The 905,017-nt window shown below is 72.4% G+C and carries 823 protein-coding genes, 7 tRNA genes, 3 rRNA genes, 17 pseudogenes and 1 riboswitch (2 of these 851 running past the window's edge); of the genes and pseudogenes, 542 read left to right on the top strand and 308 right to left on the bottom strand.

Features of this window, described 5'->3' with window-relative positions; translation table 11 throughout:
* The 12 genes from eccD to ACSHWO_RS16545 form a co-directional block, all read left to right on the top strand.
* A protein-coding gene (gene eccD / locus ACSHWO_RS16600; RefSeq protein ID WP_361097327.1) for a type VII secretion integral membrane protein EccD crosses the window boundary here: on the top strand, positions 1-346 show its final stretch. The gene continues 1,010 nt to the left of window position 1, outside the view; 346 of the gene's 1,356 nt are visible here — the last part of the coding sequence; the start codon falls outside the window, past its left edge; it ends in the stop codon at positions 344-346.
* A 127-nt stretch (positions 347-473) separates the two neighbouring features.
* Positions 474-2,159: a MinD/ParA family ATP-binding protein gene (locus tag ACSHWO_RS16595; RefSeq protein ID WP_438312759.1), complete on the top strand. Its 1,686-nt coding sequence runs from the start codon at positions 474-476 to the stop codon at positions 2,157-2,159.
* Positions 2,160-2,161: 2 nt separating this feature from the next.
* Positions 2,162-6,136: a type VII secretion protein EccCa gene (gene eccCa, locus ACSHWO_RS16590; protein ID WP_438312757.1), complete on the top strand. Its 3,975-nt coding sequence runs from the start codon at positions 2,162-2,164 to the stop codon at positions 6,134-6,136.
* A gap of 84 nt (positions 6,137-6,220) precedes the next feature.
* Positions 6,221-7,639, top strand: a complete 1,419-nt coding sequence (locus ACSHWO_RS16585; RefSeq protein ID WP_385844424.1) for a DUF6177 family protein — start codon at positions 6,221-6,223, stop codon at positions 7,637-7,639.
* 134 nt (positions 7,640-7,773) lie between these two features.
* On the top strand, positions 7,774-8,106 hold the full coding sequence (locus ACSHWO_RS16580; protein WP_438312755.1) for a hypothetical protein: 333 nt from the start codon (positions 7,774-7,776) through the stop codon (positions 8,104-8,106).
* A gap of 33 nt (positions 8,107-8,139) precedes the next feature.
* Entirely contained in the window at positions 8,140-8,451 is a 312-nt protein-coding gene (locus tag ACSHWO_RS16575; RefSeq protein WP_438312752.1) for a pore-forming ESAT-6 family protein, read from the top strand.
* Between the two features lie 47 nt (positions 8,452-8,498).
* Positions 8,499-8,939, top strand: coding sequence for a DUF6507 family protein (locus tag ACSHWO_RS16570; RefSeq protein WP_438312749.1), 441 nt, complete (start codon positions 8,499-8,501; stop codon positions 8,937-8,939).
* Positions 8,936-11,857: a hypothetical protein gene (locus ACSHWO_RS16565; RefSeq protein WP_438312747.1), complete on the top strand. Its 2,922-nt coding sequence runs from the start codon at positions 8,936-8,938 to the stop codon at positions 11,855-11,857. Before ACSHWO_RS16570 ends, ACSHWO_RS16565 begins: the two co-directional genes overlap by 4 nt.
* Entirely contained in the window at positions 11,854-12,708 is an 855-nt protein-coding gene (locus ACSHWO_RS16560) for an immunity 49 family protein (protein ID WP_385844433.1), read from the top strand. Before ACSHWO_RS16565 ends, ACSHWO_RS16560 begins: the two co-directional genes overlap by 4 nt.
* A gap of 147 nt (positions 12,709-12,855) precedes the next feature.
* Positions 12,856-13,710 carry an immunity 49 family protein gene (locus tag ACSHWO_RS16555; protein WP_438312745.1) on the top strand — a complete coding sequence of 285 codons (855 nt, stop codon included), beginning with the start codon at positions 12,856-12,858 and terminating at the stop codon, positions 13,708-13,710.
* A gap of 195 nt (positions 13,711-13,905) precedes the next feature.
* Positions 13,906-14,424 carry a hypothetical protein gene (locus ACSHWO_RS16550; protein ID WP_438312744.1) on the top strand — a complete coding sequence of 173 codons (519 nt, stop codon included), beginning with the start codon at positions 13,906-13,908 and terminating at the stop codon, positions 14,422-14,424.
* Positions 14,425-14,645: 221 nt separating this feature from the next.
* Positions 14,646-15,122 (top strand): cupin domain-containing protein, encoded by a 477-nt coding sequence (locus ACSHWO_RS16545; protein WP_385844442.1) that lies wholly within the window; start codon positions 14,646-14,648, stop codon positions 15,120-15,122.
* 102 nt (positions 15,123-15,224) lie between these two features.
* Here the strand turns inward: ACSHWO_RS16545 and ACSHWO_RS16540 are convergent, their stop codons facing one another.
* Positions 15,225-16,199, bottom strand: a complete 975-nt coding sequence (locus tag ACSHWO_RS16540) for a GlxA family transcriptional regulator (RefSeq protein ID WP_438312740.1) — start codon at positions 16,197-16,199, stop codon at positions 15,225-15,227.
* 135 nt (positions 16,200-16,334) lie between these two features.
* On the opposite strand from ACSHWO_RS16540, the gene ACSHWO_RS16535 reads away from it, so the two are divergent.
* Positions 16,335-16,658 carry a putative quinol monooxygenase gene (locus ACSHWO_RS16535; RefSeq protein ID WP_438312738.1) on the top strand — a complete coding sequence of 108 codons (324 nt, stop codon included), beginning with the start codon at positions 16,335-16,337 and terminating at the stop codon, positions 16,656-16,658.
* A gap of 574 nt (positions 16,659-17,232) precedes the next feature.
* Here ACSHWO_RS16535 and ACSHWO_RS16530 read toward each other — a convergent pair.
* A complete protein-coding gene (locus ACSHWO_RS16530; RefSeq protein WP_361102389.1) occupies positions 17,233-17,571 on the bottom strand; it encodes a MerR family transcriptional regulator in 339 nt (112 codons plus the stop codon).
* 823 nt (positions 17,572-18,394) lie between these two features.
* Here ACSHWO_RS16530 and ACSHWO_RS16525 point away from each other — a divergent pair.
* On the top strand, positions 18,395-18,754 hold the full coding sequence (locus tag ACSHWO_RS16525) for a hypothetical protein (protein ID WP_385844457.1): 360 nt from the start codon (positions 18,395-18,397) through the stop codon (positions 18,752-18,754).
* Between the two features lie 118 nt (positions 18,755-18,872).
* Here the strand turns inward: ACSHWO_RS16525 and ACSHWO_RS16520 are convergent, their stop codons facing one another.
* The 8 genes from ACSHWO_RS16520 to ACSHWO_RS16485 all read right to left on the bottom strand — a co-directional run bounded on the left by ACSHWO_RS16520 (position 18,873) and on the right by ACSHWO_RS16485 (position 23,652).
* Positions 18,873-19,181 carry an SCO5918 family protein gene (locus tag ACSHWO_RS16520; protein WP_404236835.1) on the bottom strand — a complete coding sequence of 103 codons (309 nt, stop codon included), beginning with the start codon at positions 19,179-19,181 and terminating at the stop codon, positions 18,873-18,875.
* A 6-nt stretch (positions 19,182-19,187) separates the two neighbouring features.
* Positions 19,188-19,529 (bottom strand): CBS domain-containing protein, encoded by a 342-nt coding sequence (locus tag ACSHWO_RS16515; protein WP_438312733.1) that lies wholly within the window; start codon positions 19,527-19,529, stop codon positions 19,188-19,190.
* A gap of 46 nt (positions 19,530-19,575) precedes the next feature.
* Complete coding sequence (locus ACSHWO_RS16510) at positions 19,576-21,078, bottom strand: DEAD/DEAH box helicase (RefSeq protein ID WP_438312731.1); 1,503 nt, start codon at positions 21,076-21,078, stop codon at positions 19,576-19,578.
* Positions 21,079-21,325: 247 nt separating this feature from the next.
* The gene (locus ACSHWO_RS16505) at positions 21,326-21,529 is read right to left on the bottom strand and encodes a cold-shock protein (protein WP_361097031.1); all 204 of its coding nucleotides are present in this window, start codon (positions 21,527-21,529) and stop codon (positions 21,326-21,328) included.
* A gap of 696 nt (positions 21,530-22,225) precedes the next feature.
* Positions 22,226-22,495 carry a hypothetical protein gene (locus tag ACSHWO_RS16500; RefSeq protein ID WP_438312728.1) on the bottom strand — a complete coding sequence of 90 codons (270 nt, stop codon included), beginning with the start codon at positions 22,493-22,495 and terminating at the stop codon, positions 22,226-22,228.
* 12 nt (positions 22,496-22,507) lie between these two features.
* Positions 22,508-22,798 (bottom strand): hypothetical protein, encoded by a 291-nt coding sequence (locus tag ACSHWO_RS16495; protein ID WP_438312725.1) that lies wholly within the window; start codon positions 22,796-22,798, stop codon positions 22,508-22,510.
* 90 nt (positions 22,799-22,888) lie between these two features.
* Positions 22,889-23,071, bottom strand: a complete 183-nt coding sequence (locus ACSHWO_RS16490) for a hypothetical protein (RefSeq protein ID WP_438312722.1) — start codon at positions 23,069-23,071, stop codon at positions 22,889-22,891.
* 5 nt (positions 23,072-23,076) lie between these two features.
* Complete coding sequence (locus ACSHWO_RS16485; RefSeq protein ID WP_438312719.1) at positions 23,077-23,652, bottom strand: DUF5994 family protein; 576 nt, start codon at positions 23,650-23,652, stop codon at positions 23,077-23,079.
* 299 nt (positions 23,653-23,951) lie between these two features.
* On the opposite strand from ACSHWO_RS16485, the gene ACSHWO_RS16480 reads away from it, so the two are divergent.
* The 5 genes from ACSHWO_RS16480 (at position 23,952) to ACSHWO_RS16460 (ending at position 28,910) form a co-directional block, all read left to right on the top strand.
* A complete protein-coding gene (locus ACSHWO_RS16480; RefSeq protein ID WP_438312716.1) occupies positions 23,952-26,384 on the top strand; it encodes a heavy metal translocating P-type ATPase in 2,433 nt (810 codons plus the stop codon).
* A 52-nt stretch (positions 26,385-26,436) separates the two neighbouring features.
* A complete protein-coding gene (locus tag ACSHWO_RS16475; protein ID WP_438312714.1) occupies positions 26,437-26,868 on the top strand; it encodes a DUF6153 family protein in 432 nt (143 codons plus the stop codon).
* Between the two features lie 86 nt (positions 26,869-26,954).
* The gene (locus ACSHWO_RS16470; RefSeq protein ID WP_438312712.1) at positions 26,955-27,587 is read left to right on the top strand and encodes a DUF305 domain-containing protein; all 633 of its coding nucleotides are present in this window, start codon (positions 26,955-26,957) and stop codon (positions 27,585-27,587) included.
* Between the two features lie 34 nt (positions 27,588-27,621).
* Positions 27,622-28,479, top strand: a complete 858-nt coding sequence (locus ACSHWO_RS16465) for an SDR family NAD(P)-dependent oxidoreductase (RefSeq protein WP_438312710.1) — start codon at positions 27,622-27,624, stop codon at positions 28,477-28,479.
* A complete protein-coding gene (locus tag ACSHWO_RS16460; protein WP_438312708.1) occupies positions 28,476-28,910 on the top strand; it encodes an NUDIX hydrolase in 435 nt (144 codons plus the stop codon). Before ACSHWO_RS16465 ends, ACSHWO_RS16460 begins: the two co-directional genes overlap by 4 nt.
* Here ACSHWO_RS16460 and ACSHWO_RS16455 read toward each other — a convergent pair.
* Positions 28,900-29,178, bottom strand: coding sequence for a hypothetical protein (locus ACSHWO_RS16455; protein WP_438312706.1), 279 nt, complete (start codon positions 29,176-29,178; stop codon positions 28,900-28,902). The genes ACSHWO_RS16460 and ACSHWO_RS16455 overlap by 11 nt on opposite strands.
* A gap of 110 nt (positions 29,179-29,288) precedes the next feature.
* A tRNA-Gly gene (locus ACSHWO_RS16450) sits at positions 29,289-29,362 on the bottom strand.
* A 470-nt stretch (positions 29,363-29,832) separates the two neighbouring features.
* Between ACSHWO_RS16450 and dcd the strand changes: the two genes are divergently transcribed.
* The 5 genes from dcd (at position 29,833) to ACSHWO_RS16425 (ending at position 34,147) form a co-directional block, all read left to right on the top strand.
* A complete protein-coding gene (gene dcd, locus ACSHWO_RS16445) occupies positions 29,833-30,420 on the top strand; it encodes a dCTP deaminase (protein WP_179172804.1) in 588 nt (195 codons plus the stop codon).
* Entirely contained in the window at positions 30,417-30,914 is a 498-nt protein-coding gene (locus ACSHWO_RS16440; protein ID WP_179172805.1) for a phosphoribosyltransferase, read from the top strand. The genes dcd and ACSHWO_RS16440 overlap by 4 nt, the downstream gene beginning before the upstream one ends.
* Positions 30,915-31,173: 259 nt before the next feature.
* Entirely contained in the window at positions 31,174-32,580 is a 1,407-nt protein-coding gene (locus tag ACSHWO_RS16435; protein WP_438312704.1) for a hypothetical protein, read from the top strand.
* 89 nt (positions 32,581-32,669) lie between these two features.
* Positions 32,670-33,275 carry a hypothetical protein gene (locus tag ACSHWO_RS16430; RefSeq protein WP_438312702.1) on the top strand — a complete coding sequence of 202 codons (606 nt, stop codon included), beginning with the start codon at positions 32,670-32,672 and terminating at the stop codon, positions 33,273-33,275.
* Between the two features lie 29 nt (positions 33,276-33,304).
* Positions 33,305-34,147: a histidine kinase gene (locus ACSHWO_RS16425; RefSeq protein ID WP_438312700.1), complete on the top strand. Its 843-nt coding sequence runs from the start codon at positions 33,305-33,307 to the stop codon at positions 34,145-34,147.
* Positions 34,148-34,236: 89 nt separating this feature from the next.
* Here the strand turns inward: ACSHWO_RS16425 and ACSHWO_RS16420 are convergent, their stop codons facing one another.
* On the bottom strand, positions 34,237-35,196 hold the full coding sequence (locus ACSHWO_RS16420) for a Yip1 family protein (RefSeq protein WP_438312698.1): 960 nt from the start codon (positions 35,194-35,196) through the stop codon (positions 34,237-34,239).
* Between the two features lie 430 nt (positions 35,197-35,626).
* Here ACSHWO_RS16420 and ACSHWO_RS16415 point away from each other — a divergent pair, with 430 nt between their 5' ends.
* A complete protein-coding gene (locus ACSHWO_RS16415) occupies positions 35,627-35,812 on the top strand; it encodes a hypothetical protein (protein ID WP_438312696.1) in 186 nt (61 codons plus the stop codon).
* 692 nt (positions 35,813-36,504) lie between these two features.
* On the opposite strand, the pseudogene ACSHWO_RS16410 reads toward ACSHWO_RS16415, so the two are convergent.
* Both ACSHWO_RS16410 and ACSHWO_RS16405 read right to left on the bottom strand, forming a co-directional pair.
* Positions 36,505-38,712 (bottom strand): annotated as a pseudogene (locus tag ACSHWO_RS16410) (heterodisulfide reductase-related iron-sulfur binding cluster); the annotation flags it as partial.
* Between the two features lie 110 nt (positions 38,713-38,822).
* Positions 38,823-39,443, bottom strand: coding sequence for a sugar transferase (locus ACSHWO_RS16405; RefSeq protein WP_438312694.1), 621 nt, complete (start codon positions 39,441-39,443; stop codon positions 38,823-38,825).
* A 288-nt stretch (positions 39,444-39,731) separates the two neighbouring features.
* Here ACSHWO_RS16405 and dnaK point away from each other — a divergent pair, with 288 nt between their 5' ends.
* The 4 genes from dnaK to ACSHWO_RS16385 are packed head-to-tail and all read left to right on the top strand — an operon-like array spanning position 39,732 to position 43,970.
* The gene (dnaK, locus tag ACSHWO_RS16400) at positions 39,732-41,585 is read left to right on the top strand and encodes a molecular chaperone DnaK (protein WP_361097063.1); all 1,854 of its coding nucleotides are present in this window, start codon (positions 39,732-39,734) and stop codon (positions 41,583-41,585) included.
* Positions 41,585-42,271, top strand: a complete 687-nt coding sequence (grpE, locus tag ACSHWO_RS16395) for a nucleotide exchange factor GrpE (protein ID WP_361097066.1) — start codon at positions 41,585-41,587, stop codon at positions 42,269-42,271. The genes dnaK and grpE overlap by 1 nt, the downstream gene beginning before the upstream one ends.
* Positions 42,272-42,319: 48 nt before the next feature.
* Positions 42,320-43,498: a molecular chaperone DnaJ gene (dnaJ, locus tag ACSHWO_RS16390; RefSeq protein ID WP_361097069.1), complete on the top strand. Its 1,179-nt coding sequence runs from the start codon at positions 42,320-42,322 to the stop codon at positions 43,496-43,498.
* Between the two features lies 1 nt (position 43,499).
* The gene (locus tag ACSHWO_RS16385) at positions 43,500-43,970 is read left to right on the top strand and encodes a heat shock protein transcriptional repressor HspR (protein ID WP_361097072.1); all 471 of its coding nucleotides are present in this window, start codon (positions 43,500-43,502) and stop codon (positions 43,968-43,970) included.
* Between the two features lie 99 nt (positions 43,971-44,069).
* On the opposite strand, the gene ACSHWO_RS16380 is transcribed toward ACSHWO_RS16385, so the two are convergent.
* Positions 44,070-45,089 (bottom strand): helix-turn-helix transcriptional regulator, encoded by a 1,020-nt coding sequence (locus ACSHWO_RS16380; RefSeq protein ID WP_361097075.1) that lies wholly within the window; start codon positions 45,087-45,089, stop codon positions 44,070-44,072.
* Positions 45,090-45,191: 102 nt separating this feature from the next.
* Here ACSHWO_RS16380 and ACSHWO_RS16375 point away from each other — a divergent pair, with 102 nt between their 5' ends.
* Both ACSHWO_RS16375 and ACSHWO_RS16370 read left to right on the top strand, forming a co-directional pair.
* Positions 45,192-45,434 (top strand): hypothetical protein, encoded by a 243-nt coding sequence (locus ACSHWO_RS16375; protein ID WP_361097078.1) that lies wholly within the window; start codon positions 45,192-45,194, stop codon positions 45,432-45,434.
* Positions 45,431-45,745: a (2Fe-2S)-binding protein gene (locus tag ACSHWO_RS16370; protein WP_114053450.1), complete on the top strand. Its 315-nt coding sequence runs from the start codon at positions 45,431-45,433 to the stop codon at positions 45,743-45,745. Before ACSHWO_RS16375 ends, ACSHWO_RS16370 begins: the two co-directional genes overlap by 4 nt.
* 154 nt (positions 45,746-45,899) lie before the next feature.
* Here ACSHWO_RS16370 and ACSHWO_RS16365 read toward each other — a convergent pair whose 3' ends face one another.
* Complete coding sequence (locus ACSHWO_RS16365; RefSeq protein WP_438312690.1) at positions 45,900-46,313, bottom strand: pyridoxamine 5'-phosphate oxidase family protein; 414 nt, start codon at positions 46,311-46,313, stop codon at positions 45,900-45,902.
* A gap of 142 nt (positions 46,314-46,455) precedes the next feature.
* On the opposite strand from ACSHWO_RS16365, the gene clpB reads away from it, so the two are divergent.
* Complete coding sequence (clpB, locus tag ACSHWO_RS16360) at positions 46,456-49,047, top strand: ATP-dependent chaperone ClpB (RefSeq protein WP_438312688.1); 2,592 nt, start codon at positions 46,456-46,458, stop codon at positions 49,045-49,047.
* A gap of 159 nt (positions 49,048-49,206) precedes the next feature.
* Positions 49,207-49,752 (top strand): YbjN domain-containing protein, encoded by a 546-nt coding sequence (locus ACSHWO_RS16355; RefSeq protein WP_361097090.1) that lies wholly within the window; start codon positions 49,207-49,209, stop codon positions 49,750-49,752.
* A gap of 247 nt (positions 49,753-49,999) precedes the next feature.
* Here ACSHWO_RS16355 and ACSHWO_RS16350 read toward each other — a convergent pair whose 3' ends face one another.
* Entirely contained in the window at positions 50,000-51,196 is a 1,197-nt protein-coding gene (locus tag ACSHWO_RS16350) for a pyridoxal phosphate-dependent aminotransferase (protein ID WP_438312685.1), read from the bottom strand.
* A gap of 132 nt (positions 51,197-51,328) precedes the next feature.
* Between ACSHWO_RS16350 and ACSHWO_RS16345 the strand changes: the two genes are divergently transcribed.
* The 7 genes from ACSHWO_RS16345 to fbaA all read left to right on the top strand — a co-directional run bounded on the left by ACSHWO_RS16345 (position 51,329) and on the right by fbaA (position 57,981).
* A complete protein-coding gene (locus tag ACSHWO_RS16345) occupies positions 51,329-51,619 on the top strand; it encodes a hypothetical protein (RefSeq protein WP_361097095.1) in 291 nt (96 codons plus the stop codon).
* Positions 51,620-51,924: 305 nt separating this feature from the next.
* Complete coding sequence (locus ACSHWO_RS16340) at positions 51,925-52,467, top strand: DUF2617 family protein (RefSeq protein WP_385841641.1); 543 nt, start codon at positions 51,925-51,927, stop codon at positions 52,465-52,467.
* 140 nt (positions 52,468-52,607) lie between these two features.
* Positions 52,608-54,248, top strand: a complete 1,641-nt coding sequence (locus ACSHWO_RS16335; RefSeq protein WP_438312683.1) for a polyamine aminopropyltransferase — start codon at positions 52,608-52,610, stop codon at positions 54,246-54,248.
* 102 nt (positions 54,249-54,350) lie between these two features.
* Positions 54,351-55,277: an SRPBCC domain-containing protein gene (locus ACSHWO_RS16330; protein WP_438312681.1), complete on the top strand. Its 927-nt coding sequence runs from the start codon at positions 54,351-54,353 to the stop codon at positions 55,275-55,277.
* Between the two features lie 28 nt (positions 55,278-55,305).
* On the top strand, positions 55,306-56,124 hold the full coding sequence (locus ACSHWO_RS16325; protein ID WP_438312679.1) for an aldose 1-epimerase: 819 nt from the start codon (positions 55,306-55,308) through the stop codon (positions 56,122-56,124).
* Between the two features lie 10 nt (positions 56,125-56,134).
* The gene (gene pyrE, locus ACSHWO_RS16320) at positions 56,135-56,674 is read left to right on the top strand and encodes an orotate phosphoribosyltransferase (RefSeq protein ID WP_385841628.1); all 540 of its coding nucleotides are present in this window, start codon (positions 56,135-56,137) and stop codon (positions 56,672-56,674) included.
* Between the two features lie 284 nt (positions 56,675-56,958).
* Complete coding sequence (gene fbaA, locus ACSHWO_RS16315) at positions 56,959-57,981, top strand: class II fructose-bisphosphate aldolase (protein WP_361097113.1); 1,023 nt, start codon at positions 56,959-56,961, stop codon at positions 57,979-57,981.
* 236 nt (positions 57,982-58,217) lie between these two features.
* Here fbaA and ACSHWO_RS16310 read toward each other — a convergent pair whose 3' ends face one another.
* Entirely contained in the window at positions 58,218-59,432 is a 1,215-nt protein-coding gene (locus tag ACSHWO_RS16310; RefSeq protein ID WP_438319120.1) for an IS701 family transposase, read from the bottom strand.
* A 405-nt stretch (positions 59,433-59,837) separates the two neighbouring features.
* On the opposite strand from ACSHWO_RS16310, the gene ACSHWO_RS16305 reads away from it, so the two are divergent.
* From ACSHWO_RS16305 to ACSHWO_RS16285, 5 genes are all read left to right on the top strand, one after another.
* Positions 59,838-60,254: a DUF3151 domain-containing protein gene (locus ACSHWO_RS16305; protein ID WP_361097118.1), complete on the top strand. Its 417-nt coding sequence runs from the start codon at positions 59,838-59,840 to the stop codon at positions 60,252-60,254.
* 248 nt (positions 60,255-60,502) lie between these two features.
* Complete coding sequence (locus ACSHWO_RS16300) at positions 60,503-61,348, top strand: tryptophan 2,3-dioxygenase (protein WP_438312676.1); 846 nt, start codon at positions 60,503-60,505, stop codon at positions 61,346-61,348.
* Complete coding sequence (gene kynU, locus ACSHWO_RS16295) at positions 61,341-62,591, top strand: kynureninase (RefSeq protein WP_385841610.1); 1,251 nt, start codon at positions 61,341-61,343, stop codon at positions 62,589-62,591. Before ACSHWO_RS16300 ends, kynU begins: the two co-directional genes overlap by 8 nt.
* Positions 62,592-62,849: 258 nt before the next feature.
* A complete protein-coding gene (locus tag ACSHWO_RS16290; RefSeq protein WP_438312674.1) occupies positions 62,850-63,767 on the top strand; it encodes an alpha/beta hydrolase family protein in 918 nt (305 codons plus the stop codon).
* Positions 63,768-63,811: 44 nt separating this feature from the next.
* Positions 63,812-64,189: a DUF6193 family natural product biosynthesis protein gene (locus tag ACSHWO_RS16285; RefSeq protein WP_438312671.1), complete on the top strand. Its 378-nt coding sequence runs from the start codon at positions 63,812-63,814 to the stop codon at positions 64,187-64,189.
* Here the strand turns inward: ACSHWO_RS16285 and wrbA are convergent.
* Positions 64,186-64,782 carry an NAD(P)H:quinone oxidoreductase gene (gene wrbA, locus ACSHWO_RS16280; protein WP_438312669.1) on the bottom strand — a complete coding sequence of 199 codons (597 nt, stop codon included), beginning with the start codon at positions 64,780-64,782 and terminating at the stop codon, positions 64,186-64,188. The genes ACSHWO_RS16285 and wrbA overlap by 4 nt on opposite strands.
* 102 nt (positions 64,783-64,884) lie before the next feature.
* On the opposite strand from wrbA, the gene ACSHWO_RS16275 reads away from it, so the two are divergent.
* The 3 genes from ACSHWO_RS16275 to ACSHWO_RS16265 all read left to right on the top strand — a co-directional run bounded on the left by ACSHWO_RS16275 (position 64,885) and on the right by ACSHWO_RS16265 (position 65,985).
* Complete coding sequence (locus tag ACSHWO_RS16275) at positions 64,885-65,478, top strand: TetR/AcrR family transcriptional regulator (protein WP_438312667.1); 594 nt, start codon at positions 64,885-64,887, stop codon at positions 65,476-65,478.
* 64 nt (positions 65,479-65,542) lie between these two features.
* Positions 65,543-65,773 (top strand): hypothetical protein, encoded by a 231-nt coding sequence (locus ACSHWO_RS16270; protein ID WP_438312665.1) that lies wholly within the window; start codon positions 65,543-65,545, stop codon positions 65,771-65,773.
* A complete protein-coding gene (locus tag ACSHWO_RS16265) occupies positions 65,770-65,985 on the top strand; it encodes a hypothetical protein (RefSeq protein WP_438312663.1) in 216 nt (71 codons plus the stop codon). The genes ACSHWO_RS16270 and ACSHWO_RS16265 overlap by 4 nt, the downstream gene beginning before the upstream one ends.
* A gap of 551 nt (positions 65,986-66,536) precedes the next feature.
* Here ACSHWO_RS16265 and ACSHWO_RS16260 read toward each other — a convergent pair.
* Positions 66,537-67,820, bottom strand: coding sequence for an adenylosuccinate synthase (locus ACSHWO_RS16260; protein ID WP_361097139.1), 1,284 nt, complete (start codon positions 67,818-67,820; stop codon positions 66,537-66,539).
* Between the two features lie 184 nt (positions 67,821-68,004).
* On the opposite strand from ACSHWO_RS16260, the gene ACSHWO_RS16255 reads away from it, so the two are divergent.
* Positions 68,005-68,841 carry a diacylglycerol kinase gene (locus ACSHWO_RS16255; protein ID WP_438312661.1) on the top strand — a complete coding sequence of 279 codons (837 nt, stop codon included), beginning with the start codon at positions 68,005-68,007 and terminating at the stop codon, positions 68,839-68,841.
* Here the strand turns inward: ACSHWO_RS16255 and ACSHWO_RS16250 are convergent.
* Both ACSHWO_RS16250 and ACSHWO_RS16245 read right to left on the bottom strand, forming a co-directional pair.
* Positions 68,825-70,162 (bottom strand): MFS transporter, encoded by a 1,338-nt coding sequence (locus ACSHWO_RS16250; protein ID WP_438312659.1) that lies wholly within the window; start codon positions 70,160-70,162, stop codon positions 68,825-68,827. The genes ACSHWO_RS16255 and ACSHWO_RS16250 overlap by 17 nt on opposite strands.
* Positions 70,163-70,341: 179 nt before the next feature.
* Positions 70,342-70,848, bottom strand: a complete 507-nt coding sequence (locus ACSHWO_RS16245; RefSeq protein WP_385841719.1) for a GbsR/MarR family transcriptional regulator — start codon at positions 70,846-70,848, stop codon at positions 70,342-70,344.
* A gap of 75 nt (positions 70,849-70,923) precedes the next feature.
* On the opposite strand from ACSHWO_RS16245, the gene ACSHWO_RS16240 reads away from it, so the two are divergent.
* Both ACSHWO_RS16240 and ACSHWO_RS16235 read left to right on the top strand, forming a co-directional pair.
* Positions 70,924-71,898, top strand: coding sequence for an ABC transporter ATP-binding protein (locus ACSHWO_RS16240; RefSeq protein ID WP_438312657.1), 975 nt, complete (start codon positions 70,924-70,926; stop codon positions 71,896-71,898).
* The gene (locus ACSHWO_RS16235) at positions 71,895-73,481 is read left to right on the top strand and encodes an ABC transporter permease (RefSeq protein ID WP_438312655.1); all 1,587 of its coding nucleotides are present in this window, start codon (positions 71,895-71,897) and stop codon (positions 73,479-73,481) included. Before ACSHWO_RS16240 ends, ACSHWO_RS16235 begins: the two co-directional genes overlap by 4 nt.
* Before the next feature lie 72 nt (positions 73,482-73,553).
* Here ACSHWO_RS16235 and ACSHWO_RS16230 read toward each other — a convergent pair whose 3' ends face one another.
* From ACSHWO_RS16230 to ACSHWO_RS16200, 7 genes are all read right to left on the bottom strand, one after another.
* Entirely contained in the window at positions 73,554-74,750 is a 1,197-nt protein-coding gene (locus ACSHWO_RS16230; protein ID WP_438312653.1) for a cytochrome P450, read from the bottom strand.
* A 52-nt stretch (positions 74,751-74,802) separates the two neighbouring features.
* Positions 74,803-75,462: a response regulator transcription factor gene (locus ACSHWO_RS16225; protein WP_361097157.1), complete on the bottom strand. Its 660-nt coding sequence runs from the start codon at positions 75,460-75,462 to the stop codon at positions 74,803-74,805.
* On the bottom strand, positions 75,459-76,799 hold the full coding sequence (locus ACSHWO_RS16220) for a sensor histidine kinase (protein ID WP_438312651.1): 1,341 nt from the start codon (positions 76,797-76,799) through the stop codon (positions 75,459-75,461). Before ACSHWO_RS16220 ends, ACSHWO_RS16225 begins: the two co-directional genes overlap by 4 nt.
* A gap of 87 nt (positions 76,800-76,886) precedes the next feature.
* A complete protein-coding gene (locus ACSHWO_RS16215) occupies positions 76,887-77,567 on the bottom strand; it encodes a response regulator transcription factor (RefSeq protein WP_361097163.1) in 681 nt (226 codons plus the stop codon).
* An 8-nt stretch (positions 77,568-77,575) separates the two neighbouring features.
* Positions 77,576-78,931, bottom strand: a complete 1,356-nt coding sequence (locus ACSHWO_RS16210; RefSeq protein WP_385841554.1) for a sensor histidine kinase — start codon at positions 78,929-78,931, stop codon at positions 77,576-77,578.
* A gap of 10 nt (positions 78,932-78,941) precedes the next feature.
* Complete coding sequence (locus ACSHWO_RS16205) at positions 78,942-80,156, bottom strand: acyltransferase family protein (RefSeq protein ID WP_438312647.1); 1,215 nt, start codon at positions 80,154-80,156, stop codon at positions 78,942-78,944.
* A complete protein-coding gene (locus ACSHWO_RS16200; protein ID WP_438312645.1) occupies positions 80,149-81,183 on the bottom strand; it encodes an alpha/beta hydrolase in 1,035 nt (344 codons plus the stop codon). Before ACSHWO_RS16200 ends, ACSHWO_RS16205 begins: the two co-directional genes overlap by 8 nt.
* A gap of 324 nt (positions 81,184-81,507) precedes the next feature.
* Here ACSHWO_RS16200 and ACSHWO_RS16195 point away from each other — a divergent pair, with 324 nt between their 5' ends.
* Positions 81,508-81,993: an HIT family protein gene (locus ACSHWO_RS16195; protein WP_438319118.1), complete on the top strand. Its 486-nt coding sequence runs from the start codon at positions 81,508-81,510 to the stop codon at positions 81,991-81,993.
* A 31-nt stretch (positions 81,994-82,024) separates the two neighbouring features.
* Here ACSHWO_RS16195 and ACSHWO_RS16190 read toward each other — a convergent pair whose 3' ends face one another.
* The 4 genes from ACSHWO_RS16190 to ACSHWO_RS16175 form a co-directional block, all read right to left on the bottom strand.
* Complete coding sequence (locus ACSHWO_RS16190; RefSeq protein WP_385841538.1) at positions 82,025-82,669, bottom strand: LysE family translocator; 645 nt, start codon at positions 82,667-82,669, stop codon at positions 82,025-82,027.
* Positions 82,670-82,674: 5 nt separating this feature from the next.
* Positions 82,675-83,070, bottom strand: a complete 396-nt coding sequence (locus ACSHWO_RS16185) for a nuclear transport factor 2 family protein (protein ID WP_361097178.1) — start codon at positions 83,068-83,070, stop codon at positions 82,675-82,677.
* A 187-nt stretch (positions 83,071-83,257) separates the two neighbouring features.
* On the bottom strand, positions 83,258-83,776 hold the full coding sequence (locus ACSHWO_RS16180; RefSeq protein ID WP_385841531.1) for a MarR family winged helix-turn-helix transcriptional regulator: 519 nt from the start codon (positions 83,774-83,776) through the stop codon (positions 83,258-83,260).
* Positions 83,769-84,392 carry a DJ-1/PfpI family protein gene (locus ACSHWO_RS16175; RefSeq protein WP_438312641.1) on the bottom strand — a complete coding sequence of 208 codons (624 nt, stop codon included), beginning with the start codon at positions 84,390-84,392 and terminating at the stop codon, positions 83,769-83,771. Before ACSHWO_RS16175 ends, ACSHWO_RS16180 begins: the two co-directional genes overlap by 8 nt.
* 206 nt (positions 84,393-84,598) lie before the next feature.
* Here ACSHWO_RS16175 and ACSHWO_RS16170 point away from each other — a divergent pair, with 206 nt between their 5' ends.
* The 4 genes from ACSHWO_RS16170 (at position 84,599) to ACSHWO_RS16155 (ending at position 90,099) form a co-directional block, all read left to right on the top strand.
* The gene (locus ACSHWO_RS16170) at positions 84,599-85,963 is read left to right on the top strand and encodes an aspartate aminotransferase family protein (protein ID WP_438312639.1); all 1,365 of its coding nucleotides are present in this window, start codon (positions 84,599-84,601) and stop codon (positions 85,961-85,963) included.
* 118 nt (positions 85,964-86,081) lie between these two features.
* On the top strand, positions 86,082-86,762 hold the full coding sequence (locus ACSHWO_RS16165) for a GntR family transcriptional regulator (RefSeq protein ID WP_361097190.1): 681 nt from the start codon (positions 86,082-86,084) through the stop codon (positions 86,760-86,762).
* Positions 86,763-86,773: 11 nt separating this feature from the next.
* Positions 86,774-89,314 (top strand): glycosyltransferase, encoded by a 2,541-nt coding sequence (locus ACSHWO_RS16160; RefSeq protein ID WP_438312637.1) that lies wholly within the window; start codon positions 86,774-86,776, stop codon positions 89,312-89,314.
* Positions 89,315-89,448: 134 nt separating this feature from the next.
* Positions 89,449-90,099 (top strand): hypothetical protein, encoded by a 651-nt coding sequence (locus tag ACSHWO_RS16155; RefSeq protein WP_385841508.1) that lies wholly within the window; start codon positions 89,449-89,451, stop codon positions 90,097-90,099.
* Between the two features lie 24 nt (positions 90,100-90,123).
* Here the strand turns inward: ACSHWO_RS16155 and ACSHWO_RS16150 are convergent, their stop codons facing one another.
* Complete coding sequence (locus ACSHWO_RS16150; protein WP_361097199.1) at positions 90,124-90,897, bottom strand: SLATT domain-containing protein; 774 nt, start codon at positions 90,895-90,897, stop codon at positions 90,124-90,126.
* A 255-nt stretch (positions 90,898-91,152) separates the two neighbouring features.
* Here ACSHWO_RS16150 and ACSHWO_RS16145 point away from each other — a divergent pair, with 255 nt between their 5' ends.
* The 7 genes from ACSHWO_RS16145 (at position 91,153) to ACSHWO_RS16115 (ending at position 97,419) form a co-directional block, all read left to right on the top strand.
* Positions 91,153-91,497, top strand: a complete 345-nt coding sequence (locus tag ACSHWO_RS16145; RefSeq protein ID WP_360632362.1) for a YbaB/EbfC family nucleoid-associated protein — start codon at positions 91,153-91,155, stop codon at positions 91,495-91,497.
* A gap of 84 nt (positions 91,498-91,581) precedes the next feature.
* Entirely contained in the window at positions 91,582-92,181 is a 600-nt protein-coding gene (recR, locus tag ACSHWO_RS16140) for a recombination mediator RecR (RefSeq protein WP_361097202.1), read from the top strand.
* On the top strand, positions 92,174-92,848 hold the full coding sequence (locus ACSHWO_RS16135; RefSeq protein ID WP_361097205.1) for a DUF5063 domain-containing protein: 675 nt from the start codon (positions 92,174-92,176) through the stop codon (positions 92,846-92,848). Before recR ends, ACSHWO_RS16135 begins: the two co-directional genes overlap by 8 nt.
* A 139-nt stretch (positions 92,849-92,987) precedes the next feature.
* A complete protein-coding gene (locus ACSHWO_RS16130) occupies positions 92,988-94,268 on the top strand; it encodes an aspartate kinase (protein WP_360632353.1) in 1,281 nt (426 codons plus the stop codon).
* Complete coding sequence (locus ACSHWO_RS16125; protein ID WP_438312634.1) at positions 94,265-95,338, top strand: aspartate-semialdehyde dehydrogenase; 1,074 nt, start codon at positions 94,265-94,267, stop codon at positions 95,336-95,338. The genes ACSHWO_RS16130 and ACSHWO_RS16125 overlap by 4 nt, the downstream gene beginning before the upstream one ends.
* Before the next feature lie 171 nt (positions 95,339-95,509).
* Positions 95,510-96,307 (top strand): SigE family RNA polymerase sigma factor, encoded by a 798-nt coding sequence (locus ACSHWO_RS16120; RefSeq protein WP_438312632.1) that lies wholly within the window; start codon positions 95,510-95,512, stop codon positions 96,305-96,307.
* A complete protein-coding gene (locus tag ACSHWO_RS16115; protein WP_438312629.1) occupies positions 96,304-97,419 on the top strand; it encodes a hypothetical protein in 1,116 nt (371 codons plus the stop codon). Before ACSHWO_RS16120 ends, ACSHWO_RS16115 begins: the two co-directional genes overlap by 4 nt.
* Here ACSHWO_RS16115 and ACSHWO_RS16110 read toward each other — a convergent pair.
* Positions 97,388-98,224, bottom strand: coding sequence for an SURF1 family protein (locus ACSHWO_RS16110; RefSeq protein ID WP_438312627.1), 837 nt, complete (start codon positions 98,222-98,224; stop codon positions 97,388-97,390). The genes ACSHWO_RS16115 and ACSHWO_RS16110 overlap by 32 nt on opposite strands.
* A gap of 72 nt (positions 98,225-98,296) precedes the next feature.
* Positions 98,297-100,096, bottom strand: a complete 1,800-nt coding sequence (locus ACSHWO_RS16105; RefSeq protein WP_385841455.1) for a S9 family peptidase — start codon at positions 100,094-100,096, stop codon at positions 98,297-98,299.
* A gap of 146 nt (positions 100,097-100,242) precedes the next feature.
* Here ACSHWO_RS16105 and ACSHWO_RS16100 point away from each other — a divergent pair, with 146 nt between their 5' ends.
* The 14 genes from ACSHWO_RS16100 (at position 100,243) to ACSHWO_RS16035 (ending at position 115,392) form a co-directional block, all read left to right on the top strand.
* Complete coding sequence (locus ACSHWO_RS16100) at positions 100,243-100,410, top strand: hypothetical protein (RefSeq protein WP_361097226.1); 168 nt, start codon at positions 100,243-100,245, stop codon at positions 100,408-100,410.
* Between the two features lie 25 nt (positions 100,411-100,435).
* Entirely contained in the window at positions 100,436-101,785 is a 1,350-nt protein-coding gene (codA, locus tag ACSHWO_RS16095; RefSeq protein ID WP_438312622.1) for a cytosine deaminase, read from the top strand.
* Positions 101,786-101,862: 77 nt separating this feature from the next.
* On the top strand, positions 101,863-102,372 hold the full coding sequence (locus tag ACSHWO_RS16090; protein ID WP_438312620.1) for a DUF5956 family protein: 510 nt from the start codon (positions 101,863-101,865) through the stop codon (positions 102,370-102,372).
* 90 nt (positions 102,373-102,462) lie between these two features.
* Positions 102,463-102,807, top strand: a complete 345-nt coding sequence (locus ACSHWO_RS16085; protein ID WP_438312618.1) for a VOC family protein — start codon at positions 102,463-102,465, stop codon at positions 102,805-102,807.
* Between the two features lie 586 nt (positions 102,808-103,393).
* Positions 103,394-104,176: a hypothetical protein gene (locus ACSHWO_RS16080; protein WP_361097237.1), complete on the top strand. Its 783-nt coding sequence runs from the start codon at positions 103,394-103,396 to the stop codon at positions 104,174-104,176.
* On the top strand, positions 104,176-104,466 hold the full coding sequence (locus ACSHWO_RS16075; RefSeq protein WP_361097240.1) for a PqqD family protein: 291 nt from the start codon (positions 104,176-104,178) through the stop codon (positions 104,464-104,466). Before ACSHWO_RS16080 ends, ACSHWO_RS16075 begins: the two co-directional genes overlap by 1 nt.
* 88 nt (positions 104,467-104,554) lie before the next feature.
* Entirely contained in the window at positions 104,555-106,558 is a 2,004-nt protein-coding gene (locus ACSHWO_RS16070) for a BTAD domain-containing putative transcriptional regulator (protein ID WP_438312615.1), read from the top strand.
* 190 nt (positions 106,559-106,748) lie between these two features.
* Positions 106,749-108,056, top strand: coding sequence for an adenylosuccinate lyase (purB, locus tag ACSHWO_RS16065; RefSeq protein ID WP_438312612.1), 1,308 nt, complete (start codon positions 106,749-106,751; stop codon positions 108,054-108,056).
* Positions 108,043-108,447, top strand: coding sequence for a GNAT family N-acetyltransferase (locus tag ACSHWO_RS16060; protein WP_361097248.1), 405 nt, complete (start codon positions 108,043-108,045; stop codon positions 108,445-108,447). Before purB ends, ACSHWO_RS16060 begins: the two co-directional genes overlap by 14 nt.
* A 66-nt stretch (positions 108,448-108,513) precedes the next feature.
* On the top strand, positions 108,514-110,301 hold the full coding sequence (locus ACSHWO_RS16055; RefSeq protein WP_438312609.1) for a hypothetical protein: 1,788 nt from the start codon (positions 108,514-108,516) through the stop codon (positions 110,299-110,301).
* Positions 110,291-111,766, top strand: a complete 1,476-nt coding sequence (locus ACSHWO_RS16050) for an amidase (RefSeq protein WP_438312607.1) — start codon at positions 110,291-110,293, stop codon at positions 111,764-111,766. The genes ACSHWO_RS16055 and ACSHWO_RS16050 overlap by 11 nt, the downstream gene beginning before the upstream one ends.
* Positions 111,763-113,313 carry a glutamine synthetase family protein gene (locus ACSHWO_RS16045; RefSeq protein WP_438312605.1) on the top strand — a complete coding sequence of 517 codons (1,551 nt, stop codon included), beginning with the start codon at positions 111,763-111,765 and terminating at the stop codon, positions 113,311-113,313. Before ACSHWO_RS16050 ends, ACSHWO_RS16045 begins: the two co-directional genes overlap by 4 nt.
* 202 nt (positions 113,314-113,515) lie before the next feature.
* Positions 113,516-114,175, top strand: coding sequence for a thymidylate kinase (locus ACSHWO_RS16040; protein ID WP_361097260.1), 660 nt, complete (start codon positions 113,516-113,518; stop codon positions 114,173-114,175).
* Complete coding sequence (locus ACSHWO_RS16035; RefSeq protein WP_438312602.1) at positions 114,175-115,392, top strand: MFS transporter; 1,218 nt, start codon at positions 114,175-114,177, stop codon at positions 115,390-115,392. The genes ACSHWO_RS16040 and ACSHWO_RS16035 overlap by 1 nt, the downstream gene beginning before the upstream one ends.
* A gap of 58 nt (positions 115,393-115,450) precedes the next feature.
* Here the strand turns inward: ACSHWO_RS16035 and ACSHWO_RS16030 are convergent, their stop codons facing one another.
* From ACSHWO_RS16030 to ACSHWO_RS15975, 12 genes are all read right to left on the bottom strand, one after another.
* Positions 115,451-116,686 carry a GNAT family N-acetyltransferase gene (locus tag ACSHWO_RS16030; protein ID WP_438312601.1) on the bottom strand — a complete coding sequence of 412 codons (1,236 nt, stop codon included), beginning with the start codon at positions 116,684-116,686 and terminating at the stop codon, positions 115,451-115,453.
* 52 nt (positions 116,687-116,738) lie between these two features.
* Positions 116,739-117,788, bottom strand: coding sequence for a hypothetical protein (locus tag ACSHWO_RS16025; RefSeq protein ID WP_438312599.1), 1,050 nt, complete (start codon positions 117,786-117,788; stop codon positions 116,739-116,741).
* Positions 117,785-118,696 (bottom strand): TauD/TfdA family dioxygenase, encoded by a 912-nt coding sequence (locus ACSHWO_RS16020; protein ID WP_438312598.1) that lies wholly within the window; start codon positions 118,694-118,696, stop codon positions 117,785-117,787. Before ACSHWO_RS16020 ends, ACSHWO_RS16025 begins: the two co-directional genes overlap by 4 nt.
* Before the next feature lies 1 nt (position 118,697).
* On the bottom strand, positions 118,698-119,981 hold the full coding sequence (locus ACSHWO_RS16015) for a biotin carboxylase N-terminal domain-containing protein (protein WP_438312597.1): 1,284 nt from the start codon (positions 119,979-119,981) through the stop codon (positions 118,698-118,700).
* A gap of 26 nt (positions 119,982-120,007) precedes the next feature.
* Positions 120,008-120,748 carry a metallophosphoesterase gene (locus ACSHWO_RS16010; protein WP_385841377.1) on the bottom strand — a complete coding sequence of 247 codons (741 nt, stop codon included), beginning with the start codon at positions 120,746-120,748 and terminating at the stop codon, positions 120,008-120,010.
* Positions 120,745-121,857 (bottom strand): phosphonopyruvate decarboxylase, encoded by a 1,113-nt coding sequence (gene aepY, locus ACSHWO_RS16005; protein WP_385841372.1) that lies wholly within the window; start codon positions 121,855-121,857, stop codon positions 120,745-120,747. Before aepY ends, ACSHWO_RS16010 begins: the two co-directional genes overlap by 4 nt.
* Positions 121,854-122,708 (bottom strand): isocitrate lyase/phosphoenolpyruvate mutase family protein, encoded by an 855-nt coding sequence (locus tag ACSHWO_RS16000; protein WP_361097284.1) that lies wholly within the window; start codon positions 122,706-122,708, stop codon positions 121,854-121,856. The genes aepY and ACSHWO_RS16000 overlap by 4 nt, the downstream gene beginning before the upstream one ends.
* Positions 122,708-123,406, bottom strand: a complete 699-nt coding sequence (locus ACSHWO_RS15995; RefSeq protein WP_438312594.1) for a methyltransferase domain-containing protein — start codon at positions 123,404-123,406, stop codon at positions 122,708-122,710. Before ACSHWO_RS15995 ends, ACSHWO_RS16000 begins: the two co-directional genes overlap by 1 nt.
* Before the next feature lie 85 nt (positions 123,407-123,491).
* On the bottom strand, positions 123,492-125,702 hold the full coding sequence (asnB, locus tag ACSHWO_RS15990) for an asparagine synthase (glutamine-hydrolyzing) (protein ID WP_385841356.1): 2,211 nt from the start codon (positions 125,700-125,702) through the stop codon (positions 123,492-123,494).
* A 253-nt stretch (positions 125,703-125,955) separates the two neighbouring features.
* Positions 125,956-126,741 (bottom strand): aminotransferase class IV, encoded by a 786-nt coding sequence (locus tag ACSHWO_RS15985; protein ID WP_438312592.1) that lies wholly within the window; start codon positions 126,739-126,741, stop codon positions 125,956-125,958.
* Between the two features lie 1,011 nt (positions 126,742-127,752).
* A tRNA-Pro gene (locus ACSHWO_RS15980) sits at positions 127,753-127,826 on the bottom strand.
* A gap of 102 nt (positions 127,827-127,928) precedes the next feature.
* Positions 127,929-128,867 carry a metallophosphoesterase gene (locus ACSHWO_RS15975; RefSeq protein WP_385841245.1) on the bottom strand — a complete coding sequence of 313 codons (939 nt, stop codon included), beginning with the start codon at positions 128,865-128,867 and terminating at the stop codon, positions 127,929-127,931.
* 68 nt (positions 128,868-128,935) lie between these two features.
* Here ACSHWO_RS15975 and ACSHWO_RS15970 point away from each other — a divergent pair, with 68 nt between their 5' ends.
* The gene (locus ACSHWO_RS15970) at positions 128,936-129,397 is read left to right on the top strand and encodes a GatB/YqeY domain-containing protein (protein ID WP_361097299.1); all 462 of its coding nucleotides are present in this window, start codon (positions 128,936-128,938) and stop codon (positions 129,395-129,397) included.
* 111 nt (positions 129,398-129,508) lie between these two features.
* On the opposite strand, the gene ACSHWO_RS15965 is transcribed toward ACSHWO_RS15970, so the two are convergent.
* Positions 129,509-131,794, bottom strand: coding sequence for a transglycosylase domain-containing protein (locus ACSHWO_RS15965; RefSeq protein ID WP_438312588.1), 2,286 nt, complete (start codon positions 131,792-131,794; stop codon positions 129,509-129,511).
* A 397-nt stretch (positions 131,795-132,191) separates the two neighbouring features.
* On the opposite strand from ACSHWO_RS15965, the gene ACSHWO_RS15960 reads away from it, so the two are divergent.
* Positions 132,192-132,542 (top strand): WhiB family transcriptional regulator, encoded by a 351-nt coding sequence (locus ACSHWO_RS15960; RefSeq protein ID WP_249766619.1) that lies wholly within the window; start codon positions 132,192-132,194, stop codon positions 132,540-132,542.
* A gap of 41 nt (positions 132,543-132,583) precedes the next feature.
* Here the strand turns inward: ACSHWO_RS15960 and ACSHWO_RS15955 are convergent, their stop codons facing one another.
* Entirely contained in the window at positions 132,584-133,849 is a 1,266-nt protein-coding gene (locus ACSHWO_RS15955; protein WP_385849871.1) for an ArsA family ATPase, read from the bottom strand.
* A complete protein-coding gene (locus tag ACSHWO_RS15950) occupies positions 133,846-134,826 on the bottom strand; it encodes an ArsA family ATPase (RefSeq protein ID WP_438312584.1) in 981 nt (326 codons plus the stop codon). The genes ACSHWO_RS15955 and ACSHWO_RS15950 overlap by 4 nt, the downstream gene beginning before the upstream one ends.
* A 127-nt stretch (positions 134,827-134,953) precedes the next feature.
* On the opposite strand from ACSHWO_RS15950, the gene ACSHWO_RS15945 reads away from it, so the two are divergent.
* The 5 genes from ACSHWO_RS15945 to ACSHWO_RS15925 all read left to right on the top strand — a co-directional run bounded on the left by ACSHWO_RS15945 (position 134,954) and on the right by ACSHWO_RS15925 (position 137,776).
* Positions 134,954-135,115: a DUF4177 domain-containing protein gene (locus ACSHWO_RS15945; protein WP_007264966.1), complete on the top strand. Its 162-nt coding sequence runs from the start codon at positions 134,954-134,956 to the stop codon at positions 135,113-135,115.
* Entirely contained in the window at positions 135,112-135,585 is a 474-nt protein-coding gene (locus ACSHWO_RS15940) for a RidA family protein (protein ID WP_438312581.1), read from the top strand. The genes ACSHWO_RS15945 and ACSHWO_RS15940 overlap by 4 nt, the downstream gene beginning before the upstream one ends.
* Before the next feature lie 135 nt (positions 135,586-135,720).
* A complete protein-coding gene (locus ACSHWO_RS15935) occupies positions 135,721-136,632 on the top strand; it encodes an NUDIX hydrolase (protein ID WP_361102060.1) in 912 nt (303 codons plus the stop codon).
* A complete protein-coding gene (locus ACSHWO_RS15930; RefSeq protein ID WP_385849874.1) occupies positions 136,629-137,474 on the top strand; it encodes an MBL fold metallo-hydrolase in 846 nt (281 codons plus the stop codon). The genes ACSHWO_RS15935 and ACSHWO_RS15930 overlap by 4 nt, the downstream gene beginning before the upstream one ends.
* A complete protein-coding gene (locus ACSHWO_RS15925) occupies positions 137,471-137,776 on the top strand; it encodes a hypothetical protein (RefSeq protein WP_438312579.1) in 306 nt (101 codons plus the stop codon). The genes ACSHWO_RS15930 and ACSHWO_RS15925 overlap by 4 nt, the downstream gene beginning before the upstream one ends.
* A gap of 46 nt (positions 137,777-137,822) precedes the next feature.
* Here ACSHWO_RS15925 and ACSHWO_RS15920 read toward each other — a convergent pair whose 3' ends face one another.
* Both ACSHWO_RS15920 and ACSHWO_RS15915 read right to left on the bottom strand, forming a co-directional pair.
* Positions 137,823-138,623: a nucleotidyltransferase domain-containing protein gene (locus tag ACSHWO_RS15920; protein ID WP_438312576.1), complete on the bottom strand. Its 801-nt coding sequence runs from the start codon at positions 138,621-138,623 to the stop codon at positions 137,823-137,825.
* Positions 138,624-138,788: 165 nt separating this feature from the next.
* On the bottom strand, positions 138,789-139,463 hold the full coding sequence (locus tag ACSHWO_RS15915; RefSeq protein ID WP_010473292.1) for a Crp/Fnr family transcriptional regulator: 675 nt from the start codon (positions 139,461-139,463) through the stop codon (positions 138,789-138,791).
* 362 nt (positions 139,464-139,825) lie between these two features.
* Here ACSHWO_RS15915 and nth point away from each other — a divergent pair, with 362 nt between their 5' ends.
* The 3 genes from nth to ACSHWO_RS15900 all read left to right on the top strand — a co-directional run bounded on the left by nth (position 139,826) and on the right by ACSHWO_RS15900 (position 142,744).
* Positions 139,826-140,584, top strand: coding sequence for an endonuclease III (nth, locus tag ACSHWO_RS15910; protein ID WP_438312574.1), 759 nt, complete (start codon positions 139,826-139,828; stop codon positions 140,582-140,584).
* Positions 140,585-140,736: 152 nt separating this feature from the next.
* On the top strand, positions 140,737-141,528 hold the full coding sequence (locus ACSHWO_RS15905; protein ID WP_438312572.1) for an NUDIX hydrolase: 792 nt from the start codon (positions 140,737-140,739) through the stop codon (positions 141,526-141,528).
* Between the two features lie 13 nt (positions 141,529-141,541).
* Positions 141,542-142,744, top strand: a complete 1,203-nt coding sequence (locus ACSHWO_RS15900; protein ID WP_385849878.1) for a MarP family serine protease — start codon at positions 141,542-141,544, stop codon at positions 142,742-142,744.
* 404 nt (positions 142,745-143,148) lie between these two features.
* On the opposite strand, the gene ACSHWO_RS15895 is transcribed toward ACSHWO_RS15900, so the two are convergent.
* From ACSHWO_RS15895 to ACSHWO_RS15875, 5 genes are all read right to left on the bottom strand, one after another.
* A complete protein-coding gene (locus ACSHWO_RS15895; RefSeq protein WP_438312569.1) occupies positions 143,149-144,105 on the bottom strand; it encodes an alpha/beta fold hydrolase in 957 nt (318 codons plus the stop codon).
* Positions 144,102-144,560 carry a phage holin family protein gene (locus ACSHWO_RS15890; protein ID WP_361102079.1) on the bottom strand — a complete coding sequence of 153 codons (459 nt, stop codon included), beginning with the start codon at positions 144,558-144,560 and terminating at the stop codon, positions 144,102-144,104. Before ACSHWO_RS15890 ends, ACSHWO_RS15895 begins: the two co-directional genes overlap by 4 nt.
* A 61-nt stretch (positions 144,561-144,621) precedes the next feature.
* Positions 144,622-146,100, bottom strand: coding sequence for a Na+/H+ antiporter NhaA (nhaA, locus tag ACSHWO_RS15885; protein WP_438312567.1), 1,479 nt, complete (start codon positions 146,098-146,100; stop codon positions 144,622-144,624).
* 216 nt (positions 146,101-146,316) lie between these two features.
* Complete coding sequence (acs, locus tag ACSHWO_RS15880; RefSeq protein ID WP_438312565.1) at positions 146,317-148,272, bottom strand: acetate--CoA ligase; 1,956 nt, start codon at positions 148,270-148,272, stop codon at positions 146,317-146,319.
* Between the two features lie 209 nt (positions 148,273-148,481).
* On the bottom strand, positions 148,482-150,881 hold the full coding sequence (locus ACSHWO_RS15875) for a SulP family inorganic anion transporter (protein ID WP_438312563.1): 2,400 nt from the start codon (positions 150,879-150,881) through the stop codon (positions 148,482-148,484).
* 265 nt (positions 150,882-151,146) lie between these two features.
* Here ACSHWO_RS15875 and ACSHWO_RS15870 point away from each other — a divergent pair, with 265 nt between their 5' ends.
* Positions 151,147-152,451, top strand: a complete 1,305-nt coding sequence (locus tag ACSHWO_RS15870; RefSeq protein WP_438312560.1) for a hypothetical protein — start codon at positions 151,147-151,149, stop codon at positions 152,449-152,451.
* Here the strand turns inward: ACSHWO_RS15870 and ACSHWO_RS15865 are convergent.
* Positions 152,393-153,436 (bottom strand): ATP-binding protein, encoded by a 1,044-nt coding sequence (locus ACSHWO_RS15865; RefSeq protein ID WP_438312558.1) that lies wholly within the window; start codon positions 153,434-153,436, stop codon positions 152,393-152,395. The genes ACSHWO_RS15870 and ACSHWO_RS15865 overlap by 59 nt on opposite strands.
* Positions 153,437-153,545: 109 nt before the next feature.
* On the opposite strand from ACSHWO_RS15865, the gene ACSHWO_RS15860 reads away from it, so the two are divergent.
* Complete coding sequence (locus ACSHWO_RS15860) at positions 153,546-154,367, top strand: oxidoreductase (protein ID WP_438312556.1); 822 nt, start codon at positions 153,546-153,548, stop codon at positions 154,365-154,367.
* A gap of 451 nt (positions 154,368-154,818) precedes the next feature.
* Here ACSHWO_RS15860 and ACSHWO_RS15855 read toward each other — a convergent pair whose 3' ends face one another.
* Positions 154,819-155,730, bottom strand: a complete 912-nt coding sequence (locus tag ACSHWO_RS15855; protein WP_438312554.1) for an HAD family hydrolase — start codon at positions 155,728-155,730, stop codon at positions 154,819-154,821.
* A gap of 505 nt (positions 155,731-156,235) precedes the next feature.
* Between ACSHWO_RS15855 and ssd the strand changes: the two genes are divergently transcribed.
* From ssd to ACSHWO_RS15820, 7 genes and pseudogenes are all read left to right on the top strand, one after another.
* Positions 156,236-157,414 (top strand): septum site-determining protein Ssd, encoded by a 1,179-nt coding sequence (ssd, locus tag ACSHWO_RS15850; RefSeq protein WP_438319116.1) that lies wholly within the window; start codon positions 156,236-156,238, stop codon positions 157,412-157,414.
* Positions 157,411-158,559 (top strand): TadA family conjugal transfer-associated ATPase, encoded by a 1,149-nt coding sequence (locus ACSHWO_RS15845; protein WP_361096466.1) that lies wholly within the window; start codon positions 157,411-157,413, stop codon positions 158,557-158,559. The genes ssd and ACSHWO_RS15845 overlap by 4 nt, the downstream gene beginning before the upstream one ends.
* A gap of 38 nt (positions 158,560-158,597) precedes the next feature.
* Positions 158,598-159,440, top strand: coding sequence for a type II secretion system F family protein (locus tag ACSHWO_RS15840; RefSeq protein ID WP_438319114.1), 843 nt, complete (start codon positions 158,598-158,600; stop codon positions 159,438-159,440).
* Positions 159,440-160,225: a type II secretion system F family protein gene (locus tag ACSHWO_RS15835; protein ID WP_438312550.1), complete on the top strand. Its 786-nt coding sequence runs from the start codon at positions 159,440-159,442 to the stop codon at positions 160,223-160,225. Before ACSHWO_RS15840 ends, ACSHWO_RS15835 begins: the two co-directional genes overlap by 1 nt.
* Positions 160,226-160,298: 73 nt before the next feature.
* On the top strand, positions 160,299-160,496 hold the full coding sequence (locus ACSHWO_RS15830) for a DUF4244 domain-containing protein (protein WP_361096472.1): 198 nt from the start codon (positions 160,299-160,301) through the stop codon (positions 160,494-160,496).
* The gene (locus ACSHWO_RS15825; RefSeq protein WP_438312547.1) at positions 160,483-160,872 is read left to right on the top strand and encodes a TadE family type IV pilus minor pilin; all 390 of its coding nucleotides are present in this window, start codon (positions 160,483-160,485) and stop codon (positions 160,870-160,872) included. Before ACSHWO_RS15830 ends, ACSHWO_RS15825 begins: the two co-directional genes overlap by 14 nt.
* Positions 160,869-161,129, top strand: a pseudogene (locus ACSHWO_RS15820) (Rv3654c family TadE-like protein); the annotation flags it as partial. The gene ACSHWO_RS15825 and the pseudogene ACSHWO_RS15820, both read left to right, overlap by 4 nt.
* Positions 161,130-161,339: 210 nt before the next feature.
* Here ACSHWO_RS15820 and ACSHWO_RS15815 read toward each other — a convergent pair.
* Positions 161,340-163,697: pseudogene (locus tag ACSHWO_RS15815) on the bottom strand (DEAD/DEAH box helicase); the annotation flags it as partial.
* 162 nt (positions 163,698-163,859) lie between these two features.
* Here ACSHWO_RS15815 and bldG point away from each other — a divergent pair.
* The 11 genes from bldG to ACSHWO_RS15760 all read left to right on the top strand — a co-directional run bounded on the left by bldG (position 163,860) and on the right by ACSHWO_RS15760 (position 180,204).
* A complete protein-coding gene (gene bldG / locus ACSHWO_RS15810) occupies positions 163,860-164,201 on the top strand; it encodes an anti-sigma factor antagonist BldG (protein ID WP_030152678.1) in 342 nt (113 codons plus the stop codon).
* Positions 164,202-164,325: 124 nt separating this feature from the next.
* The gene (locus tag ACSHWO_RS15805; RefSeq protein ID WP_361096478.1) at positions 164,326-164,766 is read left to right on the top strand and encodes an ATP-binding protein; all 441 of its coding nucleotides are present in this window, start codon (positions 164,326-164,328) and stop codon (positions 164,764-164,766) included.
* A 267-nt stretch (positions 164,767-165,033) separates the two neighbouring features.
* The gene (locus tag ACSHWO_RS15800) at positions 165,034-167,439 is read left to right on the top strand and encodes a sodium-translocating pyrophosphatase (protein ID WP_385842477.1); all 2,406 of its coding nucleotides are present in this window, start codon (positions 165,034-165,036) and stop codon (positions 167,437-167,439) included.
* Positions 167,440-167,586: 147 nt separating this feature from the next.
* The gene (locus ACSHWO_RS15795; protein ID WP_361096483.1) at positions 167,587-168,144 is read left to right on the top strand and encodes a small secreted protein; all 558 of its coding nucleotides are present in this window, start codon (positions 167,587-167,589) and stop codon (positions 168,142-168,144) included.
* A 67-nt stretch (positions 168,145-168,211) separates the two neighbouring features.
* Positions 168,212-169,735: a DUF7059 domain-containing protein gene (locus ACSHWO_RS15790; protein WP_385842481.1), complete on the top strand. Its 1,524-nt coding sequence runs from the start codon at positions 168,212-168,214 to the stop codon at positions 169,733-169,735.
* 224 nt (positions 169,736-169,959) lie between these two features.
* Positions 169,960-170,157: a hypothetical protein gene (locus ACSHWO_RS15785; RefSeq protein ID WP_438312541.1), complete on the top strand. Its 198-nt coding sequence runs from the start codon at positions 169,960-169,962 to the stop codon at positions 170,155-170,157.
* Positions 170,158-170,549: 392 nt separating this feature from the next.
* Complete coding sequence (gene topA, locus ACSHWO_RS15780) at positions 170,550-173,360, top strand: type I DNA topoisomerase (protein WP_438312538.1); 2,811 nt, start codon at positions 170,550-170,552, stop codon at positions 173,358-173,360.
* Positions 173,361-173,666: 306 nt separating this feature from the next.
* Positions 173,667-176,852, top strand: coding sequence for a dTMP kinase (gene tmk / locus ACSHWO_RS15775; RefSeq protein ID WP_438312536.1), 3,186 nt, complete (start codon positions 173,667-173,669; stop codon positions 176,850-176,852).
* Between the two features lie 146 nt (positions 176,853-176,998).
* Positions 176,999-178,210, top strand: coding sequence for a DNA polymerase III subunit delta' (locus tag ACSHWO_RS15770; protein WP_361096498.1), 1,212 nt, complete (start codon positions 176,999-177,001; stop codon positions 178,208-178,210).
* Between the two features lie 255 nt (positions 178,211-178,465).
* Positions 178,466-180,034, top strand: coding sequence for an alpha/beta hydrolase (locus ACSHWO_RS15765; protein WP_438312534.1), 1,569 nt, complete (start codon positions 178,466-178,468; stop codon positions 180,032-180,034).
* Positions 180,035-180,127: 93 nt separating this feature from the next.
* A tRNA-Thr gene (locus ACSHWO_RS15760) sits at positions 180,128-180,204 on the top strand.
* Between the two features lie 114 nt (positions 180,205-180,318).
* Here the strand turns inward: ACSHWO_RS15760 and ACSHWO_RS15755 are convergent.
* Positions 180,319-180,576, bottom strand: a pseudogene (locus ACSHWO_RS15755) (hypothetical protein); the annotation flags it as partial.
* Here ACSHWO_RS15755 and ACSHWO_RS15750 point away from each other — a divergent pair.
* From ACSHWO_RS15750 to ACSHWO_RS15740, 3 genes are all read left to right on the top strand, one after another.
* On the top strand, positions 180,567-181,841 hold the full coding sequence (locus ACSHWO_RS15750; protein WP_438312531.1) for a serine hydrolase domain-containing protein: 1,275 nt from the start codon (positions 180,567-180,569) through the stop codon (positions 181,839-181,841). The pseudogene ACSHWO_RS15755 and the gene ACSHWO_RS15750 sit on opposite strands and share 10 nt — an antisense overlap.
* Before the next feature lie 56 nt (positions 181,842-181,897).
* The gene (locus tag ACSHWO_RS15745; protein WP_438312529.1) at positions 181,898-182,419 is read left to right on the top strand and encodes a SigE family RNA polymerase sigma factor; all 522 of its coding nucleotides are present in this window, start codon (positions 181,898-181,900) and stop codon (positions 182,417-182,419) included.
* Between the two features lie 88 nt (positions 182,420-182,507).
* On the top strand, positions 182,508-183,773 hold the full coding sequence (locus ACSHWO_RS15740) for a hypothetical protein (protein ID WP_438312527.1): 1,266 nt from the start codon (positions 182,508-182,510) through the stop codon (positions 183,771-183,773).
* A gap of 58 nt (positions 183,774-183,831) precedes the next feature.
* On the opposite strand, the gene ACSHWO_RS15735 is transcribed toward ACSHWO_RS15740, so the two are convergent.
* A complete protein-coding gene (locus ACSHWO_RS15735) occupies positions 183,832-185,574 on the bottom strand; it encodes a bifunctional 3'-5' exonuclease/DNA polymerase (RefSeq protein ID WP_438312524.1) in 1,743 nt (580 codons plus the stop codon).
* Positions 185,575-185,775: 201 nt separating this feature from the next.
* Between ACSHWO_RS15735 and ACSHWO_RS15730 the strand changes: the two genes are divergently transcribed.
* Both ACSHWO_RS15730 and ACSHWO_RS15725 read left to right on the top strand, forming a co-directional pair.
* Positions 185,776-186,954, top strand: coding sequence for a DUF2786 domain-containing protein (locus ACSHWO_RS15730; RefSeq protein ID WP_438312521.1), 1,179 nt, complete (start codon positions 185,776-185,778; stop codon positions 186,952-186,954).
* A gap of 147 nt (positions 186,955-187,101) precedes the next feature.
* Positions 187,102-187,317 (top strand): DUF397 domain-containing protein, encoded by a 216-nt coding sequence (locus tag ACSHWO_RS15725; RefSeq protein WP_360631634.1) that lies wholly within the window; start codon positions 187,102-187,104, stop codon positions 187,315-187,317.
* A gap of 194 nt (positions 187,318-187,511) precedes the next feature.
* On the opposite strand, the gene ACSHWO_RS15720 is transcribed toward ACSHWO_RS15725, so the two are convergent.
* Positions 187,512-188,030, bottom strand: coding sequence for an ATP-binding protein (locus ACSHWO_RS15720; RefSeq protein ID WP_438312519.1), 519 nt, complete (start codon positions 188,028-188,030; stop codon positions 187,512-187,514).
* Between the two features lie 344 nt (positions 188,031-188,374).
* Here ACSHWO_RS15720 and ACSHWO_RS15715 point away from each other — a divergent pair, with 344 nt between their 5' ends.
* The 6 genes and pseudogenes from ACSHWO_RS15715 to ACSHWO_RS15690 all read left to right on the top strand — a co-directional run bounded on the left by ACSHWO_RS15715 (position 188,375) and on the right by ACSHWO_RS15690 (position 195,347).
* Positions 188,375-189,253 (top strand): helix-turn-helix domain-containing protein, encoded by an 879-nt coding sequence (locus ACSHWO_RS15715; RefSeq protein ID WP_361096719.1) that lies wholly within the window; start codon positions 188,375-188,377, stop codon positions 189,251-189,253.
* Positions 189,254-189,340: 87 nt separating this feature from the next.
* Positions 189,341-190,798 (top strand): aldehyde dehydrogenase family protein, encoded by a 1,458-nt coding sequence (locus tag ACSHWO_RS15710; protein WP_361096527.1) that lies wholly within the window; start codon positions 189,341-189,343, stop codon positions 190,796-190,798.
* Between the two features lie 77 nt (positions 190,799-190,875).
* Positions 190,876-192,942, top strand: a pseudogene (gene mrdA / locus ACSHWO_RS15705) (penicillin-binding protein 2); the annotation flags it as partial.
* A gap of 142 nt (positions 192,943-193,084) precedes the next feature.
* A complete protein-coding gene (locus ACSHWO_RS15700) occupies positions 193,085-193,639 on the top strand; it encodes a DinB family protein (protein ID WP_385842541.1) in 555 nt (184 codons plus the stop codon).
* A 100-nt stretch (positions 193,640-193,739) separates the two neighbouring features.
* Entirely contained in the window at positions 193,740-194,498 is a 759-nt protein-coding gene (locus tag ACSHWO_RS15695; RefSeq protein WP_438312516.1) for a MerR family transcriptional regulator, read from the top strand.
* 165 nt (positions 194,499-194,663) lie between these two features.
* On the top strand, positions 194,664-195,347 hold the full coding sequence (locus ACSHWO_RS15690) for a DedA family protein (RefSeq protein WP_385842548.1): 684 nt from the start codon (positions 194,664-194,666) through the stop codon (positions 195,345-195,347).
* 149 nt (positions 195,348-195,496) lie between these two features.
* On the opposite strand, the gene ACSHWO_RS15685 is transcribed toward ACSHWO_RS15690, so the two are convergent.
* Positions 195,497-197,164, bottom strand: coding sequence for a threonine/serine ThrE exporter family protein (locus ACSHWO_RS15685; protein ID WP_438312514.1), 1,668 nt, complete (start codon positions 197,162-197,164; stop codon positions 195,497-195,499).
* A gap of 182 nt (positions 197,165-197,346) precedes the next feature.
* Positions 197,347-197,838, bottom strand: coding sequence for an inorganic diphosphatase (locus tag ACSHWO_RS15680; RefSeq protein WP_226734267.1), 492 nt, complete (start codon positions 197,836-197,838; stop codon positions 197,347-197,349).
* A gap of 174 nt (positions 197,839-198,012) precedes the next feature.
* On the opposite strand from ACSHWO_RS15680, the gene dacB reads away from it, so the two are divergent.
* The 6 genes from dacB to folE all read left to right on the top strand — a co-directional run bounded on the left by dacB (position 198,013) and on the right by folE (position 205,522).
* Positions 198,013-199,458 carry a D-alanyl-D-alanine carboxypeptidase/D-alanyl-D-alanine endopeptidase gene (gene dacB, locus ACSHWO_RS15675; RefSeq protein ID WP_438312512.1) on the top strand — a complete coding sequence of 482 codons (1,446 nt, stop codon included), beginning with the start codon at positions 198,013-198,015 and terminating at the stop codon, positions 199,456-199,458.
* A gap of 88 nt (positions 199,459-199,546) precedes the next feature.
* Complete coding sequence (locus ACSHWO_RS15670) at positions 199,547-200,692, top strand: zinc-dependent metalloprotease (RefSeq protein ID WP_385842559.1); 1,146 nt, start codon at positions 199,547-199,549, stop codon at positions 200,690-200,692.
* A 197-nt stretch (positions 200,693-200,889) separates the two neighbouring features.
* Positions 200,890-201,936, top strand: coding sequence for a tRNA lysidine(34) synthetase TilS (gene tilS, locus ACSHWO_RS15665; RefSeq protein ID WP_438312509.1), 1,047 nt, complete (start codon positions 200,890-200,892; stop codon positions 201,934-201,936).
* A 64-nt stretch (positions 201,937-202,000) separates the two neighbouring features.
* Complete coding sequence (gene hpt, locus ACSHWO_RS15660; protein ID WP_114053543.1) at positions 202,001-202,561, top strand: hypoxanthine phosphoribosyltransferase; 561 nt, start codon at positions 202,001-202,003, stop codon at positions 202,559-202,561.
* A 210-nt stretch (positions 202,562-202,771) separates the two neighbouring features.
* Positions 202,772-204,793 (top strand): ATP-dependent zinc metalloprotease FtsH, encoded by a 2,022-nt coding sequence (gene ftsH / locus ACSHWO_RS15655; protein WP_361096550.1) that lies wholly within the window; start codon positions 202,772-202,774, stop codon positions 204,791-204,793.
* Positions 204,794-204,916: 123 nt separating this feature from the next.
* Positions 204,917-205,522: a GTP cyclohydrolase I FolE gene (folE, locus tag ACSHWO_RS15650; protein ID WP_361096553.1), complete on the top strand. Its 606-nt coding sequence runs from the start codon at positions 204,917-204,919 to the stop codon at positions 205,520-205,522.
* A 184-nt stretch (positions 205,523-205,706) separates the two neighbouring features.
* Here folE and ACSHWO_RS15645 read toward each other — a convergent pair whose 3' ends face one another.
* The 6 genes from ACSHWO_RS15645 to ACSHWO_RS15620 form a co-directional block, all read right to left on the bottom strand.
* Positions 205,707-206,195, bottom strand: a complete 489-nt coding sequence (locus ACSHWO_RS15645) for a DUF3180 domain-containing protein (protein ID WP_438312505.1) — start codon at positions 206,193-206,195, stop codon at positions 205,707-205,709.
* Between the two features lie 81 nt (positions 206,196-206,276).
* On the bottom strand, positions 206,277-206,885 hold the full coding sequence (folK, locus tag ACSHWO_RS15640) for a 2-amino-4-hydroxy-6-hydroxymethyldihydropteridine diphosphokinase (protein WP_361096559.1): 609 nt from the start codon (positions 206,883-206,885) through the stop codon (positions 206,277-206,279).
* Positions 206,882-207,241, bottom strand: a complete 360-nt coding sequence (gene folB, locus ACSHWO_RS15635; RefSeq protein WP_385842587.1) for a dihydroneopterin aldolase — start codon at positions 207,239-207,241, stop codon at positions 206,882-206,884. Before folB ends, folK begins: the two co-directional genes overlap by 4 nt.
* A 130-nt stretch (positions 207,242-207,371) precedes the next feature.
* Positions 207,372-207,815 carry a nuclear transport factor 2 family protein gene (locus ACSHWO_RS15630; protein ID WP_361096565.1) on the bottom strand — a complete coding sequence of 148 codons (444 nt, stop codon included), beginning with the start codon at positions 207,813-207,815 and terminating at the stop codon, positions 207,372-207,374.
* A gap of 43 nt (positions 207,816-207,858) precedes the next feature.
* Positions 207,859-208,728 carry a dihydropteroate synthase gene (gene folP, locus ACSHWO_RS15625; protein WP_361096568.1) on the bottom strand — a complete coding sequence of 290 codons (870 nt, stop codon included), beginning with the start codon at positions 208,726-208,728 and terminating at the stop codon, positions 207,859-207,861.
* Positions 208,729-208,881: 153 nt separating this feature from the next.
* Complete coding sequence (locus ACSHWO_RS15620; RefSeq protein WP_438312502.1) at positions 208,882-210,735, bottom strand: phosphatidylglycerol lysyltransferase domain-containing protein; 1,854 nt, start codon at positions 210,733-210,735, stop codon at positions 208,882-208,884.
* Positions 210,736-210,887: 152 nt separating this feature from the next.
* Here ACSHWO_RS15620 and ACSHWO_RS15615 point away from each other — a divergent pair, with 152 nt between their 5' ends.
* Complete coding sequence (locus tag ACSHWO_RS15615) at positions 210,888-211,997, top strand: alpha/beta hydrolase (RefSeq protein ID WP_361096574.1); 1,110 nt, start codon at positions 210,888-210,890, stop codon at positions 211,995-211,997.
* Positions 211,998-212,131: 134 nt separating this feature from the next.
* On the opposite strand, the gene ACSHWO_RS15610 is transcribed toward ACSHWO_RS15615, so the two are convergent.
* Positions 212,132-213,103, bottom strand: a complete 972-nt coding sequence (locus ACSHWO_RS15610; RefSeq protein ID WP_438312500.1) for an ABC transporter ATP-binding protein — start codon at positions 213,101-213,103, stop codon at positions 212,132-212,134.
* 154 nt (positions 213,104-213,257) lie between these two features.
* Here ACSHWO_RS15610 and ACSHWO_RS15605 point away from each other — a divergent pair, with 154 nt between their 5' ends.
* The 4 genes from ACSHWO_RS15605 (at position 213,258) to ACSHWO_RS15590 (ending at position 216,909) form a co-directional block, all read left to right on the top strand.
* Entirely contained in the window at positions 213,258-213,941 is a 684-nt protein-coding gene (locus ACSHWO_RS15605) for an ABC transporter permease (RefSeq protein ID WP_361096580.1), read from the top strand.
* Between the two features lie 2 nt (positions 213,942-213,943).
* On the top strand, positions 213,944-214,609 hold the full coding sequence (locus ACSHWO_RS15600; RefSeq protein ID WP_438312497.1) for an ABC transporter permease: 666 nt from the start codon (positions 213,944-213,946) through the stop codon (positions 214,607-214,609).
* 61 nt (positions 214,610-214,670) lie between these two features.
* Complete coding sequence (locus ACSHWO_RS15595; RefSeq protein WP_385842619.1) at positions 214,671-215,660, top strand: ABC transporter substrate-binding protein; 990 nt, start codon at positions 214,671-214,673, stop codon at positions 215,658-215,660.
* 97 nt (positions 215,661-215,757) lie between these two features.
* A complete protein-coding gene (locus ACSHWO_RS15590) occupies positions 215,758-216,909 on the top strand; it encodes a hypothetical protein (RefSeq protein WP_438312495.1) in 1,152 nt (383 codons plus the stop codon).
* Positions 216,910-216,920: 11 nt separating this feature from the next.
* Here ACSHWO_RS15590 and ACSHWO_RS15585 read toward each other — a convergent pair whose 3' ends face one another.
* Positions 216,921-217,367: a MarR family winged helix-turn-helix transcriptional regulator gene (locus ACSHWO_RS15585; RefSeq protein WP_385842627.1), complete on the bottom strand. Its 447-nt coding sequence runs from the start codon at positions 217,365-217,367 to the stop codon at positions 216,921-216,923.
* Positions 217,368-217,496: 129 nt separating this feature from the next.
* Here ACSHWO_RS15585 and ACSHWO_RS15580 point away from each other — a divergent pair, with 129 nt between their 5' ends.
* Positions 217,497-217,898, top strand: coding sequence for a DMT family transporter (locus ACSHWO_RS15580; RefSeq protein ID WP_438312492.1), 402 nt, complete (start codon positions 217,497-217,499; stop codon positions 217,896-217,898).
* Between the two features lie 51 nt (positions 217,899-217,949).
* On the top strand, positions 217,950-218,267 hold the full coding sequence (locus ACSHWO_RS15575; protein ID WP_438312490.1) for a DMT family transporter: 318 nt from the start codon (positions 217,950-217,952) through the stop codon (positions 218,265-218,267).
* Between the two features lie 20 nt (positions 218,268-218,287).
* On the opposite strand, the gene ACSHWO_RS15570 is transcribed toward ACSHWO_RS15575, so the two are convergent.
* From ACSHWO_RS15570 to ACSHWO_RS15555, 4 genes are all read right to left on the bottom strand, one after another.
* On the bottom strand, positions 218,288-218,620 hold the full coding sequence (locus tag ACSHWO_RS15570) for a hypothetical protein (RefSeq protein ID WP_438312488.1): 333 nt from the start codon (positions 218,618-218,620) through the stop codon (positions 218,288-218,290).
* 114 nt (positions 218,621-218,734) lie between these two features.
* Positions 218,735-218,950, bottom strand: a complete 216-nt coding sequence (locus ACSHWO_RS15565) for a hypothetical protein (RefSeq protein WP_404242220.1) — start codon at positions 218,948-218,950, stop codon at positions 218,735-218,737.
* Between the two features lie 81 nt (positions 218,951-219,031).
* On the bottom strand, positions 219,032-219,928 hold the full coding sequence (locus tag ACSHWO_RS15560; RefSeq protein ID WP_361096608.1) for an arylamine N-acetyltransferase family protein: 897 nt from the start codon (positions 219,926-219,928) through the stop codon (positions 219,032-219,034).
* A 55-nt stretch (positions 219,929-219,983) separates the two neighbouring features.
* A complete protein-coding gene (locus tag ACSHWO_RS15555) occupies positions 219,984-221,126 on the bottom strand; it encodes an NADH-quinone oxidoreductase subunit D (RefSeq protein ID WP_361096611.1) in 1,143 nt (380 codons plus the stop codon).
* An 80-nt stretch (positions 221,127-221,206) separates the two neighbouring features.
* Here ACSHWO_RS15555 and ACSHWO_RS15550 point away from each other — a divergent pair, with 80 nt between their 5' ends.
* Together ACSHWO_RS15550 and ACSHWO_RS15545 are read left to right on the top strand one after the other, a co-directional pair.
* Positions 221,207-221,725: a PH domain-containing protein gene (locus tag ACSHWO_RS15550; RefSeq protein ID WP_438312485.1), complete on the top strand. Its 519-nt coding sequence runs from the start codon at positions 221,207-221,209 to the stop codon at positions 221,723-221,725.
* On the top strand, positions 221,722-223,092 hold the full coding sequence (locus ACSHWO_RS15545; protein WP_438312483.1) for a PH domain-containing protein: 1,371 nt from the start codon (positions 221,722-221,724) through the stop codon (positions 223,090-223,092). Before ACSHWO_RS15550 ends, ACSHWO_RS15545 begins: the two co-directional genes overlap by 4 nt.
* 85 nt (positions 223,093-223,177) lie before the next feature.
* On the opposite strand, the gene ACSHWO_RS15540 is transcribed toward ACSHWO_RS15545, so the two are convergent.
* The 3 genes from ACSHWO_RS15540 to ACSHWO_RS15530 form a co-directional block, all read right to left on the bottom strand.
* Complete coding sequence (locus ACSHWO_RS15540; RefSeq protein ID WP_438310239.1) at positions 223,178-224,299, bottom strand: IS630 family transposase; 1,122 nt, start codon at positions 224,297-224,299, stop codon at positions 223,178-223,180.
* Positions 224,300-224,567: 268 nt separating this feature from the next.
* Positions 224,568-225,278, bottom strand: a complete 711-nt coding sequence (locus tag ACSHWO_RS15535) for a response regulator transcription factor (RefSeq protein WP_361096617.1) — start codon at positions 225,276-225,278, stop codon at positions 224,568-224,570.
* A 52-nt stretch (positions 225,279-225,330) separates the two neighbouring features.
* The gene (locus tag ACSHWO_RS15530; RefSeq protein ID WP_438312481.1) at positions 225,331-226,533 is read right to left on the bottom strand and encodes a sensor histidine kinase; all 1,203 of its coding nucleotides are present in this window, start codon (positions 226,531-226,533) and stop codon (positions 225,331-225,333) included.
* A 107-nt stretch (positions 226,534-226,640) separates the two neighbouring features.
* Between ACSHWO_RS15530 and ACSHWO_RS15525 the strand changes: the two genes are divergently transcribed.
* Positions 226,641-227,612 (top strand): SAM-dependent methyltransferase, encoded by a 972-nt coding sequence (locus tag ACSHWO_RS15525; protein ID WP_438312478.1) that lies wholly within the window; start codon positions 226,641-226,643, stop codon positions 227,610-227,612.
* Between the two features lie 55 nt (positions 227,613-227,667).
* Here ACSHWO_RS15525 and ACSHWO_RS15520 read toward each other — a convergent pair whose 3' ends face one another.
* On the bottom strand, positions 227,668-229,218 hold the full coding sequence (locus ACSHWO_RS15520) for a M28 family metallopeptidase (RefSeq protein ID WP_438312476.1): 1,551 nt from the start codon (positions 229,216-229,218) through the stop codon (positions 227,668-227,670).
* Positions 229,219-229,392: 174 nt separating this feature from the next.
* Positions 229,393-230,514, bottom strand: a complete 1,122-nt coding sequence (locus ACSHWO_RS15515) for a DUF5937 family protein (RefSeq protein WP_438312474.1) — start codon at positions 230,512-230,514, stop codon at positions 229,393-229,395.
* Between the two features lie 179 nt (positions 230,515-230,693).
* Between ACSHWO_RS15515 and ACSHWO_RS15510 the strand changes: the two genes are divergently transcribed.
* Entirely contained in the window at positions 230,694-230,903 is a 210-nt protein-coding gene (locus ACSHWO_RS15510) for a hypothetical protein (protein WP_361096632.1), read from the top strand.
* A 40-nt stretch (positions 230,904-230,943) separates the two neighbouring features.
* Here ACSHWO_RS15510 and ACSHWO_RS15505 read toward each other — a convergent pair whose 3' ends face one another.
* The 5 genes from ACSHWO_RS15505 to ACSHWO_RS15485 are packed head-to-tail and all read right to left on the bottom strand — an operon-like array spanning position 230,944 to position 236,469.
* The gene (locus tag ACSHWO_RS15505) at positions 230,944-231,753 is read right to left on the bottom strand and encodes a type III pantothenate kinase (RefSeq protein WP_361096635.1); all 810 of its coding nucleotides are present in this window, start codon (positions 231,751-231,753) and stop codon (positions 230,944-230,946) included.
* Between the two features lie 3 nt (positions 231,754-231,756).
* Positions 231,757-232,737 (bottom strand): carboxylating nicotinate-nucleotide diphosphorylase, encoded by a 981-nt coding sequence (nadC, locus tag ACSHWO_RS15500; protein ID WP_361096638.1) that lies wholly within the window; start codon positions 232,735-232,737, stop codon positions 231,757-231,759.
* Positions 232,734-234,470, bottom strand: a complete 1,737-nt coding sequence (locus ACSHWO_RS15495; RefSeq protein WP_361096641.1) for an L-aspartate oxidase — start codon at positions 234,468-234,470, stop codon at positions 232,734-232,736. Before ACSHWO_RS15495 ends, nadC begins: the two co-directional genes overlap by 4 nt.
* Positions 234,467-235,483, bottom strand: a complete 1,017-nt coding sequence (gene panC / locus ACSHWO_RS15490; RefSeq protein WP_385842689.1) for a pantoate--beta-alanine ligase — start codon at positions 235,481-235,483, stop codon at positions 234,467-234,469. Before panC ends, ACSHWO_RS15495 begins: the two co-directional genes overlap by 4 nt.
* Positions 235,480-236,469: a Rossmann-like and DUF2520 domain-containing protein gene (locus ACSHWO_RS15485; protein WP_438312471.1), complete on the bottom strand. Its 990-nt coding sequence runs from the start codon at positions 236,467-236,469 to the stop codon at positions 235,480-235,482. The genes panC and ACSHWO_RS15485 overlap by 4 nt, the downstream gene beginning before the upstream one ends.
* A gap of 97 nt (positions 236,470-236,566) precedes the next feature.
* Between ACSHWO_RS15485 and ACSHWO_RS15480 the strand changes: the two genes are divergently transcribed.
* The 7 genes from ACSHWO_RS15480 (at position 236,567) to ACSHWO_RS15450 (ending at position 240,688) form a co-directional block, all read left to right on the top strand.
* Entirely contained in the window at positions 236,567-237,682 is a 1,116-nt protein-coding gene (locus ACSHWO_RS15480) for a threonine aldolase family protein (RefSeq protein WP_438312469.1), read from the top strand.
* Between the two features lie 123 nt (positions 237,683-237,805).
* On the top strand, positions 237,806-237,991 hold the full coding sequence (locus ACSHWO_RS15475; protein ID WP_361096650.1) for a DUF397 domain-containing protein: 186 nt from the start codon (positions 237,806-237,808) through the stop codon (positions 237,989-237,991).
* Between the two features lie 114 nt (positions 237,992-238,105).
* Positions 238,106-238,756, top strand: coding sequence for a hypothetical protein (locus tag ACSHWO_RS15470; protein ID WP_438319111.1), 651 nt, complete (start codon positions 238,106-238,108; stop codon positions 238,754-238,756).
* A 13-nt stretch (positions 238,757-238,769) separates the two neighbouring features.
* Positions 238,770-238,943: a hypothetical protein gene (locus tag ACSHWO_RS15465; protein ID WP_361096653.1), complete on the top strand. Its 174-nt coding sequence runs from the start codon at positions 238,770-238,772 to the stop codon at positions 238,941-238,943.
* Between the two features lie 108 nt (positions 238,944-239,051).
* Positions 239,052-239,645 carry a BlaI/MecI/CopY family transcriptional regulator gene (locus ACSHWO_RS15460; RefSeq protein WP_438312467.1) on the top strand — a complete coding sequence of 198 codons (594 nt, stop codon included), beginning with the start codon at positions 239,052-239,054 and terminating at the stop codon, positions 239,643-239,645.
* A gap of 9 nt (positions 239,646-239,654) precedes the next feature.
* Positions 239,655-240,185: an amino-acid N-acetyltransferase gene (locus tag ACSHWO_RS15455; protein ID WP_361096659.1), complete on the top strand. Its 531-nt coding sequence runs from the start codon at positions 239,655-239,657 to the stop codon at positions 240,183-240,185.
* Between the two features lie 164 nt (positions 240,186-240,349).
* Positions 240,350-240,688 carry a histone-like nucleoid-structuring protein Lsr2 gene (locus ACSHWO_RS15450; protein ID WP_361096662.1) on the top strand — a complete coding sequence of 113 codons (339 nt, stop codon included), beginning with the start codon at positions 240,350-240,352 and terminating at the stop codon, positions 240,686-240,688.
* Here the strand turns inward: ACSHWO_RS15450 and ACSHWO_RS15445 are convergent.
* Positions 240,667-241,248, bottom strand: a complete 582-nt coding sequence (locus ACSHWO_RS15445; RefSeq protein ID WP_438312464.1) for an SCO3374 family protein — start codon at positions 241,246-241,248, stop codon at positions 240,667-240,669. The two genes, ACSHWO_RS15450 and ACSHWO_RS15445, sit on opposite strands and share 22 nt — an antisense overlap.
* Positions 241,249-241,697: 449 nt before the next feature.
* Here ACSHWO_RS15445 and ACSHWO_RS15440 point away from each other — a divergent pair, with 449 nt between their 5' ends.
* Together ACSHWO_RS15440 and ACSHWO_RS15435 are read left to right on the top strand one after the other, a co-directional pair.
* Positions 241,698-244,220 (top strand): ATP-dependent Clp protease ATP-binding subunit, encoded by a 2,523-nt coding sequence (locus tag ACSHWO_RS15440; RefSeq protein ID WP_361096668.1) that lies wholly within the window; start codon positions 241,698-241,700, stop codon positions 244,218-244,220.
* A gap of 507 nt (positions 244,221-244,727) precedes the next feature.
* Positions 244,728-245,315: a M23 family metallopeptidase gene (locus tag ACSHWO_RS15435; RefSeq protein WP_361096732.1), complete on the top strand. Its 588-nt coding sequence runs from the start codon at positions 244,728-244,730 to the stop codon at positions 245,313-245,315.
* Positions 245,316-245,427: 112 nt separating this feature from the next.
* Here ACSHWO_RS15435 and ACSHWO_RS15430 read toward each other — a convergent pair whose 3' ends face one another.
* The 7 genes from ACSHWO_RS15430 to ACSHWO_RS15400 all read right to left on the bottom strand — a co-directional run bounded on the left by ACSHWO_RS15430 (position 245,428) and on the right by ACSHWO_RS15400 (position 251,964).
* Positions 245,428-246,804: a LamG-like jellyroll fold domain-containing protein gene (locus tag ACSHWO_RS15430; protein WP_438312462.1), complete on the bottom strand. Its 1,377-nt coding sequence runs from the start codon at positions 246,802-246,804 to the stop codon at positions 245,428-245,430.
* 96 nt (positions 246,805-246,900) lie between these two features.
* Complete coding sequence (gene cseC, locus ACSHWO_RS15425) at positions 246,901-248,211, bottom strand: two-component system sensor histidine kinase CseC (protein WP_361096674.1); 1,311 nt, start codon at positions 248,209-248,211, stop codon at positions 246,901-246,903.
* Positions 248,208-248,915 (bottom strand): two-component system response regulator CseB, encoded by a 708-nt coding sequence (cseB, locus tag ACSHWO_RS15420; RefSeq protein WP_361096677.1) that lies wholly within the window; start codon positions 248,913-248,915, stop codon positions 248,208-248,210. Before cseB ends, cseC begins: the two co-directional genes overlap by 4 nt.
* Before the next feature lie 36 nt (positions 248,916-248,951).
* Positions 248,952-249,587, bottom strand: a complete 636-nt coding sequence (locus ACSHWO_RS15415) for a hypothetical protein (protein WP_385842726.1) — start codon at positions 249,585-249,587, stop codon at positions 248,952-248,954.
* A gap of 38 nt (positions 249,588-249,625) precedes the next feature.
* Entirely contained in the window at positions 249,626-250,198 is a 573-nt protein-coding gene (locus ACSHWO_RS15410) for a SigE family RNA polymerase sigma factor (RefSeq protein ID WP_361096683.1), read from the bottom strand.
* A 174-nt stretch (positions 250,199-250,372) separates the two neighbouring features.
* Complete coding sequence (locus tag ACSHWO_RS15405; RefSeq protein ID WP_361096686.1) at positions 250,373-251,326, bottom strand: A/G-specific adenine glycosylase; 954 nt, start codon at positions 251,324-251,326, stop codon at positions 250,373-250,375.
* Between the two features lie 23 nt (positions 251,327-251,349).
* Positions 251,350-251,964, bottom strand: a complete 615-nt coding sequence (locus tag ACSHWO_RS15400) for a phosphatase PAP2 family protein (RefSeq protein ID WP_385842734.1) — start codon at positions 251,962-251,964, stop codon at positions 251,350-251,352.
* Between the two features lie 168 nt (positions 251,965-252,132).
* Between ACSHWO_RS15400 and ACSHWO_RS15395 the strand changes: the two genes are divergently transcribed.
* Complete coding sequence (locus ACSHWO_RS15395) at positions 252,133-252,969, top strand: hypothetical protein (protein ID WP_438319109.1); 837 nt, start codon at positions 252,133-252,135, stop codon at positions 252,967-252,969.
* Positions 252,970-253,070: 101 nt separating this feature from the next.
* On the opposite strand, the gene disA is transcribed toward ACSHWO_RS15395, so the two are convergent.
* On the bottom strand, positions 253,071-254,195 hold the full coding sequence (disA, locus tag ACSHWO_RS15390; protein ID WP_361096692.1) for a DNA integrity scanning diadenylate cyclase DisA: 1,125 nt from the start codon (positions 254,193-254,195) through the stop codon (positions 253,071-253,073).
* Positions 254,196-254,343: 148 nt separating this feature from the next.
* Entirely contained in the window at positions 254,344-255,756 is a 1,413-nt protein-coding gene (gene radA, locus ACSHWO_RS15385; protein ID WP_361096695.1) for a DNA repair protein RadA, read from the bottom strand.
* A gap of 169 nt (positions 255,757-255,925) precedes the next feature.
* Between radA and ACSHWO_RS15380 the strand changes: the two genes are divergently transcribed.
* Together ACSHWO_RS15380 and ACSHWO_RS15375 are read left to right on the top strand one after the other, a co-directional pair.
* On the top strand, positions 255,926-257,719 hold the full coding sequence (locus ACSHWO_RS15380) for a BACON domain-containing protein (protein ID WP_438312457.1): 1,794 nt from the start codon (positions 255,926-255,928) through the stop codon (positions 257,717-257,719).
* Positions 257,720-257,754: 35 nt separating this feature from the next.
* The gene (locus ACSHWO_RS15375) at positions 257,755-258,024 is read left to right on the top strand and encodes an antitoxin (protein WP_438312455.1); all 270 of its coding nucleotides are present in this window, start codon (positions 257,755-257,757) and stop codon (positions 258,022-258,024) included.
* Positions 258,025-258,047: 23 nt separating this feature from the next.
* Here ACSHWO_RS15375 and ACSHWO_RS15370 read toward each other — a convergent pair whose 3' ends face one another.
* Entirely contained in the window at positions 258,048-258,893 is an 846-nt protein-coding gene (locus ACSHWO_RS15370) for a hypothetical protein (protein ID WP_385842753.1), read from the bottom strand.
* Between the two features lie 63 nt (positions 258,894-258,956).
* Here ACSHWO_RS15370 and ACSHWO_RS15365 point away from each other — a divergent pair, with 63 nt between their 5' ends.
* The 4 genes from ACSHWO_RS15365 (at position 258,957) to ilvD (ending at position 263,413) form a co-directional block, all read left to right on the top strand.
* Positions 258,957-259,886: a Ppx/GppA phosphatase family protein gene (locus ACSHWO_RS15365; protein WP_438312453.1), complete on the top strand. Its 930-nt coding sequence runs from the start codon at positions 258,957-258,959 to the stop codon at positions 259,884-259,886.
* Between the two features lie 92 nt (positions 259,887-259,978).
* Positions 259,979-260,806, top strand: coding sequence for a sugar phosphate isomerase/epimerase family protein (locus tag ACSHWO_RS15360; RefSeq protein ID WP_361102312.1), 828 nt, complete (start codon positions 259,979-259,981; stop codon positions 260,804-260,806).
* Positions 260,803-261,438, top strand: coding sequence for a TetR family transcriptional regulator (locus ACSHWO_RS15355; RefSeq protein ID WP_438312451.1), 636 nt, complete (start codon positions 260,803-260,805; stop codon positions 261,436-261,438). Before ACSHWO_RS15360 ends, ACSHWO_RS15355 begins: the two co-directional genes overlap by 4 nt.
* A gap of 124 nt (positions 261,439-261,562) precedes the next feature.
* Positions 261,563-263,413 carry a dihydroxy-acid dehydratase gene (gene ilvD / locus ACSHWO_RS15350; protein ID WP_438312449.1) on the top strand — a complete coding sequence of 617 codons (1,851 nt, stop codon included), beginning with the start codon at positions 261,563-261,565 and terminating at the stop codon, positions 263,411-263,413.
* A 170-nt stretch (positions 263,414-263,583) separates the two neighbouring features.
* Here ilvD and ACSHWO_RS15345 read toward each other — a convergent pair whose 3' ends face one another.
* Positions 263,584-265,854, bottom strand: a complete 2,271-nt coding sequence (locus ACSHWO_RS15345) for a protein kinase domain-containing protein (RefSeq protein WP_438312447.1) — start codon at positions 265,852-265,854, stop codon at positions 263,584-263,586.
* A 106-nt stretch (positions 265,855-265,960) separates the two neighbouring features.
* Between ACSHWO_RS15345 and ACSHWO_RS15340 the strand changes: the two genes are divergently transcribed.
* The 5 genes from ACSHWO_RS15340 to proC all read left to right on the top strand — a co-directional run bounded on the left by ACSHWO_RS15340 (position 265,961) and on the right by proC (position 269,491).
* The gene (locus ACSHWO_RS15340; RefSeq protein ID WP_361102301.1) at positions 265,961-266,263 is read left to right on the top strand and encodes an SH3 domain-containing protein; all 303 of its coding nucleotides are present in this window, start codon (positions 265,961-265,963) and stop codon (positions 266,261-266,263) included.
* 92 nt (positions 266,264-266,355) lie between these two features.
* Positions 266,356-266,883, top strand: a complete 528-nt coding sequence (locus tag ACSHWO_RS15335) for a hypothetical protein (RefSeq protein ID WP_361102298.1) — start codon at positions 266,356-266,358, stop codon at positions 266,881-266,883.
* Between the two features lie 97 nt (positions 266,884-266,980).
* Entirely contained in the window at positions 266,981-267,844 is an 864-nt protein-coding gene (locus tag ACSHWO_RS15330; RefSeq protein ID WP_438319107.1) for an ABC transporter ATP-binding protein, read from the top strand.
* Complete coding sequence (locus tag ACSHWO_RS15325; RefSeq protein WP_438312445.1) at positions 267,841-268,578, top strand: ABC transporter permease; 738 nt, start codon at positions 267,841-267,843, stop codon at positions 268,576-268,578. The genes ACSHWO_RS15330 and ACSHWO_RS15325 overlap by 4 nt, the downstream gene beginning before the upstream one ends.
* A 103-nt stretch (positions 268,579-268,681) precedes the next feature.
* Positions 268,682-269,491, top strand: a complete 810-nt coding sequence (gene proC / locus ACSHWO_RS15320; RefSeq protein ID WP_361102289.1) for a pyrroline-5-carboxylate reductase — start codon at positions 268,682-268,684, stop codon at positions 269,489-269,491.
* A gap of 73 nt (positions 269,492-269,564) precedes the next feature.
* Here the strand turns inward: proC and trpS (ACSHWO_RS15315) are convergent, their stop codons facing one another.
* Entirely contained in the window at positions 269,565-270,563 is a 999-nt protein-coding gene (gene trpS, locus ACSHWO_RS15315; RefSeq protein WP_404242259.1) for a tryptophan--tRNA ligase, read from the bottom strand.
* 869 nt (positions 270,564-271,432) lie between these two features.
* Here trpS (ACSHWO_RS15315) and ACSHWO_RS15310 point away from each other — a divergent pair.
* The 3 genes from ACSHWO_RS15310 to rrf all read left to right on the top strand — a co-directional run bounded on the left by ACSHWO_RS15310 (position 271,433) and on the right by rrf (position 276,545).
* Positions 271,433-272,956, top strand: a 16S ribosomal RNA gene (locus ACSHWO_RS15310).
* A gap of 282 nt (positions 272,957-273,238) precedes the next feature.
* A 23S ribosomal RNA gene (locus tag ACSHWO_RS15305) occupies positions 273,239-276,354 on the top strand.
* Positions 276,355-276,428: 74 nt separating this feature from the next.
* Positions 276,429-276,545, top strand: a 5S ribosomal RNA gene (rrf, locus tag ACSHWO_RS15300).
* Together the 16S, 23S and 5S rRNA genes form the textbook arrangement of a ribosomal RNA operon.
* 86 nt (positions 276,546-276,631) lie before the next feature.
* Here rrf and ACSHWO_RS15295 read toward each other — a convergent pair.
* Positions 276,632-277,228: a Uma2 family endonuclease gene (locus ACSHWO_RS15295; protein ID WP_438312441.1), complete on the bottom strand. Its 597-nt coding sequence runs from the start codon at positions 277,226-277,228 to the stop codon at positions 276,632-276,634.
* Positions 277,229-277,296: 68 nt separating this feature from the next.
* Here ACSHWO_RS15295 and ACSHWO_RS15290 point away from each other — a divergent pair, with 68 nt between their 5' ends.
* The 8 genes from ACSHWO_RS15290 (at position 277,297) to ACSHWO_RS15255 (ending at position 284,092) form a co-directional block, all read left to right on the top strand.
* Positions 277,297-277,950 carry an HAD family hydrolase gene (locus ACSHWO_RS15290; protein ID WP_438312438.1) on the top strand — a complete coding sequence of 218 codons (654 nt, stop codon included), beginning with the start codon at positions 277,297-277,299 and terminating at the stop codon, positions 277,948-277,950.
* Positions 277,951-277,993: 43 nt separating this feature from the next.
* Positions 277,994-279,220, top strand: coding sequence for an MFS transporter (locus tag ACSHWO_RS15285; protein ID WP_438312435.1), 1,227 nt, complete (start codon positions 277,994-277,996; stop codon positions 279,218-279,220).
* The gene (locus ACSHWO_RS15280; protein ID WP_385847967.1) at positions 279,171-280,340 is read left to right on the top strand and encodes an acetoin utilization protein AcuC; all 1,170 of its coding nucleotides are present in this window, start codon (positions 279,171-279,173) and stop codon (positions 280,338-280,340) included. The genes ACSHWO_RS15285 and ACSHWO_RS15280 overlap by 50 nt, the downstream gene beginning before the upstream one ends.
* A 137-nt stretch (positions 280,341-280,477) precedes the next feature.
* Entirely contained in the window at positions 280,478-281,308 is an 831-nt protein-coding gene (locus ACSHWO_RS15275; RefSeq protein ID WP_385847969.1) for a phosphatase, read from the top strand.
* Between the two features lie 114 nt (positions 281,309-281,422).
* Positions 281,423-281,632 (top strand): helix-turn-helix domain-containing protein, encoded by a 210-nt coding sequence (locus tag ACSHWO_RS15270; protein ID WP_008738568.1) that lies wholly within the window; start codon positions 281,423-281,425, stop codon positions 281,630-281,632.
* 162 nt (positions 281,633-281,794) lie between these two features.
* Positions 281,795-281,893 carry a 30S ribosomal protein bS22 gene (locus tag ACSHWO_RS15265; RefSeq protein WP_003948845.1) on the top strand — a complete coding sequence of 33 codons (99 nt, stop codon included), beginning with the start codon at positions 281,795-281,797 and terminating at the stop codon, positions 281,891-281,893.
* Positions 281,894-281,996: 103 nt separating this feature from the next.
* The gene (locus tag ACSHWO_RS15260; protein WP_438312431.1) at positions 281,997-283,061 is read left to right on the top strand and encodes an NAD-dependent epimerase/dehydratase family protein; all 1,065 of its coding nucleotides are present in this window, start codon (positions 281,997-281,999) and stop codon (positions 283,059-283,061) included.
* Positions 283,061-284,092, top strand: coding sequence for a lysophospholipid acyltransferase family protein (locus tag ACSHWO_RS15255; protein WP_438312428.1), 1,032 nt, complete (start codon positions 283,061-283,063; stop codon positions 284,090-284,092). Before ACSHWO_RS15260 ends, ACSHWO_RS15255 begins: the two co-directional genes overlap by 1 nt.
* A 127-nt stretch (positions 284,093-284,219) precedes the next feature.
* Here ACSHWO_RS15255 and ACSHWO_RS15250 read toward each other — a convergent pair whose 3' ends face one another.
* From ACSHWO_RS15250 to ACSHWO_RS15240, 3 genes are all read right to left on the bottom strand, one after another.
* Positions 284,220-285,431 (bottom strand): DUF5667 domain-containing protein, encoded by a 1,212-nt coding sequence (locus tag ACSHWO_RS15250; RefSeq protein WP_438312425.1) that lies wholly within the window; start codon positions 285,429-285,431, stop codon positions 284,220-284,222.
* 280 nt (positions 285,432-285,711) lie between these two features.
* Positions 285,712-286,506, bottom strand: coding sequence for an ECF subfamily RNA polymerase sigma factor, BldN family (locus ACSHWO_RS15245; RefSeq protein WP_361091111.1), 795 nt, complete (start codon positions 286,504-286,506; stop codon positions 285,712-285,714).
* A 397-nt stretch (positions 286,507-286,903) separates the two neighbouring features.
* Entirely contained in the window at positions 286,904-287,857 is a 954-nt protein-coding gene (locus ACSHWO_RS15240; RefSeq protein WP_385847983.1) for an HAD family hydrolase, read from the bottom strand.
* A gap of 108 nt (positions 287,858-287,965) precedes the next feature.
* Here ACSHWO_RS15240 and ACSHWO_RS15235 point away from each other — a divergent pair, with 108 nt between their 5' ends.
* From ACSHWO_RS15235 to hemB, 7 genes are all read left to right on the top strand, one after another.
* On the top strand, positions 287,966-288,244 hold the full coding sequence (locus ACSHWO_RS15235; RefSeq protein ID WP_361091105.1) for a glutaredoxin family protein: 279 nt from the start codon (positions 287,966-287,968) through the stop codon (positions 288,242-288,244).
* Positions 288,245-288,517: 273 nt separating this feature from the next.
* The gene (locus ACSHWO_RS15230; protein ID WP_361091102.1) at positions 288,518-289,342 is read left to right on the top strand and encodes a redox-sensing transcriptional repressor Rex; all 825 of its coding nucleotides are present in this window, start codon (positions 288,518-288,520) and stop codon (positions 289,340-289,342) included.
* Entirely contained in the window at positions 289,339-291,120 is a 1,782-nt protein-coding gene (locus ACSHWO_RS15225; protein ID WP_438312422.1) for a glutamyl-tRNA reductase, read from the top strand. The genes ACSHWO_RS15230 and ACSHWO_RS15225 overlap by 4 nt, the downstream gene beginning before the upstream one ends.
* Entirely contained in the window at positions 291,117-292,085 is a 969-nt protein-coding gene (hemC, locus tag ACSHWO_RS15220) for a hydroxymethylbilane synthase (protein ID WP_438312420.1), read from the top strand. The genes ACSHWO_RS15225 and hemC overlap by 4 nt, the downstream gene beginning before the upstream one ends.
* Entirely contained in the window at positions 292,082-293,755 is a 1,674-nt protein-coding gene (locus tag ACSHWO_RS15215; protein WP_385847994.1) for a uroporphyrinogen-III synthase, read from the top strand. The genes hemC and ACSHWO_RS15215 overlap by 4 nt, the downstream gene beginning before the upstream one ends.
* 250 nt (positions 293,756-294,005) lie before the next feature.
* Entirely contained in the window at positions 294,006-294,398 is a 393-nt protein-coding gene (locus tag ACSHWO_RS15210; protein WP_438312418.1) for a hypothetical protein, read from the top strand.
* A gap of 119 nt (positions 294,399-294,517) precedes the next feature.
* Positions 294,518-295,519 carry a porphobilinogen synthase gene (gene hemB / locus ACSHWO_RS15205; protein ID WP_361091088.1) on the top strand — a complete coding sequence of 334 codons (1,002 nt, stop codon included), beginning with the start codon at positions 294,518-294,520 and terminating at the stop codon, positions 295,517-295,519.
* A gap of 123 nt (positions 295,520-295,642) precedes the next feature.
* Here hemB and ACSHWO_RS15200 read toward each other — a convergent pair whose 3' ends face one another.
* The 4 genes from ACSHWO_RS15200 to ACSHWO_RS15185 are packed head-to-tail and all read right to left on the bottom strand — an operon-like array spanning position 295,643 to position 297,964.
* Positions 295,643-295,798 (bottom strand): hypothetical protein, encoded by a 156-nt coding sequence (locus ACSHWO_RS15200; RefSeq protein ID WP_438312416.1) that lies wholly within the window; start codon positions 295,796-295,798, stop codon positions 295,643-295,645.
* Complete coding sequence (locus ACSHWO_RS15195) at positions 295,798-296,532, bottom strand: hypothetical protein (protein WP_438312413.1); 735 nt, start codon at positions 296,530-296,532, stop codon at positions 295,798-295,800. The genes ACSHWO_RS15200 and ACSHWO_RS15195 overlap by 1 nt, the downstream gene beginning before the upstream one ends.
* Entirely contained in the window at positions 296,502-296,945 is a 444-nt protein-coding gene (locus tag ACSHWO_RS15190; protein WP_438312411.1) for a hypothetical protein, read from the bottom strand. The genes ACSHWO_RS15195 and ACSHWO_RS15190 overlap by 31 nt, the downstream gene beginning before the upstream one ends.
* A gap of 53 nt (positions 296,946-296,998) precedes the next feature.
* Entirely contained in the window at positions 296,999-297,964 is a 966-nt protein-coding gene (locus ACSHWO_RS15185) for an amidohydrolase family protein (protein ID WP_438312409.1), read from the bottom strand.
* Positions 297,965-298,990: 1,026 nt separating this feature from the next.
* On the opposite strand from ACSHWO_RS15185, the gene ACSHWO_RS15180 reads away from it, so the two are divergent.
* Complete coding sequence (locus ACSHWO_RS15180; RefSeq protein WP_385848004.1) at positions 298,991-299,680, top strand: hypothetical protein; 690 nt, start codon at positions 298,991-298,993, stop codon at positions 299,678-299,680.
* Positions 299,681-300,506: 826 nt separating this feature from the next.
* Complete coding sequence (locus ACSHWO_RS15175) at positions 300,507-300,779, top strand: DUF1876 domain-containing protein (RefSeq protein WP_361091082.1); 273 nt, start codon at positions 300,507-300,509, stop codon at positions 300,777-300,779.
* Between the two features lie 88 nt (positions 300,780-300,867).
* Here the strand turns inward: ACSHWO_RS15175 and ACSHWO_RS15170 are convergent, their stop codons facing one another.
* Both ACSHWO_RS15170 and ACSHWO_RS15165 read right to left on the bottom strand, forming a co-directional pair.
* Positions 300,868-301,107, bottom strand: a complete 240-nt coding sequence (locus ACSHWO_RS15170; protein ID WP_385848007.1) for a DUF397 domain-containing protein — start codon at positions 301,105-301,107, stop codon at positions 300,868-300,870.
* Positions 301,104-301,928: a helix-turn-helix domain-containing protein gene (locus ACSHWO_RS15165; protein WP_438312406.1), complete on the bottom strand. Its 825-nt coding sequence runs from the start codon at positions 301,926-301,928 to the stop codon at positions 301,104-301,106. The genes ACSHWO_RS15170 and ACSHWO_RS15165 overlap by 4 nt, the downstream gene beginning before the upstream one ends.
* A gap of 112 nt (positions 301,929-302,040) precedes the next feature.
* Here ACSHWO_RS15165 and ACSHWO_RS15160 point away from each other — a divergent pair, with 112 nt between their 5' ends.
* The 3 genes from ACSHWO_RS15160 to ACSHWO_RS15150 all read left to right on the top strand — a co-directional run bounded on the left by ACSHWO_RS15160 (position 302,041) and on the right by ACSHWO_RS15150 (position 303,107).
* Positions 302,041-302,427 carry an ATP-binding protein gene (locus tag ACSHWO_RS15160; protein WP_361091073.1) on the top strand — a complete coding sequence of 129 codons (387 nt, stop codon included), beginning with the start codon at positions 302,041-302,043 and terminating at the stop codon, positions 302,425-302,427.
* 147 nt (positions 302,428-302,574) lie between these two features.
* Positions 302,575-302,856: a type II toxin-antitoxin system Phd/YefM family antitoxin gene (locus ACSHWO_RS15155; protein WP_361091070.1), complete on the top strand. Its 282-nt coding sequence runs from the start codon at positions 302,575-302,577 to the stop codon at positions 302,854-302,856.
* Positions 302,853-303,107 carry a Txe/YoeB family addiction module toxin gene (locus tag ACSHWO_RS15150; RefSeq protein WP_438312402.1) on the top strand — a complete coding sequence of 85 codons (255 nt, stop codon included), beginning with the start codon at positions 302,853-302,855 and terminating at the stop codon, positions 303,105-303,107. Before ACSHWO_RS15155 ends, ACSHWO_RS15150 begins: the two co-directional genes overlap by 4 nt.
* A 320-nt stretch (positions 303,108-303,427) precedes the next feature.
* Here ACSHWO_RS15150 and ACSHWO_RS15145 read toward each other — a convergent pair whose 3' ends face one another.
* Complete coding sequence (locus ACSHWO_RS15145; RefSeq protein ID WP_438312400.1) at positions 303,428-304,234, bottom strand: VOC family protein; 807 nt, start codon at positions 304,232-304,234, stop codon at positions 303,428-303,430.
* A gap of 271 nt (positions 304,235-304,505) precedes the next feature.
* Here ACSHWO_RS15145 and ACSHWO_RS15140 point away from each other — a divergent pair, with 271 nt between their 5' ends.
* On the top strand, positions 304,506-304,952 hold the full coding sequence (locus tag ACSHWO_RS15140) for a DUF7144 family membrane protein (protein ID WP_361091064.1): 447 nt from the start codon (positions 304,506-304,508) through the stop codon (positions 304,950-304,952).
* Between the two features lie 80 nt (positions 304,953-305,032).
* Here the strand turns inward: ACSHWO_RS15140 and argS are convergent, their stop codons facing one another.
* Positions 305,033-306,814, bottom strand: a complete 1,782-nt coding sequence (gene argS / locus ACSHWO_RS15135) for an arginine--tRNA ligase (protein WP_438312398.1) — start codon at positions 306,812-306,814, stop codon at positions 305,033-305,035.
* A 223-nt stretch (positions 306,815-307,037) separates the two neighbouring features.
* On the opposite strand from argS, the gene lysS reads away from it, so the two are divergent.
* Together lysS and ACSHWO_RS15125 are read left to right on the top strand one after the other, a co-directional pair.
* Positions 307,038-308,762, top strand: coding sequence for a lysine--tRNA ligase (gene lysS / locus ACSHWO_RS15130; protein WP_361091058.1), 1,725 nt, complete (start codon positions 307,038-307,040; stop codon positions 308,760-308,762).
* 2 nt (positions 308,763-308,764) lie between these two features.
* Complete coding sequence (locus tag ACSHWO_RS15125; protein ID WP_438312396.1) at positions 308,765-309,376, top strand: hypothetical protein; 612 nt, start codon at positions 308,765-308,767, stop codon at positions 309,374-309,376.
* Between the two features lie 218 nt (positions 309,377-309,594).
* On the opposite strand, the gene ACSHWO_RS15120 is transcribed toward ACSHWO_RS15125, so the two are convergent.
* The 3 genes from ACSHWO_RS15120 to ACSHWO_RS15110 form a co-directional block, all read right to left on the bottom strand.
* The gene (locus tag ACSHWO_RS15120) at positions 309,595-311,121 is read right to left on the bottom strand and encodes a DUF2637 domain-containing protein (RefSeq protein WP_438312394.1); all 1,527 of its coding nucleotides are present in this window, start codon (positions 311,119-311,121) and stop codon (positions 309,595-309,597) included.
* Positions 311,122-311,246: 125 nt separating this feature from the next.
* Entirely contained in the window at positions 311,247-312,023 is a 777-nt protein-coding gene (locus ACSHWO_RS15115) for a DUF3558 family protein (RefSeq protein WP_361091049.1), read from the bottom strand.
* A 129-nt stretch (positions 312,024-312,152) separates the two neighbouring features.
* Positions 312,153-313,034 carry a DUF3558 domain-containing protein gene (locus ACSHWO_RS15110; protein WP_438312392.1) on the bottom strand — a complete coding sequence of 294 codons (882 nt, stop codon included), beginning with the start codon at positions 313,032-313,034 and terminating at the stop codon, positions 312,153-312,155.
* A gap of 192 nt (positions 313,035-313,226) precedes the next feature.
* Between ACSHWO_RS15110 and ACSHWO_RS15105 the strand changes: the two genes are divergently transcribed.
* Complete coding sequence (locus ACSHWO_RS15105) at positions 313,227-314,420, top strand: RtcB family protein (protein ID WP_438312389.1); 1,194 nt, start codon at positions 313,227-313,229, stop codon at positions 314,418-314,420.
* A 51-nt stretch (positions 314,421-314,471) separates the two neighbouring features.
* On the opposite strand, the gene ACSHWO_RS15100 is transcribed toward ACSHWO_RS15105, so the two are convergent.
* Both ACSHWO_RS15100 and ACSHWO_RS15095 read right to left on the bottom strand, forming a co-directional pair.
* Complete coding sequence (locus ACSHWO_RS15100) at positions 314,472-315,227, bottom strand: SDR family NAD(P)-dependent oxidoreductase (RefSeq protein WP_438312387.1); 756 nt, start codon at positions 315,225-315,227, stop codon at positions 314,472-314,474.
* A 51-nt stretch (positions 315,228-315,278) separates the two neighbouring features.
* Positions 315,279-315,417, bottom strand: a pseudogene (locus tag ACSHWO_RS15095) (YnfA family protein); the annotation flags it as partial.
* A gap of 714 nt (positions 315,418-316,131) precedes the next feature.
* Here ACSHWO_RS15095 and ACSHWO_RS15090 point away from each other — a divergent pair.
* The gene (locus ACSHWO_RS15090) at positions 316,132-316,620 is read left to right on the top strand and encodes a hypothetical protein (RefSeq protein ID WP_361091037.1); all 489 of its coding nucleotides are present in this window, start codon (positions 316,132-316,134) and stop codon (positions 316,618-316,620) included.
* 681 nt (positions 316,621-317,301) lie between these two features.
* On the opposite strand, the gene ACSHWO_RS15085 is transcribed toward ACSHWO_RS15090, so the two are convergent.
* Both ACSHWO_RS15085 and ACSHWO_RS15080 read right to left on the bottom strand, forming a co-directional pair.
* Positions 317,302-318,039: a Mut7-C RNAse domain-containing protein gene (locus ACSHWO_RS15085; RefSeq protein ID WP_385848038.1), complete on the bottom strand. Its 738-nt coding sequence runs from the start codon at positions 318,037-318,039 to the stop codon at positions 317,302-317,304.
* Between the two features lie 41 nt (positions 318,040-318,080).
* Positions 318,081-318,497 (bottom strand): winged helix-turn-helix transcriptional regulator, encoded by a 417-nt coding sequence (locus ACSHWO_RS15080; RefSeq protein ID WP_438312383.1) that lies wholly within the window; start codon positions 318,495-318,497, stop codon positions 318,081-318,083.
* Positions 318,498-318,693: 196 nt separating this feature from the next.
* Here ACSHWO_RS15080 and ACSHWO_RS15075 point away from each other — a divergent pair, with 196 nt between their 5' ends.
* On the top strand, positions 318,694-319,593 hold the full coding sequence (locus ACSHWO_RS15075; protein WP_361091170.1) for an NADP-dependent oxidoreductase: 900 nt from the start codon (positions 318,694-318,696) through the stop codon (positions 319,591-319,593).
* Positions 319,594-319,690: 97 nt separating this feature from the next.
* Here the strand turns inward: ACSHWO_RS15075 and ACSHWO_RS15070 are convergent, their stop codons facing one another.
* On the bottom strand, positions 319,691-320,302 hold the full coding sequence (locus ACSHWO_RS15070; protein ID WP_361091028.1) for a hypothetical protein: 612 nt from the start codon (positions 320,300-320,302) through the stop codon (positions 319,691-319,693).
* Between the two features lie 134 nt (positions 320,303-320,436).
* Here ACSHWO_RS15070 and hemL point away from each other — a divergent pair, with 134 nt between their 5' ends.
* The 7 genes from hemL (at position 320,437) to ACSHWO_RS15035 (ending at position 327,356) form a co-directional block, all read left to right on the top strand.
* A complete protein-coding gene (hemL, locus tag ACSHWO_RS15065) occupies positions 320,437-321,771 on the top strand; it encodes a glutamate-1-semialdehyde 2,1-aminomutase (RefSeq protein ID WP_361091025.1) in 1,335 nt (444 codons plus the stop codon).
* The gene (locus ACSHWO_RS15060) at positions 321,768-322,442 is read left to right on the top strand and encodes a histidine phosphatase family protein (protein ID WP_404243648.1); all 675 of its coding nucleotides are present in this window, start codon (positions 321,768-321,770) and stop codon (positions 322,440-322,442) included. The genes hemL and ACSHWO_RS15060 overlap by 4 nt, the downstream gene beginning before the upstream one ends.
* Before the next feature lie 100 nt (positions 322,443-322,542).
* Positions 322,543-323,169 carry a TlpA family protein disulfide reductase gene (locus tag ACSHWO_RS15055; RefSeq protein ID WP_361091019.1) on the top strand — a complete coding sequence of 209 codons (627 nt, stop codon included), beginning with the start codon at positions 322,543-322,545 and terminating at the stop codon, positions 323,167-323,169.
* Between the two features lie 4 nt (positions 323,170-323,173).
* Positions 323,174-323,953, top strand: coding sequence for a cytochrome c biogenesis CcdA family protein (locus ACSHWO_RS15050; protein ID WP_438312379.1), 780 nt, complete (start codon positions 323,174-323,176; stop codon positions 323,951-323,953).
* Between the two features lie 13 nt (positions 323,954-323,966).
* Complete coding sequence (gene resB / locus ACSHWO_RS15045; protein ID WP_438312377.1) at positions 323,967-325,712, top strand: cytochrome c biogenesis protein ResB; 1,746 nt, start codon at positions 323,967-323,969, stop codon at positions 325,710-325,712.
* Complete coding sequence (gene ccsB, locus ACSHWO_RS15040; protein WP_438312375.1) at positions 325,709-326,827, top strand: c-type cytochrome biogenesis protein CcsB; 1,119 nt, start codon at positions 325,709-325,711, stop codon at positions 326,825-326,827. Before resB ends, ccsB begins: the two co-directional genes overlap by 4 nt.
* 25 nt (positions 326,828-326,852) lie before the next feature.
* On the top strand, positions 326,853-327,356 hold the full coding sequence (locus tag ACSHWO_RS15035; protein ID WP_385848059.1) for an SRPBCC domain-containing protein: 504 nt from the start codon (positions 326,853-326,855) through the stop codon (positions 327,354-327,356).
* 61 nt (positions 327,357-327,417) lie between these two features.
* Here the strand turns inward: ACSHWO_RS15035 and ACSHWO_RS15030 are convergent, their stop codons facing one another.
* Positions 327,418-327,756, bottom strand: a complete 339-nt coding sequence (locus tag ACSHWO_RS15030; RefSeq protein ID WP_438312372.1) for a PLD nuclease N-terminal domain-containing protein — start codon at positions 327,754-327,756, stop codon at positions 327,418-327,420.
* A gap of 90 nt (positions 327,757-327,846) precedes the next feature.
* Here ACSHWO_RS15030 and ACSHWO_RS15025 point away from each other — a divergent pair, with 90 nt between their 5' ends.
* The 4 genes from ACSHWO_RS15025 (at position 327,847) to ACSHWO_RS15010 (ending at position 331,354) form a co-directional block, all read left to right on the top strand.
* Positions 327,847-329,304, top strand: coding sequence for a menaquinone biosynthesis decarboxylase (locus ACSHWO_RS15025; protein WP_385848065.1), 1,458 nt, complete (start codon positions 327,847-327,849; stop codon positions 329,302-329,304).
* Complete coding sequence (locus ACSHWO_RS15020) at positions 329,301-329,768, top strand: hypothetical protein (RefSeq protein ID WP_385848068.1); 468 nt, start codon at positions 329,301-329,303, stop codon at positions 329,766-329,768. Before ACSHWO_RS15025 ends, ACSHWO_RS15020 begins: the two co-directional genes overlap by 4 nt.
* The gene (gene mqnP / locus ACSHWO_RS15015; RefSeq protein ID WP_438319105.1) at positions 329,768-330,691 is read left to right on the top strand and encodes a menaquinone biosynthesis prenyltransferase MqnP; all 924 of its coding nucleotides are present in this window, start codon (positions 329,768-329,770) and stop codon (positions 330,689-330,691) included. The genes ACSHWO_RS15020 and mqnP overlap by 1 nt, the downstream gene beginning before the upstream one ends.
* 78 nt (positions 330,692-330,769) lie before the next feature.
* Positions 330,770-331,354: a Uma2 family endonuclease gene (locus ACSHWO_RS15010; protein WP_404243631.1), complete on the top strand. Its 585-nt coding sequence runs from the start codon at positions 330,770-330,772 to the stop codon at positions 331,352-331,354.
* On the opposite strand, the gene ACSHWO_RS15005 is transcribed toward ACSHWO_RS15010, so the two are convergent.
* Positions 331,347-331,967, bottom strand: a complete 621-nt coding sequence (locus ACSHWO_RS15005; protein ID WP_438312368.1) for a rhomboid family intramembrane serine protease — start codon at positions 331,965-331,967, stop codon at positions 331,347-331,349. The two genes, ACSHWO_RS15010 and ACSHWO_RS15005, sit on opposite strands and share 8 nt — an antisense overlap.
* A gap of 97 nt (positions 331,968-332,064) precedes the next feature.
* Between ACSHWO_RS15005 and ACSHWO_RS15000 the strand changes: the two genes are divergently transcribed.
* Positions 332,065-332,748 carry a UbiX family flavin prenyltransferase gene (locus ACSHWO_RS15000; RefSeq protein WP_361090992.1) on the top strand — a complete coding sequence of 228 codons (684 nt, stop codon included), beginning with the start codon at positions 332,065-332,067 and terminating at the stop codon, positions 332,746-332,748.
* On the opposite strand, the gene ACSHWO_RS14995 is transcribed toward ACSHWO_RS15000, so the two are convergent.
* Complete coding sequence (locus ACSHWO_RS14995; protein ID WP_361090989.1) at positions 332,745-332,885, bottom strand: hypothetical protein; 141 nt, start codon at positions 332,883-332,885, stop codon at positions 332,745-332,747. The genes ACSHWO_RS15000 and ACSHWO_RS14995 overlap by 4 nt on opposite strands.
* Before the next feature lie 123 nt (positions 332,886-333,008).
* Between ACSHWO_RS14995 and ACSHWO_RS14990 the strand changes: the two genes are divergently transcribed.
* The 6 genes from ACSHWO_RS14990 (at position 333,009) to ACSHWO_RS14965 (ending at position 337,553) form a co-directional block, all read left to right on the top strand.
* Entirely contained in the window at positions 333,009-333,464 is a 456-nt protein-coding gene (locus ACSHWO_RS14990) for an Lrp/AsnC family transcriptional regulator (protein WP_361091164.1), read from the top strand.
* Positions 333,465-333,560: 96 nt separating this feature from the next.
* Positions 333,561-334,724 (top strand): aminofutalosine synthase MqnE, encoded by a 1,164-nt coding sequence (gene mqnE, locus ACSHWO_RS14985; RefSeq protein WP_361090986.1) that lies wholly within the window; start codon positions 333,561-333,563, stop codon positions 334,722-334,724.
* Between the two features lie 89 nt (positions 334,725-334,813).
* Positions 334,814-335,338: a GNAT family N-acetyltransferase gene (locus ACSHWO_RS14980; RefSeq protein ID WP_385848084.1), complete on the top strand. Its 525-nt coding sequence runs from the start codon at positions 334,814-334,816 to the stop codon at positions 335,336-335,338.
* Positions 335,339-335,572: 234 nt separating this feature from the next.
* Complete coding sequence (locus ACSHWO_RS14975) at positions 335,573-335,845, top strand: DUF4229 domain-containing protein (RefSeq protein WP_438319102.1); 273 nt, start codon at positions 335,573-335,575, stop codon at positions 335,843-335,845.
* A gap of 237 nt (positions 335,846-336,082) precedes the next feature.
* Positions 336,083-336,190 carry a putative leader peptide gene (locus ACSHWO_RS14970; protein ID WP_361090977.1) on the top strand — a complete coding sequence of 36 codons (108 nt, stop codon included), beginning with the start codon at positions 336,083-336,085 and terminating at the stop codon, positions 336,188-336,190.
* 55 nt (positions 336,191-336,245) lie between these two features.
* Positions 336,246-337,553, top strand: a complete 1,308-nt coding sequence (locus ACSHWO_RS14965) for a dicarboxylate/amino acid:cation symporter (protein ID WP_385848087.1) — start codon at positions 336,246-336,248, stop codon at positions 337,551-337,553.
* Between the two features lie 103 nt (positions 337,554-337,656).
* On the opposite strand, the gene ACSHWO_RS14960 is transcribed toward ACSHWO_RS14965, so the two are convergent.
* Complete coding sequence (locus ACSHWO_RS14960) at positions 337,657-337,977, bottom strand: hypothetical protein (RefSeq protein WP_438312364.1); 321 nt, start codon at positions 337,975-337,977, stop codon at positions 337,657-337,659.
* 234 nt (positions 337,978-338,211) lie between these two features.
* Here ACSHWO_RS14960 and ACSHWO_RS14955 point away from each other — a divergent pair, with 234 nt between their 5' ends.
* The gene (locus ACSHWO_RS14955; RefSeq protein ID WP_438312361.1) at positions 338,212-340,095 is read left to right on the top strand and encodes an AMP-dependent synthetase/ligase; all 1,884 of its coding nucleotides are present in this window, start codon (positions 338,212-338,214) and stop codon (positions 340,093-340,095) included.
* A gap of 40 nt (positions 340,096-340,135) precedes the next feature.
* Here the strand turns inward: ACSHWO_RS14955 and ACSHWO_RS14950 are convergent, their stop codons facing one another.
* From ACSHWO_RS14950 to ACSHWO_RS14940, 3 genes are all read right to left on the bottom strand, one after another.
* The gene (locus ACSHWO_RS14950; protein ID WP_438312359.1) at positions 340,136-340,477 is read right to left on the bottom strand and encodes a hypothetical protein; all 342 of its coding nucleotides are present in this window, start codon (positions 340,475-340,477) and stop codon (positions 340,136-340,138) included.
* Positions 340,478-340,665: 188 nt separating this feature from the next.
* Positions 340,666-342,735 (bottom strand): hypothetical protein, encoded by a 2,070-nt coding sequence (locus ACSHWO_RS14945; RefSeq protein WP_438312357.1) that lies wholly within the window; start codon positions 342,733-342,735, stop codon positions 340,666-340,668.
* A gap of 39 nt (positions 342,736-342,774) precedes the next feature.
* The gene (locus tag ACSHWO_RS14940; protein WP_438312355.1) at positions 342,775-343,152 is read right to left on the bottom strand and encodes a hypothetical protein; all 378 of its coding nucleotides are present in this window, start codon (positions 343,150-343,152) and stop codon (positions 342,775-342,777) included.
* A 556-nt stretch (positions 343,153-343,708) separates the two neighbouring features.
* On the opposite strand from ACSHWO_RS14940, the gene ACSHWO_RS14935 reads away from it, so the two are divergent.
* Together ACSHWO_RS14935 and ACSHWO_RS14930 are read left to right on the top strand one after the other, a co-directional pair.
* Positions 343,709-345,115 (top strand): alpha/beta hydrolase, encoded by a 1,407-nt coding sequence (locus tag ACSHWO_RS14935; protein ID WP_438312352.1) that lies wholly within the window; start codon positions 343,709-343,711, stop codon positions 345,113-345,115.
* 74 nt (positions 345,116-345,189) lie between these two features.
* Positions 345,190-345,909, top strand: a complete 720-nt coding sequence (locus ACSHWO_RS14930; protein WP_438312350.1) for an alpha/beta fold hydrolase — start codon at positions 345,190-345,192, stop codon at positions 345,907-345,909.
* 26 nt (positions 345,910-345,935) lie between these two features.
* Here ACSHWO_RS14930 and ACSHWO_RS14925 read toward each other — a convergent pair whose 3' ends face one another.
* Both ACSHWO_RS14925 and ACSHWO_RS14920 read right to left on the bottom strand, forming a co-directional pair.
* Positions 345,936-346,409, bottom strand: coding sequence for an SRPBCC family protein (locus tag ACSHWO_RS14925; RefSeq protein ID WP_438312348.1), 474 nt, complete (start codon positions 346,407-346,409; stop codon positions 345,936-345,938).
* A 77-nt stretch (positions 346,410-346,486) separates the two neighbouring features.
* A complete protein-coding gene (locus tag ACSHWO_RS14920) occupies positions 346,487-346,882 on the bottom strand; it encodes a hypothetical protein (protein ID WP_385848106.1) in 396 nt (131 codons plus the stop codon).
* Between the two features lie 305 nt (positions 346,883-347,187).
* Here ACSHWO_RS14920 and ACSHWO_RS14915 point away from each other — a divergent pair, with 305 nt between their 5' ends.
* Positions 347,188-348,939 carry a lytic transglycosylase domain-containing protein gene (locus tag ACSHWO_RS14915; protein WP_438312346.1) on the top strand — a complete coding sequence of 584 codons (1,752 nt, stop codon included), beginning with the start codon at positions 347,188-347,190 and terminating at the stop codon, positions 348,937-348,939.
* 232 nt (positions 348,940-349,171) lie between these two features.
* On the opposite strand, the gene ACSHWO_RS14910 is transcribed toward ACSHWO_RS14915, so the two are convergent.
* Complete coding sequence (locus ACSHWO_RS14910; RefSeq protein ID WP_360624020.1) at positions 349,172-349,375, bottom strand: cold-shock protein; 204 nt, start codon at positions 349,373-349,375, stop codon at positions 349,172-349,174.
* A gap of 237 nt (positions 349,376-349,612) precedes the next feature.
* Here ACSHWO_RS14910 and ACSHWO_RS14905 point away from each other — a divergent pair, with 237 nt between their 5' ends.
* From ACSHWO_RS14905 to ACSHWO_RS14890, 4 genes are all read left to right on the top strand, one after another.
* Positions 349,613-350,464: a menaquinone biosynthetic enzyme MqnA/MqnD family protein gene (locus tag ACSHWO_RS14905; protein ID WP_361090936.1), complete on the top strand. Its 852-nt coding sequence runs from the start codon at positions 349,613-349,615 to the stop codon at positions 350,462-350,464.
* A gap of 447 nt (positions 350,465-350,911) precedes the next feature.
* A complete protein-coding gene (locus tag ACSHWO_RS14900) occupies positions 350,912-352,696 on the top strand; it encodes a serine/threonine-protein kinase (RefSeq protein ID WP_438319100.1) in 1,785 nt (594 codons plus the stop codon).
* Positions 352,697-352,770: 74 nt separating this feature from the next.
* Positions 352,771-353,970, top strand: a complete 1,200-nt coding sequence (gene mqnC / locus ACSHWO_RS14895) for a cyclic dehypoxanthinyl futalosine synthase (RefSeq protein ID WP_361090933.1) — start codon at positions 352,771-352,773, stop codon at positions 353,968-353,970.
* A gap of 7 nt (positions 353,971-353,977) precedes the next feature.
* Positions 353,978-354,622, top strand: a complete 645-nt coding sequence (locus tag ACSHWO_RS14890; RefSeq protein ID WP_438312342.1) for an imidazolonepropionase-like domain-containing protein — start codon at positions 353,978-353,980, stop codon at positions 354,620-354,622.
* Here the strand turns inward: ACSHWO_RS14890 and ACSHWO_RS14885 are convergent.
* Complete coding sequence (locus ACSHWO_RS14885; protein WP_385849323.1) at positions 354,588-354,914, bottom strand: response regulator transcription factor; 327 nt, start codon at positions 354,912-354,914, stop codon at positions 354,588-354,590. The genes ACSHWO_RS14890 and ACSHWO_RS14885 overlap by 35 nt on opposite strands.
* 61 nt (positions 354,915-354,975) lie before the next feature.
* Complete coding sequence (locus ACSHWO_RS14880; RefSeq protein WP_438312339.1) at positions 354,976-355,872, bottom strand: DUF3152 domain-containing protein; 897 nt, start codon at positions 355,870-355,872, stop codon at positions 354,976-354,978.
* Between the two features lie 306 nt (positions 355,873-356,178).
* On the opposite strand from ACSHWO_RS14880, the gene ACSHWO_RS14875 reads away from it, so the two are divergent.
* A complete protein-coding gene (locus ACSHWO_RS14875; protein ID WP_361090921.1) occupies positions 356,179-356,871 on the top strand; it encodes a demethylmenaquinone methyltransferase in 693 nt (230 codons plus the stop codon).
* Positions 356,872-356,886: 15 nt separating this feature from the next.
* Positions 356,887-357,816 carry a glutaminase gene (locus ACSHWO_RS14870; RefSeq protein WP_361090918.1) on the top strand — a complete coding sequence of 310 codons (930 nt, stop codon included), beginning with the start codon at positions 356,887-356,889 and terminating at the stop codon, positions 357,814-357,816.
* A gap of 6 nt (positions 357,817-357,822) precedes the next feature.
* On the opposite strand, the gene ACSHWO_RS14865 is transcribed toward ACSHWO_RS14870, so the two are convergent.
* Positions 357,823-358,362 carry a GNAT family N-acetyltransferase gene (locus ACSHWO_RS14865; RefSeq protein WP_361090915.1) on the bottom strand — a complete coding sequence of 180 codons (540 nt, stop codon included), beginning with the start codon at positions 358,360-358,362 and terminating at the stop codon, positions 357,823-357,825.
* 97 nt (positions 358,363-358,459) lie between these two features.
* Between ACSHWO_RS14865 and ACSHWO_RS14860 the strand changes: the two genes are divergently transcribed.
* Positions 358,460-359,743 carry a geranylgeranyl reductase family protein gene (locus tag ACSHWO_RS14860; RefSeq protein ID WP_361090912.1) on the top strand — a complete coding sequence of 428 codons (1,284 nt, stop codon included), beginning with the start codon at positions 358,460-358,462 and terminating at the stop codon, positions 359,741-359,743.
* 58 nt (positions 359,744-359,801) lie between these two features.
* Here the strand turns inward: ACSHWO_RS14860 and ACSHWO_RS14855 are convergent, their stop codons facing one another.
* Both ACSHWO_RS14855 and ACSHWO_RS14850 read right to left on the bottom strand, forming a co-directional pair.
* Positions 359,802-360,188: a hypothetical protein gene (locus tag ACSHWO_RS14855; RefSeq protein ID WP_385849320.1), complete on the bottom strand. Its 387-nt coding sequence runs from the start codon at positions 360,186-360,188 to the stop codon at positions 359,802-359,804.
* Between the two features lie 151 nt (positions 360,189-360,339).
* Positions 360,340-361,158: a C40 family peptidase gene (locus ACSHWO_RS14850; RefSeq protein ID WP_361090906.1), complete on the bottom strand. Its 819-nt coding sequence runs from the start codon at positions 361,156-361,158 to the stop codon at positions 360,340-360,342.
* 968 nt (positions 361,159-362,126) lie between these two features.
* On the opposite strand from ACSHWO_RS14850, the gene ACSHWO_RS14845 reads away from it, so the two are divergent.
* The 14 genes from ACSHWO_RS14845 to nuoN are packed head-to-tail and all read left to right on the top strand — an operon-like array spanning position 362,127 to position 378,027.
* Positions 362,127-362,486 carry an NADH-quinone oxidoreductase subunit A gene (locus ACSHWO_RS14845; protein ID WP_114053663.1) on the top strand — a complete coding sequence of 120 codons (360 nt, stop codon included), beginning with the start codon at positions 362,127-362,129 and terminating at the stop codon, positions 362,484-362,486.
* A gap of 14 nt (positions 362,487-362,500) precedes the next feature.
* Positions 362,501-363,055: a NuoB/complex I 20 kDa subunit family protein gene (locus ACSHWO_RS14840; protein WP_360624040.1), complete on the top strand. Its 555-nt coding sequence runs from the start codon at positions 362,501-362,503 to the stop codon at positions 363,053-363,055.
* Entirely contained in the window at positions 363,052-363,795 is a 744-nt protein-coding gene (locus ACSHWO_RS14835; protein WP_385849319.1) for an NADH-quinone oxidoreductase subunit C, read from the top strand. The genes ACSHWO_RS14840 and ACSHWO_RS14835 overlap by 4 nt, the downstream gene beginning before the upstream one ends.
* Positions 363,795-365,123, top strand: coding sequence for an NADH-quinone oxidoreductase subunit D (locus ACSHWO_RS14830; RefSeq protein ID WP_361090898.1), 1,329 nt, complete (start codon positions 363,795-363,797; stop codon positions 365,121-365,123). Before ACSHWO_RS14835 ends, ACSHWO_RS14830 begins: the two co-directional genes overlap by 1 nt.
* The gene (nuoE, locus tag ACSHWO_RS14825; protein ID WP_361090895.1) at positions 365,120-365,878 is read left to right on the top strand and encodes an NADH-quinone oxidoreductase subunit NuoE; all 759 of its coding nucleotides are present in this window, start codon (positions 365,120-365,122) and stop codon (positions 365,876-365,878) included. Before ACSHWO_RS14830 ends, nuoE begins: the two co-directional genes overlap by 4 nt.
* Positions 365,878-367,227 carry an NADH-quinone oxidoreductase subunit NuoF gene (nuoF, locus tag ACSHWO_RS14820; protein ID WP_438312331.1) on the top strand — a complete coding sequence of 450 codons (1,350 nt, stop codon included), beginning with the start codon at positions 365,878-365,880 and terminating at the stop codon, positions 367,225-367,227. The genes nuoE and nuoF overlap by 1 nt, the downstream gene beginning before the upstream one ends.
* Positions 367,224-369,731, top strand: a complete 2,508-nt coding sequence (locus ACSHWO_RS14815) for an NADH-quinone oxidoreductase subunit G (protein WP_438312328.1) — start codon at positions 367,224-367,226, stop codon at positions 369,729-369,731. Before nuoF ends, ACSHWO_RS14815 begins: the two co-directional genes overlap by 4 nt.
* The gene (nuoH, locus tag ACSHWO_RS14810) at positions 369,728-371,098 is read left to right on the top strand and encodes an NADH-quinone oxidoreductase subunit NuoH (protein ID WP_361090886.1); all 1,371 of its coding nucleotides are present in this window, start codon (positions 369,728-369,730) and stop codon (positions 371,096-371,098) included. Before ACSHWO_RS14815 ends, nuoH begins: the two co-directional genes overlap by 4 nt.
* Positions 371,091-371,705, top strand: coding sequence for an NADH-quinone oxidoreductase subunit NuoI (gene nuoI / locus ACSHWO_RS14805; RefSeq protein WP_361090883.1), 615 nt, complete (start codon positions 371,091-371,093; stop codon positions 371,703-371,705). Before nuoH ends, nuoI begins: the two co-directional genes overlap by 8 nt.
* Positions 371,702-372,517, top strand: a complete 816-nt coding sequence (locus tag ACSHWO_RS14800; protein ID WP_438312325.1) for an NADH-quinone oxidoreductase subunit J — start codon at positions 371,702-371,704, stop codon at positions 372,515-372,517. Before nuoI ends, ACSHWO_RS14800 begins: the two co-directional genes overlap by 4 nt.
* Positions 372,514-372,813: an NADH-quinone oxidoreductase subunit NuoK gene (gene nuoK, locus ACSHWO_RS14795; RefSeq protein WP_361090877.1), complete on the top strand. Its 300-nt coding sequence runs from the start codon at positions 372,514-372,516 to the stop codon at positions 372,811-372,813. The genes ACSHWO_RS14800 and nuoK (ACSHWO_RS14795) overlap by 4 nt, the downstream gene beginning before the upstream one ends.
* Positions 372,814-372,825: 12 nt before the next feature.
* Entirely contained in the window at positions 372,826-374,766 is a 1,941-nt protein-coding gene (gene nuoL, locus ACSHWO_RS14790) for an NADH-quinone oxidoreductase subunit L (protein ID WP_438312322.1), read from the top strand.
* Position 374,767: 1 nt separating this feature from the next.
* Complete coding sequence (locus ACSHWO_RS14785; RefSeq protein ID WP_438312320.1) at positions 374,768-376,375, top strand: NADH-quinone oxidoreductase subunit M; 1,608 nt, start codon at positions 374,768-374,770, stop codon at positions 376,373-376,375.
* Between the two features lie 5 nt (positions 376,376-376,380).
* Positions 376,381-378,027, top strand: a complete 1,647-nt coding sequence (gene nuoN, locus ACSHWO_RS14780) for an NADH-quinone oxidoreductase subunit NuoN (protein ID WP_438319098.1) — start codon at positions 376,381-376,383, stop codon at positions 378,025-378,027.
* A 70-nt stretch (positions 378,028-378,097) separates the two neighbouring features.
* Here the strand turns inward: nuoN and ACSHWO_RS14775 are convergent, their stop codons facing one another.
* Both ACSHWO_RS14775 and fahA read right to left on the bottom strand, forming a co-directional pair.
* The gene (locus ACSHWO_RS14775; protein ID WP_438319096.1) at positions 378,098-378,706 is read right to left on the bottom strand and encodes a Uma2 family endonuclease; all 609 of its coding nucleotides are present in this window, start codon (positions 378,704-378,706) and stop codon (positions 378,098-378,100) included.
* 182 nt (positions 378,707-378,888) lie between these two features.
* Positions 378,889-380,112 carry a fumarylacetoacetase gene (fahA, locus tag ACSHWO_RS14770; RefSeq protein WP_385849315.1) on the bottom strand — a complete coding sequence of 408 codons (1,224 nt, stop codon included), beginning with the start codon at positions 380,110-380,112 and terminating at the stop codon, positions 378,889-378,891.
* A gap of 141 nt (positions 380,113-380,253) precedes the next feature.
* On the opposite strand from fahA, the gene ACSHWO_RS14765 reads away from it, so the two are divergent.
* On the top strand, positions 380,254-381,072 hold the full coding sequence (locus ACSHWO_RS14765) for an HAD family hydrolase (protein WP_361090862.1): 819 nt from the start codon (positions 380,254-380,256) through the stop codon (positions 381,070-381,072).
* A gap of 35 nt (positions 381,073-381,107) precedes the next feature.
* Here ACSHWO_RS14765 and ACSHWO_RS14760 read toward each other — a convergent pair whose 3' ends face one another.
* A complete protein-coding gene (locus ACSHWO_RS14760) occupies positions 381,108-383,114 on the bottom strand; it encodes a CocE/NonD family hydrolase (RefSeq protein ID WP_438319094.1) in 2,007 nt (668 codons plus the stop codon).
* Positions 383,115-383,467: 353 nt separating this feature from the next.
* Here ACSHWO_RS14760 and ACSHWO_RS14755 point away from each other — a divergent pair, with 353 nt between their 5' ends.
* The 4 genes from ACSHWO_RS14755 to ACSHWO_RS14740 all read left to right on the top strand — a co-directional run bounded on the left by ACSHWO_RS14755 (position 383,468) and on the right by ACSHWO_RS14740 (position 386,695).
* Positions 383,468-384,478, top strand: a complete 1,011-nt coding sequence (locus ACSHWO_RS14755) for a polyprenyl synthetase family protein (RefSeq protein WP_385849314.1) — start codon at positions 383,468-383,470, stop codon at positions 384,476-384,478.
* Positions 384,479-384,741: 263 nt separating this feature from the next.
* Positions 384,742-385,965 carry a LolA family protein gene (locus ACSHWO_RS14750; protein ID WP_361090856.1) on the top strand — a complete coding sequence of 408 codons (1,224 nt, stop codon included), beginning with the start codon at positions 384,742-384,744 and terminating at the stop codon, positions 385,963-385,965.
* Between the two features lie 113 nt (positions 385,966-386,078).
* Positions 386,079-386,282 (top strand): plasmid partition protein ParG, encoded by a 204-nt coding sequence (locus tag ACSHWO_RS14745; protein WP_361090853.1) that lies wholly within the window; start codon positions 386,079-386,081, stop codon positions 386,280-386,282.
* Positions 386,279-386,695 (top strand): hypothetical protein, encoded by a 417-nt coding sequence (locus ACSHWO_RS14740; RefSeq protein ID WP_361090850.1) that lies wholly within the window; start codon positions 386,279-386,281, stop codon positions 386,693-386,695. Before ACSHWO_RS14745 ends, ACSHWO_RS14740 begins: the two co-directional genes overlap by 4 nt.
* A gap of 21 nt (positions 386,696-386,716) precedes the next feature.
* Here the strand turns inward: ACSHWO_RS14740 and ACSHWO_RS14735 are convergent, their stop codons facing one another.
* From ACSHWO_RS14735 to ACSHWO_RS14725, 3 genes are all read right to left on the bottom strand, one after another.
* Positions 386,717-388,033 carry a M28 family metallopeptidase gene (locus tag ACSHWO_RS14735; RefSeq protein ID WP_361090847.1) on the bottom strand — a complete coding sequence of 439 codons (1,317 nt, stop codon included), beginning with the start codon at positions 388,031-388,033 and terminating at the stop codon, positions 386,717-386,719.
* A gap of 209 nt (positions 388,034-388,242) precedes the next feature.
* Complete coding sequence (rarD, locus tag ACSHWO_RS14730; RefSeq protein ID WP_438312316.1) at positions 388,243-389,199, bottom strand: EamA family transporter RarD; 957 nt, start codon at positions 389,197-389,199, stop codon at positions 388,243-388,245.
* 198 nt (positions 389,200-389,397) lie between these two features.
* On the bottom strand, positions 389,398-390,252 hold the full coding sequence (locus ACSHWO_RS14725; RefSeq protein WP_438312313.1) for an SDR family oxidoreductase: 855 nt from the start codon (positions 390,250-390,252) through the stop codon (positions 389,398-389,400).
* Between the two features lie 119 nt (positions 390,253-390,371).
* Between ACSHWO_RS14725 and ACSHWO_RS14720 the strand changes: the two genes are divergently transcribed.
* Positions 390,372-390,764 carry a winged helix-turn-helix transcriptional regulator gene (locus ACSHWO_RS14720; RefSeq protein ID WP_438312311.1) on the top strand — a complete coding sequence of 131 codons (393 nt, stop codon included), beginning with the start codon at positions 390,372-390,374 and terminating at the stop codon, positions 390,762-390,764.
* A gap of 94 nt (positions 390,765-390,858) precedes the next feature.
* On the opposite strand, the pseudogene ACSHWO_RS14715 reads toward ACSHWO_RS14720, so the two are convergent.
* The 6 genes and pseudogenes from ACSHWO_RS14715 to ACSHWO_RS14690 all read right to left on the bottom strand — a co-directional run bounded on the left by ACSHWO_RS14715 (position 390,859) and on the right by ACSHWO_RS14690 (position 398,706).
* A pseudogene (locus tag ACSHWO_RS14715) lies at positions 390,859-391,793 on the bottom strand (IS5 family transposase).
* 59 nt (positions 391,794-391,852) lie between these two features.
* Positions 391,853-392,920 (bottom strand): 2-oxoacid:ferredoxin oxidoreductase subunit beta, encoded by a 1,068-nt coding sequence (locus ACSHWO_RS14710; protein ID WP_438312309.1) that lies wholly within the window; start codon positions 392,918-392,920, stop codon positions 391,853-391,855.
* Positions 392,913-394,868, bottom strand: a complete 1,956-nt coding sequence (locus ACSHWO_RS14705; RefSeq protein WP_361090832.1) for a 2-oxoacid:acceptor oxidoreductase subunit alpha — start codon at positions 394,866-394,868, stop codon at positions 392,913-392,915. Before ACSHWO_RS14705 ends, ACSHWO_RS14710 begins: the two co-directional genes overlap by 8 nt.
* A gap of 376 nt (positions 394,869-395,244) precedes the next feature.
* On the bottom strand, positions 395,245-395,904 hold the full coding sequence (locus ACSHWO_RS14700) for a response regulator transcription factor (RefSeq protein WP_438319092.1): 660 nt from the start codon (positions 395,902-395,904) through the stop codon (positions 395,245-395,247).
* 161 nt (positions 395,905-396,065) lie between these two features.
* Positions 396,066-397,415 carry a sensor histidine kinase gene (locus tag ACSHWO_RS14695; protein ID WP_438319090.1) on the bottom strand — a complete coding sequence of 450 codons (1,350 nt, stop codon included), beginning with the start codon at positions 397,413-397,415 and terminating at the stop codon, positions 396,066-396,068.
* Between the two features lie 121 nt (positions 397,416-397,536).
* Complete coding sequence (locus tag ACSHWO_RS14690; protein WP_438312306.1) at positions 397,537-398,706, bottom strand: sensor histidine kinase; 1,170 nt, start codon at positions 398,704-398,706, stop codon at positions 397,537-397,539.
* Positions 398,707-398,853: 147 nt separating this feature from the next.
* Here ACSHWO_RS14690 and ACSHWO_RS14685 point away from each other — a divergent pair, with 147 nt between their 5' ends.
* From ACSHWO_RS14685 to ACSHWO_RS14625, 13 genes are all read left to right on the top strand, one after another.
* Positions 398,854-399,261, top strand: a complete 408-nt coding sequence (locus tag ACSHWO_RS14685; protein WP_361090824.1) for an NADH-quinone oxidoreductase subunit A — start codon at positions 398,854-398,856, stop codon at positions 399,259-399,261.
* Positions 399,252-399,839 (top strand): NADH-quinone oxidoreductase subunit B, encoded by a 588-nt coding sequence (locus ACSHWO_RS14680; RefSeq protein ID WP_361090821.1) that lies wholly within the window; start codon positions 399,252-399,254, stop codon positions 399,837-399,839. Before ACSHWO_RS14685 ends, ACSHWO_RS14680 begins: the two co-directional genes overlap by 10 nt.
* The gene (locus ACSHWO_RS14675; RefSeq protein WP_438312303.1) at positions 399,836-401,014 is read left to right on the top strand and encodes an NADH-quinone oxidoreductase subunit C; all 1,179 of its coding nucleotides are present in this window, start codon (positions 399,836-399,838) and stop codon (positions 401,012-401,014) included. The genes ACSHWO_RS14680 and ACSHWO_RS14675 overlap by 4 nt, the downstream gene beginning before the upstream one ends.
* Positions 401,011-401,970: a complex I subunit 1/NuoH family protein gene (locus ACSHWO_RS14670; protein WP_361090815.1), complete on the top strand. Its 960-nt coding sequence runs from the start codon at positions 401,011-401,013 to the stop codon at positions 401,968-401,970. Before ACSHWO_RS14675 ends, ACSHWO_RS14670 begins: the two co-directional genes overlap by 4 nt.
* On the top strand, positions 401,967-402,587 hold the full coding sequence (locus tag ACSHWO_RS14665) for a NuoI/complex I 23 kDa subunit family protein (protein WP_361091149.1): 621 nt from the start codon (positions 401,967-401,969) through the stop codon (positions 402,585-402,587). The genes ACSHWO_RS14670 and ACSHWO_RS14665 overlap by 4 nt, the downstream gene beginning before the upstream one ends.
* Positions 402,584-403,204 carry an NADH-quinone oxidoreductase subunit J family protein gene (locus tag ACSHWO_RS14660; RefSeq protein ID WP_385833421.1) on the top strand — a complete coding sequence of 207 codons (621 nt, stop codon included), beginning with the start codon at positions 402,584-402,586 and terminating at the stop codon, positions 403,202-403,204. The genes ACSHWO_RS14665 and ACSHWO_RS14660 overlap by 4 nt, the downstream gene beginning before the upstream one ends.
* On the top strand, positions 403,204-403,563 hold the full coding sequence (nuoK, locus tag ACSHWO_RS14655) for an NADH-quinone oxidoreductase subunit NuoK (protein ID WP_361090809.1): 360 nt from the start codon (positions 403,204-403,206) through the stop codon (positions 403,561-403,563). Before ACSHWO_RS14660 ends, nuoK (ACSHWO_RS14655) begins: the two co-directional genes overlap by 1 nt.
* Positions 403,560-405,551, top strand: coding sequence for an NADH-quinone oxidoreductase subunit 5 family protein (locus ACSHWO_RS14650; RefSeq protein ID WP_438312298.1), 1,992 nt, complete (start codon positions 403,560-403,562; stop codon positions 405,549-405,551). The genes nuoK (ACSHWO_RS14655) and ACSHWO_RS14650 overlap by 4 nt, the downstream gene beginning before the upstream one ends.
* A gap of 14 nt (positions 405,552-405,565) precedes the next feature.
* Complete coding sequence (locus ACSHWO_RS14645) at positions 405,566-407,161, top strand: complex I subunit 4 family protein (protein WP_361090803.1); 1,596 nt, start codon at positions 405,566-405,568, stop codon at positions 407,159-407,161.
* A complete protein-coding gene (locus ACSHWO_RS14640; protein WP_438312296.1) occupies positions 407,158-408,777 on the top strand; it encodes an NADH-quinone oxidoreductase subunit N in 1,620 nt (539 codons plus the stop codon). Before ACSHWO_RS14645 ends, ACSHWO_RS14640 begins: the two co-directional genes overlap by 4 nt.
* A gap of 182 nt (positions 408,778-408,959) precedes the next feature.
* Positions 408,960-409,823 carry a zinc metalloprotease HtpX gene (htpX, locus tag ACSHWO_RS14635; protein WP_438312294.1) on the top strand — a complete coding sequence of 288 codons (864 nt, stop codon included), beginning with the start codon at positions 408,960-408,962 and terminating at the stop codon, positions 409,821-409,823.
* The gene (locus tag ACSHWO_RS14630) at positions 409,820-410,212 is read left to right on the top strand and encodes a YccF domain-containing protein (RefSeq protein ID WP_438312291.1); all 393 of its coding nucleotides are present in this window, start codon (positions 409,820-409,822) and stop codon (positions 410,210-410,212) included. The genes htpX and ACSHWO_RS14630 overlap by 4 nt, the downstream gene beginning before the upstream one ends.
* A gap of 87 nt (positions 410,213-410,299) precedes the next feature.
* Positions 410,300-411,235: a glycosyltransferase family 2 protein gene (locus ACSHWO_RS14625; protein ID WP_385833527.1), complete on the top strand. Its 936-nt coding sequence runs from the start codon at positions 410,300-410,302 to the stop codon at positions 411,233-411,235.
* Positions 411,236-411,321: 86 nt separating this feature from the next.
* On the opposite strand, the gene ACSHWO_RS14620 is transcribed toward ACSHWO_RS14625, so the two are convergent.
* Entirely contained in the window at positions 411,322-412,752 is a 1,431-nt protein-coding gene (locus ACSHWO_RS14620) for a SulP family inorganic anion transporter (protein WP_438312289.1), read from the bottom strand.
* 842 nt (positions 412,753-413,594) lie between these two features.
* Between ACSHWO_RS14620 and ACSHWO_RS14615 the strand changes: the two genes are divergently transcribed.
* The 3 genes from ACSHWO_RS14615 (at position 413,595) to ACSHWO_RS14605 (ending at position 417,105) form a co-directional block, all read left to right on the top strand.
* Complete coding sequence (locus ACSHWO_RS14615; protein WP_367433536.1) at positions 413,595-414,788, top strand: DNA cytosine methyltransferase; 1,194 nt, start codon at positions 413,595-413,597, stop codon at positions 414,786-414,788.
* A gap of 23 nt (positions 414,789-414,811) precedes the next feature.
* Positions 414,812-415,651 carry a hypothetical protein gene (locus tag ACSHWO_RS14610; protein ID WP_367433538.1) on the top strand — a complete coding sequence of 280 codons (840 nt, stop codon included), beginning with the start codon at positions 414,812-414,814 and terminating at the stop codon, positions 415,649-415,651.
* 191 nt (positions 415,652-415,842) lie between these two features.
* Positions 415,843-417,105 carry an MFS transporter gene (locus ACSHWO_RS14605; protein WP_438312284.1) on the top strand — a complete coding sequence of 421 codons (1,263 nt, stop codon included), beginning with the start codon at positions 415,843-415,845 and terminating at the stop codon, positions 417,103-417,105.
* A gap of 729 nt (positions 417,106-417,834) precedes the next feature.
* Here the strand turns inward: ACSHWO_RS14605 and ACSHWO_RS14600 are convergent.
* From ACSHWO_RS14600 to ACSHWO_RS14590, 3 genes are read right to left on the bottom strand one after another with little or no spacing between them, the layout of a single operon-like run.
* Entirely contained in the window at positions 417,835-418,272 is a 438-nt protein-coding gene (locus ACSHWO_RS14600) for a hypothetical protein (RefSeq protein WP_438312282.1), read from the bottom strand.
* A 47-nt stretch (positions 418,273-418,319) separates the two neighbouring features.
* Positions 418,320-419,030, bottom strand: coding sequence for a phytanoyl-CoA dioxygenase family protein (locus ACSHWO_RS14595; RefSeq protein WP_384654529.1), 711 nt, complete (start codon positions 419,028-419,030; stop codon positions 418,320-418,322).
* The gene (locus ACSHWO_RS14590) at positions 419,030-419,197 is read right to left on the bottom strand and encodes a hypothetical protein (RefSeq protein ID WP_438312279.1); all 168 of its coding nucleotides are present in this window, start codon (positions 419,195-419,197) and stop codon (positions 419,030-419,032) included. The genes ACSHWO_RS14595 and ACSHWO_RS14590 overlap by 1 nt, the downstream gene beginning before the upstream one ends.
* Positions 419,198-419,368: 171 nt before the next feature.
* On the opposite strand from ACSHWO_RS14590, the gene ACSHWO_RS14585 reads away from it, so the two are divergent.
* Positions 419,369-420,631 carry a hypothetical protein gene (locus ACSHWO_RS14585; RefSeq protein ID WP_438312277.1) on the top strand — a complete coding sequence of 421 codons (1,263 nt, stop codon included), beginning with the start codon at positions 419,369-419,371 and terminating at the stop codon, positions 420,629-420,631.
* 12 nt (positions 420,632-420,643) lie between these two features.
* Positions 420,644-421,198: a GNAT family N-acetyltransferase gene (locus ACSHWO_RS14580; RefSeq protein WP_438312274.1), complete on the top strand. Its 555-nt coding sequence runs from the start codon at positions 420,644-420,646 to the stop codon at positions 421,196-421,198.
* Between the two features lie 454 nt (positions 421,199-421,652).
* On the opposite strand, the gene ACSHWO_RS14575 is transcribed toward ACSHWO_RS14580, so the two are convergent.
* The 4 genes from ACSHWO_RS14575 to ACSHWO_RS14560 form a co-directional block, all read right to left on the bottom strand.
* Positions 421,653-423,221, bottom strand: a complete 1,569-nt coding sequence (locus tag ACSHWO_RS14575; protein WP_438312272.1) for a hypothetical protein — start codon at positions 423,219-423,221, stop codon at positions 421,653-421,655.
* Positions 423,218-424,264 (bottom strand): bifunctional DNA primase/polymerase, encoded by a 1,047-nt coding sequence (locus ACSHWO_RS14570; protein ID WP_438312269.1) that lies wholly within the window; start codon positions 424,262-424,264, stop codon positions 423,218-423,220. The genes ACSHWO_RS14575 and ACSHWO_RS14570 overlap by 4 nt, the downstream gene beginning before the upstream one ends.
* Before the next feature lie 4 nt (positions 424,265-424,268).
* Entirely contained in the window at positions 424,269-424,565 is a 297-nt protein-coding gene (locus ACSHWO_RS14565; RefSeq protein WP_438312266.1) for a hypothetical protein, read from the bottom strand.
* 143 nt (positions 424,566-424,708) lie between these two features.
* Positions 424,709-424,927 (bottom strand): helix-turn-helix transcriptional regulator, encoded by a 219-nt coding sequence (locus tag ACSHWO_RS14560; protein ID WP_385286121.1) that lies wholly within the window; start codon positions 424,925-424,927, stop codon positions 424,709-424,711.
* A gap of 97 nt (positions 424,928-425,024) precedes the next feature.
* On the opposite strand from ACSHWO_RS14560, the gene ACSHWO_RS14555 reads away from it, so the two are divergent.
* Positions 425,025-425,909, top strand: a complete 885-nt coding sequence (locus tag ACSHWO_RS14555; RefSeq protein WP_438312263.1) for a helix-turn-helix domain-containing protein — start codon at positions 425,025-425,027, stop codon at positions 425,907-425,909.
* The gene (locus tag ACSHWO_RS14550; protein ID WP_438312260.1) at positions 425,902-427,224 is read left to right on the top strand and encodes a tyrosine-type recombinase/integrase; all 1,323 of its coding nucleotides are present in this window, start codon (positions 425,902-425,904) and stop codon (positions 427,222-427,224) included. The genes ACSHWO_RS14555 and ACSHWO_RS14550 overlap by 8 nt, the downstream gene beginning before the upstream one ends.
* A 28-nt stretch (positions 427,225-427,252) precedes the next feature.
* Here the strand turns inward: ACSHWO_RS14550 and ACSHWO_RS14545 are convergent, their stop codons facing one another.
* Positions 427,253-427,741 (bottom strand): YajQ family cyclic di-GMP-binding protein, encoded by a 489-nt coding sequence (locus ACSHWO_RS14545; protein ID WP_361090788.1) that lies wholly within the window; start codon positions 427,739-427,741, stop codon positions 427,253-427,255.
* Positions 427,742-427,942: 201 nt separating this feature from the next.
* Between ACSHWO_RS14545 and ACSHWO_RS14540 the strand changes: the two genes are divergently transcribed.
* The 3 genes from ACSHWO_RS14540 to ACSHWO_RS14530 all read left to right on the top strand — a co-directional run bounded on the left by ACSHWO_RS14540 (position 427,943) and on the right by ACSHWO_RS14530 (position 429,102).
* Positions 427,943-428,024 (top strand) — tRNA-Tyr (locus tag ACSHWO_RS14540).
* A 145-nt stretch (positions 428,025-428,169) separates the two neighbouring features.
* Entirely contained in the window at positions 428,170-428,601 is a 432-nt protein-coding gene (locus tag ACSHWO_RS14535) for a hypothetical protein (RefSeq protein WP_438312257.1), read from the top strand.
* 60 nt (positions 428,602-428,661) lie between these two features.
* Positions 428,662-429,102 carry a DUF3574 domain-containing protein gene (locus ACSHWO_RS14530; RefSeq protein WP_438312256.1) on the top strand — a complete coding sequence of 147 codons (441 nt, stop codon included), beginning with the start codon at positions 428,662-428,664 and terminating at the stop codon, positions 429,100-429,102.
* 37 nt (positions 429,103-429,139) lie between these two features.
* Here the strand turns inward: ACSHWO_RS14530 and ACSHWO_RS14525 are convergent, their stop codons facing one another.
* On the bottom strand, positions 429,140-429,796 hold the full coding sequence (locus tag ACSHWO_RS14525; RefSeq protein ID WP_361090779.1) for an SDR family oxidoreductase: 657 nt from the start codon (positions 429,794-429,796) through the stop codon (positions 429,140-429,142).
* A gap of 54 nt (positions 429,797-429,850) precedes the next feature.
* Positions 429,851-431,176: a hydrolase gene (locus tag ACSHWO_RS14520; protein ID WP_385833389.1), complete on the bottom strand. Its 1,326-nt coding sequence runs from the start codon at positions 431,174-431,176 to the stop codon at positions 429,851-429,853.
* A 410-nt stretch (positions 431,177-431,586) separates the two neighbouring features.
* Between ACSHWO_RS14520 and ACSHWO_RS14515 the strand changes: the two genes are divergently transcribed.
* The 10 genes from ACSHWO_RS14515 (at position 431,587) to ACSHWO_RS14470 (ending at position 437,466) form a co-directional block, all read left to right on the top strand.
* Positions 431,587-431,659: transfer RNA gene (locus tag ACSHWO_RS14515), tRNA-Thr, on the top strand.
* 49 nt (positions 431,660-431,708) lie between these two features.
* Positions 431,709-431,781 (top strand) — tRNA-Met (locus tag ACSHWO_RS14510).
* Positions 431,782-431,870: 89 nt separating this feature from the next.
* Positions 431,871-432,035 carry a 50S ribosomal protein L33 gene (rpmG, locus tag ACSHWO_RS14505; RefSeq protein ID WP_007265873.1) on the top strand — a complete coding sequence of 55 codons (165 nt, stop codon included), beginning with the start codon at positions 431,871-431,873 and terminating at the stop codon, positions 432,033-432,035.
* 127 nt (positions 432,036-432,162) lie between these two features.
* Positions 432,163-432,615: an FAS1-like dehydratase domain-containing protein gene (locus tag ACSHWO_RS14500; RefSeq protein WP_385833382.1), complete on the top strand. Its 453-nt coding sequence runs from the start codon at positions 432,163-432,165 to the stop codon at positions 432,613-432,615.
* 1 nt (position 432,616) lies between these two features.
* A complete protein-coding gene (locus tag ACSHWO_RS14495; protein ID WP_361090771.1) occupies positions 432,617-433,045 on the top strand; it encodes a MaoC family dehydratase in 429 nt (142 codons plus the stop codon).
* A gap of 126 nt (positions 433,046-433,171) precedes the next feature.
* A complete protein-coding gene (locus ACSHWO_RS14490) occupies positions 433,172-433,741 on the top strand; it encodes a TetR/AcrR family transcriptional regulator (RefSeq protein ID WP_438312252.1) in 570 nt (189 codons plus the stop codon).
* A gap of 219 nt (positions 433,742-433,960) precedes the next feature.
* Positions 433,961-435,430 carry a DHA2 family efflux MFS transporter permease subunit gene (locus ACSHWO_RS14485; RefSeq protein ID WP_438319086.1) on the top strand — a complete coding sequence of 490 codons (1,470 nt, stop codon included), beginning with the start codon at positions 433,961-433,963 and terminating at the stop codon, positions 435,428-435,430.
* Positions 435,431-435,514: 84 nt separating this feature from the next.
* Entirely contained in the window at positions 435,515-435,913 is a 399-nt protein-coding gene (locus tag ACSHWO_RS14480) for a DUF3291 domain-containing protein (RefSeq protein WP_385833370.1), read from the top strand.
* A 38-nt stretch (positions 435,914-435,951) separates the two neighbouring features.
* Positions 435,952-437,034 (top strand): UDP-N-acetylmuramate dehydrogenase, encoded by a 1,083-nt coding sequence (locus tag ACSHWO_RS14475; protein WP_361090762.1) that lies wholly within the window; start codon positions 435,952-435,954, stop codon positions 437,032-437,034.
* A 15-nt stretch (positions 437,035-437,049) separates the two neighbouring features.
* A complete protein-coding gene (locus ACSHWO_RS14470; protein ID WP_361090759.1) occupies positions 437,050-437,466 on the top strand; it encodes a hypothetical protein in 417 nt (138 codons plus the stop codon).
* A 57-nt stretch (positions 437,467-437,523) separates the two neighbouring features.
* On the opposite strand, the gene ACSHWO_RS14465 is transcribed toward ACSHWO_RS14470, so the two are convergent.
* Together ACSHWO_RS14465 and ACSHWO_RS14460 are read right to left on the bottom strand one after the other, a co-directional pair.
* A complete protein-coding gene (locus tag ACSHWO_RS14465; RefSeq protein ID WP_438312249.1) occupies positions 437,524-438,543 on the bottom strand; it encodes an adenosine deaminase in 1,020 nt (339 codons plus the stop codon).
* Positions 438,544-438,730: 187 nt separating this feature from the next.
* Positions 438,731-439,957, bottom strand: coding sequence for a pyridoxal phosphate-dependent aminotransferase (locus ACSHWO_RS14460; protein WP_361090753.1), 1,227 nt, complete (start codon positions 439,955-439,957; stop codon positions 438,731-438,733).
* A gap of 192 nt (positions 439,958-440,149) precedes the next feature.
* On the opposite strand from ACSHWO_RS14460, the gene ACSHWO_RS14455 reads away from it, so the two are divergent.
* The 10 genes from ACSHWO_RS14455 to ACSHWO_RS14410 all read left to right on the top strand — a co-directional run bounded on the left by ACSHWO_RS14455 (position 440,150) and on the right by ACSHWO_RS14410 (position 453,628).
* Positions 440,150-440,222 (top strand) — tRNA-Trp (locus ACSHWO_RS14455).
* Positions 440,223-440,327: 105 nt separating this feature from the next.
* Positions 440,328-440,609: a preprotein translocase subunit SecE gene (gene secE / locus ACSHWO_RS14450; RefSeq protein WP_361090750.1), complete on the top strand. Its 282-nt coding sequence runs from the start codon at positions 440,328-440,330 to the stop codon at positions 440,607-440,609.
* A gap of 84 nt (positions 440,610-440,693) precedes the next feature.
* Positions 440,694-441,572 carry a transcription termination/antitermination protein NusG gene (gene nusG / locus ACSHWO_RS14445; RefSeq protein WP_361090747.1) on the top strand — a complete coding sequence of 293 codons (879 nt, stop codon included), beginning with the start codon at positions 440,694-440,696 and terminating at the stop codon, positions 441,570-441,572.
* Positions 441,573-441,737: 165 nt separating this feature from the next.
* Positions 441,738-442,172, top strand: a complete 435-nt coding sequence (rplK, locus tag ACSHWO_RS14440; RefSeq protein ID WP_361090744.1) for a 50S ribosomal protein L11 — start codon at positions 441,738-441,740, stop codon at positions 442,170-442,172.
* Positions 442,173-442,261: 89 nt separating this feature from the next.
* Entirely contained in the window at positions 442,262-442,990 is a 729-nt protein-coding gene (gene rplA / locus ACSHWO_RS14435; RefSeq protein ID WP_179173464.1) for a 50S ribosomal protein L1, read from the top strand.
* A 335-nt stretch (positions 442,991-443,325) separates the two neighbouring features.
* Positions 443,326-444,243 (top strand): hypothetical protein, encoded by a 918-nt coding sequence (locus ACSHWO_RS14430; RefSeq protein WP_438312246.1) that lies wholly within the window; start codon positions 443,326-443,328, stop codon positions 444,241-444,243.
* A 283-nt stretch (positions 444,244-444,526) separates the two neighbouring features.
* Positions 444,527-445,057 carry a 50S ribosomal protein L10 gene (gene rplJ / locus ACSHWO_RS14425; protein WP_361090737.1) on the top strand — a complete coding sequence of 177 codons (531 nt, stop codon included), beginning with the start codon at positions 444,527-444,529 and terminating at the stop codon, positions 445,055-445,057.
* Between the two features lie 111 nt (positions 445,058-445,168).
* Positions 445,169-445,552 (top strand): 50S ribosomal protein L7/L12, encoded by a 384-nt coding sequence (gene rplL, locus ACSHWO_RS14420; protein WP_114053721.1) that lies wholly within the window; start codon positions 445,169-445,171, stop codon positions 445,550-445,552.
* Between the two features lie 595 nt (positions 445,553-446,147).
* Entirely contained in the window at positions 446,148-449,630 is a 3,483-nt protein-coding gene (gene rpoB / locus ACSHWO_RS14415) for a DNA-directed RNA polymerase subunit beta (protein ID WP_361090733.1), read from the top strand.
* A 98-nt stretch (positions 449,631-449,728) separates the two neighbouring features.
* Entirely contained in the window at positions 449,729-453,628 is a 3,900-nt protein-coding gene (locus ACSHWO_RS14410; protein WP_361090730.1) for a DNA-directed RNA polymerase subunit beta', read from the top strand.
* 150 nt (positions 453,629-453,778) lie between these two features.
* On the opposite strand, the gene ACSHWO_RS14405 is transcribed toward ACSHWO_RS14410, so the two are convergent.
* Positions 453,779-456,271 carry a YfhO family protein gene (locus ACSHWO_RS14405; RefSeq protein WP_438312240.1) on the bottom strand — a complete coding sequence of 831 codons (2,493 nt, stop codon included), beginning with the start codon at positions 456,269-456,271 and terminating at the stop codon, positions 453,779-453,781.
* A gap of 427 nt (positions 456,272-456,698) precedes the next feature.
* On the opposite strand from ACSHWO_RS14405, the gene rpsL reads away from it, so the two are divergent.
* From rpsL to tuf, 4 genes are all read left to right on the top strand, one after another.
* Entirely contained in the window at positions 456,699-457,070 is a 372-nt protein-coding gene (gene rpsL, locus ACSHWO_RS14400; RefSeq protein ID WP_007265893.1) for a 30S ribosomal protein S12, read from the top strand.
* Positions 457,071-457,072: 2 nt separating this feature from the next.
* Positions 457,073-457,543, top strand: a complete 471-nt coding sequence (gene rpsG, locus ACSHWO_RS14395; RefSeq protein ID WP_114053724.1) for a 30S ribosomal protein S7 — start codon at positions 457,073-457,075, stop codon at positions 457,541-457,543.
* Between the two features lie 39 nt (positions 457,544-457,582).
* Positions 457,583-459,715 (top strand): elongation factor G, encoded by a 2,133-nt coding sequence (gene fusA / locus ACSHWO_RS14390; protein WP_361090722.1) that lies wholly within the window; start codon positions 457,583-457,585, stop codon positions 459,713-459,715.
* Between the two features lie 153 nt (positions 459,716-459,868).
* A complete protein-coding gene (gene tuf / locus ACSHWO_RS14385) occupies positions 459,869-461,062 on the top strand; it encodes an elongation factor Tu (RefSeq protein ID WP_179173457.1) in 1,194 nt (397 codons plus the stop codon).
* A gap of 251 nt (positions 461,063-461,313) precedes the next feature.
* On the opposite strand, the gene rfbC is transcribed toward tuf, so the two are convergent.
* Together rfbC and rfbA are read right to left on the bottom strand one after the other, a co-directional pair.
* Positions 461,314-461,913 (bottom strand): dTDP-4-dehydrorhamnose 3,5-epimerase, encoded by a 600-nt coding sequence (gene rfbC / locus ACSHWO_RS14380; RefSeq protein ID WP_438312234.1) that lies wholly within the window; start codon positions 461,911-461,913, stop codon positions 461,314-461,316.
* Complete coding sequence (gene rfbA, locus ACSHWO_RS14375; protein ID WP_438312232.1) at positions 461,910-462,785, bottom strand: glucose-1-phosphate thymidylyltransferase RfbA; 876 nt, start codon at positions 462,783-462,785, stop codon at positions 461,910-461,912. Before rfbA ends, rfbC begins: the two co-directional genes overlap by 4 nt.
* Positions 462,786-462,868: 83 nt before the next feature.
* Here rfbA and rfbB point away from each other — a divergent pair, with 83 nt between their 5' ends.
* The 44 genes from rfbB to glmM all read left to right on the top strand — a co-directional run bounded on the left by rfbB (position 462,869) and on the right by glmM (position 494,893).
* Positions 462,869-463,846: a dTDP-glucose 4,6-dehydratase gene (rfbB, locus tag ACSHWO_RS14370; protein WP_385833271.1), complete on the top strand. Its 978-nt coding sequence runs from the start codon at positions 462,869-462,871 to the stop codon at positions 463,844-463,846.
* Positions 463,843-464,811, top strand: a complete 969-nt coding sequence (gene rfbD / locus ACSHWO_RS14365) for a dTDP-4-dehydrorhamnose reductase (RefSeq protein ID WP_438312229.1) — start codon at positions 463,843-463,845, stop codon at positions 464,809-464,811. The genes rfbB and rfbD overlap by 4 nt, the downstream gene beginning before the upstream one ends.
* Positions 464,808-466,139, top strand: coding sequence for a lipopolysaccharide biosynthesis protein (locus tag ACSHWO_RS14360; protein ID WP_438312226.1), 1,332 nt, complete (start codon positions 464,808-464,810; stop codon positions 466,137-466,139). Before rfbD ends, ACSHWO_RS14360 begins: the two co-directional genes overlap by 4 nt.
* A gap of 71 nt (positions 466,140-466,210) precedes the next feature.
* A complete protein-coding gene (locus ACSHWO_RS14355; protein WP_361090703.1) occupies positions 466,211-466,897 on the top strand; it encodes a glycosyltransferase family 2 protein in 687 nt (228 codons plus the stop codon).
* Positions 466,897-467,343, top strand: a complete 447-nt coding sequence (locus ACSHWO_RS14350; RefSeq protein ID WP_438312224.1) for a DUF2304 domain-containing protein — start codon at positions 466,897-466,899, stop codon at positions 467,341-467,343. Before ACSHWO_RS14355 ends, ACSHWO_RS14350 begins: the two co-directional genes overlap by 1 nt.
* Positions 467,344-467,348: 5 nt before the next feature.
* Positions 467,349-468,254: a glycosyltransferase family 2 protein gene (locus ACSHWO_RS14345; RefSeq protein WP_385833236.1), complete on the top strand. Its 906-nt coding sequence runs from the start codon at positions 467,349-467,351 to the stop codon at positions 468,252-468,254.
* A gap of 73 nt (positions 468,255-468,327) precedes the next feature.
* A complete protein-coding gene (locus tag ACSHWO_RS14340; RefSeq protein WP_438312222.1) occupies positions 468,328-470,229 on the top strand; it encodes a hypothetical protein in 1,902 nt (633 codons plus the stop codon).
* 219 nt (positions 470,230-470,448) lie between these two features.
* On the top strand, positions 470,449-471,621 hold the full coding sequence (locus ACSHWO_RS14335; protein WP_438312219.1) for a hypothetical protein: 1,173 nt from the start codon (positions 470,449-470,451) through the stop codon (positions 471,619-471,621).
* 454 nt (positions 471,622-472,075) lie between these two features.
* Complete coding sequence (gene rpsJ, locus ACSHWO_RS14330) at positions 472,076-472,384, top strand: 30S ribosomal protein S10 (protein ID WP_003948644.1); 309 nt, start codon at positions 472,076-472,078, stop codon at positions 472,382-472,384.
* Between the two features lie 14 nt (positions 472,385-472,398).
* Positions 472,399-473,043: a 50S ribosomal protein L3 gene (gene rplC, locus ACSHWO_RS14325; protein WP_361090689.1), complete on the top strand. Its 645-nt coding sequence runs from the start codon at positions 472,399-472,401 to the stop codon at positions 473,041-473,043.
* 5 nt (positions 473,044-473,048) lie between these two features.
* Complete coding sequence (gene rplD, locus ACSHWO_RS14320) at positions 473,049-473,699, top strand: 50S ribosomal protein L4 (RefSeq protein ID WP_125540845.1); 651 nt, start codon at positions 473,049-473,051, stop codon at positions 473,697-473,699.
* A complete protein-coding gene (rplW, locus tag ACSHWO_RS14315) occupies positions 473,699-474,022 on the top strand; it encodes a 50S ribosomal protein L23 (protein ID WP_361090685.1) in 324 nt (107 codons plus the stop codon). Before rplD ends, rplW begins: the two co-directional genes overlap by 1 nt.
* Before the next feature lie 39 nt (positions 474,023-474,061).
* Positions 474,062-474,898 carry a 50S ribosomal protein L2 gene (gene rplB, locus ACSHWO_RS14310; RefSeq protein ID WP_114053737.1) on the top strand — a complete coding sequence of 279 codons (837 nt, stop codon included), beginning with the start codon at positions 474,062-474,064 and terminating at the stop codon, positions 474,896-474,898.
* A gap of 12 nt (positions 474,899-474,910) precedes the next feature.
* Positions 474,911-475,192: a 30S ribosomal protein S19 gene (rpsS, locus tag ACSHWO_RS14305; RefSeq protein ID WP_179173310.1), complete on the top strand. Its 282-nt coding sequence runs from the start codon at positions 474,911-474,913 to the stop codon at positions 475,190-475,192.
* A 42-nt stretch (positions 475,193-475,234) separates the two neighbouring features.
* On the top strand, positions 475,235-475,582 hold the full coding sequence (rplV, locus tag ACSHWO_RS14300; protein ID WP_361090680.1) for a 50S ribosomal protein L22: 348 nt from the start codon (positions 475,235-475,237) through the stop codon (positions 475,580-475,582).
* A complete protein-coding gene (rpsC, locus tag ACSHWO_RS14295) occupies positions 475,582-476,421 on the top strand; it encodes a 30S ribosomal protein S3 (protein ID WP_179173312.1) in 840 nt (279 codons plus the stop codon). Before rplV ends, rpsC begins: the two co-directional genes overlap by 1 nt.
* A 5-nt stretch (positions 476,422-476,426) precedes the next feature.
* Positions 476,427-476,846, top strand: a complete 420-nt coding sequence (rplP, locus tag ACSHWO_RS14290; protein ID WP_352193895.1) for a 50S ribosomal protein L16 — start codon at positions 476,427-476,429, stop codon at positions 476,844-476,846.
* Positions 476,846-477,070, top strand: a complete 225-nt coding sequence (gene rpmC, locus ACSHWO_RS14285; RefSeq protein ID WP_125540842.1) for a 50S ribosomal protein L29 — start codon at positions 476,846-476,848, stop codon at positions 477,068-477,070. The genes rplP and rpmC overlap by 1 nt, the downstream gene beginning before the upstream one ends.
* Positions 477,070-477,351: a 30S ribosomal protein S17 gene (gene rpsQ, locus ACSHWO_RS14280; protein ID WP_079429300.1), complete on the top strand. Its 282-nt coding sequence runs from the start codon at positions 477,070-477,072 to the stop codon at positions 477,349-477,351. The genes rpmC and rpsQ overlap by 1 nt, the downstream gene beginning before the upstream one ends.
* Positions 477,352-477,453: 102 nt before the next feature.
* Entirely contained in the window at positions 477,454-477,822 is a 369-nt protein-coding gene (gene rplN, locus ACSHWO_RS14275; RefSeq protein WP_003956455.1) for a 50S ribosomal protein L14, read from the top strand.
* 2 nt (positions 477,823-477,824) lie between these two features.
* Positions 477,825-478,136, top strand: a complete 312-nt coding sequence (rplX, locus tag ACSHWO_RS14270; RefSeq protein WP_179173314.1) for a 50S ribosomal protein L24 — start codon at positions 477,825-477,827, stop codon at positions 478,134-478,136.
* Positions 478,136-478,687, top strand: coding sequence for a 50S ribosomal protein L5 (gene rplE, locus ACSHWO_RS14265; RefSeq protein ID WP_351878340.1), 552 nt, complete (start codon positions 478,136-478,138; stop codon positions 478,685-478,687). Before rplX ends, rplE begins: the two co-directional genes overlap by 1 nt.
* Before the next feature lie 5 nt (positions 478,688-478,692).
* On the top strand, positions 478,693-478,878 hold the full coding sequence (locus tag ACSHWO_RS14260) for a type Z 30S ribosomal protein S14 (protein WP_003956452.1): 186 nt from the start codon (positions 478,693-478,695) through the stop codon (positions 478,876-478,878).
* Between the two features lie 220 nt (positions 478,879-479,098).
* On the top strand, positions 479,099-479,497 hold the full coding sequence (rpsH, locus tag ACSHWO_RS14255) for a 30S ribosomal protein S8 (RefSeq protein WP_042812335.1): 399 nt from the start codon (positions 479,099-479,101) through the stop codon (positions 479,495-479,497).
* A 20-nt stretch (positions 479,498-479,517) separates the two neighbouring features.
* Positions 479,518-480,057: a 50S ribosomal protein L6 gene (rplF, locus tag ACSHWO_RS14250; RefSeq protein ID WP_114053744.1), complete on the top strand. Its 540-nt coding sequence runs from the start codon at positions 479,518-479,520 to the stop codon at positions 480,055-480,057.
* 4 nt (positions 480,058-480,061) lie between these two features.
* Positions 480,062-480,445: a 50S ribosomal protein L18 gene (gene rplR, locus ACSHWO_RS14245; RefSeq protein WP_361090672.1), complete on the top strand. Its 384-nt coding sequence runs from the start codon at positions 480,062-480,064 to the stop codon at positions 480,443-480,445.
* 45 nt (positions 480,446-480,490) lie between these two features.
* Positions 480,491-481,093 carry a 30S ribosomal protein S5 gene (rpsE, locus tag ACSHWO_RS14240; protein ID WP_179173317.1) on the top strand — a complete coding sequence of 201 codons (603 nt, stop codon included), beginning with the start codon at positions 480,491-480,493 and terminating at the stop codon, positions 481,091-481,093.
* Positions 481,093-481,275, top strand: coding sequence for a 50S ribosomal protein L30 (gene rpmD, locus ACSHWO_RS14235; RefSeq protein WP_005313525.1), 183 nt, complete (start codon positions 481,093-481,095; stop codon positions 481,273-481,275). The genes rpsE and rpmD overlap by 1 nt, the downstream gene beginning before the upstream one ends.
* A 2-nt stretch (positions 481,276-481,277) precedes the next feature.
* Complete coding sequence (gene rplO / locus ACSHWO_RS14230; RefSeq protein ID WP_179173318.1) at positions 481,278-481,733, top strand: 50S ribosomal protein L15; 456 nt, start codon at positions 481,278-481,280, stop codon at positions 481,731-481,733.
* A 188-nt stretch (positions 481,734-481,921) separates the two neighbouring features.
* On the top strand, positions 481,922-483,235 hold the full coding sequence (gene secY / locus ACSHWO_RS14225; RefSeq protein ID WP_361090667.1) for a preprotein translocase subunit SecY: 1,314 nt from the start codon (positions 481,922-481,924) through the stop codon (positions 483,233-483,235).
* Positions 483,235-483,882 carry an adenylate kinase gene (locus ACSHWO_RS14220; protein ID WP_385833082.1) on the top strand — a complete coding sequence of 216 codons (648 nt, stop codon included), beginning with the start codon at positions 483,235-483,237 and terminating at the stop codon, positions 483,880-483,882. The genes secY and ACSHWO_RS14220 overlap by 1 nt, the downstream gene beginning before the upstream one ends.
* A 90-nt stretch (positions 483,883-483,972) precedes the next feature.
* On the top strand, positions 483,973-484,809 hold the full coding sequence (gene map, locus ACSHWO_RS14215; RefSeq protein ID WP_361090661.1) for a type I methionyl aminopeptidase: 837 nt from the start codon (positions 483,973-483,975) through the stop codon (positions 484,807-484,809).
* A gap of 128 nt (positions 484,810-484,937) precedes the next feature.
* Positions 484,938-485,159 (top strand): translation initiation factor IF-1, encoded by a 222-nt coding sequence (infA, locus tag ACSHWO_RS14210; protein WP_003956442.1) that lies wholly within the window; start codon positions 484,938-484,940, stop codon positions 485,157-485,159.
* 73 nt (positions 485,160-485,232) lie between these two features.
* Complete coding sequence (gene rpmJ / locus ACSHWO_RS14205) at positions 485,233-485,346, top strand: 50S ribosomal protein L36 (protein WP_003956441.1); 114 nt, start codon at positions 485,233-485,235, stop codon at positions 485,344-485,346.
* A 196-nt stretch (positions 485,347-485,542) separates the two neighbouring features.
* Positions 485,543-485,923 (top strand): 30S ribosomal protein S13, encoded by a 381-nt coding sequence (gene rpsM, locus ACSHWO_RS14200; protein WP_179173322.1) that lies wholly within the window; start codon positions 485,543-485,545, stop codon positions 485,921-485,923.
* Between the two features lie 54 nt (positions 485,924-485,977).
* Entirely contained in the window at positions 485,978-486,382 is a 405-nt protein-coding gene (gene rpsK / locus ACSHWO_RS14195; RefSeq protein WP_003956432.1) for a 30S ribosomal protein S11, read from the top strand.
* 147 nt (positions 486,383-486,529) lie between these two features.
* Positions 486,530-487,552: a DNA-directed RNA polymerase subunit alpha gene (locus tag ACSHWO_RS14190; protein ID WP_003956430.1), complete on the top strand. Its 1,023-nt coding sequence runs from the start codon at positions 486,530-486,532 to the stop codon at positions 487,550-487,552.
* Positions 487,553-487,666: 114 nt separating this feature from the next.
* Positions 487,667-488,143, top strand: a complete 477-nt coding sequence (gene rplQ / locus ACSHWO_RS14185) for a 50S ribosomal protein L17 (RefSeq protein ID WP_361090656.1) — start codon at positions 487,667-487,669, stop codon at positions 488,141-488,143.
* A gap of 147 nt (positions 488,144-488,290) precedes the next feature.
* A complete protein-coding gene (truA, locus tag ACSHWO_RS14180) occupies positions 488,291-489,142 on the top strand; it encodes a tRNA pseudouridine(38-40) synthase TruA (protein WP_361090653.1) in 852 nt (283 codons plus the stop codon).
* A gap of 80 nt (positions 489,143-489,222) precedes the next feature.
* A complete protein-coding gene (locus ACSHWO_RS14175) occupies positions 489,223-490,842 on the top strand; it encodes an ABC-F family ATP-binding cassette domain-containing protein (RefSeq protein WP_361090650.1) in 1,620 nt (539 codons plus the stop codon).
* Between the two features lie 38 nt (positions 490,843-490,880).
* Positions 490,881-492,161 carry a glycosyltransferase family 87 protein gene (locus tag ACSHWO_RS14170; RefSeq protein WP_438312205.1) on the top strand — a complete coding sequence of 427 codons (1,281 nt, stop codon included), beginning with the start codon at positions 490,881-490,883 and terminating at the stop codon, positions 492,159-492,161.
* Between the two features lie 238 nt (positions 492,162-492,399).
* On the top strand, positions 492,400-492,843 hold the full coding sequence (gene rplM, locus ACSHWO_RS14165; RefSeq protein ID WP_045945297.1) for a 50S ribosomal protein L13: 444 nt from the start codon (positions 492,400-492,402) through the stop codon (positions 492,841-492,843).
* A gap of 42 nt (positions 492,844-492,885) precedes the next feature.
* Complete coding sequence (rpsI, locus tag ACSHWO_RS14160; protein ID WP_179173326.1) at positions 492,886-493,401, top strand: 30S ribosomal protein S9; 516 nt, start codon at positions 492,886-492,888, stop codon at positions 493,399-493,401.
* A gap of 133 nt (positions 493,402-493,534) precedes the next feature.
* Entirely contained in the window at positions 493,535-494,893 is a 1,359-nt protein-coding gene (glmM, locus tag ACSHWO_RS14155) for a phosphoglucosamine mutase (RefSeq protein ID WP_438312202.1), read from the top strand.
* Positions 494,894-494,933: 40 nt separating this feature from the next.
* On the opposite strand, the gene ACSHWO_RS14150 is transcribed toward glmM, so the two are convergent.
* Both ACSHWO_RS14150 and coaA read right to left on the bottom strand, forming a co-directional pair.
* Positions 494,934-495,893, bottom strand: a complete 960-nt coding sequence (locus ACSHWO_RS14150) for a DUF389 domain-containing protein (protein WP_361090639.1) — start codon at positions 495,891-495,893, stop codon at positions 494,934-494,936.
* Positions 495,894-495,979: 86 nt separating this feature from the next.
* Positions 495,980-496,975: a type I pantothenate kinase gene (gene coaA / locus ACSHWO_RS14145; protein WP_361090636.1), complete on the bottom strand. Its 996-nt coding sequence runs from the start codon at positions 496,973-496,975 to the stop codon at positions 495,980-495,982.
* 291 nt (positions 496,976-497,266) lie between these two features.
* On the opposite strand from coaA, the gene ACSHWO_RS14140 reads away from it, so the two are divergent.
* The 8 genes from ACSHWO_RS14140 to ACSHWO_RS14105 all read left to right on the top strand — a co-directional run bounded on the left by ACSHWO_RS14140 (position 497,267) and on the right by ACSHWO_RS14105 (position 505,426).
* Positions 497,267-498,046 (top strand): hypothetical protein, encoded by a 780-nt coding sequence (locus tag ACSHWO_RS14140; RefSeq protein ID WP_385832959.1) that lies wholly within the window; start codon positions 497,267-497,269, stop codon positions 498,044-498,046.
* A 125-nt stretch (positions 498,047-498,171) separates the two neighbouring features.
* A complete protein-coding gene (gene glmS / locus ACSHWO_RS14135) occupies positions 498,172-500,022 on the top strand; it encodes a glutamine--fructose-6-phosphate transaminase (isomerizing) (RefSeq protein WP_438312199.1) in 1,851 nt (616 codons plus the stop codon).
* 14 nt (positions 500,023-500,036) lie between these two features.
* Entirely contained in the window at positions 500,037-500,405 is a 369-nt protein-coding gene (locus tag ACSHWO_RS14130; RefSeq protein WP_361090627.1) for a holo-ACP synthase, read from the top strand.
* A gap of 54 nt (positions 500,406-500,459) precedes the next feature.
* Positions 500,460-501,878 (top strand): NAD(P)H-hydrate dehydratase, encoded by a 1,419-nt coding sequence (locus tag ACSHWO_RS14125; protein WP_385832942.1) that lies wholly within the window; start codon positions 500,460-500,462, stop codon positions 501,876-501,878.
* Between the two features lie 242 nt (positions 501,879-502,120).
* Positions 502,121-503,260 (top strand): alanine racemase, encoded by a 1,140-nt coding sequence (gene alr, locus ACSHWO_RS14120; protein ID WP_361090621.1) that lies wholly within the window; start codon positions 502,121-502,123, stop codon positions 503,258-503,260.
* A gap of 43 nt (positions 503,261-503,303) precedes the next feature.
* Complete coding sequence (locus ACSHWO_RS14115) at positions 503,304-504,503, top strand: alpha/beta fold hydrolase (RefSeq protein WP_438312196.1); 1,200 nt, start codon at positions 503,304-503,306, stop codon at positions 504,501-504,503.
* Complete coding sequence (gene tsaE, locus ACSHWO_RS14110) at positions 504,445-505,017, top strand: tRNA (adenosine(37)-N6)-threonylcarbamoyltransferase complex ATPase subunit type 1 TsaE (RefSeq protein WP_438312193.1); 573 nt, start codon at positions 504,445-504,447, stop codon at positions 505,015-505,017. Before ACSHWO_RS14115 ends, tsaE begins: the two co-directional genes overlap by 59 nt.
* A 175-nt stretch (positions 505,018-505,192) precedes the next feature.
* Positions 505,193-505,426, top strand: a complete 234-nt coding sequence (locus ACSHWO_RS14105) for a hypothetical protein (protein WP_438312191.1) — start codon at positions 505,193-505,195, stop codon at positions 505,424-505,426.
* Positions 505,427-505,479: 53 nt separating this feature from the next.
* Here the strand turns inward: ACSHWO_RS14105 and ACSHWO_RS14100 are convergent, their stop codons facing one another.
* A complete protein-coding gene (locus ACSHWO_RS14100; RefSeq protein ID WP_438312189.1) occupies positions 505,480-506,043 on the bottom strand; it encodes a hypothetical protein in 564 nt (187 codons plus the stop codon).
* Between the two features lie 170 nt (positions 506,044-506,213).
* Here ACSHWO_RS14100 and tsaB point away from each other — a divergent pair, with 170 nt between their 5' ends.
* The 4 genes from tsaB to ACSHWO_RS14080 are packed head-to-tail and all read left to right on the top strand — an operon-like array spanning position 506,214 to position 508,855.
* Complete coding sequence (gene tsaB / locus ACSHWO_RS14095; RefSeq protein WP_361090607.1) at positions 506,214-506,876, top strand: tRNA (adenosine(37)-N6)-threonylcarbamoyltransferase complex dimerization subunit type 1 TsaB; 663 nt, start codon at positions 506,214-506,216, stop codon at positions 506,874-506,876.
* A gap of 32 nt (positions 506,877-506,908) precedes the next feature.
* Positions 506,909-507,427 (top strand): ribosomal protein S18-alanine N-acetyltransferase, encoded by a 519-nt coding sequence (gene rimI, locus ACSHWO_RS14090; protein WP_361091143.1) that lies wholly within the window; start codon positions 506,909-506,911, stop codon positions 507,425-507,427.
* Positions 507,420-508,571, top strand: a complete 1,152-nt coding sequence (gene tsaD, locus ACSHWO_RS14085) for a tRNA (adenosine(37)-N6)-threonylcarbamoyltransferase complex transferase subunit TsaD (RefSeq protein WP_438312187.1) — start codon at positions 507,420-507,422, stop codon at positions 508,569-508,571. Before rimI ends, tsaD begins: the two co-directional genes overlap by 8 nt.
* Positions 508,568-508,855, top strand: coding sequence for a hypothetical protein (locus tag ACSHWO_RS14080; protein WP_361090601.1), 288 nt, complete (start codon positions 508,568-508,570; stop codon positions 508,853-508,855). Before tsaD ends, ACSHWO_RS14080 begins: the two co-directional genes overlap by 4 nt.
* 175 nt (positions 508,856-509,030) lie before the next feature.
* Here ACSHWO_RS14080 and ACSHWO_RS14075 read toward each other — a convergent pair whose 3' ends face one another.
* Entirely contained in the window at positions 509,031-510,206 is a 1,176-nt protein-coding gene (locus ACSHWO_RS14075; RefSeq protein ID WP_404238392.1) for a class I SAM-dependent methyltransferase, read from the bottom strand.
* 100 nt (positions 510,207-510,306) lie between these two features.
* On the opposite strand from ACSHWO_RS14075, the gene ACSHWO_RS14070 reads away from it, so the two are divergent.
* From ACSHWO_RS14070 to ACSHWO_RS14060, 3 genes are all read left to right on the top strand, one after another.
* Positions 510,307-511,242 carry a polysaccharide deacetylase family protein gene (locus ACSHWO_RS14070; RefSeq protein ID WP_438312183.1) on the top strand — a complete coding sequence of 312 codons (936 nt, stop codon included), beginning with the start codon at positions 510,307-510,309 and terminating at the stop codon, positions 511,240-511,242.
* The gene (locus tag ACSHWO_RS14065) at positions 511,239-512,123 is read left to right on the top strand and encodes a polysaccharide deacetylase family protein (RefSeq protein WP_438312181.1); all 885 of its coding nucleotides are present in this window, start codon (positions 511,239-511,241) and stop codon (positions 512,121-512,123) included. Before ACSHWO_RS14070 ends, ACSHWO_RS14065 begins: the two co-directional genes overlap by 4 nt.
* A 138-nt stretch (positions 512,124-512,261) precedes the next feature.
* Entirely contained in the window at positions 512,262-512,480 is a 219-nt protein-coding gene (locus tag ACSHWO_RS14060) for a hypothetical protein (protein WP_361090589.1), read from the top strand.
* Positions 512,481-512,563: 83 nt separating this feature from the next.
* Here the strand turns inward: ACSHWO_RS14060 and ACSHWO_RS14055 are convergent, their stop codons facing one another.
* Positions 512,564-513,967, bottom strand: coding sequence for an FtsW/RodA/SpoVE family cell cycle protein (locus tag ACSHWO_RS14055; protein WP_385832835.1), 1,404 nt, complete (start codon positions 513,965-513,967; stop codon positions 512,564-512,566).
* 361 nt (positions 513,968-514,328) lie between these two features.
* Between ACSHWO_RS14055 and groES the strand changes: the two genes are divergently transcribed.
* Both groES and groL read left to right on the top strand, forming a co-directional pair.
* The gene (gene groES, locus ACSHWO_RS14050; protein WP_361090583.1) at positions 514,329-514,637 is read left to right on the top strand and encodes a co-chaperone GroES; all 309 of its coding nucleotides are present in this window, start codon (positions 514,329-514,331) and stop codon (positions 514,635-514,637) included.
* 115 nt (positions 514,638-514,752) lie between these two features.
* A complete protein-coding gene (gene groL / locus ACSHWO_RS14045; RefSeq protein WP_361090580.1) occupies positions 514,753-516,384 on the top strand; it encodes a chaperonin GroEL in 1,632 nt (543 codons plus the stop codon).
* 129 nt (positions 516,385-516,513) lie between these two features.
* Here the strand turns inward: groL and ACSHWO_RS14040 are convergent, their stop codons facing one another.
* From ACSHWO_RS14040 to ACSHWO_RS14030, 3 genes are all read right to left on the bottom strand, one after another.
* Positions 516,514-517,203, bottom strand: coding sequence for an ester cyclase (locus ACSHWO_RS14040; protein ID WP_361090577.1), 690 nt, complete (start codon positions 517,201-517,203; stop codon positions 516,514-516,516).
* Between the two features lie 94 nt (positions 517,204-517,297).
* Positions 517,298-518,071, bottom strand: coding sequence for an SDR family NAD(P)-dependent oxidoreductase (locus tag ACSHWO_RS14035; RefSeq protein WP_404238403.1), 774 nt, complete (start codon positions 518,069-518,071; stop codon positions 517,298-517,300).
* 118 nt (positions 518,072-518,189) lie between these two features.
* The gene (locus ACSHWO_RS14030; RefSeq protein ID WP_438312176.1) at positions 518,190-518,867 is read right to left on the bottom strand and encodes an MOSC domain-containing protein; all 678 of its coding nucleotides are present in this window, start codon (positions 518,865-518,867) and stop codon (positions 518,190-518,192) included.
* A 79-nt stretch (positions 518,868-518,946) separates the two neighbouring features.
* Between ACSHWO_RS14030 and ACSHWO_RS14025 the strand changes: the two genes are divergently transcribed.
* Positions 518,947-519,843: a LysR family transcriptional regulator gene (locus tag ACSHWO_RS14025; RefSeq protein ID WP_438312174.1), complete on the top strand. Its 897-nt coding sequence runs from the start codon at positions 518,947-518,949 to the stop codon at positions 519,841-519,843.
* Between the two features lie 188 nt (positions 519,844-520,031).
* On the opposite strand, the gene ACSHWO_RS14020 is transcribed toward ACSHWO_RS14025, so the two are convergent.
* Positions 520,032-520,358 (bottom strand): WhiB family transcriptional regulator, encoded by a 327-nt coding sequence (locus ACSHWO_RS14020; RefSeq protein ID WP_360635818.1) that lies wholly within the window; start codon positions 520,356-520,358, stop codon positions 520,032-520,034.
* A 388-nt stretch (positions 520,359-520,746) separates the two neighbouring features.
* Here ACSHWO_RS14020 and ACSHWO_RS14015 point away from each other — a divergent pair, with 388 nt between their 5' ends.
* The 4 genes from ACSHWO_RS14015 to ACSHWO_RS14000 all read left to right on the top strand — a co-directional run bounded on the left by ACSHWO_RS14015 (position 520,747) and on the right by ACSHWO_RS14000 (position 525,307).
* Positions 520,747-521,358: a response regulator transcription factor gene (locus ACSHWO_RS14015; protein ID WP_003948568.1), complete on the top strand. Its 612-nt coding sequence runs from the start codon at positions 520,747-520,749 to the stop codon at positions 521,356-521,358.
* 360 nt (positions 521,359-521,718) lie between these two features.
* Complete coding sequence (locus ACSHWO_RS14010; protein ID WP_361090564.1) at positions 521,719-522,348, top strand: sigma-70 family RNA polymerase sigma factor; 630 nt, start codon at positions 521,719-521,721, stop codon at positions 522,346-522,348.
* A 156-nt stretch (positions 522,349-522,504) separates the two neighbouring features.
* A complete protein-coding gene (gene guaB, locus ACSHWO_RS14005) occupies positions 522,505-524,010 on the top strand; it encodes an IMP dehydrogenase (protein WP_361090561.1) in 1,506 nt (501 codons plus the stop codon).
* A 172-nt stretch (positions 524,011-524,182) separates the two neighbouring features.
* The gene (locus ACSHWO_RS14000) at positions 524,183-525,307 is read left to right on the top strand and encodes a GuaB3 family IMP dehydrogenase-related protein (protein ID WP_438312170.1); all 1,125 of its coding nucleotides are present in this window, start codon (positions 524,183-524,185) and stop codon (positions 525,305-525,307) included.
* A gap of 87 nt (positions 525,308-525,394) precedes the next feature.
* On the opposite strand, the gene ACSHWO_RS13995 is transcribed toward ACSHWO_RS14000, so the two are convergent.
* Positions 525,395-526,624 carry a nucleotide sugar dehydrogenase gene (locus ACSHWO_RS13995; protein WP_361090555.1) on the bottom strand — a complete coding sequence of 410 codons (1,230 nt, stop codon included), beginning with the start codon at positions 526,622-526,624 and terminating at the stop codon, positions 525,395-525,397.
* A gap of 258 nt (positions 526,625-526,882) precedes the next feature.
* Here ACSHWO_RS13995 and ACSHWO_RS13990 point away from each other — a divergent pair, with 258 nt between their 5' ends.
* From ACSHWO_RS13990 to ACSHWO_RS13965, 6 genes are all read left to right on the top strand, one after another.
* Positions 526,883-528,589: a glycerol-3-phosphate dehydrogenase/oxidase gene (locus ACSHWO_RS13990; RefSeq protein ID WP_438312168.1), complete on the top strand. Its 1,707-nt coding sequence runs from the start codon at positions 526,883-526,885 to the stop codon at positions 528,587-528,589.
* A gap of 177 nt (positions 528,590-528,766) precedes the next feature.
* Positions 528,767-531,259 (top strand): protein kinase domain-containing protein, encoded by a 2,493-nt coding sequence (locus tag ACSHWO_RS13985; protein WP_438312166.1) that lies wholly within the window; start codon positions 528,767-528,769, stop codon positions 531,257-531,259.
* A 100-nt stretch (positions 531,260-531,359) separates the two neighbouring features.
* Positions 531,360-534,758 (top strand): protein kinase, encoded by a 3,399-nt coding sequence (locus ACSHWO_RS13980; RefSeq protein ID WP_438312163.1) that lies wholly within the window; start codon positions 531,360-531,362, stop codon positions 534,756-534,758.
* Positions 534,759-534,883: 125 nt separating this feature from the next.
* Positions 534,884-536,530 (top strand): serine/threonine-protein kinase, encoded by a 1,647-nt coding sequence (locus ACSHWO_RS13975; RefSeq protein ID WP_438312161.1) that lies wholly within the window; start codon positions 534,884-534,886, stop codon positions 536,528-536,530.
* 103 nt (positions 536,531-536,633) lie between these two features.
* Positions 536,634-538,262, top strand: a complete 1,629-nt coding sequence (locus ACSHWO_RS13970; RefSeq protein WP_438312159.1) for a succinic semialdehyde dehydrogenase — start codon at positions 536,634-536,636, stop codon at positions 538,260-538,262.
* A 100-nt stretch (positions 538,263-538,362) separates the two neighbouring features.
* Positions 538,363-540,204: a GMC oxidoreductase gene (locus ACSHWO_RS13965; protein WP_438312157.1), complete on the top strand. Its 1,842-nt coding sequence runs from the start codon at positions 538,363-538,365 to the stop codon at positions 540,202-540,204.
* Positions 540,205-540,622: 418 nt separating this feature from the next.
* Here ACSHWO_RS13965 and ACSHWO_RS13960 read toward each other — a convergent pair whose 3' ends face one another.
* Positions 540,623-540,928, bottom strand: a complete 306-nt coding sequence (locus ACSHWO_RS13960; RefSeq protein WP_438312155.1) for a chorismate mutase — start codon at positions 540,926-540,928, stop codon at positions 540,623-540,625.
* A 297-nt stretch (positions 540,929-541,225) separates the two neighbouring features.
* On the opposite strand from ACSHWO_RS13960, the gene guaA reads away from it, so the two are divergent.
* From guaA to ACSHWO_RS13940, 4 genes are all read left to right on the top strand, one after another.
* Positions 541,226-542,818 carry a glutamine-hydrolyzing GMP synthase gene (gene guaA, locus ACSHWO_RS13955; protein ID WP_361090534.1) on the top strand — a complete coding sequence of 531 codons (1,593 nt, stop codon included), beginning with the start codon at positions 541,226-541,228 and terminating at the stop codon, positions 542,816-542,818.
* A gap of 170 nt (positions 542,819-542,988) precedes the next feature.
* Positions 542,989-543,804, top strand: a complete 816-nt coding sequence (locus ACSHWO_RS13950; protein WP_438312153.1) for a class II aldolase/adducin family protein — start codon at positions 542,989-542,991, stop codon at positions 543,802-543,804.
* 102 nt (positions 543,805-543,906) lie between these two features.
* Complete coding sequence (locus ACSHWO_RS13945) at positions 543,907-545,172, top strand: hypothetical protein (protein ID WP_438312151.1); 1,266 nt, start codon at positions 543,907-543,909, stop codon at positions 545,170-545,172.
* Between the two features lie 193 nt (positions 545,173-545,365).
* On the top strand, positions 545,366-545,860 hold the full coding sequence (locus ACSHWO_RS13940) for a DoxX family protein (RefSeq protein ID WP_438319084.1): 495 nt from the start codon (positions 545,366-545,368) through the stop codon (positions 545,858-545,860).
* Here ACSHWO_RS13940 and ACSHWO_RS13935 read toward each other — a convergent pair.
* Entirely contained in the window at positions 545,776-546,030 is a 255-nt protein-coding gene (locus ACSHWO_RS13935; RefSeq protein WP_361090525.1) for a hypothetical protein, read from the bottom strand. The two genes, ACSHWO_RS13940 and ACSHWO_RS13935, sit on opposite strands and share 85 nt — an antisense overlap.
* The gene (locus ACSHWO_RS13930; RefSeq protein WP_438312149.1) at positions 546,017-547,348 is read right to left on the bottom strand and encodes a PspC domain-containing protein; all 1,332 of its coding nucleotides are present in this window, start codon (positions 547,346-547,348) and stop codon (positions 546,017-546,019) included. Before ACSHWO_RS13930 ends, ACSHWO_RS13935 begins: the two co-directional genes overlap by 14 nt.
* Before the next feature lie 131 nt (positions 547,349-547,479).
* On the opposite strand from ACSHWO_RS13930, the gene ACSHWO_RS13925 reads away from it, so the two are divergent.
* The 3 genes from ACSHWO_RS13925 (at position 547,480) to ACSHWO_RS13915 (ending at position 550,675) form a co-directional block, all read left to right on the top strand.
* Positions 547,480-548,775: an ATP-binding protein gene (locus tag ACSHWO_RS13925; protein WP_438312146.1), complete on the top strand. Its 1,296-nt coding sequence runs from the start codon at positions 547,480-547,482 to the stop codon at positions 548,773-548,775.
* Positions 548,772-549,488 carry a LuxR C-terminal-related transcriptional regulator gene (locus ACSHWO_RS13920; protein ID WP_438312144.1) on the top strand — a complete coding sequence of 239 codons (717 nt, stop codon included), beginning with the start codon at positions 548,772-548,774 and terminating at the stop codon, positions 549,486-549,488. The genes ACSHWO_RS13925 and ACSHWO_RS13920 overlap by 4 nt, the downstream gene beginning before the upstream one ends.
* An 83-nt stretch (positions 549,489-549,571) precedes the next feature.
* Entirely contained in the window at positions 549,572-550,675 is a 1,104-nt protein-coding gene (locus tag ACSHWO_RS13915) for an alpha/beta hydrolase (protein ID WP_385832640.1), read from the top strand.
* Between the two features lie 76 nt (positions 550,676-550,751).
* Here the strand turns inward: ACSHWO_RS13915 and ACSHWO_RS13910 are convergent, their stop codons facing one another.
* The 3 genes from ACSHWO_RS13910 to ACSHWO_RS13900 form a co-directional block, all read right to left on the bottom strand.
* Positions 550,752-551,798, bottom strand: coding sequence for an NlpC/P60 family protein (locus ACSHWO_RS13910; protein ID WP_438312140.1), 1,047 nt, complete (start codon positions 551,796-551,798; stop codon positions 550,752-550,754).
* Positions 551,799-551,918: 120 nt separating this feature from the next.
* Complete coding sequence (locus ACSHWO_RS13905) at positions 551,919-552,272, bottom strand: hypothetical protein (RefSeq protein WP_361093656.1); 354 nt, start codon at positions 552,270-552,272, stop codon at positions 551,919-551,921.
* 26 nt (positions 552,273-552,298) lie between these two features.
* Positions 552,299-553,258, bottom strand: coding sequence for an alpha/beta fold hydrolase (locus ACSHWO_RS13900; protein WP_438312138.1), 960 nt, complete (start codon positions 553,256-553,258; stop codon positions 552,299-552,301).
* A 127-nt stretch (positions 553,259-553,385) separates the two neighbouring features.
* On the opposite strand from ACSHWO_RS13900, the gene ACSHWO_RS13895 reads away from it, so the two are divergent.
* Together ACSHWO_RS13895 and pcrA are read left to right on the top strand one after the other, a co-directional pair.
* Positions 553,386-553,691, top strand: coding sequence for an ArsR/SmtB family transcription factor (locus ACSHWO_RS13895; RefSeq protein ID WP_361093650.1), 306 nt, complete (start codon positions 553,386-553,388; stop codon positions 553,689-553,691).
* 43 nt (positions 553,692-553,734) lie between these two features.
* On the top strand, positions 553,735-556,221 hold the full coding sequence (gene pcrA / locus ACSHWO_RS13890; RefSeq protein WP_385832608.1) for a DNA helicase PcrA: 2,487 nt from the start codon (positions 553,735-553,737) through the stop codon (positions 556,219-556,221).
* Positions 556,222-556,368: 147 nt separating this feature from the next.
* Here pcrA and ACSHWO_RS13885 read toward each other — a convergent pair whose 3' ends face one another.
* Together ACSHWO_RS13885 and ACSHWO_RS13880 are read right to left on the bottom strand one after the other, a co-directional pair.
* Positions 556,369-557,913: a M23 family metallopeptidase gene (locus ACSHWO_RS13885; protein ID WP_438312136.1), complete on the bottom strand. Its 1,545-nt coding sequence runs from the start codon at positions 557,911-557,913 to the stop codon at positions 556,369-556,371.
* Between the two features lie 224 nt (positions 557,914-558,137).
* On the bottom strand, positions 558,138-558,899 hold the full coding sequence (locus ACSHWO_RS13880) for an esterase/lipase family protein (protein WP_438312134.1): 762 nt from the start codon (positions 558,897-558,899) through the stop codon (positions 558,138-558,140).
* Between the two features lie 275 nt (positions 558,900-559,174).
* On the opposite strand from ACSHWO_RS13880, the gene ACSHWO_RS13875 reads away from it, so the two are divergent.
* Positions 559,175-559,576, top strand: a complete 402-nt coding sequence (locus tag ACSHWO_RS13875) for a cobalamin B12-binding domain-containing protein (protein WP_361093638.1) — start codon at positions 559,175-559,177, stop codon at positions 559,574-559,576.
* Between the two features lie 172 nt (positions 559,577-559,748).
* On the opposite strand, the gene ACSHWO_RS13870 is transcribed toward ACSHWO_RS13875, so the two are convergent.
* Entirely contained in the window at positions 559,749-561,341 is a 1,593-nt protein-coding gene (locus tag ACSHWO_RS13870; protein WP_438312131.1) for a DUF5691 domain-containing protein, read from the bottom strand.
* A 319-nt stretch (positions 561,342-561,660) separates the two neighbouring features.
* Positions 561,661-562,998 (bottom strand): SWIM zinc finger family protein, encoded by a 1,338-nt coding sequence (locus ACSHWO_RS13865; protein ID WP_438312129.1) that lies wholly within the window; start codon positions 562,996-562,998, stop codon positions 561,661-561,663.
* Between the two features lie 135 nt (positions 562,999-563,133).
* On the opposite strand from ACSHWO_RS13865, the gene ACSHWO_RS13860 reads away from it, so the two are divergent.
* The 5 genes from ACSHWO_RS13860 to sucD all read left to right on the top strand — a co-directional run bounded on the left by ACSHWO_RS13860 (position 563,134) and on the right by sucD (position 570,257).
* Positions 563,134-564,240, top strand: coding sequence for an ATP-binding protein (locus tag ACSHWO_RS13860; protein ID WP_385832567.1), 1,107 nt, complete (start codon positions 563,134-563,136; stop codon positions 564,238-564,240).
* Positions 564,237-566,564, top strand: coding sequence for a DUF5682 family protein (locus tag ACSHWO_RS13855; RefSeq protein WP_438312127.1), 2,328 nt, complete (start codon positions 564,237-564,239; stop codon positions 566,562-566,564). Before ACSHWO_RS13860 ends, ACSHWO_RS13855 begins: the two co-directional genes overlap by 4 nt.
* A gap of 72 nt (positions 566,565-566,636) precedes the next feature.
* Positions 566,637-567,830: a VWA domain-containing protein gene (locus ACSHWO_RS13850; RefSeq protein ID WP_438312125.1), complete on the top strand. Its 1,194-nt coding sequence runs from the start codon at positions 566,637-566,639 to the stop codon at positions 567,828-567,830.
* 331 nt (positions 567,831-568,161) lie between these two features.
* Positions 568,162-569,343 carry an ADP-forming succinate--CoA ligase subunit beta gene (sucC, locus tag ACSHWO_RS13845; RefSeq protein ID WP_361093620.1) on the top strand — a complete coding sequence of 394 codons (1,182 nt, stop codon included), beginning with the start codon at positions 568,162-568,164 and terminating at the stop codon, positions 569,341-569,343.
* 23 nt (positions 569,344-569,366) lie between these two features.
* Entirely contained in the window at positions 569,367-570,257 is an 891-nt protein-coding gene (gene sucD, locus ACSHWO_RS13840) for a succinate--CoA ligase subunit alpha (RefSeq protein ID WP_361093617.1), read from the top strand.
* An 83-nt stretch (positions 570,258-570,340) separates the two neighbouring features.
* On the opposite strand, the gene ACSHWO_RS13835 is transcribed toward sucD, so the two are convergent.
* The gene (locus tag ACSHWO_RS13835) at positions 570,341-571,372 is read right to left on the bottom strand and encodes a hypothetical protein (RefSeq protein ID WP_438312123.1); all 1,032 of its coding nucleotides are present in this window, start codon (positions 571,370-571,372) and stop codon (positions 570,341-570,343) included.
* 108 nt (positions 571,373-571,480) lie between these two features.
* Between ACSHWO_RS13835 and ACSHWO_RS13830 the strand changes: the two genes are divergently transcribed.
* A complete protein-coding gene (locus ACSHWO_RS13830; protein WP_438312121.1) occupies positions 571,481-573,313 on the top strand; it encodes a cell division protein PerM in 1,833 nt (610 codons plus the stop codon).
* Between the two features lie 4 nt (positions 573,314-573,317).
* On the opposite strand, the gene ACSHWO_RS13825 is transcribed toward ACSHWO_RS13830, so the two are convergent.
* Positions 573,318-573,983, bottom strand: coding sequence for a hypothetical protein (locus ACSHWO_RS13825; protein WP_438312119.1), 666 nt, complete (start codon positions 573,981-573,983; stop codon positions 573,318-573,320).
* Positions 573,984-574,296: 313 nt separating this feature from the next.
* On the opposite strand from ACSHWO_RS13825, the gene purN reads away from it, so the two are divergent.
* Both purN and purH read left to right on the top strand, forming a co-directional pair.
* Positions 574,297-574,920, top strand: a complete 624-nt coding sequence (purN, locus tag ACSHWO_RS13820; protein WP_361093605.1) for a phosphoribosylglycinamide formyltransferase — start codon at positions 574,297-574,299, stop codon at positions 574,918-574,920.
* Entirely contained in the window at positions 574,917-576,497 is a 1,581-nt protein-coding gene (purH, locus tag ACSHWO_RS13815) for a bifunctional phosphoribosylaminoimidazolecarboxamide formyltransferase/IMP cyclohydrolase (RefSeq protein WP_438312116.1), read from the top strand. The genes purN and purH overlap by 4 nt, the downstream gene beginning before the upstream one ends.
* Before the next feature lie 88 nt (positions 576,498-576,585).
* Here the strand turns inward: purH and ACSHWO_RS13810 are convergent, their stop codons facing one another.
* Positions 576,586-577,215, bottom strand: a complete 630-nt coding sequence (locus ACSHWO_RS13810; protein WP_361093599.1) for a hypothetical protein — start codon at positions 577,213-577,215, stop codon at positions 576,586-576,588.
* 258 nt (positions 577,216-577,473) lie between these two features.
* On the opposite strand from ACSHWO_RS13810, the gene ACSHWO_RS13805 reads away from it, so the two are divergent.
* From ACSHWO_RS13805 to ACSHWO_RS13795, 3 genes are all read left to right on the top strand, one after another.
* Positions 577,474-578,337 carry a bifunctional methylenetetrahydrofolate dehydrogenase/methenyltetrahydrofolate cyclohydrolase gene (locus ACSHWO_RS13805; RefSeq protein ID WP_361093596.1) on the top strand — a complete coding sequence of 288 codons (864 nt, stop codon included), beginning with the start codon at positions 577,474-577,476 and terminating at the stop codon, positions 578,335-578,337.
* The gene (locus ACSHWO_RS13800) at positions 578,327-578,830 is read left to right on the top strand and encodes a DUF3017 domain-containing protein (RefSeq protein WP_438312114.1); all 504 of its coding nucleotides are present in this window, start codon (positions 578,327-578,329) and stop codon (positions 578,828-578,830) included. Before ACSHWO_RS13805 ends, ACSHWO_RS13800 begins: the two co-directional genes overlap by 11 nt.
* Positions 578,831-579,111: 281 nt before the next feature.
* A complete protein-coding gene (locus tag ACSHWO_RS13795) occupies positions 579,112-580,101 on the top strand; it encodes a malate dehydrogenase (RefSeq protein ID WP_385847676.1) in 990 nt (329 codons plus the stop codon).
* A gap of 115 nt (positions 580,102-580,216) precedes the next feature.
* Here the strand turns inward: ACSHWO_RS13795 and ACSHWO_RS13790 are convergent, their stop codons facing one another.
* On the bottom strand, positions 580,217-580,720 hold the full coding sequence (locus ACSHWO_RS13790) for a carboxymuconolactone decarboxylase family protein (protein WP_361093584.1): 504 nt from the start codon (positions 580,718-580,720) through the stop codon (positions 580,217-580,219).
* A gap of 46 nt (positions 580,721-580,766) precedes the next feature.
* Here ACSHWO_RS13790 and ACSHWO_RS13785 point away from each other — a divergent pair, with 46 nt between their 5' ends.
* Positions 580,767-582,167 carry a PLP-dependent aminotransferase family protein gene (locus ACSHWO_RS13785; RefSeq protein WP_438312111.1) on the top strand — a complete coding sequence of 467 codons (1,401 nt, stop codon included), beginning with the start codon at positions 580,767-580,769 and terminating at the stop codon, positions 582,165-582,167.
* Positions 582,168-582,189: 22 nt separating this feature from the next.
* Here the strand turns inward: ACSHWO_RS13785 and ACSHWO_RS13780 are convergent, their stop codons facing one another.
* Positions 582,190-583,062 (bottom strand): hypothetical protein, encoded by an 873-nt coding sequence (locus ACSHWO_RS13780; RefSeq protein ID WP_438319082.1) that lies wholly within the window; start codon positions 583,060-583,062, stop codon positions 582,190-582,192.
* Positions 583,063-583,159: 97 nt separating this feature from the next.
* Between ACSHWO_RS13780 and ACSHWO_RS13775 the strand changes: the two genes are divergently transcribed.
* Genes ACSHWO_RS13775 through ACSHWO_RS13765 form a run of 3 tightly spaced genes read left to right on the top strand, consistent with a single transcriptional unit; the run spans position 583,160 to position 585,318 of the window.
* Positions 583,160-583,459: a hypothetical protein gene (locus ACSHWO_RS13775; protein WP_361093578.1), complete on the top strand. Its 300-nt coding sequence runs from the start codon at positions 583,160-583,162 to the stop codon at positions 583,457-583,459.
* Positions 583,460-583,463: 4 nt separating this feature from the next.
* Positions 583,464-584,654, top strand: a complete 1,191-nt coding sequence (locus tag ACSHWO_RS13770; protein ID WP_438312108.1) for a glutathionylspermidine synthase family protein — start codon at positions 583,464-583,466, stop codon at positions 584,652-584,654.
* Positions 584,655-584,697: 43 nt separating this feature from the next.
* On the top strand, positions 584,698-585,318 hold the full coding sequence (locus ACSHWO_RS13765) for a hypothetical protein (protein WP_385847666.1): 621 nt from the start codon (positions 584,698-584,700) through the stop codon (positions 585,316-585,318).
* A gap of 104 nt (positions 585,319-585,422) precedes the next feature.
* Here the strand turns inward: ACSHWO_RS13765 and rocD are convergent, their stop codons facing one another.
* A complete protein-coding gene (gene rocD / locus ACSHWO_RS13760; protein WP_438312106.1) occupies positions 585,423-586,631 on the bottom strand; it encodes an ornithine--oxo-acid transaminase in 1,209 nt (402 codons plus the stop codon).
* A 125-nt stretch (positions 586,632-586,756) separates the two neighbouring features.
* Positions 586,757-586,847, top strand: a riboswitch (ZMP/ZTP riboswitch).
* Between the two features lie 35 nt (positions 586,848-586,882).
* Between rocD and glyA the strand changes: the two genes are divergently transcribed.
* The 4 genes from glyA (at position 586,883) to ACSHWO_RS13740 (ending at position 591,263) form a co-directional block, all read left to right on the top strand.
* Positions 586,883-588,151, top strand: a complete 1,269-nt coding sequence (glyA, locus tag ACSHWO_RS13755) for a serine hydroxymethyltransferase (protein WP_361093566.1) — start codon at positions 586,883-586,885, stop codon at positions 588,149-588,151.
* A 242-nt stretch (positions 588,152-588,393) separates the two neighbouring features.
* Positions 588,394-589,407: a tryptophan--tRNA ligase gene (gene trpS, locus ACSHWO_RS13750; protein WP_438312104.1), complete on the top strand. Its 1,014-nt coding sequence runs from the start codon at positions 588,394-588,396 to the stop codon at positions 589,405-589,407.
* Positions 589,408-589,537: 130 nt separating this feature from the next.
* Positions 589,538-590,137, top strand: coding sequence for a 2'-5' RNA ligase family protein (locus ACSHWO_RS13745; RefSeq protein ID WP_361093560.1), 600 nt, complete (start codon positions 589,538-589,540; stop codon positions 590,135-590,137).
* Between the two features lie 169 nt (positions 590,138-590,306).
* Positions 590,307-591,263, top strand: a complete 957-nt coding sequence (locus ACSHWO_RS13740; protein WP_438312102.1) for a YihY/virulence factor BrkB family protein — start codon at positions 590,307-590,309, stop codon at positions 591,261-591,263.
* Positions 591,264-591,278: 15 nt separating this feature from the next.
* On the opposite strand, the gene ACSHWO_RS13735 is transcribed toward ACSHWO_RS13740, so the two are convergent.
* Positions 591,279-592,514 carry a D-alanyl-D-alanine carboxypeptidase family protein gene (locus ACSHWO_RS13735; protein ID WP_385847702.1) on the bottom strand — a complete coding sequence of 412 codons (1,236 nt, stop codon included), beginning with the start codon at positions 592,512-592,514 and terminating at the stop codon, positions 591,279-591,281.
* A 142-nt stretch (positions 592,515-592,656) separates the two neighbouring features.
* Between ACSHWO_RS13735 and ACSHWO_RS13730 the strand changes: the two genes are divergently transcribed.
* The 3 genes from ACSHWO_RS13730 to ACSHWO_RS13720 all read left to right on the top strand — a co-directional run bounded on the left by ACSHWO_RS13730 (position 592,657) and on the right by ACSHWO_RS13720 (position 594,840).
* On the top strand, positions 592,657-592,917 hold the full coding sequence (locus ACSHWO_RS13730) for an SCO4848 family membrane protein (RefSeq protein ID WP_361093551.1): 261 nt from the start codon (positions 592,657-592,659) through the stop codon (positions 592,915-592,917).
* Positions 592,914-594,287 (top strand): metallophosphoesterase, encoded by a 1,374-nt coding sequence (locus tag ACSHWO_RS13725; RefSeq protein ID WP_438312100.1) that lies wholly within the window; start codon positions 592,914-592,916, stop codon positions 594,285-594,287. The genes ACSHWO_RS13730 and ACSHWO_RS13725 overlap by 4 nt, the downstream gene beginning before the upstream one ends.
* A gap of 109 nt (positions 594,288-594,396) precedes the next feature.
* Positions 594,397-594,840 (top strand): zinc-binding dehydrogenase, encoded by a 444-nt coding sequence (locus tag ACSHWO_RS13720; protein WP_438312097.1) that lies wholly within the window; start codon positions 594,397-594,399, stop codon positions 594,838-594,840.
* Here ACSHWO_RS13720 and ACSHWO_RS13715 read toward each other — a convergent pair.
* Genes ACSHWO_RS13715 through ACSHWO_RS13705 form a run of 3 tightly spaced genes read right to left on the bottom strand, consistent with a single transcriptional unit; the run spans position 594,837 to position 596,500 of the window.
* Positions 594,837-595,598, bottom strand: coding sequence for a TetR/AcrR family transcriptional regulator (locus tag ACSHWO_RS13715; protein WP_438312095.1), 762 nt, complete (start codon positions 595,596-595,598; stop codon positions 594,837-594,839). The two genes, ACSHWO_RS13720 and ACSHWO_RS13715, sit on opposite strands and share 4 nt — an antisense overlap.
* An 11-nt stretch (positions 595,599-595,609) precedes the next feature.
* Entirely contained in the window at positions 595,610-596,089 is a 480-nt protein-coding gene (locus ACSHWO_RS13710; protein ID WP_438312093.1) for a thiol-disulfide oxidoreductase DCC family protein, read from the bottom strand.
* A 3-nt stretch (positions 596,090-596,092) separates the two neighbouring features.
* A complete protein-coding gene (locus tag ACSHWO_RS13705) occupies positions 596,093-596,500 on the bottom strand; it encodes a hypothetical protein (RefSeq protein ID WP_438312091.1) in 408 nt (135 codons plus the stop codon).
* Positions 596,501-596,900: 400 nt separating this feature from the next.
* Here ACSHWO_RS13705 and ACSHWO_RS13700 point away from each other — a divergent pair, with 400 nt between their 5' ends.
* The gene (locus tag ACSHWO_RS13700) at positions 596,901-597,197 is read left to right on the top strand and encodes a hypothetical protein (protein WP_438312089.1); all 297 of its coding nucleotides are present in this window, start codon (positions 596,901-596,903) and stop codon (positions 597,195-597,197) included.
* 95 nt (positions 597,198-597,292) lie between these two features.
* On the opposite strand, the gene ACSHWO_RS13695 is transcribed toward ACSHWO_RS13700, so the two are convergent.
* The 7 genes from ACSHWO_RS13695 to ACSHWO_RS13665 all read right to left on the bottom strand — a co-directional run bounded on the left by ACSHWO_RS13695 (position 597,293) and on the right by ACSHWO_RS13665 (position 602,848).
* Complete coding sequence (locus tag ACSHWO_RS13695) at positions 597,293-597,907, bottom strand: Uma2 family endonuclease (RefSeq protein WP_385847636.1); 615 nt, start codon at positions 597,905-597,907, stop codon at positions 597,293-597,295.
* Positions 597,908-598,013: 106 nt separating this feature from the next.
* On the bottom strand, positions 598,014-598,619 hold the full coding sequence (locus ACSHWO_RS13690) for a Uma2 family endonuclease (RefSeq protein ID WP_385847632.1): 606 nt from the start codon (positions 598,617-598,619) through the stop codon (positions 598,014-598,016).
* Positions 598,620-598,830: 211 nt separating this feature from the next.
* A complete protein-coding gene (locus ACSHWO_RS13685) occupies positions 598,831-599,589 on the bottom strand; it encodes a succinate dehydrogenase iron-sulfur subunit (RefSeq protein WP_361093530.1) in 759 nt (252 codons plus the stop codon).
* Positions 599,589-601,343 carry a succinate dehydrogenase flavoprotein subunit gene (sdhA, locus tag ACSHWO_RS13680; RefSeq protein ID WP_361093528.1) on the bottom strand — a complete coding sequence of 585 codons (1,755 nt, stop codon included), beginning with the start codon at positions 601,341-601,343 and terminating at the stop codon, positions 599,589-599,591. Before sdhA ends, ACSHWO_RS13685 begins: the two co-directional genes overlap by 1 nt.
* A 26-nt stretch (positions 601,344-601,369) precedes the next feature.
* Positions 601,370-601,852, bottom strand: a complete 483-nt coding sequence (locus tag ACSHWO_RS13675) for a succinate dehydrogenase hydrophobic membrane anchor subunit (RefSeq protein ID WP_361093525.1) — start codon at positions 601,850-601,852, stop codon at positions 601,370-601,372.
* A 5-nt stretch (positions 601,853-601,857) separates the two neighbouring features.
* Positions 601,858-602,238 carry a succinate dehydrogenase, cytochrome b556 subunit gene (gene sdhC, locus ACSHWO_RS13670; protein ID WP_361093522.1) on the bottom strand — a complete coding sequence of 127 codons (381 nt, stop codon included), beginning with the start codon at positions 602,236-602,238 and terminating at the stop codon, positions 601,858-601,860.
* Between the two features lie 133 nt (positions 602,239-602,371).
* Complete coding sequence (locus tag ACSHWO_RS13665; protein WP_385847624.1) at positions 602,372-602,848, bottom strand: 2-oxo-4-hydroxy-4-carboxy-5-ureidoimidazoline decarboxylase; 477 nt, start codon at positions 602,846-602,848, stop codon at positions 602,372-602,374.
* Between the two features lie 446 nt (positions 602,849-603,294).
* Here ACSHWO_RS13665 and ACSHWO_RS13660 point away from each other — a divergent pair, with 446 nt between their 5' ends.
* The gene (locus ACSHWO_RS13660; RefSeq protein WP_361093683.1) at positions 603,295-604,038 is read left to right on the top strand and encodes an RNA polymerase sigma factor; all 744 of its coding nucleotides are present in this window, start codon (positions 603,295-603,297) and stop codon (positions 604,036-604,038) included.
* Positions 604,038-605,093, top strand: a complete 1,056-nt coding sequence (locus tag ACSHWO_RS13655) for a hypothetical protein (RefSeq protein WP_438312084.1) — start codon at positions 604,038-604,040, stop codon at positions 605,091-605,093. The genes ACSHWO_RS13660 and ACSHWO_RS13655 overlap by 1 nt, the downstream gene beginning before the upstream one ends.
* Positions 605,094-605,485: 392 nt before the next feature.
* Here the strand turns inward: ACSHWO_RS13655 and ACSHWO_RS13650 are convergent, their stop codons facing one another.
* Positions 605,486-606,355, bottom strand: coding sequence for a L,D-transpeptidase family protein (locus tag ACSHWO_RS13650; protein WP_438312082.1), 870 nt, complete (start codon positions 606,353-606,355; stop codon positions 605,486-605,488).
* Between the two features lie 186 nt (positions 606,356-606,541).
* On the opposite strand from ACSHWO_RS13650, the gene ACSHWO_RS13645 reads away from it, so the two are divergent.
* Both ACSHWO_RS13645 and leuE read left to right on the top strand, forming a co-directional pair.
* A complete protein-coding gene (locus tag ACSHWO_RS13645; protein WP_438312080.1) occupies positions 606,542-608,122 on the top strand; it encodes an acyl-CoA mutase large subunit family protein in 1,581 nt (526 codons plus the stop codon).
* Positions 608,123-608,176: 54 nt separating this feature from the next.
* Complete coding sequence (gene leuE, locus ACSHWO_RS13640; protein WP_361093507.1) at positions 608,177-608,836, top strand: leucine efflux protein LeuE; 660 nt, start codon at positions 608,177-608,179, stop codon at positions 608,834-608,836.
* Between the two features lie 9 nt (positions 608,837-608,845).
* Here leuE and ACSHWO_RS13635 read toward each other — a convergent pair whose 3' ends face one another.
* Positions 608,846-610,255, bottom strand: coding sequence for a polysialyltransferase family glycosyltransferase (locus tag ACSHWO_RS13635; protein ID WP_438312077.1), 1,410 nt, complete (start codon positions 610,253-610,255; stop codon positions 608,846-608,848).
* Positions 610,255-611,229 (bottom strand): glycosyltransferase family 2 protein, encoded by a 975-nt coding sequence (locus ACSHWO_RS13630; protein ID WP_438312075.1) that lies wholly within the window; start codon positions 611,227-611,229, stop codon positions 610,255-610,257. Before ACSHWO_RS13630 ends, ACSHWO_RS13635 begins: the two co-directional genes overlap by 1 nt.
* Positions 611,230-611,432: 203 nt before the next feature.
* Between ACSHWO_RS13630 and ACSHWO_RS13625 the strand changes: the two genes are divergently transcribed.
* The 13 genes and pseudogenes from ACSHWO_RS13625 to ACSHWO_RS13565 all read left to right on the top strand — a co-directional run bounded on the left by ACSHWO_RS13625 (position 611,433) and on the right by ACSHWO_RS13565 (position 627,983).
* Positions 611,433-612,827: a DUF6716 putative glycosyltransferase gene (locus ACSHWO_RS13625; protein ID WP_438319079.1), complete on the top strand. Its 1,395-nt coding sequence runs from the start codon at positions 611,433-611,435 to the stop codon at positions 612,825-612,827.
* Positions 612,828-612,970: 143 nt separating this feature from the next.
* Positions 612,971-613,678 (top strand): annotated as a pseudogene (locus tag ACSHWO_RS13620) (cytidylyltransferase domain-containing protein); the annotation flags it as partial.
* Between the two features lie 110 nt (positions 613,679-613,788).
* Positions 613,789-614,703: an N-acetylneuraminate synthase family protein gene (locus ACSHWO_RS13615; RefSeq protein ID WP_361093498.1), complete on the top strand. Its 915-nt coding sequence runs from the start codon at positions 613,789-613,791 to the stop codon at positions 614,701-614,703.
* Between the two features lie 66 nt (positions 614,704-614,769).
* A complete protein-coding gene (locus ACSHWO_RS13610; RefSeq protein WP_438312072.1) occupies positions 614,770-615,987 on the top strand; it encodes a hypothetical protein in 1,218 nt (405 codons plus the stop codon).
* 137 nt (positions 615,988-616,124) lie between these two features.
* The gene (locus ACSHWO_RS13605; RefSeq protein WP_438319078.1) at positions 616,125-617,369 is read left to right on the top strand and encodes an amidohydrolase; all 1,245 of its coding nucleotides are present in this window, start codon (positions 616,125-616,127) and stop codon (positions 617,367-617,369) included.
* 223 nt (positions 617,370-617,592) lie between these two features.
* On the top strand, positions 617,593-618,648 hold the full coding sequence (locus tag ACSHWO_RS13600; RefSeq protein ID WP_385847603.1) for a BMP family lipoprotein: 1,056 nt from the start codon (positions 617,593-617,595) through the stop codon (positions 618,646-618,648).
* A 230-nt stretch (positions 618,649-618,878) separates the two neighbouring features.
* Positions 618,879-620,552, top strand: coding sequence for an ABC transporter ATP-binding protein (locus tag ACSHWO_RS13595; RefSeq protein WP_361093674.1), 1,674 nt, complete (start codon positions 618,879-618,881; stop codon positions 620,550-620,552).
* Positions 620,549-621,664 carry an ABC transporter permease gene (locus ACSHWO_RS13590; protein WP_361093489.1) on the top strand — a complete coding sequence of 372 codons (1,116 nt, stop codon included), beginning with the start codon at positions 620,549-620,551 and terminating at the stop codon, positions 621,662-621,664. The genes ACSHWO_RS13595 and ACSHWO_RS13590 overlap by 4 nt, the downstream gene beginning before the upstream one ends.
* Positions 621,661-622,923, top strand: coding sequence for an ABC transporter permease (locus ACSHWO_RS13585; RefSeq protein ID WP_361093486.1), 1,263 nt, complete (start codon positions 621,661-621,663; stop codon positions 622,921-622,923). Before ACSHWO_RS13590 ends, ACSHWO_RS13585 begins: the two co-directional genes overlap by 4 nt.
* A complete protein-coding gene (locus tag ACSHWO_RS13580) occupies positions 622,920-623,318 on the top strand; it encodes a cytidine deaminase (RefSeq protein WP_385847594.1) in 399 nt (132 codons plus the stop codon). Before ACSHWO_RS13585 ends, ACSHWO_RS13580 begins: the two co-directional genes overlap by 4 nt.
* A gap of 102 nt (positions 623,319-623,420) precedes the next feature.
* Positions 623,421-624,698 carry a thymidine phosphorylase gene (locus ACSHWO_RS13575; protein ID WP_385847591.1) on the top strand — a complete coding sequence of 426 codons (1,278 nt, stop codon included), beginning with the start codon at positions 623,421-623,423 and terminating at the stop codon, positions 624,696-624,698.
* A 500-nt stretch (positions 624,699-625,198) separates the two neighbouring features.
* The gene (locus ACSHWO_RS13570) at positions 625,199-627,580 is read left to right on the top strand and encodes a WD40/YVTN/BNR-like repeat-containing protein (RefSeq protein ID WP_438312069.1); all 2,382 of its coding nucleotides are present in this window, start codon (positions 625,199-625,201) and stop codon (positions 627,578-627,580) included.
* A gap of 58 nt (positions 627,581-627,638) precedes the next feature.
* Complete coding sequence (locus tag ACSHWO_RS13565) at positions 627,639-627,983, top strand: hypothetical protein (protein ID WP_404238538.1); 345 nt, start codon at positions 627,639-627,641, stop codon at positions 627,981-627,983.
* Here the strand turns inward: ACSHWO_RS13565 and ACSHWO_RS13560 are convergent.
* Positions 627,870-628,904, bottom strand: a complete 1,035-nt coding sequence (locus ACSHWO_RS13560) for a sigma-70 family RNA polymerase sigma factor (RefSeq protein ID WP_385847583.1) — start codon at positions 628,902-628,904, stop codon at positions 627,870-627,872. The two genes, ACSHWO_RS13565 and ACSHWO_RS13560, sit on opposite strands and share 114 nt — an antisense overlap.
* A gap of 105 nt (positions 628,905-629,009) precedes the next feature.
* Entirely contained in the window at positions 629,010-630,281 is a 1,272-nt protein-coding gene (locus ACSHWO_RS13555) for an MFS transporter (protein WP_438312066.1), read from the bottom strand.
* A 99-nt stretch (positions 630,282-630,380) separates the two neighbouring features.
* On the opposite strand from ACSHWO_RS13555, the pseudogene ACSHWO_RS13550 reads away from it, so the two are divergent.
* A pseudogene (locus tag ACSHWO_RS13550) lies at positions 630,381-631,301 on the top strand (LysR family transcriptional regulator); the annotation flags it as partial.
* Between the two features lie 17 nt (positions 631,302-631,318).
* Here the strand turns inward: ACSHWO_RS13550 and ACSHWO_RS13545 are convergent.
* The gene (locus ACSHWO_RS13545; RefSeq protein ID WP_438312064.1) at positions 631,319-631,564 is read right to left on the bottom strand and encodes a LuxR C-terminal-related transcriptional regulator; all 246 of its coding nucleotides are present in this window, start codon (positions 631,562-631,564) and stop codon (positions 631,319-631,321) included.
* A gap of 201 nt (positions 631,565-631,765) precedes the next feature.
* Here ACSHWO_RS13545 and ACSHWO_RS13540 point away from each other — a divergent pair, with 201 nt between their 5' ends.
* Positions 631,766-632,764 carry an IS481 family transposase gene (locus ACSHWO_RS13540; protein WP_438312062.1) on the top strand — a complete coding sequence of 333 codons (999 nt, stop codon included), beginning with the start codon at positions 631,766-631,768 and terminating at the stop codon, positions 632,762-632,764.
* Here ACSHWO_RS13540 and ACSHWO_RS13535 read toward each other — a convergent pair.
* On the bottom strand, positions 632,761-633,129 hold the full coding sequence (locus ACSHWO_RS13535; RefSeq protein WP_361093468.1) for a cupin domain-containing protein: 369 nt from the start codon (positions 633,127-633,129) through the stop codon (positions 632,761-632,763). The genes ACSHWO_RS13540 and ACSHWO_RS13535 overlap by 4 nt on opposite strands.
* A 94-nt stretch (positions 633,130-633,223) precedes the next feature.
* On the bottom strand, positions 633,224-633,946 hold the full coding sequence (locus ACSHWO_RS13530) for an alpha/beta hydrolase (protein ID WP_361093467.1): 723 nt from the start codon (positions 633,944-633,946) through the stop codon (positions 633,224-633,226).
* A 112-nt stretch (positions 633,947-634,058) separates the two neighbouring features.
* Here ACSHWO_RS13530 and ACSHWO_RS13525 point away from each other — a divergent pair, with 112 nt between their 5' ends.
* The 3 genes from ACSHWO_RS13525 (at position 634,059) to ACSHWO_RS13515 (ending at position 636,621) form a co-directional block, all read left to right on the top strand.
* Positions 634,059-635,207 carry an adenosine deaminase gene (locus tag ACSHWO_RS13525; RefSeq protein ID WP_385847578.1) on the top strand — a complete coding sequence of 383 codons (1,149 nt, stop codon included), beginning with the start codon at positions 634,059-634,061 and terminating at the stop codon, positions 635,205-635,207.
* Between the two features lie 140 nt (positions 635,208-635,347).
* Entirely contained in the window at positions 635,348-635,623 is a 276-nt protein-coding gene (locus ACSHWO_RS13520) for a hypothetical protein (RefSeq protein ID WP_438312059.1), read from the top strand.
* Positions 635,624-635,853: 230 nt separating this feature from the next.
* Positions 635,854-636,621 carry a hypothetical protein gene (locus tag ACSHWO_RS13515; RefSeq protein ID WP_438312057.1) on the top strand — a complete coding sequence of 256 codons (768 nt, stop codon included), beginning with the start codon at positions 635,854-635,856 and terminating at the stop codon, positions 636,619-636,621.
* 17 nt (positions 636,622-636,638) lie between these two features.
* On the opposite strand, the gene ACSHWO_RS13510 is transcribed toward ACSHWO_RS13515, so the two are convergent.
* Entirely contained in the window at positions 636,639-636,839 is a 201-nt protein-coding gene (locus ACSHWO_RS13510) for a PspC domain-containing protein (RefSeq protein WP_361093455.1), read from the bottom strand.
* A 43-nt stretch (positions 636,840-636,882) separates the two neighbouring features.
* Positions 636,883-637,470, bottom strand: a complete 588-nt coding sequence (locus ACSHWO_RS13505) for a VanZ family protein (protein WP_361093452.1) — start codon at positions 637,468-637,470, stop codon at positions 636,883-636,885.
* 178 nt (positions 637,471-637,648) lie between these two features.
* Between ACSHWO_RS13505 and ACSHWO_RS13500 the strand changes: the two genes are divergently transcribed.
* Positions 637,649-638,788, top strand: a complete 1,140-nt coding sequence (locus tag ACSHWO_RS13500; RefSeq protein ID WP_438312055.1) for a calcium-binding protein — start codon at positions 637,649-637,651, stop codon at positions 638,786-638,788.
* Positions 638,789-638,960: 172 nt separating this feature from the next.
* Positions 638,961-639,389, top strand: coding sequence for a DUF7144 family membrane protein (locus ACSHWO_RS13495; RefSeq protein WP_361093446.1), 429 nt, complete (start codon positions 638,961-638,963; stop codon positions 639,387-639,389).
* Between the two features lie 54 nt (positions 639,390-639,443).
* Here the strand turns inward: ACSHWO_RS13495 and ACSHWO_RS13490 are convergent, their stop codons facing one another.
* The 3 genes from ACSHWO_RS13490 to ACSHWO_RS13480 all read right to left on the bottom strand — a co-directional run bounded on the left by ACSHWO_RS13490 (position 639,444) and on the right by ACSHWO_RS13480 (position 642,017).
* Complete coding sequence (locus tag ACSHWO_RS13490) at positions 639,444-640,100, bottom strand: PH domain-containing protein (RefSeq protein ID WP_361093443.1); 657 nt, start codon at positions 640,098-640,100, stop codon at positions 639,444-639,446.
* Complete coding sequence (locus ACSHWO_RS13485; protein ID WP_438312052.1) at positions 640,078-640,770, bottom strand: class F sortase; 693 nt, start codon at positions 640,768-640,770, stop codon at positions 640,078-640,080. Before ACSHWO_RS13485 ends, ACSHWO_RS13490 begins: the two co-directional genes overlap by 23 nt.
* 191 nt (positions 640,771-640,961) lie before the next feature.
* Entirely contained in the window at positions 640,962-642,017 is a 1,056-nt protein-coding gene (locus tag ACSHWO_RS13480; RefSeq protein WP_438312050.1) for a hypothetical protein, read from the bottom strand.
* A 296-nt stretch (positions 642,018-642,313) separates the two neighbouring features.
* On the opposite strand from ACSHWO_RS13480, the gene deoC reads away from it, so the two are divergent.
* Genes deoC through ACSHWO_RS13465 form a run of 3 tightly spaced genes read left to right on the top strand, consistent with a single transcriptional unit; the run spans position 642,314 to position 645,604 of the window.
* On the top strand, positions 642,314-643,273 hold the full coding sequence (gene deoC, locus ACSHWO_RS13475; protein ID WP_361093671.1) for a deoxyribose-phosphate aldolase: 960 nt from the start codon (positions 642,314-642,316) through the stop codon (positions 643,271-643,273).
* A gap of 5 nt (positions 643,274-643,278) precedes the next feature.
* The gene (locus tag ACSHWO_RS13470; RefSeq protein WP_361093434.1) at positions 643,279-644,715 is read left to right on the top strand and encodes an aldehyde dehydrogenase family protein; all 1,437 of its coding nucleotides are present in this window, start codon (positions 643,279-643,281) and stop codon (positions 644,713-644,715) included.
* Entirely contained in the window at positions 644,708-645,604 is an 897-nt protein-coding gene (locus ACSHWO_RS13465; protein WP_385847554.1) for an aldehyde dehydrogenase family protein, read from the top strand. Before ACSHWO_RS13470 ends, ACSHWO_RS13465 begins: the two co-directional genes overlap by 8 nt.
* Positions 645,605-645,741: 137 nt before the next feature.
* Here ACSHWO_RS13465 and ACSHWO_RS13460 read toward each other — a convergent pair whose 3' ends face one another.
* Positions 645,742-646,098, bottom strand: coding sequence for a hypothetical protein (locus ACSHWO_RS13460; protein ID WP_438312047.1), 357 nt, complete (start codon positions 646,096-646,098; stop codon positions 645,742-645,744).
* Positions 646,099-646,175: 77 nt separating this feature from the next.
* Between ACSHWO_RS13460 and ACSHWO_RS13455 the strand changes: the two genes are divergently transcribed.
* Positions 646,176-646,856: a uridine kinase family protein gene (locus ACSHWO_RS13455; protein WP_361093425.1), complete on the top strand. Its 681-nt coding sequence runs from the start codon at positions 646,176-646,178 to the stop codon at positions 646,854-646,856.
* 13 nt (positions 646,857-646,869) lie between these two features.
* Here ACSHWO_RS13455 and ACSHWO_RS13450 read toward each other — a convergent pair whose 3' ends face one another.
* Both ACSHWO_RS13450 and ACSHWO_RS13445 read right to left on the bottom strand, forming a co-directional pair.
* Positions 646,870-647,382 carry a GNAT family N-acetyltransferase gene (locus ACSHWO_RS13450; RefSeq protein WP_361093422.1) on the bottom strand — a complete coding sequence of 171 codons (513 nt, stop codon included), beginning with the start codon at positions 647,380-647,382 and terminating at the stop codon, positions 646,870-646,872.
* A 224-nt stretch (positions 647,383-647,606) separates the two neighbouring features.
* On the bottom strand, positions 647,607-648,320 hold the full coding sequence (locus ACSHWO_RS13445) for a SigE family RNA polymerase sigma factor (protein ID WP_438312045.1): 714 nt from the start codon (positions 648,318-648,320) through the stop codon (positions 647,607-647,609).
* Between the two features lie 193 nt (positions 648,321-648,513).
* Here ACSHWO_RS13445 and afsQ1 point away from each other — a divergent pair, with 193 nt between their 5' ends.
* The 5 genes from afsQ1 (at position 648,514) to ACSHWO_RS13420 (ending at position 652,633) form a co-directional block, all read left to right on the top strand.
* Positions 648,514-649,191, top strand: coding sequence for a two-component system response regulator AfsQ1 (gene afsQ1, locus ACSHWO_RS13440; protein WP_361093416.1), 678 nt, complete (start codon positions 648,514-648,516; stop codon positions 649,189-649,191).
* 53 nt (positions 649,192-649,244) lie between these two features.
* Entirely contained in the window at positions 649,245-650,681 is a 1,437-nt protein-coding gene (locus ACSHWO_RS13435; RefSeq protein ID WP_438319075.1) for a sensor histidine kinase, read from the top strand.
* The gene (locus ACSHWO_RS13430) at positions 650,659-651,303 is read left to right on the top strand and encodes a hypothetical protein (protein WP_361093413.1); all 645 of its coding nucleotides are present in this window, start codon (positions 650,659-650,661) and stop codon (positions 651,301-651,303) included. Before ACSHWO_RS13435 ends, ACSHWO_RS13430 begins: the two co-directional genes overlap by 23 nt.
* A gap of 248 nt (positions 651,304-651,551) precedes the next feature.
* On the top strand, positions 651,552-652,337 hold the full coding sequence (locus ACSHWO_RS13425; protein WP_385847538.1) for a helix-turn-helix domain-containing protein: 786 nt from the start codon (positions 651,552-651,554) through the stop codon (positions 652,335-652,337).
* A complete protein-coding gene (locus tag ACSHWO_RS13420; protein ID WP_438312041.1) occupies positions 652,334-652,633 on the top strand; it encodes a DUF397 domain-containing protein in 300 nt (99 codons plus the stop codon). Before ACSHWO_RS13425 ends, ACSHWO_RS13420 begins: the two co-directional genes overlap by 4 nt.
* A 66-nt stretch (positions 652,634-652,699) precedes the next feature.
* On the opposite strand, the gene ACSHWO_RS13415 is transcribed toward ACSHWO_RS13420, so the two are convergent.
* From ACSHWO_RS13415 to ACSHWO_RS13405, 3 genes are all read right to left on the bottom strand, one after another.
* The gene (locus ACSHWO_RS13415; RefSeq protein ID WP_404234403.1) at positions 652,700-654,349 is read right to left on the bottom strand and encodes a phospho-sugar mutase; all 1,650 of its coding nucleotides are present in this window, start codon (positions 654,347-654,349) and stop codon (positions 652,700-652,702) included.
* A gap of 47 nt (positions 654,350-654,396) precedes the next feature.
* Positions 654,397-655,203, bottom strand: coding sequence for a purine-nucleoside phosphorylase (locus ACSHWO_RS13410; protein WP_385847529.1), 807 nt, complete (start codon positions 655,201-655,203; stop codon positions 654,397-654,399).
* Positions 655,204-655,366: 163 nt separating this feature from the next.
* Positions 655,367-655,804 (bottom strand): gamma-glutamylcyclotransferase, encoded by a 438-nt coding sequence (locus ACSHWO_RS13405; protein WP_179178250.1) that lies wholly within the window; start codon positions 655,802-655,804, stop codon positions 655,367-655,369.
* Between the two features lie 384 nt (positions 655,805-656,188).
* Here ACSHWO_RS13405 and ACSHWO_RS13400 point away from each other — a divergent pair, with 384 nt between their 5' ends.
* Both ACSHWO_RS13400 and ACSHWO_RS13395 read left to right on the top strand, forming a co-directional pair.
* Complete coding sequence (locus ACSHWO_RS13400) at positions 656,189-657,628, top strand: NAD(P)H-quinone dehydrogenase (protein ID WP_438312038.1); 1,440 nt, start codon at positions 656,189-656,191, stop codon at positions 657,626-657,628.
* 235 nt (positions 657,629-657,863) lie between these two features.
* The gene (locus ACSHWO_RS13395; protein ID WP_385847685.1) at positions 657,864-658,805 is read left to right on the top strand and encodes a DeoR/GlpR family DNA-binding transcription regulator; all 942 of its coding nucleotides are present in this window, start codon (positions 657,864-657,866) and stop codon (positions 658,803-658,805) included.
* 1,150 nt (positions 658,806-659,955) lie between these two features.
* Here ACSHWO_RS13395 and ACSHWO_RS13390 read toward each other — a convergent pair.
* The gene (locus ACSHWO_RS13390; RefSeq protein ID WP_361093392.1) at positions 659,956-661,719 is read right to left on the bottom strand and encodes an acetyl/propionyl/methylcrotonyl-CoA carboxylase subunit alpha; all 1,764 of its coding nucleotides are present in this window, start codon (positions 661,717-661,719) and stop codon (positions 659,956-659,958) included.
* A gap of 388 nt (positions 661,720-662,107) precedes the next feature.
* On the opposite strand from ACSHWO_RS13390, the gene ACSHWO_RS13385 reads away from it, so the two are divergent.
* Entirely contained in the window at positions 662,108-662,566 is a 459-nt protein-coding gene (locus ACSHWO_RS13385) for a hypothetical protein (protein ID WP_361093389.1), read from the top strand.
* Here the strand turns inward: ACSHWO_RS13385 and ACSHWO_RS13380 are convergent.
* From ACSHWO_RS13380 to ACSHWO_RS13365, 4 genes are all read right to left on the bottom strand, one after another.
* Positions 662,547-663,161, bottom strand: a complete 615-nt coding sequence (locus ACSHWO_RS13380) for a Maf family protein (RefSeq protein ID WP_438312036.1) — start codon at positions 663,159-663,161, stop codon at positions 662,547-662,549. The two genes, ACSHWO_RS13385 and ACSHWO_RS13380, sit on opposite strands and share 20 nt — an antisense overlap.
* Positions 663,162-663,184: 23 nt before the next feature.
* Positions 663,185-663,316, bottom strand: coding sequence for a morphogenic membrane protein MmpB (gene mmpB / locus ACSHWO_RS13375; protein ID WP_361093383.1), 132 nt, complete (start codon positions 663,314-663,316; stop codon positions 663,185-663,187).
* Positions 663,317-663,451: 135 nt separating this feature from the next.
* Positions 663,452-663,667, bottom strand: a complete 216-nt coding sequence (locus ACSHWO_RS13370; protein WP_361093380.1) for an acyl-CoA carboxylase epsilon subunit — start codon at positions 663,665-663,667, stop codon at positions 663,452-663,454.
* 19 nt (positions 663,668-663,686) lie between these two features.
* Positions 663,687-665,285, bottom strand: coding sequence for an acyl-CoA carboxylase subunit beta (locus ACSHWO_RS13365; protein WP_438312033.1), 1,599 nt, complete (start codon positions 665,283-665,285; stop codon positions 663,687-663,689).
* A 130-nt stretch (positions 665,286-665,415) separates the two neighbouring features.
* On the opposite strand from ACSHWO_RS13365, the gene ACSHWO_RS13360 reads away from it, so the two are divergent.
* The 5 genes from ACSHWO_RS13360 (at position 665,416) to hutH (ending at position 671,542) form a co-directional block, all read left to right on the top strand.
* Positions 665,416-666,294, top strand: coding sequence for a biotin--[acetyl-CoA-carboxylase] ligase (locus tag ACSHWO_RS13360; protein WP_438312030.1), 879 nt, complete (start codon positions 665,416-665,418; stop codon positions 666,292-666,294).
* Between the two features lie 239 nt (positions 666,295-666,533).
* Positions 666,534-667,724, top strand: coding sequence for an adenylate/guanylate cyclase domain-containing protein (locus ACSHWO_RS13355; protein WP_385847401.1), 1,191 nt, complete (start codon positions 666,534-666,536; stop codon positions 667,722-667,724).
* A gap of 41 nt (positions 667,725-667,765) precedes the next feature.
* Positions 667,766-668,554 carry an enoyl-CoA hydratase/isomerase family protein gene (locus ACSHWO_RS13350; RefSeq protein ID WP_361093368.1) on the top strand — a complete coding sequence of 263 codons (789 nt, stop codon included), beginning with the start codon at positions 667,766-667,768 and terminating at the stop codon, positions 668,552-668,554.
* A gap of 201 nt (positions 668,555-668,755) precedes the next feature.
* Positions 668,756-669,871: a GGDEF domain-containing protein gene (locus tag ACSHWO_RS13345; RefSeq protein WP_385847413.1), complete on the top strand. Its 1,116-nt coding sequence runs from the start codon at positions 668,756-668,758 to the stop codon at positions 669,869-669,871.
* A gap of 129 nt (positions 669,872-670,000) precedes the next feature.
* Positions 670,001-671,542, top strand: a complete 1,542-nt coding sequence (gene hutH, locus ACSHWO_RS13340) for a histidine ammonia-lyase (protein ID WP_361093665.1) — start codon at positions 670,001-670,003, stop codon at positions 671,540-671,542.
* A gap of 96 nt (positions 671,543-671,638) precedes the next feature.
* Here the strand turns inward: hutH and ACSHWO_RS13335 are convergent, their stop codons facing one another.
* Complete coding sequence (locus tag ACSHWO_RS13335; protein WP_438312027.1) at positions 671,639-671,998, bottom strand: LPXTG cell wall anchor domain-containing protein; 360 nt, start codon at positions 671,996-671,998, stop codon at positions 671,639-671,641.
* A 107-nt stretch (positions 671,999-672,105) separates the two neighbouring features.
* On the opposite strand from ACSHWO_RS13335, the gene ACSHWO_RS13330 reads away from it, so the two are divergent.
* The 3 genes from ACSHWO_RS13330 (at position 672,106) to ACSHWO_RS13320 (ending at position 674,956) form a co-directional block, all read left to right on the top strand.
* Positions 672,106-672,447, top strand: coding sequence for a hypothetical protein (locus ACSHWO_RS13330; protein ID WP_361093359.1), 342 nt, complete (start codon positions 672,106-672,108; stop codon positions 672,445-672,447).
* Positions 672,448-672,566: 119 nt separating this feature from the next.
* A complete protein-coding gene (locus ACSHWO_RS13325) occupies positions 672,567-673,835 on the top strand; it encodes a L,D-transpeptidase (RefSeq protein ID WP_438312025.1) in 1,269 nt (422 codons plus the stop codon).
* Between the two features lie 143 nt (positions 673,836-673,978).
* Positions 673,979-674,956 carry a GNAT family N-acetyltransferase gene (locus tag ACSHWO_RS13320; protein ID WP_385847425.1) on the top strand — a complete coding sequence of 326 codons (978 nt, stop codon included), beginning with the start codon at positions 673,979-673,981 and terminating at the stop codon, positions 674,954-674,956.
* Here ACSHWO_RS13320 and ACSHWO_RS13315 read toward each other — a convergent pair.
* The 3 genes and pseudogenes from ACSHWO_RS13315 to ACSHWO_RS13305 all read right to left on the bottom strand — a co-directional run.
* Positions 674,946-675,794 carry a class I SAM-dependent methyltransferase gene (locus ACSHWO_RS13315; RefSeq protein WP_438312023.1) on the bottom strand — a complete coding sequence of 283 codons (849 nt, stop codon included), beginning with the start codon at positions 675,792-675,794 and terminating at the stop codon, positions 674,946-674,948. The two genes, ACSHWO_RS13320 and ACSHWO_RS13315, sit on opposite strands and share 11 nt — an antisense overlap.
* A gap of 116 nt (positions 675,795-675,910) precedes the next feature.
* Positions 675,911-676,117: pseudogene (locus tag ACSHWO_RS13310) on the bottom strand (hypothetical protein); the annotation flags it as partial.
* A gap of 167 nt (positions 676,118-676,284) precedes the next feature.
* Positions 676,285-676,386, bottom strand: a pseudogene (locus ACSHWO_RS13305) (peptide-methionine (S)-S-oxide reductase MsrA); the annotation flags it as partial.
* Between the two features lie 48 nt (positions 676,387-676,434).
* On the opposite strand from ACSHWO_RS13305, the gene ACSHWO_RS13300 reads away from it, so the two are divergent.
* On the top strand, positions 676,435-677,919 hold the full coding sequence (locus tag ACSHWO_RS13300) for a recombinase family protein (protein WP_438312021.1): 1,485 nt from the start codon (positions 676,435-676,437) through the stop codon (positions 677,917-677,919).
* An 80-nt stretch (positions 677,920-677,999) separates the two neighbouring features.
* On the opposite strand, the pseudogene ACSHWO_RS13295 reads toward ACSHWO_RS13300, so the two are convergent.
* From ACSHWO_RS13295 to ACSHWO_RS13265, 7 genes and pseudogenes are all read right to left on the bottom strand, one after another.
* Positions 678,000-678,461: pseudogene (locus tag ACSHWO_RS13295) on the bottom strand (hypothetical protein); the annotation flags it as partial.
* A gap of 83 nt (positions 678,462-678,544) precedes the next feature.
* Positions 678,545-678,766, bottom strand: a pseudogene (locus tag ACSHWO_RS13290) (DUF397 domain-containing protein); the annotation flags it as partial.
* Between the two features lie 266 nt (positions 678,767-679,032).
* The gene (locus tag ACSHWO_RS13285) at positions 679,033-679,638 is read right to left on the bottom strand and encodes a DUF3885 domain-containing protein (RefSeq protein WP_438312019.1); all 606 of its coding nucleotides are present in this window, start codon (positions 679,636-679,638) and stop codon (positions 679,033-679,035) included.
* The gene (gene msrA / locus ACSHWO_RS13280; RefSeq protein WP_438312017.1) at positions 679,635-680,303 is read right to left on the bottom strand and encodes a peptide-methionine (S)-S-oxide reductase MsrA; all 669 of its coding nucleotides are present in this window, start codon (positions 680,301-680,303) and stop codon (positions 679,635-679,637) included. The genes ACSHWO_RS13285 and msrA overlap by 4 nt, the downstream gene beginning before the upstream one ends.
* A 105-nt stretch (positions 680,304-680,408) precedes the next feature.
* Positions 680,409-681,572 (bottom strand): hypothetical protein, encoded by a 1,164-nt coding sequence (locus ACSHWO_RS13275; RefSeq protein WP_361093344.1) that lies wholly within the window; start codon positions 681,570-681,572, stop codon positions 680,409-680,411.
* Positions 681,569-683,194, bottom strand: coding sequence for a M48 family metallopeptidase (locus tag ACSHWO_RS13270; RefSeq protein ID WP_438312014.1), 1,626 nt, complete (start codon positions 683,192-683,194; stop codon positions 681,569-681,571). Before ACSHWO_RS13270 ends, ACSHWO_RS13275 begins: the two co-directional genes overlap by 4 nt.
* Positions 683,195-683,596: 402 nt before the next feature.
* Entirely contained in the window at positions 683,597-684,700 is a 1,104-nt protein-coding gene (locus tag ACSHWO_RS13265; protein ID WP_361093338.1) for a hypothetical protein, read from the bottom strand.
* 118 nt (positions 684,701-684,818) lie between these two features.
* Between ACSHWO_RS13265 and ACSHWO_RS13260 the strand changes: the two genes are divergently transcribed.
* Positions 684,819-685,976, top strand: a complete 1,158-nt coding sequence (locus ACSHWO_RS13260; protein ID WP_361093335.1) for a cystathionine gamma-synthase — start codon at positions 684,819-684,821, stop codon at positions 685,974-685,976.
* Between the two features lie 27 nt (positions 685,977-686,003).
* Here ACSHWO_RS13260 and ACSHWO_RS13255 read toward each other — a convergent pair whose 3' ends face one another.
* From ACSHWO_RS13255 to ACSHWO_RS13245, 3 genes are read right to left on the bottom strand one after another with little or no spacing between them, the layout of a single operon-like run.
* On the bottom strand, positions 686,004-686,255 hold the full coding sequence (locus ACSHWO_RS13255) for a hypothetical protein (protein WP_438312011.1): 252 nt from the start codon (positions 686,253-686,255) through the stop codon (positions 686,004-686,006).
* Positions 686,252-686,707 carry a sigma factor-like helix-turn-helix DNA-binding protein gene (locus ACSHWO_RS13250; RefSeq protein ID WP_438312008.1) on the bottom strand — a complete coding sequence of 152 codons (456 nt, stop codon included), beginning with the start codon at positions 686,705-686,707 and terminating at the stop codon, positions 686,252-686,254. The genes ACSHWO_RS13255 and ACSHWO_RS13250 overlap by 4 nt, the downstream gene beginning before the upstream one ends.
* Before the next feature lie 58 nt (positions 686,708-686,765).
* Positions 686,766-687,287, bottom strand: a complete 522-nt coding sequence (locus ACSHWO_RS13245; protein ID WP_361093326.1) for a MarR family winged helix-turn-helix transcriptional regulator — start codon at positions 687,285-687,287, stop codon at positions 686,766-686,768.
* A gap of 248 nt (positions 687,288-687,535) precedes the next feature.
* Here ACSHWO_RS13245 and ilvA point away from each other — a divergent pair, with 248 nt between their 5' ends.
* Positions 687,536-688,768: a threonine ammonia-lyase gene (gene ilvA, locus ACSHWO_RS13240; protein ID WP_438312006.1), complete on the top strand. Its 1,233-nt coding sequence runs from the start codon at positions 687,536-687,538 to the stop codon at positions 688,766-688,768.
* 92 nt (positions 688,769-688,860) lie between these two features.
* Here the strand turns inward: ilvA and greA are convergent, their stop codons facing one another.
* Entirely contained in the window at positions 688,861-689,358 is a 498-nt protein-coding gene (gene greA / locus ACSHWO_RS13235) for a transcription elongation factor GreA (RefSeq protein WP_361093320.1), read from the bottom strand.
* Positions 689,359-689,571: 213 nt separating this feature from the next.
* A complete protein-coding gene (locus tag ACSHWO_RS13230; RefSeq protein ID WP_385847446.1) occupies positions 689,572-689,985 on the bottom strand; it encodes a DUF4307 domain-containing protein in 414 nt (137 codons plus the stop codon).
* Positions 689,986-690,105: 120 nt separating this feature from the next.
* Here ACSHWO_RS13230 and mca point away from each other — a divergent pair, with 120 nt between their 5' ends.
* Both mca and ACSHWO_RS13220 read left to right on the top strand, forming a co-directional pair.
* On the top strand, positions 690,106-690,987 hold the full coding sequence (gene mca, locus ACSHWO_RS13225; RefSeq protein WP_385847449.1) for a mycothiol conjugate amidase Mca: 882 nt from the start codon (positions 690,106-690,108) through the stop codon (positions 690,985-690,987).
* 2 nt (positions 690,988-690,989) lie between these two features.
* Positions 690,990-691,211, top strand: a complete 222-nt coding sequence (locus ACSHWO_RS13220; RefSeq protein WP_361093312.1) for a hypothetical protein — start codon at positions 690,990-690,992, stop codon at positions 691,209-691,211.
* 875 nt (positions 691,212-692,086) lie between these two features.
* Here ACSHWO_RS13220 and ACSHWO_RS13215 read toward each other — a convergent pair.
* Together ACSHWO_RS13215 and ACSHWO_RS13210 are read right to left on the bottom strand one after the other, a co-directional pair.
* Complete coding sequence (locus ACSHWO_RS13215) at positions 692,087-695,407, bottom strand: tetratricopeptide repeat protein (protein WP_438312002.1); 3,321 nt, start codon at positions 695,405-695,407, stop codon at positions 692,087-692,089.
* A gap of 179 nt (positions 695,408-695,586) precedes the next feature.
* Complete coding sequence (locus ACSHWO_RS13210) at positions 695,587-696,147, bottom strand: superoxide dismutase family protein (RefSeq protein WP_438312000.1); 561 nt, start codon at positions 696,145-696,147, stop codon at positions 695,587-695,589.
* Between the two features lie 167 nt (positions 696,148-696,314).
* Here ACSHWO_RS13210 and ACSHWO_RS13205 point away from each other — a divergent pair, with 167 nt between their 5' ends.
* The 10 genes and pseudogenes from ACSHWO_RS13205 to ACSHWO_RS13160 all read left to right on the top strand — a co-directional run bounded on the left by ACSHWO_RS13205 (position 696,315) and on the right by ACSHWO_RS13160 (position 739,527).
* The gene (locus tag ACSHWO_RS13205) at positions 696,315-696,992 is read left to right on the top strand and encodes a hypothetical protein (RefSeq protein WP_438311998.1); all 678 of its coding nucleotides are present in this window, start codon (positions 696,315-696,317) and stop codon (positions 696,990-696,992) included.
* 506 nt (positions 696,993-697,498) lie between these two features.
* On the top strand, positions 697,499-699,082 hold the full coding sequence (locus tag ACSHWO_RS13200) for a class I adenylate-forming enzyme family protein (protein ID WP_438311996.1): 1,584 nt from the start codon (positions 697,499-697,501) through the stop codon (positions 699,080-699,082).
* Positions 699,083-699,135: 53 nt separating this feature from the next.
* Complete coding sequence (gene hemA / locus ACSHWO_RS13195) at positions 699,136-700,419, top strand: 5-aminolevulinate synthase (RefSeq protein ID WP_438311994.1); 1,284 nt, start codon at positions 699,136-699,138, stop codon at positions 700,417-700,419.
* Between the two features lie 2 nt (positions 700,420-700,421).
* A complete protein-coding gene (locus tag ACSHWO_RS13190; protein WP_438311991.1) occupies positions 700,422-701,963 on the top strand; it encodes a long-chain-fatty-acid--CoA ligase in 1,542 nt (513 codons plus the stop codon).
* Between the two features lie 171 nt (positions 701,964-702,134).
* Entirely contained in the window at positions 702,135-720,761 is an 18,627-nt protein-coding gene (locus ACSHWO_RS13185) for an SDR family NAD(P)-dependent oxidoreductase (RefSeq protein ID WP_438311989.1), read from the top strand.
* A gap of 26 nt (positions 720,762-720,787) precedes the next feature.
* A pseudogene (locus ACSHWO_RS13180) lies at positions 720,788-732,208 on the top strand (type I polyketide synthase); the annotation flags it as partial.
* Positions 732,209-732,328: 120 nt separating this feature from the next.
* Complete coding sequence (locus ACSHWO_RS13175) at positions 732,329-733,969, top strand: MFS transporter (protein ID WP_438311987.1); 1,641 nt, start codon at positions 732,329-732,331, stop codon at positions 733,967-733,969.
* Between the two features lie 67 nt (positions 733,970-734,036).
* Complete coding sequence (locus ACSHWO_RS13170) at positions 734,037-736,067, top strand: HelD family protein (protein ID WP_438319072.1); 2,031 nt, start codon at positions 734,037-734,039, stop codon at positions 736,065-736,067.
* 415 nt (positions 736,068-736,482) lie between these two features.
* Positions 736,483-737,241, top strand: coding sequence for a LuxR C-terminal-related transcriptional regulator (locus ACSHWO_RS13165; protein ID WP_438311985.1), 759 nt, complete (start codon positions 736,483-736,485; stop codon positions 737,239-737,241).
* Positions 737,242-737,454: 213 nt separating this feature from the next.
* On the top strand, positions 737,455-739,527 hold the full coding sequence (locus ACSHWO_RS13160) for a thioredoxin domain-containing protein (protein ID WP_438311983.1): 2,073 nt from the start codon (positions 737,455-737,457) through the stop codon (positions 739,525-739,527).
* Between the two features lie 84 nt (positions 739,528-739,611).
* Here the strand turns inward: ACSHWO_RS13160 and trhA are convergent, their stop codons facing one another.
* Complete coding sequence (gene trhA / locus ACSHWO_RS13155) at positions 739,612-740,307, bottom strand: PAQR family membrane homeostasis protein TrhA (protein ID WP_385847485.1); 696 nt, start codon at positions 740,305-740,307, stop codon at positions 739,612-739,614.
* Positions 740,308-740,527: 220 nt separating this feature from the next.
* Here trhA and ACSHWO_RS13150 point away from each other — a divergent pair, with 220 nt between their 5' ends.
* On the top strand, positions 740,528-742,369 hold the full coding sequence (locus ACSHWO_RS13150) for a phosphoenolpyruvate carboxykinase (GTP) (RefSeq protein WP_438311979.1): 1,842 nt from the start codon (positions 740,528-740,530) through the stop codon (positions 742,367-742,369).
* Between the two features lie 134 nt (positions 742,370-742,503).
* Here the strand turns inward: ACSHWO_RS13150 and ACSHWO_RS13145 are convergent, their stop codons facing one another.
* The 4 genes from ACSHWO_RS13145 to ACSHWO_RS13130 are packed head-to-tail and all read right to left on the bottom strand — an operon-like array spanning position 742,504 to position 746,976.
* Complete coding sequence (locus ACSHWO_RS13145) at positions 742,504-743,121, bottom strand: hypothetical protein (protein WP_438311977.1); 618 nt, start codon at positions 743,119-743,121, stop codon at positions 742,504-742,506.
* Positions 743,108-744,709, bottom strand: a complete 1,602-nt coding sequence (locus ACSHWO_RS13140) for a substrate-binding and vWA domain-containing protein (protein WP_438311975.1) — start codon at positions 744,707-744,709, stop codon at positions 743,108-743,110. The genes ACSHWO_RS13145 and ACSHWO_RS13140 overlap by 14 nt, the downstream gene beginning before the upstream one ends.
* Positions 744,706-745,890, bottom strand: a complete 1,185-nt coding sequence (locus ACSHWO_RS13135; protein WP_438311972.1) for a toxic anion resistance protein — start codon at positions 745,888-745,890, stop codon at positions 744,706-744,708. Before ACSHWO_RS13135 ends, ACSHWO_RS13140 begins: the two co-directional genes overlap by 4 nt.
* A gap of 12 nt (positions 745,891-745,902) precedes the next feature.
* Entirely contained in the window at positions 745,903-746,976 is a 1,074-nt protein-coding gene (locus ACSHWO_RS13130) for a hypothetical protein (RefSeq protein ID WP_438311970.1), read from the bottom strand.
* A gap of 138 nt (positions 746,977-747,114) precedes the next feature.
* Here ACSHWO_RS13130 and ACSHWO_RS13125 point away from each other — a divergent pair, with 138 nt between their 5' ends.
* A complete protein-coding gene (locus ACSHWO_RS13125; protein WP_438311967.1) occupies positions 747,115-747,639 on the top strand; it encodes a hypothetical protein in 525 nt (174 codons plus the stop codon).
* A 47-nt stretch (positions 747,640-747,686) separates the two neighbouring features.
* Complete coding sequence (locus tag ACSHWO_RS13120; RefSeq protein ID WP_438311965.1) at positions 747,687-748,124, top strand: hypothetical protein; 438 nt, start codon at positions 747,687-747,689, stop codon at positions 748,122-748,124.
* 103 nt (positions 748,125-748,227) lie between these two features.
* On the opposite strand, the gene ACSHWO_RS13115 is transcribed toward ACSHWO_RS13120, so the two are convergent.
* Positions 748,228-749,439 (bottom strand): pyridoxal phosphate-dependent aminotransferase, encoded by a 1,212-nt coding sequence (locus tag ACSHWO_RS13115; protein WP_385837573.1) that lies wholly within the window; start codon positions 749,437-749,439, stop codon positions 748,228-748,230.
* Between the two features lie 376 nt (positions 749,440-749,815).
* On the opposite strand from ACSHWO_RS13115, the gene ACSHWO_RS13110 reads away from it, so the two are divergent.
* From ACSHWO_RS13110 to ACSHWO_RS13090, 5 genes are all read left to right on the top strand, one after another.
* A complete protein-coding gene (locus ACSHWO_RS13110) occupies positions 749,816-750,067 on the top strand; it encodes a hypothetical protein (RefSeq protein ID WP_361100527.1) in 252 nt (83 codons plus the stop codon).
* A 204-nt stretch (positions 750,068-750,271) separates the two neighbouring features.
* A complete protein-coding gene (locus ACSHWO_RS13105) occupies positions 750,272-750,730 on the top strand; it encodes an effector-associated constant component EACC1 (protein WP_438311963.1) in 459 nt (152 codons plus the stop codon).
* Between the two features lie 8 nt (positions 750,731-750,738).
* Positions 750,739-753,222 carry a caspase, EACC1-associated type gene (locus tag ACSHWO_RS13100; RefSeq protein ID WP_438311961.1) on the top strand — a complete coding sequence of 828 codons (2,484 nt, stop codon included), beginning with the start codon at positions 750,739-750,741 and terminating at the stop codon, positions 753,220-753,222.
* A 36-nt stretch (positions 753,223-753,258) separates the two neighbouring features.
* Positions 753,259-753,738, top strand: coding sequence for a macro domain-containing protein (locus tag ACSHWO_RS13095; RefSeq protein WP_438311958.1), 480 nt, complete (start codon positions 753,259-753,261; stop codon positions 753,736-753,738).
* A gap of 123 nt (positions 753,739-753,861) precedes the next feature.
* Positions 753,862-754,209 (top strand): hypothetical protein, encoded by a 348-nt coding sequence (locus ACSHWO_RS13090; RefSeq protein WP_385837597.1) that lies wholly within the window; start codon positions 753,862-753,864, stop codon positions 754,207-754,209.
* Between the two features lie 49 nt (positions 754,210-754,258).
* Here ACSHWO_RS13090 and ACSHWO_RS13085 read toward each other — a convergent pair whose 3' ends face one another.
* Complete coding sequence (locus ACSHWO_RS13085; protein ID WP_361100513.1) at positions 754,259-755,080, bottom strand: hypothetical protein; 822 nt, start codon at positions 755,078-755,080, stop codon at positions 754,259-754,261.
* A 101-nt stretch (positions 755,081-755,181) separates the two neighbouring features.
* Positions 755,182-756,375, bottom strand: a complete 1,194-nt coding sequence (locus tag ACSHWO_RS13080) for a S8 family peptidase (protein WP_385837610.1) — start codon at positions 756,373-756,375, stop codon at positions 755,182-755,184.
* 393 nt (positions 756,376-756,768) lie between these two features.
* Between ACSHWO_RS13080 and ACSHWO_RS13075 the strand changes: the two genes are divergently transcribed.
* A complete protein-coding gene (locus ACSHWO_RS13075) occupies positions 756,769-757,155 on the top strand; it encodes a protease inhibitor I9 family protein (protein WP_438311954.1) in 387 nt (128 codons plus the stop codon).
* 9 nt (positions 757,156-757,164) lie between these two features.
* Here the strand turns inward: ACSHWO_RS13075 and ACSHWO_RS13070 are convergent, their stop codons facing one another.
* Entirely contained in the window at positions 757,165-757,929 is a 765-nt protein-coding gene (locus ACSHWO_RS13070; protein ID WP_438311952.1) for a pentapeptide repeat-containing protein, read from the bottom strand.
* 187 nt (positions 757,930-758,116) lie between these two features.
* Here ACSHWO_RS13070 and ACSHWO_RS13065 point away from each other — a divergent pair, with 187 nt between their 5' ends.
* Positions 758,117-758,734: a GNAT family N-acetyltransferase gene (locus ACSHWO_RS13065; RefSeq protein WP_438311950.1), complete on the top strand. Its 618-nt coding sequence runs from the start codon at positions 758,117-758,119 to the stop codon at positions 758,732-758,734.
* Between the two features lie 108 nt (positions 758,735-758,842).
* On the top strand, positions 758,843-759,511 hold the full coding sequence (locus tag ACSHWO_RS13060; protein ID WP_438311948.1) for a hypothetical protein: 669 nt from the start codon (positions 758,843-758,845) through the stop codon (positions 759,509-759,511).
* Here ACSHWO_RS13060 and ACSHWO_RS13055 read toward each other — a convergent pair.
* The 6 genes from ACSHWO_RS13055 to ACSHWO_RS13030 all read right to left on the bottom strand — a co-directional run bounded on the left by ACSHWO_RS13055 (position 759,477) and on the right by ACSHWO_RS13030 (position 765,402).
* A complete protein-coding gene (locus ACSHWO_RS13055; protein WP_361100492.1) occupies positions 759,477-759,938 on the bottom strand; it encodes a nitroreductase family deazaflavin-dependent oxidoreductase in 462 nt (153 codons plus the stop codon). The genes ACSHWO_RS13060 and ACSHWO_RS13055 overlap by 35 nt on opposite strands.
* 832 nt (positions 759,939-760,770) lie before the next feature.
* Positions 760,771-760,965, bottom strand: coding sequence for a hypothetical protein (locus ACSHWO_RS13050; protein WP_385837633.1), 195 nt, complete (start codon positions 760,963-760,965; stop codon positions 760,771-760,773).
* 119 nt (positions 760,966-761,084) lie between these two features.
* Positions 761,085-762,095, bottom strand: coding sequence for a YdcF family protein (locus ACSHWO_RS13045; RefSeq protein ID WP_438311945.1), 1,011 nt, complete (start codon positions 762,093-762,095; stop codon positions 761,085-761,087).
* 101 nt (positions 762,096-762,196) lie between these two features.
* Positions 762,197-763,768 carry an N-acyl-D-amino-acid deacylase family protein gene (locus ACSHWO_RS13040; protein ID WP_438311943.1) on the bottom strand — a complete coding sequence of 524 codons (1,572 nt, stop codon included), beginning with the start codon at positions 763,766-763,768 and terminating at the stop codon, positions 762,197-762,199.
* Between the two features lie 37 nt (positions 763,769-763,805).
* Positions 763,806-765,089 (bottom strand): alanine racemase, encoded by a 1,284-nt coding sequence (locus ACSHWO_RS13035; RefSeq protein WP_385837649.1) that lies wholly within the window; start codon positions 765,087-765,089, stop codon positions 763,806-763,808.
* 154 nt (positions 765,090-765,243) lie between these two features.
* Positions 765,244-765,402: a hypothetical protein gene (locus ACSHWO_RS13030; protein ID WP_438311941.1), complete on the bottom strand. Its 159-nt coding sequence runs from the start codon at positions 765,400-765,402 to the stop codon at positions 765,244-765,246.
* Positions 765,403-765,569: 167 nt separating this feature from the next.
* Here ACSHWO_RS13030 and ACSHWO_RS13025 point away from each other — a divergent pair, with 167 nt between their 5' ends.
* The gene (locus ACSHWO_RS13025; RefSeq protein WP_438311938.1) at positions 765,570-767,159 is read left to right on the top strand and encodes a tetratricopeptide repeat protein; all 1,590 of its coding nucleotides are present in this window, start codon (positions 765,570-765,572) and stop codon (positions 767,157-767,159) included.
* A gap of 97 nt (positions 767,160-767,256) precedes the next feature.
* On the opposite strand, the gene ACSHWO_RS13020 is transcribed toward ACSHWO_RS13025, so the two are convergent.
* Together ACSHWO_RS13020 and ACSHWO_RS13015 are read right to left on the bottom strand one after the other, a co-directional pair.
* On the bottom strand, positions 767,257-768,588 hold the full coding sequence (locus tag ACSHWO_RS13020; RefSeq protein WP_385837669.1) for a M14 family metallopeptidase: 1,332 nt from the start codon (positions 768,586-768,588) through the stop codon (positions 767,257-767,259).
* Between the two features lie 124 nt (positions 768,589-768,712).
* Entirely contained in the window at positions 768,713-770,407 is a 1,695-nt protein-coding gene (locus ACSHWO_RS13015) for a chitinase (RefSeq protein ID WP_438311936.1), read from the bottom strand.
* 406 nt (positions 770,408-770,813) lie between these two features.
* On the opposite strand from ACSHWO_RS13015, the gene ACSHWO_RS13010 reads away from it, so the two are divergent.
* From ACSHWO_RS13010 to ACSHWO_RS12945, 14 genes are all read left to right on the top strand, one after another.
* A complete protein-coding gene (locus tag ACSHWO_RS13010) occupies positions 770,814-771,893 on the top strand; it encodes a hypothetical protein (RefSeq protein ID WP_438311933.1) in 1,080 nt (359 codons plus the stop codon).
* 45 nt (positions 771,894-771,938) lie between these two features.
* Positions 771,939-772,640, top strand: a complete 702-nt coding sequence (cpaB, locus tag ACSHWO_RS13005; protein WP_361100468.1) for a Flp pilus assembly protein CpaB — start codon at positions 771,939-771,941, stop codon at positions 772,638-772,640.
* Between the two features lie 7 nt (positions 772,641-772,647).
* On the top strand, positions 772,648-774,000 hold the full coding sequence (locus tag ACSHWO_RS13000; RefSeq protein WP_438311931.1) for an AAA family ATPase: 1,353 nt from the start codon (positions 772,648-772,650) through the stop codon (positions 773,998-774,000).
* A 1-nt stretch (position 774,001) separates the two neighbouring features.
* Positions 774,002-774,406: a TadE/TadG family type IV pilus assembly protein gene (locus ACSHWO_RS12995; RefSeq protein WP_438311929.1), complete on the top strand. Its 405-nt coding sequence runs from the start codon at positions 774,002-774,004 to the stop codon at positions 774,404-774,406.
* A gap of 751 nt (positions 774,407-775,157) precedes the next feature.
* Positions 775,158-775,508 carry a TadE/TadG family type IV pilus assembly protein gene (locus tag ACSHWO_RS12990; RefSeq protein WP_385837704.1) on the top strand — a complete coding sequence of 117 codons (351 nt, stop codon included), beginning with the start codon at positions 775,158-775,160 and terminating at the stop codon, positions 775,506-775,508.
* A complete protein-coding gene (locus ACSHWO_RS12985) occupies positions 775,505-776,851 on the top strand; it encodes a CpaF family protein (RefSeq protein ID WP_385837709.1) in 1,347 nt (448 codons plus the stop codon). Before ACSHWO_RS12990 ends, ACSHWO_RS12985 begins: the two co-directional genes overlap by 4 nt.
* Positions 776,848-777,786 carry a type II secretion system F family protein gene (locus ACSHWO_RS12980; RefSeq protein ID WP_385837713.1) on the top strand — a complete coding sequence of 313 codons (939 nt, stop codon included), beginning with the start codon at positions 776,848-776,850 and terminating at the stop codon, positions 777,784-777,786. Before ACSHWO_RS12985 ends, ACSHWO_RS12980 begins: the two co-directional genes overlap by 4 nt.
* Before the next feature lie 16 nt (positions 777,787-777,802).
* Positions 777,803-778,738 (top strand): DUF5936 domain-containing protein, encoded by a 936-nt coding sequence (locus ACSHWO_RS12975; RefSeq protein ID WP_438311926.1) that lies wholly within the window; start codon positions 777,803-777,805, stop codon positions 778,736-778,738.
* A gap of 141 nt (positions 778,739-778,879) precedes the next feature.
* Positions 778,880-780,217: a sensor histidine kinase gene (locus ACSHWO_RS12970; RefSeq protein ID WP_438311924.1), complete on the top strand. Its 1,338-nt coding sequence runs from the start codon at positions 778,880-778,882 to the stop codon at positions 780,215-780,217.
* Positions 780,217-780,903 (top strand): response regulator, encoded by a 687-nt coding sequence (locus ACSHWO_RS12965; RefSeq protein ID WP_385837733.1) that lies wholly within the window; start codon positions 780,217-780,219, stop codon positions 780,901-780,903. The genes ACSHWO_RS12970 and ACSHWO_RS12965 overlap by 1 nt, the downstream gene beginning before the upstream one ends.
* Positions 780,904-781,013: 110 nt before the next feature.
* Positions 781,014-781,211, top strand: coding sequence for a hypothetical protein (locus tag ACSHWO_RS12960; protein ID WP_438311922.1), 198 nt, complete (start codon positions 781,014-781,016; stop codon positions 781,209-781,211).
* Positions 781,208-781,849, top strand: a complete 642-nt coding sequence (locus ACSHWO_RS12955; protein WP_438311920.1) for a pilus assembly protein TadG-related protein — start codon at positions 781,208-781,210, stop codon at positions 781,847-781,849. The genes ACSHWO_RS12960 and ACSHWO_RS12955 overlap by 4 nt, the downstream gene beginning before the upstream one ends.
* 28 nt (positions 781,850-781,877) lie before the next feature.
* Entirely contained in the window at positions 781,878-782,462 is a 585-nt protein-coding gene (locus ACSHWO_RS12950) for a hypothetical protein (RefSeq protein ID WP_438311918.1), read from the top strand.
* Between the two features lie 4 nt (positions 782,463-782,466).
* A complete protein-coding gene (locus ACSHWO_RS12945) occupies positions 782,467-783,138 on the top strand; it encodes an OmpA family protein (RefSeq protein WP_438311916.1) in 672 nt (223 codons plus the stop codon).
* Between the two features lie 159 nt (positions 783,139-783,297).
* On the opposite strand, the gene ACSHWO_RS12940 is transcribed toward ACSHWO_RS12945, so the two are convergent.
* Entirely contained in the window at positions 783,298-783,861 is a 564-nt protein-coding gene (locus ACSHWO_RS12940) for a TetR/AcrR family transcriptional regulator (protein ID WP_438311913.1), read from the bottom strand.
* A 128-nt stretch (positions 783,862-783,989) separates the two neighbouring features.
* Here ACSHWO_RS12940 and ACSHWO_RS12935 point away from each other — a divergent pair, with 128 nt between their 5' ends.
* Positions 783,990-784,466: a nuclear transport factor 2 family protein gene (locus tag ACSHWO_RS12935; protein WP_438311911.1), complete on the top strand. Its 477-nt coding sequence runs from the start codon at positions 783,990-783,992 to the stop codon at positions 784,464-784,466.
* A gap of 130 nt (positions 784,467-784,596) precedes the next feature.
* Complete coding sequence (locus tag ACSHWO_RS12930; RefSeq protein ID WP_438311909.1) at positions 784,597-785,595, top strand: trypsin-like serine peptidase; 999 nt, start codon at positions 784,597-784,599, stop codon at positions 785,593-785,595.
* Positions 785,596-785,682: 87 nt separating this feature from the next.
* Here the strand turns inward: ACSHWO_RS12930 and ACSHWO_RS12925 are convergent, their stop codons facing one another.
* The 6 genes from ACSHWO_RS12925 to ACSHWO_RS12900 form a co-directional block, all read right to left on the bottom strand.
* Positions 785,683-786,144, bottom strand: coding sequence for a hypothetical protein (locus tag ACSHWO_RS12925; protein WP_438311907.1), 462 nt, complete (start codon positions 786,142-786,144; stop codon positions 785,683-785,685).
* A gap of 249 nt (positions 786,145-786,393) precedes the next feature.
* Positions 786,394-786,777: a toxin-antitoxin system YwqK family antitoxin gene (locus ACSHWO_RS12920; protein WP_438319070.1), complete on the bottom strand. Its 384-nt coding sequence runs from the start codon at positions 786,775-786,777 to the stop codon at positions 786,394-786,396.
* A 183-nt stretch (positions 786,778-786,960) separates the two neighbouring features.
* The gene (locus ACSHWO_RS12915; protein WP_438311904.1) at positions 786,961-787,926 is read right to left on the bottom strand and encodes an SDR family oxidoreductase; all 966 of its coding nucleotides are present in this window, start codon (positions 787,924-787,926) and stop codon (positions 786,961-786,963) included.
* Between the two features lie 186 nt (positions 787,927-788,112).
* On the bottom strand, positions 788,113-788,496 hold the full coding sequence (locus ACSHWO_RS12910; protein ID WP_438311902.1) for a hypothetical protein: 384 nt from the start codon (positions 788,494-788,496) through the stop codon (positions 788,113-788,115).
* Positions 788,497-788,554: 58 nt separating this feature from the next.
* Positions 788,555-788,770, bottom strand: a complete 216-nt coding sequence (locus ACSHWO_RS12905) for a hypothetical protein (protein ID WP_385837778.1) — start codon at positions 788,768-788,770, stop codon at positions 788,555-788,557.
* Positions 788,771-788,781: 11 nt separating this feature from the next.
* Complete coding sequence (locus ACSHWO_RS12900) at positions 788,782-789,633, bottom strand: helix-turn-helix domain-containing protein (protein WP_438311900.1); 852 nt, start codon at positions 789,631-789,633, stop codon at positions 788,782-788,784.
* 260 nt (positions 789,634-789,893) lie between these two features.
* Between ACSHWO_RS12900 and ACSHWO_RS12895 the strand changes: the two genes are divergently transcribed.
* Positions 789,894-790,415 carry an ATP-binding protein gene (locus tag ACSHWO_RS12895; protein WP_438311897.1) on the top strand — a complete coding sequence of 174 codons (522 nt, stop codon included), beginning with the start codon at positions 789,894-789,896 and terminating at the stop codon, positions 790,413-790,415.
* 75 nt (positions 790,416-790,490) lie between these two features.
* Here ACSHWO_RS12895 and ACSHWO_RS12890 read toward each other — a convergent pair whose 3' ends face one another.
* A complete protein-coding gene (locus ACSHWO_RS12890) occupies positions 790,491-791,075 on the bottom strand; it encodes a TetR/AcrR family transcriptional regulator (RefSeq protein WP_438311896.1) in 585 nt (194 codons plus the stop codon).
* Between the two features lie 149 nt (positions 791,076-791,224).
* Here ACSHWO_RS12890 and ACSHWO_RS12885 point away from each other — a divergent pair, with 149 nt between their 5' ends.
* The 5 genes from ACSHWO_RS12885 (at position 791,225) to ACSHWO_RS12865 (ending at position 795,445) form a co-directional block, all read left to right on the top strand.
* Positions 791,225-792,823 carry an MDR family MFS transporter gene (locus ACSHWO_RS12885; protein ID WP_438311893.1) on the top strand — a complete coding sequence of 533 codons (1,599 nt, stop codon included), beginning with the start codon at positions 791,225-791,227 and terminating at the stop codon, positions 792,821-792,823.
* Positions 792,824-793,105: 282 nt separating this feature from the next.
* On the top strand, positions 793,106-794,095 hold the full coding sequence (locus ACSHWO_RS12880) for a polysaccharide deacetylase family protein (protein WP_438311891.1): 990 nt from the start codon (positions 793,106-793,108) through the stop codon (positions 794,093-794,095).
* Positions 794,096-794,342: 247 nt separating this feature from the next.
* The gene (locus tag ACSHWO_RS12875; RefSeq protein WP_438311888.1) at positions 794,343-794,669 is read left to right on the top strand and encodes a nuclear transport factor 2 family protein; all 327 of its coding nucleotides are present in this window, start codon (positions 794,343-794,345) and stop codon (positions 794,667-794,669) included.
* Between the two features lie 99 nt (positions 794,670-794,768).
* Entirely contained in the window at positions 794,769-795,053 is a 285-nt protein-coding gene (locus tag ACSHWO_RS12870) for a hypothetical protein (protein ID WP_438311886.1), read from the top strand.
* Positions 795,050-795,445, top strand: a complete 396-nt coding sequence (locus ACSHWO_RS12865; protein ID WP_438311884.1) for a hypothetical protein — start codon at positions 795,050-795,052, stop codon at positions 795,443-795,445. The genes ACSHWO_RS12870 and ACSHWO_RS12865 overlap by 4 nt, the downstream gene beginning before the upstream one ends.
* A 75-nt stretch (positions 795,446-795,520) precedes the next feature.
* Here ACSHWO_RS12865 and ACSHWO_RS12860 read toward each other — a convergent pair whose 3' ends face one another.
* Entirely contained in the window at positions 795,521-796,699 is a 1,179-nt protein-coding gene (locus tag ACSHWO_RS12860; RefSeq protein ID WP_438311882.1) for a serine hydrolase domain-containing protein, read from the bottom strand.
* Positions 796,700-796,844: 145 nt separating this feature from the next.
* On the opposite strand from ACSHWO_RS12860, the gene ACSHWO_RS12855 reads away from it, so the two are divergent.
* Positions 796,845-797,468 carry a hypothetical protein gene (locus tag ACSHWO_RS12855; RefSeq protein WP_361100954.1) on the top strand — a complete coding sequence of 208 codons (624 nt, stop codon included), beginning with the start codon at positions 796,845-796,847 and terminating at the stop codon, positions 797,466-797,468.
* A 296-nt stretch (positions 797,469-797,764) separates the two neighbouring features.
* Here the strand turns inward: ACSHWO_RS12855 and ACSHWO_RS12850 are convergent, their stop codons facing one another.
* The 3 genes and pseudogenes from ACSHWO_RS12850 to ACSHWO_RS12840 form a co-directional block, all read right to left on the bottom strand.
* Positions 797,765-799,045: an extracellular solute-binding protein gene (locus ACSHWO_RS12850; RefSeq protein WP_438311879.1), complete on the bottom strand. Its 1,281-nt coding sequence runs from the start codon at positions 799,043-799,045 to the stop codon at positions 797,765-797,767.
* 403 nt (positions 799,046-799,448) lie between these two features.
* Positions 799,449-800,066 (bottom strand): SMI1/KNR4 family protein, encoded by a 618-nt coding sequence (locus ACSHWO_RS12845; protein WP_361100960.1) that lies wholly within the window; start codon positions 800,064-800,066, stop codon positions 799,449-799,451.
* 88 nt (positions 800,067-800,154) lie between these two features.
* Positions 800,155-800,556, bottom strand: a pseudogene (locus ACSHWO_RS12840) (DUF192 domain-containing protein); the annotation flags it as partial.
* Positions 800,557-801,358: 802 nt separating this feature from the next.
* Here ACSHWO_RS12840 and ACSHWO_RS12835 point away from each other — a divergent pair.
* Positions 801,359-802,504, top strand: coding sequence for a prepilin peptidase (locus ACSHWO_RS12835; RefSeq protein WP_438311877.1), 1,146 nt, complete (start codon positions 801,359-801,361; stop codon positions 802,502-802,504).
* Between the two features lie 141 nt (positions 802,505-802,645).
* Here the strand turns inward: ACSHWO_RS12835 and mgrA are convergent, their stop codons facing one another.
* On the bottom strand, positions 802,646-803,686 hold the full coding sequence (gene mgrA, locus ACSHWO_RS12830; RefSeq protein ID WP_385837858.1) for an L-glyceraldehyde 3-phosphate reductase: 1,041 nt from the start codon (positions 803,684-803,686) through the stop codon (positions 802,646-802,648).
* Positions 803,687-803,813: 127 nt separating this feature from the next.
* On the opposite strand from mgrA, the gene ACSHWO_RS12825 reads away from it, so the two are divergent.
* From ACSHWO_RS12825 to ACSHWO_RS12805, 5 genes are all read left to right on the top strand, one after another.
* Positions 803,814-804,575 (top strand): isoprenyl transferase, encoded by a 762-nt coding sequence (locus ACSHWO_RS12825; RefSeq protein WP_361100966.1) that lies wholly within the window; start codon positions 803,814-803,816, stop codon positions 804,573-804,575.
* 347 nt (positions 804,576-804,922) lie between these two features.
* Positions 804,923-806,239: a PhoH family protein gene (locus ACSHWO_RS12820; protein WP_361100969.1), complete on the top strand. Its 1,317-nt coding sequence runs from the start codon at positions 804,923-804,925 to the stop codon at positions 806,237-806,239.
* A 410-nt stretch (positions 806,240-806,649) separates the two neighbouring features.
* On the top strand, positions 806,650-807,348 hold the full coding sequence (locus tag ACSHWO_RS12815) for a transglycosylase SLT domain-containing protein (RefSeq protein ID WP_361100972.1): 699 nt from the start codon (positions 806,650-806,652) through the stop codon (positions 807,346-807,348).
* Between the two features lie 118 nt (positions 807,349-807,466).
* Entirely contained in the window at positions 807,467-808,864 is a 1,398-nt protein-coding gene (locus ACSHWO_RS12810) for an AI-2E family transporter (RefSeq protein WP_438311874.1), read from the top strand.
* Complete coding sequence (locus tag ACSHWO_RS12805) at positions 808,848-809,555, top strand: hypothetical protein (protein WP_438311872.1); 708 nt, start codon at positions 808,848-808,850, stop codon at positions 809,553-809,555. The genes ACSHWO_RS12810 and ACSHWO_RS12805 overlap by 17 nt, the downstream gene beginning before the upstream one ends.
* A gap of 59 nt (positions 809,556-809,614) precedes the next feature.
* Here the strand turns inward: ACSHWO_RS12805 and ACSHWO_RS12800 are convergent, their stop codons facing one another.
* Positions 809,615-810,151: an alkyl hydroperoxide reductase gene (locus ACSHWO_RS12800; protein ID WP_361100981.1), complete on the bottom strand. Its 537-nt coding sequence runs from the start codon at positions 810,149-810,151 to the stop codon at positions 809,615-809,617.
* 3 nt (positions 810,152-810,154) lie between these two features.
* Entirely contained in the window at positions 810,155-810,709 is a 555-nt protein-coding gene (locus ACSHWO_RS12795; protein WP_361100983.1) for a peroxiredoxin, read from the bottom strand.
* 135 nt (positions 810,710-810,844) lie between these two features.
* Between ACSHWO_RS12795 and ACSHWO_RS12790 the strand changes: the two genes are divergently transcribed.
* Positions 810,845-811,792, top strand: coding sequence for a hydrogen peroxide-inducible genes activator (locus ACSHWO_RS12790; RefSeq protein WP_404234217.1), 948 nt, complete (start codon positions 810,845-810,847; stop codon positions 811,790-811,792).
* Positions 811,793-811,840: 48 nt separating this feature from the next.
* On the opposite strand, the gene ACSHWO_RS12785 is transcribed toward ACSHWO_RS12790, so the two are convergent.
* From ACSHWO_RS12785 to ACSHWO_RS12775, 3 genes are read right to left on the bottom strand one after another with little or no spacing between them, the layout of a single operon-like run.
* Positions 811,841-814,177: an FtsX-like permease family protein gene (locus ACSHWO_RS12785; protein WP_438311868.1), complete on the bottom strand. Its 2,337-nt coding sequence runs from the start codon at positions 814,175-814,177 to the stop codon at positions 811,841-811,843.
* Positions 814,174-814,860 carry an ABC transporter ATP-binding protein gene (locus ACSHWO_RS12780; RefSeq protein WP_385837914.1) on the bottom strand — a complete coding sequence of 229 codons (687 nt, stop codon included), beginning with the start codon at positions 814,858-814,860 and terminating at the stop codon, positions 814,174-814,176. Before ACSHWO_RS12780 ends, ACSHWO_RS12785 begins: the two co-directional genes overlap by 4 nt.
* Positions 814,857-815,381, bottom strand: coding sequence for a PadR family transcriptional regulator (locus ACSHWO_RS12775; protein ID WP_385837923.1), 525 nt, complete (start codon positions 815,379-815,381; stop codon positions 814,857-814,859). The genes ACSHWO_RS12780 and ACSHWO_RS12775 overlap by 4 nt, the downstream gene beginning before the upstream one ends.
* A gap of 257 nt (positions 815,382-815,638) precedes the next feature.
* Here ACSHWO_RS12775 and ACSHWO_RS12770 point away from each other — a divergent pair, with 257 nt between their 5' ends.
* Entirely contained in the window at positions 815,639-817,129 is a 1,491-nt protein-coding gene (locus ACSHWO_RS12770) for a DUF2079 domain-containing protein (protein ID WP_438311865.1), read from the top strand.
* A gap of 14 nt (positions 817,130-817,143) precedes the next feature.
* On the opposite strand, the gene ACSHWO_RS12765 is transcribed toward ACSHWO_RS12770, so the two are convergent.
* Together ACSHWO_RS12765 and ACSHWO_RS12760 are read right to left on the bottom strand one after the other, a co-directional pair.
* Entirely contained in the window at positions 817,144-817,428 is a 285-nt protein-coding gene (locus ACSHWO_RS12765; protein ID WP_385837930.1) for a hypothetical protein, read from the bottom strand.
* Positions 817,425-818,333: an SPFH domain-containing protein gene (locus tag ACSHWO_RS12760; RefSeq protein ID WP_361101004.1), complete on the bottom strand. Its 909-nt coding sequence runs from the start codon at positions 818,331-818,333 to the stop codon at positions 817,425-817,427. The genes ACSHWO_RS12765 and ACSHWO_RS12760 overlap by 4 nt, the downstream gene beginning before the upstream one ends.
* Positions 818,334-818,566: 233 nt before the next feature.
* Here ACSHWO_RS12760 and ACSHWO_RS12755 point away from each other — a divergent pair, with 233 nt between their 5' ends.
* Entirely contained in the window at positions 818,567-820,825 is a 2,259-nt protein-coding gene (locus tag ACSHWO_RS12755) for a transglycosylase domain-containing protein (protein ID WP_385837943.1), read from the top strand.
* A gap of 170 nt (positions 820,826-820,995) precedes the next feature.
* Here the strand turns inward: ACSHWO_RS12755 and ACSHWO_RS12750 are convergent, their stop codons facing one another.
* The 3 genes from ACSHWO_RS12750 to ACSHWO_RS12740 all read right to left on the bottom strand — a co-directional run bounded on the left by ACSHWO_RS12750 (position 820,996) and on the right by ACSHWO_RS12740 (position 826,056).
* Positions 820,996-823,023, bottom strand: a complete 2,028-nt coding sequence (locus ACSHWO_RS12750) for a SpoIIE family protein phosphatase (RefSeq protein WP_438319068.1) — start codon at positions 823,021-823,023, stop codon at positions 820,996-820,998.
* Between the two features lie 813 nt (positions 823,024-823,836).
* Positions 823,837-824,532, bottom strand: a complete 696-nt coding sequence (fomD, locus tag ACSHWO_RS12745; RefSeq protein WP_385837958.1) for a cytidylyl-2-hydroxypropylphosphonate hydrolase — start codon at positions 824,530-824,532, stop codon at positions 823,837-823,839.
* A 102-nt stretch (positions 824,533-824,634) separates the two neighbouring features.
* Positions 824,635-826,056, bottom strand: a complete 1,422-nt coding sequence (locus ACSHWO_RS12740; protein WP_438311862.1) for a class II fumarate hydratase — start codon at positions 826,054-826,056, stop codon at positions 824,635-824,637.
* A gap of 106 nt (positions 826,057-826,162) precedes the next feature.
* Between ACSHWO_RS12740 and ACSHWO_RS12735 the strand changes: the two genes are divergently transcribed.
* Positions 826,163-827,710 carry a ricin-type beta-trefoil lectin domain protein gene (locus ACSHWO_RS12735; protein ID WP_438311860.1) on the top strand — a complete coding sequence of 516 codons (1,548 nt, stop codon included), beginning with the start codon at positions 826,163-826,165 and terminating at the stop codon, positions 827,708-827,710.
* 66 nt (positions 827,711-827,776) lie between these two features.
* Here the strand turns inward: ACSHWO_RS12735 and ACSHWO_RS12730 are convergent, their stop codons facing one another.
* The 3 genes and pseudogenes from ACSHWO_RS12730 to ACSHWO_RS12720 form a co-directional block, all read right to left on the bottom strand.
* Positions 827,777-828,367: a hypothetical protein gene (locus tag ACSHWO_RS12730; protein WP_385837969.1), complete on the bottom strand. Its 591-nt coding sequence runs from the start codon at positions 828,365-828,367 to the stop codon at positions 827,777-827,779.
* Positions 828,368-828,562: 195 nt separating this feature from the next.
* Positions 828,563-829,497, bottom strand: a pseudogene (locus ACSHWO_RS12725) (IS5 family transposase).
* Positions 829,498-829,556: 59 nt separating this feature from the next.
* Positions 829,557-830,321, bottom strand: coding sequence for a glycerophosphodiester phosphodiesterase (locus ACSHWO_RS12720; protein WP_385837974.1), 765 nt, complete (start codon positions 830,319-830,321; stop codon positions 829,557-829,559).
* A gap of 124 nt (positions 830,322-830,445) precedes the next feature.
* Between ACSHWO_RS12720 and ACSHWO_RS12715 the strand changes: the two genes are divergently transcribed.
* A complete protein-coding gene (locus ACSHWO_RS12715) occupies positions 830,446-830,739 on the top strand; it encodes a hypothetical protein (RefSeq protein WP_438311857.1) in 294 nt (97 codons plus the stop codon).
* A gap of 111 nt (positions 830,740-830,850) precedes the next feature.
* On the opposite strand, the gene ACSHWO_RS12710 is transcribed toward ACSHWO_RS12715, so the two are convergent.
* The gene (locus ACSHWO_RS12710) at positions 830,851-832,515 is read right to left on the bottom strand and encodes a fumarate hydratase (protein ID WP_404234194.1); all 1,665 of its coding nucleotides are present in this window, start codon (positions 832,513-832,515) and stop codon (positions 830,851-830,853) included.
* A gap of 151 nt (positions 832,516-832,666) precedes the next feature.
* Here ACSHWO_RS12710 and ACSHWO_RS12705 point away from each other — a divergent pair, with 151 nt between their 5' ends.
* A complete protein-coding gene (locus tag ACSHWO_RS12705) occupies positions 832,667-833,431 on the top strand; it encodes a DUF1707 SHOCT-like domain-containing protein (RefSeq protein ID WP_438311853.1) in 765 nt (254 codons plus the stop codon).
* A 228-nt stretch (positions 833,432-833,659) separates the two neighbouring features.
* The gene (locus ACSHWO_RS12700; RefSeq protein ID WP_385838002.1) at positions 833,660-834,061 is read left to right on the top strand and encodes a WhiB family transcriptional regulator; all 402 of its coding nucleotides are present in this window, start codon (positions 833,660-833,662) and stop codon (positions 834,059-834,061) included.
* Between the two features lie 165 nt (positions 834,062-834,226).
* Here ACSHWO_RS12700 and glpX read toward each other — a convergent pair whose 3' ends face one another.
* Positions 834,227-835,258, bottom strand: a complete 1,032-nt coding sequence (gene glpX, locus ACSHWO_RS12695; RefSeq protein WP_361099404.1) for a class II fructose-bisphosphatase — start codon at positions 835,256-835,258, stop codon at positions 834,227-834,229.
* A 250-nt stretch (positions 835,259-835,508) separates the two neighbouring features.
* On the opposite strand from glpX, the gene ACSHWO_RS12690 reads away from it, so the two are divergent.
* Positions 835,509-836,027 carry a DUF4245 domain-containing protein gene (locus ACSHWO_RS12690; RefSeq protein WP_361099544.1) on the top strand — a complete coding sequence of 173 codons (519 nt, stop codon included), beginning with the start codon at positions 835,509-835,511 and terminating at the stop codon, positions 836,025-836,027.
* Between the two features lie 173 nt (positions 836,028-836,200).
* On the opposite strand, the gene ACSHWO_RS12685 is transcribed toward ACSHWO_RS12690, so the two are convergent.
* The 4 genes from ACSHWO_RS12685 to ACSHWO_RS12670 form a co-directional block, all read right to left on the bottom strand.
* Positions 836,201-836,791, bottom strand: a complete 591-nt coding sequence (locus tag ACSHWO_RS12685; RefSeq protein ID WP_404234186.1) for a malonic semialdehyde reductase — start codon at positions 836,789-836,791, stop codon at positions 836,201-836,203.
* A gap of 112 nt (positions 836,792-836,903) precedes the next feature.
* Positions 836,904-837,140, bottom strand: a complete 237-nt coding sequence (locus ACSHWO_RS12680) for an exodeoxyribonuclease VII small subunit (protein ID WP_361099410.1) — start codon at positions 837,138-837,140, stop codon at positions 836,904-836,906.
* Positions 837,141-837,261: 121 nt separating this feature from the next.
* Positions 837,262-838,527, bottom strand: a complete 1,266-nt coding sequence (gene xseA / locus ACSHWO_RS12675) for an exodeoxyribonuclease VII large subunit (protein ID WP_438311849.1) — start codon at positions 838,525-838,527, stop codon at positions 837,262-837,264.
* A gap of 9 nt (positions 838,528-838,536) precedes the next feature.
* On the bottom strand, positions 838,537-839,949 hold the full coding sequence (locus tag ACSHWO_RS12670; protein ID WP_438319066.1) for an APC family permease: 1,413 nt from the start codon (positions 839,947-839,949) through the stop codon (positions 838,537-838,539).
* Positions 839,950-840,043: 94 nt separating this feature from the next.
* On the opposite strand from ACSHWO_RS12670, the gene ACSHWO_RS12665 reads away from it, so the two are divergent.
* Positions 840,044-841,051 carry a 4-hydroxy-3-methylbut-2-enyl diphosphate reductase gene (locus ACSHWO_RS12665; RefSeq protein WP_404234180.1) on the top strand — a complete coding sequence of 336 codons (1,008 nt, stop codon included), beginning with the start codon at positions 840,044-840,046 and terminating at the stop codon, positions 841,049-841,051.
* 21 nt (positions 841,052-841,072) lie between these two features.
* The gene (gene ppgK, locus ACSHWO_RS12660) at positions 841,073-841,891 is read left to right on the top strand and encodes a polyphosphate--glucose phosphotransferase (protein WP_385838051.1); all 819 of its coding nucleotides are present in this window, start codon (positions 841,073-841,075) and stop codon (positions 841,889-841,891) included.
* Between the two features lie 96 nt (positions 841,892-841,987).
* On the opposite strand, the gene ACSHWO_RS12655 is transcribed toward ppgK, so the two are convergent.
* Positions 841,988-842,500 (bottom strand): DUF6542 domain-containing protein, encoded by a 513-nt coding sequence (locus tag ACSHWO_RS12655; protein ID WP_438311846.1) that lies wholly within the window; start codon positions 842,498-842,500, stop codon positions 841,988-841,990.
* A 135-nt stretch (positions 842,501-842,635) separates the two neighbouring features.
* Here ACSHWO_RS12655 and ychF point away from each other — a divergent pair, with 135 nt between their 5' ends.
* Positions 842,636-843,724, top strand: coding sequence for a redox-regulated ATPase YchF (ychF, locus tag ACSHWO_RS12650; protein ID WP_361099422.1), 1,089 nt, complete (start codon positions 842,636-842,638; stop codon positions 843,722-843,724).
* 97 nt (positions 843,725-843,821) lie between these two features.
* On the opposite strand, the gene ACSHWO_RS12645 is transcribed toward ychF, so the two are convergent.
* Entirely contained in the window at positions 843,822-844,388 is a 567-nt protein-coding gene (locus tag ACSHWO_RS12645; protein WP_438311843.1) for a Uma2 family endonuclease, read from the bottom strand.
* A gap of 92 nt (positions 844,389-844,480) precedes the next feature.
* Here ACSHWO_RS12645 and ACSHWO_RS12640 point away from each other — a divergent pair, with 92 nt between their 5' ends.
* Positions 844,481-844,714: a type II toxin-antitoxin system Phd/YefM family antitoxin gene (locus ACSHWO_RS12640; RefSeq protein WP_385838095.1), complete on the top strand. Its 234-nt coding sequence runs from the start codon at positions 844,481-844,483 to the stop codon at positions 844,712-844,714.
* A gap of 35 nt (positions 844,715-844,749) precedes the next feature.
* Here ACSHWO_RS12640 and ACSHWO_RS12635 read toward each other — a convergent pair whose 3' ends face one another.
* Positions 844,750-845,727 carry an SMP-30/gluconolactonase/LRE family protein gene (locus ACSHWO_RS12635; protein WP_438311840.1) on the bottom strand — a complete coding sequence of 326 codons (978 nt, stop codon included), beginning with the start codon at positions 845,725-845,727 and terminating at the stop codon, positions 844,750-844,752.
* Between the two features lie 119 nt (positions 845,728-845,846).
* Between ACSHWO_RS12635 and ACSHWO_RS12630 the strand changes: the two genes are divergently transcribed.
* From ACSHWO_RS12630 to ACSHWO_RS12615, 4 genes are all read left to right on the top strand, one after another.
* Positions 845,847-846,284 (top strand): MarR family winged helix-turn-helix transcriptional regulator, encoded by a 438-nt coding sequence (locus tag ACSHWO_RS12630; RefSeq protein WP_361099437.1) that lies wholly within the window; start codon positions 845,847-845,849, stop codon positions 846,282-846,284.
* Positions 846,285-846,679: 395 nt separating this feature from the next.
* Entirely contained in the window at positions 846,680-847,771 is a 1,092-nt protein-coding gene (locus ACSHWO_RS12625) for an alpha/beta hydrolase (RefSeq protein WP_385838397.1), read from the top strand.
* Between the two features lie 184 nt (positions 847,772-847,955).
* A complete protein-coding gene (locus ACSHWO_RS12620) occupies positions 847,956-849,062 on the top strand; it encodes an alpha/beta hydrolase (RefSeq protein WP_438311838.1) in 1,107 nt (368 codons plus the stop codon).
* A gap of 8 nt (positions 849,063-849,070) precedes the next feature.
* Positions 849,071-849,853, top strand: coding sequence for a trypsin-like serine peptidase (locus tag ACSHWO_RS12615; RefSeq protein ID WP_361099446.1), 783 nt, complete (start codon positions 849,071-849,073; stop codon positions 849,851-849,853).
* A 12-nt stretch (positions 849,854-849,865) separates the two neighbouring features.
* Here the strand turns inward: ACSHWO_RS12615 and ACSHWO_RS12610 are convergent, their stop codons facing one another.
* A complete protein-coding gene (locus ACSHWO_RS12610) occupies positions 849,866-850,675 on the bottom strand; it encodes an isocitrate lyase/PEP mutase family protein (RefSeq protein ID WP_438311836.1) in 810 nt (269 codons plus the stop codon).
* 131 nt (positions 850,676-850,806) lie between these two features.
* Positions 850,807-851,919 (bottom strand): pyridoxal-phosphate dependent enzyme, encoded by a 1,113-nt coding sequence (locus tag ACSHWO_RS12605; RefSeq protein ID WP_361099452.1) that lies wholly within the window; start codon positions 851,917-851,919, stop codon positions 850,807-850,809.
* 238 nt (positions 851,920-852,157) lie between these two features.
* Here ACSHWO_RS12605 and ACSHWO_RS12600 point away from each other — a divergent pair, with 238 nt between their 5' ends.
* The 7 genes from ACSHWO_RS12600 (at position 852,158) to ACSHWO_RS12570 (ending at position 860,421) form a co-directional block, all read left to right on the top strand.
* Complete coding sequence (locus tag ACSHWO_RS12600) at positions 852,158-853,726, top strand: S8 family peptidase (RefSeq protein ID WP_438319063.1); 1,569 nt, start codon at positions 852,158-852,160, stop codon at positions 853,724-853,726.
* 170 nt (positions 853,727-853,896) lie between these two features.
* A complete protein-coding gene (locus tag ACSHWO_RS12595) occupies positions 853,897-855,099 on the top strand; it encodes a DUF4190 domain-containing protein (protein WP_438311833.1) in 1,203 nt (400 codons plus the stop codon).
* 125 nt (positions 855,100-855,224) lie between these two features.
* On the top strand, positions 855,225-855,977 hold the full coding sequence (locus tag ACSHWO_RS12590; protein ID WP_385838145.1) for a GntR family transcriptional regulator: 753 nt from the start codon (positions 855,225-855,227) through the stop codon (positions 855,975-855,977).
* 433 nt (positions 855,978-856,410) lie between these two features.
* Positions 856,411-856,596 carry an SPOR domain-containing protein gene (locus ACSHWO_RS12585; protein WP_361099462.1) on the top strand — a complete coding sequence of 62 codons (186 nt, stop codon included), beginning with the start codon at positions 856,411-856,413 and terminating at the stop codon, positions 856,594-856,596.
* 30 nt (positions 856,597-856,626) lie between these two features.
* Positions 856,627-857,046 (top strand): (deoxy)nucleoside triphosphate pyrophosphohydrolase, encoded by a 420-nt coding sequence (locus tag ACSHWO_RS12580; RefSeq protein ID WP_361099465.1) that lies wholly within the window; start codon positions 856,627-856,629, stop codon positions 857,044-857,046.
* Between the two features lie 163 nt (positions 857,047-857,209).
* The gene (locus ACSHWO_RS12575) at positions 857,210-857,650 is read left to right on the top strand and encodes an ATP-binding protein (protein ID WP_385838163.1); all 441 of its coding nucleotides are present in this window, start codon (positions 857,210-857,212) and stop codon (positions 857,648-857,650) included.
* A gap of 158 nt (positions 857,651-857,808) precedes the next feature.
* Positions 857,809-860,421, top strand: a complete 2,613-nt coding sequence (locus tag ACSHWO_RS12570; RefSeq protein ID WP_438319061.1) for a SpoIIE family protein phosphatase — start codon at positions 857,809-857,811, stop codon at positions 860,419-860,421.
* Positions 860,422-860,677: 256 nt separating this feature from the next.
* On the opposite strand, the gene ACSHWO_RS12565 is transcribed toward ACSHWO_RS12570, so the two are convergent.
* From ACSHWO_RS12565 to ACSHWO_RS12540, 6 genes are all read right to left on the bottom strand, one after another.
* A complete protein-coding gene (locus tag ACSHWO_RS12565; protein ID WP_438311829.1) occupies positions 860,678-861,397 on the bottom strand; it encodes a PspA/IM30 family protein in 720 nt (239 codons plus the stop codon).
* A 28-nt stretch (positions 861,398-861,425) separates the two neighbouring features.
* Positions 861,426-863,558, bottom strand: a complete 2,133-nt coding sequence (locus ACSHWO_RS12560; protein WP_438311826.1) for a TPM domain-containing protein — start codon at positions 863,556-863,558, stop codon at positions 861,426-861,428.
* Positions 863,559-863,645: 87 nt separating this feature from the next.
* A complete protein-coding gene (locus tag ACSHWO_RS12555) occupies positions 863,646-864,413 on the bottom strand; it encodes a succinate dehydrogenase/fumarate reductase iron-sulfur subunit (protein ID WP_438311823.1) in 768 nt (255 codons plus the stop codon).
* Positions 864,410-866,308 (bottom strand): fumarate reductase/succinate dehydrogenase flavoprotein subunit, encoded by a 1,899-nt coding sequence (locus ACSHWO_RS12550; protein WP_404234150.1) that lies wholly within the window; start codon positions 866,306-866,308, stop codon positions 864,410-864,412. The genes ACSHWO_RS12555 and ACSHWO_RS12550 overlap by 4 nt, the downstream gene beginning before the upstream one ends.
* A gap of 1 nt (position 866,309) precedes the next feature.
* Positions 866,310-867,131, bottom strand: coding sequence for a hypothetical protein (locus ACSHWO_RS12545; protein ID WP_385838195.1), 822 nt, complete (start codon positions 867,129-867,131; stop codon positions 866,310-866,312).
* A 103-nt stretch (positions 867,132-867,234) separates the two neighbouring features.
* Positions 867,235-867,462 (bottom strand): hypothetical protein, encoded by a 228-nt coding sequence (locus ACSHWO_RS12540; protein WP_361099483.1) that lies wholly within the window; start codon positions 867,460-867,462, stop codon positions 867,235-867,237.
* Between the two features lie 382 nt (positions 867,463-867,844).
* Between ACSHWO_RS12540 and ACSHWO_RS12535 the strand changes: the two genes are divergently transcribed.
* The 30 genes and pseudogenes from ACSHWO_RS12535 to ACSHWO_RS12390 all read left to right on the top strand — a co-directional run bounded on the left by ACSHWO_RS12535 (position 867,845) and on the right by ACSHWO_RS12390 (position 899,231).
* Entirely contained in the window at positions 867,845-870,229 is a 2,385-nt protein-coding gene (locus tag ACSHWO_RS12535; protein WP_438311820.1) for an ABC transporter family substrate-binding protein, read from the top strand.
* A 382-nt stretch (positions 870,230-870,611) separates the two neighbouring features.
* Entirely contained in the window at positions 870,612-872,516 is a 1,905-nt protein-coding gene (typA, locus tag ACSHWO_RS12530) for a translational GTPase TypA (RefSeq protein ID WP_385838207.1), read from the top strand.
* 443 nt (positions 872,517-872,959) lie between these two features.
* A complete protein-coding gene (locus ACSHWO_RS12525; protein WP_361099492.1) occupies positions 872,960-874,582 on the top strand; it encodes a peptide ABC transporter substrate-binding protein in 1,623 nt (540 codons plus the stop codon).
* Positions 874,583-874,676: 94 nt separating this feature from the next.
* Positions 874,677-875,624 (top strand): ABC transporter permease, encoded by a 948-nt coding sequence (locus tag ACSHWO_RS12520; RefSeq protein ID WP_361099495.1) that lies wholly within the window; start codon positions 874,677-874,679, stop codon positions 875,622-875,624.
* Positions 875,617-876,579 carry an ABC transporter permease gene (locus ACSHWO_RS12515; protein ID WP_361099498.1) on the top strand — a complete coding sequence of 321 codons (963 nt, stop codon included), beginning with the start codon at positions 875,617-875,619 and terminating at the stop codon, positions 876,577-876,579. Before ACSHWO_RS12520 ends, ACSHWO_RS12515 begins: the two co-directional genes overlap by 8 nt.
* A gap of 13 nt (positions 876,580-876,592) precedes the next feature.
* Entirely contained in the window at positions 876,593-877,648 is a 1,056-nt protein-coding gene (locus tag ACSHWO_RS12510) for an ABC transporter ATP-binding protein (protein WP_361099501.1), read from the top strand.
* A complete protein-coding gene (locus tag ACSHWO_RS12505; RefSeq protein WP_361099504.1) occupies positions 877,641-878,687 on the top strand; it encodes an ABC transporter ATP-binding protein in 1,047 nt (348 codons plus the stop codon). The genes ACSHWO_RS12510 and ACSHWO_RS12505 overlap by 8 nt, the downstream gene beginning before the upstream one ends.
* A 372-nt stretch (positions 878,688-879,059) precedes the next feature.
* Positions 879,060-879,470, top strand: coding sequence for a DUF2690 domain-containing protein (locus tag ACSHWO_RS12500; RefSeq protein ID WP_385838241.1), 411 nt, complete (start codon positions 879,060-879,062; stop codon positions 879,468-879,470).
* A 79-nt stretch (positions 879,471-879,549) separates the two neighbouring features.
* Positions 879,550-879,978 carry a DUF2690 domain-containing protein gene (locus ACSHWO_RS12495; RefSeq protein WP_438311816.1) on the top strand — a complete coding sequence of 143 codons (429 nt, stop codon included), beginning with the start codon at positions 879,550-879,552 and terminating at the stop codon, positions 879,976-879,978.
* Between the two features lie 37 nt (positions 879,979-880,015).
* Positions 880,016-880,432: a DUF2690 domain-containing protein gene (locus tag ACSHWO_RS12490; RefSeq protein WP_438311814.1), complete on the top strand. Its 417-nt coding sequence runs from the start codon at positions 880,016-880,018 to the stop codon at positions 880,430-880,432.
* Positions 880,433-880,457: 25 nt separating this feature from the next.
* Positions 880,458-880,871, top strand: coding sequence for a DUF2690 domain-containing protein (locus ACSHWO_RS12485; protein ID WP_361099513.1), 414 nt, complete (start codon positions 880,458-880,460; stop codon positions 880,869-880,871).
* Positions 880,872-880,889: 18 nt separating this feature from the next.
* On the top strand, positions 880,890-881,966 hold the full coding sequence (locus ACSHWO_RS12480) for a peptidoglycan recognition protein family protein (protein WP_438311812.1): 1,077 nt from the start codon (positions 880,890-880,892) through the stop codon (positions 881,964-881,966).
* A gap of 46 nt (positions 881,967-882,012) precedes the next feature.
* Entirely contained in the window at positions 882,013-882,993 is a 981-nt protein-coding gene (locus ACSHWO_RS12475; protein WP_438311810.1) for a penicillin-insensitive murein endopeptidase, read from the top strand.
* A 46-nt stretch (positions 882,994-883,039) separates the two neighbouring features.
* A pseudogene (locus ACSHWO_RS12470) lies at positions 883,040-883,321 on the top strand (peptidoglycan-binding domain-containing protein); the annotation flags it as partial.
* The gene (locus ACSHWO_RS12465; protein ID WP_438319059.1) at positions 883,295-883,960 is read left to right on the top strand and encodes a peptidoglycan-binding domain-containing protein; all 666 of its coding nucleotides are present in this window, start codon (positions 883,295-883,297) and stop codon (positions 883,958-883,960) included. The pseudogene ACSHWO_RS12470 and the gene ACSHWO_RS12465, both read left to right, overlap by 27 nt.
* 124 nt (positions 883,961-884,084) lie before the next feature.
* Complete coding sequence (locus ACSHWO_RS12460) at positions 884,085-885,068, top strand: helix-turn-helix domain-containing protein (RefSeq protein WP_438311808.1); 984 nt, start codon at positions 884,085-884,087, stop codon at positions 885,066-885,068.
* Positions 885,069-885,143: 75 nt separating this feature from the next.
* Complete coding sequence (locus ACSHWO_RS12455; RefSeq protein WP_438311806.1) at positions 885,144-885,443, top strand: GNAT family N-acetyltransferase; 300 nt, start codon at positions 885,144-885,146, stop codon at positions 885,441-885,443.
* Between the two features lie 107 nt (positions 885,444-885,550).
* Positions 885,551-887,179: a peptide ABC transporter substrate-binding protein gene (locus tag ACSHWO_RS12450; protein WP_361099526.1), complete on the top strand. Its 1,629-nt coding sequence runs from the start codon at positions 885,551-885,553 to the stop codon at positions 887,177-887,179.
* Positions 887,180-887,218: 39 nt separating this feature from the next.
* Complete coding sequence (locus tag ACSHWO_RS12445) at positions 887,219-888,142, top strand: ABC transporter permease (protein ID WP_438311804.1); 924 nt, start codon at positions 887,219-887,221, stop codon at positions 888,140-888,142.
* Complete coding sequence (locus tag ACSHWO_RS12440) at positions 888,135-889,133, top strand: ABC transporter permease (RefSeq protein ID WP_361099532.1); 999 nt, start codon at positions 888,135-888,137, stop codon at positions 889,131-889,133. The genes ACSHWO_RS12445 and ACSHWO_RS12440 overlap by 8 nt, the downstream gene beginning before the upstream one ends.
* Before the next feature lie 11 nt (positions 889,134-889,144).
* A complete protein-coding gene (locus tag ACSHWO_RS12435) occupies positions 889,145-890,128 on the top strand; it encodes an ABC transporter ATP-binding protein (protein WP_385838306.1) in 984 nt (327 codons plus the stop codon).
* Positions 890,121-891,200 carry an ABC transporter ATP-binding protein gene (locus ACSHWO_RS12430; RefSeq protein ID WP_385838314.1) on the top strand — a complete coding sequence of 360 codons (1,080 nt, stop codon included), beginning with the start codon at positions 890,121-890,123 and terminating at the stop codon, positions 891,198-891,200. Before ACSHWO_RS12435 ends, ACSHWO_RS12430 begins: the two co-directional genes overlap by 8 nt.
* 576 nt (positions 891,201-891,776) lie before the next feature.
* Complete coding sequence (locus ACSHWO_RS12425) at positions 891,777-891,971, top strand: hypothetical protein (protein WP_114054011.1); 195 nt, start codon at positions 891,777-891,779, stop codon at positions 891,969-891,971.
* A 24-nt stretch (positions 891,972-891,995) separates the two neighbouring features.
* Positions 891,996-892,892 (top strand): N-acetyl-1-D-myo-inositol-2-amino-2-deoxy-alpha-D-glucopyranoside deacetylase, encoded by an 897-nt coding sequence (gene mshB / locus ACSHWO_RS12420; RefSeq protein WP_385838326.1) that lies wholly within the window; start codon positions 891,996-891,998, stop codon positions 892,890-892,892.
* Complete coding sequence (locus tag ACSHWO_RS12415; RefSeq protein WP_385838333.1) at positions 892,889-893,272, top strand: DUF6113 family protein; 384 nt, start codon at positions 892,889-892,891, stop codon at positions 893,270-893,272. The genes mshB and ACSHWO_RS12415 overlap by 4 nt, the downstream gene beginning before the upstream one ends.
* A 206-nt stretch (positions 893,273-893,478) precedes the next feature.
* The gene (locus ACSHWO_RS12410) at positions 893,479-895,539 is read left to right on the top strand and encodes a hypothetical protein (RefSeq protein ID WP_438311798.1); all 2,061 of its coding nucleotides are present in this window, start codon (positions 893,479-893,481) and stop codon (positions 895,537-895,539) included.
* A gap of 194 nt (positions 895,540-895,733) precedes the next feature.
* Entirely contained in the window at positions 895,734-896,696 is a 963-nt protein-coding gene (locus tag ACSHWO_RS12405) for an ABC transporter ATP-binding protein (protein ID WP_438311795.1), read from the top strand.
* Positions 896,693-897,433: an ABC transporter permease gene (locus ACSHWO_RS12400; protein WP_438311792.1), complete on the top strand. Its 741-nt coding sequence runs from the start codon at positions 896,693-896,695 to the stop codon at positions 897,431-897,433. The genes ACSHWO_RS12405 and ACSHWO_RS12400 overlap by 4 nt, the downstream gene beginning before the upstream one ends.
* Positions 897,430-898,617, top strand: a complete 1,188-nt coding sequence (locus ACSHWO_RS12395; protein WP_385849371.1) for a sensor histidine kinase — start codon at positions 897,430-897,432, stop codon at positions 898,615-898,617. The genes ACSHWO_RS12400 and ACSHWO_RS12395 overlap by 4 nt, the downstream gene beginning before the upstream one ends.
* Positions 898,614-899,231 carry a response regulator transcription factor gene (locus tag ACSHWO_RS12390; RefSeq protein WP_438311788.1) on the top strand — a complete coding sequence of 206 codons (618 nt, stop codon included), beginning with the start codon at positions 898,614-898,616 and terminating at the stop codon, positions 899,229-899,231. Before ACSHWO_RS12395 ends, ACSHWO_RS12390 begins: the two co-directional genes overlap by 4 nt.
* Positions 899,232-899,280: 49 nt before the next feature.
* Here the strand turns inward: ACSHWO_RS12390 and ACSHWO_RS12385 are convergent, their stop codons facing one another.
* Both ACSHWO_RS12385 and ACSHWO_RS12380 read right to left on the bottom strand, forming a co-directional pair.
* The gene (locus ACSHWO_RS12385; protein ID WP_361089252.1) at positions 899,281-900,072 is read right to left on the bottom strand and encodes a transglutaminase-like domain-containing protein; all 792 of its coding nucleotides are present in this window, start codon (positions 900,070-900,072) and stop codon (positions 899,281-899,283) included.
* Positions 900,069-901,049, bottom strand: a complete 981-nt coding sequence (locus ACSHWO_RS12380) for a GNAT family N-acetyltransferase (protein ID WP_438311784.1) — start codon at positions 901,047-901,049, stop codon at positions 900,069-900,071. Before ACSHWO_RS12380 ends, ACSHWO_RS12385 begins: the two co-directional genes overlap by 4 nt.
* Before the next feature lie 117 nt (positions 901,050-901,166).
* Between ACSHWO_RS12380 and fdxA the strand changes: the two genes are divergently transcribed.
* Together fdxA and dapC are read left to right on the top strand one after the other, a co-directional pair.
* Positions 901,167-901,493 carry a ferredoxin gene (gene fdxA / locus ACSHWO_RS12375; RefSeq protein WP_114054017.1) on the top strand — a complete coding sequence of 109 codons (327 nt, stop codon included), beginning with the start codon at positions 901,167-901,169 and terminating at the stop codon, positions 901,491-901,493.
* Between the two features lie 122 nt (positions 901,494-901,615).
* Positions 901,616-902,710: a succinyldiaminopimelate transaminase gene (dapC, locus tag ACSHWO_RS12370; RefSeq protein WP_361089247.1), complete on the top strand. Its 1,095-nt coding sequence runs from the start codon at positions 901,616-901,618 to the stop codon at positions 902,708-902,710.
* A 124-nt stretch (positions 902,711-902,834) separates the two neighbouring features.
* On the opposite strand, the gene ACSHWO_RS12365 is transcribed toward dapC, so the two are convergent.
* Both ACSHWO_RS12365 and ACSHWO_RS12360 read right to left on the bottom strand, forming a co-directional pair.
* Positions 902,835-903,254, bottom strand: a complete 420-nt coding sequence (locus tag ACSHWO_RS12365; protein ID WP_438311781.1) for an ATP-binding protein — start codon at positions 903,252-903,254, stop codon at positions 902,835-902,837.
* A gap of 238 nt (positions 903,255-903,492) precedes the next feature.
* Positions 903,493-904,464 (bottom strand): hypothetical protein, encoded by a 972-nt coding sequence (locus ACSHWO_RS12360; RefSeq protein ID WP_404234096.1) that lies wholly within the window; start codon positions 904,462-904,464, stop codon positions 903,493-903,495.
* 85 nt (positions 904,465-904,549) lie between these two features.
* Here ACSHWO_RS12360 and dapE point away from each other — a divergent pair, with 85 nt between their 5' ends.
* A protein-coding gene (dapE, locus tag ACSHWO_RS12355) for a succinyl-diaminopimelate desuccinylase (protein ID WP_361089241.1) crosses the window boundary here: on the top strand, positions 904,550-905,017 show its beginning. 612 nt of this gene lie beyond the right edge of the window; 468 of the gene's 1,080 nt are visible here — the first part of the coding sequence; its start codon is at positions 904,550-904,552; its stop codon lies off the right edge, out of view.

The raw sequence follows: 905,017 nt of genomic DNA, 5'->3' as shown, positions 1-905,017 counted from the left end.
CGCCTGGACCGTGGCGCTGGCCGCGCTCGTCGCCGTGGTGCTGCTGTCGCGGGCTCGGGCCTTCCCACTGGTCGCAGAGGTCGTCGCGCTGCTCGCCGCCGCGTGCGTCCTCCTCGTACGCCTCGTCGTGCTGTGGATCCAGCACGGCGGCGGCGCCGGGGCGCTGGCCCTGCTGTGCGTGGCGGCGCTGCTGCCGACGGTCGCACTGGCGGTGCAGCCGCCGGAGCACGTGCAGGTGCGGCTGCGGCGCATGGCGGACCTCGTCGAGTCCGTCGGCATGGTGGGGCTCTTCCCGCTGGCCGTGGGGGTGTTCGGCGTGTACGGGCAACTGCTCGACAAGTTCTGAGTCACGGCGCAGGCCGCGCCCCGCGACGGGCAGGCCGCAGGTCGGAAGGACGCCCCGAGCGGGGCGGCAGGTCGCAAGGACGCGCTCCGGGCGGGGCGGCAGGTCGGAAAAGAGGGGCAGGGCAGACATGCCGAACGGAGACAACTGGCAGGGCGACGTCCTGCGCGACCTGAGGGCGGCATCCGCCACCCCGGAGCCCCGGAACGAGGCCCACGGGCCCCACGGGCCCCAGCAACCCGGCCCGCAGGCCCCCGCCCCGGGCCACCCGCAGTCCGCCCAGGGCGGAGCCCCCGGCTACGGCTACCCGCAGGGCCCGGGCCAGGGCGGAGCCGCGGGCTACGGCTACCCGCAGCCCGGCGCAGCCCGGGCCGGCACCCCCGGCCCGCAGCAGGGCCAGGTCCACCCCGCGCAGCAGCCCGCCCCGGGCGCCCCGCAGCAGCCGGCCGCGGCCCAGGCCCCCGGCTACGGCTACCCGCAGACGCCGGGCCAGGCAGAAGCCGCCGGCTACGGCTACCCCCAGGCTGCCCAGGCCCAGGCCCAGGCCCAGGCCCAGCCTCAGGCCCAGGCCCAGCCCCAGCCCCAGGGCTACGGCTACCCCCGGTCGGGCGCCGCTCAGGGCAGTGCCGCCCAGGCCCGGCCCGAGGTCCAGGGCGCCGCCCAGCCGTACGCCCCCCACCAGCCCTCCCTCGCGCAGGAGGCCGGCCCGGTGCACGTCGCGGGGGCCGCTCACGCCGCGGCCCCGGCCCGGGGCGCCGCCCAGGGTCACGCCCAGCACCCACCCGCGGCCCAGGTCGGCCAGGCCCACGCACAGGCCCACGCCCACGCACAGGCCCAGGCCCACGCCCAGGCAGCCGCCCCCGCCGCGGCCCCCCGCCAGGGGTCCGCCGTCCGGACGCCCGAGTCGCTGCCCGTCATCGACAAGAGCCTGGTCGGTGCCTACAAGGGGGCCCGGCGGGGCGAGCCGTTCCTGACGCGGGCCGCCCGGACCCTCTGGCGAACCGTTTCCTCATCCGCCTCCCGCGAGGTCGCCGACGCCACCCGCACCGCCGAACTGCTCCAGCAGCCCGTGACGACGGGCCGCCAGATCGCCGTCACGTCCATCCGCGGCGGCGCCGGCAAGTCCACCGTCGCCGCCCTCCTCGGCACCACGTACGCCCACTACCGCCAGGACCCCGTGCTCTTCGTCGAGGCCGACCCCGCCCTCGGCTCGCTCCCCATCCGGCTCGGCGCCGACACCCTCCGCTGGACCACCGGCGAGGTCGCCGACATCGTCGAACCGCAGATGTCCCTCCTCGACGTCACCGGCTACCTCGTCCAGCTCCGCGACAACGCCTGGCTGCTGCCCGGCAGCCAGGGCCGGATCGGCGCCATGCTGGACCTCCGCTCCTACGAACGGGCCATGGTCGCCCTGCGCCGCTACTTCGGCGTGACCGTCGTCGACTGCGAGACCCTCCCCGCCGAGGTGGCCCGCGTCGCGCTCTCCGCCTCCCAGGCCCGCGTCCTGGCCACCCCCGCCGCCCTCGACGGCATCGCCAGCACCCACGCCGTCCTCCAGTGGATGCAGGGCCTGCCCCCGCACCTGATCGCCGGCACCGTCGTCGTCATCACCGAGCAGTCCCCGCACTCGGGCATCGACCTCGAAGAAGCCGCCCGCACGCTCGCCTCCACCGGAGCGGGCGTCCACGTCCTGCCGTACGACCGCCACCTGGCGAGCGGCGGCGTCATCCGCACCGAACTGCTCGCCGAGTCCACCCGGACGATCGCCACCCGGCTCGCCGCGGACGTCTTCCAGCTCTCCCAGAAGCGCCACTGACGATGAGTACCCGACTGATCCACCGCCCGGCCCGGACCATCAAGCCCCCGGCCGCCACCGAGGCCCGGACCATCGAGGCCCCGCCCAACCTCCCCGAGGGCAAGGCCGGCAACATCGCCATGTCGCTGCTGCCCGTGGCCGGCGTCATGTCCTCGGTCGTGATGATGACCGTGGTCCGCAACAGCCAGTTCGCCGCCCTCGGCGCCCTGATCCTGTGCGTCACGATCGCCGGCTCCCTCGTCATGGTGTTCTCCCAGCGCGGCAAGGCCCAGCGCACCCGCCGCACCCAGCGGGAGGCGTACCTCGCCTACCTGGAGGACCTGCGCGAGGAGCTCGCCGGTGAGGAGCGGGAGCGGCGCGAGCGCGCCGACGTCCTCAACCCGCCGCCGCAGGCCCTTTACGACATCGTGCGCGACCCGGCCCGGCTGTGGGAGCGCCGCCGGGCCGACGGCGACTTCCTCCTGGTGCGCGCCGGCACCGGCGAGATGCCCGTACGCGACCTGAAGATCGGCCAGCAGGGCTCCTCCGTGCTCACCCCGCCGGACCAGTTCATGCTCAACGAGGCCTCGGCGCTGACCGCCCGCTTCCGCACCGGCACCGAGCTGCCGCTGACCGTCCCCCTCGACCGGGTCGGCAACATCAGCGTCGTCGGCCCCCGCGAGGACTGCCTGCGCATCGCCCGCGCCCTGCTCGTGCAGGCCGCCGCCCTGCACGCCCCCGACGACGTCGCCGTCGCCCTCGCCGTGCCCGGCGACCGGATCGGCGACTGGGAATGGGCCAAGTGGATGCCGCACCTGCTCGACTCCGGGCAGCTCGACGGGCCCGTCGCCGCCCGCCGCATCGCCGCCTCCACCGCCCAGCTCGCCCGCCTGCTCGGCCCCGAGCTGAACCGCCGCGCCTCGTACGCGGCCGAGGTGCGCCGCGGCCTGGCCGGCCAGGACGCGCTGACCATGAACTCCCGACTGCTCGTCGTCGCCGACGGGCACGGCGAGGACGCGGTGGAACTGCCCCTTCCCGACGAGGCGGTGGGCCTGCGCGACATGGGCGTCACCGTCCTGCACCTGCTCGAACAGCGGATCCAGGAGCCCGGCCACGTCGGCGTCCGCATCACCGTCGAGGGCGCCGACGTCCTCATCGAGGACCTGCGCCAGGCCGAGCCGGTCAGCGCCCACGGCACCGTCGACGAGGTCGGCATCCCGTTCGCCGAGGGCCTCGCCCGGATGCTCGCCCCGCTGCGGCTGTCCGCCGAGTCCCTCGCCGACGCCCCGCTGTCCGGACCCGTCGACTTCGCCGACCTCCTCGGCATCGACGACGTCGCCCACCTCGACCTGCCCGCCCTGTGGGCGCCCCGGGGCGAGCGCGCCTTCCTGCGCGTACCGATCGGTATCAGCGACGCACGCGAGCCCGTCCTCCTCGACCTGAAGGAGTCCTCCGAGCTCGGCATGGGCCCGCACGGCCTGTGCGTCGGTGCGACCGGCTCCGGCAAGTCCGAGCTGCTGCGCACCCTCGTCCTCGCGCTGGTGGCCACCCACCCGCCGGAGGACCTCGCCCTGGTCCTCGTCGACTACAAGGGCGGTGCGACGTTCGCGCCGTTCGCGGACCTGCCGCACGTCGCCGGCGTCATCACCAACCTGGAGAACCAGGCCGGCCTCGTCGAACGCGTCCACGCCTCCCTCGCCGGCGAGGTCAAGCGCCGCCAGCAGGTCCTCAAGGACGCCGGGAACGTCGCCGACATCGGCGACTACGCGGCCCTGCGCGCCGACCGCCGGCCCGACCTGGAGCCGCTGCCGCACCTGTTCGTCGTCATCGACGAGTTCGGCGAGCTCCTCACCGCCAAGCCCGACTTCATCGACCTGTTCCTGTCGATCGGCCGCATCGGCCGCTCCATCGGCGTGCACCTGCTGCTGTCCAGCCAGCGCATCGAGGGCGGCAAGCTCAAGGGCCTGGACACCTACCTGTCCTACCGACTGGGCCTGCGCACCTTCTCCGCGGACGAGTCCCGCACCGTCCTCGACACCACGGACGCCTTCCACCTGCCGCCGCTGCCCGGCTTCGGCTACCTCAAGGTCGACACCAGCCACTACGAGCGCTTCAAGGCGAGCTACGTCTCCGGCGCCTACCGGGGCCCCGTCCGCCGCGAGGAGGACGAGGACACCGGACCGCTGGCCCTGGAGTACGAGGCCTTCAACACCCTCGCCGAGCCCGACGGCCAGGCCGCCCCGGAGACCAGCGGCCGGCGCCGCGAGAGCGGCCCCACCGAACTGGGCGTCATCGTCGGCCAGCTGGAGCGCGCCGCCGCCCCCGTCCGCCGCATCTGGCTGCCGCCGCTGCCCGCCGCGCTCCCCCTCGACGCCGTCGCCGGCCCCCTCGACGTCGGCCCGCGCGGCATGCAGCTCGCCAAGCGGCGCGACCGGCTCGTGGTGCCGCTCGGCCTGATCGACGACCCGACCAAGCAGTGGCAGGGCGAGTGGTACCTGGACCTCACCGTCGCGGGCGGCCACGCCGCCGTCATCGGCGGCCCCCAGTCCGGCAAGACCACCCTGCTGCGCACCCTCGTCCTGTCCCTCGCCCTCACCCACACCCCGCAGGAGGTCGGCGTCTACGGCCTCGACCTGGTCGGCGGCGGCCTCCAGGCCCTGGCCGGGCTGCCGCACGTCGGCGGGATCGCCGGCCGCGCCGACCGCGAGCGCGCCGCCCGCACCGTCGAAGAGGTCCGCACCATGCTCGCGGTCCGCGAGGACGTCTTCCGCGACCACAGCATCGACTCCGTCGAGCAGCTACGCACCCTGCACGCGGCCGGCCGGCTGCCCGAACTGGCCTCCGCCGAGATCGTCCTCGTCATCGACGGCTTCGGCGCCCTGCGCGACGACTTCGAGGAACTCGACGACGCCATCGTCGACATCCTCAAGCGCGGCGGCGGCTACGGCATCCACGTCGTCGCGGGCATGCTCCGCTGGAACGACGTCCGCATCGCCACCCAGTCCAACTTCGGCACTCGCGTGGAACTGCGGCTCAACGACCCGAGCGAGTCCAGCATCGAGCGCAAGCTCGCCGAGACCCTCGCCCCCGACGAGCCCGGCCGGGTGCTGACCGACGGCAAACTGTTCGCGCAGGTCGCCCTGCCCCGCACCGACGGGCAGGCCGACGCCGCAGAGCTGGGCGCCGTACTGGAGCGCACGGCCCGTACGGTGCGCGCCACCTGGGCCGGCGACACCGCCCAGCCGGTCCGGGTGCTGCCGCACCTGCTGGAACCGCAGGTGCTGCCGGGGCCGGCCGCCGAGCCGCGGCGGGTGCCGATCGGGCTGGACCAGACGGCACTGGCCCCCGTCCTCCTGGACCTGTTCCACCACGACCAGCACCTGCTGGTCATGGGCGACAGCGAATGCGGCAAGACGAACCTGCTGAAGACGATCGCCGGCGGCCTCGTCGAGCGGTACGGCGAGGAGGAACTCGTCTTCGCGATCATGGACCCGCGGCGCAGCCTGCGCGGCGTGGTGCCGGAGGAGTTCAACGGCGGCTACGCGTACAACGCCAAGATGTGCGCCGGGCTGGCCGCGGGCATCGCCACCGAGCTGGAGCGGCGCCTGCCCGACGACAGCGCCCCGCTGGAGGACCTGGAGCCGGGCAGCTGGGGCGGCGGCCCGCGCATCGTGGTCCTCGTCGACGACTACGACGTGCTCACCACGGCCGGGCAGTCGCCGCTCGCCCCGTTCGTCCCCTACATCCCGTCGGCGGTCGACATCGGCCTGCACTTCGTCCTCACCCGGCGCGTCGCCGGCGCCTCCCGCGGCCTGTACGAGCCGCTGGTGCAGGGCCTGCGCGAGTCGGGGGCCTCGGCGCTGGTGATGGCCGGTGACCGCGGCGAGGGCCAGCTCTTCCCCGGCGTGTACGCATCCTTCCAGCCGGCGGGGCGCGGTGTGCTCGTCCGCCGGGGCCAGCCGAACCGCCTGATCCAGACGGTGTACACGCCCGACTGAGCCCGGGACGCGACGACGCGGCGACGCCACGATGCCGCGGTGCAACGACGCAACGAACTGCGAAGGAAGGACCGTACGAACCCCATGACGAAGGACGTCATAGCCCTCACCCCGCGGATGCCGGACCCGTGGGCCGTGCTCGCGGGTCTGCTCTCCGGCGGCCCCGACAAGCTGGTGGACACCACGGGCGAGGGGGCGGTCGTCCAGCTCTGCGACGCGCAGGGCCGGCCGCTGGTCTCCGTCGAGGCCCCGCTGCTGGTGCAGGTCGAGGGCGAGGCGGAGCGGCTCCTCGGGGCGACCGCGCCGCCCGTCCCGTTCTGGTGGACCGAGGCCCGCGCCACCACCGGCGTCCCCGAGGCCGAGCGGCTCGCGGGGACCTTCGCGGCGCGCCTGGCCTCGCTGTCGGGCGGGACCGCCTGGCCGCCGGAGGCCGCGCGCTCGCTGGCCGTGGTGGCCGGTGAGGGGGTCGGTGTGGCGCCGGCGCCGGCCGCGGCGCAACCCGCCGTCGACGTGCTGACCGGCAATGTCGCCGTGGCCATCATGGACCGGCCGGTCGTCGCGATGACGGCCTGGCTCGCCGACGCGTTCCGGGCCTGTGCGGCAGCCGAGCGCGGGCTGCAGATCGTCACCCCGCCCGGGACGAAGCTGTCGCCGGCCGTGATGTCGGTGATGCCGGGCTGGCCCTCGCGGTGGGTGGTGCAGGACCCGCAGGACGGCTACTACGACGGCCTCAGCGGGGCGGTGCTGCGCTGGCAGGAGGGCATGTTCGCCACCGTGGTCCCCGGGGACGCCACCGAGGACGATCCGCGCACGCCGGTGGCGGCCTCGTACCAGCAGGTCGCGGCGACGGGGGAGCGGCAGCTCGCGGTCACCTACCGGACGATCCACCCGGCCGACGACCGCCTGGTCCTCGGCGGATCGGTGGAGACGGCGTGGCGCGAGCTGACCGGCGCGCCCCCGGCGGGCTGGGGCACGGCCGAGCCGGCCAACCTGCCCTGGTCGCCGGGCCGGTTGACGGACCTGGCGTATGCGCGGGCCCCCGAGCCGACCTGGTTCGTGGTGGTCGGCGGCCCGGAGCGGCCCGGCCTGGCCACCGTCAAGATCACCCGCACGAAGGCGGGCGTCGAGGAGGAGGTGACCCTGGCCTTCGGCTACGGCGCGGACGAGGAGGTGCCGCTGGAGGGTCTCCGGCGCACGGCCGAGGCCCTCGTCACCCGTCACCGACTCCAGTCGATGCTCGTACAACTCCGCAAAGCCCGCCGCGACCTGCTCGTACCGCCGCGCTTCGAAGGCCCGGGCGTCCCCCTGGCCTTCGTGCTGGGGGCGGAGGAGGTCCGGGCGATGCCCGACGACCGCGCGCAGCGCACGCCGTTGTCGCAAGCCCCGGTCAGGCTGGGGCCCAAGGCCCGTCCGGCCTTCTACTACCCGATGCCGGGGGACGCGTCGGACCTGTCCGGCTGGGCCGACTTCGAGAGGTTGATGCGCCACCTGAAGGGCGCGTAGACGGCCTGCTGGTATGTCATATCTACGTCACAGCTGCCGTGTTGCGCGTTGCAGATGCGACGCTCGTTGATAGAAGTTGGGCATACTTTCGTAAGAACTGACTGTTCCACTACGTGTACGGGGGAGGGCGAGCGATGAAGTTCGACATGGGATCGACGGTCCTGACGAACCTGATGTCCAAGTCGCGGAATTCGAGTACGGACCTGGGGACGCTGATCAAGCTGCTGGTGAACGCGGCGCAACCGTTGGAGGGGAAGTTCAACGGTCAGGGCAAGGTGGCGTTCGACTCGTTCAAGGTGCGGGCGGACGGCATCGCGAAGGAGCTGAACGCGTCGCTGGCGGCGATCCTGGGTGGTCAGTCGGGGATGGAGAAGGCGTTCTCCTCGGGTGACCAGGAGCAGGGTCAGAACGCGAAGACGCAGATGGCGTCGGCGAACTTCGACGCGGCCCGCTTCCGCGGCCGCTGATCTAACGCAACTGCAACGGGGAGTGTGACTGTCATGGGTGCTGGTCAGGACCGTCGTTCGTACGACTCGGGCGCGTCGTCGGAGGCGCAGGGGAACATCCAGGGGGTGATCGACCAGCTGGAGTCGGTCATCGCCGCGCGGGACGCGCAGGTGAAGGCCGCGATGTCCGACTTCGAGGCGGACGGCGTCTCGGCGGAGTACCACGCCAAGGAGCAGCGTTGGAAGAACGCCTCCGAGGAAGTGAAGAACATCATCCGGCTGCTGCGCTCGACGCTGGAGAAGAACGACGCGACGGCGCGCCAGACGCAGACGCGCGCGAAGGCAGCGGTCGACAACATCGGCTGAGCGGGCCGTGACACGGCCACGGGGACACGGGGGACGGGGGCGCACGGATGACGACGTGGGACATCAAGCCGCAAGGCGTGCAGGGCCAGTTGAAGACGGTCGGCGGACATGCCGGTGACCTGGAGAAGGCCCTGAACACGCTGGTCACCGCCATGTCGAAGGCGGGCGCGGCCGCAGGCACGGCCGTACCCGGCTCGGGGGCCAAGACCATGTCCAAGACCCCGGTGCAGGGCCCGGTGGCACCGGGCCAGGCGCCCCTGTCGCAGAACACGATGGGCCCGGTGGCGGCCGCCCTCGGCGAGTACCTGAAGGGGCGGGAGAAGGAACTCAAGTCCATGGCCGAGCGAATCGAGGCGTGCGTCCTCGGCGCGGTGAAGGCGACGAACGAGTACCTCGAAGGCGACCTGGAGGCGGCGAAGCAGGCGCAGGACGCGGCCAAGTCCGTCAACCTGGAGGTCCTCCGCCAGAAGCCGGGCGGTGGCCGGTGACGTCGAACGCCCCCGTCGATCCGGCGGAGGTGCCGGTCTTCACCGGGGATCTGGTGGAGCTGGACGCGCAGATCAAGGCGATCTCGTCGGGCGGGGCCGCGGTGTCGACGAAGGCGGGGGACGTCCACTCCAGCTTCGGCGGTCTTCAGGCGTTCTACCGGGCGCCGGAGGCGGATCAGCTGTTCGCGACGACGAAGCCGGTCTCGGACCTGGGTCTGAAGCTGAGTGGTGACATGTGCACGATCGCGGGTGCGTTGGGTGCGTACGCGCGTGACGTCGCTCCGCTGAAGAAGAAGCTGGAGGACCTGAAGCGCGAGGCGGAAACGTTTCGTTCGAAGGTGGCGGACGACGAGAAGTGGCGCGAGGACGGCGACCTGATCGACGAGAACCTCGATCGCCGCAACGAGATCGCCGAGGTGTGGGCGCAGTTCCAGGCGGTGGAGCGGACCGCGTACGCGAAGATCGTCGCGCTGGTGGGCGGAAAGCCGCTGAAGGTGAACGACGGCTCCAACGCCGCGGACATGTACGGCTACGACGGGGAGGCGCTGAAGCAGGCGAAGTCCCTGCCGTGGGGTGATGCGGTGGAGGAGTCGGTGCCGGCGTGGCAGGTGTGGGAGCACGCCTGGGACTTCGGCAAGGGCTTCGTCGTCGACGGTGTGTGGGGGACGATCAAGGGTCTGGGCGGGTTGGTGGGCCTGCAGGGGTGGGACACGTTCAAGCAGTCGTGGACGGGTCTGGCGAAGCTCGGGACGGGTCTGGCGATCTCCTCGATACCTGGTGTGGGGCCGTTGTTCCTGGCGGCTCCGTCGGACAAGCTGCCGTCCTGGCTGCGGGATTCGCGTACGGCGATGAAGGAGACGGGCAAGGCGCTGCTGGCGTGGGACCAGTGGGGTTCGAACCCGTCCCGTGCCGCCGGTGCGGTCACCTTCAACGTGTTGACGACGGTGTTCACGGGCGGTAGTGGTGGGGCGGTGTCGGGGGCGGGCAAGGCGGGTGCGGTCGCCAAGGCCCTGTCCTTCGCGGGCAAGGCGGGTCGGGTGGTCGACCCGATGACGTACGTCTTCAAGGGCGCGGGTGCCGGGTTCTCGAAGATCGGTGATGTGATGGCCGGTCTGCGGGGCATGGGCAAGATCGAGACGCCGAGCATCAACATCGACGGCGCGGTGGCCCTGCCCGACGGCGCGAAGATGCTGCCCGACGGATCCATCCACCTCCCCTCGGGCAGCTCCGTCCCCGAAGGCGCGATCAAGCTGGCCGACGGCACCGTCAAGCTGCCCGAAGGCACCGTCGCGCTGCCGCCCGGCACGGTCAAGGTGCCGTTCGACGGCCCGGCCAAGTACATGGACGAAGCCGGCAACCTCTACAAGGAGGACGGCAGCATCCTCCAGCGCGGGGAGGACGCCAAGGTCGAGAAGACCCCGGACACCCCGGACGGTGCGGGCACCCCGAGGTCCGACGCCCCGAACACCAGCAGCCCGGCCACGGTCAAGGCGCCCGACCGCGTCCTGGCCGGCGTGGGCGGCCGCGGCGACGACGGCATCCGCCTCGGCTCCGACATGTCCGAGCCGGTCCACCCCGTCGGCGACCACACCCCCGGGGGCCCCCGCCCGGACACCACCCCCGGCGGCCACGCCCCGGACAACATGCCCCGCAACAGCGCGGACACCCCGTCCACCGGCGGTCGTACGGATGCCCCGTCCACCCCCGGCCCGCGTACGGACAGCCCGTCCACGGGCGGCGGCCACCCCGACAACCCGGCCAGCGGCACGGGCCGTACCGACGGCCCGTCCACCGGCGGCGGCCACTCCGGGACGCCGGGCGGCGGCGCGGGGCACGCCGCAGACGCCTCCACGGGCGGAGCCCACGCGGGCACCCCGGGCGCGGGTGGCGACGCGGCCGCAGGTGCCCCGGCAGCCGCGGGCACCCCGGGCGCCGGTGCCGCGGACGACGCGGCAGCGGCGGCTCCCGCAACCCCGCGCAAGCCGATGGAGCGACCCAGCTTCATGCTGCACGGGGACAACCCCTACGGCCCTCCCGGACACCTCACGGACGCTGAGGTCCAGCAGATCCAGGTCTATAGGGCCAACGAAGAGCCGGGGTATTTCGAGCAGTACTACAAGGAGAACGGAAACCGGAAGCGGCTCGCCTTCAAGGATGAGAGCGGGACCACCCCTCCCCAGCTCACCAGGATGAACGAGAATTCCCCCTGGATCAGGGTCAAGGATGCTCCGGAACCGCCCACCCCCCACTACCTCGACCCCAAGCTCCTGCACCGGGATGCCGATACGGTTTCGGACGCGGGGCGCCTGGCGCGGCTGAAGGCTGCGACGGTAGACCGCTATTTCTCCATCGAGTGGAGAAATATGGCCGAATCGCTCAAGAAGGATGCGGAAGCGACCCACAAGGCCATCGACACGGACGAGACCCGCGGGTTGTGGGCGGAGAGTCGCGGTGCGTACCGGGAAGCCCACGCCCAAATGATCAAGGAGACCGAGAGCTACGGCGAGTTCGTGGCCGAGCACCACTACATAGCCGAGAACCATGCGGGGTCGGTGAAGCAGACCCTGCACGGTCCGAAGAACGGCAACGACCAGTTCGATCAGGTGTGGCTCCGGCCGGACGGCAAGTACGTCGTCGTCGAATGCAAGAGCAGTATCGACACGCGGCTCGGAGGGCGAAACCTGCCCAACGGGCGCAGGGTCTCCCAGGGATCACAGGAGTATTTCCTCGACATCATCCGGGAGATGGAGGAGCGAGGAAAGAAGATCAAGAGCGAGAGGATACTCGCCAGAGATCTGAAGATTGCGCTCAAGCAGGGCAAGGTGGAATACGTGGTCGTCAAGGGTGACCGTAACGCGTTCCATTACAATGGATCCCACCATCAGCGATTCGACTTGAGCAAGAGGAGTCTTCGGTGACCGTCATCGTGAGTCGGCACTTCACCCCCGGCGCCACGGAAGAAGAATGGGCCGAGGACCTCGGAAGCTCCCTCTACCAGGACATCGACGAGCTGGAGCAGTATCCGGATTGGGCGCACATGGTCTTCAACGACGCCCTTCTGCACCTCGGTGCGCGTTGCACCGTCGACCCGCGTGCGGAGCGGCTGGAGACGTGGGAGGCCGTCGTCACCGCGCTCCAACTGGGCTCGGCCGTGTTCGCCACCGTGACAGCCGACGAGGGCACCGTGGAGTGCCGAATCAACCGCGAGATGCGGACGCTCCCGGCCGGCGGCCCGGCGAGCTTCGCCGACCTCGGGATGTGGCTGACCACGTTCTGGCTCGCCATGGTCTGCCGTGACCGGGAGCGGCTGACCCAACTGGCCCAAGTCCCGCTCGACCGTATTGCGTCCGACGGCTACGACGCCTACGCCCGGCACTGGGTGGACGCCCTTCAGACGTACTGGCTCCAGGGCCCCGATCTGGTGGAGAAGCTCACCCTCGCCGTCGAGACCTCGCATCCCGACGTCGCAGCGTTCACCCCGCACAGCCTGCTCCAGGCCGTTCTCGCGCCGCCCATCAACCTCTTCTACCTGCTGATCACCAACAACCCCACCGGTTTCAACGAGTTCCTCGCCCGGTCCCTCGAACTCCACAAGGCCTACTGGACCTTCGACGAAGACCGCGCGGAGAAGCCCGACGGGCACCTCGCCCTGGCTCCCCTCGCCCTCGCCTGTCACGCGTACGACGGCGGCATGGCGATCGAAGTCGAATCCGGATACCTCCCGCACCACCTGCTCACCCGTGACTGGATCGGCGAGTTCCCGACCTGACCCGAGCGCGCACCCGACTGCTCCAGCGGGCGGCCTGCACCGCGTCGGCGGAGCGGGACGGTTCGGCCGCGTCGGCGGGCTGCCTTGCCCGTGCGCACCGGCTGTCGGGAACGTTTGAATTCTGCGATCTGATGAGAAGAGGATTCGTTGGTCACGACCATCCCCCGTCACCCGTTTCCCACGGGCAACGCGGAGGCGGGCCTCGCCGTTCTCCAGGGGAGCGCGGAGAGGCTGATCGACGGTCTGGAGGCGGATTCCACGGATCTGGGTGGAGCCCTGGACACCGCGCTCATGCTGGCCAAGGGCCACTGCCTGATGGATCCGCGGGGATCGGTCTACCCCACGTGGGACGCGTGGGTGACGGCCATGCAGGCCGGCTCCGCTGTGTTCGCCGCCGCGACCACGACCGAGACCCACGTGCAGTGCCGGATCGCGCACAAGGACCGCACGCTCGCAGCCACCGGCGTGCGGAACTACGTGACGCCCGGCACCTGGCTCACTGCCTTCTACCTGGCCGTCGTGTGCCGGGAACGGGACAGGATCACGGAGCTCTGTCGCGTGCCCCTGTCCCTGCTGCGGGAGAGCGGCGCGTACGTCGACGAGTTCGAGTACGCCTGGATCGACACCCTCCAGACCTACTGGCTGGGCGGCCCCGACCTCGGCCGGAAGCTGGTGGCCGCCGTCGACGGCAGCGACCCGGCGGTCATCAGGACCGACCAGGAGGCGGTGGGCAAGGTGCTCTACCCGCCGATGGAGATGTTCCACCGCGTCGTCCGCAGGGACGACGAGGGCTTCGACCGCGCCTTCACCGCCGCCCTTCAGCTCCACGGGGAGTACTGGAACGTGGACGGCCGCGCCACCCGCGTCTCGGGCCTCGTGGCGCTCGCTCCGCTCGCCATGGCCTGCTTCGCCCGGGAAGCGGGCATCCGGATCGAAGTCGAGTCCGAGTACGTCCCCGCGACCCTGCTGAACGGAAACTGGTGCGGCGAGTTCCCCACCTGATCCCCCGGAACTCCGCTCCCGCGTCAGGCTCGTGACGGCGGAACCTGCACGACGCGGTGGAGCCGGATCCGGAGCCCGCGCCCCGGACCGCGGCGCGCAGGGGCGTGATACTGGAGGTGCGCTCGCGGGAACCCCGCGCGGCCGCCCGACCACCCGCGACGAACCACCGTCCCACCTGCCCCGAAGGACCCGAGCATGAACGATCCGGACCGGACCCCGACCTCCATCGAGGACACCCGTTTCGGCGGGATCACCGTCCACCAGGACGGCCAGGACCGCCTTGAGGTCGACGGCGAGGGGATCCCCCGCGCGGTCCTGGAGCGGGACCCCGCGTCGGAAGCGGACGCGCAGATCGCCATCGGAACCCGCGACCCCGCCTTCCTCACCCTGCGGATCGACGGCCGGGAAGCGGAGCTTAAGCCGGCCAAGGGCGGCCTGAGCAGGCGTTCGTACAGGGTGGACGTGGAGTTCGAGGGAGTGGGCTACTGCCTGGTCCCGGACTCGGTCCCCAGCAGCCGGCTGACCCGCGACGGCGTGCACATCGGTGACTTCTCCTCCGACGGCGACGAGCTGGTCCTCGCGGAGTGGCGGGAGGGCGTCGACGTCCGGCCGCTGGACGCGTCGATCGGCTACGCGCTGGCGTCGGCCTTCGGAACCGGTGGCCAGCCCATGTGGATGGTGATCGTGGACGGCGTGAGCAGCGCGCTGCCCTAGCGGCCGCGCGGGCCGGCATCCACGCCGCATGGCCGATGCGTCCCCGTCCTCGGGCTCCGAGGACAGGCGGGTGACAGCCGAAGCCGGCCGGTCGGGTTCCCAGCCGGACGGCGACCGGCGCGCGTGCTTGCAGCCGGAAGGGCCCGGGGCTCTGAGATGGTTGACGTGGGCCGACGCGAAGAACGCGGCCGTGTACCGCCCTCGTTGACCGGGAGAGAAGTATGACCATCAAGGACATCGGGCCGGAACCCCAGAGCTTCGACCTCGAGAAGGCGACGCTCGAGAACACGAACTACCGCGCGGTCGCCTGGTCCGGGAAGTACCTTCAGCTGACCCTCATGTCGATCCCGGTGGGCGAGGACATCGGCCTGGAGGCGCACCCGGAGACCGACCAGTTCCTACGACTCGACGCGGGCCGGGGCCGCGTCCAGATGGGCAGCACGAAGGATCGACTCGACTTCGACCAGGAGGTCGAGGACGGCTGGGCGATCTTCGTACCCGCCGGCACGTGGCACAACGTCACCAACATCGGGGACGAGCCCCTGCAGCTCTACGCCGTGTACGCGCCGGTCCACCACGCGTCGGGCAGGATCCATGCGACCTCAGCCGACGCGGAGCGCGACGAGGACTCGGGCGGCGACGCGCCGCCGAACTGGTCGGTCCAACCTGCCCGACAGCCGTCCGACCAGCACGCCTGACACCAGCCCCGGGTCTCTGACCTGGGGCTTTGCCGTGAAGCGGATGACGGAGTCGAGGCCGTTGCGCCGCATGTGCGCGGCGCCCCGAGGCGCCGTCCCCGCCTAGGCGCCGGCGGCGGTTGCGTTGCGGAGGTGCCCGGGGGTGGCGCCGAGGCGCTTGCGCAGCAGGGTGGTGAGCGTGGAGGCGTTCTCGTAGCCGACGCGGCGGGCGACGGTCTCCGTGGGCAGGTCCGTGGTGCGCAGCAGGTGGGCCGCCTGTTCGAGCCGGATGGTCTGTGCGAACCGCAGGGGTGAGACGCCCAGGACCCTGTCCACGGCGCGCTGGAGGGTCCGCTCGCTCGCGCCGACCGCCCGGGCCGCTTCGGCCATCCGCAGGGGCTGGTCGAGGTGCGCGCGGACCCAGCTCTCGAAGGCGCTGACGGTGGGATCGGTGCGGGCGAGGTGGCTGGGAATGGCGTAGCCGGCTTGTGTGGGGCGGTCGTCGACCACGAGGTAGCGGGCCGTGAGGTCGGCGAGGGCGGGGCTTGCCTGCCGCACCAGGGCGAGGGCGAGGTCGAGGTGCGCCATGGCGGCTCCGGCCGTGGTCACCCCCGGGGAGTGGACCAGCATGTGACTTTCCGTCAGGGCGACTTGGGGGAACGCCTGCCGGAAGGCCGGGGCCAGCCACCAGCTGGTGGTGGCGGCGAGCCCGTCCAACACCCCTGCCTCGGCGAGGAGGAACGTACTCGTGCAGGCCGCGGCCAGGGGGATGCCCTCGGCCCGGGCCCGCCGGAGCGCCTCGCGTTCGGGTTCGCGTTCCGGGGCGGCCACCCAGTCCAGTAGGGGTGCGGGCTGTTTGGGGCCGGCCCCGGGCACGATGAGAAGGTCGGGCCGGGGTCCGTCGCCGGCGGCCCGGGCTTCGATCACGTGCCCGGAGGCCGTACGGACGGCACCCCGCCCGCTGACGCGGGTCAGTTCCCAGCGCGGTGGGGGGTGGGGCAGTTCCTCCCGCAGTTCGTTGGCCATCTGCAGGACGTCGAGGACCGTGGCCAGCCCGGAGTCGAAGAGGCCGTCCATGACCAGTACCGAGATCCTCATGTCGGAAACGGTAAAGCATCCGGCGGATCCGCCACTGACCGGAGCCCCTCGGCCGCTCATACGGTGATCACAACGCACGGCGGCGCGACACCCCACCGGGTCGCCCCGCACCCACCACGCACCGAGGAGCACTCCGTGACCAACGCCCTTGTCCCCGACACCACCCGCATCGGCCTGCTCGCCCGCATCGAGGCCAAGCCGGAGTACGTCCGCGAGGTCGAGGAGCTCCTCACCGGCGCCCTCGCCCTGGCCCGGGAAGAGGCCGGCACCACGGTCTGGTTCGCGCTGCGCCTGGGCACCACCACCTTCGGCATCTTCGACGCCTTCGCCACCGAGGAGGGCCGCCAAGCACACCTCCAGGGCAAGATCGCGGCGGCGCTCATGGAGCGCGCCCCCGAGCTGCTCGCCGAGGCCCCCGAGATCCTGCCCGTCGACGTCCTGGCCGCGAAGCTCCCCTGATCCGCCCGACCCGAGCCTTCCGGCCGGGAGCACCGCTTGGGGGCGAGCGGCGGAGGTGTCCACAGGACCCCTCCGCCCCTCCCCGCCGCTCGCGCAGTTTCTCGCCTTCGCCCACTACATCCACAGGCTCAAGCACGGACGACGGGAGACGCGGGTGGCAGGCGACTGTCACCCCCGCCCTGGGCGATGGCAAAGCCCCAGATCGCTGACCTGGGGCTTTGCCGTGGAGCGGATGACGGGAATCGAACCCGCGCCATAAGCTTGGGAAGCACTCGGCACCAGAGCCTCCGTATGGCTTCTGACCTGCAAAAACAGGCGGGCCAGGTGTGATCCCCGGGATGCGCTTCCTCGTCTCTCATGTCCGTTGTTCACTGCTGCTACTGGCACGTTGCGGCACGGCCATCTCGACTGATCGGCCCCAGGGCGCCGCCCTCGGTCGTTCCCGGCCGCCACCGCCACCGCCACCGCCACCGCCACCGCCGTACGGGCCTTCACGGCTGGTGCGGGAATCTGCCTGCTGCGGCCGACCGCTGCGACGGGCCCGCCGACCGCTGCCGGCAGTGGCGTACTCGCCTCAAGCCTGCTCTGGGGGCGTGCCGGATTCGGCGGCGCGGCGGTACTCGGCGTTGATGCGCTGGGCCTCCTCGAGCTGGTCCTCGAGGATGATGATGCGGCAGGCGGCCTCGATCGGGGTGCCCTGGTCGACGAGTTCGCGGGCACGGGCGGCGATGCGGAGCTGGTAGCGGGAGTAGCGGCGGTGGCCGCCCTCGGAACGCAGCGGAGTGATCAGGCGGGCTTCACCGATGGCGCGGAGGAAGCCCTGGGTGGTGCCGATCATCTCGGCGGCTCGGCCCATGGTGTAGGCGGGGTAGTCGTCGTCATCGAGACGGTCGTACGAGTCGTCTGCTGTCATTTGCACCTCTCCGTGAAACGCATAGAGGGGCCCTGGTGCCAGTACTGGCACCAGGGCCCTGAAGGAACTACTACACCACCTGCCGGCCCTGATGAAGCGCCGGCCTTCTGTGTCCGCACACCCGGCCTGGTAGTTGCCGTCGGCGCGGGGATCGCAGTTGCTTGACCGAAGACCACCTCGCTATCGATGTCCTGCGGTACCCGGACTCGGGACTTCCGCCCGGGCGATCCTGATGGCGCCGTGCTCCTCCGTTCTTTCCTCGCTGGTCAACTTCTTTCCCTGCAGATACTGCGTACTGCTGGTGATGCGTACTGCTCAGCGGCCTGAGGGAGCGCCGCTGCTGCCACGCCCTGGTGCGCGCGTCCGCAGCCCGACACCTTCACCAGGGGTACCGCCCTGCTGCTCTCACGGGTGCCGCATCTGCCATGACCGCGGTCCCGCTCTCGGAGGCCCCTGATCACTGCGGGCCGCCCGGTCCGGCCGCCAGTTTCGTCACCGCCCTGCGAAAGCCCTGGCTTCGAAACTCCACCGCCGCACCGTCCTGCTCACTGCGCCTACGGGTGCTGCTTGCCGGCAGTTCGTCTCTGCCAGGCCCTGCTGTCTCTGCTGGTTACGACAGAAAACATACCCCAACTGCATCTCGATATCTACTTCAGTCAACATAGATTTTCGTGTCCCGGGTGATGTGGTAGTTGGCTCCTGGCGGGGAGTGCGAAGTGGTCGCGAAGGCGCAGCCGCCCCTGCACCTGCGCGCCCGGTTGTCTTTGGCCACCCGGTAGGACGACCTGTGGGCGGGGTGAGGTGCCCCGTAGGATCGGGTTTCATGTCGAAGATTGACGAGCTGCTCGTTGACGTCGCCAGGCTGGTGGAGTCCGGGCAGAGCAACCAGATGTCCCTGACCGTCGTGACCGCGGGCGCTGTCATCACAGGTCGGCTGGCACCCGAAGCGGTGTGGCGGCAGCGGGTCTCGGAGGTCTTGGCGGACTCCGACCGGCTGGCCGAGTTCTCCACCGTCTTCGCGACCGCGGCGGCGAAGGACGGGCCGCCCACGCACCTGCACTTCCACCTGGCGCGGATCCTCCAGGGCACGGTGGGGATCCCGGAGACAGGCGGGATGTACCGCGTCTCGATCGCGGACATCAGCGCCTGGACCATGGGCGACGTCAGCTACTCCGATCACTGACCCCGCCTCACTACAGGAGCCACCCGTCGATGCACGAAGGGACCCCACCGGCACACGTGCCGGTGGGGTCCCTTCGTGCATCGACGGGTGTCAGCTCATGTCCGCCCGTGGATCACGGTCAGGCACTCGGAGCGCCGAGTGCCGCAGAGGCGTGCTGGACGGGATCGAGGCCGTGGGCGGGCGCGCTGCTCTGCGGGAGGCTGCGACAGGTGAAGCCGAGTCTGGTCATGGCGCGGACGACTTCACGGGCTGTGAAGTCGCGGCGGTCCTGGCCTGTGATGACCTGGCCGACCTGCTTGACGGGGTAGGCGCGGCGACCGATGATCACGGACTCGCCGGTGATCTCCTCGGGTTTGGCGCCCTTCATGGAGTCCAGGACGCCGCTCTTGGTGAGGTCGAAGGGGAAACGGGCGATGACACAGCGCACGATGCCTCACAAGGGGAGAGGAGAGGAGGGAAGACCGGCTCTGGTTTTGGCGGCCGTGGAGGAGGCGGACGGCCCGCGACCGGAGAGGTCGCGCAGCCGGAGCCGGTCCGTGTAGGCGGCGCTGTCACGGACGGTGGTGAGCTGGGCCCCGGTCACCAGGCCGGTGCACTGATCGTCGTTGTCGCAGACGCGCAGGTGACCGGTGCGGGCCCCGGCCATGACGGCCAAGGCCACTTCCACGGTCATGTCGTCGCAGACCTGCGGTGTGGCCGAGTCCAGGGCGTCGGCCACCGTGGGGTGCGTCTGGGTCAAGTGTGTCGGACGGGACTGCATTCGGACTGGCGTCACAACGTGCCTCCTGAGGGGACGGGTCGGCTTCCCTGTCATGCGACGCTCAGGCGGCAGTGCCGACGGAACGCCGCCGTGCGGCGGCGCGCCGGGACGCCGGGACGGGACTGCGTCGGCCGCGAGAAGCAGTGCCGAGCTCGCGCTGCTCGGTGGGCGGCGCGGTGATCTTCACGGGAATGCCGGAGGGGGTGCGCGCGCCCGTGATCCGGGCGAGCGCGCCTTCGCCAGAGCGGACCTGGGTGGTCTCGGGCACGATGCCGGCGGCCGTCATGAGACGTGTCATGGCGCGGCGCTGGTTGGCGGTGACCAGGGTGACGACGCTGCCTGACGCGCCGGCTCGCGCGGTACGGCCGCCGCGGTGCAGGTAGTCCTTGTGGTCGGTGGGCGGGTCCACGTTGACGACGAGGTCGAGCCGGTCGACATGGATTCCGCGGGCCGCGACGTTCGTGGCGACCAGAACGGTGACGTGCCCGTTCTTGAACCAGGCCAGGGTGCGGGCGCGCTGCGGCTGTGACTTCCCACCGTGTAGTGCCGCTGCCCGGACGCCGTGGCCCAGCAGGTCCTCGGTGAGGCGGTCCACGGCGTGCTTGGTGTCCAAGAACATGATCACCTGGCCGTCCCGCGCCGCGATCTCGGTGGTCAGCCTCTGCTTGTCGGCGCCGTGCACGTGCAGGACGTGGTGCTTCATCGTCGTGACCGCGCCCTGGGAGGGGTCGACGGAGTGGACTGCGGGGTCGGTCAGGTAGCCGCGGACCAGGAGGTCGACGTTGCGGTCCAGGGTCGCGGAGAACAGCATCCGCTGGCCCTCGGGCCGGACCTGGTTCAGCAGTGCGGTCACCTGGGGCATGAAGCCCATGTCGGCCATCTGGTCGGCCTCGTCCAGGACGGTGACGGCAACGTCGTCCAGCCGACAGTGGCCGCGGTCGATGAGGTCCTTGAGGCGCCCGGGAGTGGCCACGACGACTTCGACGCCGCTTCGCAGCGCGTTCGCCTGCCGGCCGATCGGCATGCCGCCGACGACGGTGGCCAGGCGCAGCTTCACGGCACACGCGTACGGGGTGAGGGCGTCCGTGACCTGCTGGGCGAGCTCCCGGGTCGGGACCAGGACCAGGGCCAGCGGCTGACGGGGCTTGGTGTGCCGCCCGGCCGTACGGGCGAGGAGGGCCAGGCCGAAGGCGAGCGTCTTGCCGGAACCTGTCCTGCCCCGGCCCAGCACGTCGCGGCCCGCCAGGGAGTTCGGCAGCGTTGCCCCCTGGATGGGGAACGGGACGGACACACCCTGCGTGCTGAGCGTGGCCAGGAGGCGCTCGTCCAGAGGGAGGTCGGCGAAGTTCTCGACAGGAGGCAGCACCGGGGTGATCGTCTCGGGCAGGGCGAACTCCCCCCGTACCGGGCCCGGGTGGTTGCCGCTTGCGACCGACCACCTCGTACCTCCCGTTCGGTTCGCGCCGAACGAACCAGGAGGACCGCCCCAACCCGCTCCGGCGGGAGCGGGGCCGCCCATGCGGCGGGTGCTGGAGGGACGGCCGGTCGTGCGTGTGGGGTTCATTCAGAACCTTTCGTGATACGGCACGTACCAAGAAACTCCGACAGTGGCGGAGAGGTGTCGGAATTGCGGGAACCGGCTGAATTGAATGCGAGAGCCGGGCGGTTCGGGCCTGAGTGCAGAATCATTGACGGGGGGCGCTGAAAGCGGGCTGCAGTGATTCGAGTGCGCGCGAAGCCCTGGGAAATGAATGCAGCTGGGGCCTGCACCCCGAAGGATGCGGGCCCCAGCTACGTATGACGCGCCAGAGTCAGGCGGGAACGATGTTCTCGGCCGTCGGGCCCTTCTGGCCCTGCGCGATGTCGAAGGAGACCTTCTGTCCCTCCTGGAGCTCGCGGAAGCCCTGGGCGGCGATGTTCGAGTAGTGGGCGAACACGTCAGGGCCGCCACTCTCCTGCTCGATGAAGCCGAAACCCTTTTCCGCGTTGAACCACTTCACGGTGCCAGCAGCCATGTCATATCTCCTTGGGGTAGTGCAGCGGAATCCGCACCTTGCGGACGCCGTGTCGCCGCAATGATCCCCCGCCCGGAAAATGACCGGAATGCAAAACGCTTCCGTGTGGCATGAGGCCGCCGGGGCGCCTGAAATTTTCGGGTACCAAAACTGCAACTGAAATCGACAGTAGCACGCCGGTGCAGTCCGTGCGGGTTCAGTTTTTTGCTCCCGTGTGTCGCCGGTAAAAACTCTCCCTGGGGCGCTGGATGAAATCTCTGCCCGCGAACCCAGATATCCGCACGTTCATAATGCGGCGTTTCGGCCGTGTCTGAACGGGTGAAGCACCGCCTGCGACGTCCGGTCTTCCGCCGACTCGGCGGCACGGTGTCGAGAGTGGATGACAAGTATCGAACCCGCGCCATAAGCTTGGGAAACACCAGGCACTTGGCCGTTTATGTGGCCTCTGACCTGCGGGAACGGTCGCCGGTGGCTTCGATCCGGCTGCCTCTCCCGACCTCTCGTTGACCGCTGTCTACCGTCCCTACCGGCACGTTGTGGCACGACCTCGCGTGCGGGAGACGATGTGGGCTCTCCGCATGCGTTCCGTCACCTGCGCCATTCGACCAGGACGAGCGTGGCGTCGTCCGAGGTGGTTTCGCCGCGTGCCCGCATGAGCGTGTTGGGACAGGTCCGGCCTTGCTCTGCTGGAGAGGATCAGCCGCGTTCCTCTTCGGCCTCCATGAGCCGGATCCCTTGGTGTGTTAGTGAGACCATTGCTGGCGTGTTGCCCGGCTCCCAGTCGACGGTGATCAGGCCCTCGGCGGCGAGGTAGGTGCAGGCAGCCGCCAGGTCCTGTTCCGGGATGTGGAGGGCGTGTCCGAGTTTCACCCCGGTGATCCCGAGAAGGCGGTTGCCCTCGGTGGCCGCGTACAGGGCCTCAAGAATCTGCTGGCGGTAGGCCTTCCGCTCGTGGAGGGTGGCCATGGCCGCGTCCCTTCATGCGTGGCGTGTGCCCAGTCCGTCAGTCTCCTCGGCGTGGGCGCCGGTGTTGGCTGACGGTCCGCTGGTGGCCAGCCAGGAGCGGGCGGGGCCCGCGACGTTTTCGGTGTCGACGGTGAGATGGAGCCGGGTACCGCCGCCCGGGGCGGGGTAGCTGCGCTGTTCCGTCGTGTCGAAGTGGCGGCGCAGGACTTCGGCGACCGCGCGGGCGGTCTCGGGCGTGGCGGCGACGATACGGACTTCAGCGTGTCCGGCCGCCGGGAGCGTTTCCGTTTTGTGAGGTTCCAACGGGATGTCCTTCGTCCGGGGCCAGCACGTCGGCGGATGGGGAGCCGGTGCCGTCCCGCCCGCCGACGCTGGGTCAGGGGAAGGTCTGGGTCATCGGCCGGCTTCTGTGTGTGCCCGCCGGTGGTGCCGGCGGCCGTGTCGCCCGACGCCCGGTAGGGCGTCGCTGAAGTGGTGGGCGGCGATTCGTGCCTCGTGCCGGGCGTTGAGGAGGAGCAGACGCATTCCGATGGCGGTCATGAGGATGATCGCTGCGATGAGGACGATGGTCTCCATGCTTCTCACCGCCAGGTGCTCCCGGGTACCGGGAGGGCCTTTCGCCCGATGAGGTGCCCGAAGGGTGACATGCAGGCTCCGCCTTCGGCCTCCCAGGTGTTCTCCTGGTTCCGGGCGTCTCGTATGCCGCGGCTGATGGCGGCTTCGTTGGCCATCAGGGTGCCGGCGGTCAGGAAGCTGCCGGGGATCGCGGCGGCGGTCATGAGGCGGGTCGCGGCGGCGGGTTCCGTCTCGGGCGGAATCACCAGCAGGTCCCAGCGGCCGACGGTGAGGGAGAGCAGGATCAGCTTGTCGGGGTGCTGCTCGGTGAACCAGCCCACATGGATGCTGTGCCCGGCGACGGGCACCTTGTGCGGGATGACGGGCCAGCGGGTGGGATTCACGGTGACGCGGGTGATGCGTCCCCAGACCTCGTCGAGTGCGGCCGCGAGCGGCGGAAGCTCGACGGCCAGGTCGCGGGAGTAGGGCCACCAGGCCCCGTCCAGCTGACCGGCGAGGGTGGTCTTCGGAGTGAGCGAAAGGCGTGCTGGGAACACTGTGGCGAGATCGCGGGGCGCGGTCCGGTCGGTGGTGGTGGTCATGGTGCGGACCTGCCCCCGGGCTACCCGTCGGCAGCCCGGCTTTTCGTGATCGCCGGAAACGGCACCGGCGTGGGAGCCGGTGTGCGGAGTACTCCCGGTCCTTCCACTCTACGTCCGTCCGGCGGACTCCAACCCGCCGCGACCAGGTAATTTTCCGACGGATGGTGGGGGAGCGCGATGTGTCGGGCGGTGGCCCGCGTCTGCCGTTGCAGGGCCGCCGCAGCGGGCACAGGCTGCTGGTAGGCGAGGCGAAGTGTTCTGGCTGAGTGGGGGCCACCGACGTACCGAGGTGAACGGGTATGCGAGACCCGCGGGACCCCGAGCCGAGCGATGCGGGCAAGGAACGCAGCACGGCGGTACTGGACGTGCGGGGCATTCTCCGCGCCACCCAACAGAACACCGTCGCCGCCGTGCTGGGCCGTCGGCCCGCTGTGCTGGACGTCGAGGTCAACCCGGTGGCGCAGACGGCCAACGTCGTCTTCGACCCGCAGCGGACCTCGCTCGCCGAACTGCGCGGATGGGTGACGGAGTGCGGCTACCACTGCGCGGGCCAGTCGGTGCCGGCGCACATCTGTGACCCGATGGACGAGCCGGATCCGCCCTATCCCGCGAGGGCGGCCGAAGCCGTGCGACCCGCGCACGGCTGGCACGAGGCGGAGGGCGTGCCGTCGCCCGAGGAGGCGATGGGCCATGGCGGTCATGTGGGGATGTCGATGGCGGCCATGGTGGCCGACATGCGCAACCGTTTCCTCGTCGCGGTGGTCTTCTCCGTCCCGATCGTGGTCTGGTCCCCGATCGGCGAGGAGGTCTTCGGCTGGCATGCGCCGGTGCCGTTCGGGCTCCGTCAGGACGTGTGGGCGCTTCTGCTGAGCCTGCCGGTGATCTTCTACTCGTGTTCGATCTTCTTCGTCGGCGCGGTCCGTGCCCTGCGCGCCCGAACGCTGGACATGATGGTGCTGGTGGCGGTCGCCATCGGCGCGGGCTGGCTGTACTCCCTGATCATCACCCTCACGGGCGGCGGGGAGGTCTTCTACGAGGCTGCCACCGTGCTGGCGTCCTTCGTGTTGCTCGGCCACTGGTTCGAGATGCGCGCCCGCGGCGGTGCCAACGACGCCGTCCGCGCCCTGCTGGACCTCGCCCCGCCCAAGGCCGTCATCCTGCGCGACGGGGAAACGTTCGAAGTCGCCACCTCCGAGGTGGCCGTAGGGGACCTGCTGCTCGTACGCCCCGGGACGAAGATCGCTGCGGACGGGGTCGTGGAGGAGGGCGAGAGCGAGGTCGACGAGTCGACCGTGACGGGGGAGAGCCTCCCGGTGCACAAGGCTCCGGGATCCTCCGTGGTCGGTGCCACCCTGAACGCCAACGGCACCCTGCGGGTGCGGGCGACCAGGGTGGGTGCGGACACGGCACTGGCCCAGATCGTCAAGCTGGTCCAGGAGGCCCAGAACTCCAAGGCTCCCGGCCAGCGGCTCGCCGACCGGGCCGCGTTCTGGCTGGTCTTCGTCGCCCTCGTCGGCGGCGCACTCACCCTCGCCGTCTGGCTGCTGGCCACCGACCGGCCCTTCGGCAGCGCGATGTTGTTCGCGATCACCGTGGTTGTCATCACCTGCCCGGACGCTCTCGGCCTGGCCACTCCCACCGCGATCATGGTTGGCACCGGGCTGGGGGCCAAGCGAGGGGTCCTGTTCAAGAACGCGATGGCCCTGGAAGCGTCCGCCGGGATCCGGACCGTGGTGATGGACAAGACCGGCACCCTCACCAAGGGCGAACCCGAGGTCACCGAGGTGATCACCGCACCCGGCCGCCACGAGGACGAGGTCCTGCGGCTGGTCGCGGCGGTCGAGCGGGAATCCGAGCACCCGCTCGCCGAGGCGGTCGTACGCTACGCGGAGTCGCGCGGCGTGGAGCAGGTGCGGGCCCGGCATTTCGAGAACGTGCCCGGCCACGGCGCGACCGCCGTGGTGGACGGCCACCGGGTCGCCGTGGGCAACCGCCGGCTGGCCGAACGCGAGGGCGTGGAACTCGGTCCGCTCGCCGTCCGGCGGGACGAGCTGGCAGCCACCGGCCGTACCGTCGTCATCGCCACCGTCAACGGCCTGGCCGCCGCGCTCATCGCCATCGCCGACGCACCGCGAGAGACCTCCTCGGCCGCCGTACGCGAACTGCGCGCACTCGGCGTCGAGGTCGTCATGCTCACCGGCGACAACCGGGCCACCGCCGAGCGGATCGCGCAGCACCTGGGCATCGACACCGTAGTCGCCGAGGTCCTCCCCGGCGACAAGGCCGCCACCATAGCCGAGCTCCGGCGCGGCGGCCGCAAGGTCGCCATGGTCGGTGACGGCGTCAACGACGCCCCCGCCCTCGCCCAGGCCGACCTCGGCATCGCCATCGGCGCCGGCACCGACGTCGCCATCGAGACCGCCGGCCTCGTCCTGATGCGCTCCGACCCGCTGGACGTGCCCACCGCACTGCGCATCGGGCGGGGCACCCTGCGGAAGATGCGCCAGAACCTCGGCTGGGCCATCGGCTACAACGCCATCGCCCTGCCCATCGCGGCAGGCGTCTTCGAACCCGCCACCGGGCTGATACTCCGCCCCGAGATCGCCGCCCTGTCCATGTCCGGATCCAGCATCATCGTCGCCGTCAACGCCCTCGCACTCAAACGCCTCCGCCTGCCCGGTGCGGCTGCCCGTGCCGCCCCAGTGGACGAAGGCGATGACGATGGTGGGTAGCCCGGCCCAGGTCGCACTGCGCCGTGTGCGGGTGCGGCATACGGTGGGAGATGTGACCGCCCATGTGCCCCGCACGCAGCCGCAGTCCCGGCCGGTGCTGCGGCTCGGGCTGCTGCTCGTTTTCGGACTCGTCATCGGGCTGCTCGGTATGCACGGCCTTGGCTCTGCCGTTGTGCTGCCGACGACGGGCGCCACCGAGCACATGTCCCACCACGTGGCGGCCGCACAGACCGACCCGCAGCATCCGTGCGCCGCCGGCGAGGACCATGACCCTGTCCGGGACGCCGGTCACGCGGACCGGATGTGCACATCTGCGGCCCCGCCCGATGCCCCCGCCATCGCCTCGCCGGACACAGCGCCCCTCGCCGGTGTACCGAGCAGCCTCGTGCATGCCCAGCCCGCGCTGTCGCTCGCACTGGCCTACGAGCCCGCCCGGGGGCGGGCACCGCCCTTGCTCGCCGATCTCCAGGTCCTGCGGACGTAGGGGCTCCTCCTGTGGCACGCGCCCGAAGGCGCCGGCCATGGAAAGCCAGCCCCCTTGCCCGTATCCGATCACTGGAGCTCAGCGAAATGAACACGAACCGATCCCTGCCGCGCTGCGCGGCCCTTGCAGCCGCCGCGGTCGCCGCCGGCCTGGTCCTGGCCGCGTGCGGTACCAACGACACCACGAACACGGCCGGTACATCTGCCGCGACCACGACCGCCCCGGCATCGACCGAGGCCGACCGGCACAACCAGGCGGACGTCACCTTCGCGCAGGGGATGATCCCCCACCACCGCCAGGCCATCCTGATGTCCGACATGGTCGCCGCCCACGGCGCATCCCCCGACGTCAAGGCACTCGCAGAAAAGATCAAGAAGGCGCAGGCCCCGGAGATCGAGACCATGTCCGGCTGGCTCAAGGCGTGGGGCGAGAGGGTCCCCACCGGCGTCAGCATGGACGGCATGGGCCACGGCGACGACTCCGGCATGCCCGGGATGATGGACGACCAGGACATGGGCCGGCTGGGCAACGCCAGGGGCAACGCCTTCGACACCATGTTCCTGAGCATGATGATCGAGCACCACGAAGGCGCCATCGCCATGGCCAAGACGGAGAAGCAGCAGGGCTCCTACGGCCCCGCCAAGGCCCTGGCCGACGACATCATCACCTCCCAGACAGCCGAGATCACCCAGATGCGCACGATGCTCAAGACAGGCTGACAGCGGCAGGGGAGCCCAACATCGCCGATCCGCTGTGCTGGCTCGACTTCGAGTTCGCCTGGAAGAGATCCACGCGTTCCTCGCCTTGCGGATCCTGGGAGTCGTCCCGGACGCCCGGCTGACCGGGCACGACCTCCAGCTCGTACTGATCAAGCTCGTCGAGAGCCAGGACCCGCTCACGACGATCGACGCCATGTTCACCACCGCACCGGCCCCTCACCCCACTCCGGCGAACGGAGCAGCCATGTCCCTGCCCCTGCTTGAGACCCCTCTCCAGGCCCGCCCGCTCCAGGGCCGCACCGCCCTCGTCACCGGCGGGACCACCGGCATCGGCGCCGAGATCGGACGCGCGCTCGCCACCGCCGGCGCGACCGTCGCGGTCAACCACCTCGGCCAGGACCACGACGCCCACGCCCTCCTCGCCGCGTTCGAGCGCGACGGCAGCCCCGGCAGCGCGGCGAACGCCGACCTCACCGATCCGGGCGCCGTCCAGACCATGGTCGACCTCGTCCGCGCCGAAATCGGGCCCATCGACGCCCGCGCCGGCCGCACGAACCTCGTCGCCTACAGCACCGCGAAGGCGGGACTGCTGGGCCTGACCCGCTCCGTTGCCCGCGAGCTGGGCCCGTACGGCATCTGCGTCAACACGGTCATGCCCGGCGCCATCCAGGTCGAGGCCGAGAACGCCATCCCCGCCCAGCACCGTGTGCGTCCGGAGGACCAGATCAAGCGCCAGTGCGTCCCCCGCCGTGGACGGCCCGAGGATGTCGCGGTCCTGGGGCGTTCCTTGTCGGCCCCTCCGCGTCGTTCATCACTGGGCAATCCGTCCACGTCGACGGCGGCTGTCTGCTGCACTGAGACCGTCAACAAGCAAGGAGACAGACCGAAATGAAGGAACGAGTCCGCGCCGTCCTCGTCACCGCTGACGACACGATGCTGGTCATCCGCCGCACCAAGCCCGACATCCCCGAGTACTGGGTCCTCCCCGGCGGCGGCGTCGAGCCCAGCGACGAGTCCCGGGAGGCCGCCCTCCATCGGGAGATCCAAGAGGAGATCGCAGGGAAGGCCGACATCGTCCGCCTCCTCCACACCATGGAGTCCGACGACGAGCGTCAGCTCTTCTACCTCGCCCGCATCGCGACCTGGTCCTTCGAGGACCGCACCGGGCCCGAGTTCAGCGCCGAGGGCCGCGGCGAGTACGCGCTGGAGGAGATCCCGCTGACCGCCGAGGGCCTCGACGGCATCGACCTCAAGCCCGAGGAGATCGCCCACGTCCTGAGGGGCGCCATCAGCGCCGGGACCCTCGCTCCGTTCAGTCGCTGAACGACCTGGGCGCGCTTCCGGGGAACACCTGTTGTGCTCCCGGAGGAGTGTGGCCGCCGCCGGTGACGGTGGCGGCCTTCGGGCTGCCGTCCGCTTCGGCGAGCGCTTGCGCCGGGGGTTCGGACTTCGGCTGCGATCCGCCCTCGGTCGCTGCTTGGTGGACCGGTGCCCCCTGGCTCCTCTTGCCGCCGATGGAGCGGGTGGGACGAGTCGGCGCCGCCAGCGTCCGGTCGGGCCGCTCGGGCGAGGTGATCCTCACAAGGGGCACCTCACCAACCTGATGCCCCGTTAGGGAAGTTATGGCACGCGAATGGCACGTGGGCCTCGATAGGTCTAGACAACAAACAAGCCCCAGGTCGCTGACCTGGGGCTTTGTCGTGGAGCGGATGACGGGAATCGAACCCGCGCTATAAGCTTGGGAAGCTCATGTTCTACCATTAAACTACATCCGCAGGTCGCTCCAGGTGACTGGAGCGGTACCGTTGCACACTCTACCCCATGATCGACCCCCGGTGCATCGTCCGCGGGGTCCTCGTTGTTTGTGCGGTGCACCGACGGTCGTGCGGGCGGGAGTTGGGGCGTAACGTACCGGTGCGGCGGGCCGCGGGAGTGGCGGCTGGAGCAGGTTCCGAACATCCCCTAATGTGGCGATTCGTCGTAGTACGGCAGGTTGGGGAAAGGACCTCGATGGAGAACACCGTCGTCCGTTGTGCCGAGGGGCATGTGTTCAGTACCGCTTCGTTTCCGCTGCAGCACCTCGGAGCCGGCCGGATCGGCCCGGGCCGGCTGCTGCGGTGCCCGCGGTGCGCGCGCCTGAGGCACGCCGTCCCCGTGGGGGATGCCGGCAAGCGGTAGACGGCCGGGCGCGCGGGCGCCCGCTCTCGATTGGGGGTGGCTCGCGCGCTCTGCGTATCCTCGGGACGTGCTTCTCTCTGACAAAGACATCCGGGCCGAGATCGACAGCGGACGGGTGCGCATCGACCCGTTCGACGAGTCGATGGTGCAGCCCTCCAGCATCGACGTGCGTCTCGACCGCTACTTCCGGGTGTTCGAGAACCACCGCTACGCCCACATCGACCCCGCCATCGAGCAGCCGGACCTGACCCGGATGGTCGAGCCGGAGGGCGACGAGGCGTTCATCCTGCACCCCGGCGAGTTCGTGCTCGCATCGACCTACGAGGTCATCTCGCTGCCCGACGACATCGCCTCCCGGCTGGAGGGGAAGTCCAGCCTGGGCCGCCTGGGACTCGTGACGCACTCCACCGCCGGATTCATCGACCCCGGCTTCTCCGGCCACGTCACGCTCGAGCTGTCGAACCTCGCCACCCTCCCGATCAAGCTGTGGCCCGGCATGAAGATCGGGCAGCTGTGCATGTTCCGGCTCAGCTCGCCCGCCGAGTTCCCGTACGGGAGCGAGCGGTACGGGTCGCGGTACCAGGGCCAGCGCGGGCCGACGGCGTCGCGCTCCTTCCAGAACTTCCACCGCACCCAGGTGAGGCACGAGGCATGAGCAACGTACGCGAATCCCTGAACTACGAGGGCTTCGGCCGTGCCGTCCGGGAGCTGGCGACGACGATCGCCGAGGACGGCTACGAGCCCGACATCATCCTGAGCATCGCCCGCGGCGGCGTCTTCGTCGCCGGCGGGCTGGCGTACGCCCTCGACTGCAAGAACATCCACCTCGTGAACGTGGAGTTCTACACCGGCGTGGGCACCACGCTGGAGATGCCGGTCATGCTGGCGCCGGTCCCGGACGCGATCGACTTCTCCGACAAGAAGGTCCTGATCGCCGACGACGTCGCCGACACCGGCAAGACGCTGAAGCTCGTCCACGACTTCTGCGTCGGGACCGTCGCCGACGTCCGCTCCGCCGTCATCTACGAGAAGTCGCACTCCCTCGTGAAGTGCGAGTACGTGTGGAAGCGCACCGACGACTGGATCGAGTTCCCGTGGTCGGTCGAGCCGCCCGTCGTCAAGCGCGAGGGCCAGATCCTCGACGCCTGACAGGCGAGACCCCGCCCCGCCACTTCCGCCGCCGCGGGCCCGGCAGCACGCCGCCGGGCCCGCGGCGGCGTCATGTCTGCTTCCAACGACACGCCGATCAGCGGCCGCTACCCGGATGGCCCAGGTAAAGAAAATATCATCGGCCCTCAAAGCGATGGCCAAAGGCGGTGGGGGCGAGCGTGGCGTTGCGTGGTCGATTGTGGTCGTTGCGTGACAACCGGGTCGCGGGGGGTGCGGCATGTTGACCTATCACGAGGTCATGTCGACCGACTTCGGGCTGCTGTCCACCGCCGCCGACAAATGGCAGAGCATGGCGGAGGAGATCGGCAAGGTCGAGCGGCGCTACCACGACACCGTGGAGAAGATCCGAATCGGTCAATCCTGGAACGGTATCAGCGCGGGCGTCGCTCTGACCAACTTCGCATCGACGCGCTACGAGTACCAGGCAGCCCAGATCCAGGCCAAGGCGACCGCCACCCTGCTGCGCAACGCCCATCAGCACTTCGTTGAGCTGAAGAAGCAGTTGGAGAACGCCAGGGATGAGGCGGTCAAGGCCGGGATGAAGGTCTCCGAGCAGGGGGCTGTCGCCTACGACTGGGACCGGCTCAGCGCAGAGGAGCGGTACGCCGCCCGCCACGACCCGGATTTCACGCGGGGCGTGCGCGAGAGCGAAACATCCTGGTCCGAGCACATCAAGTCCTGTCTAAAAGCGTTCGACGACGCAGATCACGATCTGAAGAAGAACCTGGAGGCCGTAGTCAAGGACGGCTACGGCGACAAGAACGACGGAACGCTGGGCACCGGCTTCAACGGGAACGCAGGCGAACTGGCCAAGGCCGACGACGCCGAGCGGGCGACACGGGAAACGCTCTCCGTCCTGGAGATGCGCGACGGCGAGACCCTGGACGACTACGTCAAGCGGCTGGAGCGCGAAGCCGTCACACGGCTGACATCGAACCCCGAGCTTGCCAAGCTCGTCACCGGGGTGATCGAGGGGACGGTCACGGCAGGCACGCTTGCCGGTGCCACCGGGACGTCCCTCTGGTACGCGTACAAGCTGCAGAAGACGCTGAGGCCGCCCTACCCGCACCCCAATGCTCCGGGAACTCTACTGGCGCGCCACGTCAACGAACGACTGGCCCTGGGCGCATCCCCGGGGGGCCTGTTGAACAAGGTCCCGCCGAGGTTGGTGACGGCCCTGACCGGCTCCGACGAGGCTGCCATGCTCGGGGCACGGATGCGCAACGGTTCCTTCTTCATCCCCACAGCCTCGGAGGCAAACCTCCTCACCGTTGCCAAGAACGGGGGCCTGGCCAACGCCGCCAAGGCAGCCGGTGCGATGCGGGGCCTCGGTGTCGTCGGCGGTGTCGCAACGACCGCCTACGGGGTCGCGAACCTCATGACGTACGACACCGACATGATCAAAGAAAAGCCGATGAAGTTCGCCACGGACCTCAGCGGTACGGCGTTCAGCGCTTCCATGACCGCGATGACTGTCGCTCCGAACCCCGTCACCATCGGCCTGACCGTCGGAACCGGCCTGGTCTACGCCGGGTGCATGGCCTGGGAGAACCGGGAGGCCATAGGCAAGGGGCTGGACAAGGCGGGCGACTGGATCGGAGACAAGGCCGGAAAGCTGGGCAGCGCCCTCAACCCGTTCGACTGACCGCCGCGGACGCCCCGCGGCCCGCGGTGCCTCGACACCCCGCGCACCTCACACGTCCACCGAACCGCCCCGTAGCCCGAGGGAGACAGATGTACGCCGCCCCGCCCTTCATGCTCCACACCTGGCAACAGGGAGAGCGCCACGAGCGCCGTACGGGCTGGCACGGCAGCTCGCCCGAATTCGGTGGCATCACCGTCCTCTTCCCGAGGGCCTCCCACAATTCCGGCACCCTGACCAGCGAGGTGCGCGGCGAGCGGATCCCGCACGCGAGCTACTCCTCGACCGGCCTGCAGTCCCAGGTGATGAGCCTGCCCGGCCTGAACGGAGCCCGGCTGGAGGTCGGCGACCGTTCGGTCCGGCTGCGTCGGAACCGGTGGGGGCTGACCCGCCGGGCCCGCTCCCTACGCATGCAGCACGCGGGAGACGCGTACCGGCTGACGGCGATCAGCCGCAGACGGTACAGGCTGACCAGGGAGCGGGACGGCGAGGACCCCGGGGTCACCATCACCGTGAAGCAGACCGGGATCGGCACGGGCAAGCGGCTCGCCGTGACCGTGACTGGGTCCGCGCAAGACGCGGACATCACGCTCGCGGTCCTCTTCGCGGCGGTGGACCGGGCGGCCCTCACCCGGGGCGGCGCGGTACGGGCCGCCTTCGCTCGCTCCTTCGCCTTCTACGCGGAATCGCAGCCATGACCGCACAACCATCAAGCGAGTGAGTACGTATGCCTTCATATGACATATCCAGCTCTCGGTTCCGGCTGACCGATGGCCACATCGTCGTCCTCACCGAATCCGTACTCGGGGACCCGGTCCCGCAGGAGTTTTCCGCCGAACGGCAGGAACTGCTGGACTGTGGCCTCATCGACGGGGCAGGCGCGGTCTCCCCGCTGCTCGCCCCCCTCCTCGAAACGCTCGTCCGCCCGGTCGTGGTCGTCACGCTGGAGTCGGACGGCCGCCAGGGCCGACTGCACCACGGGCTGCTCATCGGCGCCAACCATGCCGTCGCCCACCGGGCGTGGCCCGGCGAGGCGGAATCGGAGTATTCGCTCGTCGAACCGCGGACCGCTGTCGGCGCGCTCGCCCACATGGTCAACCTCCAGCGGGCGGACGCCGCCGACGAGTCGGAGATCCGGGTGGTGGAAGCCACGGTGGGCACGCTGGACGCCGGCCTGGCCGCCGTCGACTCCGCGCCGCTGACGCGGTCTGGGGCGGAGGACCGCGACCATGTACGCAAAGCCCTGGCCGACGCCGGGGGCCTCGAAGAGCCGCAGCTTTCCCACTTCACCGACATGCTCATGAAGGTGCGGGCGAGCTGGCGGATGACAGCCGCGTGGCGGGGCTGGGACGAGGCTGACGCCGGCCTCGTGATCCGCGGGTTCGGTGTGTGGGACTGCGGACCGCTCGGCTACTGGCATCGGGAGCTGCCGGCAGAGCCCGTACGCGCGGGCCAGGTGGATGCCTCGAGCGTGCTCCGACTCGTCCGTGTCCGGCCCGGGAGGGTGTGGGAGCTGATCTCGGAGTTGCTGCCGCAGTCGGAGGAGCTCCGCTTCGTCGGGCCTCGGTGAGCGGCCGCGAGAAGTCCGAAGGGGCCCGGCGCGCGGTGTGCGCGCCGGGCCCCTCCGTGTGTCGTCGGCCGGACGGGGACCTGGACCGGCTACAGGGTGCCCAGCTTGATCAGCGACAGGAGTGCGATCAGCTGGATCGCGGAAGCGCCCAGTGCCTTCGGCCACGGCAGGTCGTGCGACTTGCTGACCAGCGAGGTGAACAGCGCGCCCGCCGCCACCCACGTGGCCCAGCCCAGCACCTGGACGAACATGTTGTCGCCGCCGAGGAACATCGCGAAGAGCAGGCGCGGCGCGTCCGTGAGGGACATGACCAGCATGGACAGGCCGATGGTCGGCTGCCAGGAGCCCTCTCCGCCCAGCTGGCGGGCCAGGGTGTGGGTGACGGCGCCCAGGATCAGGCCGCAGATGACGAAGGCCACGCCGGCGCTGAGGACGATCGGGACCGCGTTGGCGAGGGTGGCCTTGATGACGTCCTTGCGGGCGTCGTCGAAGCCGAAGACGGCCATGAGCCCGTACAGGAACGTCACGATCAGCGCGGGGCCCCAGACCGGGTAGTCGCGCATCTGGAGGAACGTCGGCCCGGGCCGCAGCACGATGCCCTTGAGCAGTTCCTTCCACGGCAGCCGCGGGCCGGTCGGCGCCGGCACGCCCGCGCCGCCGCTGCCGCCGCCGCCACCCGCCTGGTAGGTCCCGGGCGGGCCGTACGGGTCCTCGCTGTAGGCGAACACCTGGGTGTGCCCGGGGTTGTCGTTCGCGTACGAGCCGCCGCCGTGACCGCCGTGACCGCCGTGACCGCCGTGGCCTCCGTGGCCGTACGGGGGCTGCTGCTGCGCCTGGTGGGGCTGCTGCGGGTGCCCGTACGGGTCGAAGTACTCCGGCTCGCCATGGCCTCCGGCGGCGGCCTGTTGCGGCCACTGCTGCTGCGGAGGGTAGGGCTGCCCGCCGTACGGCGCCTGCTGCGGTTGCTGCTGACCGTACGGCTGCTGCCGCGGGGGTTGTTGCGGCGCGCGGTTGTCGTCCCGTCCGCGTCCGATCCTGAATCCAGCCACGTGATCGAACGTACCTGGTCCGGCGGGCAAGGGTGACCGGGCCGCCGGAATTGCGACCCTTTGCGGCTGAGCTGTGACATCCCTTAGGGGAACCCCGGGGGGCCGCCCCCACCCCTGTGGGCGGTCCGGGCGCTGCGCTCCGCGCGACAATGTGTGATGTTCGTCATGTAGGTGGTCGAATGCGGGCGTATCGGGGCAGTGGCTTTGTGATCGTCGCCGTGGGGCGGTCTGACCTGGGCTTTTGTAGCAACTTGGCAACCTTGTGGCGCGTGGTGCCCTCGCGTCGCGAGTCTTCTGTCCGGGCTGTCGTAGCCTTCGAACGGTCGGTGACCGGACAACTGGTGCGTTCGGGGCCGAAGTTGGTCCAGCCGTTGGCAAGTTGCTTCGGGGACGCCGCCGTTGAGGCGGTACGGGTTCAAGGGGAGAGATCGTGACGGGGAATGCGAAGGAAGCCGCCCGCTGGGCGCCGGTGGCGATGCTGCTGATGTTGGCGCTGGTCGCCCCGCTCTTCGGGGACAGCCCGACCGGAGTGGTGGTTCCCCTGCTGCTCGCCGTGGTCTTCGGCTGCGTGAACCTGATGGTGAAGAAGCGGGAACAGGTCGGCGACCACCGCTGAGAGCGGGCCGTCGTCCCGCCCGTCGTGAACGCCGCAGTGGCCGGCCCCCTGAGCGGGGGCCGGCCACTGCGGCTTGTTCGGCGCGGACGGAGCGCGGGTTGCGCTCGCGGTCCGCTACGGGGCTACCTGGCGCTGTCGGCCTTGTCGCCGTCCGCGACCGACGCCTCGGGCTTGTCGGCCTCGGGCTCGGCCTCGACAGCGGTCTCGGGCGCGGCCTCCACTGCCGTCTCGGCCTTGGTCTCCTCGGTCTTCGCCGCCGCCTCGGCTTCGGCCGCAGCCTCGGTCTCGGCCTCCTCGACCTTCGCCTCGGTCTCCTCGACCTTCGCCTCGGTCTCCTCGACCTTCGCCTCGGTCTCCTCGACCTTCGCCTCGGCCTCCTCGACCTTCGCCTCGGTCTCCTCGACCTTCGCCTCCTCGGCCTTCGCCTCCTCGGCCTTCGGTGCGTCCGCCGGGGACTGGGGTTCCGCGGCGTCGGTCTCGGGCTCCGCCGCCTCGGCTGCCTTCGCTTCGGCCTCGGCCTTGGCCGCGGCTGCCGCCTCCGCCTTGGCTGCCGCCTCCGCCTCCGCCTTGGCCTTCGCCTCGGCCTCCGCCTTGGCCTTCGCCTCCGCCGCAGCCGCGGCGGCCTTCGCCTCGGCCTCGGCCTGCGCCTCCGCGGCGGCGGCCTCGGCGGCCAGTTCCTCCTCCGTCGGCGCGGGGGCCTTGACGGACTCCAGGAGGAGCTGGGCGACGTCGACGACCTGGACGGATTCCTTGGCCTGGCCCTCGTTCTTCTTGCCGTTGACCGAGTCGGTCAGCATCACCAGGCAGAACGGGCAGGCGGTGGAGACGATGTCCGGGTTGAGGGACAGGGCCTCGTCGACGCGCTCGTTGTTGATGCGCTTGCCGATCCGCTCCTCCATCCACATCCGCGCGCCACCGGCGCCACAGCAGAAGCCCCGCTCCTTGTGGCGGTGCATCTCCTGCTGACGCAGACCCGGAACGGCCGACATGATCTCGCGCGGCGGCGTGTAGACCTTGTTGTGACGGCCCAGGTAGCACGGGTCGTGGTACGTGATCAGACCGTCCACCGGGGTCACCGGGACCAGCCTGCCCTCGTCGATGAGGTGCTGGAGCAGCTGGGTGTGGTGGATGACCTCGTACTCGCCGCCGAGCTGCGGGTACTCGTTGGCGATGGTGTTGAAGCAGTGCGGGCAGGTCGAGACGATCTTCTTCGCCGACTTCGGCTTCTTCGTCGACTCGTCCTCGTCGTCCTCGCCGAAGGCCATGTTCAGCATGGCGACGTTCTCCTGGCCCAGCTGCTGGAACAGCGGCTCGTTGCCCAGGCGGCGCGGCGAGTCACCGGTGCACTTCTCCTCGCCACCCATGATCGCGAACTTGACGCCCGCCATGTGCAGCAGCTCGGCGAAGGCCTTCGTGGTCTTCTTCGCCCGGTCCTCCAGGGCGCCGGCGCAGCCGACCCAGTACAGGTAGTCGACCTCGGTGAGGTCCTCCACGTCCTTGCCGACGATCGGGACCTCGAAGTCGACCTCCTTGGTCCACTCCACCCGCTGCTTCTTGGCCAGGCCCCAGGGGTTGCCCTTCTTCTCCAGGTTCTTGAGCATCGTGCCCGCCTCCGACGGGAACGCGCTCTCGATCATCACCTGGTAGCGGCGCATGTCGACGATGTGGTCGATGTGCTCGATGTCGACCGGGCACTGCTCCACGCACGCACCGCAGGTGGTGCACGACCACAGCACGTCCGGGTCGATGACGCCGTTCTCCTCGGCGGTGCCGATCAGCGGGCGCTCGGCCTCGGCGAGGGCCGTGGCCGGGACGCCGGCGAGCTGGGCCTCGGTGGCCTTCTCCTCGCCCTCCATGGTCTTGCCGCCGCCGGCCAGCAGGTACGGGGCCTTGGCGTGCGCGTGGTCGCGCAGCGACATGATCAGGAGCTTCGGCGACAGCGGCTTGCCCGTGTTCCACGCGGGGCACTGCGACTGGCAGCGGCCGCACTCGGTGCAGGTGGAGAAGTCGAGGATGCCCTTCCAGGAGAACTGCTCGACCTGCGAGACGCCGAAGACGTCGTCCTCGCCCGGGTCCTCGAAGTCGATCTCCTTGCCGCCGCTGGTCATCGGCTGGAGCGCGCCGAGCGCGGAGGCGCCGTCGGCGTTGCGCTTGAACCAGATGTTCGGGAAGCCGAGGAAGCGGTGCCAGGCGACACCCATGTTGGTGTTCAGCGAGACGGTGATCATCCAGATCAGCGAGGTGCCGATCTTGATCATCGCGGTGAAGTAGATGGCGTTCTGCAGGGCCGGCAGCGACAGGCCCTTGAAGGCCAGCACCAGCGGGTACGACACGAAGTACGCCGGCTCGTAGGAGTCGACGTGGTGGATCGCGCCCTCAAGGCCGCGCAGGGCCAGGATCGCGAGACCGATGGTGAGGATCACGTACTCGACGAAGTACGCCTGCCAGGCCTTGGAGCCCGCGAAGCGCGACTTGCGGCCCGCCCGCGACGGCAGCGACATCAGGCGGATCGCCATCAGCACCACGATGCCGACGACCGTCATCAGGCCGATGAACTCGATGTACAGCTCGAACGGCAGGAAGCCGCCGAGTACCGGCAGCGTCCAGTCGGCCTGGAACAGCTGGCCGTACGCCTGCGCCAGGGTCGGGGGCAGCGTCAGGAAGCCGATCGCGACGAACCAGTGCGCGAAGCCGACGATGCCCCAGCGGTTCATCCGGCTGTGCCCGAGGAACTCCCGGACCAGGGTGACGGTCCGGGCCTTCGGGTCGTCCGTGCGGCTGCCGGCCGGCACGGGCTGTCCGAGCTTCACGAACCGGTAGATCTGCGCCACGGCTCGGGCGAGCAGCGCGACGCCGACCACGGTCAGGACCAGCGACACGATGATCGCGGCGAGTTGCATGGGAGGGCTCCTCGGGCGGAAATTACTAAGCAGTAACTTATTGAGTCAAGGCTTGAGGTTACCCATTCTCCGCGCCGCAATGTAGGTGAGCGTGCGGTGATCTGTGTCGCTCAGGCATGCCTGTGTTCGAGGGCCGCCCGAGGGGTCTGCGCCAGGATTGCGAGATCCATCCCCAGCCAATGGCTCTCCACATAGTGCCGGTCCAGCAGTGCCATCTCCTCCCAGGGGAGGCCGGAGCGCGCGCTCACCTGCCACAGACCGGTCATTCCGGGGCGAACCAGCAGTCGCTCCGGACGGTCGGTACGCGCCTGGGGGCGCGGTCCGACCAGTGACATCTGCCCCCGCAGCACGTTCAGCAGCTGCGGCATCGCGTCCAGCGTGCAGCGGCGCACCACCCGGCCGATCCGGCCGGCCCCCGCCGTGCGCAGCCGCCAGGTGCGGAACGTGCGGCCGCCGAGCCCCGCCACCGGCTCGCGCGCGAGGACCCGTCCGCGCCCCCCGGCCGCGCACAGCAGGGCGGCGGCGATGAGCAGCGGCAGCAGGAAGGCGCACAGGAGGGCCGCGGCCCCGAGGAGGTCGACCGCCCGCTTCGCCGGGTAGGCGGGGCGCCGCGGCAGCCGGAGCGGCCGCCGCGGCCGTGGCGGGCGTGGCGGGCGCAGGGTGCGGCCGGGCGGGGAGGGCCTGCGTGCGGGGCGCCGGACCGGGGGGAATGTGAGCGGCGGTAGCGGCATGCAGGCACCGTGCCCTGCCCCGGTGGCGGTTCCCGGATGCCGCGCAGCGGCGGGGGGTGGGCGTCGCCCACTCGGCCCCGCCCCGCGCGCGGTGCCGGGCGCCGCCCCGCCTGCGGTGTCGGGCCCCGCCCCGCCTGCCGTGCCGGGCCCGCACTGCTTGGGATCCGCTCGCGGATGAGCGTAAGAACCCGATAAAAGTTGAGTCGACTCCGCTCACCTCTGTTGACGCAGGACGAGGCGTCGGGCACTCTTGAGCCTGTTCCACTCAAGTCAGCTGGAGGAATTGAAATGGCACGTGCGGTCGGCATCGACCTGGGCACCACTAACTCCGTCGTCAGCGTTCTCGAAGGCGGCGAGCCCACCGTCATCACCAACGCCGAGGGCGCCAGGACCACGCCGTCCGTCGTCGCCTTCGCCAAGAACGGCGAGGTCCTCGTCGGCGAGGTCGCCAAGCGGCAGGCGGTCACCAACGTCGACCGCACCATCCGCTCGGTGAAGCGCCACATGGGCACCGACTGGAAGATCAACCTGGACGGCAAGGACTTCAACCCGCAGCAGATGAGCGCGTTCATCCTGCAGAAGCTGAAGCGCGACGCCGAGGCCTACCTGGGTGAGAAGGTCACCGACGCGGTCATCACCGTCCCGGCGTACTTCAACGACTCCGAGCGCCAGGCCACCAAGGAGGCCGGCGAGATCGCGGGCCTGAACGTCCTGCGCATCGTCAACGAGCCGACCGCCGCCGCCCTGGCCTACGGCCTGGACAAGGACGACCAGACCATCCTCGTCTTCGACCTCGGTGGCGGCACCTTCGACGTGTCGCTGCTGGAGATCGGTGACGGCGTCGTCGAGGTCAAGGCCACCAACGGTGACAACCACCTCGGTGGTGACGACTGGGACCAGCGCGTCGTCGACTACCTGGTGAAGCAGTTCGCGAACGGCCACGGCGTCGACCTGTCCAAGGACAAGATGGCCCTCCAGCGCCTGCGCGAGGCCGCCGAGAAGGCGAAGATCGAGCTGTCCTCCTCCACGGAGACCACGATCAACCTGCCTTACATCACGGCCTCCGCCGAGGGCCCGCTGCACCTGGACGAGAAGCTCACCCGCGCCCAGTTCCAGCAGCTGACCTCGGACCTGCTGGACCGCTGCAAGGTGCCCTTCCACAACGTGATCAAGGACGCGGGCATCGCCCTCTCCGACATCGACCACGTGGTCCTCGTCGGCGGCTCCACCCGCATGCCGGCCGTCGCCGAGCTCGTCAAGGAGCTGACCGGCGGCAAGGAGGCCAACAAGGGCGTCAACCCGGACGAGGTCGTCGCCATCGGCGCCACCCTCCAGGCCGGTGTCCTCAAGGGTGAGGTCAAGGACGTCCTGCTCCTCGACGTGACCCCGCTGTCCCTCGGCATCGAGACCAAGGGCGGCATCATGACCAAGCTCATCGAGCGCAACACCACGATCCCGACCAAGCGCTCGGAGATCTTCACGACGGCCGAGGACAACCAGCCGTCCGTGCAGATCCAGGTCTACCAGGGCGAGCGCGAGATCGCGGCGTACAACAAGAAGCTCGGCATGTTCGAGCTGACGGGCCTGCCGCCGGCCCCGCGCGGCGTCCCGCAGATCGAGGTCTCCTTCGACATCGACGCCAACGGCATCATGCACGTGACCGCGAAGGACCTCGGCACGGGCAAGGAGCAGAAGATGACCGTCACCGGCGGCTCCTCGCTCGGCAAGGACGAGGTCAACCGCATGCGCGAGGAGGCCGAGCAGTACGCGGAGGAGGACCAGCGCCGCCGCGAGGCCGCCGAGACCCGCAACCAGGCCGAGCAGCTCGTGTACCAGACGGAGAAGTTCGTCAAGGACAACGAGGACAAGGTCCCGGGCGACGTGAAGACCGAGGTCGAGGCCGCCGTCGCCGAGCTGAAGGAGAAGCTCAAGGGCGACGACACGGCCGAGATCCGCACCGCGACCGAGAAGGTCGCCGCGGTCAGCCAGAAGCTCGGCCAGGCGATCTACGCCGACGCCCAGGGCGCCCAGGCCGCCGGCGGCGCTGGTGACGCGGGCCAGGCCAAGGCCGGCGGTGCCGATGACGATGTCGTCGACGCCGAGATCGTCGACGACGAGAAGCCGAAGGGCGGCGCGGCCTGATGCCGGAGGAGACCGCGGGTTTCGAGGAGAAGCCCGAAGTCCCCAACGGCGCGACCCCTGAGGACGCCGCCGAGCCGAAGACCGCCGACTCCTCCTCCGAGGAGCCGGCGGCCCCGGCCGGGGACTCCGGAGCACAGTCCGACCAGTCCGCCCAGGGCGCGGACGCGGCCCTGGTGGCGCAGCTGGACCAGGCCCGTACGGCGCTCTCCGAGCGCACCGGTGACCTCCAGCGGCTCCAGGCGGAGTACCAGAACTACCGTCGCCGCGTGGAGCGGGACCGCATCGCCGTCAAGGAGATCGCGGTCGCGAACCTGCTGACCGAGCTGCTCCCGACCCTGGACGACATCGGCCGGGCGAGGGACCATGGCGAACTGGTCGGCGGCTTCAAGTCGGTGGCCGAATCGCTGGAGACGGCTGCGGCCAAGCTGGGCCTCCAGCAGTTCGGCAAGGAGGGCGAGCCCTTCGACCCGACGATCCACGAGGCCCTGATGCACTCGTACGCGCCGGACGTCACCGAGACGACCTGCGTGGCGATCCTGCAGCCCGGGTACCGGATCGGCGAGCGCACGATCCGCCCCGCGCGGGTCGCGGTGGCCGAGCCCCAGCCGGGTGCGGCCCCGAAGTCCGAGTCCGGGGAGGGCGACACGCCTTCGGACAAGGACGCGGATGCAGCCGACAAGGGCTGACATCCGCAAAGCTGATCATGTGACGGCACGAGAGGAGGGACGCCGGGGATGAGCACGAAGGACTTCGTCGAGAAGGACTACTACAAGGTCCTCGGTGTCCCCAAGGACGCCACCGAAGCGGAGATCAAGAAGGCGTACCGGAAGCTCGCCCGCGAGTTCCACCCGGACGCCAACAAGGGCGACGCCGAGGCCGAGGAGCGCTTCAAGGAGATCTCCGAGGCGAACGACATCCTGGGCGACGCCAAGAAGCGCAAGGAGTACGACGACGCCCGCGCGCTGTTCGGGAACGGTGGCTTCCGCCCCGGTCCCGGCGCGGGCGGCGGCTCCTTCAACTTCGACCTGGGCGACCTCTTCGGGGGCGCCCAGGGCGGCGGCGCGGGCGGCTTCGGCGGCGGCGGCCTCGGCGACGTGTTCGGCGGCCTGTTCAACCGGGGCGGCGCCGGTCCGGGGACCCGGACCCAGCCGCGCCGGGGCCAGGACATCGAGTCCGAGGTCACCCTCTCGTTCACGGAGGCGGTGGACGGGGCCACGGTCCCGCTCCGGATGTCCTCCCAGGCCCCCTGCAAGGCCTGCTCCGGCACCGGCGACAAGAACGGCACCCCCCGGGTGTGCCCGACCTGCGTCGGTACCGGCCAGGTCTCGCGGGGCAGCGGCGGAGGCTTCTCGCTGACCGACCCCTGCGCGGACTGCAAGGGCCGGGGCCTGATCGCGGAGACGCCCTGCGAGGTGTGCAAGGGCAGCGGCCGCGCCAAGTCCTCGCGGACCATGCAGGTCCGGATCCCGGCGGGCGTCTCCGACGGCCAGCGGATCCGGCTGCGCGGCAAGGGCGCGCCGGGCGAGCGCGGGGGCCCGGCCGGCGACCTGTACGTCGTCGTCCACGTGGGCAGCCACCCGGTCTTCGGCCGCAAGGGCGACAACCTGACGGTGACCGTCCCGGTGACGATCTCCGAGGCGGCCCTGGGCGCCGAGATCAAGGTCCCGACCCTGGGCGGGCCCGCAGTGACGCTGAAGCTGCCGCCGGGCACCCCGACGGGCCGCACCATGCGGGCCCGCGGCAAGGGCGCGGTCCGCAAGGACGGCACCCGCGGCGACCTGCTGGTGACGGTGGAGGTCGCGGTCCCGTCCGCGCTGACGGACAAGGCCCGCGAGGCACTGGAGATGTACCGCGACGCGACGGAGTCGGACGACCCGCGTGCCGCGCTGTTCGAGTCCGCGAAGGGAGCATGACATGGACGGCCGCCGACGACAGCCCCGCTTCGGTGGCGGGGCGTACGAGTTGACCGACGAGACGCCGGTCTACGTGATCTCGGTGGCCGCCCAGCTCTCGGGTCTGCACCCACAGACCCTGCGCCAGTACGACCGCCTCGGCCTGGTCTCCCCGGACCGCACGGCGGGCCGCGGACGGCGATATTCGGCCAGGGACATCGAGCTGCTCCGCACGGTGCAGGCGCTGTCCCAGGACGAGGGCATCAACCTGGCCGGCATCAAGCGGATCATCGAGCTGCAGAACCAGGTCGAGGCCCTCCAGCAGCGCGTGGCCGAGCTCTCGGCCGCGGTCGAGGGCGCGGCCGCCGTGATGCAGCAGCGCGAGGCCCAGGTGCACGCCTCGTACCGCCGCGACCTGGTCAAGTACCAGCCGCCGGTGGCCGGCAACGCCCTCGTCGTCTGGCGTCCCGCGCCGAAGCGGACGAACGACTAGCGGCGGCGCGGCGCCGACACGGCGACATGACGGAGGCCCCGCCCGGGTTCGTCCCGGGCGGGGCCTCCGGCGTCCTCGCGGCCGTCCCGCCGTCCCGCCTCAGCAGTCCGGCCCGCCCTCCTCCAGGATCCCGGACCGGGCGATGAGGAAGCCGAGTTGGGCGCGGCTGCCGCTGCCGAGGGTGCTGGCGAGCTTGGCGATGTGCGCCCGGCAGGTCCGTACGTTCATGCCCAGCCGGCGGGCGATGGCCTCGTCCACGTGCCCCTCGACGAGGAGCTGGGCGATGGTGCGCTGCACGCCCGAGATGCCGTCCCGGGTGGGCTGGTAGGTCACTTCCTCCTGTAGCGGCACCGCGCGGTGCCACAGCTGCTCGAACACCTTGATGAGGTAGTCCACGAGCCCCGGGTGGCGCAGCTCCAGGGCCACCTGGCGGTCGTCGCTGGCGGGGATGAAGGCGACCGTGCGGTCGAAGATGATGAGCCGTTCGAAGAGCTCCTCCAGTGTGCGCACCTCGACCTTGCCGGCCTTGAGGATGTCGACGTACGCGAGCGTGCCCCGGCTGTGGCGGACCGTGTGCTGGTAGAGGGTACGGATCCGGACACCGCGGTCGGTCAGCGGCTGGTCGCGCTCCAGGGCCTCCGTAAGCTCCAGGCTGGGGCGGGCGCCACCGGGCTGGACGGTGAGCATCTCGGTGTGGCACTCGGCGGTGGCCAGGTTGAGGGCGGCGTTGATGGCGTCGAAGCCCTCCAGCACGGTGATGGCGTGGGTGCTGGCCGGAGCCTGCGCACTGATGGCGAGAAACGGCTCGAACGCTTCGGAGAGTTCGAGAGAATCGCGGTGCCGCTCGCGGATCTCGCGTTCGATCGGATGCAGCCGCTGGGCCAGCGCAACCGCCGGTGGAACCGGGCGCAGTGAATTGACGTCATCAGGATCCGGCTGGAGCAGGGCCAGGTCGAGCAGGCAGGGTGCCGCTTCCACGTCGCCACGTGCGATGCGACCGGTCCGCAGCGCGCTCGTGTAGAGGCGCGCTCCTTCGGAGCACAGGTTCGCGACCGAGTGGGGATGTGTCGCTTTTGTTGTGTTTATTGTCAAATCTCCACCCCCCAGGGTCCTGAACATGCAAGAACATGATGCATCGTCCCTGTGGCAGCGACGTGCCTGAATGAGCCATCGTCTGACAGGCGGGGGAGAGGATTTCATCAAGTGAGGACGAAGCCGACCATGAACAAGAGAATGCTTCGCTCGGCGCTTGCCACCGTCATCTTCTCGGCTGTGGCCGGTCTGGGACTCGCCGCAGCCGCGCTGGGGGGCGCCGGAGGTGCCGCGGACGTCCAGGCGGAGGACAGCGGATGGCGCGAGCCCTCGGCGGACAGCGGATGGCGTGAGGCCCCGCTGGACAGCGGGTGGCGCTCGAACCCCGCAGACGCCGATTCCGCAGCCCTTGTCGTGGAGAGCACGGTATGACCCCCGATGACCGCGGCTTCCGCCGCGAAATGGCTTCCGCCTATCGCTCCGGCTGGCAGTTCATCGACCTCGCGACGGCCATCCCCCAGGTCGGCGACTCGCTGATGGTCACCCTCTTCGGCCAGCCCATCGTGATCACGCGGGAGGAGGACGAGGACGTGCGGGCGTACCGCTGCCTGCGCCGCCCCCGCGGCGCGCCGCAGCCGGTCCGCTGCGAGGTGCGCTACGGCATGGTCTTCGTGAACCTCGATCAGCGGGACCACCAGCTCTTCGAACCCGACATCACCACCGCCACCCCCCGCAGTGCCTGAAGCGATTCCCCCGTCGTTGCAGATCGCTCCAGGTGCTTCCCCCACACAACGGCGCCATCGTGGACCTGACCACGATGGCGCCGTTGTGATGTCGGCGTCCAGTAGTCGAACCGGACAAGGTGAATCCTGAACCGTCCGGTCCGCCCCCCGCCCCTCAGGCGCGGCCCATCGCCCGGTCCAGCGCGATCTCGATGACCACCCGGTCCGGGTTGGGCGAGGGCGTCCGCCCGTACCGCTGCGCGTAGCGCGCGACCGCGTCCGCGACCGCCTCCTCGTCCGTGCGCACCACCGCGCGGCCCTCCAGCGTCGCCCAGCGGCGCCCCTCCATCTGGCACACCGCGACCCGCGCCGAGCCCGGCCCCACCGCCTGGGCCGCCAGCACGTTGCGGACCTTCTTGCTGTGCTTGTTGCTGATCACCCGGGCCAGGCCGGCCGCCGGGTCGTACGTCACCCCGACGGGCACCACATGCGGGGTGCCGTCCGGGCGCGGGGTGGTCAGCGTGCAGACGTGCCGCTCCCGCCAGAAGGCGAGGTATTCGGGCGTCGGGTTGAGTACGTCATGGGACATGCGCAGAGCGTACGACTCCGCGCCCCGAAACCCGCCTCCCGTTGCCTTGAGTGGAATAGACTCAACTTTACGCACGTTGAGTGTGTCAACCGATTGATGCAGCCCCGACACGGATGCACCGTACGGAGAGGAGAAGCCGCACGTGGACGCCGAGCTGACCAACAAGAGCCGTGACGCGCTGAACAACGCCACCAGCCGCGCAGTCAAGGACGGCCACGCCGACCTGAGCCCGGCACACCTGCTGCTGGCCCTGCTCGCCGGCGAGGAGAACGAGAACCTCACCGACCTCCTCGCGGCCACCGAGGCCGACCAGGCCGCAGTGCGCTCCGGTGCCGAGCGGCTCCTCGCCGCCCTGCCCAGCGCCACGGGCTCCACGGTCGCCCCGCCGCAGCCCACCCGCGACCTGCTCGCCGTCCTCGCCGAGGCCGACCGGCAGGCCAAGGAGCTCGGCGACGACTACCTCTCCACCGAGCACCTGCTCATCGCGATCGCCGCCAAGGGCGGCGCGGCCGGAGAGGTACTGTCCGCCCAGGGCGCGACGGCGAAGAAGCTGCTGGAGGCCTTCGAGAACGCACGAGGAGGACGGCGGGTGACCACCCCCGACCCGGAGGGCCAGTACAAGGCCCTGGAGAAGTTCGGCACGGACTTCACGGCCGCGGCCCGCGAGGGCAAGCTCGACCCCGTCATCGGCCGGGACCACGAGATCCGCCGGGTCGTCCAGGTCCTGTCCCGGCGCACCAAGAACAACCCGGTGCTCATCGGCGAGCCCGGCGTCGGCAAGACCGCCGTCGTCGAGGGCCTGGCCCAGCGCATCGTCAAGGGCGACGTCCCCGAGTCCCTCAAGAACAAGCGCCTGGTCGCCCTCGACCTCGGTGCGATGGTCGCGGGCGCCAAGTACCGCGGCGAGTTCGAGGAGCGCCTGAAGACCGTCCTCGCCGAGATCAAGTCCAGCGAGGGCCAGATCATCACCTTCATCGACGAGCTCCACACGGTCGTCGGCGCGGGCGCCGGCGGCGATTCGGCCATGGACGCCGGCAACATGCTCAAGCCGATGCTGGCCCGCGGCGAGCTGCGCATGGTCGGCGCCACCACCCTCGACGAGTACCGCGAGCGGATCGAGAAGGACCCGGCGCTGGAGCGCCGCTTCCAGCAGGTCCTGGTCGCCGAGCCGTCCGTCGAGGACACCATCGCCATCCTGCGCGGGCTCAAGGGCCGCTACGAGGCCCACCACAAGGTGCAGATCAACGACAGCGCGCTGGTGGCCGCCGCGACCCTCTCCGACCGCTACATCACCTCCCGCTTCCTGCCGGACAAGGCCATCGACCTCGTCGACGAGGCCGCGTCCCGGCTCCGCATGGAGATCGACTCCTCCCCGGTGGAGATCGACGAGCTCCAGCGCGCCGTCGACCGCCTGCGGATGGAGGAGCTGGCGCTGAAGAACGAGTCCGACCCGGCCTCGCGCGAGCGCCTGGACAAGCTCCGCAAGGACCTCGCCGACAAGGAGGAGGAGCTGCGCGGCCTGACCGCCCGCTGGGAGAAGGAGAAGCAGTCCCTGAACCGGGTCGGCGAGCTCAAGGAGCGCCTCGACGAGCTGCGCGGCCAGTCCGAGCGCGCCCAGCGCGACGGCGACTTCGACACCGCCTCCAAGCTGCTGTACGGGGAGATCCCGGCCCTGGAGCGGGAGCTGGCCGAGGCCACCGAGGCGGAGGCCGAGGCGGAGGCCGCCAAGCGCACCATGGTCAAGGACGAGGTCGGCCCCGACGACATCGCGGACGTCGTCGGCGCCTGGACGGGCATCCCGGCGGGCCGCCTGCTGGAGGGCGAGACCCAGAAGCTGCTGCGCATGGAGGCCGAGCTCGGCCGCCGCCTCATCGGCCAGGGCGAGGCCGTGCGGGCCGTCTCCGACGCCGTGCGCCGTACCCGCGCGGGCATCGCCGACCCCGACCGGCCGACCGGCTCGTTCCTCTTCCTCGGGCCGACCGGCGTCGGCAAGACCGAGCTGGCCAAGGCCCTCGCGGACTTCCTCTTCGACGACGAGCGGGCCATGGTCCGCATCGACATGTCGGAGTACTCCGAGAAGCACAGCGTGGCCCGCCTCGTCGGCGCCCCGCCCGGCTACGTCGGCTACGAGGAAGGCGGCCAGCTGACCGAGGCGGTGCGCCGCCGCCCGTACTCCGTCGTCCTGCTGGACGAGGTCGAGAAGGCCCACCCGGAGGTCTTCGACATCCTGCTCCAGGTCCTCGACGACGGCCGGCTCACGGACGGCCAGGGCCGCACCGTGGACTTCCGCAACACCATCCTCATCCTCACCTCCAACCTGGGCAGCCAGTTCCTGATGGACCCGGCCACCTCGGCGGACGAGAAGCGGGAGAGGGTGCTGGAGGTCGTGCGGGCCTCCTTCAAGCCGGAGTTCCTCAACCGGCTCGACGACCTCGTCGTCTTCTCCGCGCTGACCAGGGACGAGCTGGCCCACATCGCCGAGCTCCAGGTGGGCAGTCTCGCCCGGCGCCTGGCCGACCGCCGTCTGACCCTGGACGTCACCCCCGAGGCCCTGGCCTGGCTCGCCGACAAGGGCAACGACCCCGCGTACGGTGCCCGCCCGCTGCGTCGCCTGATCCAGACGGCGGTCGGCGACCGCCTCGCCAAGGAGATCCTGGCCGGCGAGGTCCGCGACGGCGACACCGTACGGGTGGACGTGGCCGGCGACGACCTGCTGGTCGGCAAGGCCCTCTGACGGCCCCCGGGCGGGCCCCCGGCAGGGGTACCGCGGCAGTGCCGCGCCCCTGCCGGGGGCCCGCCCCTGTCCGCTCGGAGCGGATCGCACGTGTGGGGCTGGACACGGGGTAGGAGGGATGGGGGAGGATGACAGCATCCGCACGAAGGGAAGAACACGGTGAGCATCGACCCGGCCTCGATTCCGAATTTCGGAGGGCAGCAGCCCGAACCGCAGGCCACAGGACCGGCGGGCCCCGTGGTCCCGGACCAGGATCTGGTCAAGCAGCTGCTGGAGCAGATGGAGCTCAAGTACGTCGTCGACGACGAGGGTGACCTCGCGGCGCCGTGGGAGGAGTTCCGCACCTACTTCATGTTCCGTGGCGAGAACGAGCAGCAGGTCTTCTCCGTCCGCACCTTCTACGACCGCCCCCACGCCATCGAGGACAAGCCGCAGCTGCTGGAGTCCATCGACGACTGGAACCGCCGCACCCTGTGGCCGAAGGTCTACAGCCACACCCACGACGACGGCTCCGTCCGCCTGATCGGCGAGGCGCAGATGCTGATCGGCACCGGCGTCAGCCTGGAGCACTTCGTGTCCTCCACGGTCAGCTGGGTCCGTGCCTCCATCGAGTTCGACAAGTGGCTCGTGGAGCAGCTCGGCCTGGAGAAGGACCTCGACTCCGCCGACGGCGAGGGCGAGGACAAGGACGGCGAGGACAGCTAGTCCGCCTGCCCCCGCCCCGCGCTCAGGGAGGCATCCTGGCGATCACCGGGAGGTACACCCCGTAGCCGAACCGGAGCCCGGCCAGCCCCGCGGTCACCAGCACCGCGGAGCGCGGCCGGGCTCGCGCCGTTGCGGGCGGCCGGCGCCAGCAGCAGCCCGGCCGCCCACGGCTCCGGCGCGCGGCCGCGCGGCACGGGGTCCGCCTGAAAGGCCGGGCCCTGTGCCTGCACGTCCATCTGGCTCGCGCTCAGCGAGCCAGCCGACCGAGGCGCTCAACCGCCTCTTCCAAAACCTCCGTCTGCTTGCAGAAGGCCCAGCGGACGTGGGTGGCGCCGGCGGAGCGGTCGTCGTAGAAGACCTGGTTCGGGATGGCGACCACGCCGCACCGCTCCGGCAGGGCGCGGCAGAAGGCCAGGCCGTCCTTCTCGCCCAGTGGGGTGATGTCGGTGGTGATGAAGTAGGTGCCCTGCGGGCGGAACACCTCGAAGCCGGCGGCGGCCAGGCCCTCGGCGAGGAGGTCCCGCTTGGCGGCCAGCTCGGCGCGGAAGCCGTCGTAGTAGGCGTCGGGCAGGTCCAGGGCCTCGGCGATGGCGTACTGGAACGGGCCCGACGCCACGAAGGTCAGGAACTGCTTGACCGAGCGGACCGCCGCGACGAGCTCGGGCACGGCGGTGATCCAGCCGACCTTCCAGCCGGTGAACGAGAACGTCTTGCCCGCGGAGGAGATGGTGACCGTGCGCTCCCGCATGCCGGGCAGCGAGGCCAGCGGGGTGTGGACGCCGTCGAAGACCAGGTGCTCGTACACCTCGTCGGTGACGACCAGCAGGTCCCGTTCGACCGCCAGCTCGGCGACGGCGGCCAGCTCGGCCGGGCCCAGCACGGTGCCCGTCGGGTTGTGCGGGCTGTTCAGCAGCAGCAGGCGGGTGCGCGGGGTGACCGCGGCGCGGAGCTCGTCGAGGTCGAGGGTGAACGCCCCGGCGTGCGGCCGCAGCGTGACCGGGACCCGGGTGGCGCCGGCCATCGCGATGCACGCCGCGTACGAGTCGTAGTACGGCTCCAGGGCGACGACCTCGTCGCCCGGTTCCAGCAGCGCCAGCAGGGAGGCGGCGATGGCCTCGGTCGCGCCCGCCGTGACCAGCACCTCGGTCTCCGGGTCGTAGGACAGGCCGTAGAACCGCTGCTGGTGGCGGGTGATCGCGGCCCGCAGCTCCGGAACGCCGGGGCCCGGCGGGTACTGGTTGCCGAGCCCCGTGAGCACGGCGCGGGAGGCGGCCTCGGCGATCTGTGCGGGGCCGTCGGTGTCGGGGAAGCCCTGGCCGAGGTTGATGGACCCGGTCCGGGCGGCCAGGGCCGACATCTCCGCGAAGATCGTCGTGCCGAAGGACGCCATGCGGCGGTTGAGGTGGGGGCGGCGACCGGCCGCGGGAGCGCTCATGGCCGTCATCCTGGGGGGAACCTCTGGACTTGCTCAAGTGCGCTTTGGACGACGCGGCGCGGGGGCATCCCCCTGGCACGCGGGACGGGGGGTCCCGCTCCCCCGGGGGACCGGGGCCAGTCACAAGGAGGTCGAAGGACCGTGCTCCTGGCCTTTTTCATTCTGCTCGGTATGTTCGCCGTCGGCGTCGTGGTGCTCCTGGCGATCGCCGGCAGCCGTGCGACCGCCGCCTCCAACCGGTCCAAGGTGTCGCTCTCGAAGGGCCGCCGCAGCTCCCGGAGCAGCTCCCGCCGCAGCTCCCGGAGCAGCTGGTGGGCCGGCGACTCGGGAGGCAGCGGGGCCGGCTGCGGCTCCTCGTCCTCCTGCGGAGGTTCCTCGTCGTCCTGCGGAGGCGGGTCCTCCTGCGGCGGCGGGTGCGGCGGCGGCAGCTGAGGGCGGGACGGGCGGGGTCGGCCCGGATCCGCGTCCGGGCTCCGGGCCCGTCTCAGGGCCTGCGACCGGCCCGTTCGGCGGAGCCGGTGAACACGTGAACTGTGGAGCCCCCGCGGGGATGTAAACCCAACCATGTTGGGTAAAAACGCTGTGAGTGCCGTGCCTTTCATGATTCCCTCGGTTGAGTAGCCCAGTCCCCGGACCTTCCCGGGACTTCCTGTGGACCCGAGCCGGTGTCCCCCCACCCGTTGACTACCGCTGGCGGGGTCCGGCCCCTCTCCCTCGCGCGTTTGCGGAGCCGACTCATGCTCACGACCCTCCAGACCACCTACACCGACACGCGTGCCGCCGACCTCGCCTGGGCCCTGGGTCGGGACCGGCTGCCCGCCCTGGCCGTGCTGAACCTCGAACTGGCGGGCGCAAAGGTGGAGTTGCGCCTGCTCGGGGCCTCCCACCAGGTGCTCCTCGAGGAGGGCGCGGTGCTCTGCTCGGAGACGGTCGCCTGCATGCCCGGCAGCCGTACGCCGCTGCCCCTCGGCGTGGCCAAGCGGATGACGGGCTGGGAGTACGAGTTCGCCGCGCGCGTCGAGACCCTGTCGCAGGGGTCGTTCGCGGGACGGGCGCAGGAGCTCCTCGCCCTGGTCGCGGATCACCCGAACGGACTGGCCGGAACCTTTCCGGGCAGCCCGCACGCCTTCACCGCGATGCTCGTGCAGCGCCACGAAGGGCAGGTCCGTTGGCGGACCTGGCACGCGTACCCGCAGGAAGGCCAGTTGGTGGCCACTCGAACGAGGGTCGGTGTGCGCGCCGGCGCACCCGCGGGCGGCCGGGAGCCCGCCACCCGGTGACCGGGCGCCCGGCCCGGCGGGCGCCGCGCGCCGGCCTCGCCCGTACGGCCCATCGGTTGCGTCAACTGGAGGGAGCGAAACCGGACTTACACCCATGTGGGTGACCTGATGTGTGTGGGCGGTGACGTACGGTTCGCTGCATGATCGACCGTTCCGTCCCGCGCCGGGTGCTCCCGGCTCCGGAGCCGCGGGGCACGGAGACCGTCCCGGCCGCCCTTCCCGTACGGCCCCGGACCGGCCGACTCCTCGTCCTGGCCACCGTGTTCGTCTGCGCCGCCTGCGGTCTCGTCTACGAGCTGGAACTGCTCGCCCTCGGCTCCTACCTGATCGGCGACTCCGTCACCCAGGCATCCGTCGTCCTGTCCGTCATGGTCTTCGCCATGGGCGTCGGCTCCCTCCTGGCCAAGCGACTGCGGACCCGGCCCGCCTTCGGATTCGCCGTCATCGAGGCGGCCCTCGCGCTGCTCGGCGGACTCTCGGCCATGGCGCTGTACGCGAGCTTCGCCTGGTTGGGCGAGTCCCGGCCCGCGCTCGTCGCCTTCTCCTTCGCCATCGGCGTGCTCATCGGCGCGGAGATCCCGCTGCTGATGGTCCTCATCCAGCGGATCCGCCGCCAGGACGCCGGCGGGGCCGTCGCCGACCTGTTCGCCGCCGACTACGTGGGCGCGCTGGTCGGCGGCCTCGCCTTCCCCTTCCTGCTGCTGCCGGTGCTCGGCCAGCTCACCGGCGCCATGCTCACCGGCACCGTCAACGCCGTCGTCGGTGCCGGCCTCGTCCTGTGGCTGTTCCGCCGCGATCTGAGCCGCCGCTCCCGCTGGCTGCTGATCTGCATGAACGCCGCCGTCCTGGCCGCCCTCGGCTGCGCCACCGCCCTCGCCGGCGACTTCGAGCAGGTCGCCCGGCGCGCCGTGTACGGCGGCGAGGTGCGCGTCGCCCGCCAGACCGGGATACAGGAGCTCGTCCTCACCGGCCCCGCCACCGGCTCGCCCCGCTCCCTCGACCTGTTCCTCGACGGCCGGCTGCGGGTCAGCGGCTACGACGAGTACCGCTACCACGAGGCCCTCGTCCACCCCGCGATGACCGGCCCGCACCGCCGCGTCCTGGTCCTCGGCGGCGGCGACGGGCTCGCCGCCCGCGAGGTGCTGCGCCACCGCGACGTCGAGTCCGTCACCGTCGTCGAGCTCGACCCCGGCGTGGTCCGCCTCGCCCGCACCGACCCCATGCTGTCCGCACTCAACGGCCGGGCGCACGAGGACCCCCGCCTCGGCGTCGTCACCCAGGACGCCTTCCACTGGCTGCGCGGCCCCGCCGCCCACCGCCGCTTCGACGTCATCGTCTCCGACCTCCCCGACCCGGGCATCACCCCCAGTACGAAGCTGTACTCGCAGGAGTTCTACGGGCTCGCCGCCCGCGCCCTGGCCCCCGGCGGGCGGATCGTCGTGCACGCCGGCCCACTGGCCACCCGCCCGCACACCTACTGGACCGTCGAGGCCACGCTGCGCGCCGCCGGCCTGCGCACGGTGCCCTACAGCGCGGGCGGCCGCCGCTCCGGCTTCGCCGCCGGCCCGGACCGCAGCCCCGGGTCGACCGACGCACCGCCGCAGGACTGGGGCTTCGTCCTGGCCGGCCGCGACCGGGCCCCGGAGCTGCGCGTGGACCCGGACGCGCCGGGGCTGCGCTCGCTGACCACGCAGTCCCTGCGGGACGCGGCCCGCGACGCGGAGCGGATGCGGGTGGCGGGGCTGCCACCGTCCACGCTGCCCCACCCGCGGTACTCGTGACCCGCCCCGGGCGGGCGTGCGCCCCGGAGCCCCGGCCGGGACACGGAACCGGTGACCTGCCGACCGGGCGCGCGGCGGGATGTCGTCGGTAGGCTCGACCGCATGGAGCATCAGGTGTTCGTTCCGGTCCCGGCAGACCGTCTCCGCGCCGTGCTGCGCGACCCCGCCCGGGTGGCCCGCTGCGTACCGGGGCTCCAGCCGGACGCGGCCCCGCAGCCGGGGGCCGGGCATCCGGTGTCGGGCCGGCTGAAGCTGAAGGTCGGCGCGAACACCGTCACCTACCGCGGCACCCTGTCCGTCGCCGAGCGCGACCCGGACCACTTCACCGTGTCCGGCGAGGGCGCCGAGCTGCGGGGCGGCGGGACCGTCACGCTGACCGTCGGGCTGCGGCTGGCGGCGGCCGAGGGCGGGACCTCGCTGGAGTTCACCGCCGGGGGCGAGGCCGGCGGGCGGGCCGCGGGCTTCGCCCCGGAGGCGGTGCGGGCCGCCGTACAGCGGCTGCTGGACCGTACCGCCGCACGACTGGCGGCAGGCGCGGGCGACGAGGACGAGCAGGGCGAGCAGGGTGAGCAGGGCGAGCAGGGCGAGCAGGGCGAGGACGGCGGCCGGGGCGAGCGGCGCGGGCCGGCCGGGGCCGCGGGCCCCGACGCCGAGGAGCCGCCCCCCTCCCCGGACCAGCTCCCGGCGGAGGCCCTCGGCGGCATCGGTGACCTCGACGGCCTCGGCTCCCTCGGGGACCTGGAGGACATCGGGAGCGCCTCCGACTTCGGGGAGCTGGACCGCCTGCGGGGCGTCGAGGCCTTCGCCGGCCCCCCGCAGCCCCCCGCCGAAGCCGCCCACGCCCGCCGCACCATGATCGGCCGCAGCGCCGAGGAGGTCGACCACGCACCGCCGCGCGGCCGCTACGCCCCGGTCCCCGCACCCGCGTCCGCCGCCGCCGGCGCGGGCCTGCGCTGGATCGCCCCGGCCGCCGCCCTCGCGCTGGCCTCGGCGGTCGTGCTCGGCCGGGCCCTGCGCAGGCGCCGCTGATCCGCCGGAGGTCGTTAGGCTCGACCGCATGAGCACGCAACTGAGCGCCGGCGGCGCCGAGGTGACGGTCGACCAGGACAACGGCTGCCGGATCAGCAGTCTGCGGATCGATGGCAAGGAGCTGCTGCGCCAGGGCCCCCGGTACGGCTGCTTCCCGATGGTGCCGTGGTGCGGGCGCACCGCGTACGGGGAGTTCCGCGACGGCGCGGCCGTCCACCGGCTGCCGGTCAACCAGCCGCCGCACGCCATCCACGGCTTCGGCCGCGACGCCCCGTGGCGCCGGGCCCACTCCTCGGCCACCGGGGCGGCGTTCACGTACGACCTGGCCGACCCCTGGCCGTACCCGGGCCGGGTCACCCAGCTCGTCGACCTCGGCCCGGACTCGCTGACCCTCACCCTGGGCATCGAGACGTACGGCGACTCCTTCCCCGCCCAGGCCGGCTGGCACCCCTGGTTCCTGCGCAACCTCGGCGCCGGCGGCGAGGACGTCCGCCTCGACTTCGCCCCCGCCTGGCAGGAGGAGCGCGGCGACGACCACCTCCCCACCGGCAAGCGCATCGACCCGCGGCCCGGCCCCTGGGACGACTGCTTCGGCATGCCCGACGGCGTCGATGCCACCCTCACCTGGCCCGGCGAGATCGAGCTGAAGGTCACCAGCCGGGCCGAGTGGGTCGTGGTCTACGACGAGCAGCCCGAGGCCGTCTGCGTGGAGCCGCAGTCCGGGCCGCCGAACGGGCTGAACACGCTGCCGCGGCTGGTCACGCCCGTGGACCCGCTGGAGGTCGCCACGACGTGGACCTGGCGCCGCCTGTCGCCGCCTGTCGTAGGGACCGGCGCGCGCAACTAAGCTCGGGCCCATGAGTGACGTACGCGATGCGCTTCTGCAGCAGATCAAGGACAAGGCCGTCGTGCACGGCAAGGTGACCCTCTCCTCCGGCAAGGAGGCCGACTACTACATCGACCTCCGCCGGATCACCCTGGACGGCGAGGCGGCCCCCATGGTCGGCCAGGTCATGCTCGACCTCACCGCCGACCTCGACTACGACTGCGTCGGCGGCCTGACCCTGGGCGCCGACCCCGTCGCCACCTCGATGCTGCACGCCTCCGCGGCGCGCGGCGGGCGCCTGGACGCGTTCGTCGTCCGCAAGGCGCAGAAGGCGCACGGCATGCAGCGCCGCATCGAGGGCACCGACGTCCAGGGCAAGCGCTGCCTGGTCGTCGAGGACACCTCCACCACCGGCGGCTCCCCGCTGACCGCCGTCGAGGCCGTCCGCGAGGCGGGCGGCGAGGTCGTCGCCGTCGCCACGATCGTGGACCGCGGCGCCGCCGACGCGATCGCCGCGGCCGGGCTGCCGTACCTGACCGGCTACCGGCTGTCGGACCTCGGCCTGGCCTGAGGGCAGGCCCCGCCGCCGGGGCCGCAGGAGGGGCCGCTGCCCGGGTCCCGGACCCTCCGGTCTTGCATTCCGGAACCGGTCCGGGCGGCAAACCAGGCCTCCACGGCGCTGCCGTACAGGGTCTGACCTGCTCTTTTGTCGCCGGGTGGCGTGATTTCCGGAATCCGCCCACCCGGCACGGGTGGAGTGCCGTGCGGAGTCTGGAAAGATAGGCGCGACGGTTACGTCGCCCCCAGGTCAGGGTCAGCAATCGCACACTCCCCGCACACCCAAGGAGCGGACAGATGCCCATCGCAACCCCCGAGGTCTACAACGAGATGCTCGACCGGGCGAAGGCAGGCAAGTTCGCCTACCCGGCCATCAACGTGACCTCGAGCCAGACCCTGCACGCTGCCCTGCGCGGCTTCGCGGAGGCCGAGAGCGACGGCATCATCCAGATCTCCACCGGTGGTGCGGAGTTCCTGGGCGGGCAGCACAGCAAGGACATGGTCACGGGCGCGGTCGCCCTGGCCGAGTTCGCGCACATCGTCGCCGCCAAGTACGACGTCAACATCGCGCTGCACACCGACCACTGCCCGAAGGACAAGCTGGACGGATACGTCCGCCCGCTGATCGCCCTCTCCGAGGAGCGCGTCAAGGCCGGCCGCAACCCGCTGTTCCAGTCGCACATGTGGGACGGCTCCGCCGAGACCCTGGCCGACAACCTCGCCATCGCGCAGGAGCTGCTGCCCCGCGCCGCCGCCGCGAAGATCATCCTTGAGGTCGAGATCACCCCGACCGGCGGCGAGGAGGACGGCGTCACCCACGAGATCAACGACGAGCTGTACACCACCGTCGAGGACGCGATCCGCACCGCCGAGGCCCTCGGCCTGGGCGAGAAGGGCCGCTACCTGCTGGCCGCCTCCTTCGGCAACGTGCACGGCGTCTACAAGCCGGGCAACGTCGTCCTGCGTCCGGAGCTGCTGAAGGACCTGCAGCAGGGCGTCGGCGAGAAGTACGGCAAGTCCAGCCCGTTCGACTTCGTCTTCCACGGCGGCTCCGGCTCCACGGAGGAGGAGATCGCCACCGCGCTGGAGAACGGCGTCGTGAAGATGAACCTCGACACCGACACCCAGTACGCCTTCACCCGCCCGGTCGTGGACCACGTGTTCCGCAACTACGACGGCGTCCTGAAGGTCGACGGCGAGGTCGGCAAGAAGTCCACCTACGACCCGCGCACCTGGGGCAAGCTGGCCGAGGCGAGCATGGCCAAGCGCGTGGCCGAGGCCTGCGCGAACCTGCGCTCCACCGGCACCCGCCTGAAGTGACCCGGTAAGGCCCCAGGGCCGGGGCCGCACGACCGAAGGGCCCGGTGCACCGTCCTCGTACGGTGCGCCGGGCCCTTCGGCGTGGGGGCGGAGGGAGGCCCGGCCCGCTCCTCGGGTCCCGTCACGGGGGAAGGGGAGGGCCCGAGGGCGCGGGCCGGGCAGATCGGGTGGGGGGCAGGGGCAGGGGCAGGGGCCGGGGACGCGGCCCGGCGTGTCGTGCGGCCGGAGCCCGCGGGTCAGCGGGCGGCCAGGGCCGGGTGCGGCCGGGCGGCCGGGGCCGGGCGGCGCAGGGCGTGCCGGGCCGGGGCGGGTGTCAGGTCCGCCGGTCGCTGCGCCGGGACCGCCGGCGCCGCGCTCAGGCTGCGGGCCGCGTGCGCGACCGAGGCCAGCGTCACGTGCCGGTGCCACCCCGACAGGGACCGCCCGGAGAAGTCCCGCAGGCCGACCTCCTGCCCGCCCGCCGCCGACGCCACCGACACCCGCAGCGCCGTCTTCGTCAGCCGCACCAGCACCGCCGGGTCGGTGCGCACCATGTCCGTCACCCACAGCTGGGTCGGCAGCCGCCGGGCCGCCTCCCACTCCCCGAACAGCAGCACCTCGCGCCGCCGCCCCGGAGCCGGGTCCGGCACCATCACCCGCACCGCGGCCACCAGCGAGGTGCGCCGCGCGCCCGGTACCGCCGGGTCGGGCCACTCCACCGGCATCCGCAGCCCGCGCACGTTCTGCAGGATGTCCCGGGCGGCCAGCGTCCCCGCGCCGAAGCCCGGCAGCCGCGGGTCCGTCACCAGCAGCCGCGCCTCGGGGTTGATCCGCCCCACCACGGGCACCCGCGCCTCGGCGAACCGGTTCAGCGTGGCCCGCGTCGCGATGTCCCGGATGTCCAGCACCACCGGCCGCACGGCCATGCCCGCCTCGCGCACCGTGTTCAGCACGCCGCTGACCGCGCAGCCCTCGTACGACTCCTCGCCGCCGGGGCCCGCCTCCTGCACGGAGTCCTGCGAGGGCTCCTGCGCCGACTCCTCGTCCAGGAACAGCCGCCAGCCCACCGGGGTGACCATCCGGGCCGACGCGTACCAGATCCCGAACGCCTGCTGCCCGCGGAACATCTGACCGCGGTGCGGGTCGAAGCGGTGCCCGGCGCCCACCGAGTGCTCGCCGCCCTTCGGGATCGCCATCGGCTGCGCCACCCAGGCGCTCAACGGGGCGGTCTGCCCCAGGTACTGCGCCAGGGCGGTCCGGATCGGCTGCCAGTCCCAGGTCGACGCCGCGATGAAGTGGTGCAGGCTCTGCTCCGCGGCCGCGCTGCCGCCGGCCGTGTCGCCGCCGCTGATCTGGTGGGCGATGTTGCGGATCGACTTGCGGCCCTTCGTCGCGAGCAGCCCGTTCACGTACTGGCGGCCGCGCTCGCGCTGGTCCTTGCGTCGCAGGGAGGCGAACACCGCCGTGCACAGCTCCTCGACGGCCTCGTCGGTGCGGGCGCCTTCCGCCCGGGGGCCTTCCGTGCGGCCGCCGAGGAGGCCGGGGGCGTGGGCCGCCGCGGTGTCCCGGTGGTGGGCACGGCCGCCCGGAGCGGTGCGGGCGGCCGTGCGGGAGGCGGGTGCGGTGGCGGTGCCGAGGCGTGTGCTGATGGCGGTGTTCACGACTTCCCCCTTCGTCGATGGCACTCCTACCGTCGGCCCGGGGCCCCGTTCCGGGGGAGGTGTGCCGGGCACCTGACTGGGCCGCCGGGTGGTGGGGCGCCCACCATCGGGCGCTCGGGCGCGCCCCCGTGGTGGCCGCGCCACCACCGGGCCGCGGGGGTCGCGACACCGGGGGAGGGGCCCGGCATCCCGGGCCGGATGCCCCAGACTTGGACCATGTCCATTCACCAGAACCTGCTCGGGGGCCCGGCCCCCACCCACCTCCCCGACGAGCCGGGCCGCGGCGCGATCGCGGCGGGCACGCCGGCCGTCGAGGTGGCCGCCGCGCACCCCACCTCCTCCCTCGCCTGGGCCGTCCTCTCCGACGAGGCCTTCGCCGCCGGCCGCACCGTCGAGGCGTACGCGTACGCCCGTACGGGCTACCACCGCGGTCTCGACGCGCTGCGCCGCGCGGGCTGGAAGGGCCACGGCCCGGTGCCGTGGGAGCACGAGCCGAACCGTGGCTTCCTGCGCGCCCTGCACGCCCTGGCCCGCGCGGCCGGCGCGATCGGCGAGAAGGAGGAGTACGAGCGCTGCACGACCTTCCTGCGCGACTCCTCCGAGACGGCGGCGGACGTCCTCGGTAGCGCCTGACCAGCGGTGATCAGTGCCTGACCGGCCCCGACCGGCGCCCGGTCAGGCACTGCCCGGCCCTCGGCCGGCGGCTCACCGGCGCCGCCCGTCATGCGCCTCCGTGTCCGAAACGTATCTGTGACGCCCGTCACTGGCCATTGGAGGACGGCCGGGAAGCGGTCCTATGATGCGGGCAGGGGACCGGGGCTCCACACACCCAATCGGAAGGAGCGGACCGCTACCCGGAAGCACGTGTCGAGGAGACAGCGATGTCGAACACCCTTGATGCCTCCGGAGCCGGTTCGGACACCCCGAACCTCGACTTCGCCGGCACGACCCCGTACGAGGACTACGTCCAGGCGGACGTCCTCACCCACCTCCAGCACCCTCGTTCGGACGATCCCGGCGAGATGGTCTTCCTGGTCACCACCCAGGTCATGGAGCTGTGGTTCACCGTCATCGTCCACGAGTGGGAGACGGCCGCGAAGGCCCTCCGCGAGGACCGCGTCCCCGTCGCGATGGACGCGCTGAAACGATCCCTCCGTGAGCTGGAGGCCCTCAACGCCTCCTGGCGCCCGCTCGCCCAGCTCACCCCCGGCCAGTTCAACTCGTACCGCGCCGCCCTCGGCGAGGGCTCCGGCTTCCAGTCGGCGATGTACCGCCGGATGGAGTTCCTGCTCGGCGAGAAGTCGGCCTCGATGCTCGTCCCGCACCGCGGCGCCCCGCGCGTCCACGCGGAGCTGGAGAAGGCCCTGCACGAGCCCAGCCTCTACGACGAGGTGCTGCGCCTGCTGGCCCGCCGCGGCCTGCCGGTCCCGCAGTCCGTCATCGACCGCGACCTCGCGCAGCGCTACGAGGCCTCGCCCGAGGTCGAGGCCGTCTGGACCTCCCTGTACGAGGACCCCGACCTCCACCCCGACCTGCACCGGCTCGGCGAGGCCCTCACGGACGTCGCGGAGCTCGTCTGGCGCTGGCGCAACGACCACCTGGTCGCCACCCGCCGCGCGATGGGCGCGAAGACCGGCACGGGCGGTTCCGCGGGGGTGACCTGGCTGGAGAAGCGCGCCTCGAAGAACGTCTTCCCCGAGCTGTGGACGGCGCGCAGCCATGTCTGACGCCCTCGACACCACCGCCCCGGGCGGCACCGCCCCGGCCACCGCCGCGTCGGACCTGGCCGCGCGCGCCGCGCAGCTCGACGCCGCCGACGCGCTGGCCGGGCTCCGCGAGCGCTTCACCCTCCCCGAGGGCGTCGTCTACCTCGACGGCAACTCGCTCGGCGCGCTCCCCGTGGGCGTCGCGGACCGGGTCGCCGAGGTCGTCGCGCACGAGTGGGGCACCGAGCTGATCCGCTCCTGGAGCAGCGGCACCTGGTGGACCGCGCCCGAGCGCATCGGCGACCGGATCGCCCCGCTCGTCGGGGCGGCCCCCGGCCAGGTCGTCGTCGGCGACTCCACGAGCGTCAACCTCTTCAAGGCGCTGGTCGGCGCCGCCCGCCTGGCGGGGCACGGCCGCACCGAGCTGCTCGTCGACGCGTCCACATTCCCGACCGACGGCTACATCGCCGGGTCGGCGGCCCGGCTCACCGGCCTGACCGTGGTCCCCGTGGACCCGTCCGATGCGGCCGCCCGGCTGCGCGAGCGCGGTCAGGACACGGCCGTGGTCCTGCTCAACCACGTCGACTACCGGGGCGGGCGGCTCCACGACCTGCCCGGGATCACCCGGGCGGCGCACGCCGCGGGCGCGGTCATCGTCTGGGACCTGTGCCACTCGGCCGGCGCCCTGCCCGTCGGCCTCGACGAGCACGGCGTCGACCTCGCCGTGGGCTGTACGTACAAGTACCTCAACGGCGGACCCGGTTCACCGGCGTACCTCTACATCGCCGAACGCCACCAGGCCGCCTTCGACTCCCCGCTGCCGGGCTGGAACGGTCATGCCGAGCCCTTCGCGATGACCCCGGACTACACCCCGGCCGAGGGCGCGGTCCGCGGCCGGGTCGGCACCCCGGACATCCTGTCGATGCTGGCCCTGGAGGCGGCGCTCGACGCCTGGGACGGGGTGGACGTGGCCGCCGTACGGGCCAAGTCCCTGGCGCTGACCGACTTCTTCCTGGAGTGCGTGGCCGCGTACGTCCCGGCGGGGAAGGTCGAGCCGGTGACGCCGCTGCCGCACGAGGAACGCGGCAGCCAGGTGTCGCTGCGCACCGAGAACGCCCGCGCGGTGATGGACGAGCTGATCTCCCGCGGGGTGATCGGAGACTTCCGGGCCCCGGACGTCCTGCGGTTCGGGTTCACGCCGCTCTACGTGGGCTTCGCGGATGCGGAGCGCGCGGCCCGGACGCTGGGTCGCATTTTCGGGTGATGTCCGGCCGGGCCGGGAGCGAAACGTCACGGCACGGGGCGGGCAGGGCATGATCCCTGCCCGCCGCGGCCGGTTTCCATGCGGGCCGGGGTACGTGACAAAAACCTCCGGGGACAGGCCTGTTCCGGCCTGATACGGTCCGGCTCTGCCGGATCGAAGGAACCCGGAGCCCGGAGCCGCCGCAGGCCGGGGCGTTCCGGGCTGCGGAATCCCGGCAGCCGGAACACCAGTCCCACGCGTTACCGAGAGGTTGAGCCGATGACGGACCCCGCTGTCGAACGGGACGCCGCCGAGGCCGCCTCGGCCTTCTCCCACCCGCCGGTCGCCCCGGACGCGTCCGCCGCGTACGGGGACCACCCGGACCACGTCGTCGACTTCTACGCCCCGCGGGCCCCCGTCGGCGGGGGTGGTGGTGTGGGTGGGGCGGACGGGGTGGCCGCCTCCGCTCCCCTCGTGGTGCTGCTGCACGGCGGTGCCTGGCGGGCCCCGTACGACCGGGAGCACGTGTCGCCGCTGGCCGACTTCCTGGCGCGGCGCGGTTTCGCCGTGGCCAGTGTGGAGTACCGGCGCGGGAGTTCGCTGCCGCACCAGAACGCCGGGGGGCCGGTCGCCGGCCGCTGGCCGGAGACCTTCGACGACGTGGCCGCGGCGCTGGACGCCCTCCCCGCGCTGGCCTCCGCCCACCTCCCGCAGGCCGACCTGCGCCGTACCGTCCTCACCGGCCACTCCGCGGGCGGCCACCTCGCACTGTGGGCCGCCGCCCGGCACGTCCTGCCGGCCGGCGCCCCGGCGGGCTGGCGGCTGCCGGCCCCGCCCGTACTGCGCGGCGTGGTGGCGCTGGCCCCCATCGCGGACTTCGAGGTGGCGCAGGAGCTCGGCGTCTGCGGCGGCGCCTCGGCGCAGCTGCTGGGCGGGGACGCGCACTGGGCGCAGCGGCTCCCGTACGCGGACCCGGCGGCGCTGCTGCCGACCGGGATCGCCACGACCGTGGTGCACGGCCGGGAGGACATCGTCGTCCCGGCGGAGGTGGCCGAGTCGTACGTGGCCGCGGCGGCGAAGGCGGGGGAGACGGTCGGGCTGACGCTGCTGGACGACATCGGCCACTTCCCGCTGATCGACCCGGCGGCCGACGCCTGCGCGGTGGTCGCCGAGGAGATCTCGCAGCTGGCCTGGTAGCGGCCCGCGAGGGGGTGCTGGCCGCCTGGGTCCGCCGTCCGCGGGTGCGCGAACCCGCCGCCCAGGGGCCGTTCGTCGAGCCCGCGCCGCTGTCCGAGGCGTACGAGCGCGGCGAGGGAGTGGAGGCCAGGTGGCGCCAGCTGCGCGCGGACCGCGCCCCCGGACAGCAGGGCGAAGGGCTGCACGCCCTCGTCGAGGCCGCCTTCGCCACGCCGCGGCTGCGGGCCCCGTCCCCGGACCGGAGCATGTGCTGGCTCCGCTTCAGCCGCCGCGTCACCCCGCCGGGCTGCACCGATCTGCCGTGGATCCGGGCGCTCGGGAACGGCCGCCACGAGGTGCGGACGGCCGACGGCCGGGTGCGCGAGACGGGCGGAGCCGCCGAGACCGTCGCACTGGCCGGCCGCGTGCGGTGCGACGGCTAGCCGGCCAGGCGCGCCGCGATCGTCGCGAGGCGCTCGCCCTGGTACCGGGCGGCCGTCCGGGTCGCCTCGCTGACCTCGCCGCTGCTCGCCGGGTGCGAGGTGCCGTACGGGTTGCCGCCGGCCTCGAAGACGGCCGGGTTGGTGAAGCCGGGGGAGACGATGATCGAGCCCCAGTGGTGGAACGTGTTGTAGAGGGCGAGCAGCGTGGACTCGTTGCCGCCGTGGGCGTTGTGCGCGCTGGTGAAGCCGGTGGCCGGCTTGTCCGAGAGGACGCCCTGCTGCCAGAGGCCGCCCGTGGTGTCGAGGAACTGCTTCAGCTGGCCGGAGATGTTGCCGTAGCGGGTCGGCGAGCCGATGGCGTAGGCGTTGGCCCAGGCGAGGTCGTCGAGGGTGGCGATCTCGACGTCCCTGGTGTCCTCGACGTGCTGGCGCCAGGCCGGGTTGGAGTCGATCGCGGCGTCCGGGGCGAGCTCGGGGACCCGGCGGAACCGGACCTCGGCGCCGGCCTTCTCGGCTCCTTCGGCGACCGCCTTCGCCAGCTCGTGGACGTTCCCGGTGGAGGAGTAGTAGATGACGGCGACCTTGGCGCTCATGACGGTTCCCTGCCTAAGTGGATCGATATCCGGTTCCTGCACTGGTTCAGAGTTAAACGGATAGCGATCCGTTTGGCAAGGGGCGTCCGGTAACCTCGGGACATGAGCCGCACCGAACTGCCCGTCTCGGGTCAGGCCCCGCCCGAACGCGCGGACGCCGCACGCAACCGGCGGAAGATCCTGGACGCGGCCGCGCGCCTGGTCGCCGAGCGTGGGGCGGACGCCGTCACGATGAACGCCGTCGCGCACGCCGCGGGGATGGGCGTCGGCACGGTCTACCGGCGCTTCGGGGACGTCAGCCGGCTGCTGATCGCCCTGCTCGACGACGACGAGCGGCGCTTCCAGGAGGCCTTCCTGAGCGGCCCCCCGCCGCTGGGGCCCGGGGCGCCGCCGGAGGAGCGGCTTCGGGCGTTCCTGTTCACGCTGGCCGAGCGGCTCGTCGGCAACCGCGCGGTGATGGCCGCCGCCGAGGCCGCGTCGCCGGGCGCGCGGTACCACAGCGGTGCCTACCGGACCCTGCACACGCACGTGACGATGCTGCTCCGGCAGACCCGGCCGGGGGTGGACGCGCCGGTCTTCGCCCACCTGCTGCTCGCCCCGTTCGTGCCGAGCCTGTTCGAGCACCTGACGGTGGAGCGCCAGGTGCCGCTCGACCGCATCAAGGCGAGCATCGACACCCTCCTGGCGGCGGGCTGACGCCGGCGCCCGCGCGAAGGCGGTTGGTTTCGGCCCCGCGGCCCCGCTCGTCGTCCGATTCTCGGTGGGCAGGGCCGACGCCGCTCCGCGGGCCGGGCCCGTGGACGGCAACCCGGACCTGCGGGTCGCTCTCAGCGCCACGGCCGGGACGGCGCACGGCCTCGACCTGGAGACCGTGGTCACCGGTGCCACGGGGCCGCTCTCCGTCACCGTCGAGTGGGGCGACGGGACCAAGGACACCGCCCAGGTGTCCGGCGGCGTCACCCTGACCCACAGCCACTGGTCGCGGACGTGACCGGCTACTTCACCCGGTCGGCGGCCAACGGCTACAGCGCACTGACCCCCGAGCGCATCGTCGACACCCGGACGGGGCTCGGCGGGCAGCGACGGGTGCCCGGCCACGGCTCCTTCGACGTCCGGGTCGCGGGCAGCGGGAAGGTGCCCGCGGGCGCCACCGCCGTGGCGCTGAACGTGACGGCCACCGACCGGCGGGCCCCGGCCACCTGACCGTGTTCCCGAGCGGCGGGGCGGCCCCGGCCACGTCGAACGTGAACTTCGCGGCGTGGACGACCACGGCCAACGCGGTGATCGTGCCGGTCGGCGCGGCCGGGAAGACCAGCATCCGGAACGGCAGCTGGATGGACGCCGACGTGGTGGTGGACGTCGTCGGCTACTACAGCCCCGACGGCAAGGCGTCGTACCTGCCGCTGTCGAGGCCGTACCGCATGCTCGACACCCGCAGCACCGAGCAGGAAGCCGGCCCCGACCCGGCCCGCGGCTACGCCTGGCTGCCGCTGTCGTGCGGCGCGAAGAACTACGAAGCGTTCGTCCTGAACACCACCGTCACCAACACCGTCAGCGAAGGCTTCCTCTCGGTGGCCCCGGACACGAACTCGTGGGACCAGTACGCGGAGGGCACCGTGGGCGAGCCGCCGCGGCCGGCGTCCTCGTCGTCGACGTCTTCGGCTACTACGACAACAAGTAGCTGCACGGAAAGCGGAAGGGGGCGGTGCGCCGGTCGGCGCACCGCCCCCTTCCCGACGGGAGGCGGCCCGTCCCTACAGGAACGAGTTGATCTCGATCGTCTCGGTGCGGCCCGGGCCGACGCCGATCGCGGAGATCGGGGCGCCCGACATCTCCTCCAGGGCCTTCACGTAGTTCTGCGCGTTCTTCGGCAGGTCCGCGAAGGTCTTGGCCTTGGTGATGTCCTCCGACCAGCCGGGGAGGGTCTCGTAGATCGGCTTCGCGTGGTGGAAGTCCGTCTGCGAGTACGGCAGCTCCTCGACGCGCTTGCCGTCGATCTCGTACGCGACGCAGACCGGGATCTCCTCCCAGCCGGTCAGCACGTCCAGCTTGGTGAGGAAGAAGTCGGTCAGGCCGTTCACGCGGGTGGCGTACCGCGCGATCGGAGCGTCGAACCAGCCGCAGCGGCGGTCGCGGCCGGTGGTCACGCCGCGCTCGCCACCGATGCGGCGCAGGTCCTCGCCGTCCTGGTCGAACAGCTCCGTCGGGAACGGGCCGGCGCCGACGCGGGTGGTGTAGGCCTTCAGGATGCCGATGACCCGGCTGATCCTGGTCGGGCCGACACCGGTACCGGTGCAGGCGCCGCCCGCGGTCGGGTTCGACGAGGTCACGAACGGGTACGTGCCGTGGTCGACGTCGAGCAGGGTGCCCTGGCCGCCCTCGAACAGCACGACCTTGTTCTCGTCGAGCGCGTTGTTGAGGATCAGCGTGGTGTCGGCGACGTACGGCTTGATCTGGTCCGCGTACTGGAGCATCTCCTCCACGATCGCGGCGGCTTCGATCGCACGGCGGTTGTACAGCTTCGCGAGCAGCTGGTTCTTGTTCTCCAGCGCCGCCTCGACCTTCTGGGTGAGGATCGACTCGTCGTACAGGTCCTGGACGCGGATGCCGACGCGGTTGATCTTGTCCGCGTAGGTCGGGCCGATGCCGCGGCCGGTGGTGCCGATCTTGCGCTTGCCGAGGAAGCGCTCGCCGACCTTGTCGAGGGTCACGTTGTACGGCGTGATCAGGTGGGCGTTTCCGCTGATCAGCAGCTTGGACGTGTCGATGCCGCGCTCGTTCAGCCCGCGCAGCTCGGAGAGGAGTACGGACGGGTCGACGACGACGCCGTTGCCGATGACCGGGGTGCATCCGGGGGACAGGATGCCGGAAGGGAGAAGGTGCAGTGCGTACTTCTGGTCGCCTACGACGACCGTGTGGCCGGCGTTGTTGCCGCCCTGGTAGCGCACCACGTAGTCAACGGATCCACCGAGCAGGTCGGTGGCCTTTCCCTTGCCCTCGTCACCCCACTGAGCTCCGAGCAGCACAAGAGCGGGCACAGGCGTACACCTCTTCCGGATGGGGCATGTCCAAGGCCAGGGGGCGTACGACGATGTACACCGCAGGCTGGGCCGTCGGACCGGTACCCCGGAATAGACGAAGGCCCTGGCGCAATAGCGCAAGGGCCTCTTGCACAAAGATGCTACCCGAGGAAGGACCGAGGTGTCGGCTCCGGAGCCCACCATGAGCCCTGCGGGCGCGCCGGTCGGCGGCCTGCTGGTGCTCGTCGACCCGGTCGCCCGCCGTCTCGACGGCGAGTCCGTGCGGATCGCGAGGGATGTTCTGTCGGCGGGGGCGGCGGCCAAGGTCAGCCTCCCGGATTCACCGGAGGAGTTCGCGCGGGCCCTCGCCCGCCGGGGCCATCGGCGGCCCGTGATCGTGGGCGACGACCGCGCGCTGGTGCGGGCCGTGGGGCTGCTGCACCGGGAGCGCGGGCTCGGTGGGGACGCCGCCGGCGTCGTGTCCGTCGTCCCGGTGGGGCAGATGGGAACGCTGGGGCTCGTGAGGGCGTTGGGGGTCCCGCTGTCGGCGGTGTCCGCGGCCCGGGCGGCCCTCGACGGGGTCGTCGGCATGCGGGACCTGCTGGTGGACGACAGCGACGGGGTGGTCCTCGGGGGGCTGCGGATTCCATCCGTTCGGCCGCCCGTGCCGCGGCCGGCGGGGCCCTCGGTGCGCAGCGCGTACCGCTCGCTGGTGCGCACCCTGGTCGGGCCGCCGCCGGCCGCGGCCCGACCGGCGCGGGGCGGGGCCGGCGGGCACCGGCTGCGGGTGGAGGCCGACGGGGTGGTGCTGGCCGATGTGGACCGGCCGCTGGAGGACCTGTCGCTGGAGCCGGGCGGGGGAGGGCTCGCGGAGGTCGTCGTCCGGGTGGACGGCACCGCGGTCGGGGCCCGGGCCCGGGTGGTGACCGTGACCGGGTCGGACTTCCGGTACCGGGCCGACGGGGCCGTCGCGGGGCCGGTGCGCCGGCGGACCTGGACCCTGCGGCCGGCGGCGTGGGGGCTCATCCGCCCGCGCTGACCTGCGGGGCCGCCGGTGCGTCGCCGGTGTCGCCAGTGTCACTGGCGTCTGCGGTGCCGGCGGTGTTCGCGGCGGCTGTGGTGTCCGCGGTGGCGGCGCGGGCGACGGCGCGGCGGGAGGCGAGGGTGACCACCGCGGAAGCGGCGGCCAGCACGGTCATCGCGGTGGCCGGGCCGAGGTACTGGGCGGCCGCGCCGGCGAGGGCGGCGCCGATGCCCTGCCAGGTCATCCGGCCGGCCGACTCGACGCCCTGGACCTGCCCGCGCACCGCGTCGGGGGTCAGGGCGAGCAGCTCCTCCTGGAGCGGCAGGGTCGCGGCGAAGCCGGCGCTCGCGGCGAACACCGCGGCGGCCGCGAGAGGCACTGGAGGGTCGAAGGCGAAGCCGAGGAAGGGGACGGCGAGCAGCAGGCGCAGGGGGAAGGCGTACCGGCGCCGGCGCTCCTCGGTGAGCAGCCGGCCGACGGCGAGGTCCCCGAGGAGCATTCCGGCCGAGCCGGCGGCGAGGAGGGTGCCGGCGTGCTGCGGGGCGTACGGGATGAACAGGGCCTCGCAGCCGACGACGAGGCCGTTCGGCACCCACAGGTTCAGCAGCAGGGCCCGCCGGCCGGGGTGGGCGAACAGTTCGGCGTTGGTCGTCCACGTCTGCCGCAGGCCGGGCCGGCGGGTCGGCCGGATCGACCGCTCCCGTACGGTCACGGCCACGACCGCGAGCGCGAGGCCGGTCAGCACGGCGGCGACGGCGAACACCCGGTACGGGCCGAGCCGGCCCAGCAGTACGGCGCCGAGGGCGAAGCCGAGCACGGACACCGCGCCGGCGGTGATGTTCATGAGCGAGCGGGCGAGGGCGTACGCGGAGGTGGGGACGGTCTCGGCGAGCAGGCCCATGCGGGTGCCGGTCCCCAGGGACTGGAAGAAGCCGAGCAGCAGGAGCAGCCCGAACCGGGCGGCCAGCGGCAGCCCGGGAACGGCCTGGGCGGCGACCCCGGCCAGGGAGAGGCCCTGGAGGGCGAGGAGCGTGCGGCGGGGGTGCTTTCCGTCGGCGACGGACATGAGGGTGAGCGCGCCGAGCACGGTGGCGAAGGTGGCGCCGTACATGCTCACGGCCGTCAGGAACGGGGAGCCGGTCTGCCGGTCGACGAGGGTGCCGAGGGCGAAGCCGGACAGGGTGCTCGCGGCGACGGTCAGGGTGAGGCCGGCGTAGAGGCCGGCGAACTCGCGGTTGCGGAGCAGGGCGCGGTAGCCGGTGGGGGCGGGAGGGGGAGGAGGCGTGGGTGCGGTGGCTGGGGCTGGGGCTGCGGGTTCTGGAGTGTCAGAAGGCATGAAAAAAGCCTCCGGACGCTCCACTGGGCGCCGAAGGCAGCAAGTGGATTATAGCAGGTGCCCCCGGAGCCGGGTGTGACGATCTGCCCGAACGGGCTTTCGGGCCGGGCCGGGTGACACCTGGTCAGGCAGGGTAGGTCATGTCAGGGCCGGTCGCGCCAGGTCGTGGTCGCGCCAGGTCACGGCAGGTCGAGGGTGGCGCGGTGGGCGCGCCAGCGGTCCATCATCCCCAGCAGTTCGTGCTGGAGGAACTCGAAGAACGCCGCGGTCTCGGCGATCCGCGACCCGGCCGGGGTGTCGGCGCCGAGGCCTGCCGCGCCCTCGCGCAGGGTCTTCTCCCACAGGGTCAGGACCTGGTCGCGGCGGGTGAAGGTCTCGTACCAGAGCTCGTTGTGCAGGACGTAGCGGTCGCGCCGGGAGCCCGGCTCGCGCTCGCGGCTGACCATGTTGACCTGCGTCAGGTACGACACCGCGCCCGACACGGCGGCCGGGCTGATCTGCAGGGCCTCGCTCAGCTCGGCCGAGGTCATCGCAGCGCTGTCGCTGGCCAGCAGCTGTGCGAAGACGCGGGCGGCCATGCGCTGCATGCCGGCGTCGGCCAGCTGGGCCGCGAAGCGCTCCACGAAGCGGGAGACCGCCTCGGTGTCCCGTTCCTCGTGCTCGTCCTGCGTGTTTCCGGTGTCCATCTGCTTCGCCACCCTCCGAACTTTACGCTGTTCCCGATCTTCACAAGTTTATGAAAGTAGCGTACGTTCGGAATCATGACGAAGGCAATCAGCGTCGCCGGACTCCACAAGGCGTTCGGCCGCACCCACGCTCTGGACGGACTCGACCTCTCCGTCGCCACCGGCGAGGTCCACGGCTTCCTCGGCCCCAACGGCGCCGGCAAGTCCACCACCATCCGCGTCCTGCTGGGCCTGCTGCGCGCCGACTCCGGAACCGCCGAGCTGCTCGGCGGCGACCCGTGGGCCGATGCCGTGGAGCTCCACCGCCGCGTCGCCTACGTCCCCGGCGACGTCACCCTGTGGCGCAACCTCTCCGGCGGCGAGGTCATCGACCTCTTCGGGCGGCTGCACCAGAGCAGCCGCGCCGCGCGCGTCGGGCAGGGCGGTGGTGGGCGACGGGCGGGCGGCCTCGACCGGGCCCGCCGCGCCGAGCTGATCGAACGCTTCGAGCTCGACCCCACCAAGAAGGGGCGCACGTACTCCAAGGGCAACCGCCAGAAGGTGGCCCTCGTCGCCGCCTTCGCCTCCAACGCCGAGCTGCTCGTCCTCGACGAGCCCACCTCAGGCCTCGACCCGTTGATGGAGGGGGTCTTCCAGGACTGCGTCGCCGAGGCCCGCGCCGAAGGCCGCACCATCCTGCTCAGCTCACACATCCTCAGCGAGGTCGAAGCCCTCTGCGACCGCGTCAGCATCATCCGCAAGGGCCGCACCGTCGAGACCGGCAGCCTCGCCGAGCTGCGCCACCTCACCCGCACGTCGATCAGCGCCGAGCTCGCCGGCCCGCCGAACGGCATCGCACAGCTGCCCGGCGTCCACGACGTCGAGGTGCAGGGGCAGCGGATCCGCCTCCAGGCCGACACCGACAAGCTGGACGCCGTCCTGCGCTCCCTCACCACCTCCGGGGTGCGCTCGCTGACCGCGACCCCGCCCACCCTCGAAGAGCTCTTCCTGCGCCACTACGCGGACGACGTGCACCCGGCGGCGCGGACGAAGGCGGGCGCGGCGCGATGAAACACCGACTCGGCCAACTCGCCGGAACGGCCGCCCTGCTGCGCCTCGCCCTGCGCCGCGACCGGATCATGCTTCCGGCATGGGTCCTGGTCGTGGCCCTGATGGTGCTGAGCCTGCCCGGCGCCCTGGAATCGGCGTACGCCACCGGAGCCGACCGGGCCCGACTTGCCGCCACCATGAACACCAACGGCTCTCTGCGCGCCCTGTACGGGCCCGTCTTCGCAGACTCCCTCGGCGCCCTCACCGCCTGGCGCGGCGCGGTCTTCGCCGGGGTGCTCGCCGGCATCATGAGCCTGGCCGTCGTGGTCCGGCACACCCGCGAGGAAGAGGAAACGGGCCGCCAGGAACTCCTCTCGGCCGCCATGGTGGGGCGGCGCGCCCCGCTCACGGCCGCACTGCTCGCCGCCCTCACCGCCAACGCAGCCGCCGCGCTGCTCGTCACCGGCGGCCTGGCGGGCGCGCACGGCGCGGCCGGGGCCCTCGCACTCGGGCTGGGCATCGGCGCCACGGGCATGCTCTTCGCCGGCATCGCCGCCATCGCCGCGCAGCTCACCGAGAGCGCCCGGCTCGCGAAGGGCCTCGCGGGCGCGCTGATCGGCGCGGCGTTCGTGCTGCGCGCCGCCGGGGACGCGGGCACCCCCGCCGGGGAGAGCGCGCTGACCTGGGCCTCGCCGCTCGGCTGGCTGGAACACGTACGGGCCTTCGCCGGCGAACGCTGGTGGGTGCTCGGCCTGTTCGCCGCGGCGGCCGCGCTGCTGGTGGCGGCCGCGTACGTCCTCGCCGGACGCCGCGACGTCGGCATGAGCTTCCTCCCGGCCCGGCCCGGGCCCGCCGAGGGCCGCATCGGCAGTGCGGGCGCGCTGGCCTGGCGGCTCCAGCGGGGCGGCCTGGCCGGGTGGAGCCTCGGCTTCCTGACGGCTGGGGCGGTCTTCGGATCGATGACGGACGGCGCCACCCAGCTCGTCGGCGACAACGAGCGGACCCGCGACATCATCCAGCGGATGGGCGGGCAGAGCGCACTCGCCGACGCGTTCCTCGCCACCATGGCCGGCATGCTCGGCATGGTCGCCGCCCTGTACATCGTCTCGGCGGTGCTGCGGCTGACCGCCGAGGAGACCGGGCAGCGCGCCGAACCGCTGCTCGCCGCCCCGGTCGGGCGGCTGCGCTGGGCCGGCGGGCACCTGGCCGTGGCCTTCGGAGGATCCGGGCTGATCCTGCTGCTCGGCGGGCTCGGCCTGGGCCTCGGGCACGGCCGGGACGTGGCCGCGGCGACCGGCGCCGTCCTCGCCCAGCTCCCGGCGGTGTGGGTGATCGGCGCCCTGGCGGCCCTGCTGCACGGCGCCGCCCCGAAGTACGCCGCGGGCGCCTGGGGGGTGGCCGGAGCCGTGCTGCTGCTGGGCTGGATCGGCCCGGCCCTGAACCTCCCGCAGGCCGTCCTCGACCTCTCGCCCTTCGCCCACCTGCCGAAGCTCCCGGGAGCGCAGGCCCTGGCCTGGACCCCGCTGCTGGCCCTGACCGCCCTCGCGGCGGCCCTCCTCGCGGCCGGCCTCACCGCCCTCCGCCGCAGGGACCTCGCCGCCTGACCCGGCACGTGCCGACGGCCCCCGCGGGATCCGCGGGGGCCGCGCCGCGTCCCGTCCGCGACGGCCCCCGACTCAGAAGGCGACCTGGAGCTCGCGCAGGCCGCGGATGACGTAGCCCGGCTGCCACTCGGGTTCGCGGACGAGCTTCAGCGGCGGGACGCCGTCGGCCAGGAGGGCGCCGAAGGAAGCCGTCAGCTCGCGGCGGGCCAGGGGGGCGCCCAGGCAGTAGTGGATGCCCGCGCCGAAGCTGAGGTGCGGGTTGTCGGTCCGGGACAGGTCCAGCACGTCCGGGTCCGCGAAGCGGGACGGGTCCCGGTTCGCGGAGCCGAAGAGCAGGGCGACCTCCGCCCCGCGGGGGATGACCGTGTCACCGACCCGGATGTCGTCGAGGACCCACCGCTCGAACATCTGTAGTGGAGTGTCGTAGCGCATCAGCTCGTCCACAGCTGTGGACAACTTTTCCGGACGGAGCGCGGCCAGCTGCTCCGGATTGCGGAACAGGGCCCACCAGCCGTTGACGGTGGTGTTGACCGTCGCCTCGTGCCCCGCGTTCAGCAGGAGCACACAGGTGGAGATCATCTCCTGCTCGCTGAGCCGCCCCTCCTCGTCGTGCGCGGCGATCAGCCCCGAGATCAGGTCCTCGCCGGGCCGCCCCCGCCGCTCGGCGATCAGCTCCCGCAGGTACGCGCTGAACTCCACGCTCGCCCGGACCGCCCGCCGCGCCGTCTCCTCGTCCGGCCGCAGCTCGAACATCCCGCAGATGTCCGCCGACCAGGGCCGCAACAGCCCCCGGTCCGCTTCCGGAACCCCCAGCAGCTCGGCGATCACCGCCACCGGCAGCGGCTCGGCCACGACGGTCAGCAGATCACCGCCGCCGTCCGCGAGCAACTGCCCGACCAGCTCCCCGGCGAGCCGCTCCACGGCCGGTGCGAGCCGCTCCACCGTCCGCGGGGTGAACGCCTTCGACACCAGGCGCCGCACCCGACCGTGCGCCGGATCCTCCAGGTCCAACAGCCCGTTCCCGTTGAGCACATGGAACGGCTCGTGCTCCGGCGGCGGGGCCTGCCGCCCGAACTCCTCGTGCGAGAACCGGTGCAGATAGGTCCGCCCCAGCCGCCGGTCGCGCAGCAGCGCACTCACATCGGCGTAGTGCGGCACCAGCCACTGCCTGGTGGCCTCCCACCAGATCGCCCGGCCCTGGGCGCGCAGCTCCCGGTAGGCGGGGTACGGATCGGCGACGAACGCGGCATCCCACGGATCAAAGCCCATGTCGGCAGCCTAGTCCCGTGACCGGAAGGTCCGCTGGTCCACCGGGTGCCCGCTACGACGGGGTCACCAGCCGCGTCTCGTACGCGAACACCGCCGCCTGCGTGCGGTCGCGCAGGCCCAGCTTCACCAGGATCCGGCTCACATGCGTCTTGATCGTGGACTCGGCGACCACCAGCCGGTCCGCGATCTCCGCATTGGACAGGCCCTGGGCGATCAGGACCAGCACCTCCGTCTCCCGCTCCGTCAGCGCCTCGACCGCCGCCGAACCGGCGAGCCGCGGCGTCGCCGACAGCTTCGAGAACTCCAGGATCAGCCGCTTGGTGACCGTCGGCGCCAGCAGCGCCTCCCCGGACGCGACCACCCGCACCCCCTCGGCCAGCTGCCGCGCCGAGGCGTCCTTCAGGAGGAAGCCGGAGGCCCCGGCCCGCAGCGCCTGGTACACGTACTCGTCGAGGTCGAAGGTCGTCAGGACCAGTACCTTCGCGTCCGTGTCCGCGGCGACGATCTCCCGCGTCGCCTCCAGCCCGTTCATCACCGGCATCCGGATGTCCATCAGCACCACGTCCGGCCGCAGCGCAGCTACCCGGGCGATCGCCTCCCGGCCGTCGACCGCCTCACCGACGACCTCGATCCCGTCCATCGCGTTCAGCAGGACGGAGAAGCCCTCCCGGACCATCATCTGGTCGTCGACGATGAGCACCCTGATCGTCATGCCGGCGCCTGCGCCGTGTCCTGGGCCGGCTCCTGCCGTCCCCGCACCGGTATGAACACCGCCACCTCGTACCCTCCCGCTTCCGTCTGCCCGGCCGTCATCTCCCCTTCCAGCATGGCCACCCGCTCCCGCATCCCCGTGATCCCGTGCCCGGCGCCCGGCGAGGGGCGCGCGCCCCCGGTCGGCTTCCCGTTGACCACGCGGATCCCGAGCCCGCCCAGCACGTAGCTGACCTCGACCTCGGCCGCCGCGCCCGGGGCATGGCGCAGCGTGTTGCTCAGCGCCTCCTGGATGATCCGGTACGCCGACAGCTCGACGCCCTGCGGCAGTTCCCGCACCGCGCCCGTCACCGTCTTCTCCACGCCCAGTCCGGCATCGCGCACATTGGCCAGCAGCCCGTCCAACTGGGCCAGCGTCGGCTGCGGGGCGTCGGGCGCCGCGTAGTCCGCGGAGCGGACCACGCCCAGCACCCGCCGCAGCTCCGTCAGCGCCGCCACCGCGTTCTCCCGGATGGTCGCGAACGCGGCCTCCAGCTCCGGCGGCGGGTTCTTCACCCGGTAGGGCGCGGCCTCCGCCTGGATCGCCACCACCGACATGTGGTGCGCCACCACGTCGTGCAGCTCGCGGGCGATCGTCGTGCGCTCCTCCAGCAGGGTGCGCCGGTCCCGCTCGACGGCCGTGACTTCCAGCTGCGCACTGACCTCCTGAGCGGCCTCGCGGCGGACATGGCGGACCGTCACCACCAGCAGGGACACCGCCAGGAGGAAGGCGATCGGCGCCACGTGGTCCGGCTCACCCAGCCCGAGCAGGGTGGGGACCACCAGCCCGACCAGCAGGGTGATCAGCCACATCCAGCCGGCGGCCCGGGGCCGGGTCCGCATCGCCACCACGGTCACCACGAACAGGTACATGACGAAGGCGCCCGGGGAGCGGGGCCACAGGCCCACGTCCGAACCGACGAGCGAGAGCGCCTCGGTGGCCACCAGCGCCGCCCAGAAAGCCCCCACGGGACGGACCAGGGTCATCAGGACCGGCGCGGCCGCCACCAGCCCCACCACGAGACTGCCGAGCGCCCAGTCGGTGCCACTGTCGGTCGCGGCGAGCAGCAGCACGAACAGGGCGACCGCGGCCACGACGGCGTGCCGCAGGTACACCGACCGCCTGCGTATCCGCTGCGGGAGCCGGCGCAACAGTAGGCCGTCGGTGCGCATCGGCGGCAGCGGCCGGTATGCGAACGCATCCGTGATCAGGTCCTCGCGCAGGCCCTGCAGCAGCTCGGAAGCCAGCCGGAACTCGGGGGCCCGGGGCGGCGCCCCGGATGTGGTCGTCTCGGTCATGCCCCCACGGTAGGCCGGGCGCCCCGTCGTCCGCGTCGGCGCTGAAGGGGATCTCCCGGCCTCCCTCTCAGGTACTACCCGCCACCCTCAGTAGCCCGATGGGCGGACCAGACCCGTCTCGTACGCGAACACCGCCGCCTGGGTGCGGTCGCGCAGGCCCAGCTTCACCAGGATCCGACCCACATGGGTCTTCACCGTCTGCTCGGCGACCACCAGCCGCGCCGCGATCTCCGCATTGGACAGGCCCTGCGCGATCAGCACCAGCACCTGCGTCTCCCGCTCCGTCAGCTCCGCGATCCGCGCCTTCGACGGCGCCCTCGGCGCCCCCAGCCGGGAGAACTCGGTGATCAGCCGCTTGGTGATGTTCGGGGACAGCAGCGCCTCCCCCGCCGCCACCACGCGCACCGCCTCCGCGAGCTGGTCGGCGGAGGCGTCCTTCAGCAGGAAGCCGGAAGCCCCGGCACGCAGCGCCTCGTACACGTACTCGTCGAGGTCGAAGGTGGTCAGCACCAGCACCTTCACGGCGGAGCCCGCGGCGGCGGTGATGGCGGACGTCGCCTCGATGCCGCCCATGCCGGGCATCCGGATGTCCATCAGCACCACGTCAGGCCCGAGTTCGGCGGTCTTCGCCACCGCGTCGGCGCCGTCCACGGCCTGTCCGACGACCTCTATGTCCGGCTGTGCGTTGAGGAGGACGGTGAAGCCCTGCCGGACCATCATCTGGTCGTCGGCGATCATCACCCGGATCGGGTCGGCCGGCGTCGTCATCTGTCTTCTCAGCCCTTCTGCGTCACGGGATCCATCGGAAGCACGGCGCTCACCTCGTACCCTCCGCCGGGCCGCGGACCGGCGGCCAGCTCGCCCCCCAGCATGCCCGCCCGCTCCCGCATGCCCAGCAGCCCGTGCCCCGCCCCCTGCGAGGGCGGTGCCGGGCGGGTCGGGGCGGTGTTGGCGATGCACAGGAGCAGTTCGTGCGGCCCGTACGCGACGCCCACCTCGACCTGGGAACCCGGCGCGTGGCGCAGGCAGTTGCTCAGTGCCTCCTGCACGATCCGGTACGCGGTGAGCTCGACGCCCGGGGCCAGCGGACGGCGTACGCCCGCGATCTCGGTGGTGACGGTCAGGCCTGCACCGCGCACGTTGTCGACGAGGCCGTCCAGTTCGGCGAGCGTGGGCTGCGGGTGGTGCGGGTTCGCCGCGTCGTCGGGGTGCTCGGAGCGCAGCACGCCCAGCACCCGGCGCAGCTCCGTGAGGGCCTCCAGCGCGTTCTCCCGGATGCCCGCCAGGTTCTCCTTGAGCTCCTCGGACGGGTTCTCGACCAGGTGCGGGGCGACCTGCGCCTGGATGGAGATCACCGACATGTGGTGGGCGACCACGTCGTGCAGCTCGCGGGCGATGCGGCTGCGTTCTTCCAGCAGGGTGCGCTGGGCGCGCTCCTCCTCGGTGAGCGTCTCCTGCTCGGCGAGCTTGGTGCGGGCGAGCCGGGTGGCGCGCAGCGCGTACCCGAGCAGGCCGACGAAGCCGAAGAGGAGCAGGACGCTCAGGACGAAGCTCTCACTGTGCTTCGGCTGCAGCAGCGCCTCGGCCAGCGCGGTGAGCACGACGGGGACGGTGACGACGACCACGGTCACCCGCGGTGGCACGCGCAGGGCCACCAGCAGGAGCACCACGGCGAAGGCGATCATCCCGTTCGCGGGCCAGGGCCAGGACTGCCCTTCGCCGACGTGGTCGTGGATGTGTGTCGCGACCAGGCCCGCAGCCAGCAGGGCGAGCCACCAGGCGGCGACGGGCCGGAACAACGCGAGCAGGATCGACCCACCGCTCGCCAGCGCCGCCACCAGCGGCCAGCCGCCGGTGACCTGGTAGCTGTTGCTCATCTGTTCGGTGGTCAGGAACGCGAAGAGCACCGCGACGTAGACGACGGCGGCGTGGGGCAGCCAGGCCAGCCAGCGGGGCCGGGACAGCCTGGGCAGCGGGTTCCGTTCCAGGGTGAAGAGGTCCAGCGCCACGGTGCGCAACAGGGCACGGCCCCGCGCGGCGGTCTCCGCGGGGGCCGGGGTCCGGGCCGGGCCGGCGGCTCCGCCCGGTGCCCGGTCCGCGGGGGCTGCCGGTCGTTCGCTCTGGTCGGTCACGCGGCCCAGCCTAGACATGAGTGATCATCTCCTCGTCTGCCGGCCGCCGGACGGCGGGGACGGCGGAGCCCGCGACCGTACGGGAGGGGGTGCCCCGGCGGGGCCGCGCGGCCTGCTCGTACGCCCGGAACGCGGTCCAGCACACGGCCAGCGCGGCGGCGAAGACCGGGAGCCACAGCAGCCGGGCCGCTATCCACAGCGGGGAGTCGGGCACGGTGTGCAGCCCGGGCAGGTCGGCAGGGGCCAGCAGGCCGAGGGCGGTGACGGCCATCATCGCGGTCTGGTGCCACAGGAAGACCGTCATCGCGGACAGGTTGGCCAGGGCCACCGCGGCCCAGGCCCGGGGTCGGCGCATGGCCCGGGCCAGGGGCTCGCGCAGCAGCAGCGCCAGCCCGCACTGGGCGAGGCCGAAGGCGGCCGCGGCCAGGGTCGGCGGGTTCAGGTTCGATATCGCCGCCCCCGGGACACCGACCATGGACGCCGGGTACCCGCCCCACAGGACGAGCGCGGCGGTGCCGGCTGCACCGCCGGCCAGGAGCAGGACGGCCGGGGTGCGCCGGGCGAACGCGCCCCGGGACCAGGCGGCGCCGAGGGTGTAGGGGACGAGCCAGCCGGCGGCCACGTTGACCCAGCCGATCCACTCGGGCCCGCCGAGCCCGAACCGCCACACGTCGACACCGGCCACCACGGCCAGCGGCCACAGCGGGTTGAGCCGGGCCACGAGCGGGGTGGCGGCGGTGAGCGCGGCGAAGACGAGGAGGAACCACAGCGGGGACAGCACGAGCCGGACCAGCGCGTGGACGGTGGCCGGCTCCGCCCCGCCGAGCAGCATCCCGCCCGCGGCGACGGCCCACACGGCCAGTACCGCGGCCACGGGCCGGAACAGCCGGGACAGGCGCTGCCCGACCCAGGCGCCGTACGACACCCCGTGCTCCCGCGCGGCCGCCTGCCCGCGGGCCGCGACATGGCCGCCGACCAGGAAGAACACGGACAGCGTCTGGAACACCCAGGACACCGGTGCCAGCCAGGGCATCCGGGACAGCGGGCTGGTGGTGCTCAGGCCGCCGTCGGCGGTGGCGGTCAGCGCGGTGACCAGCCAGTGCCCCAGCACCACACCGAGGATGGCGAAGGCACGCAGTGCATCCACGGTCCGGTCCCGGCCGGCGGGCGTGGCCGCCTCCACCCGGTGCGCGAGGACGGACCAGCGGGCGCGGAGCCTACGCACGGGGGGCCTCCGGGGTGCCGAGGACGATGCGGGCCAGGCTGTCGAGGGACTCGGTGCCGGGCTTGAGGTAGTCGCTGTGGGCGACCCGCCCGGCCGCGAAGGCACGGGCGCCGAAGGCGGGGGAGACGGGATCGGTGCCGAACCCGACCGCGCCGACCCGGACGTGCGGGACGCCCCCGATCCAGTCGTCGGCGCCGCGCCCGGCCCAGACCCGGGCGGCCGTCGGCAGCTCGGAGGCGGAGGCCGCGCCCGTGCCCGGGCTGCCGTACAGGACCAGGTCGCCGACCTTGGGGCCGGTGGCGGTACGGGCGCAGACCACCGAGCCGTAGGAGTGGCACAGGAGGGAGAGCCGGGCTTCGGGGACGGAGAGCTCCTCCAAGCGGCGGAGGAACGGCGCCAGTCCGGCGGCGGCCTCCTCCGCCCGGCCGGCGGTGAGCACGGTCGCGCTGACGGTGCCCGGTGTGTCGTACCCGAGCCAGGCGACCACGGCGGAGCGGTCGTGCTCGGCCTTCAGCCGCTGGTGCAGGGCGACCGCCCCGGCCCGGAACCGCTGGTAGGTGTCCAGGGTGGTGTCGGAGCCGGGCACCAGGACGGTGATCCGGTCGGCGGTCTCCAGGTCGCCGAACACCTCGACGGCACGCCCCCGGGCCCGGCCGTCGAAGGCGAGGAACTGCGCGGTCCCCTCCGCAGCCATGGCCTGGAGCCGGTCGGCGCGGCCGGTCCGCCCGGCGTCGCGGGCCGTGCGGGCCGCCTCGGCGAGGTTGGCGAGGTTCGCGGCGTACGCCTCCCGGGGCGCGGCCCGCTCCGTGGCCGCCGGTATCGGCGCCGGCACGTCCGAGGAGGCGGCGGCGGACACGGGCACGGCCACGGCCGCGGCGACGAGGCCGGCCAGCAGGGTGCGGCGCAGACGGCCGCGCAGGCGGGCTGCGGTGCGGCGTCCCTCGGGCCGTCCTGCGGGCCGTCCCCCGGGGTGTCCGTCGCGCAGCTCGGCGAGGTGTCCTTCGGTGCGTCCTTCGAGGCGGGTCATGGCGATCCCCCAGCTCCTTCGCTCGCCTGCGCGCGGCGCCCCTCGGCCCCTTCGAGCGGCGCCCGTGTCGGCGGCCGGCCCTCCTGCGCTTTCTGGTCTCGAAGTTAGAAAGGGAAGGACCTGGTCGGCGTCCCGCTGGGGAGCCGCCTTTGTGAATAGCTCTCAGGTATGACAGGGGCAACCTGGGAGCCAGGCCGGGCGGTTCGGAAGGCGGAGTCGATCATCTCTCGGGCTGCATCCCCCGGGCGGAGTGCAAGCCGCCTCGCAGACCCCGGACTTGAGATACGACGCCCCGGGGCAGTGGCCGTTACGGTGACGGACGTGATCGAGAACGACTGGCGCAACGACCGCATCGGCAGCGCGCACCGGGGCGGGAACCCCACCGTGCTGCGCCGCCTCAACCAGGGCTTCGCCGTGATCGGGGACCGGCAGTTCCTCCCCGGCTACTCGGTCCTGCTGACCGACGACCCGTCGGTGACCCGGCTCTCCGACCTGCCCCGGGCGCGCAGGGCCGCCTACCTCGGCGACATGGAACGGCTCGCCGAGGCCGTCGAGCGGGCCTGCCGGCGCCTCGACCCGGCGTTCCGCCGGGTGAACATCGAGATCCTGGGCAACAAGGACCCGTACCTCCACGCCCACGTCTGGCCGCGCTACGACTGGGAGCCCGCCGACCGGGTCGAACTGCCCGTCTGGCTGTACGAGGAGCGGTACTGGCGGGGCGGCGAGCACGAGCTCGGCCCCCGCCACGACGGGCTGCGCGCGGCCATCGGCGAGGAACTCGACCGGCTGGGCGGCGACACGGCGCGGTGACCGCAGCCCGGGCCCCGGCTCGGGGCCGGGGCTACGGGGTCGTCGCCACCCGGATGCCGAAGCCGATCAGGACCACCCCGGTCACCCGGTCCAGGGCCCGGCTCACGCGCGGCCTGCCGAAGAACCGCCGGGCGCGCGAGAGGACGTACACGTACGTGCCCAGCCAGGCCACCGTCAGCAGTAGGTGGACCAGCACCAGCAGGGCCATGCCCGCCGCCGGGCGCAGGCCGGACGGCGTGAGGGCGGGCAGCAGACCGGTGTAGAACACGGCGATCTTGGGGTTGAGGGCGTTGCTGACCAGGCCGGTGCGCCAGGCGCCGGCGCCCTCAGCCCGGACGCCCGGGTCCTCGGTGCCCGCGTCCTCGGTGCCCGGGCCCTCGGGGGCCGGGACCGCGCCCGGGCGGCGCAGGGACTGGATGCCGAGGAAGCAGAGGTAGGCGGCGCCCGCGAGCTTCACCGCGAGGTAGACCTCCGCCGAGGCGGCGAGAAGGCCGGCGAGGCCGGCGACGGTGAGCACGCCCCACAGGAGCAGGCCGACGGTGATCCCTGCCACGGTGCGCAGGCCGTCCGCCCGGCCGCGGGCGACGGCACGCCTGGTCACGATGGCCATGTCGGGGCCGGGGACCAGGGTGAGCAGTGCCAGGACGCCGGTCGCGGTGATGAGTTGCGTGAGCACGTGGCTCAGTCTGCCAGCAGGGGTTCGACGTAGCCCGCGCGCCAGCGGGGGGCCGGGTCCTGGCCGGGGCTGGTCCAGTACTCGCGGGCGGCGACGATGCTGCCGTCGCGGACGGTCCAGAGGGAGACGGCGCGGTAGACGACGTGGTCCTGGGGTACCTCCACCTCGGTGACCACGTCGTCGCCGTCGGCGTCGGCGAAGATGCGGAGGATGTGGACGCGTCTCGCCTCGGAGTAGGCGTCATCGCTGTTGACGGCGATGAAGTTGGCGCGGCCGACGATGCGTTCGCCGCTGACCGGCCATTCGATGACGGCGTCCTCGGAGAGGAGGAGGGACGCGCCGTGCCAGTCGTGTGCGTCGATGCGCTCCCATAGCCGGGCCACTACCTTCAACGGGTCCATGGGCGGCAGTGTGCGGGGGGTTGGCGGCGGGCAACAAGCTTTGCCAACAGGCTTATTGACTTCGTCATGTTGGGGCGGGCGGGGTGGGGTGGCGCGGCATGCGGCAGCCGGTGTTCCGCTGCGCGGGGCTCCGCCCCGGTCCCCGCGGCGCAAGCACCGGCGGGGCTGGAAAGGCGGGCCTCGCGGCTCAAGCGTCGGCGGGGTCGGGAGGGCGGGTCGGGAGGGAGTCCAGGGCCGTGGTGAGGCGGTCCAGGACCGCCACCGTTTCGCGGAACGCGGCTTCGCCCAGGTGCTCCGCCAGGGCCGTGGCCAGGGCTGCGTGGCCGGGGTTGATGCGCGCGATCGCGGCGCGGCCCTCCTCCGTCGGGCGGAGCAGTTTCGCGCGTCGGTGTGCCGGGTTGGGTACGTACTCCGCCAGGCCCTGCGCGGCCAGCAGGTCCGCGACCCGCTGGACGCTCTGCCGGGTTATGCCCATGGCGCGGGCGATGCCCGCCACCGGCAGCGGCTGCTGGAGGACCGCGCCCAGCACCTGCCAGCGCGCCGCCGTCAGCCCGGCCGGCCGGGCCAGTTCCTCCGAGAGGGCGAGGAAGCGTCCGTTCAGGCCGAAGACGCCCAGGGCGGTGCGGCTGAGCAGGTCCTGGCGGGCGCGCAGCGACAGGGGCTCTGCCGCCGTACCCGTGCCCGTTCCCGGCTCCGGGTCAGGCATCGCCGCGCTCCGCCGCCGCCATGAGGACCGGGAAGGCGCTCGCGTCCGAGTCGTGGAACAGGCGGTACCACGCGTCCAGGACCTCCGGCTGGTACGTGCCCAGGCGGGCGAAGACCTCGCGGGCGAAGGCCACCGGCTCCGTCGGCCCCGCCGTGATCAGGTCGCCGTCCGCCACCGCGTCGGCCTCCACGTACCGCCCGGCGCCCGCGTAGCCCGGCTGGTGGGCCAGGTACTCGGCGGCCGCGCTGGTGTGGGCGCGGCCGTCCAGCAGCCCCGCGCGGGCGAGCCCCGCCGTGGCGCCGCAGATCGCCGCGACCGGCACTCCGGCCGCCAGGAACTCCCGCGCCTTCGCCGCGAACGGCGCCAACGCGTCACCGGTGTCCCACAGGGACGCGCCCGTCAGGATCAGCAGGGACGAGTCCTCGGGCGAGAGGTCCGCGAGGGCCATGTCCGGCTGGATGCGGACGCCGCCCATGGTGGTGACCGGCTGCTCGGCGCTGAGGCCGACCGTGCGGATCCGGTGGCCGCGCTGGGTCAGGTGCGCCGTGGTGTGGCCGGTCTCCCAGTCCGCGTACGTGTCGTAGACCGCCAGGTGGACCCGCTTCTGCGTTGCCATGGCCGTGCCTCCCGCCGTCCGAAGGGGTGGAGCTCGTATGACAGCAGGCTGGCATTTCGGCAGCATGCTGTCAATGGGGGGGAGTGGGCCAGCGCGCCGGTGAGCGGGCCGGCGAGCGGGCGGGCGACAGACTGCCGAGGGGTGGGCCCAGGGTCCATACAGTCCGCCGATGTCCCCTCCGACCTGCGCACTTCTAGCGTGGCCGAATGACCCCTCACCTCCCTCTCGACGCGGACGGAGTCGCCGTCAAGGCCGCCGACCGCAAGCACGTCTTCCACTCCTGGTCCGCGCAGGAGCTCATCGACCCGCTGGCCGTCGCAGGGGCCGAGGGCTCGTACTTCTGGGACTACGACGGCCGCCGCTACCTCGACTTCTCCTCCCAGCTGGTGAACACCAACATCGGCCACCAGCACCCCAAGGTCGTCGCCGCCATCCAGGAGCAGGCAGGCCGCCTGTGCACCCTCGCCCCCGGCTTCGCCGTCGACGTCCGCTCCGAGGCCGCCCGGCTGATCGCCGAGCGCACCCCCGGCGACCTGGACAAGGTGTTCTTCACCAACGGCGGAGCCGAGGCCGTCGAGAACGCCGTCCGGATGGCCCGTCTGCACACCGGCCGCCACAAGGTGCTCTCGGCCTACCGCTCGTACCACGGCGCCACCGCCGCCGCGATCAACCTGACCGGTGACCCGCGCCGCTGGCCCTCCGACGTCGGCGCCGCCGGGGTCGTGCACTTCTGGGGGCCCTTCCTCTACCGCTCCCCCTTCCACGCCACCACCGAGGCCGAGGAGTGCGAGCGCGCGCTGCGCCACCTGGAGGACACCATCGCCTTCGAGGGGCCGGCCTCCATCGCGGCGATCATCCTCGAAACGGTCCCCGGCACCGCCGGGATCATGGTGCCGCCCGCCGGCTACCTGGCCGGCGTCCGCGAGCTCTGCGACCGCTACGGCATCGTCTTCGTCCTCGACGAGGTCATGGCCGGTTTCGGGCGCACCGGTACGTGGTTCGCCGCCGAGCACTGGGGCGTCACCCCGGACCTGATCACCTTCGCCAAGGGCGTGAACAGCGGATACGTCCCGCTCGGAGGCGTCGCCATCTCCGCCGCCATCGCCGAGACCTTCGCCACCCGCCCCTACCCCGGCGGCCTGACCTACTCCGGCCACCCCCTGGCCTGCGCCGCCGCCGTGGCGACCATCGCCACCATGGAGGAGGAGGGAGTCGTCGAGCACGCCGCCCACCTCGGGGAGAACGTGCTCGGCCCGGGGCTCGCCGAGATCGCCGGGCGGCACCCGTCGGTCGGCGAGGTCCGCGGCCTGGGCGCGTTCTGGGCCGTGGAGCTCGTGCGCGACCGCGAGACCCGCGAGCCGCTCGTCCCCTACAACGCCGCCGGCGCCGACAACGCGCCCATGGCCGAGTTCGCGGCGGCCTGCAAGGCCTCGGGCCTGTGGCCGTTCGTCAACATGAACCGGGTGCACGTCGTGCCGCCCTGCACCGTCACGGAGGCGGAGGCGAAGGAGGGCCTGGCGCTCCTCGACGAGGCGCTGACCGTCGCGGACCGGCACACCACGGCCGGCTGACGGGCCCGAACGCGATCTGTATGTACGTATAGATCCGTATAACAGCCTGGAATCGAACGGTTTCGGCCGCACCGCCTGGCCTAAGGTGTCCGCAGCTCACCGAAGGAGACGGACCCTTATGCCAGGCGGCGCCGCTGTCACCCGCAACACACTTCGCCAGCAGATCGCGGACGCGCTGCGCGACGAGGTGCTGGCGGGACGCCTCCCTCCGGGCACCGAGTTCACCGTCAAGCAGATCGCCGACCAGTACGGGGTCTCCGCGACCCCGGTCCGCGAGGCACTCGTGGACCTCTCCGCCCAGGGGCTGCTGGAGTCCGTGCAGCACCGGGGATTCCGCGTGCGTGTCTACACCCCGGACGACTTCCGGGGGATGATCGAGGCCCGTACGCTCATAGTCGACGGGATCTTCCGGCGGCTCGTGGAGCGCGGCACAGCGCCCGGCTCGGGCGAAATGCTGGTGTCGGTGCGCCGTCGGGCCGAGGAGGCGTGTCGGGCTGCCCAGAGCGGCTCGCTCGAAGTGCTGATCGGCTACGACCTGCGCTTCTGGAGGGAGCTGAGCGGGCTGGTCGGCAACACGTACATCTCTGATTTCCTGCACCGCATCCGGGTGCAGTGCTGGGCCTTCGCCGTGCCGCACCTGAAGGCGGCCCCGGACCTGCACGCCGGGCTGTGGTCGGGCCACAACGAGCTGGTCGACGCGGTGGCGCTGGCGGACGCCCACGAGGTGCGCCGCCTCGTGTACGCCTACAACCAGCACAGCCTGGACTGGGCCGCGACGTTGAAGCCGGTCGCCCCGTGACCGGCCCGGGCGTGAACCACGAGACGGGCGCGGGCAGCGCAGCGGGCGCGGCGACCGCGCCGGGGCCACGGCGCCCGACCGGGTCCGTGGCCCTGTCCGTCGTCATCCCCGCCCGCGCCGACGCGCACCGCATCGGCGAGACGGTCACCGCCGTACGCGGACACCTCGACGCCCGCTACGGCACCGGGCCCGGCGACTGGGAGCTCGTGGTCGTCGACGACGGCTCCGCGGACGACACCGCGGCCGCCGCCGGGGCCGTGGCCGCCGGCGACCCGCGGATCCGGCTGGTCCGCCTGGACGGGCCCCGCGGCAAGGGCGCGGCGCTGCGCGCCGGCGTGGCGGCCACCGCCGGGCGGCGGGTGCTGCTGGCCGACGCAGGGCTCGGCACCCCGCTGGACGAGCTGGACCGGCTCGAACAGCTCCTCGACGCCCCCACCGGCGCCCCCGCCCCCACCGGCGCCCCCGCCCCCACCGGCGCCCCCGCCGGCGGCCCCCGTACCCCCGCCGCCGTCCTCGGCCGGACCGGGAACCGCTTCGTGCGGGCCCTCGGCGTGCCCGGACTTCCCGGGTTCCGCGCCGACACCTGCGGCTTCGCCCTCTTCGACGGGGACCGGGCACGGGCCGCCTTCGCCTCCTCCACGCTCGACGGCCCGGCCGTCGACGCCGAGGTCACCCGCCTGCTGCGCCGCCGGGCCGGAGCCGGGGCCGTGCTGGAGGTCCCGGTGCGCCGCCGGACCGCGGTGCGGGCCGACCGGTCGGCGCCGACCGGTCGTGGCGCCGACGGCCCGGGCCGCCGGTTCGGGGAGCTGCTGCGCCTGAACGCCGGCGGCCTCACCGTCGCCGCCGTCTTCCTGGCCCTCTCCCTCTACGTGTTCCACGGCCTGTGGGCCGACCTCGACGGCCGCTACCTCAAGGACGCGCTCCAGGACCAGAACCAGTGGGAGTGGTTCGTCGGCGTCGCCACCGACAACATCGCCCACCTGCGCAATCCGTTCTTCACCACCGCCCAGGGCATGCCCGACGGCGTGAACCTGATGGCCAACGCGACGATGCTCGGCCTGACCGTGCCGTTGATCCCGGTCACGCTGCTGTTCGGCGAGACCGTCACGTTCGCCCTGGTCCTGACCCTCGGCATGGCCGCCAGCGCCTGGACCTGGTACTGGCTGATCCGCCGCCGCTGCACGCCGAACCGCTGGGCGGCCGCCGTCGGCGGGGCGCTCGCGGCGTTCGCACCGCCGATGGTGTCGCACGCCAACGGCCACCCGAACTTCGTCGTGCTGTTCATGCTGCCGCTGATCGTCGACCGGGCGCTGCGCCTCGCCGAGGGGCGCAACGTGGTCCGTGACGGGGTGCTGCTCGGGCTGTTCGCGGCGTACCAGATCTTCCTGGGCGAGGAGCCGCTGCTCATCGCCGCCCTCGGCATGCTCGTCTACTGCCTCGCCTGGCTGTCCGTGGACCGCCGTCGTGCCCTCGCCGCCGCGCCCCCGCTCGCGCGGGGCCTGGCGATCGCCCTCGCCGTCTGCCTGCCGCTGCTGGCCTTCCCGCTGTACTGGCAGTTCCTCGGCCCGCAGAGCTACCACTCCGTCCTGCACGGGGACAACGCCGGAAACAGCCCGCTCGCCCTGATCGAGTACGCCGCCCGCTCCCTGTTCGGCGATGCCGAGACGGCGGGGCGCCTGTCGATGAACACCACCGAGCAGAACGCCTTCTACGGCTGGCCGCTGCTGGCCCTCGGCGCGGCCATGTGCGCGGCGATGTGGCGGCGCCCCGCCGTCCGCGCACTGGCGATCACCGGGGCCGTGGCCCTGCTGCTGTCCCTCGGGCCGCGGGTGCCCGTACCGCGCACCGACCTCGCGTTCCCCGGCCCCTGGGCGCTGCTGGGCAAGCTGCCGCTGTTCGAATCGGTGATCGAGGGCCGGGTGGCGATGGTGTGCGCTCCGGTCCTGGGCGTCCTGGTGGCCCTCGCGCTCGACCGGGTCGCCGGCGCCCGTAGCCGTGAGCTGCGCACCGCCGGCGTGCTGGCGGTCGCGGCGGCGCTGCTCCCGGTCCTGCCGCTGCCACTGGCGGTCCGGGACCGCGCGCCGGTGCCCGCGTTCGTCACCTCGGGCGCCTGGAAGGGCTACGTCGAGCAGGGCGGGGTGCTCGTCCCGGTGCCGCTGCCCGACCCGGGCCAGGCCGACGCCCTGCACTGGCAGGTCGAGGCGGACTTCGGCTTCCGGCTCGCCGGGGGCTACTTCAACGGCCCGTGGGGGCCCGAGCGGACGGGGATCTACGGGGCGGCCCCGCGCCACCTGTCGAACCTGCTGCGCGACGTCCGCTACGGGGCCGCGCCGCCCGAGGTGACGCCGCAGTGGCGGGAACAGGCCCGGCAGGACCTGGAGTTCTGGAAGGCGGGCGCTGTGGTGCTGCCGTTCCAGGAGCGGTCGGACGAGCTGAAGGGCCTGATCAGCGACCTGCTGGGGCAGCAGCCCGAGAAGGTGCAGGACGTGTGGGTCTGGCGCGTCGGCCCCCGCACGGATGCGGGCGCGGGGCCGAGCCGGCCTGGGGCGTAGCCGCCCTCGCGGCAGCAGCCGTGCGGCCGCCGCAGAACCCGGCTCCGGCCGGGTTCTGCGCAGGCCTTCGCGGAGGGTGTCCGGCGCACTACGCTGGCGGCATCGGCGGCAACGACTGACTGATCGGAGCCCGAGTGGCCTGTGACCTGTGGCTGGTCCCCCTTGTCGACGTGCTGTGCCACAGCCCCGACAACCCCTTCGCGGAAGAGATCGCCTCGTACGACAGGGCGCTGGGCGAGGCCGGACTGCCGTCCGTGCCGGTGTTCGCGTACATGCCGGGCCTCAGCGGCGACGTCGCCCCCGTCGCCGGCTTCGACTACGACGCCCTGCACTTCCTGCGGCGGGCGTACCTGCTCCAGGTCTGCGGGCTGCCGGTGACCCCGGTGGACGGGCTGGGCGGGGACTACGAGCAGCTGCTGGAGATGTTCGAGGCCACGGCCCAGCAGTCGCACCTGGTGTGGCACTACGACCACGCGGGGGCCTACGTCCCGGTGGACTTCGCGGCGCCGCTGGCGAACGAGGAGCTGCTGGCAGCGGGTGGGCCGCTGGGGTCGGCGCACGGCCTGCTGCGGGAGCTGGCGGTGGTGGCTCCGGCGATCGGGATCGACCCGGGGAACCCGCCGGTGGCGCCCGCCCCGCCGAACAGGCCAACCGCACTGGAGGAGCCGGCGGGTCCGGTTCCGTACGACGACAGCCCCTTCGCCCGGGAGCGGCACGTCTGGCTGGGCCTGCACGCGGCCGCGACCCGCAGCCTCGGCCAGGGCTCGATGATCATCTTCAGTTGAGGGCGGACCGGTCGGCCCCGCGCCTCAGCGGGGCTGTTCCGGCGGGCGCTGCCGCGGCATGTTGGGCCGCGTCCCCGGCGGCAGGGGGAACCGCGCCGGCTGGGTCCCGGCCTCCGGGCGGGGGGCGGGCGCGCCCAGCGCCTGGAGCACCAGCGGCGCGGGCCCCGATCCGAACTCCAGCATCCACTCGGCGGTCTCGGAGCGCACGAGCTCGGTGAGGTCCTCCGAGAACCGCCGCAGCACCGTCAGGCAGCGCTCCGCGGCCTCGCTCGCCGTGCCCTCGGTGGGGCCCAGCACCTCCCGCACGTTCTCCGAGGCCCAGTCGAACTGCAGGGTCTGCAGCCGGCGCTGCACCGCCTGGGCCGTCGCGACGTCCCGCATCCAGCCCGAGGTCAGCCCGAAGAACTTGTCGCAGGCCACGCAGGCCGCGGCCAGCAGCAGCGAGAGGCAGCCGTACGTAGTGGCGCCCGGCGCGGCCCCGGTCAGTTCCAGCAGCGGCATCGAGGCGCCGACGACCGCCCCCGCGGCGGCGCCCACGCGCAGGACCCGCGCGCCCCGGCGCTTCCACGCACGGTCGGACATGTACCACTGCGCGGTGCGCAACGCATCCGCCTCGACCCGGCGGTAGAGCTCGTCCAGCCGCTCGGCGGGCTCGCCCCAGTCCCCGAGCGGGAAGGGTCCGCCGGTCAGATCGCCCGCCGCCATGGGCCCGCCGCCCTCCTCCCGAAGTTCTCGGGAGTCCCGGGGTTCCAGGGGATCCCGGGGTGGCCCCTCGGGCTGCATCTCCGGCTGGCTCACCCGGCGCTCCCTCTGCCTGCGCTGACGTGTGGTGGTGCGCGTGTGCGCAATGATGCGCATGCTCTTCCTACCTTCGAATGACGGCCGATGGGCGGAGAATCCCCGGATTTCCGCTCGCAGGAAGGTCCCCATCAGCGACGCGCACGCCGCGCCGGTCACTCGAAAGAGTTGGTCCTCACGGCGTAGGGCGCTGCGCGCGGTGAGCACGTAGGCTCGGATTGACCAAGCGTTCCGACGGTACGGAGTGAGTGACCTGTGTTTCCCGGTGGCGGACAGCCCAACATGCAGCAGCTGCTCCAGCAGGCCCAGAAGATGCAGCAGGACCTCGCGGCGGCCCAGGAGGAGCTGGCCCGCACCGAGGTGGAGGGCCAGGCGGGCGGCGGCCTCGTGAAGGCCACCGTCACCGGCTCCGGTGAGCTGCGTGCGCTCGTGATCGACCCGAAGGCCGTGGACCCGGAGGACACCGAGACCCTGGCCGACCTGGTCGTCGCGGCCGTCCAGGCGGCCAACGAGAACGCCCAGGCGCTCCAGCAGCAGAAGCTGGGCCCCCTCGCCCAGGGTCTGGGCGGCGGTAGCGGCATCCCCGGCCTGCCGTTCTAGCCCCGGCCCCCGCGGCCCCCGGCCCTCTCCACGACACCACAGCAGCACCACAGCAGCACAGCAGCAGAGAAAGAAGGCAGTCCGTTGTACGAAGGCGTGGTCCAGGACCTGATCGACGAGCTGGGCAGGCTGCCCGGTGTCGGGCCCAAGAGCGCGCAGCGGATCGCCTTCCACATCCTGCAGGCGGAGCCGACCGACGTCCGGCGTCTCGCGCACGCGCTGCTGGAGGTCAAGGAGAAGGTCCGGTTCTGCGCGGTGTGCGGCAACGTGGCGCAGGAGGAGCAGTGCGGCATCTGTCGTGACCCGCGCCGCGACCCCGCCGTGATCTGTGTGGTGGAGGAGCCGAAGGACGTGGTCGCCATCGAGCGGACCCGGGAGTTCCGGGGCCGGTACCACGTCCTGGGCGGTGCGATCAGCCCGATCGAGGGCGTCGGCCCGGACGACCTGCGCATCCGCGAGCTGCTGGCGCGGCTCGCGGACGGCGAGGTGACCGAGCTGATCCTCGCCACCGACCCCAACCTGGAGGGCGAGGCCACGGCCACGTACCTCGCGCGCATGATCAAGCCCATGGGCCTGAAGGTCACCCGCCTGGCCAGTGGGCTCCCCGTCGGGGGAGACCTGGAGTACGCGGACGAGGTCACGCTCGGGCGGGCCTTTGAAGGAAGGCGACTTCTCGATGTCTGACGCAACGCTGCACGCCCTGGCCCAGGACCCGGACGACTTCGCCGTCCAGATCGCGGACCAGATCGAGTCGTTCATCGTCGCGGTCACCGAGGTGGCCAAGGGCGAGGACCCGGACAGCGCGGTGCCCTTCCTCCTGCTGGAGTTCAGCCAGCTGCTGCTGGCGGGCGGCCGGCTCGGCGCGTACCAGGACGTCCTGCCCGACGAGCGCTACGAGCCCGACCTCGGTCCGGAGCCGGACGTGGACGAGCTGCGCGAGCGGTTCGCGTACCTGCTGGAGCCGGTCGACGTGTACTCCGAGGTCTTCGACCCGTACGAGCCGCGCAAGACGCCGGTCGCCCACCGGATCTCCGACGACGTCGCGGACGTGGTCGCCGACCTGCGGCACGGACTGGCGCACTACCGGGCGGGCCGGACCGCCGAGGCGCTGTGGTGGTGGCAGTTCTCGTACTTCTCCAACTGGGGCTCGACGGCCTCCGCGACCCTGCGCGCCCTGCAGTCGCTGGTCGCGCACGTCCGCCTGGACCAGCCCCTGGCCGCCCTGGACGGGCTGGACACGGACGAGGACCTGACCGAGGACGACCTCGCGGAGCAGGCCGGCCGGGTGATGGCCGAGGAGCTCGGTGCGATCGGCCGCAGGCCGGCCCCGAGGCCCGTGGGGGAGCGTTAGCGCAGGGAGGGCGTTCCCGTCGCCGCGATGATCGCGTGGTGAACGGGAGGTCTCATGATGCGGTACGCGTCGGCCGGATTGCGGTCGCTCGTTAGACTGACCCGCGACCGCAGTACTGGGAATTGAGCGAGGAGCGCACGTGGGCCTTGTCGTGCAGAAGTACGGAGGCTCCTCCGTAGCCGATGCCGAGGGCATCAAGCGCGTCGCCAAGCGGATCGTGGACGCCAAGAAGAACGGCCACCAGGTGGTGGTCGTGGTCTCCGCGATGGGCGACACGACGGACGAGCTGATCGATCTCGCCGAGCAGGTGTCGCCGATGCCTGCCGGACGTGAGTTCGACATGCTGCTGACCGCCGGAGAGCGGATCTCCATGGCCCTGCTGGCCATGGCGATCAAAAACCTGGGCCACGAGGCCCAGTCGTTCACCGGCAGCCAGGCGGGCGTGATCACCGACTCGGTCCACAACAAAGCGCGCATCATCGATGTCACGCCGGGCCGTATCCGCACCGCGCTGAACGAGGGCAACATCGCCATCGTCGCCGGCTTCCAGGGCGTGTCCGCCGACAGCAAGGACATCACCACCCTGGGCCGCGGCGGCTCGGACACCACCGCCGTCGCGCTGGCCGCGGCGCTGGACGCCGAGGTGTGCGAGATCTACACCGACGTCGACGGCGTCTTCACCGCCGACCCGCGCGTGGTGAAGAAGGCCCGGAAGATCGACTGGATCTCCTCCGAGGACATGCTGGAGCTCGCCGCCTCCGGCTCCAAGGTGCTGCTGCACCGCTGCGTGGAGTACGCGCGCCGTTACAACATCCCGATCCACGTCCGCTCGTCCTTCTCCGGACTGCCGGGTACCTGGGTCAGCAACGAGAAGCCCGAGTCGCAAGGGGACGAGCAGGTGGAGCACGCCATCATCTCCGGAGTCGCCCACGACGTCTCCGAAGCCAAGATCACCGTCGTCGGCGTCCCGGACAAGCCGGGCGAGGCCGCGGCCATCTTCCGCGCCATCGCGGACGCCGAGATCAACATCGACATGATCGTCCAGAACGTGTCCGCCGCGGCGACCGGCCTGACGGACATCTCCTTCACCCTCCCCAAGACCGAGGGCCACAAGGCCATCGACGCCCTGGAGAAGGCGAAGGCGCAGATCGGCTTCGACTCCCTGCGCTACGACGACCAGATCGGCAAGATCTCCCTGGTCGGCGCGGGTATGAAGACCCACCCGGGCGTCACCGCCTCCTTCTTCCAGGCGCTGTCCGACGCGGGCGTCAACATCGAGCTGATCTCCACCTCCGAGATCCGCATCTCGGTGGTGACCCGCCAGGACGACGTCAACGCGGCCGTCGTCGCCGTCCACACGGCCTTCGGCCTCGACTCCGACAGCGACGAGGCCGTCGTCTACGGAGGCACCGGACGATGACTGAAGCCCGGTCCTCCAGCCCGGCGCTCGCCGTGGTCGGGGCGACCGGGGCAGTCGGAACGGTCCTGCTCCAGATCCTGTCCCGGCGGGCGGACGTCTGGGGCGACATACGCCTGATCGCCTCCGCGCGCTCGGCCGGCCGCATGCTGGCCGTCCGCGCGGAGGAGAGCGAGGTGATCGCCCTCACCGAGGACGCCTTCGAGGGCCTCGGCCACGGCGACGTCGTCATCTTCCTGACCCCGGCCGAGGTCTCGGCCCGCTGGGCGCCCGTCGCCACCGCGCGCGGCGCCGCCGTCGTCGACCGGTCCGCCGCCTTCCGCGAGGACCCCGAGGTGCCACTCGTGGTGCCCGAGGTCAACGCCGCCGCCGTGCGGCACCGGCCGCGCGGGATCGTCGCCGGGCCGGACTGCGTCACCGCCGCGCTGACCGCCGCCCTGGGCGCCCTGCACGCCGAGTACGGGCTCGCCGACCTGACCGTGTCCTCGTACCAGGCCGCGAGCGCCGCCGGACGGTCCGGCTCCGAGGCGCTGCGCCGCCAGCTGTCGCTGGTCGCCGGGACCCCGCTCGGCGAGATGACCGGGGACGTGCGGCGCGCGGTCGGCGAGGACACCGGCCCCTTCGCGGCCCCGCTCGCCCTGAACGTCGTCCCGTGGTCCGGGCAGCTCGGCGCCGACGGCTGGTCCACCCACGAGCTGGCCGTCCGCGCCCAGACCCGCCGCGTCCTCGGGCTCGACTCCCTCCCGGTGGCGGTGACCTGCGTCCAGGTGCCCGTGCTGACCGGGCACTCGCTGAGCGTCCGGGCACGGTTCGCCGCCCCCGTGGACGCCGGGCGGGCCCGCGAGGTCCTCCAGGCCGCCCCGGGCGTGGTCGTCGTGGACGAACCGGCGGCGGGGGAGTTCCCGACCCCCGTGGACGCGGCGGGAACGGACCCGGCGTGGGTGGGACGGCTGCGGGCCTCCCTCGACGACCCCTGCTCGCTGGAGTTCTTCGTGTGCGCCGACAACCTCCAGGGCGGCGCCGCCCTGAACGCCGCGCGGATCGCGGAACTGATCGCTGATGAATTCGCGTAATGCACTTTGTAGGATCAGGTGCTGATCCCTTGATCAAGGTGATGGCCTGACTGCCGCTGGACGGACGGGGGGCAATCGGGAAGAACGAGTACGCATGAGGGCAATGAGGATGGTGCTGGCCGGTCCGCCCCGCGCGTACAACCCTGGTGGGGGGACGCGTGTCCAACTGGCGTGGCAGAGGCACTACTCGTACGCGACGGCGCACCGGCGCGCAGCACGACCGCTGCGCCGCCCGGCAGGGGCTCCCGGACGACCGGCGGACTCCCGGTGATCGTCCCGGTCCCGCCGACCGTGCCGTCGGCGTCGGGCCCGCCCGCCCTGCCGACCCCGGGTGGCCGCGTGCCCACGCCGCGCGGTAGCGCCGGACCCGCCGACCCCGCCGACCCCGACGCGCACGACTCGAACGACGCGGACGAAGGGACCGGCGGGACCGGCGTGGAGGCCGCTGCCGCCGCACCGCCCGAGGTCGTGGCCGGCACCACGGTCGACCACCTCACCGAGACCTACCGGGCCCACTACCGCTCCCTGCTGGGCCTGGCCGCGCTGCTCCTCGACGACACCGCCTCCTGCGAGGACGTCGTCCAGGAGGCGTTCATCCGCGTCCACTCGGCCCGGAGCCGGGTCCGGGACCGCGACAAGACGCTGGCGTACCTGCGGCAGACCGTCGTCAACCTCTCCCGTTCCGCGCTGCGCCGCCGCATCCTCGGCCTGAAGCTGCTGTCGAAGCCGATGCCGGACATGGCCAGCGCGGAGGAGGGCGCGTACGACCAGCTGGAACGGGACGACCTCATCAAGGCGATGCGCGGACTGCAGCGGCGCCAGCGCGAGGTGCTGGTGCTGCGGTACTTCGCGGACATGACCGAGGCCCAGGTCGCCGAGACCCTCGGCGTCTCGCTCGGCTCGGTGAAGGCGTACGGATCGCGGGGCATTGCCGCGCTGCGGGTGGCGATGGAGGCTCAGCAGTCATGATGGACGACCACACGCGACCGGACGGCGGGGCCGGCGAGGAGCAGGAGCTGCGGAGCCTGCTGCAGGCCGCGGTCTCGGGCCTGGAGCCCTCCACCGGCGCCCTGGACCGGCTGCGGTCCGCCGTCCCCGCCCGCCGGGCCCGCAAGCGGCGCGCCCTCGTCGGCGTCGCCGCGGCAGCGCTGCTGGCCGGCACCGCCCTGCCCACCGCCCTGCACCTGGGCATCGCGGGCGGCGACGGCAGCGTCGGCGACCACTCCGCGATGGCCGGACACGGCGAGGCCGCCGGCACGGACGGCGCGGACGGCCAGGGCCACGACCACTCCGGGACGGGCCACCCGCCCAAGCAGTCCAGGGACGCCGACGCGGGCCCCGGAGCCGCCGGCGGCGCCGTCGCCGGCGCCGACCCCGCGACCACCGGGTCCCCGCCGGGCGGCGGCAGCGCCGACCCGTCCGGGACCGGTGGCCAGGGCGGTGCGGCCGGGGCCTCCAACGGCCCGATGCCCCCTCTGGCCTCCCCGGCCGCCCCCGGGTGCGGCGCGGACCAGCTCGGGGTGCAGGCCAGCGCGCGCGCCCCGGAGGCCGACGGCAAGGTCTACGGCAGCTTCAAGGTCACCAACGTCTCGGCCCGCGGCTGCAGCGTCGCCGGCCCGGACACCGTGACCGCCGCCTCCCTGGGCCCCTCCGCGCCCGGCGGGGCCTCGGGGGTCACCGTGGTCGGCCACACCGCGGGCGACGCGGCCCCGGGGCTGCCCGACCCGGCGGTGGAGGCGCCGTCGCTGGTGCTCCAGCCGTACGCGGCGTACGAGGTCCGCTTCGCCTGGGTGCCCTCGGGCATGTCCTGCCCGGCCGCCTCCCCCGACGCGGCGTCCAAGCCCCCGGCGGGCGGCGCGCCGCAGGAGCAGCGCTCCGCGGACGGCACGGCCGCGGCGGAACCGGGGGGCCAAACCGCCGGCCCGGCCGCGGACGGCGCCGGTGTGGCGGTGTCCCACACCCCGGCCACGGCGGTGCCGGGCGCGCCCGCGCCGACCACCCGGACGACGATCCCGGCGGCCTGCGGGGGCACGGTCTACCGGACCGGCGTCATTCCGCTGGACCCGACGCAGAAGCCCTGACCTGCTGTCGCTCTGGCCCGGCCCCCGCGCCGGAGCCGGCCGCCGCGCCGTCGGCGGGCAGCAGGCCGGCCTCGGCGTCGCGCAGGGTCTCCACCTCGCGGCGGTACAGCCGGAACCACATGAACAGCACGAACGCGGCGAAGACGAACCACTCGCCGGTGTAGCCCAGGTTCTGGAAGGCCTTCAGGTCCAGACCGGTGTTGCTCGGCGCCTGAGCGGGCACCGGCGTCAGCCCGTCCGCAGGGGCCTGCACCGTCAGCCAGGCGTCGTACAGCTCGTACGGCACCAGGTTGACCAGCGAGGCCGCCCCGATCACGCCGAGCTGCCCGGCCGGCAGCCCGCCCCGGGAGTGCACGCCCTTGCTGCCGGAGGTCTCCGAGGCCTGCAGGGCCCCCGTCACCTCGACCCGCCCGGTCGGCGCGGCCGGTGCCCGGCCGGGGTCCGCCGTGCCCGGCAGCCAGCCCCGCACCACGGGGACGGCCTTGCCGGAGTCGGTCTTCAGCAGGGTCAGGACGTAGAAGCCGGCCTTCCCGTCGAGCCGCCGCTCCGGGACCAGCAGCTGCTCGGCGTACTGCCCGGCGACGGAGGCGAGCCGGCCGGAGGTCTGCTTGTCCACCGGCAGCAGCGAGTCCAGCGGCGCGGCCGCCTCCTCGGCGGGGCGCGCCTCGTTCGCCTGCCGGTGGGTTTCGACGCGGTCCTCGAACCGGCCGAGCTGCCAGGTCCCCATGAACAGGCAGACGGGAACGGCGAGCGCCACGAAGACGTTGATCCCCCACCAGCGCGGGGTCAGGAGAAACCGGTGCACCCCACCACCGTACGGGGGGTGCACCGCGATCACGGTGGCGGGGGTTCGCCGCCCCGCCGCCCGGGACCCGGTTCAGCGGGGCAGGTGCTTCAGGGCGAAGTCGATCTCCATCCTGACCTGCTTGATCCGCTCCTCCACCACCAGCGAGCCGTGCCCGGCGTCGTACCGGTACACCTCGTGGACCGCGCCGCGCGCCGCCAACCGGTCGACGTAGTTGTCGATCTGCCGGATCGGGCAGCGTGGGTCGTTCACGCCCGCCGCGATGTGCACCGGGGCCCGGACCGCGTCCACGTACGTGAGTGGGGAGGACGCCGCGAAGCGCTCCGGAACCTCCTCCGGCGTACCGCCGAACAGGGTGCGGTCCAGGGACTTCAGCGCCTCCATCTCGTCGTGGTACGCCGTCACGTAGTCGGCCACCGGTACGGCGGCCAGCCCCACCGCCCAGGCCTCCGGCTGCATGCCGAGGCCCAGCAGGGTCAGGTACCCGCCCCACGAGCCGCCCGAGAGCACCAGCCGGGCCGGGTCGGCCAGGCCCGAGGCCACCGCCCACTCGCGGACCGCGGTGATGTCCTCCAGCTCGATCAGCCCGACCCGGTGCTTGAGGGCGTCGGTCCATTCCCGGCCGTACCCCGTCGAGCCCCGGTAGTTGACGCGGACCACCGCGAAGCCGTGGTCCAGCCAGGCCGCCGGGCCGGCCGCGAAGGCGTCGCAGTCGTGCCAGGACGGACCGCCGTGCACCTCGAACACGGTGGGGAAGGGCCCCTCGCCGTGGCCGACCGGCCGCTGCGCGAGCGCGTGGATCCGCCCGCCCGGGCCCTCCACCCACACGTCCTCCACCGGCACCGAGCCGGGCGCCCGGAAGCCCGGCGGCTCCAGCACCACCCCGCCCGCCGTCGACCGGATCGCCGCGGGTTCGGCCGCCGAGGACCACTGGTACTCGACCGTTCCGTCGGGCCGCGCCGTCGCACCCGAGACCGTGCCGGGCGGGGTCTCCACCCGGGTCAGCTCCCGCGCGGCCAGGTCGTAGCGCCACAGCTCGCTGCGCGCCTCGAAGCCGTGCTCGACCAGCAGGGCCGAGCCGTCCGGGTACCACTCGGCGCTCACGTCGCCCGGCAGGTCCAGCGCCAGCTCCTGCTCGGTGCCGGCGGCCACGTCCCACACCATCGGCTCCCAGCGGCCGCGGCGCTGGTGGCCGACGAGCAGCCGGGTGTCGCCGGCGACCGGGGCGAAGCCGAGGACCTCCAGGCCCAGCTCGACGGTGCCGCCCCGGGAGTCGTCCAGCTCCGCGACCGTGGTGCCGTCCAGGGTGACCACGCGCAGGGACGCGTGCATGGCGTCGCCGTGCTCGGTGTGCTCGATCGCGATCAGCGTGCCGTCCCGGGACAGGTCGCCGACGCCCGCCGACTCCCGGTGCCGGTAGATCTCCACCGGCTCCGCGCCGCCCGGCCGCACCACGTGGACGGTCGAGCCCTCCTCGTCGGTGGACCGGCCCACGACCGCGGTCCCGTCCCGGCCGATGGCGAGCCCGGCGGGGTACGAGGGCTTCAGGCCGGGAGCGGCCGGCTCGTCGGGGCCGCCCGCGAAGGGCTGGCGCACCCACGTCCCGAACTCGTCGCCGTCGGTGTCGGAGAACCACCAGATCCACTCCCCGTCGGGGGAGAGCGTGCCGTCGGTGGTGCCGTTGGGCCGGTCCGTGGCCTGCCGCTGGGTGCCGGTGGTGCGGTCCCAGGCGTACAACTCGTAGGTCCCGGTCGCGTTGGAGACGAACAGCGAGCGGTGCGGGGCGTCCTCGGCCCAGTCGGGCAGTGCGACGCGCGGCGCCCGGAAGCGCTTCTCCCAGTCGGGCATGCCCGTGGCCGTGTTGTCAGTCATACCCCCTATGTAACCCGATCGGGTGCGTCCGCCGGCCGGACACCGCTTCCACCGGCACACCGCCGGACCGCTGCGGATGCCGCCCGCCCCTCACGGGAGGACAGTGGAGGGACGTACGCCGTGCGATGCCGGAGGAGGATCAGGTCATGGCCAAGAAGGCGCGTGCCGGTACGGCACAGGCCGCGGAGCGGGAGCACGAGCGGGCGAAGAACACGGCCGCCGAGGCCCGCGCCAAGTCCGCGGCCCGCGAGGCGCAGTCCCTGTCGGCGAAGACGAGAGGCATGCAGCAGAAGTCCCAGGCCAAGCGCGGCTGACCCCGCCGGGCCCTACGCTGGCCCCATGCGGATGACCGTACGGGGCGCCCGGCTGCTGCACGCCGACCGCCCCGGTGTGCTGCGCCCCGGCCTGTACGAGGTCCGGGTCGGCCCGGACGGCAGGATCGCCCGGATCTCCCCGGACGGCGCCGCCGCCGATCCTTCCGCGCCGCCGGCCGCCGGCGTGCTCGTCGAGGCGGACGGCGGGCTGCTCACCGCCCCCTTCGTCGAACCGCACATCCACCTGGACACGGCCCTGACCGCGGGGGACCCCCGCCCCAACGCCTCCGGCACCCTGTGGGAGGGCATCGCCTGCTGGAGCGCCCGCAAACGCACCCTGACCCGCGAGGACGTCGTCGCCCGGGCCACCGAGGTGCTGCGCTGGCAGGCCGCCCAGGGCGTCCTGCACGTGCGGACCCACTGCGACGTCACCGACCCGCAGCTCACCGCACTGGACGCGCTGCTGGAGGTCCGCGACCGGGTCCGGGAGTTCATGACCCTCCAGATCACCGCCTTCCCCCAGGAGGGCATCCTCTCCTTCCCGGACGGCGAGGCGCTGCTGCGCGCGGCCGCGGCCCGCGGCGCCGACGTCGTCGGGGCGATCCCGCACTTCGAGGACACCCGCGAGGACGGGGTCGCGTCCCTGGGCATCGCCTTCGCCGTCGCCGACGAGCACGGCCTGCGCGTCGACGCCCACTGCGACGAGATCGACGACGAGCACTCCCGGTTCGTGGAGGTGCTGGCCGCGCTCGCCCTGCGCTCCGGGCTGCGGGAGCGCGCGACCGCCTCGCACACGACGGCGATGGGCTCCTACGGCGGCGCGTACAGCCTCAAACTCCAGCGGCTGCTGGCCCGTTCCGGGATCGGGCTGGTCGCCAACCCGTTCGCCAACCTCAACCTCCAGGGCCGCTTCGACGCCTACCCCAAGCGGCGCGGCCTCACCCAGGTCAAGGAGATGCTGGCCGCCGGCGTCAACGTCGCCTTCGGGCACGACGACGTGATGGACCCGTGGAACGCGCTGGGCACCGGAAACCCGCTCCAGACCGCCCTCGTCGGCCTGTACGCCGCCCAGCTGACCGGCGCCGACGAGATCCCGGAGGCGTACGCGATGGTGACGGACCGCGCCGCGCGCATCCTGGGGCTGACCGCCGCCGAGTACGGGATCGCCGAGGGCGCGGCCGGCTCCTTCGTCGTGCTGCCCGCCCCCACCCCGACGGAGGCGATCCGCCGCCAGGTCCGGCCCCGGTACGTCGTGGCGCACGGGAAGGTGGTCGCGCAGACGCCGCCGGCGCCGACCCTGCTGTCCTGGCCGGGGGAGGAGCCGGCCGAGGTGGACTTCGGCCGTCCCCACGGCGAACAGGGCGAACTCCCCTGAGGAGCAGGATCGGTGACACCGCGTCGGCCGCGCGGCGCGGCCGGGGGAGGGTCGGGCCCGCCGGTAGCCTCTCGGCCATGTCGTGGGACGAGGACGGAACACCGCACCCCCTCGCGCGGCGCCGCAGCGGCCGCAGCGAACAGGAACCGGACCGGCTGCCCGAGGTCCGCGAGCTGGAGGTGCTCGGCTGGGAGCCCGCGCCCGAGGAAGCGGCCTGGGTGTTCCTGCCGTACGTCTGGCCCCCGCAGGCCCGCACCTGGATCCCCGACCGGTCCACGCACTGGGCGGTGGACACCCGCCTCGACGGGCACGGGCACATCACCGGGGTGCACGCCGCCCCGCTGCCCGACCCGGACCTGCACGACCTCGACCGCGAGACCGACGAGGCCGTCGCCGCCCTCGGCCTGCCGCCCCGGCCGCCCGGCCGGCTGTGGCTGCTGCGCCCGGTCGGCCCCCACACCACCGTCGGCGGGGTCCTGGAGCACCTGCGGGCGGTGGCCGCCGGGCGCGGGGTGGAGGTCGCCGCCTCGGCGGTCTTCATGGAGCTGGTCCGGGCGGAGCTGGCGGCCCTGGCCGCCCGGGAGTAGCCCGGCGGGACGAGCAGGGCGCGCGGCGCGATCCGGGTGACCGGCCCGCCCGGCTCCCCGGTGCCGCCCCCGGGGCGTAGGCTCGCGGCCATGCGCATCCGCCTGCACCAGATCGTCGTGGACTGCCGGGAGCCGGCGCAACTGGTCCGGTTCTGGGCGCGGCTGCTGGAGGCCGAGCCGGTCGACCGGGCCCGCGGCTGGTCGCACGTGGAGCTGCCCGGAGTGGCGCGGCTGGCGTTCCAGCCGGTGCCCGAGGACAGGGCCGGGAAGAACCGGCTCCACCTCGACCTGGCGGCCGACGACGTGGCCGCTGCCGCGGCGCGGGCCGTGGAGCTGGGCGCCACCGCGGTCGGCGGCCCGGTCACCGACGACCAGGGCTCGTTCCAGGCGATGCGCGACCCGGAGGGCAACGAGTTCTGCTTCGTCTCCGGATGACGCCTGACGCCTGACGCCTCACGCCTGACCGCTGACTGCCGACCGCTGACAGCTGGCGAGAACCGGTACGCGTTCGCGGGCCGGCCGGTCCCCTGCGGCCACCGTCCGGAGGCCGGCCGCGGCGTGTCCCGCGGCCCGTGCCGGTGGTGTGACTCGTCCTGTGGCACGGCATTCCCGGCCGGTTAGGCCCCGCCGCGGTGTTCGCCGTGGGATGTGTCGGATTCCCTTATTTTTTCCAGACCGGCACCAAATCCCGCAGTCTGTAAAGTGGAATTTCCGCCAACGGCCGTCTTGAGAAACCTCTGAGGAGTCGTCAATACTGCTGGCCTGCAAGAAAGTTCAAGGGTCATGTACTGTGACTGACGTCGCATCAATCGGACTGCCGCGGCGTTAACGATCATTGCTAGAGTCCGAAACCGGACAGCCGATATTTTCGGTGTGCCGGAATTGGGCCGCGGAATCAGTGATCACCATTCCGGGGCTTGCCGGCCGCTCGGACGCCGTCGCGGCGCCCGACGCGCAACCATGCCCGTCGCCTCCGACGACCTCGGACAGGGCGGGCCGATACGGGGAAGGGCCGTGCCTCATGACGTATGACACCTCCGGGGTAATCGCCGAGCTGGAGAGCCGCAACCTGCTCCCGGCCGCGTACGAGACCGTGTTCGCCAGCGGCTCCCTGATCAGAGGCTGGGGCAACCCGACCAGCGACCTCGACGTCCACGTGGTCACCAAGGACGTCTGGACCAGCACGATCGACGAGACCAACCACGTGGCCCTGGAGCCCAACACGCTCCAGTACGAGGGCACCTTCGTCGACGGCCGCCGCTGGGACGTCGAGTACTGGACCTCCTCCCAGCTCGAACAGGTCCTCGCGAAGGTCTCCCGCGAGCAGTTCGCCGACGAGCAGGGCAGCTGGCGCACCCTCAGCTACCACGAGATCGCCATGCTGGAGCGGCTGCCCTACGCGGCCGCCGCCGACGACGGCGCGTGGCTGGAGCGCACCCGCGAGCGGCTCGCCGCGTCGGCCCACCGGTCCGTGCTGATCGTCAACTCGCTGAAGCAGGCGGACAGCTACACCGAGGACACGGCCGGCCAGATCGCCCGCGGCGACCTGCACAGCGCGGTCATCGCCAGCCGCAACGCCTTCAACCACGCGGTCGACGCGCTCGCCGCGAGCCTGGGCCAGTTCGGCAGCCTGTGGCCCAAGTGGCGCGCCCGGCGGATGGAGATCCTCGACCCGGAGCTGCTGCCGTTCGACGCGTACTGGGCCATCGAGACCATGCGCTCCTTCGACCCGGACGACCCGCAGAAGTGGATCGAGGAGACCATCGCCGTCTGCCAGCGGATCTCCATGGAGGTGTCGGTCTGATGCCGTTCGACGACAGCACCGCGGTGGGCCCCGACTCGGTGGCCTCCCTCCCGCTCAACGTGAAGATGCGCAACCACCGCGGCGTCATGGTCGTCGGAGGGTACGAGCACTTCTTCGAGCTGACCGGCCCCGCCGTCTCGATCTGGCGGGGGATCGACGGGAAGCGGACGGTACGCGACATCGCCGCACTGATCGCCGAGGAATACGACATCGATCAGGAGTCCGTCGTCCCGGACATCGTGGAGCTTTTCACGGAACTCGCGCGACACGATGTCGTGAAAATCGCCTGAGGCCTGAGGCGGTATTCCCGGCGCCGGGCCGAACGGGGCAGGGATCCCCTTGTTCGCGGCCCGTGGATTTGAATATCGGGGGCATCACATGCTGGACGATCTCCAGTTCGATGTATTCGGTCCGCTGACGGTACGGCGGGCCGGAGAGTTAATCGAGATTCCGCAGGCGAAGCACCGGGTCGTCCTGGCGTCCCTGCTGCTGCGGGCGGGCCGCACGCTCACGGCGGAGGAGCTGATCCAACAGCTCTGGGGCGGCGAGCCGCCGCTGACCGCGCGCAAGACGCTCCAGGGCTACATCGCCCGCCTGCGCAAGGTCCTGGGCGCGGACGCGGTCGTCAGCCGGGCCTCCGGCTACGCCGTCGAGGCCGGGGGCGGGCGGCTCGACCTCGACCGGTTCAACGCCCTGCTGAAGAAGGCCGAGGCGTGCACCGAACCCGCCGAGCGGGCCCGGCTGTTCCGCGAGGCGATGGAACAGACCAAGGGCACCCCGCTCGTCGACATCCCCTCGGAATACCTCCAACAGGGGGACGGGGCCGCCCTGCTTGAACGCTGGTTGAACGCGACGGAAAACTGGGCCGACGCGGAAATGGCAGTGGGCCGGTACGCGGAAGTGCTGCCCCGGCTCAGGGCCCTCGTATCCGAGCACCCTTTCCGGGAAAGCGCATGGGGTCGGCTCATGACGGCCCTGTTCAAGGCGGGCCGCCAGGGCGAAGCCCTCAGCACCTATCAGGAGGCCCGCCGGCTGCTGTCGCAGGAACTCGGCGTCGAACCGGGCGCAGAGCTCCGCGCGGCGCACCGGCAGATCCTCGCCGGACCCGCCGCCCGGCCGGAGTCCGCGCCGGACCGGCCGGAGCCCGCCGCACCGGCCTTCGGCGCGGGCGCGGGCGCAGCCGCCGGCGCAGGCTCCCCGGGCCCGGCCTCCCCGTACACCCTGCCGCCGCGCCTCGCGGAGTTCGCCCGGCCCGCCGTCGAGGCGGAGCTGGGCCGGTGGCTGCGGGAGGTCTCCCGGGACGGCGGCGAGCGCACCGGGCCGCAGACCCTCGACCTGTACGGGGCGGCCGGGGTCGGCAAGACCACCATGGCGGTCCGCCTCGCCCACGCCGTGAGCCCCGTCTTCCCCGACGGGCAGCTGTACGCGGAGCTCCAGGACGGGCACGGCTTCCGGGAGCCGGCCGATGTGCTCGGCGAGCTGCTGCGCGCCCTCGGCGTCGCCCCCGCGGCCCTGCCCGGGGGACTCGCCGAACGAGTGGCCCTGTACCGGGGGCTGCTGTCCCACCGGCGGGTGCTGGTCGTCCTGGACGGGGCCCGCGACGAGGCCCAGGTACGGCCCCTGCTGCCGGCCTCGCCGACCTGCGCGGCCGTGGTGACCAGCCTGGAGATGCTGTCGACCCTCGGCGGCACCCGGCACGTCCGGCTCGGCCTGCTCTCGGAGGGGGAGTCCCTCGACATCCTGGGCCGGATGATCGGCCGGGAGCGGCTGGCCGCCGAGGAGCGGGCGGCCCGGGACCTGGTGCGGTACTGCGGCCGGCTGCCGCTGGCCGTCCGGATCGTCGGCGCGCGGCTGCTGGAGCGCCCGCACTGGAGCCTGGAGCAGCTCGCCCGCCGCATGGAGTCCGAGCGCCGCAGGCTCGACGAGCTGGCGGTCGGCGACCTCAGCGTCCGCGACAGCCTGGCCGTCGGCTACGCCGCCCTAGCCGCCCCCGAGCAGCGGGCCTTCCGCCTGCTCAGCCTGCTGGAGATGGCCTCGGTGTCGGTGCGGGTGGCGGCGGCCGCGCTCGGGCTGCCCGACGACCGCACCGAGGAGATCCTCGAACGGCTGACCGCCCAGCACCTGCTGGACGCCGACTTCGTCAAGGGCAGCGGGGTGCACTTCTCGTACCACGGGCTGGTCCGGCTCTACGCGCGGGAACTCACCTTCGACGCGGACTCCGTGCACAGCCGGCACGGCGCGGTGCAGGACGCGCTGGCCGCCTGGTACGCGCGCCCCGCGGGGGCGCTCGTCCCGCTGCGCGCCACCCCGACCGCACCCGTTCCGGGCCCGGCCGTCCGGGCCGCCGCCGCACTGCCACCGGAGCTCGGCTTCACGGCCTGAGCAGCCCCGCCCCGTACGCCCACGACACCCGGCCCGCCCGCACGTCCGCCCGACCCGCGCATTCCCCCTCCGTCCGTACGTACTGCACCCGCCTCATCCAGCTCTTTCCCCCACACCCGCCCCCGCCGCACCACCCGAGGCGCACCGCCCGCGGTCCCGCGGCGACGGGGGAGAACCGAGGAGAACGACCGTGATCGAACGCTATTCCCGGCCCGAGATGGCCGCGTTGTGGACCGAGGAGAACAAGTACGCCACCTGGGCCCGGGTCGAGGTGCTGGCGACGACCGCCCAGGTGGAGCTGGGCGTCGTGGACCGGGCCAGCCTCGACGACATCCGCCGCGCCCCCGTCCCCGCGGTCGAGCGGATCAGGGAGCTGGAGCGCACCCGCGACCACGAGATCCTCGCGTTCCTCGCCGCGTACACCGAGACGATGCCGCCGGAGTCCGCCCGCTGGGTGCACCACGGCATGACGAGCTACGACCTCGTCGACACCTCCCTCGGCCACCTCCTCGCCCGCTCCTGCGACCTCGTGCTGGACGCAGCCCGCGGCTTCGCGCAGCTGCTCGTGGAACGCGCCCTCGAACACTGGGACACCGTCTGCATCGCCCGCACCCACGGCATCCACGCCGAGCCCACCACCTTCGGCCAGAAGCTCGCCGTGCACGCCTTCGCCGTCGACCGCAGCATCAGGAGGCTGACCGCCGCCCGGGCCGCCGTCGCCGTGGGCACCCTCTCCGGCCCCGTCGGCACGTACGCGCACATCTCCCCGTACGTCGAGGAGTGGGTCTGCGCGCAGCTCGGCCTCGGCGTCGAGCCGGTGCCCACCCAGGTCGTGGCCCGCGACCGGCACGCCGAGCTGCTGTCCGCGCTCGCCGTGACCGGGGCCGTCGTGGAGCAGTTCGCCCTGGAGATGCGGATGCTCCAGCGCACCGAGGTCGGCGAGGTCGACGAGCCGCGGACCAGCGCCTACCAGGGGTCGAGCGCGATGCCGCACAAGCGCAACCCGACCACGAGCGAACGGCTGTGCGGCCTCGCCCGGATCCTGCGGGCCAACGCCGGGGCGGCGTACGAGAACGTCGCCCTGTGGCACGAGCGGGACCTCGCCCACTCCTCCGTGGAGCGGGTCATCCTCCCCGACAGCCTGACCGCGGCCCACTACCAGCTGGTGTCGGCGGTCGAACTGCTGCGGGGGCTGCGGGTGTTCCCGGAGCGGATGGCCCGCAACATCGACGCCACCCGCGGCCTGGTCTACAGCTCCGAGGTGTTCCTGGACCTGGTCGCCCGGGGCCGGGACCGCGAGGAGGCCTACCGGCTCGTCCAGGCCGCCGCCACGGAGGCGTGGGAGCAGGAGTCGGCCCTGGCCGACCGGCTCGCCGCCCGCGGGGTCGTGGTCACCGCAGAGCAGTTCGACCCGCGGCGCTTCCTCGGAAACCGCGACCACCTGAAGTCCCGACTGAACGAACTGAGCAAGGAGCTGCAGAGCCATGTGGAAGTGTGAGCCCGTCGTCGGTGCCAGCCTCGACGTCACCGAGGTGATCGCCCTCTACCGCGCGTCGACCCTCGGCGAGCGCCGCCCCATCGAGGACGTCGAGCGCTTCACCCGCATGCTCGCGGGCGCCAACCTCGTGATCACCGCCCGCCTCGACGGCCGCCTCGTCGGCATCGCCCGCTCGGTCACCGACGGCTCGTACGTCACGTACCTGAGCGACATCGCCGTGGACGTCGAGTTCCAGCGGCAGGGCGTGGGCCGGGACCTGATCCGGGCCACCCGCGAGGCCGCACCGCAGGCCAAGCTCGTGCTGCTGTCGGCGCCCGCAGCCGTCGACTACTACCCGCACGTCGGGTTCACCCGGCACGAGTCCGCCTGGACCCTCGATGCGCTCGGCTGAGGCCGGGCGCCGCGGGACCGGAGGCTGCTTCCCGGTCCCGAACCGCCGTCGAATCACGTTCCGTAGGTGACGACCATGCTTCTGAAGACGCCCGGTTTCGATGCCCAGGTCACGGCGGCCGCCGCGCGGGCCCGAGGCTGCTCGCTGGCCGCCGACGCCATCCGCATAGCGGCCACGCTGGACGGGATGGTCCCCGAGCAGGTCGGCCGAGCGGCCATGGGGCTCGGCGAGCGCGTGTACACCGAGCTCGCCGAGTCGCAGGCCGCCGGGTTCGTCCCCTCCGCCGACCCGGCCGCCGGACCGTCCGCCGACACCGCCGACGCGGGATCGGACGGCGCGGACGACGCGGCCGCGGACGGGGCCGGGGACCTGCTGATGCTGACCGAGACCGGCCGGCTGCGCGTCGTCCCGGCCGGCACCCGGCCGGCGTCCGGCGGCGAGGGGGCCGAAGCCCTCGGCACCCTCAAGTGGCAGTCCCGCCCGCAGTCCCTGGGCCGGCTCTTCGCCCTCGCCCGGGACGTAGAGCGGCTCCAGTTCGAGGAGGTCCACCGCTGGCTCGCCCAGCAGGACCCCGAGGCGGTCCGCCGGCGCATCGACGCCACCAGCCACGCCCTGGTCCACATGGCACCCGTGCTGCTGTACGTCGGCGACCGCTGCTACAGCAACCTCGGCCGGTTCAGCAACCTGCCCGGCCGGTCCATGGCACCCGACGCCGAGGGCTCCGTGCTGACCGTGCTGCGGCGGACGCCCGCCGCACAGTGGTCCCCCGAGGACGCCGTGTTCGTCGTGTGCCTGCACGCCCTCATCAGCTCCGGGTCCCCGGTCCGGGCCGAGGAGTTCAACGGCGTGCAGCTCGCCCCCGACCTGCTCGCCGGCTTCCTGCGCGAGCGCATCGGGGCGTACGGCGCCGAGGTCCCCGAGGTGGCCGGCGAGCCGACCGGGGCCGCGCTCGACCTGCTCGCCGCGGCCTGCGCCGCCGGGCGGGCCCGGCTGCTCGACCGGGGGGCCGTCTTATACAGGGAGATCAACGGGGCCTCCCTGCACAAGCGGGAGCGGATCATGCCCGAGGCCCCGTCCTGGGACGAGCTCCCCCGCCCGGTGGCCGACCTGCTGGCGGAGACCGCCGGCCGGCCGCTGCCCGCCGACGCCCCTCCCGCGGCCGCCGCGGCCCACGCGGCGGAGGTCGTCGGGCAGGTGGTGCGGCAGGCCGCGCCGGCCGGGTTCACGACCCCGTACGAGGGGTTCCTGCACCGCTTCTTCGCGACCGCGGCCGACGCCCTGGACTGCGACGTCGCCATGGGCCGCGGACCCAGGAGCGTGGCCGCCCTGCACAGCACCGTCCCCGCCGAGGCGCGGGTCGCCCTGGCCACCCGCGACTTCTACTGCTGCGTGGCGCCCGGCCGGGACTTCGCCGACCGGTTCGCGCAGGACCGGGCCGCCCTCGCCAGGACCCTGTCCGCGTACAGCGCGCGGATGCGCTACAACACCTGGCACTACCTGCCGCACACCATGTCCTGGACCGAGCAGACCCCGCGGCGCGACGACTGGTTCTTCGCGCCGATGACGGCCGACATCACCAACTGGTCCGACCAGCACCACACCGGGCACGTCACCTTCGGCGTCCGGCACGCCCTGCGCGTACCGCTCGGCATCGTGCTGGAGGGGGCGTACCGGCCCGGCCTGTACGACCTGCGGCTGCTGCGCACCACTGGCGACGAGTTCGAGCTGCCGGAGCTGCGGGCCGCCATGGTCACGGGCCGCATGCAGGCCCTGCTCCACCAGGCGGCCGCCGACCGGGGCCTGGAGGTCGGCGACTTCGACAACGGCTGGTACCGGGACTTCCATGGCGCCTGACCCGCGGTTCGCCGACGCCCGCACCCTCCGTGCCCGGTACGCGGACGGCAGCCTGCTCCCCTCGGAGCACCTGGCGGCCACCTTCGCGCTGCTGGAGCAGTGGGAGCCGTACCTCGGGGCGTTCCTCACCGTCGCCCGGGAGCGGGCGACGGCCGAGGCCGCCGGCGCCGACCGGCTCCTGCACCGGCACGGGGCGGCCGCCTGGCGGGACCGGCCGCTGCTCGGCATGCCGGTCTCGGTCAAGGACCTCACACCGACGGCGGGCCTGCGCACCACCCGCGGCTCCCTGCTGCACGCGGACACCGTCCCCGACCGGGACGCCCCGGCGGTGGCCCGGCTGAGAGCCGCCGGGGCCGTGGTCATCGGCAAGACCAACACCAGCGAGGGCGGCTGGAGCGCGGCCTCCGCCAACCGGCTCCAGGGCCCCACCCGCAACCCGTGGGACCTCACCCGCACCCCCGGCGGCTCCAGCGCCGGCGCGGCCGCCTCGGTGGCGGTCGGGGTCGGCGTCGGCGCCACCGGCACCGACGGCGCGGGCTCGATCCGCATCCCCGCCGCGTTCTGCGGGGTCGTCGGCTTCAAGCCCTCGCTGGGCCGGATCCCGTACCTGCCGCAGAGCCCCGAGGAGCTGTCCCACCTGGGCCCGCTCACCCGGACGGTCGCGGACGCCGCCCTGCTCACCCAGGTGATGTCCGGCCCCGACGTACGCGACCCGCTGTCCTGCGGGCTGCCCGCCGGCCTCGCCGCAGGCCCCGGCGGCGACCCGGCCGCCGACCTGGACGCCGCGGCCGGGCGGCTCCGCGGGCTGCGGATCGGCTGGATCCCCTCGCTCGGCGAGCCCGCCCCGCAGCCCGGCACCGCCGCCGTCGCCCGCCGGGCCGTGGAGGTCCTCGCCGGCCGGGACCACACCGTCGAGGAGATCCCGCCCCCGTTCGAGGACCCGTACCCGGCGCTGGAGACGATCCTCGCCGGCTGGGAGGCCGCCGCCCACGCCGCCGACCTCGACGAGGTCGCGGACCGGCTCGACCCCGGCCGGCTGGAGGTCATCCGGTACGGGCGCGGCCTCAGCGCCGTACGCCTCGCCCAGGCGTACGAGACCCGCAGCCGGCTGCGGGCCGACGCCCAGGCCCTGATGGAGCGGTACGACCTGCTCGCCATGCCGACCGTGGGCGTCGCCCCGTTCGCCGCGGAGCGGCACGAGCCGGCCGACCCGGTCCGCAAGGGCGCCCTGTCCTGGCTGGCCTGGGCGCCCGAGGCCTACACCTTCAACCTGACCGGCCAGCCGGCCGTGTCCGTCCCCGCGGGCCTGTCCCCCGACGGGCTGCCCGTCGGCCTGCAACTCGTCGGCGCCCGCCACGCCGACCGCACCGTCCTCGCCGCCGCACGCCAGCTGGAGCAGGACCGCCCCTGGCACCACTGGTACCCGGCGCTCGCGCAGCACCGTCCGGAAGAGGAAACACGATGACGCAGACCAGATCCCCACAAGGCCCCGGCACGCCCCGCTACGCCCGCTTCGCCACCGGCAGCGTCGGCTTCGTCGCCCGGCACGGGCTGTGGAGCGACGCCCAGCGGGCGGCCGCGGACGCGATCGAGGGCACCCTGGCCACCCTCGACTTCGTCCGGGTCGGCTTCGGCGACCCGCACGGGCTGGTCCGCTCCAAGACCCTGACCGTCGACGCCTTCCGCACCGCCCTGCGCAACGGCATCGACATGAGCCCGGGCCCGTTCCTCTTCGACACCGGGCACGCCCTCGGCGTGGACCTGTTCGCGCCGGGCGGCGGCATCGGCATCCCCGAACTGACCGGCGGCGGCGACTTCCTGATCGTCCCCGACCCGCTCACCTTCAAGGTGCTGCCGTACACCGAGGCGGCCACCGGCTGGGTCATCGCCGACGAGTACCTGCGCGACGGCAGCCCCCACCCGCTGTCCAGCCGCGCCGTGCTGCGCCGCCAGTGCGAGCGCGCCGCCGCCCGGGGCCTGCAGTCCGTCGTCGGCCTGGAGGTGGAGTGGTACCTGACCCGGCTGGCCGCACCGGCGCCCGGCGCGGCCGCCGCGGCCGTCGGCGGCTTCGGCGTCCAGGGCGAGCCACCCGCCGTCGAACCCGTCAACGGCGGCTACCAGTTCAACCTCGACAGCTTCACCGACGGGCTGATGCACGTCGTCGCCCCGCTCGCCCGCGCCGTCCGCGAGCTGGGGCTGCCCCTGCGCACCGTCGAGCACGAATCAGGGCCCGGCCAGCTGGAGTTCACCTTCAGCCCGATGAACGCCCTGGACGCCGCCGACGCCATGCTCCTCTTCCGCACCGTCGCCAAACAGGTCTGCGCCCGGCTCGGCCACCACGCCTCGTTCATGGCCCTGCCCCGGCTCGACCGCTTCGACGCCAGCGGCTGGCACCTGCACCAGTCGCTGTTCGACACCGCGGCCGACCGCAACGCGTTCGTCCCCGACGGGGGCGGCGGCCCGCTCTCCGACCTGGGCCTCGGATACCTCGCCGGGCTCCTCGAACACACCGCCGGCACCGCACTGTTCTGCGTGCCGACCGTCAACGGCTACCGCCGCCTCGCCGAGCAGTTCTCGCTCTCCCCGGACCGCGTCGTGTGGAGCGCCGAGAACCGCGGCGCCCTCGTCCGCGTCCTCGGCGGCCCCGGCGAGGAGTCCACCCACGTCGAGAACCGCCTCGGCGAGCCCTGCGCCAATCCGTACCTCTACCTCGGCGCCCAGCTCGCCGCCGGCCTGGACGGCATCGAGCGCGGGCTGCGTCCCGGCGCGCCCGCCGAGGACCCGCACGCCCCCTCGGCCGCGCCCCTGCCCGGTGACCTGGCCGAGGCGGTCACCGCGATGCAGGACAGCGCGCTGGCCCGCGACCTGCTCGGCAAGCAGCTCCACGACTGCCTGGTGCAGCTCAAGCGCAGCGAGGTGGCCCGGTTCGAGGAGTGGTCGGCCGCCGCCGAGCCGACCGGGCCCGGCGAGGTCACGGCGTGGGAGCACCGTGAGTACTTCGCCGCGTACTGACCGGCCGTGCGGAAGCGGGCCCTCGGCGGGGCCCTCCGCGGGCCCCTCCCCGGCCCCGTCTCCGCGCCGGGCCCGGCCGCCGCGCCAGACTGAAACCACCCGAGCCCACCCGAAGCACCGCAACCACCGCGGCAGCGCATGACTTCCGTACGGCGACGCCCGTGGCGGATCTTCCGAAGGGATATGAACAGTGATCGTTGCGATGGACGGACCCGACGGCGCCGGCAAGAGCACGCAGGTCAAGCGCCTGCGCTCGTGGGCCGAGAGCCAGGGCCTGTCGTTCGCCCTGGCCGGCAAGTGGCAGGTCTTCGAGGAGGCGGAGGTCCCGCAGGCCCGCTTCCTGCGCGGCACCACCCTGGACGAACTGCGCGTCTGCATCGCCGAGATGCCGAACCCGGCCCGCATGCTCTTCCTCGCCTGGCTCAACTCCTTCGCCGCCGAGCGCGCCCGGGCCGCCGAGGCGGACCTCGTCGTCCTCGACGGCTACTGGATCAAGCACGCGGCCACCGAACTGCTCGCCGGCTGCCCGAAGGAGCTCGTGGACGGCATCGTGGGTGCGATGGCGCCCGTGGACACCGTCGTCTTCTTCGACGTGACCCCCGAGGAGGCGCTGCGCCGCAAGAAGGGCGACATCACCCCGTACGAGTGCGGCCGCGACCCCGAATGCCGGCCGGAGAGCTTCCTGACCCACCAGGCGGCCGTACGGGAGGTCATGCTGGAGTGGGCCGGGCAGCACGGCTGGGACGTCGTCCGGGCGAACACGGCCGAGGCGGCGGCCCAGCAGCTGCGCAAGCTGCTCGCGCCGAAGCTGGGCGTGCTGGTCAACCCCCGCCCGGCGGCCGACGCCCCGGTCGGACACTGATGGCACGCGACGGGCGGAGCCTGCGGCGCGGCCTCGCGGCCGCGCTGTTCGTGCGCTACCTCGGAGCGGGCAGCTGGGCACCCCTGCAGGTGCTGTTCTTCGTCCGCTCCGTGGGCCTGTCCACGGGCAACGTCGTCCTCGGGCTGACCGCCGCCGGCCTGGCCGGGCTGGCCGCCGGCCCGATCGTGGGCCGGCTCGCCGACCGGTTCGGGCCGCGCGAGGTGGGCATCGCCGGGCTGGTGGCACAGGCGGGCGCCGCCGCCGCGCTGCTGACCGTGGACGGCATGGGCGGCTTCCTCGTGGTGATCACCCTGATCGCCCTCGGGCGGGGCGCCTTCCCCGCGATCAGCGGCGCCCTCATCGCGTACGTCGGGGGCCCGGACAAGGTCGCCTACCGGGCGCGGATCTACTCCCTGCAGAACCTGGCCATGGTCTCCGGCTCGCTGCTGGGCGGCCTCGCACTCCAGGCCGACACCCGGACCGCGTACACCATCGCGATCTGCGCGGACGTGGTGTCGTACCTGGTGGCGGCGCTGCTGGTGGCACGGCTCCCGCACCTGCCGCCCGTGCCCCGGGAGTCCGGCGGCCGACAGCGCCACGCGCTCGCGGACAAGCCGTTCCTCGCCGTCAGCATGCTCGCGGGGACCCTGGTGATGTTCGACGTCTTCATGACCGTGCTGATGCCGGTGTGGATCGCCGAGTACACCGACGCGCCGCGCTGGACCGTGTCGCTGGTCTTCGCCCTCAGCTGCGGCCTGGTGGTGCTCCTGCAGACCAGGGTGGCCAGGGGCGTGGAGACCCCGCGTGACGGGGCGCTGGCGATGCGGCGCAGCGGGCCGGTGATCGCGGCGGCCATGGGGCTGGTCTTCGCCGCCGCGCACGTGAGCACGTACACGGCGATGGGGCTGGTCCTGGTCGGCACCGCGGCGCTCACGTTCGGCGAGATGCTGTTCACGGCGGGGGAGTACGCGCTGTCCTTCGGCCTGGCCCCGGAGCACGCCCAGGGCGAGTACCAGGGCGTGTTCTCCGTCGGGGTGGGCATCGGAGGGGCGGTGGCGCCGACGGTCCTGAACGCCCTGTGCCTGAGCGCGGGACCGGTCGGCTGGATCGCCCTCGTCGCGATCATGGTGGCGGCGGGTGCGGCGGTGCCGCCGGTGGCGGCCATCGCCGAACGCGGCCGGGGGCTGCGGGAGGCGGAGCCCCGCCCGACCGGCTGACCGGCCGACCGGGCGGGCGGCGCCGGGGCGGAGCCCGGTACGCGGCTGCGGGCGGGTCCTAGCCCCGGGCGGCCACCAGCCGGGCCACCTCGGACTCGATCCCCGCGTCGTGGGAGGCGTACTCCTCGCGCCGGGCCTTCTCCTCGGCGCGTACGCGGTCCAGGACCGGCCCGGACCAGGGGGCGTCGAGGACGACGCCCCACAGCGGCTGCAGCCGGGCGCCGCGCGTCACCTTGGCCTCGAAGGCGTCGCAGCTCAGGTCCAGCAGCCGGTACCCGTGCTCGGCCGCGTACTTCACCGCCTCGTAGTAGGTGAGGTTGAAGTAGAGCTTGGCCTCGCGGCCGATCGAGTCGTCCAGTCCGTGCGAGCGGGCGTACATGGTCCGGCCCCAGAAGAAGAACTGGGTGAAGCCCACCATCCGGTCGCCCTGCCAGGCGGTCAGCACCCGGCAGTCGTCGTCGAACAGCGGGGCCTGCTGGGCGAACCGCTCGGACTCGCTCTCGTCGGTGACCGGGTGCCCGTACCGGCGCAGCACCTGCGCGGACAGCGGGCCGAGCAGGTGGTGGCACTCGGACAGCCGCTGCACCTCGGTCCGGCAGCCGGCCTCCGCGTACCGCCGCATCTCCAGGCGCCGGGACTTGAACTGCCGCGCGGTGAACAGGGTGCGGTAGCCCTCCATCCCGTCCTCGGGGACGGGCAGCACGGCGGTGGCGTCCATCATCACCACCCGGTCGCGGGGGCCCAGCAGCGGCAGCAGCCGCTCCACGGACCCGTCCGTCAGGTAGAGCAGGGCCGTCAGCGCGCCGTCGGCCGCGCCGAGCTCCCGGAACCGGTCGAGCAGGGCGGCCGTGCCCGCCCCGGCCAGCGCACCCGGCGTGCCGGGGGCGACGACGACCTCGCTGGTGTAGCCGAGGCGGGTGCCGCCCAGCAGCAGGGGCCGCTCGGGCGTGGCGGGCTCGGCGGCGCCCGGGAAGAGCACGGCCGGGTCGTAGAAGTGCGGGACCTTCCCGGTGAAGCGGTGGGTGGGCAGGGCCGCGACGTACGCGCCGCCGGCGGTGGCGACCAGGTGCCGGGAGGTGGAGTCGGCGAGCTCCTCGCCGTACAGCAGCCAGCGGTGGCTGGAGTAGAGCGCCGCGTCCCCGGCGAGGGCGTCCCACTCGGCGGGCTGCGCCTCGCGGATCGAGCCGAGCTCCAGCACCTCGGGTCGCGCCCCGTCTGCCCCCTCTGCCGTTCCCGTCTCCGCCGCCCCTGCCGTTCCCGCCGCCCCTGCCGTCCCCGCCGTTCCAGCCGTCACCGCGCACGTCCTTCCGGTTCGTGGTCGAAGTTGCAGGTCACGCTAGTCAGCTTCAGCCGTGCGCACGGTCGTACACGCGAAACTCGGCCATCCCGTGGTCGATGCGCAGATAGGCCAGCCGGGCGGCCGTCGCCCCGTGCCGGGCGTACATGGCGGCGGCGGCCGCGGTCAGTTCCTCCGGCCCGGCCAGCGGGTCGGACTCCAGGTGGTCCGAGACGGTGGTCTGCACGAGGTCGGAGTCGGCGTCCACCGCCATCCGGTCGGTCAGCGCGACGGTGAGGCCGCAGCCGTGCTCCGCCGCCCAGGCGCGCAGCTCCTCCTCGGCGACCAGCCCCCGGTCGCTCTGGAGCAGCAGTGCGGTGAGGTGGGCGGTGCCGCCGGGGGCGAGGTGCCGTGGGAGTCCGGCCAGGACGCGGCGGCCGACGCTGAAACCGTCCGCGCCGCCCTCGTGGGCGGCCTCCTCGCCGCGGGGGGACAGGGTCGGCAGGAAGGGGATGTTCGCGACGACCCGGTCGTACGGTTCCGCGTCCGCGGGCAGCGGCGCGTACAGGTCCCCCACCAGGACCTCCACCCGGTCGGCCACACCGTTGAGCTCCGCGTTGAGGAGGGCGACCGCGGCCGTCCCGGGCAGCAGCTCCACCAGGGTCGCGGGGGCGCCCTGCCGGGCGGCCACCAGCCCCTGGAAGCCCGGCCCGGAGCACAGGTCCAGCACCCGCGCGCCGGGCGGGTAGCCGATCCGGCGGGACAGGGCGACCGAGTCCCGGCCGAAGTAGTGCCGCACCGGGAAGGGGCTCGGCGGCTCCGCGAACAGCCAGACCCCGCCGACGCGGAACAGGCTGACGTCGACCAGCTGCACCTCGTCCCCCCTGTACGCGGCGACCCCGCCCTCGACCAGGGCCGGGAGGGCGCCGCGCAGCGCCGGGGGCAGCAGTTCGGCGCGGGCGGACTCCCCCAGCAGGAGGAACCCGGCGACGGTGCGCAGCCCGCCGTCGAGGCCGCGCAGGCCCGCGGCCCACTGGAGGCGGTCGACCCCGTCCCCGGGGACGTCGGCCAGGAACTCGGCCAGGCCCAGCCGCTCCAGCTCGGCGACGACCGGTGTCACCGGTCGGCTCCCGCCCCTTCGTCCTCCTGTCCTGGCAACCCGATCCAGGTGCGGAGCATCAGCCGGCCGCCGCTGCCGTCGACCGGCGCGTCGTCCTGGAAGGCGGTCCGACCGTGGACGATCGACCGGTTGTCGATGAAGATCATCTCGCCGGGCCGGAGGCGCCCGTGCGTCTGCAGGTCGCGCCGGTCGAGCAGCGAGTCGAGCAGGTCCAGCGCCTTGACCTGCTCGGGGGTCAGCGGCGGGACGTGCGGGTGGCGGTGACCGATCTCGATGTAGTCGCGCAGGTAGTACATCCGCTCACGCCCGCCCCGGTGCACGAACACCGGCCGCTCGGTGGTCAGCGGCACGCCCGGGGTGTCGTCGCGGGTGTCGAAGTGGACCGGCAGCCGCAGCGTGGCGAGCTCCTGCGGGTGGTCCCGGAGGATGTCCAGCAGGTCGGCGACGTGCACCAGGACCAGGGATCCGCCGCTGACGGCCTGCCGATAGCAGAACAGCGTGAAAATGTCCGGAAGCCGCCCCGGGCGGTGCGCGGCGTCGGTGTGCAGGCTGCCGCCCTGCCGGCTGTCCGAGTAGCGGCCGGTCGCGCCCTCGCCGAGCCTGACCCCGCGGTCGCGTACGTCCCGCAGCAGCGCTCCCGCACCGTCCTGCGGCAGGAGTTCGCCGGCCAGCCGCGACACGGCGACCGTGAACCGGCGGGCCTGCTCCTCGTCCAGGTGGTCGAGCCCGCCGAGGACGAAGTATCCGGGTCGCGCGTCCAGATGACGCCGCACCAGGTCCCGTACGGTGTCGCCGAACTCCCCGGACCACGGCTGTGAGGCCGGGTCGCCGCTGCTTGCGGCGACGGCGGTGGCCAGGTCGCGGTCGACGGCGTGCCGCACGGGTGCGAACGGGTCGTTGCTGTTCATGTCAGACTCCCAAGGCCTGGCTGCCGGCACGCTCCGGGACGATCCCGGAGCCGCGCAGCCACACGGCTATCTCTTCCGCGCAGTGCGCGACCCCCGATATCCCACTGCCCTCGACGGCCCGGAGCACCGCTCCGGCCGCCGCCGCCCTGCTGTCCGCGCAGGCCAGGACCTGCGTGACGATGTTGTCGAGCACGACCGGCCTGCCCGTGTCGAGGGCGCAGTTGTACGTCACCCCCGGCTCGGGCGGCAGCGTCAGCGAAGTGATCAGGCCTCCCCGCCCGTCCGGCCCCGGCTCGATGAACAGCCGGGCCTCCAGGCAGTGCACCTCCCGGTCGACGCGTAAGGCCCCCGGGGCGAGCACGGCGCCCTGCGCCAGCTCCGTCTGGAGCGCGATCACGTCCCGGCCGGTCTGCGCCTCGCACATCCGGTACGCCAGCGGCAGCCGGCCGTTGACCTCCAGGAACCAGTGGCTGCCGGCGCCGACGATGAACTCGACGGTGGCCACGCCCCGCAGGCCCATCCCGGTGACCAGCCTCGCCGCGTCCGCGCGCATCCGCTCCAGCAGCCCGGGGGCCACGCCCTGCACCGGCGAGGCCTCCAGCAGCTTCATGCTGCCGTCCACCAGCAGGCTCTCGCGCTCACCGAGCGGATGCACGGTGCCGGCGGCGTCGACGGCGACGGTGACGCCGACGACGTGGCCGCGGTCCACGTACCGCTCGGCGTACCAGTCGTCGCCGTCGCCGGCGTCCATGAGGGCCAGGGCCCGGGCCGCGTCGGCCTCGGTGTGCACGATGCGCACGCCGAGGCCCCCGCAGCCGGTGACCGGCTTGAGGATGACGGGCAGGCCGATCTCCCCGACCAGCCCGGTGATCGCCTCGCGTCCCGTGGCGTGCGGGAGCACGGGCAGGCCGAGCCGGCCGGCCGTGGCCACGGCGTGGTCCTTGTCCTGAGCCGCCGCCAGCACCCCGGCCGTCGGCCCGATGAACGCGATGCCGGCCTCGGCCAGCCGCTCGGGCAGGGCGGGGTCCTCCGCGAGCGCCCCGTAGCCCGGGTACACCGCGTCGGCGCCGCAGCGCCGGGCCGCCGCGACGATCCGGCCGACGTGGTCGTACGTCCCGGCGAGCCCGGTGCCGTCGAGCCATTCGTGACCGTCGGCGGCGACGGTGTGGAGCCGCTGAGGGTCCGAGACGGCGGCGACGGCGATCGGCGACCATCCCAGCGTGCGGAAGGTGTCGACGGCCCGGGCCGCGATCGCACCGCGGTTGGCGATCAGGACTCTTCTCATGGCCTTCTCTCAGTCTCCGGGGACGGCTAGCCCAGCGCCCGGTAATGCGTGACGAGCCGCCGGTCGCCGTCGAGCACGTGGAACGCCAGCGCCGGTGCCAGCTCGAAGTCCACGACGGGGCGGCCCTCCAGGGGCAGCGGAACGGTGGAGGCCACCCCGGGCGCCACGAGCAGCGGCAGCCCCGCGAAGGTGGTGGCCGCGGCGACGTGCGCGTGCCCGCACAGCAGGGCGACGACGTGCGGGTGGCGGCCCAGCACCTCGGCGAGGCGGTCCTCGCCGAACTGCCGGACCCGGTCCACGTGCGGGGTGTGCAGGTCGACCGGCGGGTGGTGGAAGCAGACGAGGACCGGCAGGGTGCCGTCCTCGGCGGCCAGCGCCCGGTCGAGCCAGTCCAGGGTGGTCTCGGCGAGCACACCCTCGTCCTTGCCGGGGATCGTCGAGTCGCACAGCACGAACACGGCCCCGGGCGTGCGGACGACCTGGTTCAGCTCGTCGTCCTCCGGTTCGCCGTCGAGCAGCCCTGCCCGGAACGGCCCGCGCCGGTCGTGGTTGCCGGGCAGGACGAGGACCGGCCAGGGCAGGTCGAGGAGCTCGCGCGCCTGCGCGTACTCCTCGTCCGTGCCGTGGTCGGCGATGTCGCCGGAGACCAGCACGGCGTCCACCGGGCCGGGGATCTCCCGCAGGTAGCCGAGCACCTTCCGGGCGCGTTCGGTGGCGCGCTCCCCGAGGTCCAGGTGCAGGTCGCTGACGTGGGCGATGACGGTCAAGACTCTTCCTTCCGCGCGTCGTTCGCCGCCGCGGCCTGGAAGCGTGCCCGGACCTCGGCGTTGGTGTGCGCCGACGTTACCCGCGGCGGGGTGGCCCCGCCCCGGCCGATCTCCAGGGCCACCAGGTGCGGGCCGGGCCGCCCGGCGATCTCCGCCAGGTGGGCGTCGACCTCCTTGGCGGTGCGGCAGATGTGCGCGGTGCGGTATCCGGCGGCGAGCGCCAGCTCGTCCCAGCGCAGGGCCGTGTCCCGGGTGCGCTGGCCGCCGGTGGAGTCGTACGAGCCGTTGTCGAGGACGAAGTGGGTCAGGTTCGCCGGGCGCCGTTCGCCGACGAGGGCGAGCCCGCCGAGGTGCATCACGACGGCGCCGTCGCCGTCGACGACGACGACCCGTTCGTCGGGCCGGTTGAGCGCGGTGCCCAGGCCGAGGCCGATGGCGTGGCCCATCGAGCCCTGCATGTAGAAGTGGCGGGCGCTGTCGCGGACGCCGAACAGCTCGCGGCTGATCATGCCGGTCGTGCTGTAGACCAGCGCGCCGTCCAGGTGCGCGGCGATCGCGGCCACCGCCTCCTGCCGGTCCATCCGCGCCGCGGACTCCCCGGCCGGCACCTGGCAGGTCCCGACGGTCTTCGCGGGGACGAGGACGACGAACGACCGCCGGGCGCGGCGGGCCGCCTCGGCGCGGTCGAGGAGCCCGGCCAGGCTCTCCTCGGTGGGGTCGAGGATGCCGTGTTCGACCCCGACCGCCTCCAGGACGCCGATGGTCCCGGCGCCCATGGCCGCGTGGTGCGGCTCGTCGTCCTCGGCGGTCGGCCAGCCGCGCAGGCTCACGAAGAGCAGCAGCGGGATCTCGTACGCCATGGTGAGCGAGGTCAGCGGGTCGAGGAGGTTGCCCAGGCCCGAGTTCTGGGCCAGGACGACCGCCTTGGTGCCGCCCAGCTCGGCGCCCGCTGCCATGGACAGCGCGATGCCCTCGTTGGGCGCGGGCACGTAGCTGCCGCGCTGTTCGAGCAGCGCGAACGGGCCCTTCAGGTACGAGCAGGGCACCCCGCTGAAGAACCCGAAGCCGCGCCGGTCGAGTTCCGCGCAGAAGAATTCGGCGCTGATCACGCGCTCCGCTCCTCCCACCGGCTGACCTGGGTCAGGCCGAAGAGTTCCTTCATCGGGGCGATCGTGTCCTCCACGCCGCCGGTGCCGCCCGCCACCCGGATCTCGCTGAGCACGCCGCGCATCGCGGAGACCGAGGCGCGCAGCGCGTGGTTGGCGTAGATGACCACCGACACGCCGGCTTCCTCCGCCTCGGCGAGGTCCCAGTGCGGGTAGGTGGTCGGCACGACGACGACCGGCCTGCGGCCCTGCCAGGCCCGCAGGAAGTCCAGGATCTCTCCGGGCTCCTCCTTCTTGGAGTGGATCAGCACGGCGTCGGCGCCGGCGTCCGCGTACAGGTGGGCGCGCCGCAGGGCCTCGTCGAGCCCGGCTCCGGCGATGAGCGCCTCGACCCGGGCGACGACCGTGAAGTCGCTGCCGGACCTCGCCCGTACGGCGGCCTGGATGCGGCCGGCGAACTCGGCCGGGTCCTCCAGGTTCTGGCCGCCGCCGAGGAAGCTGTTCCGCTTCGGGAACACCTTGTCCTCGAGGCAGATCCCCGCGATGCCGGCGGCCTCGAACATGTCGACCGTGCGGACGACGTTGATGTTGCCGCCGAAGCCGGTGTCGCAGTCGGCCAGCAGCGGCAGCGAGGTCGCCGCGTTCACGTGGGAGGACGCCTCGAGCAGCTCCGACATGGTCAGCAGGCCGAGGTCGGGCAGGGCCCGGGACGCCGAGATCTCGAAGCTCGACGCCCACAGGCCGTCGAAGCCGGCCTCCTCCACGAGCAGGGCCGTCAGCGCGTCCCTCGACCCGACGATCCGCGCTATCTCCTTGCGTTCCAGCAACTCGCGCAGCCGCGCCGCCTTCGACACTACGCACCAGCCCTCTGCGCGTAGTGGCCGTGGCGGGTGCCGGCCACGTCCTGCCCGGGCAGCTCGAAGACGCAGTGCCAGTGGAACGAGCCGGGCCTGGCGTGCTCCGCATCGGTCGCGCTGAGCAGCCGGAACCCCTCGTGCAGCCGCAGCAGGTCGGCCGCGTCGACGTACATGTGCGGGTGCACCTTGTCGTCGGTGGCCTCCGGCTGGCAGAAGGTGTTGGGGCTGACCTCGTTGCCGCGCCCGTACTCGCCGTTGCGCTTGGAGAGCATCGTGGACTGGTAGATGCCGCCCGGGCGCAGCACGCGCCGGACCTCGTCGAGCACCTTCGCCAGGCCCGCCTCGTCGTTGTGGTAGACCACGTTGAAGGCGAGGACGTAGTCGAAGCTGTCGTCCGCGTAGGGAAGTTCGGTGAAGTCGCCGACGTCGAGGGCGAGCTCGGCCCCGCGCCGGTCGCCCTCCTCCCGGGCCGCCCGCACGGCCGCCTCGCTGGCGTCCGTGCCGGAGGTGGCGAACCCCGCCTCCGCGAAGTACAGGGCGTGCCGGCCGACGCCGCAGCCGAGGTCCAGTACGTCCTTGGCGCCGAGCTCCTGCAGCCGGGCGGCCTCGTCCACGACCCACGGGTGCGGCCGCGACCAGTCCGCGCGCCCGCTGTCGGTGCGCCAGACCTCGTCCCAGTAGAGATGGGCTGTCATCGGGTTGACCTCACTCGTGTTCACTTCCGTACATCCACGTCCGGATGCCGATTCCAATGGGGGGCGAACCACGGCTCCGGGGCGGTCAGAGCGCGTGCACTGCGGGTTCGGGGGCGGGTGCGGGGACGTCCTCCAGCAGGCCCGCCTCCAGCGAGCCGTCGAGGAGCGGGCGCATCGCGTCCAGCTCGCAGCCCGCGTCGGCGAGGGCCTGTGCCAGCGGCCGACGGCCGTCGAACCCGCGCAGGAGCCGCAGCCAGTCCGCGTGCGTCAGGTGGTCGATGACGAAGCGGATGCTGCCGTCGACCACGACGTACGAGGTGTTCGCCTCCTGCACGTCGTCGAGGACGAGCACCCCCTCGGCCAGCCGGAAGACCGAGGTCTCCTCGATCCGGGCCTGCGGGAACAGCTCCTGCACCTCGGGGCCCTCGAAGTCGGTGACCCGCAGCTCGTACGGGGCCGGGCCGTTCGGGGTCCGGCTCTTCGGGACGTCCAGGGCCATCAGGTCGAGCAGACCCAGGTTGACCACGCGCATCAGCAGCTCCACGTGCCCCGAGCTCTGGTCGCGCTCCAGCCGGCGCAGGGCGCGGTGGACGTTGCCGCGGTCGAGGTACTGGGCGGCGCGCGGCGAGGACAGGGCCTGCTCGACGAGCTCGTCCCCGTTCTGCGCGAGCATCCGGGTGAAGGTGCGGTGGGTGTGGCGGACGCCCTCGCCCTCGTAGAAGGCGAGCTTCGGCCGGCTGATCACCTCGGCCGGCAGGATGTCCCGTACCGCCTCGCGGATGACCTGCTTGTCCCAGAACAGCCGCTTGCGGTACGCGCGGGGCACCGTCGCCAGCAGCTCGATGATGCGGTGGTCCAGGAAGGGGACGCGGGCCTCGACGCCGTTCCCGGAGGCCGTACGGTCCTCGACCCAGAAGTTGTACTGCTGCATGTCCCGGAACTTCCAGGCCAGGTACGAGCCGTACGGGTCGTCCACCGCCCCGGGCGCGTACGCCGCCACCGCGTCGTCGCTGAGCAGCGGCAGGTCGGTGCCCTCCCACCACACGGACACGGCGGACTGCGAGCCGAGCGCCCTGCGGCGGGCCATGGTCCGCAGGTTGCCCTCGAAGTCCTCCCAGTCGCCGCCGCCGGACAGCGCCACGCTGTAGCCGCCGCTGAACTCGTCCGCGCCGGAACCCAGCAGCACCGCCTTGAGCTCGGGCCGCTCGGCGCGGGCGAAACGATACATCTCGCTCTTGTAGAACTGCTCCGGTCCGCACTGCGGCGTCTCCATCAGCCACAGCAGCAGCCGCCACTCGTCGGGCGAGGGGATGCGGTCCGCGCCGAACGCCACCTGGTGGTTGGGCAGGCCGAGCAGGTCCGCGGTCTGCCGGGCGTACTGCGCGTCCCGGTTGACGACGGTGCTGCCGGTCAGCGCGGAGAACGTGTGCAGCCCGGTGTGCGCCGCCAGCGCGGTCACGGCCGCGGAGTCCAGGCCGCCGCTGAGGAAGACGCCGATCTCGGCGTCGGCGATCAGGCACTCGCGCACGGAGGAGGCGAGCAGGTCGCCCATGCTCCGCACGAAGAAGCTCTCGGGCAGGCTCCCGGCCTCGGCCGGGGCGGGCAGCTCCCAGTACCGGTGCACCCGGGTCGCGCCGTCGCGCAGGCCGATGGTGACGATCGCGCCCGAGGGGACGTGCTCGACGTCCTTGAACCAGGTCACCGGCTCCGCGTCGGTCATCACCGGGGCGGAGCTGAGCCCCTGGTCGGCGAGGGCCCGCGACCAGTCGAGCTCGCGCGGGCAGGCGGGGTGCGCGAAGAGCGCCTTGATCTCGGACCCGAACAGGACCGTCGGGCCGCTGCGGTGCAGGAACAGCGGCTTGATGCCGAGCCGGTCGCGGGCGAGCAGCAGCCGCTGCTCGCGCAGGTCGATGACGGCGATGCCGAACATGCCGCGCACGTCGTCGAGGAAGTCGAGGCCCTTCTCCAGGTAGAGGTGCAGCAGCACCTCGCAGTCGGAGTCGCTGCGGAACTTCACCCGCCCGTCGAAGCCCTTGCGGAGCTCGCGGTAGTTGTAGACCTCGCCGTTCGCGGCGAGGATGACCATGCCGTCCTCGCTGATGAACGGCTGGCGGCCGCCCTCGGGGTCGATCAGCGCGAGCCGGGTGAAGGACATGCACGCCTGCTCCGTGTGGTGGAACTGCATGTCGTCCGGGCCGCGGGGGCGCAGCGCGTGGGCCATGTCCCGGAGAACCGCGTCGGCGGACCCGGCGAGGGCGCTTCCGTCCGTGTGGGCGAATCCTGCAATACCGCACATGTGGCTTCCTGAGGTGGGAGCGGACATGCCACGCCCCCCGGAGCGGGAGGCGTGGCATGCGGGTCGCTACTAGCGGACAGCGGCGACGATGGTGCCCTGGTCGACCTTCTTGGCCTCCGGCTTGGTGTAAACCTTCATCGTTGTCACCTCCCGTCGGATTGCTCGTGGTCATTTGCTGTTGAAGAGCATCCGAGGAGGCGGTGTTGTGACGGTGGCGCGCGGGTGGCGCGCAGGTGTTGCGGACGGCCGGGCCCTAGAGCGGATCGCCGGGCAGAGCGGCGTACGCGTCCCGCAACACCCCGACCACGGAAGCGGCCCCGCCCTCGAAGCCGGGCAGCTCGACGGCGTCCACGGCCCGGACGGCCCGCACCCCCATCGCCGCGTTGGTGGCGAAGGCGGCCTCGAACCCCGAGACGTCCGCCGGCCGCACCCTCCGGCTCTCGTACGGGTGGAGCTGCTTGAGCAACTGCATGGTCACCCCGTCGAGGCACTCCGCGTCCGGCCAGACCACCCGCCCGCCGCCGACGAAGCCGACGTTCCAGGTGGCCCCCTCGGAGACGGCCTCCCCGGCGTCGACGAACAGCGCGTCGTCGAAGCCGTGCAGCTGCGCCTGCCGCCGGTGGTGCAGCCCGGCGAAGAGCCCGACGCTCTTGACCTCGGGCACGTCGCGCACGTACCGCGTCGACCGCACCCGCAGCGGAGGCGGCTGCGCCCCGTCCGTCGCCCGGACGGTGACCAGCACCTGCGGATCACCGGCGGCGACGGGACGCCCGAGGTCGAGCCCCGGATCGAAGACCGTCACCCGCACCGTGGCGGCCCCCCGCCCCGGCGCCATCCGCCGCGCCAGCGCCCGTACCCGCTCGCCGTCGAGCTCGGCCCCGAACAGCGTCCGGCAGTCCCGCCGCAGCCGCTCCAGATGCAGCGCGAGCCCCTTCACCCGCCCGTCCTCGACCCGCATGGTCGTGAAGTGCCCGTAGTTGACCAGCGCCAACGCCTGCAACTCCCGCACCCCGACCGGCACCCCGTTCAGTTCACCCATTCCCCCAAGATGCCAGCCTTTGCGGACCGGGAGGGCGTCCGGTTGCGACGGAGGGGAAAACGCCGGTCAGGGGCGGACCGCAGCCGCGTCCGGCGTCGAACCACGCGGCGAGCGGCGCCGCGTCCACGCGGCCGCCGGTGTACGGGGACGCTGACGCCCCGCATGCGTCGGGGACCGTTGCGCGTACCACTCAAGGCCGTGGATCCAGCCTGTACTCGGGCTGAAAGGGTCGATGTTCCCCAGCCGTGTGACCCCGATCAGCCCTTTCCCGTCAGCCACCTCGCGATCGGCGTACTGAAACATCGCCTCACCTCGTCAAGGTTGGCGACCACGTTCACCGGCGGGAGCTCGTGGACCGGCTTGTAAAAAGGCAGATACCAGAACTGGATCACACCAGCCAGCGGAAGGAGGGAGGGGCGGATAACAACACTCGGGAACTCCCACGGCTTCTTCGGCCGACCGCGCCAAGGGTGGCCGACGTCACGCCAGGCGAATAGCACAGGAGGAGCAGTCGAGCCCTGTCAGAAGTCTTTACCCCAGAGGTTCGGAAGTCGCTTTTCCGGCGGATGGCGACAGCAGCATCGCTCCTGCCGTGAAACGGGGCCGGCGGTGCCCGTGCGGGTCGGGTCGCTCCCACCGGGCGAGGTGATCACCCATCCCCGCGTGCGGAAGGGTCCTCGGTGGCCTTGAGCGTCGCTTCGGCCTGGGCCGGCTTGAGCGCCTTCGACGGCCAGCGGGGCTGGCCGGTGGGACGCCAAGACCACCAAGGCCAAGAAGTCTCGCCGGACGATCGGTCCGCCGGTCAGGTGCGTGGACGCGCTCTCGAAGCAGTTCGAAGATCAGGGCTGGGACCGGCTCGCCTTCCGGCAAGCGAGCGCGGACGCCGAGGGGGGGCGACGCGAAGGGGTCGACCCCCCGGGGAGCGAACCCGTAGTCACCCAGTTGGTCACCCAGATGCAGAGAGAGCCGGTGCAGATTACCCTGCACCGGCTCTCACCTGGTCTTACTCTGTCGGGGTGGCGGGATTTGAACCCACGACCTCTTCGTCCCGAACGAAGCGCGCTGCCAAGCTGCGCTACACCCCGATCGCCGCCGTTTCCGGGCCTTCGCCCTGGCGACATCGATTACTTTAGCGGACCCGCGCCCGGAGACGAAATCCGGTTTTCGCGGGGCGGCCCGTGGGGCCGCTAGGCCTTCGGGGTGAGGGTCAGGAGCGTGGCCTCCGGGGGGCAGGCGAAGCGCACCGGGGTGTAGCGGTTGGTGCCGCAGCCTGCGGAAACGTGCAGGTAGGCGCGCTGGCCGCCGGTCTCGTGGGTGGAGAGCCCCTTGACCCGGTCGGTGTCCAGGTCGCAGTTGGTGACGAGGGCCCCGTAGAAGGGGACGCACAGCTGCCCGCCGTGCGTGTGTCCCGCCAGGATCAGCGGGTAGCCGTCCGCGGTGAAGGCTTCCAGGCTGCGCAGGTACGGGGCGTGCACCACGGCCATCGAGAAGTCGGCGTCGGCCTCGGGGCCGCCGGCGACCCGCTCGTAGCGGTCGCGCTTGATGTGCGGGTCGTCGAGGCCGGTGAAGGCCAGCTCCAGCCCGTCCAGCTTCAGCCGGCCGCGGGTGTTGGTGAGGTTCACCCAGCCCGCCGCGTCGAAGGCGTCCCGCATGCCCTCCCACGGGTTGTGCACGGCGCCGACGACCGGCTTGTTGCCGTTCAGCCCGTGGCGGCCCTGGAGCTTCTCGACCAGATACCGCCCGGGGTTGCGCAGCCGCGGCCCGTAGTAGTCGTTCGAGCCGAACACGTACACGCCCGGGAACGACATCAGCGGGCCGAGCGCGTCGAGCAGCTCCGGCACGCCCTCCGTGTCGGAGAGGTTGTCGCCGGTGTTCACGACGAAGTCCGGACGCAGCCCGGCCAGGGACTGCAACCAGGCGCGCTTCTTGCGCTGGCCGCTGACCATGTGGATGTCCGACACCTGCAGTACGCGCAGGGGGCGCATCCCGGCGGGCAGGACCGGAACCGTGATCCGGCGCAGGCGGAAGGACCGCGCCTCGAAGCCGGCGGCATAGGCCACACCGGCGGCCCCCACCGCCGCGATTCCGGCGGTGACCTTCAGGGGTACTCCGTAACGCGCACGCATGGGGCCATCGTCTCAGACCCGGAAAACCGGAAGGCGCCACCGCCCCCGCACCTGGCAGACTCATGTGCATGACCACGCTCAAGGCCAAGCTGCAGGACGACCTCACCACCGCGATCAAGGAGCGCAACGAGCTCCACTCCTCCACGCTGCGACTGACCCTCGCCGCGATCACCAAGGAGGAGGTGGCGGGCAAGGAGGCGCGCGTCCTCACCGATGACGAGGTCCTCAAGGTGATCGCCAAGGAGGCGAAGAAGCGCCGCGAGGCCGCGGAGGCGTTCGCCCAGGGCGGCCGCGCCGAGCAGGCCGAGCGGGAGACCGCGGAGGGCGAGTTCCTCGACACCTACCTGCCGAAGCAGCTGAGCGACGACGAACTCGCCGCGATCGTGGCGCAGGCCGTCGAGGAGGCGCGGGCCGCGGGTGCCGAGGGGCCGCGGGCCATGGGCGCCGTCATGAAGCTCGTGTCCCCGAAGGTCGCCGGGCTGGCGGAGGGCGGGCGCGTCGCCGCCGCCGTCAAGAAGCACCTCCAATAGCAACGAACCGGCAGGGAACGACGGGGGCGGGGCCCGGTGCCGTACGGCACCGGGCCCCGCCCCCGTTCTGTCCTGCTTCTGTTCCGTCGTTCGTCGTGCCGTCCCCGGCCGCTACTGCCCCTCGCGGCCGCCGATCACGCCGCCCGGTCCCACGGTGATCCCGGGGAACGGGTTGGGCGGCGTGCTGCCCCCGCCGGTCGCGGCGCCCGTCGCGGCGCCGGTCGCACCGCCGCCGCCCGTGACCTGGCCGCCGGGCTTGCCGGGCTTGCCCGGCTTGTTGGGCTTCGTCGGGTTGTTCGGCGGAGTGGGCTTGCCGGCGCCGCCGGGGTTCCCGGTGTCGGGCAGGGGCACCGTGACGAAGCTCGGGGCCTCGCGGCCGGAGAGGGCCCCGCTGACCGCCTGCTTCCAGATCGGGCCGGGCAGCCCGCCGCCGTACACCTTGTCGTAGTACTGGCCGCCGATGGTGATGTTCTCCATCGACACCTGCTTGGAGCCGCCCGAGCCGACCCAGGTCGCGCCGGACATGTTCGGGGTGTACCCGACGAACCAGGCGTTGTAGCGGCTGTCGGTGGTGCCGGTCTTGCCCGCGTTCTGCCGGTCGGTCAGGCCCGCCGCCGTACCCGTACCGGAGTCGACCACGCCGAGCAGCAGGCTGTTGATCGTGTCGGCGGTCCGCTCCGACATCACGCGCTCGCACTTGGACTTCGGCACGGTCAGCGCCTTGCCGTGGGTGTCGGTGATGGACTCGATGGAGACGGGGGTGCAGTACGTGCCGCGGTTGGCGAAGGCCGCGTACGCGTTGGCCATGGTCAGCGGCGACATGCCCTCGGTGCCGAGCGCGATGGCCGGGACCTCGGCCAGCTTGGTGCCGTCGGCCGGGATCACGCCGAGCTTGGTGGTCATCTCGGTGACCGGGCACACGCCGGTCTCCGTGATCATCTCCACGAAGTAGGTGTTGACCGACTTGGCCATCGCCTGGTTCATGCCGTACGGGCCGACCTCGGACTCCTGCTCGTTCTCCAGGCGCTCGTGCTTGGTGTTGACCCAGGGCTTGTCGCCGCAGGTCTGCACCGGGCTCGGGTACTCCATCTGGTACGGCGACTGGTACACCTTGCCGGGGGAGATGCCCTCCTCCAGGGCCGCCGCGGCGACGAACGGCTTGAACGTGGAGCCGGTCGGGAAGCCGAAGTTGGATCCGCCCATCCGCTTGTCGACGGAGAAGTTGATCTGCGTCTCGTTCTTGTTGAAGCCGTAGGGCTTGGACTGGCCCATGGCGACGACCCGGCCGGTGCCGGGCTGGACCAGGGTGACGGCCGTGGCGACCTTGTCGTCCTGGCTGACGTGGTCCTTGATCGACTCGTTGACGGCGTCCTGCGACTGCGGGTCCAGTGTCGTACGGACGGTCAGACCGCCCCGGTTCCAGAGCTTGGCCCGCTCCTCGCGGGTCTTGCCGAACACTGGGTCGGTCAGGAACGTGTTGCGCACGTAGTCGCAGAAGAAGCCCGCGCCCTTGACGGCGGTGATGCAGCCGTTCTTGGGCCGGGTCACCTTCAGCTGGACCGGCTTCTTCTTCGCCTCGTCCGCCTCGGCCTGCGAGATGTCCTTCATGTCGACCATGCGCTGGAGGACGACGTTGCGGCGCTTCATCGCCTCCTGGTTGTCGTTCACCGGGTCGTACCGGCTGGGCGACTGCACGAGGCCGGCGAGCAGCGCCGACTCGTCCAGGGTGAGTTCCTTGGCCGGCTTGCTGAAGTAGCGCTGCGAGGCGGACTCGATGCCGTACGCCTGCTGGCCGAAGTACGTGATGTTGAGGTAGTTCTCGAGGATCTTCTTCTTCCCGAGCTCCTCCTCGACCTGGATCGAGTACTTCAGCTCGCGGATCTTGCGCCCGAGGCTCTTCTCCTGGGCCTCGCGCACCTTGGTCTCGTCGTCGCCGGCCTCCTCGACGAAGACGTTCTTCACGTACTGCTGGGTGAGCGTCGAGGCGCCCTGCGCGGCGCCGCCCTCCTGTGCGTTGCGGTTGACCGCGCGCAGGATGCCCTTGAGGTCGACGGCGCCGTGCTCGTAGAAGCGCGAGTCCTCGATCGCGACGATCGCCTTCTGCATGTACGGCGAGATGGCCGTGAGCGGCACCACCTGACGGTCGCGCGAGTACACCGTGGCGATCAGGCCACCCTCGGCGTCCAGGATCGTGGTGCGCTGACTGAGCGGCGGGGTCTTGAGGTTGGCCGGGATCTCGTCGAACCCCTCGACGGTGCCCTTGGCGGCCAGCCCGAGGGCACCGGCGCCCGGGATGGCGATACCTGCCAGAACGACTCCGGAGAGAACGGACAGCCCGAGGAACTTGGCGGCCTGCTGCGGCCCCGTGAGCCCGGCGCCCGAGCGCTTCTTACCCATGGAGTGCAGCCTACGTTCTCATTCGCCGGACACACGCGAATGCCTTGGCCTAAGCTGTCCCCAACTGTCACACCAGTGCGGCACAACATCAACCCTCCGGCTTGATTTTCACCCTTCCCGAATGGGGTGGACTGATGTCCGAATCTCGCCGCTCACTCTGACGGCCGCTCGTCCGGGGTTCACCGATTTCACCCGAATCGCCGGAATGGTCCGGCATGTCGTTCGATCACTCCGTCGGGTGATCTGCCGCTTACCCATAGTCCGTTCGGACCATTCAAGATTGGGCCCGACGGGGGTGTTGCGCCGTCCCCGCCTTCCGTAACGTCCTCAACTGGCAGCGGTGAATATGCCGCTACCGCCGTGGGGGAGCCTCGATTCGGGAGAGGACGGCGCCGGGATGGGCTGGGTAACCGACTGGAGTGCGCAGGCAGCCTGCCGCACTACCGATCCGGATGAACTATTCGTTCAAGGAGCGGCACAGAACAGGGCCAAGGCGGTGTGCACCGGATGTCCGGTGCGGACCGAGTGCCTGGCCGACGCGCTCGACAATCGTGTCGAGTTCGGCGTGTGGGGCGGAATGACCGAGCGGGAGCGTCGCGCGTTGTTGCGCCGGCGGCCCACCGTCACCTCGTGGCGGCGACTGCTCGAAACCGCCCGCACGGAGTACGAACGCAGCACGGGCATCCTCACCGTGGATGTCGATGCGGAGATGGACGTCCCGTACGAGACGTACGCGGCGGCCGGGTAGATCCCCCGCCGTTCCGCGTACATCCGTCGCCGTACGGTCGCCTACGCTCCGGCCGGAACCCCGGCCGCGAGTCGTTCTCCGATGGCCCGCAGCCCGGCGAGGTCGTGCACATCGCCGGGCAGGGCGGCCACCTCCGTCACCGCCACCTCGGGGTGCAGTGAGGTGAACCGGTCGCGCGTGCGCTGCTCGCGCGCGATCACCTGCATGCGCTCGGCGTGCAGGCGAAGCAGTCCCGCCGCGATCTCGTCCGCGTCCGCGTCGGCGTCCGAGCCCGCGTCCGGGCCCGGCTCCACGCGTACGCCGTCTGCGGCCGAGTCACGAAGTCCAGCTTTCCCGGCCTCCTGATCCACAATGCCGGCCCGCTCAAGATTGTCTGCGGCGGCCAGGGCCCGCTCGGCGGACAGTCCGTCGGCACCGCTGCCGTGCACCCGGTTCAGGACGAGCCCGGCCAGCGGCATCCGCTCCGCAGCCAGCCGCTCCACGAAGTACGCGGCCTCGCGCAGGGCGTCCGGCTCGGGGGCCGCCACCACCAGGAAGGCCGTCCCCGGCGCCTGCAACAGCCGGAACGTCGCGTCCGCGCGGGTGCGGAAGCCGCCGAACATCGTGTCCATCGCCGCCACGAAGGTCTGCACGTCCTTCAGCAGCGAAGCCCCCATCAGTTTGCTGAGCGTGCCCGTCATCAGCGACATGCCGACGTTGAGGAACTTCATCCCCGCCCGGCCGCCGACCTTCGCCGGGGCCATCAGCACCCGGATGAACTTCCCGTCCAGGAACGACCCGAGCCGCTTCGGCGCGTCGAGGAAGTCCAGCGCGGACCGGCTCGGCGGGGTGTCCACCACGATCAGGTCCCAGTCGTCGCGGGCCCGCAGCTGCCCCAGCTTCTCCATCGCCATGTACTCCTGCGTGCCCGCGAAACCGGCCGACAGGGACTGGTAGAAGGGGTTGGCCAGGATCGCCCCGGCCCGCTCCCGGTCCGCGTGCGCCTCGACGATCTCGTCGAAGGTCCGCTTCATGTCCAGCATCATGGCGTGCAGTTCACCGCCGTCGCCGGCCACCCCGGACACCCGGCGCGGGGTGTTGTCGAGGGAGTCGATCCCCATCGACTGGGCCAGCCGGCGCGCCGGGTCGATGGTCAGCACGACCACCTTCCGGCCCCGCTCGGCCGCCCGCAGGCCCAGGGCCGCGGCGGTCGTGGTCTTGCCGACCCCGCCCGCGCCGCAGCACACGATGATCCGGGTGTCGCGGTCGTCCAGCAGCCGGTCCACGGACAGCTCCGGCGACGACGACGTGCCCACGGCCTCACTCATTCCTCGCCCGCCTGTTTCCGCAGCTCCGAGGCCAGCTCGTACAGCCCGGCCAGATCCATCCCCGCGCCGAGCAGCGGGAGTTCGTACGTCGGCAGCCCCAGCTCCCGCAGCACGGCCCGCTGCGCGCGCTCCAGCTCCACCCGGCTCGCGTGCTCGGCGGCCTGCGCGAGCAGCGGCTCCACCAGGCGTTCCACCTGCCCGCCGCGCTGGCCGCCGCCCAGGCCCGCCCGGGACAACGCCCGGGCCACGGCGGCCCGCTGCTCGTTGCCCGCGGCCCGCAGGGCCTCCTCGTCCAGATGGTGCGGCCGGACCATGTTGACCACGACCCGCCCCACCGGGAGGCCGGCCTCCACCAGTTCGGCGATCCCGTCGGCGGTCTCCTGGACGGGCATCTCCTCCAGCAGCGTGACCAGGTGGACCGCCGTCTCCGGGGACTTGAGGACGTTCATCACGGCTTGCGCCTGGTTGTGGATCGGCCCGAACCGGGCCAGCCCCGCCACCTCGTCGTTGACGTTCAGGAAGCGGGTGATCCGCCCCGTCGGTGGCGCGTCCATGACGACGTGGTCGTACACGAACCGGCCGGCCCTGTCCTTGCGGCGCACCGCCTCGCACGCCTTGCCGGTCAGCAGCACGTCCCGCAGGCCGGGCGCGATCGTCGTCGCGAAGTCGATGGCCCCGAGCTTCTTCAGGGCGCGGCCGGCGGACCCGAGCTTGTAGAACATCTGGAGGTAGTCCAGCAGCGCCCGCTCCGCGTCGATGGCGAGCGCGAACACCTCCCCGCCGCCGGGAGCGACGGCGATCCGGCGCTCCTCGTACGGGAGCTCCTCCGTCCCGAAGAGCTGTGCGATCCCCTGCCTGCCCTCGACCTCCACCAGAAGCGTCCGCCGGCCCTCGCGTGCGAGGGCGAGCGCGAGTGCCGCGGCAACCGTGGTCTTTCCGGTTCCGCCCTTGCCGCTGACCACCTGGAGCCTGCTCACAGCCTCTGAGCCTAACCATTCGGCCCCCGCGGCGCGCAGGACCCTCTCCCCCCGGCCGGAGCCGGGAGCCGGGCGCCGCGCTCCGGCCGGGCGTTTCCCCGGGGCGACAGGCGATACGCTCGCCCCCATGACCAAGAAGTTCGAATACGCGACGGTCCCGCTGCTGGTCCACGCGACCAAGCAGATCCTGGACACCTGGGGCGAGGACGGCTGGGAGCTCGTCCAGGTCGTGCCCGGCCCGAACAACCCCGAGCAGCTCGTGGCCTACCTCAAGCGGGAGAAGGCATGAGCGGCGCCGTCGAAGCGAAGCTGGCCGGGCTCGGCCTGACCCTGCCCGAGGTCGCCGCGCCGCTGGCCGCGTACCAGCCGGCCGTCCGCTCGGGGAACTACGTGTTCACCGCGGGCCAGCTCCCGATGGTCAAGGGCAGCCTGCCGGTGACCGGCAAGGTCGGTGCCGAGGTCTCGCCCGAGCAGGCCAAGGAGCTCGCCGGGATCTGCGCGCTGAACGCGCTGGCCGCGGTGAAGTCCGTCGCGGGCGACCTCGACCGGATCGCGCGCGTCGTGAAGGTCGTCGGCTTCGTCGCATCGGCCCCCGACTTCACGGCGCAGCCGGCCGTCCTCAACGGCGCGAGCGAGCTCCTCGGCGAGGTGCTCGGCGACAAGGGCGTCCACGCCCGCAGCGCGGTCGGCGTGGCGGTCCTCCCGCTGGACGCCCCGGTCGAGGTCGAGATCCAGGTCGAGCTGCTGCCCGAGGCCTGACCGGCCCTGACGCCCGACCTCCTCGGGGCCCGACCGGCCCCGGGGCCGGGGGAGGGCCCGCACGCCGGCGGCGCGCGGGCCCTCCCCCGGCAGGTGGCTCTCGAACATCGGGCCGGATGGCCGTAGCATCCCGGCATGCCCAACGGTGAGCAGGGACAGCAGCAGACACACGGAGCCACCCCGGCCGGAGGGCAGTGGTACCCGCCGGAGTGGCCCGACCGGATCCGCGCGCTCGCGGACGGCTCCCTCACGCCGGTGGAGCCCAGACGGGCCGCCACCGTGATGCTGCTGAAGGACACCGCGGCCGGCCCGGTCGTGCACATGCTGCGCCGGCGCGCCTCCATGGCCTTCGCCGGCGGCGCGTACGCCTACCCCGGCGGCGCCGTCGACCCGCGCGACGAGGACCGCCTCGTCGGCTGGGCAGGACCCGGCCTCGACGACTGGGCGGCCCGCCTGGGCACCGACGCCCGTACCGCCCAGGCCATCGTCTGCGGGGCCGTGCGCGAGACCTTCGAGGAGGCGGGCGTGCTCCTCGCGGGGGAGAGCGCCGACACCGTCGTCGGGGACACCACCGGCGAGGACTGGGAGGCCGACCGGCAGGCCCTCGTCGCCCGCGAGCTGTCCTTCGCCGCCTTCCTGGAGCGCCGCGGCCTGCGGCTGCGCTCCGACCTGCTCGGCGCGTGGGCCCGCTGGATCACCCCGGAGTTCGAGCCGCGCCGCTACGACACCTGGTTCTTCGTCGCCGCCCTCCCCGAGGGCCAGCGCACCCGCAACGCCTCCACCGAGGCCGACCGGACCGTCTGGATCCGCCCCGCTGACGCCGCGGACGGCTACGACGCGGGCGAACTGCTGATGATGCCGCCCACCATCTCCACCCTGCGCTCCCTGGAGCCGTACCGCAGCGCCGAGGACGCCCTCGCCGCGGCCACCGGCCAGGACCTGGAACCCGTACTGGCGCAGGCCGCGCTGGAGAACGGCGAGGTGGTGCTCAGCTGGCCCGGCCACGACGAGTTCACCAAGCGCGTCAGCTTCGGAGGTGGGTCGTGACCGACGCCGCAGCCCTGCCCGGACAGCCGCGCGCAGTGGTCTCCTCCGGCCCGGCCACCGCCCGCGCCACGAACGTCCTGGCCCCGAACGCCTCGCCCATGACCCTCGACGGCACCAACACCTGGCTCGTCTCCGAGCCCGGCTCCGACCTCGCCGTCGTCATCGACCCCGGCCCGCTCGACGAGGCCCACCTGAGGGCGGTCGTCGAGACCGCCGAGCGGGCGGGCAAGCGCGTCGCGCTGACCCTCCTCACGCACGGCCACCCCGACCACGCCGAGGGGGCCGGCCGCTTCGCCGAACTCACCGGCACCAAGGTCCGCGCCCTGGACCCGGCCCTGCGCCTCGGCGACGAGGGGCTGTCCGCCGGCGACGTGATCCGCACCGGCGGCCTGGAGATGCGCGTCGTCCCCACCCCGGGGCACACCGCCGACTCGCTCTGCTTCCACCTGCCCGCCGACCGGGCCGTCCTGACCGGCGACACGATCCTCGGCCGCGGCACCACCGTCGTGGCCCACCCCGACGGGCGCCTCGGCGACTACCTCGACTCGCTGCGCCGGCTGCGCTCGCTCACGGTCGACGACGGCGTGCACACGGTCCTGCCCGGCCACGGCCCGGTGCTGGACGACGCCCAGGGCGCCGTGGAGTTCTACCTCGCCCACCGCGCGCACCGGCTCGCGCAGGTCGAGACGGCCGTCGAGAACGGCTACAGCACCCCCGGGGAGGTCGTGGCCCGCGTGTACGCGGACGTCGACCGCTCGCTGTGGCCCGCCGCCGAATGGTCCGTGCGAGCCCAGCTGGAGTACCTTCAAGATCACGGACTGATCCCCGGGGGGCCCGAATGAACACGCTGATCCTGCTGCTCGCCGTACTCGCCTGCGCCGCGTGGACCGCCTCCACGGTGACCCTGCGCACGAAGACGCTGGAGCGCAGGGCGGAACGGGCGGAGCGGCGCCTGGGCCTGCTCCTGGACCACCTGGGCATCGAGGAGCCGGAGCCGGCCGGCCTGGACGCGGTACGGGCGCTGCTGCGCGAGGGCCGCACGATCGAGGCGATCAAGGCCTACCGGGCCGCCACCGGGGCGGGCCTGGCCGAGGCCAAGCACGCCGTCGACGCCCTGGCGGCAGCCCTGCCGGCCCGCGGCTGAGACCCGCGGCGGCCCCGGCACCACCCCGGGCGGTCCCGGCACCGGCTCAGCGCGGCGTCTTCGTGCCCAGCCGGGCCGCGTACTCCCGCGCGAGCCACGGCCCGAGCTCCTCGACGAACGCGCGCGGCACGGCCGGGTCGGAGACCGGCTCCAGCGCCACCGCGGCCGCGGCCCGCATCTGCGCCGCGCGCTGCGGGTAGTACCGCCCGAAGACCTCCGCGGACTCGGTGAGATCGCTGGTCCAGCCGCCCCAGCGCGGCATGACGAGCATCAGCCCGGTGCGCACCAGGTGCCGGGCGAATCCGCGGCTGAGCCGCCGTACGTCCTCGGGCGTCGCCGCCCCGTCGAGCCGGGCCCGCCAGCGGGGCAGGAGGGCGGCCAGATCGCCGTTGGTCTCGCGGGCCAGCGTCGTGTCCGGACGGTAGCGGGGCAGCTGCTCGGCCAGATCGGGGCCGAGCAGCGGGGTGCACAGGCAGGCCAGGAACCAGCCCATGTCGTACCGCTCCTGCGCGCTCAGCAGCCGGTCCCGGCCGTACAGCAGCACGCCGGCCCCGTCGATCTGCGGGAACTCCCCGTCCAGGGTCCGCGCCAGCACCGCTGCGGTCTCCCGGTCCTCGTCCGCGGGCTCGTGGTGCAGGGCGAGCAGCAGGTCGAGGTCGGAGCGGCCCGGGCGGGCGGTGCCGCGCGGCACCGACCCGTACAGGTAGGCGCTGTGCAGCCGGGACCCGTACGCCTCGGCGATCAGGGTCCGTGCGGCGGCGACGACCGGTGCGAACGCCTCCTGAACCCGGTCCGGCGACCCCTCCCGCTCGAAGTACCCGTCCGCGTCCACTCCCCGAGGTTCCATGGCACCACTGTGCCCGGGCGCCGCAGCCGCGGGGCGCGCGGGGGCGGGGCCCCGGTGCAGCACGAAGGGCCCCGCCCGGGCTCACCGGGCAGGACCCCTTCCGCGCCTGCGCATGCGTACGTACGGGCCCGGGACCGCGGGCGCGTACGGAGCGGCTGTCGGGCGTCAGCGCGAGCGCTTGGCGAGCCGCTCCACGTCCAGCAGGATCACCGCGCGGGCCTCCAGCCGGAGCCAGCCGCGGCCGGCGAAGTCGGCCAGGGCCTTGTTCACGGTCTCGCGGGAGGCGCCGACGAGCTGGGCCAGCTCTTCCTGCGTCAGGTCGTGCACGACGTGGATGCCCTCCTCCGACTGCACGCCGAAGCGGCGGGACAGGTCCAGGAGGGCGCGGGCCACGCGGCCCGGGACATCGGAGAAGACCAGGTCGGACATCTGGTCGTTGGTCTTGCGCAGGCGGCGGGCCACCGCGCGCAGCAGGGCGCTGGCCACCTCGGGCCGGGCGTTCAGCCAGGGCTGGAGGTCGCCGTGGCCCAGGCCGAGGAGCTTGACCTCGGTGAGGGCGGTGGCGGTGGCGGTGCGCGGGCCCGGGTCGAACAGCGAGAGCTCGCCGATCAGCTCGCCGGGGCCGAGGACGGCCAGCATGTTCTCGCGGCCGTCGGGGGAGGTCCGGTGCAACTTGACCTTGCCCTCGGTCACGACGTACAGCCGGTCACCGGGGTCGCCCTCGTGGAACAGGGCGTCACCGCGCGCGAGAGTCACCTCGCTCATGGAGGCGCGGAGCTCCGCGGCCTGCTCGTCATCGAGCGCCGCGAAGAGCGGGGCGCGCCGCAGAACGTCGTCCACGAGTCTCTCTCCTATGTCGACCAGCTCAGGGGACCGTGTTCCCCATTTTGCCGGACGCCTCAAACAGTGCGATCAATCACAAGGATGCCGGACGTACGGGCATGCTGTGCGGCGAGAGGCCAATCGGGGTGGTGTTACCTGAGGTCCGGGCGGGTTCGGGCGGCCGGGCTTAGGCTGGCCGGGTGTCCAATAAGCCGGTGAGAGCACAGGCCAAGGGGTCCGCGCGAGTGACGCGCGCGGCCGATTCAGCTGTGGGCGAACAAGCCCCCGAGGAGGCGTCCGGGCGGTCCCGGAAGCCCGAGAAGGCCCTGCCGAAGCCCTCGGGCAAAGCTTCGGCCAAGAAAACGGAATCCCGTCTGGCCATGGTGCGCCGCGCCCGCAGGATCAACCGAGAGCTGGCTGAGGTCTACCCGTACGCCCACCCCGAACTCGACTTCCGGAACCCCTTCGAGCTGCTCGTCGCGACCGTCCTGTCCGCCCAGACGACCGACCTGCGGGTCAACCAGACGACGCCGGCCCTCTTCGCCGCGTACCCGACCCCTGAGGACATGGCCGCTGCGGCACCCGAGGAACTGGAGGAGATCATCCGGCCGACCGGGTTCTTCCGGGCCAAGTCCAGGGCCCTCCTCGGCCTCTCGCAGGCCCTGCGGGACGACTTCGGCGGGGAGGTCCCGGGCCGCCTGGAGGACCTGGTGACCCTGCCGGGCGTCGGCCGCAAGACGGCCAACGTGGTGCTCGGAAACGCGTTCGGGGTTCCCGGGATCACCGTGGACACCCACTTCGGGCGGCTGGTGCGGCGTTGGAAGTGGACCGAGCAGGAGGACCCGGAGAAGGTCGAGGCGGAGATCTGCGCGATCTTCCCGAAGAGCGAGTGGACGATGCTCTCGCACCGGGTCGTCTTCCACGGCCGCCGCATCTGCCACGCCCGCCGGCCGGCCTGCGGTGCCTGCCCGATCGCCCCGCTCTGCCCCGCGTACGGGGAGGGCGAGACCGACCCGGAGAAGGCGAAGAAGCTGCTGAAGTACGAGAAGGGCGGTCAGCCCGGCCAGCGGCTGAACCCGCCGTCCGACTACCCGGGCCTTCCGGCCCAGCCGCTCGGCGGAGCCGCGGCGGCGGTCTGAGTGGCCCGCGGGCCGCCCACGCGGGCGGCCCGCGGTGGAACCAATCCCGGCCGGGACGACGTTGTTCCGGTGTCGGGACCCGGTGTCGGTACGGCGTCGGTACGGTGTCGGGCCGGTGCCGGCAACAGCAACGGCAGGGAGCAGGGGTGCCTATGACGCGCGGAACGCGGGACGACAGCGGAGTGGCCCGGGCGGCCGCGCCTTCGGCGCTGGACTCCGGGCCGGGACCGGGGCGGGACTCCGGGCCGGGTTCCGGGGAGGGCTCCGCCGGGCACCGCGACCTGCGCCTGATCACCCACGGCCTGCCCGGCTGGCTGGACCCGGTCGTGGAGGCCGTACGGACGGTCCGCCCGACCCAGCTGAGCCGCTTCCTGCCGCCCGAGGACGGCCGGGGCCGCCAGTCCGCGGTGCTCATCCTCTTCGGCGAGGGCCCCGCCGGCCCCGAACTGCTGCTCATGGAGCGGGCCGGGAGCCTGCGTTCGCACCCCGGCCAGCCCTCCTTCCCCGGCGGCGCCCTCGACCCGGAGGACGGCGACCCGCACACCACCGGCCCGCTGCACGCCGCACTGCGCGAGGCCGAGGAGGAGACCGGGCTCGACCCCGCCGGGGTCCAGCTCTTCGGGGTGCTGCCCCGCCTCTACATCCCGGTCAGCGAGTTCGTCGTCACCCCGGTCCTGGGCTGGTGGCGCGAGCCGAGCCCGGTGGGCGCCGTGGACCCGGCCGAGACCGCCCGCGTCTTCACCGTGCCCGTGGCGGATCTCACGGACCCCGAGAACCGCGCCACCGCCGTCCACCCCAGTGGCCACCTGGGCCCCGCATTCACCGTGAACAACGCCCTGGTCTGGGGTTTCACCGCCGGAGTGATCGACCGGATGCTGCACTTCGCCGGCTGGGAGCGCCCATGGGACCGCTCCAGGCAGGTCCCGCTCGACTGGCGCGCATGAGACGGTGGCCCACGTGAACGTGCTGGACATCCTGTTGCTGGTCGCTGCCGTGTGGTTCGCGATCGTCGGCTACCGCCAGGGTTTCGTCGTCGGCATCCTGTCGGTGATCGGCTTCCTGGGCGGTGGCCTCATCGCCATGTCCGTCCTCCCGCTGGTCTGGGACAAGGTGACCGACAACGGCTCGAACGTGTCCACCACGGTCGTGGTGGTCGCCGTCGTCGTCGTCATCGTGTGCGCCTCCATCGGGCAGGCCTTCACCACCCACCTCGGCAACCGCCTGCGCCGCCACATCACGTGGTCGCCCGCGCGGATCCTCGACGCCACCGGTGGCGCCCTGGTGAACGTCGTCGCGATGCTGCTCGTCGCCTGGCTCATCGGGTCGGCGCTCGCCGGCACCTCGCTGCCCACGCTGGGCAAGGAGGTCCGCAACTCCAAGGTGCTGCTGGGGGTGTCGCGGGTGCTGCCCAACCAGGCCGGCACCTGGTTCTCGGACTTCACCTCCACCCTCGCCCAGAACGGCTTCCCGCAGGTCTTCAGCCCGTTCTCCAACGAGCCCATCACCGAGGTCAGGGCCCCCGACCCGGCGCTCGCGCAGAGCCCCGTCGCGGCGGCCGCCAAGCGCTCGATCGTGAAGGTCGTCGGCACGGCGCCCAGCTGCAGCAAGGTGCTGGAGGGCACCGGCTTCGTCTTCGCCCCGGGCAAGGTCATGACCAACGCGCACGTCGTCGGCGGCGTCACGGAGCCGACCGTGCAGATCGGCGGCGAGGGCAAGCTGTACGACGGGAAGGTCGTGCTCTACGACTGGGAGCGGGACATCGCCGTCCTCGACGTGCCCAAGCTGAAGGCCCCGCCGCTGGAGTGGGCCGACAAGAACGCGGTGAGCGGCAGCGACGCGATCGTCGCCGGCTTCCCCGAGAACGGCGCGTACGACGTCCGCTCGGCGCGCGTCCGCGGCCGGATCAACGCCAACGGCCCGGACATCTACCACCGGGGCACCGTCCGCCGCGACGTGTACTCGCTGTTCGCGACCGTCCGCCAGGGCAACTCCGGCGGCCCGCTGCTGACCTCCGACGGCAAGGTGTACGGGGTCGTCTTCGCGAAGTCCCTCGACGACCCGAACACCGGTTACGCGCTGACGGCGGACGAGGTCCGCGACGACATCCGGATCGGGAGGGCCGCCGAACGGCGGGTCGACAGCCAGGCCTGCGCCCTGTGAGCCGTACCGCCGGGTGAGTGACCCCGCACGGGTGGGTGACGCCCCCGCCCGTACGGCCCGGGGCGACGGCGGCGCCGCCCCGGCTACGTCCGCGGATGGCGCAGGCGCGCCGACACCCAGCGGGCCCGGCGGCGCAGGATGCGCGGAATCCCGAGGTGGGGGTCGCGGCCCTCGCGGCCGGTCCTCCCGTGCCCACCCGGCGTCACTGCCGGGCGGCGGTCGTGTGTGGTGTCACCGTGGTCGTGCGTCCAGCCCATACAACGAGCTGTGCCCGGGTGCCAAGGTCGGTAACCCCGTCCGGCGCGGCCAATTGGCCTATGCGCCGGGCAATTGAAGGACCGTAGGACGATATGGCCGACGAGCCGTCAGGTGCCCGTCGCCGCAGGGGGCGTGGGCGCCGGAGGTCAGCGGTCCGGTTCCGGGTCCTTGAGCCAGTTCACCAGCTCGGTCGAGAACGCGACCGGGTCCTCCTCGTGCGGGAAGTGCCCGAGCCCGTCGAACAGCCTCCAGCGGTAAGGGGCTTCTACGTACTCGCCGGAGCCGGCCGCGCTGCGCGTGCGCATCACGGCGTCGAGCGAGCCGTGCAGGTGCAGGGTCGGCACCCGCACCGGCATCTTCATGCGCCGGTTGAACTGGAGTCCGTCCGGCCGGGCCATGGAACGCATCATCCAGCGGTACGGCTCGATCGAGCAGTGCGCGGTGGACGGGATGCACATCGCCCGCCGGTACACGGCGAGGTCCTCCTCGGCCGAGTCCTCCTGGAGCCGCGGCCCGGACCAGTCCCGGATGAGCTTCCCGACGAGGGCGCCGTCGTCCGCGACGAGCTGCCGCTCGGGGATGAACGGCCGCTGGAAGCCCCAGATATGGGAGCTCGCCCTGGCCTGTCCGACGTCCGACAGCATGGCCGAGCGCCAGCGCCGCGGGTGCGGCATGGAGGAGACGACGAGCCGGCGGACCAGCTTGGGTCGCATCACGGCCGCCGTCCAGGCGAGGTAGCCGCCCAGGTCGTGCCCCACGAGGGCGGCGTCCGGCTCGCCGAGGGACCGGATGACGCCCGTGACGTCGAGCGCCAGGTTGGCGGGGTCGTAGCCGCGCGGGGTGCGGTCGCTGCCGCCCACCCCGCGCAGGTCCATCGCGACGGCGCGGTACCCGGCCTCGGCGAGCGCGGTCAGCTGGTGCCGCCAGGTCCACCAGAACTGCGGGAAGCCGTGGAGCAGCAGCACCAGCGGCCCGTCGCCGAGTTCGGCGACGTGGAACCGGGCCCCGTTGGCCGCGACGTCCCGGTGCGTCCAGGGGCCGTCGAGGCGCACCGCCGTCGCGGTGGTGGGCGGAGTGCTGGGGTCCGGTGCGGTCGCTGTCATGAGGACGAGCGTGCCACACCCACAGCCTGGTCACTCACCGGCCGCGGGTGCGGCTTGACGGTCTGGAGGACGGCCGCGGTCTCCCTGACGGAGGCGATGCTCCGCTCCGGCGGCTTGACCTTCTTGAACTTGGACGTGGCGATGAGCGAGAGCAGGCCCGCGAGCAGCAGGAACGCCACACCGACGATCAGGAAGGACCAGGCGAGGCCGAGCCCGAGGTTGTGGATCCCGTAGGCCGCGGCGAAGCTCAGCACCGGCAGGGAGAAGAGGGCGAACACTCCTGCGATGGAGATGGCGATGCCGCCGGCGGCCCCGCGCCGGACGTCCTCGCGGAGCTCCGCCTTGGCGAGGGCGATCTCGTCGTGCACCAGGGCGGACATCTCGGCGGTGGCCGAGGCGACCAGCTGGCCGAGTGTGCGCTCGGCTCCTTGCGCCCCTTGGTCCACTGCGCTCATCGCTCTCTCCCTCTGTCGTCGGCCGGCGGCTGTCCCCCGTCGGTCACTGCGTCAGTTCAGATCATGCCGGACGGTCGTCGCCGGCGCTGGACCCGGCCGCCCCTTCGGCCGGCGCGGCGGCCGGCGCGGCCGTCTCCCCAGGGGCTCCGGCAGCGGATTCGGCAGCGGCTTGGGCGGCCCTGAGGCGGTGCGCGGCGGCCTTCTCCTCGTGGATCCGCGCCATCCGCAGGTGGTAGTCCGGGGTGTGCTCCTCGTAGATGTCCGGGATTCCGTCGAGGTCCTCGTCGCGTTCCTCGGCCTCGGTCAGCGCCCGGTACGTGCGGTCCCGCAGCTTGAGCAGGACGCAGGCGACCGTGGCGGCCGTGAAGGAGCCGATCAGCACGGCGGCCTTGACCTCGTCCATGAGGACCGGGTCCTCGGCGAACGCGAGCTCGTCGATCAGCAGGGAGACGGTGAAGCCGATGCCGGCGAGAGAGGCCACGGCGAGCACGTCGGGCCAGGCGAGGTCTCTGTTCAGCTCGGCCCGGGTGAAGCGGGCGGCCAGCCAGGTGCCGCCGAAGATGCCCACGGTCTTGCCGACGACCAGGCCGAGGACGACGCCGAGGGGCTCGGGCCGGGTGAAGACCTGCCCGATGGCGCCGCCGGAGAGGGCGACGCCGGCGGAGAACAGAGCGAAGAGCGGGACGGCGAGGCCGGCCGAGAGGGGGCGGACCAGGTGCTCGATGTGCTCGCCGGGGGAGTGCTCCTCGCCCTCGTGGCGCGTGCAGCGCAGCATCAGGCCCATGGCGACGCCGGCGATGGTCGCGTGGACGCCGCTGTTGTACATCAGGCCCCAGATGACCAGGGCGAGCGGGACGTACACGTACCAGCCGCGCACGCCCTTGCGCAGCAGGAACCAGAACAGGACCAGTCCGAGGAACGCTCCGCCGAGCTGCGGGAAGCTGATCTTGCTGGTGAAGAAGACCGCGATGATCAGGATCGCGAAGAGGTCGTCGACGACGGCGAGGGTGAGCAGGAAGGCGCGCAGGGCCGACGGCAGCGAGGTGCCGATGACCGCGAGGACGGCGAGGGCGAAGGCGATGTCGGTGGCGGTGGGGACCGCCCAGCCGTCCGCCGATCCGCCGCCGACGGTGTTGACGAGTACGTAGACCACCGCGGGCGCGGCCATGCCGCAGACCGCGGCGATCACCGGGAGCGCGGCCGCCTTGGGGTCGCGCAGGTCACCGGCGACGAGCTCGCGCTTGAGCTCGATGCCGGCGACGAAGAAGAAGATCGCGAGCAGGCCGTCGGCCGCCCAGTGCTGGAGCGACAGGTCCAGGCCGAGGGCGGCTGGACCGATGTGGAAGGAACGGGCGGCCTCGTAGCTGTCGCCGAAGGCGGGGATGTTGGCCCACAGCAGGGCGGCCACCGCGGCGACGAGGAGCAGGACGCCGCCGACCGTCTCGGTGCGCAGCGCGTCGGCCACGAAGCGCCGTTCGGGCAGGGAGAGAAGGCCGAGGAACGTGCGGCTGCGGCGGTCGGGGGAGCGGGGCGCGGCCACGAGGGGACACCTCCGGAGTGGTGGGACGGCATGGCGGAATTCGCTGCCGACCAGACTTCCCGGCGCACCTGCGTTCTTTACGTTTCCCTCACCGTACAGGAGTACGCAGGAACGAACCGGATGATCATCACCTTATGCGCGAAAGGGGCATCCGGCGCATCGCGCTGGATGCCCCTTCCCGGCCCGGATCCCGTCGGGGACGTGCCCGGCCCGGACTCAGTCCTCGCTGCCGGCCGTGGGCAGCTTGCTCTGGATGAGGTCCATGACGGAGGAGTCGGTGAGGGTGGTGACGTCGCCGAGTTCGCGGTTCTCGGCGACGTCGCGCAGGAGGCGGCGCATGATCTTGCCGGAGCGGGTCTTGGGGAGTTCCGCGACGGGCAGGACGCGCTTGGGCTTGGCGATGGGGCCGAGGGTGGCGCCGACGTGGTTGCGCAGGTCGGCGACGAGGTCGGCGTCTTCGTTGGCGGTGCCGCGCAGGATGACGAAGGCGACGATGGCCTGGCCGGTGGTTTCGTCGGCGGCGCCCACGACGGCGGCTTCGGCGACCGCGGGGTGGGAGACGAGGGCGGACTCGACCTCGGTGGTGGAGATGTTGTGGCCGGAGACGAGCATGACGTCGTCGACGCGGCCCAGGAGCCAGATGTCGCCGTCGTCGTCCTTCTTGGCGCCGTCGCCGGCGAAGTAGCGGCCTTCGAAGCGGGACCAGTAGGTGTCGAGGTAGCGCTGGTCGTCGCCCCAGATGGTGCGGAGCATGGAGGGCCAGGGCTCGGTGAGGACGAGGTAGCCGCCTGCGCCGTGGGGGACCTCGTGGCCGTCGTCGTCGACGACGGTGGCGCCGATGCCGGGCAGGGCGCGTTGGGCGGAGCCGGGCTTGGTCTCGGTGACGCCGGGCAGCGGGGAGATCATCATGGTGCCGGTCTCGGTCTGCCACCAGGTGTCCACGATCGGGCAGCGGTCGCCGCCGATGTGCTTGCGGTACCAGATCCAGGCTTCGGGGTTGATGGGTTCGCCGACCGAGCCCAGCACGCGCAGGCTCGACAGGTCGAACTTGGCGGGGATGTCGTCGCCCCACTTCATGAAGGTGCGGATGGCGGTGGGGGCGGTGTAGAGGATGGTGACGCGGTACTTCTGGACGATCTCCCAGAAGCGGCCCTGGTGGGGGGTGTCGGGGGTGCCCTCGTACATGACCTGGGTGGCGCCGTTGGCGAGGGGGCCGTAGACGATGTAGGAGTGGCCGGTGACCCAGCCGATGTCGGCGGTGCACCAGTAGACGTCCGACTCCGGCTTGAGGTCGAAGACGGCGTGGTGGGTGTAGGCGGCCTGGGTGAGGTAGCCGCCGGAGGTGTGCAGGATGCCCTTGGGCTTTCCGGTGGTGCCGGAGGTGTAGAGGATGAACAGGGGGTGTTCGGCGTGGAAGGCCTGCGGGGTGTGCTGGGTGGACTGGCGGCCGACGGTCTCGTCCCACCACAGGTCGCGGCCGGGGGTGAACGCGGTGTCCTGGCCGGTGCGGCGCACGACGAGGACGTGTTCGACCTGCGGGCACCTGGTGACGGCCTCGTCGATGGCGGGCTTGAGCGCGGAGGGCTTGCCGCGGCGGTAGCCGCCGTCGGCGGTGATGACCAGTTTGGCGTCGGCGTCCTGGATGCGGGAGGCGACGGCGTCGGCGGAGAAGCCGCCGAAGACCACCGAGTGGGCGGCGCCGATCCGGGCGCAGGCGAGCATCGCCACGACCGCCTCGGGGATCATCGGCAGGTAGACCGCGACGCGGTCGCCGGCGCCGATACCGAGCTCGGTCAGGGCGTTCGCGGCGCGTGAGACCTCGTCCTTGAGCTCGGCGTAGGTGATCGCGCGGCTGTCGCCCGGCTCGCCCTCGAAGTGGATCGCGACCCGGTCGCCGTGGCCGGCCTCGACGTGCCGGTCCACGCAGTTGTAGGCGACGTTCAGCGTGCCGTCCGCGAACCACTTCGCGAAGGGCGGGTTGGTCCAGTCCAGGGTCTCGGTCGGCTCCACCGCCCAGGACAGGCGACGGGCCTGCTCGGCCCAGAAACCCAGCCGGTCCGCCTCGGCCTGCGCGTACGCCGCAGTCGTCACGTTCGCGGCGGCGGCCAGATCGGCGGGCGGTGCGAACCGCCGCTCCTCCTTGAGCAGATTGGCCAGGCTCTCGTTGCTCACGACATCTCCCTTTCCCAGGGTGTCCGTTGTGTCCCCGGGGCATAGCTCATCAGTCGGACGCCCAGGTGACAAGGGGTGGCCCAGAATTGGTTTAGACCTATAGCACGCCGGGCCCACGCGCGCGAGCGGCCCCTTCCCGCTGCATGATGCGGAAAGGGGCCGACCGGTGGCACGGATACGGGAGGGTATCGGGTCAGGCGGCTGTGGATTCAGGCGTGTTGGCCGACAGTGTCAAAAACCCGGCAGTCGAAAAAATCCTCTCCCTCCGACAGCAGGTACGCCTGGGCCTCGCCCACGTGGAAGTACATGCCGTGCAGCTCCAGCGTGCCCTCGGCGAGCCGCCGCGCCACCGATTCGTGTGCCCGCAGGTGCTCCAGTTGCTGCACCACATTGGTCAGGCACAACTGTTCGACGGCGTCCGCGGGGAGCCGGCCCGAGATCCGTGCCCATGCGTGGTGGGGGCTGTGCATCCGCCGCAGGCTGGGCAGGCCGTGCCGCAGCCACCGGCCCAGCGGGGTCACCGGATCGCCCGGGTCCGAGGCGAGCAGGGCCTGCATGGCGCCGCATCCGGAGTGCCCGCACACCGTGATGCTGTCCACCCGCAGCACGTCCACCGCGTACTCGATGGCCGCCGCCACCGAGTCGTCCGAGGTCTCGGCGCCCGGCAGGGGGACCAGGTTGCCCACGTTGCGGACGGTGAACAGGTCGCCGGGACCGCTGGCCGTGATCATGCTCGTCACGAGGCGGGAGTCCGCACAGGTCAGGAACAGCTGCGAGGGCCGCTGCCCTTCCCGGGCCAGCCGGGCGAGCTCGTCGCGGACGTGCGGGGCGGTATCCCGCTGGAAGGCGGTGATGCCGCTGGCCAGCCGGTTGGCGCCGCGGGTGCGCGGGGCCGGCGTCCGGTGGTCGCAGTGGTTCTTCCACGGGGTCCAGGGTCGGCAGCAGTGGTGGCCGTCCCGCTGGGTGCCGAGTTCTCGGCGGGTGCGGGGCGCGACGGCGTCCGGGCCGTCGGGATCCTGCCGGCCGGGGTCCTTCCCTTCGGCGCCCGGGTCGCCCCCGTCCTGGCCGTCGGCGCCCAGGGCCGCGGCGCCGTGGGCCTCCTCCGCCGGGCGGCCCGTCACCTCCAGGGAACCGCCGTGCGCCAGGTGGGAGTCCTGCCAGTCCTGGAGGGTCTCGTACGCCGCGTGGTCCATGAACGAACCGTCCAGCTCGATGACCACGTGCCCCCGGTGCGGGATCTGGTTCAGCGTCCGGCTCAGCCGCGGCACCGCGAGGAACGTCAACTGCCCGCGCACCCATACGCGGTGCTCGCCGTCCAGCTCCTCCACCGTGATGCGGGTGCGGGTCAGCCGGTGCAGGGCCAGGGCCACGGCCACGGCGATCCCGATGGCGACGCCCTCCAGGACGCCGCCGAGCACCACGACCACGACCGTGGCCGCGTAGACCAGGAACTCCCGGTGCCGGGTGACGTTGCGCATATGGGTGATGTTGACCATCTGCACGCCCACCGCCATGACGAGCGCGGCCAGCGCCGCCAGCGGGATCAGGTCGAGGACCGGAACCAGCAGCGCGGCCGCGAGCACCACCCACAGGCCGTGCAACATGGCCGATTTCCGACTGGTCGCCCCGGACTTGACGTTGGCCACGCTGCGCACGGCCACACCGGTGATCGGCAGCCCGCCGCAGGCCCCGGAGACGATGTTCGCCGCGCCCTGGCCGCGCAGCTCCCGGTCGAGGTGGGCGCGCGGGGGCCGGTCGGCCGCCCGCCGCTCGGAGGCGATCAGCTTGTCCGTGGCGACCGCGGACAGCAGGGACTCCACACTGCCGACCAGGGTGATCGTCAGGACGGCGGCGACGAGTCCGAGCACCGGACCCTCGGGCAGCTCGGGCAGGGCGTGGCTGCTCCAGGACGGCAGGTCCACCCGCGGCAGGCTGAGCCCGGCCAGTGCCGCGCAGGCGGTGGCCGTGCCGACGGCGGCGAGCGCGGCCGGCACCTTGCGCAGGCCCCGGCCCACCCGCCCCGGCAGCCGCGGCCAGCCGAGCAGGACGACCAGGGTCAGCACGCTGACGCCGAGCGCGGTGGGGTGGATGTCGGCCAACTGGCCGGGCAGACCCGCGACGTTGGCCACGGCCGAGCTCTGCGGCGTACCGCCGAGGACGATGTGCAGTTGGGCCAGGGCGATCGTGACCCCGATGCCGGCCAGCATGCCGTGGACGATGGCGGGGCTCACCATCAGCGCGGAGCGGGCGGTGCGCAGGGCGGCGAGTGCGAGCTGGCAGCAGCCCGCGAGGACGGTGATGGCGCAGGTGGTGCGCCAGCCGTAGCGCTGGATCAGCTCCGCGGTGACCACGGTGAGTCCGGCGGCGGGACCGCTCACCTGGAGCGGCGCGCCGCCCAGGCGTCCGGCGACGATGCCGCCGGCGGCCGCGGCCACCAGGCCGGCCTGGAGCGGGGCGCCGGTGGCCAGTGCGATGCCGAGGGAGAGCGGCAGGGCGATCAGGAACACGGTGAGGGAGGCGGAGAGGTCCGCCGCGAAGTCGGTTCGGGGCTTCGTGTCGGGCGGGTCGCCGAGCTCGTCGGTGGGGCGCTTGGGGAAGGTGGCTGTCACGGGTCCCGTCTCCTCTGTGAGGGATGAAGCGGCGGGAAGTGGCGGGGATCGGTGGAGAACTGCCGGAATTATCAACACTCAGTAAACGAAAGGTAATGGAGAGTAAAGGCCTGTGGAAGGTAATACGGGCAAATGGCCTAGAGAATCCCACCCACGGGTGATTAAGCATTTTGTACGGCTTGTCATGTCGCCTCCGGGGCGGGCCACGTGGGACGTTGCGCGCGGAAGCGAAGTCCCTCGGTCCAACTGGAGGAGAGGTGGGCGGATGATCGCCGCCACGAAGAAGACCGCCGGCGGCCTGGCCGCCATGGTCCTGGTCCTGGGCGCCGCCGGCTGCAGCGGTTCGGAATCCGCCCGCCCCCAGGTGAAGAAGGGCGCCGCCGCCCCGCAGGCCCCCGGCAGCGTGAACCGGGCTATCGGCGACGGCTCGACCGCGTACACCGGCCCGCAGCCGAACGTGCGGAAGGTGCGCAGGCTGAAGCCGGGCGAGAAGCCGCCGCAGTTCGTGGTGTTCTCCTGGGACGGGGCGGGCGAGGACGGCCAGAGGCTGTTCTCCCACTTCCGTCAGGTCGGCAGGAAGTACAACGCGCGGATGACGTACTTCCTCAGCGGCCTCTACCTGCTCCCCGAGGAGAAACGTTCCCTCTACACCGCCCCGCAGCACGGGTCCGGCCGCTCCGACATCGGCTTCGGCGACCTCCAGAACATCAAGGACACCACCGTGCAGCTCCGCGCCGCATGGCTGGAGGGCAACGAGATCGGCACCCACTTCAACGGCCACTTCTGCGGACCCGACGGCGGCGTCGGCACCTGGTCCGTCGAGGAGTGGAAGAGCGAGATCAACCAGGCCAAGTCCTTCGTCAAGAACTGGAAGACCAACACGGGCGCGAAGGACATGGAGGCGCTCCCCTTCGACTACGACAAGGAGCTCATCGGCGCCCGCACGCCCTGCCTGGAGGGTCAGAAGAACTTCATGCTCGCGGCCAAGGAGATGGGCGGTTTCCGCTACGACTCCAGCGGCATCGGCAAGCAGATCTGGCCGAAGAAGACCGACGGCCTGTGGGACCTGCCACTCCAGCTCGTTCCGCTGCCCGGCCGCGCCTTCGACACCCTGAGCATGGACTACAACTACATGGTCAACCAGTCCGGGACGACCACGCAGGGCGACCCCGCGCAGCACGCCTACTGGGGCAACCAGATGCGCGACGGCCTGCTCCAGGCCTTCGAGCGGGCCTACGCCGGCAACCGCGCCCCGCTGATCATCGGCAACCACTTCGAGTCGTGGAACGGCGGCACCTACATGCGCGCCGTCGAGGAGACCATCAAGACCACCTGCACCCGCCCGGAAGTCCGCTGCGTGCCCTTCCGCGAGCTCGCCGACTGGTTGGACGCGCAGGACCCGAAGGTCCTGGAGCGGCTGCGCACCCTCGACGTCGGCGAAGCGCCGAAGGAGGGCTGGACGGCGTTCCTGACGGCGGGGCCGTCGGCCAAGCCGACCGCCCCCGCCGGGGTCAAGCCGGCTGCGGAGCCGGACGCGGCGCCGGCTGCGGCGGATGCGGACGCGCGCTGAGCGCTTCCGCCGCACCGCCGGCCTCCTCCCGCAGGACGAATCCGGGGTCGACCTGGGCCGCCAGGTCGACCCCGGTCTTCGCGTTGCCCCAGCTCTCCGCGTTCCGCAGGTGGAAGTGCACCATCTGCGCCGTGTACCGCTCCCAGTCGCGCAGGGCGTACGACCCGTCGGCCGCCTCCCGCAGGACCCGCAGGGCCCGCCGGTTGTCCGCCTCCAACTCCGCGAAGGCGGGCGGGCGGCCCTTCTCCATGGCCCGCACCCAGTCCGACTGGCCGATGGTGACCAGCAGGTCCTCGCCCACCTCGGCGCGCAGGAACGCGACGTCGTCCGCGCCCTGCACCTTGTTGCCGACCACCTTGAGCGCGATCCCGAAGTCCCGGGCGTACTCCTTGTACTGGCGGTAGACGGACACGCCCTTGCGCGTCGGCTCGGCGACCAGGAACGTCACGTCGAAGCGGGTGAACATGCCCGAGGCGAAGGAGTCCGAGCCGGCGGTCATGTCGACGACGACGTACTCGTCCGCCCCGTCGACCAGGTGGTTGAGGCACAGCTCCACCGCCCCGACCTTGGAGTGGTAGCAGGCCACGCCCAGGTCCGACTCGGTGAACGGCCCGGTCGCCATCAACCGTACGGGCCTCCCGTCGAGGGCGACCGGGCGCGCGCAGGCGTCGTACACCGGGTTGTCCTCGGTCACCCGCAGCAGGCGCGAGCCGGCACCCGGCGGCGTCGTCTTGATCATCGAATCGGCCGACGCGATCCGGGGGTTGGAGCCCCGCAGGTATTCCTTGATCAGCGGCAGGTGCGCGCCGAGGGCCGGCAGTGCGGCCGCCTGGTCCTCGTCGAGGCCGAGGGCCGTGCCCAGGTGCTGGTTGATGTCGGCGTCCACCGCGACGACCGGGGCCCCGGCCGCGGCGAGGTGCCGGATGAACAGGGACGACAGCGTGGTCTTACCGCTGCCGCCCTTTCCCACGAAAGCGATCTTCATGTTCACGAAGCGTAGCTGCTCGATCGCTTTGGGTGGTGTGGGCGAGTGAAGAAGACCACTCCAAGGAGGGGTCGGTGCTATGGGCGCGGAGTGCGTAGGCTCCCTACTTATGAGTAGCGCTGCCGACCCGCTGGCCGCCCTGGGTTCCCTTCCGGGCGTCGCCGAGACCGTGGACTCCGTACGCAAGGCCGTGGACCGGGTCTACGGGCACCGGATCATGCGCCGCCGCAGCGCGGAGCTCGCCTCCGAGGCCGCCCTGCGCGGGTCCCGCGGGAGCGCGGCGCTGTCCGGGGCGGACTGGGCGCTGGAGGAGGTGCGCCGCCGGACCGACTTCGGCGCGGACCCGGAGGCGCGCACCGTCGGCGCCGCCCTGCGGCTCACGGCCGAGGCCGGGCAGCTGCTGAGCATCTGGCGGCAGTCGCCGCTTCGTGTGCTCGCCCGCCTGCACCTGGTCGCCTCCGGGTCGACGGCCGACGGCGACGTGGTGGGCCGGCCCCGGCTGGCCGGCGAGCCGGTGGACGAGCCCCTGGTCGAGCTGCCGCTGCCGTCCGCCGACGAGGTCGCCGGCCGGCTCGACGGCCTGTCGGGGCTGGTCCTCGCGGGCACCGCGGCCCCCGCGCTGGTGCTGTCGGCGGTGGTGCACGGGGAACTGCTGGCGCTGCGCCCGTTCGCCTCGTACAACGGGCTGGTCGCGCGGACGGCCGAGCGCATCGTGCTGATCAACAGCGGTCTCGACCCGAAGGCGGTCTGCCCGACCGAGGTCGGTCACGCGGAGCTGGGGCGGGATGCCTACCTGGCGGCCTTCGAGGGCTACATGTCCGGGACCCCGGAGGGCATGGCGCGGTGGATCGCGCACTGCGGGCGGGCCGTGGAGCTGGGTGCCCGCGAGACGACGGCGGTCTGCGAGGCCCTGCAGCGCGGCGCGGCGTAAGGGCCCGGCGCGTCCGTACGCGCCGTTACCGGCCCGAACACGGGGTTGCGGCGACACCGTCCTGCTGTGGTGTCGCCGCTGGCATTCGCGCCCAGTTACCAAGCGTCCTCGATATGTGCCCATCAGGTCGGGGTCTTTGCCCGGTTACCTGGTGCGGCTGGCCCGTAATCGACGGGTCGACGTCGCGTGGGTGCTCGGCGTTCCTGCAATCGGTCCGTGGGGCCTCTGCTGCGTTCTTAAAGATGATCCTCTCGGATGTTCTTCGGTCTCGCGGGCCGTGACTCCTTTGTACTCCGCTTCGCTGACAAGCGGAACCCCTGACTGCTTTTTTTACTTTCCGGGATGATCGCGGGCGAACCGGACATGCGACGTCGGTGCAGGTCGGGGCCCCGGGCCGACCGCGGGGGTCGGCTCGGGGGCGTAGGCGGGCCGGACGGAGACCGGCCGCGGCTCAGGCGGAGACGGCCGCTGCCGCGGCGGCGCCCGCGGCCGCAGCAGCGGCTGCGGCCAGCGCACCCGAGCGGCGCCGGTTGGCGTACCAGACGAGCCCGGCGGTGGCCGCGGCCGCGCCCACCGCTGCCGCGGCGACCAGCGCCGGGCGGGCGGGCATGGACAGCCCGGGGAGCCGCTGCTTCAGCCGCACCGGCCGGTTGAATACCAGCACCGGCCACTCGCGGGCCACCGCCTCGCGCCGCAGGGCGCGGTCGGGGTTGACGGCGTGCGGGTGGCCGACCGCCTCCAGCATGGGGATGTCGGTGACCGAATCGCTGTACGCGTAGCACCGGGCCAGGTCGTAGCCCTCGGACTCCGCCAGTTCCCGCACGGCCTCTGCCTTGGTGGGCCCGTAGGCGTAGTACTCGACCTCGCCGGTGAAGCAGCCGTCCTCGCCGATGACCATCCGGGTGGCGACGACCCGGTCCGCGCCGAGCATCTCGCCGATGGGTTCGACCACCTCTGCACCGGACGTCGAGACGATCACGACGTCGCGGCCCGCGGTGTGGTGGGCCTCGATGAGGGACGCGGCCTCGTCGTAGATCAGCGGGTCGATGAGGTCGTGCAGCGTTTCGGCGACGATCTCGCGGACCTGCTGCACGTTCCAGCCCTTGCAGAGCCCGGACAGGTACTCCCGCATCCGCTCCATCTGGTCGTGGTCGGCGCCGCCGACCAGGTAGATGAACTGGGTGTAGGCGGTGCGGAGTACGGCCCGGCGGTTGATCAGGCCGCCGTGGTAGAAGGACTTGCTGAACGTCAGCGTGCTTGACTTCGCAATGACCGTCTTGTCCAGGTCGAAGAAGGCTGCGGTACGGGGCGACGAGTGCGGCAAGGGCTGGATTTCCACGCCCCGAGCATATGCGCCCACCATTCGGCGTAAGGTGTGGCGCGTGGGTTTGCCTGAGAAGGCTCTCGGGTACACCATGGAAGTCACGGATCGTTCGCGACCGTGCTAACCCGGTCTGGCTCCTCCCCCCCCGAGTCGGACCGTGGGGACGACCCCCGCTCTCCCCCCCGGCGGGGGTCGTCGCATGTCCGGACGCGGTTCGCGTCCTCGCCTCCGGCGCCACGTGTCCATTCCCCCCGGTCCTTCCTCCTCGGCGGGCCTGCGCGGTGGCGGCCCTCACCCCTTCAGACTCGTCACGGTGCGTAGTGGTTCCGCCGCGCTCCGGAAGTCACCTGTTGGAGTGACGGAGTTATTCACAAGGCTCCCGGTGTCCACGGTTTTCGAGCAAGATCCACTTCTTTTTCCGGATCCCTGCACGGTGATTCCGGCCGCGAAGTCCGCGGCGTCGGCATTTTGCCGTGAGAAGGGGGCGGAGACCGTGGCTGGATCGAAGTCGTGTGAACTGCGCGAGCGCGTCGGGTCGGACGGAATCAGGCCGGTGGCACCGGAGGGCGGGCCGGGGCCCGCCGCCGGCCGGCCGCTGATCGTCACCGAGGACCCGCTGCTCCTCGACGACCTGCTGAGGCTGTGCGCGGCGGCGGGCGCCGAGCCCTACGTGCACCATTCGGTGCCGGGGCCAAGCGGAGGCGGCCGGGACGGCGGCGGCGGGGGCGCCGCCGGGCCGCCGGGCGGCACCGCGGGCGCGGCCGGAAACATCGGGTGGGAGTCCGCGCCGCTCGTCCTCGTCGGGGACGACGCCGCCCGCAGGGTGCGCGGGGCGCCGCGCCGGCCCGCAGTCCTGCTCGTCTGCCGGGACGTGGACGACCCCCTCGTATGGCAGCGCGCCGTGGAGATCGGCGCCGAGGAGGTGCTGCGGCTCCCCGACGCCGAGAGCCTGCTCGTCGACCGCATCGCGGACGTGGTCGAAGGCGCCGGGCGGAGCGCCCTGGCCGTCGGGGTCATCGGCGGCAGCGGCGGCGCCGGGGCCTCCACCCTCGCCTGCGCCCTGGCCGTCCGGGCCGCCCGGGCCGGCGAGCGGACCATCCTCATCGACGGCGACCCGCTCGGCGGCGGCATGGACGTGCTGCTCGGCGGCGAGAGCGCGGAGGGCCTGCGCTGGCCGGACCTCGCCGGCTCCCGCGGCCGTGTCGGCGCGGGGGCGCTGGAGGAGTCCCTGCCCGAGCTGCACGCCCTGCGCGTGCTGAGCTGGGACCGCGGGGACCGGGTGGTGGTGCCGCCCGCCGCGATGCGCTCGGTGGTCGCCGCCGCCCGCCGCCGGGGCGGGGTCGTCGTGGTGGACCTGCCCCGCCGGGTGGACGAGGCCGTCGCCGAGGCGCTGGCCCAGCTCGACCTGGTGCTGCTGGTCGTCCCGGGCGAGCTGCGGGCGGTGGCCGCGGCGGGCCGGGTCGCGGCCGGCGTGCGGATGGCCGCCCGCGACGTGCGCGTGGTCGTACGGGGCCGACCGCCGGGCGGGCTCGACGCCGAAGCGGTGGCCGGGCTGCTGGGGGTCCCGCTGGCCGGAGAGGTACCGGTCGAGGTGGGCCTGCCGGGGCGGGTCGCCGAGGGGGAACCGCCGGGCGGGCACGGGCGGGGCGCGCTGGCCCGGTTCTGTGACGGCTTCTGGCGGCGGGTCCTCGTCCAGGCCGCCGAGCGGGGGGTGACGGCATGAGCACCGTGCTGCTGGACGCGGTGCGCCGGCGGCTGGCCGAGACCGGCGCGGAACCGACCCCGGCCCGGGTGGCGGCGGCCCTGCGGGCCCAGGGCCGGCTGCTGGGGGACGCGGAGGTGCTGGGCGCCGCGGCCGAGCTGCGGTCCGAACTGGTCGGCGCAGGCCCCCTGGAGGCGCTGCTCGCCGATCCGGAGGTCACCGACGTGCTGGTGGCGGCCCCGGACCGGGTGTGGGTGGACCGGGGCGGCGGGCTGGAACTGACCGGGGTGACCTTCGCCGACGGTGACGCCGTGCGCCGGCTCGCCCAGCGGCTGGCCGCGGTCGCGGGGCGCCGCCTGGACGACGCCCGCCCCTGGGTGGACGCCCGGATGCCGGACGGCACCCGGCTGCACGCGGTGCTGCCGCCGGTGGCGGTCGGCTCGGCCTGCCTGTCGCTGCGGGTGGTGCGGCCGCGGGCGTTCACCCTGGACGAGCTCGTCGCGGCGGGGACGCTGCCGCCCGGCGGCCAGCAGCTGCTGCGGGACATGGTGGAGGCACGGCTGTCGTTCCTCGTCTCCGGCGGGACCGGCACGGGCAAGACCACCCTGCTCAGCGCCCTGCTGGGGCTGGTCGGGCCGGGCGAACGGATCGTCCTCGCCGAGGACTCGGCCGAGTTGCGCCCCGACCACCCCCATGTGGTGCGGCTGGAGACCCGGCCCGCCAACCAGGAGGGCGCGGGCCTGGTCACCCTGGCGGACCTGGTTCGGCAGGCGCTGCGGATGCGGCCCGACCGGCTGGTCGTGGGCGAGGTCCGGGGCAGCGAAGTGGCGGACCTCCTGGCCGCGTTGAACACGGGCCACGAGGGCGGCTGCGGCACGGTCCACGCGAATGCCGCCGGGCACGTCCCGGCCCGGCTGGAGGCCCTCGGAACCGCCGCGGGCCTCGACCGGGCGGCCCTGCACAGCCAGTTGGCGGCCGCGCTGACCCTGGTGATCCACCTGGTCCGGGACCGGGCCGGGCGGCGCCGGGTGGCCGAGGTGCACGTGCTGGAGCGGGACGCCGCCGGGCTGGTGGTCACCGTACCGGCGCTGCGCTGGTCGGCCCGCGGTTTCGTGCAGGAGTCCGGCTGGGCGCGGCTGCGCCCGCTGCTGGGAGGTGCGCGGTGACCGGGGCGGGGGCGGTGCCGGTGCCCGTGTTCGCCGGGATGCTGTGCGCCGGGACGGCCGCCTGGGCGCTGGCCGGGGGCGACCGTGTGTCCCGGCGGGCCCGGGTGGTCCTCGCGGGAGGCGCGCCGGCCGTGCCCGAGGGACTGGTGTACGGGGAGCGGATGCTGGCGGCCGTCCGGGGGCGGGCCGCGCGCTGGCGGGAGTGGGCCTGCCTCGGGGCCGGGCTCGCGGTCGCCCTGCTGGGCGGCTCGGTGATCCCGCTGGTGGCCGGCGCTGCGGCGGTGCCCCTGGTGCGGCGCTGGCTCGCCGCCCGGCAGCGGGAGCGGGACCGCTCCGCCCGGGCCGCCGAGGTGATCGCGCTGTGCGGGGCCGCGGTGGGCGAGCTGCGGGCCGGGGCCCAGCCCGGGCAGGCCCTGATGGCGGCGCTGCGCCGGACGGCTGCGCGCCCGGGCGGCCCGGGAGCGGCGGAGACGGCAGTGCTGGCCGCCGCCGCGTTCGGCGGGGACGTGCCCGCCGCCCTGCGTCAGGCGGCCCGGGAGCCCGGAGCCGAAGGGCTGGCCGGGATGGCCGCCTGCTGGCGGATCTCGGTGGACGGCGGTGCGGGTCTGGCCGCCGGGCTCGACCGGTTGGAAGGAGCGCTGCGGGCCGAGCGGGACCGCCGCGAGGCCCTGCGCGCCCAGCTGGCCGGAGCCAGGTCCACAACGGCGGTGCTCGCCCTGCTGCCGCTGGTCGGGCTGCTGATCGGCACCGGACTCGGGGCGGATCCGCTGCGCGTCCTGCTGCACACGCCGGTCGGGTGGGGCTGCCTGCTGGCCGGCGGGGTGCTGGAGGGGCTGGGGCTGCTGTGGTGCCGGCAGATCGTACGGGCGGGGGAGCGGTGATGGGCGGGATCGGGGTCCACAGGCTGGGGACCGGGCTGTGCCTGGCGGTGGCGGTGTCCGGCGTGGTTTCCGCGGTCGCCGCGCACCTCCGGGCGCGGGCGGCCCGCCGCAGGGTCGCCGCACTGCTGTCGGCGGGGCCCCGGCGGCGCTGGCCGGTCCCCGGGGTGCGGGTGCGGGGCCTCGCGGCCGCGTGGTGTGGTCCTGCGGGGGCGCTGCTGGCGGCGTGGGTGCTGGTCGGTGGAGTGCCGGGAGCAGCGGTGGGCTGTGCCGCGGCGTCGGGGGTGTGGTGGCTGCGCCGCCGGATGCCCCGGGGATCGGCCGGCGCCGGGGTCGCGGCGGAGCGGGCGGAGCGGCAGCTGCCGTTCGCCGCGGACCTGTTGGCCGCCTGCCTGGCGGCCGGGGCCGGTCCGGTGGAGGCCGCGGAAGCGGTGGGGGAGTCGCTGGGTGGCCCGGTCGGCGAGCAGCTGGCGCTGGCAGGGGCGGAGGTGCGGCTCGGCGGGGAACCGGGCGCGGCCTGGGGGAGGGTGGCGCGGATACCGGGTGCGGCAGCCCTCGCCGCCTGCCTGGAGCGGGCCGCGCGGACGGGCGCGCCGGCGGCGGAGCCGGTCGCACGGCTGGCGACGGCCCTGCGGGAGGAGCGGTCACGGCGGGCGGCCGCACGGGCGCAACGGGCGGCGGTGCTTGTCACCGCACCGGTGGGGCTGTGTTTTCTTCCCGCGTTCCTTGCGGTCGGAGTGGCGCCCGTGGTGATCGGAATGGCCTCGGGCCTTCTCTCCGGAAGGTGAGATCACGAAACGCGTCCGGTGTGGAAATCGGAACTGAGATCACGTCAAGAACCAATATCAGACGGAGGTTGTCATGAGGATCATCTGGTTTCGTGTGCGGACGGCGCTGAGCGGCCGGGCGGGCGATGCGGGGATGTCCACTTCCGAATACGCCATGGGCACGATCGCGGCCTGTGCATTCGCGGCCGTTCTGTACAAGGTGGTGACGAGCGACGTGGTGTCCACGGCACTCCAGTCGACCATCGGGAAGGCGCTCGATGTGCCGTTCTGAGGGAATGCGGCGGCGTGTCGGCGGCCGGGGGAGCGACCGGGGATATGTGACGGCCGAGGCGGCGTTGGTCATTCCCGCGCTGGTGTTGTTCGCGGCGCTGCTGGTGTGGGCGCTGATCGCGGCGGCCGCGCAGATCCGCTGTGTGGACGCGGCTCGGGCCGGTGCCCGGGCGGCGGCCCGGTCGGAGCCCGTGGGGCGGGCGGTGGCGGCGGCCCGGGCGGCCGCGCCGCCGGGGGCCGAGGTGGCGCTGGAACGGGAGGGGGACCTGTGGCGGGTACGGGTGGCGGCCCCGCCCCCCGGGCCGGGTGGACTGCCGGTACGGCTCGGGGCGCAGGCGGTGGCCCTGGCCGAGGACAGCGTGGGGCCGCCGCCATGAGGGACGACCGGGGCTCGGCCACGGTGTGGGCGGCGCTGGTGGCGACCGTGCTGGGAGCGGTGTTCGGCGGGGTGCTCCTGCTCGGGCAGGCGGTGATTTTGCGCCACCGTGCGGCGGCCGCCGCGGACCTGGCGGCCCTGGCCGCGGCGGCGACCTGGGCGCACGGCCCGGAGACCGCCTGCGGCGCCGCCCGCAGGGTGGCCCGGGCCCAGGCCGCCGAGCTGTCCGCCTGCGTCCTCCGGGGCGAGGTGGCCGAGGTGGCCGCCCGCCCCGCGGCCGGCCCCTTCCGGCCCGTGGTCACCGCCCGGGCGGGCCCGCCGCAGGCCGCCGCCGACCCGGACGCGTTGCCAGTCGGCCCCGCCCCGGCCCCGCCGACGCGGGCGACGGGTGCGGGCCGGGGCCCGCCGCCGGGCGGGGCGGGGGGCCGTCGCCGGGCGGGGCGAGGTCGGCACCGGGGTTCAGGCGGGCGTGGACAGCAGACGGGTCAGCAGGCGGACGGCGCCGCGCTTGTGGAGGGGGTCGTTCCCGTTGCCGCACTTGGGGGACTGGATGCAGGACGGGCAGCCGGCCTCGCACTCGCAGGCGGCGATGGCGTCGCGGGTGGCCGTCAGCCAGGCCCGGGCGGTGTGGAAGGCCCGCTCGGCGAAGCCGGCCCCGCCGGGGTGGCCGTCGTACACGAAGACGGTGGGCAGCAGGGTGTCCGGGTGCAGCGGGACGGAGACGCCGCCGATGTCCCAGCGGTCACAGGTGGCGAAGAGCGGGAGCAGGCCGATGGAGGCGTGCTCGGCGGCGTGCAGGGCGCCGCCGAGGATCTCCGGGCCGATCCGGGCCTCGTCGAGCTGGTCCTCGGTCACGGTCCACCACACGGCCCGCGTGCGCAGGGTGCGCGGGGGCAGGTCCAGCTTGGCCTCGCCGAGCACCTCGCCGGTGATCAGCTTGCGGCGGAGGTAGGAGACCACCTGGTTGGTGACCTCCACCGTGCCGTAGCAGAGCCGGGCGTCCCCCCACGGGATCTCGGTCTCGGTCTCCAGGACGGAGATGGACGTGGTGTCCCGGGCGGTGGTGGAGAACGGCGGGCTGGCCTCCTCGACCAGGGCGACGGAGTCCTCCAGGTCCAGCCGCTGCACCAGGTAGGTGCGGCCCTGGTGGAGGTGGACGGCGCCGTCGTGGACGGCGGTGTGTGCCGCGGACTCGTCGACCGTGCCCAGCAGGCGCCCGGTGGCGGACTCGACGATCTGCACCGGGCGGCCGCCCCCGCCCCGGATGTCGGTCAGGTCCGTCGCCCGTTCCCGGCGGGTCCAGTGCCAGGCCGTGGCCCGGCGGCGCAGCAGCCGCGCCGCCTCCAACTGGGGCAGCAGCCCGGCGGCCGCCGGGCCGAACAGGGCCAGGTCGCCCTCGGTCAGCGGGGTCTCGGCGGCGGCCGCGCACAGGTGCGGGGCGAGGACGTACGGGTTGTCCGGGTCCAGGACCGTGGCCTCCACCGGTTGGCGGAAGAGGGCCTCCGGATGGTGGACGAGGTACGTGTCCAGCGGGTCGTCCCGGGCGACCAGCACGGCCAGGGCCCCCTGACCGGCGCGCCCGGCCCGGCCCGCCTGCTGCCACAGCGAGGCCCGGGTCCCCGGGTAGCCGGTGATCAGGACGGCGTCCAGGCCGGCGACGTCCACGCCCAGCTCCAGGGCGGTGGTGGCGGCCAGGCCGAGCAGGTCGCCGGAGTGCAGGGCCCGCTCCAGGGCGCGGCGCTCCTCGGGCAGGTAGCCGCCCCGGTAGGCCGCGACCCGGCCGGGCAGGGACCGGTCCACCTCGGCGAGCCGCTCCTGGGCGATCACCGAGATCAGCTCCGCCCCGCGCCGGGAGCGGACGAAGGCCACCGTACGGACGCCCTGGACGACCAGGTCGGTCAGCAGGTCGGCGGTCTCCGCCGTGGCGGTGCGGCGCACCGGCGCGCCCTTCTCGCCCCGCAGGTCGGTCAGCGGCGGCTCCCACAGGGCGAAGACCAGCTCTCCGCGCGGCGAGGCGTCGTCGGCGACCTCGGTGACGGGGACGCCGGTCAGCCGGGAGGCGGCGGCCGCCGGGTCGCTCGCGGTGGCGGAGGCCAGCAGGAAGACGGGCTCGGTGCCGTAGCGGGCGCACAGCCGGCGCAGCCGCCGCAGCACCTGGGCCACGTGGGAGCCGAAGACGCCCCGGTAGGTGTGGCACTCGTCGACGACCACGTAGCGCAGGGCGCGCAGGAAGGAGGACCAGCGGGGGTGCCCGGGCAGGATCGCGCGGTGCAGCATGTCGGGGTTGGTCAGGACGTAGTTCGCGTACTGGCGGACCCATTCGCGTTCCTCGAACGGCGTGTCCCCGTCGTAGACGGCGGGCCGGACCGCGTTGCCCAGCGGCGCGGCGAGCTCGCGGACGGAGCGCCGCTGGTCGGCGGCCAGAGCTTTGGTCGGGGCCAGGTAGAGGGCGGTCGCCCCCCTGCCGTTGGGGGCCTCGGCGCCGTCCGCGAGCGCGGAGAGCACGGGCGCGAGGTAGGCCAGCGACTTGCCGGACGCGGTGCCGGTGGCCACGACCACGGACTCGCCGTCGAGGGCGTGCTCGGCGGCCGCGGCCTGGTGTTCCCACGGGTGTTCGATCCCGGCGGCCCGGATGGCGGCTACTACATCCGTTCGGATGCGGTCGGGCCACACGGCATGACGACCCTCCCGGCGGGGCAAGTGCTCCGTATGGGTGATGCGCGCAGCTCGAAAAGACCCCCGTGACAGACGGTCCAGAACCGTGTCGGGAGCGGGTCGCGGGTCCTCGGGTGCCGTGGGACGACCGGGGCGGTGAGTATTGGCCATTGGAACCGAGTGTGTCACCGGCGTGCGGGACAATGGTCAGAAGGCGTCGTGCGCGCCTGCCGGTAAGTGATTGAATGCCATCGCGGCAGCCAATCCCTCCCCCGCTCTCGGGTGGGGAGGCCCCTGGGGGGCGCCGCTCGATAGCAAGGTGCTGGAGGATCCGTGGACCTGTCCCTGTCGACTCGCACTGTCGGCGACCGCACGGTCGTGGAGGTCGGTGGCGAGATTGATGTGTATACCGCGCCCAAGCTGCGCGAGCAGTTGGTCGAGTTGGTGAACGACGGCAGCTACCACCTGGTCGTCGACATGGAGCGGGTGGACTTCCTCGATTCCACCGGCCTCGGTGTGCTCGTCGGAGGTCTCAAGCGCGTCCGTGCGCACGAGGGCTCGCTGCGCCTGGTGTGCAACCAGGAGCGCATCCTGAAGATTTTCCGTATCACCGGCCTGACCAAGGTGTTCCCGATCCACACGACGGTGGAGGACGCCGTCGCCGCCACCGACTGACGAGCTCCGCCCCCGGTGCGCCGCGTGGCGGCGCGCCGGGGGAGCGAGCCGAAGAGGAGCGGGGGCGCGGGCCGTGGGCGGCCCGGGCCCCTGCAAGGCACGCCCGTAGTCCGAGGGGGACGCAATGGCCACCGTTGAACTGCGCTTCAGCGCCCAGCCCGAGCACGTCCGGACGGCCCGCCTGGTCGCGGCCGCCGTGGCCCGGCGGGCCGGCGTGGAAGAGGCCGTGCTCGACGAGGTCCGCCTGGCTGTGGGCGAGGCCTGCTCGCGCGCCGTCGGTCTGCACGTCAGCAACGGTCTGACCGCGCCCGTGCGGGTCGTCCTGACCGAGGAGGAGAAGCTGTTCTCCATCGAGGTCGGCGACGAGGTCCCCGGGCCCGGCGGAGGGCCGGGAGGCACCGTGCCCGGGCTCGACGCCGCCTTGGACCCGGATGCGGACACCGAGGACGAGATGGGGCTCGCCGTGATCAGCGGGCTCGTCGACGACGTCGAGGTGACGAGCAGTGAGCGGGGCGGAACCATCCGGATGAGCTGGCCCGTTTCGGCGAACCTCGAACTCTCCTAGCCTCGGCGCCGCGCCGCCCCGGCGTATTATTCGATCTTATTCAAGGCCCTGCTGAGCAGGGCCTTTTTCATGCCCCGATGCAATTCCTAGATCGATGACCGTGTGTCAATGCCTTTGTCCCATTACCCCTTTCGGGGGTAATGGAGTGACAGGATCTATTGGTGGGGGGCGAGAGCAGGCCAATTCCGTTTCCCGCGCACTGTTTTGCTCGGGACCGGCTCCCTACAATCCGTCCACATCTTGAGCTCATCACGTCAAGGAGGACGAATGACGGGGCTCTTCACCCCAGAAGCGCCGGACGGCACAGCCGATCTGGCCGCCGCGGTACTCACCGATGACAATCGGCTCATCGTGATGGTGATCGCGGCCGTGGCAATTGCCGCACTCGTCGTCGCACAGATCCTGGTCCGCCAGGTCCTCGCGGCCGACGAGGGAACCGACAGCATGAAGAAGATCGCCGCCGCCGTGCAGGAAGGCGCCAACGCCTATCTGGGCCGGCAACTGCGCACCCTCGGCATCTTCGCCGTCGTCGTGTTCTTCCTGCTGTTCCTGCTGCCCGCCGACGACTGGGCGCAGCGGGCGGGCCGTTCCGCCTTCTTCCTCGTCGGCGCACTCTTCTCGGCGACCACCGGCTACATCGGCATGCGCCTCGCGGTCCGTGCCAACGTCCGTGTCGCCGCCGCCGCCCGCGAGGCCACCCCCGCCGAGGGCGAACCCGCCAAGGACCTCACCGACGTCTCCCACAAGGCCATGCGGATCGCGTTCCGCACCGGCGGGGTCGTCGGCATGTTCACCGTCGGTCTCGGCCTCCTCGGCGCCTCGTGCGTCGTCCTGGTCTACGCGGCCGACGCCCCGAAGGTCCTGGAGGGCTTCGGCCTCGGCGCCGCCCTGATCGCGATGTTCATGCGCGTCGGCGGCGGCATCTTCACCAAGGCCGCCGACGTCGGCGCCGACCTGGTCGGCAAGGTCGAGCAGGGCATTCCGGAGGACGACCCGCGCAATGCCGCGACCATCGCCGACAACGTGGGCGACAACGTCGGCGACTGCGCCGGTATGGCGGCCGACCTCTTCGAGTCGTACGCGGTCACCCTCGTGGCCGCGCTCATCCTCGGCAAGGCCGCGTTCGGCGACCTGGGCCTGGCCTTCCCGCTGATCGTGCCCGCCATCGGCGTCGTCACCGCCATGATCGGCATCTTCGCGGTCTCCCCGCGCCGTTCCGACCGCAGCGGCATGGCCGCCATCAACCGTGGCTTCTTCATCTCCGCCGTGATCTCCCTGGTGCTCGTCGCCATCGCCGTCTACGTCTACCTGCCGGCCACGTACCAGGACCTCGCCGGCGTCGAGAACCCGGCGATCACCCAGCACTCCGGCGACCCGCGGGTCCTCGCCCTCGTCGCCGTCGCCATCGGCATCGTGCTGGCCGCCCTGATCCAGCAGCTCACCGGCTACTTCACCGAGACCAGCCGCCGTCCCGTCCGGGACATCGGCAAGTCCGCGCTGACCGGCCCCGCCACCGTCGTCCTCGCCGGCATCTCCGTCGGCCTGGAGTCCGCCGTCTACACGGCGCTGCTCATCGGCCTCGGCGTCTACGGGGCCTTCCTGCTCGGCGGCACCTCGATCATGCTCGCGCTCTTCGCGGTGGCCCTGGCCGGCACCGGCCTGCTCACCACCGTCGGCGTGATCGTGGCCATGGACACCTTCGGGCCCGTCTCCGACAACGCCCAGGGCATCGCCGAGATGTCCGGCGACGTCGAGGGTGCCGGCGCGCAGGTCCTGACCGACCTCGACGCCGTCGGCAACACCACCAAGGCCATCACCAAGGGCATCGCCATCGCCACGGCCGTGCTCGCCGCCGCAGCGCTGTTCGGCTCGTACAACGACGCCATCTCCACCGCGGTGAAGGAGGTCGGGGCCAAGGCCGGGGAGATGAACCTCAGCCTCGACATCGCCCAGCCCAACAACCTCGTCGGGCTGGTCCTCGGCGCGGCGGTGGTGTTCCTGTTCTCCGGCCTCGCCATCAACGCGGTGTCCCGCTCCGCGGGCGCCGTGGTCTACGAGGTGCGCCGCCAGTTCCGCGAGCGCCCCGGAATCATGGACTACACCGAGAAGCCCGAGTACGGCCGCGTCGTGGACATCTGCACCAAGGACGCGCTGCGCGAGCTCGCCACCCCCGGTCTGCTCGCCGTCATGGCGCCCATCGCGGTCGGCTTCGTCCTCGGCGTGGGCGCGCTCGGCGCGTACCTCGCGGGCGCGATCGGCTGCGGCACGCTGATGGCCGTCTTCCTCGCCAACTCCGGCGGCGCCTGGGACAACGCCAAGAAGCTCGTCGAGGACGGCCACCACGGCGGCAAGGGCAGCGAGGCCCACGCCGCGACCGTCATCGGCGACACCGTCGGCGACCCGTTCAAGGACACCGCCGGCCCTGCGATCAACCCGCTGCTCAAGGTCATGAACCTGGTGGCGCTGCTGATCGCGCCGGCCGTGGTGCAGTTCAGCTACGGCGCCGACACCAGCCCGACCGTCCGCGCGATCGTCGCGGCCATCGCCATCACCGTGATCGTCGTCGCCGTGTACGTCTCCAAGCGGCGCGGCATCGCGGTCGGCGACGGGGGCGACGGAACCGGGACCGAGCGGGTGGCGCAGCAGCCGGCCGACCCCGCGGTCGTGTCCTGACGCGGCGCGTTTCCCCGGAGGATCGAAGACACGTCCGAACGGCGGGCGGGCGGCGCGGACTGACGCGCTGTCCGTCCGCCGTTCTGCGCCGTCCGACGGGGGACGTGTATCTTCCGGGCCGAAAGAGCCTGCGAAGGGACCAGTCCGGTGAACAAGAAACTTGCGTCCGCGGTGTCCGGCGGTGCGGTACTGATGCTCGTGCTGTCCGGCTGCGGCGGCGACGACGGTGATGAGAAGGCCAACGCGTGGGCCAAGAAGGTCTGCGACAAGTGGTCGCCCGAGCTGAAGAAGATCGAGACGGCGCACGCCGACATGAAGCGCGTGTCCAGCGCGACCACCAAGCCGGACGAGGTGCAGAAGACCGACTCCGCGGCCTTCCAGACCCAGTCCGACGCGTACAAGGCGATGAGCGCCGCGGTGTCCTCGGCGGGCGCCCCGCCCACCAAGGACGGGCAGGCGTCGCAGACCGCGGCGGTCCAGGGCTTCGATTCGGCTTCCAAGGCGTACGCGGACCTGAAGGCGAAGATCGACGGGCTGGACCCCAAGGAGCAGACCAAGTTCGCCGACGCCCTCAGCCAGCTGTCGGGCGGCATCGCGGAGGCCAACAAGGGCAGCCAGGCCGCTTACGAGAAGCTCACCGCGGGCGACCTGGAGAAGGCGATCAAGAGCCAGAAGGGCTGCAAGGTCACGACCCCCGCCAAGTGAGCCCCGGCGGCCGCGCCGTGGCCGGTGCGGCACAGCCATCCGCGCCGTCAGCCGACACAATGGACGGGTGAGTACCACCAGCCTCCCCACGCCCGACCGCGCCGCCGAACTCCGCGCCGCCCTGCTCGCCGCCGGCTTCACCGCCGACGGCCTGCTGGAGCTGCTCGGCGCCCCCGCCTACGCCGCGCTCGCCCGCAGCGAGACGGTCCCCGCCCTGCGCGCCACCCGAACCCGCGGCACCGGCCCGCTCGCGAGCCTGGTGCGGCTGTTCCTGCTGCAGCAGCCGGAGCCGTACGCGCAGGCGGCACGGGCGCTGCCCGTCGAGGCCGCGCTGGCCGACGGCTGGTTGCGGCGCGAGCAGACCGCCGACGGCGGGGACACCGTGCACGCCACCGTCGACATCCGCCCGTACGGGGGCCCGGACGGCGAGGACTGGTTCATCGTCTCGGACCTCGGCTGCGCCGTCGGCGGGGCCGGCGGCATCGGCAGCCGCGAGGAGGGCGTGGTCCTCGGCGTCGGAGGCGCGTCCACCACGCTGGCCGGCATCACCGTGCGCACCCCGGTCGCCAGCGCCCTCGACCTCGGCACCGGTTCCGGCATCCAGGCCCTGCACGCCGCCCGGCACGCCACCCGGGTCACCGCCACCGACGTCAACCCGCGGGCCCTGGACATCACCCGGTTGACGCTCGCGCTGTCCGGGGCGCCGGAGGCCGAACTGCTCCTCGGCTCGCTGTTCGAGCCGGTCGGCGGGGCGACGTACGACCTGATCGTCTCCAACCCGCCGTTCGTGATCTCCCCGGGCGCGCGGCTGACGTACCGGGACGGCGGCATGGGCGGCGACGACCTGTGCCGGACCCTGGTCCAGCAGGCGGGCGCCCACCTCAACCCGGGCGGCTACGCCCAGTTCCTCGGCAACTGGCAGCACGTGGAGGGCGAGGACTGGCGCGACCGGCTCCGCTCCTGGGTGCCGCGCGGCTGCGACGCGTGGATCGTGCAGCGTGACGTCCAGGACGTGACGCAGTACGCGGAGCTGTGGCTGCGCGACGCGGGCGACCACCGCACCGGACCCGCCGAGTACGCGCAGCGCTACGAGGACTGGCTCGACGAGTTCGAGGCCCGTAAGACCAAGGCGGTCGGCTTCGGCTGGATCACCCTGCGGCGCAGCGACGCCGCCGAGCCCTCGATCGTGATCGAGGAGTGGCCGCACTCGGTGGAGCAGCCGCTCGGCGACGCCGTCCTCGCCCACTTCGCCCGCCAGGACTACCTGCGCGAGCACGACGACGCGGCCCTGCTGGACGGCCGCTTCGTCCTGGTCGAGGAGGTCGTCCAGGAGCAGGTCGGCGCGCCCGGGGCGGAGGACCCGGAGCACGTGGTGCTGCGGCAGCACCGCGGCATGCGCAGGGCCACGACGGTGGACACGATCGGGGCGGGCTTCGCGGGCGTGTGCGACGGCTCGCTCAGCGCGGGCCGGATCCTGGACGCCATCGCGCAGCTGGTGCAGGAGGACCCGGTCGTGCTCCGGGACCGGACGCCCGAGGCGATCCGGATGCTGGTCGAGCAGGGCTTCCTGGAGCCGGTCGCCGACCGCTGAGCCGTCCGGCCTCCGCCCGCCGGCTTCCCTCCGCCCCGCGCCGCCGGTGCCGCAGCTGTGATGTAACCCGTGGTTCGCCCGCCGTTCTCCCGCGGCTGGCAGGCTTCCCTCCCGGACACGAGGTCGGCCGGGGAGGGCTCCGGGTACCGGGGGATTCCGGGGAGCCCTGAGTGCGGCCCCGGCACACGGCCCGGCACACGGCCCGGCGACGAGGGGGAAACGGCATGGAACGCGGTCCGGCGATCTTCGCGGCAGCCGTGTTCCTGCTGTTCGGGACGGCTCTGCTGGTCTGGACGGGGGCGCGGGCCCGCAGCGGCGCGCCGGTGGCCGAGGACGTGCGCCCGACCGTGGCCGTACCGCTGGCCCTGCTGGGCGGCGCGGCGGCGGTGGCCCTCGGCCTGTGGTGCCTCACCCGGCTCTGACGTCCGCGGTACTGGCCGGGCCGGCGGTACTGGCCGGGCCGGCGGGACCGGCTGGCTCCTCGAGGTCAGCCGCGGCCGACGCGGCCGGAACCTCCGGTATTCCGCTCCGGCCGCCGCGATGAATGCCGACCGATGCGCGCCGATGCGGGCCAGCGCGGGAAACCGGACGTCAGGCGGGGTGCGGGCGCGCGGCCAGACGGCCCCCTGGCCACTCGGGCCAGTGATCGGGACGCCTCCGGCGGGGTATCCGGGCGGCAGGAATGGCACTTGTCGGGTTACCGTTCGAGTGGCCGTTGCGGGCTTGTGCCGTTTGACACGGGGGCGGGTTGTACCGTCACACTCCGCAGCGTCGCCGTACTGCGACCGAGTGCCGACCGGAGAGAAGAGCCAAGTTGTCCCCGACTAGCGAGACCGCACAGGGCGGCCGCCGACTCGTCATCGTCGAGTCCCCTGCCAAGGCGAAGACGATCAAGGGCTACCTCGGCCCGGGATACGTCGTCGAGGCGAGCGTCGGGCACATCCGCGACCTCCCGAACGGGGCCGCCGAGGTCCCCGACAAGTACACGGGCGAGGTCCGCCGCCTCGGTGTGGACGTCGAGCACGACTTCCAGCCGATCTACGTCGTCAACGCGGACAAGAAGGCGCAGGTCAAGAAGCTCAAGGACCTGCTGGCCGAGTCCGACGAGCTCTTCCTCGCCACCGATGAGGACCGCGAGGGCGAAGCCATCGCGTGGCACCTGCAGGAAGTCCTCAAGCCCAAGGTCCCCGTCCACCGGATGGTCTTCCACGAGATCACCAAGGACGCGATCCGCGAGGCCGTCGCCAACCCGCGCGAGCTGAACCAGCGCATGGTCGACGCCCAGGAGACCCGCCGCATCCTCGACCGCCTCTACGGCTACGAGGTCTCGCCGGTCCTGTGGAAGAAGGTCATGCCGAAGCTGTCGGCGGGCCGCGTCCAGTCCGTCGCCACCCGCCTCGTCGTCGAGCGGGAGCGCGAGCGCATCGCCTTCCGCTCCGCCGAGTACTGGGACCTGACCGGCACCTTCTCCACGGGCCGGGCCGGCGACCCCTCCGACCCGTCGACGCTCGTCGCGCGGCTGAACACCGTCGACGGCCGGCGCGTCGCCCAGGGTCGCGACTTCGGCGCGAACGGGCAGCTGAAGAGCGATGTGCTGCACCTCGACGAGGCGAACGCGCGGGCCCTGGCCGCCGCGCTCGCGGACAGCTCGTTCGCCGTCCGCTCGGTCGAGTCCAAGCCGTACCGCCGCTCCCCGTACGCCCCCTTCCGTACGACTACGCTCCAGCAGGAGGCCTCGCGCAAGCTCGGCCTCGGTGCCAAGGCGTGCATGCAGGTGGCGCAGAAGCTGTACGAGAACGGCTTCATCACCTACATGCGTACGGACTCCACCACGCTCTCGGACACCGCCGTCACGGCGGCCCGCGCGCAGGTCACGCAGCTGTACGGGGCCGACTACCTGCCGGAGAAGGCCCGCGTCTACGCCGGCAAGGTCAAGAACGCGCAGGAGGCGCACGAGGCGATTCGTCCTTCGGGTGATCGTTTCCGCACGCCCGCCGAGACCGGCCTGACCGGCGACCAGTTCCGCCTCTACGAGCTGATCTGGAAGCGGACCGTCGCCTCCCAGATGAAGGACGCGACCGGCAACTCGGTCACCGTCAGGATCGGCGGCACGGCCTCCGACGGCCGGGACGCCGAGTTCAGCGCCTCCGGCAAGACGATCACCTTCCACGGCTTCATGAAGGCGTACGTCGAGGGCGCGGACGACCCGAACGCCGAGCTCGACGACCGCGAGCGGCGCCTGCCGCAGGTCGCGGAGGGCGACGCACTGGCCGCCGACGAGATCACCGCGGACGGCCACGCGACCAAGCCGCCGGCCCGCTACACCGAGGCCTCGCTGGTCAAGGAGCTGGAGGAGCGGGAGATCGGCCGCCCGTCGACGTACGCGTCGATCATCGGCACGATCCTGGACCGCGGCTACGTCTTCAAGAAGGGCACGGCGCTCGTGCCGTCCTTCCTGTCGTTCGCCGTCGTCAACCTCCTGGAGAAGCACTTCGGCCGGCTCGTCGACTACGACTTCACGGCGAAGATGGAGGACGACCTCGACCGCATCGCGCGCGGCGAGGCCCAGGCCGTGCCGTGGCTGAAGCGCTTCTACTTCGGTGCGGAGGGCGACGCGGCGCAGGCGGCCGGGCCGGTCGACGGCGACCACCTCGGCGGTCTGAAGGAGCTGGTCACGGACCTGGGCGCGATCGACGCCCGGGAGATCTCCTCCTTCCCCGTCGGGGAGGGCATCGTTCTGCGCGTGGGCCGGTACGGGCCGTACGTGGAGCGGGGCGAGAAGGACGCCGAGGGCCACCAGCGCGCGGACGTCCCGGACGACCTGGCCCCGGACGAGCTGACGATCGCGTACGCGGAGGAGCTCTTCGCGAAGCCGAGCGGCGAGTTCCAGCTCGGTACGGACCCGGTCAGCGGCAACCAGATCGTCGCCAAGGACGGCCGCTACGGGCCGTACGTGACGGAGATCCTGCCCGAGGGCACGCCGAAGACCGGCAAGAACGCGGTGAAGGCGCGCACGGCGTCCCTGTTCAAGTCGATGTCGCTGGACACGGTGACCCTCGACGAGGCGCTGAAGCTGATGTCGCTGCCGCGGGTCGTGGGCGCGGACGCCGAGGGCGTGGAGATCACCGCGCAGAACGGCCGCTACGGCCCGTACCTGAAGAAGGGCACGGACAGCCGCTCCCTGGAGACGGAGGACCAGCTCTTCACGATCACGCTGGACGAGGCGCTGGCGATCTACGCCCAGCCGAAGCAGCGGGGCCGCGCGGCCGCCAAGCCGCCGCTGAAGGAACTGGGCACGGACCCGGTCAGCGAGCGCCCGGTGGTGGTGAAGGACGGCCGGTTCGGTCCGTACGTGACGGACGGCGAGACGAACGCGACGCTGCGGCGGGACGACGACGTCGAGACGATCACGCCGGAGCGGGGCTACGAGCTGCTCGCGGAGAAGCGGGCGAAGGGCCCGGCCAAGAAGACCGTGAAGAAGGCCGCGGCCAAGAAGACGACGACGGCCAAGAAGACGGCCGCCAAGAAGACCACGACGGCCAAGAAGACGGTCGCCAAGAAGACGACGACGGCGAAGAAGACGGCAGCCAAGAAGACGACCGCCACCCCGCCCGCGGAGTCCTGACGCCCCGACGACGCGGGGCCCGATGGGGGCGCGCGGAACTGCGCGAGCGACCCCGACGGGTCCCCGTCAGGGGCGCGGGGAACTGTGCGAGCGCCCCCGGCGGGCCCCCCGTCAGGGGCGCGGCGAACTGCGCGCCAGCGACCCCGACGCTCTCGCACCCGGCGTACGCGCGGCCCGCCCCGCACACCGGCGCGCCAGCAAGGCGCGGGCGCCCGGCCGGGGCGCCGCAGGGGGCACCCCGGGGCCTCGCCCCGGGGTTATCCACAGCCCTCCGCACCGGCCCAGCGCAGCGGATAGGCTGGGCGGATGACGCGAGCCGAGCAGCCGACTGGCGTGACCGCCCCCCCGAACCCCTCCTACGACGAAGCCCTCGCCGCGGACTCCCGCGAGCGGGCGCTGCGCGCCCTGCTGCGCACCCCCAGGTTGCGCCGCCTGTGGAGCGCCCAGCTGGTCAGCGGCATCGGCGATGCGCTCGCCCTGCTGGTCCTGGTGGTGCTCGCCTTCCAGGCGGCCGTCTCCCAAGGCACCTTCGGCACCGGCTACCGGGGCTGGGCCCTGGCCGTCGCCGCCGTCTTCGGGGTCCGGATCCTCGCCACCCTGCTCTTCGGCGCCGTCCTGCTCGGCCCGCTGGCCAAGCTCACCGCGGCCGGCGGCCCGCTCGACCGCCGCTGGACGATGGCCGGGGCGGACGGGCTGCGGATCGCCCTGTTCGTCGTGGCCCCGCTCTGGCTCGACTGGATCCCGGCCCACGCGCTGACCGCGCTGCTGGCCACCGTCTTCGTCGGCGGTGCCGCCGAGCGGCTGTGGACCGTGGCCAAGGACAGCGCGGCTCCCGCGCTGCTGCCCGAGCCGCCGCCGGAGGGCGCGACCGTACGGCCGCTGCCCGACCACCTCGACGCCCTGCGCCGGCTGACGCTGCGCACCACGTTCGCCACGATGCCCGCCGCCGCGGCCGCGCTGCTCGCCGCGACGCTGATCGGCAAGGTGCTCGGCCTCGGCGTGGACTGGTTCGCCGCGAACCAGGCCGCCCTCGGCTCGTACGTGGCCGCCGGCCTGTTCGCCGCCTCGCTGTCGCTGCTGATGCCGCTGGTCCTGCCCGGCGAGAAGACGCCGCGCCCGCGCTCCCCGCTGGAGGGCCTGCGGGCCCCCAAGGCGGGGGACCGCCCGGACAAGGGCCGCACGGGCGCGATCCCGCTGCTCGTGCTGGCCTGCGCCGCCGTCGCCGGGGCGGTGGCCAGCGCCGCCGCCGTGGCCGTGCTGCAGGCGTCCGACCTGGGCGGTGGCCCGGCCACCTTCGCCCTGCTCGTGCTGGCCCTGCTCGGCGGCACCGGCGCCGGCATCCGCGCCACGCAGGCCGGCAAGGTCCTGCCGACCCTGTCCCGGCGCCGGCTGCTGGCCCTCACCATCGCCGTGACCGGCACCGCGCTGCTGCTGGCCGGCCTGGTGACGGACCTGGCGACCGTGGTGTTCCTGTCGCTGCTCGCCGGCCTCGCCGCGGGCGTGGCCGCCAACACCGGGCACACCCTGCTGGACCAGGAGACCGAGGAGTTCCGCAGGGCCCGCGTCACCGAGCACCTCCAGGCCGTCGTCCGGGTGGCGGTGGCCCTAGGCGCCGTCCTCGGCCCGGTCGTGGCCGCGGGGATCGGCCCGCACCGGCTGGCCTTCGCGGGCCTGGTCTTCGCGTACGGCGGCGCCGCGTACACCCTGATGATCGTCGGCGCGCTGCTGCTGCCGGCCGCCGTCGTGGTGCTCGTCAAGGCCGACGACCGGGCCGGCGTACCGCTGCGCCGTGACGTGCGCGAGGCGCTGCGCGGTGGGGAGCCCGACCAGGCGCCGTCCGGCACCGGCTTCTTCATCGCCCTGGAGGGCGGCGACGGCGCCGGCAAGTCCACCCAGGTCCAGGCACTGGCCGAGTGGATCCGGGGCAAGGGCCACGAGGTCGTCGTGACGCGGGAGCCCGGCGCCACCCCGATCGGCAAGCGGCTGCGCGCGATCCTCCTCGACGTCTCCTCGGCCGGGCTGTCCAACCGCGCCGAGGCCCTGCTGTACGCAGCGGACCGGGCCGAGCACGTCGACTCGGTGGTCCGGCCCGCCCTGCAGCGCGGCGCGGTCGTCATCAGCGACCGCTACATCGACTCCTCGGTCGCCTACCAGGGCGCCGGCCGCGACCTGTCGCCGACCGAGATCGCCCGCATCTCGCGCTGGGCGACGGACGGGCTCGTACCGAACCTGACCGTGCTGCTCGACGTGTCCCCCGAGACCGCCCGGGAGCGGTTCACGGAGGCCCCCGACCGGCTGGAGTCGGAGCCCGCGGAGTTCCACCAGCGGGTCCGCTCCGGCTTCCTGACCCTCGCCGCCGCCGACCCCGGCCGCTACCTGGTGGTCGACGCCGGGCAGGACCCGGAGTCGGTGGCCACGGTCGTCCGGCACCGCCTGGACCGCATGCTGCCGCTGTCGGAGGCCGAGCGGGCCGCGCAGGCCGAGGCCCGGCGGCGCGCCGAGGAGGAAGCCCGGCGCAGGGCCGAGGAGGAGGCGGCGCGCAAGGCGGAGGAGGAGCGGCTGCGGGCCGAGGAGGAGGCCCGCAGGGCCCGCGAGGCCGAAGAGGCCCGGCGCAGGGCCGAGGAAGAGGCCGCCCGCAAGGCGGAAGAGGAGCGGCTGCGCGCCGAGGAGGAGGAACGCGCCCGGGCCGAGGCCGAGCGGCGCCGCGCCGAGGCCGAGGCCAAGGCTCGCGCGGCGGAGCAGGAGCGGCTGCGCCGGCAGGCGGAGGAGGAGGCCCGGCTGCGCGCCGAGGCCGAAGAGCGCCGAAGGGAGAAGCAGCGGCGGGCCGAGGAGGCCCTGCTGAAGGCCGAGGAGGCGCGCCGACAGGCGGAGGCCCAGGCGGCGGCCGCCGCCGCGGCCGCGGCCGCCCGGACCCCGCAGCCCCCGGCCGAGGCGGCCCCGGCCGCTCCCGCCCTGAAGGTGTCCATGACCAAGGAGCCGCATCCGCATCCGGACGACGCGGTGACGGTCGAGACCCCGCTGGTCGGGACCCAGCCCCCGCCGGCCAAGGCGCCGGTGGACAAGCGGGTCGTCCGGCCCGACGACGTGACCCAGACCGTGCCGATGCCGAAGGCCGACCCGGTGGCGGAGACCTCCGTGCTGCCCGCCGTCGACGCCTCCGGAGCCCTGGACGAGACGGCCGTACTGCCGCCCGTACGGCCTTCCGGGACGCCCGCGTCGTCCGGCGAGCAGGCGTACTCCGCCGTGCGGCCGACGGCCCGGCGTCCCCAGGAGGACCCGGCCGACCGGGTGCCGCCGGGCATCTTCAGGGACTCCGGTGACGACGTGACCCGTGAGCTCCCGCTCCTCGACGACGAGGGCGGCCGGCCGGGCCGTCCGCGCCCGTCCTGGGCCGAGGAGACCCCGCTGGACGACCTGCCGACCCTGGCGGACGAACTGCTGGGCGGCCACCGGGACGACGAGGACGACCAGGACGGCCCGCGCCGCCGCTGACGTGGGCGCTGCCGCCGGCGCGGCGGGGACTGTCGGCGGCAGGCGCCACACTGGGTAGGCGGCGACGAGCGGCACGAGCGGCCGGCCGTACGGACACGACGGCCTGCAAGGGCAACGGCAAGGGCAAGTGAAAGGCGGTGGGCGGGATGCCCGTGTGGGACGACCTGGTGGGCCAGGAGCGGGTACAGGCGCAGCTGGCCGCCGCGGCCCGTGACGCGGACGCCCTGGTCACCGCCGTCGGCGCCGGGCAGGAGCCGCCGGCCGCGTCGAAGATGACGCACGCCTGGCTGTTCACCGGCCCTCCCGGATCCGGCCGGGCCACCGCCGCCCGTGCCTTCGCGGCGGCACTGCAGTGCACCAGCCCCGACCGCGCCCTCGGGGGCGAGCCGGGCTGCGGGTTCTGCGACGGCTGCCACACGACCATGGTCGGCACGCACGCCGACGTCGAGGTCGTCCGTACGGACCTGCTGTCCATCGGCGTCAAGGAGACCCGCGACCTGGTCCGCCGGGCCCAGCTGTCCCCGGCCGTCGGGCGCTGGCAGGTCATCGTCCTGGAGGACTCCGATCGGCTCACCGAGGGCGCGGCCAACGTCCTCCTCAAGGCCGTGGAGGAGCCCGCCCCGCGCACCGTGTGGCTGCTGTGCGCGCCCTCGATGGAGGACGTGCTGCCCACCATCCGCTCCCGCTGCCGGATGCTGACGCTGCGCACCCCGTCCGTGTCGGCCGTCGCCGACCTGCTGGTCCGCCGCGACGGCGTCGAGCCCGGCGTCGCCGCCTTCGCCGCCCGCGCCACGCAGGGGCACATCGACCGGGCCCGCCGGCTCGCCCAGGACGAGGGGGCCCGGACCCGCCGGACCACCGTGCTGAAGCTTCCGCTCCGGGTTGACGACGTGGGGGGCTGCCTCAAGGCCGCCCAGGAGCTCGTCGACGCCGCCGCCGAGGACGCCAAGGTGCTCGCGGAGGAGGTCGACGCCAAGGAGACCGAGGAGCTCAAGGCCGCACTCGGCGCCGGGGCGGGCACGAGCGGCCGGCTTCCGCGCGGCACGGCGGGCGTGATGAAGGAGCTGGAGGACCGGCAGAAGCGCCGCCGCACCCGCACCCAGCGCGACAGCCTCGACCTGGCGCTGACCGACCTCACCGGCTTCTACCGGGACGTGCTGGCCCTGCAGCTCGGCTCCCCCCTCGCCATCGCGAACGAGGACCTCCGCGCGGACCTCGACCGGGTCGCCCGTGCCGGCGGCCCCGAGCGCACCCTGCGCCGGATCGAGGCCATCAGCGCCTGCCGCGAGGCCCTCGATCGCAACGTGGCGCCGCTCCTCGCGGTCGAGGCGATGACGATGGCCCTCCGCGCAGGCTGAGACGGCCGACCGCCCCCGGCCGGCGGCCCCGCCCACTGCCCACTGCCCACTGCCCACTGCCCACTGCCGGCGGCACAGGCCGCCGGCTCCTCCGGCTGACGCACTGGTTGACCGTTCACCCGTACGGGCGACCCGGCGCGCCGGGGCCCGGACTCCCGGTCCGTACAGCCGGTCCGGGGCGGCCACCGGACGGCGGACCCCCGGCCACCGCACCGCCGACCGGCCGATCGCCCCGGCAGGACGTAGGCTCCGGGAATGGACACCAGTCGCCTGCTGCGCACCACCGGAACCGTGATCGCAGCCGCCGGGCTGCTGCTCTCCGGCTGCACCTCGGACGGTTCGGCGGGCTCCCGGGCCGCCGCGTCCGCCACCCGGGGCACCGCGCCGACGGCCCGGCCGGCGGCCGTCCCGGCGGCCCTGCGCCCGTACTACGAGCAGAAGCCGAGCTGGCGCGACTGCGGTGTCCCCGGCTTCCAGTGCGCCACGATGAAGGCCCCGCTGGACTACTCCCGCCCCGACTCCGGCCAGGACGTCGAGATCGCCGTGTCCCGCCGCACCGCCACCGGGCCGGGCAAGCGGCTCGGCTCGCTCGTCGTCAACCCGGGCGGCCCCGGCGGTTCCGGCATCGGCTACCTCCAGGCGTATGCGGGGATCGGCTACCCCGAGGCGGTCCGCGCCCGCTACGACATGGTCTCCTTCGACCCGCGCGGGGTCGACCGCAGCAACCCGGTCGAGTGCCTGACCGGCCCGGCGATGGACGCGTACACGCAGGTCGACCAGACCCCCGACGACGCCGCGGAGCGGGCGGCCCTGGTGGCGTCCTTCAAGGAGTTCGCGGCCGGCTGCCAGGAGCGCTCGCGGCGGATCCTGCCGCACGTCTCCACCGTCGACACCGCACGCGACATGGACATGCTCCGCGCGGTGCTGGGCGACGAGAAGCTCACGTACGTCGGGGCCTCGTACGGCACCTTCCTCGGGGCCACGTACGCGGACCTCTTCCCCGGCCGGGTCGGCCGGCTGGTCCTGGACGGCGCCATGGACCCCTCCCGCTCCGCCCTCGACATGAACCGGGACCAGACCGAAGGCTTCGAGACGGCCTTCCGCTCCTTCGCCAGGGACTGCGCCAAGCAGCCCGACTGCCCGCTCGGAAAGGGCAGCCCCGAGGCGATCGCCGAACGCCTCCAGGCCTTCTTCGACACGCTCGACGCCAAGCCGGTGCCGAGCGGCGACCCGAAGCGCCCGCTGGGCGAGTCCCTCGCCACGACCGGGGTGATCGCCGCCCTGTACGACGAGAGCGCGTGGCCGCAGCTGCGCCAGGCGCTCGCGACGGCGATGGAGGGCGACGGCTCCGGCCTCCTCGGCCTCGCCGACAGCTACTACGAGCGGGAGGCGGACGGAAAGTACGCCAACCTGATGTACGCCAACGCCGCCGTGAACTGCCTCGACCAGCCGCCGGCCTTCTCCGGCCCCGACGCGGTCGTCGAATCCCTCCCGTCCTTCCGCAAGGCCTCCCCGGTCTTCGGCGCGGGCCTCGCCTGGGCCTCGCTGAACTGCGCGTACTGGCCGGTCAAGGCCACCGGCGAGGCCCGCGCGCTGGCGGCGAAGGGGGCCCCGCCGATCGTGGTGGTCGGCACCCTCCGCGACCCGGCCACCCCGTACAAGTGGGCGCAGTCCCTGGCGGGCCAGCTCGACTCGGGCGTCCTGCTCACGTACGACGGCGACGGCCACACGGCCTACGGCCGCGGCAGCACCTGCATCGACAACGCGCTGAACACCTACCTCCTGGACGGCAAGCCCCCGGCAAACGGCAAAAAGTGCGCGTAGCGATCACGTGGTTCGGGGCACCCTGTTCGAGCCTGTAGACTAGGCGCCGCTGCTGATGAGCGAACCCCAGGGGTCCTCTCATTGCCCAGCGGTGCCGCCTTAGCTCAGTTGGCCAGAGCAACGCACTCGTAATGCGTAGGTCTCGGGTTCGAATCCCGAAGGCGGCTCCACGAAAACCCCGGCTCGGATCCGTCCGAGCCGGGGTTTTGTGGTTCAGAGGACCCGCTTCCTCCATCGGTACGTCCACGGTGCCGGACCCGTACGGGTGGCCCACGGGCGGGCTTGGCGAAGAACGAGGTCGTGACGATTGCCGCAACGTGGGCGCCGTGGGTGCTGGAACAGGTGCCACCGAAGCGTTGCATGTCGGGAGAGCCGACCTTCGTCGTCGGACCGTACCTCTTGCACTGGGTTCGGGGTTCTGGGTTCTGGGTTGGGCCGTACGGGTAGCGGTCGCCGGCTTTTGGGGGGCGGGCTAGCTTGGAATGGCTGGACCTGGACCTGGACCCGGACGTCGCGTGGCAGGAGGCCGGGCATGACGACACGGTTGCGCAGGGCGGCGGTGGCGGGAGCTGCCGCGGTGGGGCTGCTGGCGGCGCCCTTGGGAGCGGGGACCGGGTACGCACTGGACGCGGACCCCCGGACGGCTCGCGCCGCGGCGGTTTCGGCGCCCACGCCGCAGGACGAGTTCCCGCAGCTCACCCCGGCGGTGGCCCGGCAACTGGACCGGGCGGTGCGGAAGGTGCTGGCCGAGGCCAAGGTGCCCGGCGTGATGGTGGCCCTGTCCGCGCCGGGCAAGGGCGAGTACGTCCGCTCCTTCGGCGTCGCCGACAAGTCGACCGGCCAGCCCATGACCACCAACCTGTACATGCGGATCGGCAGCGAGACCAAGACGTTCACCGTCACCGGCCTGCTGGAGCTGGTCGACCAGGGCAAGGTGGGTCTGGACGACCCGATCGGGAAGTACGTCTCCGGCGTCCCGAACGGCGACCGCATCACCCTGCGCGAGCTGGCCGGGATGCGCAGCGGGCTCTACAACTACTCGGAGGACGACGGCTTCGACAAGGCGCTGACGAGCAATCCGCGCAGGCCGTTCACCCCGCAGGAGTTGCTGTCGTACTCCTTCAGGCACCCGGTGATGTTCGAGCCGAACGCCAAGTTCTCCTACAGCAACACCAACCTGATCCTGCTCGGCCTGGTGATCGAGAAGGTCAGCGGGATGAGGCTCAACGACTACATCGACAAGTACGTCACCACGCCCGCCGGGCTGCCGCACACCGTCTTCCCCGTCGGAGCCGAGTTCCCGACGCCGCACGCGCAGGGGTACACCGACCAGACCGCCGACGGGAAGGTGCAGGACGCCACCGACTGGAACCCGTCCTGGGCCTGGGCGGCCGGCGCGATGATCTCCGACCTCCCCGACCTGCGCAAGTGGGCCCGGACCCTCGCCACCGGCACGCTGCTGGAGGCCAGGACCCAGGCCGAGCGGCTCAAGGTCGTCGACGCGCTGCCCGGGACCGGATACGGGCTGGGCATCTTCAACGTGCAGGGGTGGATAGGTCACAACGGCTCGTTGCCCGGCTACCAGTCGCTGACGGTGTTCCTGCCCGAGGCCCAGGCCACCCTGGTCGTGCTGCTCAACACCGACATCACCGCCGCGGGCGAGGAGCCCAGCACGCTCTTCGGTCGGGCCATCACGGAGATCGTGACTCCCGAGCACGTCTTCGACCTGCCGGCGCAGGGCGGACCGGGGAGCCCCGAACCGACGCCGGCGCCGAAGTCCGCGCCGAAGTCCGCGCCGTCGCGGTGAAACGTTCCCCCACCTCCGCCGCGTCAGAAAGGTGAGACGGGCGTGAGGGGGAGCGGATGCGGCAGGGACGCAAGGACGGGTTCCGCGAGTTCGCGGCGGGCCGATCGGGGCACCTGTACCGGTCGGCCTGCCTCCTGACGAGCGGGGACACCCACCTCGCGGAGGACCTCGTCCAGGAGACCCTGGGGCGGATGTACCTGCTCTGGGGGCGGATCTCCCGCATCGACAACCCGGCCGCGTACGCGCAGACGGTCCTCGTACGGACCTTCCTGACGCACCGCAGGCGCCGCTCGGCGGCGGAACGCCCGGTCGGGGACCTCCCCGAGCAGCCGGACGTGCCGACGGCGACGGGCGGTACCGAGCCGGAGCTGCGGCTCACGCTCCTCCAGGCACTGGGGAACCTGCCGCCCAAGGACCGGGCGGTGCTCGTGCTGCGGTACTGGGAGGACCGCAGCATCGAGGAGACCGCCGACGCGATGAACTCCTCCCCCGCGGCGGTACGCACCCGCACCACGCGGGCGCTGGCCCGGCTGCGGGAGGAACTCGGCGGTCCGCTGTCGGAGTTCGTGGGATGGTGAGCGCCGCCCGACCGCCCGCGCCCGCCGGCCCTCCTTTCGTCCTCCCGCTCCTCCTGCCCTCACTACTCGGTGGAAGGTCTGGTCCCGTATGGCTTTCGAAGATGAGCTCGGCGACGCCCTGCGGCGCGTCGGGGACGGTTTCGCCGCCGACGAAGCGGCCCTCGCCGCAGCCGGCGAGCGGCACGGGCGGCGGCTGGCGGCCCGGCGCCGCGCGGTCGTGGTCGGCGGGTCGGCGCTGGCCCTGGCCCTGATCGGGGTGGGCGGCGGCTACACCAGCGGCCTGTTCGGCGGCGGCAGCGGGTCCGCCGCGGCGCAGGTGCTGCCCGCCGACCCGGTCGCCGGAAACGGGAGCGGAAGCGAAAGCGGATCCGGAGTTCAGGGACGCGGGCCCGGTAGTGGGGCCGTGAGCGCCGCGCAGCTGGTCGGCGTTCTCGAGCAGTTGCTTCCGGGCGGCACCCTGACCGGTACCCGGGCCCGCGGCACCGGCGACCAGCCGGGGCCGATGGTGTCCGGGGTGTACGACGACGGCAAGGGCCGGGCGGCCGTCGCCGTCGGCCTCTCTCGCGTCGACCCCAAGGGCCGGACCGCGGACGCGGCCGTCACCTGTCAGGAGAAGTCCCGGGTGCAGTACGACGGGTGCGAGGCCGTCACCCTTCCGGACGGGGCGAGGCTCATGGTCTTCCAGGGCTACGAACGCTCCGACCGGAGCGCGCCCACCAAGCGGTGGGAGGCGGTGCTGGTCACCGTCGAGGGCTTCCGGGTGGAGGTGCAGGAGTGGAACGCCCCCGCCCAGAAGGACGAGGCCGTGTCGCGCCAGCAACCGCCCCTGGACAAGGCGGGGTTGAAGGCGGTGGCGACCTCGCCGTTGTGGCTGCCGGCCCTGAAGGACCTGCCGGCCGCGGCGCCCGAAGAGCAGCGCCCCCCTGTCCTGGCCGGGGTGCGGGACGCGGCGGTGGCCCTCCAGGCGCTGCTGCCCGCGGACGGGGTCACGATCACGAAGCGGGGTGGCACGTCCGACTACGCCTACGCCGTGCTCGACGACGGCCGGGGCGGCTCCCTCGTCGAGGCCAACGTGCAGACGGGGATGGGCGAGTTGCTGGCGCGGCGCTTCGCCGGATCCCAGACGACCGTGCTGCCGGACGGCACCAGGGTCCGTACGGAGAAGACGGCCGGTGAGAAGGGTGGCGCGGGCGTCGTCATGTGGACCGTGGACACGCTGCGTACGGACGGCCGTCGCGTGGTGGTCTCCGCGTTCAACACCCCCGACCAGAACGCGGCGGCGACCCGGGCCGAGCCGCTGCTGACGATCGAACAACTCCGGAAGATCGCCCTCGACCCCAGGTGGCTCGCCTGAGGCGGAGGCGATGCGATGCAGGTGGAAGCGGAGGCGGATCAGCAGGCCCGGGGCGGGCCTACTTGGCGTCGGCGTAGCACTCCACGATCGCCGTAGTGAACGGGAACCGGACCGGGGTGTCGCCGAAGGCGATCCGCCCGGCCCGGTCCCCGGCGGCACGGATCGCCTCGGCGACGGCCTCGGCCTCCTCGGCCGGGCAGTGCACGATCACCTCGTCGTGTTGGAAGAACACCAGCTCGGCCCGCATCCCGGCGGCGGCGATGGACTGCCGCAGCGCCGCCAGGGCCAGCAGCGCCCAGTCGGCGGCGCTGCCCTGTACGACGAAGTTGCGGGTGAAGCGGCCGCGGGCCCGGGAGTCGGTGGAGGCGTAGCTCGGGGTCCAGCCGTCCTCCCGGCGGTCCTGCGGGAGGCCCGCCTCCCCGGGGCCGCCCGCGTACCCGGCCTCGCCGCCCTCCGCGTCCCCGGTGTCGCCGCGGCGGGCCGGGGGCGGGCAGGTGCGGCCCAGCCAGGTGCGTACGAGGCGGCCCTCCTCGCCGGCCTTCGCGGCGTCGTCCACGTACGCCACGGCCTGCGGGAAGCGGCGGCGCAGCGCGGCCAGGTTCTTCAGGCCGTCGCCGGAGGTCTGGCCGTACACCGCGCCGAGGACGGCCAGCTTGGCCTGGTCGCGGTCGCCGGAGAAGCCCTGCCGGGAGATGGCCGTGTACAGGTCCTCCCGGCGGCCGGCCACCTCCATGAACGCCGGGTCGCGGGAGATCGCGGCCAGGACGCGCGGCTCCATCTGGTCGGCGTCGGCGACGACCAGCCGCCAGCCCGGGTCGGCGACGACCGCCCGGCGGATCACCTTGGGGATCTGCAGGGCGCCGCCGCCGTTGGTGACCCAGCGGCCGGTCAGGGTGCCGCCGGGGACGAACCCGGGGCGGAAGCGGCCCTCGCGGACCCAGTCCTTGAGCCAGCTCCAGCCGTGGGCGGTGTAGATCCGGTACAGCTTCTTGTACGCGATGAGGGGCGCGACCGCGGGATGGTCCAGGCCCTCGATCTCCCAGCGGCGGGTGGAGGTGAGCCGGATCCCCGCCGCGGCGAACGCCTTGACGACGTCGGCGGGCAGGTCCGGGCGCACGCGGCGGCCGAACGCGGCGGAGACCTCGTCCGCCAGCTCGGCGAGGCGGCGGGGTTCGCCGCCGCCGGCGTAGCGCTCGCCGAGGAGCTCGGTGAGCAGGGCGCGGTGGACGTCCGCCCGCCAGGGCAGCCCGGCGCGGTTCATCTCGGCGGCGATCAGGAACGCCGCCGACTCCGCCGCCGTCAGCAGGCGCATGCGGTCGGGGTGGGCGGTGGCCGCGTGCCGCCTTTCCTGGTCCTCGTAGACGGCGATCAGCGCGTCGAGGGGCAGCGGATCGGGCCGCGGCTCGAAGAGGGAGTCCTGCGCGCCGGGCGTGGCGGCCCGCGCCGGGGGGTCGGGCGGGACCGGGGCGCCGGTGAGGCGGGCCCAGGCGGCGGCCGCCGAGCGGGGCTCGCCGGAGCGGCCTTCGTGGCCGAGGAGCAGGAGCTCGGCGTCCTCGACGTCGTAGCAGCGGTCCACGCGGATGCCGGCGGCGAGCAGGCGGGGGTAGACGGCCTGGGTGGAGCGCCAGATCCAGCGGGTGGCGGCGGGGGCGGCACGCACGGCTTCGGCGGGGTCGGCGACCGTGATCCGGGGGGTGCGGGTGGGGGTGGGTGTGGCGGCTGGTGCGGGGGTGAGGGGGGTGGCGTGCCACCGGCCCTCGGCGTCTTCGGCCAGGGCCCACCGTGGGGGGCGGTCGCTCATGCATGCGAGTGTCCCACCGTGGTCTGACAGGCCTCCGCCGCCGCACCGGGGCTCCGCCCCGCCGGGCCCCGCGCCTCAAACGCCGGCGGGGCTGGAGGGGCCGGGGCCGAGTGGATGGGCGGGGCCGTGTCGCGTGGGCGGGGCCGCGTGGACCGTGGGGGAGGGGAGGGGGTGGTGGTGGGGGCGTGGGAGGGTTGGGGGGTGGAGGATGTTGTGGGGCGGGCTTGTGAGGCCGCGCTGTACGGGCAGGACGACGCAGGGCTCGACGCCGGGGCCTCGTTGCTCGCCGCCGATCCCGGCCGCTGGGCCGAGGTCGGGCGGGGGCTGTTGGCACGCGGCGAGGCGTACGTGCGCCAGGCCTGGGAGCGCGGCTGGCAGCCCGCGGACGTGCTGCGGCTGGTGCGCCGGGACCTCGGCGACCGGCATGTGCGGATCACCCGCGACCTGGTCGGCGGCGAGGCGCGGCGCTACGCCCGGCTGCCCGGGCGGTGGACCGACGCCGAGGCGTGGTGGACGGACGACACGCGGTACGCGGAGCAGCTCGCCCAGCGGGAGAGGGCGGACCGGTTCGCCCTGGCCACGGCCTTCCTGGAGGTGTTCCGGCTGCTGATCCGGCTGCCGTCCGTCGAGCCGGTGGGCCCGCTCCCCGGCGACCCGGCGGCCGACGCCCTGGAACACGCCCATGCGCACATCGAGCCGCGCATGCTCGGCCGTATCCGCGCGCTGCTCGCCAAGGCCGAGGCGACCACCTACCCGGAGGAGGCGGAGGCGCTCAGCGCCAAGGCGCAGGAGCTCATGGCCCGGCACACCGTCGACGAGGCGCTGCTCGCGGCCGGCGGGAAGGGGCCCGCGCAGCTGCCGGCGGCCTGCCGGATCGGGGTGGAGCCGCCGTACGAGGAGGCCAAGGCGGTGCTGCTCGACGCGGTCGCCACCGCGAACCGGTGCCGGGCGGTGTGGAACAGCGCCTTCGAGTTCTCCACGGTGGTCGGCTTCGAGAGCGACATCGAGGCGGTGGAGCTGCTCTACACCTCGCTGCTCGTGCAGGGCACGGCCGCGATGACCCGGGCCGAGGCCGAGCAGCGAGCCGGCGGACGCAAGCGGACCAAGACGTTCCGGCAGTCGTTCCTGCTGGCCTACGCCAGCCGCCTCGGCCGCCGCCTCGCCGAGACCGCCGAGCACACCGCGTCCGAGGCTCCGGACAACCTGCCCGCCCTGGTGGCCCGCGACGTCGCCGTCACGGCGCGGGCGGACGAGATGTTCCCCCGCACCACGACCACCCGGCTGCGCGGGGCCACGGACCTCGCGGGGTGGAACGACGGGACGGCGGCCGCCGACCGGGCGCAGGTGCACCACCGACGGGACCGGCCGCTTCCGCGCTAGCCCTCGTCCGCCCCAGAAAGTGATCAAGAGAGCACCCTCCGCGTGCACGTGCATCTGCCCATGCAGCTACCCATGAACACAGCTATGATCCGGTGGAGTTGACATCTGCACTATCGGGGGCTTCCTGTGGACCACGCGTACAACGGGATGGCAGCTGCAGAACTCGACGGCGTGACCTGGCAGAAGAGCAGACACAGCAACTCGCAAGGGTCCTGTGTGGAGTTCGCCAAGCTGCCGGGGGGTGCCGTCGCCGTGCGCAACTCCCGCTTTCCTGACGGACCGGCACTCGTCTACACGCCGGCCGAGATCGAGGCGCTGCTGCTGGGCGTCAAGGACGGCGAGTTCGACCACCTGATCAGCTGAGCGGCGGACCGGGGCGGGCTCGCGAGCGGACCCGTACCCCTCAGGAAACGTGCCACCGATCAAGCCGTGCACGTGCACCGGCCGGAACCGATCGCCATGATCGATTCCGGCCGGTTGGCCCGTTCCCGCGCTCCGTTTCCCGCAGGTTCACGCCCGCTTTCCGGCCCGGTCGGCGCCGGCCCCGCCGCGGGCCGCTACTCGGGGAGCATGAACAGCGCCCACACGACCTTGCCGGTCAGCCGCCCCGCGAGCGGGTGCCAGCCCCAGCTGTCGCTGTAGGCGTCCACCAGGAACAGCCCGCGCCCCGACTCCAGGTCGCAGTTCTCCCGGGTGCGCTCCGGTTCGAACGATCCGCCCGGTCGGTCCTCGCTGGGGTCGCGCACCGCGCACACCAGCCGCGAGCTCCACCGCATCAGGTGCAGCCGCACGGCCGCCTCGAGTTCGCCGCTCCCGGCCGCCGCCGACCGTGAATCCCCTGGTAGGGCGTGGCGCAGCGCGTTGGTGACCAGCTCGGAGACGACCAGGGCCACATCGTCGAAGCGGTCGTCGAGGCCCCACTGGGACAGGGTCGACCGGGTGAACGAACGGGCTCCGCGGACCGCTTCGAAGCGGGCGGGCAGGGAGCAGGAGGCGGACCCGGACACAGCCGTGGGGTCGACCGGGGGCAGCCCCTGCCGTAACGGCTCGAGCATGGTCGATCCATTCGTCCCCATGCGAGGCACTCCCGGGATTCGCGGACGTGGCGGCGGCTTGCGTCCAGAAAGAACTGCGGGGTGGGTCCGGCGCCGGCGCGAAGAGCACGCAGGTGCGCGGCACCATCGTTCCGAATGCAGAAGCTGGATGCAAGGGCAGATGCACGTGCACGCGCCGGACCTGTCCCTTCCCGTGATGGTTCTTGCTCATTTCTTCCTACGCGTACTTACGGACTTCTTTTGCGGCAGCCCGGATTCCGTTACAGAACGAGTACGGGCCGATGCGTTTTGGTGGCAGACTGCGGGGCCTGGGGTTCGGGGGCCCAGCGACGCAGCACACGCGCAGACCACGCGTATCCATGGCGATGGGGAGGGCAGGACTAGTGACCGCAGAAGCAGGCGGTTCCGTGGTGCGCCGCATCCTCCTGGGCTCACAGCTCAGGCGACTCCGAGAATCCCGGGGCATCACCCGTGAGGCGGCCGGCTACTCGATCCGCGCATCAGAATCGAAGATCAGCCGCTTGGAGTTGGGAAGGGTGAGTTTCAAGGCACGAGACGTCGAGGACCTCCTCACGCTCTACGGGGTCACGGACGGCGCGGAGCGCGAGTCGCTCCTCGGCCTCGTCCGGGAGGCCAACGCGGCCGGATGGTGGCACAGTTACGGCGACGTGCTGCCGTCCTGGTTCCAGACCTACATCGGACTGGAGGGCGCGGCCTCGCTCATCCGGATCTACGAAGTCCAGTTCGTCCACGGCCTGTTGCAGACCGAGGCGTACGCCCAGGCCGTCGTCAGCCGCGGCATGCCCGGCGCCTCCCAGGCGGAGATCGACCGCCGCGTCGCGCTGCGCCTGGAGCGCCAGAAGGTGCTCGTCTCCGAGAGCGCCCCGGTCTTCCACGCCGTCCTCGACGAGGCCGCCCTGCGCCGCCCGTACGGGGGCCGCGACGTCATGCGCGGCCAGCTGGAGCACCTCATCGAGGTCTCGCAGCGACCCAACGTGCAGTTGCAGGTGATGCCGTTCTCCTTCGGCGGCCACTCCGGCGAGAGCGGCGCCTTCACCCTGCTGCGCTTCCCCGAGTCCGACCTCCAGGACATCGTGTACCTGGAGCAGCTCACCAGTGCCCTCTACCTCGACAAGGAAGAGGAGGTCGGGCAGTACGAGCGGGCGATGACCCGGCTCCAGGCGGACTGCCCCGACCCCGACCAGACCCGCGATCTCCTGCGCGGCCTACTCCAACTGTCTTGATTCGCACGTAGTATGACGTCTGATCAGTGCATGACCGATCGGTCTGACGGTGCAGCGCACGGGTGCGCGCTGGCAGTAAGGGATGGCATGTCCATATTCGACGACCTGGCTCACCAGTACATCGACGGCACATGGCAGGCCGGCACCGGTTCGTGGGACATCATCGACGTCAACCCGTACAACGGGGAGAAGCTCGCGGCCATCACCGTTGCCACCGTCGAGCAGGTGGACCAGGCCTACCGCGCCGCCGAGCGCGCGCAGAGAGACTGGGCCGCCACCAGCCCCTACGCCAGACGGGCCGTCCTGGAACGGCTCCTGCGGATCGTCGAGGAGCGGGAGAAGGAACTCGTCGAGGCGATGATCGACGAGCTCGGCGGCACCCGCTCCAAGGCCGAGTACGAGATCCACCTCGCCAAGGAGTTCGTCCGCGAGGCGATGCAGCTGGCCGTCCGCCCCGAGGGCCGGATCCTGATCTCGCCGGTCGAGGGGAAGGAGAGCCGCGTCCAGCGGCTCCCCGTCGGGGTGGTCACCGTGATCAGCCCCTTCAACTTCCCCTTCCTGGTCACCCTGAAGTCGGTGGCCCCGGCCCTGGCCCTGGGCAACGCCGTCGTGGTCAAGCCGAACCAGAACGCCCCCGTGATCGGCGGCGGGGTCATCGCCAAGCTCTTCGAGGACGCGGGCCTGCCGCCCGGGCTCCTCAGCGTGCTCGTCACCGACATCGCCGAGATCGGGGACGCCCTCCTGACCCACCCGGTCCCCAAGGTGATCTCCTTCGCCGGCTCCGACCGCGTCGGCCGGCACGTCGGCGCCGTCGCCGCCCGCCACTTCAAGCGGACCGTCCTGGAGCTCAGCGGCAACAGCGCCCTGGTCGTCCTCGACGACGCGGACATCGACTACGCCGTGGACGCGGCCGTCTTCAGTCGCTTCGTCTACCAGGGCCAGGTCTGCATGGCCGCCAACCGGATCCTGGTCGACGCCTCCGTCGCCGAGGAGTTCACCGAGAAGTTCGCCGCCCGGGTCCGCGGACTGAAGACCGGCGACCCCCGCGAGGCCGACACCCACATCGGCCCGCTGATCAACTCCTTCCAGGCCGAGGCGCTCACCGCGCTCGTGGACCGGGCCGTGGAATCCGGCGCCCGGGCGCTCGTACGCGGCTCTACGCGCGGCAACCTGGTCGAACCCACCGTGCTGACCGGGATCCCCGAGGACTCCCCGCTGCTCGGCCAGGAGATCTTCGGCCCCGTCGCCCTGCTGATGGTCTTCGACGGCGAGGAAGAGGCCGTGGCCATGGCCAACGCGACCCCGTACGGGCTGTCCGGCGCCGTCCACACGCGGGACGTGGAGCGCGGCGTCCGCTTCGCCCAGCGCATCGAGACCGGGATGATGCACGTCAACGACTCCACCATCGGCGACGAGCCGCTGGCGGCGTTCGGCGGGGAGAAGGCCTCCGGGCTCGGCCGGCTGAACGGCGAGGCCACGGTCGAGGCCTTCACCACCCAGAAATGGATCTCGGTGCAGCACGGCAGGAGCACCTTCCCGCTCTGACCGAGGCCCGCTCTAGACTCGGCAGGACCGGCACTCGGCCGGGTCGGCGGCGGGCAGCGCTTCGGGGGAGTTTCGAGTTGAGCAACATTCCGGAGACGGGTCGGACGCCCCGGGTCCAGAACCGTCTGGTGGTCATCCAGGTGGTCGTCTTCTCGCTGCTGCTCACCCTCGGCGGCCGCCTGTGGTACCTCCAGATCCGCAACGGCCAGGAGTACACCGACGAGGCGAAGAACAACCACGTCCAGCAGGTCGTCCAGCCCGCCGTGCGCGGCTCGATCCTCGACGCCCGCGGCGTCCCCCTCGCCGACAACGAGACCCGCATGGTGGTCTCCGCCAGCCGCACCGAGCTGAGCAAGATGAAGGACCGGGGCAAGGACGTCCTCACCCGTCTCGCGGGCGTCCTGGGCCTGCCGCCGGAGGGCGTCGTCAACAGCGTCCGGCTGTGCGACGCCAAGACCCCGAAGCCCTGCTGGAACGGTTCGCCGTACCAGCCGATCCCGATCACCGCCGAGGCCACCACCGACCAGGTCCTGGAGATACGGGAGCACGCGGAGCGGTTCCCGGGCATCACCGCCGAGCCGACCGCCCTGCGCCGCTACCCCGCCCCGGACCAGGCCAACACCTCCCAGGTGCTCGGCTACCTCTCGCCCGTCACCGACGCGGAGATCACCAAGGCGAAGAAGACCGACTCCCCGTACCTGCGCTCCGACCAGGTCGGCCGCTCCGGCCTGGAGCGCACGTACGACAAGGAGCTGCGCGGCAAGGCCGGCGTCACCCGCTACGAGGTCGACAACCTCGGCCGCGTCATCGGGCTGGCCCAGGCCGACAAGCCCACGCCCGGCGCGAACGTCGTCACCTCCATCGACTCGCGCGTGCAGGCCGTCGCCGAGCGCGAGCTGGCGTACGCCATGGCCGAGGCCCGCAAGACGTACGACAAGAACACGCGCCGCAACTACGAGGCCGACTCGGGCGCCGTCGTCGTCATGGAGGCCAAGACCGGCCGCATCGTCGCGATGGCCTCCAGCCCGACCTACGACCCGGGCCTGTGGGTCGGCGGCATCTCCGCCAAGGACTACGCCTCCCTCACCGCCAAGGAGTCCAACTACCCGCTGCTGAACCGGGCGATCCAGGGCCAGGCCGCCCCCGGCTCCATCTTCAAGGTGGTCTCCTCGACGGCCGCGGTCAACGCCGGCTACCCCTTCGACGGCCGCTACCCCTGCCCCAGCTCCTACTCCGTGGGCGGCCAGACCTTCACCAACTTCGAGTCCCAGGGCTACGGCGACATCAACATCGGCCGCGCCCTGGAGGTCTCCTGCGACACGGTCTACTACGCCCTCGCCGACAAGGAGTGGAAGAAGGACGGCGGCATCAACCCGAAGAAGGACCCCAAGGACTGGTTCCTGAAGACGGCCCACGAGTTCGGCCTCGGCAAGCCGACCGGCGTCGACCTGCCCAACGAGGTAGCCGGCCGGGTCCCCGACCGCCAGTGGAAGAAGGACTTCTTCGAGGCCAACAAGGCCGCCTGGTGCCGGGACGGCAAGAAGGACGGCAGCTTCGCCGAGAAGATCGCCTACGAGAACTGCCGCCAGGGCAACCAGCTGCGCGAGGGCGACGCCATCAACTACTCCATCGGCCAGGGCGACACCCTCGTCACCCCGATCCAGATGGCCTCGATCTACGCGGCCATCGCCAACGGCGGCACCCTGCACCAGCCCACCATCGGCAAGGCGATCGTCAGCGCCGACGGCACCTCGGTCAAGGAGATCGCCCCGAAGGAGCAGGCCCGGCTGCCCATGGACGCCGAACTGCGCGACGACATCGACCGGGCCCTCGCCTCCGTGGTCACCTCCGGCAGCGCGGCCTGGAGGTTCGGCGGCTGGCCGCAGAAGCAGATCCCGATGCACGCCAAGACCGGCACCGCCGAGGTCCAGGGCAAGCAGACCACCTCCTGGTTCGCCTCGTACACCGAGGACTACTCGATCGTGATGACGATCTCCCAGGGCGGTACCGGCTCCGGTGCCTCCGGTCCGGCCGTCCGCAAGATCTACGAGGCGATGTACGGCCTCGACGAGAAGGGCGGCCAGGACCTGTCCAAGGCCCTCCTGCCCAAGCCGATGACCGAACTCCCGGCGATCCGCCCGGACAACGGGACGTCCTGAGCGAATGTCCGCCGCAGCGGTGTTCCCGGCGATTCCCCGGTGATCTAGGACAGGATCTGACCGCATCGATCCGTAACGTGAGGGGTGTCAGCAGGACGCACGGCACCCTGAAAAGGCGGAGGTCCCCATGCCCACGTTCGTACCCGCAGAAGCCCCCGGCGACGAGCGCAGCGCGCTCCTGTCCTACCTGGACGCCCAGCGCGGCGCGCTGCGCCGCGCCGCGCACGGCCTGACCGACGAGCAGGCGGCGAGCCGTCCCAGCGCGAGCGGGCTGTCCCTGTCCGGGCTGCTCAAGCACGCCGCCGAGGTGGAGCTGAACTGGCTGCGGATGGCGCAGCAGCAGCCCAACGAGCGCCAGCGCACCGAGGAGACCTGGGGCGACAGCTTCCGGCTCGTCGGGGACGAGACCGTCTCCGAGGTGCTCGCCCTCTGGGACGCGGTCGCCGCCGAGCTGGAGAAGTTCATCCGCGAGGTGCCCAGCCTGGACGACACCTTCCCGCTGCCCGACGTGCCCTGGTTCCCGAAGGACACGCGGGTCTCGATGCGCTGGCTGATGCTCCACCTGGTCGAGGAGCACGCCCGGCACGCGGGACACGCCGACGTCATCCGGGAGTCCCTGGACGGCAAGACCGCCTTCGAACTGGTGGCCCTGGCGCAGGGCGGGACCTGGCCGCCGGCGTAGGCTCCGCCACGGCCGGACGGCGACGGCCCGGACCCGGGACTTGCACCTCACGCGGCGTGAGGCAGGAGAGTCGGGGGCGTACGAGAGAAGGGCGGAAGCAATGGGCTACTCCGTGGGCCAGGTCGCCGGTTTCGCCGGAGTCACGGTGCGCACGCTGCACCACTACGACGAGATCGGGCTGCTCTCCCCGAGCAGCCGCAGCCACGCGGGCCACCGGCGGTACGACGACGCCGACCTCGACCGGCTGCAGCAGGTCCTGTTCTACCGGGAGCTCGGCTTCCCCCTCGACGAGGTCGCGGTCCTGCTGGACGACCCGGACTCGGACCCCAGGGAGCACCTGCGCCGGCAGCACACCCTCCTGTCCGACCGGATCGCCCGGCTCCAGCAGATGGCCAAGGCCGTGGAGCACGCCATGGAGGCGAAGAAGATGGGCATCAACCTCACGCCCGAGGAGAAGTTCGAGGTCTTCGGGGACGCCGACCCCGACCAGTACGCCGAGGAGGTAGAGCAGCGCTGGGGCGGTACCGACGCGTACAAGGAGTCCCAGCGCAGGGCCGCTTCCTACACCAAGGAGGACTGGCAGCGGATCCAGGCCGAGGGGGAGGACCTGAACCGGCGGCTGGCCGCACTGCTGGACTCGGGGGCGGCGGCCGACTCCGAGGAGGCCATGGACCTGGCCGAGGAGCACCGCGCCGCGATCGAGCGGAACCACTACACCTGCCCGTACGAGATGCACACCTGCCTCGGCGAGATGTTCGTCTCCGACGAGCGGTTCACGGCGCACTACGACTCCGTGCGGCCGGGTCTGGCGGTGTTCCTGCGGGACGCGATCCTCGCCAACGCGGTCCGCAGGGCGTAGCCGTGGCGTAGCGGGACGCGCGGCGGGGGCACATCAGACGTACGGCCACCTCCGGGTACCTGGAACCCGGAGGTGGCCGTATCCGTTGAAAATTGAGACACTCCCCCCAGTCCGCCGCACCCCCCGCGCTCGCGGACGCCCCCGATCCTGGAGATACCCGCACCCGTGTACACGCTTGCGCTCGCCCCTGAGTGGCTGTCCCCGGACTACTTGATTTCGCACTTCGGGCTGATCGGCATCCTGGTCATCGTCTTCGCCGAATCGGGACTGTTCGCCTTCCTGCCCGGTGACTCCCTGCTCTTCACGGCGGGCCTGCTGGTCGCCAACGGCGAGTACATCAAGCAGCCGCTGTGGCTGGTGTGCACCCTGATCACGGCCGCCGCGGTCCTCGGCGACCAGGTCGGCTACATGATCGGCAAGTTCTTCGGCCCGAAGCTCTTCAACCGGCCGAACTCCAAGCTCTTCAAGCGGGAGAACCTGGACAAGGCCCACGAGTTCATGGACAAGCACGGCCCGAAGGCCATCGTGCTCGCCCGCTTCGTGCCGATCATCCGCACCTTCGCGCCGATGGTCGCGGGCGCCGGTTCGATGCAGTACCGCACCTTCCTGACCTACAACGTCATCGGCGGCGTGGCCTGGGGCACCGGCATCACGGTCGCGGGCTACTGGCTCGGCCAGATCGCCTTCATCAAGGACCACGTCGAGGCGATCCTCGTCGGGATCGTGCTCGTCTCCGTGATCCCCGTGATCTTCGAGGTGCTCAAGGCCCGCAAGGAGGCCAAGGCGGCCGGCGGCTCGGCGGCCGTGCCCCCCGCCGCGGGTGAGCGTCGCCGCCACGCCAAGCGGTAGCAGCTGTTCCGCGCCCTGCGGACGAGCTTCCTGCGCCCCGGAGGACCTTCCCGGTCCACCGGGGCGCAGCTGCGTTCCCGGGCCCGCAGACGGCGCCGTACGCCGCCGGCCGGCCGCGGGGCGGGCGCGGGGGACGGCGGGCGCCGGGATCAGAAGCCGCGGGTCCGCTTCGCCGCGGCCCGGCGCCGGGCCGCGCTGGCGGCCTGCGGGATCCGCATGAACAGCCGCGAGGTCTCCGCCCCGAGGTTCACCCCGATCGCGATGGCCAGCGCGATGGCCGCGGCGTTGGTCAGCGAGCCGAGGCCCTTGTTGAGCTGGTTCTCGGCGATGAGCAGCAGCCCGTAGTACGTCGCGGAGCCGGGCAGCAGCGGGCCGATGGCGGCGGTCACGTACGGCAGGGCGGAGGCGGAGCGGTAGCGGGAGAAGAGCTGGCCGAACAGGCCGACGAGCCCCGCGGCGATGGCCGTGGAGGGCACCGGCGGGATGCCCCCCGCGAAGTGCAGGGCCCCGAAGGTGGCCCAGGCGACGCCGCCGTTCAGCGTCACGATCCACACCGTGAAACGTTCCTGCTGGAGCAGGATCGCGAACGTGAACACCAGCACCATCGACGCCGCGATCTGGATCAGCGGCCGCTGCGTGATCTGGAGGACCTCCTCCGGCCGGGGTGCGGCGCCCAGCTGGAGTCCCAGGTACAGCACGACCAGCACACCCATGATGATGCCGATGAAGAGGTACATGACCTCCAGCAGGCGGGCCGACGCGGTGATGTAGAAGCCGGTCAGGCCGTCCTGCACGGCCGCGACCAGGGCCCGACCGGGCAGCAGGGCGAACAGCCCACCGGTGATCACCGCCGAGGCCTGGATGTCCTCGATCTCCAGCAGCTTGAGCGCCACCCCGAACGCGGCGGGCGGCATCGCCGCGACCACGAACTGGTAGAACTCCGGCAGCCCGCGCCCGGCGCACAGCCAGGCCAGCCGGTCGCCGAGCATGGCGCCGATCGCAGCCGCGAAGAAGACGATCACGCCGCCGCCGACCAGGACGGAGGCGGCGCCGGCGAGCAGCCCGGCGGCGGCCGTGAGGACCCAGGTCGGGTAGGGGTGCCGGTTGCGCCGGATCTCGGCGAGCCGCCGGTAGGCCTCCTCCAGCGAGACGTCGACCTCGGCCGTGCTGATGTCGGCCACCAGCCGGTAGACCGCCGCCAGCCGCGTGTAGTCGGTGCCGCGGCGGCGCACGGTCCGGTTGGCCGACACCGGGTTGCCCACGAGGGACGGGTGGTGGGTGATCGACAGCATGGTGAAGGTGACCGTCGGCTCGCAGCGGTCCAGCCCGTAGCTGCGGGCCACGGCGAACATGGCCGCCTCCACGTCCTCGGCGCCCTCGCCGCCCGCGAGCATCAGCTCGCCGATGCGCAGGGTCAGGTCGAGCACCCGGCCCACGGCGGGCCCCGCCTCTGCGGGCTTCTGGACCGGCTCGGGGACGGGCCGCACGTCGACCGGCATGCGCAGCATGGTGCGCATCCGGTCCTGCCAGGGGGACTCCGTCATCCAGGACACCGGGAAGCCGGAGCCGGGCGTGTACGCCTGCGGGGAGTGCTGGGCGCTGTACGTGGACGGCGGCGCGAACGCGGACCCCTCGGCGGGCTCCTCCGACGGCAGGGGCAGCCCTTCCGGGACGGTGAACTCCGAGGTGGGCTGCTCGTTCCCGGCGAACTCCGGCTCCGTCCCGGGCGGCGGAGAGAAAGCGCTGTGCGCCTCGTCCGAGACCGGCTTGCGGTCCTCCGCGCGCTCGGGGTCCTCGGGTCCCTTGGCCTCCGCCACGCGTCCTCCCGTCCCTGGCCAGCCCGGGTATCAGTATGCGGAAGGCCTTCGTCCAGGGCGAAACCGGCGGACGGCGCCCCGGGAAACGGCAGCGGGCGGCATCCCCGTACGGGGATGCCGCCCGCGATGTCACGGCGGCGCCGGGGCCTCAGCCGGCCCGGCGGCCGTCACAGGGGACGGGCTCAGTGGCCGCCCTGCTCCTGCAGACGCTTGAAGGAGCGCTCGATCTCGGCCTCGGCCTCGGTGCGGCCGACCCAGTCGGCGCCCTCGACCGACTTGCCCGGCTCCAGGTCCTTGTAGACCTCGAAGAAGTGCTGGATCTCCAGGCGGTCGAACTCGGAGATGTGGTGGATGTCGCGCAGGTGCTCGACACGCGGGTCGGAGGCCGGCACGCACAGCAGCTTGTCGTCGCCGCCCGCCTCGTCCGTCATGCGGAACATGCCGATGGCGCGGCACTTGATCAGGCAGCCCGGGAAGGTGGGCTCGTCCAGGATGACCAGCGCGTCCAGCGGGTCGCCGTCCTCGCCGAGGGTGTTCTCGACGAAGCCGTAGTCCGTCGGGTAGCTGGTCGAGGTGAAGAGGCGACGGTCCAGACGGATCCGGCCGGTCTCGTGGTCCACCTCGTACTTGTTCCGCGAACCCTTGGGGATCTCGATGGTGACGTCGAACTCCACGTCCTGCTCCTCCATGATCAGCTTCGTTGCTCGAGTGATAGCGCGTCCGGCCCACCCTCCCCCAGCTACCGCTGGGTGGGGCCCCCAGCCGGGTGGGGTGCCATGCTCGCGGCAAGACGCAGTGGTTAAGTGTCCCTCACGCATATCCGTGATCGCGAAAGGGGCTGGTCCGAGGTGCCCTTGGTCAAGACGTGGCAGCTCGTCGCGGGGTCGACCGTCGCCGGTCTGGCCCTGTCGGTGGCAGCGGTGTCCGCTGCCGGTCCTTGGGACTCCGGCCAGCGTAAGGCCGAGCGGGACAGGGCCGCCTCCTGGAGCATGATGGGTGGCGCAGATCACGCCGACCCCTCGGTGCCGGCCGCGCCCAGCGCCCCCGGCGTGCTCGCCGGGATCGGCGCCGACGGCGCCCCCCGGGCCGGGAACGGCGCCGGCGCCGCCGCGGCCGGCGACGCCCGCCTCGGCGAGGCGCTGCGACCCCTCCTGGCCGACCCGGCGCTCGGCCCCCTGCACACCGCCTCGGTCGTCGAGGTCGGCACCGGACGGGTGCTGTTCGAGTCCGGGGCGCGCGAGCCCATGACCCCGGCCTCCACCGTCAAGATCGCCACCGCGGCGGCGGCGCTGGCCGCCCTCGGACCCGACCACCGCATCCGCACCACCGTCGTCCCCGGCGCCGGCCCCGGGCAGATCGTGCTGGTCGGCGGCGGCGACCCCTCGCTCACCGCCCGCAAGAAGAGCCCGGCCGGATCCGGCGGCAGCCTCGTCGCGCTCGCCGCCGCCACCGCCCAGGCCCTCCAGGCCGCCGGCACCGACTCGGTGGCCCTCGGCTACGACGACACCCTCTACACCGGCCCCGCCCGCCACCCGATCGGCGCCAACCCGAACATCGCGCTGGTGACCCCCCTCGCCGCCGACGAGGGCCGCCCCGACGAGTCCGTCTCCGGGCCCGTCGACCGGGTCGAGGACCCCGCCAGGGAAGCCGCCCGCGCCTTCGCCGCCCTGCTCGGCGAGCGCGGCGTCACGGTCACCGGCGAGCCCGGGAAGGCCAAGGCCGCCGCCGGCGCGCAGCCGCTCGCCACCACCCTGTCCGCCCCGCTCGCCAGCCTGGTCGAGCGGATGCTGACCAACAGCGACAACGACATCGCCGAGGCCCTCGCCCGGCAGACCGCCCTCGCCTCCGGGCAGCCCGCCAGCTTCGAGGGCGCCGAGAAGGCCGTCACCGCCCGCCTCGCCGCCCTCGGCGTCGACACCGCCGGCTCCCGCTTCGCCGACGGCAGCGGGCTCAACCGCGCCGACAAGGTCAGCAGCGGCCTGCTGACCGGGCTCCTGGTCCGCGCAGCCGACCCGCAGCGCCCCGAGCTGCGGCCGGTCCTCACCGGGCTCCCCGTCGCCGGCTTCACCGGCACCCTGCGCGCCCGCAACGCCGGCACCTCCCCGGCCGCAGGCCTCGTACGGGCCAAGACGGGCACCCTGACCGGCGTGAACTCCCTGTCCGGCACCGTCGTCGACTCCTCCGGGCGGCTGCTCGCCTTCGCCTTCCTGACCGCCGACGCCGCCGACGGCCCGGCCGCCGAGAAGGGGCTGGACAGGCTCGCCGCAGCCGTCGCCGGCGCGTCCCCGCGGTAGCCCGGGCCCGCGGCGCCGATCGCCGGCCGGGCCACCCCGCCGCTCCACAGGGGATCCGCAAAGGGGCCGGTCCACGTACCGTTGACGCATGACGAGCATCGGTGGTGCCGAGATGGTCGACTGGAACCTCGCGGTCGCGACCGCGGTCCGGCTGGTCCGGCCGGGTCCGGAGGTCAACCGCGACGAGGCCCGGGCCGTGGTGGCGGAACTGCGCAGGCATGCCAGGACCTCCGAGCGCCACGTCCGCACGTTCACCCGGATGATCGAGACCGACGCGGTCGTCCCCGACACCCCCGTCCTCGTCGTCGACCGGGCCGGCTGGGTCCGGGCCAACGTGGCCGGGTTCCGCGCGCTCCTGGGCCCCCTGCTCGGCAAGATGCAGGACCGCAGGGCCGGCACGCCCGGCGGCGCCGTCCTCGGCGCGGTCGGCGGCAAGGTCACCGGCGTCGAGCTGGGCATGCTGCTGAGCTTCCTGGCCTCCCGCGTCCTCGGCCAGTACGAGACCTTCGCCCCCGTCGGGCGGGACCTGCCGGGCGCCCGCCCGGGCGGCGGCCGGCTCCTGCTCGTCGCCCCCAACATCGTCCACGTCGAGCGCGAGCTGGACGTGCACCCGCACGACTTCCGGCTGTGGGTCTGCCTCCACGAGGAGACGCACCGTACGCAGTTCACCGCCGTCCCGTGGCTCCGCGACCACCTGGAAGGCGAGATCCAGACCTTCCTCGGCGCCACCGAGCTGGAGCCGGCGGCCGTCCTGGAACGCCTGCGCGAGGCCGCCCAGTCCTTCGCCGGCGCCCGTCCCGACGCCGAGGCCGGCGAAGAGGGCCGCTCCCTGGTCGAACTCGTCCAGACCCCCGAGCAGCGCGAGGTGCTCGGCCGGCTCACCGCCGTGATGTCCCTGCTCGAAGGCCACGCCGACTTCGTGATGGACGGCGTCGGCCCCGAGGTGGTGCCCTCGGTCGCCGAGATCCGGGAGAAGTTCCAGCAGCGCCGCGCCTCCGGCGCCGGCCGCCTCGACGCCGCCCTGCGCAAACTGCTCGGCCTCGACGCCAAACTGCGCCAGTACCGCGACGGCGAGCGCTTCGTGCGCGCCGTCGTCGACCAGGTCGGCATGGACGGCTTCAACCGGGTGTGGACCTCCCCGAACACCCTGCCCACCAAGGCCGAGATCGCCCGGCCCGCGGACTGGGTGGCGCGCGTGCACCGCAAGGGGAGCGAACCGAGCGAAGGAGAGTGACGCGGGGGGCGTAAACATGTCTCACTGGGGGAAGCAGCGTCACCCGTCCGAGGGACCGTGGGGCGTGGAAGGGCGTGCGATGCTCAGGGAACGGCTCGGCTCTGTCACCATCGACGCACTCTGAGTGACAACCGCCATCCCGCGGGGGCTGCTCCCAGCCCCCGAGGCATCCGAACTCCTCCCGAAGGGAACCGGACATGGGTCCCCATCCTGCGGTCGCGGCGATACGCCTGGCGGTCCGCCGCGTGCTCCACGACGTCCTGACCGACCTCACCGATCGTCCCGCCGCCGACGGCGCCGTCGCGGCCGACGGCCCGCCGCTCGTCCTCGTCGCCTGCTCCGGCGGCGCCGACTCCATGGCACTCGCCTCCGCGCTCGCCTTCGAGGCGCCCAAGCTCGGGATCCGGGCCGGCGGCATCACCGTCGACCACGGTCTCCAGGCGGGCTCCGAGCTGCGCGCCGCCGAGGTCGTCGCCCGCATGGCCGCGCTGCGCCTCGACCCGGTCGAGTCCGTCGCCGTGCGCGTCGGCCGCGACGGGGGCCCCGAGGCCGCCGCCCGCGACGCCCGCTACGCCGCCTTGGACGAGGCCGCCGACCGGCTCGGCGCCGCGGCCGTCCTGCTCGGCCACACCCGGGACGATCAAGCCGAAACCGTCCTGCTCGGCCTCGCCCGCGGCTCCGGCATCCGCTCCCTGGCCGGGATGCCCGAGGTCTCGGCAGGCCCCGGCGGCTCCGGAGGCACCCACCGCTACCGCCGCCCCTTCCTCCAGGTGGACCGGCAGACCGCCCGCAAGGCCTGCATGGTCCAGTCGCTCGCCGTCTGGGACGACCCGCACAACATCGACCCTGCCTACACCCGCTCCCGTCTCCGCCACGAGGGGCTGCCCGCCCTTGAGAAGGCCCTGGGCAAGGGCGTCGTCGAGGCCCTGGCCCGGACCGCCCAGCTGTCCCGCGACGACGCGGACGCCCTGGACGCCTGGGCCGCCGAGGCCGAGGCCGGCGTGCGCGACGCGGACGGCCGCCTGGAGTGCGCCAAGCTGTACGCCCTGCCCGCGGCCGTCCGCCGCCGCGTGCTGCGCAGGGCCGTCGTCGCCGCCGGATCGCCCGCCGGTTCTCTCTTCGCCCGCCACATCGAGGAAGTCGACCGGCTCATCACCGGATGGCGGGGCCAGGGCGCCATCAACCTGCCCGGTCGGGTGGAGGCCCAGCGGCAGGGTGGCAGACTTGTCATCCGGCAGGGCTGATTGGTGCCGAAACACGGCTGAGTCCTCCGGGGGCACCCCGGAGTCCCGGCCGACAACGAAAGTGATGCGGGTGGACGAGAAGGACATGGGCAGCGACCTGGCGTCGGTGCTCATCACCAAGGAAGAGATCGACGCGAAGCTGGCCGAGCTGGCCGCGAAGATCGACGCGGAGTACGCGGGCAAGGACCTGCTCATCGTCGGCGTCCTCAAGGGCGCGGTGATGGTGATGGCGGACCTGGCGCGCGCCTTGTCCACCCCGCTCACCATGGACTGGATGGCGGTGTCGTCCTACGGCGCCGGGACCCAGTCCTCGGGCGTGGTGCGCATCCTGAAGGACCTGGACACCGACATCAAGGACAAGCACGTCCTGATCGTCGAGGACATCATCGACTCGGGCCTGACGCTGTCCTGGCTGCTGTCGAACCTGGGCTCCCGCCAGCCGGCCTCCCTGGAGGTCGTCACCCTGCTGCGCAAGCCCGACGCGGCGAAGGTCGCCATCGACGTGAAGTGGGTCGGCTTCGACATCCCGAACGAGTTCGTCGTGGGCTACGGCCTCGACTACGCGGAGAAGTACCGCAACCTCCCGTTCGTCGGAACCCTCGCCCCGCACGTCTACGGCGGCTGACGCACACTCCGTCCAGCGGGGGCCCCGACCGGGGTCCCCGCAGGGGAACCCCGCCACGATCCCCCGCGTTGGAGCAGGGGAAGGCAGGACTGTCAGCCGTCCTACGGGACCGCGGGTGACAATTCAGGGGTACATTCCGAAGAACAGTCTTTATTCACAGCAGCATTTACCTACGGGCAGGAGGGACGGGGCGCCTGGCGCCCCGTATGGATGGACGTGAAGCGATACTTCCGTGGGCCAGTCATGTGGATCGTGCTGGCCGTCCTCGCCGTGGTCGTGTTGATGAACGTCGTCAGCTCCGGCGGCGGCTACAAGTCGGTGGACACCAGCGAGGTCATCAAGGCGATCAACAGTGGCCAGGTGGAGCAGGCGCGCCTGACCACCGGCGACAGCCAGATGATCAAAATCGACCTGAAGAAGGGCGAGAAGCTCGGGAGCAGCTCCGGCTCCAAGTTCCAGGCCAACTACATCGGCGACCAGGGCGTGCAGCTCGCCCAGAGCCTCCAGACCAAGTACGAGGCCGGCCAGATCCCCGACGGCTACTCCGTCACACCGGACAAGACCAGCCCGTTCCTCAGCGTGCTGCTGTCCCTGCTGCCGTTCGTCCTGATCGTCGTCGTCTTCCTGTTCCTGATGAACCAGATGCAGGGCGGCGGCTCCCGGGTCATGAACTTCGGCAAGTCCAAGGCCAAGCTCATCACCAAGGACACCCCGAAGACGACGTTCGCCGACGTCGCGGGCTCGGACGAGGCCGTCGAGGAGCTCCACGAGATCAAGGAGTTCCTCCAGGAGCCGGCGAAGTTCCAGGCGGTCGGCGCCAAGATCCCCAAGGGCGTCCTGCTCTACGGCCCGCCCGGTACCGGCAAGACCCTGCTGGCCCGCGCCGTCGCCGGCGAGGCCGGCGTGCCGTTCTACTCGATCTCCGGCTCGGACTTCGTCGAGATGTTCGTCGGTGTCGGCGCCTCCCGCGTCCGTGACCTGTTCGAGCAGGCCAAGGCCAACGCCCCGGCCATCGTCTTCGTCGACGAGATCGACGCCGTCGGTCGGCACCGCGGCGCCGGCCTCGGCGGCGGCCACGACGAGCGCGAGCAGACCCTCAACCAGCTGCTCGTCGAGATGGACGGCTTCGACGTGAAGGGCGGCGTCATCCTGATCGCCGCCACCAACCGGCCCGACATCCTCGACCCGGCGCTGCTGCGCCCGGGCCGCTTCGACCGGCAGATCGCCGTCGACCGGCCGGACATGCAGGGCCGTCTGGAGATCCTCAAGGTCCACCAGAAGGGCAAGCCGGTCGCCCCCGACGTCGACCTGGCCGCCGTCGCCCGCCGCACCCCCGGCTTCACCGGTGCCGACCTGTCCAACGTGCTGAACGAGGCCGCGCTGCTCACGGCCCGCTCGGACCGGAAGCTGATCGACAACCAGATGCTGGACGAGGCGATCGACCGCGTCGTGGCGGGCCCGCAGAAGCGGACCCGGATCATGTCGGACAAGGAGAAGAAGATCACCGCGTACCACGAGGGCGGCCACGCCCTGGTCGCGGCGGCTTCCCCGAACTCCGACCCGGTCCACAAGATCACGATCCTGTCCCGCGGCCGGGCCCTGGGCTACACGATGGTCCTGCCCGACGAGGACAAGTACTCGACCACGCGCAACGAGATGCTCGACCAGCTGGCGTACATGCTGGGCGGCCGTGCGGCCGAGGAGCTGGTCTTCCACGACCCGACCACCGGCGCGGCGAACGACATCGAGAAGGCCACGGCCACGGCCCGCGCGATGGTCACCCAGTACGGCATGACCGAGCGCCTCGGCGCGATCAAGTTCGGTGGCGACAACACCGAGCCGTTCCTGGGCCGTGAGATGGCGCACCAGCGCGACTACTCGGAAGAGGTCGCGGCGCTGGTCGACGAAGAGGTCAAGAAGCTCATCGAGACCGCGCACAACGAGGCCTGGGAGATCCTGGTCGAGAACCGCGACGTGCTCGACAACCTGGTCCTGGCCCTCCTGGAGAAGGAGACCCTGGGCAAGGAGGAGATCGCCGAGATCTTCTCCACGGTCGTCAAGCGCCCGGCCCGCCCGGCGTGGACCGGCTCCGCGCACCGCACCCCGTCGACCCGCCCGCCGGTGCTCTCGCCCAAGGAGCTCCAGCTGACGAACGCGGCGAACGGCGCCGCCGCCGCCACCCCGGCCGTGTCGGTGGAGAAGGACCCGGTCTCGGAGGACCGCACCGAGTAGCCACCGAGTAGCCGGCGGCCGGAGCAGCCCCGGCCCGGAATGGATGCCGCGTCCCCCAGGTTCTAGCCTGGGGGCGCGGCATTTTCGTATGCCCGTGTGAGCGAAGACAGGAACGAGGCACAGATGACCGACCGAGTGAGCCTGGACGGCGAGGGCACGATCGGCGTGTTCGACGAGAAGCGGGCCGAGGCCGCCGTGCGAGAGCTCCTCATCGCGGTCGGCGAGGACCCGGACCGCGAGGGGCTCCTGGAGACGCCGGCGCGTGTCGCCCGGGCGTACAGGGAGATCCTGGCGGGCCTGTGGCAGAAGCCCGAGGACGTCCTGACGACGACGTTCGACCTCGGGCACGACGAGATGGTGCTCGTCAAGGACATCGAAATCGTGTCCCTGTGCGAACACCACCTGCTCCCGTTCCACGGCGTCGCCCACGTCGGGTACATCCCCGCCGAGACCGGGAAGATCACCGGACTGTCCAAGCTGGCGCGTCTCGTCGAGGTCTACGCCCGCCGCCCGCAGGTCCAGGAGCGGCTCACCACGCAGATCGCCGACTCCCTGATGGAGATCCTGGAGGCGCGCGGCGCGATCGTCGTCATCGAGGCCGAGCACATGTGCATGTCGGTCCGCGGCATCCGCAAGCCGGGCGCGAAGACCACCACCTCGGCGGTCCGCGGCCAGCTCCGCGACTCCGCCACGCGCAACGAGGCGATGAGCCTGATAATGGCCCGCTGACGTGCCCGACGACGGGCCCCCGGCCCGACGGGCCGGGAGCCTCTTGAGCGAGGACGTCCGGCACCCTGGAGCTGCCGCTGGACGGTGACTCGGACGTCCACGCCCGGGTGCACGCGGGGGAGTGGGACCGGCCGCGACCCCGCCGCCCCCTGGGACGGACCGGCGGCCGTCCGACCGGGGCCGCTCAGACGCGGGAGGGAGCTCGGGGGGTGGGGTCGTCGTCCTCGGGGAGCTTCAGGACGTGCTCCAGGAAGAGGGCCGCGGCGACGACCGCCGCACCCGCCAGCACCGAGAAGGCCGCGTACCAGGCTTGATCGCGGCGGGCGGGCACCTCCAGCCCGTCGGCCCACAGGAAGATGCCCACGCCGCCGTACATGCCCGCGACGAGCGCCGCGACGAGGGCGCTGGCCTGCGCGAAGACGAGAGCGCGGGCCGCCATCAGCGGTTCCACGCCCTTCGCGTCGGGCTGCCGCTCGCGCTGGGCCTTCAGGCGGGCCCGCAGCGACAGGGCCGTCGCCAGCAGGACGACAGCGATGGCCCCGAGCACGATCGGGGCGGCCAGCGGGACGCCCGGCAGTGTCCCGTACGCGTTCCACAGCCGGGCCCCCGCCCAGGACAGCACCCCGGCCACCACGAAGATGCCCGCCAGGACCGCCGGCCTCAGTTGCTTCACGTGCCCGTTCCCCGCTCTCTGCGCCTCTGCCCAAGCCGTCCGTCGGCAGGCCCGGCAGACCACAGGCTACTCACGACGCGACTACTCGGGCAGGCGCAGTTCCAGGTCGGGGCGGCGCGTGACACCGGCCAGGCCGACCCCGGCGAGCAGTTCGGCGACGGGGCCGCGGCCGGGGATCCGGGCCTCGGGGTCGACGTCGTGCCAGGGGGCGAGCACGAAGGCGCGCTCGTGGGCCCGGGGGTGCGGGAGGGTGAGGACGGGGTTGTCGGAGACCACGTCGGCGTACGCGATGATGTCCACGTCGATGGTGCGGGGGCCCCAGCGTTCCTCGCGGACGCGGTCGAAGGCCTCCTCGATGGCCTGGCCGCGCTCCAGCAGGCTGGAGGGGGGCAGGGTGGTCCGTACGAGCGCCACCGCGTTCAGGTACGAGGGCTGGGAGCCGGGCTCGACGCCCCACGGCTCGGTCTCGTAGACGGGGGAGACGGCCTTGACCCGGACGCCCGGGGTGTCGCCGAGGGCGTCGATCGCGCCCTGGAGGGTCTCCATCCGGTTGCCGAGGTTCCCGCCGAGGGCGATCACGGCCCATTTGGGGTTGGACAGGGTGACGTCGGCCGCGTCGACCGCCTGGACGACGGACGCGGGCACCGGCTGGACGGTGGGGTCGCTGGGGGCACTCAGTCCGTTGTTCACGCGCGGCTCCGGGTGATCGTGATGGTCACGTCGTCGAACGGGACGGTGATGGGTGCATCCGGCTTGTGGACGACGACCTCCACCTGGGCCACCGCTGCGTGCTTGAGGCACTGCTGGGCGATCCGCTCCGCCAGGGTCTCGATCAGGTCGACGGGCTCGCCCTGGACCACGTCGACGACCTCCTCGGCGACGACCCCGTAGTGCACGGTCTTCGCCAGGTCGTCGTCCGCGGCCGCCGGACGCGCGTCGATGTGCAGCACCAGGTCGACGATGAAGGTCTGGCCCTCCTCGCGTTCCCGGGGGAAGACGCCGTGGTGCCCGCGAGCCTTGAGGCCGCGCAGCGCGACACGATCCACGCGAATCACTCCTGCTTTCGTAGGTGCATGCGGTCCGGGGCTCCCCGGATCCATGGGCCCGCGCCGAGTGCGGTCGGCGTCGTCCGTCTTCGAATCTACCTGCGAAAGGGGCCGGGACCCGCCGTAGGGGTCAGCCGGAGGCCTCCTCCTCGTCCTCGTCGGAGTCGGTCAGGACCGGAGAACCGTGGTGGGACCACAGGCGCCAGCCCCCGGATGTGCGTCGGAACACATTTGTCGCGACGACCAGCTGGCCGACGAGCGGGCCGAGCTCTCCGCCGTCCTCCGCGGGCCCTCCGCTGAGGATGTTCTCGGTGCAGGTGACCAGGGCCGTGTCGCCGATGACGGCGACCTTCGTGTCGGTCAGGAAGAACTGGATGTACTCGGTGTGGGACATGATCAGCGCGTACGAGCGGAGCACCTCGCCGCGGCCGCTGAGCACCGGCCAGCCCGGGTGGACGCAGGACACCTCGTCCTCCAGCCAGAGCGCCGACATGGCGTCGAAGTCGCCGCGCTCCATGGCCTCGTAGAAGGCCGTGTTGACCTGTTCGACGGCTTCGATGTCGGTACGGCTCACCGTGCCCCTCTCCTGGCAGTACGGGCCCCAGGTGCGGGCCGGGTCACCAAGCCCCTTCCACGGCGCGGGCCACCCGAACCGCGTCGGCCGTGGCGCGCACCTCGTGGACCCGGACGGCCCAGGCGCCCTGGTGGGCGGCGATGGCCGAGACGGCGGCGGTGGCGGCGTCGCGCTCGCGGGCCGGCGGCGGGGTGGCGTCGGCCCCGGCCAGGACCCGGCCGAGGAAGCGCTTGCGCGACGCGGCGACCAGCAGCGGGAAGCCGAGGGCCCGCAGCTCGGGGAGGTGGGCGACGAGGGCCAGGTCGTGGTCGGCCATCTTCGCGAAGCCGAGGCCGGGGTCGACGACGATCCGCTCGGGGGCGATGCCGCCGGCGACGACGGCGTCGATGCGGGTCCGCAGCTCGGCGGTGACCTCGGCGAGGACGTCGTCGTAGACGGCGAGGCGGTTCATGTCGGCGCTGAAGCCGCGCCAGTGCATCACGACGAAGGGCACTTCGGCGGCGGCGACGGCGGGGATCATGCCGGGGTCGGCGAGCCCGCCGCTGACGTCGTTGACCAGGGTCGCGCCGGCCTCGACGGCCCGGGCGGCGACCGAGGCGCGCATGGTGTCCACGGAGACGGTGACCCCTTCGGAGGCCAGCCCGCGGACCACGGGGACGACGCGGCGCAGCTCCTCCTCCTCGTCGACCCGGGTGGCGCCGGGCCGGGTGGACTCCCCGCCGACGTCGACGAGGTCGGCGCCCTGGGCTATGAGGTCGAGTCCGCGCTTGACGGCCGCGGTGGTGTCGAACCAGCGGCCGCCGTCCGAGAAGGAGTCGGGGGTGACGTTCACGACGCCCATGACCGCGCAGCGGTCCCAGTCCGGCAGGCCTGTGACCCGGCCCCTGCCGGCGGCCCCGTGCTTGTTGTTCATGGTCCCAGGGTAGGGCTGCCCCGGACCGGGCACGGCCCGGGCGGCGGGCTGCCGCCGCCCGGGGCCACGGCCGCCGCACAGCACGGAGCCCGGCGCCCCGGGTCATCCGGGGGCCGGGCTCCACGTGCGGGTCGGCGGCGTGACCGCCGGGCCTCAGGCCGCCTGGACCTCGCGGTCCGCCTGGGCGGGCACGGCGCTCAGCGGGGTGTGGGCGCAGGTGCGGACCGGCTTGGGCCGGCGGCGGGCGGCGAACAGCCGGGGCAGGGCCAGGGTGACGAAGCCCTCGGCCTGCATGGCGGCGAAGCCGATGCGGGGCAGGTCGCGGGTGGTGCGGAAGACGACGAAGCGGGGCTCCCAGCGGGGGCGGAACTTCGCGTTGAACTTGTACAGCGACTCGATCTGGAACCAGCGGGACAGGAAGACCAGCAGGTTGCGCCACATCCGCAGGACCGGGCCGGCGCCGATCTTCTCGCCGCGGGCGAGGGCGGAGCGGAACATCGCGAAGTTCAGCGAGACGTGCTCGATGCCCAGGCCCGGGGCGGCCTCCAGGGAGGCGACGATCAGCAGCTCGTTCATGCCGGGGTCGGCGCCGCGGTCACGGCGCATCAGCTCCAGGGACATGCCGTCCTTGCCCCACGGCACGAAGTGCTGGATGGCCTTGAGGTCGCCGTACGGGCTGGTGTCGCCCTCCTCGGTGCGGTGGGCGGTGGCGATGATGCAGTCGCCGTCCTCCGGGTCGCCGACGCGGCCCAGGGCCATGGAGAAGCCGCGCTCGGTGTCGGTGCCGCGCCAGGCCTCGGCGGCGCCGCGGACCTGCTCCAGTTCCTCCTCGGTCAGCTCGCTGACCCGGCGGACCTTGGTGGTGTAGCCGTTGCGCTCGATGCGCTTGACCATCTGGCGGACGTTGCGCATCGCGCGGCCGGTCAGGGAGAAGTCTTTGACGTCGACGATCGCCTCGTCGCCGAGTTCCAGGGCGTCCAGGCCGGTCTCGCGGGTCCAGACCTCGCCGCCGGTCTCGCTGCAGCCCATGACGGCCGGGGTCCAGGAGTGGGCCTTGGCCTCCTCCATGAACCGCTCGATGGCGCCGGGCCAGGCCTCGACGTCGCCGATCGGGTCGCCGGAGGCGAGCATCACGCCGGAGACGACGCGGTAGGTGACGGCGGCCTTGCCGCTGGGGGAGAAGACGACGGCCTTGTCGCGGCGGAGCGCGAAGTGGCCGAGGGAGTCGCGGGCACCGTGCTTGGCGAGCAGCTCGCGCAGCTTGGCCTCGTCGTCGGCGGTGAGCCGGGCGGCCGGGTGCTCGGGGCGGAAGGCGAGGTAGATGGTGGTGAGCGCGGTCAGCATGCCCAGCGCGCCGAGGGAGTAGCCGACGATCCAGTCCGCGCGGCCGCCGGAGTAGGCGATCGGGCCCTCGATGCCGACGAGCCCGTACAGGACGTGCGCGATCTGCTCGTAGAGGCCGGGGCGCCCCACCACCTTGTTCGGGTGGGCGTTGACGATGACCAGGCCGAGGCCGATCGAGCCGGCGCTCATCAGCACGAAGTTGGCCAGCGCCTTCCAGCGGCTGCGCGGGTCGGGCAGGGCCTTGAATTCACCCTGGTGGCGCAGCAGCAGGGCGAGCAGGGCGACGGCGATCACCACGCCGATGTAGGAGTGGCGGTACACGAACTGCGCGGCGGCGCCGACCGGCAGCAGGAAGACCGCAGCCCGCCAGGCGCGCCGCTTGCGGCGCTTGAGGCCGTGGGCGAGCAGGAACAGCAGGACGCCGGCGCAGATGGTGACCGCGGCCGCCATGGGCCGGGTCGAGCCGGGGATCACCTCCGCGACGGCGCGGAGCCTGCTGTGCTGGAAGCGCGGGAAGACACCCGCCGCAACGTCGAGGAGGCCGACGATCGTGACGGCCGTTCCCACCAGGCCGGGCACGGACTCCGGTCGTGGTCCGCGGAAGATTCGGCGTACCCCGCTCGGAACCTGTCCCGACTTATCGCCATCTATCCTGCTAGACATCGCTTCCCGTTGCTCCGCGAGAGATCAAGTGGCCGAAGGCCGCGACAGCCTCCGGGGTGTGGTGCGTCCACTAGGACGACATCGAGCGCGAGCGGGTTCACTCTTCCGTCGAGAAAAACTAGTCCTGCCACCAGAAAGTCGACTGACAGCTCATGGGTCTCACCAGTAATACGGTTCTGGCGATCGCCGTCGCTGCCGGTGTGCTGCTCTTTGCAGCCACGGTGTGGTTCTGGCCGCGGCTCTCGGGCCGCACCTGGCGTGCGGTGCTGGGCCGGATCGGCCTCCTGTTCGCGACGCAGCTGGCGGTGTTCTCGGCGGTCGGCCTGGCAGCGAACCAGTCCTTCTCCTTCTACGGTTCGTGGGCGGACCTGTTCGGCCAGGAGACCTCGGTCGGCAAGGTGGTCGACCACTCGATGAGCAGCAAGGACATCAAGGTCGTCGACAAGCAGAAGCTGGAGGTACCCGGCGGGGCCCAGCCCCAGGTCGGCGGCCAGATCCTGAAGGTGTCCATAACCGGCGAGAAGTCGAAGATAACGAGCCCCGGTTACGTGTGGCTGCCGCCGGAGTACTTCCAGCCGCAGCACAAGGACAAGAACTTCCCGGCCTCGATCGTGCTGACCGGCTACCCGGGCACCGCGGAGAACCTGATCAAAGGGCTGAACTACCCGATGACGGCCTTCAAGCAGGTGAAGGCCGGCAAGATGAAGCCGATGATCCTGGTCATGCTGCGCCCGACCATCGCGCCGCCGCGCGACACCGAGTGCGTGGACATCCCCGGTGGTCCGCAGACCGAGACCTTCTTCGCGAAGGACCTGCCGCAGGCCATCCAGAGCACCTTCCGGGTGGGCAAGAAGGCCGAGAACATGGGCTTCATCGGCAACTCCACCGGCGGTTACTGCGCCCTGAAGATCGCCGCGCACCACCCGCAGACCTTCGGTGCCGCCGCGGGTCTGTCCGCGTACTTCGACGCCGCGAACGACGCCACGACCGGCAACCTGTTCCAGGGCGACGACGTCCTGAAGAAGCGCGCCGACATCCTGTACAGCATGGAGCACAAGAAGCCGGCCGGTACGTCGTTCCTGGTCACCAGCAGTGAGAAGGGCGAGCCGAACATCACGGACACCCGCAAGTTCATCAAGCTGGTCAAGGGGCCGGACCGGGTCTCCTCGATCATCCTCGACAGCGGCGGCCACAACTTCAACACCTGGCGCCGCGAGATCCCGCCGATGCTGGCGTGGATGAGCAACCGCATCCAGGCCTGACGGCCTGGCGCCGAACGACCTGCGACGACCCGCGTGGCCGGCCCCTAAGGGCCGGCCGCACGCGTTTTCCGGCCGGGCAACCGGCCCGGCAGAGCGGGTCGGGCGGGTCGGGCGGGTCGGGTGGGTCGGGCGGGTCAGGCCGCGTCGGCGTCCTCCGCCCCGGCCCGCCGCAGCGCCCGGTGCACCGCCTGCGGGGTCAGGACGCCGACCAGCGCCCCGGATCCCGGGTCGGTGACCCCGATGCGGCCCGAGTCCTCCTGGAGCAGCACGGCCAGCGCCTCGCGCAGGCTGGCGCCCAGGGCCACCGAGACGGCCGGTTCCGTGCCGTCGGCCGGCGCGAGGTCGGCGGCCCCGACGGGGGTGACCGCCAGCCGCTTGAGCCCGCGGTCCGCGCCGACGAAGGAGGCGACGTACGGGGTGGCGGGGGAGCCCAGCACGGCGGCGGGGCGGTCGAACTGCTCGATGGTTCCGCTCCCGTAGACGGCGATGCGGTCGCCGAGCCGGACGGCCTCGTCCAGGTCGTGGGTGACCAGCAGGATCGTCTTGCGGACCGTCTTCTGCAGCGTCAGGAACTCGTTCTGCAGGCGCTCGCGCACCACCGGGTCCACCGCGCCGAACGGCTCGTCCATCAGCAGCACCGGCGGATCGGCGGCGAGCGCACGGGCCACGCCGACGCGCTGGCGCTGCCCGCCGGACAGCTGGTGCGGGTAGCGGCCGCCGTACACGGCCGGGTCCAGGCCGACCAGTTCGAGGAGCTCGGCCGCCCTGGCCCGGGCCGCCGCCCGGGGGGTGCCGACGAGCTGCGGCACGGTCGCGGTGTTCTCCAGCACCGTCTTGTGCGGGAACAGCCCGACCTGCTGGATGACGTAGCCGATGCGGCGGCGCAGCTCGACCGGATCGGCCTGCGCGATGTCCTCCCCGCCGAGCAGGATCCGGCCGGAGGTCGGCTCGATGAGCCGGTTGACCATCTTCATCGTGGTGGTCTTCCCGCAGCCGGACGGGCCCACCAGCGTGACCAGTTCGCCCTCCGCCACCTCGAAGGACAGGTCCTCGACGGCCGTGGTTCCGTCGGGGTAGCGCTTGGTCACATGCTCGAATCGGATCACACCGCCATCCTTACCTACCCGCGGCCCCGGATGTGTGACGGGAGTATTACCCCGGTGCGAATGATTCCGGCCCTCGGGCCCGCGGGGGGATATGGTCGCTCCTGGCTTCGAGTTTCGGACGGATGTGCGTACGGCGGCGGAAGGGGGTGACGGGATGGCCGGGCAGGACTGCCTGGTGGCGAACGACTGGATCTGCTGGGAGTACGTCACCTCCCGCTCCCCGGAGCTGACCGCCGCCACCCTCGAACACGTCTGGATCACCGCCGCCTCGGTCCTCATCGGCCTGGTGGTGGCCGTCCCGCTGGCGCTGCTGGCCCGCCGCGGCCGGCGCTGGGCGGCGCCCGTGCTGGGCCTGACGACCCTGCTCTACACGATCCCCTCCCTCGCCCTGTTCTCCCTGCTGCTGCCGCTGTTCGGGCTGTCCGCCTCGCTGGTGGTGACCGGACTGGTCCTGTACTCGCTGACCATCCTCGTCCGCAACGCGCTGGCCGGGCTGGAGGCCGTACCGGAGGAGGTGCGGGAGGCCGCGCGGGGCATGGGGTACGGGCCCGGGCGGCTGCTGTGGCAGGTCGAACTGCCGCTGGCGCTGCCGGCACTGCTCGCCGGCGTGCGGATCGCCACCGTCTCGACCGTGGCCCTGACCACCGTCGGCTCGATCGTCGGCAAGGGCGGTCTCGGCAACCTCATCGCGCCGGCCGTGAGCAGCTCCTTCAAGGCGCAGGTGCTGACCGCCTCCGTGCTGTGCGTGCTGCTCGCGCTGGTGGCGGACCTGCTGCTGCTCGGACTGCAGCGGCTGCTCACGCCGTGGACGCGCACGGCCACGGACCGGGGGGCGTAGGCGTGGGCGTCATGGGAGCGGCCTGGGACTGGCTGGCGGACGGTGCCAACTGGGCCGGCGAGAACGGGGTGTGGCACCGGCTCGCCGAGCACGTCTGCGTCAGCGCCATCGCGCTCGCCGTCGCCTGCGCGGGGGCCCTGCCGGTCGGGCTGTGGCTGGGCCACGTCGGCCGGGGCGGGGCGCTCGCGGTCAACGTCTCCAACGCGGGGCGGGCCGTACCGGTCTTCGCGGTGCTCGCCCTGTTCATGGTCTCGCCGCTGCGCAGCGCCGGCTACCTGCCCACGGTCGCCGCGCTGGTGCTGTTCGCCGTGCCGCCGCTGCTGACCAACGCGTACGTCGGCATGCGTGAGGTCGACCGGTCCGTGGTGGAGGCGGCCCGGGGCATGGGCATGTCCGGCGGCCAGCTGTTCCTACGGGTCGAACTGCCGCTCGCCCAGCCGCTGCTGATGACGGGGCTGCGCTCGGCCGCCGTCCAGGTCGTCGCCACGGCCACGATCGCGGCCATGGTCGGCCAGGGCGGCCTCGGCCGGATCATCACCGCAGGCTTCAACACGTACAACACGCCGCAGGTCGTCGCGGGCGCCCTGCTCGTGGCGGCGCTGGCCCTGCTCGTCGAGGGGGTCCTCGTGGCGGCGGAGCGGCTGCTGGCCCGGCCGGCGGCGCGCTGACCGCGGCCGGGGACCGGCCCGCCCCTTCCCGTTCACGTCCATCCAGTTGGAGGAGCACGACATGAGCAAGTCCACGCGGGCCCTGGCCGCGGCCCTCGCGGCGGCGGCCCTCGCCGCCTCCCTCACCGCGTGCGGCGGCGAGAGCCTGGAGCAGAGCAAGGAGGCCGGCGGGTCCGCGTCCGCGTCCGGGGACGGCGGCGCGGGCAAGGGGAGGCTGGTGATCGGCGCGGCCGGGTTCACCGAGTCCAACGTGCTGGCCGAGCTGTACGCGCAGGTGCTCCGGGACGCCGGCTACAACACCTCGATCACCACCGTCAACAACCGCGAGCTGTACGAGCCCTCCCTGGAGAAGGGCGAGATCGACGTCGTCCCGGAGTACGCGGCCACGCTCGCCGAGTTCCTCAACGCCAAGGTCAACGGTCCGAAGGCGCCCCAGGAGAAGCCGGTCGCGTCCAGCGACGCGGCGGCCACCGTGGCCGGGCTGGAGAAGCTGGCGGGGCCGCTCGGCCTGAAGGTCCTGCCGGCGGGCGCCGCGGTGGACCAGAACGCGTTCGCGGTGACCAAGGACTTCGCCGCGAAGAACAACCTCCGGACGCTGTCCGACCTCGGTCGGTCGGGACTGAAGGTGAAGATCGCGGCTGGCGACGAATGCGCCGTGCGGCCCTTCTGCGCGCCGGGCCTGAAGGCCACGTACGGCATCGACGTCTCCGGGATCGACCCGAAGGGCGTCGGCACCCCGCAGGCCAAGCAGGCCGTCAAGGACGGCGTCGACCAGCTGGTCCTCACCACGACCACGGACGCCACCCTGGACAGCTTCGGACTGGTCCTGTTGGAGGACGACAAGAAGCTCCAGAACGCCGACAACGTCCTGCCGGTGGTCAACGCCAAGGACGCCGGGGCCCCGGAGGTCGCGGCCGCGCTGGACAAGCTGACCAAGGTCCTCACCACTGCTGACCTGGTCGAGCTGAACGGCCGGATCGACGCCCGGCGCGAGAAGCCGGCGGACGCCGCGAAGGCCTATCTGAAGGCCAAGGGCCTGATCGGCGGGTGAGCGGCCGCCGGGGCGGGGGGACGAGCGGGTAACCGCCCGGGAACAGATTGCCGGGCAGCCATCCCAACCGGCCCCCACGCCCTGTAAATTTCTGGCCATGCCCCGAGGACGCCACCGCAATCCCGAACCCCTGCACCGGCTGCTCACCCCCACGGCCGTGGCCGGTGTTTCCCTCACCAGCGCGACCGTGGCCTGGCTGCTCGCGGATCCCGTGGCGCTGAGGCTCCTCGTGGCGCTGGCCGCGGCCGCGGGTGTCGCGAGCGCCGCGGTCATGCGCACCTGGGACCGCGCCGCCGGGCGGCGGGTCGCGGAGCTGGCGCGCGAACGCGTCAAGGACGAGTGGAAGACCGACGAGCGCATAGCCGAGCTGGAGTCCGACCTCGAAGAGGCCCGGGTCCTGCGGTCCAAGCTCGACGCCAAGCTGCGGGCCAAGCGGGTCGAACTCGCCGGTCTGCGGGGAGAGCACGCGGCGCTGCTGCGCCGGTACGCGACCGCCGAGACCGAGCGCGCGAGCGCCCTGGAGGGCCGCCGGCTGCTGGCCATCGAGGCGTCCACGGCCCCGGCGGCGGCCGGCCCGGCGAAGGAGCTGCCGCCGGTCAGCGAGGAGCGCACGTCCAGCGGAGCGCCCACCACGCTCGGCTACGCCCGGGCCCACGCGGCCCTCAGCGCCCTGGTCCGCAGGGCCGAGACCGACCCGGCCGGCCCGCAGGGCCCCGGCGGACCGGGCGCTGCGGCCCCGCGGGGCGCCGAGCCGCGGCCCGCGGAGCTCCCGTCCGGGCAGGGGCAGGCCGCGTCCGCCGCCGGAGCCCGGTCCGCCACCGGCACGCAGTCCCCCGGCATCGACACCGGCGCGCAGACCGCCGGCACCGGCTCCGCCCTTCCCGCACGCCGCGCCGCGGGGCCGGTGGCCCCGTACCAGGCCGCGCGCCGCCCGGCCTCCCGCACGGTCGGCGGCTTCGACTTCTTCGGCACGAAGGGCCCCGGCGCCGAGCGGGCGCGCGAGGTGATCGAGTCGGTCCAGCACGAGGACCTGGCCGACGTGGTCGGCGAGGAGGCCCTGGCCGTCCACAAGGCGGAGGCGGAGGCGGAGGCGGACCGGACCGCCGCGCCGGAGCCGGCGCCGCAGGCCTCGTCGGAGTCCGCTGCGGCCGTCGCCCGGCCGGGCGAGGAGGGCCAGGTCATCGACCTGACCGAGCACGACGAGACCGAGCCGATCGACGTGGTCCGGCTGCGCAGCGCGATCTCCTAGCGCCGCAGCCGTCAGGCGGAGTTGCGCAGGGACTGGACCGTGCGCGCCAGTTCCGGCTCCGCACCGGCCGTGTTCAGGGCGGAGCTGAGCACCTCGGCGTAGGTCGAGCGCGCGGCCTCGTAGCGCTGCCGTCCCTCCGCGGTGATGACGGCGTACACCCCGCGCTTGTCGTCGGGGCACAGGTCCTTGTACGCGTAGCCCGCCGCGTCCAACCGGCCCACCAGGCGGGTCACCGAACTCTGGCCGAGCCCGACGCAGTCCGCGAGCTCCTGCATGCGCAGTTCCCCGTCGCCGGCCCGGGACAGCTCCTCCAGCGCCCGGTACTCCGAGAGCCCCATGCCGTGCCGGCGCTGGAGGGCCCGGCCCAGCAGCCGTTCGACGCGGGCGTGCAGGGCGAGGACCCGGTCCCACATCGCGCGGTCGGACGCGGCGGGCGGGGCGCCCGAAGGTGTCGTCATGGCGGGAAATCCCCTCGGCTGACGGTGCATTGACAACAAGATACTTGCTCAAGCAAGCTTATCGCGCCGCCGATCATCCCCACCAGGGCCGATTGCGGCTCCGTAATTGATGCACGTACAAGCAACTACTTGGGAGGTTCTGTGTCCGTCGCCGCCTCTGTTCCTGCCCCCGCCCCCGCCGCCGGCTCCAAGGCCTGGGCCTGGCTGCTCCTCTCGTCCCTCTTCGAGATCACCTTCGCCCTGGGCACCGAGGCCACCGACGGGTTCACCCGGCTCGGGCCCTCCCTGCTGACGGCCGCCGCCGCGGCCGCCGGCATCTACACCCTGTCCCAGGCGCTCAGGACCATCGACGTCGGCGTCGGCTACACCGTCTGGACCGGGATCGGCGCCGTCGGCACGGTCGTCCTCGGCACCGTCGTCTACGGCGAATCACTGACCGTGTGGAAGGTGCTCGCCTTCGTCCTCGTCATCGGCGGCGTCCTCGGCCTGCGGATCTCGGACGCCCTCGCGGCCAGGAAGGCCGCCGCCTGACCACCGCACGTCCCCCCGTCCCCGCCGCCCTCCCCCGGAAGGAAACCCGCCATGACCTGGGTCTACCTCGGCATCGCCATCCTCTTCGAGATCGCCTTCGCCCTCGGCACCAACGCCACCAAGGGCTTCACCCGCCTCTGGCCGTCCATGCTCACCCTGGGCGCCGCCGCCGGCGGGATCTACACCCTCTCGCTGGCCCTGCGGGAGCTGGACGTCAGCGTCGGCTACACCATCTGGACCGGTCTCGGCGGCGTCGGCACCGTCGTGTTCGGCGCGGTGCTCTTCAAGGAGAAGATCACCCCCGCCCGCCTGCTCTCCTTCGCCTCGATCATCGGCGGCGCCCTCCTGCTCCGCCTGACCTCGGTCTGAGCCGCCCGCCGCGCCCCGGCTCAGGGGTACGCGAGCACCATGCACACGGCCGCGGCCTCCAGCAGCAGCTGCACCCCCAGGGCGGCCCGCCCGAGCGCCGGCCGGGCCGCCGCCACCACCACGAAGGCGACCAGCGCGGCGCAGGCCGACGCCAGGAACGGGGCGAAGGGGAAGGGCGCGCAGCCGCCGTACATCAGGCACTCGCCGCCCCGCGGCGTGGCCAGCAGCGCCACCTTCGCCAGGAACAGCACGGGCAGGAACAGGACGAGGGCGATGCCGGAGCCCCGCCGGATCCGCTTCGAGGCGATGTCCTGCGGGGAGGCCGGGACGGCCGGCTGGTGGTACCAGGTCATGGCGCCATCCTCTCCGGCCCGGCCGGACCGGGGATCCGTACGGCTACCCGGTTCCGCGGCCCGGAGTACTCAGGGCAGGGCCCTCAGAACCCCGGAGTACTCAGGGCAGGGCCCTCAGAACAGCGGGAGTTGGCCCGGTGCGTCCGGCAGGACGAAGCCGTCCAGCGTGGGCGCGGACGCGCCGAGGACCACCCGGGCCCGGGAGCCGGGGCAGGACACCAGCCCGCTGCGCTCGCGCCCGGCGGGCGGATCGTGCCGGGCGATCCGGCCGGCGGTCACGGCGCAGTCGCGCCCGCATGCGGGACAGGCTCGTCGGGGGGAATGCGCCATCCCCCCAGTGTGCCCTCCGGCACCGACAACGCCCCCGCCGGGCCCTGCCGGGTCGTGCCGGGGACGCCTCCGGCCACGGCACTAGGACCCAGCCCCGGCCTCCGCCCCGGTCCCGGACCGGTCCGCGCGGGCGGCCAGCCATGCCGCGTGGGCCCGGCCCACCCGGTCCCACAGGGCCTGCCGGTCCTCCTGCGTCAGGTCGTCGAGCGCCCGCTCGAACAGCCCGCCCACCACTGACCAGAACTCCCCGGGCGTCTCCAGGATCCGCTCGGTGGTCCCCTTCTCCGGGTCGATCCGGCTGAGCACCCGCCCCCGCAGCGTGTCGATGCCGTGCGCGTCGCGCCGCAGCATGGCGAAGGTGCGTACGAAGCCCGAGTCCTCGGAGGTCGACAGCCGGGCGTGCTCGGCCTCGAAGTCGGCCGTCGCGGCCGGCGCCGCGGCGAAGTTGACCACCGGGCACGGTCCCGCGTCGTTGAGGTACCGCCAGCCGGGCTCGTCCCCCTCCAGCGGGGCCAGCCCGTACGTGAACGCCCCCTGCCGGTACGTCCCCACCCGCAGCGGCAGCGGCTCGTGGGGGCCGTCGCCCAGCCCGGCGTCGACGAAGTACTCCTCGCCGTCCACCCGCACGGTCAGCGCCAGGTGGTCCCCGCTGACGTCGTGCCGGTCACGGTCCGCCGGACCGAGGACGCCCGCCCGGTGCCGGGTCACGTCGTACCCGAGGGACTCCAGCAGCAGGGCGAAGGCGCCGTTGAGGTGGAAGCAGTACCCGCCGCGGCCGTCGGCGAAGCGGCGCACCGACAGCGCGGGATCGATTCCCGCAGGCCGGCCGAGCTGGATGTCGACGTTCTCGTACGGGACGCGCTCCAGATGGGCCCGTTGGAGCGCGAAGAGCGCATCGGTGGTGGGCGGCGGCGGCTCCGTGAAGCCGAGCCGCCGCAGGTATCCGTCGTAACCGTCGCATATGCCAAGGGTGGTCATTCCCGCACCCTAGGCGCTGACGGCCCTTGTTTTCCCGTGACTTGTCCGTCCGCGACTACTTGTCGATGTCGCCGACGACGAAGAACAGCGAGCCGAGGATCGCCACCATGTCCGCGACGAGCGTGCCGGGCAGCAGCACCGACAGCGCCTGGATGTTGTTGTAGGAGGCCGAGCGCAGCTTCAGCCGGTACGGGGTCTTCTCGCCCTTGGAGACCAGGTAGTAGCCGTTGATGCCGAGCGGGTTCTCTGTCCAGGCGTACGTGGCTCCCTCGGGCGCCTTGAGGACCTTCGGCAGGCGCTGGTTGACCGGGCCGGGCGGCAGCCCGTCCATCCGGTCCAGGCAGGCGTCGGCGAGGTCGAGGGAGTTGTGGGTCTGGTCCAGCAGGCACTCGAAGCGGGCCAGGCAGTCGCCCTCGGACCGGGTGACCACCTTCAGCACGTCCTGGAGCTCGCCGTAGGCGAGGTACGGCTCGTCGCGGCGCAGGTCGAAGTCGACGCCGGAGGCGCGGGCGATCGGGCCGGAGACCCCGTACGCGTGCACCGCCTCGGCGGACAGGACGCCGACGCCGCGGGTGCGGCCCCGGAAGATCTCGTTGCCGTGGACCAGCTTGTCGTACACGTCCATCCGGCTGCGGACGTCGGCGATCGCGGCGCGGGCCCGGCCGAGCCAGCCCGCCGGCAGGTCCTCCTTGAGGCCGCCGACGCGGTTGAACATGTAGTGCATGCGGCCGCCGGAGATCTCCTCCATGACGGCCTGGAGTTCCTCGCGCTCGCGGAACGCGTGGAAGATCGGGGTGATCCCACCCAGTTCGAGGGGGTAGGACCCCAGGAACATCAGGTGGTTCAGCACCCGGTTCAGCTCGGCGAGCAGGGTCCGCATCCACACGGCCCGCTCGGGGACCTCCATGCCGAGCATCCGCTCGACGGCCATGACCACGCCGAGCTCGTTGGAGAACGCCGACAGCCAGTCGTGGCGGTTGGCGAGCATGACGATCTGCCGGTAGTCGCGGGCCTCGAAGAGCTTCTCGGCGCCGCGGTGCATGTAGCCGACCACCGGTTCGGCGCTCACGATGCGCTCGCCGTCCAGGACGAGGCGCAGGCGCAGCACGCCGTGCGTGGAAGGGTGCTGCGGTCCGATGTTGAGCACCATGTCGGTGCTCTCCGCCGCGCCGCCGATGCCGACCGTGGTCTCCGTCATGCGGGCATTCTCGCAGCCCGGCGCGTGATCTCGTCCTCTGGTCCCACGGGACGGACCCCGGTGCGCCCTAGGGTGGTGGCATGGACACGGGAACGGGAACGGGGACCGGGACGGCCGGGGCGCCGACGGACGGGCCCGGGCCCGACTGGGTGGGCCTCCCGGGCGGGCTGCTCACGCTGCGCAGGCTGCTGCTGGTGGTGTGGATGCTGCTGCTCGCGGGCGTGACGGCGCTGGCGCTGTGGCTGCTGGCCGGCCCGGCCTGGGCGGCGGCCGGGGCGTTCTGGCTCGCGGTCCTCGGCTGGGGCTGGTGGCTGCTCGCACGCAACTGGCGGTCCTGGCGGTACGCCGAGCGCGCCGACGACCTGCTGATCAGCCGGGGCGTGCTCTGGCACGAGCAGACCGTGGTCCCGTACGGGAGGATGCAGCTGGTCGAGGTCACCTCGGGGCCGCTGGAACGGCGCTTCGGGCTCGCCTCCGTCCAACTGCACACGGCGGCCGCGGCGAGCGACGCGAAGATCCCGGGCCTGCTGCCGGCCGAGGCCGAGCGGCTGCGGGACCGGCTCACCGCGCTCGGCGAGGCAAGGTCGGCGGGTCTGTGACCGCCGAGCCCGCGGAGTCCGGAGCCGTCCCGTCCGACTCCGACTCCGCGATCGCCGTGCCCGCGGCGCCCGGCCCGGCCGTCGAACGGCGGCTGCACGTGCTCACCCCGCTGCGCCGCGCCTGGGTGCCGATCGCCGGCACCGCCGGCGTGGTGGTCCAGCAGGGCGAGCAGCTGGCCGAGTGGGTCGAGGACCTCACCCCCGCCGTGCGGGCCGCGGTGGTGGCCGGCCTCGTCGTCGTCTTCACCGTGTACGGGTTCCTGAGCTGGTGGTCCACCCACTACTCGGTCACCGACACCGAGCTGCGCATCCGCAGCGGCCTGGTCTTCCGGCGCACCGCGCACATCCGCCTGGACCGGATCCAGGCCGTGGACGTCACCCGCCCGCTGCTGGCCCGGATCGCGGGCGTCGCCAAGCTCCGGCTCGACGTCATCGGCACCGAGGCCAAGGACGAGCTGGCCTTCCTCGACGAGCGCGAGGCCGTGGCGCTGCGCGCCGAGCTGCTCGCGCTGGCGGCCGGTTTCGCCCCCGAGGAGGCGGCTGCGGTGGGCGAGGCCCCCAAGCAGGAGCTGCTGCGGGTGCAGCCCCGCGACCTCGCGGTGTCGCTCGCCCTCACCCTGGGCGCCTGGGCGGCGGTCCCCGCGGCGGTGCTCGCGCCGCTGGTCGTGTGGTGGTTCAGCGGGAGCGTCTGGGCGACCCTCGGCATCCTGGTGCCGTTCCTCGGCGGCATCTGGGCGGGCACGGCCGGCCGTTTCATGGAGGAGTACGACTGGCGGGTCGCCGAGTCCCCGGACGGGCTGCGCATCGACCACGGGCTGCTGGACCGGGCCCACGAGACCGTGCCGCCGGGGCGGGTGCAGGCCGTGCGGCTCGTCGAGCCGCTGCTGTGGCGGCGGCGGGGCTGGGTCCGGGTGGAGCTGTCGGTGGCCGGCTCGAAGAACGGCGTCCTGATCCCGGTGGCCTCCCGGGCGGCCGCCCGGGAGGTGATCGCCCGGGTGCTGCCGGGTGTGGACCCCCAGGCCCTGGACTTCCGCCCGTCCCCGCGGGGGCGGGCGCGCTGGGTGGTCCCCGTGTGGTGGAAGGGGTACGGGCTGGCCGTCTCGGCAGAGGTGTTCGCGGCCCGGCGCGGGCTGCTGTGCCGGCGCACCGAGCTGGTCCCGCACGCGAAGGTGCAGAGCGTCCGGCTCACCCGGGGCCCCTGGGAGCGGGCCCGCGGTGTGGCCGACGTCAGCGTGGACACCGGCGCGAACACCACGGTCACGGCCCGGCTGCGGGCCGCGGACGAGGCCGCGGCCCTGCTGGCCGCCCAGGCGGACCGCTCCCGTACCTCCCGCGCGGACGCCCGCCCGGACCGCTGGATGACCTGAGCCGCCCGGACGTCGACTGCCCGGCCGGGGCCGACGGGCCGGGGCGCCTAGTGCTGTGACCGGGAACGTTTGCCGGGTCGGGTGGTCAGGCTGCGGTTGGTAGTGGTCTGCCGCCCCAGCGGAGGCCTTTCTCGCTTCGGATGCGGGCGCGTTCGCGTCGTTGTGCGGCGAGGACGTCGGGGTGGCGGGCGTTCTGGTTGCGCCAGCGCAGGTAGGCGTGCAGGGACCGGGTCTGGACGGTGTGGTTCGGATGGTTGGAGTTGGCCAGGGTGAACTGCCGCAGCGGCCCGAAGTGGGCCTCGATGGGGTTCGCCCAGGACGCGTAGGTCGGCGTGAAGCACAGCTCGACCTTGTTTCGGTCCGCCCACCTGCGGATTTTCCAGTTCAGGTGGGCGGAGAGGTTGTCGAGGATCACGTAGATCGGGGCGCCGTCCGGGCGGGCGGCCCGGATCGATCGCAGGGCGGCCCAGGTGTGGTCGATGCCTTTGCGCCTGCGGTTGATGCCCCACAGTTTGTCGTCGCCGACCGAGTAGCAGCCGTGGAAGTAGGTGATGCCGTGGGTGCGGCGGAAGGTGGCCGGCAGCCGGTCGGGCCGGCCCTGCTTCTTCCAGCAGGATCCGGCGGTCGGACGGATGCCGAGGGGGCCGAACTCGTCGAAGGCGAACGTGCGGTCGGGACGCTTGTTGACCGCGTATTCGATCCGGGCCAGCTTGGCGTCGAAGGCCGGGTCCGGGGACTCCTTCCAGGTCTTCGTGCGCTGGAAGGAGATCCCCCGGCGGGCCAGCAGGCAGCGCAGGGCTTCCCGGCCGATCCGGACGGGCCGGGAGATGTTGCGCCGCAGGTGATCGGCGAGTTTGCGGACCGACCAGCGGGTGAAGGGCTTGCCCAGCGCGGTCGGGCGGGTGGTGGCCGTCTGGACGACGAAGTCCTCGTCGTCACGATTCAGCAGGCGGGGACGGCCTCCCGCCCACCGAGGGTCCAGGCATGCGAGCCCGATCTCGTTGAAGCGGTGGATCACGTCGCGGACGGTGTCCTCGTCCGCCTGGACCAGCCGCGCGATCACCGGGACCGTGCTGCCGCCAGCGGAGGCCAGCAGCATCATCGCCCGCCTGAACCGCACCGAGCTGGTGCTGCCCCGCCGAACGATGTGCTGAAGCTTCTGCCCCTCCTGCTCGGTTAGCCCGCGGACCCTGACCGGTAACGCCATCCCGCCTCCCCATGCCAGTCGAAGTCGTCACATCCGACCAGCACAACGAGCAACCCGGCAAACGTTCCCGGTCACAGCACTAGTGCTGTGACCGGAAAGGTTCACCGCCTCGCGACGCTCCCCCAGCTACCGCTGGGAGGTGCCCCCAGGCACGGCACCTCGCCGCGTTGTCGGACCGCGCAAGTACGTCCAGTACGAGCCGCGGCCCTCCGCCTTGCGATGCACCGCACCGGACGCCGCGAGCCGGCAAACCTTTCCGGCCACAGCACTAGGCGGTCCCGGCCCCGCCGCCCGCCCGGACCAGCCCGGACTCGTACGCGAGGACGACGACCTGCACCCGGTCGCGCAGGCTCAGCTTGGTCAGGATGCGGCCCACGTGCGTCTTGACGGTGGCCTCCGACAGCACCAGCCGGCCCGCGATCTCACCGTTCGACAGGCCCTGCGCCACCAGCAGCATGACCTCCCGTTCGCGCTCGGTCAGCCGCTCGATCTCCTTGTTCTGCGGCTCCGTGGCGCCGGTCGGCAGCATGGGCGCGAACCGGTCCAGCAGCCGCCGGGTCGTCGAGGGGGCCACGACGGCGTCGCCGCTGTGCACGGAGCGGATCGCGGCCAGCAGCTCGGACGGCGGGACGTCCTTGAGCATGAAGCCGCTCGCGCCCGCCTTGAGCCCGGAGAAGGCGTACTCGTCGAGGTCGAAGGTGGTCAGGATGATCACCTTGGGGTGTTCGGGGCGTTCGCAGATCCGGCGGGTGGCCTCGACCCCGTCCAGCCGGGGCATGCGGACGTCCATCAGCACCACGTCCACCTTCGTGGACCGCAGCACCTCCAGCGCCTCCAGGCCGTCGCCGGCCTCGGCGACCACCTCCATGTCCGGCTGGGCGGCGAGCACCATGCGGAAGCCCGTGCGCAGCAGCACCTGGTCGTCGACGAGCATGACCCTTACGGAATTCGCCGGCGTGGGCGCGTCAGAGGCAGTCATACGGCGAGCATACGCAGCGGCCGGGTCCACCGGACCGGTGGCCGGGGGCAGGTCAGCCCTTCTTCAGCGGGAGCAGCGCACTGATCCGGAAGCCGCCGCCGGGGCGCGGGCCCGCGTCCAGGGTGCCGCCGACCATGCCGACCCGCTCGCGCATGCCGATCATGCCGTGGCCGGCGCCGTCGGCGCCGCCGTCCTCGTACAGCTCGTGGGCCGCGCCGCGGCCGTCGTCCTCGACGAGCAGGCCGAGCCCGTCGTCGAAGTAGACCAGCCGGACGCTCGCCCTGGCGTCGGGGCCGCCGTGCTTGCGCGTGTTCGTCAGCGCCTCCTGCACGATCCGGTACGCGGTCAGCTCGACGCCGCTGGGCAGCTTGCGCGGGGCGCCCTCGACCTCGAAGTCCACCGAGAGGCCGGCCGCCCGGACCTGCTCGACGAGGACCTCGATCTGCTCCACGTCCGGCTGCGGCACGTAGTCCTCGGCCTCCTGCGGCTCCCCGGTGCGCAGCACGCCGAGCAGGCGGCGCATCTCCGCCAGTGCCTGGCGTCCGGTGCCGGAGATGGTCTGCAGGGCCTCCTTGGCCTGGTCCGGCGCCACGTCCATGACGTACGCCGCGCCGTCCGCCTGCACCACCATCACCGACACGTTGTGCGCGACGACGTCGTGCAGTTCGCGGGCGATCCGGGCGCGCTCGGCGGCCACGGCCACCTTGGCCTGGGCCTCGCGCTCCTTCTCCAGCCGCTGGTTCCGCTCGACGAGCTGGGCGTAGTAGGCGCGGCGGGTGCGCAGGGAGTCGCCGAGCACCCAGGCGAGGGCGAACGGGACCATGGCGAACAGGACGAACATGACGTTGTTGGTGGTGTCGCCCTTGTCGACGGGGAAGCGCAGCGCGTACAGCGGGGAGGCGGCCAGCCCGATGCCGAGCGCGGCGCGCGACAGGCTGCGCGGGAGCTCGGCCGAGGCGGCCACGGTGTACAGGACGACCAGCATGGCGAAGTCCGCGGTGTGCGACTCGACGCCGGCCAGCAGCTGGTAGGCGCCGGTGCCGACGGCCAGCCAGAACATCTGCCGCGTCCACCTGCGGCGCATGGCCACGACGACGCCCATCGCGAGCACGGAGACGACGGCGAGCAGCTTGGTGGCGGTGTCGTAGCTGCCCTTGTCGGCGACCTCCAGCAGGGCGCTCCCGCACAGGAGGACAGCCCAGAAGGTGTCGACGCCCGTCGGGTGTCTGCGGAGGAAGTCGTAGAGGCGCTGCACGTAACCCAGCGTAGGGAAAGAAGATAGGTGCTGGAGTCAACCACAGGTGCGATCCGTGATCCGGGGGCGTACTCCGCAAGGTGGAGGACGCGCTTAGCCTGTGGGGGATGAGCACTCAGGGCGGAACCAGGGGTCCGGTCGGCTGGCGCGCGGCGATGGAGGCCGCGCTGTACGGGCCCGGCGGCTTCTACGTACGCCCCGGCGGCCCGGGCCCCGCCGGGCACTTCCGCACCTCCGTGCACGCCTCGCCGCTGTACGCGGGGGCCGTGGCCCGGCTGCTGTGCCGGGTGGACGAGCAGCTCGGCGCCCCGGAGGGGCTGGACCTGGTCGACGTCGGGGCCGGGCGCGGGGAGATGCTGGCCGGGGTGCTCGCCGCACTGCCGGACCGGGTGGCCGCGCGGGTGCGCCCGTACGCGGTGGAGAAGGCGGAGCGGCCGCCGGGCCTGGACCCGCGGATCCGGTGGGCGGCCGAGCCGCCGGCGGGGGTCACGGGGCTGCTGTTCGCCAACGAGTGGCTGGACAACGTACCCCTGGACGTCGCGCAGGACGGGCGCTACGTGCTGGTCGCGCCGGACGGCACCGAGAGCCCGGGCGCCGCGCTGGACGACGCCGACCGGGTCTGGCTGGAGCGGTGGTGGCCGGGTCCGGGCCGGGCCGAGATCGGGCGGCCGCGGGACGAGGCCTGGGCGGCGGCCGTCGCCACCCTGGAGCGGGGGCTGGCGGTGGCAGTGGACTACGCCCACACCCGCGGGACGCGGCCGGCGTACGGCACGCTGACCGGCTTCCGGGAGGGCCGCGAGGTGGCCCCGGTCCCGGACGGCAGCTGCGACGTCACCGCGCACGTGGCCCTGGACGCCTGCGCGGGGCCGGGCGCGGTGCTGCTGACCCAGCGGGAGGCGCTGGCCGCGCTCGGCGTCTCGGGCGCCCGGCCCCCGCTCGCCCTGGCCTCCTCGGACCCGGTGGGCTACGTCCGGGCCCTCGCCGCGGCGGGGGAGGCGGCCGAGCTCACCGCGCGCGGCGGGCTGGGCGACTTCGGCTGGCTGGTGCAGCCGGTCGGCGTGGCCGCCTGGCCGGACTGACACGTGCCGGAGGGGCCGGCAGGGCCGGCCCCTCCGCTCCGCCCGCGGGCGGACGCTACTCGGTCACCTCACTGCCGTGGCCCGCGTGCAGGCCGCCGCTGCCCGAGCCGCCGCCGGTCGGCTGGGAGACCACTGGCTGCGACAGCGGTGCCAGGTCGTGGGCGTAGTGGCCCACCGCGTTCGCGATGACGTCCACGTTGATGTCCAGCGCCTTCTGGTCGATGTTCGACAGGTCGTCGCCCTTGGCGTGGTAGTTCGGGTCGTAGGCCTTGCCGGCCTCCCCGCCGAACTTCGCCGCCTGCGCGGCGGTCTTGATGCCCTCGGCGCCGGTGAAGGTGCCGCCGGCCGGGATGCCCGCCTCGATGAACGGCCCGTAGTCCGAGCGGCCGTCGAAGTCGGTGCCCTCGTGCGGGATGCCCTTCGCGTCGAGGAAGTCGGTGATCCCGCGCTCCAGCTGGGCGGAGCCCTCCGGGCCCGGACCGGCGCCGACGCCGTCGGAGTTGTCGCCGTCGTAGACGAAGTAGGCCGGGTTCGGCGAGGCGATCATGTCGAAGTTCAGGTACAGCTTGATCTGCTTCTTCTGCGCCTCGGTCAGACCGCCGACGTACGCCTCGGAGCCGAGCAGGCCGAACTCCTCGGCCGACCACCAGGCGAACCGCACCTTGTTCTTGACCTTCTTCTGGTCGCCCGCGAGGCGCTGCGCGACCTGGAGGATGCCGGCCGAGCCCGAGCCGTTGTCGTTGATGCCGGGCCCGCCCGCCACCGAGTCGAGGTGGGCGCCGAGGAAGACGGTGCTGTTCTCGTCGCCGCCCTGGGTCTCCGCGATGACGTTGAACGTCTTGCGCTGCTCGCGCAGTTCGCGGATGTCCAGGGTCACCTCGACCGGGCCGGCCGCGGCGTCGGCGACGAGCCGCTGGCCTTCGGCCTGGGTGATGCCGCCGGTCGGGATCTTGCCGACGTTCGGGTCGCCGAGGGTGCCGTTGAGGGCGCCGTCGGTGTTGTTGTAGATGACCGCCCCGACGGCGCCGGCCGCGGCCGCGTTGGTCTGCTTGGTGGCGAAGGTGCAGCCGCCGCGCTTGATCAGGGCGATCTTGCCGGTGAAGGTGCCCGCGGCGAAGTCGCCGGGCTCGCAGCCGTTGCTGCCGTCGGCGTCGACGGGCGCCGCGGCGACCTGTGCGGTGACGCCGGACTCGGGGCCGCTCGCGGTGTACGTCATCAGGTGGATCGGCACGTCGCGGCCGTTCGCCCCGTTGACCTTCAGGGTCTCGGCGATGGTCTCGACGTAGGTGAAGTCGAACTCGTTGCGCGAGACCTTGTAGCCGGCGTTCTTCAGCACCGCTTCGACGTACTGGGCGGACTGCACGTGGCCCTTGGAGCCGGCCACGCGCGTGCCGTTGTTGTAGTCGGCGATGGACTGAAGGACCTTCAGGTGGTTGTAGGCGCCTTTGCCGGTGGAGTCCTTGACCAGTTTCCTGGCCAGTGCGTCCGCCCGGGCCGCGTCGCTCTGGGGGCTGGTGGCGCCGGCCGGGCCGGCCAGCAGCAGCGGCGAGACGACGGCTGCGACGGCCAGGGCGGCGGTTGCTGCGGCTATACGGCGTGAGGGCATGAAGGTCCTTCCACGACAGGTGCGAGCAGACAGACGGGTGGCGATGCGCGGTACGTGGGGGGAGTGGTGGACGCACGTTATAGACGAGCGGGGTGATCTGGCCAGAGTTTTCACTGATTCCGGTTTGTGAATTCCGTATATCGGTGCTTCTGCGCAGCAGGGTTCCGGCCACCGCTAGCGCAGTATGCCCTCGATGAAGTCGGGTCCGATCCGGGCGACGACCCCCAGATCCAACTGGTGCTGGGCATACCGTCCCTGACGGCGCGTATGGAGCAGTCCCGCCTTCTTCAGCGCGGACAGGTGCCGCGACACCTCCGGCGGGGTGATCCCGTGCACGGTCGCCAACTCGCTCGTCGTGTACGGCGCGCGGGCCAGACTCCGGCACAGCATCATCCGCATCGGGTGGGCCAGTGCCTCCATCCGCCGCTGGAGCAGCTCCACCGAACCGGGGGACGGCAGTTCGGGGTTGCGCACCGGGTAGTGGACCACCGGTCGCCAGCCGGGGGCGTGCAGCACGAGCAGGTGCGGCCAGCCGAAGTGCGTCGGGACGAGCACGAGGCCGGCGCCTATCTCGGGATCGGTCGCGGTGGCCGTGCCGTGGACCATCTTGTCGACGGTGATGGTGGTGCGGGCCTCGTCGACGCTCAGGGCGGCCGAGACCTCCTTCAGCGCGGCGGCCAGTCCCCTGCGGCGCAGCACCTCGGTCTTGTGCCGGGCGTCCGCGGTCTGCTCGGGCTCGATCCGCCGCCAGGTCTCGTCGAAGAAGGCCTCGTGGCAGTCCTCCATGAGCCGGCGCATCCACACCCGTACGGCCGCGGTGTCGTCCAGCAGCCGCCGGGAGAACTCCAGCCGGCCGGGGCCGCGGGCGGCGGCCGTCTCCAGCACCTTGGCCCGGGCGCCGGCGTCGGTCAGCGGGGAGGGGCCGCCGCCCTCGTTGTACAGCGCCAGCCAGCAGTGCTCCAGGGCGGCCATCACGAACCGCTCGTCGTCCAGCTCGTCGAGCACGTCGAGCTCCTCGGCCAGGGTCGCGGCGGGCCGCCCGGTGCCGCCGGGGACGCCGGCGAAGGCCATGAAGATGTCGGCGAAGGAGCTCCGCCACATGAAGTCGCCCTCCAGCAGCCGGTCCGCGAGGCAGGGGTCGAGCCCGGCGGCGGTGGCGGCGGTCCAGGAGGCGAGCCCGGGGTGGTGGGCGGGCTGGGAGAGCGCGTGCAGGGTCATGCAGAGTTCGGCGAGCGGCGAGGGGGCGAAGGCGATCTTCTCGTCGGGGAGCCCGGCGATGTCGATGGTGACGCTCATCGGGCCATTCTGGCCTCCGCCGGGCCCGATCCGGCCGCGCCGCGGCCACCGGCGCGGCGCGCGGTCGGCGGCTGTCCCCCGGAGGGCGGCGGACCGGGCTGCACTGCTGGTCAGGGCGTCGATTGACCGGCATCGTCAATCGACGAGCGGCCGGCCGCCCCAGGGCCCAGGGTGGAGGTATGACAGCGATCGAGCAGTACCTCATCGACACGTACCGGGCGTCCCAGCAGGGCGCCCCCATGCCCCCGCCGCCGGGCCGCGACGACGTCGCCGTGGTGCGGGCGGCCCGGAGCTACGAACAGTTCCGGGCCGTACTGGACGGACGGGCGGCACACCACCCGTGGCGGGCCGCCGTCCGCCGCCTGCTGAGCCGCCCCCGGCCCTGCTGACGGCGGGACCGGGCGGGCGGTCGGCCGCTCGGCGGCCGGCTCAGGAGAAGTTCGGCGCGTTGCGCTCGTAGACCAGGCGCAGCCCGATCAGCGTCAGCCACGGCTCGTGGTCGTCGATCACCGAGGACTCGCCGAGCACCATCGGCGCCAGCCCGCCCGTGGCGATGACCCGGACGTCGCCGGGATCGCCGTGCGGGCCCGCCAGCTCCCGGGCCATGCGGGTGACGACCCCGTCGACCTGGCCCGCGAAGCCGTACACCACGCCCGACTGCATCGCCTCGACCGTGGACTTGCCGATCACGTGCCGCGGCCGGGCCAGTTCGATCTTGCGGAGCTGGGCCCCGCGCACGCCCAGGGCCTCCATCGAGATCTCTATGCCCGGGGCGATCACCCCGCCCACGTACTCGCCCTTCGCGGACACCGCGTCGAAGGTGGTCGCCGTACCGAGGTCGACCACGATCGCGGGGCCCCCGTAGAGCTCGACCACCGCGACCGCGTTCACGATGCGGTCCGCGCCGACCTCCTTCGGGTTGTCCATGAGGATCGGCACGCCGGTCTTCGTGCCGGGCTCCACGATCACCGCGGGGACGTCGCCGTAGTAGCGGCGGGTCACCTCGCGGAGCTCGTGCAGGACCGCCGGGACCGTCGAGCAGATCGCGATGCCGTGGATGCCGTCGCCCAGCTCGCTGCCGAGCATCGGGTGCGTGCCCATCAGGCCCTGCATCAGGACGGCCATCTCGTCGGCCGTGCGGCGCGGGTCGGTGGAGATGCGCCAGTGTTCGACGATCTCGTCACCGTCGAACAGGCCCAGCACGGTGTGGGTGTTGCCGACGTCGATGGTGAGCAGCACCGGTTACACCGCCTCGCGCAGGTCGAGCCCGATGTCCAGGATGGGCGAGGAGTGCGTCAGCGCACCCACGGCCAGGAAGTCCACGCCCGTCTCGGCGTACGCCCGCGCGTTCTCCAGGGTCAGCCGGCCGGAGGACTCCAGGATCGCCCGGCCCTTGTTGTGCCCCTTGTTCAGGATGACCGCCTCCTCGGTCTCCAACGGCGTGAAGTTGTCGAGGAGGATCAGGTCGGCCCCGGCGTCCATGACCTCGCGCGCCTGGTGCAGGGTGTCCACCTCGACCTCGATGGGCACCTCCGGGAACGCCTCGCGCACGGCCTTGAACGCCTCCGCGACCCCGCCGGCGGCGACCACGTGGTTGTCCTTGACCAGCGCCGCGTCCGACAGGGACATGCGGTGGTTCACGCCGCCGCCGCAGCGCACCGCGTACTTCTCCAGCGAGCGCAGGCCCGGCGTGGTCTTGCGGGTGTCGCGGACCTTCGCCCCGGTGCCCTCCAGGAGGTCCGCCCAGCGGCGGGTGGCCGTGGCGATGCCCGACAGCCGGCACAGGATGTTCAGCGCGCTGCGCTCGGCGGTCAGCAGGTCCCGGGTGAGGGCCCGCACCGACAGCAGCACGTCGCCCTTCTTCACGGTGTCGCCGTCCTCGGCGTGCCGCTCGACCTCGAACGCCTCGGTGCACGCGACGGAGAACACGGCCTCGACGACGCGCAGCCCGGCCACGACGCCGTCCTCGCGGGCGACGAAGTCGGCCACGGCCTCGGCGTCCTCGGGCACGGTCGCGACGGTGGTGACGTCCACGCCGCCGTCGAGGTCCTCGGCCAGCGCCATGTGGGCGATGTCCTCGACCTCGACGGGGTCGAGGCCCGCCTCGGCCAGCAGCCCGGCGAGCGCCGGGTCCAGGCCGCTCTCCTCGCCGTCGCCGCAGCCGCAGTCGTCGCCGCAGCCGCCTTCGTTCTGCTCGATCAGGGGGAGTTCGGGGGTGCTCACGATGCCTGCTCCTGGCTCGGGGGGTGCTGTACGGACGGGAGGTCCGCGGAGTCGGTGGGGGTGACGACCAGGGCCCGCTTCTCGGTGCGGGACAGCCGGACGACGAGGTGGCGGCGCCAGGCGGCGTCGTCGCGCTCGGGGAAGTCCTCGCGCCAGTGGCAGCCGCGGGTCTCCTCGCGCCGCAGGGCGGCGGCGACCAACACCCGGGCCACGCACAGCAGGTTCGTGGCCTCCCACGTCTCCGTGCCCGGCACGGCCGTCTTGCCGTTGGTCTCCAGGGCGGTGAGCGCGGTGGCGTACAGGTCCTCCAGGGCGGCGGCCGCCGCCCGCAGGGACTCCGCGGAGCGGAGCACGCCCGCGCCCTCCGTCATGATGCGCTGGACCTCGTACCGGGCCTCGGCGGGCTGCAGCGGGCCGGTCGAGGGGACCGGTATGCCCGGACCGCTGCCCGCCGGGGCGCTCGCGACGATGTCCTCGGCGATCCGCTCGGCGAAGACCAGCCCCTCCAGCAGGGAGTTGGAGGCCAGCCGGTTCGCGCCGTGCACGCCGGTGCAGGCGACCTCGCCGCACGCGTACAGGCCGGGCACGGTGGTGCGGCCGTGCAGGTCGGTGCGTACGCCGCCGGAGGCGTAGTGCGCGGCGGGCGCGACCGGGATCGGCTGTGTCACCGGGTCGATGCCGTGGGCCCGGCAGGCGGCCAGGATGGTCGGGAAGCGCTGCTCCCACATCGCGGCGCCGAAGTGCCGGGCGTCCAGGTACATGTGCTGCGCGCCCTGCTCCTGCATGCGGCGCGTGATGCCCTTGGCGACGATGTCGCGCGGGGCGAGCTCGGCCAGCTCGTGCGCGCCGACCATGAAGCGGACGCCGTCCGCGTCGACCAGGTGGGCGCCCTCGCCGCGGACCGCCTCCGACACCAGCGGCTGCTGGCCCTCGGCGTCCGGGCCGAGGAACAGGACGGTGGGGTGGAACTGGACGAACTCCAGGTCGGAGACCTCGGCCCCGGCGCGCAGCGCGAGCGCCACGCCGTCGCCGGTGGACACCGACGGGTTGGTCGTCGCGGAGAACACCTGGCCCATGCCGCCGGTCGCGAGGATCACGGCGGGCGCGTGGACGGCGCCGACCCCGTCGTGCTGGCCCTCGCCCATGACGTGCAGGGTGACACCGGCCGTGCGGCCCTCGGCGTCCTGGAGCAGGTCCAGGACCAGCGCGTTCTCGACGGTCTCGATGCCCGCCGCGTGCACGGCCTCGACCAGGGCACGGGAGATCTCCGCGCCGGTGGCGTCGCCGCCCGCGTGCGCGATCCGGCGCCGGTGGTGGCCGCCCTCGCGGGTCAGCTCGATCTCGCCGGTCTCGGCGGAGGTGTCGAAGACGGCACCGGCGGCGATCAGCCGGCGCACCGCGTCGGGCCCCTCGGTGACCAGGAGCCGGACGGCCTGCTCGTCGCACAGGCCCGCGCCCGCGACCAGGGTGTCGTCCAGGTGCTGCTCGGGGGTGTCGCCCTCGCCGAGCGCGGCGGCGATCCCGCCCTGCGCCCAGCGGGTGGAGCCGTCGTCGAGCCGGGCCTTGGTGACCACGACGGTGCGGCGGCCCGCGGCGGCGCAGCGCAGCGCGGCCGTCAGACCCGCCACGCCCGAGCCGACGACCACGACGTCGGCCTCGACGGCCCAGCCGGGGGCAGGCGCGTGCAGCCGTATGCCGGTACCGGCGGCGGGACCTGTGCCTGGGGTGCTCACGAGTGTGCTCCGAACTCCAATGGGATGTTGTCGATCAGCCGGGTCGTGCCGACCTTCGCGGCGACGGCCAGCACGGCCCGCCCGGTGAAGTCGGGGCCGACGTCGGTGAAGTCCTGCGGGTCCACCAGGGCCAGGTAGTCCAGGACCAGCGGCGGCTCGTGCCGCACGGCCTCGTCCAGGACGTGCCGGGCCGCGGCCCGTACGGCGTCCGGCAGGCCGGTGCCCGCCGCGGCGGCCGCGGACGACACGGCGTGCGCGTCGGCCGATGCCCGGATCTCGCCCAGCCGGGCCAGGGCAGTGGCGCGTTCGTCGCTGGCGGGGGCCGCCTCGGCGCGGGCCCGCAGCGCGGCCTGCGCGGCGAGCCGGTCGCGGCCCGCGAACAGGGCGCGGGACAGGGCCAGGGCGGTGCGCCGCTCGGGGCCGGACAGGTAGCGGTTGCGGGAGGACAGCGCGAGCCCGTCCTCCTCGCGGACGGTCGGTACGCCGACCACCTCGACGGGGAAGTTCAGGTCGGTGACCATCCGCCGGATCAGGGCCAGCTGCTGGGCGTCCTTCTGGCCGAACAGGGCCAGGTCGGGGCGGGTGAGGTGGAGCAGCTTGGCGACGACGGTCAGCATGCCGTCGAAGTGCCCGGGCCGGGTCGCCCCCTCCAGGCGGGTGCCCATCGGGCCGGCGGTGATCCGCACCTGCGGGTCCCCGCCGGGGTAGACCTCGTCGACGGCCGGGGCGAACACGGCGTCGGCACCCGCCCCGCGGGCCAGCTCCAGGTCGGCGTCGAGGGTCCGCGGGTAGCGGTCGAGGTCCTCGTTCGCCCCGAACTGCAGCGGGTTGACGAAGACCGTGACGACGACCTGGCCCCCGGGCCCGGCCAGCTCCCGTGCCGACCGGATCAGGGTGGCGTGCCCCTCGTGGAGGGCGCCCATCGTCATGACGACCGCGCGCGGCCCGGAGCCGGTGCGCGGGAGCTCCGCGAGCTTCTGCGCGGTGTCGATCAGCAGCAGGTCGTGGCTCACCGGCCGTCGCCCCCTTCGGGTCCCTCGGTGCCGTTCGGGTCGTGCCCGCCGCGGCCGCCGTCGGCGCCGGCGACGGCGCCGTCCGCGAGGACCCCCAGCAGGTCCTCGGCCAGCTCGGGCTTGAGCAGACCGTGCGCCAGGGCCCGGTCCGCGGTCGTCCGGGCCATCGCCAGGTACCCGCCGAGCGTCCCCGGAGCGTGCCGGCGCAGCTCCGCCACGTGCGCGGCGACGGTGCCCGCGTCGCCGCGGGCCACCGGCCCGGTCAGCGCGGCGTCCCCCGAGCGCAGGGCGTTGTCCAGGGCCGCGCCCAGCAGCGGGCCGAGCATCCGGTCGGGGTGCTCCACGCCGGACTTGGCCAGCAGCTCCATGGCCTGGGCGACCAGCGTGACCAGGTGGTTCGCGCCGAGGGCGAGGGCGGCGTGGTAGAGCGGGCGGTTCGCCTCGGCGATCCACTCGGGCTCCCCGCCCATCTCGATGACCAGGGCCTCGGCCGCGAGCCGCAGCTCGTCGGGGGCGGTGACGCCGAAGGAGCAGCCGGCGAGCCGCTGCACGTCGACCTCGGTGCCGGTGAACGTCATCGCGGGGTGCAGGGCCAGCGGCAGCGCGCCCGCCCGGCGGGCCGGGTCCAGGACGGCGGCCCCGTACCGCCCCGAGGTGTGCACGAGCAGCTGCCCGGGCCGTACCGCGCCGGTGTCGGCGAGGCCCTGCACGAGCCCCGGCAGGGCGTCGTCGGGCACGGTCAGCAGCACCAGGTCGGCCAGCTCCAGCACCTGCGCGGGCGGGACGAGCGGTACGTGGGGCAGCATCCGCTCGGCGCGGCGGCGGGAGGCGTCCGAGACGCCGGAGACGGCGACCGGGCGGTGGCCCGCCTGCTGGAGGGCGCGGGCCAGGGCCGGGCCGACCCGGCCGGCCCCGACGACGCCGACGGTCAACCGGGCAGGTCGGGCGGACGGATCCCGGGGTTCCGTCTGATGGGGTGCGTTCACGCGGGGTGGGCCTTCCGTTCCAGTCCGCGGGGGTACCGGACGATACGCCGCCATGCTAGCCCCTGGGCGCCGGGGGCGATCGGCGATGATCTGGGCCATGACCGATGACATGGACCGGATGAACCGGCTGGTCGCGGCGGGCCGCGAGGCCCACCGCAAGCTCTCGGACGGCGCCCGCGAGACGACGGTCGGCGAACTGCTCGCGGAGCTCGCCGCGCCCGACCCCGACGAGCCCGCCGACGTGTACGGCGACGGCGTCGTGGCACGGCTGGAGCAGCGGGTCGCCGAGCTCCTCGGCATGGAGGAGGCCGCCTTCTTCCCGTCGGGCACCATGGCCCAGCAGATCGCCCTGCGCTGCTGGGCGGGCCGCACCGGCAACCCGGTGGTCGCCCTGCACCCGATGAGCCACCCCGAGCTGTGGGAGGGCGGCGCTCTGTCCCTGGTCTCGGGGCTGCGCACGGTCCACCCCACGCGGGAGCTCCGCCAGCCCACCGCCGAGGAGGTCGCCGACCTCGCCGAGCCCTTCGGCACGCTGGTGCTGGAGCTCCCGCTGCGCGACGCCGGCTTCCTGCTGCCGACCTGGGAGGAGCTGGAGGACCTCGTCGGCGCGGCCCGGGAGCGGGAGGCCGTCGTCCACTTCGACGGGGCCCGGCTGTGGGAGGCCACCACCCACCTCGGCCGGAGCCTGCCGGAGATCGCGGCCCTGGCCGACTCGGTGTACGTGTCCTTCTACAAGTCGCTGGGCGGGCTGAGCGGGGCGGCGCTCGCGGGCCCGGCCGCGCTGGTCGCCGAGGCGAAGACGTGGCGCCACCGGTACGGCGGCCAGGTCTTCCGCCAGTTCCCGCAGGCCCTGTCGGCGCTGGCCGGGCTGGAGCGGGAGCTGCCGCGGCTGCCCGCGTACGTCGCCCACGCGCGCGTGGTGGCCCAGGGGCTGCGGGACGGCTTCCGCACGGCCGGGACCCCCTGGTTCCGGATCCACCCGGAGGTGCCGCACACCCACCAGTTCCAGGTCTGGCTGCCGTACCCGGCGGACCGGCTCACGGACGCCGGGATCCGGCTGGCGGAGGAGACCGGCACCGTGCTGTTCCGCAGCTGGCAGCCGGCGCCCGTGCCGGGCCTGGCGGTCACCGAGGTGACCGTCGGCGGGCCCGGCCTGGCCTGGACCGGCCCGGACACCGCCGACGCCGTCGCCGCCTTCCTGGCCCGCCTGTGACCCCCGCCCGGGCCTGGGGCCGCGCGACGCACCGAATTCGGCCGAAGTGGCCGACCAGGCGCGCCTGCGGGGTTACCGTCCCATCACGGGAGCACCAGCCCGTCCATTCGGAGGAGAGACACCATGACCGCTGACCCCGCGTGGCAGAAGTCCTCGTACTGCGGAGAGGGGGAGGCCTGCGTCTACGTGCTGGCCACCCCCGGACACCTGGTCCGTGTGGCCGACCGCGCCGACCCGGCGCACCTCGTCCTGGCCACCACGCAGGCCGCCTGGGCCGACTTCCTGGACGCCGTGAAGAAGACCGGCTGACCGCCGCCGGTCCACGCCCGCAGCCGCCGCGCCGGAATCACGGCGATCAGGGGATTTTGTCCGATTAGCGCGTATCTTCGGCTCATGCCCACGCCCTACGGATCCCGCGGCGGCATGGCGTTCAGCGCCGCCGAGCTGCGCGTGCTCAGGCGCACCCTCGCCCATGCCCTCCAGTCCTCCACGGCCCCCCTGACGGCACCCGAGGTGCAGGACTGCCTGCGCCTCGCCCAGTCGGTGGACGAAGCGGTCCAGGAGGCGGGCCGGCTCAGAGCGTTCCTCCTCGCCGACCTCGTGCGCTACCGCGGCGCCCTGCCCGGCAGCCTCTCCGGCTACCTGGAGCTGCTCCAGGACGCCCTGGCCGCCGGCTACGAGCCCGCACCGGACGACCTCGCCGCCCTGCGCGCCCTGCGCGCCAACCCGGTCGCGGCGGCACTGCTGGAGCGCGCCCAGGCCGTCGCGGAGCGCTCGCTGCGGCGGCGGCTGCCGGCCGCCCCGCCGCCCCGGACCCGGCTGCTGGCCCTGGCCGGCGGACGGGACGCCGCGGAGCCGGGCGGATCCCGCGGCGCCGGCCGGGACGCCGGATGCCGCGAGGGCGACGGCCGGGACTCCGGGGGCGGCACCAAGGAGCCGCCCCGCCCCCAGCCGGCCCCGCAGGACCCGCCCCGCCCCGAGAGGCCCGAGCGGCCCGTGCCGACCCCCGGCGAGGTGTTCCCGCCGCGCCGCAAGCCCACTCCGCCCCCGGCGGCCGGGCGTGCGGCCGGGTAGCTACGCTGGGGCCATGGACTACGTTTCCGCGCTCGTTCCCCCTGTCGTGATGGCCGCGTTCTTCATCGCCCTCGTCGTGACGATCGTGAAGAGCCAGGGCGGTGCCAACAAGGCCAAGGAGGACGCTGCCGTCGACGCCGCGCTCTCCCGCGCCGAAGCCGCGCAGCAGGCCCAGCCCCGCCCGTAGCGGGCGGGCGTTCCGGGCGTACGGCCTCCGGGCCCTACGCCCGGTTTTGTTGCCCGGTGTCGCGTGAATAGCCGGGCAATTCCCCACATTCCGCACTATCGTGCTGTTGTGCCTCGCCCCCTGGGAGAACTCGAAGACGCGGTCATGACGCGGGTGTGGCAGTGGAACCGCCCGGTCACCGTACGTGAAGTGCTGGAAGACCTCCAGCAAGAACGGTCCATCGCGTACACCACGGTGATGACCGTTATGGACAATCTCCATCAGAAGGGCTGGGTCCGCCGGGAAGCCGAAGGCCGCGCCTATCGATATACGGCGGTCTCCACCCGCGCCGCCTACTCGGCCGCACTCATGAACGAAGCCTGGTCCACGAGCGACAGCCCGGCGGCCGCCCTGGTGGCCTTCTTCGGCATGATGTCCCCGGAACAGCGCGAGGCGCTCCGCGACGCCATCCGCATCGTCCAGCACGACGAGGAATCGGCCGCCGACCAGGCCCCAGCCCCCGCACCGTGGCCGGCCCCCGAGGCCCCGGAGGCCCCCGCCGGGCCCGCGCCGCAGAGCCCCGGCCCCACCCCCGAACCCCCCGCCGGCCCCGCCCCCGAAGCCGCCCCCCAAACCGCCTCCGGGGCGGCCCCCGAGCCCCCCGGGGCGGCCCCCGGGCCCGAAGGGGACTCCGCCGCAGACCGCCCCGGCCCGGGGCGATAGCGTCCGGTCATGTCCGAGATTTCCCCTGCCCCAGCAAATACGGTGACCATCCGCCGTGCCCGTACCGGCGATGTCCGCGCGCTGCGCCGCCTGCTCGACCAGTACGTGCAGGAGCGGATCCTCCTCGACAAAGCCCCGGTCACCCTTTACGAGGACATCCAGGAGTTCTGGGTCGCGGAACGCGTCTCGGACGGCCGGGTGGTGGGTTGCGGCGCACTCCACGTGATGTGGGAAGACCTCGCCGAAGTGCGCACTCTCGCCGTCGACCGCGAGTTGAAGGGGGCGGGAGTCGGCCATCGACTGCTCGCGCAGTTGTTGGAGACCGCCCGTGCGGTGGGGGTCCGCCGGGTTTTCTGCCTCACCTTCGAAGTGGACTTCTTCGCGGGGCACGGCTTCGTCGAGATCGGCGAGACACCGGTCGAGACCGATGTGTACATGGAGCTCCTTCGTTCCTATGACGAGGGGGTCGCCGAGTTCCTCGGTCTCGAACGAGTGAAGCCCAACACCTTGGGCAACAGCCGGATGCTTCTGCACCTCTGAACGATCACGGCGGCTTTTCCCGGGCTCCGCGCACCTGTGGCCTATGTCCGAATCGCGCACGTTTCCCTCCTCGCTGCGGTCCTGAACCTCTCCCGGGGGGTTTGTGTTTTCCAGGCAAAAGCGGTTTCCTTTCCGCGTACTGCTTTTCGATGAAAGGAAATCCGGTGGCACAGAAGGTTCAGGTCCTTCTTGTCGACGACCTCGACGGTGGCGAGGCGGACGAGACCGTGACGTTCGCTCTGGATGGCAAGACCTACGAGATCGACCTCACCACCGCCAACGCGGAAAAGCTCCGTGGTCTGCTCGAGCCGTACACCAAGGGCGGTCGCCGCACCGGCGGCCGTGCCGCCGCGGGCCGCACCAAGGGCCGGGCCGCAGCGAGCTCCGGCAACCCGGACACCGCCGAGATCCGTGCCTGGGCCAAGGCCCAGGGGCTGAACGTCAACGACCGCGGTCGGGTCCCGGCGGACATCCGCGAGGCCTACGAGAACGCCAAGGGCTGATCCCGTACCGGCGTACGCCGCCGCAGCCGTGCCCGGTGGCATTCCGTCGCCGCCGCGGCGACCAGGCGTACGAGATCCGGCCGGGCAGCACCTTGCCGGAGGCCGAAGCCGCCCTGCCCAGGACCGGGCAGGGCCGGCAGCAGTGCCTCACACCCCCGCTCGGGGGGTCGCAGCCACACGGCGGCCCCCCGGGGACTTCCCCCCGCGGCCCGTCCCGGGGGAACCGGAGCCGTGATCCGGCCACCGGCGCCCAGGGCCGTGAGGTCGAGGGCGACCCCGCCCCACTCCAGCCAGTCCAGCAGCCCCGGCAGCTCCTCCGCGGCGCCCGCCGCGACGAGGAACCGCATCCTGCGCCCCATGAGGGCGACCGGCCCGGTGGCCACGGGGCGGCGCAGCAGCTCCGCCCCCGCATCGGACGGCAGCTCCAGCACGTCGAACCGGGTCCCGGTGACCAGCTGGGCGGGCGGCCCGCCCGCGACGGTCCAGCCGAGCACCTCCTCGTACCAGGACGCGCAGTCGTCGTCCGGAGCCGTGCGGGGCGGTGGAACGGTGAAGGCCATGACGGGGCAACTCCGAACCGCTTCCGCGAGTTACGCTGTGCGCTCCGATCAATGCGGAACGTAAAGCTCCAGGGGGTGGAGTCCCACATTCGGGACCCAATCGTGTTCGCCCGTAGCGGAGTGACCCGGTGCCGAGGGCATGGACTGTCACTGCTTACGGGTAAGACATTCCTAGTGGATCGGGGCGACACGCTGATTTGAGCGGGTCCCGTTCGCCATCGGCGTACACGTGTGACGGGTATCTGCCTGGCCTGCGGGAACATCGTCTCGCACCATCGGGTTGGAGCAGTTGTCGGCTGTTGAAGCCGGTTTTCCCCACTGACGTGGGGGTGATCGCGGACGGATGTCGGCAGTTGGAATGAGCTGTCCCGCCCCGCGGGACTAGCATGCGGAAGGACAGGGCGGGGACCGACCCCGAACTGCCCGACCGCTCTGAGGAGCGATAAACGATGTTCGAGAGGTTCACCGACCGCGCGCGGCGGGTTGTCGTCCTGGCTCAGGAAGAAGCCCGGATGCTCAACCACAACTACATCGGCACCGAGCACATCCTCCTGGGTCTGATCCACGAGGGTGAGGGTGTCGCCGCTAAGGCCCTGGAGAGCCTCGGGATTTCGCTCGAGGCTGTTCGCCAGCAGGTTGAGGAGATCATCGGTCAGGGCCAGCAGGCCCCGTCCGGCCACATCCCCTTCACCCCGCGGGCGAAGAAGGTCCTGGAGCTCTCGCTCCGAGAGGCCCTCCAGCTCGGCCACAACTACATCGGCACCGAGCACATCCTGCTGGGCCTGATCCGCGAGGGCGAGGGCGTCGCCGCCCAGGTCCTGGTCAAGCTGGGCGCCGATCTCAACAGGGTCCGGCAGCAGGTCATCCAGCTGCTCTCCGGCTACTCCGGTGGGGGCAAGGAGTCGGCCACGGCAGGCGGCCCGGCCGAGGGCACCCCCTCGACCTCGCTCGTCCTGGACCAGTTCGGCCGCAACCTCACCCAGGCGGCCCGCGAATCCAAGCTCGACCCGGTCATCGGGCGCGAGAAGGAGATCGAGCGGGTCATGCAGGTGCTGTCCCGCCGTACCAAGAACAACCCGGTGCTCATCGGCGAGCCCGGCGTCGGCAAGACCGCCGTCGTCGAGGGCCTGGCCCAGGCCATCGTCAAGGGCGAGGTGCCCGAGACCCTCAAGGACAAGCACCTCTACACCCTCGACCTGGGCGCGCTCGTCGCCGGTTCCCGCTACCGCGGTGACTTCGAGGAGCGCCTGAAGAAGGTCCTGAAGGAGATCCGCACCCGCGGCGACATCATCCTGTTCATCGACGAGCTCCACACGCTGGTCGGTGCGGGTGCCGCGGAGGGCGCCATCGACGCGGCCTCGATCCTGAAGCCGATGCTGGCCCGCGGTGAGCTGCAGACCATCGGTGCCACCACGCTCGACGAGTACCGCAAGCACCTGGAGAAGGACGCGGCCCTGGAGCGCCGCTTCCAGCCCATCCAGGTCGCCGAGCCCTCGCTGCCGCACACGATCGAGATCCTCAAGGGTCTGCGCGACCGCTACGAGGCCCACCACCGCGTCTCCATCACGGACGAGGCCCTCGTACAGGCGGCCACCCTGGCCGACCGGTACATCTCGGACCGCTTCCTGCCGGACAAGGCGATCGACCTGATCGACGAGGCCGGCTCCCGGATGCGCATCCGCCGGATGACCGCGCCGCCGGACCTCCGCGAGTTCGACGAGAAGATCGCGGCCGTGCGCCGGGACAAGGAGTCGGCGATCGACTCCCAGGACTTCGAGAAGGCGGCCTCCCTCCGCGACAAGGAGAAGCAGCTCCTCTCCGCGAAGGCCAAGCGCGAGAAGGAATGGAAGGCCGGCGACATGGACGTCGTCGCCGAGGTCGACGGCGAGCTCATCGCCGAGGTCCTCGCGACCGCGACCGGCATTCCCGTCTTCAAGCTCACCGAGGAGGAGTCCTCGCGTCTGCTGCGCATGGAGGACGAGCTCCACAAGCGCGTCATCGGCCAGAAGGACGCCATCAAGGCGCTCTCCCAGGCGATCCGCCGTACCCGTGCGGGTCTGAAGGACCCGAAGCGCCCGGGTGGCTCGTTCATCTTCGCCGGCCCTTCCGGTGTCGGTAAGACCGAGCTCTCCAAGACGCTCGCCGAATTCCTCTTCGGTGACGAGGACGCGCTGATCTCCCTCGACATGTCGGAGTTCAGCGAGAAGCACACGGTTTCCCGCCTCTTCGGTTCGCCCCCCGGCTACGTGGGCTACGAAGAGGGCGGCCAGCTCACCGAGAAGGTGCGCCGCAAGCCGTTCTCCGTCGTCCTCTTCGACGAGGTCGAGAAGGCCCACCCGGATATCTTCAATTCCCTTCTCCAGATCCTGGAGGACGGTCGACTGACCGACTCCCAGGGCCGGGTCGTGGACTTCAAGAACACGGTCATCATCATGACGACCAACCTGGGTACCCGGGACATCTCGAAGGGCTTCAACCTGGGCTTTGCCGCCCAGGGCGACGTCAAGACCGGCTACGAGCGCATGAAGGCCAAGGTCAACGAGGAGCTGAAGCAGCACTTCCGCCCCGAGTTCCTGAACCGTGTCGACGACACGGTGGTCTTCCACCAGCTGTCGCAGGAAGACATCATCCAGATCGTCGACCTGATGATCGCCAAGGTGGACGAGCGCCTGAAGGACCGCGACATGGGGATCGAGCTCAGCGGCGAGGCCAAGCTCCTGCTGGCCAAGCGCGGCTACGACCCGATCCTGGGTGCGCGTCCGCTGCGCCGCACGATCCAGCGCGAGATCGAGGACATCCTGTCGGAGAAGATCCTCTTCGGCGAGCTGCGCCCCGGTCACATCGTGGTCGTCGGCACGGAGGGTGAGGGCGAGACCGCCAAGTTCACCTTCCGCGGCGAGGAGAAGTCGGCCCTGCCGGACCTCCCGCCGATCGAGGCCACCGGCTCGGGCCCGGACCTGAGCAAGGGCTGACGGCCCCGCCCGCGGCGCGGGCAGGCCGTCACAGGCCGAAGGGGCGGCCCCGGAACCACTCGGTTCCGGGGCCGCCCCTTTTGCCGCGCCGCGCGGGAGGACGGCTCTTCGCGGCCCGGGGCGGGCGGCGGTGGCGGGGCACCCGTCGTGCGAGTCCGTCGGGCGAGTCCTTCGGAGGTCCGCGGGTTGCAGGGCCTTGTCCCGGAAGGGCCCGCAGAGGGCCTGCGCCGGTGACAAGCCGCACAGGACAAAACGGACTTCCTACCATCTTTCGTAGATCCAATGTCCGATTCGTCCCCCATGTCGGCCTGTATTCCTGCAGGCGGAGAGGGGTCAAGCGGCTGCGCCACACCCCCCTCCCCTACGAGCGGCGGTAGTAATCGGGACGTTTGGGGATGGGGCGGTGCACGGGTTACCAAGGTTGGGCAAGCCCGGCACTTCGCTGCTCACGGTGCCGGGTCGCTTCTTGCCTGAGTGCCCCTGTTCCCGGCCCCGGAGGTCTTCTACATGTTCGCGAAGCGCATCAGCACCCGTCGTACCCGCCTCGCCATCGGCGCCACCGCTCTCGGTGCGACCCTGGCCCTCGGGGCCGGCGCCACTGCCGCCTTCGCCGCCCAGACCCCCGCCACCCTGCCCGCCGCGCAGACCGCCGTCTCGGCCGCCTCCGCGAAGGCCGGCGCCTGGCAGAAGCCGGTCGCCAGGTACACGCTCTCCGCGACGTTCGGCCTGGGCGGCAACATGTGGTCCCACAAGCACTCCGGCCAGGACTTCGCCGTTCCGGTCGGCACCCCGGTCAAGGCCGTCAGCGCCGGTGTCGTCGTCAAGGCCGGCCCCAACGGCGGCGGCGACGGCCCCGCCTACGGCAACGCCATCGTGGTCAAGCACGGCAACAACACCTACTCCCAGTACGCGCACCTGTCCAAGATCCAGGTCCGCGTCGGCCAGAAGGTCGCCAAGGGCGGCCAGATCGGCCTGTCCGGCAACACCGGCAACTCCAGCGGCCCGCACCTGCACTTCGAGATCCGGACCACCCCGAACTACGGCTCGGCCGTGAACCCGGTCGCCTTCCTCCGCGCCGCCGGCGTCACCCTCTGACGCACCCGGAGCAGCGCACCGGACCTCCCGGACGCACTCACGCCGGAACCGGCCCGCCCAGCGGGCCGGTTCCGGCGTGTTCCCGGCTGTTCCCGGTGTTTCCGGATGCGTGTCAGTACAGCAGCCACGCCCCGGTGGGCTTGGCCTTCGCGTCGACCCGGCCGGCCTTGAGGGTGTCGATCTGGGCCGGCGACAGCAGTTCGTCGTAGGTCTGGATGCTGTCCATGGCGCCGCTCCACGCGGCGGTCCACTTGTCCTCGTGGCGGGCGCGGGCCAGTTGCAGCGGGCCCTGGGCCTGGAAGACGCCGGCGACCGCGCTCTCCCCGGCCTTCTTGCCGTTGACGTACAGGGCGATCTGCTTGCGCTCGGCGTCGTAGGTCGCGGTCAGCTGGGCGAAGGTCTTCTCCATCTTGGAGCTCTCGCCGCTGACGGTGACGACGGTGGACTCGGCGCCCTGGTCGCCGGTCTGCACGCGGAAGACCCAGGCCGGCTTGCCGTTGACCTGGTCCACGCCCAGCTCGAACGAGAACGACTTCTCGTTGCCCTGGCTGACGGCCATCTGACGGCCCTTCGCCGAGCGGCTCCACACCCGGGCGGAGACCGTGAAGCTCTTCGACGTGTCCACGATCCGCTTCTCGGACTCGGCGTACGAGTTCTCGTTCCCCTTGGTGCGGATCTCGAAGCGCTTGTCGATGGGGAAGACCCCGGCGTCGGCGCCCATCTTCAGCGGCGCCTTGCCGGCGCGGTCGCGGATCTGGGTGGGGTCGTCCTTGACGGTCGGCGTGTTGTCGACCGGCGCCTTGCTCTTGGAGCCGCTGGGGGAGGGCGAGGCCGACGCGGAGGCGGAGGCCGAGGGGTCGCCGCCGGCGTTGGCGTTGCCCCCGTCGTCGTCCCCGCCCATCAGCAGGAACGTTCCACCGCCGGCGAGGAGTGCCAGGACGGTCACCCCGCCGCCGATCATCCACAGCTTCTTCCTGCGCCGCTCGGACGCCGTCCGGTCGGCCATCGCCTCCCAGTCGGGCTGCTCGGACTGCAGCGGCGGGAACGGCCCGGGCCCCGGGGCGTCCTGGGCGGGCGGCCCGGCCGGCGGCCACTGGGCGGGCGGGACGGCCGGGTTCTGCTGGAACGGGGCGGGGCCGCCGCCCGGCTGGTACGGGTTCGGTGCCCCCGGGCCCGCGGGGTGCGGAGCCCCCGGAGCGGCCGGCGCCCCGGGTGCCGCCGGGGCGCCCGGGGCCCCCGCCTGCGGGAAGCCGTAGCCGCCGGGCTGTCCGGGGGCTACGGGCTGTCCGGGCGCGGCCGGCTGGGCGGGCTGTCCGGGCGCCGGCGCTCCGGGTACGGCGGGCGGCGGCCCGAAGGCGCCGCCCGGGGCCTGCGGGCCGCCCGGGTAGCCGTAGCCGCCGGGTGCCGGCGGGACCGGCGGGAACCCGTAGCCGTTCCCCGGGGCGGGCTCGGGCTGCGGGGTGCTCGGGGGATTCGTACCGTCGGTCATGCCACGGATGCTAGAACACCGGACCGCACATACGAACGACCCGGTCCTCCTCGGCATGCCCCTGCCAGATCCGGCCCGGGCCCGCGGGTCACAGCACTAGCCGGGCAGTTGGACGATCGGGAAGCTGCCCGTGGTCGTCGGCGCGTGCTCCGGGAGCCACAGCACGGCCACCGCGCCCGCCGCGACCCCCTCGCGGTCCGCGCCGCCCGGCGCGGCCACGTTGCGGAACGTCAGCCGGGCGCCCAGCACCCGCGCCTGGCCCTCCGCGATGGTCAGGCCCAGCCCGTGGCCCACCCCGGCGCGGTCCGTGGACCCGGTCCGGAACCGGCTCGGGCCCTCCCGCAGCAGGGCTTCGGGGAAGCCGGGACCGTGGTCCCGGACCCGTACGACCCGGCCCTCGATGTCGACCTGCACCGGCGGCTGCCCGTAGCGGGAGGCGTTGGCCAGCAGGTTGCCCAGGATCCGCTCCAGCCGCCGCGGGTCGGTGCTGACGATCTCGTCCGCGACGACCCGGACCGTCGCCTCGGGCATCAGCGCCGCCACCCGGCGGTGCACGAACTCGCCGAGCGCCACGTCCTGGAGTTCGGCCCGTTCCGACGCGCCGTCCAGCCGGGCCACTTCCAGCACGTCCTCGACCAGCGCCCGCATCGCCTGCGCCCGGTCGCGCACCAGTTCCGTCGGCCGTCCCGGCGGCAGCAGCTCCGCCGCCGTCAGCAGGCCCGTCACCGGGGTCCGCAGTTCGTGCGCGATGTCCGCGGTGACCCGCCGCTCGGCCTCGAGCCGCTGCTGGAGCGCGTCGGCCATGGCGTCGACGGCCCGCGCGAGGTCGTCGGTCTCGTCGCGCACGACACCGCCGACCGCGTCCCGGACCCGTACGTCCGGGTCCCCGTGCGCCACCCGCTGCGCGGCGGCCGCGGCCTTGCGCAGTCGGCGGGAGATCTGCCCGCCGATGAGCACGCCGAGGGCGGCACCGGCGACCACGGCGGTCAGCGATCCGAAGACCAGGGCCTTGTCCAGGTCGCGGACCAGCTTGGCGCTCTCCTTGAACGTGGTGTGCAGGGACAGCACCTGGCCGTTGCCCAGCGGTACCGCCGCCCAGACCTCCGGCCCCTTGGGGGACTCCTGGATGTAGGTGCCGCGCCGCCCGGACCGGGCCTTCTCGCGCAGTTCGGCGGGCAGGTCGGGGTCGTTGAGCTTGGCGCCCATGGGCGGCTTGCGTCCGGCGTCGGCGTTGCGGGAGATGAACTGCACCCGGTCGAGCTGGACCTCGCGGGCGCTGTCCAGCATCGAGGTGCGGGCACCGCTGTGCACCACCAGGCTCAGCGCGACCACGACGAGCGCGGCGACGGCGGCGATGGCGGTGGCGATCTTCCAGCGGATCCCCGTACGGAAGGTGAAGCGTCTCATCCCTTGAGCTTGTATCCGAAGCCTCGGACCGTTTCGATCCGGTCCTGTCCGATCTTGGTGCGCAGCCGCTGCACGTGGACGTCCACGACGCGGGTGTCACCGCCCCAGTCGTAGTCCCACACCCTCTCCAGGAGCCGGTCGCGCGAGAGAACGGTGCCCGGCGCGGAGGAGAACTCCAGCAGCAGGCGCATCTCGGTCGGCGTCAGGGCGACCGGGGCGCCGGCCCTGCGCACCTCCATGCCCTCGGTGTCGACCTCCAGGTCGCCGAAGGCCAGGAGCCCGCGCTCGGCGGACCCGTCCTCGCCGCCCGCGCCGGCCCCGTTCGGGCCGCCGGCGTGGCCGAAGCGGCGCAGCACGGCGCGGATCCGGGCGACCAGGACGGCGCCGTCGAAGGGCTTGGTGACGTAGTCGTCGGCGCCCGCCTCCAGGCCCAGGACCACGTCGATGGAGTCGGCGCGCGCCGACAGCATGATCACCGGGACGGTGGACTCGTCGCGGATGCGGCGGCACAGGCTCACGCCGTCCATGCCGGGAACCATCACGTCGAGCAGGGCGATGTCGGGCCGGTCGGCCCGGAAGGACTCCAGACCGGACAGGCCGTCGGGCATGGCGGTGACCGTGAACCCGTCGCGCTCCAGCGCCAGGGTGGTGGCCTCGCGGATGACGTCGTCGTCCTCCACGAACAGGACATGGGTCTCGGCCATGCGCAAGCCTCGCCTCGGTTCCATCGCTGCGGGTGGTCAGTTCTTCTGGCTGGTCGCCGGTGCGGGCTGCCCGCCGCCGTCGATGTTGCTGTAGTCGGTGTGGACGCGGTCCTGCTCGGTGAACTTCTCGCCGTTCCACCGGTACGTGATCACGTCCTCGCCCGACGGGTAGGCGAGCGTGTCGCTCTTCGCGTAGACGGGCTTGGTGACCACCAGGTCGCCCCGGTCGATCTCCGCGTAGACGGGCGGCTGCTCGTCCGAGAACACATTCTCGTACGTCCCGCCCTCGGCCCGGTACACGTAGGAGCCCCGCCCCAGCGCATCCGCGCAGGACAGCACGTTGATCACGATGTCGCTGACGGACCCGCCGGTGACCTTCCCGTAGCTCACGTCGACCGGGTACTCCTTGCCCGTGCACGGCTTGAGGTCCCGCTTGACCTCGGCGCTGACCCGCGGGTCCGCCTTCAGCAGCGCGATCGGGTCGATCTTCCGCGCGGGCTTGCCGGAGGAGCCGTTCTGGCTCGGGGCGGGCTCGGAGGGGGAGGACGGCGCGCCGCTCTTGGCGACCGTCTCGGTGCGGGCCGGCCCGCCGTCGCGCAGCCCGGTCCCGGTCGTGGAGCAACCGGCCGCGAACAGCACAGTGCCGACGAGGACGATCGTCCCCGCCGACATCAATACCAGCGGACTTCTACCGCTCAGGCTTTGGCCATTCAGGCCGCGCACCGCTCACGCCCCTCGTACCGGATGGTGTGGTCCCCGCGGTGGTCACCGCGCTCCAGCGCGCGCATGTCGAGGTCCCGGCTCTCCAGTTCCTGCCGGAGCCGGGCCAGTGCGCGGTGCAGGGTGCTCTTCACGGTACCCGTAGACATGCCGAGTGCGGCAGCGGTCTCCTCGGTGCTCATCTGCTCCCAGTGTCGCAGGACGACGACGCTGCGCTGCTTGGGGGCGAGCACCTTGAGGATGTCCATCAGCAGGGCGCGGTCGGCGCGCTGCTCGGTGCCGTCCTCGACGGAGGCGTCGGGGAGCTGCTCGGTGGGGACCTCTTCGAGCTTGCGGGCGCGCCACCACTCCGTACGGGTGTTGATCATGACGCGGCGCAGGTAGGCGTCGGCGAGGGCCTTGTCGGCGATGCCGTCCCAGCGGCCGTAGGTGCGCACCAGGGCGGTCTGCAGGAGGTCCTGGGCGTCGGTGGGGTCCGGAACCAGGCGCCGGGCACTGCGCAGCAACGCGTCCTGCCGCGTGCGGACGTACTCCTCGAACCCGAGTACCTCGCCGTGCGCCATCTCTGACCGCCTCCGTTCCGTGCCACCGCTCATCCGCTGGCCAACGGAGACGACGGTACGGAGGCGTTGTCACGAGCCTGTGCGGGCCAGCCTGCGGTGGACGCACGGACACCCATAGGTTGTGTAACAACGGCCGTGAGCTGGGGTTTCCCCGCAACAAACGGAATGGGCGGGTCAGTTTGTGGCGCGGTGCTGCGGCAGTCGGTACATGCCCCCGGAGAGCGGCTCGACCAGCCCGTCGGAGACCAGCCCGTCCAGGGCGCGGGCCCGCTGCACGGGCTCGTTCCACACGGTGTCGAGCACGCTCTGCGGAACCGGCCCGACCGCCTCCCGCAGCACGGCCAGCAGCTTGCCGCGGACCTGCCGGTCCGTCCCCGCGTACGTCTGCCCGCGCCGCGGCGGCCCGTCGTGCGCCGGCTTCCCGGCGAGCCGCCACGCGCACAGCCCGGCCACCGGGCAGCGGGCGCAGTCCGGGTTCTTGGCCGTGCACACCAGTGCCCCGAGCTCCATGGAGGCCGCCGCCCAGCGGGCCGCGGTGGCCTCGTCGCCGGGCAGCAGGGCCCGGGCCAGGCGCCGCTCGGCGGCGGTGGTGGCGTTCGGCGGGTACTCGACGCCGGTGGTGGTGCGGGCGAAGACCCGGCGCACGTTGGTGTCGAGCACGGCGTGCCGCTGCCCGTACGCGAAGGAGGCCACGGCGGCCGCGGTGTACTCGCCGATCCCGGGCAGCGCCAGCAACTGCGCGTGATCGCGGGGCACGTCGCCCCCGTGCCGCTCCGTTATGGCCACGGCCGCGCCGTGCAGCCGCAGGGCGCGGCGCGGGTAGCCGAGCCGCCCCCAGGCGCGTACGGCCTCGCCGGGGGCCTCGGCGGCCAGGTCGGCGGGCCGGGGCCAGCGGGCCAGCCACTGCTCGTACACGGGCCGGACCCGGCTGACGGGGGTCTGCTGGAGCATGAACTCGCTGACCATGACCCCCCAGGGGCCGGCCTCGGGTCGGCGCCAGGGCAGGTCGCGGGCGTGTTCGTCGAACCAGGCGATGACCGGGGAATGCAGTGCGTGGGCCGCCGCCTCCGCGGCCTCGGAGGCGGGGGTGGTCTCGGCGGGGGAGGAGGTTGTCCGGGATGCAGTCATGACATACGGCATCCTGGCACGTTTCACGGTCGTCGCGCGGAGCCCGGACCGGTGAACCAGAGTGCCGCCGGGTTGCCGCTGGTCCGCAGGGCGGCGGTGATCCTGTTGATCGGACCGGTCAGTGCGAGGACGAAGACCGCGGCGACGATGCCGCCGCCGACCAGGCCCACGGCCACGTCGTGCGGGTAGTGCGCGCCGACGAACACCCGGGAGTAGGCCATCAGCAGGGCCATGGGCACGGTCAGCAGCACCAGCCGGCGCAGGGCGAGGGCCAGCGCGACGGCGGCCGCACCCGCGATGGCGGAGTGGTTGCTCGGGAAGGACCAGTCGCCCGGGGCCGGGCAGGCGATGAGGGGTGCGGCGGCCCGGGCCACCGCCCTGCAAGGACGTTCCTCCGTCACGAACGACTTCAGGCTCTCGGAGGCCACGTACGCCACGGCGGTGGCGAGCGGGGCGAGCACGGCGAGCGCCATGGCCCGCGGGCTGCGTTGGCCGCGCGCACGCCACCAGACGGATATGAACAGGACGCCGAACAGAAGCAGTCCGTATTCGGTCCACACCTCGAAGGCCGACTGCACCCAACCGGGCGCGGAGTGGGCGGAATCGGTGATGTCGCGGTAGAGGTCGGAGGTGTCCATGGTCACCGACCGTACTCAACCCGGGGAGATGCCTTTGCACGGCCCCTGGCCGATTCGTTTCGGCCGAGGTCCGCCCGCGAGCTGATCATCGGCAAAACCTGCCGGTTGAGCGGCATGTGGGGCGCGGATCGGGCCCCGGACTCTCGTAAAGTTCCGTCCGTGGGATCTATGCGCAATCCGGTCGGGCCGCTCCCCTCCTCCATCTACTGGCGACGGAGGGCCGTGCTGGCGTCCGTCGTCGCGCTCCTCGCGCTCCTCGCCGTATGGGCCGTCAGTTCCTCAGGGGGCACGTCGAGTACGAACGGCAAGGGCGAGAAGGGGCCCGACCCGGTCACCTCCATCACCCCGGGACCGTCCGGGTCCGGTCCGGCGATCGGTCAGGCGCCGGGCGGACGCACCGAGTCGGGCGGCGGCGCGGGCAAGAACGGCGACTCGGGCGCGGGTTCCGCTTCGGGCGGCGGCACGGCCTCCGGTTCGACGGCCGCCGGCGCCGGCAGCGGCGGCACCGGGGCGAGCGGCGGCGGCGGCACCGGGGCGAGCGGCGGCGGCGGCACCGGGGCGAGCGGCGGCGCGGCGACCGTCCCGGCCGACTCGCAGCTGCCCACCTGCTCGTCGAGCTCCCTGCAGTGGGAGGTCAAGAGCGTCAAGAACGAGTACGAGGCCAACGAGAAGCCCCGCCTCGAACTGACCGCCCGCAACATCACCGGATCCACCTGCAAGGCCGACCTCGGCCCGAAGCAGGCCGTGCTGACCATCCTTCAGGCCAGCACCAGCAAGGCCGTCTGGTCCTCGGGCGACTGCCCCTCCGGCCCCGGCAGCGCCTTCTACCGCGTCCCGGCGCAGGGCGAGGCGAAGCAGATCGTGGAGTGGGACCGCAAGTTCAGTGCCGCCGACCAGTGCCAGACGCCCCCGGCGGGCAGCGCGGTCGCCGACACCTACGTGGTCGAGGCCAAGTTCCCGGGCCTGCCCGTGGCCCGCACCTCGTTCGTCCTGAAGCCGGAGTAGCGGCGCCGGGCCCGGCCGCAGCAGCCGGACGGCAACGGGGTGGGCCGGACGCCAGCCAGGCCCACCCCGTCCGCCACCGCGGCTCCCGCCGCCTCGGACCCTCAGACGTACCGCTCCAGGATCGAGGACTCCGCCAGCCGCGACAGGCCCTCGCGGACGCTGCGGGCGCGGGCCTCGCCCACCCCGTCGACCGTCTGCAGGTCGTCGACGCCGGCCGCCAGCAGCTTCTGCAGCCCGCCGAAGTGCTCCACCAGCCGCTCGATGATCGCCCCCGGCAGCCGGGGCACCTTCGCCAGCAGCCGGTAGCCCCGCGGCGACACCGCCGCGTCCAGGGTCTCCGGCGAGCCCGTGTACCCCAGGGCCTTCGCCACGTTGCCCAGCTCCAGCAGCTCCGGGTGGGTCAGGGCGTCCAGCGCCGGCAGCGCCTCGTCCACCGTCCGCGACCGCTTGGCCGTGGGCTCCGGCACGTAGTCGCGGATCACGAGCTCGCGCTCCTGCTCGATCCCGACGGTCAGCTCGTCCAACTGCAGTGACAGCAGCCGCCCGTCCGTGCCCAGCTCGACCACGTACTCCGCGATCTCCGTGGCGATCCGGCGCACCATTTCCAGCCGCTGCGCCACCGCCGTCACGTCGCGCACCGTGACCAGGTCCTCGATCTCCAGCGCCGACAGCGTCCCGGCGACCTCGTCGAGGCGCAGCTTGTACCGCTCCAGCGTGGCCAGCGCCTGGTTCGCCCGGGACAGGATCGCGCCGGACTCCTCCAGGACGCGCCGCTCCCCGTTCACGTACAGGGCGATCAGCCGCATCGACTGCGAGACGGACACGACGGGGAAGCCGCACTGCTTCGAGACGCGGTCCGCCGTGCGGTGCCGGGTACCGGTCTCCTCCGTCGGGATCGACGCGTCCGGAACCAGCTGCACACCGGCCCGCAGGATCTTGGTCAGGTCCTTGTCCAGGATGAGCGCGCCGTCCAGCTTGCACAGCTCGCGCAGCCGGGTCGCGGTGAACTCCACGTCCAGCACGAAACCGCCCGTGCACATCGCCTCGACGGCCTTGTCCATCCCGAGGACGATGAGGCCGCCGGTGTTGCCGCGGACGATCCGCTCCAGGCCGTCGCGCAGGGGCTGACCAGGTGCGACCGCGCTCAGCGAGGCACGCATCATGGATTCCTGCCTGGAGCTCGCGCCCGACTTCCCGGATGCTGCTGCCCCGTCCTTGGCTGCCACTGCACTCCTCCGGTCGCGGGTTGCGCCGCCTGCGTGGGCCGGGCGGACCAGCACAAAGTCTACCGGCGCACGCTGGGCGCCCGCCGTGGCTTGGCGAGGTGCGCCCGCGGGGACCCCCGTACCGACCCGGCCGCGGGCCGCCAGGAGGCTACTCGCGGGCCGTCTCGCGGGCCGTCTCACGGGACCGCCGGCGGGGCAGAACCCGCAGCGCATCCCCCATGTCGGCGACCTCCGTCACCTTCATCCCGGCCGGCACCTTCCCCGGGTCCACCGGCACCAACGCGTGCGTGAAACCGAGCCGGTGCGCCTCGGCCAGGCGCCGCTGCACCCCCGTCACCCGCCGCACCTCGCCGGCGAGGCCGACCTCCCCGATCGCCACCAGGTTCTTCGGCAGCGGAACGTCGCTCGCGGCGGAGGCCAGCGCCAGCGCGACCGCCAGGTCGGCGGCCGGCTCGGTCAGCTTCACCCCGCCCACGGTGGCGCTGTAGATGTCGCGCTTGCCGAGCGCGGTGATCCGGCCGCGCTGCTCCAGCACCGCCAGCATCATCGACACCCGCGAGGTCTCCAGGCCCGACGTGGTCCGCCGCGGGGAGGGGATCTGCGAGTCCACGGTGAGCGCCTGCACCTCGGCGACCAGCGGCCGCTTGCCCTCCAGCGTCACCGTCAGACAGGTGCCGGGGACCGCCTCCGCGCGCCGGGTCAGGAAGAGACCGCTCGGGTCGGCGAGGCCGGTGATGCCCTCGTCGTGCAGCTCGAAGCAGCCCACCTCGTCGGTGGCCCCGTACCGGTTCTTCACACCGCGGACCAGACGCAGCCGGGCGTGCCGGTCGCCCTCGAAGCCGAGGACCACGTCCACCAGGTGCTCCAGCAGCCGCGGGCCGGCGATCGCACCGTCCTTGGTGACGTGCCCGACGAGCAGCGTGGCCATCCCGCGCTCCTTGGACGCGCGGATCAGCGCCCCGGCGACCTCGCGCACCTGGGCCATGCCGCCGGGGGCGCCGTCGATCTCGGGCGAGGCCACGGTCTGTACGGAGTCCAGGACCAGCAGCGAGGGCTGCACGGCGTCGAGGTGGCCCAGCACGGCCGACAGATCGGTCTCGGCCGCCAGGTACAGGTGGTCGTTGAGGGCCCCGATCCGGTCGGCCCGCAGCCGCACCTGGCTCGCCGACTCCTCGCCGGTGACGTACAGGGTGCGGTGGGTCGCGCTGGCCGCCTTGGCCGCCACGTCCAGCAGCAGCGTCGACTTGCCGACCCCCGGCTCGCCGGCCAGCAGGACCACCGCCCCCGGCACCAGCCCGCCGCCGAGGACCCGGTCCAGCTCGTCCACGCCCGTGCTGCGGGCGGTCGCCGTCCGGCCGTCGACCTGCGCGATGGGAAGCGCGGCGGAGGTGACGCGGCCGGCCGCCGTGGTCCGCACGGCGGGCGCGCCCATCTCCTCCACGGTGCCCCAGGCCTGGCACTCGGGGCAGCGGCCGAGCCACTTCGCAGTGGTCCAGCCGCACTCGGAGCAGCGGTAGGAGGGCCGGTCCTTGGCGGATGAGCGGGATGTACGGGCAGCCATGCGCCCACGGTAGCCGCCCCCGCCGACAACCCTGACCGCGCCGGGCGCCGGCCCCGCCCCGCCCGGCGTCAGGGCCGCCGTCAGCGCCTGCTCGATCTGGTCACCCGTAAGGGCTAAAACAGCTCAAGGCTTCACGGCCCCCGGCGGGCGGCCGCCTACCTTCGCCAGGGTGGACAGCAGCAACCAGGAGAACCCCGCCCGGCGCACCGGCGCACGCCGGGCGCACGGGCGCACACCCCGTGAGGGCACCGCCCCGGAGGAGCCGCCGCCCTTCCGGCACGAGCCGTACCTGGACGGCCTGTTCACGTACTGCCTGTCGGTCCTGTGCGACCACGACACCGCCACCGACGTGCTCGCCGAGGTCCTCGCCGTCGCCGAACGGCACCCCGGCCGCTGCCCCGACGAGGGCGACCGCCGGGCCTGGCTGTACGCCCTCGCCCGCTGGGCCTGCCTGCGCCGCATGACCGAGCAGCGGCGCGGCCGCTCCGGGGCGCGTCCCGCCCGGCGCGCGCCGGAGCACGCCGGGGCCGAGCGTCCGCCCGAGGCTCACGGCTCCCACGGCCCCTCCGGCTCCCACGGCCCCTCCGGGGTCCCCGGCTCCCGCGACTCCCTCGACGTGAGCGCGCACCGGCGCACCGAACTGGCCCGCCTCGCCTGGCCCGAGGCCGCCGGCACCACACCCGAACAGCGCGAGGCCCTGGAACTCGCCGTCCGCCACCGCCTCGGCGTCGCCGAAGTCGCAGCCGTCCTCGGCACGCCCCCGGCCACCGCCCGCGAGCTCCTCGCCGGCGCCGCCTGCGAGGTCGAACGCACCCGCGCCGCCCTCGCCGCCGTCGAGACCGGCGGCTGCCCGTCGGTGTCCCGGCTCACCGGCGACGGACAGCTCCTGCTGTCCACCACCCTGCGCGCCGAGCTCGTCCGCCACGTCGACGACTGCCCGCGCTGCCGCCGCGCCGCCGAACGCGCCGGCGCCGCCGCCCCCTGGCCGGGCTCCTGCGGCGTCGACGCCGCCCTCCCCCTGGTCCAGGCCCCCCGGACCGCCGTCCACGCCGCCATGCAGCGCACGGGCCGCGGCCGCCGCGCCGCCGTCCCCCGCTTCGGCCGCACCGGCTTCCCCGTCGACCCCCGGGACCGGGCCGCCCGCCGCGACCGGTTCCGCGCCCGCGCCGTGACCACCACCGTGGTCGCCACCGTCGTCGCCGCGCCCGTCCTGGTCCTCTGGGCCGCCTACCGGGGCGCGCCCGACACCGGCGAGCCCGCCGGCGCCGACACCGGACGGATCTCGGCCGGCGAGTCCGAGCTGCCCCTCCACCCGGGCGGCGGCCCGATGCGGGCCTACGAGAACGCCGGAACCGGCCTCACCGCCCGCACCACCGGCGTCCCCGGCCCCGTCGGCCCGGAGCGGGCCGTCTCCGTCGAGGTGATCAGTACCGGCGAGCCCGCGGCCCCCGCCGGGCCGGGCGCCCCCGGCCGGCTCACCGTCGCCGCCGCCCCGCAGGGCGGCACCACCGTGCTCACCCTCACCGCGTCCGGCGGGGCCCCGGTGGACTGGCAACTCCGCTCCGACGCGCCGTGGCTGCGGGCGAGCCGGACCGCGGGCACCCTGGCCCCCGGAGAATCGATCACTCTGTACGTCACCGTCGACCCCGACACCGAACCCACGGGCCCCTGGACGGCCCGGGTCGCCGTGGACCCGGGCGGAGCCGTGGTCGCGATCCGGGGCAGCGGCCGCCCCGCCCCCACCCCGGCGCCGCCCACGCCCCCCGCGCAGACCCCGACCCCCACGCCGCCGTCCGACCCCGTGGACCCCCCGACCCCGACCCCGACTCCCACGCCCGCGCCGACGCGGACTCCTCCGCCCACCCCGACCCCGAGCGCGTCCGAGTCCGCACCCGTCCCCGACCCCGCCCCTGGAGGAACGGTTTCCCAGGACCCCGGCGCCCCCGCCGACCCGTCCCCGTAGCGACCCCTCCGCGCGCAGGGGCGGACCGTCCCGAGATGCACGGAAGGATCACGCCGGAGACCCTGGTGGGAGAGGCCAGGACCCCCCAGGCCGAGGAGGCCGCAATGAGCGTGATGGACAAGCTCAGGCAGATGCTGAAGGGCCACGAGAGCCAGGCCGCGCAGGGCGTGGACAAGGCCGGCGACCACGTCGACGAGAAGACCCAGAACAAGTACACCAGGCACGTCGACACGGCCCAGGAAAAGCTCAAGGGCCAGCTCGGGAACCCCGAGGGCGGGCAGGACCAGCCGCCCCGGGCCTACTGACCGCCTCCGCCCGCCGGCCCCGCCTACACCGGGTCGGCGGGGTGCGGGGCCATCGGCAGCAGGGAGGCCAGGCGCGCCTCGCAGTGCTTCACGAGCTCCGCGTACCCCTCCTTGCCCATCAGCTCCGTCAGCTCGGCCCGGTACGACACGTACACCGGCTCGCCCGCGCCGTGCGCCGACGTCGCCGACGTGCACCACCAGTGCAGGTCGTGCCCGCCCGGGCCCCAGCCGCGCCGGTCGTACTCGCCGATCGTCACCTGGAGCACCCGGGTGTCGTCGGGCCGGTCGATCCAGTCGTACGTCCGCCGGATCGGCAGCTGCCAGCACACGTCCGGCTTCGTCTCCAGCGGCTCGCGGCCCTCGCGCAGCGCGAGGATGTGCAGCGAGCACCCGGCTCCGGCCGGGAAGCCGGGCCGGTTCAGGAAGATGCACGCACCCTCCCACCGGCGGGTCTGCCGCTCGCCGTCCTCGTCCTTCTGCACCCAGCCCGACTCGGTGCCCACGTCGTGGAACTGCCACAGCTCCGGCGACAGCCGTGCCACGTGCCCGGCGACCCGCTTCTCGTCGTCCTCGTCGGAGAAGTGCGCGCCCAGCGTGCAGCAGCCGTCGCTGGCCCGACCCTCCCGGATGCCCTGGCAGCCGCTGCCGAAGATGCACGTCCAGCGCGACGTCAGCCACGTCAGGTCGCACCGGAAGACCTGCTCGGCGTCGGCGGGATCGGGGAACTCCACCCAGGCCCGGGGGAAGTCGAGACCCTGCTCGTCGCCCGGGGGAGCACCGGCCGCGGCCCGCTCGGCGGCCTTGGCCTTGGGCTTCGTCTTGGCCTTCGGCTTGGTCCTGGACTTGTCGGCCTTGTTCGTGTGTGGCACAAACCCAAGCCTAAGCGCCCCTCACGCCACCCGTACTCCCGGCGCACAGTAGCGTTTCCTCGTATGAGACTCGGTGTCCTTGACGTGGGTTCGAACACGGTGCATCTGCTGGTGGTGGACGCACACCCCGGCGCGCGCCCGCAGCCCGCGCATTCGCACAAGGTGGAACTGCGGCTGGCCCAGCTCCTCGACGGGAGCGGCGCGGTCACGGCGGACGGCATAGAGCGCCTCGTCGCCGTGATCGCCGGCGCCGTGCAGGCCGCCGAGGACAAGGGCTGCGAGGACGTGCTGCCGTTCGCGACCAGCGCCGTGCGGGAGGCCACCAACGCGGACGAGGTCCTCGCCCGGGTCAAGGCCGAGACCGGCATCGACCTGCCGATCATGAGCGGCGAGGAAGAAGCCCGGCTGACCTTCCTGGCCGTACGCCGCTGGTTCGGCTGGTCGGCGGGCAAGCTCCTCGTCCTCGACATCGGCGGCGGCTCCCTGGAGATCGCGTACGGCATCGACGAGGACCCGGACGCGGCCGTCTCCCTGCCGCTCGGCGCCGGCCGCCTCACCTCCGCCTGGCTCCAGGGAGATCCGCCGGACCCGGCCGCCGTCCGCGATCTGCGCCGGCACGTGCGGGCGCAGATCGCCCGCACGGTGCGCGAGTTCAGCCGGTTCGGGGCCCCGGACCACGTCGTCGCCACCTCCAAGACCTTCAGGCAGCTGGCCCGGATCGCGGGCGCGGCACGCTCGACCGAAGGCCTCTACGTGCAGCGGGACCTGACCCGCAAGGCGCTGGAGGAGTGGGTGCCGAAGCTCGGGGAGATGACCGTGGCGCAGCGGTCCGCCCTGCCCGGCGTCTCGGAGGGCCGCGCCGCCCAGCTGCTCGCCGGGGCCCTGGTCGCCGAGGGTGCGATGGACCTCTTCGGCGTCGACAGCCTGGAGATCTGCCCCTGGGCGCTGCGCGAGGGCGTCATCCTCCGCCGCCTGGACCACCTCCCCGTCTGACGGCCGGGCGGCCGGTCGACCGGCCGCCCCCGCCCGGCCCGCCCCGGAGGGGAGCCCCTTCCGGCCGGCCGGGCCCTCGGTACCCTGTCCCCGTGGCAGAACCCGTCCGCATCCCGACCGCGAAAGTCGCCCTCTCCACCGCCTCCGTCTACCCGGAGTCGACGGCGACCGCCTTCGAGATCGCCGCACGCCTCGGCTACGACGGTGTGGAGGTCATGGTCTGGACGGACCCGGTCAGCCAGGACATCGACGCCCTGCGCCGCCTGTCCGACACCCACGGCATCCCGGTCCTGGCCGTACACGCCCCCTGCCTCCTGATCACCCAGCGCGTCTGGTCCACCGACCCGTGGACCAAGCTCCAGCGGGCCCGGTCCGCCGCCGAACGCCTCGGCGCGAGCACCGTCGTCGTCCACCCGCCCTTTCGCTGGCAGCGCCAGTACGCCCGGGACTTCGTCACCGGCATCGCCCGGATGGCCGACGAGACCGACGTGCGCTTCGCCGTGGAGAACATGTACCCCTGGCGCTACCGCGACCGCGAGATGCTCGCGTACGCCCCCGAATGGGACGTCACCAAGGACGACTACCGGCACTTCACCGTCGACCTGTCCCACACCGCCACCGCCCGTACGGACGCCATGGAGATGGTCGACCGCATGGGCGACCGCCTCGCGCACGTGCACCTGGCCGACGGCAACGGCTCCGCCAAGGACGAGCACCTCGTTCCCGGCCGCGGCTCCCAGCCCTGCGCCGAGCTGCTGGAACGCCTCGCGGCCAACGCCTTCGACGGCCACGTCGTCATCGAGGTGAACACCCGCCGGGCCATGTCCTCCGCCGAGCGCGAGGCCGACCTCGCCGAGGCCCTGGCCTTCACCCGGCTCCACCTGGCGGCGAGCACCGGCCGGGACGTGACGGCCCGGTGACCCCCCGCGCCGACGACGGCCCCGCCCCCCGCCCCCGGCGCGGCCCGGGCCGCCCCCGCCAGGACGAGGCCGACAGCGGCCCCGGCGCCATGGAGCGGATCCGCCTCGCCGCCCGCTCCGAGTTCGCCGCGCGCGGCTACGACAAGACCTCCCTGCGCGGGATCGCCAAGTCCGCCGGCGTGGACCCCTCCCTGATCCACCACTACTTCGGCAGCAAGGACGAGCTCTTCGCCGACACCATCGAGCTCAGCCTGGAGCCCGACCTCCTGGTCCCCCAGATCGTCGGCCCCGGCCCCGATGCCATCGGCGAGCGCCTGGTCCGCTACTTCCTCGGCATCTGGGAGACCCCCGCCACCCGCGCCCCCCTCCTCGCGGTGATCCGCTCCGCCCTCACCCACGAGGCCGCGGCCAGGGTGCTGCGCGACCTGGTCCTGCGCCGCCTGCTGGAGCGGGTCGCCGCCGACCTGAACGTCCCGGACCCCACCTTCCGGGCCGAGCTCGCCGCCTCCCACATGGTCGGCATCGCGATCCTGCGCTACGTCGTCCAGGTCGAGCCGCTGGCCTCCGCGGACCCCGACCACATCGTCGAGCTGGTGGCCCCCACCCTCCAGCGGTACCTGACCGAGGGCTGACCCTCCCGTCCCGGTATCCGGACGACCTGTCCGTATCCCGGGCCGGGGGCGTAGCCTCGTAACCGAGCCATATCCACAGTCGCGGCGGGCGTACGAGCGCCACCGCCATCATGGGGAGTACCCGATGCCCGAGCTGAGGTCCCGCACCGTCACCCACGGCCGCAACATGGCAGGCGCTCGTGCGCTCATGCGCGCGTCGGGCGTAGCGAGCGAGGACATCGGCAAGCCGATCATCGCGGTCGCCAACTCCTTCACCGAGTTCGTCCCCGGCCACACCCACCTCGCCCCCGTCGGCCGGATCGTCTCCGACGCGATCCGCGCCGCGGGCGCCGTCCCCCGCGAGTTCAACACCATCGCCGTCGACGACGGCATCGCCATGGGACACGGCGGCATGCTGTACTCGCTGCCCTCCCGCGACCTGATCGCGGACTCCGTCGAGTACATGGTCGAGGCCCACTGCGCCGACGCCCTGATCTGCATCTCCAACTGCGACAAGATCACCCCCGGCATGCTGATGGCCGCCATGCGCCTCAACATCCCGGCCGTCTTCGTCTCCGGCGGCCCGATGGAGGCCGGCCAGGCCACCCTCGTCGACGGCACCGTCCGCAAGCTCGACCTGATCAACGCGATCGTCGACGCGGTCAACGAGAACGTCTCCGACGAGGACGTCCTGCGCATCGAGGAGAACGCCTGCCCGACCTGCGGCTCCTGTTCCGGCATGTTCACCGCCAACTCGATGAACTGCCTCGCCGAGGCCATCGGCCTGGCCCTGCCCGGCAACGGCTCCGTCCTCGCCACCCACACCGCCCGCCGCGCCCTGTACGAGGAGGCCGGCCGCACGGTCGTGGAGATCACCAAGCGGTACTACGAGCAGGACGACGAGTCCGTCCTCCCGCGCAGCATCGCCACCCGCGAGGCCTTCGAGAACGCCATGGCCCTCGACATCGCCATGGGCGGCTCCACCAACACGATCCTGCACCTGCTGGCCGCCGCCCAGGAGGCCGGCCTGGACTACGACCTCAAGGACATCGACGCCGTCTCGCGCCGCGTCCCCTGCCTGGCGAAGGTCGCCCCGAACGTCGCCCCCGGCGGCACCTACTACATGGAGGACGTGCACCGCGCCGGCGGCATCCCCGCCATCCTCGGCGAACTGCACCGCGGCGGCCTCCTGAACAAGGACGTCACGACGGTCCACTCGACCAACCTCGACGACTGGCTGGGCACGTGGGACGCCCGCTCGGGCACCGCCAGCGCCGAAGCCGTGGAGCTGTGGCACGCGGCCCCCGGCTGCAAGCGCTCCGCGACCGCCTTCTCCCAGTCCGAGCGGTGGGAGTCCCTCGACCTCGACGCCGAGAACGGCTGCATCCGCTCGGTCGAGCACGCGTACAGCAAGGACGGCGGCCTGGCCGTCCTCAGGGGCAACATCGCCGTCGACGGCTGCGTCGTGAAGACCGCCGGCGTCGACGAGTCCATCTGGACCTTCGAGGGCCCGGCCGTGGTCTGCGAGTCCCAGGACGAGGCCGTCGACAAGATCCTGTCCAAGCAGATCAAGGAGGGCGACGTCGTCGTCATCCGCTACGAGGGCCCGCGCGGCGGCCCCGGCATGCAGGAGATGCTCTACCCGACCTCCTTCCTCAAGGGCCGCGGCCTCGGCAAGGCCTGCGCCCTGGTGACCGACGGCCGGTTCTCCGGCGGCACCTCCGGCCTGTCCATCGGCCACGCCTCCCCGGAGGCCGCTTCCGGCGGCACCATCGCCCTCGTCGAGGACGGCGACCGGATCCGCATCGACATCCCGAACCGCTCGATCGAGCTCCTCGTCGACGACGCGACCCTGGCCGTCCGCCGCGAGGCCCTCGGCGGCGTCTACGCCCCGAAGAACCGCGAACGCAAGGTCTCCGCGGCCCTGCGCGCCTACGCGGCGATGGCGACGAGCGCCGACAAGGGCGCGGTCCGCGACGTCACCAAGCTCGCCTGACGTCCCGGCCCCGCCCGACCACCCCGGGCGGGGCACCTCCGGCAATCCCCCGAGGACCGGCCATTGCCGGCGGGGGGCCGGCACATCCAGCCCCGCCGGCGTCTGAGGCGCGGGGTCCGGGGCGGCGCCCCGGGGCTCCCGGCTCCGCCGGGCCGGGCGTAACCGCGGAGCTACCAGGCGGCGGGATCGCGGGCGTCAACGGCGAACACCGACCCGTCGGGCGCGGTCGAGAAGACCCGCCCGCCGGCGGCGACCGGCGCCGGCAGCGTCGCCGTGAAGGCGCCCCGCCCCGCCCCGATCCGCGGCGCCGTCTGCCCCGCCAGCCGCCCGGCCGTACCGTCCACCGCGAGCAGCCGCCCGTCGACGGCGGTCAGGTACACCCGGCCGTCGCCGTCACCACCGAGCACGGGCCGCGAGGCCGCCGTGACCCCGGTCTGCAGCCGCCATTCCTCCCGCTGCGCGCCCACCGCCGCCAGGGCGCCCGACACCCCGAACACGTACGCCGTGCCGTCCGGGGCCACGGCCGCCTGGGCCTGGAGCAGCGGGGCCGTCAGCGCGACCGAGCGCACCGCCCGGGAGCCGAGGTCCACCCGCAGCACCGACCGGGCCATCGACCCCGCGTCGTTCTCCAGCAGGAACAGCCCGCCGCCGGCCACGCCGACCGGCTCCGCGGCGCCGGGCGTCCGGGCCAGCGCCCGCACCGTGCCCGCGACCGGGTCGACCTCCGACACCTGGGTGGACTTCCCGTCGGGGGCCGGGGTGGCCACGTACAGCGGCGGGGCCGCACCCGGCTGGGCCGCCGGCGCCTCGTCGGCGCACCACACCGAGCCGACCCCGCCGAACTGCTTGGTCCACTGCGCGACCCCGGTGGCCGCATCCACGGAGACCGCCTTGCCGTCGGGCAGCGCGATCATCACCCGCGGCCCGGCCGGCACGACCCGCGACCCGGCCGGCAACACCCGCTTCCACCGTTCGGCCCCTGTGGCCGCGTCCAGCGCGTGCAGCGTGTGGCTGCCGGCGGACGTGGTCAGGACGAGTCCGGCGTCGTGCAGCGGGGCGGCGGTCTCGACGGTGCCCGGGGAGGCCTGGACGGACCACACCACCGAGCCGTCGGCGGGGTCCAGCCGGGCCGCGGCCAGCCCGTACCCCGAGCAGTACAGGGTCCCGTCGGCCCACGAGCAGGCCGAGGCCGCGCTCCCGGCGGGTCCGCCCTCCGCGGTTCCGGGCCGGCCCAGCTCCCGCGACCAGGGCGCGAACGGCTTCTGTCCTCCCTGCGCCGACCGTGCGTCCCCGACCGCCCGCTGCTGCGGGCCCGCGTCGTCGCCCCGCAGGTACCAGCCGCCGCCCGCCGCCCCGCCCGCCAGCAGCAGCCCGACCGCGGCGGCGACCGCCGCGCGGGTCCGCCGCCGGCCGCGGTCCGACGCCCCCGGGGCGGTCCCGCCGCCCGCGCCGCCCGGGGCGCCCGGTGCGGCGCCCGCAGCGATCGCGGCGGCCGCGGCGGCTTCGGCGGCGCTCTGCGCCCGCGGGTGCGTCGGCTCCTCGGCGCGGCGCCGGGCGGCGCCGCCCGCGGTGGGGGAGGCGGGGCGCCGGGGCTGCGGGACGAAGGTCTGGGTGTCCTCGCCCGTGGGGTACGCGAGGGCGCGCATCGCCGTGATCAGGGCGTCGGCCGTGGGCCGCTCGGCCGGGTCCTTGGACAGGCAGCGGGCCACGATCGGCGCGAGCTGCGGCGGCAGCCCGGCCAGGTCGGGCTCGCCGTGCACCACCTGGTACGCGACGAGGTAGTGGCTGTCGGAGTCGAAGGGCCCCCGCCCGGTGGCCGCGTGCACCAGTACGGCGCCGAGCGCGAACACGTCGGCGGCGCTGCCCACCTCCCGGGGCCGCTGGAACTGCTCGGGCGCCATGAACGGCGGTGTCCCGATCAGCTTCCCGGTCTCGGTGCGCAGGTCGCTGTCGGCGGGGCGGGAGATGCCGAAGTCGATGACGCGCACCCCGTCGGGGGCCATCAGGACGTTGCCGGGCTTCAGGTCGCGGTGCACCACCCCGGCCCGGTGGATGTCGCGCAGGGCCTCGGCGAGCCCGGCCGCGAGCCGGGTCAGTTCGGCGGGGTCGAGCACCCTCTCGCGCACCCGCTCGGCGAGGGTGGGGGCGTCGATGAACAGGGTGGCCATCCAGGGCCGCTCGGCGTCGGGATCGGCGTCGACGACGGGCGCGGTGAACGCCCCGCTGACCCGCCGGGCGGCGGCGACCTCCTGACGGAACCGGGCGCGGAACTCGGGGTCGACCGCGTGCTGGGGGTGCACGATCTTTACGGCGAGTTTCAGCCCGGAACCGGACGTGGCCAGGTGGACGACACCCATGCCGCCGGATCCGAGCACGGATTCGAGCCGGTACTGGCCGGCGTATTCCGGAAAGCCCACGTAGTCCGCGTGCAGTGACTGCACTGCCTCACCACCCCCGCCGGAGCCTAGTCGATGGCCCGTGTGAATCTCCAAGGGCCTGCTACCCTGCGCGAGTTGTTCACAGCAGTGCCAAAAGGGGGGTTTTCACATGTCCGCAGAGAACGAATCCAGCCAAGCCCAGGCCCTCGACGCGGGGTCCGGTTTCCAGACCTTCCCGGTCGCACCGGGCCACCGGGTGAACGTCCGCAGCGGCCCCGGCACCGGCTACTCCATCGTCAAGGTCCTCCCGTACGGCGCGTCCGTGACGATCCGCTGCCAGACGGAGGGCGAGACGGTCAGCGGACCGTACGGCACCACCAGCCTCTGGGACTGCGTCGGCAACGGCCAGTTCGTCTCCGACGCGTACGTCAGGACGGGCAGCGACGGCTACGTCGCCTCCCCCTGCGGCTGACACCGGCGACCAGGGGGGGGTGCCGCGGCCCGGTCCGTCTGACACGTGAGACGCGCCGGGCCCTCCGCCGGCGGCGGGGGATAATCGCCGGTGTGAGCGACGAACAGCAGCAGACCCCCGCCGCGACGACCCCGGCCCCGGCCCTGCCCGCCGGGCCGCAGCCGGAGCCGATCCCGTTCTTCGGCACCACCTGGGTCGAGCACGACGGCGGCTACGCCCTCCGCCGTGCCGCCGCCGGCGCGGGCTCGCTCGTCACGGCCTTCGCCGCCGCCTACCTGCTGCGCCTCGCCTACGAGGGCCTGGAGATCGGCAACGTCGGCCCGTTCCTCAGCATCTCCGTGGTCGTGCTCTTCGCGATCGCCAGCGCCATCGCCTTCCTCAAGACCTGGGAGTCCTTCGGCCGTCGCCCGGCCCCGTCCTCCGACGAGGCCTCGCTCAAGGGCCTGAAGATGATCGGCTTCATCGGCTCCCTCATCGCGTACTTCCTGCGCTGCTTCTCCGAGGCCCCGGGCGAGAAGCTCCGCCGCGCCGAGTACGAGCGCGCCGTCGCCGAGTACGAGCGCCGCCGCCGCACCCGTACGGGCAACCCGGCCGCGCGCCGCCCCAAGCGCAAGAAGTAGCTCGGGCGCACGCCCCCTTCCTCGCTCCCTCCCCGATCCTGCCGCAGCCTCCGACCTGTTGACGGCCGGCACCCCCGGGAGCATTATTCACCACATGATGAATAACCAGGAGCGGGGCGACGCCCCGGCCCCGGCCCCCGCCGTCCACGCCGACGGCCTGACCGTCCGCCGCGGCACCGGCCGCACCCTCCGGACCGTCCTCGACTCCCTCGCCTTCGACGTCCCCCGCGGCCGCATCACTGGCCTCCTCGGCCCGTCCGGCTGCGGCAAGTCCACGCTCATGCGCGCCGTCGTCGGCACGCAGGCCCACGTCACCGGCGCCCTCGACGTCCTCGGCCGCCCCGCCGGCCACCCCGAGCTCCGCTCCCGCATCGGCTACGTCACCCAGGCCCCCTCCGTCTACGACGACCTCACGGTCCGGCAGAACCTCGACTACTTCGCCGCCGTCCTCGACCCCGGCCGCGCCGCCGCCGACCGCCGCCGCGCCGCCGTCACCCGCGCCATCGCCGACGTCGACCTCTCCGGCCGCGCCGACGCCCTCGCCGGCAACCTCTCCGGCGGCCAGCGCAGCCGTGTCTCCCTCGCCGTCGCCCTGCTCGGCGCCCCCGAACTCCTCGTCCTCGACGAGCCGACCGTCGGACTCGACCCCGTCCTGCGCCGCGACCTGTGGAACCTCTTCCACGACCTCACCGCCGCCCGCGGCACGACGATCCTCGTCTCCTCCCACGTCATGGACGAGGCGGAGCGCTGCCACGACCTCCTCCTCATGCGCGGCGGCCGCATCCTCGCCCAGGACACCCCCGACGCACTGCGCACCCGTACGCAGTCCGCCACCGTCGAAGAGGGCTTCCTCCGCCTCGTCGACGAGGCCAACGCCCGCGCCGCCCAGGGCCCCGCCGCCCAGGAGACCGTCGTCCAGGAGCCCGCCCAGGGCCCCTCCGCCCAGGAGCAGCCCCGATGAACGCCGCCCGCACCACCGCCACCGCCGCCCGCGTCCTGCGCCAGCTCCGCCACGACCCGCGCTCCATCGTCCTGATGCTGCTGGTCCCCGTCCTGATGCTGACCCTGCTCCGCTTCGTCTTCGACGGCAGCCCCCGCACCTTCGACGGCATCGGCGCGTCCCTCCTCGGGATCTTCCCGCTGATCACCATGTTCCTGGTGACCTCCATCGCCACCCTGCGCGAACGCACCTCCGGCACCCTCGAACGCCTCCTCGCCATGCCGCTGGGCAAGGGCGACCTCATCGCCGGCTACGCCCTCGCCTTCGGCGCCGTCGCCGTGGCCCAGTCCCTCCTCGCCACCGGCCTCGCCCTCTGGCTCCTCGACCTCGACGTGGTCGGCTCCCCCTGGCTGCTCCTCCTCGTCGCCCTCCTCGACGCCCTGCTCGGCACCGCGCTCGGCCTGTTCGTCTCCGCTTTCGCCGCCTCCGAGTTCCAGGCCGTCCAGTTCATGCCGGCCGTGATCTTCCCGCAGCTGCTGCTGTGCGGACTGTTCGCCGCCCGCAACACCATGCACCCGGTCCTCGAAGGCATCTCCGACGTCCTGCCCATGTCGTACGCCGTCGACGGCATGACCCAGGTCCTCACCCACACCGACATGACCGCCGACTTCGTCCGCGACTCCCTGATCGTCGCCGCCTGCGCCCTCCTGGTCCTCGCCCTCGGCGCGGCCACCCTGCGCCGCCGCACGCCCTGACCGCCCGCAGTGCGGACACGCACCCCCCACCCCCGCGCCCGGGTGCGAGGATGAGGAAGACGCAGCACACGTACGCGCACCCAGTTCGGCGAGGTGACACCGCATGACCCAGACAGTCGCAGTCCTCGGTACCGGAAAGATCGGCGAGGCCCTGCTCAGCGGAATGATCCGCGGCGGCTGGCCCGCCGGGAAGCTCCTCGTCACCGCCCGCCGTTCCGAACGCGCCGAGGAGCTCCGCGCCCGCTACGGCGTCGAGGCCGTCGGCAACGCCGAGGCCGCCAAGCGCGCCGACACCCTTATCCTCACCGTCAAGCCGCAGGACATGGGCAAGCTCCTCGAAGAGCTCGCCCCGCACGTCCCCGCCGACCGCCTCGTCATCAGCGGCGCCGCCGGAATCCCCACCTCCTTCTTCGAGGAACGGCTCGCCCCCGGCACCCCCGTCGTCCGCGTCATGACGAACACCCCCGCCCTCGTCGACGAGGCCATGTCCGTCATCTCGGCCGGCAGCCACGCCACCGCCGAGCACCTCGCCCACGCCGAGGCGATCTTCGGCGGCGTCGGCAAGACCCTCCGCGTCCCCGAGTCCCAGCAGGACGCCGCCACGGCCCTGTCCGGCTCCGGGCCCGCCTACTTCTACTTCCTCGTCGAGGCGATGACCGACGCCGGCATCCTCCTCGGGCTGCCCCGCGCCCAGGCCCACGACCTGATCGTCCAGGCCGCCATCGGCGCCGCCGTGATGCTCCGCGACAGCGGCGAACACCCCGTCAAGCTCCGCGAGGCCGTCACCTCCCCCGCCGGCACCACCATCAACGCCATCGTCGAACTCGAACGCCACGGCGTCCGCGCCGCCCTCATCGCCGCCCTCGAAGCCGCCCGCGACCGCAGCCGCGAACTGGCCTCCGGCGCCGGCTGACCCGTCGCGCCCCCCGCCCGGGCCCGGGCCCGGGCAGTACGGCGGGCCCGGGCGGCCGGCGGGCCGCAAGGGCCTACGGAGCCAGCAGCCCGATCGCCTCGTACGCCCGGTCCACCATCGGCCGCGCCAACGCCCGGGCCCGCCCGGCACCCTCCCGCAGCACGCCCTCCACCAGCCCGGGATCGGCCGCCAGCTCGGCGTGCCGCTGCTGCACCGGCCGCAGCACCTCCACCACCGCCTCGGCCACGTCCCGCTTCAGCGCCCCGTACCCGTCGTACCCGTCGGCGAGCACCGCCGGATCCCCGCCGGTGCAGGCGGCCAGCACGTCGAGGAGGTTCGCCACGCCGGGCCGGTCCTCCCGGTCGTAGACGACCCCGCCGTCCCCGCTGTCGGTCACCGCCCGCATCACCTTGCGCCGCACCACGTCCGGCTCGTCGAGCAGGTAGACCACACCCGGCCCGCCGCCCATCGACTTCCCCATCTTCGACCGCGGGTCCTGCAGGTCCATGACGCGCGCGGCCACCGCGGGGAGCGTCGCCCTGGGCACCGTGAAGGTGTGCCCGTACCGCTGGTTGAAGCGCACGGCCAGGTCCCGGGTCAGCTCCACGTGCTGGCGCTGGTCCTCGCCCACCGGCACCTCCTCGGTCGCGTACGCCAGGATGTCGGCCGCCATCAGCACGGGATACGTGAGCAGCGACAGCCGCACACCGGCCCCGGAGGACTGCGCCTGCGCCGCCTTCTCCCTGTACTGGATCATCCGCCGCAATTCGCCGTCGGCCGCGGTGCACTCCAGCAGGTACGCGAGCCGGGTGTGTTCGTCCACATGGCTCTGCACGAACAGCGTGCACTTCTCCGGCGCCAGTCCGGCGGCCAGCAGCAGCGTCGCCGCCTGCCGGCTGAGCCGCCGTACCCGGGCCGGATCGTGCTCGACCGTCAGCGCGTGCAGGTCCACGACGCAGAACAGCGCATCGTCCGGCTTCTGCTCGGCTGCGACCCACTGCCGTACGGCGCCCAGGTAGTTGCCCAACGTCAGATGGCCGCTCGGCTTGATCCCACTGAAGATCCGCGCCATGTCCGTCTCCCTGTCTGTCCCTGTCGGTGTGGTGTGGGTGCCGCTGCATCCGGCGACCGGCCACACCCGGGAGGGGGAGGAACGAAAAACGGCCGCCGGGGCGGCGGCCGTGAGCGCATGCGTGCTCGCGTGGAAGGTCGGCCGCCGTCAGGCGGCCCACCAGCAAAGGCTGGGCGTGAGCGCATGCGAGTTCATGGGGGTCAGGCTAGCGCCTCGATGACCTTCGTCCCAGGGTTGACACGCCCGTACGCGATCCGTAAAGTTCTTCGAGTTGTCCGACGTGAGCGCCGACTCTGGTCGGTCCCCGGACAGCCATCCCGCACTACACACTCGAACGAACGGCGCAGTCTGCCGTCTCGTTTTCATGCGTATTTGCGAATGAGGAATCCGCGTTCTAGAACGCAGCCGCCGATTGGCTTCGGGGGCAAGGAATCCGCTAATGTCTCACTCGCCGCAAGGGCCGACGGTCCGCGCAGCAAATCCCGCTGACTGGGAGTCAGGCCGAAAAGGTTCTGATAGAGTCGGAATCGCCGGAAGGGAAAACGCGAAAGCGAAGAACCGGAAAGCGAAGCGCGAAACACTCTGATAGAGTGGGAAACGCGAGAACGAAAGCCCGGAGGAAAGCCCGAGAGGGTGAGTACGAAGGAAGCGTCCGTTCCTTGAGAACTCAACAGCGTGCCAAAAATCAACGCCAGAAGTTGATACCCCGTCCACTTAGGTGGATGAGGTTCCTTTGAAAAGACCTGCAGGGCCCCCTGGTGGGGCGCTTGTAGGCGACAAACACAGCGAGGACGCAGTGGTCAGTCGGTCATATTCCGACCGTGGCTGACCCGCTCACCGTGATGTGTGCACCCGATTACGGGTAATCATTCATGGAGAGTTTGATCCTGGCTCAGGACGAACGCTGGCGGCGTGCTTAACACATGCAAGTCGAACGATGAAGCCCTTCGGGGTGGATTAGTGGCGAACGGGTGAGTAACACGTGGGCAATCTGCCCTTCACTCTGGGACAAGCCCTGGAAACGGGGTCTAATACCGGATACGACTGCGGGAGGCATCTCCTGTGGTGGAAAGCTCCGGCGGTGAAGGATGAGCCCGCGGCCTATCAGCTTGTTGGTGGGGTAATGGCCTACCAAGGCGACGACGGGTAGCCGGCCTGAGAGGGCGACCGGCCACACTGGGACTGAGACACGGCCCAGACTCCTACGGGAGGCAGCAGTGGGGAATATTGCACAATGGGCGAAAGCCTGATGCAGCGACGCCGCGTGAGGGATGACGGCCTTCGGGTTGTAAACCTCTTTCAGCAGGGAAGAAGCGAGAGTGACGGTACCTGCAGAAGAAGCGCCGGCTAACTACGTGCCAGCAGCCGCGGTAATACGTAGGGCGCAAGCGTTGTCCGGAATTATTGGGCGTAAAGAGCTCGTAGGCGGCTTGTCACGTCGGATGTGAAAGCCCGAGGCTTAACCTCGGGTCTGCATTCGATACGGGCTGGCTAGAGTGTGGTAGGGGAGATCGGAATTCCTGGTGTAGCGGTGAAATGCGCAGATATCAGGAGGAACACCGGTGGCGAAGGCGGATCTCTGGGCCATTACTGACGCTGAGGAGCGAAAGCGTGGGGAGCGAACAGGATTAGATACCCTGGTAGTCCACGCCGTAAACGTTGGGAACTAGGTGTTGGCGACATTCCACGTCGTCGGTGCCGCAGCTAACGCATTAAGTTCCCCGCCTGGGGAGTACGGCCGCAAGGCTAAAACTCAAAGGAATTGACGGGGGCCCGCACAAGCGGCGGAGCATGTGGCTTAATTCGACGCAACGCGAAGAACCTTACCAAGGCTTGACATATACCGGAAAGCATTAGAGATAGTGCCCCCCTTGTGGTCGGTATACAGGTGGTGCATGGCTGTCGTCAGCTCGTGTCGTGAGATGTTGGGTTAAGTCCCGCAACGAGCGCAACCCTTGTCCTGTGTTGCCAGCATGCCCTTCGGGGTGATGGGGACTCACAGGAGACCGCCGGGGTCAACTCGGAGGAAGGTGGGGACGACGTCAAGTCATCATGCCCCTTATGTCTTGGGCTGCACACGTGCTACAATGGCCGGTACAATGAGCTGCGATACCGTGAGGTGGAGCGAATCTCAAAAAGCCGGTCTCAGTTCGGATTGGGGTCTGCAACTCGACCCCATGAAGTCGGAGTCGCTAGTAATCGCAGATCAGCATTGCTGCGGTGAATACGTTCCCGGGCCTTGTACACACCGCCCGTCACGTCACGAAAGTCGGTAACACCCGAAGCCGGTGGCCCAACCCTTGTGGAGGGAGCTGTCGAAGGTGGGACTGGCGATTGGGACGAAGTCGTAACAAGGTAGCCGTACCGGAAGGTGCGGCTGGATCACCTCCTTTCTAAGGAGCACAGTACCGATTGCAGGCAAACGTTCTGCACGGTCAGCTCATGGGTGGAACGTTGATTAGTTGGCGTGAGTGACTGGAAGGTCTCCTAGTACTGCCCTCGGGCGTGGAAGAGATGACACGGAAAGCGTTCACGCTTGGCACGTTGTTGGGTCCTGAAGGCACGGCCGTTGGTCAGTCTTCAGTGTCGGCCCCAGTGAACCGGGTCCCTTGTGGATGCGGGTGATGGGTGGCTGGTCGTTGTTTGAGAACTACACAGTGGACGCGAGCATCTGTGGCCAAGTTTTTAAGGGCGCACGGTGGATGCCTTGGCACCAGGAACCGATGAAGGACGTGAGAGGCCGCGATAGGCCCCGGGGAGCTGCCAACTGAGCTTTGATCCGGGGGTGTCCGAATGGGGAAACCCGGCAGTCGTCATGGGCTGTCACCCACTGCTGAACACATAGGCAGTGTGGAGGGAACGAGGGGAAGTGAAACATCTCAGTACCCTCAGGAAGAGAAAACAACCGTGATTCCGGGAGTAGTGGCGAGCGAAACCGGATGAGGCCAAACCGTATGCGTGTGATACCCGGCAGGGGTTGCGCATGTGGGGTTGTGGGAATGAGCTTTCACAGTCTGCCGGCTGTGAGGCGAGTCAGAAACCGTATGGATAGGCGAAGGACATGCGAAAGGTCCGGCGTAGAGGGTAAGACCCCCGTAGCTGAAATCTGTACGGCTTGCTTGCTCATCTCCCAAGTAGCACGGGGCCCGAGAAATCCCGTGTGAATCTGGCGGGACCACCCGCTAAGCCTAAATATTCCCTGGTGACCGATAGCGGATAGTACCGTGAGGGAATGGTGAAAAGTACCGCGGGAGCGGAGTGAAATAGTACCTGAAACCGTGTGCCTACAAGCCGTGGGAGCGTCGAGATCTTCGGATCTTCGTGACTGCGTGCCTTTTGAAGAATGAGCCTGCGAGTTAGCGGTGTGTAGCGAGGTTAACCCGTGTGGGGAAGCCGTAGCGAAAGCGAGTCCGAATAGGGCGATTGAGTTGCACGCTCTAGACCCGAAGCGGAGTGATCTAGCCATGGGCAGGTTGAAGCGGAGGTAAGACTTCGTGGAGGACCGAACCCACCAGGGTTGAAAACCTGGGGGATGACCTGTGGTTAGGGGTGAAAGGCCAATCAAACTCCGTGATAGCTGGTTCTCCCCGAAATGCATTTAGGTGCAGCGTCGTGTGTTTCTTGCCGGAGGTAGAGCACTGGATAGGCGATGGGCCCTACCGGGTTACTGACCTTAGCCAAACTCCGAATGCCGGTAAGTGAGAGCACGGCAGTGAGACTGTGGGGGATAAGCTCCATGGTCGAGAGGGAAACAGCCCAGAGCATCGACTAAGGCCCCTAAGCGTACGCTAAGTGGGAAAGGATGTGGAGTCGCAGAGACAACCAGGAGGTTGGCTTAGAAGCAGCCACCCTTGAAAGAGTGCGTAATAGCTCACTGGTCAAGTGATTCCGCGCCGACAATGTAGCGGGGCTCAAGCGTACCGCCGAAGTCGTGTCATTGCAGCAATAGGGCCAACGCCTGCTGTGATGGGTAGGGGAGCGTCGTGTGCCGGGTGAAGCAGCACCGGAAGGTAGTTGTGGACGGTTCACGAGTGAGAATGCAGGCATGAGTAGCGATACAAGAGTGAGAAACTCTTGCGCCGATTGACTAAGGGTTCCTGGGTCAAGCTGATCTGCCCAGGGTAAGTCGGGACCTAAGGCGAGGCCGACAGGCGTAGTCGATGGACAACCGGTTGATATTCCGGTACCCGCTTTGAAACGCCCAATATCGAGGCGAGCGATGCTAAGTCCGTGAAGCCGCCCTGATCTCTTCGGAGTTGAGGGGAGTGGTGGAGCCGACGGACCAGACTTGTAGTAGGTAAGCGATGGGGTGACGCAGGAAGGTAGTCCAGCCCGGGCGGTGGTTGTCCCGGGGTAAGGGTGTAGGCCGAGGGGTAGGCAAATCCGTCCCTCATGAAGGTTGAGACCTGATGCCGAGCCGATTGTGGCGAAGTGGATGATCCTATGCTGTCGAGAAAAGCCTCTAGCGAGTTTCATGGCGGCCCGTACCCTAAACCGACTCAGGTGGTCAGGTAGAGAATACCGAGGCGTTCGGGTGAACTATGGTTAAGGAACTCGGCAAAATGCCCCCGTAACTTCGGGAGAAGGGGGGCCACGCTTGGTGATGAGTCTTGCACTCTGAGCTGGGGGTGGCCGCAGAGACCAGCGAGAAGCGACTGTTTACTAAAAACACAGGTCCGTGCGAAGCCGTAAGGCGATGTATACGGACTGACGCCTGCCCGGTGCTGGAACGTTAAGGGGACCGGTTAGTGACCTTTCGGGGTTGCGAAGCTGAGAACTTAAGCGCCAGTAAACGGCGGTGGTAACTATAACCATCCTAAGGTAGCGAAATTCCTTGTCGGGTAAGTTCCGACCTGCACGAATGGCGTAACGACTTCTCGACTGTCTCAACCATAGGCCCGGTGAAATTGCACTACGAGTAAAGATGCTCGTTTCGCGCAGCAGGACGGAAAGACCCCGGGACCTTTACTACAGTTTGATATTGGTGTTCGGTTCGGCTTGTGTAGGATAGGTGGGAGACTTTGAAGCAGCCACGCCAGTGGTTGTGGAGTCGCCGTTGAAATACCACTCTGGTCGTGCTGGATGTCTAACCTCGGTCCGTGATCCGGATCAGGGACAGTGTCTGATGGGTAGTTTAACTGGGGCGGTTGCCTCCCAAAGGGTAACGGAGGCGCCCAAAGGTTCCCTCAGCCTGGTTGGCAATCAGGTGTTGAGTGTAAGTGCACAAGGGAGCTTGACTGTGAGACCGACGGGTCGAGCAGGGACGAAAGTCGGGACTAGTGATCCGGCGGTGGCTTGTGGAAGCGCCGTCGCTCAACGGATAAAAGGTACCCCGGGGATAACAGGCTGATCTTCCCCAAGAGTCCATATCGACGGGATGGTTTGGCACCTCGATGTCGGCTCGTCGCATCCTGGGGCTGGAGTCGGTCCCAAGGGTTGGGCTGTTCGCCCATTAAAGCGGTACGCGAGCTGGGTTTAGAACGTCGTGAGACAGTTCGGTCCCTATCCGCTGTGCGCGTAGGAATATTGAGAAGGGCTGTCCCTAGTACGAGAGGACCGGGACGGACGAACCTCTGGTGTGCCAGTTGTCCTGCCAAGGGCATGGCTGGTTGGCTACGTTCGGGAGGGATAACCGCTGAAAGCATCTAAGCGGGAAGCCTGCTTCAAGATGAGTATTCCCACCTCCTTGAGAGGGTAAGGCTCCCAGTAGACGACTGGGTTGATAGGCCAGATGTGGAAGCCCGGTAACGGGTGGAGCTGACTGGTACTAATAGGCCGAGGGCTTGTCCTCAGTTGCTCGCGTCCACTGTGTTAGTTCTGAAGCAGCGAACTCGCCATGCCGGCTTGAGTTCAACTTCATAGTGTTTCGGTGGTCATAGCGTTAGGGAAACGCCCGGTTACATTCCGAACCCGGAAGCTAAGCCTTTCAGCGCCGATGGTACTGCAGGGGGGACCCTGTGGGAGAGTAGGACGCCGCCGAACAATCATTGCGGGAAGCCCCGCACCAGCCCGTCAAGGGCTCGGTGCGGGGCTTTTCTGCGTTTACGGCCAGAGAGGCCGACCGGCCCCTACCAATCGGCGGGATAGCTCTTGAGGCTGCTCGTGTCGAGGGTCCAGCGGCCGGCGGTGGCGGTGTCACCGAAGGCATACGGGACTTCCTTGCGGTAGCGGATGCCGTCGGGCCCCCGCGACGGGTCACTGTGCACCGTGACCGCCTTCTTGTCCTTTCGGGGGTCCACGACCACGTACAGCGGCACCCCCATCTTGGGGTAGTCGTGCAGCTTGTCACGGATGTCCGTAAGGGAGTTGGTGCGGGAGACGACTTCCACGACCATCAGCACGTCGCGGGAGTTGATGACCTTCGCGGTGTCGTCCGCGTCCTCCTCCGCGATGACCATGAGATCAGGGACCTTGGTGAGTCCCGTCTCGGGATCGCCCATGTTCGTGTCGTTGAGGGCGATGACCTCGGGGGTCTGGGCCTCGATCTGACGCCGCAGCCGTACGACGTTGAGGCCGTGGGGAGCGGTGGGGCTCATCATCGTCAGGAAGATCTGACCGTCGGTGGTCTGCACCTTCCACTGGTCTTCCTGGTGCTCGGCCAGTTCCGCGAGCTGTTCCGCGAAATCGTGCAGTCGGCGCATCTGCTCGGGGGTGAGGTCGCCCATGATCTCCTCCTGGTTGCTGCCCCGACCAGCGTATCCAGCCGGACAGGGGCGTGTGCTTACGTTGTCGCATGGGCTATGACCTCGTCATCTTCGACAACGACGGTGTGCTGGTGGACAGTGAGCCGGTCGCCAACACCATCCTCGCCGGGTACCTGACCGAGCTGGGGCATCCGACCAGTTACGAGGACTCGATCCGCGACTACATGGGCGCCGCCGTGCACCGGGTGCACGACCTCGTGCTGGAGCGGACCGGGCAGCGGCTGCCCGCCGACTTCGACGAGACCCTGCACGCGCGGACGTTCGCCGCGTTCGAGCGGGAGCTCACGCCCGTCCCCGGCGTCGTCGACGTCCTCCGGGCGCTCGCCGCCCAGAGCGCGCCCTACTGCCTGGCCTCCTCCGGCAGCCACGCGCGGATCCGCGTCGGGCACCGGGCCGCCGGGCTCACCCGGTGGTTCGGCGAGGAGGTCATCTTCAGCGCCCAGGACGTCGGCCGCGGCAAACCCGCCCCCGACCTGTTCCTGCACGCCGCCCGCACCATGGGCGTCGACCCGGCGCGGTGCGCCGTCGTCGAGGACAGCCCGCTCGGGGTCCGGGCCGCGGTCGCCGCCGGCATGGACGTGTACGCCTTCACCGGCATGATGCCCGTCGAGCGGCTCACCGGGGCCACCGCCCACTTCGCCGACATGAAGGAACTGCCCGCGCTGCTCGAACTGCCCGTGTGAGATCTCTACCCAGCGGTAAGGCCCGGGCCTACGCTGTGCCGCCATGACGGACGATCTGGGGTTGCGGCGCGGGCGCGGTGCGCTGGGGTTCAGCTTCTTCGTACAGGGCGTCACCTTCGCCCTCCTCGTGACGCGGATCCCCGCCATCCAGGACCGGTACGGGATATCCGACGGGCTGCTGCCCGCGTTCCTGGCCGCCGTGCCCGTCCTGGCCGGGGCCGCCAGCATCGCCACCGAGCACCTCGTCCGACGCGTCGGGCCCGCCGCAGTCCTGCGCTGGTCGCAACCGCTGGTCCTGCTGGCCCTCCTCGGCGTCGGCGCGGGGAACACCCTGTGGCACGCGGCCGCCGCCCTCGGCGCGTTCGGGCTGGCCGTGGGCGCCCTCGACGCGTCGATGAACATGCTCGGCGTCAGCCTCCAGCGGGCGTACGGCCGCAGCATCATGCTCGGTTTCCACGCGGCCTACAGCTTCGGCGGGATCGTCGGGGCGTCCGCCGCCTGGGCCGGGGCGCACTGGCACCTGGGGCTGTTCACCTCCTACCTGCCCGCCGTGGCGGTGCTGCTGCCCCTCGCCTTCGCCGGCAGCCGCTTCTACACCGACCGGAAGAGCACGGGGCCCGTGCCCGGGCGGGAAGAGGAGCAGCAGCAGGAGCCGCGCGGCTTCCGACCGCTGCTGCCGCTGTGCCTGGTGATGGCGTGCGCGTACATAGGGGACTCGACCGTCTCCAACTGGAGCGCCAAGTACCTCCAGGACGTCCTCGGCAGCTCCGAGCAGCTGGCGACCGTCCCCTACAACGTCTACATGGTCACCACACTGCTCGGCCGGGCCGTCGGCGACCTGGGCGTGCGCCGCTTCGGCGCCGCGGCCGTCGTACGGGCCGGGACGCTGCTCGCGGCCGGCGGGTTCGCGGTCGTGGCCGCGGCGCCCGGCGCCTGGGCGGGGATGGCCGGGTTCACGCTGCTCGGGCTCGGGCTGTGCGTGATCGTGCCGCAGACCTTCGCGGCCGCGGGGCGGCTGTTCCCCGGATCCTCCGACACGGCCGTCGCACGGCTGAACATCTTCAACTACGTGGGATTCCTGGTCGGTTCGCCGCTCGTCGGGGCGCTGGGCGACGCGTGGAGCTATCGGGGGGCGATGCTCGTGCCGGCGGCGTTGGTGCTGGTGACGCTTCTGCACGCCCGTTCGTTCGGCGCGGAGGGCGCCCGATACGGTGTCCCGCATGAGCAGCCGCGGGTTGTTGATGTGGGACGAGGCGGTCACGGGGTATGACTTCGGGCCGAGCCATCCGATGGATCCGGTGCGCCTGGCACTGACCATGGGCCTGGTACGGGCCTTCGGGCTGGACCGGGAGGTGGAGGTGCGGTCCGCCCCGGCGGCCGGCGACTCCACACTGCGGCTCGTGCACCGGGAGGACTACGTCGCCGCCGTCCGCCAGGTGTCCGCCGACCCGGGCAGCGCCGACGGGACGTACGGGATCGGCACCGTCGACGATCCGGCCTTCCCCGGGATCCACGAGGCGTCCGCGTTGATCGCCGGCCAGTCCGTGGCGGCCGCGGAGGCGATCTGGCGCGGTGAGGCCGAGCACGCCGTGAACTTCGCGGGCGGGCTGCACCACGCGATGCCGGGCGGGGCCTCCGGGTTCTGCGTGTACAACGACGCGGCCCTCGCGATCGCCCGGTTGCTGGAGCTCGGCGCGGAGCGCGTCGCGTACGTGGACGTGGACGTACACCACGGGGACGGCGTGCAGGAGGTGTTCTGGAACGACCCGCGGGTGCTGACCGTTTCCCTGCACGAGCACCCCGCGACCCTGTTCCCGCAGACCGGTTGGCCGCAGGAGACGGGCGGGCCGGCAGCCGAGGGGGCCGCGGCGAACGTGGCCCTGCCCGCCGGGACGGGGGACGAGGGCTGGCTGCGGGCGTTCCACGCGACGGTGCCGGAGCTGCTGGCCGACTTCCGGCCACAGGTGCTGGTGACCCAGCACGGGGCGGACACGCACTTCGAGGACCCCCTCGCGCACCTGGCGGTGTCACTGGACGCGCAGCGGGCCGTGCAGGAGTCCTGCCACCGGCTCGCGCACGAGTACGCCGACGGGAAGTGGCTGGCGCTGGGCGGCGGCGGGTACGCGGTCGTGGACGTCGTCCCGCGGTCGTGGACCCACCTGGTGGGGATCGCGGCGCACCGGCCCGTGGACCCGGAATCGGCCGTGCCCGCGTCCTGGCGGGACGAGGTGTACGCGCGGACCCGGCAGCTGGCACCGGGCCGGATGACGGACGGGCGGACGGTCGCCTGGCGGGACTGGGACGCGGGCTACGACCCGGCCGACCGGGTCGACCAGGCCGTCCTGGCCACCCGGCGGGCGGTGTTCCCCCTGCGCGGCATGCTCACGTAGCGGCCCGACACGCCGCGCGGGTCCGGCCGGTCCGGCGCCTCGTCCCGGCCGGGGCAGTCTGCCGCATCGTTACGCCAACGGTGGGGCCCTCGGCCGGAATCGAGGATCCGGGCGGGGCGTTGCGGCAGCATCGGAGCGTGTTGAGCACCGGCGCACTGCGAGCGCATCTGCTGGCCGCCCGCCTGGCCGGGCCCGTCGCGACCTCCCGGGAGGAGAGCCTGCGCAGCTACCGGCTGTTCGCGGCCCGGGATCCGCGCGTCCTGCTGGGGCTGGACCCGGAACGCTGCTGGGGCGAGCGGGACCTGTTGGGCCTGATGGCCGAGAAGTGCGGGGTCTCCGCGGATCCCGCGCACGTCAGCGGGCCGGACGTGATCGATCCGGAACGGACGCTGGCGGCGTTGCGGGCCTTCGCGGAGCGGCTGCGGGCGGCGGCCGCGGCACGGTCGCCCGTACTGTTCGGCACCGGTCACCCCCACCGTCTCCTGGCGTTCTACGCCAGTTTGGCCCGGGCGATGTCGGCGGCCGGCTGTGATGTCCTCACCCCGGCGCAGGGGGTGAGTGTCGACATGACGACCCGGTTCGGGGTACGCACGCACAGCCTCGATTACGTACGGGGGGTCGCGCTGGTGCGAGAGCCCGGCGTGCGCCCCCCCGGCAGTGCCACCGGCGCGCACACCCATTCACCGCTGCCGGTTCGGATCGCGCTCGGGGCGCTCGCGGAGGCCGGCGGACCGCTGCCGGAACTGGTGGTCGGAGACCACGGGTGGGTCTGCGGTGCAGGTCAGCTGGGTGTGGAGGCGATCGGGCTGGCGGATACGGACGACCCGGCGCTGTTCGTCGGCGAGGCCGAGGGGCGCGTATCGGTCGCGGTTCCGCTTGATGACGCGGTGCGCGCGGACTACTACGGACCGCTCACAAGGTATCTACTGGACCGGGCGCGCCTGCCGGGCGCGCAGGAGTGGCCGTAGCTCCTCTTCCCCACTCGTATCACACGCCCCTACTCTGGGGAGTGAGCGTGCGACGACGAGGAGTAACCGGAGGGGAAGCCGGTGCCCGTCATGCGCGGAAGGTCAAGGTGTGTCATGGCTGCTGGCGAGAGGCCTCTCAGTGAGGTTCAGTTCCTGACCGTGGCGGAGGTCGCCTCGGTGATGCGAGTGTCGAAGATGACCGTGTACCGACTGGTGCACAACGGTCATCTGCCCGCAATCCGGGTGGGCCGGTCCTTCCGGGTCCCCGAGAACGCGGTCCACGAGTACCTCCGAGAGTCCTATGTGGGGGTGGAGTCGGCCTGAGAGTGGGGCCCGCGACACCTTCGGGTCACCTTCGGGACGACTCGGATTACAAGCTCGGAGCTCGGGCGGGTAGGCTAGGCCGACGTAGGTCGTGTGGGCCCAGACGCCCCGCACCGATCCCCGCGGGCGCGGGGATGTTCCGAGAAGTGAGCGAGGGTAGTCGTGGGCTCTGTTATCAAGAAGCGGCGCAAGCGGATGGCGAAGAAGAAGCACCGCAAGCTGCTCAAGCGCACCCGCGTCCAGCGCCGTAACAAGAAGTAAACGGCAGCTGTACGTGTTCTCCGCAGCCCCTCCACCATTCTTTGGTGGAGGGGCTGCGGTGTAGCCGGGGACAGGCGGGAACGACGAGGGAGGCGCTGAGCTCGTGGGGAAGGTCGTGCTCGTGACCGGGGCTGCCCGGCAGTTGGGGGGCCGTTTCGTGCGGCGCATCCAGCGGGACCCCGACGTCGAACGGGTCATCGCGGTCGACGCGAGCCCACCGCCCGGCAGTCTGGGGTCGGCCGAGTTCGTCCGTACGGACATCCGGCAGTCCTCGATCGCCCGCGTCCTCGCCGAGCACGCCGTGGACACGGTGGTCCACCTCGCGGTCACCGGGGGCAGCGCCGGCACCGGCGGCACGGGCAGTTCGGTCAAGGAGACCAACGTCATCGGGACGATGCAGCTGCTGGGGGCCTGTCAGAAGTCGCCGACGGTCCGCCGCCTGGTGGTGAAGTCCAGCACGTGCATGTACGGGGGTGCCCCGCGGGATCCGGCCGTCTTCTCCGAGACCACGCAGCCCAAGACGCAGCCCCCGGGCGGCTTTCCCAAGGACGCCGCCGAGGTCGAGTCGTACGTACGGGGCTTCGCGCGCCGCCGGCCGGACGTCGCGGTGTGCGTGCTGCGGTTCGCGAACATCCTGGGCCCGCACGCGGACTCCGCGCTCGCCGAGTACTTCTCCATGTCCGTCCTGCCGACGGTGTTCGGCTATGACCCGCGGCTGCAGTTCGTGCACGAGGAGGACGTGCTGGAGGTGCTGCGGTTGGCCGCGCAGGAGCCCCGGCGCGGCACCCTCAACAGCGGCACGTTCAACATCGCCGGGGACGGCGTCCTGCTGCTGTCGCAGTGCGCGCGGCGGCTGGGGCGGCCGACGGTGCCGCTGGTGCTGCCGGCGGTGACGTGGGTGGGGGCGGCCCTGCGGGCGGTGGGCGTCACGGAGTTCTCACCCGAGCAGATCAGACTCCTCACGTACGGGCGGGTCGTGGAGACCACCCAGATGCGGGAGGTGCTGGGATTCAAGCCGATGTACACGACCGCCGAGACCTTCGCCGACTTCGCACACAGCCGGGGGAACGGGTTGCTGCCGCCGGAGCGGGCGGGCAGGGCCGTCGACCGGGTCGCGCAGATGCTGAACGTCGGGGTTGCCGGCGCCGAAGAGGGAGCGCAGCGATAGTGGCGGACGCCAAGGTCATTCCGTTCGACGAGGACCGGCCGCGCCGGCGGGCCATCGGGATCCGGCGGGTCCGGGCGGTGCCCGCTCCGGCACCGGAGGCGGAGGCACCGGTCGCACGGGAGCCCGCCGGGGGTGCGGACGGCGGGTCCGGCGCGTCCGGGGGACAGGCCGACCCGGGCGGCGGCGGGCGGCCGGACTGGGACCGGCGGGTCGCGGGCGGGCTGGCGTTCCTGCGGCGGCGGATCACGGGGGAGTACGAGGTCGACGAGTTCGGCTACGACCGGGAGCTGACGGACCAGGTCCTGATGTCCCTGCTGCGGCCGCTCTTCGACAAGTACTTCCGCGTCGAGGTCCGGGGCATCGAGAACATCCCGGCGGAGGGCGGCGCGCTGATCGTCGCGAACCACTCCGGGACGCTGCCGCTGGACGGGCTGATGATGCAGGTGGCGGTGCACGACCACCACCCGGCGCAGCGGCACCTGCGGCTGCTGGCGGCGGACCTGGTGTTCATGCTGCCCGTCGTCAACGAGCTGGCCCGCAAGGCCGGGCACACGCTGGCCTGCTCGGAGGACGCCCAGCGGCTGCTGGAGGCGGGGGAGCTGGTCGGGGTCATGCCCGAGGGCTTCAAGGGGATAGGGAAACCGTTCGGCGACCGGTACCGGCTCCAGCGGTTCGGCCGGGGCGGGTTCGTGTCGACCGCGCTGCGCGCCGGCACGCCGATCGTGCCGTGCTCGATCGTCGGGGCGGAGGAGATCTACCCGATGGTCGGCAACGCCAAGACCCTGGCGCGGCTGTTGGGCGTCCCGTACTTCCCGATCACGCCGACGTTCCCGTGGCTCGGGCCGCTGGGTGCCGTGCCGCTGCCGACGAAGTGGACGATCCAGTTCGGGGAGCCCATCCCGACGGACGGCTACCCGCCGGAGGCGGTGGAGGACCCGATGCTGATGTTCAACCTCACGGACGAGGTGCGCGAGCAGATCCAGCACACGCTCTACAAGCTGCTGGTGCAGCGCAGATCCGTCTTCTTCTGACGCTCGCCCGCCGACGGCCGGCCACCAGGTCGCGACGGCACGGTGAGGTGCCCGGTCCCCGTGGGGACCGGGCACCTCACCATGTGGGGCGTGCCCCGGGGCACGCCCCGGTGGTGCCGGGCGCGCCCTAGCCGGCGTCCTCCGCCTTCAGGCCCAGGCCCGGTAGCAGGCCCGGGAGGAGCGGCGGGAGGGTGATCTCCGGGTGCGGCGCCTCCGACGAGGACGACGGGGCAGCCGGGCTCTGGCCGGTCGGCGGGTTGAGCAGGTCGCCCGTGCCGCCGAGGAGGCCGCTGCCGGGGGCCGGGGACGACTTTCCGGCGGAGGGCGGTGCGGCCGGGGCCTGGCTGGCCGCGGGCGCGCTGGCGCCCGCCCCGGGCGCGGAGTGCTGCTGTCCGGCCGGGGCGCTCGGTTGGGCGGGCGCCCCGCCCGTGCCCCGGCTCGGCTCCGGGGGCTTCGGGAGCAGGCTCTGCAGCGGCGCCACGTCATCGTCTATGGCCTGGAACACCGACTCGACCTCGCCGCCCACGTCGGTGAGCTGGGCGGGAAGTTGGTCGCGCAGCTTGCCCCAGGCGTCGCGGTGCGCACGGGAGAACGTGGACAGCGCCTGGATGGGGCCGAGCGAGCCGTCCCGCTCGTAGGCCGCCTGGAGGAGCCGGTGGCCCTCCGCCGCGTCGTGCTTCATGCCGGCGAGGGCGCGGCGGATGGCTCCCAGGGATTCGTGGTCGAGCGCGCCCGAGCGACCGCGCTCCATGAGTCTGCGGGCCTCCGACAGGCGGTTGGACGCCTGGTCCAGGTAGAGCTCGCCCCGGTCGGCGTCCTCGTCGGCCATGCCGAGCTTGAGGTCCTCCATGCCCCGTTTGACGGGGTAGAGGGTGTCACCGGGTAGGGCGTCCGTGCTGGCAGCGGCCACGCCGCTGAAGGCCCCCGCGGCCACACCCACGGTGAGGCCGCCTGCTGCGATGCCCTTCGACCAGCGGGAGCGGGGCCGCAGTTTCCGGAGCGGGGTCGCCCGATGGGCGCCGCGGCCGGCCCGCTGTTCGGGCAGCTGAGGGTCCGCGGCGGCACCGCCTCCGGCCCTCTCCTCCATCACCAGGGCCTCCATGGCGGCGACGAGCTGTGCTCGCTGCACCACTTTGACCTCGGGGTCCAGCACCGGGCGCGGCATTTCGCCGAGCACGTTCGCCAGGGCCAACAAACGTTCGTGGTCGGCAGATTCGGCAGGTGCCTCGGACTGCTCGGCCGCCGGGTCCCGTTCGGAAAGGTCGGACGCTGGGTTCCGATCCTCCAGGGCCTGGGCGAAGGCGTTCGCCCGCCGGTGCGGAGTCACGTTCGCGATCACTGGCGGCACCTCCTCTCGTCATGACGATCGACTCCCCAGGGTGTCCGGAAGGTTGCCTTCCTTGAGCACATCCACCCTTTCGAGTGAGCGGCTTCGGGCAGGGCGTGTCCAAAGGGAGCCTGCATTCCGCACAACGAGCGGCGCGGCAGTTGGGTTACGGACGAAGGATGATCGGACCACAGCGTCATCGAGGGGTCACCGGTTGTGTGGATGGTGCGACGGTCGGAAGGGGTGGGGGAGGGCACTGCGGGTGGGCGGGTGCGGTCCGGCGGCGGACGGGTCAGCGGGCGTCGTCGGGGAGCAGGCGGGCCAGCGTGCGCACGGCCCGGTACTGGAGGGTCTTGATGGCGCCTTCGTTCTTCCCCATCACCCGGGCGGTCTCGGCGACCGACAGGCCCTGGAGGAAGCGCAGGGTCACGCACTCCTGCTGCTGGGGGTTGAGCTTGCGGACGGCTTCCAGGAGGGCCGCGTTGGAGAGGGACTCCAGGACCGATTCCTCGGGGGACCGTTCCACCTCGTTGGCGTCCAGCATCTCGCCCGTGGTCACTTCGAGGCGGAAGCGGCTGGACTTGAAGTGGTCGGCGACCAGGTTGCGGGCGATGGTCACGAGCCAGGCCCCGAAGTCGCGGCCCTGCCAGGTGAAGGTGGAGATGCGGCGCAGTGCGCGCAGGAAGGTCTCGCTGGTGAGGTCCTCCGCGGTCGCCTTGCCGCCGACGCGGTAGTAGATGTAGCGGTAGACCGTGTCGCTGTACTGGTCGTAGAGCCGTCCGAACGCCTCGGCCTCGCCGGCCTGGGCGCGTTCGACCAGGTCCATCATGCGGGCCTGGTCGCTGTCCGCGGTGGGGCGGCGCGCGGCCGGTGCGCTCGTGCCGGTCGCGGTGCCGCCGCCGCTGCGACCGCGTCTGCCCACCGTCGCTCCGCCGTCGGCCAGGGCATAGCAAGGACCGGCCGGGCCGAGGCCGGTGGCGAAGGCGGGGGCGGCGTACGCGGTGGGGACGAAGCCGCGCAGGTGGCCGAGGACCGTTGCGCGCAGCGTAGCCAGGCCCGAGGCGTCAACCCCGACAGGTGGGTACACGGGACTCCCAGAGGCAGAGCTTCCATCACGTGCAGTGCGAGGCCGTTCACCCGTCGTGGCGACAGATGGGCGGCGGCATGCGTCTGAGGAGAATAACGCTTCGTACAGGCAGCACTACACCCAGTTGCTCAAATCATCGATTCCGACGCTTCCGTTGCGCATCGAAGGCGTTTTCGGTCGCAATTCGTGATCGTTTGCCGATCGCTTGGCGGCGCGGAATGGGCGATTCCGCGCTGGCTCGCGACCACGTCGGGCATGCGTGCGTGCCCTTCCGCGAGCGCGGGTAGGGGTGAGGGAATGTCCGCCGAGCGGCGGACGGGGACCGCCCGGTGCGCGGCCGGGCGGTCCAGGACCTGCTCCGGTGCAGGCGGCGGCCCGAACCCGGGGCCGCGGAGGGCTACTTGCGGCGGCGGTGCAGGGCGATGGCGGCGGCCGCGCCGCCCGCGATCGCGCCGACCCCGGCGGCCGCCGGGACGCCCACCTTCACGGCCTTGCGGCCGGTCCGATAGTCGCGCAGCCGCCAGTCGTGCTCCCGGGCATGCTTGCGCAGTTTTGTGTCCGGATTGATCGCGTACGGATGTCCGACCAGTGACAGCATCGGAATGTCGTTGTGCGAATCGGAGTACGCCGCGCACCGCGCGAGGTCGAGGCCCTCGGCGGTGGCCAGCGCGCGGACGGCCTCCGCCTTGGCCGGGCCGTGCAGGGGCTCGCCGACGAGGCGGCCGGTGTAGAGGCCGTCGACGGACTCGGCGACCGTGCCCAGCGCCCCGGTCAGGCCGAGCCGGCGGGCGATGATCGTGGCCGTCTCGACCGGAGCGGCGGTGACCAGCCACACCTTCTGGCCGGCGTCGAGGTGTGCCTGGGCCAGGGCGCGGGTGCCCGGCCAGATCCGCTCGGCCATGTACTCGTCGTAGATCTCCTCGCCGATCGCCATGAGTTCGCTGACCCGGTGGCCCTTGACGATGGACAGGGCGCTGTCGCGGGCGTCCTGCATGTGGTCGGGGTCCTCGACCCCGGCGAGCCGGAACCACGCCTGCTGCCAGGCGAAGCGGGCGAGTTCGCGGCGGCGGAAGAACTCCCGCTTGTACAGGCCGCGGCCGAAGTGGAAGATCGCGGCGCCCTGCATGACGGTGTTGTCGAGGTCGAAGAAGGCGGCGGCGAGGGCGTCGCCGGCGACCGGGAACTCGGGCTCGGCGACCTGTGGCGCCTCTTCCGCCGCGGGGGCGGGGGCGGGTTCCGCTTCGAGGGCCTGCGCGGACTTGCGGGCGGCCTCGGCCGAGGCCTCGCCTGCCAGCACGCTCCGCGCTGTCGCGGAGCGTCTACGGTGGGTGAGCCATCCCAGAGCGGCCATGACGCGAGCATAGCCACTGCGTTCGGGAGTTCCCGAACCGCGGCGGTTCCGGGCGCGTGAACTCTTCGGTGCCGGGGTGTGACGGGCGGGCGCGGGACAATGGGGCGCATGAGCCCTTTGCTGCGCCGTAAGGAAAAGAAGAGTCCCGCCGAGCGGACGGTCACCCTCGTGGGGAAGCCCGGGTGCCACCTGTGCGACGACGCCGAGGCGGTGGTCCGGGAGGTGTGCGCCGAGGTCGGGGCGCAGTGGGAGAAGAAGGACATCACCCAGGACGAGGAGCTGTACCGGCGGCACTGGGAGCAGATCCCGGTGGTGCTCATCGACGGGGAACAGCACACCTTCTGGCGGGTGAACCCGGACCGGCTGCGCCGCGCGTTGCAGGGCTGACCGTTCGGCCGGTTACCATCATGGGCGATTTGTGGGGTCTCGGGGGCGTATTGATGAGGAGTGTGCACCGATTTGCCCCCCACGGGATTTGAACGGGTTCGGTACGTTGTGAGCCCTCACCCCCCGTGTCCGGATCGCGTGACCCCGGTCACTTTGCTCGGACAAAGCGGACACAATCTTTGTGCACGCGTTCACAAAGACATAGCCTGCTGTCGACGGGGCGGTCCAGGGACGAGTGACCGCCTTCAGCCCCGCTCATTCCGCAGGAGCATCGTGGCAACTGGCCGAACACACCGACCGGCGACCCGCAGCCGAGGTATCCCCGAGGCCACCGTCGCCCGGCTTCCGCTGTACCTGCGCGCACTCACCGCGCTCTCCGAGCGCTCGGTGCCCACGGTGTCCTCCGAGGAGCTCGCGGCGGCCGCCGGAGTCAACTCCGCGAAGCTGCGCAAGGACTTCTCGTACCTGGGCTCCTACGGCACGCGCGGCGTGGGCTACGACGTCGAGTACCTCGTCTACCAGATCTCCCGCGAACTCGGCCTGACCCAGGACTGGCCCGTCGTCATCGTCGGCATCGGCAACCTGGGCGCGGCCCTCGCCAACTACGGCGGCTTCGCCTCCCGCGGCTTCCGGGTCGCCGCCCTCATCGACGCGGACCCGGCCATGGCCGGCAAGCCGGTCGCCGGGATGCCCGTCCAGCACACCGACGACCTCGAAAAGATCATCCGGGAGAACGGCGTCTCCATCGGCGTCATCGCGACGCCGGCCGGAGCCGCCCAGCAGGTCAGCGAGCGCCTGATCGCCGCCGGCGTCACCTCCATCCTGAACTTCGCGCCGACCGTGCTCTCCGTGCCGGACGGCGTCGACGTGCGCAAGGTCGACCTGTCGATCGAGCTGCAGATCCTGGCCTTCCACGAGCAGCGCAAGGCCGGCGAGGAGCCCGGCGCCGGGCCGGCCGCCGGCCCCACCGCTCCCGTCGCCGACACCGACCCGGCCGAGACCTCCGCGGCCCAGGCCGCCCACACCGCCGCCTCCCCCGCCGCGGGCACCCGCAAGAGCGGCCCCGACGGCGACGTCCCGGCGGTGATGCCGGCATGAGTCTGCTCGTCGTAGGCCTGAGCCACCGCAGCGCCCCCGTCAGTGTGCTGGAGCGCGCCGCGCTGTCCGCCGACGCCAAGGTGAAGCTGCTGCACGACACCGTCGCCGCGGAGCCCGCGGCGGAGGCCGCCGTCCTCGCCACCTGCAACCGCATCGAGCTCTACGCGGACGTCGACAAGTTCCACGCCGGCGTCGCCGAGCTGTCCACGCTGCTCGCCCAGCACAGCGGGGTCGCCCTGGAGGAGCTCACCCCCTATCTGTACGTGCACTACGAGGACCGCGCCGTCCACCACCTCTTCTCGGTGGCCTGCGGCCTGGACTCGATGGTGGTCGGCGAGGGCCAGATCCTCGGCCAGATCAAGGACACCCTGGCCCTGGGCCAGGACCTGCACACGGCCGGCCGGCTCATCAACGACCTCTTCCAGCAGGCGCTGCGGGTCGGCAAGCGGGCCCACTCCGAGACCGGCATCGACCGGGCCGGGCAGTCGCTCGTCACGTTCGGCCTGGAGCAGCTGACCGCCGGCCGCGGGACCGTCGAGGCCTGGGCCGCCGGCAAGCGCGCCCTCGTGATCGGCGCCGGCTCCATGTCCTCGCTCGCCGCCGCCACCCTCGCCCGGGTCGGCGTCGCCGAGATCGTCGTGGCCAACCGCACCGCAGAACGCGCGGAGCGTTTGGTCGAGATTCTGGTTGCCTCAGGCACAGGGGTGGCCGCGCGCGCCGTGCCCATGGCCGGTGTCACCGCCGAACTGACACGAGCCGACGTCGTCGTCTCCTGCACCGGCGCCACCGGCCTCGTCCTGACCGGTGACGACATCGCCACCGCCGTCGCGGACGGCGGGCCCGCCGGCCTCCTCCCCGAGCAGGCCGCCCAGGCCCGGGCCCAGGCCCCGGCCGCCCCCGGCACCGCCGAGCGGGCCGTCGCCGGGCTCGACCCCGACGTCGTGGCCCGCCTCGCCGCCGTCGCCGCAGCCGGCGGCCGCCTCGCCGACGCCGGAAGCGCCCGCACCATCCCCGCCACCGGCACCACCGGCACCACCGGCACCACGGGCCCCGGCGCCGACGGCTGCCCCGTCGACGTCCCGGCCCCCGCCGGCCGCGCCGCGCTCACCGGAGTCGACGCCAACGCCCTCGAACTGCACGGCACCTGGGCCGACCAGGGCGAGGCCGCCGCCCAGCGGCAGCCCCGCCGCGGCACCCGCAGCCACGCCGACGGCGCCCCCGTCCGGCTGGCCCTGCTGGACCTGGCCATGCCCCGCGACATCGACGCCGCCGTGCACCGCATCCCCGGCGTCCGCCTGGTCGACATCGAATCCCTCGCGGAAGCCGCCGCCGACGCGCCGATGGCCGCCGACGTCGACGCCGTCCGCGGCATCGTCGCCGACGAGGTCGCCGCGTTCGGCGCCGCCCAGCGCGCCGCGCACATCACCCCGACCGTCGTCGCCCTGCGCGCGATGGCCGCCGAGGTCGTGGCCATGGAGGTCGCGCGCCTCGACGGGCGCCTGCCCGAGCTCGACGCACGCCAGCGGGCCGAGGTCACCCAGACCGTCCGCCGCGTCGTCGACAAGCTGCTGCACGCACCGACCGTGCGCGTCAAGCAGCTCGCCAGCGAGCCCGGCGGCGCCGGGTACGCCGAAGCGCTGCGCGAACTCTTCGACCTCGACCCGCAGACGGTGGTTTCCGTCAGCCGGGCCGACGCGGCCGGCACCCCCGGCGCGACCGCCGCAGCAGGCGCAGCCGGCACGGCAGACCAGAACCACGACCCAGGACGGGCATCATGAATTCACGGTCCGACCAGCCCCTCCGGCTCGGCACGCGGCGCAGCAAGCTGGCCATGTCCCAGTCCGGCCACGTCGCCGACGCGGTCCGGAAGACCACCGGCCGCCCCGTCGAGCTCGTGGAGATCACCACGTACGGCGACGTGTCCCGCGAGCACCTCGCGCAGATCGGCGGCACCGGCGTGTTCGTCACCGCCCTGCGCGACGCCCTGCTGCGCGGCGAGGTCGACTTCGCCGTCCACTCGCTCAAGGACCTGCCCACCGCCCAGTCCGACGACCTCGTCATCGCGGCCATGCCGCTGCGCGAGGACCCGCGCGACGCGCTCGTCGCCCGCGACGGCCTGACCTTCGAGCAGCTTCCCGACGGAGCCCGCATCGGCACCGGTTCGCCGCGCCGCACCGCGCAGCTCAACCACCTCGCGCGCACCCTCGGCAAGCGCATCGAGACCGTCGCCATCCGGGGGAACGTCGACACCCGCATCGGCTACGTCCGCAGCGGAGAGCTCGACGCCGTCGTCCTCGCCGCCGCCGGCCTCAACCGGATCGGCCGCAGCGCCGAGGTGACCGAACACCTGCCGGTCGACAGCGTGCTGCCCGCCCCGGGCCAGGGCGCCCTCGCCGTCGAGTGCCTCGCGTCCGACGCGGACCTCATCGCGGCCCTCGGCCGGCTCGACGACCCGCACACCCGGGCCGCCGTGACCGCCGAGCGGTCCCTGCTCGCCGCCCTGGAGGCCGGCTGCAGCGCCCCCGTGGGCGCGCTCGCCGACCTTCTGGCCGACGGGCAGACTGTCAATGAAATGCGCCTGCGCGGCGTCGTCGGAACCCTCGACGGCGCGACGCTCGTGCAGCTGTCCACCACCGGTCCCGTGCCCCAGTCGTACGACGAGGCCATGGCGCTCGGCCGCGAACTCGCGGACGAGATGCTGGCGAAGGGCGCGGCCGGTCTGATGGGGGAGCGATCCCTTTGAACCCCTCACGTCCGACCACCTCCGCTCTTCCGGTCGCCGCCGCAGGCCACGGGCACGTCACCTTCCTCGGCGCCGGCCCCGGCGACCCGGGTCTGCTGACGCTGCGCGCCGTGGAGGCACTCGCCGCCGCCGACGTACTGATCGCGGAGCCCGAGGTGCTCGAGGTCGTACGCACGCACGCGCGCGCCGGAGTGGACACGCCACAGCTGACGATCGCTGACGAGGCGTCAGCAGCCGCCGGTGTACCGGTGATCCGGGACGCGGCCAATCTTGTCATGGAGGCCGCCCGCTCCGGCAGGCGGGTCGTGCGTGCCGTCACCGGCGACCCGGGACTCGACGGCAACGCCGCCTCCGAGATGCTCGCCTGCGCCACCGACGGCATCCCCTTCGAGGTGGTGCCCGGTGTCGCGACCGCCGTCGGCGTGCCCGCCTACGCGGGTGTGCCGCTGCGCGGCGAGCAGGGCGCCGACGTGCGGTTCGTGGACGCGCGCAACGCCTCCGCGCGCTGCTGGAGCGAGGTCGGCGCCAGCAACGGCACCGTCGTCGTCTCCGCCACGCTGGAGACCGTGCCCGCCGCCTGCGCCGAACTGGTCGCCGCCGGACGCGGGGCCGAGACCCCGCTCACGGTCACCGTCGCCGGTACGACGACCCGGCAGCGGACGTGGAACGCCACGCTCGGCACCATCGCCCAGGTGTTCAAGCAGGGCAAGATCCTCCCCTCGCCCGAGGGCGGCCGCCCCGTGATAGCCGTGGTCGGTGAGCCCGGTGCCGCCGCCGCGCGGCGCGAGGAGCTGGCCTGGTTCGAGTCGAAGCCGCTGTTCGGCTGGCGGGTGCTCGTACCGCGCACCAAGGAGCAGGCCGCTTCGCTCTCCGACCAGCTGCGTTCGTACGGCGCGGTGCCCCACGAGGTGCCGACCATCGCCGTGGAGCCGCCGCGCACCCCGCAGCAGATGGAGCGCGCGGTCAAGGGCCTGGTGACGGGCCGCTACGAGTGGATCGCCTTCACCTCCGTCAACGCGGTCAAGGCGGTGCGCGAGAAGTTCGAGGAGTACGGCCTCGACGCCCGGGCCTTCGCGGGCATCAAGGTCGCCGCCGTCGGCGAGCAGACCGCCGCCGCGCTGGTCGAGTTCGGCGTCAAGCCCGACCTGGTGCCCAGCGGCGAACAGTCCGCGGCCGGGCTCCTGGAGGACTGGCCGCCGTACGACCCGGTCTTCGACCCCATCGACCGCGTCTTCCTGCCGCGCGCCGACATCGCGACGGAGACCCTGGTCGCGGGCCTGATAGAGCTCGGGTGGGAGGTCGACGACGTCACCGCCTACCGGACCGTACGGGCTTCGCCGCCGCCGGCGGACACCCGCGAGGCGATCAAGGGCGGCGGCTTCGACGCCGTTCTCTTCACGTCCAGCTCGACCGTCCGCAACCTGGTCGGCATCGCGGGCAAGCCGCACAACGTGACCGTGATCGCCTGCATCGGCCCGGCCACCGCGAAGACCGCCGAGGAACACGGCCTCCGCGTCGACGTGCTGTCACCGGAGCCGAGCGTCAGCAAGCTCGCCGAGGCCCTCGCCGAGTACGGCGCGGCCCGCCGAGAGGCGGCCCGGGAGGCCGGCGAGACCGTGTCCCGACCGAGCGAGCGCCGCCCCGGCGCCCGCCGCCGGCGCACGACCTGACACCGAGCGGCCGAACGCGGCAGGGGCCCGGGCGCACGACACCCGGGCCCCTGCGGCGTGTCCGGGCGCGTCCGGGCGCGGGGACGGGCGCGACCTGGGCAGTTGCGACCTGGGCACGGGCACGTCCTCCGGCGTGGGCCACGGGCCGGGCCGCCCGTGCTGCGCGTACACCTGCGCAGCACGTAACCAGGCCGGGAATTGAGTACCTGCGCGGATCCCCGCGCCCCCGCCACCGCGGTTCAGTGTCCCCATGACGGAGAACCCCCTCGCAGCCGCAGCCCCGCACGCACCGGAGGCCCCCGACACCCCGGACGGCCACGACCGGTGGGCCTTCGTGGCTCCGCTGCTCTCCACCCTGCTCACCCTGCCGATGGGCCTGCTGGCACTGTTCTACGCGGGGTTGTCGCCGATGGGCTGCGACTCCTGCGACACGCAGCAGGCCGACGCCTTCGACGCCAGCTTCGAGGTCGCCTGGACGCTGTTCCTGTGCGGCCTCGCACTGGTCCTCGTCCTGCTCGTGGCCTGCTGGGCCCTGCCGTGGCAGCGCCGCAACGCCGCCCGGCGCGTCCTGTTCGCCCTCGCCGCTCCCGGGACGGTCGTGCTGAGCACCCTCGTCTTCTCGGCCATGCTCGATCTGCCGTGAACGACGGGCCGGTGCGACGGGCGCCGGGCACCGGGCCGGCCGCGCCCGCCCCGTTCCGCGCCCGGCCAGGGCTCTACGCTTGGGGCGACTGCTGTCGAAGCTCGAAGAGGCGACTGAAGATGAGCGCGTACGGATCCTTCCCCGGCTCCCGGCCCCGCCGGCTGCGCACCACCCCGGCCATGCGGCGGATGGTCGCGGAGACCCGGCTGCACCCCTCGGACCTGGTCCTCCCGGCGTTCGTCCGGGAGGGCATCAGCGAGCCGCTGCCGATCTCGGCCATGCCGGGCGTGGTCCAGCACACCCGGGACACGCTGCGGAAGGCCGCCGTCGAGGCGGTCGAGGCAGGCGTCGCCGGGATCATGCTCTTCGGTGTCCCCGCGGACGAGAACAAGGACGCGCTGGGCACCGCCGGCACCGAGCCCGACGGCATCCTCCAGGTCGCCATCCGCGACGTGAAGGCCGAGGTCGGCGACGACCTCGTGATCATGTCGGACCTCTGCCTCGACGAGTACACCGACCACGGCCACTGCGGCGTCCTCGACGCGCAGGGCCGCGTCGACAACGACGCCACGCTCGAGCGGTACGCGGAGATGGCCCAGGTCCAGGCCGACGCCGGCGTCCACGTCGTCGGCCCGAGCGGCATGATGGACGGCCAGGTCGGCGTGATCCGCGACGCGCTCGACGAGACCGGGCACGAGGACGTGTCGATCCTCGCCTACACGGCCAAGTACTCCTCGGCCTTCTACGGGCCCTTCCGCGAGGCCGTCGCCTCCAGCCTCCAGGGCGACCGCAAGACCTACCAGCAGGACCCGGCCAACACCCGCGAGTCGATGCGGGAGCTGGCGCTCGACCTGGAGGAGGGCGCCGACATGGTCATGGTCAAGCCGGCCGGCCCCTACCTGGACATCCTCTACCGGGTCGCGCAGGCCGTGGACGTACCGGTGGCCGCGTACCAGATCAGCGGCGAGTACGCGATGATCGAGGCGGCCGCGGAGAAGGGCTGGATCGAGCGCGACCGGGCCGTCCTGGAGACCCTCACCGGCATCAAGCGGGCCGGCGCCGACACGATCCTCACCTACTGGGCCACCGAGGTCGCCGGCTGGATCCGCAACGACCGCTGAGCGCCGGCCGCCAGCCGCCGGGCACTGCGGACCGTCACGGCGAAGCCCCCGCCTCCTCCCGCAAGGGGAGGGACGGGGGCGTCCCGTTGCCCCGTCGGCGCGACGGTGCGACGGTGCGTCGGATCAGCGCGTCCCGTCCTCCTTGCCCCCGGGGCGGTCGTCGTCCGACGTGACGGACTCGACGTCCGAGAAGTCCACGCGGGTCCTGGCACGGGAAGTCTCCGGGTAGCCGACGAACACCGAGCCCGACCCCGACGCCTTCGCCCGGTCCTCCTGCATCACCGCGTGCGGCGAGCCGGCCCGTACGACCAGCTCGTCGCCCTTCTTCGGCTCGACCCCGGTCGGAGCCCCGCCGTCGACGGCTCCGGGGCCGCCCGGTTCGCGACGGCCAGGTCGTACACCGCCTGCGGCGGGTCGGTCGGCGAGGCGTCGCCGGGGCGGGACGGGTCGGCGACGTCCCGGTCGGTGACCGCGAGGAAGTACGGCTCGTCCCGGACGACGGGGACCGCGAGCCGGGACGTCGAGGTCCCGGGGCGGGTGGTGGCGCCGGTCCCGGCGGCGACGAGGGTGCCGTACTTGTCGTACGCGCGGACGAGGAGCGGCGAGACCACCTCGTTGAACGTGACCTCGGCGGTGACGTGGCCGGTGTGGCGCGGCTCGATCCGGAAGAAGTCCACGTCGGTGGCCGTGTGCAGGGTGAGCCGGGCCCGGTTGAAGCGGTCGTCCGAGCCGAGCGCGGCGGCCACGGCCGCGTCGATCGACTCGTTCGGCTCGGCGCGGTCGGGGAACGCGGCGAGCGTGGAGAACGCGTCGAAGTAGGTCGTCTGCGCGCCCTGCGCCTGGGTGGTCGCCGTGGGAGGGGTGGTGTTCCCCGTCCAGGTCGCGTACCCGATCCCGTCCGCCGTCCACAGCCCGTTGTACTCGCCGATCCGCAGGGTCTGCTGCGTGGAGCCGGCCGTGCAGGAGAACCGGCACGGCGCGTTCAGGTCCGGGTCGAAGGGGGCGTCGGACACGCGGAAGTCCGGCGACCAGGTCTGCCGCCGTCCCGGCTGGTGGTGCCGTACAGCTCCAGCAGGAAGTTCGCGCCGCCGTTCGGGCCGGTGCCGTTGTTGCGGCGGCCGCTGCGGTTGTCGTACCAGGTGACGACCGCGTTGCCGGCCTGGTCGATGTGCGCGGTGGGCATCACGGCGAAGGACTGGCCGGGCCCGTGGTCGACCCGGCCGCGGGCGAAGGTCCGGCCGTGGTCGGTGGAGCGGGCGATGACGACGTCGGCGTCGTCGTCGTGGGCGAAGGCGTCGTCGGGGTCGTCGTTCGCGACGACGTACACGTTCCCCGGGCGGGTCGGGTCCGGCAGGATCCAGGGCTGCATGCTGCCCTGGAGCCAGAAGTCGGTGCCGGGGACGTCGTTGCCCGGGTCGCTGCGCACGTTGCAGGTGACGGTGGACTCGCCGGCGCGGAACGCTTCCGCCCACGGCCCCTTCAGGAGGCGAGGCGGGCCGCCAGCGTCGGCAGCAGGCGGAGCGCGTTGGCCCGGCCGATCTCGGCCCGCTCGGCCTCCGTCCACCCGTCGTACGCGGCGAAACCGGCCGTGTTCTCGGTGGTGTGGGAGGCGGGCATGAAGGGGTAGTCGCTGCCGTACAGGATGTGACCGGTACCGGCGAGGCGGGTCAGGGCGGGCAGCGCGAACTCGTTGGCCGACATGGCGATGTCGTAGTGCAGCCGGCCCAGCGTGCCGATGACGTCCGCCGGGGCCCGGTCCTCCAGGTAGGCGCCGATCGTCGGGCCGTAGGTCAGCCGGCGGGCCAGGAACGGCAGGGTGCCGCCCGCGTGCGAGAGGATCAGGCGCAGGTCGGGCAGCCGGTCGAGGACGCCGTTGAAGAGCAGGCTCGCCGCGGTGCGGGTGGTCTCGAAGGTGAACTCGTACAGCGACGCAGGCAGGTCGAAGGTCGCCAGGTCCCGGTTCGACGGGGTGGCCGGGTGGACGTGGACGGCCGCGCCGCGCTCGGCGATCTCCGCGAACAGCGGCTCGAACTCCGGGTCTCCGAGGTAGCGCTGCCCGTACGAGGTCAGCACGCCGGCGCCGTCCAGCCCCAACTCGTCCAGTGCGTAGCGCAGTTCCTCGCGGGCGGCGGCCACGTCGGGCAACGGCAGGATCGCGAACGCGCCGAAGCGGGTGGGGTGTTCGCGGACCAGCTCGGCGAAGTACTCGTTCACGCGGCGGGCCAGCTTCGGGGCGTCCGGGCCGTCGAGGAAGGTGACGCCGGGCGCGGTGATGGACAGGACGGCGGCGCCGATCCCGTGCGCGTCCATGACCTCCAGGCTGCGCTCGGGGGCCCAGGTGGGGTAGTCCACGCCCGGGATGGCCTTCCGTTCGCCGAGGGCCTCGGCGTACAGGGGCGGAACCGCGTGGTGGTGGACGTCGATCAGCCCGGTGGGCGTGGACATGCGGAAACTCCTGGGGTGAGGACGGCGAAGGGGACCGGTTTGATCGGCGGGCCACCCCTAGCGGAGCGGCCACACGTGGCTCGGGGCGCGGGGCTGCGAGGTGCTGGCCCGCGACGTGCTGGGCTGCGGCCCGGCGCGCCAGCACCGCCACCAGGCCGCAGCACGGGCCCAGGCGCAGACCCGGGCCCAGGCCCAGACCCAGGCCCTCCTGGTCCCGGCCCGTGCCTGCCTTGCCCGCCGCGCCCTGCCCATGCGGTGCACGGTAGGACGGGGGCGGTGGCCGGTTCACGGGGCGGCGGGGGAGTCCGTCAGCTTGGGTGGGGTGGGGGCGGGGCGGCGGGACCATCGCGGGGCGGGGGCGGAGGAGGCGGGCCGGGAGTGCAGGAGGAGGGCCGGGAGTGCAGGAGGCGGGATGCCGGCACCCGGGGTCGGAGGGGCGTCCGGGGGCTTCCCGGCAGCCCATCGTCCTTCCGGTGCGGGCCGGTCCCTCAAGGGCGCTCCTCCTTCGTCGTCGCGTCGCTGCGCGATGGCCTTCGGCCACCCTTGACCGACCGGCCCACCCCGGAATGCCAAAGAGCTGCCGGGAAGCCCCCGAAGGATGGCCAGGGGGACCCTTCAAGTACGGCCCTCGCCAGAGCAGCCGCCCCGGTGCGCTGCCCTGCGGCGTTCCAAGCGCCCGGGACCACCAGGTCCCGGGCGGTGGCGCCCCAACCTGCGGCGCCCCAGATCGCTACGCGCTCCTCGATGCTGGGCGTCTGACGGCCGTCTGGGGCGGGTAGACGCCCCAGATCGCTACGTGCTCCTCATTTCTCGGCGTCTGGCGGCCGTCTGGGGGTGGGGAGCGCGCAGGGAGCTACCCACACTCTTTTTGGCCCCTGGCGGGTGGCAGGTGGTCGGTTGCGGGGGTGTGGGGGTGTTCCGTTTTTGGTGGTGTGTGGGGTGTTGGCGGGCGCTGGGACTGTGCTTGTGATGAGGCTGTGACCTGGGCATATTCAGGCCCTTGAGGATGATCACTAGGGTGTCGGGGTGAGTGATACGACGCCGGTGGGCGGATTCCGGAAGAAGGCTTGGGTCCTGAACGTGGCCCTGGGGCTGGTGGTCGCCGCGGTGGTCTTCTACGTCCTGCGGTCCGCGACGGATGAGGGTGGCGACGTGCCCACGGCAGCCGCGCCAACGGCTGCCGCGCCCACGGCGCGGCCCGCCGAGCGGCCCATGATCGGACTGACTGACGTTTTCCCTGACCAGGTGGCCGACGGCGCTGGCGGTACGTACACGAAGGTGGGCGCGGTGGCGCTGAAGTCGTGCACCGAACCGGATTCGGTCGGACCGGCCCTCGCCGACTACATAGTCCAGAGCAGGGGATGCGTCGGCGAGCAGGTCGCGCTGTACAAGGACGCCAAGAACAACCAGTTCAATCTCGCCGTCTTCACCATGAAGGACCCCCTCGACACCGTGAAGCTGGTGACGCGCCTCGGATCGGCGCCCACCGACTACCAGGTGGGCGCGCAGGCCCCGCCGCCGGGATCGGGTCTCAAGACCCTCCCGCCGGACAGTGGCATGGTCCAGGCGTTCACCGGTCAGGGCCGCGCCATGGTGGTCGGCCTCGGCCAGTGGTCCGACGGCGCCACCCGCGACTACCAGCGCCTGGTAGAGCGCCTCACCCCCCTGCTGAACTCCGTCTCCGACCGCGTGGCCCGCTACGAGACCTCCCCCTGACCTGCCAGCCGCCGGCAGACGGAGGGCACGCAGCGACTCGCCCACTCCCTCACCCGCTCCGCGCCCAGGACGGTCGTCGGTCGCTGAGAGGAGGGGAGCGCGTAGCGGTCTCGCGTGCTCCGCGCCCAGGACGGTCGTCGGTCGCTGAGAGGAGGGGAGCGCGTAGCGATTTTGATGCGCTCCCGGCCGCAGGCGGCGGTCAGTCGCCGAGCAGCGAGGAGCGCGTAGCGATCAGCCGCGCCCCCCAGCCTCAGACGGCGGTCAGTCGCCGAGCAGCGAGGAGCGCGTAGCGATCTGGGGCGCTACGGGGGCTGGATGGGCTTCTCGTCAACATTTCCCGCAGGTCGGGGCTGTCGCACCCGCACGGGCTCGGATCGGCCTTTGGGGCCTCATGGGTGGGCCCGCGCGCTGAATGCCGCCCGAGACCTGGCGGTCCCGGGCGCTTGGATGCTGCGAGGCGGAGCGTCGGGGCCGGGTCTCTGACGTTGGCCGTGGCTGGAATGGTCCCCCTGGCCATCCTTCGGGGGCTTCCCGGCAGCTCTTTGGCATTCCGGGGTGGGTCGGTCGGTCAAGGGGGGCCGAAGGCCATCGCGTAGCGACGCGACCGGAGGGAGCGCCCTTGAGGGGCCGGCCCGCGCCGGAAGGACGATGGGCTGCCGGGAAGCCCCCGGGCACTCCTCCGACGCCGGTCGGCCACCACCCCGCCCCTCGGCTCCTGCCGGACCCTCGCGCCCCCGCCCCCCTCCGCCTCACCCAGCCCGCTCGCGCTCCCGTCCCGCCAGGCGCACCCTGGAGTGAAAAGGGTGAGCCCTGGAGGTGATGCACCATGTCCACACTCGTCGGGTGGCACGTGGAGCTCGAATTCACCGAGGACGGTCACCGCACCACTGCGGCGGCCATGGTCAGACTCGGTGACGGCTCCGAGATGCGGGCGCGCGGCTACGCCATGCGTCACCCCTCCGACCCGGAGCAGCTGCGGGTCGGTGAGGAGATCGCAGGCGCGCGTGCGCTGATGGATCTCGCGTCCCAGATGTTGCAGAAGGCCCATGGAGAGATCGACGAGGCGACGGGCCGGCACTCATACCCGCTGACCCGCTGATCGCTACCGCTGCGCCCCTGCCCGCGTGGCCTGCTCGTGCCCGGTGAGGGCGCGGGCAGGCCTTTGCCGTGCCCGTTCCGTCCGGCTGCTATCCGGCAACCCAGCCGGTCAGCGCCGTCCAGGTGGCAGGGGCCAGGTCCAGCACCGGACCGTCGGTGACCTTGGAGTCGCGGACGTGGACGGTGCCGGGGCAGGCGGCGACCTCGACGCAGGCGCCACCCTGCTCGGTGCTGTGGCTGGACTTTTGCCAAGCGACAGCCACTTCGACGCAGTTGCCGCCTTCACTCCCGCTGTAGCTGGACTTGAACCACGTCAGTGTGGTGCTCATTGCTCTCCTAGCAGCCGGTCCAACTCGGCCCTCGTCTCCTCCGGGTTGAGGGCCTGTGTCCGCAGCATCGCATACTTGCGCTCCAGGATGCTCACCTCGTTCATGTCGGAGATGAGCTGACTTCCGCGCTGCGTTTCCATGTACGCCAGGCGCTGGTAGTCGGGCGTCTCCAGGAGCACGAAGGGGCCGTCGAGAGCCGGGTGGTTGGTGCGGTCCAGGGGGTAGATCTGGATGGACACACCCGGCAGTTCCGAGCAGCTGATCAGATGCGCGAGCTGTTCCTGGTAGACCTCTGGGCCGCCCAACTTCAGGCGCAGAACCGGCTCCCAGATGATGAAGCTGAGGGTGACGGCGACAGCGCGGCGCAGGATCCCCCGCCGTTCCGTGCGGATTGCCGTCTGCGCGGTGATGACGTCCTTCGGCAAGAGCGGAACGCGGCTGCGGAACACCGCCTCCGCGTAGGCGTCGGTCTGAAGCAGACCTGGCAGCACCTGGTTCGCGTACGAGGAGATCGCGAGGGCAACGCGCTCGCAATCCATATACTCCTCAACCCATTCGGGCACCTGATCCACCGCCGGAAGTTTCTCCACCCCCGCCGCCAGCACCCCACCAGACTCCAGCACCCGGTCCATGGCCTCGGCTACGTCTGGCATCAGGGCCCGTCTGCCCTGTTCGATCGATGCAATCGTCTCCTCTTCCATCCTCACCAACTTGGCCAGTTGGCGCTGCGTCAGGCGCTTCCTGGTCCGGAGTACGGCCACCTGTGCCCCGACCATCTTCAGGGCGGTGCCGTTCTTCGGTACGCGTTTCCTCGGCGGCATGTTTTTCGGACTCCCCACCTGCGCCCGCGATGTACCCGTACCGACCCGTACCAATCGATTGGTACGGGTGGTCGCACTGTTCACGGTAGTCACGGACCGCGACGATCGCCCCGTGATCCAGGAGATTGAACCCGCCCTGATGCGGGACCGCTACTTCCCGCGCTCCCGCCAAACCGTCGCCACCGCCAGGCAGTTCACGGCAGAGACGCTTGACGTGTGGGGTGTCACCCACCACCGCGACGACCTGTTGCTCTGCGTGAGCGAACTGGCGACGAACGCCCTCCGCTACGGCGTCGCGCCCGGCCGGTACTACCGCGTCCGGCTCATCGCCTCCGAGAGCGCCGTGCGGCTGGAAGTCCACGACAGCGGGCCGGGCCTGTCGGGCACCCGCATCGGCGACGGCTACGGCCTGCGCATCGTCGAGGCCGTCTCTGACCGGTGGGGCGCGCTGCCGAGGTCGCCGGGGAAGTCGGTGTGGTGCGAGTTCGCAGGTCGGTGAGGGCGGGCATGGTGACCGGCGCCGCCCGCGGAACCGGACCGGTCGAGGTTCGGCTGGAGGCCGAGACTGGTACGGTAATCCCGTACGACTCGGCACGACTCGGCTCTGTGTGCCTCTGTGCACGGCTTCGCATCGGGAGGTCAGCCCATGTCGATCTCGGCCAATGAGGCCCGTCAGCGTTTCTACCCGCTGATCCGGCAGGTGAACGAGGACCACGTGCCCATAGAGGTCACCTCCCGGGAGCACGGCGACGTGGTGATCATGTCTGCCGAGGATTTCCGTTCCTGGCAGGAGACGGTCTACCTCCTGCGGTCACCGCGCAACGCACAGATCCTGATGGAATCCATCGCAGAGCTGGACGCCGGGCAGGGTCACGCCAGAGAGCTGATCGACGTCGAGGACGCGGAAGGAACCGGGTCTGCCGCGTGAAGGTCGTCTTCTCTGGTCGGGCCTGGGAGCAGTACACGTACTGGGCAACCGCCGACCCGAAAGTCCTCAAGCGGATCAACCGCATGATCAAGGAGATCCAGCGCACCCCGTTCGAAGGAGCCGGGAAGCCGGAACCGCTCAAGGAGAACCTGTCGGGTTGGTGGTCCCGTCGGATCACCGACGAGCACCGGCTGGTGTACAGGATCAAGGACCAGGCGGTGGAGATCGCCCAGGCCCGCTACCACTACTGAGTGCCGCCCCCGCGGAACATCACCGGCCGCCTGGCCGCCGACCCTGAACGCCGGCCACCAGATGACGAGCGTTCCCCCGACCGACGCGGTCGCCGTGGCACGCAGGGCGGGGTCGATCCCGGGCAGACTCCGCTTCCGCTTCCGCTCCGGATCCGGAACGCCGGACGCCTCGTCGCCCATCCCCACTCCGACCGCTCGCCACCAGCCGCCCTGCACAGCACTCTTCGACGAAGGATGTGAGGCCCGCCGCCGGAGGACAACGCGCCACGCCGCGGGCCTCCGGGCCGCCGCACCCGGTCGGCGGCGGCCCGTCGGGCCCGTCACATCGGGTCGGGCTGCCCCGGGGCGTCGTTCGGCTTGATGACGGCGAAGACCGCGCCCTGCGGGTCGGCGAGGACGGCCATCCGGCCGACCGGCATGTCGAAGGCGGGGGCCATGACGCTGCCGCCGGCCTCCTCGCAGGCGGCCTGCGTGGCGTCGGCGTCGGCGACGCGGAAGTAGGCCAGCCAGTGCGGCGGCGTGCCCTTCGGGTGCTGGTCCAGGGACATCACGCCGCCCACGGACCGGTCGTTGACCTTGAGCTCGATGTAGCCCTCGGCGCCGGGGATCTCGGAGGGGGCCGGCGTGATCGGGAGGATGGTGGCGTAGTAGCGGGCGGCCGCCTGCGGGTCGGAGGTGGCCAGCTCGTTCCAGGTCAGCGTGTTGTCCTCGTTGACGATCCCGGCGCCGGCGAAGGTACCGGCCTGCCAGATGCCGTAGACGGCGCCGGTGGGGTCGGCGAGGACGGCCATCCGGCCGAGGTCCATGACCTCTGTCGGGTCCACGAGGGTGCTGCCGCCGGCCGCGGAGGCCGCCCTGACCACCTCGTGCACGTCGTGGACGGCCAGGTACGTGGTCCAGGCGGCCGACGGCATCGGGTCGGGGACGGACCCGTCGGGGTTCATCGCCTTCATGATCCCGGCGACCGGTTGCCCCTGGTACTCGCAGACGGAGTAGCCGCCGGTCTCGGGTGGGCCGACCTCGCCGGACCAGCCGAAGAGGCCGGCGTAGAAGTCGAGGGCGGCTTGCTGGTCGGGCACCATCAGGTCGATCCAGCACGGGGTGCCGGGTCTGTAGGAGCCGTTCATGGTGGGCACTGGGCCTCCGGGGGAGGAACGGGGAGGGGACGCGCCGTTCCCTACCCGGGCCCGCGGGCCGGAATCGGGCCGAACGGGTGATCGGTCCACGGCGCCGGAGGCGGCGGGAGCCGCGACCGCGCAGGCACGGGCCGGCCGCAACGCCCGCGGCGGGAAGCCGGTCGTACGGCGGCCGGAGTGCCGACGGGAGACCCCCGTGACACGCTGAAACAGGGGATCGCCGTCCTGGCGGGGCAGGCCGGCCAGCCAGAAGGAGAAAGAGATGGCCACCGACGCTGCCGGATCCCGCACGAACCCCGCCTACCCGCACCCCACGCACGCCCCGGTGTCCGGTATGACCACCATGGCGGCAGCCTTGATGATCTTCGGCGGGGCGATGGCGGTCTTCGAGGGCATCTCGGCCATCGCCACGGATTCGCTGTTCGTCTCGACCCGCCACTACGTGTTCGAGTTCGACCTGACGGGCTGGGGCTGGATCCACCTGATCCTCGGCATCGTCCTCGTCTTCGCCGGCTTCGCCGTGATCAGCGGAGCGCTGTGGGCGCGGTACTTCGGTGTGGCCATCGCCGGCCTGGGCGCGATCGCCAACTTCCTGTGGCTGCCGTACTACCCGTTGTGGGCCCTGGTCCTCATCGGCGTGAACATCCTCGTCATCTGGGCGCTGTGCATGGGCATGCACCGGGAGGCGGACGAGGACCTGGTCGCCTGACCAGCCGGTCGCAGGAACGCCCCCGCCCCCGCCGGCAGCAGGTGCCGGCGGGGGCGGGGGCGTTCGCAGCCGGGCGCGCGTCAGAGGCGCTCGGGGGTGCGGATCCCGAGCAGGGACATGCCCTTGGTCAGCGTCCGCGCGGTCAGGTCGCACAGGAAGAGGCGGTTCTCGACCTGCTCCGGGGTGTCGGCCTTGAGGACCGGGCACTCCGCGTAGAAGGTCGTGTACAGCGACGCCAGCTGGTACAGGTACGCGGCCAGCTTGTGCGGGGCGTACTCGGCGGCGGCTTCGGCGATCAGCTCGCCGAAGCCGTCCAGGTGCAGGCCGAGCGTCCGCTCGGACGGGGTCAGCGCCAGCTCGGCGTGCGCGACCGGCTTCGCGTCGCCCGCCTTCCGCAGGATCGACTGGATACGGGCGTACGCGTACTGGAGGTACACGGACGTGTCGCCGGTCAGCGACACCATCTGGTCCAGGTCGAACTTGTAGTCCCGGGCCGCGGACGTCGAGAGGTCGGCGTACTTCACCGCGCCGATGCCCACCTGGGCACCCCGCTCGGCGATCTCCTGCTCCCTGAGGTCCTGGGCCTTCTCCCGGACGACGGCCGCGGCGCGGTCGATCGCCTCGTCCAGCAGGTCCACCAGCCGCACCGTCTCGCCCTCGCGGGTCTTGAACGGCTTGCCGTCGGCGCCCAGCACGGTGCCGAACGCCAGCTGCACGGCCTTGGTGTCCTCGTTCAGCCAGCCGGCCCGCCGGGCCGTCTCGAAGACCATCTTGAAGTGCAGCCCCTGGCGCGCGTCCACCACGTACAGCAGGCTGTTCGCCTTCAGGTTGCCGACGCGGTCGCGGATCGCCGACAGGTCGGTGGCCGCGTAGCCGAAGCCGCCGTCCGACTTCTGGACGATCAGCGGGGTCGGGTTGCCGTCCGGGCCCTTGAACTCCTCGAAGAACACGCACAGCGCGCCCTCCGAGCGGACCGCGACGCCCGACTCCTCCAGCAGCCGGCAGGTCTCCACCAGCATGTCGTTGTAGCCGGACTCGCCGACGATGTCCGCGTCCCGGATGTCCATGTCCAGCTTGTTGAAGACCGAGTAGAAGTAGATCTTCGACTCGTCCACGAACCGCTGCCACAGTGCGAGGGTCCGCTCGTCGCCCGCCTGGAGGTCGACCACCCGGGCCCGGGCGCGGGTCTTGAACTCCTCGTCGGAGTCGAACAGCGCGCGCGAGGCCTTGTACAGGCGGTTGAGGTTGGACATGGCCTCCTCGCCGGACGCCGCGGTGTCCTCGGCGGCCGAACCCGCCGCGGCCTTGTGGTCCAGCTCGTGCGGGTGCTCGATCAGGTACTGGATGAGCATGCCGAACTGGGTGCCCCAGTCGCCGATGTGGTGGCGGCGGACCACCTGCTCGCCCGTGAACTCCAGGATCTCGACCATCGCGGCGCCGATCACCGCGGACCGCAGGTGGCCGACGTGCATCTCCTTGGCCACGTTCGGCTGGGCGTAGTCGATCACCGTGGTGCCGGCGTTCCCGTTGACCGGGACGCCGAGCCGGGCGTCCGCGGCGCGTGCCGCCAGCGTCTCGACGATCGCCCGGTCGGAGACCGTGATGTTCAGGAAGCCGGGGCCGGAGACCTCGATCTCCTCGATGACCCCGCCCTTGTCCAGGCCCTCGACGACCGTGGTCGCCAGCTCGCGCGGGTTGGCCTTCGCCTTCTTCGCGAGCGCCAGGATGCCGTTGGCCTGGAAGTCGGCCCGGTCGCTTCGTCGCAGCAGCGGGTCGGCCGCACCGGCCTCCGGCAGGGCGGAGACGAGGGCGTCGGCGACGCGCTGATGGACGGAAGAAGCGAGGGAAGGGACCGAGGCCATGAGCTGCCGTTCCTGTGAGGTGTGCGGTGTGCGTGCACTTGGGTGTTCCGACAAGTGCCGAGTATCCCACGTGCCCGCGTCCCGTTTCCCGGGATAAGCGGGCAGAGGCGGCCGTCCTCCCGGGAAGGTCCCCCGGGAAGGCCCGCCGGGAAAGCAACCCCGAACCGCCCGCTTCCGTCTGGGAGAATGGCTGAAGCCAGCATTCGAGATAGAAGGACGTGTCGTGGCTCAGAGCAGCACCGAGACCGACTGGGTCTCCCGTTTCGCGGACGAGGTCATCGCCGAGGCGGAGCGCCGAGCACCCGGCAAACCTGTCGTCGTCGCGTCCGGACTCTCCCCCTCCGGCCCGATCCACCTCGGCAACCTGCGCGAGGTCATGACCCCGCACCTGGTCGCCGACGAGATCCGCCGCCGCGGTTTCGAGGTCCGCCACGTCCTGTCCTGGGACGACTACGACCGCTACCGCAAGGTACCCAAGGGCATCCCGGGCGTGACCGAGGAGTCCCACGCGCAGCACATCGGTCGCCCGCTGACCTCCGTGCCCGCCCCGGCCGGGTCCGCGTACCCGAACTGGGCCGAGCACTTCAAGGCCGCCATGGTCAAGGCCCTGGCCGAGCTGGGCGTCGAGTACGACCCGATCAGCCAGACCGAGCAGTACACCTCGGGCGCCTACCGCGACCAGGTGCTGTTCGCGATGAAGCACCGCGGCGACATCGACGCGATCCTCGCGCAGTACCGCACCAAGCCCAAGGCCGTGAAGAAGTCGCAGAAGCCGGTCGACGAGGCCGAGCTGGAGGCCGCCGAGGGCTCCGGCGCCGCCGCCGAGGACGACGGCAGTGCCGAGGGCGCCGAGTACTTCCCGTACAAGCCGTACTGCGGCGAGTGCGGCAAGGACTTCACCAAGGTCACCTCGTACGACGACGAGACGACCGAGCTGACCTACGTCTGCACCGAGGACGACTTCACCGAGACGGTCAAGCTCAGCGAGTTCAACCGCGGCAAGCTCGTCTGGAAGGTCGACTGGCCGATGCGCTGGGCGTTCGAGGGCGTCGTCTTCGAGCCCTCCGGCGTCGACCACTCCTCGCCCGGCTCCTCCTTCCAGGTCGGCGGCCAGGTCGTGGGCCTCTTCGGCGGCGAGCAGCCGATCGGCCCGATGTACGCGTTCGTCGGCATCAGCGGCATGGCGAAGATGTCCTCCAGCAAGGGCGGCGTACCGACGCCGGGCGACGCGCTGGAGATCATGGAGCCGCAGCTGCTGCGCTGGCTGTACGCCCGCCGCAAGCCCAACCAGAGCTTCAAGATCGCCTTCGACCAGGAGATCCAGCGGCTCTACGACGAGTGGGACAAGCTGGAGGCCAAGGTCGCCGACGGCTCCGTGCTGCCCGCCGACGCCGCCGCGCACACCCGCGCCGTCCGCGTCGCCTCGCACGAGCTGCCGCGCACCCCGCGCCCGATGCCGTACCGGACCCTGGCGTCCGTCGTCGACGTCACCGCCGGCCACGACGAGCAGACCCTGCGCATCCTCTCCGACCTGGACCCGGCCAACCCGCTGACCTCCCTCGACGAGGTCCGCCCGCGCCTGGACCGCGCCGAGAACTGGATCACCACCCAGGTCCCGGCCGACCAGCGGACCCTGGTGCGCGAGGCGCCCGACGCCGAGCTGCTCGCCTCCCTGGACGACGAGGGCCGCCGCTCGCTGGAGCTGCTGCTGGAGGGCCTGGACTCGCACTGGTCGCTGGACGGGCTCACCACCCTCGTCTACGGCGTCCCGAAGGTCATGGCCGGTCTCGACCCCGAGGCCAAGCCGACCCCCGAGCTGAAGGTGGCCCAGCGACAGTTCTTCGCCCTGCTCTACCGCCTCCTGGTCACCCGGGAGACCGGCCCGCGCCTGCCCACGCTGCTGCTGGCGGTCGGGGCGGACCGGGTGCGCAAGCTCCTGGCGGCCTGACCGTGGCGTACGAGGGGCCCCGTCGGGAATCCGGTGGGGCCTTTCCCCTTTCCGGGGCGGCGCCGGACGGGGAACGCCGGGAGGACCTGCGGCTGCGCCAGCTGGACCTGCTGCGCGGGATGCAGGCGCTGCCGCACCTGCGGGAGCCGGCGCTGGCGGCACTCGGGGCGACCGAAGACGAGCTGGCGGCCTCCGGCGACCGGGCCGGTGCCGGGCTGCCGAGGCCCGTCGAACTCACCCGGTACCGGCTGTCGCTGTGGCCCGACTACGCCTTCGAGTTCCGGCACCGCCCGGAGCAGGTGTTGCGGAAGTGTCTGGAGCGGGCGGCCTTCGTCCGGGTCGCCGGGGCCGCGCCGGCCGCGGACCGGCATCCGGAGCCGTGGCGTATCCTGCGCGACGAGATGCTGACCGGGGCCGGCGAGGACGGCCCCGCCGGCGGCGGTCCCTGGACCGGTGTCGTGCCGATCGACGTCTGGACCCCGTACGAGTCGTACGCGGCGACCAGCCCGGTCGACGGGCGGCGGTACTTCCTACGGTTCGGCTGGGGCCTGCTCCAGGAGATCGCGCCCCTCGACGTGGAGCCGGAGCCCCCGCAGCACCGGCACGCGACCTAGTGCGGTGACCGGGAAGGTTCACCGCCTCGCGACGCTCCCCCGGCTACCGCTGGGAGGTGCCCCGAGGCACGGCACCTCGCCGCGTGGTCGGACCGCGCAGGTACGTCCCGTACGAGCCGCGGCCCTCCGCCTTGCGATGCACCGCACCGGACGCCGCGAGCCGGCAAGCCTTTCCGGACACAGCCCGCTCCCGGCCGGCCCGGCCGGGAGCGGGCGTCCTACGCGATGTGCTCGTTCTCCAGGTCGCGCTGGTAGCGCTGCTTCAGCTCCGGCATCAGACGGCGGAGCATGGACGCGCTGCGCGGGTGCACGATCCCGAGCCTGTCGGCGAGGTGTATGTCCACCTGCTCCGGGTTCGGGAACTGGCCGTTCTCGTCGATGAACGCCCGGAAGACCTCGTACGCGGCCTCCGCGAACTTCACCTCGTCGACGCCCCCCGCCTCGGCCTCGGCCCCGGCAGCGTCCTGCGCGCCGACGGCCCCCGGCACGGCAGCCTCCGCCGGCGCCGGGAACAGGGCGTCCTGGCCCTCGGTCTGCGCCAGCGCGTCGAGAGCCTGCTGGGCGGCCCGGGCCTGCCGCTGGACCTCCAGTGCCTGCTGGGCCGCGAGGGCCTGCTCCGCCTCCGGCAGCTCGGGGCCGGCCGGGGCCATCACCGGGGTGGGCTCCAGGCCCTCCACGTACTGCGGGTTGTAGCCGCCCTCGTACGCCGCCTGCGGGGCCTTCGGCCCGGCGAACCAGGCGCTGTCGTGGGCCGCGGGCATGGCCGTCGGGTCCACCGCGAACGCCGCCTGAGGATGCTGCTTCGGCCCCTGGGCCTGCACCTGGCCCGGCACCTGCGCCTGGCCCGGCACCTGCGCCTGGCCCGGCACCGGCACCTGCCCGGGGGCCTGGCCCGGGCCCAGCTGCTGCGGCAGCTCCGCCCCCGGCACCCGGCCCGGACCGGGTGCCGCGGCCTGCTGCGCCGCGGCTGCCGCGGCCGCAGGGACCGCGGCAGCCGCCGGTACCGCCTCCAGGGCCGGCGCCCGCGTCCCCGCGTCCACCGGGGGCAGCAGCACCGGGTCGATGCCCGCGGCCGCCAGCCCCTCCGGAGCCGTCTGCGACAGCGGGACGCCGATCCGGGCCAGCCGCAGCGGCATCAGCGCCTCCACCGGAGCCTTGCGCCGCCATGCCCGCCCGTACCGGGCCTGGAGCCGCGCCTGGTAGATCAGCCGGTCCTGTTCCATGCCGACCGCCTGCTCGTACGAACGCAGCTCCCACAGCTTCATCCGGCGCCACAGCTTGAAGGTGGGGACCGGCGACAGCAGCCAGCGGGTGATGCGGACGCCCTCCATGTGCCGGTCCGCGGTGATGTCCGCGATCCGGCCCACGGCGTGCCGCGCCGCCTCCACCGTGACCACGAACAGGATCGGGATCACGGCGTGCATGCCCACGCCCAGCGGGTCCGGCCAGGCCGCGGCGCCGTTGAAGGCGATGGTCGCCGCGGTCAGCAGCCACGCCGTCTGGCGCAGCAGCGGGAACGGGATCCGGATCCACGTCAGCAGCAGGTCCAGCGCCAGCAGCACGCAGATGCCCGCGTCGATGCCGATCGGGAACACCAGCGAGAAGCTGCCGAACCCCTTCTTCAGCGCGAGCTCACGGACCGCGGCGTACGAGCCCGCGAAGCCGATGCCGGCGATGACGACGGCTCCCGCGACCACGACGCCGATGAGTATCCGGTGCGTTCGAGTCAGCTGCATCGCGGCCACCCGCGATCCCCTCCCCTTGTCGAGCTACGGCAGGCACAGCGTACGGCCGACTGTACGGGTGACTGAATGTCAGCCTCCACAAAGTCCGGCCGATCCGCCGTGCATCTGCGCGTACGGGCCGAGGCCTACTGGGCCGACGGGGAAGCCTGCTGGTCAGGCTGGTTCGACTGCTGGCCTGCGGAGCCGACCGAGGCGACGATCTCCTTGGCCGCGGTGATCGCGTCCTGGAGCAGCTTGGCCTGATCCGGTGCCCCTGCGCCCTCGTAGGCGGCACCGTTGTAGTCGACGGTGACGACCACGTTCTGGGTGCGGGCGACGACGGTCGTGTTGAAGAAGTCCACGTCCTTCTTCACGCCGAGGACGACGGAGGTGGCCTGGTCGCCGACGCCGCCGGCCTGCTCGGCCTTCACGTCCTTCGCGCCCTCGGTGGCCTTGGCGGCCTCGATCTGCTTGTTGTACTGCTCCTCGGCGCGCTTGTTCGCGCTGCCGAGCGAGGCGTGGGACTCGTAGCGGACCAGGGAGACCGACAGCCAGCGGTACTGCGAGCCCTTCAGGCCGTCCTCGTCCAGGCCGTTCCAGGAGCAGCTGGCGCGGGTGGCCAGGTCGTTCGACTTGGTGGCCGTGCCGTTCTTGTCCTTGGCCTCCGGGACCAGGCTCTCGACGGTCTTCGCCTGGAGGGTCTTGCAGGGCTCGGGCAGCGTGGCGAACGCCGCCTTCTCCAGCACGGTCGACGGCTTGCCGTTCGGCTTGGCGGAGGCCGAGGCGGAGGCCTTGCTGCCGCTGTCGGAGCCCTTGCCCTTGCCCTTGTCCGAATCGGAGGAGCATCCGGCGGCGGCGAGGATCACCGGTATGACGGCTGCGCAGGCGAGCACGCGGGTGAGACGCGAGGCTGATCGGTGCATGGTTCCTTCAGTACGTTGTGGGCGCGTTGTGTCAGAACGCGGTGCGGGCGCGGGACCCGAGCAACGGTAGCCCGATCCGGAGGACGCCTGCTGTGCGCGCGGTCACCCCGGGGGCGGCCGCGGCCGCGTTCAGTCGTTGAACCGCTCGACGAGGGCCAGGGCCAACTGCCGTGCCCTGTCCTGGGTTTCGGGGCTGGAGGGGATCGTGCCGGGCAGCGCGGGCTGCACGCTGTACTCGACGGTGACGATGACGTTCGCGGTGCGGAAGACGATCCGCACGTTCCGCGCCTGGACGGCGCTGGCGCCGGCCGCGCTCAGCTTGTCCTCGATGAAGGCCTCGGTGCCGAGCCCTTCGAGGACCCGGGAGCCGAGCTCGGGCGCGGGAGCGGGCGAGGCGGCGCCGGCGCTGCCGCCGGGCGAAGGGGCGCCGGAGGCGGTCGCGGGCGGGGCGGCCGGGGCGCCGGTCTGCGTCGGGCTCGGAGCGGGGGCCGCACCGCTCGGGGCGGCGCCGGTCGGGGGCGTGGCCGGGGCGGCGGTCGGGCCCGGGAAGGGCAGGTGCGCGTCGGTGAGGCGGCGGACGTAGACCTGCTTGGCCTTGTCGTCGTCGCTCGTCGTGGCCCGGTCGTACGAGACGACCCGCTCGAAGCGGACCGCGAGCAGCCGGGTCTCCTCGGGCGTCTGCGCCGTCCACCGGCAGCCGACGTGCCGGTCGGCGTCATAGGAGGTGTCCGCGGTGCCCGCGTACAGCTGCGCCTTCTGGTCCTCGGTGAGGGTGGTCGCGGCCGGGAGCATGGCCTTCAGGCGCTTGCCGTCCGCGGCCTTGCAGGGGGCGGGCAGGCTGCGGTACTTCCCGGCGGGTGCGGGCGCCGGCGAGCTGTCGCCCGCCTTGGCATCGGTTGCGCCGGCGCCACCGCTCCCACTGGTGCACCCGGTCAGGCCGGCCGTCCCGGCGACGAGGGCGGTGAGCATCGCGATGCCCGGCAGGACTCGCCGTACCGCTTTGCGCTGCACGTCCACTGGCTCCCTTCGACCGGCCGGCCGCCCGGCGGTCAGGAAAATGCGTTGCCGCGCTTTGGACGCGGCTGGACACAATGTCTATCGCACACGCCGGTACCGGCGCCGGTCCCCTGTCTGCTTTGGGGCCAGAAGCGAGGGTTTTTGCCCTATCTGATTTTTCCGTTGGTTTCGGGGGATTAAGACGTTATGCCGTACGTAGAGGTTCCGGGAGCGAAGGTCCCGATCCGGATGTGGGCCGATCCGGCGTCGGTCGAGCAGAGCGCGATGCGCCAGCTGGAGAACGTCGCGACCCTCCCGTGGATCAAGGGCCTGGCCGTCATGCCGGACGTCCACTACGGCAAGGGCGCCACCGTCGGCTCCGTGATCGCCATGAAGGACGCGGTCTGCCCGGCGGCGGTCGGCGTGGACATCGGCTGCGGCATGTCCGCGGTCAAGACCTCCCTCACGGCGAACGACCTCCCCGGAGACCTGTCGGCGCTCCGCTCCAAGATCGAGCGGGCCATCCCGGTGGGCGCGGGCATGCACCGCGAGGCCCTGGACCCGGATCGCCTGTACGGCTTCCGGGACGCGGGCTTCGGCGACCTGTGGGAGCGCTTCGACTACATCGCGGACGCGGTGAAGTACCGCCGCGACCGGGCCCTGCGGCAGCTGGGCACCCTGGGCAGCGGGAACCACTTCTGCGAGGTGTGCATCGACACCTCCGGCTCGGTGTGGCTCATGCTGCACTCCGGCTCCCGGAACATCGGCAACGAGCTCGCCGACTTCCACATCAACGTGGCCCGGAGCCTCGACCACAACCAGAACCTGGTCGACCGCGACCTCGCCGTGTTCCTCGCGGCCACCCCCGAGATGGACGCCTACCGCAACGACCTCTTCTGGGCGCAGGAGTACGCCAAGTACAACCGGGCCGCGATGATGAGCCTCCTCAAGGAGGTCTTCCGCAAGGAGTTCCGCAAGGCGAAGGTCTCCTTCGACCAGGAGATCAGCTGCCACCACAACTACGTGGCGGAGGAGCGGTACGACGGCATGGACCTGCTGGTCACCCGCAAGGGCGCGATCCGCGCCGGCAGCGGCGACTACGGGATCATCCCGGGCTCGATGGGCACCGGCTCGTACATCGTGAAGGGCCTCGGCAACGAGATGTCCTTCAACTCGGCCTCGCACGGAGCGGGCCGGAAGATGAGCCGCACCGCAGCGAAAAAGCGCTTCTCGGCGCGGGACCTGGCGGAACAGACCCGCGGCGTGGAGTGCCGCAAGGACGTGGGCGTGGTCGACGAGATCCCGGGCGCCTACAAGTCGATCGAGCAGGTCATCGACCAGCAGACCGACCTCGTCTCGGTCGTCGCCAAGCTCAAGCAGGTCATCTGCGTCAAGGGCTGAACCCGCCGGAAGGGCCCGGACCGGACGGTCCGGGCCCTTCCGGGTGCACCGTCACAACTCCCGGTGCACCTTGGTGTTCGAAGCCTGGGCGCGCGGCCGCATCACCAACAGGTCGATGTTGACGTGGCTGGGCCGCGTCACCGCCCACGCGACCGTCTCGGCCACGTCGTCCGCGCTCAGCGGCTCGGCCACCCCCGCGTACACCTTGGCCGCCTTCTCGGTGTCCCCACGGAACCGCGTCGTGGCGAACTCCTCCGTCTTGACCATGCCCGGCGCGATCTCGATCACCCGCACGGGCTGACCGACGATCTCCAGGCGCAGCGTCTCGGCGAGCACCCGCGCCCCGTTCTTGGCGGCCACGTAGCCGCCGCCGCCCTCGTACGTGCCGTGGCCGGCCGTGGACGACAGCACCACGACCGTCCCGTCGCCGGACGCGACCAGCGCCGGCAGCAGCGCCTGCGTCATGTGCAGGGTGCCGATCACGTTGACCTCGTACATGGTGCGCCAGTCCCCCGGATCACCGGTGGCGACCGGATCGGCCCCGAGCGCGCCGCCCGCGTTGTTCACCAGCACGTCGCACCGCTCCAGGGAGGCCGCGAACGCATCGACGGCACCGCGCTCCGTCACGTCCAGCGCATACGCCACGGCAGACCCGCCACCGGTGGTGATCTCGTCGGCAAGGGCCTCGATCCGGTCCTTGCGGCGCGCGGTGAGGACGACGTGGTAGCCGGCCGCGGCGAGCTGCCGGGCGGTGGCCGCGCCGATGCCGCTGCTGGCGCCGGTGACTACGGCGGTCCGGGTGCTCATGTACGGGCTCCTCGTTCGTACGGGCGATTACCCGCCAGCATAAGCACGACCTCAGCGCCCCCGCGGGGCGTACATGATCACGGCCATCCCGCCCAGGCACACCAGCGCCCCCACGCCGTCCCACCGGTCGGGGCCGATACCCGTTGGCAACGACGCCCCAGGCCAGCGCCCCCGCAACGAAGACCCCGCCGGCCCCGACCCCTGCCGCCCCCGCGCCCGGCCCGAACGAAGGGCCGGACGCCGACCCGGCGGGAGCACGTAGCGATCTGCCGCGCCCACCGTCCCCAGACGGGGGTCAGACGCCGAGAAGAGAGGAGCGCGTAGCGATCTGTCGCGTTACGGGCCCCAGACGGGGGTCAGACGCCGAGAAGAGAGGAGCACGTAGCGATCTGAGGCGTTTTCGGGGGCTGGACGGGCTGCTGGTCGACATTTCGCGCAGGTACGGGGGCGAGGCCCGGCAGCGGCCCGGCGGGGGCGGGTCTGGGTGGTCCTGGGGGGCAAGGCCTGGGCAAGGCGGAGCCGGGGGCTGGCTGCTCTGACGAGGGCCGTTTCTGATGTCGTGCCCCCTGGCCGTCCTTCGGGGGCTTCCCGGCAGCTCTTTGGCATTCCGGTGCGGGTCGGCTTGTCAAGGGTGGCCGAAGGCCATCGCGCAGCGACGCGACGACGAAGGAGGAGCGCTCTTGACGAGCCGGCCCGCACCGGAAGGACGATGGGCGGCCGGGAAGCCTCCGGACACTCCTCCGACCCCGAGTGCGTGCATCCTGATTCCCCCGCCTGCCCCGCATGCATGCGGAGCACGGCTCGCCTGCATGCGGAGCACGCCCCGCCTGCAACCGGACCACGGATCGCCCTCGTTCGTGTGATGGTCCGACTGGTTGCGGCCGCCGCCGAATAGCCTCCGCGCGTGGAGGAGGTGGTAGCGGTGCGCCATGGCGCCGTTCGCAGTGTGGTGGTTGCAGGTTCGCTGGTGCTCGGTGTTGCCGGGGCCGCGCAGGCCCAAGGCGGCGGCCCCGTGGCCGACGTGGCGTACCACGGGCAGGTGGTCCTGTCGCGGGGGCACCTGCGGGTGTGGATGGTCCCCGAGAACGAAGGACCTGCCGCACTTCCCGACGTAACCGTGCGGTTGCGCCTGTCGGCCGAGCTCGCGGACCGGCAGGAACTCGCAGACGGCTGCGTACGCGCGGGAATGCGCGACGTGGTGTGCGGAACCGGGCCGCTGCCGATGCAAGGGCAGGGCCGCCACATCGGGCTCGCGATGGACCTGCGGGAGTGGGTGCCGGAGGTGGTGGTCCGGGTCGACACGTCGTGGAACGGCGGTGCAGCCGACCGGAACCTCTCGAACAACGAGCACGTGGTGCTGGCGCTGGACACGGGGGACGCTTACGTGTTCTGAGGGCGGGACGGGGCTTCGGTGGGCCGGAGTCAATGCGGGGGCTTCGAGCCGGAGGGAGCTTCGCTGAGCCGGAGGGAGCTTCGGTCAGCTGGAGGGAGCTTCGGTCAGCTGGAGCCAAGCTTCCGCTCGGCCGGAGCCAAGCCTCCGCTCGGCCGGCATCGAAGAAGCATCCGGGGGCTTCCCGGCCGCCCATCGTCCTTCCGGTGCGGGCCGGCCAGTAAAGGGCGCTCCCTCCGGTCGCGTCGCTGCGCGATGGCCTTCGGCCACCCTTGACAAGCCGGCCCGCACCGGAATGCCAAAGAGCTGCCGGGAAGCCCCCGAAGGATGGCCAGGGGACGGTTCGAGGGACAGCCCTCGCCAGAGCAGCAGCCCCCCCGGCTCCGCCTTGCCCAGGCCCTGCGCCCCCAGGACCACCGAAGCCGGCCCCTCGACGCCCCCTCGACAGCCCCAGCCCCGTACCTGCGCGAAATGTCGACCACCAGCCCATCCAGCCCCCGCAGACGCCTCAGATCGCTACGCGCTCCTCTTTTCTCGGCGTCTGGCCCCCGTCTGGGGCTGGTAGCGCGGCAGATCGCTACGTGCTCCCGTCAGTTCGGCGGCTATCCCCCGTCTGGGCTGGTAGGCGCGGCAGATCGCTACGTGCTCGCGTCGGTTCGGCGTCTGGGCCTTTTTCGGGTCGGGTCAGGGGGTGGATACCCCGCCGAATTCCTCCACCGCTTCCGTGACGATGCGTTCCAGGCGGGCGTGGTGTGCGCCGCGCCAGTAGACGCGTTCGCACTGCGTGCACTGCGCGAACACGTCGTACGAGCGGTGCGTGCCGCTCTCCAGACGGTCGCCGACGCTTTCCTTGTCGGCCTCCCGCAGCGGGCCGTTGCACGCGGTGCAGCGGGTCCACGGGGCCAGGGTGGGGGCGAAGCGGCCGAGGACGTCGCGCAGTTGTTCGTCGGGGTTGTCGCTGTAGATGTAGGCGCCGGCGAAGATTTCGCGGCGGCGCAGCAGTCCGCGGTCGCGGGAGAGCAGGACGCGCTGTTCGTCGGCGGAGCGAGTGGCGAGGGCGGGGTCGCCGATGTCCTCGTTCTCGTACGCGGCGTCGACGCCGAGCAGGCGCAGGCGGCGGGCGAGGGTGCCGAGGTGTACGTCGAGGAGGAAGCGGAGGGGGGCGCCGGTGATCTGTTGCGGGCGGTCCACGCCGAAGACCTCGACGGACTGCCCGGCCCGCGGCACGTACGAGACGGGGACCTCGTGGCCGTCGACGAGGAGGCGGCCGACCTCGGTGAGCGGGACCCCGGCGGATTCGACGACGTGGCCGAGGCTGGAGGCCCCGTCGGTCGGGGTCGGTACGCGGTCGGTCCGCCGGCTGGGCGGGGCGAAGAGGCGCAGCTCGGGGGCGAGGGTCAGATGGATGCCGGGTCCGTTCACGCTGCCAGGATGCCATCGGGGGGTGTCCTGGCGCGGCGGATTTACGAGGTCCCGGTGGCCTGGTCGTAGGCGGTGCGGTGGGCGCTGACCTCGTCGAAGTGGTTCTCGGCCCACAGTTTCACGGAGGACAGCAGGCAGCCGAGGCTGGCGCCGAGCTCGGTGAGCCGGTAGTCGACGCGGACGGGGACGGTCGGGGTGACGGTGCGGGTGACGAGGCCGTCGCGTTCGAGGGAGCGCAGGGTCTGGGTCAGCATCTTCTGGCTCACGCCCGGGATCTTGCGGCCGAGGTCGCTGTAGCGCATGGAGCCGTCGTGGGCCTGCCCGAGGGCGGCGACGACGAGGCCGACCCACTTGTCGCTGATGCGGGCCAGGAGCTGGCTGGTGGGGCATTCCCTGAGGAAGGCGTCGTAGGCGAAGCGGGCTTCCTCGCGGCGGGCGGCGGCGGTACGGGTGGCCATCGGGTCCCCACTTCCGGGTCGGGTACGCACTCCCAAGTGCGTACTTACGGAAGGAGAGTACCTCTCCTTAGGTTAGTGCGTGTCGGAACGGCCGACCGGGGTTGATGAGTCAACTGGCTTCAGGGCGAGGGGTCTTGGGGTGTGGGTGGGCCGTCGTGGAAGGGGTGGAGAGGTCATGGGTGAGAGCGTGCGGACCATGCGGGCGGTCGTCATCGACGGGTTCGGCGGGCCCGAGCAGGTGCGGGTCGTCGAGGTGCCGCTGCCCGAGCCGGGGGCCGGGCAGGTGCGGGTGCGGGTCCGGGCCGCCGGGGTGAATCCGGTGGACGGGGCGGTGCGCGCCGGGGTCTTCGGTGGTGGCGGGCAGCGGATCGGGCTCGGCTGGGACGTGGCCGGTGAGGTCGACGCGCTCGGTGCGGGGGTCGGTGGTTGGGCGGTGGGCCAGGAGGTGATCGGCCTGCAGTACGGGCCGGTCAAGCCGCTGGGCACGCATGCCGAGTACGTGGTGCTCGACGCCTCGGCGCTGGCTCCGGCTCCGGCCGGTGTGGATGCGGTGGCTGCTGCTGCCCTGCCGTTGAGCGGGCTGACCGCGGGGCGGGCCGTGCGGCTGCTGGGGCTCGCTCCGGGTTCCTCGGTGCTGGTCACCGGTGCTGCCGGGGTGGTCGGCGGGCTCGTGGTGCAGTTGGCGGCGCGGGCCGGGCTGGTGGTGACGGCCCTGGCGGGTCCGCAGGACGAGGAGCTCGTACGGTCGCTGGGTGCGACGGTGTTCGTCCCGCGCGGCGGCGCCCCGGTCGGGCCGGTCGACGGTGTGGTGGACGCGGCCGTCCTCGGGGCGGAGGCACTGGGCTTCGTCCGGGACGGGGGCGTGTACGTGGGGCTGCGGCCGCACGGGGGGCCGGCCGCGGAGCGCGGGGTCACCGTGGTCGAGCAGGAGGTCGCGCCCGACGGTGCGCACCTGGCGGAGCTGTCCGGTCTGGTCGGGGAGGGTGCGCTGACCCTGCGGGTGGCGCGGGAGATCCCGCTGGCGGACGCGGCCGAGGCGCACGTCCAGTTGGCGGAGTCCGGGACGCGCGGCCGGCTGGTGCTGACCACGGGCTGAGTGGTGGGTGGCCGGTGGTGGCCCGGGGGTCGGTTTCGGTCGGCCCCGGGCCGGGCCTTCTCGGTCGTGGTCGGGCGCTGGTGCGCCGGTCTCGTCGTCAGGGCCAGACGAGGCAGTACGGCTGGTGTCCCGCTTCGTGGAGGCGTTGGCTGAAATCCTGCCATTCGTGGAGCAACTGGTAGACGTTGAACGCGTCCCGGGGGCCGCCGCGGTCCGGGACCGTCGACCAGATGAACGCCGCCGCGCCGACGGACTCCTCGCCGACGTCGCGCAGCGGATCGACGACCGTCGTCGGCAGCTTCACCACGGCGTAGTCGGGGTGGAGCACGACCAGCTCCAGCGGGGGCACCTTGTGCAGGGGTATTCCCTGGATACCGGTGAGGACCATGGCGGCCATGGTCTCCGGCTTGATCTTGGTGAACATGCCGCCCATGCCGAGCTCGTCGCCGCCGAGCTCTTCCGGGCGCATGGTCACCGGGACCCGGGCGGCCGTCGCCCCGTCCGGGGCGCCGAAGTACTTGTACGTCACGCCCATGCCGCGGCCCCTGGGCTGGTCGTCGTCCTGGTCGTCCGACGGCGCCGGCACGGGTTCGGCCGCGTCCGCGGCCCGGCGGCGGTGCCTGCCCCGGCGGCGGGCTTCGCGGGCCTCGCGGGCGCGCTTCGGGTCGAGGTCGTCCGTACCCTCGCCCGGTCCACCACCGCGTTGCATATCTCCACCCGACTGGTCTTGCCTGTCACGGCTGCGCGGGTCCCGCCACGCAGCCCGATCATCATGGCAGTGACCTCCCCCCGGGCGGCGCGGTGAAACGCCCGTCCGCAAGTCGGTCGCGGCCTGATGAGACCATGGCTGGTGTGAGCTACCCGTACCCGTATGAAGCCAAAGTCTCGCAGACTCTCTTTGACCGTGCGTCCCTCGTGACGCCTGGCGGCGTGAACTCTCCGGTGCGTGCCTTCCGCGCCGTGGGTGGAACGCCCAGGTTCATGGTGTCCGGTACCGGTCCGTACCTGACCGATGCCGACGGCCGCGAGTACGTCGACCTCGTCTGCTCGTGGGGGCCGATGATTCTCGGCCACGCCCACCCGGCCGTCGTCGAGGCCATCCAGGCCGCCGTCGCCCGCGGTACCTCGTTCGGTACGCCGGGCGAGGGCGAGGTCGCGCTCGCCGAGGAGATCGTCGCACGCATCGAGCCCGTCGAGCAGGTCCGCCTGGTGTCCTCCGGTACGGAGGCGACCATGTCGGCGATCCGCCTGGCCCGCGGGTTCACGGGCCGGTCGAAGGTCGTGAAGTTCGCCGGCTGCTACCACGGCCATGTGGACGCGCTGCTCGCCGCCGCCGGTTCCGGTTTGGCGACCTTCGCGCTTCCGGACACGCCCGGGGTGACCGGTGCGCAGGCCGGCGACACGATCGTGCTCCCCTACAACGACCTCGAAGCGGTGCGGGCGGCGTTCGCCGCGCACCCCGGTGAGATCGCCTGCGTGATCACGGAGGCGGCGCCCGGCAACATGGGCGTGGTGACACCCGCCGAGGGCTTCAACCAGGGGCTCGCCGACCTGTGCCGGGAGAACGGCGCGCTGTACGTCTCCGACGAGGTCATGACCGGCTTCCGGACGAGTCGCGCCGGCTGGTACGGGGTGGACGGCGTCAAGCCCGACCTGATGACGTTCGGCAAGGTCATGGGCGGTGGCTTCCCGGCCGCGGCGTTCGGCGGCCGCGCCGACGTGATGGGGCACCTGGCCCCGGCCGGCCCGGTCTACCAGGCGGGCACGCTCTCCGGGAACCCGGTCGCGACCGCGGCCGGTCTGGCGCAGCTGCGCCTGCTGGACGAGGCCGCGTACGACAAGGTGAACGCGGTGTCGGCGCAGATCCAGGGCCTGGTGACGGACGCGCTCGCCAAGGAGGGCGTCGCCCACCGGCTGCAGACCGCGTCCAACATGTTCTCCGTCTTCTTCACCGAGGCCCCGGTCCGCAACTACGACGAGGCGAAGACGCAGGACGCCTTCCGCTTCAACGCGTTCTTCCACTCGATGCTGTCGCAGGGCGTGTACCTGCCGCCGTCGGCGTTCGAGTCGTGGTTCGTGTCCACCGCCCATGACGAGGCGGCCGTCGAGCGGATCGCGGCGGCGCTGCCCGCCGCCGCGCGTGCGGCCGCGCAGGCGCAGCCGGAGGCCGGCGCATGAGCGACATCACGGTCGTCCACCTGATGCGCCACGGCGAGGTGCACAACCCGGACGGCGTCCTGTACGGCCGCCGCCCCGGCTACCACCTGTCCGAGCTGGGCCGCCGCATGGCGGAGCGGGTCGCGGACCACCTGAAGGACCGGGACGTCACGTACGTCGTGTCCTCCCCGCTGGAGCGGGCGCAGGAGACGGCGACGCCGGTCGCCCGGAGCCACGGCCTGGAGCTGGCGACCGATGCGCGGCTGCTGGAGGCGGAGAACGTCTTCGAGGGCAAGACCTTCGGCGTCGGTGACGGCGCGCTGCGCAAGCCGGGGAACTGGAAGCACCTGACGAACCCGTTCAAGCCGTCGTGGGGCGAGCCGTACGTGGACCAGGTCGTCCGGATGATGAGTGCGATCGAGGCGGCGCGGGACGCGGCCCGCGGCCACGAGGCCGTCGCGGTCTCGCACCAGCTGCCGATCTGGATCGTGCGCAGCTTCGCGGAGAAGCGCCGGCTGTGGCACGACCCGCGGCGCCGGCAGTGCACGCTGGCCTCGCTGACGTCGTTCACGTTCCAGGGCGACAAGCTGGTGTCGGTGGGCTACAGCGAGCCGGCCCGGGACCTGGTTCCGGCGCACCTTCTGGCGGGGGCGAAGCCGGTGAAGGGCAAGTCGAAGGCGTTCGGCGCCTGACGTCCGTGCCGAGACTGGCCGCCCCTGGCCTGACCAGGGGCTTGTCGGCGCCCGCGGGGGGCGCGAAAGATCGGCAAATCGCTCATGCGAAACTTTTCACATGAGAACTGGCCGCGCCCCCCGCCGCCGCTCGTCCAGCGGCCGCGCCCTCCTGCTGACCGCGGTGACCGCGGTCGGCGCCCTGACCCTCACGGCGTGCACCGACTCCGACGGCAAGCCGTCCGGGTCCAACGGCGGCAACTACGTGACGGGCCCGAGCGGCATCGCGACCGTCGCCAAGGGTGAGCGGGCGCAGGCGCCGAAGCTCGACGGGGAGACCGTCGACGGGGAGAGCCTCGACACGACCGCCCTGAAGGGCAAGGTCGTCGTCCTCAACGTGTGGGGTTCCTGGTGCCCGCCCTGCCGGGCGGAGGCCAAGTACTTCGCGCAGGTGTCCAAGGAGCTCGCCGACGCCGGCAAGCCGGTCGCCTTCGTCGGGATCAACACCCGCGACAACAGCAAGCAGAACGCGGCCGCGTTCGAGGACAACTTCGGGATCACCTACCCGAGCCTGTACGACCCGGACGGCAAGCTGATGCTCCGCTTCCCCGCGGGCACCCTCAACGCACAGGCCATCCCGTCCACGATCGTCCTCGACAAGGAGGGCCGGATCGCCGCCCGCACGCTGGCCCCGGTCAACGACGCGCAGCTGCGGTCGATGATCGACCCGCTGCTCGCGGAGCAGTGACCTCGTGGTCCCCCCTGTCCTCACCCTGGCCGCCGAGCAGGCCGGTGTGAACACCACGGTCCTCAGCGGCGCCCTGCTGCTGGCGCTGCCCATCGCGGTGCTGGCCGGCCTGGTGTCGTTCTTCTCGCCGTGCGTGCTGCCGCTGGTGCCGGGCTACCTCTCGTACGTGACCGGGGTCAGCGGGGCCGACCTCGCGGAGGCGCGGCGCGGGCGCATGGTGGCCGGGGCGAGCCTGTTCATCCTCGGGTTCACGGCGGTGTTCGTCTCGTCGGGGGCGCTGTTCGGGCAGTTCGGCAACGTCCTGCTCGGCAACAAGGAGATCATCTCCCGGGTCATGGGCGGGCTGGTGATCGTCCTCGGCCTGTTCTTCATGGGGGCGATCCCCGGCCTGACGATGCGGGAGTTCCGGTTCCACCGGAAGCCGGCGAGCGGCCTGCTGGGCGCGCCCCTGCTGGGGGTGCTGTTCGGGGTCGGGTGGACGCCGTGCATGGGGCCGACGCTGGCCGCCGTCAACACGCTCTCCCTCGACCAGGCGAGTGCCGGCCGGGGTGCGCTGCTGACGGTCGCGTACTGCCTGGGCCTGGGCCTGCCGTTCATCCTGGCCGCGGTCGCGTTCCGCAGGGCGCTCGGTGCGTTCGGCTGGGTGAAGAGGCACTACGCCTGGGTGATGCGCATCGGCGGCGGCATGCTGATCCTGACCGGTCTGCTGCTCGTCACAGGTTTGTGGAGCAGCATCGTCAGCGACATGCAGAACTGGACCCAAGGCTTCACGGTGGGGATCTGAGGACTACAGGGATATGAGTACGACCGACAAGGCGCCCGCGGAGGCGCCGAACCCGTCCGAGGACACCCCGGACCCGGCCGGCGCCGCCGAACCGGCCGAGGGCGCCGCGGACTCGGCCGAGGCCGCCGCCGGTGCGCAGCTGTCCACCGCGCCCGCGGAGGAGGCCGGCGGCCCCGTCGGTATCGGCGTGGTCGGCTGGGTCCGCTGGTTCTGGCGGCAGCTCACCTCGATGCGGGTGGCGCTGATCCTGCTCTTCCTGCTGTCGCTGGGCTCCATCCCGGGCTCCCTCATCCCGCAGACGCAGGTCGACGCGATGAAGGTGGCCCAGTGGAAGAAGGACAACGCCTTCTGGGTGCCGGTCGCCGAGAAGCTCCAGCTGTTCGACGTGTACAGCTCGGTGTGGTTCTCCGCGATCTACCTGCTGCTGTTCGTCTCGCTGATCGGCTGCATCGTCCCGCGCAGCTGGCAGTTCGTCGGCCAGCTCACCGGCCGCCCGCCGGGCGCGCCCCGCCGCCTGGACCGGATGCCCGCGTACACGACCTGGCGGACGGCGACGGCCCCCGAGGAGGTCCTGGCGCACGCCCGGAAGCTGCTGGGCGGCCGCCGGTTCCGCACCGAGGCCGGTTCGTCCTCGGTGGCCGCGGAGAAGGGCTACCTGCGCGAGGCCGGCAACCTGGTCTTCCACGTCGCGCTGATCGTGATGCTGGTCGCCTTCGCCTGGGGGCAGCTGTTCAAGTCCGAGGGCGGCAAGCTCGTGCTGCGCGGCAAGGGCTTCTCGAACACGCTCACCCAGTACGACGACTTCAAGTCGGGCAGCTTCTTCACCCCCGACGACCTGCCGCCGTTCTCCTTCACCCTCGACAGGTTCGACGCCTCGTTCGAGAGGTCCGGTCCGCAGAAGGGCACGGCCCGCGACTTCAAGGCGTACGTCACCTTCAGCGAGGGCGCCGACGGTGCGCCGCAGAAGCGGGAGATCCAGGTCAACAAGCCGCTGGAGGTCGACGGCGCCAAGGTCTACCTCCTCGGCCACGGCTACGCGCCGGTCATCTCGGTCACCGACCCCACCGGGAAGGTGATCTTCCGGGACGCGGTGCCGATGCTGCCGTTCGACAGCAACCTCAGCTCCTCCGGCGCGGTCAAGGTCACCGACGGCTACCGCGACAAGGACGGCAAGACGGAGCAGCTCGGCTTCAACGCCATGTTCGTGCCGACCTTCGCCGGCGAGGGCAAGGGCACGATGCTCTCCCAGTTCCCGGAACTGGACTTCCCCGTCCTCGCGCTGAGCGCCTACCACGGCAGCCTGGGCGTGGACTCGGGCCTGCCGCAGAACGTGTACCAGCTGAACACCTCCAAGATGCAGGAGTTCAAGGACGAGAACGGGCAGCTGTTCAAGAAGCGGCTGCTGCCCAACGAGACCATGGAGCTGCCCGGCGGGGCGGGCGTCGTGAAGTTCGAGGGCATCGAGCGCTGGGCGACGTTCTCCGTCACCCGCCAGCCCGGCAGCGCCCTCGCGCTCGCCGGCGCCGTCGCCGCCATCGGCGGCCTGGCCGCGTCGCTGTTCATCCAGCGGCGCCGCGTCTGGGTCCGCGCGGTGCGCGGCGAGGACGGCACCACCGTCGTCGAGATGGCCGGCCTCGGCCGCAGCGAGTCGGCGAAGGTCCCGGAGGAGCTGGGGCAGCTGGCCGCAGCCCTGCACGATCAGGCGCCCACCGCGCCCGACCGACCCGTCAAGGAAACCGTCGAAGGAGAGCGCGGATGACGCCGCTCGCAGCCGAAGTCAACGAGAACCTGGCGCAGATCAGCAACTACCTGGTCTATTCGTCGATGGCGGTCTACATGCTCGCCTTCTTCGCGCACATCGCCGAGTGGACGTTCGGCAGCCGCAGCAAGGTGGCCCGTACGGCCGCCGCACTGACCGACGGGGCGGGTGGCGGCGCCGCCGCGCCCGCCGTGCAGGTCCGCCGACAGGGGGCGCGAAGCTCCGGTGGAGCCGGTGAAACCGGAGGCACCGCCGTCCTCGACAGGCCGAAGGTCGTCACCCGGTCCGCGCCCGGCACCCGCGACGTCCCCGACGGCCCCGGCGCCGCCGGCGGCACCGCCGAGGGCGACCTGTACGGCCGGATCGCGGTCTCGCTGACCGTCCTCGGCTTCCTCCTCGAAGCGGCCGGCGTGGTCGCCCGCGCGCTGTCCGTGCAGCGGGCCCCCTGGGGCAACATGTACGAGTTCTCGGTCACCTTCTCCACGGTGGCCGTCGGCGCGTACCTGGTGCTCCTCGCGCTGAAGAAGAACGTGCGCTGGCTGGGCCTGATCCTGGTCACCACCGTCCTGCTCGACCTCGGCATCGCCACCACCTGGCTGTACACCGACAGCGACCAGCTGGTCCCGGCCCTGCACTCGTACTGGCTGTGGATCCACGTCTCCACCGCGATCTTCTGCGGTGCGGTCTTCTACATCGGCGCGGCCGGCGCCGTCCTGTACCTGCTGCGCGACTCCTACGAGACCAAGCTCGCCTCCGGCGGCACCCCCTCGAAGATCGCCACCTCGGTCCTGGAGCGCTTCCCGTCCGCGGCCTCGCTGGACAAGTTCTCGTACCGGATCAACGCGGCCGTCTTCCCGCTGTGGACGTTCACGATCATCGCGGGCGCCATCTGGGCGGGCGACGCGTGGGGCCGCTACTGGGGCTGGGACCCCAAGGAGGTCTGGTCCTTCGTCACCTGGGTGGCGTACGCCTGCTACCTGCACGCCCGGGCGACGGCCGGCTGGAAGGGCCGCAAGGCCGCCTACCTCGCCCTCTTCGCCTTCGCCTGCTGGATCTGGAACTACTACGGCGTGAACATCCTGCTCAGCGGCAAGCACTCGTACGCGGGCGTCTGAGCCCCGACGGTGGCACGCTGGTGGCATGACCCCTGTGACTCATGCCACCAGCGAGAACCGGGGCGAGAACCACTGGCTCCTGCGCTTCGAGGTGCACCTGCCCTGCGCGTACGAGGACCTGTGGCCCGCACTGAGCACGGCCGCCGGACTGCGCGGCTGGCTGGCCGCGGCGGACGTCCTGGAACGCAGGCTCGGCGGGGCGGTCACCCTGCGCTGGCTGAACACCGGCACCACCGTCTCCGGCCGGGTCACGGCCTGGGACGTCGAACGGGTCGTGGAGTACACCGTCACCGAACACGGCCGGCTCCGCTTCCACCTCGACCCGGTCGGAACGGACTCCACGGTGATCCGCTTCCAGGCCGAGCGCGGCGGCACCGAGGAGGACCGGCTCGACGCCCTCGCCGGCTGGCACCACCACTTCGAGCTGTTGGAGGCCGCGCTCCACGGCCACCCGGCGGACTGGTCGCACTGGACCGACGCCCGGTGGGCGGAGCTCCGCGGCCGCTACGCGGCCTTCTCCCGCACCTAGACCGGCCCGGACCCGTGGCCCGCCCCCGGAACCGGCCCCCGGCCCGGCCCCGTCCCCAGCCCTAGTCCTTGTCCGGGTCCTTGCCGGCGTCCTCGTTTCGGTCCTTCTCCGCATCCGCGTCCCGGGTCCTGCGCTGCTCCTCGCCGAGCGACCGCAGGAACTCCGGGTTGTCGTCCGGGGCCACCCACCGCGTCCGGCGCGCCCGGCCGCCAGCGACCGCGGAACGCTGCTTGCCCGCCGCCAGCCACACGACGGGCCCGACGATCGAGAAGAGCAGGATGATCAGCACCCAGACCGGCTTGGGGAGGTGCTTGACCTCCTCCTCCGGGGTGTTCAGGCAGTCGATGAAGGCGTAGATGGTCAGCGCGATGATCAGCAGGAACGGCAGATAGCGCAGCACGGTGTGGGACCGACTCCCCGGCGTTGACGGGGGACCCGCGCGGGGCCCCGGTGACGGGTCCAGGTTAGTCGGTGACGGATACTGGCCCCTATGGCTTACGACGATCTCCGCTCGCTGCTCCGGGCCCTGGAGCGGGAGGGCGACCTCAAGCGCATCAAGGCCGAAGTCGACCCGTACCTGGAAGTCGGGGAGATCGTCGACAGAGTGAACAAAGCGGGCGGTCCGGCCCTGCTGTTCGAGAACGTCAAGGGCTCGGACATGCCCCTGGCGATGAACGTCTTCGGCACCGACCGCCGCCTGCTCAAGGCCCTCGGCCTGAAGTCGTACGGCGAGATCAGCGACAAGATCGGCGGCCTGCTGAAGCCGGAGCTGCCGCAGGGCTTCATCGGCGTCCGCGAGGCCTTCGGCAAGCTGGGCTCGATGGTGCACGTCCCGCCGAAGAAGGTGAAGGGCGACGCCGCCCCCGTCCAGGAGGTCGTGCTCACCGGCGACGACGTCGACCTGGACCGGCTGCCCGCGCTGTTCACCTGGCCCAAGGACGGCGGCTCCTTCTTCAACCTCGGCCTGACGCACACCAAGCACCCGGAGACGGGCGTGCGCAACCTGGGCCTCTACCGCCTCCAGCGCCACGACAAGCGCACCATCGGCATGCACTGGCAGATCCACAAGGACAGCCGCAACCACTACGCGGTCGCCGCCAAGCGCGGCGAACGGCTCCCGGTCGCGATCGCCTTCGGCTGCCCGCCGGCCGTGACGTACGCGTCGACCGCGCCGCTGCCGGGCGACATCGACGAGTACCTCTTCGCGGGCTTCGTCGCCGGCAAGCGGATCGAGATGGTGGACTGCAAGACGGTCCCGCTCCAGGTCCCGGCCAACGCGGAGGTCGTGATCGAGGGCTGGCTGGAGCCGGGGGAGATGCTCCCGGAGGGCCCGTTCGGCGACCACACCGGCTTCTACACCCCGCAGGAGCCGTTCCCCGCGCTGAAGATCGACTGCATCACGATGCGGAAGCGGCCGCTGCTCCAGTCGATCGTGGTCGGCCGGCCGCCGACCGAGGACGGGCCGCTGGGCCGGGCCACCGAGCGGTTCTTCCTGCCCCTGCTGAAGATCATCGTGCCGGACATCGTGGACTACCACCTGCCCGAGTCGGGCGGCTTCCACAACTGCGCGATCGTCTCGATCGACAAGAAGTACCCGAAGCACGCCCAGAAGGTCATGCACGCCATCTGGGGCGCCCACATGATGTCGCTGACCAAGCTGATCATCGTCGTCGACGCCGACTGCGACGTCCACGACCTCCACGAGGTGTCCTGGCGGGCCCTCGGCAACACCGACTACTCCCGCGACCTCACGGTGGTCGAGGGCCCGGTGGACCACCTGGACCACGCCTCGTACCAGCAGTTCTGGGGCGGCAAGGCCGGCATCGACGCCACGAAGAAGCTGCCCGAGGAGGGCTACACCCGCGACGGCGGCTGGCCCGACATGGTCGAGTCCGACCCGGCCACGGCCGCCCTCGTCGACCGCCGCTGGCAGGAGTACGGCCTGTGAGCACCGACGCCATGGCCGGCCCGGCCCTCTTCATCGGCGACGACACCGCGTACGTGGCCCTGGTGCGCCCGCAGCTCGACCCGGCCGACCCGGACCTCGTCCGGGCGGCGCGGGAAGCGGGCGTCTCCCCGGAGGAGTTCGCCGGCCCCGGCAACGTCTGGGCCCTGCTCACCGAGCACGACGGTGAAGGCGACGGCTTCGAACTGCCGGGCCTGCGCGACACCGAGGCCGACGGCTTCGCCGAGCAGCTCCAGGCGGCCCTTGCCGCTGCCGAGCCGTTCACGGTGGAGGCCGGCGACGTACTGCACCTCGACGCCGCCCCGGCGGGCGACGGCTGGGCTTTCACCGCCCGGGTGAACCCGCCCGAGGGCCACGAGGCGGCCGCATGGACCCTCACCACCGGCCCGGTGGCGACCGCGGACCTGCTCGCGGACCTGGAGGACTTCCGGAGGAGCCTCGCATGATGACCACCGCCGACGGGGTCGTCGGCCCCGGCCCCGCCGCGCCGCAGGCCCCCGGCAAGGTGAAGGCGTTCCTGCGGCTCGTGATGATCGAGCACTCGGTCTTCGCGCTGCCCTTCGCCTACATCGCCGCGCTGACCGCGATGTTCCAGACCGACCGCAGCATGCACTGGACCGAGCTGCTGCTCGTCACCGTCTGCATGGTCGGCCTGCGGACCTTCGCCATGGCCGCGAACCGGATCATCGACCGCGAGATCGACGCACGCAACCCGCGCACCGCCGGGCGCGAGCTCGTCACCGGCGCGGTGTCCGTGCGCTCGGCGTGGACCGGGGCCGGGATCGCGCTGGCGGTGTTCCTCGGGTCGGCGGCGCTGCTGAACCCGCTGTGCCTGGTGCTGGCGCCCGTCGCGGTGGTGCCGATGGTGGTCTACCCGTACGGCAAGCGGTTCACGAACTTCCCGCACGCCATCCTGGGCCTGGCCCAGGCGATGGGCCCGGTCGGGGCCTGGCTCGCGGTCACCGGGACCTGGTCCTGGGACGCGGTGATCCTCGGCCTCGCGGTCGGCGTGTGGATCGGCGGCTTCGACCTGATCTTCGCCTGCCAGGACGTGGCCGCCGACCGGGCGGAGGGCGTCAAGTCCGTCCCGGCGCGCTTCGGCGTCCCCGCCGCGCTGTGGGGCGCCCGCGGCGCCCACGCCGTCACCACGGCCCTGCTGGCCTGGTACGCGGTGGCCACCGGTGCGGGCGTGCTGTTCTGGATCGGCCTGGTGGTCGTGGTGGCGGCGTTCCTCTACGAGCACACCATCGTCACCCCGCACGACCTGTCCCGCCTGAACCGCGCCTTCTTCACGGTGAACGGTTTCATCGGCATCGTGCTCTTCGTGTGCGCCCTTGCGGACCTGGTGGTCCGCGGCCTGAGCCTGTAGCACGAAGGAGTGAGCCGGGCCGGATCACGGTGTGCGCGATCTGCCCGTGTGCGTAGCGTGCGGCCTACCATCGAGTGCATGGACAGGGAGGCCGACGTGACCGTTTCGGAGAGCGACCGCCTGCACTCACAGCTCAGCCGGTTCGAGGACATGTTCCCGGGCTACCGGATGGAGATTGTCGAGGGCGCCATCGTGATGAGTCCGCTCAAGCCGCACCACAATGCCACCATCTGGCAGCTGTGGAGTGCGCTGAAGCCCCAGATGTCCGATGAGTGGGGCTTCCTCAGCGACGTTGCGATTCCGTTCGACGGCGACAACGAGTTCTGCCCCGACCTGGCCGTCATCCCGGCCGCTGAAGTGGCGAAGAACCACAGTGCCTACTCGCCCGACCTGATCGAGTTGGCTGTCGAGGTGGTCTCCCCGAGCAGCCGCCACAACGACTACGAGGTCAAGCGGCGCGCCTACGCTCGCCGCGGGATCCCGCACTACCTGGTCTTCGACCCCTACAAGGCACACTGCGTGATGTTCTGGAACCCCGGCCCCGACGGGTACCTCGGGACGGACACCCTCGCCTACGGCAAGACGGTCGTCGTCGAGACCGGCATCGGCAAGCTCACGATCGACACCTCCGGGCTGCCCGTGGACCCCTCCGCCGTCAGCTGATCAGCTGAGGATCCGCCGGGCGGGTCGGGGCCGGGCGGCGGTGGTGGATCGCCGTGGCGATGCCGGCCGCGAGGCCGCACAGGTGGCCCTGCCAGCTGACGCCCTCGTGGATCGGGAGGACGCCGGTGAGCATGGTGCTGCCCCAGACGGCGGCCACGCCCAGGGACACGGCGATGCCGAGGACCCTGCGCTCCACGAAGCCGCGTACCAGCAGGTAGCCGAAGAGGCCGAAGACGACTCCGGAGGCGCCGAGGGTCATGGTGTTCGGCGGCGAGATCAGCCAGGTCCCGATGCCCTCGGCCAGGATGATGATCCCGCACACCGCGAGGAAGCGACGGATCCCGGACAGGGCCGCGATGAAGCCGAGGACCAGCAGCGGGACGCTGTTGGAGGCGACGTGGTCGAAGCCGAAGTGCAGGAAGGACCCGGTGACGATGCCGGTCAGGCTGTCGGGGTCGCGGGCCACGACCCCGTACTGGTCGAGGGCGTGCCCGGTGGCGTAGTCGACCGCCTCCAGGACCCACAGCAGGGCCACCCAACCCAGCATCAGCTTGGCCGCGGCCTTGGTCCGCTCGGTCCGGCTCCATTGCGGCTCGATCGTGCTGCTGCTCATCGGCTTCGCCCCCTGTGTGTCGTGCACCGTTCCCCGGGGGAACGTCCGGCACACCTTAACGAGTGCCCGCCCGGTGTGGCCGGATAGTCTCGGAGTTATGACAGAGCGCAAGCGCACCCCGTGGGTGGTGGGGGTTTCCGGGGCGTCCGGGACGCCGTACGCGGCCTCGGTGATCCGAGGGCTGCTGGCGGCGGGCGAGAGTGTGGACCTCGTGGTGAGCCGGGCCGCCCGGCTCACCCTGTTGGACGAGACCGGGATCGCCTTCCGCGACGCGCACTGGCGCGCGGACCTGCGCGAGTGGCTGGCCAGGGGGGCCGACGGGAAGCCGGGGACGTTCGAGGTGCCGGAGGGTGACGTCCGGTACTGGTCCGCGGGTGACCTGGCGGCCGGACCGAGCTCGGGCTCGTACCCCGCCAAGGGGATGCTGATCGTGCCGGCGTCCACGGCCTGTGTGGCGGGAGTGGCGCTCGGGTTGTCGAAGGACCTGCTGCAGCGGGCCGCGAGCGTGGTGCTCAAGGAGCGGCGGCGGCTGGTGGTCGCGGTGCGGGAGACCCCGCTGAACGGGCAGACGCTCAAGGCGCTGGTGGCGCTGGACGAGGCGGGCGCGATCGTCCTGCCCGCCTCTCCGGCGTTCTATGCGGGTGCGACGCACATCCAGGACCTGGTGGACTTCGTCGCGGGGCGGGTGCTGGACGCGGCAGGGGTGCCGCACCAGCTGTACCGCCGGTGGGAGGGGGAGCTCGGTGCGGGCTCCCGCCCCCGGGAGGCAAGCGGTGACTAGCGCTTCTTCGCGGCGCGGGTGTGCGGCTTGCGGGTCTGGTCGACGCGGTAGGCGGCGGCGGGCTGGTCGGTGCGGGATCGGTTGGCCAGCTCCTGGAGCTGTCGCATGTGCGCGTAGGCCATCTCGATCGTGTACACGGGTGAACCACTCCTGAAGATCGTCACTGATCTGTTGAAAGATTCACAGGGTGTTGACCCTGTGCGCCTTTGATTCTATACGTAAGATCGCAGGATCGCCGAACAATGGAAGGCTCCAGGTATATGGACGCGGTGGACAGGCAGCTCATCCAGGCACTCCGGGAGAACGGACGCGCCTCGTACGCGGAGCTGGGCCGGCTCGTCGGCCTGTCCGGTCCGAGCGTCACCGACCGGATCAACCGGCTGGAGTCGGCCGGCGTCATCACCGGCTACCGCGCGACCGTCGACGCGGCCTCCCTCGGCCTCGGCGTCACCGCGCTCATCGGCATCTCCCTCTCGGACGCCGCCGACCACGAGGACGTGGCCCGCCGGCTGCGCGACTTCGCGGAGATCGAGGACTGCTGGTTCATCGCCGGCGACGACTCCTACATGCTCAAGGTGCGCGCCAGCGACGTGGACGGCCTGGAGCGGATCATCCGGAAGCTCTCCGGCACCAAGGGCGTCTCGCGGACCCGTACGACGATCGTGCTGTCCACCAAGTGGGAGAACCGGGTCGGGGATCTGCCCGAAGAGCGCTAAGAGTACGGTTGCGGGGTTGGGCAAGAGCGCTCCCGTACGGGGCGAAAGTGCGCAGAGCGCTACAGGGCACAGGACACACAAGGAGGCGACCGGCCGATGGACGCTGGGCTCAAGCGTGAGCTGGAGGAGAAGGTTCGCTCCGGCGAGCGGCTGACCCGTGAGGACGGCATCGCCCTCTACGAGTCCGACGACCTGGCCTGGCTCGGGGCGCTCGCCCACGAGGTGCGCACGCGGAAGAACGGCGACGTCGTCCACTTCAACGTCAACCGCCACCTCAACATGACGAACGTGTGCACCGCCTCGTGCGCCTACTGCTCGTTCCAGCGCAAGCCGGGCGAGAAGGACGCGTACACGATGCGCATCGAGGAGGCCGTGCGCCTGGCCAAGGCCATGGAGAACGAGAACCTCACCGAGCTGCACATCGTCAACGGCCTGCACCCCAGCCTGCCGTGGCGGTACTACCCGCGCTCGCTGTCCGCGCTGAAGGAGGCGCTGCCGAACGTCTCGCTGAAGGCGTTCACGGCGACCGAGATCCACCACTTCGAGACGATCTCCGGGCTGTCGGCCTCCGACATCCTGGACGAGCTGATCGAGGCCGGCCTGGAGTCCCTCACCGGCGGCGGCGCGGAGATCTTCGACTGGGAGGTCCGCCAGCACATCGTCGACCACCGCACCCACTGGGAGGACTGGTCGCGGATCCACCGGCTCGCGCACGAGAAGGGCCTCAAGACCCCGAGCACCATGCTCTACGGGCACATCGAGGAGCCGCGCCACCGCGTGGACCACGTGCTCCGGCTGCGCGAACTCCAGGACGAGACCGGCGGCTTCCAGGTCTTCATCCCGCTGCGGTACCAGCACGACTTCGTGGACATGAAGGACGGCAAGGTCCGCAACACCCTCCAGGCGCGGACCACGATGGCCACGGGGGCCGAGGCGCTGAAGACCTTCGCGGTCTCGCGGCTGCTCTTCGACAACGTGCAGCACGTGAAGGTCTTCTGGGTGATGCACGGCGTGCAGACCGCCCAGCTGGCGCTGCAGCACGGTGCGGACGACATGGACGGCTCGGTCGTCGAGTACAAGATCACGCACGACGCGGACAACTACGGCACGCCGAACAAGCTGAGCCGCGACGACCTGCTGGAGCTGATCCGCGAGGCCGGCTTCCGCCCGGTCGAGCGCAACACCCGGTACGAGGTCATCCGGGAGTACCCCGGCCCGGACGCGAACCTGCGCGAGACGCCGCAGGCGATGCGCGTCTGAGCCGGTTGCCGGCCGAAGGCCCTGGTCCCGTCGGGGGGACCGGGGCCTTTTCGGTGCCCGGAAGCGTGGGTAAGGGATACTCTCCCCGGGTGGCTCTCAGCTTCACCTTCGACCCGGTCGTCGACCCCGCCCTGCGCAACGGCATCGCCGAGCTCTGGACCGACGTGTCCAACGCCGGCGGCGCGGTCGGATTCGTCCCGCCCGTCACGGTGGACGACATCCGCCCCGAGCTGGTCAAGCACCTCGTCGCCATGGCCGAGGGCCGTCACCGCCTGGTCGTCGGCCGGGACGCGGGCGGAAGGGTCCGCGCCTGCGCCTTCCTGGCGCTCAACACCCATCGGCTGATGACCCACTGGGTCTGGGCCTACACCGTCATGGTCGCCCCCGACCTCCAGGGCCGGGGGGCCGGGCGCGCCCTGATGGAGGCCGTCGCCGACGCGGCGCGGAGCCTCGACGGCATCGAGGCCGTCCGGCTCACCTGCCGGGGCGGACTGGGGCTGGAGCACTTCTACGCGGCCTGCGGCTACAAGGAGGTCGGCCGGGTCCCCGACGCCATCCGGGTGGCCCCCGGCGACGACCGCGACGACATCACGATGCTGCTGCCGCTGCACTGAGCGGCCGGCGGTGCGGGGCCCGGGTGCGGGTTCGGGTTCGGGTGCGGGTTGCGGTGTGGCTGCCGGGCCGGGCGCAGGGTGTCCGATCTGCGGTTCGTGTCCGGTGATGACCCCGACGGCGCGGCCGCCGTCGGGGTCGTGCTTCACTGGACGGGCACGCTGACGACGTACCGACGACACAGAGAAGGGGTCACCGTGTCCCTCAAGCCGAGCGCGACGATCCGCTACACCGCGATGCGTCTGGGCATCTTCGTCGGATGCCTCGTCCTCGTCGCGGTCCTGGTCAACGTGGGCTGGGTGCCCGCGGGGCTCGGGGACGCCAACGTCGCCTGGGTCGTGCTGCTCGCCCTGGTGATCTCCGCGCCGCTGTCCTTCGTCCTGCTGCGCAAGCAGCGCGACGAGATGTCCGCGCAGATCGCGGGCCGCGTCGCGGGCGCGAAGGACCGGCTCGCCGCGAACCGCTCGCAGGAGGACGAGGCCGACGACGCCGCGCGCGTCAGCTCGTAGGCCCGGGCCGGCGCGGACCGGGCCCCTGGCCCGACCCGACCCGACCTGGCCGGCCCGTCCGGCCGGGCCGCCGGCCGCCGGTTACCTTCCTCACACGTCCGAGCGCCCCTGCACCGGGAACACCCCCGAGTGCAGGGGCGCTTGGTGTTCTCCGGAGGCGGGCAGAAGGGTGCGGTGCGACCCTGTCTCAAAGTGCATCTTTGAGGTTCTCAAAGGGAAAGTGTTAGCGTGTTAAACATGTTGACCCCAGTTGCGCACCACCTGACCGCGAGCATCCCGCTCGTGGCGCGCCTGCACGTCGACCTCTGCCGCCGCGCGTCCGCGGCCTGTTGCGGCTGTCGCTGAGTCCAGCACCCCCCTCGTTTCCTCCTCTTCTTTGCGCGTTACCCCCACCCGGAGAGTGTTCGTGTCCGCGACCCCTCAGGCCCCCGCCAAGGCCTCCTTCAAGTTCCCCTTCTGGGCCCAGATCGTCACCGGTCTCGTGCTCGGCGTCCTGTTCGGCTGGCTCGCCCGCACCCAGGACGTCAGCTGGCTCGCCACCACCCTGGAGAAGGTCGGCGACATCTTCGTCCAGCTGCTGAAGCTGGCCGTCGCCCCGCTCGTCTTCTTCGCGATCCTGGTGTCCATCACCAACCTGCGGAAGGTGAACAACGCCGCCCGCCTCGCCTCGCGCACGCTGCTGTGGTTCATGATCACGTCGCTGATCGCCGTCGGCATCGGCCTCGCGATCGGCCTGCTCACCAACCCCGGCGCGGGCACCGGCCTGACCCCGCAGGACGGCAAGCTGCCCAAGCGCACCGGCTCCTGGATCGACTTCCTGACCGGCATCGTGCCGAACGACGTCGTCACGCCGTTCACCGAGCTGAACGTCCTTCAGATCGTCTTCCTCGCTGCCGTCGCCGGTGTCGCCGCCCTCCAGCTGGGTGACAAGGCCCAGCCGGTCCTGAACGTCGCCGAATCGATTCTTCAGCTGCTGCAGAAGGCCCTGTGGTGGGTCATCCGCCTCGCCCCCGTCGGCACCGTCGGCCTCATCGGCACCGCCATCGCCTCGTACGGCTGGGAGCTCATCGGCAAGTACGCGACCTTCACCGCCGACGTCTACATCGGCTCCGCGCTCGTGATGTTCGGCGTCTACCCGCTGCTCCTCGCGACCGTCGCCAAGGTCAACCCGATCCAGTTCTTCAAGGGCGCCTGGCCCGCGATCCAGCTGGCCTTCGTCTCCCGCTCCTCCGTCGGCACCATGCCGGTCACCCAGAAGGTCACCGAGCGCCTCGGCGTCCCGAAGGAGTACGCCTCCTTCGCCGTCCCGTTCGGCGCCACCACCAAGATGGACGGCTGCGCCGCGATCTACCCGGCGCTCGCCGCGATCTTCATCGCGCAGATCTTCGACGTGCAGCTGACGGTCACCGACTACCTGCTGATCGCCTTCGTCTCGGTGGTCGGCTCCGCCGCCACGGCCGGCCTCACCGGCGCCACCGTCATGCTGACCCTCACCCTGTCCACCCTGGGCCTGCCCCTGGAGGGCGTCGGCCTGCTCATGGCCATCGACCCGATCCTGGACATGATGCGCACCGCCACCAACGTCGCCGGCCAGTCCCTGGTCCCCGTCGTGGTCGCGGCCCGCGAGGGGATCCTCGACAAGAAGGCCTACGACAGCGCCTCGTCCTCCCCTCTGGACGAGCGCGCCCCGGTGGTGGCCGCCGCCTGACAGGCGCCACCGCCCCACGCGCCGCAGCCCCCGACCGGTCCGATGCCGACCGGTCGGGGGCTGCGGCCTTTGCGTGCGGGCCTACGGGGTGTCCCGCGCGGCTCTACTCCAGGGTCGCCATGCGGATCCAGGCGATCGCGCCCAGGAGGGCGGGCGGGGCGAGCCACCACGGGCCCAGGGTCCGGCGGACCGGCGGGATCAGGGTGACCAGCAGCGCGAGCCCGCTCAGGCAGACCACCGTGAAGCACGCCGCCGAGATCCTCGTGTACCCGCGGTCGTCCCAGACGCCCTGCGGCCCGTAGCGCACCGCGGCCTGCGCGAGGAAGGCGTCCAGCGCGTGGACGAGCCCGAGCGGAAGGCCCAGCGCCCACTGCAGGCAGCCACGGTCCTCGGGCAGGTCGATGTTCTCGCGCCGGTACGTCACTGCACGCCCCCTCGGTGGTCATGGGCATGCTAATCGGCTCTTTCCGGCCAACGGGGCTCCGCCGCACGGCCGGGTGCCGGCCGGGTGTCGGCGGGGCGGCGGCTTCGGGGAAGGGAGCGGCGGGTTCGGTGGGAGTTCCGTGCGGGTTCGCACGAGGGGTGTTCAGCGCGGTTACCCGTGCGTACATTACCGCCGGTAACTCAGCGTCCCCGTGCCGAGCCGAGAAGGAGCGCCGTGGAACTGCAGACCGTGCCGAAGCTGGTCGAGCCCGTCAGGACCGTCGTCGACGGGGTGGTGCGCGAGGTCGAGGTACCCGCGCTCGCCGGGGTCCCGGCCAGCGGATCGCTCGGCGACATCCCCTTCCACAACGCCCGCGAGGCCCCCGGCGCCGCCGTCCTCTCCCGCAAGCAGCAGGACGGCACCTGGCGCGACGTCACCGCAGCCCAGTTCGCCGCCGAGGTCCTGGCCGTGGCCAAGGGACTCATCGCCGAGGGGCTGCGGGAGGGCGACCGGATCGCCATCATGGCCCGCACCACCTACGAGTGGACCCTGCTCGACTTCGCCGCCTGGGCCGCCGGACTGGTCACCGTACCCGTCTACCCCACCTCCTCCGCCCTCCAGGCCCGCTGGATCATCCAGGACTCCGGCGCCGTGGCCTGCGCCGTCGAGGACACCACCCAGGCCCGCCTCCTCAGTGCCGAGCGGCCCAACCTGCCCTGGCTGGCCCACCTGTGGGAATTCGACACCGGCGCACTGGCCCGGCTCGTCAAAGCCGGCGAACAGGTACCCGACGCCGTCGTGCACGCCCGCCGCGCCGCCCGCACGCCCGACTCCGTCGCCACCCTCATCTACACCTCCGGCACCACCGGCCTGCCCAAGGGCTGCGTCATCACCCACGCCAACTTCTTCGCCGAAGCCGACAACGCCGTCGAACTACTGCACCCCGTCTTCACGTCCGTCAGCAGCGAACCCGCATCGACCCTGCTGTTCCTGCCGCTCAGCCACGTCTTCGGCCGCATGGTCGCCATCGGATGCCTGCGCGCGCGGGTCAGGCTCGGGCACGCCCCCAGCCTGCAGACCGAGGACCTGCTCGCCGACCTCGCCGGCTTCCGGCCCACGTTCCTGCTCGCCATCCCCTACGTGCTGGAGAAGGTCTACAACACCGCCCGGGTCACCGCCGAACGGATGGGCCGCGCCTCCTCCTTCGACCGGGCCGCACGCATCGCGCAGCGCTACGGCGAAACGATCGAAGAGGGCACCCCGGGGCTGGGGCTGCGGATGGCCCGCGCCCTGTACGACCCCCTCGTCTACCGGCGCATCCGCGCGGCACTCGGCGGGAGCGTGCGCTACGTCCTCAGCGGCGGCTCACCCCTCGGGCGGCGGCTCGCCGCCTTCTACACCGGGGCCGGTATCGAGGTCTTCGAGGGCTACGGGCTCACCGAGACGACCGGAGCCAGCACCGTGACCCCGCCGCAGAAACCACGGCTCGGGACGGTCGGCTGGCCCCTGCCCGGCACGGCCGTGCGGATCGCGGAGGACGGCGAGGTACTGCTCCGGGGCCGACACGTCTTCGCCGGCTACTGGAACACGGCCGCCGCGGACACCCCGGGCGACGGCCCCTTCCTCGTCGGAGGCTGGCTCGCCACCGGGGACATCGGCGAACTCGACGCCGACGGGTACCTGACGATCACCGGCCGCAAGAAGGACGTGATCATCACCTCCGCCGGCAAGAACGTGGCCCCGGCCCCGCTGGAGGACTGGCTGCGGGCCCACCCGCTCGTCGGCCAGTGCCTGGTCGTCGGCGACAACCGGCCGTACGTCACCGCGCTGATCACCCTCGAACCGGAGGGGCTCGCCCACTGGCGGGCGATGCGGAGGAAGGAAGGCGTGCCGATGCGGGAACTGGTCCGCGACGAGGAACTGCGGGCCGAGCTCCAGCGCGCGGTGGACGACGCCAACCGGCTGGTGTCCCGATCCGAGTCGATCCGCAGGTTCACGATCCTGCCGGGAGGGTTCACCGAGGCCCGGGGACACCTGACACCCTCACTGAAGCTGAAACGGACAGCCATCGTCCGGGACCACGAAGCGGAGATCGAGGAGCTGTACCGCGAGGACTGACGGAGGAGGGGGATCGAGGCGTGAGCCCCCTCCGTGTACGTCAGCCGCAGTTCAGCGTCTTCAGGGTCTCCGCCATGTAGGCGCGCATGAACGCCTCGACGGCGGGCCGCAGGTCCTGCTTCATCTTGTCGGCCCGTTCCACCTGCATCGTGAGGGTGAAGTGGTCGCCGCCTGCCGTCTTGCAGGGGGCTGTGGCCGTGGCGCCTTCGTTACCGAGTACGGAGTCCTCGAAGCCGAGGTCCACCCTGGCGGGTTCCGTCAGCTCCAGGACCTTGTTCTCGCGGGAGGAAGCCAGCAGGTCCCCTGGTGGGCCGTCATGCCAGCCGAACCGGAAGTTGAGCGCGCGTTCACCGTCCACGGTGACGACACACGGCGCTGTCACCTTTGGTTGGCTCCGGTCCACCCTGCTGGCCTCTGCGATCTTTCCGTGCGGCCGCAACAGGGGACCGGACAGGTCCGGGGAGATGGGTGTGCCGCAGATCGTCCCCGGAATGGCCTCGTCGACGGTGCTGCAGGCCACCAGGGACAGGAGGAGGGCGGCACCGGCGGCGACCGCAGTTATGCCCCGCCTCATTCGGCAGCCCCGCTCTCCGGCGGGGCGACGGCCTTGGCGCGGGCCGCGCCGGCCCCGGCGGCCTCGTCCATCGTGGACTGGTGGTCGAACCGGCTGCCGTCCTTGTCGTGCTGCTTCACCCACTCGTCGGTCAGCGCCATCAGCTGATTGGTGCGCTTCTGGAATGCCTCGTAGGTCTTGTCCTCGTACCCCTTGTCGATGTGCTTCTGCTCGTCGGCCAGCCACTTGTCGACCACGTAGTCGAAGCCGGCCTGGACCTCCGCGTCATAGGCGGGCAGGTAGCCGATCGCCGTGTCGAACATCCACTTGTCGTCCCAAGCGGCCTTCTCGGCCGGGCCGACGGCCGCGGTGCGGGCCTCCTCCAGGAAACCGACGGTGCGGCCGGCCCGTACCAGGGATTCCTCCGGGTGCTTCTGGTTCGGCTCGTGGATCTCGTGGACCATGGCCTGGTTGATGCCGTAGTTCAGCGCGCCGTAGGCCTCCTGGTCCTTGGAGACCTGCTTGATGACCTCGTACATGTCGTTCTGCTCCACCGGCAGGGAGCGCATGTCCACGCTGCTGGTGACCTCGTGCACCGTGCCGGCGTGGTTCACCAGGACGTTCGCCATCGGCTCGCGCAGCGACTCGGGAAGGTCGTCGCCGGCCTCCGCGAACTCGCTGATCGCGTTCTTGAAGACGGCCTTGTTGTCGGCGGAGTGCTCGACGAACTTCGGGTTGTCCGAGGACGGGTCGATGCCGGTGGCACCGGCCAGCAGCGCGGCGCCGAAGCCCGCCCGGTCGTCCTTGTCGAGTGCGGCGGAGTAGTGCACGGAGTTGCCGTGCTCGTTGGCCTCCAGCACCACCTCCCAGTTGCGGTCCATGAGGTGCTTCATCCGGTCCTCGTCCTTGAGGTAGGACGCCGCCGCCTCCGGGTTGTGGCTCATCACGCCGAGCAGCCCGTCCATCGGGTCGTTGGCGAACCAGCCGGTCCGCTCCCCGTCGTACTCGCCGCCCTTCATGACCCAGATGTCCTTGCGGTCCTTCTCGGCCTTCATGATGTCGTCGCCCATGTCGTGCAGGAACTGCTTCGAGTAGTCCCCGCCGCCCTGGCCCATCAGCGTGACCAGCGACTGGTAGCCGTACGCCTTCTCCAGTCGCAGATCCGTGAAGGAGGTGTTCCGGCGCTCCAGGCCCTCCTTCTGCATGTCGGCCCGGAACTTCTTGTACGTCTCCGAGTTCGGGTCCTTCGTCGCCGAGGCGAGCGTCGCCCCGAGGCCCTTCTGCAGATCCGTGTAGTCCCCCTTGTTCGCGGGGTTCTTGACGTGGATCTCGTCGCTGAGCCGGTTCGTCAGCTCGATCGTGCCCTTCGCCCCCAACCCGTTGATGAACACCTGGCTGAACTCGGGCTTGCCCGAGTTGTCGCGGAAGGACCGCTGGAGCTCCGCCATCTCGGCCGCAGGGATCTTCTCGCCCCCCGCCAGGCGGGTGGCGATGCTCTCGGCGTTCCGCGCCTCGTACACCTCGACGTCACCCTGCGCCTTGCCGTTGAAGCCAGTGCCGAAGGTGGTGTCGTTCTTGTCGCCGTAGCCGTCAGCGCAGGCCGCCTCCAGCGCGATCTTCACGCCCTGGTCGGCGTCGTCGAGGGCCTTGACCGCGCCGGCTATGTGCTGCGTCCAGGAGTTCTCGGCGTTCTTCAGGTCCGGATCGTGCCGGGCGGCGTTCGCAGTGGCCGCGTCCACCTTGGAGTAGTCGAAGCTGCACCGGCCCTCTTCGGACACCTTCATGCCCGCCTTCACCGCGTCGTCGCGGGCGGACTCGACCTTCTTCTTCAGGTCGGTGAACTGCTCGTGTGCGTCACGCAGCAGGCTGGCGATCGCCTTCGCCTGCGTCTGCGCGGCCGAGTACTCGTAGCGGGTGCCCGCGAAGTTGGTGTGGGCAGCGCTGGCGCTCACACCGTTCCAGGTCTGACCCCCCATGGTGATCTTCTCGACGCTGTCCCGGTAGCGTTCCTCGACCTTCTTGAACTCGCCCGCCATCGCATCCCACTTGGCTGCGGCCGTGGACAGCTGTCCGAAGTCGGTCGTCATGACCTCGTGGTACGTCAACATGGTTCCTGCCCCCGCCGCCTAGAGCCCGTTCAGTTTCGATTCCGACGACGGCTTCACGAGGTTGAAGCCCTCACCGGTCGTGATGTCGTTGCGCAGGAACATGTTCGACGTCCCGCGCAGCGCGGTCTTCTCCGAGGCCAGTCGGCCCATCAAGCCGATCACCTGCCGGTCCCAGGTTTCCAGCGCCTTCTTCAGGCCGGCTGCCGTGCTCCAGCCGTCGAAGGCCTTGACCGTGTTGTTCGAGGCCTCGTCGGCGTGGTCGCCGGCCTTCTTGGTGTTCGGCTCCAGTTCGGTCTCGATGGTGTTCGCCGCGGCCTTCTTCTCCGCCGGTGTCGACGCGAAGTCCCCGGTGCCGGGGAACAGCGGGCCGGGCGGCTGTCCCGAGTTCAGCCGCATTGCCGCCTGGTCTGCCGCGGCGAACCGCGCCTGACTCCCATCCTGCTCGAACCCCATGGTGGTACCCCCCCCGCAGTGCTTGTTTCGGCGTTTGTCGGTGGTTCGTGGTCGTTTGGAACGTCTTCGCGACGCTATCAGGGGCGGAGCCGCTGCCCGCCTCCAGTGGCCTGCGGCTGGTCGTGTGTCCGGAACCTGACGCCGGGGTCGCCCGTTTGGCCGGTTCGTGCAGGTCGGGGGTGGGCTGCGGGTGGCTGCCCGGTTCTCGGGCGGCGGGGGCGGGCCCGGGCGTTTATCGTGGGCTGACGGATCGGGGGGCCGCCCCGAGGAGGGTGCAGTGCACCGTTCCCGTTCCCGTTCCCGCTCGCGTTCCCGTACCGGGGCCGCGGTCGGCGTCGGCTGCCTGTTGGTGTCCACCGCCGTCGCCGCCGTGCCGGGTGCCGGTCCCGCGGCGACATCCGGATCGGCTGCTGTGCTCGTTCGCGCGTCCGCCGTCCCTTCCGATTCCCCGTCTTCCGGCCGGCCCCGCATCCGGTGGGGCGCCTGCCCCGTACGGCCCGTGCCCGCCGGGATGCGGTGCGGCACCCTCACCGTGCCGCTGGACCACTCCGCCCCCGCCAAGGGCACCCTCCGCATCGCCCTCGCCGAGATACCGGCCAACGGACCCCGCGCCGGGCACCGCGGCTCGCTGCTGCTGAACTTCGGCGGGCCCGGCGGCTCGGGCGTCGAGGGCCTCGCCGCCCACGCCAAGGACCTCGCGGAACTCGGCGAACGCTTCGACCTCGTCGCCTTCGACCCCCGCGGGGTCGGTCACAGCGCCCCCGTCAGCTGCGGCGGCTCGCTCGACCCCGACCCCGTCGACTCCGACGACCCCGCGGACGAGCTCGCCGCCGTCCGCGGCGTCGTCGCGCGCTGCGAACGGGCCTCCGGGCCGGTCCTGCCGTACATCGGCACCGTGCACGCCTCCCGGGACATGGACCTCGTCCGCCGGGCCCTCGGCGAGGACCGGCTCGACTACCTCGGCTTCTCCTACGGCACCCGCCTCGGCGTCGTGTACGCCGCCCAGTTCCCCGACCGGGTCGGCCGCATGGCCCTCGACGGCGTCGACACCCTCACCGAATCCCGCGTCGAGCAGGCCCTCGCCACCGCGCAGGGCCAGCAGCAGGCCCTGGACAACTTCCTGTCCTGGTGCACCCGTCAGCCCGGCTGCGTGTACGGGACGAACACCCGCACCGCCAAGGAGGACGTGGCCGCCTTCGTCGCCCGGCTCGACGTCGCTCCCCTCGTCGACGCGGACGGCGCCCTCTTCACCGGGCAGGACGCCGCCACCACCATCGGCAGCGCCCTCTACTCCCGGGAGCTGTGGCCCGCCCTCGCCAAGGCCCTCGCCCTGGTCGAGCGCGAGCGCGACCCGCGCGGCCTGCTCCACCTCGGCTCCCCCGCCGGCGCGGAGGAGGGCGCGGGTACGGATCAGGACCCGGATGCGGGCGGTTCCGCACGGCCGCCCGGTCGCGTCCCCGCCGACAACGCCGTGGCCGCGATGACCGCCGTGAACTGCGCCGACGATCCCGACCGCAGCAGCGACGAGGAGAGCCCCGCGGCGGTGGCGGCGCGGATCGACGGCCTGCGGGAGGAGTTCCGGCAGGCCTCGGCGGTCTTCGGGCCACGGCAGCTGCTGACCGTCCTGGCCTGCTACGGGCGCCCGGCCGGCACCGACTTCATCCGCAGGATCGACCGGCCCGGCGCCCCGCGCATGCTCCTCGTCGGCACCCGGGGCGACCCGGCGACCCCGTACCGGTGGACCGAGGAGACCGCCCAACGCCTCGGTTCCGCCGTCGTCATCGACTACAAGGGCGACGGGCACACGGGCTACGGCAGCTCGACGTGCGTGCGCGGCTACGTCGACGACTTCCTGATCGACGGCCACCTGCCGGGCGGAACGCGGTCCTGCCCGGCGCAGGAATGACCGCAGGTGGGAAGCCTTGCCCGAACGCATGGTCGAATATGCGATCGAACATTCATTCGTATACGGTGACGCCCATGGGGAACTTCGTACTGGTACCCGGCGCATGGCTCGGGGCATGGGCGTGGGACGCGGTGGTGGAGGAACTGCGCGCGGCGGGCCACGACGCCCACCCGCTGACGCTGTCCGGCCTCGCCGAGCGGCGTGCGACCGGCTCCTGGGCGGGCCAGCAGACGCACGTGCACGACATCGTCGACGTCGTCGAGCGCCTGGACCTCCACGACGTCGTCCTGGTCGGACACAGCTACGCGGGCGTCCCGGTGGGCCAGGCCGCCGAGTTGGTCTCCGACCGGCTGGCCCGGGTGGTCTTCGTCGACGCCGACGTGCCGGTGGACGGGGAGCCGTTCGTCTCCGGCTGGCCGGGCGGGGCCGAGGTGGTCGCCTCCGTCGAGGCGAACGACGGCTTCTGGCCGCCGCTGACGGCGGCCGACTGCGCGGGCCAGGGCCTGGACGAGGAGCAGATCGCCCGCATCGTGGCCGGCTCCACCCCGCACCCGGGCGCCACCCTGACGGAACCGGCGGCACTCGCCCGCTCGTTGGGCGAGCTCCCGGCGGTGTACGTGAAGTGCCTGCTGGACGGGCCCGAACCGCCGCCCGCGGCGGCCGAACTCCTCAAGAACGACAGCTGGACCCTGCGGACCCTGGACACGGGTCACTGGCCGATGTTCTCCCGCCCGCAGGAACTGGCGCGGCTCCTGGCGGAGGTGGGGGAGGAGCGGCGGGAGCGGGAGGGGTAGTCGGCGCCCCGCCGGCCGCCGCCCCCTCACCCCTCTTGCGCCAGCACCTCGTCCTGGTGGGCCAGCACTTCGGGCCACGCCGTCGCGTGGTTGTCGCGGGCCGTCTCGTCGTAGAAGCCGGCGTGGGTCAGGTGCAGGCGGGAGCCGATGGGGTGGGGGCCGAGGCGGACGGTGACGACCGTCTCGGCGCCCGCCGTGCCGGCGCGGCCCGTCACCCAGGTCAGTTCCACCAGTCGGCCGGGTTCCAGTCGGAGGAAGCGCCCGTAGTGCGGATGGCGGGCCCGTGGCGTCTGAGGGTCGCCGGCGAACTCGGTCTCGAAGAAGAACGGCGCGTTCACCTCGGGCCGCATCAGGACCGAGCCCGGCGCGGCGAACCAGCGGTCGAACCGTTGCGTCCACGCCAGGTACAGCGCGTGCGGCGATGCGAGCATCGCGCGCTCGACGGTCAACTGGTGGGGGCGGTCGGCCAGGTCGGGGGTGCGGATCGGCTCGGTCACCACGGCACCACCGTAGTGAGGCGCGGGGCGGGCGGCCGGGAGCCGCGCCCGGGCGCCCGCGCTCCCTCAAGCGTCCGCCGTCAGGCCTTTCGCTCCGCCCTGAGGTGGGCCAGCTCTTCCTCGTGCCGTCTCAGGTCCAGGGCCACCGTGCCCCTCGTGTACTGGAAGGTGCCGGCGGCGGCCAGCGGGACGGAGAGGGTGAGGAGGGCCAGGAGGTCAGCCGGATCCCGTTCCGTGGCGCAGCGTTGGCCCTCGGCGTCGGCGTACGAGCGCCGTCTTCCGTCGCCCTCGTCGTAGAAGACGGGGGAGGCGCAGTCGGTGCTCCGGCTGGAGCCGTAGTTGACGGTGAAGGGGGCCAGCAGCTGGTAGGCGAGCCAGAGCCAGACGGCGCCCGCTGCGATGAGCAGGTACACCCCCAGGGTGCGCATGCGGTCCGCGCGGGCGCGGAAGGTCGTCTCATGGGCCTCTGCTGTCATGTGCGCCGAATCTAGTCGAACGCGCGCCCGGCCCCCCGTCCCCGCCCCGGTCGCCCTTCGGGTGTCCGTCCCCAATCCGCCATGGAATGGACAAGAGCCGTCAAGTAAGCACCTATTGGCGCATAACCGTCGGCGGCCCTCCCCCGTTGGGCGTTCTGTCGCCGTACCGGACGAAGCCGAGACGAATGGTGTGTCACATCTCCCGGGGCGCCGGTGAGTCGCCTTCGAATACCTGATAGACAGTGGATATTCACGGCTCGACCCGCCGTACAACTTGCCGGCCGCCTTGGGGGGATCGCCGCACTGTGAAGCCGCTTCACCGCCACCTCGTCAACACCTCGCGCAAGGTCCTGTGCACGGCCGCGCTCGCGGCCAGCCTGACGACCGCAGCCGTGGTGACCAACCCGCCGACGGCCGACGCGGGCGAGTCCGAGCCCACCCCGGACAGCCCCCAGGCCACCGACCGCGGCGACGCCCGCCTGGACCTGCCCGGCGACCTCGCCGATCCGGCGGTGCCGCCGGCCGCCGGTGCGGGCGAGGGGGCCAGCGGGATCCCCGCGACCGCCCTCGACGCCTACAAGCGGGCGGAGACCGCGGTCGCCGCCGCGCTCCCGAAGTGCAAACTGCCCTGGCAGCTCCTCGCGGGCATCGGCCGGGTGGAGTCGGTCCACGCCTCCGGCTACGGGCTCAAGGCCGACGGGTACACCGAGAAGCCGATCCGCGGCCCCCAGCTGAACGGCCAGGGCTTCGCCGAGATCAAGGACACCGACAAGGGCGAGTTCGACGGCGACGCGGCCTACGACCGGGCCGTCGGCCCCATGCAGTTCATCCCCTCCACCTGGGCCACCTGGGGCGCCGACGGCAACGGCGACTCCAAGCGCGACCCGAACAACATCTACGACGCGGCCCTCGGCGCCGGCCTGTACCTGTGCGCGGGCGACCGCAACCTCTCCGACCCGGCGCAGATCGACCGGGCGATCCTCAGCTACAACAACTCGCGCGAGTACGTGAACACCGTGCTCGGGTTCATGAAGCAGTACCAGAACGGTGTCGGCGAGGTGCCCAACCCGCCCACCGGGAGCTACCCGACGCCCACCAACCCGGTGCTGCCGACCCCGCGCCCCGGCACGCAGACGAAGCCGTCCACCGGCGGCGGGGCGACCACCCAGCCGTCCACCCAGCCCTCGACGAAGCCGTCGACGAACCCCACCAACCCGTCCAAGCCGGCCGAGCCGCAGAAGCCCGCGCCCGTGCCGTACCTGGCCAAGGTGGAGGTGCTCGGCAGCACCGAGCTCAAGGCGGAGGCCGGAGCCGCGTTCACCGCGGTGCCGCGGGTCAAGGCGGTGCTCAGCGACGGCAAGCCGGCCAAGGGGCAGGCCGTCCTGTTCGAGGTCGAGAACGACACGACGGGCACGTACTTCGGTACGCAGGGTCGGCTCCACCTGGTGGTGCAGACCGACGCCGAGGGCGTCGCCGCCGCGCCGGGCCTGGTGGCCGGAGCCACGCCGGGCACCTTCACGCTGCGGGCCTCGGGCTACGGCACCGCCACCCAGTTCACGGTGAACTTCAAGGGCGTCGTCTCGGCGAAGCCCGTCCCGGCGGTCGCCGACCTGCTGACGCGTACCGACGCGGGTGCGGGCAAGCCGCTGGAGGTCGTCGCCGGGACTGCCGTCCGGGGCATCGAGGTCAAGGCGACCGCCGGCGGCAAGGCCGTGGCCGGTACGCAGGCGACCGCCGGCCTGGTGGAGCAGGACAAGGCGACCGGCCTGTGGGTCCCGGTGGACCCGGCGAAGGCGACGGGCCCCTACTTCAAGGGCGCCAAGGACGGCGAGAAGCTGTTCAGCCTGGAGCTGGCCGCCTCCGCCGCCGACGGCCTGATCGCCCTGCCGGAGCTGCTGACCACGGACGTCGCCCCGGGCACGTACCACCTGCGGCTGATCACCAAGGAGAAGGTGGCCCTGGTCCTGGAGCTGAAGGTGACCGCCAAGGCGGAGACCCCGGCCCCGCAGACACCGTCCCCCTCCCCGTCTCCGACGGCACCCGCGGTGAAGCCGTAACGGCCCGGCCCCCCGGACGGCCCCCGAGACGACGGCCGGCCGCCACCGCGACCCGGTGGCGGCCGGCCGTTTCCGCACCCCGGCCCGGCCCGGCCCGTGCCAGCCCGGCCCCGGCCCGGCGGCAAAAGGCAGGAGCCCCGCCTCCCCCGTTCGCGTGTGAACGGGGAGGCAGGGCTCCTTGGGTACTGCTCTCAGGTACTGCGATCCAACCGCGAGGGGTTGGCCGTGGCCATTAGGCTACGGTGACGTTCTCCGCCTGCGGGCCCTTCGGGCCCTGCGTGACGTCGAAGTTCACGGTCTGGTTCTCCTCGAGGGAGCGGAAGCCAGAGGCGTTGATCGCGGAGTAGTGGACGAAGACATCCGGGCCGCCGCCGTCCTGGGCGATGAAGCCGAAGCCCTTTTCAGCGTTGAACCACTTGACGGTTCCGGTAGCCATGAGCCCTCCTATGGGCCAAAGGGTCGCCCTGCTCCAGAACCTGCTAAGAAGTCTGAAAACTACTAAAGCCCGCGGGTCACATTCTCCGCAGGCTTCGTACTGCAAGGGAAACCAAACTGCAACTTGCGTCGAGCCTAGCACGCACCCCGCGGCCGAGACCAGAGGGAAAGATCACGTCACCCGGACGTTTGACACCCGCTCGAAGGCTGACGCGGGGCTCCCGGCTAGTCTCGCGATGTGGACGTCTATCGCAGCCGGCCCCGGGTCGGCCACATTCAGTTCCTGAACTGCCTTCCCCTCTACTGGGGGCTGGCCAGAACCGGCACCCTGCTGGACCTGGAGCTGACCAAGGACACCCCCGAGAAGCTCAGTGAGCACCTCGTCCAGGGCCGCCTCGACATCGCCCCGATCACCCTGGTGGAGTTCCTCCGCAATGCCGATCGGCTCGTCGCCTTCCCCGATCTCGCGGTCGGCTGCGACGGCCCCGTGATGTCCTGCGTGATCGTCTCCCAGGTGCCGCTGGACCGGCTGGACGGCGCCCGCGTCGCCCTCGGCTCGACGTCCCGCACCTCCGTGCGCCTCGCCCAGCTGCTGCTCGCCGAGCAGTTCGGGGTCCGGCCCGACTACTACACCTGCCCGCCCGACCTGGGGCTGATGATGCAGGAGGCCGACGCGGCCGTGCTGATCGGCGACGCCGCGCTGCGCGCCTCGCTGCACGACGCGCCCCGGCTCGGCCTCGACGTCCACGACCTGGGGCTGATGTGGAAGGAATGGACCGGACTGCCGTTCGTGTTCGCCGTATGGGCCGCGCGCAAGGACTACCTCGACCGTGAGCCGGCCGTCGTCCGGCAGGTGCACGAGGCCTTCCTCGAATCGCGGGACATCTCCCTGGAGGAGGTCACCAAGGTCGCCGAGCAGGCGGCCCGCTGGGAGGCCTTCGACGCCGAACTGCTGGAGCGGTACTTCACCACCCTCGACTTCCGCTTCGGGCCGGAACAGCTCGCCGGCGTAAGGGAATTCGCGCGTCGCACGGGTCGGTCGACGGGCTATCCCGCAGATGTCGCGGTGGAGCTCCTGAAGGTGTCCTGAAGGATCCGGCGGAGCGTCGGGGCCGCCGCCCGTGTTCCGTTTCGTGATCGGTCGCATGATCGGAATACCGGGCGGTGGCCCGGGTTCCGGCCGGGGCTTCCGGGGAATTCCCTCTTTCTTCGTATTGTCATCGCGGCGCCGTGCCGCCGTTGCCGCGAATTCACCCCTCCGGTCCGGTTCCGGGCGAGGCCGGGGGAATTCCCGCCGCCCCTGCGGCCCCACCCACCCCGCCCGGCCCGGCCGCCCCGCGCGTGGGGGTCACCCGTACGGCAGGCCATGGGACAAGCAGGGGCGCGCGACGCCGCGGTGCCCGGACCATCGGCGGGTTCGCGCCCGCGGGAACGGCCCCCGCGTCCCCCCGGCGCCCCTAAGGTGGATCACGAGGTGGACCACGAGGTGGACCACGAGGTGGACCACGTCGTCGGGACCACGGGGGAGGGGGCCGGGATGGAGCCGCTGGAGGCCGGCGAGCCGCGGAGCATCGGTGCGTACCGGCTGCTGGGCCGGCTCGGTGCGGGGGGCATGGGCCGGGTCTACCTGGGCCGCAGCGCGGGCGGCCGGACGGTCGCCGTCAAGGTCGTGCACCCGCATTTCGCCGCCGACGCGGAGTTCCGGGCCCGGTTCCGCCGCGAGGTGGAGGCCGCCCGGCGGGTCGGCGGCGAGTGGACCGCGCCCGTGCTGGACGCCGACCCGGAGGCGCCGGTGCCGTGGGTGGCCACCGGGTACGTGGCGGGACCCTCGCTGGGCGCCGCCGTGGCCGCGCACGGGCCGCTGCCCCAGGCCGCGGTGCGGGCGGTCGGCGAGGGGCTGGCCCGCGCCCTGGCGGCGGTGCACGGGCTGGGGCTCGTCCACCGCGACCTGAAGCCGTCGAACGTGATGCTGACCCTCGACGGGCCCCGACTGATCGACTTCGGGATCGCCCGGGCCACGGACGGCACCACCTCCCTCACCTCCACCGGGGTCTCCGTCGGCTCGCCCGGCTACATGTCGCCCGAGCAGATCCTCGGCAAGGGCGTCACGGGGGCCGCCGACGTGTTCTCCCTCGGCGCGGTGCTGGCGTTCGCCGCGACCGGGCGGCCCCCCTTCACCGGCGACAACTCGGTGACCCTGCTCTACAAGGTGGTCCACGAGCCGCCGGACCTGGACGCCCTTCCGCCCGGCGAACTGCGCGACCTGGTCGCGGCCTGCCTGGACAAGGAGCCCGGGGCCCGGCCGTCCCCGCAGGCCGTGGCGGAGGCCTTCGACGGAGCCCTGCGCGCCCCCGGCCGGCTCCCCGCGCCCGTGATGGAGCAGGCGAGCCGCGCCGCGGTGGCCCTGCTCGACCTGGACGCGGTGGATGCGGCGGACGCGGTGGAGGGGGCGCCGGGGAGCGGTTCCGGGCCGGTCCCGTCCACCACGCCCTCCTACGGGGAGCAGGCCGCGGCTGGCGGTGCGGGCGCGGCCGCGGCCGTCGGGGTCGGCGTCTTCGGTGCGCCCGACCCCTCCTACGGCGGCTCGTTCGGGGGTCCGGCCGGGCCCGTGGCGGGTGCCCCGGCGGGACCGTACGGCGCCCCGACGGAGACCGCCGGCGGCGGCAGCAGCGGCAGCGGCGGGGTTCCGCAGCCGCGCACCGCGCCCGACGGGGAGGGGACCGCCCCCGGCCGCAGGGTGACCATGACGGCGGCCGGGCGCCGGTTCAGCTGCACGGTGGTGGTCGCGGCCGCCGCGGTGACGGCCGCGCTGTCCGGCGGGCTGTACGGGCTGGGGCTGCTGCCCGGGACGGGAGGCGCGCAGGACCACGCGTCGCCGCCGGCCGCGGCGACCGGGCCCTCCGCGCAGTCCTCCTCGGGCCCGACCCCGCCGTCGACGCCCCGACCGTCCCAGGGCGCCCGCCAGGACGTCCCGCAGGAGCTGGTCGGCACCTGGAAGGGCACGGTGACCACGGCCCGGCTGGGGGTGTCGAGCGAGTTCGAGATCACGATCAAGGCGGGCCGGGTCGGCGAGGTCGTCGGCCGCGACAAGTCGGTCCTGCCCGTCTTCGGCACCGACTGCTCCGGTAACTGGAAGCTGGTGTCGGCCACCGATCGCTCCCTGCTCCTGGACACCTCGGGCGGCCCCAACCCGGCGCCCGGAATCTGCTCCGGCGGCTCCGCCGACGAACGCTTCACCCTCAACGCGAACGGCACGCTGCACTACCGGTCGGGCGACTCCGCGGCCGGGAACCCGGAGGGGGACCTGACCCGCGGCCGGTGAGTTCCGGCGCCGGGCCCTGGCGTAGGCTGGCTCGGTCCGGATCTCTTGACACACCGCCGAAGGGTGACGCACCGGTGACCGACCAGGCCGCTCTCCAGTCTGTCCTCGACCGTGCCGCCGCGGGGGGCCGGATCACCAAGGAGGAGGCGCTCGACCTCTACCGGCACGCCCCCCTGCACGCCCTCGGCCAGGCCGCCGACGCGGTGCGCCGCCGCCGCTACGCGGGTACCGAGCACATCGCGACGTACATCATCGAGCGCAACATCAACTACACCAACGTGTGCGTCACGGCCTGCAAGTTCTGCGCGTTCTACGCGGCCCCCAAGGACACGAAGAAGGGCTGGTCCCGGGACCTCGACGACATCCTGCGCCGCTGCGCGGAGACCGTCGAGCTGGGCGGCACGCAGATCATGTTCCAGGGCGGCCACCACCCGGACTACGGCGTGGAGTACTACGAGGAGCACTTCTCCGCCATCAAGAAGGCGTTCCCGCAGCTGGTCATCCACTCCCTCGGCGCGTCCGAGGTCGAGCACATGGCCCGTATCTCGGGCGTCTCCGCCGAAGAGGCGATCAAGCGGATCCACGCGGCCGGTCTGGACTCCTTCGCGGGCGCCGGCGCCGAGCTGCTGCCGGAGCGGCCGCGCACGGCGATCGCCCCGCTGAAGGAGTCCGGCGAGCGCTGGCTGGAGATCATGGAGATCGCCCACGGGCTGGGCGTGGAGTCCACCTCCACCATGCTCATGGGCACCGGCGAGACCAACGCCGAGCGCATCGAGCACCTCGCGATGATCCGTGACACGCAGGACCGCACGGGCGGCTTCCGCGCGTTCATCCCGTACACGTACCAGCCCGAGAACAACCGTCTGAAGGGCCGTACCCAGGCGACGGTCTTCGAGTACCTGCGGATGATCGCGGTCGCGCGCCTGTTCCTCGACAACGTGGCCCACATCCAGGGCTCCTGGCTGACCGTCGGCAAGGAGGCGGGCCAGCTCTCCCTGCACTACGGCGCGGACGACCTCGGCTCGGTCATGCTGGAGGAGAACGTCGTCTCCTCGGCCGGTGCCAAGCACCGCTCCAACCGCCAGGAGATCATCGACCTCATCCGCAAGGCGGGCCGCACCCCGGCGCAGCGCGCGACGACGTACGAGCACCTCGTCGTGCACGACGACCCGGCGAACGACCCGGTCGACGACCGCGTGGTCTCGCACATCTCCTCCACCGCTCTCGAAGGCGGCACGGCGCACCCCGAGCTGAAGCTCATCGCGGCCGAGTGATCCGGCCTTGCTGACGCTGCACACCGCGGGGCTGCTCGTCGCCGGGCGCGGGGCCGAGCCCCTGCCCGGCGGGGCCGTCCTCGTGGAGGGCGGCCGGATCGCGGGCACCGGCCCGTACGAGGAGCTCGCCGCGGCCCGGCCGCACGCGCGGACCCGCCGCTGGCCCGGCGTGCTGACGCCGGGGCTGCTGGTGCACGGGGCGCAGGAGCTGCTGGAGGGGACGTACTACCCGGACGACCCGTACGAGACCGCCGAGCTCGGCACCGAGCCGGTGACCGGGGCGGAGGCGCTGGCCGCGCTGGGGCTGACCGATGCCCGCCGTGGCAACAGCGCCCGGCGGGCGACGCAGCGACTGCTGGCCCGGGGCGTGGTGGCGGTGGCGGGGCGGCTGACGGTTCCGGCGGTGCGCACGGCCGTGGCCCGGTCGGGGCTGGAGCTGTTGCCGCCGGCCGGTGGGGGCGCCGGGGCCTCGCTGGATCCGTTCGCGGGGCGGGAGCACGTCGAGGAGGCCTTCCACGGGGTGCTCCGGACGGGTGCTCCGGCCCGGTTCGCGGTGTTCGCGGCGGCGGACCTCAAGGAGCTGGCGGCGGTGGGCGCGACGAGCTGTGTGGCCACCGTCATCGGCGGGCGGCTGCTGCACCGCCGGCGCTGAGCCCGCGTCCGGCGAGGCGGCCGTCCTCGCGGGCGAGGGCGGCCAAAACGCAGGCCTGGAGGCGGCTGATGCCGCCCAGCTTGGTCCGTATGTTGTGGACGTGGAACTTGACGGTGCTGACGGACAGTCGGAGTCCGTCGGCGAGTTCCGCGTTGGAGGCCCCGGTGGCCAGGCACAGGAACACGGCGGATTCCTGTTCGGTGAGCTGCACCGCGCGCCGCAGTGCTTCCTTCTTCTGCGCCGGCGTGTAGGCCGGGAACCAGGCAGGGACGCTGAAGCTGACGACGCGCACGTTTCCACTCCTCGCCCCCGGCCGTCACGGCCCGGACGTCGACTCTCCGACTCTCCCCGCTCTAAGGGACGGGTGGACCGGACAGGTAGGTTCCCTTTCCGTCGTACGGCCAGGCGTTGGCCGTGCAGCCGAGCAGTCCCTTGATCTGCTGCATCATCGCGGGGGCGGGCTGGCCGGGGCCGGGGCAGGTCTCGTGGCCGCGGCCTATCTCGTGGCCGACCTCGTGGTTGACGATCAGCGCCCGGTACTCCTCGACGGGGCCCTTGAACTGCGGTGATCCTTCCTGCCAGCGCTTGAGGTTGACGACGACGTCGTGTCCGGCGCGGCAGTTGGTCTCGCCGACGAGCTCGGGGGTGACCACCTCGCACAGCTTGTCGGTGGTGGTGGCGGTGGCGATCTTCACGGTGAAGTCCACGGGGCTGCCGGCGCCGACGAGCTGGAAGCCGTGCGCCGGGTCGGATATCCAGCCGCGGGGGTCGCCGAGGATGGTCTCGACGGCCTGGGCGGCGGTGTTCGGGTCGACTCCGCTGCCCTCCTCGACCTCGATGCGCCAGCGGCGGGCGGTGCCCTTGCCCTGCGGCTGCCCGGAGCGGGTGGAGGCGGTGAACGAGCCGGTTCCGGTGGCCGGGACGGGTGCCTTGGAGCTCGCGGACGGCTTCGGGGCCGCGGGCGGGGAGGCCGCGGCGCCGGGTACGGGGGAGCCGTGGGTGCCGCCGGAGGAGCGGGAGGCCCGTCCGGGGTCGTCGGCGGGGCGCGGGTCGGTGCTCACCCGGTCGGCGGCGGTGGTCTTCTTCGCTTCGGGCCAGGCGGTCCACAGTGCGGCGACGGCGGCGACGGCGGTGGCCGAAACCAGAAGGGTGCGGCGCAGGCGCCGACGCCGCTCGGCCCGGCGGCGGGCGCGCGGTCCGGGGGGAGCGCCCGCGTTCGTGGAGCGACCGGTGGAACGACCTGCCGGCATGGTGAAGCCCTTTGCTCGGGGCGGCCCCCTCGGGATCCGGCCACCGGAGGTCCGGAACCGGCGGGTGGTGATCATCACCGGGCCGCGCCCGCCCAGTTAACCCCTTTCGTCGCTCTGGTCATAACTGTCCTCGGGGCCAGTTCGGTTGGGGCTCTCCCGGGGCACCGGATCGGAATGGCTCATTCCGTGCGGTGGGTCCCCCGGCGGCCGGGCGGAGCCCCCGCCGGGCCGCCTGCGCCGGCCTGAGAGGATGGGCCCGTACGCACACGGACCGGAACCAACCACGCACCTGAGGGGCCCACGCCAGTGACCCGCGCTTCCCTGGACAAGCAGCCGCACGAAGTCGCCTCCATGTTCGACGGTGTGGCGGCGAACTACGACCTCACCAACGACGTGATCTCCCTCGGCCAGGCCCGCCTGTGGCGCAAGGAGGTCGCCAAGGCGGTCGCCGCCCGTCCCGGGCACAGGGTGCTGGACCTGGCCGCCGGCACGGCGACCTCCTCGCTGCCGTTCGCCGCGACCGGTGCGTACGTGGTGCCCTGCGACTTCTCCCTCGGCATGCTCCGCGAGGGCAAGAAACGCCACTCCTGGCTGCCGCTGACCGCCGGCGACGCGACGAAGCTGCCGTTCAAGGACGACGTCTTCGACACCGTGACGATCTCCTTCGGGCTGCGCAACGTCCAGGACACCGACGCCGCGCTGCGCGAGCTGTACCGGGTGACCAAGCCCGGCGGCCAGGTCGTCATCTGCGAGTTCTCGCAGCCCACCTGGGGGCCGTTCCGGACGCTCTACACGGAGTACCTGATGCGCGCCCTGCCGCCGGTGGCCCGCGCCGTGTCCTCCAACCCCGACGCGTACGTGTACCTCGCCGAGTCGATCAGGGAGTGGCCGGAGCAGGCCGAGCTGGCGGCCCTGCTGCAGAAGGCCGGCTGGTCCAAGGTCGCCTGGCGCAACCTCAGCGGCGGCATCGTCGCCCTGCACCGCGGCTCCAAGGCCTAGCCGGCGGTGGTGGCGGTGGCGGACACCGGGGCCCCGGACTACGCGGAGCTGCTGGAGCGGATCGCGGCCGACGTGCGGCACCTGGTCGGCAGCGGCACGCCCGCGGAGTACATCCCGGCCCTGGCCGAGGTGGACCCGGGGCAGTTCGGCATGGCCGTGGCGGACCTCGACGGGAACGTCGTCGGGGTCGGGGACTGGCGGACCCCGTTCTCCGCCCAGTCCATCACCAAGGTCTTCGCGCTCGCCCTGGCGCTGGCCGAGGGTGGCGACAGCCTGTGGGAGCGGGTCGGCCGGGAGCCCTCCGGCAACCCGTTCAACTCCCTGGTGCAGCTGGAGTACGAGAACGGCATTCCGCGCAATCCGTTCATCAATGCGGGCGCCCTCGTCGTCACCGACCGGCTGCAGACCCTGACCGGCGACGCGAGCAGCGAGCTGTTGGAGTTCCTGCGCCGGGAGAGCGGCAACCCGGACATCGGCTTCGACGCCGAGGTCGCCGCCTCCGAGCACGAGCACGGCGACCGCAACGCCGCCCTCGCGCACTTCATGGCCTCGTACGGGAACATCGCCAACCCGGTGCCCGCCCTGCTCGACCACTACTTCTGGCAGTGCTCCATCGAGATGAGCTGCGCCGACCTGGCCCGTGCCGCGCGGTTCCTGGCGCGGCACGGGCTGCGGGCGGACGGCAGCCGGCTGCTGACCCGCAGCGAGGCCAAGCAGATCAACGCCGTGATGATGACCTGCGGGACGTACGACGCCGCGGGCGACTTCGCCTACCGCGTCGGGCTGCCCGGCAAGAGCGGGGTGGGCGGCGGCATCGTCGCCGTCGTCCCCGGCGTGTGCACCCTCGCCGTGTGGAGCCCCGGCCTGGACAGCCGGGGCAACTCGGTCGCGGGTGTGGCCGCCCTCGACCGGTTCACGACCCTGACCGGACTGTCCGTCTTCTGAGCCCGGTCACAGGGCGAGGGCGTAGCGGCGGCCGGTTCGGGCGCCGCCGGGGAGGGGGAAGACCTCCTCCAGGGTCATACCGAGGCGCTCGGCGACCGCCACCGAGCGGGCGTTCGCGTCGTCGATCATCGCCACGACCCGGGGCACCCCGGCGGCACGGACCCGCTCCAGGGTGGTCAGCGCGGCGGCGTACGCGTAGCCCTTGCCCCAGGCGGACCGGGCCAGGCGCCAGCCGATCTCTATCTCGCCGACCGGCCCCCAGGCCTTCTGCGCGGGCCAGGGCTGGGCGCCCGTGAAGCCCAGGACGCGGCCGTCCTCGTCGAGCAGCGTCCACAGGCAGTAGCCGAGCTGTGCGTCGTGCATCCGCTGGCGCGCGGTGAACTCCTCGTACGCGGACAGCTCGGCCGGTCCGCCGAGGAACTCCATGACGTCCGGGTCGGCGAAGACACCGTGCCAGGCGTGCGCGTCCTCGTCGGTGGGCACGCGCAGCCGGACGGCGGGGAGCGGCCGGGTGGGCGAGGTCGGCGAGGTCGGGGAGCTTGTCATCAGGTAACCCTTCGGATTCGCGATCTCTCTCGCTGCATAGACTGCACACGTCCCGTGCCCATGGGCACCCCCTATCGAGCCTTCGGGAGACCCCGCAGTGACCGAGCCCCTCTCCGAACACTCCGCGGACGTGATCGTCGTCGGGGCCGGGCCCGCCGGCTCGACCACCGCCTACTACCTCGCCAAGGCCGGGCTGGACGTCCTGCTGCTGGAGAAGACGGCGTTCCCGCGCGAGAAGGTCTGCGGCGACGGCCTGACCCCGCGCGCCACGAAGCAGCTGGTCGCGATGGGCATCGACATCTCCGAAGAGGCCGGCTGGCTGCGCAACAAGGGTCTGCGCATCATCGGCGGCGGGCAGCGGCTCCAGCTGGACTGGCCGGAACTCGCCTCCTTCCCGGACTACGGACTCGTCCGCAAGCGCGACGACTTCGACGAGATCCTGGCCCGGCAGGCCCAGAAGGCCGGCGCCCGCCTGTACGAGCGCTGCAACGTCGGGGAGCCGATCCGCGACCCGCGCACGGGGCGCATCACGGGCGTGCAGGCCAGGCTGGGCGAGGAGAAGACCCCGGTCACCTTCCACGCGCCGCTCGTGGTCGCCGCCGACGGCAACTCCTCCCGGCTGTCGCTGGCGATGGGTCTGCACCGGCGCGAGGACCGCCCGATGGGCGTGGCCGTCCGCACGTACTTCACCTCGCCGCGGCACGACGACGACTACCTGGAGTCCTGGCTGGAGCTGTGGGACCGGCGCGGCCCGCAGGACCGGCTGCTGCCCGGCTACGGCTGGATCTTCGGCATGGGCGACGGCACGTCCAACGTCGGCCTCGGCATCCTCAACTCCTCCTCGGCCTTCGGGGAGCTGGACTGGCGCGAGGTCCTCAAGGCGTGGTGCGCGTCCATGCCGGAGGACTGGGGCTACACCCCCGAGAACATGACGCAGCCGATCCGCGGCGCGGCCCTGCCGATGGCGTTCAACCGGCAGCCGCACTACACCAAGGGCCTGCTGCTGGTCGGCGACGCGGGCGGACTCGTCAACCCGTTCAACGGCGAGGGCATCGCGTACGCCATGGAGTCGGGCCGGATCGCGGCCGACGTCATCGTGCAGGCCAACGCCCGGGCCACGCCGTCGCAGCGCGAGCTGGCGCTGCACAACTACCCGAAGGTGCTCAAGGAGACCTACGGCGGCTACTACACGCTGGGTCGCGCCTTCGTGAAGCTGATCGGCAACCCGAAGGTCATGAAGGTCGCGGCGCAGCGCGGCCTGACCCACCCGGTGCTCATGCGGTTCACGCTGAAGATGCTGGCCAACCTCACCGACCCGACGGGCGGCGACGCGATGGACCGCATCATCAACGGCCTGTCGAAGGTGGCCCCCCGGGCCTGAGAAGCGGACGAAAGGGTCCGACAGTCGTGCAGGCCCCGTGAGGACGGGGTGAGGCGGTTCAGGCGGGTCGCGCCGGGTTCTCCCCGGAGCGGCCCGCTCCGTCTTCGTACGGGGCCGTGGAGGGCGTCTGAGGGGGTGTCGGCGGCTCCCGGGGCGGTGCGCCGGCTCCGTGGACGGCGCGCACGCAGCGGGCCGTCAGGGCGGCCCCGTGGGCCAGCATCGCCAGGGCGGCGGCCCACACGAGGGCCAGCAGGGCGGGGTGTCCCGGTTTGTCCCACGGGCGGGTGGTGTTCAGCAACAGGCCGCCGACGGCGAGGAGGAAGAGCCCGGCCGCGGCCGGGACGGCGGTGGCGTCGGTCAGCCCGTCGTCGCCGGGGCCCCGGGGGCGGCCGTCCGCACTGCCGCCGTGGTCCTCGTACGGCTCCGACAGCCGCGGTGCGTTCACGCGCCCACCTCCACGGGGATGGTAGGCGCCCCGCCCGGGCGGGCGGTACTTCGTGCCGGGGCCGCCGTACGGGCGCACGGCGGAGGGCCGGTACTCCGCCCCCGAGCGGGGGAGTACCGGCCCTCCGGCCGTACGTGGTGGCCCGTCGGGCTCAGAGGACGCGGACCGCGCCCGTCGGCCGGTCGTAGCTCAGGTTGCGCTCGACGATGCCGGTGCTGGGGTTCTGCGCGCCGACGAACTTGCCGCCGCCGACGTAGATCGCGACGTGGTAGGCGCTGCCCTTGGGGCCCCAGTACAGGATGTCGCCCGGCTGCAGGGCGCTGAGGGAGACCGAGGTGCCGTACGAGGACTGCGGCTGCGAGGTGCGCGGCAGGGAGATGCCGGCCTGCCGGTACGCGGCCTGGACCAGGCCGGAGCAGTCGTACGCGGAGGGGCCGGTCGAGCCCAGGATGTAGGCCTTGCCGACCTGCGCACGGGCGAAGTTGACGATGGCGGCGGCGGAGCCCTTCGCCGGAGTGACCGTCCCGACACCCTGCTCGTCGGAAGAGGCGGCAGCGGAGGCCGTCTTCAGCCCGGAGCGCTCGGCGTTGCGGGTGGCGCGCTCGGCCTCGGCCTTGCGGTCCGCCTCCTGCTTCGCCTTCTTCTCGGCGGCCTCCTTGGCCTCCTTGGCCTCGGCGGCGGCGCCGGTGCGGGCGCTCTCCTCCTCGGCCTGCAGCTCGCCGTCGACGGCGGCCGCGCGGGTGTTCTCCGCGGCGGTGGTGACGGCGGAGGACACCTCGGCGCCCAGGTCCATGTTGAGGACCGGCATTTCGAGGGTCTCGGTCACGGGCTCGGCGGCGGGGGACGCGCTCGCCGTGCCGGCCATCGCCAGGGTGCTGAGGACGCCACCGGCGACTCCGGCGCGTACCGCGAGCTTCGAGGCGCTGCGGCGGGGCTTCCGGTGGCTGGGTATGTGAGCGGTGTGGGACATGAGAACAACCGCTATCAGGGGGGTGCGGCTCGCTTCAAGAAACGTGGTCTGCGCCACAGTTGCGCGAGAAGTGAGGCAACCGGGCGCGTCGCGCTCCTTATTGACGCCGTAACGGACTAATCGGACACCCCCTCACAAGGCTGTGATCTTGGGGTTTCCGCAATAAGTCCTATTTGGTCCTGCGCCTACCATCCCCGCGGACTGTTGGCCAAGCCCCGTTTCGGAGGGGCTGGTTCAGAGTGGCGCAGGTCACAGCGGAGTCACGCCATGGGGCCGTCGTGGCCGGTCCGTGATCTCGCCGTGAGCGAGTCGCGTCCGAAGCGGCCCGGGGGCGCCCGGGGGAACGCCCGCGGGGGCGGCTGCCGCGGCGCTCGAAGGGATGCCCGCGGGGGCGCCCGGAGAGGGTGCCGGGAGGTGGCCGGAAAGGCGCCGCGGGCGGGCGGAAGATCGCCGGACGGGCGGCCGGGGGACTGTCGGCGGGGCGGCGGGGAAGTGGTGCGGCGGGCCGGCGGGCGTCCTGCTCCGGGGTCGGCGGAGCTCGTGAACGCACGCACGTGTCCACTTCAGTCCCCGCGGCCTCCCCCGACCGAGCGACGCAGATCCCCTTACCATGGACATCTGAATTCGGCCAAATTTGCCTGCGCACGTCATCGTTTGGTAGGGCGAGACCTCTCCTACCTGGGGTAACAGGCGTGGATGTCACGTTTGGTGATCAAGTGGATGCCTTGCGTGTGAAGATCACCACTCATCGGACTTCATGATCGTTCGCCGGGTGGTGGAGATCACAAACTCGGTGTTGTCACCCGTGTCGCAGATCACAGATCGGCGGGCATAGGATGCGCAGCAGCCCGGCTTGTGAACTGCCTCACATGCAAGCGCTCGATCAAGAAGCGTGGTCTTCGCGGGGCGGGGCAGCGGTGCCGGCGCAGCGGTCCAACGGTCAAGGACGACTGGAAGGAGCGAGGAGCGTGAATGCCTACGCGCCCATCCTCGTGCTCGGCGCCCTAGGCGCAGGGTTTGCGATCTTCTCCGTGGTCATGGCCACGCTGATCGGCCCGAAGCGGTACAACCGGGCGAAGCTCGAAGCGTACGAGTGCGGCATCGAGCCGACCCCCACGCCGGCCGGCGGCGGCCGCTTCCCCATCAAGTACTACCTGACGGCGATGCTCTTCATCGTCTTCGACATCGAGGTTGTCTTCCTCTACCCCTGGGCCGTCACCTTCGACGCCCTGGGGATCTTCGGGCTCGTCGAGATGCTGCTCTTCGTGCTCACCGTCTTCGTCGCCTACGCCTACGTCTGGCGCCGCGGCGGCCTGGAATGGGACTGAGGGACTGAATTCCCATGGGACTGGAAGAAAAGCTGCCGAGCGGCTTCCTGCTGACCACCGTCGAACAGGCCGCGGGCTGGGTGCGCAAAGCCTCCGTCTTCCCCGCCACCTTCGGCCTGGCCTGCTGTGCCATCGAGATGATGACCACCGGTGCGGGCCGGTACGACCTCGCCCGCTTCGGCATGGAGGTCTTCCGCGGCTCCCCGCGCCAGGCCGACCTGATGATCGTGGCCGGCCGGGTCAGCCAGAAGATGGCGCCGGTGCTGCGGCAGGTGTACGACCAGATGCCCGCTCCCAAATGGGTCATCTCCATGGGGGTTTGCGCATCTTCGGGCGGGATGTTCAACAACTACGCGATCGTCCAGGGCGTCGACCACATCGTTCCGGTGGACATCTACCTGCCCGGTTGCCCGCCCCGCCCCGAGATGCTGATGGACGCGATCCTCAAGCTCCACCAGAAGATCCAGACCTCCAAGCTCGGGGTGAACCGGGAAGAGGCGGCCCGCGAGGCGGAGGCCGCAGCCCTCAAGGCGCTCCCCACCATCGAGATGAAGGGGCTGCTCCGGTGAGCGAGACCACCCCAGACCACGGCAACGGCAACGACGGCGGCAACGGGAACAACGTTCCCGCCCCCCGGGAGTCCGCCGGCCCCGAGGTGATCGGCGTCCGCAAGGGCATGTTCGGCGCCCGGGGCGGCGGGGACACCAGCGGCTACGGCGGCCTCGTCCGCACCGTCGCCCTGCCCGGCCCGAGCCCCCGCCCGTACGGCTCCTACTTCGACGAGGTGGCCGACGAGCTCGAAGGCGCCCTGGAAGAACAGGACCTGCTCCCCGCCAACGCCATCGAGAAGACGGTCGTCGACCGCGGCGAGCTCACCTTCCACATCGCCCGCGAGCACCTCGTCCGGGTGGCCTCCACCCTCCGCGACGACCCCGCCCTGCGCTTCGAACTGTGCACCGGCGTCAGTGGCGTCCACTACCCGGAGGACCGCGGCCGCGAGCTGCACGCCGTCTACCACCTGCGCTCGATCACCCACGGCCGGACCGTGCGGCTGGAGGTGTCCGCCCCGGACAGCGACCCGCACGTCCCCTCGCTCGTCCCCGTCTACCCGACCAACGACTGGCACGAGCGCGAGACGTACGACTTCTTCGGCCTGGTCTTCGACGGGCACCCGGCCCTCACCCGGATCATGATGCCGGACGACTGGCAGGGCTTCCCGCAGCGCAAGGACTACCCGCTCGGCGGCATTCCCGTCGAGTACAAGGGCGCCCAGATCCCGGCTCCCGACCAGCGGAGGTCGTACAGCTGATGTCCAACACCTCGAACCACGCGGCCTCCCGCGAAACCACCGAGGGCACCGTCTACACGGTCACCGGCGGCGACTGGGACGAGATCGTCCAGTCCGCGGCCAGGGCGGACGACGAGCGCATCGTCGTCAACATGGGTCCCCAGCACCCGTCCACCCACGGAGTGCTCCGCCTGATCCTGGAGATCGACGGCGAGACGGTCACCGAGGCCCGCTGCGGCATCGGCTACCTCCACACCGGCATCGAGAAGAACCTCGAATTCCGGAACTGGACGCAGGGCACCACCTTCGTGACGCGCATGGACTACCTGACGCCGTTCTTCAACGAGACGGCGTACTGCCTCGGCGTCGAGGAGCTCCTCGGCATCACCGACCAGGTACCCGACCGCGCCACCGTCATCCGCGTCCTGCTGATGGAGCTCAACCGGATCTCCTCCCACCTGGTGTGCATCGCCACCGGCGGCATGGAGCTCGGCGCCACCACGATCATGATCTACGGCTTCCGGGACCGCGAGCTGATCCTGGACCTCTTCGAGCTGATCACCGGCCTGCGCATGAACCACGCGTTCGTCCGGCCCGGCGGCCTCGCCCAGGACCTGCCCCCCGGCGCCGTGGACCAGCTGCGCGAGTTCCTCAAGACCATGAAGAGGAACCTGCCGGAGTACGACAAGCTCGCCACCGGCAACCCCATCTTCAAGGCCCGCATGCAGGACGTCGGCTACCTCGACCTCACCGGCTGCATGGCCCTCGGTGTCACCGGGCCCATCCTGCGCTCCGCCGGCCTGCCGCACGACCTGCGCAAGGCGGACCCGTACTGCGGCTACGAGACCTACGAGTTCGACGTGCCGACCACCGAGACCTGCGACTCGTACGGCCGCTTCCTGATCCGCCTGGAGGAGATGCGCCAGTCCCTGCGGATCGTCGAGCAGTGCCTGGACCGGCTGGAGCCCGGCCCCGTCATGGTCGCCGACAAGAAGATCGCCTGGCCGGCACAGCTCGCGATGGGCCCCGACGGGCTCGGCAACTCGCTCGACCACATCAAGAACATCATGGGCACCTCCATGGAGGCCCTCATCCACCACTTCAAGCTGGTGACCGAGGGCTTCCGGGTCCCGGCCGGGCAGGCCTACGCGGCCGTCGAGTCCCCCAAGGGCGAACTCGGCGTGCACGTCGTCTCCGACGGCGGCACCCGCCCCTACCGGGTCCACTTCCGCGACCCGTCCTTCACCAACCTGCAGGCCATGGCCGCGATGTGCGAGGGCGGCCAGGTCGCCGACGTCATCGTCGCCGTCGCCTCCATCGACCCCGTGATGGGAGGCGTCGACCGATGACAGCCAACCCCGCCCGTCGAGAGGTGAGCCTGGGCATGCCCGGGCTGCCCGCCCCCGACTACCCGGCGGAGGTCCGCGCGCGGCTGGCGGCGGACGCCGCAGAGGTCATCGCCCGCTACCCCGACAGCCGCTCCGCCCTGCTGCCGCTGCTGCACCTGACCCAGTCCGAGGAGGGCCACGTCTCGCCGACCGGCATCCGGTTCTGCGCCGAGACGCTCGGCCTGACCACCGCCGAGGTCACCGCCGTCGCCACCTTCTACACGATGTACCGGCGCCGGCCCTCGGGCGACTACCAGGTCGGCGTCTGCACCAACACGCTGTGCGCGGTCATGGGCGGCGACGCCATCTTCGAGGAGCTCAAGGACCACCTCGGGGTCGGAAACAACGAGACCACCAGCGACGGCAAGGTCACCCTCGAACACATCGAGTGCAACGCGGCCTGCGACTACGCCCCCGTCGTGATGGTCAACTGGGAGTTCTTCGACAACCAGACCCCCGAGTCCGCCAAGGCCCTCGTCGACGACCTGCGCGCCGGCCGCCCCGTCGAGCCGACCCGCGGCGCGCCCCTGTGCACGTACAAGGAGACCGCCCGGATCCTCGCCGGATTCCCCGACGAGCGGCCCGGGGCCGTCGAGGCGAGCGGCGGCGCCGGACCCGCCTCCCTGACCGGGCTGCGCATCGCGCGCGGCGAGGCCCCGCACCACGGCAAGGTCGTGCACCCGCGCGGCGAGGCGACCGGCGAGGAGGGGGAGTGATGAGGTTGACCACTGCCATGCACGAGAACGGCACCAGCCCGGAGAAGCTGCTGGCCCCCGTGCTGTCGGCGTTCTGGGACGAACCGCAGTCGTGGACGCTGGAGACCTACCGGCGCCACGAGGGCTACGAAGGCCTGCACAAGGCCCTCGCCATGACCCCGGACGAGGTCATCGCGTACGTGAAGGACTCCGGTCTGCGCGGACGCGGCGGCGCGGGCTTCCCCACCGGGATGAAGTGGCAGTTCATCCCGCAGGGCGACGGAAAGCCGCACTACCTCGTCGTGAACGCGGACGAGTCGGAACCGGGAACCTGCAAGGACATCCCCCTTCTCTTCGCCAACCCGCACTCCCTCGTCGAGGGAATGGTCATCGCCTGCTACGCGATCCGCTCGGAGCACGCCTTCATCTACCTGCGCGGCGAGGTCGTCCCGGTCCTGCGGCGCCTGCACGAGGCGGTGCGCGAGGCGTACGAGGCGGGCTACCTCGGGCAGAACATCCTCGGGAGCGGGCTGAACCTCGACATCACCGTGCACGCGGGAGCGGGCGCGTACATCTGCGGCGAGGAGACGGCACTGCTCGACTCCCTCGAAGGCCGGCGCGGTCAGCCCCGGCTGCGTCCCCCCTTCCCTGCCGTCGAGGGGCTCTACGCGTGCCCCACTGTCGTCAACAACGTCGAGTCCATCGCGTCGGTTCCCGCGATCCTCGCCAAGGGCAAGGACTGGTTCAAGGCGATGGGGACCGAGAAGTCCCCCGGCTTCACCCTGTACTCGCTCTCCGGGCACGTCGCCTCGCCCGGCCAGTACGAGGCCCCGCTCGGCATCACCCTGCGCCAGCTCCTCGACATGAGCGGCGGGATGCGCCCGGGCCACCGGCTGAAGTTCTGGACCCCCGGCGGCTCCTCCACCCCCATGTTCACCGACGAGCACCTGGACGTGCCGCTCGACTACGAGGGCGTCGGCGCCGCCGGGTCGATGCTCGGCACCAAGGCGCTGCAGTGCTTCGACGAGACCACCTGCGTGGTGCGCGCCGTGACCCGGTGGACCGAGTTCTACGCCCACGAGTCCTGCGGCAAGTGCACCCCCTGCCGCGAGGGCACGTACTGGCTGGTCCAGCTGCTCCGCGACATCGAGGCCGGCCAGGGCGTCATGGCGGACCTCGACAAGCTGAACGACATCGCCGACAACATCAACGGCAAGTCGTTCTGCGCGCTCGGAGACGGCGCCGCCAGCCCGATCTTCTCCTCGCTGAAGTACTTCCGCGAGGAGTACGAGCAGCACGTCACGGGCAAGGGCTGCCCCTTCGACCCCAGCAAGTCGACCCTCTGGGCCGACAGGGAGGTGAACGCATGACCGTCGCCACGAACGCCCCCGCCGGTGGCGGAACGGCCGCGGTGCCGCCCGAGGACACGGTCTCCCTCACCATCGACGGCATCGAACTGTCGGTGCCCAAGGGAACCCTGGTCATCCGGGCCGCCGAGCAGATCGGCATCGAGATCCCCCGGTTCTGCGACCACCCCCTCCTCGACCCCGTCGGCGCATGCCGGCAGTGCATCGTCGAGGTCGAGGGCCAGCGCAAGCCGATGGCCTCCTGCACCATCACCTGCACCGACGGCATGGTCGTCCGCACGCAGCTCACCTCGCCCGTCGCCGAGAAGGCCCAGCACGGGGTGATGGAGCTGCTGCTCATCAACCACCCGCTGGACTGCCCGGTCTGCGACAAGGGCGGCGAGTGCCCGCTGCAGAACCAGGCGATGTCGCACGGCAACGCCGACTCCCGGTTCGAGGGGAAGAAGCGCACCTACGAGAAGCCGGTGCCGATCTCCACGCAGGTGCTGCTGGACCGCGAGCGGTGCGTGCTGTGCGCGCGCTGCACCCGGTTCTCCACCCAGGTCGCCGGCGACCCGATGATCGAGCTGCTGGAGCGCGGCGCGCTCCAGCAGGTCGGCATCGGCGAGGGCGACCCGTTCCAGTCGTACTTCTCCGGCAACACCATCCAGATCTGCCCGGTCGGCGCCCTCACCTCGGCCGCGTACCGGTTCCGCTCCCGCCCCTTCGACCTCGTCTCCTCCCCGAGCGTGTGCGAGCACTGCGCGGGCGGCTGCGCGACCCGGACCGACCACCGGCGCGGCAAGGTGCTGCGCCGGATGGCCGCCGAGGACCCCGAGGTCAACGAGGAGTGGATCTGCGACAAGGGGCGGTTCGCGTTCCGGTACGCGCAGCGCCCGGACCGGCTGACCACCCCGCTGGTCCGCAACGCCGAGGGCGTGCTGGAACCGGCGAGCTGGCCCGAGGCGCTGGAGGCCGCGGCCGCCGGGCTCTCCGCGGCGCGCGGCCGGGCCGGCGTGCTGACCGGCGGACGGCTCACCGTCGAGGACGCCTACGCGTACGCCAAGTTCGCGCGGGTGGTCCTGGACACCAACGACATCGACTTCCGGGCCCGCGTGCACAGCGCGGAGGAGGCCGAGTTCCTGGCCTCCGAGGTCGCCGGGTACGGGGTCGACCTGCGCGGCCCGTGGCCGTCGTACGCGGAGCTGGAGGCCGCGCCGGCCGTGCTCCTCGTCGGCATCGAGGCCGAGGAGGAGGCCCCGGGCGTCTTCCTGCGGCTGCGCAAGGCGTACCGCAAGCGCAAGCAGCGGACCTTCGCCCTCGCCCCGTTCGCCACCCGAGGCCTGGCCAAGGCGGGCGGCACGCTGCTGGCCGCGGCCCCCGGCACCGAGCCCGAGTGGCTCGACGCGCTGGCCTCGCGGACCGGCCTGGAGGCGGGCGGCGCCGAGGCCGCCGAGGCGCTGCGGCTCGGCGGCTCCGTCATCGTCGTCGGCGAGCGGCTCGCCGGGGTCCCGGGCGCGCTGACCGCGGCCGTGCGGGCGGCGGCCGCGACCGGGGCCGCCCTGGTGTGGATCCCGCGCCGGGCCGGCGAACGGGCCGCGATCGAGGCGGGCGCGCTGCCGTCGCTGCTGCCCGGCGGCCGCCCGGCCACCGACCCGCGGGCCCGCGCCGAGGTCGCCGCCGCCTGGGGGCTGGACGAGCTGCCGCACCGCTACGGCCGCGACACCGGGCAGATCGTGGAGGCCGCCGCCACCGGTGAACTGTCCGCCCTGCTGGTGGCGGGCGTGGAGGTCGCCGACCTGCCGGACCCGGAGCGGGCCCGGACCGCCCTGAAGGAGGCCTTCACGGTCTCCCTGGAGCTGCGGCCCGGGGAGGTCACCGACCACGCCGACGTGGTCTTCCCGGTCGCGGCCGTCGCCGAGAAGGCCGGCGCGTTCATCAACTGGGAGGGCCGCCTCCGGCCGTTCGAGGCCGCGCTCAAGCCCGACCAGATGACCCGCCCGCTCGCCCCCGCCGACGCCCGCGTGCTGCACATGCTGGCCGACGCCGCCGACCGGCCGCTCGCCCTGCCCGACGTGCACGCCGTACGCCGCGAACTGGACCGGCTCGGCCCGTGGGAGGGCGCACCCGCCGCCGACGTGTCCGCCGGCACCGAGCCGCTGCCCCGCCCCGCCGCGGGCGAAGCCGTCCTCGCCGGACACCGGCTGCTCCTCGACCGGGGCCTGCTCCAGGAGGGCGACGAGGCCCTGGCCGGCACCCGGCACGAGGCCGCGGCCCGGCTGTCGGCCGCCACGGCCGTCGAGACCGGCGTCAAGGACGGCGACGTCCTCGCGGTGACCGGGCCCGGCGGCACCGTGGAACTCCCGCTGCGGATCACGCAGATGCCCGACCGGGTGGTCTGGCTCCCGCTGAACTCCACCGGCTCGGGCGTGCGCGCCGACACCGGCGCCCTGCCGGGCACCCTCGTACGGATCGGCCCGGCGACCCCGGCCGGCGCAGGCGGCACCACTGCGGAGGTGGGCGCGTGAACGCGGTACAGCTCGCTGCCGAGGACCTGTCCCTGTTCGGCAGGGACCCCTGGTGGCTCGTCGTCCTCAAGGCGGTGTTCTGCTTCGCCTTCCTGATGGTGACCGTGCTCTTCTCCATCGTGTGGGAGCGCAAGGTCGTCGCCTGGATGCAGCTGCGCATCGGCCCCAACCGGCACGGCCCCTGGGGCATGCTCCAGTCGCTCGCCGACGGCGTGAAGCTGATGCTCAAGGAAGACATCATCGTCAAGCGCGCCGACAAGGTCGTCTACGTCCTGGCGCCGATCGTCGCGGCGATCCCGGCGTTCATGGCGATCGCGGTGATCCCCTTCGGGCCCCCCGGCGACGAGGTCTCGATCTTCGGCGTGCGCACCACGATGCAGCTCACCGACCTGCCCATCGCGATGCTGTACGTCCTCGCGGTGGCCTCGGTCGGCATCTACGGCATCGTCCTGGCCGGCTGGTCCTCGGGCTCCACTTACCCGCTGCTCGGGGGCTTGCGCTCCTGCGCCCAGATGATCAGCTACGAGATCGCGATGGGCGCGGCCTTCGCCTCCGTCTTCCTCTACTCCGGGTCGATGTCGACGTCGGCGATCGTGGAGGCGCAGGCGGACCGCTGGTTCATCGTGCTGCTGCCGGTGTCGTTCATCATCTACGTCGTCACGATGGTCGGTGAGACGAACCGCGCCCCGTTCGACATGCCGGAGTCCGAGGGCGATCTCGTCGGCGGCTTCAACACCGAGTACTCGTCCATCAAGTTCGCGATGTTCATGCTGGCCGAGTACGTCAACATGGTCACCGTCTCGGCGGTCTCGGTCACCCTGTTCCTCGGCGGCTGGCGGGCCCCGTGGCCGATCAGCAGCTTCTGGGAGGGCGCCAACCACGGTTGGTGGCCACTGCTCTGGTTCGTCATCAAGGTCCAGCTGCTGCTGTTCTTCTTCATCTGGCTACGCGGCACCCTGCCCCGCGTCCGCTACGACCAGCTGATGAAGCTCGGCTGGAAGGTCCTGATCCCGGTCTCCGTGCTCTGGCTGATGCTGGTGGCGACCGTCCGGGCCCTGCGCAACGAGGCCTACGACTTCGCGCAGATCGTCCTGTACGTGGGCGGTGCGGTCGTCGCGATCCTGCTGCTGTCCTTCGTCGCCGACGTGCTGCGCGACCGCAGGGAGAAGGCCGCCGCCGGGCGGACCGGGGCCGCTGCCGGGGCCGAGCCCTTCGACCCGCTCGCGGGCGGGTTCCCCGTACCCCCCAAGCCCGGCCAGCACCTGGCACCCGTACCGCGCAGGCGGCCCCGCCAGCAGCGGGAGCTGATCGCCAGTGGCGGGGCGCATACCGAAAGTGACCGAGAGGAGGGTGCTGAGAATGTCTGACGAGAAGTGGCAGAACCCGGTGGCCGGCTTCGGCGTGACCTTCAAGGCCATGTTCAAGAAGCGCCTCACCGAGCAGTACCCGGAGCAGCAGAAGACCACCGCCCCGCGCTTCCACGGACGGCACCAGCTGAACCGGCACCCGGACGGTCTGGAGAAGTGCATCGGGTGCGAACTGTGCGCCTGGGCCTGCCCCGCGGACGCCATCTACGTGGAGGGCGCGGACAACACCGAGGAGGAGCGCTACTCCCCGGGCGAGCGGTACGGCCGCGTCTACCAGATCAACTACGCCCGCTGCATCCTGTGCGGGCTGTGCATCGAGGCGTGCCCGACGCGGGCGCTGACGATGACGAACGAGTTCGAACTGGCCGACGCCAGCCGGGAGTCGCTCATCTACACCAAGGAGCAGCTGCTGGCGGGGCTGACCGAGGGCATGGTCGAGGCGCCGCACGCGATGTACCCGGGGACGGACGAGCAGGACTACTACCGCGGCCTGGTGACGGGGGCGGCGCCCGGTACGGAGCGGCAGGCCGCCGTGTCCAAGGGCGAGGCCCCGAAGGAGAGGGCGGCGCACGGTGGCGGCGGCCCGGCCGAGGGGGTGGGGGCGTGAGCGCGCTCGCCGCGGGTGCGGCCTCGCTCACCTCGACCGGTGAGGCCGTGCAGTTCTGGATCCTCGGCACGGTCGCCGTGATCGGCGCGCTGGCGACGATCCTGACGAAGAAGGCCGTGCACAGTGCCCTGAGCCTGGCCGGGACGATGATCGTCCTGGCGGTGTTCTACCTCGCCAACGGGGCGTACTTCCTGGGCGTGGTCCAGGTCATCGTCTACACCGGCGCGATCATGATGCTGTTCCTCTTCGTGGTCATGCTGGTCGGCGTCACCGCCGCCGACTCGCTGAAGGAGACCATCAAGGGGCAGCGCTGGCTGGCCGCGCTGTGCGGGCTCGGCTTCGGCGTCCTGCTGATCACCGGCCTCGCCAACGCCTCGCTGAACCACTGGAACGGGCTCGGCCGGGTCAACTCCGCCGGGCACGTCGAGGGCCTGGCACAGCTGATCTTCACCCGGTACGTGTTCGCCTTCGAGGTCACCGGCGCACTGCTGATCACGGCCGCCGTCGGCGCGATGGTGCTCACCCACCGCGAGCGCACCGAGCGGGCCGCCACCCAGCGCGAGCTGTCCGAGCAGCGCGTCCGCGAGGGCGTCCAGCTCCCGCCGCTGCCGGCGCCCGGCGTCTACGCCCGGCACAACGCGGTGGACGTCGCCGGCCTGCTGCCGGACGGCACCCCCTCCGAGCTGACGGTCAGCAAGACGCTGCGGGCCCGCGGTCAGGTGCGGGACGTCTCCGGCGAGGCCCTGTCGGACCTGGCGGAGCTGGAGCAGCGGTCGGCGGAGCGGCTCGGCCGTGAGGAGGCCTCGAAGTGAACCCGGTCAACTACCTCTACCTCGCGGCCCTGCTGTTCACCATCGGTGCCGTGGGAGTGCTGATCCGCCGGAACGCGGTCGTGCTGTTCATGTGCGTCGAGCTGATGCTCAACGCCTGCAACCTCGCCTTCGTCGCCTTCTCGCGGATGCACGGCAACCTCGACGGCCAGATCATCGCGTTCTTCACGATGGTCGTCGCCGCCGCGGAGGTCGTGGTGGGCCTGGCGATCATCGTGTCGCTCTTCCGCACCCGCCACTCGGCCTCGGTCGACGACGCCAGCCTGATGAAGCTGTAAGGGGCGTACACAGTGGACAATCTGATCGCGCTGCTCGTGGCGGCGCCCCTGCTCGGGGCGGCGGTGCTGCTGTGCTGCGGGCGGCGCCTCGACAAGACCGGGCACTGGCTCGGCACCCTGCTCGCGGCGGTCTCCTTCGGCATCGGCGTGGCCCTGTTCGCCGACATGCTGGGGCGTCCGGCCGACGAGCGCACCATGCGGCAGTTCCTGTACAGCTGGATCCCGGTGGAGGGCTTCCAGGCGGACGTCGCCTTCCGGCTGGACCAGCTGTCGATGACGTTCGTCCTGCTCATCACGGGTGTGGGCACGCTCATCCACGTGTACTCGATCGGGTACATGGAGCACGACGAGCGCCGCCGCCGCTTCTTCGGCTACCTCAACCTGTTCCTCGCGGCGATGCTGCTGCTGGTCATCGCCGACAACTACCTGCTGCTGTACGTCGGCTGGGAGGGCGTGGGCCTCGCCTCGTACCTGCTCATCGGCTTCTGGCAGCACAAGCCCAGCGCGGCGACCGCCGCGAAGAAGGCCTTCCTGGTCAACCGGGTCGGCGACATGGGCCTGTCGATCGCGATCATGCTGATGTTCACCACGTTCGGCACGTTCGCGTTCGGGCCGGTGTTCGCGTCCGCGGACAAGGCCTCCGAGGGGATGCTGACGGCGATCGGCCTGATGCTGCTGCTCGCCGCCTGCGGCAAGTCGGCCCAGGTGCCGCTGCAGTCCTGGCTCGGCGACGCGATGGAGGGCCCGACCCCGGTCTCGGCGCTCATCCACGCGGCGACCATGGTCACCGCCGGCGTCTACCTGATCGTCCGCTCCGCGGCGATCTTCAACGGGGCACCGGACGCACAGCTCGTCGTCACCATCGTCGGAGCGGTCACGCTGCTCTTCGGTGCGATCGTCGGTTGCGCGAAGGACGACATCAAGAAGGCCCTCGCCGGGTCGACGATGTCGCAGATCGGCTACATGGTCCTCGCCGCCGGCCTCGGCCCGATCGGCTACGTGTTCGCGATCATGCACCTGGTCACCCACGGCTTCTTCAAGGCCGGCCTCTTCCTCGGCGCCGGTTCCGTGATGCACGGCATGAACGACGAGGTCGACATGCGCAAGTACGGCGGCCTGCGCCGGTACATGCCGATCACGTTCGTGACGTTCGGGCTCGGCTACCTCGCCATCATCGGCTTCCCCGGCCTGTCCGGCTTCTTCTCCAAGGACAGGATCATCGAGGCGGCCTTCGCGAAGGGCGGCACCGAGGGGTGGATCCTCGGCTCGGTGGCCCTGATCGGCGCGGCCATCACCGCGTTCTACATGACCCGCGTCATGCTGATGACCTTCTTCGGGGAGAAGCGCTGGCAGCCGGCGCCCGACGCCGACGCCGTGCCGGGCGTCGAGCCCGGCACCGAGCACCACGCCGGCGAGCTCCCGCACCCGCACGAGTCCCCGAAGTCCATGACCGCCCCGATGATCGTGCTGGCCTTCGGCTCGGTCTTCGCCGGCGCGTTCTTCGTGATGGGCGACCGCTTCCTGAACTGGCTGGAGCCCGTCACCGGGTACGAGCACGGACACCCGCCGGTCAGCGCCCTGACCGTGACCCTCGCGACGACGGCCTGCCTCGTCGTCGGCGTCGCGATCGCCTGGGCCATGTACGGGCGCCGGCCGGTGCCGGTCACCGCCCCGCGCGGCAGCCTGCTCACCCGGGCCGCCCGCCGGGACCTGCTCCAGGACGACTTCAACCACATCGTGCTGGTGCGCGGCGGCGAGCACCTGACCCGCTCGCTCGTCTACGTCGACCACAGCCTGGTCGACGGCGTCGTCAACGGGACGGCCGCCTCGGTCGGCGGCCTCTCGGGCCGCCTGCGCAAGCTGCAGAACGGCTACGCCCGCAGCTACGCGGTCTCGATGTTCGGGGGCACGGCGATCCTCATCGCCGCGACCCTGCTGATGAGGGCGGTGTGAGATGTCCCTTCCCCTGTTGACGGTGACGGCCGCGGTCCCCGCGGTCGGAGCGGTCCTCACGGCGGCCGTCCCGGCCGCCCGCCGGACCGCCGCCAAGTGGCTCGCCCTGCTCTTCTCCCTCGCCACCCTGGCCCTGGCCGTGCTCGTCGCCGTCCGCTTCGACCCGGGCGGCGACCGCTACCAGCTCACCGAGTCGCACGCCTGGATCGCCGACTTCGGCGTCCGCTACCAACTCGGCGTCGACGGCATCGCGGTGGCGCTGATCGGACTGACCGCCCTGCTGGTCCCCTTCGTCATCGCGGCCGGCTGGCACGACGCCGACCCGCTGGAGACCAGCTCCTCGCGCTGGCGGCCGACGCAGGGCTTCTTCGCCCTGATCCTGATGGTCGAGGCGATGGTGATCATCTCCTTCGAGGCCACCGACGTCTTCCTCTTCTACATCTTCTTCGAAGCCATGCTGATCCCGATGTACTTCCTCATCGGCGGCTTCGGAGACCGCGCGCACGGGGGCTCCGACGAGAACGCGGCCGCCCAACGGTCCTACGCGGCGGTCAAGTTCCTCCTCTACAACCTGGTCGGCGGCCTGATCATGCTGGCCGCCGTCATCGGGCTGTACGTGGTCGCCGGGAACTTCTCCCTCCAGGAGATCACCGCTGCCCGCGCCGCGGGCACCCTGGACATGTCGACCGACATCGAGCGGCTCCTCTTCCTCGGCTTCTTCTTCGCCTTCGCCGTCAAGGCCCCGCTGTGGCCGCTGCACACCTGGCTGCCGAACGCGATGGGCGAGTCCACCGCCCCGGTCGCCGTGCTGATCACCGCGGTCGTCGACAAGGTCGGCACCTTCGCGATGCTCCGCTTCTGCCTCGGCCTGTTCCCCGAGGCCAGCAAGTGGGCCACCCCGGCGATCCTCGTCCTGGCCCTGATCAGCATCGTCTACGGTGCGCTGGTCGCCGTCGGGCAGCGCGACATCAAGCGGCTGGTCGCGTACGCGTCGATCTCGCACTTCGGCTTCATCATCCTGGGCATCTTCGCGATGACCTCCCAGGGGCAGTCGGGCGCGACGCTGTACATGGTCAACCACGGCCTCTCCACCGCGGCCCTGATGCTCGTCGCCGGGTTCCTGATCTCCCGGCGCGGCTCGCGGCTCATCGCCGACTACGGCGGCGTGCAGAAGGTCGCCCCGGTGCTGGCCGGCACCTTCCTGATCGGCGGCCTCGCCACCCTGTCGCTGCCCGGGCTCGCCCCGTTCGTCAGCGAGTTCCTGGTCCTGGTCGGCACGTTCGCCCGGTACCCGGCCGTCGGCGTCGTCGCCACCGTCGGCATCGTGCTGGCCGCCCTGTACACGCTGGTCCTCTACCAGCGCACCATGACCGGCCCGGTCCGCGACGAGGTGCGCAGCATGCCGGACCTGCGCGCACGCGAACTCCTCGTCGTCGCCCCGCTGATCGCACTGCTGATCGGGCTGGGCGTCTACCCGAAGCCGCTCACCCAGATCGTCAACCCGGCGGTGGAGTACACCATGGCGGACGTCAAGCAGACCGACCCCAAGCCCTCCGTGCCCGCGCAGAGCGTGGCTGCCGAGGCCGAGAACGGGGAGGCCGCGAAGTGAGCACCGTGACTTCGACCCACGGCCTGTGGGCGGTCGCCGCACAGGCACCGATCGACAGGATCCCGGCCCCGCACATCGAGTACACCCAGCTCGCGCCCACGCTGATCGTGGTGGGCGTGGCCGTCGTCGGCGTCCTCGTCGAGGCCTTCGTACCCCGCACCGCCCGCTACCCCGTCCAGGTGTTCCTCGCCGTCGCCGCCCTGGCCTCCGCGTTCGCGGCGGTCGTCGGCCTCGCCGCCGCCGGGTACGCGGGCGAGAAGGCACACGTCGCGGCCATGGGCGCCGTCGCCGTGGACGGGCCCGCCCTCTTCCTGCAGGGCACCATCCTGCTGGCCTCGCTCGTCGCCCTGTTCACCTTCGCCGAACGGCACCTGGACCCGGCGGCGCACGGCAAGCGGGTGGACTCCTTCGCCGCCCAGGCGGCGTCCGTACCGGGCAGCGACAGCGAGAAGGCCGCCGTCAAGGCCGGCTTCACCACGACCGAGGTCTTCCCGCTCGCCCTGTTCGCGATCGCCGGGATGCTGATCTTCCCGGCGGCGAACGACCTGCTGACGCTGTTCGTCGCCCTGGAGGTCTTCTCCCTCCCGCTGTACCTGCTGTGCGCCCTCGCCCGCCGCCACCGGCTGGTGTCGCAGGAGGCGGCGGTCAAGTACTTCCTGCTCGGCGCCTTCTCGTCGGCGTTCCTCCTCTTCGGCATCGCGCTGCTCTACGGCTACGCGGGTTCCGTCTCGTACGCGGCCATCGCGGACGTGGTGGACGGCACCGTCACGAAGATCGACCCGGCCCTCGCCGACACCATGGGCAACGACGTGCTGCTGCTGGTCGGCGGGGCGCTCGTGCTGATGGGCCTGCTGTTCAAGGTCGGCGCGGTCCCCTTCCACATGTGGACCCCGGACGTCTACCAGGGTGCCCCGACGCCGGTCACCGGCTTCATGGCGGCGGCGACCAAGGTGGCCGCGTTCGGTGCGCTGCTGCGCCTGCTGTACGTGGTCCTGCCGGGCCTGCGGTGGGACTGGCGGCCGGTGATGGGGGGCGTGGCCATCGTGACGATGCTGGGCGGCGCGGTGCTCGCGGTGACCCAGACCGACGTCAAGCGCCTGCTGGCCTACTCCTCGATCGCGCACGCCGGCTTCATCCTGGCCGGCGTGATCGCCACGTCGGCGCAGGGCGTCCAGTCGGTGCTGTTCTACCTGCTGGCCTACTCCTTCGTGACGATCGGCGCGTTCGCGGTGGTCACGCTGGTGCGGGACGCGGGCGGCGAGGCCACCCACCTGTCGAAGTGGGCGGGGCTGGGGCGCCGTTCACCGCTGACGGCTGCCGTGTTCGCGGTGTTCCTGCTGGCCTTCGCGGGCATCCCGCTCACCTCCGGCTTCTCCGGGAAGTTCGCCGTGTTCAAGGCGGCGGCGGAGGGCGGCGCGGGCGTGCTGGTCGTCGTCGGTGTCATCTCGTCGGCGATCGCCGCGTTCTTCTACGTCCGGGTGATCGTGCTGATGTTCTTCAGCGAGCCGAAGGCGGACGGGCCGACGGTGGCCGTGCCGTCGCCGCTGACGATGACGACGATCGCGGTCGGCGTCGCCGTGACGCTGGTGCTGGGTCTGGCGCCGCAGTACTTCCTGGACCTGGCGGGGCAGGCGAGCACCTTCGTCCGCTGACCGGTTGGCGGGTGGACGTGCCGGGGCCCGGCTCCCTCCGAGGGAGCCGGGCCCCGGTGTGTGCCAGGTGCTATCGGGTGCCGCGACGCTTCGAGGTGATCTCGGTGAGGTCGAGGTCGATGGGGAACGGGACGGCCACCTTCAGACGGTCGTGGAAGATGCCCGCGGTTCCGTAACTTCCCGTCGACGGGTCCAACTCGTAGACGTAGACCACGGCACGTCCGTCCCTGTTCTCCACCCGCCAGAAGTGGGGAATGCCGGCGCCCGCGTACTTGACCGGCTTGACGCCACGGTCTCGGCCGAAGGACTCGGGGGAGACGACCTCGATGGCGAGGCAGACGGACCCCGCAGGGAGCCGGGTCTGGTTCAGATCGCCGATGGCGCTCTCGTCCACGACGATGACATCGGGTTCGGGACGGTTGTGACGGTCGATGTCGATCGTGAACTCGCGGAAGACTTCCAAGCCCGGTGGCTGCTGATCCTGCAGCTGCCAGGTGAAGAAGTCGACCGCACGCATATGGAATCGAGTCTGCGGACTCACGAAGACCAGGCTCCCGTCGATCAGCTCCGTGTGCGGAGGCAGGTTGGGAAGCCGGTCGAGGTCGTCGGCCGTCCAGCCGCCCGCGGGCGGGACGGGCCAGTGGTACGTCGGCTCGGGGTCCTCGGGGTCGACGCTCATAGGTAGTGCTCCCATGCGACGGAGTCTCGCGAGTCCGTCCAGCGTATCGCCGGGGATCCGTTGCGGACCGCTCGCACGTGTGAGCGCGCGGCGGAGTGTTGACCATGTGCGCACGACACTCGCTCATGGCATATGCGCACCGGCCCGAGTGCCCGACGGGGCGCCCGGGCCGGCGGGGCGGACTAGCGGGTGGGCACGATGCGGCCCGTGACCTCGCCGAGGCCCACGCGGGTGCCCTCCGGGCCCGGGGCCCAGGCGGTCATGGTGACGGTGTCGCCGTCCTCCAGGAAGGTGCGCTTGCCCTCGGCCAGCTCGATGGCGTCGCGGCCGTTCCACGTCAGCTCCAGCAGGGAACCGCGCTGGGCGACCTCGGGGCCGCTGACGGTGCCGGAGCCGTACACGTCGCCGGTGCGCAGGGAGGCGCCGTTGACCGTCATGTGGGCGAGCTGCTGGGCCGCGGTCCAGTACATCGTCGAGAACGGCGGCTGCGCGACCTCCTGCCCGTTGATGGAGACGGTGATGTGCAGGTCGAAGCCGCCGGGCCGGTCGGCGTCGGCGTCGTCCAGGTAGGGCAGCAGCGGGAAGTCGCGGGCCGGCGGGGCGACGCGGGCGGCGTCGAGGGCCTCCAGCGGGGTCACCCAGGCGGAGACGGAGGTGGCGAAGGACTTGCCGAGGAAGGGGCCCAGCGGCACGTACTCCCAGGCCTGGATGTCGCGCGCCGACCAGTCGTTGAGGAGGAAGAGCCCGAAGACGTGGTCCTCGAAGTCGCCGAGCGCGACGGGGCTGCCCAGCTCGGAGGGGGCGCCGACGAGGAAGCCGACCTCGGCCTCGATGTCGAGCTTGACCGACGGGCCGAAGACGGGCGCCGGGTCGGCGGGGGCCTTGCGCTGGCCGGAGGGGCGGACGACGTCGGTGCCGGAGACGACGATGGTGCCCGAGCGGCCGTGGTAACCGATCGGCAGGTGCTTCCAGTTGGGGGTGAGCGCGTCGCCGTCGGGGCGGAACATGCGGCCCACGTTGGTGGCGTGGTGCTCGCTGGCGTAGAAGTCGACGTAGTCGGCGACCTCGTACGGCAGGTGCATCGTGACCGCGTCGAGGGGCAGCAGGTGGGCTTCGACCGTCCCGCGGTGGCCGGGGTCGGTGACCCAGGCGGTCAGCGCGCGGCGCACGTCGCGCCAGGCGGTGCGGCCGGCGGCCAGCAGGGGGTTGAGCGAGGGCTGCCCGAGCAGGCCGGCGTACGGGGAGCCGAGCGCCTCCGCGGCCGCCCCCGCGTCGAGCACGTGCCCGCCGATGCGCACGCCGATCCGGCGGCGGGAGTCGCCGGCGGTGGAGAAGACGCCGTACGGGAGGTTGTGCGGCCCGAACGGGTCGCCCTCGGGGACATCGAGGGGGCTCTGCTGGGGCATGGGGTACTGCCTCGCTTTCGATGCGGTCCGGGGGGTGTCCCGGGGGCTGGTTGATACGTTACGTGGCTGCCGGGGCCTGTGGGAGGCCGGATTCGGGCGCTATTTGTAGGACTTGTCCACTGAGGTCCGTATCCTTGCGCCGTGACTTCCGCTCCGCCTTCGGCCCCCCCTTTCTCTCTCATCGCCACTGACCTGGACGGGACCCTGCTGCGCGCCGGAGACACCGTCTCCGCCCGCTCGTACGCCGCACTCGCGACGGCGCGCGCCGCGGGCGCCCAGCACATCATCGTCACCGGGCGCCCCGTTCCTCAGGTACGCCATGTCCTTGACAGCCTTGGGTATACGGGGCTCGCGGTGTGCGGGCAGGGCGCGCAGGTGTACGACGCGGCGCGCGGGCATCTGCTGCACGCCGTGGAGATGGAACGGGAGCTGGCGGAGGAGGCGCTCGGCAAGATCGAAGCCGAGATCGGGGAGGTCTGGGCGGCCGTCGACCAGGACGGCGTGGACGCCGCGATGCTGATAGGGCCCGGCTACCGGATGCCGCACCCCCACCTGCCGACGGTGCGGGTGCGGCAGCGGGCCGACCTGTGGGCCGCGCCCATCAACAAGGTGCTGCTCCAGCACCCGGAGCTCGACGACGACGAGCTCACCGAGCTGGCGCGGGGGGTCGTCGGCCACATGGTCAACGTGACCATGGCGGGGGAGCACACGGTGGAGCTCCAGCCGCTCGGGGTGGACAAGGCGAGCGGGCTGGCGCTGGCGGCCGAGGTGCTGGGGGTCGGGGGCCCGCGCACCATCGCCTTCGGGGACATGCCGAACGACGTCCCGATGTTCGCCTGGGCGGCGCACGGGGTCGCCATGGCGAACGCCCACCGCGAACTGGTCGCCGTCGCGGACGAGGTGACGCTGTCGAACGAGGACGACGGCATCGCGGTGGTGTTGGAGCGGCTCTACGGCTGACCCGCGCGCGTGCGGGGGCGGCCGCCGGGGGCCCGTCACCCCGCGGTGCGCGGCAGGCTGCGCTCCCACGTCCGGTGGAAGACGACCTCCTCCCCCTCCCTGCACACCAGTTCGTCGGAGGTGAGGAACGAGGCCCCGTCGCAGCCGATCTCCGAGCGGGTCTCGATCCGCACGTCCCAGCCCGACTCGGGCCGGTGCAGCCGGATCCGCCACGTGGAGCGGGTCCGGGCCGACAGGGCGTCCCCGTCCCGGATCTCGTACACCTCGCCCACCTCCTCGGTGGACTCCAGCCCGTCCGGGTACACCCGGGTCCCGCCGTACCGCGGGTCCACCTCCAGCCGCCACGCCCCGCGCGCGACGTCCCGTACGACGACCCGCTCCGGCCGCGGCTCGTCCAGCGTGGCCGGGACGGCCACCGGGAGCGGCGGCGCCTGTTCGGGCGGCCCGAAGGCGACGGCGTCGTCCACGGCGGGCGAGGGGAAGCGCACCGGGAGGACCAGGGCGCTGCCGGCCGGGTCGAGGGTCCAGCCGGCCTCCGAGCCGGCCCGCGGCCAGATCCACGGCCAGTACGCCGAGGACAGGGCGAGGCGGATGCGGTGGCCCGGCGCGAAGGCGTGCCCGATGCCGTGCAGCTCGAACACCACGTCCTCGTACGCGCCCACCGGCCACGGCTTCGCCAGCTCCCGGCCGAGCCGCGCCGACAGGTTCAGCGCGCCCCGCGTGACCAGCGTGGACGAGCCGTCCGGTGCGACGTCGCAGAGGCGGGCGGCCACCTGCCCGTACGGGACGTCCATCCGCAGCCGCAGCGTGACCTGCGGGCGGCCCAGGATCTCCAGCGGGGCCCCGCCCGCCACCGGGAACTCGAAGCAGGCGGACTTCGCGTCCTCCTCCCGCTGGTCCGGCGGCAGGTCGGCGTCGTTGCCGTACGGCCGGAACCGGCCCGCGTCCAGGCCGGTGTGCTGCGGCGAGGCGACGGCCACCGGCGTGCCCTGGAGCCCGTACGTGACGGAGGTGACGGCGGGGGAGGGCCAGGCCGGATCGCCGGTCCAGCGGCCGGGCAGTTCCTCGTACGTGGTCGCCGGCGGATGGGAGGCGGAGATCCAGGACCGCAGCAGGGGCTCGTCCATCACCCCGTTGGGGGATCCCCTCAGCCAGTGGTCCCACCAGCGCAGCGTCTCCTGGAGGAAGCCGATCGAGGGACCCGGCGGCAGCCCGCGGTCGGGGTACTGGTGCGACCAGGGGCCGATCAGGCCGCGCACCCGGTCGGCAGGGAGGTGGGAGACCAGCCGCAGCACCGTGTCCCGGTACGGGTCGTGCCAGCCGCCCACGGCGAGGACCGCCGCGCGGACGGCCCCGTAGTCCTCGCAGACGCTGCCGTGCATCCAGTGCGCGTCGCGGGTCTGGTGGGCCAGCCAGGTGTGGACCGGCGGTTCGACCGACTCCAGCCGGGCCAGCCACTGCTCGCGCCAGCCGTCGCCGGCGTACCGCGGGTCCGGCGGGCGGGCGGCGAAGGCCAGCAGGGTCGCCGACGCGGCGTGCAGGTCGGCGGCCAGCACCGAGCCGCCCGAGTGGTGCGCGTCGTTGTCGAAGCGGTCGTCCGTCGAGCAGACGGTGACGACCGCCTTGAGGGCCTCGGGCGCGAGCGCGGCGATCTGGAGGGAGTTGGTGCCGCCCCACCCGATCCCGAACATCCCCACGGACCCCGTGCACCACGGCTGCGCCGCCAGCCACTCCACCACCGCGACCCCGTCCGTCAGTTCCCGGTCGCCGTAAGGCTCGCCCGGGCTGCCGCCGCTGCAGCCGTGGCCTCGGACGTCCACCCGCACCGAGGCGTAGCCGTGGCCCGCGTACCAGGGGTGGCGCTGGCCGTCGCGCGGGGCCGTCCAGTCCGTCAGCCGGTACGGGAGGTATTCGAGCAGGGCCGGGACGGGCTCCGCCGTGAGCGGACGCCAGATCCGGGCGTACAGCTCCACGCCGTCGGGCATGGGGATGCGGACGTCGTCGTGGGCGGTCTCGTGGGGGAAGGCGGTGCGGATGGTCACGTCCATGCGGCCGTCCGCCTCCTCGGGGCACCGGCGGTGGGGGCGGGCCGCGCGGGCGTCAGCCATCCGACGGCCGCCATACGGGTGGCCGCGGCGCCGTCCGCGGCGACCGGCTCCGCCGGGTCCTCCCTCTCGGTCACAGTTCTGGACAAGACGCGCTCTCCGGTTGTCTCGGCTCATCACGAACATACCGGGGTATTCGGGGCGATGCGTCGGCGCTTCGGGCGTGGCGGTGGGACGGGTGCTCTCGGTGATCGAAATCGGACCGGATAGGCTGGCTTGAGTGAAGGCAGCGACACATCGACAATCCAGGTGATCGTCAGCGTGATCGTCAGCAGACAGGAGTACCCCTCGTGACCGTCGTCGGGCCGTTCGGACTGAGCGTGCGGGACCAGGCTCTTGAGACCGATGTCCAGGCCGGACTGGCCGCCGTCGAGGCGGGTCTGCTGGAGGCCACCAAGAGCGAGGTCCCCTTCATCACCGAATCCGCGCAGCACCTGGTCAAGGCCGGTGGCAAGCGGTTCCGGCCGCTGCTGGTCATGCTCGCCTCCCGCTTCGGCGACCCCTACGCGCCCGGCATCGTGCCCTCCGCGGTGGTCGTGGAGCTCACCCACCTGGCGACGCTCTACCACGACGACGTCATGGACGAGGCGGACGTGCGCCGCGGCGTGGCCAGTGCCAACGCCCGCTGGGGCAACTCGGTGGCCGTCCTGACGGGTGACTTCCTCTTCGCCCGCGCCTCGCACATCCTGGCGGACCTCGGCCCCGAGGCCGTGCGCATCCAGGCCGAGGCCTTCGAGCGGCTGGTGACCGGCCAGATCCTGGAGACCGCCGGCCCGCGCGACGGCCGCGACCCGGTCGCCCACTACCTCGACGTCATCGCCGGCAAGACCGGCTCGCTGATCGCGGTCTCCGGCCGGTTCGGCGCCCTGATGTCCGGCGCCGACGAGTCCGTCGTCGACATCCTGACCCAGTACGGCGAGCGTCTCGGCACCGCCTTCCAGCTCGCCGACGACGTCCTCGACATCGCCTCCGACTCGCACGAGTCCGGCAAGACCCCCGGCACCGACCTGCGCGAGGGCATCCCGACGCTGCCCGTGCTGCGGCTGCGCGAGATGGCGGCGGCCGGCGGCGACCCCGCCGACCTGGACCTCGTACGCCTCCTGGACGGCGACCTGACCGACGACGCCCGGCACGCCGAGGTGCTCGCCCGGCTGCGGGTCCACCCCGCGCTGGAGCAGGCCCGCCGGGACACCGTCCGCTACGCGCAGGACGCCCGCGCCATGCTCGCACCGCTGCCGGACTGCGCCGCCAAGGCCGCGCTGGAGGAGCTGTGCGACGCGGTGGTGCACCGCGCGGGCTAGTCCCCGCGGGGCCCGGACGGCACCGGGTACGACCGAGGTCACACACGGGGCCCTGCATCCCCTACGGGTAGTGGATGCAGGGCCCTCGCCATGTCATCCCCTGGGCGTACACGGAGTTGAGTCCGCGGAGTGACGCCCCGACCCCCTCCTCTTTGGTCAGATGGAGATACATCCCCACCAGAACGGGTGAGAGTGGCGGCGCGGGGTGGACACGTACGTGCATGAAGGAAGGCCGCCGCCGTACACAAAGAGGTAGGGCAGACATGGCAACGAACGCAAAGTCCCGCAAGGCCGCCCGGTACGCCGTACCGGTCGCCGTGGCGGGCGTGGCCGCCGCGACGGTGGCGATGGTCCCGGCCTTCGCGAACGCCGGCAGCCCGGACCTGCCGAAGGTGACGGCGCAGCAGCTGATCGAGAAGGTCGCCGCGTCGGACGTGGAGCAGTTCTCCGGCAGCGCCAAGATCAGCACCGACCTGGGGCTGCCGTCCTTCGCGGGCGGTCTCCTGGGCGGCGCCGGCGGCGGGGGCGTCACCGGCGGGTCGGCCGACCCGCAGGAGAAGCTGACCCAGCTGGCGAGCGGCAGCCACACGCTGCGGGTCGCGGCCGACGGGCCGGACCACCAGAAGATCACGTTCGTGGACGGCAAGGACGAGTACAGCCTGATCCACAGCGGCGCGGACGTCTGGGGCTACGACAGCAAGGCCAACGAGGTCTGGCACGAGAAGGACCCGGAGGCCGGCAAGACGGCCGGCAAGGACCACAAGAAGACCGCCGAGCGGCTCGGGGCCTCCCCGCAGCAGATGGCCCAGGAGATCCTCAAGGCCGCCGGCCCGACGACGGACGTCAGCGTCGGCGACAACGCCCAGGTCGCCGGGCGGGACGCGTACCAGCTGGTGCTCAAGCCCAAGCAGAGCGGCTCCACGATCGGCTCCGTCAAGATCGCCGTGGACGCGAAGAACGGCGTGCCGCTGCGCGTGCAGCTGCTCGCGGCCGAGGGCGGCAAGCCCATCGTCGACGCCGGCTTCACGAAGGTCGACTTCGCCAAGCCCGCCGCCGACACCTTCGCCTTCACCCCGCCCAAGGGCGCCAAGGTGACCGAGGGCAAGGCCGGCGGCCGCGAGGGCGGCCCGGACCACGGCAAGGAGTTCAAGGGCCTGGAGGCCTTCCCCGGCCTCGACGCCCTCACCGGTGGCGCCGGCAAGGACGGCAACGGGGACGTGAAGGTCCTCGGCGAGGGCTGGTCGACCATCGCCCGGATCGACACGGGCGCGGGCCGCAGCCTGAAGGACCTGGAGAACGACAAGAACGCCCCCAAGGAGGCCAAGCAGTTCCTCAACTCCCTCGGGGACAAGGTCTCCGGAGGCTTCGGCGAGGGCCGGATCTTCAAGACCCGCGTGGTCAACGCGCTGATCACGGACGACGGCAAGGTGTACGTCGGCGCGGTCACCAAGGACGCGCTGGTCCAGGCGGCCACGGCCAACAAGTAGGCCGCGGCGGCCCTGTGGGGCCGCACAGCGAAGGGTGGGCGGGGGCTGTGTGCCCGCCCACCCTTCGCCCGTTCGGGCCGTGTGTACAGCAGTCCCGCTGTACCGTGGGGACCATGCCGAGACATGTCACCATCCGCCTGGACGAAGAGTTCCACGACCGCCTCAAGGCGCGCGCGGCGGCACAGGGGACGACGGTCACCGCGCTGATCACCGAGGTAACGGAACGCGAGCTCGACGAGGACCGGAAGAACTTCCTTTCCGGCATAGAGGAGTTCGCCGTTCACTGGGGCTACTTCCAGGAGCGGTTCGGCCATTGAAGATCACCATGGAGTGGGCCTGGACCGCTCTGGCCCACCATCTCCCGTCCGATCCCGCCGTGTGGGATCCCTCCGGGGTGGCCGCCGCGGTCGCCCGGCACCAGAACGACCTCGTCATGGTGCCCGAGCAGCCCGCCCCCGACACCGCGTGGCGGGCCGCCGCGTTCCTGCACACCCTCGCCGTGTGCCCGGCGCTGGAATCGCCGATGAACGAGTTCTACACGGCCGCCGCCACCCGCTCCTACCTGCGGGTGGCGGGGGCCAAGCAGCTTCCCTCGCCCGAGCAGCTCGGCGACCTGGTCGAGGCGGCGAAGCTGGGCCGCGCCGACATCGGCACCGTGGCCGAGGAACTGCGCGCCCTCATCAGGGAGCCGCTGGACGCCTCGCTCCAGGCTCCTGCCGAGGGCGCGTAGCCGTGGTCGTGGCCGGCCGGGTCAGAACGTGATCCGCCAGCTGTTGATGTAGCCGACGTCCTGCGCGGCCGTGTCCTTGACCTGGAGCTTCCAGACGCCGTTGGCCACCTCGCTCGACGCGTTGACGGTGTACGTCTGGACGATGTTGTCGGCGCTGCCGCCGCTGCGGTTGTGCAGGTTGTAGACGGTGCCGTCCGGGGCGACCAGGTCGACGACCAGGTCACCGCGGTAGGTGTGGACGATGTTCACGTCGACCTTGGTGGTGGCCGGGGCGTTGCCCGTCACGCCGGAGACCGTGATCGGCGAGTTCACCGCGGCGCCGGGGGAGTCCGGGATGTTCACGTCCGCCGTGTTCTCGAAGGACGGGCCGGGCGGAACCGGGGTGGCCGCCCCCAGGTTCCAGACGGCGTAGGCGACGGCGTCCGCGTTGCGGTCCAGGGCGGTGTCGTTGATGTTCGCCGTGGTGTCGCAGGAGGAGTGGTAGCAGCGGTCGAAGGCCTGGCCGGCCGTGCCGCCCCACTTCTGCGCCTGGGCCGCCGTCTTGGTGTAGTCGGCGCCCGTGAACAGGCCGCCGACCGGGATGCCCGCGTTCTTGAACGGGGCGTGGTCGGAGCGCCCGTCGCCCTCGGTCTCTATCTCGGTCGGTATGCCCAGGCCCGAGAAGTAGGTCTTGAAGGTCTGCTCGATCGTCGGGTCGTCGTCGTAGACGAAGTAGCCCGGGTTCGGCGAGCCGATCATGTCGAAGTTCAGGTAGCCGGAGATCTTCGCCTTCTCCGTGCTCGACAGGCTGTTCACGTAGTACTTCGACCCGACCAGGCCGAGTTCCTCCGCACCCCACCAGCCGAACCGCAGGTGCTTGGTGGGTTGGAGCTGTGCGCGCGAGACGGCCAGGGCGGTCTCCAGGACGGCGGCGGACCCGGACCCGTTGTCGTTGATGCCGGGACCGGAGGTCACCGAGTCCAGGTGCGAGCCGGCCATCAGCACCGAGTCCGGGTCGCCGCCCGGCCAGTCGGCGATCAGGTTGTAGCCGGTCGCGCCGCTGGAGGTGAACGTCTGCAGGGTGGTGGTGAACCCGGCCGCGTCCAGCTTGCCCTTCACGTAGTCGATCGAGGCCTTGTAACCGGCCCTGCCGTGGGCGCGGTTGCCTCCGTTGGCGGAGGCGATGGACTGGAACTGGGCCAGGTGCGCCTTGACGTTGGCCACCGGGATGTCGGGCGGGGTGGGGGCCGCGGTCGCCGCCGTGGGCGAGGCCAGTGCGGCGGGGGCGGCGGGGGCGAAGAGGCCGGCGACCGCGAGCGCGGTCACGGCAGCAAGGCGCCGAGGGACGAACAGGCTCATGTGGGGGCTCCGGGGATTCCGTTGGGGATTGAACGGAACGTGCGGGGATAGAGCAGGTGAGCGATCGTGCGTCAGTGCGCCTGATGTTGAGCGAGAGTATGACTGTCAGTCAAGACCGCGTTTCGGTCAGGGTCGTTCGGAAAACGGACGATCCCCGTCACGGTGGTTCCGTGGCGGGGATCGTGGGGGTATTGGGGCGCCGGGCGGCCCTACGCGCGCTCGGGTTCCGGAGCGGCGGCCGGCTGGGGGGCGCTCGCCGCGGCCGCGTCCAGGCGGGCCCGGGAGCGGCGTGCCGTCCGCAGGGCGTCCCAGGTCAGCAGCGCGAGCGCGGCCCAGACCAGGGAGAAGCCGGCCCACCGCTCGAAGGGCATGGCCTCGTGGAAGTACACGACGCCGAGCGCGAACTGGAACACCGGCGCCAGGTACTGGAGCAGTCCGAGCGTGGACAGCGGGACCCGGATCGCGGCCGCCCCGAAGAAGACCAGCGGGATCGCGGTGACCAGGCCGGTCGCGGCGAGCAGCGCCGAGTGCCCGAGGCCCTCGGTGCCGAAGGCGGACCGGCCCTGGGCGCCCAGCCACAGCAGGTAGCCGAGGGCGGGCGGGAAGAGCAGGGCCGTCTCGGCGGCCAGCGACTCCACGCCGCCCATGCCCAGCTTCTTCTTGATCAGCCCGTAGGTGGCGAAGGAGAAGGCCAGGACCAGGGAGATCCACGGCGGCCGCCCGTACCCGATCGCGAGCACCAGCACGGCGACGAAGCCGACGCCGACCGCCGCCCACTGGGCGCGGCGCAGCCGCTCACCGAGGAGCAGCACACCGATGGCGATGGTGACCAGGGGGTTGATGAAGTAGCCGAGGCTGGATTCGACGACCGCGCCGTTGTTCACGGCCCAGATGTACAGGCCCCAGTTCACGGAGATCACCGTGGCGGCCAGGGCGGTCATGCCGAGCTTGCGGGGCTCGCGCAGCAGCTCCCGTATCCAGCCCCAGCGCCGCATGACCAGCAGGAGGACGCCGACGACGCCCAGTGACCACACCATGCGGTGGGCGAGGATCTCGACGGCCCCGGCGGGTTTGAGGAGCGGCCAGAAGAGGGGGACCAGTCCCCACATCCCGTAGGCGCCGAACCCGTAGAGCAGTCCTGTGCGCTGCTCGTTCTCCGCCTTCACGCGGGCCTCCCGTCACATTCCGGCCAACCTCGTCCAAGAAACCTAGCGCTGCGGGCCTCCGGTGTCATGTGCATAGGCGGGAGATACTGATGACACCGGTGAGGTCTTGTGGGGTCGGGGCCGGGTGGACTCACGCAGGTCGCACAGACCCGGGGGGTGCCGTGCGGGGGCGTTCCGCACGGCACCGTCGCCGCGGGCTCAGGCCAGTGCGGCGGTGATGGCCTCGGCGACCGGCGTGGTCGGGCGGCCGATCAGCCGGGCCAGGTCGCCGCTGGTGTGGCCCAGGCTGCCGCGCGAGATCGCCGCGTCCACGTCGACGAGCAGGGCGGCGAAGGCCTCGGGGACCCCCGCGCCGGTCAGGGCGGACAGGTGGGCCTCGGCCGGGAGGTCGGTGTACGCGATCTCCTTGCCGGACTGCGCCGAGACCTCGGCCGCGTACTCGGCCATGCTCCAGGCCGTGTCGCCCGAGAGCTCGTAGATCCGGTTCAGGTGGCCCTCGCCGGTCAGCACGGCCGCGGCCGCGGCGGCGTAGTCGGCCCGGGCGGCGGAGGCGATCCGGCCCTCGCCGGCGCTGCCCACGACGGCGCCGTGCGCCAGGACGCCGGCCAGCTGGGCCGTGTAGTTCTCGTGGTACCAGCCGTTGCGCAGGAAGGTGTAGGGCAGGCCGGAGTCGAGCAGGGCCTGCTCGGTGACCTTGTGCTCGGCGGCCAGGTCGAAGTCGGCCTCGGGGCCGCCGAGGATCCCGGTGTAGGCGAGCTGGGCCACGCCGGCGGCCTTGGCGGCCTCGATCACCGCGGTGTGCTGGGGCACCCGGCGGCCGACCGCGTTGCCGGAGATCAGCAGGACGCGGTCGCCGGCGCGGAAGGCGTCCGCCAGGGTCTCGGGTGCGTCGTAGTCGGCGATGCGGACCTCGACGCCGCGCTCGGCCAGGTCCTCGGCCTTGGCCTTGTCGCGGACGGCGACGGCCACCTCTGCGGCCGGGACCCGCTTCAGCAGCTCCTCGACGACCAGGCGGCCGAGGGCTCCGGTGGCTCCGGTGACGACGATGCTCATGATGCTCTCCCTGGGGCGGGTGTGGTGCACGGGGTGTTTTCCATGCCTTCCGGCTGTGACACCACCGTAGAGAAAGCGCTAACTGTTCGTAAGTACCTACTTTGAAGTAAGGTACTGGTATGGAAGTAAGTGAGACGGGCGGGCAGCGGCCACCCGTGAGCGTGAAGGCCCCGATGTGCCCCTCCCGCGGAGTACTGGAGCACGTCACCAGCCGCTGGGGCGTGCTGGTCCTGGCCGCCCTCGTGGAGCGCTCGTACCGCTTCAGCGAGCTGCGCCGCGAGGTCGGCGGGGTCAGCGAGAAGATGCTCGCCCAGACCCTCCAGACGCTGGAGCGCGACGGCTTCCTGCTGCGCGACGCCAAGCCGGTCATCCCGCCGCGCGTCGACTACTCCCTCACCGAGCTGGGGCGCGAGGCCGCCGAGCAGGTGTGGGCGCTGGCGCGCTGGACCGAGCGGCGCACCCCCGAGGTGCAGGCGGCGCGGGCCGCGTACGACGAGGCCCGGAGCTCCTGAGGAGGAGGCTCCGGGCCTGTGGGGCGTGCGGGACGTGGGGGCGTACGGACCTGCGGGTCGATCCGCGAGCGGCCGCTAGGTTCTGTTTCCTGGATCAGGTGCGGAGCCAGATGGTGAGGGCTGCCAGAGTGACCGTTCCGAGGTAGACGTAGGCGCGTTTGTCGTAGCGGGTGGCGACTGCCCTGAAGTTCTTGAGGCGGTTGATCGCCCGCTCGACGACGTTGCGTTTCTTGTACCGGTCCTTGTCGAACCCGGTGGGCCGTCCGCCGGCAGAGCCTCGTCTGCGGCGGTTGGCGCGCTGGTCCTTGGGCTCGGGAATGGTGTGCCGGATCTTACGTTTCCGCAGATAGCGGCGGTTGCTGCGGGAGCTGTAGGCCTTGTCAGCGCTGACACTGTCAGGCCGGGTGCGGGGCCTGCCCGGCCCGGGGCAAGGCACGTAGATCTTCTCCAGCACGGCCTCGAACTGCGGGCTGTCCCCGCACTGTCCGGGCGTGAGGACCAGCGAGAGCGGGCGGCATCGCCCGTCGGCGGACAGGTGGATCTTCGTGGTAAAGCCGCCTCGCGAGCGCCCTAAGCACTCGCCTGCCTCACCACCTCCGCCAGCCGGGCAGACAGCCTCCGCAACACTGGATCGCCCTGGTTTGCCCCGCTGCGGGCCCCCTTTTGAGGAGCAACCGGCGGCGGGGCCGCCTTCCGCGCGCCAGCCGCGTGCTGGTGGGCTCGCGTCGTAGTGGAGTCCACCGACACGGCCCAGTCGATCCCGTCCGCGGAGTTCTCGGCGGCTTGCACCCGCGTCAGCAGCAACTGCCAGGTGCCATCGGCCGACCAGCGGCGATGCCGCTTGTAGACGGTCTCCCACGGCCCGAACCGTTCCGGCAGATCCCGCCACGGCACACCGGTCCGCACCCGGAACAGCACCCCGTTAATGACCCTCCGGTGCTCGCTCCACCGGCCACCACGTGCCCCACCACGGGGCAGGAACGGCTCCAGCCGTTCCCACTCCGCATTCGTCAGATCTCCTCGCCCCACCATGCTGGCCAGCATGAACTCGACAACGTGATCACGTCAGGAGATCCAGGAAACAGAACCTAGCCGACGACCGTCCAGGTGTCGCCGCCGGCCAGCAGCGCGCCCAGGTCGCCCTTGCCCCTGCGCTCGACGGCCCGGTCCAGCTGCTCGGCCATGAGCGTGTCGTACACCGGCCGCACCACGCTGCGGAACACCCCGATGGGCGTCTGGTCCAGCGTGTCGGGGTCGGCCAGCCGGGACAGGGCGAAGGCGGTGGTCGGGCTGGCGCCGTGCGCGTCGTGGACCAGGATCCGGGCCTCGTTCTCCGCGGTCACGTCGACGACCTCCAGGTCGCCGGTGGCCGGATCGCGCACGACGCCCTTGTGCCCGCCCGCGCCGAAGCGGATCGGCTGCCCGTGCTCCAGCCGGATCACCGCCTCCTCGGCCCGGTCCTTGTCCTTCAACACCTCGAAGGCGCCGTCGTTGAAGATGTTGCAGTTCTGGTAGATCTCCACCAGCGCCGTGCCCGGGTGGTCCGCGGCCGCCCGCAGCACCTCCGTCAGGTGCTTGCGGTCGGAGTCGACGGTGCGGGCCACGAAGGACGCCTCGGCGCCCAACGCCAGCGACACCGGGTTGAAGGGTGCGTCCAGCGACCCCATCGGCGTCGACTTGGTGACCTTGCCGAGCTCGGAGGTGGGGGAGTACTGCCCCTTGGTCAGCCCGTAGATCCGGTTGTTGAACAGCAGGATCTTCAGGTTGACGTTCCGCCGCAGCGCGTGGATCAGGTGGTTCCCGCCGATGGACAGGGCGTCGCCGTCACCGGTGACGACCCACACCGACAGGTCGCGGCGCGAGGTGGCCAGCCCGGTCGCGATGGCCGGGGCCCGGCCGTGGATGGAGTGCATCCCGTACGTGTTCATGTAGTACGGGAACCGGGACGAGCAGCCGATCCCGGAGACGAAGACGATGTTCTCCCTGGCCAGCCCGAGCTCCGGCATGAAGCCCTGCACCGCGGCCAGCACCGCGTAGTCGCCGCAGCCGGGGCACCAGCGGACCTCCTGGTCCGACTTGAAGTCCTTCATGGACTGCGCGGCCTCGGCCCTGGGCACCAGGGACAGCAGGGTCGGGGCGTCGGTCACCTCAGTCATTGACGGCCTCCTCCAGAACCTTCGCGAGCTGCTCGGCCTTGAACGGCATTCCGTTGACCTGGTTGTACGACCGGGCGTCGACCAGGTACTTCGCCCGGAGCAGGGTCGCGAGCTGTCCGAGGTTCATCTCCGGCACCACCACCTTGTCGTAGCCCCGCAGCACCTCGCCGAGGTTGCCCGGGAAGGGGTTCAGATGGCGCAGGTGGGCCTGCGCCACGGGCACTCCGGCGGCCCGCAGCCGCCGGACGGCGGCCGTGATCGGGCCGTACGTGGAACCCCAGCCGATGACCAGGGTCCGGGCGCGGTCCGGGTCGTCGACCTCCACGTCGGGGACCTCGATGCCGTCGACCTTGGCCTGCCGGGTGCGGACCATCAGGTCGTGGTTGGCCGGGTCGTAGCTGATGTTGCCCGTGCCGTCCTGCTTCTCGATGCCGCCGATCCGGTGCTCCAGGCCCGGGGTGCCCGGCACCGCCCACGGGCGGGCCAGGGTCTGCGGGTCGCGCTTGTACGGCCAGAAGACCTCGGTGCCGTCCGCCAGCTCGTGGTTGGGTCCCGCCGCGAACTGCACCCGCAGGTCGGGCAGCTCCACCGGGTCCGGGATCCGCCACGGCTCGGAGCCGTTGGCGAGGTACCCGTCGGAGAGCAGGAACACCGGCGTCCGGTACGTCAGCGCGATCCGGGCCGCGTCCAGCGCGGCGTCGAAGCAGTCCGCCGGCGTGCGCGGGGCGACCACCGGCACCGGGGCCTCGCCGTTGCGCCCGTACATGGCCTGGAGCAGGTCCGCCTGCTCCGTCTTGGTGGGCAGGCCCGTGGAGGGGCCGCCGCGCTGGATGTCCACGATCAGCAGCGGTAGCTCCAGCGAGACCGCGAGGCCGATCGTCTCGGACTTCAGCGCCACACCGGGCCCGGAGGTGGTGGTCACGCCGAGGCTGCCGCCGAAGGCCGCGCCCAGCGCCGCGCCGATGCCGGCGATCTCGTCCTCGGCCTGGAAGGTGCGCACGCCGAAGTTCTTGTGCCGGCTCAGCTCGTGCAGGATGTCCGAGGCCGGGGTGATCGGGTACGAGCCCAGGTAGAGCGGCAGCTCGGCCTGCCGGCTCGCCGTGATCAGACCGTAGGCCAGCGCCAGGTTCCCGGAGATGTTGCGGTAGGTGCCGGTCGGGAAGGCGCGGGTGGCCGGGGCAACCTCGTAGGACACCGCGAAGTCCTCGGTGGTCTCGCCGAAGTTCCAGCCCGCACGGAACGCGGCGACGTTCGCCTCGGCGATGACGGGCTTCTTCGCGAACTTGCGGCGCAGGAACGACTCCGTGCCCTCGGTCGGCCGGTGGTACATCCAGCTCAGCAGGCCCAGCGCGAACATGTTCTTGCTGCGCTCGGCCTCCTTGCGGGAGAGCCCGAAGTCCTTCAGCGCCTCGACCGTCAGGGTCGTCAGCGGTACGGGGTGGATGTTGTAGGCGCCCAGCGAGCCGTCCTCCAGCGGGGAGGTCTCGTAGCCGACCTTCGCCATGGGGCGTTTCGTGAATTCATCGGTATTGATGATGATCTCCGCGCCGCGCGGTACGTCCCCGATGTTCGCCTTCAGTGCCGCCGGATTCATCGCGACCAGCACGTTCGGGGCGTCGCCCGGCGTCAGGATGTCGTGATCGGCGAAATGCAACTGGAACGAGGAGACGCCCGGCAGGGTTCCGGCGGGGGCGCGGATTTCGGCGGGGAAGTTCGGCAGGGTGGAGAGGTCGTTCCCGAAGGACGCCGTCTCCGAGGTGAACCGGTCGCCGGTGAGCTGCATACCGTCACCCGAGTCACCCGCGAACCGGATGATCACCCGATCGAGGCGGCGCACTTCCTTGCCACCGCCCGGGCCCGGGGGCGTCCGCTGCTCGCCGAGGACGGCCGTCTCGGCCCCCTCGGCCCCGTCGGCCTGCTCGGCTGGGCTACTGACCTGGCTGGTCACTGAACTGGACCTCCTTCGAGGCTCGGCGTTCCCGCTCCCACGGCCAACCCTACGTCGGTACGCCTGCCCTTATCGGAAACGTTCATACTCCGTGCCGTCTTCCGAAGGGTGGGCGGACGGCGGAATTCCGCGGCATTTCAAGGGATCCGCAGGGATTCTTGGATTCCGTTTCCCGGTGCCGTGCGGAAAAGCGTGGGAGCCCGATGGTGTGAGCCCGGTGCGGCCGGAAGTGGTACGCACTCTTCCTGACAGGGTGTCAGTCGATCAGGGGCCGGGACAAGGCCGGACCGGGAGCGGGGGTGCCGTCGCGGCCCGCCGCGGCCGGCCGCGACGGGCCGCCGGCCACCGCGGCCGCATGCCGCCCGGCCGCCGCGGGTCAGGACCGGAGGTAGGTCAGCACCGCGAGGACGCGGCGGTGGTCGCCCTCGCTCGGCGACAGCCCGAGCTTCATGAAGATGTTGCCGACGTGCTTCTCCACCGCCCCGTCGCTGACCACGAGCTGCCTGGCCACCGCCGAATTGGTCCGGCCCTCGGCCATCAGGCCCAGCACCTCCCGCTCGCGCGGGGTCAGCCCCGCCAGCACGTCCTGCTTGCGGCTGCGGCCCAGCAGCTGGGCGACCACCTCGGGGTCCAGGGCGGTGCCGCCCCGGGCCACCCGCACCACCGCGTCCACGAACTCCCGCACGTCCGCCACCCGGTCCTTGAGCAGGTACCCGACCCCGGTACTGGATCCGGCCAGCAGTTCGGTGGCGTACTGCTCCTCCACGTACTGCGACAGCACCAGCACGCCGATGCCCGGGTACTCCCGCCGCAGCCGTACGGCGGCCCGCACGCCTTCGTCGGTGTGCGTCGGCGGCATCCGCACGTCGGCGACCACCACGTCCGGCAGCGCGTCCTCCGCCGCGAGCTCCGCCACCGTCTTGACCAGGGCCTCCGCGTCCCCGACGCCCGCGACGACGTCATGCCCCCGGTCGGTCAGCAGACGGGTCAGACCCTCCCGCAGCAGCACCGAGTCCTCCGCGATGACCACCCGCACCCTGTCTTCCACGATTCAGCAGCTCCCGCGTCCACTCGTTCCGGCGATGTACTCCGACCGGGCCAAGCATTCCAGCCCCGGCGGGCGGACACGGTGCTGCGGATCGGCGGGTGGAAACGGAGGCCGTCCCTCCTGAGGGCGGGGTCAGCGCGGGGGTCGGGTCAGCGGGTGCGCCACGGCAGCTCGGCGGTGACGGTGGTGCCGACCCCGGCGGGGGAGTCCACGACCAGCACCCCGTCCACGGCGCCCAGCCGCTCGGTGAGCCCGGCCAGCCCCGTCCCCCCGGAGGGCGTCGCCCCGCCGCGTCCGTCGTCGGTGACCTGGATCAGCAGGCGGTCCCCGGACTTCCGGACGTCGACGCCGGCGGTGTGGGCGCGGGAGTGCTTGCTGATGTTCTGGAGGAGTTCGGAGACGGTGAAGTAGGCGATGCCCTCGATGGCGGCGGCGGGGCGTTCGGGGAGGTCGACGGCCACCTTGACGGGGACGGTGCAGCGGGAGGCGACGGAGGAGAGTGCGGCGTCCAGGCCGCGGTCGGTGAGGACTGCCGGGTGGATCCCGCGGGCGAGGTCGCGCAGTTCCCTGAGGGCGAGCTTCACCTCGCCGTGTGCCTCGTCGACCATCGCGGCCGCGGCGTCCGGGTCCTCTGCGAGCTTCTCCTTCGCCAGGCCCAGCCCCATCGCCAGGGCCGCCAGCCGGGCCTGGGCCCCGTCGTGCAGGTCGCGCTCGATGCGCCGCAGGTCGGCGGCGGCGGTGTCGACGACCACCCCGCGGTCCGACTCCAGCTCGGTCACCCGGTGGGCCAGCCGCGACGGGCCGAGCAGCACGGCCACGAGCAGCCGGTCGACGGTGGTCAGCGCGCGGAACACCCACGGCGAGGCCAGCGTCAGGAGCAGCCCGGCCAGGAACGTCAGCGCGATCTCGACGGGCGAGTCCAGGTGGAGGGTGTAGTCGCCGTTCTGGAACAGCTGCAGCCCCGGCTGGTCGGTGTACGCCGGGAAGACCCAGAACCAGAGCGGGTACAGCAGGAACGACCAGGCGCACGACCACAGCACCAGCGCCACGCAGAACGCGAACACCGCCCACGGGAACCACACCACCGCGTACAGCGCGTGCCGCCAGGCGCTCCCGCTGCCCAGCAGCGCCCCCATGGCCCCGAGCGCCCCGCCCCGGCGCCCCTGGACCGGCCCGGGAGCCGCGACGCGGACCCCCAGCAGGCCGCGGGCCCGGGCCCGCTCGATCCGGCCGAAGCCGCGGCACATCAGGAGCACCCCGGCGAACACCGGCACCCCGAGGAAGGTGACGAGCAGGCCGGCGCCCAGGGCCAGCCCCGTGATCGCGAGCGAGAAGTACGCCGTGGCGAGCGGCAGGGAGAGCATCAGGTACCCGAACTCCCGCCAGGTCCGTCCCGCGACCGGAGCCCGCAGGGCCCGGCCGAGCGCCGTCCCGTGCGAGCCCGTGCCCCCCGTGGCGCCCTTCGCCTCCACGGCCCCCGTGGTGTCGCCGCCGCCCATGTCCCGCCCGCCCTTCGCTCGTCCCGTCACCCCACCACCCTGTCGCCCGGGGCCGCGCCGGACCATGCGGTGCGTCGGCCTGTCCGCAGGGGGGTTAGCCCCACCCCGGAGCCCGCCGGGCTCAGCCGCGGGAGCGCCACGGCAGCTCCGCCGTGACCACCGTGCCCTGCCCGGGCGGCGAGTCCACGACGAAGACCCCGTCCACGGCGCCCAGCCGCTCGGTGAGCCCGGCCAGCCCCGTCCCCCCGGAGGGCGTCGCCCCGCCGCGTCCGTCGTCGGTGACCTGGATCAGCAGGCGGTCCCCGGACTTCCGGACGTCGACGCCGGCGGTGTGGGCGCGGGAGTGCTTGCTGATGTTCTGGAGGAGTTCGGAGACGGTGAAGTAGGCGATGCCCTCGATGGCGGCGGCGGGGCGTTCGGGGAGGTCGACGGCCACCTTGACGGGGACGGTGCAGCGGGAGGCGACGGAGGAGAGTGCGGCGTCCAGGCCGCGGTCGGTGAGGACTGCCGGGTGGATCCCCCGGGCGAGGTCGCGCAGTTCCCTGAGGGCGAGCTTCACCTCGCCGTGTGCCTCGTCGACCATCGCGGCCGCGGCGTCCGGGTCCTCTGCGAGCTTCTCCTTCGCCAGGCCCAGCCCCATCGCCAGGGCCACCAGCCGGGCCTGGGCCCCGTCGTGCAGGTCGCGCTCGATGCGCCGCAGGTCCGCGGCGGCGGTGTCGACGACCACCCCGCGGTCCGACTCCAGCTGTGCGATCCGCCGCTCCAGTTCGTCCGACGGCGACAGCAGGGCCCGTACCAGCGCCCGGTCCACGTTCGTCAGCGCCCGCGTCAAGTACGACAGCACCGGCCACAGCACGCACAGACCGACCAGCGTTACCGTGAAGGTGAGCACCCCCCACGGCAGCCGGACCAGCTCGTACAGGGCACTCCGCCAGGCCACCGGGTCCTTGACCGCGCTGAACAGCCAAGGGAAGAACCCGCCGGCCCGCCCCGGACCCGGCAGCGGCGTCGGCTCCTCCACCCGCACGCCGAGCAGCAGCCGGGTCCGCGTCCGCTCCAGCCGTCCCACCTGCCGAGATCCGGACAGGCCGAGGGCGAGCAGCGGAAGGCCGACCACGGTCACGGACAAACCACCCGCGATCGACAGCGCGGCCACGGTGTAGACGAACCCGAACAGGGTGGCCGGCAGATTGCTCAGGAGATGGGCAACCTCCTTCCACGCCACGGCCCCCAGGGGCGCGCGGACGGGAGGGGGGCGGTCGTTGTCGGGGGCCGGGGTGCTCGTGGTCATGCGGCACAGCCTGCCCAGTTCGCCGGGCCGGTGCCATGGGGAGGCCGGGCCGCAGTAAACGGGGGATAACCCCACCCTGTGTGGAGCAGGCCCTAGACTCCCGTCCGTACCAGATCGTCGACAGTGGCCAAGGAGCGAGGAACGGACGTGCCCGACCCAACGGTATCGACCGTAACCGTGCTCGCGGCGGACTATTTCCGGAGTTATTCGGTCGTCGGCCTGCTGGCCGTGATCGGTGTGCTCTTCGTGGCCGTCGCCTTCGGCGCGGGCCGGCTCCTGCGCCCGGTCGTCCCGACCCCCGAGAAGCTGCTGACGTACGAGTGCGGCGTCGACCCGGTGGGCGAGGGCTGGGCGCACACCCAGGTCCGCTACTACGTCTACGCGTTCCTCTACGTGATCTTCGCCGTCGACTCGATCTTCCTCTTCCCGTGGGCGACGGTCTTCGCCGCCGAGGGCTACGGCGCCACCACGCTCGTGGAGATGTTCCTCTTCCTGGGCTTCCTCGCCGTCGGCCTGCTCTACGCGTACAAGAAGGGCGTCCTGGAATGGACGTGACACCCGAGCCCCAGCTGCTGCCGGAGCCCCGCCGCCTCGGCGTCCTGTCCCGGCTGGCCCCCGAGCCGATGAAGGTCGTCCTGAACTGGGGCCGCCGCTACAGCCTGTGGGTCTTCAACTTCGGCCTCGCCTGCTGCGCGATCGAGTTCATCGCCGCCTCCATGGCCCGGCACGACTTCATCCGGCTCGGCGTCATCCCCTTCGCGCCCGGCCCCCGCCAGGCCGACCTGATGATCGTCTCCGGCACGGTCACCGACAAGATGGCCCCGGCCGTGAAGCGGCTCTACGAGCAGATGCCCGAGCCGAAGTACGTCATCTCCTTCGGTGCCTGCTCCAACTGCGGCGGACCGTACTGGGACTCGTACTCCGTCACCAAGGGCGTCGACCAGATCATCCCGGTCGACGTCTACGTCCCCGGCTGCCCGCCCCGCCCGGAGGCGCTGCTCCAGGGCATCCTCAAGCTCCAGGAGAAGATCGCTCGCGAGTCGCTCGCCGAGCGCTACACCCGGGGGCCGTCCGTCGCACAGCTCACCAGCGGCCTGGTCACGCCCCCGCCCGCCCCGGGAGCCGGCGCATGAACCTCTACGACGCGCTCCCCGACGCCGCCGCGACGGTCTTCGGGCCCGAGGCCGTGGCCGAGGTCGCGTACGACGTCCTCACGGTCGACGTGCCCGTCGGCAGCTGGATCCCCTCCCTGGAGATCGCCCGCGACAAGCTGGGCTGCACCTACTTCGACTGGCTGAGCGCCGTCGACGAGCCCGGCACCGGCTTCCGGGTGTGCGCGCACGTGGTCTCGCTGGCGAACCACCGCGTACGCCGGCTGCTGCTGCGCACGACCGTCCCGCACACGGCGCCCTCCCTGCCGTCCGCGGTGGCCGTGTACGCCGGAGCGGCCTGGCACGAGCGCGAGACGTACGAGATGTTCGGGGTCGTGTTCACCGACCACCCCCACCTGGTGCCGCTGCTGCTGCCCGAGAACTTCGAGGGGCACCCGCTGCGCAAGGACTTCGTCCTCGCCGCGCGCGTCGCCAAGGCCTGGCCCGGAGCCAAGGAGCCGGGCGAGGGCGCCGAGGCCGAAGGCGGCCCCAAGCGACGGCAGATGCTGCCGCCGGGCGTCCCCGACCCCAACGACTGGGGCCCGCTCAAGGGCCAGCTCCCGCCCGCCCCGGCCCGCCCGGCGCGCACGCCGCGCGCCGCGGGCGCCGGTGCGGCCGCCCGGACCCCGCGCGAGGGCGCCCCGGTCCGGCGGACCCGCTCGGTCGCGCAGGGCTCGGCCAGCCAGGCCGCCGAAGGCGCCCCCGCAACCGGAACCGCCGCTCCCGATGCGGCCGGGCCCCCGGCCGCCGCCGAGGCCCCGGCCGCCCGGCCGGTGCGACGCACCCGGTCCGCGGCCGACGGCTCGGCGAGCCAGGCGGCACCCGCCCCGGCGGACACCACCGCCCCGGACGCCGGGGCGGAGCCCCCGGCCCGCCCCGCACGCCGTACGCGGTCCGCCGCCGACGGCTCGGCCAGCCAGGCCGCCGGAGCCGCCGGAGCCACCGGGGACGCCGGGGCCGCGGGCGTCGCGCGGAAACCGCCCGCGCGGCGGAGCTCCGACGCCCCCTGGCACGATCCGAAGCCCGCCTTCGACGAGGGCGCACCGGGCGAACCGCCGGCCGGGCCACCCCGCACGGCCGGACCCGACCCGGAGGCCACCCCCGACCGGGCCCCCGACACCACCCCCGACGACGCAGACACCGGAGGCGACGCGTGAACGACGTACTCGACGTCGGCCTGCGGCTGCTCGTCGTCTTCGCCGTCTTCCTCGTGCTCCCGCTCGTCGTCGGGCAGACCGAGCACAAGGTGATGGCCCACATGCAGGGCCGCCTCGGACCCATGTACGCCGGCGGCTTCCACGGCTGGGCCCAGCTCGTCGCCGACGGCGTGAAGTTCGCGCAGAAGGAGGACGTGGTCCCGGCCCAGGCCGACCGCCGCATCTTCCAGCTCGCCCCGGCCGTCGCCCTGCTGCCCTACCTCCTCGTCCTCATCGCCATCCCCATCGGCCCCGGCGAAGGCGCGGTCGGCCAGGTCATCGACGCCGGCCTGTTCTTCGTCCTCGCCGTCATGGGCGTCGGCGTGCTCGGCAGCCTGATGGCCGGCTGGGCCTCCGCCAACAAGTTCTCCCTGCTCGGCGGCCTGCGCACGGCCGCCCAGCTGCTCGCGTACGAGCTGCCCATGCTGCTCGCCGCCGCCTCCGTCGCGATGGCCGCCGGGACCGTGTCCCTGCCCGGCATCGTCGACGCCTTCCAGTGGTGGTGGCTGCCCTGGCAGATCACCGGCGCGCTCGTCTTCTTCACCGCCGGCCTCGCCGAACTCCAGCGCCCGCCCTTCGACATGCCCGTCGCCGACTCCGAGATCATCTTCGGCGCGTACACCGAGTACACCGGGCTCCGCTTCGCCCTGTTCCTGCTCGCCGAGTACGCCGGCATCGTCGTGCTGTGCGCCCTGACCACCGTCCTCTTCCTCGGCGGCTGGCACGGGCCCCTCGGCGGCGGCTGGGGCTGGACCCTGCTGAAGACCGCCGTCCTCGCCTTCGTCGTCATCTGGCTGCGCGTCAGCTACCCGCGACTGCGCGAGGACCAGCTCCAGAAGCTCGCCTGGACCACACTCATCCCCCTCGCGCTCGCCCAGATCGCGCTCACCGGCATCGTGAAGGTGGCGATCAGCTGATGCCCATCCCCGGATCCGGCCTCGCCAAGGGCCTCGCCGTGACGCTGCGCACGATGACGAAGCGCTCGCACACCGCCCAGTACCCCGACGTGCAGCCCGAACTGCCGCCCCGCACCCGCGGGGTCATCGGCCTGTTCGAGGAGAACTGCACCGTGTGCATGCTGTGCGCCCGCGAGTGCCCCGACTGGTGCATCTACATCGACTCCCACAAGGAGACGGTGCCCGCCGCCACCCCCGGCGGCCGCGAGCGCAGCCGCAACGTCCTCGACCGCTTCGCGATCGACTTCTCCCTCTGCATGTACTGCGGCATCTGCATTGAGGTGTGCCCCTTCGACGCCCTCTTCTGGTCGCCGGAGTTCGAGTACGCCGAGACCGACATCCTCGAACTGACCCACGAACGCGACAAGCTGCGCCAGTGGATGTGGACCGTCCCGGCCCCGCCCGCCCTGGACCCGGCCGCCGAGGAGCCCAAGGAACTCGCCGCCGCCCGCAAGGCCGCGGAGAAGGCCGAAGCGGCCGCCGCGGCAGCCGAGGCCGAGGCCCGGGCCGCCGCCGGCTCCACCGGACCCGACGCGCCCGGGACCGGTGCGCCCACCCCTGGGGAGGCAGACGCGTGACCCCCGCACTCACCCTGGCCGCCGCCGCGGCGACGGCCACGGCCGACCGCGGGTTCCTGTCCCCGACCGGCGTCGAGATCGCCTTCCTCCTCGTCGGCCTCGCCACCCTCGGCGCGGCCGCCATGACGGTCACCACCCGCCAGCTCGTCCACGCAGCCCTGTGGCTGGTCGTCGCGCTCGGCGGGATCGCCGTCGAGTACCTGCTGCTCACCGCCGAGTTCATCGCCTGGGTCCAGGTCCTGATCTACCTCGGCTCCGTCGTCGTCCTGCTGCTGTTCGGGCTGATGCTCACCAAGGCACCCATCGGCCGCTCCCCGGACGCCGACTCCGGCAACCGGTGGGTCGCGCTCGGCGTCGCCGCCGTGGCGGCCGCCGCCCTCGTCTGGGTCGTCGTCGACGCCTTCCGCACCACGTGGATCGACCTCGACGGGCCCGTCCAGGGATCCACCAAGGTCTCCGGCGAGATCCTCTTCCAGCACTGGGTGCTGCCCTTCGAGGCGCTCTCCGTCCTCCTCCTCGCGGCCCTCATCGGCGCCATCGTGCTGTCCCGCAAGGACGCCGACGCCCCCGCGGCGCCCGCCGCCACCCCCGTCACCAGCGACAAGGGGACGCGCTGATGCACCTCGCCTACCCCGCCGTACTCGCGGCGCTGCTGTTCTGCACCGGCCTGTACGGAGTCCTCGCACGCCGCAACGCCATCCTGGTCCTGATGTCCGTCGAGCTCATGCTCAACGCCGTCAACCTCAACCTGGTGGCCTTCGACGTCTGGCTCCGCGACACCCTGCACGCCGGCCAGGCCCTCACCCTCTTCACCATCGCCATCGCCGCCGCCGAGATCGGCATCGGCCTCGCGATCGTGCTGATGGTGTACCGCAACCGGGGCACCTCGGACGTCGACAGGCTGCGCGACACCGCCGAGGGCCACCAGCCCGTCCCCGCCGACCCCCTGCACCCCCGGAGCGAGGCCACCGCGTGAGCACCACGACCCTCGCCGTCCTCGTCCCCCTCCTGCCCTTCCTGGGCGCCGTCGCGGGACTGCTCCTCGGCCGCGCCGCCCCCGGCTTCGTCCGGCCGCTCGCCGTGCTCCCGGCCCTGGCCTCCGCCGTCCTGGCCGTGCTCGTCGCCGTCCGGCAGGGCGGCGGACAGCCCGTCGAGACCGCGACCCGGCTCACCCCGACCGGCTCCGTGCCGATCGACCTGTCGCTGTACCTGGACGGCTTCGCCGTGCTGACCGCCGTCCTGGTCGGCGTCGTCTCCACCTGCGTCCAGCTGTACTCGACCGCGTACCTGCGCGAGGACCCGCGCTACCCCTCGTACGCCGCCCTGGTCTCCCTGTTCACCGCCGCCATGCTGGTCGTCGTCTACACCGGCGACCTGATGGTGCTGCTGGTCGGCTGGGAAGTCATGGGCATCTGCTCCTACTTCCTCGTCGGGCACTACTGGGAGACCGAAGCGGCCCGCTCCGCGTCCCTGAAGGCCTTCCTCGTCACCAAGCTGGGCGACGTCCCCTTCCTCATCGGCCTGTTCGCCCTCGCCGCCGACGCCGGGTCCTTCCAGATCACCGAGGTCCTCGACACCGTCGCCCGCGGCGGGCTCGACCACCCGACGCTGACCGCGCTGCTCCTGCTCGCCGGCGTCGCCGGCAAGTCCGCGCAGTTCCCGCTGCACACCTGGCTCCCCGACGCCATGGCCGGCCCCACCCCGGTCTCCGCGCTGATCCACGCCGCGACGATGGTCGCCGCCGGCGTGTACTTCGTCGCCCGGCTGCTGCCCGTGTTCACGGCCTCCGCGGCCGCCCTGGTGGTGATGGCCGCCATGGCCGCCATCACCATGATCGGATCGGGCCTCGCCGCCCTGGCCCAGGACGACGTCAAACGCGTCCTCGCCTACTCCACCATCGGCCAGCTCGGCTACATGACCGGCGCCCTCGCCGTCGGCGACCGCGGCGCCGCCGTCTTCCACCTGCTGTCCCACGGCGCCTTCAAGGCGCTCCTCTTCCTCGGCGCCGGCGTGATCATCCACGCGGCCGGCACCAACTCCCTGGCCGCCATGGCCCGCATGGACGGCCTCGCCAAGCGCATCCCCGACGCCTTCTGGACCATGACGATCGGCCTGCTCGCGCTCGCCGCGATCCCTCCGTTCGCCGGCTTCTTCTCCAAGGAAGCCGTCCTCGTCGCCGCCGAGCGGGCCGCGGCCGGCCACACCGCGTCCGTACCCGGCGCCGTCGGCTGGCTCGTGCTCGTCGCCGGACTGCTGACCGCGCTGCTCACCGCCGCCTACGCCACCCGGCTGTGGCTGATGGCCTTCCGCGGCAAGGGCGCCCCCGCCCCCGACCACGGCAAGGAGCCCCTCGCCATGACCGGCGTGCTGTGGCTGCTCGCGGTCCCCTCGGTCGCCTTCGGCCTCGCCGCCGTCCCGCTCGCCGACTGGTTCGACGGCGGGCAGCTCACCCCGACCCCGACCACCGTGCTGCTGAGCACCGGCGCAGCCGTCGTCGGCGCCGTGCTGACCTACGCCCTGTGGCAGCGGGCCGCCGCGGGCACCTCCCGCGAAGCCGCCGTGTCCGCGTCCGTCGCCGCCGCGGAATCCGCCGCCGAGGCCCCCGAGGTCGCCGAGGTCACTCACGAGCACCCCGCCGTCCCGGCCGGCCCCGCCCCCGACCCCGGGCGGGCGCTGCTCGGACCGCTGCACCGGCACGCCGCCGTCGGCTTCCACCTCGACGCCGTCTACGACCGGCTCCTCGTCCGGCCCGTCCGCGCGGCCGCCGGCCTCGTCCGCTTCCTCGACCGCGAGGTCGTCGAGACGTACGTCAGCGGCGCGGGCGCCGGCCCCCGGCTGCTCGGCAGCCTCGTCCGCCGCGCCCAGACCGGCAACGTGCAGACCTACCTGAGCGCCCTGTTCGCCGGAGCCGTGGTGCTGGCGATCGCCACCGCCGTCCTCGCCAACGTCAACGCCGGATCGTGAGCCGTGAGTCAGCCGTGATCGATATCAGCCCGACCGTGATGCAGTTCCTGCTGGCGTTCACCGTGGCCGCACCGCTCCTCGGTGCCGCCGCGGCCCTGCTGCCGGCCCCGCCCGGCCTCAAGGGCCGGAGCCCCGAACAGGCCGTGCTCCGCCACGGCGTGACCGTGACCGGCGCGGTCCTCGTCGCCGCGCTCGCCCTCGCCGCGGGCTTCGACCACGACACCCCCGGCCGCTTCCAGGCGACCACGGACATCAGCTGGATCCCCGCCCTGCACGTCCGGATCCACCTCGGCGTCGACGGCATCTCGCTCCCCCTCGTCGTGATGACCGCGCTGCTGTTCTTCCTCTGCGCACTCCACAGCTACTTCAAGCGCCCGGCGGGCTCCTCCCCGAAGGCCTTCGTCGCGCTGCTCCTCGTCCTGGAGACCGGCACCCTCGCGACCTTCGCCGTCCTCGACCTGCTGCTGTTCTTCCTCGCGTTCGAGACGGTCCTCATCCCGATGTACTTCCTCATCGCCCGCTGGGGCGGTGCCGGGCGGCGGGCCGCCGCATGGAAGTTCATCCTGTACACCCTCCTCGGCTCCGTCGTCATGCTGCTCGGCCTGCTGCTGATCGGCCTGAACAGCGGCACCTTCGACATGGTGGCCCTCGCCGAGGACAACGGCCGCGGGCTCACGCACACCACCCAGCTGCTCGCCGCCCTCTCCATCGGCATCGGACTCGCCGTCAAGACCCCGATGTGGCCGCTGCACAGCTGGCTGCCCGACGCCCACACCGCCGCCCCCACCGTGGGCTCCGTGCTGCTCGCCGGCGTCCTGCTCAAGATGGGCACGTACGGGTTCGTGCGCATCCTGCTGCCCGCCACCCCCGAGGGCACGGCCGCCCTCGCCCCCTACCTGGGCGCCTTCGCGGCCGTCGGCATCGTCTACGGGTCCCTCGCCTGCCTGTGGCTCGCCCGCAAGGGCAACAAGGGCGACCTGAAGCGGCTCATCGCCTACTCCTCCGTCGGCCACATGGGCTTCGTCCTCCTCGGCATCGCCTCCATGACGCCCACCGGGGTGAACGGCGCCCTGTTCGCGAACATCGCGCACGGCCTGATCACCGGCCTGCTCTTCTTCCTCGTCGGCGCCCTCAAGGACCGCTACGGCACCGCGGACCTCGACACCCTCGCCGGAGCCACCGGCGCCGCCCTCTACGGCCGCGCCCCCCGCCTCGGCGCCCTGCTGGCCTTCGCCGCCGTCGCCTCCCTCGGCCTGCCCGGCCTGGCCGGGTTCTGGGGCGAGATGCTGGCCCTGTTCGGCGCCTTCGAACCGGCCGAGGGGCTGTCCCGGCCCGCCTTCCTCACCTGGATGGCGCTGGGCGCCTTCGGCACCCTGCTCACCGCCGCCTACCTGCTGATCGTCGTACGGCGGGTGTGCATGGGCGACCCCGCGCAGCAGCCGCGGACCGGGGTCGGCGCGGTGCCCGCCCTCGCGGACGTCCAGGGGTACGAGTTCGCCGCCTGGACCCCGCTCGTCGCCCTCACCGTCCTCGCCGGCCTGTGGCCCGCGGTCCTCCTCGGCCTCACCGATCCGGCCGTCCAGAAGCTCCTCGCAGGAGGCAACGCATGACGGCCCTGATCACGGCCGCGGCCACCGCCACGGCCGCCACCGGTGCCGGTACGGCCACCGCCGCCGGCGCAGGCTCCGCGGCGAGCCTGGTCCAGAGCGTCGACTGGCTCGCGATCATGCCGGTGGTCGTCCCCGCCGCGGTCGCGCTGGTCGTGCTCGTCGCCGACCTCTTCCTCGCCGAGCGCCGCAAGCCGCTGCTCGGCTGGGCCTCCGTGGCCGGCCTCGCCGCCGCCACCGCCTCCCTGCCGCCGCTGCGCGCCGGCGACCGGGCCACGTTCTGCCTCACCGGCGACCCGGCCGCCTGCAGCTACACCGCCGACCACTTCACCCTGGTCATCCAGTTCCTGGTGCTGGCCGGCGCCCTGGTCACCGCCCTGCTCTCGGTCACCGCCGTCCGCGACGCGCGCATGCCGGCCGGCGAGTACTGGTTCCTGCTGCTCTCCTCCGCCGCCGGCGCGGCCCTGCTGCCCGCCTCACGCGACCTCGCCACGCTGATCGTCGCCCTGGAGGTCGCCTCCCTGCCCGCCTTCGCCCTCGTCGGCATGCGCCGCGGGGACCGGCTCTCCTCCGAGGCCGCCCTCAAGTTCTTCCTGTCCTCGGTCACGGCCACCGCCGTCTCCCTGTTCGGCGTCAGCCTCGTCTACGCCGCCACCGGCTCCCTGCACCTGGTCCAGGTCGCCGACCGGCTGGAGGACGTCCCCGGGCAGCTCGGCACCCTCGCCATGGTCGGAGTCGCGCTCACCCTCGTCGGCTTCGCCTTCAAGACCGCGGCCGTGCCCTTCCACTTCTGGGTGCCGGACACGTACGTCGGAGCGCCGCTGCCCGTCGCCGGCTACCTGTCGGTGATCGGCAAGGCCGTCGGCTTCACCGGCCTCATCCTCGTCACCGTCGTCGCCTTCCCGGCGTACTCCGACGTCTGGGGCCCCGCCCTCGCCGTACTCGCCGCCCTGACGATGACCCTCGGCAACGCCGCCGCGCTGCGCCAGTCCGCCGACCGGCCCGGCGGCGCCGTACGGCTGCTCGCCTGGTCCTCCGTCGGCCAGGCCGGCTACCTGCTCGTCCCGATCGCCGCCGCCGCCTACTCCGGCCGAGACCAGATCGGCTCCACCGTCGCGTACGCCCTGATGTACGCCGCCGTGAACCTCGGCGCCTTCTCCGTCGCCGCCCTCGTCGGCCGCGCGAAGCCGCTCCAGCGGATCCGCGACTACCGCGGCCTGTACGCCGAGCGGCCGGCCGCCGCCCTCGCCCTGGCGTTCTTCCTGCTCTGCCTGGCCGGCCTGCCGCCCGGCATCATCGGTCTGTTCGCCAAGGTCGCCGTCTTCGGCTCCGCGGTGGACGCCGGCCTGGGCTGGCTGGCCGTGGTCATGGCCGTCAACGTCGTCATGGCCCTGTACTACTACCTGCGCTGGACCGCGGTGCTCTTCCGCGCCGCCGAGCCGCTCCCGGCCGCCGCGGGGACGGACGCGGGGACGGACGCCGCCGCCGCCGGGGCCCGGGGCGGGACGCCCTGGCCCGTCACCGTCGCGATCGCGGTCACGGCCGCCGTCTCCGTGGTGCTGTCGGCGGCCCCGCAGCTCGTGCTGCGCTTCGCGGCAGGCGGCCTCTTCCCGCTGTAGGCCCCGCCCTCACCCGGACGGAGCAATCCCGCCCGAGCCGTGCCGCCCCGGCCACCGGGGCGGCCGCGGCGGCGCGCGTCCCGGGAACCTGACGCCCTCACCTCGCGTTGACCAGGAAGGAAGGGTCCACTGGACCGTGGGCCCCTCGCGAGGTCCCCGCCGCACCATTTGGAGGGCGTACCGTGCACCGCCGGCACAACGGGCTGAAGACCGCCGTACTCCTCGGCGGGCTGTCCGCACTCATCATCTTCGTCGGGAGCCTCTTCGGGCGGGGTGGCCTGATCATCGCCGTCATCGTGGCCCTCGCCACCAACGCGTACGCGTACTGGAACAGCGACAAGCTGGCTCTACGCGCGATGCGCGCCCGCCCCGTGAGCGAGTTCGAGGCCCCCGCGCTCTACCGCATGGTGCGCGAACTCTCCACCTCCGCGCGCCAGCCCATGCCCCGGCTCTACATCTCGCCCACCGACGCGCCGAACGCCTTCGCCACCGGCCGCAACCCGCGCACCGCCGCGGTCTGCTGCACCGAGGGGATCCTGCGCATCCTCGACGAGCGCGAGCTGCGCGGGGTCATCGGCCACGAGCTGAGCCACGTCTACAACCGCGACATCCTGATCTCGTCGGTCGCCGGAGCCCTCGCCTCCGTGATCATGTTCCTGGTGAACTTCGCCTGGCTGATACCGATCGGTCGCTCCGACGACGACGAGGGCCCCGGCATCATCGGCCTCCTCCTGGTCATGATCCTCGGCCCGCTGGCCGCCTCCGTGATCCAGCTGGCCATCAGCCGGTCCCGCGAGTACGAGGCCGACGCCTCCGGCGCCCAGCTCACCGGCGACCCGATCGCCCTGGCCGACGCCCTGCGCAAGCTGGACGCCGGCGTCAAGCAGCGCCCCCTGCCCCCCGAGCCCAGACTGGAGACCGCGAGCCACATGATGATCGCCAATCCGTTCCGCCCCGGGGCGGGCCTTTCTAAGATGTTCTCCACGCACCCTCCGATGGCCGAGCGCATCGCCCGGCTCGAACAGATGGCAGGCCGTAGTCAGTGAAGACCATCCTCAACATCATTTGGCTCGTGCTCAGCGGCATCTGGCTGTTCCTCGGCTACGTCCTCGCCGGAGTGCTGCTCTGCATCACCATCATCGGCATCCCGTTCGGCATAGCGGCGTTCCGCATCGCGGTCTACGCCCTGTGGCCCTTCGGGTACACCACCGTCGAACGCCACGACGCCGGCGCCGGATCCTGCATCGGCAACGTGCTGTGGCTCGTCCTCGCGGGCTGGTGGCTCGCCCTCGGCCACATCGCGACCGGCATCGCGCTGTGCATCACGATCATCGGCATCCCGTTCGGCATCGCCAACTTCAAGATGGTCCCGCTCTCCCTGCTCCCGCTGGGCCGCGAGATCGTCCCCACCGACGCCCCGTTCGCGTCCCGGTAGGCCGGTCGGCGGCGCCGCATCAACCCAGGGCAGGAAGAACCAGTGTCGGCTGCGATCACGGGCACGACCCTGTCGGTCATCGTGCCGATGTACAACGAGGAAGAAGCCCTCCCCGCCCTGGTGGCCCGCCTCCGGCCGGTACTGGACGCCACGGGGGCCGCGTACGAGGTGGTGGCCGTCGACGACGGCAGCACCGACCGGACCGCCGAACTCCTGGAGAAGTTCCGCACCGAATGGCCCGAGCTGCGGATCGTCCGGCTGCGCGGCAACTCCGGCCACCAGGCGGCCCTGCGCGCCGGCCTGCACCTCGCCGTCGGCGCCTACGTCGCCAGCATCGACGCCGACCTCCAGGACCCGCCGGAGAAGATCCCGGAGATGCTGGACCTGGCCCGCTCCCGGCAGCTCGACATCGTCTACGGCGTCCGCTCCGACCGCAGCACCGACACCGGCTTCAAACGCCACACCGCGGGCGCCTACTACTGGCTGATGCGCCGCCTGGTCGGCAAGCAGGTGCCCGCCCAGGCCGGCGACTTCCGGCTGCTCAGCCGCGAGGCCGTCGAAGCCCTCAAGGCACTGCCCGACCAGCACCAGGTCTACCGCCTGCTCGTGCCCTGGCTCGGCTTCCCCAGCGGCCAGGTCACCTACCGGCGCGGCGAGCGGGTCGCGGGGGAGACCAAGTACCCGCTGAGCAAGATGATCCGGCTCGCCGCCGACGGCATCACGAACTTCTCCGCCGCCCCGCTGCGGCTGGCGACCTGGCTCGGCGTGGTCAGCTTCCTCGCCTGCCTCGTGATGATCGTCGTCTCGGTCGGGGTCTTCCTGGCCGGGCAGACGGTGCCCGGCTGGACCTCCCTGTTCGTCGCCATGCTGTTCCTCGGCGGCATCCAGCTGATCTGCGTGGGCCTGCTCGGCGAGTACATCGGCCGCATCTACACCGCGGTCCAGCGCCGCCCCACGTATTTCGTCGGCTACGACTCGGCACGCGACGACACCCCGAAGGGCCGGGACCAGGACGCACCCTGACGCACACCGACCGGTTCCGGGCCGCGGCAGGGCGACCGGGCGGCGGCCGGGGCGGTCTCAGCGGCCCCGCCCGGGCCCGGAACCGGTCAGCCGACGCCCTCGCGGCCGGCCAGCGGGCCCCGAGCCCGCTCCCACCCGTTCAGGGCCGTCAGACAGGCGTGGTCGAGGTGGCGCAGCCCGCTCAGGTCCAGCCGGACCGGCTGCCCGGCCGGCAGGGCGTCCAGCGCGTCCAGCAGCTTCGGCAACCGCAGGAAGCTGGCGTTCCCCAGCACCCGCACGCACACCTCCCCGCCCTCCTCCACCACCTGCTCCACATGGACGTGCGAGGTCTCCCAGGCCGCCTTCACGATGGCGACGCCCAGTCCGACCAGCACCCCCTCGAAGAGGTTCGTGGCCACGATCGCCCCCGCCGTCGCCACGAGCACCACCGCCTCCCCCCGGTGCGTCCGCCACAGCGCGGCCACTGCCCGGCCCGGCAGCAGCTTCCAACCCGCGTGCAGCAGCACCCCCGCCAGCGCGGCCAGCGGCACCGCCGCCAGCAGCTGCGGCAGCGCCACCGCGAACAGCAGCAGCCAGGCGCCGTGCATCACCCGCGCCGCCCGAGTACGCGCCCCCGCCTCCACGTTGGCGGCGCTGCGCACGATCACCGCGGTCATCGGCAACGCCCCCAGCAGCCCGCACACGGTGTTGCCGACGCCCTGCGCGACGAGCTCCCGGTCGTAGTGCGTCCGCGGCCCGTCGTGCATCCGGTCCACGGCGGCCGCACTGAACAGCGTCTCCGCGGAGGCGATCAGCGCCAGGGCGATCACGGTCCCGCAGGCCCCCGCCGACGCCAGCACCCCGAACTCGTCCCAGCCGGGCGGCGCCACGGCCCCCGCGACCCCCTCCACCCGCACCCGCTCGACCGGCAGCCGCAACACCGCGCACACCGCCGTCGCGGCCACCACCCCGACGAGAGCGCCCGGCACGAGCCGCAGCCCCGCCGGCATCCGCCGCCAGCCCACGACCACCGCGACGGTCCCCGCCCCCAGCGCCACCGCCGTCCAGTCGGCCCGCCCGGCCAGCGCCGGCGCCGCGGCCAGCTTCTCCAGCGTCCCGCCGGGCGCCGGCACCCCGCCCACCGCGTACAGCTGCGAGGCGATCAGCACCAGCCCGATGCCCGCCAGCATCCCCTGCACGACCGCGACGGAGATCGCCCGGAACCACCGCCCGAGCCGCAGCACCCCCATCCCGACCTGCAGCATCCCGGCGACCAGCACCAGCACCCCGAGCGCGGCCGGACCGTGCGTGGTCACCGCCTCGTACACGAGCACGGTCAACCCCGCCGCAGGCCCGCTCACCTGCAGCGAGCTGCCCCGGAACCATCCGGTGACCAGCCCGCCGACCACCCCGGAGACGATCCCCCACTCGGCCGGCACCCCGGAGGCGACCGCCACCCCCAGACACAGCGGCAAGGCGACCAGTGCGACGACGACGGAAGCGCCGAAGTCCTCGCGGAACGTGCCGGCACCAGGCATACGAGACCCCCTGACGCGGTGACGGCGGCAACGGACACCTCCAGCGTGGCGGGCGCGCACCCCGCAGCCCAAGACCCCACCGGAAGCCTCCGAGGCGCACAAGCCGCACAAGCCGCGCACGCGGGGCACACGTCCCCCACGCCCCGCACGCACCCCGCAGCACGCCGCCCACGGCCGCCTCCGGCGGCGAAGATCACACGGCGCTGCGGAGGAAGGCGGACACCGCGGCCGCCAGACGGGGCATCTCCCCGCCCGCCTCGTGCACCGTCACGGCCTCGAAACGCCACCACGGGCGCGTACGAGGAAGTCGAACACCGGATCGTTCTCGAACTCCGGACAGCCGCCACCCCCGCGCCCGGCGGCAACGGACCGCACGGACGGCCCTGTTCGAGGCGCCGGCAACGAGCCCGCGGGCCCACCCGTCGAGACGGACGGGCCCGCGTCGGGGGCGCACACGGGGCCGGAGCGAGGCCGCGGCCCGGCGTGTCCGCACAGGTCGGAGACCTGGATCGGCAGGGATCAGCGGTAGTTCACGAACTGCCATGTTGATCATCTGACCTGCGTAAACGCTGGGTCGTGCATCCTGACCTGCGAAAACTGCTTTCAACAGTTGTTGCGGTTTTTCGTGCTCTTCTACGGGCGTGTGCCCTCGCTGTGCCCGCAGGCACGGCACAGATCAGTGACGGGAAGCCGCTGGACCCGACCCCTCTGCAATGAGGAGCGCGAACTCGTGATCATTCCTATCCGATGGGACGACGCAGCTTTACTTGGCGTCCATCGGAGATCAAGCCAGACATGCCAGACCGATATGACAGGATCTCGTCGTGAGCAGTGAGGTAGTCGTGAGCCAGCAGCCCCTACGAGTCGCGGGTCTCTTCGCGGGAGTCGGCGGGCTTGAGCTTGGCCTGAAGCGGGCGGGGCTCGACACAGCCATGCTCTGTGAGGTCTGGGCGCCGGCTCAGGCAGTGCTGGCCAAGCAGTTCCCCGAGGTACCGCTCGAACCTGACGTGCAGCACCTCAAGGCTCTGCCCGGCGATGTAGATGTCGTGACCGCTGGTTTTCCCTGCCAGGACCTCTCGCAGGCCGGCCGGACGGCGGGTATCGGGGGCGAACAGTCTGGTCTTGTGTCGCATGTCTTCCGCCTGCTCAAGAAGCATCACCCGCGCTGGCTCGTGCTGGAGAACGTGCGGAACATGCTCGTGCTCGACAAGGGCAAAGCGATGCTGCACCTTGTGCAGGAGCTGGAAGCGCTCGGTTACTCATGGGCGTATCGGCTGGTGGACTCCCGCTTCACCGGTGTGCCGCAGCGCCGTCAGCGTGTGCTCTTCGTCGCAAGCCTCACGGAAGACCCGCGCAATGTTCTGCTCTCTGAGGACGCCGGAGAGCCCGAGTCGCGAACCCTTCCCACCGACGCCTTCGGCTTCTACTGGACTGAGGGACTCCGTGGCCTTGGGTGGGCACAAGATGCAGTGCCGACGGTCAAGGGGGGGTCCGGTCTGAGTATCCCCTCCCCGCCTGCGATCTGGATTCCCGGCAACCCTGAGGGCCATCGGATCGTGACTCCGTCGATCACCGATGCTGAGCAGCTCCAGGGCTTCCCGAAGGAGTGGACCCTGGCTGAGGGGACCACGGAGAAGAAGGGCGACCGCTGGAAGCTGGTGGGGAATGCTGTCACCGTCGGCGTCTCCCAGTGGCTCGGGGAACAGCTCCTGAATCCGGGAAGCTATGACGAGGCCGAAGCCGTTGAGATCGCCGATCACGACCGCTGGCCGGCTGCTGCGTGGGGTCAGGGTGGTAAGCGGTGGCGCTCCACGGCGTCAATGTGGCCGCAGAACCTCCCGTACACACACATTCTCGATCTTGTTGACCGCAGTCAGCTGACCCCGCTGAGCTACCGAGCTGCCGCTGGGTTCTTCTCGCGCACACAGAAGGCCAAGCTGAAGTTCGACGAAGCGTTCCTTCTCGATATGAAGCAGCACGTGGAGCTGATGGACCCGGCAAACAGGGCGCCGATCAACGTTGGTGACGGGGGATAGGGTTCCCCCGAAAGGGGTGTGCCTTGGAAGCCGTAGACATTCTCACGAGGAGCCTGAGCAAGAAGGTGCCCATCCAGGGCGCCATGCTCCAGTACCACGGTCGCAGTGACCGACATGGCCAGCTCATCTGCTGGGGGATCTTGTTCGACCTGATGCTGAACAGTCAGGTGCTGCGCTCTCATGTCGAGGACGGGAAGGTGGTCTTCGGTATCAACCACACCTTGACCAGCTTCTCGCCCGAGAAGAAGAAGCGACTCGACCTCGTGCTATGCCGTCCCAAGGCGGGTGCGCCCGGCCCTAAGAAGCCGCGCACGCTCCAGTCGATGGCGACCATGGAGAAGTACGGGATCGAGCTCTCTTCAGAGCAGCAGACGATGCTGGACGACCTCCCTGTCATAAAGGAAGGGCCCGTCGGCAGTGTCCTGGTTGCTCTAGAAGCCAAGGCGTGCATGACAGAGCACATCAAGGCTCTCCCCCGTCTGTACGACGAGCTGAACTCAAGCCACCAGATCGTCCATGGGCACTCAAGCCAAGCTCTCTCGATCGGCTTCTTCATGGTCAACGCCGCTGAAGAGTTCTACAGCCCGACCAACCTGAACAAGCCTGGGCCGAACAAGCACAAGCAACCTCACGCCATGGAACGAGCAGTGGCACAGGTCGCCGGACTTCCCCGACGTAGCCACCACACCTCTCAGGGCTTCGATGGTCTGGGCATCGTCGCCGTCGATATGAACAACGACGGCACGAGCCCCTGCACGCTGGTCAGCACGTCCCCGGCGCCTGCACCTGACGACGTGCTGCACTACGACTCGATGATCCAGCGCATGGCGCACGAGTACGACTCGCGCTTCTCGATGATCTGATCCAGGTAGGGCGGGCACGGCGGACGACCTCCGTGCCCGCCACAAGCACGGCAGATTCCGTACGTGCCGAGCCGCGTCCGTGTGAGGTACCTGAGAATGCCCAGCACACGGCCGACAGGTGGTTCTAGGGTGGGCGGCGGTTCGGCAGGGACAGCGCTCCCGGTCAGATGCGGCAGGCCCGGGAGGGCACATTGGGTTATCTGCGGCTGCTCCGGCAGCGGGCCGTACTGGTGCTGTGGCTCGCACAGAGCCTCTCGGTCCTCGGGGACCGCCTTTATGCCCTCGCGGTCATGTGGGTCGTCTACGCCGCGACCGGATCGGCCTCGCTCATGGGCCTCGTCGCGGTGGCCGAGTCGCTGCCGTACATCGCCCTCGGCACCGTGGGCCGGCGGATCGTCTCCCGCTTTTCCTCGTACCGGGCACTCGCATGGGTCGACGGGGCGCGGGCAGCGGTCGCGGTCGCGCTGCCGTTCCTGTGGTCGCCCGACGCGCGGGGCATCGCTCTGCTGCTCGCCGGTGTGCTGCTCCTCGGCACGCTCGGGGCGCTCTTCGATCCCAACCTCGGCGCCCTGGTGCCCGATCTCGTCGAGCCCGAGCGGGTGCAGCAGATCACAGGTCTCCTCGACCTCACGGGCCGCATCGCCCGTATCGCCGGTCCGGCCAGTATCGGCCTGCTGCTGCTCTTCGTCTCCGAGGTGCAGCTCTTCGCCTTGAACGGCGCAACGTTCGCGGTGTCCGCCGTGGCGCTGCGCTGGCTGGCTCGCCGCTACGCGACCTCGGCAGGCGAAGCTGCCGAGCGCCCTGGGGGTAGGGCGCGGTCGTCAGTCCCGGCGGGGCCGGTGCTGCGTGAGCACCCGCGGGTCGGACTGGCGATCGGCCTGCACGGGGTAGCCCTGTTCTGCTCGGCCGTGACTGCCATCGGCATGCCGGCCCTGCTCGCCACCCGGTACGGGGCGGGCGCCGCGGTGTACGGACTCGTCACGGCGGCCGTGGGCGTCGGGGCGCTGCTCGGCAACCCTCTCGCGAGCAACCGTCGCTCGGGCGGCTGGCTGACCGTCTACTGCGGTGCATGGGCTCTACAGGGCGCGGCGACCGCCTGCATGGGCCTGGTCCTCAACCTGCCCGCGCTGCTGCTGCTCGCCCTGCTGACGGGCATCGCCACCCCGGCTACTAGCGTGACTCTGCGCGCGCGCCTCGGCGCATTCGCCCCAGCGGAACGGCTGCGCCTGATGTCCCTCGATCAGACGGTAATCCGGGCCGGCGGCACCGCCGGAATGCTGCTCCTGCCACTCCTCGTTGACGCGTCTCCTCGTGGAGCGTTTGTCGCCGGTGGACTTGCTGTGGCGGGAGCAGCCGGTACTGCTGCCCTGGCCTCTGTCTGGAGGCCGCAACAGGAGCAGGTACGAGTTGTGAAATCTGCCGATCCCCACCACCAGGCCTCTCCCTCGAAGTGAGGCCCATGCCGGGGCTAGCATCCTCCGGAAACGGTGGGGGTGTGGCTATGGTGCACGAGATCATCCGGGGGAAGACCCGGCAGCGGGTGCAGAGCAGTATCCGAAGCGACGAACGACAGCTCGGCGTCAGCGATTTTGAGATCTTCGCTACGTTGGTCGGCCCTGAAGAGATGCACTTCTCTGGCGGGGTTGTCGCTGTGTCCGAACTCCGCGTACTCATAGCGCAAGATAACGGCACATACACGTCAATAATCCATGCGGACATCAGACGGGTGCACACACAGCCTCGGTTCGTCCGCCCTTCCGTCCTGACACTCGATGCGGGTGCCCTCGGCGTCGTCAGCCTGGTTGGCAAGCGCGCTGTTTGCTCGCTGGCGCCGATGGTCCAAGAACGGCTAGGCAGGCCCATCAGCGATCAGCCTCTAGCCCGTCTGCTGCCCAGCATCGCCAAGGGTCCACTCCGTTGCAGCGAGTGCAACGTGAATCAGCAGGATGACTGGGACCCTACGCCCGCGTACTGCCACCGCTGTCTCTGTCGTTTCGAGTGGACTGCGGAGAGGGTGAAACGGACTACCGAGTACCGCGAATGGGCGGCGAGCGGAGATCCAGCTCCGCCCTCTTCCCTTTGGGGCTGGATCAAGACGGAAGATGGGCGCTACCGGGGACGGTAGACATGCCGCAGCCGGGGCCGGCGGATGCCGACCCCGGCCCGTTATCTGGGCAGCCTGGTCACTGCTTCCACTCGGCCGCGTTGAGCGCGAGCCAGTGCTCGACGGTCACGTTCTCGAACGGGACGCCGATCTCCTGGTAGATGCGGGTGTGCATGGCGCCGAACCAGGCGCCCCGACGGTCGTCGAAGAACGCGCGGTCGTACCAGGCGACGCCCAGCAGGACCGTCCCGCCGCCGTTCTCGTTGTCCGGGTCGGCCTCGAAGTACGTGCACTCCCAGTCCCAGAGCATCTGCTCGTCGGGGCGGGAGCGCAGCCGCTCGTCGCTGGCACGCAGGTGCTCGATGCACCGCTCGACGGTCGCGGCGTCGGGGCAGTAGTACCGGCAGTCGCTGAACGCCACGACGCTCTTGCTGCCGCGCCGGGCGGGGTCGACGTCCTCGCCGGTGAGCACCCGGACACGGGTGATCGGCGGAGCGCTGGTTTCGAGGATGGTCACGGTGGTTCTCCTCTCGTTGCCGATGGTGCGTTGCAGGTGGTGCGTGATCACCAGCTCGACCCGGTCAACGGGTACAGGCTGGGGCTGTGGGGGCCGCTCGACCGGATGGCACCGGGAGCGACGTAGCGGATGTTCAGGCCGATCCGGGCGCCGGCGGTCGTGTTGCTGTCCGAGCGGTGCAGGAGCCGGACGTCCATCAGGCATGCCTGCCCGGCGTCGAGCGGCAGCCATAGGCCGTGGTCGTGCGGCCCGTTGGGCATGCCCTGCACTCCGAGGGCTCTACCTCGGCGGGCGCTGCTCGCCTCGCGGTCGTTGCCGAGGTAGCCGCTGGCGTGTGAGCCGGGGATGACCTGCAAGCAGCCGTTGGCGGTAGTCGCGTCGGTAATGGCGAGCCAGGCCGCGACCGAGCGGGCGGGGTCGAGCTGCATCCGTCGGTTGGTGCCGTCCTGGTGCCAGGGCACGCGGAACTCACGGCCGGGCCACTTGATCATCAGAAAGGTGTTCTCGACGGCGACCGCCTCGCCGATCGTCTCCTGCACGGCGGCGAGCAGTCCGGGGGCGCGTACCGCGTGCGCGGCCCACTCGGAGCGCAGGTGCGCGTCGAGCACGACCTCGGTCCGCTCGGCCCGGTGCTCGGCGATGACCTCGGCCGCTCGGGCGCGGGCTCGGCTGTTGGTGTTCCACTCCAGCCCAGTCCGGTATCCGTCCTCGCCGAGCGGGCTCGGTCCCGTGTAGCTGATGGTGAGGGGCGCGCTCATCAGGCTTCGCCCTTCGGCCGGCAGCGGGTGCACTGGCAGGGAGGGAAGGCGAGGGAGTTCATGGGCGGGCTGTCCCGGACCCCGGGCCCGACGACCACCTCGGCACGCTCGTGGACGACCTCTCCCGTCTGGCCGTTGACGTCGTACACGCGAATGGTCATGGGCATGCGCACTCCCGCTGCTCAGGGGCGTTGTGGTTCGGTGTGTCACCAGTGCACCGCTTGAGAGGGCGTCATGGGCGAGCGGGCACCGGACGTTTGGGCGGACGTTTCCACGCCCGAGTCCGGGGCCAGATCACTACGGTGGGTGCACGACCCGTAGCTGCGAGGGGGAAGCGCATGACGGAACAGGAGTCGGGCGGGCTGGCACGGTTACGGCGGGCTGCCGGCCACACGCAGGAGACGTTCGTCAAGGCGTTCCGACAGGAGTCCGCCCGCCTCGGCGTCGCCGCCGCGGTGAGCGTCCGCCAACTGCGACGGTGGGAGAGCGAGACACCCCCGCCCCTGCCGCACCCGGGCCAGCAAGCCGTACTTGAAGCCATGTTCGGCATGCCCCTCGCCGAGATGGGGTTCGACGTCCCCGGTCATCGCGTGACGGTTGCGGCACCGATCAGCGACGCTGGAGAGGTGAAGAGGAGAACGTTCGTCGCAGACGCGGGCGCCCTCGCTGCCGCTGCTCTGCTGCCCGCCGCGCCGGGCCCACGCATCGGCACGGCGGATCTCGGGCGGCTGAGGGAGCGCCTCGACGGGCTCTACCAGACAGACCACACCGCGGGCAGCGTGCCGGCGAGCACGCAGGCCGAGCGCATCGAGGCGGAGATCACGCGAGCCCTGAGCGGCGCCTCGTACACCGCCGGTGTGGGCCGTGAGCTACAGACGATGCTCGCCGAGCTGCACGGACACCGGGCCTGGTACGGCTACGACGGCGGACGTATCGCGGAGGGCCGCGCCGCCTGCATGGAAGCCCTCGCCGCGGCGCAGCTCGTCGACAACCCGCTGCTACAGGTCTCCGTGCTGGAGACGCTCGTACTCCTCGCGGTTAAGGCCGGCCGGTCCTGGGAGGCTGCGAGTGCCGTCGAGAACGCCTACCGCCTCGCAACCCAAGCAGGGGCGGGTGCGACGGTGCACCTCGTGATCGCGCTGCGCGATGCCAACGTCGCCACGCACGCCGGGGACCTGTCGGGCGCACGCCGTGCCCTGTCCCGTGCCGTCAGCTACCAGGGGCGCGCGGATGCCGACGCGGACGTGCCTAACTGGGCCAAGTTCGTGGGTCCGTTCGAGGTCGACTACGCCACAGCAGACATGTACGTACGAGCAGATCAGCCCAAGCGCGCCGTGCCGTTCCTCCGGGCGGCCGTGCGCGGCATTGGCGGTGGGCTCGCCCGGAACAGCGCCTCGTACCGCGTCAAGCTCGCCGGTGTACTCCTCGCCGCGGGGGAGGTCGACGAGGCGTGCGCCGAGGTGGGCGGCGTGCTGGATACCTGGGGAGGCATCGCGTCTCCCCGGCTGCTGGGCAAGGTGCACGATTTCCAGCGGGCGGCCGGGGTAGTCGACAGCCCAACCGCTCGCGAATGCGTGGCACGTATCCGCGAAACCGTGTGAGAGGTCCGCCGGATGAGTCAGTCAGCACAGGCCAGCGTCGAGCAGCTCGACGGGCCGGCCGCCGCCAGGGCCGAGGAAGGGTTCCGCCTGGTCTACGCCGAGGCGTTCGCCGAGCCGCCCTACGACGAGACCGAGACCGACGTCGCAGCCGCGTTCCGGCGCTTCCGGTCCCAGACCCGCAAGGCCACTTTCCGCGGCGCCTTGGCGAGCACCTCGGACGGCGAGGCCGTCGGCATGGCGTACGGCTACCCCCTCGGGCCGCAGACGGGCTGGTGGGACCAACTGACCGTGCCCGTGCCCGACGAGATGCGGCGCGAGGACGGTCGGCGGACGTTCGGCCTGATGGAACTCGCCGTGCGTGCCGCATGGCGCAGGCAGGGCATCGCCCGCCGCCTGCACGATGCCGTCCTCGACGGCACCGAGGCCGAGCGGGTCCTGCTCAACGTCCACCCGGACAGCAAGGCGGCCGTGTCCGCGTACCGGGCATGGGGATACCGCAAGATCGGCGACGCGCGCCCATGGGCGGGCGCGGACCTGCACGACGTGATGCTGCTCGACCTTCACTGAGCTGCCCCTGCGCGCGTACGGCGCAGCGACCGGTCGCGGGAGTCTTCCACCAAGCGCGCCACCTGTGCGCGCGAGCGAGGGGGGAACCGGGTGCGCGCCGACGTTCGAAGGCTGTTGTCAGTGCCCTGCGGTATTCGCGCGCGCCCGCGCACAAGGCGCGACCGGTCGCGGTACGGACAAGGTCCCACGACCCCAGGGGGACGCAGGGGACGCGGGGGACGATCTTCGCGCCCTCCCCTCCCCTTCCCTCTTCCTTCTCTGAGTGAGACAGAGGGGAGAGGGGTTGGAATCGTCCCCCTCGTCCCCCGATTGGTCCGCGGTGCCGTTCCTGCTCGGGTGGGAGGGGCACGACTCGCGACCGAGGAGGCGTACCCGTCGTCCCCCCATGCGTCCCCCGCACGTGGAAGCGCCCCGGGCGGCGGTTGCCGTTCCGGGGCGCGCGTCGGGGGCGGGGTCATGAGACGGGATCGCGGGTGACGGCGTAGACCTTGCCGTTCTTGTTGCTGCCCGACGTGCGCGCCACGGAGATGCCGCGGGCGCGGAGTGCCGGGGCCACCTGTCGGATGCGGGCGCTCAGCACGGCCGGGGTCTTGGGCCAGCCATCGGCAATGCCTCGGCCGTCGCTGCTGAGCTGCCGGTGCAGCTCGCCCATGGTCCCCTGCCATCCGCCGGGCGGGAAGGCAGGAGAGGCTGTCCAGTCGCGCAGCGCGCCGGCAACCGGATGACCGTCGAGGACGGCATCGTTCAAGGCGTCCTGCGCACCGTTGAACGCATCGAGGCTGCGCCAGCCTGTGACCCTGTCGAGTGCGTGCAACAGCTCGGCGAAATCGGCGAGCCGAGGCCGTTCGGTGAGGGCGGCGGCAGCATGGGGGAGGTCGACCCAGACCTCGGCGGCGAGGTCGAGCAGGGCGCCGAGGATGCGGGGGTGCGCCTGCTCGTACGCGGCCCACAGGGCGCCCGCGGTGCGGCGCTGGTCTCGGCGGATCGGCTGGAGTTCGAGCGGCATCATGCGCTCGGCAAGGTCGTTGCGGAGCGCTCCGAGGTCGATGCCGGTCAGCAGTACGGGCCGCTGGTAGGTGAGCACGTTCACGTCGTCGTCGGTATAGAGAGCGCGGGTCACCTGCGCGTCGCCGGTGACGATGCGGCACAGGGCATCTGACAGCCAGCCGGGCAGTCCCGACAGGTTGTCGAGAGCGAGTACCCATCCGGCCGCGGTGGTCGGGCCAAGGTCGCGCAAGTTCTCGGGCGCCTGCCGCAGGGGCGCGCGGGCGCCCTCGATGATCCCGGTGAGCATCTGGCCCGAGGTGCTCTTGCCGGTGCCCTGCTCGCCGGTCAGGTACGCGATGGGGCGGGGCATCCCGGGGCGCAGCGCGGCCAGGAGCCACCCGATCGCGAGCGGCAGCGTCTCAGGGGTGAAGGGCAGCAGGGCGGAGAGTTCGCCGATGCCCTCGCGCCAGCCACCGGCGGGGCGGTCGGGGCGGGGCAGCGGCCGAACCAGTTTGGTGCGGCGCCAGACCGGACCCGCCTCGGGGTCCGGGCACGTCAAGGTCCACCCATCGGGGGCGATACGGACCGACTCCCCGTCGGGGCGGCCGAGGTCGAGCCAGGACACCGCCGTGTCCTCGGGGTCCGCAGCGACGCGCAGGTGCAGCTCGGTCTCGGGCACGCGCATGGCGAGGGCGTCGAGCGTGGCGACGGCATCCGCGAGTGCGGTCTGCGAGGGGGTGCGGTCGTACTCGGTGACGTAGATGCGGGTGAGGTGCTGCCGCAGGCTGCCGGTTCCGGTGTGCGCTGCTGCGCGCAACGGCACGGCGATGGCCGGACCGTCGTACGGGACTGCGTACGGGGCGCCGTTGTGGTGCAGGTACCGGAACCGGTTCTGCCCGAGGACGCGCAGCACCTCGGCCTGCGGGGGCTGCTTCTCCTGCTTCGCGCTGCGCGGCTGCTCCCCGCCCTGCTCCGCCCGAGGAAAGGGGACAACGGAGCGGGCGGCGGCGATCGGGTCAAAGGCCGAAGTGCTCATGCGGCGGCCCCGGTATGCGTGCGCGGGTTCCGCTCGCCTGCGGTGAGGCCGGAGCGAATCGCAGCCTCGGCCTCACGGTCGGACAGCCCACCGTGCCGAGCCGCGTCGAGCAGTACGTCGACGAGTTGCCCGCGGTCGAGTCGGCCGGCCGCGCAGAGGGTGCCGAGGTTGAAGGAGGCGCGGTTGAGCGTGGCGTTCCGAGTGCCGGGCTGCGCCTCGGCGACAGTCCGCAGCTCTGCCTCGACGGCAGCCGCGGCGTACCCGCTGCCCATGGGGCGGGAGCGCCAAGGCAGCACGGTACGGGGCCTCTCGGGGCGTACGCGGTGCCCGGTGCGGTCGAGGTCGCGCGCCAGCCAGACGGGCAGCTCGGCGACCGCGCGGCAGTCACCGAGCGCGGTGTACGTGCCTGCGCGGGTGACCGTGCCAGGGGCCACGGCGTACGAGGCGCCGGCGCGCACGTCGAGCTGCCAGCCCAGTGCGCCGGCGAGCGGGCGCCATGTCGTACCGGCCGGGGCACTGAACCAGTAGTGCAGCCCGCCGGAAGGGGTGAGCACGGTCAGTGTCTGCGGACCGCAGCCGGGCAGCGTCGCACGTCGCGCCTCGACGAGCAGTGCGAGGGTGTCGCGGCCGTCGGCGATGCTGCCGGGGGCGACATCCTCGGGCAGGTCGACGCCCGGGAGCAGCTCGGACTGCTCCTCGGGAGGCTGTCCGCCGTGGCAGTCCACATCGAGGATCACCAGGCCGGACGGCCCCGCAGCTACGCCGACGCCAGCGGACGGCATCCGGGCCCACCATGCGGCGATGCGCTCGGCGTCGGTGGTCGCGGCGAGCACGCCGTGACAGGGGCGGCCGGCGGCGATGCACTCGCAGCCGTGCCCATCGTGCGGGACGTGGTGAGGGTTGGGACGCTCCTTGGTCCCGGCTGCACAGCGGTCGCAGCCGCGCACGGGCAGCTTGGCACCCGGGGCAAGCGGGTGCACCGCGTAGCCCTGAGAGGCAAGCCACAGGGCGACGCGGAGCGGGTCAGGGGTCGGGGTCGTCAAACCGTCACCGCCCCAGGAGTGCGGCGAGGGTGGCCACGACAGCAGCGAGCCCGTCCGGGTCGGTGCCGTGCACCTGATACCCCGCGCTACGAGCCAGTACGGCGGCGAGCGTCCGGGCGGTGTACTCGTCGATGTCGCGCGCACCTCCGATGAAGAGGCGCGCACGGAACCCGTCGGGTGTCGGGGTCAGTCCGCCCAACTCCCTGGTGGCGTCAGGAAGCACCGCCCACCCGTGCGAAACGGGCAGGCGGTAGCTCATCGTCGGCAGGGCAGTGGAGTGGTGGGGGTGCATAGTCTGCACGGCGGGACGTCCTTCCAAGCGGCCCGGGTGGTGAGATACCCGGTGCTGCTGGCGATCACTGGCGAAGTGGGGCAGGGCGTTCGGGCCGTCGGCGTTCCAGCGCCGGCGGCCCTCGTACGTGTGGGGGGCGTTCCGGGCGCGCATCAAGCAGCGTCGACGGTCTGCGCGTCGAGCCACTTCTCGACGTCCTCCCAGCGGGCGCGCAGGTGGCGACCGACCTTGATCATGCGGGGGCCGCCGCCTCGGTGGCTCCACTGGTAGACCGTGGCGAGCGGCACGCCGCAGAAGTCGGCGAGCTCGCGGGCGGTGGCCAGCCTGCGCCTGGCAGGCTGCCGGTCCTCGATCGGGTGTGCTTTGGGCACGGGTCACTCTCCTTCGAGATGGAGCGTACGGAATTCGTTCTCTCGAAAGTTAGCGACCTCTCGCGCCGCTGTCCAGCGAAAGGTATTGTTACGCTCCATGAAGTCGAACGATGGCAAGGAACGAGAGCCCGCAGGGGTGCCCTCGGCGGATGCGCCGACGGACGAAGAGCGGTGGGCGCTGGCGCTGGAGCAGGCGCCTACCTTCGGGGAAGCCCTTGGGGCGCGGATGCGGCAGGTGCGCGAGGGGAACGGGCGGACTGCGGAAGACGTCGCCAAGAGTGCACGGCACTACGGCCTGTCGTGGCACCGTCCGACGGTGGGGCAGATTGAGCAGGGTCAGCGCTCACTCTCCGCCGTCGAATTGATCATGCTCCCCGCGATCTACAGCGTCCCGCTGAACGAGTTGCTGCCGGACGAGACGGTCTGGCTCACTTCCGAACTCGGTGTGTATGGGCGGGAGGTGCGGAGGGTGCTCGGCGGGGACTACCACCCGCCTTACCGTGCGCTGTTCGCCCCTGGTGGTTGGTACCTCAAGGGTTCAAGTGATCAGGACCCCACGGAGACGGCTGTCCGCGTTGCGAAGGCTGCGGCTGAGCTCTGGCGCCGCAACTCTTGGCCGGCACACGCTGCGGCGCAGCACACGCAGGAGACGCCGGACGAGGCCGAGGCCAAGGCAGCTAAGCGGCTTGGCACGACTGCGCACTACGTCGCGTACGCCGCGCGTGACACCTGGGGGCGCGGGCTCGCCGCGGAGCGTGAGGCGCGACTGCGGGAGCGGGGTGAACTGCCGGAAGGCAAGAGGGCTCTCCAGTCCGCGCGTGGCCACATCACGCGGGCGCTCGTGGCCGAGCTGGAGCCGGTCGTGAAGGTGTACGAGGCCGAGCGGGAGCGGGAGGGGCGCGAGGAAGCGGAGAATTTCGACCCCTCAGAAATCGCCCTTACGCCCGAAGAGAGAAAGAAGCGAAGGGAAGCGAATGGCTGAGGTCTACGACCGCTGGCACAAGTCCCGGCCGGGCAAGGACGACAAGCAGTGCACAGAGCACACCAGTAAGACCCGCAAGCTCGCGCCCAGCGGCGAGCACGGCAAGGGCAAGCGGTGGCAGGTCCGTTGGCGCGACGGGAGCGGGAAGCAGCGCAAGGAGAACTTCGACAAGCGGAGCATGGCGGACACCCGTGCGGCCACAGTCGAGGCCGACCTCGCTCGGGGGCTCTATGTGGACCCCGCCGCCGGCAAGGAGAGCTTCCGGGCGGTCGCCGAGCGGTGGCGCACCTCAGCAGCACACCGCCCCACCACCGCATCACGGGTCGAGCGGGCGCTACGGAATCACATCTATCCGACGTTCGGCGATCGGCCCGTCGCCGGCATTCGCCCGTCTGAGGTGCAGGCGTGGCTCAAGGACCGATCGCAGGCCCTCGCCCCGTCCACGCTCCGGGTGACGTATGCCTACCTGGTCAGCGTCCTGCACGCCGCGGTCGCCGACGGCATCCTCGCGAGGAACCCCTGCGAGCGGGTGCGGCTGCCCCCGAAGCGGCGTACCGAGATCGTGCCGCTGCCCGCTGACGTCGTCCGCGCGCTCATAGACGCGGCGCCGTCCTGGTATCGCTCGCTCATGCTGCTCGCCGCGGCGTCCGGGCTGCGCCAAGGCGAGGCGTTCGGGCTGGAGGTGGAGCACGTCGACTTCCTGCGCCGCGAGGTCCATGTGCGACAGCAAGCGATCACCCCTGAGACGGGTGAGCCGTACCTCGGCGAGCCCAAGACGCACGAGAGCTACCGGACGGTGCCGCTCGCCAAGGCGGCGGTGGACGCGCTCGCCGCTCACCTTGAGCGCTATCCGGCGGTTGAGACGGAGATCGAGGACCGTACGGACCCGCGTAAGCCGCGCACGAGAAAGGCCCGGTTGCTCTTCCTCAACGAGCATCGTGCGCCCATCCGCCGCGACGGCTGGGCGCACATATGGGCGCGCATGATCACCAACGCGAACAGGCAGCTCGCCGCAACCTACGAGCGAGCACACGCCGCATGGGTGAGGAGGGGCCGCCCGGACGGAAAGCAGCCCAAGCTGCTCCGCGTGCCAGCCGGGACGACCATGCACGACCTGCGCCACTTCTACGCCTCGCTGCTGATCAAGCACCGAGAGAACGTCAAAACGGTGCAGAAGCGGCTCGGCCACGCAAAGCCGTCGATCACGCTCGACACGTACACGCACCTGTGGCCGGACGACGAGGACACAACGCGGGCAGCCGTCGAGGCGGTCCTCGGCGATGTGCCCCCGTTGTGCCCTGCCAAGCTCGCCTAGAAGCGTTTTTGCAGGTCAGAGACCCTGATCAGCGGTAGTTCACGAACTGGATCGCGAAGTCCAGGTCCTTGCCCTTCAGCAGCGCCTGGACGGCCTGGAGGTCGTCGCGGCTCTTCGAGCTGACGCGCAGCTCCTCGCCCTGGACCTGCGCCTTGACGCCCTTCGGGCCCTCGTCGCGGATCATCTTCGCGACCTTCTTGGCGTTCTCCTGGGAGATGCCCTCCTGGATCGAGGCGAAGATCTTGTACTCCTTGCCGGACAGCTGCGGCTCACCGGCGTCCAGCGCCTTGAGCGAGATACCGCGCTTGACCAGCTTGGTCTCGAACACGTCGAGGACGGCCTTGACCCGCTCCTCCGAGTTCGCCTCCATCAGGATCTTCTCGCCGGACCAGGAGATGGAGGCGCCGGTGCCCTTGAAGTCGTAGCGCTGCGAGAGTTCCTTGGCGGCCTGGTTGAGGGCGTTGTCGACCTCCTGCCGCTCGACCTTCGAGACGATGTCGAAACTGGAGTCGGCCATGTGCTGTGGCTCCTTGAAGTCGGCGTAGATGCCCCTGCGGGGCGGCGGCCGGCCCTACCCGGCCCGCTCCGCAAAGCCTAGCCACCGCACCCGCCGGCAGCGCTGATCAATCCGGTGGCGAAGCACCCCGGAGCATCGGGTATTGTTTACGTCGTTGCCAGGGAGCACCGCCGCAAAGCGGACTCGAAGGCGACATCCCATGGCGGTGTGCCCGAGTGGCCAATGGGAGCGGACTGTAAATCCGTCGGCTTAGCCTACCCAGGTTCGAATCCTGGCGCCGCCACATGGAAGAACGGCCCCTGATCTGCGGAAACGCGGTCAGGGGCCGTTCTGCGTTCGGGTACCGGACCCGGCGGAAAACGAGGTGCGTCCGGAGGTCGCGGGCGCGCACCATGGCCGCATGAACAGTGCTCCCGGCCGAAAGGCCCGTGCCGCGTAAGGCGCCCGCGCAGGTCCGGCGGGACCTGCACCGCACCCCGTACCCGCCGCAGGGCGGGCGGGCCGTGATCCCCCGGCTCCCCGGCAAGGCCCTGGCCGGGATCGCCCGCGTCGAGCGGCGCCTGTACGAGCCCGGCGCCGCGCACGCCGCCTGGCTCGGGTGGCGGGATCTCGTGCACGGCCCCGGGCCCCGGATCGCCTACCCGGACTTCACGACGCACTACCCGTGCTGTGAGCCGCCCTGGGGCGGGGACCACCGGCAGGTGCTGGAGGACATCTGCCGCGCCCTCCCGCCGGGTGCGGCGCGACGGCTGCGCGCCGTGCTCGCCCCGCTCGACGAGCGGTTCCTCGCCCGCACCCTGCCCGACCCGTACGCCGCTCCCCGCGACCCGTGGTGGCGGCGGCGACTGGAGAGCCCGTGACCAGTGGGCCGGGCGGGTGACGCGGGCGTCCCGTGCCCGGGGTCGGGTCGTTCACCGGGGGTGACATGGAAAACCCACATCCGCGGCAAGGCCGGCGGCGGCGTGCTCCTCGCCCTGCTCGGCGCCGGCATCCCGGCCCTCGTCGGAGCCGCCCTGCACGGGCCCGGCCAGCAGCCGTACCGCGAGACCCGCCTCTACTTCGGCACCGGGCGGCCCGCCGGCCGGCCCGCGGTCACCGAGCAGGAGTTCCTCCGGTTCCTGGACCTGGAGATCACCCCGGCCTTCCCCGAGGGGCTGACCGTCCTCGACGGGGTCGGCCGCTGGCGGGCCGGCGACGGCGAGATGGTCCGTGAGCAGTCCTACGAGGTCGTGCTGCTGTACCCGGAGCCGGAGGCCGAGGTGCGCGGCGCGCGCATCGAGCGGATCCGCGCCGCCTACGAGGAGCAGTACGAGCAGGATTCCGTCGGGCGGTCCGACGACGAGGTCACCGCCGACTTCTGAACCCCCGTCAGGGAGCCCCCGGCCGCCCGGCCGGCCCTCAGTTGCCCGCCACGTCCTTGACGGCCACCGCCACCGGGACCGAACCGGCGACCAGCTCCAGTGTCAGGCCCGCCGTCGCCGGGGTCTCCAGCAGCTCCGCCAGTACCGCCGCCACGTCGTCGCGCGGCACCGAACCGCCGCCCGCGTGCACCTCCAGGCGCACCAGACCCGTCCCGGGGTCGTCGACCAGCGACCCCGGGCGCAGGATCGTCCACTCCAGGCCGAGGCGGGTGCGGACGTGGTCGTCCGCCTCGCCCTTCGCCCGCAGGTAGGCGTCGAACACCTCGTCGCCCGCGTGCTGCGCGTCCGCGCCCATCGAAGACACCATCAGGAAGCGGCGCACGCCGGCCCGTTCGGCCGCGTCCGCGAACAGCACCGCCGCGCCCCGGTCCACCGTGTCCTTGCGGGCGACGCCGCTGCCCGGGCCCGCCCCGGCCGCGAACACCGCCGCCTCCGCGCCCTGCAGGATCCCCGCCACGTGCTCGACCGTGGCCGACTCCAGGTCGCACAGCACCGGTTCGGCGCCCGCCTCCCGCAGATCGTCGCCCTGCGTCCGGTCGCGGATGATGCCCGCGACCTCGTACCCGCGCACGGCGAGCAACCGCTCCAGCCGCAGTGCGATCTGACCGTGTCCACCCGCGATGACGATGCGCATGAGCCGACCGTACGACGACCAGGGCCCCGCCGCCCGCGAACACCCGCCGGACGCTCAGGGACCGGGCTCCGTACGGCCCTGCCGGGGCAGGTCCAGGGCCACCGCGACCGCCGAGTCGCAGTACTCCCGTACGGCGCTCGTCCGGGCGACCACCCGCCCGCGGTGGATCACGATCCGGCTGTACGCGAGGGACAGCACCCCCGCGATCCGGTCCCCGCGCACCGCGAGCAGCTCCGCCGGGAACCCGGCCTCCACCCGCACCTCCGGCAGGCCCATCGCCTCCCGGGCCGCGGCGCTCACCGTGTCGTAGGCCTCCGCCGGCCGCAGACCGCCCTGGGAGGCGAGCAGGTACGCGGCCTCCAGGGGGTCGCCCCGGCCGACCGGGTTGCCGACGTCGCGCAACGCCCCGCTGCCGGCCGCGACCCGCACCCCGGCGGCGCGCAGCAGCCGTACGGGCGCGGTGCGCAGGCCCCGCCGCTCCAGGGCCGCGCAGTCGCCCTGGGGCAGGCAGGTGACCCGTACGCCGGCCGCGGCCAGCCCGTCGGCCGCCCGGTGGGCCGCGTCCAGCGGGAGCCGGGACAGGCCGCCGCACGGGCCGATCGTCAGCCCCGCCCGCACCCCGCCGGCCATCGCGGCGAGCCGGGCCAGCCGGCCGGGGTCGCCGCCGTCCGTGTGCAGGTCCACGGGGCAGCCGTGCTCGGCGGCCAGCTCCAGCACGGCCTCCGCGAAGCCCGCCGGGTCCGGGTCGAGGTCCGGGCAGCCGCCGATGACGGAAGCGCCCATCCGGACCGCGTCCCGCAGCATCGCCAGCCCGTCCGCGCCCGCCGCCCCCGTCAGCAGCCGGGGCGCGGCCACCGCGGTCAGGTCCGCCAGCCCGCGCAGCGAGCGGCGGGCGGCGAGTACGGCCTCCAGCGCCCCGAGGCCGTACTCGCCGCCGATCCGGACGTGCGAGCGGACCGCCGTCGCGCCGTGGCCCAGCTGGAGCAGGGCGGCCTCGGTGGCCCGGCGCTGCACCTGGTCCGGCGCGTACGAGACGGGCCCCTCCGCATCGGCGGTCAGGGCGGTGTCCCCGTGCGCGTGCGGCTCGGCGGGGGCGGGCAGCAGCAGGAAGCCGGACAGGTCCACCCGGGCCACCGCCGCCGAGGGCAGGCTGCCCGCGGGGCCGACGGCCCGGATCAGGCCGTCGCCGAGGCGGACGTCGACCGTGCGGCCGTCCATGAGCCGGGCCCCGGCGAGCAGCAGCGCCGCGGACTCGGCGGGCGCCGCGTGCGCACCCGGCGCCGGACCCTCGCCGCGGCCGCTGCGCGAGGGCCCCGGGCCGCCCTCGCCGCGGCCGCTGCGGGGGGACGGGGGCGGCTGCTGCGGCTGGCTGTCGGACATCGCGCTCCTGCGGTGGTGCGTGGCTCGGGCGGGTCCTGGACCGGGGGGCGGGGCCCCGCGGCCCACGTGCGGCCTGCGGCCCAAGATCACGCAGCGTGCCCCGAGCCTAGGGCGCGCGGCCCCCGCCGTCGGGGAGCGCCGCAATAGTCGTACCGCCGCGCCACCCGCCCGGACCGGCCGCCGCGCACCGCGCACCGGTCGCGCCCCGCCCGCTGACCGCCGTGGACCGGTGCCGCGCCACCCCGCACCGGTCCCCGCGGCGACCGCGCGCGGGGCCGCGTACGGGCCTGAAGACGGGCTGCGCACCGACCGCGGACGGGCCCGCGCACCACTCCGGAACGGAGCCCGGGGGCGGCTCCGGCAATGGATTTGGGCGATCGGCTGGCAACCGTGTAATGTCTTCCTCGCTCGCCCCAATAGCTCAGTCGGTAGAGCGTCTCCATGGTAAGGAGAAGGTCTGCGGTTCGATTCCGCATTGGGGCTCTGGTGAGAGAGGCCCCCCACCCTCGGGTGGGGAGCCGATCATCATCAAAGCGGCGTAGCTCAGTCGGTAGAGCAAGCGGCTCATAATCGCTGTGTCACCGGTTCAAGTCCGGTCGCCGCTACCCACAGTAGCCGATTGCGGGGTCGGTCTCCCGATCGGCTACTCTTTTATGCGTTCGATCCGTCCATTAGTCCGTCAAGGAGCACTCACGTGGCTGCCACCGACGTCCGCCCGAAGATCACGCTGGCCTGCGTGGAGTGCAAGGAGCGGAACTACATCACCAAGAAGAACCGGCGTAACAACCCGGACCGCATGGAGATGAAGAAGCACTGCCCGCGCTGCAACTCGCACACCGCGCACCGCGAGACCCGCTGACACCGGCGAAGTCTCGAACACAGGCAACGTCATGAGGTCGTCCCCTTCAACGGGGGCGGCCTCGTGTCGTTTCCTCGACGTCGAGTCCGCGACCGTGTCCGTCATTTTCCACAGGAGGTAGGGAGCCATGGCGCTCGACCAGTCCTTCGTCGGGCGGAGCTACCCGCCCACCGATCCGTACGAGGTCGGCCGCGAGAAGATCCGCGAGTTCGCGGCCGCGGTCGGGGACGGCAACCCCGTCTACACCGACGCCGAGGCCGCCAAGGCCGCCGGGTACCAGGACGTGATCGCTCCGCCGACCTTCGTCTTCGCGATCACCTTCGCGGCCGCGGGCCAGGTCGTCGCCGACCCGCAGCTCGGGCTGGACTACAGCCGCGTCGTCCACGGCGACCAGAAGTTCGCCTACAACCGCCCCGTGCGGGCCGGTGACCGGCTCTCCGTGACCTCCACCATCGAGGCGGTCAAGACCCTCGCCGGGAACGACATCATCGACATCCGCGGCGAGGTCCACGACGAGACCGGCGAGCACGTGGTGACGGCGTGGACGAAGCTCGTCTCCCGCGCCCCCGAGGAGGCCTGAGATGACCGCACGGATCAAGTACGACGACGTCGAGGTCGGCACCGAGCTCCCCGCGGCGTCCTTCCCCGTGACCCGCGCCACGCTCGTCCAGTACGCGGGCGCCTCCGGTGACTTCAACCCGATCCACTGGAACGAGAAGTTCGCCAAGGAGGTCGGCCTCCCGGACGTGATCGCCCACGGCATGTTCACCATGGCCGAGGCCGTCCGCGTCGTCACCGACTGGATCGGCGACCCGGGCGCGGTCGTCGAGTACGGCGTCCGCTTCACCAAGCCCGTCGTGGTCCCGAACGACGACACCGGCGCCCTGATCGAGGTCAGCGGCAAGGTCGCCGCCAAGCTCGACGACAACAAGGTCCGGGTGGACCTGACGGCGATGAGCGCCGGCCAGAAGGTGCTCGGCATGTCGCGGGCCGTGGTCCGGCTGGCCTGAGCCGCCGCCTCCGGGCGGCAGGAACGGCGGCCCGGCGCAGTCCGGGAAGGGGTGTCCGCAGCACCGTCGCGGGTACCCCTTCTCTCGGGCTTGCCAAAGTAGTAATCAGTCACTAACTTATCTTCCATGGTGAGGATGAGCGCAGAGGAGCGGCGCGAGAGCGTCATCCGCGCGGCGATGCACGAGTTCGCCCGCGGCGGGTACCACGGCACCTCCACCGAGGCCATCGCCAAACGCGTCGGCGTCTCCCAGCCGTACCTCTTCCGGCTCTTCCCCAGCAAGCAGGCGCTCTTCCTCGCCACCGCCGAGCGCTGCCTGCGCGAGACCCGCGAGGTCTTCGCCGCGGCCGCCGAGGGGCTGGAGGGCGAGGAGGCCACGCTCGCCATGGCGAACGCGTACTCCCGGCTCATCGCCGAGGAGCCGGACAAGCTCCAGATGCAGCTCCAGATGTACGCCGGCGTCGCCGCCGCCGAGGCGGCCGGCGACCACCGGCTCGGCGAGCTGGTCCGCAAGGGCTGGATGGAGCTCTGGGACACCGTCCACGTCCCCCTCGGTGGGGACGTGACGGAGACCACGAGCTTCATGGCCTACGGAATGCTGATCAACACGCTGACCGCCATGGGCTTCCCGCCCGGGCACCGGGTGTGGGAGGGGTTGTATCCCCCCGCCCCCGTCGACGGGTCGGCGGGGGAGTAGCCGCCCGGGCCGGGCGCGGGGGCGCGCCGGCCCCGCACCCCGGACTGCCGGTCGCTCGCCGCGGGGCGTCGGGCATCGCCGTGGCGTGGAAAGTTAGTCAGTGATTACTAACAATCTGGTTCTCGTCCCCAGGGGGAAACTGTGAACGGCACTCAAGGCACTCAAGGCGCTCAAGGCACGCAAGAGACCCGGGGCTCCCGAGGGGCCCCGGACGCCGCGCTGCGTGCACCCGCCGTCTGGGCGCTCGTCCTCACCTCCGCGGCCGGCTTCATGGCCGCCCTCGACAACCTCGTCGTCACCACCGCCCTCCCCGCCATCCGCGAGGAACTCGGCGGTGGGCTCGAGGAGCTGGAGTGGACGGTGAACGCGTACACGCTCGCCTTCGCCGTCCTCCTCATGTTCGGCGCGGCCCTCGGCGACCGCTTCGGTCGCCGCCGCCTCTTCATGTCCGGTCTCGCGGTGTTCACCGGCGCCTCCGCCGCGGCCGCCCTCTCGCCCGGCATCGACGAGCTCATCGCCGCCCGCGCCGTCCAGGGCGTCGGCGCCGCGGTCATGATGCCGCTCACCCTCACCCTGCTCACCGCCGCCGTCCCCGCGGCCCGCCGCGGCACCGCCCTCGGGATCTTCGGAGCCGTCAGCGGTCTCGCCGTCGCCAGTGGCCCGCTCATCGGCGGCACCCTCACCGAGCACGCCTCCTGGCAGTGGATCTTCTGGCTGAACGTCCCCGTAGGGCTGGCCCTGATCCCGCTCGCCCGCCTCAAGCTGGCCGAGTCCACCGCCCCGAACTCCCGTCTCGACGTACCGGGCACGCTCCTCGTCAGCGGCGGCCTCTTCGGCATCGTCTACGGCCTCGTCAACGCCGACTCCCACGGCTGGACCAGCGCCCCCGTACTCACCGCCCTGATCGCCGGCACCGCGCTCGTCGGCGCCTTCGTCCACCACGGGTTCCGCCACCCGAACCCCATGCTGCCCATGCGCCTGTTCCGGCGCCGCGGCTTCCTCGGGATCAACGCGGCCAGCCTGCTCATGTACCTGGGCATGTTCGGCTCGATCTTCCTGCTCAGCCAGTTCCTCCAGGGTGTCGCCGGGTACTCGCCCACCGAGGCCGGGGTGCGCATGCTCCCGTGGACCGCCATGCCCATGTTCGTGGCCCCTGTGGCGGGCATCCTCTCCGACCGGATCGGCGGCCGCCCCGTCGTCGCCGCCGGGCTCGCGCTGCAGGCACTCGGCCTCGGCTGGTTCGCTCTGGTCCTGAGCGCCGACGTCTCGTACGCCGCCCAGCTCCCGGCGCTGATCCTCAGCGGCATCGGCATGGCCCTGTACTTCGCCCCCGCGTCCAACGTCCTGATGTCCACCGTGTCCCCCGCCGACCAGGGCAGGGCCTCCGGCGCCAACAACGCCCTGCGCGAGGTCGGCGGAGCCCTCGGCGTCGCGGTCCTGGCCTCGGTCTTCTCCGCCCGGGGCGGCTACGGGTCCCCGCAGGCCTTCACCGACGGGACCGTGCCGGCGCTGTGGATCGGCGCGGCCGCGGTGGCCGTGGCGGCCGCCTTCGCCCTCCTGGTCCCGGGCAAGGGGAAGACGTCCCCCGCCACCCCCGCGCCCGCCGCCCCCGCCCCCGCGCCCGCGCCCGCCGCCCCCGCCGCCCCCGGCCGGGCGGCCCCCAGGACCGCCGGGGTCCGCGTCCGCTGACCCGGGCCGGCCCCGCACTCCGGTACGACCCGAAGAGCACCGGAGGCCCGTACGTTCCGCCGATCTGTGCGAAGGAGCTCCGCCATGCCCGACATGCCCTGGACCACGCCCACCGCACCCGCCCCCGACGCCGAGGTCTACGTGATGGCCTCCCGGTTCGAGACCCGGACCCTGCTCGGGGCCCTCCGTTTCCTGCTGAGGTCACCCGGGATCGTCTTCCAGATCCGCAAGGCCCCCGGCGCCCACGGCGCCGCCCTCCGGGCCCGCGTCGGCTCCCGGACCTTCCTCACCCTCTCCGCCTGGACCGACCGCGACGCCCTCCACCGGTTCGCACGCAGCGAGCCGCACCGCTCGAACTCCCGCGCCGCCGCCGCGCACATGAAGGACTCGGCCTTCACCTTCTGGACCGCCCCCGCCTCCGACCTCCCCATCACCTGGGAGGAAGCCGAGCGCCGGCTCGCCGCCCAGCAGGCCCGGTACTGACCGCGACGACGTACGGTCCGTGGCCCCGCCGGGAACCCGTGGCCGCGGACCGTACTCTTGTCCACGTGCAGGAACTCCACGACGCCCCCCTCGCCCCGCTGACCACCTTCCGCCTCGGCGGCCCCGCCGCCCGGCTGGTCACCGCGACCACCGACGCCGAGGTGGTCGAGACCGTCCGCGCCGCGGACGAGAGCGGCACCCCGCTGCTCGTCATCGGCGGCGGCAGCAACCTGGTCATCGGCGACCGCGGCTTCGACGGCACCGCCCTGCGCATCGCCACCACCGGCTTCCACCTCCACGGCACCACCCTGGAGCTCGCCGCCGGCGAGAACTGGTCCGACGCCGTCGCCCGCACCGTCGAGGCGGGCCTCGCCGGCATCGAATGCCTCGCCGGGATCCCCGGCTCCGCCGGCGCGACCCCGATCCAGAACGTCGGCGCGTACGGCCAGGAGGTGTGCGACACCATCACCGAGGTCGTCGCCTACGACCGCACCCGCCGCGAGACGGTCACCCTGTCCGCCGCCGAGTGCGCCTTCTCGTACCGCGACAGCCTCTTCAAGCACCAGCCCGACCGGTACGTCGTCCTGCGCGTCCGCTTCGCCCTCGAGGACGCCGGCGGGCTGTCCGCCCCGATCAAGTACCCCGAGACCGCCCGCGCCCTCGGCGTCGGCGCCGGCGACCGCGTCCCGGCCGCCACCGCCCGCGAGACCGTCCTGCGCCTGCGCGCCGGCAAGGGCATGGTCCTCGACCCCGCCGACCACGACACCTGGTCCGCCGGCTCCTTCTTCCACAACCCGATCCTGACCGACGAGGCCTACACCGCGTTCCTCGCCCGGGTCCAGGAGCGCCTCGGCGCCGACACCACCCCGCCCGCCTACCCGGCCGGCGAGGGCCGTACGAAGACCAGCGCCGCCTGGCTCATCGACAAGGCCGGCTTCACCAAGGGCTACGGCACCGGCCCCGCCCGGATCTCCACCAAGCACACCCTCGCCCTCACCAACCGCGGCGGGGCCACCACCGAGGACCTGCTCACCCTGGCCCGCGAGGTCGTCGCCGGCGTCCACGCGGCCTTCGGCGTCACCCTGGTCAACGAGCCGGTGACGGTCGGCGTCAACCTCTGAGGAGCCCCGGCCGCCATGCTCTGTCCACGGCACGGGGCCGGCACGGACCCCACCCGCCTGGTGGGACGCACGATCAGCCGCATCGTCGCGTCCTGGCACGTCTCCGAGGGCGAACGCTCCGAGGCGCCCCTCGACGTCTGGCTCATCGACAGCGAGGGCGATTCCACCAGGATCAGCACCGGGTCCGACGGCTGCCTGATCGTCGAGTCGGCCAGCCCCCACGAGCCGTACGACATGGGGGAGTGGGGCCGCATCGAGGTCGGCGAGGACCTCGGCGACCACCCCTTCCTGCGCCACCTCGGCGACACGGTGGCACGGGTGTCCGAATTCGCGACGCCCGAGACCGGGCGCACCCAGCTGGAGATCGGCTTCGCCGACGGCGACCGGGTCCGGGCCGACTGCTGGCAGGGCGACCTGCGGCTCACCCGCTGACCGGCCGCCGCAGCCGGGACCGGCCGCCGCCCCGGCCGCAGTAGGGGCCGGGGCCGGCTACTCCGCCAGCCAGTGGTCGATCCCCGTCAGCAGCTTGTCCTGGACGTCGAGCGGCGCCGCCGACCCCCGCACCGACTGGCGGGCCAGCTCCGCGAGCTCCGCGTCCGTGAAGGAGTGGTGGCGGCGGGCGATCCCGTACTGCGCCGCCAGCCGCGACCCGAACAGCAGCGGGTCGTCCGCGCCCAGCGCCATCGGCACCCCCGCGTCGAACAGCGTCCGCAGCGGGACGTCCTCCGGCCGCTCGTACACGCCCAGCGCCACGTTGGACGCGGGGCACACCTCGCAGGTGACACCCGCCTCCGCGAGCCGCCGCAGCAGCCGCGGGTCCTCCGCCGCCCGCACCCCGTGCCCGATCCGGGCCGCGTGCAGATCGTCCAGGCAGTCCCGCACGGAGGCCGGGCCGGTGAGCTCACCGCCGTGCGGGGCCGCCAGCAGGCCCCCCTCGCGGGCGATGGCGAAGGCCCGGTCGAAGTCCCGGGCCATGCCGCGGCGCTCGTCGTTCGACAGGCCGAAGCCGACGATGCCCCGGTCGGCGTAGCGGACGGCCAGCCGGGCGAGCGTACGGGCGTCGAGCGGGTGCTTCATGCGGTTGGCCGCGATCAGCACGCGGATGCCCAGCCCCGTGTGGCGGGAGGCCGCATCGACCGCGTCCAGGATGACCTCGACGGCCGGGATCAGACCGCCCAGGTGCGGGGCGTACGAGGTGGGGTCGACCTGGATCTCCAGCCAGCCGCAGCCGTCGCGGACGTCCTCCTCCGCGGCCTCGCGGACCAGGCGCTGGATGTCCTCGGGCTGCCGCAGGCACGAGCGGGCGGCGTCGTACAGCCGCTGGAAGCGGAACCAGCCCCGCTCGTCCGTGGCGCGCAGCTTCGGTGGCTCCCCGCCGGTCAGGGCCTCGGGCAGGCGCACGCCGTACTTGTCGGCGAGCTCCAGCAGGGTCGACGGGCGCATGGACCCGGTGAAGTGCAGGTGCAGATGGGCTTTCGGCAGAAGCGTCAGATCGCGTACGTGCTCCATCAGGTGATCCTGCCGCACCCGTCACCCGTTCGGCACCGGATTCCCTGAACGGGACCTTGCCCGAACGTAAAAACGTGTCTCCCGAGGCCCCCGTGCGCGGGCTCCCGGCCCCCGGAAGGCAGAAAGCGGCGCCGCCCCCGCGGGGACGGCGCCGCTCCGGTCGGCCGGTAGGCCGGTCGGGATCGGCTCAGGCCTTCGCCTCGGCCAGCAGCTTCTGGATCCGGGACACGCCCTCGACCAGGTCCTCGTCACCCAGGGCGTACGAGAGGCGCAGGTAGCCGGGGGTGCCGAAGGCCTCGCCCGGGACGACCGCGACCTCGGCCTCGTCCAGGATCAGCGAGGCGAGCTCCGCGGAGGTCTGCGGGCGCTTGCCGCGGATCTCCTTGCCGAGCAGGTCCTTGACCGACGGGTACGCGTAGAACGCGCCCTCCGGGGTCGGGCAGAACACGCCGTCGATCTCGTTGAGCATCTTCACCATGGTCTGGCGGCGGCGGTCGAAGGCCTTGCGCATCTCCGCGACGGCGTCCAGGTTCCCGGAGACGGCGGCGATCGCGGCGACCTGGGCCACGTTCGAGACGTTCGAGGTGGCGTGCGACTGCAGGTTGGTCGCGGCCTTGACGACGTCCTGAGGGCCGATGACCCAGCCCACGCGCCAGCCGGTCATCGCGTACGTCTTGGCGACGCCGTTGACGATGATGCACTTGTCGCGCAGGGCCGGCACCAGCACGGGCAGCGAGGTGAACTTCGCCTCGCCGTACACCAGGTGCTCGTAGATCTCGTCGGTCAGCACCCACAGGCCGTGCTCGGCGGCCCACTCGCCGATCGCCTTCGCGTCCTCCTCGCTGTAGACCGCGCCGGTCGGGTTGGAGGGGGAGACGAACAGGACGACCTTGGTGCGCTCGGTGCGCGCGGCCTCCAGCTGCTCGACGGAGACCCGGTAGCCGGTGGTCTCGTCGGCGACGACCTCGACCGGCACGCCGCCGGCGAGGCGGATCGACTCGGGGTAGGTGGTCCAGTACGGGGCCGGGACGATGACCTCGTCGCCCGGGTCCAGGATCGCGGCGAAGGCGTTGTAGATCGCCTGCTTGCCGCCGTTGGTCACCAGCACCTGCGACGCGTCGACCTCGTAGCCGGAGTCGCGCAGCGTCTTCTCGGCGATGGCCTTCTTCAGCTCGGGCAGGCCGCCCGCCGGCGTGTACCGGTGGAACTTCGGGTCGCGGCAGGCCTCGACCGCAGCCTCGACGATGTAGTCGGGGGTCGGGAAATCGGGCTCGCCAGCGCCGAAGCCGATGACCGGGCGTCCGGCGGCCTTGAGGGCCTTGGCCTTGGCATCGACGGCGAGGGTGGCGGACTCGGAGATGGCGCCGATACGGGCGGAGACCCGGCGCTCGGAGGAAGGCGTAGCAGAGCTCATACGGCCAATCGTCCCAGAAGCCCCGGAGACCCCGCACACCGTTTCAGACATCGGACGGAGCACCCGGATCCGCGCTCTGTTCGACGTCAGGGCGTGGAACACGTACACTCACCTGTCGTTGGACCTCGCCGGCCACAGCAGAGCGTGAGCACTCCGTGCACTCGCCCGGATGCGGTAGGTTGGGGAACGCAAAGGGTCGTAGCTCAATTGGTAGAGCACTGGTCTCCAAAACCAGCGGTTGGGGGTTCGAGTCCCTCCGGCCCTGCTCCACACTCCTTGTCGGATGTGTGCGCAGGTACGTACTTAGATGCAACGCCGTGCGGCGCAACCGGGCGCGGCCACGGCCCCGACCCGGATTCAGGTGAGAGACGTGACGGACGCCCTGGGCTCCATCGACAAGCCTGACGCCGAGGACGGCACCCGCGAGAAGAAGAACCGCAAGGGCGGCAAGCGCGGGAAGAAGGGTCCTCTGGGCCGCCTCGCGCTGTTCTACCGCCAGATCGTCGCGGAACTCCGCAAGGTCGTCTGGCCGACCCGTAACCAGCTCACCACGTACACCACCGTGGTGATTGTCTTCGTCGTCATCATGATCGGTCTGGTGACCGTGATTGACTATGGGTTCCAGGAAGCCATCAAGTTCGTCTTCGGCTGATCCTCGCGGAGGGCGGCGCCTTGATGGGTGCCGCCCGTTTTCGCATGTTCCACCACCTTTTGTATCCAGGAAGAAGCAGCCACCGTGTCTGACCCGAACCTGAACGCGAGCCACGACTCCGTCGAGTCCGTCGAGGACGAGCTCGACATCGTCGAGGCGGCAGACGCTGTGGACCCCGACGAGGCGGAGCTCGCCGACGCCGAGGCCGGCGCCGCCGAGGAGGCCGCGCTGCACGTCGAGGACGACGACGCCGAGGCCGTCGACGCCGGTGAGGACGAGGCCGCCGAAGCCGCGGCCGAGGTCGAGACCGAGGTCGAGGTCGAGGAGACCGCCGAGGCGGAGGACGTCGACCCGATCCAGGCCCTGCGCGAGGAGCTGCGCACGCTCCCCGGCGAGTGGTACGTGATCCACACCTACGCGGGCTACGAGAAGCGCGTGAAGGCCAACCTGGAGCAGCGCGCCGTCTCGCTGAACGTCGAGGAGTTCATCTACCAGGCCGAGGTGCCCGAGGAAGAGATCGTCCAGATCAAGAACGGCGAGCGCAAGAACGTCCGGCAGAACAAGCTGCCCGGCTACGTGCTCGTCCGCATGGACCTGACGAACGAGTCCTGGGGTGTCGTGCGCAACACGCCCGGTGTCACGGGCTTCGTGGGCAACGCCTACGACCCGTACCCGCTGACCCTGGACGAGATCGTCAAGATGCTCGCCCCGGAGGCGCAGGAGAAGGCCGCCAAGCAGGCCGCCGAGGAGGCCGGTCTCCCGGCGCCCGCGGTCAAGCGCACCATCGAGGTCCTGGACTTCGAGGTCGGCGACTCGGTCACCGTCACCGACGGCCCGTTCGCGACGCTGCAGGCGACCATCAACGAGATCAACCCGGACTCGAAGAAGGTCAAGGGCCTCGTCGAGATCTTCGGTCGCGAGACCCCGGTCGAGCTCAGCTTCGACCAGATCCAGAAGAACTGATCTTCTGAATTAGAGCTTCCGGACAGGTCAGACCGCCTCGTGAAGGGCGGTCTGACCTGCTCGGTTTTAAGCCCCGCACCGATACCCGTTATCGTGGTGCGGTATGCCTCCATCCGGATGACCGGATCGGCGGCGGAAAACTCTCACTAGGACCCGGAGAGAGCAATGCCTCCCAAGAAGAAGAAGATCACGGGGCTTATCAAGCTCCAGATCAACGCCGGTGCGGCCAACCCGGCCCCGCCGGTCGGCCCCGCGCTGGGTCAGCACGGCGTCAACATCATGGAGTTCTGCAAGGCCTACAACGCCGCGACCGAGTCGCAGCGCGGCATGGTCGTGCCGGTGGAGATCACGGTCTACGAGGACCGTTCCTTCACCTTCGTCACCAAGACCCCGCCGGCCGCGAAGCTGATCCTCAAGGCTGCGGGCGTGGACAAGGGCTCCGGCACCCCGCACAAGGACAAGGTCGCCAAGCTGACGGCCGCCCAGGTCCGCGAGATCGCCGAGCTGAAGATGCCCGACCTCAACGCCAACGACGTCGACGCCGCGATGAAGATCATCGCCGGCACCGCGCGTTCGATGGGCGTCACCGTCGAGGGCTGATCTCAGCCGCCCCCTGCACCACCCGTGGTAGGACCAAGCGCTGGTCCGCACCACAACTCCATGCCTGAAGCGAAAAAACAGGAGCAGAAGTGAAGCGCAGCAAGACTCTCCGCGCTGCGGACGCCAAGGTCGACCGGGAGAAGCTGTACGCCCCGCTCGAGGCCGTCCGTCTCGCCAAGGAGACCTCCTCGGTCAAGTTCGACGCCACCGTCGAGGTCGCCTTCCGCCTGGGTGTTGACCCGCGCAAGGCCGACCAGATGGTCCGTGGCACCGTGAACCTCCCGCACGGCACCGGTAAGACCGCCCGGGTCCTGGTCTTCGCGACCGGTGACCGTGCTGCGGCCGCGGAAGCCGCCGGCGCCGACATCGTCGGCAACGACGAGCTGATCGACGAGATCGCCAAGGGCAACCGCCTGAACGAGTTCGACGCGGTTGTCGCCACCCCGGACCTCATGGGCAAGGTCGGCCGCCTCGGCCGCGTGCTCGGTCCGCGTGGTCTGATGCCGAACCCGAAGACCGGCACCGTGACGATGGACGTGGCCAAGGCCGTCACCGACATCAAGGGCGGCAAGATCGAGTTCCGCGTCGACAAGCACTCGAACCTGCACTTCATCATCGGCAAGGTCTCCTTCTCCGATGAGCAGCTGGTCGAGAACTACGGTGCGGCCCTGGAGGAGATCCTCCGTCTGAAGCCGTCCGCTGCCAAGGGCCGCTACCTGAAGAAGGCCGCCGTCAGCACCACCATGGGCCCCGGCATCCAGCTGGACCCGAACCGCACCCGGAACCTCCTCGTCGAGGAAGACCCGGCTGCTGTCTGATCGGGCGGAGCCGTACGGCTCCCCTGACAGGCCGAACGCCTGAACGGGCCCCCGCACTCCTTCGGGAGGGCGGGGGCCCGTTCGCGTTCCCGGGTCCGCCCGCGGCCGGTTTCGTGCCCGCACGTGCGTACGACTTCGTGCCCGCCGCACGTACAGTCGACGGTGATCGACACCGACACCCGCAGCGGCGCCCGCCAGGGCGCCCGCCAGGGGCCGGCGGGCCTGACCAGCCGTCGCCGGACACCGGGGCCCGGGCCGGGCCGCCACGGGCCCGCCGAAGCCGGCGGAACACCACAGCACCACGCACCACGGCACCACCATCAGGGGGGAACACCATGAACAAGGCTGTCCGGATCCGAGCGGGCGTCGCCCTGGCGGGCACCGCACTGCTCGTGGGGGGTCTGACCGCGTGCGGCTCCGACGGCGGCAAGGAGGCGGCCGGGGGCGGGAAGCCCGCCGCAGCCGCCGCGAAGTCGCCCCAGGAGGCCGTCAAGGCCGCCTACACCAAGACGCTGCAGGCGAAGACCTCGGCGTTCCGGACGACCTCTGTCCAGGCCGACGGCAAGACCACCGAGATCTCCGGAACCGTGGGCTGGTACCCCACCGCCCGCGAGCTGAAGCAGCCGGGCGGCAAGCGGCAGGTCATGCTGCCCGGCGTGATCTACACGGAGATGGACAAGCCGCTCGAAGGCCGGAACTGGATGAGGATGAGCCTGGCCAAGGACGGCAAGCCCACGGCCCGCTTCGAGGACACCCCGGTCGAGTACCTCGCGCTGATGATCGACCAGCCCGGGGTGCAGCACGCCGGCACCGAGCAGGCGGGCGGCGTGCAGGCGGAGCACTACCGCGGCACCTTCACCCTCGACCAGCTGATGACCAGCGACGAGAAGAGCCGGCTCGTGCCGGACGCCGAGCGTGCGAACCTGCGCGAGGCCCTCCAGCGCGCCAAGGTCACCTCGTACGGCCTCGACGTGTGGATCGACAAGGACGGCCACCCCGTCAAGGTCGAGGCGCAGCGCACCGACGACAAGGGCGTCGACCGCACCACCTCGGAGTTCTCCCAGTACGGAGCGGCGCCGGCCGTGCAGGCCCCGCCGGAGGGCGACACGGCCGACTTCGACGCGGTGATGAAGGGGGTCGGCGAGTCGCTGGCCGACACGGAGGCCTCCCTGAAGGGCACCCGGAAGTCGCTCAAGGAGACCGAGAAGTCCCTTGCGGAGACCGACGCGATCCTCAAGGACCTCGGCCACTGAGGCGCCGGACCGGGCCCGGGGGCGGTTCGCCGGGCGATTTGCCCTCCCGGGACCCGGTCACGTACAGTTCCCGAGAAGCCAAAGACCGCTGGTCGTTGCCGCGCCCGCAAGGGGGCGGTGGCCGAAGGATCCGCTGAAAGCGGGCGACCCGCGCAGGTGAATGTGGAAAGGCTCCCGGATTTTATCTGGTCGAGCGTTGCCCCGTGCGCCTGCGCCCGGGGCGCTTTGTTTTGTCCAGCCCCTTCTGCGCGGTCCTCATCACCCGGAAGGAGGCCGACGCTCTATGGCAAGGCCCGACAAGGCTGCCGCGGTAGCCGAGCTGGAGGACATGTTCCGCAGCTCGAACGCCGCTGTGCTGACCGAGTACACGGGGCTCACCGTTGCGCAGCTCAAGACGCTGCGTCGTTCGCTCGGTGAGAACGCCCAGTACGCCGTGGTGAAGAACACGCTGACCAAGATTGCGGCCAACTCGGTCGGGATCACCGCGCTGGACGAGCACCTTGCTGGTTCGACCGCGGTCGCCTTCGTCACCGGTGACCCGGTGGAGTCGGCGAAGGCTCTGCGTGACTTCGCCAAGGACAACCCGAAGCTCGTCATCAAGGGCGGTGTCCTTGACGGCAAGGCGCTGTCCGCCGACGAGATCAAGAAGCTTGCGGACCTCGAGTCCCGCGAGGTTCTGCTCGCCAAGCTGGCCGGTGCCATGAAGGGCAAGCAGTCCCAGACTGCCGCGCTCTTCCAGGCGCTGCCGTCGAAGTTCGTCCGCACTGCGGAGGCCCTTCGCGCCAAGCTCGCCGAGCAGGGCGGTGCCGAGTAATTCGGCTCGCGCATTGATCCGCGCCGCCTAGTGCGCGGGTCGTAGCGGGCCGATACGCCCGCCTTTCGATACATCTCGGCACCAGCCGAATTAGTGGAAGGATCGCCCATCATGGCGAAGCTGTCTCAGGACGACCTGCTCGCTCAGTTCGAGGAGATGACCCTCATCGAGCTCGCCGAGTTCGTGAAGGCCTTCGAGGAGAAGTTCGACGTCACCGCCGCCGCTCCGGTCGCCGTTGCCGCCGGTGTCCCGGGTGCCCCGGCCGCCGAGGCCGTCGAGGAGAAGGACGAGTTCGACGTCATCCTCACCGGCGCCGGCGACAAGAAGATCCAGGTCATCAAGGTCGTGCGTGAGCTGACCTCCCTGGGTCTGAAGGAGGCCAAGGACCTCGTCGACGGCACCCCGAAGCCGGTCCTGGAGAAGGTCAACAAGGAGGCCGCTGACAAGGCCGCCGAGGCCCTCAAGGGCGCCGGTGCCTCCGTCGAGGTCAAGTAACACCTCTGAGGCCGTCTGACGGCCTCTACGAAGGGCGATCACTCGAAAGGGTGGTCGCCCTTCGGCGTATCCGGCGGTGCCTGACTTGCCCTGTCGTCGTTGGGGAGTAGGGTGATCATCGTTGCCCCGTGCCGGGGTCCCGCGAGGGGGCCGAGATGATCCGCACGGAGCAGGGGGCCTTGACGAACGGCACGCGGCGCGCAATTCTCAGGACCGTCGCCAGCTCGATCCGCGGTCGGGGCACACCGATCGAGGATCCGAGGCATGGATCGACTACGAAGAGGGCAGTACTGATACGCGCTCTGTGTACGAGAGCCGCGACGTTGGACGCAGGGTTGGGTTTTAACGACGTGGGGAAGGCCTGTTGCCGGTTTCCGGAAACCTGGTCTGGACATCAGTGAGCCGAGTGGCTACACTGACCCTTTGCGCTGCCTGTTAGCTGTCCCCTGCCCGTCGCCAGGGGCATGCCCACGCTCGAGCACACTTGATTGATACGCCCTGACCTGGCATTTCAACCAGTTCGGGGAGTGCGTCTCCTGTGTCGGCTGGGACCGGTACGCGCGTAGTGAGTCCGAGCCCTCGGAAGGACCCCCTCTTGGCCGCCTCGCGCAACGCCTCGACCAATACGAACAACGGTGCCAGCACCGCCCCGCTGCGCATCTCCTTTGCAAAGATCAAGGAGCCGCTCGAGGTTCCGAACCTCCTGGCGCTGCAGACCGAGAGCTTTGACTGGCTGCTCGGCAACAACGCCTGGAAGTCTCGCGTCGAGTCGGCGCTCGAGAGTGGACTGGACGTTCCCACGAAGTCCGGTCTCGAGGAGATCTTCGAGGAGATCTCGCCCATCGAGGACTTCTCCGGGTCGATGTCGCTGACTTTCCGCGACCACCGGTTCGAGCCGGCGAAGAACTCGGTCGACGAGTGCAAGGAGCGCGACTTCACGTACGCGGCGCCGCTCTTCGTCACCGCCGAGTTCACGAACAACGAGACCGGCGAGATCAAGTCTCAGACGGTCTTCATGGGCGACTTCCCGCTCATGACCAACAAGGGCACCTTCGTGATCAACGGCACCGAGCGTGTCGTCGTGTCGCAGCTGGTGCGCTCCCCCGGCGTCTACTTCGACTCCTCCATCGACAAGACGTCCGACAAGGACATCTTCTCCGCCAAGATCATCCCGTCCCGGGGTGCCTGGCTGGAGATGGAGGTCGACAAGCGCGACATGGTCGGTGTCCGCATCGACCGCAAGCGCAAGCAGTCCGTCACCGTCCTCCTGAAGGCCCTCGGCTGGACCACCGAGCAGATCCTCGAGGAGTTCGGCGAGTACGAGTCCATGCGCGCCACCCTGGAGAAGGACCACACCCAGGGCCAGGACGACGCGCTGCTCGACATCTACCGCAAGCTGCGTCCGGGCGAGCCGCCGACCCGTGAGGCCGCGCAGACGCTGCTCGAGAACCTGTACTTCAACCCGAAGCGCTACGACCTGGCGAAGGTCGGCCGCTACAAGGTCAACAAGAAGCTCGGTGCCGACGAGCCGCTCGACGCCGGCGTGCTGACCGTCGACGACGTCATCGCGACGATCAAGTACCTCGTCAAGCTCCACGCGGGCGAGACCGAGACCATCGGCGAGTCCGGCCGTTCGATCGTCGTCGAGACCGACGACATCGACCACTTCGGCAACCGCCGCCTGCGCAACGTCGGCGAGCTCATCCAGAACCAGGTCCGCACGGGTCTGGCGCGCATGGAGCGCGTCGTGCGCGAGCGCATGACCACCCAGGACGTCGAGGCGATCACGCCGCAGACCCTGATCAACATCCGGCCGGTCGTCGCCTCCATCAAGGAGTTCTTCGGCACCAGCCAGCTGTCGCAGTTCATGGACCAGAACAACCCGCTGTCCGGGCTGACCCACAAGCGCCGTCTCTCGGCGCTCGGCCCCGGTGGTCTGAGCCGTGAGCGGGCCGGCTTCGAGGTCCGTGACGTCCACCCGTCGCACTACGGCCGCATGTGCCCGATCGAGACCCCCGAAGGCCCGAACATCGGTCTGATCGGCTCGCTCGCGTCCTACGGCCGCGTCAACGCGTTCGGTTTCGTCGAGACCCCGTACCGCAAGGTCGTCGAGGGCCAGGTCACCGACGAGGTCGACTACCTGACCGCCGACGAGGAAGACCGCTTCGTCATCGCCCAGGCCAACGCGCGCCTGGACGAGGAGCTGCGCTTCGCCGAGCCCCGCGTGCTGGTCCGCCGCCGTGGCGGCGAGGTCGACTACGTCCCCGGTGACGACGTCGACTACATGGACGTCTCGCCGCGCCAGATGGTGTCGGTCGCGACCGCCATGATCCCCTTCCTGGAGCACGACGACGCCAACCGCGCCCTCATGGGCGCGAACATGATGCGCCAGGCCGTTCCGCTCATCAAGGCGGAGGCCCCGCTCGTCGGCACCGGCATGGAGTACCGCTGCGCCGTCGACGCCGGCGACTCCATCAAGGCGGAGAAGGACGGTGTCGTCCAGGAGGTCTCGGCCGACTACATCACCGTCACCAACGACGACGGCACGTACACCACGTACCGCGTCGCCAAGTTCAACCGCTCCAACCAGGGCACCTCGGTCAACCAGAAGGTCATCGTCAACGAGGGCGACCGGATCATCGAGGGCCAGGTCCTCGCCGACGGTCCGGCGACCGAAGAGGGCGAGATGGCCCTCGGCAAGAACCTGCTCGTCGCGTTCATGCCGTGGGAAGGCCACAACTACGAGGACGCGATCATCCTGTCGCAGCGCCTCGTCCAGGACGACGTCCTCTCCTCGATCCACATCGAGGAGCACGAGGTCGACGCCCGTGACACCAAGCTGGGCCCCGAGGAGATCACCCGGGACATCCCGAACGTCTCCGAGGAGGTCCTCGCCGACCTCGACGAGCGCGGCATCATCCGCATCGGTGCGGACGTCGTCGCCGGCGACATCCTGGTCGGCAAGGTCACCCCGAAGGGTGAGACCGAGCTGACCCCGGAGGAGCGCCTGCTCCGCGCGATCTTCGGTGAGAAGGCCCGCGAGGTGCGTGACACCTCCCTGAAGGTGCCGCACGGCGAGATCGGCAAGGTCATCGGCGTCCGCGTCTTCGACCGCGAGGAGGGCGACGAGCTTCCCCCGGGCGTGAACCAGCTGGTCCGCGTCTACGTCGCCCAGAAGCGCAAGATCACCGACGGTGACAAGCTCGCCGGCCGCCACGGCAACAAGGGCGTCATCTCCAAGATCCTCCCGATCGAGGACATGCCCTTCCTCGAGGACGGCACCCCGGTCGACATCATCCTCAACCCGCTCGGTGTCCCGTCCCGAATGAACCCGGGACAGGTCCTGGAGATCCACCTCGGCTGGCTCGCCAGCCGCGGCTGGGACGTCTCCGGCCTCGCGGACGAGTGGGCCCAGCGCCTGCAGGCCATCGGCGCGGACCAGGTCGCCCCGGGCACCAACGTCGCCACCCCGGTGTTCGACGGCGCCCGCGAGGACGAGCTGGCCGGCCTCCTGCAGCACACCATCCCGAACCGCGACGGCGAGCGCATGGTGCTCCCGTCGGGCAAGGCGCGCCTGTTCGACGGCCGCTCCGGCGAGCCGTTCCCGGACCCGATCTCGGTCGGGTACATGTACATCCTCAAGCTCCACCACCTGGTCGACGACAAGCTCCACGCGCGTTCGACCGGCCCGTACTCGATGATCACGCAGCAGCCGCTGGGTGGTAAGGCGCAGTTCGGTGGCCAGCGCTTCGGTGAGATGGAGGTGTGGGCGCTCGAGGCTTACGGCGCCGCCTACGCCCTCCAGGAGCTCCTGACCATCAAGTCCGACGACGTCACCGGCCGCGTGAAGGTCTACGAGGCCATCGTCAAGGGCGAGAACATCCCCGAGCCGGGCATTCCCGAGTCCTTCAAGGTGCTCATCAAGGAAATGCAGTCGCTCTGCCTCAACGTGGAGGTGCTGTCCTCGGACGGCATGTCCATCGAGATGCGCGACACCGACGAGGACGTCTTCCGCGCTGCGGAGGAGCTCGGTATCGACCTGTCCCGGCGCGAGCCGAGCAGCGTCGAAGAGGTCTGACGGGCCTGGCCGGGGGCTCCCGATCGGAGCCCCCGGCCATCCCCGGGACCGTTCAGACCATGATTGAGACACGACCCCGAAAGAGGGATTGACGCACAGTGCTCGACGTCAACTTCTTCGACGAGCTGCGGATCGGCCTTGCCACCGCGGACGACATCCGTACCTGGTCGCACGGCGAGGTCAAGAAGCCGGAGACCATCAACTACCGCACCCTGAAGCCCGAGAAGGACGGACTCTTCTGCGAGAAGATCTTCGGCCCCACCCGGGACTGGGAGTGCTACTGCGGCAAGTACAAGCGTGTCCGCTTCAAGGGCATCATCTGTGAGCGCTGTGGCGTCGAGGTCACGCGCGCCAAGGTGCGCCGCGAGCGGATGGGCCACATCGAGCTCGCCGCCCCCGTCACCCACATCTGGTACTTCAAGGGCGTTCCGTCGCGCCTGGGCTACCTGCTGGACCTCGCGCCGAAGGACCTCGAGAAGGTCATCTACTTCGCCGCGTACATGATCACGTTCGTCGACGACGAGCGCCGTCAGCGCGACCTGCCGTCGCTGGAGGCCCACGTCTCCGTCGAGCGCCAGCAGATCGAGAACCGTCGCGACTCCGACCTGGAGGCCCGCGCCAAGAAGCTCGAGTCCGACCTGGCCGAGCTCGAGGCCGAGGGCGCCAAGGCCGACGTGCGCCGCAAGGTGCGCGAGGGCGCCGAGCGCGAGATGAAGCAGCTCCGCGACCGCTCCCAGCGCGAGATCGACCGCCTGGACGAGGTCTGGAACCGCTTCAAGAACCTCAAGGTCCAGGACCTGGAGGGCGACGAGCTCCTCTACCGCGAGCTGCGTGACCGCTTCGGCACGTACTTCGACGGTTCGATGGGTGCCGCGGCGCTGCAGAAGCGCCTGGAGTCCTTCGACCTGGAGGAGGAGGCCGAGCGCCTCCGCGAGATCATCCGCACCGGCAAGGGCCAGAAGAAGACCCGTGCGCTGAAGCGCCTGAAGGTCGTCTCCGCGTTCCTGCAGACCAGCAACAGCCCCAAGGGCATGGTCCTGGACTGCGTCCCGGTCATCCCGCCGGACCTGCGTCCGATGGTGCAGCTGGACGGTGGCCGCTTCGCGACCTCCGACCTGAACGACCTGTACCGCCGTGTCATCAACCGCAACAACCGCCTGAAGCGCCTTCTCGACCTCGGTGCCCCCGAGATCATCGTGAACAACGAGAAGCGCATGCTCCAGGAGGCGGTCGACGCCCTCTTCGACAACGGCCGTCGCGGTCGCCCGGTGACGGGCCCCGGCAACCGTCCGCTGAAGTCCCTCAGCGACATGCTGAAGGGCAAGCAGGGTCGATTCCGCCAGAACCTGCTCGGCAAGCGCGTGGACTACTCCGCGCGTTCCGTGATCGTCGTCGGTCCGCAGCTGAAGCTGCACCAGTGCGGTCTGCCCAAGGCCATGGCACTGGAGCTCTTCAAGCCGTTCGTGATGAAGCGCCTGGTCGACCTGAACCACGCGCAGAACATCAAGTCGGCCAAGCGCATGGTCGAGCGCGGCCGCACCGTCGTGTACGACGTCCTCGAAGAGGTCATCGCCGAGCACCCGGTGCTGCTGAACCGTGCGCCCACGCTGCACCGCCTCGGCATCCAGGCCTTCGAGCCGCAGCTGGTCGAGGGCAAGGCCATCCAGATCCACCCGCTCGTCTGCACCGCGTTCAACGCGGACTTCGACGGTGACCAGATGGCCGTCCACCTGCCGCTCTCCGCGGAGGCGCAGGCCGAGGCCCGCATCCTGATGCTGTCCTCGAACAACATCCTCAAGCCGGCCGACGGCCGCCCGGTGACGATGCCGACCCAGGACATGGTCCTCGGTCTGTTCTTCCTCACCACGGACGGCGAGCTGCGCGACGTCAAGGGCGAGGGCCGTGCGTTCGGCTCCACCGCCGAGGCGATCATGGCCTTCGACGCCGGCGAGCTCTCGCTGCAGTCGCAGGTCGACATCCGCTTCCCGGTGGGCACCATCCCGCCGCGCGGCTGGGTCGCCCCGGTCGCCGAGGAGGGTGAGCCGGAGTTCCAGCCGGGCGACAGCTTCCGTCTGAAGACCACGCTGGGTCGTGCGCTCTTCAACGAGCTGCTGCCGGAGGACTACCCGTTCGTCGACTACTCGGTGGGCAAGAAGCAGCTCTCCGAGATCGTCAACGACCTGGCCGAGCGCTACCCCAAGGTCATCGTGGCGGCGACGCTCGACAACCTGAAGGCGGCCGGCTTCCACTGGGCGACCCGTTCCGGCGTCACCGTGGCCATCTCCGACGTCGTGGTCCCCGAGGCCAAGAAGGAGATCGTCGCGGGCTACGAGGCCCAGGACGAGAAGGTCCAGAAGCAGTACGAGCGCGGTCTGATCACCAAGGACGAGCGCACGCAGGAGCTCATCGCGATCTGGACCAAGGCGACCAACGAGGTCGCCGAGGCGATGAACGCGAACTTCCCCAAGACCAACCCCATCTTCATGATGGTTGACTCGGGTGCCCGAGGAAACATGATGCAGATGAGGCAGATCGCCGGTATGCGTGGTCTGGTGTCGAACGCGAAGAACGAGACCATCCCGCGTCCGATCAAGGCGTCCTTCCGCGAGGGCCTCTCCGTGCTGGAGTACTTCATCTCCACGCACGGTGCCCGTAAGGGTCTGGCCGACACCGCCCTGCGTACCGCCGACTCGGGTTACCTGACCCGTCGTCTGGTGGACGTCTCGCAGGACGTGATCATCCGCGAGGAGGACTGCGGCACCGAGCGCGGTCTGAAGCTGAAGATCGCCGTCCGGGACGAGGCCGGTGTCCTGCGCAAGGCCGAGGACGTCGAGACCTCGGTGTACGCGCGCATGCTCGCCGAGGACGTCGTCGTCGACGGCAAGGTCCTGGCCCCGGCCAACGTCGACCTGGGCGATGTCCTCATCGACCAGCTCGTCGCGGCCGGCGTGGAGGAGGTCAAGACCCGCTCGGTCCTGACCTGTGAGTCCGCCGTCGGTACCTGTGCCTTCTGCTACGGCCGCTCCCTGGCCACCGGCAAGCTGGTCGACATCGGTGAGGCGGTCGGCATCATCGCCGCCCAGTCCATCGGTGAGCCCGGTACCCAGCTGACGATGCGTACCTTCCACACCGGTGGTGTGGCCGGTGACGACATCACCCAGGGTCTGCCGCGTGTCGTCGAGCTCTTCGAGGCCCGTACCCCGAAGGGTGTCGCCCCGATCTCCGAGGCCGCCGGTCGCGTGCGGATCGAGGAGACCGAGAAGACCAAGAAGATCGTCATCACGCCGGACGACGGCAGCGACGAGACGGCCTTCCCGATCTCGAAGCGCGCCAAGGTCATCGTCCACGAGGGCGACCACGTCGAGGTGGGCCAGAAGCTCACCGCGGGTGCCACCAACCCGCACGACGTGCTGCGCATCCTCGGCCAGCGTGCCGTCCAGGTCCACCTGGTCGGCGAGGTCCAGAAGGTCTACAACTCGCAGGGCGTGTCGATCCACGACAAGCACATCGAGATCATCATCCGGCAGATGCTCCGCCGCGTGACGATCATCGAGTCGGGCGACGCCGAGCTGCTCCCGGGCGAGCTCGTCGAGCGTTCGCGCTTCGAGACCGAGAACCGTCGTGTGGTCACCGAGGGCGGTCACCCCGCCTCCGGCCGTCCGCAGCTGATGGGTATCACCAAGGCCTCGCTGGCGACGGAGTCCTGGCTGTCGGCCGCCTCCTTCCAGGAGACGACCCGAGTCCTGACGGACGCGGCGATCAACGCCAAGTCCGACAGCCTCATCGGCCTCAAGGAGAACGTCATCATCGGTAAGCTCATCCCGGCCGGTACGGGCCTCGCCCGCTACCGCAACATCCGGGTCGAGCCCACCGAGGAGGCGAAGGCCGCGATGTACTCGGCCGTCGGCTACGACGACATCGACTACTCGCCCTTCGGCACCGGCTCCGGCCAGGCCGTCCCGCTGGAGGACTACGACTACGGCCCGTACAACGGCTAAGGGTCATCACGAGGAAGCCCCCCGCTGCTCCGGAAGGAGCGGCGGGGGGCTTCCCCGTTGTACGGGGTGCGGGCGTCGTACGGGTACGGGGCGCCGGCCGGGGCCGGGGGCCGCGACCGCCCGGAGGCCCGGGGGCCGCCGCCCCGGGCCTCAGGCGCGGCGTCGGCGGCGCAGGGCTGCCAGGGTCGCGGCCGTGAGGGTCAGGAGGGCTGCTGCGGCGCCGGCCAGGCCCGGGGCGAGGCCCTTCGGGGTGAAGGTGCAGGCGAGCTTCGTCGTGCCGGGGGAGACGGGGAGGGCGAGCAGGCCGTGGAAGGAGGCCGGGGCCACCGGCTTCGCGTCGGCGGTGCACTGCCAGCCCGGGACCGCGGTCATGGCGAAGACGGCCGTGCCGGTGCTGCCCGCCGGGAGGACGGCGCGGACGTCGTGGCCCCCGGTGGCGACGTCGGTGGCACCCGTCCGGGTGAGGCTGCGGACGGTGTCGTCCAGCTTGGCGCGGTCCAGACAGCCGATCGGGTGGTCGCCGGCGGTCGCGTTCTCGGTCCGGGTCCGCACCGTCACCGCCACCGTGCCGTCCGCCGGGACCGGGCCCAGCTTCACGACGCCCGTCATCTGGTCCTCCAGGGGCCGCTGGGTGCCGCCGGCGGTGAGGGTGCCGTAGAGGTCGGGGGAGAACCAGTAGGCCTCCGAGCCGGGGGCGCAGCGGGCGGCGTACGTCTGCTCCGTGGCCGTGCCGCCGCGGACCGCCGACGGGACCTGGTAGACGGCCGCGCCGAGGACGTTCTCCTGCCGGGCGTAGACGCTGCCGGCCGGGTTGGGGGAGGTGAACGGGGCGCTGCGGACCGTGACGAGCGGCGGAGCCGGGAAGCGGGCGGCGGTCCAGGTGCCCTCGGCCGGCCCGGGGCTGACCCGGGCGCCGATCGCGAAGATCGCGTCGAGGACGGGGTTGTCCGCGCCGAAGAAGGTCCGGCCGTCGTTCTTGAAGCCGTACCCGAGGGGCTCCAGCGCCCGGTAGGTGGCCTCCGGCAGGTAGCTGCTGTAGTACTGCGGGCCCTCCGCCCCGAGCGCCAGGGCGTCGTTGTACGAGGTCTGCGGCGCGCCCGAGTCGGTCCGGTACCGGGGCCAGCCGTCCACCCCGCGCACGGCGTCGTGGTGCGCGGTGATCGAGCGGTTCGAGGTGGCGACCGGCTTCGCCCAGCGCTCCCGGGCGCGGCGGGCGTCGGCGCTGGCGGCGGCCGCGGTGGACTCGGCGAAGACCACGCCGGCCATGAGCACGGCGGCCGCGGGGACCAGGAAGCGGCGCCGTTCGCCCTGCGCCAGCAGGACCAGGGCCAGGAGCGAGACCGCGCCGCCGCCGAGGACCGCCCGCCAGGTCCAGCCGCCGAAGTCGTCGGTGTGCCGGAGCAGGAAGGTGGCGGCGACCAGCAGGCCGGCCGCCGACGCGAGGTGCGGGAGACGCGGCCGGTGGGCCAGGGACAGCCAGGCCAGGACCACGACGAGCCCGCTGAAGACGAAGGCCTCGCGGTACGGGTTGCCGTTCGGCACCGCGAGCCCGTGCCACAGGTACTGGGTGGGCGGGAACTGGAAGGAGGCGAGGACCAGCAGCGTCGCCGCCGCCCACACCAGGCGGGTCCTGCGGGCGATGGCCGCGTTGAACAGGAAGGACCCGGCCAGGATCAGGCCGAGCGAGGCCACGTACAGCCGGGGCCGGCCGCCCCACAGGTGGGTGGCCGGCAGCATCCCGGACAGGAAGACCTCGATCCGCACCGGGTCGAAGGCCGCGGCCTGCGTCGGCTGGGCGGCGCCGCTGGACAGGAAGGACGGCAGGAGCAGCGGCAGGGTGAGCAGGATGCCCGTCGCGGCGGCGGTTGAGGCCCGCCACAGGGCGCGCAGCCGCTGCCGGCCGGTGAGGTCCAGCGTGGCCATCCGGACCGCGAGCAGCACGCAGGCGGCCATGGTGGCCATCATCGCCGTGTAGAAGTTGCCGAACCAGGCGAGCGCGACGATCAGGGCGGCGCCCGTCCAGCGGCGTTCCTGCAGGCACCACTCGACGGCGATGCCCAGCAGCGGGAGGGCCACCAGGCCCCACAGCCACATCGGGATGTACGAGGCGTCGCTGAGCGCCCAGCCGCACAGCCCGTAGCAGGCGCCGAGGACCCCGCGCTGCCACCACGGCCCGGGGTGCAGCCTGCCGAGGTAGACGGCCATCACGGCGGCGGCGGCGCCCATCGTGACCGGGGTGACCAGGAAGACGGCGAGGTCGACGTGGGCCCGCGGGACGAGGACGGCCAGCCAGGAGAACGGATTGCCGAGGTACGTGTAGTAGTCGGACAGGAACTGCTGTCCGAAGCCGCCGCGCCAGCTGAACAGCAGGTCGCCGGCGGCCCGCCCGTGGACGAGGTCCCACAGTGCCCGGTGGAAGGGCACGTACTGGTTGGCCTGGTCGTTGAGGGCGCGGCCGGTGTTCCCGAAGGGGAAGGTGCCGCGGAGCGCCCAGGAGGCGCAGAACGCGCCGACGGTGACGACGAAGGCGAGCAGCGGCCCGTACAGGCGCTCGGGGCGGGGTGTCAGGCGGCGGGGGCGGGGGTCGGGACCGGTGAGGACCGGGCTGTCCGCGGCCGTCGGCTCCGGGGTGACCGTCCGCAATGTCCCGCTCCCTGATCGTGGTGCCGTTTCGGGCTGAATCGCTGACGCATTTTAGTGGTCGTGCGGGAGTGGGCCGGTCGCCGCGGTCCGCGGGCGGCGAGAGGCCTATAGCACATCCGCGGGGCGGGTGCATGTCGAGCGCCCGGTGCCCAAGTGCCGCATGACCGGCGGGGATGTCGCGGGGGCCGCGGGAGGGCCTTTGTTTTGACCGGAGTGGATGCGGTGGGTACGCTCAGACCTTGTGCCTGGGGTGTGCCTGGGCTCCCGTGCGTGTCCATCAACCGCACGCGAGTCGCACCGGCCACCGAGATCCACGCGTCTTCCTGCGCTTGCGCAGGGGTCCACCGGATCCGACACACCCGACCGCGTGGGTCGGCAGAAGTTCCAGGTTAGCTTTACTACACGGCACACAGAAACCGGAGAAGTAGTGCCTACGATCCAGCAGCTGGTCCGTAAGGGCCGGCAGGACAAGGTCGAGAAGACGAAGACGCCCGCGCTTGAGGCTTCGCCCCAGCGCCGTGGCGTCTGCACGCGTGTGTTCACGACCACCCCGAAGAAGCCGAACTCGGCGCTCCGCAAGGTCGCGCGTGTGCGTCTGACCTCCGGCATCGAGGTCACCGCTTACATTCCGGGTGAGGGACACAACCTGCAGGAGCACTCCATCGTGCTCGTGCGTGGTGGCCGTGTGAAGGACCTGCCGGGTGTTCGTTACAAGATCATCCGCGGTGCGCTTGACACCCAGGCTGTCAAGAACCGCAAGCAGGCCCGCAGCCGCTACGGCGCCAAGAAGGAGAAGTAAGAATGCCTCGTAAGGGCCCCGCCCCGAAGCGCCCGGTCATCATCGACCCGGTCTACCAGTCTCCTCTTGTCACCTCCCTGATCAACAAGATCCTGCTGAACGGCAAGCGCTCCACCGCCGAGCGCATCGTCTACGGCGCCATGGAAGGCCTCCGCGAGAAGACGGGCAACGACCCGGTCATCACGCTGAAGCGCGCGCTGGAGAACGTCAAGCCGTCGCTCGAGGTCAAGTCCCGCCGCGTCGGTGGTGCGACCTACCAGGTTCCGGTCGAGGTCAAGCCGGGTCGCCAGTCGACCCTGGCGCTGCGCTGGCTCGTGGGCTACTCCCGCGCCCGCCGCGAGAAGACCATGACCGAGCGCCTCATGAACGAGCTCCTCGACGCCTCGAACGGCCTTGGTGCGGCCGTGAAGAAGCGTGAGGACACGCACAAGATGGCCGAGTCCAACAAGGCCTTCGCGCACTACCGCTGGTAGTCGCAACCCACATCGAGACCGAGAGAAGACTGAAGCCTTATGGCTACCACTTCGCTTGACCTGGCCAAGGTGCGCAACATCGGCATCATGGCCCACATCGACGCGGGCAAGACGACCACCACCGAGCGCATCCTGTTCTACACCGGTGTCTCTTACAAGATCGGTGAGGTCCACGACGGCGCTGCCACGATGGACTGGATGGAGCAGGAGCAGGAGCGCGGCATCACGATCACGTCTGCCGCGACGACCTGCCACTGGCCGCTCGAGAACGTCGACCACACCATCAACATCATCGACACCCCGGGTCACGTGGACTTCACGGTCGAGGTGGAGCGTTCGCTCCGCGTCCTCGACGGTGCCGTCACCGTGTTCGACGGTGTCGCCGGTGTGGAGCCGCAGTCCGAGACCGTTTGGCGTCAGGCGGACCGCTACGGCGTTCCGCGCATCTGCTTCGTCAACAAGCTCGACCGTACCGGCGCCGAGTTCCACCGCTGCGTCGACATGATCTCGGACCGCCTGGGCGCGGTTCCGATCGTCATGCAGCTCCCCATCGGTGCCGAGGCCGACTTCCAGGGCGTGGTCGACCTCGTCCGCATGAAGGCGCTCGTGTGGTCCGCCGAGGCGACCAAGGGCGAGATGTACGACGTCGTCGACATCCCGGCCACGCACACCGAGGCGGCCGAGGAGTGGCGCGCCAAGCTGGTGGAGCAGGTCGCCGAGAACGACGAAGAGATGATGGAGCTGTTCCTGGAGGGCACCGAGCCCACCGAAGAGCAGCTGCACGCCGCCGTGCGCCGCATCATCCTCGGCTCCGGCAAGGGCAAGGGCGAGCCCACGATCACCGCGGTCTTCTGCGGTACGGCGTTCAAGAACAAGGGTGTTCAGCCCCTGCTCGACGCCGTCGTGCGCTACCTGCCGTCGCCGCTGGACATCGAGGCCATCGAGGGCCACGACGTCCGTGACGCCGACGTGGTCGTCAAGCGCAAGCCGTCGGACGAGGAGCCCCTCGCCGCGCTCGCGTTCAAGATCATGAGCGACCCGCACCTCGGCAAGCTCACCTTCGTCCGGGTTTACTCGGGCCGCCTGGAGGCCGGCACCGCGGTGCAGAACTCCGTCAAGGGCAAGAAGGAGCGCATCGGCAAGATCTACCGCATGCACGCGAACAAGCGTGAGGAGATCGACTCGGTGGGCGCCGGCGACATCGTCGCCGTCATGGGCCTGAAGCAGACCACCACCGGTGAGACGCTGTGCGACGAGAAGAACCCGGTCATCCTGGAGTCCATGGACTTCCCGGCCCCGGTCATCCAGGTCGCCATCGAGCCCAAGTCCAAGGGTGACCAGGAGAAGCTGGGTGTCGCCATCCAGCGTCTCGCGGAGGAGGACCCCTCCTTCCACGTTCACTCGGACGAGGAGACGGGCCAGACCATCCTCGGCGGTATGGGCGAGCTGCACCTCGAGGTGCTGGTCGACCGTATGAAGCGCGAGTTCAAGGTCGAGGCCAACGTCGGCAAGCCGCAGGTCGCGTACCGCGAGACCATCCGCAAGGCGGTCGAGCGCCACGACTACACCCACAAGAAGCAGACCGGTGGTACCGGTCAGTTCGCCAAGGTGCAGATCGCGATCGAGCCGATCACGGACGCCGATGGTCCGGCGTACGAGTTCGTGAACAAGGTCACCGGTGGCCGTGTGCCGAAGGAGTACATCCCTTCGGTGGACGCCGGTGCGCAGGAGGCCATGCAGTTCGGCATCCTGGCCGGCTACGAGATGACGGGCGTCCGCGTCACGCTTCTCGACGGTGGCTACCACGAGGTCGACTCCTCCGAGCTCGCCTTCAAGATCGCCGGTTCGCAGGCCTTCAAGGAGGCCGCGCGCAAGGCTTCGCCCGTTCTGCTCGAGCCGATGATGGCCGTTGAGGTCACCACGCCCGAGGAGTCCATGGGCGATGTGATCGGTGACATCAACTCCCGCCGTGGCCAGATCCAGGCCATGGAGGACCGTCACGGAGCCAAGATCGTCAAGGGCCTCGTGCCCCTGTCGGAGATGTTCGGCTACGTCGGCGACCTCCGCAGCAAGACCTCGGGTCGCGCCAGCTACTCGATGCAGTTCGACTCCTACGCCGAGGTTCCGCGGAACGTCGCCGAGGAGATCATCGCGAAGGCCAAGGGCGAGTAACTCTCCCGAGCACACGCTTTAGGCTTGTCACCGGAACCTCTGGGGCAACAGGAGCAATTCAAAAAACCTGTTGCCCCGGGGACCGGCTTTCCAGCAAAGATCACCTGGCGCCGATGAGTAAGGCGTACAGAACCACTCTCCAGGAGGACCCCCGTGGCGAAGGCGAAGTTCGAGCGGACTAAGCCGCACGTCAACATCGGCACCATCGGTCACATTGACCACGGTAAGACGACCCTCACGGCCGCCATTACCAAGGTGCTGCACGACGCGTACCCGGACCTGAACGAGGCCTCGGCCTTCGACCAGATCGACAAGGCTCCTGAGGAGCGCCAGCGCGGTATCACCATCTCCATCGCGCACGTCGAGTACCAGACCGAGGCGCGTCACTACGCCCACGTCGACTGCCCGGGTCACGCGGACTACATCAAGAACATGATCACCGGTGCCGCGCAGATGGACGGCGCCATCCTCGTGGTCGCCGCCACCGACGGCCCGATGCCGCAGACCAAGGAGCACGTGCTCCTGGCCCGCCAGGTCGGCGTTCCGTACATCGTCGTCGCCCTGAACAAGGCCGACATGGTGGACGACGAGGAGATCCTGGAGCTCGTCGAGCTCGAGGTGCGCGAGCTCCTCTCCGAGTACGAGTTCCCGGGCGACGACCTGCCGGTCGTCCGCGTCTCGGCGCTGAAGGCGCTCGAGGGCGACAAGGAGTGGGGCGAGAAGCTCCTCGGCCTGATGGCTGCCGTGGACGAGTCGATCCCGACCCCGCCGCGTGACACCGAGAAGCCGTTCCTGATGCCCGTCGAGGACGTCTTCACGATCACCGGTCGTGGCACCGTCGTCACCGGTCGTATCGAGCGTGGTGTCCTGAAGGTCAACGAGACCGTCGACATCATCGGCATCAAGAACGAGAAGACCACCACCACGGTCACCGGCATCGAGATGTTCCGCAAGCTGCTCGACGAGGGCCAGGCCGGTGAGAACGTCGGTCTGCTGCTCCGCGGCATCAAGCGCGAGGACGTCGAGCGCGGCCAGGTCATCATCAAGCCGGGTTCGGTCACCCCGCACACCGAGTTCGAGGCCCAGGCCTACATCCTGTCCAAGGACGAGGGTGGCCGCCACACGCCGTTCTTCAACAACTACCGTCCGCAGTTCTACTTCCGTACCACGGACGTGACGGGCGTTGTGACCCTGCCGCAGGGCACCGAGATGGTCATGCCGGGCGACAACACCGAGATGTCCGTCCAGCTGATCCAGCCGGTCGCCATGGAGGAGGGCCTGAAGTTCGCCATCCGTGAGGGTGGTCGCACCGTGGGCGCCGGCCAGGTCACCAAGATCGTGAAGTAAGTCCTTCACGCTCTGACCTGGTAGTCCGCGCGAGCGGGCTCCGAGTCTGGCACGAGGGCCCCTTCCCCACCGCTTCGGCGGCGGGGGAGGGGCCCTCGGTCGTTTCCGGGCCGGGGCCGGGGCCGGGGCCGGGGCCGGGGCCGGGTGCCGGCCCTGCGTTCCGCGCGTACGGGGAAGGGCCGCACCCCCGTCGCGGGGTGCGGCCCTCGTGTGCCCTCGTGCGTTCTCTCGTGCCCTCTCGGTGCCCCGCGTCAGCTCACGCGCAGGGACTCCGTGAACTCCTTGCAGGCGGCGTAGTCGGGCAGCAGCCCCGTCTCGACGGCCTGCGCGAGCGACGGGGCGGCCTCGTCGCGCGCGGACAGCAACGGGACCTCCGCCGGCCAGTCGATGCCCAGATCCGGGTCGAGAGGGTGAACCGAGTGCTCGCCGGTCGGGTTGTACGTCTCCGAGCAGAGGTACGAAAGCGTGGCGTCGTCCGTCAGCGCGCAGAAGCCGTGGCCCATGCCCTCGGGGATGTAGACCGCGCGGCGGTCCACGTCGTCGAGGCGGACGCCCTCCCAGCGGCCGAAGGTCGGGGAGCCGACCCGCAGGTCCACGATGACGTCGAGCACGGCGCCGCGCACGCAGGTCACGTACTTGGCCTGGCCGGGCGGCACGTCGGCGAAGTGGATGCCGCGGACCACGCCGCGGGAGGACACCGACAGGTTGGCCTGCGCCAGCTTCAGCGGGTGCCCGACGACCTCGGAGAGCTTGTCGAAGCGGTACCACTCGGTGAACAGGCCGCGCGGGTCGCCGTGCAGCTGCGGGGTGATCTCGAAGACGCCTTCGAGGGGGAGCTCGCGGAACTTCACCGGCCGGCCTCCTCGTCGAGCAGGGCGAGCAGGTACTGGCCGTAGCCGCTCTTCAGCAGCGGCTGGGCCAGCTCGCGCAGTTGCGCGTCGTCGATCAGGCCGGCCCGCCAGGCCGCCTCCTCGACGCAGCCGATCTTGAAGCCCTGGCGCTCCTCGATGACGCGGACGAACTCGGAGGCCTGGACCATCGAGACGAAGGTGCCGGTGTCCAGCCAGGCGGTGCCACGGTCGAGGATGGTGACGTTCAGCTCGCCGGCCTGGAGGTACGCGTCGTTGACGGCGGTGATCTCCAGCTCGCCGCGGGCGCTGGGCCGGAGACCGCGGGCTATCTCGACGACGCGGTTGTCGTAGAAGTACAGACCGGGCACCGCGTAGCGGGACCTCGGCTCGGCCGGCTTCTCCTCGATGGAGATGGCCTGGCCCTTGTCGTCGAACTCGACGACGCCGTACGCCGTCGGGTCCGCCACCGGGTACGCGAAGACCCGGCCGCCCTTGGAGTCGGTGTGCTCGGCCAGGCGCGTGCCGAGGCCGCTGCCGTGGAAGATGTTGTCGCCCAGGATGAGGGCCACGGACTCGTCGCCGATGAAGTCGGCGCCCAGCACGAACGCCTGGGCGATGCCCTCGGGGCGCTCCTGGACCGCGTACTCCAGCCGCAGGCCGAACTGGGATCCGTCGCCGAGCAGGCGCTCGAACTGGGGACGGTCCTCCGGCGTGGTGATGACCAGAATCTCGCTGATTCCGGCCATGACCAGGGTGGAGAGCGGGTAGTAGATCATCGGCTTGTCGAAGACGGGGAGCAGCTGCTTCGAGACTGCCCGGGTCAGCGGCCAGAGTCGGGATCCGGTGCCGCCGGCCAAGAGAATTCCACGCATGGCCCCACAGTATGCGAGAGCAACCGGAACGAAGCGGTCCGGGCCGCTGGGGCAGTAGTACAAGCGACTAGACTCTCCGTACTATGCGCATCCTTGTGACCGGCGGCGCCGGCTTCATCGGTTCAGAATTCGTCCGGCAGCAGCTCGCCGCGGACGCATCGGCCCAGATCACGGTCTTCGACAAGCTCACCTACTCAGGTGTGGAAGCCAACCTCGCCCCGGTCCGCGACCACTCGGGTTACAAGTTCGTCAAGGGCGACATCTGTGACGCCGAGGCCGTCGACGCGGTCATGCCCGGCCACGACGTCGTGGTGCACTTCGCCGCCGAGTCGCACGTGGACCGCTCCATCGCGGGCGCCGGCCCGTTCGTCATGACGAACGTCGTCGGCACGCAGGTCCTGTTGGACGCCGCCCGCAAGCACGGCGTGGGCCGCTTCGTCCACATCTCCACCGACGAGGTGTACGGCTCCATCAACGAGGGCTCCTGGACCGAGGAGTGGCCGCTGGTGCCCAACTCCCCCTACTCCGCCTCGAAGGCCTCCTCCGACCTGCTGGCCCTGGCGTACGCGCGGACCCACGGCATGGACGTCGTGGTGACCCGCTGCTCCAACAACTACGGGCACTACCAGTTCCCGGAGAAGGTCATCCCGCTGTTCGTCACCAACCTGATGGACGGCAAGAAGGTCCCGCTGTACGGCAACGGCGGCAACGTCCGCGACTGGCTGCACGTCTCCGACCACTGCCGCGGCATCGACCTGGCCATGCGCAAGGGCCGCGGCGGCGAGGTCTACAACATCGGCGGCGGCACCGAGCTCACCAACAAGGAGCTGACCGGCGTCCTGCTGGAGGCCGCGGGCCTGGGCTGGGACATGGTCGAGCACGTCGAGGACCGCAAGGGCCACGACCTGCGCTACTCCATCGACATCAGCAAGATCAACGCCGAGCTGGGCTACACCCCGCAGGTCCGCTTCGAGGACGGCATCGCGCAGACCATCGCCTGGTACCGCGAGAACCGCGCCTGGTGGGAGCCGCTGAAGGACAAGGCAGCGCTGCAGAAGTGACCGCCGCCGACACGAACGCCGACACCGCCCCCGCCCCCTCCACCAACCCCGCAGCCGCCGGACGCTGGCTCGTCACCGGCGCCGCGGGCATGCTCGGCCAGGACGTCCTGGCCGTCCTGAAGGACGCCGGGATCGAGGCCTCCGGCCTGCGCCGCGCCGACCTCGACATCACCGACGCCGCGGCCGTGCGCGCCGCCGTCGAGGGCGCCGCCGTGGTCGTCAACTGCGCCGCCTGGACCGACGTGGACGGCGCGGAGACCGCCGAGGAAGCCGCCACCGCCGTCAACGGCACCGGTGTGCGCGTCCTCGCCGCGGCGTGCGCCGACGCGGGCGCGCGCCTGCTGCACGTCTCCACCGACTACGTGCTGCCGGGGGACGCCTCCGAGCCGTACCGCGAGGACGCGGCCACCGGCCCGGTCAACGCGTACGGCCGCAGCAAGCTGGTCGGCGAGCAGGCCGTCGCCGAACTCCTGCCGCGGGACGGCTACGTCGTCCGCACCGCGTGGCTGTACGGCGAGCACGGGCCCAACTTCGTCGCCACCATGCTGAAGCTGGCCGCCCAGCGCGACACCCTCGACGTGGTCGACGACCAGCACGGGCAGCCCACCTGGTCGTACGCGCTCGCGCGCCGGCTGGTCGAGCTCGGCCTGGCCGCACTGGCCGGCCGCGCCCCGGCCGGCGTCTACCACGGCACCGCGAGCGGCCGCACCACCTGGTTCGGGCTGGCCCGCGAGAGCTACCGGCTGAGCGGGCTCGACCCGGAGCGGATCCGGCCGACCACCTCCGCCGCGTTCGTCCGCCCCGCCGTGCGCCCCGCCTTCAGTGTGCTCGGGCACGACCGGTGGGCCGGGGCGGGCCTCGCCCCGCTCGCCGACTGGCGCGAGCAGCTGGCCGAGGCCCTGGCGACGCCGGTGTTCACCGCGCTGGCCGACGCCGCGTCGGCCCGGAACGGAAGCACGGGATGAAGTCCCTGCTGAGCAGGCTCACCGCGGCGCTGCCGCCGGGCACCGTCGCGGTGGCCGGCGGCACTGTCGTGCTGGGTGCGGCCTCGTACGTCCACCTGGGCGTGGCCGGGCACAGCCTGTCCACCGAGAACGTGGCGAACGTCTCCGTCCTGTGGACGATCGTCATGTCGGTCGGCATCGGCGTGTTCTTCCCCGTCGAACAGGAACTCACCCGGCTCGTCGCCGCCCGGGCGGTCCTCGGGGAGGGCGCCGCCCCCGTGCTGCGCCGGGCCACCCTGATGACCTCCGCGATGCTCGGCGCGACCCTGCTCGTCCTCGGCCTCGGCGCGGGCCCGATCGCGGACCTCCTCTTCCACGGCGACCGCAGCCTGGTCGCCGCGCTCGGCGGGGCCTTCACGGGCATGGCCGTCTGCTACCTGACCCGCGGAGTGCTGGCCGGGCTCGGCCGGTTCGGGGCGTACGGGCTGCAACTCGCCCTGGACGGCGGGCTGCGGATCGTCCTGGCCTTCGGCTGCGCCCTGGCCGGGCTCGACTCCGCGCTCGCCTTCAGCCTGGTGCTGGCCGTCGCCCCGGTCGTCGCCGTGCTGGCCACGCTGGCGCCGCTGCTGCGCGCGGTGGGGCCCGGCGAACGCATCGCCTGGCGGGAGCTGACCGGCGGGCTGGGCCTGTTGATCTGCTCGACGCTGCTGTCCCAGGTCGTCGTCAACGCCGCGGTGATGAGCACCAAACTGCTCGCCCCCGGCGACAGCGCGCTGATCGCAGCGCTGCTGAGCGCGCTCGTCCTGGCCCGGGTGCCGCTGTTCGTCTTCGGTTCGCTCCAGGCCTCGCTGCTGGGCGGGCTGACGGCCGCGTACACGGCCGGCGACCGGGCGGCGTTCTCGGCGATGCTGCGCCGGATCGCCGTGGTCGTCGGAGCGCTCGGACTGCTCGGCGGGGTGCCCGCCACCGCCCTCGGCCCCTGGCTGATCAAGGTGCTGTTCGGGCGCGAACCGGTCCTGGAGAGCCTCGACTTCCTCCTGTTGTCCGTCGGCACCGTGGCGTACATGTTCGCGATGGTGCTGGGTCAGGCGCTGATGGTGTTCAAGCGGCACAACCTGCAGCTGATGTGCTGGGCCGTCGGCACCGCAGTCCTGGCCGGAGTCACTTTCGCGCCGGGGGAGGTGGCCCTGCGCGTCATCCTGGCCTACACTCTCGGCTCCCTCGCCACCGTGCTCGGTATGCTGGCGGTGCTGAGGCTGAGGTTCCCCGGGGTCGCCCCGGGCGCGACCGAAGGGACCGGGGGGCTGGGCGCCGAGAGGGCGCCGGTCGCCGGGGCGGCCAGGGAGTGACCATGTTGCAGGCCTCCGATGTCTCACCGATCACCGAGCACGAGCACGTGCCACTTTCCGCTGGAGCTACCGTGTCCCGATACGACGATGTCTGGCTGGTCATACCGGCCTATAACGAAGGCCAGGTGATCGCCGGCGTCGTCGAGGGAGCGCGGGCCACGTTCCCGAACATCGTCGTCGTCGACGACGGCAGCACCGACGACTCCGCCGAGCACATCGCGACCACCGGCGCCCATCTGGTGCGCCACCCGGTCAACCTCGGCCAGGGCGCGGCCCTGCAGACCGGTCTGAAGTACGCCCTCGCCCAGCCCGGCGCCACGTACTTCGCGACCTTCGACGCGGACGGCCAGCACCAGACCGCGGACGTCGAGAAGATGGTCGCCGTTCTGCGCGCCGACGAGGCGGACGTGGTGCTCGGCTCCCGCTTCATCGAGCAGAACGGCCAGGTGCCGTGGATCAAGCGGGTCGTGCTCCGCACGGCCGCCGCGGTCAGCCCCACCGCCCGCAAGCTCAAGCTCACCGACGCGCACAACGGGCTGCGCGTGCTCAGCCGCAAGGCGGCCGAGCAGCTCGACATCACCATGAACGGCATGGCCCACGCGTCCGAGATCGTCGGCTTCCTGGCCGCGTCCGACCTGCGCGTCGCCGAGGTCCCCGTGGACATCCTCTACACCGACTACTCGCGCGCCAAGGGCCAGTCCCTGATCAACGGCGTCAACATCGTCTTCGACATCACTATGCGGGAGCGTGGCCGCTGATGAAGTACTTCTGGATTCAGCTGCTGCTCATCGCCGGCTCGCTGTCGATGGCCCTGATGTTCATACGCACCTGGGGCCAGGCGAAGAACCGTGCGTGGAAGCGCATCGCGTTCTCGCTGTTCGTCGTGGTCAACGTGTACGCGGTGCTCCGCCCGGGCGACGTCACCTGGGTCGCGCACGCGCTCGGCGTCGGCCGCGGCACCGACCTGGTGCTGTACGTGATGGTGCTGGCGATGGGCTTCCTGACGCTCAACACCTTCCTGCGCTTCCGCTCGCTGGAGAAGAAGATCACCGACCTCGCCCGGACGGTGGCCCTGAGCGAGGGCGCCCGGCACAACGAGCAGCGCCTCGGCAGCACCGACGGCGCCGCGCCCGAGACCAGGGCGGAGGCCGCGCCCGAGGCCGAGGCCAAGTCCGCAGCGGACCCCGAGACCGTGAAGGCCTGACACCCGTGCTGACCTTCGACTTCATGCTCCCCTACTACGGGGACGTGCAGCTGATGCAGGACGCCGTCCGCAGCGTCCTGGCCCAGACGGACCCGAACTTCCGCCTCGTCGTGATCGACGACGGCAAGGAACCGGAGGTCCCGGGCTGGTTCGAGTCGCTCCGCGACCCGCGGGTGACGTACCTGCGCAACGAGCAGAACCTCGGCATCACCAAGAACTTCCAGAAGTGCGTCTACCTCTCCGAGGCGGACCACGTCGTCATCATGGGCTGCGACGACCTGCTGCACCCGCACTACCTGGAGACCGTCCGCGGCATCATCGAGGCCCACCCGGGCATCGGCATGGTCCAGCCCGGCGTCGAGGTGATCGACGGCGACGGCAAGGTGTCGTACGGGCTCGCCGACCAGACCAAGCGGCGGCTGTACGCCCCGCAGGTCGACGGTCGGCGGGTGATGGGCGGCGAGGAGCTGGCCACCAGCGTGCTGCGCGGCAACTGGCTGTACTTCCCGTCGATCTGCTGGCGCGGCGACGCCCTGCGCAAGGTCAACTTCCGGGACGAGTACTCGGTGATCCAGGACCTGGCGCTGGTGGTCGACCTGCTCGAAGCCGGCGAGCAGATGGTGATCGACGAGACGGAGACCGTCTTCAGCTACCGCCGCCACGCGGTCAGCGAGTCCTCCGTCCAGGCGTTCTCCGGTACCCGCTTCACCGAGGCCGAGCGGTACTTCGACGCGGTGGCCGCGCGCATGGACGCCCGGGGCTGGCCCAAGGCCGCCAAGGCGGCCCGGTTCCACAGCGCCTCCCGCCTCCACGCGATCACCATGCTGCCCGGCGCCCTGCGCCGCGGGAACCGCGAGGGACTGCGCACGCTCGCCAGGCACGCCTTCACCTCCGGTCGGCGAGCCGACTGACCCGGCGTACACGACAGACCGCCGCTGCGGGGTCCTGCCGCCGCGGTGCCGCCCCCGACCGATTTGGATGGACATGACACACCTGGCCCCCGAGGTGGTCGGTGAGCCCGGTACGGTGCACGACCGCCCCGGTGCCGCCCCCGGCACCGGGACCACGGCCGGCGGGGCGGTCGCGGCAGGCCCGGTGCGCCGGCGCGGATGGATGTCGCGGCGTTGGGCGCACGCCTCCGCCGAGGTCGCCGTCGGCCTGGTGACGGCCCTGGGCTTCATGCTGCTCAGCCGTCACATCAGCGTCAACCCCATGGTCCGCCTCGGTCAGGTCAGCGGTCTCGCGGCGCTCCAGAAGTACGCGGCCCTCATCGGCCTCCCGCTGCTCGCCCTGCTGCTGTACACGGCCTACCGGGGGGCGGCCCGCCGCCACGGCATCGTCAAGCGCCTGGTCTGCGCGGCCCTGGCCGGCCTGGCCACCGGCGTCATCGCCGGCGGTGTCGTCGTCGCCCTGCGCGGTACGCCGCACGCGCTCGGCGGGCAGGAGGGCGACCCGGGCGTCCTGATCGACATGGCCAACTCGTTCCTGCACCACGAGGGCATGTCGGGCATCTACCCGCCCGCCTTCCCGGCCCTGATCGCCCTCTGGGCGGAGATCCGCTACAACGGCCGCGGCGAGACCGGCTTCGCCCTGCACGACCTGCAGATCTTCTTCACCGCCGTGGCCGGCCCGATGGCGTACTGCTCCTGGCGGCTGCTGCTGCGGCCGTTCTGGGCGATGCTGATCGCCGTCCCCGCCGCCGTCGTCTTCCTCGACCCCATCCGGCCGTACAGCCACGTCGTGATGATCGTGCTGCTGCCGCTGCTCGGGTACTGGCTGCGCCACATGCGCCGGGCCGGCCGGCTCGCCCTGCGGCAGCTGCTGTTGCGCGGCGCCGCCGCCGGCGTGATCTTCGGCGGGCTGTTCCTGTGGTACTCTGGCTGGTACGTCTGGGCCGCTCCCGGCGCGGCCGTGCTCGCCCTGTTCCTGTTCCCCTGGTACAAGGGCGCGGCGGTCCGCAAGCGGGCCGGCCTGTTCGTCGTCACCACCCTGCTGACGACCGTGGTCGTCAGCTCCCCGCTGCTCTACCAGATGGTCCGGCTGGGCGCGCAGAACCCCGACCGCTACGCCTTCCTGTCCGTCTACGCGGACCCGGGCTACGTCCTCGGCTGGGTCTCCGACCGCTCCGGGTCCCTGACCTACCAGACCTGGCCGGTGGCCGGCGAGCTGGCGGGCCAGAGCGGCTTCGCCCTGCTCCTGCTGGGCGGCGTCGGCCTCGGCCTCGGCCTGGGGCTGCGCCACGTCATGGTCCGCACCGCGGGCGCCGTCCTGGCGGGCGCCTGGTTCGCCCGCTTCTGGTTCGCCTCGAACATGGCCGAGGACAAGGCCGTCCAGCTCTACCCGCGCACCACCTGGATCATCATGTACTGCCTGATGATCCTGGCCGTGTTCGGCCTGATGGCCCTGGTGCAGCGGGGCTCCGGCTGGATCGAGCGCACCGTGAGCACGGCCCGCGCCGACGTCGGCGCGGAGCCCGTCCGGGTCATCCCGCGACGGGTGGTCCGCCAGCTCGCGGCCGGCATGGTGTGCGTGCTCGCCCTGTTCTCGGCGATGGGGGCGTCCTGGTCGGTCAACCGGTACATGCCCTCGTCCGACGTCGACGCGATGGGCATCGACGCGTACCGCGCCCACACGATCAAGACCCGGGACGGCCGCTGCCCGCGCTTCTCGCCCGTCAAGGAGTGCGACGACATCGAGCGGGACGACTGGAAGCCCGGTCCGATCGAGGACTTCATCTGGTGCGCCGGCATCCTCGCCGACGACTGGCCCTCCGTCTGCGGGCTGCAGGCCCCCAAGAAGGTGCGCTCCAAGCTGGACGTCGAACGCGACCGGCAGGCCGAGTTCGAGAAGCAGAGGAAGCAGCAGCAGGACAAGGCGCGGCGGTAGCGGCCCCCCACCCCCCGGCGGCCCGGTCGTCAGTGCCCGCACGTAGCATCCGCCACGTCCCCGCAACCGGCGTGACCGCGGTCGTACCGGACGTGACCGCCGCCGACCGGCCGGGGCGAGGGCATCACGGGCCGCGTCGCCCGGCGATCCGGGGAAACCGTTCGGCGGGGTTGCGGGGCACACTCCCCGGGACTCCCGCCGCCGTGCGCGAGGGTGGACATGGACATGGACAGGGGCAACGACAACGGACCGGGCGTCTCCGACGAGGAGTGGGCCCGCTTCCTGGCGGAGGCCGAGGCGGGGGCGGGCGGGGCCCCGAAGGAGCCGTCGGCCCGGGCCCGGGAGGTGACCGCCCGCCTGCGCCGCGAGGACGAGCAGCGGGCCCGGGCGGCGCGGAAGGGCAAGGCCCCCTCCGCCGGGCCGCCGGGCTGGCGGACCGGCCCGGCCCGGCAGGAGAACCAGGGGCGGGGGAGGGGCCGGCGGAGGCTCAGGGCCGGGCTGGCCGTCACCGCGATCGCCGCCCTCGCCCTCGTCGCCCTACGGCCGGAGCTGGTCATCGACCGCATCACCGGCAAGGCCGCGCAGGACGACCGGGCCGGCCGGCCGCTCCCCGCCGAGACCGCGCGCCCCACGGCCGCGCCCTCCGCGATGCACCCGGACCGGCCGACGCTCAAGGAGCCGTTCAAGGGCTCCCCGGCCGCCCAGTGGGCCGACGGCGCGGCCGGGATCGAGGTCCCGGAGGCCCAGGCCGTCGGTGGGATGACCAAGGAGCAGGTCGCCGACGCCCTGGCCAAGGCCAAGCAGTTCCTGGTCGCGGCCAACCTGGACCCGGCGACCCTGCGCGGCGAGCGCCCGGCGGCGGCGCTGGCCCTGCTGGAACCGAAGCCGGAGGACCAGCTCGCCCGCCTGGAGCGGTCGCTGACGGCGCCGACTAAGGAGAACGACCCGCTGGCCTTCTTCACCCGGGCCGATCCGGCCGTGGTGAAGCCGGCGGGGGAGGTGGTCAAGGTCCGCGGCCGCATGTGGACGGAACCCGGCAAGGACCCGGGCCAGGCCCGCGTGCGCGTCGACTACACGTTCGTCCACCCGTTCGTGAAGGCGAAGCCGGGCGCCGACCAGGTCGAGCGCACCATCGTGCGGCGCCAGATGACGTTCTCCGTCGCCGACCCGCGGAAGTGGGAGGCGACCCCCGGCAAGCTGTGGATCGAGACCACCGACCGTGACGTCGCCAACAGTGCCTGCGGCGTCCACGACGGATTCGTGCACCCCGTCTTCGACGAGGACGAGCCGACCGGGCCCACGCCGTCCGGGACGCCCGTGGACCCGTACGACCGCAGCACCGGCCTGGATACCGGGCGGCAGGAGGGCTGCGGGACCCTCTCGCGGTCCTGATCCGGACCAGGGGGCCCCGCCGCGTGGCGCGGTTTGACCGCTCACAGGGGCGGGGTATTCTCTTCGGCCCGATTGGCCAGGTACGTGCCTCGTATGGCAGACTACTCAAGTTGCTCGGCTGAGTGTCGATGCTGCGCGCCTCCCGCCGGGAGGACCGGAAGCGAGTCCCACAGTACTCGTCGCCTTTATCTGCCTCTCGGGGCAGCAATGGGGCGGACGTACGGGAATCTTCCGGGAAGCGTCAGCACGGTGCCGGCCAGGCGCTCGGCGGGTGTTTCTCCCCCGAAACGCGGTCCTGGGACCGCACCCCCTGAACCAGGGAATTTCCGTATGGGAATTTTCTGAGAGGGAGTGCGACACGCCCGACCGCGTGGGTCGGAGAGAAGCGGTGGAGGGATCCACAGCCGGCCGAGGGCCAGAGCGTTTCCACAACAGACAGGACTACGGAGTAGCCATGGCGGGACAGAAGATCCGCATCCGGCTCAAGGCCTACGACCACGAGGTCATCGACTCCTCGGCGAAGAAGATCGTCGAGACGGTGACCCGCACTGGTGCGTCGGTCGCGGGCCCGGTGCCGCTGCCCACTGAGAAGAACGTGTACTGCGTCATCAAGTCGCCGCACAAGTACAAGGACTCGCGCGAGCACTTCGAGATGCGCACGCACAAGCGCCTGATCGACATCCTCGACCCGACGCCCAAGACCGTTGACTCGCTGATGCGCCTGGACCTTCCGGCCGGCGTCGACATCGAGATCAAGCTCTGAGAGGCGTCGAGAAGATGGCAAAGCAGATCAAGGGCGTCCTGGGCGAGAAGCTCGGCATGACCCAGGTCTGGGACGAGAACAACCGTGTCGTCCCGGTCACCGTCGTCAAGGCCGGCCCCTGCGTCGTCACCCAGGTCCGTACCAACGACACCGACGGCTACGAGTCGGTCCAGATCGCCTTCGGCGAGATCGACCCGCGCAAGGTGAACAAGCCCCTCAAGGGCCACTTCGCCAAGGCCGACGTCACCCCCCGCCGCCACCTGGTGGAGCTCCGCACCTCCGACGCCAGCGAGTACACGCTCGGCCAGGAGATCACCGCGGCCGTGTTCGAGTCCGGCGTCAAGGTTGACGTCACGGGCAACAGCAAGGGCAAGGGCTTCGCCGGTGTCATGAAGCGCCACAACTTCCGGGGCCTCGGCGCCGGTCACGGTGTGCAGCGCAAGCACCGCTCCCCCGGTTCGATCGGTGGCTGCGCCACCCCTGGGCGCGTCTTCAAGGGCGTGCGCATGGCTGGTCGTATGGGCAACGAGCGCGTCACCACCCAGAACCTGACCATCCACGCGGTGGACGCGGAGAAGGGTCTGCTCCTCATCAAGGGTGCGGTCCCCGGTCCGAACGGCGGCCTCGTCCTGGTCCGTACCGCGGCCAAGGGGGCTTGAGGTTAATGAGCACCATTGACATCCTTTCGCCGGCAGGCGACAAGGCCGGTACCGTCGAGCTCCCCGCGGAGATCTTCGACGCGAAGACCAGCGTTCCGCTGATCCACCAGGTCGTCGTCGCGCAGCTGGCCGCGGCCCGTCAGGGCACGCACAAGACCAAGACCCGTGGCGAAGTCCGTGGTGGTGGCAAGAAGCCTTACCGCCAGAAGGGCACCGGCCGCGCCCGTCAGGGTTCGACCCGCGCTCCGCAGTTCGCCGGCGGTGGCGTCGTCCACGGCCCCGTGCCGCGTGACTACTCGCAGCGGACCCCGAAGAAGATGAAGGCCGCCGCCCTCCGCGGTGCCCTCTCGGACCGTGCGCGTCACTCCCGCATCCACGTCGTCACCGGCGTGGTCGAGGGTGCCGTCTCCACCAAGGCCGCCAAGACGCTGTTCGGCAAGATCACGGAGCGCAAGAACCTGCTCCTGGTCGTCGAGCGTGCCGACGAGGCCGCGTGGCTGTCCGCCCGCAACCTGCCCCAGGTGCACATCCTGGAGCCGGGCCAGCTGAACACGTACGACGTGATCGTCTCCGACGACGTGGTCTTCACCCAGGCCGCGCTGGAGTCCTTCGTGTCTGGCCCCAAGGCCGATGAGACCGAAGGGAGCGACGCCTGATGTCCGAGGCGACCGTTACCAGCAAGACCTTCACCGACCCGCGCGACCTGCTGATCAAGCCGGTCGTCTCGGAGAAGAGCTACGCGCTGCTCGACGAGAACAAGTACACGTTCATCGTGGCGCCGCACGCCAACAAGACCCAGATCAAGCAGGCCGTCGAGGCGGTCTTCTCGGTCAAGGTCACCGGGGTCAACACGATCAACCGTCAGGGCAAGCGCAAGCGCACCCGCACCGGTTTCGGCAAGCGTGCTGACACCAAGCGCGCCATCGTGACCCTCGCTGAGGGCGACCGTATCGACATCTTCGGCGGCCAGGCCTCCTAACGGAGTCTGTGTCGTCCGGAATCGGACGAGGACTGAGAAATGGGTATCCGCAAGTACAAGCCGACGACCCCGGGCCGTCGTGGCTCCAGCGTCGCCGACTTTGTCGAGATCACGCGGTCCACGCCGGAGAAGTCGCTGGTCCGCCCCCTGCACAGCAAGGGCGGCCGTAACAACACCGGTCGTGTGACCGTTCGCCACCAGGGTGGTGGCCACAAGCGCGCCTACCGCGTGATCGACTTCCGTCGTCACGACAAGGACGGCGTGCCGGCCAAGGTCGCGCACATCGAGTACGACCCCAACCGCACCGCGCGCATCGCGCTGCTGCACTACGCCGACGGCGAGAAGCGCTACATCATCGCGCCGCGCGGTCTGCAGCAGGGTGACCGGATTGAGAACGGCCCGACGGCCGACATCAAGCCCGGCAACAACCTGGCGCTCCGCAACATCCCGGTCGGTACGACCATCCACGCCATCGAGCTGCGTCCCGGCGGCGGTGCGAAGTTCGCCCGCTCCGCGGGTGCCTCCGTGCAGCTGCTGGCGAAGGAGGGCACCATGGCCCACCTTCGTATGCCGTCCGGTGAGATCCGTCTCGTCGACGCGCGCTGCCGTGCCACCGTCGGCGAGGTCGGCAACGCCGAGCAGTCGAACATCAACTGGGGCAAGGCCGGCCGCATGCGCTGGAAGGGCGTCCGCCCGACCGTCCGCGGTGTCGCGATGAACCCGGTTGACCACCCGCACGGTGGTGGTGAGGGCAAGACCTCCGGTGGTCGCCACCCGGTCTCCCCGTGGGGTCAGAAGGAGGGTCGTACTCGTTCGCCGAAGAAGGCTTCGAACAAGTACATCGTCCGCCGCCGCAAGACGAACAAGAAGCGCTAGGAGCGGGTTTAGATGCCGCGCAGTCTCAAGAAGGGACCCTTCGTTGACGGCCACCTCGTGAAGAAGGTGGACGCCCAGAACGAAGCCGGTACCAAGAACGTCATCAAGACCTGGTCCCGTCGCTCGATGATCATCCCCAGCATGCTGGGTCACACGATCGCGGTGCACAACGGCAAGACCCATGTCCCGGTGTTCGTCACCGAGTCGATGGTCGGCCACAAGCTCGGCGAGTTCTCGCCGACTCGCACCTTCCGCGGCCACGTCAAGGACGACCGGAAGTCGAAGCGCCGCTAAAGCGGGGTGGGAACGACTATGACTTACACCGAAGGGACAACCATGGAAGCCAGGGCCCAGGCGCGGTACATCCGCGTCACGCCCATGAAGGCCCGCCGCGTGGTGGACCTCATCCGTGGCATGGACGCCACGGAGGCTCAGGCGGTCCTGCGTTTCGCCCCGCAGGCCGCGAGCGTGCCGGTCGGCAAGGTGCTGGACAGCGCCATTGCCAACGCCGCACACAACTACAACCACACGGACGCTTCTTCGCTGTTCATCAGCGAGGCGTTCGTGGACGAGGGCCCGACCCTGAAGCGGTTCCGTCCGCGCGCCCAGGGCCGTGCCTACCGGATCCGCAAGCGGACCAGCCACATCACCGTGGTCGTCAGCAGCAAGGAAGGTTCCCGGTAATGGGCCAGAAGGTAAACCCGCACGGGTTCCGGCTCGGCATCACCACCGACTTCAAGTCGCGCTGGTACGCCGACAAGCTGTACAAGGACTACGTCAAGGAAGACGTCGCCATCCGTCGGATGATGACGTCCGGCATGGAGCGCGCCGGCATCTCGAAGGTTGAGATCGAGCGCACCCGTGACCGCGTGCGTGTGGACATCCACACCGCTCGTCCGGGCATCGTCATCGGCCGCCGTGGCGCCGAGGCCGACCGCATCCGCGGTGACCTCGAGAAGCTCACGGGCAAGCAGGTCCAGCTGAACATCCTCGAGGTCAAGAACCCCGAGCTCGACGCCCAGCTGGTTGCCCAGGCCGTTGCCGAGCAGCTCTCCTCCCGCGTCTCCTTCCGCCGTGCCATGCGCAAGAGCATGCAGGGCACCATGAAGGCCGGCGCCAAGGGCATCAAGATCCAGTGTGGCGGTCGTCTCGGCGGCGCCGAGATGTCCCGGTCCGAGTTCTACCGCGAGGGTCGTGTGCCGCTGCACACGCTGCGCGCGAACGTGGACTACGGCTTCTTCGAGGCCAAGACCACCTTCGGCCGCATCGGCGTGAAGGTCTGGATCTACAAGGGCGACGTCAAGAACATCGCCGAGGTTCGCGCCGAGAACGCTGCGGCCCGCGCGGGTAACCGCCCGGCCCGTGGTGCCGGCGCTGGCGACCGTCCCGCCGGCCGTGGTGGCCGCGGTGGCGAGCGCGGCGGCCGTGGTGGCCGCAAGCCGCAGCAGGCTGCCGCTGCCGAGGCCCCCAAGGCCGACGCCGCTGCCGCCGCTCCGGCCGAGAGCACCGGAACGGAGGCCTGACCGACATGCTGATCCCCCGTAGGGTCAAGCACCGCAAGCAGCACCACCCCAAGCGCCGCGGCATGGCCAAGGGTGGCACTGAGGTGGCATTCGGCGAGTACGGCATCCAGGCGCTGACCCCGGCGTACGTGACCAACCGTCAGATCGAGTCCGCTCGTATCGCCATGACCCGCCACATCAAGCGTGGTGGCAAGGTCTGGATCAACATCTACCCGGACCGTCCGCTCACGAAGAAGCCCGCCGAGACCCGCATGGGTTCCGGTAAGGGTTCCCCGGAGTGGTGGATCGCGAACGTGCACCCGGGTCGGGTCATGTTCGAGCTGTCCTACCCGAACGAGAAGATTGCGCGTGAGGCTCTCACTCGTGCGGCCCACAAGCTGCCGATGAAGTGCCGGATCGTCAAGCGCGAGGCAGGTGAGTCGTGATGGCGGCCGGTACCAAGGCGTCGGAGCTGCGCGAGCTGGGCAACGAGGAGCTCGTTGCCAAGCTGCGCGAGGCCAAGGAAGAGCTGTTCAAGCTCCGCTTCCAGGCGGCGACCGGACAGCTCGAGAACAACGGCCGGCTCAAGGCCGTCCGCAAGGACATCGCCCGGATCTACACCCTGATGCACGAGCGTGAGCTCGGCATCGAGACGGTGGAGAACGCCTGATGAGCGAGAAGAACGTGACTGAGAAGACCGAGCGCGGCTTCCGCAAGACCCGTGAGGGTCTGGTCGTCAGCGACAAGATGGACAAGACCGTCGTCGTCGCCGTTGAGGACCGTGTCAAGCACGCGCTGTACGGCAAGGTCATCCGCCGTACGAACAAGCTCAAGGCTCACGACGAGCAGAACGCTGCCGGTGTCGGCGACCGCGTCCTCATCATGGAGACGCGTCCGCTGTCGGCGAGCAAGCGCTGGCGCATCGTCGAGATCCTCGAGAAGGCCAAGTAATCACCTGAAGGGTTTCCTTCAGGTTCGTTCCGCCAGGCTCGGCCGGGGCCGCCCCGTTGAGGGCGCCCCGGCCGGGAACCGGCAGACAAACAGGAGATAGACGTGATCCAGCAGGAGTCGCGACTTCGCGTCGCCGACAACACTGGTGCCAAGGAGATCCTTTGCATCCGTGTTCTCGGTGGCTCGGGTCGCCGCTACGCGGGCATCGGTGACGTCATCGTCGCCACCGTCAAGGACGCGATCCCCGGTGGCAACGTGAAGAAGGGTGACGTCGTCAAGGCGGTCATCGTTCGCACCGTCAAGGAGCGCCGCCGCCAGGACGGCTCGTACATCCGCTTCGACGAGAACGCCGCCGTCATTCTGAAGAACGACGGCGACCCTCGCGGCACCCGCATCTTCGGCCCGGTCGGCCGTGAGCTGCGCGAGAAGAAGTTCATGAAGATCATCTCGCTCGCGCCGGAGGTGCTGTAAGCATGAAGATCAAGAAGGGCGACCTGGTCCAGGTCATCACCGGTAAGGACAAGGGCAAGCAGGGCAAGGTCGTCGCGGCCTTCCCCGGCGAGAACCGCGTCCTGGTCGAGGGTGTCAACCGGGTCAAGAAGCACACCAAGGCTGGTCCGAACCAGGCCGGCGGCATCGTGATCACCGAGGCCCCCGTCCACGTTTCGAACGTCCAGCTGGTCGTGGAGAAGGACGGCAAGAAGGTCGTCACCCGCGTCGGTTACCGCTTCGACGACGAGGGCAACAAGATCCGCGTTGCCAAGCGCACGGGTGAGGACATCTGATGGCTACCACTCCGCGTCTGAAGACGAAGTACCGCGAGGAGATCGCGGGCAAGCTGCGTGACGAGTTCAAGTACGAGAACGTCATGCAGATCCCCGGCCTCGTCAAGATCGTCGTGAACATGGGTGTCGGCGACGCCGCCCGTGACTCGAAGCTGATCGACGGCGCCATCCGCGACCTCACCACGATCACCGGTCAGAAGCCGGCCGTCACCAAGGCCCGCAAGTCCATCGCGCAGTTCAAGCTGCGCGAGGGCCAGCCGATCGGTGCCCACGTCACCCTCCGTGGCGACCGCATGTGGGAGTTCCTGGACCGCACCCTGTCGCTCGCGCTGCCGCGCATCCGCGACTTCCGCGGCCTGTCCCCGAAGCAGTTCGACGGCCGTGGCAACTACACCTTCGGTCTCACGGAGCAGGTCATGTTCCACGAGATCGACCAGGACAAGATCGACCGCGTCCGGGGTATGGACATCACCGTGGTGACCACGGCGACCAACGACGCTGAGGGCCGCGCGCTCCTCCGTCACCTCGGCTTCCCCTTCAAGGAGGCGTAAGCGAGATGGCGAAGAAGGCTCTGATTGCCAAGGCTGCTCGTAAGCCCAAGTTCGGTGTGCGTGCGTACACCCGCTGCCAGCGCTGCGGCCGCCCGCACTCCGTGTACCGCAAGTTCGGCCTGTGCCGCGTGTGCCTTCGTGAGATGGCTCACCGTGGCGAGCTGCCGGGCGTGACCAAGAGCTCCTGGTAAATCCTTCTGTCCTCGGACAGTTGGGATTGCCGGTAACTCTCGGTAAGCATCTGGGTCGGCGGAGGCCCCTCCCCCATGCCGTAGGCTAGTGGGGTTGGGCGTCCGCCGCCCGCACGACTTACTACGCCGTAGGTCCCCGCACCGCACCCGTCCCGTCTCAGTACGGGGAGAGGGATGGCGCATACAGGAAACCCCGGCGAGAGAGGCCGAAGGCCAATTCATGACCATGACTGACCCGATCGCAGACATGCTCACGCGTCTGCGGAACGCTAACTCGGCGTACCACGACTCCGTCGTGATGCCGCACAGCAAGATCAAGTCGCACATCGCGGAAATCCTCAAGCAGGAGGGTTTCATCACCGGCTGGAAGGTCGAGGACGCCGAGGTCGGCAAGAACCTCGTCCTCGAGCTGAAGTTCGGCCCGAACCGCGAGCGCTCGATCGCCGGCATCAAGCGAATCTCGAAGCCGGGTCTGCGTGTTTACGCGAAGTCCACCAACCTGCCGAAGGTCCTCGGCGGCCTGGGCGTGGCGATCATCTCCACGTCCCACGGTCTCCTGACCGGCCAGCAGGCGCAGAAGAAGGGCGTGGGTGGGGAAGTCCTCGCCTACGTCTGGTAGTCGGGAACGGAGGAAAAGCTATGTCTCGTATCGGCAAGCTCCCCATCCCGGTTCCCGCCGGCGTGGACGTCACCATCGATGGCCGCACGGTTGCGGTGAAGGGCCCCAAGGGTCTCCTCTCCCACACCGTCGCCGCCCCGATCGAGATCGTTAAGGGCGAGGACGGCGTTCTGAACGTCACCCGTCCGAACGACGAGCGTCAGAACAAGGCCCTCCACGGCCTGTCCCGCACGCTGGTGGCCAACATGATCACCGGTGTGACCCAGGGATACACCAAGGCGCTCGAGATCAGCGGTGTCGGTTACCGCGTGGCCGCGAAGGGCTCCGCTCTGGAGTTCCAGCTCGGCTACAGCCACCCGATCCTGGTGGAGGCGCCCGAGGGCATCTCCTTCAAGGTCGAGTCGCCGACCAAGTTCTCGGTCGAGGGCATCGACAAGCAGAAGGTCGGCGAGGTCGCCGCCAACATCCGCAAGCTGCGGAAGCCCGACCCGTACAAGGCCAAGGGCGTCAAGTACGCGGGCGAGGTCATCCGCCGCAAGGTCGGAAAGGCTGGTAAGTAAAGCCATGGCATACGGTGTGAAGATCGCCAAGGGCGACGCTTACAAGCGCGCTGCGAAGGCGCGCCGCCACATCCGCATCCGCAAGAGCATCTCGGGTACGGCGGAGCGTCCGCGCCTCGTCGTGACCCGCTCGAACCGCGGTATCACCGCTCAGGTCATCGACGACCTCCAGGGCCACACCCTGGCGTCGGCGTCGCACCTGGACGCGTCGATCCGCGGCGGCGAGGGTGACAAGTCCGCGCAGGCCCAGCAGGTCGGTGCCCTGGTCGCCGAGCGCGCCAAGGCCGCCGGTGTCGAGGCCGTCGTGTTCGACCGCGGTGGCAACAGGTACGCCGGGCGCATTGCCGCTCTGGCTGACGCCGCCCGCGAAGCCGGGCTGAAGTTCTAAGCCCCGGTTCCGGGACTAACGGACGTAACAGAGAGAGGTAATCCAATGGCTGGACCCCAGCGCCGCGGTAGCGGTGCCGGTGGCGGCGAGCGGCGGGACCGGAAGGGTCGCGACGGTGGCGCTGCCGCCGAGAAGACCGCCTACGTTGAGCGCGTCGTCGCGATCAACCGTGTCGCCAAGGTTGTGAAGGGTGGTCGTCGCTTCAGCTTCACCGCGCTGGTCGTGGTGGGCGACGGTGACGGCACCGTGGGTGTCGGTTACGGCAAGGCCAAGGAAGTTCCCGCGGCCATCGCCAAGGGTGTCGAGGAGGCGAAGAAGAACTTCTTCCGCGTCCCCCGCATCCAGGGCACCATCCCGCACCCGGTTCAGGGCGAGAAGGCTGCGGGCGTCGTCCTGCTGAAGCCTGCTTCCCCCGGTACCGGTGTTATCGCGGGTGGCCCGGTGCGCGCCGTTCTGGAGTGCGCGGGCGTTCACGACATCCTGTCGAAGTCGCTCGGCTCCGACAACGCGATCAACATCGTGCACGCGACCGTGGAGGCCCTCAAGGGCCTGCAGCGTCCCGAGGAGATCGCGGCCCGCCGCGGTCTGCCGCTCGAGGACGTCGCCCCCGCGGCTCTGCTCCGTGCGCGTGCAGGGGCGGGTGTGTGATGGCTCGCCTCAAGATCACGCAGACGAAGTCGTACATCGGTAGCAAGCAGAACCACCGCGACACCCTGCGTTCGCTCGGGCTCAAGCGCCTGAACGACGTGGTCGTCAAGGAGGACCGCCCCGAGTTCCGCGGCATGGTGCACACCGTCCGCCACCTCGTGACGGTTGAGGAGGTTGACTAATCATGGCTGAGACCAGCCCGCTGAAGGCCCACAACCTCCGTCCGGCCCCCGGCGCCAAGACCGCGAAGACCCGTGTGGGTCGCGGTGAGGCGTCGAAGGGTAAGACGGCCGGTCGTGGTACCAAGGGTACGAAGGCCCGTTACCAGGTTCCGCAGCGCTTCGAGGGTGGGCAGATGCCCCTCCACATGCGCCTGCCGAAGCTGAAGGGTTTCAAGAACCCGTTCCGCACCGAGTTCCAGGTCGTGAACCTGGACAAGCTGGCCGCGCTCTACCCGCAGGGTGGCGAGGTCACGGTGGCCGACCTGGTCGCCAAGGGTGCCGTTCGCAAGAACCAGCTCGTCAAGGTCCTGGGCCAGGGCGAGATCTCCGTGGCGCTGACGGTCTCGGTTGACGCCGTTTCCGCCTCCGCCAAGGAGAAGATCGCCGCCGCCGGCGGCTCCGTCACCGAGCTCGTCTAAGACGAACCAGGTGACAGACACCGAGTGAAAACCCGACCGGGGATGCCTCACATTTGGGGCATCCCCGGTTGGTCGTTCCACGGGGGGCGCAGTCGCCGGTAAGGTGGCCTGCACCTTTGCTTGTACGTATTCGTCGAACCTCAGACCGTCACCTCTGACGCAGTAGCGCGGGGGTCGCAGGAGGCACCGTGCTCACCGCGTTCGCCCGGGCGTTCAAGACGCCCGACCTGCGCAAGAAGCTGCTCTTCACGCTCGGCATCATCGTGCTGTTCCGCCTCGGGTCCCATGTTCCGGTACCCGGCGTGAACTACAAGAACGTCCAGATCTGTGTCGACCAGGCCGGAAGCAGCAACAGCCTCTTCGGTCTCGTCAACATGTTCAGCGGCGGCGCGCTGCTCCAGATCACGATCTTCGCGCTCGGGATCATGCCGTACATCACGGCGAGCATCATCCTGCAGCTGCTGACCGTGGTGATCCCGAAGCTGGAGACCCTCAAGAAGGAGGGCCAGTCCGGCACCGCGAAGATCACGCAGTACACGCGCTACCTGACGGTCGCGCTCGCCATCCTCCAGGGCACGGGTCTCGTCGCCACCGCCCGCACGGGTGCGCTGTTCCAGGGCTGCCCGGTCGCGAGCCAGATCGTCCCCGACCGGTCGATCTTCACCACCATCACCATGGTCGTCACGATGACCGCCGGTACCTGTGTCGTCATGTGGCTCGGTGAGCTCGTGACCGACCGCGGCATCGGCAACGGCATGTCGATCCTGATGTTCATCTCGATCGCCGCCGGCTTCATCGGTGCGATGTGGCAGATCAAGCTCCAGGGCAAGATCGCCGACGGATGGGTCGAGTTCGGCGTGGTGATCCTGGTCGGCCTGGCGATGGTCGCGCTGGTGGTCTTCGTCGAGCAGGCCCAGCGCCGCATCCCGGTGCAGTACGCGAAGCGCATGATCGGTCGCCGCGCGTACGGCGGCACCTCGACGTACATCCCGCTCAAGGTGAACCAGGCCGGTGTGATTCCGGTCATCTTCGCCTCGTCGCTGCTGTACATCCCGGCGCTGATCGTTCAGTTCAGCGGATCCACCGCAGACTGGGCGATCTGGATCCAAAAGCACTTCGTCAAGGGCGACCACCCGTACTACATCGCGGCCTACTTCCTCCTGATCGTCTTCTTCGCGTTCTTCTACGTGGCGATTTCCTTCAACCCCGAGGAAGTTGCAGACAACATGAAGAAGTATGGTGGGTTCATCCCGGGTATCCGTGCCGGTCGACCCACCGCCGAGTACCTGAGCTACGTGCTCAACCGGATCACCTGGCCGGGGTCGCTGTACCTGGGTCTGATCGCTCTAGTGCCGACGATGGCGTTGGCCGGCTTCGGAGCGAACCAGAACTTCCCGTTCGGCGGGACGAGCATCCTCATCATCGTGGGTGTGGGTCTGGAAACCGTGAAGCAGATCGAGAGCCAGCTCCAGCAGCGTAACTACGAAGGGTTCCTCCGCTGATGCGTATCGTCCTCGTCGGACCGCCCGGTGCGGGCAAGGGAACGCAGGCGGCGTTCCTTGCAAAGAACCTGTCGATCCCGCACATCTCCACGGGCGACCTGTTCCGGGCCAACATCAGCCAGAACACCGAGCTGGGCCGCCGGGCGAAGGAGTTCATGGACGCCGGCAAGCTCGTCCCGGACGAGATCACCGTCGGCATGGCCAAGGACCGCATGGAGCAGCCGGACGCCGTGAACGGCTTCCTGCTGGACGGCTTCCCGCGCAACGTCTCGCAGGCCGAGGCCCTGGACGAGATGCTCCAGACCGCGGGCATGAAGCTCGACGCCGTCCTCGACCTGGAGGTCGAGGAGGACGAGGTCGTCAAGCGCATCGCCGGCCGCCGGATCTGCCGCAACGACTCCGCGCACGTGTTCCACGTCGAGTACAGCGCGCCGAAGACCGCGGGCGTCTGCGACAAGTGCGGTGGCGAGCTGTACCAGCGCGACGACGACTCCGAGGCCACGGTCCGGACCCGGCTGGAGGTCTACCACACGCAGACCGAGCCGATCATCGACTACTACAAGGCCCAGGGCCTGCTCGTGACCATCCCCGCCCTCGGCAAGGTCGAGGAAGTCACGCAGCGCGCGATGGACGCCCTCAAGAAGTAGTACCCCTGCTGTGCGTACGGCCGCGGTGTCCCCGGGACACCGCGGCCGTACTGTTGAGAAGACCCGGTTCAAAAGGTGGAAGGCACGTTCATGGTCCAGATCAAGACCCCCGAGCAGATCGCGAAGATGCGCGAGGCAGGGCTGGTCGTCGCCGCGATCCACGCGGCGACCCGTGAGGCGGCCGTGCCGGGCGCCACGACGCGGGATCTGGACATGGTCGCGCGCAAGGTGATCGCCGACGCCGGCGCGAAGTCGAACTTCCTGGGCTACGGCGGCTTCCCCGCGACCATCTGCACCTCGGTGAACGAGGTCGTCGTCCACGGCATCCCGGACGACAAGACGGTCCTCAAGGACGGCGACGTCATCTCGATCGACGCCGGCGCGATCGTCGACGGCTGGCACGGCGACGCGGCCTTCACCGCCTTCGTGGGCTCCGGTCACGCTCCGGAGCTGCTGGAGCTCTCCCGGGTGACCGAGGAGTCCATGTGGGCCGGTATCGCCGCGATGCGCAACGGCAACCGCCTCGTGGACATCTCGAAGGCGATCGAGGGCTACATCCGCCGCCAGCCGCGGCCCGCGACCGGCAAGTACGGGATCATCGAGGACTACGGCGGCCACGGCATCGGCTCCGAGATGCACATGGACCCGCACCTGCTGAACTACGTCTCGCGCAAGCGGGGCAAGGGCATCAAGCTGGTCCCGGGCGTCTGCCTGGCGATCGAGCCGATGGTCTCCCTCGGTACCGCCCGGACGGAGGTACTGTCGGACGACTGGACGGTGGTCACCACGGACGGCACCTGGTCCTCGCACTGGGAGCACTCCGTCGCCCTGACGGAGGACGGCCCCATCGTCCTGACCAGCCCGGACTGTGGAAAGGCGAAGCTGGCGGAGTACGGGGTCACCACGGCTCCGGACCCCCTCGGTTAATGATCTAGACTCATGGGCAAACTTTCCGGATTCGTCTTTCTGGGTGCCCTGACGTAGACTGACTCGTCGGCTTACGTGCATTCCCATGTCCGTGGGCCGATCAAGGTAGCCGATTCGAAAGGCGAAGCGTGGCCAAGAAGCAAGGTGCCATCGAGATCGAGGGCACCGTGATCGAGTCCCTCCCGAACGCCATGTTCAAGGTGGAGCTCCAGAACGGTCACAAGGTCCTCGCGCACATCAGCGGCAAGATGCGCATGCACTACATCCGCATCCTGCCCGATGACCGGGTCGTCGTGGAGCTCTCCCCGTACGACCTGACGCGTGGCCGGATCGTCTACCGATACAAGTAGATCTTGCTCTCACTCCTGCCTGGGCTCGCGTCCCGGTGCGGGTGGTGGCACTGACCCGGAGAACCTTAAGAACATGAAGGTCAAGCCGAGCGTCAAGAAGATCTGCGACAAGTGCAAGGTGATCCGCCGTCACGGCCGGGTCATGGTCATCTGCGACAACCTGCGCCACAAGCAGCGCCAGGGCTGACGCACGCCGACCGACCTGCACTTCGCAGTTCTTCGCGCGACGTAAGAAAACGTACATACGCAGGACCCGCCCAGCCCTCACGGGGGCCGGCGGCACCTCCGGCGGGGGCCGGGGACCCGGACGTACCACTGCCCACGGGCGGTCGGCGGTCGGGATCGGTTCTGCGGAAGACCCCCGAGCACACAGGAGCCATTGAATGGCACGCGTTTCCGGTGTCGACATCCCGCGCGAAAAGCGCGTGGAGATCGCACTCACCTACGTCTTCGGTATCGGGCGCACCCGGTCCAAGGAGATCCTCGCCTCGACCGGCGTGAACCCGAACACCCGCGTTCGTGACCTGTCCGAAGAGGACCTGGTCAAGATCCGCGAGTACGTGGACGCCAACCTCCGCACCGAGGGTGACCTCCGCCGCGAGATCCAGGCCGACATCCGCCGCAAGGTGGAGATCGGCTGCTACCAGGGTCTGCGTCACCGCCGTGGCCTGCCGGTCCGCGGTCAGCGCACCAGCACGAACGCGCGTACCCGCAAGGGCCCGCGTCGCGCGATCGCCGGCAAGAAGAAGCCGGGCAAGAAGTAGTCCTGTTCAGCGGTCTTGCGCTGTAGGACCGACCACCTCCCGTAGGAGTAAGAGATGCCCCCCAAGGGTCGTCAGGGCGCTGCCAAGAAGGTGCGCCGCAAGGAAAAGAAGAACGTCGCTCACGGGCACGCCCACATCAAGAGCACGTTCAACAACACGATCGTCTCGATCACGGACCCGTCCGGCAACGTGATCTCCTGGGCCTCCGCCGGCCACGTCGGCTTCAAGGGCTCGCGCAAGTCCACCCCCTTCGCCGCGCAGATGGCCGCCGAGTCGGCCGCCCGCCGCGCGCAGGAGCACGGCATGCGCAAGGTCGACGTCTTCGTCAAGGGTCCGGGCTCCGGCCGCGAGACCGCGATCCGCTCCCTCCAGGCCACCGGCCTCGAGGTCGGCTCGATCCAGGACGTCACCCCCACCCCGCACAACGGCTGCCGCCCGCCGAAGCGCCGCCGCGTCTGACGCAGCGGACGCACCTGTGCGTCATTGAGTGTCCGGGCGGTACGACCCCTTCGGGGGCCGTGCCGCCCGTACCCTTGCAGTACCGCTGTACCCGTACAGCACTTGTCGGGCGTCAAATAGTGGGCGTCCACGACTGAAGGAAAAGACATGCTTATCGCTCAGCGTCCTTCGCTGACCGAAGAGGTCGTCGACGAGTACCGCTCCCGGTTCGTGATCGAGCCGCTGGAGCCGGGCTTCGGCTACACCCTCGGCAACTCCCTGCGCCGTACCCTCCTGTCCTCGATCCCGGGTGCCGCTGTCACCAGCATCCGCATCGACGGCGTCCTGCACGAGTTCACCACCGTGCCGGGCGTCAAGGAGGACGTGACCGACCTCATCCTCAACATCAAGCAGCTGGTCGTCTCCTCGGAGCACGACGAGCCGGTCGTGATGTACCTGCGCAAGCAGGGTCCCGGCCTGGTGACCGCCGCCGACATCGCGCCCCCGGCCGGTGTCGAGGTGCACAACCCGGACCTGGTCCTCGCCACCCTGAACGGCAAGGGCAAGCTGGAGATGGAGCTGACCGTCGAGCGCGGTCGCGGCTACGTCTCCGCCGTCCAGAACAAGCAGGTGGGCCAGGAGATCGGCCGTATCCCGGTCGACTCCATCTACAGCCCGGTGCTCAAGGTCACCTACAAGGTCGAGGCGACCCGTGTCGAGCAGCGCACCGACTTCGACAAGCTGATCGTCGACGTCGAGACCAAGCAGGCCATGCGCCCGCGCGACGCCATGGCGTCCGCCGGCAAGACCCTGGTCGAGCTGTTCGGTCTGGCCCGCGAGCTCAACATCGACGCCGAGGGCATCGACATGGGCCCGTCCCCGACGGACGCCGCCCTGGCCGCCGACCTGGCGCTGCCGATCGAGGAGCTGGAGCTCACGGTCCGCTCCTACAACTGCCTCAAGCGCGAGGGCATCCACTCCGTGGGTGAGCTCGTCGCCCGCTCCGAGGCCGACCTGCTCGACATCCGCAACTTCGGTGCGAAGTCGATCGACGAGGTCAAGGCGAAGCTGGCCGGCATGGGCCTGGCCCTGAAGGACAGCCCGCCCGGGTTCGACCCGACCGCCGCTGCCGACGCCTTCGGCGCGGACGACGACGCCGACGCCGGCTTCGTCGAGACCGAGCAGTACTGAGCAGCACCCGGCAGTACCAGCAGTACGCATGCAATGACTTCCCCGGGGCGTCCGCCCCGGGGGAACTGACACCGGTACCTGACACGGCCGGTGCAGATACGAAGGAGTAACACCATGCCGCGTCCCGCCAAGGGAGCCCGTCTGGGCGGCAGCGCCGCGCACGAGAAGCTTCTCCTCGCGAACCTCGCGAAGTCGCTGTTCGAGCACGGCCGCATCACGACGACCGAGGCCAAGGCCCGCCGCCTGCGTCCGGTCGCCGAGCGTCTGATCACCAAGGCGAAGAAGGGCGACATCCACAACCGTCGCCTGGTTCTCCAGACGATCACGGACAAGAGCATCGTGCACACGCTGTTCACCGAGATCGCCCCGCGCTTCGAGAACCGCCCCGGTGGTTACACGCGCATCACCAAGATCGGCAACCGTCGCGGCGACAACGCCCCGATGGCGGTCATCGAGCTCGTCGAGGCCCTGACCGTGGCCCAGCAGGCCACCGGTGAGGCCGAGGCCGCCACCAAGCGTGCGGTCAAGGAGGCCGAGGCCAAGGCTGAGGCCGAGGCCCCCGCCGAGGTCGAGGAGACCAAGGAGGCCTGATCCTTCGGGATCGCGCCTGCCTGACCGGCTCTGAACGGGCCCGCCCCTCCCCGGGGCGGGCCCGTTCTGCGTTGGTCCGCGTTGGCCTGCAGTGGTCTGCAGTGGTCTGCATTGGTTCACGAGCATGCGCTTGAGAGGATCGGTCACGTGAGTGACGAGGTGGAGCCCGGGCACGTCCGGGTCAGGCTGGACCTGTCGTACGACGGCACGCACTTCTCCGGCTGGGCGAAGCAGCGCACGCTGCGGACCGTCCAGGGCGAGCTGGAGTCGGCCCTGAAGACCGTGATGCGGCTGCCCTACCCGGTCGAGCTGACCGTGGCCGGGCGGACCGACGCGGGCGTGCACGCCCGGGGGCAGGTCGCCCAGTTCGACCTGGCCGAGGAGGTGTGGGCGGAGCACGGCGACAAGCTGCTGCGCCGCCTCGCGGGCAAGCTGCCGCACGACGTACGGGTCTGGAAGGTGGCCGAGGCCCCGGCGGGCTTCAACGCCCGGTTCTCCGCCGTGTGGCGCCGCTACGCGTACCGGGTGGGCGACCACCCCGCGGGCGTGGACCCGCTGCTGCGCGGCCACGTGCTGTGGCACCCGTGGCCGCTGGACGTCGACGCGATGAACGAGGCCGCCGCGGAGCTGCTCGGCGAGCACGACTTCGCCGCGTACTGCCGCAGGCGCGAGGGCGCCACCACCATCCGCACCCTGCAGCAGCTGCACTGGGAGCGGGACGGGGACGGGATCGCCACCGCGACCGTCCGCGCCGACGCCTTCTGCCACAACATGGTCCGCTCGCTGGTCGGGGCGCTGCTGCACGTCGGGGACGGTCACCGGCCCACCGACTGGCCCGGCAAGGTGCTGCGCGCGGCGGTGCGGGACTCCTCCGTGCACGTGGTCAAGCCCCACGGGCTGACCCTGGAGGAGGTCGGCTACCCGGCGGACGAGCTGCTCGCCGCCCGCAGCAAGGAGGCGCGGAACGTGCGCACGCTGCCCGGCTCCGGCTGCTGCTGACCCCGCCGTCGTACGGCCCGGACCGCTCCCGCCGGTAATGCGTTTGGGCGGACTCCACCCGGGCCGGGACAATGCCCCGCATGGGACACCTCGAAGCCAGCCACCTGGAGTACTACCTTCCCGACGGTCGGGTCCTCCTGCCCGACGTCTCCTTCCGGGTGGGGGAGGGGGCGGTCGTCGCCCTGGTCGGGGCGAACGGGGCCGGCAAGACCACCCTGCTGAAGCTGGTCTCCGGTGAGCTCCAGCCGCACGGCGGCGGCGTCACCGTCAGCGGCGGCCTCGGAGTGATGTCGCAGTTCGTGGGATCCGTGCGGGACGAGACGACCGTGCGGGACCTGCTGGTCTCGGTGGCCCAGCCGCGGATCCGGGACGCCGCCCGGGCCGTCGACCACGCCGAGCACCTGATCATGACGGTGGACGACGAGGCCGCCCAGATGGCGTACGCGCAGGCGCTCAGCGACTGGGCCGACGTCCGCGGGTACGAGGCCGAGACCCTGTGGGACGTGTGCACCACGGCCGCGCTGGGGGTCCCGTACGACCGGGCCCAGTTCCGCGAGGTGCGCACCCTGTCGGGCGGCGAGCAGAAGCGGCTCGTGCTGGAGGCGCTGCTGCGCGGGCCGGACGAGGTGCTGCTCCTCGACGAGCCGGACAACTACCTCGACGTCCCGGGCAAGCGGTGGCTGGAGGAGCAGCTGAAGGCCACCCGCAAGACGGTGCTCTTCGTCAGCCACGACCGGGAGCTGCTGTCCCGGGCCGCCGAGAAGATCATCAGCCTGGAGCCGAGTCCGACGGGCACGGACGTGTGGGTGCACGGCGCCGGCTTCGACACCTACCACGACGCCCGCAAGGAGCGCTTCGCGCGCTTCGAGGAGCTCAAGCGGCGCTGGGACGAGGAGCACGCCCGCCTGAAGGCGCTGGTGCTGCGGCTGCGCAACCAGGCCGCGAGCAGCCCCGACATGGCCTCGCGCTACCGGGCGATGCAGACCCGCTTCCAGAAGTTCGAGGAGGCCGGGCCGCCGCCGGAGCCGCCGCGCGAGCAGGAGATCCGGATGCGGCTGCGCGGCGGGCGCACCGGGGTGCGCGCGCTGACGGTCGAGGACCTGGAGCTGACCGGCCTGATGAAGCCGTTCTCGCTGGAGGTCTACTACGGGGAGCGGGTCGGCGTGCTCGGCTCGAACGGCTCGGGGAAGTCGCACTTCCTGCGGCTGCTCGCCGGCGAGGACGTGGCCCACACGGGGCAGTGGAAGCTGGGCGCCCGCGTGGTCCCCGGCCACTTCGCGCAGACCCACGCCCACCCGGAGCTGTTCGGCCGCACCCTCGTCGACATCCTGTGGACGGAGAGCGCGAAGGACCGGGGCGCCGCGATGTCCGTGCTGCGCCGCTACGAGCTCGAGCGCCAGGGCGACCAGCCGTTCGAGAAGCTCTCCGGCGGCCAGCAGGCCCGCTTCCAGATCCTGCTGCTGGAGCTGGCGGGCACCACGGCGCTGCTGCTGGACGAGCCGACGGACAACCTGGACCTGGAGTCCGCAGAGGCGCTGCAGGACGGCCTGGAGGCGTACGAGGGAACGGTGCTGTGCGTCACGCACGACCGCTGGTTCGCGCGCACATTTGACCGTTTCCTGGTCTTCGGTTCAGACGGTGTTGTACGGGAGACTCGGGAACCCGTCTGGGACGAACGTAGGGTCGAGCGGGAACGCTAGGGGGAGCCCGCCCCCGGGCGATTCGATCGGGAGGCGTTGTGCGGCTGCGGCCTGGCACCTGGCTCAGGAAACGGTACGACCCCGTGGCGCGGCGGGACCTGGCCGCCCGGCTGCTGGCGCCCGCGCCCCGGCTCTGGTCCCCCGGCATGCTGCTCGTGGTGCTCGGGATCTGCGTGGCCACCAGCCTGCGGGCCAACTGGGGCTCGGACAACGCCTTCGTGGTGAAGGCCGCCGAGACGCTGCTGGCGGGCGGCTCGCCGTACGAGGACAAGCGCTTCCTGTACCTGCCGAGCGCCGTGGTCATGGCAGTCCCGGAGGCGCTGCTGCCGAGGCCGGTGCTGCGCTGGGTGCTCCCGCTGGTGATGTCCGGGCTGCTGGCCGTGGGCTGGTGGGCGGCGCTACGGCTGTTCTCGGTGCCGGCCCGGTCGCGGTTCGCGGTCGGCGGGTTCGCCGTGCTCGCGCTGGCCTTCCGGCCGTACGTGAACCTCGTCCTGATAGGCAACTGGACCGCGGTCTCGGCGGCCGCCCTGCCCGTCGCCCTGCTGCTCGCGCACCGGCGCTCGTGGACGGCCGCCGGCCTGGTGGTGGGGCTGGCGATCGCCTGCAAGCCGATGCTCGTGCCGATCGGGCTGCTGTTCGTGCTGGCCCGGCGGTGGCGGGGGCTGGCGGGGGCTGTACTGGTGCCGCTGGTGGTGTCGTTGCTGGGCGCGCTGGTGATGCCGAGCCCGACGCTGTTCTTCACCAAGACGCTGCCGTTCCTGCTCCGGGGGCAGGACGCGTACGCCCTGCCCTGGGACGCCTCGCCCATCGCGGTGCTGCCCCGGCTGGGGGTGCCGCAGCCGGTCGCGGTGCTGGTCGCGGGGGCGGGGGCGCTGGCCGGGCTGTGGGCGGCCCGGCGCCGCTGGCGGCGGGAGGACGACCGGGACGGGGGCGAGCTGCGGCTGGCGGAGACGGCCTGCATGGTGATGCTCGCCGCATTCCTGGTCTCGCGGCCGTCCTTCGACCACTACCTGCTGGTGGTGCTCCCGCTGCTGCTGGCCTCGGGTGTGCGGGCGGGGTCGGCGGTGCGTTCGGGCTGGTTCTGGCTGGGCATGTTCCCGCAGGTCGCGGGGGTGCCATGGCCTTCGGAGCTGGAGCGCAAGAGGCGGGCGTTCAAGGACTGCTTCACGCTGTGCGTGTGGGCGGGCACCCTCGTTCGGCGGTGTTCGCGTCCGGCGCGGGTTAACCTGGAAGGCGTACGAACTGCAGGGACCCTTCCCGGGCCCGGAACAGAGCGCACAGCGGAGCCCGCCGAGGCGGGCTCCAGGCCTGCGTTTTGACCCTTCCAGGGCACGGTGGGTATCCTGCTGGTTCGTTATGCGTATTGGCTTGCTCATTCTCACGTGAAAGGGCCTTACGCCGGTCCACCGGGCCGATGACCAGCGGTACACACGGGTTGCGTCCCCGATGTGAACCAGGGCTGTCGTGATCGTCCGTGGTGGCCTTGTCAGGACCCTTCCCTTCGGGCCGCGAGGCTCGGGGGAGAACCCATCACTGAAGAAGCGAAGGCATACGACCGTGCGTACGTACAGCCCCAAGCCCGGCGACATCTCGCGCCAGTGGCTCGTCATCGACGCCCAGGACGTCGTCCTCGGCCGTCTGGCGACCCAGGCCGCTGCCCTCCTGAAGGGCAAGCACAAGCCGACCTACGCCCCCCACATGGACATGGGCGACTTCGTCATCGTCATCAACGCCGACAAGGTCCACCTGTCCGGCAACAAGGCGTCCCAGAAGATGGCGTACCGCCACTCCGGCTTCCCGGGCGGTCTGCGCTCCGTGCGCTACGACGACCTGCTGGCGAACAACCCGGAGAAGGCCGTCGAGAAGGCCGTCAAGGGCATGCTCCCCAAGAACTCCCTGGGCCGTCAGATGCTCTCGAAGCTGAAGGTCTACTCGGGCGACCAGCACCCGCACGCTGCCCAGCAGCCGGTGCCGTTCGAGATCACCCAGGTCGCGCAGTAGTTCCGGCCACCCCCTAAGACGTAGAGAATTCTGAGGAGCATCGTGGCCGAGACCACCGCCGAGACCCCCGTCGACGAGTTCGAGGGCGTCGAGGAGTACACCACCGAGTCGGACGTCGTCGTCGAGGGCGACTACACCTCCGAGTCCCTTGCCGGTCGCTTCGGCGACCCCCAGCCGGCCGCCGGCCTGGGCCGTCGCAAGAACGCCATCGCCCGCGTCCGGATCGTTCCGGGCTCCGGCAAGTGGAAGATCAACGGTCGCACCCTTGAGGACTACTTCCCGAACAAGGTGCACCAGCAGGAAGTCAACGAGCCGTTCAAGCTCCTGGAGCTCGACGGTCGTTACGACGTCATCGCCCGCATCGCGGGTGGCGGCGTCTCCGGCCAGGCCGGCGCCCTGCGCCTCGGCGTGGCCCGTGCGCTGAACGAGGCGGACGTGGACAACAACCGCCCGGCGCTGAAGAAGGCCGGCTTCCTCTCCCGCGACGACCGTGCGGTCGAGCGCAAGAAGGCCGGTCTCAAGAAGGCCCGTAAGGCTCCGCAGTACAGCAAGCGCTAATCTGCGCCTGCTGTTCAGCAACGACCGCCCCGGCAGCACTCTCTGTGCTGCCGGGGCGGTTCGTTTACCGCCACAAGCGGCACATACCTGTCACCAGCGGTCTCAAGCGAAGCGCGATCTTGGGAGGACAACAGTGGGACAACTCTTCGGAACGGACGGTGTACGCGGCGTCGCCAATGCGGATCTGACGGCTGAGCTGGCGCTCGGCCTCTCCGTGGCAGCGGCCCACGTACTGGCCGAGGCCGGGACCTTCGAGGGCCACCGGCCGACGGCCGTCGTCGGCCGCGACCCCCGGGCCTCGGGCGAATTCCTGGAGGCCGCGGTCGTCGCGGGCCTCGCGAGCGCGGGCGTGGACGTCCTGCGCGTCGGTGTGCTGCCCACTCCGGCGGTGGCGTATCTCACCGGTGCGCTGGGTGCCGACCTCGGCGTGATGCTCTCCGCCTCCCACAACGCCATGCCCGACAACGGCATCAAGTTCTTCGCCCGCGGCGGCCACAAGCTCGCCGACGAGCTGGAGGACCGGATCGAGGCCGTCTACGAGGAGCACCGCACGGGCGCGCCCTGGGACCGCCCCACCGGCGCCGGCGTCGGCCGGGTCTCCGACTACGACGAGGGCTTCGACAAGTACGTCGCCCACCTCATCGGGGTCCTCCCCAACCGCCTCGACGGGCTGAAGATCGTCCTGGACGAGGCGCACGGCGCGGCCGCCCGCGTCTCGCCCGAGGCCTTCGCCCGGGCCGGCGCCGAGATCGTCACGATCGGGGCCGAGCCCGACGGCCTGAACATCAACGACGGCTGCGGCTCCACCCACCTCGACCTGCTCAAGCGGGCCGTGGTCGAGCACGGCGCCGACCTCGGCATCGCCCACGACGGCGACGCCGACCGCTGCCTTGCGGTCGACGCCTCGGGCGCCGAGGTCGACGGTGACCAGATCCTCGCGGTGCTGGCCCTGGCCATGCGCGAGGCCGGCACCCTGCGCGGCAACACCGTCGTCGGCACGGTCATGTCCAACCTGGGCTTCAAGCTGGCCATGGAGTCCGAGGGCATCCAGGTCGTGCAGACCGGCGTCGGCGACCGGTACGTGCTGGAGGCGATGAAGGAGCACGGCTACGCGCTGGGCGGCGAGCAGTCCGGCCACGTGATCATCCTCGACCACGCGACGACCGGCGACGGCACGCTGACCGGCCTGATGCTGGCCGCGCGCATCGCGGCCACCGGCCGGTCGCTGGCGGAGCTGGCCGGTGTCATGCAGCGGCTGCCGCAGGTCCTGATCAACGTGCCCGACGTGGACAAGTCGCGGGTCGCCACCTCCGGCGAGGTGGCCGCGGCCGTCGGCGACGCCGAACGCGAGCTGGGCACCACCGGTCGGGTGCTGCTCCGTCCGTCCGGTACGGAGCCCCTCGTCCGGGTGATGGTGGAGGCCGCCGACATCGAGCAGGCCCGCGCGGTGGCGGAACGCCTCGCGGACGCCGTGAAGAAGGCCCTCGGCTAGTCGCTCCCGCTGCCCGTCCTCCCGCGTACGCCCGACCGGGCTACGGGCGCCGTGGCGCATCCGGCCACCGGACCATCCGGTGCTGCTGGGTGCGCCACAGCAGTTTCCAGCCCACGAGGGTCGCACACCCCGCCACGATGATGCCGATGAGGTTCAGCAGCAGCTGGAACGCAGAGCCCCACATCTGCGGGTAGTCCCCGAAGCTGAAGGCCACGGCGGCGTTCGCGGCGGCCGGGACGGTGGTGACCGAGATCGCCACGCCGACCAGGGCGCCGGCCTTCGCGGAGGTCAGGGACAGGGTGCCGGCCATGCCGGCCAGCAGGGCCACGATGAAGGAGAACGGGTCGGGCTGCCAGATGAAGCTGGTGTTCGGGCGCGGGTTCTCCAGCATCGCCTCGTCGAACTGGCCCAGCCCGGTCATCGCCAGGCTGAACAGGGTCGTCGCCGCCATCGCCACCGTGAAGCCCACCACCAGGGCGAAGGCGGACCGGCCGGCGAGCCTCGGCTCCCGCTGCACCAGCCCGGTGCAGATCCCGGCGAGCGGCCCGAACTCGGGGCCCAGGGCCATCGCGCCCACGATCAGGACGGCGTTGTCGAGGACCACCCCGCAGGCCGCGATCATCGTCGCGATACCGAGGAACATCAGGTAGGTGATGGTGAGCGTGGACTCCTCGTGCGTCCCCTCGGCCAGCTGCTGCCAGATCACCGCGTCCGCGGCCTCGCCCGGAGCCTCCCTTTCCGCCTCCTCGGCACGGGCGGACAGGGACAGGTCGATGCGGCCGACGGCGATGGAGCCGTCCCGGTCGACGCCCAGCTGACGCAGCCCGTGCAGCAGCTCGTCCCCGGCCTCGCGGGCCACGTCGCACAGCACGATGTCGCCGGCCGGTTCGCGGGCGGCCCCGGGGAGCACCGCCACGTGCGTGGTGCCGACCGTCCGGCCGATCAGTGCGAGCACGGCGTCGGTCCGGTCGTGCGGCGCGATGATCCGCAGATGCAGCATGCCCGCACAGTAGCCCTCACGGGGCCCGCGGCAGCGCTGGCGACGCGGTCGGCGCGGGCGGCGCCGTCCGCGCAGCGCCGGCCGCGTCAGAGCTTGCGCAGGCTGAGCTTCTGCACCTTGTGGTCGGGGCCCTTGCGGACGACGAGGGTGGCGCGACCGCGGGTGGGGGCCACGTTCTCCAGCAGGTTGGGCTTGTTGATCGTCCGCCACATCGTCTGCGCGTACTCCAGGGCCTCCTCCTCGGAGACCTGCGTGTACTTGCGGAAGTACGAGAACGGGTTCTGGAAGGCGGTCGCGCGCAGTTTCCGGAACCGGTTGAGGTACCAGCGCTCGATGTCCTCGGGGCGCGCGTCCACGTACACGCTGAAGTCGAAGTAGTCGGCCAGCCCGACCCGGGTGCGCCCGTCCTTGCCGGGCAGGGCGGGCTGGAGCACGTTCAGGCCCTCGACGATCAGGATGTCCGGGCGGCGGACGACGAGCTGCTCGTCGGGGACGATGTCGTAGATCAGGTGCGAGTAGACCGGGGCGGTGACCTCGTCCTTGCCGGCCTTGATGTCGGCGACGAAGCGGGTCAGCGCGCGGCGGTCGTAGGACTCGGGGAAGCCCTTGCGGGAGGTGAGCCCGCGCCGCTCCAGCTCCTTCATCGGGTAGAGGAAGCCGTCGGTGGTGACGAGCTCCACCCGCGGGTGCTCGGGCCAGCGCGCCAGCAGGGCCTGGAGCAGACGGGCCACGGTGGACTTGCCGACGGCGACCGAGCCGGCGACGCCGATGACGAAGGGGGTGCCCTGCTGGCTGCCGTGGCCGGTGCCGCCGGCGTCGCCGAGGAACGTGTTGAGGGTGCCGCGCAGGGTGCTGGTCGCGCCGACGTACAGGTTGAGCAGTCGGGAGAGCGGCAGGTAGATGTCGCGGACCTCGTCGAGGTCGATGACGTCGCCGAGGCCGCGCAGCTGCTCGACCTCCTCCGCGGTCAGCGGCAGGGGGGTGCGCTCGCGCAGGGCGCTCCACTCGGCGCGGGTGAGGTCGACGTACGGCGACACCTCGGCCCGGCGCGGGGACCGCTCGGGCCGCTCCGTGCGCTTCATCGCGCAGTCCGGTTCGGGCGTGCTGCTTCGTGGCGGCGAAGTGATCACAGGGCCATTGTCGTGGCTCCGGCTCGATCGTGGGTGGTGTGGTCGGTCACGTGGGGGAGGCGCGGAGGCCGCTTTCGGTCTCACTGGGATCACGATCGGCCGCGAACGGGCGTTCGGAGGAACGGCTGTCGTCGGGGCCACGTACATTGCTGATCACCGTGGCTCCGGCGCGCTCCCCCGGGGAGTGGGTGCCGTCCGGGCCGTTCTCTTCGTCTTCTGCACCACCTCTGGGGGAGATCCTTCGTGCGCAGCACCCTCGTCCGCCGTTCCGTCATGACCGCCTCCGCCGCCGCGCTGGCGCTGCTCGCCACCGCCTGCGGCTCGTCCGACTCCAAGGACGGGGCCAAGGCCGACGCCCCGGCGTCCGCCGCCGCCCCGGCCGCGTCCGCGGCCCCCGCCGCGAAGGGCAAGACGGACGCCGAGCTCGCTTCGGTGATCGTGAAGCAGGCCGACCTGCCGGAGCACGTGCTCAAGGAGGCCACGCCGGCCGAGGCCGCCGCCGGCGCAGCCGCCACCAGCGACAAGCCCGAGTGCCTGCCGCTGGTCAAGGCGCAGAGCCAGGCCCCGGTCGGCACGGCCACCGGCGCCGCCCGGACCAAGGCCGTCGCCAAGCCGAAGGAGCCGGCCGCCGGCGCCAGCGCCGAGGAGAAGATGAAGGCCGCGATGGACGCCCTCGGCGCCCCCGTCACCCTCGTGACCGTCGCCTCGTACGACGGCAAGGGCGCCGAGGACGCCTTCGCCGCCCTGAAGACCGCGGGCACGGCCTGCGCCGGCGGCTACGCGGCCACCGGCGGCGGCGACACCGGCAAGATCACCAAGGTGGCCGCGGGCGCCCCGGTCACCGCGGGCGACGCCGCCCTGGCCTACACGGTCGAGGCCGACGCCGACGGCGAGAAGATCTCGACGCAGCTCGTGGTCGTCCGCAAGGGCAACACCCTGGCGACCTTCTCCGCGGTCAGCCTGAAGGGTGCCGCCGAACAGCCCAAGGCGGTCGTCGACGCGCAGGTCAAGAAGCTCGGCTGAGGCCGGGCCCGGGGCGCGCCGCGCCTGAACCACCGTCAACCCCGCTCCGGCGCGTTCGCCGGGGCGGGGTTCTCGTCTTGCCCAAGTGCGGGGCAGGACGCCGTACGCGGCGTACGCTGCGCCGTATGTGCGGAATTGTGGGTTACGTAGGAGCGCAGTCGGCGCTCGATGTGGTCATCGCCGGACTCAAGCGGCTGGAGTACCGCGGCTACGACTCGGCCGGTGTCGCCGTGCTCGCCGACGGGCGGATCGCCGCGGCCAAGAAGGCCGGGAAGCTGGTCAACCTGGAGAAGCAGCTCGTCGCACATCCGCTGCCGGCGGGCTCCACGGGCCTGGGGCACACGCGTTGGGCCACCCACGGCGGGCCCACCGACGCCAACGCCCACCCGCACCTGGACAACGCGGGCCGGGTCGCCGTCGTCCACAACGGCATCATCGAGAACTTCGCCGCGCTGCGCACCGAACTGGCCGAGCGCGGGCACCGGCTGGAGTCCGAGACCGACACCGAGGTCGTCGCCCACCTGCTGGCCGAGCGGTTCGAGGCCGCCGGGAGCGACCTCGCCGAGGCGATGCGGCAGGTGTGCCGACAGCTGGAGGGGGCGTTCACGCTCGTCGCGGTGCACGCCGACGCGCCGGACGTGGTGGTCGGCGCCCGCCGGAACTCCCCCCTGGTGGTGGGCGTTGGGGAGGGTGAGAACTTCCTCGCCTCGGACGTGGCCGCGTTCATCGCCCACACGCGGTCCGCGATCGAGCTGGGACAGGACCAGGTCGTCGAGCTCCGCCGCGACGGGGTCACGGTGACCGGGTTCGACGGTTCGCCCGCGGCGGTGCGGGCGTACCACGTGGACTGGGACGCCTCGGCGGCCGAGAAGGGGGGATACGACTACTTCATGCTCAAGGAGATCGCCGAGCAGCCGAAGGCCGTCGCCGACACCCTCCTCGGCAGGATCGACGCGAGCGGCGCGCTGACCCTGGACGAGGTGCGCATCCCCGCCTCGGTGCTCCGGGAGGTCGACAAGGTCGTGATCGTGGCGTGTGGCACGGCGTACCACGCGGGCATGATCGCCAAGCTGGCCATCGAGCACTGGACCCGCATCCCGTGCGAGACGGAACTCGCGAGCGAGTTCCGCTACCGCGACCCGATCCTGGACCAGCGGACGCTGGTGGTGGCGATCTCGCAGTCCGGCGAGACCATGGACACCCTGATGGCGCTGCGGCACGCGCGCGAGCAGGGGGCCAAGGTGCTGGCCATCTGCAACACGAACGGGTCGACGATCCCGCGCGAGTCGGACGCCGTGCTGTACACGCACGCCGGCCCCGAGGTGGCCGTCGCCTCGACCAAGGCGTTCCTGACCCAGCTCGTGGCCTGCTACCTGGTCGCCCTCTACCTCGGGCAGGTCCGGGGCACCAAGTGGGGCGACGAGATCGAGGCCGTGATCCGCGAGCTGTCCGACATCGCCGCCGCCGTGGACGCCGTCCTGGAGACCATGGAGCCGGTGCGGGCGCTGGCCCGGTCCCTGGCCGACAAGAACACCGTCCTGTTCCTCGGACGGCACGTCGGCTACCCGGTGGCGCTGGAGGGCGCGCTCAAGCTCAAGGAGCTCGCGTACATGCACGCCGAGGGCTTCGCGGCGGGCGAGCTCAAGCACGGGCCGATCGCGCTGATCGAGAAGGACCTGCCGGTGGTGGTCGTCGTGCCCTCGCCGCGCGGGCGCTCGGTGCTCCACGACAAGATCGTGTCGAACATCCAGGAGATCCGGGCGCGCGGGGCGCGGACCATCGTCATCGCCGAGGACGGCGACCAGGCGGTCGTCCCGTACGCCGACCACCTGATCCGCATCCCGGCCACGCCGACGCTGCTCCAGCCGCTGGTGGCGACGGTGCCGCTGCAGGTGTTCGCGTGCGAACTGGCGACGGCGCGGGGGAACGAGGTGGACCAGCCGCGTAATCTCGCGAAGTCCGTGACCGTGGAGTGAATGGGTAGTTCGTTGTGATTATCGGCGTGGGGATCGACGTTGCCGAGATCGACCGCTTCGGCGCGGCGCTGGAGCGGACGCCGGGCATGGCCCAGCGGCTGTTCGTCGAGTCCGAGTTGCTGCTGCCGAGCGGCGAGCGGCGCGGAACCGCCTCGCTCGCCGCCCGGTTCGCCGCCAAGGAAGCCCTGGCCAAGGCGCTGGGTGCGCCCGCCGGCATGCTGTGGACCGACGCCGAGGTGTACGTGGAGGAGTCCGGGCAGCCGCGGGTGCGGGTGCAGGGGACCGTGCAGGCGCGGGCCGTGGCGCTCGGGGTGAGGTCCTTTCACATCTCGCTCAGCCACGACGCGGGCGTCGCCTCGGCGGTGGTCATCGCCGAGGCGTAGCCGAGCCGGTCGGGGCGCCGTCGGTCGGGCCGCCCGATCGGGCAGGCTGGGCGCATGCGTACTGCTTACAGCGTGGAGAACGTACGGGCCGCCGAACGGCAGTTGATGGCCCGCCTCCCGGACGGCGCCCTGATGCAGCGGGCGGCCGCCGGACTGGCCGCCGCCTGCGCGGACCTGCTGCCGAGGGTGTACGGAGCACGGGTCGTGCTGCTCGTCGGACCGGGCGACAACGGGGGCGACGCCCTGTACGCGGGCGCCCGGCTGGCCCGCCGCGGCGCCGGGGTGACCGCCGTGCCGATGGACCCGGAGCGGATGCACCCGGGCGGGCTGGCCGCGCTGCGGGCCGCCGGCGGCAGGGTCTGCGGGACCGTGCCCGACCGGGCCGACCTCGTCGTGGACGGGCTGCTCGGCATCGGCGGGCAGGGCGGACTGCGGCCGGCGGCCGCGGCGCTGGTCGAACGGATCCCGGCCGGGGCCGTCGTGGTCGCCGTGGACCTGCCGAGCGGGGTGGACGCGGACACGGGGGAAGTGGCCGGGGCCGCGGTCCGGGCCGACGTCACCGTGACCTTCGGGGTGCACAAGCCGGGGCTGCTGGTCGACCCCGGGGCGTCGCGGGCCGGCGTGGTGCGGCTGGTGGACATCGGGCTGGACCTCGGCGCCCCCGGCCCTGGTTCCGGTCCCGCCCCCGAGGCCGAGGCCCTGCAGCACGCCGACGTGGCACGGCTGTTGCCGCGGCCCGGCGCCTCCAGCGACAAGTACCGCCGGGGCGTCGTCGGCATCGCCGCCGGGTCGGTGCAGTACCCCGGCGCGGCCGTGCTCGCCGTGGCCGGGGCCCTGCGGGGCGGGGCGGGGGCGGTGCGGTACGTCGGCCCGGCGGCCGACGAGGTCCTCGCCCGCTACCCCGAGGTGCTGATCGGGTGGGGGCGCGTCCAGGCGTGGGTCGTCGGACCAGGACTGGGGGAGGGCCGCGGCGAGGACGTCGCGCGGGTGCTGGCGGACCCGGTGCCGGTGCTGGTGGACGCGGACGGGCTGCGCGGGCTCGACCCGGCGGCGCTGCGAGCCCGGCCCGCGCAAACCCTGCTGACCCCGCACGCCGGGGAGGCGGCGGCCCTGCTGGGGGTGCCGCGGGAGGCGGTGGAAGCCGGGCGGCTGTCGGCCGTACGGGAGTTGGCCGGGCGGTACGGGGCCGCGGCCCTGCTGAAGGGGTCGACGACGCTGGTGTACGACGGGCACCGGCCGGTGCGGGTGAACCCGACGGGTACGCCCTGGCTGGCCACGGCGGGCAGCGGCGACGTGCTGTCGGGGCTCGGCGGTGCGCTGCTGGCGGCGGGGCTGCGGGCCGCGGATGCGGGGGCGGTGGCGGCGTACCTGCACGGGCTCGCCGGCCGGCTGGCCGCCGCGGGGGCCCCGGTCCTCGCCCACGAGGTGGCCGAAGCCCTCCCCGCCGCCTGGCGCAACACCACCCACCCCTGAGCGCGGCCCCGTTCACGCCGCCGCCGGCCGGCCCCCGCACCCCCGCGCCTGCATCGCCGGGGGGCCGGGTGGGTGCGGCGTCGTGGTGGGGTGCGCCGCCGTTGCCGGGGTCCTGCCCCCGGACCCCCGCGCCTCGAACGCCGGCGAGGCCGAGTGGGCGGGGCTGAGTCGCCCGGGCCCGGGCGGCGCCCGCGGGAATGGCGGTCGCGCGGGGGTGGGGCGGGCTCTGAGAGACTGGGGCGATGAACGAGACACCGGGGCGCGTGTACGCCGAGATCGATCTGGCCGCCGTGCGGGCGAACGTGCGCGCACTGCGCGCGCGGGCCCCCCGGGCCGAGCTCATGGCCGTGGTCAAGTCGGACGCGTACGGGCACGGCGCCGTCCCCTGCGCCCGCGCGGCCCTGGACGCCGGCGCGACCTGGCTCGGCACCGCCACCCCGCAGGAAGCGCTCGCCCTGCGCGCTGCCGGGATCGGCGGCCGGATCATGTGCTGGCTGTGGACCCCCGGCGGACCCTGGCGCGAGGCGATCGAGGCCGACGTCGACGTGGCCGTCAGCGGGATGTGGGCCCTCGCCGAGGTGACCGACGCGGCCCGGGCGGCCGGGCGGACCGCCCGGATCCAGCTCAAGGCCGACACCGGCCTCGGCCGCAACGGCTGCCAGCCCGCCGACTGGGCGGAACTCGTCGGCGCGGCGGCCGCCGCCGAGGCCGAGGGCACCGTCCGCGTCACCGGCCTCTGGTCGCACTTCGCCTGCGCCGACGAGCCGGGGCACCCCTCCATCGAGCTCCAGCTCGCCACCTTCCGCGACATGCTGGCGTACGCCGAGAAGGAGGGGCTGGAGCCCGAGGTCCGGCACATCGCCAACTCCCCGGCGACGCTGACCCTCCCGGACAGCCACTTCGACCTGGTGCGCTGCGGCCTCGCCGTCTACGGCGTGTCGCCCGCCCCCGAGCTCGGCACCCCCGCCGAGCTCGGACTGCGCCCCGCGATGGCCCTCAAGGCCTCGGTGGCCCTGGTGAAGACGGTGCCCGCCGGACACGGCGTCAGCTACGGCCACCACTACGTCACCGACGACGAGACCACCCTCGCGCTGATCCCCGCCGGGTACGCCGACGGCATCCCCCGGCACGCCTCCGGGCGCGGCCCGGTCTCCGTCGGCGGCAGGATCCGGCGTGTCGCCGGGCGCGTGGCGATGGACCAGTTCGTCGTCGACCTCGGCCCCGGATCCACGGTGCGGGCGGGTGACGAGGCCGTGCTGTTCGGCACCGGCGAGCACGGCGAACCCACCGCCGAGGACTGGGCCCAGGCGGCTCAGACGATCGCGTATGAGATCGTCACCCGTATCGGAGGGCGCGTACCCCGCGTCTACCGCAACGGCTGAATGCCGACCGAGTGCTGAGCGGGTGCTGAGTGAGGACTACGGCGTGAGCGAGAACTGGCGCAGGGCCGGCTGGGCCGGAGCCGTGATCGGCGTGATAGCCGCGGGTGCGGCGGCCGGTGTCGCCGTCGAACGGATCACGGTCGGGCGCAGCGTGCGCCGCAAGGCGCGCCTCGCCCTCGACGCCGCCGGCGACTACGGCTCCCTGCGCGGGACCCCGGGCGCCGCCTACGCCGAGGACGGCACCGAGCTCCACTACGAGGTCGACGAGCCGGACGGGGACGCCGCGGAGCGGTCGCGCCCCCGCCTGCGCCGCAAGGCCGCGCCCGTGCCGACCGTGGTGTTCTGCCACGGCTACTGCCTGGGCCAGGACTCCTGGCACTTCCAGCGCGCCGCCCTGCGGGGCCTCATCCGCGCCGTGTACTGGGACCAGCGCAGCCACGGCCGCAGCGCCCGCGGCTTCGCCCAGGCCGACGGCGACCCGGTCTCGATCGACCAGCTCGGCCGCGACCTGAAGACCGTCATCGACGCCGCCGCGCCGGAGGGCCCGCTGGTCCTGGTGGGGCACTCGATGGGCGGCATGACGATCATGGCGTTCGCCGAGCAGTACCCGGAGCTGGTGCGCGACCGGGTGCTCGGGGTCGCGCTGGTCGGCACGTCCAGCGGCCGGCTGGGCGAGGTGACGTACGGTCTGCCCGCCGTGGGGATGGGCGCGGTGCGCCGCATCCTGCCGCCCGTGCTCAAGGTGCTCGGCTCGCAGGTGGAGCTGGTGGAACGGGGCCGCCGGGCCACCGCGGACCTCTTCGCCGGCATGATCAAGCTGTACTCGTTCGGAGCGCCGCGCGAGGTGGACCCGGGCGTCGCGCGGTTCGCGGAGCGGCTCATCGAGGCCACGCCCATCGACGTGGTCGCCGAGTTCTACCCGGCCTTCCAGGCCCACGACAAGACCGCCGCCCTCCAGCGGTTCGCGGACATCCCCGTCACCGTCGTCGCCGGGGACCGCGACATGATCACCCCGGCCGCGCACAGCCAGGCCATCAAGGACGCGCTGCCGGCCGCCGAGCTGGTCGTCCTGGAGCGGGCCGGGCACCTGATGATGCTGGAGTACCCGCAGACGGTGACCGGATTGCTCGCCGAGCTGCTCGTGCGCACCGGTGCGGTCCCCGCAGCGGCTAACGTTGGCGGACATGGAAGAAGTACCGCTGGAAGCCCCGCTCAGCCCGGCGCAGGGGTCGCGGGACCCTGAAGGCGCCGCCGCCGGGGCACGCATCACCGTCGACTCGCCCGAGGCCATGCAGGCGCTGGGCCGCAGCATCGCCGGCCTGCTCCGCCCCGGTGACCTGGTCCTGCTGACCGGGGAGCTCGGCGCGGGCAAGACCACGCTGACCCGCGGGCTCGGCGAGGGGCTCGGCGTCCGGGGCGCGGTGACCTCGCCGACGTTCGTGATCGCCCGGGTGCACCCCTCGCTGCGCGGTGGGCCGGCGCTGGTCCACGTGGACGCGTACCGGCTGGGCGGCGGGCTGGACGAGATGGAGGACCTGGACCTCGACGTCTCGCTGCCCGAGTCCGTGGTCGTCGTCGAGTGGGGCGACGGCAAGGTGGAGGAGCTCTCGGAGGACCGGCTGCACGTGGTGATCGCGCGGGCGGTCGGCCACGAGGAGGTCCTGGACGACGTGCGCGAGGTCAGCGTGCGCGGTGTCGGCGAGCGCTGGGCCGCTCCGGGCCTGCTGGCGGGCCTCGCGGCCGTCACGGCGGGCTGAGGCCGGCCCGGCACACCGCCGGACGGGGCCGGACGGGCCGGACGGGGGGCCGGCCCCCCGAGGTACCGACAGGCTGTCGGGAAGATATTGCGCCGGAAGAGCCGCGCGTGGTCACATGGTACGGAGGGCTGGTTAGGCCTACCTAAGTACGGTCGGCCCGGGCCAGGAGGCAGCCATGTCGACAGGAGCAGCGGCACCGCGCGACCCCCGCACCTCGACCGTGCCGAGGGGAGCCTCGCCCGCCGTGCCCATGGGCGTGCTGCTCGCCGCGGGCGCGGCCGCCGCCGCCGTCTCGACGCCGCCGGGGCGCGAGCCCGCCCGGCGGCCCGGCGCCGGACCGGTCGCCGCGGCCGCAGACCGCGTACCCGGACGCAGCGGACGGGCCGCCCGGGAGCCCGAGGCGGCCTGAGTCCTCCGTCCGGGTGAAAACCAACGGCGGGTCAGGGGACGGGCAGCGGCCGGTCAGGGGACGACGACGACCTTGGAGTTGATCGTGGCGAAGGCCCACATCGCGTCGCCGTCGGCCCGGCTCATCCGGATGCCACCGGTCTTCCGCGTGGGGTCGGGCTCGGGCAGCCGGCCGTCGGCGCGGGCGCTGAAGCCGATCACGACGCCGCTGCCCTCGGCCGTCGCGAAGCGCACCACGTGCTCGATGGGCACGCCGTCCGAGCCCGTGACCGCGTTCGAGCGGGAGTTCACCAGGTAGGTGCCCGGCTTCGGGTGCACCGTGCTCGGCACCACCGCGAAGGTCCTGGGTTCCTTGCCGTCCTCGGTGACCAGCCACACCCGCTTCAGGGCCGCCGAGTACACGACGCGCGTACCCGTGCCGGAATCGGCCGGCACGGCGTTCGGCTTGGCCGGGCCGGGAGCCGGTGCGGACGGCTGGGCGGAGGGCTCCGCCGCCGGTGCGGCCCCGTGCGCGGACGGCGCGGGGGCGGTCGCGGAGGCCTGGTAGCCGAGGAACCCGACCGCGGCGAGTGCGGCGGCCGTGAGCCCGGCCACGATTCCCGAGCTGCTGCGTCCCACTTGCTCCACCTCTCGTGCTTCCCCGTGCGCCGGGTCCCGGCCGTTCCCCGGGCCGTGGCGGCGTCCGGGGGTTCGAATACCGCGGTCGAATCCTGGGGTCGAAGGTAGCAGCCGGGCCGCCCCGCGACCGGCCGCGAGGGCCCGGGGCCGGGGAGTCGTAGGCTGTTCGCGTGCTCTTGCTCGCTGTAGATACCGCCACGCCCGCCGTCACCGTCGCCCTGCACGACGGCGAGAACGTCCTCGCCGAGTCCCACCAGGTCGACGCCCGCCGCCACGGGGAGCTCCTGCTGCCGTCGGTGGACCGGGTCCTCGCCGAGGCCGGCCTGAAGCTCGACGCCCTCACCGGCATCGTCGTCGGCGTCGGCCCCGGCCCCTACACCGGGCTGCGGGTGGGCCTCGCCACCGCGGCCACGTTCGCCTCCGTCCTCGGCGTCCCCGTGCACGGCCTGTGCACCCTCGACGGCCTCGCGTACGCCGCGGGCGCCGCCGGCGTCGAGGGCCCCTTCACCGTCGCCACCGACGCGCGGCGCAAGGAGGTCTACTGGGCCCGCTACGAGGACCCGCTCACCCGGGTCGGCGAGCCCGCCGTGGACCGCCCGGCCGAGATCGCCGAGCAGGTCGCCGGGCTGCCCGCGGTCGGCCAGGGCGCCCTGCTGTACCCGGAGGTGTTCACCGACGCGCGCGGCCCCGAGCACCTGAGCGCCGCCGCCCTCGCGGCACTGGCGGTGCACCGGCTCGCGGCCGGGGCGGAGTTCCTGCCCCCGACGCCGCTGTACCTGCGCCGGCCCGACGCGCAGGTGCCCAAGAACTACAAGGTGGTCACCCCGCAGTGACCGCAGGTACCGGTACCGCAGTACTGCGCGAGATGCGCTGGTGGGACATCGCGCCCGTACTGGAACTGGAGCAGGAGCTGTTCCCCGAGGACGCCTGGTCCGCCGGAATGTTCTGGTCCGAGCTCGCCCACGCCCGCGGCCCGCACGCCACCCGCCACTACGTCGTGGCCGAGGCCGTTCCCGAGGGCGGGTCCGCGGCGGGCGCCGGCCGCCGCATCGTCGGCTACGCCGGGCTGGCCGCCGCCGGCGACCTGGCCGACGTACAGACCATCGCGGCCGCACGCGACCAGTGGGGGACCGGGCTCGGCGCCCGGCTCCTCACCGACCTGCTGCGGGCCGCCACCGCGTTCGAGTGCGCCGAGGTGCTGCTGGAGGTACGGGTGGACAACACCCGCGCCCAGAAGCTCTACGAGCGCTTCGGGTTCGAGCCGATCGGCTTCCGCCGGGGCTACTACCAGCCCGGCAACGTCGACGCACTCGTGATGCGCCTTTCCGATCCCGCACTCTCCGTCCCCGCGGACGGACCCGTACAAGGTGAGACCCATGGCTGACGAACCCCTCGTCCTCGGCATCGAGACCTCCTGCGACGAGACCGGCGTCGGCATCGTCCGCGGCACCACCCTGCTGGCGGACGCGGTCGCGTCGAGCGTCGACGAGCACGCCCGCTTCGGCGGCGTCGTGCCCGAGGTGGCCTCCCGCGCCCACCTGGAGGCGATGGTCCCGACCATCGAGCGCGCCCTGAAGGAGGCCGGGGTCAGCGCCCGCGACCTCGACGGCATCGCGGTCACCGCCGGCCCCGGCCTCGCGGGGGCCCTGCTGGTCGGCGTGTCGGCCGCCAAGGCGTACGCGTACGCCCTCGGCAAGCCGCTGTACGGGGTGAACCACCTGGCCTCGCACATCTGCGTGGACCAGCTGGAGCACGGCCCGCTGCCCGAGCCGACCATGGCGCTGCTCGTCTCCGGCGGGCACTCCTCCCTGCTGCTCGCCCCGGACATCACCTCCGACGTGCGGCCGCTGGGCGCGACCATCGACGACGCGGCCGGCGAGGCCTTCGACAAGATCGCGCGCGTACTGCACCTCGGCTTCCCCGGCGGCCCGGTCATCGACCGGCTGGCCAAGGAGGGCGACCCGAAGGCGATCAACTTCCCGCGCGGGCTGACCGGGTCGCGCGACCCGGCGTACGACTTCTCCTTCTCCGGGCTCAAGACGGCCGTCGCCCGCTGGATCGAGGCGAAGCGGAACGCGGGCGAGGAGGTGCCGGTGCGCGACGTCGCGGCGTCCTTCCAGGAGGCCGTGGTGGACGTGCTGACCCGCAAGGCGATCCGCGCCTGCAAGGACGAGGGCGTCGACCACCTGATGATCGGCGGCGGCGTCGCCGCCAACTCCCGGCTGCGGGCGCTCGCGCAGGAGCGCTGCGACGACGCGGGGATCATCCTGCGCGTGCCGCGGCCGAAGCTGTGCACGGACAACGGGGCGATGGTCGCGGCGCTGGGCGCGGAGATGGTCAGGCGGAACCGTCCCGCCTCGGACTGGGACCTGTCGGCGGACTCCTCGCTGCCGGTGACGGACCCGCACGTGCCGGGCACCGGCGCGGCGGACGGGGACGAGCACGGCCACCCGCACGGCCACGGTCATGGGCACGCCCACGACCACGACCACGTGCACGAGCTGAGCAAGGACAACCTGTACTCGTGAGCACCGTCGCCCTGATGTGGGAGGCCCGCGCCACCGGCGGCCGCGGCGCCGAGCTGCTGGAGTGGGCCCGCTCGCAGGTCCTCGCCCGGGAGCCGGTGCGCCGGGAGGTCCTGCGGGCCCCGCAGGACCGGGTGCTGGTGATCACCTGGTGGGAGGCGCCCGAGGGCCTGGCGGCCGACCTCCCCGAGCTGCCGGAGCCCGCGGCGGACCTGATCACCCGGCCGGTGCACCGCTGGCGGTTCGAGTCGGTGGACGCGGAGACCTCCGGCACCGGCGGGTCCTGAGCCCCCGGCGGGGCCCGGGCCGCCCCGCGCCGTCCCGCACCGGGCCGCCCCGCGCCGTCCCGCACCGGGCGGCCCCGCGCCGTCCCGGGGGTCACCGCCCTGCCGGGGCACCGTCAGGGGCCGGCGTGCGCGGCCGCCGGGCCGGGCGCGCCCTCCCGGCTCCGCCCGCCCGCCGCTACGGGGCGCTGACCGGCGATCCGATCAGCATCGACGGGGCGCCGGCGACCCGGGTCAGGAACACCGTCGCCGCGTTCCGCCCCTGCGGCTTGACCTTCTTGCGCAGCTCCTCCGGCTCGATGGCCGAGCCGCGCTTCTTCACGGTCAGGATGCCGACCTCGCGCTCGCGCAGCAGCGCCTTGAGCTTCTTCAGGCCGAACGGCAGCACGTCGGTGATCTCGTACGCGGTCGCGTACGGCGTCGCGCGCAGCTCGTCCGAGGTGATGTAGGCGATGGTCGGGTCGATGAGCCGGCCGCCGAGCTGCTCCGCGACGGCGGCGACGAGGTGGGCGCGGATCACGGCGCCGTCGGGCTCGTACAGCCAGCGGCCGACCGGGCCGACCTCCGCGTCGGGGAGCGGGCCGGCGGTGCGCAGGGTCCGCGGGCCGGGCAGCAGGGTCGCGCGGACGGTCCCGGGGTCGGTCCCGAACCACAGCACGGCCTCCTTCACGTCCCCGTGGTCGGAGATCCACTCGGCCTCGGCCTGCTCCGGCACCGCCTCGTGGGGGATCCCGGGGGCGATCTTGATGGCCGCACGGCGCGCCGTACGGGCCGCCTGCACGGCCCAGGACAGCGGCGGCGAGTAGCCCTCCGGATCGAACACCCGGCCCCGCCCCCCGCGCCGGGCCGGGTCGAGGAACACGGCGTCGTATCCGGAGGTGTCGACACCGGTGACGTCCGCCTCGACGACCTCGACCAGGTCCGCCAGCCCCAACGCCTCCGCGTTGGCCCGGGCGACGGCGGCGGTCAACGGGTCGCGGTCCACCGCCAGCACCCGGATGCCGAGCCGGGCCAGGGCCAGGGCGTCCCCGCCGATCCCGCAGCACAGGTCGGCGACGCTGCGCACGCCGAGTGCCGCGAACCGCTCGGCCCGGTACGCGGCGACCGGGGCGCGGGTGGCCATCTCGGCGCCGCCGGGGGTGAAGTACATCCGGAACGCGTCCTCCCCGAACTTGGCCGCCGCGCGCTGCCGCAGCCGGGCCTGCCCGAGCGCGGCGGAGACCAGCGGCGCGGGGTGCTCGCGGCGCAGCCGGGTGGCGACGGCGAGCTCCTGGCCCGGGTCGTAGTCGCGGAGCGAGTCCAGGAGGGCGCGGCCCTCGGGGGTCAGGAGGGCGGCGAAGTCTTCGGGGGTCACCGCCTCATTGTCGGTCAGTGTGCGCCACTCGATGGAAGGTCGTCTTCCGTTCGCGGTGTCGGCGGGGCGGAGCGCCGTGGCGGTGTCAGGATCCGCTGCTATGCAGCTAGTACGACAAAAGAAACAAAAGACGCTTCACGGTCGCCGGCGCACCGCCGGCTCGCGCGGCCGGGCCGGGGTCGTCCTTTCCGCCCTGCTCGTCGCCGCCCTGGGAACGGCCTGCGGCTCCGGGGACTCCGGTGGCACCCCCGACCCGACCGGGAGCGGCAAGGCCGGCGCGGCGCTGGGCGCCCGCGGTGAACAGCGGGGGCCCGCCGCCCGGCAGGCCCGGCTCGTCGCGGCGAAGAAGTGGAAGCTGGCCAAGCCGCCGCTGGAGGCGCCGCCGGCACCGAAGGGCAAGCCCGAGCTCACCACCCGGGAAGGCTTCGAGGTGGACGGCCACGAAAACCTCCCGCCCGTCTTCACCACGATCCCGACGAAGGACAAGGTCGTCTTCCTGACGTTCGACGACGGCGCGGAGAAGGACCCCGAGTTCCTGAAGATGATGCAGGAGTTGAGGATCCCGTACACGGCGTTCCTCAGCGACTACCTCGTCCGCGACGACTACTCCTACTTCAAGGAGATGCAGGCGGCCGGCGTCACCCTGAACAACCACTCCGTCAACCACCGCTACCTGCCCGCGCTGTCGTACGAGAAGCAGCGCGAGGAGATCTGCGGTCAGCAGGACACGATGCAGAGGATGTTCGGCAAGCGGCCGACGGCCTTCCGCCCGCCGTACGGGAACTACAACGAGGACACCCTGCGCGCGGCCAAGTCCTGTGGCATCAAAGCGGTTCCGCTGTGGAACGCGGAGGCGTTCCCGAAGCGGATGGACTACCGTGAACGGGACCGCGACCTGCATCCCGGAGACATCATCCTCACGCATTTCCGGGGTCGCGAGGACTGGGAGGGCAGCATGCCCGACCTGGTCCGCAACGTCATGAAGACCGTCACGGACAAGGGGTACGCCGTGGCCCGCCTGGAGGACTACTTGTGAGGTACGCGCGCCGGCTGGTGGCCGGGACGCTGGCGGCCGGCGCGCTCGCGCTGTCCCTGACGGGGTGCGGGAACAGCGTCGACCCCATCGAGCGGCTCGGCCGCAAGGCCACCCACGAGCAGCCGAGCCCCTCGGCCTCGTCCGGGGCGGACGCCCGGGGCACCGCGTCGCCCTCGGCCGCCGGCGACGGCGACGCCTACCGGAAGTGGGGGCTGACCGCCCCGGTGCAGTACGCGCCGAAGCCGGCGCAGAAGCCGTCCCTGCCGCCGGCCGCTCCGGGCAGGGCACAGGTCGTGGACCGAATACCCGTGCCGGCCACGGAGAAGGTCGTCTTCCTGACCTTCGACGACGGCGCCGAGAAGGACCCCGAGTTCCTGAAGATGGCGGCCGACCTGAAGCTGCCGATCGGCATGTACCTGACCGACAACGTCGCGTCCTCGGACTACGGGCACTTCGAGAAGCTCCGGGACAACGGCTCCGGCAGCACCATCAACAACCACACCCTGACCCACCCGAACCTCCGGACCCTGCCTTTCGCGGCGCAGAAGAAGGAGATATGCGGTCAGCAGGAACGCCTGGAGAAGCGCTTCGGGACCAAGCCCACCCGCTTCCGCCCGCCGTTCGGCAACTACAACGACGACACGCTCAAGGCGGCCGCCGAATGCGGCATCTCGCAGGTGGTCCTGTGGCGGGCGTCGATGCAGATCAACAACTTCCAGTACGCCGAGGGCTCCGGCCTCAGGCCCGGCGACATCATCCTGGCCCACTTCCGCGGCCCCTCCGAGCTCAAGGGCGCGACGGAGGTCCAGATGACCACCCGCATGCTCCAGAGCATCCAGCAACAGGGCTTCCGCATAGGCCGCCTGGAGGACTACCTCTAGTGCTGTGACCGCAACCTGTGACCGCACGGGACCGCGGAACACGACCCGTTCGGGTGAAGGACGGGAGGCGCGGGGTACGGGGCCGGTTCGCCGCGGGAGGAATGGACGCACACCCCCGCCGAACCGGGAGGCGAAGCGATGCCGATCGACACCGTCGAGCGTTTCCTGAACGCCCTGAGCCCCGAACACCGGGAGAAGGTCCGAGAGCTGCCGCCCGCCCGGCAGCAGGAGCTGGCCGACGCCTGGGAGCAGGAGTTGGCGAAGGACCACGACCTCGACACCCTGTCCGAGCTGTCGCCCCCCGCGGCCGAGGCCGAGGCGGCCAGACGGGTGATGGAGTCCGCGGACGGCGGCTGAGACGCCCGGCGTCCGCGGCCGGCCGGCGCGCCGCAGTGGCGCCCCCGCGTCCGTCGCCCCCGGAGCAGCGCCCCGCGGCCCCCTCAGCCCCGCCCGGCCGCCACCACCGCCGTGATCACGGTCTCCACCGGGCCGCGGCGGTCCGCCAGGCGCTGGCGCTCCGCGCTGTCACTGATCCGCAGCAGCAGCGCGATCATGATCCAGTTGGCCAGGAGGGACGAGCCGCCCTTCGCCAGGAACGGCAGCGCCTTGCCGGTCAGCGGGATCAGCCCGGTCACGCCGCCCGCCACCACGAACACCTGGAGCGCCAGCGCGGCCGACAGGCCGACCGCCAGCAGCTTCCCGAACGGGTCGCGGGCGCCCAGCGCCATCCGCAGCCCCCGCTGCACGAGGAGCCCGTACAGGAGCAGCACCGCCATCACCCCGGCCAGGCCCAGCTCCTCGCCCACCGTCGTCAGGATGAAGTCGCTGCGCCCGGCGAACTTGATCAGCTCGGGATGTCCGAGGCCGAGCCCCGTGCCCGAGACGCCGCCGGTGCCGAAGCTGAACAGGGCCTGCGCCGACTGGTCCGAGGTGACCCCCGGCGGCCGCTCCTGCCAGTAGTACGACAGCGGGTTCAGCCAGGCGGCCACGCGCGCCTTCACGTGCGGCTCGGTCGAGCCGACGACGAACGCGCCGGCCGCGGCCATGACCAGCCCGCACACGATCCAACTCGTGCGCTCGGTGGCGACGTACAGCATCACCACGAAGACGCCGAAGAAGATCAGCGAGGTGCCCAGGTCCCGTTCGAAGACCAGCACCAGCATCGACAGGACCCACACGGTGGCGATGGGGGCGAGCTGGCGCATCGGCGGCAGCCTCAGGCCGAGGAACCGCCGGCCGGTCAGGGCGAGCGAGTCGCGGTGGACCACCAGGTAGCCGGCGAAGAAGACCGCGATCATGATCTTCACGAACTCGCCCGGCTGCGCGGAGAAGCCGCCGATGACGATCCAGCGCTTCGCCCCGTACGTGTCCGCGGGCGAGAACGCCGGCGCGATGAGCAGCACCAGCGCCGCGGCCATCGTGAGGTAGATGAACCGCTGGAGCAGCCGGTGGTCCCGCAGCAGCGCCACCACCAGCAGGCAGGCCGCCACCCCGATCACCGTCCACACCAGCTGGCCGGGGGCGTTGGCCTCGGCGCCGTACCGCTCGATGTACGACTGGTCGAGCCGGTGCAGCAGCACCAGCCCGAGCCCGGTCAGCAGCATCGCCAGCGGCAGGATCAGCGGATCGGCGTACGCGGCGAACCGGCGTACGCCCAGGTGGGCCACCAGGGCCAGCAGTCCCATGCTGATCGCGAAGCCCGAGAGGTCGACCGGCAGCTCGCCGTTCAGCCCCAGGCCGGCGCTCGCGTGCCCGAGGACGGTGATGCCGACGACGAAGACGAGCAGCAGCGCCTCGGTGCGGCGGCGGGCTCCGGCCGCCGTCGGCGGCCTCAGCCCCCGCACGTCGGTCCGATCTGGCCGTCAATGGGGCGCTTTATCTTCATATCGTCTAAGACGACGACGATCTTCCCGGGGTTCCTTCCGGTTCGCCCGGGTGGCGGGTCGGAGCGGGGAAGCGCTGGTGGGGAGCCGTCGGGATCCGGCCGACCGGGCCTCCGAGGTGGCCGGATGTGCGAACCCGGGGGACCGTATTGGCACTCCGCTTGACCGAGTGCTAATCGCCGGAATAGTCTCGCACCTGGCACTCGCCCCAGGGGAGTGCCAACACAGCGACGGGCAGGTCCGGCACCCGCGACGACGGATCCACCTGGTCGCCACCTCAGACAGTTAACCCCGTGAGATCTCCGAAGGGGGAGGTCGGATCGTGACGACCACCAGCTCCAAGGTTGCCATCAAGCCGCTTGAAGACCGCATCGTGGTCCAGCCGCTCGACGCCGAGCAGACCACGGCCTCCGGCCTGGTCATCCCGGACACCGCGAAGGAGAAGCCCCAGGAGGGCGTCGTCCTCGCCGTGGGCCCGGGCCGCTTCGAGGACGGCCAGCGTCTCCCGCTGGACGTCAACGTCGGCGACATCGTGCTGTACAGCAAGTACGGCGGCACCGAGGTGAAGTACAGCGGCGAGGAGTACCTCGTCCTCTCGGCTCGCGACGTGCTCGCGATCATCGAGAAGTAATTCACTTCTCCCAGCACTGCTTTGATCTGCGCCCCTGGTCACCCCGCTGATTGCCGGGCGGCGAGGGGCGCCGGTCGTTGAACCCCGAGTTTTCCGAGAGGGCTGAACCGCTCCCATGGCGAAGATCCTGAAGTTCGACGAGGACGCCCGTCGCGCCCTCGAGCGCGGCGTCAACAAGCTTGCCGACACGGTCAAGGTGACGATCGGCCCCAAGGGCCGCAACGTCGTCATCGACAAGAAGTTCGGCGCCCCCACCATCACCAACGACGGTGTCACCATCGCCCGCGAGGTCGAGCTGGACGACCCGTACGAGAACCTCGGCGCGCAGCTGGTGAAGGAGGTGGCGACCAAGACCAACGACATCGCGGGTGACGGCACCACCACCGCCACCGTGCTGGCCCAGGCGCTGGTCCGCGAGGGTCTGCGCAACGTCGCCGCGGGTGCCTCCCCGGCCGCCCTGAAGAAGGGCATCGACGCCGCGGTCAAGGCCGTGTCCGCCGAGCTCCTCGACACCGCCCGTCCGATCGAGGACAAGTCCGACATCGCCGCCGTGGCCGCGCTGTCCGCGCAGGACCAGCAGGTCGGCGAGCTCATCGCCGAGGCGATGGACAAGGTGGGCAAGGACGGTGTCATCACCGTCGAGGAGTCCAACGCCTTCGGCCTGGAGCTGGAGTTCACCGAGGGCATGGCCTTCGACAAGGGCTACCTGTCGCCGTACTTCGTCACGGACCAGGAGCGCATGGAGGCCGTCCTCGAGGACCCCTTCATCCTGATCCACCAGGGCAAGATCTCCGCGATCCAGGACCTGCTGCCGCTGCTGGAGAAGGTCATCCAGTCGGGTGGCTCCAAGCCGCTGCTGATCATCGCCGAGGACGTCGAGGGCGAGGCCCTCTCCACCCTCGTCGTCAACAAGATCCGCGGCACCTTCAACGCGGTCGCCGTCAAGGCGCCCGGCTTCGGTGACCGCCGCAAGGCGATGCTGCAGGACATGGCCACCCTCACCGGTGCCACCGTCATCGCCGAGGAGGTCGGCCTCAAGCTCGACCAGGCCGGCCTGGACGTCCTGGGCACCGCGCGCCGCGTGACCATCACCAAGGACGACACCACGATCGTCGACGGTGCCGGCACCGCCGAGGACGTGCTCGGCCGCGTCAACCAGATCAAGGGCGAGATCGAGGCGACCGACTCGGACTGGGACCGCGAGAAGCTGCAGGAGCGCCTGGCGAAGCTCGCCGGCGGCGTCTGCGTCATCAAGGTCGGCGCCGCCACCGAGGTGGAGCTGAAGGAGAAGAAGCACCGTCTGGAGGACGCCATCTCCGCGACCCGCGCCGCGGTCGAGGAGGGCATCGTCTCCGGTGGTGGCTCCGCGCTGGTCCACGCCGTCAAGGTCCTGGAGGACAACCTCGGGCTGACCGGCGACGAGGGCACGGGTGTCGCGGTCGTCCGCCGCGCCGCCGTCGAGCCGCTGCGCTGGATCGCCGAGAACGCCGGCCTCGAGGGCTACGTCATCACCTCCAAGGTGGGCGAGCTGGAGAAGGGCAACGGCTTCAACGCCGCCACCGGCGAGTACGGCGACCTGGTCAAGGCCGGCGTCATCGACCCGGTCAAGGTCACCCGCTCCGCCCTGGAGAACGCCGCCTCCATCGCCTCCCTGCTGCTCACGACCGAGACCCTGGTCGTCGAGAAGAAGGAAGAGGAAGAGGCCAACGGTCACGGGCACGGCCACGGTCACGGCCACAGCCACTGACCCGTCGGTCCTGACCGCGCCGGGCGCTGACCCGGCGCGGTACCGACCACGCCGAAAGGCCCCGGGCCCCGCCGCTGTCCAGTGGTGGGGCCGGGGCCTTCGCCGTGTGCGCCCCGCCCGGTGGGGCTGCTACATCGCGCCGAGCTCCCGCATCAGGCGCATGGCGTCGTAGTGCCACCAGCCTTCCTTGATCATTCCGTCCTCGCACCGGAAGACCGTGGTGCCGGTCATCGTGCAGGTCTTGCCGGTCGGGGCGATGCCCATGAACTCGCCCTTGTGCTTGCCGGTCCAGGTCCACAGCGTGGTGACGTAGTCGTCCTGGGCCACCTGCGCGTCACGGGTGAAGGAGAAGTCGAAGGCGGCCCGCCACATCTGGCAGTCCTCGCGGATGCCCTCGCGCCCCATCTTGTCGACGGGGTTGCTGATGTCGTGGTCGCGGTAGTCGGCCGCGAAGATCTCCTCGATGGCGTCCAGGTCCCCCCGCGTCGCGACGTCGTCGAGCATCCGGTTCGCGAGCAGGGTGTTGAGGTGCTCGTCGCGGACCACGTCGAGGTTGGTGAACCGCGGCATCCCGTCGCAGAGAGCCACCATCTCCTGGAACATCTTGTCCGTCTCCGGGAGGTGAGAGTTCTTCATGGCGTCTTCGTACGACGGGAATTCGACCACGTCGACATAGTGCGTCTCGGATTCGCGGTCCCTGCCGAGGACGCTGTGCGTCACGGTGCGCTTGCCGTTGGTCTGCTCCAGGTAGCGGTCGAGCAGATCGTTGACGGCCTCGGGCCTGCTGGTCTCGTAATCGACAATTTGTACGAATGTCATGGCGTCTCCCGGGCTGGAAGGGATACGTCCAGTTTAGGGAGATTTCATCCGTTCGGCCGGTTTGTCGATGCGGGCCGCCGCCCGTCGCCTTGGGCTACCGGGGCCCGTACTTGCGGCCCGTACGCGAGGACAACCCGCCCAGCAGCCCGCGCGGCGTCAGCTTCACCACGCCCATCAGCGCCTTGTACCGCGGGTCCGGGACCGAGACCGTCTTGCCGCGCGCCAGGTCGTCGAGGGCCGCCGCCACCAGCTTGTCGGCGTCCAACCACATCCAGTTGGGGATGTTGTCCGTGCCCATGCCGGCCCGCTGGTGGAACTCCGTCCGCACGAAGCCGGGGCACAGCGCCATCAGCCGCACGCCCGACCCGGCCAGGTCCCGCGCCGCGCCCTGGGTGAACTGCACGACCCAGGCCTTGCTGGCGCCGTACGTGCCCCGCGGCACGAAGGCCGCCACCGAGGCCACGTTGATGACGCCGCCGCGGCCGCGCGAGCGCATCGACGCGGTGGCCGCCGAGGTCAGCCGCAGCACCGCCTCGACGTGCACCTTCAGCATGGTCAGCTCGTCGGCCATGGAGACCTCGAGGTAGCGGCCCTTGTTGCCGAACCCGGCGTTGTTGACCAGCAGGTCCACCGGGTGCGTCCGGTCGTCGAGGCGCCGCTCGACCGCGGCGATGCCCGCCTCGGTCGACAGGTCCGCCGTCAGCACCTCGGCCTCGATGCCGTGCCGGTCGTGCAGTTCCGTGGCCTGCTCGGCGAGGCGCGCGGTGTCGCGGGCGACCAGCACGAGGTTGTGGCCCTGGGCGGCGAGCTTGCGGGCGAAGGCGGCGCCGATGCCCGCCGTGGATCCAGTGATCAGCGCAGTCGTCATGTGCGCAACCTAGCCGCCCCGGACGACAGTCCGGAGCGGGCCCGCCCTGGCGGTACCACTTCGTCCGCTTTCCCCCCTGCGGGGGTCGCGGGCTCATCGGCGGCCCGTCGCCGGCCGACTACTTCCCGTACTTCTCCAGGTGGGCGCGGACCTCCTCGTGGGCCTTCGGCTCCATCGCCGCGCCGGCCGCCAGGGTCCGCGGGAGCAGCGCCCGTTCGAGGGTGAAGGCCCGGAACCAGAGCCCCACCGTCACGTCGTGGTCCGGGCGGCTGACCACCTCCACCGCGTCCCCGGCCGAGACCTCCCCCTCCTGCAGCACGCGCAGGTACGCGCCCGGCCGTACGGCCTGCGTGTACCGCTTGACCCAGCCCGGCTCACCGAGCGCCCCCTGGAAGGTGGCGCACGGGATGCGCGCCGAGGCCACCTCCAGGACGAGGTCGGCGCCGATCCGCCAGCGTTCGCCGAGGAGCGCGCCGGTCACGTCGATGCCGGAGGTGGTGAGGTTCTCCCCGAAGATCCCGCCGGGCAGTTCGCGCCCCAGCTCGTCCTCCCACCAGTCCAGGTCCTCGCGCGCGTAGGCGTACACCGCCTGGTGCTCGCCGCCGTGGTGGCGCAGGTCGCAGACGGCGTCACCCTCCATCCCGCTCGCGCCGACCCCCTTGGGGCCGGGGGCGAAGACCCGGACCGGGCCGGGGGCCGGCCGCTTGCCGATCCCGGTCACCCCGCCCTCGGCGGTGGTGTAGTCGACGGCCGTCGCCCGGCCGAGGTTCACGGAGATCACATGCTTGGGCACCATGGGCACACGCTAGCCGAGGACCCTCAAAGGGGCACGGGAGTATGTGCGCCGCCATCAAAGCCGGGCTTATGCTCGAAGAATGATCGAGGCACGCCATCTCCGGGTCCTGCGCGCCGTGGCCGACACCGGCTCCTTCTCCGCCGCCGCCCGCGAACTCGGCTGCACCCAGCCCGCCGTCTCCCAGCAGATGAAGGCGCTGGAGCAGTCGGCCGGCACCCCGCTGCTGATCCGCGCCGGTCGCGAGATGCGGCTCACCCAGGCCGGCGCCGCCCTGGTCCGGCACGCCGCCGGGATCCTGGCCGGGCTGACCGCCGCCGAGGAGGAGGTCGCGGCCATCGCCGGGCTGCGCGCCGGCCGGGTCCGGCTCGTGTCCTTCCCCAGCGGCAGCTCCACCCTGGTCCCGACGGCGCTCGCCGCGATGCGGGCCGCACACCCGGGCACGCGGATCTCGCTGGTCGAGGCCGAGCCGCCGCGTTCGGTGGAGATGCTGCGCGACGGCGACTGCGACGTGGCGCTGGCCTTCCGCTACGTCGGGACCGCGGCCTCCGCCGAGTGGGACGACCTCGTCGTGCGGCCCCTGCTGACGGACCGCCTCGTCGGGTTGGTGCCCGAGGGGCACCGGCTGGCCGGTGCCGAGAGGCTAGGCATGGCCGAGCTGGCGGACGAGCCCTGGATCGCGGGCTGCCCGCGCTGCCGCCGCCATCTGGTCGAGGTGTGCGAGGGCGTCGGCTTCACCCCGCGCATCGACTTCGCCACCGACGACTACCCGGCCGTGGCGGGCCTCGTCGGCGCCGGGCTGGGCGTCGCCGTACTGCCGGAGCTCGCGCTGGAGTCCGTACGGGCCAAGGGCGTGAGCACGCTGACCGTGGAGCCGGCCGTGGAGCGGGAGGTCGTGGCGCTGACGCTGCCCGACCTGGCCCGCGTACCGGCCGTGGCGGAGACCCTGGCCGAGCTGGAGCGGGCCGCCGCGCGCTGAGCGGCGCACGGCGGCCCCGCCCGTGGCTCACCACCGGGTGAGGAAACGTTTCTGCGTGCTGTTCTTCTGCGTGCTGTTGTGCGACATCCGGCGGTGCGCACTGGCTGCGCGACGCCTGGTCGTGCGACACCTGTCCTGCGGCATCCGGTCCTGAGGCGCCCGCCCCTGCGGCGGCGTCCGGGCGGCCGTCAGTCCGGAGGGGTTCGCCCGACGGTGCTCGACGCGGGGATCAGTCGATGGCGGGCCCGGCCCATCAGTTCCTCGCGCTCGTCCTCGGTGAGGCCGCCCCACACCCCGTAGGGCTCGCGGACGGCGAGTGCGTGCGCGGCGCATTCCGAACGCACCGGGCATCGCATGCAGACCTCTTTAGCGGAGGCCTCGCGCGCGCTCCTGGCCGCGCCCCGCTCGCCCTCCGGGTGGAAGAAGAGGGAGCTGTCGACTCCGCGGCAGGCGGCCAGCAGCTGCCAGTCCCAGAGGTCGGCGTTCGGTCCGGGGAGGCGGGAGAAATCTGCCATGGGTAGTCCTCTTGGTGCCGGTACTGAGACGAATACGGTCCAAGTCTCCACACCTACCACACCTACTGTCGTAGTAGATGTAAATATGACTCATTGGGAATCTAGCGTCAGACACTGCCTGAACGGAAGGAAAGCCGCCAAATAGGGCATAGCTCCAGATGGAGGACAGTTGGCGAGTGGCGCCGATGGTGTGATCGCGCCCTCACGTAGAGTGCCGAAGGTGTCCGTCCGACCCGTAACTCTTTCGAGTGACCATCGTTGAGAGAGCGAAGGCGGTTGAACCAAAGCGTTCCCGGACAGGTGTCCGAGAGCATCGACCGCACAGGTGACGATACGTACCAGCCTGGAGGCTCAAGGTGACGCGCATCAGCAGCTCCGGAGGGCGGTCATGACTTCCGTCCTCGTCTGCGACGACTCCCCGCTTGCCCGAGAGGCGCTCCGTCGCGCGGTTGCCACCGTGCCCGGCGTCGAGCGCGTGACGACGGCTGCCAACGGCGAGGAAGTCCTCCGCCGCTGGGGTGCCGACCGCTCCGACCTGATTCTCATGGACGTACGGATGCCCGGGCTCGGCGGTGTGGAGACGGTGCGCCGGCTGCTCTCCGCCGATCCGGGCGCCCGCATCATCATGCTGACGGTCGCCGAGGACCTCGACGGCGTGGCCCTCGCGGTCGCCGCCGGCGCCCGCGGCTACCTGCACAAGGACGCCTCGCGCGCCGAACTGCGGGCCACCGTCACCCAGGCGCTCGCCGACCCGACCTGGCGGCTGGCCCCGCGCCGGCTCCGCTCGGCCGAGATGGGCGCCGCGCCCACCCTCACCGCGCGCGAGATCCAGGTGCTGGAGGGGATGAGCCACGGCCGGTCCAACGCGGAGATCGGGCGCGAGCTCTTCCTCTCCGAGGACACGGTCAAGACGCACGCCCGCCGGCTGTTCAAGAAGCTGGGCGCCTCGGACCGGGCCCACGCCGTGGCGCTCGGCTTCCGCTGGGGTCTGGTCCGCTGACCGAGGCCCCTTGAGAGCAGTCCCGTCCGCCGCAGGCGGGCGGGGCGGCGCGCCGACCCGCCCGGCGTGCCCGCCCGGGGTTCCGGGGTGCTCCCGAGGTTTCCGGCCCCCCCCGCTCCCGGCCGTACCCGTGCGTAGCCGGGGATTGGCGGGGCACAATCCGGGGGACGTGTCGCTTCGTGCGCGATGCCGCATGCTTGAGTGTGTGGCGCATTTCTGGGATGGGGCCTCGGGGAGTTTTCGGGCGAGCGGGAGGGGAGCGTGCAAGTGAAGAGCTCAGGCGCACCCGCTCATAACGCTTCGATGCACAACACGGACCGTGGTGCCGCGAACGCTCCGGCGCCAAGGCACCATGGATTGATGCGCGACGACGAGGCCACCGGCTCCGCTGCGGCCACGGGCCCCACCGGAGCCGCCAAGGGCAACAGCGCCGAGGCCGTCAGCGCGCTCGTGCGCCGGGCCGTGGAAGGCGACGAGCAGGCCACCCATGACCTGCTCGCCTTCGTGCACCCACTGGCCATCCGCTACTGCCGCACCCGGCTCTCCCGGCTCCCGGGGGACGCCCGCCACTTCGTGGAGGACCTGGCCCAGGAGGTCTGCGTCGCCGTCCTGATGGCGCTGCCGCGCTACCGGGACACCGGCCGCCCCTTCGAGGCCTTCGTCTTCGCCATCGCCGCGCACAAGGTCGCCGACCTGCAGCGGGCCGCCATGCGCCACCCGGGCAGCACCGCCGTCCCCTCCGACGAGATGCCCGAGCGGCCGGACGACTCCCTCGGGCCCGAGGAGCGGGCGCTGCTCAGCAGCGACGCCGCCTGGGCCCGGAAACTGCTGGCCAACCTGCCCGAGACGCAGCGCGAGCTGCTCGTGCTGCGGGTCGCGGTCGGGCTGACCGCCGAGGAGACCGGCCAGATGCTCGGGATGTCCCCGGGCGCGGTGCGGGTCGCGCAGCACCGGGCGCTCAGCCGGCTGCGCGCGCTCGCCGAGCAGTAGGGGCGGGGCCTGCGGCTCCGCCATGGCCTGCCGAGGCCCGGCGATCAATAGGAGGAAGCGACGAAACTTGGCCGTGACCCCGCTCGTGGAATGAGACGCGTCGCGATCCCGTTAGCATGGACATCCGCGCTGAGCAAGACCATTTGGGAAGGTGTCATGACTGTCAACGCCGACGGAGTGCCCGACAAATTCGCCATGCTCGGGCTGACCTACGACGACGTCCTGCTGCTGCCGGGCTCGTCCGACATGGCGCCGGACGAGATCGACACCTCCTCGCTCATCTCGCGCAACGTCCGCGTCAACATCCCGCTGCTGTCCGCCGCCATGGACAAGGTCACCGAGTCGCGCATGGCGATCGCGATGGCCCGCCAGGGCGGCGTCGGCGTGCTGCACCGCAACCTGTCGATCGCCGACCAGGCCAACCAGGTCGACCTGGTCAAGCGCTCCGAGTCGGGCATGGTCAGCGACCCGATCACGGTGCACCCGGACGCGACGCTGCGCGAGGCCGACGAGCTGTGCGCGAAGTTCCGCATCTCCGGCGTGCCGGTCACCGACGCCGCCGGCAAGCTGCTCGGCATCGTCACCAACCGCGACATGGCCTTCGAGTCGGACCGCAGCCGCCAGGTGCGGGAGGTCATGACCCCGATGCCGCTGGTGACGGGCAAGGTCGGCATCTCCGGGGTGGACGCCATGGAGCTGCTGCGCCGCCACAAGATCGAGAAGCTTCCGCTGGTCGACGAGGCGGGCGTCCTCAAGGGCCTCATCACGGTCAAGGACTTCGTCAAGGCCGAGAAGTACCCGAACGCCGCCAAGGACAAGGACGGCCGCCTCCTGGTCGGCGCCGCCGTCGGCGTCGCCGGCGACGCCTTCGAGCGCGCCCAGGCCCTCGTCGAGGCCGGCGTCGACTTCATCGTCGTCGACACGGCGCACGGCCACTCCCGGCTGGTCGGCGACATGGTCGCCAAGATCAAGTCGAACTGCGGCGTCGACGTCATCGGCGGCAACGTCGCCACCCGCGACGGCGCCCAGGCCCTGGTCGACGCCGGCGCGGACGGAATCAAGGTCGGCGTGGGCCCCGGCTCCATCTGCACCACCCGCGTCGTCGCCGGCATCGGCGTCCCGCAGGTCACCGCCATCTACGAGGCCGCGCTGGCCGCCAAGGCCGCGGGCGTCCCGGTCATCGGCGACGGCGGCCTGCAGTACTCCGGCGACATCGCCAAGGCCCTCGTCGCGGGCGCCGACACGGTGATGCTCGGCTCGCTGCTCGCGGGCTGCGAGGAGTCCCCCGGCGAGCTGCTCTTCATCAACGGCAAGCAGTTCAAGTCGTACCGCGGCATGGGCTCGCTCGGCGCGATGCAGTCCCGCGGCGACCGCAAGTCCTTCTCCAAGGACCGCTACTTCCAGGAGGGCGTGGGCGGCGACGACAAGCTCATCCCCGAGGGCATCGAGGGCCAGGTGCCCTACCGCGGCCCGCTCGCCGCGGTCGTGCACCAGCTCGTCGGCGGCCTGCGCCAGTCGATGTTCTACGTCGGCGGCCGCACGGTCCCGGAGCTCCAGGACCGCGGCCGGTTCGTCCGGATCACCTCGGCGGGCCTGAAGGAGAGCCACCCGCACGACATCCAGATGACGGTCGAGGCGCCGAACTACTCCCGCAAGGGCTGAGCGGTGACGGCGCAGGGGCGGGTCCGGTCCACGGGCCCGCCCCTGCGCCGTGCCCGCCCCTGACCGGGGGCCGCCCCGGCGCCGGGGCCGTCCGTACAGCGGAAGCCGGAACGCGAGTCCCCGGCCTTCGGGGATACTGGACGGGCAGACCCAGAGGGAAAGGCCACCACACGTGACTGAGATCGAGATCGGGCGCGGCAAGCGCGGCCGCAGGGCGTACGCGTTCGACGACATCGCCATCGTCCCGAGCCGGCGTACGCGGGACCCGAAGGAGGTCTCCATCGCCTGGCAGATCGACGCGTACCGCTTCGAGCTCCCGTTCCTGGCCGCCCCCATGGACTCGGTGGTCTCCCCGCAGACCGCCATCCGCATCGGTGAGCTCGGCGGTCTCGGCGTCCTGAACCTCGAAGGCCTGTGGACCCGCCACGAGGACCCGCAGCCGCTGCTCGACGAGATCGCCGAGCTCGACGAGGAGTCCGCCACCCGCCGCCTCCAGGAGATCTACTCCGCGCCGATCCAGGCCGACCTGATCGGGCAGCGCATCAAGGAGGTCCGCGACTCCGGCGTGGTCACCGCCGCCGCGCTCTCCCCGCAGCGCACCGTCCAGTTCTCCAAGGCCGTCGTCGACGCGGGCGTGGACATCTTCGTGATCCGCGGCACCACCGTCTCCGCGGAGCACGTCTCGGGCGCCGCCGAGCCGCTGAACCTCAAGCAGTTCATCTACGAGCTCGACGTCCCGGTCATCGTCGGCGGCTGCGCCACGTACACCGCGGCCCTGCACCTGATGCGCACCGGCGCGGCCGGCGTCCTGGTCGGCTTCGGCGGTGGCGCCGCGCACACCACCCGCAACGTGCTGGGCATCCAGGTCCCGATGGCGACCGCCGTCGCGGACGTGGCCGCCGCCCGCCGCGACTACATGGACGAGTCCGGCGGCCGCTACGTGCACGTCATCGCCGACGGCGGCGTGGGCTGGTCCGGCGACCTGCCCAAGGCCATCGCCTGCGGCGCCGACGCCGTGATGATGGGCTCCCCGCTGGCCCGTGCCACCGACGCGCCCGGCAAGGGCCACCACTGGGGCATGGAGGCCGTCCACGAGGACGTGCCGCGCGGCAAGAAGGTCCACCTGGGCACCGTCGGCACCACCGAGGAGATCCTCACCGGCCCGTCGCACACCCCGGACGGCTCGATGAACCTCTTCGGCGCGCTGCGCCGCTCGATGGCCACCACCGGCTACAGCGAGCTCAAGGAGTTCCAGCGGGTCGAGGTCACCGTCGCGGACTCCCAGCACCGCCGCTGACCCGCTCCACGACCACGTGCCAGGAGGGGCCGGCACCCGAGCGATCGGGTGCCGGCCCCTCCTGCACGGGGGGTACTTCGGCGGTGGTCAGAGCCGGTGCGCCGCGCCCGCAGGGCTGGCCCCGCGGGTGTCCAGGAGCAGCTGCGCCTTCACCGCCAGGCCCTGGAGGTCGTACGTGCGGTGGTGCTGGAGCAGGACCGTCAGGTCGGCGGTGGCGGCGGCCTCGTACAGGGACTCGGCGCGCGGGACCGGCTGGTCCCGCACCCGCCAGCCGGCCACGTACGGGTCGTGGTAGCTGATCAGGGCCCCGAGGTCGAGCAGGCGGCTGGCGATCTCACGGGCCGGGGAGCCCTCCTGGTCGGCGAGGTCGGGCTTGTAGGTGACCCCGAGCAGCAGGACGCGGGCGCCGCGGGCTGACTTGCCGTGCTCGTTCAGCAGGGCGGCGCAGCGCTGGATGACGTACTGCGGCATCCGGCTGTTGATCTCCTGGGCCAGGCCGACCATCCGCAGGGGGTGGCCCGGGGTGCGGGTGGTGTGCGGGAGGTAGTTGGGGTCGAGGGCGACGCTGTGGCCGCCGACGCCCGGGCCGGGGCGGAACGCCTGGAACCCGTACGGCTTGGTCTCGGCGCAGCGGATGACGTCCCACAGGTCGACGCCGAGGTCGTGGCAGAGCACCGCCATCTCGTTCATGAGCGCGATGTTCACGTGCCGGTAGTTCGTCTCCAGCAGCTGGACGGTCTCGGCCTCGCGCAGGCCGCGGGCGCGGACCACCTTCTCGGCGATGCGGGCGTAGAAGGCGTGCGCGGACTCGGTGCAGGCGGGGGTGAGGCCGCCGATCACCTTGGGGGTGTTGGCGATGGTGTGCGTCCGGTTGCCCGGGTCGTGCCGACTGGGGGAGTAGGCCAGGTGGAAGTCCCGGCCGGCGCGCAGCCCGGAGCCGTCCTCCAGGATCGGGCGCAGGTAGTCCTCGGTGACACCCGGATGGGCGGCGGACTCCAGGATGACGGTGGTGCGCGGGCGCAGCCGGGCGGCGAGGGCCCGGCCGGCCTCGCCGACGGCGCCGAGGTCGAGCGCGCGGTCGGCGCCGAGCTGGGTGGGGGCGCAGATGACGGCGGTGCGGACGCGGCCGAGGTCGGCGGCGTTGGCGGTGACCCGGAAGCCGGCGGCCGACATGCGGCGGACCTCGGCGGCGGTCAGGGTGGAGTCCGTGGCCGGTCCGACGGCGTAGCCGACCGTCTCGATCCCGGCGGCGACGGCCGCCTGGGCCAGTGGGAGGCCGAGGTGGCCGAGTCCGATGACGGCGAGGTCTGCGGGCATGGGGTGGTGCCGTCCCTTCCCTGGCATGCATGAGGGGGCTGGGTGCGCAACTCCTGTGGACCGCCAGGGCCGCATCAGCTGGCACGATGTCAGACTAGGCGTATATATGACCGATCTGTCGCATTACGGGGTGGTGGTCGCCGTTGTGTTGTCCACGGGCGGTGGCTGATGCGGGTACGGCGGGTCAGAATCGAGACGGGGGACGCGAGCGGGACCACCCGCACCGAGTGGGTACGCCCGCACCGACGGGAGGCAGCCGTGAGGACAGCGACACTGGGGCCGGCGCAGCGCGCGGAGGCCCTCGCCCGGATGGCCGAACGGGAGCTGGACGTCCTGGTGGTGGGCGCGGGCGTGGTCGGCGCGGGCACCGCGCTCGACGCCGCGACCAGGGGCCTGTCCACCGGGCTCGTCGAGGCCAGGGACTGGGCGTCGGGCACGTCCAGCCGGTCCAGCAAGCTCATCCACGGCGGCCTGCGCTACCTGGAGATGCTCGACTTCGCCCTCGTCCGGGAGGCGCTGAAGGAGCGCGGCCTGCTGCTGGAGCGGCTCGCCCCGCACCTGGTGAAGCCGGTGCCGTTCCTGTACCCGCTCCTGCACAAGGGGTGGGAGCGCATCTACGCCGGCTCGGGCGTCGCGCTGTACGACGCGATGTCGGTGTCCAGCGGGCACGGCAGGGGGCTGCCGGTGCACCGGCACCTGTCGCGCGGCCGCGCCCTGCGCGTGGCCCCGGCGCTGCGCAAGGACGCGCTCGTGGGCGCCCTGCAGTACTACGACGCCCAGACGGACGACGCGCGCTACGTCACCACGCTCGTTCGCACGGCCGCCGTGTACGGGGCGCACTGCGCCAACCGGGCGAGGGTGGTCGACTTCCTGCGCGAGGGCGAACGGGTGGTCGGGGCGCGCGTGCAGGACGTGGAGGGGGGCGGGGAGTACGAGGTCCGGGCCCGCCAGGTGGTGAACGCGACCGGGGTGTGGACGGACGACACGCAGGCCCTGATCGGGGAGCGCGGGCAGTTCCACGTGCGGGCGTCGAAGGGCATCCACCTGGTCGTCCCGAAGGACCGCATCCATTCGAGCAGCGGGCTGATCCTGCGGACCGAGAAGTCGGTGCTGTTCGTCATCCCGTGGGGCCGGCACTGGATCGTGGGCACCACCGACACCGACTGGGACCTGGACAAGGCGCACCCGGCGGCGTCCAGCGCCGACATCGACTACCTGCTGGAGCGGGTGAACTCGGTGCTGGCCGTGCCGCTGACCCGCGACGACGTCCAGGGGGTGTACGCGGGCCTGCGGCCGCTGCTGGCCGGGGAGTCGGACGCCACGAGCAAGCTGTCGCGCGAGCACACGGTCGCCCATCCGGTACCGGGCCTGGTGGTCGTCGCGGGCGGCAAGTACACGACGTACCGGGTCATGGCGAAGGACGCGGTGGACGAGGCCGTGCACGGGCTGGACCAGCGGGTCGCGGAGTGCGTGACCGAGGACGTGCCGCTGGTGGGGGCGGAGGGGTACCGGGCGCTGTGGAACGGCCGGGCCCGGATCGCCGCCCGGACGGGCCTTCACGTGGCGCGCGTGGAACACCTGTTGAACCGGTACGGCTCGATGACCGACGAGCTGCTGGACCTGATCGCCGAGGACCCCTCGCTGGGGGCCCCGGTGGGCGGGGCGGACGACTACCTCCGGGCGGAAGTGGTCTACGCGGCGTCACACGAAGGAGCGCGACACCTCGACGACGTGATGACGCGGCGGACGCGGATCTCGATCGAGACCTTCGACCGGGGGACGCGGTCGGCGCGGGAATGCGCGGAATTGGTGGCTCCGGTGCTGGGATGGGACCGGCAGCAGATCGAGAAGGAAGTGGCGCACTACGAGAAGAGAGTGCAGGCCGAACGGGAATCGCAGCGCCAGCCGGACGACCAGACGGCCGACGCGGCGCGACTGGGGGCGCCCGACATCGTTCCGTTGTAACTCCGGGATACGCCAGTGGGGAACCGCGGACCCGGGGCTCCCGTCCGTTGCGGAGTGAGGAACAATAAGGGTTCTGCCGGGGCGGGTTATCGCGCGGGTTCTCCCGGGGCGGGCCACCGGGCATCCGGGCGGATGCCGGGGCAGCCGGAGCAGGCGGCACGAACGCAGAGGGGACGCATGTCGAAGCCGGAGCACACCGATTCGCCTGCGGCGGAGCAGGACCGGGCGAAGCCTGTGTCGGCCGAGCCGAAGTCGACTGTCGAGGCCGTCGTCCCTCCCGCCGGAGCCCCCGCCGAGGCATCCGCGCCGAAGCCGGGCGCGCCGAAGCCCGGCGTGCCGAAGCCGCGGGCCGCCGCCGGTTCGGCCGCGGCCGGGTCCGAACCGGCGAAGCCCGCGGCTGCCGACGCCAAGCCGCAGGACGCGAAGCCCGCGCCGGCGCCGAAGCCGGATCTGTCGAAGCCGAAGGCGGCTGGTGCCGGGGCTGCGCGGGGCGAGTCGGCCGCTGCCGAGCCGGAGGACGCGAAGCCCGCGCCGGCGCCCAAGGCGGACCTGTCGAAGCCGAAGGCGGCTGCGGCCGAGCCGGCGAAGCCGCAGGCTGCCGGGAGCGCCGCCGAGGCCGTGCGGACCACCTCGGGGAACCCGGTCATCGACAAGGCCGACGCCGTCGCCGCCGCCGTCAAGGCCGCCGCCGCCAAGGCCGCCGCGGCCGCCGGCACGGAGGGCCGCCTCCTCGCGGGCCGCTACCGCCTCGGCGAAGTCCTCGGCAAGGGCGGCATGGGCACCGTCTGGCGGGCCGAGGACGAGACCCTCGGCCGCACCGTCGCCGTCAAGGAACTCCGCTTCGGCAACGGCGTCGACGAGGACGAGAAGCGCCGCCTGATCACCCGTACCCTCCGCGAGGCCAAGGCCATCGCCCGGATCCGCAGCGGTGGCGCCGTCACCGTCTACGACGTGGTGGACGAGGACGGCCGCCCGTGGATCGTCATGGAGCTCATCGAGGGTCCCTCCCTCGCCGAGTTCATACGCGAACAGGGCCCGCTGACGCCCCGCCGCGCCGCCGAGGTCGGCCTCGCCGTGCTCGAGGTGCTGCGCGCCGCCCACGGCCAGGGCATCCTGCACCGCGACGTGAAGCCGTCCAACGTGCTCATCGCCTCCAACGGCCGCGTCGTCCTCACCGACTTCGGCATCGCCCAGGTCGAGGGCGACCCCTCGATCACCTCCACCGGCATGCTCGTCGGCGCGCCCTCGTACATCTCGCCCGAGCGCGCCCGCGGCCAGAAGCCCGGCCCGCCCGCCGACATGTGGTCGCTCGGCGGCCTGCTGTACGCCGCCGTCGAGGGCGTGCCCCCGTACGACAAGGGGTCGGCCCTGGCCACCCTCACGGCGGTGATGACGGAGCCGGTGGACCCGCCCCGCAACGCCGGCCCGCTGGCCGAGGTCATCTACGGCCTGCTGGTGAAGGACCCGGCCCGGCGCCTCGACGAGGAGGGCGCCCGGGCGATGCTGACCGCCGTGGTCAACGCGCCCGAGCCGGAGCCCGCCGCCCCCGTCCTCGCCCCCGAGGTCGAGGAGACCCGCCAGATCTCCCTGTCCGCGGCCAACGAGGCGGTGGCCAAGGCGGCCGCGGAGAAGGCCGAGAAGGCCGCGGAGAAGGCGGAGAAGAAGGAGCGCGAGCGCCGCGAGCGCGAACAGCGCGAACGGGCCCGCGCCGCCCTCAAGGCGGCCCGCAAGGCCGCGACGACGGCGGGCGCGGCGACGGCCGCCACCGCGGCGAACGCCTCGACGGCGGCCGCCGCCCCCGCCGGGGGCCCGGCGTCCGGCGGCCGGACGGCGCCGGTCCCGGCGCCGCTCACCGACGTCATGTCCCGCCGCACCATCGGCCTCGCGATCGCCGGCGTGGTCGTCGCGCTGGCGGCCATCGGCTCGCTGCTCGTGTACGCGTTCAGTGGCGACGGCCCGGGCGACAAGAAGGACCAGGGCAAGGGGGGCACGTCGTCCTCCGGCAACCCGACCCCGGGTCCGTCCTCCAACAAGCCCGGCGAGACCGCCGCCACCGCCGGCAAGACGGGCGGCGCCAGCTCCGACCCGAGCCAGGGCCAGTCCCCCAACGGCCAGCAGAGCCAGGGGCAGGGCCAGGGCGGCCAGACGGGCGGCACCAGCCAGGGGCAGGGGCAGGGCCAGGGCAGCTCGCCCGGCGGGCCGGGCGCGGGCCTCCCCGCGGGGTACGCCGTGGTGACCGACCTCGGGTTCCACTTCTCGATGGCGATGCCGCAGGGCTTCAAGCAGACGGACACCGCCGGCGACAACTCCGGCGCCATATACAGCCGTGACGGCGGCTTCCCGCGCATCCAGGTCGACTACACCGACAAGCCCGGCGACGACGCCCGCAAGGCCTGGATGCTGCTGGCCCCCGCGGTCGGCGGCAGCAGCTCGGGCTACAAGCAGATCCGGATCGACACGGTGTCCTACCGGGACTACCCGACCGTCGCGGACTGGGAGTTCGAACGGGAGCAGAAGGGCGTGCGGGTCCGGGTGCTCAACCGCGGCTTCAAGGTCGACGCGAAGCGCGGTTACGCCATCATGATCAGCTGCCCGGCGGACCAGTGGGACGGCCCGGAGTGCACCCAGATGCGCGACGTGGCGTTCCAGACCTTCCAGCCGCTGGCCTGACGAGCCTTCGCAGGCCCGGGACGCGGGTGCCCCCGGCCACGTATCGTGTCAGCGGGGGTAGCGGGGAACCTGCCCCCGCAGCGCACTCGGGGGAGGCGGAGTGGACGACTACGCGGGTCGGATCCTGGCCGGCCGCTACCGTCTGCCGCTGCCGCCGTCGGACGAGTACGAACTGGTCGAGACCCGCGCCTTCGACACGCGCAGCGGGCAGGAAGTCCTCGTACGGCAGGTGCCGTTACCCGAGCTCGTGGACGCGGAACTGCTCGACGAGGAGCCGGGCGGGGCGACCGCCGGGGCCCCGGCCGGGACCGGCGGTGGCGGTGGCGGCGGAGTCCTCGCGGTGGGGGAACTGCCGGCCGTGCGCAGGGCCATCGCGGCGGCGCAGGCGGCCGCGTCCGTCCCCGACCATCCCCGGCTGGACCAGGTCTTCGACGTGTTCGCCGAGGGCGGGTCGCTGTGGATCGTGAGCGAGCTGGTGCCGGCCCGGCCGCTGGCCGCGCTGCTGGCCGACGAACCGCTGACCCCGTACCGGGCGGCCGAGGTCGCCGCCGACGTGCTGACCGCGCTGCGGGTGCTGCACGCGCACGGGTGGACGCACCGCAACATCACGGTCCGGACCGTCCTGATATGCGATGACGGGCGCGTCGTCCTGACCGGCCTGGCTGCCGGGGCCGCGGAGGACGCGCTGTGCGGCTACGACCCGGTCCCGCCGCAGGACGACGCACCGGACGCGGGGCAGGGCTGGGGCACCCCGCCGCCCGCTCCCGTGCCCGCCGGCCTGCCGCTGGTGGCCCCCGGCTACGAAACGGGCCCGCCCCCCACCGCCCGCACCCCGCTGGCGGGGCCGCCGCCCGCACCGGGAGCCGCCGAGGCCCCCCTCGTGGCCCCCGGCTACGAAACGACCCCCCGCCCCGCCGACGGCGGTCCGGCCTCCCCGGCCCCCGCGCCGGGCGGCACCTCGGGCCCGCGGTACACGGACCACATCACCCTGGACCGGCAGCCGGCAGCGGGTGCTCCGGCCCCGCCGGACACCGCTCCGGGCCGGTCGGCCGGCCCGAGGTACGCCGACCAGATCGCTCCGGACCGGCAGCAGGTGGTCCCTGCACGGCCTGGGCAGGGCGGGCAGCCGGCAGAGGGCGGTCCGACCCTTCCGGCTGCCGCGCCGGACCGCGCCGCCGACCCGCGGTACGCGGACCACCGCGGCCCCGGCGGTCCGGCCCTCCCGGGCCCCGTGCAGGGTGACGCCGGTACGGGCGCGCCCGGCCGGCCCCCCGGTCCGCGGTACGCGGACCGCACCACGTCCGATCGCCCGGACCTCGACGCGGCCGCGCGGGCCGCCGTCCTCGCCGCGTACCGGGCCGGCGCCCGGGCCGCCGCGGCACGGGTCACGGAGGAGCACAAGGCCGCCGGCGATGCCGCACGGGAGCGGCGGCCGCACGGTTCGAACCTGCCCCAGGGGTACTCGTACCCGTACGGAACCCCCGGGACGACCGGTCCCGGCAGGGGGGCCGCCCCCGCCGGAGCCGGCACGGCCGGACACGCCGACCGCGTCCCGGACCCCGGCGCGGACTCCACTGCCGGCCCGGCTGCTCGGGGCGCCGCCGGGGCGGACGCGGGAGGCCCGGCCGCCGGAGCCGGCACGGCCCACCCCGACGCCGCGCCCGCGGGAGCCGGCGCGGACTCCGCGGACGCCCTGCCGGCCGCTGCCGGCCCGGACACCCACCGCCCGGGTGCGGGTCCCGGCCCGGTCCCGCTGGCGGGCACGGGGGACGGGGCGGTGGCCGCCCCGGGCCCCGGCGGTACCGCCGGCGACCAGGACACCCCGGCCCCCGGCGGAGCCGGCTGGCACGGTGTCACGCCGCGTCGGCAGACCGCCGCGCCGCCCGCCGGGCCGCAGCGCGCGGAGGCGGGGCCGCCTCCGCTGCCGGCACGGCTCGCACTGCCGCAGGGGTACCGTCAGGCCGAGGACCCCACCGCCTACCTGCGTCCGGGTCAGCCGGGCCAGCCCGGGCCCCGGCCCGCGCCTGCTCCGGGCGGCCCGGGGGAGACCCCGAGGACGGCCGCGCAGGCCCCCGGCGGGCCGGTGGAGTCCTGGCCCCCGCCCGCACGGGCGGCCGGGCAGGCGGCCGGGCAGCCCCGGCCCGTGCCCGCGTACCTCCCCACCCCGCACCCCCTCACGGCCCCGCAGCCTCCGGCCCCCGCCCCGCAGCCTCCGGCCCCCGCCCCGCACCCGCGGCCCGCGGCCCGCTCCGGCTGGGCCGGGCCGGGCACGCGGTCCGGCCCCCGGAGCGGGCTCGACGCCGAGCGGGCGCGGCAGACGCGGATGGCCGTGGTCGGGGCCGTCACCGAGCGGTGGGCGCCGGAGCAGGCGGGCACCGTGAGCGGGCCCTGGCAGCTGGCGGCCCCGGTCGGCCCGGCCACGGACCTGTGGGCGCTCGGCGCGCTGCTGTACCGCTCGGTGCAGGGCCACGCCCCCTACCCGGAGGACAGCGTCGCCGAGCTCGTCGAGATGGTCTGCGCGGAGGCTCCCGCCTTCGCTGAGGACTGCGGTCCGCTGCGCCCGGTCGTGGAGTCGCTGCTCCGCCAGGACCCCACCGAGCGCCCCGACTTCGAGGAGCTCCGCGGCTGGCTGCGCTCCCTCGTCCGTTCCGCGCCCGAGCCGGATGCCGGCCCGGGCGCGGCGGTCCCCGGTCAGCAGCACCGCTTCGGTGCGCCCCCGCCCCCCGAGCCGGATCCGGCCCGCCTGCCGGTGGTTCGCCGCCGCGGCGAGCTGCACGGGCGGCACCGCAACCCCGCCCCGGCCCGCAGGCCCCGCGCCCTCGGCCGGAACCTGCTGCTGGGCGTCCTCGTGCTGATGGCGGGGGCGGTGGCGTACGCGATGCTGTTCCTGCCCGGCGACACCGGCGACGGCGACCGTCGCCAGGACACGGCCTCCCAGACCCCGGTGGCCCGGACGCAGGCCCCGGACCCGCAGCCCTCGCCGTCCGCGTCCGGGGGGTCCCGCCCGCCGTCGGAGGCGGCCGGGTCCCCGGCGGCACCGCAGTCCGCGCCGCCCGGCTACACCCTCCAGCAGGACCCGGAGCACTTCGAGATCGCGGTGCCGGCCGGCTGGGAGCGACGGGGCATGAACGAGGCGGGCCAGGTCCGCTACACGGACGGCGCGTACGTCCTGATCGTGGTCCCGGGCCGGGACAAGGTCGAGGGCAGTCCGGACCCGGCGACGTACCAGAAGGACAAGGAGCCGGAGTTGGCCCCGTACCGCTCGTCCACCTGGGCCAGCGGCGGCGACGTGAAGACCACCAAGGTGGGCCAGCAGCTGCGGGTGACCGGCCGGTACACGTGGATCGACGGCAACGGCCGCAGCGTCGTCGCCCGGAACTTCGTCGTGGCGCTCGGGGGCAGTTACCACGTCGTCATGGTGACGGGCCCGCAGGACGGCGAGGGCAAGGTCACCGAGGTCTTCGAGAAGGCCACGGGGAGTTACAAGTCCGGGGGATGAGCGCGGACTGACGGTGACTCAGTACGGCGATTGCGTCACAGTGCAGCCGGAACCGCGCCTGCGTGGTACCGGCCGTGCCGAGCGCTTCGTAATCTGGCCCGAAGCGCAAACAGTGGCGGGGATTCGTGGAACAGCAGACAGGTGCGGGCGCAGTGCTCGCCGGCCGGTACCGGCTCGTGGAGCCCATCGGCAGCGGCGGCATGGGGAAGGTGTGGCGCGCCCACGATGAGCTCCTGAACAGGACGGTCGCCGTCAAGGAGCTGACGGCGAGTCTGTTCGCGGTCCAGGCGGACCGGGAGGTCCTGCACGCCCGGACGCAGAAGGAGGCCCGGGCGGCGGCCCGCATCCAGCACCCGGCCGTCGTCACCGTCCACGACGTGCTGGAGCACGACGACCGGCCGTGGATCGTCATGGAGTACATCGACGGTCCCTCCCTCGCCGAGGCCGCCAAGGCGGCCGGCCGCATCGAGCCCCGGGAGGCCGCCCGGATCGGACTGCACGTCCTGGGGGCGCTGCGGGCCGCCCATGCGGTCGGTGTGCTGCACCGGGACGTCAAACCCGGGAACGTGCTGCTCGCCCGCGACGGTCGGGTCCTGCTCACCGACTTCGGGATCGCCGCGATCGAGGGAGACTCCTCGATCACGCGCACCGGCGAGATCGTCGGCTCCATCGACTACCTGGCCCCGGAGCGCGTCACCGGCGGCACCCCCGATCCGGCCTCCGACCTGTGGTCGCTGGGCGCCACCCTCTACACGGCGGTCGAGGCCCTCTCCCCGTTCCGCCGGACCTCGCCGATCTCCAGCCTGCAGGCCGTCGTCAACGACGAGCCGCCCGCGCTGCGGCAGTCCGGGCCGCTGGGGCCGGTCATCACCGCCCTGCTGCGCAAGGACCCCGAGCAGCGGCCCTCCGCGCAGGAGACGGAGCGGATGCTGCTGGAGGTGATGGAGGGCCGCGAGCCGAAGTCCGCCCAGGCGTACGTGCCGACGCGCGCGGTGACGACGCAGGAGCTGGCCGACGTACGGGAGCCCGAACCGGAGCGGCCGGCGCCGGCCGACTCCGCCCGGACGGCCGAGCTGCCCGGCGGTGCCGGTGTCGAGCCGGCCACCGCGGCCCGGCGGCCGAACCCGACCGCCGGCCGGATCAAGCGGGCCGCGGCGGTGGCCCTGGTGGCGGCGCTGGTCGGCGGCGGTGCGGTGTTCGGCCTGCTGAAGTACACCGGGGAGGACGGCGACCAGGGCGGCGGCTCCGACAAGAACGCGAGTGCCCCCGACCAGCCGGGCGGTGCGGAGGGTGCGAACGGCAAGGACGCGACCCCGCCGGCGGGCTGGAGCGAGGTCACGGACCCGGCGGGCTTCACCCTGTGGGTGCCGGACGGCTGGAAGCGCCAGATGGACGGCAACCAGATCGACTACACGGCGGACAACGGCAAGCACTTCATCCGCATCGCCGTCGACGCCACCCCGGACTTCGACACCCCGTACGTGCACCTGCTGGACCTGGAGAAGCAGGTGCGCCAGCGCACCGACTACAAGCGGCAGAAGCTGAACCAGAACACCTTCCGGGACAGCACCCGCGCGGCCCTGTGGGAGTTCACCTGGACGGAGAAGGGGGTGCTGGCCGGTCCGCGCCGGGCCATCGAGCAGATGTACATCGCCCCGGACGGCACGGAGTACGCGGTGTACATGTCGGGGCCGGCGGAGGACTGGGGGACCACCCGCGCGCAGTTCGACGTCGTGCTCAGCGGCTGGGCCCCACCCGCCAGGAAGGGCTGACCGGGCCCGCCCCGGCCATCCTGCCAGCGATCGCTGGCGGTTTTGGCAAAATCCGGTTACCGACGGGTACCCAAAGGCCGTCGGGCGCAATACGCTCACCGCCATGACGGACTCGCAGGCCCCGGCCCCCCTCCGCAGTGCACCGCAGCCCACCAACCCGGTCGCACCGGCACCGGCCGGGGCCCGCACCGCGGCCGACGTGGTGACCCCCGACCTGGTCGCCCGGCTCACCCGGGGAGTGCTCGGCTCGGGCCGCACGGCGAACCACACCCCCTTCACCGGGGACAAGCTCGCCGACCTGCCGGAGGCCACCCCCGAGGACGTCGCCGAGGCCTTCGCCCGGGCCCGCTCCGCCCAGACCGCATGGGCCGCCGTCCCCGTGCGCCGCCGGGCCGCCGTCCTGCTCCGCTTCCACGACCTGGTGCTGGACCGCCAGGCCGAGGTGCTCGACCTGATCCAGCTGGAGACCGGCAAGGCCCGCCTGCACGCCCACGAGGAGGTCCAGGCCGTCGCCGTCGCCGCCCGCCACTACGGCCGCAAGGCGCCCGCGTACCTGCGCCCCAAGAGCCACACCGGCGCCATGCCCACCCTGACCAAGGTCACCGAGCTGCGCCAGCCGCGCGGCGTCGTCGGGCAGATCGCGCCCTGGAACTACCCCCTCGAACTCTCCGTCGGCGACGCGCTCCCCGCCTTCGTCTCGGGCAACGCCGTCGTGATGAAGCCCGACACCGAGACCGCCCTGACCGCCCTGTGGGCGCGTGACCTGCTGATCGAGGCCGGGCTGCCGGCCGAGGTCTTCCAGATCGTCCTCGGTGACGGGCCCGTCGTCGGCCCCGAGGTGGTCCGGCACGCCGACTACGTCTCCTTCACCGGCTCCACCCGCACCGGCCGCGAGGTCGCCCGGGGCGCGGCCGCCCGCCTGGTCGGCGTCTCCCTGGAACTCGGCGGCAAGAACGCCATGCTCGTCCTGCACGACGCCGACGTCGAGAAGGCCGCCGCGGGCGCCGTCCGCGCCTGCTTCTCCTCCGCCGGCCAGCTGTGCATCTCGATCGAGCGGCTCTACGTCCACGCCTCGATCGCCGACGAGTTCACCGAGCGGTTCGCCGCCCGCACCAAGGCCATGCGGCTCGGCAGCTCCCTCGCGTACGGCGCCGACATGGGCTCGCTGGTCGGCGAGCGCCAGCTGGAGACCGTCACCCGGCACGTCGACGAGGCCGTCGCCAAGGGCGCCACCCTGGTCGCCGGCGGCACCGCCCGCCCCGACATCGGCCCGCTGTTCTACGAGCCCACCATCCTCGACGGCGTCGAGGCGCCGATGGCGGTCTGCGGCGAGGAGACCTTCGGCCCGGTCGTCTCGATCTACCGGTTCACCGACGAGGACGAGGCGATCGCCCAGGCCAACGCCACCGCCTACGGCCTCAACTCCAGCGTCTGGACCAAGGACGCCCGCCGCGGCCACGCCGTCGCCGCCCGCCTGCGCACCGGCACCGTCAACATCAACGAGGGCTACGCCCCCGCCTACGGCAGCGCCCAGGCGCCCATGGGCGGCATGAAGGACTCCGGCCTCGGCCGCCGGCACGGCTCCGAGGGCATCCTCAAGTACACCGAGGCACAGACCGTCGCCCACCAGCGGGTGCTGCCCATGGCCCCCTCGCTGGGCATGGACGACGAGCGGTACGCGGCGTTCATGACCCGCAGCCTCAAGGTGATGAAGGCCCTCCGCCTGCGCTAGTGCTGTGGCCGGAAAGGTTCACCGCCTCGCGACACCCGGCACGGCACCTCGCTCCGGCCGCAGCACCAGCCCCCCGTCCGTCCGCCAAGGAGGCGCGTCAGTGGCACAGCCGTACGACCGCGACCGCGACCACGACTACGACTACGACGTGATCGTCATCGGCTCGGGCTTCGGAGGATCGGTCTCGGCGCTCCGGCTGACCGAGAAGGGCTACCGGGTCGGCGTCCTGGAGGCGGGGCGCCGCTTCACCCGCGAGAGCCTGCCGAAGAACAGCTGGGACCTGCGGAACTACCTGTGGGCCCCGGCCCTCGGGCTCTACGGGATCCAACGGATCCACCTCCTCGGCAACGTGATGGTGCTGGCGGGCGCCGGGGTGGGCGGCGGCTCCCTCAACTACGCCAACACCCTCTACGTGCCGCCGACCGCCTTCTTCGAGGACCGCCAGTGGGCCTCGATCACCGACTGGCGCGAGGAGCTCTCCCCGTACTACGACCAGGCCAAGCGGATGCTGGGCGTGCGCCTCAACCCGACGACGACCCCCTCCGACGTCCACCTCAAGGCCGTCGCCGAGAAGATGGGCGTCGGGGACACCTTCCACATGGCCCCGGTCGGCGTCTTCTTCGGCGACGGCGCCGACGCCGAGGGCACGGCCGCGGCCAAGCCCGGCGAGGAGGTCCCCGACCCCTACTTCGGCGGGGCCGGACCAGCCCGCCGGGCCTGCACCGAGTGCGGCGAGTGCATGACCGGCTGCCGACACGGCGCGAAGAACACCCTGAACGAGAACTACCTCCACCTCGCCGAGCGCGCGGGCGCCGTGATCCACCCGATGACCACCGTCACCGCCCTCGCCGAGCACCCCGACGGCGGGTACCGGGTCCGCACCGTCCCCACCGACGGCCGCCGCCGCGGCATCGCCAAGGAGCTGCGCGCCCGGTACGTGGTCGTGGCGGCGGGCACGTACGGCACCCAGACCCTGCTGCACACCATGAAGGACAACGGGCTGCTCCCGCGGATCCCGGACCGCCTCGGCGAGCTGACCCGCACCAACTCGGAGGGCCTGGTCGGCGCGCAGACCGACGACCGCCGCTACCGCAGGAAGCACGGCGGGGCCCCCGGCAAGGAGCAGCGCGCCGACTTCACCCGCGGCGTCGCCATCACCTCCTCGGTGCACCCCGACGCCGACACGCACATCGAGCCCGTCCGCTACGGGCGGGGCTCCAACGCGATGGGCTTCCTGACCGTGCTGCAGGTGCCGTACGGCAGCCACCGGGTCCGGGCCTGGTTCGCGCGGACCGCGAAGCACCCGGTGCAGCTGCTGCGTTCGCTGTCCAACCGGCGCTGGTCGGAGCGGACCATCATCGGCCTGGTCATGCAGTCCCTGGACAACTCGCTGACCACGTACCGGCGGCCCCGCGGCCCCGGCAAGGGCCTGCTCACCGCCCGCCAGGGGCACGGCGCGCCCAACCCGGTGCAGATCGCCGAGGCCACCCGGGCCGCGACCCTGCTGGCCGAGGAGATCAACGGCTTCCCCGGCAGCAACGTCGGCGAGCTGATGGGCACCCCGTTGACCGCGCACTTCCTCGGCGGCTGCCCGATCGGAGCCTCGCCGCAGGAGGGCGTGGTGGACCCGTACCACCGGCTGTACGGGCACCCGGGCATCTCGGTGGTCGACGGCTCGGCGGTCTCCGCGAACCTCGGGGTCAACCCGTCGCTGACGATCACGGCGCAGGCGGAGCGGGCGATGGCGTACTGGCCGAACAAGGGCGAGGAGGACCCCCGCCCGGAGCAGGGCGCGGCCTACGTGCGGCTCGCCGCGGTGGAGCCGGTCCGTCCGGCGGTGCCGAAGGAGGCGTTCGGCGCGCTGCGGCTGCCGTTCCTCGCGGTCCCGGAGGTGCCGCCGCGCACGGCGGGGGCGGAAGCCGAGACCGGGGCGGCCGGCTGATACGCGGCGGGTACCGCGCTCCCCCTCCGAGCGCGGTACCCGCCGCGGTACATAGGTGACAGGCGTTCGGCATCGAAGGTTGTACCCGCGGCGCAGCCGTGCACATGTGGCGTCCGTCACACGGATCGACGGGTGGGGCGAGGGGGCGGGCCGGGCGCCGGACCGCGGCCGGACACGCGAACGGCCGGCCCGGGGCGTCCCCTGGGCCGGCCGTCCTTTCGGGGTGACCGGGCTGCTGTCCCCTGCCGTCCGGTCACACGAGGAGCGAGGTCCCACGACGCACGTCGCACGGGCCGTACGTCTCATCGCTCCGGTGGAGCCACGCGTGGTGCTGGTCCCGCGACTGGCTGACGCGGCCATCCACACCAACGAAGGCCCGCGCGGGCGGTCACGCGGCCGGACGGGTGACGAACGGGCGTCAGACGCGGCCGCGGCAGAGCTCCAGCAGGGTCATGGCGAGGGTGGTGCCGGGCCGGCCGAGGGCGTCCTTCCAGTGCGCGAGCACCTCCATCTCGCGGGAGAGGTGCACCCGGCGGCCGCCGGAGGCGATCCTGGCCTGCTGGATGACGGTCGAGACGGCCATCCGTTCCTGGATCAGGCCGATGATCCGGTCGTCGATGGCGTCGATGCGCTCGCGGGAGGCCGCGATCAGCTCCTCGGTGGCGGCGGTGGCGGCGGTGGCGGTGGTGGCGGTGGTGGCGGTGGTGGTGGTGGTGGCGTTCATGGCGGGATCCTCCTGTCGGTGGGCCGCAGGACCGGTGGAACGCCGCAGCGCCCGGGTCCTGTCGGACCGGGGCGCTGCGGGAAGTCAGTGGCTCGGAGCGAGCATCACGAGAACCCATGGCGGCCGGACCGTCCGGTGCCATAGGTAAAGAGGAAGCTCAGCTGCTTGCGCACGATTCGGATTATGACCGTCCGCGTCGCCGCGAGCCAATCGGTTCGGATGGTGAGACGAAATCGGTCGGCGCGTCCCCCGTTAGAATTGACAAAACAGCCCCCTCTTCCGCCGGAAGGCCGTCCCGTGCCAGAAGCACCCTCCGCCGCCCACGACGCCGCCCCGGACACGGTTCTCGTCGTCGACTTCGGCGCCCAGTACGCCCAGCTCATCGCCCGCCGCGTCCGCGAGGCACGGGTCTACAGCGAGATCGTGCCGAGCACGATGCCCGTGGCCGAGATGCTGGCCAAGAACCCCAAGGCGATCATCCTGTCCGGTGGTCCGTCCTCGGTGTACGAAGAGGGCGCGCCCCAGCTCGACCGCTCCCTGTTCGAGGCCGGCGTCCCGGTCTTCGGCATGTGCTACGGCTTCCAGCTGATGGCGACCACCCTCGGCGGCACCGTCGACAACACCGGCTCCCGCGAGTACGGCCGCACCCCGCTGGCCGTCAGCAAGACCGGTTCGACGCTCTTCGAGGGCACCCCCGAGCACCAGTCCGTGTGGATGTCGCACGGTGACGCCTGCTCGAAGGCTCCCGAGGGCTTCACCGTGACCGCGTCGACCGACGTCGTCCCGGTCGCGGCCTTCGAGAACGACGAGAAGAAGCTGTACGGCGTGCAGTACCACCCCGAGGTGATGCACTCCACGCACGGCCAGCAGGTGCTGGAGCACTTCCTCTACCGCGGTGCGGGCCTCAAGCCCACCTGGACCACGGGCAACATCGTCGAGGAGCAGGTCGCGGCGATCCGCGCCCAGGTCGGCGACAAGCGCGCCATCTGCGGCCTGTCCGGCGGCGTGGACTCGGCGGTCGCCGCGGCCCTCGTGCAGAAGGCCATCGGCTCCCAGCTGACCTGCGTGTACGTCGACCACGGCCTGATGCGCAAGGGTGAGACCGAGCAGGTCGAGAAGGACTTCGTCGCGGCCACCGGCGTGCAGCTGAAGGTCGTCGACGCGCAGGAGCGCTTCCTGAACGCGCTGGCCGGCGTCTCCGACCCGGAGACCAAGCGCAAGATCATCGGCCGTGAGTTCATCCGCGTCTTCGAGCAGGCCCAGGCCGAGATCATCGCGGAGGCCGAGGGCGGCCCGGCCGTGGCCTTCCTGGTCCAGGGCACCCTGTACCCGGACGTCGTCGAGTCCGGCGGCGGCACCGGCACCGCCAACATCAAGTCCCACCACAACGTGGGCGGCCTCCCCGACGACATCGAGTTCGAGCTCGTCGAGCCGCTGCGCCAGCTGTTCAAGGACGAGGTCCGGATGGTCGGCCAGGAGCTCGGCCTGCCCGAGGAGATCGTCCAGCGCCAGCCCTTCCCCGGCCCGGGCCTCGGCATCCGCATCGTCGGCGAGGTCACCAAGGAGCGCCTGGACCTGCTGCGCGAGGCCGACGCCATCGCCCGCCACGAGCTCACCGCGGCCGGCCTGGACCGCGAGATCTGGCAGTGCCCGGTGGTCCTGCTGGCGGACGTCCGCAGCGTCGGCGTGCAGGGCGACGGCCGCACCTACGGCCACCCGATCGTGCTGCGCCCGGTCTCCTCCGAGGACGCCATGACCGCGGACTGGACCCGGATGCCGTACGAGGTCCTCGCCCGGATCTCGACCCGCATCACCAACGAGGTCAAGGACGTCAACCGCGTCGTCCTGGACTGCACCAGCAAGCCGCCGGGCACCATCGAGTGGGAGTAGTCCCCAGGGACTGACCCCCGCCCGCGCCGCGGCGAAGCCGCCACCCCCGACCCGGGGTGGCGGCTTCGCCCTTTTCCGGGCTCCTCCCTCTGGCGGGTTGCGGGCCCCGCCGGTACCTTGCGCGCCAGCCGTCGCCAGCCGGCGACTGCCGCGACCGAGGAGGGCCCACCGTGCCGGACCAGCCCGTGCCCGTGCCCGAGGACCGGCTGCGCTTCGAGATGCCGCCCGTCCACACCGACCCGGCGCAGGAGCGCGCCCACCGCAAGGAGCGGCTCGCCGGCGCCCTGCGCCTGTTCGGCCGCCTCGGGTACGAGGAGGGCGTCGCCGGGCAGGCCACCGCACGCGACCCCGAGTTCGAGGACAGTTACTGGGTGAACCCCTTCGGGCGGGCGTTCGCCGGGCTGACCGCCGCCGACCTGGTGCTCGTCGACGGCGACGGGCGCGTGGTGCAGGGGGAGCGGCGGGTGAACCAGCTGGCCTTCGCCCTGCACGCGGCCGTGCACCGGGCCCGGCCCGACACCGTGGCCGTGGTCCGCGTGCACGGCCCGTACGGCAGGGCGCTCGCCGCGCTCGGCGAGCTGCTCGCCCCGGTCACCCAGGAGGCCTGCGCGTTCTACGAGGACCACGCCCTCGTCGACCAGTACACCGCCGGGGCGGGCGACCCCGCGGAGTGCCGGCGCATCGCCCGCGCCCTCGGCCCGTACAAGGCGCTGGTCCTGCGCCACCACGGGCTGCTGACGGTCGGGGGGTCCGTGGACGCGGCCGCCTGGTGGTGCGTCGCGGCCGAGCGGGCGGCGCAGGTGCAGCTGATCGCACGCGCCGCGGGCAAGCCCGTGCCGATCGCCCACCGGGACGCGCTCGCCGTGCGGGAGCGGTTCGGGACGGACCTCGCGGCCTGGGCCGCCTACCAGCCCCTGTGGCAGTCCGTGCAGGGCGACGGGTCGGCGGGTGCGCACGGTGCGCCGCACATGACGTCAACATCATGAACGGTTAATCACCTGCTCTGACATCGTGCGCAATCCGGAGCACTGCCGCAGTGGTGCACAATTCGCTGGCATCGCACCGTAGTTCAGAGAGGCGGCAGGCACGTGGCTGTCCACCCGATCTCCCTTGTGCCCCACGGCGGCGCATGCACCTGCGGCGACTGCCCGCACGGCGCGCAGGAGGGACACCGGCGCGCGGTCGCCGCGTTCCTGGAGAAGCGCGACGAGTTCGCCGCGGGTCAGGGGCTGCCGGCCGCGGTGGCCCGGTCCGCCGGCGCGTCCCGGCAGTGGGTCTCCGACGAGCTGACCCTGTCGGCCCGTACGGTCGCCGACCGGGGGCGGGAGGCCGGCACCTCCTGGCTGTACCTGTTCTCGCGGCGGGCCGTGCTCGCCGTGTGGATCGCCGCCGGGGTGCTGCTGCTGGTGCAGGTCGGCGCCGCGCTGGGCACCGGGTGGTCCACGGCGCGCACCGCCGCCCTGCTGGCGGCCCTGGTACTGGCCGGGCTGCTCACGGTCGCCGCCCGCGCCCAGTCGGTGCGCGGTGGGCTGCTGGCCCCGCTGGTCGGGGAGGACAACCGGCTGTCCACCTCGAAGGCGGTGCCGAGCGCCTGGCTGCTGCTGACCGCGTTCGCCGCGCTGCTGCCCGCGCTGCGGCTGGCGGCGTCGGAGCCCGGGCCGCAGCGGCGCGCGCTGTACGAGGGGCTGGCGTTCGGGCGGGCCCTGCCGCTGCTGGCGGTGGTCGCGCTGACCTCGGGGGTGGCGGTGCTGGTGCGCCGGGTGGTCGCCGTACGGATCCTCGGGCAGCGCCTGCAGAAGCTGCCCGCGGACCGCCCGCGCGGGGTGGACCTGCTGACGGACGACGCGGGCCGGGGCAGTTTCCCGGACGCGCAGTACGTCCTGGTGTCCACGGTGGTGCTGGGCTACGCGGCGGTGTCGCTGGCCCGGTTCCCGGACCGGCTGCCGCGGCTGCCGTGGGCGCTGGCGCTGCTGGTGGCCCTGTCGGCCGCGGTGTACCTGGCCGCCAAGTACGCGGAGGTGACCCGTCCGCTGGTGCTGGCGGTGGTCCGCAGACGCGAGCCCGGGGACCTGGACGCGGCCGTCCGGCCGGGGGACGACATCGAGATCCGGGGGGTGGGGTTCGTACCGCCCGGGGCGCAGACGCCGGAGATGCTGGCGCGGCTGGTGGTGCGGATCGGCACGGTCCACGTGCACGTACCGCTGGTCCCGGTGGCGGGCGGGTTCTCCAACCCGGCGGACGCGGTGCTGACGGTGCCGGTCCCGGCCGAAGTGGAACCGGGCCGGGTCGAGCTCCAGGTGGTCACCGCGGCGGGGGTGGAATCCAACCGCTACAGCATCGACGTGGCCGAATGAAGCGGGTACAGATGGGGGCGTGACCAGACCCGACAGCCCCGACAGCCCCGACAGCCCCGGGAGCCCCCACGCCTCCGAAGGCGTCCACGTGCCGCACGACCCGCTTCCTCCCGGCGCCTCCCGTGTTCCCGGCCCCAAGGGCCCCGGCTCCCCCGCCGGCCCCGCCGCCCCCGCCGGCCGGGCGACGCCCGCGCTGCGGGACCGGGCCGCCCGCTACGCGCTCCTGCCGCTGCGCGTCTTCCTCGGCGTGACCTTCGTCTACGCGGGCCTGGACAAGCTCACCGATCCCGCTTTCCTGTCCGCCTCCGGTCCGGGCTCCATCGGCGAGGTGATGCGCGGGGTGCGCGACACCTCCGCGGTCCCCGGCCTCGTCGACCTGGCCCTGCTCTCGCCCGTCGGGTTCGCCGTCCTGCTGGCGGTCGCCGAGACCGCGGTCGGCCTGGCCGTCCTCGCCGGGCTGCTGACCCGGCCGGCGGCGGCGGGCGGAGCGCTGGTCTCGCTCAGCCTGTGGCTCACGGTGTCCTGGCAGGTGGCCCCGTACTACTACGGCAACGACCTCGCCTACCTGATGGCCTGGACCCCGCTGGTCCTGGCCGGCGCCCCCTACTGGTCCCTGGACTCGCTGATCCGGTCGCGGCGCGCGGAGCGGTCGTCCGAGCGGTCCCGCAGGTCGCGCCGCACCGCGTAGGTCACCATCCCGACCAGCGAGGCCAGGACCAGTCCGCCGGCGGCCATCGGCACCACCAGGAACCAGGGCGTGTCCACCTCCCCGGTCGCGTCGAGCAGGTACAGCACGCCCGCGGCGGTCAGGACCAGGCCCGCCAGGAGCCGTCCCGGTTGGAACTCATGACGCTGCACGTGCCACCTCCACCTGACCCACACCCGCGTGCAGGTGCAGCTCGATCGTGCCGCCGGGCTCGGTGCCGGCGACCGGTTCCAGGGTCTCCTGCTCGGTTTCGCCGCCGCTCCTGATGCGGATCGTCCGGCTGTCGTCCCCGGGCATCTTGATGTCGCCGAGCCGCACCGACACGTCGGCCCGGGCGGTGACCTCGCGGGGCACGATCACCTTGAGGCGGCCCGCCTCGATGTCGGCCCGCACGGACAGCGTGGTGCCCTTCGGCACGTCCAGCCGGCTCAGGTCCAGCGTGGCCAGCCCGGTGTCCGCCGTGTACTGCGGCCGCACGTCGGCCATCGCGGCCGGCCGCCAGCGGACGTCCCGCCAGTCGGTGCCGATGCTCTGGGGCAGGGCGGACGCGAGGGCCAGCAACCCGGCCGTGACCATGGCGAGGAAGAGGGTCCCGAAGCCGGTGCGCCCCCTGACCGAGCTGACCGCGAGGCCGAGGCCGAAGACGGCCAGGGCCGAGGCCAGGCCCATCTGCAGCGCGTGCGAGAGGGTGCCGTCCTCCCACACCGCGGCGGTCGCTGCCGCCCCCGCCAGCAGGGCCAGTACGAACACCCGCCCGCCGATCCCGCCGCGGGGCCGCGGCCGGTCGAGGCCCGCCCCTGACTTCCCGCCCGCCCGGCCGGCCGCGGCGTCCGCCGCGACGCCGGCGGAGTCGTCCGGCCCCCACAGGTAGCCGGTGGACCCGACGGGGCCGGTGGTGCCGTCCTTGACCAGCGGGTCCCGCCACCAGGACGGGCCGCCCGGCGCGGGCGGTGCCTGCGTCTCCGGCGGGGCCGGGCGGTGCGCGGCCGGCGCCTCCGCCTCGGGGTCGGTGGTGGTGCTCCGGCGGCGCTGGGAGACGTACGCGCCCGCGCCCACCGCCAGCACGACCAGTACGGAGAAGGCCCCGAGCCCGCCGTTGTGCAGCATCGACAGGAACAGCGCGCAACCCGCGAGGGCCGCGAACACCGCCGCGAGCGTGGCCCCTTCGACCCGGCCGGTCAGCAGCTTCTTGGCCTCGCTGTCCTCCTCGCCCTCGACCGGCAGCAGCAGCCACGCGAAGCCGTAGAAGACCAGGCCGAAGCCGCCGGTGACGGTGAGGACGCCGAGCACGATCCGGAAGATCACGGGATCCAGGTCGAAGTAGCGGCCGAGGCCCCCGCACACACCGGCGAGGACCTTGTCGCGCTTGCTGCGCCGCAGCGGCGGCCGCTCGGCGGCCCGTTCGCCGGCCCGGTCGGTGGACCGGTCCTCGGGCATGCCGCCCGGCGGCGGGGAGTCGTGCTTGGTCATGGGTCCATGGTGACGGGCCGTCGGAGCCGCCGGCATCGGGCCCTACCCTGGCGCAACCCTGATATCCCCCGGTCACAAGTGGGGGGATGCCCTGATGCCGACCGCCCCGTGCCCGTGTGACCATCGGTGACATGCCCGTCTCCGCCGCCCCGCGCACCCCGCACGCCCCCGACCCCGAGGAAGCGCCGCAGCGCCGGCTCTACCGCAGCGCCGACGGCCGGATGCTCGGCGGTGTCGCGCGCGGACTGGCCGGGCACCTCGGGCTGCCCGTGGTGTGGGTCCGGCTCGCCTTCCTCGGCCTGTTCCTCTGGGGCGACGGGCTCGGCGTCCTGCTGTACGCCGCGTTCTGGGTCTTCGTACCGCTGGGCGTCGGCGGCCGCACCGCGCACCGCTCCTTCTTCGACAGCCTCACCGACGGCAGCGGGCGGCTGCGCAAGCCCGACAAGGGGCAGGTCGGCGCGCTGATCGCGCTCTGCGTCGGCACCGGCATCTTCATCGCCAAGGTCCAGGACGACGGCGCCTCCGGCCGGTACGTGTGGCCGACCCTGCTCGTCGGCGCCGGCGTGGTCCTCGTCTGGCGGCAGGCCGACAACGCCCGGCGCGCGCACTGGGGTGCCGCCGCAGGCCGCCACGGGCGGATGCTGCACCTGGCCCGCAGCCTCGCCGGCGTGGTGCTGGTCGGCGTCGGCCTCACCGTCTTCATCGTCGTCCGCGGTTCGGCCGCCCAGCTCGGCAACGTGCTCACCGCCGCCCTCGCCGTCCTCGTCGGCATCGCGCTGCTCGCCGGGCCGTGGCTGATCCGGATGACCCAGGACCTGTCCGAGGAGCGCCTGATGCGCATCCGGGCCCAGGAGCGGGCCGAGGTCGCGGCGCACGTCCACGACTCCGTGCTGCACACCCTCACCCTGATCCAGCGCAACGCCGAGGACGTCGGCGAGGTGCGCCGCCTCGCCCGCGCCCAGGAGCGGGAGTTGCGCAACTGGCTGTACAAGCCCGAGGGCACCGGCAAGGACGAGGCGGAGGAGCCCACCACGCTCGCCGAGGCGGTGAAGAAGGCCGCCGCCGAGGTGGAGGACCACCACGGCGTCCCCATCGAGGTCGTGGTGGTCGGCGACTGCCCCCTCGACGAGAAGCTGGGCGCGCAGATGCAGGCCGCGCGCGAGGCGATGGTCAACGCGGCCAAGTACGGTGGCGACGGGGGACCGGTGCAGGTCTACGCCGAGGTGGAGGGGCAGACGGTGTTCGTGTCCGTACGGGACCGGGGGCCGGGCTTCGACATCGACGCGGTACCGGACGACCGCATGGGCGTACGAGAATCGATCATCGGCCGGATGCAGCGCAACGGCGGGACCGCACGGCTGCGGTCCGCGCCCGACGGCGGCACGGAAGTCGAGCTGGAGATGGAGAGGGCGGCGAAGGCGGCATGAACGGTCAGAACGCGGGCACGCAGGGGCAGGGGCAGGACGGCGGCGCGGTGGACCGCCGGGTCCGGGTGGTCCTCGTCGACGACCACCGGATGTTCCGCGCGGGCGTGCAGGCCGAGATCGGGGACACGGCCGTCACCGGCGTCGAGGTCGTCGGCGAGGCCGCCGACGTCGACCAGGCCGTCACCGTCATCACCGCCACCCGGCCCGAGGTGGTCCTCCTCGACGTGCACCTGCCCGGCGGCGGCGGCGTCGAGGTGCTGCGGCGCTGCGCCCCGCTGATGGCGGCGGCCGAGCGCCCGGTGCGCTTCCTGGCCCTGTCGGTGTCGGACGCGGCCGAGGACGTCATCGGGGTCATCCGGGGCGGCGCGCGCGGCTATGTGACGAAGACCATCACCGGCACCGACCTGGTCGACTCGGTCTTCCGGGTGCAGGACGGCGACGCGGTGTTCTCGCCCCGCCTCGCGGGCTTCGTCCTGGACGCCTTCGCCTCGACCGACGCCCCGCCGGTCGACGAGGACCTGGACCGGCTGACCCAGCGCGAGCGCGAGGTGCTGCGGCTCATCGCGCGCGGTTACGCGTACAAGGAGATCGCCAAGCAGCTGTTCATCTCGGTCAAGACGGTGGAGTCGCACGTCTCGGCGGTCCTGCGCAAGCTCCAGCTGTCGAACCGGCACGAGCTGACCCGCTGGGCCACCGCCCGCCGCCTCGTCTGAGGCGTCCCACCCGTCCCCTGTGACCCATGCCGCAGGCCGACCGCGGAACCCGGGCACCGTCCGCAGCCCTCTAGGCTGGCGTGATGAGCTTGACCGGGATACCCCTCTTCGCGACGGCGATCGCCCTGACGGCGATCGCCGTCGTCCTGCCGCTGGCCGTGTGGAGCAAGGTGCGCGGCCCCGTCGTCGCACGGCTCGTGGTCCGCGGCCTGATGTTGGTCTTCGCCCAGGTGACGGCCGTCGCCCTGGTGTTCGTCACCCTCAACCGGGACATGAACTTCTACGCCTCGTGGGGCGACCTGCTCGGTACGGGCGACTACGTGCAGGCCGCCAACGACCTCGGCCCGGACGGGACGGGCGGCAAGAAGGTCGAGGCGGCCCCGAAGGTGCTCCAGGAGTGGCACCCGGTCGACGGCCTCGGCGGCCGGGTCAAGAAGACCGAGCTCGACGGCAAGATCTCCGGCGTCAAGGGCGACGTCATGGTGTGGCTGCCGCCGCAGTACGACGACCCGGCCTACAAGGACAAGAAGTTCCCGGTCGTCGAGCTGATCCCCGGCATTCCCGGAACCGGCAAGTCCTGGTTCCAGGGGCTCAAGGCGCACGAGGTGCTGGAGCCGCTGATGAAGAGCGGCAAGGTGGCGCCGTTCATCCTGGTGTCGCCGCGCGCCATGCTGCTCGGGAACGCCGACACCGGCTGCGCCAACATCACCGGCAAGGTCAATGCCGACAGCTGGTTCAGCGTCGACGTCCGCAAGATGGTCCTCGACAACTTCCGGGCCTCGGACGAGCCCCGCACCTGGGGCGTGGCGGGCTACTCGGCCGGCGCGTACTGCGCCGCCAAGCTGGCGATAGCCCACCCCGACCGCTACAGCGCCGCGGTCTCGCTGTCGGGCTACAACGACCCGGGCCAGGAGCCGTCCTCCCTGGTCGCCCAGGACCCGGAGCTGCGCCGCACCCACAACCTGAAGGCCGTGCTCCAGGCCGCGCCCACCCCTCCCGCGGTCTCGCTGTGGATGTCGGGGGCCGAGCACGACGGGTACCTGTCCGGCACGGACCTCGCGGCGATCGCGAAGAGCCCCACCGTCGTGCACGCGGAGAAGGTCGTCGGCGGCCACAACCTCGATTCGTGGTCGAAGCAGCTGCCGCAGACCTTCGGCTGGCTGAGCACGGTGGTGAAGCTGCCGTAGCCGCGGCGGACCGGGCCGACCGCCGCAGACCGGCGGACCACCGGCCGACCCCCGACCTGGACCGGACCGGACCGGGCTAGGCCGGGCGGGTCGCGCCGGCCCAGGGCATGGAGTCGACCGGGGCCACGCGGACCGTCGAGCCCGGGCGCGGGGCGTGGATCATCTGGCCGTTGCCGATGTACAGGCCGACGTGGGTGACCCCGGGGTAGAAGAACACCAGGTCGCCCGGGGCCAGCTCGCTGCGGGACACCCGCCGGCCGGCGTTGATCTGGGTGTAGGTGGTGCGGGGCAGGGAGAGCCCCGCCGAGCGGTACGCGGCCTGGGTCAGGCCGGAGCAGTCGAAGGCGCCCGGGCCCGTCGCACCCCAGACGTACGGCTTTCCGATCGCACCGTGGGCGAAGGCGACGGCGCGGGCGGCCCGGCTGCCGTCCGACGGCGCGGGCGGCGCCGGGGTGCGGACACCGGCGGGGGACGCCTGGCCGGCGGCGGCCGGGGCCTCGTACGCGGCCCGTTCCTCGGCCGTGAGCCGGGCCAGCAGCCGCTTGGCGGCGTCGAGCTTCCCCTCGATCACGGACTTCTGCGCGGCGAGTTCGGCCTGACCGGCCCGCAGCTCGGCGAGGCGCCCGGCCGCCTGGTCGCGCAGGGCGCCGACCTCGTCGAGCCGCCGGCGTACGGAGGCGATGTCGGCGGCGCTGCGGTCCCCGGCCCGGGTCAGGAGCGCGGCCCGGTCGAGGTAGTCCTGGGGGTCGTCGGCCATGGCCAGCTGCACGGCCGGCCCGAGGCCCCCGCTGCGGTACTGCCCGGCGGCCAGGGAGCCGAGGGCCCGGCGGGCGGTGTTGAGCCGGTCGGTCCGGCGGGCGGTCTCGTCGCGCAGCCCGTCCAGCGCGCGCTGGGCCCCGTCGGCCTTCTCCTTCGCCCCGTTGTACCGCTCGGTGGCGGCCTCGGCCTCCTCGTAGAGCCGGTCGACCTCCGCCTTGATCTGGGAGGGCGTCCGCTGCGGGTCTGCCTGGGAGGTGCCTTCGAAGGCGGTGGCGGTGGCAGCGCCCGCGAGGGCGAGGGTGGCGGCGGTGCGTACGGTGCCGCCGCTGAGCGGGCGCTGCCGGGGCTTTCGATGACTGGCCACGAGGGCCTCACGTCCTTCCTCCGTCGGGGCTCGGAGGAGGACGCTAGACCGCGGGGTAACGGTCGGATGACGAGATGAACGCAAATGCCCCGTCGTGATCCGGACGTGTCGTTTTCGAGATCAGGTCCAGAGGGTGGCGATAAAGATGTTGACCACGGTCAAGCCGCCGACCGCACCGAAGACCGCCTTGTCGACCTGCTCCTCGTCGCGCTTGACGTAGACGAGGGCGAGGACCACGAAGAGGACGGCGAGCTTCACGCCGATCTTGATGTTGTTGACGCTGCCGCCGTCCATCTCGCGGAAGCCGACCAGCAGGACGCCGGTCACCAGCATCGTCAGTGCGCCGTGCAGCATCGCGGGCACGAAGCGGGCGGTGCCGGCGCCCATCGCCTTCATCTGGGTCAGGAAACCGCCGAGCAGCGAGGCGATCCCGATGATGTGCAGGCCGACGAAGGCGTTGATCAGTACGTCCATGTGGTCGAGCGTACGGGGGCCCCTCGTCAGCCCAGGAAGCGGGTCAGCTCCTCCACGACCGCCCGCGGGGCCTCCTCCGGGAGGTAGTGCCCGCTGCCGTCGATGCGGACGACGCGGGTGTCGGTGCCGAGGGCCGGGACGTCCGCCACGAGGCGCTCGTGGTTGCTGTGCTCGCCGCCGAGGGCGAGGAGGGGCGCGGTCACCGGGGCGTACGTCGCCAGGTCGGCGATGTCCTGGGGGAAGGCGCGGTACCAGTCGTTGCCGGCGCGGATCGCCTCCGGGTCGTCGTAGGCGCGGGCGTACACGGCGCGGGCGTGCTCGTCGATCTCCTGCCCGCGGGTCATGGCGCCGAAGAGCCAGTCCAGCAGGATGCGGGAGCGGCCGGCGAGCAGCTGCTCGGGCAGGTCGTGGACCTGGTTGAACGCGAACCACCACAGGTGCCGCAGGCCCGCGCGGGGCAGCAGCGGCATCGCGGCCCAGCCCTCGTGGGGGTGGGAGACGTCCAGGAGGGCCACCTTCAGGGTGGCGCCGGGATGGTTGGCGGCGAACGCGTACGCCACCATCGCGCCGATGTCGTGGCCGACGACGTGTGCGGGCCCGATGCCGAGCCGGCCCAGCAGCCCGTGGACGTCGCGGGCCAGCGTCTTCTTGTCGTAGCCGCCCTCCGGCTTGGCGGAGCCGCCCATGCCGCGCAGGTCGACGGCGAGCACGCGGTAGCGGCGGGCCAGGTCCGGCAGCACCTTGCGCCACTGCCACCAGGTCTGGGGCCAGCCGCCGAGCAGTACCAGGGGTGCGCCGGCGGGGTCGCCGCCCTCGACGTAGTGCAGGCGGACGCCGTCGACGTCGGCGTGGCGGCTGGTGAAGCCGCCGTCGAGGGAGGCGGCGAGCGCGGCGTCGTCGAGCGGGGCGTCGGTGGGGGCAGCGTCGTCGAGCGGGGCGTCGGCGAGCGCGGCGTCGTCGAGCGGGGCCGGGGTGGTGCGGGGCATGGGTGTCCTCCCGTGGGCGGCCGAGGTCCTGCGACCGTTCGAAGATTTCGTACGATCGATACCGCGACTGTACGAGATCCTCGAACGGTCAGGCAATGGCCTTACGAGATCTGCGTACAGTGAGGGCATGGCCGCCGCTGCTGCAGAGCTGACCCACCCCGACGCCGACAGCCTCGAACTCGCCGAGGTCCTCGCGGCCCTCGGTCACCCCGTCCGGCTGGAGATCGTCCGCAAGCTCTCCTCCGGTGAGGAGTCCTACTGCGGCGAGGTCGTCCCCGACCTGCCCCGGTCGAGCGTCACGCACCACCTCAAGGCGCTGCGCGAGAGCGGCGTCATCCGCCAGCGCCCCCAGGGCCGCCGCCTCTACCTCGCGCTGCGCCGCGAGGACCTGGAGCGGCGCTTCCCCGGCCTGCTGGCCCTCGTCACACGCTGACCCGGCCCCGGGTGTCCCCGCGGACCCCTAGACTCGGAAGGCGATGAGCAGCCTCTTTGACGACAGCTTCCTGGCCGACCTCACCCCCTCCGACGAGGTCCCGCCGCCGCCCGAGGAGTACGAGGACGCGCACGCCCCGGAGCCGGGCGCCGACGACCTCTTCGAGGGCCACTTCGACGCGCCCATGAGCGGTGACGCCTACTACCGGGACGGCACCGCGAAGCCGGTCATCGACCCGGCGGCGCTGCTGGACGGGCTGAACGAGCAGCAGCGCGCCGCCGTGGTGCACGCGGGCTCCCCGCTGCTGATCGTGGCCGGCGCCGGTTCCGGCAAGACCCGCGTGCTGACGCACCGCATCGGCCACCTGCTGGCCGCCCGCAACGTCCACCCGGGCCAGATCCTGGCGATCACCTTCACCAACAAGGCCGCGGCCGAGATGAAGGAGCGCGTCGAGAACCTGGTCGGGCCGCGGGCGAACGCCATGTGGGTGTCCACCTTCCACAGCGCGTGCGTGCGGATCCTGCGCCGGGAGTCCAAGCGGCTCGGCTTCACCTCGTCCTTCTCGATCTACGACGCCGCCGACTCCAAGCGCCTGATGGCGCTCGTCTGCCGCGACCTGGACCTGGACCCGAAGAAGTTCCCGCCCAAGTCCTTCAACGCCAAGATCTCGAACCTCAAGAACGAGCTCATCGACGAGGACGCCTTCGCCGGACAGGCCGCCGACGGCTTCGAGAAGACCCTGGCCCAGGCGTACGCCCTGTACCAGGGGCGGCTGCGCGAGGCCAACGCCCTCGACTTCGACGACATCATCATGACCACCGTCCACCTGCTCCAGGCGTTCCCGGACGTCGCCGAGCACTACCGGCGGCGGTTCCGGCACGTCCTCGTCGACGAGTACCAGGACACCAACCACGCCCAGTACACGCTGGTGCGCGAGCTGGTCGGGCCCGGATACCCGGACCTGCCGCCGGCCGAGCTGTGCGTGGTGGGCGACGCCGACCAGTCGATCTACGCCTTCCGCGGTGCGACGATCCGCAACATCCTCCAGTTCGAGGAGGACTACCAGGACGCGACGACGATCCTGCTGGAGCAGAACTACCGCTCCACCCAGACGATCCTCTCCGCGGCCAACGCGGTCATCGAGCGCAACGAGAACCGCCGCGCCAAGAACCTGTGGACCGACGCCGGCTCCGGCGCCGTCATCACCGGCTACGTCGCCGACACCGAGCACGACGAGGCCCAGTTCGTCGCCGACGAGATCGACCGCCTCACCGACGCCGGCCGGGCGAAGGCGGGGGACGTCGCGATCTTCTACCGGACCAACGCCCAGTCGCGCGTGTTCGAGGAGGTCTTCATCCGCGTCGGCCTGCCCTACAAGGTCGTCGGCGGGGTCCGCTTCTACGAGCGCAAGGAGGTCCGCGACGTCCTCGCGTACCTGCGCGTCCTCGCCAACCCCGAGGACAACGTCCCGCTGCGCCGGATCCTGAACGTCCCCAAGCGCGGCATCGGCGAGCGCGCGGAAGCGATGATCGACGCCCTCGCCCTGCGCGAGAAGATCACCTTCCCGCAGGCGCTGCGGCGCGTGGACGAGGCGTACGGCATGGCCGCGCGCTCCACCAACGCCGTGAAGCGGTTCAACGTGCTCATGGAGGAGCTGCGCACGATCGCCGAGTCCGGCGCGGGCCCGGCGGTGGTGCTGGAGGCGGTGCTGGAACGCACCGGCTACCTCGCCGAGCTCCAGGCATCGACCGACCCGCAGGACGAGACGAGGATCGAGAACCTCCAGGAACTCGCGGCGGTGGCCCTGGAATTCGAGCAGGCGCGCGGTGAGGACGACCCGGGCACCCTCGCCGAGTTCCTGGAGCAGGTCGCGCTCGTCGCCGACTCCGACCAGATCCCGGACGAGGACACTGAAGGCTCCGGCGTCATCACGCTGATGACCCTGCACACCGCCAAGGGCCTCGAATTCCCGGTGGTCTTCCTGACCGGCATGGAGGACGGGGTCTTCCCGCACATGCGGGCCCTCGGCCAGACCAAGGAGCTGGAGGAGGAGCGGCGGCTGGCCTACGTCGGCATCACCCGGGCCCGCGAGCGCCTGTACCTGACCCGCTCCTCGATGCGCAGCGCCTGGGGCACGCCCTCGTACAACCCGCCGTCGCGGTTCCTCGAGGAGATCCCGGCCCAGTACCTGGAGTGGAAGCGCACCGGAGCCGCGCAGAAGCCGGCCGGCCCGCTGCGCGGCTCCGGCTCCGGCTTCGGGTCGGGCAAGGCCTCGTTCGGCACGTCCCCGGAGGCGTTCCTGTCCTCCTCCCGTACGCGGTCGGGGCCGTCCGGGTTCGCGACGCGCCGGGCCGCCGACAAGCCGGTCGTGGCGCTGGCGGTGGGGGACCGGGTCACGCACGACCAGTTCGGGCTGGGCACGGTCCAGCAGATCACGGGTGCCGGGTCGGACGCCCAGGCGACCATCGACTTCGGGGACGGCAAGCCGAAGCGGCTGCTGCTGCGCTACGCGCCGGTGCAAAAGCTCTAGCGGACGCGTCGGGCCCCGCGGGCCGCACGGCCCGCGGGGCCGGGCGTGCGTGCGGGGCCGTGCGTGCGCGTGGCGTGCGGGACCTGCTGGCTGCGTACGGGGGGGGCGAGTGCGGGACCGGACGACGCTCGGCTCGGCTCGGCTCGTTCAGCTCGGGTCGAGGCCGTGGCTGCGCAGCCAGGCCGCGGGGTCGATCGCGGAGCCGCCGCCGGGCCGGACCTCGAAGTGCAGGTGCGGGCCCGTGGAGTTGCCCGAGTTGCCCGAGTACGCGATGACGTCGCCGGCCTTGACCTTGCCGGACCGGATCTTGGTGCTGCCCAGGTGGCAGTACCAGGTCTCGGTGCCGTCGGGGGACGTCACTATCGCCATGTTGCCGTAGGCGCTGTTCCACTGGGTGCGCACGGTGCCGTCGGTGGCCGCCATGACCGGCGTGCCGTAGCCGACCGGGAAGTCGATGCCGGTGTGCACGGACATCCACATGCCGCCGGCCTGGCCGAAGCTGGCGCTGAGTCCGTGCTGCGCGACGGGGAGGGCGAACTTGGGGCGGGCGGCCTCCTTGGCCGCCTCTTCGGCCGCCTTCCGCTTGCGCTCCTCGTCCTGGCGCTGGCGCAGGTCGATGCGCTCCTGGGTGCGGCTCGCGCGGTCCGCGAAGTCGCCCGCGTCGGCGCTGAGCGCCGCCAGCTGGGTGTCGAGCTTGCTGTTGGCCGCGACGGGCTTCACCGACGCCGGGTCGGGCGCGGCCATCGTCGTGGTGTCCTCGGCGGGCTTCTCGCCGCCGGTGAGGCCACCGACGGAGGCGGCCGCGACACCGGCGATGCCCATCACGCAGGCCGAGGGAACGGCCACCGTCAGCAGGGCGGAACGCTTCGCCGGGGTGCGGCGCCGGCTGTTGCCGGAGGCCTGCGGGCCCTTGGAGCCGGCGCGGCGCGAGGCACGCGGTCCGGCAGGGGAGTCGGAGGGGGAGGCGGCCGGGGTGACGGGCATCGCCTGGGTCGGCATGTCGTGCACCTGGCCGTCGAGCAGTCCGAGGTCCGACTCCGCGTCGACGCCCGGCGCCGGGTCGACATCCAGGTCCAGGTCCAGCTCCGGATCAAGATCCAGGTCCAGGTCCTGGTCCGCGACCTGGGCGGCCTCGGCGGACTCGTCGTCGAGGGCCTGGAAGACGGCCGTCTCCGTGTACGCGTCAGGGGCAGCGGCCGGCTCCGCGTAGCCGTACTGCTGATGCTGCTGCTGGTCGAACTCGAAGGAGAACGCCTGGGTCTGCTGCTGGTCCTGCGGGACCGTGTTCCAGGCGGTGGCGTCGTACGCACCCGTCTCGGTGCCGGTGCTGCCGTAGCCGGGCGCCGCCCACTGGCCGGTCTGCTCGTAGCCGAACGCGGTGGCGGTGGACTGGTAGTCCGGGGTCTGCGCCGTCCAGGCGGTGGTGTCCCACTGGCCCGTGCCCGTGCCGGCGTCCGCGGGGGAGCCCTGGGCGGGGACGGTCGACAGGTAGCCGTCCTGGGGGTAAGTCGCCTGCGGAGCCCAGGCGGTGGTGTCGTACGCGCCGGTGTCGTACGAGCCGTACGAGGCGTAGGCGTAGCCCTGACCCTGCGTTTCATAGGCGGCGTAGGACGAGTCGCCGGCGAAGCTGGTGGTGGAAAGGCCGTCGTACCCGGATTCCGGGTACAGGCCCGACGAGGGGCGGTCGTTCACCAACTTCTCTTTCGCCTCGGCAGTGGGGGGCCTGGGTGGCCAGGGATCGGGGGAGGTTCCCTGGGGAGAGCAGTGGCGTGACTGTACCCGGCGGTCACTGGCCACGACAATCTTCGGCGGTCTCCAAGCTGAGCGGAACCGGGCATTCGGCCGTGTTTCGGTCGACTTCATGCGCAGCCTTGGCCTTGAGTTCGAAATGCGTTCGACTTCCGGGCGGTTGGTGTTCACGCGACGGAGGCGGCGTCTCCCGGGGGTTCGACAGCCGCCGGACCGGGGCCGTCGAGGGCGCGCAGGACGGCCGCCGCGACGGCCGGATGGGCCGCCAGCGCAAGGTGCCCGATGCCCGTCACCAGGACGTTCTCGGCGCGGAGGTCCGGATGCTCGATGCGGGCCGCCCCGGGCGGGTCCACCAGTTCGTCGAACTCGGTCCAGAACGCCACGTACCGGGTGCGGCAGCCGGGCGCGGGCGCGCGCAGCTCGGCCATCACCGAGGAGTCCGGGCGGAGCTGGCGGACCAGGGGATGGGCGTCCATGAAGGGGGCGATCCTCGTGCCGGCGTGGGGCGTGCCGAGGGTGACGAGGGTGCCGATGCGCGCGTCCCCGCCGAGGCACTGGACGTAGTACCGGCCGACCAGCCCGCCCAGGCTGTGCCCGACCAGGTCGATCCGCTCGCGGCCGGTGCGCTCGCACAGGTCCTCGACCCGCCGGGCGAGGCCGCGGGCGGCGACGCGCAGGTCGAGGGTGAGGGGCGAGTAGTTGTGCGCCTCCACCCGCCGTAGGCCGCCGGCGGCGAGGGCGCGGCGGAGCAGGACGAAGACGGACCGGTTGTCGCTGAACCCGTGCAGCAGCAACACGGGCGGCCGCGGGCCGGATCCGGAGTCCGCGCCGGTGGGCCGCTCCTGCCGGATCCCGGTCGGATAGTGCAGGAGGTGGGCGCCGAACAGGATCGCCTCAAGGACCCCGGCCCGCAGCAGGGCCCCCGACACACCCCCGCCCCCAAGCGCGGATGCAGATGTGGATACGGGTGTGGACAGCCCCATCGACGGCCTCCCCTGGCCTCCCCATGACCGTGAACGGGACTGCGGCCGGCCGCGCCGCCGTGCCGTGCGGCTGTCGGTACGGTGGCGCGGCGATCCGGTGCGGTGCGGCTCCTGGCGGTGAATCACGCCGTCCCACGTGTGATTTCCCCCTCCTGTTTGACCGCGAAACGGCGGTGTGCGCGATGCTGTGCTTAACGTTCGTTCACTCAGGAGGCAGTGCGATGGGTGTGACCGGTCCGATCCGTGTGGTGGTGGCGAAGCCGGGTCTCGACGGCCACGACCGCGGCGCGAAGGTGATCGCCCGCGCCCTGCGGGACGCCGGCATGGAGGTCATCTACACGGGCCTGCACCAGACCCCCGAGCAGATCGTGGACACCGCGATCCAGGAGGACGCCGACGCGATCGGCCTGTCGATCCTGTCGGGCGCGCACAACACCCTGTTCGTGCGCGTCCTGGAACTCCTCAAGGAGCGCGAGGCCGAGGACATCAAGGTGTTCGGCGGCGGCATCATCCCGGACGACGACATCGCCCCCCTCAAGGAGAAGGGCGTGGCCGCGATCTTCACCCCGGGCGCCACGACGACGTCCATCGTCGACTGGGTCCGCGAAAACATCCGCCACTAACCCGGCAGTCCCCGCCCCGCGGAGGCAACCCACGCGCCCGCGCCGCGCCCGGCGAATCCAGCCTCGCCGGCGTTCGTGGCGCGGGGGTGCGGGGCGGTGCCCCGGAACGGCGCCGCACCGGGACGCGGCGGGATCCCCGGCCAGGGGTACGGCCCCGACCCGGCTCGACCCGTCAGGGGAGCGGCGCCGCCGGAGCCAGTTCGGCCCGCATGGCGGCCCGCAACCGCAGCGTGGCGGCGAGCCGCTGGAAGGCCTCGGCCCAGTACGCCGCCGCCCCGGCAGCCCCCTCCCCGGGGTAGTCCGCCGCGTCGGCGTCGGCGGTGAGCGCACCCAACCGGTCTGCCTCCGCAGGATCCAGGCACCGCTCGGCCAGCCCCATCACCCCGCTGAAGCTCCACGGGTAGCTGCCCGCCTCCCGCGCCGCGTCCAACGCGTCGACGACGGCACGCCCCAGCGTCCCCGCCCACGGCACGTCGCACACGCCGAGCAGCTGGAACGCCTCCGACAGCCCGTGCGCCCGCACGAACTGCCCGACCCATTCGGCCCGTTCCCCGTCCGGCAGGACGGACAGCAGTCTGGCCCGCTCCGCGAGCGACGCCGTCCCCGGCGCGGTGGCGGGCGGCGCCGACGCCGCGCCGAGCAGCGCCCTGGACCATCGCGCGTCCCGCTGCCGCATGGCCGCCCGGCACCACGCCGCGTGCAGTTCCTCCCGCCAGCTCTCGCCGTCGGTGATCGGCAGTTCCACGATCTGCTGCGGGTCGAGCCCACCGAACCGGTCCTGCCAGCAGGACAGCGGCGCCGCCTCCACCAGCTGGCCCAGCCACCAGGCCCGCTCCCCGCGCCCGGCGGGGGGCCGTTTCACCACCCCGTCGTGCTGCATCCCCGCATCGCATGCGGTCGGCGGGACCACTCCCTCCGGCCCGACGCAGGCCGTGGCCCGCTCTGCCATCCGGCCGGCCAGCGCCGATCCGGGCAGCGTGGACAGCAGTTCGGCGGCCGTCGCCCGGACGTTGCGGCTCCGGTCGCCGAGGGCGGCCTCCAGGAACGGCTCGTCCTCCGCCGACAGCCCCAGCCGCAAGGAGTCGAGGAACATCAGCCGGTCCTCGGCCCGCTCGGTGCCCCAGGTGCTGGACAGCAGCCGCACGGCCGCGGCCGGCTCATGGGCCCGTACGGACCCGAGCAGGGCCACCCGTTCCGCGAACAGCCCCTCCTGCCACAGCTGCTCCACCCCCGCCCGGTCCTCGGGGCCGGGCAGTTCCCCGCCGCCCGACCCGCCGCGCAGGGCGAACCGCCAGTCGGGGTTGAGCCGGGCGAGCCACACCCCGCGCGGCCCGGCCAGGGCGAGGGCCTGCGGCCGCAGGTCCGTCCGGGCCCGGGCCGCGTCGAGCAGGGCCGGCAGCAGCGCCGCCGGCGCCCGGTAGCCGTGCCGTCCGGCGGTGGCCAGCCACTGCGGGAGCAGCTCCGTCAGGTCCGGGGCGGCCCCCCGCCGGCCGCCGCCGCTGCCCGCGCCGGTCCGCCCGGCCAGCAGCTGGGCGAGCCTCCGCCGGGCAGGCTCCGGCGGTTCCGGCCGGGGATCGGCCGGGGCGGGCTGCGGCCGCGGTCCCGCCGCGGCGGGCCGCAGCCCGGCCCGGCGCCGTACGGTCTGCAGGGCCGCCGCGTCGAGCAGGGCCGCCGGATCGCCCTGCCGCCGCTCGGTGCCCAGCAGCGCGGCGCCGACCAGTTCCTCCCACTTCCCGCACCCCGGGTACTCGGCCGTGGTGGCCATCGGTTCCCTCCCTTTCGATGCTGTTTCCGTGCTCCGGTCCCGCCCCCTCCGCGGGACCGGAGCCGCTCTCGTCCCCCGGCCGGCCCTTCAGCTGGCGTGGTTGTCGTTCATTTCAAGCCCCCCGGCTTCGTCGTCGTTCGCGCCGACGCCCCCGCGTCCGCGCGCCCCTCCTCGGACGGCGCCCCCGCGCCGCCCTCCCTCGTTTCCCCGTGGCCCCCCTGTGCCCCGTTCCCCCTCGTCTCCTGGACCCCGTCGTCCTGTCGTCCTGCGTCCTGTCGTGTCGTCGGTCGTGTCGTCGGCGGTGGTCCGGGCCGTCCGGTCAGCCGAGCGCCACCGGTTCCGGGCAGCCCGGCTGCCAGGCCGTCAGCGGGGTGAATCCGCGGTGGCCGCATTCGCCGAACACCGTCAGCGGCCCCCCGCCCGACAGTGCGGCCAGCTGCCACAGGCCCGACGGGGGCCGGCTGCCCGCCCCGGAGAGCGGGACCGGCAGCGCGCCGGAGCCTTCGGCGTCCGCCAGCTGCCAGCCCAGCTCTCCCGGTATCGGGACCACCGGGCCCAGCACCACCGGCCACGACTCCAGCCACGGGTCCTCCCGCAGCGCAGCCCCGTACGCCTCCAGTGCCGCCCCGGTGTCGATCCCGGCCGGGACCCGGTCGCACGGCGCGGCCGGCGCGAACCTCTCCCCGAGGTCCGCCCGCAGCCCCGCCGAACCGGGGCGGAAGCGGGCTTCCGCCTCCACCGCCAGTCCGACCGGCAGCGCGAGCGACGGCGGCCGTCCGGGCGGCCCGAAGTCCAGCACCAGGGCCGGGCGCCCGCTCTCCAGCCCGCGCAGCCATGTCCGGCGGGTGGTGAGCCGGCCGTCCGGCGACACCGAGTCGTACTGGGACAGCACCAGCCAGCGGTCCCGTACGGCCTCCCCCTCCACGCCGGCGTTCGGGAGCCCCACCCTGCTCCGTACCGTCGCGGCGAGCGGCTCCGGCAGGCCTGCCACCCCGAGCCAGCCCCGGTTCAGCAGGTGCAGCAGCGCGCCCTCCTCCAGCATCCGGGCGGGCCAGCCGGCGCCGCAACCGGGTATCGTCCCCAACTCCCTGACGCGGGCCGCCAGTCCGGGCGCCTGGGCGTCGACCATGCGCGCCGCCGTCTCCTCCCAGGGTGCGTATCCCGCCTGTTCCTGGCCGGCGAGTCCGCCGCGGACCAGGTCGGCGAGCCGCTGCTCCAGCTCCGCGACGCCCGCGCCGATCCGGGCCGCCCTCCGTTCGGCGCGGCGGCGCGCCGCCTCCGCGTCGGCCGGACCGGCCGCCGGGCGGGCGGTCCTCGCGGCCCGTCCGGCCAGCCAGGCGTCGGCCCACTCCGGTGCCCCGGCGGGCTCGCCGAACCCTTCGGCGGCCCACAGCAGCAGCAGTCCCAGCGCGTGCTTGCACGGGAACTTCCGGCTCGGGCAGGAGCACTTGTAGGCGGGGCCGGTGAGGTCCACCACCGTCCGGTACGGCGTGGCGCCGCTGCCCCTGCACGACCCCCACACCGCACCGGAAGCGGAATTTCCGGTCTCGGACCAGGGGCCCGCCCCGCCCAGCTTGGCACCGGCCCTGCGTGACGAAGCGTCAGGAGCCAGGGCCAGTACCTGTTCCGCTGTCCAGCGGACCTGCTGATCGGTCATGGCAACCACCGTAGGGACCCCCACTGACAATCGCCCTGACCTGCAACGACGTTGGCAGCAGGCCCTGTTGTCAGTGCCGTGGTGCACCGTGGGGAGCAGCAGTCGGGAGCGGCTGCGGAGCATTGGAGGGGGACCATGACCACGCAGGGGAACGGCACCGGCGCCGAGGCGCTGCGCCCGCACGCCGAGGACGCCTTCGCACCCGAACTGAAAGCCCTGGAAGCGGTGGACGACCGGCCCCGCCCGGCCCGCTGGAAGCTCTCCCCGTGGGCCGTCGCCACCTACCTCCTGGGCGGCACGCTCGACGACGGAACCGTCATCACACCCAAGTACGTCGGCCCGCGCCGCATCGTCGAGGTCGCCGTCACCACCCTCGCCACCGACCGCGCCCTCCTGCTGCTCGGCGTCCCCGGCACCGCCAAGACCTGGGTCTCGGAGCACCTCGCGGCCGCCGTCAGCGGGGACTCCACCCTGCTCGTCCAGGGCACCGCCGGCACCCCCGAGGAGGCCATCCGCTACGGCTGGGACTACGCCCGCCTCCTCGCCCACGGGCCCAGTCGCGAGGCGCTCGTGCCGAGCCCGGTCATGCGGGCCATGGCCGAGGGCTCGACCTGCCGCGTCGAGGAGCTCACCCGCATCCCGGCCGACGTCCAGGACACCCTCATCACCATCCTGTCCGAGAAGACGCTGCCGATACCGGAGCTCGGCCAGGAGGTGCAGGCCGTGCGCGGCTTCAACCTCATCGCCACGGCCAACGACCGGGACCGCGGGGTCAACGAGCTGTCCAGCGCGCTGCGCCGCCGCTTCAACACCGTCGTGCTGCCCCTGCCCGCCTCCACCGACGCCGAGGTCGACATCGTCGCCCGCCGCGTCGACCAGCTGGGCCGCGCCCTCGACCTGCCGACCCCGCCCGAGGGGCTGGACGAGATCCGCCGCGTCGTCACCGTCTTCCGCGAGCTGCGCGACGGCGTCACCGACGACGGCCGGACGAAGGTGAAGTCGCCGAGCGGCACCCTGTCCACCGCCGAGGCCATCTCGGTCGTCACGCACGGCCTGGCCCTGGCCGCCCACTTCGGGGACGGCGTGCTGCGCCCGTCCGACGTGGCCGCCGGGATCCTCGGCGCGGTCGTCCGCGACCCGGCCGCCGACCGGGTGGTCTGGCAGGAGTACCTGGAGGCCGTGGTGCGCGAGCGGGACGGCTGGAAGGACTTCTACCGCGCCTGCCGGGAGGTGACGGCATGAGCCCGGCGGCGCCCGCGCGGGGGCCGCTGCTGCTGGGCGTGCGCCACCACGGGCCCGGCTCGGCCCGCGCCGTGCGGGCCGCCCTGGACGCGGCCCGGCCGGCGGCCGTCCTGATCGAGGGGCCGCCGGAGGGGGACGCGCTGCTGCCGCTGGCCGCCGACCCCGCGATGCGGCCGCCCGTGGCGCTGCTCTCGCACGCCGCCGGCGACCCGGGCCGGGCCGCGTTCTGGCCGCTGGCCGAGTTCTCCCCGGAATGGGTGGCCGTCCGCTGGGCGCAGCAGCAGCCCGATCCGGTCCCGGTCCGCTTCATCGACCTGCCCGCCGCGCACACCCTGGCCGTGCGGCCGGAGTCCGCGTCCGACGGGGAGGGGGAAGGGGGAGCGGGGGCGGGCGCGCCCGGCGCGGTGCGGCCCGACCCGCTCGCCGCACTGGCCGGGACCGCCGGGTACGACGACCCCGAGCGCTGGTGGGAGGACGTCGTCGAGCACCGGGGCGCGGGCGCGGGGCGGCAGGACCCGGCGGCCGCCTTCGAGGTGCTCGGCGAGGCCATGGCCGCGCTGCGCGAGACGTACGCGGACCGCGAGGACCCCCGCGACCTGGTGCGCGAGGCCCACATGCGGCAGCGGATGCGGGCCGCCCGCCGGGAGTTCGGCGACTCCTACGCCGTGGTGTGCGGCGCCTGGCACGTCCCGGCCCTGCGCGCCGGGACCACGGCGGCGGCCGACAGGAGGCTGCTGACCGGTCTGCCCAGGACCAGGGTGGAGACGACGTGGGTGCCCTGGACGCACCGGCGCCTCGCCCGGTCCGGGGGGTACGGGGCGGGCATCGCCTCGCCCGGCTGGTACGCCCACCTCTTCGCCGCCCGGGACCGGCCGGTCGAGCGGTGGCTGACCAAGGTGGCCGGGCTGCTGCGGGAGGAGGACCGGCAGGTCTCCACGGCGCACGTCATCGAGGCGGTCCGGCTCGCCGAGACGCTGGCCGCGGTGCGCGGCCGGCCGCTGCCCGGCCTGGCCGAGACCCTGGAGGCGGTCCGCGCCGTGATGTGCGACGGCTCCGACGTCCCGCTCGCGCTCATCGAGGACCGCCTGGTCGTCGGCGACGTGCTGGGCAGCGTCCCGGACGGCGCGCCCGCCGTACCGCTCCAGCGGGACCTGACCCGCCAGCAGCGCTCGCTGCGCCTCAAGGTCGAGGCCCAGGAGCGCGAGCTGGAGCTCGACCTGCGCAAGGACACCGACGCGGCCCGGTCGCTGCTGCTGCACCGGCTGCGGCTGCTCGGCGTCGACTGGGGCGGACCGACCGCCTCCCGGGCCGGCACGGGGACCTTCCGGGAGACGTGGCGGCTGCGCTGGGAACCGGAGCTGTCGGTGCGGGTGGCCGAGGCCGGGATCTGGGGCACCACCGTCCTCGCGGCGGCCACCGCGAAGGCGGAGGCGGACGCGGCCGCGGCGGCGGAGCTGGGCGAGGTCACGGCGCTGGCCGAGCGGTGCCTGCTGGCGGGGCTGTCCGGGGCGCTGCCCGCGGTCCTGCGGGCCCTCGCCGACCTGGCCGCGCTCGACACGGACGTGGCGCGCCTCGCCAAGGCCCTGCCGGCCCTGGCCCGCTCCCTGCGCTACGGGGACGTCCGGGGCACCGACGCCTCGGCGCTGGGCGCGGTGGCGGGCGGGCTCGCGGAGCGGATCTGCGTGGCGCTGCCGCCCGCCTGCTCCGCCGGCCTGGACGCCGACGCGGCGGCGGAGCTGCGCGGCCATGTGGACGCGGTGCACGGGGCGATCGGTCTGCTGGCGGACGACGGGCTGCGCGAGCGGTGGTCGGCGGTGCTGCGGACGCTGGCCGGGCGGGAGTCCGTACCCGGGCTGATCCGCGGGCGGGCGGCCCGGCTGCTGCTCGACGAGGGACGGCTGCCGGCCGAGGAGACGGCCCGGCTGATGGGGCTCGCCCTGGCTCCGGCCGCCGCCCCCGCCGACGCGGCCGGCTGGATCGACGGCTTCGCCGGGGGCGGCGCGGGCGGCGGCACGCTGCTGGTCCACGACGAGCGGCTGCTCGGGCTGATCGACGCCTGGCTCGTCTCGGTGCCGGCGGGGGCGTTCACCGACGTGCTGCCGCTGCTACGGCGGACCTTCGGGGCGTACGAGCCGGGCGTCCGGCGGACCCTCGGGGAACTGGCCCGCCGCGGGCCCGGCGCCCGACCCGGACCGGCCGGTGCGGGGGCGGCCCCCGAGGGCTTCGCCCCGGAGCTGGACCCCGCCCGCGCGGACGCGGTCGTGGACCTGGTCCACCTGCTCCTCGCCGGAGCCGGGGCCAGTACCTGGACCGCGGGCCCCTGAGGGCTCGCGGCGGGCGGGAAGGGCCGGCGGCCGGGGGCCGGCGGCGCACAGGACAGGAAGGGGGACGGACGGATGAGCGGGACGGGGCACGCGGTGGCTGCGGACGGTGTGGACGGCGCGGCGGGGGAGGCGGAGCGGCTGCGCCGGTGGCGGATGGTGCTCGGCGGGGGCGAGGCGGACGGCACCGGGTGCGCCCTGACCGGCCGGGACGCCGGGATGGACGCCGCGCTCGGCGCCCTCTACGGCGGCGGGGCGTCCGGCGGGCAGCGCCGGGCGTCCGGGGAGCGGTCCGCGGGGCTCGGCGGCTCCGCTCCGTCGGTGGCCCGCTGGCTCGGCGACATCCGCACGTACTTCCCCGCCCCCGTCGTCCAGGTGATGCAGCGCGACGCCATCGAGCGGCTCGGCCTGTCCGCGCTGCTGCTGGAGCCGGAGATGCTGGAGGCCGTCGAACCGGACGTGCACCTGGTCGGCACGCTGCTCTCCCTCAACAAGGCGATGCCCGAGACGACCCGGGAGACGGCCCGGGCCGTGGTCCGCAAGGTGGTCGAGCAGCTGGAGAAGAAGCTGGCCGCGCGGACCCGGGCCACCGTCGGCGGCGCCCTCGACCGGTCCGCGCGCACCAGCCGCCCCCGGCACGCCGACATCGACTGGAACCGGACCGTCCGGGCGAACCTGAAGAACTACCTTCCCGAGCACCGGACGGTCGTCCCCGAGCGGCTGATCGGGTACGGCCGTGCGGCCCAGTCGGTGAAGAAGGAGGTGGTCCTCTGCATCGACCAGTCGGGGTCGATGGCGGCCTCCGTCGTCTACGCCTCCGTCTTCGGGGCGGTGCTGGCCTCGATGCGCTCGATCGCGACCCGCCTCGTCGTCTTCGACACCGCCGTCGTCGACCTGACGGATCAGCTCGACGATCCGGTGGACGTCCTCTTCGGCACCCAGCTCGGCGGCGGCACCGACATCAACCGCGCGCTGGCGTACTGCCAGTCGAAGATCACCCGCCCTGCCGACACGGTCGTCGTCCTGATCAGTGATCTCTACGAGGGCGGCATACGCAACGAGATGCTGCGACGCGTGGCGGCGATGAAGGCGGCGGGGACCGAGTTCGTGGCACTGCTCGCGCTGTCCGACGAGGGCGCCCCCGCCTACGACCGGGAGCACGCCGCGGCCCTGGCGGCCCTGGGCGCCCCGGCCTTCGCCTGCACCCCCGACCTGTTCCCGGAGGTCATGGCGGCGGCCCTGGAGAAGCGCCCCCTCCCGACGCCCTGACCGGCGGCCCGACGGGCGCCCTGAGCAGTGGCCCGATCGGAGGCCGACCGGTGGCTCGATCCGTGCCCGACCGGGCCCGGCGGCACATCGGCGGATCGCACGAATGTGCGGCCCTACCCTGAGCGGATCTGTGACAGGTATCACCGCTCAGGTGTGATCTGCGATTTAGGGAGGCAGGTGTCCCGGGGATAACCTGCGGGACGGACATGCCGCGTCCACGGTCACCGTGTGCGCATCCCCTGTGACAGCGCCGTCACGTTGCCCTCCGCGGCACGCCCACGCAGACAACCGCGAATTACTGCGAATCTTTGAAGACAAGGGACGGACGCGCGTGGACCTGTTCGAGTACCAGGCGAGGGACCTCTTCGCCAAGCACGGTGTACCGGTGCTGGCCGGTGAAGTGATCGACACGCCTGAGGCGGCTCGCGAGGCCACCGAGCGGCTGGGCGGCAAGTCTGTCGTCAAGGCGCAGGTGAAGGTCGGTGGCCGCGGCAAGGCCGGCGGCGTCAAGCTGGCCGCCACCCCGGACGAGGCCGTCGCCCGCGCGACGGACATCCTGGGCATGGACATCAAGGGCCACACGGTCCACAAGGTGATGATCGCGGAGACCGCTCCGGAGATCGTCGAGGAGTACTACGTCTCCTACCTGCTGGACCGCACCAACCGCACCTTCCTGGCCATGGCCTCGGTCGCCGGCGGCATGGACATCGAGGAGGTCGCCGCGACGACCCCCGAGAAGCTCGCCAAGGTCCCGGTCAACGCCAACGAGGGCGTCTCCATCGAGAAGGCCCGCGAGATCGTCGCGCTGGCCCAGTTCCCGGCCGACGTCGCCGAGAAGGTGGCCGAGGTCCTGGTCACCCTGTGGGACACCTTCGTCGCCGAGGACGCGCTCCTCGTCGAGGTCAACCCCCTGGCCAAGGTCGCCTCCGGCGACGTCATCGCCCTCGACGGCAAGGTCTCCCTGGACGAGAACGCCGAGTTCCGTCAGCCGTCCCACGAGGAGCTCGTGGACAAGGCCGCCGCCAACCCGCTGGAGGCCGCTGCCAAGGAGAAGGGCCTCAACTACGTCAAGCTCGACGGCGAGGTCGGCATCATCGGCAACGGCGCGGGTCTCGTCATGAGCACCCTGGACGTCGTCGCGTACGCCGGTGAGAACCACGGTGGCGTCAAGCCCGCCAACTTCCTGGACATCGGCGGTGGCGCCTCCGCCGCCGTCATGGCGAACGGTCTCGAGATCATCCTCGGCGACCCGGACGTCAAGTCCGTCTTCGTCAACGTCTTCGGCGGCATCACCGCCTGCGACGAGGTCGCCAACGGCATCGTCCAGGCCCTGCAGCTGCTCAAGGACAAGGGCGAAGAGGTCACCAAGCCGCTCGTCGTCCGCCTCGACGGCAACAACGCCGAGCTGGGTCGCAAGATCCTCTCGGACGCCAACCACCCGCTGGTCCAGCGCGTGGACACCATGGACGGCGCGGCCGACAAGGCCGCCGAGCTCGCTGCGGCTGCGAAGTAAAGGGACGAGGTCACAGACTCACCATGGCTATCTTCCTCAACAAGGACAGCAAGGTCATCGTCCAGGGCATGACCGGTGCCACGGGCATGAAGCACACCAAGCTGATGCTCGCCGACGGCACGAACATCGTCGGTGGCGTGAACCCGCGCAAGGCCGGCACCACCGTCGACTTCGACGGCACCGAGGTCCCGGTCTTCGGCTCGGTCGCCGAGGCGATGGAGAAGACGGGCGCCAACGTCTCCGTCCTCTTCGTCCCGCCGGCCTTCGCCAAGGCCGCCGTCGTCGAGGCCATCGACGCCGAGATCCCGCTGGCCGTCGTCATCACCGAGGGCATCGCGGTCCACGACTCCGCCGCCTTCTGGGCGTACGCGTCCGCCAAGGGCAACAAGACCCGCATCATCGGCCCGAACTGCCCGGGTCTGATCACCCCCGGCCAGTCCAACGCCGGCATCATCCCGGGCGACATCACCAAGCCCGGCAAGATCGGCCTCGTGTCCAAGTCCGGCACGCTGACCTACCAGATGATGTACGAGCTGCGCGACATCGGCTTCACCTCCGCCGTCGGCATCGGTGGCGACCCGGTCATCGGCACCACGCACATCGACGCCCTGGAGGCCTTCGAGGCCGACCCCGACACCGAGCTGATCGTCATGATCGGTGAGATCGGCGGCGACGCCGAGGAGCGCGCGGCGGACTTCATCGCGAAGAACGTCACCAAGCCGGTCGTCGGCTACGTCGCGGGCTTCACCGCTCCCGAGGGCAAGACCATGGGCCACGCCGGCGCCATCGTCTCCGGCTCCTCCGGCACGGCGCAGGCCAAGAAGGAGGCCCTGGAGGCCGCCGGTGTCAAGGTCGGCAAGACCCCGACCGAGACCGCGAAGCTGGCCCGCGAGATCCTGAACGGCGCGAAGTAACCCTTCTGCCGTCCGGGCGACCTTGCGTACGGGCGTGGCCCGCATCCCTCCGGGGGTGCGGGCCACGCCCTTTTCCCGGCGCCCTATCCGGCGAGCGGGGCGAGCCGGGCGGGCCCGGCGGCCGGGTCGTCCCGCAGCTTGTCGTGGAGCTGTCTGCGCTCCTCGGTGAGCTGCTGGGGGCCGCTCAGCGGGGGCACCCCGGACACGCTGACGCCGGGCGAGACCGGGGCCTCGTACCGGGTGGGCGCGGTCGACAGGGTGTACGAGGTCGCGACGGTGATCATCGCGGTCATGCCGACGACGGCGCGGGTCCAGCGCCGCGTGCGGCGCTCGGCGGTGCCGCGGACGGCGGCCGCCGGACGCGGCACCAGCGGCACGCCCGGTTGCAGGGCGCCGAGCCGCTGCTCCAGCAGGGCGAGCCGATCCTCGGGCGGGGCACCGGCCAGTTCGGGGACACGGGCGGCGAGCTCGTCGTGGGCGTTCAGGAGGCGGATGCCGGCGGTGGGGGTGCTGGCCTCGGTCTCGGCGGCGGTGTCGGGGAGGTCGAGGCCGACGCCGTGGTAGAGCAGCACGGTGCGCCGGTGGATCGGCGACAGCTCCAGCAGGGCGTCCATCAGGATCCGGTCGTCCGGGTCGCCCGCGTCGCCCGCGGCACCCCGGCCGTACCGGCCGTCCCGGGCGTCCGGGTCGTCCGGGTCGTCCGGGTCGTCGGGGTCCGGATCGAGGGGGTCCTGGACGCCGCGGCGGAGCCGGTGCCAGGGGGAGAGGGCGTAGTCGTACGCGACCGCGCGCACCCACCCGGCCGGTTCGGGATCGGTGGCGACCTCGGGCCAGCGCGCCCAGGCCTGCTGGAACGCCCGCTCCACGGCCTCCAGGGCGAGGAAGCGGCGCCCGGTCAGCAGATAGGTCTGCCGGACGAGCCCGGGCGCGGTCTGCCGGTACAGCGCATCGAACGCGCCGCGGGGCCCCGCGGGGGGCTCCCCGGTCGCGTCCGGCCCGCCGTGCGCGCCGGGCGGTTCGGCAAGGCGGGTCGACGGACCCCGGTGTGACGGGGGGTCCGCCGGAGGCGGGGGCGGGAAGCGGGTGTTGTCCGGCTCCTCGACGCTCTCTGTCATGCCACACTCCCGGCGATGCCGAAAAAGTACATAAACGTATCTTTAGCGACACAGCGGACATTCGCCTATTAACCGCCCATATCGCGTGTCGTTGTGCACCATGACGGGGTGACACAAGTGACCGAACGCGGAACTCCGTTGCGGCCCGGGCCCCGCCACGCCGCGGCCCGGCGGCGGCGCCGCTCGCCCGAGGCGGCCGCCTGCGTACTGGGCGGCGCGCTGGCCGCCGGGCTGGGGCTCGGTTTCCTCGCCGTGCTCGTCATCGTGCTGTGGATCAGCTCCCCGTACCCCGACAGCGGACCCGGCGGGGCCCTGCACCTGGCCGCCGGCCTGTGGCTCCTCGCCCACGGCACCGAACTGGTCCGCTACGACACCCTGTCGGGGGTGCCGGCCCCCGTCGGGGTGACCCCGCTGCTCCTCATCGGGCTGCCCGCGCTGCTCATGCGCCGCGCCGGCCGCCTCGGCAGCGCCTCCGGCGACGCGCGCGCCGACGCCGGCAACGAAGCCGATGCCAGTGCCGACGCCGGCAGTGGTGCCGGCGGGGTCGGTGGTTCCGGCGGAGTCGGTGGTTCCGGTGGCGAGGGCGGTGGCGGTGCTCCGCCCGACGGCGGACTGCCCGCGAGCGCCGTCTTCTCCGCGGTGCTCTGCGGGTACCTGGCCGTCGGCTCCCTGGCCACGGTCTACGCGGCCGCCGGCCCCATGCCCGCGAACCCGCTCAGTGCCGCCTGGCACGTCCCGCTCGTCGCGGTGCTCGCCGCCGGCGCCGGGGTGTGGGCCGCCAGGGGCCACCCGGTCGGACCGCTGCCCCGCCGGGTCCCCGCGGCCGTGCGCAGGGCGGTGGCCCGCCCCCGCTACGCGGTCGCACTGCGGGCCGGGGCGGCCGGGGCGCTCGTCCTGGTCGGCGGGGGCGCCCTGCTGGTCGGCTTCTCGCTCGGCTGGCACGGCCGGGCGGTCGAGGACGGGTTCCTGGCACTGACCAGCGTGTGGTCGGGCCGGTTCGCGGTCCTGCTGCTCGCGCTCGCACTGCTCCCGAACGCGATGGTGTGGGGCGCGGCGTACTCCCTCGGGCCCGGGTTCTCCCTCGGCAGCGGGGTGAGCGCCACCCCGCTCGGTTTCGCCGGATCGCCCGCGCTGCCGGACTTCCCGCTGCTGGCGGCGCTCCCGCCACAGGGGCCGGGAACCCCGCTGACCTGCGCGACCGCGGTGGTTCCGGTGGTGGCCGGGCTGGTGGTCGGCTGGTTCGCGGTACGCCGGCCGCGTGAGGTCTCGTACGGGGAGACGGCCCTGACGGCGGCCCTGGGAGCGCTGGTGTGCGGGCTGGTGATGGCCGGGCTCGCGGCGGCCTCGGGCGGCCCGCTGGGTTCGGGCGAGCTGGCGCGGTTCGGGCCGGTGTGGTGGGCGACCGGCGCGGCGGCCTGCTGCTGGGCGCTGCTGCCCGCCGTGCCGCTGGCGGTGTCGGTGCACGCCTGGCGGATGCGGCCGGTCCGACGGGCGGAGCCCGCCGAGGACGACGCGTGGCACGCGGCCGGGGTGCGGGAGATCCGCTGGGAGGCGCTGCGGCGGGCGGCGGACGCCCTGGTCCCCGACCTCCCGCAGGACCCGGCCGCCCGGCCCGGGGCCGCCGCCGACGACCGGTCCGCGGCTACCGCCCCGGCGGTCGGGGGCACCCCGCCGCCACCCCCATCCGCACCCGTGCCGGCACCCACACCGGCACCCGCACCGGAACCCGCATCCGCACCCGGTTCTGCGACGGCGCCCGATCGTGGGGACGGCGCGGCCAAACGGCCCCGCCCGTTCACCCTCGTGACGGGACTTCACCTGGACCTGGACCAGTTCCCGTCCCCGGTGCGGCAGGTGGCTGCCGCCCCGGAGCTGCGGGAGCATCCGGTGCCCCCGGTGGCGGGCGCCCGGGTGCTGCCCCGCCGCAGACCCCCGGCCTGACCGGCTACGGGCGGACCTTCAGGATCTCGCCGAGGGCGTTGTCCGGCAGCAGCGCGTTGCACTGGAGTTCCGCCTGCTTGGTCAGGGCGTCGTCGCGGCAGATGTAGAAGTCCTTGTACGCGAGCTGCACCCCGTACGAGCCCAGCGCCAGCAGGATCGCCAGGCCGGCCGTGACCAGCCCGCTCACCGCGGCCGCGCGCTGGGGGCCGGCCGCGGGCCCCAGCGCCGCGAGCCCGCCCCGGGCCGCCTGCTCCGGGGTGGCGCCGCCGACCGCGCCGCTGTTCGCGCCGCCGGCCGCGGTGCCCGTCAGGGCCGCGACCGCGTCGGTCCGCGCCGGGGCGGGCCGGCCGCGCAGGCCGCTGACGCCCCAGTACACCGCGAGCGCGCCGAGCAGCAGTCCCACCGACGGGATCCCGAAGATCCCGAAGAAGAAGCCCCACATGCCGGCGAGCAGCGCGTAGCGGGCGCGCCGCTGGACCGGGTCCGTCGGGTCCCAGCGCGCCGGTCCGCCGGGTCCGCCACCTGGTGCACCCGGACCGGCCCCCGGGTCCTGGCCCGGGCGGCCGCCGTCGCCGCCGCGCGGTTGCCACGGCTGGTCGGGCCGGCCCTCCGGGGGCGCCGCGAAGGGGTTGTCGTCGGTGGAGGAGTCGGGCTGACGGCGGTCCGGCATCGAGTGCGTTACTTCCCCTGTGTCGTGGACGCCGGCGCGTCCGGCCGGGGCCGGGGCGGCGGCGTCGAGATGCGTCGCGGGTGGTCGTGCGCGGCGCGTCGGGGGTTGCGCGGCCCCCTCGACACCGCACCGTTCGCGGCTTGTATGCCAGACGCTACCCCTCGGCCGTCCCCCCGTCCCGCGGGGGCCGTCCCGTGTGCCGGTATCGTTGCAGGCGGTCGGTGGCTTCGTAGGGTCCCCCGTAAAACAGGGCATCGAAGTTTCGTATGACCACACAAAAACGAACGACGATCTACGCGAGAAAGGGCCTCCCATGGCCGCCTCCCGCCTGGTCGTGCTGGTCTCCGGCTCCGGCACCAACCTCCAGGCCCTGCTCGACGCCATCGACGCCCACCCCGGCGGAGCCGAGGGCTTCGGGGCCGAAGTCGTCGCCGTGGGGGCCGACCGCGACGACATCGCCGGCCTCGCACGCGCCGAGAAGGCCGGTATCCCCACCTTCGTGTGCCCGGTCAAGGCCCATGCGAGCCGCGCGGAATGGGACGTCGCGCTCACCGCGGCGACCGAAGAGCACGCGCCGGACCTCGTCGTCTCCGCCGGGTTCATGAAGATTCTGGGCAAGACGTTCCTCGACCGCTTCGGCGGTCGCATCGTCAACACCCACCCCGCCCTCCTCCCGGCCTTCCCCGGGGCCCACGGCGTCCGGGACGCCCTCGCCTACGGCGTGAAGGTCACCGGCTGCACCGTCCACTTGGTGGACGCGGGCGTGGACACCGGTCCGATCATCGCCCAGGGTGTGGTCGAAGTCAGGGACGAGGACGACGAAGCCGCTCTCCATGAGCGCATCAAGGAAGTCGAGCGCAAGCTGCTCGTCGACGTCGTGGGGCGCCTGGCCCGGCACGGCTACCGCATTGAGGGACGAAAGGTAACAATCCAGTGACCGCCGCAGAGAGCAGCACCACCTCGTCGAAGCGACCGATCCGGCGCGCCCTCGTCAGCGTCTACGACAAGACGGGACTGGAGGAGCTGGCCCGCGGCCTGCACGAGGCGGGTGTCTCCCTCGTCTCCACCGGCTCCACCGCCTCCCGGATCGCCGACGCCGGCGTGCCCGTCACCAAGGTCGAGGAGCTGACCGGCTTCCCCGAGTGCCTGGACGGCCGGGTCAAGACCCTGCACCCGCGCGTCCACGCCGGGATCCTCGCCGACCTGCGCCTCGACAGCCACCGCGAGCAGCTCGCCGAGCTGGGTGTCGAGCCCTTCGACCTGGTGGTCGTCAACCTCTACCCGTTCCGGGAGACCGTCGCCTCCGGCGCCACCCCCGACGAGTGCGTCGAGCAGATCGACATCGGCGGCCCGTCCATGGTGCGCGCCGCCGCGAAGAACCACCCGTCCGTCGCCGTCGTCACCAGCCCGGCCCGGTACGCCGACGTCCTCGCGGCCGCCAAGGCCGGCGGCTTCGACCTCGGCGCCCGCAAGCGGCTGGCGGCCGAGGCCTTCCAGCACACCGCCGCCTACGACGTGGCCGTCGCCTCCTGGTTCACCAACGCGTACGCCCCGGAGCCGGAGGCCGTGCTGCCCGAGTTCCTGGCCGGCGCCTGGGACCGCAAGGCCGTCCTGCGCTACGGCGAGAACCCGCACCAGGCCGCGGCCCTCTACACCGACGGGCAGCCGGGCGGGCTCGCCAACGCCGAGCAGCTGCACGGCAAGGAGATGTCCTTCAACAACTACGTGGACACCGAGGCCGCCCGCCGCGCCGCCTACGACCACGACGAGCCCTGCGTCGCGATCATCAAGCACGCCAACCCGTGCGGCATCGCGATCGGCGCGGACGTCGCCGAGGCCCACCGCAAGGCCCACGCCTGCGACCCGCTGTCCGCCTTCGGCGGCGTCATCGCCGTCAACCGGCCGGTGACCGTCCAGCTCGCCGAGCAGGTCGCGGAGATCTTCACCGAGGTCATCGCCGCCCCCGCCTACGAGGAGGGCGCGCTCGCGATCCTGTCCAAGAAGAAGAACATCCGCGTGCTGCGCGTCGACGGCAGCCCGCACCAGCCCGGCGACCTCAAGCCGATCTCGGGTGGCGCGGTGCTCCAGCAGAGCGACGTGTTCCAGGCCGACGGCGACGACCCGAAGCACTGGACGCTGGCCACCGGCGAGGCCCTCGCCCCGGAGGAGCTCGCCGAGCTCGCCTTCGCGTGGAAGGCCTGCCGGGCCGTGAAGTCCAACGCGATCCTGCTCGCCAAGGAAGGCGCCTCGGTGGGCGTCGGCATGGGCCAGGTCAACCGCGTGGACTCCGCCAAGCTGGCCGTCGAGCGGGCCGGCGCCGAGCGCGCGCAGGGCTCGTACGCCGCCTCCGACGCCTTCTTCCCGTTCCCGGACGGGCTGGAGATCCTGACCGCGGCGGGCGTCAAGGCCGTGGTGCAGCCGGGTGGTTCGGTCCGTGACGAGCAGGTCGTCGAGGCCGCCAGGGCGGCGGGCGTGACCATGTACTTCACCGGCACCCGCCACTTCTTCCACTGAGCAACGGCACCTACGGCGAAGGCCGCGCCCCGCGACTGCTGCGGGGCGCGGCCTTCGCCGTGCGCGGGGGCGGTGCCCCCGCGGGGCGTCAGTACTGCGGGCGGCCGAAGTAGGCGCTGGCGGCCGAGTTCGCCAGGCCGACGATGACCCAGATGCCCAGCGCCAGCGAGATCAGCGAGAAGACCATCGAGACGACCATGGCGGGGGCGCCGTCGGCGGCGCTGATCGCGGCGAGGTTGGTGAGCACGCTGAGGCCGGCGAAGAGCGCCTGGACCGCGCCGAAGGCGATGCCGGAGCCGCGGACGCCGCCGCGGCCCTTGGCCATCTTGGCGGCGGTCAGGATCGGCCACAGGGAGAAGGCGATGACGATGATCCCGATGACGGCGAAGGCGCCGCCCGCGACCGCTCCCGCGTCGCTCGTCGTGGAGCTGGAGGAGTCCGAGAGGGCCGAGGCGAAGACGGCGCCGCCCAGCAGCATCAGCAGGCCGCCCAGGACCTGGAGGATGCCGAGGATCCAGAGGATGGTGCGGGCCGCCTTCACCCCGCCCGGCATGGGTGTCTGGCCGCCGGGCGCCGGGAAGCCGCCCCCGGGGTAGGACGGGTAGGCCTGCGGGGTCTGCTGCGGGTAGGCGTAGCCGCCCTGCGGCTGCTGGGGGTAGCCGTAGCCGGGCTGGCCCTGCTGTTGCCCGTACGGGTTGTTCGGGTCGCCGTAGCTCATCTTCGGGTGTTCCTCCGTGGAAGTGCGGGGACGCACGGCACGGCACGGAGGTGGTTCTGCGTTTACGTGCGGCCCGCCCCCCGGCTCTGCCCGCGGCACTCTTTCCCGTCATCGTCGGCTGACCGGGCCGGACTTGTCCAGCCGGTTGTGCGACGGCGTCGTCACTTGTTGTGCAAGTGCAACGAACGGTGCAAGCCTGTGACGTGGGGGAGGGGCTGCGAGTGGAACCGGGGCCGCCCCATCCGGGAGGATGGACACATGACCGCCCAGATTCTCGATGGCAAGGCCACCGCGGCCGCGATCAAGTCCGAACTGACCGCCCGTGTGGCGGCCCTCAAGGCCCGGGGCGTCACCCCCGGACTCGGCACCCTGCTGGTCGGCGACGACCCGGGCAGCCGCTGGTACGTCAATGGAAAGCACAAGGACTGCGCCGAGGTCGGCATCGAGTCCATCCGCCGCGAACTGCCCGCCACGGCCACCCAGGAGGAGATCGAGGCGGTCGTCCGCGAGCTGAACGAGGACCCTGCCTGCACCGGCTACATCGTCCAACTCCCGCTGCCCAAGGGCATCGACACCAACCGCGTGCTGGAGCTGATGGAGCCGGCGAAGGACGCCGACGGCCTGCACCCGATGTCGCTGGGCCGGCTGGTCCTGAACGAGCCGGGGCCGCTGCCCTGCACCCCCTACGGCATCGTCGAGCTGCTGCGCCACCACGGTGTGGAGATCAACGGCGCCCACGTCGTGGTCGTCGGCCGCGGCATCACGGTCGGCCGCTCGATCGGCCTGCTGCTCACCCGCAAGTCCGAGAACGCGACCGTCACCCTGTGCCACACCGGTACCCGCGACCTGTCCGGGATCCTGCGCCACGCCGACATCGTCGTCGCGGCGGCCGGCGTCCCGCACCTGGTCAAGCCGGAGGACATCAAGCCGGGTGCGGCCGTCCTCGACGTGGGCGTCAGCCGCGACGAGGACGGCAAGATCGTCGGCGACGTGCACCCCGGTGTCGCCGAGGTCGCCGCGTGGATCTCCCCGAACCCGGGCGGCGTCGGCCCGATGACCCGCGCCCAGCTCCTCGTCAACGTCGTCGACGCGGCCGAACGGACGGCGACCAGTGCGGGCTGAGCACGACGCCGAGGCCGGGACCGGGGCCGAGGCCGGGACCGGGGCCGAGGCCGGGACCGGGGCCGAGGCCGGGACCGGGACCGGGGCCGAGGGGGCGGCGGAGCAGACGCCGAGGTCGCGCCGCTTCCCCTCCGTCACGCAGGACACGGCCCGCCCCGAGGGCGCGGGCCGGGCCGGGCCGGGGGACGCGCTCGCGGCCCGTCAGTGGCCGATGCTCAGCGTGCTCGCCGCGACCGCGATCGGGCTGCTGCTCACCGCGCTGGACCAGGCGCGGGTCGGCTGCCTGGTCATCGGCGTGGCCCTGCTGGGCGCCGCGGTGCTGCGGCGCGTCCTGCCGGACGTGGGCATGCTCGCCGTGCGCTCCCGGTTCACGGACATGATCACGTACGGCCTGCTGGGCGCGGCGATCACGCTGCTCGCACTGGTGGTCGCGCCCAAGCCGTGGCTGGACGTCCCGTTCCTGGAGGACGCGGTCCGCTTCACCGTCCGCTGACCCGCGGGCAGGTCCGGCGACCGCCCCACCAGCGGCGCCGGACCCAGCGGATCCACCCGTCCGGATGACCGGGGCGGGCGAATTGCGGGGGCGTGTACGGCTGCTCGCCTTCGAACTCCCGGCCCGTGTGCCACGGACCACACGGACCGGGGGGTTGGGGCCCTTGGGAGTCGGATAGCCTGACGCCGGATGTCTCTTCACGTCAAGATTCGCAGGGAAGCGGCGTCCGCCAGCACATGGGGCAGGGACGCCCCACCCACAGCTGTCTAACGGAGAAGGCCATGACCCGCACTCCTGTGAATGTCACCGTCACCGGCGCCGCCGGCCAGATCGGCTACGCGCTGCTCTTCCGCATCGCCTCCGGTCACCTGCTCGGCGCGGACGTGCCGGTCAAGCTCCGCCTGCTGGAGATCCCCCAGGGCATGAAGGCCGCCGAGGGCACCGCCATGGAGCTCGACGACTGCGCCTTCCCGCTGCTGAAGGGCATCGACATCTTCGACGACCCGAACAAGGGCTTCGAGGGTGCGAACGTCGCCCTGCTCGTGGGCGCCCGCCCGCGCACCGCCGGCATGGAGCGCGGCGACCTGCTCTCCGCCAACGGCGGCATCTTCAAGCCGCAGGGCAAGGCCATCAACGACCACGCCGCGGACGACATCAAGGTCCTCGTCGTCGGCAACCCGGCCAACACCAACGCCCTGATCGCCCAGTCGGCCGCGCCGGACGTACCGGCGGAGCGCTTCACCGCGATGACCCGCCTGGACCACAACCGCGCGATCTCGCAGCTGGCCGCCAAGACCGGTGCCGCCGTCTCCGACATCAAGCGCCTGACGATCTGGGGCAACCACTCCGCCACCCAGTACCCGGACATCTTCCACGCGGAGATCGCCGGCAAGAACGCCGCCGAGGTCGTGGCCGACGAGGCGTGGCTGGCCGACACCTTCATCCCGACCGTCGCCAAGCGCGGCGCGGCCATCATCGAGGCCCGTGGCGCGTCCTCGGCCGCCTCCGCCGCCAACGCCGCCATCGACCACGTCCACACCTGGGTCAACGGCACCGCCGAGGGCGACTGGACCTCCATGGGCATCCCGTCGGACGGCTCCTACGGCGTCCCGGAGGGTCTCATCTCCTCCTTCCCGGTGGTCTGCAAGGACGGCAAGTACGAGATCGTCCAGGGCCTGGACATCAACGAGTTCTCCCGCGTCCGCATCGACGCCTCGGTGCAGGAGCTCTCCGAGGAGCGCGACGCGGTCCGCGAGCTCGGCCTCATCTGATCCGGACCCGATCACGGCGAAGGCCCCGGCGCACTGCGCGCCGGGGCCTTTCCCGTTCCCTCCGTTCCCCCAGTTCCCCGTCGCCCCCGTTCCCCGTTCCCCGTCGGGGGTCGCCTCAGTGGTGCCTGCCCGGGGTGTAGTGGCCGGGGACCATGCGGGTGGTGACGGCGAAGCGGTTCCACACGTTGATCGTCGCGATCACGGCGATCAGCTGGGCCAGCTCCTTCTCCTCGAAGTGCTTCGCGGCCTTCTCGTACACCTCGTCCGGCACGAAGCCGTCCGTCAACACGGTCACCGCCTCGGTCAGTTCGATCGCGGCGACCTCCTTCTCGGTGTAGAAGTGCCGCGACTCCTCCCAGGCGCTGAGCTGGACGATCCGCTGCAGGCTCTCGCCCGCGGCCAGCGCGTCCTTCGAGTGCATGTCCAGGCAGAACGCGCAGTGGTTCAGCTGCGAGGCGCGGATCTTGACGAGCTCCACCAGGAGCGGGTCCAGGCCCTTCTTCGACGCAACCTCCAGGGCGACGATCGCCTTGTAGACCTCGGGCACGTGCTTGGTCCAGCCCATGCGGGGGGTGTGCTCGGCGGCGTAGTCGGTGCTGTGGTCGTGAGTCGTGGTCATGCCCCCACCCTAGGGCGCAGGCGGCCCGCGGATATGGTCCATGTTCATGACGGAATCGTGGGCCAATCTCGGGGCCGACCTGCATCTGGACCTGTCCGCCGGGCGCGGCCTGCGGGCCGGCCTCACCGAGGCGTTGCGGGACGCCGCGCGCAGCGGCCGGCTCGCTCCCGGAACCCGGTTGCCGTCCTCGCGGTCGCTCGCCGCCGACCTCGGGATCGCGCGCAACACGGTCGCGGAGGCCTACGCCGAACTGGTCGCCGAGGGCTGGTTGACGGCCCGCCAGGGCTCGGGGACCCGGGTCGCGGAGCGCGCACGGCCCCGCCGGTCCGCGGCGGCCGCGGCCCGCGTCCGGCCGCCGGCGCGCCGGGGGGCCGCGCACAGCCTGCTGGCCGGTACCCCGGACCTGGGCGGGTTCCCGCGCGCGGCCTGGCTGGCGGCGGCCCGGCGGGCGCTGACGGACGCCCCGAACGAGGCCTTCGGCTACGGGATCGACCAGCGCGGCCGGGTCGAGCTGCGCGAGGCGCTGGCCGGCTACCTGGCGCGGGCGCGCGGGGTGTACGCCGACCCGGACCGGATCGTGCTGTGCTCCGGCTTCGCGCACGGGCTGTCGGTGCTGGCGCGGGTGCTGCGGGCGCGCCGGGTACGGGAGGTGGCGGTGGAGGGGTACAGCCTGGGCGAGCACCGCGAGCTGCTGACCCGGGCCGGGCTGCGGACGGCCCCGCTGACGGTGGACGGGGCGGGCGCCCGCACCCCGGAGCTGTCCGCCGGCGACGCGGGGGCGGTGCTGCTCACGCCCGCCCACCAGTTCCCGACCGGGGTGGCGCTGACCGCGGCCCGGAGGGCGGCGGCGGTCGACTGGGCCCGGACCACGGGCGGGTTGATCCTGGAGGACGACTACGACGGGGAGTTCCGCTACGACCGCCAGCAGGTCGGCGCCCTCCAGGGGCTCGACCCCGACCGGGTGGTGTACTTCGGCACGGCGAGCAAGTCCCTGGCCCCGGGGCTGCGGATGGGCTGGATGGTGGTGCCGCCGGGGCTGCTGGAGGAAGTCCTCGCGGCCAAGGGCCGGTTCGACTGGGCGTCGAGCGCCCTGGACCAGCTGACCCTGGCGGAGTTCATCCGTTCGGGTGCGTACGACCGCCACGTGCGCGGCATGCGGCTGCGCTACCGGCGCCGCCGGGACGAGCTGCTGGCGGCGGTGTCGGGGCGGGTCGCCGTCTCGGGCATCGCGGCGGGCCTGCACGCGGTGCTGGACCTCCCGGCGGGGGCGCAGGACGCGGTACTGCGGGCGGCGGCCTGGCACGACGTGGCCCTGGAGACCCTGTCCCGCTACGCCCACCCGGACGCGGTGGAGCCGCCGCGGGAGGCACTGGTCGTCGGCTACGGAACCCCCTCGACGAGCGCCTGGTCCGCCTCCCTGGCGGCCCTGGCGGCCTGCCTGCCCTGACGGTCCGGCGCCGGCCGCGGCACTACGGGGCGCTCCCCGCCGCCGGACCCGGCCGCGGTTGCGGACCCGGACCCGGACCCGGCCCCGGGAGTTCGCCGAAGCGGGCCAGGGCCAGCGCTCCGGACACGGCCACGACGAAGCCGAGGACCGCCAGCCAGGTCAGGCCCTCGCGGGTGCGGTCCCCGAGCCAGACGACCCCGACCACCGCGGGGCCGATCGTCTCGCCCAGCACCATGCCCGCCGTGGCCACCGTGACCGAGCCGCGCTGCAGCGCCGAGGTCAGCAGCAGGAAGGCCGCGCCCCCGCCGAGCAGGAGCGCGTACAGGGCGGGGTTGCGCAGTTCGGCGGGGGAGAAGCCGTCGACGAGGCGCACCGCGACCTCCACCACCCCGAAGCCCGTCCCGGCGGCCAGGCCCAGGACCAGTGCCCGCGCGCGGTCCGGCAGGCCGCCGCAGAGCGCGCCGACGGCGAGCACCCCGCCCGCGGTCAGCAGCAGGCCCAGCTCCAGTGCGAACGAACCCTGCCCGGGGCCCTCTTCGCCCGCGGACAGCGCCAGCATGGCGAGCCCCGCGCACACCACGCCCACCGCGGACCACTCTGTCCCGCTCAGCCGCATCCGCAGCATCCGCGCCGCGACCACCGCCGTGACCGCGAGGCTCGCGGCCAGGGCGGCGCCCACCGCGTAGATCGGGATGCGCCGCAGGGCGATGATCTGGAGCACGAACCCGGCGGCGTCCAGTCCCAGACCGGCCAGATACCGCCACTGGCGCACGGCGCGTAGCAGCAGCGCGGTGTCCACGCCGGATCCGGACCCGGGCTCGACGGCCCGGGTGCCGACCGCCTGCAGGACCGACGCCGTGCCGAAGCAGACCGCGGCTCCGAGGGCGCAAACCATACCGATCAGCACGAATCGACTCTAGATCATGGAGTCTCGGTGACGGTTTCGACGGCCGGATTCCATCCCTTCGATGCCCCGTTCTAGTCTGTCGGCCATGGACAGCAGCAGTGGCAGCACCACCCGACGCATGCGCTCCGGCGGCGTCGCCCTCGGCGGCATGGGCCTGCTCGCCGCAGCGCTCGTCGCCTGCGGCAGCAGCAGCGAGCCGGACAAGCGCTGCGCCGACCGCGTGACCCTGGAGAAGCTCAACACCAAGGAGTGCAGGAGCGGCGGCCGCGGGTCGTACTACTACGGCGGCACCGTCACCAACAACAGGGTCGGCGGTGGGAGCTTCGACAAGTCGGCCGTCAAGACCGGCGGCATCGGCGGCGGCAAGAGCTCCAGCGGAGGCTGAACCCGTGCAGCGCCACACCATCGAGCCGCGGCCGGACTGGCAGAGGACCGTCGAGGAGCAGGGGCTCGTCTACCCCCTCACCCGCTACCCCGACGACTCCCTGCGTCCGTACTGGGACGAGAGCGCCTACTACTCCTTTTCGCTGCCCGAGGTCGAGGCGCTGGAGAACGTCGTCGAGGAACTGCACGCCATGTGCCTGGCCGCGGCCGCGCACATCGTCGAGCACGACCGCTTCGCCGACCTCGGCATCACCGACCCGAAGCTCGCCGCGATGATCGCCGAGTCCTGGCGGCGCCGTGCCGAGCAGCCTTCCCTGTACGGCCGCTTCGACCTGCGCTACGACGGCTCCGGCAGCCCCGCCAAGATGCTGGAGTACAACGCCGACACCCCCACCTCCCTGGTGGAGGCGGCCAGTCCGCAGTGGTTCTGGATGGAGGAGCGCTTCCCGGGCGCCGACCAGTGGAACTCCCTGCACGAACGGCTCGTCGACGCCTGGCGACGGCAGGCGGAGCTGCTGCCGCCCGGCCCGGTGCACTTCGCGCACTCCGCGGCCGACGAGCTCGGCGAGGACCTGATGACGGTGGCCTACCTCCAGGAGACCGCCGAGCAGGCGGGCCTGGACACCGAGGCGCTGTCCGTCGAGCAGATCGGCTGGGACACCCTCTCGGGCCGGTTCGTCGACCAGCACCTGCGGTTCATCCGCGGCATCTTCAAGCTCTACCCGTGGGAGTGGCTGGCCGCCGACGAGTTCGGCCCGCACGTCCTGGACACCTACGACCAGGGTGGCGGCTCCGGCACCACGTGCTGGATCGAACCGCTGTGGAAGATGCTGCTGTCCAACAAGGCGCTGCTGGCGATCCTGTGGGAGCTCTTCCCGGAACACCCCAACCTGCTGCCCGCCTACCTCGACGGCCCCCGCGAACTGGCCGACACCACCGGCTTCGCGGCGAAGCCGCTGCTGGGCCGCGAGGGCGCAGGCGTCAGCCTGCACACCCCCGGCGGCGAGCCGTTCACCCCGGCCGAGGGCGAGCGGTACGTCTACCAGGGGCTGGCCCCGCTGCCCGACTTCGACGGCAACCGGGTCGTGCTCGGTGCCTGGGTCGTCGAGGAGGAGGCCGCGGGCCTGGGGATCCGCGAGTCCGCGGGGCCCGTCACGGACGAGTACGCCCGCTTCCTTCCGCACGTCATCCTCTAGTGCCGTCGCCGGGGGGCCTGCCCGCCCCGGCTAACCTCGCCGCATGGGTACGGACATCACGGTCCTGGCGGTCGACTGGGCGCACCTCGTGCGGATCCCGCCGGACGAGCGGCTCGCCGTGTTGCAGGAGTCGGCGTACCCGGACGACGACGGGGACGGCGACGCCCCGGTCCCCGACGCGGGCTGGGTGTGGCCGGCCGAGCCGGACGGGGCCTGGCTCGGCCGCTACGAGTTCGCCGGCACGCTCGGCTCGTACAAGCCGCACTTCCGGGCCGCGGAGGCGTGGGAGGACGTCCGGGGCGCCGCCGATCCCGCGCTGCGGGCGGCCCTGGACGCGTTCCTGAGCGCGCTGGTCTGGTCGGGGCCCGACCCCGGGACCGACGCCGAGCACGTGGAGCCCGGGCTGTTCCCCTCCCTCGCCCCGCTGTGGCGGTCGGGGCCGCTCGTCGCCCGCGGGCCGGACGCCGTGGCCCGGCTGGGCCGCGACTGGCGGGAGATCGCGGTGGCCCTGCCGAGCCTGCGCGAGCCGTACGCGCGCCACGTCGCGGTCCCAGGGGGGTGGATCGCGGACTTCGACGCGTTCACCGGGCTGCTGTCGGGCTGGGCCGAGGTGGTCGGGGAGGCCGAGCGGCGCCGGTGGGGGCTGGTCGCGCTGCCGCTCTGACGGCTCCCGGCCGGGCGCCCCCGTACGCCGTTCTTCCCCGCCGGCGGACCCTCCGGCGGGCCCGGCGCGGCACACCACCGCGCCGGGCCCGCCGGGGCGGTCCGTCAGCTGGCGGCGAGGACCGCGCGCAGCTGGTCCAGGCCCCAGTCCAGGTCCTCCTTGCTGATCACCAGCGGCGGGGCGATGCGGATCGTGGCGCCGTGCGTGTCCTTGACCAGGACGCCCCGCTCCATCAGCCGTTGCGAGACCTCCCGGCCCGTGCCGTGGCCGGGCTCGATGTCCACGCCGGCCCACAGGCCGCGGCCGCGTACGGCGGTCACCGCGCCCCCGCCGGCCAGCAGGTTCAGCTCCCGGTGCAGGTGGTCGCCGAGTTCGGCGGCGCGCTGCTGGTACTCGCCGGTCCGCAGCATCGCGACGACCTCCAGGGCGACCGCGCAGGCGAGGGGGTTCCCGCCGAAGGTGGAGCCGTGCTCGCCGGGCTTGAAGACGCCGAGCACGTCCCGGTCGGCGACGACGGCCGAGACCGGCACCACGCCGCCGCCCAGCGCCTTGCCGAGGACGTAGACGTCCGGCACGACCTCCTCGTGGTCGCAGGCGAAGGTGCGGCCCGTGCGGCCCAGCCCGGACTGGATCTCGTCCGCCATGAACAGCACGTTCCGCTCGCGCGTGAGCTCCCGTACGCCCCGCAGGTAGCCGGCCGGGGGCACCAGCACCCCCGCCTCGCCCTGGATCGGTTCCAGCAGCACGGCCACCGTGTTGGAGGTGATGGCGTGGGCGAGGGCGGTGAGGTCCCCGTACGGGACGATCTCGAACCCCGGGGTGTACGGCCCGAAGTGGTCGCGGGCCTCGTGGTCGGTGGAGAAGCTCACGATGGTCGTCGTCCGGCCGTGGAAGTTGTCGGACGCCACCACGATCTTGGCGTGGCCGTCGGGTACGCCCTTGACCTCGTACCCCCACTTCCGGGCGGTCTTCAGCGCCGTCTCCACGGCCTCCGCGCCCGTGTTCATCGGCAGCACCATCTCCTTGCCGCACAGCTCGGTGAGGGCGGTGCAGAACTCGGCGAACCGGTCGTGGTGGAAGGCCCGCGAGGTCAGCGTGACCCGCTCCAACTGCGCCCGCGCCGCGTCGAGCAGACGGCGGTTGCCGTGGCCGAAGTTGAGCGCCGAGTAGCCCGCGAGCATGTCGAGGTAGCGCCGGCCCTCCACGTCGGTCATCCACGCACCCTCCGCGGTCGCCACGACCACGGGCAACGGGTGGTAGTTGTGCGCACTGTGGGCCTCGGCGGCGGCGATGGCATCTGCAGTGGTCGACACGGGGTCTCCGATCGTCGTCAGCGGGCGGGGTGCGGTGACACGGTGGTGTCACCTTGTATACGGCTATACGTCGCTCGTATACCGGACGCGGAAACCTTTCCGGTGGCGTGCCCGCTAAGGTGGGCGGTACGCACGGCGACTGGCGCACGGAGAACGGACTCCGGGGGAGTCGTGCGCGCACGACCGCATACAGGGCCGCTCGCCTGGGCCTCGCGGGGACGAGAACCGACATCGACCCCGGAGGAGCCGCCGTGACCGCGCACCGCCACCCCGCCCTGACCGCGACCGACCCCGAACTCGCCTCCCTCGTCGCCGCCGAGGAGCAGCTCCAGGCGCAGACGCTCCGTCTGATCCCCAGTGAGAACTACGTGTCGGCCGCGGTGCTCGAAGCCTCCGGGACCGTCCTGCAGAACAAGTACAGCGAGGGCTACCCGGGCCGCCGCTACTACGAGGGCCAGCAGAACATCGACCGGATCGAGGCGTTGGCCGTCGAGCGGGCCAAGGGCCTGTTCGGCGTCGACCACGCCAACGTCCAGCCGTACTCCGGCTCGCCCGCGAACCTGGCCGTGTACCTGGCCTTCGCGCAGCCCGGCGACACGGTGATGGGCATGGCCCTGCCGATGGGCGGGCACCTGACGCACGGCTGGGGAGTCTCGGCGACGGGCAGCTGGTTCCGCGGCGTGCAGTACGGGGTCTCCGCGGAGACCGGGCTGATCGACTACGACGCCGTGCGCGACCTCGCGCTGGCCGAACGCCCGAAGATCATCTTCTGTGGTGGCACCGCACTGCCCCGCACGATCGACTTCGAGGCCTTCGCGTCCATCGCCAAGGAAGCGGGCTCGGTCCTCGTCGCCGACGTCGCCCACATCGCGGGCCTGATCGCGGGCGGGGCCCACCCCTCCCCTGCGGGCCACGTCGACGTCATCTCCACGACCACCCACAAGACCCTGCGCGGCCCGCGCGGCGCGATGCTGATGTGCCGCGAGGAGCACGCCAAGGCCATCGACAAGGCCGTCTTCCCCGGCCTCCAGGGCGGCCCGCACAACCAGACGACGGCGGGCATCGCGGTGGCCCTGCACGAGGCGGCGCAGCCGTCGTTCACGGCGTACGCGCACGCGGTCGTGGCCAACGCGAAGGCGCTGGCCGCGGCGTTGCTGGAGCGCGGCTTCGACCTGGTGTCGGGCGGTACCGACAACCACCTGATCCTGATCGACCTGACCCGCAAGGAGGTTCCGGGCAAGGTCGCGGCGAAGGCGCTGGACCGGGCGGGCATCGTCGTGAACTACAACACGGTGCCGTTCGACCCGCGCAAGCCGTTCGACCCGTCCGGGATCCGGATCGGTACGCCGTCGCTGACCTCGCGCGGTCTGACCACGGAGCACATGCCGCAGGTCGCCGACTGGATCGCGCGGGCCGTGGATGCCGCTGCGGGTGGCGACGAGGCGGGTCTGGCCGCGATCCGGGCCGAGGTCGCCGACCTCATGGCCGCCCACCCGGCGCCGGGCCTTCCGCTGTCCTGACCCTGCGGGCCGGCTTCCCGGGGGCTCCGCCCCGGACCCCCGCGCCACGGACGCCGGCGGGCCCGGAAGCGGTCGCTCGGCCGGGTCGGGATCCGGCCGCCCGGCTACCGCCCGGTACGTGGACGGTGTCCGGGCCGGGCAGGCCCGCGGGGGTGTGACCCGTGTCGCACCCCCGCGGGCAGCAGACGTCTTCCGGCCGGTAAACGGCCCGAGTCGGTGCGCGCACCTGAGAGAATGAAGCCATGGCTTCTGATCGTCCTCGCGCGCTCTCCGGTATCCAGCCCACCTCCGGTTCGTTCCACCTCGGGAACTACCTCGGAGCGATCCGCCAGTACGTCGCCCTCCAGGAGACGCACGACGCGTTCTACATGGTCGTCGACCTGCACGCGATCACCATGCCGCAGGACCCGAAGGAACTCCGGGCGAACACCCGGCTCTCCGCGGCGCAGCTGCTCGCCGCCGGCCTCGACCCGGAGCGCTGCACCCTCTTCGTCCAGAGCCACGTCCCCGAGCACGCGCAGCTCGCCTGGGTCATGAACTGCATCACCGGCTTCGGCGAGGCCAGCCGGATGACCCAGTTCAAGGACAAGTCCGCCAAGGGCGGGGTCAACGCCGCCAGCGTCGGCCTGTTCACGTACCCGATCCTCCAGGTCGCCGACATCCTGCTCTACCAGGCGAACGCCGTCCCCGTCGGCGAGGACCAGCGCCAGCACATCGAGCTGACCCGCGACCTGGCCGAGCGCTTCAACCAGCGCTTCGGGCAGACGTTCACCCTCCCGGCCGCGCACATCGTCAAGGAGGTCGCGAAGATCTACGACCTCCAGGACCCGGCGATCAAGATGTCGAAGTCCGCGTCCTCCCCCAAGGGCCTGATCAACCTCCTCGACGAGCCGAAGGCCACCGAGAAGAAGATCAAGAGCGCGGTCACCGACACCGAGGCCGAGATCCGCTTCGACACGGAGAAGAAGCCGGGCGTCAGCAACCTGCTCACGATCTACTCCACCCTGACGGGGGAGACGATCCCGGCCCTGGAGGCCCGCTACGAGGGCAAGGGCTACGGCGCGCTGAAGACCGACCTCGCCGCCGTGATGGTCGACTTCGTCACGCCGTTCAAGCAGCGCACCCAGGAGTTCCTGGACGACCCGGAGACGCTCGACGCCCTCCTGGCCAAGGGCGCCGAGAAGGCCCGTGCGGTCGCCGCCGAGACCCTGGCGCAGGCGTACGACCGCCTCGGCTTCCTGCCCGCGAAGCACTGACCCGGCCCCGCCGGAGCACCCGGCGGAGTCCCGGCGGAAGAAGGCCCCTGGCATTCCGGGGGCCCTCGGCCGCACACTGGATCGGCACGGCACGCACACATCCGGCACACGGACGACCAAGGAGAGCTACGTGGGGACCGTAACGCTCGGCGTTTCGATCGCGGTCCCGGAGCCGCACGGCACCCAGCTCCAGGAGCTGCGCGCAGGCTTCGGTGACGCCGCCGCGCACGGCATCCCCACGCACGTCACCCTCGTCCCGCCCACCGAGGTGGACGCGGACCGGCTGCCGGAGATCAGGGCCCACCTCGCCGAGGTCGCGGCAGCCTTCGGGCCCTTCGCGATGCGGCTGGAGGGCACCGGCACCTTCCGCCCGCTCTCCCCGGTCGTCTACGTGAAGGTCGCCGAGGGCGGCGCTGGCTGCACCCGCCTGCAGGGCCTGGTCCGCGACCCGGCCGGGCCGCTCGACCGGGAGCTGGCGTTCCCGTACCACCCGCACGTCACCGTCGCCCACGGGATCTCCGAGGAGGCGATGGACCTGGCCTTCGCGGAGCTCGCCGACTACGCGGCCGGGTGGATGTGCACCGGCTTCGCGCTCTACGAGCAGGGCTCGGACGGGGTGTGGCGCAAGCTGCGCGAATACCCTTTCGGCAGCGGCGCGGCGGGCACCGTCCCGGCGCAGGCCGGCGCCCCGGCCGATGAGGCCGCGGACACCTCCGTGCAGCAGCCCTGACGCGGCTCCCGCCGCAGCGGCCGCAGGACCCGGCGGGCCCGGAATCCGATCGAGCGCAGAACCAGCTGGTGGAACGGGCGAAGACCGTGGCGGAAAGTCACAATCGACGACCGTAGTCCCAGAAGGTCGCAATCCCTGCGATTTGCGCAGGCTCCTTTACGGTGAGCCCATGGACTGGCTGAAGAACCTCCCGGTGGTCGGCCCGGCGGCCACCCGGCTGATGCGAACCCATGCCTGGCGCTCGTACGAACGCCTGGACCGCACCCACTGGACCCGGCTCGCCGCCGCGATCACCTTCATCAGCTTCGTCGCGCTCTTCCCGCTCCTCGCCGTGGCCGCCGCCGTCGGTGCGGCCCTGCTCAGTCAGGAGCAGCTGGACCGGCTGCAGAAGACCCTCGCCGAACAGGTCCCCGGCATCTCCGACCAGCTCAACATCGCCGGTCTCGTCGACAACGCGGCCACCATCGGACTCGTCGCCGGCGCCCTGCTGCTCCTCACCGGCATCGGCTGGATCGGGAGCATGCGGGAGTGCCTGCGCGCCGTCTGGGAGAAGGACGACGAGGGCGAGGAGAACGTCCTCGTCCGCAAGGGCAAGGACACCCTCGTCCTGCTCGGCCTCGGCGCCGTCGGTCTGGCCTCTGCCGCCGCCTCGATCATCGGCGCCACCGCCGTCGGCAAGTTCGGCGGCTGGCTGGGCGTCCCCCAGCAGGGTGCGGGCGGCGTGGTCCTGCGCACCGCGGCCTTCCTGGTCGGCGTGGTCGCCGCGTTCCTGGTGCTGCTGTACCTGCTGACCCTGCTGCCCGGGGCGGAGCCGCCGCGCCGCAGCCTGATCCAGGCCGCCCTCATCGGCGCGGTCGGCTTCGAACTGCTGAAACTGCTGCTCGGCGGCTATATGCGGGGCGTCGCCACGAAGAGCATGTACGGGGCCTTCGGCGTGCCGATCGCCCTGCTGCTCTGGATCAACTTCACCGCGAAGCTGCTGCTGTTCTGCGCGGCCTGGACGGCGACCCGCCCCCGCCCCGCGGACGGGAGCGAGGACGCGGGCGCGGGCCCGGGCGCGGTCGCGAACGAGGACGAGCACGGGGGCCGGCAGGGGGCCGGGGGCCGGGGCGCAACCGGGAACTGACCCTCCCGGCCCGGCTCAGGGCGCGTCGGTACCGGCCCGCTCCTTCCGGCGGCCGCGCTCCGCCAGCGGCCAGCGCCGGTTGACGGCGTACGCCCCGACCGCGACGACGGCCAGCGCCCCGCCCGCGACGCCGAGCGCGGTGCCGAGCCCGCCGCCCCGGCCGGCGCCGTCCGCCGACCGGTCCCGGTCGTGCGACTTGGCGGGGGAGCCGTGCGGGGAGCTGTCGGCGCCGTGGGGCGGCACCAGCTCCCCGACCGGCTTGACCTTCCCGGCCGCCGCGAAGCCCCAGTCGAGGAGCTGGGCGGTCTCCTCGTAGACGGAGTTCGCCCCTCCGTCGGTGTTCATCACCGTGACCAGCAGCTTCTTGTCGCCGTGCTGGGCGAGGCCGGTGAAGGTGGCCCCGGCCATGGTCGTGTTGCCGTTCTTCACCCCGGCGATGCCTTTGTACGGGGTGAGGCCGCCGGCACCGGTCATCAGCCGGTTGGTGTTCTGGATCTCGAAGAACTCGCGCGGCTTGCCCGCCTCCTGCTCGCCGGGGAACCGGGCGCTGGCCGTGCCGCAGTACTCGCGGAAGTCCTGCTTCTGCAGGCCGGAGCGGGCGATCAGGGTGAGGTCGTACGCGCTCGACACCTGCCCGGGGGCGTCGTACCCGTCGGGCGACACGACGTGGGTGTCGAGGGCCTGGAGTTCCTCGGCGTGCGCCTGCATGTCCCGCACGGTCTTCTCGATGCCGCCGTTCATGGCGGACAGCACGTGCACGGCGTCGTTGCCGGACCGCAGGAACACCCCGAGCCACAGGTCGTGCACGGCGTACTCCAGCCCCTCCTTGATGCCGACCAGGCTGGAGCCGGCCCCGACACCGGCCAGCTCCTGCTCGGTGACCTTGTGGAGCCGGTCCTTGGGGAGGCCGGGCAGCAGCGTGTCGGCGAAGAGCATCTTCATCGTGGAGGCCGGGGGCAGCCGCCAGTGCGCGTTGTTCGCCGCGAGGACCTCCCCGGTCTCGGCGTCGGCCACGATCCACGACCGCCCGGTCAGGTTCGCCGGCAGGGTGGGCGCCCCGGCGAGCGGATTGACCTGCACGCCCGGCTTGCCGAGCAGGGCCCCGCCGACGGTCGACATCGACGCGGGCGGTGCGGGCGCGCCCGGTGCCTGCTGCGGCTGCCCCTTGCCGTCGGCCGGGGGCGCGGGCGAGGCGTGCGCGGGCACCGTGAAGAGGGAGGGGGCCAGGAGCGCGGCGGAAAGGACCGCCATCGCGGTCTTCTTGGCAGACACGCAGGTGAACGTACATGCAGATGGGCATGCCACCGCCGGGGACCGGCCAAGTCGGCCCAACCACCGCCGGGACAGCCCACCCCGGCGCGTCCGTCCTGGGGACCGAACCGATACTGGGGGCATGAAACTCAGCCGTGCTGCTTCCTGGTTCCTGCTCGCCTTCGGCGTGTGGAGCTGGTTCATCTGGGTGTCTTTCGTCCGGAACCTGTGGAAGGACAGCAGCGGTATGGCTTTCGACGCGGCGGGCGAGCCCACCGCGTACTTCTGGGTACACCTTCTCCTGGCCGTGACGTCCTTTCTCCTGGGGACGGCCGTTGGTGTGATCGGGCTGCGCGGGGTGCTGGCACTGCGCCGGGAGTCGCGCGGCGGGCCGCAGCAGTGACCGTCGTGCTCCTCGCCGTCGTCGCCCTGCTCGTACTGGCCCTGTGGGGGCTGGTCCACCGGTGGTTGTGGGTCCGCCTGGTCCGCGACACCACCCGCCCCGGGAGCCGGGCCCGCACGGTGGGCACCGTCCTCGCCGTCGTACTGCCCCTGCTGTCGCTGGCCGCCCCGACCGCAGGCCGCGCCGGGGTCCCCTTCGTGCTGGAGCAGGTGGTGGCCTGGCCGGGCTACCTGTGGCTGGCCGTCCTGCTGTACCTGAGCATGGCCCTGCTGGTCGCGGAGCCGGTGCGGGCCGTGCTGCTGCGCCGCCGCCCGGCGGGCGGTCCGCAGCCGCAGCCGGGGCCGGCGGCCGAACCGGCGCGCGAGCCGCAGCCGCAGGCCTCCGCCCCGGTCGGGGCGGCGGCGCAGGCCTCCGCCCCCGAGCCGGGCCCGGAGGCACCCGCGCCGGAAGGGCCGTCGGGGCCGTCCGGGCGGTCGGGCGAGTTGTCGGAGAAGCCCTCGGACAAGCGCTCGGACAAGCGCTCGGAGGAGCCGTCGGACGCAGGGATCGGCCGTCGGCTGTTCGTCGCGCGCGCCGTCGCCGGCGTCGCCGTCGCGGCCGCCACCGGGACCGTCGGGTACGGGACGTACGGGGTGATGCGCGGGCCGCGCGTGAAGCGGGTGCAGGTCCCGCTCGCCAAACTGCCCCGCGCCGCCCACGGCTTCCGCATCGCCGTCGTCAGCGACGTCCACCTCGGGCCCGTCCTCGGCCGGGCGCACGCCGCCCGGATCGTCGAGACCGTCAACCGCACCCAGCCCGACCTCATCGCCATCGTCGGCGACCTGGTCGACGGCGACGTGGCCGACCTCGGCCCCGCCGCCGAACCCCTGGCCGGGCTGCGGGCGCGGCAGGGCGCGTACTTCGTCACCGGGAACCACGAGTACTTCTCCGGGGCGCAGCAGTGGATCGACCACGTCCGCGAGCTCGGCCTGACCCCGCTGGAGAACGCCCGCCGCGCCCTGCCGCACTTCGACCTCGCCGGGGTCAACGACGTCCAGGGCGAGCGGGAGGGCAGCGGCCCGGACTTCCGCGCGGCCCTCGGGGACCGGGACCGGTCCCGCGCCGCGGTGCTCCTCGCCCACCAGCCGGTGGTCATCCACGACGCCGTCCGCCACGGCGTCGACCTCCAGCTGTCCGGGCACACCCACGGCGGGCAGATGTGGCCCGGCGAGTACCTCGCCGAGCTGGCCAACCCGACCGTCGCCGGCCTCGAACGCTACGGGGACACCCAGTTGTACGTGTCCCGCGGCGCCGGCGCCTGGGGACCGCCGGTCCGGGTCGGCGCGCCCTCCGACATCACCGTCGTCGAACTCGCCTCGTACCAGGCCTGACCGGACGGCGCCGGCGGCCGCTCAGCCGCTCGCCAGGCGCCGTTCCCGGCCGTCCAGGACGAGGTCGAGCCCGTAGTCGAACCCGGCCCCGTGGTCGTACCCGGGCTGCATGACGTGCTCCCGCGCGAACCCGGCCAGGCGCGGGTCCTCCCGGCCGGGAACTGGGCGAGGAAGTCGACGACGTCCTCGCCCACGTCCTGTGGTTCGAACGGCAGGGCGGCCCTACGCGGTGCGCCGGGCCCTCGCCCCGCGCGGGACCCTCGTCATCGCCGGCGGCAAGGACGCCGGGGACTGGGTCGGGCTCGGTCGGCAGTTCCGGGCGGTCGTGCTGTCGCCCTTCGTGCGGCAGAGGCTGACGATGTTCGTCGCGAAGACCGGGCGGGCCGACCTCGAAGCGCTGAACGAGCTGGTGGGGGCCGGGCGGCTGACCCCGGTCGTGGCCGCCACCCACCCGCTGGCCGACGTACCCGAGGCGGTACGCCGCCTGGCGGCGGGTCAGGCCCGCGGCAAGACCGCCATCACGGTCCGCCCGGCGGAACCGCAGCGCCGCTAGGACTTGGGCGCCGTCTCCGTCTCCGTCTCCGTCGTCTCCGGGGCGGGGTCCGAGGCGCGCTTCTTCTTCGACACGGCCGTCTGCGCCATGCCGGGCAGGAAGTCCGCGAACAGCTCGTGCAGCTCGCGGACCAGCGGACGCAGCACCCGGAAGCGGGCCAGGGCGATGCCGCGGGCGGTGAGCTGGGCGCCGCGCTCGGCGAGCCGCCGGGTCTTGACGCTGTCGGGGGACCGGTCGAAGACCCAGTACAGGACGAGCCCCATGTGCGAGAGCCACATCAGCTCGGGCAGCACGTCGACGAGTTCGTCCGGCACCTTGGTCTTCGCGCCGGCCAGGACCTCGCGGTGCATGTCGATCGCGAGCTTGCGGGCGGGCTCGGACTCGGGGGAGAAGGGGCTGAGCGGGCTCTCGGGGTCCGCGGCGTTCTTGAAGAACTGCGAGGCGAACTCGTGGTACGGCGCCGCGATGTCGAGCCAGCTCAGCAGTACGCCGGCGAGCCGCTTCTGCAGGTCGGTCTCGTTGTCCAGGATGGGCCGGACCGCCGCCTGGTGGGCGGCGCCGATCCGGTCGTAGAAGCCCTGGACCAGGTGTTCCTTCGACTCGAAGTAGTAGTAGGCGTTGCCGACCGAGACTCCGGCCTCCTTGGCGATGGCCCGCATGGTCGTCTTGTCGAAGCCGCGCTCCTGGAAGAGGCGGAGCGCGGTTTCGAGGATGAGCGTGCGGGTCTGCTCGCTCTTGGGAGCCTTCTGATCAGTCACGGTGTCCGAGCCTATCGGGGTGCGCGGCAGTGCTCGCCACAGGCGGGTGCTTCCGCGCCCGGTCCGGGCTCTGCTCCGGGCTCCGAGCCGGGCTCTGTGCCGGGCGCCGTGCCGGGTTCGGTCCTCACGGCCTGCCGCCAGGCGGAGGCGGTGTACATGGCGCCCCGCGCGAAGGGCCGGCCCGCCGGAGTGGCGAGCCAGTTGGCCTTCGGCCGGTGCTCGGCCAGTGCCCACAGGCAGACGATGAAGGCGTCGGTGCCGGTCCACACCTGGCCCGCGTCCCCGACCACGGTGATCTCGCGGAGCGTCGAGGCGTGGTCGAGTCCGGGGAACCTCCGCCGTGCCTCCGCGGACGCGGCCGGCACGAGCCGGAGCGGGACCAGCCACCGCTGCCCGAGCAGCCAGTGCCGGATGTGGACGCACAGCGGGCAGTCCGCGTCGTACAGGACGGTCAGGTGCCGGGTGGCGGCAGCCCCTGCTGCCGGTGCCATCGGTCAGGCCCCGGCAGCAGGAGCGGTCCAGGCCTGCGGTGCGACCGGCGGCGTCTGCTGGCGCTCCATGATCCCGCGGCGGCGCATCTTGTTCAGCACCCACACGTTGCCGAGGTGCATGACGCCGAGGACGAGCAGGACGACGCCGAGCTTGACCGAGAGGACCTCGAAGAGCGTGCGGGCGGAGTCGATGGTGTCGGCCGACCGCAGGTAGAGGGTCACGAAGCCGATGTTGACGAGGTAGAAGCCGACCACCAGGAGGTGGTTCACGGCGTCCGCGAGCTTCTCGTTCCCGTTCAGGACGTCGGCGATGAAGATCCGTCCGTTGCGGCTGAGGGTCCTGGCGACCCAGATGGTCAGGCCGATGCTGATGAGCAGGTAGATGACGTACGCGACCACGGTGAGGTCCAATGCCCTCGCCCCCCTTGAACGTGTTCAACTCGTTGGCAGGACTGACTGTAGACCTCTTTTTGAACAGGTTCAAGCCTGTGGTGCGGGGGCGGCGCGGCGCTGTTCACGGCCCCCGGACGGCCACTGTCGGTGCCCGCGGATACGCTTCCGGCCAGACGGGTTTGACGACGGGTCAGGCACACCGAGCCGGGGAGGCACCTGCTGGCCCTGGTCGCCCTCATCGGCCGGGGCCTGTCCGGGGAGGTGCTCGTCACCGAGCGGCGGCGGCAGCTCGACACGGTCGGCGTCCGGTGGCGTACGGGCTACTCGGCCTGGGAGCAGGCGCTGGTGGACGGTGAGCTGGCCGCGGTCGTCCCGAAGCTGGCCCGGCCGGTGCTCAACGTCGGCCGACGCCAACGCGATGTGGGACCCGCACAACGCCACCGCCCTGCGCGGGCTGGCCTGGACGCTGGCCGTCCTGCCCCCGCACCCCGATTCCGTGCCCGCCCTCGGTCGCCTCGCCGAGGCCGCGCTGTGCCGGCGGGAAGGGCACGGGGCCCTGAGCCCGAGGGTCGCGGGCGCCTGCGTCACGGCACTGGCCCGTACCGACGGCGAGCCCGCTCTAGCCGAACTGTCCCGGCTCGCCGGCCGTGTCACCCACAAGCCGACCCGCAAGCTCCTCGACGCGGCCCTGGAGTCCCGCACGACATCCCGGTAAACGGCCGGGAGCAGCCGGCGAAGGGCTGGCGTTTCGGCTGCCGGTCGCTCACGCGGCCGTTACACGGAACCCGGCCACCGGGACCTCCGGCCGCACTACCCGGCTCCGTCCCTGCACCCACCGGCCGCGAGGACCTCGGCGACGTCCAGCACGACCTTGGCCCCGATCGACTCGGGCAGCGCCACCAGCTCGCCGGGGGCGTGGACGCGGTGGGTGGCGTACTCGTCCTGCGCCGGGTCGGTGAGGACGTGCAGGCGGTTGTGCCTGCGGTCGACGATCACGTACACCGGGACCTGGGCATTGGCGTAGGCGGCGACCTTGGTGCGCAGGTCGGTCTGGTAGTTGGAGGAGGTGACCTCCAGTACCAGGCGGAACACGACCGGGTCGTAACAGTTGTTCTGGACCTCGTGGTCCCTGTAACCGGCGTCGACCAAGGACAGGTCCGGGATGGCGTAGTCCGAGGGTCCGGCGGGGAGCCAGAGCCCAAGACCCTGGATCAGTTTCGCCTCCTCACCGTGCAGCCCCGCCACGACGAAGGGCAGGATGAGGTCGGTCAGGACTTCCCCGTGGGGGCCGTCGGCTGGTGGGGACACGATGATCTGTCCTCCGATGATCTCGACGCGGTAGCCGGGGTTCCGCTCCATGAGCCGGTTGGCCTCGTCGAGGAGGGACCGGTCGCCGTAGGGCTGCTCAGCGGGTGCTGCGGACATCACGTGCCTCCCGTGGGCTGCTGTCGAGGGCATCATCGTAGGGCGCGGACCGCTCCGGCGGCCGGATTCCGCGCCCTCACCCGAACGGGCCAGGACGTCTGCCGGCTCAGGGCCGGGTCAGGTCCGCGGTCAGTTCGAGGCCCTTGGCGGGACCGTCGGGGATGGCCGTGGGGGTGCCGTAGGCCACGGTGGTCTTCGTGGCGTACACGCCCTTCTCCGGGTCCGGGGAGCTGAACACGGTCACGGTGCCCTCGTCCTCGAAGTCGTCGACGACGACGTAGACCTCGATCCCGGCCAGTGCGTAGCGGCGGCGCTTGCGCACGTGGTCCCGCCGGTGGGCCTCCTTGCCGGGCGAGACGATCTCCGCCACGAGCGGCACACGGGTGGCGTCCACCCCGAGGCCCTCCTCGTCGGGGATCTCGTCCAGGTCTTCGGGCCCCACGAAGAGGTCGGGGATGCAGACCTTCCGGCCGTGGATCACGTTGCCGTCCTGGTACACCTCCAGGCCGCTGCCCGTGAGTCGGGATTCGAGCAGCCTGCGCAGGCGATGGACGAGCACGGTGTGGCGGCGACGGCCGGTGGGGGACACCTCGATGGACCCTTCGATGATCTCGGCCCGGTAGCCCTCCGGAAGGTCCATCGCCTTCCAGGCCTGCCAGAGGACCTCGTCGAGGCCCGGGTCGCACGGCGCCTCGTGGGCGAGAGCAGACATGGAAAGCACCTCCTTCGCTCAGTGTGGGTGCGGACGGCGCTCCGGTACAAGCGGCATCGGCGACGCTACTCCGTCCGGGCGTCGCCCCGGCCTGATGAAAGGTTCATCCCGTCAGGCGTTCATCCCCACGGGTAAGCACGACGCGAGGGCCCCGCGCCCGGGGTGAACCGGGTGCGGGGCCCTCGTATGTGCGACGCGGGTGACCGGAGGGTCAGAAGCGACGGGTGATCAGGGCGCGCTTGACTTCCTGGATCGCCTTCGTGACCTCGATGCCGCGGGGGCACGCGTCCGTGCAGTTGAAGGTCGTGCGGCAGCGCCACACGCCGTCCTTCTCGTTCAGGATCTCCAGGCGCTGCTCGCCGGCCTCGTCACGCGAGTCGAAGATGAAGCGGTGCGCGTTGACGATCGCCGCCGGGCCGAAGTACTGGCCGTCGTTCCAGAACACCGGGCAGGAGGAGGTGCAGGCCGCGCACAGGATGCACTTCGTCGTGTCGTCGAAGCGCTCCCGGTCCTCCGCCGACTGCAGGCGCTCGCGGGTCGGCTCGTTGCCCTTGGTGACCAGGAACGGCATGACGTCCCGGTACGCCTGGAAGAAGGGCTCCATGTCGACCACGAGGTCCTTCATCACGGTCAGGCCCTTGATGGGCTCGACGGTGATGGGCTTCTCCGGGTTGATGTCCTTGATCAGCGTCTTGCACGCGAGGCGGTTCTTGCCGTTGATCCGCATCGCGTCGGAGCCGCAGATGCCGTGCGCGCAGGAGCGGCGGAAGGTGAGCGTGCCGTCCAGGTCCCACTTGATCTTGTGGAGACCGTCGAGCACGCGCTCCTTCGGGTCGATCTCGACCTGGAAGTCCTGCCACTCGGCCTGGTCGGAGACCTCGGGGTTGAAGCGGCGGATCCGGAAGGTGACCGTGATGTACGGGGAGGCGGCGGACTCCGCCTCCACCTTTTCGAGGGTCGGGGTGGCCATCAGTACTTACGCTCCATCGGCTGGTAGCGGGTGGTGACGACGGGCTTGTAGTCGAGCCGGACGGAGTCCTTGCCGTCGGCCGCCACCTCGCGGTACGCCATGGTGTGGCGCATGAAGTTGACGTCGTCGCGGTTCGGGTAGTCCTCGCGGTAGTGACCGCCGCGGGACTCCTTGCGGGCCAGGGCCGAGACGGCCATGACCTCGGCCAGGTCGAGCAGGTTGCCCAGCTCGATGGCCTCCAGCAGGTCCGTGTTGAACCGCTTGCCCTTGTCCTGGATCGCCACGTTCTTGTAGCGCTCGCGCAGCTCCGCGATCTTCTCGACCGCGGTCTTGATGGTCTGCTCCGTGCGGAACACCGACACGTTCGCGTCCATCGTCTCCTGCAGCTCGTTGCGCAGGTCGGCGACCCGCTCCGAGCCGGTGGAGTTGCGCAGCCGCTCGACCAGGTCGACGACGAGCTGGGCCGGGTTCTCCGGCAGCTCGACGTAGTCGGACGTGGCGGAGTACTCCGCGGCGGCGATGCCCGCGCGGCGACCGAAGACGTTGATGTCCAGCAGCGAGTTGGTGCCCAGGCGGTTGGCGCCGTGCACCGACACGCACGCGACCTCGCCGGCCGCGTACAGGCCGGGGACGACGGTGGTGTTGTCCGCCAGGACCTCACCCTCGACGTTGGTCGGGATGCCGCCCATGGCGTAGTGGGCGGTGGGCTGGATCGGGATCGGGTCCGTGTAGGGCTCGATGCCGAGGTAGGTGCGCGCGAACTCCGTGATGTCCGGGAGCTTGGCGTCCAGCTGCTCCGGCGGCAGGTGCGTCAGGTCCAGGTACACGTGGTCGCCCTCGGGACCGCAGCCGCGGCCCTCGCGGATCTCCGTGTAGATGGAGCGGGACACGACGTCACGGGACGCGAGGTCCTTCATGACCGGCGCGTACTTCTCCATGAAGCGCTCGCCGTCCTTGTTGCGGAGGATGCCGCCCTCACCGCGGGCGCCCTCCGTCAGCAGGATGCCCATGCGCCAGATGCCCGTCGGGTGGAACTGGAAGAACTCCATGTCCTCCAGCGGCAGGCCGCGCCGGTAGCAGGCCGCCTGGCCGTCACCGGTGAGGGTGTGCGCGTTGGAGGTCACCTTGAAGAACTTGCCGTTGCCGCCCGAGGCGTAGACGACGGCCTTCGCCTGGAAGATGTGGATCTCGCCGGTGGCCAGCTCGTACGCGACCACGCCGGCGGACTTCCTGACGCCGTCGACCTCGGTGATCAGCTGGTCCAGGACGTAGAACTCGTTGAAGAACTCCACGCCCTCCTTGACGCAGTTCTGGTACAGCGTCTGGAGGATCATGTGGCCGGTGCGGTCCGCGGCGTAGCAGGACCGGCGGACCGGGGCCTCGCCGTGGTTGCGCGAGTGGCCGCCGAAGCGGCGCTGGTCGATGGTGCCGTCCGGGGTGCGGTTGAACGGCAGGCCCATCTTCTCCAGGTCGAGGACGGCGTCGATGGCCTCCTTCGCCAGGATCTCGGCGGCGTCCTGGTCGACCAGGTAGTCACCGCCCTTGACCGTGTCGAAGGTGTGCCACTCCCAGTTGTCCTCCTCCACGTTGGCCAGCGCGGCGGCCATGCCGCCCTGCGCGGCGCCCGTGTGGGAGCGGGTGGGGTACAGCTTGGTCAGCACGGCGGTGCGGCTGCGCTTCGTCGCCTCGATGGCGGCGCGCATGCCCGCGCCACCGGCGCCGACGATGACGGTGTCGTACTTGTGGATCTTCATGAGATGTGTCGCCTCAGCCCCGTTGCCTAGCGGATGTTCGGGTCGAAGGTGAAGATCACCAGCGTGCCCAGAAGGATGGTGAACACCGTGGCGGTGTAGAGCAGGCCCTTCAGCCACAGACGCGTGTTCGCGCGCTCCGCGTAGTCGTTGATGACGGTACGCAGGCCGTTGGCGCCGTGCAGCATCGCCAGCCACAGCATCAGCAGGTCCCAGACCTGCCAGAACGGGGACGCCCAGCGGCCGGCCACGAAGGCGAAGCCGACCTTGGAGACGCCGCCGTCCAGCACCAGCTGGATCAGCAGGTGGCCGATGACCAGGACGACGAGGACGATGCCGGACAGGCGCATGAACAGCCATGCGGCCATCTCGAAGTTGCCGCGGGTCGAACGCGGGGTCTTGGCGGTGCGCTTGCGCGGTGCCTCGATGTACGGCGCCGGGTTGTCGACGTCGTAGAGGCTCACGCCCTCCACGTCGCCGATGGCCTGAGCGGAAGAAGTGTCAGAGGACATGCGCGTCACTTCCCGAACAGTTCGAGGTAAGCGTGGCCGAGGACGGGGTACAGCGCCCCGACCATCAGCACCAGCCAGATCGCCAGGACCCACCAGAGCATCTGCTTCTGGTAGCGGGGGCCCTTGGACCAGAAGTCCACTGCGATGACACGGAGACCGTTCAGCGCGTGGAACAGGATGGCGGCCACGAGGCCGTACTCCAGCAGCGCGACGATCGGCGTCTTGTAGGTAGCCACGACATCGTCGTACGCCTCAGGGGAGACGCGGACGAGAGCGGTGTCGAGGACGTGTACGAACAGGAAGAAGAAAATGAGGACGCCGGTGACTCGATGAGCCACCCAGGACCACATTCCTTCCCGGCCGCGGTACAACGTTCCAGCCGGCACGGAAAACCCTCCGGAAGCGGGGCGGGGGCCTGCCGGCTTCGTTGTCGGTCGGGCCCGGCCGGGTACGGTCCACCGGCCCCGGACATCGTAGCGACGCTTTGTCGGTTCCTTCGCCCGGGGTCCTCCGGTGTGATCAAACAGGCACGGACGGCCTATCCCACGGGGGCGAATAGCCCGTTTCGGCCGCAGACACACCGTCCGGGGAGGTAAGCCAATGCGTCAGGTCGGTGAGCCTGGCCAGGGCCAGCCGGCGCAGCTCGTCCGCCGAGATGGCACGCTCCTCCTCGCGGTCCAGGGCCATCCTCCGGCGGATCGCCCCCAGCAGCTGGTCGGCCCGCTCCTCCGGGGGGTGCCCGTCCAGGCAGACCACGAAGGCGTGCCCGAAGGTGCGCTCGTACTCCGCGTGGGCCGCGTCCAGCGCCAGCTGGGCCGCGTACGGGGCGCCGTGGCCGAGCTCCGGCGGGAACTCCGCGGCGAGCGCCTCGGCCAGGTCCGCCTCGCCGAGGTCGTACGAGGCTTCGTCGGCAGCCGCCCGCAAGGCGCCCGAGTCCGGGTACGGTCTGTGGGCGGCCACCCGGTGCGCCCAGCGCCGGCTGCCGCAGCACTCCATCAGGACGGCCTCGGCCGCCTCGGCGGACAGGGCGTTGAAACGCGCCAGGCCGCCGGCCGGTGCCGGAAGATGGCTGGACAGCGGGGGCTCCTCGGGGCGCGGTACGGGCGTACCGCCACGCTAGCGACGCCGGACGGGGTGCGCCGGGCCGGTGCGGGGTTTTCCCCCGGAAGTGAGCCGAAAGGATGACGTGGTGAGGTCCACGGGAACGGGGTGGAAGACGACCGAGGCCGCCACCCCCCACAGGAGAGGCCCCGGTCGCCGTCCGTACGGACTCGTGCGACAAGCCCGTACCCATGACAGCGCCGCGGATGCGTTTTGTGTCACACCCCGGTTCGCGCACGATCGGTTGCTCCCCGTACAACTCGTGGACGAAGGTACTTGAAAGCCGTAACGTGCTGATTTGCGCCACACGTACAAGACAGTCAGTGAACGGGTTGGGGACTTTGCTGGGGGACGACGCGGAGCTGACCGCCGCGGTGCTCGCGGCACAGGACGGCGATGAGAACGCGTTCCGTGCTGTGTACCGCACCGTGCACCCGCGCCTGCTCGGGTACGTACGCACGCTCGTGGGCGACGGCGACGCGGAGGACGTGACCTCCGAGGCCTGGCTGCAGATCGCCCGCGACCTCGATTCCTTCACCGGCGACGCCGACCGCTTCCGCGGCTGGGCGGCCCGGGTGGCCCGCAACCGGGCCCTGGACCACGTCCGCATGCGCGGCCGCCGCCCCGCCATCGGCGGCGACGAGACCGAGCTGACGGGCCGGGCCGCGGACAGCGACACCGCGGGCGAGGCGATGGAGGCCCTCTCCACCGGCCGGACCATGGCCCTCATCGCCAGGCTCCCGCAGGACCAGGCCGAGGCGGTGGTGCTGCGCGTGGTGGTCGGGCTCGACGCCAAGAGCGCGGCCGAGACCCTCGGCAAGCGACCCGGAGCGGTGCGTACCGCGGCCCACCGCGGACTGAAGAAGCTGGCGGAGCTGCTGTGCGCCGAGGGCGTGGGCGGGCCGGAAGCGGAGCCTGCGTCGGACCGGGCGTCGACGGTCGGCCATAATGCCGGTGGCCGGATCCGGGAGGGCGGGGGTCAGCGCGACCTCGACGCCGTTCCCGCCCAGCGCGGCCGGGGCGGTGGCCTCGTAGAGCAAACCGGTGTGACGCATTCACGTTGGCGGACGCAGAAGGACATGTGATGGCCGACGAGCGCAACAGGTGGTTGGACGGGGCGGCGGCGGAGCGCGTGCTGCGTGGCGCGCCGGCCGGCCCCGACGCCGATCGCCATGCCCGGGATGCCGAGCTGCGGCTACGGGCCGCCCTCGACATGCTGGTGCCGCCGCAGGCCCCCGCCGGGACGGAACTGCCCGGGGAGGAGGCTGCGCTGGCCGCGTTCCGCGCCGCCCGCGCAGGAGCGCCGGACGCCGCCGACACCCGGGCCGCCGGGTCCGCCGGGTCCGCCCCGGAGGTCGGGCCCGTCGTGGACCTCGGCCCCGTGATCCCCCTGCCCGCACCCCGGGCCGGAGCCGCCGCGTCGTCCCGGCGCGGCCGCCCCGTGCGGTTCGCGCTGGCCGCGGCGCTGGCCAGCGTCGCCGTCGGCGGGATCGCCGCGGCCGCCGGCGCCGGCCTGCTGGACCGTGCCACCCACACCTCCGCGGGACCCGCGCCGGCCGCGACGCTCAGCGCCGAGGCGAAGCCGGCCCCGTCCGGCGGCGTCGGCCCCACCTCCGCACCGCAGCTGCGCCCCGACCCGTTGCGCAGCGCCGACGGCGGGACCACCGCGCCCGGCACCCCGGACGGCTCCGCGGCCGGTCCGGGCACGGCCGACGGCGGCGGCACCGGACCCGACTCCCGCTTCGGCCCGGGCACGGACACCTCGTCCGGCACGGCCTCCGCGGGCGGCACCGGCGGCGTCGGCAAGGAGACCCTCGGCGGTGGCGCGACCGAGCTGCGCGGCCAGGACAGGGAGACCCGCCTCAAGGCGGTGGACCTGTGCGAGGCGTACCGGTCCGGCAGCATGACCGCCGACCGCCGCGACAAGCTGTCCAAGCTGGCCAAGGGGCTCTCGCGGATCCCGCACTACTGCGAGGCGCTGCTCGACGGGCCCCGCGGGTCCACGACCGGCACCGCGCCCCGCAGCACCGAGGGCAGTGGCGAGGTACTCAAGGCCCCGACGCCCGGTCGGGCGGCGCCGATGACCCAGCCGACCCCGGTGGTCGGGACCGCCTCCCCGGGTGTGCGCGTACCGCGCTGACCGCCCGCTCCGACGACTCCGAAGGCCCCGCGACGACGCTCCGCGCGGGCCTTCGCGCTGTTCACGGCAGGTGTCACGAACACCCTGTAACACTTTTCGAACCCGTGGCGCAGTACATATCGAGCCGACTGGTCATCGGCGGCGCACGAGCCGGGGTTCCCCCCGTACCCCTGGGCTCTGCGCACCCGGCGCGGGCAGGGTTCGTTCCCCCGGCCCTGCCCGCGCCCCCCTTCCTCCTTCCGTCCCCCCGGCCCTCCGGGCTCCGGCCCCGGGCCGTGCACGGGCCGTGCGCGACCCGTTCGACCCCCCGGCGCCGCCGGTCCCCGGACAAAGAAGAACGGCCCGGGTCCGGCCCCCCCGGGTCCGGACTCGGGCCGTTCGGCCGGGACGGCTCACCAGTAGACGACGACCTTGTCGCCGACCTTCACCTGGTCGAACAGCGCGGCGATCTTGCCCTTGTCGCGGACGTTGACGCAGCCGTGCGAGGCGCCCTTGTAGCCGCGCGCCGCGAAGTCCGCCGAGTAGTGCACCGCCTGGCCGCCGCTGAAGAACATCGCGTACGGCATCGGCGTGTGGTAGATCGTCGACGTCCAGTCCTTGGCCTTCCAGCCGACGCTGAACTCGCCCTCGCGGGTCGGGGTGTTCTCCGAGCCGAAGCGCACGTCCATGGTGGAGACGACCCTGCCGTCGATCATCCAGGCCAGGGTGCGGCTCTCCTTGCTGATGCACAGGACGCGGCCCTGCATGCAGCGCGGGTCGGGCGCGTCGGCCTCGTTGACCTCCGGCGGGCGCAGCTCGTCGGCCGTCGGCTTCTTGCTGGCGCCCTGCAGCTTCTTCCAGGTGGCCTCGTCGACCGAGCCGGTGGCGGACAGGCCGTACTTCGACTGGAAGTTCCTGACCGCGGTGGTCGTCTTCGTGCCGTAGAAGCCGGTCGGCTTCACCGACATGAACTTGAGCTGCTTCAGGCGGGCCTGGAGCTCGCGCACCTGGTCGCTGTCGTCGCCGTTCGCCATGATCGGCTTGACCGTCGGGGAGGCCGACGCCGAGGCGGACGGGGAGGCGGACTGCGACGGCGACGCGGACGGCGAGGCCTGCTTGTCGTCGGCCGAGGGCGAGACCTCGGGGGAGGTGCTCGTCGCCGCGGACGGGGCGAGCGGGGAGGCGGAGCCGGCCGGCGTCGCCTTCGGCCCGCACGCGGTCGCGGCGAGCGCGACGGCGGCGGCCGCCCCGAGTGTGCGGACTATGGCTCTCTGGCGGTGCATGTGCTGTCCCCCCGAATTCTACGGTCGTCGTGTGTCTAGGTGATGCCTGGCGGGCGTGGAGAGTTGCACGGAGTGCGGGGATGTTGCGCCATTGTGACCAGCAGCCGTCAGGAAGACGGCCGGCAGCCGTCGCGGGGAAGGTTGTACCAGCCCCGGGTTCCTGTGCTCTACGGAGGGCTTGGCCACATGTCGAACACCGAGAGCGGCATCCCGATCGAACCGGTCTACGGGCCGGAGGTTCTGACGGGGTGGGACCCGCACGCCAAACTGGGCGAACCAGGGGCGTATCCGTACACACGGGGGATCTACCCGTCGATGTACACCGGCAAGCCGTGGACGATGCGCCAGTACGCGGGCTTCGGGACGGCGGCCGAATCCAACGCCCGCTACCGGCAGCTCATCGCGGGCGGCGGCACCGGCCTGTCCGTCGCCTTCGACCTGCCGACCCAGATGGGACACGACTCCGACGCGCCCCTCGCGCACGGCGAGGTCGGCAAGGTCGGCGTCGCCGTCGACTCGATCGACGACATGCGGACCCTGTTCGACGGGATTCCGCTCGACCGGGTGTCCACCTCGATGACCATCAACGCCCCGGCCGCCCTCCTGCTGCTGCTGTACCAGCTGGTCGCCGAGGAGCAGGGGATCGCGGGCGGGCAGCTGACCGGGACCGTGCAGAACGACGTGCTGAAGGAGTACATCGCCCGCGGGACGTACATCTTCCCGCCCGGGCCCTCGCTGCGGCTGACCGCCGACACCTTCCGGTACTGCCGGGCCGAGATCCCCCGTTGGAACACCATCTCCATCTCCGGCTACCACATGGCCGAGGCCGGGGCCTCGCCCGCGCAGGAGATCGCCTTCACCCTGGCCGACGGGATCGCGTACGTGCGCACCGCGCTGGACGCCGGGATGGCCGTCGACGAGTTCGCCCCCCGCCTGTCGTTCTTCTTCGTCGCGCGCACCACCCTGCTGGAGGAGGTCGCGAAGTTCCGGGCCGCCCGGCGGATCTGGGCCCGCGTCATGCGCGAGGAGTTCGGGGCGCGGGACCCCAAGTCGCTGATGCTGCGTTTCCACACCCAGACCGCCGGCGTCCAGCTGACGGCGCAGCAGCCCGAGCTGAACCTCGTACGGGTGGCGGTCCAGGCCCTGGCGGCGGTGCTCGGCGGCACCCAGTCGCTGCACACGAACTCCTTCGACGAGGCCATCGCGCTGCCGACGGAGAAGGCGGCCCGGCTGGCCCTGCGCACCCAGCAGGTGCTGGCCCACGAGACGGACGTCCCGCACACCGTCGACCCGTTCGCCGGCAGCTACGCGGTGGAGCGGATGACCGACGGGGTGGAGGCGGCGGCGCTCGACCTGATGCGCCGCGTCGAGGACCTCGGCGGGGCGGTGGCCGCGATCGAGGCCGGCTTCCAGAAGGCGGAGATCGAGCGCAACGCGTACCGCATCGCGCAGGAGACCGACAGCGGCGAGCGGGTGGTGGTGGGGGTGAACCGCTTCGCCCTGGCCGAGGAGGAGCCGTACGAGCCGCTGCGCGTCGACCCGGCCATCGAGGTCCGCCAGCGCGAGGCCCTCGCCGCCCTGCGCGCCGAGCGGGACGGCGCGGCGGTCGCAGCGTCCCTCGCCGCCCTGCGCGAGGCGGCGCGGGGCACGGCCAACGTCCTCTACCCGATGAGGGAGGCCCTGCGCGCCCGGGCCACGGTGGGCGAGGTCTGCACCACCCTCCGGGAGGTGTGGGGTGCCTACGAGCCGTCCGAATCGCGCTGGTGACCGCATGCTGGAACACCCGTGCGACAGGAGTAACTGCATGGGACACTCCTGCGCATGCTGGGTGTCACCGATCTGCCGACCTACCTCATCGGCCTCGTCCTGATCATCCTCCTGCCGGGGCCCAACTCCCTGTACGTGCTCTCCGTCGCCGCCCGGCGAGGGGTGCGTACGGGCTACAAGGCCGCCGCCGGGGTGTTCACGGGCGACGCCGTGCTCATGGCGCTCGCCGCCACCGGTGCCGGGGCCCTGCTCCAGGCCAGCCCGGTCCTCTTCGGTGTCGTCAAGCTGCTCGGCGCCGGCTACCTGACCTGGCTCGCCGTCGGGATGCTGCGCGGCGCCTGGTCGCTGTGGCGGTCGCGGACCGGGCCGCAGCCGGAGCCGGAGGCCGCCCCGGCCGTGGAGGCGGACGCGGGCGAGGCCGAGCGGCCGTACCGCCGGGCGCTGCTGATCAGCCTGTTCAACCCGAAGGCGATCCTGTTCCTGGTCTCCTTCTTCGTGCAGTTCGTCGACCCGGCCTACGCCTACCCGGCGCTCTCCTTCCTCCTGCTGGGCACGCTGCTCCAGGTCGGCAGCTTCCTCTACCTGACGCTGCTCATATTCGGCGGGACCCGGCTGTCCGCGGCGTTCCGCCGCCGCAGGCGGCTGTCGGCCGGGGCGACCTCGGCCGCGGGCGTCCTCTTCCTCGGTTTCGCCGCCAAGCTCGCCACCGGCTGACGGCCGGCCTCAGGAGCGCGCCGCGACGCGCAGCCGGCGCAGCCTGCGGACCATGCGCCGCACCGCCGGGTTCTGCGGCAGGAACGCCAGGCCGGCCGGGACGCCGCCGGGCAGTCCGAGGGCGGTCAGGCGCCGGCGCGTGACGTAGCCGCGGGTGCGCCGGTCCGGGTGCGCGGCCAGGTGTCGTTCGGCTTCGGCGCGGCGCTCGGCCAGGACCTGCGGCTGCATGGCGTAGCCGACGGCGGTGACCAGCCCGGCCAGCCGGACGCGCACCTGGTCCGGGCCGGGGGCGGCCCAGTCGGCGACGGCGGTCGCGTCCGCGAGGTCGGGGAGCAGGGCGTCCACCACCGTCAGCGGGATCCGGTTGCTGTTCTGGTACGGGGTCAGTCGGGCCAGCACGGCCTCGGTGCCGGTGCGCGCGACGGGAAGCCCGTACAGCGTGGCCGCGGTCAGCAGCCCGGTGGAGAAGCAGCCGACGACCAGGGCCGGGCGGAGCCGCCGGTACAGGCACTCGGCCAGCACCGGGGCGGCGGCGACGGTGAGTCGGACGCCGAGCCGCTCGGCCTCCGCGGCGGCGCGCCGGGAGTACTCGGCGGGGGCGCTGGGGTGGGGCTTGAACACCAGCTCGTGGTGGCCGAGGGCGTGCGCCCCGCGGACCATGCCCACGTGCAGGTCCTCCTCCTCGCGCGGGGAGAGCAGGTCGAGCGCGGAGAGGTACTGGCCGAGCAGCAGCGCCGGCCCCTCCCCGACCCCGGCGAGCTCGGGCGCCTCGGCCGGGAGCCCGTCGAGGACCTTCAGCAGGGCCCCGGTCGGCAGCCGTTCGGAGGGCACGCCGAACTCGGTCAGCAGCAGCGGCTCCAGACCGGGCACCAGGTCGGGGTGGAGGACCCGGCGCACGCGGGTGCCGAGCTGGGCGTCGAGGCGGAAGCGGGTGGGGCCGTAGCTCATCAGGCCGTCGGCGTACACGTCGACGGCGGCGCCGGGGAAGAGCTGGCACAGGGCCCGGGCCGGCGGGACCTGGAGGGACTCCACGATCAGCTCGACGCGGTCGTCGCCGAGGCCCCAGAGGGTGCGCAGCTGACGCTCCCACAGGGGTACGTCCTCGGGGCGCGGGGTCCAGGAGCTGGGGTGCAGCGGGGCGATGACCGCGTTCCAGCCGATCACCTCGTCGAAGCGGGTGCGCAACTCGGCGAAGCCGGGCATGTCGGCCAGGCCGGGGGTGGCCTCGGCGGCGACGGCGTGGTCGCTGGTCAGCAGGATGCGGCGGTGGGCGGGCGGGAAGCAGCCGGCGTCGATGCCGGCGGCGAGCGTGGCCGTGCCGTAGAGGGTGGAGGCGAGGAAGAGCTGGGTGCAGGGGACCGAGCCGGTGCCGGGGAGGGGGCCGGGCACCAGCCCGGGCACGTGTCCGGGGGCGGGCATCAGGCGGCCCCCCTGCCGCTGCGCAGGCGGCGCAGGCGGCGCAGCAGGGTGCTGCGCGCCGGGTCCATCGCGTCCAGGGCCTGGTCCAGCAGCTCAGGGGGCATGCGCTGGAGGGCGCCCGCGCTCATGAGTCGGAGTTTTTCGGCCACGGGTGGTTCGAACCTTTCGATGGACCCGACATGGTGCGCGATGATTGCACAATATGTTCGCACGGCTTTCGGGAGCAGTTGTTCGAAATCGGGGTCGGCTGCCGTGTCGTCCAGTACCTGATCGAATGCCCGGATGAAATCGAGCTGCCTCTCGTCCGTGATCTGCGTCAATGAGGTGGAAATGCCGCGCCGGTAGAAGACCCCGGGCAGGCCGACCGCCGCGAAGGACCGCGCCCGGCGGTGCAGGCGCCAGATCCACGGCCGGTCCTCCGCCGTGCGCAGCCCGTCCGTGAAGTGCAGCAACCCCCGGTCCAGCAGCCGCCGGTGGTACATGCCGGCCCAGGCGTACGGATAGTCCACGCAGGTCGACCGGGTGGCCGGCAGGATCCCGGCGCGCGGATCGGTGGGCACCAGCTGCGGTCCGTGCGGGACGTGCCGGACCGCCCGCGTCCGGCCCGTCACCGTGACATGGTCGGTGCGGACGAAATCGCAGTTCAGGGCCTCGATGGCGGCCAGGGTGCGGGCCAGGTGGCCGGGGGCCAGCCAGTCGTCGCCGTCCAGGAAGGCGAGGTACTCGCCGCGGGCCGCGTCCAGGCCCGTGTTGCGGGCGGTGGCCAGGCCGCCGTTCCGGTCGCGCACGACGTGCACCGCCCCCGGCAGCTCGCGCGCCGCCCGCTCCAGGAGAGCGGGCGTCCCGTCCGTCGAGCAGTCGTCGACCAGCAGGAACTCGAAATCGTCCCGCGCGTTGAGTTCGAGGCTTTTCAGGGCATCCGGCGCGTATGTCTGCACGTTGTAGAACGGCACGACGACAGAGAGCTTGGGCACCTGTGAGACATTAAGACGCCGTGTGGCATTCACCGTGACCCGCGTGCGTATTTCGCGTGAACGGCGCGGGGCGGGAGCGTTAACCGGTGCGGATTCGTATTTCGTCGACGGCCTGTTAACCCGATGTTGTGCGGTCGTTGGGCCTATCTGCGAAATGCGCGAATAACTTCTGCCAGGTGCCAGTCAGCAATCGCGCAGACACCATCGCATCCCGTGCGTCCCGTGCATCACGCACGCCGCGCACCGGCCTCTCCGTCGCGGTCCTCGCCGATTCCGACACCCGCTGGAAATGGGGTGCCCTCACCGCCCGCCGCCTCGTGCCGGACCACGGTGAACTCTCCGGGTACCTGCTGCGCGGCCGCGCCACCCCGACCCCCCGCCAGCTCGGCGAGGTGGGGGTGCGGGTCGACCGGCTCACCGAGGTGACCTGCCCCGAGTTCCTGGCCGCCCTCGAACGCGAGCGGCCCGACGTGGTGGTCCTCGCCCTCGTCGGCGGCGCCGTCCAGGCCGTCCTGCACGGGGTCCGCGCCCTGTGGCCCGAGCCGGCCGCCCGCCCGGTCCTCGTCACCGGCTACGTGGGCGTCGTCTACGAGAAGCTCGCCGACGGACTGCTGCTGCGGCACGGCGCCGACCTCGTGCTCGCCAACTCCCGGCACGACGCCGAACGCTTCCGCGCCGTGTACGAGGGCGTCGCAGCGGCCGCCGACTCCGTCACGGAGACCGCCCTCTCCTTCCTCGCCGACGCCGGCCCCGGCGGCACCCACCGGGCGGCGGGAGCGGCACCGAGCCGCGCCCTGCGGGTCGTCTTCGCGGTCCAGCCCTCGGTGCCCGAGACCCGGGGGGACCGGGCGTACCTGCTCGGACGGGCCGCCGCCCACGCCCGCTCCCACCCGGACCGCGAGGTGCTCGTCAAACTGCGCAGCCGCCCCGGGGAGCACACCACGCACCTGGAGGAGCAGCCGTACCAGCGGCTCGCCGAGCGGATCCCCGGCGGGCTGCCGCCGAACTGCCGGCTCGCCTACGGGAACATGGGCGAGGTCCTGGACGGCACCGACCTGCTGGTCACCGTCTCCTCCACCGCCGCGCTGGAGTCCCTGCACCGGGGCATCCCGACCGCGGTCCTCACCGACCTCGGCATCCGCGAGTCCCTGGGCAACCACCACTTCATCGGCTCGGGCTGCCTCGCCTCCTGGGACCAGCTGGACGCGGGACTGCTCCCGCAGCCCGACCCGTCCTGGCTCGCCGCGCACGGGGTCCCGGGAGACCGCACAGCCGACGCCGACGAGGACGCCGCCGACGCCGCGGACCCGTACGCCGCCGCCCGGGCCCGGGTCGCCGAACTGGCCGCGCGGCCCTGGCTGCCGCCGGTCGACCCGTACTACACCCGCACCACCGCCCCCGGGTACCTCCCGGGGATCCTCGCCCGCCAGCACCTCGCCCCCGACGGGACCCCGCTGCCCGGCGCCCTCCGCGAGCCGGCCCACGAGTCCCTGCTGCGGCGGCTGCTGCGGCGGCACCTGCGCGAGGCCGCCCGCGGGGCCTACCGGCACGGGGTGCAGCGCGTGGCCCCGGTGATCCGCCGACTGGGGGAGCTGTGACGACCCGCACCGAAGCACCCGCGCCCGTACCCGTGCCCGTGCCCGCACCCGAGCCCGTACCCGCACCGGCCGCGCCGCCCGCACCCCGCGCGGAGCGCGATCCCGACCCCGACCGCGGCGGCCCCCGCAAGCGGGTACTCGCGGTGATCCCGGCCCGCGGCGGCTCCAAGGGGGTCCCCGGGAAGAACCTCGCCGAGGTGGGCGGCGTACCGCTCGTGGCCCGGGCCGTGGCCGCCTGCAGGGGCGCGGCGACCGTCACGGACGTCCTGGTCTCCACCGACTCCGAGGCCGTCGCCGCGGCCGCCCGGGCCGCCGGGGCCCACCCGCTGCGCCGGCCCGCGGCCCTCTCCGGGGACACCGCGAGCAGCGAGAGCGCCGTGATGCACGCCCTCGACTCCTTCGAGGAACTGCACTCCGTGGCCGTGGACGTGGTCCTCCTCGTCCAGTGCACCAGCCCGTTCATCACCTCCTCGGAGGTCGAGGCGGTCGCGGCCGCCGTCGCTTCCGGCGCGGCCGACACCGCCCTCACCGTCGCCCCGTTCCACGGCTTCCTGTGGCGGGAGACGACCCCGCAGCCCCCCGGCTCCTCCGGCACCGGCGGCCCCGCCGCCGAGGACCCCGGCGCGACGGGCGTCAACCACGACCGCTCCGTCCGCCCCCGCCGCCAGGACCGCCCGCAGGACCTGCTGGAGACCGGCGCCGCGTACGCGATGGACGCCGCCGGCTTCCGGCGCGTCCGGCACCGCTTCTTCGGCCGCACCCTCCCCGTCGCCACGGACCCCGCCCGGGTCCTGGAGATCGACGACCCGCATGACCTGGCCCGGGCGCGCCTCCTCGCCCCGCTCCTCGACCACACCCCCTCCCTCTCCCCCTCCTCCTCTTCTTCCTTCTCACCGGCCACCCCGCCGGCCCCATGACACCCCGCACCGCACCCCGCACCGAACGAAGGACCCCTGCTGCCATGAGCGTCGCCACCACCCTGCACCCCCGCCTGCGGACCCTCGGCTCGCGCATCGTCGGCCCGGACCGCCCCGTCTACGTCGTCGGCGAGATCGGCATCAACCACAACGGCGAGCTGGACAACGCCCTCGCGCTGGTCGACGCCGCCGCCGAGGCCGGCTGCGACGCCGTCAAGTTCCAGAAGCGCACCCCGGAGATCTGCACCCCGCGCGACCAGTGGGCCATCGAGCGCGACACCCCCTGGGGCCGGATGACGTACATCGACTACCGCCACCGCGTCGAGTTCGGCGAGGCCGAGTACCGGGCCGTCGACGAGCACTGCAAGGAGCGCGGCATCGACTGGTTCGCCTCCCCGTGGGACACCGAGGCGGTCGCCTTCCTGGAGAAGTTCGACCTCCCCGCCCACAAGGTGGCCTCCGCCTGCCTCACCGACGACGAGCTGCTGCGCGCCCTGCGCGCCACCGGCCGCACGGTCGTCCTGTCCACGGGCATGTCCACCCCGAGGCAGATCCGGCACGCCGTCGAGGTGCTCGGCAGCGACAACATCCTGCTCTGCCACGCCACGTCCACGTACCCGGCCAAGGCGGAGGAGCTCAACCTGCGGGTGATCAACACCCTCCGGGAGGAGTACCCCAACGTCCCGATCGGCTACTCCGGCCACGAGACCGGCCTGCAGACCACCCTCGCGGCCGTCGCCCTCGGCGCCACCTTCGTCGAGCGGCACATCACCCTCGACCGCGCGATGTGGGGCTCCGACCAGGCCGCCTCCGTCGAGCCCGGCGGTCTGACCCGTCTGGTCCGCGACATCCGCACCATCGAGACCGCGCTCGGCGACGGCGTCAAGCGGGTCTACGACTCCGAGCTCGCCCCCATGCGCAAGCTCCGCCGCGTCCAGGGCGAGCCGATCGCCGTCTGACCCGGCGCCCGGTGTCCGTACGAAGCCCCGCCCCTGCCCCGGCCCGTCCCTGACGAGGAGTGCACGGTGACCCCCTCCGCCACCACCCTGGCTTTCGTCGAGAGCCCCGTCCAGCTCCTGAACGTGCTGGAGTGGGCGCACGCGTACGGAACCCGCCCGGACGGCGGCGCCCCGCTGCTGGGCGGCGTCCCGAGCCAACCCGCCCGGACCGCGGGCCGGCCCGGGTCCCGGCCCGGCGGCACGGCCGGCGCCCCCGACGCCGGTACGCCCCGCGCGGCAGCGGCCGGCGGGGGCGGCGCGGCCGGTGGGCTGCGGATCGTCGTCCTGCCGCCGACCGACCCGATGTCCCGCGGCCAGCTCCGCCGCATGGCGGCGCTCGCCCGGGACGAGGGGTACGAGGTCCGCTGGCAGGAGGCCCGGGGCAGCCGGCTCGCCCCGGTCAAGGCGCTCGCCGCGCTCGCCCGCGACGTGCGCGCCGCCGCGCGGGTCATCGTCGGCGACCCGTTCTCCCGGTACGTGCAGCTGCTGCTGACCCTGGTGGGCGCCGAGGAGCTCGTGGTCGTCGACGACGGCACCGCCACCATGGAGTTCGCCGCCCAGACCGCCCGCGGCGAACGCCTCGTCCGCTGGCACCGCATCGGCCGCGGCGGAGCGGTCGGCAAGCTGCGCGAGCTCGCGTACGCGCCGGTGTCGTCGGCCGCGCGGCGCCGCTTCACCCCGGGCCCCGGCACGGGCCGCCGCGTCGAGGTGTTCACCTCGATGCCCGTCACCGTGCAGGGCACGATGACCCTGCGGGTCAACGACTTCGCCTGGACCCGCGCCCGGTTCGGCCCGCCCCGGCTGACCCGCGGCACCGACCTGGTCGGCACCTCGCTGGTGGAGACCGGGGTGGTGGACGCGGCCGGCTACCTGGAGGCCGTGCGCGTCCTGACGGAGCGCCACGGGGCCACCCGCTACTTCGCGCACCGCCGTGAGTCGGCCGAGAAACTGCGGGCCCTGAGCGAGGCGACCGGGCTGGAGATCGTCCGCCCGGACCTGCCGCTGGAGCTGGTCGCGCGCCGCGGACCGATCGGCCGAACGGTCGTCAGCTTCCCGTCCACGGTCGTCCACACACTGCCGTACGCGCTGAGCGGCACGGGTGTGACCGTTGCCGTATGCGACGTCGACCCGGCCTGGTTGACGGGTTCCGCGTCGCCGCGGGCGCAGAGCTTCCTCGCGGGCGTCACCGACACCGCCCGTGATGTGCGCAGAATCCACGCAGGGACGGTCCCGGCGGCCGGTTGAGCGCGCGAGTTTACCCCCGGCTGCATGCGCTCATGCGTCCAGAGGTCTGGTTTTTTTCCCCTGACGGCATGAACTTTTGCTGATCTCCATCCAGTTGGACCATTCGTGCGCCTACCCTTCAACGGGTGAACCAGTTGATGTCCCGCGAGTCCCAGCCCGTCCTGCCCGGCACGCCCGCCCAGCCCGAGCTGCCCGGCACTCTTCCGGACCACCTGCGTGCCGAACTGATCGCCTTCCGCCGGGACTTGCACATGCACCCGGAGCTAGGACACCAGGAGTTCCGCACCACGGCGGCCATCAAGGCCCGACTGGAGAAAGCCGGCCTCCGGCCACGCGTACTGAAGTCCGGGACCGGACTCATCTGCGACGTGGGCACCTGGGACGGCGGCCGACCGATGCTGGCGCTGCGCGCGGACATCGACGCCCTGCCCATCCCCGACGCCAAGACGCACGTCGCGTACCGGTCGACCTTCCCCGACCGGGCGCACGCCTGCGGCCACGACGTGCACACGGCGGTCGTCCTCGGCGCCGGGCTGGTCCTCGCCGAGCTCGACCGGCAGGGCCTGCTGCCCCGGCCGGTGCGGCTGCTCTTCCAGCCCGCCGAGGAGGTGCTGCCGGGCGGGGCCACCGACGCCATCGCGTCCGGCGTCCTCGACGGCGTGGGCAAGATCGTCGCGGTCCACTGCGACCCCCGGGTCGACGCGGGGAAGATCGGTCTGCGGGCCGGGCCGATCACCTCCGCCTGCGACCGCCTGGAGATCACCCTGGAGGGCCCCGGCGGGCACACCGCCCGGCCGCACCTCACCACCGACCTGGTGACGGCCGCCGCCCGGGTCGCCACCGACCTGCCCGCGGTGGTCGCCCGCCGGATGGACGCCCGCTCGGGCATGTCGATCACCTGGGGCCGGATCGAGTCCGGGCACGCCTGCAACGTGATCCCGATGCACGCCGAACTCTCCGGGACCATCCGCTGCCTGGACATCAAGGCCTGGCACGAGGCGCCCGACCAGATCCACGCCGCGATCGACGAGATCGCCGCGGTGCACCGGGCCAAGTCGGAGATCACCTACGTGCGCGGGGTGCCCCCGGTCGTCAACGACCCGGTGATCACGGAGCTGCTGCGCGAGTCGATGACCGCCCGGCGGGGCGCGGAGTCGGTCGAGGACACCGAGCAGAGCCTGGGCGGGGAGGACTTCTCCTGGTACCTCGAACACGTGCCGGGAGCCATGGCCCGGCTGGGCGTGCACCCGCCGGGCGCCAGCGTGAAGAGGGATCTCCACCGGGGAGACTTCGACGTGGACGAGGCCGCGATCGGGGTCGGAGTGGAGTTCTTCACGGCCGCCGCACTGATCGACGGGCACCGTTCGAGGCCGATCACGTAGGAATTTTTTACCTCATCTGAGCGACGCCCGGCACACCTGTCCAGCCCTTGTGTCCCAAGGGCTGGACGCAGGACGCGTCACTGATCGGTCACTGTCCGGTTCACGACGATCCGATAACGACTCATGAACGGGCCTTTAACTGACATCTACGCGCGTTACGATCGCCGCGAAAACCAGCGCCGGTCAGTAGGCGCTTTCGGTCAGGTTTTGAAGGAGCCTCCCCTTGCGCCGGATCACCAGGATCGCCACCGTGGGCCTCGCGTCCGCGGCGCTGGCCCTCTCGGCCACCGCCTGTGGCGGAAAGAAGTCCTCCGACACCGCGTCGTCCACCGACTCGGCGGAGAAGTCCGCAGCCATCGCCTACGACATCGGCGGCCGTGGCGACCAGTCCTTCAACGACGCCGCGTTCGCGGGTCTGGAGAAGGCCGAGAAGGATCTGAAGATCAAGGGCGCCGAAGCGGAGCCCACCGAGGGCGAGAGCGAGGCCGACAAGGTCCAGCGCCTCACCGAGCTCGCGCGCAAGGGCAACAACCCGGTCATCGGCGTCGGCTTCGCCTACGCGCCGGCGATCAAGAAGGTCGCGGCGAAGTTCCCGAACACCACGTTCGGCCTCATCGACGACACCTCGGTGACCGACAAGAACATCGCGAACCTGGTCTTCAACGAGGAGCAGGGCTCCTACCTGGCCGGCGTCGCCGCCGCCAAGGCCTCCAAGTCCGGCACGGTCGGCTTCATCGGCGGTGTCGAGGTGCCGCTGATCAAGAAGTTCGAGGCGGGCTTCGCCCAGGGCGTCAAGGACACCAACCCGAACGCCAAGGTGCTGTCGACCTACCTGACCCAGCCGCCGGACTTCTCCGGTTTCGCCAAGCCCGACCTCGGCAAGGCCGCCGCCAAGGGCCAGCTGGACAACGGCGCCGACGTGATCTACTCCGCCGCGGGCCTCGCCGGCTCCGGTGCGATCGAGGCCACCGCCACCGCCGGCAAGTGGGCCATCGGTGTCGACTCGGACCAGTACAACCAGGCCGGTCTGGCGAAGTACAAGGACAAGATCCTGACCTCGGTCACCAAGGACGTGTCCGGCGCCGTCTACAACCTGATCAAGTCGGTCCAGGACGGCAAGCCGCAGACCGGTGAGGTCCGCTACGGCCTCGACACCAACGGTGTGGGCCTGGCTCCGTCCAACCCGGAGTACAAGAACATGGCCGACGTCCAGGCTGCCGTCGAGAAGGCCAAGGCCGACATCATCGCCAAGAAGATCACCGTCAAGACCGCGCCGTAAGGCCGTCACCTGACGTGAAGTAAGGTCTCGGGGGTCCGGGAAGCGGTCTCTGCCGCTTCCCGGACCCCGAACCGCATTCCGTGATTCCTTGTGGCCACTTGGCCGCAAGTTTTCACTTTCGACAGTGCTACGCGCGTAGAGGCATCGTGGACGCGATACCTTCTCTCCCCGCCCTGTCCCCCCGCCCAGCGGCATCTTTCCAGCTCCTTTCGCGCCAAGGAGAGTGCGTCATCAACGCGTCCAGCCCCCCTGCCGTAGAACTGCACGGCATCACCAAGCGTTTCCCCGGCGTCGTCGCCAACAAGGACATCGCCATCACCGTCCGCAAGGGCACGGTCCACGCCCTCATCGGTGAGAACGGTGCAGGCAAGTCGACCCTGATGAAGATCCTCTACGGCATGCAGAAGCCGGACGAGGGCACCATCGCCATCGACGGGGAGCAGGTCTCCTTCAACAACCCGGGTGACGCCATCGCCCGCGGCATCGGCATGGTCCACCAGCACTTCATGCTCGCCGACAACCTCACCGTCCTGGAGAACGTGGTCCTCGGCGGCGAGAAGCTGTACGGCATCGGGTCCAAGGCCCGCAAGAAGATCCTGGAGATCTCGGACGCGTACGGTCTCGGTGTCCGCCCCGACGCGCTGGTCGAGGACCTCGGTGTCGCCGACCGGCAGCGCGTGGAGATCCTCAAGGTCCTCTACCGCGGCGCCCGGACGCTGATCCTCGACGAGCCGACCGCCGTGCTCGTGCCGCAGGAGGTGGACGCGCTCTTCGACAACCTGCGCGAGCTCAAGGCCGAGGGCCTGACCGTCATCTTCATCTCGCACAAGCTGGGCGAGGTCCTGAAGGTCGCCGACGACATCACCGTCATCCGCCGTGGCACCACGGTCGGCACCGCCGACCCGAAGACCGCGACGACCAAGCAGCTCGCCGAGCTGATGGTCGGCAGCGAGCTGCCCACCCCGGAGACCCGCGAGTCGACGGTCACCGACGTCCCGATGCTCCAGGTCAAGGGCCTGACCCTGGCCGAGACGGGGAGCGCGGTGACCGCGCCGCTGGTGGCCGCCGCCGAGGACCGCAACGAGGACACGGAGAACGTCCACGAGCACGTGCCCGCCGGCCGCCTGCTGCTGGACGGCGTCGACTTCACGATCCACAAGGGCGAGGTCCTCGGCCTCGCCGGGGTCGAGGGCAACGGCCAGACCGAGCTGATCGAGGCCCTCATGGGCATGGTCACCCCGGACTCCGGCGTGATCACCCTCGACGGCCAGGACATCACCAGGCACCCGGTGCGCAAGCGCCGCGAGGACGGCATCGGCTACATCCCCGAGGACCGCCACCGCCACGGCCTGCTGCTGGAATCCCCGCTGTGGGAGAACCGCATCCTCGGCCACGTCACCGAGGCGCCCAACTCCAAGCGCGGCATCCTCGACCCGAAGGCCGCCCGCAAGGACACCGAGCGGATCGTGCGCGAGTACGACGTCCGCACCCCGGGCATCGACGTGACCGCGGCCTCGCTCTCCGGCGGCAACCAGCAGAAGCTGATCGTCGGCCGCGAGATGAGCCACAACCCGAAGTTCCTCATCGCCGCCCACCCCACCCGCGGTGTGGACGTCGGTGCGCAGGCGCAGATCTGGGACGCCATCCGCGAGGCCCGCCGTGAGGGCCTGGCCGTGCTCCTGATCTCCGCCGACCTCGACGAGCTGATCGGCCTGTCCGACACGCTGCGCGTCATCTACCGCGGCCGCCTGGTCGCGGACGCCGACCCGGCGACCATCACGCCGGAGGAGCTCGGCACCGCCATGACGGGTGCCGCGCGCGGCCACCTGGAAGCCACCGAAACCCACCCCGATCAAGGCTCTGTCGCTGCCGACGGTGACACGACGGAGGACGAGGCCCGATGAAGAAATTCGACAAGGACCGGCTGCTGCTCGCGGCCGCCGGACCGGCGCTCGCACTGGTCAGCGCCTTCGTGCTGACCATGATCGTGCTGGCCGCCTCGGGCGTGGACCCGATCGACCCGCTGCGCATCATGATCGAGCAGGCCGGCTACGAGGACATCCAGGTCCTCATCCTCAACCAGGCGGGCATCTACTACCTGGCGGCCCTGGCCGTGGCCGTCGGCTTCCGGATGAACCTCTTCAACATCGGTGTGGACGGCCAGTACCGCCTCGCCGCGATGATCTCGGCCGTCGTGGGCGCCGCGGTCACGCTGCCCGGTCCGCTGCAGATCCTGATGATCGTGGTCGTGGCCATGCTCACCGGTGCCTTCTGGGCCGGTATCGCGGGCATCCTCAAGGCCAAGCGCGGCGTGAGCGAGGTCGTTTCGACGATCATGCTGAACGCCATCGCGACCTCCCTGATCGCCTGGCTGCTGCTGCCCAAGAACCTGGGCGTCCAGCTGCCCGGCTCCAACGACCTGACCACCGGTGACATCCCGGAGTCGGGCTGGTTCCCGGCCGTCGAGATCGGCCCGGGCCTGGAGGTCTACGGCTTCACCTTCGTCGCCTTCGCGCTCGGCATCGTCTACTGGTTCGTCCTCAACCGCACCCGGTTTGGCTTCGACCTGCGCGCCACCGGCGCCAGCGAGTCCGCCGCCCAGGCCTCCGGTGTGGACGCCAAGAAGATGATCATGACCTCGATGCTCATCTCGGGCGCCGTCGCCGGCCTCACCGGCATGCCGCTGCTGCTGGGCGAGTCCCACACGTACAACCTGTCGTTCCCGGCGGGCATCGGTTTCACCGGCATCACCATCGCGCTGCTGGGCCGCAACAACCCGCTCGGCATCTTCTTCTCCGCCCTCCTGATCGCCTTCATCGACAAGGCCTCCGCCGGTCTCGACACCGCCGGCTACGCCAAGGAGATCGGCACGATCATGCAGGGCCTGATCGTGATCGCGGTCGTCGTCAGCTACGAGTTCGTCCGCCGCTACGGCATCCGCCGCCAGCAGCAGAAGGTCGGCGAGGAGCTGGCCGCCGGCCACGCCATCAAGACCGACAAGGAGGTCGCGGCGTGAGCACCAGCACCGTTTCCGCGACGAGCGCCGCGCCCACGGGCGGCGGCCGCCGCAAGCTCACCCTGCCCTGGATCCTGCTGATCATCGCGGGCGGCCTCGTCCTGATCTCGCTGGTCCGGACGATCTCGGGCGCCAACGACCTGACCTCCGTCGGCCAGGTCTCCGGCGCGCTCCAGCTCGCCGTGCCGATCGCCATGGCCGGTCTCGGCGGCCTGTGGGCCGAGCGCGCCGGCGTGGTCAACATCGGTCTCGAAGGCATGATGATCCTCGGCACCTGGTTCGGTGCCTGGGCCGGCTACCAGTGGGGACCCTGGACCGGTGTCCTCATGGGCGTCGTCGGCGGCGCCCTCGGCGGCCTGCTGCACGCGATCATCACCGTCACGTTCAACGTCAACCACATCGTCTCCGGTGTGGCCGTGAACATCCTGGCCATCGGTTTCACCCAGTACCTGTCGAACTTCACCTTCGACACGGTCCCCGGCGGCTCCTCCAAGCAGTCGCCGCGCATCGAGCCGATCACCGAGATCACCGTCCCGGGGTTGTCGGACGGGTTGGCCACGCTCCAGGCCAAGCACTGGTTCCTGGTCTCGGACCTCGCCGGCGTCCTCGGTGGCCTGGTCACCAACCTGTCGCTGCTGACGGTCGTCGCGATCCTGCTGATCCCCGCCACCTGGTGGGTGCTGTGGCGCACCGCCTTCGGCCTGCGGCTGCGCTCCTGCGGTGAGAACCCGATCGCCGCGGAGTCCCTCGGCGTCAACGTGTACAAGTACAAGTACATCGCCGTGGTCGTCTCCGGTGCGATGGCCGGCCTCGGCGGTGCGTTCCTCGCGATCGTCTCCACCGGCATCTACCAGGAGGGCCAGACCGGCGGCCGCGGTTACATCGGCCTCGCCGCCATGATCTTCGGCAACTGGATGCCGGGCGGCATGGCCCTCGGCTCGGGCCTGTTCGGCTTCACCTACAGCCTCAAGCTGCGCGGTGGCGCCGAGAACGTCCACGCGATGCTGCTGCTCCTGGCGATCCTGCTCGTGGCCGTCGTCGTCTGGCAGCTGTACAAGAAGAAGCACGTCCAGGCCGCGATCGCCGCCGCCTGCGCCGCCGGCCTGTTCGTCTGGTACGCGCTGGTCGACGCCGTCCCGAGCCAGTTCGTCGACGCCGCCCCGTACGTCACGACCCTGCTCGTGCTCGCCCTGTCGGCGCAGCGCCTGCGGATGCCGAAGGCGGACGGCATGCCGTACCGCAAGGGACAAGGCAAGTGACGACGGCGCTCACCCCCGACTGGGAGGCCCTGCGCGAGGCCGCCCGGGACGCCATGTCCCGGGCCTACGCCCCCTACTCGGGCTTCCCGGTCGGAGTCGCGGCCCTGGTGGACGACGGCCGGATCGTGACCGGCTGCAACGTCGAGAACGCGAGCTACGGGCTCGGCCTGTGCGCCGAGTGCGGCCTGGTGTCCTCGCTCCACGCCACGGGCGGCGGCCGCCTGACGCACTTCACCTGCGTCGACGGCAAGGGCGACGTCCTCGTCCCGTGCGGGCGCTGCCGCCAGCTGCTCTACGAATTCGGCGGACCGGAACTGCTGGTGGAGACCCCGAACGGGATCCTCCCGCTGGCGGACATGCTGCCGCAGGCCTTCGGGCCGGACCACCTGAGATAACCGTGCCGACGGCCCTTCGCCCCGCGAGGCGAGGGGCCGTCGCACTTCCGTACTCCAGCGGACCCCCGCACCACCCTCTATGCGCGTAGAAGGAAGCACCACATGGACGTCATCTCCGTCATCCGTACGAAGCGTGACCGCGGCGAGCTGAGCCCCGAGCAGATCGACTGGGTCATCGACGCGTACACCCGCGGCGTCGTCGCCGACGAGCAGATGTCGGCGCTGGCCATGGCCATCCTGCTCAACGGCATGAACCGGTCCGAGATCGCCCGCTGGACCGCCGCGATGATCGCCTCCGGCGAGCGGATGAACTTCGACTCCCTCTCCCGCCCGACCGCCGACAAGCACTCCACCGGCGGCGTCGGCGACAAGATCACCCTCCCGCTGGCCCCGCTCGTCGCCGCCTGCGGCGCGGCCGTGCCGCAGCTGTCCGGCCGCGGCCTCGGCCACACCGGCGGCACCCTCGACAAGCTGGAGTCCATCCCCGGCTGGCGCGCGCTGCTCTCCAACGAGGAGATGCTCCACGTCCTGGACACCACCGGCGCGGTCATCTGCGCGGCCGGCGACGGCCTCGCCCCCGCCGACAAGAAGCTGTACGCGCTGCGCGACGTGACGGGCACCGTCGAGGCCATCCCGCTGATCGCCTCCTCCATCATGTCCAAGAAGATCGCGGAGGGCACCGGCTCCCTCGTCCTCGACGTGAAGGTCGGCTCCGGCGCCTTCATGAAGAACATCGAGGACGCCCGTGAGCTCGCCTCCACCATGGTCGCGCTGGGCACCGACAGCGGCGTGAAGACCATCGCCCTGCTCACCGACATGTCCACCCCGCTCGGCCTGACCGCCGGCAACGCGCTGGAGGTCCGCGAGTCCGTCGAGGTCCTGGCCGGCGGCGGCCCGGCCGACGTGGTCGAGCTGACCATCGCCCTGGCGAAGGAGATGCTGGACGCCGCCGGCATCAAGGACGCCGACCCGGCCAAGGCCCTGGCCGACGGCTCCGCGATGGACGTGTGGCGCCGCATGATCCAGGCGCAGGGCGGCGACCCGGACGCGACCCTGCCGGTCGCCCGCGAGCAGCACGTGGTGACCGCGCCCGAGTCGGGCGTGCTGACCCGCCTGGACGCGTACGCGGTGGGCGTCGGCGCCTGGCGCCTGGGCGCCGGCCGCGCCCGCAAGGAGGACCCGGTGCAGGCCGGCGCCGGCATCGAGCTGCACGCGAAGCCGGGCGAGCAGGTCGTCGCCGGTCAGCCGCTGATGACGCTGCACACGGACACCCCGGAGAAGTTCGACTACGCCCTGGCCTCGCTGGAGGGCTCGTACGACATCGCCCCGGCGGGCACGGCGTTCACCGCGAACCCGATCGTCCTGGACCGCATCGCCTGATCCGGTCTGTCCGCACGCCCCGCCGGAACGCCGGCCCCGTCCACCGGGGCCGGCGTTCCCGCATGCGGGGGCGGTACCCCGGACGTAGCCTGAGGTGTGATCGAGGGACGGTCCCCGGAGCCGGCCGACGGCCCCGCACCGCGCAGGAGGGGCGGCCGGGCCGCACGGCGGCCGGAGGAGTCCCTCGCCGCCCGGTAGCCGGCGGCGGAGCCCGTGGGCCCGCCGGGGCACCCGCGGACGGCAGGGGACCGGGACCGGGGTGAGGGCCGGGACCCGGCCCGGGTCCGGGGCGCGGAAGGCGCCCGGGGCCCGGGCCGGACCCGGCCGGACCCCCCACCGCACCGTCGGCCGCCGCGCCGTGCCCGCGAGCCCGCGCCCCCGAGCCCGTACAAGACCCCGCACCCCGTGCCCGCCGCGCCCCGGTCCCGGCCGGCACCGCGCCCCACGACGGCGGCGGCGCCCGCCCCCGAAGGGGCCGAGAGGCCGAAAGAGGTGCAGCGATGCAGGATCCGACCGCTCCCGACGACCGCGGACCCGACGGCACGCCCGACGGCACGCCCGGTGGGCGCGGCACCCGCGGCCGGCGACCCCGCCCGCCCGGCGGCAAGGCGCTGACCCGGCTGGTGCAGGAACTCGAACGCACGGGCCGCGGCCGGCAGGCCGCCGCCGCGGTCGACAGGGCCGTACCCGGACTCGGCGGGAGCCGCCGCCAGGAGCTGATCACCGAGGCCGTGGGGCCGCCCGAGGTCCGGCCGCCCGCCCGGGACCGGGCCCCGCGTCCGCCCACCGCGCAGGACGGCCGGGAGGCGGGGGCCCCGCCGCCCCGGGAGGCGGCCGAGCGCGTCCGGGCGGGCGCCGCCGACGCGGAGTCCCTCGCCGTCGTGTACCGGGAGACGGCCGAACGGCTGGCCGCGCCGCCCCGCACCCCCGGCCCGGTCTGGCGCTCCCTGGGCCCCTGGACCGTGCCGGGCGGGCAGACGTACGGGCTGAGCCGGGTCAACGTCTCCGGCCGGATCTCCGCGATCGCCGTCGACCCGCGGAACGGCGCGCACCTGCTGGCCGGGGCCGCGGGCGGCGGCATCTGGGAGAGCACCGACCGCGGCGCCTCCTGGGCGCCCCGCACCGACGACGCGGCCACCCTCACCACCGGCGCCCTCGCCTTCGACCCCGCCGCCCCGGGCACCGTGCTCGCCGGCACGGGCGAGGGCAACGCCTGGTCGTGGCTGGGCACCGGGGTCATCCGCTCCACCGACGGCGGCACGACCTGGGCGCCGCTGTGCACCGACCCGTTCACCGGCCAGGGCTTCTACGACCTGGCCTTCGACCCCACCCGCCCGGGCACCGTCCTCGCCGGGACCACCGCCGGCCTGTACGGCTCCGCCGACGGCGGCGCGAGCTGGACCCTGCGCCGCGCCGGTGCCACCTGGTCGGTCGCGCCGTCCGCGAACGGGGAGGCCCTGGCGGCCCGTTCGGACGGGTTGTTCCGTTCGGCCGACGGCGGGGCCGTCTGGCTCCCCGTCACCCTGCCCACCCCGGGCTCCCTCCCGTACGCCCGGTTCGCCGCGGCCGTCGCCCCGTCCGACCCCGGCGTCGCGTACGCCTGGGCGGCCGACGCCGACCACGTGGCCCGGCTGTGGCGCAGGTCCGGCGGAACGGCCTGGGCGCGGATCCCGGTGCCGCCCGGCCTGGACACCGGGCAGGCCTGGTACGACTGGTTCCTCGGCGTCGCCCCCGACCGCGCGGACCAGGTCTACCTCGGCGCCGTCGACGTCTACCGCGGTGACCGCACGGGGACGACCTGGAGCTGGCAGGACGTCTCCACCCGGGAGACCGGCGGCGACTCCATCCACCCCGACCAGCACGCCATCGCCTTCGAACCCGGCGCCCCCGGCGTGGTGTACGTGGGCAACGACGGCGGCCTGTTCCGCAGCCCCGACCGCGGCGTGCACTGGGAGGACCTCAACCACGGTCTCGTCATCGGCGAGTTCGAGTACCTCGCGCAGGACCACGCCTCCGACACCTGGCTGCTCGGCGGCACCCAGGACAACGGCACCAACCGCTGGACGGGCTCCCCGAGCTGGACCCACGTCCAGGACGGCGACGGCGGGGACTGCGCCGTCAACCGCCACGACCCGCGCACCGTCTTCCACACCTTCTACGACATGAGCCTGGAACGCTCCCGCAGCCGCGGCGACTTCGGCACCTGGACCGAGGTGTCGCCCCCGGTGCCGGCCGGGGAGGCCACTCTCTTCTACCCGCCCCTGGAGACCAGTGCCACCGCCGGGCGGACCGTCGCCTTCGGCGGCGGGGCCCTGTACGTCTCCCGGGACGACGCGGGCAGTTGGAAGCGGCTGCCGTTCCCCGCCCCGGGCGTGGGCAGCGCCATGTACGTCCCGCACGCCGACGAGGTCCTGGTCGGCACCACCCGGGGCCGGTTGTACCGGACCCGCTGGCAGGGCGGCGCCTGGAGCCCGCTCACCGCACTGGCGACGCCCCGCGCCGACGCCTGGGTCAGCGACATCCACGTCGACCCCGCCGACACCGACCGGATCTGGGTCACGCACAGCACCATCGGCGGCGGCCGCATCTGGCACTCCGCCGACGGCGGCGCCACCTGGGACGACCGCTCCGCCGGGCTGCCGCCGCTGCCACTCAACGCCGTCGAGGTCGACCCGCTCGACCGCGACCGGCTCTGGGTCGCCGCGGACCTGGGCGTCTACCGGTCCACCGACGCCGGGGCCGGCTGGGAGCCCTTCGCCGACCGGCTGCCCAACGCCCTGGTGGGCGACATCGTCCTGCACCCGAGCGCCCGGCTGCTGCGGGCCGGAACCCGCAACCGCGGCGTGTGGGAGATCCCCGTCGACGGCCCCGTCGACGGTTGAACCGCCGAACCCGGCCCCCGCACCGATGAGTTCCGCCGTCCCGGCCGGTCGGACGGGTATGACGAACCGGATCCTGGAGTTGACCGGCGCCGATGTCGCGGCGGGCGGGGCGGACGCGGCGTGCCTGCGCCTGGCGGAGCTGTACGGGGCCGGGGCCGGCTCCGTGGCGTGCGACCTCGCGGCCCTCCCCGGCCCGCCCGCACTGGCCGCCGTCGAGACCCTGGCCCGGCTGCGGCTGACCGCCCGCCGCTGGGACCGCGGCCTGACGGTGACCGGCGCGGGGCCGGGGCTACGCGCCCTGCTCGGCCTCGTCGGACTCGCCGAGCTCCTCGGGGAGGCCGAAGAGGGGGAACCAGCGGTCGGTGTCGAGGAAGGCGTTGAGCCCGGTGATCCGCCCGTCTGAGACCTCCAGCACCTGGAGCGCCCACGGGACGTGGCCCGGTCGGCCGTCCTGCCGCGGCCGGTACTGGCCGAAGGCGGGCAGGCCGTTGGCGGTGGTGGGGACCAGGCGGGAGCCCTTGCAGCCGATGCCCTGGTTCAGGTGCCACGCGGCGATGTCCGCATGACCCTGCAGCCACAGGTCGAACGGCGGCATGGACAGCACCGCGTCCTCGTGGAGCAGTGCGGTCAGCCGGGAGATGTCGTACGCCTCGAAGGCGGACACGTACTGCTCCAGCAGCTTCGCCTGCTCCGCGTCCAGCGGGTCGGCGGGCCGGCTGTCGCGGGCCGGGCGGGCGGCCAGCGTGGCCCGGGCGCGCTGCAGGGCGCTGTTCACCGAGGCGGTGGTGGTGTCCAGCAGGGTCGCCACCTCGTCGGCCTTCCAGGCCAGCACCTCGCGCAGGATCAGCACGGCCCGCTGCTTCGGCGGCAGGTGCTGCAGCGCCGCGACGAACGCGAGGCGCACCGACTCCTTCGCCAGGGCCGCCTCCGCCGGGTCGGCGGTCTGCGGCAGCACCCGCCCGTCCGGGACGGGCTCCAGCCAGGTCACCTCGGGCCGCTCGTTCAGCACGGCGGAGGCCTGGTGCTGCGGGGCGCCGAGGTCCATGGGGCGGGCCCGCTTGTTGCCCGCGCTCAGCAGGTCCATGCAGACGTTGGTGGCGATGCGGTACAGCCAGGAGCGCAGCGAGGACCGCCCCTCGAACTTCGCGTAGCCGCGCCAGGCGCGGACGTACGTGTCCTGCACCGCGTCCTCGGCGTCGAAGGAGGAGCCGAGCATGCGGTAGCAGTAGCCGGTGAGCTCCACGCGGTAGCGGTCGAGCGCCGCGTCCAGTCCCGCGTCGGCGTCGGCGGCGCGGCTGGCGGCGAGGCCGGCGGTGTCCGTCATCTGTGTCGCTCCCCTGGTCGGTCCCGTGCGACGGAACCTACCGGAGGGGTCTGACAACCGCAGCGCGGCGCGGGAACCGCCCGGCGCCGCCGGGCCGTTCCCGCCTCAGCGGGCCGCGAGCAGCCGCCGCTCCGCCCGGGCCGCGTGGGAGCCGTACAGGGTGATCGACACGACGCCCAGCACCGCCAGCAGTGCGATCGCGGCCGTGGCCGCCCAGCCCCCGGAGTGGTAGGCGAGCGCGCCCAGCGTGCCGCCCCCGCTGGAGCCGAGGTAGTACGCGGACTGGTACAGCGCGGAGGCCTGCGCGCGGCCCGACACGGCGGTCCGGCTGACCGCGGCGGAGGCCACCGCGTGGCCCGCGAAGAAGCCCGCGGTGATCAGGACGAGCCCGGCGACGATCGCGGCCACCGAGTCGGCCAGCGAGAGCAGCAGCCCGAGGGCGGTGGTGGCCACCGCCAGGTACAGGGCGCCGCGCCGCCCCATGCGGGCCACGAGCTGGCCCGCCGCGGCGGAGGAGACCGTACCGACCAGGTAGATCAGGAAGATCGAGCCGATCGCGCCCTGGCCGAGGGAGAACTCGTCGACCAGCCGGTAGCCGATGACGGTGTAGACGGCGCCGAAGACGGTCATGAACAGGGCGCCGATCCCGTACAGCCGCAGCAGCAGCGGATTGCGCAGGTGTCCGGCGACGGCGGCGCCCACCGCGCGCGGGTCCAGCGACGCCGGGCGGAAGAACCGTGCCCGCGGCAGCAGCACCCAGAAGGCGACCGCGCAGGCGAGCGCCATCGCGCCCACGGCGAGCAGCCCGGCCCGCCAGCCCCAGGCCTGGGCCGCCCAGCCGGTGACGAGGCGGCCGCTCATGCCGCCGATGGAGTTGCCCGCCACGAACAGGCCGATCGCTCCCACCAGTGCCTTCGGCTGTACCTCCTCCGCCAGGTACGCCATCGCGGAGGCGGGGATGCCGGCGATCGCCGCACCCTGCACGGCGCGCAGCGCCACCAGCCACTCCAGGTTCGGCGCGAACGGCACGAGGAGCCCGATGCCGACGGCGACCGCCATGGAGACCGTCATCATCCGGGTCCGGCCGAAGCGCTCGGAGAGCGCGCTGAGCGGCAGCACGAACAGGGCGAGCGCACCGGTGGCCGCGGAGACGGTCCAGCTGGCCTGGCCGGCCGTCACGCCGAAGCCTTCGGAGACGGCGGGCAGCAGGGCCTGGGTGGAGTAGAGGAGGGCGAACGTCGCGAGTCCGGCGGCGAAGAGCGCGAGGCTCATCCGGCGGTAGCCGGGGCGGCCGGGGGCGTGGGCCCGGGGTTCCTGCGGGGACGACGGGGTGGAGGCACCCGGGATGACGGGTGCCCCGGTATGAACGGAAGGCATGTCCCGACCGTAGACCCGCCCCGTTTCATGCGTCCAATGCAGGAAATCGCGATAATCGATCCTCTGCTGCATCAGCAGAGCTCAGAGGGGTGCTTGTCAATGAACCGTTACGAAGAAGACACCGCTGTGACAGCTTTGCTGGCCCCGCGGCTGGCGTACTTCGCCGCGGTCGCCCGGCACGAGCACGTCACCCGCGCCGCCCACGAGCTGGGCGTTCCGCAGTCCACCCTGTCGCGGGCCATGGTCCGGCTCGAACAGGACCTGGGGGTCGCGCTGTTCGCCCGTACGGGCCGTACCGTCGCGCTCACCACGGCCGGCCGGACCTTCCTCGCCGCGGCCGAGAAAGCGCTCGCCGAGATCGCCCGGGCCGCCGGATCGGTCCAGCACGACGCCGACTCCGCCTACGGCAAGGTGGCGTTCGGCTTCCTGCACACCCTCGGCCCCGAGACCGTACCCGGCCTGATCCGCGCCTTCCGCGCCGACCACCCCGGCGTCCGCTTCTCCCTCGTCCAGAACTACGGCGAGGCGATGCTGGAGCGGCTGCGGGCCGGCGAGCTGGACCTCTGCCTGACCTCGCCCCTCCCGGACGCCCCCGACCTGGTGGCCCGCCGGCTCGACGAGCAGCGGCTGCGCCTGGTCGTCCCCGACGACCACCGCCTCGCGACCCGCAAGCGGATCCGCCTCGCCGAGGCCGCCGAGGAAACCTTCGTCACCCTGGAGGCCGGCTACGGGCTGCGCCGCATCACCGACGACCTGTGCGCCGAGGCCGGGTTCACCCCCCGGGTCGCCTTCGAGGGCGAGGAGGCCGAGACGCTGCGCGGGCTGGTCGCGGCCGGTCTCGGCGTGGCCCTGCTGCCGCCGCCGGCGGTGCCCCGCCCGGGCGTGGTCGAGCTGACGGTGACGGCTCCGCGGGCGGTCCGCGAGATCGGGGTCGCCTGGCTCGACGGCCACCCCGACACCCCGCCGGTGGCCCAGTTCAAGCGGTTCCTGCTGTCCCGGCGGGGCCGGCTGATCCCGGAGACCCATCACGGCCCGGTTCAGGACGCGTCGGCCTCCGAAGCGGCCGCCGCGCCCGACAGGGGAACCGCGGAGAGCAGGTAGCCCGCCTGGAAGCGGGACCTGGCGCCGACCACCCGCATGATCTCCGCGATGTGGCGCTGGCAGGTCCGCTCGGACATGCCCAGGCGGCGCGCGATCGCCCTGTCCTCCAGCCCCTCCGACAGCAGCCGCACGAGCGTCTGCCGCAGCTCGTCCGAGAGCGAGCGGGCCGCCTCCCGGCTCACCGTGGCCCCGCCGTGCCATCCGGCCGCACGGAGGGCACCGGCGGAGCGGCGCGCCCGCCGCCGGCAGGGGCGGCCTAGCTGTTCTGTCCGGGGAGGTTGTGTACAGGTGATGCAGGTCTCGGTTGGAGCATCTTGAACGGGTGAGGGCCTTCCGGGTTCGGTGTGGATTGCGACATCTCCACCGAACGACAGAAGGCCCTCATGCCCCACCGTAATGCACCCCTGACCGAGACCGGTCGTCTGCGCCTGGCCCGCTGCGTCGTCGAGGACGGCTGGCCCTTGCGGAGGGCAGCCGAGCGTTTCAGGGTCTCGCCGACCACGGCCCAGCGGTGGGCGGTCCGCTACCGGGCCCTGGGTGAGGCCGGCATGGCAGACCGGTCCTCCCGCCCCTTGCACAGCCCTCGCCGCACGCCGACCCGCACCGAGCGCCGGATCATCAAGGTCCGTCTCGCCCGCCGGTGGGGCCCGGCCCGCATCGCGTATCTGCTGGGGCTGGTGCCCTCGACCGTCCACCGGGTCCTGGCCCGGTTCGGCCTGGCCCGCCTGGCGCACCTGGACCGGGCCACCGGCCGGCCCATACGCCGCTACGAACGCGAGCGGCCCGGGGAACTGGTCCATGTGGACATCAAGAAGCTCGGCAACATCCCCGACGGCGGCGGCCACAGAACCCTCGGCCGTGCCCGCGGCGGGCGCAACAGCTCGGCACACCGGGACCCCGCCCGGCCCCGCACCGCCCACGGCCGCCCCAACCTCGGCTACAGCTACCTCCACACCGCCGTCGACGACCACTCCCGCCTGGCCTACAGCGAGATCCTGGCCGACGAGACCAAGGAGACCGCCACCGCGTTCTGGACCCGCGCACAGGCATTCTTCGCCGACGCCGGGATCACCGTCGAACGGGTCCTGACCGACAACGGCTCCTGCTACCGCTCCCACACCTGGCGGGACACCCTGGCCGCGGCCGGGATCGCCCACAAGCGAACCCGGCCCTACCGGCCCCAGACCAACGGCAAGGTCGAACGCTTCAACCGCACCCTCCTCGACGAGTGGGCCTACGCCCGCCCTTACCGGTCAGAGACCGAACGGCGCGAGGCATTCCCGCAGTGGCTGCACTCCTACAATCACCACCGCGGACACACCGCACTCGAAGGCAAGCCACCCTCCAGCCGCGTCCCCAACCTCACAGGGCAATACACCTAGCCGCCGGCGGGCTTCGCGTAGTCGCCGTAGCCGGTCCAGTCGACGGCCACGCACGGTTCGTCGCCGAGGACCCAGGCGTCGTGGCCGGGCGACAGCTGCATGAAGTCGCCGGGGCCGTAGTCGGTGCTCTCCCCGTCGTCCATGACGACGTGCATGCGGCCGCTGATGACGTACCCCGTGTGCGCGGACTGACAGCTGTCGGTGCCGGCGATCGGCTTGATGTGCTCGGACCAGCGCCAGCCCGGCTCGAACACGGCGCGGCCCACGGGCCCGCCGTCGGTCTCGATCAGGTCCAGCCGGCCCTTGCCGTCCTCGAAGGGACGCGTCTCGTCGGCCTCGTCGAAGTTCCTGCGCACCATGGTCATGCCCCATCGCCTCCCGAAGGGGTTGCGGAGGTGGGCCCCGAGTCCATTTCTCACTTTAACGCCGGGGGCCCTCCTCAACCCGGCTGCGAGCGGCTCAGCCCCGCAGCGACCGGCCGAACCCGGCGGCGAGCGGCATCCGCAGGCCCAGCGGCGGCGGGGCCGCCAGGGCGTCGGTCACCGGCCGCGAGTACCGGCCCGTGAACAGGGCCCCGAGGACGAAGTCCACGGACAGAGCGACGACCTCCGCCTGGTGGTCCCGTAACCGGTGGCCGTCGGAGTGGACCTCGAAGCGGCACGTGGTCCGGTTGGCCTTCTTCGCCCGCGCCGCGAGGCGGAACGATGCTTCAGGGGCGCTGCGCGCGTCGTTCGTCCCGTGCACGATCAGCACCTGCCGGCCGGACAACTGCTTCACCGGTTCTGGTGTGTCCGGTCCCGCCGCCTCGTCCAGCGAAGGCGCGAGCGCGAGCACGGAGTTGACGGCCCCGTGGCCCGCGGCGAGCAGCGCCGCGCGGCCGCCCGCCGCGTGGCCGGCGAGGCAGAGGGGCACGTCCCCGTACCGGCGCACCGCCTCGTCCGCCGCCCATCGGGCGTCGTCCTCCCGGCTGCCGTCCCCGCCGTACGCCACGGTGTGCGTGACCAGCCCTTCCGCCCGGCCCGCGCGGGCCAGGGCCCGGGCGAGCGGCCGCATCGGACCGGGGGGCCAGCGGGTCGCCCCGGGGAGCAGGAGCACCACACCGCTGACCGTCGAGACCGGGTCGTTCGCGCCGGCCGCCCGCCCCAGGCGGGCCCCGCGCGCCGGAGGCGCATCATGAGACATGGCGGAACAGTCTCAGACTGACAGGTGTACGCGACCCGTCCGTACGGTCTCTGTTGGATATCGGACCTGCGCCGTGACCCAGCTCTACGCGCGTAGGCGCTAGAGTGCGCAGATGACGAGCCAGACCACCGAACTGCCCACCCCGGAACAGATCCGCCGCGCCCCGAAGGTGCTGCTGCACGACCACCTCGACGGCGGCCTGCGTCCCGGCACCATCATCGAGCTGGCCCGCGCGGTCGGCTACGACAAGCTTCCCGAGACCGACGCCGACAAGCTGGGCGTGTGGTTCCGCGACGCCGCCGACTCCGGTTCGCTGCCCCGCTACCTGGAGACGTTCGCGCACACCTGCGCCGTCATGCAGACGAAGGAGGCGCTCTTCCGGGTCGCCGCCGAGTGCGCCGAGGACCTCGCGGAGGACGGCGTCGTCTACGCGGAGGTCCGCTACGCGCCGGAGCAGCACCTGGAGGCCGGCCTGACCCTCGAAGAGGTCGTCGAGGCCGTGAACGAGGGCTTCCGCGAGGGCGAGCGCCGGGCGCGGGAGAGCGGCCACCGCATCCGCGTGGGCGCGCTGCTCACCGCGATGCGCCACGCCGCCCGCGCGCTGGAGATCGCGGAGCTTGCCAACCGCTACCGCGACAACGGCGTCGTCGGGTTCGACATCGCCGGCGCCGAGGCCGGGTTCCCTCCCACCCGCCACCTCGACGCGTTCGAGTACCTCAAGCGCGAGAACAACCACTTCACGATCCACGCGGGCGAGGCCTTCGGCCTGCCGTCGATCTGGCAGGCGCTGCAGTGGTGCGGCGCGGACCGCCTCGGCCACGGCGTGAAGATCATCGACGACATCGAGGTCGCCGAGGACGGTTCCGTCAAGCTGGGCCGGCTGGCCTCGTACGTCCGTGACAAGCGCATCCCGCTGGAGATGTGCCCGACGTCGAACCTGCAGACCGCCGCGGCCGCCTCGTACGCCGAGCACCCGATCGGCCTGCTGCGCAAGCTGCACTTCCGGCTGACGGTCAACACCGACAACCGGCTGATGAGCGGCACCAGCATGAGCCGCGAGTTCGAGCACCTGGTCGACACCTTCGGCTACTCGCTCGACGACATGCAGTGGTTCACCGTCAATGCCATGAAGTCCGCGTTCATTCCTTTCGATGAACGACTGGCCATGATCAACGACGTGATCAAGCCCGGCTACGCCGAGCTGAAGTCGGAATGGCTGTTCCGGCAGACCGCTTCGACCAGCGGTTCTGTTTCGGCCTAGGCCACGGCCTGACCGAAGGAGAGCGCCCGGGAGGAACAATTCCCGGGCGCTTTCTCATATTTGAGGATGTTTGCGGGCCGCGGTTTCAAGTGGCTAGTTTGCGGAGCCGCCCGATTCCCCAGTCCCAAGGACCAACCTCCATGAAGCAGTCAGCTGCCAAGACCCTCGGTGCCGTCGCCCTCGGAGCCGCCTTCGCCGCCGTCGCGGCCGGTACCGCCTCGGCCGCCGTCCCCGCCATCGGTGTCACCGACGCGCTGGGCTCCGCGACCGGCGCGCTCCAGGGGCTCACCAGCCAGCAGCAGGTGAGCCCCAAGGGCCAGGACGCCAGCGACCCCGGCGCCGCGGTCACCCAGCTGGCCGACACCGCCGGCCCCCTGGTCGGCGGCCTGCCGGTCGGCGCCCTCGGCGGAGGCTGATCCCCACCGGATCCCCGCCGGATCCGCACCCGCACCCGCACCTGGTTCCGCATTCGGATCCACCCGGGATCCATGCCGATTCGTACGCGCGCACGCAGGGCGCATACCAGTTCGACCGGGTGTGCGCCCCGCGGCGCCGTGTGCCAGGATCCCCGCCAACCGCCCGTCGACGGACGGGCGGGGGTACCACCCGGCGGTAGCCGGGGGAGAGGTCACCGGTCATGCGCCTGATGCCCCGAAGCACGGTCGGAGCGGCCGCCGCCGCCCTGCTGCCCGCCCTCCTGCTGGGGGCCGTCGGTTGCGGTGCGGGCGCCCCCGCGGGCGGGAAGGCCCCGGACCAGAAGGACTCCGCCCCGGCCGGGACGACGCCCGGGGGCTCTGCGGACGCCGGCCCCCCGTCCGGCGCCGCCGCCCCGGCGAAGACCGGTGGGACCAGGCTGGAGCGCTCCGCGCTCGAACAGGGCGACCTGCCCGGCTACCAGGTCTCGGCGCAGGGCAAGAACCCGAACGCCCCCGACGGCCAGCCCCAGGCCGACCGGAAGACCTGCCAGCCGCTGGCCGACATCATGGGCGACGAGCCGGACCCGGCGGCGCACGAGACCGTCAACCGCGGCATCGGCTCGCAGAAGCAGGTCGGCCTCGCCGTGTCCGCCTCCGTCAGCTCCTACGCCGAACGCGACGCCAAGGCCCTGATCACCCGCCTCGAAGACGCGGTCGCCGCCTGCGGAACGGGCTTCACGGCCACCGTCGACAAGCAGAGCGGCAGCTACCGGGACGTGCGCGCGGCCGACTACCGGACCGCCGGCGACGACACCGTCAGCTGGACCACGACCGCCTCCGCCCAGGGCGTCTCGGCCCAGGTCCACGTCGTCGTCGTACGCCAGGGCGACACCGTGGTGCGGCTGATGGCCCTCAACGTGACGGGCGCAGGGCAGCGGGCCCAGGTGCCGCACGAGGTGGCGGACAAGCAGCTGGAGAAGGTCCGCCGCGCCACCTGACGGCGGGCCGGGGAGGGTCACCAGGCGGCGGACGAGGGCTTCTCGTTCGGCAGCAGCAGCCACAGCGCCAGGTAGATCAGGAACTGCGGGCCGGGCAGCAGGCACGAGACGACGAATATCAGCCGCATCGTGTTCGCGGACATTCCGAAGCGGCGCGCCAGGCCGGCGCAGACGCCGCCGATCCAACGGCCGTCACGGGGGCGCGTAAGGGCGCTCATGGGGTCTCCTCTGTCGCATTTCGCGGGGGTTTCCCGCGATGCCTCAATACTCCCGCGGCACCGCTGACAGAACGTCGGTCCAGGGTCCCAGCCCGACCCTGGTAATTCTCGGGGTGGACCCCTGAGCCGGTCGGGAGGCGCGTGCCCGCTGCGAGCGGCGCAGCCGGGCCCGCAGCGCCGGTACGACGGCCGCGTGCGCCAGCACCACGCCGAGGGTGTTCAGCAGCACCGAGTCCACGTCGGGCACCCGGCCCGGGACCGCGCTCTGCAGCATCTCGATGCCGATCGACACCAGCGCGCCCGCGGCGGCCGTCCGCGCCAGCGAGGACCACGCGGCCAGCCGCGACGGCGCCAGGCTCCCGCCGGCCAGGGGCAGCAGGACGCCGAGCGGGGCGAGCAGCGCCAGGCCCTCGCCGATCCGGCGGGCGGCCTCCAGCGGCCCGAGCGCGAGATCGGCCCGGATCCCTTCGAAGGGGGTCAGGTTCGGGGCAGCCGCCCAGGGCACGTCCAGGGGGCGGAGGGTGAGCCAGCCGACGAGGAGCAGATGAGCGACCAGCAGGCCCCCGCCGAGGAGCCGGAGCCGCAGGTGTATGGCGGTGGCGGCGCGGGGGCCGACCTCATGACGCTGCACACCGGCGAGGACGCAGCGGGCGGTGGCTTCGGTTCCGAAATGCCCCGGACGGTGGGGGCTGATGAGAATCCGATCGGATGAAAACACCGGGGCTGTGGACGAGCCTTCCCGCCGTACGGCCGCCATCACGCACAGTGAGCGGGACGACGCACACCCGATGCAGTGGAGGAAGGCAGCCATGTTCGGACACCGCAGGGCCGGAAGGGGCCGCGCCCGGCCCGTCCGGCGGATCGCCGCCCTGGCCGGCGCCCACGCCCTGGCCGCCGCCCTGACCGGGTTCGGCGCTGTCCCGGCGCACGCCGCGGAGCCGACCTGCTTCAACGCGGTCGCGACGGGCACCGTCGGCACCCCGGGGGACGACGTGCTCATCGGCACGGAGGGCCGGGACGTCATCGACGGCCGGGGCGGCCACGACAAGATCTGCGGTCTGGGCGGCGACGACGTCCTGATCGGCGGGGGCGGGGACGACCAGATCGCGGGCGGCGCGGGTGACGACCAGTTGGACGGCGGGGCCGGCGTCGACCTGCTGGTCGGCGACGACATCGCCTGGACCGGCGACGCCACCGGCCCCACCGGCCGCGACCGCCTGGTTGGCGGGGCCGCGGGCGACTCGCTGATCGGCGACCACTACGCCGTCCAGGGCACCGCGAACGGCGCCTCCGCCGACCTGCTGCTCGGCGGGGACGGCGAGGACTCCCTGACCGGTGACAGCGTCGGCGACCGGGCCACCGGCGGCGCCGACGACCGCCTCGAAGGCGGCCGGGACAGCGACAACCTCACCGGCGACTCGGCCGGGTTCCACGACGCGGCCGGCGCCGGCGACGACGTCCTGCTGGAGGGCCCCGGGGACAACGGCCTCGCCACCGGTGACAGCAGCTCGATCCTGGGGAACGTCAGCGGCAGCGGCGGGGACGACGTCATCGACCTCGGCGAGGACGGCGGCTTCGGCGCCTGGGGCGACCACCAGACCTACTCCGGCACCGCCGTCGGCTCCGGGAACGACCGCATCCTCGGCGGCAGGGCGGGCGAGGTCGTCCTCGCCGGGGACAGCGGCCTCGGCGACCCCACCGGCGCGACCGCGGGCCACGACGTGATCGACGGCCGCGGCGGGAACGACCGCATCATCGGGGACAACGCCGACGCCCGGTTCACCAACGACTCCATCGGCACCGCGGGCGGCACGGACTTCCTCACCGGCGGCGCCGGCGACGACTTCCTGCGCGGCGGACCCGCCAACGACACCCTCAACGGTGGCGCGGACACGGACGACTGCGACGGGGAGAGCGCCACGAACGTGCAACTGGCCTGCGAGATCTGAACCGGGCGGCCCGGCGCCCCGCGGCCCCCCCGGAGCCCCCGCGCAGGTCGGGGCGGGCGTGGCGGCGGGGGCGGGCCATCACCCGTTCGGCGCAGTGCCGCTCGCCGGGTGGCCGCAGCGCCCGCACGCTCGAATGGCCCCCACCCATTCGAGCGAGAGGCGAGGTGGCGCGATGACGACCACTCCCACGCCCGCACCCGCCGGAAAACCCGGCGCCACGCATCCCTGGGCGACCGGCGGCACGATGCTCGCCGGTGTCCTGATGGTGATCAACGGTGTCTTCGCGATCATCGAAGGCATCTCCGCCATCGCGAGGGACGACATCTTCTACACCCGGATCGGCGACTACGTCTACAAGTTCAGCCTGACCGGCTGGGGCTGGATCCACCTGATCCTGGGCATCGTGGTCCTGATCGTCGGTATCTTCCTGCTCAAGGGGGCGAACTGGGCGCGGATCGCCGGTATCGTCCTCGCCTCGCTGTCGGTGATCGTCCACTTCCTCTGGCTGCCCTACCAGCCGCTGTGGTCGCTCGTCGTCATCGCCGTGGCCGTGTTCATCATCTGGGCCCTGTGCACCGACAAGGAGCCCGCGCGCTGGTGAGCCGCAGCCGAGCCGACCGCGGACGACCATCGGGACGGTGACGGCCCGGACGGTCTAGCGGACGGCGAGCAGCACGATCAGGAGCACCGCTCCCACCACGGCCGGCGCGATGACCTCGTACGACCAGCGCACGCGCACACCGCCCTGCGCCCCGGCCCGCGAGGCACCGCGCTCGGCCAGTTCGCGCAGCTCGTCGACCACCTGGTCCGCGTGCGCCCGCTGCGGTTCGGCGGGCGCCGCGGCGCCGTTCGCACCGGCGGCGCCCTTGCGGTCCGCGCCCAGGCCCTTGCCGGTGAGCCCGCCGCGACGGCTGAGCTGCTGCCGGTTCGCCTTCTTCCGCTCCCGCAGCGAGACGGGCACCGACCACAGCTGGTACTTCGCCCCCTCGGCCAGCACCTCGGCGGAGTACCCGGCACGGACCGCGTCCACGGCGGCCCAGGGCAGCTCGATGACGCGGAAGGGGTTGCGCACCCGCATCCGGTTCTCGTTGGCGAAGACGGCCGGGCGGATCGTGAACGCCACCGTCAGCGGTACGGCGAACAGGGCGATCGCCACGGCGTACCAGCGGGCGTCGCCAGACCCCCGCACCAGGGCGTCCCCGCACAACCACACGATCAGGGCCAGCAGCAGGAGCCCCGTGACCACGGCCATGGGGGAGCGGTAGACCCGGTCGTCGTAGACCGGCTCGTCATCGGGCTGCTGGCTGCTCATGCGCCCGATTCTGCCTCACGGCGCCGGGGCCCACGAGGTCGGCGTACAGGATGATGTTGTCGGGGCGGTGGCCGTCGGTGAGCTCCCCGCCGCAGGTGATGAGGCGCAGTTCGGGGCCGGCGGTGTTCCCGTAGACCCTGGTGGTCGGGAAGTGCTTCTTGTCGACCTGCTCCAGCTCCCGGACGCGGAAGACGGCGGCCGTGCCGTCCGCCCGGTCCACCGTGATCTCGTCGCCGGTGCGGATCCGCGACACGTCGCGCAGGACGGCCGGGCCGCGCGCGGTGTCGAAGTGCCCGATCAGCACGGCCGGGCCGGTCTCCCCGGGCGTGACGCCCTTGGTGTACCAGCCGATCCGGTCCGCCTGCGCCACGGAGGGCACCTCGACCGTGCCGTCGGCGGCCAGGCCCAGCTTGAGCAGCGGTCCCGTGTCCACGCCGGCCGCCGGGACCCGCACCCGTACGGGCTCGGAGGCGGGCAGGGCGGCCGCGGGCCCGGCCGGGGCGCCGCCGTCGGTGGAGGCCGGGGGTGCCGCCGACGCCGCCGTGACGTGCGGCGGGGGCGTGGCCGGTCCGGCCGGGGCGCCGGTGCAGCCGGTCAGCGAGGCCAGGCAGAGCAGGGCGGCCGGTCCGAGGAGGGCGACGGCGAGCGGCGGGCGTGTGCGGTGGGCCATGGGGTGCTCCGGAAACGGGACCGGCGGGCCGCCACTGGGGCGGCCCGCCGGCTGGGGTGTGGGTGGTGCGGGGTGGCCTGAGGAGGGCCGGGACGTTCGGTGGTGCGGGTGGTACCGGTCGTGCGGTGGTGCAGGTAGTGCCGCTCGTGCGGTGGTGCAGGTAGCGCCGGTGGGGTGACCGGCAGGGTGGGTCAGGCGCGGTTGCGGGCGGCGCGGTTGCGGGCGGCCCAGGCCGCACCGAGACCGGCGAGGATCGCGACCAGGCTCCCGCCGGCAGCCAGGGTGGTGCTGTCGTCGGTGTCCTCGGCGGCGATCTCGGCGCCCGCGGCGACCGCGCCCTGCGGCACGACCACCGTCTGCGCGCCCGTCTGCGGCTTCACGTCTGCGGCCGGCTTCACGTCGGCGACCGACTTCACGGCGACCGTGGTCGTGGCGACCGTCTTGGTGGAGCGCGTGGCCTCCGGCAGCAGGTAGAAGTCCGCGGCGCCCTCGCCCTGCACGCGGACGGTGAGGCCGTAGCGGCCGGCGTCCGTCTTGGCGAGCTTGTAGTCGGTGCCGTCGACCACCGCGTGGGGGGAGGAGAGCGTCAGCGTCGCCAGGACGCGGCCCGCCCGGCCGTCGGCCGGCTTCCAGTCGTCGGCGACGGCGCGGATCCAGACCTCGGGGCCCTCGGCGTCGTTGCGCAGCACCGCGATCCGGCCCTTGCCGACGAGCACGATCTCGCCGTCGAAGCGGTCCTTGACCGTCGTGGCCGGGGTCTTCGGGGACTTCGGGCCCTCGGTGGACTTCGGGGCCTCCGGCGCCTTCGGCTTCTCCGGGGACTTCACGGACTCGGCCTTCGGCAGCGGGAAGGACTTGGTGGCGCCGTCCGTGGTGACCGTCAGCACCGGGGCGGAGGTGTCGAGCCTGGTGAGCTTCAGGCTGAGCCCGTTGATCGTGTCGCCGGTGTGGGAGCGGTCCAGCGTCGTCAGGACGCGGACCATGTAGGCGTCGCCCGGCTTCCACTGCTCGCCCACGGCCCGGATCCAGGCCTCGGGGCCCTCGGGCCCGTTGCGCAGCACCGCGACCAGACCCGCGCCGATGTAGACCGGCTCGCCCGCGTAGCGGTCGTTGTCCGAGACGGTCCCGTACACCGAAGTCGTCACGCTCTGCACGGCCGGCGCGGCGAACGCGGTCGTGGCGGCGGGTGCCAGCAGCGCCCCGGCGAGGGCGGCGGTGACGATCGAGGTACGGAGGGCGGTACGCATAACGACTCCAGAGAGCATGGTCGTGGGTAAGCGGGAGAGTCGCATGCCGCGTTTTCTCTGTCGGGCTTTCATCCGGTGAGGTCTGGCGGGCTGCTGAAGAAAAATCTACGGATCTTGTTCACCCGGAGCGTGCGGTTCCTGTCATGGCCCTGTAACGGCGCTGACCAGCGGATTCCGCTTGTTACCCACCAGTGTCCGGAGACGCCCCGCGCCCGGATGGGCGCCACCCCCGCACACATGTGCACCGCGAGGGGGTGACAGGAAGCTACGCGCGTAGATATGCTCATGTGGTGACCATGCCCACCATCCCCGCATTCGCTGACGTGACGACGTCCGACAGTGCGCTGCGCCGGTTCCTGCACGGGCTGCCCGGCGTGGACGCCGTCGGCCTGGAGGCCCGCGCGGCCGCCCTCGGTACCCGTTCGATCAAGACCTCGGCCAAGGCGTACGCCATCGACCTGGCCATCTCGATGATCGACCTGACCACGCTCGAGGGTGCTGACACCCCGGGCAAGGTCCGGTCGCTCGCCGCCAAGGCCGTCAATCCCGACCCCACCGACCGTACGACGCCCATGACCGCCGCGGTCTGCGTCTACCCGGACATGGTGGCCACCGCCAAGGCCGGCCTGAACGGCGCCGACGTGAAGGTCGCGTCCGTCGCCACCGCCTTCCCGGCCGGTCGCGCCGCGCTGCCGGTCAAGCTCGCGGACACCCGCGACGCCGTCGCCGCCGGCGCCGACGAGATCGACATGGTCATCGACCGTGGCGCCTTCCTCGCCGGCCGCTACCTGGAGACGTACGAGCTGATCAAGGCCGTCAAGGAGGCCTGCGTCCGCCCGGACGGCACCGCCGCCCGCCTCAAGGTCATCTTCGAGACCGGCGAGCTGTCGACGTACGACAACATCCGCCGCGCCTCCTGGATCGGCATGCTCGCGGGCGCCGACTTCATCAAGACCTCCACCGGCAAGGTCGGCGTCAACGCCACCCCCGCCAACACCCTGCTCATGCTCGAAGCCGTCCGCGACTTCAAGGCGCAGACCGGCATCCAGATCGGTGTGAAGCCGGCGGGCGGTATCCGGACCACGAAGGACGCCATCAAGTTCCTGGTCCTCGTCAACGAGACCGCGGGCGAGGCCTGGCTGACCAACGAGTGGTTCCGCTTCGGCGCCTCCAGCCTGCTCAACGACCTGCTGATGCAGCGCCAGAAGCTGAACACCGGCCGTTACTCCGGTCCCGACTACGTGACGGTGGACTGATCACCATGGCATCTGCATTCGAGTACGCACCGGCTCCCGAGTCCCGCTCGGTCGTCGACATCGCCCCCTCCTACGGGCTCTTCATCGACGGCGAGTTCACCGACGCCGCCGACGGCAAGGTCTTCAAGACCGTCTCGCCGTCCACCGAGGAGGTCCTCGCGGAGGTCGCCCAGGCGGGCGCCGCGGACGTCGACCGCGCCGTCAAGGCCGCCCGCAAGGCCTTCGAGAAGTGGTCCGCGCTGCCGGGCTCCGAGCGCGCCAAGTACCTCTTCCGCATCGCCCGGATCATCCAGGAGCGCAGCCGCGAGCTGGCCGTCCTGGAGACCCTGGACAACGGCAAGCCGATCAAGGAGACCCGCGACGCGGACCTCCCGCTGGTCGCCGCGCACTTCTTCTACTACGCGGGCTGGGCCGACAAGCTCGACCACGCCGGCTACGGTGCGAACCCGCGCCCGCTGGGCGTCGCCGGCCAGGTCATCCCGTGGAACTTCCCGCTGCTGATGCTGGCGTGGAAGATCGCCCCGGCGCTGGCCGCCGGTAACACGGTGGTCCTCAAGCCCGCCGAGACGACCCCGCTGTCCGCCCTGTTCTTCGCGGACATCTGCCGCCAGGCGGGCCTGCCCAAGGGCGTCGTCAACATCCTCCCCGGGTACGGGGACACCGGCGCGGCCCTCGTCGGGCACGCGGACGTCAACAAGGTCGCGTTCACCGGTTCCACCGCGGTCGGCAAGGCCATCGCCCGCCAGGTCGCCGGCACCGACAAGAAGCTCACCCTGGAGCTGGGCGGCAAGGGCGCCAACATCGTCTTCGACGACGCCCCCATCGACCAGGCCGTCGAGGGCATCGTCGGCGGCATCTTCTTCAACCAGGGCCAGGTCTGCTGCGCCGGCTCCCGTCTGCTGGTCCAGGAGTCCATCCACGACGAGCTGCTGGACTCGCTGAAGCGCCGCCTGAGCACGCTGCGCCTCGGCGACCCGCTCGACAAGAACACCGACATCGGCGCGATCAACTCCGCCGAGCAGCTGGCCCGGATCACCGCCCTCGCGGACACCGGCGAGGCCGAGGGTGCCGAGCGCTGGTCCCCGGCCTGCGAGCTGCCGTCCTCCGGCTACTGGTTCGCCCCGACGCTCTTCACGAACGTCAGCCAGGCGCACACCATCGCCCGCGACGAGATCTTCGGCCCGGTGCTGTCCGTGCTGACCTTCCGCACGCCGGACGAGGCCGTCGCCAAGGCCAACAACAGCCAGTACGGCCTGTCCGCCGGCATCTGGACGGAGAAGGGCTCGCGTATCCTCGCGGTCGCGAACAAGCTCCGCGCCGGTGTCGTCTGGGCCAACACGTTCAACAAGTTCGACCCGACCTCGCCCTTCGGCGGCTACAAGGAGTCGGGCTTCGGCCGCGAGGGCGGTCGCCACGGCCTGGAGGCTTACCTCGATGTCTGAGTCGACCGCGCGTCTGAACGTCTTCAAGACCTACAAGCTGTACGTCGGGGGCAAGTTCCCCCGCTCCGAGAGCGGCCGGGTGTACGAAGTGACGGACTCCAAGGGCAACTGGCTGGCCAACGCCCCGCTGTCCTCCCGCAAGGACGCCCGTGACGCGGTCGTCGCCGCCCGCAAGGCCTTCGGCGGCTGGTCCGGCGCGACCGCCTACAACCGCGGCCAGATCCTCTACCGCATCGCCGAGATGCTGGAGGGCCGCCGCGAGCAGTTCGTCCGCGAGGTCGGCGAGGCCGAGGGCCTGTCCAAGTCCAAGGCCGCCGCGGTCGTGGACGCGGCCATCGACCGCTGGGTCTGGTACGCGGGCTGGACCGACAAGATCGCTCAGGTCGTGGGCGGGGCCAACCCGGTCGCGGGCCCGTACTTCAACCTGTCCACCCCGGAGCCGACCGGTGTCGTCACGGTCGTGGCCCCGCAGGACTCGTCCTTCCTGGGCCTGGTCTCCGTGATCGCCCCGGTGATCGCGACCGGCAACACCGCGGTCGTCATCGCCAGCGAGAAGGCCCCGCTGCCGGCCCTGTCCCTGGGCGAGGTGCTGGCCACCTCCGACCTGCCGGGCGGCGTCGTCAACATCCTGTCCGGCAAGGCCTCCGAGATGGGCCCGCACCTCGCGGCCCACCAGGACGTCAACGCGATCGACCTGGCGGGCGCCGACGCGGCCCTCGCCAAGGAACTGGAGATCGCCGCCGCCGACAACCTGAAGCGCGTCCTGCGTCCACAGCCTGTGGACGACTGGACCGGCGACCAGGGCACGGCGCGCATGACGGCCTTCCTGGAGACCAAGACGGTCTGGCACCCGACGGGCTCGCTCGGCGCCTCGGGCTCGTCCTACTGAGACGGCCCCGCGAGGGCCGAGCCCCATGAGCCGACCCCGGCAGCAACCCTCCTCCAGCTACCGCTGGAGGTGACCCCCGTGCTGCCGGGGTCGTTCCCCCTTTTTCGAAGGCGACGGCGGCAGCTCCTGGAGCTCGGTCACTTGCCGCCGGTCAGGGGGCCGAGGAGGGAGCCGACGGCCGCCTCGGGGAGTTCGGCGACCGAGGGGCCCTGGGTGAGGGCGCCGGTGACCATGCCGGTGCCGACCGACGGGAAGTCCGCCACCTTCGTGGCGATGCCGTTGTCCAGCGGGTCCACGCCCGTGTGGGCCAGCGGGTACACCTTCAGGTCCGCGACCGGGTCGACGACCCCGCCGACGGCCGCCGGAACCGACAGTTCGCCCGCCTGGGCGCCCCCCGCGGCCATCGCGAGGGCCGCACCGGCCATCGAGACCGTGAGGCCCGCGGAGCGCAGGCGCAGGGCCGGGGAGGTGCCGGGGGCTGCGTGACGTGCCATGAGATCCCGCCTGTGGTCGTGTTCGGGTGTGCACGCAGCGTAGTGGAGGTGTGATCCTCGATACCAACGTGTGCCAGATGGCATCCCACGCACGGGGGAATGCGTCAGACTGGTGTTCCGTGAGCGCCTCCTCTCCTTTGCCTACGCGTGTCGTCCTGTTGACCGGGCCTTCAGGTTCCGGAAAGTCCTCGCTCGCCGCCCGCTCCGGTCTCCCGGTGCTGCGGCTGGACGACTTCTACAAGGAGGGCGACGACCCGTCCCTCCCCCTGGTCGAGGGCAGCTCCGACATCGACTGGGACTCCCCGCTCTCGTGGGACGCCGACGTCGCCGTCGAAGCCATCGCGCAGCTGTGCCGCACCGGCCGTACCGAGGTCCCCGTCTACGACATCGCCACCTCGTCCCGGACCGGCACGGAGGCCTTCGGCATCTCCCGGACCCCGCTCTTCATCGCCGAGGGGATCTTCGCGGCCGACATCGCGGCCCGCTGCCAGGAGCTCGGGCTGCTCGCCGACGCGATCTGCCTGCGCGGCCGCCCGTCCACCACGTTCCGCCGCCGCCTGCTGCGCGATCTGCGCGAGGGCCGCAAGTCGGTGCTGTTCCTGCTGCGCCGGGGCCTGCGCCTGATGCGGGCCGAGCGGGGCATCGTCGCCCGGCACGTGGCCCTCGGCGCCCACCCCTGCGCCCGCGACGAGGCCCTGGGCCGTCTCGCGGCCGCGGCCGCCGGCCGGCACCGCTCGCCGAGCGCCGCCGCCGTCTGACGGCGCCGCGGCGTCACACCGCCCGGCGCATGCAGCTCCGCGGCCAACGGTCCAGGCCGTGTGCCGCCTCGCGCTCGCGGATCCGCCGCAGGCCCGGGGTGAGCGCGCCGTCGTCCACGGGCCGGAAGCCGCAGCGCGCGTAGTAGGGGGCGTTCCACGGGACCTCGGTGAACGTGGTGAGGGTCAGGGCGGGCGCCCCCTCGCGGACGGCGTGCTCCGACAGCCGGTCCAACAGGGCCCGGCCGATACCGCGCCGCGCACTGTCCGGGTGCACCGAGACCTGTTCGACGTGGAGGTTGCCGTCGACGCGGTCGGCGATCAGGTAGGCGACCGGAGCGTCGGCGTCGGCGTCGGTGACCGCGACCCAGGCCAGCCCGGCCCGCTGGTAGCGGGCGAGCTCGTCGAGCGGGAGCGGCTCGTCGTCGGCGATCTCCGGCATGCCGACGGACCGGAAGCACTGCCCCGCGGCCCTCTCGATGTCCTGGAGGACGGGCAGTTCGCTCGGGTGCACGGCTCGGATGCGCATGGACCCATTGTCCGGAGCCGGCCGGACGGGGCCACTGGAATAAGGGGCGGCGCCGGATCGGCCCGCCCCCGACGAATCCCGCCCCTGACGAAAAAGGAGCGCGGGATCAGTCGGACCCCCGACCGACTGATCCCGCGCGTTCCCCCCCCATGGCCACCGTCCCACCCCCGTAGGACGGCCCCCCGGCCAATGGCTCCGTGATGGCTGTGTGAGAGCTCGTGGCGCTACGCGACGAGCTCCTCGAAGGACTCAGCCTCGTCGCGGCCGAAGCTCAGCGCCTCGTCGTCCCGCAGGCGGCGCAGCGAGCGCCAGATGCTCGACTTCACCGTGCCGACGCTGATCCCGAGGATCTCCGCGATCTCCGGGTCCGTCCGGCCCTCGTAGTAGCGCAGCACCAGCATCGTGCGCTGCGGCTCCGGGATCCGGGCCAGCGCCTGCCACAGCACCGCGCGCAGCTCCGTACCGCGCATCGCGTCCGCGTCGGTCGCCGTCTCCGGCAGCTCCTCCGTCGGGTACTCGTTCAGCTTGCGCCGGCGCCAGGCGGAGATGTGCAGGTTCGTCATCGTGCGCCGCAGGTAGCCGCCGACGGCCGCCTTGTCGCTGATCCGGTCCCAGGCCCGGTACGTGGAGAACAGCGCGCTCTGCAGCAGGTCCTCGGCCTCGTACCGGTCGCCGGTCAGGTGGAAGGCCGTCGCGTACAGCGCGGCCCGCCGCTCCCGGACGTACGCCGTGAACTCGGCCTCCGAGTCGGAGGGCAGCCGCGGCTCGGGGAAGGTGGCCGGAACCGCCGTGGCGGGCCCGTACGTCTTCGCGTCGATGGCCACCGTGTGCGCCTGCCGGGGACGGGCGACCGTCACCGAACGGGCACCGGCCCGGCGGCCCACATCGTGCAGCCGCGTGACAACCGCGCTGGTGGTGGTGCTGTGCAGCGTGTTCATCCCGCGCCCCCCGTCGTGGAGTCTGCTTTCGGTTCCTGGTTTCCGCGTCATGCTCGGTGCGTTGGTTAAAGACTGCACGGCGGACTTAACCGCGGTGTCCGTCGACTGTCACAGGCCTGTCACAGCCGCCCCGACGAGAACCCCTCGTGTCCAGCGGTCGAACTCCCAACCGCACATGGGACAGAATGTGGCCGTGCCTTTCCTGTTGCTGATCGAGGACGACGACGCCATCCGCACGGCCCTCGAACTCTCCCTGACCCGCCAGGGCCACCGTGTGGCCACCGCGGCGACGGGCGAGGACGGCCTGAAGCTCCTCCGGGAGCAGCGGCCGGACCTGATCGTGCTGGACGTGATGCTGCCCGGGATCGACGGCTTCGAGGTGTGCCGGCGGATCCGTCGCACCGACCAGCTGCCGATCATTCTGCTGACCGCGCGCAGCGATGACATCGACGTGGTCGTCGGGCTGGAGTCCGGCGCAGACGACTACGTCGTCAAGCCGGTCCAGGGCCGGGTGCTCGACGCCCGGATCCGGGCCGTCCTGCGCCGCGGTGAGCGGGAGGCCAACGACTCCGCCGTCTTCGGCTCCCTGGTCATCGACCGGGCCGCGATGACGGTGACGAAGAACGGCGAGGACCTCCAGCTGACGCCGACCGAGCTGCGGCTGCTGCTGGAGCTCAGCCGGCGGCCCGGGCAGGCCCTGTCCCGGCAGCAGCTGCTGCGGCTGGTCTGGGAGCACGACTACCTCGGCGACTCCCGCCTGGTGGACGCCTGCGTCCAGCGGCTGCGCGCCAAGGTCGAGGAAGTGCCCTCCTCGCCCACCCTCATCCGCACCGTACGGGGTGTCGGCTACCGCCTGGACAACCCGCAGTGATCAAGGCTCTGTTCGCGGGCCGGCGCTGGACCAGCCTGCGGCTGCGGCTCCTCATGGTGTTCTCGCTCGTCGCGCTGGCGGCCGCGGTCTCCGCGTCCGGCATCGCCTACTGGCTCAACCGCGAGGCGGTCCTCACCCGCACCCAGGACGCGGCCCTCGGCGACTTCCGCCAGGAGATGCAGCTGCGGGCCGCCGCCCTGCCCGCCGACCCCACCCCCGAGGAACTCCAGCGCACCGCCGACCTGATGGCGGGCAGCAGCCCCGGGTACAGCGTGCTGCTCGTCGACGAACGGGCCGACCACCGGATGGTGTTCGGCGCGGCCGGCCCGGACGCCTTCCGTCTGGAGGACGTGCCCGAGAGCCTCCAGCGGGCCGTCAACGACCGGCAGAAGCCGACCGCGGCGAGCGACTCCGAGTACCACGTGTACTGGCAGCGCACCCGGCCGAACGGCAACCCGTACCTGGTCGGCGGCACCCGCATCATCGGCGGCGGCCCCACCGGCTACATGTACAAGTCCCTCGCCCAGGAGCGCGACGACCTCAACGCACTCGGCTGGTCCCTGACCATCGCCACCGGCCTCGCCCTGCTCGGCTCGGCGCTGCTCGCCCAGGCCGCCGCCCGTACGGTCCTCAGGCCCGTCCAGCGGCTCGGCGACGCCGCCCGCCGCCTCGGCGAGGGCGAGCTCGACCACCGGCTCGACGTGTCCGGCAACGACGAACTCGCCGACCTGTCGCGCACGTTCAACCGGACCGCGGAGGCGCTGGAGAAGAAGGTCGCCGACATGAGCGCCCGCGAGGAGGCCAGCCGCCGCTTCGTCGCCGACATGTCGCACGAGCTGCGCACGCCGCTCACGGCCCTCACGGCGGTCGCCGAGGTGCTGGAGGAGGAGATCGACGACCTCGACCCGATGATCGCGCCGGCCGTGACCCTGGTCGTCAGCGAGACCCGGCGCCTGCACGACCTCGTCGAGAACCTGATGGAGGTCACCCGCTTCGACGCGGGCACGGCCCGCCTCGTCATCGACGACGTCGACGTCGCCGACCAGGTCACCGCCTGCATCGACGCGCGGGCCTGGCTCGACGCGGTCGAACTCGACGCCGAGCGCGGCACCATGGCCCGCCTCGACCCGCGCCGCCTCGACGTCATCCTCGCCAACCTCATCGGCAACGCCCTCAAGCACGGCGGCTCGCCGGTGCGGGTGTCGGTGCGCGTCGACGGCGAATGGCTCGTCATCGCGGTGCGGGACAACGGGCCGGGCATCCCCGAAGAGGTGCTGCCGCACGTCTTCGACCGCTTCTACAAGGCCAGCGCCTCCCGCCCGAAGTCGGACGGCAGCGGCCTCGGCCTGTCCATCGCCGTGGAGAACGCGCACATCCACGGCGGCGAGATCACCGCGGCGAACGCCGAGGGCGGCGGCGCGCTGTTCACGCTGCGGCTGCCGGTGGACGTGGGGAAGGTGATCGCCGGTGGCGACGACGCGAACGCGTAGGGCGGCGGCCGCGGCCGCGGTGGTGTGGGGCCTCGTGTCCCTGACGGCCGGCTGCGGGATCCGGGCCACGAGCGTCCCGGTGGACGTCGGCCCGGCGCCCTCCCGGGTGTCCTGCGACATACCGGCCCAGCAGGGCGGCGCCCAGGGCTTCCGGGCCACCGTGGAGCTGGTGTGCGGCTCGCAGCTGGTCGGTGTCGAGCGGGTCGTTCCGATAGCCGAGAAGAAGCCGGGCCGGGACCCCGCGCAACTGGCGGCCGAGGCACTGCTGGAGGCGCTGGAGCGCGAGCCCTCGCAGGACGAGCGCGACGCCGGCTTCACCAGCGTCGTGCCGGCCGGGCTGACCGTCGTCCCGGGCTGGCCGGGCGACCCGGCGGGCACGATCCGGCTCAGCAAGAAGCCGGAGGACCTGATGCCGGTGGCCCTGGCGCAGGTCGTGTGCACCCTCGCGGGCAACGAGACCGTCTCGGCCGGGCCGGGCCCGGTGGTCCTCGGCGGCCCGAACGCCGACCCGCCGCGCGCCTGGGAGTGCACGCCCGCCGTCCGCTCCCGCCCGGAGTCGGTGCCGACGCTGGGCGAGCTGGTCCGCTCCGACACGAGCCCGTCGCCCGCGCCGTCCGGCTGACGGCCCGGGCGCACCGCGGGAGGTGCCGCGAGGCTCCGGCGATCGTCTGCGGCCCGGTCGTGGCTGGTCGCGCAGTTCCCCGCGCCCCTTCGGGGTGCACGCCTGTTCGAGGCGTAATCCGGCAGGGCAGTGCGCCGACCCGTACTCATCGATGAGTACGGGTCGGTACGGGTGTGAGGTGCGGGCGCGGGTGGCAGTGCACGCGTATGCCACCGAGGAAGAGGGCGCCACGGCCCAACGCGACCGCCATGAAGATGATCGGCGAGCAGGTCGCCACCGGCCGGACCGCCAAGAAGCTCACCCAGAGCCAACTCGCCGCCCTGGTCACCATGGACACGGAGACCATCGCCTCCATCGAGCAGGGGCGGCGCGTCCTGATGCCCGACGTCGCCGAGCGGCTGGACCGGGCACTCGGACTGCCCGGACTGCTCACCGTCGCCGCCCTGCGGATGCCGGAGGTCGACATGATCCCGGCCTGGGCCGAGGAGTACTTCGAGCGGGAGCGCGAGGCACTCGCGCTGTCCTGGTTCGACACGATGACCGTGCCAGGGCTGCTCCAGACCGAGGCCTACGCGCGGGCGGTGCTGTCCTGCCGTGTGCCGTTCGTGGGGGAGGAGAAGATCGAGCTCCAGACCGCGCGCCGGATCCGGCGACAGGAGATACTGCGCCGTCCCGTCCCGCCCACCCTGTCCTTCGTGATTTGGGAGGCCCCTCTGCGGGACCGGATCGGCGGGGCGGAGGTGCACCGGGAGCAGATCCGGCACCTGCGGGAGTGTGCGGACCGGCCAGCCATTTCGATTCAGGTCCTACCCTTGGGTCTCGTCACCCACGCAGGCCTGAACGGCCCCTTCATCCTGCTGGAAACCCCCGAGTTCCAGCACCTCGCCTACTCCGAGACCCAGCGCGGCAGCGTCCTCGTACGTGACCCGAACGAGGTCAGCATCCTTGCGCAGAAATATGCGATGCTGCGATCCCAGGCTCTCAACGTCGTTGAGACGAAAGACCTGTTGGACCGGTTGCTAGGAGAGCTATGAGCACCGCACTGAAGTGGTTCAAGTCCAGCTACAGCGGCGACGAGGGCGACGCGTGCGTTGAGGTCGCCTACGACTGGCGGAAGTCCAGTTACAGCGGCGACGAGGGTGGGGCCTGCGTCGAGGTCTCCGCCCCCTGGCGCACCTCCAGCCACAGCAGCGACGAAGGCGGCCAGTGCGTCGAGGTGGCCGCCTGCCCCCACGTCGTGCACGTCCGTGACTCGAAGGTCGACGGCGGTCCCGTCCTGGACCTGGCCCCGGCCAGCTGGGCCGCGCTCACCGGCTGGGTGGCGGCGTAGCCCCGTAGAACGCCGACGGGCCCCGGACCGGTGGTCCGGGGCCCGTACGGGCGTTTCAGCGGTGGCTCAGAGGCCCATGGCCGCCGAGAGGTCCTTCTTGACCGCGTCCAGGACTTCCTGGCCGCGGACGCGGGCCGGCGCGAGGTCGGAGGCCTCGGCCACCGGGACGACGACCTCCAGGTAGCACTTCAGCTTGGGCTCCGTGCCGGACGGGCGGCAGATCACCCGGGCCTTGTAGTCGCCCTCCAGGTAGTAGCGCAGACCGTCGGTGGGCGGCAGCGTGGCCGTGCCCTGGTTCAGGTCCTCCGCCGAGACGACCCGCAGGCCGGCCAGGGAGGCCGGCGGCTCGGCGCGCAGCGCGGCCATCGCGTCGGCGATGATCGACAGGTCCTCCACGCGGACGGACAGCTGGTCGGTGTGGTGCAGGCCGTGGGCCATCGCCAGGTCGTCCAGCAGGTCGGTCAGGGTGCGGCCCTGCTCCTTGAGCTCCGAGGCCAGCTCCGCCACCAGCAGGGCGGCGGTGACCCCGTCCTTGTCGCGGACGCCCTCGGGGTCCACGCAGTAGCCGAGGGCCTCCTCGTAGCCGTAGCGCAGGCCGTCGACGCGGGCGATCCACTTGAAGCCCGTGAGGGTCTCCTCGTAGCCGACGCCGGCCGCCTCCGCGATCCGGCCCAGGAGGCTGGAGGAGACGATCGACTCGGCGAAGACGCCCCGCGCGCCCTTGTGGACCAGGTGGGCGGCGAGCAGTGCGCCGACCTCGTCGCCGCGCAGCATCCGCCAGCCGCCGTCCGCGGTGGGGACGGCCACGGCGCAGCGGTCCGCGTCCGGGTCGTTCGCGATGACGATGTCCGGCTGGACCTCGGCGGCCTTGGCGAACGCCAGGTCCATGGCGCCCGGCTCCTCCGGGTTCGGGAACGCCACCGTCGGGAAGGCCGGGTCCGGCTCCGCCTGCTCGGCGACGAGCACCGGCTCGGGGAAGCCGTGCCGGGCGAAGGCCGCCAGGACGACGTCCTTGCCGACGCCGTGCATGGCCGTGTAGACGGTCCGCACGCCCCGGGCGGAGCCCGGGGTCAGGACGGCGTCCGTGCGCTCCAGGTAGGCCCGGAGGACCTCGTCGCCGAGGTCCTCCCAGCCGGAGTCGGGGCGCGGGACCGACGCGAGCGTCTCCACGCGGTCGATCTCGGCCGCGATCTTCGTGTCCGCGGGGGACACGATCTGGGAGCCGTCGCCGAGGTAGACCTTGTAGCCGTTGTCCCGGGGCGGGTTGTGGCTCGCGGTCACCTCGACGCCGGCGACGGCACCCAGGTGCCGTATGGCGAACGCGAGGACGGGCGTCGGCAGCGGACGGGGCAGGACGGCGGCGCGCAGGCCGGCACCGGTCATCACGGCGGCGGTGTCGCGGGCGAAGTCCGCGGACTTGTAGCGCGCGTCGTAGCCGACGACGACCAGGCCGCCGGCGTGGCCCTCGGCCTTCAGGTACGCGGCGAGGCCCGCCGCGGCCCGGATGACCACGGAGCGGTTCATCCGCATCGGGCCGGCGCCGAGCTCGCCGCGCAGCCCGGCGGTGCCGAACTGGAGGGTGCCGGAGAACCGGTCGGCCAGCTCGGCGGTGTCGCCCGCCTCGATGAGCGCGGCCAGTTCGTCCGCGGTCTCCTGATCGGGGTCCTCGGCCAGCCAGGCCCGGGCCCGGGTGATCAGGTCGTCCTGTTCCTGCACTACTTCCGCCTTGTCTCTCGTACGGTGCCTGTGCCTGTGCCCGTCTATCAGATGCGGGCGAGGACCTGCGTCAGCAGCGTGCCCATGCGCGCGGCCGAGTCGCGGCCCGCCTGGAGCACCTCTTCGTGGTTCAGCGGCTCGCCGGACAGGCCCGCGGCCAGGTTGGTGACCAGGGAGATGCCGAGCACCTCGGCGCCGGCCTCGCGGGCGGCGATGGCCTCCAGCACCGTGGACATGCCGACCAGGTCGGCGCCCAGGACGCGGACCATGTTGATCTCGGCCGGGGTCTCGTAGTGCGGGCCGGGGAACTGGGCGTACACGCCCTCTTCCAGGGTGGGGTCGATCTCCTTGCACAGCGCGCGCAGCCGCGGCGAGTACAGGTCGGTCAGGTCCACGAAGTTCGCGCCGATGATCGGCGAGGCCGCGGTCAGGTTCAGGTGGTCGCTGATCAGGACCGGCTGGCCGGGCGCCATGCCCTCGCGCAGACCGCCGCAGCCGTTGGTCAGCACGATGGTCTTGCAGCCCGCGGCGACGGCGGTGCGGACGCCGTGCGCGACGGCGGCGACGCCACGGCCCTCGTAGTAGTGGGTGCGGCCGAGGAAGACCAGGGCGCGCTTGTCGCCGATCTTGTACGAGCGGACCTTGCCGCCGTGGCCCTCGACGGCGGCCGGCGGGAAGCCGGGCAGCTCGGTGACGGGGAATTCGGACTCGGGGGCGCCGAGCGCCTCCGCGGCGGGAGCCCAGCCGGAGCCCATGACGAGGGCGACGTCGTGGGTCTCGGCGCCGGTGAGCTCGCGCAGACGCGCGGCGGCGGCGTCTGCGGCGGCGTGGGGGTCGGTAACAGATGCGTTCACGCAGAAGAGCGTAGCCCGGAATCGCCTACGCGCGTAGATGGCGCTGCTCACGGTGTTCGGATCGTTGCCTTGTCGTTTCCGCCGAATCGTCCGGACTCGGTCGGGAGGGCCCGGATCCGGCGGGGATCCGGCGGGGGTCGGCCCCGCAGCCTGCCGGCGCCGCTCAGCAGGGGCGCTTGCGCAGCTCCATCACGTAGTCGTGCGGGGCGCCCGCCGACTCGGCGGCGTCGGCGATCTCGCCCAGGTAGCGCGCCGAGGGCAGGCCGCCCTCGTACCCGTTCAGCACGTAGCACCAGGCGGCTTCCTCGCCGTCCAGGGTGTGCACGCGGATCCGCATCCGGCGGTAGATGTCGAGCCCGACACCCTCCCACCGGTCCATGGAGTCCTCGTCCAGCGGCGCGATGTCGTAGAGGGCGACGAAGACCTGCTGGCGGGGCGCTTCCACGACGGTGGCGAGGGCGCCCTCCCAGCCCATCTGCTCGCCGCCGAAGGTCAGCCGCCAGTCGTTGATCCAGCCCGTTCCGCGCAGCGGCGAATGCGGGGCGCGGCGCGACATCAGCCGCGGGTCGAGGTTGCCGGCGTACGCGGCGTAGAGCGACATGCAGTCGAGGGTACGGGAGGGGCGGCTGAGTATGCGTGCCCGGATGCCGGCGGATCCGTACGGGCCCGGCGGGACCGATCCGCCCCCGCACGGCAGGCCGGGGGCGCCCGCGCGGCGGGACGGGGGGAGGCGCGGCGGCGGGGCGGGGCGCACGGCCGGGGCGGGCGGACGGCGGGGGCGGGGTGGCGTGGCGGCGGGGCGAGGGAAGGTGCGATGGCGGGCGGGGCGCGGCCCGGAGGTGCGGGCGGTGCACGGATGGCGGACCGGGGGAGAAGCACCTTGAAGCGTGCGGGACAATGGAGCACGGAATGCATCCCCCGGGGAGACCCCCCGGAAGCCCCGGCCGGGGCGGCGCTCGGCCGGGTAGACGTGAGGCGGATTTTCGTGACCCGGATCGTGATCATCGGCGGCGGACCCGGCGGGTATGAGGCGGCCCTCGTGGGGGCCCAGCTCGGCGCGGAGGTGACCGTCGTCGACTGCGACGGCCTCGGCGGGGCCTCGGTCCTCACCGACTGCGTGCCCTCCAAGACCCTCATCGCGACGGCCGAGGTCATGACGAACTTCGACTCCTCGTACGAGGAGCTCGGCATCGTCGTCGCCGACGACACCCCGCCGATCGAGCAGGCCGCCCGCATCATCGGCGTGGACCTCGGCAAGGTGAACCGCCGTGTGAAGCGCCTCGCGCTCGCCCAGTCCCACGACATCACCGCCTCCGTGACCCGGGCCGGCGCCCGCGTCATCCGCGGCCGCGGTCGCCTCGGCGGCCCCCAGGGCATCGACGGCACCCGCGACGTGGTCGTCACCGCCGCCGACGGCACCGAGACGGTCCTGACCGCCGAATGCGTGCTGATCGCCACCGGCGGCACCCCCCGCGAGATCCCCGACGCGATGCCCGACGGCGAGCGCATCCTCAACTGGACCCAGGTCTACGACCTGGAGGAACTCCCCGAGGAGCTCATCGTCGTCGGTTCCGGCGTCACCGGCGCCGAGTTCGCCGGCGCCTACCAGGCCCTCGGCTCCCGCGTCACGCTGATCTCCTCCCGCGACCGGGTGCTCCCGGGCGAGGACCCCGACGCCGCCGCCGTCCTGGAAGACGTCTTCCGCCGCCGCGGCATGAACGTCATCGGGCGCGCCCGCGCCGAATCCGCCAAGCGGGTCGGCGACCGGGTCGAGGTCACCCTCTCCGACGGCCGCGTCGTCACCGGCACCCACTGCCTCATGGCCGTCGGCGCCATCCCCAACACCCGCGGCATGAACCTGGAGGAGTCCGGGGTCAAGCTCAAGGAGTCCGGCCACATCTGGACCGACAAGGTCTCCCGCACCACCGCCCCCGGCGTGTACGCGGCCGGCGACGTCACCGGCATCTTCGCGCTGGCGTCCGTCGCCGCCATGCAGGGCCGCATCGCCATGTACCACTTCCTCGGCGACGCGGTGACCCCGCTCAACCTCAAGACGGTCTCCTCGAACGTCTTCACCGACCCCGAGATCGCCACCGTCGGCTACACCCAGGCCGACGTCGACGCCGGCCGGATCGACGCCCGCGTCGTCAAGCTCCCGCTGCTGCGCAACGCCCGCGCCAAGATGCAGGGCATCCGGGACGGCTTCGTGAAGCTGTTCTGCCGGCCGGGCACCGGGATCGTCGTCGGCGGCGTGGTCGTCTCGCCGCGCGCCAGCGAACTGATTCACCCGATCTCGATCGCCGTCGACAACAACCTGACCGTCGAGCAGATCGCAAACGCGTTCACCGTGTACCCCTCGCTGTCGGGTTCGATCGCCGAGGTCGCGCGCCAGCTGCACACCCGGAAGACCGGCACCGAGGCCTGAACCGGGTCCTCCGGGGCCACAACCTCCCCTTTCTGCAAGGGGACTTGGTGAAGGCTCGGGGCAGGGCACCGGTATGCGGCGGATCGTTCACGCACTCGTCCGACCGCGTATACCACTAAGTGCCCTGCCTTATGGACAACTTCGGTATTCCGGCGCAAGGAGCTGAAAGCAGACGGTCGCCCGGGTTACTGTCAGTTTCGTGTTCGCTGCAGAACGTCGCCAGTTGATTCTCGAAATGGTGCGGGCGAACGGAGCGGTGTCGCTCCGTGAGCTCGCCCGCGTGGTCCAGACCTCCGAAGTGACCGTACGCCGGGACGTGCGGGCACTGGAGGCAGAAGGACTCCTCGACCGCCGGCACGGCGGTGCGGTACTGCCCGGAGGCTTCACGCGGGAATCCGGCTTCCCGCAGAAGTCCCATCTCGCCACGGCCGAGAAGACCGCCATCGCCGATGTCGCGGCCGGCCTCGTCGAAGAAGGCGAGGCCGTCGTCGTCGGCGCCGGCACCACCACCCAGGAGCTGGCCCGCCGGCTGGCCCGGGTGCCGGGCCTCACCGTCGTCACCAACTCCCTGCTCGTCGCCCAGGCGCTGGCCCATGCCAACCGCGTCGAGGTCGTCATGACCGGCGGGACCCTGCGCGGGTCCAACTACGCGCTCGTCGGCAGCGGCGCCGAACAGTCGCTGCAAGGACTGCGGGTCTCCCGCGCCTTCCTGTCCGGCAGCGGCCTCACCGCGGAACGCGGCCTGTCGACGTCCAACATGCTGTCGGCGAGCGTCGACCGGGCGCTCGTCCAGGCCGCGGCGGAAGTGGTCGTCCTCGCGGACCACACCAAGCTCGGCACCGACACCATGTTCCAGACGGTCCCCACCGACGTCATGACCCGCCTGGTGACGGACGAGCCGCCGCCGCACGACGACCGGGCGGCCACCGAGCTGCAGGCGCTCGCCGACCAAGGGGTGCAGATCACCGTGGCCGGGGCGATCACGCCGGCCGCCGGGCCGCTGGACGGGGGCGGGGGCGGAATGCCGGGGTCCGGGGCGGGGCCGGGGCGGCGGCCGCGGAGGGAAGCGCCGCTGCCGGTGCAGCGGCGCGGGGCGCCGGGGCTGCGCAGTGCGCCCGCCGCGCTACTGGAGCCCACGCCGAGCGACCGCCGCGTAGCCGACCTCCGCCGCCGCTGACCCCCCGCGGGCCACCCCGCGGGCCCGCGCCCCACCGCCCGCGGGCCCCGCGCCCCAGACCGGGCCCGCGGCCCCGCACGGGCCGCGGCCCCGCGCCGCCGCCCGGCGCCCGCACGCGTTCCCGCGGGCCACGCGTCCGCGCCCCGGTCCAACGTCGGCCCCCGTACCACCGCCCCGCGGGCCCGTGCTCGCGCCACGGCCCACCTCGGCCCCGTGGCCGCCCCGCTGTTGCGCGGCCCCGCGTCCCGCCGCGGCCGCCCTGCGGTTGCCGCGTCCGCGCCGCCGTGCCGCGGCTGCCGCCCCGTCCGTACCACCGCCTCGCGGGGGCGGCCGCCCTCTGCCCGCTGCTGCCCAGCGGCGTCCGCGCCAGCGGCTGGCCGGGGCTGGGCTACGGGGTCTGGGGCGGCGCCCCTGGCCGATTGCCCCTGGCTGGCTGGCCACCAGCCGGGCTGCCGCTGCGCGGAGCGTTCCCCCACCCCGCCCCTTCCCGAAACCGGGCTCCGCCCGGACCCGCCCCGGACTCCGTCCGGGCCCCTGGGGGCTCCGCCCCCGAACCCCCGCGCCTCAAACGCCGGCGAGGCTGAGCATGCGGACCCGCGCTTCGAGCGCCGGCGAGGCTGAATGCGCGGGCCCGGGTCTCGGCTGGCCTGCCTCGGCCGGGCTGTTCCTCGCGCCACGCCCGGGGCTCCGCCCGAAGACGCGGGGCTCCGCCCCACACCCCGCGCCTCAAACGCCGGCGGGGCTGAACTGCGCGCCCCAGCAGAGCGCCAGCCGGCGCACCGCGCCCCGAACACCGCCGCCGGGGAGCGCCGAAACCCATCCGAGGACTCCGCCCTACACCCGCGCCTCAAGCGCCGGCCGGGCCGGGATGGCCCCGCTGGGCGTTCGGCACCCCCGTCCGGCCGACGCCACGAACCCGAGCCGCGGTTCGCCGCCGCCCCGGGTTGAACGCCCACCCGCGCCAACGCGACCCGCCTCCGCCGAACCTCCAGACCCGGGAGCCCCGCCGAGGCAAGCCGGCCCGGCGGCGATTGAGGTGCGGGGGCTGTTCACCCCCGGGGCGGTGACGCGGTCGGGCTGAGGGGACGGCGAACGCCGGCGGCTGGGGCAGCCGCCGGCGTTCGGGGTGGACGTCAGTCCGGGTCGGACGTCAGTCCTTGATCTCGCAGATCGTGGCGCCCGAGGTCAAAGACGCGCCGACCTCGGCCGTCAGGCCGACGATCGTGCCGGAGCGGTGCGCGTTCAGCGGCTGCTCCATCTTCATCGCCTCCAGGACCACCACCAGGTCGCCCTCGTTGACCTGCTGGCCCTCCTCGACCGCGACCTTCACGATCGTGCCCTGCATCGGCGACGCCAGGGTGTCGCCCGAGGCGGCCGGGCCGGACTTCTTCGCCACGCGCCGCTTCGGCTTGGCGCCGCCGGCCGCGGCCGTACGGGCCAGGGTCATGCCCAGCGACGACGGGAGGGAGACCTCCAGCCGCTTGCCGCCGACCTCGACGACGACCGTCTCGCGGCCCGGCTCCTCCTCGGCCTCGTCCGCGGCCGGGGCGGCGAACGCCGGGATCTCGTTGACGAACTCGGTCTCGATCCAACGGGTGTGGACCTTGAACGGGGTGCCGTCCACCGGGGCGAACGCCGGGTCGGCGACGACCGCGCGGTGGAACGGGATGGCCGTGGCCATGCCCTCGACCTCGAACTCGGCCAGCGCACGCGCGGCCCGCTGCAGGGCCTGCTCGCGGGTCGCGCCCGTCACGATCAGCTTGGCCAGCAGGGAGTCCCAGGCCGGGCCGATGACCGAGCCGGACTCCACGCCCGCGTCCAGGCGGACGCCGGGGCCGGACGGCGCGTCGAACCTGGTGACCGTGCCGGGGGCCGGCAGGAAGTTGCGGCCCGGGTCCTCGCCGTTGATGCGGAACTCGAAGGAGTGGCCGCGCAGCACGGGGTCGCCGTAGCCGAGCGCCTCGCCGTCGGCGATGCGGAACATCTCGCGGACGAGGTCGATGCCGGCGACCTCCTCCGTGACGGGGTGCTCCACCTGGAGGCGGGTGTTGACCTCCAGGAAGGAGATCGTCCCGTCGACGCCGACGAGGAACTCGACGGTGCCGGCGCCGACGTAGCCGGCCTCCTTCAGGATCGCCTTCGAGGCGGCGTACAGCTCGGCGTTCTGCTCCTCGGAGAGGAACGGCGCCGGGGCCTCCTCCACCAGCTTCTGGTGGCGGCGCTGCAGCGAGCAGTCACGGGTCGAGACGACGACCACGTTGCCGTGGCTGTCGGCGAGGCACTGGGTCTCGACGTGGCGCGGCTTGTCGAGGTAGCGCTCGACGAAGCACTCGCCGCGACCGAACGCGGCGACGGCCTCGCGGACCGCGGACTCGTACAGCTCCGGCACCTCTTCGAGGGTGCGGGCGACCTTCAGGCCGCGGCCGCCACCGCCGAAGGCGGCCTTGATGGCGATCGGCAGGCCGTGCTCCTTGGCGAACGCGACGACCTCGTCGGCGCCGGAGACCGGGTCCGGGGTGCCGGCGACGAGCGGCGCGCCGGCGCGCTGGGCGATGTGCCGGGCGGCGACCTTGTCACCGAGGTCGCGGATGGCCTGCGGCGGCGGGCCGATCCAGGTCAGGCCCGCGTCGATGACGGCCTGCGCGAAGTCCGCGTTCTCGGAGAGGAAGCCGTATCCGGGGTGGATGGCGTCCGCGCCGGAGTCGGCTGCGGCCTGGAGGACCTTGGAGATGTCCAGGTAACTGGCGGCCGGGGTGTCACCGCCCAACGCGAAAGCTTCGTCGGCCGCGCGGACGTGCAGGGCGTCCCGGTCCGGATCGGCGTAGACGGCTACGCTCGCGATCCCGGCATCCCGGCAGGCCCGAGCAACGCGGACAGCGATTTCGCCACGGTTGGCGATGAGCACCTTGCGCACGATGGCTCCCTCCTTGAAACAAGCTGAGTTTAGGGACTGCCCACACGGCCTTTCGACCCTTCCCCGGAGGTGACCTTGCCCACACGGAGTGTGATTCGAGGCCGCCTCCACCGCGGAAAGTCCTTGTGGCGCCCCAGGTCAGGGGGATCCCCGACTGCACAGTAACCCCGTCAGATAGCCACGGTCTCTGTCCGCGGGGTCAGCGGGCCCCGGCGATTCTTTGTGGATTCCCTACGAACGGCCCACAGATTCTTTGCGCAGCCGCCGTCGCGCGCCCTTCCGCGTAACGAACGGGTGCGCGCCCCTTGTCCGTACGTTTACCCGTTAGTAGCCTCCAGGCGTCGAACGGGCGTGTCGCTTAGGGGTCGAATTAGGGGGGTGGGGCGCCGTGGACGCCGTGCTGCGCAGATCCGTCGCCGGGTTGGCCGCCCTCGCGCTCGCCGCCGAGGGGGCGCTGCTCGCCCTCGTCCACTTCGTGCTGGGCCGGACCACGCACAACCAGTCGATGTCGATCGCCGGCTCGGACCCCGCCGTCATGGCCGTGGCCACGTACGTGCTGGGGGCGGCCATCGGGGGCTTCCTGCTGCTGTGCGCCGTGCTGCTGGCCGTGGCCGCCGTACGGGACCGCGCGCCCGGCCGCTTCGCCCGCGTCGTCCTGATCGCCGCCGCCGTCGTGCACGGGGTGCTCGGCGCCCTCGCCGTCTCGGCGGTCGGCTGGGGCGCCTTCGCGGCGACGATGGTGGTGCTGTGCCTGATCGTGCTGACGCTCACGCTCCACCCGGCCCGGGACGGCGGCGTGCAGGCCGGTCAGGAGCCGGCTGCCGGGTTCAGGCCCACAAGTCCGTGATGGACACGCCCAGTTCGCCCAGCAGGGAGCGCAGCAGCGGCATCGACAGGCCGATGACGTTGCCGTGGTCGCCGTCGATGCCCTCGATGAACGGCGCCGACAGGCCGTCGAGGGTGAACGCGCCCGCCACGTGCAGCGGTTCGCCGCTCGCCACGTAGGCCGCGACCTCCGCGTCCGTCGGCTCGCCGAAGCGCACCGTGGTCGACGCCGTCGCCGAGACCCGGCGGCCCGTCGCCGTGTCGACCACGCAGTGGCCGGTGCGCAGGACTCCGGACCGGCCGCGCATGGCCTTCCAGCGGGCCGTGGCGTCCGCCGCGTCCGCGGGCTTGCCCAGCGCCTCGCCGTCCAGCTCCAGCACCGAGTCGCAGCCGATGACCAGGGCGCCCGCGGCCTCCTCCAGGCCGGCCACGACGGCCGCCTTGGCCTCGGCCAGGGCCAGCGCCAGCTCGGCCGGGGAGTCCGCGGTCACCGAGTCCTCGTCGAAGTTGCTGACGATCACGTGCGGGGCGAGCCCGGCCTGGCGCAGCAGGTTCAGCCGGGCCGGGGAGGCGGACGCGAGGACGAGGGCGTGGGCCGGGGCCTGGGCAGCAGTCATGCCCGTCATCGTAGGCGGGCCGCCTAGAACCCCACACCCAGCACGTACACGACGACCACCATGGCGAGGACGAGCACGACGGTCATCCGCCGGAGCATCGCCTGCGTCTCGCGCATCTCCTCGGGCGGCTCGTCGTCGGGGTCGGACCAGAGCATGCCCCGATCCTGTCCCCGAAGGCCGGTGCGGCGCCTGAGTACGGGTACTCAGGCGCCCCCACCGGTTCGCGCCATCTTGGGACCGGACCCGGCCTGATCCGGCCGGAGCTCGGCCGGAGCTCGGCCGGCGGGGCCTCAGCCCCGGCCCGGCCAGTACGTGCGGGCCCACGCCCGCGGCCCCGGCTGCGGCAGCGTCCGCGCCGCCACCCGGCTCGGCGCCGCCCAGGCGTCGGCCACTCGCGGTGCGCCCGACGGTGCCGAGGCCAGCACCGCCGCGCGCGCTTGGACCACCGCCAGGGCGGCGGCCAGCTCCTCCGGTGTCGGATTCCCCTTGACGACCTTGATCACCACAGGACTTGACCTCCCGGACCTAGAGGGGGATGTTGCCGTGCTTCTTCGGCGGCAGGGACTCGCGCTTGGTGCGCAGCTGGCGCAGGCCCTTGACGACGTGCGCGCGGGTCTCCGAGGGCATCGTGACCGCGTCGACGTAGCCGCGGTCGGCGGCCGTGTACGGGTTGAGCAGCGTGTCCTCGTACTCGGCGATGAGCCGGGCGCGGACGGCCTCCACGTCCTCGCCGGCGGCCTCGGCCTCGGCGATGGTGCGGCGGTGCAGGATGTTGACCGCGCCCTGCGCGCCCATGACGGCGATCTGCGCGGTCGGCCAGGCCAGGTTGAGGTCGGCGCCCAGGTGCTTGGAGCCCATGACGTCGTAGGCGCCGCCGAAGGCCTTGCGGGTGATGACGGTGATCAGGGGGACGGTGGCCTCGGCGTAGGCGTAGATCAGCTTCGCGCCGCGCCGGATGATTCCGTTGTACTCCTGGTCGGTGCCCGGCAGGAAGCCCGGGACGTCGACGAAGGTCAGCACCGGGATGTTGAAGGCGTCGCAGGTCCGCACGAAGCGGGCGGCCTTCTCGGAGGCGTTGATGTCGAGGCAGCCGGCGAACTGCATCGGCTGGTTGGCGACGACGCCCACCGGGTGGCCCTCGACCCGGCCGAAGCCGGTGACGATGTTGGGGGCGAACAGCGACTGGGTCTCCAGGAACTCGCCGTCGTCGAGGACGTGCTCGATCACCGTGTGCATGTCGTACGGCTGGTTCGCGCTGTCCGGGATCAGCACGTCGAGCTCGCGGTCGGCGTCGGAGACCTCGGTGTCGGCCTCCTCCGGGAAGGCGGGCGGCTCGGAGAGGTTGTTCGACGGCAGGTACGACAGCAGCGACTTGACGTACTCGATGGCGTCCTTCTCGTCCCCGGCCATGTGGTGGGCCACGCCCGAGGTGGCGTTGTGGGTGCGGGCGCCGCCGAGCTCCTCGAAGCCGACGTCCTCGCCGGTGACCGTCTTGATGACGTCCGGGCCGGTGATGAACATGTGCGAGGTCTGGTCGACCATCACCGTGAAGTCGGTGATGGCGGGGGAGTAGACCGCACCGCCGGCGCACGGGCCGACGACCAGCGAGATCTGCGGGATGACCCCGGAGGCGTGGGTGTTGCGGCGGAAGATCTCGCCGTACATGCCGAGGGCCATGACGCCCTCCTGGATGCGGGCGCCACCGGAGTCGTTGATGCCGACGACCGGGCAGCCGGTCTTCAGCGCGAAGTCCATCACCTTCATGATCTTCTGGCCGAAGACCTCGCCCAGGGAGCCGCCGAGCACGGTGAAGTCCTGGGAGAACACCGCCACCGGACGGCCGTCGACGGTGCCGTAGCCGGTGACGACGCCGTCGCCGTACGGGCGGTTCTTCTCCATGCCGAAGTCGGTGGAGCGGTGCCGGGCGAACTCGTCCAGCTCGACGAAAGAGCCCTCGTCCAGCAGCAGGGCGATCCGCTCCCGGGCCGTCAGCTTGCCCTTGGCGTGCTGCTTCTCCACGGCCCGGGCGGACCCGGCGTGCGAGGCCTCCTCGATACGGCGCTGCAGATCCGCGATCTTGCCCGCGGTGGTGTGGATGTCGATCGGCTCTGACGGTTGTGACATCGGGGTCGCGGCTCCCTGCGTGGTGTCAACTGCCTGGTCAATGAATGACTACTGCTGGCTACTGGTGCGTAGCGTATCGGCGGGCATGGCGCTCGGCAGTGCGGCGTTTGACACACCTACTGTGGGTTGCATGACGCCATCAGATGCTTCAGGAGGAGCCCCTTCCGGGCCCTCCGCGGGTCGCTGGTCCGACCTCGACCGGCCGCCCCTGAACGCCGCCGTGCTGCAGCGCGCCCTCGTCACCGGGCAAGGGCTGTGGTCCTCGGTGGAAGTCGTCCCCACCACCGGCTCCACCAACAGCGACCTCGCCGCCCGGGCCGGGCAGCTGCCCGAGGGGGCCGTGCTCGTCGCCGAGGAGCAGACCGCCGGGCGCGGGCGGCTCGACCGCAGCTGGGTCGCGCCCGCCCGCTCGGGGCTGTTCTTCTCCGTGCTGCTCAAGCCGGGCGGGGCCGTGCCGCAGGAGCGGTGGGGCTGGCTGACGCTGCTGGCCGGGGTGGCCACGTCGGCCGGGCTGGCACGGGCCGCCGGGGTGGACACCGCACTCAAATGGCCCAACGACCTGCTGGTCACCGTGGAGGGCGAGGAGCGCAAGGCCGCCGGCATCCTCGCGGAGCGGGTCGCGGACGGGATCGTCATCGGGATCGGCCTCAACGTGTCGCTGACCGAGGACGAGCTGCCGGTCCCGCAGGCCGGCTCGCTGGCCCTGGCGAAGGCCGCCGTCACGGACCGCGAGCCGCTGCTGAAGGCCGTACTGCGGTCCCTGGAGGAGTGGTACGGGAACTGGCGCGCGGCCGGCGGCGACCCCGCGGCCAGCGGCCTGCAGGAGGCGTACGCGGCGCAGTGCGCGACCCTCGGCCGGCACGTGCGGGCGGACCTGCCCGGCGGGCGGTCGCTCACCGGGACGGCCGAAGCGGTCGACGCGGAGGGGCGGCTCGTCGTCCGGACCGGGGACGGGACGCACGAGGCCGTCGGCGCCGGGGACGTGGTGCACCTCAGGTCCGCGCACTAGAGCGGGTCCGGGCCGGTCCGGCGGGTCCGGGCCGGCCCCCGGCGGCCTCGGGCGGACCGCGCGGGGCGTACGCCCGGCGGGGTCCCGGACCGGCCCGTGACCCCGGCGGGCGCCGGAGGAAACAGGAGTGGGGAGTGAGCTACGGCACACCTGCCGTATGGTTTAGGCGATCCCGGTCCTTTCCGGTGATCGCCCGGTTCGGCAGGGCAGTGCGCACGGAATGGACAGGAGGCGGCCCCTTGACCGTCGACGACTCTACGTCCGGCGCGTCCGCCCGCGGACCCGGGAACCCGGGCGGATCCGGGAACCCGGGCGGCCCGGGGAGCCCGAGCACGCCGATCGGGCGCGACCAGCACACCCCGCACCACGAGGTCGACCACACCGCCCAGCCGACGGCGGACCCGCTCGCCATCCGGCTGGAGCAGCTGATCCTGGGCGCCGAGCGTCGCTACACCCCCTTCCAGGCGGCCCGCAGCGCCGGCGTCTCGATGGAGCTCGCCTCCCGCTTCTGGCGGGCCATGGGCTTCGCGGACATCGGGCAGGCCAGGGCCCTGACCGAGGCCGACGTCCTCGCGCTGCGCAGGCTCGCCGGCCTGGTCGAGGCGGGGCTGCTGAGCGAGCCGATGGCGGTGCAGGTGGCCCGGTCCACCGGGCAGACCACCGCCCGACTGGCCGAATGGCAGATCGATTCCTTCCTGGAGGGGCTGACCGAGCCGCCGGAGCCGGGCATGACCCGTACGGAGGTCACGTACCCGCTGGTCGAGCTGCTCCTGCCGGAGCTGGAGGAGTTCCTCGTCTACGTGTGGCGCCGCCAGCTGGCGGCGGCCACCGGCCGGGTCGTGCAGGCGGCCGACGACGAGGAGATGGTCGACCGGCGCCTCGCGGTGGGCTTCGCCGACCTGGTCGGCTTCACCCGGCTGACGCGCCGGCTGGAGGAGGAGCAGCTCGGCGAGCTGGTCGAGTCCTTCGAGACGAACGCCGCCGACCTGGTGGCCGCGCACGGCGGCCGGCTGATCAAGACGCTCGGCGACGAGGTGCTGTACGCGGCGGACGACGCGGCGACGGCGGCCGAGATCGCGCTGCGGCTGATCGAGACGATGGAGTCGGACCCGCAGATGCCGGAACTGCGCGTCGGCATCGCCTTCGGCACGGTCACGACCCGGATGGGCGACGTCTTCGGCACCACGGTGAACCTGGCCAGCCGCCTGACCTCGATAGCCCCGAAGGACGCGGTGCTGGTCGACGGGGCGATGGCCGAGGAGCTGGGCCGCACGGGTGCGGCGCCGGTCTCGGAGAAGGAGGCCGAGGCCGAGGAGGGCGGCGGCTCCTACCGCTTCGCGCTGCAGCCGATGTGGCAGCGGCCGGTGCGCGGGCTGGGGGTCGTGGAGCCCTGGTCGCTGACGCGGCGGAAGCCTAAGATCCCCGGGTAACGTTCGTTAACCGGGAGGGCCCTGTGTCGGTGGAGTCGGCGATGGAGTCGGAGTTCGTAGCGGTACGTCGGCACGGTGACGACGGGGTCGTGGAGCTGGTCCTCGACCGGCCGAAGGCGATGAACGCGGTGTCCACGGAGATGGCGCGGGCCATCGGGTCGGCCTGTGCGCAGCTCGCGGCGGACCCCTCGGTCCGGGTCGTCGTGCTCACCTCGACGGCGGAGCGGGCGTTCTGCGTCGGCGCGGACCTCAAGGAGCGCAACTCCCTCAGCGATGCGGAGCTGGTGCGCCAGCGGCCCACGACGCGGGGCGCGTACGGGGGCGTGCTGGAACTGCCGATGCCGACGATCGCGGCGGTGCACGGCTTCGCACTGGGCGGCGGCTTCGAGCTGGCGCTGGCCTGCGACGTGATCGTGGCCGACGAGACGGCCGTGGTCGGCCTGCCCGAGGTGTCCGTGGGCGTGATCCCGGGCGGCGGCGGCACCCAGCTGCTGCCGCGGCGGGTGGGCGCGGCCCGCGCGGCGGAGCTGATCTTCACCGCCCGACGGGTGGAGGCCGCGGAGGCGCTGTCGCTGGGCCTGGTCGACTCGGTGGTGCCGGCGGGCCGGGACCGCGAGGAGGCCCTCGCCCTGGCCGCCCGGATGGCGGCGAACTCCCCGGTCGGCCTGCGGGCGGCCAAGCGGGCGCTGCGGCTGGGCCACGGGATGGACCTGGCGGCCGGCCTGGAGATCGAGGACGCGGCCTGGCGGACGGTGGCCTTCTCCGGCGACCGGGCGGAGGGCGTGGCGGCGTTCAACGAGAAGCGCCGCCCCAACTGGCCGGGCCGGTAGTCGCGCGGTTCCGGTACGGGGAGCCCGCCCCGTCGGGCCCCCACCGGGCCCCTGCCGGGCCCCCACCGGGCCCCTACCGGGCCCCCACCGGGCCCCTGCCGGGCCCCCACCGGGCCCCTACCGGGCCCCCACCGGGCGCGGCCCGGTGGGGCGTGACCGGCACGACCTACCAAATCGGATAAAACTCCCTAACCTGGGGTGATGGGACTCGACGCGCGGCTGCGAGCCGTCGTGGGCCTGGCGCAGGCCATGGCCGCCGCGGTGGCGCCGCGGGACAGCGTGCGGGCCGCCGCACGGGGGGCGCGCCTGGCGCTGGACGGGTCGTTCGCCGCGATCTCCGCGTGGGAGCGCGAGCGGGGCCGGCTGCGGGTCCTCGTCAACGAGGGCGAGCGCCGGCCGGGCGAGGCCGAGTTCCCCGAGGACGAGTCGTACCCCGTGCACGACTTCCCCGAGATCACCGAGTTCCTGCACGAGCGCTGGATCGGCGGCGGGGGCCCGCACGCCTGGGTCGAGAGCGCAGGCGGCGCCCGCCCGGGCCGCCGCGGCGAGACCCTGCGCCGGCGCGGCCGCGGCACCTGCGTGGTGGCGCCCGTCGTGCTGAGCGGCCGCGCGTGGGGCGAGCTGTACGTGGCCCGGGACGACGGGCTGCCCGACTTCGACGAGGACGACGCCGAGTTCGCGACCGTCCTCGCCGCCGTGATCGCCGCCGGCCTCGCGCAGAGCGACCGGCTGGAGGAGGCCCACCGGTTGGCCTTCACCGACCCGCTCACCGGGCTGGCCAACCGCCGCGCCGTCGACGTGCGGCTCGACGAGGCCCTGGAGGAGCACCGGCGCGCCGGCGCCGTCGTCAGTCTGGTGGTGTGCGACCTGAACGGCCTCAAGCGGGTCAACGACACCCTCGGCCACGCCACGGGCGACCGGCTCCTGGAGCGCTTCGGGTCCGTGCTGAGCCTGTGCGGGGCCATGCTGCCCGGCGCGCTCGCCGCCCGGCTCGGCGGTGACGAGTTCTGCCTGGTCAGCGTCGGCCCCTCGGCCGACGACGTGGTGCGGGTCACCGAGGAGCTGTGCCGTCGGGCCGGCGGGCTGGAGCTGGGCGAGGGGGTGGCCTGCGGGGTCGCCTCCACCGGGGACCCGATCGGCGCCGTGAAGTCCTCCCGGCGGCTGTTCCGGCTGGCCGACGCCGCCCAGTACAAGGCCAAGGCCGCCCGCTCCGCCGGCCCCGTCGTCGCGGGGCGGGACACCGCCGTGGTGCAGCTGGCCGACGCGGCGCGGCAGGAGGCCCCGGGCGAGCGCCGCCGGTTCAGGGGCCGAGCGTGACCGCCGTGCGCGACCGCCGTGCGCGACCGCCGGGAGTGACCGTTGCGCCGCTGTGGGTGGCGTAAGAGGTCCACGTGAACGTCACTAGTGACATGAAGCGATTCAGTCCGTAGGGTGCTGAATATGGATATGCACACTGTCGTGGTGGGGACGTCCGGGACCACCCCCGAGGACGTCATCGCCGTCGCCCGCGGCAACGCGCGGGTCCAGCTCTCCCCCGAGGCCCTGGACGCCCTCGCCCGCTCCCGCGAGATCGTCGACTCCCTCGCCGCCAAGCCCGAGCCCGTCTACGGCGTCTCGACCGGCTTCGGCGCCCTGGCCTCCCGTCACATCAGCCCCGAGCTGCGCGCGCAGCTCCAGCGCAACATCGTCCGCTCGCACGCCGCCGGCATGGGCCCGCGCGTCGAGCGGGAGGTCGTGCGCGCGCTGATGTTCCTGCGCCTGAAGACGGTCGCCTCCGGCCACACCGGCGTCCGCCCCTCCGTCGCGCAGACCATGGCCGACGTGCTCAACGCGGGCATCACGCCCGTGGTGCACGAGTACGGCTCCCTCGGCTGCTCCGGCGACCTCGCCCCGCTCTCGCACTGCGCGCTCACCCTGATGGGCGAGGGCGACGCCGAGGGCCCGGACGGCGTCGTCCGCCCGGCCGGCGAACTGCTCGCCGAGGCCGGCATCGAGCCCGTCGAGCTGCGCGAGAAGGAGGGCCTCGCCCTCCTCAACGGCACCGACGGCATGCTCGGCATGCTGATCATGGCCCTCGCCGACCTCCGCAGGCTCTACACCGCCGCCGACATCACGGCCGCCCTGACGCTGGAGGCCCTGCTCGGCACCGAGAAGGTCCTCGCGCCCGAGCTGCACGCCATCCGCCCGCACCCCGGCCAGGGCGACTCCGCCGCCAACATGGCCGCCGTCCTGAAGGGCTCCGGACTCACCGGGCACTTCCAGGAGGAGTCCGCCCCGCGCGTGCAGGACGCGTACTCCGTGCGCTGCGCCCCGCAGGTCGCCGGCGCCGGCCGCGACACGATCGCCCACGCCGCCCTGGTCGCCTCCCGCGAGCTGGCCTCCGCCGTCGACAACCCGGTGGTCCTGGCCGACGGGCGCGTGGAGTCCAACGGCAACTTCCACGGCGCGCCCGTCGCGTACGTCCTGGACTTCCTCGCCATCGCGGCCGCCGACCTCGGCTCCATCGCCGAGCGTCGCACCGACCGGCTGCTCGACAAGAACCGCTCCCACGGCCTGCCGCCGTTCCTCGCCGACGACGCGGGCGTCGACTCCGGCCTGATGATCGCCCAGTACACGCAGGCCGCCCTGGTCAGCGAGATGAAGCGGCTGGCCGTGCCGGCCTCCGCGGACTCCATCCCCTCCTCCGCCATGCAGGAGGACCACGTCTCGATGGGCTGGTCGGGCGCGCGCAAGCTCCGCACCGCCGTCGACAACCTGACCCGCATCATCGCCATCGAGCTGTACGCGGCCACCCGCGCCATCGAGCTGCGCCACGGGCTCACCGCGGCCCCGGCCAGCCTCGCCGCCATCGCCGCCGCCCGCGCGGCCGGCGTCGAGGGCCCCGGGCCGGACCGCTTCCTGGCGCCCGACCTGGCCGCCGCCGACGCGTTCGTGCGCTCCGGAGGGCTGGTCGACGCGGTCGAGGCGGTCACGGGCCCGCTCGCCTGAGCAGCCCGGACCCGTCCGGTCGGACGAGTGCGGAACGGCCGGGGGCCGCTCCCGGGAGGTGTCCCGGCGGGCGGCCCCCGGCCGTTGTGGCATGCCCTACAGGGCGCGGGAGCGGCGTACCGAGAAGGTGACGAAGCCCGCCCCGACACCCAGGAAGAGGGTGCCGGCCAGCAGGTACGGGGTGGTGTCGATCCCGCCGGTGTCGGCGAGGGCCAGGGTGGCGCCGGTATCGGCGGTGCCGGCCGCGCCGGCCGCGCCGGCGGCGTCAGCGGTGCCGGCGGCGGCGTCGGAGGCCATCGTGACGGTGCCGGAGCCGCCGGTGTTCGCGGAGGCGGGCAGGGCGGATACGGGGGCCGCGGGCGCGGGTGCGGTGGCGTTCGCGGACGGCACGAACCAGAGGGCGGCGAGGAGAGTGGTCGCACCCAGCGAGGTGAGCAGGGGCGGGCGTGCGGACACGGGGCGATCCCCCTTGCGGAAGCAGCGAATTGACCGTGTGCGGTGATGCTACGGAAAGGGGCGGGTCGTGGGAAAGTCGGGGCTCCGGCGGGCTTACTCTCCGAGGTATGAACCCTTCTGACACATCACGGTACGTACGACTTCGGGTGGATTTGGTGCTGGAGGTGCCCGACGCCGAAGCGCTCACCGGAGCCGCGCTCGACCACATCACCGCCGACGAGTTCATGCCGGACGACGAGCGCGGCCACGCCGAGGCGGCGGTCCGGGAGGACGAATCGGAGGCCCTCGCCTACCTCGTCGACCCCACTGACCTGGTCGTGGACATCCCCGGAGTGGAGCTCGTCCAGGCCTCCTGGAGCAGCGAGCCCGTCGAATACGACCCCGAGTCGTTGGAGTACGAGCTGGACGAGGAAGATGGGGGCTTCGACAGGGAGACCGACAACGCCTGACCGTGGGGTGGCCCACATCCAACCGGAATGTGGAACCGATCCGGGCCGTCAACGCGTTGACTGGTGCGTGGCAGGGGGCGTCCCCCCTGCCCGGGGATGCCCCGGGGGGTTCAGCAGCGATGGAGTGGCGTGTGAGGACGGACAGCAGGCGGCGGCGAAGGTCCATGGCGGCCATATCCGCGGTGCTCGGCGGCGTACTGATGCTCACGGCGTGCGGCGGCGGAGACGAGGACAAGGCGAAGGGCGGCGGCGACAGCGCCAAGTCCCAGTCCGACGTCGACGCCGCGGCGGCCAAGGACGCGTCGAAGGCCAAGATAACGATCACGCCGAAGGACGGGGCGACCAACGTCGGTCTGGACACGACCACGGTCGGTGTCGCCGACGGCACGCTCACCGCGGTCGAGCTCAAGACCTCCGAGGGCGCGGCCGTGGCCGGCAAGATAGCCGGCGACGGCAAGAGCTGGAAGCCGGACGCCCCGCTGAAGCGCTCCACGAAGTACGCGCTGTCGGCGACCGCCAAGGACGCGGGGGGCAAGGAGGCGCACGAGAACTCCTCCTTCACGACCGTCTCCCCGGAGAACAGCTTCATCGGCTCGTTCGTGCCGGAGGACGGGCAGACCGTCGGCGTGGGCATGCCCGTGTCGATCACCTTCAACAAGCCGATCAAGGACAAGAAGGCGGTCCAGGCGGCGATCAACGTCACCTCCAGCAGCGGTCAGGAGGTCGTCGGCCACTGGTTCAGCGAGCAGCGCCTCGACTTCCGCCCCGAGAACTACTGGCAGGCGAACTCCACCGTCACGATGAAGATGCAGCTGGACGGGGTGCAGGGCGCGCCCGGCGTCCAGGGCGTGCAGAACCGCACCGCCACCTTCAAGATCGGCCGGAGCCAGGTCTCCACGGTCGACGCGAAGACGAAGAAGATGACGGTCAACCGGGACGGACAGGTCATCAAGACCATCCCGATCTCGGCGGGCGCCCCGGCGAACCCGACGTACAACGGCCAGATGGTGATCTCCGAGAAGTTCAAGGAGACCCGGATGAACGGCGCCACCGTCGGCTTCACCGACGCCGACGGCAAGGGCGAGTACGACATCAAGGACGTCCCGCACGCGATGCGCCTGTCGAACTCCGGGACCTTCCTCCACGGTAACTACTGGGGCGCCGACTCGATCTTCGGCAGCGCGAACACCAGCCACGGCTGTGTCGGCCTCAACGACGTCAAGGGCGCGGGCGACCCGAACCAGCCGGCCGCCTGGTTCTACGACAACTCGCTCATCGGCGACGTCGTCACGGTGGTCAACTCCCCGGACAAGACCATCAGGCCGGACAACGGCCTCAACGGCTGGAACATGAGCTGGGCGGACTGGAAGGCCGGCTCGGCCGCCTGACCACCGCCGCCGTCCCGCCCGCCGGGCGGAGCGACCGGACCCGCGGATGGCGGGGCACCCCTCGGGGGTGCCCCGCCATCCGGCGTTTGCGGCGGCCGGAAACTCCCGCGCGGGCGGCCGGGGGCGGCACTAGGGTCCGGCACATGACGAGCGACTCCGCGATCCGCGCACTCACCCCGCCCCCGTCCGACGCCGAGACGGAGGCCTGGCGGTCGGTCCTCGCCGACGCCCGGGCCGCCGACCTGCCGCAGCTCCCGGCGCCGTCCCGGGTCGAGGTGGCCGGCCGGCTCCGGGTGCGGCCCGCGCGGGGGCGCGCCGCGCTGTGGGCGGCCGGGAACGGCGTCGCCGGGCTCCTGCTGTTCAGCGACGAGGAGAACCGGCACACCGCGTTCCTCGACGTCCTGACGGTCCGTCCGGGGGCGCGCCGCAAGGGCCTCGGCACGGCCCTGTGGCAGCGGGTCCGCGAGGAACTCCGCGCCGAGGGCCGCACCTCCGTCTCCGCCCAGGTCGACCTCGGCGGCCCCGGCCAGGCCTTCGCCGAGTCGCTGGGCTTCACGTGCGTCCTGCCGATGGCCTGGTACGCCCAGGACGTCCCGGAGGCGCAGCGCGCCCTGCCCGTCCGGGAGGCCGCCGCCCCGCCCGGCTACGAGCTGGTGTGCTGGCCCGGCACGGTCCCCGACGCGTGGGCCGCCGCGGCGGCCCGGGCGCACTGCGCGATGGACGACGCCCCGACGGGGGAGGTCGACGAGCAGGTCCCCGCCTGGACCCCGGAGCGCCTGCACGCCTCCCAGCAGCTGATCCTGGACCGCGGGGGCGCGCTGACCACGGTCGCCGCCGTCACCGCGGACGGCGAGGTGGCCGCGTACACGGAGCTCGTCCTGCCCGACCCGGAGGGTCCGCGCGCGGTCCAGTACGACACGGTGGTCGTCCCCGGGCACCGCGGCCGCGGCCTCGGCCGCACCGTCAAGCTCCGCATGCTCGCCGAGGCGGCGGACCGCCACCCGGCGCTGCGGGCCGTCGACACGACCGTCGCGGACGAGAACACCCCGATGCGGGCGGTCAACGAGTCCCTCGGCTACCGCCGCGCGCGCGGCACGGCGGTCTTCCAACTCACGCTGTAGCGGCAGCGGCGGCCGGCCGGCGGGCCACGAGGGAATACAGGACGGGCAGGTGCGTCTGCCCGAACGGGAAGCGGTACCTGCCGTCCTGACCCCGCGGCAGGATCCCCCGGCCGTCGCACTCGGCCTCGGTGTGCTCGCCGAGCCGCTCCACGACCAGCCCGGCGCCGGCCGCGGCCGTCACGATCTCCCCGAGGGCGTGCGGGTACTGCACCGAGTCCCGCGTCTCGGTGCGCAGCTGTGGATCCGCGTACGTCCCGGTCACCGACTCCCGCTGCGGCTGCCCGCCGCCGTACGGCCAGTCGGCGACGAGCGGCTCGTAGCTGGCGAAGACCTGGAACAGCGGGTGCAGGTCGACGAGGACCAGCCGGCCGCCGGGGCGCAGCGCGGCGGCCGCGCCGCGCATCCAGGCGTCCAGGTCGCCGATCCAGCACAGCACCCCGTAGGTGGCGACGGCCAGGTCGAACCGGCCGCCGAGCGGCGCGGGCAGCGCCTGCGCGTCCGCCTCGACGAACTCGGCCCGCTCCGCGAGCCCGGCCCGCACCGCCAGCCCGCGGGCCCGCTCCACGGCCACGGGGGAGAAGTCCACCCCGGTCACCCGGGCCCCGAGCCGCGCCCAGTTCAGGGTGTCCATGCCGAGGTGGCACTGCAGGTGCAGCAGGTCCAGCCCGCGCACGTCCCCCACGAGCTCCCGCTCCAGGCCCCACAGCGTCTGCCGGCCGGCGAGGAACGCCTCGACGTCGTAGAACCGGTCCCCGGGCGTCGTCCCGTGCACCCGCGCCCGCTCGTCCCACACACCCCGATTGACGGCCACGCCGTCCACCCGCCCCCCGTCATCCACGCCCCCAGTCTGCCGCTCACCCGCCCGCCCCGGCGACCGGTTTCACGGTCACAGGAGGTTGAAGGGCGGCACGATGCGGACCACGGCGATCAGCCGTACGCGGGGCGCGGCCAGGAAGCGACCTGCTCCCACCGGCGGAGCTCTTCGGCGAGCCGCGGCTGGCGCTGGATGTGGACGTACGCGGCCCCCTGAGAGATGAAACGCTGTAGCGGTGCCAGGTCAGAGCCCTGCCGGGCCTGGTCGGCCGCCTCGTCGAGCTCCCGCGTGAACGCGGGCAGCGCGGCGGGGCTGACCTGCGCGACGGCCTGGCGCAGGGCCGTCACGGTCGACGGCGGCTGCGGAACGAGCGGCCGTCCGGCAGCGGGCGGTCACTGAGGCTCCCATGGGGAGAGTCCTGGGCCCGACGAACCTGCGTGCCGCGGGGGTCGGGCAAGGGCGTCCGCGGTGCGGGCGTCGGGCCCGGGCGGGCCGGGTTACCAGCCGGCGGCGGTCACTGTCCGGGGGCGGTGGCGACGCCGATGGGGCAGGAGACGCCCGTGCCGCCTATGCCGCAGTAGCCCGCCGGGTTCTTGTCCAAGTACTGCTGGTGGTACCACTTCTCTTTACGCAGAATTAGTGACTCTTCGTAAAGGGGTGGGAAGTGAACGAAGCGGCGCCGGTGATCCCGGTTGTCTCGTACGCGCGTATCTCCGCCGACACGGCCAGGGACGGTCACGGCGTCGAGGATCAGCACAAGGTGAACGCGGAGACGGCGGCCCGTCTCGGCTGGACGATCGTGCACCGCTACACCGACAACGACCTGTCGGCGGCCAAGGCGGCGGTGGTGCGCCCGGACTTCGAGGCCATGGTGAAGGCGCTCAAGGCGGGCCACCTGCCGGACGGGCAGGCCGTGCGCGGCGTCATCGTCGTCGCGGATGACCGGCTCACGCGCAGGGCCGGAGACTACGAGCGGTTCGTGGACGCGCTCACGTACGAGGAAGGACGAATCTACGCCGACGCCAAGGGGTCGAAGAACCTCTACAGCGAGGACGTGGAGTCCATGGGCCTCTTCGGCGTCGTCATCTCCAAGATGGAGGTGCGCAAGATGCAGCGGCGTGCGCGCCGCTCGCACCGTGCCCGTGCCGAGCTGGGCATCCCGGTGGGCGGCAAGCGTCCGTTCGGTTGGAAGGACGACAAGCTCACGCTGGAGCCTGAGGAAGCGGCGTGGCTGGCGAAGGGCGCCCGTGAGGTGATCGCGGGCAAGTCCATGCACTCGATCCTCCGAGAGTGGCGGGAGGCCGGCGTCCGCACGATCAACGGCAAGGAGTGGGCGAGTCGCTCCCTCAAGCTCGCGCTGTGGAACCCGCGGCTGTGCGGGTGGCGGAAGCACAACGGAGAACTGGTCCGTGATGCCAACGGTGTGCCGGTCGTGGGCCGCTGGGAGCCGATCATCACCCCGAAGGAGTGGATGGCCATCGACGCTCTCTTCTCGGCCCGCGTTGGTCCCAACGTGAAGTCTGACGGAACGGTCACGGACTACCGAACCCCCTCGTACCTGCTGACCGGCATCCTCCGATGCGGAAAGCCCGGTGCGGACGGCCAGATCTGCAACTCGCCCCTCCGTGCGACCGTGCGGCCGGATCTCTCCGGCGGCTATCTCTATCAGTGCCCCAGTAAGGAAATGGGCGGCTGCGGTGGCACGGGACGCAATGGTGCCAAGATTGACGAATTCGTCACGGAAGCAGTGCTGGCGAAGCTGGAGGAACGGGCAGCCAGGACGGCGCATGTGGACGGGAAGTGGGCAGGCGAAGACGAGTTGGACCGCTTGACGCGGAAGCAGCGCAAGCTGCTCCAGGCTTGGCAGGAGGACCAGATCTCGGATGAGTTGTTCTTCCCTGAGAATCAGAGGATGGAATCCCGGGTCAAGGAACTACGTGCGGACCGGACGCGCCATGTCCTCAACCAGCAGCGTGCAGCCGAGGTCACCGGCGACGTACGCGAGCGCTGGAACTCTGGCAGGCTGGACCTGGCGCAGAAGCGTGCCCTGATCAGGGAGGCACTTCATGCGGTGATCGTCCTGCCGGTAGGCGGCGGAGGTCGACGCCCCTTCAACCCTGACCTGCTGGCCCCGAAGTGGCGCGACTGACAGCGAGCGCCTGAGACGGGCGCACACGGACGCTGACAGGCCCCGGCATTACGTCGGGGGCCGCTGTCAGGCACGGCTTGCCGGGCCGGGCAGGGCAGGTCGGGGGCAACACGGTTCGGCGAGCACCCCACGAGGGCGACGGAGTGGAAGACAGAGCCCTTCAGGTAGTGGCCGAGGGATACGTCTCCTCCCCACGTCAGCCGCTCGACAGCAGACTTCACAAGGAGAACCAGCCTGGTCACCTCCCGATCCTGCTCCGAGGCGAACCGGGGTGCGAACTCTGCGAGCTGGAGTCCCAGCCACTCGCTGGCCTCCTTGGGCTCCTCCCATGTCCCCCTGATCAGCGAGGGCGGTTTCATGAGCCAGTGCGCCGTCTGGATCGGAGGCAGGTCGGCAGTCGGAAACGCGGCCACGGCTTCTCGGTACCGGTCGTGCACCTCTTGCTCACTGGTCGCCGCCGGGGCCTGGCCGGGCGGTCTGCGGATGCTCTCCCTGTCGAACGTCTTCTTCTCTCCCACCCATGCGTAGCCGTGGTGGTGCACCGCTGCTCCGTTCCGAGAGATGACGACGGCCCCGCCCGTCGGCGTGAGGGCAGGGCCGTCAGTTGAGGTGGTGCCGTCGACCAGGCGGAGAGGTCGAAGCGGGTGGGGTCGATGCCCGCCGCGTCCAGCTCGGCCGTGGTGAAGCGCAGCGGCTCGGCGTCCGGGCGCTTGCTGTCGCCCATCGCCCACGCGTCCGGCCCGATCTTCGCGAAGGTCACGCACGCCTCGCCGTCCGGGTGGGTGTTGCCTCCGCACGCCTTGCTGAAGTGGGCTCCGGTGATGTCGAGTCCGTACAGGTCGGTCATCTTGTCCTCCTTGATTCAGATGAGTCGGCGGGCGCCGGCCACTATGCCGCAGGGGCACTACGCGATCGAGACCGAACCGTGGGGCGCTCCGTACGTGCCGCATCCGGACCAGGAAGACGGCGGGCCTGCGCAGCCGCGTGGGCCCTGGCGGAGTGATGAAGGGGTCCTCATGGTCTCGGCCGGGCCGCTCGACAACATCGTGATCCACCCCGATGACGCGCCCGACATCCAGCCGCTGCCGGACTGGGAGCTACGAGCCGTCCTGATCAGTACCCCGACGGGTGCGCGGACAGCCAGGCGGAGTGCTGGTCGCGCAGGCGGTCGCGTTCCTCGGGGGTGGGGAGGATGACGTCCGCGCCGCCGTCGTACGGGTGGTGGATCCGGGTGAAGCCGGGGTCCGTCACGAAGATGCCGGGCAGCGTGTCGTCCGCGACGGCGCGGAGGAGCGGGTCGAGGCAGCCGCGCTGCCAGGGGCGCCGGTCGGCGTAGAAGTACCAGCGCGTGTGGAAGGCCGGATCCGGGTCGTCGGTCTCGTCCAGGGTGGTCCACAGCGTGCCCTGCGGGTGGAGGGCGGCGCGGCGGGCCGCGTAGTCCGTCGGCTCGGACGGGTCGGCCCAGTCGGTGGTCACCACGTACGCCTCGCCGCCCGCGAAGAGCTCGTCGAGGACCGTGTTGTACCGGTCGAGGAGGACCGCGTACTCGGTCTCGTCCTGCGCGTAGCGCTTCGACTCCGGCAGGCTGTGGAAGCGCACCCAGCGGTCCGCGTAGGTCGTCTTCAGCTCCCACGGCAGCACCGGCCCGGCAGGCCGGTGGGCCTGCCAGAGCCGGGTCAGCCGCTCGTGCGCCGGGTCGGCGAGCAGCGGGCCGTTCATTCCCCGGGCGCCTCGGCGATGCCGATCGGGCAGGCCACGCCCGTCCCGCCGATGCCGCAGTAGCCGTTAATGTTGCGGTCGAGGTATTGCTGGTGGTTGCCCTCGGCGGGCCAGAACGGGCGGCCTTCGGCCGGGAGGACCGCCGTGGTGATCGGGCCGTAGCCGGACGCGTCCAGGACCTTCTGGTAGGCGTCGCGGGAGGCCTCGGCCGCGGCCTGCTGGGCGGGGGAGTGGGTGTACACCGCGGAGCGGTACTGGGTGCCCACGTCGTTGCCCTGGCGGAAGCCCTGGGTGGGGTCGTGGGACTCCCAGAACAGCTTCAGCAGGGTGGTGTAGGAGACGGCCGCCGGGTCGAAGACCACGCGGACGACCTCCGTGTGCCCGGTCATGCCGGAGCAGACCTCCTCGTACGTGGGGTTCTGCGTGTGGCCGCCCTGGTAGCCGACGAGGGTGGTCCACACCCCGGGGGTCTGCCAGAACTTCCGCTCCGCCCCCCAGAAGCAGCCCAGCCCGAAGTCCGCGACCTCCAGGTGCTCCGGGTAGGGGCCGGCGAGGGGGGTGCCGAGGACGGTGTGCTGCGGCGGCAGGGCGAACAGGGGCTCGGAGCGGCCCTGAAGGGCCTGCTCGGCGGTGGGGAGCTCGGGCGTGCGGCGGTACGAGAACATGGATTCCCTCCTTGGTACCTCCCTCAACGGACGGGGGCGGGCCCGGATTCCCCACCCGGGCCGAACGCCCCGGTGGAGGGTTTCCGGGCCCGCCCCCGTCGGCCGCTACCGCGCGTCCGCGGTCACGCGGACCGCCCAGTCGCGTGCGTACAGGTACCGCCGCTTCGGCTGCGCGTGGTACGACCACGGCACCGCGCCGACGTACCCGTCGATGTGGCGGAACTGCTCCACCGCCTCCGCGTCCCGGTCCTGCCAGAACAGCATCCAGGCCAGCATGTGCCGCAGCCGGACCGCCCGCCGGTCGCCGGGGTCGGCCGCCGCCAGGTCGGCGAGGGCGGCGTCGACCGCCGCGCGGACCTCGGGCTCCTTGTAGTAGTCCTCCGCCTGGAGCTCCTTGGTCCAGGCCTCGTTCTCGAAGTACGCGATCAGCGGCAGCAGCGACAGCAGCTCGCCCGGCTCGGCTCCGTCGGCCGCCTTCCGGGCGAAGCCGAGGGCCAGCTCGTGCGAGCCGCGCCACTTCGCGGCCCAGTACTGCAGGGCGCCGGTGTGCGCGCACAGCAGCTTGGGGGCGCGGGCCGTGATCTGCGCCCACAGCTCCTCGTACCGCTCGTGCGGGTAGCCCAGGCCCATCCCGATGGGCTGCTCCACCATGTACGGGACGGGGTCCGCTGGGTCGGCGAGCTGCTGGGCGGCGTGCGCGGTCCGCTCCGCCCCCAGGAGCAGCTCGCGGAAGATCCGGAACTGTTCCTGCGTGGTGCGGGCCCCGGACTGGCTGCCGCGCACGTTCCACGCGACCATGACGGCGGTGTCCGCCTCGACGAGCGCGGCCGTCGGATCGCCGGGCCGGGCCGCCTGCCAGGCCGCCAGCCAGGCGTCGTCCTGGGCGGCCGCCTCGGACAGGGCGCGCACGCGCTCCCAGCGCTCCTCCCAGTCCGTGCCGGCGGCGTCGATCCAGTCGGCGCCGGCCTGCCAGTCGCCGCCGCGGACGGCGGCCAGCGCGGCCGTCCGCTCCGGGGGCACGGGCTGCTCGTGCTCGGTGTCGAGGTCGGCCTCCGCGACGAAGCCGAGGGCGACGACGGCCGCGGCCTGCTCCGCCCTGGTCTGCTCCTCCAGGTCGGCGGTGTGGGCCCGCGTGGCCGCGATCTCCGCCTCCAGGGCGTCCGACCGGGCGTTCAGTCTCCGCGCCCTGCGCACGTAGTACACGGCGCGCAGCAGTTTGACGGCGCCCGCGAGCAGCAGGGCGCCGAGGACGGCGAGTGCGACGGTCACTTGGCGAGCACCAGCTTCCGCAGCGGTTCGGTGTCGCACCGGTCGGCGGCGGCCGCTTCCAGCGCGGACCGCAGCTGCTCCTCGAACTCCTCGGACGGGTAGCGCAGCGCTGCCGGGTCGGACCAGGACAGCTCCCAGCGGGCGGTGGCGCGGGCGGTGAGCTCGACGGTGGCGAGCTGGCCCAGGAGCCGGCGGACGACGGGGCGGGCGAACTCGCGGGCGGTGCGGCCGGTGGCCGCGGCGGCCTCCTCGGACTTGGGGAAGCGGTCGGCGACGCGCCAGCGCAGGTCCGGGTCGGCGTCGACGGCGTCGAGGACGGCCGCCAGGTCGGGGCCGCGGTCCGAGCCGTCGGCGGCGGCCGCGCCCTCCGCCGCGAAGGCCTCGCGGATGTCCTGGGCGCCCCGGTCGACGTACCGGGTCATGCTCTCGTGGACCAGTTCGGGCCAGTCGACCCGCTTCAGGGCGAGCGCCTGCGGGGTCAGCACGGCCTGCTCCAGCGCGGTCTGCGCGGCCTCGGGGGCCGAGAGCAGCTCCAGTGCGGGGCGGGCGTCGGCGTGGCTGCGGCCGTCGTCCGGCAGGGCCTCGATGCGGGCGACGCGTTCGGCGAGCGGCGGGTGGGAGTCGTACGGGTCGGCGGGCTCGGTGGGCAGCTCGCGGCGCATGTCGTCGAGTTCGCCGGTGCGGGCGTCGAGGAGGCTGCGCAGCCCGCCGAAGACCTGCCCCGGCCGGGGCAGCAGGTCGGCGCCGAGGCCGAGGGTGGCGTACGAGTCCATGTAGAACTCGTGGGCGGGGCCGAGGGCGTTGAACTCGCGCAGGGCGGAGGCGGCGGCGTCGCGGCCGGCGACGCGTACCGACGCCAGGTCGGCGGCGAGTTCCTGGCGGCGGCCGGAGGAGCGGGTGGCGCGCAGGTAGAAGCGGCCGTAAGCGGTGTAGATCTTCGCCATGGCGCGGTAGGTGGCGCCCTGGCCGCTGGTGTCGACCTCGTGGGCCTTCTTGCCCTTGGCGATTCGTTTCTGCGCCTTTTCCTCCTGCCGGGCCCGCTCCTTGGAGACCTTGGCGTCGGCGCGCTCGTGGAAGTGGGCGACGGTACGGGTGAGCTGGGCGCGCCCGCGGGCGATCAGCGGGGTGAGGCGGGTGTCGAAGTTGGCGTAGTGGCCCATCTCGTGGGCGAGGACGGCGCGCAGCTGCATCTCGTCCAAGCCGGTCATCAGCGGCAGCCCGAGGTACAGGCGGCGGGTGCCGGGGAGCAGGCCGAGCAGTCGCGAGTCCTCGCTGACGGCCGCGTTCACGTCGGAGGTCAGGACGATCTCGTCGGGGGCGCGGGTGCCGACCTGTTCGGCGACCTCGCGGACGGCCCGCCACAGGACCGGCTCCTGCTCGGGGCCGACGGGCACGCCGGGGACGGGCTCCCCCTTGGGGGTGCGGAGCATGAACATGCCGCGCACGATCGGGACGGCGAGGACGCCGGTGACGGCGATCAGTTTGAGCAGCGCGAAACCGCGCAGCCCGGCCGTGTACGCGCCGAAGTCGACGCCGGCGAGCACGGCCACCAGGACGAGGCCGAGCAGATAGAAGCCTGCGAGCAGGACGAGCGCGCGCAACGCGCGCAGTGAAGCGCCCATATGGGACAGATCCCCCCGGGGATGAAGACGGTGCGATGGTGCCGTGGGCGTGGTGCACCGCCCGGGCGCTCAGTCGGGGCCGGGGCCGGGTACGGGCGACCCGGCTGCCGCGGCGGTGCGCTGACGGTGCGGTGCGGTGCGTGCGACACCTGCGGCCGCGCCGGGTCGAAAGGCGGGCCGGTGGCGGAGCCGGGGTCGCCCGGACCCGCCGGCCGGCCCGACGGCCACGGGGGGATCATGCGGCCTCATGGTCACTTACGGCAACCTTATGGCCCGAAGGACGCTGCGTGCGGCGTGCTGCCCGCTCCGACGTGCGTCGTCCGTGGTGCGTCGTACGAGGGGCGCGTCGTACCTCGTACCTCGTACCTCGTACCTCGTGCGTCGTGCGTCGTGCGTCGTGCGTCAGCGGGGCAGGGTGGCCGGGGAGCCCCCGTTCGCCTCGTAGCCGGCGACGGCCAGCGCGCGGTACACCGCGTACTCGGCGGCCGGGTCCGACGAAGCGGACCAGGGCAGGGCGCCGACGCAGCCGTCCACGTGCCGCACCTGCTCCATGGCCTCCGCCCACCGCTCCATCGGCACCAGGAACGACAGCAGCATGTGCCGTACGTGCGCCAGCATCGGGTCGTCGGGCCGGGCCTGGTGCACCGCGTACAGCGCGCCCTCCACCGCCCGGGTCACCACCGCGCTCTGCCAGAACGGGGTCAGCACCAGGTCGGGCTTGTGCTCGTACACGGCGAACAGCGGCAGGGCCGCCAGCAGCGAACCCTGCGGGGCGCGGGCCGCCGCCGCGTGCGCGAAGGCGTCGGCCTTCTCCCGGGAACCGTGCCACTTCTCGCACCAGTAGTGCAGGGCGGCCAGGTGGGCGCCCATGTGGTTCGGGGCCACGTCGATGACCTTCGCCCACAGGTCGTCGAACTCCGCCTCCGAGTAGCCCAGCGCCCGGGCGACCGCCAGCTCCGTGACGTACGGGACCGGGTCGCCGGGGGCGAGCAGCACCGCCTTGCGGCAGGCCTCCCGCGCCTCCTCCAGGATGATCCGGTGGTCCTCGGAGCCGACGCCGCCCGAGTGCCGCCACGCCTGCTGCACCAGCAGCTCGGCGTGCACCTGCGCGCCGCCCGCGTCCTTCTCCGCCTGCAGCCGCCACGCCTTCAGCCAGGACGCGCCCACCCCGGGCTGCGCCACGAGCTCCAGGGCCGCTGCCCCGGCGAAGGCCTGGACCCGCTGCCAGCGCAGCTCCCCGTCCCGGGGGGTGCCGGCCAGCAGCTGGGAGGCGGCCCGCCACTGCCCGGTCCCCTGCACGACCGCGAGGGCGTCCATCAGGTCCTGGTCGGGCCCGGGGACCCGGATGTCGAGCTCCTCCTGGAGGGCGAAGCCGTAGTCCGCCGGGTCGGCGGCGTCGGGGCTGCCGGGCGGGACCAGGTGCAGGCCGGCGCGCCTGCGCCGTATGAGCGGACCGAGGGCGGCCAAGAGCAGGCCGACGGCGATCAGGAACCACAGAATCTCCATGCCCTCCAGCGAACCAGACCGACCCGCGCCGAGGCGAATGCGAACGCCGTGTTGCAGGACCCGTCCCGGGCACCGGCCGCGGGGTGGCGCACAGCCGTACGGGCCTTAGGCTCTGCCCATGAGCGACGACAGCCACGAGCACCAGAGCTTCGAAACCCGCGCCATCCACGCGGGCAACACGGCGGACCCGCTGACCGGCGCGGTCGTGCCCCCGATCTACCAGGTCTCCACGTACAAGCAGGACGGCGTGGGCGGCCTGCGCGGCGGCTACGAGTACAGCCGCAGCGCCAACCCGACGCGCACCGCGCTGGAGGAGAACCTCGCGGCGCTGGAGGGCGGCACGCGCGGCCTGGCCTTCGCGTCCGGGCTCGCGGCCGAGGACTGCCTGCTGCGCACGCTGCTCGCCCCCGGTGACCACGTGGTCATCCCGAACGACGCCTATGGCGGAACCTTCCGCCTCTTCGCGAAGGTCGTCTCGCGCTGGGGCGTGGAGTGGTCGGTGGCCGACACCTCCGACCCGGAGTCCGTGCGCGCCGCCCTCACCCCGAAGACGAAGGCCGTCTGGGTCGAGACGCCCTCCAACCCGCTGCTCGGCATCACCGACATCGCCGTGGTCGCCGAGATCGCCCGCTCGGCCGGCGCCAAGCTGGTCGTGGACAACACCTTCGCCTCCCCTTACCTTCAGCAGCCCCTCGCGCTCGGCGCGGACGTCGTCGTGCACTCGCTGACGAAGTACATGGGCGGCCACTCCGACGTCGTCGGCGGCGCCCTGGTCACCGCCGACGCCGCCCTGGGCGAGGAACTGGCCTACCACCAGAACGCGATGGGCGCCGTCGCCGGCCCCTTCGACTCCTGGATCGTGCTGCGCGGCATCAAGACCCTCGCGGTGCGCATGGACCGGCACGCGGAGAACGCGGCGAAGGTCGCCGAGATGCTGACCCGCCACCCCAAGGTGCACACGGTCCTCTACCCGGGCCTGGCCGAGCACCCGGGCCACGAGATCGCCGCCAAGCAGATGCGCAACTTCGGCGGCATGATCTCCTTCCAGGTCAACGGCGGCGAGGAAGCGGCCGTCGAGGTCTGCAACCGGGCCAAGCTGTTCACCCTCGGCGAGTCCCTCGGCGGCGTCGAGTCCCTCATCGAGCACCCGGGCCGGATGACGCACGCCTCGGTCGCCGGCTCTGCCCTGGAGGTCCCCGGGGACCTGGTCCGCCTCTCCGTCGGCATCGAGAACGTCGACGACCTGATCGCGGACCTCACCCAGGCCCTCGGCTGACGGACCGACGACACCGCCGGGCGGTGGCTACCAGCCCTCCAGGGGCGGGGAGACATCGCTCGGCGGGACCTCCCACGGGTGGGCCAGCGAGGCCCACACCGCGAAGGCCACCGCCGCCGCCAGCAGCAGCGTCCAGCCGGCCCGGCGCAGGATGCGCCGGCGGCGCAGCAGCCGGTCCCCGCGGGCCGCGGCGGCGGCCGCCAGCCCGGCCGGCACCACCGGGTACGGCCCCTCCATCAGCCGCCTGACCTGGGTCTCCTTGCGGTCGGGGACGCTCATGCGGCCTCCCCGCGGCGGGCCCGCAGCGCGGCCACCGCCCGCCCGGACAGCACCCGCACCCGCTCGACCGGCAGCCCCAGCTGCGCGGCCGCGACCTCGTGCGCCACCCCCTCGTACACGCACAGCACGAGCACGAGCCGTTCCAGAGGGGGAAGCGGGGCGAGAACGCCCCGGCCGCCGTGGTGGCGGCGCCCGGTGCGGGCGAAGGCGGCGCACAGCTCCTGGCGGGTGTGGTCGTAGGGGTCGTCGCCGCGCAACCGCTCCCAGTCGGCGTACGTACGGGCCAGCGCGCCTGCCAGCAGCCGGCGGGCGGCCGGGCAGTCGGCGCCGGACGCGGTGGCCGACGCGGCACCGGCCTCGGCCGTCAGCAGGACCGCGACGTGCAGGAGCCGCCCCGCCGCGCCCGCGACGAAGGCCTCGAACTCGGCGTAGGGCCCCGCTCGGTGGTCCACACGGCATATGGTGCGGGCAGGGGCACCGCCCCGGTCAAGGGGTCGGACGCGGGCTGCCTCAGGAGGCGGGCCCGGCCTCCGACACGGTGCCCATCAGCTCCGACAGCGAGCTGTTGAAGCGGGTCAGCAGTCCGGTGAACGCCTCCCGCTCCTCCTCGCTCCAGTCGTCCGTGACCCGGGCCATCAGCTCGCGCCGGGACACCCGGACCTCCTCCAGCCGGGCCAGCCCGCGCGGCGACAGGGCGAGGACCACCGCCCGCCCGTCCTCGGGGTGGGAGGTGCGCTTGACCAGCCCGGTGTCGACCAGCGGGGCGACCTGCCGGGTGACCGTGGAGGAGTCGATGCCCATGCCGCAGGCGAGGGCCTTCACGCCCATCGGGCCTTCCAGGTCGAGCCGGTTCAGCAGCAGGTACGCGGCGCGGTCCATCGAGTTGCGGGCCTGGCCGACCCCGCCCAGGCGGGTCTGCTCGGCGCGGCGTGCGAAGACGGCCACCTGGTGCTGGAGCGAGTCCAGGAGACCGGCTTCGGCGCGTGTTTCAGCCGCCGCGGGCAGGTCGGAATTGGCCGGGTTGGAAGGCATGGCCGTGAGCTCTCTTCGCGTGGGGCCGACAAGGATGGGGGACAGAGTACGCGGCCCCGCGGCGGCTCGTACGCCGCGTGGGAGAACTGGTACGACTGGTACGAGCCCGGTACGGATCCGGCGGGAATCCGCTACGGGCCGCTCCCCGGAGCCCGTCCCGCATGGCCGGATTTCGCCCCTTCCGCACGGGTCCGCCCGGTCCGCCGGCACACGCGCCCGTGACCGGTGGGGGCTGCGAGACTGGCGACATGAACCACCTCGTGCTGCAGCCCGTTCCGCCCGTCATCCTCGACGACGTCCGCGGCGCACAGAAGATGCTCTCGGGCGTCGCCCGGGTCACCCCGATGGAAGGCAGCCGGCACCTCTCCGCCCTCACCGGCGCCCCCGTCCACTTCAAGTGCGAGAACCTCCAGCGCACCGGCTCCTTCAAGCTGCGCGGGGCGTACGTGCGCATCGCCGGCCTGCGGCCCGAGCAGCGGGCGGCCGGCGTCGTCGCCGCCAGCGCGGGCAACCACGCACAGGGCGTGGCCCTCGCCTCCTCGCTGCTCGGCGTGCACGCGACCGTGTTCATGCCGGTCGGGGCGCCGCTGCCGAAGGTCGCCGCGACCCGTGAGTACGGCGCCGACGTACGACTGGAGGGCCACGTCGTCGACGAGACGCTGGCCGCGGCCGAGGAGTACGCGGACCGCACCGGCGCGGTGTTCATCCACCCCTTCGACCACCGCGACATCGTCGCCGGCCAGGGCACCGTGGGCCTGGAGATCCTGGAGCAGTGCCCCGAGGTGCGCACGATCCTCGTCGGGGTCGGCGGCGGCGGCCTCGCGGCGGGCATCGCCGTCGCGGTGAAGGCGCTCCGGCCGGACGTGCGGGTGATCGGGGTGCAGGCGGCGGGCGCGGCCGCGTACCCGGTCTCGCTCCGGGCGGGCCACCCCGTCTCGATCGACAACCCGAGCACCATGGCCGACGGCATCAAGGTCGGCCGCCCCGGCGACGTCCCGTTCCGGATCATCGCCGAACTGCTCGACGACGTCCGCACGGTCTCGGAGGACGAGCTCTCCAGCGCCCTGCTGCTCTGCCTGGAACGGGCCAAGCTGGTCGTCGAGCCGGCCGGCTGCGCCCCGGTGGCCGCGCTGCTGAGCGAGCCCGGGCTGTACGGGGCCGGCCCGGTGGTGGCCGTCCTGTCCGGCGGGAACGTCGACCCGCTGCTGCTCCAGCGGATCCTGCGGCACGGCATGGCGGCGGCGGGCCGCTACCTGTCGCTGCGGCTGCGGGTGGCGGACCGGCCGGGAGCGCTGGCCGGGCTGCTGTCGGTGCTGTCGGTGCTGGACGCGAACGTGCTCGACGTCAGCCACGTACGGACCGATCCGCGGCTGGGGCTGACGGAGGTGGAGGTCGAGCTGCACCTGGAGACGAAGGGCCCGGAGCACTGCACGGAGGTCGCGCGCTCGCTGCACGCCGCCGGTTACGCGGTCATCGGCTGAAACGGCTGAGCCCCCTCGGACCGGTCCGAGGGGGCTCAGCGGGGTGCGTGTTCTTCTTCCGACCGTCTTCTTCCGACCGTCTTACGGGGTGATCAGCCGGTGAACGGCTTGACGTCGAGGATCCGGACCGAGGCCTTCTTGCCGTTGGGCAGCTCGTACTCGGCGTCCTCGCCGACCTTCTTGCCCAGTACGCCCGCGCCCAGCGGGGACTGCGGGGAGTAGGTCTCGAAGTCGTCCGAGGCGTACTCGCGGGAGGCGAGCAGGAAGGACATCGTGTCGTCCTCGTCGCCGTCGAAGGCGATCGTGACGACGGTGCCCGGAGCGACCTCGCCCTCGGCCGCCGGAGCCGTGCCGACCTTGGCGTTCTCCAGCAGCTGCGTCAGCTGGCGGACGCGGAGCTCCTGCTTGCCCTGCTCCTCCTTGGCCGCGTGGTAACCGCCGTTCTCGCGCAGGTCGCCCTCCTCGCGGGCCGCTGCGATCTTGATGGCGATCTCCGTGCGTGCGGGACCAGAGAGGTAGTCCAGCTCGGCCTTCAGCTGGTCGTACGCCGCCTGGGTCAGCCAGGTGACGCTCTCGCTCGTCTGGGTCACGGGTGCTCCTCGTCGGTACAGGGGACTACTTGTCCGCCGGTGGCGGGCGAAACCACGAGCCTAACAATTCGGGAAGAAAAGGGGGAGGACGCCATGTGTATGAAGTGCGTCATCGGGCCCCTGAGCAGCAACGGGACCAAAGTGCCGCCCGGACCGCGCCCGGCGTGCCACCGTCGTTCCGCCCCGGCGTGCCGCGTGCCCGCCGGGGGAAGGTCAGCCCGCGGACCCCGCCGCCTGGCAGCCGACCAGTTCGATCATAGTGGCGCGGCCCGTGGTCTTCAGCGTGACGAGCTCGTCGATGCGCGACTGCTCCTGGGCGAAGGTGAAGTCCGCGCGGCCCACCTCGCCGTGCCCCTCGTCCTGGGAGATCAGGGTGCACACCCCGGTCACCGAGGCCTCCTTGCGCACCTCCAGGTGCACCTTCACCTCGGAGTCCGACACCACCTGGAACTTGATCACCTCGGCGCTGACGTCCTTGCCGGCGACGTAGTCCCAGCCGATCCAGCCGACGAGGGCCAGCAGGCCGGCGCCGAGCACCGAGCCGACGATCTTGAGCGTGCGGTCCGCGCGCTCGTCGGCCGACCGGCCGTAGCGGCCCTCGGGCAGGCCCTCGCGCACCGTGCTCATGATCGTTCCTTCCGAGAGTGCCGGGTTCCACTTGGCTCCGGGCTCCCCCCGGAATTTTTCCGCCCCCCGATTCGGTCACTATAGGAGCCGTCCGCCTGACGAATCACAGAGGATCCTGTCTTGACCGAGCAGCTGCGATTGATGGCCGTCCACGCCCACCCCGACGACGAGTCGAGCAAGGGCGCGGCCACCATGGCCAAGTACGTGTCCGAGGGGGTGCCCGTGCTGGTGGTCACCTGCACCGGCGGCGAGCGAGGCTCGATCCTGAACCCCAAGCTCCAGGGTGACAAGTACATCGAGGAGAACATCCACGAAGTCCGCGCCAAGGAGATGGAGGAAGCCCGCCAGATCCTCGGCGTCGAGCAGGAATGGCTCGGCTACGTCGACTCCGGCCTGCCCGAGGGCGACCCGCTGCCCCCGCTGCCCGAAGGCTGCTTCGCCCTGGAGGACGTGGACGAGGCGGCCGGCCGCCTGGTGCAGAAGATCCGCGCCTTCCGGCCGCAGGTCATCACCACGTACGACGAGAACGGCGGCTACCCGCACCCCGACCACATCATGACCCACAAGATCACGATGGTGGCCTTCGACGGCGCGAACGACGCCGAGAAGTACCCCGAGGCCGAATTCGGCCCCGTCCACCAGCCGCAGAAGCTCTACTACAACCAGGGCTTCAACAAGCCGCGCACCATCGCCCTCCACGAGGCGCTGCTCTCCCGCGGCATGGAGTCCCCCTACGGGGAGTGGCTGGAGCGGTGGAAGGAGTTCGAACGCAAGGAGCGGACCCTGACCACGCACGTCCCCTGCGCCGACTTCTTCGAGATCCGCGACAAGGCGCTCATCGCGCACGCCACGCAGATCGACCCCGACGGCGGCTGGTTCCGCGTCCCCATGGAGATCCAGAAGGAGGTCTGGCCCACGGAGGAGTACGAGCTCGCCAAGTCGCTCGTCGACACCTCCCTCCCCGAGTCCGACCTCTTCGCGGGCATCCGGGAGAATGCGTAGCCATGAGCGCTACACAGGCTGCACTGATCCAGCTCGTTCCGCTGGCCGGCGACACCTTCGACAAGAACAAGGTGACGCCCGGGGTCCTGGGCTTCCTCGTTTTCGCGGCCCTCGCCCTCGGGGTGTGGGGGCTGATGAAGTCGATGAACCGGCACATGGGGCGGGTGGACTTCGAGGAGGCGCCGGAGCCGGCCCCCACCCCGAAGCCGACCCCTTCGGCCTAGCCGCCGCGACCACCGCCCCGCCCGGCCCACCCGGCCCCCGGCCCGGCCTGACGGCCCTGGCCCTACCCCGGCCTGGCGGCGCGGCCCCGGCCTAACGGCCCCGGCCCTGCCGGCCCCCGGCCCGGCCCAACGGCTCCGGCTTAACGGCCCCGGCCCGGTCTGTTGGCCCCCGGCCCGGCCTGACGGCCCCGGCCTGGTCTGTTGGCCCCCGGCCCCGCCTGCCACCGGCCTGGCGGCGCGGCCCCGGCCTCGCGGCACCGTCCGGAGGCACGGCCGCCCTCGGCCAGGGCGCGGTGGCGCGGGCCCGGTTGCCGGGGCCCGGGTTCGCGACCCCGCCCGACGGTGCACACCGCCGGGCGGGTCGTCCGGCATGCCGCTGCGGGGTTCGCTGCCGCTGCGCGGAGCCGTTCCCCACCCCGCCCCTTCCCGAAACCGGGGCTCCGCCCCCGGCCCCTGCGCCTCAAACGCCGGCGGGGCTGGGATGCGCGTCGGCGGCTGGGAGTCGGGGCTTCGCTCCGGAGCCCGTTCCGGGCGCTGCGCGCCCGGTGCGCTCAAACGCCGCGCGGGCTGATCTTCCAGCCCCGCCGGCGTTTGAGGCGCGGGGGTACGGGGGCGGAGCCCGCAGGGGTCCGGGCGGAGCCCGGTTTCGGGAAGGGGCGGGGTGGGGAACCGGTCCGCGCAGCGGCATGCGGCAGGGGCCACCAGGGAACCGGTCCGCGCAGCGGCATGCGGCGAGCCGGCCGCGCGGCCGGCCCAGGGAGAAGACGGCTGCGCGCAGCGGCGTGGGGCGGGGGCCGCCGGGGAACGGCTTCGCGCAGCGGTACGGCGAGCCGGCGGTGCGGTCGGCACCCCGGCCCGGGGAACGCTGCGGGCCGTCAGGGGGACATCGGCAGGGGGACGCCCATGATCTCGCGGGCCCCGAGGGCCGGGGTCAGGCCCAGGCGCCACGCCTGCCACCCCTCGGCCGGGTCCACCCCCCGCCCCAGCACCACCGCGTACGCGTCCAGGCAGTCCCCCAGCCGGCCGTCCCGCGCCGGATGCGGCGCCTCCGCCAGGCGGGCGAGCTCGGCCCGTGCCTCCTCCACGCCAGCGATCCCCGGCACGGCGTACGGCAGCAGCGTGCACCGCAGGAACCGCGCCCAGTCCTCCCCCCGCCGGTCCCCGTACGAGATGAACAGCCGGGCGGCCTCCTCGCACAGGCCCAGCGCCTGTTCGACCCGTTCGTTGCCGGCGTCGACGACCGCCAGCTCGATGCAGGTCCAGGCCTCCCCGTGGGCGAGGCCGATCCGCCGGAAGTCGGCCCGGGCGTCGACGAGGAGCTGTCGGGCGAAGCCGGAGTTCTTCAGGTTGCCGGTCTGGGCGGCCCGCTGGTCGCGGGTGACGCGGCCCGAGTGGTGCCGGGTGTACGCCAGCCCGTACACGTCACGCATCCGCGAGAACATGGTCCGGGCCCGCTCCAGCTCCCGTACGGCCTGGTCGAGGTCGCCGGCCTCCTCCAGCGCCTGCCCGAGGTAGTACAGGGTCCACGCCTCGCCGCGGGCGTCCTCCGCTTCCCGGTGCCGGGCCAGCGCCTCCCGTAGCTGGTCCGCGGCCGGTCCGGGGTCCGCGTCCACCACGCGGGCCCGGCCCAGCTGGGTCAGGGCCCAGGCCCGGCCGCGGTCGTCGCGGGTGCGCCCGTACAGGTCGAGGGCGAGCCGCAGCTCCTCCTCGGCCCGCGGTACCGCGCCGAGCCGCAGGTACACCTGCCCCAGTTGGAAGTGCGCCCAGGCTTCGCCGTGCACGCTCTCGTTCTCCTGGTGCAGGGCCAGTGACTGTTCGAGCAGGGCCATGGCCTCGGCGAGCCGTGCCCGGTCGCGTTCCACCGCGGCCAGGGCGTGCAGGCCCCAGGCCCGGTCGCCGGCGAGCTTGTCGGGCTCCTGGAGTTCCAGTGCCTCGCGGATCCGGGCCGCCGCCTCCGCCAGCTGCCCCTGGTGGTGGAGGGTGATGCCGAGCGAGATCAGCGCCATGCCCGCCCCGGCGTCCTGCTGTGCTTGCCGGTACTGGTCGACGACCGACGTCAGGGTGGTGCGGGCCTTGTCCAGTTCGCCGAGCTGGCGGGCGGCGATGCCGGTGCGCCACTGCACCGATCGGACGAGCCGGCCCTGGCCCGGCTGGCCCCGGCGGGCCGCTTCCACCGCCTGGGTCAGCTCGTTGATCTCGCCCAGCCGGTACAGATCCCCGCGCAGCAGGCAGAAGTCGCACAGCGCGCCCAGCAGGTCCAGCACCGCCTGGAGGTCGACGTCCTCGGTGTGCCGCAGCGCCGCGGTGATGAAGCTCGATTCCTCGTCCAGCCAGCGCAGTGCCGCGTCGAGGGAGGGGAAGCCGTGGCCGCCGAAGTGGTCGGCGCGGGTCGACGTCTTGCCGTCGACCATCCGGATCACGGCGTCCGCGAGCTGCGCGTGATTGCGGATCAGCCGGCCGTGCGCGGCCGAGGACTCGGCCCGGTCCTCGTCGGCGGCCAGCCGCGCCGCCGCGTACGAGCGCACCGCGTCGTGCATGCGGAACCGTTCCCCGCGTACGGGGTCCAGCAGGCCCGCCCGGGCCAGCTCGTGGAGCAGCCGTCCGGCGGCCGCCCGGTCCGTGTCGATGAGCGCCGCCGCGGCCGACGGGCCGAGGGAGGCCCGCCCGGCCAGGGTGAGGCGGCGCAGCAGCCGGCGTCGCTCCTCGGGCAGGCAGGCGTAGGCGAGGCCGAGGGCCCGCTCCAGCCCGGACCCGGGCGTCCCGGCGGCGGGGGCGGGGGCGGGCGGCGTCTCGGCGGCTGCGGCCAGGGCTTCCGGAGCGGTCGCGGCGACCGGGGCGAGGACGCGCAGGGCCAGCGGCAGTCCGCCGGCCACGGCGAGGAGTCCGGGCGGGGGGTCCTCCCGGCCGTCGCCGGTGGTGTCCGCCGCTGCCCGGAGCAGGTCGGCGGCGTCGGTGTCGGCCAGCGGTTCCACGGGGAGCTGGTACACCCAGGCCTTGGTGTCGGGCAGCTCCAGCGGCTGCCGCGCGGTCACGAGGACCAGGCTCTCGGACCGCTCGGGCACGAGCATCCGGACCTGCTCGGCGTCCACCGCGTCGTCGAGCACCACCGTGACGGGCAGCCCCTGCAGGTGCTGGTGGTAGAGCTCGGCGAGCCGCCGCACCTGCTGCCCGGCCGAGGCACCGTCGCGGAACAGCAGCTGCTCGCGGGGTGCGCCCAGCCGGTTCAGCAGGTGCAGCAGTGCCTCCCGGGTCGGCAGCGGCGCCTCCCCGCCGCCGGTGGCGCCGCCGGCCTGCTCACCGGTCGCGCCGCCGGCTTCCCCGTCGGTCGGGCCGCCGCCCCGCAGGTCCACCACGCACGCGCCCCGGAACTGGTCGCGCAGGGCGTCCGCGGCCCGCAGCGCCAGGGCCGTGCGGCCGGCTCCGGGCCCGCCGTGCAGGACGACGACCACCGGGCGGGTCTCCGTGCTGGCCCGTGCCGCCTGCACCCACTGCGCGATCCGGCTGAGCTCGGCCCGCCGCCCGGTGAACGCGGCCGCGGCCTGCGGGAGTTGTGCCCACGACTGCTCCAGTGTGCGGCGCCGCCGGGCCTCCGTGCTGCGGTCGCCGCCGCGCAGCTGCGGGCCGGCGGCGGGGCGCGGGGCCTGCCGGGCGGCCTGGCGGGCCGCGGCCGCCACTGCCCGCTGCTGTTCCAGGAACGGGCGTATACCGCGCACCTCCAGCGCCGTCAGCCACTGGAGCCTCAGCTGCTCGGGTCCGCCGGGCCGCCCCCGTTCGCCGGCCCGGCGGTTCGCGGCGGGCAGGTGCAGGGCCGTCACCTTGGCGACCGCGGCGGCCGCACCGGCGACCCCGGTGACGGCACCGGCGACCAGGGCCGTCCCCGCCGCCACGCCCAGCGAGAGGTCCACGCCGGCGGCCGCGACCGCCGCCACCGCCGTGACCAGCAACGCCGTCGAGGTGTCCTGCCGCCGGAAGGCCTCGCCGAGGGACTCCTCCCCGTCGGCCGCCTCGTCCAGGGCCCGTACGTACGCCTCGTACTCGTCGGCGGCGCTCGCCGCGAGCGCGTCCAGTGTCCGAAGGCCGCGCGCCAGCAGGGCCTCCCGGTCGACCGGTGCACCCGTCCCGGCAGCCCGCCGGGCCTCCTCGTCCACGGCCCGTTGCAACAGTCGCTCGGCCTCACCGCGATGGCTGTCCCGCATCGGCATCCCCTCAAGAGAGCTCCGGCAACTGCCCCAAGTGTGGGACCGCACGGCCCCGCGCGACAGGTAACTTGAGCTAGATCAGAGGGAGTTGGCCCGCATTCGGGAAACCCCGTGCATATATGTACGCGTCCGGCCCGCCCGGTCGGCGAACGCCCGCGCAGGGTGACGGACGGGGGTCAGACGAACGGCACGGTGAGGCACGCGAGGCGCGACCCGGCGCTCCCCGCATGGCCCGGCCCCGTGGCGGTCGGGTGCTCGTGCACCACGACCGAGCGGGCGTCGCCGACCCGGATCCGCCAGGTGACGGCCGTCTGCGAACGGCCGTCGCCGCGCGCGTCCGTGGTCAGGTCCAGCCAGACCTCGTTGCGCGGGTTGGCGTACGCCGGGTCGACGGAGGGCTGCACCGGGTCGGCGAGGTCCTGGTAGTGCGATCCGGCGGCCGCCGGATCGGTCCCGCAGGGCTTGCGGTGCACGTGCGCGCCGAAGGTCCGGTTCGCCTTGACGCCCTCCAGCCGCAGCTCGATCCAGGTGCCCTGCGCGCCGGCCCGCTCGGTCACCCGGATCCGGCTGCCGGCGGGTACGTGCCCGGGGGCGTAGGTGACCGCGCCGTACCCGGCGTCGTCGGCGGCCTTCCGGAAGGTGCCGGAGACGCTCACCGCGCCCTGTCCGGGGCTGGGGGTGCCCACGCCTGCCGCCAGGGCCAGCGACGCGGCGAGCACCGTCGTCATCGAGGCCATCTCGGCCCTCCTCGGTCGGGTGTGCAGGCCGTACCCCATGCTGACCCAGGATCCGCAGGCCCACGACTCCCGCGCGGCCGATCGGGCACCCCGGCCCGGGCCCCGGGGGCACGCGGCGGCGGCCCGTACACTCCGGCAAGATCCAACTGCACGTTCCGGGGGACCTGATGACGGTACGAGAGATACGCACGGCGGCCAGGTTGATCGGCCGCCGCACCACCCTGCGCTACCTGGCGCTCGGTGCCGGCGCGGCGCTGCTGTCCGCCTGCACGGGCAAGGACAAGCCGGCCACCTCTCCCACCTCTCCTGCCCCTTCCACCACATCCGCCGCGTCCACCTCGCCTTCCGCACCGGCCTCGCCGTCGGCCACGGCCACGGCCACGGCACCGCCCACACCCACGCCCGCCGCCACGGGAGTGGTGGGCCGGGCCTTCGCCGAGTTCGTCAAGGGCGCGTGGACGATCAGATCCACCCTGCCCGGCGGCGGCATCGGCGGCCGCAAGGACACCGGCCGGGCCACCGTCCGCGAGGACGGCACCTGGACGATCGTCTGGTCCGGCATCGCCGGCACCTGGACCGGCCGCTGGTCCATGCACCGCGGTCGGCTGGACCTCCAGGTCCTCACCGGCCCGGCGCACCTCACGGACCCCGACGTCTCCACCTCCTCCGCGCAGAAGGTGCCCGAGACGGTGAAGGACGACTTCGGGATCAACCTCCCCTGGTACCCGATGGGCGCCCAGGACCTGTTCGGCCGCCTGGAGGTCGCGTACAACGGGACCGATCTGCGGATCCGCCACTTCGACATGTCGGGCGTCATGTCCATACACATGTGCGCCCGCGCCTGACTCCCCCCGGCACCTCCACCGACCGGACCCCCGCCCGAGGGCGGGGGTCCGTGCCCGTGACCTCCGCGATGCCCCGCTAGGGTCCTGCACGCGGCTCTAGCTCCCGGCCGCCACTGAGGCGCCGTCAGGGCCTCGCGACCCACCGCCCCGCCCTGCCCCCGCCCCGCGAACGGCGACATCTCTTTCGCCACCGGCGGGCGCCTCCCGCGTGATCCGCAGCCGAGACGGCCGTCACGCGCGCCCCCGCGGCGCCACCGACCCGCCACCCGAGGCGCCCGGGTACCCGATCGGCTACCCCGAACGGAGCCCTCCGACCGGCTACCCCGAACGGCGCGCGCCGATCGGCTACCCCGAACGGCTACCCCGATCGGCACCCCGGGCGGGACGCCTTCCGGTACTCCGTTATAGCCCGTCGAACGATCTCCCACTTACTCCTATGGCGCGGGGAAGATTGAACTGCCCAATTGGATAACGTCGTTATAGTTGGCAAATCAAAGGAAGGTCCCATGAGCCTGCCCGAGCATTGGTGGAGTGCCAGCAAGAGTTATGCCTCGGAGATCCTCTCACTGCTCGCAGCCGCGCCGGATCGTGAATTCGTCCATTGGCGCGGTGAAGCCTTCTCCGGTGGTGACCTGGTCCGGTCCGTGACCGACGCGTTCCTCGCACTGCGCAATCGCGGAGTGGGTAAGGGGGACGTCGTCGCGATTCTGGTCGCGCCCAACAGCCCGGAAATGCTCACCGTGCGCTACGCGACACATCTGCTCGGCGGCGCCGTGTGCTACGTGCGAACCACCAATCCCGGTACCAGGGCGACGGTCCTTCCGCTGGATCACCAGATCCAGATCCTGCGCGAAACCGAAGCCGTCACCATCTATGCCGATGCCGAGGGTGCGGAGCGCGCGGCAGAGCTCGCCGACGGCAGCGGAATCCCCGTCACGCGGATCCAGCGCGGGGAAAGCGATGGGGCCGCCGGGGTCGATGTCGCCGAGATCCCCGACGCCGTGTCGTGGGACCCGGATGCGCTGGCCTTCATCGGCTTCACGAGTGGCAGCACGGGACGCCCCAAGGGCATCCGGCTGTCGGGCCGCGCGTGGGAAGCCACCATGCGTGCGTGGATGGGCGTCGGTCGCGAATACGACTGCGCGTCGATCCTGGTGTCGACCCCCCTGAGCCACGGCGTCGCCACGATGGCGGACGCCGTCTTCGCCCTGGGTGGAGCGCTCTACCTCCACGAGACCTTCGACGCCGAGAAGTTCGTGGACACGGTCTCCGCGGAGAAGGAGGTCTCGTGGACGTTCATGGCGACGAACCACGTGTTCCAGGTCATCGACCACCTGCTCGAGCGAGGAATCCGCGACAGGGCCGCTTTTGAGGCCGCGGGCCTGTCTTCGCTGAAGAGGATCGTCTACGGCGGCAGCCCCGCGGCGCCCGCTCGCATCGCGCAGGGCTACCAGATCTTCGGCGCTTCCCTGGCGCAGGGGTACGCCACGAGCGAGAGCGGTCGGATCACGATCCTGACGCCCGAGGAGCACGGAGACCCGGAACTCGCGGCCACCGTCGGCCGGCCCTTCCCCGAGGTGGAGGTCACCGTCTGCAACTCGAACTCGGGCGAACAGCTGGCCGTAGGGGAAATCGGCGAGGTCCGTGTCCGCTCGCCCCAGATGATGGACGGCTACAACGGCAACCCGGAACTGACTGCGCAGGTCCTCCGTGACGGCTGGTACTTCACCGGCGACATCGGCCGTCTCGACGAGCGCGGCTACCTGACCCTCCTGGGCCGGGTGGCCCACGTCATCAAGGTCGGCGGCGTCAAGGTCCACCCCATCGTTCTCGAGGCGGAAATCCTCTCCCACCCGGGTGTCCGGCACGCCGCCGTCTACGGCGTACAGGACGCGGACGGAAGCGATCACATCCACGCCGCGATCGAATGCGATCCGGCCGAGGTGGTCGACATAGAAGACATCCGCGCGGGAATTGCTGAGGCGCTTTCCCCGATTCACGTGCCGGAGAAGATCCACGTCTTGGGCGAGCTGCCGATGAACAGCAACGGCAAGCCCGACAAGGTGCTCCTGAAGTCGAAATACGCCTAGCGCACCTCCCGGTTCGCAGGTCAATCCAACCGCTACGTCGAGAAGGCGAGTGAATGAACGTTCACCTGGCGTCATACCTGAGTGGGAACACCGCTGAAGATCTTGCTGGAAGCAAGCGCGAGTTCCTGGAGATCGGCCGTCGTTCCGGTCAGTACCCCATGGCCAGCGCGCGGCGCGACGGGGTCGACTCCGAAGTAAGTGTCTGGTGCAGCAACGACTATCTGGGGATGGGGCAGAACAGCGAGGTCATCGCGGCCATGCACGCTGCGATCGACACGCACGGCGTGGGCTCCGGCGGCTCCCGCAACATCGGTGGAACCAACCACTACCACGTCCTCCTCGAAAACGAGCTGGCGGATCTGCACGGCAAGGAGGCCGCTCTCCTCTTCACGTCGGGCTACACGGCCAACGAGGGGTCCCTCTCCATCCTCGCGGGGCTGCCGAAGGACACCATCGTCTTCTCCGACGCGAAGAACCACGCCTCGATCATCGACGGTCTCCGGCACAGCGGCGCGAAGAAGCACGTCTTCCGGCACAACGACGTCGCCCACCTGGAAGAACTCATCGCTGCGGCTCCCGCCGACAGCCCGAAGCTCATCGTCGTGGAATCCGTCTACTCCATGTCGGGCAACGTCGCGCCGCTCGCCGAGATCGCCGACATCGCGGACAAGTACGGTGCCACGACCTTCGTCGACGAGGTCCACGCGGTCGGCATGTACGGCCCGCAGGGCGCCGGCATCGCCGCGCGGGAAGGCATCGCCGACCGGTTCACGGTCGTGATGGGTACCCTGGCGAAGGGGTACGGAACGGTCGGCGGCTACATAGCGGGACCGGCGGCCCTCGTGGACGCGGTGCGGACCTACTCGCGCTCGTTCGTCTTCACCACCTCGCTGCCGCCGGCGGTCGCGGCCGGTGCGCTGGCGTCGGTCCAGTACCTCCGGTCCTCCGATGTCGAGCGGAAGCTCCTCTCGGAGAACGCGCAGCACCTGCACAAGCTTCTGATCGAGGCCGACATCCCGTTCATCTCGACGGACTCCCACATCGTCGCGGCTTTCATCGGTGACGACGACCTGTGCAAGCGGGCGTCCCAGCTGATGTTCGAGCGGCACGGGATCTACGTGCAGTCCATCAACGCGCCCAGCGTGCCCGCGGGCGAGGAGATCCTGCGCATCGCGCCGTCGGCCGTGCACGACCAGAACGAGGTCGAGGAATTCGCCCGGGCCCTGGACGGGGTCTGGAAGGAACTGGGCATCCCGACCGCGAGCGCCCGGGACTGGTTCACGTCCGGGCTCCGCGGTGGCGGCGCCCGCACCGCCGCGGAAGACGGACTGCGGTAGCGATGACCATCTCAGTTGCCGGCGTGCTGGCCGACACGGCGGCGCAGCGACCCGACCACTCTGCCTTGATCTACCAGTCCGAGCACTACACCTACGGGTGGCTGTGGGAACAGGCGCGCCGCTACGCCTCCGTGCTGCGGGCCAACGGGGTACGGCCAGGAGATCGGGTCGCTCTGCTCCTGGTCGACACCCCGCAGTTCCCCGTCGTGTACTTCGGCGTGCTGGCGGCCGGCGCCGTCGCGATCCCGCTGAACGTCATGTCGACCGCGGCGGAGATCGACCACGTCCTGACCGATGCCGACGCCCGCTTCCTGGTGTGCGCCGCCGCCTTGCTCGCCCAGGCGAGCAAGGCGGCGGAGCCGCTCGGCACGGTGCTCCTCACCGTCGGCCCGGGCCCCGCGGGCACGGTCGACCTGGAGGACGCGGCACAGCACGCGACGCCGATCGACGATTCCGCGGTGCGGGAACCCGACGACGTGGCGGTCGTGTTCTACACGTCCGGTACGACGGGCAAGCCGAAGGGGGTCATGCTCACCCACCGGAACGTCCTGCACAACGTCGAAAGGATGGTCACCACTCCGTACACGTTCCGGAGTGACGACGTACTGCTCGGCTGTCTGCCGCTGTCGCACGGCTTCGGTCAGATCTGCGGCATGCTGACCGGCTTTCGCGCCGGCATATCCATCGTCATGATGCCGAGGTTCTCCGGACGAGAGGCCCTCGCGCTGATGACGGAACACCGGTGCACGGTGTTCATGGGCGTGCCGACCATGTACGTCGGGTTGCTCGATGCGGTGGCCAAGGGAGGACAGGTTCCCCGGCTCGACCGCGTGTACAGCGGCGGATCCGCCCTCCCGGTCAAAACCCTCGAGGACGTTCGAAGCGTGTTCGACTGTCCCGTGTACGAGGGCTACGGGATGACCGAGACCTCCTGCAGCGTCGCCTACCACTATCCGGGGATCACCTTCCGCTCCGGAACGGTCGGTGTTCCGATCACCGGCGTCACCGTCGGCATAGCCCGGCCGAACGCCGACGGGATCGAACTCCTGCCCGTCGGTGAGGTCGGCGAGATCGTGGTGCGCGGTCCGAGCGTCATGTCCGGATACCTCGGCCGTCCCGAGACCACCGCCGAGGTCCTGATCGACGGCTGGTTCCTCACCGGCGATCTCGGCAGGCTGGACGACGACGGCTACCTGTCGGTCGTGGGCCGCAAGAAGGACCTGATCCTGCGCGGCGGCTACAACGTCTACCCGCTCGAAATCGAGGAGATCCTCGTCGGGCACCCGGCCGTGGCACAGGTGGCGGTCATCGGTGTTCCGCACCCCGTGCTGGGTGAGGAGGTCTGGGCGGTCGTCGTGCCCGCCCGGCCGGAGGAAATCACCTCTGGATCGGGTGAAGACATCATCGAATGGGCCAAACAGCGTCTCGCCGCATACAAGTACCCCCGGCGGGTCGAGTTCACCGACGCCCTCCCGTTGGGGCCCAGCGGAAAAGTCATCAAGCGGGTGCTCGTCTCGCAGTACGAGCCGATCGCCAGCGCGTAGCTGACATCGAAGAGCCCCCGCTCTCGGATCCGGTCCGGCTCCGGATCGTTCGTCTCCCCACGCGGCTCACCAGCCGCCACGGACATCACACGGGCTCGGCGCCGCAGCACGGCTGCGGTGCCGAGCCTCCGCCCAGGCATCGTACGTATCAATAGGTAGGGCCACTCGACCATGGTTGAAATCCAAGCTGACACGTCGACAACGACCGAGGCGATCGCCATCGTCGGTATGTCCTGCCGACTGCCGCATGCGGAGAACCCCGCGCAACTGTGGCAGTTGCTGCGCGACGGCCGCAGCGCGATCGGCGCGCCCCCGGCCGGCCGCCCCGAACTGCCCGCTCGGCCGGGGGGCTACCTCGACGACGTCAGCGGCTTCGACGCGGGGTTCTTCGGCATCAGCCCGCGTGAGGCGTCGTCGATGGACCCGCAGCAGCGGCTGATGCTCGAGCTCGCCTGGGAAGCACTGGAGGACGCCAGGATCGTCCCCTCCGATCTCGCCGACAGCCGGACCGGTGTCTTCGTCGGTGTCATCGCCGACGACTACGCCACCCTCACGCGCCAGCACGGGGCCGAAGGCATCACCCGCCACACCCTGACCGGCCTCAACCGCGGCGTCATCGCCAACCGGATCTCCTACACCCTGGGTCTGCACGGACCGAGTGCGGCCGTGGACACCGGCCAGTCCTCCTCGCTGGTCGCCGTGCACCTGGCCGTCGAGAGCCTGCGCCGCGGTGAGTCCGCCATGGCCATCGCCGGCGGTGTCAACCTCAACCTGGTGCCGGAGAGCACCATCGGCCCGGAGCGGCTCGGCGCACTGTCGCCGGACGGCATCAGCTTCACGTTCGACGCCAGGGCGAACGGATACGTACGCGGTGAGGGCGGCGCGTTCGTGGTGCTCAAGCCGCTGCACGCCGCCCTGGCGGACGGCGACCCGGTCTACTGCGTGCTGCACGGCAGCGCGATGAACAACGACGGGACGACCGAAGGCCTCGCCGTCCCCAGCCCGGCCGGCCAGCAGGACGTCCTGCGACAGGCGTACGAGCGCGCCGAGGTGTCCGCGGAGCAGGTGCAGTACGTCGAACTGCACGGCACCGGCACCAAAGTGGGCGACCCGATCGAAGCGTCGGCCCTGGGCGCGGTGCTCGGTGACGGCCGCGTGGACGGATCCGAGCTCCGCGTCGGATCGGTGAAGACCAACGTCGGACACCTCGAAGGTGCCGCCGGCATCGTCGGCCTGCTGAAGGCGGCGCTCTGCATCCGCCACCGCGAGCTCGTGCCGAGCCTGAACTTCGAAACCCCCAACCCGGACATCGCGTTCGACGAGTTGAAGCTCGCCGTGCAGCGCGGCCTCGAAGCGTGGCCGCGGCCGGACGAGCCGCTCTACGCCGGTGTCAGCTCGTTCGGCGTGGGCGGTACGAACTGCCACGTCGTGCTCTCGGACTGGCGCCCCGAGTCGGCGGCGGCCGAGGAGGAGGAGGAGCCGCCCGGCGCCGAGTCCGGCCCCGGTGTGGTGCCGTGGGTGCTGTCGGGCAGGTCGGCCGAGGCAGTGGCCGGTCAGGCGGAGCGGCTGGCGTCGTTCCTGGAGGGGCGTCCGGAGCTGGACGCCGCTGCGGTGGGTCGATCGCTGGCGGTGTCGCGTGCTCGGTTCGACCACCGCGCGGTGGTCGTGGGGGAGACCCGCGAGGAGCTCCTGGAGGGCGTTCGGGCGTTGGCCGCGGGCGTGCCCGCGGCCGGTGTGGTGTCGGGTCGTGCGGTGCCGGACGGTGCGGGCAAGACGGTGTTCGTCTTCCCCGGTCAGGGCTCACAGTGGCAGGGCATGGCGCTCGAGCTCTTCGACTCCTCCCCGGTGTTCGCCGGTCGGCTGCTGGAGTGCGAGGCGGCGCTGGCGCCGTTCACGGACTGGTCGCTGCTGGACGTGCTGCGCGGTGCGGACGGTGCGCCGGACTTCGACCGGGTGGACGTGGTGCAGCCCGCGCTGTGGGCGGTGATGGTGTCCCTGGCGGCGCTGTGGCGCTCGGTGGGCATCGAGCCGGATGCGGTGGTCGGCCACTCGCAGGGCGAGATAGCGGCGGCCGTGGTCGCCGGTGCGCTGACGCTCGAGGACGCGGCGAAGACCGTCGCGTTGCGGAGCCGCGCGATCGCCAAGCTGGCCGGCACGGGCGGCATGGTGTCGGTGGCCCTACCGGCCGACGCGGTCCGCGAGCTCATCGCCCCGTGGGGCGGCGCGATCGACATCGCCGCACACAACGGCCCCGAGAGCACGGTCGTCTCCGGCGACCCGCAGGCCCTGGCCGACCTCGTCGCCCAGGGCGAGGCCAAGGGGTACCGCGCCCGCACCATTCCGGTCGACTACGCCTCCCACTCCGCCCACGTCGACTCGCTGGAGGACGAGCTGCGGGAGCTGCTGGCCGACATCACGCCCCGTACCGGTGACATCACGTTCTTCTCCACCGTCACCGCACAGCCGCTGAACGGCGAAGAGCTCGACGGCGCATACTGGCTGCGCAACCTCCGCCAGACCGTCCGCCTGGAAGAGACCACCCGCGCCCTGCTCGACGCCGGGCACCGCGTCTTCGTCGAGGTCAGCGCCCACCCGGTGCTCACCTCGGCCCTCAGCGACACGGCCGACCAGGCCGGCGTCCGCGGCACCGTCGTCGTCGGGTCGCTGCGGCGCGGCGACGGCGGACCGGCCCGCTTCCTGACCTCGTTCGCAGAGGCGCACGCCAACGGCGTGGAGGTGGAGTGGGAGCAGTTCCTGCCCGGTTCGGGACTGGTGGACCTGCCCACGTACGCCTTCCAGCGCGAGCCCTACTGGCTGGACGGTTCCCCGATCCGGCCGGCCCAGGTCCGCGCCGCTACCGCGCGGCGGAACCGTCCGAAGCGGTCCGCGCCGCGCGGCGACGAGCTGGAGCTGGTGCGCGCGCACGCGGCAGCAGTGCTCGGCCACGGATCGGCGCGCGACGTGGACGGCGACACGCCCTTCAAGGACCTGGGCTTCGACTCCCTCGCGGCCGTCGAGCTGCGCAACGCGCTGAACGCGGCCACCGGGCTCTCGCTGCCCTCCGGCATCCTCTTCAACTACCCGACGCCGGCGGCACTCGCCGAACACCTCCGTGACCAGCTCCGCAGACTGGACCAGGACCAGGACCAGGACCAGGGCCTGGATGACGATGCGGACGGGGCCGCAGCCCTGGACGAGCCCATCGCGATCGTCGGCATGGCCTGCCGGCTCCCGGGAGGGATCGCGTCTCCGCAGGACCTGTGGCGTGCGGTCAGCGGCGAGGTCGACGCGGTCGGCGGATTCCCCACCAACCGCGGCTGGGACCTCGAATCGCTCTTCACCACCGACCCGGCCACCCCCGGCAAGACCTACGCCACCAAGGGCGGTTTCCTGCACGACGCGGACCGGTTCGACGCCGAGTTCTTCGGCATCAGCCCCCGCGAGGCGGCGGCGATGGAGCCCCAGCAGCGGCTGCTGCTGGAGACGGCCTGGGAGGCCTTCGAACAGGCGGGCATCGACCCGGCCGCGCTGCGCGGCACCCGCACCGGTGTGTACGTGGGTGCGACGGCCATGGAGTACGGGCCGCGACTGCACGAGCCGTCCGGCGGACACGACGGCTACCTGCTGACCGGCAACACCACCAGCGTGGCCTCGGGCCGGCTGGCCTACACCTTCGGGCTGGAGGGCCCGGCGGTGACGATCGACACCGCCTGCTCGTCCTCGCTCGTCGCGCTCCACCTCGCCGCGCAGTCGCTGCGCCAGGGCGAGTCCTCCATGGCCCTGGCGGGCGGCGCGTCCATCATGGCCACGCCCGGCATGTTCGTGGAGTTCTCCCGGCAGCGCGGCCTGTCGCCGGACGGGCGGTGCAAGGCGTTCTCCTCGTCGGCGGACGGTACGGGCTGGGCCGAGGGCGTGGGTCTGCTGGTGCTGGAGCGGCTGTCGGACGCGGAGCGCAACGGGCACCAGGTGTTCGCGGTGATCCGTGGTTCCGCCGTGAACCAGGACGGTGCGAGCAACGGTCTGACGGCCCCGAACGGGCTCTCGCAGGAGCGGGTCATCCGCGCCGCGCTGGCGAACGCCCGCCTGTCGGCGTCCGAGGTGGACGCGGTGGAGGCACACGGCACGGGCACCAGGCTCGGCGACCCGATCGAGGCGCAGGCGCTGCTGGCCACCTACGGCCAGGACCGCGAAGAGCCGCTCCGGCTCGGCTCGCTGAAGTCGAACATCGGTCACACGCAGGCCGCGGCGGGCGTCGCGGGCGTGATCAAGATGGTCATGGCCATGCGTCACGGGGTCCTCCCGGCGACGCTGCACGTGGACGAGCCGACCACGCACGTCGACTGGTCGGCCGGCGGCGTGCGGCTGCTCACGCAGGCCCAGGAGTGGCCGGAGCTCGACCGTCCGCGCCGGGCGGGCATCTCGTCCTTCGGCATCAGCGGTACCAACGCCCACCTCATCGTCGAGCAGGTCCCGCAGGGCGACGCTCCGCTGGAAGAGCCGTCGGTGTCGGGCCCGGTGCCGTGGGTGGTGTCCGGCAGGTCCGCGGCCGCTCTGTCGGAGCAGGCGGATCGGCTGGCGTCGTTCCTGGAGGAGCGGCCGGAACTCGACGTCGTGGCCGTGGGCCGCTCGCTGGCCGTATCGCGCGCTCGTTTCGATCACCGTGCGGTGGTCGTGGGCGAGACCCGGGAGGAGCTCCTGGACGCCCTGCGGGCGCTGACCCCGGGCGAGACCTCCCCGGCGGGTCAGGTGGCGTTCCTGTTCTCCGGGCAGGGCAGTCAGCGTCTGGGCATGGGCCGTGAGTTGCGTGCGGCGGAGCCGGTGTTCGCGGCCGCGTTCGAAGAGGTCGTCGCGGCGTTGGACGTCCACCTGGACCGTCCGCTCGCCGAGGTGGTCGACGGCGAGCCGGAGCTGCTCCAGCGGACGGTGTTCACCCAGCCGGCGCTGTTCGCGGTCGAGGTGGCCCTGTTCCGTCTGCTGGCCCACTACGGGGTCACCCCGGACTACCTGGTGGGTCACTCGGTCGGCGAGCTGGCCGCGGCCCACGTGGCGGGCGTGCTGTCCCTCGAGGACGCCGCGCGTCTGGTCTGCGCGCGGGCCCGTCTGATGGAGGGCGTCGCCGAGGGCGGGGCGATGGTCGCCCTGAACGCGGGTGAAGCGCGTGTCGCCGGGTGGCTCGAGGGTCGTTCCGGTGTGGACGTGGCCGGGTTCAACAGCCCTGCCAGCACCGTGATCTCGGGCGACGAGACGGCCGTGCTCGACGTCCTGGAGCTGGCTCGCGCGGAGGGCGTGAAGGCGACCCGGCTGAAGGTGAGCCACGCCTTCCACTCCGCGCACCTGGACGCCATGCTGGCCGAGCTCACCGAGGTCGCCCGGACCCTGACCCATGCGGCTCCCCGGATCCCGGTCGTGTCGAACGTCACCGGTCAGGTGGTCGAGGAGTTCACTGCCGAGTACTGGGCGGCCCAGGCCCGTTCGGCCGTCCGCTTCGCCGACGGCGTCGCCACCCTGGCCGGCCTCGGTGTGACGGCGTTCGTGGAGCTGGGCCCCGACGGGACGCTCGCGGCTCTGACGGGCGAGTGCCTGGCCGACACCGACGGCGTCGTCGTGGTTCCGGTGCTGCGCAAGGACCGTGCCGAGAAGCGCTCCCTCCTCGCCGCCCTGGGAGCCGTGCACGCACACGGTGTGGACGTGGACTGGGAGGGGTTCCTGCCGGGTTCCCGTGTGGTGGAGCTGCCGACGTACGCGTTCCAGCGCGAGCGTTTCTGGTTGGACGCGCCGCGATCCGGTGATGCGGCGGGTCTGGGTCTGACGGCCGTGGACCACCCGATGCTGGCTGCGATGATCACCGAGCCCGACGGTGACGCGGTGCAGTTCTCGGCTTCGGTGTCGTTGTCCTCGCATCCGTGGCTGGCCGATCACGCGATCGGCGGGACGGTCCTGGTTCCGGGGACGGCCTTCCTGGAGCTCGCGGCCACCGCGGCCGAGCAGCTCGGGTACGCCACCGTCGAGGAACTCACCCTCCAGGCGCCCCTGGTCCTCTCCGAGAAGACGGGCGCCCAGCTGCGGCTGACCGCGGACCGGGCCGACGCGCGCGGCGACCGTCAGTTCACCGTGTACGCGCGGACCGGCGCAGAGCAGTGGACCGCCCACGCGGCCGGCCTGCTCACGTCCTCCGTCCCCTCGCCGGGCGTTTCCCTGGACCAGTGGCCCCCGGCCGAGGGCGTCCCCGTCCCGCTGGACGGCGTCTACGACCGCCTCGAGGACCTGGGCTACGGCTACGGGCCGGCCTTCCACGGCCTGCGCGCAGCCTGGCGCGTCGGCGACGACCTCTACGCCGAGGTCGTCCTGCCCGACCAGCTGCACGCCGAAGCCGCCCGCTTCGGCGTGCACCCCGCCGCCCTCGACGCGGTCCTGCACCCGCTCGTACTGGAGGCCGCGGCCTCCGCGCAGGACGACGGCACGATCCGCCTGCCGTTCTCGTTCTCGGGCCTCGTGCTGCACGCGGTCGGGGCCACGGTGCTGCGCGTCCGCTGGACCCGCACCGGCGAGGACACGGCCCGTCTCGCCCTCGCCGACGGCGCCGGCGCCCCGGTGGCGGCCATCGAGTCGGTCGCCCTGCGGCCGATCGCCCGCGATCAGCTCGCCGTCGCCGGCCCGGCCGTGCAGTCCCTCTACCAGGTGGCCTGGGAGGCCCTCCCGGCGGTCGAACCGGTCGCCGACCAGCGCTGGATCCGGCTGGGCGAGGCGCCCTACGCCGACCTCGCCGCGCTCGGCACGGCGGTCGACGCGGGCTCTGCCGCACCGGAGTTCGTGGTGATCGGTGAGCGGGAGCTCGTCGCCGGCACCACCGGTGACGTACTCGACCAGACCCACGCCACGGCGGCGCGCGGGCTGGACGTGGTGCGGGAATGGCTGGCCGCCCCGCAGTTCGCCGAGAGCCGCCTCGTCCTCGTCCTGCCGGACGGTGAGCTGCACACGGCCCCGCTCGTGGGCCTGGTCCGCGCTGCGCAGACCGAGCAGCCCGACCGGCTGGTCCTCGCCCACGTGGACGAGGGCGGGATGGAACTGCTGCCCACCGTGTTGGCTTCGGGTGCGCCCGAGGTCGCCGTGCGGGGCGGCGGGTTGTTCGCGCCGCGTCTGGCGCGTGCTGCGGGCGCCGCAGCGGGTGCGGCGGAGGTCCTGGATCCGGAGGGTACGGTCCTGGTGACCGGCGCCCTGGGTACGTTGGGCCGTCTGGTGGCCCGCCGCCTGGTGACGCACCACGGTGCACGGCACCTGCTGTTGGTGTCGCGTCGTGGCGGTGCGACTCCGGGCGCCGCCGAGTTCGTCGCGGAGCTCGCGGAGTCGGGTGCGCGGGCCCGGGTGGCGGCGTGTGACGTGTCGGACCCCGACGCGCTGGCCGCCCTGTTGGACGAGGTCTCGGTCGAGCGTCCGCTGACCGCCGTGGTGCACACCGCGGGTGTCCTGGACGATGCGACGGTCGCCTCGCTGTCGGCCGGCCACCTGGAGCGGGTGATGCGTCCGAAGGTGGACGCGGCCTGGAACCTCCACCGCCTCACCGAGCACCTCGGTCTCGCCTCGTTCGTCATGTTCTCGTCCATCGCGGGTCTCCTGGGCAACGCCGGCCAGGCCAACTACGCGGCCGCGAACACCTTCCTCGACGTCCTCGCGCAGCACCGCCGCGCCCGGAACCTGCCCGCCACCTCCCTCGCGTGGAGCCTGTGGGACAGCGCCGACGGCATGGCCGGAACCCTCGCCGACGCCGACGTCGCACGGTGGAAGCGGAGCGGAATCGTCCCGCTGACCGCGGAACTGGGTCTCGATCTGTTCGACGCGGCGCTCGCCTCGGCCGAGCCGCTGCTGGTCCCCGCCGAACTCGACCTGGGCGCCCTGCGCGCCCGGGCCGAGGAGAACGCGCTGCCCGAGCTGTTCACCGGTCTGCTCCGCGTCCGCCGCCGGCAGGCGGCCGGCGTCGCCCGGGGCGACGACTCCTCGTGGGTCCAGCGGCTGGTCGCGCTGGCCTCGGAGGAGCGGGCGCAGGCCGTGCTCCAGACCGTGCGGGAGACCGTGGGCCTGGTCCTCGGCCACGGGGCCCGTGCCGACATCGACCCGGCCAAGGCGTTCAGGGAGATCGGCTTCGACTCCCTCACGGGTGTCGAGCTGCGCAACCGGCTCAACGCGGTGACCGGGCTGCGACTGCCCACCACCCTCGTGTTCGACCACCCGTCGCCCCAGGCGGTGGCGGACTTCCTGCTGGACCGGCTCGACGCGACCGCAACGCCCGCCGTCCCGTCGGTGACCGCCCACGCCCCGGGGCTCGACGAGCCGATCGCCGTGGTCGGCATGGGCTGCCGCTACCCGGGCGGGGTCTCCTCGCCGGAGGAGCTGTGGCGGCTCGTGGCGGAGGGCCGGAACGCGATCGGCGAGTTCCCGTCCGACCGCGGCTGGGACGTGGAAGGCCTCTTCGACCCGGACCCCGACAAGATCGGCAAGTCGTACACGCGCAAGGGCGGGTTCCTCTACGAGGCCGCCGAGTTCGACCCCGAGTTCTTCGGTCTCAGTCCGCGCGAGGCGCTCGCGACCGACCCCCAGCAGCGGGTGCTGCTGGAGGTCGCGTGGGAGGCGCTGGAGCGTGCGGGGGTCGACCCCGCCTCGCTGCGCGGCTCCTCGACCGGTGTCTACGCGGGTGTGATGTACAGCGACTACGGGTCGCGGCTGGGGAGTGCCCCGGAGGGCTTCGAGGGGCATCTGCTGACGGGCACGATCTCCAGCGTCCTCTCGGGCCGGGTGGCCTACACGTTCGGTCTCGAGGGTCCGGCGGTGACCCTGGACACGGCGTGTTCCTCGTCGCTGGTCGCGGTGCACCTGGCGGCGCAGGCGCTGCGCCAGGGCGAGTGCTCGATGGCACTCGCCGGCGGTGTCACCGTGATGTCCACGCCGACGACCTTCGTCGAGTTCTCCCGTCAGCGCGGTCTGTCGCCGGACGGGACCTGCAAGTCGTTCGCGGCTTCGGCGGACGGTACGGGGTGGTCCGAGGGCGCGGGCGTGCTGGTGCTGGAGCGCCTGTCGGACGCCCAGCGGCTCGGGCACAACGTCCTCGGCGTGATCCGCGGTTCCGCGGTCAACCAGGACGGTGCGAGCAACGGCCTGACCGCCCCCAACGGGCCGGCGCAGGAACGCGTCATCCGCCAGGCCCTCGCCAACGCCCGCCTCGCTCCGCACGAGGTGGACGCGGTCGAGGCGCACGGCACCGGTACCCGGCTCGGTGACCCGATCGAGGCCAACGCGCTGCTGGCCACCTACGGCCAGGACCGCGAAGAGCCGCTGCACCTGGGGTCGATCAAGTCGAACATCGGCCACACGCAGGCCGCCGCGGGTGTCGCGGGCATCATCAAGATGCTGATGGCGATGCGCAACGCGGAACTGCCGGCGACGCTGCACGTGGACGAGCCGACGCCGCACGTCGACTGGTCGACGGGCGCGGTGGAGCTGGTCACCGAGCGTCGGGCCTGGCCGGAGGTGGCGCGTCCGCGTCGCGCGGCCGTGTCCTCGTTCGGTATCAGCGGTACGAACGCGCACGTGGTCCTGGAGCAGGGCCCGGAGCCGGTCGCCGCCGGTGGGCCGGTGGTGGCGGAGCTTCCGCTGGTGGTCTCGGCGAAGAGCGAGGCGGCCCTGGCGGCGCGGGGCGGCCAGGTGCGCGAGCTGCTGGCCTCGCAGGCCGTCGACCCGGCGCGGGTGGCCTCGGCCCTCGCGACGCGGGTCCCGCACCTCCCCTTCCGGGCGACGGTTTCGGGCGCCGACCGGGACGAGCTGCTGGCGGGCCTCGAGGCGCTGGCCTCGGGCGGGTCCGCACCGAACCTGGTGCAGGGCGCGGTCACCGGTCCCGGCAAGACGGTGTTCGTGTTCCCGGGACAGGGTTCGCAGTGGCAGGGCATGGCCCTGGACCTCTTCGACTCCTCCCCGGTGTTCGCCGCCCGGCTGGTGGAGTGCGAGCGGGCGCTGGCGCCGTTCACGGACTGGTCGCTGACGGACGTCCTGCGCGGTGCGCAGGGTGCGCCCGGTTTCGACCGGGTGGAGGTGGTGCAGCCGGCGCTGTGGGCGGTGATGGTCTCCCTGGCCGCGTTGTGGCGTTCGGTGGGTATCGAGCCGGACGCGGTGGTCGGTCACTCGCAGGGCGAGATCGCGGCGGCCGTGGTGGCCGGGGCGCTGTCGCTGGACGACGCGGCGAAGGTCGTGGCGCTGCGCAGCCGGGCGATCGTGAAGCTGGCGGGTACGGGCGGGATGGTCTCGGTGGCCCTGCCGGCCGACGAGGTCCGCGCGCTCGTCACCCGTTGGGACGGCGCCATCGACATCGCCGCGCACAACGGCCCGCGCTCCGTGGTGGTCGCCGGAGGGGTGACCGCCCTCGAGGAGCTGGTCGCCCACTGCAAGGACAACGGGATGCGGGCCAAGCGCATCCCGGTCGACTACGCCTCCCACTCCGCGCACGTCGAAAGCCTGCGGGACGAGCTCCTCGACGCCCTGTCCTCGCTCACCCCGCGCGCCGTCGAGGTGCCCTTCCTCTCCACCGTCACCGGGCAGCCGCTGGACGGCACGGAGCTCGACGGCTCGTACTGGTTCCGCAACCTCCGCCGGACCGTCCAGCTGGAGGAGGCCACCCGGACCCTGCTCGACCAGGGCCACCGCGTCTTCATCGAGGCCAGCGCCCACCCGGTGCTGACCGTCGCGATCCAGGAGACGATCGACGACACGGCGTACGACAGCGCGGTCACCGTGCCCTCCCTCCACCGCGGCGAGGGCGGACTCGACGACTTCCTCGCTTCCGCGGCGCAGGCCCACGTCTCGGGCGCCCCGCTCGACTGGGCCGCCGTGGTCGGCGGACCCGGCGCGGTCGTCGACCTGCCGACCTATCCCTTCCAGCGCCGACGCTACTGGCTGGAGGGTCCGGCGCCGGCCGGGGACGCGGGCGGGCTCGGCATGGCCGCCGAGCGGCACCCCCTCATCGGCGCCGCCCTGTGGACGGCCGACGCGGACAAGCTGGTCCTGAGCGGCAGGATCGCCCTGAACACGCAGCCCTGGCTGGCGGACCACGCCGTGGCCGGTACCGTGCTGCTCCCCGGTACCGCCTTCGTGGACCTCGCCGTCCGGGCGGGTGACCACACGGGCCTCGACCAGCTCGACGAGCTGACCCTCCAGGCGCCGCTGGTGCTGCCCGGCCGCGGCGGAGTACAGCTCCAGGTCGTGGTCGACGCGCCGGACGCGGAGGGCCGGCGCGCGCTGTCGGTCCACTCCCGTCCGGAGCCCGGGTCCGACGACGCCGCGGTCCAGCCGTGGACCCTGCACGCCACCGGCGTACTGGGCCGCGCGGAAGGACGCGCGGGCGCACCGACCGACACCGCCTGGCCCCCGGCCGGCGCCGAGCCGGTCGACCTGACGGGTGCGTACGACACGCTCGCCGAGCGGGGCTTCCAGTACGGGCCCGCCTTCCAGGGGCTGCGGGCGCTGTGGCGCGCCGGCCAGGAGACGTTCGCCGAGGTCGCGCTCCCGGAGGGCGTCCCCGTGGACGAGTTCGGGATCCACCCGGCCCTCCTCGACGCCGCCCTGCACCCGCTGGCGCTCGCACAGGACGGCCGCCTGGCGCTGCCCTTCGCCTGGACCGGCGTCCGGCTGCACGCGGTGAACGCCAGTGTGCTGCGCGTACGGATCACCCCGGAAGGCACGGGCGCCGCCCTGTCCCTCGCCGACCCGAGCGGGGCGCCGATCGCATCGGTGGAGACGCTCAGCCTGCGGGCCGTGGACCCCGCGCAGCTGGCCGGCCCGGTCACACCCCGCCAGCCGCTGCTCCACGTCGAGTGGACGCCCGCCCCGCAGGCCGTCCCGGCCGCCGGATGGGCCGTCCTCGACGGCTGCGGTCTCGGTCTGCCCGCCCCTCTGGGCAGCTACCCGGGCCTCGCCGGAGTCGTCGGGACCCCGCCGCTCGTCGTGGTCCCCTTCCCCGGCGAGGACGGTCCGGGCGCCGTGGCACACCGGGCCCTCCGGCTGGCCCAGGAGTGGCTCGCCGAGGAGCGGTTCGCCGACTCGCGCCTGGTCTTCGTGACCCGTGACGCGACCACCGCCCGGACGGAGGCCGGACTCTCCTCGGCGCCCGTCTGGGGGCTGGTGCGTACCGCCATGGCCGAGAACCCGGACCGGTTCGGCCTGCTGGACCTGACGGACTGGGACGTCTCCGAGGCCGAGCTCGGCCGTGCGCTGGCCGTACCGGACGCGCAGGTGAGCCTGCGGGACGGGGCCCTGCTCGTCCCGCGGCTGGTCACGTCGCCCCCGACGGGCGACACCGTGCCCGCCCTGAACGCCGGGGGCACCGTCCTCGTGACGGGCGCCACCGGCACCCTGGGACAGTTGTTCGCCCGCCACCTCGTCGCCGAACACGGTGTACGGCACCTGCTGCTGGCGAGCCGCCGCGGCCGGGACGCGGCGGGCATGCCGGAGCTGGAGGCCGAACTCGCGGCCCACGGAGCGGACGTGTCCGTGGTCGCCTGTGACACGGCCGACCGCAGGGCGGTCGCCGCGATGCTGGACGCGATCCCCCCGCAGCACCCGCTCACCGCGGTCCTGCACACCGCCGGCGTCCTCGACGACGGCACGCTGCACGCCCTGACGGCCGAGCAGCTCGACACCGTACTGCGTCCCAAGGTCGATGCCGCCCGGCACCTGCACGAGCTGACCGCCGGCCTGGAGCTGGACGCGTTCGTCCTGTTCTCCTCGCTGGCCGGTACGGTCGGCACCGCGGGACAGGCCAACTACGCCGCGGCCAACACCTACCTGGACGCCCTCGCGCAGCACCGCCAGGCCCTGGGCCTGCCCGGTACGTCGCTGGCCTGGGGCCTGTGGGCCGAAGGCAGCGGGATGACCGGTCACCTGACCGACGCCGACCTCGCCCGCATGTCCCGGGGCGGCATCGCCCCGATCGGCAGCGAGCAGGGGCTGGCGCTGTTCGACGCGGCCCTCGCGACCCGTCGGCCGGTGCTCGTTCCGGCGCTGCTGGACCACACCGGACTGCGGGCGCGCAGCGAGGACGGCACGCTGCCCGCGCTCTTCCACGGCCTGGTGCGTCCGGCGCGGCGCGCCGCCGTCGGCGAGCAGGCGGGCGGGAACTCCCTCCGGGAACGCCTGGCACCGCTGGCCCTGCCGGACCAGGAGCGCGCGCTGCTGCACCTGGTCCGCGGCCTGGTGGCCTCCGTCCTGGGGCACACCGACGCCGACCAGGTCGCACCCGACCGGGCCTTCAACGAACTGGGCTTCGACTCGCTCAAGGCGGTGGAACTGCGCAACCGGCTGAACGCGGCCGCAGGTCTGAAGCTGCCCGCGACGGCGGTGTTCGACTACCCGAACACGGTCGAGCTGGCCCGCTTCCTGCGGACCGAACTGCTCGGCTCCGCCCCGGCCCCGGCCCCGGCCCCGGCCGTGGCCGAGGCCGAGCCGGTCGCCGACGTCTCCGACGAGCCGATCGCGATCGTCGCGATGGCCTGCCGCTACCCGGGCGAGGTCAGCTCCCCGGAGGAGCTGTGGGCGCTGCTGTCCGACGAGCGCGACGCCATCGGCCCGTTCCCGAACGACCGCGGCTGGGACCTGGACGGCCTGTACGACGCGGACCCCGACCACGTGGGCACCTCGTACACCCGGCACGGCGGATTCCTCTACGGGGCACCGCAGTTCGACCGTGAGCTGTTCGGGGTGAGCGCACGGGAGGCCACCGCCATCGACCCGCAGCAGCGCCTGCTGCTGGAAATCTGCTGGGAGGCCTTCGAGCGCGCGGGCATCGACCCGACGTCCCTCAAGGGCAGCCAGACCGGTGTGTTCGCCGGTGTCATGGCCAACGACTACGCGGCCCGCCTGAAGGACGCCCCCGAAGCCCTGGAGGGCTACCTGGCGGTCGGCAGCACGGTCAGTGTCGCCTCCGGCCGGGTCGCCTACACCTTCGGCCTGCAGGGGCCGGCGATCACCGTCGACACGGCCTGCTCCTCCTCGCTCGTCTCCGTGCACCTCGCCGCCCAGGCGCTGCGGAGCGGAGAATGCGCGCTGGCCCTGGCCGGCGGCGTGACCGTACTGGCCGCGCCCACCCTGTTCGTGGAGTTCAGCCGGCAGCGCGGCCTGGCACCGGACGGCCGGTGCAAGCCCTTCTCCGCGCAGGCGGACGGGGCGGCCTGGGCCGAAGGCGCCGGAGTCCTCCTGCTGGAGCGGCTCTCCGACGCCCGGCGCAACGGCCGCCGGATCCTCGGTGTGATCCGCGGAACCGCCGTCAACCAGGACGGTGCGAGCAACGGCCTCACCGCCCCCAACGGCCCCTCCCAGGAGCGGGTGATCCGCCAGGCCCTGACCAACGCCGGCCTGAGCGCCGCGGACGTGGACGCGCTGGAGGCCCACGGCACCGGCACCACGCTGGGCGACCCGATCGAGGCCCGGGCCGTACTCGCCACCTACGGGCAGGAGCGCCCGTCCCCCCTCCTGATGGGCTCCCTGAAGTCCAACATCGGACACTCCCAGGCCGCCGCCGGTGTCGCCGGCGTCATCAAGATGGTCATGGCGATGCGGCACGGGGTGCTCCCCAAGAGCCTCCACATCGACGAGCCCAGCCCGCACGTGGACTGGTCCGCCGGCGACGTGGAACTGCTCACCGAGGCGGTGCCGTGGCCCGAGTCCGAGCGGCCGCGCCGGGCGGGCGTGTCCTCCTTCGGCATCAGCGGCACCAATGCCCACGTCATCGTGGAGCAGCCGCCGACCGGGGGGACGGTCCCGCCGGCCGAGCCGATGCCGGTCGTGCCGCTGCTGCTGTCCGCGCACACCGACGCGGCCCTGCTGGCGCAGGCCGACCAGGTGGCCGCGTCCCTCGCCGACAGCGGGCAGCAGGACCTGGCACCGACGGGACGGACCCTGGCCGTCGGACGGGCCGGACTGCCGCACCGCGCCGTGGTGGTGGCCTCCACCACCACCGAAGCGGTCGACGGACTCGCAGCACTGACCGTGCGGGGTACGCCCGTGGACGGCCGTACGGCCTTCCTCTTCACCGGTCAGGGCAGCCAGCGACTCGGCATGGGCCGGGAGCTGCACGCCGCCTACCCGGCCTACGCCGAAGCCCTGAACGCCGTATGCGCAGCGCTCGATCCCTGGCTGGAAACGCCGCTGCTGGACGTCCTCTTCGGCGAGGACCCGGCGCCGCTGGACCAGACCGCCTTCACGCAGGCCGCCCTGTTCGCGACCGAGGTCGCGCTGTTCCGGCTCCTCGAAGGCTGGGGCGTACGGCCCGACTTCCTCGCCGGACACTCCATCGGTGAGCTGGCCGCCGCACACGTCGCCGGCGTCCTGACGCTGGCGGACGCGGCGCAGCTCGTCGCGGCCCGCGGCCGGCTGATGCAGGCACTGCCCGGTGGCGGCGCGATGCTCGCCGTGCAGGCCGAGGAGCAGGAGGTGCTGGCCCTGCTCGCCGGACGGGAGGACCAGCTCGGCATCGCCGCCGTCAACGGCCCCACTTCCGTGGTGGTCTCGGGCGACGCCGAAGCCGTCGAGGCCGTCGGAGCGGAACTCTCCGCCCGGGGACGCAAGACCAAGCGACTGCGCGTCAGCCACGCCTTCCACTCCCCGCACATGGACGCGATGCTGGACGAGTTCCAGACGGTCGCGAAGGGGCTCGCGTTCGCCGCGCCCACCATTCCGATCGTCTCCACCCTGACCGGGCAACCGGTCGGCGCCGAGGAACTGACCACGCCCGAGTACTGGGTCCGGCACGTCCGCCAGCCCGTGCGCTTCCTGGACGCGGCCCGCTCCCTGGAAGCCGAAGGCGTACGGACCTTCCTGGAGCTCGGCCCGGACGGCGTGCTCAGCGCGATGGGGCAGGACTTCCTCGACGCGGGATCGTTCCTGGTCCCGGTGGTGCGCGGCGGGCGCAGCGAGCCCCACACCCTCGTCACCGCTCTGGCCCACGCCCACGTACGGGGCGTGCCGGTGGACTGGCGCGCACTGTTCGGCGAGAACGCCGGACCGGCCGCCGACCTGCCGACCTACCCCTTCCAGCGCGAGCGCTACTGGCTCACGGAGGGGCCCGGCGGCGACGTCGCCTCAGCCGGACTCGAATCCGCACGGCACCCGCTGCTCGGGGCGGCGGTGGCGCTCGCCGACTCCGACGGTGTCCTGTTCACCGGGCGGATCTCGGCCGGCAGCCACCCCTGGTTCGCCGACCACGCCGTCGCCGGGACCCTGCTGGTCCCGGGCACGGCCCTGGTGGAGCTCGCGCTCCACGCGGGCGCCGCACTCGGCTGCGAGCACCTGGAGGAACTCGTCCTCCAGGCACCCCTGGTCCTTCCCGACGCGGGTGCGCTCCAGCTCCAGATCACCGTCGGTGGCCCCGACGGGGAAGGCCGCAGGCCCGTCGCCGTCCACTCGCGCGGCGACCAGGAAGGCGACGCCTGGACCCGCCACGCCACCGGAACCGTGACGGCCGCCGCCCCCGACGGCCCCGAACCCGACCTCGCGTCCTGGCCTCCGGTCGGCGCCGAGACCCAGCCGGTCGAGGACCTGTACGACCGCCTCGCCGACCGGGGCTACGACTACGGCCCCGCCTTCCAGGGCCTGACGGCGGCATGGCGTTCGGGCGGGGACCTGTACGCCGAGGTACGGCTGTCCGTCGAGTCCGAGGGGTTCGGCCTGCACCCGGCACTGTTCGACGCCGCGCTGCACGCACTGCTCCTGGAGGAGTCGGCCGACCTGCGGCTGCCCTTCTCCTTCAGCGGCGTCCAGCTGACCGGGGCCCGGGCGACCGGCGCCCTGCGGGTCAGGCTGTCGACCGGCCCGGACGCAACGGTCGCGGTCGGCATCGCCGACGAGACGGGCGCGCCGGTCGCCACCGTCGCCTCGCTCGCCCTGCGGGCCCTGCCCGCGGGAACCGCACTGACCCGCCCCTCCGACCAGCCCCTGTACGCGGTCGAACGGGCCGCTGTGGAACTTTCCACCGGCGGCGACACGACCATCGCGGTTCTCGGGGGGACCGACCTCGGGCTCGCCGCCGCGCACCACGCCGACCTGGCCGACCTGGCCGCCTCCACGGCGGACGGTGCGACCGCACCCGACGTGGTCGTCCTCCCGGTACGCCCGGCCACCGCGCAGGAGACCGGCCGGGTCACCCAGGAGGTGCTGGCGGTACTGCGGCAGTGGGTCGCCACCGGGGCGCCGGCCGGAGCGCGGCTCGCCGTGGTCAGCACCGGGGAACTGGCGCACAGCGCACTCTCCGGGCTGATGCGGACCGCCGCGTCGGAACATCCGGGACTCTTCCAGCACGTGATCACGGACGGCCTGCCGACCGACCCCGAGCTGCTCGGCGCGGCCCTGGCCGATCCCCGACCGCAGCTCGAACTGCGCGGGGGACGGGCGTACGTGGCCCGGCTCGCCAAGGTCCCGTACCCGGTCCGGACCCCGGACGCCGACGACGCGTTCGACCCGGAGCGCACGGTGCTGATCACCGGTGGCACGGGCGCACTCGGAGCCCAGGTCGCCCGGCACCTGGTGACCGCCCGCGGCGCCCGCCGCCTGCTGCTCACCAGCCGGCGAGGAGGGGCCGAGGACCTGGTCGCCGAACTGACGGCGCTCGGCGCGGACGTACGGGTCGCGGCGTGCGACGCGGCCGACCGCGACGCGCTGGCCGGGCTGCTCGCCTCGATCCCGGACGAGCACCCGCTCACCGCGGTCGTGCACGCGGCCGGAGTCGTCGAGGACGGCATGCTGGAGGCCATCAGCCCGGAGAGCCTCTCCCGGGTCCTGCGGCCGAAGGTGGAAGCCGCCTGGAACCTGCACGAGCTGACCGCCGGACTGGAGCTGACGGACTTCGTCCTCTTCTCCTCCGTCGCCGGCCTGGTGGGCAATGCCGGGCAGGCCAACTACGCCGCCGGCAACACCTTCCTGGACGCGCTCGCCGAACACCGGCGCTCCGAGGGCCTGCCCGCCGTGTCCCTCGCCTGGGGCATGTGGCAGGACGGGATGGCGAGCGACCTCGACCGCGCCGACCGGGCCAGGCTCGCACGCAACGGCATCCTGCCGATGGCGACCGACCGGGCGCTCGCGGCCCTCGACACGGCCCTGGCCGGAGCCGGAGCGCCACAGGCCGAGGGCGGGGCCGGGGTCGGGCCGGTGCTCGCACCGGTGACGCTCGACCTCGCGGTCCTGCGGAGCCTCGGGGACGCGCTGCCCGAGCTGTACCGGGGCCTGGTGTCCACCGAGCGCCGAGCCGCGCGGCGCGCCTCCGCCCCGGCCGAGGTCCCGCTGGCGCAGCGGCTCACGGGCCTGGACGCGCAGGAGCAGCAGCGGCTGCTGCTCGACCTCGTCAGGGAACAGGTCGGCATCGTCCTGGCCCACCCGGCCCCGCGGACGATCGACGTCCAGCGCGGACTGCTGGAGCTGGGCTTCGACTCCCTCACCGCCGTCGAACTGCGCAACAGGCTGAACGCCGCCACCGGACTGCGGTTGTCCAACACGCTCGTCTTCGACCACCCGACCACCGAAGCCGTCGCCGCACACCTGCGGGGCGAGCTGGTCGGCGACGTGGCGGACCCGGTCCAGGCGGCTCTGGACGCACTCGAGGCCGCTCTCTCGGCCGTCGGCCCGTCGGGCGGCGACGGACCGGCAGGAACGTACGCCGCGCGACTGCGCGGCCTGCTTCGGACGGTGGACGGCGGCCCCGACGGCGCCGACGACATCGACCTGGCAACCGACGACGAACTCTTCGCAGCACTCGACAACGAACTCGGCAGGTAGACATGAACAACGAGCAGAAACTCCGCGACTACCTCAAGCGGGCGACGGTCGACCTGCGGGAGAGCCGCCAGCGCGTGCAGGACCTGGAGGACCGCGCGCACGAGCCGATCGCGATCGTGGGCATGGCCTGCCGGCTCCCGGGCGGTATCGCCTCCCCGGACGACCTGTGGGAGCTGCTGAGCGCCGAACGTGACGCGGTCGGTCCCTTCCCGGAGGGCCGCGGCTGGGACCTGGAGAACCTGTACCACCCGGACCCCGACCACCTCGGGACCTCGTACACCCGCGAAGGCGGCTTCCTGTACGGGGCGGACGGGTTCGACGCCGAGTTCTTCGGCATCGGCCCCCGCGAGGCGGCGGCGATGGACCCCCAGCAGCGGTTGCTGCTGGAGACCGGCTGGGAGGCCTTCGAACACGCGGGCATCGACCCGACCGCGCTGAGGGGCACCCGTACGGGCGTGTACATGGGCGTCATGTACGACGACTACGGCTCCCGCCCCCACGCGCCCGAGGGTTTCGAGGGCTACATGCTGACCGGCAGCGCGGGCAGCGTCGCGTCGGGTCGTCTGTCGTACACCTTCGGCCTGGAGGGGCCGGCGGTGACGGTCGACACCGCGTGCTCGTCCTCGCTCGTCGCGCTCCACCTCGCCGCCCAGTCGCTGCGTCAGGGCGAGTGCTCGATGGCGCTCGCCGGTGGTGTGACGGTGATGGCGACGCCGGGCACGTTCGTGGAGTTCTCCCGGCAGCGCGGGCTGTCGCCGGACGGGCGGTGCAGGGCGTTCTCCTCGTCGGCGGACGGTACGGGCTGGGCCGAGGGCGTGGGCGTGCTGGTGCTGGAGCGGCTGTCGGACGCGGAGCGCAACGGGCACCAGGTGCTGGCGGTGGTCCGCGGTACCGCGGTGAACCAGGACGGTGCGAGCAGCCAGCTGACCGCGCCGAACGGGCCCTCACAGGAGCGGGTCATCCGGGCTGCGCTCGCCAACGCGCGGGTGCCGGCGTCCGAGGTGGACGCCGTGGAGGCGCACGGTACGGGTACGCGCCTGGGCGACCCGATCGAGGCGCAGGCGCTGCTGGCCACGTACGGCCAGGCCCGCGGGGACGACAACCCGTTGCGGCTGGGCTCCGTCAAGTCGAACATCGGTCACACGCAGGCCGCGGCGGGCGTCGCCGGCGTGATCAAGATGGTCATGGCGATGCGCAACGGGGTCATGCCCTCGACCCTGCACGTGGACGAGCCGACCCCCGAGGTCGACTGGTCGGCGGGTGCGGTGGAACTGCTGACGCGGGCCCAGCAGTGGCCCGAGCTCGACCGTCCGCGCCGCGCGGGCGTGTCGTCCTTCGGAATCAGCGGGACCAACGCCCACGTGATCCTCGAAGAGGCTCCGCGCGACCGCGACCGCGACGCCGATCCGGTGGCGGGACCGGACGGCGCCGTACGGCAGACGGAGCCGGGCGCACCGGCGCTGCCGGCACCGTGGTTGCTCTCGGCCAAGTCGCAGGCCGCGCTCCAGGCACAGGCGAGCCGACTGCTGGCCTGGCTCGCCGACCACCCCGAGGCGGATGACGCCGACGTCGCTGCCGTCCTGGCCGGTGCCCGCGCCCAGCTGGGCCGACGCGGCGCGGTGCTCGGCGCCGACCGGGCCGGTCGGCTCGCCGGCCTGGCGGCCCTGGCCGCGGGTTCGGCGTCCGCGCACGTCGTGTCGGGTGTCGCCGCCACCGGCGAGACGGCCTTCCTGTTCACCGGGCAGGGCGCGCAACGCGTGGGCATGGGAGCCGGGTTGGCCACCGCGTTCCCGGTGTTCGCCGCCGTCCTCGACGAGGTCTGCGCGGAATTCGACGCCCTGCTGGGGATATCGCTGCGCGAGGTCATGTTCGGGGGGAACGGTGACGCCGGGAACGGCGTCGACGACACCGAGCGCACGGCCCTGCTCGACCGGACGGAATTCACGCAGCCCGCGCTGTTCGCGTTCGAGGTGGCGCTGTACCGCCTCCTGGAGTCCTTCGGCGTGACCCCCGACGTGGTGGTCGGGCATTCGATCGGTGAGCTGGCCGCGGCCCATGTGGCCGGGGTGTGGTCGCTGGCCGACGCGTGCCGCCTCGTCGCCGCCCGCGGCCGGCTGATGGGCGCGCTGCCGACCGGGGGAGCGATGCTCGCCGCCGCGGTGTCGGAGGAGCGGGCGCTGGAGCTGACCGCGGCGGGGACGGTCTCGCTGGCGGCCGTGAACGCGCCCGCTGCGGTGGTGTTCTCGGGCGGGACGGCGGCGGTCGCCGCACTGGAGGACCGGCTGGCGGCCGAGGGCGTCAAGACGACCCGGCTGACGGTCAGCCACGCCTTCCACTCGGCGCTGATGGAGCCGATGCTCGCCGAGTACGAGCAGGTCGCCGGGTCGGTGGAGTACCGGACGCCGCGCATCGGCGTGTGCTCGACGCTGTCCGGTGCACCGGCCGGTCCGGAGCTGCTGACGCCGCAGTACTGGGTGCGGCAGGTGCGCGAGGCCGTGCGGTTCGCCCCGGCGGTGCAGTCCCTCGTCGACGCCGGCGTGCGCCGGTTCGTCGAGGTGGGCCCGGGCGCGGTGCTGACGGCGCTGACCCGCCAGATGATCGACGAGGTGGCGTCCGGCTCGCTGGTCGCGGCGGCGTCACGGCGCGGCGTCGACGAGGCCGAGCAGTTCCTGCGGTTGCTCGCCGCCGCCCACTGCGCGGGCGTTGCCGTCGACTGGGCGACGCTGTCGGCACGAAGGCCGGTCACCCACCTCGACCTGCCCGTCTACGCCTTCCAGCACCGCCGTTACTGGGTCCAGCCCGACGACGACGCCCCCGGTGACATGGGCCGCGCGGGTCTCAGCGCGCTCGATCACCCGATGCTGCGCGTCGCCGCGCCGCTCGCCGGCCGCGACGAATGGCTCTTCAGCGGCAGGCTCTCCACCACCGACCAGCCGTGGATCTCCGACCACACGGCCTTCGGGACGGTGCTCCTGCCCGGCACCGGCTTCGTCGACCTCGCGCTGGCCGCGGGCAACCGCCTGGACCTTCCCGTCGTGGACGAACTCGTCCTGTCGACGCCGCTGCTGTTCGACGGCGCCGCTCCCGTGGACGTGCAGGTCTCGGTGACCGAGCCCGACCACACCGGCCGCCGACGCCTGTCGATCCACTCGCGTGCCGCCAGCGGCACCGCGGTGGCCGACCCGGGCGAGCCGGACTGGACGCTGCACGCCACCGGCACCCTCGCCCCCGCCGACGGCGTGGCGCCGACCTGGACCGACGCCGACTGGCCGCCGGCCGACGGCACGCCCCTCGACGGCACGCGTCTGTACGACCGGCTCGCCGACCTGGGATTCGGCTACGGCCCGGGCTTCCAGGCCGTACGGGCCGCATGGACCAGCGGCGACGAGGTGTTCGCCGACGTGGCCCTGGACGAGACGACAGCGGGCCGGGCGGCCGGCTTCGGCGTGCATCCGGCGCTCCTGGACGCGGTGTTCCACGCCGCCATCGACGTACTCGCCCAGGACCTGCCCGACGGCAGGCTGCCGCTCCCGTTCTCCTTCGGCGGCGTCCGCATGTTCCGCCGCGGCGCCACCGCGGTCCGCGCCCGCATCATCCGTTCGGGCACCGAGAAGGTGCGCATCGACGCCTGCGATGCCAACGGCGCCGCCGTGCTGTCCATCGACGCCGTGCTCGCCCGCCCCGCGGACGCGAGCGCCCTCGCCGGTGCCCGCAGCCCGCTCCACGCCCTCGACTGGAAGCCGGTGACGGCACCCGCGGTGTCGGACCGGCCCCTGGTGGCACTGGGCCGGCCCGTCGCGGGCTGCACCCGGACGTTCGACGACGTCGCGGCGTTGGCGACGGGCGGGGGCCACCCGGGCGCCGCTGTCGTCTGGTCGCCCGAAACGGCGCCGGCGGACGGCGACGACGTCCCCGCGGCCATCCGCACCGCCGTGCACGACGCCCTCGCGGTGCTGCGCGAATGGCTCGCCGAACCGAACTGCGCCGACTCGACGCTGGTCGTGCTGACCCGTGGGGGAGCAGGGCTGCCCGGTGAGACGCCGGATCCCGCGGCAGCGGCAGTGCGCGGCCTGGTGCGCAGCGCGCAATCGGAACATCCGGGCCGCATCGTGCAGGTCGACGTCGCCATCGACGTCGACGGCAGCGACCCCGCGGACCTGCACCAGCGGATCGCCGCCGCGGCCGCCATGGACGAACCGCAGCTCGCGATCCGCTCCGGCGCCACGCTGGCACCCCGGCTGGTGCGCGCGACCCCCGCCGAACCGGCCGCCGGGCACTTCGGTGACGGCACGGTCCTGATCACCGGCGGCGCCGGCGGACTGGGCGCCGTCACCGCCCGCCACCTGGTCACCCGACACGGCGTGCGCAGCCTGCTGCTCGTCTCGCGCCGCGGCTCCGCCGCGCCGGGTGCCGCGGAGCTGGTCGCCGAGCTGACCGGGCTGGGCGCCGCGGTGCGCGTCGCCGCCTGCGACGTCAGCGACCGCGCCGCGGTCGCGGCCCTGCTGGAATCCGTACCGGCGCACGAACCGGTGACCGCCGTCGTGCACACCGCGGGCGTGTCCGAGGACGGCACCATCGAGACCCTGACCGCCGAGCAGGTGGACCGGGTGCTCGCCCCGAAGGTCGATGCCGCCTGGCACCTGCACGAGCTCACCCGCGACCTGGACCTGTCGGCGTTCGTGCTGTTCTCCTCCGCCGGACCGCTGCTCGGTGGACAGGGCCAGGGCAACTACGCCGCCGCGAACGCGGCGCTGGACGCGCTCGCCCAAGCCCGGCGCAGCGCCGGCCTGCCCGCGCACTCGCTGGCCTGGGGGCTGTGGAAGCTCGGCATGGCCGAGGCGTTGAACGACCAGGGCGGCGAACACCTGGCGCGTCAGATCCGCACGCGCCTCGGCCTGTCCCCGATCGAGCCGGACACGGGCATGCAGATGTTCGACGACGCGTTGAGCACCGGCGAACCGATGCTGATGACCGCGCTGCTCGACACGCCCTCCCTCACCGCGCTGGGCCGGCTCGGCACGCTGCCCGCGCTGCTGCGCGGCCTGATCCACGTACCGGTGGCGCGCGGCCGGGTCGCCGACAGCCCGCTGCGCCAGCGGCTGCTCGACGCCCCCGCCGACCAGTGGGAGGCGCTGATCCGCACCGAGGTCCGCGCGATCGCCGCCGCGGTCCTCGGGCACGAGTCGGCCGACGCCATCGACCCCGAAACCCCGTTCACGGCCCTGGGCTTCGACTCGCTCGGCGGAATCGAGTTCCGCAACCGGGTGACCGCCGCCACGGGTGTCGAGCTCCCGTCCACGCTGGTGTTCGACTATCCGACCGCTGCCGCCGTCGCGGGCTTCCTGCGTACCCGGGTCGACGGTTCGGCCCCGCAGCGACCGCGCCCCGCCGCGACCCGCGCCACGGCCAGGGCCGGGGCCGACGAGCCGATCGCGATCGTCGGCATGAGCTGCCGCTACCCCGGCGGCGTCGAGAACCCCGACCAGCTCTGGGAACTGATCACCGGGCGCGTCGACGCGATCACCCCGATCCCGGGCGACCGCGGCTGGGACCTCGACGGCCTGTACGACGCCGACCCCGGCAAGTCCGGCAAGATCTACACCCGCGAAGGCGGATTCCTGCACGCCGCAGGCGATTTCGACGCCGCCTTCTTCGGCATCGGGCCCCGTGAGGCGGCGGCGATGGACCCGCAGCAGCGCTTGATGCTCGAAGCGTCCTGGGAAGCGCTCGAGGACGCCGGCATCGATCCGACCTCCCTGCGGGGCAGCGACACCGGAATGTACGCGGGCGTCATGTACCAGGACTACGGCTACACGGCGCGCGAGGCCGCCGACGGCGCCGCGGAAGGCTACCTGGCGACCGGCTCGGCCGGCAGCGTCGTCTCCGGCCGGGTCTCCTACACCCTCGGCCTGGAAGGACCCGCGGTGACGGTGGACACGGCGTGTTCGTCGTCGCTGGTGGCCCTGCACCTGGCGGTGCAGGCACTGCGCGCCGGGGAGACCTCGCTGACCCTGGTCGGCGGCGTGACGGTCATGTCGACCCCGCTGCTGTTCGTGGAGTTCTCCCGGCAGCGGGCGCTGTCACCCGACGGGCGCTGCAGGGCGTTCTCGAGCGATGCGGACGGTGTCTCGTGGGCCGAGGGCGTCGGCGTGCTCGCCCTCGAGCGGCTGTCCGACGCGCAGCGCAACGGCCGCCCGGTCCTGGCCGTGATCCGCGGTAGCGCGATCAACCAGGACGGTGCCAGCAACGGCCTGACCGCACCGAACGGTCCGTCCCAGGAGCGGGTGATCGCGCAGGCCCTGGCCAACGCCGGGGTGGCCGCGACCGAGGTGGACGCGGTGGAGGCGCACGGCACCGGCACCACGCTGGGCGACCCGATCGAGGCGCAGGCGCTGATCAACACCTACGGACAGGAGCGCGCCGAGCCGCTGCGCATCGGCTCGCTGAAGTCGAACATCGGGCACGCGCAGGCGGCTGCCGGCGTCGGCGGTGTGATCAAGATGGTGCAGGCGCTGCGGCACGAGGTGCTGCCGGCCACCTTGCACGTGGACGAGCCGTCGCCGCACGTGGACTGGTCGGCGGGCGCGGTACGGATCCTCACCGAGGCCGAGCCCTGGCCGGTCGGGGAGCGTCCCCGCCGGGCGGGAGTGTCGTCGTTCGGGATCAGCGGGACCAACGCGCACGTGATCCTCGAGGAGGCGCCCGCGGTCGCGCCGCGACCGGTCGCCCCGCCGAGCCCGGAAGCCGTGCCGCTGCTGCTGTCCGCGCGGACGCCCGCCGCGCTGCGGGCCCAGGCGCACCGTCTGCACGACGCGCTGCACGAACGTCCGGAGCTCGACCTGAGCGACGTCGCGGTGACGCTCGCGCTGCACCGCGCGCAGCTCGAGCAGCGCGCCGCCGTCGTGGGCCCGGACCGGGAGGCGCTGCTGGCGGCACTGGCGCGCCTGGCAGCCGACGAGCCGGGACCGGGCATCGCAGGCGGCACGGGCCGGACGGGCACCACGGCGTTCCTGTTCACCGGTCAGGGCGCGCAGCGGACCGGGATGGGCGCGGGCCTGTACCGGGAGTTCCCGGCTTTCGCCGCCGCGCTCGACGAGGTGTGCGCGGAATTCGACGCACACCTGGAGCATCCGCTGCGGGAGGTGATGTTCGGCCCGACCGCCGACAACCTGCTGGACCGCACCGAGTACACCCAGCCCGCGCTGTTCGCGTTCGAGGTCGCGACGTACCGCCTCGTCGAGTCGTTCGGCGTGACGCCGGACGCGGTGGCCGGGCACTCGATCGGCGAACTGGCCGCGGCCTACGTGGCCGGGATGTGGTCGCTGCCGGACGCCTGCCGACTCGTCGCGGCCCGGGGCCGGCTGATGGGGGCACTGCCGACGGGCGGGAGCATGCTGGCCGCGGCCGTGTCGGAAGAGCGGGCCCTGGAGCTGCTGGCGGCGGCCGCTGCCGATCCGGCGTCGTCCGGTGCGGTCTCGCTGGCCGCCGTGAACGCTCCCGACGCGGTGGTCCTCTCCGGGGACACCGGGGCGGTGTCGGCTCTCGAGTCGCGGCTGGTGGCCGAGGGCGTCAAGACCAGCAGGCTGCGGGTGAGCCACGCGTTCCACTCCGCCTCGATGGATCCGATGCTGGCCGACTTCGCGGAGATCGCCGCGGGCCTGACGTACCACGAGCCGCGCATACCCCTGTGCTCCACGGTGTCCGGCGCGTTCGCCGACGATGCGACGCGTACGCCCGAGTACTGGGTGCGGCAGGTGCGCGAGGCAGTGCGCTTCGCTCCGGCGGTGCGGTCCCTGCTCGATTCGGGCGTGCGCCTGTTCGTCGAGCTGGGCCCGGACGCGGTGCTGACCACCATGACCCGCGCCACCCTGGCGGCGGACCCCGAAGCGCGCGCCACGGTGGTCGCGGGATCACGCCGCACGGTCGCCGAACCGGAGCAGCTGGCCAGCGCGCTGGCCACCGCGCACTGCGCGGGCCAGCCGGTACGGTGGGCGGCGTACTTCGGAGCCCGGCCGCAGGCACGGATCACCCTGCCCACCTACCCCTTCCAGCACGAGCGGTTCTGGCTCCGGCCCGCCGAGGCCACGGCGCCGCTCGCCGGTGCCGACTCCGTCGACCATCCGCTGCTGCACTCCCAGGTGCAGCTCGCCGGCAAGGACGAGTGGCTGTTCACCGGCAGGCTCTCGCTGCGCACGCACCCGTGGCTCGCCGACCACGCCGTCCTCGGCACGGTCGTGATGCCGGGTACCGGATTCGTGGAACTGGCCCTGACCGCCGGTGCCCGGCTCGGCGTGCCGCGCCTGGCGGAACTGGTGCTCGCCGACCCGCTGGTCCTCGCCGCCGACGGCGCCGCGGACCTTCAGCTCGCCGTGGGCGAACCCGACGCCGACGGACACCGGACCGTGGCCGTCCACGCCCGCGCCGCCGACGCCTGGGTGCTGCACGCCCACGGCGTGCTCGCGCCCGCCGCGCCGGTCGCGGCGCCGGGCTGGTCCAAGGCGTGGCCTCCGGTCGCGGGCGCCCCGGTCGACGGGCCGCAGCTGTACCGCGCGCTCGGCGACCTCGGCTTCGGGTACGGCCCGGTGTTCCAGGGCGTTCGCGCCGCCTGGTCGCGCGGCGACGAAGTCTTCGCCGACCTGGCGCTCGACACCGACACCGCGGCGCGCGCCACCGCCTTCGTCCTGCACCCGGCACTGCTGGACGCGGTGTTCCACGCGGCCGCCGACCACCTCGCCGAGGGCGCGCCCGACGGCCGGGTGCCCCTGCCCTTCGCCTTCGACGGCGTGCAGCTGGCCCGGGCCGGCGCTGGTGCCCTGCGCGTCCGCATCGCCCGCACCGCACCGGACACCCTGCGCGTGGACGCGGTCGACGCGACGGGTGCCCCCGTGCTCAGCATCGAGTCGGTGCGGGTCCGCCCGATGGGGCAGCAGGTGCTGGCCCGGCTGCGCGGCGCGGCACCGTTGTTCGACGTCGAGTGGGTCGCCGTGCCCGCCGCCGCCAGGGCGGGCGCAGGGCGCGTCGTCGTGCTCGGCGACCCGGCGACCGTCGAGGCCCCCGAGCCCCCGGCACACTGTGCCGATCTCGCGGAACTCGCCGCGCTGCGGGACGTTCCCGACACGGTGGCGTGGTCGGCGCCCCGCGGAACCGGCGCCGGCCCGACGGACGTACACGCCGGCGTGCTGACGACGCTCGCACTGTTGCAGGACTGGATGGCCGCCGATCACCCCGGCCGGCTCGCGATCGTGACGCGCACCGCCGCCGGACTGCCCGGCGAGGAACCCGATCTGGTCGGAGCCGCCGTGGCGGGCCTGGTGCGCAGCGCACAGTCCGAGCACCCGGGCCGCTTCCTGCTCATCGACCACGACGGCGACGCCCTGTCCGTCAAGGCGCTCGCCGACGCCGTGGCCCAGGACGAACCGCACCTCGCCGTGCGCGGGGGCCGGCTCCTGGCACCGCGCCTGAAGTCGCTGCCCGCCACCGAACCGGGCGCGCCGCTGTCGTTCGACCACGGCACCGTGCTCATCACCGGCGGCACCGGCGGCATCGGCGCGATCGTCGCCCGGCACCTGGTCGCCGCGCACGGCGCACGACGGCTGCTGCTGGTGTCGCGGCGCGGTGCCGTCGCGGACGGCGCCGCCGAACTGGCCGCCGAGCTGACCTGTCTCGGCGCCCACGTCCAGGTCGTGGCCTGCGACGTCACCGAACGCTCCGCGGTCCAGGCCCTGCTGGCCGGCATCGACGCCGACGCCCCGCTGACCGCCGTCATCCACGCGGCGGGCGTCCTGGACGACGGCACGCTCGACACCCTGACCAGCGCGCAGACGACGAGGGTGCTGGCGCCGAAGGTCGACGCCGCCTGGCACCTGCACGAGCTGACCCGCGACCTGGACCTGTCGGCGTTCGTGATGTTCTCGTCCGCGGCGCCGTTGCTCGGCGGACAGGGACAGGGCAACTACGCGGCCGCGAACGGTGCACTGGACGCGCTGGCACGCCTGCGGCGCAGTGCGGGCCTGCCCGCGCACTCGCTGGCCTGGGGCCTGTGGACCGTCGGCATGGCGGGGGCGCTCAGCGGGGACGGTGCCGAGCAGTACGTCCGCCAGATCCGGGCCAGGCTGGGCCTGGTCCCGATCGACGCGGATTCCGGGATGGCGCTGTTCGAGAACGCACTCGCGACCGACCGGGCGACACCGGTGACGGCACTCCTCGACACGGCGGCGCTCACCGACCTGGCACGCGGCGGCACCCTGCCCGCGGTACTGCGCGACATGGTCACCGTCCCCCCGGCTGCCGCGGGCACGGGCCCCAGCCTGGTGCAGCAGCTGGCCGCACTGCCCGACGCCGACCGCGACGCCGTGGTCCTGCGGGAGGTGCGCAACGCCGCCTCGGCGGTCCTCGGCCACCTGTCCGGCGACGCGATCGACCCGCACGCGCCGTTCACCGAGCTCGGTTTCGACTCCCTCGGCGCCGTCGAATTCCGCAACCGGCTCGCACAGCTGACCGGGCTGACGCTGTCGTCGACGCTGATCTTCGACCACCCGACCGCCGCCGACGTGGCGAAGCTGGTGCTGTCGCAGCTCGAGGAATCCGACACCGCCGTGGTCGAGCAGACACCGACCGGCGTGCGCGGCACGATCACCGACCTGGTGTCGGCGGCGCACCACCGCGGGGACCTGGCGGGCGCGATGCCCCTGCTGACCGCGAGCTCGGCCCTGATGACCACGTACGGCGTCGACGAGGCCGCCGCACGGCGCCCGGCCGTGCAGCTCCTGGCGCGCGGCGCCGCGGCGCCGGCACTGATCTGCATCCCCTCGTTCCTGACGGGATCGGGCACGCACCAGTTCGCCCGCCTGGCCCGCGAACTGGGCGGCGAGCGGCAGGTCAGCGCGGTGCGGCTGCCCGGCATGGGCGCGGGTGACGACCTGCCGGCGACCTGGGCGGCGGCGATCGAAAGCCTCGCCGCGGCCGTCGCGCCGGAACTCGGTCGGGGCCCGGTGGCACTCGTCGGCTATTCGGCCGGCGGCGCGATCGCCCATGCGGTCGCCAGGCGGCTCGAAGACGGCGGCGGCGAGCTCGCGGGCGTCGCGATGATCGACACCTACGCCCCGGACGACCTCGAACTCAACCGCCGCGTGCTCACCGACGCGCTGGGGCAGATCCTGTCCCGGGACAACGCACTGACCCCCGTCGACGACCACGGCTTGGTCGCCATGGGTGGCTACGTGCGGATGTTCCCCGAGCGCGGGGCCGATCCGATCGCCGCGCCGACGCTGAACCTGCGGGCCACCACGACGCTGAGCAGCTTCGCAGACGTCGCCCCCGTCCCCGACTGGCAACACCGCGGGCCGGTCGACCACGTCGAGGGAGACCACTTCTCGATCATCGAAGAGCGGGCGGCGGAGACCGCCGCGCACCTGCGGCGCTGGCTCGACTCGCTCAGCGTCCGTTGATGTGCCTCGGAGATGAAATCCGTCCAGGGCACAAAACTATTCTTTCCGCAAATCCGTCAAGGGCATGTAGTTCGCCCGTCCGCAACGGTTTTCGGTGAGAATTCCAAGTTTGACAGTGTTGTGGAACTTGCTTACAGTCCCGTCGTTCGGGTATTCGCCGCTCGACATTCGAAGGTGGTCATGACTGCTCCCCTCACGTTGCCGAAGTCCAGGCAGCGGTTGATCCTCGCCATTCTCATGCTGTGTTCGTTATTGATATGGCTGGAAAACACCGTCCTCAGCACCACGCTGGAGACCCTTGCGGACCCGGTCCGCGGACTGGGGGCCAATCCCGGTCAGCTGCAATGGGCGACCGGTGCGTACACCCTGGCCTTCGCCACGTTGATGTTCACCGCAGGCGCACTGGGCGATCGGTTCGGCCACCGGACCGTGTTCTCCACCGGGTTGGTGGTCTTCGCCGGGTCCTCGCTGTGGGCCGCGTACGCCGACGGTGCGGGCCAGCTGATCGCAGCCCGAGCTGCGATGGGAGTGGGCAGCGCGCTGATCACGCCCGCCATGATGGCCATCCTCATGTGGACCTTCACCGGCCCCGCGCGGGCCGCCGCAATCGGCATCTTCTCGACCTCGGCCGGTATCGGAATGGCTGCCGGCCCGGTACTGGCGGGATTCCTGCTCGACCATTTCTGGTGGGGCTCGGTCTTCCTCATCAACGTCCCGGTCGCGGCATTGGCCCTGGTGGGGCTCGCCCTGCTGGTTCCGAATTTCCGCAGCCCCACCCTGCGGCCACTGGACCCCGCCGGAATGCTGCTGTCGATGAGCGGGCTCGTGGCCTTGGCCTACGGTCTGATCCGGGCCGGCCAGGTGGCGGCGTGGAGCCGCACCGACGTCCTGGTGCCGATCGTCGTCGGTCTGCTCCTGCTGACCGTCTTCGTCCTCGTCGAACTGCGCGTCAAGGCGCCCAGCTTTGATCCGCGGCTGTTCGCGCAGCGCACCTTCGGCGGCGGCAACGTGGCGCTCGGACTGCTGCTCTTCGGCGTGGCCGCCATCACCTTCTACAACGCCTTCTACCTGCAGGGCGCCCTCGGCTTCTCGCCGATGAAGGCCGGTCTGGCCAACGTCCCGACCGCGTTCGGCGCGCTCGCCGCGGCGCCCCTCGCCTCGCGCCTGGCCCGCCGCCTGCCGCTCCGCCTCGTCACCGTGCCCGCGATCACCGTGGCCGCGCTGACCATGGGCGCGTACGCGTTCCTCGACCTGCAGACCCCACTCGTCTGGATCGAACTCCTGATGCTGCTGCAGGGCCTCTCGATCGGCATGGTCATCGGCCCCGTCACCGCCGCGCTGATCAGCAACCTGCCGTTGGACCAGGCCGGTGCCGGATCGGCCGTCACCAACACCGTGCGGCAGACAGGCAGCGTGATCGGCATCGCCGTGGGCGGCACCATCATGTCGATCGTGTACCGGCGTGCGATCGAACCCGCGCTGCAGGGCGCACCCGGCCCGGTGCAGGAACAGGCGCGCGTCTCCGCCGAACAGGCCCGCCACGTCGCCGCCACCGCCCATCAGCCCCTCCTCGCCCAGGCCGCTGACGATGCGTTCATCCACGCGATGCACGTCGGCGCGGGCTGGATCGCGGGAATCGCGCTCCTCGGAGCAGTCGTGCTGCTGATCACCCTGCCCGCTGCCGGAAAGAAGGAGGTTCCGACCCCGGAGCCGGAACACCAAGAGGCCCACAGCCCCGAGCCCCAGCCCGCCGCGCGATAGAAGGAACGCCCTCTTGTCGAAACTGAATGACCCCGCCGTGCGTGCCCTCGAATCCGAGCAGGACTACGTGTCCTCCTTGTACGAGTTGCTCACCGAGCGGCTTTCCGAGGCCCGGGCAAACCGGGCGAGCGTGCTGAAGGCCAAGGCGGACGGCGCCGGTGAGGCGTACGAGAGAGAAATGGCCGCCGAGCGTCTGGCCAAGGAGATCGGCCGGCTGGAGGGCGCCGAGAAGGGGCTGGTCTTCGGGCGCATCGACTGGACGGACGGCACGGCCCTGCGCATCGGGCGGATCGGACTGCAGACGGAGGAGGACGACCTGCCCCTGCTGGTGGACTGGCGCGCGAACGCGGCGCGGCCCTTCTACGAGGCGACACCGGTCCACCCGATGGGCCTGCGCCGGCGCCGGCACCTGCGCCTCGAAGAGCGCACGGTCACCTCGGTCAGCGACGAACTGCTGGACGGGACCGCCCCGACCGACGAGGACGTCGTGGGGGACGGCCCGCTGACCGAGGCCCTGTCGGCACGGCGTACGGGCAGGATGCACGCGGCCGTCGCGACGCTGCAGGCCGAGCAGGACGAGATCATCCGCTCCGCCCACCGCGGGGTGACCGTGGTGCAGGGCGGGCCGGGCACCGGCAAGACGGTGGTCGCCCTGCACCGGGCGGCCTACGTCCTGTACGCGTTCCCGCGCGCCGCCCAGGAGGGTGTCCTGGTGGTGGGCCCGAACGCCCGGTTCCTCGAATACATCTCCCAGGTCCTTCCCTCACTCGGCGAGAACGACGTCGTCCTGGCGACCTGCCGGGAACTGGCCGGCGTGTCCACGGACACGGTCGGCCCGTTCGAAACGGCGCGCCTCAAGGGCAGCACCGACCTCGCCGACGCCTTGACCGGCCTGCTGCGCGACCACCAGGCCCCCGCCGGTGACTTCGCCGTGCGCGTCGGACAGGAACTGGTCCACCTCTCCGACGAGGAGGTCGCCACGGCACGCGACGCCGCCGTGGCAGCCGTACAGGGGCACAACCCCGCCCGCCAGGTGTTCAAGGAGCTCCTGGTCGACGCCGTCACCGACGCGATGCAACGGGACATGGGCGACCTCCTGGAGCAGATCGACGCCGATTCCGAAGCGATGACGGGCATCAACCTCGACCGGTTCACGGGAGCCGCCCGGCGCCGTGCGGAAGGTGCGCCCGAACCGGGTCCGGTCCACGAGCTGGACCTGGACGCCATCCGGGAGGATCTCCTCGAGGACGCCGCCGTCGACCGGGCGGTCGAGGCGTTGTGGCCGCGGCTGGCACCCGGTGACCTCGTGGAAGCGCTCCTGACGGACGCCGACGCCCTCGCCGAGCACCTGCCCCGCCTGACCGCGCAGGAGCGGTCCCTTCTGCTGCGCGGCCCGCAGGACCCGTGGACCGATGCCGACGTGCCGCTGCTGGACGAGGCGGCGAGCCTGGTCGACGGCCCCCCCGAGCGGACGTACGGGCACGTCGTCGTCGACGAGGCGCAGGAACTGACCGCCATGCAGTGGCGGATGGTCGTCCGCCGCTGCCCGGCGCGGTCCATGACGCTGGTGGGTGACTTCGCCCAGGCGGGCCCGGTCGCGACGGCACGCGACTGGAAGGAAGCACTGAGCCCGCATGTCGGACCGCGGTTCAGGCTGCACGACCTGACCGTCAGCTACCGCACCACGCAGGAGATCCTGGAGAGCGTCCGGGAGCTGCTGGCGCGGATCGCTCCGGACCAGAAGCCCACGCGGTCACTGCGCAGTGGCGAGATCCCCCGCACCGTGAGCACACCTGCGGACGGGCTGGTCACCGACGTCCTCCAGGAACTCCGCGCCCAGAGCGCCGCGCACCCGGGCGAACTGCTGGGAGTGGTCTGTGCGGACACCAGGGTGGGCGAGTTGACGGTCCGGGGCATCGCCCAGCACGCACGCATCGTGCCGGCGTCCGAAGCACGCGGCCTGGAATTCGACGGGGTCGTCGTCGTGAACCCCGAAGAAATCATCACGAACCGCCCCGGCGGGGAAAGGGATCTCTATGTAGCCCTGACCCGGGCCACCAAGCGCCTCTGCACCATCACCGCCCAACCCGCCTACTGAGGCACCTCCCTGTCACCGGTGTGCCGGGCGATCCACGAGATCGCCCGGCACAGCGCCGTAAAAGGGCAGTTCTTCACCGCTGCCGCGTCCGGCAGGCGTACCCGGCCAGGGTCTGCCTAGACAACCGCTTGAATTCTGGTCATGGGTGCCGGGTGGGTCCGGGGTGGTCTTTTCGGGGGCGAGCCCGGTGTGCCGGGCGGCCGTCAGGTGCGGATTCTCCGATGCCTTTCGGGTCTTGGGCGGGTAGGGCGGTCGCGAGGGGCGGCTGAGCGTGCGCTGCCCGGTCGCCGTCCACGGGTCGAAGGCGTTGGACAGTCCTCGCCGCTCCGTGCCATGCTCGCCAATCAGGAGTCCAACCTTCCATATATTCGTGAAAATGACGGGGGATCGCTGATATGGGCGAGGTGAAGACAGGATGACGCGACAACTGGCTTTGGTTGCAGGAAACCAGGAATACTACGCCGCTGATCCCGGCTACGCGGTGCCTGGCATGCGCGACGGGCGGGCTTCCCTGCGGGCCGGGCGAGCTCCGTTACAGGCCGAGACGGCGGTCGCGCTTGCCATCCAGGACGGAATTCGCCGCTACAGCGTCGAGGGAATGCTCCGATCGCTGGAAATGCAGTGCACGGTGCAATTGGTCGAAGACGTCGAAGACCTGTCGACATTCCGCGACGGCCAGCTGGTCATCCTCTCCAGCGACGCTTTGGGGTCCGTTCCGGGCGGTATCGCTGAAAAGCTGCGCGTCCGCAACGTGAACGTCCTGGTCCTGATGGATTCGGCTGATGTCGTCGACCAGTCCTGGGTAGATCACGCCAGTGGTTTCCTGGCCTGGTCCGATCTCCGCCCCGAGACCCTGTGCGAAGCGATCGGCGACGTGAAGAACGGGCGATTCCACGTGTCGGCGACCCTCGCACGTCGATCCGTGACGGCACCCGAGCAAGCCGGCGGGGACACCACCGCGAAGCGCGCCTCGATGGTGGCACTGACGGCGCGAGAACAACAGGTACTGCACCTGATCGCCGAAGGCCTCAGCAACCGCCAAGTCGCCCGGTCGTTGAGCATCTCCGAACACGGAGTCAAACGCGCGGTCGGCATCATCCTGGCCAAGTTCAACTGCCCGAACAGAACCCTCGCGGTCGTCCGTGCCCTCGAACTGGGCCTCCTCGTCATGTGAGGCGAACCCCGCCGGGCGACACCGCCCCGGCGGGGTCCCCCGCACTGTTTTCCCGGCGCGCGGTGCGGGGCGTTCTTCGGGCTCTCCCTGCTCGCCTGCCCGCGTCCTGCCACACCGACCGACGCACTCAGTTCAGCGGTTCGACCCGGCCCCGTTCGTACGGTGCCCCGTGGCGTATGAGCGGGGCGGTGGCGGGTGCGCAAGGATGGGGGTATGCCCAACCGACTCGCGCAGGCCACGTCCCCGTACCTCCTCCAGCACGCGGACAACCCCGTTGACTGGTGGCCGTGGGGACCCGAGGCCTTCGAGGAAGCGAAGCGGCGCGACGTGCCCGTTCTGCTGTCGGTCGGATACTCCGCGTGCCACTGGTGCCACGTCATGGCGCACGAGTCCTTCGAGGACGAGCTCGCCGCCGCGTACCTGAACGAGCACTTCGTCAGCATCAAGGTGGACCGCGAGGAGCGGCCCGACGTCGACGCCGTCTACATGGAGGCCGTGCAGGCCGCCACCGGGCAGGGCGGCTGGCCCATGACGGTGTTCCTCACCCCCGGCGCCGAGCCCTTCTACTTCGGCACCTACTTCCCGCCGGAGCCCCGGCACGGCATGCCCTCCTTCATGCAGGTGCTGGAGGGGGTGCGGACGGCCTGGGCCGGGCGGCGCGAGGAGGTCGCCGACGTCGCGCAGCGGATCGTGCGGGACCTGGCCGGCCGACAGCTGGACTACGGCCGGGCCGGCGCCCCCGGTCCGGAGGAGCAGGCGCAGGCGCTGCTCGGCCTGACCCGCGAGTACGACGCCGTGCGCGGCGGCTTCGGGGGCGCTCCGAAGTTCCCGCCGTCGATGGTGCTGGAGTTCCTGCTGCGCCACCACGCCCGCACCGGTGCCGAGGGGGCGCTGCAGATGGCCGCGGACACGTGCGAGGCGATGGCCCGCGGCGGCATCTACGACCAGCTCGGCGGCGGCTTCGCGCGCTACTCCGTGGACCGCGAGTGGGTGGTCCCGCACTTCGAGAAGATGCTCTACGACAACGCCCTGCTGTGCCGGGTGTACGCGCACCTGTGGCGGGCCACCGGGTCCGACCTGGCGCGGCGGGTGGCGTTGGAGACGGCCGATTTCATGGTCCGGGAACTGCGCACGCCCGAGGGCGGGTTCGCCTCGGCGCTCGACGCCGACAGCGAGGACCCGGACACCGGCAAGCCGGCCGAGGGCGCGTACTACGCCTGGACGCCGGAGCAGTTGGCCGTGGTGCTCGGCGCGGAGGACGGGGCGCTGGCGGCGGCGTACTTCGGGGTGACGGAGGAGGGGACCTTCGAGCACGGCCGCTCGGTGCTGCAACTGCCGCAGGACGGGCCCGTCGTGGACGCCGCCCGGATCGCCGCCGTCCGGGAGCGGCTGCTCGCGGCGCGCGGCGGGCGGCCCGCGCCCGGTCGGGACGACAAGGTGGTCGCGGCGTGGAACGGCCTGGCCGTCGCCGCCCTCGCCGAATGCGGCGCCTACTTCGACCGGCCGGACCTGGTCGAGCGGGCCACCGAGGCCGCCGACCTGCTGGTACGGGTCCACTTCGAGGCGTCGGCCGGCCGGGCCCCGCGCCTCGTCCGCACCAGCAAGGACGGGCGGGCCGGCGGCAACACCGGGGTGCTGGAGGACTACGGCGACGTCGCCGAGGGCTTCCTCGCGCTGGCGGCCGTGACCGGCGAGGGGGTCTGGCTGGAGTTCGCCGGGATCCTGCTCGACCTGGTGCTGGACCTGTTCACCGCCGAGGACGGCAGCCTCTACGACACCGCGCACGACGCCGAGCGACTGATCCGGCGCCCCCAGGACCCGACCGACACGGCGACCCCGTCCGGCTGGACGGCCGCGGCCGGCGCGCTCCTGTCGTACGCCGCGCACACCGGCTCGGAGGCGCACCGCACCGCCGCCGAGCGGGCCCTCGGCGTGGTGCACGCGCTGGGTCCGCGCGTGCCGCGGTTCATCGGGCACGGGCTGGCGGTCGCCGAGGCGCTGCTGGACGGGCCGCGCGAGGTGGCCGTGGTGGGCCACCCCGACGATCCGGCGCGGGCCGAGCTGCACCGGACGGCGTTGCTGGGGACGGCTCCCGGGGCGGTGGTGGCGGCCGGGATGCCGCGGGCCGCGGACGGCAGCGGCGGCGAGTTCCCCCTCCTGGCGGAACGCGCTCTCGTGGACGACCGCCCCACGGCCTACGTGTGCCGCCACTTCGTCTGTGCGCGGCCGGCGACGGACCCGCAGGAGCTGGGGGAGCAGGTGGGGACGGCGGCTCCGCGCCGCTGACGGGCGCGAAGGCCCGGCCCGGCCCCGACCGCGACGGGCCCGGGCCCGACCGCGACGGGGCCGGGGCAGGGCCCGGCGGCGCGGTCAGTGCCGGTAGGCGGCGAGCGAGATGCCGACGTAGTGCGCGACGAACGCCGCGAGCGTCAGCGAGTGGAAGACCTCGTGGAAGCCGAAGAAGCGCGGGGAGGGGTTGGGGCGCTTGATCCCGTAGATGACCCCTCCCGCGCTGTAGAGCAGCCCGCCGACGACCACCAGCACGAGGACGGCGATGCCGCCGGTGCGCAGGAAGTCGGGCAGGAAGAAGACCGCCGCCCAGCCCATCGCTATGTAGCAGGGGGTGTAGAGCCAGCGCGGGGCGCCGACCCAGAAGACCCGGAAGGCGATCCCGGCGGCGGCCGCGAGCCACACCGCCCACAGCAGGGTCCGCCCGGTGGAGGGCGGGAGGAGGATCACGGTCAGGGGGGTGTACGTCCCCGCGATGATCAGGAAGATGTTGGCGTGGTCGAGGCGGCGAAGGACGGCTTCGCCCCGCGGGCCCCAGGTGCCCCGGTGGTACACGGCGCTGACTCCGAACAGCAGGCAGGCCGTGAGGATGTAGACCCCGCAGGCGATCCGCGCCTCGGCCGAGTCCGTGAAGGCCATCAGTGCCAGGCCCGCGACGACCACGGCGGGGAACATCCCGGCGTGCAGCCAGCCGCGCATGAGCGGCTTGGCCTCCGGTGCTGCTGTGGCGGCCGGCCCGGCGGCGGCCTCCGGCGCGACTGCGGCGTCAGAAGTCATGGTCATCATGCTACCTACGGGCCCGTAGGTTTCCGGCGGTCTGCTTTACGGAAGATTGACGGGAGTGGCGATGCTCACGTGAGAGGCCCTCTGGACATATGCGCACATGCACCGGATGATCAGATGAGTGCGGTCGGCACCGGATGAGCGGAGCGCGAAGCGTCCGGGTCGCAGCCCCCACGGGGCATACACCAAACAAACCCCTCAACAAGGAGCAATCGTGGCGCGCGACAACGCGGCTCCCACTTCCGGCCTGACTGTCCCCACCGAGCACACGGCCCTGATCGCCTGGGTCGACGAGATCGCGGCGATCACCGAGCCTGACCGTGTCGTCTGGTGTGACGGTTCCGAGGCCGAGTACGAGCGCCTGTGCGGGGAGCTCGTGGCCAAGGGCACCTTCAAGAAGCTCGACGAGAGCAAGCGCCCGAACTCGTACTACGCGGCCTCCGACCCGTCCGACGTCGCGCGCGTCGAGGACCGGACCTTCATCTGCTCCGAGAAGGAAGAGGACGCGGGCCCGACCAACCACTGGATGGCCCCGGCGGAGATGAAGGACGTCTTCGCCGGCGAGAACGGCATCTTCCGCGGCGCGATGAAGGGCCGGACGATGTACGTCGTCCCGTTCTGCATGGGCCCCCTGGGCTCCGAGCTCTCCGCGATCGGCGTCGAGATCACCGACTCCGCCTACGTCGCGGTCGCCATGCGCACCATGACCCGCATGGGCAAGGCCGTCCTCGACGAACTCGGCACCGACGGGTTCTTCGTCAAGGCCGTGCACACCCTCGGCGCCCCGCTCGCCGAGGGCGAGGCCGACGTGCCGTGGCCGTGCAACACCACCAAGTACATCTCGCACTTCCCGGAGACCCGCGAGATCTGGTCCTTCGGCTCGGGCTACGGCGGCAACGCCCTCCTCGGCAAGAAGTGCTACGCCCTGCGCATCGCGTCCGTCATGGCCCGCGACGAGGGCTGGCTCGCCGAGCACATGCTGATCCTCAAGCTCACCCCGCCGGCCGGCGAGGGCGAGAGCAAGTACGTCGCCGCCGCCTTCCCGTCCGCCTGCGGCAAGACCAACCTCGCCATGCTGGAGCCGACCATCCCCGGCTGGACGGTCGAGACCATCGGCGACGACATCGCCTGGATGCGCTTCGGCGAGGACGGCCGCCTCTACGCGATCAACCCCGAGGCCGGCTTCTTCGGCGTCGCCCCCGGCACCGGCGCGCACACCAACGCCAACGCCATGAAGACGATGTACGCCAACACCGTCTTCACCAACGTCGCGCTCACCCCGGACGGCGGCGACGTCTGGTGGGAGGGCATGACCGAGGAGACCCCGGCCGAGCTGATCGACTGGAAGGGCAACCCCTGGACCCCGGAGTCGGGGACCCCGGCGGCCCACCCGAACGCCCGCTTCGCCGTCCCGGCCGCCCAGTGCCCGACGATCGCCCCCGAGTGGGAGGACCCCAAGGGCGTCCCGATCTCCGCGATCCTCTTCGGCGGCCGCCGCGCCTCCGCCGTTCCGCTGGTCACCGAGTCCTTCGACTGGAACCACGGCGTGTTCATCGGCTCGAACATCGCCTCCGAGAAGACCGCCGCCGCCGAGGGCAAGGTCGGCGAGCTGCGCCGCGACCCGTTCGCCATGCTGCCGTTCTGCGGCTACAACATGGGCGACTACATGGCCCACTGGATCAAGGTCGGGGCCAGCGCCGACGCCGCGAAGCTCCCGAAGATCTACTACGTGAACTGGTTCCGCAAGAACGACGCGGGCAAGTTCGTGTGGCCCGGCTTCGGCGAGAACAGCCGCGTCCTGAAGTGGATCGTCGGCCGCCTCGACGGCACCGCCGAGGGCGTCGAGACCCCCATCGGCATCCTGCCGACCAAGGAGTCCCTCGACCTCGACGGCCTCGACATCGCCGACGAGGACCTCGAGTTCCTCCTGACCGTCGACAAGAAGGTCTGGCGCGAAGAGGCCGCCCTCGTCCCCGAGCACCTCAACACCTACGGCGAGCACACGCCGAAGGAGCTGTGGGACCAGTACCACGCGCTGGTCGAGCGCCTGGGCTGACGTACGACCGCCCTGCGTGCCAGGGCCGCCCTGCCTGCCAGGGCCCGAAGATGTGGGAGCCCCCGACCAAGCGGTTTCCCACCGTAGTGGGAGCCCCCGACCAAGCGGTTCCCACCGCAGCCACGGCCTGCCTGTCAGGAGCGTCCGCGCTCCTCCAGGTAGGCCGTGTGCGTGTGCTGGCGGCGGGCCTCCGTCTCGCGCAGGTCCGCCGCCACCCGCTCCGCCTCCTCGTGCAGCAGCTCCAACTGCCGCTCCAGGTGCCGCTCCGGCGACTCCCCGCCCGGGGTGAGCCGGGTCCACCACCGGGTCCGGTTGAAGGTGTCCACACACTCCGGCACGTCCACCTCGACCGCCCGCGACAACGCGTGCACCAGCTCCGGCTCCCCGGCCAGCACGTCCGCCACCCAGCCCGGCTCCAGCAGCGCCCCGTACAGCCGGACCAGCTCGGCGAGCCGACCCCCGGCCGGCTCCGGCAGCTCCACCTCGGCCAGGTACTCCCGCAGCCGCCCGAACTGCTCGCGCACCCCGTTCAACTGCTCGGTGGGCCCCGCCGGCTGGGGCGGGGCCGGCCGCTCGGGCGGGGCGACCAGCGCCCCCGCCCCGTACAGCCCGGCCACCACCAGCGGCCAGTACGCGCCGGCCGCCCCCGTGAGGGTGAGCACCACGCCCGCCACCCCGCACGCGGAGCCGGCCAGGTTCTTCTTCGACTCCAGGTAGCGCAAGGCCCCTCCGGCCGTCCTACTGGTAGCCACGGATCTCCTCGAAGGCCCCGCGCAGCGCGTCGTTGCCGGCCGTCGCGTCGAAGAGGCGCCCACCGGTCACCTCGGTGATCCGGGTGAGCTCCTTGCGGTCCGAGTCCCCGAACAGCACCGCGAAGACCGGGGTGTGCCGCTGCGCCTCCGGCAGGGCCGCGTGGAAGGACTCGAAGTCCTTCGCCCTGTCCCCGCTCTGCCCGTCGGTCATCAACACGATCGAGGTGAACGCGTCCGTGTTCCCCTTGCCCAGGTGCTCGTACGCCGCCCGCAGGCTCGCGTACACCGCCGTGCCCCCCTCGGGCCGCAGCGAGCCCGCGTCCTTGCGGATCCCGTCCAGCGCCGGACCGGGGTTGCCCGGCTCCACGACGTGGGTGAGGACCTGCTTCACCTTGTCGCCGAAGGGCAGCAGCGTCACCTCTTCGCGGTCCCGGAACCGCTGCCCGGGACCCGAGTCCCCGGTCCCCGTCAGCCGGGTGAGCGCGTCCCGCAACCGCCCGATGCGGTTCTCCTCCGCCATCGAACCGGAGGTGTCCAGCACGTACACCGTCCGCGAGGGCCTGCGCAGTTCGTTCTCGTACGAGGCCAGCAGCCCGTCGGCGACCTGCCGGCTCCCCGGGAACGGCAGCTCGCGCCGCTTCTCCGGGTTCGACCCGGCCGCCGGAGCCACCCCGGCCGCCACCGGCCGCCGGAACGTCCTCTCCGTGATCATCCTCTGCGCCTCGGCGCCGCGCAGCCAGTCGGTCAGGGAACGCCCCGACTCGCGGGCCCCGGCCGGCGCCGAGGTCAGCAAGGTCAGCGGGTAGTGCGCGGTGACGACCCCGTCGCGCGGCCGGACCACCGTCAGGCCCGTCTTCGCGTCCCGGTTCATCGCCAGCAGCACCGACTCGTAGTTGACGAGCGCGTCCACGTCCCCGCGCTTGGCGTACGCCGTCGCCAGCCAGCCGGAGGAGCCGGACGTCAGCTTCTGCCCGGAGAAGAACTGCTTCAGCTTGGGCTGCGCCGTCTTCACGTCCGCGTCGGTCAGTGCCGCCTGCGCCCCCGACAGCCCGGACGCCACCGAGACCAGAGCCGAGAAACCCGAGTTGGAACGCACCGGGTCGGTCATCCCGTACGTCAGCTTCCCCGCGGCCACCGCCTCGTGCACCGCCGACCAGGTGACCTCCTCCGGCTTCCAGCCGAGCCGGGCCAGCGCGTCCGCCTTCACGCCGAGCGCGACGGGCGAGGACATCACCGGGGTCTCGCTGCCGATCTTCACGGCCGCCTCGGGGCGTAGCCGCAGGTAGTCGTTGGAGGACAGCCAGATCGCGTCGTACGTGCCGTCGGCCTTGCCGGAGGCGACCTCCTCGGCCGCGTCCAGGGTGCCCGACCAGGTCAGCTCGACGCTGACGCCGGTGGCCCGCTTCGCGGCCTTCAGCACCGGCTCCATGTCGGCGAGCTCGCTGGAGGCCAGCACCCGCAGCGTGCCGTCCTTGTAGACGCTCTTCTCCGGTTCGGCGGACCCGTCGGCGGTGCAGCCCGCCGTACCGGCGGCCAGGACCGCGAGGGCCAGGGCCGCGACCGGCCACCGCCGGACCCGGCCGTTCACCGCGCACCCCCCTCGGCGGCGTCCGCCGCCCGCGTCCGCGCCAGGTAGGAGGAGGCGGTCTGCAGCTCCCCGCTCAGGGCGTCGACGGTGGCGGCCATGGTCTCGGCGGCCTGCACCTTGAAGGTGTCGATCGCGTCGAGCGTCGTGTAGATCTGCGCGAACGCGGCCCGCAGGGTCTCGGCGCCCACGGCCGGGTCGGCCGCGATCCGCTGGACCGCCCCGCTCTGCGTGGCCAGCATCTCGGCGTTGCCGCGGATCAGGTCCTCGGTCGTCGACCGCAGGGCGCCCACCTGCTCGGTGACCCTGCGCTGGTTGTCCAGGGCCGAGGCGAGCATCACGGCGATCCGCAGGGCGGCCACGGTGGTCGTCGCCGCCCGGTCCACGCCCTTGATCAGCTCCTCGTTGCTGCGCCGGACCACGTCCATCGCCAAGTAGCCCTGCGCGCACACGGCCAGCTGCGTCAGCAGGTCCTGGTGCTTCTGCCGGACGGGGAACAGCACGTCGGCGCGGAGCGCGTCGGCCGTCTCCGGATCGGCGTACGCGGCCTCCGCGATCCGCTGCTCGACGGCCCCGTCGAGGGCCTCGGTCAGCAGCGCGTACTCCTGGAGCCGGCCCATGGTCTCCCACAGCCGGGCCCGCTCGGTGTGCAGCGCCGCGTTGTCCCGGCGCAGCTCGTCCTGGCCGCTGCGCAGCGCTCCGACGATCTTGTTGAGGGTGGTCTGCGCGGACGCGTACTTCGCGACGTGGTCGCGGAACCGGTTGCCCCCCGGCAGCTTGGCCAGCAGCCGACGCGCCCCCCGGCCCGGGGTGTCCCGCGGGTCGAGGTCCTCGACGGTGCGGCGCAGCTCGACCAGCGAGCCCGCCACCCGCCCCTGGGCGTCGCCGCCCTCGGAACCGAGCGCGCGCACGGCCCGCTCCAGCATCCGGTTGGACTGCCGGTCGGCGGTGCGCATGTCGGCAGCGCCGAGCCCGGTGACCTCGCCGATCCGGGCGGCGAACTCGGGGGAGCGCGGGTCGATCCCGGTGAGCGAGCCGGCGTACTCCGCGGCCCGGCGGGCCACTTCGGCGCGGACGGCGTCGTCGAGCGGGACGAGGCCGGAGGCCTGCTCCCGCCGGACGGCGGGCACGGGCTCGGGCGCGGTGAGGACGAGCGGGCCGTCCTCGGGAGGTGAAAGCGTCATGTGCGGGTCCCCCTAGCCCTTGGCGCGCTCGGCCAGCGCCATGAGGATCTTGACGGTGGGTGCGCCGACCTGGCGGATGCCGGTCAGCTCCGGGTTGAGGTACGCCCCGTGCGCGGCGGTCGCGGCGGTGAACTCGGGCACGCCGTCCTGCGGCCGGAAACCGTGCCGGACGGCCAGCTTGCGCAACTCGGTGTCGGTGGCCAGGAGGGTGCCGAGCTCGCGGGCCTCGCCGGTGATCGGGATGAAGGTGTGCGGGGAGTTGACGGTGGTGTCCGGGTAGAGGACGACCATGTCGGCTGGGGCCTGCTTCTGCTGGACCAGGGCGGCGACCTGGGCCTCGTAGGCGAGGATGAGCGGCTCGCCGCTGCCGCTGATGAAGGAGCGGAAGGGGTCGTCGGTGCTCGGCTCCAGGGCGCCCTGGACGGAGACCAGCTTCCGCAGCAGCGGGGCCGTCCGCTCGATGCCCGCGTCGTCGGCGACGACCTTGTTGTCGTTGGCGACGTTGGAGGTGGCGGCGAGGAACAGCGCGCCGGAGTTGGAGGTCGCCGGGTCGGTGGTCTTGACGAACACGGTGCCGGTGAGTTCGGGGTGGGCGGCCGAGCCGGGCAGCTGCTGCCAGGTCCGGTCCTCCCCGGCGGCCTTCAGGTACGGGCCCATCAGGAGCGTGCCGGCGTTCCTGCCGGTCATCCTCGCCAGGCCGTTGTCGGCCAGTACCCTGGCCGCGTTGGAGCGGGCGATGACGACGAGCGGAGAGAAGAACGGCCGCGCGGTCTGGGCCCCCTTGATGCCGGCCGCCGCCTCGATCTCCGGGGCGGGCTCGCTGCTGGAGGGGAACGCGAAGTCGTACCTGCTCAGTTGGAGCCGGTCCATGGCCCAGGATCCGGACGTCTCGGTCCTGACGGTGTAGCCCTTGTTCCTCAGGGCCTTGACGACGTCGGGGTCGCGGAAGAACTCGGCCTTCTCGGACCCGATGACGCCTTCCACGGTCTTCGTTGCCGTGGGTTGGGAGCCTCCGTCGAGGATGACGGCGAGTACGACGCCGCCGAGGAGGAGGACACCCAGCACGATTGCCAGAATGCGTCTCACGGGGTGCAGCCTGCTCACGGAAACCCACATTCCGCGATGCGTTGGGTGAACGCCGGGTGACCAGGCGGTCCCACTTCGAAATGCCGTATGAATCCGTGGGTGCTGGCAGTGGGGGCGGCGGGCCGCCAGGATCGTGGCATGGCCGTGAGCGCGAGCGGGAGCAATGGCGAGAGCGCGAGCGAGAGCAATGGCGAGAGCGAGAGCAGGAGCAAGGGCGCGCTGCAGTGGCAGGGCTGGGTCGTCGGCCTGTCGGCGCTGGCCGCCCTGCTGGTGTTCGCCCCGCTGGGCCTGTACGTGTGGGCCGGTGACGGCTCGGGCGGCGCGCCGCCGCGGGCGGCCGTGACGGACGTACGGGTCACCGGGTGCCGGGTCGACGCGGCGAGCCGACGCGTGGTGGCGTCCGTGGAGGCGGCGGGCCGGCCGGAGGGGGTCGGCGCGTACGTCATCACGGTCGAGTTCCGCGAGCAGGCCGAGCCGGTGCCGGGCGGGCGCGTCGCCCAGGCGCTGGTGAAGGTGCCCGGGGTGGCCCCGGGTGCGGTGGAGCGCGGGGAGGCGGTCGGCCCGGTGTGGCCGGCGGCGGCGGTGCCGTGGTGCGGGGTGGCGTGGGCGGAGTTCACGCACTTGACAGAGTTCGCACCTCTTCAGGATCGAACTCAATTTTAGAATGGATCCAATGTAGGATGGTCTTCCGACCCGCAGGAGGCCACCTCATGTACGAGCCGATCCGGACCAAGCCGGCCGTCCACCGTGTGGGCGGCCACCACGCCGGCAGCCCTGCCGGCAGTCACGACGACCGTGGCAGCTATCCGCACAGCACCCGCGCCGAAGCGCTGGACCACCAGCTCGCCGGCCACCTCTCCGCCCTGCTCGCCGTCACCGACCAGCTGGGCCTCGACAGCGCGGGCGCCCGTATCGCCGCCCAGGTCACGCGCCTGCGCGGCAGCGAGCCCGTCCGCGCGCCCCGGGCGCAGGAGGCGGACCCCGACGCCCTGCACCAGCGCGCCCACGACCTCGCCGGCCGGGCGCTCGTCGTGGCCGCGTCCCGCGCCGACACCACCGTCGCGATCCTCGCCGCCGAGCGGATGGACGCGCATGCCGCCGCCCTCGGCCCGGACCCGGCCTCCCGGGGCCTGGGCGGCCGCCCCTGACCGGCCCCGGTCCGGGGCCGCGCAGGCTCCGGGCCGGGTGCCACGGGTTTCCGGGCTTGGTGACGGTCGTCGTACCTCGGGGTTCCCGGTGGCCGTGCCCCGGTTACGGCTGGCCGTAGCCGTCCAGGAAGTTGCCGATCCGGGTCACCGCGTCGGCGAGGTCCGTCGCGGTCGGCAGGGTCACGATGCGGAAGTGGTCCGGCTCGGTCCAGTTGAAGCCCGTACCGTGCACCACCATGATCTTTTCGGCCCGCAGCAGGTCCAGGACCATCTGCCGGTCGTCCTTGATCTTGTAGACGGCCGGGTCGAGCTTCGGGAACAGGTACAGCGCGCCCTTCGGCTTCACGCACGTGATGCCCGGGATCTGGGTGAGCAGGTCGTACGCGGTGTCCCGCTGCTCCAGCAGCCGCCCGCCGGGCAGCAACAGGTCCTCGATGGACTGCCGGCCGCCCAGGGCCGTCGCCACGGCGTGCTGCGAGGGCATGTTCGCGCACAGCCGCATGTTGGCCAGGATGGTCAGGCCCTCGATGTACGACGACGCGTGCTCCTTCGGGCCGCACACCGCCATCCAGCCGGCGCGGTAGCCGGCGACGCGGTAGTTCTTGGAGAGCCCGTTGAAGGTGAGGGTCAGCAGGTCGGGGGCGATCGCGGCGGTGTTGGTGTGCGTGGCGCCGTCGTACAGGATCCGGTCGTAGATCTCGTCCGAGCAGACGATCAGGTTGTGGCGGCGCGCGATGTCGGTGAGGCCCCGCAGCATCTCGTCGTCGTAGACGGCGCCGGTCGGGTTGTTCGGGTTGATGATGACGATCGCGCGGGTACGGTCGGTGACCTTGCGCTCGATGTCGGCCAGGTCCGGCATCCAGTCGGACTGCTCGTCGCAGCGGTAGTGCACGGCCGTGCCGCCGGCCAGCGACACGGAGGCGGTCCACAGCGGGTAGTCCGGGGCCGGGACGAGCACCTCGTCGCCGTCGTCGAGCAGCGCCTGCATGGCCATCTGGATCAGCTCGGAGACGCCGTTGCCGAGGTAGATGTCCTCGACGTCCAGCTCGATGCCCTTGGTCTGGTAGTGCTGCATCACCGCGCGGCGCGCGGAGAGCAGCCCCTTCGCGTCCCCGTAGCCGTGGGCGCTGCCCAGGTTGCGGAGCATGTCCTCAAGGATCTCCGGCGGGCACTCGAAGCCGAAGGCCGCGGGATTGCCGGTGTTGAGCTTGAGGATGCGATGACCTGCCGCTTCGAGCCGCATGGCCTCTTCGAGGACGGGGCCGCGGATCTCGTAGCAGACATTGGCGAGCTTCGTTGACTGGATCACCTGCATAACAGGAGCTTAAGGGCCAGGGGGGCGGGTGGCGGCGGAATTGATGTCACGAAGCCGTGGCAGAAATGTCCGGATTTCGTGGATGGGTGGGTGCCGCTGCTGTCCCTCCTTGGAAACGGCGGACGGGGGGCGGCTCGGCCTGCGGAATCGGCGGAAGGGTGGGTGCGGGTGGGGGTGTGTTGTGCTCGTCACGTACCGCCAGGTAGGGGGTGCGCTGCGTCGTGGTGCGGTGCGTTGGGTTCGGGGCACCTGCAGTCGCGGCTGCGCCTGGTGCCTCGGATGAGTACGTGGCCTGAGTACGCGCGCTCATGCGGCATGGCGGTGCGGTGCAGAGGCTGTCGGGGGGCCGCGGCACGAGGACACGGGAGGCGGAGCGGTGGATTTCGCAGTCGGCGACATGACGATCACGACGGTGGGCACGGACGGCGACGACAGGGCGATCGAGTTCCTCGTACGGCCGCACCGGCCGGGCCGCGGACCCGGGACCTTCGTGGACGGGCGCTTCGCGATCTACCGCGAGCACGGCCGCGGCTGGGAGGACGCCCGCCTCGCCATCGACCCGGCGTCCGGCAGCGTTCCGATAGCGGCCGTGGAATGGGCGGTGGAATTCGCCCGCGAGTACCTCTGATCCGGGCGGGTGGGGCGGGCCGAGGGACCGCAGAAGCCGCCCCGGGCCGGTCGCCCGCCACGGGTCCGGCTGCCACGGGTCCGGCTGGCGAGGGTTGGGCCTGGTGGGCCGGGATATGGCCGTTCCCCGGACCTGGCGCAGGTCCCGGTGCCACGATGGGGTTCGGGTTTCCGGAGCACCACTGCTCTGCGGGGAAGGGGATACATGCGCGTCGATCTGCACGTCCAGGGCGACCAGGCCGCACTGCGCTCGCTCTACAAGTGGCTTTCGCGCGACCCCGACCTGCGCAGGACCGCCCGCATCGAGCTCACCGGGCAGTCGCCCCAGCCGGGGGACATGGGCGACGTCCTGGATCTGGTGACGCTGGTCATCGGCAGCGGCTGGTCCGCCGCCTCGCTCGGGGTGGCCGTCGCCGCCTGGCGCGGGACGCGCCCGAACCCGCCGGCGGTCACCATTCGGCGCGGCGACCTGGAGATCGTCCTCACCGGCGCCGACGAAGAGCAGATGCGGCGTGCCGTCGCCGTGCTGGACCGCGGGGGCGCGGGCAGCGGAGAAGCTGCCCAGGCGGTGGAGCCTGGCGGGGCTGGTGAGCCTGGCGGGGCTGGTGAGCCTGGCGGGTCGCCCGAGAGCGGCGGCGCGGCCGGGGCCGGTCAAGGGGCGTAGCCCCGTCCATGCCGCTGCCCGACCCGTCCGCCTCCCGCGCTGTGCTCATCGGCGTCAGCCGCTACCACTCGCTGACGGAGCTGCCGCACGTCGCCCGCAACCTCGCAGACCTGCGCGCCGTGCTGACGCGGCCCGCCTCCTGGAACCTGCCGGAGGCCCACTGCACCGTGATCGCCGAGCCGTCGAGCCAGGAGGAGGTCCTCGACGCCATCGCTGCGGCCGCGGCCCAGGCCACGGACACCCTCCTCGTCTACTTCGCCGGCCACGGCCTCGTGGACTCTGACACCGACGAGCTGTTCCTCGGCCTCCCGAAGGCCCGGACCGGGCACCCGTACACCGGGATCGAGTACCGGCACCTGCGCCCGGCCGTCCTGAAGGCCCCGTCCCTGCGCCGCGTGGTGGTCCTCGACTGCTGCTACAGCGGGCTCGCCGCCAACGCCATGAGCGGTGGCGCGGACCTCGCCACCCACGCGAAGGTCGAGGGCGTCTGCCTCCTGGCAGCCGCCCATGCGACGGCCCTGGCCAAGGCCGAGCCGGGGGAGCGGAACACCGCTTTCACGGGAGAGCTGCTCCGCGTCCTCGAACGCGGCGTGGTCGGCGGCCCGGCCCTGATCGACCTCAACACCCTGTACGAGCAGGCACGCGCCCGGCTCGTCGCCCGCGGCCTGCCGGAGCCCCAGAAGAGCGACCTCAACACGGCCGGCGGCCTGGGCGTGGCCCACAACGCGGCCTACCGGCCCAACCTGGCGAAGGAGGAGGCAGCCGAGCCGGAGTCCGAGCCTGACCCGGACGCCGAGGAGCCGGCCGTGCGGTACGTCCGCCGCAAGGGCGGCGGGTGCGTGGTGCAGCTACTGGTGGTCGGCCTGTTCGGAGCCCTCCTCGCCTTCTGGAGCCTCGTCGCCTACGGAGACGTCACGACCTTCACGACCGAGCTGTCGCAGGCGAACCGGAACGGACAGTCGACTGACGGGGTGTACGCGCGGGTTCCCGACGTTGTCTTCGGCTCCTCCCTGCTCCTTGCGGCGTTCGTCGGCTGGATGGGTGTGCGGCGCTTCCTGGAGCCCTACGGCCTGGAGGTCTCCGCCGACGAGGTCACGCTCGTCCGCGGGAAACCCGGCCAGCCCCGCCGCCGGTACCGGTACGCCTGGCACCGGATCTCCGAGGCCCGGCTGGCCTGGTGCCCGCACCCGTTCTCCCGCACCAGAGGTACGTACTACCTCGTGCTGGACCTGCTGCCCGAGACGCCGAGGCGCAGCTACCTGTTCCTCGGGCGGGCCCGCGTCTCCCGGCGGCTCGGCGGGGTGATCGCCGCCGACGTCTCCCGGCTCGACTGCACGCCCGAGCAGATCGGCAAGGTGCTGGAGCGGTTCGGCGGACCGGTGTGGAAGCCGTACCGGGACGCGGAACGTCCGCCACCGCACGTGGCCCGGCGGCCATCGCGCCGGGCCCCGGCCGAGGAGTTCCGCCGCACCACGCGCCGGGCCCGCCTCGCCGTGCTGGCTCTGCTGCTCGCCGCCGTCACGGCGACACCGACGGCGCTGTCCTTGACCGGACCACCCCGGCGTCTCGGCGTCCTCGACGCAGTGCTGCTGGGCCTGTGGACCCTGCTCCTGTGCGTTCCGGTACTTCCCCCCTTGTTCTGCCTCTGCTTCCCGGGTGTCCTCACCCTGGACGGCAGGGGCGTGACCTACGTGCACCGGGGCCGGACCGCCCACTGGCCGTGGAGCGCCGTCGCACAGGTGGGCGTCGTGTCGTGGCGGCGGGGCAACGCGTCCAACGGCGCCCTGTACGTGCGACCGGTCGACCCGGCCGCCGAGGGGCGGGCTTCGCGGAGGGGGCTGCCGTGGCGGGTACCCCGGCTGGGCGGGGTGATCGTGTGCGACCTGTTCTCCCTCGGCGCCGGACGGGCCGAGGTCGAGTCGGCACTGGAGCGCTTCGCCCCGCACGCGTGGGATCGCCACGTGCGTCCCGAACACGGGGTCGTCCGCGACGACCAGGACGGGGTCCGGTTCGAGGGCAGTGCGCCGGGCTGGCGCACGCTGGCCGCGTGCGTGGGGTCCGTGTGCGCCGTGTCCGCCCTCGTCGGCAGCTCTCCGCCGCACGGCGGGGGCGCGGCGCTGCTCCTGCTCTACACCTGCTTCGTCGCCGTCTTCCCGATGCCGTTCCTCGTCCGGGACCGGTTCGCCCTGGTCCTGGACCCGCAGGCCCTCACCCTGCAGGTGCGAGGCCGCAGCCTGGACATTCCGTGGGAGGACATCGACCTGGTGACTCGTAGGACCACCGACCTGCGGGACCCTGCCAGGCGCCAACTGGTCGTGTGGTTGCGGGAGGGGGCGGCCGCGCGGTACCGGCGCATGTGGCGCTTCTACGTGGCGCGGTCCGGCGGGGAGCTGAGGGTGCTCCTGCTGGACGCGAAGGAACAGTTCCTACCGCTGCCGCGCGAGCGGGTGGACGCGGCGCTGAAGCGGTTCGCGGGGGACCGGTTCCGGTAGGGCGGTGGTGTCGGTGGTCCCGTCTAAGGTGCGGTGATGACAGCACTGAGGATCATTGCCGGGGACGCGACGAGTCCGCAGGCCAAGGGGCCGAAGATCATCGCGCACGTCTGCAACGACATCGGCGGCTGGGGCAAGGGATTCGTCCTGGCCCTGTCGAAGCGGTGGCCGGAGCCCGAGGCGGACTACCGGGCCTGGCACCGCGGCCGGGCCGGGAGCGACTTCGGGCTGGGTGCGGTCCGGCTGGTCCGGGTCAAGGACGACACCTGGGTCGCCAACATGGTCGGCCAGCGCGGCATCCGCACCGGCAGCGCGGGCGTCCCGATCCGCTACGACGCCCTGGAGCGCTGCCTGGCCGCCCTCGCCGGGTACGCCGTGGAGCTGGGTGCCTCCGTCCACATGCCGCGGATCGGCTGCGGGCTGGCGGGCGGCAAGTGGTCCCGCGTCGAGCCGATGGTCACGCAGGCGCTGTCCGAGCGGGGTGTCGCGGTGACGGTGTACGACCACCGGGGTTGACGCCTGCTGGGCCGTTCGCGGGAGGGCGGATCGATTCGGCGCCGGGCGGCAGTGACCTGCGGTGCGGGGTGCCGGAAAGGTGGTTCCTGCACGTTGTTGCTCCTTGTGAGGGGAACCCCATCCATGCGTCTTCGCAATGCCGCCGCCGCCGCGTTCGGTGCGCTGACCCTTGTCCTGACGATCCCCACGTCCGCCGTCGCCGCCACGGGCCAGTTCACGTACGTGTACTCCGGGCTCGACGGGCGCCCGCGGGTCGGCGTCCTGGAGAACCCGGTGAGCCGCGAGTGCTTCACCCTGCCGGAAGTCGCCGACCCGGGCTCCAGCAGCCCCGCCCACTCGCCGCGCAACCGGACCGACTCCACGGCGACCGTGTTCACCGAACCCGAATGCCGGGGCGACCTGTTCACCCTGCGCCCGTACACCGGGTACGGGTCGGAGCGGCTGAAGCTGCGGTCCGTCTTCTTCGGCTGATCGGGCGCGTCGGGGCTCGGCGGGGACGGTGCCGTCCGTCCTCGTCGACTCATCGTGACGGTGTGGCGGGGGCTTCGCTCCGGGCGTGGAGGGTCTTCGTCAGGACGCCGCCCAGGACGATCAGGGCTACGCCCAGCCACCACAGGTCGCCGTCGAAGACGAGGACGGCGATTCCGATCGGCACCAGCAGGCCGGCCACCGGCAGCATCAGCGAGGCCACGTTCGGCGGCTCGCGGCTCAGTCCCTTCGCCTCCCGGGCGGCGCGGGCCCGGACGACGTCCGGGTACCAGGCGGTGAACCGGAGGGCGGCGACGATCGCCAGGATCGGGATGATCCACTGGGTCCACATGTTGTCCGGGCTGCGCAGGACCAGGTCACCGAAGAGACCGGCCAGGCCGGACACCAGGAAGGCGGTCCCCCACGCCCCGGTGATCACGTAGTTGGTCCGGATGAAGTCGCGGGTGTGCCAGATGGACGGGTCGGCCTGTTCACGGGCGTACTGCAGGGTGAACGGCATGCCCACGGCCATCGAGCCGAAGGCGATCGCGGCGAGGGTGAAGGTCGCGACCTCGCCCGCGTACGTCTCCAGCCAGGTGCGCGTGCCCTCGCTCGCCAGGGCGCCGATGACGGTCAGGGTGCCGAAGAAGACGACGTCGGCCAGTTCCAACAGCTTCCACGAGCTGCCCCGGTTGGTGACGCGGCCCAGGACGACGAGGGCGACCGCAGCCGCCAGGGAGATCCCGACCGCCCACTCGAACCGTCCCGGTCCCGCCAGGAGCGAGAAGACGATCCACGGCGACATCCCGACGACGGGGTTCTCCAGGAGCCCGGACAGCGCGCCGGTGGCCGTGCCGGGTGTCTCGGTTCCCATCCCTCCAGCGTGCGCGTTCGTCGTCCGGGTGGCCATTCGGGTGCTGGCGCCCCTGCACCCCGCCCCGGGCGCCGGGGTACGGGGGCCGCCTGCGGCGACGGTCAGTAGTCGGCGGTGTTGAGGAGCCGGTTCGGGGTGTTGTAGCTGAGGCGGCTCAGGATGTCCTTCGTCGACTGCTGCTCCAGGAAGGACGCCACCTGGTCCGGGGTCTCGTCGGGGTGCGCCGCCTTGTAGAGGGCGGCGACGCCCGTGACGTGCGGGGCGGCCATCGAGGTGCCGTCCATGGACACGCTGCCGCCGGACAGGCGCGCGGAGACGATGTCCTGACCGGGGGCGTAGAGGGCGACGCACTGGCCGAAGTTCGAGAAGTCCGTCTCCTGGTCGTTGCGGTCGGTGGCCGCCACCGTCACCGCGCGGGACGCCGAGGCGGGGGAGACGTTGCAGGCGTCCTGGGCCTCGTTGCCGGCCGCGAAGACGGGGAGGACACCCGCGTCGAAGAGCGCGTCGGCTGCGGCGTTGACCGCGGTGGAGCGGCTGCCGCCCAGGGAGCCGTTCAGGACGGCGGGCTGCTTGGCGTTCGCCGCGACCCAGTCGAGGGCCGCGATGATCCCCGAGTAGGAGCCCCTGCCGTCGCAGCCGAGGACGCGGACGCTGACCAGGTTCACCTTGGTGGCCACTCCGTACGTCCGGCCGCCGACCGTGCCCGCGACGTGCGTGCCGTGGCCGTGGCAGTCCAGGCCGCCCCGGCCGTCGCCGACGGCGTCGAAGCCCGCCCTGGCACGGCCGCCGAACTCGCTGTGCGCGAAGTCGATGCCGGTGTCGAGGATGTACGCCGTCACACCGGCGCCGTTGCCCTGCACGGTGAACTGGCCGTCCAGCGGCAGCTGCTTCTGGTCGATGCGGTCCAGCCCCCAGGAGCCGGCCACGGCCCGGGGCGCGGGCGCGGCGGCCGCCGGGACGGGCGGGGCCGTCAGGGCCGCGTCCTCCTCCACCGAGGTCACGCCCGGCAGCACCCGGATCGCCTTCAGCTGGGAGGCGGTGAGGGGCGCGGCGAACCCGCGCATCGTCCTGGAGTACGTGAACGACGGCTTCACGCCCGCCACCGCGGCGACCGCGGTCGGGTCGGCGGCCTTGTCGAGGGTGACGATGTACTGGCCGGGGATCGCGTTCGCGGAGGTGTGCAGCGGGACCGGGGTGGGCTCGGGGGTGTCGGCGGCGGCCGCACCGCCGAGCGTGGCGGGGGCCAGGGCGACCAGGGCGGCAGCGGCGGTCGTCAAGGGCGCGAGCAGGCGCATGGGCAGGGCTCCAGGGGGCGCGGCGGACGGCAGGCGGACTTGAGGCGGGCGGGACGGGCGTCGGAGGGGCGGCGGAGGGGCGTCGCGGGCTGCGGGGCCCTTCCCTGCATCGGTGGTCGTGCGGGCCCGACTTGAACGGCCCGCTCCGTTCGGCCGAGAGCTGCGGGCGGGGGCGGGGAGCGGGGGCGCGCGGGCCGGGGGAACGATTCACCAGGGCTGCGGCGGGCCGTGTCGCCGTCCGGCTCCTGCCCCCGGGCTTCCGGGACGAGCGACGAATCCACCCGTACGGCCGGTGCCCGGCCCGGGGCGCACTCCGGGGCGTGCTCCCGGAGGCCGCCGCCGCGCCGCGGGACGTCGTTGACCGGCGCCGGCCGGGCGTGATCGCCTCGCACCATGCGCACCAGCCTCGGGCGTGCCCTCCCGGCGGCGTTCGCCGCCGCCCTGGCCGCCGTAGCCGCCCTGCCCGCCGTCAGCCACGCCGTCGGCACCCCCGTCGGCCCCGGGACGCGCGAAGTCCGCGCGGTGCCCGTCGCCCCCGCCGACTGGCCGACGTACATCGTCACCGTCGACCGCTCCCTCGACCCGGCCGACGTCGCGGGCAGGGTCGACGGCGTCCACCCGCTCCACGTCTACCGCGACGCCCTGAACGGCTTCGCCGCCCGCCTCACCCCGGACCAGCTGGCGTCCCTGGCCTCGATGCCGGACGTGGAAGCCATCGAGGGGGACGGCACCGCCTCGGCGGACGGGCCCGCAGCGGGGCTCGGGGTGTCCTCGGGCTGAGGGGCGTCATCACGACTGCCATTCGGGGTAGTTGCGCTCCCCGTGCTTCCAGAGGACGCACCTCGGTGCCTGCTGCCCGCCGAACACGTGGTCCTCGGCCAGGTCCTCCCGCACCGTGAGGGTCCGCCCGCTGCTGTCGTCGACGTACCCCTCCACTGCCACCCCGTTGAGCAGCTTGTCGAGCTGCTCGTGCGTCAGCCCCTTCGGCCAGCACGTGCGCGCGTTCACCTTCGCCCCCGAGAAGGAGGTCTTCGGGCCGGTGACGATCGCGTGGCTGAGGTTCGCGCTGTGCAGCGAGGCCTGGCCCAGGTCGGCGTCGGCAAGGCTCGCGTCCTGCAGGTTGGCTCCGATGAGGTTCGCCCGCCGCAGGTCGGCGCGCGCGAAGTTCGCCCCCGTCAGATCGGCGTCCTGGAACCTGGCGCCCCTCAGGTCGGCCCCGGTGAAGTCCGCGTTGTGGAGCGATTTCCCGCTGAAGTTGATGCCCTTGATGTCGTGGCCGGCGACGGTCAACCCGGGGATGCTGTCCGCGCTCTCGACGCTCGCGCGCCAGGCTGCGTTCTCCTGGGACACGCGGATCGACTCACCCAGGAAGAGGGCGGAGAGCCCCACGGCGATCCCACACACCAGCCCGCCCCCGATTCCGGCCAGCACCTCGATCCTGGGCTCCGACTCCGGCTCTTTCGAGGCCATCCGCCAGGCACGGAAAGCCAGGAAACAGCCGAGGACGAGCAACACGGAGGTCAGGGCCCACTGCCAGGGGCCTGCATCGGGCATGGGGAACCTCCCCAGCGCGCACAGGATGAACCGAAGAAGTGATGAACCGGAGAAAACACGGTCCTTTCTTCCTCTATACGCCCCACCGGAACCGTCGGCAAGACGGGCGAGGGCGGGTCGAAGCGGAGGTGTTGGGTCCGGTGCGGTGGGCGACCCCGTGGACGGGGCCAAGATCATCGCGTGCAGAATGACCGGTATGTCGAATGCGAACACCCCGCGGGCGGCTACGCCCGACGATGCGTCAACCGTCAGCACCACCCTGGCCCGTGCCTTCGGTGACGACCCGATGATGCGCTGGTTCTTCCCCGACGAGGCCTCCCGCGAGGACGGCATGCGCCGCTACTTCGCCACCCTCTTCACCCGGCAGTACGGCCGCCACGGCCTCTGCGAGCGCACCGACGCGGCCGCCGCCTTCTGGGTGCCGCCGCACGCGCTCGACAAGGCCGCGCCCGACGCCGCCACCGTCGACGAGCTCCAGGCCGTCCTCGGCGACCGGGCCTCCCTCTTCCGCGACGCCGTCCGGGCGGCCGCCGAGGCACCGCCGAAGGACCCCCACTGGTACCTGGCCGTCGTCGGCGCCGACCCGGCCGCCCAGGGCCAGGGCCACGGCGCCGCCCTGCTCCGCTCGGGCCTGGCCAAGGCCGACGCGGAGGGCATGCCCGTCGCGCTGGAGTCCTCCAAGCCGGACAACATCCCTTTCTACGAGCACTTCGGCTTCACCGTCGTCGCCGAGATGGAACTCCCGGGCGGCGGCCCCGCGCTGTGGGCCATGTGGCGCGAGGCCCGTCCCGCGGCCGGCCGGTAGGGGAACGGGGTCCATCCGGGCGGGGCGCCCGGCCCGCACCGGCACGGCGCCGGGGGCCGCGGCGCTCCGCGGCGGATGCTGGGGCTCCCCTCCCGGAAAGGTGCGCGAGTGAGCGATCCCAGCCGTCGAGGAACCGGCCCGGGCACCCGCGGAGCCCCGGGCCCGGCCCCGACCGCCGGCCCGACGCCGGCCGCGGCCCGGGCTCCGGCGGGTGACGACGTCCCCGCGCCCGGGGTCGTCGGCATCGGGCTCGCGGCGGTGCTCACCTTCGCCCTCGCCCAGGGATCGTGGCAGTGGTTCGCCACCTTCATCGGGGTGACGCTCCTCGCGATCGTGCTCGCCTTCCAGCGGCGGCCGCCGTGGACGCCGGACCTCCGCTCGGGCTACGTGCGCAGCCTCGTCGCGTACGCCCTGGTCGTCGGTCTGTGCGTGGCGATCGCGCTCGCCCCCGTGCTCCAGCGACGGGCCTGGCTGTTCCCGATGCCGGAGACCCGCAGCAGCTGCGCGCTGGCGGGCCGGTACGCGGCCCTGCAGGCGGAGGCCGCGCTGGGCGGCCTGGCCGGCGGCGACGCCGCGGCCCTGGCCTTCGCGCGGGCGGACCAGAGCCGCAGGGCCGTGGCCGACTGCCTGGCGGCCACCACGACCCTGTGGCTGCCCGTGTACGCGGTGGCGGTGGCCGTCCTCGTGGGCGTGGTGGCGTGGGCCCGCGACCGGGCCCGGGCGGCCGGCGCGGCCGGTGCGGCTAGTGGTGCGCGTGGGGTGCGGGGTGCAGGATGACCAGGGGGATCAGGCGGAGGGTGTGCTCCTGGTAGTCGTCGAAGGCGGGCCACAGGGCCGCCAGGGCCGGCCAGTACACCTCGCGCTCGCCGGCCGTCGCCCGGTGGGCCACGGCCGGGCGGACCACCGGACCCACCTGGACGCGGACCTCCGGGTGCGCGACGAGGTTCCGGTACCAGGCCGGGTGCCGCGGGGCGCCCCAGCCGGCCGCGGCCACGACCAGGCGGGGCCCGTCCTCCACGTAGATCAGCGGTGTGCGGGAGGTGCGGCCGGTGGCGCGGTTCAGGGTCGTGAGCAGGAGCGTGGGCACCCCGTGCCAGAGATGGCCGTCTACGCCGCCGGTGCGCACGTAGTCGCGTACGTGGTCCCGGACGAGTTCCGGCGAGGGGTCGGTGGGGTGGTCCCAGTCGACGGTGATCGTCTGCATGCTGCCTCCGAGTAACGACCCCCGGCGGCCTTAACGATCCTTCAGCTCGGCCGGATACGGTCCGTCACACCCATGGCGCAACGCCGGTGGTCCGGACCGCGCCCGGTCCGCCTGCCGCCGCCCCCGTGCCGCCGCCCCCGTGCCGCCGCCGTGCTCGGGCGCGCCCGTCCGGCGCCCGGCGTCCGGATCCCGGCAGATCGAAGCCCCGGCCGGGCCGCCCCGACCGGGGCCGGCCACCCGGGTACCCCGTGTCGTATCGGGACATGCCGGACGAAGGCCGTGAGGACGGTCCGTCGGGTGGTCGACGGCGTCGACGGAAGGTGTGGTGTCCGAGGTGGCGGAGAATCCGGTCAGCGGGCAGGGCGGCGGGGGCGCCGTCGAGCTCGGGGGCTACCAGCAGGAGCTGAAGCGGACGCTGGGCTCGTTCCAGGTGTTCGCGATCTCCTTCGCGTTCATCTCCGTCGCGGTGGGGATCTTCGCCACGTACGCCGACGTCCTGCAGAACGCCGTCGATCGTGATCATGGTCGGCTTGCTGCTCGCGGATGCGGTGGTCTTCCTGATCATGCCGAAGTGCAACCGCTCGGCGCTGGAATCCGAACCGGGCCGGCTCCCGCTCTGACCGGTCCTGCCGGGCGCGGCTGCCGCGGGCCGCCTCCGAGGTGCCGGTCGGCGGTGGCTGGTCGCGCGGTGCCCCGCACCCCTGGTTCCGCCGCCTCTCGCCGCCTCTCGTCCTGCGTCCCGTCGTCCGTCGGGGAAGCTGCGGTGGGGAGGGGGAGGCCCCGGACCGGTGGGGCAGGTCGGGGCCCGGCCGCCGCCTTCGTACGTCCTCCGTTACGGGAGGAAGCGCTCGATGACCGCCTTGCCCTCCTTCTCGATCAGCTTCCGGGCCTTTTCGACCCGCTCCGGAGTCGGGTCGGCGCCCGTCGCCATGACCAGGTCCTCGGGGTCGTACGCGCCCTCCCCGCCGGTGTTCAGCCTGACCGGCCGGGACGTGCCCTCGGGCTGCTGGTCCGATTCGGTTCCCATCGGTGCCTCCATTGCAGTGCCCTGCTTGGTTGCCCCCCATCCTCCGGCCGCGGAGTCATGAACGCACCTCGGCGGCCCGCCGCCCCGGAGCCCGGCGGCTGCGGCCACCGCCCCGGCGGCTACGCGACGAGCGCCGCGACGCCCGTCGCCGCGACGACCGCACCGCAGATCACCAGGTTGACCAGCCGGTGTTCCCAGAACACCGCGACGAACTCGCGGATGGTGGCGCTCGGCCAGAAGTAGCGGGCCGTCGGCGACCCCACGACCTGCCCGTTCACCCCGGCCTTGCGGGCGGTCATCGCGGCGCGGAAGGCGTGGAAGTTGTTGGTGACGACCACGCACCGGTAGTCCGGCCCGGCCTCCGCCTCCATCACCGCCCGGCTGAAGGCCAGGTTCTCGTCGGTCGTCCGGGAGCGGTCCTCCAGCCGGATCAGCTCCGCCGCCACGCCCTGCGCGATCAGCCAGTCGGCCATCGCCCGGGCCTCCGGCAGCCTCTCGTCCGGGCCCTGTCCGCCCGACGGCAGCAGCAGCGGCACCTTCGCGCCGCGCTCCGCCTGCGCGGCCTGGATCCGCCGGCCCTTCTCCAGGCGGGAGGCCAGCAGCGGCGGCACCCGCTCGCCGCCGATCAGGCCGGAGCCCAGCACGACCACGTAGTCCACCTCACTGCGCACCGGGGCCCGCCCGTACAGGAAGGCGTACGCGAGGAAGCACGCGAAGAGGAAGGAGACGTAGCCGACGAGCAGCACCAGCCCGCCCACGGCCGCGTCCATCGCCGGGGAGCCCCGGTCGCCGGTGTAGCCGATCAGCGCGATCAGCCCGAAGATGCCCAGCCCGGCGGAGAGCGACAGCAGGTTGGCGGGGCGGCGGCCCTCCTTGCGGAGCATCGTGATGCCGTTGCCGATGAGGAACACGCCGAGCGCGAGGGTGCCCAGCGCCGGCACCAGCAGGACCAGCGCCACCGCGGTGATCGCGAGCACCGGCGGCAGCGACGGGATCAGGAACAGCACGCCGATCGCGGCCCATATGAGGGTCAGCCCCAGCAGGACGGCGTTCCGGAAGCGCCGCCGGTCGGTCCACACGCTCACCAGGAACAGCAGCAGCAGGACGGCGGCCGGCGCGAAAGCGATCATGCAGCCACCCTATGGCCGGTCCGGCCCGCGCAGATCAGCCCGGAGGAGGACCCGCGCCGGCCGTCGTGCCCGCCCCGGGGAGGAGCCGAAGGGCCCCGACCTCATCGGCCGCGGTACGGGGTCCGGCGTACCGACCGCCCCGCCAGCTCGTTCGTGCGGCGCCCGTCCCGCATCACGAAGCGGCCGTCGACCAGCACGTACGGGATCCCGGTCGGCGGGGTCCGCGGGCTGTCGTACGTCGCCCCGGCCGCGACCGTCTCCGGGTCGAACAGGACCAGGTCGGCGCGGAACCCGACCCGGACCAGCCCCCGGTCCGGCAGCCGCAGCCGGGCCGCCGGCCGGCCCGCCAGGTGCGCCACGCACTCCTCCAGCGAGAGCACTTCCAGCTCGCGCACGTACCGGCCGAGGTAGTGCGGGAAGGTGCCGTACGCCCGCGGGTGCGGCTTCGCGCCGCGCAGGATGCCGTCGGAGCCGCCGGTGTGCACCGGATGCCGCATGATCGCCCGGACGTTGTCCTCGTTCCCGACGTGCTGGAGGACCGTCGTGCCCAGCCGGTCGGCCAGCAGCAGCCGCCGGGCCTCCTCCCAGCCGCGCAGCCGCCGCCCCACCCACGCGCCGTGCGCCGGGTCCGCGGTTCCCGACACCTCGACCGACGGCCAGTCCACGGGCACGCCGTGGCAGCCGTCCGACCCCGTCACCTCCAGCGCGTGCCGGATCCGCTCGGCGACCGCGTCGTCCCGCAGCCGGGCGAGCACCGCCCCCGGGCCGCCCTCGCCGGCCCAGCCGGGCAGCAGCGCGGCGAGGGTGGTGCAGCCGGGGGTGTACGGGTAGCTGTCCAGGGTGATGTCGGTGCCCGCCGCGAGCGCGTCGTCCAGCAGGGCGAGGAGTTCGGGGGCCCGGCCGGCGTTCTCGGGGAAGTTCAAGGTGGCGTGCGCCAGGTGCAGGGCGCAGCCGGTCTCCCGGGCCAGGGCGACCATCTCGGCGTACGCGGCGAGCGCCCCGCGGCCGTAGCTGCGGTGGTGCGGGCAGTGGTAGCCGCCGTACGCGGCCACGACCCGGCACAGCCCGGCCAGTTCGGCACCGGACGCGTACATGCCCGGGGTGTAGGTCAGCCCGGACGACATGCCGACGGCGCCCTGCGCGAGGCCGTCGGCGACGAGGCCCCGCATCCGGTCGAGCTCGGCGGGGGTCGCGGGCCGGTCCGCCCACCCGACGGCGTACGCGCGGACGGTGCCGTGCGGGACCAGGTAGGCGGCGTTGACGGCGGTACCGGTGCGGTCGATCCGGTCGAGGTAGCCGCCGACCGTGCGCCAGCCGAAGTCGGCGTCCTCGCCGGGGCCGTTCCAGCCGGTGACGGCCGCCCGGACCGCGGCCAGGGTCCGGGCGTCGGCGGGCGCGTACGACAGCCCGTCCTGGCCGAGGACCTCCAGGGTGATGCCCTGGGCGGCCTTGGCGCTGTGGTCCGGGTCGTGGAGCAGCGCCAGGTCGCTGTGGGCGTGCATGTCGGTGAACCCGGGGGCCAGGGCCAGCCCGTGGGCGTCGAGGACCGCCCGGCCGCCGGCCCGGATCCGGCCGATCGCGTCGATGCGGCCGCCGTGGACGCCGACGTCGGCCCGGTACGAGGGCCCGCCCGTGCCGTCGACGACGCGGGCCCCCCGGATCACCAGGTCCATCGGTGTCCCCCGGGGGGCGCCGGCCGGCCCGGCCGGATCAGAAGAAGGTGCGGACGAACTCCGTGACGGTGCCGTCCGCCTGCACGACCGGGATCAGCGGCCACTTCTCGAAGATGGTGCACGGGTGGGACATGCCCAGCGCCACCCAGTCGCCCACCTCGACGGCGTCCGCGGAGTCGGTCTCCAGCCAGGCGTGCTGGTCGGACAGCTTCACCACCCGCACCCCGGCGGCGGGCCGCTCCTCGCCGGTCAGGGCGTCGCGGACCAGCTCGGCCACGGGCAGGCCGAGGTCGTAGGCCACGTCCCGCTTGCCCGCGTTGACGAACGCCTGGGTGGGGGACGGCCGGGAGACGACCTGGGTCCAGAGCCGGAACGCGGGCCGCAGCCCGCCCTCCTGGGGGACCCGGTTGAACGGGGTCAGGCGGGTGTACCAGCCGTGGTCGTGGGAGACGTACGCGCCGGAGCGCAGCAGCCGCAGCACAGGCCGCGACAGCTCGGGCAGCTCGGTGAAGACGTCGGCGACGGCGTCGAACCAGGCGGAGCCGCCCGCGCTGACGACGATCTCCTCCAGGTCGGGTGCGAACCGTCCGGCCTTGTCGAACTCGACGGCCAGCGCGGTGAGCCGGCGCAGCCAGGCGTGCACCTTCTCCGGGTCCGCGTCCGGCACCTCGGCCTCGTACCCGGCGACGCCGACCAGGCGCAGGGTGGCGGCGTCGGCGACCGCGTCGGCGACCGCCCGGCAGTCCTCCTCGGTGCGCGCGCCGGTACGGGCCCCCTCGCCCGCCCCGAGCTCGACGACGACGTCGACGACGGCGGCCCGGCCGCGCAGGGCCCGGTCCATGAGGTGGACGCCGCGCACGGAGTCCACGTAGCAGACGAACCGGAAGTCCGGGTCGGAGGCGAGCTCCTCGGCGACCCAGTGCAGGGCGGCCGGGTCGACGAGCTCGTTCGCCAGGAAGATCCGGCGGATGCCGAAGGCCCGGTAGACGCGGGCCTGGTGGGGGACGGCCGCGGTGATGCCCCAGGCGCCGTGCTCCAGCTGGCGCTCGAAGAGCTGCGGGGCCATGCAGGTCTTGCCGTGCGGGGCGAAGGCCAGGTGGTGGCGGGAGGCGTACGCGCCGAGCGCGGTGAGGTTGTGCTCCAGCGCGTCGGCGTCGAGGGTGAGGACCGGGGTGGTGAACCCGCCGGTGAACAGGTCGCGCTGCTGCGCCGCGAGCCCGCCGACGGTCATGGCGGCCCGTTCGGCGTCCGGGGGCAGGCCCTTGAAGCGGTGGTCGACGGGCTCGTCGGCGAGCCCCCGGACTGCGTCGCTGCTGCCCATGCGGATCCTCCTCGCGTTGCCTGCTCTGCAACGTTTGTTACGGGTAGTACCGCCTGCTGTCTAACAGTCCGGATGGCGAGGGTCAACGCCGACCCCGGGCGGCGGGCGCCAGCGGAGGGACGGTCCAAGCCGCGCCCGTCCTGACCGACCGGTCCTAGAAGGGCCAGTTGGCGCCCAGCCAGGCACCGCCGGCCGTGACGAGCACGGATCCCGCCCACCCGATCAGCCGGGCCGGGCGCCGAGCGAGGCTCATTTCGAAGGCGCCGACGCGAAGCTCGAAGTAGGGACGGCGCGGGGGTGTGGATGCGGTCATGGCGGAACTCCCTCCGGTTGCGGCCGGGCGGTGCCGGTCCGTGACGACCAGCAGGCCACAGCCCGTGGGCGGCCCCGGCCGTCCCGGACGGTTGAATCCGTTCCGGACGGCCGGCGGTTGTCCCGGACAGGGAACGGGCCGTCCGGACGTCCGGGACACTCGGCGGCATGACGGACTCATGGCGCCGGTTCCGCTCGGACCTGCGGGCGTTGAAGGACGCGTCCGGGATGAACTTCCGGGAGATCCAGAACGCTGCCGGGGAGAGCTGCGCCCTTCCCACGTCGACCGTCCACGGTCTGCTGGCCGACGGGGAGAGAAGGTGCGGCAGGGAATGCACCGGCCAGTTGGAGATGCTGGTCTCGATCCTGCTCCGGCACGCGCCGCGGGATGCGCCGGCCGTCACCCCCTGGCGCGACCGGGCGTCCTGGCAGGCCCGCTGGGAGTCGCTCGACGACCGCGGTCGGAGCGACGTACCGGATGCCGCGATGGGCGGCACGTTCGGCTGGGACGACCCGCTCGAAAAGGCGGGCATGGGCGCCGATACGGAATCCGCTTGGCTGACCGTCCCCCGGTTGTCCCGGATCGCAGCCGTCGTCGGCGAGCTGGCAGCCCTGGGCCTGTACCGGCAGGCCCACGACACCGCGCGGGAGCTCCTGCGCTGCGCTGAGGGCACCCTACGCCCCCATGATCCGGGGATGCTCGCGGCACGGCACGTCGCCGCCTATTGGACGGGGGAGGCGGGGGAGCTGCACAAGGCCCGCGAGATGACCGCCGCCCTGTCGGCCGACTGCCTCCGCCTGCGGGGGGCGCTGCATCCGCTCACCAGGCTCGCCGCACTGCGCCTTGCCGCGTGGACCACCGGCGCAGGCGATCCGGCGCAGGGGCGCCGGCTCTACCGGGAGCTCGCAGGCAGCGGCCCTGCCGACCGCATCACCCTGCTCGCCCGGCTCGGCGCGATCCGCGCCGGCTTCCTCGGCGGTGACACGGAGGACGCCCTGGACCGCCTCGAGGACCTGCTGCCCGGTCTCACCGCGGAGTACGGGCTCCAGCACGCCGTTGTGCTGGCCGCCCGCGTGCAGCAGATCCGGGGGCGGCGCCGGGCCGGCAAGCGCAGGCCGTGCACGCTGGACGCACTGGAGGGGCTGGTCCACGAGGCGATCGAGCACCTGGGCCCGGCGCACCCGCTGACCCTGTACGTCCGGGGCCGCCACGCCAGGTCCGTGGACAACCACGGGGACTCGGCGGGGGCGCGCGAACTCGCCGAGGAGACGTACCTGGAGGCCGTGCGGGTGCTGGGCCCGGACCATCCCGACACCTTGACCGCCGGCGGTGACGTGGCGGTCGTCCTGGCGCGCTTCGACAGGGCGGCGGCCGAAGCCATGTTCCGGCACCTCTACGGCAGATGCCGGCAGGTGCTGGGTCCGGACCACTACCGCACGCTGGGGATCGCCCACAACCTGGGCGTGGTGCTGCACCACGGTGACCCGCGGACGGCCCGGCCTCTCTACGAGGAAGTGCGTGAGGTCAGGACCCGCGTGCTGGGCCCGGACCACCCCGATACCCTGCTGACCGGGTTCGCCCTCGCGCACACCGTGCTGCTCCTCGACGGCGAAGCCGCGGCCCGCCCGCTCTTCGAGGAGGTCTACTGCGCCCGAGTGCGGGTGCTCGGGCCGCAGCACCGTGCCACGAGGCGCGTGCTCGGTTTCCTAGGGGAAGCCGGGAGCCCGGCCCCGGAGCTGCCCCGCGGCGCGCCATGACGGGGAACGGGGTACCCCCATCGGAGGGAGCACCCCGGGGATCACCGGCCCGGCCGTGGTGGCGCCGGTGGTACCACGAGCACCACCACGGTCAGCGCTAGGCGCAGTACTGCGCCTCCTTGCCGATCGAGCGGTACATGCAGTCCGCGTTCTCCAGCAGCTGGAGCACCGCGTCCTTGTTGCGCGCGGTCTCGCGGTCGATGACCTCGTCCGGCGGGTAGAAGCCGCCGCCGCCCGACTCCGGGTACATCTCGAAGGTGTAGGCGAAGATCTTCTGGTTGCCCCACAGCCAGTCGTCGATGGTGCCGTCCGTGATGTAGAGGTCGCTGGACTGCTCCGGGGTGTAGCCGTTGCTGCTGGCCATGCGGGTGCCGATGGTCTTGTACACCGCCAGGTCGTCCGCGGTCAGGCCGGGCGCGGTGTCGTTGTACGTCCATCCGTACGGCCACAGCACCAGTTCGCTGTAGGTGTGGAAGTCGATGGCGGCCTTGATCTGCTGCTTGCCGCCGACGACGCGGCTGCGGACGAAGTCCGCGACGGCCTTGACCTCGGGCGCGGACTCGCCGGTCGCACCGCGGTAGGTCTCGGAGCTCTTGCTGCTGCTGGAGCCGCCGCAGCAGCCCCACTTGTAGTTCCAGTTGCGGTTCTCGTCCGTGCCGACGTAGGAGGAGCCGGAGTTCGGCTGCCGGTTCTTGCGCCAGGAGCGGTACGAGCCGGTGGCGATGTCGTACTCGCCGCCGTCCGGGTTGAGGTCGGGGACGATCCAGATCTCCCGGGAGTTGACCGTGTTGGTGATGCGGGTGTCGGTGCCGTACCCGGCGCCGAACTCCTTGAGCAGGTAGAGCGCCATCTCGACGGTCAGGTGCTCGCGGGCGTGCTGGTGGTGGGTGAAGAGGACCTCGGGCTCGTTCTCGTCGCTCGCCACGTTGTCGCTGATCTTGATGGCGACGATGTCGCGGCCCTGGTACGACTTCCCGATCACCTGCTTGCTCATGATCGAGGGGTACTGGGCGATGCGCTGGTCGATCTCGGCGTTCATCTCGGCGTAGTTGTGGTATCGGGAGTCCGCGGACGGGAAGTCCATCGGGCTCGCCTTCGCCTCCCGATCGGTGCGGTCCGGCGGGCCGGGCAGCGGGGTGAGGGTGTAACCGAGCGCGCGCAGGGCCCCGGCCTGCACGGGGTCGGCGCTGACGACGACCGAGCGGGCGTCGACCTCGTCGATGGAGACGCCCGTGCGGAGCAGCGCGGTGCGTTCCTGCGGGGTGGCCGGGCCCTTGATCTCGTACTGGACCACGGCCTCGTCCCGGGTGGCGGTGGACGGTGTGGGCGGCGGGGCCGCCGTGGCGCTCATGCCGTAGGCGGGTGCGCCGAGCGCGAGAGCGAGCAGGGCCGCCGTGACGGCGGCCCTGCGTCGGGTGTGGAGCCGCATGCGTTCTCCTGGGTGGGGAGTGTGGGGGTGCCGTGCGGACGCGCACAGCGTGCTCTTATGGCATGTCCCGGTCAAGGGCCCGGATTCGGCCAGATCCCGTGCAGGACACCCCCACAGGTACCGCCTACGGCAGGCCGTGGACCTTCGGACCCACCGCGTTCGACCAAGCACCACCCGCCTTGGCGTCCCAGTTGGTCGACCAGGTCATCGCGCCGCGCAGCCCCGGGTAGGTCTTCGACGGCTTGAAGGACCCGCAGTTGGTGCCCCTGGTCAGGCAGTCGAGCGCGTTGTTGACCACGGCCGGGGAGACGTAGCCGCTGCCCGCACCGCTGGGCGAGGCCGGCACGCCGATGCCCACCTGCGAGGGGTCGAGGCCGCCCTCCAGCTGGATGCAGGCCAGCGCGGTGAGGAAGTCCACCGAGCCCTGGGAGTAGACCTTGCCGTCGCAGCCGTTCATCGAGCCGCTGTTGTAGTACTGCATGTTGACGACGGTGAGGATGTCCTTGACGTTCAACGCCGTCCGGAAGTAGCCGCCGGACGGCGACTGCATGTCGATGGTCTGCGGGGCCATCGTCAGGACGAGCGAGGGGCCGGCCTTGGCTGACAGGGCGCGCAGCGCCTGGGTCATGTAGGTCGGGTTGAGGCCGTTCTCCAGGTCGATGTCGATGCCGTCGAAGCCGTACTCCTGCATCAGGGCGTACGCCGAGTTCGCCAGGTTGGCGGCGGAGGCGGCGTCGTCGACCGTGATGGTGCCCTTCTCGCCGCCGATGGAGAGGATGACGGACTTGCCGGCCGCCTTCTTCGCGGCGACGTCCGCCTTGAACCGGTCCACGGTGTAGCCGCCGAGCCCCGCGGAGTCGAGGTTGAAGGTGATCGCGCCGGGCGTGGTCGTGGCGTCGGCGAAGGAGACGGCGATGATGTCGTACTGGGCGGGGACGTCGGAGATCCGCTGCACCGTCGCGCCGTTGTCGAAGTTCTGCCAGTAGCCGGTCAGGGCGTGCCGGGGCACGGTCGGGTTCGGGTTCGGGCCGCCGCCCCCGGCCGTGGTGCCGGTCACCGGCGCCGAGCGCGGGCCCTCGCCCGCCGCGTTGTACGCGCTGACCTGGAAGGCGTACGGGGTCGCCGGCGCGAGTCCCGTGATCCGGGCCGGGGGAGCGGTGACCGTCTGGACGCGGACGCCGTCCCGGTAGGCGTGGTAGCCGTCCGCCCCGCTGACGGCGTCCCACGAAAGGGTCAGCGCGTCCTGGCTCTGGCCGGAAACGGCGGCCCCGGCCGGGGCGCCCGGCAGCGACGGGCCGGGATCGGTCGGGCCGCCGCCGTCCGGGCCGAAGACGCTGAACTCGTCCACGGTGTAGGCCGGCTGGCCGTACCAGCCGTGCGTCCAGACGGTGACCTGGGTCGTGGCCGGGCCGGTGGTGAACGCCGTCGACAGCTTCTGCCAGCCGCCGCCCGAGCCGGGGGTCCAGGTCGACACGTCCCGGGTGCCGGTCCCGGTCGCGCCGAGGTACACGTACGCGCCCTGGACCTGCGTGCTGAGCGTGTACGTGGAGTTCGGCTTGACCGTGACGGTCTGGCTGCACCTCGCGTTGTCCTGGCCCGACGGGGTGGCCCGCAGCGCGGCGGTTCCGGAATGGACCGGCGAGGAGGTGACGGCCCCGCTGCCGGAGCTGCAGCTCCAGTGCGCGAGGCCGGACTCGAAGCCTCCGTTGCGCACGACGTCGACGTCGGCGGCCTGCGCCGGGCCGGCGGTGAGGGCCGTCAGGCCGCCTGCGGTGAGGGTCGCGGCGCCCAGGAGGGCGAGGGAGCGTATGCGGTTCACGTGGTCTCCGTGGGGGGAGGAAGGGAGGTGAACGGGGGTGGGGAAGGGGTGGTGCGGAGGGCCGGGAGCGGTGGGGAACGGCGGTGAAGCGGACGGGGAACCCGGGCCTTCGGCGCGTGCGGGGACCCCGGCACACAAGTTGGTCCAGACCAATCCTGGTGTCAAGGGTCTTTGCGAAGTGGCTTGAACTGATCGGACGCCCGATCCCGGTTGTCCGGGTTTCCCGCCACCTGTGACATGTGCTCACGGCACGGGAATTCCCAAGCCCCTGCCCTGCCAGGGGCGACGCGGATATGGTTCTGGGGCAAGGGGGAAGTGCGTCGGCCGTTTGCGGTCGCGCAGGGTGTGTACGTATGCGGCGGCCATGCGAACTGCTGCGCGCGTACGGGTGAACAGGGGGGTTCGCGTGCCGATCGCCATTGCCGTCACCAGCGCCGATCTGGTGCTGCCGGCCCCTGACCGACACACCCCGACGGCCGCCGTCCTCGGCCCGCCGGGACGGCTCGACCTCGAAGCCAGCCTCGCCGAGGTGAGCGAGCTGTTAGAACGGCACAGCCACATCCTGGCCGTCGTGCCGTCCTGGCTGCCGCCCGCCACCGTCCGGCGGCTGCACACCGTACGGGCCATCCTGGAAACCGACCGGATCGCCCTCCTCGACAGCGATCTGCCGCCGCTCGGCACCGCCCTGCTGGTGCGACAGCTGCGCCAGCTCAGCATCTGCGACTTCAGCCCCGGCGTCATCGCCGCGGCCGCCCGCCTGCTGTCCCACTACATCCACGCCGGGGCCCTGCTCGGCTCGGTCGCCCGGCTCGACCGGGTCCCGGTCGGACTCAAGGCGCACGCCCGGTCCTGGTCGCCCGGGGCCCAGTTCGCCGTCCTGGCCCACCCGACGCCGCACCTGGCCCGACTGGGGGCCGCGGGCGCGGGGTCGGGACCGGGGGCGGGTTCCGGCTCCGGTTCCAGCTCCGGTTCCCATTCCGGTTCCGACGCAGGGGGCGGATCCGGGGGCGGCCGGGCGGGGGGCCGTGAGGGGCGCGGTCGGCGGAGGCGCGGGGTGCGCGGCGCCCTCGTCGCCGGGGCCGGAGCCGGCGACGGGACCGGCGGGACCCGGGGCGGCGTCCTGCCCCCGGGGCCCGCGTACGCCACCCAGCTCACCTTCGCCCGCGGCCAGCTCGCCTCCGACTGGGTGACGGCCGAACTCGCCCCCGCCTGGCAGGTCCAGGGCGTCATGGAGAACCCGCTGCCCGCCGACTCCGCGACCTGGTGGGCCACGCCGAAGCTGGTGGAGTTCGCCGCCGGCATCGCGGACCTGCCCGTCCTCTACCAACTGGTCGCCTCCGTCCGCCGCGACGAGTGCCGCTGGTGCGGCCTCGAACTCATCGGCGACCGGTGCGGCTTCTGCGCCGCCCCGCTGAACCCCCCGCAGTCGGCCGCACCGCCGCCGGCCGAGGCCGCGGGCGGCTCCCGCGCCTCGTTCAGACACTGACCCGACCACCCCGAACGAACGAAGAACGGCGAGGTAGTACGGCACATGAACTCACGCCAGCGCCGCGGCGTCATCCTGCTTCTCCTGTCGGTCCTGTGCGCCCTCGCGGCGTTCGGCGGGGTCCTCGTGGTGATCGGCGACGTCAACTCCAAGGTCGGGGCCGAGGTCGTCGCGTACCGGGCCAAGGCCGATATCGCCCCCTACAGCCCGCTGACGGCCGGGCAGTTCGAGGAGGTCAGCATTCCCCGGCGGTGGCTGTCCGAGACGGCCGTCACCGACCTCGGCGGACTCAAGGACAAGATCGCGCTGACCACGCTGCGGAAGGGCTCGCTGCTCCAGACGGACATGTACGTCGACAAGCCGCAGCTCCAGCCCGGCGAGCAGGAGATCGCCATCATGATCGACGCGGCGACGGGCGTGGCCGGGAAGATCCACTCGGGGGCGAAGGTCAACATCATCGCCACCTTCAAGGGCGCCAAGGAGTCCGACCCCTCCCGGTCCGTGATCATCGTCGCCAACGCGCGCGTCATCAACGTCGGCAAGCTCACCGCCCTCGACAAGGACAGCGACCGCAAGGGCCCCGCCGAGGCCGTCCCGATCACCTTCGCCCTGAACACCAAGGACACCCAGCGCGTCGCGTACGCCGAGTCCTTCGCGGAGCACGTGCGCCTGGCCCTGGTGGCCCCCGGCACCGACTCCGCGCCCAGCGCGGCCGACCGCACGTACACCCTCGACGGGGACAAGTGAGGCCCGGATGACCACCCGAATCCTCCCAGCGGCCGGCGACCCGGACGCCGCCCGCGCCATCTCCACCCTCCTCAGCCAGCTCCCGGCCGCCGAGCCGGCCGCCCCCGTCCCCGACTCCGCCTCCCTGCTCGACACCCTGGGCCGGCTGGCCGCCGAATCCGTCGACGAACTGCCCGAGGTCGTCCTCGTCCACGAGCGGATCGGCCCCGTGCCCGCCCTCGACCTCATCCGCGAGGTCGCCCTCCGCTTCCCGGCGGTGGGGGTCGTGCTGCTGTCCTCGGACACCGGCCCGGCGCTCTTCTCCGCCGCCATGGACTCCGGCGCCCGCGGACTGGTCGGGCTGCCGCCCTCGTACGAGGAAGTCGCCGCCCGCGTCCAGGCCGCCGCCCAGTGGGCCGCCGGCGTACGCCGCCACCTGGGCCGGCCGGCCGAGGCGCCGACCGGGCCCGGCGGCCGCGTGGTCACCGTCGCCGGAGCCAAGGGCGGGGTCGGCACCACCTTCACGGCGGTGCAGTTCGCGCTGGCCGCGGCCGCCGCCGGGCGGCGCACCGCCCTGGTCGACCTGGACCTCCAGGCCGGCGACGTCGGCTCCTACCTCGACGTGCAGTTCCGGCGCTCCGTCGCCGACCTCGTCGGCATCCAGGACATCTCCCCGCGCGTCCTCCAGGACGCGGTCTACGACGACCGCACCGGCCTCGCCCTCCTGCTGGCCCCGGCCGACGGCGAGCGCGGCGAGGAGGTCGACGACCGGACCGCCCGGCACGTCGTCGCCGCCCTGCGCAGCCGGTACGAGCTCGTCGTCATCGACTGCGGCACCCAGGTGACCGGAGCCAACGCGGCCGCCGTCGAGGGAGCGGACGTGGCGGTCCTCGTCACCACCCCGGACGTGGTCTCCGTACGCGCCACCAAGCGGATGGTCCGCATGTGGGAGCGGCTCCAGGTCCGCAAGGCCGAGGACACGGCCGTCGTCGTCAACCGCTGGAGCAAGCACACCGAGATCCAGCCGGCGCTGATCGAGAAGATCACCAAGACGCGGGTGGTGCGGACGCCGGTGCCGGCGGCGTTCAAGGAGCTCCAGGCGGTGGTGGACGCGGGCCGCGTCCAGGACCTCGACAACCGCTCCACCGTCAAACAGGCCCTGTGGACGGCGGCCGCCGACCTGGGCCTCCTGGCGGCCCCGGCCACCGGCCCGGAACACCCGGCCGCCGTGTCGGCGGGCACCGCCCCCGGGGCTGCCGCCCCGCCCGTCCCCGGATCCGCCGTGGCCGTCCGCACACCCGGCCCGGTGGCCCGCCTGCGCCGCGGCGCGGGCGACCGCGGCGCCCTGGGACCCTGGCTCCGCCGAGGCCGGGAGCACTGACATGCCCACTCCCAGACCTGCTCCGCACGCCCGCCCCGCCGCCCGCGGCCGCCGCTGCGGCGGTGACCGCGGGCAGCTGGCGGTCGAGTTCGTCGGCATGGTCCCGCTGATCCTGCTGCTCGTCGCGGCGGTCTGGGAGTGCGTCCTGATCGGCTACGCCTTCTCCCTGGCGGGCAACGCCGCGGACGAGGCGGCCCGCGCGGGCGCGGTCAAGGGTCCGTCGGCGTGCGAGGCGGCAGCCGCCGAGCACATCGGCAGCGCCTGGAACATGACCTCGCACTGCACCGAGGCGGGTGCGCTCTTCAAGGCCACCGTCGAGCTCGAAATCCCGGTGCTCCACCCGTCGCTGAGCTTCGGCCGCATCCGCGGTGAGGCCGGCGCGGCCATGGAGAGGGAGGAGGACTGACATGACGGGCCACCCCCACTTCAGGCCCGGCCGGGACGGCCGAGCCGCCACCCCTGCCCCCGGTCGCGCGTGCGGGAGCGGCGAAGGGCCCCCGCCGGAACCGCCTTCGCTGGCACCGCCCTCGCCCGCAACGGCGGACACGGCCCCGCCCGCCCCGGCCACGGCCCCCGGGGTCGCAGCTCCCGGGCCCGCACGGACCGGTGCCGCCCGCCGGGACTGGTGGGCGTGCCCGAGGGCGGCCGGCGAGCCGGACGTCCGGCCCGGCCAACTCGGCCTCCGGCTCGGTGAGCCCGGCCTCCGGCCTGGTGAGCTCGGCGTCCGGCCCGGGGAGTTCGGGGGGCGGCCCGGCGAGCCCGAGCACCGGCCCGGTGGGCTCGGCTTCCGGCCCGGCGAGCCCGAGGGGCGGCGTCACGAACCCGGCCTCCGGCCCGGCGAACCCGGCCTCCGGCCCGGCGAACCCGGCCTCCGGCCCGGCGAACCCGGCCTCCGGCCGGGCGAGCCCAGCTTCCGGCCCGGCGGCCGTGGGCGCCGGCCCGCCGCGGACCTCGGCACGTGCCCGGGCGGCCCCACCTCCATGCGCGGTGGCGGTGCCGCTCCGGATCCCCGTGCCGGTGGCGGCCCCGCCTCCGCGCGCGCTGCGGGTGGCCGCACTCCCGTGCCCGCCCGCCCGGGCCGCGGCAGCAGCCGTCGGCGTGATGGCGCCGACCGCCCCGCGGCACGTCGTCACGCGCCGCGGGGCGACCGCGGGCAGGTGGCCCTGGAGTACATCGGGTTCATCCCGATCCTGCTGTTCGTCGCGCTCTGCGGGATCCAGCTCGGCTGGGTCGCGTACGTGCACCAGCAGGCCGACACCGCGGCGCGGACCGCCGCCCGCGTGGAGGCCCGGAACCCCGGGGCCGGAAGGGCGGCCGGCCGGGCCGCGATCCGCTCCGGCCTCGACGCGCGCGTCGACGTGGGGCCCGGCGGCGGCGACGCGGTCACCGCCACCGTGACCATCACGGTGAAGTCGATCGTGCCCGGCCTGTCCCTCGACCCGGCCACGGCCACAGCCGTCATGCCCAACGACGACCCCGACCGCGACCCGAAGGGATCCCGACCATGAGCCTGCGTTCCCGGGTCGCCACGCCGGACGACCGGCACGGCCCCCGCGAGGACGGCCTGCTCGTCTCCTCCTACCGCGCCAAGCTGCTGGAGGAGATCGACCTCGCCGAGATGTCCGCGCTCAGCCCCGCCGAGCGGCGGACCCGGCTGGAGCGCGTGCTCGGGCACATCATCAGCCGCGAGGGCCCCGTCCTCTCCACCGCCGAGCGCGCCCAGCTGATCCGTCGCGTCGTCGACGAAGCCCTCGGCCTCGGCGTGCTCGAACCGCTGCTCGAAGACCCCTCGATCTCCGAGATCATGGTCAACGGCCCGGACCAGATCTTCGTGGAGCGCGCCGGACGCGTCGAGCAGCTCCCCCTCCGCTTCGCCTCGCACGAGCAGCTCATGCAGACCATCGAGCGCATCGTCTCCACCGTCAACCGCCGCGTGGACGAGGCGAACCCGATGGTCGACGCCCGACTGCCCAGCGGCGAGCGCGTCAACGTCATCATCCCGCCGCTCTCCCTCACCGGCGCCACGCTCACCATCCGCCGCTTCCCGCGCGCCTTCACCCTTCACGAGATGATCGCGCTCGGCTCGCTCGACGAGCAGATGCTCCTGCTGCTGTCGGGCCTGGTCCAGTCGAAGATGAACGTGATCGTCTCCGGCGCCACCGGCACCGGCAAGACCACCCTCCTCAACGCCCTCTCCGGCCTCATCCCCGAGGGCGAGCGGGTCATCACCATCGAGGACTCCGCGGAGCTCCAGCTCCAGCAGGCCCACGTCATCCGTCTCGAATCCCGCCCCGCCAACGTGGAGGGCAAGGGTCAGATCACCATCCGCGACCTCGTACGCAACAGCCTCCGCATGCGCCCCGACCGCATCATCGTCGGCGAGGTCCGCGGCGGCGAGACCCTCGACATGCTCCAGGCCATGTCCACCGGTCACGACGGCTCCCTCGCCACCGTCCACGCCAACAGCGCCGAGGACGCCCTGATGCGCCTGCAGACCCTCGCCTCCATGTCCGAGGTGGAGGTGCCCTTCGAAGCCCTCCAGGACCAGATCAACAGCGCGGTGAACGTGGTCGTCCAGCTCACCCGGTTCGGCGACGGCTCCCGCCGCGTCACCGAGATCGCCATCCTCGACTCCCACGGCCGCGAACCCTTCCGCATCACCACCGTCTGCCGTTTCGCGGCCCAGCCGATGGCCGCCGACGGCCGCGTCCACGGCTGGTTCGAGTACCACCCGCTGCCGCGCCGCATCGCCGAGCGCCTCTACATGAACAACCAGCCGATCCCGCAGGCCTTCGGCGTCGCCACGTCGGACGACCAGCTCGCCACCCGCATCACCCGGACCGCCCCGTGAACCCACTCGTCCTCCTCACCCTCGGCGCCACCCTGCTGGCCTGCGTCCTCGTCATCGCGGGCGTACACGTGTACATGGCCGGCCGGGCCCAGCGCGCCGCCCTCATCGAACGCCTCGCGACCGACGGCGCCCCCGAACCGCCCGGCCGCAGACGCCGCTTCACCGCCGTCGACCGCCGGCTGCGCACGACCGCGCTCGGCAGGCGGATCGAGGTCAAACTGGCCGTCACCGGCCTCGACCTCACCCCGGGCGAGTTCTTCGTCTACATGCTCATGTCAGTCGCCGGGGTGTGGCTGGTCGCGGCCAGCTTCCTCGCCCCGTTCTTCGGCCCGGTCGCCGGCCTGATCGGCCTGTGGGCGGCGGACGCCTTCCTCAACTGGCAGCGGGCCCGCCGCACCGAGCGGTTCATCAACCAGCTCCCCGAGCTCGCCCGCATCCTCGCCAACGCCACCCAGGCCGGCCTGGCCCTGCGCACCGCCATCGCCATAGCGGCGGAGGAGCTGGAGGCCCCGGCGGGCGAGGAACTCTCCCGGGTCGCCGACCGCCTCGCCGTCGGCCACTCCATCGAGGACTCCCTCGGCGAGATCGCCGAACGCCTCCCCTCCCGCGAGCTCGTCGTCCTCGTCTCCACCCTCGTGCTGTCCGCGCGGGCGGGCGGCGCGCTCGTCGGCTCCCTGCGCAACCTGACGGTCACCCTGGAGCAGCGCAAGGAGACGCGGCGCGAGATCCGCACCCAGCTGTCCCAGGTGACGGTGACCGCGTACCTGGTCCCGGCGATCGGGCTCGGCTCGCTGCTGCTGGTGAACCTGATGATGCCGGGCGCCCTGGACCGGATGACCGGCGCGTTCCTCGGCCAGAGCGCGGTGCTCGTCGCGATGGGACTGTTCACGCTCGGGTTCGTGCTCATCCGCCGCCTGTCGAAGATCGACGTGTGAGGGGGCGGGCGACGACATGACCACGACCACGACCATGACCACGACCACGACCTTTACCGTGACCGCGATCCTGCTGGCCCTGGCCCTCGGCCTGTCCGTCCTCGGCATCTTCCACGGGCTGCGCCTCTACCGCGCCGAGACCAAACTCCCGTCCGACCTGGCCCTCGCCCTGGAGGTCGGCACCACCCGCACCACCGCCGTCGGCTCCGCCGTCGACCGGCTCGGCATCCGCTGGGCGCCGCTGGTGCTGCGGCTGATGGGCCCGGAGCGGGTGGCGCGCAAGCGCCGCCAGATCGACATGGCCGGCAACCCGGCCGGCCTCACCATCGACCGCTACGCCGCCCGGCGCGCCGTCTACGGCTTCCTCGGCGGGCTCGGCGCCTTCGCGATGCTGATCAACGGGCAGCTCGTACCAGCCCTGCTGATGGTCGCGTTCGGCCTGTTCTGGATCGAGGTCGGCCTGTGGTCGGCGATCCGGATCCGCCGCGACCACATCGAGCGGACCCTCCCCGACTTCCTGGACGTCCTCGCGGTCGTCGTCAGTGCCGGGCTCGGCTTCCGGCAGGCCCTGGAGCGGGTCGCGGCCAAGTACGAGGGCCCCTGGTCGGACGAGATCCGCATCACCCTCCAGCAGATGGACATGGGCGTCAGCCGCCGCCAGGCCTTCGACGAGCTGCGCCGGCGCAACGACTCCGAGCAGGTCGCCCAGTTCGTCACCGCGCTCCAGCAGGGCGAGGAACTCGGCTCCCCGATCGTCGACACGCTCATCGCCATCGCCGAGGACATGCGCCGTACGGACGCGCAGAACGCCCGCCGGCGCGCCGCCCGCGCCGTCCCCAAAGCCACCTTCGCGGTGACCATGTTCATGCTGCCGGGGACGCTGATCCTGCTGGTGTGCGGGTTCGTGTACGGGGCCGACGTCGACTTCGGCGCGCTGCTCGGGGGCGGGTGAGCGGCGATGCCACTGCTGCCGGACACTGCGGCGTCACTGCCGCTGCCAGGGCCGTGGCCGTGGCGCAGGGGGCCGCGGGGAGGGGCCGCGGGGGCCGGGGCAAAGACCGGAGCGGGGGCGAGGGCCGGGGCGGGGGCCGGAATGGCGGCTCCGGCCGGGACCCGCCACGAGGACGGCGGCTCCCCGGCCCTCCAGGCGAACGCCCTGCAGGCCCTGTGCCGCCGCGTCTTCGCCTTCCGGATGCTGGCCATCGGCCTCGGCGCGCCCCTCGCTCTGGGCCGGACCGCCCCCGGCGCGCCCACGTACCTCGTCGCGGGCGCCGTCCTGCTCACCTTCATGCTGTCGTACGCCCTCTTCCGCGACTGGGAGCGCCTCGGGCCGCTGCTGCTGCGCCACCGCTGGCTGCTCGCCTGCGACACGGCGTTCAGCGGCCTGCTGCTGGTCACGGCGACTCCCGAATCGCCGCTCGGCTTCGTCTCGCTGTGCACCCCGCTGCTGGCCGGGCTCGTCCACGGCTGGCGCGGCTCGGCGGTGTACGCGGCCCTGCAGGCGGTCGCCGTGGCCGCGCTCTCCGGCGGGCTCACCACCCTGTCCGTACTGTGCCTGGTCGCCGGGGCGGCGGGCTCCTCACTGCGCGACCTGCTGTTCCGCTTCGGCGCGGCCAGCCGGGCCCTGACCGAGACGCGGGCCCGCCTGGCGGTGGCCGAGGCCGTGCGCTCCGAACGGGAACGGCTGGCCCGCGACATGCACGACTCGGTGGCGAAGACCCTGCACGGCCTCGCCCTCGCCGCCGACGCGCTCGCCCGCACCGACGACCCCGACGCCGTCCGCCGCCAGGCCGAAGTGCTGTCCGACGCCGCCCGGCGGGCCGCCGCGGAATCCCGCGCCCTGCTCGCCGACCTCCGCCAGGTGACCGACGCCCCCGGCGTCCACCTCCCGCCGGAACTCCACCGCCTGGCGACGGCGCACCCGGGGCCGGGCGGAGCCGGGGGGCAGGCGGGAGCGGGGGCGCAGGCGGGAGCCGTCAGGGCCGAGGTGACCACCTCCGGAATCCTGCCGCTGGTCCCGGCCCCGGTGGCCCGCCACCTCCTCGCCGTGGCCGCGGAAGCCCTGGACAACGCCCGCCGCCACGCCGCCGCCACCCACATCCGCATCACCCTCTCGGCCCCGGCCGCCGGGGCGGGGGCCGCCGCCGCGGCGACGGCCGCCGGGGCCGCCGAGGCCGGGGCCGCACACCTCACCCTCACCGTCGAGGACGACGGCCGAGGCCTCCCCGCCGGCGGGCCCGACCTCGCCGCCCTGCGCGGCGCCGGCCACTACGGCCTGCTCGGCATGGCGGAACACGCCGCCGCCGTCGGCGCCCGCCTGCACCTCGGCCCCGCCGACACCCCCGCGTTCTCCACATCCTCCGCCCGGCCCGGCACCCGGATCCGCGTGGACCTCCCGCTCGCGGCCCTCACCCCCGAAGGGAGCCCGTGATGGCACCGCTGCGCGTCCTCATCGCCGACGACAACCCCGTGGTCCGGGCCGGCCTGGCCGCCCTCCTCGGCACCGCGGACGACCTCGCCGTCGTCGCCCAGGCCGCCGACGGCCGCGAGGCGCTGAGCCTGACCCGCCGCCACGCCCCGGACGTGATCCTGCTGGACGTGCGCATGCCGGGCGTCGACGGCATCTCGGCCCTGCCGCACCTCGTACGCCTCGCACCCGTACTGATGCTGACGTACAACCAGGAATCGCAGATTGTCCGAGAAGCGCTCCTGCTCGGCGCAGGCGGCTACCTCGTCCACGGCGAGTTCACGTCGGACGACCTGGTCCGGGCGGTCCGCGACGTCCGCGAGGGCCGCGCCCATTTCACGACGACGGCCGCCAGCGCCCTCCTCGCCGATCTCCGCACCTCTTCGCAACCGCAACGAACTGTGGCACAGTCTCCGGAGCGGCTGCACAACTCGGTTCTCTTCGGCCTGAGTTCGAGGGAGGTGGAGATCATGGATCTGATCGCGTCCGGGATGAGCAACCAGCAGATCGCGGCCGCCTGCTTCATCAGCGAGAAGACGGTCAAGAACCACATCAACCGCATCTTCGCCAAGCTGCAGAGCACCAGCCGCAGCGAGGCGATAGCCCGCTGGCTGGGAACCGCCCGCCCGGGGGTGACGGGACATGGCTAGACGGACTGACCAGTGGGTCCGTAATTGGGCCCCGGGACCCTTGGTGACGACCCGTGACGCGCCGTACCGTCCGCAAACCAACAGCGCCACCGGACCGGGAGGGACCCCTCATGAAGCAGAGCACGCTGGCGCGGCTGCGGAAGCGGTACGAGCAGACCGGCCGCGACCGCGGCCAGACGGCGTTCGAATACCTCGGGATCATCCTGGTGGTCGTAGTGATCATCGGCGCCATCGTCGGCACGGGCATCGGCCAGGCGATCACGAACAAGATCAAGGATCAGATCACTGCGATTACCGCAGGCAAGTGAGCGCGCGCTGGGCGAACGATCGCGGGCAGGCGTTTCCCATCTACGTCGTGGTCATTGCTGCGCTGCTTTTCGCCGCCCTGGCCTTCTTCGTTGTCGGTATGGCCGGCGCCACACGCAGCGACGCCCAGGGCGCGGCTGATGCGGCGGCGCTGGCTGGTGCCCAGGAGGCTCGGGACAACCTGTTCGTCGGGCTGAGTGTTCTCGATCTGAAGCCCGAAGACTGGGGAAAGCTCGTCGGGGGGGATCTGCTCAAGTCGAACGGAGCCTGCGCGAAAGCCCGCGAGTTTGCCGGGCTGAACAACGCTGCTGCGGAATGCAATGCGCCCATCCCGGTGGTCACGGTGTCGGTGACCACCACTCGCACGGTCGGGAAGTCGGTGGTCCCGGGAAGCGAGGGGCTTCCCGGCAAGGCAACGGCCAAGGCGCGGATCGAGCCGCGGTGTTCGCTGCGCTCGGCACCGGCGCCTGACCCCGCGCCGACGCCCACATCGACGTCGACGCCGAGCCCGACAACCTCGCCAGTGTCGGTGGGCGTCACCCTTGTCTGCAAAGGAAAGACGATCACTGTGGATCCCGCGCATCCAGGCCCGTTGAAGCAGCTGGCCAGGGCTCTCTTCAACGTACGACTGGTCGACTGACGGCAACGACAGACAAGGAATGGCGTAGATGAGCATGCGGCACACGGTGAAGGTCCGCGGGGGAGCGGCCGCTACGGTTGCCACGGTTCTGGCCCTCGCGTTGGCCGGGTGTGGCGGCGGTGACGACGGCAAGCACGCAGCAGCAAAGAGCGGCGCGCCCCAGTCGGCTGGCGGCGGCTCGCAGGAGCCGTCCGCGGGGAAGCAGAGCTCGGCGCCCACTGCGGTCATCGCCGCCGCGACTGGGGAAGAGGGCATGGTCCTTGAGATCAACGAGGCAAAGCGCGACGGCGGCGGCTTCGTGACTGTGAGCGGCCAGCTCAAGAACACCGGTTCCAAGGACTTCAACCACACGACCGCGTGGCGAGGAAACGAACTGACGGGAAGCGGCGAGTCGGTTGCCGGTGCCACGCTCATTGATAAGACGGGCAAGAAGCGCTACTACGTGCTGCGCGACACCGAGGGAAGGTGCCTCTGCACTACGGGGGTGAACTCGATCGCCGCGGGCAAGGCAATGCCCGTCTTCATGCAGTTCCCCGCACCCCCCGCGAGCACCTCCGAGGTGGAATTCAACCTCCCCACCTTTGCCACGGCCACCATCAAAATCTCTGGGTGACCCCATGACAAAACGCCACCGCACCGCCGCGTCAGTAGCCGTCATCGGTCTGGTCATGGCCGGGGTCCAAGCCGTCGGGGTCGGCGTGGCGAGCGCCGACGACGTCAAGCCGTCCGTACCCCCCGGCACGGAACCCTCCGCCGCCGCCCCCGTCCCCATCGACTCCAACGCCCCCGGCCTGAAGATCCCCCAGGGCGGGACCCTCGCCCCGATCAAGGTGCTGGACATCGCCGAGGTCGTCGAGGACCTCGGCGGCGAGCAGCGCCGCCAGGAGACCAACCAGACCGTGATGATGGCGCTGCAGTCCGAGGTCCTCTTCCCGGAGAACAGCGCCGTCTTCAACGCCCAGGCCGCCGCCCGCATCCAGGCCATCGCGCAGGAGATCAACACGCAGAAGGCCACCCGCATCCGCGTCTTCGGTTTCACCGACGACCAGGGCAGCTACAAGCACGGCAAGGAGCTGTCCAAGCAGCGGGCCGACGCCGTGCAGGCGGAGCTCGCCAAGACCGTCACCGTCTCCGGCGTGGTCTACGACGTCCGCGGCTACAGCGAGGACTACCCGATCGCGGACAACAGCACCGAGGAGGGCCGCAAGAAGAACCGCCGGGTGGAGATCACCTTCCCCCGGACCACCGGCTCCGGCTCCGGGGCGGGCTCCGCCGCCGGCGGGAGCTAGGAAGCCCAGCAGATGACGGAGCCGTCGGGCTCGGTCCGCCCCACGAACCAGTCGTTGCCGACTCCTGCAAGGCACTGCCGCATGGTCGCAGCGGATGGTGTCCCGCCGCTGTTGATCGTGGCGACCAGCACGGTCGCGTGACAGGCGGACCGGCGGAGGCTATGCGCCCGTACCGGCAGCCCCCGCCGCCCGGGTCAGGGCGGCGGCCGCTGCGCCTGCGGTGCGGGCCGGTTCCGGGCCGGGGGTGAGGGCGGCCACCGCCGTGGCGCCCTCGACCAGGATCAGTAGCTGGTCGGCCAGTTCCTCCCGCCCCGGCCCGGCCGCCTCGCCCAGCAGCGCCCGCAGCTCCGCCTTGTGTCGGCGTACGGCGACCAGGACTCCGGCCGGCCCGGCCGCGCCGACTTCCCCGTACGCGTTCATGAACGCGCACCCGCGGAACCCCGGCTCCGAGAACCAGGCCCCCAGCCAGTCGAAGACGGCCCCCACCGGGTCGTCGGGGGCGGCGGCCACCGCGTCCCGCAGGCTGCCCATCCAGCGCCGGTCGCGCCGCTCCAGGTAGCCCGCGACCAGTGCCTCCTTGGCCGGGAAGACCTTGTAGAGCCGCTTGAGCGGTACGCCCGACTCCGCGCGGATGCGGTCCATGCCGACGGCCTGGATGCCGTCGGCGTAGAACAGCGCCTCCGCGGCGTCGAGCAGCCGGGTGCGGGCCTCGTCGTCGTCCATGCCGGCAGCGTAACCCAGGACCCGCTTGCGTGGAGAACGATCGTTCTCTAGGGTCGGGACGTGATCGGAGAACGGTCGTTCTCCGTCCGCCTCCCCTTCGTTCCGTTCCGTCGAAAGGTGTGTTCGCCATGACCTCGACCTCGACCTCGACCTCTGCCTCGACCTCGACCGCGACTTCCGCCTCGACCCCGCCCGCCGTACGTCCGCCCCTGCCGCCCTTCACCGAGGAGTCCGCCCGCGCCAAGGTGCAGGCCGCCGAGGACGCCTGGAACAGCCGCGACCCCGAGCGGGTGGCCCTCGCGTACACCGAGGACTCCGTCTGGCGCAATCGCGACCGCTTCCTCACCGGCCGCGCCGAGATCCGCGCCTTCCTCGCCGAGAAGTGGGAGCGCGAGCTCGACTACCGCCTCCGCAAGGAACTGTGGGCGTACACCGGCAACCGCATCTCCGTCCGCTTCGAGTACGAGTGGCACGACGCCTCGGGCCAGTGGTGGCGCAGCCACGGCAACGAGCAGTGGGAGTTCGCCGACGACGGGCTGATGCGCCGCCGCGAGGCCAGCATCAACGACGTCCCGATCGAGGAAGTCGACCGCCGGCTGCGCTGATGCGGTGATGCGCTGACTCGGATGTGTGGCGTTCGGCGCCGCCCGGCGTTCCCCGGCCGGTGGCGGCGCCGGACGGGTGGAGGCTCGGCCCCGTCGAGCAGCCCGCACCACCCCCTCCGAGGAGGACGCCGTGTCCGACCCGATCCCGTCCTCCGACTGGGAAGACCGCATCACGGCCCGCCCGGCCGCCCGACCCGGGGATCCCGGGCACGGGCACTCCTTCCCGCCGCGCCCCGAGACCGTCCGCGTCACCCCCGCCCATCTGTCCGCGCTGGACCGGGAGGTCTCCCGCGACCTCGACGGCCATCTCCCCGAGGGCGTGCCGGTTCGTGCGGTGCCGCGCCCCGTGCCGCCGGAGCAGGTCCGCCCGCCGCTGTGGCGGCGTCCCGCCGGGGTGGAGGGGGACGGCCGGGGCGAGGCCACGGGGGTGTTCCGGCCGGACGACCGCTTCGAGTTCTCGGACACCGCGTTTCCCTGGCGGACCTGCGGCCGGGTCCAGACCCCGGCCGGCTGGGCGTCGGGGGTGATGGTCGGTCCCCGGCACGTACTGACCGCCAGCCACGCCGTGCCCTGGCTCGCGAGCGGGGGCGCGGACTGGATGACGTTCACACCGGCTCAGTTCGACACGAGCACGCCGTTCGGCACCGCCCACTCGACCCGCGTCTACTCCTGGCTGCGCGCCTACGGCGCCGACGGGCTCGACTCCACCGAGGCCGCCTTCGACTACGTCGTCTGCGTGCTCGACCGGCGCCTCGGCGACACCGTGGGGTGGATGGGCTCCCGGACGTACTCCACCGACTGGGACGCCAAGCCGCTCTGGGGGCACGTCGGCTACCCCTTCGGCATCGGCTCCGGGGTCCGGCCCGTCTACCACCCGCGCGGCGTGATGGACCGGACGGTGGCCGAGAGCACGGCCGGCCGCGACTCGTACCGGATCGTGCACCGCAACGACGCCGTCGGCGGCCAGTCCGGCGGCCCCTTCTTCGGCTGGTGGGACGGCGACCCCTGGCCCCGGGTCGTGGCCGGCCAGAGCGCCGAGAACTGGGGCGGCCCCGGCGGCCCCAACGCCGCGGGCGGCGGCTCCGCACTCCCCGTCCTGATCGACTACGCCCGCTCGGTCGAGCCGTGAACCTGCCTCCCGCCTCCGCCGTGGACCGGCCGCATGCCTGCCGGACCGCCGCCCCGACCAGTCGTTGACCCCGTCGGTGAATTGAAGTCAGTGTTCGATCGGTGGAATGACGCCCAGTGCTTCTTGCGCATTGGCGATCATTCGCCCGATCTCGATGGGTAGGTTTTCGAATTCCTCCATCACTACATCGAATGGCTCCACTCTGTGCATGATGCCGCTCAGGCTCTTTGCTTCCACGAAGAAGCGATGCCCTGTGGGTGAGTTCCGGTCTGCGACCTTCACCCAAGCGGCCCCGTGACGTTCTACCAGCAGGTCGCCCAGGTAGGAGGTCAGATCCGTGTGGAGTGTGATCCAATCCGACTGTTCGAACTCGCTCAAAGGGAGTCGATCGACGTAGCTTTGCAGGCCCGGCATCAGCGACAATGGGTCCGCCTCATAGCACTCCGCATCGACACCCAGCATGGACGCAATGTTGAGGACGTTGAAATGCGCCTCCCGCCCCCAGGGCAGGCGGACTTCGTTCACCCCGCCGAGTGCTTCATCGTGCATGCCCGTAACCCTTCGATCGGCCTTCGGTATCTTTTCTTGCCGCTTCCTCCGTTCCGGTGGATCCCGAAACCGAGGAAGATCAGCCTAGCTTCTGTGGGAATTTTAGAATTTCGGCAGACGGCCTTGCGTCCGTAAACCTGGAGGATGCGGCTCGGGTGCGCTCCAGGTGACAGGAACGCCTCCGCGACGCCTTGGTTCCTGAGCGTGCGCAGGCCAGGTGGGCGCAGTGCGAGCACCATAGCGCCGCCGTTATGCCTGCGAGTCCTGACCCTCCGCCCGCTCCCAGGCACGTGTCGGGAGGCCGTCCGCATCCCATTCGTAGGAAGCCAACAGAAAGCGGCCATCCTCACTGGAGATTGTCTTTTGGGCGAAGAGTCCGTTCGCATGCCATCTCAAGGACTCTCCCGCCAGGAACCCCATTCGCATGACACCTGCCGCCTGGAGCACTCCATTCTTGTACCAGTGACGGTAAGGCCCGTCTTTGATTCCTTCCGTGTACCTCGTAACGCTGACTCGGTGCCCGTCGATATATTCTTCTGCCTCACCGGTGAACAGCTCTCCGCGGTAGAGGAGCCGCTGAGCGTAGTCGCCGTCCACTTCGGGGTCGTCAATATCAATGCGTTTCAACGTCATCGCCAAGGTATGTAGTTTCTACGGACGGCGGATATCCCGTGAATCGGCCGAAGCCGGCCCGAACGTCATTCAGTAATGCGCACAGTTGGTGCAGAAGGGGGCTCTCTTGGGGAGATTCTCGATTCATGCCGGCTCTCGTGCGGTGCGCTGCACTGTCGCCGCCACGGCCGCACGATGCCGTTCTCAGCGGTAGAGGTGGGCGTGTTCGCGCGCCCAGGCGTCGAACGAGCGGGGGTGGCGGCCGGTGATCTCTTGGACGCTCGGCCGCTGGGCGAGGGTCCACTGCGTGAGTTCGGTGAGCTGGTCGCCGTACTCCTGGAGTGCGTACAGGGTGACGTCGATGCCGTCGTCGGGCCAGCCGCGCCCCCGCCAGGTCTCGCGGCTCTCGTCGGGCGTCGCCTCGACGGCTGCGATGTCGCGGCCGACGGCCCTCGCGATGCTCGCCACCCGCTCGCGGGTGGCGATCGGTAATCCGACCGCTTCGAGGATCCTGCCGACGTGGTCGTCGGTGCGCAGTGCTGCCGCCGCGACGGCCGCCAGGTCGTCCTCGTGGATGAAGGGGTAGTGGCCGCCGTCCAGGAACGCCTCCCGGACGACGCCTCCGGTCCTGATCGTGTCGGCCCAGTCCGAGCCCGTCGCCGGGTAGGTGCCCTCGATGACCGCGCCCATCACCGCCGACGGGCGGATGTACGTCCACTCCATGCCCGAACGCTCGACGGCCCGCTCTATGGCCAGCCAGAACCAGGTCTCCGGCGGGTACGCCTCCTCGTACTCCGGCCCGTGCGACGACAGCACCACGGTCCGCCGCACCCCGGCATCCCGGGCGGTGTCCAGCACCTCGCCGACCGTCGCCGGAACCGCGCCGGCGAGGAAGACCGCGTCCACGCCGTCGAACGCCTCCGCGTACTCCGACGGGCGCCGGCTGACGGAGCCCTCGACGATCTCGGTGCCCGCGGGCCAGTCGTGGAGCCGGTCGGGTTCGGCGAGGACGCGCACACGGTCACCTGCGGCCGCCAGTTGCCGGGCCAGGCGGCGTCCCACGATTCCCGTGGGGCTGCAGCCCGCGCCCTTTCGGGGGCTGACCGCGGTCAGCAGGTGCAGTCGGCTGCCGGACGTGTCCGTCGACGGCGTGACCGTGATTCCGGGCATGGCAAGATCCTCCAACGCGACAGCGGAGATCTTGCGCCGCCCTCGGCGGGTGATGCCGTGGGCGGGTGCGGATCAGGGGAGCCAACGAAGCCGACTGTATCGGTGAGAGGGGGAGTTCGGGAGAGGGGGCGGCCGGCCTCGCCGGTCTTCGTCTTCCGGCTGGGTCGGAGCAGGGCCGATCCGCCCTCACCACAGGTGCAGGAAGCTCCGGGCGTCGTCCCAGCCGTCCAGGGCCCGGCCGTCCACGTCCGACGGATCCGCCTCGGCGCGCGCCGCCAGCGACTCCACCAGTGCGGGGGCCTCCTCGCCGAGACGCCCGAAGCGGCGGGCGGTGTGCCCCAGGCGCAGTCCGGCCAGGCCGAGCAGCGGGCTCCCCGGGGCGGCCCGGGTCCCGGCCTCCACGCACCAGTGCTCGACGAACTCCCGGTCGTCGTCGTTCAGCGCACTCCCGACGAGGGCGTCCGCCGCCTCCGCCTCCCGCGACCGGTCCCGCAGGGCCCGTTCCAACGCCTCGGCCACCTCGTCGTGGGGCAGAGCGGGAGGGGTGTGAAAGCTGCGGTGCGCGTGCATCCCGCGACACTACGCCGGGGGAGGGGGCCGGGCGGAGCCTCTCCACGACCTGGCCTCGTCACCCCTTGGAACGCCCCCGACCGTCGAGGAGGTGGTCGGCCTTGCCGGCCTTGATGTCCCGGATCAGCTGGCGCAGGGCTTCCCCGCTGTCGGTGAGGTACGCGTCCTCCTGGCCGGCGACCGCGATGTAGCTGTTCCCGTTCGCGTCCACGCCGATGCGGTAGCAGGAGTTTCCCTCGCCGCAGAACGGCTCTTCCCAGGTCACGTCGGTCACTATGTCCTCCTTCACAACTGGTTCGCCACGACTCGGATGAAGTCACGAGAGGCGGCGGGGGAGAGTGCCAGGTGCTCCAGCACCTCAAAATGTGCTCGGTACTTGTCGAGTTGCTCTTGGGCGTGAATGAAGTCGGGCCCGTGTGAGCTGTCGATCTGCACCGTGTCGAGCTGCGGCGTCGGGCCTTCCGAATAGATCACCGTCTGGCCTGCACCTGGGAACCCTCCGGCCTCGAACGGGATGACGAGCACGGTCACATTGTCCTGCTCGGAGCGGCTGAGCAAGTGGTCGAGCTGCGCCCGCAGGACGGAGCGTCCGCCGAACTGCATGCGCAGGGCGGCCTCGTGCACGATCGCCACGAAACCGGGGGCTCCGTCCTCCTCCAGGATCTGCTGGCGCTCGACGCGCAAGGCCAGGCGCAGCGCCACCTCGTGCTCCGGCAACGCCGGGATGACCATGCGGAACAGTGCGAGTGCGTGGTCCGTGGTCTGGAGAAGCCCCGGCATGTGGACTGAGTAGGCGCCGCGTACCCGGACGCTGTGGGCCTCCATTTCCGCGATGTCGAGGAAGCTCTGCGGAAGTTGCCCGCGGTAGCGGTCCCACCATCGGCGCGTGCCGGGCTGTGCCATCGCCGCGAGCCCGGCCACGTACGCCTCATCCGTCACGTTGCAGCTGTCGGCAAGCTTGCGAAGTCGTTCGTTGGAAATGGCGCGTGTTCCGGACTCCATGGCGGAGATGGCGCCCCGGTCCACCCCCAGCAGTGCGGCCGCGCGCTCGGCAGACACTCCGCCGGCCTTGCGCATCCTGCGCAGCTCGTACCCCAACCTCTTCTGACGCTCCGTGGTGGCTGTCCTCGCGGTCATGCCGTGAAGTCTCGCCTGTCCGGCCTGCGTCGTGCACGAACGGCTGACTTCACCCGAGGATCGGGCTAAATTTGGCCCGCCCTGGGCTACATTGCGTAATGCACCGCTTACGCAAGGCAGTTGAAGTGCATCCCCGGGCCGCGCCATGTCCTGCTCCGGGGGCGGGCCACAGCTCCCGGTGTTGCGTAGCCATCCGTGCGCGTCGACCTCACCGCAGCCACGCCAGTCACAACCGCCGTGTAGTGCTTGAGGAGTTCGAGATGTCCGTGCCGTCTTTCGCGTACCCGTCCGCCGACGACTTCGCCGCCTGTCCGAACGCCCGGATCGAATCCGGGTCCGATCCCGGGCCGTCGCCCGACATGCTGGCCTGCAGCCTCGGCGTGCCGGGGGAGGCCTGGAGCGGGCAGATCGCGCGCTCCGCCGTGGAGGCGGCCCTGCACGCCCACGGGCTGGACCGGCTCGTGCCGGCCGCCGTGCAGGTCACCGGCGAGCTGCTGGCGGCGGCCTGGCGGCTGGACCCGGGCGGGCACCTGTACCTGTCCGCCCGTTACCGCGACGACGTGCTCCGCCTGACCGTGTACGACGGCCACCGGGCCCACGGCCACCCCCGGCTCGCCGCGCACTGCGAGGCCCGGCGGCGGGCGGCGCTCCGGCTGCTGCGGGTGGTCGTGCGGGAGTGCGGCGGGGAGTGGGGGTTCGGGGACTCGCGGGAGCCCGGCGGCGGGACGCGGACCTGGGTGGCGCTGCCCCGCGTCGGGGCCGTCGGGTACCTCCCCGGCTGAGCGGAGCCCCCGGCTGAGCGGAGCCCCGCTGGGCGGGCCCCCGGCTGAGCAGGGCACCCCGGCCGGGGGCGGTCGTCAGGAGCCGCGGTGGGCCTGCGTGATGAGGTCCATGGCGACCTCCAGCGCGGCCGCACGGGTTTCCTCCGGGTCGCCCTCCACGTGCTGGAGGAACATCATGCCGGCGTGCAGCGTGAACAGGGCGCTGACGCAGCGGACCTGGTCCGTGAGCGGGCCGTCGTCGTTGCGCAGCACCTCGACCAGGCTGAACAGCCGCCGCTTGACCGTCTCGCCGATGCTGAGCTCGCGCATCGTGGCCTGGTTCTCCTGCATGAAGCGGTACAGCTGGGCGCCCGCCGCCATTGCCTCGCTGTAGCGGCGCAGCACCTCCCGCTTGGTCTCCAGGGTGCGCGGCTGCGGCTGCTGCTGCGCCCATTCGATCAGCTCGTCGATGGGGCGCGTCACGTCCTCGAAGACGCTGATGATGATGTCTTCCTTGGTCTTGAAGTGGTAGTACAGCGCCGCCTTCGTGACCTCCAGCCGCTCCGCGATCTCGCGCAGCGACGTCTTCTCGTACCCCTGCTCGGCGAAGAGCTCCAGTGCGACGTCCTGGATGCGCTGGCGCGTGTTGCCTCGTCGCCCCTGCGGACTGCTGCTGGACATGCGTCTCCCCATGAACTTACTTGACGCCCGGCTAGTGACGGGTCTACCTTCCCTAGTGTAGTGAACTAGCCGGGCGTCAAGTAAGTGCAGAGAGTGCTGAAGTGTCCACCGCCCGGCGCTCGATGGATGTGCCGACGGGGAGCGGAATCATGGTCGACAGTGCCAGCAAGACGGTCGGGGCCTCGGGGGAGGTGAAGCCGCGCAGCGTGCGCGTCGTCCTGATGGCGCTGATGATCGCGATGCTGCTGGCGATGCTCGACAACATGATCATCGGCACCGCGATGCCGACGATCGTCGGTGAGCTCGGCGGTCTGGAGCACCTATCCTGGGTGGTCACCGCCTACACGCTCGCCACCGCGGCCTCCACCCCCATCTGGGGCAAGCTCGGCGACATGTACGGGCGGAAGGGCTCCTTCCTCACCTCCATCGTCGTCTTCCTGATCGGCTCCGCGCTCAGCGGCATGGCCCAGGACATGGGCCAGCTCATCGGCTTCCGCGCCGTCCAGGGCCTCGGCGCCGGCGGTTTGATGGTCGGCGTCATGGCGATCATCGGCGACCTGATCCCGCCCCGCGACCGCGGCAAGTACCAGGGCATGATGGCCGGCGTGATGGCCCTCGCCATGATCGGCGGCCCGCTGGTCGGCGGCACCATCACCGACCACATGGGCTGGCGCTGGTCCTTCTACATCAACCTGCCGCTCGGCGCCGTGGCCCTCGCCATGGTCACCGCCGTCCTGCACCTGCCCAAGAAGAAGGCCCAGGGCAAGATCGACTACCTGGGTGCGGCGCTGCTGACGGTGGCCATCACCTCCACCGTGCTCGTCACCACCTGGGGCGGCACCGAGTACGCCTGGGGCTCCACCGAGGTCCTCGGCCTGATCGTGCTGGGCGTCGCCGCCGTCGCCGCCTTCCTCTTCGCCGAGACCAAGGCCGCCGAACCGGTCATGCCGCTGCACATCTTCCGCAGCCGCAACTTCACCCTCATGTCGGTGATCGGCTTCCTCGTCGGCTTCGCCATGTTCGGCGGCGTGCTCTACCTCCCGCTCTTCCAGCAGGCGGTCCAGGGCGCCTCCGCCACCAACTCCGGCCTGTTGCTGCTCCCGATGCTGCTGTCGATGATGGTCGTCTCGCTGATCGCGGGCCGCATCACCACCAGCAGCGGCAAGTACAAGATGTTCCCGATCATCGGCGGCGCGCTCATGGTCGTGGGCATGTACCTGCTCGCGCAGATGGACACCGGCACCAGCCGCCTCGTCTCCGGCGTCTACATGGCCGTGCTCGGCGCCGGACTCGGCTTCCTGATGCAGATCACCATGCTGGTCGCGCAGAACAGCGTCGAGATGAAGGACATGGGCGTCGCGTCCTCCTCGGCCACCCTCTTCCGTACGCTCGGCGGCTCGTTCGGCGTGGCCCTGATGGGCTCCCTGTTCACCAGCCGCGTCACCGACGCCATGGTCGAGCGGCTCGGCCCGCAGGCGGCCGGCTCCGTCGGATCCGCCCAGCTCGACGCCGCCAGCCTGGCCAAGCTGCCGGAGGCGGTGCGCGAGGCGTACCAGCACGCGGTCGCCGCCGGTACGCACTCCGCGTTCCTGCTCGGCGCGTTCGTGGCCGTACTGGGCTTCCTGGCGGCCTGGTTCGTCAAGGAGGTCCCGCTGCGGGGCGCGGGCCCGGCCCCGGCCGAGGCCGGAGCGGGAGCCGAAGCGGGCGACGCCGGGAAGCCGGCCGCGGCCGCGCCGGTCGCCCACTGACGGACCCTCACGGGGCCCATCGGCCTCAGCCTTCGCACAGGCCCCGGCCCCGGCGGACCACCGCCGCGGCCGGGGCCTTCCGTCTGCCCTGAACCCGCCCCGGACCCGCCTGCCGACCGGCCCGCGGTGTCGCTTTCGTCCCAGGTCGGGACTTGATTCCGGGTGATCAAGGACCAAGGCCATCAACCGGTGCCAATGGGGAAATTGGTGGGAACCCGATCTCCGGCGCGGACGTCATGAACCTCAGAGCGCGGCAAACGCGGAGAGGGGAGTGGACGGTTCATGGACTTCACGGCACGCACGCGCAGGCTGGGTACGCGTTCCCGGATCGCCATCGCGGTTTCGGCCGCCGCGGTGGCGGCGACGGTGTGGGGGGTCGCGGCCCTCGTCGAACCGAACGGCACGGCCCAGCAGAACCTCTCGCGCGGGCACGACACGGCCGGAGCCGACTCCACCGGCGGGGGGAAGGGCGGCGGCCCCGACGGCGCCCCGTCCGCCGGCAGCCCGGACGGGCGAGGCAAGAACGACGGGACGGGCGACGGGACCGGCGGCGGCAAGGCTGACGGCAAGGGCGGCGGGAACGGCGGGGGGAACGGCGACGGGACCGGCGACGGCAAGGGCGGTGCCCCGGGCGGCAGCGGTCCGCAGGTGCCCGAGTCCATAGCCCACGCCTCCGAGGGCGGCGGGAACACCGTCAACATCACCATCGACGACGGCCCGGACCCCAACTGGACCCCGAAGGTCCTCGACGTGCTGAAGAAGCACGACGTGAAGGCGACCTTCTGCATGGTCGGCCCGCGCGCCAAGGCCCACCCGGACCTGGTGAAGAAGGTCGTAGCGGCCGGCCACCGGCTCTGCGACCACTCCATGGACCACGACACCTCCATGGACAAGAAGCCCGTCGAGTACCAGGAGAAGCAGATCCTCGACGCGAAGCGGCTGATAGAGGAGGCGGCGGGCGGCGGCGCCAAGGTGGAGTACTACCGCGCCCCCGGCGGAGCGTTCACCCCCGACAGCCGGCGCATAGCCGCCGCCAACGGCATGCGCCCGCTCGGATGGAACGTCGACACGAAGGACTTCCAGAAGCCGGGGACCGCCGCCATCGTCAACGCCGTCAAGCAGCACATGGGCAACGGTCCCACCATCCTCTTCCACGACGGCGGGGGCGACCGCCGGCAGACCGTCGAAGCCCTGGACCGGGTCCTGGCCTGGCTGGCCGAGCAGGGCCGCCCCACCGGCTTCCCGGTGCGCACCGCACCCGACGCGCCCTGACACGCCGTCCGGCGGGCGAACGGGTGAGGGTCGGCGGCAACGCGCCCCGCCGGGTGTTCCCTGGGCGTACGACCGTGTCCGACCGCGCACGACTGCGTCCGACCGCGTACGACCGACCGGCGGCGTACGGCGGCATACGACCATCCGGCGGCGTACGGCGGCGTACGACCGCGGACGACTGCCTACGAGCGTGCGCGGACTGGTGCGGCCGCACCGGCCCCGCGCCAGGAACCGACCAGGAGCCCCCGTGACCATCTCCCCGAGCAAACTGTCCGACCCGGCCGTCAGAGCCTTCGTCACCGCCGTCAACGCCCACGACGAGGAGGCCTTCTACGACCTCCTCACGCCCGACGCGACCATGTCCGACGACGGCTCCGACCGTGACCTGCGGGTCTGGGCCGACAAGGAGATCTTCTCCTCGTCCGGCCACATGGACGTCGTCACCGAGTCGCAGGGCGGCCGGGGCCTCGTCGTCAACTACCGCAACGACACCTGGGGCGAGATGCGGACGGCCTGGAAGTTCACCGTCACCGACAGCGGCCACATCAGCCGCTTCGAGACCGGCCAGGCCTGACCGCTCCGACCCCGGAACCGGCCCCCGCCAGAGGGCGGCCCGCGATCCGGCCCGCGATCGAGACCGGCCCGAAGGCTATAGGAGTGCTATGGTCGACCTATGGCCAATACCACGATCCAGGTGACGAAGCAGACGCGCGACCACCTCGCGGAGCTCGCCGAAGAGCGTGGGCTGAGCATCGGGCAGATGGTCGACGCGCTGGCGGCCGCGCAGCCCACCGCCGCGCAGCGGGCCGAGCAGGTCGCCGCGGCGCGCGCGCATGCGCGCGAGGTGATCGGCGTCGACGTCAGCGACGAGGAGTTCGCCTCCCTCGACGTGCTCGGCAACCTGCGGCGGATCGCGGCGGAGAAGGTCCTCGCCATGCCCGGCAGGGACGCCGCGTGATCATTCTCGATACCGGCGCCGTGATCGCCCTGGCATCCGGGCACAAGGCGCTGAACGCCCTGGCGGTCAACGTCACCGCCAGCGGCGACCGGCTCCTCGTGCCGGCGCTGTGCCTCGCGCAGGCCGAGGCCGACCACCCGGGAACCGCGCGCGCCGTCCTCGGATACCCGTGCACCGACGTCGAGACGCTCGGGCAGACCGACGCACCGGCTGTGGGCACGATGGTCCGCGACGGTTACGGCGGGATGGACACCTGCCACGCCCTTTACACCGCACTGCGTCGCACCGGCACAGGGGGAATGCCCATCCTCCTGACCGACGACGAGAACCGCTACCCGCCCGGCATCCTCGCCATCGGCATCGACACCCCCGGCCTGCTCGGCTTCCACTGACCGGGCCCCGGCGGGCGGGCCACGGCCCGGACCTTCGGACGGGACGGCGGGCAACGGCAGGAGAGGGCACTTCGCTCACTGGGCCCCGGCCGCGCGCAGGACCGCCGCCGTCAGCGGCCCGTTCTCCGGGGCCGCACCGCCAGGGAAGGCGTACCGGCGGCGCACGTACCCGTACGCGATCCCCGTCGCCGGGTCCGCCCAGCCCAGGCCGCCCGCCGCACCGCTGTGCCCGAACGCCTCCGGGCCGACCGCCGGCTGCCGCTCGAAGCCCAGCCCGAAGTGGTCCTGCTCCGCGGTGACCCGGTCGTCGCCCGCCAGGCACAGTCGCGCGAACTCCGCCGCCGTCCCCGGCTCCAGCAGCGCCGGACGGCCGTCCAGCACGCCGATCGCCGCCGCGTACATGCCCGCCACGCCGCGCGCCGTGCCGACCCCGCCCGCCGAGGCCGGGCCCTGCGCCCTCACCCGCGGGTGGTTGGCGAAGGCCACCAGGTCCATCGGCGGCTCCCGGTGCGCGTTGAACGCCACCGGGAGCAGCTCCGGCACCGCCGCCCCGGCTCCGTCCCCGTCCCTGTCCCCGTCCCTGTCCCCGGCGGTGGCCGCGGCCGCGGCCCCCAGCTGGTCGGGTGTCGGGAGCATCTCCAGCACCGGCCTCCAGCGGTCCTCCAGCTCCTGCGGCAGCCCCAGGTACAGGTCCAGCCCGTACGGGGCGCGGATCCGCTCCTCGTACACCTCCTGCAGGGACCGGCCCGTCACCCGCCGCACCACCTCGCCGGTCAGCGCGCCGATGACGAAGGCGTGGTAACCGTACGCGGTGCCCGGCTCCCAGTACGGGCGCGCCGCGGCCAGCCGGGACGCGATCAGCGCGTCGTCGGCGATCTCGTCGTAGTCGAAGCCCTCCTCGGTGTTGACCAGGCCCGACTGGTGGGCCACCAGCTGCCGCACCGTCAGCCGCTCCTTGCCGTACCCGGTGAACTCCGGCCAGTACGCCGCCACCGGGCGCTCCAGGTCCAGCAGCCCGTCCTGCACCAGCAGCGCCACCACCAGGTGCGCCGCGCCCTTGCTGATCGAGTACACCCCGGTCAGGGTGTCGGGGCCGGTGTCCTCGCCGGTCCACAGGTCGACCACCCGGCGGCCGCCGCGGTGCACCACCAGCTGCGCCTCGGGGGAGTGCTCCGCGGCCCCGGCGAAGGAGGCGAACTCCTCCCGCACCGGCTCCCAGCCCGCCGCCACCGTTCCGTTCACCCGCGTGCCCATGCCGACTCCTCTGCTCCTGCTGTCGCGTGCGGCTCTCCGGCACCCCGAACGGAAGACGATCAAGAGGTATTCCGGGGCGGTCCCCGTACGGGTGAAAGCCGGCCACGCCTCGTTCCGGCCCGCAGCGGCACCCGTTGGTCCGGGCATGAAGCGCACCCGCACCGCCGCTCTCGCCCTCGCCGCCGCCGCGGCGGCCCTCACCCCCGCCCTCGGCCAGGCCGCCACCGCCGCGGAGGGCACGTCCCTCCAGGACCCGGGCGGCGGCGACAAGGCGATGAAGTCGATGTGGACCGCGGACGACATGCACAAGGTGGAGGCTCAGCTGCGCTTCTACCCCGGCATCCGGTACAAGATGGTGTCCCGGCCCGGGCACCCCGAGGCGCCGGACCACCCGCGCCGCACCGGCGACCCCAAGTCCCTGGCCTGGCAGCCCGACTTCGACTTCGGCTGGGCGGTGTCGGACTCGATGCTGGTGAAGAAGGCCGTCACGACGAAGGACGGCCGGCACCCGATCGTCGTGCACGCCGTGCTCCGCTCGCCGCGGCACGGCAAGGTGCTGGAAGTGCACAAGGAGCTGGCGGACCAGCCGGCGAAGGGACGCGCCAAGGTCCCCGGCAACAAGCGGATCGCCTGCGACACCGGCGACTACACGGTCGAATGGTCGGTCACCCGGACCGGCTACGGGACGCTCACCGGCTCGATGCCATGGAACGCCAGCTGCGAGAACTACCGGACGGCCTTCTCGGCCGGGAGCGACGGCAAGGGCTAGCGGGCGAAGCGGGGGAGGCCGGGGAGGCCGGGGAGGCCGGGGAGGCCGGGCCGGGAGGTCGAGGAGGGCCGGCCGTCGCGCGCACCTTGTGGGCGCTGCGGGCGGCTGGCCGGCGGTCTCGGATCAAGGGCCGCGGCAGCCATTCTGGCGCACGGATCGGCATGCGGCAGAGGGAAGATCGTTTTTCGGTCACCGTTTCCCCCGAACGGAGGAAGGACGGGGGCGGGGACGGCCCGACCGGAGGGCCGGCACCGCTGTGTCGTGCGGTGCTGTGCTGCGCTGCGCTGCGCTGCAGATCAGCGTTGCTTGGCGGCTTGGTTCGCCTTCGCGGCGATGTCCTCCAGGACGGCCTCGGGGTCGCCGCCCGGCTCGACGGCCCGGCCGACGTTGCGCTTGATCGTGTCGCTGACCTCCACCCACGCGGGGTCGTTCACCGGGTAGAGCTGCGCGCCGCGCAGGGCGGTCAGGAACAGCTCGTCGTTCTTGTCCAGGCCCCCGGCCGGGTTGCGGGAGGCCGAGACGGTCGAGGGCAGCAGGTGGTAGCGGCCCGCGAAGTCGGCCAGGTTCTCGTCCCGGTACACGTAGTCCAGGAACTTCCCGATCTGCGCCCGCTTGCCGTGCTGCTTGAACGCCATCATCCAGTCGGCGACGCCCACGGCCGGCGCCCTCTCCCCGGCGCCCAGGGTGTCCGAGACCGGCATGGCCACGGTGCCCACGGCGATCCCCTTGGCGCGCGCCTCGTGCCAGAGCGACGGATAGCCGTTGAGCATGCCGACCTCGCCGCGCAGGAAGGCGGCGAAGGCGTCCGCCCGGTTGAGCTGCGACGGCGGGACGGGGCCGGTCAGCCCGGGGGCGACCAGGTTGTCCTTGACCCAGCGGAACGCCTGGATGTTCTGGTCCGAGGCCAGGTTGTAGTTGCCGGCGCTGTCGGCGTACCCGCCGCCGTTGCTCAGCTCCCAGATCATCGCCTCGGCGTGCGCCTCCTCCGGGCCCAGCGGCAGGGCGTACGGGGTCTTCACACCCTTGTCCTTGAGCGCCTTGGCGGCGGACTTCAGGTCCGACCAGCGCTTCGGCTCGCCGAGGCCGGCCTGCTTGAACAGGCCCTCGTTGTAGAAGAGGAGCCGGCTGCTCGCCACCCACGGCAGGCCGTAGAGGGTGTTGCCGACCGAGCCGGCCTCGGCGAGCGGCGGGAGGAAATTCGCCTCCGCGCTGATCGACAGGAGTTCGTCGGCGGAATACAGCTGCCCCTTGGCTGCGAAATCCGAATACGAACCCATGAGGGCCATGTCCGGGGCCTTTCCGGCCTTCACCATGCGGGAGACCTCGCGGTCGATGTCGGCCCACGGCAGGAGCTGCACCTCGACCCTGATGTCGGGGTTGGCGGCGGTGAATTCCTTGATGGCCTTGTCCCAGAAGGCCTTGGAGCTGGTGGCCTGGTTGGTGCCGTATTCGGCGGCGACCAGGCGCAGGGTGTCCTGAGCGCCGGGGTCTGCGTCGGATCCGCAGCCGGACAGCGGGGCCGCCAGCAGGCCGAGCGCGACCGCCGCCGCGGCCGCGCGGAAAGTTCTTCGTTGCACGGGTCTGTTCCCCTGAATTCCTTGTGGTTCCCGTCAGTGCTTGTGAATCACTCCGGGCCGGGAGGTTGACCGTCCGCGGCCCGCTGGCCGGAATTCTCCCGCGTGGGCGGGCGATGGGTTCGGTTGGGGCGGCGTTTGTGGGCAATGCTCCAAGCGCCGCTTTTCCGGATGGTGTTTTCCGATATGGGGCCCGGAAATGTGACGCGCGTAGACGTGCTGAAAAACCCGTTTCCGCCGGATGGGCGCGGAAGGCGGACTCGGGGCCGGATCAGGACAACCGGTGCGGGACGCGTGGCGAGCCGTCCTGTACGGCTGGCCGCAGGCTGGCCCGTGGGGCCGCGGGGTCCGGCCGGTGCGGGTCCGACGTGGGGATCCGGCCGGTGGTGGCGGCGGCGGTTGTCGGTCAGTCGGGGAAGTCGCCGGCGTACGGGTCGGGGTCTCCCGTCTCGGGGTTGCGGCCCTCCTGCCAGCGGCGCTGCGCCTTGCGCCAGTGCACGAAGCTGAGCCGCCCGCCGTCCCAGAAGGTGAGGCCGACGGGGCTCACGTCGAACTCGTCCGAGCACAGCCGCAGCAGGAACTCGGCCATCCCGTACGGGTACACGGCGAAGGCGTCGGCCGTGTGCCTGCCGATGACCAGGACCGGCCAGCGGTCCGGGTCGGGGTCGGAAGCCAGCCAGCACAGGATGTCGGAGCCGCCGGTGACGCCCCAGGCGATGATCGACTCGGGGTCCACGTCGAGGGCGGCCCGGCCGCCCTCCGCCTCCCACTGCTGCCGGGCGTTGGCGGTCTCCTCGGCCATCTCGGCCGGCTCCCACTGGAGTCCGGGCTTGGGCAGCGGCAGCAGGACGCTCGCCTCGCCGTTGATGCTGCCGGCCCCGAAGCGGCCCATGAAGGCGACGAAGTCGGACGGGAACCGGGTGCCCCAGACGGCCTCGGCCCGCTGCCAGTCGATGTCCTCATCGGCGCCGTGGGTCGCGGGCATGATCTGCTCCAGCGCCTTGACCCGCGCGTTCTCCGTCATCCGCTCCCCTGCCACCCCGGCTCAACCGCCCCAACCTACCGCCGGGCAGGCCGAGCGCCCAGCGCGAGATGCGACGCTCCGGTCCGGCCACCGACACCTGCGAGCCCACGCGGAGCCCCCAGGCCGCCATCGCCCCCGCCTCCGCCTCCAGGACGTGCCGGGAGCGCAGCCGGGGCAGACCCAGCCGGCCCGGTGGCATCGTGGTCAGCGCGATCACGCGCAGGTCCCGGTCCAGGTAGGCCACGTCGATGGCGAACCGCATCCCGAAGGTGTGCACGCTCCCGGCCGGGGTCAGCAGCAGGGCGCCGGTGACGCCGTCCCGCCCCAGCAGGCCGCGGGTGCGGGCCCGGTACGAAGCCGCGATCTCCAACGGCACCAACACCCCGCCCGAGCCGCCGACAACGGCCCCGCCGCCTGCGCCGCCTGCGCTGGCCGTGTCGCCTGTGCCGTCCGTGCAGGGCGCGGTGTCGCTGCCGCCCGTGTTGCCCACTCCGGCCGCCCCGCCAGCGCCGTTTGCGCCGGCCGCGCTGCCCGTGCCGCCTGCGCTGTCCGAGCTGCGGGCGCAGCCCTTGTTGTCTGCGTTGCCTGTGCCGTCCGTTCGCGCCGCATCGTCTGTGCCGTGCACGCCGTCTGCGCTGAACTCATCGCCCGTGCCGGCCCGGCCACCGGCGCCGTTCGCGCCGGCCGTGCCGCCGGCGAGGCGTGCGCCGTCCGGTCGGGCCGCGTCGTTTGTGCTGCCCGTGCTGCCCGTGCTGCCCGTGCCTGCCGTGGTGCCCGTGGTACCTCTGCCGTCCGTGTCGCCCGCGCTACCCGTCTCGGCGGCGCCCGTGCCGTGCGCGCCGTCCGCGTTGCCGCTGCCGCCGTGGCAGCCCGTGCCGTTCGTGGTGCCTCGGCCATCCGCTCCGTTCGCTGCGGCCGCCGCGTCTGTGCCGTCTGCGCTACCCCCGCTGCCTGGACCTTCCGCGCTGGCCGTGCCGGCCGCACCGCGCATGGCGGCTGCGCTGTCCGCGCTGCGCGTGCCGGCCGGTTTGCCCGTAACGGCTGCGCTGGCCGTGTCGGCCGCGCGGCCTGCGCGGGTCGCGTGGCCTGCGCTGCCAGCGCCGTCCGTTCGTAGGACGCCCTTGCCGTCCGTCCACCGCCGCCCCCGACCCATGGCCGCCACCCTAGGGCGCCGGGGTGGGCCGTAGTCGCGCCGACGGCGTTTCCCGGCCATCCGTGGACGCCGCCCCCGTCGGCCGGGGTTGGGCCCACGGGCCCATGCCCGGCCGGTCGTTGCCGCCTACCTTCGGCGGATGGCCGTGGTCGTGATCATCCTTGCCGCCGGGTACGGCGTCGCCGCCGGGCTGCTGCTGCCGCGCACCGCCTACCGGTTCTCCGTCGAGCCAGGGGCCCCCTGGCGCGGCCACTGCCCCCAGGGGCACCCGCTGCGCGGCTGGTTCGGCCCCGCCCGCTGCCCCGACGTCCCCGATCTCGGTGTTCCCCGCCCGGGCGTCTCAGGCCCCCGCGTCTCGGATCCCGGTGCGTTGGGTCCCGGCGCGTTGGGACTTGTAGGCCCCGGGCCTGAGCTGGGCCCCGGCCCTGAGCCGGGCTTCGGCCCTGAGCCGGGCTTCGGGCCGGAGGCCGGCCGCGGCGACCCCGACCCCGGCATCGCGGGCTCCCGCGGCTCGCGGGCCGCCGCCTCGGACCCCGGCGCCTTGGGCCTGGTCCGCCCCGGCCCCGGGACCCGGCTCGGCGCCTCGGGGTCTGGGGCCGGGGCTCGCTCCCGCGGGCGCTTCGGCGTGCCGGGCTTCGGGGCGGGGTTCCGGCCCCGCGGTCGCTTCGGTTCCGGGGGTGCGGCGGGGCTCCGGCCCCGCGGTCGCTTCGGGCTCGGGGGCTTCGGCGCGCCGGGGCATCGGTACGGGCCGCGCGGCGGGCGGGTCGCGGTGGTCAGTGGGGGCGTGTGTGCCGCGCTCGCCTGGGCCGTCGGGCCGCGGCCCGAGACGGCCGTGTTCGCAGGGCTCGCGCCCGTGCTCGTCCTGCTCGCCCTCGTCGACCTCGCCGTGCACCGCCTGCCCGACGTGCTGACGCTGCCCCTGGCCGCCGCCGCGGCGGCCGCCCTCGGCGCTGCCGCCCTCCTGCCCGGGGCGGCCGGCTCCTGGCGGCTCGCGCTCCTCGGCGGGGCCGCTCTGGGCGCCGCGTACCTCCTGCTGTTCCTGACCAACCCCGCCGGCATGGGTTTCGGGGACGTCAAGCTGGCGCTCGCCCTGGGGGTCGCTCTTGGGTGGTACGGGTGGGGGGTATGGCTCTTGGGAGCCTTCCTCGGCTTCTTCTACGGGGCCCTCTACGGCCTCGGGCTGGTCCTGCGCAGCCGCGATGGGCGGAAGCAGGCGTTCCCCTTCGGCCCCTTCATGGCGGCCGGAGCCCTTACCGGAGTGCTCCTGGGTGGTTTCGGAGCGTAATCATTCGGCGCCGATGCACGCATAACGCTTTACGAAGGGTTATGGTGGAACCCCCCCCTCGGGCCGGTCCGTATCCCCCCCACGGACCGGCCCGTTTTCTTTTTCGCCGCACGCCCTCGCCCCCCTCGGTAAAAGCGCAGGTCAGCCGCGCTGGGCCCAGAGGTTGGTGCCCGGGGTGGAGACGGCGAAGGAGTCGATCTCCTTCAACTCCTCCTCCGTCAGCGGCGAACCCGTCAGCGCGGCCACGTTCTCCTCCAACTGCCGGACGCTCGACGCACCGATCAGGGCCGAGGTCATCCGCTGGTCCCGCAGCACCCAGTTGAGCGCCAGCTGGGCCAGCGACTGCCCGCGCCGGGCCGCGATCTCGTTCAGGCCTTCGAGGCGGCGCTGCACCTCCGGCGAGAGCAGGCCCGGGTCGAGGGACTTGCCCTGCGAAGCCCGCGAGCCCTCCGGAATGCCGCCCCCGAGGTACTTGCCGGTCAGCAGGCCCTGCGCCAGCGGCGCGAAGGAGATGCAGCCCATGCCGGCCTCCTCCAGGGTGTCCAGCAGCCCGTCCTCCTCCGTCCAGCGGTTGATCATGGAGTACGAGGGCTGGTGGATCAGCGGCCGCACGCCCATCCCGCGCAGGATCCGGGCCGCCTCGGCCGTCTGCTCCGCGGTGTAGGAGGAGATGCCGACGTAGAGCGCCTTGCCCTGCTGGACGGCGGACGCCAGCGCGCCCATCGTCTCCTCGAGCGGGGTCTCCGGGTCGAAGCGGTGCGAGTAGAAGATGTCGACGTAGTCGAGGCCCATCCGCTTCAGCGAGGCGTCGAGGGAGCCGAGGAGGTACTTCCGGCTGCCCCACTCGCCGTACGGGCCGGGGTGCATCAGGTACCCGGCCTTGGTGGAGACGATCAGCTCGTCGCGGTAGCCCGCGAAGTCCTCGGCGAAGATCTTCCCGAAGTTCAGCTCGGCCGAGCCGGGGGGCGGGCCGTAGTTGTTCGCCAGGTCGAAGTGGGTCACGCCGAGGTCGAAGGCGCGGCGCAGGATGGCGCGCTGGGACTCCAGGGACTTGTCGTCGCCGAAGTTGTGCCAGAGGCCGAGGGAGATCGCGGGGAGCTTGAGGCCGCTGAGGCCACTGCGCCGGTACTCCATGGAGTCGTAGCGAGCGGGGTCTGCCCGATAGGGATTGTTATCAGTCACGTTGTCCTCTCTATCACGGACCTGTGACAGACCGAGTTGGGTACCCGATCCCACTGCGCAGTAATGTGGCCGACCGGGGGAGGACCGCATTTCGCACGGGGGCACCGCACGGAGGGGCTGGAAGATCGTGAAGCTGCGCGACCTGGTGTACAGGCTGTACGCACGCCGGGTGGAAGGCCGCCTCGACCATGCCGCGTCGCCCAAGCACATCGGTGTGATCCTGGACGGCAACCGGCGCTGGGCGAAGGCGTCCGGAGGCACCACCGAACAGGGCCACCAGGCCGGGGCCGACAAGATTTCCGAGATGCTGGGCTGGTGCACCGAGACGGACGTCGAGGTCGTCACCCTGTGGATGCTCTCCACGGACAACCTGGACCGGCCGGAGGTCGAGCTCCGCCCGCTGCTCAACATCATCGAGAACACCGTCCGGGGCCTCGCCGCGGACGGCCGCTGGCGGGTCCACCACGTCGGCAACCTCGACATCCTGCCCGCGCGGACCCAGACCGTGCTCAAAGAGGCCGAGCAGGCCACGCACGACGTCAAGGGGATACTGGTCAACGTCGCCGTGGGCTACGGCGGCCGCCAGGAGATCACCGACGCGGTCCGCTCGCTGCTGCTGGAGCACGCCGCCAAGGGCACGTCCATCGAGGAGCTCGCCGAGATCCTCGACATCGACCACATCGCCGAGCACCTCTACACGCGCGGCCAGCCCGACCCGGACCTCGTGATCCGCACCAGCGGCGAGCAGCGCCTTTCCGGATTCATGCTGTGGCAGAGCGCGCACTCCGAGTACTACTTCTGCGAGGTGTTCTGGCCGGCCTTCCGCAAGGTCGACTTCCTGCGCGCGCTGCGCGACTACGCGGCCCGCCACCGCCGCTACGGGACCTGAGGCCGGGGGCGCCTGACGCCCCCTCGGCTCCCCCGGGTCCCGTCACCCCCTCGCGCCCCGCCGGTCCCCACCGCAAGCCTTTCACCTGGGGTTCACCGAGCGTCCGTCATATGCCAAGGCATGGCCGAGGCTGTTCGGGGAATATCCCTTTCAGGTCGACGCCCGATCCACGGGTGTCGAATCTCAGCGGACGGCACGGGGCCGTCCGCCCGGGAGGCCCTTTGCACCAGGACGCACGTGCGGTTCGCACGGACGGAGTGGGAGGGCCGGAATTCGGCCCTCGCAGGGGTGCCGATGACCGGTCCGGTCTTCAAGGCCCGACCTCTTACGAGGGGGTACGTCCTTCCGTGGTGACCAGCACTAAGCGCCGCCTGCCCGACAGGCGGACCTACGTCCTCGACACCAGCGTCCTGCTGGCAGACCCCAACGCCATCACCCGTTTCGACGAGCACGAGGTCGTGCTCCCGATCGTGGTGATCACGGAGCTGGAGGCCAAGCGCCACCATCCCGAACTCGGCTACTTCGCCCGCCAGGCCCTGCGCCTGCTGGACGACTACCGGGTCCGCAACGGTCGGCTCGACGCCCCCATCCCGATCGGGGAGCTCGGCGGCAGCCTGCGTGTCGAACTCAACCACTCCGACCCGGGCGTCCTGCCGGCGGGCTTCCGGCTGGGGGACAACGACTCGCGGATCCTCGCGGTCGCCCGCAACCTCCAGGCCGAGGGCTACGACGTCACGGTCGTCTCGAAGGATCTCCCGCTGCGCATCAAGGCCTCCTCCGTGGGCCTGCTCGCCGAGGAGTACCGCGCCGAGCTCGCGATCACCGATGCCGGCTGGACCGGCATGAGCGAGCTCGCCCTCTCCGCGGAACAGGTGGACCTCCTCTACTCGGAGGAGCGGCTCTACGTCCCGGAGGCCGCCGAACTGCCCGTGCACACCGGACTGATCCTCCAGTCCGAACGCGGCAAGGCCCTGGGCCGGGTCACCGCCGACGGCAACGTCCGGCTCGTGCGGGGCGACCGCGAGGCCTTCGGGCTGCACGGCCGCAGCGCCGAGCAGCGCATCGCGCTCGACCTGCTGCTCGACCCCGAGATCGGCATCATCTCCATGGGCGGCCGGGCCGGCACCGGAAAGTCGGCCCTGGCGCTGTGCGCGGGCCTGGAGGCCGTACTGGAGCGCCGCCAGCACCAGAAGGTGATGGTCTTCCGGCCGCTGTACGCGGTGGGCGGGCAGGAGCTGGGCTACCTGCCCGGGGACCAGTCCGAGAAGATGAGCCCCTGGGCGCAGGCGGTCTTCGACACCCTCTCGGCGGTGGCCGGGCGGGAGGTCATCGAGGAGGTGCTGAACCGGGGGATGCTGGAGGTCCTGCCGCTCACCCACATCCGCGGCCGCTCGCTGCACGACGCGTTCGTCATCGTCGACGAGGCGCAGTCCCTGGAGCGCAACGTCCTTCTGACCGTTCTGTCCCGGATCGGTGCGAATTCGCGGGTGGTCCTGACCCACGACGTCGCCCAGCGCGACAACCTTCGGGTCGGCCGGTACGACGGAGTGGTCGCCGTCGTCGAGAAACTGAAGGGGCATCCGCTCTTCGCGCACGTCACGCTGACCCGTTCCGAGCGGTCGCCGATCGCGGCCCTCGTGACGGAGATGCTGGAGAACCTGTAGGTGCGTACGGGGTGAAAACCCCATAGCGGGACAGTTGGTTGACGCCGTCCGGCAAGGGTCCAGGAGCCTAGCCGGACGGCGTCGTGTTGCACAGCCCTTCGGCGCAACAAGCCGCGACATGCCAGGTGTGACCTTTCCCACGCATCGGGGAATTGCCTTGCGGTGGCGGGGTCCGGCAGAGTCTGTTTTCCGTCAGGCCCTGCATACGGCACAGTTGTATCTCCCGTGAGATACGTGCACCACCACAACTCCACAGCCGTTCGCCGTATGCCGCCCGAGCATCACGCGGCAGCCCCCGCAGGGGAGTTGCCCACGGGCCCGCGCTTCCAGTGACGACGTTCCACGGAGGCCAGTGTCAGGGGCACTCTTGCGCCCGCCGGTCACTGCGGACGCTGCTGGAAGGACATCGTGTGAGCCGGATCTCGGTCCGGGGATTCGCAGTGGCGTCGGCCACCGCGGTCACCACCGTGGGCGCAGTCGTGGGCGTCGCCGCAGGCGACCCCTCCGCGAACGACCTGGAGACCACCGCGTCCGGGGCCACCCTCCTGGCCGACATCCCGGTCGGCGAGCAGGTCGAGGTCCAGAGCGGCTCCCTGGCGCAGCAGGCCGACACCATCGCGCAGGGTGCCGACACCGAGGCCCGCCGTTCGGCCGAGGAGGCCGCACGCGTCCAGGCCGCCGAGGACGCCAAGACCAAGAAGGCCGAGGCCCAGAAGGCCGCGGACGAGAAGCTGAAGAAGGAGCGCGAGGAGAAGGAGCAGATCGCCAGCCGATCCGCCACGCGCGACGCCTCCGACTTCGCGCCCCAGAGCTCCTACACGGTCGCTCAGGTCAAGGACATCGCCCGGCAGATCGTCCCGTCCGGCCAGTTCCAGTGCTTCTCCAACATCGTCAACCAGGAATCCACCTGGAACTACAAGGCCGTCAACTCGTCCTCGGGCGCGTACGGTCTGGTCCAGGCGCTCCCCGGGTCGAAGATGTCCTCGGTCGCCTCCGACTGGCGCACCAACCCGGCCACCCAGATCCAGTGGGGTCTGAACTACATGAACGACCGCTACGGCAGCCCCTGCGGAGCCTGGAGCTTCCACCAGGCCAACGGCTGGTACTAGCACCGGCCCGAGCCGCAGCCGCTCGACTTCCGGGGAGCCCCGCACCGTCCGACGGTGCGGGGCTCCCCGCGTGTACGGTCTGTCGGAGTGCGTCCGCAGGTGGGGGGAAGGGAACGACATGGGGAACAGGGCAGGCTGGCTCGGCCGGCTCGCGAGCAGACTGAACCGGATGGAGGCCGGACTGGCCGCGCGGCGTGCCGTGGTCGAGGCCGAGGCCGAGGCCGGTTCCGGGGCGGGTGCCGGGACGGCCGGCGAGGGCCGGGCCCCCGCCGCAGCCTCCGGGCCGCCGACCCCGGCGCCGGGCACCTCCACGGAGCACCCGGCCCTCCCTCCCCACCCGCCCCTGCCGCCCGCGCAGCCCGCGCGCCCCGACCCGGCGAGCGTGATCCCCTGGGGCATGCGGGTCGCCGCCGAGGCCAGCTGGCGGCTGCTGCTGCTCGCCGGGATGCTCTGGGTGCTAATGAAGGTGATCAGCGAAGTCCGCCTGGTCGTCCTCGCGTTCGCCGCGGCCATGCTGGTCACCGCGCTGCTCCAGCCCTTCGTGGTGCGGCTGCGCCGGCTCGGACTGCCGCGCGGACTGGCCACGGCCGTCACCGCCGTCCTCGGCTTCGTGATCATCGGCCTGGTCGGCTGGTTCGTGGTCTGGCAGGTCATGGAGAACCTCGACGACCTCTCCGCCCGCGTCCGCGACGGCATCAACGAGCTCAAACTCTGGGCACTGGCCAGTCCGTTCCACGTGACCGAGAAGCAGATCAACGACATCGCGAAGAACCTCAGCGAGACCATCGGCACCAACACCGAGCAGATCACCTCCGCGGGCCTGCAGGGCGTGACGGTCCTGGTCGAGGTGCTCACCGGAATGCTGCTCGCGATGTTCTCGACGCTGTTCCTGCTCTACGACGGCGCGCGCATCTGGGGCTGGGCCCTGGGCCTGGTCCCGGCCGGCGCCCGCCGGGGCGTGGCCGGCGCCGGCCCGCGCGCCTGGCGGACGCTGACCGCGTACGTGCGGGGCACGGTCCTCGTCGCGCTCATCGACGCCATCTTCATCGGCCTGGGCATCTACTTCCTCAACGTGCCGATGGCGGTGCCGCTGGCCGTGTTCATCTTCCTGTTCGCCTTCATCCCGCTGGTCGGCGCGGTGGTCTCCGGCGCCCTCGCCGTGGTCGTCGCGCTGGTGACGCAGGGGCCGGTCAGCGCCCTGCTGGTGCTGGCCGTGGTGCTGGCGGTGCAGCAGATCGAGGGGCACGTGCTCCAGCCGTTCATCCTCGGCCGGGCGGTACGGGTGCACCCGCTCGCGGTGGTGCTGGTGGTGGCCGCGGGCGGCATGATCGCGGGCATCGGCGGGGCGGTGGTCGCCGTACCTCTGGTCGCCGTCACCAACACCGTGGTCGGCTACCTGAAGGCCTACTCGCGCGACCAGCTCCTGCACGGCGCCGCGCCGATCGGCCCCGGTCCGCACGGGGCGACGGCGGTGGAGCAGGCCGCGCGGGAGGCCGGCAGTGATCAGCGAGCCTGAGCTGGAGGGGGGCTGGGAGGACGACCGGCCGCCCGCCGCTCCGGTGCCGCAGGACGATGCGGAGGGCGCCGGACGCGCCGTACGCGGGGCGCCGTGGCCGTGGCCGTGGGCGCTGGGCGGGGCCCTGCTGGCCTCGGCCGCGTGGGCGGCCTTACCGGTGTTGCAGGACCGTTCCTTCGGGAGGCCGCCGCTCGCGTACCGGCACAGCGAGGACCTGTGCAAGGAGACCCGGCTCGACACCCTCGTGAAGACGACCGCGCCCGTGATGTCCAACCACCGGGCCCACCGGGAGAGCCCGGCCCTCGACTGGTCCCACTGCGAGTACTTCACGGAGTGGGTGGAGAAGGGCACCTCGTACCAGATGCAGGTCATGGTCGAGCTGCACAAGAAGACCGACCCGGAGGCGGAGTTCGGGGTCGCCCCGGGCGTCTTCCGGGAGGTGGTGCCGAACGCCGGCGAGGTGGAGCAGGTGGCCGGGCTCGGCGAGCGGGCGCTGATGAACAGCAGGTCCCCCTACACCTCGGGCCCCCGCCTCCAGGTGCTCGACGGCGGGGCGGTGTTCACGCTGTCCGTCGGGTGGCTCGGGGAGACCGGCGAGGCGGGCGCCGAGGGCCCGCAGCCCGACGAGGACGCCGTCAAGGCGGCCATGGTCGAGGACATGCGGACGCTGATGGCCCGGCTGCGCAAGTAGAACGGGACAGGGGCCCCGCCGCCGTGACGGCGGCGGGGCCCCTGCGCGCGTACGGGCTGCTACTCGGCGAGGGCGGCCTCGGCGTCGAGGGTCACCGCGACGGCCTGGATCACCGAAGCGATCTTGAAGGCCTCCTGGATCGTCGAGCGCTCGACACCGGCCTTGCGCAGGACCTGCTCGTGCGAGTCCAGGCACTGGCCGCAGCCGTTGATGGCGGAGACCGCGAGCGACCACAGCTCGAAGTCGACCTTCTCCACGCCCGGGTTGCCGATGACGTTCATCCGCAGGCCCGCCCGCAGCGTGCCGTACTCCGGGTCGGAGAGCAGGTGGCGGGTGCGGTAGAAGACGTTGTTCATCGCCATGACCGCGGCGGCCGACTTGGCGGCCGTGTACGCCTCGGGCGACAGGGCGGCCTTGGCCTCCGGCTCCAGCTCACGCAGGACCCGCGGGGAACGGGCGGCGATGGCGCAGGACAGGACGGTGCCCCACAGCTGCTGCTGGGTGAGCGTGTCCTGGTTGCCGACGACCGAGCCCAGGTTGAGCTTCAGGTCCTTGGCGAAGTCCGGTATGGCGGACTTGAGGGAGTCGAGGGACATCCGTCACTCACCGGCCAGCAGGGCGCCGGCGTCCAGGGTGTCCTCGCCCTTGTTCCAGTTGCAGGGGCACAGCTCGTCCGTCTGCAGGGCGTCGAGGACCCGCAGGACCTCCTTGGGGTTACGGCCGACGGAGCCGGCGGTCACCATCGAGAACTGGATCTCGTTGTTCGGGTCGACGATGAAGACGGCGCGCTGCGCGAAGCCGTCCGCACCCTGCACGCCGCAGGCCTGCATCAGCTCGTGCTTGGAGTCGGCCAGCATCGGGAAGGGCAGGTCACGCAGGTCGGCGTGGTCCTTGCGCCAGGCGTGGTGGACGAACTCGGAGTCGCCGGAGACGCCGAGGACCTGCGCGTCGCGGTCGGCGAACTCGTCGTTCAGCTTGCCGAAGGCGGCGATCTCGGTCGGGCACACGAAGGTGAAGTCCTTCGGCCAGAAGAACACCACGCGCCACTTGCCCTCGTAGGTCTTGTGGTCGATCTGAGCGAACTCCTTGCCGGCCTCGAGCGAGACGCAGGCGGTCAGATCGTAGGTGGGGAACTTGTCACCGACAGTGAGCACGTGCTCTCCTTGCAGGGGAAAGGCGCCCTGACCGGGCGCCTTTTCGAGGGGTTGGACGTGTCTCACATGCTGGCACAGCCAGCATTGATTGTGGAAATAGCTAGTCTTGTAGTGGGTGATCGGAGGTGCTTATCAGTGGCTGTGGGTAGTAGGGGAGCGAAGCAGGCGACGCTCGCACAACTGCGCGCGTTCGCCGCCGTCGCCGAACACCTGCACTTCCGGGATGCCGCCGCCGCCATCGGAATGAGCCAGCCCGCGCTCTCCGGCGCCGTCTCCGCACTGGAGGAGGCCCTCGGCGTGCAGCTGCTGGAGCGCACCACCCGCAAGGTGCTGCTCTCCCCGGCCGGGGAGCGGATCGCGACCCGCGCCCGTGCCGTCCTCGACGCCATGGGCGCCCTGCTGGAGGAGGCCGAGGCGGTACGCGCCCCCTTCACCGGCGTCCTGCGCCTCGGGGTGATCCCCACGGTCGCCCCCTACCTGCTGCCGACCGTGCTCGGCCTGTTCCACCGCCGCTACCCGGGCATGGACCTCCAGGTGCACGAGGAGCAGACGTCCTCGCTGCTGGAGGGGCTCGCCGCCGGACGGCTCGACCTGCTGCTGCTCGCCGTGCCGCTCGGGGTACCCGGGGTCACCGAACTCCCGGTGTTCGACGAGGACTTCGTCCTGCTCGCCCCCCGCGAACACCCCCTGGCCGGGCGCCGGGACATCCCGCGCGAGGAACTGCGCGGCCTCCAGCTGCTGCTGCTGGACGAGGGGCACTGCCTGCGCGACCAGGCCCTGGACATCTGCCGGGAGGCCGGGCGGCCCGACGGGGCCGACGTCACCACCACCGCCGCCGGGCTGTCCACGCTCGTCCAGCTGGTCGCGGGCGGCCTCGGCGTCACCCTGCTGCCGCGCACCGCGCTGCGGCTGGAGACCGCCCGCAACGAGTACCTGGCCACCGGGTACTTCGCCGAGCCCGCGCCCTCCCGGCGGATCGCGCTCGCCATGCGGACCGGCACCGCCCGGCAGGAGGAGTTCCGGGCCATCGCGGCCGCGCTGCGCGAAGCCGTGCGCCCGCTCCCGGTGTGGCCCGCCGAGTAGTCGGACCGCCGGGAACGGGCGTGCGTACGGCGCCGGTCGGCGCGCCGGTCACTCGGTGCGCAGACCGTCCGGGCGCATCATCCGCAGCAGCGGCGGCAGGCTGAGCAGGGTCACCACGGCGACGGTGGCGGCCCCGATGCCGGCCATCCCCGCGACCGAGGCCCAGTCGACGCGGACGGGCACGTTGGTCATCCGCATCAGCACCGCCCCGAGCGTGAGGCCGATGACGGTGGCCAGCGCCAGGCCGAGCAGGACCGGCAGGGCCGTCTGCCAGAGCACCGACAGGCTCAGCGTCGAGCGCCTGGTACCGAAGGCGACCAGGGCGGCCAGCAGTGTCCGGCGCTCCCGCAGCTGCTCCAGCTGGGACACCAGAAGGCTGGCGCCGATCAGGACGAGGACGAGGGTGGCGCCGATGAACAGGCCGGTCCGGATGGAGCCGAGCTCGGGGGCCGTCCGGGTCGCCTGGAGGGTCATCACGGTGGCCAGCGGGTCGGCCTTGTAGGCCGCCGTCCGGGCCAGCTCCATCGCGTCCGGCGTTGCCGGGTCCAGGGTGATGTACACCTGGGCGGAGCCGTAGCGCTGCACCTTCGGGGCGGCGGCCGGGGTGACCAGCAGGCCGCTGCGCGTCGCGCCGACCGGGTCCTTGCGGGCCTGCACCGGGCGGGTGGAGGCGGGCACGGTCCAGACGGTGGGCGGCGGGCCGTCCGGGTCGTGGAGGTTCCCCGTGTACAGCTTCTCGCCGGGGGCCGCGGTGGCCCGCTCGCCGCGCGGGGTGGTGCCGCCCGTCAGGGCGAAGGCGTCGCCGTCCCGGCAGGAGGGCAGCACGGCGACCTCGCTGAGGGCGGCGCACGTGCCGACGGTGAGCTGGACCGGGTCGGACTCCGCGTCCGCGGGGTCGGCGGCGGCCGAAGCCAAGGCCAGCGGGACGGCCTTGGCGATGCCCCTGGTGCCGGCCACCGCCTTGCCGAGGGCGTCGACCCGGTCCTCGGTGCCGGAGCGGGTGAGGATCGACAGCGAGGCCCGGCCCGGGTCCTGGCCGGTCTCCTCGGAGTAGTCGCGCTCGACGCCGGCGAAGAGCATCTGCAGGGCGATGGCCCCGGCGACCGCGACCGCGATGCCGCCGACCAGTCGGGCGGCGGTGCCACTGGTGAGCTGGAGCCGGCGCACGGCCAGCTGCCAGGAGACCGGTCCGGCCCCGCCGGACAGGCCGACGGCCCGCTCCAGCAGCCAGGGCAGCAGGGCGGTGATGCCCACGAGGAGCAGCACCACGCCGGCGGACACCTGCCACTGGTTGAACCGGCCGGACTCGTTGCCGCGGCCCGTCATCGGGACCAGCAGGCCGAGTCCGGTCGGCGGCAGCAGCAGCCGCCACCACAGGCGGCGCCGGACCGGAGGAGCCGAGCGCACCACGCCCAGCGGCTCGATGACCGCGCCCCGCAGCGCGAACAGGGTCACGAGGACGGCCGCGGCCGGGACGGCGACGGCGACCGCCAGGGCCAGCGGCCAGGCAGGGGCGAGGTCGGCGGGGAAGAGGCTGCGGTCCTGGATGCTGACGTACGGGGTGAGCCGCCGGGCCGCGAGGAAGAACCCGGCGCCCAGGAACAGGCCGACCACCGCGCCGGCGAGCGCCTCCCCGGCGGCGATCCGGCGGGTCGTCCGCCCGTCCGCGCCGACCAGGCGCAGGGCGGCGAGGCGCTGGTCGCGGCGGTCGCCGCCGAAGCGGACGGCGGCTGCGACGAACACGGCCACCGGCACCAGCAGGGCGGTGAACATGACGAGCACGAGCAGGGCCAGGACCGGGTCGAGGGGCTGGGCCTCCAGGGTGTTCTCGAAGGCGGTGATCCGCTGGACGTAGGGGCTGTCCGCCTCCTGGGAGAGCCGGTCGGTGCCCGCGTAGTAGTAGAGCTCGCCCGGTCCGACGAGTCCGGCGTCGCCGATGACGGCCGTGACCCGACCGTCGAGGCGCTCGCGCAGCAGCTTGCCGGCGTCGCTCTTCAGCAGCCGGTCGAGGGCGGGGGAGACGGCCAGTTCACCGGGGCCCGGGTACCTCCTGAGCCCGGGTGCGACCGGCGCGTCGGGCCCCTCGGGTTGGACCAGGCGCCCGCTGACGTCGTCCGAGCGGTAGGTCATGTTCCCGGGGGCGATCAGCAGGGTGTTCCGCCCCGGCCGGTCGGCGGTGTGGGAGGTGATCGTCTCGCGGGCGTCGCCGCGCGCGTCGCGGGCCGCCATCGCGGCGGGCACGGCGGTGGTGCCCAGGAGCAGGGCGACGCCGAGGCCGACGCCCACACCGGTCAGGAGGGTGCGCACCCGGCCCTCGCGGCCGCCGCCGACGGCGAACCGGACGCCCATGGCCAGGTCGCGGGCCCAGGTACGGAGCAGGTTCATGCGATCCGCTCCATGTCGCGGGACCGGCCGTCACGGACGACGATCTCGCGGTCGGAGTACGCGGCCACCCGGGTCTCGTGCGTGACGAGGACGACGGCGGTGTCGGCGGCCCGGGCGGACTCGGTCAGCAGCTGCATCACGAGTTCGCCGTTGAGGGAGTCGAGGGCGCCGGTGGGCTCGTCCGCGAAGACCACCCGCGGGCCGGCGACCAGGGCGCGGGCCACGGCGACGCGCTGGCCCTGGCCGCCGCTGACCTCGCCGGGGCGCTTGCGGGCCAGGTCGTCGACCTGGAGCTGCTCCATCCAGTGCAGGGCGGTCCGCTCGGCCTCCCGGCGTTTGACGCCGGTCAGCCGCAGCGGCAGGGCGACGTTCTCCACGCAGGTCAGCTCGGGCACGAGGCGGCCGAACTGGAAGACGAAGCCGAAGTCCGTGCGGCGCAGGGCACTGCGCTCGGCGTCGTTCATCGCGGTCAGCTCGCGGCCCGCGTAGGTGATGGAACCGGAGTCGGGCGTCACGATGCCGGCCAGGCAGTGCAACAGGGTGGACTTGCCGGAACCGGAGGGGCCCATGACGGCGACGACCTCGCCGGGGTGGATGGAGAACCCGGCGCCGTCCAGGGCGTACGTGGTCCCGTACGCCTTGCGGAGGTCCGTGGCGGCGAGCAGGGAGCCGGCGGGGGTCACCGGGCCACCTCCTGCCGGAGCTGGTCGAGGCGGGCGGCGGTGAGCTCCAGCCACCGCAGGTCGGCTTCGAGGTGGAACAGGGCGTGGTCGCAGACCAACTGGTCGGCGAGGTCCCCCTTGCGCTTGCGCTGGGTCAGGACGCGCATCAGCCGCAGGTGCTCGGCGCGCTGGGTGTCCAGCAGGTCGGCGGCGCTGCGCCCGGTCAACAGCGCCAGGACGACCTTGGTGTAGAGGGTGGACTGGAGGTAGGGCTCGGGCTTCTCGGGCTGGGCGAGCCAGGCCGTGACGTCGGTGACGCCGGCGTCGGTGATGGCGTACCGCTTGCGGTCGGGGCCGCCGCCCGCCTCGATCCCGTCGACCTCGACGAGGCCGTTCTTCAGGAGGCGGGACATGGTCGAGTAGACCTGCCCGTAGGCGAGCGGGCGGTCGTGGCCGAACTTCTCGTCGAAGGCGCGCTTGAGGTCGTAGCCGTGCCGGGGGCCGGCCTCCAGGAGGCCGAGGAGCGTGTGACCGATGGACATGCCCCGGACTATACATCCGGTGTATACGCGATGTGTATACACGCGGTGCAGAGGTGGGCGCCGCCCCGTCCTGCGGCCATTCGAAGGGACTTGCAGCCCGGAGGCGCCGGCTCGGCGCCGGCTCCGGGAGCGGCTGGCACTTTGTGGGCACCGGTCCCGTTTTCCCGGGTCCCGCTCCGGCCCTGCTCCGGCCGCTCCGGCCGCTCCGGCCTCGTACCGGCCGCGTTCCGGCGGCCCCGTCTCCCGAAAGGCGCACCATGCACGCACCTCCCGCGGACACCCCCGCGCTCCCGCCGCAGCAGTCGGCCGCACCGGCGCGGACGGACGGCCGGCCGACCCCGGCCGCCACCGCGTCCGCCGGGCGGTCTGAACCCCCGTGGTGGACGTGGGCGGTGGTCTCCGGTCTCCTCCTCCTCTACGCGACGCTGTCGCTGCGCACCCATGAACGGCTGCAATCGCACAGCTTCGACCTGGCGATCTTCGAACAGGCCGTCCGCTCCTACGCGGCGGGGCACCTGCCGGTCTCCGAGGTCAAGGGGCCGGGCTTCCCCCTGCTCGGCGACCACTTCTCCCCGGTCCTGGCCCTCCTGGCCCCGGCGTACTGGATCTGGCCGTCGGCCCGCACCCTGCTGGTGGCGCAGGCGGCCCTCGTCGCGGTGAGCGCGCTGCCGTTGATGCGCTGGGCGCACCGGGCGCTGGGCACCGCCGCGGGGGTGGTCGTCGGGCTCGCCTACGGGCTCTCGTGGGGCATCGCGAGCGGGGTCGGCTTCGACTTCCACGAGTGGGCCTTCGCCGTCCCGCTGCTGGCCTGCTCCCTGGCGGCGCTGGGCCAGGGGCGGCCGCGGGCGGCCGTGCTGTGGGCGCTGCCGCTGCTGCTGGTGAAGGAGGACATGGGGCTCACCGTCGCCGTGATCGGGCTGCTGGCCGCATGGCGCGCCGGCAAGGGCGGGCGCCGGCTCGGGATCGCCGCCGCCGTGGCCGGGGTGGCGGGCGCCGCCCTGGCCGTGGTCGTGGTGCTGCCCGCGTTCAACCCGGGCGGCGGGTACTTCTACGTCGGCTACGTGGACGGCGACGGCTCCGGCAGGAGCCTCGGGCAGCTGCTGTATGCGGCCACGATCGGGCTCGTCACCCCCGAGGTCAAGGTGACGACCCTGGTCATGCTGCTGGCGCCGACCCTGTTCCTGGCCGTGCGCTCACCGCTGGTCCTGGTCGCGGTGCCGACCCTGCTGTGGCGGGGGTTCTCCGAGTACGAATCCCACTGGGGCACCGGCTTCCACTACTCCCTCATCCTCATGCCGATCCTCTTCGCGGCGTTCGTCGACGCCCTGCAGCGGCGCGGCACCACCACCGCCGGGTTGCGTCGCCACCTGCTGGGCGCGGCCGGGGTCTGCGTGCTGCTGCTGCCGAGTCACTCGCTGGGGCAGCTGTTCCAGCCGCTCTTCTGGAAGGCCGATCCCCGGGTGGCGGTGGCGCACCGCGTGATGGACCGGATCCCGGACGGCGCGACCGTCCAGGCGTCCGACCGCCTCGTCCCGCACCTGGTCCACCGGACGAGCGTCAGCCTGTTCGGCTGGCCCGACAGCCGGCCGAACCCCGAGTGGATCCTGGTGGACACCCGCGTCGCGCCCGAGCTGCGTTGGCCGCTGGACGCCCTCGACGAGGCCGTCGCGCTCGCTGAGGCCAGGAGCCGCGGATACCGCACGGTGGCCAACGAGTCCGGCTTCGTGCTGCTCAGCCGCACGCGCTGACCGGGCCGCGGCCCTCAGGGCCGCGGCCCGGACCGCGGTCGGCCGCGCGGCGGGATCGGGGCCGCCCCGCCCGGGAGCCGGCCGGTCTCCGCCAGCGCGCGCCGCAGCAGGAACTCGATCTGCGCGTTGGCGCTGCGCAGTTCCTCGCCGGCCCAGCGCGCGAGGGCCTCGTACACCTGCGGGTCGAGCCGCAGCAGCACCTGCTTGCGCTCCTGCCGTCCGGCGCGCGCGGCCCGCTTCGGCGCGGGCCCGTGCCCGTGCCCGGGCTCCGCGGCCTCCGCCTCGCCGGACGGGCTCACTGGTAGAGGGTGCCGGTGTTGACGACGGGCTGGGCCGCGCGGTCCCCGCAGAGGACCACCATCAGGTTGGAGACCATGGCGGCCTTGCGCTCGGGGTCCAGCTCCACGATGTCCTCCTCCTGTAGGCGGGTCAGGGCCAGTTCCACCATCCCGACCGCGCCTTCGACGATCTGCTTGCGGGCCGCCACGACCGCGCCCGCCTGCTGGCGCTGGAGCATCGCGGAGGCGATCTCCGGAGCGTACGCGAGATGTGTGAAGCGCGACTCGATGATCTCGACGCCGGCCGCGTCGACCCGCGCCGAGAGCTCCAGGGCCAGCTTCTCGGTGATCTCCTCGGCGTTGCCGCGCAGCGACAGGCCGCCCTCGTCGTGGGCGTCGTAGGGGTACTCGATCGCGATGTGCCGGACCGCCGCCTCGGCCTGGGTCTCCACGAACTCGGCGAAGTCCTCGACCTCGAAGCTGGCGCGGGCCGTGTCCTGGACCCGCCACACCACGACCGCGGCCAGCTCGATCGGGTTGCCGTAGGCGTCGTTGACCTTCAGGACGGCCGTCTCGTGGTTGCGCACGCGGGTGGATATCGAGTCCCGCGAGGTCAGCGGGTTCACCCAACGCAGGCCGTCCGTGCGGATGGTCCCGCGGTAGCGGCCGAAGAGCTGCACCACCCGGGCCTCGCCCGGCGAGACCGTGTTCAGCCCGCTCATCGCCAGCAGCGAGACGGCCACCAGCAGGATCCCGGGCACGATCAGGCCGAGGTGCCGCACGCCGGCCTCCCCGGCTGCGCCCAGGGCGATCAGCAGCACCCCCACGGCCGCCCCCGCAAGGCCGAGCAGGAGGGCGAGTCCGCCGCCCACGCTGCGCGCCGGGAACTCCCGTACGCCCGTCTCGACCCGTGCCGCTTCTGTTATGACTTGCCCCCGTTCCCATGGGTCCGATCGATCGGACGCCCTAGCAAAGTGATATCACTTTTCGGGGTCACCGCAACCCTCCGGGGCGCACGAGCGTCGGTTCCCTTGACGTGGGTGCTGATTCTCACGTCCGAATTGAACGGTTTTGTTCATACTTGGCAAACCTTTGCCACAACCTGCGGTGTTAGCTTTTTCAGCTGACGTCGGGGGGGAATTCGAGCGGAGCGGGAGCGATGGGCCGAGCAGAAGCGCGTAAAGCGCAGCAGCAGCGCAGCGCGCGGCGGTCGCCGCGCGGGCGCGCCAGTGGAAAGGGGCAGGCCGGCAAGCGCACCGGCATACGCCGCTTCCTCAACTGGAAGACGGTCCTGGGGACTTTCTTCGGGATGATCCTGCTCGGCATGGCCGCACTCGTCGGCCTGTACTACTACGTCGACGAGCCCGACCCCAACGCCGAGGCGATCCAGCAGAGCAACACGTACAAGTACGCCGACGGGACCCTCATGGCCCGCGTCGGCGAGATGAACCGCGAGATCGTCCCGATCAACAAGGTCCCGAAGGAGATCCAGACGGCGTTCATCGCCATCGAGAACAAGTCCTTCTACGAGGACCGCGGCGTCGACTTCATGGGCGTGGCCCGGGGCCTGTTCCGCACGGCCCTGGGCAAGGGTGCGGCGGGCGGTTCGACGATCACCCAGCAGTACGTCAAGAACTTCTACCTGACCCAGGACCAGACCCCCACCCGCAAGCTCAAGGAGCTGGTGATCTCCCTCAAGGTCGACCAGCGCATGGAGAAGGACGACATCCTCGCGGGTTACCTGAACACCAGCTACTTCGGGCGCGGCGCCTACGGCATCCAGGCCGCCGCCCAGGCGTACTACAACACCGACGTCGAGAAGCTGACGCTGGAGCAGGGCGCGTACCTCGCGGCCCTCCTCCAGGCCCCCAGCGACTACGACTGGGCGACCGCCAGCCCGAAGGGCAAGGAACTCGTCACCGTCCGCTTCAACGGCGTCTTCCAGAACATGGTCGAGATGGGCGCGCTGGACGAGGCCAAGCGCCAGACGCTGAAGTTCCAGGAGCCGGTCAAGCCCAAGCCCGCCCCGGGCCTGGACGGCCAGAAGGGCTACCTGAAGCAGGCCGCCGACGCCGAGCTGCGCCGCCAGACCGGCATGACCGCCGCCGAACTCCAGGCGGGCGGCTGGGAGATCACCCTCAACATCGACCCGAAGAAGCAGAAGGCCCTGGAGACGGCCGTCAAGGACGAGCTGGAGTCGAAGCTCGACCGCAAGAACCGGCCCGTCGACGCGGCCGTGCAGGCCGGCGCCACCTCCGTCGACCCGAAGACCGGCGCGATCGTCGCCATGTACGGCGGCACCGGCCTGTCCGACCACTGGGCGAGCAACGCCCTGCGCACCGACTTCCAGCCGGGCTCGACGTTCAAGCCGGTCGTGCTGGCCTCCGCCCTGGAGAACAAGGCCCTCACCCAGGACAAGAAGCCGATCACGCCGAACGCCCTGTACGACGGCACCAGCAAGCGCGCGGTCGTGGGCAGCAGCGTCCCGTTCAACCCGCAGAACCAGGACGACAAGGACTACGGCACCCCGATGATGACGGTGCAGGAGGCCACCAACTTCTCGGTGAACTCCGTGTACGCCCAGATGATCGTCGACGTGAAGCCGCCGAACGCCAAGAAGACGGCCCTCGAGCTCGGCATGAAGGACCGTCAGGGCTGGCCCGAGGACAAGCCGGCCATGTCGCTCGGCACCATGAGCGCCAACACCCTTGAGATGGCGGCCGTCTACGCGACCCTCGACAACCACGGCAAGAAGGTCACCCCTTCGATCATCAAGAGCGCCGAGCACGCCGAGCGCGAGTTCAAGAAGCCCGAGTCCGGCCAGCAGGTCCTCAGCCGCGAGACCGCCGACACCGTCACCAAGGTCCTCACGGGCGTCGTCAACGACGGCTCCGGCAAGGCCGTGCGCAGCTCCGCGTACGAGGCCGCCGGCAAGACCGGTACCACCGAGTCCAACGTCGCCGCCTGGTTCACCGCGTACACGCCCGAACTCGTGACCGTCGTCGCGATGTTCGGTGAGGAGCCGGGAACCGCCAAGCAGACCACCCTGACCGGTACCGCGGGCGGCGGACGCGCCGGCGGCTCCAGCTTCCCGGCGGAGATCTGGAAGGCGTACACGCTGGCCGCGCTCAAGGGCGTGAACACGGCGAAGTTCGACCTGTCCGAGGCGGACATGGGTCCCGTACAGCTCCCGTCGCGCAGCACCTCCCCGTCGGCCTCGACGAGCTCGGCCAGCCCGGACCCGAGCAAGAGCAGCTCGGCGAGCCCGGACCCGAGCAAGAGCAGCTCGGCGAGCCCGGACCCGAGCAAGAGCAGCGGCAAGCCGGACCCGACCAAGAGCGGCACGGTGAAGCCGGACCCGACCAAGAGCGGCGCGACCCCGCCGATCCAGCCGCCGTTCGGCCAGCAGAACCCGTAGGCCGCACGCACCACACGAAGGACCGCCGCCCCGCAGCTCACGAGCTGCGGGGCGGCGGTCTTCTGCGCGGTGCGGAGCCGTCGCGCGGGCTGGGCGCGGCCCTGACGGCCCGGAGGTGCCCTGTGGGCTCCCCCGGGCCGTCCAGCAGGCTCAGACGCCCTCGGCGGTCCTCAGCGGCGGTCGTGGCCGCCCGGCAGCGACAGCTCGAACCAGACCACCTTGCCGCTGCTCAGCCGGGTCGCTCCCCAGCGCCGGGCCATCCGGTTGACGAGGAAGAGCCCGCGACCGCCCTCGTCGGTCTCCCGGGCCCGCCGCTGGCGCGGCAGTTGCGGGGAGTCGTCGCCGACCTCGCAGCGCAGCACGTCCGTCCGCAGCAGGCGCAGGGTGACCGGCCGTTCCGCGTACCGCACGGCATTGGTGACCACCTCGCTGACCAGCAGCTCCACCGAGTCCTCAAGCTCCTCCAGGCCCCAGCGGGCCAGTGCCCGACGGGCGAACCGGCGGGCCCGCCCCGGGGCGGTCTCCTCCGGGTCGAGGAACCAGTACGCCACGTCGCTGGGCGCGATCCCGTCGAAGCGGGCCGCGAGCAGCGCGATGTCGTCGTCCCGGTCGCCGGGCCCCAGCATGTCGAGGACGTCGTCGCAGAGCGCTTCCAGCGGCGGCGGGTGGTCCAGCCCGGTCAGCTGGGCGGTCGTGGCCAGCCGCTCGCGCAGCTGCTCGATGCCGGTCCACACGTCCCGCAGCCGGGACTCCACCAGCCCGTCGGTGTAGAGCAGCAGCGTGGCCCCGGCCGGGGCGTCCAGCTCCACGGCCTCGAAGTCGACGCCGCCGACGCCGATGGGCGCGCCCGGGGGCACCCGGAGCACCTCGGCGCGGCCGCCCAGGTGCAGCAGCACGGGCGGCGGGTGGCCGGCGTTGGCGATGGTGATCCGGTGCGACACGGGGTCGTACACGGCGTACATGCAGGTCGCCATGCGGTCGGAGCCCAGCCGCTGCGCCTGCTCGTCCAGGTGGTGCAGCACCTCGGCGGGCGGCAGGTCCAGCTGCGCCAGGGTCTGCGCGGTGGTCCGCAGCTGCCCCATGATCGCGGCGGACGTCATGGAGTGGCCCATGACGTCGCCGACGACGAGCGCGACCCGGCTGCCCGGCAGGGGTATGGCGTCGTACCAGTCCCCGCCGACCCGCGCGGTCTCGGCCGCCGGCAGGTAGCGGGAGGCCAGCCGGACCCCGGTGGGCTGGGGCAGGCTGTGCGGCAGCATGGTGCGCTGGAGTTCGTCCGCGATGTACGCCTCGCGGCCGTACAGGACGGCCTTGTCGATGCCGAGCGCGGTGTGCGTGGCCAGCTGGGCGGCGACCAGCAGGTCGTTCTGCTCGAACGCGGGCCGCTCCGGGCTGCGCAGGAACACGGCGGCGCCGATCACCCGGCGGCGGCCGCGCAGCGGCGCGAGGACGGCCCTCCGGCCGCGCGGTACGGGGTGCTCCGCGCCCAGCAGCTCCGGCAGCGCGTCCTGCGCGCCCTCCGAGGACGCGAAGACGGGCCGGACGCCGCGCAGCACCTCGGCGAGCGCCCCGCCGTGCAGGATCTCGCACAGCTCGGCGGCGGGCAGGTCGCCCTGCGGGCCGACCAACGGCAACTGGCTGAAGTCGAGCTCCCCGGCGCCCCCCGCGGCACCGGCGCCCTCGGCTCCGGTCAGGTCGTCGATCGGCCGGAGCCGGTCGGTGCGGCGCAGCCTTAAAACGACCGGGCCCACGGGCCGTTCGTCGCCGACCGGCAGGGGATCGCGCAGGTAGACGAGGATGGCGTCGGAGAACGTCGGCACGGTGGCCCGGCACAGGCCGAGCACGATCTCGTCGAGGTCGATGCCGCGGGCGATGCGGCGCGTGGCGGCGCCGACGAACCGCAGCCGGTCGCCCTCCCGGCGGGCGAGGGCCCCCTCGACGCTGCCGACGGAGGGCACGGCGCCGCCGGGCGCCGCCCGGTCCCCGGTCCCCGCCGTGTCCCGGACGTCGGGCGCGCCGGGCTGCGGGGTGCCCTCCGGGTCGGCGGGGTCGACCGGGTCGACGAGGTCGACGGGGTCGAGGCCGGCGGTGGCCGTGCCGGTGCTGCTGGTTCCGCTCTTGCTGCCCTTGCCGCTCTCGGCGCCGGCGGCGTCCGTACCGCCGGCGTCGGCCGCGCGGCTGCGTACCGCGTCCGGTATGGCGTCAGCTGCGGCCGCCGCCGCGGCCGTTGCCGCCTGCGCGGCCGGCCGCTCCTCCCCCGTACGTGCGGGGCGGGCCGCTGCGGCGGTCCGGGCGGCCTCGGAGTCCCGGGTGCGGCCGCGCCGGCGCCGGGTCCGCGGGACGGCCTGTGCCGCGGAGCGGCCCTCCTCGCGGGCGGGTGCGGCCGCGGGGTCCGGACCGGGGGTCGCCCCGCCGTCGCGGGGCCGTGGGACGTCCGGGCCGGGACCGGGGGTGTCCGCGTGCGCGCGCACGGGGTCGGCGCCGGGACCGGCCGTACCGCGCACGCCCTCGGCGGCCGGGGCGGGAGCCTTCCCGTGGCCCAGCTCGTCCGTGCACCCACTTGGGACCGCGGCACGGGCCCGCCCGTCCGCGGTGCCGGCGGCAGCGGAGGCGGAGGAGGAGGGCGTGCCGGGGCCGCCCTGGGCCGGTGCCGCGGCGGCTGCGGCAGGCTGCGGGCCCTCCTGCGAGGTGGGGTACTCCGTCACGCGTGGCATTCCGTCCGTTTGCGCTCGATGTGCGCTGCACTCAACTCGGTCAGTCGCGGTATACCCGCTCAGCGGCGGGGACACCATCACCCCGCGGTTCCTCCCCAAACTCGGTCAGGGGGACGCCCGCCCCGACTTCGTCCGCGGGGACCCCCACCCGCACGTTACCCTCTCGCCCCGGCGTTGACCTCAAGTCAATTTCCGCGTCCGACACGAGATTTACGGAAGTACGGCAGGGTGCGGCACCCGCACGCGACCTTGCGGAGGGAGATATTACGGTTCAACCCCCGGGGCGCATCAAGGGTCTCATGAGGTCATGTACGCCGGAGTGCGGTCCCAGTCCGCCGGCAGGGCCGGAACGCCCCAGGCCGGATCGGGCCGCCAGCCCTCCCACCCGTCCGAGAACGGAGCCCCCCACGCCTTGACGACCTCCAGGGCCGCCTGCCCGGCCTCCTGCACGCGCAGCGCCTGGCCTGCGTCCAGCAGTCCGACCTGCTGCGCCTGCGCGAACTCGTCCTCGTCGCGCCACTTCCACGTGCGGTCCGGGTAGACGGAGATGTCGAGGAAGTGGTCGACGGAGTCGATCCCGCCCGTCCAGCGCGACCGCGGCTCCTCGAGGTTGACGTACCAGTTCTTGAACCGCCAGCCGTGCTCCCAGAACAGCCACACCGACCACGGGTCCCCGGGCCGGGCCAGCTTCAGCACGCCCGTGCCGAACCAGCGGGAGCGCACGGTGGTGCGGGGCGCGGTGTAGCGGGTGGCGAGCGGCTCCTCGTGCACGGGGGTACCGTCGGCGAGCACCGGCTTGACGCACTCGGTGCCGGGCGCCATCCACACCGCCAGCAGCTCCGCCGTGTCCTGCACCACGGTCACCGGGCGGCAGATGTGGACCGCGCCCGTCAGGCCCGGGGCGTGGTCGCGGTACCGCCAGAGGACCTGGGTCCCCGGCCGCCAGCGCCCGCCCTGTGCTTCGCCGCCCCCGCGGCCTGAGGTACCTGTCATGCGCAGATATTAGGGCTGGGGCCCCTGCGCTCGCTGCGGTGCAGGTCACGGAGGGGTTCGGGGACGGGAAACGACCGGATCCGGCCCCTGTCGGGAACCGTTTCAGGGTCGGGTCATCCGCAGGACGTCGAGGGCCTCGTCGAGCTGCTCCACGGTCAGGTCGCCCCGGTCGACGTAGCCGGCCTCCAGGACGACCTGCCTGATCGTCTTCCGCTCGGCGAGGGCCCGCTTGGCGACCTTGGCGGCCTCCTCGTAACCGATGTACCGGTTGAGCGGGGTGACCACGGAGGGGGAGGACTGGGCGTACTCCCTGGCCCGGGCCACGTTGGCGGTGATCCCGTCGACGGTGCGGTCGGCGAGCAGGCGGCTCGCGGAGGACAGCAGGCGGATCGATTCGAGCAGGTTCCGGGCCATCACGGGGAGCATCACATTGAGCTCGAAGTTGCCCGCGGCGCCCGCCACCGCGACCGCGGTGTCGTTTCCGGTCACCTGCGCGGCGATCATCAGCACGGCCTCGGGGACGACCGGGTTGACCTTGCCGGGCATGATCGAGGACCCCGGCTGGAGATCCGGGAGGTTGATTTCGGCCAATCCCGTACGCGGTCCGGAGGCCATCCAGCGCAGGTCGTTGCAGATCTTCGTGAGGGAGACGGCGATGGTGCGGAGCATGCCCGAGGTCTCCACCAGCGCGTCCCGGGCGCCCTGGGCCTCGAAGTGGTCGCGGGCCTCGGTCAGCGGCAGCCCGGTCGCGGCGGCCACCTCGGCGATCACGGAGGCGGAGAAGCCGGCCGGGGTGTTGATCCCCGTGCCCACCGCGGTGCCGCCCAGCGGCAGTTCGGCCAGCCGGGGCAGGGCCGCCTCCAGCCGTTCGATGCCGTAGCGGACCTGGGCGGCGTACCCGCCGAACTCCTGGCCCAGGGTGACCGGCGTGGCGTCCATCAGGTGGGTCCGGCCCGCCTTGACCACCTCGGCGAAGGCGGCGGCCTTGCGCTCCAGGGCGAGTTCGAGGTGGCGCAGGGCGGGGACGAGGTCGTGGGTGACGGCGGCGGTCGCGGCGATGTGGATGGACGACGGGAACACGTCGTTGGAGCTCTGCGAGGCGTTGACGTGGTCGTTGGGGTGGACGTCGCGGCCGAGCCGCTCGGCGGCCAGGGTGGCGATCACCTCGTTGGCGTTCATGTTGGACGAGGTCCCGGACCCCGTCTGGAACACGTCCACGGGGAAGTGGTCGTCCCACCGGCCCTCGGCCACCTCGGCCGCGGCCGCGACGACGGCCGCGGCGAGCTCGCGGTCGAGCACCCCCAGCTCCGCGTTGACCGTCGCCGCGGCGGCCTTGATCCGGGCGAGTGCCTCGATGTGGGCGCGCTCCAGGCGCTGCCCGGAGAGCGGGAAGTTCTCCACCGCGCGCTGGGTCTGGGCCCGCCACTTGGCGTGCGCGGGGACCTTCACCTCACCCATGGAGTCGTGCTCGACGCGGTGCGGCCCCGCCTGGTCCCGGGCGGCGTCGTGCTGATCGTTCGTCATGTTCGGGCCTCCTCGCAAGGTTGAGCAATCGTCCTGTCGGAAGTGTTCCCATCTCCCCTACCGAGCAGTAAGTACCGGCGGTAATACCGATCTCGGGGAGGCGTACATGACACGTGTAGGCAGGACGCCCAAGCTCAGATGTACCGTCGCCGCCGTCGCGGCGTTCGCGGCCGCCCTCGGAGGCGTCACCGGCGTCACCCCCCTGGCCCACGCGGCCGCCCCGGCGGCCTCCCCGGCGGCCGCCTCCGGCGCCGTCACCGCACTGCCGCCCGAACTGGAGGCCGTCCGGGCGGCCGAGGCCACGAGCATCTACGGCGACCCCGCGATCCGCCCGATGGGCGAGCGGAAGACCGGCCTGATCTCCCTCGGCGACAGCGAGATCTCCGGCGAGGGCGTCGGCACCTACGAGCCCGCGACCAACACGCCGAACAACCAGTGCCACCGCTCGCCCGACGCCGCCATCCACCTCACCGGCATCCCGGCCGACCTCACCTTCAACGTCGCCTGCTCGGGCGCCTACACCGGCAACATCCGCATCGGCGGCAGCAGGCAGTACGCCGACGATCTGGTGCAGAGCGACAGCCTGGCGATCAAGGCCCGCAACACCCGGATCAAGCTGGTGCTGCTCGTCGCCGGCGCCAACGACGACCTCCAGTTCGGCCCCGTCATGACCGACTGCGTCACCCGCTGGGTGCTCGGCCAGGGCACCTGCGAGCCGAAGTACGCCCCCGGCTGGCAGGCCCGCGTGGACGGGCTGCGGCCCAAGGTCGAGGCCACGGTCGCCGACCTGAAGACGGTCATGCGCGGCGCCGGCTACGCCGACTCCGACTACAGGCTCGTCGTCATGGGCTACCCCAGCCCCGTAGGCCCCGACTTCTACGACAACCCCGGCTTCCCCGGGAAGCTCCCGGGCGGCTGCGCCGGCTACGACTCCGACGCCGCCTGGGGCCGCAACCACGCCGTGCCCGCCTTCGAGAAGGGCGTGCGGGAGGCTGCCCGCGCCTCCGGCGCCCTCTACCTGGACAACTCGCGGCTCTTCCACGGCCACGAGGTGTGCATGGAGGACACCTGGGCCCGCGGCCTCTACCTGGACCTCGGCGACCACTTCCCGTGGGACGAGAACACCGCCCGCCAGTCGTTCCACCCCAACCGGCGCGGCCACGGCGCGTTCGCCGCCTGCCTGACCCTGCTGTACGGATCGGGCCTGCACGAGGCCTCCTGCGCCGACCCGGCGTCCACCGGCACGCCCGTCCTCCAGTCCGGGGCCTGGGACGACCTGTACCGGCCGCTGCGGAACGGGGCCACCGGCACCTGCCTCGACGCCGGCGGCGGCTCCAGCGCCGACGGCACCAAGGTCGTCGGCTGGGACTGCCACGGCGGCCGCAACCAGGGCTGGTGGTACGACCCGGCGGGCGCGGCCGTACACGTCGAGCTCACCCACGACCGCTGCCTGGACGCCCCCGGCGGCACCTACGGGGCGGGCACCGGCCTGATCCTGTGGAACTGCCACGGCGGCGCCAACCAGCGCTGGGTCCGCGACGGCGCCACCGTCCGCCCTGCCGCCGCGACCGGCATGTGCCTGACGCTCGGCGCGGCCAGGGACCCCCTCCGGCTCCAGCCCTGCGACGGCTCCGCGAACCAGCGCTTCGCCTGACTGCCGATCCCTCCGTACCGCGGTGCCCGCACCCCCCACCCGGCCGGACGACCCGGCCGGGTGTTCCTACGGGCGCAGCGGCGGCAGCGGGGCCGAGGTCACCTGGAAGCCGCCGCCGGTCACCGTCGTGAACGGCGCCGGGGCCATGCAGGTGCCGACGCGGGCGAGGATCGGATCACGGCCCGGGTCCAGGTCGGCGACGCCCCAGGAGAAGCCCAGCCGGTCGGGCGCGCCGTGCCGGCCGTCCTGCACGCTGATGCCGATCCGCTCCCCGACCGTACCGACGTTCGACTTCGTCACGACCGCCGTGAGGGTGGCCACCCCGTCGCCGGTCATCAGGCAGTCGACCTCGGCCTCCGACGTCCCGACGCTGCCGTCGAACGACCGCTGGTGGTAGACGGTGACCTTCCCCCTCGCGTCCACGGGCGTCCCGGGCTGCGGCTTCCCCTCGATCGTGACCGGCCGGGTGTACGGCGCCGCCTCGGCGTCCACGCCGAACCGGATCACGTCGCCCTGCGGCGCGTACGAGTACAGCACCCGCGCCGCGCCGTGCACGGCGGCGGCGCGCGGCGCGGAGGCCGGCGCGGGCGCCGCGAGAACCAGTGCGCCGACGGTGCCGAGCGCGGCGGCATACAGGACCATGCTGCGGATCTTCATCCGAACTCCCTTGACCAGGTGCTCCGTTCGCTTGCGGAACAAGCCTGGCCGCAGCCCCGGCCGGCAGCCATCTGCCGATCGGCCGGACCTCCGGGGAGACCGTACGCCGATCGGCAGAGCAGAGCAGAGCAGAGCCGAGCCGAGCAGGGGAGGGCAGGGGAGAGGCGGCGAGCGGGCTAGGTTCTGTTTCCTGGATCAGGTGCGGAGCCAGATGGTGAGGGCTGCCAGAGTGACCGTTCCGAGGTAGACGTAGGCGCGTTTGTCGTAGCGGGTGGCGACTGCCCTGAAGTTCTTGAGGCGGTTGATCGCCCGCTCGACGACGTTGCGTTTCTTGTACCGGTCCTTGTCGAACCCGGTGGGCCGTCCGCCGGCAGAGCCTCGTCTGCGGCGGTTGGCGCGCTGGTCCTTGGGCTCGGGAATGGTGTGCCGGATCTTACGTTTCCGCAGATAGCGGCGGTTGCTGCGGGAGCTGTAGGCCTTGTCAGCGCTGACACTGTCAGGCCGGGTGCGGGGCCTGCCCGGCCCGGGGCAAGGCACGTAGATCTTCTCCAGCACGGCCTCGAACTGCGGGCTGTCCCCGCACTGTCCGGGCGTGAGGACCAGCGAGAGCGGGCGGCATCGCCCGTCGGCGGACAGGTGGATCTTCGTGGTAAAGCCGCCTCGCGAGCGCCCTAAGCACTCGCCTGCCTCACCACCTCCGCCAGCCGGGCAGACAGCCTCCGCAACACTGGATCGCCCTGGTTTGCCCCGCTGCGGGCCCCCTTTTGAGGAGCAACCGGCGGCGGGGCCGCCTTCCGCGCGCCAGCCGCGTGCTGGTGGGCTCGCGTCGTAGTGGAGTCCACCGACACGGCCCAGTCGATCCCGTCCGCGGAGTTCTCGGCGGCTTGCACCCGCGTCAGCAGCAACTGCCAGGTGCCATCGGCCGACCAGCGGCGATGCCGCTTGTAGACGGTCTCCCACGGCCCGAACCGTTCCGGCAGATCCCGCCACGGCACACCGGTCCGCACCCGGAACAGCACCCCGTTAATGACCCTCCGGTGCTCGCTCCACCGGCCACCACGTGCCCCACCACGGGGCAGGAACGGCTCCAGCCGTTCCCACTCCGCATTCGTCAGATCTCCTCGCCCCACCATGCTGGCCAGCATGAACTCGACAACGTGATCACGTCAGGAGATCCAGGAAACAGAACCTAGCGGGCGTTGATGTACGCGCGGACCTCGCGCGGCCGGTTGGTGATGAGCGTGTCCACCCCGAGCCGCAGGCACAGCTCGACGTCGTCGAACTCGTCCACCGTCCACACCCGCACCCGCAGCCCCTTGGCCCGCAGCCGCGCCACCAGCCCCGGATCCCGGCGCACCAGGTCGATGCCCGGCCCGGCGTGCCCCGCGAACGGCGGCCGCGGCGGCCGCACGGCCCGCTCGATCAGGTACACGGCCGGCAGTCCGGGCGCGAGCCGGTTCATCCTGACCAGCGCGTTCCGCGAGAAGCTCATCACCTCGACGCGGCCGTCGGCGCCGTCGGCGAGCCCGTGGTCCCTCAGCACGCGCACCAGCTCCGCCTCCAGCCGGCCGCCGGCCCGGCTGGGGTGCTTGGTCTCGACGGCCAGCCCGACGGGCCGGTCCGCGGCCAGCGCCTCCTTGAGCAGGTCCTCGAAGAGCAGCACCTGCGCCCCGCGGTGCTCCTCGCCCTTCCAGCCGCCGAAGTCGAGGGCGGCGAGCTGCTCGTACGTCATCGCGGAGACGACCCCGCGCCCGTCGGAGGTGCGCTCCACCGTCCGGTCGTGCACGCACACCAGCCGCCCGTCGGCGGTCAGCCGCACGTCGCACTCCAGCGCGTCCGCGCCGTCGGCGATGGCCTGCCGGTACGCGGCGAGGGTGTGCTCGGGGTGCTCGTGGGAGGCCCCGCGGTGGGCGATGACCCGTACGTCGCGGGCGGTGGGGAGCAGCTGTGTCATAGGGGAGACGTTAACCGGCTGCGACGGAGCCGCCGGTACCGCACCATCCACACGTGGCCGAACACCTGATGACAATCCACCCCGCCCCTGCCCCCACCGCCGCCGAGAAACCTGGCAGCGCATCGTGGACGGGCGCCTGCGCTGGGAGGGCCAGGTGTACTGCTCCGCCTGCGGCACCCAGGCCTGCGCCGGCGGCTGGGGCCCACCGCCGCCCCCGGTCCGGGAGCGGATCGTCGCCGAGGAGGGCACGGTCCGGGTCGCCGTGGGCGGGCCGGACGGGGTGCCGCTGAAGGCCGCCCGCGAGGTGTTCGGCCTGACGCTGCCGGAGCTGGCCGCGGCCCGGCGACACGGCCTCGAAGCGACCCCGTCCGAGGCCGAACTGCTGCGCGCCCCGCAGTCCGGTCCCCGGAGCGCGTGACGACGCCGCCGGTCACGGTGGCGTCGGGTACCGGAACTGCTCGGGTGCGGCCCCGCCGGGACGCGGAGAGCCCCCGGTCGGGGGCTCGGTGCGGGGTGGGGCCGCTCGTGGTCAGGCGAGGCCGGGGCCGCGGACCGGGATGTGGGTGAAGGTCGGTTCCGGGGCCGGGTTCTGGAAGAAGTCGTTGCCCTTGTCGTCCACGACGATGAACGCCGGGAAGTCCTCGACCTCGATCTTCCAGACCGCCTCCATGCCGAGCTCCTCGTACTCGACGACCTCGACCTTCTTGATGCAGTCCTGGGCCAGCCGGGCCGCCGGGCCGCCGATCGAGCCGAGGTAGAAGCCGCCGTGCGTGCCGCAGGCGTTGGTCACCTGCTGCGAGCGGTTGCCCTTGGCCAGCATGACCTTGGAGCCGCCCGCCGCCTGGAACTGCTCGACGTACGAGTCCATGCGGCCGGCCGTGGTCGGGCCGAAGGAGCCCGAGGCGTAGCCCTCGGGGGTCTTCGCTGGGCCGGCGTAGTAGACCGGGTGGTCCTTGAGGTACTGCGGCATCTCCTCGCCCGCGTCCAGCCGCTCCTTGATCTTCGCGTGGGCGATGTCGCGCGCCACGACCAGCGGGCCGGTGAGGGAGAGGCGGGTCTTGACCGGGTGCCGGGACAGCTCGGCCAGGATGTCGTCCATCGGCTGGTTGAGGTCGATGGTGACGACCTCGCCGCCCGAGAGGTGGTCGTCCGTGGTCTCCGGGAGGAAGCGGGCCGGGTCGCGCTCCAGCTGCTCCAGGAAGACGCCCTCGGCGGTGATCTTCGCGACGGCCTGGCGGTCGGCGGAGCAGGACACCGCGATGGCCACGGGCAGCGAGGCGCCGTGGCGCGGCAGGCGCACCACGCGCACGTCGTGGCAGAAGTACTTGCCGCCGAACTGGGCGCCGATGCCGATCTTCTGGGTGAGTTCGAAGACCTGCTGCTCCAGGGCCTCGTCGCGGAAGCCGTGGCCCAGGGCGGAGCCCTCGCGGGGCAGCTCGTCCAGGTAGTGCGCGGAGGCGTACTTGGCGGTCTTCAGGGCGTGCTCGGCCGAGGTGCCGCCCACGACGATCGCCAGGTGGTACGGCGGGCAGGCGGCCGTGCCGAGCGAGCGGATCTTCTCCTCCAGGAACTTCATCATGGAGGCCTCGTTGAGGACCGCCTTGGTCTCCTGGTAGAGGAAGGACTTGTTGGCGGAGCCGCCGCCCTTGGCCATGAAGAGGAACTTGTACGCGCCGCCGTCGGTCGCGTACAGCTCGATCTGCGCGGGCAGGTTCGAGCCGGTGTTCTTCTCCTCCCACATGGTCAGCGGGGCCATCTGCGAGTAGCGCAGGTTCAGGTTCGTGTACGCGTCGTAGATGCCGCGGGAGAGCGCTTCCTCGTCACCGCCCTCCGTGAGGACGTTCTGGCCGCGCTTGCCCATGACGATCGCCGTGCCGGTGTCCTGGCACATGGGCAGGACGCCGGCGGCCGCGATGTTCGCGTTCTTGAGGAGGTCCAGGGCGACGAACTTGTCGTTCGCGGAGGCCTCCGGGTCGTCGATGATCCGCCGCAGCTGCGCGAGGTGGGCCGGGCGCAGGAAGTGCTGGATGTCGTGGATGGCCTCCTCGGCGAGCTTGCGCAGCGCCTCGGGCTCCACCTTGAGGAACGTACGGCCGTCGGCCTCGAAGGTCGAGACGCCCTCGGAGGTCACCAGCCGGTACGGCGTGGAGTCCTCGCCCAGGGGCAGCAGGTCGGTGTACGCAAACTCTGGCATGACGGCAGTCATCCTCACTCGGGCAGACAGCGCTGACGACCGATTTGGCAGCGCGGTCAACCAGCGTAGGACCTCCCCGCGGGGAAGTGTCTGTGAGGTAAGGCTCACCAGCGACTATCGCGATCTATCGTGTCTCGCTATGCTGGTCGACGTGGACATGGAAAAGCACCCCGCAGACCCTGCCGCCGCCACGGCCCCGGCCGCGCCCGCCACCGTCCCGGCCGCTGCGGCCGCCCCGGTCGTGACGCCGCCCGCGTCCGCGGCCCCGGCCACCGGCGGACTGCGCGCCTCCGACGCCGACCGCGACCGGATCGCGCAGATCCTGTCCGACGCGCTCGCCGAGGGCCGGCTGACCCCGGACGAGCACTCCGAGCGCCTGGACTCCCTGTACACCCTGAAGACCGTCGCCGAGCTGGACGTCCTGGTACGGGACCTGCCCGCGCCCGGGGGCTCCCCGGCGGCGTCCGCGTACGCGCCCGGCACCGCGGGCCGCGCCCCGGCCGGACCGGCCGGCCTGCCCGGCAACGCCGAGACGGTGGTCGCGGTGTGCAGCAGCTCCGCCCGCAAGGGGCGGTGGCGGCCGGCCGCGCAGACCCGAGCCGTCTCCGTCATGGGCGACATCACCATCGACCTCACCGAGGCCGTCTTCGAACAGCAGGTCACCGAGATCAACGTGGCGTGCGTCCTCGGGAACGTGGAGGTCCTCGTCCCGGAGAACGTCACCCTGCGCGGCCACGGCAGCGGCGTCCTCGGCAACTTCGAGGTCCACGACGAGGGACGCCCGGGCACGGACCCGAACGCCCCCGTGGTGATCATCCGCGGCTTCGCCCTGCTGGGCAACATCGAGGCCCGCCCCAAGCTCGGCTCCCGCCTGGTCGACCTGGCCCACAAGCTGCACAAGCGGCTGCAGGGATAGCCGCGGGGCCTCCCCGCCCCCTCGGCCCGCCACGGGGGGATCCGGGGCGCCGACCCCGGGTGGAGGCGGAAGTCCACCCAGCGTGCAGCCGCCTTCGTCGCTGCGTCGGATTTCGGTCGACTTTTCCCGCACCGCCGGGCGTGCCGTACGCAGTGCTTAGGGGCGCGTACAGCGGGTAGGGACAGGTGCATCGTCTCTCGCTTGCGTATCCGTCGTCAGGAGTAGACCGTGCAGCATCCGCCGCATCAGTCCCTGCAGGTAGCCGCCGTACCGACCCTTCAGGCACGTCCGGTCGCCGTGCCGAAGGCGCGGGTGCCCGCACGGGAGGATGACGGCCCATGGCACGCGGAGGCGGTGTGCCGGCGGGACGAGGCGGGACTGTTCTTCGCCCCGTCCAAGGAGCCCACGGCGGCCCGGCTGTCCCGTGAGGAGGCGGCCAAGCGGGTCTGCGCCCGCTGTCCGGTGATGGTCGCCTGCCGCGAGCACGCCCTGCTCCAGCCCGAGCCGTACGGGGTGTGGGGCGGGCTCACCGCAGCGGAGCGCCGGGTGGTGCTGGCCCGGCGGCGGCGCCGGGCGGCGGAATTGCGCCAGGCCGCGCCGGGCGCCGGGCCGATAGCCGCCGCGGGCTGAGACCCGTACGCGCGCATGCGAGAGGGGCGGTCCCGCCGCACACGGGAACCGCCCCTCTCGCTGTGCCGGCACGGTCGCCGGCCGGGTGCGCTCGAAGCCGGTGGCCCGGACCCGGGGCCCCTGACCGTGCCCCGGGTCCGGATCCGGGATCCGGGATCCGTACTCCTACTTCGCGCGGTCGAAGTCGATGGCGCTGTACGCGCGCAGCTTCGACAGGCGGTGGGTGGAGTCGATCTGCCGGATCGTGCCGGACTTCGAGCGCATGACCAGGGAGGACGTGGTCGCGGTCTCCGAGCGGTAGCGGACGCCGCGCAGCAGCTCGCCGTCCGTGATGCCGGTGGCGACGAAGAAGACGTTGTCGCCGGACACCAGGTCGTTGGTGTGCAGGACGCGGTCCAGGTCGTGGCCCGCGTCGACGGCCTTCTGCCGCTCGGCGTCGTCCTTCGGCCACAGCTTGCCCTGGATGACACCGCCCAGGCACTTGATGGCGCAGGCCGAGATGATGCCCTCGGGGGTGCCGCCGATTCCCATCAGCATGTCCACGCCGGTACCCTCGCGCACCGCCATGACCGAGCCCGCGACGTCGCCGTCGGAGATGAACTTGATCCGGGCGCCGGTCTCGCGGATCTCCTTGACGATGCCCTCGTGGCGGGGGCGGTCCAGGATGACCACGGTGACGTCCTCGACGGCCATGCCCTTGGCCTTGGCGACCCGGCGGATGTTGACCGACACGGGGGCGTTGATGTCGACGAAGTCGGCGGCCTCGGGGCCCGTGACCAGCTTGTCCATGTAGAAGACCGCGGAGGGGTCGAACATGGTGCCGCGGTCGGCGGCGGCCAGGACGGCGATGGCGTTCGGCATGCCCTTGGCGTTCAGGGTGGTGCCGTCGATCGGGTCCACGGCGATGTCGACCTCGGCGCCGGTGCCGTCGCCGACCCGCTCGCCGTTGTAGAGCATCGGGGCTTCGTCCTTCTCTCCCTCGCCGATGACGACGACGCCGTTCATCGAGACGGTGGAGATCAGGGTCCGCATCGCATTGACCGCGGCGCCGTCGGCGCCGATCTTGTCCCCGCGCCCGACCCACCGGCCCGCGGCCATCGCCGCGGCCTCGGTCACCCGGACGAGCTCCAGGGCGAGGTTGCGGTCGGGTGCCTCGGGGGCGACTTCGAGCTGGGGCGGCAGGTTGTGCTCGGTCATCGGAGCGCACCTTTCTGTACGACGACGGCCGGGAAGGTGAGGGTGCTCGAACTCTATCGCTACGTTGACAAACTGAGCAGGGCGGGTCACGTATGAGCGGACTATCGGTCGCCCGGTTGTCCTGAGCGGACGTCTTGCGAAGGGCGTGCGGAGGGGTGTGCGGGGGCCCGCGCGCGCGGGTACCCGTGCGCCGCGCCCACCCCGGCGGAGATCGCCCCGGGCCATGGGGGACGATGGTGGCGTGGCAGGTATGAAAGGCAAGCAGACGGTCTGGGACATGGTCCGGTCGCTGGCGGTGATCGGCATCGTGGTGGCGGGGATCTACGTCTTCGTCCCGCACGACGACAAGGCCGATCCCACGCACGTGGTGGACTACCGCGTGGAGACGATCACGGCCCGGCGTGCGGCGCCGTACCCGGTGGGCGCGCCCGTGGGGCTGCCGGCCGAGTGGCGGGCGACCTCGGTCACCTTCGACCGCAAGGACTCCCACGCCTGGCACCTGGGCTTCCTGGACCCCGCCGGCCAGTACGTGGCCGTCGAGCAGTCGAGCGACGTCTCGCCCAAGTACCTCGACAAGGTCACCCAAAGGGCGGCGGCCACCGGTGAGACCCAGCAGGTCGGCGACGTGGCGTGGGAGCGCTGGGACGGCGAGAAGTACGACGCCCTCGTACGGCGCGACCAGGGGCACGTCACCGTGGTGACGGGCACGGCCCCGTTCGAGGACCTCGGCAGGATGGCGGCCGCCCTGGAGTTCAAGCAGGGCCAGTGACACCGGCGGTGCGCCCCGAGTAACCCCCGGCGTACTCCCGCGTACTCACGGCCGCCCCTGCGCGCCCCGCACGCCCCACGGAACGACGGAAAGGCCGTGCACCCCGGGAGGTCCCGGGGCGCACGGCCTTCCGCGCGTGGTCGGTCGTCCGGCCGGCAGCCGGCTCGGTCGGCTCAGACGGTGGTGATGACCTCGTCGGCGGTCAGGCGCGGGCCGCGGGGGTGCGGGACCTCGCCCTCGGCCTTGCCGAGGTTGACGACCATCAGCGGGGTGTGGTCGTCGTCCAGGAACTCCTTCTGGATGCCGACGTGGTCGAAGCCGCCCATGGGGCCGGCGGCCAGGCCGGCGGCGCGGACGCCGACGATGAAGTACGCGGCCTGCATGGCGGAGTTCATCAGCGCGGCCCGCTCGCGGGCCGGGCGCTCGCTGAAGAAGACGTCCTTGGCCTGCGGAAAGTGCGGCAGCAGGGTGGGCAGCTCCTCGTGGAACTCGTTGTCCGCGGAGAGGATCGCCACGAGCGGCGCGGCGGCGGTCTTGGCCTGGTTGCCCTCGTCCATGAGCTCCACCAGGCGCTGGCGGGCCTCGGGGGAGCGGACCAGGGTCACGCGCAGGGGGGTCGAGTTGAAGGCGGTGGGGCCGTACTTGACCAGTTCGTAGATCGCCTGAACCTGCTCCTCGGTCACCGGCTCGTCCGAGAACGCGCTGGTGGTGCGGGCCTCGCGGAACAACAGGTCCTGGGCGGCGGAGTCGAGAACGAGGGACATCGGAAAGCCTTCTTCCATGCGGAGGTGGAGCGTCGCCACCGACTTTACGGCCAAATTAGTCTAACTTTCAACTAAATCTGGCCGCGAGTGGTGCGGATCACTCCCCGCGGGCTCACTCCCCGCGGTCCTCCCGCCCCCCGGCCTCCGCCTCGCGGGCCGCGAGCGCCGAGTCCAGGCGGGCGCGGGCGCCCTCCAGCCAGTGCCGGCAGACCTTGGCGAGCTCCTCGCCCCGCTCCCAGAGCGCGAGCGACTCCTCCAGGGAGGTGCCGCCGGCCTCCAGCTTGCGGACGACCTCGATGAGCTCGTCGCGGGCCTGCTCGTACCCCAACGAGGTATCCGCTTCCGTCATTCCTGTACCGCCCTCCGGTGTCGTACCCGCCGGTGCAGCGGGAAAATGTGTCATGTCCGCACTGAGGGACGCCGGTGCGCCGCTCGTGCTCCGCTCGGGGCCCCGTGGGGCCCGCTCGCGGTCACTCCAGGCCCGGCTCCGAGTGCTCCGAGTGCTCCGAGACCCGTACGTGCTCCGAGTGCTCCGAGACCCGTACGGAGAACTCGCCCTCGGCCACCCGGGCCCGCAGCACCTCGTCCGCAGCCACCTCCTGCGGCGAGCGCACCACGTGGCCGTCCGCCCGCTGCAGGACCGCGTACCCGCGCTCCAACGTCGCCGCCGGCGACAGCGCGACCACCCGGGCCAGGGTGTGCGCGAGCTCCGAGTCCGCCCGGTCCAGCAGGTGCCCCAGTGTGCGCCGGCTGCGTCCCAGCAGGGCGTCCAGCTCGTCCTGCCTGGTCTCCACCATCCGCTGCGGATGGACGAACACCGGCCGCGCCAGTGCGTGTGCGAGCCCCCGCTCCTCCCGGTCGAGCAGGGCGCGCACCGCGCGCAGCCCCCGCTCCTGGAACTGGCGCACCCGCTCCAGCTCCTCCCCGACGTCCGGCACCACCTTCTTCGCGGCGTCCGTCGGGGTGGAGGCGCGCAGGTCCGCGACCAGGTCCAGCAGCGGCGAGTCCGGCTCGTGCCCGATCGCGGACACCACCGGCGTACGGGCCGCCGCGACCGCGCGGACGACCTCCTCGTCGGAGAACGGCAGCAGGTCCTCCACGCTGCCGCCGCCGCGCGCCACGATGATCACGTCGACCTCGGCCAGGTCGTCGAGCTCCTTGACCGCCTGGATCACCTGGGGCACCGCGTGGACCCCCTGCACGGCGACGTTGCGCACCTCGAAGCGGACCGCCGGCCAGCGCCGCCGGGCGTTCTCCCGGACGTCCCGCTCGGCCGCCGAGGCCCGCCCCACCACCAGCCCGATCAGCTGCGGCAGGAACGGCAGCGGCTTCTTGCGGTCCAGGGCGAACAGCCCCTCGGCGGCCAGCGACCGCTTGAGCCGCTCCAGCCGGGCCAGCAGCTCGCCGATGCCGACGGGCCGTATCTCGGTGGCCCGCAGGGAGAGCTGGCCGCGCGGGGCGTACCACTCGGGCTTGGCCAGCACGACCACCCGGGAGCCCTCCGCGACGGCGTCCGCGACCTCCTCGAAGACCTGCCGGAAGCAGGTCACGGACAGCGAGACGTCGTGCGAGGGGTCGCGCAGCGTCAGGAAGACCACCCCCGCCCCCGGCCGCCGCGAGAGCTGCGTGATCTGCCCCTCCACCCAGACCTGGCCGAGCCGGTCGATCCAGCCCCCGATGAGCCGGGACACCTGACCGACCGGCAGCGGCGCGTCGGCCGACGTATTCAGACCCATGCAGGCAGGCTATCCGCCGGGACCGACAGCGTCTGCGGTGCCGCCCCGATGACCGCCCCGCTGGGCCACCAGCACCCCCAGGCCCACCACCAGCCACACCGCCCCCACCACCTGGGCCGCCCCGGACGCCCGGGCGATCACCGCGACCGTCACGGCCGCGCCCACCACCGGCACCAGCAGGTGCTTCCACCAGCTGGGCGGGCCCCCCGCCCGGCGTACGACGAACCAGCCGACGACCGAGGCGTGCAGCAGCGTGAACGCCGTCAGCGCCCCGATGTCCACCACCGAGACCAGGTGGTCGAGGCCGTCGGCGCGCCGGGCCGCCGCCACCGCCGCCACCAGCGTGACCACCGCCGCCACCAGCAGCGCCGGCCGCGGGGTGCCGCCCGAGGTGCGGGCCAGCGCCCCCGGCAGCCGCCGTTCCCGGGCCAGCGCGAAGACGAGCCGGCCCGCCGCCGCCTGCCCCGCCAGTGCCGCGAAGGCCGCCCCGACCGCCTTGCTCACCGCCACCAGGTCGTGCAGCCAGGTCCCGACGGAGGACTCCACCGCCGTGTAGAAGGCCGGGCCCCGGAGCTCCGGGTCCGCTGCCAGCTCCGCCGCGGACACCGGCATCAGCAGCGCCGCCAGCCAGCTCTGCGCCACGAACAGCACCCCGGCCAGCCCCAGGCAGAACAGCAGCGCCCGAGCCACCCGCTCCGAGCCCCCCGTCGCCTCCTCCGCGAAGGAGGCGACCGCGTCGAAGCCGAGGTACGACAGCACCGCCACCGACACGGCGCCCAACACCGCCCCGGCCGTGAAACCGGGCGAGCCGTCGCCGGTCAGCGGCGACAGCCAGCCGCGCTGCGCCCCGTCCCGTACCAACACGGCCACCGCAGCCACCAGGAACACCAGCAGCACCGCGACCTCCGCGGCCAGCACCACGAAGCCGACGCGCGCCGCCATCCGTACGCCCCACAGGTTCAGGGCGGTGGTCACCAGCACGGCCAGCGCCGTCCACACCCACCGCGACACCGACGGGACCAGCGCATGCATCGCGATCCCCGAGAACAGGTACGCGACCGCCGGCACCAGCAGGTAGTCGAGCAGCGCCATCCAGCCCGCCACCAGCCCGGCCCCCTCGCCGAGCCCCTTGCGGGCGTACGCGAACACCGACCCGGCCTGCGGGGCCACCCGCACCATCTGCGCGTAACCGGACGCGGTGCAGGCCATCGCGGCCGTCGCGACCAGGTACACCAGGGCCGGCGCCCCGTGCGAGCGGGCGTCGAGGGTGCCGAAGACCCCGACCGGGGCCATGGGGGCGATGAACAGCAGCCCGTACACGACCAGGTCCCGGAAGCCGAGGCTCCGGGCGAGGGAGGCGGCCCCGGGCCGCCCCGGGGGCGCCTCGGCCGGGCCGGAACCGGAATCCGTCACGGACGCCATCATCCCCGCGGGGGACACCCGGGACGGACGCGCGACACGGCCCCGGCGGCCGGCCCGAACGGGCGGCGTACGGCCCCGCCGCGGCCCCCGTACGATGGACCGCATGAGTGCTGCCGCCGCCCCTGCTCCCGCATCCCGCCGCGTCCTGCTCGCCGCTCCCCGCGGCTACTGCGCGGGCGTCGACCGAGCCGTGATCGCTGTCGAGAAGGCCCTCGAGCAGTACGGTGCGCCGGTCTACGTCCGGCACGAGATCGTGCACAACAAGTACGTCGTCCAGACGCTGCAGAAGAAGGGCGCCATCTTCGTAGAGAAGACGGAGGAGGTCCCCCCGGGCAACATCGTCATGTTCTCCGCCCACGGCGTGGCCCCGGTGGTGCACGAGGAGGCGGCGCGCGGCAGGCTCGCGACGATCGACGCGACCTGCCCGCTCGTCACCAAGGTCCACAAGGAGGCCATCCGGTACGCGAAGGAGGACTTCGACATCCTCCTGATCGGCCACGAGGGCCACGAGGAGGTCATCGGCACCTCCGGCGAGGCCCCGGAGCACATCACGATCGTCGACGGCCCGGACGACGTCGACAAGGTCACCGTCCGCGACGAGTCCAAGGTCGTCTGGCTCTCCCAGACCACCCTCTCGGTCGACGAGACCATGGAGACCGTCGACGCGCTGAAGACCAAGTTCCCGCTGCTGGTCTCCCCGCCGAGCGACGACATCTGCTACGCCACCTCCAACCGGCAGGCGGCCGTCAAGGCGATGGGTGCCGACGCGGACCTGGTCATCGTCGTCGGCTCCAAGAACTCCTCGAACTCCATCCGCCTGGTCGAGGTCGCCCTCGACGCGGGCGCGCGCGCCGCCCACCTGGTCGACTTCGCCAGCGAGATCGACGAGGCCTGGCTGGAGGGCGTCACCACCGTCGGCCTGACCTCGGGCGCCTCGGTGCCGGAGGTGCTCGTCGAGGAGGTGCTCGAATGGCTGTCCGAGCGCGGCTTCGCCGACGTGGAGATCGTCAAGACGGCCGAGGAGTCCATCACCTTCTCCCTGCCGAAGGAACTGCGCCGCGATCTGCGCACGGAAGCCGCCGCACTGGTCGCCGACGAGTAGCGCTTTCCGTACGGTGAGTCCATGCACATCTTCGGCGTGGACATCGGCGGCACCGGGATCAAGGGCGCGCCCGTGGACCTGGACCGCGGCGGCCTGGCCCAGGAGCGCCACAAGGTACTGACACCGCAGCCGGCCACCCCCGACGGGGTGGCCGGCTGCGTCGTCGAGGTGGTCCGCCACTTCGGCTGGGACGGCCCGATCGGGGTGACGTTCCCCGGCGTCGTCACCGGCGGCGTCACCCGCACGGCGGCCAACATGGACCCGTCGTGGATCGGCGTCGACACTGCCGGCCTGCTCGCGCAGCGGCTCGACGGCCGGCACGTCACCGTCCTGAACGACGCCGACGCCGCCGGGATCGCCGAAATGACGTACGGCGCCGGCCGCGGCCGCGGCGGCACCGTCATCCTGCTGACCCTCGGCACCGGCATCGGCAGCGCCGTCTTCACGGACGGGCGGCTCGTCCCCAACTCGGAGCTCGGGCACCTGGAGCTGAAGGGCCACGACGCGGAGAAGCGGGCGTCGGTCCGGGCCAAGGAGGACGAGGACCTCACCTGGGAGCGCTGGGCGCGACGGCTCCAGAAGTACCTCGCCCACGTGGAGATGCTGTTCTCACCGGACCTGTTCATCCTGGGCGGCGGCGTCAGCCGCAAACCGGAGAAGTTCCTGCCGCTGATCGACGGCATCCGGGCGGAGATCGTCCCGGCGAAGCTCCAGAACAACGCGGGGATCGTGGGCGCGGCGATGGCGGCGGCCGCGGGGTCGGCGGCGGGGGCGGAGGCCGCGGTGAGCACGGAGGCGGAGGCGGGAGCGGTGCGGTCGGCGGCGGACCGCAGCACCTGAGGACGGACCGCAGCGCTCAGGGGCGGACGGCAGCGCCTGCGGACGGATCGCAGCGCTCCGGGGCGGACCGCAGCCCTTACGGGCGGACGGCAGCGTCTAGGAGGGTGTCGCCCGGCGGGGGAGGCGGCGCCTGCCGATCAGCGCGGCCTTCCGCACGATGACGATCAGCGCGGCCATCAGCGTCCCCCCGTACAACCAGCCGGCGTGCAGCGACAGGGCCGAAACCAGGCCCATCACCTGCGCGCCGAACCCGCCCGAGTCCCCGGAGATCGGCCAGACCCCGACGGCGAAGGCGATCGGCACGGCGATCGGCGCGGTGACCAGGTCGGCGGGCCGCACCCACAGCGCGGTCGCGGCCGCGACGGGCACGAACAGCAGCCCGTACACGAACTGCGAGCCGTCGAACAGCAGCCAGACGAACCCGGCGACGAGCGTCATGGCCACGCACGCGAACAGCCCGCCGCCGAGTCCGGTCAGCCGTGGCCGCGGCAGCCTGCGCACGGCCGTCGGCCGGGGCCGCCCGCCGCCCTGGGCGGGCACGCCGCCGGGACGCCGGGGCTGCTGCCGCTGCGGGTGGTGAGGGGCCGGGCGCGTCCTGTAGTGCTCCACCCCCCAAAGCTAGGCGTGCGGGGTGCGCTATCGCCGTGGGGACACGCGTACAACGCGACCCGCTCATCGGAAAGTAAACTGTCCGGTGGCCCGCTCCCGGGCCGCCGCCCCCTCCAGCTACGGGAAGTCGCCAACGTGTCGCTCACGATCGGAATCGTCGGCCTGCCGAATGTCGGCAAGTCGACCCTGTTCAACGCCCTGACCAAGAACGACGTACTGGCGGCCAACTACCCGTTCGCCACCATCGAGCCGAACGTCGGCGTCGTCGGTGTCCCGGACGAGCGCCTCGCCAAGCTCGCCGAGGTCTTCAACTCGCAGCGCATCCTCCCGGCGACCGTCGACTTCGTCGACATCGCCGGCATCGTGCGCGGCGCGAGCGAGGGCGAGGGCCTGGGCAACAAGTTCCTTGCGAACATCCGCGAGTCCGACGCGATCTGCCAGGTCATCCGTGCCTTCAAGGACGAGAACGTCGTCCACGTCGACGGCAAGGTCTCGCCCAAGGACGACATCGAGACGATCAACACCGAGCTGATCCTCGCCGACCTGCAGACCATCGAGAAGGTCCTGCCGCGCCTGGCCAAGGAAGCCCGCATCAAGAAGGACGTGGCGCCGAAGGTCGCGGCCGTCGAGGCGGCCAAGGAGATCCTGGAGAAGGGCGACACCCTCTTCTCCCACGGCATCGTCCAGGGCTCCGAGAAGGCCGAGCTCCTGCACGACCTGCACCTCCTCACGACGAAGCCGTTCCTCTACGTCTTCAACGTCGACGAGGACGAGCTGACGGACGACGCCTTCAAGGCCGAGCAGCGCGCCCTGGTCGCCCCCGCCGAGGCGATCTTCCTGAACGCCAAGCTGGAGGCCGACCTCGCCGAGCTCGACGAGGCCGACGCCATGGAGCTCCTCCAGTCCGTCGGCGCCGAGGAGCCCGGCCTGGCCACCCTGGCCCGCGTCGGCTTCGACACCCTGGGCCTGCAGACGTACCTCACGGCCGGCCCGAAGGAAGCCCGCGCCTGGACCATCAAGAAGGGCGCCACGGCCCCGGAGGCGGCCGGTGTCATCCACACCGACTTCCAGAAGGGCTTCATCAAGGCCGAGGTCATCCACTTCGCCGACCTGGTCGACTGCGGCTCGGTCGCCGAGGCCCGCGCCGCCGGCAAGGCCCGCATGGAGGGCAAGGACTACGTCATGCAGGACGGCGACGTGGTCGAATTCCGCTTCAACGTGTAGTCGTGAACTCACTGCGCGTGAGGCTTGGGTTGAACGTGCAGGTCGGAAGGGGTCGGGCTCCGTCGAGTCCGACCCCTTCTGCGTTCCCGTGCCGACTTCAGCTGCTTCGGGGTGGTGTGAGCTTGTCGAGGTCCAGGGTGATCTCGAACGGCACCGGGCGCTGGAGGGTGCCCCGGAAGATGCCGGCGGGCGCGTAGGCGCCGGTCGGTTCGTCGAGCTCGTAGACGTGGACGACGGGTGCCCCGTCCTCGTCCTCGATGCACCAGTAGTGGGGGATGCCGGCCTCCGCGTACTTGCGGAGCTTCACCGTGCGATCGCGGTGGGCGGACTCGGGGGAGGCGGCTTCAACGACGAGCTTCACGTTCTCCGGGGCGTACCAGGTGCGATCAGGGTCGTAGGGCAGGTCCGTCAGCAGGAGGTCCGGCTCGGGACGGTTGCGGGAATCGAGGCGGATCGTCATCTCCCGCTCGACTTCGAAGCCGGCCGGCGCCTGCGCCATGAGCGTGGTCGTCAGGGCTGTGACGAGGCGGCCGTGCCAGGACCGCTGGGGCGCGGGCAATCCCGAGTCCGCCCCCTTCGTCGTCAGCGTGCTGGATGGGTGCGGGGCGTTCTGGCGTGGGGTCAGCGGCAGTCGGGTCTCGTGGACGGTGGACCGGTGCCGCACGTGAACGTCCCAGACCGCGAGATCCGGTTGATCTCGCGCTCCTCCCGCGGAGCGGTGGGTAAACGGTGTGGGTTGGGGGAAGGGTCGGGGGCATGTTCGTTACTGCCTGTGCCGCCCGAAACGGGCTCCTTCCGCTGATCAAGAAGGTCAACGAGAGTCACGAGGTCGTCGAGATCGTCTCCGAGCACGGTGACGCCGTTCTGCTGTCCGCCGAGGACTACGCGGCGCTGCGTGAAGGCTCGCACCCGTTCCGTTCCGGCGAGGGTACGCCGGGGGATCACGGCGTACGGGAGCGTGTTCGACCGCGGTCGCGCGTCGGGGTCTGAGTCGGTCGACCGGCGCGGTGTGCCGGTGCGGGGCGTCAGAGGCCCTGGATCGCGGCGATCGTGAAGGTGGTCGGGGTCTCCGGGCCGCCCATGGGGCCGCCCTTGTCGAACTGGGAGCGGACCACCAGGGTGCGGCCCGGGGTGTGGGTCAGGGTCGTCGGGATCTGCAGGGACGGGTCCGTGAGCGTGCGGGTCAGGCGGGCGTGGGTGCCGTCCGGGGTCAGGTGCCACCGGGTCAGGGTGTTGGTGGTGTTGTGGGCCACCCGCAGGGTGCCGTCGGCGGCGAGGTCCAGGCCGTCGGCGTGGGTGAGGTCGCCGCCCTGGAGCGTGACGCGTGACAGCGCGCCCGTGCGCAGGTCGATGCGGTGGAGGTCGCCCGCGATCATGTCCACCGCGAGCAGGTACCGGCCCGCCCGGTCCGAGGTGATGCCGTTGAGGCTGAAGGTGCGCCCGGGGACCGGAGTGAGGCGGCTGCTCAGGTCGTACGCGGGGCTGAGCGTCCCGGAGCCCGCGGCCAGTTCGCGCGGGGTGACCCGGTAGACCACCGCGCGGACGCTGTCCGTCAGGTACGCCGTGCCGTCCGGGGTGATGGTCAGGTCGTTGACGAAGCGCGGGCCGGCCCCCGGGACCTCGAAGCGGGCCAGGCGGCTGCCGGTCCCGGTGTCGTACACGGTGACCCCGGCGGTGGAGTCGGTCACCCACAGGCGGCCGCGGGTGTCGACGCGCAGGCCGTTGGCGGTGCGGCGGCCGTCGGTCCCGGCGGGCAGGAACACCTCGGCCCTCGCCCGGCCGGGCAGGGCCCGGTAGACGGTGCCGTCGGCGTACGAGCCGACGTAGACCGCTCCGGTGCGGCGGTCGGTGGCGATGCCCTCGGGGTAGACCTTCTCGCCGGGGAGGGTGAAGGCCGTGGAGATACGGCCGCCGTGGGACTGCGCCACCGCCGTCGGTGCGGTGGTCAGGGCGAGTGCCGCCGTCAGGGACAGGACGGCGGCGGACAGGAGCTTCTTCGACACCAGGGTCCTCTTCTTCGTCTTCGGCTTTCGAGCAGGCCGCGTTGTTCGGGGTCTGCTTCTTGTGTGGGTCTGAATCTAAGTTAGGGCTCTAATCATCGCAAGGGGATTAGTATGCGGTGATGACCTCCATGGCCCCCGAGGAGCGGATCGGTTCGCACCTCAAGCGCGCCGAGCAGGCGCTCCTCGCGGCGAAGACCGCAGCGCTCAAGCCCTCTGCGGTAACGGTTCCGCAGTACGCGGCCCTGCTCTGGCTCGCCGAGAAGCCGGGCATCTCCGCCGCCGCGCTGGCCCGGCTGTGCGGGGTGACGCCCCCGACCATGACCACCGTCCTGAAGAACCTCCAGGAGCGCGGGCTCATCGAGCGCTCCCCGCACGAATGGCACCGCAACGTCCTGGAGACCCGCCTCACGCAGGAGGGCCGGGCCGTGATGGAGCAGGCCGACGCCGCCGCCGTGGCGGTGGAGCGGGCGCTCGCCGCCGAGTTCTCCGAGGAGGAGCGGGAGCTGCTGGTCCGGCTGCTGGGGCGGTGCGCGCAGGTGCTCGGCGGCCGGACGTGATCTTGGGGTGCGCGGTTCCCGTGCGGTGATGTGCGGGTCGTCTTTTTGCCGGTTCTTGGAACGGAATGCTGCATTCGCACATCAGAACCAAGGGGGACGCCCACAGCTTCTGTCCCGCTCGGGGGCAGCCATGACCGTTCGGAGCGAAGTCCGTGCACCAGTACCCGCAGCGCCCGCGGCCCGACGACCAGCCGCGTGCGCCGTACCCGCCGTACGAGGACCATTCGTACGAGGACCAGTCGCAGGGGTACCCGCCGTACGGGGAGCGGCGCGGTCGTCAGCCCTACCCGGATCCGCACGCGCAGCAGCCGCCACCCCCGCCGGGTCGCGCGGCGCGCGAGCACCCCTACGAGCCGCAGCCGGTCGGGCCGCCCTGCCCGGACCCGAGCGCCCACATACGCCCGCGGGACACCGAGCCGCCCCGCAAGCGGTCCCGCAAGGCGGTGTGGATCAGTGCCGCCCTGGCGCTGGTCCTGCTGCTGGGCGGTGGCGGTTTCGCCGCCTGGAAGGCGGAGTGGTTCTCCGGCAACGGCGACACCGTGAGCTTCGGCAAGGACCAGGCCGCCGGCAAGGGCTCCGGCGACGGGGCCCAGGGCGGGGCGAAGGCGGCGGCGCCGTCCGGTGACCCGGACGTGCAGATGCCGACCGGGCCGAAGGCCGAGTTCAAGCAGACCACCAAGCTGGACGACGGCACGATCATCGCCAAGACCACGCTGACCGGCCCCAAGTCGGGCTTCACCGGCAGCGTGTGGGTCTGGGCCCCGAAGCAGTACGACGACCCGAAGTACGCCAAGAGCGCCTTCCCGGTCCTCATCGCGCTCCCCGGCGGCAACGGCTTCCCCGACAACTACTGGATCGACCGCAGCCTCGGCCTGCAAAAGACGATCAGCGAGGGCGTCCAGGCCGGCACGAGCCTCCCCTACATCGTGATCATGCCGGTGCTCAACCCGGACGCCAAGTACTACTACGACGGCTCCGACATCCCGGGCCAGCCCAAGATGGGCACCTGGATCGCCGAGGACGTCCCGAACCTCGCCAAGGCCAACTTCCGCACCTACAAGTCCCGTGACGGCTGGGCCTTCATGGGCTCCTCCTCCGGCGCCTTCGTCGGCATGAAGACCGTCCTGCAGTACCCGGACCGGTTCAAGGCCGTGATCGCCAGCGGTGGCGAGATCGTCCCCGACTCCCCGCTGTGGAAGGGCCACCAGGCGGAGATGGACGCGAACAACCCGGAGAAGCTCGCCAAGAAGCTGATCGACAGCAACGGTCCGGAGGTCTTCATCAACTTCCAGGTCGGCACCAAGGAGAGCGGCAAGGACCGGATGGTCAAGTTCCAGCAGCAGTACGGGAAGGGTCCCGTCAAGACCACCATCCGCGACATCCAGAACGGCGAGCACAACGGCTGGCACTACGTCCGGGGCATGAAGGAAGGCTCCCTGGAGTGGGTCAGCAAGGTGCTCAAGGGACCCAAGCCCGACGCCGGCTGATCCCGGGTCGGTCCCCGGCCGACCAGGCACGCAGCACGATGCGCGGGGCGGGGCGTGGCCCGTGCCACGTCCCGCCCGTCCCAGGCAACCCATCCGGTCGTTGATGCCTCTGTAACGGGTGTAAGGGGGACCGATCGGTCCGACTCGCGCCCGTCCGGGCGCCGGAGAAGGAACGGGACATTTCGTGCAGCATGACCAGCTTCAGGGCGACGGCCGCCTCGCGGTCGAGGAAGGCCCCGTGACCACGGGCCGCCCACGCCCCAAGCACCGCCTGGGCAGGCTTCTGGCCGTCGGCGGGCTCGCGTTCGCGCTGACCGCCGGGGGTGGAGCGGCGGCGTACAAGTTCGGCCTGTTCTCGGACATAGGGGATCCCATGTCCTTCGACAAGGCCAAGGAATCGGCCGCGACCCAGGACATCCGGCCGGGGGTCAGCATGCCCACCGGGCCCAAGGCGGCCTTCGTCCGCACCAGCCGGCTGCCCGACGGTACCCAGATCGCCAAGACGACGCTGACCGGCGCGAAGTCGGGTTTCACCGGCGACGTGTGGGTCTGGGTGCCCAAGCAGTACGACGACCCGAAGTACGCCAAGAGCGCCTTCCCGGTCCTGATCTCCCTGCCCGGAGGCCGCGGCTACCCCAAGAACTACTGGGGCACCGGCCCGGGCCTGGGCCTGCAGCAGGCCGTGATCGACGGGGCGAAGGCGGGGACCAGCCTGCCCTTCATCCTCGTCATGCCGGTGATCAACGCGGACACCAAGCACCACTTCGACGGCTCGGACATCCCCGGCCAGCCCAAGATGGGCACCTGGATGGCCGATGACGTCCCGGCTTTCACGAAGGCCAATTTCCGCACGTTCACCTCCCGCGACGGCTGGGCCATCATGGGCTCCTCCTCGGGAGGTTTCGGCGCGTTCAAGCACGTCCTGAAGCACCCCGACCGGTTCAAGGCGGCCATCGCGAGCGGCGTCGACATCGTCCCCGACTCCCCGCTGTGGAACGGGAACAAGCAGGCCATGGACGCGAACAACCCGGAGAGGCTCGCCGAGAAGCTGATCTCCGAGGGCGGCCCGGAGGTCTACATCAACTTCCAGATCGGCACCGCCGAGACCGGCCGCGACAAGGCGGAGAAGTTCATGAAGGAGTACGGCAGGGGCCCCGTGCACACCCGGCTGCAGGTGATCCAGGATGGTGAGCACAACGGAAAGTCGTATGTTCGCGGCATGAGGGAGGGCTCCCTGGAGTGGATCAGCAAGGTGATGTTGGCACCGACCCCCGATCCCGGCGTGCGCTGAACGCGGTCGTGAGGGGAGCCTCCGCGGCGGCCGTCGCCGGTGTGGCGGCCGCCCTCGCCGTGGGCTTCGTCAGGGCCACGGACGAGGACGCGGGCGCCGTCCACCCCTTTCCCGGGGTCGGCGTGCTCATGGCGAACGGGGAGCACTGGTGCACGGCGAGCGTCGTGGACAGCCCCAAGGGCACCGTCGTCGCGACCGCCGCGCACTGCGTGGCACCGGCCGGGGAGAACGGCGAGCCCGGCGAGGTCGCCCACGACGGCCGGGAGATCGGCGAGCTGTCCTTCGCCCCCGCCTTCTCGGGCGAGGGCGCGGGCAGGCAGCCGCTCGGCGTGTGGAAGGTCCGGGCGGTCCACGTGGACGAGCGGTGGACGAAGTTCGGCGAGGACACCGCCGACTACGCCTTCCTCAGCATCGAGCCGGACGAGGACGGGCTGACCGTCCAGCAGGCCGTCGGCCCGGGGGAGGCCCCGGCACCCGAGTGGACCTCCGGCTACGAGCGGGACGTGACGGTGGTCGGCTACCCCGAGTCCAGCCGCAACCCGCAGAACAAACCCGTCTCCTGCACCACGCAGACCACTCACGACGAGGACGACCCGGCCATGCTGTACATCGGCTGCGCCGGGTTCTGGACGGGCACCAGCGGCAGTCCGTTCATCGCCGACCGCGGCGGCCCGGGCAGCCCGGGCCGGCTGATCGGGGTGCTGAGCGGCGGGGACACGGACGTGGACTCCACGGCCGCACTGTTCGACGAACGGGCCAGGGCCCTGTACGAGCAGGCGGCCGAGGACTGACGGCCCGCCGGGTCAGCCCTTCAGGAGGCCGTTCAGCTCCCCGTACGGGAGGGCGTCGGCGACCGCGGTGTACGTGCCGGCCGCGAGGAGCTCCTCGGTGGCGCGGCGCACCACGCCGTACGCGGCCTCGGCGACCGCGGAGCCGAGGCTGACGCGGGCCACGCCCAGCTTGCCGAGCTCGGCCACGGACGGGGCGTCGGGCCCGGCCAGCACGTTCAGCGGGGCGTCGATCCCGCGGGCGAGCTCGGCGACCACGGCCGGGTCGGTGACCCCGGGCACGAAGACGCCCGAGGCGCCCGCCCGCAGGTAGGCGGCGGCGCGGGACAGGGTCTCGTCGAGCCGGCCCGCCGGGTCGCCGAGACCGAAGAGATAGGTGTCGATCCGCGCGTTGACGTACAGCGGGACCCCGGCGGCGTCGGCGGCGGCGCGGGCCGCGGCCAGGCGCTCCGCGTGGTCGGCGGGCGCGCGGGTGCCGTCCTCGATGTTGATGCCGACCGCGCCGGCGGCGACGACGCCGGCGACGGTCTCCGCGACGCCGGCCGGGTCGGCGCCGAAGCCGCCCTCGATGTCGGCGGTGACGGGTACGCGGACCGCGCCGGCCACACGGGTGACGAGGTCGAGGGCGCGGTCCCGGGCCAGCGAGTCCCCGTCGGGGGCGCCGAGGGACCAGGCGACCCCGGCGCTGGTGGTGGCGACGGCCGGGGCGCCGGCCGCCTCGACGAGACGGGCGCTCATCACGTCCCAGGCGTTGGCCAGGGCGAGCGGGGCGCCGGGCGTGTGCAGCGCGGCGAAGCGGTGGGCGAGGTCAACACGGTTGGTCATGGGGCCAGTCCAGCAGACGGCCCCGGCCCATGACCGGCGATTTTCCGCCATCTACGTCCGCGCCCCCCGGAGCCGCGCCCTCCGACCCCGCAGCCGCGCCCTCCGTCGCCGGGCCGGCGGCTCGCCCCGGGTCAGGGGGCCAGGCCCGCCTTCAGGCCCGTGCCGCACAGCGGGACCACCGCCGTGCGGCCGGCCAGGGGGTCCGAGGGGGCCGCCGGGCCCACCGCCGCCCAGCAGGCCGCCGCCGTCGGCTCCACGAAGAGCCCCCGACCGGCCAGGTCCCGCTGCGCGGCGCGCAGGGCCTCCTCGGACACGGTCAGGAAGGTGCCGCCGGACTTGCGGACCGCCGCCAGGATCTGCCGTGCGCGCGGCGGGGCCGGGATGGCGATCCCCTCGGCCAGGGTGGGCAGCTGCTCCACCGGGTCCGCGTCCTCCGCGCCGGCCTCGAAGGCCGCGGCCAGCGGGGACACCGCCGCCGTCTGCACCGCGACCAGGGCCGGCGGACGCGCCCCGCGCCGGGCCAGCTCCTCCACGGCCAGCGCGGCGCCGAGCAGCAGCGTGCCGTTGCCGACGGGGACGACGAGGGCCTCGGGGAGTCGGCCGCCGAGCCCTTCCCAGACCTCGTACGCGTACGTCTTGGTGCCGTGCAGGAAGTACGGGTTGAAGACGTGGCTCGCGTAGAAGACGCCGGGGCGGTCGGCCTCGGCCCGGGCCGCCTCGGCGGTGGCCTCCCGGCCGCCCGGTACGACGCGGACGGCGGCGCCGTGGGCCCGCATCTGCTCGGTCTTCTTCGCCGATGTGCCCTCGGGCACGAAAATTTCACATGTGAGCCCGGCCCGTGCGCAGTACGCCGCCACGGCCGTCCCCGCGTTGCCGCTGCTGTCCGCGATCACCCGCTCCGGACCCAGCCGCCGGGCCAGTTCCACGAGCATCACCGCGCCCCGGTCCTTGAACGAACCCGTCGGCATCAGGAAGTCCAGCTTGGCGTGAATCCGCTCCGCGAGCGGGACCAGCGGAGTGTTGCCCTCCGACAGGGTGACGGAGAAAGCGCCCGGTAGCGGCAGGGCGGATCCGTACCGCCAGAGCGAGTTGGGTCCGGCGGACGGGTTGAGCTCGATGGCCGGATCCGGTGCGAAGTCGAGGTCCCACGGGCCGCTGCAGACGGGGCAGCACCAGGGCGCCGTCCGGGCATCCGCGCGCGTGCCGTCGTCGGGGCAGACGTAACCGGGGATTGCGTGCGTCATGTGCGGAGCACCTTTGCTCGTTCATGGCCGTTGTATGGCACGGATGTTACGCGTTCGCCTTCCCCTTGTGGGATGGCGCGAGGCTGCGCCAACCTTTCGGAGGCGGCAGCGCGGCAGCCCCTCCGTGAATTGTCATGGCCATGTCTGTAATCGTGACCGTGTGCGCCGTGTGGCGCCCGCGACGCCGTCCCGGATCCCCGAAGCGCACCCCCCGACGAGGAGGACCCCCCACATGTCCATGCGTCACACCCGCCGGAAGGCCGCCGGGCTCGGCGCGGCCGCCGCCCTGGCCCTCACGCTCGGCGCGGCCGCCGCGCTCCCCGCCTCGGCGGCCGACAACGGCCCGCAGGGCGTCATCGAGAACGCCGGCGCCCCCGGCTCCGTGGCCGGCAGCTACATCGTGACCCTGAAGGACGCCACCCGTTCGACCGCGGCCGAAGGCAAGGCCGTCGCCAAGAGGTACGGCGCCCGCATCGACCGCACCTACAGCTCCGCCCTCAACGGCTACTCCGTCGAGGTCTCCGAGGCTCAGGCCAGGAAGCTCGCCGCCGACCCGGCGGTCACGTCCGTCGTGCAGAACCGCGTCTTCACCGTCGACGGCGCCCAGGGCACCCAGCCCAGCCCGCCGTCCTGGGGCCTGGACCGCATCGACCAGCGCGCGCTGCCGCTGGGCAGCAGCTACACCTACCCGGACAAGGCCGGCGAGGGCGTGACCGCGTACATCATCGACACCGGCGTGCGCATCACCCACACCGACTTCGGCGGCCGCGCCTCCTACGGCTTCGACGCCGTCGACAACGACAACACCGCCCAGGACGGCCACGGCCACGGCACGCACGTCGCCGGCACCGTCGCCGGCGGCAGCTACGGCGTCGCCAAGAAGGCGAAGATCGTCGCCGTCCGCGTCCTCGACAACAACGGCTCCGGTACGACGGCCCAGGTCGTCGCCGGCATCGACTGGGTGACCCGGAACGCGGTCAAGCCGGCCGTGGCCAACATGTCCCTCGGCGGCGGGGCCGACTCCGCGCTCGACACCGCCGTCCGCAACTCCATAGCCGCCGGCATCACCTACGCGGTCGCGGCGGGCAACGAGTCCACCAACGCCAACACCAAGTCCCCGGCCCGCGTCACCGAGGCCCTCACGGTCGGCGCCACCACCAGCAGCGACGCGAAGTCCAGCTTCTCCAACTACGGCAACGTGCTCGACCTCTTCGCCCCCGGCTCCTCCATCACCTCCGCCTGGGGCACCGGCGACTCCGCCACCAACACCATCTCCGGCACCTCGATGGCCTCGCCGCACGTCGCCGGCGCGGCCGCCGTGCACCTGTCGCAGAACCCGTCGGACACCCCGGCCCAGGTCGCCTCGGCCCTGGTGGCCGCGGCCACCCCGAACGTGGTGACCGGCCCCGGAACCGGCTCCCCGAACCGCCTGCTGTTCGTCGGGGGCGGCACCACCCCGCCGGGCGGACCGCGCTTCGAGAACACCGCCGACTACGCCGTCAACGACAACGCGACCGTCGAGTCGCCCCTCACCGTCAGCGGGGTCCCCGGCAACGCCCCCGCCGCCCTGGCCGTCTCGGTCGACATCAAGCACACGTACATCGGCGACCTGAAGGTCGACCTCGTCGCCCCCGACGGCTCCGTCTACACCCTGCACAACCGCAGTGGCGGCAGCGCCGACAACGTCCTGCAGACCTACTCCGTCAACGCCTCCTCGGAGGTCGCCAACGGCGTCTGGAAGCTCCGGGTGAACGACAACGCCAACGTCGACACCGGAAAGATCGACTCCTGGGCGCTCCAGTTCTGAGCCCGGCACCGAACCAGGGCCCCGTGCAGGGAACCTGACCCGGGATCACCGCACCGACGGCCTCGGGCGCGGCGAACCGGAACCGGCGGGGGCGACCGACACCACGGTCGCCCCCGCTGTGTACTGTTTCGCGCATTCGTTCGCGACACCTGCGATGGAGCCCGTACCCCGTGAGCACCCAGTCGCCGCCCCACTGGCCGGCTCCGTCCCCCCGGCCGGACCAAGGGGAACCGGCACTCAACGGTTTCGCGCTCGCGTCGCTGCTCGTGGGGCTCCTGTGCCTGCCGCCGCTCGGTATCGTCCTCGGGATCGTGGCCCTCGTCCAGATCGCCGGGAAGGGCGAGCGGGGCAGACCGCTGGCGATCACCGGCCTGGCGGTGTCGCTCGTGACGACCGCACTGCTGGTCCTGGCCGTGGACCGGGCCGCGGAGCCGCTCTTCTCCCGCCTCGACACGCTCTCCCCGTACGAGGACGTCCAGGGGGAGGTCACCGACATCGACGAGCTGCGCGCCGGCGACTGCTTCAACGTCCCCGGCGGGGACCTGCTCGACGAGGACCCGCTGTTCTACCGCGTCGCCTGCACGGAGGTGCACCACGGGGAGGTCACCTCCTCGACCCGGTTCGACCCGGCGCAGTTCCGCGGCGGCCGGAAGATGAAGCGGGCGGCCACGGACGCCTGCTGGCGCGCCCAGGACGCGTACGCCATGGACTCCTGGGCGCTGCCGGGGTACGCGGAGCTGTTCTGGTTCGCGCCCCCGCGGGAGGGGTGGGGCGGCGGCGAGCGGCGGCTGCTGTGCGTGATCGGCACGGCGGGGGAGGAGCACCGCGGCAGCCTGCGCGGCGACGCCGGGATGCTGAAGCCGGACCAGGTGACCTTCCTGCACGCGATGAACGAGGTCGACCTGGCGCTGGGGCACGGGCCCGACGAGGACCTCGACGAGGCGCTGCCGACGTACCGCGAGTGGGCCCGTGAGGTGGACCGGGCCCTGGCCGCGGAGGCCCGGGTGCTGGACGAGGTCGCGGCGCGCCGGCCGGAGCTGGCCGGGCCGGCGCGGGCGCAGCTGAAGGAGGTCGCGGCGGCGCGCGGGGCGTGGCAGAAGGCGGGCGCGGCGGTCCGGCCCGCGGACTTCCAGGACGCCTGGGACCGGGCCTCGGCGGCGCTGACGGTGCCGACGGAGAAGGCGCTGCGCGGGGCGTACGGCCTGTCGGCGACGGTGCCGGAATGGCTGGCCGAGGACGAGCCGGGCCGCAGCGCGGACCCGGGCCCGGGCGACGGCTCCGCAGGCGGTTCCGGTGGCGGGCCCGGAGGCGGGTCCGGCGGGCGGTCGGGCGGGAGGCCCCCGGTCGCGCCCGCCTCGGAACGCGTCAGGTGACGCGCGGTAACGGGGTTTGAGTGACCAGCCTTCATCACTTCGAGTGAAACCCTGGCCCTCGCTTGCGGCGTGCAACCGACCGTTGCGAGGGTGTGGCTGTCTGTCAACCTGATGGGAGGGCCTCAGTGGCTTTCGGTGAGCAGCCGGCCTATCTGCGCGTCGCCGGGGATCTGCGACGGCAGATCGTCGATGGGTCCCTGCCCCCGCACGCCCGCCTCCCCTCGCAGGCCCGGATCCGTGAGGAGTACGGGGTCTCCGACACGGTGGCGCTGGAGGCGCGCAAGGTCCTCATGGCGGAGGGCCTGGTCGAGGGCCGCTCCGGCTCGGGCACGTACGTGAGGGAGCAGCCGGTGCCGCGACGGGTCGCCCGCTCCGGCTACCGCACGGGCGGGCCGTCGACGCCGTTCCGCCAGGAGCAGGCGGAGGCGGGCGCCCGCGGGACGTGGGAGTCCAGCAGCGAGCAGGCCGTCGCCCCCGCCGCGATCGCGCAGCGGCTCGGCATCGAGCCGGGCGAGCGCGTCATGCGGACGCGGTACGTCTTCCGCGACGCCGGCGAGGTGATGATGCTGTCCACCTCGTGGGAGCCGCTGGCCGTGACCGGCCGGACCCCGGTGATGCTGCCGGAGGAGGGGCCGCTGGGCGGCTCCGGGGTGGTCGACCGGATGGCCGCGATCGACATCGTCGTCGACAACGTGGTGGAGGAGGTCGGGGCGCGGCCGGGCCTCGCCGAGGAGATCGCGCTGCTGGGCGGGGTCCCCGGGCACGTGGTGCTGGTGATCGGCCGGACCTACTACGCCTCCGGCCGGGCCGTCGAAACCGCCGACGTTGTGGTCCCGGCGGACCGCTACCGCCTCGCCTACCACCTCCCGGTGCGGTAACCCTACCGGCGGGTTTCGGCGCGATCCCGACCGGCGCCGGGGGCTCCGGTTCGCTGCGGGCCTGCACCGTTGCGTCGGCCCCACCCGCGCGCCCCCTCACCCGCGCCTGCGCGGCCGCGCTCCGCCCGCCCCCGCCGCGCCCCCGACCCGGGGGCGTCCGCCGAGAGGGGCGCGGGCCGGACCACGGCTCCGGCCAGGGCCGGAGCCGTGGTCCGGCCCCCGCAGAGGGGCGCGTACGGGCGCTCGCCCGCCCCCGTGGTGCGCCGGGTCCGGGCCGGCGTGCGCGGCTCACTCGTACGCGTGGCCGGATGCGTACGCCGCCGAGGTTCCTCTTCGTGAAAAACCGTATCCGCTCAGTAAAGGTCGGGCGTAAGCTCGGGCATATGCGCAATGGGGTTTCCCGGGCAGGTGGATCGGCGGAGGGTGAGACGCGATGAACGACAGCGGTGCCCTGCTCCCGTGGCTGGTCATACGTCAGGACGACAACGGCAACCGCTACCGGGTGGGCCGTTACCCCACCCGCGCCGAGGCGCAGAAGGTGGTCGACAGCCTCGACGACCGCGGACACGAGCAGCTCTACTGGGTCGAACGGATCGGCCAGACGGCCACGACGAACTGACCGTCGAGGCAGTGGCATAGGCTCCGCCCCATGACGGAACGTGTGGTCGTGGGCGGAGCCCTTTGTCATGAGGGCCGCCTGCTGGCCGCCCGGCGCAGCGCGCCCCCGGAGCTGGCCGGCCGCTGGGAGCTGCCCGGAGGCAAGGCCGAGCCCGGCGAGACCGACGCCGAGGCGCTGGTCCGCGAACTGCGCGAGGAGCTCGGCGTGGAGGCCGCGCCGGTGGAGCGCATCCCGGGGGCGTGGCCGCTGCAGCCCGGACTCGTCCTGCACGTGTGGACCGCGCGGCTGCTCTCCGGCGAGCCCGCGCCCTTGGAGGACCACGACGAGCTGCGCTGGCTCGACCCCGCGGAACTGGACTCGGTGGACTGGCTCGACCAGGACCGGCCCGCGGTGGCCGAGATCGGGCGCCGGATGCGCACCGCGCACACCGGGTCGCAACGGGGCGCATGAGGATCGCACCCCCGTCCGTCCGTGCCACAGTGCGCCGGTGCCCGGGGGATGCGTGGTACGTCGCCGCGAATAGGGGGTATGTCGCTATTAGTACCTAATCGTGTACCGCCCCAAGAGGCCCTCTCCCGGCTGAACCGGACGGGGGCCGCTGCAGGCCCGGGAAGTGATCGGCGTGATCGACGCAGACGGCGAATGTGCCGAGTGGGCCTTCCCGGCCGAGCCCGGTGCCGTCCGCACCGCACGCCACGCCGTGCGGGGCCAGCTCCGCACCTGGGGCCTCGATTCCGTCGGTGACGTGACCGTCCTGCTGGTCAGCGAGCTGGTCACCAACTCCCTGCGTTACGCCTCGGGCCCGATCGGGGTCCGGCTGGAGCGCCGCGAGCAGCCCGACGAGAGCCCGCCCGAGAACCCCGCAGAAGGGGCCGCCCTACTCGTGGAGGTCTCCGATCCGCTTCCGGATCCGCCCCGCGAACGCGTCGCCAAAGCCGACGACGAGGGCGGCCGGGGGCTGCACCTGGTGGCCGCCACGGCACGGCGCTGGGGTACACGTCACGGCAAGTCGGGCAAGACGGTGTGGTTCGAGTTGGCTCTTCCTGGTGAGTAACAAGGTGAAGGGTGGCCGACGATCACCCGGCATGGCTCGAAACAGTCGGGACCTTTTCGTGATCGGGAACGCCGTGCCGTCCGGGGCCGTGGTGCTGAATACTTCGGTCATGGCCGGTCCGGTTGCGGTGAGCTGGAGGGGACGGTCGCGTGAGCGAGATACCTGCGCAGGCACATCAGGCGCGAGTGCCCGGGGAGGCATGGCACGACTCCCTGTGGCACAGCAGCCCGCCTGGCTCGATATATGACTACATCAAGGTCGCATCGTTCTCCATCGGGCCGGACGGCCTCGTCGACCAGTGGAGCCTGCGCGCCGAGGAACTGTTCGGACTGACCGCCGCACAGGTCGTGGGACGCGACCCCGTCGAGGCCTTCATGCCGCCCGAACTGCGAGAAGGCGGCCACCGGCGGGTGGCCGAGATCCTCGACGGCAAGGAATGGACGGGCCTCGTCCCCTTCCGCATCCCCGGCGGGAACGGCGCCCACGGCGTGGCCGAGATCTACGTGATGCCCACCCAGACCGAAACCGCCGAACGCGCCGCACTCTGCGTCGTCGTCGACGTCCGCGCCCTGCGCCGCATCGAGTCCGACCTCGCCGCCTCACAGGCCATATTCGGCCAATCTCCCTTCGGCTTCCTGCTCTTCGGCACCGACCTCGCCGTCCAGCGGGCCAACCGCCGCTTCGCCACCGTCTTCGGCGGCGCCGTCGAGGAACACCGCGGCCGCACCGTCCACGACTACCTCCCCCCGCAGGAGGCCGAACGCATGACCGAGGCCCTGCGCCGGGTCCTGGAAACCGGGGAAGCCGTCACCGACCTGCGGATCACCGGCGCCGCCCCCGGCCGGCGCGAGAACCGCCACTGGTCCATCAACCTCTACCGCGTCCACGGCGCCAGCGGCCGCCCCGTCGGCGTCGCCGGCATCGGCACCGACGTCACCCGCCGCCACCTCGCCGCCCGCGAGGCCGCCGGCGTACGGCGCAATCTCGCCCTCCTCAACGAAGCCGGGCACCGCATCGGCAACTCCCTCGACCTGGAGACCACCGCCCGCGAACTCCTCCACGTCACCGTCCCCGGCTTCTGCGACCTCGCCGCCGTCGACCTCTACCAGGGGCTGCTCCTCGGCGACGACGACCGGCCCGCCCGCCCCCAAGGCCCCGGCGTCCCCTCCCTACCCCCCGGACAACGCAACGGACGCGCCCCCTCCGCACCGCTGCGGCGGGTCGCCTTCGCCTCCGCCGTCTCCGACGCCCCCCTGTCCGGGGCCGGCGCCGCCGTCGCCGTCGGCGAGACCCACCGCTACCCGGCCGCCTCCCCCGGAGCACTGGCCCTGCGCACCGCCCGGCCGCGCATCATCGAAGGCGGCGGCCCCGACGACCTCGTCCAGTCCACGCTCGTCGTGCCGATGGTCGCGCACGACACCGTCGTCGGACTCGCCCAGTTCTCCCGCACCAAGGGCAGCGAACCCTTCGGCGAACGCGACCGGGCCGTCGCCGTCGAACTCGCCGCCCGCGCCGCCGTCTGCATCGACAACGCCCGCCTCTACCGACGCGAACACGAACGGGCCCTGATACTGCAACGCAGCCTGCTCCCGCCCGGCGACCCCGAAGCCGCCGGCCTCGACATCGCCTGCCGCTACCTGCCCGGCAACGCAGCCACCGAAGTCGGCGGCGACTGGTTCGACGTCATCGAACTGCCCGGACACCGCACCGCCCTCGTCGTCGGCGACGTCATGGGCCGCGGCCTGCGGGCCGCCGTCGCCATGGGCGAACTGCGCACCGCCGTACGCACCCTGGCCCTGCTCGACCTGGAGCCGGCCGAGGTGCTCACCGCGCTCGACGAGATCGCCCGCGGACTCGGCGTCCCCGGCGGCTCCCAGCAGGCCTCCCGCGCAGCCCTGCACTCCCGCGACGCCGACCGCTCCGAGGTGTACCTCGCCACCTGCGTGTACGCCGTCTACGACCCCGTCACCCGACGCTGCACCATCGCCAACGCCGGCCACATGCCGCCCGTGCTCGTCGAACCGCCCGAACCGGGCGCCCCGCCCCGGCCCGCCCTGCTCCTGGAGGTCCCGCCCGGCATGCCCCTCGGGGTGGGCGGCGAACCCTTCGAGGAGGTCGAGATCGACCTCCCCGAGGGAGCCCTGCTCGCCCTCTACACCGACGGCCTCGTCGAATCCCGCGACCACCCGTTGGAGGAAGGCCTGCGCGGCCTGCGCGAAGCACTGGCCGACCCGGTACGCCCCCTGGAGGACGTCTGCGACCACGTCCTCAACACCCTCGACACCCGACACGGAGAAGACGACATCGCCCTGCTCATGGCCCGCGTCCAAGGGCTCCCCGTCGAAGCCGTCGGAGACTGGCAACTGCCCCGCGAAGCCCGCTCCGTGGGCCGCGCCCGAGAACTGGCCCGGGCGAAACTGCCCGCCTGGGGCCTGGAGGGACTCCTCGACACCACCGAACTGCTCGTCAGCGAACTCGTCACCAACGCCCTGCGGTACGGGGAGGGCGAGATCCGGCTCCGGCTGCTGCTGGACCGGACCCTGGTGTGCGAGGTGTGGGACGGCAACCTCGTCCAGCCGCGCCGCCGCCGGGCCCGCGACACCGACGAGGGAGGACGCGGCCTCCAGCTGGTCGGCATGCTCTCCGCCGGCTGGGGAACCCGACGCACCCACCGCGGCAAGACCGTCTGGTTCGAGCTGCCCCTCCCGGGCGAGGAGGGCGACCCGACACCGGAACTGTCGGCGGAACAGCTCCTGAACATGTACGGGTGAGGAGACCGCCCGGGCGGAACGCGACCCGAGCCGGGCCGCTGACCGCCCGGGCGACCCGCCCGGGCGACCCGCCCGGGCGACCCGCCCGGGCCTCGCCGCCTTGGCCCGGCTGCTCGCCCGCACCGGCCGCGCCACCGAGGCGTACGCACTGCTCCGGCCGCACACCGGGGACTGGGCCGGACCGAAGAGGCCATCGCCCTGCTGCGCACCGCCTGGAGCGACACGCCACCGTTCTCGTGCGACCGCAACCGGCGGGTCAGGCCGCCCCGCCGGACTTCAGGGCCGCGAGCCGCGCCTCGACCTCGGCGGACCGGCCCAGATCGTCCAAGGCCTCGAACTGCGCGTCCAGGGACGAGGCCGCCAGCTCCTGCCGGCCCAGAGCCCGCGCCTCCTCCCGCCGCACCTTGTCCTCGAACCGGCTCAGGTCGCTCGTCGGGTCCGTGACGTCGATGCTCTCCACCGCGTCCAGCATCCTGTTCTGCGCCTCGGCCGCCCGGACGCGGGCCACCAGCTCGTCGCGCTTCGCCGTCAACTCGGTGAGCTTCCCCCGCATCGCCTCCAGACCCGCCTTCAACCGGTCGACGACCTCCGTCTGCGCGGCGATCACCGGCGCCGCCGTCGCGGCCTCCCGCTCCGACTGGAGCTGCCGGCCCAGCGCCACCTTCGCGAGGTGGTCGAACCGGTCTGCCTCCGCCGCCGACCCGCCCGCCCGCAGCTCGTCCCCCTTCCGGCTCGCCGCCAGCGCCTTGCGGCCCCACTCCGCCGCCGCGTCCACGTCCTCGCGGTGGTCCGCCTCCAGCATCCGCAGGTTGCCGATGGTGGTCGCCACCGCCTGCTCCGCCTCCGAGATGTTGTTGGTGTAGTCGCGGATCAGCTGGTCCAGCATCTTCTGCGGATCCTCCGCCTGGTCCAACAACGCGTTGATGTTGGCCCTGGCGAGCCGGGCGACACGGCCGAGGACGGTCTGCTTGCTCACGGGACGCTCCTTGCACCAAGTAGGGGAGTCAAAAGCGGCCGCCGCCGCCCATGCGGCCACGGGTCCCCCCACCACCGAACGAACCCGGCCCGAACCCCCCACCACCGAACCCCCCACCACCGAACCCGCCTCCGCCACGCCCCCCGCGCAGGATCTCGCCGAGGACGATCCCGCCGAGCACCGCACCGCCCATGCCACCGCCCCCCTCCCGCTGCCGGCCGCCGCCGAACGGGTCCTGGAAACCCCGTACGTCCTCCTCGGCCAACCGCTGCGCCTCCCGCGCCAGCCCGTCCGCCCGCTGCGCCGCCGCCAGCGCGGACGCCGCGTCCGACTCCGCCAACTGCTCCGACCGCTCCAGCTGCCGCTGCGCCTCCGCCAGCCGGGTACGGGCGCGGCTACCCACCGCACCCCGACTGGTCGTGACGTAGTCCGCCGCCGCGGCCGCCGCACTCCGCGCCGACAGCAGCGCCTGCTCCAGCAGCGCCGCCGCCCGCCGCCGGCCCGTCTCCTGCTCCCGCGCCGCCGACAGTGCCTCGTCCAGCGCCGCATCGGCCTCCTCGACCCGGCGCAGGGCGTCGATCGGGTCGTACCGGCCCGCCGCCACCTCCTGACGCACCGCGGCCACCGCCGCCTCCGCCCGCCCCGTCCGCCCCCGCAGATCCGCCGTCGACGCCCCCTGCACCGTCCCCGACAGCAGCCCGCGGGCATCGGCCAGGTCCGCCTCCGTCTCCGTCAGCGCACCCGGCAGCTTGCCCGCCGCCTCCGCCAGCTCCTGCGCCCGCCGCTCCACCGCGTCCACCAGGATCGCCGCCTGGTCCACCGCGCCCTCCGCGGCCCGTACGTGCACGGCCGCCGCGCCACTGTCGGAGCCGACCGCCTCCCGCGCCCGGTCCACGTGGTCGGTCGCGAACCGCAGCCGGTCCCCGGCCCGTTCCGCGTGCCCGGCGACCGGGGCCGACGCCGAGTCCGCGTACCGCCCGCGCAGCGCGGTCAGGGTCGCCGCCGCCGTCACCGCACGCCCCGTCAGATCGCGTACCCGGGCCTCCACCTCCGCCAGGGCCTGCGGCGCGTTGCGCTCCAGGTCCCGCAGCCGGTCGAAGTCCGCGGCCTCGGCGTCGAGCCGCCGGTTCGCCTCACTGCACCGGGCCACGATCTCGTCCAGCATCCGCCGCCGGGTCGCATCATCCTCCGGGTAGGCGTCGTCCAGCTGCTGGCGCAGCCGGAACGCCGCCGTCAGCTCCCCGTCCGCGAAGGCCACGGCCTCCGCGAAGGAGGCCACCGCCGCCTCCCCGAACTGCGCCGAGGCGAAGCCGAGCTCCTCGGAGCTGGTGCGGACCGCGTCGTCGGTGTCCACCAACAACGCCCCGGCCTTCGCGTCGAGGTCGGGCAGCGGCAGGGCCGTCGTGGTCGCGGGCCGCTCCCCCCAACCGGTCGTGGTGCGCGAACCGCCCGGCACGGCACCCCTGCGCTTGCGCCGCGTGTACGCGTACGCGCCGAGCGCAGCCGCCGCCCCGACCGCCACCACCGGCAGCACGAAGTCCCCGGCACCGCTCTCCCCGCCCCCGCCCCCACCCGGATCGGGCTCGCCCGGTGTGATCGCCGGCGTCGGAACCGGCTTGCCGGCCAGGACGGCCCCGTAGCCGTTCGCCGCACCCACCGCAGCGCCCGCCCAGTCGTTCTGCCGCAGCGCGGGCTCGATCGCCGTACGGGCGACCGCCGCGAGCTGCTCCTCGGTGAACCCGGCGCCCACGTCGGCCGAATAGGCGTACGTACGGGACCCGGTGGCCACGGCGAGCAGCAGATCGTCCCGGCCGAGCCCGTTCTTCTGGGCGGTGGCGTCGGCCCAGCCCTGCGGCGACCGCCCGGAGAAGTCGTTCACGTACACCACGAAGAGCTGTACCCCGTGATCGCGGTACAGCCGGTCCAGCGCAGCGGCGACACCGGCCGCCGCCCCCTCGCCGACGGCCCCCACCCGGTCGGTGACCTGCCCCTGCCGGGACAGGGTGACGGGATCCTCGGCGGGCACCACCACAGCCGCGGCAGCACAGGCACCCACCGGTCCGGCCACCCCGAGCAGAAAGCCGGAGAACACGAGCACACCCCGGATGCCCCGGACGGCCCGGTCGACTGCTCCGGTGGTCGCTCTCCTCCTCGACGGCATCACATGGGGGAGCGTATGGGCGCCACCGCACCCCCGCGACCGGAGCCGCACGGCGCCCGCCCCCGCCGGCGGGGGCGGGCGGTGGGGTCAGGTGCGGCGGGTGATTTTCGAGCCGAGCCACACCAAGGGGTCGAACTTGCGGTCCACCACCCGTTCCTTGAGCGGGATCAGGGCGTTGTCGGTGATCCTGATGCCTTCCGGGCAGACCTCCGTGCAGCACTTGGTGATGTTGCAGTAGCCGAGGCCGTGGTCCTCCTGGGCGGTGCGCTTGCGGTCCAGGCCTGTTTCGTGGGCGGCGTCGAGGGGGTGCATGTCGAGTTCCGCGACGCGCATCAGGAAGCGCGGTCCGGCGAAGGCCGGTTTGTTCTCCTCGTGGTCACGTACGACGTGGCAGGTGTCCTGGCAGAGGAAGCACTCGATGCACTTGCGGAACTCCTGGGAGCGCTCCACGTCCATCTGCTGCATCCGGTACGCGCCCGCCGGCACGTCCGGTGGGGGGACGAAGGACGGGACCTCGCGGGCCTTCGTGTAGTTGAAGGAGACGTCCGTCACCAGGTCGCGGACCACCGGGAAGGCGCGCAGGGGGGTGATGGTGACCGTTTCCGCGCGGTCGAAGACCGACATGCGCGTCATGCACATGAGCCGGGGGCGGCCGTTGACCTCGGCGCTGCACGAACCGCACTTGCCGGCCTTGCAGTTCCAGCGCACCGCGAGGTCCGGGGCCTGGGTCGCCTGGAGGCGGTGGACGATGTCCAGGACGACCTCGCCGTCGTGCACCTCGACGGTGAAGTCGCGCAGGTCCCCACCCTCGGAGTCGCCCCGCCAGATCCGGAAGCGGGCGTCGTATGTGCTCACTCGTAGAGCTCCTCTTCGGCGAGGTACTTGACCAGCTCTTCCTTTTCGAAGAGCGCCAGCAGGTCGGGGCGGATGGGCTCGGTGCGGATCCGTTGGAGGACGATGCGGTCGGCGGCCGGGTCCGCGGGCGCGGGCTCCACCGGGCGGCACAGGAGGTTCACCGGGCGCCAGGACCGGTCCATGGACGGGCAGTCCTCGCGGGTGTGGCCGCCGCGGCTCTCGGTGCGTTCCAGGGCGGCGCGGGCCACGCACTCGCTGACCAGCAGCATGTTCCGCAGGTCCAGTGCGAGGTGCCAGCCCGGGTTGAACTGGCGGTGTCCCTCGACGCCGGCGCGGGCGGCGCGTCGGCGGAGGGAGGCCAGCTTCCGGAGCGCCTCGGCCATCTCGGCCTCGCGGCGGATGATGCCGACGAGGTCGTTCATGGTCGTCTGGAGTTCCTGGTGGAGGGTGTACGGGTTCTCCGCGCCGTCGGTGGCGTGGAAGGGGGCCAGCGCCTCTGCTGCTGCGGCGTCGATCTGGTCCTGGCGGGCCTCGGGCCGGCCGGCGGACGCCGCGTACTCGGCCGCGTGCAGGCCGGCACGGCGTCCGAACACGAGGAGGTCGGAGAGGGAGTTGCCGCCGAGGCGGTTCGAGCCGTGCATGCCGCCCGCGACCTCGCCCGCCGCGAAGAGACCGGGGACGCCCTGCGCGGCGGCGGTCTCGGAGTCGACGGCGATCCCGCCCATCACGTAGTGGCAGGTGGGGCCGACCTCCATCGGCTCGGCGGTGATGTCCACGTCCGCCAGCTCCTTGAACTGGTGGTACATGGAGGGCAGGCGCCGCTTGATCCGGTCGGCCGGCATGCGGGTGGACACGTCGAGGAAGACGCCGCCGTGCGGGGAGCCGCGGCCCGCCTTGACCTCGGCGTTGATGGCGCGGGCCACCTCGTCGCGGGGCAGCAGCTCCGGTGGGCGCCGGTTGTTGTCCGGGTCCTCGTACCAGCGGTCGGCCTCGTCCTCGGTCTGGGCGTACTTCTCCTTGAAGACGTCCGGGACGTAGTCGAACATGAACCGCTCGTCGTTGCTGTTGCGCAGGACGCCGCCGTCGCCGCGGACGGACTCGGTGACGAGGATGCCCTTGACCGAGGGCGGCCAGACCATGCCGGTCGGGTGGAACTGGACGAACTCCATGTTGAGCAGGGGTGCGCCGGCGAGCAGGGCCAGGGCGTGGCCGTCGCCGGTGTACTCCCAGGAGTTGGAGGTGGTCTTGAAGGACTTGCCGATGCCGCCGGTGGCCAGGACCACGGCGGGGGCCTCCAGGACGAAGAAGCGGCCGGATTCGCGTGCGTAGCAGAAGGTGCCGGAGACCCGGTCGCCGTCCTTGAGGACCCGGGTGACCGTGCACTCCTGGAAGACCTTCAGGCGGGATTCGTGGTCGCCGGTCTCCTTGAAGTCCTGCTGCTGGAGGGCGACGACCTTCTGCTGGAGGGTGCGGATCAGTTCGAGGCCGGTGCGGTCGCCGACGTGGGCGAGGCGCGGGTACTCGTGGCCGCCGAAGTTGCGCTGGGAGATCCGTCCGTCGGGGGTGCGGTCGAAGAGGGCGCCCCAGGTCTCCAGTTCCCAGACGCGGTCGGGGGCCTCCTTCGCGTGCAGTTCGGCCATCCGCCACTGGTTGAGGAACTTGCCGCCGCGCAGGGTGTCGCGGAAGTGCACCTGCCAGTTGTCGTGCTCGTTGACGTTGCCCATGGAGGCGGCGATGCCGCCCTCCGCCATCACCGTGTGGGCCTTGCCGAAGAGGGACTTGCAGATCACGGCGGTCCGGGCGCCGCGTTCGCGGGCCTCGATGGCGGCCCGCAGTCCGGCGCCGCCCGCGCCGACCACGACCACGTCCCACTGCTGCCGGTCGACTTCAGCCATGTCAGAAGATCCTCGGGTCGGTGAACGCGCCGGTGGCGAGCAGGTACACGTACAGGTCGCACGCGGCGACGCTGATCAGGGAGGCCCACGCCAACTGCATGTGCCGGCCGTTGAGGCGGCTGACCCAGCCCCACAGCCGGTAGCGGACGGGGTGGCGGGAGAAGTGCTTCAGGCGGCCGCCCATGATGTGCCGGCAGGAGTGGCAGGACGCCGTGTAGCCCCAGATCAGCACGATGTTGACGACGAACAGCAGTGTTCCGAGGCCCATGTGGCCCCATTCGTAGCGGTCGTTGCGGAAGGTCAGCACGGTGTCGTACGTGAGGATGGCCGCCACCGGCAGGGCCGTGTAGAAGAAGTACCGGTGGGCGTTCTGCAGGAGCAGCGGGAGGCGGCTCTCGCCCGTGTACGCGGCGTGCGGCTCGGCGACCGCGCAGGCGGGCGGGGAGGCCCAGAAGCTGCGGTAGTACGCCTTGCGGTAGTAGTAGCAGGTCAGCCGGAAGCCGAGCGGGAAGACGAGGATCAGCAGGGCGGGGGACAGGCCCCACCAGCTGCCGAACAGGTCGAGGTTGGGGCCGGCGCGCATCTCCTCGCAGTTCTCCGCCAGGCAGGGCGAGTAGAACGGGGAGACGTACGGGGCCGCGTAGTAGTGGGCGTTCGCGAAGGCCCGCCAGGTCGAGTAGGCGATGAAGGCGAGCAGCCCGGCCGCGGTGCCGGCGGGGGCCAGCCACCAACGGTCGGTGCGCAGGTGGCGGGCGGGGATCGCCGCCCGGGAGGGTCCGTGGACGCCGGTGAGCGGCCGGGGTGGTTCGGTGCCTGTGGCCAAGGGTGACTCCGGGAGGGTCAGGGGTGGCCCAGGAGACCCGGCCGCCGCGCGGGCGCGGTGGCCGGGTCCGATGGGGTGGGTGACGGGGTTCGACTGCTGGGGGTCAGGGTGCCCGGCGGTCGCGGGCGCCGAGTCCCTCGTCGTCGCTGTCCGTCCACAGTGCGGTGTCGTACGGGGCGTCCGGGATGGTCACCATCCGGGACGGGTCCGCGGCCGTCGTACGGTTGCCTTCCGTTTTTTGCCGGGAGGCCTGCTGCTCCAGCTGCTCGACCTTGCGGGTGAGCTCGTCCAGGTTGCGCCGTACGGCGTTCAAATCGTCCTGCAGGGACATGACTTGCCCTCACTTCCGCAGGTTGCGGTGGCAACGCTCATGTGCGCCTGCGAGTGTCGCGCCTCCCGTCCCCGCTTGTGAAGGGACGTGCAGCGAATCCGGGCGCGCAGGCGCGATCTGTGCGCCCCTCCCTGCGTCCATTCTCATCCCTCTCGTGAGGGAACGCGCGTCCCGGCCGCAACCCGGATTGGTCCGCACGGGTGGGCTTCCCGGCGTGGCGCAGGGCGGCTGCGGGGGGTGCGGCGGGCGGTGGATTTCAGTGTGGTTCTGCACCCGGTGTGATCAGCCGCAAATACCGCCGAACGTGATCAAGTCGCGCACCTGTGCGCCCCCTCGCACGACCTTTACGCCCCCTTCACGCCCCGCCCCGGAGGTAGCACCCATGTCCCAGAGAAGGCGCAGATCCCTGGCGCTGCTGACCTCGGGAGTCCTCGCACTGCCGCTGCTCGCGGGCTGCGGCGCGGGGGACGAGGGAGGCCCCGCTGCCGCCGGTCCGGACATCGCGGCGACGGCCCGCGACATGATCGCCGACGGTGGCGTCCTGCGGTGGGCCGTGGACGACCTCCCCGACACCCTGAACGTCTTCCAGGCCGATGCCGACGCCACGACCACGCGGATCGCCGGGGCGGTGCTGCCCCAGTTGTTCACGCTGGACGACAAGGGGCGGCCGACGGCCAACCCGGACTTCCTGGAGAAGGCGCAGATCGTCGAGCGGGAGCCCAAGCAGGTCGTCGTGTACAAGCTGCACCAGCAGGCCGTGTGGAGCGACGGTCGGGAGATCGGCGCCCCCGACTTCGTCTCCCAGTGGCGGGCCCTGAGCGGCAAGGACTCGGCGTACTGGACCGCCCGCAACGCCGGCTACGAGCGGATCGAGAAGATCGAGCGCGGCCGGAACGACCTGGAGGTCCGGGTCACCTTCGCCAAGCCGTACACGGACTGGCGCTCCCTGTTCTCCCCGCTCTACCCCAAGCAGGTCACGGGCACCCCCGACGCCTTCAACGAGGGCGCCCGCGGCACCCTGAAGGTCACCGCCGGCCCGTTCACCCTCGGGGCCATCGACAAGAAGACGGGCACCGCCGCGCTGACCCGCAACCCCCGCTGGTGGGGCCGGCCGGCCAAGCTGGACTCGCTGGTCCTGACCGCCGTGCCCCGGGCCGAGCGGGCGAAGGCGCTGGCAGCCGGCACGGTCGACCTGGCCGAGGTCGACCGGGCGACCTCGGACCGCATCACCCAGGCCCGCCGGGACGCCACCCGGTCCCCGGGCGAGGCAGGCGCCCAGGCCGTGGAGGCCACCCCGGAGTCCGAGGCGCTGCGCGGCTACACCGTCCGCAGGTCCCTGGAGCCGGCGTACACCCAGCTGGCCCTGAACGGGGCCTCCGGCCCGCTGGCCGACGAGCGGGTCCGCCGGGCCGTGGCCCGGGCGATCGACCGCCGGGAACTGGCCGAGATCGTGCTGAAGCCGCTGGGGTTGCCGGTGCGGCCGGTCGGCAGCCATCTGGCGCTGGCCGGGCAGCGGGCGTACGCGGACAACAGCGACGCGCTCGGCGGCCAGGACACCAAGGCGGCGCAGGCGCTGCTGGCGGACGCCGGCTGGCGCCGGGGCGGGGTTCTCACTCCGCCGGAGACGGGTGCGAAGGCCGGCCCGGAGGCGGACCAGCAGACGGACGGGCAGGCGGACCAGCAGACGGACGGGCAGGCGGAGAAGCAGGCCGAGCAGCCGGCGGGGTCGCAGGCCGAGCAGCCGGCAGGGTCGCAGGGCGACCGCAGGAACACGGCCGGGCCGGGCACCGGCAATGACGGCCTGTACATCGTGGGCCAGGAGGACCAGCGCAACGGCGATGTCCGCGCGGCCGCCCTGGAGCGGGGGCTGCCCGGGTTCCGCCCGGCCTTCGCCCCCGCCGAGGGGAGCACGCTGCCGCAGGTCGCCGCCGCGTACGCGGTGGAGCAGCGGCAGGCCCTCCTCGCACAGGCCGCGGCCCTCGCCGCCCGCACGGGTCGTGCGCCCGAGGACGAAGGCGCGGACGAATCCTCCGCGGCCGACGCCGATGCCGCCGGCGACGCCAAGGCCCCCGGTCCCGTCGGCGGGCAGCAGCCGGAGAACGCCCCCGCGGCCACGTCCGGCGCCAGCGCCAGCGCCAGCCCGGCTCCGGCGCCGGCGCAGCCACCGCGGACCTCCGGGAACATGCTGGCCAAGGACGGCAAGGCGCTCAGCCTGCGCTTCGTCCTGCCGTCCGGGCCCGGCTCGGAGTCGCTGCGCACGGTGGGGGAGCGGATCTCGCAGATGCTCCGGAAGGTCGGCGTGGCCACCGAGCTGACGAAGGTGGCCGACGAGAGCTTCTTCAAGGACCACATCGCCTCGGGCCAGTACGACCTGGCCCTGTACTCCTGGCCGGCGACCGCCTATCCGGCCACCGACGCCCGCCCGATCTTCGCCAAGCCGGAGCCGGCCGCCGACGGGTCGCTGCTGGTGGAGCAGAACTACACCCGGGTCGGCACCGACCACATCGACCAGCTGTTCGACCAGGCCGTGGCCGAGCTGGACGAGGAGGCCTCCCGCGATCTGATGCGCAAGGCCGACGCCCGCATCTGGGCCGCGGCGGGCTCCATCCCGCTCTACCAGCGCCCCGAGCTGGTGGCGGTGAAGCCGGCGGTGGCCAACGCGGGAGCCTTCGGGCTGGCCACTCCGCGCTTCCAGGACATCGGCTGGAAGAAGGCCCCGAAGGGCCGGGAACCGGGCTCCACGGAAGGAAAGGAGAAGAACAAGTGACAAAGCGGGGCCAGTCAGGTTGACCCGCGGGTCACAAGCTCAGAAGTGACTCAAGTCGCTTGCCCGCCGGACCCCCGGCGGGCAAGGTCGTGGGTACCCATTGACCCGGAGCACCACCGCTCGGAAAGCCCGTGGCAGCAGGCGTCCGAGCAGCTGAAACAGCACTGCAGCGCCCGATCGGGACTCCCGCGGCGCAGATCGCCGGACCCCCCACCCACAGCCCGGTCGCAGTCAGCCGCACGGCCTCTTGACAGACCCCCCGGGAGGCACTTCCCGCCACGCGACGTAGGATGGGGTAAGGCCGTGGCAGGTTTTCCGCCCGGCAAGGCTCGCGTACCAGGCCGTACGTGACGCCATCCACGATCCCGGGAGAAGCGCCGCAGTGCCCACGCGCCACGACATCCGCAACGTCGCCATCGTCGCCCACGTCGACCACGGCAAGACGACCATCGTCGACGCCATGCTGAAGCAGGCCGGCGCCTTCGCCGCCCACCAGCAGCTCGACGACCGCATGATGGACTCGAACGACCTGGAGCGTGAGAAGGGCATCACGATCCTCGCCAAGAACACGGCGGTGAAGTACCACCCCAAGGACGGCGGGGCCCCGATCACGATCAACATCATCGACACCCCCGGCCACGCCGACTTCGGTGGCGAGGTCGAGCGCGGTCTGTCGATGGTCGACGCCGTCGTCCTGCTGGTCGACGCTTCCGAGGGTCCGCTGCCGCAGACCCGCTTCGTGCTCCGCAAGGCCCTCCAGGCCCGGATGCCCGTCATCCTGTGCATCAACAAGACGGACCGCCCGGACTCCCGGATCGACGAGGTCGTCAACGAGACGTACGACCTGTTCCTGGACCTGGACGCGGACGAGGACCAGATCGAGTTCCCGATCGTCTACGCCTGCGGCCGTGACGGCATCGCCTCGCTGACCAAGCCGCAGGACGGCACCGTCCCCGCGGACAGCGACAACCTGGAGCCGTTCTTCTCCACCATCCTGGAGCACGTCCCGGCCCCGACGTACGAGGAGGACGCGCCGCTCCAGGCCCACGTCACCAACCTCGACGCCGACAACTTCCTCGGCCGCATCGCGCTGCTCCGCGTCGAGCAGGGCGAGCTGCGCAAGGGCCAGACGGTCGCGTGGATCAAGCGCGACGGCTCGATCTCCAACGTCCGCATCACCGAGCTGATGATGACCGAGGCGCTCACCCGCAAGCCGGCCGAGGTCGCCGGCCCCGGTGACATCTGCGCCGTCGCCGGTATCCCCGACATCATGATCGGTGAGACGCTGGCCGACCCGGAGAACCCGGTCGCCCTCCCGCTCATCACGGTGGACGAGCCGGCGATCTCCATGGTCATCGGCACCAACACCTCCCCGCTGGTCGGCCGCGGAGGCTCCGGCAAGGGCGCCGACGCCAAGGCCGCGGTCAAGGACCGCAAGGTCACCGCCCGCCAGGTGAAGGACCGCCTGGACCGCGAGCTGATCGGCAACGTCTCGCTGCGCGTCCTCGACACCGACCGCCCCGACGCCTGGGAGGTCCAGGGCCGCGGTGAGCTCGCGCTCGCCATCCTGGTCGAGCAGATGCGCCGCGAGGGCTTCGAGCTGACCATCGGCAAGCCGCAGGTCGTCACCAAGGAGGTCGACGGCAAGGTCCACGAGCCGGTCGAGCGCATGACGATCGACGTGCCCGAGGAGCACATGGGCGCCGTCACCCAGCTGATGGGCGTCCGCAAGGGCCGCATGGACAACATGTCCAACCACGGCTCCGGCTGGGTCCGCATGGAGTTCGTCGTCCCGTCCCGCGGCCTCATCGGCTTCCGTACGGAGTTCCTGACGCAGACCCGGGGCACCGGCATCGCGCACTCCATCCACGAGGGCCACGAGCCGTGGTTCGGCGCGCTGCAGACCCGCAACAACGGCTCCCTGGTCGCCGACCGCGCCGGTGCGGTCACCGCGTTCGCGATGACCAACCTGCAGGAGCGCGGCGTGCTGTTCACCGACCCCGGCACCGAGGTGTACGAGGGCATGATCGTCGGCGAGAACTCGCGCTCCGACGACATGGACGTGAACATCACCAAGGAGAAGAAGCTCACGAACATGCGGTCCTCGTCGGCCGACTCGTTCGAGGCGATCGTTCCGCCGCGCAAGCTCTCCCTGGAGCAGTCCCTGGAGTTCTGCCGCGACGACGAGTGCGTCGAGGTGACCCCGGAGGCCGTCCGCATCCGCAAGGTCGTCCTGGACCAGAAGGAGCGTTCGCGCACCGCCTCCCGCGCGAAGGCCGCCAAGTAACAGCGCAGTTCGGTTAGTTCGGGAGTGCCGGCGGCGCCGGCGCCCCGGGGGACAGCCCCTTCCGCCACGGATCTCCGTGCCGGAAGGGGCTGTTCGCTTTCTCACGTCTGTCAAGCGGATTGTTGCGTTCTTGTGTCCGCATACCGACCGTGACACTCCGGAAGGTGAGCTAACCGTCCGTTTCGCACGTGTCTGTCTCTGATCCCTTTGTCCGGATTTCGGGTTTCTGCCGCGGATCGATGTTGTGAAAACGAGACCACGCAAGTGTGGTTTACGCCCGGGGTGTCCCTGAGGATGGCTCCATTGAGCTCGGGTCAATGGGTCACACGCTGTGGGGAGCGTCGACTCACGAGCACACGATGGGGCCGGATTTCGCTGTCAGGGGTGTCAGCGGAGCCGGGTCCTTCACGTATCCACCGTGACTCCTGAGGAGGCAATAACCCATGCGCGGAGCAACGAGCGCCAAGTGGGTCGCCGGTGCCGTCATCGTGGCGATGGCCGCTACGGCGTGCAGCACCAGCAAGGACTCGAACGCCGGCAAGTCGGGCGGCAACATCACCGTGGTGCTCGGCGAGCCGCAGCACGGCCTGATCGGTCAGAACACCGCCGAGTCCGAGGGCGCCGAGGTTCTCAACGCCCTGTTCGTCGGCCTCGTCGACTACGACAACAAGACCAACGAGCCGAAGCTCGCGGTCGCCGAGTCCATCGAGACCACCGACTCGAAGACCTGGACGATCAAGCTCAAGGACGGCTACACCTTCCACAACGGTGAGAAGGTCGACGCGCAGTCGTTCGTCCGCGCCTGGAACTGGGGCGCCAACCAGGACAACGCCGCCGAGGGCATGCCGTTCTTCGCGAAGATCGAGGGCTCCGACGAGCTGGCGCCGGGCAAGGACAAGAAGCCCACCGCCACCGAGCTCAAGGGTCTGAAGGTCGTCGACGAGAAGACCTTCACCGTCTCGCTGAAGGCCCCGTTCTCGCAGTTCAAGACCATGCTGGGCTACAACGCCTTCTACCCGCTGCCCAAGGCGTTCGAGGCCGACCCGAAGAAGTTCGGCGAGGCCCCGATCGGCAACGGTCCGTTCCAGATGGACGGCGCCTGGGAGCACAACAAGCAGATCAAGATCAAGCGCTACGACAAGTTCCCGGCCGAGGGCCGCGCGAAGCTCGAGGGCGTCACCTTCAAGATCTACGACAACCTGGACACGGCGTACAACGACCTGCGCGCCGACACCATCCAGATCGTCGACAAGCTCCCGATCTCCGCGATGGCCACCGTCTCCCAGGAGTTCGGCGACCGTTACATCTACAAGCCGGAGTCCGGCGTCGGCTACCTGGGCCTCCCGCTGGAGACCAACCCGGAGGCCTTCGGCAAGGTCGAGATCCGCAAGGCCCTCTCGATGGCCATCGACCGGGACGCCATCACGAAGACCATCTTCAACGGCACCCGCAAGCCGGCCGACGACTTCATCAGCCCGATCATCCCCGGCTACCGCAAGGGCGCCCTCGGCGAGGCGGGCACCTACAACCCGACCAAGGCCAAGGAGCTCTACACCCAGGCCGGTGGCATCCCCGGCAACAAGCTGGAGCTCGGCTACAACGCCGACGGCGGCCACAAGGAGTGGATCGAGGCCGTCGCCAACCAGCTGAAGGCGAACCTCGGCCTCGAGGTCACCGCCAAGCCGTACGCCAAGTTCGGTGACATGCTGGACGACCTGGGCGCCGCCAAGTACAAGGGCGCGTTCCGCATGGCGTGGTCCATGGACTACCCGGCCGCCGAGAACTACCTCCGTCCGATCTTCTCGAAGGTCGCGATCGAGAACGGCTCGAACTACGGCCACTACAAGAACGACGAGTTCGAGTCCCTGATGGACCAGGCCGACAAGGCGACCGACCCGGCCCAGGGTCTGAAGCTGTACCAGCAGGCCGATGACGTCATCATCAAGGACCTGCCGTACATCCCGGTCTTCACGTACATGTCTTCTTCGGCCTACTCCAAGTCGGTGAAGAACGTTCAGGTCGACGCCCAGGGCCGCATGGACCTGGCGAACGTCGAGCTCAACTAACACCCCTCTTCACTTAGGGGAATTCCAGGGGGCGGGCAGACGGAATCAGGTTTCCGTCTGCCCGCCCTTTCCCCCTGCTCCTGTTGGAGGTCTGATGGGCCGCTACCTCATCCGCCGACTCATACAGGCGATCCCTGTACTGCTCGGTGCCACGTTCCTGATCTACGCGCTGACGTTCGCCATGCCGGGCGCTGACCCGATCCAGCTGCTCGCCGGCGAGAAGAAGGCAGACCCGCTCGTCACGGCGATGCTGCGCGAGAAGTACCACCTCGACGACCCGTTCCTGCTCCAGTACTGGAACTACATCACCGGTGTGTTCCAGGGCGACCTGGGTGAGACCCTGACCGGCCGCAAGGTCGTCGACCTGTTCTCCGAGGCGTTCCCGTACACCGTCAACCTCGCCCTCGTCGCCTTCGTCATCGAAGCCGTCGTCGGTGTCCTCGCCGGTGTCCTCGCCGCCCTGCGCCGCGGCAAGTTCCTCGACCAGCTCGTGCTCATCTCCACGCTGATGGTCATCTCGATCCCCGTCTTCGTGACCGGCTTCGTGCTGCAGCTGACGCTCGGCGTGCAGCTGAAGAACAACTGGGGCATCGACTTCTTCCCCGTCTCGTTCAACGAGGCGGACGGCTTCCGGGCCTACCTGCTGCCGGCCTTCGTGCTCGCGTCCACCTCGCTGGCGTACGTCGCACGTCTGACGCGCACCAGCCTGATGGAGACGATGCGTGCCGACTACGTGCGCACCGCGACCGCCAAGGGCCTGCCGCGCCGCCGCGTCGTCATGAACCACGCGCTGCGCAACGCCATGATCCCGATCGTCACCTTCCTCGGCGCCGACCTCGGCTCCCTCATGGGCGGTGCGGTCATCACGGAGCGCATCTTCAACATCCACGGGGTCGGCGGTCTGCTCGCCCAGTCCGTCTACCTCAAGCAGGGCGCGGTCGTCGTGGGCGGCGTGACCATCCTGGTCCTCGTCTACCTGGTCGGCAACCTGCTCGTGGACCTGCTGTACGCCGTGCTCGACCCGAGGATCCGCTATGCGTGACACAACTACGGTGGAGGACTCGATGACGACCGACACCCAGCTCGCCGGCACCCCCTCCGCCGGCGCCGCGGCCGACAAGGACGGCGGCAAGAAGAAGAAGGACCGCGAAGCGAGCCTCTGGTCGGACGCGCTGGCCGACCTGCGGCGCAACCCGGTCTTCCTGATCGGTGCCTTCCTCGTCGTCTGCATGCTCGTCATCTCCGCGTTCCCGCAGTGGTTCACGGACGGCAGCCCGTTCGCCTCCGACGCGTGCAAGCTGCAGGACTCGCTCAAGACCCCGAGCGCGGACCACTGGTTCGGCTTCGACATCCAGGGCTGCGACGTCTACACCCGCACGGTGTGGGCCGCCCGCAACTCGGTCATCGTCGGCATCGTCACCACCTCGCTGGTGGTCATCGTCGGCGGTGCGCTCGGCCTGCTGGCCGGCTGGACCGGCGGCATCCTCGACAGCTTCCTGTCGCGCTTCACCGAGATCTTCTTCGCGATCCCGCTGCTGCTCGGCGGCATGCTGATCATGTCCGCGCTGCCGGGCAACGCCTGGTCGGTCTCGCTGGTGCTCGCGATCCTCGGCTGGCCGCAGATCTTCCGCATCATGCGGTCCTCGGTGCTGCAGAACAAGAACAACGACTACGTGGTGGCCGCCCGCGCCCTCGGCGCCGGCACCCTGCGCATCACGCTGCGGCACATCCTGCCGAACGCCATCGCCCCGGTCATCGTGGTCGGCGCGATCAGCCTGGGCGTGTACATCTCCGCCGAGGCGGCCCTGTCCTACCTCGGCATCGGCGTCCAGCCCCCGGAGATCTCCTGGGGCCTCATGGTCAGCGACGCCTCCGTCCGCTGGCTCCAGGCTCCGCACGTGCTCCTCTTCCCGGCCGGTGCGCTGAGCGTCACGGTGCTCGCGTTCATCATGGTCGGCGACGCGGTGCGCGACGCCCTCGACCCGAAGCTGCGCTGAGGAAGGGCGTACGTTGACCATCATCGACAAGACCTCGAACGTCCCCGCGCCCCGATCGGCGCCGGAGGGCACCCCGCTGCTCGAAGTGCGCGACCTGCACGTCGAGTTCCACACCCGCGACGGCGTGGCCAAGGCCGTCAACGGTGTCTCGTACTCGGTGGACGCCGGCGAGACCCTCGCCGTCCTCGGCGAGTCCGGCTCGGGCAAGTCCGTGACGGCGCAGGCCATCATGGGCATCCTCGACATGCCGCCCGGCAAGATCCCCTCCGGTGAGATCCTCTTCCAGGGCACCGACCTGCTGAAGCTGCCGGCGGACGAGTACCGCAAGATCCGCGGCTCGAAGATCGCCATGATCTTCCAGGACGCGCTGTCCTCGCTGAACCCGGTGCACACCGTCGGCGCCCAGCTCGGCGAGATGTTCCGCGTCCACCGCGGGATGTCCAAGAAGGACTCCCTGGCCAAGGCCGTCGAGCTGATGGACCGGGTGAAGATCCCCGCCGCCAAGGCGCGCGTGGGCGACTACCCCCACCAGTTCTCCGGCGGTATGCGCCAGCGCATCATGATCGCCATGGCAATGGCCCTGGAGCCCGACCTGATCATCGCCGACGAGCCCACCACGGCTCTCGACGTGACGGTCCAGGCCCAGGTCATGGACCTGCTCGCGGAACTCCAGCGCGAGATGAACATGGGTCTGATCCTGATCACCCACGACCTCGGCGTCGTCGCCGACGTCGCCGACAAGATCGCCGTCATGTACGGCGGCCGGATCGTCGAGACCGCCCCGGTCCACGAGATCTACAGCCGCCCCGCGCACCCGTACACCCGCGGCCTGCTCGACTCGATCCCGCGCCTGGACCAGAAGGGCCAGGAGCTCTACGCGATCAAGGGCCTGCCGCCCAACCTGCTGAACATCCCCTCGGGCTGCGCCTTCAACCCGCGCTGCCCCAAGGCGCAGGACATCTGCCGCACCGAGGTGCCGGCCCTGCACCGGGTGACCGAGCAGGACGGCACCGAGCTGCCCGGCCGCGGCAGCGCGTGCCACTTCTGGAAGGAGCAGATCCATGGCTGACCTCACCAAGGGCGAGCGCGAGCCGATCCTTCAGGTGCGCAACCTGGTCAAGCACTTCCCGCTGACCCAGGGCATCCTGTTCAAGAAGCAGGTCGGCGCGGTCAAGGCCGTCGACGGCGTCTCCTTCGACCTGTACCGGGGCGAGACCCTCGGCATCGTCGGCGAGTCCGGCTGTGGCAAGTCCACCGTCGCCAAGCTCCTGATGAGCCTGGAGCGGGCCACCGCCGGCGAGGTGTTCTACAAGGGCCAGGACATCACCAAGCTGTCCGGCAAGGCCCTCAAGGCCGTCCGCCGCAACATCCAGATGGTGTTCCAGGACCCGTACACCTCGCTGAACCCGCGCATGACGGTCGGCGACATCATCGGCGAGCCCTTCGACATCCACCCCGAGGTGGCCCCGAAGGGCGACCGGCGCCGCAAGGTCCAGGAACTCCTGGACGTCGTGGGCCTGAACCCGGAGTACATCAACCGCTACCCGCACCAGTTCTCCGGCGGCCAGCGCCAGCGCATCGGCATCGCCCGCGGCCTCGCGCTCAACCCGGAGATCATCATCTGCGACGAGCCGGTCTCCGCGCTCGACGTGTCGGTGCAGGCGCAGGTCATCAACCTGATGGAGAAGCTCCAGGACGAATTCGACCTGTCGTACGTGTTCATCGCGCACGACCTGTCGATCGTCCGGCACATCTCCGACCGGGTCGGCGTGATGTACCTCGGCAAGATGGCCGAGATCGGTTCCGACGCCGAGATCTACGACCACCCCACGCACCCCTACACCCAGGCGCTGCTGTCGGCGGTCCCGGTCCCGGACCCGCAGGCGCGCGAGGGCCGCGAGCGGATCATCCTCACCGGTGACGTCCCCTCGCCCGCCAACCCGCCGTCGGGCTGCCGCTTCCGCACCCGCTGCTGGAAGGCGCAGGACATCTGCGCCACCGAGCAGCCGGTGCTGGCGGTCCCCGAGCGCTACAAGGGCCAGAACACCCTTGCCGCGCACGAGTCGGCGTGCCACTTCGCGGAGGAGCGGGCCGTCCTGGCCGTCTGATCCCCGTTCGCAGAACCCGCAAAGGCTGGTCCCCGGTGCCCCACGGCACCGGGGACCAGCCTTTTTCGGCCCCGGACGGCGGCCCGTACGGGCCGCGGGACGCCGGGCCGTCCCGCCTCGAAATGCGGGCGGGCGGGGCGGGTCGGGCGGAGCCCGTCGGCCCGTACGCCCGTGCGCCTGGCTGCCCGTACGTCAGGCCGGCCCGCCCCCGACCGTGTCCCGACCGGCCCGGGGCCCCGCCCCCGGGCCGTCCCGCGGGTGTCCCGCAGCCGTCGGGACGGGTGCGGGACACCCGGGACGCGGTGGCCGGTCTGGGAGTGTTCTGCCGCGGCGGACCGCACCGCCGCTCTCGGACACACCCAGGGGGACACCATGAGGAATTCGCTCCGCCGGTTCGCGACCGCGGGCTCGGTCCTGGCCCTGGCCGCCTCGGGCCTGCTGCTCGGCACCTCCCCGGCCTCCGCCGCGACCTCCTGCCTCGGCAGCACCTGCAACGGCCTCGACCCGGCCACGACCGTCTGCCAGAACGACGCCAGGACCGTCGCCACCTCGGTCCTGGGCACGGAGCTGCGCTACAGCCCGACCTGCCGCGCCGCCTGGGCCCGCTACCCCGGCGGCACCTCCTTCGTGCACGACATCAAGGTCGAGAACACCGCGGGCAACTCCTACTCCGCCCACTCCAACGGCAACGCCGTGTGGACGCGGATGGTGAACGACAAGGACATCGAGTCCCGCGCCTGCGCCGCCGACCGGACCGCCCGCGCCTGCTCCAGCTGGTACTAGGCCGCCCCGCGCCACCGGCGCGTCCGCCACACCTGACCGACCGAGCCGCACCGGCCGGCTCCCTCCGACGGAGATCGCCTTGACCTTCCCCACCCGCAGGTCCACCACCCTCGCCACGACGCTCGGCCTGGCCGCCTCCTCCCTGCTGCTGGCCTCCTCCCCGGCCTCGGCCGCCACCTCCTGCTACGGCAGCAGCTGCAACGGCCTGGACCCGGCCAACACCGTCTGCCAGAACGACGCCAAGACCGTCTACTGGGACGGCTGGCGGGCCATCGAGCTGCGCTACAGCCCCAGTTGCCGAGCTGCCTGGACCCGCCAGCAGGGTGTGGGCGGCCCCGACGGCGAGCCGATGACCCTCATCGTCGAGAACACCGCAGGCCAGCGATACACCACTGCCTGGAACGGTCACACCGCCTGGACGCGGATGGTGAACGACAAGGACATCAAGGCCCATGCCGGCGGTGTCTGGGACAACGGCAAGCAGTTCTCCTACACCGAGTGGTACTAGGCCCGCCGGACCCCGACACCCCGCGAGGAACGCTCCCTTGAACGGTTTCGCCCGTACGGCGGCCACGGCTGCCTCCGCCCTGGCCCTGGCCGCCTCCTCCCTGCTGCTGGCCTCCTCGCCGGCCTCGGCCGCCACCTCCTGCCTCGGCAGCACCTGCGACGGCCTCGACCCCGCCACCACCGTCTGCCAGAACGACGCCCGCACCGTGCTGTGGGCGGGCTGGAACGAGGTCGAGCTGCGCTACAGCCCGACCTGCCGGGCCGCCTGGGCCCGCAAGACCACCGGCGTGCCGGGCCGCGGCATCAGCGTCACCAACTCCCTGGGGAACTCGTACTCCACCGTGTGGAACGGCGGTACGGCCTACACCCGGATGGTGAACGACAAGGACATCAAGGCGTGGGCCTGCGCCCACTGGGACGCCGGCGAGCAGCATGAGTGCACCGCCGGGTACTAGACCTCCTACCGCGACGGAAAGACCTGTGAACCCTTCCACCCGCACCCTGGCCACCGGTGTCGCGGCGTTCGCGCTCGCCGTGTCCGGCCTGCTGTTCGCCTCGGGTCCGGCCTCGGCCGCGACCTCCTGCCTCGGCAGCACCTGCGACGGCCTCGACCCGAGCACCACCGTCTGCCAGAACGACGCCCGCACCGTGGCCCGGTCCGCGTGGGGGGTGGAGCTGCGCTACAGCCCGACCTGCCGGGCCGCCTGGGCGCGCAAGACCTCCGGTGCCTCGTTCGACACCGACATCAGGGTCACCAACGACCTGAACCAGTCCTACAGCGCCTACTACGGCGGCAACGGGACGGTGTTCACCCGGATGGTGAACGACAAGGACATCACCGCCCGGGCGTGCGAGCTGCGCTCGACGGGCAGCAACTGCACCGACCGGTACTGAAACTCGGAGGACTCCACGATGAAGTCGGCCCCGCGGCCCCAACTGCCGCGCCGCGCCTTCCTGTCCGCGACCTTCGCCCTCGGTGCGGCGGCCGTGATCCCGCTCTCGGCGGCCGGCCGGGCGGCCGCCGCCACGGGGGATCCGGCCGTCGCGGACTGCGCCTCCTGGGGCGCCCGCGCGTCGAGCAGCCCGGTCAAGGTCGTTCCCGCCCCGGCCCAGAAGATCATCGTCCACCACACGGCCACGCCCAACGTGACCGACTACTCCCAGGGGCAGGGATTCGCCCTGGCCCGCTCGATGCAGAACTGGGCCATGGACTCCCAGCACTGGATCGACACCGGCCAGCACTTCACCGTCAGCCGCGGCGGCCACGTCATGGAGGGCCGCCACGGCAGCCTCTCCGCGCTCCGGTCCGGTACGCAGACGGTCGAGGCGGCCCACTGCGCCGGCCAGAACACCATCGCGATCGGCATCGAGAACGAGGGCACCTACACGACGGTCGAGCCGCGCAGCGAGCAGTACGCCAAGCTCGTCGAGCTGTGCGCGTACGTCTGTCGCCAGTACGGCCTGCGCGCGTACCAGATCTACGGACACCGCGACTTCAACGCCACCCAGTGCCCGGGCGACCGGCTGTACGCCCTGCTGCCCCAGCTGCGCCGGGACGTCGCCGCGCGCATCGGCGGGGACCCGACGGCGCCGGTGTGGCCGCTGCTGCACAACGGCGACAGCGGCGACAAGGTGGCCGCCCTCCAGCACCTGCTGGTGCGGCGGGGCGCGTCCCTCCAGCCCGACGGGTCCTTCGGCCCGGCCACCGAGAAGGCCGTGCGCGACTTCCAGGCGCTGGTGACGGCCACCGCGGACGGCTGGGCCGGGAACCAGACCTGGCAGCAGCTCGTGGTCCCCGTCCGGCGCGGCGAATCCGGCGAGGCGGTCAAGGCCGTCCAACGCCTGCTCACGGCCCGCGGCGTCCCGACGGACGTCGACGGGGCCTTCGGGCCGGGCACCCAGAGCGCGGTGACCGGCTTCCAGAACACGGCCGGGCTGCCCGCCGACGGGGTCGTCGACGCCCGCACCTTCGCCCGCCTGCTCGGCTGACGTCCACCACCCACCGGCGCACGCTCACGAGGAGGAACACACCGCCATGCCCTCGACCACCTGGTCACACCGCTGGGGCCTGCTGCTCGCCGTCGTCGTCTCGCTGCTCGTCGGCCTCGGCACGCCCGCCCAGGCGCACGCGGGCGCCTTCGCCCCGACCCAGTCCCGCGGCAACAAGGGCTCGGACGTCGCGGCCCTGCAGTACCTGCTGAACGCCCACGGCGCGTCGCTCGGCGCGGACGGGGACTTCGGCCCCGGCACCGAGGCCGCGGTCCGCGAGTTCCAGACCGCCAAGGGTCTCGGCGCGGACGGCATCGTGGGCCCGAACACCTGGAAGAGCCTGACGGTCACCGTCCGGGAGGGTGACCGCGGCGAGGCCGTGAAGGCGCTCCAGCACCTGCTCAACGCCAAGCGCGGAGCCGGCCTGGCCGTCGACGGGGCCTTCGGTGCGGGCACCGCCGCCGCGGTGCGCACCTTCCAGGGCCACGCCGGACTCGACGCCGACGGCATCGCCGGCAGCGCCACCTGGACCAACCTGCTCTGGCACTACGAGTACGCCGACTACACCGCCGGCACGCTCTGCAACCAGAACCCCGACGGCAACACCTCCGCGGACTGGGGCACGGCCGCCGCCGTCGCCCAGCTGGAGGCCGCGGCCCGGACCTTCACCGCGACCGGCCGCGGCAAGGTGCCGGTCGGTGACATCGCCTTCGAGCACGGCGGGCCCATCAACGGACACGCCAGCCACCAGGTCGGCATGGACGCGGACATCTGGCCCGTGCGCACCGACGCCGCCCAGTGCGCCGGATCGCGGATCACCTGGCAGTCGGCCGCCTACGACCGGGCCGCCACCCGCGACCTGGTCAAGGCCCTGCGGGCCGCCGCGCCCGGCCACGTCAAGTTCGTCTACTTCAACGACCCCCAGCTCATCGCCGAAGGGCTGACGGTCCAGTACCCGAACCACGACAACCACCTGCACATCCGCTACTGCGAAGCGGTCCACCCCGACGCCGCCTACCAGTGCTGACCGCCCCGCACGTCCCGCACGCCCGCACGAGACCGAGGAACCCGCGATGAGAAGAATCCCGTCCCTGACGGCCGCCCTCCTGGCCGCGCTGACGGCAACCCTGATGGCCGCCCTGCTGGGCGCCCCCGCAGCCCAGGCGGCGGACTGGCCGCTCGTCCGCAAGGGCGACTCCGGCCCCCAGGTGACCACCGTCCAGCACCTGCTGACGGCCCGCGGCCAGAGCACCGGCGCCGACGGCGCGTTCGGCGACGGCACCGAGGCCAAGGTGAAGAGCTTCCAGAGTGCGAACGGCCTGTCCCCGGTGGACGGCATCGTCGGCGCCGACACCTGGTCCAAGCTGATCGTCACCGTCCGCAAGGGCGACAACGGGTCCGCCGTCAAGGCCCTGCAGACCCAGCTCAACCGCTACGGCTACGGCCTCGCCGTCGACGGCGCCTTCGGCGACGGCACCGACTCCAAGGTCCGCGCCTTCCAGTCCGCCAAGGACCTGGACGCCGACGGGATCGTCGGCCCCGACACCTGGCGCGCCCTGGTCTCCGGTTCCTCCGGCGGCAGCGGCGGCAGCAGCGGCCTGCTGACCCACGCCCAGGCGGCGGCGATCTTCAACGGCGCCGGCGGCATCGGCTGGACCTCCTCCGGCAACTGCTCGAACCGCAACAGCACCAGCTGCACCTCCTTCGACGGGCTGCGCCGGACCTCCGCCGACGGCGCGGTGGCGCTGCGCCGGGCCAGCGGCTGCACGCTGACCATCACCGGCGGTACGGAGACCGGCCACGCCGGCGGTACGTACAGCCACTGGAACGGCTACAAGCTCGACTTCAGCCCCACCAGCTGCCTGAGCAACTACATCACCGGCACCTTCCCGCGGACCGGTACCCGCGGCGACGGCGCGGCGCTCTACACCGCCCCCTCGGGCAACGTGTACGCCCGCGAAGGCAGCCACTGGGACGTCACCTTCACCGGCTGACCAGGGAAAAAGCCGGCCGCCCCGGACCACCCCCGGGGCGGCCGGCCTTCGTACACACTCGCGATACCCTCTTTCGCGCGCGCGGTCCCGTCGAACCGCCGTACAGCTCCTGGGGGGACGCGACATGACGGACAGTCACAGACGAAACGAGCAGCCGTCGGCGAGAGCCGCGCTGGCGGCCGAGATGCGCTGCACCAAGGACCAGTCCGGGCTCAGCTACGGGAAACTGGCCGAGAAGACCCACTACAGCAGGTCCTCCTGGGAGCGGTTCCTCAACGGCAAACAGCTCCCGACCGCCGTCGCCGTCCAGCAGTTCGCCGCAGCGACCGGGGGCGACGCCGAGCCCCTGCTCGAACTGCTGGAGCGCGCCGTCTCCGAGGAGGGCGGGCGAGCCGCGGCCCCGCCGGCCGCACCGGACGAGGAGGCCCGCCCGGGCACCGGGACCGCACCCGCACCGGCCCCCGCGCCCGGTGCGCGCCCCGGCGCCGCTCCCGCCCCGGCCCCCGCCGGCGGAACCGGCCCGGATCCCGCCCCGGCCGCGGCCCCGGCCCCGGTCGCGGTACGGCGCCGGTCGACCGCCTGGTCCGGAGCGCTCGCCAAGGCCGCCCTCGTCGTCGCCGGCGCGGTGCTCGGCAGCCTCGGCACCACCCTCGTCACCGGCGCCTTCGCCGGTTCCCCCGCCACCGGGCCGGAAGCCCGCACGGCGGCGGCCACCGCACCGGCCGCCCCGACGCCCACCGTCGCGCCCCGGCCGCCGAGCTGCCGCGCCGACTCCTGCTGGCGGCGCGAACCCCAGGCCGCGGACTGCCAGTGGGACGCCACCACGATCCGGCAGACCTTCCTGCGCGGGATGAACATCCAGCTGCGCTACAGCGCGGCCTGCGCGGCGGTGTGGGGGCGCATCGAGAACGGCACCGTGGGCGACTCCGTCGTCATCAAGGACGCCGGCGGCCGCGAGGAGTCGGCGGAGATCCGGATGGACCGGGACACGTACACCCGGATGCTCGCCGTCACCGCCGACGCCCCCTACGACAAGGTCACCATCTGCGGGGTCATCCCGCGTTTCCAGGAGACCGAGTGCTCCCCGACGGCATCCGTCCTCCCCTGAAAACCCTGTGCGGGCCGGGCGGAGCCGGCCCGGGGGCCGGGCGCATGCCCTTCACCGTCCGGCCCCCCGTCCCTGGTGTGGATCGCGGGCCTGCCCGGCCACGGCGACGTGGGCGTGCCGCTCACCCGCGACGACCGGGCCGCCATGGGCCGGGTCAGTCACCTCGGCGTCCGGTCGGACGTGCGCGGCCGGGGCGTCGGCGGCTTCCTGCTGCGGCAGGCCCTCGCCGCGTACGCGGTCCGCGGCCGGGACATCGTCGCCCCCGCCGCGGACATGCGGAACGAGACCGGCGCACTCGGGTTGTACGAGGCCCACGGGACGAAGCTCCACTACGCCGTTGACACCTGGGAGCTGTCCTTGCACTCGCATGGGTGACAGGCGCACGACGCACGGGTGCAATCGGTCCAACCCGCAGTGCACCGGGGCCCGCGAGGGGTGACATTGGCTCCCAGTGAGTCCCGGTAGCCGTAAGGAGGCACCCGATGCGCGCAGCCACCCACGCCAAGTGGGCCGCAGGGGCGGTGGCCGTCGCCCTGGCGGCGTCGGCCTGCGGAGGCGGGGGCGACAGCGGCGGGGGCGGCGAGTCCGGGATCGTCAGTTCCTCCTGGGGCGACCCGCAGAACCCCCTGGAGCCGGCCAACACCAACGAGGTGCAGGGCGGCAAGGTCCTCGACATGATCTTCCGCGGGCTCAAGCGCTACGACCCCGACACCGGCGCGGCCACGGACATGCTGGCCGAGAAGATCGAGACCACGGACAACCAGAACTTCACCATCACCGTGAAGGACGGCTGGACGTTCAGCAACGGCGAGCCCGTCACCGCCCAGTCCTTCGTCGACGCCTGGAACTACGCGGCGGACGTCACCAACAAGCAGAACAACGCGCCGTTCTTCGCCGACATCGTCGGCTACGACCAGGTCCACCCGGCCTCCGGCGAGCCCAAGGCGAAGACGATGTCCGGGCTGGTCCTCAAGGACGCCCGGACCTTCACCGTCGCCCTCGACAAGAAGTTCTCCACCTGGCCGCAGACCCTCGGCTACCAGGCCTTCTCCCCGCTGCCCAAGGCCTTCTTCACCGACCACACCGCCTGGTTGAACAAGCCGATCGGCAACGGCCCGTACGCCGTCGACTCGTACACCAAGGGCACCGGGATGAAGCTGCGCACCTGGGACGGCTACCCGGGGCCGGACAAGGCCGTCAACGGCGGCGTGGACCTCAAGGTCTACACCGACAACAACACCGCCTACACGGACCTGATCTCCGGCAACCTCGACCTGGTCGACGACATCCCCGCGGCGCAGCTGAAGAACGTCAGGAACGACCTCGGCGACCGGTACATCAACCAGCCGGCCCTCATCATCCAGACCCTCACCTTCCCCTTCTACGACCCCCAGTGGGGCAAGAAGGGCACGGAGAAGGTCCGCCTCGGCATCTCCAGGGCGATCAACCGCGACGAGATCACCAAGCAGATCTTCCGCGACACCCGCACCCCCGCCAAGGACTGGACCTCCCCGGCCCTCGGCGAGAAGGGCGGGTTCAACCCCACGCTGTGCGGGGAGGCCTGCACCTACGACCCCGCGGCCGCCAAGCAGCTGATCCAGGAGGGCGGCGGCCTGCCCGGCGGCCGGATGACCCTCACCTCCAACGTGGACACCGGATCGCACCGCGCCTGGATGGACGCCGTCTGCAACAGCATCAACAACGCCCTCGGCCAGGGACCCGTCTGCACGGTCAACCCGATCGGAACCTTCGCCGACTTCCGCAACCAGCAGAGCTCCTACAAGCTGACCGGGCCGTTCCGCTCCGGCTGGCAGGCCGACTACCCGCTGATCCAGAACTTCCTCCAGCCGCTGTACTACACGGGCGCCTCCTCCAACTACGGGAAGTTCAGCGACCCGCAGTTCGACAAGCTCGTCGACGAGGCCAACCAGGAGAGCGACACCGCCCGGGCGATCGCGAAGTTCCAGGACGCCGAGCGGATCCTCGCCGCCCAGATGCCGGCCATCCCGCTCTGGTACCAGAACGGCAGCGCCGGGTACGCCGAGCGCCTCTCCGACGTGGCCCTCAACCAGTTCAGCGTGCCCGTCTACAACCAGATCAAGGTCAGCTGACCGCAGCCGCAAGGCCCGCCGACACCCCGGAGCGCTCCAGTGGGACGTTATGTGATCCGGCGGCTGCTCCAGATGATCCCGGTGTTCATCGGCAGCACGTTCCTGATCTTCTTCATGGTGTACGCCCTCGGGGACCCCGTCGCCGCCCTCTTCGGCGACAAGGCCCCCGACCCCGCCACCGCCGCGCGGATCCGCAAGGACCTCTACCTCGACCGCCCCCTGTGGGAGCAGTACCTGCACTACATGGGCCAGATCTTCCAGGGGGACTTCGGCACGGCCTTCAACGGCCAGCCCGTCACCGAGCTGATGGCCTCGGCCTTCCCCGTCACCCTCCGCCTGACCTGCGTGGCGATCGTCATCGAGATCGTCGTCGGGATCACCCTCGGTGTGGTCAGCGGCCTGCGCCGCGGCCGGGCCGTCGACTCGGGGGTGCTGGTCCTCACCCTGATCGTGATCTCCATCCCGACGTTCGTCACCGGCTACGTGCTCCAGTACCTCTTCGGCGTCAAATGGGGCTGGGTCCGGCCCACCGTCTCCCCGAGCGCCCCCCTGAACGAGCTGATCCTGCCCGGCGTGGTCCTCGCCCTGGTCTCCCTCGCGTACGTCACCCGCCTGTCGCGCACCTCCATCGCCGAGAACGCCCGCGCCGACTACGTCCGCACCGCCGTCGCCAAGGGCCTGCCGCGCCGCCGGGTCACCACCCGGCACCTGCTGCGGAACTCGCTGATCCCCGTCGTCACCTTCATCGGCACCGACATCGGCGCCCTCATGGGCGGCGCCATCGTCACCGAGCGGATCTTCAACATCCACGGCGTCGGCTACCAGCTCTACCAGGGCATCCTGCGCAACAACTCCCCGACCGTCGTCGGGTTCGTGACCATCCTCGTCATCGTCTTCCTGCTGGCGAACCTGCTCGTCGACCTGCTCTACGCGGTCCTCGACCCCAGGATCCGCTATGCCTGAGCCGGCGTACGACCCGCTGGAACCCGGCGACGACGAAGCCATCGCACCCACAGGACAGGGCGGACAGATGGACCTGGCACTCGACGAGGCGGAAAGCCTGGAGAAGACCCTGGAACCCGACCCGGGCCGGAACGGGCCGGCCGAGAAGGCCCGCTCCCTGTGGTCCGACGCCTGGCACCAGCTGCGCCGCAACCCCGTCTTCGTCATCTCCGCCCTGCTGATCCTCTTCCTCGTCGTCATCGCGATCTGGCCCCAGCTCATCGCGAGCGGCGACCCGCTCCAGTGCGACCTGGCCGAATCGCAGCGGGGCTCCGAGCCCGGCCACCCCTTCGGCTTCGACACCCAGGGCTGCGACGTGTACACCCGCACCGTGTACGGGGCCCGCGCCTCGATCACCGTCGGCGTGTGCGCCACCCTCGGGGCCGCGCTGCTCGGCTCCCTCCTCGGCGGGCTCGCCGGCTTCTTCGGCGGCTGGAGCGACTCGCTGCTGTCCCGCGTCGCCGACATCTTCTTCGGCATCCCGGTCATCCTGGGCGGCCTGGTCTTCCTGTCCGTCGTCACCGGCGACACCGTCTGGCCGGTGGTCGGCTTCATCGTGCTGCTCGGCTGGCCGCAGGTGGCCCGCATCGCCCGCGGGTCCGTCATCACCGCCAAGGAGAACGACTACGTACAGGCCGCCCGGGCGCTGGGCGCCGGCCACACCCGGCTGCTGCTGCGGCACGTGGGGCCCAACGCCGTCGCCCCCGTCATCGTCGTCGCCACGATCGCGCTCGGCACGTACATCGCCCTGGAGGCCACCCTGTCCTTCCTCGGCGTGGGCCTGCGCCCGCCCACGGTCTCCTGGGGCATCGACATCTCCAACGCGGCCCCCCAGATCCGCAACGCCCCGCACATGCTGCTCTGGCCGGCCGGCGCGCTGAGCCTGACCGTGCTCGCGTTCATCATGCTCGGCGACGCGGTGCGCGACGCCCTCGACCCCAAACTGCGCTGAGGAGCGGGCCCATGCTGCTCGAAGTCCGGGACCTCCAGGTGGAGTTCCGTACCCGCGACGGGGTCGCCAAGGCCGTCAACGGGGTGAACTACTCGGTGGAAGCCGGCGAGACGCTCGCCGTGCTCGGCGAGTCCGGCTCCGGCAAGTCGGTGACCGCCCAGGCCGTCATGGGCATCCTGGACGTGCCGCCGGGCCGGATCGCGGGCGGCGAGATCCTCTTCAAGGGCAAGGACCTGCTGAGGATGAAGGAGGACGAGCGGCGCAGGATCCGCGGCGCCGAGATGGCGATGATCTTCCAGGACGCGCTGTCCGCCCTGAACCCGGTGCTCAGCGTGGGCGCGCAGCTCGGCGAGATGTACGAGGTGCACCGCGGGATGTCCCGCAGGGACGCGCGGGCCCGGGCCGTCGAGCTGATGGACCGGGTGAAGATCCCCGCGGCGAAGCAGCGGGTGGGGGACTACCCGCACCAGTTCTCCGGCGGCATGCGCCAGCGCATCATGATCGCGATGGCGCTGGCCCTGGAGCCCTCCCTGATCATCGCCGACGAGCCGACGACGGCGCTCGACGTCACCGTCCAGGCCCAGGTGATGGACCTGCTCGCCGAGCTCCGGCGCGAGCTGAACATGGGCCTGATCCTGATCACCCACGACCTGGGCGTGGTCGCCGACGTCGCCGACAAGATCGCCGTGATGTACGCGGGCCGGATCGTGGAGTCGGCACCCGTCCACGAGATCTACAAGCGCCCCGCCCACCCGTACACCCGCGGCCTGCTCGACTCCATCCCGCGGCTGGACCAGAAGGGCCAGGAGCTGTACGCGATCAAGGGCCTGCCGCCGAACCTGCTCGCCATCCCGCCCGGCTGCGCCTTCAACCCGCGCTGCCCCATGGCGCGGCCGGTGTGCCGCAGCGACGTGCCGCCGCTGTACCCGGTCACCGGGGTGCCCGTGCCGCGCGCGAGCGCCTGCCACTTCTGGAAGGAGTGCCTCGGTGGCTGAGCCCATCCTCCAGGTCCGCGACCTGGTCAAGCACTACCCGCTGACCCGGGGGATCCTGTTCAAGAAGCAGGTCGGTGCGGTCAAGGCGGTCGACGGGGTCTCCTTCGGGCTCGCCCGCGGCGAGACCCTCGGCATCGTCGGGGAGTCGGGCTGCGGCAAGTCCACGGTGGCCAGGATGCTGGTCAACCTGGAACGCCCCACGGCCGGCGCCATCACCTACAAGGGCGAGGACATCACCAAGCTGTCCGGCCGGGCCCTGAAGGCGGTGCGCCGCAACATCCAGATGGTGTTCCAGGACCCGTACACCTCGCTGAACCCGCGCATGACGGTCGGCGACATCATCGGCGAGCCGTACGAGATCCACCCGGAGGCCGCACCGAAGGGCGACCGGCGCCGGCGGGTGCAGGAGCTCCTCGACGTGGTGGGCCTGAACCCGGAGTACATCAACCGCTACCCGCACCAGTTCTCCGGCGGCCAGCGCCAGCGCATCGGCATCGCCCGCGGCCTCGCCCTGCGGCCGGAGGTCATCGTGGCCGACGAGCCGGTCTCCGCGCTCGACGTGTCGGTGCAGGCGCAGGTGGTCAACCTGCTGGAGCGGCTGCAGAGCGAGTTCGACCTGAGCTACGTGTTCATCGCGCACGACCTGTCGATCGTCCGGCACATCTCCGACCGGGTCGGGGTGATGTACCTCGGCCGGGTCGTGGAGACCGGCACCGACACCGAGATCTACGACCACCCCACCCACCCGTACACCCAGGCCCTGTTGTCGGCCGTCCCGGTCCCGGACCCCGAGGCGCGGGCCCACCGCGAGCGGATCATCCTGTCCGGGGACGTCCCCTCGCCCGCCGACCCGCCGTCGGGCTGCCCGTTCCGCACCCGCTGCTGGAAGGCGCAGAGCCGCTGCGCCGAGGAGGTCCCGGTGCTGGCGGTCCCGGCGGTCTTCCCCGCCGGTCCGGCGGCACACCCCTCGGCCTGCCACTTCGCGGCCGAGAAGCAGGTGGTGCCGTCGCCCGGGGACCTGCCGCCGCCCGCAGGCCTCCCCGGCGGCCCGGCCGGGCCCGGGAAGGACTAGCCGCCCGGCGAGTCCGGACCCGCGGCGCGGACCGGCTGCGCCGAATGGAGGAGCGCCCGGCCCGGCGCAGCAGCGCAGTCCGGGGCGCACGGGGGAGCGGAGCGCGCTGCCGGCCGGCGGGCCGGAATCCGACCCGACGAACCCGTCCCGTTCTGACGCATTCCGCGCGACCCGACCACCGACCTCCGCGCACCACCGGTTATTTCCAGCCAGGGCCGTGATTCCACCGCGTGGCGGCCGCCCGTGACCCCCGGGCGCCCGCGACCGTCCTCAGTCGACCCAACCCGGTTTACATGCAGGCAACTTGACCGATTCTGTCCGGAGATATGGGTACGGCAGGCTGGGTTCCGTACGGCCGTGCGGGTGCCGACGGTCGGCCGGGGGGTCGTCCGTGCTCCCCGGCCGGCCACCCCCGTGACCCTGCGCATGCGCGGCGTGCGCCCCTCGTGCTGCCGGATTTCGATCGATGCGCTGGTACGGATAGTTATGATCCGTAGCGCACGGTGGGTATGACTCCGCCGAGCACTGAGTACGAGTACGCGTACCGATGTCCGCTCGTCGTGGAGGTGAAACGCCGTGGCACTCTCGATCTCGGCCGTGGTGCTGCTGGCGATCGTCGTCTTCCTACTGGTCCGCCGGTCGGGCCTGAAGGCGGGACACGCCGCTGTCTGTGTGCTCCTCGGGTTCTATCTCGCGAGCTCGACCATCGCGCCGACGCTCACCCAGTTGACCTCGAACGTGGCGAGCATGATCAGCGGCCTCAAGTTGTAGGCCGTCGCTCGTTAGTCTTGCCCCATGAACGGTCTTCCCGCCCGTCGTCTGCTCTTCGTGCACGCGCACCCGGACGACGAGTCGATCAACAACGGCGTCACCATGGCCAAGTACGCGGCCGAGGGCGCCCACGTCGCGCTGGTGACCTGCACCCTCGGTGAGGAGGGTGAGGTCATCCCGTCCGAGCTCGCCCACCTGGCGGCCGACCGCGACGACGCCCTCGGCACCCACCGCATCGGCGAGCTGGCCGCGGCCATGGCCGAACTCGGCGTCACCGACCACCGGTTCCTCGGCGGCCCGGGCCGCTTCCGCGACTCCGGGATGATGGGGGTGGAGCAGAACCACCGCCCCGGCTCCTTCTGGTCGGCCGAGGTCGACGAGGCCGCCGCGTACCTCGTCGAGGTCATCCGCGAGCTGCGCCCGCAGGTCCTCGTGACCTACGACCCGAACGGCGGCTACGGGCACCCCGACCACATCCAGGCCCACCGGGTCGCCATGCGCGCCACGGAACTGGCCGCCGAGCCCGCGTACCGACGCGACCTCGGCGAAGCGCACACCGTCGGGAAGGTCTACTGGAACCGGGTCCCGCGCTCGGTGGTCGAGGAGGGCTTCGCCCGGCTGCGCGCGGCCGGCGCCGAGGCGTCCTTCCCGGGCGTGGCCTCACCGGACGACGTGCCCGGCGTCGTCGCCGACGAGCTCGTCACCGCGGAGATCACCGCCGACGAGCCGGTCGTGGCGGCCAAGGCGGCCGCGATGCGGGCGCACGCCACGCAGATCGCGGTGGACGGGCCCTTCTTCGCGCTCTCCAACGACCTCGCACAGCCGCTGTTCGTCCGCGAGTTCTACGAGCTGGTCCGGGGCCGTTCCGGCGCCCCCGCCGGCGAACGCGAGCACGACCTGTTCGCGGGGGTCGGGGTATGACCCGGGCCTGGACCGCGGGGCGCATCGCCGTCCTCCTCGGGCTGGTGGTACTCGGCCTGCTGACCGGCCTGGCCGGGTGGGTCGTCGTCGACCTCTGGTTCCCCGCCGGGGTGGCGCTGGCCCTGCTCGCGCTCTTCGGGCTGTTCTTCGGCGGCCGGATCGCCACCGGAACCGGCATCGGGGTGGGCGCGGCCGCGGCCGGCTGGTTCCTGGCGTACGTGGCCCTCGGTGTCCCGCGGCCCGAGGGCGACTTCCTGCTGGGTTCGTCCGGAATCGGCATGTACGTATACCTTTTGGGCGGAACCGTTGCGGCTGTGATGTGTGCCACCCTGCGCAATCCGTACGACCGACCGGTTTCGGCCGCGCCGGCCGCCAAGTGACACGCCGTTGAACTCGGGCGGGGTGCCCGCTGCGGGCGGTTGGGGCCGGCCGCGGCCGGTGCGCGCCAGGGGCTTGGAGGAAGCGAAGGGGAACCTCGGATTCCCCTAGGTCAGTTGCGTCCGCGCCTCGGCCAGTATGGTGGTCGGGCCGCCGAGCTGCCCGCGCACGGTATGACGGGCGGCGGAGCCAACCGGGAGAACCTGCCTTGAGTCGTGAAACCGACAGTCCGACCTCCGGGCCCCAGGGGCGCGGAGGAGCCGCATACCCCTCGGGTACCCAGCCGTACGGAACCGGCCAGCACCCGTCCGCGGACACAGCGGCGACTGCCTCGGAGGAGAACTCTGTGACCTCGAACCCGTCCACGCCCGACACCGACGGGCCGAAGACCGAGACCACCCTGACGACCCGGATCCGGATCAACATCCCGGGTTCGCGGCCGATCCCGCCGGTGGTCGTGCGCAAGCCGGTCGCCGCCGACCCGGACAAGGGCCGGGAGGCGCAGGCCGAGCCGGAGGCGGCGCCCGCGCGCGCGTCGTCCCCGGCGTCGCCCCGCGCCCTGCCCGCCGCGCCGTCGGCGTCCGCCGCCTCCACCGCGCCGGCCCCGTCCGCCGCACCGGACGGGCCCGCGGCGCCCGCCGAGGGGGACGACGCGGGCAACAACTGGTTCGCCCCCCGCAAGGCGAAGGCCGCCCCCGCCCCGGCCGCGCCCCTGCCGACCCGAACCCCCGCGGCCCCGCTGCCGACCCGGTCCCCGGCCGCTGCCGGGCCCGCCGCGGCCCCGTTGCCGGTCCGCACGCCCGCCCCGCCGACCCGGCCCGGCGCGGCCGCCCGCGGCGGCGCCCCGGCCCAGGACCTCCCCGGGGCCCCGGCGCGCGACTTCGCCGCCCCGCCGGCACCCGCCCCGGCCGGCCCCGGCTTCGACGCGTCCGACTTCGACGCGGGCTTCGCCGGCCCCGGCGCCCCCGGCGGCCAAGGCGGCCCCGCGGCCGACGCCACCCAGGGCTTCCCGCCCTTCCCCGGCGACGGCGGCCCCGCCACCGAGCCGTTCCCCGCCTTCGACGCCACCACGGGCCGCCCGGGCCCCGCAGGCCCCTCCGGCCCGACCGGCGGTCCCGCCCTGGGCAACTCCCCCCTCGGCGGCCCCCGCACCGACGAGGCCGCGCGCTGGCCCGGCCCGGGCCTCGGCGACCCGATGGCCGCGCCGGTGCCCCCGCCGGGCCCGGGCGCGCCCGGCGGCTCCGCCCCGCGCGGCCCGCGGCCGGCCCCGGCCCGCCAGGCCGCGGCCAAGCCGGCCGCCAAGCCCGCCCCCAAGCCGACCAAGGTGGCCAAGGCCCGCTCCAAGCTGGTCCTGCTGGGCGGCGGCGTCGTCGCCCTGTTCGGCGTCGCCTACGGCGCCGGGCTGCTCCTGAACCACTCGGACGTCCCCAAGGGCACCACCGTCCTCGGCGTCGACATCAGCGGCAGCCGCGACGAGGCCGTCGGCAAGCTCCAGAGCGCGTTCGGCAACCGGGCCGCCACCCCGCTGCAGCTGACCGTCGGCGGCAACCGGGTCGAGCTCAGGCCGGAGAAGGCCGGCCTGTCCCTCGACGCGCCGACCACCGTCCGCAACGCCGCCGGCAGCGACTACAACCCGATCACGGTCATCGGCTCGCTCCTCGGCAACGAGCGCGTCGCCGACCCCGTGCTGCCCGTCGACGAGGAGAAGCTCCAGGTCGCGCTCCAGGAACTGGCCGGCACCGCCGGCACGGTCACCGAGGGCACCATCAAGTTCGACACCGGCAAGGCCGTCGCCGTCCCCGGCAAGGCCGGCACCACCCTCGACCCGGGCGCCTCCGCCGACCTGGTCGCCAAGGCCTTCCGCGAGATGGTCGCCACCGGCAAGACGGCCCCCCTCGAACTGCCCGTCACCAACAAGGAGCCGGCCATCGGCCAGGCCGAACTGGACCGGGCCATGAAGGACTTCGCCGAACCCGCCATGTCCGGCATCGCCACCGTCAAGGTCGGCACCAAGTCCCTCGCCTTCGGTCCCAAGTCCCTGCCCAAGATCCTCAGCATGCAGGTGGTGGAGGGGCGCCTGGTCGAGAAGTACGACCTGGAGGCGCTGAAGACCACGTACGGGAACACCTTCGACGGCGTCCTGATCACCCGCGGCACCGGCGACAAGACCCCGGTCACCCCGCAGGACGTGGCCGGCGCCCTCGGCAAGGCCCTGCGCGGCAAGACCGCAGCCGACCGCACCGTGACGATCAGCACCAACCCCAGCTGACCCGAGCACGCCGCCCGGCACCGCACGGCCCCCGCCCCGGACCCCCGGGACGGGGGCCGTCCGCGTTCCCGCCGCCCGCGCCGGACTGCCCCGGCCGGACCGCCCCGTCATGCCGGGCACATGACATCCGTCATACGCTCCCCACGACGCCGGACACTGCCGCGCACACCCTCTGACCGGCCACGATGTGTGCCATGACGACGAAGAGCCCAGCGCACACCGCCGCCGCGCAGGACAGCGGACCCGGCGCCGCCCCCGTGGTGAGCTTCAGCAGCGTGACCAAGAGCTACGGCTCCGTACGGGCGGTCGACGGCCTCTCCCTCGAACTCCACCCGGGCGAGACCGTCGCCCTGCTCGGCCCCAACGGCGCCGGCAAGTCCTCCACCCTCGACCTCCTCCTCGGACTGCGCCCCGCGGACTCCGGCACCGTCCGGCTCTTCGGCACCGAACCGCGCGCGGCCATCGCCGCCGGCCGCGTCGGCGCCATGCTCCAGAGCGGCGGCCTGATGGAGGAGGTGACCGTCCGGGAGATCGTGGCCCTCGGCTGCGCCCTGCACCCGCGCCGCTACCCGGTCGACGAGGTCCTCGGCCGCGCCGGCATCACCGAGATCGCCGACCGCAAGGTCAACAAGCTCTCCGGCGGCCAGGAGCAGCGCGTCCGCTTCGCCCTCGCCACCGCCGGCCACAACGACCTGATCGTCCTCGACGAGCCCACCACCGGCATGGACGTCACCTCCCGCCAGGCCTTCTGGGCCACCATGCGCGAGCAGGCCGCCCAGGGCCGCACCGTCCTGTTCGCCACGCACTACCTGGAGGAGGCCGACGCGATCGCCGACCGCGTCATCGTCCTCAACAAGGGCCGGCTGCTCGCCGACGGCACCGCCGCCGAGATCAAGGCCCGCGCCGGCGCCCGCCGGATCTCCTTCGACCTCGACGCCGACGCCCGGGGCGACGAGTCCGACCTGCGCGCCCTGCCGCACCTCACCGCCTACGAGCGGCGCGGCGACACGGTCCGGCTCCAGTCGGCCGACGCCGACGCCACCGTCCACGCCCTCTACGCCCTGGGGGTCCACCCCCGCAACCTGGAAGTCGCCGGACTGGGCCTCGAACAGGCCTTCATCGCCCTCACCGAGGCCGAGGAGGCCGCAGCGTCATGACCCAGCTCGTCACGCTCGAAATAGCCCGTGCGCTGCGCAACAAGAAGTACCTGTTCTTCACCGTGCTCTACCCCTCCGCCCTGTTCCTGATGCTCGGCGGCACCCTCAGCGGGACCACCGAGGTCATGGGCACCGAACTGGCCATGCCGGCCTTCTACATGGTCGCCATGGCCTCCTTCGGCGCCCTGACCGCCGTCCTGCTGGGCAACAGCGAGCGCATCGCCAAGGAGCGCGAGCAGGGCTGGGTCCGCCAGCTGCGCCTGACCGCCCTGCCCGGCCGCGGCTACGTCCTCGCCAAGACCGCGAGCGCCGGCGTGCTGTCCCTGCCCGCCATCCTCGCCGTCTTCGTCATCGCCGCCGCCGTCAAGGGCGTCCGCTTCGAGGCCTGGCAGTGGCTCGCCCTGACCGGCTCCATCTGGGCCGGCAGCCTGGTCTTCGCCGCCCTCGGCGTGGCCATCGGCTACCTGGCCACCGGGGACACCGCCCGCCCGCTGGCGATGCTCTTCTACTTCGGCCTGTCCATCCTCGGCGGGCTGTGGATGCCCACCGCCGCCTTCCCCCAGTGGCTGCAGGACATCTGCGAGTGGCTGCCGACCCACGCCTACGCGGGACTCGGCCAGGCCATCGAGCTCGGAGGCGCCCCCCACCTGAAGGACGTGGCCATCCTCGCCGTGTACTTCGTACTCTTCACCGGTGCCGCCGCCTGGCTGTACCGCAAGGACTCGCTGAAGGCATGACGGGGGAGGGGAGCGTGGGCGCGCAGAGCAGCCCGGAGCCGGTGCTGGCCGCCCGGCGCGAGAACCGGCGCAACAGGGCCGTGAGGGCGCTGTGGATCGCCCTGTGGCTCGTCTACCTCCAGGCGCCCGTCGGCGACCTCGTCCACGGCGGCCACGGCACGGTGGCCCGGACCCTCGGCGGCCTGGGCCTGGCCGCCTTCGTCGCCTGGTACCTGGCCCTCGCCGTCCGCGCCGGCCGGCCGGCCGGCGCGCGGTGGATCGTGTCCTCTGCCGTGCTGCTCTCCGCCCTGGCCGCGGTCCTGTCCCTGTCCCTGGGACGCGAATGGCTCGTGCTCTTCGTGTACGTGTCGATCGCCTCCGGCGCGGCCCTGCCCGGCGAGCTGTCCCGCTGGATGGTGCCGGGGGCGACCCTGCTGCTGGCGGTGACCGCGAACGCCGTACCGGGTGGTGGCGAGTACCTCGCCGACCTGCTGATCCCGGCCCTGATGGGCGGCTTCGCGATGGCCGGCATCCGCGCGATGATCCGCACCACCCTGGAACTGCGCGAGGCGCGGGCCACGGTGGCGCAGCTCGCGGCCAACGAGGAGCGCCTGCGGATGGCCCGCGACCTGCACGACCTCCTGGGCCATTCACTGTCCCTGATCACGCTCAAGAGCGAGCTGGCCGGCCGGATGCTGCCCGGCCAGCCCGAGCGGGCGGCCCAGCAGGTCGCCGACATCGAGCGGGTCAGCCGGCAGGCGCTGGTCGACGTGCGGGAGGCCGTCACCGGCTACCGGCGGGCGACGCTGCCCGGCGAACTGGCCGGGGCGAAGACCGCCCTGACGGCGGCCGGTGTGCTCGCGGACCTCCCCGCCGGGGGCGTGGACGACCTCCCCCTGGACGCGCTCCCCGAGGACGCCGAGGCGGCCCTGGCCTGGTCGCTGCGCGAGGCGGTGACCAACGTGGTCCGCCACAGCGGCGCCAAGCGGTGCACGGTCACCCTGCAGGCGCAGCAGACGCTGGCGGGACGGCTCGTCGAGCTGTGCGTGTCCGACGACGGCGCGGGCGGCCACCCGGTCCCCGGCAACGGCCTCACGGGCCTGACGGAGCGTCTGGAGGCCGTCGGCGGCAGCCTGTCGGCCGGTCCGGCCGGCAAGCGCGGATTCCGCCTGCTGGCCCGGGTGCCCCTAGGATCCGGATCATGACGGCGCGCCCGATACGGATCCTCCTGGCCGAAGACCAGTCCATGGTCCGCGAGGCCCTCGCCGCCCTGCTCGGCCTGGAGCCCGACATCGAGGTGGTCGTCCAGGTGGCCCGCGGCGACGAGGTGGTGCCCGCCGCCCGCGCCCACGACGTGGACGTGGCCCTGCTCGACATCGAGATGCCGGGCATGACGGGCATCGAGGCGGCGGCCGCGCTGCGCGCGGCGCTGCCCGGGCTGCGGATCGTCGTCCTGACCACCTTCGGCCGGCCCGGCTACCTGCGCGGTGCCATGGAAGCGGGGGCGTCGGCGTTCCTGGTCAAGGACGCCCCGGCCGCACAACTCGCCGACGCGGTGCGCAGGGTCCTGGCGGGGGAGCGGGTCATCGACCCGGCGCTGGCCGCGGCCGCCCTCGCGGAGGGCGCGAACCCGCTGACCGAACGCGAGCGGGAGGTCCTGCGGGCCGCCGAGAACGGGGCGACCAACGCGGAACTCGCCGCCGCCCTGCACCTCTCCCAGGGCACGGTCCGCAACTACCTGTCCACGGCCATCCAGAAGCTGGCCTCCCGCAACCGTGCCGAAGCGGTCCGCGTGGCCCGCGAGAAGGGCTGGCTCTGACGGCGGGGGCCGCCGGGCCGCGGCCCGGTCCGGCCCGCCCTCTCCGCCCTCAGTTGAGCAGGGCGCGGGCCGAGAGGGCCTCCGAGCGGATCCGGGCCGCGGCGTCGGCGTCCACCGCCGCGACCACCTCCGCGTACGCCTCCAGCTCCGCCGCACCCGTACGGAACTCCCCGCGCTCCACGAGCAGCCGGGCCCGCTCGTAGCGCAGCGACGCCGGGTGCGAGGGCAGCAGCAGCGACAGGTCCAGCGACCACAGGGCGACCGCCGACTGCTCGGGCCGGGCCGAGGCCCAGGCCCGGATGTTGTTGAGGATCCGCAGGACGATCTCCAGCGTGCCGGCCGGGGTGCGCGGCCCGGACGCGAGCTCCGCCGGACCCGTGCCCAGCGAGGCCCCGCCCGCGAAGGGGTCCACCACGACCCCCTCCTCCGGATCGCCGAAGCCGACCACGAAGTGCCCCGGCAGGCCGAGCCCGTACACGGGCGCGCCCGCCCGCCGGGCGACCTCCAGCCAGACCACGGACAGCAGGATCGGCAGGCCCCGGCGCCGCCGCAGCACCTCGTGCAGCAGCGAGGACGACAGCCTCCCGTAGTCCGCGGGCGTGCCGTGGAAGCCCAGCCGCCCGCCGAGCAGCTCCGTCACCGCCGAGGCCCAGGCCCGCGCGCCGCGCAGCCCGTACGGCAGCATGCCCGCCAGCCGGTCCAGCTCGATCTGCGCCCAGTCCATGGCCCGTTCGTCGAGCTCCGGGTCCGCCTCGGCGGCCAGCAGCAGGCACAGCACGGCCAGGTCGGGCCGCTCCGAGCGGGCCTCCCGGGCGAACAGCTCCCGGTCCCGCGCACTCATCGCGGGTTCCGGTAGTGGTGGTAGGCGTGGTGCGGCACGAAGCCCATCCCCTCGTAGAGAGCCAGGCCCGCCGCGTTGTCCGTCTCCACCTGGAGCCAGGCCGCCGAGGCGCCCTCCTCCAGGGCCCGCGCGGCCAGCGCCGCCATCACCGCCGTCGCCAGCCCCTCGCGCCGGTGCGCCGGGTCGACCTCGACCGCAGCGAAACCGGCCCACCGGCCGTCGGCCACGAGCCGGCCGATCGCCCGCCCGGGCACCCTCGCGAACCAGACCGACGGCCCGGCCGCCAGCACCCGGCGGGCGACCGCCGGGTCGGCCACCCGCCCGTACCGTCCGAGCCACTCCTCGTCCGGGGTGCGGGACAGCAGCACCTGCGCGGTGTCCGCGGCCGTGTCCGCGAGCGGTGCCAGGGCCGCGACGCGGACCTCCGCCGACACCTCCCGGACCCAGCCGCGCCGCTCCAGGTCGGCGCACAGCAGCTCCTGGGTGCCGGCGGCCCCCGTGGCCGCCTGCACATACGCCGGAAGCCCTCGTTCCGCGTACCAGGACGTCACCCGCGCGAGTGCTTCGTCCAGCGGCACCCCCGGGCCGCCGAGGGGCAGCACCGAATTGGCCCGCCGGGTGAATCCTGCGGCCGCGCGCAGCGTCCAGTCGCCCAGCGGCTCGCTCTCCAGCGGCTGCCAGGACCGCGCCCCGATGCGCGCCAACTCCTCGAACGAGGCCGCGGGGCCCCGCCTGCGAGCCGGCGCTGCGGGGACGACCTTGCCCGCGACCAGCGACGATTCCGCGATGCGGACGGACTCGCCGCTCTTTCGTGTGATCGTCAGCACACCCTGTTCCCACGATGTGAGAACCCCTACCGTATCGGTGAACGCGGGCGCGGCCTTCGAGCCGCTCTCCACCCGTCGTACGGACACTCGTTTACCCACGTCAGCCGGGGTGATACGAATCTCCAGCAGCCCGCCTGCCGCGATTTCCACAGCTCTGTCCGCCCCTCCTGTTCGGATCGTGCCCGGGAACGGAGATACTAGGCGTGGGCATCGACGACGCCGCGCTCCCGCGCGATATGGACAGCCCTACCGAGGAGGAACGAGAGCGTGACCTACGTCATCGCGGAGCCTTGTGTCGACGTCAAGGACAAGGCATGCATCGAAGAGTGCCCCGTCGACTGCATCTACGAGGGCCAGCGGTCCTTGTACATCCACCCGGACGAATGCGTCGACTGTGGTGCCTGTGAGCCGGTCTGCCCCGTGGAGGCCATCTTCTACGAGGACGACACTCCGGAGGAGTGGAAGGAGTACTACAAGGCGAACGTCGAGTTCTTCGACGAGCTCGGTTCGCCCGGTGGTGCCTCGAAGCTGGGCCTGATCGAGCGGGATCACCCCTTCATCGCCGCGCTGCCGCCCATGGGCGAAGGCCACTGACGGCCGCCGCTCACGGCAGAACGCGAGTCTCGGTCCCGTACGGCCCCGTGCCGGGCGGGACCGAGCCGTTTGTCCCCAGACCCGGCACGCAGTCCGGCACGCACGAGAGAGCAGAGAGCACCGTGGCCGCAGTATCCGCACGTCTTCCCGTCTTTCCCTGGGACAAGCTGGAGCCGTACAAGGCGACGGCCGCGGCGCACCCGGACGGCATCGTCGACCTGTCGGTCGGCACCCCCGTGGACCCGGTGCCGCAGCTGATCCGGAGCGCCCTCGTCGCGGCCGCCGACTCCCCGGGCTACCCCACCGTGTGGGGCACGCCCGCACTGCGCGACGCGATCACCGGCTGGCTGCGCGACCGGCTCGGCGCGAGCGCCGCCGGACACCGCAACGTCCTGCCGGTCGTCGGCTCCAAGGAGCTGGTGGCCTGGCTGCCGACCCAGCTGGGCCTGGGCGCCGGGGACAAGGTCGCCTACCCGCGGCTCGCCTACCCGACGTACGAGGTCGGCGCGCGGCTGTGCGGGGCCGAGGCCGTCGTCTACGACGACCCGACCGAGCTCGACCCGGCCGGCATCAAGCTGCTGTGGCTGAACTCCCCGTCCAACCCGACGGGGAAGGTCATCCCGAAGGACGAGCTGGTCCGGATCGTGGCCTGGGCGCGCCGGCACGGGATCCTGGTCTTCAGCGACGAGTGCTACCTGGAGCTGGGCTGGGAGGCCGAGCCCGTCTCCGTCCTCCACGACGACGTGTGCGGCGGCTCGTACGAGGGCCTCGTCGCCGTCCACTCGCTGTCCAAGCGCTCCAACCTGGCCGGCTACCGGGCCGCTTTCATCGCGGGTGACGCGGACGTCCTCGGCGAGCTGCTGGAGATCCGCAAGCACGGCGGCATGATGACCCCCGCCCCGGTGCAGGCGGCCACGGTGGCGGCGCTCGGCGACGACGCGCACGTCGAGGAGCAGCGGGCGCGCTACGCCGCACGGCGGGATGCGCTGCGGGCGGCGCTCGTGGCGCACGGCTTCCGGGTCGACCACTCCGAGGCCAGCCTCTACCTGTGGGTGACCCGCGACGAGCCCTGCTGGGACACCGTGGCCCACCTCGCCGCCCTCGGCATCCTGGTCGCGCCCGGCGACTTCTACGGCGAGGCGGGCGCGCAGCACGTCCGTGTCGCGTTCACGGCCACGGACGAGCGCGTCGAGGCGGCCGTCAAGCGCCTCGCCTGAGGCGGGCGCACCCGGACACGAGAGGCCGCCCGCACGAGGTCGCGCGGGCGCACGGCCGCCGCAGACAGGCCGAGGGGGCCGGGAGTGCGCACTCCCGGCCCCCTCGGGCGTTCCCGGGCGGTGGTCAGCCGCCCTGCGGCAGCCCCTTCAGCGGCAGGGAGCCCACCGCGTCGGTCGGCACCGCACCGGTGAGCTGGCCGGCCGGCACCGCGTCGGTCGGCACCGCGTCGGTCGGCAGGCCCTTGGCGGCCGGGAGCCCGCCGAGCAGCGCGCCCGCGGTGCCCGCCACCTCGGTGGGGGCGGAGGGCAGCGCCTTGGCCGCGGTGTCCGCGGCCGACGTCGCGGCGGCCCCGCCGGTGCCGACCGCGTCGCTCGCGGTGGCGGTGGCGTCCGCGGTCTCCGGGGCGGTGAGCGCGCCCAGCTGGGGCACGGCCGAGTCCAGGCCCGCGGCGCTGGCCGCGCCGGCCGCACCGACCACGGGAGCGGCCCCGGCTGCGATCAGCAGCGCGGAGCGGGCGATCCGGCGGGTCAGGGGGAGGGACATGTTGCTCCTAAGCGGTAGCGGCTGAGTACGCCCCTACAACCGCTCCCGGGGCGGGGCGGGTTGCGGACCCCTTCGGTAAAGGATCGGCAACGCATCGTTTAATCCGCTTCCGGGAAAAGCGCATTGGATGTGCGCCGACCAGGGCTTCCGTACCCGCCGGGGCCTTCGGTGGGCCGCTCGCTTCACCCCCGCGCGGGTGACGCCCCGCACGCACGGACGAGGCGCCGGCCCGGCGTGTCTAGCCCTTCACGAAGATGCGGATCTCGCCCGGCACCGCGTTGTGCGGGTCGCCGTCGCCCGACTTCCCGGGGCCGCCCTTCTCCTGCCAGCGGCCCTTCTTCTGCCCGGCGATCCAGCCCCGGTGCCCGTAGGAGACGCGCATGATGTTCATCCCGCGGGCGTTGGCCACGGCCCAGCCCGCGATCGCCCGGCTGCCGCGCACGGCCGGCTCGCCGCCGTCCTGCTTCTCCAGGACGGTGACCTCGGGCTCCTTGACCCCGCCCCGCTCCTGCGTCGGGCCGGGGCCCGCCTGGCTGCTGCTGTGCATGCCGGCCTTGGAGAAGATCCGGTTCAGCTCCGCCCGGACCTTCTGCGCGTCGCCCGGATCCGTCGGCGCGGGCCCGCCGCAGGTCAGCTCCCCGGCTCCGGCGAAGGCGGCCGTCAGGACCGTCGCGTCCGGCTCGTGCTTCGCGTACGCCTGCGGGTACCCGCTCAGCTGCACCTTCTGCGCGGCCTCCGTCAGCGGCAGCCGCGAGTACCCCTTCACCTGGACCAGCCGGTCGTAGAAGATCCCCGCCGAGTAGACCGGGTCCTTGATCTGCTCGGGCGTGCCCCAGCCCTGCGAGGGCCGCTGCTGGAACAGGCCCAGCGAGTCCCGGTCGCCGTGGTTGAGGTTGCGCAGCGCCGACTCCTGCATGGCGGTCGCCAGGGCGATGGTCACCGCCCGGTCGGGCAGTCCCTTGGCGACGCCGACGGCGGCTATCGTCGCCGCGTTCGCCGCCTGCTCCGGCGTCATGTCGTACGTACGGCGGGAGTCCCCGCCCGGAGCGTCCTCGGCCAGATCCGCGGCCGTGCAGTGCGGCGCCCCGCCGCCGCCCATCGACTCGAACCGCACGACGAGGTAGCCGACGAGCGCGAGCAGGACGCACAGGCCGGCGGCCGTGCGGACCCGACGGCTACGGCGGGGGCGGGGAAGATCGCTCTGGGACACGCGGCCCACCGTACTTGAGCCACGTGCCGCGTCCAGTGACCGGACGTGAGACGTTCACCGCAGCCGGGCGCGTTAGGGTCGGGACATGTCCGAATCCGAGCTGGACCTCACCCTCGACGCAGCCGAGCTGACCGCCCGGCTCGTCGACATCCCGTCCGTGAGCGGCGACGAGAAGGTCCTCGCCGACCTGGTGGAGCACGCCCTGCGCGGCCTCCCCCACCTCACGGTCGACCGGTACGGCAACAACGTCGTGGCCCGCACGCACCTCGGCCGGGCCGAGCGCGTCGTGCTCGCCGGCCACCTCGACACCGTGCCGATCGCCGACAACGTCCCCTCGCGCCTCGACGAGAACGGCGTCCTGTGGGGCTGCGGCACGACCGACATGAAGTCCGGGGTCGCCGTGCAGCTGCGCATCGCGGCCACCGTGCCCGAGCCCAACCGCGACCTCACCTTCGTCTTCTACGACCAGGAGGAGGTCGCCGCCGACCTCAACGGCCTGGGCAAGGTCGCCGCCGCCCACCCCGACTGGCTCGCCGGCGACTTCGCCGTCCTG

It is taken from the genome of Streptomyces pallidus (ex Mingjun et al. 2026), assembly GCF_051550185.1.
Taxonomy (GTDB): Bacteria; Actinomycetota; Actinomycetes; order Streptomycetales; family Streptomycetaceae; genus Streptomyces.
This window is presented reverse-complemented; position numbering and strand designations above follow the sequence as displayed.

Excerpts from the sequence above, each read along its gene's own strand:
- ACSHWO_RS16380 (WP_361097075.1), bottom strand. The coding sequence starts at position 45,089 with ATGTTCAGGACCCTGGGGGGTGGAGATTTGACAATAAACACAACAAAA.
- cseC (WP_361096674.1), bottom strand. The coding sequence starts at position 248,211 with ATGAGACGCTTCACCTTCCGTACGGGGATCCGCTGGAAGATCGCCACC.
- ACSHWO_RS13470 (WP_361093434.1), top strand. The coding sequence starts at position 643,279 with ATGGCATCTGCATTCGAGTACGCACCGGCTCCCGAGTCCCGCTCGGTC.
- ACSHWO_RS14690 (WP_438312306.1), bottom strand. The coding sequence starts at position 398,706 with ATGACCACGAGCACCCCGGCCCCCGACAACGACCGCCCCCCTCCCGTC.
- ACSHWO_RS15510 (WP_361096632.1), top strand. The coding sequence starts at position 230,694 with ATGACAGCGATCGAGCAGTACCTCATCGACACGTACCGGGCGTCCCAG.
- tsaD (WP_438312187.1), top strand. The coding sequence starts at position 507,420 with ATGGCTGACGAACCCCTCGTCCTCGGCATCGAGACCTCCTGCGACGAG.
- ACSHWO_RS16245 (WP_385841719.1), bottom strand. The coding sequence starts at position 70,848 with ATGGACACCGGAAACACGCAGGACGAGCACGAGGAACGGGACACCGAG.
- rplF (WP_114053744.1), top strand. The coding sequence starts at position 479,518 with ATGTCTCGTATCGGCAAGCTCCCCATCCCGGTTCCCGCCGGCGTGGAC.
- ACSHWO_RS13350 (WP_361093368.1), top strand. The coding sequence starts at position 667,766 with ATGGAGTCGGAGTTCGTAGCGGTACGTCGGCACGGTGACGACGGGGTC.
- ACSHWO_RS13265 (WP_361093338.1), bottom strand. The coding sequence starts at position 684,700 with ATGGAGATTCTGTGGTTCCTGATCGCCGTCGGCCTGCTCTTGGCCGCC.
- ACSHWO_RS15070 (WP_361091028.1), bottom strand. The coding sequence starts at position 320,302 with ATGCAACGCGGTGGTGGACCGGGCGAGGGTACGGACGACCTCGACCCG.
- ACSHWO_RS16435 (WP_438312704.1), top strand. The coding sequence starts at position 31,174 with ATGTCGACCGACTTCGGGCTGCTGTCCACCGCCGCCGACAAATGGCAG.
- ACSHWO_RS13665 (WP_385847624.1), bottom strand. The coding sequence starts at position 602,848 with ATGGAGTGCTGCGGCAGCCGGCGCTGGGCGCACCGGGTGGCCGCCCAC.
- ACSHWO_RS13405 (WP_179178250.1), bottom strand. The coding sequence starts at position 655,804 with ATGTCGCTCTACGCCGCGTACGCCGGCAACCTCGACCCGCGGCTGATG.
- ACSHWO_RS16505 (WP_361097031.1), bottom strand. The coding sequence starts at position 21,529 with ATGGCTGCTGGCACCGTGAAGTGGTTCAACGCGGAAAAGGGTTTCGGC.
- ACSHWO_RS16460 (WP_438312708.1), top strand. The coding sequence starts at position 28,476 with ATGAAGGAACGAGTCCGCGCCGTCCTCGTCACCGCTGACGACACGATG.
- ACSHWO_RS13040 (WP_438311943.1), bottom strand. The coding sequence starts at position 763,768 with ATGGACCTGGTGATCCGGGGGGCCCGCGTCGTCGACGGCACGGGCGGG.
- ACSHWO_RS12935 (WP_438311911.1), top strand. The coding sequence starts at position 783,990 with ATGACCTCGACCTCGACCTCGACCTCTGCCTCGACCTCGACCGCGACT.
- ACSHWO_RS12540 (WP_361099483.1), bottom strand. The coding sequence starts at position 867,462 with ATGTCCCTGCAGGACGATTTGAACGCCGTACGGCGCAACCTGGACGAG.
- ACSHWO_RS13100 (WP_438311961.1), top strand. The coding sequence starts at position 750,739 with ATGCCGCTGCCCGACCCGTCCGCCTCCCGCGCTGTGCTCATCGGCGTC.
- rpsE (WP_179173317.1), top strand. The coding sequence starts at position 480,491 with ATGGCTGGACCCCAGCGCCGCGGTAGCGGTGCCGGTGGCGGCGAGCGG.
- hemC (WP_438312420.1), top strand. The coding sequence starts at position 291,117 with ATGAATTCACGGTCCGACCAGCCCCTCCGGCTCGGCACGCGGCGCAGC.
- ACSHWO_RS16115 (WP_438312629.1), top strand. The coding sequence starts at position 96,304 with ATGATGGACGACCACACGCGACCGGACGGCGGGGCCGGCGAGGAGCAG.
- ACSHWO_RS16330 (WP_438312681.1), top strand. The coding sequence starts at position 54,351 with ATGGAGCATCAGGTGTTCGTTCCGGTCCCGGCAGACCGTCTCCGCGCC.
- ACSHWO_RS13185 (WP_438311989.1), top strand. The coding sequence starts at position 702,135 with ATGGTTGAAATCCAAGCTGACACGTCGACAACGACCGAGGCGATCGCC.
- ACSHWO_RS12915 (WP_438311904.1), bottom strand. The coding sequence starts at position 787,926 with ATGCCCGGAATCACGGTCACGCCGTCGACGGACACGTCCGGCAGCCGA.
- ACSHWO_RS15210 (WP_438312418.1), top strand. The coding sequence starts at position 294,006 with ATGACGGAGAACCCCCTCGCAGCCGCAGCCCCGCACGCACCGGAGGCC.
- rplO (WP_179173318.1), top strand. The coding sequence starts at position 481,278 with ATGGCTGAGACCAGCCCGCTGAAGGCCCACAACCTCCGTCCGGCCCCC.
- resB (WP_438312377.1), top strand. The coding sequence starts at position 323,967 with ATGAGTACGACCGACAAGGCGCCCGCGGAGGCGCCGAACCCGTCCGAG.
- ACSHWO_RS13925 (WP_438312146.1), top strand. The coding sequence starts at position 547,480 with ATGCCCGTCTCCGCCGCCCCGCGCACCCCGCACGCCCCCGACCCCGAG.
- purN (WP_361093605.1), top strand. The coding sequence starts at position 574,297 with ATGGCCGCCTCCCGCCTGGTCGTGCTGGTCTCCGGCTCCGGCACCAAC.
- ACSHWO_RS13905 (WP_361093656.1), bottom strand. The coding sequence starts at position 552,272 with ATGGACGTACTGATCAACGCCTTCGTCGGCCTGCACATCATCGGGATC.
- ACSHWO_RS12730 (WP_385837969.1), bottom strand. The coding sequence starts at position 828,367 with ATGAAGATCCGCAGCATGGTCCTGTATGCCGCCGCGCTCGGCACCGTC.
- ACSHWO_RS16550 (WP_438312744.1), top strand. The coding sequence starts at position 13,906 with ATGAACGATCCGGACCGGACCCCGACCTCCATCGAGGACACCCGTTTC.
- ACSHWO_RS14340 (WP_438312222.1), top strand. The coding sequence starts at position 468,328 with ATGACACACCTGGCCCCCGAGGTGGTCGGTGAGCCCGGTACGGTGCAC.
- hemB (WP_361091088.1), top strand. The coding sequence starts at position 294,518 with ATGAGCGCGTACGGATCCTTCCCCGGCTCCCGGCCCCGCCGGCTGCGC.
- ACSHWO_RS13520 (WP_438312059.1), top strand. The coding sequence starts at position 635,348 with ATGAAGCAGTCAGCTGCCAAGACCCTCGGTGCCGTCGCCCTCGGAGCC.
- codA (WP_438312622.1), top strand. The coding sequence starts at position 100,436 with ATGCGGATGACCGTACGGGGCGCCCGGCTGCTGCACGCCGACCGCCCC.
- ACSHWO_RS12855 (WP_361100954.1), top strand. The coding sequence starts at position 796,845 with ATGAAGCGCACCCGCACCGCCGCTCTCGCCCTCGCCGCCGCCGCGGCG.
- ACSHWO_RS16070 (WP_438312615.1), top strand. The coding sequence starts at position 104,555 with ATGCTGGACGATCTCCAGTTCGATGTATTCGGTCCGCTGACGGTACGG.
- ACSHWO_RS13645 (WP_438312080.1), top strand. The coding sequence starts at position 606,542 with ATGTCGAACACCGAGAGCGGCATCCCGATCGAACCGGTCTACGGGCCG.
- ACSHWO_RS12550 (WP_404234150.1), bottom strand. The coding sequence starts at position 866,308 with ATGGCTGAAGTCGACCGGCAGCAGTGGGACGTGGTCGTGGTCGGCGCG.
- ACSHWO_RS12630 (WP_361099437.1), top strand. The coding sequence starts at position 845,847 with ATGACCTCCATGGCCCCCGAGGAGCGGATCGGTTCGCACCTCAAGCGC.
- ACSHWO_RS16300 (WP_438312676.1), top strand. The coding sequence starts at position 60,503 with ATGTCGAACACCCTTGATGCCTCCGGAGCCGGTTCGGACACCCCGAAC.
- ACSHWO_RS15000 (WP_361090992.1), top strand. The coding sequence starts at position 332,065 with ATGACAGAGCGCAAGCGCACCCCGTGGGTGGTGGGGGTTTCCGGGGCG.
- ACSHWO_RS13570 (WP_438312069.1), top strand. The coding sequence starts at position 625,199 with ATGCAGGATCCGACCGCTCCCGACGACCGCGGACCCGACGGCACGCCC.
- rpsJ (WP_003948644.1), top strand. The coding sequence starts at position 472,076 with ATGGCGGGACAGAAGATCCGCATCCGGCTCAAGGCCTACGACCACGAG.
- rplR (WP_361090672.1), top strand. The coding sequence starts at position 480,062 with ATGGCATACGGTGTGAAGATCGCCAAGGGCGACGCTTACAAGCGCGCT.
- ACSHWO_RS14175 (WP_361090650.1), top strand. The coding sequence starts at position 489,223 with ATGGGACACCTCGAAGCCAGCCACCTGGAGTACTACCTTCCCGACGGT.
- ACSHWO_RS15410 (WP_361096683.1), bottom strand. The coding sequence starts at position 250,198 with ATGGCGCACGGCGAGGTACTCGGGTTCGAGGAGTACGTCCGCACGCGG.
- ACSHWO_RS16170 (WP_438312639.1), top strand. The coding sequence starts at position 84,599 with ATGACCCCTCACCTCCCTCTCGACGCGGACGGAGTCGCCGTCAAGGCC.
- ppgK (WP_385838051.1), top strand. The coding sequence starts at position 841,073 with ATGCACATCTTCGGCGTGGACATCGGCGGCACCGGGATCAAGGGCGCG.
- ACSHWO_RS15525 (WP_438312478.1), top strand. The coding sequence starts at position 226,641 with ATGAGCACTCAGGGCGGAACCAGGGGTCCGGTCGGCTGGCGCGCGGCG.
- ACSHWO_RS15560 (WP_361096608.1), bottom strand. The coding sequence starts at position 219,928 with ATGACCACCCTTGGCATATGCGACGGTTACGACGGATACCTGCGGCGG.
- ACSHWO_RS13285 (WP_438312019.1), bottom strand. The coding sequence starts at position 679,638 with ATGAACGGCCCGCTGCTCGCCGACCCGGCGCACGAGCGGCTGACCCGG.
- ACSHWO_RS16020 (WP_438312598.1), bottom strand. The coding sequence starts at position 118,696 with ATGAACAGCAACGACCCGTTCGCACCCGTGCGGCACGCCGTCGACCGC.
- ACSHWO_RS15575 (WP_438312490.1), top strand. The coding sequence starts at position 217,950 with ATGACCTGGGTCTACCTCGGCATCGCCATCCTCTTCGAGATCGCCTTC.
- ACSHWO_RS14975 (WP_438319102.1), top strand. The coding sequence starts at position 335,573 with ATGCGTCTGGGCATCTTCGTCGGATGCCTCGTCCTCGTCGCGGTCCTG.
- ACSHWO_RS13450 (WP_361093422.1), bottom strand. The coding sequence starts at position 647,382 with ATGCGCATCCGAGCCGTGCACCCGAGCGAACTGCCCGTCCTCCAGGAC.
- mshB (WP_385838326.1), top strand. The coding sequence starts at position 891,996 with ATGAACGGTCTTCCCGCCCGTCGTCTGCTCTTCGTGCACGCGCACCCG.
- ACSHWO_RS16015 (WP_438312597.1), bottom strand. The coding sequence starts at position 119,981 with ATGAGAAGAGTCCTGATCGCCAACCGCGGTGCGATCGCGGCCCGGGCC.
- ACSHWO_RS13765 (WP_385847666.1), top strand. The coding sequence starts at position 584,698 with ATGGGTACGGACATCACGGTCCTGGCGGTCGACTGGGCGCACCTCGTG.
- ACSHWO_RS13530 (WP_361093467.1), bottom strand. The coding sequence starts at position 633,946 with ATGTCTCATGATGCGCCTCCGGCGCGCGGGGCCCGCCTGGGGCGGGCG.
- leuE (WP_361093507.1), top strand. The coding sequence starts at position 608,177 with ATGCTGGGTGTCACCGATCTGCCGACCTACCTCATCGGCCTCGTCCTG.
- ACSHWO_RS14555 (WP_438312263.1), top strand. The coding sequence starts at position 425,025 with ATGAAGTCGAACGATGGCAAGGAACGAGAGCCCGCAGGGGTGCCCTCG.
- ACSHWO_RS14470 (WP_361090759.1), top strand. The coding sequence starts at position 437,050 with ATGCTCTGTCCACGGCACGGGGCCGGCACGGACCCCACCCGCCTGGTG.
- ACSHWO_RS16125 (WP_438312634.1), top strand. The coding sequence starts at position 94,265 with ATGACTGAAGCCCGGTCCTCCAGCCCGGCGCTCGCCGTGGTCGGGGCG.
- hemL (WP_361091025.1), top strand. The coding sequence starts at position 320,437 with ATGGCTGGTGTGAGCTACCCGTACCCGTATGAAGCCAAAGTCTCGCAG.
- ACSHWO_RS13700 (WP_438312089.1), top strand. The coding sequence starts at position 596,901 with ATGTGGGACCCGCACAACGCCACCGCCCTGCGCGGGCTGGCCTGGACG.
- ACSHWO_RS13465 (WP_385847554.1), top strand. The coding sequence starts at position 644,708 with ATGTCTGAGTCGACCGCGCGTCTGAACGTCTTCAAGACCTACAAGCTG.
- ACSHWO_RS13850 (WP_438312125.1), top strand. The coding sequence starts at position 566,637 with ATGAGCGGGACGGGGCACGCGGTGGCTGCGGACGGTGTGGACGGCGCG.
- ACSHWO_RS15985 (WP_438312592.1), bottom strand. The coding sequence starts at position 126,741 with ATGGGTGAACTGAACGGGGTGCCGGTCGGGGTGCGGGAGTTGCAGGCG.
- ACSHWO_RS13160 (WP_438311983.1), top strand. The coding sequence starts at position 737,455 with ATGCCCAACCGACTCGCGCAGGCCACGTCCCCGTACCTCCTCCAGCAC.
- ACSHWO_RS14010 (WP_361090564.1), top strand. The coding sequence starts at position 521,719 with ATGCGCGACGACGAGGCCACCGGCTCCGCTGCGGCCACGGGCCCCACC.
- ACSHWO_RS13045 (WP_438311945.1), bottom strand. The coding sequence starts at position 762,095 with ATGATCGCTTTCGCGCCGGCCGCCGTCCTGCTGCTGCTGTTCCTGGTG.
- ACSHWO_RS16290 (WP_438312674.1), top strand. The coding sequence starts at position 62,850 with ATGACGGACCCCGCTGTCGAACGGGACGCCGCCGAGGCCGCCTCGGCC.
- rplL (WP_114053721.1), top strand. The coding sequence starts at position 445,169 with ATGGCGAAGCTGTCTCAGGACGACCTGCTCGCTCAGTTCGAGGAGATG.
- ACSHWO_RS14520 (WP_385833389.1), bottom strand. The coding sequence starts at position 431,176 with ATGTCCGACAGCCAGCCGCAGCAGCCGCCCCCGTCCCCCCGCAGCGGC.
- ACSHWO_RS16075 (WP_361097240.1), top strand. The coding sequence starts at position 104,176 with ATGCCGTTCGACGACAGCACCGCGGTGGGCCCCGACTCGGTGGCCTCC.
- ACSHWO_RS12475 (WP_438311810.1), top strand. The coding sequence starts at position 882,013 with ATGCCCTCGACCACCTGGTCACACCGCTGGGGCCTGCTGCTCGCCGTC.
- ACSHWO_RS16485 (WP_438312719.1), bottom strand. The coding sequence starts at position 23,652 with ATGACCACCACCACCGACCGGACCGCGCCCCGCGATCTCGCCACAGTG.
- ACSHWO_RS14360 (WP_438312226.1), top strand. The coding sequence starts at position 464,808 with ATGAAGTCCCTGCTGAGCAGGCTCACCGCGGCGCTGCCGCCGGGCACC.
- rpsC (WP_179173312.1), top strand. The coding sequence starts at position 475,582 with ATGGGCCAGAAGGTAAACCCGCACGGGTTCCGGCTCGGCATCACCACC.
- ACSHWO_RS13795 (WP_385847676.1), top strand. The coding sequence starts at position 579,112 with ATGACCCGCACTCCTGTGAATGTCACCGTCACCGGCGCCGCCGGCCAG.
- ACSHWO_RS12775 (WP_385837923.1), bottom strand. The coding sequence starts at position 815,381 with ATGTCCATCGGTCACACGCTCCTCGGCCTCCTGGAGGCCGGCCCCCGG.
- ACSHWO_RS13395 (WP_385847685.1), top strand. The coding sequence starts at position 657,864 with ATGGTGCGGGCGAACGGAGCGGTGTCGCTCCGTGAGCTCGCCCGCGTG.
- cseB (WP_361096677.1), bottom strand. The coding sequence starts at position 248,915 with ATGGCCGAGACCCATGTCCTGTTCGTGGAGGACGACGACGTCATCCGC.
- ACSHWO_RS13095 (WP_438311958.1), top strand. The coding sequence starts at position 753,259 with ATGACAGCACTGAGGATCATTGCCGGGGACGCGACGAGTCCGCAGGCC.
- ACSHWO_RS14695 (WP_438319090.1), bottom strand. The coding sequence starts at position 397,415 with ATGGGCGGCGGCGACACCACGGGGGCCGTGGAGGCGAAGGGCGCCACG.
- ACSHWO_RS12925 (WP_438311907.1), bottom strand. The coding sequence starts at position 786,144 with ATGCACGATGAAGCACTCGGCGGGGTGAACGAAGTCCGCCTGCCCTGG.
- ACSHWO_RS15465 (WP_361096653.1), top strand. The coding sequence starts at position 238,770 with ATGGACTACGTTTCCGCGCTCGTTCCCCCTGTCGTGATGGCCGCGTTC.
- ACSHWO_RS12605 (WP_361099452.1), bottom strand. The coding sequence starts at position 851,919 with ATGACGCACGCAATCCCCGGTTACGTCTGCCCCGACGACGGCACGCGC.
- ACSHWO_RS16305 (WP_361097118.1), top strand. The coding sequence starts at position 59,838 with ATGTCCATTCACCAGAACCTGCTCGGGGGCCCGGCCCCCACCCACCTC.
- ACSHWO_RS13930 (WP_438312149.1), bottom strand. The coding sequence starts at position 547,348 with ATGACCAAGCACGACTCCCCGCCGCCGGGCGGCATGCCCGAGGACCGG.
- ACSHWO_RS13960 (WP_438312155.1), bottom strand. The coding sequence starts at position 540,928 with ATGAACGCCACCACCACCACCACCGCCACCACCGCCACCACCGCCACC.
- ACSHWO_RS14840 (WP_360624040.1), top strand. The coding sequence starts at position 362,501 with ATGGGACTGGAAGAAAAGCTGCCGAGCGGCTTCCTGCTGACCACCGTC.
- ACSHWO_RS15670 (WP_385842559.1), top strand. The coding sequence starts at position 199,547 with ATGACGAGCATCGGTGGTGCCGAGATGGTCGACTGGAACCTCGCGGTC.
- ACSHWO_RS15920 (WP_438312576.1), bottom strand. The coding sequence starts at position 138,623 with ATGGAACCTCGGGGAGTGGACGCGGACGGGTACTTCGAGCGGGAGGGG.
- ACSHWO_RS13215 (WP_438312002.1), bottom strand. The coding sequence starts at position 695,407 with ATGCGGGACAGCCATCGCGGTGAGGCCGAGCGACTGTTGCAACGGGCC.
- ACSHWO_RS13655 (WP_438312084.1), top strand. The coding sequence starts at position 604,038 with ATGGCCGACGAGCGCAACAGGTGGTTGGACGGGGCGGCGGCGGAGCGC.
- ACSHWO_RS13345 (WP_385847413.1), top strand. The coding sequence starts at position 668,756 with ATGGGACTCGACGCGCGGCTGCGAGCCGTCGTGGGCCTGGCGCAGGCC.
- ACSHWO_RS13085 (WP_361100513.1), bottom strand. The coding sequence starts at position 755,080 with ATGGGAACCGAGACACCCGGCACGGCCACCGGCGCGCTGTCCGGGCTC.
- ACSHWO_RS13200 (WP_438311996.1), top strand. The coding sequence starts at position 697,499 with ATGAGCCTGCCCGAGCATTGGTGGAGTGCCAGCAAGAGTTATGCCTCG.
- ACSHWO_RS14620 (WP_438312289.1), bottom strand. The coding sequence starts at position 412,752 with ATGCCTGGTGCCGGCACGTTCCGCGAGGACTTCGGCGCTTCCGTCGTC.
- fahA (WP_385849315.1), bottom strand. The coding sequence starts at position 380,112 with ATGCCCCAGCAGAGCCCCCTCGATGTCCCCGAGGGCGACCCGTTCGGG.
- xseA (WP_438311849.1), bottom strand. The coding sequence starts at position 838,527 with ATGGGTCTGAATACGTCGGCCGACGCGCCGCTGCCGGTCGGTCAGGTG.
- ACSHWO_RS15725 (WP_360631634.1), top strand. The coding sequence starts at position 187,102 with ATGGCAGCTGCAGAACTCGACGGCGTGACCTGGCAGAAGAGCAGACAC.
- ACSHWO_RS16200 (WP_438312645.1), bottom strand. The coding sequence starts at position 81,183 with ATGACCCGCCTCGAAGGACGCACCGAAGGACACCTCGCCGAGCTGCGC.
- ACSHWO_RS13515 (WP_438312057.1), top strand. The coding sequence starts at position 635,854 with ATGCCCCGAAGCACGGTCGGAGCGGCCGCCGCCGCCCTGCTGCCCGCC.
- ACSHWO_RS13445 (WP_438312045.1), bottom strand. The coding sequence starts at position 648,320 with ATGAACACGCTGCACAGCACCACCACCAGCGCGGTTGTCACGCGGCTG.
- ACSHWO_RS14720 (WP_438312311.1), top strand. The coding sequence starts at position 390,372 with ATGGAAGTAAGTGAGACGGGCGGGCAGCGGCCACCCGTGAGCGTGAAG.
- ACSHWO_RS15475 (WP_361096650.1), top strand. The coding sequence starts at position 237,806 with ATGACCGCTGACCCCGCGTGGCAGAAGTCCTCGTACTGCGGAGAGGGG.
- ACSHWO_RS14625 (WP_385833527.1), top strand. The coding sequence starts at position 410,300 with ATGTACAACGAGGAAGAAGCCCTCCCCGCCCTGGTGGCCCGCCTCCGG.
- dnaK (WP_361097063.1), top strand. The coding sequence starts at position 39,732 with ATGGCACGTGCGGTCGGCATCGACCTGGGCACCACTAACTCCGTCGTC.
- rpmJ (WP_003956441.1), top strand. The coding sequence starts at position 485,233 with ATGAAGGTCAAGCCGAGCGTCAAGAAGATCTGCGACAAGTGCAAGGTG.
- ACSHWO_RS16050 (WP_438312607.1), top strand. The coding sequence starts at position 110,291 with ATGGCGCCTGACCCGCGGTTCGCCGACGCCCGCACCCTCCGTGCCCGG.
- ACSHWO_RS12385 (WP_361089252.1), bottom strand. The coding sequence starts at position 900,072 with ATGAGTGCGCGGGACCGGGAGCTGTTCGCCCGGGAGGCCCGCTCGGAG.
- rpmC (WP_125540842.1), top strand. The coding sequence starts at position 476,846 with ATGGCGGCCGGTACCAAGGCGTCGGAGCTGCGCGAGCTGGGCAACGAG.
- ACSHWO_RS14060 (WP_361090589.1), top strand. The coding sequence starts at position 512,262 with ATGCCGATCGACACCGTCGAGCGTTTCCTGAACGCCCTGAGCCCCGAA.
- nuoK (WP_361090809.1), top strand. The coding sequence starts at position 403,204 with ATGCACCTCGCCTACCCCGCCGTACTCGCGGCGCTGCTGTTCTGCACC.
- ACSHWO_RS16375 (WP_361097078.1), top strand. The coding sequence starts at position 45,192 with ATGAACAAGAGAATGCTTCGCTCGGCGCTTGCCACCGTCATCTTCTCG.
- ACSHWO_RS14460 (WP_361090753.1), bottom strand. The coding sequence starts at position 439,957 with ATGAGCTCTGCTACGCCTTCCTCCGAGCGCCGGGTCTCCGCCCGTATC.
- ACSHWO_RS13105 (WP_438311963.1), top strand. The coding sequence starts at position 750,272 with ATGCGCGTCGATCTGCACGTCCAGGGCGACCAGGCCGCACTGCGCTCG.
- ACSHWO_RS15860 (WP_438312556.1), top strand. The coding sequence starts at position 153,546 with ATGAGTAGCGCTGCCGACCCGCTGGCCGCCCTGGGTTCCCTTCCGGGC.
- ACSHWO_RS15995 (WP_438312594.1), bottom strand. The coding sequence starts at position 123,406 with ATGACAGCCCATCTCTACTGGGACGAGGTCTGGCGCACCGACAGCGGG.
- ACSHWO_RS14480 (WP_385833370.1), top strand. The coding sequence starts at position 435,515 with ATGCCCGACATGCCCTGGACCACGCCCACCGCACCCGCCCCCGACGCC.
- ACSHWO_RS16035 (WP_438312602.1), top strand. The coding sequence starts at position 114,175 with ATGGCACGCGACGGGCGGAGCCTGCGGCGCGGCCTCGCGGCCGCGCTG.
- ACSHWO_RS12500 (WP_385838241.1), top strand. The coding sequence starts at position 879,060 with ATGAGGAATTCGCTCCGCCGGTTCGCGACCGCGGGCTCGGTCCTGGCC.
- ACSHWO_RS13020 (WP_385837669.1), bottom strand. The coding sequence starts at position 768,588 with ATGCGGCTCCACACCCGACGCAGGGCCGCCGTCACGGCGGCCCTGCTC.
- sucD (WP_361093617.1), top strand. The coding sequence starts at position 569,367 with ATGGCTATCTTCCTCAACAAGGACAGCAAGGTCATCGTCCAGGGCATG.
- ACSHWO_RS16090 (WP_438312620.1), top strand. The coding sequence starts at position 101,863 with ATGTCGTGGGACGAGGACGGAACACCGCACCCCCTCGCGCGGCGCCGC.
- ACSHWO_RS13255 (WP_438312011.1), bottom strand. The coding sequence starts at position 686,255 with ATGAGCGTCCCCGACCGCAAGGAGACCCAGGTCAGGCGGCTGATGGAG.
- ACSHWO_RS13870 (WP_438312131.1), bottom strand. The coding sequence starts at position 561,341 with ATGGCCACCACGGCCGAGTACCCGGGGTGCGGGAAGTGGGAGGAACTG.
- ACSHWO_RS15855 (WP_438312554.1), bottom strand. The coding sequence starts at position 155,730 with ATGGTGGGCGCATATGCTCGGGGCGTGGAAATCCAGCCCTTGCCGCAC.
- ACSHWO_RS16385 (WP_361097072.1), top strand. The coding sequence starts at position 43,500 with ATGGACGGCCGCCGACGACAGCCCCGCTTCGGTGGCGGGGCGTACGAG.
- rpsK (WP_003956432.1), top strand. The coding sequence starts at position 485,978 with ATGCCCCCCAAGGGTCGTCAGGGCGCTGCCAAGAAGGTGCGCCGCAAG.
- ACSHWO_RS16430 (WP_438312702.1), top strand. The coding sequence starts at position 32,670 with ATGTACGCCGCCCCGCCCTTCATGCTCCACACCTGGCAACAGGGAGAG.
- ACSHWO_RS13115 (WP_385837573.1), bottom strand. The coding sequence starts at position 749,439 with ATGCAGGTGATCCAGTCAACGAAGCTCGCCAATGTCTGCTACGAGATC.
- fusA (WP_361090722.1), top strand. The coding sequence starts at position 457,583 with ATGGCTACCACTTCGCTTGACCTGGCCAAGGTGCGCAACATCGGCATC.
- ACSHWO_RS15395 (WP_438319109.1), top strand. The coding sequence starts at position 252,133 with ATGCGCAATCCGGTCGGGCCGCTCCCCTCCTCCATCTACTGGCGACGG.
- ACSHWO_RS13490 (WP_361093443.1), bottom strand. The coding sequence starts at position 640,100 with ATGAGCAGCCAGCAGCCCGATGACGAGCCGGTCTACGACGACCGGGTC.
- ACSHWO_RS13635 (WP_438312077.1), bottom strand. The coding sequence starts at position 610,255 with ATGCCCGCCCCCGGACACGTGCCCGGGCTGGTGCCCGGCCCCCTCCCC.
- ACSHWO_RS15550 (WP_438312485.1), top strand. The coding sequence starts at position 221,207 with ATGGACACGGGAACGGGAACGGGGACCGGGACGGCCGGGGCGCCGACG.
- ACSHWO_RS14580 (WP_438312274.1), top strand. The coding sequence starts at position 420,644 with ATGAGTCAGTCAGCACAGGCCAGCGTCGAGCAGCTCGACGGGCCGGCC.
- ACSHWO_RS16230 (WP_438312653.1), bottom strand. The coding sequence starts at position 74,750 with ATGGGCTTTGATCCGTGGGATGCCGCGTTCGTCGCCGATCCGTACCCC.
- ACSHWO_RS13210 (WP_438312000.1), bottom strand. The coding sequence starts at position 696,147 with ATGGCCTCGATGACGACGGTGCTCGCCGCGTCGCTGGCCCTGGCGGCA.
- rplP (WP_352193895.1), top strand. The coding sequence starts at position 476,427 with ATGCTGATCCCCCGTAGGGTCAAGCACCGCAAGCAGCACCACCCCAAG.
- ACSHWO_RS13565 (WP_404238538.1), top strand. The coding sequence starts at position 627,639 with ATGACGAACCGGATCCTGGAGTTGACCGGCGCCGATGTCGCGGCGGGC.
- ACSHWO_RS15430 (WP_438312462.1), bottom strand. The coding sequence starts at position 246,804 with ATGACCGACGGTACGAATCCCCCGAGCACCCCGCAGCCCGAGCCCGCC.
- ACSHWO_RS12610 (WP_438311836.1), bottom strand. The coding sequence starts at position 850,675 with ATGACCAACCGTGTTGACCTCGCCCACCGCTTCGCCGCGCTGCACACG.
- ACSHWO_RS14260 (WP_003956452.1), top strand. The coding sequence starts at position 478,693 with ATGGCGAAGAAGGCTCTGATTGCCAAGGCTGCTCGTAAGCCCAAGTTC.
- ccsB (WP_438312375.1), top strand. The coding sequence starts at position 325,709 with ATGACGCCGCTCGCAGCCGAAGTCAACGAGAACCTGGCGCAGATCAGC.
- ACSHWO_RS13555 (WP_438312066.1), bottom strand. The coding sequence starts at position 630,281 with ATGCCTTCCGTTCATACCGGGGCACCCGTCATCCCGGGTGCCTCCACC.
- ACSHWO_RS15805 (WP_361096478.1), top strand. The coding sequence starts at position 164,326 with ATGGCCACCGTTGAACTGCGCTTCAGCGCCCAGCCCGAGCACGTCCGG.
- ACSHWO_RS15175 (WP_361091082.1), top strand. The coding sequence starts at position 300,507 with ATGTCCACACTCGTCGGGTGGCACGTGGAGCTCGAATTCACCGAGGAC.
- ACSHWO_RS15555 (WP_361096611.1), bottom strand. The coding sequence starts at position 221,126 with ATGACGGAGACCACGGTCGGCATCGGCGGCGCGGCGGAGAGCACCGAC.
- ACSHWO_RS15840 (WP_438319114.1), top strand. The coding sequence starts at position 158,598 with ATGCTGTGCGCCGGGACGGCCGCCTGGGCGCTGGCCGGGGGCGACCGT.
- ACSHWO_RS13675 (WP_361093525.1), bottom strand. The coding sequence starts at position 601,852 with ATGTCCTCTGACACTTCTTCCGCTCAGGCCATCGGCGACGTGGAGGGC.
- hemA (WP_438311994.1), top strand. The coding sequence starts at position 699,136 with ATGAACGTTCACCTGGCGTCATACCTGAGTGGGAACACCGCTGAAGAT.
- ACSHWO_RS14015 (WP_003948568.1), top strand. The coding sequence starts at position 520,747 with ATGACTTCCGTCCTCGTCTGCGACGACTCCCCGCTTGCCCGAGAGGCG.
- ACSHWO_RS15330 (WP_438319107.1), top strand. The coding sequence starts at position 266,981 with ATGAATAACCAGGAGCGGGGCGACGCCCCGGCCCCGGCCCCCGCCGTC.
- wrbA (WP_438312669.1), bottom strand. The coding sequence starts at position 64,782 with ATGAGCGCCAAGGTCGCCGTCATCTACTACTCCTCCACCGGGAACGTC.
- ACSHWO_RS15765 (WP_438312534.1), top strand. The coding sequence starts at position 178,466 with ATGGACACCAGTCGCCTGCTGCGCACCACCGGAACCGTGATCGCAGCC.
- ACSHWO_RS12995 (WP_438311929.1), top strand. The coding sequence starts at position 774,002 with ATGCCCACTCCCAGACCTGCTCCGCACGCCCGCCCCGCCGCCCGCGGC.
- tilS (WP_438312509.1), top strand. The coding sequence starts at position 200,890 with ATGGGTCCCCATCCTGCGGTCGCGGCGATACGCCTGGCGGTCCGCCGC.
- ACSHWO_RS12770 (WP_438311865.1), top strand. The coding sequence starts at position 815,639 with ATGCACGCACCTCCCGCGGACACCCCCGCGCTCCCGCCGCAGCAGTCG.
- ACSHWO_RS15440 (WP_361096668.1), top strand. The coding sequence starts at position 241,698 with ATGTTCGAGAGGTTCACCGACCGCGCGCGGCGGGTTGTCGTCCTGGCT.
- ACSHWO_RS15800 (WP_385842477.1), top strand. The coding sequence starts at position 165,034 with ATGACGGGGCTCTTCACCCCAGAAGCGCCGGACGGCACAGCCGATCTG.
- ACSHWO_RS12365 (WP_438311781.1), bottom strand. The coding sequence starts at position 903,254 with ATGTCCCTCCCCCTGACCCGCCGGATCGCCCGCTCCGCGCTGCTGATC.
- ACSHWO_RS12450 (WP_361099526.1), top strand. The coding sequence starts at position 885,551 with ATGCGCGCAGCCACCCACGCCAAGTGGGCCGCAGGGGCGGTGGCCGTC.
- ACSHWO_RS14640 (WP_438312296.1), top strand. The coding sequence starts at position 407,158 with ATGACGGCCCTGATCACGGCCGCGGCCACCGCCACGGCCGCCACCGGT.
- nuoE (WP_361090895.1), top strand. The coding sequence starts at position 365,120 with ATGACAGCCAACCCCGCCCGTCGAGAGGTGAGCCTGGGCATGCCCGGG.
- ACSHWO_RS15745 (WP_438312529.1), top strand. The coding sequence starts at position 181,898 with ATGCGGCAGGGACGCAAGGACGGGTTCCGCGAGTTCGCGGCGGGCCGA.
- ACSHWO_RS14025 (WP_438312174.1), top strand. The coding sequence starts at position 518,947 with ATGATCGAGGCACGCCATCTCCGGGTCCTGCGCGCCGTGGCCGACACC.
- rplJ (WP_361090737.1), top strand. The coding sequence starts at position 444,527 with ATGGCAAGGCCCGACAAGGCTGCCGCGGTAGCCGAGCTGGAGGACATG.
- rplW (WP_361090685.1), top strand. The coding sequence starts at position 473,699 with ATGTCCGAGGCGACCGTTACCAGCAAGACCTTCACCGACCCGCGCGAC.
- ACSHWO_RS13540 (WP_438312062.1), top strand. The coding sequence starts at position 631,766 with ATGCCCCACCGTAATGCACCCCTGACCGAGACCGGTCGTCTGCGCCTG.
- ACSHWO_RS15835 (WP_438312550.1), top strand. The coding sequence starts at position 159,440 with ATGGGCGGGATCGGGGTCCACAGGCTGGGGACCGGGCTGTGCCTGGCG.
- ACSHWO_RS15400 (WP_385842734.1), bottom strand. The coding sequence starts at position 251,964 with ATGGACACCTCCGACCTCTACCGCGACATCACCGATTCCGCCCACTCC.
- ACSHWO_RS14850 (WP_361090906.1), bottom strand. The coding sequence starts at position 361,158 with ATGTCCCACACCGCTCACATACCCAGCCACCGGAAGCCCCGCCGCAGC.
- dnaJ (WP_361097069.1), top strand. The coding sequence starts at position 42,320 with ATGAGCACGAAGGACTTCGTCGAGAAGGACTACTACAAGGTCCTCGGT.
- ACSHWO_RS16525 (WP_385844457.1), top strand. The coding sequence starts at position 18,395 with ATGTCGAAGATTGACGAGCTGCTCGTTGACGTCGCCAGGCTGGTGGAG.
- map (WP_361090661.1), top strand. The coding sequence starts at position 483,973 with ATGGTCCAGATCAAGACCCCCGAGCAGATCGCGAAGATGCGCGAGGCA.
- ACSHWO_RS14735 (WP_361090847.1), bottom strand. The coding sequence starts at position 388,033 with ATGAGCCTGTTCGTCCCTCGGCGCCTTGCTGCCGTGACCGCGCTCGCG.
- ACSHWO_RS16540 (WP_438312740.1), bottom strand. The coding sequence starts at position 16,199 with ATGAGGATCTCGGTACTGGTCATGGACGGCCTCTTCGACTCCGGGCTG.
- ACSHWO_RS16240 (WP_438312657.1), top strand. The coding sequence starts at position 70,924 with ATGACGAAGGCAATCAGCGTCGCCGGACTCCACAAGGCGTTCGGCCGC.
- rpmD (WP_005313525.1), top strand. The coding sequence starts at position 481,093 with ATGGCTCGCCTCAAGATCACGCAGACGAAGTCGTACATCGGTAGCAAG.
- rimI (WP_361091143.1), top strand. The coding sequence starts at position 506,909 with ATGCGCTGGTGGGACATCGCGCCCGTACTGGAACTGGAGCAGGAGCTG.
- ACSHWO_RS13865 (WP_438312129.1), bottom strand. The coding sequence starts at position 562,998 with ATGACCGATCAGCAGGTCCGCTGGACAGCGGAACAGGTACTGGCCCTG.
- ACSHWO_RS13740 (WP_438312102.1), top strand. The coding sequence starts at position 590,307 with ATGGACTGGCTGAAGAACCTCCCGGTGGTCGGCCCGGCGGCCACCCGG.
- ACSHWO_RS15940 (WP_438312581.1), top strand. The coding sequence starts at position 135,112 with ATGAGCGGCGCCGTCGAAGCGAAGCTGGCCGGGCTCGGCCTGACCCTG.
- ACSHWO_RS13480 (WP_438312050.1), bottom strand. The coding sequence starts at position 642,017 with ATGCGTACCGCCCTCCGTACCTCGATCGTCACCGCCGCCCTCGCCGGG.
- rfbB (WP_385833271.1), top strand. The coding sequence starts at position 462,869 with ATGCGCATCCTTGTGACCGGCGGCGCCGGCTTCATCGGTTCAGAATTC.
- ACSHWO_RS12985 (WP_385837709.1), top strand. The coding sequence starts at position 775,505 with ATGAGCCTGCGTTCCCGGGTCGCCACGCCGGACGACCGGCACGGCCCC.
- alr (WP_361090621.1), top strand. The coding sequence starts at position 502,121 with ATGAACGAGACACCGGGGCGCGTGTACGCCGAGATCGATCTGGCCGCC.
- ACSHWO_RS15365 (WP_438312453.1), top strand. The coding sequence starts at position 258,957 with ATGAGACTCGGTGTCCTTGACGTGGGTTCGAACACGGTGCATCTGCTG.
- ACSHWO_RS13245 (WP_361093326.1), bottom strand. The coding sequence starts at position 687,287 with ATGCCTTCCAACCCGGCCAATTCCGACCTGCCCGCGGCGGCTGAAACA.
- ACSHWO_RS14725 (WP_438312313.1), bottom strand. The coding sequence starts at position 390,252 with ATGAGCATCGTCGTCACCGGAGCCACCGGAGCCCTCGGCCGCCTGGTC.
- ACSHWO_RS15830 (WP_361096472.1), top strand. The coding sequence starts at position 160,299 with ATGAGGATCATCTGGTTTCGTGTGCGGACGGCGCTGAGCGGCCGGGCG.
- ACSHWO_RS16255 (WP_438312661.1), top strand. The coding sequence starts at position 68,005 with ATGAGCCCTGCGGGCGCGCCGGTCGGCGGCCTGCTGGTGCTCGTCGAC.
- ACSHWO_RS15155 (WP_361091070.1), top strand. The coding sequence starts at position 302,575 with ATGTCGATCTCGGCCAATGAGGCCCGTCAGCGTTTCTACCCGCTGATC.
- eccCa (WP_438312757.1), top strand. The coding sequence starts at position 2,162 with ATGAGTACCCGACTGATCCACCGCCCGGCCCGGACCATCAAGCCCCCG.
- ACSHWO_RS12950 (WP_438311918.1), top strand. The coding sequence starts at position 781,878 with ATGAGCATGCGGCACACGGTGAAGGTCCGCGGGGGAGCGGCCGCTACG.
- ACSHWO_RS15870 (WP_438312560.1), top strand. The coding sequence starts at position 151,147 with ATGATCGCCGCCACGAAGAAGACCGCCGGCGGCCTGGCCGCCATGGTC.
- ACSHWO_RS15185 (WP_438312409.1), bottom strand. The coding sequence starts at position 297,964 with ATGTCCACGCCCACCGGGCTGATCGACGTCCACCACCACGCGGTTCCG.
- ACSHWO_RS13065 (WP_438311950.1), top strand. The coding sequence starts at position 758,117 with ATGACCGGTATGTCGAATGCGAACACCCCGCGGGCGGCTACGCCCGAC.
- ACSHWO_RS12870 (WP_438311886.1), top strand. The coding sequence starts at position 794,769 with ATGGCCAATACCACGATCCAGGTGACGAAGCAGACGCGCGACCACCTC.
- ACSHWO_RS16530 (WP_361102389.1), bottom strand. The coding sequence starts at position 17,571 with ATGACAGCAGACGACTCGTACGACCGTCTCGATGACGACGACTACCCC.
- ACSHWO_RS15480 (WP_438312469.1), top strand. The coding sequence starts at position 236,567 with ATGACCGATGACATGGACCGGATGAACCGGCTGGTCGCGGCGGGCCGC.
- ACSHWO_RS15710 (WP_361096527.1), top strand. The coding sequence starts at position 189,341 with ATGTCCATATTCGACGACCTGGCTCACCAGTACATCGACGGCACATGG.
- ACSHWO_RS13220 (WP_361093312.1), top strand. The coding sequence starts at position 690,990 with ATGAGCGCTACACAGGCTGCACTGATCCAGCTCGTTCCGCTGGCCGGC.
- ACSHWO_RS15295 (WP_438312441.1), bottom strand. The coding sequence starts at position 277,228 with ATGGGCGACCTCACCCCCGAGCAGATGCGCCGACTGCACGATTTCGCG.
- ACSHWO_RS13330 (WP_361093359.1), top strand. The coding sequence starts at position 672,106 with ATGAACCCTTCTGACACATCACGGTACGTACGACTTCGGGTGGATTTG.
- ACSHWO_RS14940 (WP_438312355.1), bottom strand. The coding sequence starts at position 343,152 with ATGCGGCTGAACTCGGGACAGCCGCCCGGCCCGCTGTTCCCCGGCACC.
- ACSHWO_RS12940 (WP_438311913.1), bottom strand. The coding sequence starts at position 783,861 with ATGGACGACGACGAGGCCCGCACCCGGCTGCTCGACGCCGCGGAGGCG.
- ACSHWO_RS15165 (WP_438312406.1), bottom strand. The coding sequence starts at position 301,928 with ATGCCGCCGAGGAAACGCGTACCGAAGAACGGCACCGCCCTGAAGATG.
- folE (WP_361096553.1), top strand. The coding sequence starts at position 204,917 with ATGACCGACCGAGTGAGCCTGGACGGCGAGGGCACGATCGGCGTGTTC.
- pyrE (WP_385841628.1), top strand. The coding sequence starts at position 56,135 with ATGAGTGACGTACGCGATGCGCTTCTGCAGCAGATCAAGGACAAGGCC.
- rfbA (WP_438312232.1), bottom strand. The coding sequence starts at position 462,785 with ATGCGTGGAATTCTCTTGGCCGGCGGCACCGGATCCCGACTCTGGCCG.
- ACSHWO_RS14920 (WP_385848106.1), bottom strand. The coding sequence starts at position 346,882 with ATGACAGCAGAGGCCCATGAGACGACCTTCCGCGCCCGCGCGGACCGC.
- ACSHWO_RS15240 (WP_385847983.1), bottom strand. The coding sequence starts at position 287,857 with ATGGCCGCTCTGGGATGGCTCACCCACCGTAGACGCTCCGCGACAGCG.
- ACSHWO_RS16365 (WP_438312690.1), bottom strand. The coding sequence starts at position 46,313 with ATGTCCCATGACGTACTCAACCCGACGCCCGAATACCTCGCCTTCTGG.
- ACSHWO_RS15695 (WP_438312516.1), top strand. The coding sequence starts at position 193,740 with ATGGGCTACTCCGTGGGCCAGGTCGCCGGTTTCGCCGGAGTCACGGTG.
- ACSHWO_RS16580 (WP_438312755.1), top strand. The coding sequence starts at position 7,774 with ATGAAGTTCGACATGGGATCGACGGTCCTGACGAACCTGATGTCCAAG.
- ACSHWO_RS12910 (WP_438311902.1), bottom strand. The coding sequence starts at position 788,496 with ATGCACGCGCACCGCAGCTTTCACACCCCTCCCGCTCTGCCCCACGAC.
- ACSHWO_RS13735 (WP_385847702.1), bottom strand. The coding sequence starts at position 592,514 with ATGGCGGTCCTTTCCGCCGCGCTCCTGGCCCCCTCCCTCTTCACGGTG.
- ACSHWO_RS15105 (WP_438312389.1), top strand. The coding sequence starts at position 313,227 with ATGCCGTACGTAGAGGTTCCGGGAGCGAAGGTCCCGATCCGGATGTGG.
- hutH (WP_361093665.1), top strand. The coding sequence starts at position 670,001 with ATGCACACTGTCGTGGTGGGGACGTCCGGGACCACCCCCGAGGACGTC.
- ACSHWO_RS14105 (WP_438312191.1), top strand. The coding sequence starts at position 505,193 with ATGTCGACAGGAGCAGCGGCACCGCGCGACCCCCGCACCTCGACCGTG.
- ACSHWO_RS16250 (WP_438312659.1), bottom strand. The coding sequence starts at position 70,162 with ATGCCTTCTGACACTCCAGAACCCGCAGCCCCAGCCCCAGCCACCGCA.
- ACSHWO_RS13035 (WP_385837649.1), bottom strand. The coding sequence starts at position 765,089 with ATGGGCAGCAGCGACGCAGTCCGGGGGCTCGCCGACGAGCCCGTCGAC.
- ACSHWO_RS13995 (WP_361090555.1), bottom strand. The coding sequence starts at position 526,624 with ATGCCCGCAGACCTCGCCGTCATCGGACTCGGCCACCTCGGCCTCCCA.
- ACSHWO_RS13485 (WP_438312052.1), bottom strand. The coding sequence starts at position 640,770 with ATGGCCCACCGCACACGCCCGCCGCTCGCCGTCGCCCTCCTCGGACCG.
- rpsS (WP_179173310.1), top strand. The coding sequence starts at position 474,911 with ATGCCGCGCAGTCTCAAGAAGGGACCCTTCGTTGACGGCCACCTCGTG.
- ACSHWO_RS13455 (WP_361093425.1), top strand. The coding sequence starts at position 646,176 with ATGGCATCCCACGCACGGGGGAATGCGTCAGACTGGTGTTCCGTGAGC.
- cpaB (WP_361100468.1), top strand. The coding sequence starts at position 771,939 with ATGAACTCACGCCAGCGCCGCGGCGTCATCCTGCTTCTCCTGTCGGTC.
- ACSHWO_RS13190 (WP_438311991.1), top strand. The coding sequence starts at position 700,422 with ATGACCATCTCAGTTGCCGGCGTGCTGGCCGACACGGCGGCGCAGCGA.
- ACSHWO_RS13510 (WP_361093455.1), bottom strand. The coding sequence starts at position 636,839 with ATGAGCGCCCTTACGCGCCCCCGTGACGGCCGTTGGATCGGCGGCGTC.
- proC (WP_361102289.1), top strand. The coding sequence starts at position 268,682 with ATGACCCAGACAGTCGCAGTCCTCGGTACCGGAAAGATCGGCGAGGCC.
- ACSHWO_RS13205 (WP_438311998.1), top strand. The coding sequence starts at position 696,315 with ATGACGGTACGAGAGATACGCACGGCGGCCAGGTTGATCGGCCGCCGC.
- ACSHWO_RS15115 (WP_361091049.1), bottom strand. The coding sequence starts at position 312,023 with ATGCACCGATCAGCCTCGCGTCTCACCCGCGTGCTCGCCTGCGCAGCC.
- ACSHWO_RS15845 (WP_361096466.1), top strand. The coding sequence starts at position 157,411 with ATGAGCACCGTGCTGCTGGACGCGGTGCGCCGGCGGCTGGCCGAGACC.
- ACSHWO_RS16045 (WP_438312605.1), top strand. The coding sequence starts at position 111,763 with ATGACGCAGACCAGATCCCCACAAGGCCCCGGCACGCCCCGCTACGCC.
- ACSHWO_RS12895 (WP_438311897.1), top strand. The coding sequence starts at position 789,894 with ATGTCCGTGCCGTCTTTCGCGTACCCGTCCGCCGACGACTTCGCCGCC.
- tsaE (WP_438312193.1), top strand. The coding sequence starts at position 504,445 with ATGGAAGAAGTACCGCTGGAAGCCCCGCTCAGCCCGGCGCAGGGGTCG.
- ACSHWO_RS13790 (WP_361093584.1), bottom strand. The coding sequence starts at position 580,720 with ATGACCACGACTCACGACCACAGCACCGACTACGCCGCCGAGCACACC.
- ACSHWO_RS15605 (WP_361096580.1), top strand. The coding sequence starts at position 213,258 with ATGGCCGGGCAGGACTGCCTGGTGGCGAACGACTGGATCTGCTGGGAG.
- ACSHWO_RS16105 (WP_385841455.1), bottom strand. The coding sequence starts at position 100,096 with ATGACTGACAACACGGCCACGGGCATGCCCGACTGGGAGAAGCGCTTC.
- ACSHWO_RS16175 (WP_438312641.1), bottom strand. The coding sequence starts at position 84,392 with ATGGCAACGCAGAAGCGGGTCCACCTGGCGGTCTACGACACGTACGCG.
- ACSHWO_RS13260 (WP_361093335.1), top strand. The coding sequence starts at position 684,819 with ATGAGCGACGACAGCCACGAGCACCAGAGCTTCGAAACCCGCGCCATC.
- ACSHWO_RS14190 (WP_003956430.1), top strand. The coding sequence starts at position 486,530 with ATGCTTATCGCTCAGCGTCCTTCGCTGACCGAAGAGGTCGTCGACGAG.
- ACSHWO_RS16225 (WP_361097157.1), bottom strand. The coding sequence starts at position 75,462 with ATGACGATCAGGGTGCTCATCGTCGACGACCAGATGATGGTCCGGGAG.
- ACSHWO_RS16425 (WP_438312700.1), top strand. The coding sequence starts at position 33,305 with ATGCCTTCATATGACATATCCAGCTCTCGGTTCCGGCTGACCGATGGC.
- ACSHWO_RS12920 (WP_438319070.1), bottom strand. The coding sequence starts at position 786,777 with ATGACGTTGAAACGCATTGATATTGACGACCCCGAAGTGGACGGCGAC.
- ACSHWO_RS14495 (WP_361090771.1), top strand. The coding sequence starts at position 432,617 with ATGACCGCACGGATCAAGTACGACGACGTCGAGGTCGGCACCGAGCTC.
- sdhA (WP_361093528.1), bottom strand. The coding sequence starts at position 601,343 with ATGAAGATCCACAAGTACGACACCGTCATCGTCGGCGCCGGTGGCGCG.
- ACSHWO_RS13720 (WP_438312097.1), top strand. The coding sequence starts at position 594,397 with ATGACGTGCTCCCGCGCGAACCCGGCCAGGCGCGGGTCCTCCCGGCCG.
- ACSHWO_RS12800 (WP_361100981.1), bottom strand. The coding sequence starts at position 810,151 with ATGTCCCTCGACTCCCTCAAGTCCGCCATACCGGACTTCGCCAAGGAC.
- ACSHWO_RS14990 (WP_361091164.1), top strand. The coding sequence starts at position 333,009 with ATGGACGCGGTGGACAGGCAGCTCATCCAGGCACTCCGGGAGAACGGA.
- ACSHWO_RS13000 (WP_438311931.1), top strand. The coding sequence starts at position 772,648 with ATGACCACCCGAATCCTCCCAGCGGCCGGCGACCCGGACGCCGCCCGC.
- ACSHWO_RS12680 (WP_361099410.1), bottom strand. The coding sequence starts at position 837,140 with ATGACGGAAGCGGATACCTCGTTGGGGTACGAGCAGGCCCGCGACGAG.
- ACSHWO_RS14865 (WP_361090915.1), bottom strand. The coding sequence starts at position 358,362 with ATGACAAGCTCCCCGACCTCGCCGACCTCGCCCACCCGGCCGCTCCCC.
- ACSHWO_RS13050 (WP_385837633.1), bottom strand. The coding sequence starts at position 760,965 with ATGGGAACCGAATCGGACCAGCAGCCCGAGGGCACGTCCCGGCCGGTC.
- ACSHWO_RS14070 (WP_438312183.1), top strand. The coding sequence starts at position 510,307 with ATGCAGCTAGTACGACAAAAGAAACAAAAGACGCTTCACGGTCGCCGG.
- ACSHWO_RS14220 (WP_385833082.1), top strand. The coding sequence starts at position 483,235 with ATGCGTATCGTCCTCGTCGGACCGCCCGGTGCGGGCAAGGGAACGCAG.
- deoC (WP_361093671.1), top strand. The coding sequence starts at position 642,314 with ATGCCCACCATCCCCGCATTCGCTGACGTGACGACGTCCGACAGTGCG.
- ACSHWO_RS13230 (WP_385847446.1), bottom strand. The coding sequence starts at position 689,985 with ATGAGCACGGTGCGCGAGGGCCTGCCCGAGGGCCGCTACGGCCGGTCG.
- ACSHWO_RS12505 (WP_361099504.1), top strand. The coding sequence starts at position 877,641 with ATGGCTGACCTCACCAAGGGCGAGCGCGAGCCGATCCTTCAGGTGCGC.
- ACSHWO_RS15470 (WP_438319111.1), top strand. The coding sequence starts at position 238,106 with ATGGCGTTCAGCGCCGCCGAGCTGCGCGTGCTCAGGCGCACCCTCGCC.
- ACSHWO_RS12515 (WP_361099498.1), top strand. The coding sequence starts at position 875,617 with ATGCGTGACACAACTACGGTGGAGGACTCGATGACGACCGACACCCAG.
- ACSHWO_RS15415 (WP_385842726.1), bottom strand. The coding sequence starts at position 249,587 with ATGTCGGCGGGGACGATCGTCCTCGTCGGCACTGTGCTGTTCGCGGCC.
- ACSHWO_RS15935 (WP_361102060.1), top strand. The coding sequence starts at position 135,721 with ATGCCCAACGGTGAGCAGGGACAGCAGCAGACACACGGAGCCACCCCG.
- ACSHWO_RS12580 (WP_361099465.1), top strand. The coding sequence starts at position 856,627 with ATGACGGAACGTGTGGTCGTGGGCGGAGCCCTTTGTCATGAGGGCCGC.
- ACSHWO_RS15570 (WP_438312488.1), bottom strand. The coding sequence starts at position 218,620 with ATGACCTGGTACCACCAGCCGGCCGTCCCGGCCTCCCCGCAGGACATC.
- ACSHWO_RS16180 (WP_385841531.1), bottom strand. The coding sequence starts at position 83,776 with ATGCCTGACCCGGAGCCGGGAACGGGCACGGGTACGGCGGCAGAGCCC.
- msrA (WP_438312017.1), bottom strand. The coding sequence starts at position 680,303 with ATGTTCTCGTACCGCCGCACGCCCGAGCTCCCCACCGCCGAGCAGGCC.
- ACSHWO_RS12685 (WP_404234186.1), bottom strand. The coding sequence starts at position 836,791 with ATGTCCCTCGTTCTCGACTCCGCCGCCCAGGACCTGTTGTTCCGCGAG.
- ACSHWO_RS12885 (WP_438311893.1), top strand. The coding sequence starts at position 791,225 with ATGGTCGACAGTGCCAGCAAGACGGTCGGGGCCTCGGGGGAGGTGAAG.
- fbaA (WP_361097113.1), top strand. The coding sequence starts at position 56,959 with ATGCCCATCGCAACCCCCGAGGTCTACAACGAGATGCTCGACCGGGCG.
- ACSHWO_RS15905 (WP_438312572.1), top strand. The coding sequence starts at position 140,737 with ATGACGCGCGGAACGCGGGACGACAGCGGAGTGGCCCGGGCGGCCGCG.
- ACSHWO_RS16585 (WP_385844424.1), top strand. The coding sequence starts at position 6,221 with ATGACGAAGGACGTCATAGCCCTCACCCCGCGGATGCCGGACCCGTGG.
- ACSHWO_RS13575 (WP_385847591.1), top strand. The coding sequence starts at position 623,421 with ATGGACGTCATCTCCGTCATCCGTACGAAGCGTGACCGCGGCGAGCTG.
- ACSHWO_RS16165 (WP_361097190.1), top strand. The coding sequence starts at position 86,082 with ATGCCAGGCGGCGCCGCTGTCACCCGCAACACACTTCGCCAGCAGATC.
- ACSHWO_RS15720 (WP_438312519.1), bottom strand. The coding sequence starts at position 188,030 with ATGGGGACGAATGGATCGACCATGCTCGAGCCGTTACGGCAGGGGCTG.
- ACSHWO_RS14910 (WP_360624020.1), bottom strand. The coding sequence starts at position 349,375 with ATGGCTACCGGAACCGTCAAGTGGTTCAACGCTGAAAAGGGCTTCGGC.
- rplX (WP_179173314.1), top strand. The coding sequence starts at position 477,825 with ATGAAGATCAAGAAGGGCGACCTGGTCCAGGTCATCACCGGTAAGGAC.
- ACSHWO_RS14125 (WP_385832942.1), top strand. The coding sequence starts at position 500,460 with ATGCGTACTGCTTACAGCGTGGAGAACGTACGGGCCGCCGAACGGCAG.
- rplD (WP_125540845.1), top strand. The coding sequence starts at position 473,049 with ATGAGCACCATTGACATCCTTTCGCCGGCAGGCGACAAGGCCGGTACC.
- ACSHWO_RS13775 (WP_361093578.1), top strand. The coding sequence starts at position 583,160 with ATGGACAGCAGCAGTGGCAGCACCACCCGACGCATGCGCTCCGGCGGC.
- ACSHWO_RS15565 (WP_404242220.1), bottom strand. The coding sequence starts at position 218,950 with ATGGCGCATTCCCCCCGACGAGCCTGTCCCGCATGCGGGCGCGACTGC.
- grpE (WP_361097066.1), top strand. The coding sequence starts at position 41,585 with ATGCCGGAGGAGACCGCGGGTTTCGAGGAGAAGCCCGAAGTCCCCAAC.
- ACSHWO_RS14040 (WP_361090577.1), bottom strand. The coding sequence starts at position 517,203 with ATGACATTCGTACAAATTGTCGATTACGAGACCAGCAGGCCCGAGGCC.
- ACSHWO_RS14900 (WP_438319100.1), top strand. The coding sequence starts at position 350,912 with ATGGAGCCGCTGGAGGCCGGCGAGCCGCGGAGCATCGGTGCGTACCGG.
- ACSHWO_RS15225 (WP_438312422.1), top strand. The coding sequence starts at position 289,339 with ATGAGTCTGCTCGTCGTAGGCCTGAGCCACCGCAGCGCCCCCGTCAGT.
- ACSHWO_RS13460 (WP_438312047.1), bottom strand. The coding sequence starts at position 646,098 with ATGGCACGTCACGCAGCCCCCGGCACCTCCCCGGCCCTGCGCCTGCGC.
- ACSHWO_RS13165 (WP_438311985.1), top strand. The coding sequence starts at position 736,483 with ATGACGCGACAACTGGCTTTGGTTGCAGGAAACCAGGAATACTACGCC.
- ACSHWO_RS16135 (WP_361097205.1), top strand. The coding sequence starts at position 92,174 with ATGTCTGACGCAACGCTGCACGCCCTGGCCCAGGACCCGGACGACTTC.
- ACSHWO_RS16480 (WP_438312716.1), top strand. The coding sequence starts at position 23,952 with ATGCGAGACCCGCGGGACCCCGAGCCGAGCGATGCGGGCAAGGAACGC.
- ACSHWO_RS13780 (WP_438319082.1), bottom strand. The coding sequence starts at position 583,062 with ATGGTTTGCGCCCTCGGAGCCGCGGTCTGCTTCGGCACGGCGTCGGTC.
- ACSHWO_RS12710 (WP_404234194.1), bottom strand. The coding sequence starts at position 832,515 with ATGCCAGAGTTTGCGTACACCGACCTGCTGCCCCTGGGCGAGGACTCC.
- rplB (WP_114053737.1), top strand. The coding sequence starts at position 474,062 with ATGGGTATCCGCAAGTACAAGCCGACGACCCCGGGCCGTCGTGGCTCC.
- ACSHWO_RS15080 (WP_438312383.1), bottom strand. The coding sequence starts at position 318,497 with ATGGCCACCCGTACCGCCGCCGCCCGCCGCGAGGAAGCCCGCTTCGCC.
- ACSHWO_RS14675 (WP_438312303.1), top strand. The coding sequence starts at position 399,836 with ATGAACCTCTACGACGCGCTCCCCGACGCCGCCGCGACGGTCTTCGGG.
- ACSHWO_RS15145 (WP_438312400.1), bottom strand. The coding sequence starts at position 304,234 with ATGAACGGCTCCTACAGACCCGGCACCCCGTGCTGGATCGACCTGATG.
- ACSHWO_RS12970 (WP_438311924.1), top strand. The coding sequence starts at position 778,880 with ATGGCGGCTCCGGCCGGGACCCGCCACGAGGACGGCGGCTCCCCGGCC.
- ACSHWO_RS16235 (WP_438312655.1), top strand. The coding sequence starts at position 71,895 with ATGAAACACCGACTCGGCCAACTCGCCGGAACGGCCGCCCTGCTGCGC.
- ACSHWO_RS15140 (WP_361091064.1), top strand. The coding sequence starts at position 304,506 with ATGGCCACCGACGCTGCCGGATCCCGCACGAACCCCGCCTACCCGCAC.
- ACSHWO_RS16060 (WP_361097248.1), top strand. The coding sequence starts at position 108,043 with ATGTGGAAGTGTGAGCCCGTCGTCGGTGCCAGCCTCGACGTCACCGAG.
- ACSHWO_RS13915 (WP_385832640.1), top strand. The coding sequence starts at position 549,572 with ATGAGCTTGACCGGGATACCCCTCTTCGCGACGGCGATCGCCCTGACG.
- ACSHWO_RS16100 (WP_361097226.1), top strand. The coding sequence starts at position 100,243 with ATGGCCAAGAAGGCGCGTGCCGGTACGGCACAGGCCGCGGAGCGGGAG.
- ACSHWO_RS16040 (WP_361097260.1), top strand. The coding sequence starts at position 113,516 with ATGGACGGACCCGACGGCGCCGGCAAGAGCACGCAGGTCAAGCGCCTG.
- ACSHWO_RS16370 (WP_114053450.1), top strand. The coding sequence starts at position 45,431 with ATGACCCCCGATGACCGCGGCTTCCGCCGCGAAATGGCTTCCGCCTAT.
- ACSHWO_RS13860 (WP_385832567.1), top strand. The coding sequence starts at position 563,134 with ATGACCACGCAGGGGAACGGCACCGGCGCCGAGGCGCTGCGCCCGCAC.
- ACSHWO_RS15825 (WP_438312547.1), top strand. The coding sequence starts at position 160,483 with ATGTGCCGTTCTGAGGGAATGCGGCGGCGTGTCGGCGGCCGGGGGAGC.
- ACSHWO_RS12600 (WP_438319063.1), top strand. The coding sequence starts at position 852,158 with ATGCGTCACACCCGCCGGAAGGCCGCCGGGCTCGGCGCGGCCGCCGCC.
- ACSHWO_RS15455 (WP_361096659.1), top strand. The coding sequence starts at position 239,655 with ATGTCCGAGATTTCCCCTGCCCCAGCAAATACGGTGACCATCCGCCGT.
- ACSHWO_RS14970 (WP_361090977.1), top strand. The coding sequence starts at position 336,083 with ATGTTGACCCCAGTTGCGCACCACCTGACCGCGAGCATCCCGCTCGTG.
- rplE (WP_351878340.1), top strand. The coding sequence starts at position 478,136 with ATGGCTACCACTCCGCGTCTGAAGACGAAGTACCGCGAGGAGATCGCG.
- ACSHWO_RS15895 (WP_438312569.1), bottom strand. The coding sequence starts at position 144,105 with ATGACAGCGACCGCACCGGACCCCAGCACTCCGCCCACCACCGCGACG.
- ACSHWO_RS15770 (WP_361096498.1), top strand. The coding sequence starts at position 176,999 with ATGCCCGTGTGGGACGACCTGGTGGGCCAGGAGCGGGTACAGGCGCAG.
- trpS (WP_438312104.1), top strand. The coding sequence starts at position 588,394 with ATGGCTTCTGATCGTCCTCGCGCGCTCTCCGGTATCCAGCCCACCTCC.
- ACSHWO_RS12965 (WP_385837733.1), top strand. The coding sequence starts at position 780,217 with ATGGCACCGCTGCGCGTCCTCATCGCCGACGACAACCCCGTGGTCCGG.
- ACSHWO_RS13690 (WP_385847632.1), bottom strand. The coding sequence starts at position 598,619 with ATGTCTGCTCTCGCCCACGAGGCGCCGTGCGACCCGGGCCTCGACGAG.
- ACSHWO_RS13785 (WP_438312111.1), top strand. The coding sequence starts at position 580,767 with ATGACGGAATCGTGGGCCAATCTCGGGGCCGACCTGCATCTGGACCTG.
- ACSHWO_RS15740 (WP_438312527.1), top strand. The coding sequence starts at position 182,508 with ATGGCTTTCGAAGATGAGCTCGGCGACGCCCTGCGGCGCGTCGGGGAC.
- ACSHWO_RS13030 (WP_438311941.1), bottom strand. The coding sequence starts at position 765,402 with ATGACCGCATCCACACCCCCGCGCCGTCCCTACTTCGAGCTTCGCGTC.
- rpsG (WP_114053724.1), top strand. The coding sequence starts at position 457,073 with ATGCCTCGTAAGGGCCCCGCCCCGAAGCGCCCGGTCATCATCGACCCG.
- ACSHWO_RS16275 (WP_438312667.1), top strand. The coding sequence starts at position 64,885 with ATGAGCCGCACCGAACTGCCCGTCTCGGGTCAGGCCCCGCCCGAACGC.
- ACSHWO_RS14745 (WP_361090853.1), top strand. The coding sequence starts at position 386,079 with ATGCCGAGACATGTCACCATCCGCCTGGACGAAGAGTTCCACGACCGC.
- ACSHWO_RS15750 (WP_438312531.1), top strand. The coding sequence starts at position 180,567 with ATGACGACACGGTTGCGCAGGGCGGCGGTGGCGGGAGCTGCCGCGGTG.
- ACSHWO_RS13615 (WP_361093498.1), top strand. The coding sequence starts at position 613,789 with ATGAGCGTCGCCACCACCCTGCACCCCCGCCTGCGGACCCTCGGCTCG.
- groL (WP_361090580.1), top strand. The coding sequence starts at position 514,753 with ATGGCGAAGATCCTGAAGTTCGACGAGGACGCCCGTCGCGCCCTCGAG.
- ACSHWO_RS16510 (WP_438312731.1), bottom strand. The coding sequence starts at position 21,078 with ATGAACCCCACACGCACGACCGGCCGTCCCTCCAGCACCCGCCGCATG.
- ACSHWO_RS14035 (WP_404238403.1), bottom strand. The coding sequence starts at position 518,071 with ATGACGACTGCGCTGATCACTGGATCCACGGCGGGCATCGGCGCCGCC.
- ACSHWO_RS13495 (WP_361093446.1), top strand. The coding sequence starts at position 638,961 with ATGACGACCACTCCCACGCCCGCACCCGCCGGAAAACCCGGCGCCACG.
- ACSHWO_RS16470 (WP_438312712.1), top strand. The coding sequence starts at position 26,955 with ATGAACACGAACCGATCCCTGCCGCGCTGCGCGGCCCTTGCAGCCGCC.
- ACSHWO_RS12435 (WP_385838306.1), top strand. The coding sequence starts at position 889,145 with ATGCTGCTCGAAGTCCGGGACCTCCAGGTGGAGTTCCGTACCCGCGAC.
- ACSHWO_RS13360 (WP_438312030.1), top strand. The coding sequence starts at position 665,416 with ATGACGCCATCAGATGCTTCAGGAGGAGCCCCTTCCGGGCCCTCCGCG.
- ACSHWO_RS13900 (WP_438312138.1), bottom strand. The coding sequence starts at position 553,258 with ATGCCCCGCACCACCCCGGCCCCGCTCGACGACGCCGCGCTCGCCGAC.
- ACSHWO_RS15270 (WP_008738568.1), top strand. The coding sequence starts at position 281,423 with ATGGCTGCTGGCGAGAGGCCTCTCAGTGAGGTTCAGTTCCTGACCGTG.
- pcrA (WP_385832608.1), top strand. The coding sequence starts at position 553,735 with ATGAGCAGCCTCTTTGACGACAGCTTCCTGGCCGACCTCACCCCCTCC.
- ACSHWO_RS15005 (WP_438312368.1), bottom strand. The coding sequence starts at position 331,967 with ATGAGCAGCAGCACGATCGAGCCGCAATGGAGCCGGACCGAGCGGACC.
- ACSHWO_RS12945 (WP_438311916.1), top strand. The coding sequence starts at position 782,467 with ATGACAAAACGCCACCGCACCGCCGCGTCAGTAGCCGTCATCGGTCTG.
- ACSHWO_RS12460 (WP_438311808.1), top strand. The coding sequence starts at position 884,085 with ATGACGGACAGTCACAGACGAAACGAGCAGCCGTCGGCGAGAGCCGCG.
- ACSHWO_RS14500 (WP_385833382.1), top strand. The coding sequence starts at position 432,163 with ATGGCGCTCGACCAGTCCTTCGTCGGGCGGAGCTACCCGCCCACCGAT.
- ACSHWO_RS16335 (WP_438312683.1), top strand. The coding sequence starts at position 52,608 with ATGATCGACCGTTCCGTCCCGCGCCGGGTGCTCCCGGCTCCGGAGCCG.
- ACSHWO_RS14945 (WP_438312357.1), bottom strand. The coding sequence starts at position 342,735 with ATGACGACCGACTTCGGACAGCTGTCCACGGCCGCAGCCAAGTGGGAT.
- ACSHWO_RS13075 (WP_438311954.1), top strand. The coding sequence starts at position 756,769 with ATGCGCACCAGCCTCGGGCGTGCCCTCCCGGCGGCGTTCGCCGCCGCC.
- ACSHWO_RS12975 (WP_438311926.1), top strand. The coding sequence starts at position 777,803 with ATGACCACGACCACGACCATGACCACGACCACGACCTTTACCGTGACC.
- ACSHWO_RS15235 (WP_361091105.1), top strand. The coding sequence starts at position 287,966 with ATGAGCCCTTTGCTGCGCCGTAAGGAAAAGAAGAGTCCCGCCGAGCGG.
- ACSHWO_RS14595 (WP_384654529.1), bottom strand. The coding sequence starts at position 419,030 with ATGAGCGCGCCCCTCACCATCAGCTACACGGGACCGAGCCCGCTCGGC.
- argS (WP_438312398.1), bottom strand. The coding sequence starts at position 306,814 with ATGGCCTCGGTCCCTTCCCTCGCTTCTTCCGTCCATCAGCGCGTCGCC.
- ilvA (WP_438312006.1), top strand. The coding sequence starts at position 687,536 with ATGAACCACCTCGTGCTGCAGCCCGTTCCGCCCGTCATCCTCGACGAC.
- ACSHWO_RS12480 (WP_438311812.1), top strand. The coding sequence starts at position 880,890 with ATGAAGTCGGCCCCGCGGCCCCAACTGCCGCGCCGCGCCTTCCTGTCC.
- ACSHWO_RS12755 (WP_385837943.1), top strand. The coding sequence starts at position 818,567 with ATGGGCCGAGCAGAAGCGCGTAAAGCGCAGCAGCAGCGCAGCGCGCGG.
- nuoF (WP_438312331.1), top strand. The coding sequence starts at position 365,878 with ATGAGGTTGACCACTGCCATGCACGAGAACGGCACCAGCCCGGAGAAG.
- ACSHWO_RS15615 (WP_361096574.1), top strand. The coding sequence starts at position 210,888 with ATGGGTCTCACCAGTAATACGGTTCTGGCGATCGCCGTCGCTGCCGGT.
- ACSHWO_RS16405 (WP_438312694.1), bottom strand. The coding sequence starts at position 39,443 with ATGCCGCTACCGCCGCTCACATTCCCCCCGGTCCGGCGCCCCGCACGC.
- ACSHWO_RS12395 (WP_385849371.1), top strand. The coding sequence starts at position 897,430 with ATGACGGGGGAGGGGAGCGTGGGCGCGCAGAGCAGCCCGGAGCCGGTG.
- ACSHWO_RS15520 (WP_438312476.1), bottom strand. The coding sequence starts at position 229,218 with ATGCCCTCACGCCGTATAGCCGCAGCAACCGCCGCCCTGGCCGTCGCA.
- ACSHWO_RS13380 (WP_438312036.1), bottom strand. The coding sequence starts at position 663,161 with ATGACTGCTGCCCAGGCCCCGGCCCACGCCCTCGTCCTCGCGTCCGCC.
- glmS (WP_438312199.1), top strand. The coding sequence starts at position 498,172 with ATGTGCGGAATTGTGGGTTACGTAGGAGCGCAGTCGGCGCTCGATGTG.
- ACSHWO_RS14525 (WP_361090779.1), bottom strand. The coding sequence starts at position 429,796 with ATGCGCATCGTCATCGCGGGTGGACACGGTCAGATCGCACTGCGGCTG.
- ACSHWO_RS15375 (WP_438312455.1), top strand. The coding sequence starts at position 257,755 with ATGCACGGAAGGATCACGCCGGAGACCCTGGTGGGAGAGGCCAGGACC.
- ACSHWO_RS13525 (WP_385847578.1), top strand. The coding sequence starts at position 634,059 with ATGACGAGCCAGACCACCGAACTGCCCACCCCGGAACAGATCCGCCGC.
- ACSHWO_RS16085 (WP_438312618.1), top strand. The coding sequence starts at position 102,463 with ATGCGCATCCGCCTGCACCAGATCGTCGTGGACTGCCGGGAGCCGGCG.
- ACSHWO_RS13970 (WP_438312159.1), top strand. The coding sequence starts at position 536,634 with ATGACGGACTCGCAGGCCCCGGCCCCCCTCCGCAGTGCACCGCAGCCC.
- ACSHWO_RS15170 (WP_385848007.1), bottom strand. The coding sequence starts at position 301,107 with ATGAGCACCACACTGACGTGGTTCAAGTCCAGCTACAGCGGGAGTGAA.
- ACSHWO_RS14490 (WP_438312252.1), top strand. The coding sequence starts at position 433,172 with ATGGTGAGGATGAGCGCAGAGGAGCGGCGCGAGAGCGTCATCCGCGCG.
- ACSHWO_RS13125 (WP_438311967.1), top strand. The coding sequence starts at position 747,115 with ATGGCCGTGAGCGCGAGCGGGAGCAATGGCGAGAGCGCGAGCGAGAGC.
- ACSHWO_RS14020 (WP_360635818.1), bottom strand. The coding sequence starts at position 520,358 with ATGGCAGATTTCTCCCGCCTCCCCGGACCGAACGCCGACCTCTGGGAC.
- ACSHWO_RS15960 (WP_249766619.1), top strand. The coding sequence starts at position 132,192 with ATGGGCTGGGTAACCGACTGGAGTGCGCAGGCAGCCTGCCGCACTACC.
- ACSHWO_RS15890 (WP_361102079.1), bottom strand. The coding sequence starts at position 144,560 with ATGAGCGCAGTGGACCAAGGGGCGCAAGGAGCCGAGCGCACACTCGGC.
- ACSHWO_RS16340 (WP_385841641.1), top strand. The coding sequence starts at position 51,925 with ATGCTCACGACCCTCCAGACCACCTACACCGACACGCGTGCCGCCGAC.
- coaA (WP_361090636.1), bottom strand. The coding sequence starts at position 496,975 with ATGAAGCGCACGGAGCGGCCCGAGCGGTCCCCGCGCCGGGCCGAGGTG.
- ACSHWO_RS14575 (WP_438312272.1), bottom strand. The coding sequence starts at position 423,221 with ATGAGCACTTCGGCCTTTGACCCGATCGCCGCCGCCCGCTCCGTTGTC.
- ACSHWO_RS14350 (WP_438312224.1), top strand. The coding sequence starts at position 466,897 with ATGAAGTACTTCTGGATTCAGCTGCTGCTCATCGCCGGCTCGCTGTCG.
- ACSHWO_RS16595 (WP_438312759.1), top strand. The coding sequence starts at position 474 with ATGCCGAACGGAGACAACTGGCAGGGCGACGTCCTGCGCGACCTGAGG.
- ACSHWO_RS16545 (WP_385844442.1), top strand. The coding sequence starts at position 14,646 with ATGACCATCAAGGACATCGGGCCGGAACCCCAGAGCTTCGACCTCGAG.
- ACSHWO_RS15965 (WP_438312588.1), bottom strand. The coding sequence starts at position 131,794 with ATGGGTAAGAAGCGCTCGGGCGCCGGGCTCACGGGGCCGCAGCAGGCC.
- ACSHWO_RS14585 (WP_438312277.1), top strand. The coding sequence starts at position 419,369 with ATGACGGAACAGGAGTCGGGCGGGCTGGCACGGTTACGGCGGGCTGCC.
- ACSHWO_RS12890 (WP_438311896.1), bottom strand. The coding sequence starts at position 791,075 with ATGTCCAGCAGCAGTCCGCAGGGGCGACGAGGCAACACGCGCCAGCGC.
- trpS (WP_404242259.1), bottom strand. The coding sequence starts at position 270,563 with ATGGCGCGGATCTTCAGTGGGATCAAGCCGAGCGGCCATCTGACGTTG.
- ACSHWO_RS15025 (WP_385848065.1), top strand. The coding sequence starts at position 327,847 with ATGGCTTACGACGATCTCCGCTCGCTGCTCCGGGCCCTGGAGCGGGAG.
- ACSHWO_RS16575 (WP_438312752.1), top strand. The coding sequence starts at position 8,140 with ATGGGTGCTGGTCAGGACCGTCGTTCGTACGACTCGGGCGCGTCGTCG.
- ACSHWO_RS15585 (WP_385842627.1), bottom strand. The coding sequence starts at position 217,367 with ATGACGACACCTTCGGGCGCCCCGCCCGCCGCGTCCGACCGCGCGATG.
- ACSHWO_RS14680 (WP_361090821.1), top strand. The coding sequence starts at position 399,252 with ATGGACGTGACACCCGAGCCCCAGCTGCTGCCGGAGCCCCGCCGCCTC.
- mqnP (WP_438319105.1), top strand. The coding sequence starts at position 329,768 with ATGACCACCGCCGACGGGGTCGTCGGCCCCGGCCCCGCCGCGCCGCAG.
- rpsQ (WP_079429300.1), top strand. The coding sequence starts at position 477,070 with ATGAGCGAGAAGAACGTGACTGAGAAGACCGAGCGCGGCTTCCGCAAG.
- ACSHWO_RS12390 (WP_438311788.1), top strand. The coding sequence starts at position 898,614 with ATGACGGCGCGCCCGATACGGATCCTCCTGGCCGAAGACCAGTCCATG.
- ACSHWO_RS14710 (WP_438312309.1), bottom strand. The coding sequence starts at position 392,920 with ATGACTGAGGTGACCGACGCCCCGACCCTGCTGTCCCTGGTGCCCAGG.
- ACSHWO_RS15060 (WP_404243648.1), top strand. The coding sequence starts at position 321,768 with ATGAGCGACATCACGGTCGTCCACCTGATGCGCCACGGCGAGGTGCAC.
- ACSHWO_RS15975 (WP_385841245.1), bottom strand. The coding sequence starts at position 128,867 with ATGCGTGCGCGTTACGGAGTACCCCTGAAGGTCACCGCCGGAATCGCG.
- ACSHWO_RS15785 (WP_438312541.1), top strand. The coding sequence starts at position 169,960 with ATGGAACGCGGTCCGGCGATCTTCGCGGCAGCCGTGTTCCTGCTGTTC.
- ACSHWO_RS13120 (WP_438311965.1), top strand. The coding sequence starts at position 747,687 with ATGTACGAGCCGATCCGGACCAAGCCGGCCGTCCACCGTGTGGGCGGC.
- ACSHWO_RS14785 (WP_438312320.1), top strand. The coding sequence starts at position 374,768 with ATGTCCCTTCCCCTGTTGACGGTGACGGCCGCGGTCCCCGCGGTCGGA.
- ACSHWO_RS15325 (WP_438312445.1), top strand. The coding sequence starts at position 267,841 with ATGAACGCCGCCCGCACCACCGCCACCGCCGCCCGCGTCCTGCGCCAG.
- ACSHWO_RS13590 (WP_361093489.1), top strand. The coding sequence starts at position 620,549 with ATGAAGAAATTCGACAAGGACCGGCTGCTGCTCGCGGCCGCCGGACCG.
- ACSHWO_RS13420 (WP_438312041.1), top strand. The coding sequence starts at position 652,334 with ATGAGCACCGCACTGAAGTGGTTCAAGTCCAGCTACAGCGGCGACGAG.
- ACSHWO_RS13270 (WP_438312014.1), bottom strand. The coding sequence starts at position 683,194 with ATGGGCGCTTCACTGCGCGCGTTGCGCGCGCTCGTCCTGCTCGCAGGC.
- ACSHWO_RS15535 (WP_361096617.1), bottom strand. The coding sequence starts at position 225,278 with ATGACTGCCTCTGACGCGCCCACGCCGGCGAATTCCGTAAGGGTCATG.
- ACSHWO_RS15865 (WP_438312558.1), bottom strand. The coding sequence starts at position 153,436 with ATGAAGATCGCTTTCGTGGGAAAGGGCGGCAGCGGTAAGACCACGCTG.
- ACSHWO_RS12880 (WP_438311891.1), top strand. The coding sequence starts at position 793,106 with ATGGACTTCACGGCACGCACGCGCAGGCTGGGTACGCGTTCCCGGATC.
- ACSHWO_RS14545 (WP_361090788.1), bottom strand. The coding sequence starts at position 427,741 with ATGGCCGACTCCAGTTTCGACATCGTCTCGAAGGTCGAGCGGCAGGAG.
- ACSHWO_RS16325 (WP_438312679.1), top strand. The coding sequence starts at position 55,306 with ATGAGCACGCAACTGAGCGCCGGCGGCGCCGAGGTGACGGTCGACCAG.
- ACSHWO_RS15200 (WP_438312416.1), bottom strand. The coding sequence starts at position 295,798 with ATGCAGGAGGACCGGGCGAAGGCGTCGGGGTCGGGCTCGGTGTTCGTC.
- ACSHWO_RS16215 (WP_361097163.1), bottom strand. The coding sequence starts at position 77,567 with ATGACGACGCCGGCCGACCCGATCCGGGTGATGATCGCCGACGACCAG.
- ACSHWO_RS16080 (WP_361097237.1), top strand. The coding sequence starts at position 103,394 with ATGACGTATGACACCTCCGGGGTAATCGCCGAGCTGGAGAGCCGCAAC.
- ACSHWO_RS15445 (WP_438312464.1), bottom strand. The coding sequence starts at position 241,248 with ATGGCCTTCACCGTTCCACCGCCCCGCACGGCTCCGGACGACGACTGC.
- ACSHWO_RS15540 (WP_438310239.1), bottom strand. The coding sequence starts at position 224,299 with ATGGCGTTACCGGTCAGGGTCCGCGGGCTAACCGAGCAGGAGGGGCAG.
- ACSHWO_RS13070 (WP_438311952.1), bottom strand. The coding sequence starts at position 757,929 with ATGCCCGATGCAGGCCCCTGGCAGTGGGCCCTGACCTCCGTGTTGCTC.
- ACSHWO_RS15590 (WP_438312495.1), top strand. The coding sequence starts at position 215,758 with ATGCCCCGAGGACGCCACCGCAATCCCGAACCCCTGCACCGGCTGCTC.
- ACSHWO_RS12585 (WP_361099462.1), top strand. The coding sequence starts at position 856,411 with ATGAACGACAGCGGTGCCCTGCTCCCGTGGCTGGTCATACGTCAGGAC.
- rpsH (WP_042812335.1), top strand. The coding sequence starts at position 479,099 with ATGACCATGACTGACCCGATCGCAGACATGCTCACGCGTCTGCGGAAC.
- ACSHWO_RS13895 (WP_361093650.1), top strand. The coding sequence starts at position 553,386 with ATGGCCGCCGCTGCTGCAGAGCTGACCCACCCCGACGCCGACAGCCTC.
- mmpB (WP_361093383.1), bottom strand. The coding sequence starts at position 663,316 with ATGCTCTGGTCCGACCCCGACGACGAGCCGCCCGAGGAGATGCGCGAG.
- ACSHWO_RS15100 (WP_438312387.1), bottom strand. The coding sequence starts at position 315,227 with ATGAGCACCCGGACCGCCGTAGTCACCGGCGCCAGCAGCGGCATCGGC.
- ACSHWO_RS13985 (WP_438312166.1), top strand. The coding sequence starts at position 528,767 with ATGTCGAAGCCGGAGCACACCGATTCGCCTGCGGCGGAGCAGGACCGG.
- ftsH (WP_361096550.1), top strand. The coding sequence starts at position 202,772 with ATGGACGTGAAGCGATACTTCCGTGGGCCAGTCATGTGGATCGTGCTG.
- ACSHWO_RS14430 (WP_438312246.1), top strand. The coding sequence starts at position 443,326 with ATGAACAAGGCTGTCCGGATCCGAGCGGGCGTCGCCCTGGCGGGCACC.
- ACSHWO_RS15435 (WP_361096732.1), top strand. The coding sequence starts at position 244,728 with ATGTTCGCGAAGCGCATCAGCACCCGTCGTACCCGCCTCGCCATCGGC.
- rplQ (WP_361090656.1), top strand. The coding sequence starts at position 487,667 with ATGCCGCGTCCCGCCAAGGGAGCCCGTCTGGGCGGCAGCGCCGCGCAC.
- ACSHWO_RS12440 (WP_361099532.1), top strand. The coding sequence starts at position 888,135 with ATGCCTGAGCCGGCGTACGACCCGCTGGAACCCGGCGACGACGAAGCC.
- nuoI (WP_361090883.1), top strand. The coding sequence starts at position 371,091 with ATGTCTGACGAGAAGTGGCAGAACCCGGTGGCCGGCTTCGGCGTGACC.
- ACSHWO_RS12560 (WP_438311826.1), bottom strand. The coding sequence starts at position 863,558 with ATGCCGTCGAGGAGGAGAGCGACCACCGGAGCAGTCGACCGGGCCGTC.
- ACSHWO_RS13080 (WP_385837610.1), bottom strand. The coding sequence starts at position 756,375 with ATGCGCCTGCTCGCGCCCTTGACGACCGCCGCTGCCGCCCTGGTCGCC.
- ACSHWO_RS13325 (WP_438312025.1), top strand. The coding sequence starts at position 672,567 with ATGGAGTGGCGTGTGAGGACGGACAGCAGGCGGCGGCGAAGGTCCATG.
- ACSHWO_RS13835 (WP_438312123.1), bottom strand. The coding sequence starts at position 571,372 with ATGACAGAGAGCGTCGAGGAGCCGGACAACACCCGCTTCCCGCCCCCG.
- ACSHWO_RS15595 (WP_385842619.1), top strand. The coding sequence starts at position 214,671 with ATGAGCAAGTCCACGCGGGCCCTGGCCGCGGCCCTCGCGGCGGCGGCC.
- nth (WP_438312574.1), top strand. The coding sequence starts at position 139,826 with ATGGTGCGCCGCGCCCGCAGGATCAACCGAGAGCTGGCTGAGGTCTAC.
- ACSHWO_RS14930 (WP_438312350.1), top strand. The coding sequence starts at position 345,190 with ATGGGGAACTTCGTACTGGTACCCGGCGCATGGCTCGGGGCATGGGCG.
- ACSHWO_RS15735 (WP_438312524.1), bottom strand. The coding sequence starts at position 185,574 with ATGAGCGACCGCCCCCCACGGTGGGCCCTGGCCGAAGACGCCGAGGGC.
- ACSHWO_RS15290 (WP_438312438.1), top strand. The coding sequence starts at position 277,297 with ATGGGCTATGACCTCGTCATCTTCGACAACGACGGTGTGCTGGTGGAC.
- ACSHWO_RS16500 (WP_438312728.1), bottom strand. The coding sequence starts at position 22,495 with ATGGCCACCCTCCACGAGCGGAAGGCCTACCGCCAGCAGATTCTTGAG.
- guaB (WP_361090561.1), top strand. The coding sequence starts at position 522,505 with ATGACTGTCAACGCCGACGGAGTGCCCGACAAATTCGCCATGCTCGGG.
- ACSHWO_RS13055 (WP_361100492.1), bottom strand. The coding sequence starts at position 759,938 with ATGCAGACGATCACCGTCGACTGGGACCACCCCACCGACCCCTCGCCG.
- ACSHWO_RS15515 (WP_438312474.1), bottom strand. The coding sequence starts at position 230,514 with ATGAGCGTCACCATCGACATCGCCGGGCTCCCCGACGAGAAGATCGCC.
- ACSHWO_RS15075 (WP_361091170.1), top strand. The coding sequence starts at position 318,694 with ATGCGGGCGGTCGTCATCGACGGGTTCGGCGGGCCCGAGCAGGTGCGG.
- ACSHWO_RS14150 (WP_361090639.1), bottom strand. The coding sequence starts at position 495,893 with ATGCTGCATCTGCGGATCATCGCGCCGCACGACCGGACCGACGCCGTG.
- ACSHWO_RS13805 (WP_361093596.1), top strand. The coding sequence starts at position 577,474 with ATGACCGCCCAGATTCTCGATGGCAAGGCCACCGCGGCCGCGATCAAG.
- ACSHWO_RS16185 (WP_361097178.1), bottom strand. The coding sequence starts at position 83,070 with ATGGACCCGTTGAAGGTAGTGGCCCGGCTATGGGAGCGCATCGACGCA.
- ACSHWO_RS15715 (WP_361096719.1), top strand. The coding sequence starts at position 188,375 with ATGGGGAGGGCAGGACTAGTGACCGCAGAAGCAGGCGGTTCCGTGGTG.
- ACSHWO_RS12735 (WP_438311860.1), top strand. The coding sequence starts at position 826,163 with ATGACACGTGTAGGCAGGACGCCCAAGCTCAGATGTACCGTCGCCGCC.
- ACSHWO_RS13425 (WP_385847538.1), top strand. The coding sequence starts at position 651,552 with ATGAAGATGATCGGCGAGCAGGTCGCCACCGGCCGGACCGCCAAGAAG.
- trhA (WP_385847485.1), bottom strand. The coding sequence starts at position 740,307 with ATGACTTCTGACGCCGCAGTCGCGCCGGAGGCCGCCGCCGGGCCGGCC.
- ACSHWO_RS12520 (WP_361099495.1), top strand. The coding sequence starts at position 874,677 with ATGGGCCGCTACCTCATCCGCCGACTCATACAGGCGATCCCTGTACTG.
- ACSHWO_RS13810 (WP_361093599.1), bottom strand. The coding sequence starts at position 577,215 with ATGAGCTACGGCGACCCGAACAACCCGTACGGGCAACAGCAGGGCCAG.
- ACSHWO_RS13135 (WP_438311972.1), bottom strand. The coding sequence starts at position 745,890 with ATGACGCTTTCACCTCCCGAGGACGGCCCGCTCGTCCTCACCGCGCCC.
- ACSHWO_RS16220 (WP_438312651.1), bottom strand. The coding sequence starts at position 76,799 with ATGACCGAGACGACCACATCCGGGGCGCCGCCCCGGGCCCCCGAGTTC.
- ACSHWO_RS16490 (WP_438312722.1), bottom strand. The coding sequence starts at position 23,071 with ATGGAGACCATCGTCCTCATCGCAGCGATCATCCTCATGACCGCCATC.
- ACSHWO_RS15285 (WP_438312435.1), top strand. The coding sequence starts at position 277,994 with ATGACGGACGATCTGGGGTTGCGGCGCGGGCGCGGTGCGCTGGGGTTC.
- ACSHWO_RS12690 (WP_361099544.1), top strand. The coding sequence starts at position 835,509 with ATGAAAGGCAAGCAGACGGTCTGGGACATGGTCCGGTCGCTGGCGGTG.
- ACSHWO_RS13365 (WP_438312033.1), bottom strand. The coding sequence starts at position 665,285 with ATGTCACAACCGTCAGAGCCGATCGACATCCACACCACCGCGGGCAAG.
- ACSHWO_RS12835 (WP_438311877.1), top strand. The coding sequence starts at position 801,359 with ATGGCCGTGGTCGTGATCATCCTTGCCGCCGGGTACGGCGTCGCCGCC.
- glpX (WP_361099404.1), bottom strand. The coding sequence starts at position 835,258 with ATGACCGAGCACAACCTGCCGCCCCAGCTCGAAGTCGCCCCCGAGGCA.
- ACSHWO_RS12535 (WP_438311820.1), top strand. The coding sequence starts at position 867,845 with ATGTCCCAGAGAAGGCGCAGATCCCTGGCGCTGCTGACCTCGGGAGTC.
- ACSHWO_RS13730 (WP_361093551.1), top strand. The coding sequence starts at position 592,657 with ATGAAACTCAGCCGTGCTGCTTCCTGGTTCCTGCTCGCCTTCGGCGTG.
- ACSHWO_RS13500 (WP_438312055.1), top strand. The coding sequence starts at position 637,649 with ATGTTCGGACACCGCAGGGCCGGAAGGGGCCGCGCCCGGCCCGTCCGG.
- rplV (WP_361090680.1), top strand. The coding sequence starts at position 475,235 with ATGGAAGCCAGGGCCCAGGCGCGGTACATCCGCGTCACGCCCATGAAG.
- ACSHWO_RS13025 (WP_438311938.1), top strand. The coding sequence starts at position 765,570 with ATGACGGACTCATGGCGCCGGTTCCGCTCGGACCTGCGGGCGTTGAAG.
- ACSHWO_RS12785 (WP_438311868.1), bottom strand. The coding sequence starts at position 814,177 with ATGAACCTGCTCCGTACCTGGGCCCGCGACCTGGCCATGGGCGTCCGG.
- ACSHWO_RS14030 (WP_438312176.1), bottom strand. The coding sequence starts at position 518,867 with ATGGTGCCCAAGCATGTGATCTCCGTGAACCTCGGCCGGGCGACGGCC.
- ACSHWO_RS14815 (WP_438312328.1), top strand. The coding sequence starts at position 367,224 with ATGACCGTCGCCACGAACGCCCCCGCCGGTGGCGGAACGGCCGCGGTG.
- ACSHWO_RS16570 (WP_438312749.1), top strand. The coding sequence starts at position 8,499 with ATGACGACGTGGGACATCAAGCCGCAAGGCGTGCAGGGCCAGTTGAAG.
- ACSHWO_RS12810 (WP_438311874.1), top strand. The coding sequence starts at position 807,467 with ATGGGGAACAGGGCAGGCTGGCTCGGCCGGCTCGCGAGCAGACTGAAC.
- ACSHWO_RS13920 (WP_438312144.1), top strand. The coding sequence starts at position 548,772 with ATGAACGGTCAGAACGCGGGCACGCAGGGGCAGGGGCAGGACGGCGGC.
- ACSHWO_RS12900 (WP_438311900.1), bottom strand. The coding sequence starts at position 789,633 with ATGACCGCGAGGACAGCCACCACGGAGCGTCAGAAGAGGTTGGGGTAC.
- ACSHWO_RS13710 (WP_438312093.1), bottom strand. The coding sequence starts at position 596,089 with ATGGCACCGGCAGCAGGGGCTGCCGCCACCCGGCACCTGACCGTCCTG.
- ACSHWO_RS13435 (WP_438319075.1), top strand. The coding sequence starts at position 649,245 with ATGGTGTTCTCGCTCGTCGCGCTGGCGGCCGCGGTCTCCGCGTCCGGC.
- ACSHWO_RS13605 (WP_438319078.1), top strand. The coding sequence starts at position 616,125 with ATGTCCCGCGAGTCCCAGCCCGTCCTGCCCGGCACGCCCGCCCAGCCC.
- ACSHWO_RS15955 (WP_385849871.1), bottom strand. The coding sequence starts at position 133,849 with ATGAGTGAGGCCGTGGGCACGTCGTCGTCGCCGGAGCTGTCCGTGGAC.
- ACSHWO_RS12670 (WP_438319066.1), bottom strand. The coding sequence starts at position 839,949 with ATGGCGTCCGTGACGGATTCCGGTTCCGGCCCGGCCGAGGCGCCCCCG.
- ACSHWO_RS13685 (WP_361093530.1), bottom strand. The coding sequence starts at position 599,589 with ATGGCCACCCCGACCCTCGAAAAGGTGGAGGCGGAGTCCGCCGCCTCC.
- ACSHWO_RS12525 (WP_361099492.1), top strand. The coding sequence starts at position 872,960 with ATGCGCGGAGCAACGAGCGCCAAGTGGGTCGCCGGTGCCGTCATCGTG.
- ACSHWO_RS15280 (WP_385847967.1), top strand. The coding sequence starts at position 279,171 with ATGAGCAGCCGCGGGTTGTTGATGTGGGACGAGGCGGTCACGGGGTAT.
- ACSHWO_RS14550 (WP_438312260.1), top strand. The coding sequence starts at position 425,902 with ATGGCTGAGGTCTACGACCGCTGGCACAAGTCCCGGCCGGGCAAGGAC.
- ACSHWO_RS14830 (WP_361090898.1), top strand. The coding sequence starts at position 363,795 with ATGTCCAACACCTCGAACCACGCGGCCTCCCGCGAAACCACCGAGGGC.
- ACSHWO_RS15925 (WP_438312579.1), top strand. The coding sequence starts at position 137,471 with ATGAACACGCTGATCCTGCTGCTCGCCGTACTCGCCTGCGCCGCGTGG.
- ACSHWO_RS15620 (WP_438312502.1), bottom strand. The coding sequence starts at position 210,735 with ATGTCTAGCAGGATAGATGGCGATAAGTCGGGACAGGTTCCGAGCGGG.
- ACSHWO_RS12860 (WP_438311882.1), bottom strand. The coding sequence starts at position 796,699 with ATGGGCACGCGGGTGAACGGAACGGTGGCGGCGGGCTGGGAGCCGGTG.
- ACSHWO_RS16440 (WP_179172805.1), top strand. The coding sequence starts at position 30,417 with ATGAGCAACGTACGCGAATCCCTGAACTACGAGGGCTTCGGCCGTGCC.
- ACSHWO_RS13320 (WP_385847425.1), top strand. The coding sequence starts at position 673,979 with ATGACGAGCGACTCCGCGATCCGCGCACTCACCCCGCCCCCGTCCGAC.
- ACSHWO_RS15340 (WP_361102301.1), top strand. The coding sequence starts at position 265,961 with ATGTCCGCAGAGAACGAATCCAGCCAAGCCCAGGCCCTCGACGCGGGG.
- kynU (WP_385841610.1), top strand. The coding sequence starts at position 61,341 with ATGTCTGACGCCCTCGACACCACCGCCCCGGGCGGCACCGCCCCGGCC.
- asnB (WP_385841356.1), bottom strand. The coding sequence starts at position 125,702 with ATGTGCGGTATTGCAGGATTCGCCCACACGGACGGAAGCGCCCTCGCC.
- ACSHWO_RS15035 (WP_385848059.1), top strand. The coding sequence starts at position 326,853 with ATGACCCCTGTGACTCATGCCACCAGCGAGAACCGGGGCGAGAACCAC.
- ACSHWO_RS12640 (WP_385838095.1), top strand. The coding sequence starts at position 844,481 with ATGTTCGTTACTGCCTGTGCCGCCCGAAACGGGCTCCTTCCGCTGATC.
- ACSHWO_RS12415 (WP_385838333.1), top strand. The coding sequence starts at position 892,889 with ATGACCCGGGCCTGGACCGCGGGGCGCATCGCCGTCCTCCTCGGGCTG.
- ACSHWO_RS12720 (WP_385837974.1), bottom strand. The coding sequence starts at position 830,321 with ATGACACAGCTGCTCCCCACCGCCCGCGACGTACGGGTCATCGCCCAC.
- ACSHWO_RS13090 (WP_385837597.1), top strand. The coding sequence starts at position 753,862 with ATGCGTCTTCGCAATGCCGCCGCCGCCGCGTTCGGTGCGCTGACCCTT.
- folP (WP_361096568.1), bottom strand. The coding sequence starts at position 208,728 with ATGAACAACAAGCACGGGGCCGCCGGCAGGGGCCGGGTCACAGGCCTG.
- rpsM (WP_179173322.1), top strand. The coding sequence starts at position 485,543 with ATGGCACGCGTTTCCGGTGTCGACATCCCGCGCGAAAAGCGCGTGGAG.
- ACSHWO_RS14775 (WP_438319096.1), bottom strand. The coding sequence starts at position 378,706 with ATGAGCGTCGACCCCGAGGACCCCGAGCCGACGTACCACTGGCCCGTC.
- ACSHWO_RS12960 (WP_438311922.1), top strand. The coding sequence starts at position 781,014 with ATGAAGCAGAGCACGCTGGCGCGGCTGCGGAAGCGGTACGAGCAGACC.
- ACSHWO_RS13535 (WP_361093468.1), bottom strand. The coding sequence starts at position 633,129 with ATGACCATGGTGCGCAGGAACTTCGACGAGGCCGACGAGACGCGTCCC.
- ACSHWO_RS13650 (WP_438312082.1), bottom strand. The coding sequence starts at position 606,355 with ATGCACCGCCAGAGAGCCATAGTCCGCACACTCGGGGCGGCCGCCGCC.
- ACSHWO_RS13855 (WP_438312127.1), top strand. The coding sequence starts at position 564,237 with ATGAGCCCGGCGGCGCCCGCGCGGGGGCCGCTGCTGCTGGGCGTGCGC.
- fomD (WP_385837958.1), bottom strand. The coding sequence starts at position 824,532 with ATGACAGGTACCTCAGGCCGCGGGGGCGGCGAAGCACAGGGCGGGCGC.
- ACSHWO_RS15055 (WP_361091019.1), top strand. The coding sequence starts at position 322,543 with ATGAGAACTGGCCGCGCCCCCCGCCGCCGCTCGTCCAGCGGCCGCGCC.
- ACSHWO_RS14335 (WP_438312219.1), top strand. The coding sequence starts at position 470,449 with ATGGACATGGACAGGGGCAACGACAACGGACCGGGCGTCTCCGACGAG.
- ACSHWO_RS16350 (WP_438312685.1), bottom strand. The coding sequence starts at position 51,196 with ATGACGGCCATGAGCGCTCCCGCGGCCGGTCGCCGCCCCCACCTCAAC.
- ACSHWO_RS15405 (WP_361096686.1), bottom strand. The coding sequence starts at position 251,326 with ATGACTGCATCCCGGACAACCTCCTCCCCCGCCGAGACCACCCCCGCC.
- ACSHWO_RS15970 (WP_361097299.1), top strand. The coding sequence starts at position 128,936 with ATGACCACGCTCAAGGCCAAGCTGCAGGACGACCTCACCACCGCGATC.
- ACSHWO_RS13695 (WP_385847636.1), bottom strand. The coding sequence starts at position 597,907 with ATGTCCGCAGCACCCGCTGAGCAGCCCTACGGCGACCGGTCCCTCCTC.
- ACSHWO_RS13560 (WP_385847583.1), bottom strand. The coding sequence starts at position 628,904 with ATGACGGACACCGCCGGCCTCGCCGCCAGCCGCGCCGCCGACGCCGAC.
- ACSHWO_RS12740 (WP_438311862.1), bottom strand. The coding sequence starts at position 826,056 with ATGACGAACGATCAGCACGACGCCGCCCGGGACCAGGCGGGGCCGCAC.
- ACSHWO_RS14750 (WP_361090856.1), top strand. The coding sequence starts at position 384,742 with ATGGCAACGAACGCAAAGTCCCGCAAGGCCGCCCGGTACGCCGTACCG.
- tmk (WP_438312536.1), top strand. The coding sequence starts at position 173,667 with ATGACGCGAGCCGAGCAGCCGACTGGCGTGACCGCCCCCCCGAACCCC.
- radA (WP_361096695.1), bottom strand. The coding sequence starts at position 255,756 with ATGGCTGCCCGTACATCCCGCTCATCCGCCAAGGACCGGCCCTCCTAC.
- rplK (WP_361090744.1), top strand. The coding sequence starts at position 441,738 with ATGCCTCCCAAGAAGAAGAAGATCACGGGGCTTATCAAGCTCCAGATC.
- ACSHWO_RS13875 (WP_361093638.1), top strand. The coding sequence starts at position 559,175 with ATGGGTGTGACCGGTCCGATCCGTGTGGTGGTGGCGAAGCCGGGTCTC.
- ACSHWO_RS12665 (WP_404234180.1), top strand. The coding sequence starts at position 840,044 with ATGGACCGCATGAGTGCTGCCGCCGCCCCTGCTCCCGCATCCCGCCGC.
- ACSHWO_RS12400 (WP_438311792.1), top strand. The coding sequence starts at position 896,693 with ATGACCCAGCTCGTCACGCTCGAAATAGCCCGTGCGCTGCGCAACAAG.
- ACSHWO_RS14590 (WP_438312279.1), bottom strand. The coding sequence starts at position 419,197 with ATGCCCATGACCATTCGCGTGTACGACGTCAACGGCCAGACGGGAGAG.
- ACSHWO_RS12845 (WP_361100960.1), bottom strand. The coding sequence starts at position 800,066 with ATGACGGAGAACGCGCGGGTCAAGGCGCTGGAGCAGATCATGCCCGCG.
- ACSHWO_RS15010 (WP_404243631.1), top strand. The coding sequence starts at position 330,770 with ATGGACAGGGAGGCCGACGTGACCGTTTCGGAGAGCGACCGCCTGCAC.
- ACSHWO_RS15945 (WP_007264966.1), top strand. The coding sequence starts at position 134,954 with ATGACCAAGAAGTTCGAATACGCGACGGTCCCGCTGCTGGTCCACGCG.
- ACSHWO_RS12405 (WP_438311795.1), top strand. The coding sequence starts at position 895,734 with ATGACGACGAAGAGCCCAGCGCACACCGCCGCCGCGCAGGACAGCGGA.
- hpt (WP_114053543.1), top strand. The coding sequence starts at position 202,001 with ATGCGGGTGGACGAGAAGGACATGGGCAGCGACCTGGCGTCGGTGCTC.
- ACSHWO_RS14465 (WP_438312249.1), bottom strand. The coding sequence starts at position 438,543 with ATGGAGCACGTACGCGATCTGACGCTTCTGCCGAAAGCCCATCTGCAC.
- ACSHWO_RS13825 (WP_438312119.1), bottom strand. The coding sequence starts at position 573,983 with ATGCCGGACCGCCGTCAGCCCGACTCCTCCACCGACGACAACCCCTTC.
- ACSHWO_RS14880 (WP_438312339.1), bottom strand. The coding sequence starts at position 355,872 with ATGCCGGCAGGTCGTTCCACCGGTCGCTCCACGAACGCGGGCGCTCCC.
- ilvD (WP_438312449.1), top strand. The coding sequence starts at position 261,563 with ATGCCCGAGCTGAGGTCCCGCACCGTCACCCACGGCCGCAACATGGCA.
- rplC (WP_361090689.1), top strand. The coding sequence starts at position 472,399 with ATGGCAAAGCAGATCAAGGGCGTCCTGGGCGAGAAGCTCGGCATGACC.
- mqnE (WP_361090986.1), top strand. The coding sequence starts at position 333,561 with ATGGACGCTGGGCTCAAGCGTGAGCTGGAGGAGAAGGTTCGCTCCGGC.
- ACSHWO_RS15700 (WP_385842541.1), top strand. The coding sequence starts at position 193,085 with ATGCCCACGTTCGTACCCGCAGAAGCCCCCGGCGACGAGCGCAGCGCG.